This window comes from Candidatus Competibacteraceae bacterium (assembly GCA_016713505.1).
Taxonomy (GTDB): Bacteria; Pseudomonadota; Gammaproteobacteria; order Competibacterales; family Competibacteraceae; genus Competibacter_A.
Genome location: JADJPA010000001.1, coordinates 574821 through 1497566, shown reverse-complemented (window position 1 = coordinate 1497566; position 922746 = coordinate 574821). Strand labels below are relative to the sequence as shown.

805 protein-coding genes, 16 tRNA genes, 1 other RNA gene, 6 pseudogenes and 1 riboswitch are annotated in these 922746 nt (G+C 61.1%); of the genes and pseudogenes, 376 read left to right on the top strand and 452 right to left on the bottom strand.

From position 1 onward, the window contains the following. Positions 1–125 precede the first annotated feature (125 nt). The 13 genes from IPK09_06840 (at position 126) to IPK09_06780 (ending at position 19399) form a co-directional block, all read left to right on the top strand. A complete protein-coding gene (locus IPK09_06840; GenBank protein MBK7983328.1) occupies positions 126–2228 on the top strand; it encodes a catalase in 2103 nt (700 codons plus the stop codon). Positions 2229–2292: 64 nt separating this feature from the next. Then, positions 2293–2703 (top strand): hypothetical protein, encoded by a 411-nt coding sequence (locus IPK09_06835; protein ID MBK7983327.1) that lies wholly within the window; start codon positions 2293–2295, stop codon positions 2701–2703. 185 nt (positions 2704–2888) lie between these two features. Beyond that, the gene (locus tag IPK09_06830; protein MBK7983326.1) at positions 2889–5819 is read left to right on the top strand and encodes a virulence factor SrfB; all 2931 of its coding nucleotides are present in this window, start codon (positions 2889–2891) and stop codon (positions 5817–5819) included. A 14-nt stretch (positions 5820–5833) separates the two neighbouring features. Beyond that, positions 5834–6442: a hypothetical protein gene (locus IPK09_06825; GenBank protein ID MBK7983325.1), complete on the top strand. Its 609-nt coding sequence runs from the start codon at positions 5834–5836 to the stop codon at positions 6440–6442. Between the two features lie 111 nt (positions 6443–6553). Then, the gene (locus IPK09_06820) at positions 6554–10111 is read left to right on the top strand and encodes an EAL domain-containing protein (protein MBK7983324.1); all 3558 of its coding nucleotides are present in this window, start codon (positions 6554–6556) and stop codon (positions 10109–10111) included. 25 nt (positions 10112–10136) lie between these two features. Next, on the top strand, positions 10137–12746 hold the full coding sequence (locus tag IPK09_06815; GenBank protein MBK7983323.1) for a type III effector HopL1: 2610 nt from the start codon (positions 10137–10139) through the stop codon (positions 12744–12746). A 122-nt stretch (positions 12747–12868) separates the two neighbouring features. Beyond that, positions 12869–14290, top strand: coding sequence for a hypothetical protein (locus IPK09_06810; protein MBK7983322.1), 1422 nt, complete (start codon positions 12869–12871; stop codon positions 14288–14290). A gap of 69 nt (positions 14291–14359) precedes the next feature. Then, positions 14360–15451, top strand: a complete 1092-nt coding sequence (locus IPK09_06805; GenBank protein ID MBK7983321.1) for a TAXI family TRAP transporter solute-binding subunit — start codon at positions 14360–14362, stop codon at positions 15449–15451. Then, a complete protein-coding gene (locus tag IPK09_06800; protein ID MBK7983320.1) occupies positions 15433–15909 on the top strand; it encodes a hypothetical protein in 477 nt (158 codons plus the stop codon). Before IPK09_06805 ends, IPK09_06800 begins: the two co-directional genes overlap by 19 nt. 46 nt (positions 15910–15955) lie before the next feature. After that, positions 15956–17716: a hypothetical protein gene (locus IPK09_06795; protein ID MBK7983319.1), complete on the top strand. Its 1761-nt coding sequence runs from the start codon at positions 15956–15958 to the stop codon at positions 17714–17716. A gap of 73 nt (positions 17717–17789) precedes the next feature. Further along, positions 17790–18242, top strand: coding sequence for an OsmC family protein (locus IPK09_06790; GenBank protein ID MBK7983318.1), 453 nt, complete (start codon positions 17790–17792; stop codon positions 18240–18242). A 209-nt stretch (positions 18243–18451) separates the two neighbouring features. After that, positions 18452–19033 (top strand): L,D-transpeptidase, encoded by a 582-nt coding sequence (locus tag IPK09_06785; protein MBK7983317.1) that lies wholly within the window; start codon positions 18452–18454, stop codon positions 19031–19033. A 144-nt stretch (positions 19034–19177) separates the two neighbouring features. Further along, complete coding sequence (locus IPK09_06780) at positions 19178–19399, top strand: hypothetical protein (protein MBK7983316.1); 222 nt, start codon at positions 19178–19180, stop codon at positions 19397–19399. Between the two features lie 114 nt (positions 19400–19513). On the opposite strand, the gene IPK09_06775 is transcribed toward IPK09_06780, so the two are convergent. Together IPK09_06775 and IPK09_06770 are read right to left on the bottom strand one after the other, a co-directional pair. Then, on the bottom strand, positions 19514–21064 hold the full coding sequence (locus IPK09_06775) for a L,D-transpeptidase family protein (GenBank protein MBK7983315.1): 1551 nt from the start codon (positions 21062–21064) through the stop codon (positions 19514–19516). Positions 21065–21344: 280 nt separating this feature from the next. Beyond that, positions 21345–23519, bottom strand: a complete 2175-nt coding sequence (locus IPK09_06770) for a D-(-)-3-hydroxybutyrate oligomer hydrolase (GenBank protein MBK7983314.1) — start codon at positions 23517–23519, stop codon at positions 21345–21347. Positions 23520–23622: 103 nt separating this feature from the next. Between IPK09_06770 and IPK09_06765 the strand changes: the two genes are divergently transcribed. The 11 genes from IPK09_06765 to IPK09_06715 all read left to right on the top strand — a co-directional run bounded on the left by IPK09_06765 (position 23623) and on the right by IPK09_06715 (position 33003). Beyond that, positions 23623–24450: a hypothetical protein gene (locus IPK09_06765; protein ID MBK7983313.1), complete on the top strand. Its 828-nt coding sequence runs from the start codon at positions 23623–23625 to the stop codon at positions 24448–24450. Between the two features lie 171 nt (positions 24451–24621). Then, the gene (locus tag IPK09_06760) at positions 24622–25035 is read left to right on the top strand and encodes a PaaI family thioesterase (GenBank protein MBK7983312.1); all 414 of its coding nucleotides are present in this window, start codon (positions 24622–24624) and stop codon (positions 25033–25035) included. A 52-nt stretch (positions 25036–25087) separates the two neighbouring features. Then, positions 25088–25453 carry a hypothetical protein gene (locus IPK09_06755; protein MBK7983311.1) on the top strand — a complete coding sequence of 122 codons (366 nt, stop codon included), beginning with the start codon at positions 25088–25090 and terminating at the stop codon, positions 25451–25453. Positions 25454–25459: 6 nt separating this feature from the next. Beyond that, positions 25460–25903: a DUF4037 domain-containing protein gene (locus IPK09_06750; GenBank protein MBK7983310.1), complete on the top strand. Its 444-nt coding sequence runs from the start codon at positions 25460–25462 to the stop codon at positions 25901–25903. 394 nt (positions 25904–26297) lie between these two features. Next, positions 26298–27038 (top strand): class I SAM-dependent methyltransferase, encoded by a 741-nt coding sequence (locus IPK09_06745; GenBank protein ID MBK7983309.1) that lies wholly within the window; start codon positions 26298–26300, stop codon positions 27036–27038. 297 nt (positions 27039–27335) lie between these two features. Then, positions 27336–29147 (top strand): NAD(P)H-dependent oxidoreductase subunit E, encoded by a 1812-nt coding sequence (locus tag IPK09_06740; GenBank protein MBK7983308.1) that lies wholly within the window; start codon positions 27336–27338, stop codon positions 29145–29147. After that, positions 29144–29884 carry a (2Fe-2S)-binding protein gene (locus tag IPK09_06735; protein ID MBK7983307.1) on the top strand — a complete coding sequence of 247 codons (741 nt, stop codon included), beginning with the start codon at positions 29144–29146 and terminating at the stop codon, positions 29882–29884. The genes IPK09_06740 and IPK09_06735 overlap by 4 nt, the downstream gene beginning before the upstream one ends. After that, positions 29880–30419, top strand: a complete 540-nt coding sequence (locus IPK09_06730) for an NADP oxidoreductase (GenBank protein MBK7983306.1) — start codon at positions 29880–29882, stop codon at positions 30417–30419. Before IPK09_06735 ends, IPK09_06730 begins: the two co-directional genes overlap by 5 nt. A gap of 13 nt (positions 30420–30432) precedes the next feature. Next, complete coding sequence (locus tag IPK09_06725; protein ID MBK7983305.1) at positions 30433–31947, top strand: Ni/Fe hydrogenase subunit alpha; 1515 nt, start codon at positions 30433–30435, stop codon at positions 31945–31947. Further along, positions 31948–32457: a hydrogenase maturation protease gene (locus IPK09_06720; GenBank protein MBK7983304.1), complete on the top strand. Its 510-nt coding sequence runs from the start codon at positions 31948–31950 to the stop codon at positions 32455–32457. It abuts the gene before it with no gap. Positions 32458–32526: 69 nt separating this feature from the next. Beyond that, entirely contained in the window at positions 32527–33003 is a 477-nt protein-coding gene (locus IPK09_06715; protein MBK7983303.1) for a hypothetical protein, read from the top strand. Between the two features lie 195 nt (positions 33004–33198). On the opposite strand, the gene thiD is transcribed toward IPK09_06715, so the two are convergent. Then, on the bottom strand, positions 33199–33993 hold the full coding sequence (gene thiD, locus IPK09_06710; GenBank protein ID MBK7983302.1) for a bifunctional hydroxymethylpyrimidine kinase/phosphomethylpyrimidine kinase: 795 nt from the start codon (positions 33991–33993) through the stop codon (positions 33199–33201). A 253-nt stretch (positions 33994–34246) separates the two neighbouring features. Between thiD and IPK09_06705 the strand changes: the two genes are divergently transcribed. The 5 genes from IPK09_06705 (at position 34247) to gspF (ending at position 40879) form a co-directional block, all read left to right on the top strand. Next, positions 34247–34792: a thioesterase family protein gene (locus IPK09_06705; protein MBK7983301.1), complete on the top strand. Its 546-nt coding sequence runs from the start codon at positions 34247–34249 to the stop codon at positions 34790–34792. Between the two features lie 118 nt (positions 34793–34910). Continuing rightward, positions 34911–35906 carry a hypothetical protein gene (locus IPK09_06700; GenBank protein MBK7983300.1) on the top strand — a complete coding sequence of 332 codons (996 nt, stop codon included), beginning with the start codon at positions 34911–34913 and terminating at the stop codon, positions 35904–35906. Positions 35907–35955: 49 nt separating this feature from the next. Continuing rightward, positions 35956–38154 (top strand): type II secretion system secretin GspD, encoded by a 2199-nt coding sequence (gspD, locus tag IPK09_06695; GenBank protein MBK7983299.1) that lies wholly within the window; start codon positions 35956–35958, stop codon positions 38152–38154. Beyond that, positions 38151–39668: a type II secretion system ATPase GspE gene (gene gspE, locus IPK09_06690; GenBank protein MBK7983298.1), complete on the top strand. Its 1518-nt coding sequence runs from the start codon at positions 38151–38153 to the stop codon at positions 39666–39668. The genes gspD and gspE overlap by 4 nt, the downstream gene beginning before the upstream one ends. Then, positions 39668–40879, top strand: coding sequence for a type II secretion system inner membrane protein GspF (gene gspF, locus IPK09_06685; GenBank protein ID MBK7983297.1), 1212 nt, complete (start codon positions 39668–39670; stop codon positions 40877–40879). Before gspE ends, gspF begins: the two co-directional genes overlap by 1 nt. Here gspF and IPK09_06680 read toward each other — a convergent pair. The 7 genes from IPK09_06680 to IPK09_06650 form a co-directional block, all read right to left on the bottom strand. Beyond that, a complete protein-coding gene (locus IPK09_06680) occupies positions 40864–41343 on the bottom strand; it encodes a pyridoxamine 5'-phosphate oxidase family protein (protein ID MBK7983296.1) in 480 nt (159 codons plus the stop codon). The genes gspF and IPK09_06680 overlap by 16 nt on opposite strands. 59 nt (positions 41344–41402) lie before the next feature. Beyond that, the gene (locus IPK09_06675) at positions 41403–42620 is read right to left on the bottom strand and encodes an aminotransferase class V-fold PLP-dependent enzyme (protein ID MBK7983295.1); all 1218 of its coding nucleotides are present in this window, start codon (positions 42618–42620) and stop codon (positions 41403–41405) included. A 19-nt stretch (positions 42621–42639) separates the two neighbouring features. Beyond that, positions 42640–43131 (bottom strand): Rrf2 family transcriptional regulator, encoded by a 492-nt coding sequence (locus tag IPK09_06670; GenBank protein ID MBK7983294.1) that lies wholly within the window; start codon positions 43129–43131, stop codon positions 42640–42642. A gap of 113 nt (positions 43132–43244) precedes the next feature. After that, positions 43245–43757, bottom strand: a complete 513-nt coding sequence (locus IPK09_06665) for a DUF1249 domain-containing protein (GenBank protein ID MBK7983293.1) — start codon at positions 43755–43757, stop codon at positions 43245–43247. Beyond that, entirely contained in the window at positions 43754–44497 is a 744-nt protein-coding gene (gene lpxH, locus IPK09_06660) for a UDP-2,3-diacylglucosamine diphosphatase (protein ID MBK7983292.1), read from the bottom strand. Before lpxH ends, IPK09_06665 begins: the two co-directional genes overlap by 4 nt. A 6-nt stretch (positions 44498–44503) precedes the next feature. Further along, the gene (locus IPK09_06655; GenBank protein MBK7983291.1) at positions 44504–45001 is read right to left on the bottom strand and encodes a peptidyl-prolyl cis-trans isomerase; all 498 of its coding nucleotides are present in this window, start codon (positions 44999–45001) and stop codon (positions 44504–44506) included. Positions 45002–45031: 30 nt separating this feature from the next. Then, entirely contained in the window at positions 45032–45646 is a 615-nt protein-coding gene (locus IPK09_06650; GenBank protein MBK7983290.1) for a peptidyl-prolyl cis-trans isomerase, read from the bottom strand. 106 nt (positions 45647–45752) lie between these two features. Between IPK09_06650 and IPK09_06645 the strand changes: the two genes are divergently transcribed. From IPK09_06645 to IPK09_06570, 16 genes are all read left to right on the top strand, one after another. After that, on the top strand, positions 45753–47159 hold the full coding sequence (locus tag IPK09_06645) for a glutamate--tRNA ligase (protein ID MBK7983289.1): 1407 nt from the start codon (positions 45753–45755) through the stop codon (positions 47157–47159). A gap of 71 nt (positions 47160–47230) precedes the next feature. Then, positions 47231–48637, top strand: a complete 1407-nt coding sequence (locus IPK09_06640; protein ID MBK7983288.1) for a cysteine--tRNA ligase — start codon at positions 47231–47233, stop codon at positions 48635–48637. Positions 48638–48717: 80 nt separating this feature from the next. Continuing rightward, a tRNA-Pro gene (locus IPK09_06635) sits at positions 48718–48794 on the top strand. Positions 48795–48836: 42 nt separating this feature from the next. Then, positions 48837–48910: transfer RNA gene (locus IPK09_06630), tRNA-Arg, on the top strand. Positions 48911–48939: 29 nt separating this feature from the next. After that, positions 48940–49015, top strand: a tRNA-His gene (locus IPK09_06625). 47 nt (positions 49016–49062) lie between these two features. Beyond that, positions 49063–49138: transfer RNA gene (locus IPK09_06620), tRNA-Lys, on the top strand. A 175-nt stretch (positions 49139–49313) separates the two neighbouring features. After that, a tRNA-Leu gene (locus IPK09_06615) sits at positions 49314–49398 on the top strand. Between the two features lie 110 nt (positions 49399–49508). Continuing rightward, on the top strand, positions 49509–50846 hold the full coding sequence (locus IPK09_06610) for a trigger factor (protein ID MBK7983287.1): 1338 nt from the start codon (positions 49509–49511) through the stop codon (positions 50844–50846). Next, positions 50843–51472: an ATP-dependent Clp endopeptidase proteolytic subunit ClpP gene (clpP, locus tag IPK09_06605; GenBank protein MBK7983286.1), complete on the top strand. Its 630-nt coding sequence runs from the start codon at positions 50843–50845 to the stop codon at positions 51470–51472. Before IPK09_06610 ends, clpP begins: the two co-directional genes overlap by 4 nt. A 221-nt stretch (positions 51473–51693) precedes the next feature. Beyond that, positions 51694–52980, top strand: coding sequence for an ATP-dependent Clp protease ATP-binding subunit ClpX (clpX, locus tag IPK09_06600; GenBank protein ID MBK7983285.1), 1287 nt, complete (start codon positions 51694–51696; stop codon positions 52978–52980). A 147-nt stretch (positions 52981–53127) separates the two neighbouring features. Further along, positions 53128–55578, top strand: coding sequence for an endopeptidase La (gene lon, locus IPK09_06595; GenBank protein MBK7983284.1), 2451 nt, complete (start codon positions 53128–53130; stop codon positions 55576–55578). Positions 55579–55818: 240 nt separating this feature from the next. Further along, positions 55819–56121: an HU family DNA-binding protein gene (locus tag IPK09_06590; GenBank protein MBK7983283.1), complete on the top strand. Its 303-nt coding sequence runs from the start codon at positions 55819–55821 to the stop codon at positions 56119–56121. 13 nt (positions 56122–56134) lie between these two features. Then, a tRNA-Val gene (locus tag IPK09_06585) sits at positions 56135–56210 on the top strand. A 14-nt stretch (positions 56211–56224) separates the two neighbouring features. Beyond that, positions 56225–56301, top strand: a tRNA-Asp gene (locus tag IPK09_06580). Between the two features lie 55 nt (positions 56302–56356). Next, positions 56357–56433 (top strand) — tRNA-Asp (locus IPK09_06575). Between the two features lie 116 nt (positions 56434–56549). Continuing rightward, positions 56550–58472, top strand: a complete 1923-nt coding sequence (locus IPK09_06570) for a SurA N-terminal domain-containing protein (GenBank protein ID MBK7983282.1) — start codon at positions 56550–56552, stop codon at positions 58470–58472. A 45-nt stretch (positions 58473–58517) separates the two neighbouring features. On the opposite strand, the gene IPK09_06565 is transcribed toward IPK09_06570, so the two are convergent. After that, complete coding sequence (locus IPK09_06565; protein MBK7983281.1) at positions 58518–59303, bottom strand: enoyl-ACP reductase; 786 nt, start codon at positions 59301–59303, stop codon at positions 58518–58520. Between the two features lie 70 nt (positions 59304–59373). On the opposite strand from IPK09_06565, the gene IPK09_06560 reads away from it, so the two are divergent. Further along, positions 59374–61230, top strand: a complete 1857-nt coding sequence (locus IPK09_06560; protein MBK7983280.1) for an ABC transporter substrate-binding protein — start codon at positions 59374–59376, stop codon at positions 61228–61230. A gap of 38 nt (positions 61231–61268) precedes the next feature. Here the strand turns inward: IPK09_06560 and IPK09_06555 are convergent, their stop codons facing one another. The 4 genes from IPK09_06555 to IPK09_06540 form a co-directional block, all read right to left on the bottom strand. Further along, positions 61269–61502, bottom strand: coding sequence for a hypothetical protein (locus IPK09_06555; GenBank protein MBK7983279.1), 234 nt, complete (start codon positions 61500–61502; stop codon positions 61269–61271). 61 nt (positions 61503–61563) lie between these two features. After that, positions 61564–62328 (bottom strand): SIMPL domain-containing protein, encoded by a 765-nt coding sequence (locus IPK09_06550; GenBank protein ID MBK7983278.1) that lies wholly within the window; start codon positions 62326–62328, stop codon positions 61564–61566. 36 nt (positions 62329–62364) lie between these two features. Further along, positions 62365–62907, bottom strand: coding sequence for an NUDIX hydrolase (locus IPK09_06545; protein ID MBK7983277.1), 543 nt, complete (start codon positions 62905–62907; stop codon positions 62365–62367). Positions 62908–63103: 196 nt separating this feature from the next. After that, on the bottom strand, positions 63104–63496 hold the full coding sequence (locus IPK09_06540) for a CZB domain-containing protein (GenBank protein MBK7983276.1): 393 nt from the start codon (positions 63494–63496) through the stop codon (positions 63104–63106). A 425-nt stretch (positions 63497–63921) separates the two neighbouring features. Here IPK09_06540 and IPK09_06535 point away from each other — a divergent pair, with 425 nt between their 5' ends. The 6 genes from IPK09_06535 (at position 63922) to IPK09_06510 (ending at position 71903) form a co-directional block, all read left to right on the top strand. Beyond that, positions 63922–65028 (top strand): microcin C ABC transporter permease YejB, encoded by a 1107-nt coding sequence (locus tag IPK09_06535; GenBank protein ID MBK7983275.1) that lies wholly within the window; start codon positions 63922–63924, stop codon positions 65026–65028. A gap of 3 nt (positions 65029–65031) precedes the next feature. After that, the gene (locus tag IPK09_06530) at positions 65032–66075 is read left to right on the top strand and encodes an ABC transporter permease (GenBank protein MBK7983274.1); all 1044 of its coding nucleotides are present in this window, start codon (positions 65032–65034) and stop codon (positions 66073–66075) included. A gap of 159 nt (positions 66076–66234) precedes the next feature. After that, on the top strand, positions 66235–67269 hold the full coding sequence (locus IPK09_06525; GenBank protein ID MBK7983273.1) for a Fe(3+) ABC transporter substrate-binding protein: 1035 nt from the start codon (positions 66235–66237) through the stop codon (positions 67267–67269). Positions 67270–67338: 69 nt separating this feature from the next. Then, a complete protein-coding gene (locus IPK09_06520; GenBank protein ID MBK7983272.1) occupies positions 67339–69027 on the top strand; it encodes an iron ABC transporter permease in 1689 nt (562 codons plus the stop codon). Then, positions 69011–70057 (top strand): ABC transporter ATP-binding protein, encoded by a 1047-nt coding sequence (locus tag IPK09_06515; GenBank protein ID MBK7983271.1) that lies wholly within the window; start codon positions 69011–69013, stop codon positions 70055–70057. Before IPK09_06520 ends, IPK09_06515 begins: the two co-directional genes overlap by 17 nt. Positions 70058–70247: 190 nt before the next feature. Then, the gene (locus tag IPK09_06510) at positions 70248–71903 is read left to right on the top strand and encodes an AMP-binding protein (GenBank protein MBK7983270.1); all 1656 of its coding nucleotides are present in this window, start codon (positions 70248–70250) and stop codon (positions 71901–71903) included. A 181-nt stretch (positions 71904–72084) separates the two neighbouring features. Here IPK09_06510 and IPK09_06505 read toward each other — a convergent pair whose 3' ends face one another. Then, positions 72085–74121 carry a hypothetical protein gene (locus IPK09_06505; GenBank protein ID MBK7983269.1) on the bottom strand — a complete coding sequence of 679 codons (2037 nt, stop codon included), beginning with the start codon at positions 74119–74121 and terminating at the stop codon, positions 72085–72087. Positions 74122–74312: 191 nt separating this feature from the next. Continuing rightward, positions 74313–74606, bottom strand: a complete 294-nt coding sequence (locus IPK09_06500; GenBank protein MBK7983268.1) for a polyhydroxyalkanoic acid system family protein — start codon at positions 74604–74606, stop codon at positions 74313–74315. A gap of 326 nt (positions 74607–74932) precedes the next feature. On the opposite strand from IPK09_06500, the gene IPK09_06495 reads away from it, so the two are divergent. Both IPK09_06495 and IPK09_06490 read left to right on the top strand, forming a co-directional pair. Then, entirely contained in the window at positions 74933–77461 is a 2529-nt protein-coding gene (locus tag IPK09_06495) for a trypsin-like peptidase domain-containing protein (GenBank protein MBK7983267.1), read from the top strand. A 464-nt stretch (positions 77462–77925) separates the two neighbouring features. Beyond that, a complete protein-coding gene (locus IPK09_06490) occupies positions 77926–80733 on the top strand; it encodes an AAA family ATPase (GenBank protein ID MBK7983266.1) in 2808 nt (935 codons plus the stop codon). Between the two features lie 15 nt (positions 80734–80748). Here the strand turns inward: IPK09_06490 and hypE are convergent, their stop codons facing one another. From hypE to IPK09_06475, 3 genes are read right to left on the bottom strand one after another with little or no spacing between them, the layout of a single operon-like run. Next, positions 80749–81795 (bottom strand): hydrogenase expression/formation protein HypE, encoded by a 1047-nt coding sequence (gene hypE, locus IPK09_06485; protein ID MBK7983265.1) that lies wholly within the window; start codon positions 81793–81795, stop codon positions 80749–80751. Continuing rightward, positions 81792–82907, bottom strand: a complete 1116-nt coding sequence (gene hypD / locus IPK09_06480) for a hydrogenase formation protein HypD (GenBank protein MBK7983264.1) — start codon at positions 82905–82907, stop codon at positions 81792–81794. The genes hypE and hypD overlap by 4 nt, the downstream gene beginning before the upstream one ends. Continuing rightward, positions 82891–83130 carry a HypC/HybG/HupF family hydrogenase formation chaperone gene (locus tag IPK09_06475; GenBank protein ID MBK7983263.1) on the bottom strand — a complete coding sequence of 80 codons (240 nt, stop codon included), beginning with the start codon at positions 83128–83130 and terminating at the stop codon, positions 82891–82893. Before IPK09_06475 ends, hypD begins: the two co-directional genes overlap by 17 nt. A gap of 570 nt (positions 83131–83700) precedes the next feature. Here IPK09_06475 and IPK09_06470 point away from each other — a divergent pair. After that, complete coding sequence (locus IPK09_06470; GenBank protein MBK7983262.1) at positions 83701–84732, top strand: substrate-binding domain-containing protein; 1032 nt, start codon at positions 83701–83703, stop codon at positions 84730–84732. On the opposite strand, the gene hypF is transcribed toward IPK09_06470, so the two are convergent. The 5 genes from hypF to IPK09_06445 all read right to left on the bottom strand — a co-directional run bounded on the left by hypF (position 84725) and on the right by IPK09_06445 (position 89536). Then, the gene (hypF, locus tag IPK09_06465; protein MBK7983261.1) at positions 84725–87091 is read right to left on the bottom strand and encodes a carbamoyltransferase HypF; all 2367 of its coding nucleotides are present in this window, start codon (positions 87089–87091) and stop codon (positions 84725–84727) included. The genes IPK09_06470 and hypF overlap by 8 nt on opposite strands. A gap of 17 nt (positions 87092–87108) precedes the next feature. Continuing rightward, positions 87109–87972 carry a hydrogenase nickel incorporation protein HypB gene (gene hypB, locus IPK09_06460; protein MBK7983260.1) on the bottom strand — a complete coding sequence of 288 codons (864 nt, stop codon included), beginning with the start codon at positions 87970–87972 and terminating at the stop codon, positions 87109–87111. Continuing rightward, positions 87973–88314, bottom strand: a complete 342-nt coding sequence (gene hypA, locus IPK09_06455) for a hydrogenase maturation nickel metallochaperone HypA (protein ID MBK7983259.1) — start codon at positions 88312–88314, stop codon at positions 87973–87975. A 56-nt stretch (positions 88315–88370) separates the two neighbouring features. After that, positions 88371–88961, bottom strand: a complete 591-nt coding sequence (locus tag IPK09_06450; GenBank protein ID MBK7983258.1) for a HupE/UreJ family protein — start codon at positions 88959–88961, stop codon at positions 88371–88373. A 122-nt stretch (positions 88962–89083) separates the two neighbouring features. Continuing rightward, positions 89084–89536 (bottom strand): hypothetical protein, encoded by a 453-nt coding sequence (locus IPK09_06445; protein ID MBK7983257.1) that lies wholly within the window; start codon positions 89534–89536, stop codon positions 89084–89086. A gap of 155 nt (positions 89537–89691) precedes the next feature. Here IPK09_06445 and IPK09_06440 point away from each other — a divergent pair, with 155 nt between their 5' ends. Beyond that, the gene (locus IPK09_06440) at positions 89692–90420 is read left to right on the top strand and encodes a Crp/Fnr family transcriptional regulator (GenBank protein ID MBK7983256.1); all 729 of its coding nucleotides are present in this window, start codon (positions 89692–89694) and stop codon (positions 90418–90420) included. On the opposite strand, the gene IPK09_06435 is transcribed toward IPK09_06440, so the two are convergent. Continuing rightward, positions 90398–90667, bottom strand: a complete 270-nt coding sequence (locus tag IPK09_06435; protein ID MBK7983255.1) for a hypothetical protein — start codon at positions 90665–90667, stop codon at positions 90398–90400. The two genes, IPK09_06440 and IPK09_06435, sit on opposite strands and share 23 nt — an antisense overlap. A 66-nt stretch (positions 90668–90733) precedes the next feature. Between IPK09_06435 and IPK09_06430 the strand changes: the two genes are divergently transcribed. The 9 genes from IPK09_06430 (at position 90734) to IPK09_06390 (ending at position 99587) form a co-directional block, all read left to right on the top strand. Beyond that, on the top strand, positions 90734–91897 hold the full coding sequence (locus tag IPK09_06430) for a hydrogenase small subunit (protein MBK7983254.1): 1164 nt from the start codon (positions 90734–90736) through the stop codon (positions 91895–91897). Positions 91898–91907: 10 nt separating this feature from the next. Continuing rightward, complete coding sequence (gene hybA / locus IPK09_06425) at positions 91908–92996, top strand: hydrogenase 2 operon protein HybA (GenBank protein ID MBK7983253.1); 1089 nt, start codon at positions 91908–91910, stop codon at positions 92994–92996. Next, positions 92993–94174 (top strand): Ni/Fe-hydrogenase cytochrome b subunit, encoded by a 1182-nt coding sequence (hybB, locus tag IPK09_06420; GenBank protein ID MBK7983252.1) that lies wholly within the window; start codon positions 92993–92995, stop codon positions 94172–94174. The genes hybA and hybB overlap by 4 nt, the downstream gene beginning before the upstream one ends. After that, positions 94171–95877, top strand: coding sequence for a nickel-dependent hydrogenase large subunit (locus IPK09_06415; protein ID MBK7983251.1), 1707 nt, complete (start codon positions 94171–94173; stop codon positions 95875–95877). Before hybB ends, IPK09_06415 begins: the two co-directional genes overlap by 4 nt. Continuing rightward, positions 95878–96348: a HyaD/HybD family hydrogenase maturation endopeptidase gene (locus tag IPK09_06410; protein ID MBK7983250.1), complete on the top strand. Its 471-nt coding sequence runs from the start codon at positions 95878–95880 to the stop codon at positions 96346–96348. A gap of 389 nt (positions 96349–96737) precedes the next feature. Continuing rightward, the gene (locus IPK09_06405; protein MBK7983249.1) at positions 96738–98054 is read left to right on the top strand and encodes a hypothetical protein; all 1317 of its coding nucleotides are present in this window, start codon (positions 96738–96740) and stop codon (positions 98052–98054) included. 455 nt (positions 98055–98509) lie between these two features. Beyond that, positions 98510–98899 carry a hypothetical protein gene (locus tag IPK09_06400; protein ID MBK7983248.1) on the top strand — a complete coding sequence of 130 codons (390 nt, stop codon included), beginning with the start codon at positions 98510–98512 and terminating at the stop codon, positions 98897–98899. Between the two features lie 171 nt (positions 98900–99070). Further along, positions 99071–99343: a BrnT family toxin gene (locus IPK09_06395; GenBank protein ID MBK7983247.1), complete on the top strand. Its 273-nt coding sequence runs from the start codon at positions 99071–99073 to the stop codon at positions 99341–99343. A 7-nt stretch (positions 99344–99350) separates the two neighbouring features. Beyond that, positions 99351–99587 (top strand): hypothetical protein, encoded by a 237-nt coding sequence (locus IPK09_06390; protein ID MBK7983246.1) that lies wholly within the window; start codon positions 99351–99353, stop codon positions 99585–99587. Between the two features lie 9 nt (positions 99588–99596). On the opposite strand, the gene IPK09_06385 is transcribed toward IPK09_06390, so the two are convergent. Both IPK09_06385 and IPK09_06380 read right to left on the bottom strand, forming a co-directional pair. Further along, on the bottom strand, positions 99597–99986 hold the full coding sequence (locus IPK09_06385) for a type II toxin-antitoxin system VapC family toxin (protein ID MBK7983245.1): 390 nt from the start codon (positions 99984–99986) through the stop codon (positions 99597–99599). Next, a complete protein-coding gene (locus IPK09_06380) occupies positions 99983–100246 on the bottom strand; it encodes an AbrB/MazE/SpoVT family DNA-binding domain-containing protein (GenBank protein MBK7983244.1) in 264 nt (87 codons plus the stop codon). The genes IPK09_06385 and IPK09_06380 overlap by 4 nt, the downstream gene beginning before the upstream one ends. Positions 100247–100762: 516 nt before the next feature. On the opposite strand from IPK09_06380, the gene IPK09_06375 reads away from it, so the two are divergent. Continuing rightward, entirely contained in the window at positions 100763–100966 is a 204-nt protein-coding gene (locus IPK09_06375; protein ID MBK7983243.1) for a hypothetical protein, read from the top strand. A gap of 212 nt (positions 100967–101178) precedes the next feature. Here IPK09_06375 and IPK09_06370 read toward each other — a convergent pair whose 3' ends face one another. Then, positions 101179–101439, bottom strand: coding sequence for a hypothetical protein (locus tag IPK09_06370; protein ID MBK7983242.1), 261 nt, complete (start codon positions 101437–101439; stop codon positions 101179–101181). A 691-nt stretch (positions 101440–102130) separates the two neighbouring features. Here IPK09_06370 and IPK09_06365 point away from each other — a divergent pair. Beyond that, positions 102131–102577, top strand: coding sequence for a type II toxin-antitoxin system RatA family toxin (locus IPK09_06365; protein MBK7983241.1), 447 nt, complete (start codon positions 102131–102133; stop codon positions 102575–102577). Positions 102578–102622: 45 nt separating this feature from the next. Here the strand turns inward: IPK09_06365 and IPK09_06360 are convergent, their stop codons facing one another. From IPK09_06360 to frdA, 5 genes are all read right to left on the bottom strand, one after another. Beyond that, complete coding sequence (locus IPK09_06360) at positions 102623–103441, bottom strand: methyltransferase domain-containing protein (protein ID MBK7983240.1); 819 nt, start codon at positions 103439–103441, stop codon at positions 102623–102625. A gap of 247 nt (positions 103442–103688) precedes the next feature. Beyond that, a complete protein-coding gene (locus tag IPK09_06355) occupies positions 103689–104030 on the bottom strand; it encodes a fumarate reductase subunit D (protein ID MBK7983239.1) in 342 nt (113 codons plus the stop codon). Positions 104031–104032: 2 nt separating this feature from the next. Continuing rightward, the gene (locus IPK09_06350) at positions 104033–104419 is read right to left on the bottom strand and encodes a fumarate reductase subunit C (GenBank protein MBK7983238.1); all 387 of its coding nucleotides are present in this window, start codon (positions 104417–104419) and stop codon (positions 104033–104035) included. Beyond that, complete coding sequence (locus tag IPK09_06345) at positions 104416–105159, bottom strand: succinate dehydrogenase/fumarate reductase iron-sulfur subunit (protein MBK7983237.1); 744 nt, start codon at positions 105157–105159, stop codon at positions 104416–104418. Before IPK09_06345 ends, IPK09_06350 begins: the two co-directional genes overlap by 4 nt. Further along, complete coding sequence (frdA, locus tag IPK09_06340; GenBank protein ID MBK7983236.1) at positions 105156–106916, bottom strand: fumarate reductase (quinol) flavoprotein subunit; 1761 nt, start codon at positions 106914–106916, stop codon at positions 105156–105158. The genes IPK09_06345 and frdA overlap by 4 nt, the downstream gene beginning before the upstream one ends. Positions 106917–107230: 314 nt before the next feature. On the opposite strand from frdA, the gene IPK09_06335 reads away from it, so the two are divergent. Together IPK09_06335 and IPK09_06330 are read left to right on the top strand one after the other, a co-directional pair. Continuing rightward, positions 107231–107512 carry a hypothetical protein gene (locus tag IPK09_06335; protein ID MBK7983235.1) on the top strand — a complete coding sequence of 94 codons (282 nt, stop codon included), beginning with the start codon at positions 107231–107233 and terminating at the stop codon, positions 107510–107512. Positions 107513–107631: 119 nt separating this feature from the next. Continuing rightward, a complete protein-coding gene (locus tag IPK09_06330; GenBank protein MBK7983234.1) occupies positions 107632–107943 on the top strand; it encodes a hypothetical protein in 312 nt (103 codons plus the stop codon). Positions 107944–107957: 14 nt separating this feature from the next. Here IPK09_06330 and IPK09_06325 read toward each other — a convergent pair whose 3' ends face one another. The 4 genes from IPK09_06325 to dapD form a co-directional block, all read right to left on the bottom strand. Continuing rightward, the gene (locus tag IPK09_06325) at positions 107958–108734 is read right to left on the bottom strand and encodes a TSUP family transporter (GenBank protein ID MBK7983233.1); all 777 of its coding nucleotides are present in this window, start codon (positions 108732–108734) and stop codon (positions 107958–107960) included. 59 nt (positions 108735–108793) lie between these two features. Next, positions 108794–109660, bottom strand: a complete 867-nt coding sequence (locus IPK09_06320) for an aldo/keto reductase (GenBank protein MBK7983232.1) — start codon at positions 109658–109660, stop codon at positions 108794–108796. A 137-nt stretch (positions 109661–109797) separates the two neighbouring features. Next, positions 109798–110955, bottom strand: a complete 1158-nt coding sequence (gene dapE / locus IPK09_06315; protein ID MBK7983231.1) for a succinyl-diaminopimelate desuccinylase — start codon at positions 110953–110955, stop codon at positions 109798–109800. A gap of 206 nt (positions 110956–111161) precedes the next feature. Then, complete coding sequence (gene dapD, locus IPK09_06310) at positions 111162–111977, bottom strand: 2,3,4,5-tetrahydropyridine-2,6-dicarboxylate N-succinyltransferase (GenBank protein MBK7983230.1); 816 nt, start codon at positions 111975–111977, stop codon at positions 111162–111164. Positions 111978–112245: 268 nt separating this feature from the next. Here dapD and IPK09_06305 point away from each other — a divergent pair, with 268 nt between their 5' ends. The 3 genes from IPK09_06305 to glgX (IPK09_06295) all read left to right on the top strand — a co-directional run bounded on the left by IPK09_06305 (position 112246) and on the right by glgX (IPK09_06295) (position 118141). Beyond that, entirely contained in the window at positions 112246–114465 is a 2220-nt protein-coding gene (locus tag IPK09_06305) for a DUF3416 domain-containing protein (protein ID MBK7983229.1), read from the top strand. Between the two features lie 182 nt (positions 114466–114647). Continuing rightward, positions 114648–115880: a glucose-1-phosphate adenylyltransferase gene (locus tag IPK09_06300; GenBank protein MBK7983228.1), complete on the top strand. Its 1233-nt coding sequence runs from the start codon at positions 114648–114650 to the stop codon at positions 115878–115880. A 62-nt stretch (positions 115881–115942) separates the two neighbouring features. After that, the gene (gene glgX / locus IPK09_06295; GenBank protein ID MBK7983227.1) at positions 115943–118141 is read left to right on the top strand and encodes a glycogen debranching protein GlgX; all 2199 of its coding nucleotides are present in this window, start codon (positions 115943–115945) and stop codon (positions 118139–118141) included. A gap of 16 nt (positions 118142–118157) precedes the next feature. On the opposite strand, the gene IPK09_06290 is transcribed toward glgX (IPK09_06295), so the two are convergent. Continuing rightward, positions 118158–118958 carry a cobalamin biosynthesis protein gene (locus tag IPK09_06290; protein MBK7983226.1) on the bottom strand — a complete coding sequence of 267 codons (801 nt, stop codon included), beginning with the start codon at positions 118956–118958 and terminating at the stop codon, positions 118158–118160. Positions 118959–119216: 258 nt separating this feature from the next. Here IPK09_06290 and IPK09_06285 point away from each other — a divergent pair, with 258 nt between their 5' ends. Further along, positions 119217–119564 carry a DUF1820 family protein gene (locus IPK09_06285; protein ID MBK7983225.1) on the top strand — a complete coding sequence of 116 codons (348 nt, stop codon included), beginning with the start codon at positions 119217–119219 and terminating at the stop codon, positions 119562–119564. Positions 119565–119600: 36 nt separating this feature from the next. Beyond that, positions 119601–119795, top strand: a complete 195-nt coding sequence (locus IPK09_06280) for a hypothetical protein (GenBank protein ID MBK7983224.1) — start codon at positions 119601–119603, stop codon at positions 119793–119795. A gap of 42 nt (positions 119796–119837) precedes the next feature. Here the strand turns inward: IPK09_06280 and IPK09_06275 are convergent, their stop codons facing one another. Continuing rightward, a complete protein-coding gene (locus tag IPK09_06275; GenBank protein ID MBK7983223.1) occupies positions 119838–121160 on the bottom strand; it encodes a hypothetical protein in 1323 nt (440 codons plus the stop codon). 211 nt (positions 121161–121371) lie between these two features. Between IPK09_06275 and IPK09_06270 the strand changes: the two genes are divergently transcribed. The 3 genes from IPK09_06270 to IPK09_06260 all read left to right on the top strand — a co-directional run bounded on the left by IPK09_06270 (position 121372) and on the right by IPK09_06260 (position 125218). Further along, positions 121372–122715 (top strand): DUF1015 domain-containing protein, encoded by a 1344-nt coding sequence (locus tag IPK09_06270; GenBank protein ID MBK7983222.1) that lies wholly within the window; start codon positions 121372–121374, stop codon positions 122713–122715. 50 nt (positions 122716–122765) lie between these two features. Further along, positions 122766–124823 (top strand): GTP-binding protein, encoded by a 2058-nt coding sequence (locus IPK09_06265; GenBank protein MBK7983221.1) that lies wholly within the window; start codon positions 122766–122768, stop codon positions 124821–124823. A 191-nt stretch (positions 124824–125014) separates the two neighbouring features. Then, positions 125015–125218, top strand: a complete 204-nt coding sequence (locus IPK09_06260) for a hypothetical protein (GenBank protein MBK7983220.1) — start codon at positions 125015–125017, stop codon at positions 125216–125218. A gap of 112 nt (positions 125219–125330) precedes the next feature. Here the strand turns inward: IPK09_06260 and IPK09_06255 are convergent, their stop codons facing one another. Both IPK09_06255 and IPK09_06250 read right to left on the bottom strand, forming a co-directional pair. Further along, a complete protein-coding gene (locus tag IPK09_06255; GenBank protein MBK7983219.1) occupies positions 125331–126623 on the bottom strand; it encodes a cobyrinate a,c-diamide synthase in 1293 nt (430 codons plus the stop codon). Positions 126624–126659: 36 nt separating this feature from the next. After that, the gene (locus IPK09_06250) at positions 126660–127154 is read right to left on the bottom strand and encodes a hypothetical protein (GenBank protein ID MBK7983218.1); all 495 of its coding nucleotides are present in this window, start codon (positions 127152–127154) and stop codon (positions 126660–126662) included. 135 nt (positions 127155–127289) lie between these two features. Between IPK09_06250 and IPK09_06245 the strand changes: the two genes are divergently transcribed. Next, entirely contained in the window at positions 127290–127556 is a 267-nt protein-coding gene (locus tag IPK09_06245; protein MBK7983217.1) for a hypothetical protein, read from the top strand. 154 nt (positions 127557–127710) lie between these two features. Here IPK09_06245 and IPK09_06240 read toward each other — a convergent pair whose 3' ends face one another. Both IPK09_06240 and IPK09_06235 read right to left on the bottom strand, forming a co-directional pair. Then, positions 127711–129342: an alpha-D-glucose phosphate-specific phosphoglucomutase gene (locus IPK09_06240; protein MBK7983216.1), complete on the bottom strand. Its 1632-nt coding sequence runs from the start codon at positions 129340–129342 to the stop codon at positions 127711–127713. Positions 129343–129532: 190 nt separating this feature from the next. Next, entirely contained in the window at positions 129533–130288 is a 756-nt protein-coding gene (locus IPK09_06235) for a ComF family protein (GenBank protein MBK7983215.1), read from the bottom strand. Between the two features lie 74 nt (positions 130289–130362). Between IPK09_06235 and IPK09_06230 the strand changes: the two genes are divergently transcribed. The 12 genes from IPK09_06230 to IPK09_06175 all read left to right on the top strand — a co-directional run bounded on the left by IPK09_06230 (position 130363) and on the right by IPK09_06175 (position 142605). Continuing rightward, complete coding sequence (locus IPK09_06230) at positions 130363–130794, top strand: hypothetical protein (protein ID MBK7983214.1); 432 nt, start codon at positions 130363–130365, stop codon at positions 130792–130794. 39 nt (positions 130795–130833) lie between these two features. Next, positions 130834–131667 (top strand): pimeloyl-ACP methyl ester esterase BioH, encoded by an 834-nt coding sequence (gene bioH, locus IPK09_06225; GenBank protein MBK7983213.1) that lies wholly within the window; start codon positions 130834–130836, stop codon positions 131665–131667. Further along, complete coding sequence (bioC, locus tag IPK09_06220; protein ID MBK7983212.1) at positions 131654–132550, top strand: malonyl-ACP O-methyltransferase BioC; 897 nt, start codon at positions 131654–131656, stop codon at positions 132548–132550. The genes bioH and bioC overlap by 14 nt, the downstream gene beginning before the upstream one ends. A gap of 261 nt (positions 132551–132811) precedes the next feature. Beyond that, positions 132812–134827 carry a hydrogenase 4 subunit B gene (gene hyfB, locus IPK09_06215; protein MBK7983211.1) on the top strand — a complete coding sequence of 672 codons (2016 nt, stop codon included), beginning with the start codon at positions 132812–132814 and terminating at the stop codon, positions 134825–134827. After that, positions 134818–135771: an NADH-quinone oxidoreductase subunit H gene (locus IPK09_06210; GenBank protein ID MBK7983210.1), complete on the top strand. Its 954-nt coding sequence runs from the start codon at positions 134818–134820 to the stop codon at positions 135769–135771. Before hyfB ends, IPK09_06210 begins: the two co-directional genes overlap by 10 nt. After that, the gene (locus tag IPK09_06205; GenBank protein ID MBK7983209.1) at positions 135771–136436 is read left to right on the top strand and encodes a hydrogenase-4 component E; all 666 of its coding nucleotides are present in this window, start codon (positions 135771–135773) and stop codon (positions 136434–136436) included. The genes IPK09_06210 and IPK09_06205 overlap by 1 nt, the downstream gene beginning before the upstream one ends. Continuing rightward, entirely contained in the window at positions 136433–137884 is a 1452-nt protein-coding gene (locus IPK09_06200; protein MBK7983208.1) for a hydrogenase 4 subunit F, read from the top strand. Before IPK09_06205 ends, IPK09_06200 begins: the two co-directional genes overlap by 4 nt. A 158-nt stretch (positions 137885–138042) precedes the next feature. Next, positions 138043–139587: an NADH-quinone oxidoreductase subunit C gene (locus tag IPK09_06195; protein MBK7983207.1), complete on the top strand. Its 1545-nt coding sequence runs from the start codon at positions 138043–138045 to the stop codon at positions 139585–139587. Between the two features lie 11 nt (positions 139588–139598). After that, on the top strand, positions 139599–140111 hold the full coding sequence (nuoB, locus tag IPK09_06190) for an NADH-quinone oxidoreductase subunit NuoB (protein MBK7983206.1): 513 nt from the start codon (positions 139599–139601) through the stop codon (positions 140109–140111). A gap of 1 nt (position 140112) precedes the next feature. After that, a complete protein-coding gene (nudC, locus tag IPK09_06185; GenBank protein MBK7983205.1) occupies positions 140113–140946 on the top strand; it encodes an NAD(+) diphosphatase in 834 nt (277 codons plus the stop codon). Next, positions 140943–141626: a hypothetical protein gene (locus IPK09_06180; protein MBK7983204.1), complete on the top strand. Its 684-nt coding sequence runs from the start codon at positions 140943–140945 to the stop codon at positions 141624–141626. The genes nudC and IPK09_06180 overlap by 4 nt, the downstream gene beginning before the upstream one ends. 25 nt (positions 141627–141651) lie before the next feature. After that, a complete protein-coding gene (locus IPK09_06175; protein ID MBK7983203.1) occupies positions 141652–142605 on the top strand; it encodes an adenylate/guanylate cyclase domain-containing protein in 954 nt (317 codons plus the stop codon). A gap of 30 nt (positions 142606–142635) precedes the next feature. On the opposite strand, the gene IPK09_06170 is transcribed toward IPK09_06175, so the two are convergent. From IPK09_06170 to IPK09_06120, 11 genes are all read right to left on the bottom strand, one after another. Further along, a complete protein-coding gene (locus IPK09_06170; GenBank protein MBK7983202.1) occupies positions 142636–143370 on the bottom strand; it encodes an amino acid ABC transporter ATP-binding protein in 735 nt (244 codons plus the stop codon). Then, the gene (locus IPK09_06165; protein MBK7983201.1) at positions 143363–144331 is read right to left on the bottom strand and encodes an amino acid ABC transporter permease; all 969 of its coding nucleotides are present in this window, start codon (positions 144329–144331) and stop codon (positions 143363–143365) included. Before IPK09_06165 ends, IPK09_06170 begins: the two co-directional genes overlap by 8 nt. Positions 144332–144333: 2 nt before the next feature. Then, entirely contained in the window at positions 144334–145131 is a 798-nt protein-coding gene (locus IPK09_06160) for a transporter substrate-binding domain-containing protein (protein MBK7983200.1), read from the bottom strand. Between the two features lie 296 nt (positions 145132–145427). After that, positions 145428–146228 (bottom strand): transporter substrate-binding domain-containing protein, encoded by an 801-nt coding sequence (locus IPK09_06155; GenBank protein ID MBK7983199.1) that lies wholly within the window; start codon positions 146226–146228, stop codon positions 145428–145430. Positions 146229–146353: 125 nt separating this feature from the next. Further along, positions 146354–146506 carry a hypothetical protein gene (locus IPK09_06150; GenBank protein ID MBK7983198.1) on the bottom strand — a complete coding sequence of 51 codons (153 nt, stop codon included), beginning with the start codon at positions 146504–146506 and terminating at the stop codon, positions 146354–146356. Then, positions 146496–147746: an aspartate aminotransferase family protein gene (locus tag IPK09_06145; GenBank protein MBK7983197.1), complete on the bottom strand. Its 1251-nt coding sequence runs from the start codon at positions 147744–147746 to the stop codon at positions 146496–146498. The genes IPK09_06150 and IPK09_06145 overlap by 11 nt, the downstream gene beginning before the upstream one ends. Positions 147747–147887: 141 nt before the next feature. Further along, a complete protein-coding gene (locus IPK09_06140; GenBank protein MBK7983196.1) occupies positions 147888–148829 on the bottom strand; it encodes a sulfotransferase in 942 nt (313 codons plus the stop codon). A 39-nt stretch (positions 148830–148868) separates the two neighbouring features. Then, on the bottom strand, positions 148869–149573 hold the full coding sequence (cobI, locus tag IPK09_06135) for a precorrin-2 C(20)-methyltransferase (protein ID MBK7983195.1): 705 nt from the start codon (positions 149571–149573) through the stop codon (positions 148869–148871). Continuing rightward, a complete protein-coding gene (cbiE, locus tag IPK09_06130; GenBank protein ID MBK7983194.1) occupies positions 149570–150820 on the bottom strand; it encodes a precorrin-6y C5,15-methyltransferase (decarboxylating) subunit CbiE in 1251 nt (416 codons plus the stop codon). Before cbiE ends, cobI begins: the two co-directional genes overlap by 4 nt. Beyond that, on the bottom strand, positions 150820–151467 hold the full coding sequence (locus IPK09_06125; protein MBK7983193.1) for a precorrin-8X methylmutase: 648 nt from the start codon (positions 151465–151467) through the stop codon (positions 150820–150822). The genes cbiE and IPK09_06125 overlap by 1 nt, the downstream gene beginning before the upstream one ends. A gap of 21 nt (positions 151468–151488) precedes the next feature. After that, positions 151489–152445: a sirohydrochlorin chelatase gene (locus IPK09_06120; GenBank protein MBK7983192.1), complete on the bottom strand. Its 957-nt coding sequence runs from the start codon at positions 152443–152445 to the stop codon at positions 151489–151491. 152 nt (positions 152446–152597) lie between these two features. Here IPK09_06120 and IPK09_06115 point away from each other — a divergent pair, with 152 nt between their 5' ends. The 9 genes from IPK09_06115 to IPK09_06075 all read left to right on the top strand — a co-directional run bounded on the left by IPK09_06115 (position 152598) and on the right by IPK09_06075 (position 162806). Continuing rightward, a complete protein-coding gene (locus tag IPK09_06115; GenBank protein ID MBK7983191.1) occupies positions 152598–153356 on the top strand; it encodes a DeoR/GlpR family transcriptional regulator in 759 nt (252 codons plus the stop codon). Between the two features lie 136 nt (positions 153357–153492). Then, a complete protein-coding gene (glpK, locus tag IPK09_06110; GenBank protein MBK7983190.1) occupies positions 153493–155004 on the top strand; it encodes a glycerol kinase GlpK in 1512 nt (503 codons plus the stop codon). Between the two features lie 70 nt (positions 155005–155074). Beyond that, positions 155075–156730: an FAD-dependent oxidoreductase gene (locus tag IPK09_06105; protein ID MBK7983189.1), complete on the top strand. Its 1656-nt coding sequence runs from the start codon at positions 155075–155077 to the stop codon at positions 156728–156730. 30 nt (positions 156731–156760) lie between these two features. Beyond that, complete coding sequence (locus tag IPK09_06100; GenBank protein MBK7983188.1) at positions 156761–157858, top strand: ABC transporter ATP-binding protein; 1098 nt, start codon at positions 156761–156763, stop codon at positions 157856–157858. A 1-nt stretch (position 157859) separates the two neighbouring features. Further along, positions 157860–158987, top strand: a complete 1128-nt coding sequence (locus tag IPK09_06095; protein MBK7983187.1) for an ABC transporter ATP-binding protein — start codon at positions 157860–157862, stop codon at positions 158985–158987. Continuing rightward, positions 158984–159868, top strand: a complete 885-nt coding sequence (locus tag IPK09_06090) for a sugar ABC transporter permease (protein MBK7983186.1) — start codon at positions 158984–158986, stop codon at positions 159866–159868. Before IPK09_06095 ends, IPK09_06090 begins: the two co-directional genes overlap by 4 nt. Continuing rightward, positions 159861–160673 carry a carbohydrate ABC transporter permease gene (locus IPK09_06085; protein MBK7983185.1) on the top strand — a complete coding sequence of 271 codons (813 nt, stop codon included), beginning with the start codon at positions 159861–159863 and terminating at the stop codon, positions 160671–160673. The genes IPK09_06090 and IPK09_06085 overlap by 8 nt, the downstream gene beginning before the upstream one ends. Next, the gene (locus IPK09_06080; GenBank protein ID MBK7983184.1) at positions 160673–160981 is read left to right on the top strand and encodes a DUF2160 domain-containing protein; all 309 of its coding nucleotides are present in this window, start codon (positions 160673–160675) and stop codon (positions 160979–160981) included. Before IPK09_06085 ends, IPK09_06080 begins: the two co-directional genes overlap by 1 nt. 94 nt (positions 160982–161075) lie before the next feature. Next, the gene (locus tag IPK09_06075; protein ID MBK7983183.1) at positions 161076–162806 is read left to right on the top strand and encodes a carbohydrate ABC transporter substrate-binding protein; all 1731 of its coding nucleotides are present in this window, start codon (positions 161076–161078) and stop codon (positions 162804–162806) included. A 113-nt stretch (positions 162807–162919) separates the two neighbouring features. Here IPK09_06075 and aqpZ read toward each other — a convergent pair whose 3' ends face one another. Further along, positions 162920–163645: an aquaporin Z gene (aqpZ, locus tag IPK09_06070; GenBank protein ID MBK7983182.1), complete on the bottom strand. Its 726-nt coding sequence runs from the start codon at positions 163643–163645 to the stop codon at positions 162920–162922. A gap of 235 nt (positions 163646–163880) precedes the next feature. Between aqpZ and IPK09_06065 the strand changes: the two genes are divergently transcribed. After that, positions 163881–166292 (top strand): hypothetical protein, encoded by a 2412-nt coding sequence (locus IPK09_06065; GenBank protein ID MBK7983181.1) that lies wholly within the window; start codon positions 163881–163883, stop codon positions 166290–166292. 189 nt (positions 166293–166481) lie between these two features. Here IPK09_06065 and IPK09_06060 read toward each other — a convergent pair whose 3' ends face one another. Together IPK09_06060 and IPK09_06055 are read right to left on the bottom strand one after the other, a co-directional pair. Continuing rightward, on the bottom strand, positions 166482–168584 hold the full coding sequence (locus tag IPK09_06060) for a response regulator (protein ID MBK7983180.1): 2103 nt from the start codon (positions 168582–168584) through the stop codon (positions 166482–166484). A gap of 68 nt (positions 168585–168652) precedes the next feature. Then, positions 168653–169021: a response regulator gene (locus tag IPK09_06055; GenBank protein MBK7983179.1), complete on the bottom strand. Its 369-nt coding sequence runs from the start codon at positions 169019–169021 to the stop codon at positions 168653–168655. 253 nt (positions 169022–169274) lie between these two features. Next, positions 169275–169495, top strand: a riboswitch (cobalamin riboswitch). Between the two features lie 128 nt (positions 169496–169623). Here IPK09_06055 and IPK09_06050 point away from each other — a divergent pair. The 4 genes from IPK09_06050 to IPK09_06035 are packed head-to-tail and all read left to right on the top strand — an operon-like array spanning position 169624 to position 172229. Further along, complete coding sequence (locus IPK09_06050) at positions 169624–170310, top strand: energy-coupling factor ABC transporter permease (protein ID MBK7983178.1); 687 nt, start codon at positions 169624–169626, stop codon at positions 170308–170310. Beyond that, a complete protein-coding gene (locus IPK09_06045; protein MBK7983177.1) occupies positions 170307–170612 on the top strand; it encodes an energy-coupling factor ABC transporter substrate-binding protein in 306 nt (101 codons plus the stop codon). Before IPK09_06050 ends, IPK09_06045 begins: the two co-directional genes overlap by 4 nt. Continuing rightward, on the top strand, positions 170599–171351 hold the full coding sequence (gene cbiQ, locus IPK09_06040) for a cobalt ECF transporter T component CbiQ (GenBank protein ID MBK7983176.1): 753 nt from the start codon (positions 170599–170601) through the stop codon (positions 171349–171351). The genes IPK09_06045 and cbiQ overlap by 14 nt, the downstream gene beginning before the upstream one ends. Continuing rightward, complete coding sequence (locus IPK09_06035) at positions 171348–172229, top strand: ATP-binding cassette domain-containing protein (GenBank protein ID MBK7983175.1); 882 nt, start codon at positions 171348–171350, stop codon at positions 172227–172229. Before cbiQ ends, IPK09_06035 begins: the two co-directional genes overlap by 4 nt. A 23-nt stretch (positions 172230–172252) precedes the next feature. On the opposite strand, the gene IPK09_06030 is transcribed toward IPK09_06035, so the two are convergent. Continuing rightward, positions 172253–173314, bottom strand: coding sequence for an EamA family transporter (locus tag IPK09_06030; GenBank protein ID MBK7983174.1), 1062 nt, complete (start codon positions 173312–173314; stop codon positions 172253–172255). Between the two features lie 201 nt (positions 173315–173515). On the opposite strand from IPK09_06030, the gene pdxS reads away from it, so the two are divergent. From pdxS to cobO, 3 genes are read left to right on the top strand one after another with little or no spacing between them, the layout of a single operon-like run. Continuing rightward, a complete protein-coding gene (pdxS, locus tag IPK09_06025; protein ID MBK7983173.1) occupies positions 173516–174397 on the top strand; it encodes a pyridoxal 5'-phosphate synthase lyase subunit PdxS in 882 nt (293 codons plus the stop codon). Then, positions 174394–175056, top strand: coding sequence for a pyridoxal 5'-phosphate synthase glutaminase subunit PdxT (pdxT, locus tag IPK09_06020; protein ID MBK7983172.1), 663 nt, complete (start codon positions 174394–174396; stop codon positions 175054–175056). Before pdxS ends, pdxT begins: the two co-directional genes overlap by 4 nt. Before the next feature lie 54 nt (positions 175057–175110). Beyond that, positions 175111–175713, top strand: coding sequence for a cob(I)yrinic acid a,c-diamide adenosyltransferase (cobO, locus tag IPK09_06015; protein ID MBK7983171.1), 603 nt, complete (start codon positions 175111–175113; stop codon positions 175711–175713). A 30-nt stretch (positions 175714–175743) separates the two neighbouring features. Here cobO and IPK09_06010 read toward each other — a convergent pair whose 3' ends face one another. The 3 genes from IPK09_06010 to IPK09_06000 form a co-directional block, all read right to left on the bottom strand. Further along, entirely contained in the window at positions 175744–175905 is a 162-nt protein-coding gene (locus tag IPK09_06010; GenBank protein ID MBK7983170.1) for an LrgB family protein, read from the bottom strand. Continuing rightward, positions 175877–176299 carry a L,D-transpeptidase family protein gene (locus tag IPK09_06005; protein MBK7983169.1) on the bottom strand — a complete coding sequence of 141 codons (423 nt, stop codon included), beginning with the start codon at positions 176297–176299 and terminating at the stop codon, positions 175877–175879. The genes IPK09_06010 and IPK09_06005 overlap by 29 nt, the downstream gene beginning before the upstream one ends. 391 nt (positions 176300–176690) lie before the next feature. Next, complete coding sequence (locus IPK09_06000) at positions 176691–178133, bottom strand: cobyric acid synthase (GenBank protein ID MBK7983168.1); 1443 nt, start codon at positions 178131–178133, stop codon at positions 176691–176693. A 253-nt stretch (positions 178134–178386) separates the two neighbouring features. On the opposite strand from IPK09_06000, the gene IPK09_05995 reads away from it, so the two are divergent. The 4 genes from IPK09_05995 to cobA all read left to right on the top strand — a co-directional run bounded on the left by IPK09_05995 (position 178387) and on the right by cobA (position 182358). Beyond that, positions 178387–179376, top strand: coding sequence for a GGDEF domain-containing protein (locus IPK09_05995; GenBank protein ID MBK7983167.1), 990 nt, complete (start codon positions 178387–178389; stop codon positions 179374–179376). Between the two features lie 178 nt (positions 179377–179554). Continuing rightward, on the top strand, positions 179555–180478 hold the full coding sequence (locus IPK09_05990) for a cobalamin biosynthesis protein (GenBank protein MBK7983166.1): 924 nt from the start codon (positions 179555–179557) through the stop codon (positions 180476–180478). Next, positions 180471–181472, top strand: a complete 1002-nt coding sequence (locus tag IPK09_05985; protein MBK7983165.1) for a threonine-phosphate decarboxylase — start codon at positions 180471–180473, stop codon at positions 181470–181472. The genes IPK09_05990 and IPK09_05985 overlap by 8 nt, the downstream gene beginning before the upstream one ends. 97 nt (positions 181473–181569) lie before the next feature. Continuing rightward, positions 181570–182358 carry a uroporphyrinogen-III C-methyltransferase gene (cobA, locus tag IPK09_05980; GenBank protein MBK7983164.1) on the top strand — a complete coding sequence of 263 codons (789 nt, stop codon included), beginning with the start codon at positions 181570–181572 and terminating at the stop codon, positions 182356–182358. Between the two features lie 39 nt (positions 182359–182397). Here cobA and IPK09_05975 read toward each other — a convergent pair whose 3' ends face one another. Continuing rightward, positions 182398–183027, bottom strand: a complete 630-nt coding sequence (locus IPK09_05975; protein MBK7983163.1) for a DUF4124 domain-containing protein — start codon at positions 183025–183027, stop codon at positions 182398–182400. A 189-nt stretch (positions 183028–183216) separates the two neighbouring features. Here IPK09_05975 and IPK09_05970 point away from each other — a divergent pair, with 189 nt between their 5' ends. Then, positions 183217–184041, top strand: coding sequence for an undecaprenyl-diphosphate phosphatase (locus IPK09_05970; protein MBK7983162.1), 825 nt, complete (start codon positions 183217–183219; stop codon positions 184039–184041). Positions 184042–184210: 169 nt separating this feature from the next. On the opposite strand, the gene IPK09_05965 is transcribed toward IPK09_05970, so the two are convergent. Further along, entirely contained in the window at positions 184211–185506 is a 1296-nt protein-coding gene (locus IPK09_05965; GenBank protein ID MBK7983161.1) for an ABC transporter substrate-binding protein, read from the bottom strand. 347 nt (positions 185507–185853) lie between these two features. After that, positions 185854–188757 carry an AMP-binding protein gene (locus tag IPK09_05960; GenBank protein MBK7983160.1) on the bottom strand — a complete coding sequence of 968 codons (2904 nt, stop codon included), beginning with the start codon at positions 188755–188757 and terminating at the stop codon, positions 185854–185856. A 255-nt stretch (positions 188758–189012) separates the two neighbouring features. On the opposite strand from IPK09_05960, the gene IPK09_05955 reads away from it, so the two are divergent. Continuing rightward, positions 189013–191295, top strand: a complete 2283-nt coding sequence (locus IPK09_05955) for a hypothetical protein (protein MBK7983159.1) — start codon at positions 189013–189015, stop codon at positions 191293–191295. 133 nt (positions 191296–191428) lie between these two features. Here IPK09_05955 and IPK09_05950 read toward each other — a convergent pair whose 3' ends face one another. The 5 genes from IPK09_05950 to IPK09_05930 all read right to left on the bottom strand — a co-directional run bounded on the left by IPK09_05950 (position 191429) and on the right by IPK09_05930 (position 196241). Continuing rightward, positions 191429–192007 carry a carboxypeptidase regulatory-like domain-containing protein gene (locus IPK09_05950; GenBank protein ID MBK7983158.1) on the bottom strand — a complete coding sequence of 193 codons (579 nt, stop codon included), beginning with the start codon at positions 192005–192007 and terminating at the stop codon, positions 191429–191431. 72 nt (positions 192008–192079) lie between these two features. Continuing rightward, on the bottom strand, positions 192080–193777 hold the full coding sequence (locus IPK09_05945) for a fatty acid--CoA ligase (protein MBK7983157.1): 1698 nt from the start codon (positions 193775–193777) through the stop codon (positions 192080–192082). 78 nt (positions 193778–193855) lie between these two features. After that, positions 193856–195265, bottom strand: a complete 1410-nt coding sequence (locus tag IPK09_05940; GenBank protein ID MBK7983156.1) for a threonine synthase — start codon at positions 195263–195265, stop codon at positions 193856–193858. Between the two features lie 167 nt (positions 195266–195432). Then, positions 195433–196062, bottom strand: a complete 630-nt coding sequence (locus tag IPK09_05935) for a zeta toxin family protein (protein ID MBK7983155.1) — start codon at positions 196060–196062, stop codon at positions 195433–195435. Beyond that, positions 196059–196241: a hypothetical protein gene (locus IPK09_05930; protein MBK7983154.1), complete on the bottom strand. Its 183-nt coding sequence runs from the start codon at positions 196239–196241 to the stop codon at positions 196059–196061. Before IPK09_05930 ends, IPK09_05935 begins: the two co-directional genes overlap by 4 nt. A 1038-nt stretch (positions 196242–197279) precedes the next feature. On the opposite strand from IPK09_05930, the gene IPK09_05925 reads away from it, so the two are divergent. Continuing rightward, entirely contained in the window at positions 197280–198110 is an 831-nt protein-coding gene (locus tag IPK09_05925; protein MBK7983153.1) for a response regulator, read from the top strand. Between the two features lie 48 nt (positions 198111–198158). Here the strand turns inward: IPK09_05925 and IPK09_05920 are convergent, their stop codons facing one another. The 6 genes from IPK09_05920 to IPK09_05895 form a co-directional block, all read right to left on the bottom strand. Then, the gene (locus tag IPK09_05920) at positions 198159–198620 is read right to left on the bottom strand and encodes a hypothetical protein (GenBank protein MBK7983152.1); all 462 of its coding nucleotides are present in this window, start codon (positions 198618–198620) and stop codon (positions 198159–198161) included. Then, complete coding sequence (locus IPK09_05915; GenBank protein ID MBK7983151.1) at positions 198610–199092, bottom strand: chemotaxis protein CheW; 483 nt, start codon at positions 199090–199092, stop codon at positions 198610–198612. The genes IPK09_05920 and IPK09_05915 overlap by 11 nt, the downstream gene beginning before the upstream one ends. After that, entirely contained in the window at positions 199089–203339 is a 4251-nt protein-coding gene (locus IPK09_05910; protein MBK7983150.1) for a response regulator, read from the bottom strand. Before IPK09_05910 ends, IPK09_05915 begins: the two co-directional genes overlap by 4 nt. Before the next feature lie 63 nt (positions 203340–203402). Continuing rightward, the gene (locus IPK09_05905) at positions 203403–205169 is read right to left on the bottom strand and encodes a HAMP domain-containing protein (GenBank protein MBK7983149.1); all 1767 of its coding nucleotides are present in this window, start codon (positions 205167–205169) and stop codon (positions 203403–203405) included. Between the two features lie 385 nt (positions 205170–205554). Continuing rightward, the gene (locus IPK09_05900; GenBank protein ID MBK7983148.1) at positions 205555–206019 is read right to left on the bottom strand and encodes a chemotaxis protein CheW; all 465 of its coding nucleotides are present in this window, start codon (positions 206017–206019) and stop codon (positions 205555–205557) included. Between the two features lie 107 nt (positions 206020–206126). After that, positions 206127–206492, bottom strand: coding sequence for a response regulator (locus IPK09_05895; protein ID MBK7983147.1), 366 nt, complete (start codon positions 206490–206492; stop codon positions 206127–206129). A gap of 614 nt (positions 206493–207106) precedes the next feature. Between IPK09_05895 and IPK09_05890 the strand changes: the two genes are divergently transcribed. After that, complete coding sequence (locus tag IPK09_05890; protein MBK7983146.1) at positions 207107–207487, top strand: PilZ domain-containing protein; 381 nt, start codon at positions 207107–207109, stop codon at positions 207485–207487. Between the two features lie 108 nt (positions 207488–207595). On the opposite strand, the gene msrA is transcribed toward IPK09_05890, so the two are convergent. The 16 genes from msrA to IPK09_05810 form a co-directional block, all read right to left on the bottom strand. Further along, positions 207596–208243 (bottom strand): peptide-methionine (S)-S-oxide reductase MsrA, encoded by a 648-nt coding sequence (msrA, locus tag IPK09_05885; GenBank protein MBK7983145.1) that lies wholly within the window; start codon positions 208241–208243, stop codon positions 207596–207598. Positions 208244–208338: 95 nt separating this feature from the next. Next, positions 208339–209349 carry an ABC transporter permease gene (locus tag IPK09_05880; GenBank protein MBK7983144.1) on the bottom strand — a complete coding sequence of 337 codons (1011 nt, stop codon included), beginning with the start codon at positions 209347–209349 and terminating at the stop codon, positions 208339–208341. Then, positions 209346–210230 carry an ABC transporter ATP-binding protein gene (locus IPK09_05875; protein MBK7983143.1) on the bottom strand — a complete coding sequence of 295 codons (885 nt, stop codon included), beginning with the start codon at positions 210228–210230 and terminating at the stop codon, positions 209346–209348. The genes IPK09_05880 and IPK09_05875 overlap by 4 nt, the downstream gene beginning before the upstream one ends. Positions 210231–210337: 107 nt before the next feature. Next, entirely contained in the window at positions 210338–214576 is a 4239-nt protein-coding gene (gene rpoC / locus IPK09_05870) for a DNA-directed RNA polymerase subunit beta' (protein MBK7983142.1), read from the bottom strand. A 29-nt stretch (positions 214577–214605) separates the two neighbouring features. Continuing rightward, positions 214606–218769, bottom strand: a complete 4164-nt coding sequence (gene rpoB / locus IPK09_05865) for a DNA-directed RNA polymerase subunit beta (protein MBK7983141.1) — start codon at positions 218767–218769, stop codon at positions 214606–214608. Positions 218770–218990: 221 nt separating this feature from the next. Then, positions 218991–219365, bottom strand: coding sequence for a 50S ribosomal protein L7/L12 (rplL, locus tag IPK09_05860; GenBank protein ID MBK7983140.1), 375 nt, complete (start codon positions 219363–219365; stop codon positions 218991–218993). Positions 219366–219426: 61 nt separating this feature from the next. Continuing rightward, positions 219427–219960 carry a 50S ribosomal protein L10 gene (gene rplJ, locus IPK09_05855; protein MBK7983139.1) on the bottom strand — a complete coding sequence of 178 codons (534 nt, stop codon included), beginning with the start codon at positions 219958–219960 and terminating at the stop codon, positions 219427–219429. A gap of 221 nt (positions 219961–220181) precedes the next feature. After that, positions 220182–220877, bottom strand: a complete 696-nt coding sequence (gene rplA, locus IPK09_05850; GenBank protein MBK7983138.1) for a 50S ribosomal protein L1 — start codon at positions 220875–220877, stop codon at positions 220182–220184. A 1-nt stretch (position 220878) separates the two neighbouring features. Next, complete coding sequence (gene rplK / locus IPK09_05845) at positions 220879–221310, bottom strand: 50S ribosomal protein L11 (protein ID MBK7983137.1); 432 nt, start codon at positions 221308–221310, stop codon at positions 220879–220881. Between the two features lie 91 nt (positions 221311–221401). Then, entirely contained in the window at positions 221402–221941 is a 540-nt protein-coding gene (nusG, locus tag IPK09_05840; protein MBK7983136.1) for a transcription termination/antitermination protein NusG, read from the bottom strand. A 16-nt stretch (positions 221942–221957) separates the two neighbouring features. After that, positions 221958–222332: a preprotein translocase subunit SecE gene (gene secE, locus IPK09_05835; GenBank protein MBK7983135.1), complete on the bottom strand. Its 375-nt coding sequence runs from the start codon at positions 222330–222332 to the stop codon at positions 221958–221960. Positions 222333–222409: 77 nt separating this feature from the next. Beyond that, positions 222410–222485 (bottom strand) — tRNA-Trp (locus IPK09_05830). 58 nt (positions 222486–222543) lie between these two features. Beyond that, on the bottom strand, positions 222544–223734 hold the full coding sequence (tuf, locus tag IPK09_05825) for an elongation factor Tu (protein ID MBK7983134.1): 1191 nt from the start codon (positions 223732–223734) through the stop codon (positions 222544–222546). A gap of 65 nt (positions 223735–223799) precedes the next feature. Continuing rightward, positions 223800–223875: transfer RNA gene (locus IPK09_05820), tRNA-Thr, on the bottom strand. A gap of 28 nt (positions 223876–223903) precedes the next feature. Then, positions 223904–223977: transfer RNA gene (locus IPK09_05815), tRNA-Gly, on the bottom strand. 88 nt (positions 223978–224065) lie between these two features. Continuing rightward, positions 224066–224150: transfer RNA gene (locus IPK09_05810), tRNA-Tyr, on the bottom strand. A 328-nt stretch (positions 224151–224478) separates the two neighbouring features. Between IPK09_05810 and IPK09_05805 the strand changes: the two genes are divergently transcribed. The 5 genes from IPK09_05805 (at position 224479) to IPK09_05785 (ending at position 229517) form a co-directional block, all read left to right on the top strand. Continuing rightward, a tRNA-Thr gene (locus IPK09_05805) sits at positions 224479–224552 on the top strand. A 137-nt stretch (positions 224553–224689) separates the two neighbouring features. Beyond that, positions 224690–225913 carry a fibronectin type III domain-containing protein gene (locus IPK09_05800; GenBank protein ID MBK7983133.1) on the top strand — a complete coding sequence of 408 codons (1224 nt, stop codon included), beginning with the start codon at positions 224690–224692 and terminating at the stop codon, positions 225911–225913. A gap of 95 nt (positions 225914–226008) precedes the next feature. Further along, entirely contained in the window at positions 226009–226389 is a 381-nt protein-coding gene (locus tag IPK09_05795) for a DUF423 domain-containing protein (GenBank protein MBK7983132.1), read from the top strand. Between the two features lie 65 nt (positions 226390–226454). Then, complete coding sequence (locus tag IPK09_05790) at positions 226455–227171, top strand: haloacid dehalogenase type II (protein ID MBK7983131.1); 717 nt, start codon at positions 226455–226457, stop codon at positions 227169–227171. 411 nt (positions 227172–227582) lie between these two features. After that, a complete protein-coding gene (locus IPK09_05785; protein ID MBK7983130.1) occupies positions 227583–229517 on the top strand; it encodes a sigma-54-dependent Fis family transcriptional regulator in 1935 nt (644 codons plus the stop codon). 59 nt (positions 229518–229576) lie between these two features. Here IPK09_05785 and mftB read toward each other — a convergent pair whose 3' ends face one another. From mftB to IPK09_05645, 28 genes are all read right to left on the bottom strand, one after another. Then, positions 229577–229861: a mycofactocin biosynthesis chaperone MftB gene (mftB, locus tag IPK09_05780; protein MBK7983129.1), complete on the bottom strand. Its 285-nt coding sequence runs from the start codon at positions 229859–229861 to the stop codon at positions 229577–229579. Then, positions 229858–230667 (bottom strand): mycofactocin-coupled SDR family oxidoreductase, encoded by an 810-nt coding sequence (locus IPK09_05775; GenBank protein MBK7983128.1) that lies wholly within the window; start codon positions 230665–230667, stop codon positions 229858–229860. Before IPK09_05775 ends, mftB begins: the two co-directional genes overlap by 4 nt. A gap of 66 nt (positions 230668–230733) precedes the next feature. Further along, complete coding sequence (gene mftA / locus IPK09_05770; protein MBK7983127.1) at positions 230734–230922, bottom strand: mycofactocin precursor; 189 nt, start codon at positions 230920–230922, stop codon at positions 230734–230736. Positions 230923–230983: 61 nt separating this feature from the next. Further along, a complete protein-coding gene (gene mftF / locus IPK09_05765) occupies positions 230984–232531 on the bottom strand; it encodes a mycofactocin biosynthesis glycosyltransferase MftF (protein MBK7983126.1) in 1548 nt (515 codons plus the stop codon). Then, complete coding sequence (mftE, locus tag IPK09_05760) at positions 232528–233304, bottom strand: mycofactocin biosynthesis peptidyl-dipeptidase MftE (GenBank protein MBK7983125.1); 777 nt, start codon at positions 233302–233304, stop codon at positions 232528–232530. Before mftE ends, mftF begins: the two co-directional genes overlap by 4 nt. Beyond that, entirely contained in the window at positions 233301–234176 is an 876-nt protein-coding gene (locus IPK09_05755; GenBank protein MBK7983124.1) for an electron transfer flavoprotein subunit beta/FixA family protein, read from the bottom strand. Before IPK09_05755 ends, mftE begins: the two co-directional genes overlap by 4 nt. Before the next feature lie 23 nt (positions 234177–234199). Next, positions 234200–234490, bottom strand: a complete 291-nt coding sequence (locus IPK09_05750) for a 4Fe-4S dicluster domain-containing protein (protein ID MBK7983123.1) — start codon at positions 234488–234490, stop codon at positions 234200–234202. Then, entirely contained in the window at positions 234484–235815 is a 1332-nt protein-coding gene (locus IPK09_05745) for an FAD-dependent oxidoreductase (GenBank protein ID MBK7983122.1), read from the bottom strand. The genes IPK09_05750 and IPK09_05745 overlap by 7 nt, the downstream gene beginning before the upstream one ends. Then, a complete protein-coding gene (locus IPK09_05740) occupies positions 235812–236894 on the bottom strand; it encodes an electron transfer flavoprotein subunit alpha/FixB family protein (protein ID MBK7983121.1) in 1083 nt (360 codons plus the stop codon). Before IPK09_05740 ends, IPK09_05745 begins: the two co-directional genes overlap by 4 nt. Beyond that, complete coding sequence (locus tag IPK09_05735) at positions 236895–238928, bottom strand: mycofactocin system FadH/OYE family oxidoreductase 2 (protein ID MBK7983120.1); 2034 nt, start codon at positions 238926–238928, stop codon at positions 236895–236897. A gap of 1 nt (position 238929) precedes the next feature. Then, positions 238930–240906, bottom strand: coding sequence for an NAD(P)-binding protein (locus tag IPK09_05730; protein MBK7983119.1), 1977 nt, complete (start codon positions 240904–240906; stop codon positions 238930–238932). Between the two features lie 10 nt (positions 240907–240916). Beyond that, a complete protein-coding gene (mftC, locus tag IPK09_05725) occupies positions 240917–241945 on the bottom strand; it encodes a mycofactocin radical SAM maturase (protein ID MBK7983118.1) in 1029 nt (342 codons plus the stop codon). Between the two features lie 72 nt (positions 241946–242017). Beyond that, on the bottom strand, positions 242018–242293 hold the full coding sequence (locus IPK09_05720; GenBank protein ID MBK7983117.1) for a DUF4242 domain-containing protein: 276 nt from the start codon (positions 242291–242293) through the stop codon (positions 242018–242020). A gap of 39 nt (positions 242294–242332) precedes the next feature. Continuing rightward, positions 242333–242881: a cysteine hydrolase gene (locus tag IPK09_05715; protein ID MBK7983116.1), complete on the bottom strand. Its 549-nt coding sequence runs from the start codon at positions 242879–242881 to the stop codon at positions 242333–242335. Positions 242882–242923: 42 nt separating this feature from the next. Further along, a complete protein-coding gene (locus IPK09_05710) occupies positions 242924–243295 on the bottom strand; it encodes a DUF779 domain-containing protein (GenBank protein MBK7983115.1) in 372 nt (123 codons plus the stop codon). An 81-nt stretch (positions 243296–243376) separates the two neighbouring features. Continuing rightward, positions 243377–244897: an aldehyde dehydrogenase family protein gene (locus IPK09_05705; GenBank protein ID MBK7983114.1), complete on the bottom strand. Its 1521-nt coding sequence runs from the start codon at positions 244895–244897 to the stop codon at positions 243377–243379. Between the two features lie 59 nt (positions 244898–244956). Then, positions 244957–245955 carry a class I SAM-dependent methyltransferase gene (locus IPK09_05700; protein ID MBK7983113.1) on the bottom strand — a complete coding sequence of 333 codons (999 nt, stop codon included), beginning with the start codon at positions 245953–245955 and terminating at the stop codon, positions 244957–244959. A gap of 19 nt (positions 245956–245974) precedes the next feature. Beyond that, entirely contained in the window at positions 245975–247498 is a 1524-nt protein-coding gene (locus tag IPK09_05695; GenBank protein ID MBK7983112.1) for a VWA domain-containing protein, read from the bottom strand. Next, positions 247498–248586, bottom strand: a complete 1089-nt coding sequence (locus tag IPK09_05690) for a MoxR family ATPase (protein ID MBK7983111.1) — start codon at positions 248584–248586, stop codon at positions 247498–247500. Before IPK09_05690 ends, IPK09_05695 begins: the two co-directional genes overlap by 1 nt. Before the next feature lie 97 nt (positions 248587–248683). Beyond that, positions 248684–249946, bottom strand: a complete 1263-nt coding sequence (gene mdo / locus IPK09_05685; protein ID MBK7983110.1) for an NDMA-dependent methanol dehydrogenase — start codon at positions 249944–249946, stop codon at positions 248684–248686. 532 nt (positions 249947–250478) lie between these two features. Further along, entirely contained in the window at positions 250479–250787 is a 309-nt protein-coding gene (locus IPK09_05680; GenBank protein ID MBK7983109.1) for an MTH1187 family thiamine-binding protein, read from the bottom strand. Between the two features lie 84 nt (positions 250788–250871). Then, positions 250872–251987, bottom strand: a complete 1116-nt coding sequence (locus tag IPK09_05675) for an acetoin dehydrogenase dihydrolipoyllysine-residue acetyltransferase subunit (protein MBK7983108.1) — start codon at positions 251985–251987, stop codon at positions 250872–250874. Then, positions 251987–253003, bottom strand: a complete 1017-nt coding sequence (locus IPK09_05670) for an alpha-ketoacid dehydrogenase subunit beta (GenBank protein MBK7983107.1) — start codon at positions 253001–253003, stop codon at positions 251987–251989. Before IPK09_05670 ends, IPK09_05675 begins: the two co-directional genes overlap by 1 nt. 36 nt (positions 253004–253039) lie before the next feature. After that, on the bottom strand, positions 253040–254035 hold the full coding sequence (locus IPK09_05665; protein MBK7983106.1) for a thiamine pyrophosphate-dependent dehydrogenase E1 component subunit alpha: 996 nt from the start codon (positions 254033–254035) through the stop codon (positions 253040–253042). A 20-nt stretch (positions 254036–254055) separates the two neighbouring features. Further along, complete coding sequence (locus IPK09_05660; protein ID MBK7983105.1) at positions 254056–255153, bottom strand: NAD(+)/NADH kinase; 1098 nt, start codon at positions 255151–255153, stop codon at positions 254056–254058. A gap of 198 nt (positions 255154–255351) precedes the next feature. Then, positions 255352–255948, bottom strand: a complete 597-nt coding sequence (locus IPK09_05655) for a DUF938 domain-containing protein (GenBank protein ID MBK7983104.1) — start codon at positions 255946–255948, stop codon at positions 255352–255354. 107 nt (positions 255949–256055) lie between these two features. Then, positions 256056–256820, bottom strand: a complete 765-nt coding sequence (locus IPK09_05650) for a hypothetical protein (GenBank protein MBK7983103.1) — start codon at positions 256818–256820, stop codon at positions 256056–256058. A 118-nt stretch (positions 256821–256938) separates the two neighbouring features. Beyond that, entirely contained in the window at positions 256939–259443 is a 2505-nt protein-coding gene (locus IPK09_05645) for a sodium-translocating pyrophosphatase (GenBank protein ID MBK7983102.1), read from the bottom strand. 450 nt (positions 259444–259893) lie between these two features. Between IPK09_05645 and IPK09_05640 the strand changes: the two genes are divergently transcribed. Beyond that, a complete protein-coding gene (locus IPK09_05640) occupies positions 259894–260319 on the top strand; it encodes a F0F1 ATP synthase subunit epsilon (protein MBK7983101.1) in 426 nt (141 codons plus the stop codon). 16 nt (positions 260320–260335) lie between these two features. Further along, entirely contained in the window at positions 260336–263086 is a 2751-nt protein-coding gene (polA, locus tag IPK09_05635) for a DNA polymerase I (GenBank protein ID MBK7983100.1), read from the top strand. 45 nt (positions 263087–263131) lie between these two features. Here polA and IPK09_05630 read toward each other — a convergent pair whose 3' ends face one another. Beyond that, on the bottom strand, positions 263132–263821 hold the full coding sequence (locus IPK09_05630) for a hypothetical protein (protein ID MBK7983099.1): 690 nt from the start codon (positions 263819–263821) through the stop codon (positions 263132–263134). Positions 263822–264264: 443 nt separating this feature from the next. On the opposite strand from IPK09_05630, the gene IPK09_05625 reads away from it, so the two are divergent. Next, positions 264265–264606: a DUF2782 domain-containing protein gene (locus IPK09_05625; GenBank protein ID MBK7983098.1), complete on the top strand. Its 342-nt coding sequence runs from the start codon at positions 264265–264267 to the stop codon at positions 264604–264606. Between the two features lie 30 nt (positions 264607–264636). On the opposite strand, the gene IPK09_05620 is transcribed toward IPK09_05625, so the two are convergent. From IPK09_05620 to IPK09_05595, 6 genes are all read right to left on the bottom strand, one after another. Next, on the bottom strand, positions 264637–264777 hold the full coding sequence (locus IPK09_05620; protein MBK7983097.1) for a hypothetical protein: 141 nt from the start codon (positions 264775–264777) through the stop codon (positions 264637–264639). 74 nt (positions 264778–264851) lie between these two features. Further along, entirely contained in the window at positions 264852–266051 is a 1200-nt protein-coding gene (locus IPK09_05615; GenBank protein MBK7983096.1) for an RtcB family protein, read from the bottom strand. A gap of 250 nt (positions 266052–266301) precedes the next feature. Beyond that, positions 266302–267033, bottom strand: a complete 732-nt coding sequence (locus IPK09_05610) for an SDR family oxidoreductase (protein MBK7983095.1) — start codon at positions 267031–267033, stop codon at positions 266302–266304. A gap of 42 nt (positions 267034–267075) precedes the next feature. After that, a complete protein-coding gene (locus IPK09_05605) occupies positions 267076–267882 on the bottom strand; it encodes an SDR family oxidoreductase (protein MBK7983094.1) in 807 nt (268 codons plus the stop codon). A 37-nt stretch (positions 267883–267919) separates the two neighbouring features. Beyond that, entirely contained in the window at positions 267920–268801 is an 882-nt protein-coding gene (locus IPK09_05600) for a class I SAM-dependent methyltransferase (GenBank protein MBK7983093.1), read from the bottom strand. 54 nt (positions 268802–268855) lie between these two features. Then, complete coding sequence (locus IPK09_05595; GenBank protein ID MBK7983092.1) at positions 268856–269137, bottom strand: acyl carrier protein; 282 nt, start codon at positions 269135–269137, stop codon at positions 268856–268858. A 301-nt stretch (positions 269138–269438) separates the two neighbouring features. Here IPK09_05595 and IPK09_05590 point away from each other — a divergent pair, with 301 nt between their 5' ends. From IPK09_05590 to IPK09_05555, 8 genes are read left to right on the top strand one after another with little or no spacing between them, the layout of a single operon-like run. Continuing rightward, positions 269439–270569, top strand: coding sequence for a tetratricopeptide repeat protein (locus tag IPK09_05590; GenBank protein ID MBK7983091.1), 1131 nt, complete (start codon positions 269439–269441; stop codon positions 270567–270569). 47 nt (positions 270570–270616) lie between these two features. Then, positions 270617–271435 (top strand): sulfatase-like hydrolase/transferase, encoded by an 819-nt coding sequence (locus IPK09_05585; GenBank protein ID MBK7983090.1) that lies wholly within the window; start codon positions 270617–270619, stop codon positions 271433–271435. A 49-nt stretch (positions 271436–271484) separates the two neighbouring features. Further along, a complete protein-coding gene (locus IPK09_05580; protein MBK7983089.1) occupies positions 271485–272429 on the top strand; it encodes a sulfotransferase in 945 nt (314 codons plus the stop codon). 38 nt (positions 272430–272467) lie between these two features. Continuing rightward, on the top strand, positions 272468–273265 hold the full coding sequence (locus IPK09_05575; GenBank protein ID MBK7983088.1) for a hypothetical protein: 798 nt from the start codon (positions 272468–272470) through the stop codon (positions 273263–273265). A gap of 21 nt (positions 273266–273286) precedes the next feature. Continuing rightward, on the top strand, positions 273287–273748 hold the full coding sequence (locus tag IPK09_05570) for a hypothetical protein (protein MBK7983087.1): 462 nt from the start codon (positions 273287–273289) through the stop codon (positions 273746–273748). Positions 273749–273757: 9 nt separating this feature from the next. Continuing rightward, a complete protein-coding gene (locus tag IPK09_05565) occupies positions 273758–279040 on the top strand; it encodes an SDR family NAD(P)-dependent oxidoreductase (GenBank protein MBK7983086.1) in 5283 nt (1760 codons plus the stop codon). Further along, entirely contained in the window at positions 279037–282144 is a 3108-nt protein-coding gene (locus IPK09_05560) for a type I polyketide synthase (protein ID MBK7983085.1), read from the top strand. Before IPK09_05565 ends, IPK09_05560 begins: the two co-directional genes overlap by 4 nt. A gap of 7 nt (positions 282145–282151) precedes the next feature. Beyond that, the gene (locus IPK09_05555) at positions 282152–284587 is read left to right on the top strand and encodes an efflux RND transporter periplasmic adaptor subunit (GenBank protein ID MBK7983084.1); all 2436 of its coding nucleotides are present in this window, start codon (positions 282152–282154) and stop codon (positions 284585–284587) included. 32 nt (positions 284588–284619) lie between these two features. On the opposite strand, the gene IPK09_05550 is transcribed toward IPK09_05555, so the two are convergent. The 8 genes from IPK09_05550 to IPK09_05515 are packed head-to-tail and all read right to left on the bottom strand — an operon-like array spanning position 284620 to position 294467. Beyond that, positions 284620–285855, bottom strand: a complete 1236-nt coding sequence (locus IPK09_05550) for a hypothetical protein (protein MBK7983083.1) — start codon at positions 285853–285855, stop codon at positions 284620–284622. 39 nt (positions 285856–285894) lie between these two features. After that, a complete protein-coding gene (locus IPK09_05545; GenBank protein ID MBK7983082.1) occupies positions 285895–287124 on the bottom strand; it encodes a hypothetical protein in 1230 nt (409 codons plus the stop codon). A gap of 34 nt (positions 287125–287158) precedes the next feature. After that, a complete protein-coding gene (locus IPK09_05540; GenBank protein MBK7983081.1) occupies positions 287159–288055 on the bottom strand; it encodes a sulfotransferase in 897 nt (298 codons plus the stop codon). Next, complete coding sequence (locus tag IPK09_05535) at positions 288052–288936, bottom strand: sulfotransferase (protein MBK7983080.1); 885 nt, start codon at positions 288934–288936, stop codon at positions 288052–288054. The genes IPK09_05540 and IPK09_05535 overlap by 4 nt, the downstream gene beginning before the upstream one ends. A gap of 6 nt (positions 288937–288942) precedes the next feature. Further along, positions 288943–290454: a hypothetical protein gene (locus tag IPK09_05530; GenBank protein MBK7983079.1), complete on the bottom strand. Its 1512-nt coding sequence runs from the start codon at positions 290452–290454 to the stop codon at positions 288943–288945. Between the two features lie 8 nt (positions 290455–290462). Further along, the gene (locus IPK09_05525) at positions 290463–291941 is read right to left on the bottom strand and encodes a hypothetical protein (protein MBK7983078.1); all 1479 of its coding nucleotides are present in this window, start codon (positions 291939–291941) and stop codon (positions 290463–290465) included. Continuing rightward, entirely contained in the window at positions 291904–292866 is a 963-nt protein-coding gene (locus tag IPK09_05520) for an alpha/beta hydrolase (GenBank protein ID MBK7983077.1), read from the bottom strand. Before IPK09_05520 ends, IPK09_05525 begins: the two co-directional genes overlap by 38 nt. Further along, positions 292866–294467 carry an alkaline phosphatase family protein gene (locus IPK09_05515; GenBank protein ID MBK7983076.1) on the bottom strand — a complete coding sequence of 534 codons (1602 nt, stop codon included), beginning with the start codon at positions 294465–294467 and terminating at the stop codon, positions 292866–292868. The genes IPK09_05520 and IPK09_05515 overlap by 1 nt, the downstream gene beginning before the upstream one ends. Before the next feature lie 296 nt (positions 294468–294763). On the opposite strand from IPK09_05515, the gene IPK09_05510 reads away from it, so the two are divergent. The 3 genes from IPK09_05510 to IPK09_05500 all read left to right on the top strand — a co-directional run bounded on the left by IPK09_05510 (position 294764) and on the right by IPK09_05500 (position 296665). Beyond that, a complete protein-coding gene (locus tag IPK09_05510) occupies positions 294764–295915 on the top strand; it encodes a TRAP transporter substrate-binding protein (protein MBK7983075.1) in 1152 nt (383 codons plus the stop codon). A 299-nt stretch (positions 295916–296214) separates the two neighbouring features. Beyond that, entirely contained in the window at positions 296215–296430 is a 216-nt protein-coding gene (locus IPK09_05505) for a BrnT family toxin (GenBank protein MBK7983074.1), read from the top strand. 34 nt (positions 296431–296464) lie between these two features. Next, positions 296465–296665, top strand: coding sequence for a hypothetical protein (locus IPK09_05500; protein ID MBK7983073.1), 201 nt, complete (start codon positions 296465–296467; stop codon positions 296663–296665). 530 nt (positions 296666–297195) lie between these two features. Here IPK09_05500 and xerC read toward each other — a convergent pair. After that, positions 297196–298200 carry a site-specific tyrosine recombinase XerC gene (xerC, locus tag IPK09_05495; protein ID MBK7983072.1) on the bottom strand — a complete coding sequence of 335 codons (1005 nt, stop codon included), beginning with the start codon at positions 298198–298200 and terminating at the stop codon, positions 297196–297198. Beyond that, a complete protein-coding gene (locus tag IPK09_05490; protein ID MBK7983071.1) occupies positions 298200–299825 on the bottom strand; it encodes a hypothetical protein in 1626 nt (541 codons plus the stop codon). Before IPK09_05490 ends, xerC begins: the two co-directional genes overlap by 1 nt. Here IPK09_05490 and IPK09_05485 point away from each other — a divergent pair. Next, positions 299820–300997, top strand: a protein-coding gene (locus IPK09_05485) for an IS3 family transposase (protein ID MBK7983070.1) whose coding sequence is annotated in 2 segments (ribosomal slippage) — positions 299820–300090 and positions 300090–300997 — 1179 coding nt in all. Because the reading frame shifts where the segments join, the coding sequence is not laid out codon by codon here. The two genes, IPK09_05490 and IPK09_05485, sit on opposite strands and share 6 nt — an antisense overlap. A 30-nt stretch (positions 300998–301027) precedes the next feature. Here IPK09_05485 and IPK09_05480 read toward each other — a convergent pair. Beyond that, on the bottom strand, positions 301028–302740 hold the full coding sequence (locus IPK09_05480; GenBank protein ID MBK7983069.1) for a toprim domain-containing protein: 1713 nt from the start codon (positions 302738–302740) through the stop codon (positions 301028–301030). Between the two features lie 128 nt (positions 302741–302868). Here IPK09_05480 and IPK09_05475 point away from each other — a divergent pair, with 128 nt between their 5' ends. The 3 genes from IPK09_05475 to IPK09_05465 are packed head-to-tail and all read left to right on the top strand — an operon-like array spanning position 302869 to position 303712. Further along, positions 302869–303213, top strand: a complete 345-nt coding sequence (locus IPK09_05475; protein ID MBK7983068.1) for a helix-turn-helix transcriptional regulator — start codon at positions 302869–302871, stop codon at positions 303211–303213. 21 nt (positions 303214–303234) lie between these two features. After that, positions 303235–303414, top strand: a complete 180-nt coding sequence (locus IPK09_05470) for a hypothetical protein (GenBank protein ID MBK7983067.1) — start codon at positions 303235–303237, stop codon at positions 303412–303414. After that, complete coding sequence (locus tag IPK09_05465) at positions 303407–303712, top strand: type II toxin-antitoxin system RelE/ParE family toxin (GenBank protein MBK7983066.1); 306 nt, start codon at positions 303407–303409, stop codon at positions 303710–303712. The genes IPK09_05470 and IPK09_05465 overlap by 8 nt, the downstream gene beginning before the upstream one ends. Positions 303713–303936: 224 nt before the next feature. Here IPK09_05465 and IPK09_05460 read toward each other — a convergent pair whose 3' ends face one another. The 4 genes and pseudogenes from IPK09_05460 to IPK09_05445 form a co-directional block, all read right to left on the bottom strand. Further along, positions 303937–304347: a hypothetical protein gene (locus IPK09_05460; GenBank protein ID MBK7983065.1), complete on the bottom strand. Its 411-nt coding sequence runs from the start codon at positions 304345–304347 to the stop codon at positions 303937–303939. 15 nt (positions 304348–304362) lie between these two features. Beyond that, positions 304363–304533 (bottom strand): annotated as a pseudogene (locus IPK09_05455) (RHS repeat-associated core domain-containing protein). 30 nt (positions 304534–304563) lie between these two features. After that, a complete protein-coding gene (locus IPK09_05450; protein ID MBK7983064.1) occupies positions 304564–306024 on the bottom strand; it encodes a TRAP transporter large permease subunit in 1461 nt (486 codons plus the stop codon). A 1-nt stretch (position 306025) separates the two neighbouring features. Then, positions 306026–306559: a TRAP transporter small permease subunit gene (locus IPK09_05445; protein ID MBK7983063.1), complete on the bottom strand. Its 534-nt coding sequence runs from the start codon at positions 306557–306559 to the stop codon at positions 306026–306028. A 210-nt stretch (positions 306560–306769) separates the two neighbouring features. Here IPK09_05445 and ubiD point away from each other — a divergent pair, with 210 nt between their 5' ends. Continuing rightward, entirely contained in the window at positions 306770–308233 is a 1464-nt protein-coding gene (gene ubiD, locus IPK09_05440; GenBank protein MBK7983062.1) for a 4-hydroxy-3-polyprenylbenzoate decarboxylase, read from the top strand. A gap of 71 nt (positions 308234–308304) precedes the next feature. Next, complete coding sequence (locus tag IPK09_05435) at positions 308305–309321, top strand: CDP-6-deoxy-delta-3,4-glucoseen reductase (protein MBK7983061.1); 1017 nt, start codon at positions 308305–308307, stop codon at positions 309319–309321. Positions 309322–309397: 76 nt separating this feature from the next. Here IPK09_05435 and IPK09_05430 read toward each other — a convergent pair whose 3' ends face one another. The 4 genes from IPK09_05430 to hemC are packed head-to-tail and all read right to left on the bottom strand — an operon-like array spanning position 309398 to position 313799. Then, the gene (locus IPK09_05430; protein MBK7983060.1) at positions 309398–310678 is read right to left on the bottom strand and encodes a hypothetical protein; all 1281 of its coding nucleotides are present in this window, start codon (positions 310676–310678) and stop codon (positions 309398–309400) included. After that, complete coding sequence (locus tag IPK09_05425; protein MBK7983059.1) at positions 310678–312060, bottom strand: uroporphyrinogen-III C-methyltransferase; 1383 nt, start codon at positions 312058–312060, stop codon at positions 310678–310680. The genes IPK09_05430 and IPK09_05425 overlap by 1 nt, the downstream gene beginning before the upstream one ends. Beyond that, positions 312057–312854 (bottom strand): uroporphyrinogen-III synthase, encoded by a 798-nt coding sequence (locus IPK09_05420; GenBank protein MBK7983058.1) that lies wholly within the window; start codon positions 312852–312854, stop codon positions 312057–312059. Before IPK09_05420 ends, IPK09_05425 begins: the two co-directional genes overlap by 4 nt. 12 nt (positions 312855–312866) lie before the next feature. After that, entirely contained in the window at positions 312867–313799 is a 933-nt protein-coding gene (gene hemC, locus IPK09_05415; protein MBK7983057.1) for a hydroxymethylbilane synthase, read from the bottom strand. 49 nt (positions 313800–313848) lie between these two features. Between hemC and argH the strand changes: the two genes are divergently transcribed. Genes argH through IPK09_05400 form a run of 3 tightly spaced genes read left to right on the top strand, consistent with a single transcriptional unit; the run spans position 313849 to position 317015 of the window. Continuing rightward, a complete protein-coding gene (argH, locus tag IPK09_05410) occupies positions 313849–315246 on the top strand; it encodes an argininosuccinate lyase (GenBank protein ID MBK7983056.1) in 1398 nt (465 codons plus the stop codon). 3 nt (positions 315247–315249) lie between these two features. Further along, positions 315250–316512, top strand: coding sequence for a polysaccharide deacetylase family protein (locus IPK09_05405; GenBank protein ID MBK7983055.1), 1263 nt, complete (start codon positions 315250–315252; stop codon positions 316510–316512). Then, positions 316509–317015 carry a GNAT family N-acetyltransferase gene (locus IPK09_05400; GenBank protein ID MBK7983054.1) on the top strand — a complete coding sequence of 169 codons (507 nt, stop codon included), beginning with the start codon at positions 316509–316511 and terminating at the stop codon, positions 317013–317015. Before IPK09_05405 ends, IPK09_05400 begins: the two co-directional genes overlap by 4 nt. Positions 317016–317084: 69 nt before the next feature. Here IPK09_05400 and IPK09_05395 read toward each other — a convergent pair whose 3' ends face one another. From IPK09_05395 to IPK09_05385, 3 genes are all read right to left on the bottom strand, one after another. After that, positions 317085–317546, bottom strand: a complete 462-nt coding sequence (locus IPK09_05395; protein ID MBK7983053.1) for a DUF4019 domain-containing protein — start codon at positions 317544–317546, stop codon at positions 317085–317087. Positions 317547–317564: 18 nt separating this feature from the next. Then, complete coding sequence (locus IPK09_05390) at positions 317565–318248, bottom strand: SDR family oxidoreductase (protein ID MBK7983052.1); 684 nt, start codon at positions 318246–318248, stop codon at positions 317565–317567. Positions 318249–318311: 63 nt separating this feature from the next. Beyond that, a complete protein-coding gene (locus IPK09_05385) occupies positions 318312–318995 on the bottom strand; it encodes an alpha/beta hydrolase fold domain-containing protein (GenBank protein ID MBK7983051.1) in 684 nt (227 codons plus the stop codon). Between the two features lie 127 nt (positions 318996–319122). Between IPK09_05385 and IPK09_05380 the strand changes: the two genes are divergently transcribed. The 6 genes from IPK09_05380 (at position 319123) to IPK09_05355 (ending at position 324200) form a co-directional block, all read left to right on the top strand. After that, entirely contained in the window at positions 319123–319275 is a 153-nt protein-coding gene (locus IPK09_05380) for a lipoprotein (GenBank protein MBK7983050.1), read from the top strand. Between the two features lie 3 nt (positions 319276–319278). Beyond that, positions 319279–320526, top strand: coding sequence for a diaminopimelate decarboxylase (gene lysA, locus IPK09_05375; protein ID MBK7983049.1), 1248 nt, complete (start codon positions 319279–319281; stop codon positions 320524–320526). 25 nt (positions 320527–320551) lie between these two features. Further along, on the top strand, positions 320552–320971 hold the full coding sequence (locus IPK09_05370) for a CoA-binding protein (protein ID MBK7983048.1): 420 nt from the start codon (positions 320552–320554) through the stop codon (positions 320969–320971). A 67-nt stretch (positions 320972–321038) separates the two neighbouring features. After that, complete coding sequence (locus IPK09_05365; GenBank protein ID MBK7983047.1) at positions 321039–322586, top strand: carbon-nitrogen hydrolase family protein; 1548 nt, start codon at positions 321039–321041, stop codon at positions 322584–322586. A 55-nt stretch (positions 322587–322641) separates the two neighbouring features. Further along, complete coding sequence (dapF, locus tag IPK09_05360; GenBank protein ID MBK7983046.1) at positions 322642–323472, top strand: diaminopimelate epimerase; 831 nt, start codon at positions 322642–322644, stop codon at positions 323470–323472. A gap of 17 nt (positions 323473–323489) precedes the next feature. Beyond that, the gene (locus IPK09_05355) at positions 323490–324200 is read left to right on the top strand and encodes a DUF484 family protein (GenBank protein MBK7983045.1); all 711 of its coding nucleotides are present in this window, start codon (positions 323490–323492) and stop codon (positions 324198–324200) included. Positions 324201–324208: 8 nt separating this feature from the next. Here the strand turns inward: IPK09_05355 and IPK09_05350 are convergent, their stop codons facing one another. Then, the gene (locus IPK09_05350) at positions 324209–324850 is read right to left on the bottom strand and encodes a YihA family ribosome biogenesis GTP-binding protein (protein MBK7983044.1); all 642 of its coding nucleotides are present in this window, start codon (positions 324848–324850) and stop codon (positions 324209–324211) included. 177 nt (positions 324851–325027) lie between these two features. Here IPK09_05350 and IPK09_05345 point away from each other — a divergent pair, with 177 nt between their 5' ends. The 11 genes from IPK09_05345 (at position 325028) to IPK09_05295 (ending at position 338019) form a co-directional block, all read left to right on the top strand. After that, on the top strand, positions 325028–325636 hold the full coding sequence (locus IPK09_05345; GenBank protein ID MBK7983043.1) for a cytochrome c4: 609 nt from the start codon (positions 325028–325030) through the stop codon (positions 325634–325636). A 160-nt stretch (positions 325637–325796) separates the two neighbouring features. Beyond that, entirely contained in the window at positions 325797–327830 is a 2034-nt protein-coding gene (locus tag IPK09_05340; GenBank protein ID MBK7983042.1) for a cytochrome c biogenesis protein ResB, read from the top strand. A gap of 104 nt (positions 327831–327934) precedes the next feature. Beyond that, positions 327935–329113 carry a c-type cytochrome biogenesis protein CcsB gene (gene ccsB / locus IPK09_05335; GenBank protein ID MBK7983041.1) on the top strand — a complete coding sequence of 393 codons (1179 nt, stop codon included), beginning with the start codon at positions 327935–327937 and terminating at the stop codon, positions 329111–329113. A 46-nt stretch (positions 329114–329159) separates the two neighbouring features. After that, on the top strand, positions 329160–329789 hold the full coding sequence (locus tag IPK09_05330; protein ID MBK7983040.1) for a thiol:disulfide interchange protein DsbA/DsbL: 630 nt from the start codon (positions 329160–329162) through the stop codon (positions 329787–329789). Positions 329790–329818: 29 nt separating this feature from the next. Next, positions 329819–330613 (top strand): endonuclease/exonuclease/phosphatase family protein, encoded by a 795-nt coding sequence (locus IPK09_05325; GenBank protein ID MBK7983039.1) that lies wholly within the window; start codon positions 329819–329821, stop codon positions 330611–330613. Positions 330614–330615: 2 nt separating this feature from the next. Then, positions 330616–331521 (top strand): fructosamine kinase family protein, encoded by a 906-nt coding sequence (locus IPK09_05320; GenBank protein MBK7983038.1) that lies wholly within the window; start codon positions 330616–330618, stop codon positions 331519–331521. Positions 331522–331602: 81 nt separating this feature from the next. Beyond that, entirely contained in the window at positions 331603–332130 is a 528-nt protein-coding gene (locus IPK09_05315) for a transcription/translation regulatory transformer protein RfaH (protein ID MBK7983037.1), read from the top strand. A 98-nt stretch (positions 332131–332228) separates the two neighbouring features. Next, complete coding sequence (gene cysD, locus IPK09_05310; protein ID MBK7983036.1) at positions 332229–333137, top strand: sulfate adenylyltransferase subunit CysD; 909 nt, start codon at positions 332229–332231, stop codon at positions 333135–333137. Between the two features lie 108 nt (positions 333138–333245). Beyond that, positions 333246–335108, top strand: coding sequence for a hypothetical protein (locus IPK09_05305; protein MBK7983035.1), 1863 nt, complete (start codon positions 333246–333248; stop codon positions 335106–335108). A gap of 118 nt (positions 335109–335226) precedes the next feature. Next, positions 335227–337149, top strand: a complete 1923-nt coding sequence (gene cysN, locus IPK09_05300) for a sulfate adenylyltransferase subunit CysN (protein ID MBK7983034.1) — start codon at positions 335227–335229, stop codon at positions 337147–337149. A 111-nt stretch (positions 337150–337260) separates the two neighbouring features. After that, positions 337261–338019 carry an SDR family oxidoreductase gene (locus tag IPK09_05295; GenBank protein ID MBK7983033.1) on the top strand — a complete coding sequence of 253 codons (759 nt, stop codon included), beginning with the start codon at positions 337261–337263 and terminating at the stop codon, positions 338017–338019. Between the two features lie 30 nt (positions 338020–338049). On the opposite strand, the gene IPK09_05290 is transcribed toward IPK09_05295, so the two are convergent. From IPK09_05290 to IPK09_05265, 6 genes are all read right to left on the bottom strand, one after another. Next, the gene (locus IPK09_05290; protein MBK7983032.1) at positions 338050–338850 is read right to left on the bottom strand and encodes a YdcF family protein; all 801 of its coding nucleotides are present in this window, start codon (positions 338848–338850) and stop codon (positions 338050–338052) included. Between the two features lie 26 nt (positions 338851–338876). Next, positions 338877–339278, bottom strand: coding sequence for an NfeD family protein (locus tag IPK09_05285; protein ID MBK7983031.1), 402 nt, complete (start codon positions 339276–339278; stop codon positions 338877–338879). 56 nt (positions 339279–339334) lie between these two features. Continuing rightward, a complete protein-coding gene (locus IPK09_05280; GenBank protein MBK7983030.1) occupies positions 339335–340267 on the bottom strand; it encodes an SPFH/Band 7/PHB domain protein in 933 nt (310 codons plus the stop codon). A 21-nt stretch (positions 340268–340288) separates the two neighbouring features. Then, complete coding sequence (locus IPK09_05275) at positions 340289–341716, bottom strand: hypothetical protein (GenBank protein MBK7983029.1); 1428 nt, start codon at positions 341714–341716, stop codon at positions 340289–340291. A gap of 17 nt (positions 341717–341733) precedes the next feature. Continuing rightward, a complete protein-coding gene (locus IPK09_05270; protein MBK7983028.1) occupies positions 341734–342309 on the bottom strand; it encodes a DUF1285 domain-containing protein in 576 nt (191 codons plus the stop codon). Positions 342310–342523: 214 nt separating this feature from the next. Continuing rightward, entirely contained in the window at positions 342524–343204 is a 681-nt protein-coding gene (locus IPK09_05265; GenBank protein ID MBK7983027.1) for a lytic transglycosylase domain-containing protein, read from the bottom strand. An 806-nt stretch (positions 343205–344010) separates the two neighbouring features. Here IPK09_05265 and IPK09_05260 point away from each other — a divergent pair. Further along, positions 344011–344574, top strand: a complete 564-nt coding sequence (locus tag IPK09_05260; GenBank protein MBK7983026.1) for a cob(I)yrinic acid a,c-diamide adenosyltransferase — start codon at positions 344011–344013, stop codon at positions 344572–344574. 24 nt (positions 344575–344598) lie between these two features. Here IPK09_05260 and rlmKL read toward each other — a convergent pair whose 3' ends face one another. Continuing rightward, positions 344599–346806, bottom strand: a complete 2208-nt coding sequence (rlmKL, locus tag IPK09_05255; protein ID MBK7983025.1) for a bifunctional 23S rRNA (guanine(2069)-N(7))-methyltransferase RlmK/23S rRNA (guanine(2445)-N(2))-methyltransferase RlmL — start codon at positions 346804–346806, stop codon at positions 344599–344601. Positions 346807–346810: 4 nt separating this feature from the next. After that, positions 346811–347299, bottom strand: a complete 489-nt coding sequence (gene ybaK / locus IPK09_05250) for a Cys-tRNA(Pro) deacylase (protein ID MBK7983024.1) — start codon at positions 347297–347299, stop codon at positions 346811–346813. A gap of 348 nt (positions 347300–347647) precedes the next feature. Between ybaK and IPK09_05245 the strand changes: the two genes are divergently transcribed. Next, the gene (locus tag IPK09_05245; protein MBK7983023.1) at positions 347648–348241 is read left to right on the top strand and encodes a DUF882 domain-containing protein; all 594 of its coding nucleotides are present in this window, start codon (positions 347648–347650) and stop codon (positions 348239–348241) included. 73 nt (positions 348242–348314) lie between these two features. Here IPK09_05245 and IPK09_05240 read toward each other — a convergent pair whose 3' ends face one another. From IPK09_05240 to IPK09_05225, 4 genes are all read right to left on the bottom strand, one after another. Then, positions 348315–349592 (bottom strand): TRAP transporter large permease subunit, encoded by a 1278-nt coding sequence (locus tag IPK09_05240; protein MBK7983022.1) that lies wholly within the window; start codon positions 349590–349592, stop codon positions 348315–348317. Further along, entirely contained in the window at positions 349589–350161 is a 573-nt protein-coding gene (locus IPK09_05235) for a TRAP transporter small permease (protein MBK7983021.1), read from the bottom strand. Before IPK09_05235 ends, IPK09_05240 begins: the two co-directional genes overlap by 4 nt. 70 nt (positions 350162–350231) lie before the next feature. Further along, complete coding sequence (locus IPK09_05230; GenBank protein ID MBK7983020.1) at positions 350232–351224, bottom strand: TRAP transporter substrate-binding protein; 993 nt, start codon at positions 351222–351224, stop codon at positions 350232–350234. Between the two features lie 165 nt (positions 351225–351389). After that, positions 351390–352232 carry an ABC transporter permease gene (locus IPK09_05225; protein ID MBK7983019.1) on the bottom strand — a complete coding sequence of 281 codons (843 nt, stop codon included), beginning with the start codon at positions 352230–352232 and terminating at the stop codon, positions 351390–351392. Between the two features lie 93 nt (positions 352233–352325). Here IPK09_05225 and IPK09_05220 point away from each other — a divergent pair, with 93 nt between their 5' ends. The 4 genes from IPK09_05220 to IPK09_05205 all read left to right on the top strand — a co-directional run bounded on the left by IPK09_05220 (position 352326) and on the right by IPK09_05205 (position 357099). After that, positions 352326–353612: a CoA transferase gene (locus IPK09_05220; protein ID MBK7983018.1), complete on the top strand. Its 1287-nt coding sequence runs from the start codon at positions 352326–352328 to the stop codon at positions 353610–353612. 39 nt (positions 353613–353651) lie between these two features. Further along, on the top strand, positions 353652–354878 hold the full coding sequence (locus IPK09_05215; GenBank protein ID MBK7983017.1) for a CoA transferase: 1227 nt from the start codon (positions 353652–353654) through the stop codon (positions 354876–354878). Positions 354879–354948: 70 nt separating this feature from the next. Then, positions 354949–355869 (top strand): CoA ester lyase, encoded by a 921-nt coding sequence (locus IPK09_05210; GenBank protein MBK7983016.1) that lies wholly within the window; start codon positions 354949–354951, stop codon positions 355867–355869. 9 nt (positions 355870–355878) lie between these two features. Further along, positions 355879–357099, top strand: a complete 1221-nt coding sequence (locus tag IPK09_05205) for a CoA transferase (GenBank protein ID MBK7983015.1) — start codon at positions 355879–355881, stop codon at positions 357097–357099. Here IPK09_05205 and IPK09_05200 read toward each other — a convergent pair. The 5 genes from IPK09_05200 to IPK09_05180 form a co-directional block, all read right to left on the bottom strand. Further along, positions 357096–358046 carry an ABC transporter ATP-binding protein gene (locus IPK09_05200; protein ID MBK7983014.1) on the bottom strand — a complete coding sequence of 317 codons (951 nt, stop codon included), beginning with the start codon at positions 358044–358046 and terminating at the stop codon, positions 357096–357098. The genes IPK09_05205 and IPK09_05200 overlap by 4 nt on opposite strands. Positions 358047–358073: 27 nt before the next feature. Next, positions 358074–359111: an FAD:protein FMN transferase gene (locus IPK09_05195; GenBank protein MBK7983013.1), complete on the bottom strand. Its 1038-nt coding sequence runs from the start codon at positions 359109–359111 to the stop codon at positions 358074–358076. Between the two features lie 113 nt (positions 359112–359224). Beyond that, a complete protein-coding gene (locus IPK09_05190; GenBank protein MBK7983012.1) occupies positions 359225–360109 on the bottom strand; it encodes a CoA ester lyase in 885 nt (294 codons plus the stop codon). Positions 360110–360213: 104 nt separating this feature from the next. After that, positions 360214–361629, bottom strand: a complete 1416-nt coding sequence (locus IPK09_05185; protein MBK7983011.1) for a hypothetical protein — start codon at positions 361627–361629, stop codon at positions 360214–360216. Continuing rightward, positions 361626–362039: a hypothetical protein gene (locus tag IPK09_05180; GenBank protein MBK7983010.1), complete on the bottom strand. Its 414-nt coding sequence runs from the start codon at positions 362037–362039 to the stop codon at positions 361626–361628. The genes IPK09_05185 and IPK09_05180 overlap by 4 nt, the downstream gene beginning before the upstream one ends. A 492-nt stretch (positions 362040–362531) precedes the next feature. Here IPK09_05180 and ahpC point away from each other — a divergent pair, with 492 nt between their 5' ends. The 4 genes from ahpC (at position 362532) to IPK09_05160 (ending at position 365508) form a co-directional block, all read left to right on the top strand. Then, positions 362532–363095: a peroxiredoxin gene (gene ahpC / locus IPK09_05175; protein MBK7983009.1), complete on the top strand. Its 564-nt coding sequence runs from the start codon at positions 362532–362534 to the stop codon at positions 363093–363095. Between the two features lie 148 nt (positions 363096–363243). Then, complete coding sequence (gene ahpF, locus IPK09_05170; GenBank protein ID MBK7983008.1) at positions 363244–364836, top strand: alkyl hydroperoxide reductase subunit F; 1593 nt, start codon at positions 363244–363246, stop codon at positions 364834–364836. A gap of 119 nt (positions 364837–364955) precedes the next feature. After that, positions 364956–365231 carry a BrnT family toxin gene (locus IPK09_05165; protein MBK7983007.1) on the top strand — a complete coding sequence of 92 codons (276 nt, stop codon included), beginning with the start codon at positions 364956–364958 and terminating at the stop codon, positions 365229–365231. Further along, positions 365194–365508, top strand: a complete 315-nt coding sequence (locus tag IPK09_05160; protein MBK7983006.1) for a BrnA antitoxin family protein — start codon at positions 365194–365196, stop codon at positions 365506–365508. The genes IPK09_05165 and IPK09_05160 overlap by 38 nt, the downstream gene beginning before the upstream one ends. Before the next feature lie 58 nt (positions 365509–365566). Here the strand turns inward: IPK09_05160 and trxB are convergent, their stop codons facing one another. Next, positions 365567–366517, bottom strand: coding sequence for a thioredoxin-disulfide reductase (gene trxB / locus IPK09_05155; GenBank protein MBK7983005.1), 951 nt, complete (start codon positions 366515–366517; stop codon positions 365567–365569). Positions 366518–366706: 189 nt separating this feature from the next. Between trxB and phoB the strand changes: the two genes are divergently transcribed. From phoB to IPK09_05130, 5 genes are all read left to right on the top strand, one after another. Continuing rightward, a complete protein-coding gene (gene phoB, locus IPK09_05150) occupies positions 366707–367399 on the top strand; it encodes a phosphate regulon transcriptional regulator PhoB (GenBank protein ID MBK7983004.1) in 693 nt (230 codons plus the stop codon). A gap of 24 nt (positions 367400–367423) precedes the next feature. After that, entirely contained in the window at positions 367424–368734 is a 1311-nt protein-coding gene (gene phoR / locus IPK09_05145) for a phosphate regulon sensor histidine kinase PhoR (protein MBK7983003.1), read from the top strand. 157 nt (positions 368735–368891) lie between these two features. Beyond that, positions 368892–369299, top strand: a complete 408-nt coding sequence (locus IPK09_05140; GenBank protein ID MBK7983002.1) for a PilZ domain-containing protein — start codon at positions 368892–368894, stop codon at positions 369297–369299. 69 nt (positions 369300–369368) lie between these two features. Further along, a complete protein-coding gene (locus IPK09_05135) occupies positions 369369–369875 on the top strand; it encodes a histidine phosphatase family protein (GenBank protein ID MBK7983001.1) in 507 nt (168 codons plus the stop codon). A 14-nt stretch (positions 369876–369889) separates the two neighbouring features. Beyond that, positions 369890–371380 (top strand): Ppx/GppA family phosphatase, encoded by a 1491-nt coding sequence (locus tag IPK09_05130; GenBank protein ID MBK7983000.1) that lies wholly within the window; start codon positions 369890–369892, stop codon positions 371378–371380. A 19-nt stretch (positions 371381–371399) separates the two neighbouring features. Here IPK09_05130 and IPK09_05125 read toward each other — a convergent pair whose 3' ends face one another. Continuing rightward, positions 371400–372215 carry a sterol desaturase family protein gene (locus IPK09_05125; protein MBK7982999.1) on the bottom strand — a complete coding sequence of 272 codons (816 nt, stop codon included), beginning with the start codon at positions 372213–372215 and terminating at the stop codon, positions 371400–371402. 126 nt (positions 372216–372341) lie between these two features. Here IPK09_05125 and hemB point away from each other — a divergent pair, with 126 nt between their 5' ends. The 3 genes from hemB to aroE are packed head-to-tail and all read left to right on the top strand — an operon-like array spanning position 372342 to position 374887. Then, on the top strand, positions 372342–373379 hold the full coding sequence (gene hemB, locus IPK09_05120; GenBank protein ID MBK7982998.1) for a porphobilinogen synthase: 1038 nt from the start codon (positions 372342–372344) through the stop codon (positions 373377–373379). Continuing rightward, positions 373376–374047, top strand: coding sequence for a hypothetical protein (locus IPK09_05115; GenBank protein MBK7982997.1), 672 nt, complete (start codon positions 373376–373378; stop codon positions 374045–374047). The genes hemB and IPK09_05115 overlap by 4 nt, the downstream gene beginning before the upstream one ends. Positions 374048–374062: 15 nt before the next feature. After that, positions 374063–374887, top strand: a complete 825-nt coding sequence (gene aroE / locus IPK09_05110; GenBank protein ID MBK7982996.1) for a shikimate dehydrogenase — start codon at positions 374063–374065, stop codon at positions 374885–374887. 75 nt (positions 374888–374962) lie between these two features. On the opposite strand, the gene IPK09_05105 is transcribed toward aroE, so the two are convergent. From IPK09_05105 to IPK09_05085, 5 genes are all read right to left on the bottom strand, one after another. After that, positions 374963–376126: a hypothetical protein gene (locus tag IPK09_05105; protein ID MBK7982995.1), complete on the bottom strand. Its 1164-nt coding sequence runs from the start codon at positions 376124–376126 to the stop codon at positions 374963–374965. A 155-nt stretch (positions 376127–376281) separates the two neighbouring features. Continuing rightward, positions 376282–377061: an amino acid ABC transporter ATP-binding protein gene (locus tag IPK09_05100; protein ID MBK7982994.1), complete on the bottom strand. Its 780-nt coding sequence runs from the start codon at positions 377059–377061 to the stop codon at positions 376282–376284. 11 nt (positions 377062–377072) lie between these two features. After that, on the bottom strand, positions 377073–378182 hold the full coding sequence (locus tag IPK09_05095; GenBank protein MBK7982993.1) for an amino acid ABC transporter permease: 1110 nt from the start codon (positions 378180–378182) through the stop codon (positions 377073–377075). Between the two features lie 3 nt (positions 378183–378185). Further along, complete coding sequence (locus tag IPK09_05090; protein MBK7982992.1) at positions 378186–379367, bottom strand: amino acid ABC transporter permease; 1182 nt, start codon at positions 379365–379367, stop codon at positions 378186–378188. A 91-nt stretch (positions 379368–379458) separates the two neighbouring features. Then, the gene (locus IPK09_05085; GenBank protein MBK7982991.1) at positions 379459–380481 is read right to left on the bottom strand and encodes an amino acid ABC transporter substrate-binding protein; all 1023 of its coding nucleotides are present in this window, start codon (positions 380479–380481) and stop codon (positions 379459–379461) included. 114 nt (positions 380482–380595) lie between these two features. Here IPK09_05085 and IPK09_05080 point away from each other — a divergent pair, with 114 nt between their 5' ends. From IPK09_05080 to IPK09_05065, 4 genes are read left to right on the top strand one after another with little or no spacing between them, the layout of a single operon-like run. Next, positions 380596–381639 carry an ATP-grasp domain-containing protein gene (locus tag IPK09_05080; protein ID MBK7982990.1) on the top strand — a complete coding sequence of 348 codons (1044 nt, stop codon included), beginning with the start codon at positions 380596–380598 and terminating at the stop codon, positions 381637–381639. 20 nt (positions 381640–381659) lie between these two features. After that, on the top strand, positions 381660–382775 hold the full coding sequence (locus IPK09_05075; GenBank protein ID MBK7982989.1) for a phosphoribosyltransferase domain-containing protein: 1116 nt from the start codon (positions 381660–381662) through the stop codon (positions 382773–382775). After that, entirely contained in the window at positions 382760–383500 is a 741-nt protein-coding gene (locus IPK09_05070) for a hypothetical protein (protein ID MBK7982988.1), read from the top strand. Before IPK09_05075 ends, IPK09_05070 begins: the two co-directional genes overlap by 16 nt. Continuing rightward, positions 383497–384579, top strand: a complete 1083-nt coding sequence (locus IPK09_05065) for a cysteine protease StiP family protein (protein MBK7982987.1) — start codon at positions 383497–383499, stop codon at positions 384577–384579. Before IPK09_05070 ends, IPK09_05065 begins: the two co-directional genes overlap by 4 nt. 13 nt (positions 384580–384592) lie before the next feature. On the opposite strand, the gene IPK09_05060 is transcribed toward IPK09_05065, so the two are convergent. Continuing rightward, positions 384593–385294, bottom strand: coding sequence for a TIGR00266 family protein (locus IPK09_05060; GenBank protein MBK7982986.1), 702 nt, complete (start codon positions 385292–385294; stop codon positions 384593–384595). Positions 385295–385605: 311 nt separating this feature from the next. Here IPK09_05060 and IPK09_05055 point away from each other — a divergent pair, with 311 nt between their 5' ends. Together IPK09_05055 and IPK09_05050 are read left to right on the top strand one after the other, a co-directional pair. Further along, on the top strand, positions 385606–386490 hold the full coding sequence (locus IPK09_05055) for an HpcH/HpaI aldolase/citrate lyase family protein (GenBank protein MBK7982985.1): 885 nt from the start codon (positions 385606–385608) through the stop codon (positions 386488–386490). Positions 386491–386668: 178 nt separating this feature from the next. Then, entirely contained in the window at positions 386669–387934 is a 1266-nt protein-coding gene (locus tag IPK09_05050) for an OmpA family protein (GenBank protein ID MBK7982984.1), read from the top strand. Positions 387935–388097: 163 nt separating this feature from the next. Here the strand turns inward: IPK09_05050 and IPK09_05045 are convergent, their stop codons facing one another. Next, positions 388098–389507: an FAD-binding oxidoreductase gene (locus tag IPK09_05045; GenBank protein ID MBK7982983.1), complete on the bottom strand. Its 1410-nt coding sequence runs from the start codon at positions 389505–389507 to the stop codon at positions 388098–388100. A gap of 98 nt (positions 389508–389605) precedes the next feature. Between IPK09_05045 and serA the strand changes: the two genes are divergently transcribed. Together serA and IPK09_05035 are read left to right on the top strand one after the other, a co-directional pair. Then, a complete protein-coding gene (gene serA / locus IPK09_05040; protein MBK7982982.1) occupies positions 389606–390844 on the top strand; it encodes a phosphoglycerate dehydrogenase in 1239 nt (412 codons plus the stop codon). Positions 390845–390861: 17 nt separating this feature from the next. Further along, a complete protein-coding gene (locus IPK09_05035; GenBank protein MBK7982981.1) occupies positions 390862–391398 on the top strand; it encodes a DUF2058 family protein in 537 nt (178 codons plus the stop codon). 53 nt (positions 391399–391451) lie between these two features. On the opposite strand, the pseudogene IPK09_05030 reads toward IPK09_05035, so the two are convergent. After that, positions 391452–391823 (bottom strand): annotated as a pseudogene (locus IPK09_05030) (DUF1992 domain-containing protein). A gap of 183 nt (positions 391824–392006) precedes the next feature. On the opposite strand from IPK09_05030, the gene IPK09_05025 reads away from it, so the two are divergent. Beyond that, positions 392007–393290 carry an ABC transporter substrate-binding protein gene (locus IPK09_05025; GenBank protein ID MBK7982980.1) on the top strand — a complete coding sequence of 428 codons (1284 nt, stop codon included), beginning with the start codon at positions 392007–392009 and terminating at the stop codon, positions 393288–393290. A gap of 42 nt (positions 393291–393332) precedes the next feature. Here IPK09_05025 and IPK09_05020 read toward each other — a convergent pair whose 3' ends face one another. The 7 genes from IPK09_05020 to glgB form a co-directional block, all read right to left on the bottom strand. After that, entirely contained in the window at positions 393333–394448 is a 1116-nt protein-coding gene (locus IPK09_05020; protein ID MBK7982979.1) for a sulfate ABC transporter ATP-binding protein, read from the bottom strand. Beyond that, positions 394445–395317: a sulfate ABC transporter permease subunit CysW gene (cysW, locus tag IPK09_05015; protein ID MBK7982978.1), complete on the bottom strand. Its 873-nt coding sequence runs from the start codon at positions 395315–395317 to the stop codon at positions 394445–394447. The genes IPK09_05020 and cysW overlap by 4 nt, the downstream gene beginning before the upstream one ends. Beyond that, complete coding sequence (gene cysT, locus IPK09_05010; protein ID MBK7982977.1) at positions 395314–396153, bottom strand: sulfate ABC transporter permease subunit CysT; 840 nt, start codon at positions 396151–396153, stop codon at positions 395314–395316. Before cysT ends, cysW begins: the two co-directional genes overlap by 4 nt. 224 nt (positions 396154–396377) lie before the next feature. After that, complete coding sequence (gene glgX / locus IPK09_05005) at positions 396378–398519, bottom strand: glycogen debranching protein GlgX (GenBank protein MBK7982976.1); 2142 nt, start codon at positions 398517–398519, stop codon at positions 396378–396380. A 183-nt stretch (positions 398520–398702) separates the two neighbouring features. Next, positions 398703–399605 (bottom strand): hypothetical protein, encoded by a 903-nt coding sequence (locus IPK09_05000; protein MBK7982975.1) that lies wholly within the window; start codon positions 399603–399605, stop codon positions 398703–398705. Positions 399606–399676: 71 nt separating this feature from the next. Then, positions 399677–400651, bottom strand: a complete 975-nt coding sequence (cysB, locus tag IPK09_04995; protein ID MBK7982974.1) for an HTH-type transcriptional regulator CysB — start codon at positions 400649–400651, stop codon at positions 399677–399679. A 147-nt stretch (positions 400652–400798) separates the two neighbouring features. Next, positions 400799–403039 carry a 1,4-alpha-glucan branching protein GlgB gene (glgB, locus tag IPK09_04990; protein ID MBK7982973.1) on the bottom strand — a complete coding sequence of 747 codons (2241 nt, stop codon included), beginning with the start codon at positions 403037–403039 and terminating at the stop codon, positions 400799–400801. A gap of 207 nt (positions 403040–403246) precedes the next feature. On the opposite strand from glgB, the gene glgC reads away from it, so the two are divergent. From glgC to thiM, 4 genes are read left to right on the top strand one after another with little or no spacing between them, the layout of a single operon-like run. After that, a complete protein-coding gene (glgC, locus tag IPK09_04985) occupies positions 403247–404518 on the top strand; it encodes a glucose-1-phosphate adenylyltransferase (protein MBK7982972.1) in 1272 nt (423 codons plus the stop codon). Positions 404519–404569: 51 nt separating this feature from the next. Then, the gene (gene malQ, locus IPK09_04980) at positions 404570–406042 is read left to right on the top strand and encodes a 4-alpha-glucanotransferase (protein ID MBK7982971.1); all 1473 of its coding nucleotides are present in this window, start codon (positions 404570–404572) and stop codon (positions 406040–406042) included. Beyond that, positions 406043–407086, top strand: coding sequence for a GMP reductase (locus tag IPK09_04975; protein ID MBK7982970.1), 1044 nt, complete (start codon positions 406043–406045; stop codon positions 407084–407086). Between the two features lie 7 nt (positions 407087–407093). Next, entirely contained in the window at positions 407094–407906 is an 813-nt protein-coding gene (thiM, locus tag IPK09_04970) for a hydroxyethylthiazole kinase (GenBank protein MBK7982969.1), read from the top strand. A gap of 340 nt (positions 407907–408246) precedes the next feature. Here the strand turns inward: thiM and IPK09_04965 are convergent, their stop codons facing one another. The 5 genes from IPK09_04965 to IPK09_04945 form a co-directional block, all read right to left on the bottom strand. After that, positions 408247–409683 carry a glutamate synthase subunit beta gene (locus IPK09_04965; protein MBK7982968.1) on the bottom strand — a complete coding sequence of 479 codons (1437 nt, stop codon included), beginning with the start codon at positions 409681–409683 and terminating at the stop codon, positions 408247–408249. A 5-nt stretch (positions 409684–409688) separates the two neighbouring features. Then, complete coding sequence (gene gltB, locus IPK09_04960) at positions 409689–414341, bottom strand: glutamate synthase large subunit (GenBank protein ID MBK7982967.1); 4653 nt, start codon at positions 414339–414341, stop codon at positions 409689–409691. A 151-nt stretch (positions 414342–414492) separates the two neighbouring features. Then, on the bottom strand, positions 414493–414945 hold the full coding sequence (locus tag IPK09_04955; GenBank protein MBK7982966.1) for a hypothetical protein: 453 nt from the start codon (positions 414943–414945) through the stop codon (positions 414493–414495). A gap of 175 nt (positions 414946–415120) precedes the next feature. Next, on the bottom strand, positions 415121–416476 hold the full coding sequence (gene gdhA, locus IPK09_04950) for an NADP-specific glutamate dehydrogenase (protein MBK7982965.1): 1356 nt from the start codon (positions 416474–416476) through the stop codon (positions 415121–415123). Positions 416477–416570: 94 nt separating this feature from the next. Further along, entirely contained in the window at positions 416571–417731 is a 1161-nt protein-coding gene (locus tag IPK09_04945) for a tyrosine-type recombinase/integrase (protein MBK7982964.1), read from the bottom strand. 187 nt (positions 417732–417918) lie between these two features. On the opposite strand from IPK09_04945, the gene IPK09_04940 reads away from it, so the two are divergent. Beyond that, entirely contained in the window at positions 417919–420552 is a 2634-nt protein-coding gene (locus IPK09_04940) for a pyruvate, phosphate dikinase (protein ID MBK7982963.1), read from the top strand. A 186-nt stretch (positions 420553–420738) separates the two neighbouring features. Here IPK09_04940 and IPK09_04935 read toward each other — a convergent pair. Continuing rightward, positions 420739–420975: pseudogene (locus IPK09_04935) on the bottom strand (DUF4143 domain-containing protein). Positions 420976–421097: 122 nt separating this feature from the next. On the opposite strand from IPK09_04935, the gene IPK09_04930 reads away from it, so the two are divergent. From IPK09_04930 to IPK09_04875, 12 genes are all read left to right on the top strand, one after another. Further along, positions 421098–422153, top strand: coding sequence for a DNA-binding protein (locus IPK09_04930; protein ID MBK7982962.1), 1056 nt, complete (start codon positions 421098–421100; stop codon positions 422151–422153). 145 nt (positions 422154–422298) lie between these two features. Beyond that, positions 422299–424167, top strand: coding sequence for a 4Fe-4S dicluster domain-containing protein (locus IPK09_04925; protein MBK7982961.1), 1869 nt, complete (start codon positions 422299–422301; stop codon positions 424165–424167). Continuing rightward, complete coding sequence (locus IPK09_04920) at positions 424160–424783, top strand: indolepyruvate oxidoreductase subunit beta (protein ID MBK7982960.1); 624 nt, start codon at positions 424160–424162, stop codon at positions 424781–424783. The genes IPK09_04925 and IPK09_04920 overlap by 8 nt, the downstream gene beginning before the upstream one ends. Positions 424784–424861: 78 nt before the next feature. Then, the gene (locus IPK09_04915) at positions 424862–425998 is read left to right on the top strand and encodes an ABC transporter substrate-binding protein (GenBank protein ID MBK7982959.1); all 1137 of its coding nucleotides are present in this window, start codon (positions 424862–424864) and stop codon (positions 425996–425998) included. Between the two features lie 9 nt (positions 425999–426007). Further along, positions 426008–426883, top strand: a complete 876-nt coding sequence (locus IPK09_04910; GenBank protein ID MBK7982958.1) for a branched-chain amino acid ABC transporter permease — start codon at positions 426008–426010, stop codon at positions 426881–426883. A 3-nt stretch (positions 426884–426886) separates the two neighbouring features. Beyond that, positions 426887–427852 carry a branched-chain amino acid ABC transporter permease gene (locus tag IPK09_04905; GenBank protein ID MBK7982957.1) on the top strand — a complete coding sequence of 322 codons (966 nt, stop codon included), beginning with the start codon at positions 426887–426889 and terminating at the stop codon, positions 427850–427852. 11 nt (positions 427853–427863) lie between these two features. Beyond that, positions 427864–428667, top strand: coding sequence for an ABC transporter ATP-binding protein (locus tag IPK09_04900; protein MBK7982956.1), 804 nt, complete (start codon positions 427864–427866; stop codon positions 428665–428667). Further along, positions 428657–429403 carry an ABC transporter ATP-binding protein gene (locus IPK09_04895; protein MBK7982955.1) on the top strand — a complete coding sequence of 249 codons (747 nt, stop codon included), beginning with the start codon at positions 428657–428659 and terminating at the stop codon, positions 429401–429403. The genes IPK09_04900 and IPK09_04895 overlap by 11 nt, the downstream gene beginning before the upstream one ends. Positions 429404–429416: 13 nt before the next feature. Continuing rightward, complete coding sequence (locus IPK09_04890) at positions 429417–430085, top strand: CBS domain-containing protein (GenBank protein ID MBK7982954.1); 669 nt, start codon at positions 429417–429419, stop codon at positions 430083–430085. A gap of 30 nt (positions 430086–430115) precedes the next feature. Continuing rightward, positions 430116–431417: a phenylacetate--CoA ligase gene (locus IPK09_04885; protein ID MBK7982953.1), complete on the top strand. Its 1302-nt coding sequence runs from the start codon at positions 430116–430118 to the stop codon at positions 431415–431417. 77 nt (positions 431418–431494) lie between these two features. Further along, positions 431495–432187: a VWA domain-containing protein gene (locus IPK09_04880; protein ID MBK7982952.1), complete on the top strand. Its 693-nt coding sequence runs from the start codon at positions 431495–431497 to the stop codon at positions 432185–432187. Positions 432188–432202: 15 nt separating this feature from the next. Then, complete coding sequence (locus IPK09_04875; GenBank protein ID MBK7982951.1) at positions 432203–432925, top strand: DnaJ domain-containing protein; 723 nt, start codon at positions 432203–432205, stop codon at positions 432923–432925. 40 nt (positions 432926–432965) lie between these two features. Here IPK09_04875 and IPK09_04870 read toward each other — a convergent pair whose 3' ends face one another. The 3 genes from IPK09_04870 to IPK09_04860 all read right to left on the bottom strand — a co-directional run bounded on the left by IPK09_04870 (position 432966) and on the right by IPK09_04860 (position 436862). After that, positions 432966–434090, bottom strand: a complete 1125-nt coding sequence (locus tag IPK09_04870) for a 3-deoxy-7-phosphoheptulonate synthase (GenBank protein ID MBK7982950.1) — start codon at positions 434088–434090, stop codon at positions 432966–432968. A gap of 117 nt (positions 434091–434207) precedes the next feature. Continuing rightward, the gene (serS, locus tag IPK09_04865; GenBank protein ID MBK7982949.1) at positions 434208–435491 is read right to left on the bottom strand and encodes a serine--tRNA ligase; all 1284 of its coding nucleotides are present in this window, start codon (positions 435489–435491) and stop codon (positions 434208–434210) included. A 165-nt stretch (positions 435492–435656) separates the two neighbouring features. Continuing rightward, complete coding sequence (locus IPK09_04860; protein MBK7982948.1) at positions 435657–436862, bottom strand: thiolase family protein; 1206 nt, start codon at positions 436860–436862, stop codon at positions 435657–435659. Positions 436863–437351: 489 nt separating this feature from the next. Between IPK09_04860 and IPK09_04855 the strand changes: the two genes are divergently transcribed. Next, complete coding sequence (locus IPK09_04855) at positions 437352–438926, top strand: HPr family phosphocarrier protein (GenBank protein MBK7982947.1); 1575 nt, start codon at positions 437352–437354, stop codon at positions 438924–438926. Between the two features lie 18 nt (positions 438927–438944). Here the strand turns inward: IPK09_04855 and IPK09_04850 are convergent, their stop codons facing one another. Continuing rightward, positions 438945–440270 carry a replication-associated recombination protein A gene (locus IPK09_04850; protein ID MBK7982946.1) on the bottom strand — a complete coding sequence of 442 codons (1326 nt, stop codon included), beginning with the start codon at positions 440268–440270 and terminating at the stop codon, positions 438945–438947. A gap of 1 nt (position 440271) precedes the next feature. Continuing rightward, positions 440272–440886: an outer membrane lipoprotein chaperone LolA gene (gene lolA, locus IPK09_04845; GenBank protein MBK7982945.1), complete on the bottom strand. Its 615-nt coding sequence runs from the start codon at positions 440884–440886 to the stop codon at positions 440272–440274. A 303-nt stretch (positions 440887–441189) separates the two neighbouring features. Between lolA and IPK09_04840 the strand changes: the two genes are divergently transcribed. Continuing rightward, positions 441190–442419, top strand: a complete 1230-nt coding sequence (locus tag IPK09_04840) for a pyrophosphate--fructose-6-phosphate 1-phosphotransferase (protein ID MBK7982944.1) — start codon at positions 441190–441192, stop codon at positions 442417–442419. Between the two features lie 277 nt (positions 442420–442696). Continuing rightward, complete coding sequence (locus tag IPK09_04835; GenBank protein MBK7982943.1) at positions 442697–444091, top strand: sodium:alanine symporter family protein; 1395 nt, start codon at positions 442697–442699, stop codon at positions 444089–444091. A gap of 59 nt (positions 444092–444150) precedes the next feature. On the opposite strand, the gene IPK09_04830 is transcribed toward IPK09_04835, so the two are convergent. Continuing rightward, positions 444151–446796: a DNA translocase FtsK 4TM domain-containing protein gene (locus tag IPK09_04830; protein ID MBK7982942.1), complete on the bottom strand. Its 2646-nt coding sequence runs from the start codon at positions 446794–446796 to the stop codon at positions 444151–444153. Positions 446797–447176: 380 nt separating this feature from the next. Here IPK09_04830 and IPK09_04825 point away from each other — a divergent pair, with 380 nt between their 5' ends. From IPK09_04825 to IPK09_04810, 4 genes are read left to right on the top strand one after another with little or no spacing between them, the layout of a single operon-like run. Next, complete coding sequence (locus IPK09_04825) at positions 447177–448355, top strand: N-acetyltransferase (protein ID MBK7982941.1); 1179 nt, start codon at positions 447177–447179, stop codon at positions 448353–448355. Continuing rightward, entirely contained in the window at positions 448327–449061 is a 735-nt protein-coding gene (locus IPK09_04820) for a leucyl/phenylalanyl-tRNA--protein transferase (protein MBK7982940.1), read from the top strand. The genes IPK09_04825 and IPK09_04820 overlap by 29 nt, the downstream gene beginning before the upstream one ends. Further along, positions 449058–449783, top strand: coding sequence for an arginyltransferase (locus IPK09_04815; GenBank protein MBK7982939.1), 726 nt, complete (start codon positions 449058–449060; stop codon positions 449781–449783). Before IPK09_04820 ends, IPK09_04815 begins: the two co-directional genes overlap by 4 nt. After that, positions 449762–450784 (top strand): TAXI family TRAP transporter solute-binding subunit, encoded by a 1023-nt coding sequence (locus IPK09_04810; GenBank protein ID MBK7982938.1) that lies wholly within the window; start codon positions 449762–449764, stop codon positions 450782–450784. Before IPK09_04815 ends, IPK09_04810 begins: the two co-directional genes overlap by 22 nt. Positions 450785–450837: 53 nt before the next feature. Here the strand turns inward: IPK09_04810 and IPK09_04805 are convergent, their stop codons facing one another. The 7 genes from IPK09_04805 to cobU all read right to left on the bottom strand — a co-directional run bounded on the left by IPK09_04805 (position 450838) and on the right by cobU (position 460420). Further along, complete coding sequence (locus tag IPK09_04805; GenBank protein MBK7982937.1) at positions 450838–452748, bottom strand: AAA family ATPase; 1911 nt, start codon at positions 452746–452748, stop codon at positions 450838–450840. Between the two features lie 261 nt (positions 452749–453009). After that, on the bottom strand, positions 453010–456276 hold the full coding sequence (locus tag IPK09_04800; GenBank protein MBK7982936.1) for an efflux RND transporter permease subunit: 3267 nt from the start codon (positions 456274–456276) through the stop codon (positions 453010–453012). Between the two features lie 2 nt (positions 456277–456278). After that, on the bottom strand, positions 456279–457328 hold the full coding sequence (locus tag IPK09_04795) for an efflux RND transporter periplasmic adaptor subunit (GenBank protein ID MBK7982935.1): 1050 nt from the start codon (positions 457326–457328) through the stop codon (positions 456279–456281). A gap of 179 nt (positions 457329–457507) precedes the next feature. After that, on the bottom strand, positions 457508–458260 hold the full coding sequence (locus IPK09_04790) for an adenosylcobinamide-GDP ribazoletransferase (protein MBK7982934.1): 753 nt from the start codon (positions 458258–458260) through the stop codon (positions 457508–457510). Further along, positions 458260–458865: an alpha-ribazole phosphatase family protein gene (locus IPK09_04785; GenBank protein MBK7982933.1), complete on the bottom strand. Its 606-nt coding sequence runs from the start codon at positions 458863–458865 to the stop codon at positions 458260–458262. The genes IPK09_04790 and IPK09_04785 overlap by 1 nt, the downstream gene beginning before the upstream one ends. Beyond that, on the bottom strand, positions 458862–459905 hold the full coding sequence (cobT, locus tag IPK09_04780) for a nicotinate-nucleotide--dimethylbenzimidazole phosphoribosyltransferase (GenBank protein MBK7982932.1): 1044 nt from the start codon (positions 459903–459905) through the stop codon (positions 458862–458864). Before cobT ends, IPK09_04785 begins: the two co-directional genes overlap by 4 nt. Beyond that, on the bottom strand, positions 459902–460420 hold the full coding sequence (gene cobU / locus IPK09_04775; protein MBK7982931.1) for a bifunctional adenosylcobinamide kinase/adenosylcobinamide-phosphate guanylyltransferase: 519 nt from the start codon (positions 460418–460420) through the stop codon (positions 459902–459904). The genes cobT and cobU overlap by 4 nt, the downstream gene beginning before the upstream one ends. 228 nt (positions 460421–460648) lie before the next feature. Between cobU and rpsF the strand changes: the two genes are divergently transcribed. The 6 genes from rpsF to radA all read left to right on the top strand — a co-directional run bounded on the left by rpsF (position 460649) and on the right by radA (position 466209). Beyond that, entirely contained in the window at positions 460649–461077 is a 429-nt protein-coding gene (rpsF, locus tag IPK09_04770; protein ID MBK7982930.1) for a 30S ribosomal protein S6, read from the top strand. A 314-nt stretch (positions 461078–461391) separates the two neighbouring features. After that, positions 461392–461616, top strand: coding sequence for a 30S ribosomal protein S18 (gene rpsR / locus IPK09_04765; GenBank protein MBK7982929.1), 225 nt, complete (start codon positions 461392–461394; stop codon positions 461614–461616). 43 nt (positions 461617–461659) lie between these two features. After that, on the top strand, positions 461660–462577 hold the full coding sequence (locus tag IPK09_04760) for a DUF2232 domain-containing protein (protein ID MBK7982928.1): 918 nt from the start codon (positions 461660–461662) through the stop codon (positions 462575–462577). Positions 462578–462623: 46 nt separating this feature from the next. After that, positions 462624–463073, top strand: a complete 450-nt coding sequence (gene rplI / locus IPK09_04755; protein MBK7982927.1) for a 50S ribosomal protein L9 — start codon at positions 462624–462626, stop codon at positions 463071–463073. Positions 463074–463255: 182 nt separating this feature from the next. Continuing rightward, positions 463256–464752 (top strand): replicative DNA helicase, encoded by a 1497-nt coding sequence (gene dnaB / locus IPK09_04750; protein ID MBK7982926.1) that lies wholly within the window; start codon positions 463256–463258, stop codon positions 464750–464752. An 83-nt stretch (positions 464753–464835) separates the two neighbouring features. Further along, positions 464836–466209: a DNA repair protein RadA gene (radA, locus tag IPK09_04745; protein ID MBK7982925.1), complete on the top strand. Its 1374-nt coding sequence runs from the start codon at positions 464836–464838 to the stop codon at positions 466207–466209. Positions 466210–466298: 89 nt separating this feature from the next. Here radA and IPK09_04740 read toward each other — a convergent pair. Then, positions 466299–466391, bottom strand: a tRNA-Ser gene (locus IPK09_04740). A gap of 97 nt (positions 466392–466488) precedes the next feature. Here IPK09_04740 and IPK09_04735 point away from each other — a divergent pair. Beyond that, on the top strand, positions 466489–467811 hold the full coding sequence (locus tag IPK09_04735; GenBank protein MBK7982924.1) for a hypothetical protein: 1323 nt from the start codon (positions 466489–466491) through the stop codon (positions 467809–467811). Here the strand turns inward: IPK09_04735 and tadA (IPK09_04730) are convergent. The 5 genes from tadA (IPK09_04730) to guaB form a co-directional block, all read right to left on the bottom strand. Then, positions 467798–468310, bottom strand: coding sequence for a tRNA adenosine(34) deaminase TadA (gene tadA / locus IPK09_04730; protein MBK7982923.1), 513 nt, complete (start codon positions 468308–468310; stop codon positions 467798–467800). The two genes, IPK09_04735 and tadA (IPK09_04730), sit on opposite strands and share 14 nt — an antisense overlap. 5 nt (positions 468311–468315) lie before the next feature. Then, positions 468316–470427, bottom strand: coding sequence for a PAS-domain containing protein (locus tag IPK09_04725; GenBank protein ID MBK7982922.1), 2112 nt, complete (start codon positions 470425–470427; stop codon positions 468316–468318). Between the two features lie 72 nt (positions 470428–470499). Continuing rightward, positions 470500–472473, bottom strand: a complete 1974-nt coding sequence (locus tag IPK09_04720) for an acyltransferase (protein ID MBK7982921.1) — start codon at positions 472471–472473, stop codon at positions 470500–470502. A gap of 57 nt (positions 472474–472530) precedes the next feature. Then, positions 472531–474111 carry a glutamine-hydrolyzing GMP synthase gene (guaA, locus tag IPK09_04715; protein ID MBK7982920.1) on the bottom strand — a complete coding sequence of 527 codons (1581 nt, stop codon included), beginning with the start codon at positions 474109–474111 and terminating at the stop codon, positions 472531–472533. Between the two features lie 59 nt (positions 474112–474170). Further along, positions 474171–475634 carry an IMP dehydrogenase gene (guaB, locus tag IPK09_04710; protein ID MBK7982919.1) on the bottom strand — a complete coding sequence of 488 codons (1464 nt, stop codon included), beginning with the start codon at positions 475632–475634 and terminating at the stop codon, positions 474171–474173. 82 nt (positions 475635–475716) lie between these two features. On the opposite strand from guaB, the gene IPK09_04705 reads away from it, so the two are divergent. The 4 genes from IPK09_04705 to IPK09_04690 all read left to right on the top strand — a co-directional run bounded on the left by IPK09_04705 (position 475717) and on the right by IPK09_04690 (position 478705). Then, entirely contained in the window at positions 475717–477126 is a 1410-nt protein-coding gene (locus tag IPK09_04705) for an exodeoxyribonuclease VII large subunit (protein MBK7982918.1), read from the top strand. Then, positions 477123–477404, top strand: coding sequence for a hypothetical protein (locus IPK09_04700; protein MBK7982917.1), 282 nt, complete (start codon positions 477123–477125; stop codon positions 477402–477404). The genes IPK09_04705 and IPK09_04700 overlap by 4 nt, the downstream gene beginning before the upstream one ends. A 2-nt stretch (positions 477405–477406) precedes the next feature. Beyond that, complete coding sequence (locus IPK09_04695) at positions 477407–477748, top strand: PilZ domain-containing protein (GenBank protein MBK7982916.1); 342 nt, start codon at positions 477407–477409, stop codon at positions 477746–477748. A gap of 135 nt (positions 477749–477883) precedes the next feature. Further along, positions 477884–478705 carry an alpha/beta hydrolase gene (locus tag IPK09_04690; GenBank protein ID MBK7982915.1) on the top strand — a complete coding sequence of 274 codons (822 nt, stop codon included), beginning with the start codon at positions 477884–477886 and terminating at the stop codon, positions 478703–478705. Between the two features lie 21 nt (positions 478706–478726). Here IPK09_04690 and IPK09_04685 read toward each other — a convergent pair whose 3' ends face one another. Next, complete coding sequence (locus IPK09_04685; protein MBK7982914.1) at positions 478727–480418, bottom strand: long-chain-fatty-acid--CoA ligase; 1692 nt, start codon at positions 480416–480418, stop codon at positions 478727–478729. Positions 480419–480718: 300 nt separating this feature from the next. Between IPK09_04685 and IPK09_04680 the strand changes: the two genes are divergently transcribed. From IPK09_04680 to IPK09_04670, 3 genes are all read left to right on the top strand, one after another. Then, entirely contained in the window at positions 480719–481180 is a 462-nt protein-coding gene (locus IPK09_04680) for a peroxiredoxin (protein ID MBK7982913.1), read from the top strand. Positions 481181–481501: 321 nt separating this feature from the next. Next, complete coding sequence (locus IPK09_04675) at positions 481502–482329, top strand: serine/threonine-protein phosphatase (GenBank protein MBK7982912.1); 828 nt, start codon at positions 481502–481504, stop codon at positions 482327–482329. A gap of 63 nt (positions 482330–482392) precedes the next feature. Then, complete coding sequence (locus IPK09_04670) at positions 482393–485110, top strand: SUMF1/EgtB/PvdO family nonheme iron enzyme (GenBank protein MBK7982911.1); 2718 nt, start codon at positions 482393–482395, stop codon at positions 485108–485110. Positions 485111–485158: 48 nt separating this feature from the next. Here the strand turns inward: IPK09_04670 and IPK09_04665 are convergent, their stop codons facing one another. Both IPK09_04665 and IPK09_04660 read right to left on the bottom strand, forming a co-directional pair. Next, a complete protein-coding gene (locus IPK09_04665) occupies positions 485159–485614 on the bottom strand; it encodes a MaoC family dehydratase (GenBank protein MBK7982910.1) in 456 nt (151 codons plus the stop codon). Between the two features lie 98 nt (positions 485615–485712). Further along, positions 485713–486714 (bottom strand): oxidoreductase, encoded by a 1002-nt coding sequence (locus tag IPK09_04660; GenBank protein ID MBK7982909.1) that lies wholly within the window; start codon positions 486712–486714, stop codon positions 485713–485715. 315 nt (positions 486715–487029) lie between these two features. Between IPK09_04660 and IPK09_04655 the strand changes: the two genes are divergently transcribed. The 8 genes from IPK09_04655 to ettA all read left to right on the top strand — a co-directional run bounded on the left by IPK09_04655 (position 487030) and on the right by ettA (position 499456). Further along, complete coding sequence (locus tag IPK09_04655) at positions 487030–487779, top strand: electron transfer flavoprotein subunit beta/FixA family protein (GenBank protein MBK7982908.1); 750 nt, start codon at positions 487030–487032, stop codon at positions 487777–487779. Between the two features lie 18 nt (positions 487780–487797). Continuing rightward, the gene (locus IPK09_04650) at positions 487798–488748 is read left to right on the top strand and encodes an electron transfer flavoprotein subunit alpha/FixB family protein (GenBank protein ID MBK7982907.1); all 951 of its coding nucleotides are present in this window, start codon (positions 487798–487800) and stop codon (positions 488746–488748) included. Positions 488749–488860: 112 nt separating this feature from the next. Further along, positions 488861–490657, top strand: a complete 1797-nt coding sequence (locus IPK09_04645; GenBank protein MBK7982906.1) for an acyl-CoA dehydrogenase — start codon at positions 488861–488863, stop codon at positions 490655–490657. Positions 490658–490719: 62 nt separating this feature from the next. After that, entirely contained in the window at positions 490720–492792 is a 2073-nt protein-coding gene (tadA, locus tag IPK09_04640; protein MBK7982905.1) for a Flp pilus assembly complex ATPase component TadA, read from the top strand. Further along, positions 492789–493643 carry an HDOD domain-containing protein gene (locus IPK09_04635; GenBank protein MBK7982904.1) on the top strand — a complete coding sequence of 285 codons (855 nt, stop codon included), beginning with the start codon at positions 492789–492791 and terminating at the stop codon, positions 493641–493643. Before tadA (IPK09_04640) ends, IPK09_04635 begins: the two co-directional genes overlap by 4 nt. Before the next feature lie 151 nt (positions 493644–493794). Continuing rightward, positions 493795–495255 (top strand): malonyl-CoA decarboxylase, encoded by a 1461-nt coding sequence (locus tag IPK09_04630; GenBank protein MBK7982903.1) that lies wholly within the window; start codon positions 493795–493797, stop codon positions 495253–495255. Positions 495256–495603: 348 nt separating this feature from the next. After that, a complete protein-coding gene (locus IPK09_04625; protein MBK7982902.1) occupies positions 495604–497655 on the top strand; it encodes an Ig-like domain-containing protein in 2052 nt (683 codons plus the stop codon). A 136-nt stretch (positions 497656–497791) separates the two neighbouring features. Next, positions 497792–499456, top strand: a complete 1665-nt coding sequence (gene ettA / locus IPK09_04620; GenBank protein MBK7982901.1) for an energy-dependent translational throttle protein EttA — start codon at positions 497792–497794, stop codon at positions 499454–499456. Positions 499457–499507: 51 nt separating this feature from the next. On the opposite strand, the gene IPK09_04615 is transcribed toward ettA, so the two are convergent. From IPK09_04615 to IPK09_04555, 13 genes are all read right to left on the bottom strand, one after another. Continuing rightward, positions 499508–500038 (bottom strand): CoA pyrophosphatase, encoded by a 531-nt coding sequence (locus tag IPK09_04615; protein MBK7982900.1) that lies wholly within the window; start codon positions 500036–500038, stop codon positions 499508–499510. A gap of 89 nt (positions 500039–500127) precedes the next feature. Continuing rightward, positions 500128–500913 carry a TatD family hydrolase gene (locus tag IPK09_04610; GenBank protein MBK7982899.1) on the bottom strand — a complete coding sequence of 262 codons (786 nt, stop codon included), beginning with the start codon at positions 500911–500913 and terminating at the stop codon, positions 500128–500130. 17 nt (positions 500914–500930) lie between these two features. Beyond that, entirely contained in the window at positions 500931–501287 is a 357-nt protein-coding gene (locus IPK09_04605; GenBank protein ID MBK7982898.1) for a PilZ domain-containing protein, read from the bottom strand. Then, positions 501284–502300 carry a DNA polymerase III subunit delta' gene (locus tag IPK09_04600; protein ID MBK7982897.1) on the bottom strand — a complete coding sequence of 339 codons (1017 nt, stop codon included), beginning with the start codon at positions 502298–502300 and terminating at the stop codon, positions 501284–501286. Before IPK09_04600 ends, IPK09_04605 begins: the two co-directional genes overlap by 4 nt. Further along, complete coding sequence (locus IPK09_04595) at positions 502293–502925, bottom strand: dTMP kinase (GenBank protein MBK7982896.1); 633 nt, start codon at positions 502923–502925, stop codon at positions 502293–502295. Before IPK09_04595 ends, IPK09_04600 begins: the two co-directional genes overlap by 8 nt. A gap of 1 nt (position 502926) precedes the next feature. Then, positions 502927–503952, bottom strand: a complete 1026-nt coding sequence (mltG, locus tag IPK09_04590; GenBank protein MBK7982895.1) for an endolytic transglycosylase MltG — start codon at positions 503950–503952, stop codon at positions 502927–502929. A gap of 78 nt (positions 503953–504030) precedes the next feature. Then, positions 504031–505272: a beta-ketoacyl-ACP synthase II gene (fabF, locus tag IPK09_04585; GenBank protein ID MBK7982894.1), complete on the bottom strand. Its 1242-nt coding sequence runs from the start codon at positions 505270–505272 to the stop codon at positions 504031–504033. Positions 505273–505377: 105 nt separating this feature from the next. Next, positions 505378–505614 carry an acyl carrier protein gene (gene acpP / locus IPK09_04580; GenBank protein ID MBK7982893.1) on the bottom strand — a complete coding sequence of 79 codons (237 nt, stop codon included), beginning with the start codon at positions 505612–505614 and terminating at the stop codon, positions 505378–505380. Positions 505615–505731: 117 nt separating this feature from the next. Continuing rightward, positions 505732–506478, bottom strand: a complete 747-nt coding sequence (gene fabG / locus IPK09_04575) for a 3-oxoacyl-ACP reductase FabG (protein MBK7982892.1) — start codon at positions 506476–506478, stop codon at positions 505732–505734. Between the two features lie 19 nt (positions 506479–506497). After that, positions 506498–507466, bottom strand: a complete 969-nt coding sequence (locus IPK09_04570; protein ID MBK7982891.1) for a ketoacyl-ACP synthase III — start codon at positions 507464–507466, stop codon at positions 506498–506500. Beyond that, the gene (gene plsX, locus IPK09_04565) at positions 507463–508491 is read right to left on the bottom strand and encodes a phosphate acyltransferase PlsX (GenBank protein MBK7982890.1); all 1029 of its coding nucleotides are present in this window, start codon (positions 508489–508491) and stop codon (positions 507463–507465) included. Before plsX ends, IPK09_04570 begins: the two co-directional genes overlap by 4 nt. A 66-nt stretch (positions 508492–508557) precedes the next feature. Beyond that, complete coding sequence (rpmF, locus tag IPK09_04560; protein MBK7982889.1) at positions 508558–508752, bottom strand: 50S ribosomal protein L32; 195 nt, start codon at positions 508750–508752, stop codon at positions 508558–508560. A 2-nt stretch (positions 508753–508754) separates the two neighbouring features. Continuing rightward, positions 508755–509282, bottom strand: coding sequence for a DUF177 domain-containing protein (locus IPK09_04555; protein ID MBK7982888.1), 528 nt, complete (start codon positions 509280–509282; stop codon positions 508755–508757). 89 nt (positions 509283–509371) lie between these two features. On the opposite strand from IPK09_04555, the gene maf reads away from it, so the two are divergent. Beyond that, complete coding sequence (maf, locus tag IPK09_04550; GenBank protein ID MBK7982887.1) at positions 509372–509971, top strand: septum formation inhibitor Maf; 600 nt, start codon at positions 509372–509374, stop codon at positions 509969–509971. A gap of 16 nt (positions 509972–509987) precedes the next feature. On the opposite strand, the gene sppA is transcribed toward maf, so the two are convergent. Beyond that, entirely contained in the window at positions 509988–510965 is a 978-nt protein-coding gene (gene sppA, locus IPK09_04545) for a signal peptide peptidase SppA (protein ID MBK7982886.1), read from the bottom strand. Between the two features lie 7 nt (positions 510966–510972). Then, positions 510973–511947 (bottom strand): RluA family pseudouridine synthase, encoded by a 975-nt coding sequence (locus IPK09_04540; protein MBK7982885.1) that lies wholly within the window; start codon positions 511945–511947, stop codon positions 510973–510975. 328 nt (positions 511948–512275) lie between these two features. Between IPK09_04540 and rne the strand changes: the two genes are divergently transcribed. Continuing rightward, the gene (gene rne, locus IPK09_04535) at positions 512276–515140 is read left to right on the top strand and encodes a ribonuclease E (GenBank protein MBK7982884.1); all 2865 of its coding nucleotides are present in this window, start codon (positions 512276–512278) and stop codon (positions 515138–515140) included. Positions 515141–515215: 75 nt separating this feature from the next. On the opposite strand, the gene IPK09_04530 is transcribed toward rne, so the two are convergent. Then, entirely contained in the window at positions 515216–515695 is a 480-nt protein-coding gene (locus tag IPK09_04530) for a low molecular weight phosphotyrosine protein phosphatase (GenBank protein MBK7982883.1), read from the bottom strand. A 98-nt stretch (positions 515696–515793) separates the two neighbouring features. Between IPK09_04530 and IPK09_04525 the strand changes: the two genes are divergently transcribed. After that, complete coding sequence (locus IPK09_04525; GenBank protein MBK7982882.1) at positions 515794–516063, top strand: hypothetical protein; 270 nt, start codon at positions 515794–515796, stop codon at positions 516061–516063. Here the strand turns inward: IPK09_04525 and kdsB are convergent. The 26 genes and pseudogenes from kdsB to IPK09_04395 all read right to left on the bottom strand — a co-directional run bounded on the left by kdsB (position 516037) and on the right by IPK09_04395 (position 544225). Next, positions 516037–516843 carry a 3-deoxy-manno-octulosonate cytidylyltransferase gene (gene kdsB, locus IPK09_04520; GenBank protein ID MBK7982881.1) on the bottom strand — a complete coding sequence of 269 codons (807 nt, stop codon included), beginning with the start codon at positions 516841–516843 and terminating at the stop codon, positions 516037–516039. The genes IPK09_04525 and kdsB overlap by 27 nt on opposite strands. Next, positions 516844–517023, bottom strand: a complete 180-nt coding sequence (locus tag IPK09_04515) for a Trm112 family protein (protein MBK7982880.1) — start codon at positions 517021–517023, stop codon at positions 516844–516846. A gap of 115 nt (positions 517024–517138) precedes the next feature. Next, positions 517139–518092: pseudogene (locus IPK09_04510) on the bottom strand (tetraacyldisaccharide 4'-kinase). Between the two features lie 2 nt (positions 518093–518094). Beyond that, positions 518095–518556, bottom strand: coding sequence for a biopolymer transporter ExbD (locus tag IPK09_04505; GenBank protein ID MBK7982879.1), 462 nt, complete (start codon positions 518554–518556; stop codon positions 518095–518097). Beyond that, a complete protein-coding gene (locus tag IPK09_04500; protein ID MBK7982878.1) occupies positions 518553–519176 on the bottom strand; it encodes a MotA/TolQ/ExbB proton channel family protein in 624 nt (207 codons plus the stop codon). Before IPK09_04500 ends, IPK09_04505 begins: the two co-directional genes overlap by 4 nt. Before the next feature lie 77 nt (positions 519177–519253). After that, positions 519254–521569: a DNA internalization-related competence protein ComEC/Rec2 gene (locus IPK09_04495; protein MBK7982877.1), complete on the bottom strand. Its 2316-nt coding sequence runs from the start codon at positions 521567–521569 to the stop codon at positions 519254–519256. A gap of 17 nt (positions 521570–521586) precedes the next feature. Continuing rightward, on the bottom strand, positions 521587–522291 hold the full coding sequence (lolD, locus tag IPK09_04490) for a lipoprotein-releasing ABC transporter ATP-binding protein LolD (GenBank protein ID MBK7982876.1): 705 nt from the start codon (positions 522289–522291) through the stop codon (positions 521587–521589). After that, positions 522284–523534 carry a lipoprotein-releasing ABC transporter permease subunit gene (locus tag IPK09_04485; GenBank protein MBK7982875.1) on the bottom strand — a complete coding sequence of 417 codons (1251 nt, stop codon included), beginning with the start codon at positions 523532–523534 and terminating at the stop codon, positions 522284–522286. Before IPK09_04485 ends, lolD begins: the two co-directional genes overlap by 8 nt. A 107-nt stretch (positions 523535–523641) precedes the next feature. Next, the gene (locus IPK09_04480) at positions 523642–524094 is read right to left on the bottom strand and encodes a helix-hairpin-helix domain-containing protein (protein ID MBK7982874.1); all 453 of its coding nucleotides are present in this window, start codon (positions 524092–524094) and stop codon (positions 523642–523644) included. A 61-nt stretch (positions 524095–524155) separates the two neighbouring features. Next, complete coding sequence (gene lapB / locus IPK09_04475; protein MBK7982873.1) at positions 524156–525328, bottom strand: lipopolysaccharide assembly protein LapB; 1173 nt, start codon at positions 525326–525328, stop codon at positions 524156–524158. Between the two features lie 25 nt (positions 525329–525353). After that, a complete protein-coding gene (locus IPK09_04470) occupies positions 525354–525656 on the bottom strand; it encodes a LapA family protein (protein ID MBK7982872.1) in 303 nt (100 codons plus the stop codon). Positions 525657–525830: 174 nt separating this feature from the next. Next, a complete protein-coding gene (locus tag IPK09_04465; protein ID MBK7982871.1) occupies positions 525831–526130 on the bottom strand; it encodes an integration host factor subunit beta in 300 nt (99 codons plus the stop codon). A 142-nt stretch (positions 526131–526272) separates the two neighbouring features. Further along, on the bottom strand, positions 526273–527946 hold the full coding sequence (gene rpsA / locus IPK09_04460; protein ID MBK7982870.1) for a 30S ribosomal protein S1: 1674 nt from the start codon (positions 527944–527946) through the stop codon (positions 526273–526275). A 196-nt stretch (positions 527947–528142) separates the two neighbouring features. Next, positions 528143–528853 (bottom strand): (d)CMP kinase, encoded by a 711-nt coding sequence (cmk, locus tag IPK09_04455; GenBank protein MBK7982869.1) that lies wholly within the window; start codon positions 528851–528853, stop codon positions 528143–528145. Between the two features lies 1 nt (position 528854). Continuing rightward, positions 528855–530168: a 3-phosphoshikimate 1-carboxyvinyltransferase gene (gene aroA / locus IPK09_04450; GenBank protein MBK7982868.1), complete on the bottom strand. Its 1314-nt coding sequence runs from the start codon at positions 530166–530168 to the stop codon at positions 528855–528857. 6 nt (positions 530169–530174) lie between these two features. Further along, positions 530175–531035: a prephenate dehydrogenase/arogenate dehydrogenase family protein gene (locus IPK09_04445; protein MBK7982867.1), complete on the bottom strand. Its 861-nt coding sequence runs from the start codon at positions 531033–531035 to the stop codon at positions 530175–530177. Positions 531036–531051: 16 nt separating this feature from the next. Next, a complete protein-coding gene (locus tag IPK09_04440) occupies positions 531052–532179 on the bottom strand; it encodes a histidinol-phosphate transaminase (GenBank protein MBK7982866.1) in 1128 nt (375 codons plus the stop codon). A 40-nt stretch (positions 532180–532219) separates the two neighbouring features. Continuing rightward, on the bottom strand, positions 532220–533305 hold the full coding sequence (pheA, locus tag IPK09_04435) for a prephenate dehydratase (protein ID MBK7982865.1): 1086 nt from the start codon (positions 533303–533305) through the stop codon (positions 532220–532222). Next, positions 533302–535923: a DNA gyrase subunit A gene (gene gyrA / locus IPK09_04430; protein MBK7982864.1), complete on the bottom strand. Its 2622-nt coding sequence runs from the start codon at positions 535921–535923 to the stop codon at positions 533302–533304. Before gyrA ends, pheA begins: the two co-directional genes overlap by 4 nt. A gap of 168 nt (positions 535924–536091) precedes the next feature. Continuing rightward, on the bottom strand, positions 536092–537633 hold the full coding sequence (locus IPK09_04425; protein ID MBK7982863.1) for a 50S ribosome-binding GTPase: 1542 nt from the start codon (positions 537631–537633) through the stop codon (positions 536092–536094). Next, positions 537630–538844 carry a 50S ribosome-binding GTPase gene (locus tag IPK09_04420; protein ID MBK7982862.1) on the bottom strand — a complete coding sequence of 405 codons (1215 nt, stop codon included), beginning with the start codon at positions 538842–538844 and terminating at the stop codon, positions 537630–537632. Before IPK09_04420 ends, IPK09_04425 begins: the two co-directional genes overlap by 4 nt. A gap of 62 nt (positions 538845–538906) precedes the next feature. Further along, positions 538907–539524, bottom strand: coding sequence for a 1-acyl-sn-glycerol-3-phosphate acyltransferase (locus IPK09_04415; protein ID MBK7982861.1), 618 nt, complete (start codon positions 539522–539524; stop codon positions 538907–538909). Positions 539525–539537: 13 nt separating this feature from the next. Then, a complete protein-coding gene (locus tag IPK09_04410) occupies positions 539538–540464 on the bottom strand; it encodes a phosphatidate cytidylyltransferase (GenBank protein ID MBK7982860.1) in 927 nt (308 codons plus the stop codon). Continuing rightward, complete coding sequence (locus IPK09_04405; GenBank protein MBK7982859.1) at positions 540455–541066, bottom strand: CDP-alcohol phosphatidyltransferase family protein; 612 nt, start codon at positions 541064–541066, stop codon at positions 540455–540457. The genes IPK09_04410 and IPK09_04405 overlap by 10 nt, the downstream gene beginning before the upstream one ends. Then, on the bottom strand, positions 541063–542406 hold the full coding sequence (locus tag IPK09_04400) for a phosphatase PAP2/dual specificity phosphatase family protein (GenBank protein MBK7982858.1): 1344 nt from the start codon (positions 542404–542406) through the stop codon (positions 541063–541065). The genes IPK09_04405 and IPK09_04400 overlap by 4 nt, the downstream gene beginning before the upstream one ends. Then, positions 542399–544225, bottom strand: coding sequence for a bifunctional alpha/beta hydrolase/class I SAM-dependent methyltransferase (locus IPK09_04395; protein ID MBK7982857.1), 1827 nt, complete (start codon positions 544223–544225; stop codon positions 542399–542401). Before IPK09_04395 ends, IPK09_04400 begins: the two co-directional genes overlap by 8 nt. Before the next feature lie 254 nt (positions 544226–544479). On the opposite strand from IPK09_04395, the gene IPK09_04390 reads away from it, so the two are divergent. Next, on the top strand, positions 544480–545916 hold the full coding sequence (locus tag IPK09_04390; protein ID MBK7982856.1) for a sigma-54-dependent Fis family transcriptional regulator: 1437 nt from the start codon (positions 544480–544482) through the stop codon (positions 545914–545916). A gap of 131 nt (positions 545917–546047) precedes the next feature. Here IPK09_04390 and IPK09_04385 read toward each other — a convergent pair whose 3' ends face one another. The 5 genes from IPK09_04385 to IPK09_04365 form a co-directional block, all read right to left on the bottom strand. After that, on the bottom strand, positions 546048–546407 hold the full coding sequence (locus IPK09_04385; GenBank protein MBK7982855.1) for a hypothetical protein: 360 nt from the start codon (positions 546405–546407) through the stop codon (positions 546048–546050). Between the two features lie 251 nt (positions 546408–546658). Continuing rightward, entirely contained in the window at positions 546659–547414 is a 756-nt protein-coding gene (locus IPK09_04380; GenBank protein MBK7982854.1) for a hypothetical protein, read from the bottom strand. 99 nt (positions 547415–547513) lie between these two features. Further along, positions 547514–548041, bottom strand: a complete 528-nt coding sequence (locus IPK09_04375) for an ATP/GTP-binding protein (protein MBK7982853.1) — start codon at positions 548039–548041, stop codon at positions 547514–547516. Next, complete coding sequence (locus tag IPK09_04370) at positions 548041–548982, bottom strand: hypothetical protein (GenBank protein MBK7982852.1); 942 nt, start codon at positions 548980–548982, stop codon at positions 548041–548043. The genes IPK09_04375 and IPK09_04370 overlap by 1 nt, the downstream gene beginning before the upstream one ends. 314 nt (positions 548983–549296) lie before the next feature. After that, complete coding sequence (locus IPK09_04365) at positions 549297–549875, bottom strand: superoxide dismutase [Fe] (GenBank protein MBK7982851.1); 579 nt, start codon at positions 549873–549875, stop codon at positions 549297–549299. 262 nt (positions 549876–550137) lie between these two features. Here IPK09_04365 and IPK09_04360 point away from each other — a divergent pair, with 262 nt between their 5' ends. The 5 genes from IPK09_04360 to IPK09_04340 all read left to right on the top strand — a co-directional run bounded on the left by IPK09_04360 (position 550138) and on the right by IPK09_04340 (position 554435). Next, entirely contained in the window at positions 550138–550503 is a 366-nt protein-coding gene (locus tag IPK09_04360) for a BON domain-containing protein (protein ID MBK7982850.1), read from the top strand. Between the two features lie 33 nt (positions 550504–550536). Next, a complete protein-coding gene (locus tag IPK09_04355) occupies positions 550537–552333 on the top strand; it encodes an N-acetylglutaminylglutamine amidotransferase (protein ID MBK7982849.1) in 1797 nt (598 codons plus the stop codon). 124 nt (positions 552334–552457) lie between these two features. Further along, positions 552458–552796, top strand: coding sequence for a Grx4 family monothiol glutaredoxin (grxD, locus tag IPK09_04350; GenBank protein MBK7982848.1), 339 nt, complete (start codon positions 552458–552460; stop codon positions 552794–552796). Between the two features lie 239 nt (positions 552797–553035). After that, the gene (locus IPK09_04345; GenBank protein ID MBK7982847.1) at positions 553036–553464 is read left to right on the top strand and encodes a hypothetical protein; all 429 of its coding nucleotides are present in this window, start codon (positions 553036–553038) and stop codon (positions 553462–553464) included. 536 nt (positions 553465–554000) lie between these two features. Further along, positions 554001–554435 (top strand): hypothetical protein, encoded by a 435-nt coding sequence (locus IPK09_04340; protein ID MBK7982846.1) that lies wholly within the window; start codon positions 554001–554003, stop codon positions 554433–554435. Between the two features lie 63 nt (positions 554436–554498). Here the strand turns inward: IPK09_04340 and IPK09_04335 are convergent, their stop codons facing one another. Beyond that, entirely contained in the window at positions 554499–555704 is a 1206-nt protein-coding gene (locus IPK09_04335; protein ID MBK7982845.1) for an FAD-dependent oxidoreductase, read from the bottom strand. Positions 555705–555907: 203 nt separating this feature from the next. On the opposite strand from IPK09_04335, the gene IPK09_04330 reads away from it, so the two are divergent. Genes IPK09_04330 through IPK09_04315 form a run of 4 tightly spaced genes read left to right on the top strand, consistent with a single transcriptional unit; the run spans position 555908 to position 558773 of the window. Beyond that, positions 555908–556741, top strand: a complete 834-nt coding sequence (locus tag IPK09_04330; protein MBK7982844.1) for an SDR family oxidoreductase — start codon at positions 555908–555910, stop codon at positions 556739–556741. Between the two features lie 12 nt (positions 556742–556753). Beyond that, positions 556754–557056 (top strand): hypothetical protein, encoded by a 303-nt coding sequence (locus tag IPK09_04325; protein MBK7982843.1) that lies wholly within the window; start codon positions 556754–556756, stop codon positions 557054–557056. A 24-nt stretch (positions 557057–557080) separates the two neighbouring features. Next, on the top strand, positions 557081–557854 hold the full coding sequence (locus IPK09_04320) for a trypsin-like peptidase domain-containing protein (GenBank protein MBK7982842.1): 774 nt from the start codon (positions 557081–557083) through the stop codon (positions 557852–557854). After that, positions 557847–558773, top strand: a complete 927-nt coding sequence (locus IPK09_04315) for a hypothetical protein (protein MBK7982841.1) — start codon at positions 557847–557849, stop codon at positions 558771–558773. The genes IPK09_04320 and IPK09_04315 overlap by 8 nt, the downstream gene beginning before the upstream one ends. 30 nt (positions 558774–558803) lie before the next feature. Here the strand turns inward: IPK09_04315 and dnaE are convergent, their stop codons facing one another. From dnaE to IPK09_04290, 5 genes are all read right to left on the bottom strand, one after another. Then, positions 558804–562319 (bottom strand): DNA polymerase III subunit alpha, encoded by a 3516-nt coding sequence (dnaE, locus tag IPK09_04310; protein ID MBK7982840.1) that lies wholly within the window; start codon positions 562317–562319, stop codon positions 558804–558806. Beyond that, the gene (gene rnhB / locus IPK09_04305; GenBank protein MBK7982839.1) at positions 562316–562909 is read right to left on the bottom strand and encodes a ribonuclease HII; all 594 of its coding nucleotides are present in this window, start codon (positions 562907–562909) and stop codon (positions 562316–562318) included. Before rnhB ends, dnaE begins: the two co-directional genes overlap by 4 nt. Positions 562910–563038: 129 nt before the next feature. Continuing rightward, positions 563039–563881, bottom strand: a complete 843-nt coding sequence (locus IPK09_04300) for a DUF72 domain-containing protein (protein ID MBK7982838.1) — start codon at positions 563879–563881, stop codon at positions 563039–563041. A gap of 84 nt (positions 563882–563965) precedes the next feature. Next, complete coding sequence (locus IPK09_04295; GenBank protein ID MBK7982837.1) at positions 563966–564373, bottom strand: hypothetical protein; 408 nt, start codon at positions 564371–564373, stop codon at positions 563966–563968. Positions 564374–564469: 96 nt separating this feature from the next. Beyond that, entirely contained in the window at positions 564470–566272 is a 1803-nt protein-coding gene (locus IPK09_04290) for an acyl-CoA dehydrogenase C-terminal domain-containing protein (GenBank protein MBK7982836.1), read from the bottom strand. A gap of 697 nt (positions 566273–566969) precedes the next feature. Between IPK09_04290 and IPK09_04285 the strand changes: the two genes are divergently transcribed. Beyond that, positions 566970–567407 carry a CBS domain-containing protein gene (locus tag IPK09_04285; GenBank protein MBK7982835.1) on the top strand — a complete coding sequence of 146 codons (438 nt, stop codon included), beginning with the start codon at positions 566970–566972 and terminating at the stop codon, positions 567405–567407. 101 nt (positions 567408–567508) lie between these two features. Further along, positions 567509–567826, top strand: a complete 318-nt coding sequence (locus IPK09_04280) for a DUF615 domain-containing protein (protein MBK7982834.1) — start codon at positions 567509–567511, stop codon at positions 567824–567826. A 10-nt stretch (positions 567827–567836) separates the two neighbouring features. Here the strand turns inward: IPK09_04280 and IPK09_04275 are convergent, their stop codons facing one another. Further along, complete coding sequence (locus IPK09_04275; protein MBK7982833.1) at positions 567837–568499, bottom strand: response regulator transcription factor; 663 nt, start codon at positions 568497–568499, stop codon at positions 567837–567839. 84 nt (positions 568500–568583) lie between these two features. On the opposite strand from IPK09_04275, the gene IPK09_04270 reads away from it, so the two are divergent. From IPK09_04270 to cobM, 4 genes are read left to right on the top strand one after another with little or no spacing between them, the layout of a single operon-like run. Further along, positions 568584–569078: a TlpA family protein disulfide reductase gene (locus IPK09_04270; protein ID MBK7982832.1), complete on the top strand. Its 495-nt coding sequence runs from the start codon at positions 568584–568586 to the stop codon at positions 569076–569078. Between the two features lie 60 nt (positions 569079–569138). Continuing rightward, positions 569139–569768 (top strand): nitrous oxide reductase accessory protein NosL, encoded by a 630-nt coding sequence (locus IPK09_04265; GenBank protein MBK7982831.1) that lies wholly within the window; start codon positions 569139–569141, stop codon positions 569766–569768. Then, the gene (locus IPK09_04260; GenBank protein MBK7982830.1) at positions 569765–570274 is read left to right on the top strand and encodes a nitrous oxide reductase accessory protein NosL; all 510 of its coding nucleotides are present in this window, start codon (positions 569765–569767) and stop codon (positions 570272–570274) included. The genes IPK09_04265 and IPK09_04260 overlap by 4 nt, the downstream gene beginning before the upstream one ends. Continuing rightward, positions 570271–571068 carry a precorrin-4 C(11)-methyltransferase gene (gene cobM, locus IPK09_04255; GenBank protein ID MBK7982829.1) on the top strand — a complete coding sequence of 266 codons (798 nt, stop codon included), beginning with the start codon at positions 570271–570273 and terminating at the stop codon, positions 571066–571068. The genes IPK09_04260 and cobM overlap by 4 nt, the downstream gene beginning before the upstream one ends. Positions 571069–571078: 10 nt before the next feature. On the opposite strand, the gene IPK09_04250 is transcribed toward cobM, so the two are convergent. The 3 genes from IPK09_04250 to IPK09_04240 all read right to left on the bottom strand — a co-directional run bounded on the left by IPK09_04250 (position 571079) and on the right by IPK09_04240 (position 573795). After that, positions 571079–571768, bottom strand: coding sequence for a tellurite resistance TerB family protein (locus IPK09_04250; GenBank protein MBK7982828.1), 690 nt, complete (start codon positions 571766–571768; stop codon positions 571079–571081). 126 nt (positions 571769–571894) lie between these two features. Beyond that, entirely contained in the window at positions 571895–572671 is a 777-nt protein-coding gene (locus IPK09_04245; protein MBK7982827.1) for a cobalt-precorrin-6A reductase, read from the bottom strand. 29 nt (positions 572672–572700) lie between these two features. Beyond that, positions 572701–573795 carry a cobalt-precorrin-5B (C(1))-methyltransferase gene (locus tag IPK09_04240; GenBank protein ID MBK7982826.1) on the bottom strand — a complete coding sequence of 365 codons (1095 nt, stop codon included), beginning with the start codon at positions 573793–573795 and terminating at the stop codon, positions 572701–572703. A gap of 242 nt (positions 573796–574037) precedes the next feature. Between IPK09_04240 and IPK09_04235 the strand changes: the two genes are divergently transcribed. The 3 genes from IPK09_04235 to IPK09_04225 all read left to right on the top strand — a co-directional run bounded on the left by IPK09_04235 (position 574038) and on the right by IPK09_04225 (position 577998). Then, positions 574038–574400 carry a cyclic nucleotide-binding domain-containing protein gene (locus tag IPK09_04235; protein MBK7982825.1) on the top strand — a complete coding sequence of 121 codons (363 nt, stop codon included), beginning with the start codon at positions 574038–574040 and terminating at the stop codon, positions 574398–574400. A gap of 155 nt (positions 574401–574555) precedes the next feature. Further along, a complete protein-coding gene (locus IPK09_04230) occupies positions 574556–577105 on the top strand; it encodes a circularly permuted type 2 ATP-grasp protein (protein ID MBK7982824.1) in 2550 nt (849 codons plus the stop codon). Further along, positions 577102–577998, top strand: a complete 897-nt coding sequence (locus tag IPK09_04225) for a transglutaminase family protein (protein MBK7982823.1) — start codon at positions 577102–577104, stop codon at positions 577996–577998. The genes IPK09_04230 and IPK09_04225 overlap by 4 nt, the downstream gene beginning before the upstream one ends. A gap of 54 nt (positions 577999–578052) precedes the next feature. Here the strand turns inward: IPK09_04225 and IPK09_04220 are convergent, their stop codons facing one another. The 7 genes from IPK09_04220 to thrH form a co-directional block, all read right to left on the bottom strand. Beyond that, on the bottom strand, positions 578053–578490 hold the full coding sequence (locus tag IPK09_04220; protein ID MBK7982822.1) for a universal stress protein: 438 nt from the start codon (positions 578488–578490) through the stop codon (positions 578053–578055). Between the two features lie 35 nt (positions 578491–578525). After that, entirely contained in the window at positions 578526–579119 is a 594-nt protein-coding gene (locus tag IPK09_04215) for a tetratricopeptide repeat protein (protein MBK7982821.1), read from the bottom strand. A 37-nt stretch (positions 579120–579156) separates the two neighbouring features. Then, positions 579157–580608: a magnesium transporter gene (gene mgtE, locus IPK09_04210; protein ID MBK7982820.1), complete on the bottom strand. Its 1452-nt coding sequence runs from the start codon at positions 580606–580608 to the stop codon at positions 579157–579159. A gap of 1 nt (position 580609) precedes the next feature. Continuing rightward, positions 580610–581845, bottom strand: a complete 1236-nt coding sequence (gene ispG / locus IPK09_04205) for a flavodoxin-dependent (E)-4-hydroxy-3-methylbut-2-enyl-diphosphate synthase (protein MBK7982819.1) — start codon at positions 581843–581845, stop codon at positions 580610–580612. A gap of 142 nt (positions 581846–581987) precedes the next feature. After that, entirely contained in the window at positions 581988–582533 is a 546-nt protein-coding gene (locus IPK09_04200) for a hydrolase (protein ID MBK7982818.1), read from the bottom strand. Between the two features lie 45 nt (positions 582534–582578). Beyond that, positions 582579–584576 (bottom strand): VTT domain-containing protein, encoded by a 1998-nt coding sequence (locus IPK09_04195; protein ID MBK7982817.1) that lies wholly within the window; start codon positions 584574–584576, stop codon positions 582579–582581. A gap of 84 nt (positions 584577–584660) precedes the next feature. Further along, the gene (gene thrH, locus IPK09_04190; protein ID MBK7982816.1) at positions 584661–585269 is read right to left on the bottom strand and encodes a bifunctional phosphoserine phosphatase/homoserine phosphotransferase ThrH; all 609 of its coding nucleotides are present in this window, start codon (positions 585267–585269) and stop codon (positions 584661–584663) included. Between the two features lie 446 nt (positions 585270–585715). Here thrH and pilB point away from each other — a divergent pair, with 446 nt between their 5' ends. The 5 genes from pilB (at position 585716) to zapD (ending at position 591060) form a co-directional block, all read left to right on the top strand. After that, the gene (pilB, locus tag IPK09_04185; protein ID MBK7982815.1) at positions 585716–587443 is read left to right on the top strand and encodes a type IV-A pilus assembly ATPase PilB; all 1728 of its coding nucleotides are present in this window, start codon (positions 585716–585718) and stop codon (positions 587441–587443) included. 5 nt (positions 587444–587448) lie between these two features. Next, on the top strand, positions 587449–588690 hold the full coding sequence (locus tag IPK09_04180) for a type II secretion system F family protein (GenBank protein ID MBK7982814.1): 1242 nt from the start codon (positions 587449–587451) through the stop codon (positions 588688–588690). Positions 588691–588707: 17 nt separating this feature from the next. Then, complete coding sequence (locus tag IPK09_04175) at positions 588708–589586, top strand: prepilin peptidase (GenBank protein ID MBK7982813.1); 879 nt, start codon at positions 588708–588710, stop codon at positions 589584–589586. Between the two features lie 2 nt (positions 589587–589588). After that, positions 589589–590194: a dephospho-CoA kinase gene (locus IPK09_04170; protein MBK7982812.1), complete on the top strand. Its 606-nt coding sequence runs from the start codon at positions 589589–589591 to the stop codon at positions 590192–590194. A gap of 95 nt (positions 590195–590289) precedes the next feature. Then, positions 590290–591060, top strand: coding sequence for a cell division protein ZapD (gene zapD, locus IPK09_04165; GenBank protein ID MBK7982811.1), 771 nt, complete (start codon positions 590290–590292; stop codon positions 591058–591060). Here the strand turns inward: zapD and mutT are convergent. The 21 genes from mutT to rsmI form a co-directional block, all read right to left on the bottom strand. After that, positions 591012–591440: an 8-oxo-dGTP diphosphatase MutT gene (gene mutT / locus IPK09_04160; GenBank protein ID MBK7982810.1), complete on the bottom strand. Its 429-nt coding sequence runs from the start codon at positions 591438–591440 to the stop codon at positions 591012–591014. The two genes, zapD and mutT, sit on opposite strands and share 49 nt — an antisense overlap. A 20-nt stretch (positions 591441–591460) precedes the next feature. Further along, entirely contained in the window at positions 591461–592651 is a 1191-nt protein-coding gene (gene argJ / locus IPK09_04155) for a bifunctional glutamate N-acetyltransferase/amino-acid acetyltransferase ArgJ (protein MBK7982809.1), read from the bottom strand. Positions 592652–592662: 11 nt separating this feature from the next. Next, positions 592663–595386, bottom strand: a complete 2724-nt coding sequence (secA, locus tag IPK09_04150) for a preprotein translocase subunit SecA (protein ID MBK7982808.1) — start codon at positions 595384–595386, stop codon at positions 592663–592665. A gap of 189 nt (positions 595387–595575) precedes the next feature. Beyond that, the gene (locus IPK09_04145; GenBank protein ID MBK7982807.1) at positions 595576–596490 is read right to left on the bottom strand and encodes a UDP-3-O-acyl-N-acetylglucosamine deacetylase; all 915 of its coding nucleotides are present in this window, start codon (positions 596488–596490) and stop codon (positions 595576–595578) included. Positions 596491–596807: 317 nt separating this feature from the next. Beyond that, positions 596808–597980, bottom strand: coding sequence for a cell division protein FtsZ (gene ftsZ, locus IPK09_04140; GenBank protein MBK7982806.1), 1173 nt, complete (start codon positions 597978–597980; stop codon positions 596808–596810). A gap of 67 nt (positions 597981–598047) precedes the next feature. After that, positions 598048–599280, bottom strand: a complete 1233-nt coding sequence (ftsA, locus tag IPK09_04135) for a cell division protein FtsA (GenBank protein MBK7982805.1) — start codon at positions 599278–599280, stop codon at positions 598048–598050. A gap of 20 nt (positions 599281–599300) precedes the next feature. Beyond that, a complete protein-coding gene (locus tag IPK09_04130; protein MBK7982804.1) occupies positions 599301–600107 on the bottom strand; it encodes a cell division protein FtsQ/DivIB in 807 nt (268 codons plus the stop codon). 7 nt (positions 600108–600114) lie between these two features. Further along, complete coding sequence (locus tag IPK09_04125) at positions 600115–601065, bottom strand: D-alanine--D-alanine ligase (protein ID MBK7982803.1); 951 nt, start codon at positions 601063–601065, stop codon at positions 600115–600117. Positions 601066–601121: 56 nt separating this feature from the next. After that, complete coding sequence (murC, locus tag IPK09_04120) at positions 601122–602567, bottom strand: UDP-N-acetylmuramate--L-alanine ligase (protein ID MBK7982802.1); 1446 nt, start codon at positions 602565–602567, stop codon at positions 601122–601124. Positions 602568–602606: 39 nt separating this feature from the next. After that, the gene (gene murG, locus IPK09_04115) at positions 602607–603692 is read right to left on the bottom strand and encodes an undecaprenyldiphospho-muramoylpentapeptide beta-N-acetylglucosaminyltransferase (GenBank protein MBK7982801.1); all 1086 of its coding nucleotides are present in this window, start codon (positions 603690–603692) and stop codon (positions 602607–602609) included. After that, a complete protein-coding gene (ftsW, locus tag IPK09_04110; protein MBK7982800.1) occupies positions 603689–604897 on the bottom strand; it encodes a putative lipid II flippase FtsW in 1209 nt (402 codons plus the stop codon). Before ftsW ends, murG begins: the two co-directional genes overlap by 4 nt. After that, entirely contained in the window at positions 604891–606252 is a 1362-nt protein-coding gene (locus IPK09_04105) for a UDP-N-acetylmuramoyl-L-alanine--D-glutamate ligase (GenBank protein MBK7982799.1), read from the bottom strand. The genes ftsW and IPK09_04105 overlap by 7 nt, the downstream gene beginning before the upstream one ends. A 14-nt stretch (positions 606253–606266) precedes the next feature. After that, a complete protein-coding gene (locus tag IPK09_04100; GenBank protein MBK7982798.1) occupies positions 606267–607352 on the bottom strand; it encodes a phospho-N-acetylmuramoyl-pentapeptide-transferase in 1086 nt (361 codons plus the stop codon). After that, positions 607352–608743: a UDP-N-acetylmuramoyl-tripeptide--D-alanyl-D-alanine ligase gene (locus tag IPK09_04095; GenBank protein ID MBK7982797.1), complete on the bottom strand. Its 1392-nt coding sequence runs from the start codon at positions 608741–608743 to the stop codon at positions 607352–607354. The genes IPK09_04100 and IPK09_04095 overlap by 1 nt, the downstream gene beginning before the upstream one ends. Continuing rightward, the gene (locus tag IPK09_04090; protein MBK7982796.1) at positions 608744–610255 is read right to left on the bottom strand and encodes a UDP-N-acetylmuramoyl-L-alanyl-D-glutamate--2,6-diaminopimelate ligase; all 1512 of its coding nucleotides are present in this window, start codon (positions 610253–610255) and stop codon (positions 608744–608746) included. A gap of 8 nt (positions 610256–610263) precedes the next feature. Further along, on the bottom strand, positions 610264–611985 hold the full coding sequence (locus IPK09_04085) for a penicillin-binding protein 2 (protein ID MBK7982795.1): 1722 nt from the start codon (positions 611983–611985) through the stop codon (positions 610264–610266). 37 nt (positions 611986–612022) lie between these two features. Then, positions 612023–612298 (bottom strand): cell division protein FtsL, encoded by a 276-nt coding sequence (gene ftsL / locus IPK09_04080; GenBank protein ID MBK7982794.1) that lies wholly within the window; start codon positions 612296–612298, stop codon positions 612023–612025. Then, positions 612295–613233 carry a 16S rRNA (cytosine(1402)-N(4))-methyltransferase RsmH gene (rsmH, locus tag IPK09_04075; protein ID MBK7982793.1) on the bottom strand — a complete coding sequence of 313 codons (939 nt, stop codon included), beginning with the start codon at positions 613231–613233 and terminating at the stop codon, positions 612295–612297. Before rsmH ends, ftsL begins: the two co-directional genes overlap by 4 nt. A 2-nt stretch (positions 613234–613235) precedes the next feature. Continuing rightward, entirely contained in the window at positions 613236–613688 is a 453-nt protein-coding gene (gene mraZ / locus IPK09_04070) for a division/cell wall cluster transcriptional repressor MraZ (protein ID MBK7982792.1), read from the bottom strand. A gap of 305 nt (positions 613689–613993) precedes the next feature. Then, an RNA gene (gene rnpB, locus IPK09_04065) (RNase P RNA component class A) lies at positions 613994–614344 on the bottom strand. Positions 614345–614387: 43 nt separating this feature from the next. Further along, entirely contained in the window at positions 614388–615251 is an 864-nt protein-coding gene (gene rsmI, locus IPK09_04060) for a 16S rRNA (cytidine(1402)-2'-O)-methyltransferase (protein ID MBK7982791.1), read from the bottom strand. Between the two features lie 54 nt (positions 615252–615305). Here rsmI and IPK09_04055 point away from each other — a divergent pair, with 54 nt between their 5' ends. Both IPK09_04055 and metH read left to right on the top strand, forming a co-directional pair. Next, positions 615306–615665, top strand: coding sequence for a YraN family protein (locus tag IPK09_04055; protein MBK7982790.1), 360 nt, complete (start codon positions 615306–615308; stop codon positions 615663–615665). Positions 615666–615704: 39 nt separating this feature from the next. Continuing rightward, on the top strand, positions 615705–619403 hold the full coding sequence (metH, locus tag IPK09_04050; GenBank protein ID MBK7982789.1) for a methionine synthase: 3699 nt from the start codon (positions 615705–615707) through the stop codon (positions 619401–619403). 39 nt (positions 619404–619442) lie between these two features. Here the strand turns inward: metH and IPK09_04045 are convergent, their stop codons facing one another. Together IPK09_04045 and IPK09_04040 are read right to left on the bottom strand one after the other, a co-directional pair. Further along, positions 619443–620096 (bottom strand): polysaccharide deacetylase family protein, encoded by a 654-nt coding sequence (locus IPK09_04045; GenBank protein MBK7982788.1) that lies wholly within the window; start codon positions 620094–620096, stop codon positions 619443–619445. 82 nt (positions 620097–620178) lie between these two features. Beyond that, positions 620179–620529: a helix-turn-helix domain-containing protein gene (locus IPK09_04040; protein ID MBK7982787.1), complete on the bottom strand. Its 351-nt coding sequence runs from the start codon at positions 620527–620529 to the stop codon at positions 620179–620181. 954 nt (positions 620530–621483) lie between these two features. Here IPK09_04040 and IPK09_04035 point away from each other — a divergent pair. From IPK09_04035 to IPK09_04010, 6 genes are all read left to right on the top strand, one after another. Then, positions 621484–622938 (top strand): circularly permuted type 2 ATP-grasp protein, encoded by a 1455-nt coding sequence (locus IPK09_04035; GenBank protein MBK7982786.1) that lies wholly within the window; start codon positions 621484–621486, stop codon positions 622936–622938. 2 nt (positions 622939–622940) lie between these two features. Then, complete coding sequence (locus IPK09_04030; GenBank protein MBK7982785.1) at positions 622941–623978, top strand: alpha-E domain-containing protein; 1038 nt, start codon at positions 622941–622943, stop codon at positions 623976–623978. Between the two features lie 124 nt (positions 623979–624102). Beyond that, positions 624103–624762: a fumarylacetoacetate hydrolase family protein gene (locus IPK09_04025; GenBank protein MBK7982784.1), complete on the top strand. Its 660-nt coding sequence runs from the start codon at positions 624103–624105 to the stop codon at positions 624760–624762. A 91-nt stretch (positions 624763–624853) separates the two neighbouring features. After that, positions 624854–625432, top strand: a complete 579-nt coding sequence (locus IPK09_04020; GenBank protein ID MBK7982783.1) for an NAD(P)H-dependent oxidoreductase — start codon at positions 624854–624856, stop codon at positions 625430–625432. Positions 625433–625567: 135 nt separating this feature from the next. Beyond that, on the top strand, positions 625568–626797 hold the full coding sequence (gene glgA / locus IPK09_04015) for a glycogen synthase (GenBank protein MBK7982782.1): 1230 nt from the start codon (positions 625568–625570) through the stop codon (positions 626795–626797). Between the two features lie 119 nt (positions 626798–626916). Further along, positions 626917–627717: a DUF2189 domain-containing protein gene (locus IPK09_04010; GenBank protein ID MBK7982781.1), complete on the top strand. Its 801-nt coding sequence runs from the start codon at positions 626917–626919 to the stop codon at positions 627715–627717. 81 nt (positions 627718–627798) lie between these two features. Here the strand turns inward: IPK09_04010 and IPK09_04005 are convergent, their stop codons facing one another. Then, on the bottom strand, positions 627799–628227 hold the full coding sequence (locus IPK09_04005) for a DUF1841 family protein (protein MBK7982780.1): 429 nt from the start codon (positions 628225–628227) through the stop codon (positions 627799–627801). Continuing rightward, positions 628227–628865 carry an endonuclease III gene (gene nth, locus IPK09_04000; GenBank protein MBK7982779.1) on the bottom strand — a complete coding sequence of 213 codons (639 nt, stop codon included), beginning with the start codon at positions 628863–628865 and terminating at the stop codon, positions 628227–628229. The genes IPK09_04005 and nth overlap by 1 nt, the downstream gene beginning before the upstream one ends. A gap of 193 nt (positions 628866–629058) precedes the next feature. On the opposite strand from nth, the gene IPK09_03995 reads away from it, so the two are divergent. Further along, positions 629059–629661: a DUF2934 domain-containing protein gene (locus IPK09_03995; protein MBK7982778.1), complete on the top strand. Its 603-nt coding sequence runs from the start codon at positions 629059–629061 to the stop codon at positions 629659–629661. Between the two features lie 179 nt (positions 629662–629840). Here IPK09_03995 and IPK09_03990 read toward each other — a convergent pair whose 3' ends face one another. From IPK09_03990 to argF, 7 genes are all read right to left on the bottom strand, one after another. Beyond that, positions 629841–630536, bottom strand: a complete 696-nt coding sequence (locus tag IPK09_03990; protein MBK7982777.1) for an electron transport complex subunit E — start codon at positions 630534–630536, stop codon at positions 629841–629843. Next, complete coding sequence (rsxG, locus tag IPK09_03985) at positions 630533–631159, bottom strand: electron transport complex subunit RsxG (protein MBK7982776.1); 627 nt, start codon at positions 631157–631159, stop codon at positions 630533–630535. Before rsxG ends, IPK09_03990 begins: the two co-directional genes overlap by 4 nt. A 17-nt stretch (positions 631160–631176) precedes the next feature. Continuing rightward, the gene (gene rsxD / locus IPK09_03980; protein ID MBK7982775.1) at positions 631177–632214 is read right to left on the bottom strand and encodes an electron transport complex subunit RsxD; all 1038 of its coding nucleotides are present in this window, start codon (positions 632212–632214) and stop codon (positions 631177–631179) included. Between the two features lie 6 nt (positions 632215–632220). Continuing rightward, positions 632221–633759, bottom strand: a complete 1539-nt coding sequence (gene rsxC, locus IPK09_03975) for an electron transport complex subunit RsxC (protein MBK7982774.1) — start codon at positions 633757–633759, stop codon at positions 632221–632223. Then, positions 633756–634328, bottom strand: a complete 573-nt coding sequence (gene rsxB, locus IPK09_03970) for an electron transport complex subunit RsxB (GenBank protein ID MBK7982773.1) — start codon at positions 634326–634328, stop codon at positions 633756–633758. The genes rsxC and rsxB overlap by 4 nt, the downstream gene beginning before the upstream one ends. Positions 634329–634335: 7 nt before the next feature. Next, a complete protein-coding gene (gene rsxA / locus IPK09_03965; protein ID MBK7982772.1) occupies positions 634336–634917 on the bottom strand; it encodes an electron transport complex subunit RsxA in 582 nt (193 codons plus the stop codon). A gap of 288 nt (positions 634918–635205) precedes the next feature. After that, positions 635206–636126 carry an ornithine carbamoyltransferase gene (gene argF / locus IPK09_03960; GenBank protein ID MBK7982771.1) on the bottom strand — a complete coding sequence of 307 codons (921 nt, stop codon included), beginning with the start codon at positions 636124–636126 and terminating at the stop codon, positions 635206–635208. Between the two features lie 232 nt (positions 636127–636358). On the opposite strand from argF, the gene IPK09_03955 reads away from it, so the two are divergent. After that, a complete protein-coding gene (locus IPK09_03955; GenBank protein MBK7982770.1) occupies positions 636359–636847 on the top strand; it encodes an NUDIX domain-containing protein in 489 nt (162 codons plus the stop codon). A gap of 14 nt (positions 636848–636861) precedes the next feature. Next, a complete protein-coding gene (locus tag IPK09_03950; GenBank protein ID MBK7982769.1) occupies positions 636862–637776 on the top strand; it encodes an acyltransferase in 915 nt (304 codons plus the stop codon). A gap of 38 nt (positions 637777–637814) precedes the next feature. On the opposite strand, the gene ptsP is transcribed toward IPK09_03950, so the two are convergent. From ptsP to IPK09_03880, 14 genes are all read right to left on the bottom strand, one after another. Then, positions 637815–639569 carry a phosphoenolpyruvate--protein phosphotransferase gene (gene ptsP / locus IPK09_03945; GenBank protein MBK7982768.1) on the bottom strand — a complete coding sequence of 585 codons (1755 nt, stop codon included), beginning with the start codon at positions 639567–639569 and terminating at the stop codon, positions 637815–637817. 12 nt (positions 639570–639581) lie between these two features. Continuing rightward, positions 639582–639851, bottom strand: a complete 270-nt coding sequence (locus IPK09_03940; GenBank protein MBK7982767.1) for an HPr family phosphocarrier protein — start codon at positions 639849–639851, stop codon at positions 639582–639584. A gap of 49 nt (positions 639852–639900) precedes the next feature. Continuing rightward, on the bottom strand, positions 639901–640866 hold the full coding sequence (rapZ, locus tag IPK09_03935) for an RNase adapter RapZ (GenBank protein MBK7982766.1): 966 nt from the start codon (positions 640864–640866) through the stop codon (positions 639901–639903). Next, positions 640761–641702, bottom strand: coding sequence for an HPr(Ser) kinase/phosphatase (gene hprK, locus IPK09_03930; protein ID MBK7982765.1), 942 nt, complete (start codon positions 641700–641702; stop codon positions 640761–640763). Before hprK ends, rapZ begins: the two co-directional genes overlap by 106 nt. Next, positions 641699–642172 carry a PTS IIA-like nitrogen regulatory protein PtsN gene (gene ptsN, locus IPK09_03925; protein ID MBK7982764.1) on the bottom strand — a complete coding sequence of 158 codons (474 nt, stop codon included), beginning with the start codon at positions 642170–642172 and terminating at the stop codon, positions 641699–641701. Before ptsN ends, hprK begins: the two co-directional genes overlap by 4 nt. 16 nt (positions 642173–642188) lie before the next feature. Beyond that, positions 642189–642512, bottom strand: a complete 324-nt coding sequence (gene raiA / locus IPK09_03920; GenBank protein MBK7982763.1) for a ribosome-associated translation inhibitor RaiA — start codon at positions 642510–642512, stop codon at positions 642189–642191. Positions 642513–642651: 139 nt separating this feature from the next. Then, on the bottom strand, positions 642652–644118 hold the full coding sequence (locus IPK09_03915; protein ID MBK7982762.1) for an RNA polymerase factor sigma-54: 1467 nt from the start codon (positions 644116–644118) through the stop codon (positions 642652–642654). Positions 644119–644232: 114 nt separating this feature from the next. Continuing rightward, positions 644233–644958, bottom strand: a complete 726-nt coding sequence (gene lptB / locus IPK09_03910) for an LPS export ABC transporter ATP-binding protein (protein MBK7982761.1) — start codon at positions 644956–644958, stop codon at positions 644233–644235. A gap of 3 nt (positions 644959–644961) precedes the next feature. Beyond that, entirely contained in the window at positions 644962–645486 is a 525-nt protein-coding gene (lptA, locus tag IPK09_03905; protein ID MBK7982760.1) for a lipopolysaccharide transport periplasmic protein LptA, read from the bottom strand. After that, positions 645467–646057, bottom strand: coding sequence for an LPS export ABC transporter periplasmic protein LptC (gene lptC / locus IPK09_03900; protein MBK7982759.1), 591 nt, complete (start codon positions 646055–646057; stop codon positions 645467–645469). Before lptC ends, lptA begins: the two co-directional genes overlap by 20 nt. Further along, complete coding sequence (gene kdsC, locus IPK09_03895) at positions 646054–646605, bottom strand: 3-deoxy-manno-octulosonate-8-phosphatase KdsC (protein MBK7982758.1); 552 nt, start codon at positions 646603–646605, stop codon at positions 646054–646056. The genes lptC and kdsC overlap by 4 nt, the downstream gene beginning before the upstream one ends. After that, positions 646602–647579: a KpsF/GutQ family sugar-phosphate isomerase gene (locus tag IPK09_03890; protein ID MBK7982757.1), complete on the bottom strand. Its 978-nt coding sequence runs from the start codon at positions 647577–647579 to the stop codon at positions 646602–646604. The genes kdsC and IPK09_03890 overlap by 4 nt, the downstream gene beginning before the upstream one ends. Positions 647580–647730: 151 nt before the next feature. After that, positions 647731–648579 carry a neutral zinc metallopeptidase gene (locus IPK09_03885; protein MBK7982756.1) on the bottom strand — a complete coding sequence of 283 codons (849 nt, stop codon included), beginning with the start codon at positions 648577–648579 and terminating at the stop codon, positions 647731–647733. A gap of 281 nt (positions 648580–648860) precedes the next feature. Next, positions 648861–651614, bottom strand: a complete 2754-nt coding sequence (locus tag IPK09_03880) for a pyruvate, phosphate dikinase (GenBank protein ID MBK7982755.1) — start codon at positions 651612–651614, stop codon at positions 648861–648863. A gap of 355 nt (positions 651615–651969) precedes the next feature. On the opposite strand from IPK09_03880, the gene IPK09_03875 reads away from it, so the two are divergent. The 16 genes from IPK09_03875 to IPK09_03800 all read left to right on the top strand — a co-directional run bounded on the left by IPK09_03875 (position 651970) and on the right by IPK09_03800 (position 665405). Further along, positions 651970–652818, top strand: a complete 849-nt coding sequence (locus IPK09_03875) for an ATP-binding cassette domain-containing protein (GenBank protein ID MBK7982754.1) — start codon at positions 651970–651972, stop codon at positions 652816–652818. Then, complete coding sequence (gene mlaE / locus IPK09_03870) at positions 652815–653600, top strand: lipid asymmetry maintenance ABC transporter permease subunit MlaE (GenBank protein ID MBK7982753.1); 786 nt, start codon at positions 652815–652817, stop codon at positions 653598–653600. Before IPK09_03875 ends, mlaE begins: the two co-directional genes overlap by 4 nt. A 2-nt stretch (positions 653601–653602) precedes the next feature. Beyond that, the gene (mlaD, locus tag IPK09_03865; GenBank protein ID MBK7982752.1) at positions 653603–654082 is read left to right on the top strand and encodes an outer membrane lipid asymmetry maintenance protein MlaD; all 480 of its coding nucleotides are present in this window, start codon (positions 653603–653605) and stop codon (positions 654080–654082) included. A gap of 78 nt (positions 654083–654160) precedes the next feature. After that, a complete protein-coding gene (locus IPK09_03860; GenBank protein ID MBK7982751.1) occupies positions 654161–654766 on the top strand; it encodes an ABC transporter substrate-binding protein in 606 nt (201 codons plus the stop codon). Continuing rightward, positions 654763–655062 (top strand): STAS domain-containing protein, encoded by a 300-nt coding sequence (locus tag IPK09_03855; GenBank protein MBK7982750.1) that lies wholly within the window; start codon positions 654763–654765, stop codon positions 655060–655062. Before IPK09_03860 ends, IPK09_03855 begins: the two co-directional genes overlap by 4 nt. A gap of 82 nt (positions 655063–655144) precedes the next feature. Next, positions 655145–655390, top strand: a complete 246-nt coding sequence (locus IPK09_03850) for a BolA/IbaG family iron-sulfur metabolism protein (GenBank protein ID MBK7982749.1) — start codon at positions 655145–655147, stop codon at positions 655388–655390. A 16-nt stretch (positions 655391–655406) separates the two neighbouring features. Continuing rightward, on the top strand, positions 655407–656666 hold the full coding sequence (gene murA / locus IPK09_03845; GenBank protein ID MBK7982748.1) for a UDP-N-acetylglucosamine 1-carboxyvinyltransferase: 1260 nt from the start codon (positions 655407–655409) through the stop codon (positions 656664–656666). An 11-nt stretch (positions 656667–656677) separates the two neighbouring features. Next, complete coding sequence (locus IPK09_03840) at positions 656678–657310, top strand: ATP phosphoribosyltransferase (GenBank protein ID MBK7982747.1); 633 nt, start codon at positions 656678–656680, stop codon at positions 657308–657310. A 60-nt stretch (positions 657311–657370) separates the two neighbouring features. Continuing rightward, entirely contained in the window at positions 657371–658678 is a 1308-nt protein-coding gene (hisD, locus tag IPK09_03835) for a histidinol dehydrogenase (GenBank protein MBK7982746.1), read from the top strand. After that, positions 658675–659754 carry a histidinol-phosphate transaminase gene (locus IPK09_03830; GenBank protein ID MBK7982745.1) on the top strand — a complete coding sequence of 360 codons (1080 nt, stop codon included), beginning with the start codon at positions 658675–658677 and terminating at the stop codon, positions 659752–659754. The genes hisD and IPK09_03830 overlap by 4 nt, the downstream gene beginning before the upstream one ends. Beyond that, complete coding sequence (locus tag IPK09_03825; protein ID MBK7982744.1) at positions 659742–660503, top strand: Nif3-like dinuclear metal center hexameric protein; 762 nt, start codon at positions 659742–659744, stop codon at positions 660501–660503. Before IPK09_03830 ends, IPK09_03825 begins: the two co-directional genes overlap by 13 nt. 151 nt (positions 660504–660654) lie before the next feature. Continuing rightward, on the top strand, positions 660655–661935 hold the full coding sequence (locus IPK09_03820; protein ID MBK7982743.1) for an ABC transporter substrate-binding protein: 1281 nt from the start codon (positions 660655–660657) through the stop codon (positions 661933–661935). 372 nt (positions 661936–662307) lie between these two features. Further along, positions 662308–662907, top strand: a complete 600-nt coding sequence (gene petA / locus IPK09_03815) for a ubiquinol-cytochrome c reductase iron-sulfur subunit (protein ID MBK7982742.1) — start codon at positions 662308–662310, stop codon at positions 662905–662907. Then, positions 662907–664145 carry a cytochrome bc complex cytochrome b subunit gene (locus IPK09_03810; GenBank protein MBK7982741.1) on the top strand — a complete coding sequence of 413 codons (1239 nt, stop codon included), beginning with the start codon at positions 662907–662909 and terminating at the stop codon, positions 664143–664145. The genes petA and IPK09_03810 overlap by 1 nt, the downstream gene beginning before the upstream one ends. Before the next feature lie 2 nt (positions 664146–664147). Further along, the gene (locus IPK09_03805) at positions 664148–664894 is read left to right on the top strand and encodes a cytochrome c1 (protein ID MBK7982740.1); all 747 of its coding nucleotides are present in this window, start codon (positions 664148–664150) and stop codon (positions 664892–664894) included. Between the two features lie 109 nt (positions 664895–665003). Next, positions 665004–665405: a ClpXP protease specificity-enhancing factor gene (locus IPK09_03800; protein MBK7982739.1), complete on the top strand. Its 402-nt coding sequence runs from the start codon at positions 665004–665006 to the stop codon at positions 665403–665405. Here the strand turns inward: IPK09_03800 and IPK09_03795 are convergent, their stop codons facing one another. Continuing rightward, a complete protein-coding gene (locus tag IPK09_03795; GenBank protein MBK7982738.1) occupies positions 665406–665987 on the bottom strand; it encodes a BON domain-containing protein in 582 nt (193 codons plus the stop codon). It abuts the gene before it with no gap. Then, a complete protein-coding gene (locus tag IPK09_03790) occupies positions 665984–666583 on the bottom strand; it encodes a phosphoheptose isomerase (protein MBK7982737.1) in 600 nt (199 codons plus the stop codon). Before IPK09_03790 ends, IPK09_03795 begins: the two co-directional genes overlap by 4 nt. Positions 666584–666747: 164 nt before the next feature. On the opposite strand from IPK09_03790, the gene IPK09_03785 reads away from it, so the two are divergent. Next, positions 666748–667458: a 2-phosphosulfolactate phosphatase gene (locus IPK09_03785; GenBank protein ID MBK7982736.1), complete on the top strand. Its 711-nt coding sequence runs from the start codon at positions 666748–666750 to the stop codon at positions 667456–667458. A gap of 377 nt (positions 667459–667835) precedes the next feature. Further along, positions 667836–668285 carry a hypothetical protein gene (locus IPK09_03780; protein MBK7982735.1) on the top strand — a complete coding sequence of 150 codons (450 nt, stop codon included), beginning with the start codon at positions 667836–667838 and terminating at the stop codon, positions 668283–668285. Positions 668286–668307: 22 nt separating this feature from the next. Here the strand turns inward: IPK09_03780 and IPK09_03775 are convergent, their stop codons facing one another. Beyond that, complete coding sequence (locus IPK09_03775) at positions 668308–669045, bottom strand: type III pantothenate kinase (GenBank protein ID MBK7982734.1); 738 nt, start codon at positions 669043–669045, stop codon at positions 668308–668310. Beyond that, positions 669042–669854, bottom strand: coding sequence for a biotin--[acetyl-CoA-carboxylase] ligase (locus IPK09_03770; GenBank protein MBK7982733.1), 813 nt, complete (start codon positions 669852–669854; stop codon positions 669042–669044). Before IPK09_03770 ends, IPK09_03775 begins: the two co-directional genes overlap by 4 nt. Here IPK09_03770 and IPK09_03765 point away from each other — a divergent pair. Next, the gene (locus IPK09_03765) at positions 669853–670110 is read left to right on the top strand and encodes a hypothetical protein (protein ID MBK7982732.1); all 258 of its coding nucleotides are present in this window, start codon (positions 669853–669855) and stop codon (positions 670108–670110) included. The genes IPK09_03770 and IPK09_03765 overlap by 2 nt on opposite strands. Positions 670111–670131: 21 nt before the next feature. Here IPK09_03765 and ccoS read toward each other — a convergent pair whose 3' ends face one another. The 12 genes from ccoS to IPK09_03705 all read right to left on the bottom strand — a co-directional run bounded on the left by ccoS (position 670132) and on the right by IPK09_03705 (position 682230). Further along, positions 670132–670329 (bottom strand): cbb3-type cytochrome oxidase assembly protein CcoS, encoded by a 198-nt coding sequence (ccoS, locus tag IPK09_03760; GenBank protein ID MBK7982731.1) that lies wholly within the window; start codon positions 670327–670329, stop codon positions 670132–670134. Between the two features lie 14 nt (positions 670330–670343). Beyond that, on the bottom strand, positions 670344–672803 hold the full coding sequence (locus IPK09_03755; protein MBK7982730.1) for a heavy metal translocating P-type ATPase: 2460 nt from the start codon (positions 672801–672803) through the stop codon (positions 670344–670346). 47 nt (positions 672804–672850) lie between these two features. Continuing rightward, positions 672851–673645, bottom strand: coding sequence for a FixH family protein (locus IPK09_03750; protein MBK7982729.1), 795 nt, complete (start codon positions 673643–673645; stop codon positions 672851–672853). After that, on the bottom strand, positions 673642–675066 hold the full coding sequence (gene ccoG, locus IPK09_03745; protein ID MBK7982728.1) for a cytochrome c oxidase accessory protein CcoG: 1425 nt from the start codon (positions 675064–675066) through the stop codon (positions 673642–673644). The genes IPK09_03750 and ccoG overlap by 4 nt, the downstream gene beginning before the upstream one ends. Positions 675067–675294: 228 nt before the next feature. Beyond that, a complete protein-coding gene (gene ccoP / locus IPK09_03740; GenBank protein MBK7982727.1) occupies positions 675295–676251 on the bottom strand; it encodes a cytochrome-c oxidase, cbb3-type subunit III in 957 nt (318 codons plus the stop codon). After that, entirely contained in the window at positions 676244–676444 is a 201-nt protein-coding gene (locus tag IPK09_03735) for a cbb3-type cytochrome c oxidase subunit 3 (protein MBK7982726.1), read from the bottom strand. The genes ccoP and IPK09_03735 overlap by 8 nt, the downstream gene beginning before the upstream one ends. Before the next feature lie 74 nt (positions 676445–676518). Then, positions 676519–677253 carry a cytochrome-c oxidase, cbb3-type subunit II gene (gene ccoO, locus IPK09_03730; protein ID MBK7982725.1) on the bottom strand — a complete coding sequence of 245 codons (735 nt, stop codon included), beginning with the start codon at positions 677251–677253 and terminating at the stop codon, positions 676519–676521. Positions 677254–677277: 24 nt separating this feature from the next. Continuing rightward, positions 677278–678726 (bottom strand): cytochrome-c oxidase, cbb3-type subunit I, encoded by a 1449-nt coding sequence (ccoN, locus tag IPK09_03725; protein ID MBK7982724.1) that lies wholly within the window; start codon positions 678724–678726, stop codon positions 677278–677280. 208 nt (positions 678727–678934) lie between these two features. Next, on the bottom strand, positions 678935–679849 hold the full coding sequence (locus IPK09_03720; protein ID MBK7982723.1) for a protoheme IX farnesyltransferase: 915 nt from the start codon (positions 679847–679849) through the stop codon (positions 678935–678937). Then, on the bottom strand, positions 679849–680865 hold the full coding sequence (locus IPK09_03715; GenBank protein MBK7982722.1) for a COX15/CtaA family protein: 1017 nt from the start codon (positions 680863–680865) through the stop codon (positions 679849–679851). Before IPK09_03715 ends, IPK09_03720 begins: the two co-directional genes overlap by 1 nt. Next, positions 680862–681482 (bottom strand): hypothetical protein, encoded by a 621-nt coding sequence (locus tag IPK09_03710; protein MBK7982721.1) that lies wholly within the window; start codon positions 681480–681482, stop codon positions 680862–680864. Before IPK09_03710 ends, IPK09_03715 begins: the two co-directional genes overlap by 4 nt. A 7-nt stretch (positions 681483–681489) precedes the next feature. Continuing rightward, on the bottom strand, positions 681490–682230 hold the full coding sequence (locus IPK09_03705; protein MBK7982720.1) for an SURF1 family protein: 741 nt from the start codon (positions 682228–682230) through the stop codon (positions 681490–681492). Positions 682231–682319: 89 nt separating this feature from the next. Here IPK09_03705 and IPK09_03700 point away from each other — a divergent pair, with 89 nt between their 5' ends. Further along, complete coding sequence (locus tag IPK09_03700) at positions 682320–682523, top strand: twin transmembrane helix small protein (GenBank protein ID MBK7982719.1); 204 nt, start codon at positions 682320–682322, stop codon at positions 682521–682523. A 20-nt stretch (positions 682524–682543) separates the two neighbouring features. Here IPK09_03700 and IPK09_03695 read toward each other — a convergent pair whose 3' ends face one another. The 7 genes from IPK09_03695 to IPK09_03665 form a co-directional block, all read right to left on the bottom strand. Further along, on the bottom strand, positions 682544–683440 hold the full coding sequence (locus IPK09_03695; GenBank protein MBK7982718.1) for a cytochrome c oxidase subunit 3: 897 nt from the start codon (positions 683438–683440) through the stop codon (positions 682544–682546). A gap of 62 nt (positions 683441–683502) precedes the next feature. Beyond that, positions 683503–684054, bottom strand: a complete 552-nt coding sequence (locus tag IPK09_03690; GenBank protein ID MBK7982717.1) for a cytochrome c oxidase assembly protein — start codon at positions 684052–684054, stop codon at positions 683503–683505. Further along, positions 684054–684215, bottom strand: a complete 162-nt coding sequence (locus IPK09_03685; protein MBK7982716.1) for a hypothetical protein — start codon at positions 684213–684215, stop codon at positions 684054–684056. Before IPK09_03685 ends, IPK09_03690 begins: the two co-directional genes overlap by 1 nt. Next, positions 684212–685801, bottom strand: a complete 1590-nt coding sequence (gene ctaD / locus IPK09_03680) for a cytochrome c oxidase subunit I (GenBank protein ID MBK7982715.1) — start codon at positions 685799–685801, stop codon at positions 684212–684214. The genes IPK09_03685 and ctaD overlap by 4 nt, the downstream gene beginning before the upstream one ends. Beyond that, positions 685798–686559 carry a cytochrome c oxidase subunit II gene (gene coxB / locus IPK09_03675; protein MBK7982714.1) on the bottom strand — a complete coding sequence of 254 codons (762 nt, stop codon included), beginning with the start codon at positions 686557–686559 and terminating at the stop codon, positions 685798–685800. Before coxB ends, ctaD begins: the two co-directional genes overlap by 4 nt. Positions 686560–686782: 223 nt before the next feature. Then, positions 686783–687244: a DUF2244 domain-containing protein gene (locus tag IPK09_03670; GenBank protein MBK7982713.1), complete on the bottom strand. Its 462-nt coding sequence runs from the start codon at positions 687242–687244 to the stop codon at positions 686783–686785. Positions 687245–687603: 359 nt separating this feature from the next. Next, on the bottom strand, positions 687604–689112 hold the full coding sequence (locus IPK09_03665; protein ID MBK7982712.1) for an AMP-binding protein: 1509 nt from the start codon (positions 689110–689112) through the stop codon (positions 687604–687606). 475 nt (positions 689113–689587) lie between these two features. Here IPK09_03665 and IPK09_03660 point away from each other — a divergent pair, with 475 nt between their 5' ends. The 4 genes from IPK09_03660 to IPK09_03645 all read left to right on the top strand — a co-directional run bounded on the left by IPK09_03660 (position 689588) and on the right by IPK09_03645 (position 695474). Next, positions 689588–690217, top strand: a complete 630-nt coding sequence (locus IPK09_03660) for a YbhB/YbcL family Raf kinase inhibitor-like protein (GenBank protein MBK7982711.1) — start codon at positions 689588–689590, stop codon at positions 690215–690217. A 125-nt stretch (positions 690218–690342) separates the two neighbouring features. Then, on the top strand, positions 690343–690702 hold the full coding sequence (locus IPK09_03655) for a PilZ domain-containing protein (protein ID MBK7982710.1): 360 nt from the start codon (positions 690343–690345) through the stop codon (positions 690700–690702). Positions 690703–690997: 295 nt separating this feature from the next. Further along, a complete protein-coding gene (locus tag IPK09_03650) occupies positions 690998–692182 on the top strand; it encodes an ABC transporter substrate-binding protein (protein MBK7982709.1) in 1185 nt (394 codons plus the stop codon). A 4-nt stretch (positions 692183–692186) separates the two neighbouring features. Further along, positions 692187–695474 (top strand): EAL domain-containing protein, encoded by a 3288-nt coding sequence (locus IPK09_03645; GenBank protein MBK7982708.1) that lies wholly within the window; start codon positions 692187–692189, stop codon positions 695472–695474. Positions 695475–695978: 504 nt separating this feature from the next. On the opposite strand, the gene IPK09_03640 is transcribed toward IPK09_03645, so the two are convergent. From IPK09_03640 to IPK09_03620, 5 genes are all read right to left on the bottom strand, one after another. Then, positions 695979–696734: a hypothetical protein gene (locus IPK09_03640; GenBank protein MBK7982707.1), complete on the bottom strand. Its 756-nt coding sequence runs from the start codon at positions 696732–696734 to the stop codon at positions 695979–695981. Between the two features lie 31 nt (positions 696735–696765). Continuing rightward, positions 696766–697962, bottom strand: coding sequence for an acetyl-CoA C-acyltransferase (locus tag IPK09_03635; GenBank protein ID MBK7982706.1), 1197 nt, complete (start codon positions 697960–697962; stop codon positions 696766–696768). Positions 697963–697979: 17 nt separating this feature from the next. Further along, positions 697980–700340: a 3-hydroxyacyl-CoA dehydrogenase/enoyl-CoA hydratase family protein gene (locus tag IPK09_03630; protein MBK7982705.1), complete on the bottom strand. Its 2361-nt coding sequence runs from the start codon at positions 700338–700340 to the stop codon at positions 697980–697982. A gap of 133 nt (positions 700341–700473) precedes the next feature. Then, positions 700474–701817: an outer membrane protein transport protein gene (locus IPK09_03625; protein MBK7982704.1), complete on the bottom strand. Its 1344-nt coding sequence runs from the start codon at positions 701815–701817 to the stop codon at positions 700474–700476. A gap of 123 nt (positions 701818–701940) precedes the next feature. After that, positions 701941–702189, bottom strand: a complete 249-nt coding sequence (locus IPK09_03620) for a glutaredoxin family protein (protein ID MBK7982703.1) — start codon at positions 702187–702189, stop codon at positions 701941–701943. Positions 702190–702318: 129 nt separating this feature from the next. Here IPK09_03620 and IPK09_03615 point away from each other — a divergent pair, with 129 nt between their 5' ends. Further along, positions 702319–703908, top strand: coding sequence for an acyl-CoA ligase (AMP-forming), exosortase A system-associated (locus tag IPK09_03615; GenBank protein ID MBK7982702.1), 1590 nt, complete (start codon positions 702319–702321; stop codon positions 703906–703908). After that, positions 703905–705140: a pyridoxal-dependent decarboxylase, exosortase A system-associated gene (locus IPK09_03610; protein MBK7982701.1), complete on the top strand. Its 1236-nt coding sequence runs from the start codon at positions 703905–703907 to the stop codon at positions 705138–705140. Before IPK09_03615 ends, IPK09_03610 begins: the two co-directional genes overlap by 4 nt. Positions 705141–706036: 896 nt before the next feature. On the opposite strand, the gene IPK09_03605 is transcribed toward IPK09_03610, so the two are convergent. From IPK09_03605 to IPK09_03595, 3 genes are all read right to left on the bottom strand, one after another. Beyond that, positions 706037–706681 (bottom strand): hypothetical protein, encoded by a 645-nt coding sequence (locus IPK09_03605; GenBank protein MBK7982700.1) that lies wholly within the window; start codon positions 706679–706681, stop codon positions 706037–706039. A gap of 161 nt (positions 706682–706842) precedes the next feature. Then, a complete protein-coding gene (locus IPK09_03600; GenBank protein ID MBK7982699.1) occupies positions 706843–707376 on the bottom strand; it encodes a DUF4123 domain-containing protein in 534 nt (177 codons plus the stop codon). 3 nt (positions 707377–707379) lie between these two features. Beyond that, positions 707380–709581 (bottom strand): type VI secretion system tip protein VgrG, encoded by a 2202-nt coding sequence (locus tag IPK09_03595; GenBank protein MBK7982698.1) that lies wholly within the window; start codon positions 709579–709581, stop codon positions 707380–707382. A gap of 163 nt (positions 709582–709744) precedes the next feature. On the opposite strand from IPK09_03595, the gene IPK09_03590 reads away from it, so the two are divergent. Further along, on the top strand, positions 709745–711280 hold the full coding sequence (locus IPK09_03590) for a type VI secretion system contractile sheath large subunit (GenBank protein MBK7982697.1): 1536 nt from the start codon (positions 709745–709747) through the stop codon (positions 711278–711280). Positions 711281–711389: 109 nt separating this feature from the next. Here the strand turns inward: IPK09_03590 and IPK09_03585 are convergent, their stop codons facing one another. Then, complete coding sequence (locus IPK09_03585) at positions 711390–712202, bottom strand: hypothetical protein (protein MBK7982696.1); 813 nt, start codon at positions 712200–712202, stop codon at positions 711390–711392. Positions 712203–712459: 257 nt separating this feature from the next. Here IPK09_03585 and IPK09_03580 point away from each other — a divergent pair, with 257 nt between their 5' ends. From IPK09_03580 to IPK09_03565, 4 genes are all read left to right on the top strand, one after another. Beyond that, positions 712460–712795, top strand: coding sequence for a hypothetical protein (locus IPK09_03580; protein MBK7982695.1), 336 nt, complete (start codon positions 712460–712462; stop codon positions 712793–712795). A 29-nt stretch (positions 712796–712824) separates the two neighbouring features. Next, positions 712825–713508, top strand: a complete 684-nt coding sequence (locus IPK09_03575) for a response regulator transcription factor (protein ID MBK7982694.1) — start codon at positions 712825–712827, stop codon at positions 713506–713508. A gap of 6 nt (positions 713509–713514) precedes the next feature. Continuing rightward, on the top strand, positions 713515–714888 hold the full coding sequence (locus IPK09_03570) for a hypothetical protein (GenBank protein MBK7982693.1): 1374 nt from the start codon (positions 713515–713517) through the stop codon (positions 714886–714888). A gap of 71 nt (positions 714889–714959) precedes the next feature. Further along, the gene (locus IPK09_03565) at positions 714960–715931 is read left to right on the top strand and encodes an endonuclease/exonuclease/phosphatase family protein (protein MBK7982692.1); all 972 of its coding nucleotides are present in this window, start codon (positions 714960–714962) and stop codon (positions 715929–715931) included. Between the two features lie 8 nt (positions 715932–715939). Here IPK09_03565 and IPK09_03560 read toward each other — a convergent pair whose 3' ends face one another. Next, positions 715940–716704 (bottom strand): YkgJ family cysteine cluster protein, encoded by a 765-nt coding sequence (locus IPK09_03560; GenBank protein MBK7982691.1) that lies wholly within the window; start codon positions 716702–716704, stop codon positions 715940–715942. A gap of 241 nt (positions 716705–716945) precedes the next feature. Between IPK09_03560 and IPK09_03555 the strand changes: the two genes are divergently transcribed. Beyond that, the gene (locus IPK09_03555; GenBank protein ID MBK7982690.1) at positions 716946–717335 is read left to right on the top strand and encodes a hypothetical protein; all 390 of its coding nucleotides are present in this window, start codon (positions 716946–716948) and stop codon (positions 717333–717335) included. Between the two features lie 111 nt (positions 717336–717446). On the opposite strand, the gene IPK09_03550 is transcribed toward IPK09_03555, so the two are convergent. From IPK09_03550 to mutY, 3 genes are all read right to left on the bottom strand, one after another. Continuing rightward, positions 717447–717522: transfer RNA gene (locus IPK09_03550), tRNA-Phe, on the bottom strand. A 61-nt stretch (positions 717523–717583) separates the two neighbouring features. Then, positions 717584–717856: an oxidative damage protection protein gene (locus IPK09_03545; protein ID MBK7982689.1), complete on the bottom strand. Its 273-nt coding sequence runs from the start codon at positions 717854–717856 to the stop codon at positions 717584–717586. Positions 717857–717866: 10 nt separating this feature from the next. Beyond that, positions 717867–718931: an A/G-specific adenine glycosylase gene (gene mutY / locus IPK09_03540; protein ID MBK7982688.1), complete on the bottom strand. Its 1065-nt coding sequence runs from the start codon at positions 718929–718931 to the stop codon at positions 717867–717869. A 54-nt stretch (positions 718932–718985) separates the two neighbouring features. Between mutY and IPK09_03535 the strand changes: the two genes are divergently transcribed. Beyond that, positions 718986–719882, top strand: coding sequence for an NAD-dependent epimerase/dehydratase family protein (locus IPK09_03535; protein MBK7982687.1), 897 nt, complete (start codon positions 718986–718988; stop codon positions 719880–719882). Between the two features lie 3 nt (positions 719883–719885). On the opposite strand, the gene IPK09_03530 is transcribed toward IPK09_03535, so the two are convergent. Then, on the bottom strand, positions 719886–722297 hold the full coding sequence (locus IPK09_03530) for an EAL domain-containing protein (GenBank protein MBK7982686.1): 2412 nt from the start codon (positions 722295–722297) through the stop codon (positions 719886–719888). A 133-nt stretch (positions 722298–722430) separates the two neighbouring features. Continuing rightward, positions 722431–724266 carry a dihydroxy-acid dehydratase gene (gene ilvD, locus IPK09_03525; protein ID MBK7982685.1) on the bottom strand — a complete coding sequence of 612 codons (1836 nt, stop codon included), beginning with the start codon at positions 724264–724266 and terminating at the stop codon, positions 722431–722433. A gap of 212 nt (positions 724267–724478) precedes the next feature. Between ilvD and IPK09_03520 the strand changes: the two genes are divergently transcribed. Beyond that, positions 724479–725093 (top strand): cytochrome c, encoded by a 615-nt coding sequence (locus IPK09_03520; protein ID MBK7982684.1) that lies wholly within the window; start codon positions 724479–724481, stop codon positions 725091–725093. 102 nt (positions 725094–725195) lie between these two features. Here IPK09_03520 and IPK09_03515 read toward each other — a convergent pair whose 3' ends face one another. Both IPK09_03515 and IPK09_03510 read right to left on the bottom strand, forming a co-directional pair. After that, entirely contained in the window at positions 725196–727259 is a 2064-nt protein-coding gene (locus IPK09_03515) for a response regulator (protein MBK7982683.1), read from the bottom strand. 28 nt (positions 727260–727287) lie between these two features. Beyond that, a complete protein-coding gene (locus IPK09_03510) occupies positions 727288–728076 on the bottom strand; it encodes a substrate-binding domain-containing protein (protein MBK7982682.1) in 789 nt (262 codons plus the stop codon). A 465-nt stretch (positions 728077–728541) separates the two neighbouring features. On the opposite strand from IPK09_03510, the gene IPK09_03505 reads away from it, so the two are divergent. From IPK09_03505 to IPK09_03490, 4 genes are all read left to right on the top strand, one after another. After that, a complete protein-coding gene (locus IPK09_03505; GenBank protein MBK7982681.1) occupies positions 728542–729219 on the top strand; it encodes a glycine zipper 2TM domain-containing protein in 678 nt (225 codons plus the stop codon). 61 nt (positions 729220–729280) lie between these two features. Next, complete coding sequence (locus IPK09_03500) at positions 729281–729781, top strand: hypothetical protein (GenBank protein ID MBK7982680.1); 501 nt, start codon at positions 729281–729283, stop codon at positions 729779–729781. A gap of 41 nt (positions 729782–729822) precedes the next feature. Then, the gene (locus IPK09_03495) at positions 729823–730539 is read left to right on the top strand and encodes a tetratricopeptide repeat protein (protein ID MBK7982679.1); all 717 of its coding nucleotides are present in this window, start codon (positions 729823–729825) and stop codon (positions 730537–730539) included. Continuing rightward, positions 730536–731987 (top strand): trypsin-like peptidase domain-containing protein, encoded by a 1452-nt coding sequence (locus IPK09_03490; GenBank protein ID MBK7982678.1) that lies wholly within the window; start codon positions 730536–730538, stop codon positions 731985–731987. Before IPK09_03495 ends, IPK09_03490 begins: the two co-directional genes overlap by 4 nt. A gap of 2 nt (positions 731988–731989) precedes the next feature. Here IPK09_03490 and IPK09_03485 read toward each other — a convergent pair whose 3' ends face one another. Genes IPK09_03485 through IPK09_03475 form a run of 3 tightly spaced genes read right to left on the bottom strand, consistent with a single transcriptional unit; the run spans position 731990 to position 737173 of the window. Further along, complete coding sequence (locus IPK09_03485; protein MBK7982677.1) at positions 731990–733726, bottom strand: hypothetical protein; 1737 nt, start codon at positions 733724–733726, stop codon at positions 731990–731992. Continuing rightward, on the bottom strand, positions 733710–736094 hold the full coding sequence (locus IPK09_03480) for an FtsW/RodA/SpoVE family cell cycle protein (protein ID MBK7982676.1): 2385 nt from the start codon (positions 736092–736094) through the stop codon (positions 733710–733712). Before IPK09_03480 ends, IPK09_03485 begins: the two co-directional genes overlap by 17 nt. Next, positions 736091–737173 carry a hypothetical protein gene (locus IPK09_03475; protein ID MBK7982675.1) on the bottom strand — a complete coding sequence of 361 codons (1083 nt, stop codon included), beginning with the start codon at positions 737171–737173 and terminating at the stop codon, positions 736091–736093. Before IPK09_03475 ends, IPK09_03480 begins: the two co-directional genes overlap by 4 nt. Before the next feature lie 84 nt (positions 737174–737257). On the opposite strand from IPK09_03475, the gene IPK09_03470 reads away from it, so the two are divergent. Then, positions 737258–739810, top strand: coding sequence for a protein kinase (locus tag IPK09_03470; GenBank protein ID MBK7982674.1), 2553 nt, complete (start codon positions 737258–737260; stop codon positions 739808–739810). Between the two features lie 25 nt (positions 739811–739835). On the opposite strand, the gene lpxB is transcribed toward IPK09_03470, so the two are convergent. The 14 genes from lpxB to rpsB form a co-directional block, all read right to left on the bottom strand. Next, positions 739836–741002, bottom strand: coding sequence for a lipid-A-disaccharide synthase (lpxB, locus tag IPK09_03465; GenBank protein MBK7982673.1), 1167 nt, complete (start codon positions 741000–741002; stop codon positions 739836–739838). A gap of 10 nt (positions 741003–741012) precedes the next feature. Further along, on the bottom strand, positions 741013–741786 hold the full coding sequence (gene lpxA, locus IPK09_03460; GenBank protein ID MBK7982672.1) for an acyl-ACP--UDP-N-acetylglucosamine O-acyltransferase: 774 nt from the start codon (positions 741784–741786) through the stop codon (positions 741013–741015). Then, on the bottom strand, positions 741783–742223 hold the full coding sequence (gene fabZ / locus IPK09_03455) for a 3-hydroxyacyl-ACP dehydratase FabZ (GenBank protein ID MBK7982671.1): 441 nt from the start codon (positions 742221–742223) through the stop codon (positions 741783–741785). The genes lpxA and fabZ overlap by 4 nt, the downstream gene beginning before the upstream one ends. A gap of 21 nt (positions 742224–742244) precedes the next feature. Continuing rightward, the gene (gene lpxD / locus IPK09_03450; GenBank protein MBK7982670.1) at positions 742245–743276 is read right to left on the bottom strand and encodes a UDP-3-O-(3-hydroxymyristoyl)glucosamine N-acyltransferase; all 1032 of its coding nucleotides are present in this window, start codon (positions 743274–743276) and stop codon (positions 742245–742247) included. 5 nt (positions 743277–743281) lie between these two features. Further along, positions 743282–743767, bottom strand: coding sequence for an OmpH family outer membrane protein (locus IPK09_03445; GenBank protein ID MBK7982669.1), 486 nt, complete (start codon positions 743765–743767; stop codon positions 743282–743284). 85 nt (positions 743768–743852) lie between these two features. Next, positions 743853–746141, bottom strand: a complete 2289-nt coding sequence (bamA, locus tag IPK09_03440; GenBank protein MBK7982668.1) for an outer membrane protein assembly factor BamA — start codon at positions 746139–746141, stop codon at positions 743853–743855. Between the two features lie 37 nt (positions 746142–746178). Further along, entirely contained in the window at positions 746179–747579 is a 1401-nt protein-coding gene (rseP, locus tag IPK09_03435; protein ID MBK7982667.1) for an RIP metalloprotease RseP, read from the bottom strand. 4 nt (positions 747580–747583) lie between these two features. Continuing rightward, entirely contained in the window at positions 747584–748810 is a 1227-nt protein-coding gene (locus IPK09_03430; GenBank protein ID MBK7982666.1) for a 1-deoxy-D-xylulose-5-phosphate reductoisomerase, read from the bottom strand. Further along, a complete protein-coding gene (locus IPK09_03425; protein ID MBK7982665.1) occupies positions 748783–749589 on the bottom strand; it encodes a phosphatidate cytidylyltransferase in 807 nt (268 codons plus the stop codon). The genes IPK09_03430 and IPK09_03425 overlap by 28 nt, the downstream gene beginning before the upstream one ends. After that, positions 749582–750280 (bottom strand): di-trans,poly-cis-decaprenylcistransferase, encoded by a 699-nt coding sequence (uppS, locus tag IPK09_03420; protein MBK7982664.1) that lies wholly within the window; start codon positions 750278–750280, stop codon positions 749582–749584. The genes IPK09_03425 and uppS overlap by 8 nt, the downstream gene beginning before the upstream one ends. Positions 750281–750423: 143 nt before the next feature. Beyond that, positions 750424–750981: a ribosome recycling factor gene (frr, locus tag IPK09_03415; protein MBK7982663.1), complete on the bottom strand. Its 558-nt coding sequence runs from the start codon at positions 750979–750981 to the stop codon at positions 750424–750426. A 5-nt stretch (positions 750982–750986) separates the two neighbouring features. Next, on the bottom strand, positions 750987–751712 hold the full coding sequence (pyrH, locus tag IPK09_03410; protein ID MBK7982662.1) for a UMP kinase: 726 nt from the start codon (positions 751710–751712) through the stop codon (positions 750987–750989). 103 nt (positions 751713–751815) lie between these two features. Further along, entirely contained in the window at positions 751816–752694 is an 879-nt protein-coding gene (locus IPK09_03405; GenBank protein ID MBK7982661.1) for an elongation factor Ts, read from the bottom strand. 132 nt (positions 752695–752826) lie between these two features. After that, on the bottom strand, positions 752827–753585 hold the full coding sequence (gene rpsB, locus IPK09_03400; GenBank protein MBK7982660.1) for a 30S ribosomal protein S2: 759 nt from the start codon (positions 753583–753585) through the stop codon (positions 752827–752829). Positions 753586–753851: 266 nt separating this feature from the next. Between rpsB and map the strand changes: the two genes are divergently transcribed. Continuing rightward, positions 753852–754646, top strand: a complete 795-nt coding sequence (gene map / locus IPK09_03395) for a type I methionyl aminopeptidase (GenBank protein ID MBK7982659.1) — start codon at positions 753852–753854, stop codon at positions 754644–754646. Positions 754647–754802: 156 nt separating this feature from the next. Continuing rightward, positions 754803–757400, top strand: a complete 2598-nt coding sequence (gene glnD / locus IPK09_03390; GenBank protein MBK7982658.1) for a [protein-PII] uridylyltransferase — start codon at positions 754803–754805, stop codon at positions 757398–757400. A gap of 27 nt (positions 757401–757427) precedes the next feature. Here the strand turns inward: glnD and IPK09_03385 are convergent, their stop codons facing one another. Further along, positions 757428–758336 (bottom strand): LysR family transcriptional regulator, encoded by a 909-nt coding sequence (locus IPK09_03385; GenBank protein ID MBK7982657.1) that lies wholly within the window; start codon positions 758334–758336, stop codon positions 757428–757430. Positions 758337–758533: 197 nt separating this feature from the next. Between IPK09_03385 and IPK09_03380 the strand changes: the two genes are divergently transcribed. Both IPK09_03380 and IPK09_03375 read left to right on the top strand, forming a co-directional pair. Then, positions 758534–759922 carry a GntP family permease gene (locus IPK09_03380; protein ID MBK7982656.1) on the top strand — a complete coding sequence of 463 codons (1389 nt, stop codon included), beginning with the start codon at positions 758534–758536 and terminating at the stop codon, positions 759920–759922. Between the two features lie 64 nt (positions 759923–759986). Next, entirely contained in the window at positions 759987–761990 is a 2004-nt protein-coding gene (locus IPK09_03375; protein MBK7982655.1) for an acyl CoA:acetate/3-ketoacid CoA transferase, read from the top strand. Between the two features lie 99 nt (positions 761991–762089). Here IPK09_03375 and IPK09_03370 read toward each other — a convergent pair whose 3' ends face one another. From IPK09_03370 to IPK09_03350, 5 genes are read right to left on the bottom strand one after another with little or no spacing between them, the layout of a single operon-like run. Further along, positions 762090–763193 carry an AAA family ATPase gene (locus IPK09_03370; GenBank protein MBK7982654.1) on the bottom strand — a complete coding sequence of 368 codons (1104 nt, stop codon included), beginning with the start codon at positions 763191–763193 and terminating at the stop codon, positions 762090–762092. 7 nt (positions 763194–763200) lie between these two features. Continuing rightward, positions 763201–764943, bottom strand: a complete 1743-nt coding sequence (locus IPK09_03365; GenBank protein MBK7982653.1) for a TIGR03016 family PEP-CTERM system-associated outer membrane protein — start codon at positions 764941–764943, stop codon at positions 763201–763203. A 32-nt stretch (positions 764944–764975) separates the two neighbouring features. Then, entirely contained in the window at positions 764976–765905 is a 930-nt protein-coding gene (locus IPK09_03360; protein MBK7982652.1) for a tyrosine-protein kinase family protein, read from the bottom strand. A gap of 28 nt (positions 765906–765933) precedes the next feature. Then, the gene (locus IPK09_03355) at positions 765934–767487 is read right to left on the bottom strand and encodes a chain length-determining protein (GenBank protein MBK7982651.1); all 1554 of its coding nucleotides are present in this window, start codon (positions 767485–767487) and stop codon (positions 765934–765936) included. A gap of 30 nt (positions 767488–767517) precedes the next feature. Further along, positions 767518–768159: a polysaccharide biosynthesis/export family protein gene (locus IPK09_03350; GenBank protein ID MBK7982650.1), complete on the bottom strand. Its 642-nt coding sequence runs from the start codon at positions 768157–768159 to the stop codon at positions 767518–767520. Between the two features lie 268 nt (positions 768160–768427). Here IPK09_03350 and IPK09_03345 point away from each other — a divergent pair, with 268 nt between their 5' ends. The 3 genes from IPK09_03345 to IPK09_03335 are packed head-to-tail and all read left to right on the top strand — an operon-like array spanning position 768428 to position 772794. After that, positions 768428–769129, top strand: coding sequence for an ABC transporter ATP-binding protein (locus IPK09_03345; GenBank protein MBK7982649.1), 702 nt, complete (start codon positions 768428–768430; stop codon positions 769127–769129). Further along, entirely contained in the window at positions 769126–771630 is a 2505-nt protein-coding gene (locus IPK09_03340; protein ID MBK7982648.1) for an ABC transporter permease, read from the top strand. Before IPK09_03345 ends, IPK09_03340 begins: the two co-directional genes overlap by 4 nt. Beyond that, positions 771631–772794 carry a carotenoid 1,2-hydratase gene (locus IPK09_03335; GenBank protein ID MBK7982647.1) on the top strand — a complete coding sequence of 388 codons (1164 nt, stop codon included), beginning with the start codon at positions 771631–771633 and terminating at the stop codon, positions 772792–772794. Here the strand turns inward: IPK09_03335 and rlmB are convergent. Further along, positions 772784–773536: a 23S rRNA (guanosine(2251)-2'-O)-methyltransferase RlmB gene (gene rlmB / locus IPK09_03330; GenBank protein ID MBK7982646.1), complete on the bottom strand. Its 753-nt coding sequence runs from the start codon at positions 773534–773536 to the stop codon at positions 772784–772786. The genes IPK09_03335 and rlmB overlap by 11 nt on opposite strands. A 5-nt stretch (positions 773537–773541) precedes the next feature. Continuing rightward, positions 773542–775784, bottom strand: a pseudogene (gene rnr / locus IPK09_03325) (ribonuclease R). 106 nt (positions 775785–775890) lie between these two features. Here rnr and IPK09_03320 point away from each other — a divergent pair. After that, positions 775891–775977: transfer RNA gene (locus IPK09_03320), tRNA-Leu, on the top strand. A 45-nt stretch (positions 775978–776022) separates the two neighbouring features. On the opposite strand, the gene IPK09_03315 is transcribed toward IPK09_03320, so the two are convergent. The 11 genes and pseudogenes from IPK09_03315 to IPK09_03265 all read right to left on the bottom strand — a co-directional run bounded on the left by IPK09_03315 (position 776023) and on the right by IPK09_03265 (position 787874). Beyond that, positions 776023–777318 (bottom strand): adenylosuccinate synthase, encoded by a 1296-nt coding sequence (locus IPK09_03315; protein MBK7982645.1) that lies wholly within the window; start codon positions 777316–777318, stop codon positions 776023–776025. A 20-nt stretch (positions 777319–777338) separates the two neighbouring features. Beyond that, positions 777339–778552 (bottom strand): annotated as a pseudogene (locus IPK09_03310) (ATP phosphoribosyltransferase regulatory subunit). Positions 778553–778602: 50 nt separating this feature from the next. Further along, complete coding sequence (locus tag IPK09_03305) at positions 778603–778788, bottom strand: DUF2065 domain-containing protein (protein ID MBK7982644.1); 186 nt, start codon at positions 778786–778788, stop codon at positions 778603–778605. 54 nt (positions 778789–778842) lie between these two features. Then, positions 778843–779715 carry a protease modulator HflC gene (hflC, locus tag IPK09_03300; GenBank protein MBK7982643.1) on the bottom strand — a complete coding sequence of 291 codons (873 nt, stop codon included), beginning with the start codon at positions 779713–779715 and terminating at the stop codon, positions 778843–778845. Next, positions 779715–781079, bottom strand: a complete 1365-nt coding sequence (hflK, locus tag IPK09_03295) for an FtsH protease activity modulator HflK (protein ID MBK7982642.1) — start codon at positions 781077–781079, stop codon at positions 779715–779717. The genes hflC and hflK overlap by 1 nt, the downstream gene beginning before the upstream one ends. Before the next feature lie 40 nt (positions 781080–781119). After that, entirely contained in the window at positions 781120–782421 is a 1302-nt protein-coding gene (gene hflX / locus IPK09_03290; protein MBK7982641.1) for a GTPase HflX, read from the bottom strand. A gap of 29 nt (positions 782422–782450) precedes the next feature. Then, a complete protein-coding gene (hfq, locus tag IPK09_03285; GenBank protein ID MBK7982640.1) occupies positions 782451–782705 on the bottom strand; it encodes an RNA chaperone Hfq in 255 nt (84 codons plus the stop codon). 246 nt (positions 782706–782951) lie between these two features. Beyond that, positions 782952–783884 carry a tRNA (adenosine(37)-N6)-dimethylallyltransferase MiaA gene (gene miaA, locus IPK09_03280; protein MBK7982639.1) on the bottom strand — a complete coding sequence of 311 codons (933 nt, stop codon included), beginning with the start codon at positions 783882–783884 and terminating at the stop codon, positions 782952–782954. A gap of 52 nt (positions 783885–783936) precedes the next feature. Beyond that, positions 783937–785739 carry a DNA mismatch repair endonuclease MutL gene (gene mutL / locus IPK09_03275; protein ID MBK7982638.1) on the bottom strand — a complete coding sequence of 601 codons (1803 nt, stop codon included), beginning with the start codon at positions 785737–785739 and terminating at the stop codon, positions 783937–783939. 73 nt (positions 785740–785812) lie between these two features. Further along, complete coding sequence (bamC, locus tag IPK09_03270) at positions 785813–786994, bottom strand: outer membrane protein assembly factor BamC (GenBank protein ID MBK7982637.1); 1182 nt, start codon at positions 786992–786994, stop codon at positions 785813–785815. Between the two features lie 7 nt (positions 786995–787001). Continuing rightward, complete coding sequence (locus tag IPK09_03265) at positions 787002–787874, bottom strand: 4-hydroxy-tetrahydrodipicolinate synthase (GenBank protein ID MBK7982636.1); 873 nt, start codon at positions 787872–787874, stop codon at positions 787002–787004. Between the two features lie 168 nt (positions 787875–788042). On the opposite strand from IPK09_03265, the gene IPK09_03260 reads away from it, so the two are divergent. The 4 genes from IPK09_03260 to cls all read left to right on the top strand — a co-directional run bounded on the left by IPK09_03260 (position 788043) and on the right by cls (position 792070). Beyond that, a complete protein-coding gene (locus IPK09_03260) occupies positions 788043–788573 on the top strand; it encodes a glycine cleavage system protein R (protein MBK7982635.1) in 531 nt (176 codons plus the stop codon). A gap of 7 nt (positions 788574–788580) precedes the next feature. After that, entirely contained in the window at positions 788581–789057 is a 477-nt protein-coding gene (locus IPK09_03255; protein ID MBK7982634.1) for a peroxiredoxin, read from the top strand. A 132-nt stretch (positions 789058–789189) separates the two neighbouring features. Next, positions 789190–790620, top strand: a complete 1431-nt coding sequence (locus IPK09_03250; GenBank protein MBK7982633.1) for a PhoH family protein — start codon at positions 789190–789192, stop codon at positions 790618–790620. Position 790621: 1 nt separating this feature from the next. Further along, entirely contained in the window at positions 790622–792070 is a 1449-nt protein-coding gene (gene cls, locus IPK09_03245) for a cardiolipin synthase (GenBank protein MBK7982632.1), read from the top strand. A gap of 94 nt (positions 792071–792164) precedes the next feature. Here cls and IPK09_03240 read toward each other — a convergent pair whose 3' ends face one another. Continuing rightward, a complete protein-coding gene (locus IPK09_03240; GenBank protein MBK7982631.1) occupies positions 792165–793247 on the bottom strand; it encodes an AI-2E family transporter in 1083 nt (360 codons plus the stop codon). Positions 793248–793992: 745 nt separating this feature from the next. On the opposite strand from IPK09_03240, the gene IPK09_03235 reads away from it, so the two are divergent. From IPK09_03235 to IPK09_03155, 17 genes are all read left to right on the top strand, one after another. Beyond that, a complete protein-coding gene (locus IPK09_03235; protein MBK7982630.1) occupies positions 793993–795915 on the top strand; it encodes a PrkA family serine protein kinase in 1923 nt (640 codons plus the stop codon). A gap of 15 nt (positions 795916–795930) precedes the next feature. Further along, positions 795931–797199: a YeaH/YhbH family protein gene (locus IPK09_03230; protein MBK7982629.1), complete on the top strand. Its 1269-nt coding sequence runs from the start codon at positions 795931–795933 to the stop codon at positions 797197–797199. Next, positions 797196–798707: a SpoVR family protein gene (locus tag IPK09_03225; GenBank protein MBK7982628.1), complete on the top strand. Its 1512-nt coding sequence runs from the start codon at positions 797196–797198 to the stop codon at positions 798705–798707. The genes IPK09_03230 and IPK09_03225 overlap by 4 nt, the downstream gene beginning before the upstream one ends. A 369-nt stretch (positions 798708–799076) precedes the next feature. Then, positions 799077–799409 (top strand): hypothetical protein, encoded by a 333-nt coding sequence (locus IPK09_03220; protein ID MBK7982627.1) that lies wholly within the window; start codon positions 799077–799079, stop codon positions 799407–799409. An 86-nt stretch (positions 799410–799495) separates the two neighbouring features. Continuing rightward, positions 799496–800590, top strand: a complete 1095-nt coding sequence (locus tag IPK09_03215) for a hypothetical protein (GenBank protein MBK7982626.1) — start codon at positions 799496–799498, stop codon at positions 800588–800590. A gap of 436 nt (positions 800591–801026) precedes the next feature. Then, positions 801027–801515 (top strand): hypothetical protein, encoded by a 489-nt coding sequence (locus IPK09_03210; protein MBK7982625.1) that lies wholly within the window; start codon positions 801027–801029, stop codon positions 801513–801515. Between the two features lie 20 nt (positions 801516–801535). Further along, a complete protein-coding gene (locus tag IPK09_03205) occupies positions 801536–804088 on the top strand; it encodes a molybdopterin-dependent oxidoreductase (GenBank protein ID MBK7982624.1) in 2553 nt (850 codons plus the stop codon). A gap of 110 nt (positions 804089–804198) precedes the next feature. Continuing rightward, positions 804199–804780 carry a 4Fe-4S dicluster domain-containing protein gene (locus tag IPK09_03200; GenBank protein MBK7982623.1) on the top strand — a complete coding sequence of 194 codons (582 nt, stop codon included), beginning with the start codon at positions 804199–804201 and terminating at the stop codon, positions 804778–804780. Next, a complete protein-coding gene (locus IPK09_03195; protein ID MBK7982622.1) occupies positions 804777–805562 on the top strand; it encodes a molecular chaperone TorD family protein in 786 nt (261 codons plus the stop codon). The genes IPK09_03200 and IPK09_03195 overlap by 4 nt, the downstream gene beginning before the upstream one ends. Before the next feature lie 15 nt (positions 805563–805577). Then, on the top strand, positions 805578–806720 hold the full coding sequence (locus IPK09_03190) for a 4Fe-4S binding protein (GenBank protein MBK7982621.1): 1143 nt from the start codon (positions 805578–805580) through the stop codon (positions 806718–806720). Positions 806721–806807: 87 nt separating this feature from the next. Continuing rightward, positions 806808–808712, top strand: coding sequence for a HAMP domain-containing protein (locus IPK09_03185; GenBank protein MBK7982620.1), 1905 nt, complete (start codon positions 806808–806810; stop codon positions 808710–808712). Between the two features lie 23 nt (positions 808713–808735). Further along, positions 808736–810079 carry a sigma-54-dependent Fis family transcriptional regulator gene (locus IPK09_03180; protein MBK7982619.1) on the top strand — a complete coding sequence of 448 codons (1344 nt, stop codon included), beginning with the start codon at positions 808736–808738 and terminating at the stop codon, positions 810077–810079. Between the two features lie 632 nt (positions 810080–810711). After that, complete coding sequence (locus IPK09_03175) at positions 810712–810906, top strand: type II toxin-antitoxin system VapB family antitoxin (GenBank protein MBK7982618.1); 195 nt, start codon at positions 810712–810714, stop codon at positions 810904–810906. Then, positions 810903–811304 (top strand): PIN domain nuclease, encoded by a 402-nt coding sequence (locus IPK09_03170; GenBank protein MBK7982617.1) that lies wholly within the window; start codon positions 810903–810905, stop codon positions 811302–811304. Before IPK09_03175 ends, IPK09_03170 begins: the two co-directional genes overlap by 4 nt. A 300-nt stretch (positions 811305–811604) precedes the next feature. Then, positions 811605–811721 (top strand): hypothetical protein, encoded by a 117-nt coding sequence (locus IPK09_03165; GenBank protein MBK7982616.1) that lies wholly within the window; start codon positions 811605–811607, stop codon positions 811719–811721. Next, positions 811709–812167 (top strand): IS1 family transposase, encoded by a 459-nt coding sequence (locus IPK09_03160; protein ID MBK7982615.1) that lies wholly within the window; start codon positions 811709–811711, stop codon positions 812165–812167. Before IPK09_03165 ends, IPK09_03160 begins: the two co-directional genes overlap by 13 nt. A 61-nt stretch (positions 812168–812228) precedes the next feature. Beyond that, positions 812229–813473: a phospholipase D family protein gene (locus tag IPK09_03155; protein MBK7982614.1), complete on the top strand. Its 1245-nt coding sequence runs from the start codon at positions 812229–812231 to the stop codon at positions 813471–813473. A 6-nt stretch (positions 813474–813479) separates the two neighbouring features. Here the strand turns inward: IPK09_03155 and IPK09_03150 are convergent, their stop codons facing one another. The 5 genes from IPK09_03150 to IPK09_03130 form a co-directional block, all read right to left on the bottom strand. Further along, a complete protein-coding gene (locus tag IPK09_03150; GenBank protein ID MBK7982613.1) occupies positions 813480–816521 on the bottom strand; it encodes a restriction endonuclease in 3042 nt (1013 codons plus the stop codon). A gap of 94 nt (positions 816522–816615) precedes the next feature. Then, positions 816616–817188, bottom strand: a complete 573-nt coding sequence (locus tag IPK09_03145) for an isochorismatase family protein (GenBank protein MBK7982612.1) — start codon at positions 817186–817188, stop codon at positions 816616–816618. Between the two features lie 91 nt (positions 817189–817279). After that, positions 817280–818422 (bottom strand): acyltransferase, encoded by a 1143-nt coding sequence (locus IPK09_03140; protein MBK7982611.1) that lies wholly within the window; start codon positions 818420–818422, stop codon positions 817280–817282. A gap of 264 nt (positions 818423–818686) precedes the next feature. After that, on the bottom strand, positions 818687–819463 hold the full coding sequence (locus IPK09_03135; GenBank protein ID MBK7982610.1) for a toll/interleukin-1 receptor domain-containing protein: 777 nt from the start codon (positions 819461–819463) through the stop codon (positions 818687–818689). A gap of 19 nt (positions 819464–819482) precedes the next feature. Then, a complete protein-coding gene (locus IPK09_03130) occupies positions 819483–819752 on the bottom strand; it encodes a hypothetical protein (protein MBK7982609.1) in 270 nt (89 codons plus the stop codon). A gap of 857 nt (positions 819753–820609) precedes the next feature. On the opposite strand from IPK09_03130, the gene IPK09_03125 reads away from it, so the two are divergent. Both IPK09_03125 and mepA read left to right on the top strand, forming a co-directional pair. Next, entirely contained in the window at positions 820610–821926 is a 1317-nt protein-coding gene (locus IPK09_03125; protein ID MBK7982608.1) for an integron integrase, read from the top strand. A gap of 328 nt (positions 821927–822254) precedes the next feature. Further along, positions 822255–823172, top strand: a complete 918-nt coding sequence (gene mepA, locus IPK09_03120) for a penicillin-insensitive murein endopeptidase (GenBank protein MBK7982607.1) — start codon at positions 822255–822257, stop codon at positions 823170–823172. Here the strand turns inward: mepA and msrB are convergent. After that, positions 823120–823533, bottom strand: coding sequence for a peptide-methionine (R)-S-oxide reductase MsrB (msrB, locus tag IPK09_03115; protein MBK7982606.1), 414 nt, complete (start codon positions 823531–823533; stop codon positions 823120–823122). The two genes, mepA and msrB, sit on opposite strands and share 53 nt — an antisense overlap. A 265-nt stretch (positions 823534–823798) precedes the next feature. Here msrB and IPK09_03110 point away from each other — a divergent pair, with 265 nt between their 5' ends. Beyond that, a complete protein-coding gene (locus IPK09_03110) occupies positions 823799–824971 on the top strand; it encodes an acyl-CoA dehydrogenase (protein MBK7982605.1) in 1173 nt (390 codons plus the stop codon). 46 nt (positions 824972–825017) lie between these two features. On the opposite strand, the gene IPK09_03105 is transcribed toward IPK09_03110, so the two are convergent. From IPK09_03105 to IPK09_03085, 5 genes are all read right to left on the bottom strand, one after another. Then, positions 825018–826616 (bottom strand): cation:proton antiporter, encoded by a 1599-nt coding sequence (locus IPK09_03105; protein ID MBK7982604.1) that lies wholly within the window; start codon positions 826614–826616, stop codon positions 825018–825020. 27 nt (positions 826617–826643) lie between these two features. Next, a complete protein-coding gene (locus IPK09_03100) occupies positions 826644–826886 on the bottom strand; it encodes a GlsB/YeaQ/YmgE family stress response membrane protein (GenBank protein ID MBK7982603.1) in 243 nt (80 codons plus the stop codon). Positions 826887–826975: 89 nt separating this feature from the next. Continuing rightward, positions 826976–828121, bottom strand: coding sequence for a succinylglutamate desuccinylase/aspartoacylase family protein (locus tag IPK09_03095; protein MBK7982602.1), 1146 nt, complete (start codon positions 828119–828121; stop codon positions 826976–826978). 42 nt (positions 828122–828163) lie between these two features. Continuing rightward, positions 828164–831313 carry an efflux RND transporter permease subunit gene (locus IPK09_03090; protein ID MBK7982601.1) on the bottom strand — a complete coding sequence of 1050 codons (3150 nt, stop codon included), beginning with the start codon at positions 831311–831313 and terminating at the stop codon, positions 828164–828166. Beyond that, on the bottom strand, positions 831310–832404 hold the full coding sequence (locus tag IPK09_03085) for an efflux RND transporter periplasmic adaptor subunit (protein MBK7982600.1): 1095 nt from the start codon (positions 832402–832404) through the stop codon (positions 831310–831312). Before IPK09_03085 ends, IPK09_03090 begins: the two co-directional genes overlap by 4 nt. 169 nt (positions 832405–832573) lie before the next feature. Here IPK09_03085 and IPK09_03080 point away from each other — a divergent pair, with 169 nt between their 5' ends. Together IPK09_03080 and IPK09_03075 are read left to right on the top strand one after the other, a co-directional pair. Beyond that, positions 832574–833506, top strand: a complete 933-nt coding sequence (locus IPK09_03080) for an NADP-dependent oxidoreductase (protein ID MBK7982599.1) — start codon at positions 832574–832576, stop codon at positions 833504–833506. A gap of 22 nt (positions 833507–833528) precedes the next feature. After that, positions 833529–834689, top strand: a complete 1161-nt coding sequence (locus IPK09_03075) for an iron-containing alcohol dehydrogenase (GenBank protein MBK7982598.1) — start codon at positions 833529–833531, stop codon at positions 834687–834689. Positions 834690–834697: 8 nt separating this feature from the next. On the opposite strand, the gene IPK09_03070 is transcribed toward IPK09_03075, so the two are convergent. Beyond that, a complete protein-coding gene (locus IPK09_03070; protein MBK7982597.1) occupies positions 834698–834841 on the bottom strand; it encodes a hypothetical protein in 144 nt (47 codons plus the stop codon). On the opposite strand from IPK09_03070, the gene IPK09_03065 reads away from it, so the two are divergent. Both IPK09_03065 and IPK09_03060 read left to right on the top strand, forming a co-directional pair. After that, a complete protein-coding gene (locus IPK09_03065; GenBank protein ID MBK7982596.1) occupies positions 834776–835903 on the top strand; it encodes an efflux RND transporter periplasmic adaptor subunit in 1128 nt (375 codons plus the stop codon). The two genes, IPK09_03070 and IPK09_03065, sit on opposite strands and share 66 nt — an antisense overlap. An 11-nt stretch (positions 835904–835914) precedes the next feature. Next, positions 835915–839043: a multidrug efflux RND transporter permease subunit gene (locus IPK09_03060; GenBank protein ID MBK7982595.1), complete on the top strand. Its 3129-nt coding sequence runs from the start codon at positions 835915–835917 to the stop codon at positions 839041–839043. 5 nt (positions 839044–839048) lie between these two features. Here the strand turns inward: IPK09_03060 and IPK09_03055 are convergent, their stop codons facing one another. From IPK09_03055 to IPK09_03035, 5 genes are all read right to left on the bottom strand, one after another. Then, positions 839049–841796, bottom strand: coding sequence for a hsp70 family protein (locus IPK09_03055; protein ID MBK7982594.1), 2748 nt, complete (start codon positions 841794–841796; stop codon positions 839049–839051). 48 nt (positions 841797–841844) lie between these two features. Next, positions 841845–842315 carry an AAC(3)-I family aminoglycoside N-acetyltransferase gene (aac(3)-I, locus tag IPK09_03050; GenBank protein ID MBK7982593.1) on the bottom strand — a complete coding sequence of 157 codons (471 nt, stop codon included), beginning with the start codon at positions 842313–842315 and terminating at the stop codon, positions 841845–841847. An 11-nt stretch (positions 842316–842326) separates the two neighbouring features. Then, on the bottom strand, positions 842327–842713 hold the full coding sequence (locus tag IPK09_03045; GenBank protein MBK7982592.1) for a cupin domain-containing protein: 387 nt from the start codon (positions 842711–842713) through the stop codon (positions 842327–842329). A gap of 77 nt (positions 842714–842790) precedes the next feature. Then, the gene (locus IPK09_03040) at positions 842791–844632 is read right to left on the bottom strand and encodes an Hsp70 family protein (GenBank protein ID MBK7982591.1); all 1842 of its coding nucleotides are present in this window, start codon (positions 844630–844632) and stop codon (positions 842791–842793) included. After that, positions 844629–845180 carry a DUF2760 domain-containing protein gene (locus IPK09_03035; protein ID MBK7982590.1) on the bottom strand — a complete coding sequence of 184 codons (552 nt, stop codon included), beginning with the start codon at positions 845178–845180 and terminating at the stop codon, positions 844629–844631. The genes IPK09_03040 and IPK09_03035 overlap by 4 nt, the downstream gene beginning before the upstream one ends. Before the next feature lie 233 nt (positions 845181–845413). Here IPK09_03035 and IPK09_03030 point away from each other — a divergent pair, with 233 nt between their 5' ends. Beyond that, positions 845414–845782 (top strand): response regulator, encoded by a 369-nt coding sequence (locus tag IPK09_03030; protein MBK7982589.1) that lies wholly within the window; start codon positions 845414–845416, stop codon positions 845780–845782. Positions 845783–845909: 127 nt separating this feature from the next. Here the strand turns inward: IPK09_03030 and IPK09_03025 are convergent, their stop codons facing one another. The 3 genes from IPK09_03025 to IPK09_03015 all read right to left on the bottom strand — a co-directional run bounded on the left by IPK09_03025 (position 845910) and on the right by IPK09_03015 (position 849166). Then, positions 845910–846695, bottom strand: a complete 786-nt coding sequence (locus tag IPK09_03025; protein ID MBK7982588.1) for a hypothetical protein — start codon at positions 846693–846695, stop codon at positions 845910–845912. Beyond that, positions 846692–847258: an RNA polymerase sigma factor gene (locus tag IPK09_03020; protein MBK7982587.1), complete on the bottom strand. Its 567-nt coding sequence runs from the start codon at positions 847256–847258 to the stop codon at positions 846692–846694. Before IPK09_03020 ends, IPK09_03025 begins: the two co-directional genes overlap by 4 nt. Positions 847259–847369: 111 nt before the next feature. After that, positions 847370–849166 carry a VWA domain-containing protein gene (locus IPK09_03015; GenBank protein ID MBK7982586.1) on the bottom strand — a complete coding sequence of 599 codons (1797 nt, stop codon included), beginning with the start codon at positions 849164–849166 and terminating at the stop codon, positions 847370–847372. 163 nt (positions 849167–849329) lie between these two features. Between IPK09_03015 and IPK09_03010 the strand changes: the two genes are divergently transcribed. After that, positions 849330–850265, top strand: a complete 936-nt coding sequence (locus tag IPK09_03010; GenBank protein ID MBK7982585.1) for a serine/threonine protein kinase — start codon at positions 849330–849332, stop codon at positions 850263–850265. Positions 850266–850308: 43 nt separating this feature from the next. Here the strand turns inward: IPK09_03010 and IPK09_03005 are convergent, their stop codons facing one another. From IPK09_03005 to moaB, 7 genes are all read right to left on the bottom strand, one after another. Continuing rightward, the gene (locus tag IPK09_03005) at positions 850309–850713 is read right to left on the bottom strand and encodes a DUF350 domain-containing protein (protein MBK7982584.1); all 405 of its coding nucleotides are present in this window, start codon (positions 850711–850713) and stop codon (positions 850309–850311) included. A gap of 228 nt (positions 850714–850941) precedes the next feature. Continuing rightward, positions 850942–854733 (bottom strand): DNA topoisomerase 3, encoded by a 3792-nt coding sequence (locus IPK09_03000; protein MBK7982583.1) that lies wholly within the window; start codon positions 854731–854733, stop codon positions 850942–850944. Positions 854734–854757: 24 nt separating this feature from the next. Further along, a complete protein-coding gene (locus IPK09_02995; GenBank protein ID MBK7982582.1) occupies positions 854758–857274 on the bottom strand; it encodes an EAL domain-containing protein in 2517 nt (838 codons plus the stop codon). Between the two features lie 49 nt (positions 857275–857323). Beyond that, entirely contained in the window at positions 857324–858625 is a 1302-nt protein-coding gene (locus IPK09_02990) for an HD domain-containing protein (GenBank protein ID MBK7982581.1), read from the bottom strand. 295 nt (positions 858626–858920) lie between these two features. Beyond that, positions 858921–859607 carry a sulfite exporter TauE/SafE family protein gene (locus tag IPK09_02985; protein MBK7982580.1) on the bottom strand — a complete coding sequence of 229 codons (687 nt, stop codon included), beginning with the start codon at positions 859605–859607 and terminating at the stop codon, positions 858921–858923. A gap of 11 nt (positions 859608–859618) precedes the next feature. After that, on the bottom strand, positions 859619–860470 hold the full coding sequence (gene purU / locus IPK09_02980) for a formyltetrahydrofolate deformylase (protein ID MBK7982579.1): 852 nt from the start codon (positions 860468–860470) through the stop codon (positions 859619–859621). Positions 860471–860491: 21 nt separating this feature from the next. Beyond that, positions 860492–861010 carry a molybdenum cofactor biosynthesis protein B gene (gene moaB, locus IPK09_02975; GenBank protein MBK7982578.1) on the bottom strand — a complete coding sequence of 173 codons (519 nt, stop codon included), beginning with the start codon at positions 861008–861010 and terminating at the stop codon, positions 860492–860494. A 242-nt stretch (positions 861011–861252) separates the two neighbouring features. On the opposite strand from moaB, the gene IPK09_02970 reads away from it, so the two are divergent. The 4 genes from IPK09_02970 (at position 861253) to IPK09_02955 (ending at position 864916) form a co-directional block, all read left to right on the top strand. Next, positions 861253–862197: a DnaJ domain-containing protein gene (locus tag IPK09_02970; protein MBK7982577.1), complete on the top strand. Its 945-nt coding sequence runs from the start codon at positions 861253–861255 to the stop codon at positions 862195–862197. An 81-nt stretch (positions 862198–862278) separates the two neighbouring features. Next, entirely contained in the window at positions 862279–863649 is a 1371-nt protein-coding gene (locus tag IPK09_02965) for a DegQ family serine endoprotease (GenBank protein ID MBK7982576.1), read from the top strand. A 42-nt stretch (positions 863650–863691) separates the two neighbouring features. Beyond that, complete coding sequence (locus IPK09_02960; GenBank protein ID MBK7982575.1) at positions 863692–864324, top strand: 2-hydroxychromene-2-carboxylate isomerase; 633 nt, start codon at positions 863692–863694, stop codon at positions 864322–864324. Positions 864325–864616: 292 nt separating this feature from the next. Next, positions 864617–864916: a hypothetical protein gene (locus tag IPK09_02955; GenBank protein MBK7982574.1), complete on the top strand. Its 300-nt coding sequence runs from the start codon at positions 864617–864619 to the stop codon at positions 864914–864916. On the opposite strand, the gene IPK09_02950 is transcribed toward IPK09_02955, so the two are convergent. Further along, the gene (locus IPK09_02950; GenBank protein ID MBK7982573.1) at positions 864913–865056 is read right to left on the bottom strand and encodes a hypothetical protein; all 144 of its coding nucleotides are present in this window, start codon (positions 865054–865056) and stop codon (positions 864913–864915) included. The genes IPK09_02955 and IPK09_02950 overlap by 4 nt on opposite strands. Before the next feature lie 140 nt (positions 865057–865196). Between IPK09_02950 and IPK09_02945 the strand changes: the two genes are divergently transcribed. Continuing rightward, complete coding sequence (locus tag IPK09_02945) at positions 865197–867959, top strand: PAS domain S-box protein (protein MBK7982572.1); 2763 nt, start codon at positions 865197–865199, stop codon at positions 867957–867959. A 90-nt stretch (positions 867960–868049) separates the two neighbouring features. Here the strand turns inward: IPK09_02945 and IPK09_02940 are convergent, their stop codons facing one another. Both IPK09_02940 and aroC read right to left on the bottom strand, forming a co-directional pair. After that, positions 868050–869312, bottom strand: coding sequence for an MFS transporter (locus tag IPK09_02940; GenBank protein MBK7982571.1), 1263 nt, complete (start codon positions 869310–869312; stop codon positions 868050–868052). Then, positions 869251–870369 carry a chorismate synthase gene (gene aroC, locus IPK09_02935; protein ID MBK7982570.1) on the bottom strand — a complete coding sequence of 373 codons (1119 nt, stop codon included), beginning with the start codon at positions 870367–870369 and terminating at the stop codon, positions 869251–869253. Before aroC ends, IPK09_02940 begins: the two co-directional genes overlap by 62 nt. A 284-nt stretch (positions 870370–870653) precedes the next feature. Between aroC and IPK09_02930 the strand changes: the two genes are divergently transcribed. The 4 genes from IPK09_02930 to IPK09_02915 all read left to right on the top strand — a co-directional run bounded on the left by IPK09_02930 (position 870654) and on the right by IPK09_02915 (position 878222). Continuing rightward, positions 870654–874235, top strand: coding sequence for a protein kinase (locus tag IPK09_02930; GenBank protein ID MBK7982569.1), 3582 nt, complete (start codon positions 870654–870656; stop codon positions 874233–874235). 791 nt (positions 874236–875026) lie between these two features. Continuing rightward, positions 875027–875869: an endonuclease/exonuclease/phosphatase family protein gene (locus IPK09_02925; protein MBK7982568.1), complete on the top strand. Its 843-nt coding sequence runs from the start codon at positions 875027–875029 to the stop codon at positions 875867–875869. A gap of 136 nt (positions 875870–876005) precedes the next feature. After that, positions 876006–877046: a serine hydrolase gene (locus IPK09_02920; protein MBK7982567.1), complete on the top strand. Its 1041-nt coding sequence runs from the start codon at positions 876006–876008 to the stop codon at positions 877044–877046. Positions 877047–877058: 12 nt separating this feature from the next. Further along, complete coding sequence (locus tag IPK09_02915; GenBank protein MBK7982566.1) at positions 877059–878222, top strand: putative C-S lyase; 1164 nt, start codon at positions 877059–877061, stop codon at positions 878220–878222. A 12-nt stretch (positions 878223–878234) separates the two neighbouring features. Here IPK09_02915 and IPK09_02910 read toward each other — a convergent pair whose 3' ends face one another. Then, complete coding sequence (locus IPK09_02910) at positions 878235–879551, bottom strand: ammonium transporter (protein ID MBK7982565.1); 1317 nt, start codon at positions 879549–879551, stop codon at positions 878235–878237. A 426-nt stretch (positions 879552–879977) separates the two neighbouring features. Here IPK09_02910 and IPK09_02905 point away from each other — a divergent pair, with 426 nt between their 5' ends. From IPK09_02905 to IPK09_02860, 10 genes are all read left to right on the top strand, one after another. After that, complete coding sequence (locus tag IPK09_02905; protein MBK7982564.1) at positions 879978–881774, top strand: hypothetical protein; 1797 nt, start codon at positions 879978–879980, stop codon at positions 881772–881774. 217 nt (positions 881775–881991) lie between these two features. Then, entirely contained in the window at positions 881992–882474 is a 483-nt protein-coding gene (locus IPK09_02900; GenBank protein ID MBK7982563.1) for a chalcone isomerase family protein, read from the top strand. A gap of 439 nt (positions 882475–882913) precedes the next feature. Continuing rightward, positions 882914–884218: an RNA-directed DNA polymerase gene (locus IPK09_02895; GenBank protein MBK7982562.1), complete on the top strand. Its 1305-nt coding sequence runs from the start codon at positions 882914–882916 to the stop codon at positions 884216–884218. Next, positions 884211–884669, top strand: a complete 459-nt coding sequence (locus tag IPK09_02890) for a WGR domain-containing protein (protein MBK7982561.1) — start codon at positions 884211–884213, stop codon at positions 884667–884669. The genes IPK09_02895 and IPK09_02890 overlap by 8 nt, the downstream gene beginning before the upstream one ends. 9 nt (positions 884670–884678) lie before the next feature. Further along, on the top strand, positions 884679–887474 hold the full coding sequence (locus IPK09_02885) for a hypothetical protein (GenBank protein ID MBK7982560.1): 2796 nt from the start codon (positions 884679–884681) through the stop codon (positions 887472–887474). Positions 887475–887486: 12 nt separating this feature from the next. After that, positions 887487–887930 (top strand): PIN domain-containing protein, encoded by a 444-nt coding sequence (locus IPK09_02880; GenBank protein ID MBK7982559.1) that lies wholly within the window; start codon positions 887487–887489, stop codon positions 887928–887930. Continuing rightward, positions 887927–888145: a hypothetical protein gene (locus IPK09_02875; GenBank protein MBK7982558.1), complete on the top strand. Its 219-nt coding sequence runs from the start codon at positions 887927–887929 to the stop codon at positions 888143–888145. Before IPK09_02880 ends, IPK09_02875 begins: the two co-directional genes overlap by 4 nt. A gap of 539 nt (positions 888146–888684) precedes the next feature. Beyond that, positions 888685–888861, top strand: coding sequence for an excalibur calcium-binding domain-containing protein (locus IPK09_02870; GenBank protein ID MBK7982557.1), 177 nt, complete (start codon positions 888685–888687; stop codon positions 888859–888861). Between the two features lie 517 nt (positions 888862–889378). After that, complete coding sequence (locus tag IPK09_02865; GenBank protein ID MBK7982556.1) at positions 889379–889951, top strand: hypothetical protein; 573 nt, start codon at positions 889379–889381, stop codon at positions 889949–889951. Positions 889952–890012: 61 nt separating this feature from the next. Next, positions 890013–896537, top strand: a complete 6525-nt coding sequence (locus tag IPK09_02860) for a HEAT repeat domain-containing protein (protein MBK7982555.1) — start codon at positions 890013–890015, stop codon at positions 896535–896537. Positions 896538–896555: 18 nt separating this feature from the next. Here the strand turns inward: IPK09_02860 and IPK09_02855 are convergent, their stop codons facing one another. Beyond that, the gene (locus IPK09_02855; protein MBK7982554.1) at positions 896556–897572 is read right to left on the bottom strand and encodes a DUF3800 domain-containing protein; all 1017 of its coding nucleotides are present in this window, start codon (positions 897570–897572) and stop codon (positions 896556–896558) included. A 237-nt stretch (positions 897573–897809) separates the two neighbouring features. After that, positions 897810–898016 carry a hypothetical protein gene (locus IPK09_02850; protein ID MBK7982553.1) on the bottom strand — a complete coding sequence of 69 codons (207 nt, stop codon included), beginning with the start codon at positions 898014–898016 and terminating at the stop codon, positions 897810–897812. A gap of 157 nt (positions 898017–898173) precedes the next feature. Between IPK09_02850 and IPK09_02845 the strand changes: the two genes are divergently transcribed. The 3 genes from IPK09_02845 to IPK09_02835 all read left to right on the top strand — a co-directional run bounded on the left by IPK09_02845 (position 898174) and on the right by IPK09_02835 (position 899665). After that, entirely contained in the window at positions 898174–898422 is a 249-nt protein-coding gene (locus tag IPK09_02845; protein ID MBK7982552.1) for a type II toxin-antitoxin system Phd/YefM family antitoxin, read from the top strand. Beyond that, on the top strand, positions 898419–898805 hold the full coding sequence (locus IPK09_02840; protein ID MBK7982551.1) for a type II toxin-antitoxin system VapC family toxin: 387 nt from the start codon (positions 898419–898421) through the stop codon (positions 898803–898805). The genes IPK09_02845 and IPK09_02840 overlap by 4 nt, the downstream gene beginning before the upstream one ends. A gap of 98 nt (positions 898806–898903) precedes the next feature. Then, complete coding sequence (locus tag IPK09_02835; GenBank protein MBK7982550.1) at positions 898904–899665, top strand: hypothetical protein; 762 nt, start codon at positions 898904–898906, stop codon at positions 899663–899665. Here IPK09_02835 and IPK09_02830 read toward each other — a convergent pair. The 3 genes from IPK09_02830 to IPK09_02820 all read right to left on the bottom strand — a co-directional run bounded on the left by IPK09_02830 (position 899662) and on the right by IPK09_02820 (position 902927). Further along, on the bottom strand, positions 899662–900258 hold the full coding sequence (locus IPK09_02830; GenBank protein ID MBK7982549.1) for a hypothetical protein: 597 nt from the start codon (positions 900256–900258) through the stop codon (positions 899662–899664). The two genes, IPK09_02835 and IPK09_02830, sit on opposite strands and share 4 nt — an antisense overlap. 21 nt (positions 900259–900279) lie before the next feature. After that, positions 900280–902178, bottom strand: coding sequence for an ATP-binding cassette domain-containing protein (locus IPK09_02825; protein MBK7982548.1), 1899 nt, complete (start codon positions 902176–902178; stop codon positions 900280–900282). A gap of 266 nt (positions 902179–902444) precedes the next feature. Beyond that, positions 902445–902927, bottom strand: a complete 483-nt coding sequence (locus tag IPK09_02820; GenBank protein MBK7982547.1) for a GNAT family N-acetyltransferase — start codon at positions 902925–902927, stop codon at positions 902445–902447. A gap of 150 nt (positions 902928–903077) precedes the next feature. On the opposite strand from IPK09_02820, the gene IPK09_02815 reads away from it, so the two are divergent. Both IPK09_02815 and IPK09_02810 read left to right on the top strand, forming a co-directional pair. Continuing rightward, positions 903078–903572 carry a DNA lyase gene (locus IPK09_02815; protein MBK7982546.1) on the top strand — a complete coding sequence of 165 codons (495 nt, stop codon included), beginning with the start codon at positions 903078–903080 and terminating at the stop codon, positions 903570–903572. A 98-nt stretch (positions 903573–903670) separates the two neighbouring features. Continuing rightward, on the top strand, positions 903671–904201 hold the full coding sequence (locus IPK09_02810) for a hypothetical protein (GenBank protein MBK7982545.1): 531 nt from the start codon (positions 903671–903673) through the stop codon (positions 904199–904201). Between the two features lie 3 nt (positions 904202–904204). Here the strand turns inward: IPK09_02810 and IPK09_02805 are convergent, their stop codons facing one another. Further along, positions 904205–905452, bottom strand: a complete 1248-nt coding sequence (locus IPK09_02805) for a diguanylate cyclase (GenBank protein MBK7982544.1) — start codon at positions 905450–905452, stop codon at positions 904205–904207. A gap of 84 nt (positions 905453–905536) precedes the next feature. Continuing rightward, the gene (locus tag IPK09_02800) at positions 905537–906421 is read right to left on the bottom strand and encodes an alpha/beta hydrolase (protein MBK7982543.1); all 885 of its coding nucleotides are present in this window, start codon (positions 906419–906421) and stop codon (positions 905537–905539) included. A gap of 91 nt (positions 906422–906512) precedes the next feature. On the opposite strand from IPK09_02800, the gene cobJ reads away from it, so the two are divergent. After that, the gene (gene cobJ, locus IPK09_02795) at positions 906513–907280 is read left to right on the top strand and encodes a precorrin-3B C(17)-methyltransferase (protein ID MBK7982542.1); all 768 of its coding nucleotides are present in this window, start codon (positions 906513–906515) and stop codon (positions 907278–907280) included. Here the strand turns inward: cobJ and IPK09_02790 are convergent. Next, positions 907277–908455, bottom strand: a complete 1179-nt coding sequence (locus tag IPK09_02790) for a DUF1343 domain-containing protein (protein ID MBK7982541.1) — start codon at positions 908453–908455, stop codon at positions 907277–907279. The two genes, cobJ and IPK09_02790, sit on opposite strands and share 4 nt — an antisense overlap. A 332-nt stretch (positions 908456–908787) precedes the next feature. On the opposite strand from IPK09_02790, the gene IPK09_02785 reads away from it, so the two are divergent. Both IPK09_02785 and IPK09_02780 read left to right on the top strand, forming a co-directional pair. Further along, positions 908788–909366, top strand: a complete 579-nt coding sequence (locus tag IPK09_02785) for a hypothetical protein (GenBank protein ID MBK7982540.1) — start codon at positions 908788–908790, stop codon at positions 909364–909366. Between the two features lie 3 nt (positions 909367–909369). Further along, positions 909370–909768: a hypothetical protein gene (locus tag IPK09_02780; GenBank protein ID MBK7982539.1), complete on the top strand. Its 399-nt coding sequence runs from the start codon at positions 909370–909372 to the stop codon at positions 909766–909768. Positions 909769–909918: 150 nt separating this feature from the next. Here IPK09_02780 and IPK09_02775 read toward each other — a convergent pair whose 3' ends face one another. The 7 genes from IPK09_02775 to IPK09_02745 form a co-directional block, all read right to left on the bottom strand. Beyond that, a complete protein-coding gene (locus IPK09_02775) occupies positions 909919–910137 on the bottom strand; it encodes a 4-oxalocrotonate tautomerase family protein (GenBank protein MBK7982538.1) in 219 nt (72 codons plus the stop codon). A gap of 106 nt (positions 910138–910243) precedes the next feature. Beyond that, positions 910244–910984, bottom strand: a complete 741-nt coding sequence (locus tag IPK09_02770; protein MBK7982537.1) for an SDR family oxidoreductase — start codon at positions 910982–910984, stop codon at positions 910244–910246. An 86-nt stretch (positions 910985–911070) separates the two neighbouring features. Then, positions 911071–911661, bottom strand: coding sequence for a TetR family transcriptional regulator C-terminal domain-containing protein (locus tag IPK09_02765; GenBank protein MBK7982536.1), 591 nt, complete (start codon positions 911659–911661; stop codon positions 911071–911073). Between the two features lie 149 nt (positions 911662–911810). Next, positions 911811–912293, bottom strand: coding sequence for a DUF411 domain-containing protein (locus IPK09_02760; GenBank protein ID MBK7982535.1), 483 nt, complete (start codon positions 912291–912293; stop codon positions 911811–911813). A gap of 228 nt (positions 912294–912521) precedes the next feature. Continuing rightward, positions 912522–912869 carry an IS1 family transposase gene (locus tag IPK09_02755; GenBank protein ID MBK7982534.1) on the bottom strand — a complete coding sequence of 116 codons (348 nt, stop codon included), beginning with the start codon at positions 912867–912869 and terminating at the stop codon, positions 912522–912524. Continuing rightward, complete coding sequence (locus tag IPK09_02750) at positions 912770–913237, bottom strand: IS1 family transposase (protein MBK7982533.1); 468 nt, start codon at positions 913235–913237, stop codon at positions 912770–912772. The genes IPK09_02755 and IPK09_02750 overlap by 100 nt, the downstream gene beginning before the upstream one ends. 135 nt (positions 913238–913372) lie before the next feature. Beyond that, the gene (locus IPK09_02745; protein MBK7982532.1) at positions 913373–914077 is read right to left on the bottom strand and encodes a transposase; all 705 of its coding nucleotides are present in this window, start codon (positions 914075–914077) and stop codon (positions 913373–913375) included. A 95-nt stretch (positions 914078–914172) separates the two neighbouring features. On the opposite strand from IPK09_02745, the gene IPK09_02740 reads away from it, so the two are divergent. Next, positions 914173–914361, top strand: coding sequence for a Bpu10I family restriction endonuclease (locus IPK09_02740; protein MBK7982531.1), 189 nt, complete (start codon positions 914173–914175; stop codon positions 914359–914361). Between the two features lie 140 nt (positions 914362–914501). Here IPK09_02740 and IPK09_02735 read toward each other — a convergent pair whose 3' ends face one another. The 7 genes from IPK09_02735 to IPK09_02705 form a co-directional block, all read right to left on the bottom strand. Further along, positions 914502–915269, bottom strand: a complete 768-nt coding sequence (locus tag IPK09_02735; protein MBK7982530.1) for an anti-sigma factor — start codon at positions 915267–915269, stop codon at positions 914502–914504. Then, entirely contained in the window at positions 915270–915776 is a 507-nt protein-coding gene (locus tag IPK09_02730) for an RNA polymerase sigma factor (protein MBK7982529.1), read from the bottom strand. It lies immediately after the preceding gene. 7 nt (positions 915777–915783) lie between these two features. Continuing rightward, the gene (locus IPK09_02725) at positions 915784–916209 is read right to left on the bottom strand and encodes a nuclear transport factor 2 family protein (GenBank protein ID MBK7982528.1); all 426 of its coding nucleotides are present in this window, start codon (positions 916207–916209) and stop codon (positions 915784–915786) included. Positions 916210–916408: 199 nt separating this feature from the next. Further along, entirely contained in the window at positions 916409–916936 is a 528-nt protein-coding gene (locus IPK09_02720; GenBank protein MBK7982527.1) for a lipocalin family protein, read from the bottom strand. Between the two features lie 62 nt (positions 916937–916998). After that, positions 916999–919653, bottom strand: a complete 2655-nt coding sequence (locus IPK09_02715; protein MBK7982526.1) for a molybdopterin-dependent oxidoreductase — start codon at positions 919651–919653, stop codon at positions 916999–917001. A 14-nt stretch (positions 919654–919667) separates the two neighbouring features. Beyond that, positions 919668–920015 (bottom strand): nitrite reductase small subunit NirD, encoded by a 348-nt coding sequence (gene nirD / locus IPK09_02710; protein ID MBK7982525.1) that lies wholly within the window; start codon positions 920013–920015, stop codon positions 919668–919670. Between the two features lie 18 nt (positions 920016–920033). Next, a complete protein-coding gene (locus tag IPK09_02705; GenBank protein ID MBK7982524.1) occupies positions 920034–922469 on the bottom strand; it encodes an NAD(P)/FAD-dependent oxidoreductase in 2436 nt (811 codons plus the stop codon). Between the last annotated feature and the right edge of the window lie 277 nt (positions 922470–922746).

Here is a 922746-nt window from a genome sequence, read left to right as displayed (position 1 = left end):
TTTGCCGGTAGCGGTGCGTACCAAGCTAGAGCCGCGACCGTCCACGCCAGCTTTATGTCGGGACGGCACGCGCTGGGGTTAAACCGCTCTGATGCGATTTCACAAGGCTAATCACTGGAAAAACCATGAGCACCCACGACTCGAAACCCATGAATGCCTCGAACGCTGCCAAGGCTGGTAATCCTGCGGACCAAGCCGGTCGAGGCGGCGAGCTCCACCAACGGGCCGGCGGTTCACATCCTGCGCTGACCACCAATCAAGGCATCCCGATCTCCGACAATCAGAATTCGTTGCGCGCGACCCCACGCGGGCCGACGCTGTTGGAGGATTTCATCCTCCGCGAGAAGATCACCCATTTCGACCACGAGCGGATTCCCGAACGCATCGTCCACGCGCGCGGTTCGGCCGCGCACGGCTTTTTCGAACTGACTGAATCGCTCTCGCAATACACCACCGCCAAAGTGCTGACCGAGGTCGGCAAGAAAACGCCGGTGTTTTGCCGCTTCTCCACGGTCGCCGGCGGGGCCGGTTCGGTCGACACCCCGCGCGACGTGCGCGGCTTCGCGGTGAAGTTCTACACGGTGGAAGGCAATTGGGATATCGTCGGCAACAATATCCCGGTGTTTTTCATTCAAGACGCGCTCAAATTTCCGGATTTGATCCATTCGGTCAAGATGGAGCCGGATCGCGGCTTTCCGCAAGCAGCCAGCGCCCACGACACCTTCTGGGATTTCATCTCGCTGATGCCGGAGTCGATGCACACGGTGATGTGGGCGATGAGCGACCGCACCATCCCGCGCTCGCTGCGGATGATCGAAGGCTTCGGCGTCAACACCTTCCGTCTGCTCGACGCCCAAGGCAAATCCACCTTCGTCAAATTCCACTGGCGACCGAAGCTGGGCCTGCAATCCACCGTGTGGGATGAGGCGGTCAAGCTGGCCGGAGCCGATCCCGATTTTCACCGCCGCGATCTCCATGAGGCCATCGACGCCGGCGACTACCCGGAATGGGAATTCGCGGTGCAGTTGTTCGGCGAGGAAGACGCCGCCAAACTGCCGTTTGACCATCTCGATCCCACCAAGCTGATCCCAGAAGAACTGATTCCGCTGAAGGTGATCGGGCGCATGGTGCTGGATCGCAATCCCGACAACTTCTTCGCCGAGACCGAACAGGTGGCCTTTTGTCCGGCCAACATCGTGCCCGGCATCGACTTCTCCAACGACCCGCTGCTGCAAGGCCGGTTGTTCTCCTATTTGGACACCCAGCTCTCGCGCCTCGGCTCGCCCAATTTCCATCAGATTCCGGTCAACGCGCCCAAGTGTCCGTTCCACAACCTCCAGCGCGACGGCCACATGCAGATGGGCGCGCCCAAGGGCCGGGTCAATTACGAGCCGAGTTCCCTGCAAGCCGATTCGCCGCGCGAAACACCGAACGGATTCAAGAGCTTCGCCCAGGCCGACGACGGCCAGAAAGGCCGGATTCGCGCCGAAAGCTTCGCCGATCATTACAGTCAGGCCCGGCTGTTTTATCGCAGCCAAACCGACATCGAGCAGGCGCACATGGCGGCGGCCCTAGTGTTCGAATTGTCCAAGGTGCAAACCGAAGCCGTGCGCGAGCGCGTGGTCGGCCATTTGGTCAATATCGACCCATCACTGGCCCAGCGCGTGGCCGACGGTCTGGGCCTATCGCCGCTGCCGCCCGCGCCCGCGCCCGCCGCGCCGGTGACCGACATGAAACCCTCGCCCGCGCTGCAAATCGTCGGCAAGATGAAAGCCATCCTCAACGGTCGGGCAGTCGGTATTTTGGTGGACGACGGTTCGGACGGCGCGGCGGTGGACGGCTTGCGCAAAGCCGTCGAGCAGGCCGGGGCGAAGGTCAAGATCGTCGCGCCCAAGGTCGGTGGAGCCAAATTGGCCGACGGCAAGACCCTCAAGGCCGACGGCCAACTGGCCGGCACGCCGTCTGTCGTGTTCGACGCCGTGGCGCTGGTGCTCGCAAACGACGCCGGCCAGCGTCTGGCCAAGGAAGCGGCCGCCGTGGACTGGGTGCGTGACGCCTTCGGCCATCTCAAGGCCATCGCCGCCGACGCCGGCGCGCAAGCGGTGTTGCAAGCCGCCGGGATTCAGGCCGATGCGGGGGTGGTCAAAGCCAGCGACGCCAAGGCGTTCGTGGACGCCGCCAAGACCCGGCAGTGGGCGCGCGAGCCGAAGCTGCGCACGTTGCCTTGATATGGACAGCGCTTGCAGTCCTTGCGTCCGTTTGTTCCCGTAAGCCTCTCAGGAGAGATAAACCATGCCCAAGCGCCGCGCCAGCCAAAGCCGCGCCGTCGCCCGTAAAACGACTGAACTGGCGCTGGCCGCGCCTCAGGTCATCGCACATCGCCTTACCCGGATGGCGCGGGCTGGCGTGACGCCCTCCGCGCGCGATCGCAAGGAGTTTCAGGTGATGGGCGCGGAAAAGGTGGCGGCGTTCGCTGAATCCTGGGGCGCCATGGCCGCACAAGCGTTTCAGGCCAACCAGAAAATCGGCCTTGCGCTGCTGTCGTCGTTGTGGTCGCCGGGCGCCACTAGCCAGAAAGCCGCCAAGTCTGTCGTCCGTCAGGCCAACCAAGCGGTTTTGGGCATCATCGAAAAGGGGATGACGCCGGTTCACAAGCGCGCGGTGGCGAACGCGAAGCGCCTGGGTCGCGCCAAGCTCAAGTAAGGGCTTAGGGCTACGTTGCCATTGCCCTTGCAGGCGCGGGGCTGCTCCGGTCGCCGCCAGGAATGAGCGGGACTGGGGCCGGCCCTTTCGGCCCGTCTAAAATTCTGCCGGCGCTTTAGCGGGGACAAAGTTGCCGTAACCAAACCGCTGCGCCAGAATGATCCCCTATACAGGAGGCAAGGATCATGCTGGCGAAACTCAAGAAATTTGCTCCGGTCATCAACCTCATTCCGAACACCGCCGTCCAATTGCTGGATTTCGGGTTCAATATCAACGACGCGCGGGTGTCGCGGGCGTTTCTGACCCAGACCGGCGCGGACGGCCGCGCGATTCTGACCTGCCTGTATGCCGACGACGCCAGCGGTCAGTTCGTGGCCCAGGACGGTCGGCCGATCAAGCCGGAACAGGTCTACTCGCTCAACGCGACCAAGGCCGCCACCATTTTCAACGAGGCTTGGCTGCCGCTGCCGTTTCCGCGCGTGCGGGAGCCGCGCCCGGACGGTCAGCATACCTTCGACAAAGGGCCGACCAACTGGGCGCGGGCGCGGCTGGTGGAATTGCCAGCGCCCGATGCCGAAGGCAACACGCACCGCGTCACCCTGGCGTTCGACACCCAACTGCTACCGACTCGCGAAGGCCGGCCCTATCTCGCGCCCAGCCCGCTGGACATGCAATCCGGTGAGGAATTCGCCCTGAGCGACGCCGAAGCGGATACCGGCTGGTTTCTGGAACAGGAATGGGTGCGAGAATGGCTGCACCAGCGTTTCCACGCCTACGAACTGCGTCGCCGCGCGCCGCGCCGGGTGGACGAGGCCGAACTGCGCGCCAACCCCGACGCTCAGGCCGCGTGGCTGACCGTGCTAACCTTGCTGCGCCGGGCAGTGCGGCCGCCGCGCCTGCGCTTCACCTTCGTCGACAGCGGACCGACCGCCCGGCTCAACCAGCCGGTCAATGTCGATCTGGTGCTGGATGTCGGCAACTCCCGCACCTGCGGCATTCTGATGGAAACCAGCGGCGACGATCCGGTGGATATGAACGACAGCTACCGGCTGGAACTGCGCGACCTGTCGCGGCCGGAGCGAGTTTATGACGAACCGTTTCCCAGTCGGGTCGAATTCGTGCGCGGCGGCTTCGGCGATGAAAAGCTCTCGCGGCGCAGCGGCCGGACCAGCGCCTTCTTGTGGCCGACCGTGACCCGCATCGGCTACGAAGCCCAGGCCCTGTCCTATTTCAGCCACGGCACCGAGGGCAGCACCGGCTTGTCCGGTCCCAAGCGCTATTTATGGGACACCGATCCCCGCCATCATCCCTGGCGCTTCAATCCGGGGCCTGACGGGTTCGGCGGCGACAGCGGTCCGGTCACCACCGGGCCGTTTATCGGCCATCTGCGCGAGGACGGCGAGGAACTGGCGCCGGGCGAACCGCCGGCGGTGACCGCGTTGTTCTCGCGCAGCGCCCTGATGAGCTTCTTCGTCGCCGAGGTCTTGCTGCAAGCCTTCGTCCAGGCCAATTCGCCCTCGCGCCGTTACGAGCGAGTGTTGTCCGAAGCGCCGCGCCGGCTGCGGCGGGTGATCATGACGTTGCCGACCGCCATGCCGCTGGCCGAGCGCAAGCTGTTCGCCCGCCGGGTCGGCACCGCGATCCGGCTGACTTGGCGGGCGTTGGGCTTGGACGAGGGCCAGGCCCCGGAGCCGTTTCTACAGTGGGACGAGGCGACCGGCACCCAGATCGTGTTTCTGTACAACGAGATCAAACACAATTTTCAGGGCGACGCCGCGCTGTTGTTCCGGGTCTTCGGGCGGGTGCGCGAGAATTACGGTGACTTGCCCTGTCTGCGGTTGGCCAGCATCGACATCGGCGGCGGCACCAGCGACCTGATCATCACCACCTATCAGCTGGAAGGCGGCACGGCGGTCAAGCCGATTCAGGAATTCCGCGAAGGCTTCAACATCGCCGGCGACGACGTGTTGGGCGGAATCATCGAGCGCAACGTGTTGCCGGCGCTGTTGGAGGCTATCCGCCAGTGCGGCGCGGCCAATGCGGACGAATTGCTGGCGCGGCTGCTAGGGGCGAATCGGGGCGATCAGGCCGAACGCGATCGCACCTTGCGCCGCCAGTTCGCCAATCAGGTGGCCTTGCCGCTGGCCTTGGAATTGCTGCACCGGTATGAGAATACCGATCTCAGCGCCGGCAACGAGGCGGTGACGCTGCGGTTGGCCGATGTCTACCCGGCCGGCGGCGGGCCGCACCAGCAGGTCGTGGCCTTTCTGGAAGAGGCGGTGCGGGCCGCCGGCGGGCAGAATTTCAAGCTGGCGGAAGTGCCGTTTTCCACCACCATGCTGGCGCTGGACACCACGGTGCGCCGCATTCTCGGTCAGGTGCTGAGCGATCTGTGCGAAGTGGTACACCTTTACGATTGCGACTATCTGCTGATTTCGGGGCGGCCCTGTCGCTTGCCGGCGGTGCGGGCGGCGATTCTGGCGAAACTGCCGGCCCCGCCGGATCGCATCGTCAGCCTGCACACTTATCGAGTGGGTGACTGGTATCCGTTCCGCTCGGTCAGCGGCCGGCTGACCGATCCCAAGACCACGGCGGCGGTCGGCGCGATGGTCTGCGCGCTGTCGGAAGGCCAGTTGTACAAATTCAACCTGCGCAGCCGCGAATTGGGCATGAAATCCACCGCCCGATTCGTCGGCGTGCTGGAACAGACCGGACGGCTGAAACAGGAAAATGTGCTGTTCGCCAATCTGGAATTGGAAGATCGCAAAACCCGGCTGCCGGAAGCGACCTTCGACTTCTACGCGCCGGTGTTTCTCGGGTTTCGGCAGTTGGGCGTGGAGCGCTGGCCGGCCACGCCGTTATATCGGGTCACGTTCGCCCATCCGCAAGATGCGCGCACCAAGGCGCTGCCGCTCAAAGTCACGCTGGAGCGTGCCACCGACGAAAACGTCGATCTGGATTTCAAGGTCATCACGGTGACGGATGCTGGCGGCAACCAGCAGCCGGGCGGGGTGGTGTTGCTGAAATTGCAGACCCTAAAGGATGAATATGGTTACTGGCTGGACACCGGCATTTTCTCGATTTCGGCGCGCTCCGGCGACGCGCCACGCCGTTGAGCGCCTGCGCTGTCATGGCTGAAGGCTCCACGCCGTTTTTGCATCCGAGCCTGCAAAAACGGGCGGTGGTTTACCGACGGCGCTTGCGCCTGCTGAGTCTGTGGCTCTTTCTGGGTATGGGGGGGCTGCTGCTGGTTGCCATGGTCTCCGCCCTGACCGGCCAGACGCTTGGCGATCTATTAACGCTGGGATTGATAGGTCTGCTATTGATACCGGCGGTCACCCTGGCCGGTGGGCTGATGTGGTACGTGGACCGCCGGTCGTCACGCAAGCTCGGCGTGGCAAATCAATTACTGTTGAACGGCCTGCCGCGGACGGTTCGGTTGATGCCCATGAAACCGGCTTGCACCGGCCGTTTGGTGGCGTTGCAGTCGCCGGTCGAAGGACCGATTCATGCGGTCTTCGAGCGGTTTGCTCGGCCGTTGTCGCCCCAAGGCATGGAGGTCCAGCTTTATAGCCATCACTTGACGCGCGGCAACGAACTGGTTGTGCTCGCGGCTGACGGCACCGTGCTGCTGGGTACCAGGGTGGATCGCAAGGCCTATGAGCGTCGGATGAAGCTGCTGGCGATCGTGTTGGTGATCGTCGCGGCATTGATGGTAATCGGCGTCTTTACTAGGTGAGTAGAGTTTCCTTAGCTATACTTAACGAACAATGTTCATACGACTTTTTTGACTAACCCGATATCCGATGGATTCGACTGCCACTACGTTTGACAGAGGAGACTGCTCAACGTGCCTCGTCGGGTTTTGCGTCTGACCGTAAAGTTTCCGTTTTTCGTGCTCGCCATGCTGCTCGCCGTCATTTGGGGGCTAGTCGGGTATTTCAACCTGAAAGTGCGGCAGGATTTAGAGCATCTGGTGTTCGCGCAACAGCGTTCGGCCGTTTCGGTGATCGCCGCCAGCATCGATCGGGAAACGCAGCTGCGCCTGCGGGCGCTCGGCGAGTTGGCGAAAAGTCTCAGCCAGCAACGCCTGATGGGCGAGCCCGCGCGGATCAATACATTTTTGCAGGACAATCTTGCGGTCGGCACCCTGTTCAACGGGGGCTTTTTCGTGCTGGACCACCAAGGGGTGTGTCTGGCCGACTGGCCGCACTTGTCGGGACGCATCGGTTTGAACGTCGCGCAATACGAGGATTTCCAGACCGTGCTGGAGCACCGACAGCCGGCCGTCAACAGGGCGCGGTCAGGTAGTCTGTCCGAACGACCCCTGATTTCCATGAGCGCGCCCATCGTGGATGACGCCCAGCAAGTGGTCGGCGTGCTGATCGGCCTCACCTACCTAGATAGCGACAATTATCTCGGCCAGACTATCGCGACGTATAAGGTCGAGTCGGGCGGCGTGCTGGTCATCGATCCCCGCGCCGGCCGTTTCCTCGCAGCCACCGATACCGGCCGTATTTTCCAGCCGATCCCAGCGGCTGGTGTCAACAAGATGCACGATCGCTACATGGCGGGCTACGAAGGTTCCGGGATCGCGACGAATTCTCGCAATATCGAGGAGTTGTCGTCGGGCCAGCGCATTTCGGCGACCGGCTGGTTTGCGGTCATCACCCTGCCGGTGGCGATTGCCTTCGCGCCGACAGCGGCGCTACAGAACGCAATCCTGATTGCGGCGCTGGTTTTGTCGCTGATCGTTCCCTGGCTGGCGGCGGTGGTGGTCGGTCGCTGGCTCCGACCGCTGCGGGAAACCACGGCGGCGCTGCGCGAAATGACCGCCGGACAACGGCCGCTGACGGCTTTGCCGGCGACCGGCGCTGATGAGGTCGGTCAGCTCGTCGAGAGTTTTAACGAACTGGTTCGCGACATCGACGATGCCAAGCGCGCCACCGCGGCGCTAAAGCAGAGCGAAGAACGCTATCGGGTGTTGTTGGACTCGTCGCCCGACGCGATTTTCGTGCATCGCGACGAAAGAATGACGATGGCTAACCGTTCGGCGCTGCGGCTGTTCGGCGCCGAGCGTGAAGAGCAACTGCTGGAACGGCCTTGGAAGGCGTTGGTGCATCCAGATTTTCACTCGATCGCCGCGGAGCGGTTGAAAAAGCTGGGAAGCGCTGATGGCTCGTTCGCATTGCCCGCCGTGGAGCAACGCTATGTGCGACTGGACGGCTCCGCCGTCGAGGTCGAGGTCACCACCCGCAGCATCACGCTCGCTGAAGGCCAAGCCGTGCTCTCGGTCGCTCGCGACATCACCCAGCGCAAGGCCGATGAGGCCCGGCTCAAAGCCTTGCTGGCGCAACGGGAGGCGCTGCTGGATAACGTCTCGGTCGGCATCGTCTTGATCAAGCAGCGGATCATCACCCGCTGCAACCGTCGTTTCGAGGAATTGTTCGGTTACGACGCGGAGGAAATGCTGGGCCAATCGACGAAAATCATGTATCCGACGGAGGAGTTTTATCAGGAAATCGGCCAGCGGGCGTATACCGCGCTGGCCCGGGGCGAGTCGTACCTCGAAGAAGGCTGGTTCAAGCGCAAGGACGGCAGCCGGTTCCGGGGTTCTTTAAACGGCAAGGCCGTTGAAGCGGGTAACCCGCACGAAGGGAGCGTGTGGATCTGCACCGATCTGACCGAGCAGCGGCGCGACCAGGAACGCGCGCAACTGGCCGCGAGCGTCTTTGAGAGCACGGTCGAGGGCATCATGATCACCAGCGCCGACCAGGCGATCCTGGCGATCAATCGCGCGTTTACCGAGATCACCGGCTACACCGAGCAAGAAGTGCTCGGAAAAAATCCCCGCTTGCTCAATTCCGGCCGGCAGACGTCCGAGTTTTACGACCAGATGTGGAAAGCCATCCAACAGAACGGCAAGTGGCGCGGCGAAATCTGGAACCGCCGCAAGAGCGGCGATGAGTTTCCAGAGCTGCTGTCGATCAACATGGTTCGGGATGCCGAAGGCCGTTTGACGCATTACGTGGGCGTATTTTCGGATATCTCGGTGCAAAAGGACGCCGAGCGACAACTGTCGTTTCTCGCCCATCACGATCCGTTGACCGGCTTGCCCAACCGCGTTTTATTCAACGATCGGCTGACGCACGCCATCGACCGCGCGGCGCGCGACGGCGGCCAACTGGCGGTCATGTTCATCGATCTGGATCGCTTCAAGGATGTCAACGACACCTTGGGCCACCAGATAGGCGATCAGTTGCTGCGCGGCACGGCCCGGAAATTTCGGAAAGCGATCCGCGCCAGCGACACCCTGGCCCGGTTGGGCGGGGATGAGTTCGCCTTGTTGGTGGAGGATGTTCACGAGGTGACGGACGCCGTCATGGTCGCGCAAAAATTGCTGGCGGTGTTCGCGCGCCCCTTCTCATTGGCCGAGCACGAAATTCATATTTCCGCCAGCATCGGAATCAGCTTTTATCCGGCCGACGGCGCGGAAGTCCGTGAATTGGTCAAGAATGCGGATGCGGCGATGTATCGCACCAAGGCCAAGGGGCGGAACAATTATGCGTGCTACGCGCCCGAAATGACCAAGTCCGGGGCCGAGCGCTTGCGGCTTGAAGCCACGCTGCGCCGTTCGATTCAAAACCGCGAACTCTTGGTCTATTTCCAACCGCAGGTGGATTTGGCCAGCGGGGCGTTGGTCGGCATGGAGGCGCTGGTGCGCTGGCGCCATCCCGAGCTGGGCTTGATCCCCCCCGTGAAGTTCATCCCGCTGGCTGAGGAAACCGGCTTCATCACCGCCTTGGGAGAATGGGTGCTGCGAGAAGCGTGCGCCAAGGTGAGCGCTTGGCGCGCGTTGGGCCATGTCGTTCCCAGGCTTTCGGTCAACCTGTCCATCAAGCAGATCGAACGGGGCGACATGATCGGCTTGATCGCCAGCGTGTTGGCCGAAACCGGGCTGCCGGCCGATTGCCTGGAAATGGAACTCACCGAATCGTTCATCGCCAAGGGCGAGGAGGTGATCCGCTTCGTCGAGGAACTGCGCGCGCTCGGAGTGCCGCTGTCGGTGGACGATTTTGGGACCGGTTATTCGTCCCTGGCCTACCTGAAGCGGTTGCCGCTCCACACGCTCAAAATCGACCGCTCCTTTGTCATGGACATCGGCTGCGACGCCAACAACGAAGCCATCGTGCGCACCATCATCGCCTTGGCGGGCAGCCTGGGGTTAAACGTGGTCGCCGAGGGCGTGGAATCGATCGAGCAAGTCAACTTTTTACTGCGGGAAGGCTGCCGGGTGGGCCAGGGCTATAACTTCAGCCCGCCGCTGCCGGAAGACGAATTTGTCGCGCGCTGGCTGAATCTTCCATCCGGACAGCCCGCCGTCGGCTGCGCTACAATCGACGCATGAAGCAAGCCACTGATGCGAACCCGCCATGACCGCCACCGATGCCCTCAGCGCGACCTGCCGCAATCTGGAGCAGGTCGGCTCCGACTTTCTGACTTGGTTGGAGGAGAACTCCGAGCGGGTCGCTCAAGAAAAAGCCGGACTGGTCAAGGAATTTCGCCGCTTCGCCGCGCAGAGCCGCCGCCTGGAGCAAGCGGGGCGCCGGCCGATGTGCGCCGGGGTGTTCGGCCCCAGCCAGTCCGGCAAGTCGTATCTGATTTCGGCGCTGGCCCGTAAGGGAACCGCGCCGCTGCTGGCCGAATTCGCCGGTCAGAACATCGATTTCATCCGCGACATCAACCCGGAAGGTGGCCGCGAGTCCACCGGGCTGGTGACCCGCTTTACCTTGCAACCGGACTCTGGAGCGCCGCCCGCCGCGCCGGTGCAAATGCGGCTGCTGACTCAAACCGATCTGGTCAAAATCCTCGGTAACACCTATTACGCCGACTGCGACCACAGCGAGGACGAACTGCTCACGCAGCTTCAGTTGGACGAATTCCTGAACAAACTGGCTCCGGCGGCGCAAGCCCGGCCGGTCGATCCGCTCACCGCCGACGATGTTTACGATTTGCAGGCGTATTTCGAGCGGTATTTCAAAGGGCAGGAGCGGGTGCGCCTGCTGCGCCACGGCTATTGGGAGCGAGCGGCGCAGCTGGCGCCCCGGTTGGCGATTCAGGAGCGCGCCACGCTGTTCGGCGTGATCTGGGGCGGGGTGGACGCCTTCAGCCAGCTTTACGCGCGCCTGTACGCGGGATTGCAAGGCTTGAATTTCGCCGGCGACGCCTGCGCCGGCCTGGAAGCGCTGCTGCCGCGCGAGCAGAGCATCATCGACGTGCAGACGCTGAAGGGCCTGGGAACCGGCGGCGGTCAGACCCTGACGCTGATCGGCGCGGACGGCGCGCGGGTGACCCTGCCGCGCAATGAAGTGACGGCGCTGATCGCCGAGCTGCGCATCGTCATCAGCGAGCAGCCTTGGGATTTCTTCCAGCACACCGACTTGCTGGATTTCCCCGGCGCGCGTTCCCGCGAGCAGATCAAGGAGCTGCCGGAGTTCCTGCAAGGTCCGGACGCCTTGCAAAGCCTGTTTCTGCGCGGCAAGGTGGCGTATCTGTTCGAGCGCTACTGCGCCGAACAGGAATTGACCAGCATGTTGCTGTGCATCGGCCCCAGCAATCAGGAAGTCAAAACCCTGCCGGAAATGGTCTACGACTGGATCGCCAGCACCCACGGCACCACCCCGGAGCAACGCTCGCAACAACCGACCGCGTTGTTCTTGGTACTGACCAAATTCGATATGGAATTCGAGGAGAAGGCCGGCGAGCGCTCGCCGGAAAGCCGCTGGATCACCCGCTTGGAAAGCTCCTTGCTCAACTTCTTCGGCAAACAGCACGAATGGCCGCGCCAGTGGGACCAGCAGGGGGTGTTTCGCAATACTTTCTGGCTGCGCAACCCCAATTTCAAGGCCAAGAACATCTTCGACTACGACGAGGAAGGCCGCGAGCTCGGCGTGCGGCCCGGCGAGCGCAAGCGGATCGCCGCCTTCAAGGACGCATTCCTGAAAGACGCCGCCGCCAGCGCCCATTTTCAAGATCCCGAACGGGCGTGGGAAGCCGGGTTTGCCTTGAATGACGGCGGCATCAGCTATCTGGCCGAACATCTGCGCCCGCTGTGCAATCCCGAACTCAAGCGCAACCAACTGGCGGGACAAGTGACGCGACTGCGCGAGCAAATGCTCGAACGGATGGGGCATTATTACGTCAGCGACAACCCGGAACAGGAGCTGGAGAAGCGGCGGACGGCGGCGCAGCAGGTGGCCGGCAAGCTGATCGACTGCGCCGGCGAACAGCGCTTCGGTGAATTGCTGCGGGCGCTGCAAGCCGACGGCGACGAGCTGGAAGGGATTTATTACCGGATCGAAACCCGGCTACCGGATGAAAAGCAGGCTATCGGCGCGCCGACCATCGGTACGGCGGTGGACACCGGCAAGATGAAGGCCGTGCTCGGTCTGAGCGCGCCCGCCGGCGGGCCGGCCGAGACGACCCGCAAGGACGATGCCAGTTTGTTCGCCCGCGAGGCGGTGGCGGAGTGGATGCGCGACTTGCAGGACTTGAGCGGGAACAAACCGCTGTGCGAATACTACCGGGTGCCGGAACCCAGCATGGCCGAATTCGTCAAGGAGCTGATCGACGGCGCGCAGCGCTTGAAGCTGGAGGAGCGGATCGAGCAACTGGTGCGGCAAGTGACCGGGTTTCGCATGAAGTTCGAACAGATCGTGGCGCTGCCGGCCCGACTGACCGCCAATCTGTTGAACGGTTACGTGGATTATTTGGGCTATGATGCGCTGGCGCTGGAGCAGCGACCGCAACTGGCCCTGGAAAGCGGCCCCCGGCCGGTATTCCCGCCGCGGCCGGTGCCACGCGGCGGCCCGCGGCTGAGCGAGCAACAGTCCACTTACGATCAAGATTACTATACCGATTGGATCAGGGCTTTTCTCGATCTGGTGGAGCGCAACGCCCGCAACCGCGACGGCCGGGACGTGGATCTCGCCGCCAACCGCCGCTTGGGCGACTTGCTGGCGCGCCTGCGGACGGCGGCTTGAAACGGATTTCGGCGGTTGGCCTCGCGCCTTGCCGATCGTGCGACGCACCTGTTTCAAGTGAAGCAGCGGGTATGGATTGACATGGATAAGATAGCTCGACCACTGATTTCTGGAGGCTGTTGATGGCTGCGCTTTCGGTTCGCGTATCGGAAGACCCCACCCGCCCCTTGGGACATGCCATCGTTACGCTCAATGGCTTGCCGCGTGGCCTGGAAACGTTTGAATTCGCCCTGAGCCGTCACGGTTACGGGACCAATCATCTCGGGTCAGAGGGTTGGCAGGGTGCGGAGTGTTGGCTGCAACCCGAGGAAGCGTGGTACAGCGGCGAGGCCCTGAAATTCGCCATCTCTCCCGATCTCGTCTTTCAACTGGAAAACATGCCCTACCAGTTGGCGGTGCGCGGGCAGGGCTTGGCCGAAACCGCCGCCGTGACGTTCGTCTGGCCGCTGCAATTAGAGCTTGAGGAAGACAGCGCCAGCGCCGAACGCAAGGTGGTCGGCGGCACGCGCGTCAATCCCGCCCCCGCGCCGCGCCCAATCCCCCCAGCGCCCCAGCCGCCACCCCTGCCGATGCCGGAGATAAAAAGCGCGGATTTGGCTCTTCCAGAGATGCCGATTCCCGAGCTTGGCGCGGGCTTGGAACCAGTGGACGATGACAGGACGCGACTGGCGTCTTCGCCGGTGCGAAGACCGAAAGCACCGGATTCCGCCAGCGGATTGGAGCGTTCCCAAACGACGTCTCCAGCATTGGAGGCTATCGACGGCGATGCCGAGGAACCGACCCGTAAGTCGCCGGGACGCTTCGTGCCACCGGCAACGGGGAACGGGATGTCTCGTCCGGCCGGCGAGCGCTCGCGGGCGGAGCCGGTGTCGCCGCCGGGTGATCCTGGAGCTCAGATTCAGGCCGAACGTCCGCGACTGGAATCCGAACCAGCGGTTTCAGAATCCGGGCGGCTCGAACCGCGCCGCCCGACCGCCCCTCCTCAGCGCGGTAGGTCCGGGGTGTTGGGCGCGGTGTGGGGATTTTTGGTGCTGGCGGCGTTAGCGGCGGCGGGTTGGTGGTGGTTCAGCCAGCAGGGGAATGGAAAAGCGCCGGAGGCCGCCGGCGTTTCGGGCCCAGCGGCCGCGCCAGCCGCGCCGGTCAACCCTCAAGCAAACTCGCGGTTCAAACCGGCGCCGGAACCCAAACCGGCGCCGGAGCCGATTCCCGCCCCCGAGCCCAGACCCGCCCCCGAGCCCAGACCCGCCCCGGAACCGGTGCCGACCGTGCGTCCGCCGCCTAACACCTCCGCCCCCTCAATACCGCCCGTCGCGCCGGTGCCGCCGTCGCCCGTACCGGTACCGACCACGCCACCGCCGGCCGCGCCGGTGTCGCGTCCGGTGATCCCGGTCGCTCCGGTGGAACGTCAGCAACCGGCAAAACCCGCGCCGGACTCTGCTTCCCGCTCCGGTTCTAGCCGCAGCCTGGAAGACGAACTGAAATCGCAATTCGATCCGACCCAGCAGGAGCTGGAACGACGGTTGCGCCCGCCCAAGTCGCCCTAGACGTGACAAACGCGGAATTTCGGCTTAAAAAACCGTAACGACCCTGTTAATTTTGTTTGGGAGCCTTTTATGAAGCGATCGCTGATCGTCGGCCTGTTAGCGCTGGCTAGCGGGTTCAACTTTTCGCCGGCCTTTGCCGAAGAGAGCGATGCCAAGCAGCTCGGCATGGTGACCGGCTCCAAGACCGGAACCTACATCCAGTTCGGTAACGATATCGCCGGGGTCGCCAAGTCCGCCGGGCTGGATATTCTGGTCAAGGATTCCCAAGGCTCGATCGATAATATCAAGCGCATCAACAGCAAGGAAAACGCCACGTTCGGCATCGTGCAATCCGATGTGCTGGGGTTCCTCAGCCGGTCCGAAAACCCAGAGTTGCGCCGGGTCGCCAGCCGCTTGCGGCTGATCTTCCCGTTTTACAACGAGGAGGTGCATCTGTTCGCCAACAAGTCGATTCAGTCGATCAACGATTTACAAGGAAAACGAGTGGTGGTGGGCGAGCCGGGCAGCGGAACCTGGTTGACGGCCACCAATCTATTGCAACTGACCGGCGCGAAGCCGGCCGAGCTTTTGAACCTGCCACCGCTGCAAGGGGTGACCGCCGTGCTCAAGAACGAGGCCGACGCCATGTTCTACGTGGCCGGCAAGCCGGTCAGTCTGTTCACCAAAGTCGGCAATTTGATCACCAAACCCGAATTCGCCGCGATGTTGTCCAACGTGCATTTCGTGCCGTTGGACGACTCGCGCCTGCTCAAGGAGTACCAGCCCGCCAAGATCGGTCAAGCCGATTACGAATGGTTGACCGGCGAGGTCGCGACCATCGCGGTCAAGGCGGTACTGATGAGCTTCGATTTTTCCGGCAACCAGAATCCGTATTTCGTTCGCCGTTGCCAACAGTTGGCGACGTTGGGCCAGGCCATCCGATCCAATATCGGCCAACTTCGACAGACCGGCCACCCCAAATGGAAAGAGGTCAATCTGGATGATAAAGTCGGGGTTTGGCAGGTGGACGGCTGTTCGCGCAGCGCTAAAGCCGGTGGGAAGGAGGTTGATCTCACCCGCCAGTTAGAGAAGATGCTGTTGAACTTTCACCGCTGGCCCCGGCCTGAGACCCCGGCTTTTGAGCTTATGACTGGAGTGAGCCGATGCGATTGGCACGGGTGATTTTGCTGGTCTGGTGTGCCGTCGGGACGAGTGTGGCCCAGGCGCAGGACGGCCGGCCGGATGCCCGGCTGGAATTTTCCAGCACCTCTTACGGTTTGTTGGTCGGGTTCAATAAAGGTCAGGGCAAGCTGATCTTTGGGGAGCGCCAGTATCGGTTCTCGGTGTCGGGGGTCAAAGTGGGAACCTTGGGCGTCGCGCGGGTGGATGCGGTCGGTCAGGTTTATCGCTTGCGCGAGCTGGCCGATTTCCCCGGCCGTTATTATGCGCTGGAAGGCGCGATTACCGTGGGTCAGGGCGGCGGCGGCACCGTTTTGCGCAACCAGAAGGGTGTGATGCTTTATTTGCAGAACGTGCAAAAGGGCGTCGAACTGACGCTGGGTGGCGGTGGGCTCGATATCGGGTTTACCGAATCGGCCGCCTCAGGTCCCACAGGCTCAACGGAGGCCGGCGCTCGGTAACAGCCGAGCGCCTTTCGGGACCCCCGCGCTAGTTGGAAAAATCTTGATGAATAGAAACTTACGCCTGAGCAGTGGAACCTTTGCGGGCTTGCGGGAAATTGGAGGATTCGGCCAACCCTTGCATGCGCTGTATCCGCAAATTCAGGCGGTGCTCGCCGCTGAACTGGGGCCGGACGCCGCTTGGTTGTTGGCCGAACCGGTGGTGGATCGCGGCAAGAACCGCATCGATTGGTACGCGGATACCGACCCCGACCAAACAGCCATCGCGTTGGCCGATCTTTCCGACGAGCAGCGTCAGGCGGTGCTCGCTCGCGTCGACGAACTGCTGCGCCAGGGTCGCGAGCTGGCGGATCGTTACGAGGCGTCCGACGATGCGCGGCGGGTCCATCTGGGTACTATTCTGAACGCCGTGCTCGACGCGCCGCCCTCGGCCGAGATCTTTCTGGTCGAGGATAAACCGGTGCTGACAGGCTGGGGTTTCATGGCCGACGGGCCCTGGGCCGCTCCCGATCTCGCTGGTTCTGAAGGGCCTGTCGGGGTTGCGCCGCTTGCAGACGACGTTGGCTTGGCGGGCGGAGCGCGGCGCGAGAGCGCCACCGAGGCCGGGTGGGCGGCTGCGTCGCTCGCCTCGCCAGCGATCCAGCGCGAACCGCCCGCTATCGTGTCCGGAGCGTCTTCAGCCTCAGGCTCTTCGTGGTCCGCGCTGTTGAATGATCGTTTCATGAGCTCCCGCACGGTCTGGCTCGTTTTGTTGGCGCTCTTGCTGCTGCTGTTGCTGGCGGCTTATTGGCTATGGAATAGAGCCTCTCCTACCCGCGACGGCGAACAGGTCGGTTCGTCTTCCGTTGCCACGCCTGTCGAGGCGGGCAGGGCGAACGGCCGTGATGTTGCGGGTCGCGATTTGACTGCGGCGGGTGCGGTTGCGCAAAATCAGAAGGGTGTGGAGTCTGTCGTTCCAGCGCCCGGCGAACGCGGGGAATCAGCTGCGACGACCTCTCTACCGCCGGCTCCAGAGACGGGCGGCCCTTCATTCTCCACGCCGCCGGGTCCGCCAGCGGTCGGCTCCTCGCCTTCCCTGGTGCCGGGTCCGCCGGCGAGCGAACCTTCATCCGCACTACCGCCAGTTCCGCCGGTGGTCGAAGTCGAGCCTCGGGCGGAGGACAGCGCGAAAACGGCCGCTGTCGCTCAGCCGCCGGCACTGGAGAGCGGTCGGTCGCCGGGCGCCGCGCCGCCCGCCGCCGCGCCCGGCCTTGCCTCGCCGAACCGGACGCCGGCGTCCGAGAAAAGCTTGGAACAGGTGCTGACCGAGCAACGCAATCCGGCGGTGGTGGAAACCTTGCAAAGAGAACTGGCGGCGCATCCTCCCGTCAAAATCGAACCGACCGCCGAGGAGCGCCGGGAATTCGCCAGCCGCATGTCCGAATCAGGGGCGGCCAGCGGCGAGATCACGGTGACGTTGCTGTGGAACAGCCGTGGCGACCTCGATTTGGTGGTGCGTTGCCCCTCGGGCCAGCAACTGGATTTTCGCGCGCCGACCGAGTGCGACGGCAAGCTCGATGTCGACGCCAACACCGCGCGCGACAAGCTGAGCGACCGGCCGATGGAAAATGCCTTCTGGTCCGCGGGCAAGGCCGGAGCGGGAACTTACCAGATCTTGGTGCGCTATATGCCACGTAAGGATGAAGAACAACTCCTGGAAACGCCGTTTCAGGTGCGGTTGAGCCGGGGCCGGCAAGAAGCGGTCTTCAAGGGCACCGTGCGGCCTAATTCATTGGTGCCGGTTACGACCTTCAACGTGGGGCGCTGAGGCTGCGGTTATCGTCTCAAGCGATTCACGATCTCTAGTGAAGGTAAAAGTCGATTTTGCGGGAGATTGTCGGATGTCAAATTTTTCCATTGGCCTGGCTTGGCGGCGCGCGACGCCGGATTTCGACCTTAAGACCTTCGATCGCGGCCATGTTTGGTCCCTTGGCGGCGGTCAGACGGTGCAAGGTTCGTCAGCGCCGGACTATTCTGGCGATCCCAACAAGAGCAATCCCGAGGAGGCGTTGCTCGCCGCCCTGTCGAGCTGTCATATGTTGACCTTTCTCACGGTCGCCGCGCTCAAGAAACTGGTGGTGGAAAGCTACGAGGACAATCCGGTGGCTGAACTGGGCAAGAACGACAAGGGGAAATTGATGGTGGTGCGCTTGACGCTCCGCCCCAAGGTCGTGTTTGGCGGTGAAACGATCCCCGACGACGAGGCCGTGTGGGCGCTGCACCGCAAAGCCGAGGAGAACTGCTTCATCGGCAATTCCTTGTTGAGTCGAGTGGTGTTGGAACCTCGGTTCTGAGGGTCGGCGCCGGCGCAAGCGGGTGAGAGGAGCGCTGGAAGTTTTACCGGAAACTGGAGCAAACGGTGAGGCCAAACAGGTGGCTCGCGCGGCTCTCGCAGGGCGGACCGCCTGATTCTTGCGCTGTTTTGCGGGCTGTTTTATAACGTTGCCGCTAAATAATATGGGTAAAGAGGGCTCATGACGGTATGTGGTATTCGAGTGTGAGGATGGGTTTGGTCGGTGTTTTACTCGGGTTGCTCAGCGCCTGTGCTTCCAACGATGTAGGACCCCCTGCGTCGCTGGAGGGGTTTGGCCCTGGCGCGGCGGAGTCCTGGTTGCTGGTGGATACCAAACGAGATACGTTGGCCATCATGCAGGGCAACAAGTCGCTAAAGACCTTTTCGCGGCTTGCCTTTGGCAGCAGCGGGGTCGGCGTGAAAGCCGGCCGCGGCGACAACAAAACGCCGCTCGGCGTGTTTCGCGTGGGTTGGATCAACGACCATAGCCGCTTCAAACGATTTATCGGTCTCGACTATCCCAATATCGACTACGCCAATCGCGCCTTACGGGAGCGCCGGATCGACGCCCTTACCTACGAACGGATTCGCGCCGCCTGGGTAAAAGGCTACACGCCACCCCAGGATACGCCGCTAGGCGGTCAGATCGGGATTCACGGCGTGGGAAGCGGCAATCCGGGCGTCCATCAAGCCGGCATCAATTGGACCAGCGGTTGCGTGGCCTTGGATAATTCGCAGATCGATTCGCTCAGGCCGTGGGTCAAGATCGGGATGCGAGTGGAAATTCGCTGAGGCTAGAGATTTAAATTGTTTTTGGGTTGAGTTTCCGTTGTATAATTGTTTTTGTTGTGTTGGAACAATATGGGTTGTGCCGTGACAACAATGGGTGTGTGTGGCACTTTAGACTTTGCGTAAATGATACTTAGGAGCTGAAAAATGTCCTTGAAGACTTTGACCAAGGTTTCCGCGTTGGCCCTGATTGCTGGTTTGACTGTTGGCTGCGCCAGCACCAGCGATGTCCAAAAAGCTCAGAGCGATGCCAGCGAGGCTAAGGCCATGGCGCGCAACGCCCTGGATACCGCCAACGAAGCCAAGTCCATCAGCATGGCGACTGAGGAAAAGATCAATCGCATGTTCAAAAAGTCGATGTATAAATAAATCGAATTTTTGCTGTCTAAAAAACCCCCGCACTCACGCGGGGGTTTTTTGTTGCCCTGTTGCAACTGATCGATAATCAATACGTCGGGTCAAGCAGGCAGAGTCCTCATTGAATTAGGGCTGTGTCGTTGGTGTTACAGGTCTAGGATAAGGCACCGGACTCCCCGAGGGTACGGAACGATAAGCCGATGGCGCGGCCGCGGAAGGCGCGGGCGCTGCGGTAGGCGGATAAGACACATAAGGCGGTTCCTGCGGATAATTCGCCGCGCCGGGGTTGCGGGTATAGCCGTCGTCGGGTGCGGCCGTCATGGATTCAGGACGATAGGCAGGCGTATCGACCGGCGCCATGGGAGTCGTCGGGGCCGTGGTCGGATGGCGGTAGGGCGGCGCTTGGTAGACGGTTGTAGCGCTGCTGTAAGGCATGGTGCGCGCGGGCGTGGCGGGAGCCGGACGATCGGATGGCGACACCGATGGAGTGGCGTAGGGCGGCACGGCATAGGGGTGCGGCGGCCGGTTGGCTGGTGGGTAGCTGGTGAGACCCACCGGCGGTGCCGGCGGTGTGTATTGGTCGGGCGTCGGATAAGGTGTCGGGCGCTGGGGGGAGGCTAGCGCCGGCCGATCCATGGGGGTCATGGGCGTCGTTGGCGCTGTCGTGGCCGGCGCTAGACGGGTCGGTTCCGCGCGAGTCGGTTCGCGGGCGGGCGGCGCGCTGGCCACCGCACTGGCTGGGGTCGGGCCTGGTTCGCCAGAAATGGAGACCGGCATCCCGCTGGCTTGCTCCACTGCGGCTTGCAGCGCGGTCGGGTTGACGCCGGGCATATCCGGCCCGATCTTAGCGCTGACCGCTTGTTGGGCTTGCTCCAGCGTGACCTTGATCGGCAGGTTGTCTTCTTCCAAGGGTTCGTGCGCTTCGACCAGTAATTCGTCGTCGAACCGGCCGACCTTCACCGGTTGGTCGATCAGCCGCACGGGTGTTCCTATCGGCACGATTCCAAACAGTTGCTCGATATCTTCAGGATACATCCGCACGCAGCCGTGCGTCACCCGCATCCCGATTCCAAACGGCTTGTTGGTGCCGTGAATCAGGTAGCCGGGAACGCCCAGCCGCATCGCGAAACGGCCCAGCGGATTGTCGGGTCCGCCCGGCACTACGTCCGGCAGGATATCGCCCTCTTTAGCATGTTCGGCCTTGATCGAAGCCGGCGGCCGCCAGGGTGGATCGATATCCTTGGCGACGACCTTGGTCAAACCCATCGGCGTTTTCCAATCCATCCGCCCGATGCTGACGGGAAAAGTATGGACCACTCGCTCGCCGCCGGCGCTGGCCGCCGGATAGTAATACACCCGCAGTTCGGCGATGTTGAGCACGATGCCCTCGCGCGGTGTATCAGGAAGAATGAAGCGACTTGGCAGCACGATGGGGGTTTTCTCGCCCGGAGCCCAGCGGTCGACGCCTGGATTGGCATGCACGATTTCGTCATAACCCAGACTGTGGGCGCGGGCGATATCGAGCAGCGTTTCTTCTTTCTTGGGGTAAACGACTTTAATCTCGCCGATGACATCCGTGCCGGCAGGGGGCAAGGGATAAACCACGGCGTGCGCGGCGCTGGCGATAATCCCCCCCAGCAACAGCCAGTGGAGGTGTTTGAAGAGGTGGCTCGGCATGAGAGGATTCAGTCTCCAGTTGTGAATCATGAAAATCGAAATTTTGCCCGTAATTCACAGGCAACACCAGAACTGAACCGGATCGGATCAGGGCCATCCTTCCCTGTTCCCTTGATGGAGCTTGGCACTGGGCCAAGTTCGATCCGATTTTGGGTTTGTTGGGGATGAGCGATGCGACAGTTGGTTGGTCGGACGCTTAGAAAAATCTCCCAGCAGCGTCAAACCGGTGATGGCCGACCGGCGGGCGATCATCACCGGAGCACCATTCGTTACCCCGCATTCAATCAGGAATGAACAAGGTGCTGTCTCGAAAGGAAATGCTGTTAGGAACTGAGGCCAGCTGATCGATCGGCGGCACGTTCGCGGCGGTAAGCGCTGGCGCGCTGCCTGGCACACCGCCGCGCGGTAGGGTGCGCACCACCTGTGACTCCGGCAACGGTTTGCCGGTGGTGAGGTGATCGTAAAGGTGGTCGAGGGCCTGGATTAGGTAAACGTGCAGCGGGACATAGCGAGTGTCATAGCCGGGAAGCGCTAGAAAAGCGTCAAAGTGTTGAGCGTTAGTGACTTCGATGTAGCGGGTATTGGATTTGCCATGCGTGGCAAGTTGGTTCGCCCCATAGTAAGCGCGAGAAGCATGATTCACGGGAATCAGTGTATCGGAACGGCCATGGACGATGATTGCGGGCTTGTTCTGAAGCCGGGCGCTCAGTTGTACCTCCTGGATACCCTGCCGAACTTGCATTGAAGCCGTGCGCAGCGGCTCGCTCAGCGGTCGGCCCGTCAAGATATCGCGCCCTTCGATGAGGTTGCGATGACAGATCGCGCCGTCAAGCGCGAAATCGGCCATGCCGGTGGAAGGTGATCGCGCCAGAAGGTCTAGCGCCGGCGCTTCCAGCGCGTTGTCATAGACGATATTGACGCCTGAAGTCGGCGGGACGCCGTTACCGATTCCGAAAATATTGTCCTCTAGCGCAGCGGCTTGCGCGATGACCGCGCCAGTGGTGGGGTCGGTGTTGGCAAAACTGAACCCACAGATCCGGTCGGTAACGCGGAAGCGGCCGTAGGCGTTGGCATAGGTCACCGCGATGGCGTTGGTGGCGAGCCGGTAGTGCGAGGCGTGAAGCAGGTCGCTGTCCGCCAGCCAGCCGTAGGTTCGCAGTTTGTCGAGCGCTTCCTCAGCCTGTCCGGCCAGGGTGTTCGCTTCGAGCAAGCCCTTGGCGTACAAGCCAGCGCAGCGGTTGGCCGCGCCCGCCGCGTTCGGAGCGGCAAGCAGGCTGGCGAGCGGCGAGCCGGCCGCGCGCGCGGACAACGCCGCGCACGGCTGGTACAGGTTGGCATGGGTGAAGTAGTCGAATAGCGGCCTACCGACCACAGGAAAAGAAGTCGCGCCTTGCTGGATGAGCAATCGGTGCGCGCCGGTGGTTTGCACGTTGGGTTCGGTGACCGCCACGCCGTCGATGAGGCCGTTTCGGTCTTGTTTGGCGGCGGCCAGGGCAGCGCCAGCGCCGTTGGAGATGCCCGAGGCGATGACCAGGGTATTGGCGCGGTCAAGCACCGTGCGGTTGCCGCCGCGCGGGTTGGGCGTGCCGTAACGCTCGTTTAGGACGTAGAACGCAAAGACGATGGCTTGCAGAGTATTGCGACCCCAGTCCTGCTCTGGGTTTTGTTGGGAGTGCGCGTGCTTGTAGGCTACCCGATCTGGATAGCGCGCATTAAAAGCGGTCCGCTCGGCGTCGCTTAGGTCGGCCGTAAAATGCGAGGCACCTCCGGCCGCGGCGGCATCAACGCGGGCGCCGTTGATCAAACCGACGCGATTGGTCGTGAGATCGTGCAATCCATTACCGGTGCCTTTGTCGGTATAAGCGACAGCGCAGCCGTGTTTGAGCCCCCATTCGCCCGATGCGCCGATAGCCCCGTAGATGCCCCGCGAGCCGGACGATGGGGCCGTGATGATGCAGGCGCGAGTCAGATCGAAAGTGCTGGGTACTTGAACCATCAGGGTGACGTTTTTTCGCCCGCTGCCGTCATCGGCGTAGGCGAGGTATTCGCTGCCCGCGATCTTGCCGGCTCCCGGCGTCGGGTCCACCGTGCCGTCCGGGGCCACGTTCGGGCCGTACAGCCGGCCGTAGCCGCCGGTCGTGGTGATGTCGAGCACCGCGCGATAGTTGGTGTGAATCGCCCGCTGGCGCAGTTCGGCCGCGCTGGGGTTGGCGGCGGGCGGCGTCGGATACGCCGCTTGCAAGCCATCCCAGCCCAAGCCGCCGGTCAGTAAATCGTCGCTGATCCCGTCATAGTCGTGCTGGCTGATCGCCCCGAGAAAAGCCGGTCTCAGGTTCGGCGCATTCCGCGCGCCGAGATTGATTTCCGGGTCGGCGGCGAATCCGGGGATTGTCGTTAACGATCCAACCACGGCGAGCACCGACCCCAGCCGCCATCTTCGCTGAGCCTGATTCATGGGCGTCTCCTTAATAATTCCAATAATTGTGATAATTTTAGAAACAATTTGGTTTTTCCAAGCGCCGCTGGTGGGGGCGTTCTCACGGCGAGAGAGCAATAAGATGAGCTTAGATGACACTGACTTTGTGCACCCCAACCATTTAAGAATTTTTATCGCGGCGGCCCAGGCGTTCGATTGCCATATCTTGGTGCGTCAGACGGGAAAAGCCTCCCTCGCATGGGTGGGAAAACGCGGTTATACCGGCAAGCGCGCCGATCTCAAGGCAAAAACCGCCAATCGCAATGTCGGTCGCCATCAGCTTGCGGGATTGGTCTGCTCACCCTTTTTGCTGCCCCAGGTCTTCACTGAAAGCCGCTTGGCTGACGCGCGCAGCAAATGGCTCGAAAGCAGTCACTTGATAACGCTACCCCGCACCGCCGCCGGGTTTGACGACGACGAGCAGCCGCGCGGTTGCCAGACGCCGTACTTGGTTCAAACAAATCCGCGGCACAGGCACTATGGTTGTATCGCCTTGGTGGAAATAGGTTTGTTGCGACCACGTTACGTGCATGGTGATTATGACCTTTACGCCATCATTCCGGCGGGACAGCGGTTTGATCCAAATACACTCGTTGTCCGCCGCTCGACATTAGGTTCCAAGATGGCCCCCGATAGTCTGAGCCAACAGCAGCTTTTACGCTTGGAGACGGCCAATCTGGAAGGGCCGCTGTCGTTTCGGGTAGCGACTTATATCAATACCTGCATCAGCAAGACCAGCCCTGACCTACTCGGCGCTTTGATGGTGAATCATGGCGAGCAGCTCAATATCGGAAAGGCGGGGCATACTTTCGAAGCTGTATTGGCGGTCATGCCAAAGCCGATCAACGGCCAATGGACACGCATTCTAACAACACGGGAAGACCACCAACAGTTTTACTTGGGGGCTTAGCGCGCGTTTGGGCGCTCAACGCCGAGGTTCTAAAGACCGGCCCGCCGGACGGTCCGAGCTATTGGCTGGAGCAACCGGACTATGTTCGGACCGCCGCGCGGGCCGTTCACTACTAACTTTTAACATCGACGGAGAGCTTGGGTGGTAACGAAAGAGCAGGTTATCAAATTCATGGCGGCGGAGTTTCCTCAAAGCAAGTGCCTGGTCGAAGCGGTCAGCGAGGGCTCTTCCATCATCCGCCACCGGGTCGGCATCGACGAGTTGCGTCCTGGAGGCACCGTGTCCGGTCCGGTGATGATGACTGTGGCCGATGTGGCGCTGTATGTCGCTATGTTTCAGCAGATTGGCATAACCCCTTTGGCAGTAACGGCGAGCCTCACTGTGAATTTCCTCCGCAAACCATCTTCAGATAAGGATATCTTGGGTATATGTCGGCTTATAAAAGTCGGAAAGTCGCTGGTTTATGGCGAGGTGACCCTGTATTCCGAAGGAAGCGATGATCCGGTCGCTCATGCGGTTGGCACTTACGCGATTCCCGGCGCGCGCGAAAGTAAGTCAGGGGGATCATCGCGGAACCTGGAGTGACTGAGGCTTTACGCCTGGCGTCGCTTGACGCTTTGAATAAGGAGCCATGCCCATGGAAAAATTGGCAGAACTTCTTACCGCCCGCGTGGCAACGCGCTATAGCCTTTTACCGCAAGTCGAAGCGGTTGCGCTGGCGGACTCGCAGACGAATGCGGTCTCAGATGCAAGCTCTGACATCGATCTCTACGTCTACTTGTCAGGGGAATTACCAATAAGCGAACGCAAGGCCGTGGCCTTAACATTTGCGTGCCAAGCTGAAATCGGTAATTGTTTCTGGGAACTCGGTGACAAGTGGCTCGACTTGCAGACCGGCATTATGGTTGATGTCATGTTTCGCTCGACCCATTGGATCGAGGGGCAATTAATTCGAGTTATCGACGAGCATGAGGCTTCCGTCGGCTACTCAACCTGTTTTTAGCACAATCTGCTGGCTTCCAAAGCGCTCTTTGACCGACGGGGCTGGTTTGCGGCCCTACAAACGAAAGCACAAGAGCCTTATCCCGAAGGATTGCGAAGGGCGGTCGTGGCCAAGAATTTTCCCATTCTGCGCAATACCTTCTCAGCGTACGCACACCAAATACAACGCGCCGTGGCGCGAGGCGACCGAGTCAGCATAAACCATCGCATAGCGGCGCTGTTGGCCATTTACTTTGATGTGCTTTTCGCGATCGATCGAATGCCGCATCCTGGCGACAAGCGCTTGGCGCGGATCGCGGAAGCACGCTGTGATCGCTTGCCCGCTGGAATGAAATACCAGGTCGATGCGCTGCTCGACGCCGCATCGACCCCAAGCATCGAAATTCTCGAATGCGCCGACCTGCTCATTGACGGTTTAGAGGCGCTGCTGCGTACAGAAGCATTGCTCTAATATCATTAATATAAGCATGGAATTTAGGTAATTTCTTGACGATTTAAGGATTTGGACTCCCTGTTGCCGTGTTCTAAAAAATTGCGATGATCGTGAAAAAAGATAGGTAAAATATCTCATTTGGTAGAAAAAATTATTATTTAAATTCAAATAGTTAATAAATTTATCAGCCGCCGCGACGAAATTGCTGACCATTTTATGATCGCCGTCTATCTGACATCTGCCATAATCGGATGGATTTGACGATACGCTCAAGACAGAAAATTCTATGATAAAACCTATAGTAGTCATGGTCGCTCGCCTGGTGCTTTCAATCTTTGGCATTTCCGATTGATTATTGACGGTGTTTATGACCATCTTAATTTAAAACTGGCGTCAATACTTAGGCCTGTATATGAACAACTATCAATTCTGTGCGCAGTGGGTTCTGGATCAAAAATATGGAAAAGATATTCGCATACTCGATTATGGTTGTGGTGCGGGGAGAATTTTGCATGAATTAAGAAACCAGGGTATTAATGCATTTGGGTGCGATATCTTCTATGAGGGAGGAGATTATTCAAAGTTTGTTGACCCCGCTCTTTTTTTAGATGGTACGATTAGAAAAATAACTAATAACACTATTCCTTTTGAAAGTGAGTTCTTCGATATTGTTATCAATAATCAGGTGATGGAGCATGTCGAGAACCTGAATACCGTACTTGCTGAAATTGAGCGAGTATTAAAACCTGGCGGCATAGTCTTGAATTTGTTTCCTGATAAGGGGGTTTGGCGAGAAGGTCACTGCGGAATTCCCTTTCTACACTGGTTTCCAAAGAATAGTTACTCGCGAATTTACTATGCGGCCAGTTGCAGGGCTCTTGGCCTCGGATACCAAAAGAACGGTAAAAATATAATGCGATGGAGTCAGGATTTTTGCGAATGGCTTGATAAATGGACTCATTACAGAACAAGGCGAGAAATTGATGCGACTTATGAAAAGTACTTTTATGATATCCAGCATATTGAAGATTACTGGCTTCGGCTAAGGCTCGGCAAACAAAAAATTATTGCTGGATGGTTGTCGGTATCAGCGCAAAAGCTTGCTGTAAGAAAACTTTGTGGATTGGTTTTTGTTGCCCGTAAACCAGTCTAAGGTTCGCTTCAATTCCCTCGCCTAATCCTCCTCCGCTTGCAATCTACTTTTTGCCAGATAGCCCACCGCTGGTGGTGGGCCATGCATTGAGTTTTGCTGATCGCTACGTTGGTGATGAATTCCGAGCGGCCAGAGTCGGACTTGCTCAGCATCGAAAAGCACCTTATAGTCCAACACTAAACTAGCGCTTTTTGCGCAAAATTGGAGTATAATTGATACACTGATCCGGCGGCCTTCTTGAACGAAACCCGCGCTCCGCGTCCCGCGCGGATCGGTGGAAACTAGGAGGGGTCCTCGATGGAAGCCAGCGTGCTGGTCCAGACAATCCGCGACATCGTGCAACGCCACCAGAAGTCGCCGACCCGGCTGTTGCAAATCCTGCGCGAAGTGCAAGACAGCCTGACGTGGCTGTCGGCGGACGCCATCAGCGCCGTCGCCGAAGCACTCGGCATCTCGCCGGACAAGGTGCGCGGCGTCGCCGAGTTTTACTCCTTCCTCTACACCGAGCCGCGCGGCTCCTACGACATCCTGATCAGCGACAACATCACCGACCGGATGCTCGGAAACCGCGAGCTGCTGCATTACCTCAGCGACCGGTTGGGCGTGGCGATCAACGGTACCCGCGCCGATGGTCGGGTCAGCGTCGGCACGACTTCCTGCACCGGCATGTGCGATCAGGGACCGGCGGCGCTGGTCAACGGCTACGCGCTGACCCGCCTCGACAAAGCTCGCTTGGATCGCATCGTCGAACTCGTCAACGCCAAAACCCCGCTGGAACAATGGCCGCGCGAGTTCTTCGAAGTGGTGAGCAACATCCGTCGGGCCGACCTTCTGCTAGGAAGGCATTTCGCCGACGGCGCGGCGCTGCGGGCGGTATTGAAGCGCGGCCCGGAGGCGATTCTGGAGGAAATGGTCAAATCCGGCCTGCGCGGGCAGGGCGGCGCGGGCTTCAAGTCCGCTGCGAAATGGCAGTCCTGCCGTAGTGCGCCCGGCGAGGTCAAATACGTGGTCTGCAACGCCGACGAGGGCGAACCTGGCACTTTCAAGGATCGGGTGCTGATGCAGGATTACGCCGATTTGGTGTTCGAGGGCATGACCGCCTGCGGCCGGGTGATCGGCGCGCGGCAGGGCTTCGTCTACCTGCGCGGCGAATATCGCTACATGGTGGACACACTCAAGGCCACCTTGCAGCGTCGCCGCGAGGCGGGTTTGCTGGGCGAGGCGATTCTGGGTGACGCTAGCTTCAGTTTCGATATCGACATTCACATGGGCGCGGGCGCTTACGTCTGCGGCGAGGAATCGGCGCTGATCGAATCGCTGGAGGGCAAGCACGGCGTGCCGCGCATCCGCCCGCCGTTCCCGACCACCCACGGCTATCTCAATAAACCAACGGTGGTCAACAACGTCGAAACCTTCGCTTCCGCCGCCAAAATCGCGGTGGAAGGCGGCAACTGGTTCGCCAGTCGCGGCACCGCCGAATCGAAAGGCACCAAGCTGCTCAGCCTCAGCGGCGACTGCGAGCGGCCCGGTATTTACGAATACCCGTTCGGCGTCACCGTCCGGCAAGTGCTAGAAGACTGTGGGGCGCGCGACGCCCAAGGCATTCAGATGGCGGGGCCGGCCGGCCACATGATTTCCGCCAAACTGTTCGACCGGCGCATCTGCTTCGAGGATCTGGCCACCGGCGGCTCGTTCATGGTGTTCGACCACGGCCGCGACATTCTCGACGGCATCCGCAACTTCGCCCATTTCTTCGTCCACGAAAGCTGCGGCTTTTGTACCCCCTGCCGGGTCGGCACCTCCTTGCTGCGCGATCTGATCGATAAGGTGCACACCGGCCACGGCACCCGCGCCGATCTGGAAGAAATGCGCAAGCTCGGCCAGATCATGCGGGTCGGTTCCCATTGCGGCCTGGGCCAGACCGCGCCCAATCCGGTGTTGGACAGTCTCGACCAGTTTCCCGAAGCCTACGAGCGGCGCTTGCGCTCGACCGCTTACGAACCGGCGTTCGATATGAACGCGGCGCTGGAGCAGGCGCGCTGGCTGACCGGCCGCACCGACCCCGACGCCTATTTGGATGAAGACGCTTTACTGGGGGCCATGCCATGAGCGAGGAACAAAGCTTCACGCTGGACGGGCGCAAGGTGCTGTTTCAGGACGGCCAGACCATCATGGCGGCGGCGCTGGCGGCGGGCGTCTATATCCCGCATCTGTGCTTTAACCCGGAATTTCCGCCGCACGGCAGTTGCCGGGTCTGTCTGGTCAAGGTCAACGGCCGGATGCTGGCCTCTTGCACCACCCCGGCGGCGGCGGGACTGAACGTGCAGAGCGAAATCGAGGAGGTGCGCGAAATCCGCCGCGGCATCCTGCAAATGTTGTTCGTGGAAGGCAATCACGTCTGCCCGGCCTGCGAGAAAAGCGGCGCGTGCCAGTTGCAAGCGGTGGCCTATTACGTCGGGATGCTGGCCCCGCACTACACCCATTTTTACCCGCGTCGGCCGGTGGATGCCTCGCACCCCGACGCCTTAATCGACTTCAACCGCTGCATCTTGTGCGAGCTGTGCGTGCGCGCCAGCCGCGACGTGGACGGCAAGAACGTGTTCGCGGTGCAGGGCCGCGGCATCAAGGCCCATCTGGTGGTCAACACCCCGTCCGGCAAGCTGGGCGCGACCGATTTCAGCATCGATGATAAAGCCGCTCAGGTCTGTCCGACCGGCACGATTTTGCGCAAGCACAGCGGTTATGAAATCCCCATCGGCCAGCGCCTGTACGACCGCAAGCCGATCAACGTGGTCGGCGACGTGGCCGCGCTGGCGGTCAGCAAGGGAGGCCGCCGTCATGATTGAATCCAAGGTCAGGGTCGCCACCTGTTCGCTGTGCGGCTGCTTCGGCTGCCACATGTCGCTGCTCGATCTCGACGAGCGGCTGTTCGATCTGGCCGAGAAAGTCGAGTTCGACCGCAGCCCGCTGACCGACATCAAGGAACTGGGCGAGTGCGACATCGGCATCGTCGAGGGCGGCATCGCCAACGTCGAAAACGTCCACACCCTGTTGGAATTTCGGGCGCGCTGCAAAATCCTGATCGCGATGGGCGCGTGCGCGATCAGCGGTGGCATTCCGGCGATGCGCAATCAGTACGAACTGAAGGATTGTCTGGAAGAATCCTATACCCGTGGCGTCGGGCTGGTGGATGCCCAGATTCCAAATGACCCCGAAATCCCGCTGCTGCTGAACCAGGTGCACCCGATCCACGAAGTGGTGAAGATCGACTACTTCCTGCCCGGCTGCCCGCCGTCGGCGGATGCGATCTGGACGTTCGTCAGCCAGTTATTGGCCGGGCAGCCCATCGCGCTGCCCTACACCCAAATTCATTACGACTGAACAGGGGCGCGTCATGAGCGAATTGGAAACGGCTGCCCAATCCGATTATTTGTGTCGGGTCGCCATCGACCCGTTAAGCCGGGTCGAAGGCCACGGCAAAGTCACCTTATTGGTGGATCGGGATCACCGCATCCGTCAAGCCCGCCTGCACATCGTCGAATTTCGCGGCTTTGAAAAATTCATTCAAGGCCGACCCTATTGGGAACTGCCGGTGGTGGTGCAGCGCTTGTGCGGCATCTGCCCGGTCAGCCACCATCTGGCGGCGGCCAAGGCGGTCGATCAACTGCTGGGAATCGAAGAAATCCCGCCGACCGCCGAGAAAATCCGCCGCCTGATGCACTACGGTCAGACCCTGCAATCGCACGCGGTGCATTTTTTCCATCTAGCGTCGCCCGATTTTCTGTTTGATTTCGACGATAAGGTGGCTCACCGCAACGTGGTGGGCGTGATGGCCGACCATCCCGACATCGCCCGCCAGGGCGTGAAGCTGCGCAAGTACGGCCAGGAAGTCATTCGTCTCACGGCGGGCAAGCGGGTGCACGGCACCGGCGCGATTCCGGGCGGAGTTAACAAAGCGCTGACCTTGCAGGAACGCAACTTCCTGCTGGCCGATGTCGATCTGATGGCGCAGTGGGGACGCAGCATCCTCAAGCTGATGAAAACGGCCTACGCCGCCAACCCCGGTTATTTCACTCACTTCGCCACCATCCGCACCAATTACCTCAGTTTGATTCGGGCCGATGGGGCGTTGGATCTTTATCACGGCGGCTTGCGGGCGAAGAACGAGCAGGGCGGGTCGATCTTCGATCATCTCGACTATCGGCGCTACGCTCAAGTGTTGCGCGAGCAGGTCAAACCGTGGAGCTACATGAAATTTCCGTTCATCAATTCGCTGGGGCCGGACAAAGGCTGGTATCGGGTTGGGCCGCTGGCGCGCATCGACAATTGCGATTTCATCGCCACGCCCTGGGCTGAGGAGGAGCGCAAGGAATTCATGGCGCTGGGCGAGGGCGAGCCGATTCATGTGACCTTGGCCTACCACTGGGCGCGGATGATCGAACTGCTGCATTCCATCGAGGCGATCAAGGAATTGCTGCTCGATCCCGATATTTTCGGCGACGAACTGACGGCGAAGGGCGAGGTGACCCCACGGGAAGGGATCGGGGTGATCGAAGCCCCGCGCGGCACGCTGTTCCATCATTATCGGATGAACGAGGATGGGCTGATCGAAAAGGCCAATCTGATCGTGTCCACCACCAACAACAATCAGGCGATGAACGAATCGATCCGCCAAGTGGCGGAGCGCTACTTGGACGGTAAGGAATTGACCGAGCCGCTGCTGAACCAGATCGAAGTGGCGGTACGCGCTTACGATCCCTGCCTGTCCTGCGCCACCCACGCCCTGGGTCAGATGCCGCTGCACGTCGAGCTGGTCGAGGAGGAGTCGGGCGCGTTAGTGGATTGTTTGGTGCGGGATGCGGATGGAACCGTTCGCCGGGAGGAACCCGCGTTAGTCGCTGAAAGTTAGGTGAAAACGCCGGGGCTGCTGATTCTGGCCGTCGGCAACCCCAGCCGGGGCGATGACGCGCTGGGGCCGCTGCTGCTGGAACGGCTGGCGGGGTTGCGGGAGCAGGGCGGCGGTTGGGACGACATTGAACTGCTCACCGATTTTCAGTTGCAGATCGAACACGCGGTGGATTTGGAGGGCAGGAAATTAGTGCTGTTCGTGGACGCCAGCGTCTCCTGTCCGCCGCCCTGCCAGTTCACCCGGTTGCAACCAGCGCGGGATAGCAGCTATACCAGTCACGCCCTGACGCCCGCCGCCGTGCTTCATGTTTATGAACAGATCAATTCGTCTCCGCCGCCTCCGGCCTTTTTATTGGCGATCCGAGGTGAATCTTTCGAGTTGGGCGAATCGTTGAGTCCGGCGGCAAAGGCGAACCTTATGGCAGCGCTGGAATTCGTTGGTCGATTGCTGGCGCATCAAGAGGTTGGGGAATGGGACGAATCATGGGCTGATAAACCCGTCTGGCATTAAGTCGCTGTTCATCGAACGAAGTGCGATAATGCACCGACTTACAACGGAAGCAACAGGAGGTATGACAGCATGTTGATCGAGCATCTCAAATCATCACGCAACGGGTTGTTGGTAGCCGCTCTGGTTATGTCGCTTGGAGGAGTTGGCGCGGCGCAATCGGCCGAAACAGGGGTCAGCCCGCCGCCCTTGAAAGCTCCTCCGGTATTACCGGGCGCCAAGCCGGCAGTCCCCATGACCTCTCCTGCGCTACCGGGCGCCAAGCCGGCAGTCCCCATGACCTCTCCTGCGCTGCCGGGCACCAAACCGGCAATGCCCATGACGGCCCCCGCGACGTCAAGCGCCAAGCCGGCTCCCGTGACTGCGGGAGCGGCGGGTGTCTCTGGCAATCCAGATGGTTCTTGCCCGGAATCGGCGCCAATCAAAGGCTCCAGATCCAAGATCTACCATGCGCCCGAAGGCAGGAACTACGCGAAAACCAAGGCTAAATTGTGCTTTGCGAGCGCGGAAGCCGCCGAGCAAGCCGGTTACCGCGCGCCGAAGAAATAATTCTTAGGTTGCCCTGATCGAACTCGCGCCCCTCTCGATGGCGCTCCCGAAATATTTTTTCGGGAGCGCCATCGAGAGGGGCGCAGTTGTTTGGTTTTTATTATATCTTTTTGTATTATAAGGAAAAAGACAGTAAGGCAGCATCCTTTTAGGATCGGAAATGTTATCAAACGCGCTCGGTTTGGCCGTCCCACTTCAATAACGCACCGTATGGCCGTGGTTCAAGGGGCCGCAGCCCTTGCCAAGATCAGGCGCGGTGCGGATCGCCTCTCGGACGTAAGCCAGCGCCCGTTCGACCGAACTGCTGAGCGTTAAGCCCTGCGCCAATCCGGTCGCGATCGCTGAAGCCAGCGTGCATCCGGTGCCGTGGGTATTACGGCCGGTCATGCGTGCGGTGGTGAACGCTTTGGAGCTGTTAGGCCAGACCAGCCAATCGGTGACAGTCGCGCCGGCTAGATGGCCACCCTTGACCAAGACCGCCGCCGGGCCGAGTTTCAAAAGCTGCCGGGCCGCCCTCGCCAAATCGTCGGGCTGGCGGATGGCCAGACCGCTCAGCGCTTCAGCCTCGCGGACATTGGGTGTCATGAGGGCCGCTTTCGGCAACAAGCGTCGGACCAGCGTTTCGCGCGCCGCCGGATCGAGCAGGCTGTCTCCGCCCTTGGCGTACATTACCGGGTCCACGACCACCGGAATGCCGGCCGCCGCGCGCTCCAACACCTCGGCTACGGTTTCGATGACGGCGGCGTTGTGCAACATGCCGGTCTTGATGCAATCCGCGCCGATGTCCTCCAGCACCAATTGCATCTGCTGGGCGATGAAAGCCGGATCGATACCGACGATCCCAAATACCCCTTGCGTATTCTGCGCGGTCAGGGCCGTGATCGCGGTTGCTGCGTAACCGCCGAGCGCCGTCACCGTCTTGACATCCGCCTGAATCCCCGCCCCGCCGCCGGAATCCGATCCGGCCACAATTAATATGCGTCCGCTCATTGACATGTTCGTTCCTATAGGTAAGGTTAGGTTCGGCGGCCAACACGTTTTAAAGACGTTGAGTGCCATTATCGAGGAGAACGGCTCCATGAGTCCCCTCAGCCGGTTGAGGGATGTGTCCGCCTTCCAATTCGAGGGTTGCCAACAAGAAAAATTATTCCAAGGCGTCTCGTGTAGTCATCATTGCGCAACGCGCCAAAAGCAGGTAGCGTACCGCGCCTTTCCCTCGGACAGCGATGAGTCACTGACTATTATGCGGGTTGAATCTCCTCTGTGCCTGTATACCGATGTCGTACCTTCTCAGTGGATTGATTACAACGGCCATATGAATGTGGCTTATTACGTGCTGGCGTTCGATCGCGCCACCGATGCCTTCATGGACTTCTTAGGGATGGGGCGAGATTATCGGGACAATGAAAAGTGCTCGGCTTTCGTGGTGGAGACCCATGTCAACTACCAACGGGAGCTGATGGCTGAAGATCCGATGCGCATCACCACGCAACTGTTGGGTTTCGATAGCAAGCGCATCCATTATTTCCACCGGCTGTATCACGCGCGAAGAGGCTTTTTATCGGCGACCAGCGAATTGATGGTCATCCATGTGGATCTGGCCGAGCGACACAGCGCGGTGATGCCCGTGGGGGTTTTGGATCGATTGGGCGCAGTGATGGCCGAGCACCTGCAACTGCCGCGACCGCCGCAGTCCGGGCGGGTGATCGGGGTGCGCTCCAAGCCGGCGCTTCAGACTCCCGCCATGGCCGTGGTGAAACCGCGAGCGCGAGCGCGGGGACATGCCTAGCCCGCAACCGCCAGACGCGCGGGAACTCGCTCGCTGGGGCCGGCAAAAAATCAACGCGGGACGCCGTGGTTTTTTGTTATGCTCCTCCCTCATCGAGCGGCCACTTCGAGTGTGAAAGTTGGCGAATTTTTTACAAAATGTCTTGCTGGCAGCGGAAAAGCGCATCGGACCGGCGCTGGCTCGATCCGATGCTTGGTTGCGACCGACCGTCGTTGTTGTCAACGCCCTGTTAGTAGTGGCGCTGGCTTACGCGCTGGCGGAATTGGCGGCGGCGATGCTGTGGAACCGCTTGCCGCTGCCGGCCAGCGCCGCGCCAGCGCCGGGATCGCCTTCCAGTGAGATGGCGATCACCCAGCAGCCGGCCGATTATGCCGCGGTCGGCGCTTGGCATCTGTTCGGGCAGATGGAAGCGCCCCGACTCGTTGAAGCTCCCCCGCCCCCAGCGTCGGTCACTCCGCTCAATCTGCGCTTGGTCGGCGTGTTTTTCATCGAGCGGGGCGGCAAGGCCTTGGCGCTCATCGCGGAAGGGAGCGGCCTGGAACGGAGTTATCGGAGCGGCGAGGAACTGCCTGGCGGAGCCCGGCTGGATCGAATCCAGCGCGATAGCGTCATCATCTCTCACGGCGGCCAGCAAGACACTCTGAATCTTCCCCGGTTGGACAGCGCCGACCGGTCGCCCGCCTCAGGGGACATGCCGCCGGTGTTGCCCGGCGACGCTCCTGCGCCCGCCGAAGCACCGGGCCAACTCCCCGAACAATCGATGAATGCGAACCCACAACCGATCAACGCGGCCATGATCGCCTCCCGACTGCACGGCGCGGCCGATCAATCCCAGGTCTTGCAAGATCTGGCGCTCGCTAGCCCGTCCGGGCAAAACGGCCGGTTTCTCGGATTCCGACTGCGGCCGGGGCGGGTCCGGCAGTTGATGAAACAATTGGGCCTCGACAGCGGCGATGTCATAACGGAAGTCAATGGCACCCGCTTTGACAACCCCCTGCAAGGCCTTTCCGTCTTACAGGGATTGAAGGATGCCGGACGGATCGATGTGCGGGTCCTACGACACGGCACTGAGATTCCCTTGGCGGTTTCCTTGGGCAAGCCCACCGTTCAATGAGCGACTAGCGAACGCTGGCGTGAATCCGGCGCGACGATTGGCGATGACGATGAATAACTGGTTGAGCAGACAGCTCTCTTCTTGCAGGCCCTTCACATCCGGCCGGGTTTTGGGCGCGCTGGTGTTGGTTTGGCTGTTGGTCCTTACGGCCCATGCCGCTCCGGTGACGCTCAATCTCAAGGACGCCGATATCAATGCCCTGGTGGAGAGCATGTCGGTTCTCACCGGCAAGAATTTCATCGTCGACCCGCGCGTCAAGGGCCGGGTGACCATCGTGTCCTCCAAACCGATGGATGAAAAAGAACTCTATGAGGTTTTCCTAGCCGTGCTGGGCGTGCATGGCTTCGCCGCCGTTCCCAGCGGCAACACGGTCAAGATCGTTCCGGCGGCCGGGGCCAAGCAAGAAAGCATCCCCACCATCGATGGGCGCAAGGTCATCGAGCCCGACCAGATCGTGACCCGGATCATTCAGGTTCAGAACGTCTCGGTCGCCCAGATCGTGCCGATCCTGCGCCCGTTGATACCCCCCCAAGGCCATTTGGCCGCCTATACGCCCACCAATGTCTTGATCGTTTCCGATACCGCCGCCAACGTCGAGCGGGTCGCCAGCATCATCGGCCGGATCGATTTGGCCAGCAACGAAGAAATCGAAATCGTCCCGTTGCGCCATGCTTCGGCCAATGAAATCGTGCGCGTGCTCTCCACCTTGGAGCAGAACCGGGGCAAGGGCGATCCGGCCGCCGCCGTCGGCACCCCACCGCGGCTGGTGGCGGACGAGCGCACCAACAGCATTCTGCTCAGCGGAGACAAGGTGTCGCGCCTGCGATTGCGGACCTTGATTTCCCATTTGGATACGCCGGTGGACAGCGGCGGTAACACCCAAGTCGTCTATTTACGGTACGCCAAGGCCAAGGATTTGGTGAACGTATTGCAGGGGGTCAGCAAAAATCTGAGCAATGATATCGTCCGCAATGCGCCGATGCCCGGACAAGGTCAGGCGCCACCGCCGGGTGGAAGCAGTAGCGGCGCCGCCAGTTTGATCGACATTCAGGCCGATGAGGCGACCAACTCGCTGGTGATCACCGCGCCGCCCGAACTGATCCAATCCATGCGTACAGTCATCGCCCAACTGGACGTGCGCCGCGCGCAAGTGTTGGTTGAAGCGGTCATCGCTGAGATTTCCGCCGAGAAGACCGCCGAATTGGGCGTGCAATGGGGCGTGGGGGGCAACCATGCCATCGGCTTCACCAATTTCGACGCCGGCGCCAGCAGCCTGGCCAACGTGCTCGGCGTGGGAAGAACGGTGGATTCGGCTTTAAGAAATAATGTGTCCGTACCCTCGGCGACGCTTGATGCTATTCCCAAAGGAATGCAGCTGGGCGTTGGCGGCAGCGACTTCGGAATTTTGCTCGGCGCCTTGGCCAAGGACGCCGATACCAACGTGCTGTCCACGCCGACCGTGGTGACGCTGGACAATGAGGAGGCGGAAATCGTGGTCGGCCAAAACGTGCCGTTCGTGACCGGCACCTATACCACCTCGACGACCAGTTCGGCGACCAGTACGAGCAATAACAATACCCTGCAATCGGGCGGGCCGTTTCAAACCATCCAGCGGCAGGATGTCGGTATCACGTTAAAGGTCAAGCCGCAGATCAACGAGGGCAACGCCGTCAAACTGGAAATCGCCCAGGAAGTCTCCAACGTAGTGCCGTCCGCCAACGCCGCGACCCAAGGGCCCACCACCAACAAGCGCTCGATCAAAACCAAGGTGCTGGTGGAGAACGGGCAGATTTTGGTCTTGGGCGGACTGATCGACGAAAACCTCAGCGAAAGCGCGCAAAAAGTGCCGGTTTTGGGTGATGTTCCGATGGTCGGCAACCTGTTTCGCTACCGCAATACCAACCGACTCAAGCGCAACCTGATGGTGTTCCTGCATCCGGTGATCTTGCGCGATCCGGTGCAAAGCACCTTGTATTCCAGCGATAAATACAGCTATATCCGCGACCAGCAGCTCGCCGCCCGCGAGAAAGGCGTCGATTATCTCTTACCCGGCGAACAACCCCCGCTGCTCAAGCCGGAACATGACGTGAAGCGGCAAGGTACGGTGCTCGCGATTCCACCCCTGGATAAGCCGCCACCGCCACCGCCGGCGGCGCGCGAAGAGTCCGCTGCTCCCGTGCCAGCGCCGCCAGTCCCCAAGCGTCAGTCGGAGGCCGAGCCCGCGGATTTCGGTTTCGGCAACAAATGAGTGCTGAGCCCCCGCCTCCCGCTCTGAAGGAGAGCGAATCAAACGCGACCCGGCAATTGCCCTACGCTTTTGCCAAACGCCACGGCGTGCTGGTAGTGGACGAAGAAGACGGTAAGGTCACCGTCGCTTATCGACCCGGCATCAACCCGCACAGCCTGACTGAATTGCGGCGCTTTCTGAATATCCCGCTGCGGCCGGTGATGGTGGCGGCGGATCATTTCGAACGGATGTTGCAAGACAGCTACGAAGGCGACAGCGACGGTGCGGCCCGGATGATGGAGGACTTGGGCGAGGAAATCGATCTCGACCAAGTGTCGCTCAGCCTGCCCGAACCGGAAGATTTGCTAGAAAGCGCCGATGATGCCCCGATCATCCGCTTGATCAATGCGTTGCTGACCGGCGCGATCAAGGAGAACGCCTCCGATATTCACATCGAATCCTTTGAAAATCGCCTAATGATCCGGTTTCGGGTCGATGGCGTGCTGCGCGAAGCGCTCCAACCGCCGCGCGCGCTGGGACCGCTGTTGGTGTCTCGGGTGAAGGTCATGGCCCATCTCGACATCGCCGAAAAGCGGCTGCCGCAGGATGGCCGAATTTCGTTGCGGGTAGCCGGCCGGCCAGTGGATGTGCGGGTTTCGACCTTGCCGACCGGCCACGGCGAACGGGTGGTGATGCGTCTGTTGGACAAGCGCGAAGGCCGGCTTGATTTGCGCCATTTGGGTATGGAGCCGGGCAGCGAGTCACGCTTGATCCGCCTGATCCAGCGTCCGCACGGCATCCTCCTGGTGACCGGCCCCACCGGTTCCGGCAAGACCACCACCTTGTATGCGGGACTGACCCGGCTCAACGACCGCAAGCGCAACATCATGACCGTGGAAGATCCGATCGAGTATTACCTCGATGGGATCAGCCAGACTCAGGTCAACACCAAAGTCGAGATGACCTTCGCCCGCGGCCTGCGCGCCATTTTGCGCCAGGATCCCGACGTGGTGATGGTCGGTGAAGTCCGCGATCTGGAAACCGCCGAAATCGCCGTGCAAGCCTCGCTCACCGGCCATCTGGTGCTCTCGACCCTGCACACCAACAGCGCGGTCGGCGCCATCGCCCGCTTGCGCGACATGGGGGTGGAGCCGTTCCTGCTGTCGTCTTCGCTGGTCGGCGTGTTGGCGCAACGGCTGGTGCGCCGGCTTTGTCCCAGCTGCAAGCGCCCGCATCACGCCACTCCGAGCGACTGTGAGGTGCTGGGGGTCAATCCGACCGTCCCACCGACCATTTACACGCCCGCCGGTTGCGATCAATGCAACCAATCGGGCTATCGCGGGCGCTCCGGGATTTTTGAGTTGGTGGTGGTGGATGAGGCCATGCAAACCATGATTCACGAAGGCCGGGGCGAACTGGACCTCGAACGCTACGCCCGCCAGCTCAGTCCGAGCATCCGTGACGACGGCCGCCGCCGGGTGCTGGCCGGTGACACCTCGCTGGCGGAATTGGTGCGGGTGACGCAGGAGGATTAGTGCCCGCCTTTCAATATCTCGCACTCGATGCAAAGGGCCACCAAGCCAAAGGGTTGATCGAGGCTGACACGCCACGTTTGGCCCGTCAGGTGCTTCGGGAACGCGGCTTGAACCCGCTGGGGATCGAGGAAGTCGCCAGCCGGGAACGGCGGCGCAGCCGGCAGGTTTGGGGCCTGCGGATCAGCGCGACCGATCTGGCGCTGATCACCCGACAGATGGCCACGCTGGTGGGATCGGGTTTGCCGGTGGAAGAAGCGCTGGGCGCGGTGGCGCGCCAAGCCGACCGGGCGCGGTTAGGCGGTTTGATGCTGGCGGTGCGCACGCGCGTGTTGGAAGGGCATACGCTAGCGAACGCATTGGCCGATTTCCCGCAAGTCTTTCCGGAACTCTATCGGGCGACGGTGGCGGCCGGCGAGCAGTCGGGCCATCTGGAAGTGGTGTTCGAGCGACTGGCCGATTACACCGAAGCCCGCCAGCAGATGCGCCAGAAAGTCGGATTGGCGCTGTTTTATCCGCTGCTGTTGACCGGCGTTGCGGTCTTGGTGGTGGCTGGCCTGCTGACTTATGTGGTGCCGCAGGTGGTGCAGGTGTTCAGCAGCCTCAACCAGCAGTTGCCGGCGCTGACCCGTGGCTTGATCGCACTGAGCGAGTTTCTGCGGCAGAACGGCTGGCTGTTGTTGTTGGTCCTGGGTACGGGCGCGGGCGCGTGGGTATTGGCGCTGCGGCGGTCCGGCTTTCGGCGACGAGTCCATCGGGCGCTGTTGCGGCTGCCGTTGGTGGCGCGGCTGGTGCGCGGCACCAACACCGCGCGTTTCGCCCGGACTTTCAGCATTTTGATGGCGAGCGGCGTGCCGGTGCTGGAGGCGTTGCGGATCTCGACGCAGGTCGTCAGCAACCTGCCGATGCGGGAGGCGGTGGAGCAGGCTGCGGCGCGGGTCAAGGAAGGGGCCAGCCTGCACAAGGCCATCAGCGCCAGCGGCTACTTTCCGCCGATGACGGTGCAGTTGATCGCCAGCGGAGAAGCCAGCGGCCGGCTGGAAAACATGCTGGAGCGAGCGGCGATCCAACAGGAGCGCGAAACGGAGACCTTGATCGCCGCGCTGCTGGGGATTTTCGAGCCCGTGCTGATTCTGGTGATGGGCGGGGTGGTGCTGATCATCGTCCTGGCCATCCTGCTGCCGATCTTCGATCTCAATCAACTGGTGCGTTGAAGGGCCGCCTGCAAATCCGGCCCATCCAGCGTGTAAGCACGGGCGAAGCCGCCGACGAAACGAACCCGCAACGGACTCAAGCGCAACAATAAAAAATCGTCAAAATCAAAGCGCGGTAGCGATGCCGGCAGCCCCTCCTGGTAACGCGCCGCGGATTGTCGATAATCCTCACTGGTCCGGGGAATCGTGGCCAGGTCGCCCTGGATCATCACCCGCGCCAACGTCTGCGGGTCCTCCTCAGCTCCTTCCGGAGCGCTGATCGCCAGGCCGACGCGCGGGTGGGCCAGCAGGTTGCGGGTATGGGCCGCCAGCGTGCTGAGGTGCAGCAGGAAGCCGCTGAAGTCGGCTTCCGGGACATAAGCGACCCACGAGGCCTCGGGACCGTCCACACCCTGGGTTGCCAGCGCGGCCCAGCGTCGGGTGCGGATCAGTTCGACCATCAGGCGTTGCTCGTTAAGAGTCATTGGCGCTGACCTCAAAAGGGCGCGGTAACCGGCGCATCGAACAAGCCATGATACGGCCTTCAGGCCGGTGGCGCCCAAGCTATCGGGTCTACTGTCGTAGCCTTGCCCGCCATCCAGAAGGGTGACAAGGCTCGCAGTCGCTCGACCGCTGGGGTGATGGCTTGAAGGGTGTAATCGATCTCCGCAGCCGTCGTGAAACGGCCCAAACTGAAACGGATCGCCCCGCGCGCCCGAAGCGCGTCACAACCCATGGCTCGCAACACGTGCGACGGTTCGGTGTTGGCGGAGGTGCAGGCGGAACCGGTGGAAAGGGCGATGTCGGGAACGGCCGCCAGTAGCGCTTCGGCGGCGATGCCGGTAAAGCTGAGGTTGAGGATGCCGGGCCAATGACGTTCGGGATGCCCGTTCAGCGTGACGGCGCCCAAACCCGCCAGCGCCTGCCACAGCTGATCGCGCAGTTGCTGGAGGCGCGCGCGCTCTTCTCCCATTTCCATACCGGCAATCCGACAGGCTTCACCCATGGCGACGATTTGGTGGACCGGCAGGGTGCCAGCCCGCAAACCGCGTTCTTGACCGCCGCCGAACAACAGCGGCTCCAGCCGCACTCGATTCGGGCGCTGCCGCACGAACAAGGCGCCGATGCCCTTGGGGCCATACAGTTTATGAGCGCTGAGGCTGAGCAGGTCGATGTGTGAGCGACTGAGTTCGAGCGGGAGCTTGCCGGCGCTTTGCGCCGCATCGACATGTAGCAAAATCCCGCGCGCGCGCGTCAAGGCACCGATGGCGGCTAGGTCCTGGGCCGTTCCGGTTTCGTTGTTGACGTGCATCAGCGACACCAAAACGGTGTCAGGGCGAAAGGCGGCAGCGACCTGTTCGCAAGTGATCGAGCCGTTGGGGTCAGGGTCCAGGTAGGTGACGGAGCAACCGTCTGCTTCCAGGTGCCGGCACACATCGAGAACCGCTTTGTGTTCGGCTTTACTAGTGATGAGGTGGCGGCCGCGTCGCACGTATGCGCGCATGGCGCCGCGCAGAGCCAAATTGTTGGCTTCGGTCGCGCCCGAGGTCCAGATGATTTCGCGGGGCTCGACCTGAAGTAGCGCAGCGACATGTGCTCGCGCCGTCTCAACCGCTCGCGCGGCCGTTCGGCCGAAAGCGTGGGTGCTGGATGAAGGATTGCCGAAAACGCCGTCCTGAGTCAGATGCTGGCCCAGCAATGCCGCTACCCGTGGGTCGACCGGCGTGGTCGCGGCATAATCAAGGTAGATCGGCAACCGCATCATGCCATGGTGAGATCGCTCATACGACGGCGACAGCTATCGGTATCGGCTCGTGGGAATGGCGCTCGCGCCGCCGCGTGCTATTTTGCCGGCGCACCACTTCGCAGACGGCCGGCCGCTCCACGAACTGCGCCAACGTAATCCCTTCCAAGAAGGTGAAAATCTGCCGGCTCAGATCGGTCCACAGCTCATGCGTCAAGCACCGCCGGCCTTCCTGGCAATTCTCGTGGCCGAAACAACGGGTGGCGTCCAGCCGTTCGTCGACGGCGCTGATGATATCGGCAACCGTGATCTGATCGGGGAACCGCGCCAGCCGATAGCCGCCGCCCGGACCGCGCACGCCTTCAACCAGGCTACGCTTGCGCAGTTTGGCGAACAATTGCTCCAGATAGGAGAGGGAGATGCCCTGACATTGGGAAATTTCGGCAAGCGTGACAGGACCGTAGCGGTCATGAATCGCCAAATGCATCATTGCAGTAACAGCATACCGACCTTTCGTTGAAAGTCTCATAAGTATGACCCTGCTGGTGACCTGATGAAAATAACAAGCACTAATTCCTGACTATTGAGTATGGAAAATATAGTAGCCGACAATATTAGTCAACTATTCAAGAAAAAATAGCCTTAAATTTTAAGAGTGGATGGCGAACCGACAAGTGAGGGGGAGGGGATTTCGCTGAAGCGGTGGCCTTGGCGCAGGCAGTAATTCAGCCATTTGAACAGGAACCGGTTGATCTGCCAACGCCGATGGAGGAGCGTGCCATCAGCGTGCTGAAAACTGAATAGCTCCGAATCGAATGCGGGAAAGCGGCGGAGTTGGGCATTCAACACTTCGGCCAGCCGCGCATCGTGATAGATGCGAATGCGCAGATCGGGTTCTGGGAAAAGGCCATCACGCTCGCTAAAATAGTAGGTCAGGCTCAGCTCGCTGGTATAGCGAAAACGTTCGATCAGCCGCAGGTGCAGGTCCAAACCGTCCGGTATGTGGGACACCAAGGCGACAGGCTGTTTCGGAAGCGTCGGAATCAGCCGGCGCATGTTGATGTAATTGCACTCGTATAAATCCATCAATGCCGGGAAGGTGCCCGGCTCATTGCGCGCCAGCGAACGGACGTGAGGTGGAGAGAGCAAGATCATCGCTTTTGAGTATCGGCTTGAAGCAAGGTTTCCAAACGCCAGCCGTCCGCCTCGCAACGTAACACCAGGCTTTCGTGCCCGTGCCAATCACCCAGCACCACCCGTCGCGCCGGCAGACCGTCGAACGTCCAGTCGTGAACGGCGGGTCGGTGGGTGTGGCCGTGGATCATCCGCCGGACGGCGTGCTCGCGCAGCGCCTGCTCCACGGCGGCGGGGTTGACGTCGGTGATATCGGCGGCCTTCTGTTGGGTGGCCTGCCGACTGGTTTCTCGGAGCTGGCCGGCCAGCGCCCGCCGCTGCGTCAAGGGTAGCGCCAGCAGTTGCGCCTGCCAGGCCGGATCGCGCACCTTGGCGCGGAAGGCTTGGTAGTCCAGGTCGTCGGTGCAGAGGGTATCGCCGTGCAAGACCAGCACGGTTTCACCATATAAATCAATAACCTGATGTTCAGGGAGCAGCCGAACGCCGCTGGCGGCGGCAAAGCGCTCGCCGATCAGAAAATCGCGGTTGCCATGCAGAAAATACACCGGAACGCCGGAACCGGTCAGGCGGTACAGGGCCGCGGTGACATGGTTGGCCAGTTCGGCGTCGTCGTCATCCCCGATCCACGCCTCGAATAAATCGCCCAAGATATAACAAGCGTCGGCTTGGCTGGCCTGTTGTTCCAGAAAAGCCAACAAGAGCGCCGTCGTCGCCGGTCGGGTCGGATCGAGGTGCAGATCGGAGATGAACCACGTGGCCATGATCGTTTATTCGCCGCTGATTTCCACCTGGGTGATCGCCACGTCGTCGACGGGCACATCCTGGTGGCCGCGCCGGCTGGTGGTCGGTACCTTGGCGATGGCGTTGACCACCTCCATGCCTTCGACCACGCGTCCGAACACGCAATAACCCCAGCCTTGATTGGTCGGGCTGCGGTGGTCGAGGAAATCGTTGTTTTTGACGTTGATGAAAAATTGCGCGGTGGCGGAATGCGGGTCGGACGTGCGCGCCATGGCGATGGTGCCGGTCTGATTTTTCAGGCCGTTGTCCGCTTCGTTGCGGATGGGCGCGCGGGTCGATTTTTGAGTCATGCCCGGTTCGAGGCCGCCGCCTTGAATCATGAAGTTGGGGATCACCCGGTGAAAGAGGGTGCCTTCATAAAAACCGTCTCGCGCGTATTGTAAGAAGTTGGCGGAGGTGGCGGGCGCGTTGGCGGTGTCGAGTTCGAGGCCGATGACTCCAAGGGTCGTATGAAGCTTGATCATGCGTTTAACTCACTATTTTAACGGGTTATTTTAAGGTTTTTTGGCGGTGTCGGCCGCTGGCGTGGCCGGTCGGTCGATCAGTTCGACCGTGTTGATGAGGACCGGCGTGGCCGGTACATCGGAGAACCCGCCGCCGGGGCCGCCGGCGCCGGTGGCGACCTTGCGGATTTTATCCACCGTTTCCATACCGTCGACGACTTTGCCAAATACAGCATAACCCCAACCTTGCGGTGTCGCTGATCGGTAATCCAGAGCCGGATTATCTTTGACGTTGATGAAGAATTGGGCAGTGGCCGATTGGGGGTCGGACGTGCGGGCCATGGCGATGCTGCCCCGTACATTCGTGAGGCCGTTATCGGCTTCGTTGGCGACCGGCGCGCGGGTGGGTTTCTGTTTGAAGTCGGCGCTGAAACCGCCGCCCTGAATCATGAAGCCGTCGATGACGCGGTGAAAAATAGTGCCGTTGTAAAAGCCATCGCGCGCATAGGCGAGAAAGTTCTCGACCGTCTTGGGGGCCTTGTCGTCGGCCAGCTCCACGGTGATGGCGCCGAGGCTGGTATTCAGTCGGACCTGGGGGCCGGCCTGAGCGACCGCGCCGAGCAAACCGAGAACAGTCACAGCCAGTAACGGGGATCGAATTCGCATTGGTAGAAGGTCCTGGTTATAAAGATCAGAGCAGGATGATAGTCAGAGATGACGCCGACCGCCAGATTTGGTGACGGTGGGCGCTTTCCGTTACCATGATTTCACTATGACCATCACCCACGTCAAAACGCGGTTCGCGCCCAGCCCGACGGGTTTTCTACATCTTGGCAACGTGCGCACCGCCTTGTTCAATGCGTTGTTGGCCCGGCGCGATGGCGGGCAGTTTTTGCTGCGCATCGAAGACACCGACCGGGAGCGCAGCCGCGCGGAGTTTGTCGACGCCTTGCTGGAGGATTTGCGCTGGCTGGGACTGGACTGGCGGGAGGGACCGGAGGTCGGTGGCCCGCAAGCGCCCTACGCGCAGTCGGAGCGGACGGCGATCTATGCGCGGTATTACCGACGGCTGGAGGGTTCGGAGCAAAGCTATCCGTGTTTTTGCACGCCGGCCGAATTGGCCTTGAGCCGCAAAGCGCAGTTGGCGGCCGGCCGACCACCGCGCTATACCGGTACGTGCGCGCGCTTGGGCGCGGACGAACGCCAGGCGCGGCTCGAACGCGGCTTGCAGCCGACGCTGCGGTTTCGGGTGCCGGCGGGTCGGGCGGTCGAATTCACCGATCTGGTGCGCGGCCCGCAGCGTTTCGCCAGCGACGACATCGGCGATTTCGTGATTCGCCGGGCCGATGGCACGCCGCAGTTCTTTTTCGCTAACGCGGTGGACGATGCCCTGATGGGAATTACGCAGGTGCTGCGCGGCGAGGATCATCTGGCCAATACGCCCCGTCAGTTGCTGCTGTTGGAGGCGCTGGCATTGTCCGCGCCCCGCTACGGTCATCTGGCGCTGATCGTCGGGGCCGACGGCGGGCCTTTGTCCAAGCGCGCCGGCGATCTCAGCATTCGCGAATTGCGCGCCAGCGGTTATCTGCCGGAAGCCGTGTTGAACTATCTGGCGCGGCTCGGTCACGCCTACGCGCGGGATGTCTGGATGGCGCCGGAGGTCTTGGCGGCGGAGTTTTCGACCGCGCATCTAGGCCGCGCCCCGGCCCGTTACGATGAAGCACAATTGCTGCACTGGCAAAGCGAGGCGGTCCAGCACGCGGCGTCGGCGCGGCTGTGGGAGTGGGCGGGCGCGGCCGTGCGGGCGCGAGTGCCGGCCGCGCTGAGCGCGGAGTTCATCGAGACGGTCCGGCCCAACAGCCGCTTCCCAAACGATGCGCTGTTTTGGGCGGAGCGCTTGTTCGGTGCGGACTTGACGCCCGGCGCCGAAAGCGCGGCGGTCACCGGCGCCGCGGGCGCCGAGTTCTTCGCGCACGCGCTCGCCGCCTACGCCCAGCACGGCGCCGACTATCCGACGCTGGTTGCCGGTCTGCGCCAGCGAACCGGCCTCAAGGGCAAAGCGCTGTTCATGCCGTTGCGGGCGGCGCTGACCGGAGAAACCCACGGCCCCGAACTGGCCCGCATTCTGGCGTTGCTGCCCCCGGACACGGTCCGGCGTCGCCTGCGAGCGTGTTGCTGAGCTCGACCGGTTGCGGACGCCTGTTCATTCCATCATCCCGATCGCCCCAGCCTTTTTCGAGAGAGTCGTCCATGTTGCAGATTTTCAATAGCCTAAGCCGCCAAAAGGAGCTGTTTCAACCCATCGAGCCGGGCAAAGTGCGGATGTATGTGTGCGGCATGACGGTTTACGACTACTGCCATGTGGGGCACGCCCGCGCGATGGTGGTGTTCGACGTGGTGGTGCGCTGGCTGCGCGCCAGGGGTTTCGAGGTGACCTACGTTCGCAACATCACCGACATCGACGACAAGATCATCCAGCGCGCTCGCGAGAACGGTGAAGATTTCAAGGTGTTGACCGCGCGGTTCATTCAAGCCATGCACGAGGATCTGGCCGCGCTCGGCATTCTGCCGCCGAGCCACGAGCCCCGCGCCACCGAGGCGATGGCTGACATGATCGCCATGATTCAAACCTTGATCGCCAAGGGTTTTGCCTATGTCGGCGCACGCGGCGATGTCTATTACACGGTCGGCCGGTTCGAGCGTTACGGGCAACTGGCCAACAAGAAACTGGAGGATTTGCGGGCCGGCGCCAGAATCGAAATCGAGGAGGCCAAGCGCGATCCGCTCGATTTCGTGTTGTGGAAAGCCGCCAAGCCCGACGAGCCCGGCTGGGATTCACCGTGGGGAAATGGCCGGCCCGGCTGGCATATCGAGTGCTCGGCGATGTCCACGCATTGCCTGGGCCAGCATTTCGACATTCACGGCGGCGGCATGGATCTGAAATTTCCCCATCACGAAAACGAGATCGCCCAGTCGGAAGCGGCCAGCGGCCAGCGCTACGTGAACGTGTGGATGCATAACGGCTTCGTGCAGATCAACGAAGAAAAGATGTCCAAATCGCTGGGTAACTTCTTCACGGTGCGCGAGGTGTTGCAACGCTATCAGCCGGAGGTGGTGCGGCTGTTCATCCTGTCCAGCCACTATCGCGGGCCGCTGAATTACGCCGACGACAACCTGGAACAAGCCAAGGCTTCATTGGCTCGATTGTACACGGCGCTGCGCGGCTTGCCGGTGGTGGAGGCCCCCGCTGAGGCAGCGTGGCGCGCCCGCTTCGAACAGGCCATGGACGATGATTTCAATACCCCTGAAGCGCTGGCGGTGTTATTCGACTTGGCGCGCGAAACCAACCGGTTGCGGCCCGAAGATCCGACGGAGGCGGCGCGGTCAGGTGCCAGTTTGCGCTATCTGGGTGGGCTGCTTGGCTTATTGCAGTCGGATGCGGAACTTTACTTACAAGCCGGGAGTGGCGAAGTCATGACCGCCGAACTAACGACATCCCCATACGGCCCGGAGCGGATCGACGCCTTGATCGCCGAGCGTACCGCCGCCCGCCAGGCCAAGCGCTGGGCGGAGGCCGACCGAATTCGCGGCCTGTTGCAGGGGGCTGGGGTCGTGCTTGAAGACACCTCGAACGGCACGGTTTGGCGGCGGGAATAAAAACGATCTTGACGCTGGTGGAGATCAAAAATAAAATCCCCAATCCTGCATGGAATGCGGCTGCCGGTTTTGATTGATAACGGGGTATAGCGCAGCCTGGTAGCGCACCTGCTTTGGGAGCAGGGTGTCGGGGGTTCAAATCCCTCTACCCCGACCATCGCCGGAATCGGCGGCTTGGCAGGTGGCGATTCGCGACACCGCGCCCGTAGCTCATGCGGATAGAGCATCAGCCTTCTAAGCTGAGGGTAGCAGGTTCGAGTCCTGCCGGGCGCGCTAGACCCCGGCCGACCGTGGTTTCGATGGTGGACGTAGCTCAGTTGGTAGAGCCCCGGATTGTGGATCCGGTCGTCGTGGGTTCGAGTCCCATCGTCCACCCCAAATACGCTGGCTTTTCGAGCAGTCGTTTTAAGGTTTCAGACTTTTTTGGGCCGTTAGCTCAATTGGTAGAGCAGTTGACTCTTAATCAATTGGTTGTAGGTTCGAGTCCTACACGGCCCACCATCTCCAATATTCGAAGCTCTAGCCTCTTCCATTTCCTTTTGCTTCAGCCGTTAAGGGTCTTATTGTCGCCCGGTTTCTATTTCGAGGGGGAGGGTTGTCCTGTATACTCGTCACGAGTAGCGGTGCCGCCGCGTCGGGTTTTTTTAGGTTTTTTTCTGGTAAATCGCGTCTGATTGCGAGAGTGGCGGAACTGGTAGACGCGCTGGATTTAGGTTCCAGTGGGGTAACCCGTGAGAGTTCGAGTCTCTCCTTTCGCACCATCCACGCCGCGCATTCGGGGATGCTATCGCCCGATCCGCGCTCCCGGTGGGAGCGTACCGCCACGACTGGTTTGCCGATCAACAACGATCAACAGGTTTGAGGTGTATCGATGCAGGTTTCAGTTGAAACGCTGAGCGAGCTGGAGCGCCGGGTGACCGTGCAGGTTCCGGCGGAAAGGCTCGTCAAGGAAATTCAGGATCGGCTCCAGTCCCTGTCCCGGCGGGTCAAGGTGGACGGTTTTCGTCCGGGCAAGGCCCCGCTCAAGCTGGTCAACCGGCTCTACGGTGACCAAGTGCGCTACGAAGCGGTCGGCGAACTGATGGAAAATAGCTTGCGCGAAGCCTTGACCGCGAAAAAACTCAATCCGCTGGGCGGTCCGAAAATCGAGCCGAAGGCGTTGGAAGACGGGCAAGATCTGGAGTACTCCGCCACCTTTGAGGTGCTGCCCGAATTCGATCCAACCGGTTTTGAAAGCATCCGCGTCGAACGGCCGAGCGCGGAAGTCGCCGAGCAGGACGTGGACACCATGCTCGAAACCTTGCGCCAGCAGCGGGCGGTCTGGAATGCGGTGGAGCGCCCGGCCGCCGAAGGCGATCGGGTCCGCATCGACTTCGAAGGCACCATCGACGGCCAGAACTTCGCGGGTGGCAAGGGCGATAACGTCGACGTGGTATTGGGCAAGGGCGCGATGCTCAAGGAGTTCGAGGATCGGCTGGTCGGGTTGAGCGCAAACGCCCGGACCGAGTTCGATCTCACCTTTCCCGAAGCCTACCAAGCCAAGGAAATTGCGGGAAAAACCGCCCATTTCCAAATCGAGGTCCGGGCGGTCGAAGAAGCGTGCCTGCCCGAGGTGGACGAGGCTTTCGCGGAAAGCTTCGATGTCAAGGAAAACGGCCTGACCGGCCTGAGGCAGTCGCTGCGTGAAAACATGGAACGCGAATTGCGCGAAGGCATCAAAGCGGCGATCAAGCGTCAAGTCTTGCAAGGGTTGTTGGACGCCAACCCCATTCCGGTGCCTAAAGTGCTGCTCGAAAATGAAATCGAGCAGTTGGCCCGACAATTGTATTTCCCCGCTGACCGCAAGGACGAGAAAACCCAACAGCTCAAGGCGCAGTTGTTCGAGCCGGAAGCTCGCCGGCGGGTCGCGTTGGGCTTGTTGATCGCTCGCTTGGCGGAAACCCAGGAAATCAAGGTCGACAGCCAGCGCGTGCGGAATTATCTGGAGAATATGGCGTCCACTTATCAGGACCCGGCCGAGGTGCTGCGCTGGTACGAGCAAACGCCGCGCGCGCTCGACAACGTGCGGGCGTTGGTGCTGGAAGATCAGATCGTGGATTGGTTGTTGGAGCGGGCCCAGGTCGCCGAGAAGGCCAGCACCTTCGCCGAGATCATGAAGCCCGAACCAAAACCGTCGGTGGAATCTTTGCCCCAGGAGTTATCCGAATGAGCGAGCACGGCTCTTCCAGCACCATCCGCGCCCTCAATCTCGTGCCGATGGTGATCGAGCAAACCGCGCGGGGCGAGCGGGCCTACGATATTTATTCGCGCCTGCTCAAGGAACGGGTGGTATTTCTGGTGGGCCCGGTCGAGGATTACGTGGCGAATCTGGTGGTGGCGCAACTGTTGTTTTTGGAAGCGGAGAATCCGGATAAGGACATTCACTTTTACATCAATTCGCCCGGCGGCGCGGTCACCGCGGGCTTGGCCATCTACGACACCATGCAGTTCATCAAGCCCAACGTCAGCACCATGTGCGTGGGCCAGGCGGCCAGCATGGGCGCGCTGCTGTTGGCGGGCGGCGCCGCCGGCAAGCGCTTTTGTCTGCCGCATTCCCGCATCATGATCCACCAGCCCTTGGGCGGATTTCAGGGGCAAGCTAGCGATATCGATATCCACGCCCGCGAAATCTTGCTGGTGCGGGATCGCTTGAACCGTATTCTGGCCCGGCATACCGCTCAGCCAGTCGAAAAGATCGCGGTCGATACCGACCGTGACAATTTCATGGGCGGAGCCGAAGCGGTTGAGTACGGCCTGATCGACGCCGTGTTGAACCAGCGTATTCCGACGACTTGAGCGACGGGTCGAGAATCCCGTCGGTTTCGCGGTGTCGGAGCAGGGGTGCGAGGGCTCGGCTCAGGAGCGGCCGGGTCGGGTGAGATCGAGTCCATTGACCCCGTGCTTGCTGCGTATGGCGCTCCGGTCGTGCTGGCCGGACGCTGTCGGTAGGGTGGCCCGCGGGGAAACGCCGTCCCGGTTGTTTCGAATGTCCGCGCGATGATGAGGAAGAAAGGTATATGAGCAGAGATCGAGGTGACCGGAGCGACGACGACAAGCTGTTGTATTGCTCCTTTTGCGGTAAGAGCCAGCACGAGGTCCGCAAGCTGATCGCTGGCCCCAACGTGTTTATCTGCGATGAATGCGTCGAGTTGTGCAACGACATCATCCGCGAGGAGATGGAAGAGGCCGCGCCCGCCACCACCAATAAGTTGCCCAAGCCGCAAGACATCAACCGAACCCTCAACGAATACGTCATCGGCCAGGAGCGGGCTAAGAAAGTTCTGTCCGTGGCGGTCTACAATCATTTCAAACGCTTGGAATTGCAGCGCGGCAGCCGCGCCAAGAATCTCGAAGTCGAGGTTGCCAAGAGCAATATCCTGCTGATCGGTCCCACCGGTTCGGGCAAGACGCTGCTGGCGGAAACGCTGGCCCGCCTGCTGAACGTGCCGTTCACCATCGCCGACGCCACCACCTTGACCGAAGCGGGTTACGTCGGTGAGGATGTGGAAAACATCATTCAGAAATTGCTGCAAAAGTGCGATTACGATGTCGAAAAGGCGCAAACCGGCATCGTCTACATCGACGAGATCGACAAGATTTCGCGCAAGTCCGACAACCCCTCGATCACCCGCGACGTGTCGGGCGAGGGCGTGCAGCAGGCCTTGCTGAAGCTCATCGAAGGCACCGTCGCGTCGGTGCCGCCCCAAGGCGGGCGCAAGCATCCCCAGCAGGAATTCCTGCAGGTGGATACCACCAACATTTTGTTCATCTGCGGCGGCGCCTTCGCCGGCCTGGATAAAGTCATCCGCAGCCGTTCCGACAAGGGCGGCATCGGCTTTTCGGCGGATGTCAAAAGCAAGGACGGCGGCAAGTCGGTCGGTGAAGTGTTGATGGAAGTCGAGCCTGAAGACCTGATCAAGTACGGGCTGATTCCGGAGTTCGTCGGCCGCTTGCCGGTGGTCGCGACCCTGACCGAGCTCGATGAAAATGCGTTGGTCCGCATCCTGACCGAGCCCAAGAATGCCATTGCCAAACAATTCAACAAATTGTTTGAAATGGAAGGCAGCGAACTCGAACTGCGGGAAGATGCGCTGCGGGCGATCGCGCGGCGGGCCATGGATCGCAAGACCGGCGCGCGCGGCTTGCGGACCATCCTGGAGCACATCCTGCTCGATACGATGTACGACCTGCCGGGCATGCAGAATATCAGCAAGGTAGTGGTCGACGATTCAGTGGTCGAAGGTCGCGCCAAACCGTATTTCATCTACGAAAAGACCGAGCGGCGCGCCGCATCCCATGACTGACGCTGGCTCGGACCGGTTGAATGCCAGACCGGGTCCGACCAGCTACTACCCCCGAGCGTTATCTGGCCAGCTAGAGCGCCAGCACGCCGGCGCTCCACCGGGCCGGCGCCGAGCCGGCGCCCGGTTTAATGTGGAGGACCCACCCCCATGAAGCAGCACGAAGCCAAGCCCGACAGTTTGCCCGATCATGCGCGGATGCCAGTTTTACCGCTCCGCGACGTGGTGGTTTATCCACACATGGTGATTCCGCTGTTCGTCGGTCGAGAAAAATCCATCCACGCGCTCGATCTGGCGATGCAGAGCAACAAGCGCATCGTGCTGATCGCCCAGAGAAGCGCCGAAATGGACGAGCCCGGCAGCGGTGACCTGTACGCGGTCGGCACGCTGTCGAGCGTTTTGCAATTGCTCCGCTTGCCCGATGGCACGGTCAAGGTGCTGGTGGAGGGCAGCCAGCGGGTCAGCATTCACCATTTCACCGAAACGCAGTCCTGTTTCATCGCCGAAGTGTCGTTGCTGGAATCCCTGGTGGAGGACGATGCCTCGCAGGAAATCCAGGCGCTGATGCGCTCGCTGCTGACCACCTTCGATCAATTCGTCAAGCTCAACAAGAAAATTCCCGGTGAGGTGCTGTCCTCGGTTTCCAGCATCGAAGATCCTAGCCGGTTGGCCGACACCATTGCGGCTCACATGACCCTCAAGCTCGACGACAAGCAGAAAATACTGGAAATCCAGAGCTTGCGTTTGCGTCTTGAGCAATTGCTGGCCTTGGTGGAGGGCGAGATCGACATTCTCCAAGTTGAGAAGCGCATTCGCGGCCGGGTCAAGCAGCAGATGGAGAAGAGCCAACGGGAGTATTACCTGAACGAGCAGATGAAGGCGATCCAGAAGGAGCTGGGCGATCTGGAAGACGCTCCCAACGAAATCGAGGATTTGAGCCAGCGCATCGAAAAGGCCGGGATGCCGAAGGTGGCCAAGACCAAGGCTCAATCCGAATTGAACAAGCTGAAAATGATGTCGCCCATGTCGGCCGAGGCCACCGTGGTGCGCAATTACATCGATTGGTTGGTCAACGTGCCTTGGAAAAAACGCACCAAGATCCATCAAGACTTGGCGACGGCCGAGAAGGTGTTGGAAGCCGATCATTACGGTCTGGAAAAGGTCAAGGAACGCATTCTCGAATATCTGGCCGTCCAGCAGCGGGCGCGCAAGCTCAAGGGACCGATTTTGTGCCTGGTCGGGCCGCCGGGCGTGGGTAAAACCTCGCTGGGGCGGTCCATCGCTCGCGCCACCAACCGCAAATTCGTGCGGATGTCCTTGGGCGGGGTGCGCGACGAGGCGGAAATTCGCGGCCATCGTCGGACTTATATCGGCTCGCTGCCCGGCAAGGTCATTCAGAATCTGGCCAAGGCCGGGGTGCGCAACCCACTGTTTCTGTTCGACGAAATTGACAAGATGTCGATGGATTTTCGCGGCGATCCTTCCTCGGCGCTCTTGGAGGTGCTGGACCCCGAACAGAACAATACCTTCAACGATCACTACCTGGAGGTGGATTTCGACTTGTCGGATATCATGTTCGTGGCGACCGCCAACTCGCTCAACATTCCGCCGCCCTTGCTGGATCGGATGGAAGTGATTCGGATTCCAGGCTATACCGAGGATGAGAAACTCAATATCGCGCTCCGTTATCTAACCCCCAAGCAGATTGCCAACAACGGCTTGAAGAAGGGCGAATTGGAGATCGGTGAGGACGCTATCCGCGACATCATCCGCTTTTACACGCGCGAATCCGGAGTGCGCAACCTGGAACGGGAGATCGCCAAGATTTGCCGCAAGGTGGTCAAGGAAGTGACCTTACAGCCGGTCGAAGGAACCACAATCGTTGTGCCCGATATGTTGCACAAGTATCTGGGCGTGCGTCGCTTCCGCTACGGTTTGGCCGAGGAACAGGATCAAGTCGGTCAGGTCAACGGCCTGGCCTGGACCGAGATCGGGGGCGAGCTGCTGCGCATCGAGGCGGCGCTGGTGCCGGGTAAAGGGAAATTGATCCACACCGGTCATTTGGGCGAAGTCATGCGCGAATCCATTCAGGCGGCGCTGACCGTGGTGCGCAGCCGCGCCGAGCGGCTCGGCATCGATCCGGACTTTCATCAAAAAGCCGATATCCACATTCACGTTCCCGAGGGAGCCACTCCCAAGGACGGTCCCAGCGCCGGAGTTGGCATGTGCACCGCGCTGGTATCGACGTTGACGCGCATTCCGGTGCGAGCTGGGGTGGCGATGACCGGCGAAATCACCTTGCGCGGGGAAGTCTTGCCGATTGGCGGGCTCAAGGAAAAGCTGTTGGCGGCCCATCGAAGCAGCATTGCCACCGTGGTGATTCCCGAGGAAAACCGCAAGGATCTCATGGAGATCCCAGATAATATTCTGTCCAAGCTCGACGTGCGGCCCGTGCGTTGGATCGATCAGGTTTTGGAGGTGGCCTTGCAGGTGGTGCCCGCACCCAAATCGCCCGATCCCGCGCCAGCCGAGGCGGCGGTGGCCGTCGCCGAGACGACCGGCAAGGGCGGCGGCGGCCTGGAAGGGGTTCGCGCGCACTGACCGCGATGAGCGCGGCCGATTGACACTACTTTCAGGGCCCTGCTATAAGGACACGGCTTTTTGTTCCCTGATAGAGCAGTAGCAGTGCGGCTCGACCCGTCTCCGTCGGGTAGGCCGCGAGTAGGCCAGTGGTCTTTCGGCAGGTCTGTGGTATTTGAGCAGGAGTTATTTGGGAAAATTAACACCTAACTCCAGGGCGGGATCGGCGCGCGCCATGCTCGGCAGCGTCCAAGCCTAACAATGCACAACACTTTTTATAGGAAGGGGCTCATGAACAAGACTGAACTGATCGATGCTGTCGCTCAGGCGACCGATCTATCCAAAGTCTCGGCGGGCAAGGCCGTGGACGCCGTGCTCGCCGCTATTGGCAAGTCGCTCCAAGGTGGCGGCTCCGTGGTTCTGACCGGATTCGGCACTTTTTCAGTCAGGGAGCGGCCGGCTCGGACGGGACACAACCCCAAAACCGGCGAGCCGATGAACATTAAGGCCAGTAAGGCCCCCGTCTTCAAAGCTGGAAAAACGCTTCGTGATGGAATAAAATAATCAATTCTTTCGAGGGTGCTTAGCTCAGTTGGGAGAGCATCGCCCTTACAAGGCGAGGGTCGGGGGTTCAAGCCCCTCAGCACCCACCAGGACTGGTTCATCCGGAGCGGTAGTTCAGTTGGTTAGAATACCGGCCTGTCACGCCGGGGGTCGCGGGTTCGAGCCCCGTCCGCTCCGCCACGATTTTTCGTTCCTTCGTTTGTTCATCAATCGGTATCTTCCGGTTCGTTTACCCGGAGCGGTAGTTCAGTTGGTTAGAATACCGGCCTGTCACGCCGGGGGTCGCGGGTTCGAGCCCCGTCCGCTCCGCCAGCATTCAGGGGTGTCGTCCAGACACCCTTTTTTTGTCCGGGCGCCTTTGGGAAAGTTGGCGCCAAACTCAGTAGTTCAGCTGTTTTCGTGATCCGATCCAAAACCGGGTAATGGCCATGTTGTTACAAAAAATTCGTGATCGCGCCCAAGGCTGGTTCGCTTATACCATCATCGGGCTGTTGATCGTTCCCTTTGCGGTGTGGGGCATCAATTATTATTTTGAGGGTGGCGGTCCGACCGATGCCGCCATGGTCGGTGACAGCAAGATCACTTTGCAGGAGTTCCAACGCGCTTATCAGCAACAGCGCCAGCGGATGCAAGCGATGCTGGGCGGCAACCTAGACCCCGCTTTGTTGGAAGGACCGCGCTTGAAACAAGACGTGCTGCGGCAATTGGTCGATGAGCGCGTGTTGAATCAAGTCGTCCACGAGCAAGGTTTTCGCATCAGCGACCCGCAACTGCACGCCGCCGTGATGGCGCTGCCGGTTTTCCAGCAAGGCGGCGGATTCAATCAGGAATTGTACGAGCGCTTGTTACGCAACCAGGGGTTCACCGCCTTGGGGTTCGAGGAGGGGCTGCGGCAATCCTTGGCGACCCAACAACTGCGCGATGGCATCGTGGAATCGACGGCGGTGACGCCGGCGGAACTTGACCGATTGGTCGCGCTGCTCAAGCAACAACGGGACTTGCAGTACGTGGTGCTGCCGCTGGCAAAATATGTCGCTCGGGCCAGCGTGGATGAAGAGGCCATCAAGGCGTATTTCGCCAAGAACCAGGATCGGTTCGTCAATCCCGAGCAGGTGCAGGTGCAGTTTGTCGAGTTCAAGCTGGCGCAAGTCGCCGAAGGGATCGCGGTCAACGAAAACGACTTGAAAGCCAGTTATGAGGAGCAGCTTGCCAAATACGGGCGGCCAGAGGAGCGTCAGGCTTCGCATATCCTGGTTAAGGTAGCGCCCAACGCCAGCGACGCGGAGGTCGAGGCAGCGCGCCTCAAGGCGCAGCAGATCGCCGCTAGCATCCGCTCGGGCGCCAAGAGTTTCGAGCAGGCGTCGCAGGAGGCCAAGACGGATGCATCGGGTCAACTGGAAAGCGGTGACTTGGGTACGATCAGTAAAGGCCTGTTTGAAGATGCGGCGCTGGAGAATGCCTTATTCGCGCTCAAGCAGCCGGGTGAGGTCAGCGAGGTGGTGCGGATGCCGATGGGATTTCATCTGGTGCGGCTGGACGGCATTACCCCCGCTCAAGTGAAACCTTTTGAGGAGGTGCGTGAAACCGTGGCAATGGAGTTGCGCCAGCAGCAGGCGGAAAATCGGTTTTATGAGATCACCCAGAATCTCGCCAGCCTCGCTTACGAGCATCCCGACAGCCTGGACATGGTGGCTAAGAGTTTGGACAGGCCGATCCAGGAAGGCAGTTGGTTCAGTCAGAAAGGCGGGGAAGGGATCACCGCGAATCCCAAGGTCGTCGCGAGTGCGTTTGGCGAAGATGTGCTCAAGCGTGGCCTGAACAGCGAGCCCATCGAGTTGGAACACGGCCATGTGGTAGTGCTTCGGGTGAAGAACCACCAGAACGCCACGCCCCGCACCCTGGAGGAAGCACGCGAGGAAATCGTCAAACTTTTGCGCGAGACTCAGGGACGCGAAGCCTTGGCCAAGGACGTGGAAGCCGTTAAGGGGCGCGCCGCTCAAGGCGCTCATTTACAGGCGCTGGCTGACGAATACGGCGGAACTTTCAGCCATCCGGGGTTGGTGGATCGCGATGCACAAACGGTGGATCGGGCGATTTTGACGGTCGCTTTCCGGCTGCCACAACCGGAGTCCAGCAAGGTTGCTCTGGGTTCCACAGCGCTGGCGAACGGCGATCAGGCGGTGTTGGAAGTCGCGCGAGTCGTACCCGGCCAGAAGCAGGCTCTGGCCGAAGATGAGCGCAAAACCTTGTCCCAGCAGCTAGCGCGGCAGACGGGTAGCGGGCAGTTTGCCGGGCTGCTCGACAGCGCGCGGACCAAGACCAAGGTCGTAACCCATCTCGACCGACTCTAAGCGCTGGACTCCCTCTTTGCTTGGGAGAAGGCGAGGCTGGCTGGTTTATTCCATGGCGCCCAGCGCGACCGTGTTGAAACCGCCATCCACGTAGACGATTTCGCCGGTGATGCCGGAGGCGAGATCGGAGCAGAGAAACGCGGCGGTGTTGCCCACCTCCTCGATGGTCACGCACTTGCGCAGCGGGGCGGTGTGCTCGAAGGCGTCCAGCATCTTGCGGAAATTCTTGATGCCGGAGGCCGCCAAGGTGCGGATCGGGCCGGCGGAAATGGCGTTGACCCTGATGCCTTCTGGACCCAAGGTTTGGGCCAGATAGCGGACGTTGGCGTCCAGGCTGGCCTTGGCCAGCCCCATGACGTTGTAATTGGGCACCGCTCGCGTGCCGCCGAGATAGGTCATGGTGATCAAGGAGGCGTGCCGTCCTTGCAGCATGGGCCGCGCCGCCTTGGCCAGCGCCGCGAAGCTGTAGGAGCTGATGTCGTGGGCGATGCGGAAATTTTCGCGGCTGATGCCTTCCAGATAGTCACCTTCCAGGGCCTCGCGCGGCGCGTAGGCGATGGAGTGAACCAGGATGTCCAATCCGTCCCAATGCTGCTTCAGGGCCTCAAACAACGCCTCGATGTCGGCGTCGTTTTCCACCTCGCACGGTAACGCAATCGAGCTATCGAGTTCGGCGGCCATTTTTTCGACGCGAGGTTTCAGCTTGTCATTTTGATAGGTCAAAGCCAGGGCCGCGCCTTCCCGGCGCATGGCTTGGGCGATTCCCCAGGCGATGGAACGGTTGCTGGCGACTCCCAGGATCAGGGCGCGTTTGCCGGCGAGAAAGCCCATAATGAACTCCTTAGTGTTTTAGCTATCGTTTGAACGAGTCTCTGAATCTGCAAACTGTAAAGGAAAGTGCATGACGCGCGCAAAATACCGTTTCCGTCGCGGGCTGCTGCTGGCTTTGATCGGCTCGTTCTGCGCCTTGTTCGCAAGCCTCACCCTCGGCGCGCCCGCCCACGGCATCGCCTTGCACGGCCAACCGAAGTACGGGCCGGACTTCAAACAGTTCGACTATGTTAATCCCGATGCGCCCAAGGGCGGCGAGGCGCGGTTTGCCGCCCTCGGCAGCTTCGATACTTTCAATCCCTTCAATATCAAGGGCCAGGCCGCCGCCGGGATCGGCCAGTTGTTCGAGGCCTTGATGGTCGGCAGCGCCGATGAGCCCTTCAGCGAATACGGCCTGATCGCCGAGAGCGTGGAGGTGGCGGAAGATCGCGGTTCGGTCACCTTCAAGCTGCGACCCCAAGCTAAATTTCACGACGGCTCGGCAATCACCGCCGATGATGTGCTGTTTTCCTTTGAGACCCTCAAAGCCAAAGGGAGTCCGGCTTATCGGCTTTATTACGCCAGCGTCGCTAAAGTCGAGAAGCTGGATGAGCGGCGGGTGAAATTCAGCTTCGCTCCGGGCGAGAACCGAGAACTGCCGCTGATCGTCGGTCAAATGCCGGTTTTATCGAAAAAATATTGGCAAAATCGCGATTTTTCCGCCACCACATTGGAGGTGCCGGTCGGCAGTGGTCCGTATCGGGTCGAGCGTTTCGAATCAGGCCGCTTCATCGCGTTCAAACGGGATGAGAATTACTGGGGTAAGGATTTGCCGGTGCAGCGTGGTTTGAACAATATCGACCGGTTGCGTTATGACTATTATCGGGATGTCACGGTGGCTTTGGAAGCGTTCAAGGCCGGCTCCTATGATCTGCGGGTGGAAAACGTCGCCAAACAATGGGCGACCGGTTACGACTTTCCGGCCCTGACCAAGGGTTTGGTGAAGAAGGAAATTTTCAAGCACCAGCGACCGTCTGGGATGCAGGGCTTCGCATACAACCTGCGGCGGCCGTTGTTCCAAGACCCGAAAGTCCGCCAGGCGCTGGCCTACGCCTTCGATTTCGAGTGGAGCAACCGCAATCTATTCCACAGCCAATACACCCGCACCCGCAGTTTTTTCGACAATTCCGAACTGGCGGCGCGCGGGTTGCCATCACCGGAGGAATTGGCGGTGTTGGAACCGTTGCGCAAGGAATTGCCGCCTGAAGTTTTCACGACCGCTTATGAGCCGCCGACCGCTAACGATGACGGCCAACTGCGGACCAACTTTCAAAAAGCCTTGCAACTGCTTCAGGAGGCCGGCTGGGTGTTTCGGGACCGCAAGTTGGTCAACGCCAAGACCGGCGAACCGTTCCGCTTTGAGCTACTAATCAACGAACCCACTTGGGAGCGGATCGGCCTGACCTTCGCGCGCAATCTGGAACGTTTGGGCATTGAGATGGCGGTGCGGTCAGTCGATTCGGCGCAATACGAAAACCGGGAGCGCAGCTTCGATTTCGACATGATCGTGAATGTGTGGGGTCAGTCGCTGTCGCCCGGCAACGAGCAGCGCGAGTTTTGGAGCAGCGCTAGCACCGATCAGCCCGGCAGCCGCAACCTGGCGGGCTTGAAAAACCCGGCGGTGGATCGACTGGTGGATTCGCTGATCGCCGCACCGGATCGCGCGAGTCTAGTGACTCGGGTAAGAGCGCTGGATCGCGCGTTGCAGTGGACTTATCTGGTGATTCCACACTGGCATCTCCCTTATGACCGCATCGCGTTCTGGGACAAATTCGGCTATCCGGCGGTGACGCCGATGCAAGGGGTACAATTGGATGCGTGGTGGATCGATCCGGCCAAGGAGAAGGCACTGAGCCAGCGCGGCGCGGAGGCGAGCAAGACAAACTGAATAGGCTCTCGGTTCCATCTTCCAACGGCTGCCGATTCCTAATCCGCTCGAAGGTCTTTGGCGTAGGCCATGTGGGTATTTTGATTGATGTAGGTATTCAGCCCCTTACCGAGTTGAGCCAATCGGTGCATTTCGCTGATATGAGCCGCGCTGGCGCTTTCGTTAGTGTACAAATAAGATCCGCCAGTCTTAAAGGCCACGATGATCGAGCCTTGGTTGAATTCGTAAGCCTGGATGCCTGAATTGCCGTTGAGGTTTTTGTAAATTTGCATGTGATGGTTGCCGCGCTGATTGAAGAATGTGTAATTAGACAGCGTGAGAGGGTCTGAATACTCATCGGTGAAGTTCAAACACGACGTCCACATTGGCGCGGATGGCGATGGTGCCGGGAGCGATGGTTTCGCTCGCTTCCCCCGCGCCGCCCGGCGCGTTCTGAGCGACATTTTGACTCATGGCTTGACCTCGCCCGTATCCCCATCCGCCCCAACTCGATCCGTACCAGCCGTATGATCCGGCGTGATTTTCATTGATTCGAAGCGGCGGGCCGATGGACTGGCCGAGGGCCGCCGCCATTTTTTCCGCCTTTTCCGCCGCCGCCTTGAGGGCCAATTCTCGCGCTTGCTCGCGGTATTTCTTCAACTCGGTGGTTTCATAATCCACGCCGTGGATGTAATTGACGCCGGCTTGTAAAGCTTTGGTCACTAGGTCTTCGACTTTCGCGATGTCGCTCACCGTCACGACGATAGAGTTTCTGACAAAGAAACCGATGAATCCTTCGTTGGTATATTGATCTTTCCAACGCGGTTCGATGGATAGATGATCGGTTTGCACGTCTTTATCCAAGATGCCCAATTCCTTGGTCATTCCAATGGTCTTTTTCAATATTTCATTATTCTTTTCCTTGGCGTTGGTGATATTGGCATCCCAGGTTTCGATGCCGAGACGGATCACGATCTTGTCCGGTTTGACATTGACGACGGCTTCGCCGCTGACCGTGATGGTGGGTTGAAGGTCTTGAATGTTGAGTGGCTGACTTGAAGCGCTATGACACAGCAAGACCATCGCTCCAGCCATTGAGGTAGACCATCTTTTCATCATGTCGGATCTCGCGTTCGAATGGTTCGTTTCGTGCATTTATAGCAGTCCCTTCAGGCGGAGCAAACCAAAGCTGGCCGCCGTGACCGCATCCGTAATTCGTCCGTCGCAGAGCATAGTCGCCACTGTTTGAATCGGAAAAGGTCTCGTAATCAAACCTTGTTCCTCCGGTTCCAACCGCGCTTCGCCTTGTGTGAGTTGCGTCGCGAAGAACAGATCGAAGGCTTGCGTGGAGTAGCCATAGGCTTCATGTAGCTTGGCGACGTGCTCGATGCGGCCCGCCGTGAGGCCGGTTTCCTCGCGCAGTTCGGTTTTCGCCAGCTCGACTGGATCGCTGACCGCCTTGTCCCAAGTGCCTTGCGGGAGCTCCCAGCAGCGAGCGCCGACAGGGTAACGGTATTGTTCGACCAGATGGATCAAGCCGTCCTGAACGGCGGCGATCACGGCGAAGTCGGATTTTTCAACGACGCCGTAGATTCCCAGGCCGCCATCTTGGCGGCGAATTTGATCTTCGCGAACGGTCATCCAACGGTTTTGGTAGACCACTTTCGAGCAAATGGTTTCGATCTCAAGTTTGGACATGTTATGGATTTTGAATGGTTAGCTCTCGGTGTTGGTTGTTCAGAGGTTGAATTGGGCGATAGCAGGGAGGAAGAAACCTTTTTCATGGGGTTTGAGGCCGCCCCACTGGATCAGCAGCTTAAAGGCGGCGCCAGTGAAAGCGAGACCTCTGTCGAAAAATCGACCGCAAGTTTCCGATGGTCTAAAAAAGTATGGATTAGCTTTTTAGAGCTTTCTGATACATTTCGGTCAATTTTGCGATAACAACCCGCGAAGCGGCGCTAAATTCACCCTGAATACTTCGTTGCGCCTGATCTTTATCGCCAGTCTGGGCTAGGGCTAATACATGACCGGCGCACTGATGAAAGTGAGTATGGGTTTCACGCAACCCCTGAAACAATGTGTCGTCACCATAATGTTGATATCCAGAACCGTAAATCCATTTTCCTAAAATGCACTGGTTGTCTTTTGAGACGACTTCAACGGAAAGTATCTCGGAAGAACTGCCTTCGATGACGGCCTGAATCCGAGATTTCCAAGCAAAATGGGCCTCGATGACAGAGCCAATCTCGCGAGCGGATTGGATGTTAAGACCTGTGACGTGCTTCACAGTCTCTTCTATTATAGACGCAGGTGAATTTTGAGCCCTACCCAACAACCGTATAAGCCACTTCATCGTGTTACTCCCCCTCAAGAAGTCTGCACTATTAATTTTTATGGTTATTTTAGCTCACTGGCGCATAGGCCGATAAAGCTATAAACCATATTATAAATATTATTATCTCTCTGAAATTCACGTTGAGCCATACTTTTTAGCATCGATAAAAGCTCGGAAGCGTGTTGTCCGCGGACTGTAGGTCGGCTCCATAAGCTCCACGCATAGTCTTATCGTGCTTGTCTTATCAATTTGTTATGAGCATTGCTCGCAGCGTTGATAGCGTAAGGACTCAGATTTGCCATTCCTTCGGATGTGGCTCTTCGTGATAACCTTGCGCGTTCGTCGCAGCCCGAGTTCCTTAACGCCATGTTTTCGTTATGTACGCCTATATTCTCCGTCGTCTGGCGCTGATCCCGCTGACGTTGTTCGGCATTATCGCCATCAACTTTGCCATCGTGCAGGTCGCGCCCGGCGGACCGGTGGAGCAACTGCTGGCCCAACTCAAGGACACGGCTGTATCCGCTACATCGCGCGTCGGCGGTGGAGAGGGCGCGGAAGCCGGGCGAGGCAGCACTGGCCGGCAAGGCGCGGGTAGCAACGGGGCGTATCGCGGCGCGCAGGGTCTCGATCCCGCCTTCGTCGCCGAGCTCAACCGTCAGTTCGGTTTCGACCAACCCGCCTACGTGCGGTTCGGGCGGATGGTCCTAGATTATTTGAGCTTCGATCTCGGTCGCAGCTATTTTCGGGACCGCGAGGTAGCGGATCTGGTGCTGGATAAACTGCCGGTCTCAATCTCGCTCGGCGTTTGGAGCACTTTGCTGATTTATCTGATTTCCATTCCATTGGGGATCGTCAAGGCGGTGCGCGACGGCTCGCGCTTCGATGTGCTGAGCAGCGCGGCGGTCATCATCGGCTATGCGATCCCGGCCTTTCTGTTCGCCATCCTGCTGGTGATCGTGTTCGCCGGCGGACGCTATCTGGACTGGTTTCCGCTGCGCGGGCTCGTGTCGGACAACTGGGCGGATTTGAGCTGGCCGGCGCGGATCGTGGATTATTTCTGGCATCTGACCTTGCCGGTGACGGCGATGGTGATCGGCGGCTTCGCCTCGCTGACCATGCTCACCAAAAACTCCTTTTTGGATGAGATCAACAAGCAATACGTGATGACCGCCCGCGCCAAGGGCTTGAACGAGCGGCAGGTGCTGTACGGCCACGTGTTCCGCAACGCCATGTTGCTGGTGATCGCCGGCTTTCCGGCCACGCTGGTCGGGATGCTGTTCACCGGCTCGCTGCTGATCGAAGTCATTTTCTCGCTGGACGGCCTCGGCTTGTTGGGCTTCGAGGCGGTGATCAAGCGCGACTACCCGGTGATGTTCGGCACGCTGTACGTGTTCAGCCTGATCGGCTTGCTGCTCAATCTGATCAGCGATCTCACCTATCACTGGGTCGATCCGCGCATCGACTTCGCCACGCGGGAGGGTTGAGCGATGCTGGAACGCTTGGGCGTCCATATCACTCCGCTGACCCGCCGCCGCTTCGCCCAGTTTCGCGCCAACCGGCGCGGCTGGTGGTCGCTGTGGCTGTTTTTGCTGCTGTTCGGGCTGAGCTTGGGGGCGGAGTTGATCGCCAACGACCGCCCCTTGTTGGTGAAGTATCAAGGATCGCTTTATTTTCCGGTGTTGAAAGAGTACGCCGAAACCGATTTCGGCGGCATTTTCCCCAGCGCCGCCAATTATCGCGATCCGTTTCTGGCCGATTTGATCGAGAAAAACGGCTGGATGCTGTGGCCGCCGGCGCGCTTTAGCCATAACACGGTCAATTACAATCTGCCGGTTCCCGCGCCCGCGCCGCCGTCCGCCGAAAACTGGCTCGGCACCGACGACCAGGGCCGCGACGTGCTGGCGCGCTTGATCTACGGCCTGCGCATTTCGGTGTTGTTCGGGTTGCTGCTGACCCTGACCTCCTCGGTGATCGGGGTGGCGGCGGGCGCGGTGCAGGGCTATTTCGGCGGGCGGGTCGATCTGCTGTTTCAACGCTTTCTGGAAATTTGGGGTGGATTGCCGCAACTGTTCATTTTGATCATCGTCTCCAGCGTGGTCACGCCGGGCTTCTGGACCCTGCTGTTGGTGCTGATGCTGTTTAGTTGGACCTCGTTGGTGGGCGTGGTGCGGGCTGAATTCCTGCGCGCCCGCAATTTCGATTACGTCCGCGCCGCCCGCGCCTTGGGCATGACCGACGGCCGGATCATGTTCAAGCACGTATTGCCTAACGCGATGGTGGCGACCTTGACCTTCATGCCGTTCATCCTATCCGGCTCCATCGTCGCCTTGACCGCGCTCGACTTTCTGGGTTTGGGCCTGCCGCCGGGCTCGGCCTCATTGGGCGATCTGCTGCGCCAGGGCAAGGACAACCTGCAAGCGCCGTGGCTGGGGATCGCCGGTTTTGTGGTGGTGGCGCTGATGTTGAGCTTGCTGGTGTTCGTCGGCGAGGCGGTGCGAGACGCCTTTGATCCCCGCAAAAATTTGCTATGAATGACGCGTTCAGATCGTGACTCCCAACGCTGTCAGGCCGTTCGCTCAAGTTTATTAATCGCCGAATTTTATCAATTAATATTCAGTTAAAACGCCGCTTTACAATTTAAATGAGAATTAATATCATTTGAGTTAAACCCCAAGACCCTGGAGTATTCAATGCCTGTCGCATTCAAGCGTTTCGGTTTCTTAGCGCTGCTCGGCCTACTCTCTAGTTTGCTTGCGGTTCCCGCGCAGGCGGCCGAGGAAGTTAATATCTACTCAGCTCGCAAGGAAGACTTGATCAAGCCGTTGCTGGACGACTTCAGCAAGCAGGCCGGCATCGCCGTCAACCTGGTGACGGACAAGGAAGAAACCCTACTGCAACGGCTGCAAAGCGAAGGCGCCAACACGCCCGCCGACTTAATGCTGACCACCGACGCGGGCCGTCTGGCCGCCGCGAAGAAGGCCGGTGTGTTGCAAGCGGTCAAATCCGAAACGCTGGCCGCGCGCATCCCCGCCGCCTACCGCGATCCCGACGGGTACTGGTACGGGCTGTCGGTGCGCGCCCGGCCGATCATCTACGCCAAGGATCGCGTCAAGCCCGCCGATCTTTCCACCTACGAAGGCTTGGCCGATCCGAAGTGGAAAGGCAAGGTGTGCGTGCGCTCTTCCGACAGCATCTACAATCAATCGCTGGTCGCCGGGATGATCAGCCATCACGGCGAAGCCAAGACCGAGGCGTGGGCCAAGGGTTTGGTCGCCAACTTCGCCCGTCCGCCCAAGGGCGGCGACCGCGATCAAATCAAGGCGGTCGCGGCCGGCGAGTGCGACGTGACGTTGGCCAATACCTATTATCTGGGCGGCATGGTCAACTCCAGCGACGAGTCCGAAAAACAAGCCGCCGCCAAGGTTGCGGTGTTCTGGCCCGACGCCAAGACCACCGGCGTCCACGTCAACGTCAGCGGAGCGGGCGTCACCGCCCACGCCCGCAACCGCGCCAACGCCATCCAATTGCTGGAATTCATGGCCGCTGAGGCCGCGCAGCGTTGGTACGCCGAAACCAACAACGAATACCCCGTCAACCCGGCCATCGCGCCCAGCGCCACGCTCCAGTCGTGGGGCGAGTTCAAGGCCGACACCCTCAACGTCGCCAAGCTGGGCGAACTGAATCCCACCGCCGTGCGCTTGATGGATCGGGCAGGGTGGAAATGAGCCGACACCCCTGCCCACGTGACCGACTCCCTCGGCCGGGAGGTGCTTGTTTCTAATCTCTCGGTGACTATGCCTCCCGCCGCGCCGCGCCGGCTGCGGTGGTTGCGAGCGCAGTGGCTTGGCCTCGACCGCTGGTCTGTGTTGGTGGTCGGGGCCGCTTTTTGGTTGGCGTTGCCGGTGCTGACCGTATTGTTGACCGCGCTGCGGCCGGCCGGTCCGGTCTGGGAGCATTTGACCGAGACCGTGCTGGCGGATTACGTGCAAAATTCCGTGTTGCTGATGCTCGGGGTCGGCGTGGGAACCTTGTTGATCGGCGTGCCCACCGCGTGGTTGGCCAGCCTGCACGAATTTCCTGGCCGGCGCTGGTTCGAGTGGCTGCTGTTGCTGCCGATGGCGATTCCCGCCTACATCATCGCCTATTCCTACACCGATCTGTTGGATTACGCCGGTCCGCTGCAAACCGTCTTGCGCGACCGCTTCCACTGGAACCATCATGATTACTGGTTCCCCGAAATTCGTTCCTTGTCCGGCGCGGTCGTCATGCTGGCGTTGGTGCTGTACCCCTACGTTTATCTGCTGGCGCGGGCGGCTTTTCTCGATCAATCGGTTGCCGTTATGGAAGTCAGCCGCACGCTCGGCGCGGGACCGTGGCGGCGTTTTGTGGTCGTTTCGCTGCCGATGGCCCGGCCGGCGCTGATCGCCGGGGTGTCGCTGGTGCAGATGGAGGCTTTGGCCGATTACGGTACAGTGCAATATTTCGGGGTCAGCACCTTCACCACGGGTATTTTCCGGGTCTGGTACGGAATGAGCGATGCGGTGGCCGCCGCGCAACTGGCAGGTTTGTTGTTGCTGTTCGTGGTTGCCTTGCTGGCGTTCGAGCGGTTATCGCGGCGGCAAGCGCGTTTTCATCACGCGAGCAACCGACAGTCTCGACCGCGCCGCCAGGTGCTAGCGGGTCAGGCGCGTTGGCTGGCGACCGCAGCTTGCGGGCTTCCCTTGCTGTTCGGCTTCCTGATTCCGGCGGGACATTTGACGCTGTCGGCCCTGCGGACCGCGCCGCGCGTGATGGATGCCCGATTCATGCAATTGTTGGCGAACAGCTTGTTGCTGGCGTCGGGCGCGGCTGTGCTGATCTTGCTGCTGGCGCTGCTGCTGGCTTACGGCCAGCGGCTGCGGCCGCGTCCGCTGGTGCGCGCGGCGGTGCGCGGGGCCGGCTTGGGCTATGCGGTGCCGGGTACGGTGATCGCCATCGGGGTGCTGTTACCGCTGGCGGCGATTGATCGCGGCGTGGACGCCTGGGCGCGGCAATGGCTGGGGATTTCGACCGGCTTGCTGCTGAGCGGAACGCTGGCGGCGCTGCTGTTCGCCTACTGCAGCCGGTTCTTGCCGGTGGCGCTTCATAGCGTCGAGAGCGGTTTGAGCCGGATTCGGCCCAGCATGGACGCTGCCGCCCGCTCGCTGGGCACCTCACCGTTGGGCGTATTGGGCCAGATTCATTTGCCGATGTTGCGCGGCAGTCTGCTGGCCGCGCTGTTACTGGTGTTCGTGGACGTGCTCAAGGAGTTGCCGGCGACCTTGATCCTGCGACCTTTCAATTTCAACACATTGGCGGTGCGAACCTACGAGCTGGCCTCGGACGAACGGCTGGCGGATTCGGCCGGTTTCGCGCTGGCCATCGTGCTGGCCGGCATCGGACCGGTCATCCTGCTCAGCCGCGCCATCGGCCAGTCGAGACCCGGCTATGACGCCGTTCCTTGAATTGAACCAGATCGACATCGCTTATCCGCCCCTCCAGGTGATTCAAAAAGTGTCGCTGCGGATGGAGGAGACCGGCATCGGCTGTCTGCTCGGCCCGAGCGGCTGCGGCAAGACCACTCTGCTGCGCGCCATCGCCGGTTTCGAGCCGCTCCAGCGGGGTGCGATTCATTTGGAAGGGCGCGAATTGAGCCGGACCGGCTGGACCTTGCCGCCGGAACAGCGGCGGATCGGCATGATGTTTCAGGATTTGGCGCTGTTCCCGCATTTGACGCTCGCCGACAATATCGGCTTCGGCTTGCGCGATTGGCAAGCGCGAGAACGGCAGGGGCGAGTGCGTGATCTGTTGCGGCTGGTCGGTTTGGAAGACTGCGCCAAACGCTATCCGCATCAGATTTCGGGCGGCCAGCAGCAGCGGGTGGCGCTGGCCCGCGCGCTGGCTCCACGCCCGCGTTTGTTATTGTTGGACGAGCCGTTTTCCAGTCTGGATGTTGCGCTGCGCGAAGGCTTGGCCCGTGAGATTCGCGCCATTCTGTTGCGCGAGGGCATCGGTGGCCTGCTGGTCAGCCACGATCAGTTCGAAGCCTTCGCCTTCGCCGATGAGATCGGCGTGTTGCACCAAGGCCGGCTGTTACAGTGGGACAGCGCCTACAACCTGTACCATCGGCCCGCCGACCGCTTCGTCGCCGGCTTCATCGGCCAGGGCGTTTTGCTGGCCGGCCGGATGGGGGAGGGCAGCCGGGTCTGCACCGAACTGGGCGATATCGATGGCGTGCCGCTGATCGATTGCGCGCCGGGCGATCCGGTGGACGTGTTGGTGCGACCGGACGACGTGACCCACGATGACGCCAGCCCGCTGACAGCGGAGGTAGTGGATCGGGCGTTCCGGGGCGCGGATTTTCTGTACGGCCTCAAACTGGACAGCGGCGCTCGCTTGCTGTGTCTGGCGCCCAGCCATCACGATCATGCGCCGGGACAGCGGATCGGCATCCGCCTGGACATCGATCATCTGGTGATGTTTCGGAGCGGTTGACGCCCCACATTCACGCCGGGTTCGGCCGACACCTGACCGGCTTGTCGAAGTCGCCGCCTGGCGCAACAATTGCTATAAACCTTTCTCTCTGAAAAGGTCGATGAGCATGATTCAGGCAAGCGCCTGAACATCCGACAATCGGTTGAGCAAACCTAATAATATCGAACGTTCTCTCGATTGGAGCTTTCTCGTGGAAAAGGTGTGGCTGAACAGTTATCCGCCCAAGGTGCCGGCGGACATTAATCCCGATCAATATCGTTCGCTGGTCGAAGTGTTCGAGCGCAGTTGCTGTCAGTTCGGTCGCCGCCATGCCTTCGCCAGCATGGGCTACAGCATGAGCTACAACGAGCTGGAGCAAAAAAGCCGGGCGCTAGCGGTCTATCTGCAACAGGAGCTGGGCTTGGAGAAAGGCGAGCGCGTGGCGATCATGCTGCCGAACCTGCTGCAATACCCGGTGGCGCTGTTTGGCGTGCTGCGCGCCGGTTTGGTGGTGGTCAACATCGATCCGCTCAGCGCGCCGCGCGAATTGGAACATCAATTGAAAGATTCCGGCGCCAAGGCCATCGTGATTCTTGCCAATTTGGCGCAGAGCTTGGCCGACCTAATCGCCCACACTCAAATTGGGGCGACTCTTGTGACCGAAATTGGCGATCTTTTGCCGTATTGGAAAGCGAAGGTTGTCAATCTATTCATCGAGCGCATCAAGAATAGAGCGCCGGTGGCTGCGTTGTCGAACGCCATCGCGTTCAAAGAAGCGCTCGCTGTAGGCAACGGTCGCTCGCTGAACGCCGGCAAACCAAGCGGTGAGGATTTGGCCTTTCTGCAATATACCAGCGGTACCACCGGCCTGCCCAAGGGGGCGATGCTGACCCATCGCAACATGGTGGCCAACATGGAACAGTGCGTCGCCTTCGTCGGCCCGCTGCTGCGCGAGGGCGAAGAAATCATCATCACCGTCCACCCGCTGCACCGTATCTTTTACCTCACGTTAAATTGCCTGTGCTTCGTCCGCCACGGCGGCCTGAACGTGCTGCTGAGCAATCCGCGCGATGGGGCGCTGTGCGCGGCTGAAATGCGGCGCTGGAAGTTCACTGTCATCACCGGCGATGATGAATTATTCAAATCACTGATGCAAAATGAAAAATTCAGGAATTTGGATTTCAGGTCGCTCAAGCTGGCCATCGGTGGAGGTGCGGCGGTCCAGCAGGCGGTGGCGGAGCGCTGGCGGGCTTTGACTGGAATCCCGCTGCTGGAAAGCTATGAATTGACTGAAGCCTCGCCGCTGGTTTGTATCAACCCTGTCGATCTTGGCGAATTCAATGGCAGCGTCGGGTTGCCGCTACCCTCCACCGATATTCAACTGCGCGATCCCGGCAGCGGCGAAGTCGCCGCGGGCGAACGGGGCGAATTGTGCGTGCGCGGACCCCAAGTGATGCTCGGTTACTGGGAGCAGCCCGGCGCAACCGATCAAATCCTGCGCGATGGTTGGTTGTTGACCGGCGATATCGCCACGATGGACGAGCGAGGTTTCGTCCGCATCGTGGATCGCAAAAAAGATATGATTACGGTGTCCGGTTTCAACGTCTATCCCAACGAAATCGAGGACGTGGTGAGCGGTTGCGAGGGCGTTCTAGAGGTGGCTTGCGTCGGGATACCGGATGAAAAAACCGGTGAGGCAGTCAAAATCTGCGTGGTGCGCAAGCCGGATGGCGCGTTGTCGGCGGATACTATTCTGGCGCGTTGCCGCCAGCAACTGGCTCCCTACAAGATACCCCGGCATATCGAGTTTCGCGACGATCTGCCGAAATCGAGCACGGGAAAGGTACTACGCCACGAATTGCGTTAAGCCGACAGCGCGGTTGTCGGCGGTTTTGTGGGGTTCGTTCTGTCAGTTGCGGTTGATTCGAGCAGCGACTTCGGCTGGCATCGGCCATTGAAGCACTTCCACGAGGTTGGGATAATCGCCGGCGATTCTGGCTAGAATCGCCAGAAGCTCTGGAATGCTTTGGTAAAAAAACCCCGATCCCTTATAAGGGCGCTTTGACAGGGTTGGCGGAAATACCATATTTTTTCATAAGCTTAGTGACGATTTTATCGGCCGACTGCAAGTCGCCCATACGGGCTAGTGTTTGGGCCAGATATAACAGAATGTCATCCTGAGTATCAGACTGATTCAGCGTTTCGGCCGAGCCAAGCGTCGCTGTCAATTGGGTTCGAGCGGTTAGGGGATCGCCGGTGCGGGCGAAGTTGCGAGCGATCGCGCCTTGCGTTTGCAGCCGATGCTGGATGACAGCCAGCGGCGGTGCGGCAATCTTTGCGCTATCGATTTCTTGCAACAGGGTATTGGCGACAGCGGTGTCGCCGGCTTCGGCAAAGTGTTGGGCGACTACGCTGAGGGCGACCAGCCGGGTAGGGGTATTCGGTAAGCCGACGACGGTCGTTTTAGCCTGGGCAAAGAGTTCGCGGGACTGCTCCGAATGATCGGTGGCGGCCAGATCGCGCGCCAAGGCGCTCAAGGTGGTCGCGCGAAGGGTAGGGTCGTTGATAATGCGCGCGTTTTCCTCGGCGCGTTTGAAATAGCTGCCTGCGGCGATGGGGTTACTGTCATGCAGCGAGCGAGCTAAGCTGGCGAATGCTAGAGCGCGCTCGCTCGGAGCTTTGAGGGTATTGGTCAAGTTGATTGCTTGCAACCATAGTTCCTGAGCCGTGGCAAACAGCTGTTGTTTGTACTGCTGGCTGGCCAGCACGGCTATGGTTTCGACGCGGTTGCTGTTAAAGGTATCTAGTTGGGTAGCGGATAGGCTGCTGGCGTGGCTATTAGACCACTCGTCAATCTGTTTAAGAGTCTGCTGAGCGCTGGTGAGCTGACCCGCTTCAGCTTGGTAGCGAGCCAGGATGGTAAGCAGGTGGGGGTTGCTGGCGCCGGCCGGAATCGGGATGTCAGCGGGGGGTGTTGCCGTACTGGAGCTTTCAGGCGCCAGCGTGTTCATCTTTTCGAGCGGGTTCGGGTTGGCGGTAATGCTGCTGGGAGTAATGATATCGCGACCCTCCGTGGGAAGCTTGGGGCTAGTAGCGGCTGTTGTAGGCGTGGTCGTCGATTTGGAAGCAGCCGGCTGGCTGGCGGTGCTGTTGGGATATGGAGCCACTGGATCGTTGGTGGGAAGCCTGTCAGCACTTTCGGAATGGAAGGTGGATGGCCCAGTTGGGACGATGGGCTTTGAATTAGAGGCAACAACCGCTGGTGCGCTAGTAATAATATTGCTCGGTGTCGGTGTCGGTGTCGGTGTCGGTGTCGGTGTCGGTGTCGGTGTCGGTGTCGGTGTCGGTGTCGGTGTCGGTGTCGGTGTCGGTGTCGGTGTCGGTGTCGGTGTCGGTGTCGGTGTCGGTGTCGGTGTCGGTGTCGGTGCTAGTGTTGGATTTACAGGCACTTGAGCCATTTTTTGGGCGGCGCGTTCTACCTTGAGCGCGGCGTTAGTGGAAAGAGCGGTGTCGGGTTGATCGCTGGGCTGGGTATGTGTTTTAGAAGGTGTCTGTTCTGTTTCCAGACGCCAGAGTGCTAAACCGATGATGATGCCGATGCCGGTGGCAATGGCGATGTTTCTGAAGACCGATGGTAGATATCCCGGTTTCTTGCGATGAATCGGCCGCGATTGGAGATACTGGCGCTCCAGTTGGCTGGCTTCTTTAAGCTCGCGGTAACCCTTGTAATTACGGTTCGCCACCCCACAGCGTTCGCAGATGCCAAGGTCGTCGGCGGGTTGTTGGTAGCCACAGGCCGGGCATCGGTAAATTACAATTTCATCTTCGATAGGGGCCAAAGAAAGTTGCATCGGTTCCATGCGACACTTCAAACCCATATCGGTGAGTATCCGCAGAAGGTTTTCGGCGTTGTCCTGAGGCAGGTTTTTGGCGAGTTCCACCTGTTGTTGTAAGAAAATTCGATTGATGAGCGTGTCGATTCCCGTGGGATCACCTACGAAGAGTTTCGGGAGCTGATTTCGTAGGACTCGCGAATCGCGCTGAGGTTGAATCCCGAAAGCGATGACCCTGAATGTGAGTTTCATGCTGTTGCTGTCTGTTAAATCTCTGGATGAGCCAGGTCGGAACTTCCGCTTTGAAATTGGGTATGCGCTTCTGATTTCATTAGGGATCTGGCCACTCGGTCGGTTGCGCCACCAATAACTTCAGCGCAACGGAGCCATCCCTGCAGCTCGGTTATCTATTTTGCAAAGCAACACCAACCGGATGGGGCCTGTTAGCTCGATGCGGGCGGAGCGTAAAACGCGTGCTCCAATTGACGATGGATTTCCTGCTCCAGCAGGGATTTCATCGGCGCCAGTAGAAATCCCAGCCGGGCGTTGATCCGAATCGAACCTGGCTCCAAGTCGATTTGTCCGCTGATACCGGCCCGCTCGAAATGTAGCGAATCGCCCTGCCAGTGATAATCGATCTCGTAACGCTCGGACAGCTGTGCGATAAGTGTTTCCGCCGCTTCACGCGCTTGTTCGGGAGTAAGTTCATGAAGGCGATGAATGTCGATATGAGACATAGCTGTTGGGTGGGGTGAAGTTGGGTCGAGACAAAAATGACGCGCGGTTTTGGCTGATTGTGATTAAACATGAAGCCACTGTGTGAAGTCCAGAATCGGATGCGTGATGGATTGAGTGCTGGATGCGCCAGCGTTTCCTTACAAGGTTTGATGGATTTCGAGCCCCGCGCCTTGAGCCTGCAAGCCTGTTAAGTGGCGGGCGAGATACGGCAGGTCATGATAGCGTGGACCTACTGAAACAGCAGCCCGCTCCCGATGTGCCTACCTGTCTTTTTTTGAAAGTAGTAGTACGATGATCGCTTCATGTGACTGAAGGGAACCGAGAAATGCGCTTACTAATCGCCGCCGTGGTCGCCGGCTTGACACCTTTAGCCGGCTTGTTGGTCGCTGTCGTGATCGTTGGCTGGATGCTGCTTGAAAGTGTGGCTCTGGCAGGCGAATCGTCGTTCCCAGAGCAGCCGTCTCAGCCAAACTCAGCCGTTCTCCAGCGTCCGGTGGCACCCCAGCGCTATCAACCCCAGGTCGAGCCATCGCGGATCGTTGAAGAAATCCCCAATACCCTGTTTCAGACTCAAGCCGCTCGGGCGGGAGAAGCGACTCTTTCGATCCTCCGTCTCGATTTGCCACCGCCTGCATCGGTAACAGTCGAGCAGATGGCGTCGAAAAAATCAGACGGAGGTCCTTCCAAGATCGGCTTTAACCGCCGTATCGCGGATTTTCTGGAACGGTCGCTGGCGGTTTCCCAATCTTGGCGGTGGCAGGCTCAGGCGGGCGGCGAGCAGATCGCGCGCCTTCAAGTCACTTCGCCCGGCGCGGCGGCTCTGCGCGTGGGCCTGCGGGTGCGCGGATTGCCGGCAACTGGAGAATTGCGCTTCTATTCGGGTCGGGTCGGCCAAGGGCGTGCCTACCGAATAAGCGCCAAGCATATAGTACAACTCGTCAGCACCAATCAAAGCGCTGGAGTCAATGCGGGTGAAAACCCAGAGGTTTATTGGTCGCCGACGTTGGAGGGAGATCGGGCGGTCGTGGAGGTTCGCGTACGGTCGCGAGCTGATTTGAATGAGGTTGACTTGGAAATTGATGCCGTATCGCATTTAACCGTCGACCCCAGACAATCAAGCAGCTTTCTGCCTGCCGCCGCCGCGCGCTGCAATTTGGATGTCAATTGCTACAGCACCCTCAGCCAAAATGGCGACGACATTTCCAATGCGGTCGCCAAGATGGTTTTCACGTCAGGGACGTATACGGGGCTTTGCAGCGGGACTTTGTTGGCGGATCGAGCCAATTCCAAGATCCCTTTTTTTTTGACCGCCCGCCACTGTGTGTCAACCGCGGCCGAAGCATCGTCCCTGGAAACGGTTTGGTTTTATGAATCAGCTTCTTGCAACAGCTCTTCGCAGTCCGCCAACACACAGTTTCGTTCTGGCGGCGCGAGCGTGCTGGAAACCTATGCCAATAACGATATGACATTGCTACGCCTTAACGAACAACCGCCCGCCGGTGCTGTTTATGCGGGCTGGAATTGGGATGCGGAAGGGGACCGCTATACCGCCATCCATCATCCCGAAGGCGATTGGAAGAAAATCAGCTTCGGCGCCTCGCAAAGCCGTTATCAATGCCTTAAAACCACGGGCGATCAAGTCGTTTGCAATCCTAGCTCGGACGGAACCTATTTCAGGATGTTCATCGATAAAGGGTTTACCGAACAGGGCAGCAGCGGTTCGGGCGTCTTCAAGGACAACGCTTATTTAGTGGGTACGCTGACGGCCGGCAGCGGCACCTGCAATGATGCCTATGCGGTTTATGGCCGTTTGCAAACCGGTTATGATAACGGCCTTGGTAAATGGCTTGAAAATAAGAAAATAGGTTTTCTGGACAACCCCCAACCGGGTTCGTATCAAAGCGGCATTACCGTAGTCTCTGGGTGGGCCTGCGTTCCAGGCGCGGCCCAAGACGCGCCCGAAATCGGGCAGGTCACTATCGAGATCGATGGAAGCACCGTGCTGCGAGCCAGCTATGGCACTCCGCGCACGGATACGCAAAGCGTTTGTGGCGATACGAATAACGGTTTTGGCTTGTTGGTCAATACCAATCGTTTGGGTACTGGTAGCCATTCGCTGCGGGCGCTGGCCGACGGGTACGAGATCGGTCGCGCCAGCTTCACGGTCACCACGCTCGGGACCGAATTCCTGCGCGGCGCCAGCGCCACTTATCAGCTTCCCGATTTTCCCAAGAGCGGTCAAAACGTCGTGATCCGCTGGCAGGAGAGCTTACAGAATTTCGTCATCAGCGCTCGTAACGTGCCCGCCAGCGCCCGCCAGAATCAGCATGCGCCCGCGGCCGCCGAGCAAAGGGCCGTTCCAGAATTGCAACCGTTGCCGAGCGCCGTCGGTGCGGTTTCCGCGGCGCCGGCGGCGGTGGGCCGACTGGGCTATCTGGAAAATCCCCAACCGGATTCGTATCAAAGCGGTATTACTATTTTTTCGGGATGGACCTGTCAGCCCGGCGTGGCTATCAAGCGGGTGGATGTCGAAATCGATGGCTCGCCGTGGCAAGCCGGCTACGGGACGGAGCGCCTGGATACCAGCGGAACGTGCGGCGATGCCGATAACGGTTGGGGGTTGCTGTTCAACACCAACGTCTTGGGGGACGGTCAGCATACGGCGCGGGCGTTGGCCGATGGCCTCGAACTGGGTCGGGCTACTTTCACGGTCGTGACCCTGGGGGGGGATTTTATACGGGGGCTGAGCGGGAGCTATCAGCTAAAGGACTTTCCTAAAAATGGCGACAGCGTCGGCGTTATCTGGCAAGAAAGCTTGCAGAACTTCACAATCAAGAGCGCCAGCGTGCGCTGACCCGGCGGGAGCCGGCGCCGTTCGATAGCATCAAAAGCCGGCAAACCTCAGGCGCCGCCAGCGCGCGGGGAGTGGAGGGATTGACTGGCATTAAAGTTGCTAAATAAATTTAGGGCTGCTTTAGAGAGTGGTTCCTTGAGGCGCTGTGTCAGGGCGTGTAAAGCAACGGCAACCGGTCGGTTTTAGTGTTCTCAATTCCTGCGCCTGCGGTGACTTTGCGCGTCACCCCTGAAGCGTGGTCTGGCTCTGCTGGCTTTTGAGAGCTGGGGCGGATCTCGCTAGGGAGTTACGGGGCAACGGCGTCGGGCAGGCCGGATAAGGTATGGAAAACAAAGGGAGGCCGCTGGCTGTGGTGTTGGAGAAATCTGGATTCGAACTCGGCATGGCCAACCATGTCGGGGCATTACTGGAAGTTTCTCGGAGGTGTTTGATCGTGCGATGGCCTTCGGGACGAGGAGAGGGGCATGTATACCGCCTACTTCGGTTTTAATAGCAAACCCTTCAAGCCGAAGGATTCGAAAGACTATTACCGAAATGCTAATTTCGATGGGGCTTGCGCCGACATTCTAGATGGTATCCGAGAACGCCGCGGCTTTATCCTGTTGACCGGCGAGGCCGGGGTCGGTAAGACCCTGGTATTACGACGCTGCATGCAGGAAGCGGACGATGTCCGGTTCGTTCTGCTGGGCAACGCCAATCTCGATTTTCCCGACATTCTCAATTACTTATCCGCCAGCCTCGAACTGCCGACCGACGGTTTGGACCCCGATCAACGACCGCGGTTGCTGCTGGATGCGCTGGCTGCCCAGGCGCGCCGGAACCGCGCCATCGCCTTGTTGCTCGACGATGCCCAGCATTTGCCCGATGAAGTGTTGCTCCGCCTGCGGGACTTCGTGGAAACGCCAACCATCCCCAACCAGCGCCTTCAGGTCGTACTGGTGGGTTTGCCGGAAATGGACGGCCGCTTGGACCGGGTGGAATTGCGGCCGCTGCGCGATAGCATTCGGGTTCGGTGCCGGCTCGAACGGTTGAGCGATCTGGAGACGGAGCTGTTTATCGCCCATCAATTTGAGGTCGCCGGCCATGCGGGCAGCACCTTGCTATCTCCCGCCGCCGTCGAGCAGATCCGGTTTTATTGCAAAGGTATACCCCGCGCCATCGCGGTCTTGTGCGATACGGTCCTGCTGCTGGCCAGCTTGCAATCGGAGCGGGAAATCACGCCGGAATTGGTGGATGAAGCCGCTCAGAGTTGCTTTTTGGGAGAGCAGTCCAAGGTGACGGGTGCTGCTCCGGGCGGCCGAGATAGCGAGGCTATACTCGGACTGCCATCGGCCAGCTCGAACGCCGTCGATTTCGACCTGGATTTATCGGAATTCGATTTTTCGTTCGATTACGACGAAAAAGCGATGCAGGCTAAAACCCCGGCGGGCGTAGCGGAGCCCGTCGAAGCAACGGCGCTCGACTCGACCGTCCTTCGTCCGCTGGGGCCGTCGGCCGATCCGGTCACCTTCCTGGCAAGCAATGAGACTCGGGCGGCGACCCTCCTTGCCGAGGCGATCCGGGCGGCCGATATGGACGGTACAGTGGCCTTGCCTGGGCCAGAGCAGCCGACTGCATTGGCCGCTTCGCCCGCGCCGGCTCCGCTGGATGAATTCGTGCGCTTGTTGGACGAACTCTCTGGTAAGTTAGAGGGTAAAGATTTACGGGATCAAGAGGCGCTGCGTTATTTTCGAAACCGCTATCTTCGGCTGGCGCAGGGTGGAGAACCCGCTCGATTGCCCGAATTCGGACAACGGATCGCGCGGCTGGGGGAAACCCAGCAACCTATCTCCGTGGGGCTGGCGACCGCCGTCAATGCGTTGCCGGGACAAGACGGCGTGCTGTGCGTGCTGCTGCTCAATCCCACCTGGTGGTTGTATCGGGAGATTCGCTTGCGTTTGCGCAGTACCGATCTGGTGTTCGCCAACGACGGGAAGCTCCCGACGCTGCGGTTGCTGGACGGGCGAGATGCCCAGCTCGTTTATCTGAACTATCGTTATCCCCTCAGCGATTCGGCGCAAACCACGCTCTGGCTGGAACTTGATCTGTGCGACCATCGAGGTAAATGGACGGCTTACGACAGTCGGTCCCAGGTGCGGCTCGACTTTCCGGGCCGGACGCGCCCTGACAAGCGCGCGGACAGCCCTTCTGAAAAGAACGAGCGTTTTTGGCCGGAACCCCTGACGGCCGGGCCGTCATCCGGCGCTTGGTTGTGGGCCGACTCCCCGTCCAGCGAGGGCGCCGCCGGTCGCGCCAAGGACGATGGCGACAATCTGGTCTGTACCTACCCGCTCGAATTACGCGCCGACAAGGCGCGCACCGACAGCCTGCGTACCGCGACCGATCATGCGCTCAGTCGCGGTACGCCGCTGACGCGCGCGCTACTGTTGGCCGCCGATCCGTCGCAAGCGCCGGGGCGCATCGAATTGGTATCCCGGCCCTTCATGGTCTTCGGCCGCCACAGTTCGACCGCCGGTACCGGGTTTGGGGATTTCACCCTGGGGTTTGTTCCGAAATACACTCGGATTTCCCGGCTGCATTGCGTGATTTGCGCGCTCGGCGATCAGTTGGCGGTCATGCCGGCCAGCGATGTGGGACACACTTATACCGGCCGCAACGGCCAGCGCTTGCCGCGCGGGTGTTGGGAGTTCCTGGAATCGGACGATACCGTGGATATTTGCGATCTGTACCGGTTGAAACTGGTGTTGGCCTGGGACCGGAAATGGGAGCGCACCCCGACCCACTGGGACCCCCGGCAACCGCGCGAGAAGTTCGGTCGCTATTTGCTTGATCTAGTCGAGGTACTGCGTCAGCGAGACCGGCAAGCCGGCGCTGATGACTTGCGCAAATCCTTGCGCGAGCGCTATCTGAACTTGCTGCGCGTTCAGGATCGAGTGGCCCAGCTCAACGGAGTCGGCAATCCCGGCTCCTTGCTGTATGCCCGCTTCGAGCGCGAGGATGCCGCGCGCCGGCAGGTGGTGCATTTTTACCTGCCGAAATGGGTATCGTTGGGCAACTCCCCGCAAGCGGGCCTGCGCATTGAGGCCGGAGACGTGAAGCCCCATCATGCCGAACTGCTATTCCGGGAGGGCATGTACTGGATTCAGAATCTGGCCGAACCGGGCGCGGTGCGGGTTGGCCATCACGGGTTGGCGACCAACGAGGTGTTGGCGCTGGAAACCGGCGATGTCCTGATGATCGGATCGGCGCAATTCACTTTTGAAGCGTATTGAAGCTCAAGATTCTTTTTAACAAATTCTCGGCAACTGCTCGCCGCTCAACCAATCGACCAAACGCCGGCCGCCGAAGCTGGTTTCCAATTCCACGAAGGCGTGATCGTCGGCCACCACCTCGCCGATGATCGCGGCCTCCCGTCCCAGCGGGTGAGCGCGCATCGCCGCGAACAGCGTTTCCGCTGATTCCATCGGACAGATCGCCACCAGTTTGCCTTCGTTGGCGACGTAAAGCGGGTCCAATCCCAGCAGCTCGCACAAGGCGCGCACCGGCTCGCGCACGGGGATGGCCGCCTCGCGCAAGCGCATTCCGACTTCGGCCTGTTGGGCGATTTCGTTCAAGGCGCTGCCCAAACCGCCACGGGTGGGGTCACGCAAACAGTGCAGGTCGGGTACCGCCGCCACCATCGCCGCCACCAGTTCGTGCAAGGCCGCCGTGTCGGATTGAATCGGGGCGTCGAAACTTAAATTTTCCCGCTTCGCCAGGACCGCCATGCCGTGATCGCCCACCGAGCCGCTGAGCAGGATGGCATCGCCGGGCCGCGCCCGTTTTGCGGAAATCGTCACGCCGTCTGGGACCACGCCGACGCCGGTGGTGGTGATGAACACGCCGTCGCCCTTGCCGCGTTCGACCACCTTGGTATCACCGGTGACGACAGGCACGCCGGCCCGGCGGGTGGCTTCGGCCATCGATTCGACGATGCGCTTGAGGTCGGCCAGCGGCAAGCCTTCTTCCAGGATGAAGCTGGCGGCGAGATACAACGGCCGCGCCCCGGCCATCGCCACGTCGTTGATCGTGCCGTGAACCGACAGACAGCCGATGTCGCCGCCGGGAAAGAACAGCGGCGAAACGACGTGGCTGTCGGTGGCCATCACCACGCGGCCGGGAGGCACGGCGAATTGAGCGCAGTCGTCTTGGGCGCGCAGCCAGTCGTTGTCGAAGGCGGCGAGAAACAGTTCCTCGATCAATTGCGCCATCGCCCGCCCGCCGCCGCCGTGGCTGATCTCGACGCGGCCGTGCGTCAGATCGAGCCGGCGGGGGAAGCGCTCGCGGCGGTTCATGACGCCGCCTGTCGGAACCGGCCGTAGTGATAGTGGGCCGCGCACGCGCCTTCGGCGGAGACCATGCAGGAACCAAGCGGATGATCGGGCGTGCAAGCGGTGCCGAAGACGGTGCAGTCTTGCGGCTGCTTGACGCCGCGCAGCACCTCCCCGCAGGCGCAGGCTTTGTGATCGGTGGCTTGAATCGGGGGGATATCAAAACGCTGTTCGGCGTCCCAGGCGGCGAAGTCGGGTCGGATTTGCAGGGCGCTATCCGGCAGCCAGCCAAGCCCCCGCCATTCAAAGCTCGGCCGTAGCATGAACGCTTCATCCATCAAAAGCTGGGCTTTTTGATTGCCCCGCGCGCTGACGGCGCGGGTGTATTCGTTTTCCACGTCCGCCTTGCCCGCGTTGATCTGACGGATCAACATCGAAATCGCTTGCAGCACGTCCAGCGGTTCGAAGCCGGCGATCACCAGCGGCCGGCGGTGCTCGGTCGCGACGAAGTGATACGGCTGACTGCCGATGATGGTGCTGACGTGGGCGGGACCGATGCAGCCGTCCAGTTGGATCGGGTCCGGGGTCGTCAGGATCGCCCGCAGCGCGGGCGGGGTGAGGACGTGGTTGCAGTAGACGCTGAAGTTGACGAGTTGTTCTTGGCGGGCTTGACGGAGGGCGACGGCGGTCGGTGGGGTGGTGGTTTCGAAGCCGATGGCGAAGAATACAACGTGTCGCTCGGGTTGGGCGCGGGCGATGTCGAGCGCGTCGCTGACCGAATACACCATGCGGATGTCCGCGCCGCGCGCCTTGGCCTTGAGCAGCGTGTCGCCGCGCGCTCCCGGCACCCGCAGTAGATCGCCGTAGCTGCATAGGGTGACGTGTTCCCGTTCCACCAGTTCGATGGCGGCTTGCAAGCGACCGCTCGGCAGCACGCACACCGGACAGCCGGGGCCGTGGATCAAGCGGACGTTGGCCGGCAGCAGGTCTTCGATGCCGTAGCGGCAGATGGCGTGGGTATGGCCGCCGCAGAATTCCATCAGGGCGTAATGGCGCTCCGGCTCGACTTCCTGACGGATGCGGGCGGCGAGGCGGCGGGCGAGGTCGCCGTCGCGGAATTCATCCAGGTATTTCATCGCGGATGACCTCGGCGATCTCGGCGAACAGCCGCAGGGTTTCGGCCGCTTCGTCCGGGTCGAGCCGGTTGAGGGCGTAACCGACGTGCACGATCACGTAGTCGCCGACCGCTACCTCGTCCAATAAGGCCGTGGAAATGGATTTTCGAACGCCGCCCATATCGGCGATGGCTTGGTCGTGGTCGAGGATTTCGACGATCTGGACGGGAACGGCGAGGCACATGGGCAGAATCCTCTGAAAAGCGATCATGGCTGAAAAGGCTTCAAGAGTTGCGCTCCGTGCGTGCTCCATGCAGGGTGGCGCACAAGATAAAGACTAGACTGCTTGGAGTCCGTGTACCACGCCGGTATTTACGGAAGCTCATCTGATTTTGAGTTGTGAATGACTGCCAAGTTGGCTTGCGCTATCTGTCACAAGTGACCCTAAATGATCTTCAAACCAAAAATGATAGATTGATGGTGCAAGAATCCCGTTTACTTTTCTACATATTTTGATGATGAAGACTTACTTTGCTACTTATATTTTATAAAAAGTAATTTTTATGATACAAAAAAGCGTTATTTTCAATTTATTTTTTCTCCAATTTTTTGTATTTTTAGCAGTGCATTATAGGGAGATCACTCTGGTACACGCCAAGCTTTTATAGAGCTTATTAGGATTCGAAGGGTTCGCACTATTGTAATGTCAGAACGGGAATTGCATATCGTTACGCAGGTATCGTGGGTTTGCCCGAGCGATCATCCTTTAGAGGGATCGAAGGATTTCAAGAAGATCACATGATTGAGGCTGTTGATGAAAAAAATTAATCTTATAGTGGCTACGGCTCTGGCGGTGAACGTATTCGCCACGAGCATTATCTACGCTCAGAGCGTCAGGGATTACCCCACCATTGCGGCCGGCTATGCCCCTTACCCGATGGCGGTTGCCGTCAGCGAACAACTTACCCAAAGCGGCAAGCTTAAAAAAGCCCCCAATATTCAGTCGACCAGCCCAGAATTGGCTTACAAGCAATTTTGCGCTAGTGACGGTATCGAGTCGCTGGATGCTGCGGTCGTTTTGCGCCCCATGACGGCTGACGAGCAAGAACTGTGCGCAAATAATGATGTTAAAGACATCTTAAAGTTCAAAACAGGCGTTACTGCGGTCGTCATCGCTTTTACTGGAAATATCAAAGACTTTGAACTATTGTCCCGTAAGGATCTATTTTTGGCTATGGCTAAAGATATTCCTGATCCACAAGGCGGCGGTAAATTAATTCCCAATTCCTATAAAACCTGGAAAGAAATTAACCCCGCTTTTCCCGATATTAAAATTCAGATATGGAATTCTAGTCCGGTCTTTGCTTATTACCAAGTAGTTCTCAATCAAATCATGCTAGCGGGTTGCAAGCAGTTTGCTGCTTTAAAAAATCTGGAAGTCACTGATCCTAAAAATTTTGAGGCTATTTGTACTACCTTTCGTAAAGACGGCGCCTATTCTGAATACGATAATTTGGATACCGTGGTACAAAAACTCAATAATGGAATGGGCATTTTTACAGAGGCTTTTGCCAACAAGTTTAATTTAAATAAATTACCGATTGATGGGGTTGAGCCGTTGCAAGCGAGTATCGCCCGTAATTTATATCCCGTGGTAAGCCCTTTGATGCTTTATGTAAAGAGGAATCACCTTTCTCTAGTAGCTGGCTTGAAAGAATATCTAGTGGAAGCGACTTCTGAAAGCGCTATTGCAACCAGCGGTTATTTATTGCAGCAAGGGCTAATTCCGCTGCCCCTATTGGAGCGTAGGCAAATACAAACTGAGGTTCAAAGTGTGATCAAGTAAAGGCCTGCCTGTTGTGAGGCGCTTGCTGTCTGGAATGGGACGGCGTCAAGTCAGGCCTTTGTAAGGATGCTTCTGAAGAAACGAACTGCATCACCACCCAAGCCTGACCCAAGCTGATCCCTCCATCATTCGGTGGCGCTTGACGGGCGGTTAAGACCTGCCAGCCGGATTGTTCCAAACGCGCTCGAAGTTGAGTCGCCAGCAACCGGTTGAGAAAACAGCCGCCGCTTAACGCCACTTTCCGAATGCCTGATGTTCTGCCGGCCCCATTCAGCCATTCGCTTAAAGCCAAGGCGAGCGTGGCATGAAAGCAAGCCGCTCCTAATTCGGTTACAACGCCATTCGCCAGCCAAGCGAGCAGGGGAAAAAGGTCCAAGACGCCGGAGTCATGAACAACGAATCCTTCAGCCAGCGGATTCGCCGGACCGTGCCGGTGCGCCAGAGCTTCCAACTCCATCGCCGCCTGTCCCTCGTAATCGCTGACTTCTCGCACGCCTAGTAAAGCGGCGGCGGCGTCGAACAGACGACCGGCGCTACTGGTGAAAGGCGTGTTGATGCGCTGGTCCAACATTTGCCGGATGAGACCCGCCTTCGCGCCGAAACGACGGCTGATTTCGTCAGATCCGCCGAGTTCGTGCAGCGCCGCCGCCGCCGATCGCCACGGCTCGCGCGCGGCCCGGTCGCCGCCCGGCAACGGCAGCGGCCGCAAATGCCCGAGACGCTCGAAGCGCGCGCCATCGACTTCGAGCAGTTCGCCCCCCCAAATGCCGCCGTCCGCCCCTAACCCAACGCCGTCCAACGCCAAGCCCAAAATCGGCTCGCATAAACCGTGTTCGGCCGCGACCGCCGCGATGTGGGCGTGATGGTGCTGCACGGCGATGCAAGGCAAATCCCGCTCGGCGGCGTAACGCGCCGCCAGCCGGCTGCTGGGAAAATCGGGATGCAAGTCGCAAGCGATCCGTTCCGGCGCGATCCGCAAAATGTCTTGCAGGTGTTCGACCGCTTCTTCCAACGCGCGACAGGTTTCAGCGTTGTCGAGGCTGCCGATGTGCGGAGAAAGATAGGCGCGATCATCCCGCGTCAGGCAAACGGTATTTTTGAGGAAACCACCCAGCGCCAACACCGAAGGCCCCGCGTGTGGCAGGCGGATGGCTTGCGGGGTGTAACCACGAGCGCGCCGAACAAACGCGCCTTCCATCAGCACGCTATCGTCGCAACGCGCCAGAATCGCCCGGTCGTGGCTGACGAAACCATCCGCGATTCCGGCCAAGCGGCGCGCGGCTTCGCCATCGTCGATCACCAGCGGCTCACCGCCGGGGTTGGCGCTGGTCATCACTAGCAATAAAGGCTGGGGCTGGTCCAGCCATGCCACGCCCGCCGGTCGGCCCGCCGCTTCATGGAACAGTAGATAATGCAGCGGCGTGTACGGCAGCATCACGCCCAGATGCGCCAAGCCGGGCGCGATGCCGGGCAAGCGCCGCTCGGTTTCCGGATGTTGGCGCAGCAGGACGATGGGCCGCTGCGGCGATTCCAGCAAGCGCCGTTCGGCGTCGCTGATTTCAACCCAAACGCTCAGTGACGCCGCATTGGCGGCCATGACCGCGAACGGTTTGGCGTCGCGCTGCTTGCGCTGGCGCAAGCGGGCGACGGCGGCGGAATTTTGCGCGTCGCAGACCAAATGAAAGCCGCCTAAACCTTTGATCGCTAAAATCTCTCCAGCGAGCAGTCGCTTTAACGCGGTTTCGATCACATCGATAGTCGCCATCGGTTGATGCGAGGCGTCGCGCACGTTGAGATGAGGCCCGCAGACCGGACAGGCGTTCGGCTGGGCGTGAAAGCGGCGGTCGCCGGGATCACGGTATTCCCGCGCGCACGTTGGACAGAGCGTGAAGCCGGCCATGCTGGTGTTGGGCCGGTCGTAGGGCAGCGCGGCGGTAATCGTGTAGCGCGGGCCGCAGTCGGTGCAGTTGATGAAAGGGTAACGGTAGCGGCGGTCGCTTGGGTCGAACAGTTCGGCCAGACAAGCCGGGCAGATCGCCGAATCCGGCGCGATCTCCGCCGTCGTCGCGCCGCCGCCGCTGGCGACGATGGCGAACGGGGCGTCGAAATTTTGTTCGGGCGGCAGATCGCTGACGGCTAAGGCGTCGATGCGGGCCAGCGCCGGCGGTTGGCGCAAGGCGTCCAGAAAATCGTCCAAAACGGCCGGCAAGCCCTGCACCTCGATGGCCACGCCCGCGCCGTCGTTGCGGACAAAACCGCTCAGACCGCGTTGGGTGGCCAGCCGGTAAACGAACGGGCGAAAACCGACCCCTTGCACTTGGCCGCGAATCCGGATCGCCCGGCGTTGTAGCGCGGCCATGCCGTCAGGTGCGGTCGCTAAATAATGGTCCGGCGGATTTCGCCGCCGCCGTGAATCAAGCGCGCCCGCGCCGCCGCCAGATCGGATTCCAGACGGTTGATATGTTGCGTCAATTCGTTGCGTTGGCCGGCGCGCACCCAATCCAGCCACGCCGCCATGCCCTCGCCGGTGCGGGCGGACAAGCGCAGGATTTGCAAGTCGGGATTCACCCGCCGCGCGTAGTCCATGCAGCGCTCCACATCGAAATCCACATGCGGCAACAAGTCGATCTTATTGAGCAGCATCAGGCGCGAGGCGGCGAACATGTTGGGATATTTCAGCGGCTTGTCCTCGCCTTCGGTCACCGACAGGATGACCACCTTAGCCGCTTCGCCGAGGTCGAAATCGGCCGGACAAACCAAATTGCCGACGTTTTCGACGAACAAGACGCCGCCTTCCGCTAGAGGCAATTGGTCCAGCGCGTGGCCGACGCCGTGGGCGTCGAGATGGCAACCTTTGCCGGTGTTGATCTGCACCGCCGGCGCGCCGGCGGCGCGGATGCGCTCGGCGTCGCGGGCGGTTTGCTGGTCCCCGCCGATCACCGTGACGGGAAAGGCGTCGCCCAACGAGCGAACCGTTTGCGTCAACAGCGTGGTCTTGCCGGAGCCGGGGCTGGAGACCAGATTCAGCACGAACATGCCGCGATCCGCGAACAGTCGTCGGTTGCCGGCGGCGAATTCGGCGTTTTTCGCCAGAATGTCCTGTTCCAAACTGATCCGGCGCGGATGTTCGTGGGCGTGGTCGTGAACCAAGCCGCCCGCGTGCTCGTGGGTGGAATCGTGAGCCTGGGAATGGGAATGGGCGACCGGCTCGCTTTCGCCGCAACCGCAAGTAGCACACATTTATTCGACCTCCAACTCCTTGATTCGCATTTCGTTACCGCCGGTCAGCCGCCATTGATAACCGCCGCAGAGCGGGCATGGATCGTACAGTTCGTCGACCGCTATCGTTCGCATGCAATTCAGACACCACGCGCGGCCCGGCAGGGTGATGATGTCCAATTCCGCCGCCGCCGCGACCGTGTTAGCGCGCACGACTTCAAAGGCAAAGCGCAAGGCATCCAGTTCGACATTCGCCAGCGCGCCGATTTCCAGCCACACCCGCCGCACCCGGCTGAAGCCTTGTTGCCGGGTTTGGGTGGTGATGGCTTCGATGATGCCTTCGCACAGCGAAAATTCGTGCATGAAATCGGGACTTAATCCCTCTCCACGCCGGCGGGAGCCGATGAAATAAGTCGCAATCACCCGACCAGCAACAGTGCGCCGCCGGCCGCGATGGCCGCGCCGCTGAGGCGCAACCACCGCGCCGCCGCACCGCGCCAGGCCAGCAGGCCGAGGCCGACGCCCGCGCCGTGCAACAGCGCGGTCGCCAACAAGAAGCCCAGGCTGTACCACAGCGCGCTCGATTCAACCGCCATTTCCGCCCCGTGCGCGTAGCCGTGGAAAACGGCGAACACCCCGGCCAGCGTCATGCTGGCCATCAGCGGCAAGCGCGAAGCCAGCGCGACTAAAACGCCTAGCACCAGCACCGAACCGGCGATGCCGGTTTCCACCAACGGCAACCGAACGCCGAGAAAGCCGAATGCGCCGCCGATAGCCATCGTCAGCACGAAGGTCAGAGGCACCGACCAGAGCGCCCGCCCGCTCAGTTGCGTGGCCCACAAACCGACCGCAACCATCGCTAAAACGTGATCCAGGCCACCGATGGGATGGATGAATCCCGTCGCGAAATCCATGTGAGGCAGTCCGAAAGTGTGAGCCTGAGCGACGCCGCTGGCGACCAGCAGCGCTAGAGCGAACGAGCCGCGATAGCCGAAAGAAAGTGGCTGCATGAATGCATCTCCTAACGAAGGTGACGATGAGGCGAGTGTAGGGTTATGAGCGGACTCAAGATATTTTATATTTTGTATCGCGCGCCAGCGTTGAGGCGTTAAAAGCGACGCTCGAACCCGCGTCAATCCTTGAGGGTGGCGAGAAACGAAATCAGTTCGGCCCGTTCCTTCTCGTCCGGCAAACCCAACAGCGTTTTCTTGGTGCCGGGCAGGAATTTATCGGGCGCGGTCAAATACTCGTGCAATTCCCGTTCGGTCCAGACGCCGCCGGCTTCCAGCAAGGCGCGGGAATAGCCGTAACCCTTTACCCTGCCTTTCGGAGCGCCGACGATGCCCCAAAGATTAGGTGCGGAGCGCATCGGACCATTTTTTTCGATGCTGTGACAGACCACGCACTGGCCGGCGGGGGTATCCAAGCCAGCGGGCTTAGCCGCGTAGCGATAAGTTTGATCGGTGGAAGCGGGACCGACCAACGTGAAAAAGCCGCCGACGGGATCGATGACCCACAAAACGCCCACGAAAATCAAAAAGGAAACCGCGATCGCCAGAATCGGTCGCAACAGCGCCTGCGGCATGGGTCGTCCTCCTTCAGCAATTACTGAACTATAGTTGTCTCTATCACTATAACTATAGTCCTAAAATTCACAGCCATTTTGTAAGCCCAATCGGATGGAGCGACGAGCGAACACATCAATTCGATAACGTGAAAGCGAGCAGGAGGGCGTTGACGGTGGAGCGACGCAGATCGATACCCGGCGCCAGTTGTTTTGAATGCGAATGGCGCGAGCAGACTGAATGGCGCGTGCTGGCCGATGACGAGATCAGGTTGCTCACCCAGGCCAAGAAATGTCGGCTGTATCAGACCGGCGAACCAATTTTTTCAGCGGGCGAACCGAGTCACGGAATTTATTGCATCGTCTCGGGTACGGTCGCGATCCGCAAGGTCGATGACGGCGGCAACGCCGTGCTGGTCCAGCTCGGCTATCCGGGCGACACCTTGGGTTATCGGGGTTTGTTGCTGGGCGAGAATCGCCGGCATAACGCCGAAGCGCTGGGGCCTGGCAAGGTGTGTTTCATCGACAAGCACGTCGTGAGGACGCTGCTCGATAAAAATCCCGCCTTGGGTTTGGAGTTCGTGCGGCGGGTCGCCGCCGATCTCGACGACGCGCACGCCAAACTGGTCCAAAACGCCACGTTTTCCAACCGGACTAAGTTCGTGCATCTGCTGTCGGTGTTGATGGATCGCCACGGCCGCGCTGGAGCTGACGGCAGCCGGGTGATGCAGTTGCCGCTGTCGCGCCGCGATCTGGCCTCGATGATCGGCGCGCGTCACGAAACCCTGTCGCGGATCATCAGCCGGCTTGAGGAAGACGGCATCGCCCGGTTCTCCGGTCGGACCGTCCATGTCGCGCAGCCCGATTCCCTGCTCGACGAAATCAGGCCGTCGCTGTTGGGTTGAGTGCGTCGGTTGTCGCGTCCTGTTGGGCCGGCGGCGCGGCAAAGATCGTCAGCTTCAGTTCCATGTCGCTTAAGTTTTGGTAAACCGGACGTTTGCCGGAAAGCGCCTCGCTGCGCTTCAAGATCAGCCGGACGCCCGCGCCCCGCTTGTCCATCAGTTGGTTTTTGCCGAACAGCGGGTCTTCGACCGGATAGTACTGGGCGAAATTCGATTGTAAGAAAAATTCCAGAGGAAAATTGACGATCATCAAAGTGCCCCCGCAACGCCCGGCTAACTTTTGAATGTTAGCTTCGGTAGCGGGGGGCGCGCGTTCATGCATGATGTCAACGATCTCGATCTCGATGCTTACGAGATCACCAATCCCGATGGTTACGAGGGGGCGCTGGGCGGGCTGACCCGCCGCCAGTTCCTGAAATACTGCACCGGCGTCGCGGCGACCTTGGGCCTGTCGGCGCTGATGGGCATCCGCATCGCGGAGGCGGCCACCGCCAAGGCGAGGCCGCCGGTGATCTGGCTGTCGGCCCAGGAATGCACCGGCTGCACCGAATCGCTGCTGCGCGCGTATCACCCCAGCCTCGAAGCGCTGATCCTCGACATGATCTCCCTCGATTATCACGAGGCCCTGTGCGCGGGAGCCGGCCATCAGGCCGAGGCGTACAAAGCCAAGTCGATCAAGGAGAACTGGGGCAAGTTCGTGTTGGTGGTGGACGGTTCGATTCCTACCAGGGACGGTGGGATTTACTGCATGGTCGCCGGCAAGCCGATTTTGGAGGCGGTCAAGGAAGCGGCGGAAGGCGCGGCGGCGATCATCGGCATCGGCTCGTGCGCCTCGTGGGGTGGGATTCCGTCGAGCGATCCCAACCCCACCCACGCCAAGCCGGTGCATGAGGTCTTGCCGGGCAAGACCGTCATCAACATCCCCGGTTGTCCGCCCAACCCCTACAACTTCCTCTCGACCGTGCTTTATTTATTAACCTTCGGCAAGCCGCCGGCGCTGGACACCAAGAACCGGCCCAAATTCGCCTACGGTCGACTGATCCACGAAAACTGCGAACGGCGACCACACTTCGACGCCGGGCGCTTTGCCCTGGAGTTCGGCGACTACGGCCATCGCCAGGGTTTTTGTCTTTACAAGCTCGGCTGCAAAGGGCCGGAGACCTACGCCAATTGCCCGTCCATCGGCTTCGGCGATGTCGGCGAGGGCAACTGGCCGGTGGGTACGGGTCATCCCTGCTTCGGCTGCACCGAGCAAGGCATCGGTTTCACCAAGCCGATCCACGCGCTGGCCACCGTGCATACCTACGCGCCGCCGACCGCGTTCCCGGCGGTGGATTCGCTGAAAGGCGAGGGGATCAGCGCCGGGGCCGCCGCCGTGATCGGCGGGGTCGCCGGTTTGGCGGTCGGCGCGGGCGCGATGGCCTTGCGCGGCATGGACGGCAAGTCGAAAACCGACGCCGATTCGGGCGAGCAATCCTGAGAGGTGCGCCATGAGCCTGAGCCGCCGACAATTTTTGCAAGGCGCGGCCGGGGCGGTCGCCACCGCCGCCGCGTCGGTCGCGGACGCCGCCGCGCCGTTCGCGCCGCGCGAAAACAAACCGTTGCCGCCCAAAGCCATCGGAATGCTGTATGACTCGACCCAGTGCATCGGTTGTAAAGCCTGCGTCAGCGCCTGCAAGGACGCCAACGGGATGCCGGTCGAGCAGCCGCAAGCCCTGGCCGGTTGGAACGAAGGCACCTGGGATACCGCCGAGGATCTGTCCGGTAAGACCTTGAACGTGATCCGCGTCTATCAAAACGGCACGATGGCGCAAAAAGACCGCGAAGTGAACGGCTACGCCTTCGTCAAACGGCATTGCCTGCATTGTCTCGACCCGTCCTGCGTGTCGGTGTGTCCGGTCAGCGCGATGCAAAAAAATCCGATTACCGGCATCGTCACTCACGATCCCGACGCCTGTATCGGCTGTCGCTATTGCGTGCTGGGCTGTCCGTTTAACGTTCCGCACTACCAGTTCGACGATGCCTTGGGTCAAATTTCTAAATGCCAGTTTTGCCATCATCTGTTGAAGGATAACCCCCTGTTTTCCGAGGCGATGGCGGGAACGGCGCACGCCGGCAGCGCCTCAGCCACCGAACTGTGGAAAAACAGTCGAATTCCGGCCTGTTGCGATGTGTGTCCGACCGGCGCGTCGCTGTTCGGTTGGGTTGAGGATTTGCAAAAGGAAGCCGAACAGCGTCTGGCGCTCAAGCCGGGCGAGGTATACGACTTTCCGCGTGGCTTGTTGGGCGGCGACCGCGCCCCCAACGCCGCGCCGGTTGGTGCATACAAACCGCACATCTACGGCGAAAAGGAATCTGGCGGGACGCAAGTGCGCTATTTGACTGGCGTGCCGCACGAAAATCTGGGCTTGCCGATATTGCCCGATCATTCCTCGGCCGCCGTGACGGAAGGCGTCCAGCATACGATTTATAAAGGCATGATCGCACCGCTGGCTCTATTCGGCGGCTTGGTGATGCTGGCCCGCCGCAGCGTCAAGAAAGACGACGAAGGTAAAAACGAGGAGGATCGGCCGACATGAGCGCCGTCGTTCACCGGCCGCTCGGCGGCAAAGTGGTCACCAAGCCTTTTCTGATTCTCGGCCTGTTCGTGTTGATTTCGGCCTATTTCATCGCCCGGCGCTTTCTGTTCGGGATGGGCGACGTGTCTAACATGAACAACGGTTTTCCCATCGGCACCTGGGTGGTGTTGGATGTGGTGATCGGTACCGCCTTCGGCTGCGGCGGCTTCGCCATGGCCTTGCTGATCTACATTTTCAACCGCAACGCCTATCACCCGCTGATGCGTCCGGCCCTGCTCGGCGGAGTGTTCGGCTACACCCTGGGCGGTCTGGCGGTGATGATCGATTTAGGTCGCTACTGGCACGCCTTCCACCTGCTGATGCCTTGGTACGCCCAGCCCAACTCGGTGATTCTGGAGGTGGGCTTGTGCGTTATGGCCTACGTCACCGTGTTGTGGCTGGAATTTTGGCCCGCTTTTCTGGAGCGGATGCCGCTCGGTTTCAAACAGCGCTACGGCCTGGATAAATTGCAGGCGTTTTTGAAGCGCTACATGTACGTGCTGGTGGCGCTTGGCGTATTGCTGCCGACCATGCATCAATCCTCGCTCGGCACGGTGCTGCTGATTCTCGGCTACAAGCTGCCGCCGTTGTGGAACACGCCGTGGCTGCCCTTGCTGTTTTTGAGTTCGGCGCTGGCGATGGGCTACGGGGTGGTGATGCTGGAGGCGACGCTGGTCCATCGCGCTTTTAATACGCCGTCGGAAGTGAGGCTGTTCGCTCGGCTCTCGCGCGTCGCCGCCGGATTGTTAATCGGCTTTTCGGTGTTGCGCTGGACCGATCTGATGTATCGCGGCCAGCTCGGCGCGGCCGTCGCCGGCGATTTGAACGGCAATCTGTTTTTGATCGAGAGCGCGCTGTTCCTCGCGCCGGTGTTCGTGCTGCTGTCGGAGCGCCGTTGGAGCCAGCGCTGGCAGTTTATTGGGGCGGTGTGCATTTTGGCCGCCGGTTCGCTGTATCGTATTGATTCCTATTTGATTACTCTGCAACCCGGCAACGGTTGGACGTATTTCCCGTCCGCGCCGGAACTGCTGATCACCATCGGCATCGTCTGTCTGGAAATCATGCTCTATCTGCTGTTCATCAAGACCCTGCCGGTGCTGCATGGCGGTGCCGTTGAAGCTTATGGGAGGCCGTCATGACCCGAATCACCATCGATCCCATCACCCGCATCGAAGGCCACTTGCGCATCGACTGCGAGGTGGACAACGGCAAGGTTACCAATGCGTGGTCGTCGGGGCAGATGTGGCGCGGCATCGAGATCATCCTCAAGGACCGCGACCCGCGCGACGCCTGGATTTTCGCCCAGCGCATCTGCGGGGTATGCACCACCGTGCACGCCATTGTATCGGTGCGGGCGATTGAAAACGCCTTGGCTTTAGAGGTGCCGCTCAACGCCCAATACATCCGCAACATGATCGTCGCGGCGCACGGCATCCACGATCACATCGTCCATTTTTACCAACTGGCGGCGCTCGATTGGGTCGATATCGTATCCGCCTTGTCCGGCAGCCCCGAAGGCGCGGCCAAGCTCGGCGCGAGCTTGGCCGACTACCGGCGCAACGGCGTCCAGGAAATCCGCCAGATTCAAGAGAAGTTGAAAGCCTTCGTCGGCACCGGCCAGTTGGGGGTGTTCGCCAGCGGCTACTGGGGCCATCCGGCGATGAAATTGCCGCCCGATGTGAATCTGCTGGCCGCGACCCATTATTTGCAGGCGCTCGAATACCAGCGGATCGCCAATCGGATCGTCGCCATTCTCGGCTCGAAAACGCCGCACATTCAAAATCTTGCGGTCGGTGGAGTCGCCAATCCGATCAATCCCGACAGTCAATCCACGCTGACCTTGGAGCGGTTGTTCGCCATCAAGGCCGAGATCGACAAGCTGGGCGAGTTCATCAATCAAGCGATGATCCCCGATGTGGCCGCCGTCGGCGCGCTGTACGCCGATTGGACCCAGTACGGCGCGGGCGTCACCGATTATCTGTCGGTGCCCGATCTGCCGCTGGACACCAAGGGCACTCGCTTTGAACTGCCCGGCGGCTTCATCGCCAAGGGCGATCTGGCAAGCTTCAAGCCGATCACCAGCTATCAAGACGCTTTTTTCCGCGACGGGGTCAAGGAAAGCGTCAAACATGCCTGGTACCAATACAAGGGCGGCGATGGCGCGCGCCACCCCTACGACGGCCAGACCCATCCCCATCACACCGATTTTCAGGACAACGGCAAATATTCCTGGGTCAAGGCCCCGACCTTTTACGAAAAACGGGTGCAAGTTGGGCCGTTGGCCAACGTGCTGGGCATGGTCGCCGCCGGCCACGAACCGACCAAGCGCCACCTCAACCGGGTGCTCGACATCGCCAGCACGGTGGCCGGCAGCAAGATTCCGGTCGAGGCGCTGCATTCGACCATCGGCCGGATCGCCGCGCGGGCGGTGCGCTGCGCGGTGCTGCTCGAATCGCTGCAAAATCAATGGCAATTGTTGGTCGATAATATCGCCAAGGGCGATTTCGATACCTTTAACCGGCCGGTGTTTCCCAAGGGCGAGATTCGCGGTTTCGGCTATCACGAAGCGCCGCGCGGGGTGCTGTCGCATTGGGCGGTGATCGAAAACGGCAAGATCAAGAACTATCAAGCGGTGGTGCCGAGCACTTGGAACGCCGGCCCGCGCGACGACAACGACGCGCCGGGTCCGTATGAGGCGTCGTTGTTCGACAATCCGGTCGCCAACGCGGAATTGCCGTTGGAGGTGCTGCGCACGGTGCATTCCTTCGATCCGTGCTTGGCCTGCGCGATTCATTTGGCCGATTCCAAGCGACGGCCCATCGTGCAGGTCAAGGCGATCTGAATGCGGGTGGTGGTGCTGGGCCTCGGTAATATCCTGCTGCGCGATGAAGGGGTCGGGGTAAGGGTCATCGAGGCTTTGGCCGAGCGTTATGTCTTGCCGCCGGAGGTCGAGGTGGTCGATGGCGGCACCGCCGGCATGGAGTTGTTGAACGTCATCGCCGGTTGCGACCATTTGGTGATTTGCGATGCGGTGAAGGACGATGCGCCGCCAGGGACGGTGATCAAACTTACTAACGCCGAAGTTCCCGCCCTGTTTCAAACCCGCTTTTCTCCCCATCAACTCGGTTTGGCCGATGTGCTGGCGACGTTGACGCTGAGCGATGAAGCGCCGCGCGCCGTCACGCTAATCGGCGTCGTGCCATTGGATCTGGAGTTGGGGATTGAGTTGTCGCCCGAAGTCAGGGCAGCGGTCGGAAAGGCCGTTGAAAAAGTGGCAGGGGAGTTGCGGGGGCTGGGTTTTTGCTTGTGTTGAGAGACTTGGCGGGGATTGTTGCGCTGATTGAGGTGTGGAGTAGAATTTAGATGCTGCTTTTCGAAGTGGGGAGCGGTTTGCGATTGAGGATCTGCGGCCCATAAAATTTATTGGAATGAGCTGCTTATCCTTGGTGCGGCAAGAAATTTCGTGGATAGGCGGAAACTATATAATCACTTGTTGTCGCGGACGCTTCGCGCCCGCGACAACGGGGCGGCGGATAAGCATCCGCGGCTTGCGCGGCGCGAAGCGCCGCACAACCACGCGGATCAAGCCGACTTCAGGCGAAAAAGCCTGCAGCTTTCTCGCCCTCGCGGCTTATCCGCCGCCCCATTAGGCGTCTTAAAGCCGAAGCCAAAACTACGAGTTATATTTACGGAGAGAACCGCGTGAATCATCGGACTGAGGACGTCTTCGGCGTCAAGAGTACGTTAGTTAAGTCATACATTGAGCGCGACGTCGTGGATGCTAGATTTAAGGCAGCGCTAGACAGTAACAACGAAGTAGTAGTTTATGGATCATCTAAGCAAGGAAAGACTTCGCTGATTCTTAAGCACCTTTCAGAAGAAGATTATGTGAAGGTCGAATGCTCTCCACAAACACAGCCAGTCGATATATACAAATCAATCCTTCGCCAGTTAAACATCCGTTATATTGAGTCTGAAACCTTTGAAGAAGGTAGTGAGCACGGCGGAAAGATCAGTGCGGGATTTAAAGTAAAAATCCCCTTTCTGGGCGGGACCGACGTAAGCGCTGAATTGAACGATAAGGGCTCAAAATCGACCGAAAGAGTTGAACAATACGTCGAATATAATCTTTCCCTTGCCCAGGATCTTTCGGAACTACTCAAAACTAACAGTTGTGACAAATTCATTATTCTAGAGAACTTTCATTACCTTTCGATCGAGGTGCAAGAGTCCCTCGCTTACGATCTCAGAATATTCCAAGATCACCATATCGTTTTCATAGTTCTAGGCATCTGGCGTGAAGCTAATAGACTTGCACAATTTAACGGAGATCTCCTCGACAGAATTACCGAGGTGCCTGTCGAGCCATGGGAAGAGAACGACTTCCGACGACTAATAAATGTAGGCGAAAAATTGTTAAATGTTTCTTTTTCTGCCATTCGAGACAAACTTATCGAGGATTCATTCGACAGCGTCGGGGTAGTCCAAGAAATATGTAAACTATGCTGCCTAAATGCTGGTGTAGTGGAAACCGCTAATAGCTGCGTTGAAATCACAGAACAACATTTGAAGGATGCACTAGCGCAAAAGGCCAAGGAGTATGGCGCACGACATATCAGAAACTTTGAGTCATTTGTGGACATTCGAGTCCGGACGAGTACTCAAAGCGGGAAGCCTTCCCTCGCCTACCCTTATTATTTTATTAGACTGCTACTAACCCATGCGTTTGATGACATCCAAAAAGGACTATCACGAGCCGTGCTGCTAGAAGAAATTCGGAACATCCACCACCGACCGGACGACGTGAGATCAAGCGATCTAGGGGCATTCCTCCACAATATCACCCAGCACCAAATCAGCAAAAAGATACAACCGCCATTCGTGGACTACGATCGTGGAGGTAAGGTAATGAAGATTATCGATTCGTCCCTGTATTTCTTTCTTAAAAATTGCGACAGAGAAGAAATTCTGGAGGATATTCCAAACCCAGTTAATGATCTGGAAGACCCGCTTGAGTAATATGCCCAAATTCAACTTTGATGTGCTACAACCATGGTTACTTTCTGCTCCGTGATCCGCACAGGATGGCATTGCTCAGCACTCCGTAGTATGCTGGGATTAACGGGTTGTCGAAAGGTGGGCAAACATAGCATGTCTTATTTTTCCTTTCCCGTCAGCTTGTGTGGATTCAATCTACAAGTGCAACAAAATACAAAATTCCTATTCTAATTCCAGTCGCCTAACAGTTAGTTGCAGCGGACGCCCAAAAGCTTCGCTTTTGGGTTCCCTCGCTGCGCTCGGCGCCGCTGAACTAAGACGTTATGCCACAATCTGACGACCCTCACTCACTATACGTTCCGCTCTTTGAGTCGCTGGATGCCGTCGGCTTTGGCGAACACGAGAACCCTCATCACTTCAACACAGGAACACTGTTCTGGTCTCTTACACGGTTGTTTGGCTGCTACGAGCGAATCATGTCGGTCATCGACCTTAAACGAGAGGAACGTCCATTCTTGGATGCTGACGTTGAAAGCTTCATCATTCGGTTTCGTATCGTGCTGAATGATATTGCCTACGTCATTTGGCAGCTTCTGCCCAAAAACACGAGAGGGCTAAAAGGCCCACGTGGCGGCACGCATCCACGGAACCGCGAAATGTCAGTTTTCTTGCTGACTGAGTATTTGACGGCTAATGCATCAACCTATTCCGAATTGACGACTGCGTTCTCCGATGCCACGCCTTGGATCACTCGCCTAAGAAATGACCGAGACAACGTTATTCACTACAAATCAAAGGTAGTTATTTTCGAGGGTGAATATTCCAAATTTATTGAGAAAACACATATTATCTGCATTGCCTATTGATGCCAAGTCAGTAAAAAATTGATGGTTTTTGACAGGAAAAATAAGAGGAGCGAGCTTGTAATGGTTGGGTGAGTCAGGTTGCTATTTTTTTAGCCGCGTAGCGCATAGGTTGAATTGCCATCGTTTTGGCAACCCAACATTTAAAATCGGTTTAGCAGTCGTTGGGTAGTTATGAGCTTTCTGTGGGATACGAAAAAGGCTGCGGCAAACCACCGCAAGCACGGTGTCAGCTTTGAAGAAGCATCTAGCGCATTGCGCGATACTTTTTCTGCTACTGCGCACGATCCTGATCATTCGGAAGATGAAGACCGTTTTGTGACATTTGGCGTTTCCTCGCGGGGCCGTTTGCTTGCTGTATCTCATACGGAGCACGGAAATTCGATTCGAATCATATCCGCACGATTAGCAACAAATGCTGAGAGGCAAATTTATGAAGAAGGTTAAGTCAGAAATGGCGGACGAGCTTCGCCCTGAATATAAAAGGTCTGATTTTGGGGAAATTGTGCGTGGCAAATACGCGAATCGCATCAAAGAAGAAAGCAATGTTGTCCTCCTTGAACCAGATATTGCGCAAGCTTTCCCAAACGACGAAGCTGTCAACAAAGCACTTCGGTATCTACTAGAGATAGCCGAAGCTTCAAACCGCCTAACAAGGCACTCCAGCCGACCGGCTGACGCCGGCGGCTGAGCTTGGTCGTCAGGGTTTTTGAACAGCGCGTTTCGAAAGATCTTTTGATTTCTTAATGAACTCGCCGTCAAACGTTTTGAGTGTGGGGATACTTTGGCTTAGAGCCAGATGAAATGCATCTGTAAAATCTAATCCTTGTTCATGCCAGTTTATGGCTTGAGCGATGATGTAATTATTAGATAGTTTTACGTTGGGTAGGCCAAATAACTTTCGAAAAGCACTACCGACTTCAATAGGCTCAAACTCATATGCAAAACGCAGGACCCATTCTGTTTCCAGAATGACGGTATCGGATATATAAATTTCCTCGGCTTCAAACAGCTTGCGGCAGATGTGGTATTGCTTCGTATCGTCCTTGGTTAAAAGGCGGACGATGATGTTGGTGTCAATCGCTATCACGCCAAACTTTCCTTACCGCTTGCTTTATTGCGTCCTGAATGTTTTCGTCCATTTTTTAGGGCCGCTATAGAGTGCAGGCATCCAGCGACGTCATCAATGGTGGTTTGCTCGAAAGCGGCTTTAGGTTTCAGTAATATATCGCCATCAAATTCAATTACTTGCAGTTCGAGGCCAGTATCCCAGCGATGAGATTCTCTAATATGTTTCGGTATGATCACTTGGCCTTTACTGGACAGTTTAGTCGTTTCTACTGGTGCCACCTCCGCCGGTAAGATCAAAGTAAGATTATGGGGCTGCACTCGATCCGTCAATATCAGGCTGGCCTAATAAATGCATTTCCTCAAAGGCAAGAAAGCTGGTTGATAGGGGTAGCAGAGAAGAGGGGTCTACAGTCGAAATATCCGAGGAAAGACTCGTACTCGCTAATCGAACTCGATTTCAAGCTTGACATCTTCAAAGCTTGCTGATCCAGAATCGCAAAAAATATTGCAACGCAGCATCTTTTATGGTAAGCTATATCCCAATCCAGTGGCACTATTGGGGTTTGAGCGCAAGTTTTTGTTTTCGAGTTTGGCAATCAGCCCTCTAGTGCAAAGCTAAATTGCTCTATTCATGAGCATTCGGGCGTGGTCCTCACGCTGGGAGGCGGCGCTTGCAAGGCGACAGTCTCATGGGTGATCCCCGGAGCCGTCCAAAAAAGAGCTTTTAACACTTAAAGAAAAGAGGGCGTGCGTGGTCTGCGTTCCGAGCGACGGGGTTTCCACGACGTAGCGATCATGAAAGACCTAGTTAAACTCGTAGCATTCGCCGTTCTGGTTATCGCGCTGGCCCCGTTCGCGGGTTTTTGGATCGTCGCCCTGGTCGGCGCGGGGTTGTTGGCGCTGCCGCTCGCGGCGGTGATCTCCAAGTTCTGCCCGAATATATGGCGGCATCTGGAAGACGTGTTGGCTAGTAAAACGCATTTTGTGACCCTGCGCTGACGGCCAGCACAGCCTAAAAAAGCCCGGCCGGAAACGGTTCAAAAAGGGCTAAGGTCGAGCCTGCCGAACTTCAGGGACGCGAGAGCTTGTCAGGACGATGGTTCAAGGCGCTCGCGTGGAAGCGCGCCGCCCACGCTTGATCGAGGGCGGATTAAAAACGGGGGATGTCCTGACAACATTCCCCGTTTTTTGCTGTAACAACGATCACTTTTCTATTTTTGTTTCCAACCACCGCCATCCTGAACGAAGACAAGCCGATCAGGAACGGCGTTTATCGCGGCTTTGAAAACGTCTTTGCCGCTGATGGTGACCGTCACCTGAGATTCGTCGGTCAGGAAAAGCACGGTGCCCACGGGGCTGGAAACGAGTTCCATACAGCCGCTGGCTTTGACCGGTACGCCGCTCACACCCTTTCCGTCAGCGCCGAGCAATTCGACGACGAATTTTTTGTAGCCATAAAGTAAGCTCCTCAATTTTAAAGCGTTAGAAAAGTCGTTTCCTGTGGAAGCCTGCTAAAAACGCCGTGCGATTCTGGTTGATCCATCGGGTTGCCGGGCAGTCAGAAGATCCGATTCCGCGGTCCTTAACGCCCGTTCCTTCCAAAAGGTTTGATTCAAGCGTGGTTCTTGCACTGGCTCAAACCGATCACGCTGGATGTGCTGATTCGTTACCGTTCGCGCTCCCCGCATCCCACGCCAACCCCCTAACAATGAACAATCTCAAACCGAACAAACTGGTTTTTGCGATGCAATATTTATAATGCAGTGCTATAGCTCAGATCAGATGCACTATCAGGATCTGAGTATAAGTTAGCGGTTTCCACTAATAAATAGTTTAATCCTTTAAGGTAAGCGATATGCCCTAATTAATTGACGTTCAAGATTTGATGGAGCGTTGCAAAGGTGGCGGTATCGTGCGGAATGCAGCGGCCGATGATGCTGGGTTCCTGACCGGTTGCGATAGGGGATGGATCACAATTCCGGTTTGTTCGGATTTTTGCTTGAAGCGAGAAGGGTAAATTGCGGCGGCGATGCTGGCCGGCGCGGCTGCCGGTCGGCGGGCATCATGGACAAATAGCGTAATTTCCCTACTATTGACTGGTGTTAGCAGGAAAGAGCGGACTGGCTCCACCGGTCCATCTGATAATGAGGCGGCGCGCACGGCATGTCCCACGCATCCCATCACGAAAGCCGGGTAGTGGCGGTTTCCCCCGAACGCATGTTCGACCTCGTCACCGACGTCGAGCGCTATCCCGAATTCGTGCCGCTGATCCGCAGCGCCAAAATTATCAACTGTCAGGCCAGCTATTACGAAACCGAACAAGTGATGGCGTTGGGGCTGTTGCGGCACCGGTTTCGAACCCGCACCGAACTCGAACGGCCCAAGACGATCACGGTCACCTCGACGGACCCCAGCTTCCGCCGCTTCGAGATTCGCTGGTCGTTCGAGCCGACGCCGGAAGGGTTTTGCCACACCGAATTCAGCCTCAATTGCGAGGTGCGCTCGCTGCTGCTCAAACCGCTGGGAGAGGCGCTGATGACTCAAATGGCGGCGACGATGGTCAACGCCTTCGCCGCGCGGGCGCGCAAGCTGGATGCCGCCGGCCGCTGACCGTTCGCCTTCGGGCCGCTACGACCGGCGCCGCGGCCGGCGGACTCAGACCGTAATCACCACTTTCTGATAAAGCCCGCCGAAATAGGTTTGTTTGTCAATCTTCGCGCCGCGATGGCGTTCGGGCAGCCAGTGGCTGATTTCCCGCCGCCACAAATCCATGGCGAAAGGCTCCAGCGTGGTCAGGATGGCGGTCATCACGTAACGGAACGGGTTGAAGGCGCTCGGACGATGGTAATCGACAAAAACGACCTTACCGCCGGGTTTAACCACCCGCAGCGCTTGCGCGATGGTTTGAGCGCGCACCTCTTCCGGTTGTTCGTGCAACAGAAAAAACACCACCACGGAATCGTAGCTGGCGTCGGCGAAGCGCAGATGGGTCGAATCCTGATGGTGCAGCGTAACGCGCGAGGGATCGGGCAACTTGTTTTTCAAGTTCTCCAATTGCACCTGCGCCACGTCCACCACCGCCAAGCGGGCGGTCGGGTCGAGCCGCTTGATCAGATATTCGGTGAAATTGCCGTACACGCAGGCGACTTGCAGGATGTCGCCCCGAATGGAGTGACCCAATTCGTCCAAGGCGAGATCGCGCAGCCGCGTGAAATTGCCCCACAAAATCAGATTGACCAACCATTGCCGCTCGAAAAAACGCACCGCCGCCGGATGGATGTACGCCCACCAATAGGTTTCTTGCAGATAAGGTGGCACCTGCACCGGAGGATGGTCAAACTCCCGGCCGGGATCGTCGAGCGCGACTTCATGATCCGCGTTCGCGTTCGCGTTCTCGATTTCGGAATCCGCGGCGTTTTTCAACGAAAGCGACTGGTCCAGGGTGGCCGCGCCTTGAACAGGTTGGGAACTCATTCTGATTTACCTAATCACCGTGTATGCGAAGCTTTTCGCCAGCTTCCAACCGCCGGCGCGAATAAAGGCGCTTGAGGCCTCGAAACGGCGTGTCGGGCCTCCATTGAGAACGGCTGGGTGATGCAGTGATCGTCCTTAATAAGATCGGCGGCGGATGAGGCGACCGCGCGCCCCGCGACAGCGCGCGGGACGCGGTGATCGCAACGGCGCGAGAGGATAACGCGAAAGCGCGATCCCGTCGCCCGCTTTAGATGGACAACAACGAAAAAATTGTCGAAACCGTGCCGATGGCCGCGATCATGTACAGGATCGTGGCCACCACCAGATCGGCGCGGACGCCGAAATCGAATGCCGTAATGCGGAAGCGGTGCGCGGCATGCCACAACGATAGCGTGATGACGCCGAAAATGATCAGCTTGCCCAACCAGTGAGCGGCAAAAGCGTGGATGTGCTCGTAGGTGAACAGGCTCGGAGAGAAGCGCATCGCCGCGAACAAGGCCAGCAGCGCCAGGATCGGGGTAATGAACGCCGTGACCGTTCCTCCGGCGGCGAACAATCCCCACACGATCGGTTTGTTGGATTTGGCCATGTTCAGATCCCCATAAACAGTACGATCAGCGAAACCACCGCCCAGACTGCGTAATGCGCGCCGACGATCATCTTGCCCGGCACGAATTCCTCACCCCGTTGGATCGGCATGGCTTGCGGCGTCACGTTGAACCACGAGGTGCTGTGGTACACCGCCGCCACCAGCGTCGCCAGACAAAACAGGACGCCCCACGGGCTGTGCAGCGCGTCCAAAAATCCCTGAAACGCTTCCGGCCCCTGTGACAGCCGTTTGAGCGCCACCACCAGCAAGATGCTGAACGCGCCGATGAAGAACGAGGTCACTTCCCGCGCCATGTAGCGCATGTAGCGCGGTTGGCGGAAAAACCAGCTCGTCTTGGGAATTTCGCGAATATAGGGTTTGCGGCTCATTTTTTCCCCCACGGCATCAAGTGTTCTTTGTACCAGTCGATGGTGCTCGCCACTTTGACTTGCTGGAGCGCACCGGCGGGATCGACGTGTTTGGGGCACACTTCCGAACAGGCGCCGACGAAGGAGCATTCCCAAACGCCTTCATGGGAGGCGATGACTTCCTGACGCTGGTCCCGGCCGCCGTCGCGGGAGTCCTGGTTGTAGCGGTGCGCCATCGAGATGGCCGCCGGGCCGAGGAATTCCGGGACCAGACCGTACTGCGGGCAGGCCGCATAACACAACATGCAATTGATGCACAGAGTGTATTGCTTGAACTTCATCAGTTCGGCCGGCGATTGCTTGAATTCCCCGGCGCTGACCGGTTTGTCTTCCTTGGGGATCAGGTACGGCTTGACGCTGGCGAACTTGGTGATGAAATCCTCGGCCACCGTGACTAGATCGCGCTCGATGGGAAAATGCATCAGCGGCTCGACCCGAATCTTGTCGGGGTATTCGTGGATGAACGCCTTGCAAGCCAGCTTGGGCTCGCCGTTGATCATCATGCCGCAACTGCCGCAGACCGCCATGTGGCATGACCACCGGTAGCTTACCGTGGTATCGAGGTTGTCCTTGACGTAGTTCAAGGCGTCGAGCACCACCCACTCGTTCAGACAGGGTACGCTGTAGGTCTGAAACCGGGGCTCGCTATCGGTCTCCGGGTTGTAGCGGAGCACTTCCAGTTGAATCTGGCGTTCGCTCATTTGTGGGCTCCTGAGTAATCGCGCACACCGGGCTTGGACTTGGTGATCACCACGTCGAGGTATTCAAGGCGCGGTGGCTCTTTGGGGTGATAGTAAGTCAAGCTGTGTTTGAGGAAATTGGCATCGTCCCGCGCGGTGAAGTCGAGGCGCTGGTGCGCGCCGCGCGATTCCTTACGGTCGCGCCCGCCCACGGCGACCGCTTCGGCGCAGTCGAGCATCGAGCCCAACTCCAGCGCTTGCAGCAGGTCGGTGTTGTAGACGTTGCTCTTGTCGTGCAATTCGATGTTGGCGTAGCGCTGGCGCAGTTCGGAGAGTTTGTCGCAGGTCGCGGCCAGGCGCTCCCCGGTGCGGTAGATTCCCGCGCCTTCCTCAAGAGTGTGCATCATTTCCTTGCGCAGGCCCGAGATGGATTCCTTGCCGCCGCTCTTGTCGAACAGCGCCCGGATCCGCGCTTCCGACTCTTGGGCCTTGGCGTTCAGCGCGCCGGCGCTGTTAGTGCCCGGCGCGGACTGGAGATGGGCGATGGCGCTCATCGCCGCCTTGCGGCCGAACACCAGCAGTTCGGTCAGCGAGTTGGAGCCGAGCCGGTTGGCGCCGTTGATGCTGACGCAGGCGCATTCGCCCGCCGCGAACAGGCCGGCCAACGGGGTGGCGGCGTTGATGTCAGTGTGGATGCCGCCCATGCAGTAATGGACCACCGGGCGAATCGGGATCGGTTCCTTGACCGGGTCCATGCCGAGGTAGCTGATCGAGAGATCGCGCACGAACGGCAGCCGCTCGTTGATCTTCTTCTCGCCCAGGTGGCGCATGTCCAGCAGCACGCAGTCGCCCCACTTGGTGGAAACGGTATTGCCTTTCTGCTGTTCGTGCCAGAAGGCTTGACTCAAGCGGTCGCGCGGGCCGAGTTCCATGGTTTTCAGCACCGGCTGACCGACCGGGGTTTCCGGTCCCATGCCGTAGTCTTGCAGGTAGCGGCGGCCGTCCTTGTTGACCAGAATGCCGCCTTCGCCGCGACAGCCCTCGGTCAGCAGAATGCCGGTGTTCGGCAAGCCGGTGGGATGGTATTGCACGAATTCCATGTCCTTGAGCGGCGCGCCGGCGCGATAGGCCAGGGCCATGCCGTCGCCGGTCTTGATCGCGCCGTTGGTGGTGAACGGGAACATCCGGCCCGCGCCGCCGGCGGCGATGATCACCGCGCCCGCTTCGAAGTGCCGGATCTGGCCGCTGCGCATTTCCAGGGCGGTCAGCCCGTAACAGCGGCCGTCGTCGGCCATCAGGTCGAGCGCGTAGTATTCGTCGAACCGCTGGATCGACGGAAACCGGAGCGAGGTCTGGAACAAGGTGTGCAGGATGTGAAAGCCAGATTTGTCGGCGGCGAACCAAGTGCGCTTGATCTTCATGCCGCCGAACGGCCGCACCGCCACCGAGCCGTCCGGCTCGCGGCTCCACGGACAGCCCCAGTGTTCGAGCTGGATCAGTTCCTTGGGGGCTTCGTTGATGAAGTATTCGACCGCGTCCTGATCGCACAACCAGTCGCCGCCGCCCACGGTGTCGTTGAAATGCAGATCGAGGCTGTCATCGGATTTGATGACGCCGGCCGCGCCCCCTTCCGCCGCGCAAGTGTGACTGCGCATCGGGTAGACTTTTGAAATCAGGGCGATCCGCAGCTTGGGATCAGCCTCCGCGAGCGCGATGGCGGCGCGTAGCCCCGCTCCTCCCGCGCCGACGATTGCAACATCTGTTTGGATGATCTCCATTAACTCTGCTCCTCGGCGTTACGTTTGTTAAAGTTTTCCGGATTTTTTGGATGAGGTTTCAGACGCCAGCGTACCATTCCGTGGAACGCTTGGCAGCCTCGAACGAGCGTGTCACCAGCGCTTGATCGTTCCCAGACCAAGCGAGTTTAGGGAGAAAGTATAGCCTTGGATTCAACGGAAGGCTTTTTAAAAGGTGTTTCTGCTGGATTCTGGCAGTTTGATGCCGTCATCTGTCGCAGGGCGAGAAAATAGTCCGCGTTTCCCGTGCAATGGGGCCGCCTTGCAGCAACGGGTCGGCGGTCGCGCATTGTACGATGAAGTCCAGCACCGCGCGAACGCGCGATCTGCCGCAAATTCGGAGGGCGGAGCAGCCAACTGTCGGTATCGAACAGCGGCTCCGGCTCGGTCAGGCGGACGAGTCCGGGTTCGCGCTCGGCCAGGAAACAGAACAAGTGCGCGAGGCCGTAACCGGCTTTGACCGCTTCGATCTTGTGTGGCAAGCTGTTGATTCACAAGGCGATTCGTTCGGTGGGAAGCTTTCGTCCAGCCAGCCCATGCTCGCGCGACAAGAGCGACCCAACGTGGGTTCGGCTTGACTCAAGGTGTTACCATAAACGCTTCACGCCCGCGCTAACGGGACGGCGGATGGCGTGGGCTATGGTTTGGCGTTTCGCGGCTAAGGTTTGGATGTCAGCGTAGGCGATTGAAAAATGATATGAATGATGGCGGCTCGTTTCTGCTGATCAATGTCGGCGCTCCATTTCTGATGGGAATGGCGGTCGGTTATTTCACGAAAAAAACACTAAAAATCGGCTTATTTCTGTTGGGGCTGTCCATCGTTGCCCTATTCGTTGCCGGATATTATGGTTTGATAACGATCAGCGGTTCGGACTTGACTCACGCGGTCGAGAAAGGCAGCAGCGCCGCCAATCGATTTGGCGCGTTTCTATTGGCAAACTTGTCAGGGCTTGGCGGGGCGGGGCTGGGGGGTTGCGCCGGGTTTTTTATCGGCTTGAAAATGGGCTGATAGCGGGGGCGAGCTTAGCTTATTAACAGCAATCGCCCCGCCGTCAGCACCACCACGATGAGAAATACCGGCCGGATGAACGGCGCGCCGTAGCGGATGGCGCTGTGAGCGCCGATGAACGAACCGACCATCAGCGTCAAACCCATGGTCAGGCCGATGCGGTAATCGATGTTGCCGAAAATCATGAAGGTCAGCAGCGCGGTGAGGTTGCTGATGAAGTTCATGAAGCGCGCCACGCCCGCCGCCGCCACCAGATCCAGCCGAAACAGCTTCACGGCCGCCGCCATCCAAAACGCGCCGGTGCCGGGGCCGATGAAGCCATCGTAAAAACCGATCAAGCTTCCGGTCAGCAGTTTGATCCCACGCTGGCCGGCTGGCGCGTGCTCGGCCGGTTCCGCGCCAGCGTGCGCTGATGAAGTCCGATGCGGCCAAATCAAATAAGCCGCCGCCAGTAAGATCGCCAGCGGCAGCAGCTTTTTCAACACGCCGGCGCTCAGCAAATAGATCAGCACCGCGCCGAGCAGCGCGCCGACAAAGGTGCCAAAGCTCATCGCCCACCATAGCGCCGGTTGGAACAGGCCCTTGCGGATGAAAGTCAAAGAGGCGCTGAAGGTGCCGAAAGTACCAATGAGCTTGTTAGTGCCGATTGCTAGATGTGGCAACATCCCGGTGCTGAGCAAAGCCGGCATGACCAGCATTCCGCCGCCCCCAGCCACGGCATCCACGAAACCCGCCAGTAGAGCCACGCCGCCCAGCACCAGAATGACGGCGGGTTCCAGGGCGGCTTCCATGAAGGTACGTCGAGCTAAGGGTTAGGAGAGTCCGATCGGCCCCGGCTCGGCGCGGAACCCTAGCGGTCGGGCAACTGATCGAGCGCGGCGATATCTTCAGCGCTCAACGCCAAATTTGCCGCTTGCAAGCTGTCGCGGATGCTGGCGGGTTTGCTCGCGCCGGGTATCGGTAAGATATGTTGGCCCTTGTGCAACAGCCAGGCTAAAGCGATGCGGTGTGGGGTGGCTTCATATTTGGCGGCCAGTTGCAGCAACAACGGTTCCCGCAGCAGTCGGGTATGGCCGTTATGGCCGCCGACCGGACTGTAAGGAATATAGGTGATTTGCCGGGCTTGGCAAAAATCGATCAGACCGTTGTGAAAATCGCGCTTGTCAAACAAGTTGCAACGGTTTTGCACCGAGGCGATCAAGGTCAGACTCAAGGTGCTTTCCAATTGCTCCGCGCTGACGTTGGAAAGCCCGATGTGGCGGATTTTGCCGTCCTCCTGCAATTTGATCAGCGCTTCCAGCGAGCGGCGGAAATCGACCTTGGGATCGACGGCGTGCAGTTGGTAGAGGCCGATGCAGTCGGTTCGCAGCGCGTGCAGGCTGCGCTCGCAAGACCGCCGCAGCCAGTCGGGATCGCCGTCGGTGACCCACGCTCCGCCAGGCCGGCGCAAGCCGCCCTTGGTGGCGACCATGACCTGATGGCCGACGCCGATCTGGCCGAGCGCCTGATGGATTAGCCGCTCGTTGTGGCCGATGTCGCTATCATCCAGGCAATAGACGTTGGCGGTATCGATGAAATCACCGCCGCCGTCGATGAAGGCTTGGATGACTTCGAACGCCTGTTTTTCATCCGGCCGACCGCTGATGGACAGCGGCATGGCGCCGAGGCCGATCGCCTTGAAATGCAATCCCGTGCTGTCGAGTTCGCGTTGTTGCATCGCTTCATCCTCCCGTGGCTGCGGTATGCTGAGGCCGGATGATGGATCGCGCCTGTTTGAGCCGTGACTCGCGATGCAAGCATCCGTTTGTGGATAAGAACCCAGTTTGCTATCAGGCCGCCGCTCCAGCAAGGAGTTCAACCCAGCAAGCGGCTCAAGATGCCCTCATAAATCCGGCTGAGCCGGTCGAGATCGCTGACCAGAACGCACTCGTCGATTTTGTGAATGGTGGCGTTGAGCGGGCCGAACTCGATCACTTGCGCGCCGGTCGGGGCGATGAAGCGACCGTCGGAAGTGCCGCCGCTGGTGGATAGTTCCGACTCCAGGCCGGTTTCGGCGCGGATGGCGGCGCGGGCGGCGGCCACCAAATCACCCGGTGGAGTAAAGAACGGGGGGCCGGATAGGGTCCAATCCAAATCGTACTGAAACACCTGGCCGGTCTTGATTTCCTCGTTCAGCAAGCGGGTTTCGACGATCAGTCGGATGCGTTCTTGCAGTTGTTCGACCGTCACCGTCGGCGAAAAGCGAAAGTTGAACAGCAGCTCCAGCTCGCCGGGGATGACGTTGACCGCACCGGTGCCGGCACGGAGGTTGGAGATCTGAAACGAGGTCGGCGGGAAAAAGGCATGGCCTTCATCCCATACCTCGTCAACGAACGCGGCCAGCAGCGGCCCAACCCCGTGAATGGGGTTTTGAGCCAGATGCGGGTAGGCGACATGGCCCTGCACGCCGCGCAAGAGCAGCCGGCCGTTCAGCGAGCCGCGCCGGCCGTTCTTGATGGTATCGCCCAATTGTTTGGCGCAGGACGGTTCGCCCACCAGACACCAGCGCATCTTCTCGCCGCGCGCTTCCAGGCGTTCCACCACCTTAACGGTGCCCTCGACCGCCGCGCCTTCCTCGTCGCTGGTGATGAGAAAGGCGATGGAGCCGCGCGGTTGCGGACACGCCGCAAGGAAGCGTTCGCAGGCGGTGACCATCGCCGCCAGACTGCCTTTCATATCGGCCGCGCCGCGTCCGTACAAAACGCCATCGCGCACGGTCGGTGCAAAGGGTGGTGATCGCCAGCGCTCCAGCGGGCCGGGCGGCACCACATCGCTATGACCGGCAAACGCGAACAGCGGGTCGGAATCGCCAAAGCGCGCCCAAAAATTCTCCACATCGCCGAACCGCAGCCGTTCCACCCGGAAGCCCAGCGCTTCCAGACGAGCGATCAGCACCGTCTGACAACCGGCATCTTCGGGGGTGACCGAAGGTCGGCCGATCAGATCAAGGGCGAGCTCCAAAGTTGCCAGCATGAGTAAAGCGCTCGTATCGCCTCAGCAGGATGTTCGGCGTTCGGTGTGATGGGTAGCCGCGAAAACCCCGCCAGCGAGGCGGCGGACAACACCCGTTCTTCCCGCGGCAGGCGCGTTTCGGGCGTTGCCGCTGACGATGCTGGAGCCGTTGACAGGGCTCGCCGTTGCACCGGCTTTAAGTCCGTCGTCTGAAACGGCTTCCGTCATCAATCGCGCAACAATTCGTTGAGGCTGACCCGGCCGCGAGTTTTTTCGTCCACTTGCTTGATGATGATGGCGCAGTACAAGCTGTGGCTGCCGTCGGCGGCGGGCAGAGCGCCCGGCACCACCACCGAGCCGGCCGGCACCCGACCGTAGCTCACCTCGCCGGTCATCCGGTTGTAAAGCTTGGTGCTTTGGCCGATGTAAACCCCCATCGACACCACCGAACCGCGCTCGACGATCACGCCTTCCACCACTTCGGAGCGGGCGCCGATGAAACAGTCGTCTTCGATGATGGTGGGGCTGGCCTGCAACGGTTCCAGCACGCCGCCGATCCCGACCCCACCCGACAAATGGACGTTCTTGCCGATCTGAGCGCACGAGCCAACAGTGGCCCAGGTGTCGACCATGGTCCCGGAATCGACGTAGGCGCCGATATTGACGAAGGAAGGCATCAGCACCACCCCGGAAGCGATGTGGGAACCGCGCCGGGCAGCGGCGGGCGGCACGATGCGAACTCCGGCGGCCAGGAAATCGTTCTCGCCGTAGGCGGCGTACTTGGGCGGCACCTTATCGAAATAATTGGTGTAGCCATCGCGGATGATCGCGCTTTCGTTCAGCCGAAAGCTCAAGAGGACGGCCTTCTTCAACCAAGTATTGACCGTCCAGGTCTCGCCGCGCTTCTCGGCGACTCGCACCTTGCCCAGTTCCAGCAGGCCCAGCGTTTCCTCGACCGCCTCGCGCAGCTCGGCCGGGGCGTTGGTGGGGCTGATCTCACCACGACGCTCGAAGGCGTTTTCAATGACATCTTGCAGGCTCATTTTGGATATTCACTCCGTGACAGCAATGGACGTTCTGATCTGACGGGTTTTTCGGCGAGGGGATTCCATCTCGGATTTAAGGTTTAGGCACCGCCCTAAAAAACCGTCATAATAAGCAGGATAAATAGAAGCTGATCGCCGTTTACCAGCGCATGGAACGCTAACTTTAGCACCTCAGACCGCGAACCACAGCCGGCTGCTTGTCCGGATCGCGGCGGCGAGCGGCGTCATAACGAGAACCAAGCCAGCAAGAACGAGGATAACCGGTATGATCAAAAAGCCTGTGACGGACGAAAAAGCCCTAACTCCCACCGAACCCGCGCCGGTCTCCGCGATCTCTCCAACGGGGGCCGCCGCGCCAACAGAGACCGTCGCTCCGGTAAAGACCGTTATTCCGGCGCAGAGCGCCGCTCCGGCAGGGACCGTGACGGAGGCGCCGGTCGAACCCGTCTCGGCTGCTGGAGCGGACACCGCTGCAACCCTGGAGCCGATCTCGGACGCGGCGGACGGCCGGAAACGCATCGTCATCGAAGGCGTCAGCCCGGAAATCGATGGCGGGCGTTTCCCGATCAAGCGGACGGTGGGTGATGTGGTGATGGTGGAAGCGGATATCTTCACCGACGGCCACGATGCCTTATCGTGCGTCCTGCAATACCGCCGGACGGGCGATGCCCCCTGGCGCGAAAGCGCGATGCGCGCCTTGGTCAACGACCGCTGGCAGGGTGAATTCCAAGTCCTGGAGCTCGGTTCTTACGAGTATTGCGTTACGGCCTGGGTCGATCCCTTCAAATCCTGGCGGCATGATTTAAGCCGCTGGATTCTACCCGAGGATATCGCGCTGGCCTTGCGCATCGGCGAGCAGTTGGTCAAAAGAGCCAGCCAGCGCGCCGCCGGGGAAGACGCCAAATGGTTGGCCCGGCGCGCCGAGGCGTTGGTCAGCGAGCAAGCCCTCGATTATCGCCGCCAGTTGGGTCTGGACGATGAGCTGGCCCGGCTGATGGACCGTTACGCCGACCGCCGGCTGGCGCTGAATTACAGCAAGCTGTTGCAAGTGAGCGTCGACGACGAGCGCGCCCGTTTCAGCACTTGGTACGAAATGTTTCCCCGTTCGTGCAGCGCCGCTCCGGGCAAGCACGGGACCTTCAAGGATTGCGAGGCGTGGTTGCCGCGCCTGGCCGCGCTGGGCTTCGACGTACTGTATTTTCCACCCATTCACCCCATCGGCCGCGTCAACCGCAAGGGCAAGAACAACACCCTCACGCCTGGTCCCGACGATGTCGGCAGCCCCTGGGCCATCGGCGCCTCGGAAGGCGGCCACAAGGACATTCTGCCCGCCTTGGGCACCCTGCGGGATTTCCGCCAATTGGTGCAAAAGGCCAAGGAACACGGCATCGAAATCGCTTTGGACATCGCCTTGCAGTGCGCGCCCGATCATCCCTACGTCAAGCAGCATCCCGACTGGTTCCGCTGGCGGCCGGACGGCACGGTGCAATACGCCGAGAACCCGCCCAAGAAATACCAAGACATCTATCCCTTCAATTTCGAAACCGGCGACTGGCAAGCGCTGTGGGACGAGATCAAGAGCATTTTCGAGTTTTGGATCGAGCAGGGGGTGCGGATCTTTCGGGTCGACAACCCGCACACCAAGCCGTTCGCGATGTGGGAGTGGCTGATCGCCGACATCAAGAAAACCACCCCGAACGCGATCTTTCTGGCGGAGGCGTTCACCCGACCCAAGGTCATGCACCGGCTGGCCAAGCTGGGCTACACCCAGTCTTATACCTATTACGCTTGGCGCAATACCAAATGGGAGCTTACCGAGTATCTAAACGAACTGACGCAAGGGCCGGGCCGTGAGTACTTCCGGCCCAATTTTTGGCCGAACACCCCAGACATTCTGACCGACTATCTCCAATTCGGCGGCCGGCCGGCTTTCATGTCCCGGCTGGTGCTGGCGGCGACCATGACCGCCAACTACGGCATCTACGGGCCCGCTTACGAAATGATGGAGCACATCGCGATCAAGCACGGCAGCGAAGAGTATCTCGATTCCGAGAAGTATCAGTTGCGCTATCGGGCGTTCAAGGAGCTGGACGGTCCCAACAGCTTGCGTGATTTCATCGCGCTGCTCAATCGCATCCGCAAGCGCAATCCGGCGCTACAGGCGGACCGCGGCTTGCGGTTCCATGAAATCGGCAACGACCAACTGATTTGTTATAGCAAAGCGACCGACAATCTCACCAACGTTATCCTGGTGGTGGTGAATCTGGACCCCAACTATACCCAGTCGGGTTGGACCAACCTGAATCTGGACGCTCTGGGCATCGACCCGCAACAGCCCTACCAGGTAAGCGATCTGTTGACGGGCGCGAATTACGTCTGGAACGGCGCGCACAATTATGTGGAGCTCAACCCGCATCGAATGCCGGCTCATGTGTTGCGTCTCCAGCGCCACCCGCACACCGAGCGCGATTTCGATACTTTTTGAAAAGCCATCAGAGCGTCATTAAGCCGCGCGACGCGCTCCGGCAGGCTGCCGGCGGCGGTCTTGGCCGCTGAAGGCCGCAGCCGCTGGCGCCGCGCGAGTTGGATAACCGCCCCGATCGGGTTATCGCAGCCCGCTCGGGGGTTTGTGTGAAGTCCTATCACTAAAAAGAAGGATGTGCCGCAATGAAAAGTCCGAAGATCCTTGCATTCGTAATGGCCGGCGGAGAGGGGTCGCGCCTGAGTCCTCTGACATCCCAAAATTCCAAACCCTCCTTACCCTTCGGCAGTCGCTACCGCATCGTGGACTTTGTCCTGAGCAATTTGCTCAACTCCGGGATTCAGTCGATTTATCTGTTGGTGCAATACAAGTCCCAGTCGCTGATCGAACACGTCCGCAAAGCCTGGGTGGTGTCGCCGATGCGCAGCGAGGAATTCGTGACCGTGGTGCCGCCGCAGATGATGCGCGGCGGCGATTGGTTCATGGGCACTTCCGACGCCGTTTATCAAAACCTCAACCTGATTCAGCTGCACAACCCCGATCTGGTGCTGGTGTTCGGCGCCGATCACGTTTATCGGATGGATCTGCAACAGATGGTGGACTTCCACCACGAGCGGGAAGCTGATGTGACGGTGGCGGCTCTGCCGGTACCCTTGGCCGATGCCCGCGGTTTCGGGGTCATCGTCGCCGATCATGCCGGCCGGGTCAGCGAATTTCAGGAAAAGCCCGCCAATCCGACCTCGATGCCCTCCGACCCCACGCGCGCCTATGCGTCGATGGGCAATTATCTGTTCAACGCCAAAGTGTTGGTGGAAGCGCTCAAGGCGGCGAACGATCGCGACGAGCACGATTTCGGCCAGCATGTGTTGCCGAATTTGATGGAAACCCACCGGCTGTTCGCCTACGATTTCGCCACCAACAAGGTCCCCGGCGTCAAGCCCACCGAGGAGCAGGCCTACTGGCGCGATGTCGGCACCTTGGACGCCTATTTCAGCGCCCATCAGGACATGTTGGCTTGGCCGCCGCTTTTCAATGTGTTCAACCCGCAGTGGCGGATCTTTTCCAGTAACTATCAGGGTCCGGTCGCGCGCATTTTGGAGGCGAACGTCAAAAACAGCGTCATCGCCGCCGGCTCGCTGGTCCAACAAGCCTCGATTACCAACAGCATCGTCCGCCGCGAAGTCTTCATCGAGGATGATGTGGTGATCGAGGATTGCGTCATTCAAGACTACGTTCGCATCAAGCGCGGCGCCCGGCTGCGGCGGGCCATCATCGGCGGCTATAACACCATCGAGGCGGGGGCGCGCATCGGCCACGATCCCGAACTCGACCGCCAGCGTTATACCGTAACCGAAGGCGGCATCACCGTCGTCGGGCCGGGTGAGGTCACCACGGCCCTGCGAGCCTTCAGCGAATAAAGACCGAGGGTTGCCTCCCTGTGGAACGCGGGGAGGCCGGAGGATACCGTGACTAGTTACCGATGAATAAACCAACAACCTCGGTCCTGATGGGTTGGCCGTATCCGTTGGGAGCGACTTGGGATGGCGAAGGCGTCAACTTCGCGCTGTTTTCCGAAAACGCCGAGCAAGTGGTGCTGTGTCTGTTCGACGCCAAGGGCAAGCATGAGATCGAACAGATTCCGCTGCGCGAGCAGACCTGCGGGGTCTGGCACGGCTATTTGCCCGAAGTTCGTCCCGGCTTGTTGTACGGCTATCGGGTGCACGGTCCCTACAAGCCCGAACAGGGCCATCGTTTCAACCCCCACAAGTTATTGCTCGATCCTTGCGCCAAGCGAATCGTCGGCCAGCTGCACTGGAGCGAAACCCAGTTCGGCTACCGAGTCGGCAACCGACACGAGGACTTGAGTTTCAGCAATCGCAACAGCGCGCCGGGAATGCCTAAATGTCAGGTGGTGGACACGGCTTTTTTGTGGGGCGACGATCGGTCCCCGCATATCCCCTGGCACGATACCGTGATCTATGAATTGCACGTGCGCGGGTTCACCATGCGCCATCCCGAAATCCCGCCGCATTTGCGGGGGACGTACGCCGGCTTGGCCTGCGAGCCGGTGATCCATTACTTGAAATCCTTGGGCGTCACGGCGGTGGAACTGTTGCCGGTCCACTATTTCGTGGACGAGCGCCATCTGCTCGACAAGGGGTTACGCAATTACTGGGGCTACAGTCCCATCGGCTATTTCGCGCCCGACTCGCGCTACGCCGCCACCCCCAATCCGGTGAGCGAATTCAAGAGCATGGTCAAGAGCCTGCATTCGGCCGGCATCGAAGTGCTGCTCGATGTGGTTTACAACCACACCGCCGAAGGCAACCATCTCGGGCCGACGCTGTGTTTTCGCGGCATCGACAACGCGGTCTATTACCGGCTGTCGCCCGAACACCCCCGTTACACCATGGATTACACCGGCTGCGGCAACACCCTGAACACGGCCCATCCTCGGGTGTTGCAGATGGTCATGGACAGCCTGCGCTATTGGGTGCAGGAGATGCACGTCGATGGGTTCCGCTTCGATCTGGCCGCTTCGCTGGCGCGAGGTATCCACGGCGATATCGGCCAGATGAGTTCGTTCATGGATGTGATGCAACAAGACCCGGTGCTGGCGCGGGTCAAATTGATCGCCGAGCCTTGGGATACCGGCCACGGCGGCTATCAGGTCGGCCAGTTTCCGATAACCGTGAACGAGTGGAACGGTAAATACCGTGACGTGGTGCGCGACTACTGGCGCGGGGAGGGGGGTCTGATCGGCGAGCTGGCGTCCCGGCTGACCGGTTCCGCCGATCTGTACCAGCACAATGGCCGTCGCCCGCAGGCCAGCATCAACTTCGTCACCGCCCATGACGGCTTCACGTTGTGCGATCTGGTGAGCTACAACGAGCGGCACAACCACGCCAATCGGGAAGACAATCAGGATGGCGACCCGCATAACCGCAGTTGGAACTGCGGGGTCGAAGGCCCGACTCAAGACTCGGAAATCCTGGCGCTGCGGCTGCGCCAGCGCCGTAATTTTCTGGCGACGCTGCTGCTGTCGCAAGGCGTGCCGATGCTGTTGGCCGGTGACGAAGCCGGCCGCAGCCAGCGCGGCAACAACAACGCCTACTGCCAGGACAATGAATTAAGCTGGTTTGATTGGGAGCTCATCTGGCGCGACGACAACCGCGAGTTGTTCGCGTTCGTGCAGCGCTTGGTTCGAATGCGCCAACAGCATCCGGCCTTCCGCCGCCGCCATTTTTTTCGCGGCATCCACCCCAGTGGTTTGCGGGATATTCTCTGGTTCAATCCTGATGGACGAGAAATCGACTACGACGAATGGACGCACGAACACGCCCGCTGCCTGGGAATGTATCTTCCAGGCGATGGCCTGGATGACTGGGACAAACGGGGCCATGCCCTGGAAGACGATGATTTCCTGTTATTGTTCAACGCTTATCACGAGGAGATTTCGTTCGTGTTGCCCATCGTGCGCGGCAAGGACTTTTTTGAGGTGATGGTGGATACCGCGCTGCCGCACGGCCAGCCGACCGAGGGCAACCGTCATCCCGCCGAAAAGTCGTACCCGGTCCAGGGCCGTTCGCTGGTGTTGCTAAGGCATCAACGTCCGCTCGATCCGTTCGTGGAAAACGCCCCCGATGGCGACAGCAGTGTGTTGGAAACTTTTTCTTGAGAGTCGTGCCGGGGCTTCAGGCGCGGTTGCCATAAACGCGCGCCACCGCTAGCGTGGCGTCGCTATTTTTCTGTTTGGTAATGATGAGTTCCGCCGGAAAGCGCCGCTCGATCAGCCGTTCGGCATGGGCGAGCGCGGCGGCTTCGGCCACGCCGTGACAGCCGGTCTCCCGGAAGACGATCGCGGATTTCTGGCTGAGCCGATCCCCGTATGCGCTCAGCGCGCTGGCCGGGTAGAAATGAATCGGCAGCGCCAGCGTTGCGGCCAGTTGGTGCAGGCCGGGTTCGTCTTGTTTGAGTTCGATGCTGGCCAGGGCGCTCAAGTCTTCTCGCCGCAAGCCGTGCCCGCGCAACGTCTGGTCCAGTAAAGCCAGCAACCGGTCCACCGGGCAGCCGCGATTGCAGCCCAGGCCGGCGACCAGCAGCGGTTGAGTATAGCGTTGCGCGCCGGTAATGACGCACCGCGCGCCGAGATAGTGGCCGATTTGCCGGGCCCATTCGTTGGCCCCGCCTTCGTGGCCGGACAGGATCGGCACCACGAAGCGGCCGTGTTCGTCCAGGACCACGACTGCGGGATCGTGATACTTGTCTCGCAATGCCGGCGCCAGGGTTCGCACGGCGATGCCGATCGCGCACAGCAGGATCAGCCGATGCCCGTTGGCAAACCGCGCTCGAACCACCTCTTGAAACGGTTGTGGCCGGTATAAGTGTTCGGCGTCCGGCGAAAATCCCAACAAGCGTTCGGCCAGGACCCGACCGGGCTCGGTCAGGCTGACGATGGTAACGGCGTGAGGCGTTGGAACGGAGACGGGAGGCATGACTGAAGAAAGGACTCTAAGGTAAGCTCGAAGCGTGCCTGAACGATGGCTTAGTGTAGGCGAGCTGTTACGACCGACGCCAGAACCGCTTCGAACGGTGCTGGCTGGGCGGGAGATCGGCTGAAGCTAAGAGCGGATTTTTCAATCGTTTTTTCAGGTCGGATCGCCTGCCCCGCCCGATAGGCCCGGACGGTCGAATTTGCCCGGCGTTGCAAACGAAGTTAGATTGAGGGATCGTTGATCGGAACCGGCTAGGAAATGTCCAAAATTACCAAGAGCATTTACCGCATTCTATTTGTCAATCAAGGCAAGCTGTACGAGCTGTATGCGCGCAGTATTTATCAGGGTGAGTTGTATGGTTTTATCGAGGTTGAAGAACTCCTGTTCGGCGAGCGTTCGAGCGTGCTGGTCAATCCGGCCGAGGAGCGGCTGCAAAGCGAATTCGCCGGCGTGCGACGGACTTTCATCCCCCTGCATTACATCCTGCGGATCGATGAAGTGGAGCGGGAGGGCATCAGCAAGATCCGGCCGGTGGAGGGCGGCGACAACGTGATGCCGTTCCCGCAGCCGCTGGTGCCGCCCGGCGGCGGGCGCGACAAGGATTGACCGCGCTGCTTCAGTCTATCGCTAACGGAGGTCATCATGGAGCCTGCAACGTGGTGGGAAATTCTGTTGGGCGGATTGGCGGCCCTGCTGGTGGTGTTGTGGTTCCGGCCGGGGATTAAGGCGGCGCTGGAACGCAGTCGCACCGCGAAAAAAGATTGGCCAGCGGCCCTGATTCCGCTGGCGCTGGTGGTAGTGTTCGTGCTGTTGTTGATCCAACTGGTTCGAAATTGACGATCCGGTTTGAGGGGCGCGTCCCGTCGCGCCTTATTGCAATCAATACAGAATCTGGGCCTCGATGATGTCTTTATTACGCAAGGACAGCGTGGCGCTGCCGGTCGGCTTGAAAATGGTGATGGTCACGTTGTCTTCGGAGATCGTGTTCAGTTTTCCCGTGTAGCGTGCGTTATTGGCGGTGGTGAGTTTGGCCATCTTGCCGACATGCTGGTTCAGTTCGGCGGTCGCCACCGAGCGAAAGGTTCTTTTCTGTATCGCCACGGGCGCCGCCGCGGTTGGGGGTGCCGGCCTGATCTCGGCTCGGTCGGGTTCCGGGACGATTTCAGGTTTCGCCTTCAGCGCCCGCGCGATCTTGGTGCTGTCCCAATTCACGGAAAGATCGGAAACCGGCTGGTCGTTCACGGCGAGGGTCAGGCCCGCGAGCTTGATGGCGTCGCCGGGTTTGTAAAACTGAAGTTCCGTCGGCTCGATGGGCGCGGCGGGCGATGCGGTGAGCGTCAGGCGTCCGCCATCGGCCAAATAGAGCCGATAGGCTTCGAGTAGCCCTTGACCTGGATACACATCGTTGGCGCGCAGGCGATCTTCCAGCAGTCGGATATGCTCGGTGATATAGGCGTCGACGGTTTTACCCGCCTTGGCGGCGCAATAATTGTTGCGGCGCTGGTTGAAACCTTGATCCCGAATCACGACACTCAGTTTGCTCAGCTTGGGAGCGGGCGAGGCGGCTAGGGCCATCAGCGACGAAACCGGTCCGGAGGTGGCCAAACCGACATCCACGTTCACCATCGCCCAAGTTGGGTTCTGACTGTCAAACTGAAGCTCCAGCAGCTTGCGCGCGCTGTCCAGCCGGTAACCGACCGTCAGATCGCCGCTTAATTTGCCATACCCCAGCTCCTGCCATTCCGCGGCGCCAAACGAGAGCACCGGCCCGCAGCCCAGCGCCTCCAGATCGTCGAAAGGCGAGCGCTGCGCGAGCGTTTCCTGGTTGGCCCCCAGCAAGCTACCGTCGAGCGGAATTTCAAACTGTTGCAAGGACAGCGCCAGCGCTTGGGGCAACTCGCCCTTGCTCAGCTGCCATTGGGTTTTGAGCAGTTCCAAAAGATTGGGTGTGCTGAGCCGAAGGGAACCGATGGTGAGGTAGTCATCCAGAGCGGGGAGGATGATCCGGAGTCGGTTTACGGCGATCGACCCGGTTGGCGATATGGTGATACCGCCGTAGCTGATGTCGGCGAAAGGCTTCGCCAGGGCGGCGATTTGCTCGATCTGTTGCTTGGTGCTGTACCATAAATATCCCCAGATGCCACCGGCGATCAGCACCAGGGCGACGAGGAGGACAATGCCGAGGGTCTTGAGCTTGTGCATCAACGGATTCCTTGAAGGTTGGGAAACGGTGTCGTAAGCATCGTTCGTTCCTGGGTCAAATTTTTTACTCGTAATAATATATATGGGGATATCGGCTGCTGGGAACGTTGCTAGAGCGCGTGTCGCTCATTTGTTAAGCTGGGGCGATTTCCGCAACCCCGCCGCCCGCTGACGAGCGCGGGCCGTGTCGCCAACCCAAGAGTGACCGTCGATGAATTTTGCACAGATCGGCTTGCAAATCCCCACGATCCTGCTGCCTCGAACCGGCACGGATTTGACCCAGTGGGCGGTGGTCGCCTGCGATCAGTACACCTCGCAGCCGGATTACTGGCGACAAGTGGAAAATCTGGTGGGCGAAGCGCCGTCCACGCTGCGGTTGATGTTGCCGGAAGTGTATTTGGATGCGAGCGACGAGGCGCAACGGATCGCCGCCATTCAAGAGGCCATGCGTAGCTATTTGGCCCGCGACATCCTGGCGCCGCAGCCGCTGGGGTTCATTTTGGTCGAACGGGAAACGAGGCGGGGCCGTTCGCGCAAGGGCTTGGTCGCGGCCCTGGACCTTGAGCACTACGATTATCATGCGGGCGCCAAGACCTTGATCCGGCCGACTGAGGGCACCATTTTGGAGCGGTTGCCGCCCCGGATGCGGGTGCGCGAGAACGCGCTTTTGGAATTGCCACACGTGATGGTGCTGATCGATGATCCCGACCGCACGGTCATCGAGCCGCTGTTTGCCGAACCGCAAGAGCGTCTGTATGACTTTCCGCTGATGCTGGACAGCGGTCGGGTGCGCGGCTGGCGAGTGTCTCATCCGCTGTTGATTCAATGGGCGGTGGAGCATTTGACGCGCTTGGCCGATCCGGCGGTTTTCGCCGCCCGTTACGGTGTGACGGATGAGCCGGTATTGCTTTACGCCATGGGGGATGGCAACCATTCCTTCGCGACCGCCAAGACTATTTGGGAGAATCTCAAGCGCACCGCGCCCGATCCGGTTGCGATCATGAACCACCCAGCCCGCCACGCACTGGTCGAATTAGTCAACCTGCACGATCCGGGGCTGGAATTTGAAGCGATCCACCGGGTCGCGTTCGAGGTGCGGGCCGAGCACTTGCTGGCGGCGTTCGGCGCTTTTCTTACGGCCCGAGGCTCCGCGCTGACCGTGCTGGACGCAGCCTCGTGGGACGCGGCGCGGCGGACTCGGTTGGAAATACAGCGCCCCGACCGTCACGCGATTTGCTTTCTGAGCCAAGACCGTTGCGGGGTGCTGGTTATCGAGCGACCGCGCCTGACGCTGCCGGTTGCCACGCTACAGGCTTTTCTGGATCAGTATCTGAAGGACCGGCCCGGCACGCGGCTCGATTATATCCACGGTGAGGATGTGCTGGAACAGCTCGGCCGGCAACCGGCTAATGTCGGATTCTCTCTGCCGGCCCTGGCCAAGGGCGATTTTTTCCGCACCGTTATCCGCGACGGCGCCTTGCCGCGCAAGACCTTCTCGATGGGCGAGGCCGACGAGAAGCGGTTTTATCTGGAATGCCGGCGGATCGTGTCCTGAACCCGCTCGCCTCCTCCAGGCCGATCGATTGAATCAAGTGAGAATTTTGCATGACCAAGGCCCCGGACCTCGCGCGGGTGCGCAACATCGGCGTCGCCGCTCATGTGGACGCCGGCAAGACCACGCTGACCGAGCGGATGCTGTACTACGCCGGCGCTTCCCACAAGATCGGCGAAGTCCACGAGGGCGCGGCCCACATGGATTACATGGTCGAGGAACAGGAGCACGGAATCACCATCACCGCCGCCGTCACCCAGTTGCCGTGGCGCGAGCATCTCGTTCAATTGATCGATACCCCCGGCCACGTCGATTTCACCATCGAAGTCGAACGGTCGATGCGGGTGCTGGACGGTTGTGTGATCGTGTTGGACGGGGTGCGGGGCGTGGAGCCGCAGACGGAAACCGTGTGGCGTCAGCGCACCCGATTCCGCTTGCCGACGCTGTTTTTCGTCAACAAGTTGGATCGGCCCGGCGCCGATTTCGCGCGGGCGCTGGCGACGGTGCGCGAGCGGCTTGCCGTCGAACCGGTGGCGGTGACGGTGCCGCTCGCGGATTATGACGGCACCGTCGTTCAGTTGATCGATAAAACCCGCTTGCGCTTCGGCGGTGAGCGGGGCGAACAGCTCGAAATCACGCCTTGCGATGAGGCGACCTGGGAACAATTGCGACCCTGGCGGGAAAGTCTGTTGCTGGCGGCGGCCGAAATGGACGACGCGCTGGCCGAGCAGGTATTGACCGATGCGGAACCTGAACCGGCGGCGGTGTGGGCGGCGCTGCGTCAGGCCGCGCTGGCGGGTAAGTCCTGTCCTTGTTTCGCCGGCAGCGCGCTGCGCAACCAGGGTGTACAGCCGTTATTGGATGGCATCGTCCGGCTGTTGCCGGCTCCGACCGAGCGTCCGCCCAGCTTGGCGCACCGGCCCGACGGCGCTGAGGAGCGGGTGGTGCTGGCGGCGAGCGGTCCGCTGGCGGCGCTGGCGTTCAAGGTGCAGATGTGGGAGGGCCGCCGCCATGTGTTCGCCCGGTTGTATCGGGGTACGCTGAAACCCGGTGATGAGGTGGTGATCCCCGGTCCCAACGGTAGCCTGCGCCAAGAGCGGGTGGCGCGCTTGTTCGACGTGGACGCCAACCACAAGATGCGGCTGGATCAAGCGACCGCCGGTCAGATCGTGTTGCTGGCGGGTCTGCGCTGGGCGACTACCGGCGATACGCTGTGCGCGCCGTCGCATCCGCTGTGGCTGGAGCGGATCGAGACGCGCGAGCCCGTGCTGGGGCTGGCGATCGAACCGCAATCTGGCGCCGACGAGGAAAAACTGTTGGAGGCGCTCGACAAATTGCAGCAGGAAGACCCGACACTGCGGGTCGAGGAGGATGTGGAAACCGGCCAACGGATCCTGCGCGGGATGGGGGAATTGCACTTGCAAATCGCCGAGGAGCGATTGCGGCGGGAGTTCAACGTCAACATTCGAGTCGGTGCTCCCGCTGTGGTGTGGCGTGAAACTATCGCCCAGCCCACCGAGGCCGAAAGTTTGTTCCACCGCCAGATCGAACAGCCGGACGGCAAGAAGCTGGAGATGAAAGCCTGGGCGCGGGTGGCGGTGCAACCCCTGGCCCGAGGGGGCGGTAAGTTGGTAACTTCGGAACCGTTGCTCAGGCCCGAAGGCGCCGGGTTGAATCCGGCGCAACGGGATGCGGTGGCGGGTGGCGCTGACGATGCGCTGGCCAGCGGCCCGGCGACCGGCGCGCCGTTGCAGGATTTGGCGGTTCGGGTGCTGGAGGTGGAATTATTTGGGGCGTTATCCAGCCCGCAGGCGCTGCGGGTGGCGGTGGCGGAGGCGGCGCGCAAGGCGATCTCGCAAGCCGGCGGGCTGGCGCTGCGGCCGATCATGACGACCGAAGTGGTGGTGCCGGAAAGCGAGGTCGGCGCGGTCATGGGCGATTTGCAGGCGCGGCGGGCCGTGATTCGGGATACCACCACCTTGGGGGAGATGACCATCATCCACTGCGACTGCGCGCTGGATCGCTTGCTGGGCTACATCACCGACCTGCGCGGCATGACGCGCGGGCGCGGCCAGTTCACCATGCATTTCGATCGGTTTGATGTGGGATAAAATTTAGCTGCACTGCACAAAAACCTTACAGCGAAGGCTGTATTTGCGAGGCTTTTAATTTAGAATGAAGCGGCGATTTTCCTGACGCGGAGTCGCCGCCAGCGTTTTAGATCCAGGATGATGTGGGCTGATGGCGTGTGGGGCGATCTGACGGGTTGCCATAAAAATCATAAATTTTGGAGCGTGTTCTCATGAATCGAAACAGGTCGGAATTCTTCGATCCCACTCAGCTGTTCGGGGATTTTATCAACGTGACCAGTCAAGTCCATTCGGCTGGTGTTGATGCACTGATGAACAATTGGGAGGGCGGGCTGGATTTTTTCGCCAATCTGCTCAAGCAGGCCGAAGAGGTCACCGCTCGCGGTAATGCCCTATTTGCCAATAGGAGCCAATAAAATCGTTGTGCCTAGAAGCCGGATGGCGGCAGCATTTTTGGAAATAAAATATTCAAGCCGCCGGCTGCTAGGCAGCCCTGCCTCCATGCTCTGGAGCGGTGAGGAGCATCCTCTAGCTTGGCTTGAACAGCCGTGCCGTTGCCGCCGGATTGCTAGCAAAGTACAGATGCAAATAAGAGGCGGTCAACCGGTCCAGCCGATAGACGGCTTCACCGGGTTTGCCATCGCGCTGGCGGCGGCCGTGCGCCAGCGGTTGCAACGGCGTTTCCAGCTTGGAGTGGTGAAAAGTATGCCCGCGCAATTCGCCTTCCGGCAGTTCCACCGCCTGCATTCCGAGACTGACCAGTTTCGACTGTAACACCGCATGACCTGGCAGCAGGCCCAGCATCGGCGCGCGGTGGCCCGCGTTGTCCGCCAGAGACTCCAAGGTATATAGCAGGCCGCCGCATTCGGCATAAAGCGGTTTGCCGGCTTGATGGTGCCCCCGCAAGGCTTGGCGCAGCGAGCCGTTGGCCGCCAGGGTGTCAAGATGCAATTCCGGATAGCCGCCGGGAAGGTACACGGCGTCTATCGCTGGTAGTTCGGTATCGACCAGCGGCGAGAAGAACACCAGTTCCGCGCCCAATGCCCGCAGCGTATCCAGATTGGCCGGATACAGAAAGGCAAAGGCGGTATCACGGGCGACGCCGATCCGTACCCCTTCAAGCAGGGGCGGCGGCGGTTCGAGGGCCGCGGCTGGAAAAGTCACTGGTGGCGGCAATTTCGCCAGCGCGGTCTGGGCGATCCGCGCGGCGGCGTTTTCCAACCGGTTTTCCAAATCGGCGATTTCAGCCGCCTGCACCAAGCCGAGATGGCGGTCGGGCAGGGCGATTTCGCCATCGCGTGGCAGCCAGCCGTAATCATGCAAATGGGGTGGCAGACTCTCGGCCAGCAACTCGGCATGACCCGGCCCCGCGACCCGGTTGGCCAGCACGCCGGCGAACGGTAGGCAGGGCCGATAATGCGCCAAGCCGTGCGCCACCGCGCCGAAGGTTTGCGCCATGGCATTGGCGTTGATCAAGGCCAGTACCGGAACGCCGAACAAGCCGGCGAGATCGGCGCTGGACGGTGTGCCATCGAACAACCCCATCACGCCTTCGATCAAGATTAAATCGGCGTGCTGGGCGGCTTGATAGAGCAGGGCCTTGCAGTGGCTTTCACCGGCCATCCATAAATCGAGTTGATAGACCGGCTGGCCGGAGGCCCGCTCCAGGATCATGGGATCGAGAAAATCGGGCCCGGTCTTGAAGGCCCGCACCGTGCGGCCCTGATTGCGATGATGGCGGGCGAGGCCGGCGGTGACGGTGGTTTTACCCTGGCCGGAGGCCGGGGCGCTGATCAGCAGAGCAGGACAGGTGGCGGACATCAGGTTTTGAAGAATCAACAGGTAGGACGGCGAGAATCAAACGTTTTCCTCGGCGGTCTTCCACGCTCGCATCAAGACCCAGACCATGAGGGATATAGCGCCGGTCCGCACCAGAAACGCCAACGCGGTGTCCTGGTTCAACATGCCCCAGCGGCTTAGAATTTCAGTCCAATCGTGGAAGTCGGCCGGGTCCAGCCCACCGACCAGCGGCAGTTCATGGGCGCGGGCATCGGCCATGTAGCGAGCGATGTTCAACAGATTTTCCCCGACCCACACCAAGCAGGTATAAAAGCCGTAACGCTGTTCGCGGCGATAGCATTCCCAGGCGCAGGCGGCCGGCATCAGCAGTTGCATGAGCGTGCCGCCATACACGGCCAAACGGCTGGAAAGCAAGCCAAAAACGGGATGGCCCGCCTCATGGAATGCCAGATTGGCGCTATCGAGAACCGGCACCCATCCCCACAAGACGTGACAGACAACAAGGAGCGCGGCAGCGACGGTGAGCAGGATTGCTGGAAGTTTGTCGGACATGGTCAAGTGAATGGGGGACGATGAAAGTCGCGCTGTGCGGTCACCGCACCTTCAGCCGGCAGTTCAGCATTGAATCACTGGTAGGGTTGATGGCTAGCCGTGATGCTATCAGAAAACAGAGGGGACTCAAGCGGGTTGGTTCACGTCACCAACGCACGTTCGGGCGCGCTCCAAAAGCAGCTTTCGCTGGCGTTCGTTGCGCGCGAGCGCTGCGGCGCGTTCGAATTCCGCGCGGGCTTCGGCGGCGCGACCGAGTTTGGCGAGCAGGTCGCCACGCACGCTCGGCAGGAGCTGATAGTTTTTGAGAGTGGGTCCCGCAATCAGCCTATCGACAATTTCCAGGCCCGCTGCCGGGCCGGAACGGGCAGCACGTTTTCTGGTATCGAAGTTGCGTCTGCGTAAGATTCGCGGAGACGCTGTGCCGGCGGGTCGGAGGAACTCGCGGCTAAACAGAAGGAACGCCCATCCGCTGGGTCGCGGAGCGTCGAAGCAGGACTTTGAAGCCTGACTGCCCTTCTCAAATCAGCGTTCGAGAGAGGGCGGTCAGAACGAAAGATCAGGTAATGACGGTCGGGGCTTCGCGGCCGGTGCGTTCGCGGATGCCGGCCAGTTTGTTGGCGATGCCGATCAGCTCGGCCAGCGCTTTTTGGGTGTCGAGATCGTGCTTGGCGGGATCGGGTTCGTAGGCTTCGATATAAACCCGCAGCGTCGCGCCTTCGGTGCCGGTGCCGGACAGCCGGTAGACGATGCGCGAGCCGTCCTTGAAGCCGATACGGATTCCCTGCTTGTCACTCACGCTGTCGTCGATGGGATCGACATAGCGGAAGTCGTCGGCGTAGTCGACCGTATACGATCCCAATTTTTGTCCCGGCAGGGAGGCGGATTGAGCGCGCAGCGCGTTGACCAGACCATCGGCGGCCTTGCTGTCGACCGCTTCGTAGTCGTGGCGGGTGTAGTAGTTGCGCCCGTAGCCGCGCCAGTGCTCGCGCACGATGTCCGCCACCGATTGCTGGCGCGCGGCCAGAATGTTCAGCCAGAACAATACCGCCCACAATCCGTCCTTCTCGCGCACGTGATCCGAACCGGTGCCGAAGCTTTCCTCGCCGCACAGGGTGATCCGACCGACATCCAGCAGATTGCCGAAGAATTTCCAGCCGGTCGGCGTTTCGTAGCAGTTCAGCCCCAGCTTGGCGGCGACTCGATCCGCCGCTTGGCTGGTCGGCATCGAGCGGGCGACGCCGGTCACCCGACTGCGATAGCCCGGCACCAGTTTGGCGTTGGCCAAAATCACTGCCAGGCTGTCGCTGGGGGTCACGAAGAAATGCCGGCCCAGCACCATGTTGCGGTCGCCGTCGCCGTCCGAGGCCGCGCCGAAATCCGGGGCGTCGGGACCGAACAGATGGTCGGCCAATTCCTTGGCGTAAACCAAGTTAGGGTCGGGATGGCCATGGCCGAAATCTTCCAGCGGCACGCCGTTGATGACCGTTCCCGCCGCCGCGCCTAACCGGTTTTCCAGGATTTCGCGCGCGTAGGGACCGGTCACCGCGTGCATGGCGTCGAAGCGCATCCGAAAGCCCGATTTGAACAGGGCGCGAATCTTGTCGAAATCGAACAAATGCTCCATCAGGTCGGCGTAATCGCTGACGGAATCGACGATATCCACCCGCATGTCGCCGATCACGGTGGACCCTATTTTGTCCAGGTCGATATCGGGGGTGTTCAGCCGGTGATAGCGGGTGATGTGCTGGGTGGCGGAGAAGATGGTCTCGGTGACTTTTTCCGGGGCCGGTCCGCCGTTGGGAGTGTTGAATTTGATGCCGAAATCCTCGTCGGGACCGCCGGGATTGTGGCTGGCCGACAGGATGATGCCGCCTCGGGCGTTGTGTTTGCGGATCATGTGGGAGACGGCGGGCGTCGAGAAGATGCCGCCCTGACCCAGCAGGACCTGGGTGCAACCGTTGGCGGCGGCGATGCGCAGAATGATCTGAATCGCTTGCCGGTTGTAATAGCGGCCGTCGCCGCCGACCACCAGCGGAGAATCTTCACCTTCGCGCTGGGTATCGAAGATGGCTTGCACGAAATTTTCCAGATAATTCGGCCGTTGGAATACCTTGACCTTTTTACGAAGCCCCGATGTGCCGGGCTTCTGATCCTGAAATGGCTGGGTGGAGATGGTTTCGACAGTCATCGTGGGGTACTCCTTTCGGCATTTTATTTGGTGTTTCATTGAAGATTATGCGCTTGTTGGCGGCGGGATAGAACAGCTTGGCCGCGTCGGAAGGGAGATCGCTATTCCCAAATCAGGTAATGAAAGGCGGCGGAGATCAAGGCCATTGCGAGCCAGAACGCCAGCCAGCGGAGCGCCGGGCCGCTGAAGTTCAGGCGGCGGCGCGGGCGACGGCCCAGATTTCGAGGTCCGTCACGCCCCCGGCGCGCAACGTCCTGGCGCATTCCGCCACGGTGCTGGCGGTCGTGATCACGTCATCCACTAGAACGACTCGTTTTCCTTGCAACGGGCGCGACAGCATAAAAGCCCCCAGCAGATTGGTCTGGCGCTGGCGGGCATCCAAACCGGTCTGCGGCGTGGTATGCCGGATGCGCCGCAAACCGTCCGGCACTAAGGGAACCTGAAAGCGTCGGGCGGCGGCGCGGGCCAGTTCGAGCGCCTGATTGAAGCCGCGTTCCCGCAGCCGCAGCGGATGCAGAGGCACGGGCACGATGCAATCCGGCAAGCCCGCGGCGCGGGCGGCCAGCGCGTCGGCCAGCAGCTCGCCCAACAGTCGCGCGTGACTCAGCCGGTTGTTGAATTTCAAGCCCAGAATCAAATAATCGACCGGCGGTCTATATCTATACAGGAAGGGTGCGAAAACCCGGTCAAAATCCGGCGGGTGCCGCAGACAAAGCCCGCAAGGCCCTTTCGATTCCGCCGCCAGCGGCAGGGCGCAGCACGGACAGGCCGGCGCATTGAGGGGCAGCTCGCCGGCGCAACCGGCGCACAGGTCGCGCCCGCTTGCGCCGGCCGCCCCGCACAGCAGGCAAAGCGGCGGCAACAGCGCGTCTTGAAGCCGGTTCAACCAGCCGGTAAGCCACGGCAACCGCGCCCGGTTGACAAGGTGTTGGGCGTTAGAGAACATGCCATTACAATCACATCTTTTTCATAATGCTTTTTGATAACGAGAATAAAGTCATGTCAAGTACAGGTTTCGTCATGCATCTCATAGAGTCGAGCGAAGACACCGTCATCGGGAAGATCGCGCGCGGCTCCTCCGCCAAACGCGCCGCCACCCTGATGAATTATGGCAATATCATCGCGATCCTGCTGCCGTTTCCCCTGCTGATTTTCTGGTTCGGCGCGTCGATGTTGGTCTACGCCATGAACCGCCATCACCCCAATCCCAAGGTCGGTCACTACACGCAGCAGGCCGCCACCCGATTTTATGCCGTCACCGGCTTTTTCATCGTGATCGGCACCTTCTTTCCGGGCAACAACTGGACGTGGCATCTGATCTTCTGGATCGTGGCGATGTTGATTCTGATCCCTTGGTCGATCATGGACTTGCGGCGCATCCAACGGGATCGATGGATCGATATTCCACTGGATGAAGAAGGCCATCCCTCGCCCGGCGCGGCGCTGGCGTAAACGGTCGCTGGCCGTCAGCCAGACCCGCCGCGCGCCGCCATGTCGCCAGTTCCCAAAAGCGCCAAACCCGGCTGGCCTGACGCGCGTCCGGGCGCTGGGCCAGCCCTCTACACCCACACGCTGGGAACCGGCTCGGACGTGGTGCTGGTGCACGGCTGGGGGATGCACTCCGGGGTGTGGGAGGATGTCGCCGAGGCGCTGTTCGACCACCATCGGGTGACCGTGGTCGATTTGCCGGGCTACGGGTTCAGCCGGACGCTGGACATCCCCTACGATCTCGACACGCTATGCCAGACGGTCGCGGCGGCGGTGCCGGCGCCAGCGGCCTGGGTCGGGTGGTCGCTGGGCGGGCTGGTCGCGCAGCGACTGGCGATCGCCGCGCCGGAGCGGGTCAGCCGGCTGATTCTGACCAACAGCTCGCCCTGTTTCGTGCGCCGGCCCGATTGGCCGCACGGCATCGCTCTGTCGGTCTTGCACCAGTTCGCCCAGCAACTGCGCCAGGACCATCGCGCCGTGCTCAAGCGGTTTATCGCCCTGGAAGTTTACGGCAGCGAACAGGCCGCCGAGCAATTGCGCCGGCTCAAGGCCATGCTGTTCCAGCACGGCGAACCGGCCCTGTCCGCGCTGGAAGGCGGCTTGGCGCTCTTGGAAAACACCGATTTGCGCGCCGGATGGCCTCGCATGGCCTGTCCGATTTTGATGATGCTGAGCCAGCGCGATCAGTTGGTGCCCGCCAGCGCCGGTGCGGCGCTGGTGGAGCGGTTGCCGAAGATCCGGCTCAAGCTATTCGACCGCGCCGGCCATGCGCCGTTTTTCTCTCATTTGGATGAATTTGTCGCCGAACTGCGAGCCTTTCTCGATGCGGGACCGTGAAAGCTCGCCGTTCGAACTGGATCGCCGGGCGCTGCGCCGGGCGTTCGCGCGAGCCGCCGCCGGTTATGAGCGAGCGGCGGTGGTGCAGCGCGAGATCGGCGGTCGCTTGCTGGAACGGTTGGATCTGATCAAGCTCGACCCGGCGGTGATTTTGGATGTCGGCTGCGCCACCGGTGAAATAACGGCGCTGCTGTTCAAGAAATATCGCCGGGCGCGGATTATCGGTCTGGAGCGGGCGCCGGCGATGGTGAAAGCGGCTTGCAAGCGGGCGCCCTGGCTGCGGACCCTGTACGGCGCGGTCGGCGAGCCGGAAGCATTGCCGTTGGCCGGCGCCAGTTGCGACCTGATTTTTTCCAATCTGGCCCTGCAATGGTGCGGCCAGTTGGATCGCGCCTTCGCGGAATTCCGGCGCGTGCTCAAGCCGGGCGGGGCGCTGCTGTTCAGCACCCTCGGCCCCGATACCCTGATCGAATTGCGGCGCGCGTGGCGGGCCGCCGACCCTCATCCCCACGTTCACGCTTTTCTGGATCTGCACGACATCGGCGATGCCTTGCTGCGGGCGCGCTTGGCCGAACCGGTCATGGATGCCGAACGACTGACCCTGACTTACCCGGACCTGACCGGGTTGATGGCGGATTTAAAATCCCTGGGGGCTAGCAACGTGACGTCTGGCCGCGCCCGTGGCCTGACCGGCAAGGACCGACTGCGAGCGATGCGGGAGGCTTACGAGCAAGTCCGCGGCGCCGATGGGTTGTTGCCTGCGACGTGCGAGGTGGTGTACGGTCATGCTTGGGGGCCGGTTGCGGATCGCTCCCGGCACCGCGAGGATGGGACGGCGGTGTTCCCCTTGGCGGGCTTGCAGCGGCGGCGCGACGGCGGCTGAAGCGCCGGTCCGGGCAAAACTCTCTATTTCCCAATCGCCTTTTGCCGGTTTGAGCGGTTGTTTCAGACCAAGGCTGCGATGTGGTCGCCAGGAAGCGGCGCGGGAGCTTTGCTATTATGATCGTGGCCACACCATTGAAAATTACCCAGGGCCTTGGCGGGAAGCCGGCTCGGTCGAACGATCGAGTCCTGATTCACCCTCATGCGCCTCGATCCACCATCACGCGGGTTACCGCGTGCCAGCGGGATACGTTTCGCACGCATGTTGCTGCCATTGCTGTTAGGGCTGCCGCTAGTGCTGCTCGCTTGCGGCGTTTATGCGGTTGTCGCGGCGCACCGCTCGGAGAGCAGCCGCCGGATATATGGGGCCGCGCTGGCGGTTTGCCTGTTGTTGCTGGCGCTGGCGCTAGGCTATTTGCTGGCCAGAGACCCGCCGCTTGAACTCGCGTTGCCGCTGGGCCTGCCGTGGCTGGGGATGCATTTCCGGCTGGACGCCCTGTCGGCTTTCTTCTTGATCGTGGTCGATCTGGGCGGCGCGATCACCAGCCTGTTCGCCTTGGGCTACGGCCAGCACGAACGTGCGCCGGAACGGGTGTTGCCCTTCTTTCCGACCTTTTTGGCGGGCATGAATTGGGTGGTGCTGGCCGATGACGCCTTCTCCTTCCTGTTCGCCTGGGAGTTCATGTCGCTCGGTTCGTGGGCGCTGGTCATGGCCCACCATCAGGAATCCGCCAACGCCCGCGCCGGCTATCTTTATCTGGTCATGGCCTTTTTCGGTACCTTGGCGTTGCTGCTGGCGTTCGGTCTGCTGGCGGGCCCGGACGGTGGCTATGATTTCGCGGCGATGCGGGCCGGTCAGACCACGCCGGGGCAGTCGGCCTTGGTGTTGGTGCTGGCGTTGCTGGGCGCGGGCTCCAAGGCCGGACTGGTTCCATTGCATGTCTGGTTGCCGCTGGCTCATCCCGCCGCGCCCAGCCACGTATCGGCGCTGATGAGCGGGGTGATGACCAAGGTGGCGGTCTACGGCTTCATCCGCATCGTGTTCGATCTGCTGGGCGAGCCGGTGTTGTGGTGGTGGGGCGGAGTGGTGCTGGCCGTGGGCGGCATCACCGCCGTGCTGGGCGTGCTGTACGCACTGATGCAACACGATCTGAAACGGCTGCTGGCCTATCACACCGTGGAGAACATCGGCATCATCTTCATCGGCTTGGGGCTGGCCCTGGCGTTTCAAGCCAATTTGTTGTACTTCAACGCCGCGCTGGCGCTGAGCGCCGCGCTGTTTCACGTCCTCAATCATTCGCTGTTCAAGAGTCTGTTGTTCCTGGGTTCGGGCGCGGTGCTGACCGCCACCGGCGAGCGCGACATGGAGCGGCTGGGCGGTTTGATCCACCGGATGCCGCAGACCGCGCTGGCGTTTCTGGTCGGCTCGGCGGCGATTTCGGCGTTGCCGCCCCTGAACGGCTTCGTGTCGGAATGGATGACCTTTCAAGCGATTCTGAACAGCCCCGAACTGCCGCAGTGGCTGCTCAAATTCCTAGTGCCGGCGGTCGGTGCGCTGTTGGCCCTGTCCGCCGCGCTAGCCGCGACCTGCTTCGTCAAGGCGTTCGGCATCACTTTTCTGGGACGGCCGCGCTCGCCCGCCGCCGCGCAGGCGCGGGAAACCGACCGTTATTCGCTGGTCGCGATGTTCGTGCTGGCGGGGTTGTGCCTTCTGGCGGGGATTTTGCCGGGCTTGGTGGTGGACGGGTTGGCGCCGGTGGTGGCATTGCTCAACGGCGGCGCTCGTCTGGGGGATCAATACCATCAGCCCTGGTTGACCTTGGTGCCGGTGGGCGCGTTGAAGAGTTCTTATAACGGCCTGCTGGTGATGTTTTTCATGATGCTGGCGGCGTTCGCCGCCGCTTTGCTGATCCACCGCTTCGCGTCCGCCGTCGTCCGGCGCGGTCCCGCTTGGGATTGCGGCTTTCCCGACGCCAGTCCCGCGACGCAGTACACCGCCGGCAGCTTCGCCCAGCCGATCCGCCGGGTGTTCGGCACCCTGGTCTTTCAGGCCCGCGAGCGGGTGACGATGCCGCCGCCCGGCGACCAGCGAGCGGCGCGGCTGGATGTCGAGTTGCATGATCCGGTGTGGGAACGCGCTTACGCTCCCATCGCCGCTGCGGTGATCGCGCTCTCGACCCGCTTCAATTACCTGCAATATCTCACCATCCGCCATTATCTGAGTCTGGTGTTCGGCGCGCTGGTCGTGTTGCTGCTAGGGATGGTGCTATGGCGCTGATCGATTATTTCGTCCAGGGCTGCCACATGGTGCTGGTGCTGGCGCTGGCGCCGCTGTTGACCGGTTGGGTGCGCTGGATCAAGGCGCGGTTGCTGCGCCGGCGCGGGCCAGCGCCGCTGCAACCTTACCGCGATCTGATCAAGCTGTTGCGCAAGGACGTGGTGTTGGCTGACTCCGCATCCTGGCTGTTTCGGGTCGCGCCTTATCTGATCTTCGCCGCGCTGTGGGTGGCGGCGGCGCTGGTACCGAGCTTCGCCGGCGGCTTGCCCTTCATGTGGGCGGCGGACTTGATCGCCATCGTCGCCTTGCTGGGAACGGCTCGCTTTTTTCTGGCGCTGGCGGGACTGGATATCGGCACCAGCTTCGGGGGCATCGGCTCCAGCCGCGAGATGATGATTGCCTCCTTGGCCGAACCGGCCATGCTGATGATGGTGTTTACGCTGTCCCTGCTGGCGGGCACCACCGAACTGTCGTCGGTCGCGCGCTTCATGCTGACCGCCGATGTAGGGTTGCGGGTATCCCTGGCGCTGGCGCTGCTGGCCTTGACCATCGTGGCCATCGCCGAAAACGCCAGGATTCCGGTCGACAATCCAGCCACCCATCTCGAATTGACCATGGTCCATGAGGCGATGGTGTTGGAGTATTCCGGCCGCCATCTGGCGCTGATCGAATTGGGTTCCTCGCTCAAGCTGCTGCTGTATCTGTCGCTGATCGCCTGCATCTTCGCGCCGTGGGGCATGGCGAGCGCCGGCGCGGGTTTGAATGCCTATCTGTTCGGGGTGGTGGTTTATGCGGCCAAGCTGGCGTTCGGTGGGCTGTTGCTGGCGTTGTTCGAGACCAGCATCGCCAAGATGCGGGTGTTCCGGGTCGATCAGTTCTTGGGCGCGGCGCTGATGTTGGGTTTGCTGGGCGCGCTGTTGCTGTTCGTGTCGCGGAGCCTGTGATGCACGGTCTGGAATTCGATATCGCGCATTTTCTGGCCGGCGGCATGGTGGTGGTGAGCTTCCTGCTGTTGTATCAGGATCGGGTCTATGCGCTGCTCAACACCTTCGCCCTGCATTCCCTGGTGCTGGCGCTGGCGGTCGGCTGGCAAGCCTACATCCAGGAAGCCCATCACCTGTACGTGACCGCCGGCATCGCCCTGCTGTTCAAGGCCATCGTGATTCCGATGGCGCTGCGCCGCATCGTCCGGCAACTGGGCATCCACCGCACCCTGGAGGTGGTGGGAGGCGTGGGTCGCGACATGCTGGCCGGCACGGCCTTGGTGGCGCTGGCGATCATGGTCATGCTGCCGGTGACGGCGGGCGCGGACGCGCTGGCGCGCGAAGATCTGGCGTTCGCGTTGGCGGTCGTGCTGTTGGGTTTGTTGCTGATGGTGAACCGCCACAACGCCATCAGCCTGGTGATCGGGTTCATGTCCTTGGAAAACGGCCTGGTGCTGGCCGCCGCCGGGGCGCGCGGGATGCCGCTGGCGGTGGAGATCAGCGTGGCCTTCTCGGTGCTGATCGCGCTCATCGTGATCGGCGTCTTTCTGTTCCGCATCCGGGAGCGTTTCGATAGCGTGGACATGCAGGCCATGGACACCTTCCGGGAGGGCCGGCGGAAATGAACGGCTTGGGCGTTTTGGCGATGGCCGTGCTGCTGGTCGTTCCGGCCGGCGCCGGGCTGGCGCTGGTGTTGTTGTCCGGCTACCGACGCGGCGCGCGGCTCAACGTCGGCGCGGCGCTGGCGAGCCTGGTGGCCAGCCTCACGCTGATTTGGGCGCGGCCGGACGCCAACCTCTATTTGCGGGTCGATGATTTCAACATCTACCTGATCGTGTTGAACAATCTGGTCAGCTTCAGCACCAGCCTGTTCAGCGCCAGCTACATCGCGCACGAACTGGAAACCGGCAAGCTGACGCCGGCCTATCTGCGGTTTTATCACGCTACCTACCAAGCCCTGATCTTCGCCATGAATCTGGCGCTGCTCGCCAACAACATCGGCCTGCTGTGGGTGGCGATCGAACTGGCGACGCTGATTACCGTGCTGATGGTCGGCCTCTACCGGACGCCGGCGGCGCTGGAAGCGGCCTGGAAGTATTTCATTCTCGGCAGCCTCGGCATCGCCCTGGCCCTGTTCGGCACCATCCTGATCTACTTGGCGGCGCAGCCGGTGATGGGGCAGGGCTTGCCGGCCATGGCTTGGGACCGGCTGCTGGCGCACGCCGGCCAGTTCGATCCGGCGCTGCTCAATCTGGCGTTCGTGTTCCTGCTGCTGGGCTACGGCACCAAGGCTGGACTGGTGCCGCTGCACGCGTGGTTGCCCGATGCCCACGCCGAAGGCCCGACCCCGATTTCGGCGGTGCTGTCCGGCTTGCTGCTGAACGTGGCGCTGTATGCGGTGCTGCGCTTCAAGATGCTGATGAGCGCCAATCCGGCGGCGCTGGCGCCGGGACCGCTGATGGTGATTCTGGGGTTGCTATCGTTGCTGTTCTCCGGCCTGATGTTTTATCGGCGGGGCGATGTCAAGCGCCTGTTCGCTTATTCCTCCATCGAGCACATGGGCGTGATCACTTTCGCCTTCGGCATGGGGGGGCCGCTGGCTAATTTTGCGGGCCTTTTGCACATGACCATGCACAGCCTGACTAAATCGGCGATTTTCTTCGCGGTCGGCCATATTTCCCAGGTCAAGGGCACCCAGCGGATTTCCACCATTCGCGGCTTGACCGTCACCCATCCGCTGCTGGGCTGGGGCTTGGTGGCGGGGGTGATCGCCATTGCCGGGATGCCGCCGTTTGGAGTGTTCATGAGCGAGTTTTTGGTGGTCAGTTCCACCTTCGCCCGTCAACCGCTGCTGGCTTTGGTAGTGGTGGTCGGCTTGTTGCTGGCGTTCGGCACGTTATTGTGGCGGCTGCACGGACTGGCCTTCGGCGTGCCGGACAATGCGCCGGTCGTTTCGATCAAAGCCAGCACCTTCCCGATGTTGTTGCATTTGACGTTGGTGTTTCTGGCCGGAATTTGGCTGCCGGGGCCGCTGGTCGCTTGGTTCAATCACGTCGCGGTTTTGCTGGGCTGAGGAGCTGGAGTGGGATTTTTAAAGGCGCCCGCTTTGCGACGATCCTCCTTGGCTTATTGTCTATTGGCGCTCATCCCAATTCTAAGTTATGTCGCCTTGGTTTTTCATTTTAGGGTCAATATACCGCTATTGGTGGTGATGAGAGCGAATGGAAGATGATGACTGCTAAAATCGAACCTGCCGGCAAAACTTCCGCATTGTGGGATGTTTTGAAGACTGGGCGGACCATCGTCCAGCATCATCCCTGGCCGCGCGCGGTCGTGAACCCGGAAGCTTGGTATGACCTGATTCAAGCCCTGGCGGGTGGATCGTTGACCCTGCTGGGTTTGTGGGGCGAAGCGGATACGGTGCATCTGGCGCTGTACGAGGAAGCGAGCAGCGCGCTGGGAGTGGCGAGCTTATCGTGTTTGGACGGTCGGTTTCCGTCGGTGGCCCGCCGCCATGCGCCCGCGCAGCGTTTGGAGCGAACCCTTGTCGATCTGGTCGGCCTGCAAGCGACGGACCCGCCCGATCTGCGGCCGTGGCTGGATCACGGCCGGTGGCCGGTGGCTCATCCGCTCGGTTCGACTCGCCAGCCGCCCCGCACCCTGCCGCCCTATGCGTTTCTGCCGGCGGAAGGCGAAAGCCTGCATCAGATTCCAGTGGGGCCGGTTCACGCCGGCATCATCGAGCCCGGCCATTTCCGCTTTACCGCCAACGGTGAGGCGGTGGTGCGGTTGGAAGAACGGTTGGGCTATGTCCACAAAGGCGTCGAAGCGCTGCTGGCGGGCGCGCCACTGGAGCGGGCGGCGCGGTTGGTGGGGCGGGTGTCGGGTGACAGCACCGTGGCTTATGGGCTGGCCTTCGCCCGCGCCGTCGAAGCGGCGACCGCAACGGCCATCCCCGAACGCGCGCAGTGGTTGCGGGCGCTGATGGCCGAGTTGGAGCGGCTGGCCAACCATTGCGGCGACATCGGCGCGATCTGCAACGACGCGGCTTTTGCGCTGATGTTGGCGCATTGCGGCGTGTTGCGTGAACAGGTATTGCGAGCCAGCGCGGCCTGTTTCGGCCATCGGTTGATGATGGATGGCATCGTGCCCGGCGGAGTGGCCGCCGATCTGGCGGCGGAGGGCGAGAAGCCGTTGCGCGAGCTGGTCGCCGAGTTTCGCCGCCAGTTTCCGCCGCTGGTCGAATTGTACGACAACACCGCCTCACTCCAAGATCGGACCGTCAAAACCGGTTTTGTCCGACCGGCTTTGATCAAGCAATTCGGCTGCGGCGGCGTGATCGGTCGCGCCGGGGGCCGTCCCTTCGACGCCCGCCGCCAGCCCGGTTATCCACCCTACGATCAGTTGGAGTTTGAGGTGCCGGTATTGACCGACAGCGATGTCAACGCCCGCGTGTGGTTGCGCGTTCGCGAGGTGGAGCAGAGCTTGGCGCTGATCGAGCAAATCTTGAATCGCTTGCCGGCGGGTCCGGTGCGGGCCAAACTCAATCGCCCCGAACCAGCCGGTGAAGGCATGGCGTTGGTCGAAGGATTTCGCGGCGACGTGCTGGTGTGGCTGCGGTTGAACGCCGACGGCACGATCGCCCGCTGCCATCCGCGCGATCCGTCGTGGTTTCAGTGGCCGCTCTTGGAAGCGGCCATCGAAAACAACATCGTGGCGGATTTTCCGCTTTGTAACAAATCTTTTAACTGCTCGTATTCGGGCCACGATCTTTAGAGGCGGTCGCCATGCGCAAGCTTTTGTTGCAAAGCCTGGTGCGATTGCCGCTGACGGTACCCGCCCCGCCACCGTCCGAGCAGGCGCTAGCCGAGCTGGCGGCCCAGGTCGATCGGGCCGCCCGGCGGCGCCTCGGTCGCAGTCTCTCGATCCGCCAAGTAGACGCCGGTTCTTGCAACGGTTGCGAGTTGGAAATTCATGCGCTCAACAATGCCTTCTACGATCTGGAGCGCTTTGGGTTCCATTTCGTCGCCTCGCCGCGTCATGCCGATGTGCTGCTGGTGACCGGACCGGTCACCGTCAATATGAAAGAAGGCTTGGAGCGAACTTATCACGCCACACCCGATCCCAAATGGGTAGTGGCGGTCGGCGATTGCGGGCGCGACGGCGGAGTGTTCGCCGGCGGCTATGCGTGCGTCGGCGGCGTTTCCGCCGTGATTCCAGTGGATCTTCATATCGCCGGCTGCCCGCCGGACCCCCTGCAACTCCTGGCGGGATTGTTGGCGTTGTTACAGGTCGCTTGATATTGTGTTGACCTTACCGGATGATTTTCAGCCGGGCTTGTTGCCGGCGGACGCCAGTGATACTCCGATCCAGTGGTTCGTGTTCGCCGGTGGCAACCTGTTGGTGCGTCCCGTGGCCGATCGGTTTGAATTACCCGCCGCCTCGGTCTGGCCTTTTGCCAAGCTCGCGACGACGCGCCGGCTGTATTTGGGGTCGCTGCGCGGCCAGCCTTGCCATGCCGCCGAGGTGGAAACCCACATCGCCCCGCCGGGCATGGCATTCGAAAGCTTGCGCGCCTTGTGGACGCGGCTCGACGAAGGCGTGCTCGGCGTGGCCAGCCACGCGGCGCAACTGATCGAATGGGATCGCAGCCATCAGTTTTGCGGCGGCTGCGGCGCGCCGACCCAGCGGCGGGCCGATGAGCGTGCCCGCCATTGCGCGGCCTGTGGCTCGATAGCCTATCCGCGCTTGTCGCCGGTGGTCATGGTGCGGGTGGTGCGGGACGGCCAAATTCTGTTGGCCCGCGCGCCCCGGTTCGCGCCGGGCGTCTATAGCGTGCTGGCCGGTTTTGTGGAAGCGGGCGAAACGCTGGAACAAGCCATCCATCGGGAAGTCGCCGAGGAAGTCAACATCCGGGTGGGCAACCTGCGCTATTTTGCCAGCCAGTCCTGGCCGTTTCCCCATTCGCTGATGATCGCGTTCACCGCCGAGTATGCGGAGGGGGAGTTGCGGGCGGACGGCCGGGAAATCGTCGATGCCGGTTGGTTCGCGCCCGATGCGTTGCCGGGCTTGCCCAGCCCGATGAGCATGGCGTGGCGGCTGATTCAAGATTTCGCGGCGCGAGCGACCCGGTGAGCGTTCTGCCGCAAGCCCCGGTCGCCGCCAGCGATCCGCTGTGGCGGGAAGCGCGCTTCGTGGCGTTGTGGAACCGCGCCGCCGGCGGCGCTGCAACGGCGGCGAGCGCGATTTACCAGCGGTTGGCGCGGCTTTATGGCGAATCCCATCGCCACTATCATACTTTCGAGCATATCCGCCGCTGCCTGGAGGAGTTCGATGCAGTCGTGGCGTTGACGGATGATCCCGACCACATCGAAATGGCCTTGTGGTTCCACGATGCGATTTATGCGCCGGGAGCGCCGGATAATGAGCAGCGCAGCGCTGACCTGTTCCAACGCTGTGCGGAGGGCGGTATGGATGAACGCTTTCGGCAGTCGGTGCGGGAGCTGATCATGGCGACCGCTCACCGCCGGGCGCCGGTCCGGCGGAATGACTGTTTTGTCGTGGATATCGACCTTTGCAGCTTCGGATCGCCTTGGGAAACGTTCGAACGGGACGGCCGGCGGATTCGTGCTGAGTTTGCCGGAGTGCCCGATGACCGGTACTATCCCAATCTCCTGCGGTTTTTACGCGCCTTACAGAGTCGGCCGACGTTTTTCTTCACCGATTACTTTCAACGATGCTACGAAGCCATCGCTCATGCGAACACGCAACGGCTAGTCGAGGAGTTGCGCGCTCGCGGTTATAGTCTCGTCTGACGATCCGATCTTGGGGGCTCAGAACATGATTCAAAAACTGAGCGGCCTGACCACGCCGGGAGACCGGCCGACATCGGGCGAACAGGTATCGGCCACTGTGCTGTTCGCCGATATTTGCGGGAGTACCCGGTTGTTCGAGCAGTACGGCGATCGGCAGGCGCGGCAAATCGAAAGCCGGGTCTTGGAATTGCTTTCGGCCAGAACGGCCGAGTTCGATGGGAAGGTCGTCAAAACCATCGGCGATGAAATCATGAGCCGGTTTCCGAACCCGGAAGGGGGCGTGAGCGCCGCCTGCGACATGCACGCCACGCTAAAGGCTGATCCCGTGTTGCGGGACTTGAATATCGCGGTCAAGATCGGTTTGCATGACGGACCCGTCTTGATCGAACAGGGGGATTTGTTCGGTGACGCGGTGAATATCGCCGCCCGGATGGTGTCGCAGGCCAAGGCCGATCAGATCATCACCACGCGCAAGACGGCGGGGCTGTTGTCGGACGACTGGACGCAAATGATCCGCAGCCTCGGTTGCGTAAGGGTTCGGGGCAAACAGGATGAAATGGAAATCTGCGAGATTCTCTGGCAAGAGGAAAGCGCCAGCCTGACTCAGCTTTTCAACGTCGACCGCCAGGAAGAACTACGTAACTTGCTGTTGCGGCGTTTGATCCTGGACTATCGGGGTCGCAGGATCGAAGTGGTGCCGAGTTCCCAGCTTTTCCGCATGGGGCGCGGCGGCATGAACGAATTGGTGGTGGATCGAGAGCTGGTTTCGCGCAGTCATGCCGATATCGAGTTCCGGCAAGGCAAGTTTATCCTGATCGATCACAGCACCAACGGCACGTATCTAACGCTGGAAAACGGCGGCCGTTTCTTCGTGCGCCGCGAAGAATTCACGCTTCAGGATCGCGGTATCATTTGCCTGGGGCAGGCGATTTCCGAGCAGAATCCAGACATCATCCACTATTCCTACAGCTATAGCTGAAGCTCCGGCGCCGCGGAAACCCGCGCAAAATCACAAAACCTGTTTCAAAAAGACTCGTGCTCGGGCTTCCTTGGGGGCGGTAAAAAACTCGGCCGGCGGCGCATCTTCCAAAATTTTGCCGGCATCCATGAACATGACCCGGTGCGCCACTTCGCGGGCGAAGCCCATCTCGTGAGTCACCACCGCCATGGTCATGCCTTCGCGAGCGAGTTGTTGCATGACATCCAGCACCTCGCCGACCATTTCCGGGTCGAGCGCGCTGGTCGGTTCGTCGAACAGCATCACCTTGGGGTCCATCGCCAGGGCGCGAGCGATGGCGACCCGCTGTTGTTGGCCGCCCGACAAGCGGGAGGGGTACTCATGCGCCTTCTCGGCGATACCGACCTTGGTCAACAGCGCCATCGCTTTATCCTCGGCTTCGGCGGTTTTTCGTTTGCGGACCACGCGCTGGGCCAAGGTCACATTGTCCAGCACGGTCTTGTGTGGGAACAGGTTGAAATGCTGGAACACCATCCCGACTTCGCGGCGAACCGTATTGATGTTGGTTTTGCTGTCGCCCAAATCCACCCCGTCGATGATCACTTGACCGTCGTCAAAGGCTTCCAGGCCGTTGAGGCAACGCAGAAAGGTGGATTTGCCGGAGCCGGAGGGACCGATGACGACCACCACTTCGCCCTTGCTGATCCGGGTAGAAACATGATCCACCGCGCGCACTGGTGTGCCGCGACCCTCGAACACCTTGACTAGATTGTGGACTTCAATCACTGCGGGCGAACCTCCGTTCCAACCAGAACAGCAACTGCGACAGCAGCGAGGTGACCACCAGATATAGCAGAGCGACCGTAAACCAGATTTCGAAGGTGGCGAAACTGGAAGTGATGATCTCGCGGCCGCTCTTGGTCAGATCGGTGATGGCGATGACCGAGACCAGGGATGAGTCCTTGATCAGGCTGATGAATTGTCCGGCCAGCGGCGGCAGCACCCGCTTGAGGGCTTGCGGTAGCACGATGTGGGTCATGGTTTGCGTGGCGGTCATGCCCAGCGACCGGGCCGCCTCGGTTTGGCCCCTGGCGATGGATTGAATGCCGGCACGGATGATCTCGGCGGTATACGCGCCGACGAACAGCGCCAAGGCGCCCACGCCGGCGACGATCCGATCCAGATTCAACACCGTGCCGATGAAGAAATAGAAGATGAAAATCTGCACCAAGAGCGGAGTGCCACGGATCAGCTCGATGTAAAACACCGCCAGACCGCGCAAGGTCGGGTTCGGCGACAGCCGGCACAAGCCGGTGATCAAGCCGACGATCAGGCCGATGAAGCCGGAGATGAAGGAAATCCAGATCGTGACCCATAAGCCTTGGGTCAGCGGGCCGATTTTCCAATGTCGCTGCGCGCCGACATCATCACCCTCGGCGAGGGAATCGCCGGTTTTAACCTTTAAGGTAGCGGTTTCGACCAACAGCGAGACGGGTTGACCGCCATCGGCCGGTGCGATTTCCACTCGGCTGTCGGTGCCAGCGGGGCTGATTTTGCGGACTTGACCGGCGACCGGCGCGGATTGCGCGTCCTCGCCCTGATAGAAAAAATACTGCGGCACCCGCTCCCAGCGCCATTCGTAATTGACTCGTTTGGTCGCCACCCACAGCCCGGCGGCCAAGACCAGCAGGATCAGCGCCAGCAGCCCGTGCCAAGGCCACTGGACGGAAGGTCGTTTCAGGGGCACGGCTACTGCACGTCTTTCAGCCAGTCGGTATTTTTAAACCACTTCTGATGCAGTTTTTCGTGGGCGCCTTCTTTTTTGATCTTGGCGAGGAAACCGTTGATCGCTTCCAGGAATTCTGGATCGCCTTTGGCGATGGCCCAACCGATCGGCTCGTCCGTGAAGGGTTTATCGAGAAAGACCAATTTCCCTTCGCCGCGCTGGGCGTTGGCGACCAGATTGTAGGGAGCATCGTAAATGAAGGCGTCAACCTTGCCGTTGACCGTTTCCATCACCGCTTCCGCTTCGGTTTCGTAGGAGAAATATTTGGCCTTGGGGATATATTTCTTGGCGGCGATCTCCCCGGTGGTGCCGAGTTTGGAGGCGATCTTATAGTCCGGCTTGTTGAGATCCCGATAGGACTTGACCTTTTCAGCCAGGTCCTTGCGCACTAAAACGGTCTGGCCGATCAGCATGTAGGGATCGGCGAAGCTGATCTTTTCCTTGCGTTCGTCGGTGATGGTCATGCCGCTCATGATGATGTCGCACTTGTTGGTGATCAGCGCCGGGATGATGCCGTCCCAGGCGGTGCTGATCAAATCCAGCTTCGCCGCGCCCAGTTCCTTGGCCATCAGGGCGGCTAAATCGGGGTCGAAGCCAATGATTTGGCCGCGCTTGTCGGTCATTTCGAACGGCATGTACGCTGGTTCCGTGCAGACCCGCAGACCATCTTTCTTGATTTGTTCCAGTTTGCCAGCCCAGGCAGGTGACCCAGATAGATTGAACAGGGCGAGCGCGGCGAGCGCGACCAGGCGCTTTTTCATGCGGGAGTGCTCCTTTACGGTGAGTGAAATCCAAAGGCCGTGAGGCGAAGCTCCGGTGAGGTCAATCGGTGCCGTCTAAATAATAGTATTACAAATTATTTTTTTGCATGAATTCAGTCGTGACTTGTTGTTTGAACGACGGATATCAAGACGGTTGTCGCTCGCCCAACATCCTTGCCAGTCGCCTACCAGCGCCCGAAATGACGGGCCGCTGGCAGTCAGCTTCTTAGCCCCGTCTTTCCGCACTCGGCCGATCATCTCGGAGCACCGGCCGAAATACTATTCTGATGATCCGGTTACGGCAGGTCTTTCAGCCAGCTCGTGGATTTGAACCACTTTCGGTAGATGGCATGTTTAGTCCCGTCTTTATCAATTTTTTTGATGAAGGCATTAAGCCAGCTCAGAAATTCCGGGTCGCCCTTGCGTATCGCCCAGCCGATAGGCTCGAAAGTGAACGGCGAATCCAAGAGGACCAGTTTCCCTTCCCCGCGTTGCCCGACGGCCACCGCGTTGGAGGGCGAATCGTAGATAAAAGCATCGACTTTGCTATCGAGGACTTGTGTTACACCCTCCTGTTCGGTTTTGACCGGGAGGTATTGGGCTTTTGGTATATGGGTCTTGACTGCGGTTTCGCCGGTGGTGCCTTGTTTCGAAGCGACTTTAAATTTTGGATCATTCAAATCACTGTAAGATTTTATTCGGTCTTCTAGGTCCTTACGAAGCAGCACCGTCTGACCGATCACGATATAAGCGTTACTGAAGTCGATTTTTTGGCGGCGCTCCTCGGTGATGCTCATGCCGCTCATGATGATGTCGCACTTGTCAGCGATCAGCGTCGGGATAATGTCATTCCAAGGCGTATTGATCATTTCTAATTTGGGGGCGCCCAGCTCCTTGGCGGTGAGTTCGGCCAAGTCGGGATCAAAGCCGATGATTTTTCCTTGCTTGTCGAGCATGATGAACGGCATATAACCGGGTTCCAGGCAGACGCGCAGGCCGTCCTTCTTGATTTGTTCCAGTTTGCCGGCCCAGGAGGAGGACGACCAGGGCAAGCTGAGCAAGGCCAGCGCGGCAAGCGCCATCAGTCGATTTTTCATGCGGTTAATTCCCTATGCTATAAAGTTTGGAATAATTTATTAAGTGACGTTCCGGCGGATCAGCCAACCGAAACGTCTTTGTGACATGCAAATGTAGGTCCAGCACGTAAAGCGTGGGTCGCGACTCAAGTCGATTTGCCTTCGTCCAGCAACTCGCGAATGACCATGCGAGCGCCGCACTTGGGGCAATTCGGCATCTCTTCAATAGGGATGTAGATGATCGAGGTGTAGCGGCACCTCGGACATTGGATTTGTACCGGTTCCGCTTTATCGCGCATGGGCTAGCTCCTCTCCCGCCTGGGCGGTTTCAGTCAAAAGCCCGTCGATGGCTCGCTCGAAGCGGCGCAAGCCTTCCTCGATCAGCTCGTCAGGGATGATCAGGGACGGGGCCAACCGGATCACATCCGGTCCCGCCACCAAGACCAGCAAGCCTTGCTCCAGCGCGGCTTTGATGAAATCGCGGCTGCGGCCATGCCAGGGTTCAGTCAGCTCGCAGCCGAGCAACAAGCCTTTGCCGCGCAATTCCCGAAACACGCCACAACGTTGGTTGATGCGCTGCAATCCGGCCATGAGCAGTTCGTGCTTGCGACGCACGCCGGCCAACAATTCGGGATCGCTGAGCAGTTCCAGGGCCGCTCCCGCGACCGCGCAGGCCAGCGGGTTGCCGCCGTAAGTGGTGCCGTGACTACCGGCGGTCAGGCTGGCGGCGATGGTCGATGTGGTCAGCATGGCGCTGATCGGGAAACCGCCGCCCAGCCCTTTGGCCGTGGTCAAGATATCGGGCGTGACGCTGTAGCCCATATAGGCGTAGAGATGGCCGGTACGGCCGTTGCCGGTTTGTACTTCGTCGAAAATCAGCAAGGCTCGGTGCCGATCGCACAGTTCGCGGATTCCTTCCAAGAATTCCAGAGTGGCGCTGATGACGCCGCTTTCACCCAGTACCGGCTCCACGATCACCGCGCAGGTGCGGTCGGAGATGGCGGCGGCGAAAGCGGGCAGATCGTTGAAGGGAACGTGAGTGATGCCCGGCGGCAAGGGTTCAAAGCCTTCGGTGTATTTGGCTTGCCCGCCGACCGTCACGGTAAACAGCGTGCGACCGTGAAACGAGGGGGTGAAGGCGATGATCTCGCGCTTGTCCGGCCCGCCGTGGTCGGCGGCGTATTTCCGGGCCAGTTTGAGTGCGGCCTCGTTAGCCTCGGCCCCGGAATTGGCAAAAAATACCCGTTCGGCGAAGGTCAACTCGCACAGCCGACGAGCCAGCTTGAGTGCGGGTTCGTTAGCCAGCACGTTGCTGACGTGCCAGAGCTTTTGCGCCTGTTCGGCCAGCGCCGCGACCAACTTGGGATGGGCGTGGCCCAGCACGGTGACGGCGATGCCGCCGGCAAAGTCGATGTAATCACGGCCTTCCTGGTCCCACAGGCGCGAACCTTCGCCACGCACCGGGATGATCGCCGCTGGGGCGTAGTTGGGTACCATGACTTCATCGAATAATGCGCGGGTAACGGAAGGACGACTCATTGAAGGTGATCCTGAGCGATGTCTGAAGCTAGAAATCATAGCATTACTGCCCATGAGGGCAATTGAAATCTGTAGCGGGTGCGGCCGAATTTCGAAAGAGTCAACTTCTGCTGGATCAGCGAGAGTTAGCCGTGGGCTTTGCTAACGGTAGGAGAACTCGTTCAAGCCATTTTTTTGTAATTTTTTGCACAACGCAATCTCGCTGCTGGTCAATTCTTGTTGCCAGGCAACATTGCTATTTTTTTTAAAGGACCAATCAAAGCCCAAGCGCATCTTATTACCTAAGATATGATGATCGTACTGTTGTCTTTTGAACATATTTTCATCAAATTCGACCGCTAGAAAATCACAAATTCTGTTTAGTTCCAACACCGGATTTTCGCATAAATCTTCATAACGAACAGTTAAGAGCAGAATGCCGGGATTGGCTGATTGAAGGCGTGCGATTTCATTGAGATACTTTTGCCATTTACGCGCAATAAATTCGCGGCTTTCCGGCGTGGTGGGGTTGGCTTTTCGATACGAGTGAAAATAGGCCCTGCCATCGCGAATTAAGTGAATGATCTTGATCTTAGGATCGATGATACTCAGAAACAATTCGCAACGCTGAATCGATTTTGTGTTATCGATATAGGTACTTACATCATAGTATTGGCAAGCTTTTTCGATAAATTCCACATGTAGCTTTAGAAATAAATCTCGTTGTGCTTTTAAGGAAGGAATTGTCTCCACAAGGGCTTTTCGTAAGGAGTAAGGCACAGTTAAGGTCGATACAAGTTTATTGAGAAATTTATTGGTGGAGTAAGTTGGAAAAATCGAAAAATTTTTGTATTCGTTGCTCAAGTTATCATCTAAGAAAAACTGCTCCGCGCAGTGTCTGTAAAAGTTGCATTTCTTGATGTTTTGGCCACACGAACAAGTATAGGAATCGCTTTCGCTGTATATGAAAGGAAAAGTCTCGCCATTACAGACTAAACTCTTATGATTATTAAGAAAAAATGCTAGTAGAGTTGCGCCAGAATAATAGTTTGCCAGAAAAAACACGATTTCGTTTTTTTGAAGATCGGGTGTTTTTTGCATCATGGACGCCTTGCTTGAGGGTTCCAAGAAAAACCGGTTTTTTTAGCTTAGAGCGCTGTTTCGAATGACCAAAAATAGCGCAAAGTATGGCCCCGGTGTGGCGGGAATATCCTCGAAGCGGTCGATGACGCGCTCCGCCGGTCGGCTGGCCTGTTCGATATAAAACGTATCCCCGGCTCGGCCGGTTTCCCGCAACAGTTCCAGCAAGCGCGGCCGATGTCGCCCTGGCTTGAGAATGGCCACGCTGTCGCTGTTGAGCAAAGTCTGCCTTAACACCTCGTCGCCGGCGGTGGCGGGAACCACGGTCAGCCGCCGTTCGCCGGTGATCAGCGGCGTCGCGGTGGCGGCGCCGGCGGCGCTGACCGAGTTGATGCCGGGAATCACCACGCAGGGAAAACGCTCGCCCAAGCGTTGCAATAAATAACTGAAACTGCCGTAAAACAGCGGATCGCCTTCGCACAAGATCGCCACGTCCTGGCCCGCGGTCAGTTCTTCCGCGATGACTGCGGCGGCTTCGTCGTAACCTTCGTTCACGGGGCCGCGATCCAGCATACAGGGCATGGTAATCGGGATTTCCCGCTTGCCGGCCAACCATTGAGCCGCGATGTCGCGGGCCTGGGCGCTACCTTGCGGGGTGGCGGGATAGGCGACCACCGGGACATTTTGCAAAATCCGCACGGCTTTGAGCGTCAGCAATTCCGGGTCGCCGGGGCCGACGCCGACGCCGTAGAGCGTGCCTGTCGTCATCGTGGCTTCTCCAACTTCAGTAGTAGCACCGGCAAATAGGGGCGCATGATCCGTTGTCCGGCCAATTTTTCCGCGCGAGCGACGCTCAATTCTGTCCACTCGGCCGCGCGGTCGCCGACAAAGGCGTGCAAATCGACCCGGCTATCCTCAGTGACGGCGCTGGCCACCAAGCGGCCGCCCGGCCGCAACCGCGCCCAGACCGCTTCCAGCATTTCGCCCAGGCCGCCGCTGCTGCCGCCGATAAATACGGCGTGTGGGTCGGGCAAGTCGGTAAATGCGTCCGGCGCGCGACCGGCGATGACGTGCAAGTTGCTGATGACGCCAAAACGCTCGCGGTTGATTCCCAAATGTTCCAGCCGTTCGGCGTGAACCTCAATGGCGTACACCTCGCCTTGGGAGTTCCAGCGCGCCCATTCCACCGAGACGCCGCCGCAGCCCGCGCCGATATCCCAGCCGATTTCCCCGGCGCGCGGAGCCAACAGCGAGAGGATGGTCAACCGCACCTCGCGCTTGCTCAACAAACCCTTGCCGGGTTCCGCGCCGGTGCTGAACCGCTCGTCGGGGATGCCGGGAAATTCCGGCAACAGCCCGCCCGGCCCGCGCGTTTCCAGCAAAACGACATTCAGCGGCGAGAACGCCAAGGTCGCATCAGCCAGTTCGGTGACTTGAAAGGCGCGAAATTGCTCTTGATCACTGCCTAAATCCTCCGCCACCCAAACGCTGGATTCACCAAAGCCGGTTTCGACCAGAATCCGGGCGATGGCGGCAGGCGCGCTGTCGCGGTCGGTGAGCAGGGCATACAACCGATGGCCTTGCAAGGCGGCGCGCAAGCTGGCGAGCGGCCGGCCGTGCAGGCTGACCCACTGCGCCTGTTGCCACGGTCGTCCCAGCCGGGCGAAGGCGGCTTGAATGCTGGAGACGTTCGGATGAAACACCAACTGTTCGGCTGAAAATTGGCGGAGCAGGGTGCTGCCGATGCCGAAAAACAGCGGATCACCGGAAGCGAGCATCGCGATCCGTCGCCCGGCGTTGGCGCGCAGCAGGTCTGGCAAGCCACTCATCGGGCTGGGATAGGGGCGTTTTTCGGCGCTCAAATTTTCTGGCGTTGCGGCCAGATGGGCGGTCGAGCCGATAATCAGTTCCGCCTGTTCCAACGCCGTCCGCGCGGCTTGGCCCAGCGCGCCAGCCTCCATGCCCATGCCGATAACCTGAATCGGCGGGCCACGCCAGTCAAATTCGGCCGCCATCAAAACCGGATTCCGTGGGTTATCCGCGCCAAGGCATTGACGGTGGCGGCGGCCAAGGCGCTGCCGCCGCGCCGGCCCAACAAGACGATGCACGGAATTTGAAATTCGCTCGGCCCGGTCTCCCACAACGCCTGTTTCGACTCGGCGGCGTTGATGAAGCCGACCGGCATCCCGACGATCAACGCCGGACGAGGCGCGCCGGCATCCAGCAAATCCAGCAGCCGAAACAGGGCGGTCGGGGCGTTGCCGATAGCGACGATGGAACCGGCCAACCGCGTCGGCCATTCCGCCATCGCCGCCATCGAGCGCGTTTCGCCGGTTTGGCGGGCGCGTTCGGCGACTTCCGGCGCGTTCAGAAAGCAATGCACCTGACCGGTTAAGTAACGCTTGCTGATGCCGCGACCGACCATTTCAATGTCGCACAGCACATCCGCGCCTTGGGTCAACGCGGTGAGGCCGGCGGACACCGCGTCGGGGCTGAACTGCAAATCTTGCAAGATATCGGGATCACCGGAGGTATGCACCAAGCGCATCGCCACCTGCTGTTGGTCGGGATCAAAGCGCGACAGATCCGTCAACTGACGGATTTGGACAAACGACTGGCGTTCGATTTCATCGGGGTCGCTCAAGTAATCGAATCGGGGCATGACGGCTCCGGCGCGCGGCGGTCAGCCGTGCGGGGTGGAATGATGGGGATGATGGTGCGGATGGGGGCAGTGATGGGCGCAGTCGGGATCGCGATCGTGACCGACTTCGTGAAGGTGGCCCGTTTGCGGCGCGCCTTGCCAGCTTTCCCGCCCGACGATGGGGGTGCGATACGGGCAAAACTGACAATTCATGCGCGCCTCGCCCGCCTCAGCCTCGGTCAACCGCTCCAAGAAGGTTTTGACCAGCAACGGATGGGTGTTCAGATATGGCGCGACCGCCGCTTCAACATCGGGATGCGCGGCTTGATGGGCGGCCACGGCCGCGCGCACCTGATCCACCAACCGGCCGGTGAACAGCAGATAGGGAAACACCACCACGCGCTGGAAGCCGAGGCGATGGGTCCGCTCCAGCGCGTCCGCCATCAGCGGCGCGGCCACGGCGGTATAGGCGGTTTCCGCCCAGCCAAAGCCCATGCCCTCCCACAGCATCCGGGTGATCTTGCTGATGTTGGAATTGGCGTCGGGGTCGGAACTGCCGCGTCCGATCACCACCAGCAAGGTATCCCGCCGTTGGTAATCCGGGCCAAACCCGGCCTCGGCGCTTTCGATGCGTTCGCGCGCGATTTGTAACAGGTTGGGATGAATCCCCAAATCCGCGCCGAAGGTGATGGCGATTTCCGAATGCTCGCTCTGAAAGTCGTTGAGCAAGGCGGGAATGTCGTTCTTGACGTGGCCGGCGGCCATCAGCAACGCCGGCAAGGCGATGATTCGCCGATGACCTTGCCGGCGCAAGCTTTCCAGCGCTTCGGTTAAGTCCGGCGCGACCAGTTCCAGAAAACCGGCCAGACAAACGCGGTCGGGCAACGCCTGTTGCAATTGATCAGCCAGCGTCCGGAATTCGGCGACGCCGGCGGCGATGCGGGTGCCGTGGCCGATCAACAGCACGGCGGGAGGCGGAGAAAGCGGCTGAGAAATCATGTGAATCAGTGAAAGCGCGGGCGGTGGGTTAAGATGATTGTACAGAGCGCGGTGGCGGTTGTTGAGTCTTTCTCACGGTACAGGTTGGGTTGCAAGATCCGTCGCGATGCGCGTTGCTTGTGGTTTGGCTTGATTAGAAGAATTTTTAAATCATGAATTTAAATCAAAGACAACAGGAAATCTTGCAGCGGGCGCGACAAGCCGGTTCGGTGGCCATCGAACCGCTGGCGGCTCATTTCAGCGTCACGCCGCAAACCATCCGCCGCGATATCAACCTTCTGTGCGAATCCGGTTTGTTGCGCCGCTTCCACGGTGGGGCCGGTCTGCCCTCCAGCGTGGAGAATATCGCGTATCCGACCCGGCAGGTATTACATCACGACGAAAAGCGCCGGATCGGTCGGTTGGTGGCCCAGCATATTCCCGATCAATCCTCCTTGCTCATCAACATCGGCACCACCACCGAGGAAGTCGCCAAGGCGTTGGTGGATCATGCCGACATGAGGGTGATCACCAATAACCTCAATGTGGCGATGCTGCTGTCAGACAACCCCAGCTTCGAGGTGATCGTCGCGGGCGGGGTGGTGCGCCGCCGGGATCGAGGAGTGATCGGCGAAGCGACCATCGACTTCATCAAGCAGTTCAAGGTCGATTTCGGGATCATCGGCATTTCCGGGATCGACCTGGACGGCACGCTGCTGGATTTCGACTACCGCGAGGTGCGGGTGTCCCAGGCGATCATCGCCAATTCTCGCCAGGTGTTGCTGGTCACCGATCACAGCAAATTCGGCCGCAACGCCATGGTCCGGCTCGGCTCCATCGCCGAGATGGATATGCTGTTCACCGATCAGCCACCGCCGGAGGCCATGATGGAGCTGCTGGCGCAGGCCGAGGTGCAGGTGTTCGTCGCCTGAAGCTCCAATTTTCGTTTTTGTTCGAATCTAAAAAATTTTTTCATTATTTTCGTTTTTAATAGGTTTTTTGTCATTATAATCCATAATGGGTTTCTTTTGAAAATCATCCTCAACAGATCGCGGTAGAGGCGAACTCATGAGCGCGGGATACGTGCTGGCTATCGACCAGGGCACCACCGGTTCCACCGTGCTAATTTTCGATCATGACGGCCAGATCAAGGGCCGGGCTTACTCCGAATTCACCCAGCACTATCCCAAGCCCGGCTGGGTGGAACACGACGCCGAGGAAATCTGGCGGGTGACGGTTAACGTGATTGCTGAGGCGTTGCGATCCGCTGAGATTCAGGCCAGCGAATTACGCGCTATTGGCATCACCAACCAGCGGGAAACGGTGGTGCTGTGGGATCGCCACACCAGTAAGCCGGTCGCTAACGCCATCGTTTGGCAAGACCGGCGCACCGCGCGGTTTTGCGACGAACTCAAGGCGGAAGGGCTGGAAGAAACCGTGCGCCGCAAGACCGGCTTGGTGATCGACCCGTACTTTTCCGGCACCAAGGTCAAGTGGCTGCTGGACAACGTGGCCGGTTTGCGCGCCCGCGCCGGGCGCGGCGAAATCGCCTTCGGCACCATCGATTCTTGGTTAGTGTGGCGGTTGACCGGCGGCAAGGCGCACGTCACCGATTATTCCAACGCCTCCCGCACCTTGCTCTACAACATTCAAGACTTACGGTGGGATGAGGAGATGCTAGAGCGGCTCGACATCCCCAAATCCATCTTGCCGGAGGTCCGGCCATCGGCGCAGGTGTACGGTGAAACCGACCCGGAGATGTTCTTCGGCGCGCGGCCGATTCCGGTGGCGGGCATCGCCGGCGACCAGCAAGCCGCCTTGTTCGGCCAAGCCTGCCACAGTCCAGGTCTGGCCAAGAACACCTACGGCACCGGTTCCTTCGTGCTGATGAACACCGGTCAAAAAATGGTGCTGAGTGAGGAAAAGTTGCTGACCACCATCGCCTGGGGCATCGGCGACGAGCCGGTCGAATACGCGCTGGAAGGGGCGATCTTCATCACCGGCGCGGCGGTGCAGTGGCTGCGCGACGGCCTGAAGATGATCCAATCGGCGGCGGGCATCGAGGCATTGGCCCGTTCCGTCCCCCACAACGAAGGCGTCTATTTCGTGCCCGCGCTAGTGGGGTTGGGCGCGCCGCACTGGGATCCCTACGCGCGCGGCCTGCTGATCGGCCTCACCCGTGGTAGCACTCAGGGCCATATCGCCCGCGCGGTGCTGGAGAGCATCGCCTATCAAACCCGCGATGTGATCGAGGCGATGCAGCGGGATTCCGGCATCACCTTGAAGGAGTTGCGCTGCGACGGCGGCGCGGCGGTCAACAGCCTGTTGATGCAGTTTCAGGCCGACATCCTCGGCGTGCCGGTGGACGTGCCCCGCATCGTTGAAACCACGGCGCTGGGCGCGGCGTATTTGGCGGGTTTAGCGACCGGCTTTTGGGAAAGTCGAGCGGAATTGGCGAAGAAATGGCAACTCGATCACCGTTATACGCCGCACATTATGGAGGCCGAGCGCGAAAAATTATTCCGGCGCTGGCGCAAGGCGGTCGAGCGCGCCAAGGGTTGGGCGCTGGACGACGACTGATGCGCGCTCGGTTAAATCGCAGTACGAGGCTCGCCCCAGTCGTCTATGCCGTTGCCGGACGGCGACCCGCATGAAGCTGCGCGACAACAATCTCCGCAAGCTGGAGCAAGGCGTTTACGACGCGCTGATCGTCGGCGGCGGCATCAACGGCGCGGTGTCGGCCGCCGCGCTGGCCGGCAAGGGCGCGCGGGTGGCGTTGATCGACCAGCGCGATTTCGCCGGCTTCACCAGCCAGCAGTCGTCGAATCTGGCTTGGGGCGGGATCAAATATTTGGAGAGCGGCGACTACGGCTTGGTCAGGAAGCTGTGTCTGAGCCGCAACCATTTGATCGACAGTTATCCCTCTCGGGTCAAGGAAATCCGCTTTCTCGCCACCATCGATCAAGGGTTTCGCTGGTCGCCGTTGTTCCTCTGGGCGGGGACTTGGGTCTATTGGCTGTTCGGCAACGGCTTCACCCGCGTTCCGCGCCTGCTGTCCAAACGGGCGATCCAGCGCGAGGAAACGGTCGTTGAAACTCGTGACACCGCCGGCGGGTTCGAGTATTCCGACGCCTATCTGTGCGATAACGACTCGCGCTTCGTGTTTCAGTTCGTCCGTTCGGCGATGGATCGGGGCTGCATCGCCGCCAACTACGTCGATTCGCTCGGCGCGCGGCGCGCGGGCGAACTTTGGCTCACGCGGGCGCGGGATGTCAGCGATGGCCGCGTCTTCGAAATTCGCTCCAAGGTGCTCATCAACGCCGCCGGGCCATTTGTGGACGAACTCAATCACCTGAGCGGCGAGCGCACCGAACACCGTCATCTGTTTTCCAAGGGCATCCATTTGATCGTGCCCCGAATCACCCCCAACACGCGGATTCTGACTTTCTTCGCCGACGATGGCCGGCTGTTTTTCGCCATTCCGATGGGGCCGCGCACTTGTATCGGCACCACCGACACCCGCGTCGACAGCCCCTTTACCGAGGTGACCGAGGACGACCGCCAGTTCGTGCTGGACAACATCAACAAGCGGCTGCGCCTGCCGCAACCCTTGACCCGCGCCGACATCATCGCCGAACGCTGCGGGGTGCGGCCGCTGGTGGTGAAAACCCAAGGTGAAAATCAGAGCCGCGACTGGTTGCAGTTGTCCCGCAAGCACGAAATCGATGTCGACCGCGCGCGCGCGCGCCTCAGCATCTTCGGCGGCAAGCTGACCGATTGCGTCAACGTCGGCAACGAAGTCGCCGACATCGTGGCGAGTTTGGGCGTCGCGCTGCCGCACCGCCGCTATCGATGGTACGGCGAGCCGCATCCGTCGGTGCGCGAGGAATATTGGCATCAGGCGCAATTGATGAATTTGGACAGCTACACTTTCCCCGGCGCGATGGAAAGCCTCACCAGTCGTTTGTGGCGGCGCTACGGCGATAAGGCGCTGCGGCTGTTGGAGGACATCCGCGAAGACCCCCGCCAGGCCGAGGTGTTGATTCAAGGCACCGAATACCGCCGCTGCGAAATCGGCTTGGCCGAACGCCAGGAAATGATCGTCAAGCTGGAAGATTTTTTGCGCCGCCGCTCCAAGATCGCCTTGGTGGTGCGGCGCGAGGATATCCGGCGAGCGCCCGGTTTGATGGAAGCCTGCCAAATGCTGTTCGGCGATCAAGCTCAAACAAAATTCGATGAATATTTTCAAGAACCGTCGTTGATGGATCGGCGGCATCTGGCTCAACAGGCCCTCAACCATGCATGAATCGAATCACCCAGCCAAAAAAGGTCCGCCATGCAGTTGACGCTTGAAGGCGTCGCCAAGCGCGTCGGCGCGGCCACGCATCTCTATCCGCTGGATATGGCGTTGCAACCGCGCGCGGTCACCGTGCTGCTGGGTGCGACCCAGGCCGGTAAGACCACCTTGATGCGCTTGATGGCGGGGTTAGACGCCCCCAGCCAGGGCCGGGTGCGGGTGGATGATCGCGACGTGACCGGCTTGCCGGTGCGCGAGCGCAACGTGGCGATGGTTTACCAGCAGTTCATCAATTATCCATCGCTGCGGGTGTCCGACAACATCGCCTCGCCGCTCAAGCTGCGCGGCGATCTCGACCGCGCCGCCATCGACCGGCGAGTGCGGGAACTGGCCGCCAAACTGCACATTGAGCCGTTTCTCGACCGCCTGCCCGCCGAACTGTCCGGCGGCCAGCAACAGCGGGTGGCCTTGGCCCGCGCCCTGGCCAAGCAAGCGCCGCTGATGCTGCTGGACGAGCCACTGGTCAACCTCGATTACAAGTTGCGCGAGGAATTGCGCGAGGAGTTGTCGGCGCTGTTCGCCGGCGGCGATTCGACCGTGGTCTACGCCACCACCGAACCGACCGAGGCGCTGCTGCTGGGCGGTCATACGGCGGTGCTGGACGCCGGCGAGCTGTTGCAATACGGCCCGACCGCCGAGGTGTTCCGCCGGCCGCAATCGATCCGGGTGGCGCGGGCCTTCAGCGATCCGCCGGTCAATCTACTGGCCGGCCAACTCGCGCCGTCCGGCATCCAGTTGTCCGATAAGACGGTGTTACCGCTGCCGCCCGCTGTCGCGCCGACGCTGGCCGAGGACGCCGCGAGCGTGACGGTCGGAATCCGCGCCAGCGCGCTGCGGGTGCGCGCCCGCCCCGGCGATGTGGCGCTGGCCGGCCGGGTGGAACTGGCCGAGATTTCCGGTTCCGACACCTTCGTCCACGTCGCCGCGCCGGTCGGGCCGCTGGTCGCCCAACTGACCGGCGTGCACAGCTTCGAACTCGGCGCGGCCATCGATTTGTATATCGATCCCGCTCAGGTGTACGTGTTCGATGCGGGCGGCGCGCTGCGGGTCGCGCCGGCAGGGTTGGAAAGGCGCTGACATGGCTCGCATCGATCTCGATTTGGCCCATTCCTATCTGCCCGATCCCAGGCAAGACAGCGACTACGCGCTGCTGCCGCTACAGATGAGCTTCGCCGACGGCGGGGCCTACGCGCTGCTGGGGCCGTCAGGCTGCGGCAAGACCACGCTGCTCAACATCATTTCCGGGTTGGTGCGGCCCTCGCGCGGCGCGGTGCGCTTCGACGGCGCGGACGTGACCGAGCACAGCCCCCAGCAGCGCAACATCGCCCAGGTGTTCCAGTTCCCGGTGGTCTACGACACCATGACGGTGGCCGACAATCTGGCCTTTCCGCTGCGCAATCGCGGCGTGCCCGCCGACCGGATCAAGGCTCGGGTCGGCCGGATCGCCGAGATGCTGGAATTGAGCGGCCAACTCAACCAGCGCGCCGCCAACCTCGCCGCCGACGCCAAGCAGAAGATTTCGCTGGGGCGCGGCTTGGTGCGCGAGGATGTCAGCGCGGTCTTGTTCGACGAGCCGCTGACGGTGATCGACCCGCATCTGAAATGGCAACTGCGCCGCAAGCTCAAGCAAATCCATCACGAGTTGAAACTGACCCTGATCTACGTCACCCACGATCAGGTCGAGGCGCTGACCTTCGCCGATCAGGTGGTGGTGATGACGCGCGGGCGGGCGGTGCAGATCGGCACGGCCGCCGAATTGTTCGAGCGACCGCGCCACAGGTTCGTCGGCCATTTCATCGGCTCGCCGGGGATGAACTTTCTGCCGGCGCGCTGGTGGGATGGGGTGATCGAAGTGGCGGGTCACACCCTACAGGTCGCACCGCCGCTCGCCGAACCGTTGAGCGCGGCCGGCGAATTCACGCTCGGCGTGCGGCCGGAATACGTGAGTTTGGCGGACGCCAGCGTGATGGGCGCGCTGGCGGCCGAGGTCGTTCAAGTGCAAGACATCGGCACCTATCAATTGCTGACCGCCCGCGTCGATGGATCGCTGTTGCGGGCGCGGTTGAGCGCGGAACGCGGCGCGATTCCACAATCCGGCGAGATCGTCTGGCTGGCCGTGCTGGGGCCGCACACCTGCTTCTACGGCCGCGACCACCAATTGATCGCCGCCGGGTCGGAGCCGGTGGCGACGGGAGCGAGCGGATGAAACCGATCAATCAAAAAGCGTGGTGGTTGGTGCTGCCGGTGGTGATCTGCGTCGCCTTTTCGGCGGTGCTGCCGCTGATGACCGTGGTCAACTACTCGGTGCAGGACATCATCTCGCCCGACCGGCGGGTGTTCGTCGGCACCGAATGGTTCGCGGCGGTGATGCGCGACGAGGAGTTGCACGCCGCGCTGTGGCGGCAGTTGACCTTTTCGCTGGCGGTGCTGGCGGTGGAAATCCCGCTCGGCATCGCGCTGGCGCTGTCGATGCCGGCGCGCGGCTGGCAAGCGTCGCTGGTGTTGGTGCTGGTGGCGCTGTCGCTGCTGATTCCGTGGAACGTGGTCGGCACCATCTGGCAGATTTACGGCCGCGCTGACATCGGTCTGCTGGGGGCGGCGCTGGCCTGGCTCGGCGTCGATTACAGCTACACCGGCGACGCCACCCACGCCTGGATCACAGTGCTGGCGATGGATGTCTGGCACTGGACGCCGCTGGTGGCGCTGCTGTGCTACGCCGGGCTGCGCAGCATTCCCGACGCTTACTATCAGGCCGCCCGCATCGACGGGGCCAGCCGCCTGGCGGTGTTTCGCTACATCCAATTGCCCAAGCTGCGCGGGGTGCTGATGATCGCGGTGCTGCTGCGGTTCATGGACAGCTTCATGATTTACACCGAACCGTTCGTGCTGACCGGCGGTGGGCCGGGCAACGCCACCACCTTCCTGTCGCAATACCTGACCCAGAAAGCGGTCGGCCAGTTCGACTTGGGGCCGGCTGCGGCGTTTTCGCTGATTTATTTTCTGATCATCTTGCTGCTGTGTTTCATCCTCTACAACTGGATGCAGCGGGTCGGCACGGCAGAGCGGGAGGGCGCGGGCCATGAATGAGCGGCGGTTTCAATGGCGGACGCTGTTTCTGATCGTTTATCTGATCTTCGCGCTGCTGCCGATCTACTGGATGGTCAACATGAGCTTCAAGACCAACCAAGAGATTCTGGCCAGCTTCACCCTGCTGCCGCAACAGTTCACCCTGGCCAATTACGCCACCATCTTCACCGACGCCTCTTGGTATTCGGGCTACATCAACAGCTTGATCTATGTCGCCATCAATATGGCGATTGCGATCGCGGTGGCGCTGCCGGCCGCCTACGCCTTCTCGCGCTATTCCTTCATCGGCGACAAGCATGTGTTTTTCTGGCTGTTGACCAACCGGATGACGCCGCCCGCGGTGTTCCTGCTGCCGTTTTTCCAGCTTTACACCACGCTGGGATTGATGGATACCCACATCGCGGTGGCGCTGGCGCATCTGGTGTTCAACGTGCCGCTGGCGGTGTGGATTCTGGAAGGCTTTATGAGCGGGGTGCCGCGTGAGATCGACGAAACTGCCTACATCGACGGTTATTCCTTCCCGCGCTTTTTTCTGACGATTTTTCTGCCGCTGATTAAATCCGGGGTCGGGGTCGCCGCTTTTTTCTGCTTTATGTTCAGTTGGGTGGAGCTATTGCTGGCGCGAACCCTGACCAGCGTGGACGCCAAGCCCATCGTTTCGGTGATGACCCGCACCGTGTCCGCGTCTGGGATGGATTGGGCGGTGTTGGCGGCGGCGGGTACGCTCACCATTTTGCCGGGTGCGGTGGTGATTTGGTTCGTGCGCCACTACATTGCCAAGGGCTTTGCGATGGGGAGGGTGTGATGTTCGCCTGGATGGTGTGGACCACGCCGGTTGCGGTATTTTTCTGCTGCATCGCCTTGATGCTGGTTGGGATGACAGTGTGGGAAATCAAAGCGCCGACCGTCGCGCGCAAGGGGTTTCTACCGATTGCGACCACTCGCGGCGACCGCTTGTTCATCGGCCTGTTGACGGCGGCTTACATCAACCTCGGTTTTATCGGACTGGCGGGCAAATTGGCCGAATGGCTGTCGTTGGAGCAGGAGCCGAGCATTTGGATCAGCTTTGTGATTTCGATGGCCGTGCTGGCGTTGATCTTGCGGCGCGGTTAGAGCATTGGGAATCCGGCCTGGCGCTTCCCCGAGGCCGTGGCGACCCGCGTGACCCGTGGGGAAGCGGATAACAGCAACGATGAGGAGAAGCACGATGAAGATGCGTTATACCGTATTGGCCTTGGCCGTCGCTGGCGCGTTGGCCGGGCCAGCTCAGGCCGGCGAAGCCGAAGCCAAAAAGTGGATCGACAGCGAATTTCAGCCGTCCACCTTGAGCAAGGACCAGCAACTGGCCGAGATGCAGTGGTTCATCGACGCGGCTAAGAAGCTACAAGCCAAGGGCGTGAAGGAAATCGCGGTGGTGTCCGAAACCATCACCACCCATGAATATGAAAGCAAAACCCTCGCTAAAGCCTTCAGCGAAATTACCGGCATCACGGTCAAGCACGATCTGATCCAAGAAGGCGATGTGGTCGAGAAGCTGCAAACCTCGATGCAGTCGGGTAAGTCGATCTATGACGGCTGGATTTCGGATTCCGATCTGATCGGCACCCATTACCGCTACGGCAAAATCATGAATCTGAGCGATTACATGGCGGGCGAGGGCAAGGACTACACCAATCCCGGTCTGGATCTGAAGGATTTCATCGGCACCAGCTTCACCACCGCGCCGGACGGCAAACTTTATCAGTTGCCCGACCAACAGTTCGCCAATCTGTACTGGTTCCGCGCCGACTGGTTCGCCCGCAAGGACTTGCAGGACAAATTCAAGGCCAAATACGGCTACGATCTCGGCGTGCCGCTCAACTGGTCGGCCTATGAGGACATCGCCCAATTCTTCAGCGAGGACGTGAAGGAGATCGACGGCAAGAAAGTCTACGGCCACATGGATTACGGCAAGAAAGACCCGTCGCTGGGCTGGCGCTTCACCGACGCCTGGCTGTCGATGGCCGGTACCGCCGACAAGGGCATCCCCAACGGCTTCCCGGTCGATGAATGGGGCATCCGGGTGGCGGACGACCGCTGCGCGCCGGTCGGCGCGTCGGTCGCGCGCGGCGGCGCGGCCAACTCGCCGGCGGCGGTGTACGCCCTGACCAAATACGTCGATTGGATGAAGAAATACGCGCCGAAGGAAGCCACCGGCATGACCTTCGGCGAAGCAGGACCCGTACCGGCGCAAGGCCAGATCGCCCAGCAGATTTTCTGGTACACCGCTTTCACCGCCGACATGACCAAGGCGGGACTTTCGGTGGTCAACGCCGACGGCACCCCGAAATGGCGGATGGCCCCTGGCCCGAACGGCCCGTACTGGAAGGACGGGATGCAAAACGGCTATCAGGACGTCGGCTCGTGGACCTTCTTCAGCGGCCAGGACCCCAACCGCACCGCCGCCGCTTGGCTCTACGCCCAATTCGTGACCTCCAAGACCGCCTCGCTGAAAAAGACCTTGGTCGGCCTGACGCCGATTCGCGAATCGGACATTCAGTCGCAAGCCATGACCGATCTCGCGCCCAAGCTCGGCGGTCTGGTGGAGTTCTACCGCAGCCCGGCCCGCGTCGCTTGGACGCCGACCGGCACCAACGTCCCCGACTATCCGAAGCTGGCGCAGCTCTGGTGGAAGAACGTGGCGCAGGCGGTGACCGGCGAGAAAACCCCGCAAGCCGCGATGGACAATCTGGCGGATGAGATGGATCAGGTGATGGCGCGGCTGGAGCGCGCCGGCATGGCCCGCTGCGCGCCCAAGCTCAATCCCAAGGGCGATCCGGCCAAATGGCTGAGCGATACCGGCGCGCCGTGGAAGAAATTGGCCAACGAAAAACCGCAAGGCCAAACCATCGCCTATGAAACCCTGCTGGCGGCTTGGAAGGCGGGCAAAGCGCGTTGACGGAATGGAAGACGGACGGTTCTAGGCAGAACCGTCCGCTTGGCGGGGTTTTGGCCGAATCGAAAACAAAAAGGCCCGCCGGGGCGAGCCTTTCGGTTGCGCGGGATTGACGCTCAATCGTCGTTGGGCGCCATCCAGCGATAGACGAAGCCGGCCAGCGCCGCGCCGACGATCGGCGCGACCCAGAACAGCCAAAGCTGCTGCAAGGCCCAGCCGCCGACGAAAATCGCTTGACTGGTGCTGCGGGCCGGATTGACCGAAGTGTTGGTCACCGGAATGCTGATCAAGTGGATCAGGGTCAAGCCCAGACCGATGGCGATGGGGGCAAATCCGCCGGGCGCGTTCTTATGGGTGGAACCGAGAATGATGATCAGGAACATGAAGGTCATCACGATTTCGCAGATCAGCGCGGCGTTCATGCCGTATTTGCCCGGCGAATGATCGTCGAAGCCGTTGGCCGCGAAGCCGCTGGCGACGAGATCGAAACCCGGCTTGCCGGTGGCGATCATGTAAAGGATGGCCGCGCCGGCGATGCCGCCCAACACTTGCGCGATGATGTAAGGCACCAGGTCGGCGGTCGAGAACCGGCCGCCCGCCCACAGACCCACGGAGACGGCCGGATTCAGATGACAACCGGAAATGTGGCCGATGGCGTAAGCCATGGTCAGCACGGTCAAACCAAAGGCCAGCGATACGCCGACCAAGGCGATGCCGATATTGAAAGTGCTAGGGCCTACGTTGGCGACAAACACGGCGGCGAGCACGGCGCTGCCGCACCCTCCTAGCACCAGCCAAAGCGTGCCGATAAATTCGGCGGCAAGACGGTTTGTAAGCGGCATTGTTAAGCATCTCCCAAAGTTAAGCGGATGTTATTAAAGTCTACTTAGCCCGTACTACAGCAAGAAGACAGTTGAAGACTCTTTTGGCGAGTACTGTTAAAACGCTGAAGGACAGCCTACAGTTGCTGTCGGACGGAGCCACTAAAGCGCGGCCCGGCCGGGACGGAGGATAGCAGGCCAGGAGGCATAAACCCAATATGAGAGTGACAACAATACAAGTTAAAAGGTGTTTTTTATGGCGAATAATGTTGATGATGTATCAATTAGTAAGCATAAATGGCGATTTTTTCGCTCGGGCGGGTTCGATCAGGTTCGTTTGGAAAGCACGGCTGATTTAAAAGCATTGGAACAACTCGACCCCAAATTGTGGGCGAGCCTCAGCTGTCCGACCAGCGGTCTAGAATTTGACGACAGAACGCTCGCATTGATCGATAACGACGGGGATGGCCGCGTCCGCGTGCCGGAAGTCATCAAGGCGGTTAATTGGGCCACGTCGGTTCTCAAAAACCCGGATACGATGACCAAGAGCACTGCGGTTCTACCGCTGGATGCCATCGACGACAGTACCCCCGAAGGTTTGGAAGTGCTGACCTCGGCCAAACAGATCTTGGCCCATCTCGGCAAAGCGGAAGAGACGGCCATCACCGTCGAAGATACGGCGGACACGGCCAACATTTTTGCCAATATTCAATTCAACGCCGATGGTACCCTGACTCCCGATCTCGTCGAGGATGAAGCGCTCAGAGCGGTGATCGAAGACATTACCGCCAGCGTCAAGGCCAAGGAACAAGACGGCGAAACACTGGGTTTGTCCGAAGAGCATATCGATCAATTTTTCAAAGAGGCGCAGTCTTATTCCGACTGGTGGCAGGAAGCGGAACGGGATGCGTCCAACCTGCTGCCGTTCGCGGAGAAGACCGAGGCGGCAATGACCGCGTTTAACGCCGTCAAGGATAAGATCGACGATTATTTCACGCGCTGTCGGTTGGCGGCGTTCGATCCTCGGGCGGCCGAGCCGTTGAACCCCGCGCTGACCGAATATGAGTCTTTTGCGGGCAAGAACCTGTCGACCACCACCGAAGAAGTTGCCGCACTGCCTCTGGCAAAGATCGAAGCCGGTAAGCCGCTGTCGCTAGAGTCGGGCATCAACCCGGCCTGGACCGCCGCGATGGCGGATTTTCGAGCGAAGATCATACCTGCCGGCTATCAGGAAAAGACCAGCCTGAGCGCTCAGGAGTGGGAAGCCTTATGCGCCAAGTTCGCCGCCCATAAAACGTGGCTGAGCAACAAAAAAGGCGTGCCGGTCGAAGCGCTGGGGCTGACGCGAGTTCGCGCGCTGCTGGGCGGCGGTTACCAAGCAAAGCTAAAAGCACTGATCGAAAAATATAAAGGGCTGGCGGCCGAGATGGAGGCCGTGACCTCCGTGGACCGGCTGGTTCGCTACCATCAACACCTGTTCAGATTGCTGAATAATTTCGTTTCCTTCCGCGACTTCTATACGCCGGGCTACACCGCCATTTTCCAAGCCGGCACCCTGTATATCGACGGCCGCAGTTGCGAGTTGTGCTTGCGGATCGACGACATGGCCAAGCACGCCGAGATGGCCAATCTGAGCGGCATTTACCTCGCTTATTGCGAATGCCGGCGGCGGGGCGGCACCGAAACCATGACCATCGCCGCCGCCTTCACCAACGGCGACTCGGACAATTTGATGGTCGGCCGCAACGGCGTGTTCTTCGACCGGCGCGGTCGGGACTGGGACGCCACCATCATCAAGATCATCGAGCACCCGATCAGCGTCCGCCAAGCGTTCTGGTATCCCTACAAGCGCATCGGCAAGATGATCGGGGAGCAGATCGAGAAGATGGCGGCCGCGCGCGATAAGGCAGCGGCTGACAAGGCGGCGGCGGGCGTCACGGCGGCGGCGGAAAAAGCCGAAGCGGGCAAAGCGCCGGCCGCACCGTTCGACGTGGGCAAATTCGCTGGTATTTTCGCCGCCATCGGTCTGGCCGTCGGCGCGATCGGCACCGCGATCGCCTCGGTATTGACCGGATTCATGGGGTTGAAACTTTGGCAGATGCCGCTCGCAATTGTCGGCGTGATGCTGGCGATCTCCGGTCCGTCGATGATTATCGCTTACCTCAAGCTGCGCAAGCGCAATCTGGCCCCTCTACTCGATGGTAACGGCTGGGCGATCAATACCCGCGCCACGATCAACATTCCTTTTGGAACGTCGCTGACGCGCGTCGCCACCTTACCGCCTGGCGCTCAACGCTCGTTCGTGGACCCCTTCGCGGAAAAGAAGCAGCCTTGGAAGACTTATATCTTCCTGTTGCTGCTGCTCACTGGCGCCGCCTATCTTTGGCAAAAGGGCTATCTGAATGAATGGTGGAGCCAACTAGCCGCCAAGAGTAGTACCGTGTCAGCTCCGGCTCCCGCGGCCCCGGCAGCTCCTGCCCCGGCGGCGGCCCCAGCTCCGGCTCCCGCAGCTCCGGCGGCGGCTCCGGCGGCGGTTCCGGCGGCGGCTCCGGCTCCGGCTCCGGCGGCGGCTCCGGCGGCGGCTCCGGCGGCGGCTCCGGCGGCGGCTCCGGCGGCGGCTCCGGCGGCGGCGGCGGCTCCGGCTCCGGCTACCGCGCCGAAGAAGTAAATGATTGGATTGATGTAATCTGTTGCAAGGTTACGGTGGGCTGGTCCCGCCGTAACCCTCAGCGGACCGGCTGAAGGCGCTTGCTCTCAGACCAGAAATTTCAAGGAAAGCCATCGACCAGCCCGGCAGCGCCGCAGGCGCCTTCGCCAGCTTGGGATTCTGACCAAAGGGTTGACAATCAGCCTATCGTCAGCTCAGCAGCAGCCGAATTTTTTTCCCCAAATCAGCTTTACGGTAAGGCTTGAGCAATACATCCACGCCTTCAACCTGATGACCGTCACCAATCAGCGCGTGTTCGGTATAGCCGGAGGTATAAAGCACGCGTAACTTGGGGTAGCGGCGTTGCGCTTCGCTGGCCAGTTTGACGCCATCCATTTGACCCGGCATGATGATATCGGTGAACAACAAAACGATTTCGGAAGTCGTTGCCAGGACCTGCAATGCCGTTTCCGCATCGGCCGCCTGTAAGGGATCGTAGCCCAGTCCGCGCAAGGCGTTCACCGCGAACAACCGCACTTCGGCATCGTCTTCAACGACAAGAATGCTTTCACCTTGGCCGCGAAGGGATACATCGACCGTATGAGGTTCATGGAGGGCCTGCACTGAGCTTTCAATGGTGGGCAGATAAAGCCGAACTCGGGTGCCCTGATTGGGTTGGCTGTCGATGGTGATGTGCCCGCCGGATTGTTTGACGAGGCCATAAACCATGCTGAGGCCGAGGCCGCTGCCTTTGCCGGTTTCCTTGGTGGTGAAAAACGGCTCGAAGGCGCGTTCCAGAACCTGGGGCGTCATTCCCACGCCGGTGTCGCTGACCACTAACACGACATAAAGCCCAGCCTGCATGTCGGCTTGCTGCATCGCGTAGTCTTCCTCGATCAGGATGTTAGCGGTTTCCAGGGTGAGTTCGCCGCCGCTGGGCATGGCGTCGCGGGCATTGATGACCAAGTTGAGTAAAGCGTTCTCCAGTTGGTCGGGATCGACTAGTGTATTTAATAAATCTTTGGCTAATAAGGTATTAATTTGGATGTTGGCCCCGAGCGTGCGCCGCATCAGATCCAGCATTCCAAGCACCAGCTTGTTTAGGTCGGTCGGTTGCGCCAGCAACGGTTGATGGCGCGAAAAGGCCAGCAGCCGGCGAGTCAGATTGGTGCCTCGATCCACGGCCTTCAAGGCTTGTTGAGCGAATTCGTGCAGCCGGGGTTGCGCGGTTAGTTGCTCGTGCAACAACTCTAAATTGCCCATGATCACGGCGAGCAAATTATTGAAATCGTGAGCGATACCGCCGGTGAGTTGACCGATGGCCTGCATTTTCTGGGCTTGCCGCAGTTGGGCCTCGCCGGATTTGCGCTTGGTGATGTCGTGCGCCACCACGATCGCCGCCGCCTTGTTGTCGAACTTCACATCCAGCGGCGCGGTTCTGGACTCGAACCAGCGCAAGCCTGAAGCGGTTTGTAATTCGTATTCGGCGATTTGAATTTGCTGGGTTTCCAGGGCGCGCCGGATGATGTCGTAAAAAAAATCCGCCATTTCGGTCGAATAGACTTCATGCAGGAGTCGGTCACGGATGGGCGTGATGCCGATGGTGGCTTGCTTGGGTTCGGCGTCTGGTGTTTCGCGCCGGCGGCGTGAATCTGGCGCGGGCGGCGGGTTGACGGGTAAGTCGTGACTCGGGGCAATGGCGGTGGCGGCGCGATTCTGGCCCGCCGCCAGAATTTCGCGGTAGCGGCCGTCCTCATCGACCACGAAAACCAGATCGGGAATGGCCCGGGTCATGGCGCGCAGCCGTGCTTCGCTTTCCCGCAGCGCGACTTCGGTTTGATTGCGGACGCCAATTTGGTAAGTCAGGACCTGATTGAGCGTGGCCAAATCGGTCGTGCGTTCGGTCACTCGTTGTTCCAATAACGCATTGGCCTCACGCAATTTTTCCTGGGTGTGCTGCATGGAGGTCCGCAGCAGGTTGAACGAGCCAATGAGCTCGCCGAGTTCGTCGCCGCTGGCGATGGGGATATCCTCGTGCAAGCGTCCCGCCGCCAGCTGTTGGATCGCTTCGACCAGCGAGCCAACCGGTCGGGCCAGCGCGTCGACGCGCCGTTTGGAAATGAGATAAGTCGCTGACAGCAATGAGATAATTAAGACCGCCAGGCTCCAAACAACGAAGACTTTAGCGAGCAGATCATGCGTGGCGAGCACGGCGATGAGCAGCACGCCCAAACCGATCAAAACGAGGGACAGGGGCGAAACGAGGCGTTGACGGATCGGCGGCGGGTTTGGTCGAGCGGAATTTGCGGTCACAACACGTAGCGTTCCATTCCAGGGGTTCGGCTGAGGAATGCGGAGGCTGTGTGGTTGCAAGAGGCCCGTCAATTTCCGAGCGCGGCGCGCAGGTGGGTCAGCGTGACGGGTTTGACCATGATATTGACCCGACGCAATCCTTTGAATTCCGCCAGGGTTTTTGCATCCCGCGCGTAATCTGGATTGAAGCCGGTGGTGATGATCAAATCGGAGGTATAACCCTGTTGCAATAACCAGAGCAACAGCTCGTTGCCATCCAGGTCCGGAATAACCATGTCGAGAATGATCAGGGTCGGTTGGAAATCGGCATAGTTTTTTTGAAAATCCAGACCGTTGGTGGTCACCCGGACCTCGTAACCGAGATCTGAAGCCACCCGGCGAATGAACTCACCGAAATCTGGCTCATCATCGACTATCAGCAGGCGTTTATCACTCATCGAAGCAGGTCCGGTCGTTGGGTTATTGAATGGCCTTGAGAATAGCATTTTATGATGCAACGCATCACCAGCAAGATTAAGGAACTGATTTTATGGATGCTTTATTTTTTCGGTTGGGACGGTGGCGCGGAAACGATCTTCAGGGGCAAACCTTTCCAGTCAGTGTAGCATCGCGGGCCGGGGATGGGGCTGGCTTCAGAACGGGCGACGGCCCGCGCCCCAGTTGACGCTGTTGCCGGCCCGGCGTTAGCATCATGGTAAATCCGATATGGGTTCTCAAGGGCTTTCTTTCGCCCAAGGGGATCAAAAGGGAATCTGGTGCGACGGCCCCCGGCCGCCAATTCCAGAGCTGCCCCCGCAACTGTAAACAGCGAGTCGCGCCCCCCGCGCGCCACTGGCCGAAAAGGCTGGGAAGGCTGGGCGAGCGACGAGAACCTGTGAGCCAGGAGACCTGCCGATGTCGGAGACCAGCTTGATTCCGGGCGGGGTGCTCCGGGGTTGCAAACCGTTTCCAGCCAGCGCGTTTTCGTCGAGCCGTTGCTGGCGACCGCCTTCCCAGAACGACCTCCCCGATGTTGCGCCCGTTACCGGAGAGGTTTGCCATGCATATCGCCGAAGGGTTCCTGCCGCCGCTGCACGCCGCCGCCTGGACCGCGATCGCGCTGCCGTTCGTCGCTCTCAGCACCCACCGAGTCAACCGCCTGATGCGGGACCAGCCGCAAATCAAGTTGTTGCTGGCGGCGTCGGGTGCCTTTGCTTTCGTGCTGTCGGCGCTCAAGTTGCCCTCGGTGACCGGCAGTTGTTCGCACGCCACCGGCACTGGCTTGGGGGCGATTCTGTTCGGGCCGGCGGTCGTGGCGTTGCTGGGAACCATCGTGTTGGCGTTTCAGGCGTTGTTGCTGGCGCACGGTGGTTTGACCACGCTGGGAGCGAACGTGTTTTCGATGGCGGTGGCGGGTCCTTGGGTTGCTTACGGGGTGTTTCGCGTCGCGCGGTGGCTGAGTGTGCCGCTTGCCGCCAGCGTGTTTCTGGCCGCGCTGTCGGGTGATCTGACGACTTATCTGACCAGCGCCGGCCAACTGGCGCTGGCTTTTCCCGATCCGGCGAGCGGGTTGGCGGGATCGTTTCTCAAATTCGCCAGCGTGTTCGCGCCGACGCAATTGCCGCTGGCCGTGGTGGAAGGTGTGCTGACCGTGGCGGTGGTCAAGTTTCTGCGGGAATACAGCGGCGATGAATTGCAAAGCCTCAATTTTCCATCCGACGCCCTCGGCGCGGAGGCTCGCTCGTGAAAGCCCACGGCGCTTGGTGGCTGCTGTTGTTGGTGGTGATTTTGGCGGGTTCGGTTTGGATCGGCGGCCGTCGCCAAGGGGCTGAGTTTGCCGGCTCCGACAGTCAGGCGGTGGCTGTCGTCGCCGCGCTCCAGCCCGCTTATCGGCCCTGGTTCGATTCCGTTTGGAAGCCGCCGCCGGAGCTTGCCAGCGGCTTGTTCGCTTTGCAGGCGGCGCTGGGCGCGGGGGTGCTGGGTTATTACCTGGGCTTCAAACGCGGACAAGCGCGCGCTCGACGGGAGCGCGCCGATGCGGGCGATTGACCATCACGCCTGGACCAATCGCTGGCGCGACCGGCATCCGGCCGAAAAGCTGATTCCAGCCTTGGGGTTATTGGGGGTCGTGCTGGTTCTGCCTCCGTTGGCGGCAGCGCCGTTAGCGTTGGCGGTCGCGGTTGTTGCGACAGTGTTTGGAGCGGGTGTGCCGCTGCGGGCGCTTTTGGGAATAATGGCCGCGCCGGCGCTGTTTTTGCTGGCGGGCGCGCCGTTTCTGGCCGTGTCGCTGGAGTTCGCCGAAGGTATCGCGTTGCGCTGCTCCCCGGAAGGGGCGCGCCTCGCGCTCGCCGCGACGCTGCGGGCGCTGGCGGCGGTGAGTTGCCTGGCTTTTTTGACCTTGACCACGCCGGTGGTGGATTGGACGCCGCTGCTGCGGCGGATCAAGGTTCCGGCCGGTGTGATCGAGTTGATTCTGTTGGTGTATCGACTGATTTTTGTCTTCGCCGAACGGGCGTCGACCGGCCAGCGGGCGCAGGCGGCGCGGCTGGGTTATGCGCGCTTCGATCGCAGCTTGCGTTCCCTGGGGTTGCTGGCTGGCAATTTGTTCCAGCGCGGGTTGGAGCAGGCCCGGCGCATGGAAATCGGGTTGACCGCCAGGGGTTATACCGGCGAATTGCGGGTGCTGCGAGCCGCACAGCCGCTATCATGGGCGCGCTTGGCGCTCGGCCTGCTGGGCGTCGGTCTGGTTGGGATGGCAAGCGGGTTGCTGGCGCGCGCGCTGCCATGAGCGCTCTGCTGGCGGCGCGCGGGTTGGAGTACCGGTATCCGGGTGGAATCGCCGCCCTGCGAGCGCTCGACCTGACTGTCGAGCGGGGACGGAAATTGGTTATTTTGGGCGCCAACGGCTCCGGTAAGACCACCTTGCTGCTGCATCTCAATGGGACGTTTCGGCCCGCTCGGGGCGCCATCTGGCTGGACGGCCAGCCGGTTGCTTACGACCGCCGTTCGCTCGCGCGCTGGCGCTGCCGGGTCGGTTTGGTGTTGCAGGAGCCGGACGATCAGTTGTTCGCCGCGACCGTCGAGCAGGATATCTCCTTTGGACCGTTGAATCTGGGCCTGTCCGAGGCGGTGGTTCGCGAACGGGTGATCGAGGTGCTGGAGGCGTTGCGGATCGCTCCGCTGGCCCGCCGCGCCACGCATACCCTCAGTTTCGGTCAGAAGAAACGGGTTGCCATCGCCGGGGTGTTGGCCATGCGGCCGGAAATTCTGGTGCTGGACGAGCCGACCGCCGGGCTTGACGCGCAGGGTGTGACGCAGTTGTTGGGTGCTTTGCAAAAGCTACACGAGGCCGGTACGACTCTGGTGTTTTCGACGCACGATGTGGAACTGGCGTATGCCTGGGCGGACGATATCGCGTTGTTCCATGAAGGTGCGGTCAAAGTCCAGGGCGAGGCGACGGCGGTGCTGCGAGATCGCGAGGCGATGCGGCAATCCCGACTGCGGCCGCCCTTGCTGCTGGAAGTGGCGGAGCTGCTGGGCGCGGGCCAGCATGGGATGCCGGCGCCGCGCTCTCGTGAATCCGTATTGGCGCTGCTGCGGCGGCGGTTGGACGGGTCCGCTGCTCCCATTCCGGCGGCAACGTTCGAGCGTTCGCCTAACCCATGAGCAAAGCGACCGCGCGGCGCCCTTTAGCCGTCGGAATGCCGGTGCCGGTGATGGATGTCCGGGTAGTGCGGGTGAGTGTGTTCGAGCGGGGCGTGGACGTGTTCGTGGACATGCGGTTCGCCGGGAGGATCGTTCGGTTCGTGAGGATGCTGGTGATGTTCGTCGTGGCTGTGGCGGTGTTGGTGGATCAAGGCGTCATGCAGGTGAAAATGGTCGTGCCGCTCGGTCAGATGCAACCAGACCCCGACCAGCATCAGCGCGCCGGCCACGCTCAGTTGCCAGGTTAAAGGTTCAGCCAACCAGAGTACGGCCAGCACCGCCCCCACAAACGGCGCTGTGGCGAAATACGCGCCGGTGCGGGCGGCCCCGAGCTGGCGCAACGCCAGCACGAAGGCGATCAGGCTGCCGCCATAACCGATGGCGCCGATCGCGCCCGCCGCGGCGGCAAGACCCGGCGCGGGGAAGGATTCGCCCAAAGCGGCGGCTATGGCGAGCGTGACCGGACCGGCGACCAAGCCTTTCACCGTCACGAGCAGCAAGGGGTCGGCCACTGCCAGCTTGCGGGTCAAATTGTTATCGATGGCCCACGCCAGACAGGCGCCTGCTATCGCCAGCGCGCCCGCTTGCGGGGTGCTGAAATCGCCCTGCCAGGCTAAAAACACCGCTCCGATCAGGATGGCCAGCGCACCCAAGCCGACCCGGCGATCCACATTCTCATGGAACACCAGCCAGGCGATCAGCAGCGTGAACAGGTTTTCGAGGTTGAGCAACAGCGCCGCGCTGGTGGCGGGGGTCACCCGCAAGCCCGCCATGAGCAAGATCGGCCCCATCAAGCCGCCCGCGATGACGATAGCCGCCAGCCAGGGCCAGTCGGTCCTGGGTAAAGGGGCTTGCGCGCGACGGGTTGTGAGGCGGGCGCGAACCGTCAGGATCGCGCCGACCCCGACCCCGGCTCCCAGATACAGCAACCCCGCCAGCGCTGTCGGCTCGATGGCGCCGAGCAGCCGTTTGGCGGAGGGGATGCTGGCGCCAAAGAGAGCGGCCGCCAGCAAAGCCAGGACGGCGCCGCGCCAACGGTCAGGTATGACTGGTTTTGGGTGAGCGAAGCTGAATTTTATCCGCGATCCCCTGCTAAAGATGATGAGGCGTTCGGGTTGGGAATGCGCCGTGTGAGAAGGTGCGGTCCCGCTCGTTGATGGTGGTATAATTCACCTTCTCTACGGACCGCAGGTCCGGGCGGCGCGGCTCTCGTGACCGCTTTCCCGTTATTAGGCAGCGAGTGCAGTATGGCAGAGAATCGATATCTCCTGAACGCTCAATTGGCGCAGATGCTCAAGGGCGGAGTCATCATGGATGTGATCAACGTGGAACAGGCCCAAATCGCCCAGGAAGCGGGCGCGGTGGCGGTCATGGCCCTGGAGCGCGTGCCGGCCGATATCCGCAAGCAGGGCGGTGTCGCCCGCATGTCCGATCCCGGTCTGATCAGGGCGATCAAGGAAGCGGTGACCATCCCGGTGATGGCCAAGGCGCGGATCGGCCACTTCGTCGAAGCCCAGATTTTGCAGGCGCTCAAGATCGACTACATCGACGAAAGCGAGGTGCTGACGCCGGCCGATGAAGAGTGCCACATCGACAAGCGTCAATTCGCCATTCCCTTCGTCTGCGGCGCGCGCAACCTGGGCGAGGCGGTGCGCCGGATCGCCGAGGGCGCGGCGATGATCCGCACCAAGGGCGAAGCCGGCACCGGCGACGTGGTCGAAGCCGTGCGCCACATGCGGACCATGAACCGTGAGATCCGCCAGTTGGCGACCATGCCGGCCGAGGAGATCATGAGCTTCGCCAAGGTCAACGGCATTCCCTACGAACTGGCGTTGGAGGTCAAGAAGCTGGGCCGGTTGCCGGTGGTCAACTTCGCCGCCGGCGGTATCGCCACGCCGGCCGACGCCGCGCTGATGATGCAGTTGGGTTGCGACGGCGTGTTCGTCGGTTCGGGCATTTTCAAATCCTCCGACCCGGTGACGCGAGCCAGCGCCATCGTCAAGGCGACGGCCTTTTACAACGATCCCGACAAACTGCTCGAAGTGTCGATGGATCTGGGCGATCCGATGCCGGGGCTGAGCGTGGCGAGCATGGCCGGTGAGGATCGGTTGGCGGGACGGGGTTGGTGACGGCCGCCGCCGCCGGCGCGCTCGGCGTGCTGGACTTGCAAGGCGGGGTACAGGAACATCTCGATCACCTGCGACGGATCGGCGTGGAAGCGCGCACCGTCAAGCGCGCCGCCGAGCTCGAAGGGTTGGCCGGGCTGATTATCCCCGGTGGTGAAAGCACCTGCCTGTCGCGCCTGCTGCGGATCTTCGGCCTAGACAGCGCGATCAAACAGGCTTATGACGCTGGTCTGCGGTTGTGGGGCACGTGCGCCGGGGCCATTCTGCTGGCCAGGGACACTGTGAGCGAGCCGCCGTTTCTGGGCCTGATCGACATTACGGTCAGCCGCAACGCCTTCGGCAGCCAGTTGGACAGCTTCAACCGCGAGGTGCGAGTGCCGACCGTGGCGCCGGAGCCGATTCCGGTAACCTTCATCCGCGCCCCCAAGATCGTCCGGGTCGGCGACCGTGTTCGCGTGTTGTTGCGGCTGGACGATTATGTTGCCGCCGCCGAGGACGACCGGATTTTGGTCACCGTTTTCCACCCGGAACTGACGCCCAATCTAGCGTTTCATCGCTATTTCGCCCGCAAGTGCGGCCTGCATCCTGACGATGCGCCCCAAACCAGTCTCGACCCCGACTGGACCCCACAAAGCTGGATGCGCTTTTCCCATCACGTTTGACTGTCCTCTCACCCGGTCCTCGCTCGCTCGCGGGTGAGGGGAGAACCCTCGGCCATGACCGCCGCCAATCCCGATCACGCCCGCCTCACCGCCCGCCGCAAGGCCGGTTACGAACGCAAGCAAGCCCGCGCCATCCATGAAAAAGGCTTGCTGATCGTCTATACCGGCTCCGGTAAGGGCAAGAGTACCGCCGCCTTCGGCATGGCTTTGCGCGCGATCGGCCACGGAATGCGGGTCGGCGTGGTGCAATTCATCAAAGGGGGGCGGGACAGCGCGGAGCGAGCGGTGTTAAGCCGCTTCGAAAACGTCGATTTTCAGACGGTCGGGGACGGATTCACCTGGCTGACCCAAAACCGGGACCAGGACATCGCCACCGCCGAACGCGCTTGGAGCGAGGCGGAACGGATGATCGGCGATCCCGGCTACGAGCTGGTGATCCTGGACGAACTCAATGCGGTGTTGAAATACGACTATCTCGATCTGGGCCGGGTGCTGGACACTTTTGGCAAGCGCCGTTTTGGCTTGCACGTGGTGGTGACCGGCCGTCATGCCCCGCAGCCGCTGGTGGAGTTGGCCGATCTGGTCAGCGAGATTCGCAGCGTCAAGCACCCCTATCGCGAGCAAGGCGTCAAGGCGCAACGGGGGATCGAATTCTGAGCTTCGTCGGCTTCAAGGCCTCAAGTGAAGCTAGCGGACAATCAGCGGCGCCAGCAGAGCGGCCAACAGCGCGTTCAAGCCGATGGCCAAGCCGGCAAAAGCGCCGGCCAGCGTGCTGATTTGAAACGCCCGCGCCGTGCCGATGCCGTGCGCCGCCATCGCGCTAGGGCCGAATTTCAATGGGTGTGCCATCGGGGACAGTCCGCCAGATTTCTTCGATTTCGGTGTTGGTCACCGCGATGCAACCCGCCGTCCAGTCGCGCAATCGGTGACCGGCTTCCAGCCAGCCCATGCCGTTCGGCAAGCCATGAATCATGATATCGCCGCCCGGTGAACGTTTTTGTTTGGCGGCGAAGGCGGAATCCTGGGGGCTGGGGTAAGAAATGCGCAAGGCCCGGTGGAATTCACTGTTTTTATTGCGAAAATTGATCTGATACACCCCTTCTGGGGTCTTGTTGTCGCCTTGAAAACGCTTGGGTCCTTCGGGCTCGCGGCCCAAGGCGATCTCGTAGGATTTAAGTGGCTTGCCGTTGCGCAACAGCGTCAGTCGCCGCGCTTTTTTCTCCACCAGAATCCAATCCGCCATACCTTTGGGGGGCAGTGATGAACCCGGCAGCGGCGGGAGATAGCGCGGTTTCTTTTCTAAAATGGCAACCCGCTCCGACGGGGGTTTGGTGGGAGCCGTTTGGTCCGGTGGACGGGTGACCGCTGGCGAGGAGGCCGCCGTCTCCGGCGCGGGAACAATCGGGCTTGCGGAAGGCGCTGGCGCGGTGGAAGGCGTTGGAGCTTCTTTTGAAGGGGTAGCGATGGTGGCGGGCGGCAGCGGCGGTTGCCGTAAATGGCGGTAGACCACGATGCCGCCGTTGACGGCAATTAAGACGAGAAGAATGAAAAGTGGAGTCCGAATTTTCATGGCCGATCCGGCTGATCGATCGAGGAAGGTATATCACCGAGCAAAGCGAAAAACCGCTAAAAGATTAGCCGCTCAACAGCCGTTCGAGCAACCGCAAATCCAAGTGTTCGGCGATGGCGTCCGCCAGCCGATTTATACCATCTTCTCGCAGTTGTCGGTAATCCGGGGTTGCCCGCACCGCCAGTCCGGCCCAGCGCAACAGCGCATCGCGGGCGGAGGCCGTATCGAACAGCCCATGCAGGTAAGTACCAAGCAATTGACCGTCATCCGACACCGCGCCATCGAGTCGGCCATCGGTCAGCCGAACGGCGGGCCGGGAAAGCGCGGCGCCGCTACTGACGCCCGCATGGATTTCATAGCCGGTTACGGCGGCCTCTTCCCACAGCAAGCAGCCTTCGACTCGATGTAGTTGCTTTTCCGGCTCTAGCGTCGTTGCAAAATCTAGCAAGCCAAGACCGGGGCTACTGCCGGGTTCGCCTTCCAGGCCAGCGGGATCGTGAACGCGGCGGCCCAACATCTGAAAGCCGCCGCAGATGCCGATGACTTTACCGCCGTAGCGCAGATGGCGCTGGATATCGACATCCCAGTTTTGCTCGCGCAGCCGGCGCAAGTCACCGCGCGTGCTCTTGCTGCCGGGCAAAATGATCAGATCGCTCGGTGGAATGGCTTCGCCGGGTCGCACCCAGCGCAGCTCGACTTGCGGGTGAAGACGCAACGGATCGAAGTCGGTGTGGTTGCTGATCCGCGCCAGCACCGGCACCGCCACCCGTAGTCGCTGCGCCTCCTTGATAGCGCTCGTTTCGCGCGGCAAGGCGTCTTCGGCTTCCAGATGCAAGCCTTGCAGGTAGGGCAGCACGCCCAGCACCGGCTTGCCGGTTTCCTGGGTCAACCACTCCAAGCCTGACGCGAGCAGGCTGACATCGCCCCGAAAGCGGTTGATGATGAGTCCGGTGATTCGCGCCCGCTCGCTGGGAGCCAGCAGCGCGAGGGTGCCGTACAGGTGGGCGAACACGCCGCCCCGGTCGATGTCGCCGACCAGCCAGACCGGGCAATCCACCGCCTCGGCAAACCCCATGTTGGCGATATCCTTATCGCGTAAGTTGATCTCCGCCGGGCTGCCCGCGCCTTCCACGAGAATCAGATCATACGCCGCGCGCAAGCGCTGGTAGGATTCCAGCACCGCCCGCATCGCCACCGGCTTGTAGTCGTGATAGCGGCGGGCATCCATGTTGCTCAGCGCCCGGCCGTGAATGATGACTTGCGCGCCGATATCGGTGTTGGGTTTCAGCAGCACCGGGTTCATGTCGGTGTGCGGCTCCAGGAAGGCGGCTTGCGCCTGCACCGCCTGAGCGCGACCGATTTCGCCGCCGTCCACGGTGACGGCGCTGTTGAGGGCCATGTTTTGGGGTTTGAAGGGAGCGACTGGTATGCCGCGCCGCGCCAGCAATCGGCACAAGCCAGCGACCATGACACTTTTTCCGGCATCGGAAGTGGTGCCTTGAATCATGAGAGTTTTGGACGTTATATTTTTTCCGGTCGCGCGCACGGGTTGTCCTTGTTGGCTGAATCCGATCTATTGTTAGTGAGGTGAAACACGTTGCCTTATAACAGTTAGTGGCTATCGCGGGGTAGCGTGCTGCTCGCTGGGCCGCGTCAGCTGATCCAGCGCCGCTTCATGCCGCTTAAAATCGATAATTCCCTAAAATCTTTCCTTACTTGGCTAGCGCCGAAGAGAACTGAACTCATGCAATACCAACATCATGCGGCCGAGTGAAATTCGCTATCGGTTACGCCAGGATTTTCAGTTGGCGGTGCTGTCTTGGATGGGATCGGTGGCGCTGCTGGTTATAACCCCCTTCTTCGTTTATCGCTTGGCTCGAGCCGACTGGGTGATCGCCGCCATGGAAGGCGCCTTGATGGCGGCTATTCTGGTGACCGTGCTTTACGCTTGGCTGACTGGAGATACTCGCCGCTCTTGCCTGTTTGTTATGTACTTCGATTTTCTCCTGGGCATCATGGCCGTGCATTTGGCGGGACATCTTGCCCTGCCCTGGATGTATCCGATGTTTGTCGCCAATTTTTTTCTGGTGCATCGCCATCATGTCATCATCGTCTCGGTCATTTATCTGGCGGTGCTGCTGGTTGAAGGGAGCGCCTTCCTCAGTTGGTTGATGGGGGCCAGCTTTGCCGCGACCGCCTTGCTGGTCTGTTGTTATACCTATATTTTCGCCTATCGATCCGAACTACAGCGCCGGCAACTGGAAAATCTGGCGTCGCGAGATACTCTGACCGGTGCTTTCAACCGGCGCACCTTTCAACAAGAATTGCTGCGCGCCCACCAGGCCTTTACGCGGGAACAGACGATTTATGGATTGCTGGTCATTGATATCGACTACTTCAAGCAGGTCAACGATACCTGGGGGCATGATGTCGGCGATGAAATGTTGGTCCGTTTGGCGCACTTGGTCGAGCGTTCGGTGCGCAAAACCGACCGATTTTTTCGTTTCGGCGGCGAAGAGTTTGTCCTGTTGGTTTATTCAACCCATCCCGATGCTTTGAACGCGATGGCTAACAATATTTGCTGCCAGGTGGAAAAAGAGTTGTCCTATAAGAGCAAAACGCTAACCGTGTCGATAGGCGGCGCGTTGTTGCGGCCGACAGAAGGGCCGGACGCTTGGTTTGCCAGGGCCGACGCGGCGCTTTATCGCGCCAAGCACCAGGGACGTAACCAAGCGGTGATCGATGCGTGAGGCGTGAGTGATCGGCCGCCTTTCGCCGAGCCGCCTGGATTTTGGCTACACTACGCCGCCGTCGAAGACCTATCCTTTTTCCCTCGCCAACGGATGAGGGGGCCGTCTTGAATGGCCTGACAGAATCGAAGGATAGTCCCCGTTCCCAAGTTGTTCTCCAACAAGCAGAAGGGTTTTTATGTCGGTCGCGTTGCTCTGTATCGGCGCGGTATGGCTGGATTATTGGCAGGGCGAGCCGCGTCGCTGGCATCCGCTGGTGGGATTCGGCTGGCTGGCGCGGCGGGTGGAGGCGCTCTGTTACGGGCCGCCTGCCCTAAACGGCGGTTTCCGGCGCGGTCGCGGCATCGGCGCGGTGGTTGTCTTGCTGGTTCCGTTCGCGCTGGCGGCGTGCCTGTTGACAGCCGTGCCAGCGTTGGGTTCGGTGGTGGCGCTGGGTCTGCTGTATTTGGCCCTCGGCGCGCGTAGTCTGGCCGAACACGCCGAGGCGGTGGCGGCGGCCCTGCAAGCGGGTGATTTGCCGCTGGCGCGCGAGCGGGTCGGCAAGATCGTCAGTCGCGATGTCGACGGTCTCGATGAGGAGCAAATCAGCCGTGCCACGGTGGAGTCGGTGTTGGAAAACGGGTGTGACGCAGTGTTCGGCGCGCTGTTCTGGTTCGTGCTGGCGTGGGGGTCGGGCGTGGTTTTATACCGCTTGGCCAATACCCTTGATGCGATGTGGGGTTATAAGACGCCGCGCTATCGGGATTTCGGCTGGGCGGCGGCCCGGTTGGACGATCTGCTGAACTGGGTGCCGGCGCGGTTGACCGCCTTGAGTTACGTGGCGGTCGGAGCGAAGCCGGCGCTGGCGTGGCGGTGCTGGCGCGAGCAGGCGCCGCGCTGGAAAAGCCCTAACGCCGGTCCAGTGATGGCGGCGGGCGCGGGCGCGCTGGGTTTGGCGTTGGGCGGCCAAGCGCGCTACTGCGGCGAATGGTCCGCGCGTCCGGCGTTGGGTGAGGGGCTCGCGCCGCGCGCTGGCGATATCGGGCGAGCGGTGGCGCTGATGCGGCGGGCGCTGCTATTGTGGCTGGCGGCTATTCTGGCTGGAGGGCTGCTGGTTGCTTGAGCACGGTGGCGGGGTGCGCGCGGCGGCCTCGCGTTACGGTATTGCGTTGCCCGACTGGCTGGATGTGTCCACCGGGATCAATCCGCGCGGTTGGCCGGTCCCGACGATCCCGGCGACGGTATGGCAGCGACTCCCGGAAGCGGAAGACGGCTTGGAAAATATGGCGGCGGCCTATTACCAAACCGCAAATGTGTTAGCGGTGGCCGGTTCGCAAGCGGCGATCCAGCGCTTGCCGCTGTTGCGCGCCCTCAGCTCGGTTGGCGTGGCGAGTCCGACTTATGCGGAACATGTCCATGCCTGGCGACGGGCCGGCCATCGGGTGGAGCCGGTGGCGGCGGATGAGCTGGATCGAGCCCTGGATCGCTTGAACGTGGTGGTGGTGGTCAATCCGAATAATCCAACCGGTGTGCGCTATTCGTCCGAGGTGTTGCTCGGATGGCGAAAACGGCTGGCGGCGCGCGGCGGCTGGCTGGTGGTGGATGAGGCGTTCATGGATGCTACTCCCGCGGAAAGTTTGGCGAATCAGGCCGGTTTGCCGGGTTTGATCGTGCTGCGGTCGCTGGGCAAGTTCTTCGGGCTCGCTGGGGCGCGGGTCGGTTTCGTACTGGCGGAGCCGGCTTTATTGGCGCGACTGGCGGATCAATTAGGCCCTTGGCCGCTGGCGAATGCCAGCCGCTGGCTGGCGAGTCGCGCCTTGGGTGACCGGTGCTGGCAAGGGGAGGCTAGAATCCAGCTCGCGAAAGCCAGCCAGCGGCTGGCGCATCTGCTTGAAGAGCACGGTTTGGCGGTGGCCGGTGGGACGGCTTTATTTCAATGGGCGCCGGTGGCGCAGGCCGATTTCTGGCAAGATGCCTTGGCGCGGCAGGGTATTTTGGTCCGGTGCTTCGCCGATCCGCCGAGCTTGCGCTTCGGGTTGCCGGGACCTGAATCGGCTTGGCAGCGGCTGGAGCGGGCGCTGGTGGGGATTCAAGCCGGCCGGCTGCGACAGCTCTGATCGACTGGCTGATTCAGGCGTCAGTCCTTGACGGCTCGGCAGAGATTGCGGGCGGGCTTCAAGACCCCATCATTGAAAACCAACAATAAGCACTACCATGAGCCAACAAATACGTTTCTCCCAAATCCAGCCTTCCCGTGGCGAAGTGTTCCTGGTGGGGGCGGGGCCCGGCGATCCAGAATTGCTGACCGTGAAGGCCGTGCGGCTGATGCAGCACGCCGATGTCGCGGTTTATGATCGACTGATCAGCGCCGCGATCCTGGAACTGCTGGGATCGCATGTCGAACGGATTTTCGTCGGCAAGGAGCCGGAGCATCACACGCTGCCGCAGAACGAAATCAATCGATTGCTGGTAGAGTTAGCCCTGCGGGGCAAACGAGTTTTGCGGCTCAAGGGGGGCGATCCGTTCATTTTCGGACGTGGCGGCGAGGAGATCGAAACCCTGATGGCGGCGGGCATCCCCTTTCAGGTGGTGCCAGGCGTGACCGCCGCCGCCGGTTGCGCGGCTTACGCGGGGATTCCGCTGACCCATCGCGATTACGCCCAGTCCTGCGTGTTCGTCACCGGCCATCTCAAGGACGGGACGCTGGATCTAAACTGGCCGGCGCTGGCGCAACCCCGACAGACGGTGGTGTTTTACATGGGCCTCAAGAGCGTCCATCACATCTGCATGAAATTACGGGAGTATGGAGTGGCCGACGCCATGCCGGTCGCTTTGGTGGAACAGGGGACCACGCCGCGGCAGCGGGTTTATTGCGCGACGCTCGCCACCTTGTCGGCCGCGCTGCAAGGCGCCAAGGTCCGCTCGCCGGCCTTGCTGATCGTCGGGGAGGTGGTGAACTTGCGGTCGCGACTGGCATGGTTCGAGCCGGAACTGACTCGCTAAAGCGCCCTTCACGCGCTGGCCGCTCGCTGAGCCCAAGTTTCATCGCCCCGGAAATGCGCCCCGCGACTCTGCGTCGATACCGATTGATTTCGGATGGAAAGGCGGGTTGGGCTTGGCCAAGGGGCTGGGTGGTTGCGTGGGTCGTGGCGGCGGCAGCGGTTTATGACAATCCGGCCAAGGCGTACAGGGTGGTGGGTACGGACTGGGCGGATACCGCGGATACGGCGGATACGGCGGATGAGAGGGCGGGTAGGAATAGGGGGGTGGGTACCCCACGATCAGGTTGTCGCTGCCGTCCTTCCGCTGTTGTTCCTGTTGTAGTTGTAGTTGCAGAAGATCCTTTTGTAGCTGTTGCTTTTCCTGCTCCAAGTTACGGATGGCTTGTGCTTGGCGCGCCTGTTCGGCCGCTTGCCGCTCGCTGGCCATTTGTTCCGACAACGCTTTGATCCGAGCAACCTCGGCTGCGGGATCGGTCGGCGTGGCCGAGATTGGGGTGGCGGAGGTAGGGGCAATGTCGAGGGTCAGCGCTTCAGTTGCTTCATCCGGTTTTTTTGCACCGTAATGGACCCGGCCGCTGGCATCGGTCCATTTGTAAACCTGCTGGGCTTGCGCGCTCACGGATGCGAGCGCGAGCAGCACGGCAACGGCATACAGTAAGGCCAGCCGCATAAGATGCAATGCCTCCATCGTGGTGGGACGATCAAGTAGTTTGATCGCTGAAAATTTGTAAAAGTTCAAGGCGTTCAATAAGAAAGAGCCGGTTTGCGGCTGCGGCGGCATGGTGAGGCTAGCCGGGCCTTGCTAAAATCGCCGGCTGTTGTTCGCACCCCCGATCGCAGGAATGACTAAGGAGTGATCTTGGATATCTTATTGCTGATGAAGGCGCTGATTTTGGGGCTGGTCGAGGCAGCCTCGGAATTTCTGCCGATTTCCAGTACCGGCCACTTGATTATCGTTGGAGATTTTCTGAATTTCACCGGACCGCGCGCCGAGACCTTTGAAATTTTCATCCAACTCGGCGCTATCTTGGCCGTGGTCTGGATTTACCGGCAGCGAGTGCGGGATACGCTGCTGAATTTTGGTACCGATCCCCAAGCGCGACGGCTGGTCTGGAATTTGCTGATCGCCTTCGTGCCAGCGGCGATCCTGGGGTTCCTGTTGCACAAGCACATCACCCATTATCTATTCAATCCGGTGACCGTGGCGGGGGCGCTGGTAGTGGGGGGCATCGCGATTTTGTTGATCGAGCGATACGCGCGCATGGGGCGCATTCAGAGCGTTACGGAAATGACGTGGCGGGATGCGCTGGGGGTCGGCATCGCGCAAAGCGTGGCGCTGTTTCCGGGCGTATCGCGCTCGGGAGCGACCATCATGGGCGGGATGTTGGGCGGCATGTCGCGGTTCGCCGCCACCGAATTTTCATTTTTTCTGGCGATTCCGACCATGTTCGCCGCGACGGGTTATAGTCTGCTCAAGGAGTGGAGTAGCCTGACCGTTTCCGATGTGCCGATCTTCGCAATCGGTTTCGTGGCGGCTTTTTTAGGCGGGCTGGCGGTGGTGCGTTTCCTGATCGCGTATGTCGGCCAACACAGTTTCGCACCGTTTGCTTGGTATCGGATCGTGTTCGGAGGTTTGCTGTTAGTTTATTTTCACTACCATCCCTGGGTGGGGAAGGTCGGATAATCAAATCCTCCAGCGAGCGGGCGTGGAGCGTTCCGATCCTTCGACCGCCTAAGGACAAGGCGGCGGACGGCCTGTTCAAGTCACTGGCGGCGCCACGCGCTTTGTGGCGCAAACGCTCGAACCGGCGCTTTACAAGAGCGCCGGTTTGCTCGACCGATAACCTGCTTGATCAACGAGCCGTGAGGTTCTTGCCAGTCAGCAACTTTTGAGGTTGCTTGGTGGCCTTGGGCTTGAAGGCGCCGCTTTCCAGGGCAAAAAGCTGCACGAAATCGGAGCCTTGATTGTCGTTGCTGAAGTCCAGCGGCAAGCCGCCGAGATCGAACGTCTGGCCGCGAGCGGCGCTGAGGAAGTTGGCGCGGGTGATTTCGCCTTTGATGTTGCCCAGGATCGTCAGAAACATCTTACCGGCCATGTAGCCTTCCAGCGACGAACTGTCGAACCGTTCTCCCAAAGCCTTACGCGCGTCCTCGACGATGGGCAAGGGCGAATCCAAAGTCGGAACGACTTGAGTCAGGATGACATTATCAATGACTTGATTCTTTCTTAAATCCTCCTTGAACGCATTAACCTCGATTTGTGAGGTGACGCTGATCTGCCAATTTTCACCCTTGTAGCGCGAGTAACCGATGAAGCTGCTCAAGGGAGAATTGGTGCCTCCGACGGTCATGACCAGCCGGCATTTAGTGTTCGCGGTTTTTTCCCATTGCTTTAAAGACTCATAACCTGGGCGCGCTTGCATTTGGGTATGTCGGGTAAAGAAGCCGACCGGACCGATCCCGTTGCGATTGTTTTCCTCGCCAGGCATGGCGATGATTTGTTCCAGTTTCGCGACCGTGCTCTCCATGTTGGGCTGTTTCGCGAGCGCGTTTTTCAGAATGGCAAGATTGGTGGTTCCGCCGGCGTCGTTGGGTAAGTAGGCGCAAATTTCTTGCGGCTTTATCCCAGTCGCCAGCGCGTTTTCGAGTACGAGCAGGGCTTCTTGGGCAAAGCTGGCCCGAAAATTGATGATATCGCCAGTGCCGGGACGCAAGTAATCAACGCCGATGGGAAAGCCGACGGCGGGAATTTTATTTTCCACCAAGATCGGCAATTCGGCTTTGATCGAGGGTCCGCCCGTGTTGCCCAGCATGGCGAAGATTCCCTGACCCAGCAACTGTTTGGTCGCTTCAACGGCGGCTTTGGGGTTGAAAGCGTCATCCAGTACGACCAGTTCGATCGCGCGTCCCTGAATTTTCTCGTTTTTGAGGGCGGCCTCGATGCCGGCTTTTACGGTTTGACCGCGCATTTTGGACTCGCCGCTCAAGTCCATGACCGCACCCACCCGAATCGCGGTCGCAGTCACTCCGGCCTCTTGCGCGTGAGCGCCACCCGCAACGGCCAGCAACAACCCACACAGCCCGCTGCGCAGCGCAAGACCCATGTCGAATGGCGTTTTCTTATCTTTCGGTAAATTAAACAGTTTCATATTTTTCCCCATTCTCAACGTGTTCTATTGAAAGTTTAGACGATCCGCAAAAACTATCCGTCAGTTAAATAATTTAAAAAATAAAGTACAATATAGCGGATTTAAAGTCAATAGAGTGTATTTTATACATTCTATAATAATAGAAAAGATAATCGGATAAATGATAATAATAAATTACATAATTAAAATTATGGCTTAGGTCGACCGGGCACGCCGGGGGCGAGGTAGGGGTGCTAGAGAGGGAAAGAGGGATAAACGCGAACTTTGCGCTCGCTTTACCGAAGACGTGAGCCGCCGCCGTTGTTGCTTGCCTGGGGCGCAGCTTATGAGCGGCCCCGGATTTATCGTCAGAGGCTCGACGGGTGCTCGTAGGGTTCGTTTAAGTCGGGTTCCTCGCAACGGCGCAAAATGACGGCTCGCGCCGCATCCTTGAGCCGTACCGCCGCTGACCAATCGTCACCATCTGGCTGAATCGGGGCTTCGAGAATCACTTCCAAGCGTCCCCAGCGCGGAAACCAGGAGCCGGCGCGCAGCATCGAGCGGGTTCCGCGGATGATAGTGGGCACCACCGGCGTGCCGGCTTGCGCGGCTGCTACGAACGCCCCCATGCGGAAAGCGAGCAGGCCCGGCATTCGAGTGAAGGTCCCTTCCGGGAAGAAACCCAGGGACTTGCCGGACCGGGCCGCTTCGATGATTTGGCCCGCCTCGGTCGCGCTGCGTTGCGGGTCGAAACGCTCGACAAACAGCGTGCCGATCCGTTGCAGCGGTTTGCCGATCCAAGCGTTGTCCAGCAATTCGCGCTTGGCGACGTAATGAAAATGGCGTGGAATCGCCACCATCAGCACGTAAGCATCCAGATAGCTGGAATGGTTGGCCACCAGCACGCAGGGGCCCGCCGGCAGGTGTTCCAAGCCGCGTACCGCCAGCGCGGTTCCAGTTAGTTTCCCCAGGAGCCAAACCGCTAAACGTCCCAGCCTCCAACGCCATTGCGGTTTTGGCAGCGCCATGATTCCCAGCCAGGTGCCCGGCGCCAGGAGCCCGAACAGCAGCCAAACATAAGCGGCGTAAGAACGCTCCAGCATACCGCGCCACAGCCGGCCCGCTTGCGCGTGGCCGCTGGCAAGAGCGATCCTGGTCAGTTGCCACCACAAAGCCCGAGCGCCGCGCCCCAGCGCTTGGCGCTCGTATAAATCCCGCACCGCGCTCCGGCGGATTTTGCCGCTGGAGGTTTTCAATACCGAATGGGGATTTACTAGCCTGACATCGTCGGGAGGCACTCCCAGCAGATCCATGCTGGTGCTTTGAATATGCTGGCGCAGATCGGCCAAGACTTCGGGTTGATCGGCGCGGGTCTCGGCCACCACCACCAGCCGTTCGCTGCCGGTCGTCGGGTCGCCGCTGGCAAAAACAGCCACGCAGCCCTTGCGGATTCCAGGAATTTCTCCGATGGCCTGCTCCAGCTCGTAGGGATACAGATTTCGGCCGCCGCGAATGATCAAATCCTTGACCCGGCCGGTCAGGTAGACATCGCCCCCGGCAAGATACGCCCGATCCCCGGAATCCAACCAGCCGTCGTCGTGCGGGAAAAGTTTGCGAGTCGCTTCGGGGTTACGGTAATAACCGGTGGTCGCCGACGGTCCCTGGAATTGCAAGCGACCCTCGCGTCGCTCCGGTAATTCACGACCGCGCTCGTCGACGATGCGAATTTGATGGTTTGGTAGCGGCTGGCCGCAAGCGGGAAAGCGGAGAGCGGTCGGATCGTCGGCACGGGCCGGTCGCGCCGAACCGTTGGCGACGAAAACATCGCGCTGCACGGCATCGAAGACCGGCGCCCGTCTCGGTGGTTGCAAGGCCAGCCCGACCGAGCACTCCGCCAAGCCGTAGACTGGCGCCATCGCGTCCGGCCGCAAGCCGTAGGGACCAAACCGGGCGATGAACCGCTCCACCGTCGCCGGAATGACCGGCTCGGCGCCGTTGCAGAGCATCCGCAGCGAACTGAGGTCCAGGCCTTTGATTTCGTCGGTTTGAATCGCCCGCGCGCAAAGTTCGTAAGCGAAATTGGGCGCGGCTGAAAGAGTGCCGCGATAGCGGTGAATCGCCCGCAGCCAGGCCGCCGGTCGAGCCAGAAAGCTAAGCGGTGACATCACCACCAAGGGGAAAGCGTGATACAGCCCGCCCAAACAGGCGCCGATCAATCCCATGTCGTGATAAAGTGGCAACCAACTGACAAAGACATCGCTGGAATTGACTGCTATTCGCTGGCCCATGGCGCGCAAGTTGGCCAGCAGGTTAGCATGAGTGAGCATGACGCCTTTGGGGTTGCCGGTGCTGCCGGAGGTGTACTGCAGAAAGGCGAGATCGCGGTCGCGGATGTGGCCGGGCGTCCAGGTAAAGGCGGACTGCTGGAGTTCCGCCGTCATGACGACATGGCGCAGCGATTCAACCTGGGTTTGCAGGAGCCGCGCCACCAGTTTGGCTTCGGGTACGGTGATCAGCGCTACGGTCTGGGCGTTATCCAACAGTCGGGCATGGCGGCGCAAGTGTTCTTCGATCTGCGAGGGCCGCACCGGTGGGTAGATCGGGACCGGTACGCCGCCGGCCAGCAGGATGCCGAAAAAGCTCAGAAAGTAGTCGCCGCTGGTGGGCAGCATGATGGCGACGGTCTGAAGCGGTTGCAACCCGCGCTCGCGCAGCCCGGCCGCCACCGCGCTTGCCCCCTGATGCAGGCTGGCATACGTGAAGGTGGTGTCGATCCGTTCTTCGTTGCCGATGATGTGAATGGCTATTCGCTCGGGATGGCGCTGAACGTGCCATTCCAGCATCTCGACCAGCGTCGTCGCGCGGTCTGGCGTCCCGAGTCTGGCGGGGTCCTCGCCGGCGGTGATCGAGCCAGCGGCCGGCAGTCTGAGTTCGGCTTCCTGATCGGCCGGCGGAACAGGTTGCCCTTTGGCTTGCCGGATCAGATTCAGCAGCGCGCGCGGTGTGTCGGCCAACAGCATCGGCTCGCTTGCGGTCACTTTAAACGCGCCTTCGATCCGACGCAGCAGTTCGGTGCGCGACAGACTGTCCAAACTCAAATCGCGATCAAAATGGCTGTCTAAATCGAGCGTTAGCGCGGTCCGCTCCGATGATTGACGAATTTCAAACAGCAATTCCCGCAGCAGGCCCAACAGCTGGAGCGCGGCATCCGCGCCGGAATCGGGAGCTGGCGAGGTTATTACAGGTGGTGGCAATCCCGCATTTTCGGACATGATGGTCGTCTGGTGGTGTCGCAAATTACAGCCGCGGCCAGCAATAGACTGTCGGCGGCTTGACCTGTCATTCTAGAATATGGCTGCTGAAGCGCGCTGATATCGACGGAAACTGTCGCACTTTTCAAGCCGCTACGCGATCAGGAGAACCCGTTCATGTCTTACAAATCGTTTCGCTGCTGGTTGGTTTTATGGGTCTTGGGGCCTTCATGCGCTCTGGCGCTGGAAATCGGCGAAATTCAGGTCAATTCCGCCTTGAATCAGTTGTTCGACGCCAGAATACCGCTGCCGAAACTTGTACCCGAGGATTTGAGCAAGATCTCGGTGAAACTGGCTCCATTGCCGCTGTTCAAGGAATTCGGCCTCGAACGGACCGCTGTGCTGGCCAAGCTGGTCTTTTCAATTGAATACAATCCGGAAGGACAAGTTTACGTCAAGGTGGTTTCGACCCAGCCGGTTCGGGAGCCTTCGCTGGGATTGTTGCTGGAATTCGGCTGGCCGCGTGGCAAGACGTATCGGGAATTTACGGTATTTCTTGACCCGGTACAGCGTTTGGCCAAGCGGGCCGATGACCGGACGAAAACGGTTTTGGATGCAGCGCCGGCCGCTGCCGCATCCACCGAGCCGGCCCCGGCCCCGGTCCCAGCGGTTCCACCGTCTGCTCCAGCGTCTGCTCCAGCGTCTGCTCCAGCGGCTTTGGCAGCGGTTCCAGCGTCCGTTCCAGCGCAAGACCCGGTGGTTGTTGCGGATGCGACCGTCGGGCCGGTGCCCGTTCCAACTCCAGAAACTTCAACGCCAGCGCCGGCGTCCGTTCCGCCGCAAGTCCCGACGGCAATCACCGGTACTGCTGCATCCGAGCCATCGACTGTCGTGGAGCCAGCGCCCATGCCGACGCCGGTCAATCCAGTTCCAACTCCGCCGACCGTGGCGACGGTGACCGTTCCCAAACTCGTTCAGCCCTCTGTATCGCCGCCAGCGGTGGTTGGGGCTTCGCCGGCACCGATCCCCGTCAAAGCGTATAAACCAGGAGATTCTTACGGGCCTGTCGCAGCGGGCGAGGGTTTATCGAAAATTGCGCTTAAGGTCCGCCCCGATCCCGAAATTACTCCTTATCAGATGATGCAAGCGTTGTATAAAGCCAACCCGAACGCTTTTTCCAAGGCGGGCATCAGCAGCTTGAAAGTGGGTTCCGTTCTGCGCCTTCCAACGTTGCGTGAGATTGCCAATTTTACCGGGTCCGCTGCCGCAAAGCGGCTGGCCGAGGCGGAAAAAACGGCGACGGCGACGGCGACGGCGGCGGATCCCGTCAAAGCAGCGGCTGAATCGTTGGGGAGCGGCTTAAATAGAGCCGAGCCCGCTCCAGTCGGCGGTAGCCCGCAAGCATTTCCGCTGGCGCTTCCAACACCACTGGAGCCGATGCCGGTTGAAACAGCGCCGCTCGCTAGCTTGTCTGAGTTCCTCCAGCCCGCTCCTGACTTTGCGACCGTAGCTTCGCAAGCCATCGAGCTTGAGTTAAAAGCGGCGGTAGCCGAGCCAAAAACCGATGAGAAGCCGGTTCGGTCGTCGGTTGGTTCGAGTGTTGAATCCTTCAAGGTTGCCGCCCCGGTCACAATGGCCATGCCAGCGAAGCACCCCGTGGCAAGCGCTACCGTCAATCCGATTGGCGTGATGCCAGCAGTTGCCCAGCCGCTATTGCAGCCAGTGCCAGCAACACCGCTTCTATTTCTGGCGACTTCAGACGTGATGGCGTCGGTCTTAAGGGTTCCAGCGTTTACGATTCCAGCTCAAATCGCCCCTGAAGCGATTATCGCCCAGGCTCCAGTGCTTGCCGAAATCAACGAGACGGGTAGCGGAATGTACTCCGGCGTGGGGGCCAAGCCGCAGCCGGTTCCGACTGAGAAAGCGCCCGAGCCCGATGCCAAGACCGTTTCGGTCGCCACGAGCGAGCAAGCGGCAACGCTCTCGGCGGCAACCCACCCACCTGTCGGCGGAACACCCACTACGGAACGGTTCCTACTTCCCGCGTCGGATCGCGCCGAGAATTTGCTGTCGGTGTTCGAAGAGCGCGTGCGGTCGAACGCATTCCGTCCACCCGTTTATTTATCGGGAGCACAGGGCATCATTAAAATGCCACTAGTGGCCGAATCAATCGGCACGATCATTTTGAAAGAGTCTTCTTCCGATGCCGCACCCGCCGCGGAGACCGCCAGGTCTGTCGCTGGCGGAGCATCGGATAAAGGTGAAGGGCATTACGGACCCGTTTCCGCCAACGAACGGCTTTGGAGTATCGCGACCAAGGTTCGGCCCGATCCGAGTATCGGTAAAGATGTCATGATGAAAGCATTGCTGCTGGCCAATCCGCAGGCATTTTACAAATCCAGGATGGATCAAATGAAAGAGGGCGCTATCCTGCGAATTCCTTCTTTATCGGAAATCGTAAAACACACCGGTTCCAAGGAGGCGAAGCAGTTATTGGAACAGCATTCCAGCCGTGAAACTACATCCTCCAAACTGGCCACGCCGATATCTGACCATTGAAGGGCTGGCTCTGACTGGCGCCAAGGTTTTATGTCCGGCGTAAAATCAACGATCGACGGGTGATAAAAACCCCTTCAAACCCCCCTCCTGTCGCCAGCAAGAGGGGGTCATGAAAAGGCGAAAAACCCTGAACTCAGCGCCAGTAGAAGTTCACCTGGGCTTGGCCTTTGCCAACTTGCGCTGATTTTTTCTGGCTTTGATCCTGTGCCGTGGCTTCCACCGTATAGCTGCCGGCCGGCAGTTGAGCCAGGAAGTAGGGGCCTTTAGAGATAGCGCTCAAAACCGTCGCGCCGTGCGAATTCAAAATCTTGACTTGTACGTCCGCCAAGTATTCGCCCCCGCTCTGCATGGCGGACATCACGCGCACGTTGAATTGATCGGACATGGCGCGCAGTTCCTCGCGCTCGCTCTCGCCGACGCCGCCCGATGCATAGCGAATTCCCTGATCGGAGGTTTTGACCTGCACCGAACCGCCGGGTGGCAACCAGCCCTTGCCCTCGGGTTCAGCAGCGGCTGGAGCTGCCCGATCCGAAGACAACGCATTCTCTGGCTGGTCCTGCGCTTGAGCGGGGGCGCGAGGCGCTGTGGCTGGCTCCACCGCACGCTGAACCGGGGGAGGACTCGCGGTTTGTTGGGCGTTGACCAAAGCCGGTAAACCGACGGTTGCCGCCAGCGCCAAAACCAACAGGCTCGGATTGGGTCGTTTTGTCATTACTACATTCTCCTGCTCTGTTCGTGCCATCTAAAGGAGGCTTCAATCGCTCCGGTAGGTTGAATCTTAGGCTTAGTCCTCTTGAGCTGAATTTGATTCCCCGACAGCTCGGTCGAGTTGGGCCGTTTGCTGGTACTGCCCTCGCAGGGCTTTCTTGTCCAGCTTGCCCACGCTGGTTTTCGGGAGGGCTTCCACGAATAGCACGCGGTCGGGAACAGCCCACTTGGGAATGACGCCCTTGTCGGCGAACCCCTTGAGCCAGTCGCGAAAAGCCGTTTCATCGCATGCTTCGGCCCCGGCGCGTTTGAGCACCACCAAGGCTAGCGGTCGCTCCCCCCATGTCGCATCGGGAATGCCGATCACCGCCGTTTCGGCCGCTGCTGGATGTTTGAGGATTAAATCTTCCAACTCCAATGAGGAGAGCCATTCTCCACCGGTCTTGATGACATCTTTCAGGCGGTCGGTGATCTTGAGATAGCCTTCTTGGTCGATGACGCCGATGTCGCCGGTATGCAGGTAACCGCCGCGCCAGAGCTGTTCGGAATTCTGAGGGTCCTTGAGGTAGCCTTGGGTCAGCCAGGGCGAGCGCACCACCACCTCGCCCGGTGTCTTGCCATCGTGCGGTAGATCGTTCATTTGTTCGTCCACGATCCGCAGCTCGACCAGGGGAATGGGCAAGCCGGTCTTGCAGCGAATGTCCAGTTGCCGCTCCTCGTCCCAATCCGCCATGTGCGGTTTTAATTGCGCCAAAGTCAGGATCGGACAGGTCTCCGACATGCCGTAAGCGGTAAACACGTCCACGCCCCGCGCTCGCGCCTGTCGGGCCAGGGCCTGCGGCAGCGCCGCGCCACCGATAATGACCTTCCAGCGCGACAAATCCACGTCATCCACGACCGGGCTGGCCAGTAGCAGTTGCAGGATAGTCGGCACGCAGTGGGAAAAGGTCGCTTTTTCTCGCTCGATCAGCCGCAGCAGGTGCTCCGGCACATAGCGGCCTGGATACACCTGCTTGACGCCGAGAGTGGTCGCGACGTAGGGAACGCCCCAAGCGTGAACGTGAAACATCGGGGTGAGCGGCAAGTACACGTCGTCGCGGTTGAAGCGACCCTGCCCGTTACCCATCAGCGCCGCGAGTATGCCGAAAGTATGCAGCACCAACTGGCGGTGGCTGAAGTACACCCCCTTGGGCAAGCCGGTGGTGCCCGTCGTGTAAAAGGTGGTGGCGCGGGTATCTTCGGAGAAATCCGGGAAGGGATAAGCGGGGTCGCCGCTCGCCAGCAGGGTTTCATAGTCGGTGCTGAGATCGAGAGCGGTCGCCGGTATTTGCTCGGTGTCGTTGAGCAAGACTAGCTTCTTGACCGGTTCGATCCGGTCGCGGATGGCTTCCAGGATCGGCAAGAATTCAGTGTTGACCAAAATCACGTCGTCTTCGGCGTGATTGATGGTGTAGAGAATCTGTTCGGGTGATAGCCTGATGTTCACGGTGTGCAGCACCGCGCCCATCATCGGCACCGCGAAGAAACATTCCAGGTAGCGATGGCTGTCCCAGTCCATCACCGCTACGGTGGCGCCGGGCTTGACGCCCAATCGCGCCAGGCCGCTGGCCAGCCGTCCGACCCGCTCGCCGAGATCGCGGTAACGTTGGCGCTGGAAATTGCTGTAGACGATTTCTTGGTCGGGGAATTGGCGGACTGGGTTCCGTAGCAGGTTTTTGATCAGCAGAGGATAGGAGTAGGCGAAAGGCGTGGGGTCGATGACGTTTGCGGACATGGCGGTGCTCCTCGTGAGGTCGCAAAACGAAATAGGACTATGGCAAGCCTTGCTCCATCAACTATAGCGCCCCGCCGTTTAACGGAGTTGCCGGATGAGGTACTCCTTGATCAGTCGAGCGTCCGCATCCATGACTTCGAACCGCTGCGGCAGCGTTTCCAGGTTTTCATAACCGGTGGGCCGCTGCGGCGAACGTCCCAGCGCTTCCACGATGGAATCCTCGAATTTGGCCGGCAGGGCGGTTTCCAAGCAGATGAGCGGTATGCCTTGCTCGCGGTAGTCCCAGCCGACCTTGACGCCATCGGCGGTATGGGTGTCGATGATCAGGCCGGATTCCCGATAAACCCGGCGGATGGTATCCAACCGGTCTTGATGGGTGCTGCAACCGGAGACGAAGCCGGATTCCTGGACTCTCCGGTAATGGTCGGTGCCGGACAGATCGAAATAGCCTTGATTGTCGATCTGGCGCCATAGGTCGCGAATTCGTTCAGGATCGCGTTCGACCGCGTCGTAAACGAAGCGCTCGAAGTTGGACGCTTTGGAAATATCCATCGACGGGCTGCTGGTCTGCGCCACCTGATGGGTTTTGCGCACCCGATAGACGCCGGTGCGGAAAAATTCGTCGAGCACGTTGTTTTCATTGGTCGCCAGAATCAAGCGACGGATGGGTAGGCCCATACACTTGGCGATGTAACCCGCGCAGATGTTGCCGAAATTGCCCGAGGGCACCGCGAAGGAAACCTCCTGATCGTCTCGGTTGGTGACGGCCAGCCAGCCTTTAAAGTAATAAACGATTTGCGCCGCGACCCGCGCCCAGTTGATCGAGTTGACCGTGCCGATGTCGTAGTCGGCCTTGAAAGCGGCATCGTTGCTGACCGCTTTGACGATGTCCTGACAATCGTCGAACACACCGCGCACGGCGAGGTTGAAAATGTTGGGATCTTGCAGGGAAAACATCTGAGCGGTCTGAAACCGGCTCATCTTCTGGTAAGGAGACAGCATGAACACCCGAATGCCCTGCTTGCCGCGCATGGCGTATTCGGCGCTGGAGCCGGTATCACCCGAGGTCGCGCCCAGAATATTGAGCGCGCCTCCAGACTTTAGCAGCGCGTGCTCGAATAAATGACCGAGCAACTGCATGGCGATGTCTTTAAACGCCAGCGTCGGGCCGTTGGACAAGCCGAGCAGCCATACACCGTCGGTCAATGGCGTCACGGGTGTAATGTCAACGCTGCGAAAAACGGTGCTCGTATAGGTTTTGTCGATCAGCTCGCGCAACGTTACCGAGGGCATATCGTCGATGAATTTACTCAGGATGGCAAAGGCCAGCTCGGAGTAGGAAAGACCGCGCCAGCCGGCTAGCTCTCCCGCCTTCAGAACGGGATAGGCAGCCGGAACGGCCAAGCCGCCATCAGGCGCCAACCCTCCTAGCAAAATATCCGAAAAGGTCGTGGGGGCCATGCCGCCTCGGGTGCTGACATAACGCATCGAGGAATCCTCTGAAGTCGCGATCATCGGCGAGAGTGTCAAAACAGGCATTGTTGCAGTCGACCGGCTACCCGAAGTCCGGGGCGGTCAAAAAGGCATGTGACGGGGGGGAATGAGGCTCTTTATGGCTGATAAGGCCGCGAGCACCCGTCGTGCCGGGGAACCCATCAGGACGCTATCTCGTCGGTCTGGACCGGAAGCAGCCTGCGGGTGATTTCCCGAGCCCACGGATTGATCTCGCCGTAAACCTTGACCAGCCGGCCTTTCGAGGCACGAAATAATAACGCGGCCCGGGCATTGTCGATGGAATTGTCGTACACATAAGTCCGGTCAGCCAACCAAGCCGCCACCGAACAATAGGCCAGAGATTTGGTATAGCGGCCGATGATCTTGGGAATCGGGACATCGTGTCCGCCTTCCATCACGCGCATGGCAACCCGTTTGGCGTTGATCGAGGGGTCGTCGGTGCCGACGAAGAACACCCGGATGAAAAAACCGGCATCCCGCGCCCGCCGGATGAAGTCCATTTTATCCGGGGCGGACAGGACGGTCTCAAAAGCCAGGCTACGGTTCTCGGTCAGGCAGCCTTCGCGAATGACGGCGGCTCGTTGCGCCGCCTGAATGACAGCGTCGGGAGCGTTCCAGTCACCGAACTCGTCACGGGCGATAAAGTCAGGGTTGACGTAGGTACAGCCATCCATCCATTCATGCATCAACAGTTGCTGGGTGATCGAGGTTTTGCCAGAGCCGTTGGGCCCAGCCACCACGATCAGCCGGGGCTTTCCCCCGTCGGTCATATCTGAGGCCGTGGGGGGTTGACCGCCATGATCTCGGCTCTCAGCCGAATCATCAGTTGTTCGCGTATCGTTTGGGCGTGCCGGCGCGCTTCGCTGGCGACGGCTTCCATCAGGGCGTCAAGTTGTTCGTCGGAGGGTTCGTGGGTGATGTCATTTAAGTCAAACGGTTGTTGTTTCATCGCCTTCTCCAAAATCGATCAACGTTGCTTGGTGGCTGATACGCTCTAATTGATAGCTGAAGACTATTTTAACTCAAGCTGTTGCAAGAAGGTGGAAAGTTCGAACGAATTTCTTGCCGGCGACTTTTGAATGACCGTTCATTTCGAGATCGGTTGGGGTGGGCGTTAACTCATGTGGAAATACTGATCCTACCGCGAGCGCGCGGCCCGTGGCTATGGCTACAGTGAAACTCCCAAGCACCGCGCGACAGGGCTGCGGTAAGCGATATAATGTATCATTATAATGCATTATTTAGTATTTTTTTTATTTATAGTGTACTTATTATTATCATATTGCTGTATTTGCTGTATTTGCCAAAATAAATGGCTTTTAATTGAGGGGGGTTGAGTAAATTTCCCAAGGTAGTCGTCTTGGGACGATGCGCGGCTCGGTTGGCGGCGGCTTTTGCGGAAGTGAATGTTTTTGTCGATTATCTTAAATTATATTTATAATTCAATATATTAGATATATCAGTATATTAGATATATCGATGCTGTTTCCATGGCGTGATGATAGGCGGGGTGGGGTGGCATTGGTGGTATCGGCTTGGTGGCGGCCGGAGCGCTGCTCGGATAGGCCAAAATGGGTGGGTACGGCTACACAAGCGCTTTCGAAAGGCTTTACCAGACGTTTCAAGGCCATGGATCGCGGCTGGTTTTCGAGCCTTTGGAAATCCGGGTCTTATTAACCATTTTTCGTTAGAATAAAATGATTTGAACGACAATCAAACTTGCGGCTTCTCTCGCCCCAAGTCATGCTATATAAATAAAGGCGCCACGGCTTTTGGATCGCTTGTTGCTGATGCTGGCGCATTGGATAAAACTGAAGTAATACGTTTCAAACAGTTGGTAATCATTGATTTTACGTGTTCCGTTATGTCAACGATTTGTAACAAAAATTTAACGTTTGTCGTGTGCCTTAGCTAAAGCCGCGTCGGTCATTAGGTCTTAAGTGGGTGAGGGGCTAAATTCGGTCGCCTTTTGCCAAGGGGAGAATAAATGGAGAAAAAAACCTATGTAGTTTCCATGATCGGCATCGCGAGTGCCGAGCGGAATGTGCTGCGGAATATTTTTAAGCTCTCCCAATATCGTAATTATTCTTATTCTGTCGCTATCCCTGGTGAAGCTTGGGATGTGTTATTGATCGACGCCGATGATCCGAAGGCGATGGCGGAGTGGCGTCAGCGCAAAATGGATGAAACTTCGGCCGAATCACCGAGCAAAAGCTATCGACCCCTGATACCTACTATTTTGGTGACAAAGGAATCACCGCCCGACTCCAGGCTTTATTACATACGGCGCCCTTTTGTCGCAACACGGGTCATCAATATTCTGGACCAAGTCGTTCAGAAGGATTTACAGCATCCTCGAAAGCGGATCATCGGAGAGGACGCCAGCCCGAAGATCGTCCCTGAAACAGCCAAGCCCGCACCAAAAGACGACAGCGCAAAAGAAAGCGCCGAGGATGAGATACTCGCCTTGGTGGTCGATGACAGCAGCCCGGTGCGCAAACAAATCGAGCTGGAGTTGAACTATTTTGGCATTAAGGTGGATACGGCCGCCACAGGAGAGCAAGCGATTGATTTTATTAATAACAAAAGCTACAATTTAATTTTTCTGGATGTCGTGTTACCAGGGATTGACGGTTATCAGCTCTGCAAATCCCTTAAAAGAGGCAAAACGAAGAAAAAAACCCCAGTCATTATGTTGACCAGTAAATCTTCTCCATTCGATCGGGTAAAAGGCGCCTTGGCCGGTTGCGATTCCTATTTGACCAAGCCGGTAAAACAAGAAACCTTTCAAAAGGTCGTCAAAAAGTATTTGCGATAGAGGCTGACAGGGCGGTGCGCCACCAGAAGGCACCAGCGCCCGCGCGGCTTACAGTAGTCCACCGCTGAAAATATGCCGCAAGTCTAAAATAGGTATCGCTTTCTTATCCTGTTTGAAACAAGAAATAGCCACGCTGCGCCAAGTCGGTGGGTTTTTCGGCAAGCCACACGCCAAGTCATCCGTTACCCGGATGCGGGTCGGGATATCCGACAGCAGCAGAACACCGTAATCAGGGTCTGCGCCCCGCCGCGCTTGGTAGGCGAACACGCCGGCCAGCAGCCGGGAATTTTGCGGAGAACGCCCCAGCAACCACGCGGATAAATCCATCGCCGGCAGCAGCAGATGGTTCCAGGCCACAACATGCCGGCAATAGGGAGGGCTCCGCGGCACTTCCAGCAGAATCGGCGCTTCGATCAGGTGCACTAATTCGCGCTCGCTCACCGCCGCCCGCAAGGAATCACCCAACGCCAGCACCCAGCTCACGCTTTCGGGCAAATTGTCAGGTGGCATTGTCGTGCTCCTCTTCCAGAGCGGCGATGAAAGCGGCCAGATGTTCGGTGGTGGTCACACACGCTATTTTGCCTTCAAGGAGAGTGATAGCCTGAATGGGAGAGTCCGGTGGCATCATGCAAGCCGGTAGCGGGGCAAAGCGCACGATTGCTCGCAACGGTTCGACTTGATCGCAGACGAGGCCGAAATTGTCAGAGCCGTTGCTCAACAGCAGGCAGATTCGGCGGTTGGCGGTTAATTGTGCTAAGGGCCGCAATTCGCCAGACAGACAATAGACGGGCCACCATTCCCCCTCGAAACCGACCGCCCCTATGCTGCAAGGCGTGGTTAGCTCCTGATCGATATCTAAAAGCGGTCCCAGCAGCCGGATTTCCGCTTGCGGTAACAGCCAGTGGTGACCGTCCACGGTCACCAGGCTCAGCAACTGGATTTCTTGAAGCTCGGCGAGCGTCGTCGGTAGTGGCCGGTTCATGTCCGAGAGAGCAATTGATGCATGTGGTCGAGTAGATCGTCTTCCACGAAGGGTTTGGTCAAGTAAGCGTTGACGCCCATCGCTTCAGCCTCGCGCCGATGTTTGTCGGTCGAGCGTGAGGTGATCATGATAATGGGAAGATGGTGAGTGGCCGAATTGGCGCGCAGGTGCGCGGTCAGCTCCAGACCGTTCATGCGCGGCATTTCCAGATCCGCCAGGATCAGGTCCGGTTTTCTTCGGTTGATCGCTTCGATCGCTTCCAAGCCGTCGCGCGCCGTGCGTACTTCAAAACCAGCATCCTGAATGAACTGCGCCAACGAACGGCGGGCGCTGAGCGAGTCGTCGACCGCCAGCACTACCTGTCGCTGGACGCCGCCGGATTCGGGAGCGGCGGTTCGAGAAAGCGTGGGCAGCCGGTAGTCCGCGTTTTGGGTGCGCAAAAGTTCCGGTAGATCCAACACCGGCGCGACGCTGCCGTCGCCCAGGATGGTCGCGCCCACGATGCCTTCGAGTCTGGGAATATAGGCGCCCAGATTTTTGACCACCAAATCGCGGCTGGCCACAATTTCTTCCACCAATACCGCGCGGATGGTGCCTTTGTCTTCCCGGACCAGGATCACGGGCGGCATGACCCGCGTTCGCTCCCGGCGGTCTGGCGGGAGTTTGAGCAGCGATCCAAGCGACGTGAGTTCGTAGATATCGTTACCCAAACGGTAAGTGGTGGTGTTGCCGACGGTCTGGATCGTGCCGACGCCGTAGTAGAGAATCTGTTCGATGCCGCGATCGGAGAGCGCATACACTTGGTTGCGGACCTGAATCAGCAGAGCGTGGGTGGAAATCAAGGTGACCGGCAAGCGCAATTCCATCAAACAACCCTGTCCTTCCTTGGTTTGAATGCGCAGCGCGCCTTTCATTTCCAGCAGCCGGCTGTAAACGACATCCATGCCGATGCCGCGCCCGGAGGTTTGCGTGGTTTGGCTTTGGGTGGAAAACCCCGGCAACAAAATCAAACGGACCAATTCGTCTTCCGCGAGCGGTTTGTCGGAAGCAAGCAAGCCACGCTCCTTAGCGGTGCGCTGGATGGCCGGCAAGTTCAAGCCGGCACCGTCATCCTGACAGCGAATGACGATGTGATTGCCTTCGCGGAGGAAGCTGAGTTCTATGCGTCCCGCCGCGGGCTTGCCCAGCCGTTTTCGTTGGTCTGACAGCTCGATGCCGTGGTCCACGGCGTTGCGCAAAATGTGCATCAAAGGGTCGATCATGCCGTTTAGCACGTTGCTGTCGACCAGTGTGTCGGTGCCGCGCATCACCAAATCCGCTTCCTTGTTGACCAGCCGGCAGGTCTGACGCACGCTGCGCTGAAAGCGCGGCGCCACCGTCTGGATGGGGACCATGCGGGTGCGCAGAACCGCTTGCTGGCTGTCTCGGTGCAGGCGGCTTTGATCGACCAGCAAAGAATCCAAGGTGGCGAGATTGTCTTCGATGATCCGGTTGAGTTCGCGGCTGTCGGTCGCCGTTTCCAGCAAGCGATGGGTGACCGTGTTCAGCTCGTTGTATTGCTCCAGTTCCAGCGGGTCGAAATCGCCGCGCTGCATCGATTTGGACAGCGGCGAGGACACGTTGCGAACGTCGATCAGTTGTTCCAGCTCGGTGGTGAGCTGCTGCAACGAGCGGTTTTGCGCCAACATCGCCTTGGTTTGGGCGAGCGTCTTGCGAACCCGCTCTTGAACCTGACCGGTGAGAATGAAGCTCTCGCCCATCAGCCGAAGCAGTTCGTCGACCATGTGGGCGGGGATTCGCAACGTGGCCTCGGGCGTCGCCGGGGCGGCCGGTTGCGCCTCCTCGGTTTGCGATGCTTCGGGTTGGGTGGACGGCGCCAGCCGTTCGGCCGCGGGCGGCAAGATTTCGTCGCCGGTGGGGATACCGAGCCGGTCGATGCGGTTCGCCCAATCCAGCACTTCTTGCAGCACGTCGAGGGCTTGCGCGGGCGGAGCGCTGACGCCCAGCAAGGATTCGGTCATGATTTCCAGACAGTCGGCGGCGTTCAGCAGAGTGCTGGCCAAGGTCCGATTGGGGAGCGCGCCATGTTTGGAGAACGCTTGCAGAATGTCTTCGATGTGATGGGTGAGGGTGGCGATGCCGCGCACGCCGACGGTGTTGCCAGCGCCTTTCAAGGTGTGGGCGATGCGCTGGGCGACCTCCACGTCCTTGAGGTTGCCATCGCCAGCCGCCAAGCGTTGGATGGCGGTGGAGAACTCGGCGGCTTGGTGCGGGAGCTCCTGTAGCAGGCTGTCCAATAGTTGCTGGTTGCCATCGGCCGGCAGTTCCAGGGAGACATCCTCCGGTTGGGCCTGCTGCGGGCGAACTTCCACCTCCATTTCCTCGGCGATCAGCTTCGGTGCGACCAACTGATCGACGAGAGATGCGGTTTCCTCCGGTTGCAAAGGCTGCGGCCAGTGGCTGTCGGCGAGATGCCGCACCAGTTTTTCGCACGCCGCGCGGTCGTTCAACGCGCGCAGGTAATCGAGCGCCAGGTTGGGCCAGGTTTCGATCAACTGCCTTTGCCGGAGGCTGATGGGATTGCCCTGAGCGGACAACGCGCTGAGATTGGCCTGCAAGTGGCTGCAAACACGTTGTAAGGCGGCCAATCCGATGGATTCCGAAGCGTTTGCGAGCAGTTCGAATCGTTCGGCATACTCCGACAGGGCCTCACCCCGGCTTTCGGGTGTGCCAGCGGCGTCCGCCGCGACAGTTAGGCTATCCTCCGCGAGTTCAGGAATCTGAGCGATTTCCGCACAGATAATTTCCAACATTTCCTGTTGGGCGGCATTGGGGGCCTCTCTCGACGCAGCCAGCGCAAATGCCGCTTCATCGTCTTCGTCTGCTTCCGCTACCGTGTCTTCTTCGAGGGTTTCCTCAAGGTCTTCTTCGAGGGTTTCCTCGGAGGCTACCGCAATGTCCTGTTCGGAGGTTGCTTCGAAGGTTTCTTCGAGGGCCTCTTCGGGTTCCTCTTCAGGCGTATCCGCAAATTCCTGTTCGAGCGTTTCTTCGAGGGCCTCTTCAGGTACCTCTGCAAAAGTCGCCTCGGATTGCTCTGCAAAAGCCTCTGCCAGAGCTGCGTCAGTTTCCGCGACTAAAGCTTTCTCAGGTTGCGGTTCGAGAGCGTCCGCGACTTGCTCTTGAGATTCAGCTTCGGCTGAAGTCTCACGAGTCGCTTCGGCTCCGAGAGCAGTCTCTTCGGCGCGCTCCGCTGCGATTTCGTGGTCCGACTTTGCCAGTAACTCATCGGGCATCGCTTGCCCGACCAATTCGGTTGTTTGAGCCGATGTCAGGAGAGCGTTGCTGGCTGGCTCCCGAGGCGAAACCAGTTCTTCTTGCGCGTCAAGGGCCGTTTCAACAAGGGCCGCCGACCCAATGTCGGATGATGCCGTCGGCGTGTCCGTTGTCGAGTACTCGGCTTCGCTGGCGCCAGCATCGAGCGCGTCCGTCTTTATAGGGCTTGAGGATTCCGTGGTTGTTTGCGATAGCGCCCCAATAGAGGCGTCATCTTCCACCGAGGTGAGCGCGTCCGGCAACGCCACCCGATCTGGAAGCTGTGCAATGGCCGGACGCTCGGTTTCGTGAACGGAGACGGCTTCCGCTGTGAGCGGCGCCATCGGTTCGAGGGCGGGCGTGGCTTGACTCGGTGCGTGAGCGATGGCGGTTGAAGATGTCGCCAGCGCCTCAGGCGACTCATCCGTAATGATGGCGAGTCGATCAGCGGTCCGCGCCGTATCCGGGATTTCGATGGCGGGCGGCTCGGTCGGTTCGATGGCCAGCGGCTCAGCCTCGATGACCGGCACGTCTCGCATCAGCAAACCATGTAGCACTTTGGCTTCATTGGCGGGCAGGTAGATTTTCCAGAGCGGGCTTTGCAAGTGATCGAGCAATGCTTCACCGGCTTGCGGGTCGCTGGGAGACATCAAATAACCCATGACCAGCGTCGGCCACTCTTCCAACCGCTCGCGTTCGGCGTCGTTCAAGCCGCGATCTGAAAGGGTTGAATTTTTTAGACCGTCCTGGAATAGCAGGCAAATGTCCTTTAAGCCTCGAAATCCGAGAGCGCCGGCGGTGGAGCTGATGCGCCCGACTTGATCGGCGTAACGGCGGATGCCTTGGCCACCAGCAATTTCCAACTCCTCAAGAACGCCGAGCAATCCGGCGACTTCCGCCTCCAATCCGGCGAGTTGATCTTCCGATATGGACATGATTGCCTAAAACCTCCCTCGCAAGTAGCGATAATCCCTGCTCCACGGTCAAGGTGCTGTCGCTTACGCCGGCAATCGAAACACGCGCACGGAGTTCAGCAAGTTTTTGGCATATTCCACCAGATTAGTGGTCTGGATGGTCTGCTCTTGCAATTGTTGGCTGGTTTTGCGGGTCCCTTCCTGAATCTGATGCGCGCGGTCCACCAACTGGGTACTGATGCGGGCTTGTTCTTGCGAGCGGGCCGCAATTTCCTGCACGGCATCCACCAGCTCGGAGGTGGTTTCCTGGGTGCGTTTCATCTGATCGCCTGCTTGTTCGGCCAACCGGCTACCGTCCACGACCTGGCTGATGGCGGTGTTCATGGCAGTCACCGTGTCCGCCGTTTCGGTTTGAATGTTGCTGACCAAGGTGGCGATTTGGGAGGTGGCCTCGCGCGCGTTTTCAGCCAGGCGTTGTACCTCGTCGGCCACCACCGCGAAACCGCGACCGGCCTCGCCGGCCGAGGCCGCGTGCATGCTGGCGTTCAAGGCGAGGATGTGGGTGCGCTCGGCGATGGTATTGATCAGGTTCACCACGCCGCTGATTTCCTGGGAACGTTCGCCCAGCCGCTTGATGCGCTTTTCCGTCTCGCGGATGGTGTCGCGGGTGCTGTTGATGCCGTTGACCGTTCCGGTCACCGTTTGCAGCGCCGCTTGGGTGGTCTTAATGGCGGTTTCGGCGGCGGCGTTACAGGTTTGCGCCAGCTGGGCGATCTGCTGCATCGCTTCGGCTGCGGAAGACAGTTCGAAGGTGGCTAATTCCACCGTTTTGCGCTCGTCTTCAGCCACGGCGATTACCGTGTCGGACTGTAATTTCACTTTGTCGGAGGCGGTTGCCACCTCTTCCGAAATTCGATTCACGCCCTGTAATACCTTGGCGGTTTCGTCGGTCAGCAAGTTGAGCGCGTCGGCGACCGGACCGGTCATGTCTTCGGTGACCGGAACCCTGACCGTCAAGTCTCTCTGGCTTAATTGCGAAACCGCTTGCAACAGGTTGATGATCGAGTCGTTCAGTTGTTCGTTCTCTTGCTCGACCGAGACCAACGCGTTGACGCGCTCGTCCAGCATTTGATCGAAGGTTTGACCCAAGTCCGCCAGCTCGTTATCGCCCGCCAATCCGGTGCGCGCCGAGTAGTTGCCTTCGCCGACCTCGCGCATCGTCGCCGTCAGTTGATTGATGGGATTCATGATGGCGTGATACGTCGCGGTGCTCAGGAAGAAAGCGATGATCATGCCGATCACCGTGATCAAGCCGATCAAGATGAGGAAATTTCGGGTGGAACTCTGGGCGTTCGCCAAGCTCTTATTGGCTTCCGCCGCCAGTGCGTTAGTATGTTCGGTCCGACTTTTCAGAAAAGGATTCAGAACGGCGTCGAGGTCGTTCGCAACGAACAGGCTCAAGCGGCCGTGATCGCGAGCGGTGAATAATTTTTCTAATTCACTAAAGATTTCATTGACGCTATTCGCACCGCCTAAGTCAGCGGTTTCCATATGCGCTCTTTCGGCGGTTTCCACCACGGACGCTAATTTTTGCCACTGATCCTGGAAAGCGGCCTTGACGCGGGGGAGGTTGGCCGCTGCTTCTTCCCAGGTAATGGTGCCGCGATTGGCGCCGTTGACCAATCCCAGCAAATCTTCGTTGAGGATTTTGTTCAGGCGGAATTCTTCGTTCTGGGCAATGACGGTTTGATTGATTTGGTCGACCGCGTTACTGGCGCGATTCATACCAAAGCCGGCAATAAGGCCGGTCACCACCAGAATCACTAGCTGCAGGATAATAGTAAACGTCAAACGCGAATTGATCTTCTGACCGCCCATGGCTGTTGTTACCTCATTGCTGTTGTTGAGTCACGCCACTTCCACAAGGTCGGTTCTCGTGCTTTCGACCGAGGGCCGGTGGCCATAATGTTGGTATCGATTCTCGTGTCTTGTTACCGCGCCCGACTTTCTACTCGATAAGTCGCGCCATAATGCCCGGTATTTCGCGCGCTGCGCGGCAAGCTGACGGGTAGCGCCGCCGGCTGTACGGGCAGCGCCAACCGAGCCAGGGCATAAAACCCTCTCGAACGGCCGATCATTCGGCGCCTTGATTGGGAACGATCTGTCGCTTGTCAGCGCCTTTTTTCAGGTTGGTGCTCATAAACTTGTAATGGCGGCCAGCGGCTGCGCCGGGTCGTCAGGCGGTTGTTAATAAACCACCCAACGTTTGGAAAAAACCTTGATGGTCGAATTCTAACCAGATCATGGCGTCCTGGGCGTACGCTTTGGCAACGTAAGGTTCCAATACCGCAGGCAGTGGCGGCAGGCGAGTCAGGACGTGTTGGGTCATTGCAGTGTGGGGTAATCCGTCAATGAGGATGCCTACGGCTTTTTCCGCTTGATCCAGGATCAACAAACGACGCTTTTCCGAAGTATCTTGATTTTCCAACTGGAGAAAGTCCTTTATGTCGAAAATCGGGGTCAAATTGCCGCGCAGGTTGATCAAGCCCAAAAGCCACACCGGCGTATTGGGCAAGGGATAGACTTGCGTATGCTCAAGGACCTGGCTGGTTGTATCCTGACCGATCAGCAATCCAAGCCCGCCGATCCGAAAGCCATATCGCGCTCGCCGGCGTTCGATCGGTGCGACGTTGGAGATCACACCGCGCGGCGGCGGTTTGAAGCGATTTAGAGCGGCGCTAGGTTTCAGCCAGCGCCGGGGGGGTGCTACAGCCTTGTCGCTCATAATGTTCCAGGTTTAACAAAATGTTAAATGAAAGCCTTTAGTTGGTCGACGATGGCGTCGGCGTTATAGGGCTTGGTGACGAAGGCTTTCGCTCCTTGCATTTGGGCCCAAAGCCGATCTGCCTTTTGGTTCTTGCTGGTCACGAAGACGACTGGGATGCCCTTGGTGGTGGCCTCGGTATGCAGGGACCGGCAGGCGGCGTAGCCGTCCATGCCCGGCATCACGATATCCATGAAGATCAGATCCGGCTTGTCCGCTTTGGCTTTCGCGATGGCTTCCGCACCGCTGGTCGCCGTGACCACCACGCAGCCAGCATCAGTTACAATGTCCTTTATATTTGCCAGGTCAGTCGGAGAATCATCGACTACTAGTACCTTACGAATAGGCATGAATGTCTCCTTTTTAAAAGGTTACCCTTCGATTTTCTTAAATTTTAGCCAATAATCGCCATTTCCCCAAGAATTAATGTTCTAACACGCTCAAAAACCCTATAGTATAAAGAGATACGTTCTTGCCGGGGTTACCGGCCCCGTCAGATCTCTTCAACCGAAGTGTTTTAGCATCGAAATTTTGAAAAGGCGTGCGGTTTGAAGCGTGTGCCATAAAAGGGATGATGGCCGGCGGCTTTTTGCAACTTGCTTAGTAATAAAGAAAAACGACTACCCGACCTCCCGGCAAGACGGCTGGCGCGGGCCTGGCCGAGCGATATATCCAAAATCGACTCGCTCGCGGCTAAAACACGATTTTTTGCTCTCCGCCAGGAAGTATGCGCCTCGACAGGGAAGGATGCACGCTCGGTGCATCAAGAATTTGGAGCGCGACGGCGCGGGACTGGAGGAGGCGCGAACTCGTCTGCGGCTGTGGCGACACCACCGGCGCGCCGTTAACGTTTGATGAAGTTTCAGTCGAGGGCGAAGTACCCACGCATTCGGCTGATGGGGTGGATGTTAGTTGGCGCTATAGAAGACTGGCGGATAATTTGGGATAGGAGAGCCGTGAACTCATGTCGACGAACGAACTGATAGAAAATGATTGGGATGTGGAGGAAAGGCGTGCGTACGAGCGCTACAGCGTGGAATTTTATCTCTGCGTTTACAATCGGGACACCGATGCCTTGATGGGCCATATCGTGGATATCAGTTTGGGCGGCATTCAGCTATTGAGCGAAACGCCTATTGCCAATGGGGAGCAGTTTCGTTTTCGGATGGATGTTTCCTTGGAAAGCGGTCGCAAGGAAACTATCGAAGTCGAGGCCCAAAGCGTGTGGCACGATGAAGACGTGAATCCTGGATTTTTCAATACCGGGTTTGAGTTTTTAAATCTGTCTCCGGGCGCCCTGAAAACGATAAAAGCGACGATCAAGGATATCGTAGGGAGTTTGTAAGCGCCGCTCGGCTTTTGAACGGCCAAAATCCTACGCTCGCTTCAAGCAGGGCACTCCGACGGCGGTCTTAAAATATAGCAATTTGATATATTTAAAAGCGTACGCCAATCACGCCAGCGATTCCCGCGAGTATCTTACTCCGGTGCCGCCCAAACCGCAGTAGCCGCCGGGATTTTTCGCCAAATACTGCTGGTGGTAGTCCTCGGCATAATAAAACGTCGGCACATCAATGATTTCCGTGGTAATCGGCCCATAGCCGGCGGTGCTCAGCGCCTGCTGGTAAGCGTCGCGACTGGCCATTGCGACGACCTGTTGGGCGACGCCGCACGTATAGATGACCGAACGGTACTGAGTGCCGACATCATTGCCTTGCCGCATCGCTTGCGTGGGGTCGTGTGATTCCCAAAAGATTGCAAGCAATTGCCCGTAAGCGATGATGGCGGGGTCGAACACCGCCAGCACCACCTCGGCGTGGCCGGTCAGCCCGCTGCACACCTGTTCATAGGTCGGATTGGGCGTGCATCCTCCCGCATAGCCGACGGCGGTGGTATAGACTCCCGGCTGAGTCCAGAACTTTCGTTCCGCGCCCCAGAAACAGCCCAAACCGAAGATGGCTTGCTCCATTCCGGCGGGAAAGGGCGGTTGCAAGGGCTGGCCGTTGACGTAATGGCGCTCTGGCGCGCGCAGCGGGGCCACTCTGCCCGGTAACGCCTGTTCTGGCTGCGGTTGCGGGTGTTTGAAGTTCGACCACGGCATGGTTGCGTGCTCCGGGTTGGGGCGGGACGATAGCTATGACCACCGGCCGACAGGCGGGTTCGTTTGCGGCTTTGGCCGGCTTCGGTCGGAGGTGCTCAGTCCCAGCGAAACAGCCAGACGCCGAGCCCCATGGCGATGGCGCTCATCGCCCCCAAGGCCAGCAGATGACCGGAAATTTCCGCAAAGCCCGCGCCATCGAGCATCACCGCCCGCGCGGCGTCGATGATATGGGTCAGCGGCGCCAGTTGCGCGGCTTTTTGCAAAAAAGGGTGTACTCCCTCCAGGGAAAACCAGACGCCCGACAAAAACGTCATCGGCCAGCTCATCACGTTCAACAAACCGGCGGCAAATTCTTCGCTGGTGGTTCTGGCGGCCACCAGCAAGCCGAGGCTCATCAGGCTGATAGCGCCGAGCGCGAACACGATGAATAGATTGAGATAAGAGCCGTGCATCGGAAAGCGAATCACCCAATGGGTGCCGATGAAGACCAGGACCGTCGAACCGAGGATCAACCACAGGCGCGAGGCGAGCTGAGCCGATAAAAACTCCAAGGGCGTCAACGGAGTGGCTCGCAGCCGCTTGAGCGTGCCATTCTTCCGATAGCGAACGATGACGTAGCCGACGCCGAACAGGCAACTGAACATCATATTCATGGCCAACACGCCCGGCAGCACCCAATCGACATAACGGATCAGACGCCCGTTCACGGTTTGTTTGCTGAAAGCGGTTGGGTCGGTACTCGTCGAATGCAGCATTCGGTCCAGCACATAGCCTTGCGGGGATTCTTCGTTGATCCAATAGCGCCCTCCGGCGGTATCGATCACCATATCGAGTTGGTGCCGTTCGACTTTGGTCAAGGCCGAGGGGAGATCGACCACCGGCAGGAAGCGGATATAACGGGTCTGAAAAAATTCGCGGATGTTCGAGGCCTCGGTCGCTCCCAGCACGCCGACTTTGTACAGCGTCAACCCCGGCCCGGAAAAGGCGAAGGCGAAACCGGCGATCAGCGAGAGCGGAAACAGCAGGTTCCAGCTCAGTGAAGAGCGGTCTCGCGTAAATTCGAGGTTGCGGCAGGCAAACAACGCCCAAAAGCGTTTGAAACTCATGTCCGTAACTCCCGACCGGTCAATTCCAGGAACAGGTCTTCCAGGGTGCGCGGGCGGATTTGCAGCCGCCTCAGGGAAATGTGATGGGCGAGCAACTCCTCAATGGCGGCGTTGACATCGCGAGTCAGGATTTCCACGCTGTCTTGGGTTTGAATCACGGTCAAGGCGGGAGAAAGCGGAGGATTGGAGAAATCGGCTTGGGGCAGTTGCAGCACCACATCGTCGAAGTGAGCGGCCAACAATTCCCTGGGCGTACCCTGAGCGATAATGCGGCCGTGGTCCATGATGGCGACCTCATCGCACAGATGATAAGCCTCTTCCATGTAATGCGTGGTCAGCAGCAGGGTCTTGCCGCGCGCCTTGATCCGCTGGACCAGCTCCCAAAAATTGCGGCGCGCCTGTGGGTCGAGTCCGGTGGTCGGCTCGTCCAGGAAGATCAACTCCGGGTCGTTGACCAGGGCGATGGCCAATAGCAAACGCTGGCGTTGGCCGCCGGACAGTTTACGGCTGTCGCGATCGATGAAGCCGCCCAGCGCGCAATCCTCGATCAGTTGCGCCACTGGCAAGGTGCGCCGGTAAAGGCTGCCGAACATCCGCAAGTTCTCGCGGCCGGTGATGAAATCTTGCAGCGCCGTGGATTGAAACATGATGCCGATATCCTGGCGGAAGCGCGCGCCGAGCCGTTCCCCTCGATAGCGGATAACGCCGCGCGTGGGTTCCTGGATACCTTCCAGCAGTTCGACCGTGGTGGTTTTGCCGGCGCCGTTCGGCCCGAGCAAGCCGAAGCAGCGGCCGGTCGAAATGGCTAAATCGAGGCCATCCACGGCTTTTACACCGCGAAAATGCTTGACCAGTTGGCAGGCTTCCAATAGGGCGGTCATAAAGGGCGGGCAGCGGCTAAGAGCGGACGGAAGTGGGGAAGTGGGCGTTCAAAAAGAAAGGCGGGAGACGCCGCGCGCTTCCCGCCTTTCCCGGTGGCGATGTGGGTTTAGGCGGTCATATCCTTGGAGTCGACCTCACTGTCGTCGCTTTTGTCTTCGGATACCGGCTTCAGCTCCGCTTCGCTGCTCTCGAACACATGGCCGTCACTGGTGGCGGGTCGGCTGGGAACCCAGTTATGCCGCCGCTGTAGGTGATAGGCCAGTCCGGTGCCGGCCGGAATCAGCCGGCCGACGATGACGTTTTCCTTCAAACCGCGCAGGTCGTCGCGCAAGCCGCGCACCGCCGCTTCGGTCAGCACCCGCGTGGTTTCCTGGAACGACGCCGCCGAAATGAACGACTCGGTCGCCAGCGAGGCCTTGGTGATGCCGAGCAGCATCGGTTGCCAGCGAGCGGGGATGCGATCCTCGCTCTGAGCCCGGTCGTTTTCTTCCATCACTCGGGTCCGTTCGACTTGCTCGCCCTTGATGAAGTTGGTTTCGCCCGGATCGAGGATTTCGACCTTGCGCAGCATCTGGCGGATGATCACCTCGATGTGTTTGTCGTTGATCTTAACGCCCTGGACCCGATACACGTCCTGAATTTCCTTGACCAGATAGGCCGCCAGTTCCTGCACGCCGAGCAGCCGCAGGATGTCGTGCGGGTTGAGTTCGCCGTCGGCGATGATTTCACCTTGTTCGACGTATTCGCCATCGAACACGCCGACATGCCGCCATTTCGGAATCAGCTCTTCGTAAAGGATTTCACCGTTCTTGTCGCGGATGACCAGCCGCTGCTTGCCCTTGGTTTCCTTGCCGAATTCGATGATGCCGGATTTCTCGGCCAGAATCGCGGGTTCCTTGGGCTTGCGGGCTTCGAACAAGTCCGCCACTCGTGGCAGACCGCCGGTGATATCGCGAGTCTTGGAGGATTCCTGTGGGATGCGGGCGATCACGTCGCCCACCGCCACTTCGGCGTGGTCGGCCAGATTGACGATGGCGCCGGCCGGCAACGGGTATTGCGCCAGCGTGCTGGTGCCGGGAATGAACAAATCGTTGCTGTATTCGTCCACCAACCGCACCATCGGGCGTTTGTCCTTACCCAAGGCGCCGCGCTGCTTGGGGTCCATCACCACCAGGCTGGAAAGACCGGTCATTTCGTCGGTGTGGCGCTGGACGGTGATGCCTTCCTCGAACTCGGCGAACCGCACGAAGCCGGCCACCTCGGTGACGATCGGATGGGTGTAGGGGTCCCAGCGGGCGATGACTTGACCGGCTTCGACCGGGCTGCCGTCGTCGGCTGACAACTCGGCCCCGTACGGCACCTTGTAGCGTTCCCGCTCGCGGCCTTGCTCGTCGACCAGGGTGATTTCACCCGAGCGCGAGACCGCCACCAGATGGCCGTCGCGCCGTTGCACGACTTTCATTTTATGCAGGCGCAGTAAGCCCTTGGATTTAGTTTGGACGTTGTTGACCACCGTGGTCCGGGAGGCCGCGCCGCCAATGTGGAAGGTGCGCATGGTCAGCTGGGTGCCGGGTTCGCCGATGGATTGGGCGGCGATCACGCCGACCGATTCGCCGCTGTTGACCCGATGGCCGCGCGCCAGATCGCGCCCGTAACAGGCCGAGCAGACGCCGTAGCGGGTCCGGCAGGTGATCGCCGAACGCACCATGAGGTTGTCGATGCCCATTTCATCCAGTTGCGCCACCCATTTTTCGTCAAGCAGGGTGCCGGCGGGAATCGCTACATCGTCGCCGCCCGGTTGGAAGACGTCGCGGGCCACGGTCCGGCCCAGCACGCGGTCGCGCAGCGGGTCCTTGACATCGCCTTCCTCGACCACCGGCGTCATCCACACGCCTTCGTGGGTGCCGCAATCGGGTTCGGTCACCACCAGATCCTGGGCCACGTCCACCAAGCGCCGGGTCAGATAGCCGGAGTTGGCGGTCTTGAGGGCAGTGTCGGCCAAGCCTTTACGGGCGCCGTGGGTGGAGATGAAGTACTCCAGCACGCTCAGCCCTTCGCGGAAATTGGCCTTGATCGGGGTTTCGATGATCGAGCCATCCGGTTTGGCCATCAGCCCGCGCATACCCGCCAGCTGGCGGATCTGAGCCGCCGAGCCGCGCGCGCCGGAGTCGGCCATCATGAACACCGAATTAAAAGAGTTCTGCTCGGCCATTTCGCCGGCGCGGTTGCGGATTTTTTCCTTGCCCAGGTTGCGCATCATGGCGCTGGCGACCTGATCGTTGGTGCGCGACCAGATATCCACCACCTTGTTGTAGCGCTCGCCCTTGGTCACCAGACCCGAGGTGTACTGCGAGTCGATTTCCTTGACTTCCTGTTCGGCTTTCTCCAGCAGGGCGGTCTTCTCGGTCGGAATCTTGAAATCCTCGAAACCGATGGACGAGCCGGAGCGGGTGGCGTAATAAAAACCGGTGTACATCAGTTGGTCGGCGAAGATCACGGTCTGCTTCAAGCCCAACCAGCGATAGCATTCGTTGATCAAGCGCGAGACGGTTTTCTTGGTCAACACTTGATTGACCAGCGAAAACGGCAACCCTTCGGGCAGGATTTCAGCCAGCAGCACCCGCCCGACCGTGGTCTTGACCCGCGTGGGGCCATCGCCGGCGTCGGCCGCGCCGATTTTCTCCGGCGGCAAGCGCACTTCGATCCGGGCGTGCAATTCGACCTGGCGGCTTTCGTAGGCGCGATGCACCTCGCGCACGTCGGCGAAGGCCATGCCCTCGCCGCGCGCGTTGATCCGGTCACGGGTCAGATAGTACAAGCCGAGCACCACATCCTGCGACGGCACGATGATCGGTTCGCCGTTGGCCGGGCTCAGGATGTTGTTGGTGGACATCATCAAGGCGCGGGCTTCAAGTTGCGCCTCGATCGACAGCGGGACGTGCACCGCCATCTGATCGCCGTCGAAGTCGGCGTTGAAGGCGGTGCAAACCAGCGGGTGCAGCTGAATGGCCTTGCCTTCGATCAACACCGGCTCGAACGCCTGGATGCCCAAGCGGTGCAGGGTGGGGGCGCGGTTGAGCATCACCGGATGCTCGCGGATCACTTCCTCCAGGATGTCCCAAACCGCCGGCTCCTCGCGCTCGACCATCTTCTTGGCGGCCTTGATGGTGGTCGACATGTTACGGTACTGCAACTTGCTGAAGATGAACGGCTTGAACAGCTCCAAGGCCATCTTCTTGGGCAGGCCGCACTGGTGCAGGCGCAGGGTGGGGCCGACCACGATCACCGAGCGGCCGGAATAATCCACGCGCTTGCCGAGCAGGTTTTGGCGGAACCGGCCCTGCTTGCCCTTGATCATGTCGGCCAGCGATTTTAGCGGCCGCTTGTTGGTGCCGGTGATGGCCCGACCGCGCCGGCCGTTGTCCAGCAAGGAATCCACCGCCTCTTGCAGCATCCGCTTTTCGTTGCGGACGATGATGTCCGGGGCGTTCAGCTCCAGCAGGCGCTTGAGCCGGTTGTTGCGATTGATGACCCGGCGGTAAAGATCGTTCAGGTCGGAGGTGGCGAAGCGCCCGCCGTCTAGCGGCACCAGCGGCCGTAGGTCGGGCGGCAGCACCGGCAGCACGGTCAGCACCATCCATTCCGGCTTGTTACCAGAATTCAGGAAGGACTCCATCAACTTCAGGCGCTTCGACAGCCGTTTGAGCTTGGTTTCCGAGCTGCATTCCAGGATTTCCTGGCGCAATTGGCCGACCAGTTGTTTCAGATCCAAGCCTTTCAGCAACTCGCGCACCGCCTCGGCGCCCATGCGAGCGTCGAAGTCGTCGCCGTATTGCTCGACGGCTTCCAGATAGGCTTCATCGGTCAGCAGTTGGCCTTTCTCCAACGGGGTCATGCCGGAGTCGATCACCACGAAAGACTCGAAATACAGCACCCGTTCGATATCGCGTAGGGTCATATCCAACAGCAGACCGATCCGCGAGGGCAGCGATTTCAAGAACCAGATGTGAGCGACCGGCGAGGCCAGTTCGATGTGGCCCATCCGTTCGCGCCGCACCTTGGCCAAGGTGACTTCCACGCCGCACTTTTCGCAGACCACGCCGCGATGCTTGAGCCGCTTGTACTTGCCGCACAAGCACTCGTAGTCCTTGGTCGGGCCGAAAATCTTGGCGCAGAACAGGCCGTCGCGCTCCGGCTTGAAGGTCCGATAGTTGATGGTTTCGGGTTTCTTAACCTCGCCTCGGCTCCAGGCGCGGATCATCTCCGGCGAGGCCAGCCCGATGCGGATGGCGTCGAAATCCTCGATCTCGTCGAACGTCTTGAAAGGATTCAGCAGGTCTTTCATCGTCTCTCACTCACGGGATTGCATGGGCCTCAGTCGGCGCGCGGCACTAGCAGCGCGTCGTTTTCCAGATCGATGTTGATACCCAGCGACCGGATTTCCTTGACCAGCACGTTGAACGATTCGGGCATGCCGGCTTCCATGCGGTGGTTGCCGTCCACGATGTTTTTGTAGACCTTGGTGCGGCCGTTCACATCGTCGGACTTGACCGTCAGCATTTCCTGCAAGGTGTAGGAGGCCCCATAGGCTTCCAGCGCCCAGACTTCCATCTCGCCGAAACGCTGGCCGCCGAACTGCGCCTTGCCGCCCAGCGGCTGCTGGGTCACCAGACTGTACGGGCCGGTGGAGCGGGCGTGCATCTTGTCGTCGACCAGATGGTTGAGCTTGAGCATGTACATGTAACCGACCGTCACCGGCCGGTCGAAGGATTCGCCGGTGCGGCCGTCGAACAGGGTGGTCTGGCCGCTGGCCGGCAGTTCCGCCAGCCGCAGCAGCTCCTGCAATTCCTGCTCGGTGGCGCCGTCGAACACCGGGGTGGCGATCGGCACGCCATCCCGGAGATTGCCGCATAAGGTGATCAGTTCCTCATCGCTGAATTGGCTGAGATCCGCGTTTTGTTCGCCGACGCCGTTGTAGATATGATTCACGAAGGTGCGCAGCTCTTCGATGCGGGTCTGAGCATCCAGCAGGCGGCCCAGTTTGAGTCCGAGCCCCTTGGCGGCCCAGCCCAGATGGGTTTCCAACACCTGCCCGACATTCATCCGCGAGGGCACGCCTAGGGGGTTCAGCACGATATCCACCGGCGTGCCGTCTTCGAGATAGGGCATGTCTTCCTGCGGGACGATCATCGACACCACGCCCTTGTTGCCGTGGCGGCCGGCCATCTTGTCGCCGGGCTGGATGCGGCGCTTGACCGCTAGGTAGACCTTGACCATCTTGAGCACGCCGGGGGCCAGATCGTCGCCCTGGATCAGCTTGCGGCGCTTCTCGTCGAATTTCTTGTCGAAGGCTTTGCGCTGCTGGTCGAGCTGGCGGGCGATCTTTTCGAGCTGGTCGTTGGTTTCCTCGGCTTGCATCCGGATTTCGAACCAACGCTCGCGCGGCAGCCGGTTGAGATACTCGATGGCGACGTTCTCGCCGCCCCGCAAGCCGTTGGGGCCGCCTTCGGCCGGATTGCCGACCAGCATCCGCTCCATCCGCTGGTACAGATCGTCTTCGAGGATGCGCAGCTGGTCGTTCAGATCCTTGCGGATGCGCTTGAGTTCCGCGTCCTCGATCTGGCGGGCGCGCGAATCCTTTTCGACGCCATCGCGGGTGAACACCCGCACGTCGATGACGGTGCCGTCCATGCCGGAAGGCACCCGCAGCGAAGTGTCCTTCACGTCCGAGGCTTTCTCGCCGAAGATCGCCCGCAGCAGTTTTTCTTCCGGGGTCAGTTGGGTTTCGCCCTTGGGGGTGACCTTGCCGACCAGGATGTCGCCGGCTTTGACCTCGGCGCCGATGTAGACGATGCCGGCCTCATCCAACCGCGCCAGCGCGCTTTCGCCGACGTTGGGGATATCGGCGGTGATTTCTTCGGGTCCCAGCTTGGTGTCGCGGGCGACGCAGGACAGTTCCTCGATGTGAATGGTGGTGAAGCGGTCCGCCTGCACCACGCGCTCGGAAATCAGGATCGAGTCCTCGAAGTTGTAGCCGTTCCAGGGCATGAAGGCGACCAACAGGTTCTGGCCCAAGGCCAGCTCGCCCATGTCGGTGGAAGGCCCGTCGGCCAGCACGTCGCCGCGCGCCACCCGGTCGCCGACCTGGACCAGCGGGCGCTGGTTGATGCAGGTATTCTGGTTGGAACGGGTGTATTTGGTGAGATTGTAGATGTCCACGCCCGGCTCGCCGGCTTCGGTCTCGGCGTCGTTGACGCGGACCACGATGCGCCCGGCATCGACCGAATCCACCAGACCGCCGCGCTTGGCGATCACGCACACCCCCGAATCACGCGCCACGATCCGCTCCATGCCGGTGCCGACCAGCGGCTTCTCGGAGCGCAAGGTGGGTACCGCCTGACGCTGCATGTTCGAGCCCATCAGAGCGCGGTTGGCGTCGTCGTGTTCCAGAAACGGAATCAAGGCCGCCGCCACCGACACGATCTGTTTGGGCGAAACATCCATGTACTGCACCCGATCTGGCGTGGCGAGCATGAATTCATTCTGGTAGCGGCAAGAAACCATCTCGTCGGTCAGCCGGCCCTCGCCATCCAGCGCGGCGTTGGCCTGGGCGATCATGTACTGGCCTTCCTCAATGGCCGATAGATAATCGATCTGATCGCTGACCCGACCGTCGTTGACTCGGCGGTAGGGGGTTTCCAGGAAGCCGTACTGATTGGTGCGGGCGTAGACCGCCAGCGAGTTGATCAGGCCGATGTTGGGTCCTTCCGGGGTTTCGATCGGACAGACCCGGCCGTAATGGGTGGCGTGCACGTCGCGCACTTCGAAGCCGGCCCGCTCGCGGGTCAGGCCGCCCGGTCCCAGGGCCGAGACGCGCCGCTTGTGAGTGACTTCCGATAGCGGATTGTTCTGATCCATGAACTGTGAGAGCTGCGAGGAGCCAAAGAATTCCTTGGTGGCGGCGGCGACCGGCTTGGCGTTGATCAGATCCTGCGGGGTGAGCCCCTCGGATTCGGCCAGGCTCAAGCGCTCCTTGACCGCGCGCTCGACCCGCACCAGACCGATGCGGAACACGTTTTCGGTCATTTCGCCGACGCAGCGGATGCGGCGGTTGCCGAGGTGGTCGATGTCGTCCACCACGCCGTTGCCGTTGCGGATGTCGATCAGCACCTTGAGCACCGCCAAAATGTCCTCCATCGACAGCACGCCAGGTGCGTGCTCCTTGGTCGGCACGCCGGGGATCGGCGTGCGGCGATGGCTGACCCGGCTGTCGAATTTCATGCGGCCGACATCCGACAGATCGTAGCGCTCGGCTGAGAAAAACAAGTCGTGCAGCAGGCGCTGCGCCGCGTCTTTGGTCGGTGGCTCGCCGGGACGCATCATCCGATAGATTTCGACCTGCGCCTCCCACTGGCTGCGGGTGGGGTCCGCGCGTAAGGTGTTGGCGATGTAGGGTCCGCGATTGACGTCGTTGACATAAAGAGTCTGGAATTCGGTAATGCCGGCCGCCTGGATTTTCTCCAGTTTTTCCAAGGTCAGCTCATCGTTGGCTTGAGCCAACAGCTCGCCGGTCCGCGGATCGGGCAGATCGCGCGCCAGGATTTTGCCGACCAGATATTCATTGGGGATCTGAAGGCTTTGCACGCCGGCCTTGGCCAGGTCGCGGACATGTTTGGCCTTGACCCGCTGGCCCGCTTTCAAAATCTCACGATCGCCGATGACGATATCGAAACTGGTGGTTTCGCCTTGCAGGCGCTCCGGCACCAGATCGAGCGCGAAACGCTCGCCGTCGCAGCGAATGGTATTGGTCTCGAAAAAAATAGCCAGGATGCGCTCGTTGACCGAACGGGCGTCCGGGTCGTTGGGATTGGGCTCGTCGAACAAGGCCCGCAGCAAAATGGTGACCGGCAGCTTGCGGCGGCGGTCGATGCGCGCGTACACGATATCCTTGGCGTCGAATTCGAAATCCAGCCAGGAACCGCGATAGGGGATGATGCGGGCCGAAAACAGCAACTTGCCGGAGGAGTGGGTCTTGCCTTTGTCGTGATCGAAGAACACGCCGGGCGAGCGGTGCAACTGAGAAACGATGACTCGTTCGGTGCCGTTGATGACGAAGGTGCCGTTGTCGGTCATCAGCGGCAGTTCGCCCATGTAGACTTCGTTTTCCTTGATGTCCTTGATCTTGTGGGTGCCGGCCTCGGCGTCCTTGTCCATCAGCACCAACCGCAGGCGCACCCGAAGCGGCGCGGCGTAAGTCAGACCGCGTAGCTGGCACTCGCGCACGTCGAACACCGGCTCGCCCAACCGATAACTGACATACTCCAACCGGGCGTTGCCCGAATAACTGACGATGGGAAACACCGAGCGAAAGGCCGCATGTAAGCCGATCTCCCGACGATCTCCCGGAGGCGTTTCGGTTTGGAGGAACTCACGATAGGAATCCAACTGAATCGCCAGCAGGTAAGGCACCTCCAGGATGCTGGGACGCCTGCCGAAGTCTTTACGAATGCGTCTTTTTTCAGTAAACGTGTAGGCCATCGGGATTCCTCTCATGAGAGTGCCAGCCAAGGGCGAAAGTCGCCTGATTCCATAACCGGTCCCAGCGCGCCGCATGGCGCGCTGGAGGGTCGGTTTTCCCTGCCGGATTCAAACGGAAACAGGCCGGCGGCCTGAGGCCGCCAGCCGTTTCCGGGTTCTGCGTGTCCAAGCCGGAACGATGTTGCGTGATAAGGCTCCACGGACAGGTGAGTACCGGGTGCTTACTTGATATCGACCTTGGCGCCGGCTTCTTCCAGCTTTTTCTTGATGTCGTCGGCCTCGGCCTTGGGGATGCCTTCCTTGATGGTGGAGGGGACGCCTTCGACCGCATCCTTGGCTTCCTTCAAACCCAAGCCGGTGATGGCGCGCACCACCTTGATCACTTCGACCTTCTTCTCGCCGAAGCTGGTCATCACCACATCGAATTCGGTCTTCTCCTCGACCGGCGCGGCGGTGGCCACGGCGGCGGGCGCGGCGGCCACGGCGGCGGCGGCGCTGACGCCGAACTTTGCTTCCATCGCGGAAATCAGCTCGACGATCTCCATCACCGTCATGCTGGCGATGGTGTCTAAAAGGTCTTCTTTCGAAACGGCCATTACGGATGTGCTCCTGGATAACGCTGAATAATTACGGATTGGGACTGATTGGGGTCAAAGTTCAGGCAGCTTCTTTTTGCTGCCGGACGGCTTCGACCGTGCGCACCAACTTGCCGGGAATTTCATTGAGCGTGCGCGCGAACTTGTCGAGCGGCGCTTTCATGCAGGCCATGAGCAAACTGATCGCCTGATCGCGGGTCGGCAGGCTGGCCAAGCGATCCAGCTCGCGGGCTGGAAAGGCTTGTCCGCCGACCGCCAATACCTTGACGACCAGTTTCTCATTGGCCTTTTCTTTGAGAAATTCCTTGAACAGTCGCGCCGCCGCGCCGGGATCCTCCTGGGAGAACGCCAAAATCAGCGGTCCCACCAGGCTGGATTGCAAGCATTCGAACCCGGTTCCCTGGACGGCGCGCCGCGCCAGGGTGTTCTTGACGACGCGCAGGTAGACGCCGGTTTCCCGCGCTTTGACGCGCAGGCTGGTGATCTGAGCCACGCTCAGACCCCGATATTCGGCGGCGACCGCGGAGTGCGCACTGGCAGCCACTTCGGCGACTTCGGCCACCACAGCCTGTTTTTCTGCCAGATTGAGACTCATTGCTTACCTCACAGGTTATCTCCATTGCGGGAGATCGGAAAAACGGTGGCCTTGCCAGGAATCATCCGGTAAGGGCCTTCCCGTCTGCGCGGGCTGGTTCGGCGCGCGGCCGAACGTGATTAAGCCTGACGGCGCCCGCGGTCTTTGACGCTGGTCGGAACGTCCGGCCGGCCCAAAGTTCTTCAATGCCCCGGCCAAGGCGCCGGGGATCCGTGGATCGTCTATAGCGCCAAGCTCGCCTGATCCACCGCCAAGCCCGGACCCATGGTGGTGGAAACGGTGACTCGGCGAATATAAATGCCCTTGGAGGTGGCGGGCTTGATCTTCTGAAGGTCGTGCAGCAGGGCTTGCAGATTTTCCTGTAACTGGACCGGGGTGAAATCTACCTTGCCGATAGTGCAGTGGATAATGCCGGCCTTGTCGGTCCGATAGCGAACCTGTCCGGCCTTGGCGTTGCGGATCGCACCGACCACATCGGGGGTCACGGTGCCGACCTTGGGATTGGGCATCAGGCCGCGCGGGCCGAGGATCTTGCCGAGCTGACCGACCACCCGCATGGCATCGGGCGCGGCGATCACCACATCGAAATCCATGTTGCCCGCCTTGACGGACTCCGCCAAATCCTCAAAGCCGACGACATCGGCGCCCGCCTCGCGGGCGGCGTCGGCGTTGGCGCCTTGAGCGAATACCGCCACCCGCACCGTCTTGCCGGTCCCGTGGGGGAGCACGGTGGCGCTGCGCACGACCTGATCGGATTTGCGCGGATCGACTCCCAGGTTGACCGCTACATCCACCGACTCCTTGAATTTGACGGCGGATACATCCCTAAGCAGGCTCAGGGCTTCACCGATCGGGTAGAACTTGCCGGGGGTCAGTTTGGCGCTGATGGCTTGCAGGCGCTTGGAGAGTTTGGCCATGTCACACCCCCTGCACATCGAGGCCCATGGAACGGGCGCTGCCGGCGATGGTCCGAACGGCCGCCTCAAGATCGGCGGCGGTCAGGTCGGGTTGCTTGGCCTTGGCCACTTCTTCCAACTGGGCTCGGGTCACCGTGCCGACCTTCTTGGTGTTGGGCGTCGGGCTGCCTTTGTCGATGCCCAGGGCCTTGCGCAGCAGCACGGAAGCCGGCGGAGTCTTCATGATAAAGGTGAAGCTGCGGTCGCTATAGACCGTGATCACCACCGGGATCGGCAAGCCGGGTTCGAGATTTTGGGTCTGCGCGTTGAAGGCTTTGCAGAACTCCATGATGTTGACCCCGTGCTGGCCCAGGGCGGGTCCGACCGGAGGGCTGGGGTTGGCCTTAGCGGCTGCAACCTGCAATTTGACGTATGCCGTGACTTTCTTTGCCATTGTGACTCCTAGGTGGGTTCAAACGCCTTGCGGCTCCCCAAATAAGCTGCCCGACCGGCGGGTAGCAGACTGCTGAAGGATTGCTGGACCGTCAGCGTGAAACCTTTTCGACCTGGCTGAATTCCAGCTCTACCGGCGTGGTGCGCCCGAAGATCATGACGCCCACGCGCAGCCGGCTTTTTTCGTAATTGACTTCCTCGACCACGCCCTCGAAGTCGTTGAACGGACCATCGGTCACCCGCACCATCTCGCCGGGCTCGTACAGAACCTTGGGTTTTGGCCGGTCGACGCCTTCCTGAACGCGTTGCAGGATGGTCTGGGCTTCCTTTTCGGAGATCGGCGCGGGTTTGTCGCTGGTGCCGCCGATGAAGCCCAACACTTTCGGGACGTTGCGCACCAAATGCCAGGTGTCGTTGTCCATTTCCATCTGGACGAGCACATAACCGGGAAAGAATTTCCGGTCGCTTTTACGCTTCTGCCCGTCGCGCATCTCCACCACTTCCTCGGTGGGAACCAGCACTTGACCGAAGCGATCTTTGAGTCCTTCGCGGGTGATTCGTTCCAACAGCGAGCGTTTGACGTGCTGTTCGAAACCGGAATAGGCTTGTACCACATACCATCGCATGGTCATTCGCGCCGTTGCTCCACTAACCCGTAACGAGCCGGACCAGCCAGAAAAGCACTACATCCAACAGCCACAGCAGCAGGCCCATCACCACGACCATGGCGATGACGATCAGCGTGGTTTGGGTCGTTTCGGCGCGGGTAGGCCAGACCACCTTGCGCAATTCAGAGCGCGAACCCTGAAGGAATTCCAGGGTTTCCGCACCCGGAGCGGTTTGTAAGGCAACGGCGACGGCCGCCCCGGCGGCCGCCAGCAACCCAATAACGCGCGCCAGCACCGAGTGATTCGCAAAAACATAAAACGCGATCAACGCGATCAGAACGATGGCACCGGCGCCTAGCAGCTTGAAGGTATCGGTGCGGCTGATGGTTTGGGTTTCGGACTTGGTTAAGTTCATGCGGACTCGGGTTCGGCTATCCTTAAAAATTTCCGCTGTTTGGAACGAGCGGAAATCGGGGCGCGCCATGCAAAAGATGGCAGGCCAGGAGGGAATCGAACCCCCAACCTGCGGTTTTGGAGACCGCTGCTCTGCCAATTGAGCTACTGGCCTGTAATTAATAATTCCAAGGTGGAAGCCACAACCAGCCTTCCACCTGGATTTCTAGAACTCACTCGATGATTTTAGCGACGACGCCGGCGCCGACGGTGCGGCCGCCCTCGCGGATGGCGAAGCGCAAGCCCTCGTCCATGGCGATCGGCGCGATCAGGTTGATGGTCATGCGCACGTTGTCGCCGGGCATCACCATCTCGACCCCTTCGGGCAGGTCGACCGAGCCGGTCACGTCGGTGGTGCGGAAGTAAAACTGCGGCCGGTAGCCCTTGAAAAACGGGGTGTGCCGCCCGCCTTCTTCCTTGGACAGCACGTAGACCTCGGCTTCGAAGTGGGTGTGCGGGGTGATGGTGTTGGGCTTGGCCAGCACCTGGCCCCGCTCCACCTCGTCCCGCTTGGTGCCGCGCAGCAGCACCCCAACGTTGTCCCCGGCCTCGCCCTGGTCGAGCAGCTTGCGGAACATCTCCACCCCGGTGCAGACGGTCTTGACCGTGGGCCGGATGCCGACGATGGCCACCTCTTCGCCCACCTTGACCTTGCCCCGCTCGATCCGCCCGGTCACCACCGTGCCCCGCCCGGAGATCGAAAACACGTCTTCGATCGGCATCAGAAAGGGCTTGTCGATCTCGCGCTGCGGCTGCGGGATGTAGGCGTCCATGGCGTCGACCAGCTTGAAAATCGAGGGCTCCCCCAGCTCGCCGCCGTCCCCTTCCAGCGCTTTCAGCGCCGAGCCGGTGACGATCGGCAGGTCGTCGCCGGGGAAGTCGTAGCTGGACAAGAGCTCCCGCACTTCCATCTCGACCAGCTCCAACAGCTCGGCGTCGTCCACCATGTCGGCTTTGTTTAAATACACCACGATGTAGGGCACGCCCACCTGCCGCGCCAGCAAAATGTGCTCCCGCGTCTGCGGCATCGGCCCGTCCGCCGCCGACACCACCAGCACCGCTCCGTCCATCTGCGCCGCCCCGGTGATCATGTTCTTGATGTAGTCGGCGTGCCCCGGACAGTCGACGTGCGCGTAGTGCCGCTTGGGCGATTCGTATTCGACGTGCGCCGTGGCGATCGTGATCCCCCGCGCCTTCTCTTCCGGCGCCGAGTCAATCTGGTCGTAGGCCTTGAACTCGCCCCCGAACTTCGAGGCCATCACCCGCGTGATCGCCGCCGTCAGCGTCGTCTTCCCGTGGTCCACATGGCCAATCGTCCCCACGTTCACGTGCGGCTTGCTCCGCTCAAACTTTTCTTTGGACATCCAGGCACTCCCCTAAAAACCTTCAGGGCCCGTTTCGGAAAAATTTAATGAATACCAGCTACTTATGGAGCCCATAACCAGATTTGAACTGGTGACCTCATCCTTACCAAGGATGCGCTCTACCAACTGAGCTATATGGGCTCAAAACTTTGCTTTGAGTTTCAAATTTTGGAGCGGGTGATGGGAATCGAACCCACACCATCAGCTTGGAAGGCTGAGGTTCTACCATTGAACTACACCCGCCTGACCGTCAACCAAGCCAAAAGACACCCTGCTTGTCCAGCGCACCACCATCATTGCCTGTTAAAATGGGCTAAATTTGCGTTGAGGGTGGTGGAGGGGGAAGGATTCGAACCTTCGAAGGCTGTGCCAACAGATTTACAGTCTGCCCCCTTTGACCGCTCGGGAACCCCTCCAAAATGAGTCGCGTATTTTGATAAGAAAAAAAATGCTTGTCAATCTTCAAAAGATTCCCCTTGTTAAATTTCATTGAAAACCGAGCTTTGGAGTAGCAAGATACCCTTTACCGTTTTTTGGAGCGAGTTTCTCAGGGCGCTGGTTAATTGCCAAAAATCGCTATTTTGTCCTAAAAAAAGACAGTTTTAAGCCTGCGCTGTAATAGCGAAGCTACAAGATTGCGACAAACTTGCCATGAGGGGTATGCACTGAAGTTGAGGGGATAGGGAACTGCGCGATATACTGAGAATCCAAGGTTAAATTCTTGAAGTGCTCTTGGTGGTCGTTGCTGGCGTAGCTCAGTTCGGTAGAGCAGCTGATTTGTAATCAGCGGGTCGGGGGTTCGATTCCCTTCGCCAGCTTCATTTAAAATCGGCAATTCTCAATGCCGGTTTCTTGATACAAATAATTTGGAGTCTTCCAGATTGATCAGACCCTGGAACTGTATTTTCCAGCGCGTGATGACCGAATTTGAATTTTTTGTGAGGAATTGGGGTGTATGAGCCTTTGGGTGGATAGTATTAAACTTTCTAATATTCAATGGGTGGTTTTGTTGGTGGTTTTTTTGTGGCCGGTTTCCGGGTTTGCCAAGCAAGTGACGCTTGCTTGGGATGCCAATACCGAACGTAATGTTGGCGGCTATCGGATTTATTACGGTCCCGCCAGTAGAGCTTATACTTCCACTGTTGATGTAGGTAACCAAACGACTTATACGGTTCCCAATCTTGAGGAAGGCAAGCCTTATTATTTCGCGGTTACCGCCTATAATACTAGACAGACCTTTGAAAGCGGGTTTTCAAATGAAGTCAATATTGGGGGTAACACCGTTCTTTTGGCTTTCCAGGAAAGCCCTAGCCAAGGGTCTTATGAAAGTGGCGTAGGGTTGATCCGTGGTTGGGTTTGCAATGCCTCGACGGTCGAAGTGGAGATCGATGGCGGCGCGCCGCTCAAGACCGCTTATGGCGCGCCGCGCTCGGATACGGCGGCGACCTGTGGGACTGTTAATACCGGCTATGGGCTGACTTATAACTGGGGCGCTTTGGGGGATGGGGTTCACAGCCTGAGGGTTTTAGCGGACGGCGTGGAATTCAGTCGCGTGAGCTTTTATGTGACGACCTTAGGGCAGCCTTTCATTGCGGGGATCAGCGGTGAGGGTCTTCTGACCGATTTCCCTCAAGTGACCAAACCAGTGGCCGTACGCTGGTCGGAACCGCATCAAAATTTTATGATCGTCGATGCGAATAGCTTAAATAGCGGTAGGGCTTCTCTCAATAGTTTTGCTGGCGAATTGGCGGCCGCCGCGGCGCGGGCCATTCAAGAAAGCCCCAGCCAAGGCTCCTATGAAAGCGGCGTCAGTTTGATTCGAGGTTGGGTCTGTAATGCTTCGACAGTCGAAGTGGAGATCGATGGTGGCGAGCGGCTGAAGGCAGGTTATGGGACCGCGCGCCCGGATACGGCGGCCAACTGCGGTAACGCTAATACGGGATATGCGCTGGCTTTCAATTGGAATAGTCTTGGCGACGGCATCCACACCTTGAGAGCTTTAGCGGATGGGGTCGAATTCGCTAATATCTCCTTTAGCGTCGCTACTCTCGGGAGCGAGTTTTTGACGGGTTTGCCGCCGTATCAACATACGGTCGCCGATTTTCCCAGCACGGGTCGGAATACCGTTTTACGTTGGTCGGAACCCCATCAAAACTTTGTGATCGTAGGCGTCCAGTGAGGTCCGGTGCAGCCGTCATGGCCGAGCGTTCAACCCGATCATCGAGCCGTTGGTCGGGGCTGAACGAGCGGATGTGAAAGATCTTGAAGCGCGTTATGCCCACTCCGGCGAAATTATGGTTGCTGCTGGGTAGCTTGGGGATGCTATCGGCTGTGGCCATGGGTGCTTTTGGCGCGCACGGCCTTAGAAAAACCTTGGCTCCAGAACTCATGGCGACTTATGAAACCGCGGTCAGCTACCATATCTATCATGCGCTTGGACTCTTGGTGGTCGGCTTGCTCGCTGTACACCTGCCGACGGCGTTGCTGCGCTGGGCGGGTATTTTGATGGCGGCCGGTTTGCTGTTGTTTTCGGGTAGCTTGTACGCGCTCAGCTTGAGTGGAACGCGCTGGCTGGGCGCTGTTACTCCCATTGGCGGAGTGGCTTTGCTAGGCGCTTGGTCATTGGTTGCGCTGGCGGTCTTCAAAGAAACCTAGCGAGCGCGGTTGCCGTGGATAGCGTGAAGTCGGTCAATAAGCGTGCGGGGCAAGGGTAAAACATGATGGCTGATCCAGCTAAGCCCTATGCTTTGGGGTTCGATGTCTACGGTACGTTGGTCGATCCGCTGGCGCTGGCCGAGCCGCTGCGGGCGCTGGTTGGCGAGCAAGCCACCCCGTTCGCCGGCTTGTGGCGCGCTAAGCAATTGGAATATTCGTTTCGGCGCGGCCTGATGCGCCGCTATGTGGATTTTGATGTCTGCACCCGGCAGGCGTTGCGTTATACCCAGCAGGCCCTGAAGTGTGAGCTGCCGGAATCCGATCAAGCGCGATTGCTCGACGCTTATCTGCGCTTGCCGGTTTTTTCGGAAGTCGCCGCCGCGCTGGAAGGGCTCAAAAACCAAGGCCATCGGTTGGTGGCCTTCTCCAATGGCGTGGAAGCCAGCATTCGCGCGCTGTTGGGCAATGTCGGGGTATTGCCGCATTTGGAAGATGTGGTCAGCGTGGATGATTTGCGCACCTTCAAGCCCGACCCCGAGGTTTATCGCTATCTGGCCCAGCGCACCGGCTGTGCGCCTGCCGAAACTTGGCTGGTTTCCAGTAATGCTTGGGATGTGATCGGCGCTAAGGCCGCCGGTCTGCGCGGCGCTTGGGTCAAGCGTCAGCCCGATCTGGTGTTCGATCCCTGGGATGTCGAACCCGATGTGGTAGTGAGTCGGTTGGATGAATTGCCGGTTTGGTTTGCCAGCGATTCAAACGCTTCTTCAGCCGTGAAAGCCTGAAGGGCGACTCGCGCTCTTCCCGCAGACTTGCCGTAAGCCGCCGCTCTCCAGCGCGGCGCAAGGTCTGTCAGATCGTTCGCCGCCTTCGCCTGTGAAAAGCGACCCAGCGATTCTTATCACGGGCGGATTACAGCGTCTTCTGTGACTTGCCTTCGAGAAATCGGCCGTCGCACCGTGCAAATCCTTTTAAAAAGCCTATAGTCAATAAAGGTATCCGGTAAGACGGCGGCTATGAACCGACTAAAAGTCGAACCGTGCTGTGATAGGACCTCCCTTGCCGTTGTAATGGTCTCAATTTCCCCTGTTTATCCGGTAAATACTCACCGAGAACCTGCTCGATAATCTTGTTCGCCGCTGAGCGACGCTCAACCTCTCGATCTGACAGGTTGAGGTCGTGCGGGAGGAGGAACTATGGTGGAGAAGGCAACCGCACACGCGGAGCAAGTGCTGTCCGTGGTGCAGGGTGACAAGGCTGTCCCTTCGCTGGAAACCAGCATCACGCGCTCCTGGCTTCGTTGCGTCGAGCGCTACGGTCTCGATCCCGTTCGCTCGCATCAGACGCAAGTACTGGAATCGCCCTGCGTGCGAGAGCATCAGGAACGCTTGGACAATCTGCTGGATATTGCCCGCATTGAGACCAGTAACCTCTACCAACGCATCGCCGGTTCGGGTTTTGCGGTGATCTTGACTGACAGCGACGGGGTGATTGTCAACTGGACCGCCGATGCGGGATTGAGCAAGCCCTTCGAGCGCGCCGGGCTGTGGTTGGGCGCGGTCTGGGACGAGCAAAACGAAGGGACCAACGGGATCGGCACCGTTCTGATCGAACGCAAGGCGCTGACCGTGCATTGCAACGAACATTTTCTCAGCCAGCATGGCTTGTTGACCTGTTCGGCCGCGCCGATCTTCGACCCGCAGGGCCAGTTATTGGCGGTCCTGGATATTTCATCGGTCAGTTCCCAGGATTCCAAGCAAAGCCAACTTCACACGCTGGCGCTGGCCGCCTTAAGCGCGCGGCTGATCGAGCACGGCTGCTTCTTACGGGCATTTCGCGAGCGGCAAGTGCTTCGCTTTCACCAGCGGACCGAGTCGGTCGGTCAGGGTGGCGAAGGGCTGCTGGCTTTCGATGAGGCGGGCCGCATTCTGGCGGTCAATCAGAGCGCGGTGGACCAGCTCCAGCAGTCCCGCGCCCAGCTGGTCGGCCGGCCGATTCAGACGCTGTTCGCCAGCGGGTTAGAGGCGCTGTTAGGTCAGTCAGGCGGCCGGGCGGGAACACCGTTGCTGGTGCGCGATGGGGCCGGCAAGCCGTTTTTTTCCTTGTTGCGGCCCGCCGAACGACGCCAAACCAGTTCCGCTACTTCGGCCACCATCGAAATCAAAGCCCTGCCGCTGCCTTCCTGGAACTTGGAGGTGCTGTCCGACGCGGACCCGCTGATGGCTTATAACGCCCACTGTGCCCGGCGGGTGATGAACAAGGGCGTCAATATCTTACTCACGGGGGAAACGGGTACCGGCAAGGATATCTTCACCAAGGCCATTCACGATGCCAGCGCCCGATCTAACAAACCCTTCGTCGCGGTGAATTGCGCCGCCATTCCTGAAAATCTGATCGAGAGCGAGCTGTTTGGTTACAAATACGGTGCATTTACCGGGGCGCGTCAGGAAGGCCGGCGCGGCAAGATTTTACAAGCCAACGGCGGCACGCTGTTTTTAGACGAGATTGGCGACATGCCGCTGTCCTCGCAAACCCGGTTGCTGCGGGTGCTGGAAGATAAGGAAGTGCTGCCCTTGGGCAGCGACACGCCAATGCCGGTGGACTTGTACTTGATCAGCGCCACCCATCACCACTTACGGGAGCGCGTCGCCAGCGGCGAGTTTCGGGAAGATTTGTATTATCGGTTGAACGGCTTGGAATTGCGGCTGCCGGCCTTGCGCGAGCGCGGCGATCGGGCGTTGTTGATCCGCAAGCTGCTGGCGGCGGAGAGCGATGGGGCGAGCGTGCGCATCACCGAGGATGCTTTCGCAGCGTTGGACGCCTATGCCTGGCCCGGCAATATCCGCCAACTGCGCAACGTTCTGCGCGCGGCCGTGGCATTGTGCGAAGATCAGATCGTGCGGATCGAGGATTTGCCGCTGGAAATCACCGGTCTTATCCCGCGCGGCCCGCTGAAGGACGCTGCCAACAGCGGGCTCGCGCAAGCCGAACGCGATGCGTTGTTGCGCGAGCTGGATCGCCACGGTTGGCACATCACTAATACCGCCTCGCAGTTGGGGGTCAGCCGTAACACCTTGTACCGCAAGTTGCGCAAACATGGCATCCAGCCGCGCGAGTATCCGGTGCCCTAAGCGTCCCTTCATCCTGCTGGTGGCCGGCGTAAGGCGCGGATGAAGTTTTGGGTGACCGCTCAGTTCGAGCGGGTCAGAATCCCCAGTTTTTCCAATTGCGCCACCGCCGCCATCAAGGGTTCGCGGGCGGTGTCCGGCAAGTCCCGCGCTGTCGCGAGCGCATCGAGAGTTTCTTGCAGCGAGCGGCGCCCGTCCAGGCTATTGACCAACTCGACCGCCTGATGGGAGCGCAGAAAATACAGGCGGCGATTGTCGTAACGATAAACCAGGCCGCCGAAACGCTCTGAACGGATCGCGACTCCCGGAGCCAAACGGTAGCAGGCGGTCGGTTCGACGGCCTTCATTTCAGCATCCTCCCCGCGTCGATGGTGAGTTTCTGCCCGGTCACGTAGCGTGCTTCCTCCGAAACCAGCCAGAGCCCGGCATTGGCGACGTCCTCGGCCTCGATCAGTTTTACGGGTAACGCATTGCCGTGACGGATGAACTCGACCAAATCCTCGGTGGCCATTTCGGCGGCTTGGGCCATGCCGGGGATGATGTCGGTATTCACGGCGGTTGGGTGGAGCGTGTTAACGGTGATGTGATGCGGGGCCAGTTCCTGGGCCAGCGAATGCGCCAGTCCGACGACGCCCCACTTCGAGGCGCAATAATGAGCCATGCCCGGCTCGCCGCGCAATCCGGCGACTGAGGAAGTCATGAGGATGCTGCCGCCGGTTCCTTGGGCCAGCATGTGTGGAACGACGTATTTCACCGCCAGCCAATAACCCTTGAGGTTGACATCGAGCATGATGTCCCACCATTCCTCGGTGATATCCCAGGTCAAGGCCATGTCGGCGATGCCGGCGTTGCAGATCAGAATATCGATGTGACCGAAGGCCGCGATGGTTTTTGCCACGGCATCGGCCATCGCGGCGCTGTCGCGCACATCGGCGACCAATTCCAAGGCCCGACGGCCATGCGCCCGTACTTGGCTGGCGGTCTCCTCCAGATCGCCGCGGATTGCCAACGGATAGCGTGGGTAAGGGAGATCGTGACAGATGTCCAGCGCCGCAATGTCAGCCCCTTCCCGCGCCATCAGCACAGCGTGCGCGCGACCTTGACCGCGCGCCGCCCCGGTGATGAACGCAACCTTGCCGTCCAGTTTGCCCATGGGTGCCGTCCTCGGAATGAGGTGGAGACCGCCGTCCGGCCCGGCGAGCACCGAACGGCGTCGGTTTCAATAAACGCCGCACATGCCGTCGATGCTGACCTCCTCGATCAGCAATTCTTCGGTGATTTGTGGCGGTTCGGCTGGGGTTTCAAGGCGTTCGGCCCCGACGGTCGCGGCGGGTTGCGAGCCTGCGGCGGGTTCCGGTTGTGGTTGCAGCGCCGGCGTGACGGGGCGTTGGTCGATGGGTAGGTACATCAGGATCATCTCCTCGGTTGATGAAACATCGCTTGAAAGGATCGCGCGCGGCCTGATGGGGTCAGCGCCGCGCGCTAAGCTGCGGCAACAAGGGCCGCGGCGTCCGCCGCCGCCAACAGCCGCGCCAAACGCCAAGCTGATAGGCGGCCAGTTCTAGCCCGTAGAGCGCGACGAACGCCGCGCGCGACAGCCGGGGCCGCAAGCGCCGATAGTCGGTCAGCGGCGCGACCGAAAGCAGTAAGACCGTCATCGGCAGCAGTCTAGGCCAGATCACGCTGACCGCCAGCAGCGGCAGGCTGTCGTAGCGCGCCATATTGGCGCTGAAGTGATAGAACGCCGCCGCGTGTTCCCGGCCCAGCGCGGCCAGGATCGAGCGGAAAGGCAACGACACCGCCAAGCGCCGCAGCTTGCGCCGTTTTTCGACCGATTCCGCGCCGAATAAGAGAGCGGCCAACGCGACCGGGCCTAAGCCCCACCTGCCGAAAGAGGGGGCTAGGGCGACGGCTGACAGCAGCAACAGGCCGACGGCGGGCAGCGGCATCCAGCGCCGACCTTCGGGGTGACGCTGTTGCAAAACCGCTTCCGACGCTCCGTAATCGGCGCGACGGCGCAGCCAGTCCAGACATCGCACCCGATGGTCGTGGGCGACGCGGCCCGCGGGCGCGTACCACGCGCGCGACCCGCCGCGCAACACCCGCCAAATGAAATCCACGTCCTCGCCGATCCGCAGGCCGGCGTCGAAACCGGCCTGGGCGAGCCATGCGTCGCGCTTGACCAGCAAATTGCAGGTGGGGAGATACGCCACGGCCGCCGCCGGCGCGACCTCCGTGGCGACCGCGCCCATATCCAGAGGGGAGCGCACCGCCTCAAACGCCGCGATCGCCCCTTGGGCCGGCGTCGCCACCACTCGCCCGCCGACGATGGCGATCTGAGGGTCGTTCAGATAAGGGACGAGCGCGCGCAGCCAGTCCGGCTCCACCGTGCAATCGTTATCGGTGAACGCCAGCACCGTTCCGCTCGCCGCCGCCGCCGCCAAATTGCGAGCGGCGGACTGGCCGATGTTGCGATCTTGGCGCAGCACGGTGACCGGCAAATCCTGAAGCGTCGGGGCCAGCGGCGGAGTGGAGGCGTCGTCCACCACCAGGATTTCGCGGCGGTCGGTCGGATAATCCAGCGCCAGCAGGGATTGCACGCAACGGCGGGTCGCCTCGGCCCGCCCGCGCGCCGGAACGATGATCGATACGGTGGGCCAGACCGTGGGAACGGGCGGTTGCCAGAGCACTAGCCGGCGGCGTAGGAGATCGTTCAAAAAAGCCGCGATGGCGCTCGAAGACAGCTCGATGCCGGGCTGATTCGCCAGTTCGGCGATCCCGCGCGGCTGGCGCAGGGCGATCAGCAGCGCCGTCGCTTGGCGGTTCAGGCGCAAGGCTAACAGCGGTTTCCAGCACAACAGCACGCCGCCTCGATCATCGCCGCGCACCTCCAAACCCGGCTGCAACACGTAGCGCGCCGCTTGATCCGGGGGGGCGTCGGTCGCGGCGGCGGCGTCGCCGTCGGCGTCGTAACGCCGTTGCGCGATTCGGGCCTGAGCAAACATCGAAAGCGTCATGCGCCGTCGCTCCCGACCGCGCTCGCCTCAGCCGTCAACAGTGCGGCTAGCGCGGCCTCATAACAGGCGGTTTGCGCCGCCAGATAGCGGCCGCCGCGCCCGGCGTCCGCCGCGCGCGGATCGCCGACCACCCCGTCGGCGTTCAGCATCCGCGTTCCCGCCGCCACCAAGCGCGTCAAACCTTCGTCCATATCGCCGGTATAACCGGGAATCGCCCGATCCATGCGCACCAGGGACGGAGCCAAATGCAACAGCTCCGAAGTCTCGCCTTCGCCCGCGTGCAGGCCGACGGCCTCAATCGCAATGCCGTCCGCCGCCGCGACCTCGCGCACGGCGAGGCCGCACAGCGTTCCAGCGTCGGGAATCCACACCGCCAACGCCGGCAACTCCCGCCGCAGTCGGGACTCGGCCAGCGCCAGCGCCCGGCCGTTGCCGCCGTGGGCCGACAGCACCACCAAGCGTTGCGCGCCCCAACCCACCATGCGCCGGGCGCAATCCACGATCACCGCCGCCAGGGTTTCCGCCTCCAAGCTCAGCAAACCGGCGAACCCGCCGTGCTCGTCGGAACAGCCGACCGGCAACACGGGGGCGACCAGCGCCGGCAAGCGTTCGGCCAAGCGCGCGGCCAAGGCTTCGGCGCGCAGCGTGTCCGTGCCGAGCGGCAGGTGCGGGCCGTGCTGCTCGGTGGCCCCCAGCGGCAAAATCACCGTGGTCGCGCCTTCGGCCACCGCGCGAGCGACCTGCGGCCAAGTCAGTTCGGCCAGCGGCTTCATGAGGCCAAGCGTTCCAAAAATCCGCGCTGGCGTAGGAAATCGATGATGGCGTCGGCCTGCTCCTCCGGTGTGCCGCCTTCCACCAGCTTTCCCGCCTTACCGGCCACGCCGGCCGAGAGAATTTGCTCGACCCGTTCGTGAGGCGGCGCGGTCGAATCGGGGGTGAACAGCACCCGCGCGCGCGGGCGCGGCGGCATGACCTCATGCAAGGTCATCGCCGGGAAATGCAAGTCCTGCGGGGCTAAATCCAGCGCGTCCAAATCATATTGCGGGATCGAGGCGTGCTTGGCCTGCATCAGCTTGGGCAAGCTGGCCTGACGCAAGCGCAGCCGGTCCAAATCCAAACCCAACACCGCCGGCAAGCGCAGTTCGCTTTCGGCCCGCGCCCCGCGCGCCAGCCGCCGCTGGATGCGCGCCCGGTCGCCGTCGAGTTCGAACTGCGTCACGTCGGTCAGCGCCGGCCAGTCCAATTGCTCGGCCAGCAGGGCGGGCACGGTGCCGGAGCCGCGATCCGCGCTGTGTCCGCCGCACAGCACCAGATCCGGCAAACCGCCCGCCCGCAGCGCCGCCGCCAGCAGGATGCTGGTCAGCGCCGGCTTGAGCGGGCCGAGGGCGTCGTCCCAGATGCGCGCGGCGCGGTCCACGCCCGCCGCCAGCGCCTCCCGCAACAGCGCGTCAGCGTCTTGCGGGCCGACGCTGAGCGCGCTCACCTGGCCGCCCGCCGGCCGCAGTTGCAACGCTAGTTCCAGCGCGCTTTCGTCGGCGGGATTGAGCATGTATAGCACGCGATCCTCGGCGATCAGGCCGGTCAGCGGGTCCACCTCGACCGTGCTGGGGTCGGGAACGTATTTGAGGCAAACGGCGATGTGCATGGCGGCGGCTCTCGCGCGGGCGTTCAGGATTCGCGGAAGGTGACGCCGTAGCCGCCGTCCGGGTAGGACCAGCGGATCGCGCCCTCTTGGTTGCAGGCGATATAGCAGGTGCCACACTCGAAGCATTGTTCGTAATTGAACAAAATGCCGCCGTCGTCCAACGGCACGAACAGATTGGCGGGACAGACGTAAACGCAGGCGCGCAGCGAGCAGCCGCTGTCGCGGCAGACCTCGGAATCGACCACGATGTGCGGGGTCGCCGCCACCCGGAAGCGCACCGTGCGCATCTTCTCCTCATGGGTGGTCATCACCATAGGTAGGCCCTCATCATCTGGTAGCCATCGCGCAGCATGTCGCTCGGTTTGATCTGGTACTGCCGGATCATCTGGCGCGCGAGCGGCAGGATTTTGCGCTTGGGATTGCCGTCCACCCGGAACAGTTGCTCCATGCCGCTGGCGACGACTTCCGGATAGAGGTTTTGCAGGCGGGCGCTGTTGACGAAGGCCGGCGCGTGGCGGTAGGCCCGGAAATCGGTGGAGACGTTGCGCCGCTTGAGATTTTTCCGATACGCGCCCAATGCGCGGGCGGAAAAGCGGTTCTGGCGGCAGGCGTCAATCGCGGTCTCGGCCGCCGCCAAGCCCGATTGCATGGCGTAGTTCATCCCCTCCAGATACAGCCCGGCGGCCAGACAGAATCCGGCGGCGTCGCCGGCCACCAACATGCCGTCGGTGTAGAGCGTCGGTTTCATGGTCCAACCGCTTTCCGGGATCAAATGGGCCGAATACTCCCGCAGCTTGGCCCCGCGCACCAGCGGCGCGACCGCCGGATGGGCCTTGAACCGCTCCAGCAGTTCGTAGGGCCGCTTGCGCCGCTCCACCAGCGACGAGACCTGGCCGATCACGCCCAGCGATAGCGAATCCCGGTTGGTGTACAGAAACGCGCCGCCGTGCACGTCCTCGGTGATCGCGCCCAGGTATTCGTAGGCGATGCCCTCGTCGCCGGACAGGCGGAAACGATCCTCGATGATTGCGGCGTCCAAGCCCAACACCTCCTTGACGCCCAGGGACAATTCGTGGGCGTGAAACTCGCGTTGCAAGCCGACTTTCTTGGCCAGGAAGGAATTAACGCCGTCGCAGGCGATCACCACCTTGCCGTGGATCTCGCCCTGCTCGCGGCGCACCCGCACCCCGACTACCCGGCCCCGGTCGTCGCGCAGCACGTCATCCACCACGGTCGAGGTCAGCACAAACGCGCCGGCCGCTTCGGCTTGAGCGGCCAGCCAGCGGTCGAAGCGCGGCCGCAGCACGATGAAGCCGTTGTAGGGCGGGGTGGTGTAGCCTTCGCCGGCGCAGTGAAAGTCGAGGGCGACGCTGGTGGTCGGCGACATGAAGGCGATGTCGCGCCGGCAAATGTAGCGCTCGACTGGGGCTTGCTCCCACCAGTTGGGAATCAGTTCGTTGAGGATGGCGCTGCCGTAAAACGCCGCGCCCGACACGTTTTTCGCGCCGGGGTATTCGCCGCGCTCCAGCAACAGCACCTGCAATCCGGCGCGGGCGCAGAGCAGGGCGGCGGTGCTGCCGGCCGGCCCCGCGCCGACCACGATGACATCGAAGGATTCGCGGACGGCGGGCGCGTTCATCGTGACGCCTCCTGGTAGCGTGGAATCGGATCGGCGGCGTCCGCCCGGACGGCCGAGGCGGCCGAGACCGGCGCGGCGCTCGTGCCGCCGGCGGCCGCCAGCGCCTCCAGCTTGTCGAGCAGGATCGGCAGAATCTGATGCAGGTCGCCGACCACGGCCAGATCGGCGCGCTTCAAAATCGGCGCGGTGCGGTCGTTGTTGACGGCGACGATGCAATCGCTGTCGGTGATGCCGGCCAGATGCTGGCCCGCGCCCGACACCCCGAAGGCCATGTACAGCTTGGGGGCGACGATCTTGCCGGTGGAGCCGATGAAGCGGTCGTTGGCGAGCCAACCGCGATCCGCCGCCACGCGGGTGCCGCCCAGCGCCGCGCCCACCACGTCGGCCAAGCGCTTGAGCAGCGTCATGCCTTCCGGCCCGCCCGCGCCGAAGCCGCCGGAGACGATCCGCTCGGCCTCGCTCAGATCCACCGTGCGCGGATCGGCCGGCAACACCCGCGCGGTGCGGTCGCGGAAGGCGTCGGGGTCGAGCGTCGGGCGCAAGACGGTCACCTCGGCCGAACGGCCGCGCCGGGGCGGGTTGACGCCGCGCGCGCCGGGGGTGAGCAGGGCGCAAACCAAGGTGGCGTAAGGCCAGACCAAGCGTTCCTGACACGCGCCGCCGTGGGTGGCGCGCACGATCTCTGGATAGCCGTCGCCGACGATGCCGAGCCGCAGGCAACAGCCGACCAGCGGCAAGCGCCAGCGCGCCGCCAGCCGCGGCAGCCAAGCCCGCGCCTGGCCGCTGTCCGGAGCCAGCAGCAGCGCCGGATGCAGGGCGCGCAACACCGGCGCGAGCGCCTGCAACCAACCGTCGGCGCTGAATTGCGCCAGCGCCGGATGGTCGACCAGGGTCACCGCATCGGCGCCGTGGGCGGCCAAGACGTCCGCCAGCGGGCTGGATTCGCGGTCGCAGAGGATCGCCCGCACCCGAACGCCCAAGCGGTCGGCGACCTCGCGGCCTTCCTCCACGCATTCCAGGCTGGCGGGCGTCAGCGCGCCGTCGAGGGTTTCGACGATCACCGCCAAGAACTTATCCATTTAAACGGCCCTCCCGATGCGTTCGCCCTCGATGATCGCGGCGTGCGCCCGGCGCGGGGCCACGCAATCGCCGATGCGGTAGAGGGCGGGAACTCGGCTCTTGAGCGTTTGATACATCTCCTCATCCACCTCACGCACTTGCAGCAGCAAGCTTTCGGCGCGGGCGCGCTCGGCCTTCAACTGGTGGTAGAGGCTGTCGTCGGCTTGACGGTGGATGGCCAGCACCACCGTATCCACCGGGGGAAAGGTCACCATTTGACCGCTGTAGTTGTGAAGAGCGGTGACCGCGCCGTTGTCGATGCTCAACACCGAGTGGTTCGGGGTGCAGCGGATGCCCAAGCGCCGGGCTTGGCGGTACCAGTTTTCGAGATCGAGGGTGACGCCCAAATCCTGACCGACGTACAAGGTCGGGGTCACTACCTCCACCTCGCAACCCTGTTCCGCCAAAACTTCGGCGACACTGGTGGCTTCGTGAAAGCCCAGCCGGTCCACGATCAGCACCCGGCGGCCGGGTTTGATCCGGCCGGAGAGAATATCGACCACATCGGCGACGCCGGGGCCGTCGCCGCCGGGGATCGCGGCGCGGTGGGCGATCGAGCCGGTGGCCACGATCACCGCTTCCGGCTTGTCGGCTAGCACCGACTCCGCCGTGGCGACGACGCCGGTCTTGACCTCGACGCCCAGTTGCTCGACTTCGCGCAGCAGGTTGCGCACGATGTCGCCGAACTCGGCCCGGTTGGCGACCCGCACCGCCCACACCACCTGGCCGCCCAACCGGGATTCCTTTTCTAGCAGGGTGACGCGATGGCCGCGCCGGGCGGCCACGGCGGCGGCCTTGAGTCCGGCCGGCCCACCGCCGACCACCGTCACCCGCTTCGGGGTTTCGACCCGCTGCAAGGTGCCGGCTCCGTACTTCTTCTCCTGACCGGTGGCCGGGGTTTCGATGCAGCCCATCCAGCGGTTGAGGCCCATCCGGCCGACGCATTCCTGATTGCAGGACAAGCAAAGACGAATATCGTCGACCCGATTTTCGCGCGCCTTGCGGGCGAATTCGGGATCGGCGATCTGACCGCGCACGATGCCGACCAGATCGGCGTGGCCTTCGTTCAAGATTCGCTCGGCCTGAATCGGGTCCTTGATCCGGCCGACCCCGATCACCGGCAGGCGCACCGCCTTGCGCAGGGCCGAGGGAATGAACAGGGCGTAATCGGGGCGAACCCGCATCGACGCCTCGATCATGTACAGGGTTTGGGTGGCGGTGCCGATGCTGGTGTTGATCAGATCGATCTGGCCGTCGTGTTCCAGCAGCCGCGCCACGGCCACCGCTTCATCCAGGGTGATGCCGTCGCGGATTAATTCGTCGCCGCACAGCCGCACGCTGATGACGTAATCGCGGCCGACCTCGTTGCGGATGGCGGCGATGATTTCGCGCAGCAGCCGGGCGCGGTTCTCCAGGCTGCCGCCGTACTGGTCGGCGCGGTGGTTGGTGTTGCGCGACAAAAACTGGCGGACGATGGAGGAGTGGGAGCATTGCAGTTCCACCCCGTCGAAACCGCCCTCGCGGGTGTAGGCGGCGACCCGCGCGTAACCTTGGATTATTTCGAGCAGGTCTTCGGGTTCGACCGCCTTGGCTACCTCCCGAAACAGCGGATCGGCCAGCGCCGAGGGCGCCCAGGCCGGCAGTCGGGTGAACATGCCGCTGCCCTGGCCGCCGTTGTGGTTGATCTGGGCCAGGATCGGCGTGCCCTCGGCGTGCACCGCCGCCGTGATCTTGCGGTAGTGGGGGATCACCCGGCGGTGGAAGGCGTGAATCAATTTTTCGTAAGGGTGATCGGTCGGATGGGTGGATTGTTCCTCGGTGATGATCAGCCCGGTGCCGCCGCGCGCCCGTTCCCGGTAATAGAACAGGTGCCGCTCGCTCGGCATGAAATCCTCGGCGTAATTGGTCAGATGGGCCGAAAACACGATCCGGTTCTTGACCGTGATGCTCCCGATCTTCATCGGGGTAAACAGCAGGCGGGGTCGTTGGCTCATGTCAAATCTCCCGACCGGCGCGGTAGCCTTCCAAGAGCGCTTGGGCGAGATAGCGCGGGGCCACGCAGTCGCCGGCCCGGATCACCCGCGCGCCGCTGGCCTTGAGGGCGAAATACAAGGCTTCATCCGGGACCTCCGGCGCGACATCCACCACCAGATCGATATCGTCGAGGCGGATTTCCTGGCGGTCGAAACGGTCGACGCCGATCACGCTCCGGGCGGTGACTTCCAGGACTTCAAACTGCGGGCGCAACGCGACGCCGCGAGCGGCGGCGCGCTGGTTCCAGGCGGTTAGCTCCAAGGAGGCGGTCAGCCGCTGGCCGACGAACATATCGCCGGTGACCACCTCCACTTGCCAGCCGCGTTGGTTCAGCCATTCGGCCGCGGCCATGCCGACCGGATCGCCCAAGGTGTCGAGCACCACCGCCCGGCCGGAGGCGGCCGGCACGTCGCCGCTCAATACTTGGCGCGGCGTCGCCACCGGCGCGTCCTCGGCGAAGGAGACCCCGGCTTGCCGGCCGGGTCGGCTGCCGACCGCCACGATCACCACCTCCGGCTGCTCTTGCCGCGCCAGCGCTTCGGTGACCTCGACGCCGAAGCGCACCGACACGTCCAGCTTGCGAATTTGGGTTTCCAGCCAATCGACCGCCAGCCCCAAGCGCTCGCGACCGGGAGCCATCGCCGCTAACCGGAGCGCGCCGCCGAGGCGTTGGCCGCGCTCGTAGAGGGTGACGCGATGGCCGCGCAGGGCGGCGACCCGCGCCGCTTCCAGCCCGGCCGGCCCGCCGCCCGCGACCAGCACCCGATGCGGGTTGCGGGCGGGGGTTAGCGGCGCGAATTCGGCGTCGTTCTCATAGCCGGCGGCGGGATTGTTGGCGCAACTGAGGCGCGGGTTCTGCACCAGTCCGATGATGTTGTCCTGATTGGCGAGCAGGCAGGGTCGGATGTCGTCGAGATTGCCCCGGCGCAGTTTGGCCGGCAGTTCGGGTTCGGCGATCAGGGCGCGGGTCATCTCCACCGCGTCGGCTTTGTTTTCGGTCACGATCTCCAAGGCCATCGCCGGATCGACGATGCTGCCTTGCGCGAACACCGGCAGCGCGACCGCCGCCTTGATGCCGGCCGCCAGGGGGACGGCGAAGCCGGGCGGCTGATACAGGCCGGGGCGGGTGAGGTGGCCGGTGTAAATGCCGCCGCTGGTGACGCTGATGAAATCCAGCAGACCGTCGGCCGCCAGCGAGCCAGCGATCTCGACCGCATCCTCCGGTTTGATCCCGGCCCAAGGCGCGTGCTCGTCGCCGGCCAAGCGCAAGCCGACGACGGCCTCTCGACCCGCTTCCTCGCGCACCGCTTGAATGACTTGGCGGGCGAAGCGCAAGCGGTTGTCCGGCGTGCCGCCGTACTCGTCGCCGCGCTGGTTGGTCAGCCCGGAGAGAAATTGGCGGATCAGGCTGTCTTGGCCGGCGTTGAGTTCGACCCCGTCGAGTCCACCGTCGAGGGCGTAACGGGCCGCTTGGCGGAAGCCTTCGACCACGGCGGCGATGTCCTCCAGCTCCATCGCTTGCGGCAGTTCGCGGCTGTTGACTTCCGGCACCGGCGACGGCCCCCACAGCGGCCGTTGCGAGTAGTGGCTGGTGCCCTGCATTCCGCTGTGGGTCAACTGGGCCAGCGCCAGCGCGCCGTGGCGGTGGATGGCCTCCGCCGCGAGTCGATAGCCGTCCACCACGGCGGGTTCGTAACCGAACACGGCGTATTCGTAGGGCCAATCCGAGGGATGGACGATGCTGCCTTCCAGCACGATCAAGCCCGCGCCGCCCGCCGCCCGCGCCGCGTAGTAGGCGGCGTGACGCTCGGTCAGCCGGTTGTGCGTGGCGAAATTGGTTTGATGGGCCGCGAACACGAAGCGGTTGGGCGCGGTTTTGCGCCCCAGCGCCAGCGGCGCGAACAACGCATCGAAACGGGTCTCGGACGGCGGTTTCATGGCGGCCCTCTCAAGCCGTCGCCGGTTGATCGGCGGGTTGATAGATGCAATCGGGATCGGGCGCGTCTGGCGATTGACCGGTGAAATGCTTGGCCGCGATGCAGCCGCCGTGACAGAGGCTGTAGGCGTTGCAGTGCTGGCAGCCGCCGCCGACTTGCCAGCCGCGCAGGTGGGCGAACAGCTTGGAACCGCGCCAGATGTCGGTGAAGCCGCCCGGTTGGCGCACGTTGCCGGCGGAAAATTCCGGGGCCAGCAGGAACGGACAGGCGTAAACCTCGCCGACGGGATCGACGCAGCAGACGATGCGTCCGGCCCCGCACAGATTCAGTCCTTCCAGCGGCTGGCCGTAGGCCGAAAGGTGAAAGAACGAATCGCCGGTCAGCACGTCCCGATGGTTCAAAAGCCACTGGTACAGTCCGCGATTCTGCTCGTGGGTCGGGCGCAAGTCGCGCCAAACATCCGCGCCGCGACCGGTGGGCCGCAGCCGGGTCAGCCGCAACTCGGCCCTGTGCTGTTGGGCCAGGGCGTACAAATCGTCGAGTTGCGGATAGTTGTGGCGGGTGACGGTGGCGTTGATCTTGAAAGGGAACTGCTGCCGCGCCAGCAGCGTCATGGCGTTCGAGGCGCGCAGGAACGAGCCATCGCCGCGCACCGGGTCGTTGGTCTCGGCGGTCGCGCCATCGATGCTGATCTGCACGTCCAGATAATCCCGCTCGGCGATCCAGGCCGCCGCTTTCTCGTCGATCAGGGAGCCGTTGGTGCTGAATTTGACGCCGATGCCGCGCGCTAGGGCGTAATCCATCAGCTCGAAGAAATCCTTGCGACTCATCGGCTCGCCGCCGCCGACGTTGATGTAGAACACCTTCATTTCGGCCCATTCGTCGATCAGCCGCTTGGCTTCAACGGTGCTCAACTCGTCGGGACGGCGATGCCCCGATGAGGACAGGCAATGGACGCAGCGCAGGTTGCAGGCGTAGGTGATCTCCCAGGTCAGGCAGATCGGGGCGTTCAATCCTTGGCGAAACAGGTCGTAGCTCATGGCTGATCGTTTCCGCTGCGTCGGTGAAAACAGTCCGCGCGCCGGACGGAGGCCGGCGGTTGGAACGGTGCGTCAGACTTCGGCCGTGGTCGGATCGATGCCGGCCTTGATCTCGGAAATCTTGTTGGCCGGAAAGCCGCCCTGTTCGGCGTGCTGTTTCACCATGTCGGCGTTCGGGGCGATGTAGACACAATAAATTTTGTCGTCGGTGACGTAGCTCTGCACCCACTGGATTTGCGGCCCCAGGTTGCGGAGCACGCTGCACGATTTCTGCGAGACGGCTTTCAAATCGGCGGGCGACAGCTTGCCCGCGCCGGGCAGTTCGCGTTCGATCAGATACTTGGGCATGACATCCTCCTTCAGTGAGCTTGTTCGGTTGTTAGTGAGTTATAAAGCGGCACATAAATCGCGGGCCGGCATGACCTTGGCGAACCAGCCGTCGAGCGAGGCGAGAAAGGCCGCTTGCACGCTTTCGGCGGGAACCGTCACGCCGTTGAACGATTGCGTCCGGGTCGCGCAGGCATCGCCGGCCAACTGACAGGTGAAACCGAGGTCGGCGGCGGCGCGCGTCGTGGTGTCGATGCAGACGTGGGTCATCATGCCGACGATGGCCAGACGGTCGATGCCGTTCCGGCGCAAATGATCGAGTAGGGGCGTTTCCCGGAAGCTGTTCGGATAGTGCTTTTGAAAAACCGGCTCCGCGCCGTGGGGCCGCGCGGAGTTGTGGATGTCCGCGCCGGGGCTGCCGGGCAAGAAGAACGTCGCCCCCGGATGGATGGCGAGGTGCTGGACGTGGAAGATCGGCAACGCCTTCTTCCTGAAAGCGTCGAGCACGTCATTCGCGCGCGCGCCGGCCTGATCCGCGCCCGCCAGTTCCATGGCGCCGCCCGGAAAATAATCGTTCTGAATGTCCACCACTAAAAGCGCTGTAGTCATGGGAAACCCTTGAGATGTCGTTGCAAACGCCGGCGGGTCCGGCTAGACCGGCTCCGCTTCCAACGTTTTCCATTCATCGTCGGTGAACAACCGGGAACGGGTCAGAAAGCGCAGCCCTTCCGGGCCTTCCAGGGAAAACATGCCGCCCCGGCCGGGAACGACATCGATGGTCAGTTGCGTGTGTTTCCAATACTCGAACTGCGGCGCGCTCATGTAGAACGGGCAGCCACCGATTTCGCCCAGGCGCACGTCGCCGTCGCCGACCAGCAGATCGCCTTCGGGGTAGCACATCGGTGAGCTGCCGTCGCAGCAGCCGCCCGACTGGTGGAACATCAGCGGGCCGTGCTTGGCCTTGAGCCGGGCGATCAGTTCCAGGGCCGCGTCTGATGCCAACACGCGAGCAACGGTGGTCATGGCAAAGCCTCCACGCCGTCGGAGTGAAACGCGCTCTCGCGCCCTCTCCCGGTTACGGGAGAGGGCGGGGCGCGCGACCGGTTAGAAGAAGCCCATGGCCTTGGGGTTATAGCTCACCAGCAGGTTCTTGGTTTGCTGGTAGTGATCGAGCATCATCTTGTGGTTTTCCCGGCCGATGCCGGATTGCTTGTAACCGCCGAACGCGGCGTGCGCCGGATACAGGTGATAGCAGTTGGTCCAGACCCGGCCGGCCTTGATCCCGCGTCCCATCCGGTAGGCGGTGTTCATGTCGCGGCTCCACACCCCCGCGCCCAGGCCGTAGAGGGTGTCGTTGGCGATGGCCAGCGCCTCGTTGGCGTCCTTGAAGGTGGAAACCGCCAGCACCGGCCCGAAGATTTCTTCCTGGAACAGCCGCATCTTGTTGTTGCCCAGGAATACGGTCGGCTGGATGTAGTAGCCGCTCTTCAGTTCCCCACCCAGTTCGGTCCGCTGGCCGCCGGTCAGGCATTCCGCGCCTTCCTGCCGGCCGATGTCGAGATAGCTCAGGATCTTTTCCATCTGCTCGGAGGAGGCTTGCGCGCCGATCATGGTATCGGTGTCGAGCGGATGGCCCTGCTTGACGGCTTTTACTCGTTTGATCGCGCGCTCGATAAATTTGTCGTAGGCCGATTCCTGAATCAGCGCCCGCGACGGGCAAGTGCAGACCTCGCCTTGATTGAGGGCGAACATGGCGAAACCTTCCATGGCTTTGTCGAAAAAGTCGTCGTCCTGGGCGCACACGTCGGCGAAGAACACGTTGGGCGACTTGCCGCCCAGTTCCAGCGTGACCGGGATCAGGTTTTGTGAGGCGTATTGCATGATCAGCCGGCCGGTGGTGGTTTCGCCGGTGAAGGCGATCTTGGCGATGCGCCGGTTGGAGGCCAGCGGCTTGCCGGCTTCGACGCCGAAGCCGTTGACCACGTTGACCACGCCGGGCGGCAGCACGTCCTGGATCAGTTCTAGCAACACGAGAATCGAGGCCGGCGTCTGTTCGGCCGGTTTCAGCACCACGCAGTTGCCGGCGGCCAAGGCTGGAGCCAGCTTCCAGACCGCCATCAGGATCGGGAAATTCCACGGGATGATCTGGCCGACCACGCCCAGCGGTTCGTGGAAATGGTAGGCGACGGTGTTGTCGTCGATCTCCGACAGCGAGCCTTCCTGGGCGCGGATGCAGCCGGCGAAGTAGCGGAAATGGTCGATCGCCAGCGGCATGTCCGCCGCCATCGTCTCGCGCACCGGTTTGCCGTTGTCCCAGGTTTCGGCCACCGCCAGCATTTCTAGATTTTCCTCCATCCGGTCGGCGATGCGGTTGAGCCGGTTGGCCCGTTCCGCCGCCGAGGTGCGGCCCCAGGCGTCGGCGGCGGCGTGCGCGGCGTCCAGCGCCTGCTCGATGTCCTCGGCGCTGGAGCGCGGGATCTCGCAAAACGCTTGGCCGGTCACCGGGCTGATATTTTCGAAATACTCGCCTTTCGCGGGCGCGACCCACTGCCCGCCGATGAAGTTGTGATAGCGCTTCTTGAAGCTGACCTTGGAACCGGACTGACCGGGCGATGCATATAACATGTCGTTTCTCCTACGGTTTTGGTAGTTAAATTCGGCGAGTTCAGGTCTCGTCTTCTTGGTTAGATAGGGCGCTGGAGCCTCGTCGGTCCGGCTGTGGCGCGGGATCGGTCGACGACCAGCCAACCGCCGTGATACTCGAAATAGTGTTGGCGGCCGCCGAGCGTTCGACCCAGCGCCAGCAGCCGCTCGCGCTCGAAAACCTGCCGATGGCCGTAACGCGGGTCGGGTACGGCCTCCAACGGCACGGCGACGATCAAGCGCTTGGCGGTCAGCCGCCACAAGTTGGCGAGCGCCGCCTCGGTTTGTTCGGATTCGAGATGCTCCAGCAGGTGCAGGGCGGTCACCACATCGAAGCGGGCCGGCAGCGGAGCTAGCTCTCGTTCGATGTCTCCGGCCAGAATGTCGGCCACGCCGAAACGCACCGCAAGCGAGGGATTGTGGGCGACAAAATCGTTGGCGAAGGCCATCAGGGCCGGGTTGAGATCGCAGCCGGTGATCTCGCCCAGCGCGCCGGCGCGAGCTTGCGCCAACAGCAAGGGAAAGAAGCCGAAGCAGGTCGCCACATCGAGCACGGTCGGCGGCGCGGTCAAGGCCGGCGTCGCGCCGATCAGCTCCAGGGCATGACGGTAGATCGCGCCGAACAAGCCGATGAAGTCGTCAGCCCGGCCGTCGGGAACGCCGGGCGCCGCTCCCAAACCGGCGCTGGCTTGGGTGGCGTTCAGGGTGTTGGCGTAAAACAGCCGCCACGCCGAACCCTCATTGCCGGTCATCGAGCGCACGATGTCGCCGACCGAACGTTCGAACAGATCCTGCTCGCTATAACCGCTGTCGATGCGATGGCGGTGGGCGGTCAGCAGCGGCAGCAATTCGGTGACGACATGATGGCCGAGGTTGTTGTCGATCTGATCCGGTTGGAAGTCGTGCACGATGACGAACTCGTCGGCGGGCGGCATCGAATTCAGGGTGTATAGCTGAAAGCGCGCGCTGACGCCGAGCGGCGTGGCGCGTTGCTCCAAGCCTTCCACCAACAGAGCGTGACGGTGGCGCGATAGCATCATGAGATCGCGTGCTCCCCGGTCAAGGCCGAACGACCGACTGTCGCAGCAGGTTCTCGGTCACCTGACCGAGCTGCTGCAAGTTGCGGACGACCTCGGTCTGATGGCAGACCGATTCATACAAGGGCATGTCGCAACTGCCCAGCCGCCAACTGCCGCGCGACTCCGGCGACAGCCACAGCAATTGCTTGGCCCGGCGGCGGATCGCCTCCAGCGCCCACACCTGGGGCGGGTTGCGGTTGCCGCGGCCGTCGCCGAGGATGATGACGGTGGTCTGCGCGGTGACCGCCGATAGATAGCGGTTGTGAAACCGTTCCAAGGCCCGGCCGTAATTGCTGTCCACTTCGGTGTCGAGCAAGCCGCCGTCGAACACGGCGGCGATGGCCTCGTCGATGCCGAGCTGGTCGAAGTAGGGGCTGATTTCCACCAGATCGCTGACGAAGGCGAAACTGCGCACCCGCTCGAACAGCATTTGTAAGTTATAGACCAAATGCAGCATGAAGCGTGCGGTGTTGCGAACCGAAAGGCTCACATCGCAGATCACCGCCAGCCGGGGTTTTTCGTCACGGTAGCGGGTTAGCACCGGCTGAAACGGAATGCCTTCATATTTCATGTTACGACGCAGGGTGAGCGGTACGCTGATGCGGCCTTGGTGGCTGATGCGTCGCCGGTAGGAGCGCGCCCCGCGCATCCGCCGGCACAGCCGCTGCACGATCTCGCTCATGTCCCGCCGCTCCTGTTCGGTGAAGCGGTAGTCGGGCCGGGGCCGGTTCGGACGGTCGGCCACCGTCAACGATTCCTGACGCAAGGCCAGCTCGCGTTCCAGATGGCGTTTCAGCAGTTCCGGCAGGTGGGCGATGCCGCCGGTCACGCGGGCGGATAATTGTTGCAGCAAACCCTCGTCGAGGTCGGCGTCGCTCAATTCGTCCAGGAGATCGGTCACGGCGTCGGCGATCAGATCCGCGTCGAGCGCGGCGATGGCCTCGTCGAGATTCAGTTCGCCGGCGCGACGGGCGTGCTTGACCCGCCGCGCCTTGAGCAGTTGCACGGCGTTGCGCAACGCCTGATCCAGCAGTTCGCGGCGGCGGCTCAGCACCAGATTTTGCCCGAATTCGCTCAAGCTGAAATCGTCGGGGTCTTGATGGGTGTTGAAGTGGGTCGCCATTTGCGACGGGTCGAAATAATCCCGGATGTCGAGCGCGTCCTCGTGCGCGTTGTCGCCGTCCGGGCGGCCGCTCGCGCCGTCTTGCGCCTCGGTGGCCTGCGGCGGTTGCACCGCGGCTTCGGGTTGCGGCGGCGGCTCGCTCGCCGGCGCGGCGTCCGGGTCGCGCTTGGGCAGGTTGAAAAACTGATCGAACAGTTCCTCGAACATGGATCCATCGCGCAGGTCTTTGATCAAGGTGCAGCGCAAGACGGCGCGCACCGTGTCGCGGTCGTCCAGCGCCACCCGCGTCAGCGCCTGCATGGCATCCAGCGATTCGGCGGGCGAAATCCGCGCGCCGCGCCGTTTCAGCAGGAAGATGAAGCGGTTGATGGCGGCGTCCATCACGCCCCGCCGGTGCGGCCGTCGGTGCGGCCGCGATAGCTGGTGAAGTAGCGGGCGGCGTGTTCTTGTCGGCGCTGTTCCAAAAAGTTCGCATCCGGCTCGGCCGGCTGTTGCGGCGGCTGGAGCGGGGGCGGCGCGCTGAAGGATGAGGTTGGGTCTTGCGGCGGCGCGGACGCCTGAATCGGTTCGGCGATCCAGTTCAATTGCTCGTTGACCCGCTGGGTGTCGCGCTCGTACTTGACCAGCAAGTGCAGCGTTTCCTCCAGCAAGGCCGGCGTCAGGGCGTCGGCGTCCAGCAGCACCAGCGCCCGCGCCCAATCCAGAGTTTCGCTGATGCTGGGAGCCTTGCGCAGGTCCAAGGCGCGCAAGCGGCGGATCACCGCGACCACTTGCGCCGCCAGCGCCTCTCGCAGCGACGGAACCTTGAGGCGGACGATTTCCAACTCGCGCGGCTCGTCGGGATAGTCGATGAACAGATGCAGGCAGCGGCGCTTGAGGGCGTCGCTCAGATCGCGGGTGTTGTTGCTGGTGATGATGACGTAGGGGATGGTCTTGGCCTTGACCGTGCCGATCTCCGGCACGGTGACCTGAAAATCGCTCAGCACTTCCAGCAGGAAGGCTTCGAACTGCTCCTCGGCGCGGTCGAGTTCGTCGATTAACAGCACCACCGGATCGGGCGAGTCGATGGCTTGCAAGATGGGGCGACGCACTAGAAAACGTTCGGAAAAAAACACGTCCTCGTGCAGGTCCAAGCGCGCGACCGCTTCGCGCAGGCCGTCGGCCCCCTCGAACAAGCCGCCGATCTTATCGCGCAGGATTTGGGTGTAGAGCAGTTGCTTGCCGTACTCCCACTCATACAAAGCGTGCGCCTCGTCCAGCCCGCCGTAGCATTGCAGCCGGATCAGGGAGCGCCCCAGCGCGGCGGACACCACCTTGGCCAGTTCGGTCTTGCCCACGCCGGCCGGCCCTTCGATCAGGATCGGCTTTTGCATTTGCAAGGCGAGAAAAGCGACCGTCGCCAGCTTGCGGTCGCAGATGTACTGCTGTTCGCGCAGCCGCGCGATGGTCTGCTCGATGGATTCGAACATGCGCCGACTCCGGGTCCGACCCGCCGGTCATCCACTGGCGGGTCGGACCTTTAGGGAAATGCTCTGTAAAAGAGCTTAGTCCAAGCGGCAACCCGTTTTAGTAGGTGCCGGTCAAGGAGTGGCGAACGACCGGCGCTACCGACTCGTAGCTGCAATCGCGGGCGTTGCCCGGCGTCGAGCCGTCTCCCAGCACATGTTTGGTGATGCGATCCACGTCCCGGTCATCGCCGACGATCTTAGGCCCGCCCAATTCGGCGTAGCGGCCCTTGCCCACCTGCGATTTGGTGTACGCGCCGACGCTGGTGAAATTGGCGGGGATTTGCAAGTCCTTGCTCAAGCGGATCGCCGCTTCGACCGCCCGTTCGGCGGCGGAGACATCCGACAGGCCGTCCACGTTTTCGCCCATCGCTTTGGCGATGTCGCGGAAGCGTTTGTAGTTGGTCGGCATGTTGTATTCCCAGACTCGCGGCAGGGCGACCGCGTTGTTCAGGCCGTGATGCGAGTCGTAGAAGGCGCTGACCGCGTGGGAAATCGAATGGATGATGCCGAGGCCACCGCTGTTGAACGCCTGCGCCGAGATGTAAGAGGCATACATCATGTTGAGGCGGGCTTCGTAATTGAGCGGCTCGTACACCGCGCGGCGCAGGTTTTGCGCCACCATTTCGATGCCGAGCAGCGCGCTGCCCAAGCTCGGAATGAAGTCGATCCGCGAGACGTAGGGTTCGGAGGCGTGCGCCAGCACGTCGAAGCCGCAAAACGCGGTCAGATCGGGCGGCATCGAGAAATGCAGCACCGGATCGTTGATGCTCAGCGTCACCGGGACGTTTTCATCCATGCCGAGCCATTTATACGGGGCTTTTTCCGAGGTGGTGTCGGTGATGACGTAGGCCCAACTGGTTTCGGAGCCGGTGCCGGCGGTGGTGTTGACCGCGATGTGGGGCGGGTTGTTGGGGTTGTCGGATTTGTTGAAGCCGTCGAATTCGTTGACGTTGCGGCCGTCGTGGGACACCACGATCCGCGCGCCCTTGGTGGCGTCGGTCACGCTGCCGCCGCCGATGGAGATGAAACTGTCGCACTTTTCCCGCGTGTAAAGGTCGGCCATGTCCATGACGTTGTAATCCTTGGGATTGGATTCCACCTTGTCATAGAGCACGACATCGATATCGCGGTATTTGATCTTGCCGACGACATCTTCCACGATGCCGGTGCCGCGCAGGCCGGATGTCGAGACCAAGCAGCGCTTGAAGCCGAGTTTTTTAGCTTCGACGCCGATCATTTCGTAAGCGCCGGGACCGAGCAACCCGCGCGGGATGCGGTGAAATTCTTTAATCGGGAACTGCCAAAGTTTGTGAGCTTCCACGGTTGACCTCCTCGTAGGGTTACGGACACGGCTCAATATCCGTGTCGTTTTTCCCGCCGGTGGCGGGACGTTGCCTTTGGTGCGGGTTCGGTCGGTAATGCCCGAAGCGCCCGGCAATCGTTTTATAAACGCCGGTCGAGCAACGGATACGCGCACGCCGGCTTGAGGAAGGCCATATCAACAAGCGCGCCAACCTGAGCGCTCGATCCTAAATTTTTTAAGCTTTTGTTAGATCACGATTAAAAATGGAAAAAATTCGTTTGTAGGAAGCGGGGGCCGTCCCGCGCGCGAAGATCGCGAAATAATCGTGACAGGGACTGTCACGGGTACTGTGCCAAGGCGTTACAGTGCATGAAGCGTGTTGCGATTTTCGCCGCGGGCGGCTGAAGGCGTCGGGGCTGAAAGGCGGGGTGCAAAGCCGTTAAAATGAGCTGAACAAGCGGAGATCCGGCGATTTCGACGCTCGCGCGGTCTCCGGCAGACTAATTGAACGAGGATCGGAGGATTGAAAGCGTCGCTCGGCGACGCGGGCTCAAGTCGAGAGCTTGCGTCCAAGCTTGTTTTCTACCGACGCTATTTTGCTGGTTAGGCGGCCGGCCGGGCCGGCGCGATAGTCGATCTTGATGTGGGTGCCGACGCGGTTGTGGTGTTCCGCCAAATACTTGAAACAGCGGGTTACCACCGCCATCACCTCGTCCCATTCACCCTCAAGGATCGTACCCATCGGCGTGAGTTGGTAAGCCACGCCGCTTTGATCCACGATGTCGAGAATCTGCGCCACGTACTGGCTGACGCTTTCCGAGGCGACATGTGGAGCCATTTGAAATTCGAGCAAAACCATATCGGCCTCCGAGTGAAAGCGCATGGCGACCGAAAGAAACCGCCATGCGGGTTAATGAGTGACAGATGGAACGGGCTTGGTTCCTCAACCGCCGACGTGCGCCTTAATGGCGGCATTGACCTCGTGCGCCTTCTCCAGCATGGCCATGTGGCCGGCCCCATCGAGGATTTTAACGGTTGCCCCCTCGGGCGCGTTGGCCGCGTGCGCCGATGGGATCACTCGGTCGTCACGCCCCCAAAGCACCAGCACCGGCTTGCCGCTCCTAGCCAGCGGGGCGGCGATTTGCGCCGTCTGCCGGCCGTCCTTGAACAATGCCGCGCCGAGTTCCGCCAGCAGCGGCTCCACGCCGTCCATACGCTTGTACTTCAGCATATCGTCGATCATCTGCCGGCTCACCAGCGACGGATCGAAGAACAGGAGCTCCAACACCGGTTTTAGCTCGCGGCGCGACTGCGCTTCAACGTACCCGTCGATGTAATCAGCATTGATCTCCGCTCCAAAGCCGGCCGGACTGATCAGCGCGACGCTGGCAACGCGGTCGGGGGCGTCACTCGCCAGTTGCGCGGCGATGGCCCCGCCCAGCGAATGCCCGACCACATGCACCTGTTTGACGGCAATGGCATCCAGAAAGCGCGCGACGAAAGCCGCGAGCGCGGCCAGCGTCGTCCCCGGCAGCTTGACGTCGCTCTGACCGTGGCCGGGCAAGTCGAGCACGATGGCCGGCGAATGCTCGGCGGCCGCATCGATATTGAACAGCCAGTTATCCAGATCGCCGCCGAAGCCGTGGATGAACAACACCGGCGTGCCTGATTCGAGACCGCGCCGGGCGTAACGCACGCCGATGCCATCGACCGTGACGGTCTGAAAAACCGCGCCTTCCTCTGCTTCGCCCTCGCCGGCGGCCGGCACGACGTAGGCCGCCACGTAAGCGTCGATTTCCTCCTCGCTGACCTCGGTCGGGGCCATCACCCCCAGCAGCGCTTTCACCGGCAGCACATCGCCTTCCTGGGCGATGCGCCGCCGCAGCAGCCCAGCGTCGGCGGCTTCCACATTGCTCGCCAGCTTGTCGGTTTCGACGTCAAGGATCGGCATTCCGACCTCAATCGTCGCGCCTTCTTCGACCAGCCAGCCGTTGACGGTGCCTTCTTTCATCGACAGGCCCCATTTCGGCATGACGATGGGCGTGATCGGACCAGCCATCAGGTTTTCCCCTTCTTGAGGGTGCGGCGCGCGGCATCGGCGATCTGTGGGCCGCTGGGGATATAGAGGTCTTCCAGCGCCGGCGAAAACGGCACCGGGACATGCGGCGGCGTCACCAGTTCGATCTGGGCCTTCAGCGCGCCGAAGGCTTGCATCGCCACCTGCGCCGAGATGTCGGTGGCGATGTTGCAACGCGGGCTGGCTTCGTCCACGCAGACTAGGCGACCGGTTTTTTCGACGCTTTCCAGCACCGTGTCCAGGTCCAGCGGCGACAGGGTGCGCAAGTCGATCACTTCGGCCTCAATGCCGTCCTTCGCCAGCAGCGCCGCCGCTTCCAGCGCGCGATGCACCATCAACCCGTAGGCGACGATGCTGACATCCTTGCCGTCGCGCGCCACATTGGCTTCTCCGAACGGCACCGTATAACTCTTTTCCGGCACGTCGCCTTCGAAGCCGTACAGGTTTTTGTGTTCGCAAAAGATCACCGGATCGTTGTCGCGGATGCTTTGGATCAACAGGCCCTTGGTATCGTAGGGGGTGCTGGGGCAGACCACTTTCAAGCCGGGGATGTGGGTGAACAGCGGCGTCAGCATCTGCGAGTGCTGGGCGGCGGCGCGAAAACCCGCGCCGACCATCGCCCGGATCACCACCGGGGTTTCGGCCTTGCCGCCGAACATGTAGCGGAATTTGGCCGCCTGATTGAAAATCTGGTCGAAACAGACCCCCATGAAGTCGATGAACATCAGTTCGGCAATCGGGCGCATCCCGCAGGCCGCCGCGCCGATGGCCGCGCCGACGTAGGCGCTCTCGGACAGAGGCGTATCCAGCAAGCGGTCGCCGTGCTTGGCGTACAAGCCCTTGGTCACCCCGAGCACGCCGCCCCAGGCGTCTTTTTCGCCCTCGCCACCGGCCCCACCTACGATGTCCTCACCCATCATGATCACGGTCGGGTCGCGGCTCATTTCTTGATCGATCGCTTCGTTGATCGCCATTTTCATACTGATTTTTCGTGCCATTTCGGTCTCCTTCCGCGCGAATGCGCGCCGTGCGGCTCAGTAACGAACGTAAACGTCGGTCGTGAGATCGGCGGCGGTCGGTAGCGGGGCGGCTTTCGCCGCGGTGACCGCGTGTTCGATCAGGCCCAGCACCTCGTGGTCGATGGCTTGCAATTCGGCTTCGGTGACGACCTTCGCCCCGACCACCGCCGCTGCGAAGGCGCGCAGGCAATCGCGGTTGGCGCGAATGTCTTCGAGTTCGCCCTTGGCGCGGTAGGTTTGCGCGTCGCCCTCGAAATGGCCGTGGAAGCGCACCATCTTGCATTCGAGCAGGGAAGGGCCGCCGCCTTCGCGCGCCCGGCGGATGACTTCGCCGGCGGCTTCGTAAACGGCGAAGAAATCGGTGCCGTCCACCGTGATACCGGGCAGGCCGAAGCCGGCGGCGCGATCCACGTAGCTATCGACGGCGGTGCCGTAGTCGCGCGAGGTCGATTCGGCGTAACCGTTGTTCTCGACCACGAAGATCGCCGGCAGATTCCACACCGCCGCCAGATTCAGGCTTTCCAGGAAGGTGCCCTGATTGCTCGCGCCATCGCCGACGAAACTGATCGCCACATCGCTCGGCTGACCTTTTTTAGCCCGATATTTGGCGGCGAGCGCGGCGCCGCACACCAGTGGCGCGCCGGCCCCGAGGATGCCGTTCGCGCCCATCATGCCCTTGGACAGATCGGCGATGTGCATGGAACCGCCCTTGCCTTCGCAGGAACCGCCCTTCTTGCCGTAAATTTCTTTCATCATCGCCGTCACGTCCACGCCCTTGGCGATGCAGTGGCCGTGGCCGCGATGGGTCGAGGCGATGCGGTCGCCGTCGCCCAGATGGATCATGATGCCGACGGCGGCCGCCTCCTCGCCGGCGTACAGGTGGACGAAGCCGGGGATATCGCCGCGCCCGAAATCGATGTGCAAGCGTTCCTCGAACTCGCGGATGGTGCGCATCCGCCGGTATGCGGCCAGTAATTCGTCCTTGGCTAACGGAAAGGGATGGTCTGCCATAAGGATCTCCTCGACTGGGGTCAGGAAGGAAGGTGGAACAGGCCCGCCGCCGCCGCGATGCTCATGCAGCGGGCCACGTCCACCGTGGAAAAAGCGCTCTCGCGCAAAGTCACCGTCACGCGCTCGCCGGAATCAAACGCCAGCTCGCGCTCGCCATCGAGCGCGACCACCCCGGCGTCCAAACCGACGGCGAACGGCTGGCCGGCGGGCATCGGCTGGAAGTGTTCGACGCCGATCTCGCGCACCGTGCCCGGTGCGATGGGGGCCAACAGGCCGATGCGCCGCCGGGCCGGATCTTGGGCGAGTTGCACCGATAGACCGCCCGGCGCGGTGCGCGCGACCGGATGCAGTAACCCGCCGATGGACGACAAGCCGATGGCTTGTGGCTCGGCGAAGGTCAGAAAGACGCTGTGTAACCCTTCCGGCTTCCACAGGGCGCGCGCGCCGATGTAGCGGTCGGTCGAAATCACCGCATCGACCAGCGCGATATCGCGTCTCACCGCGCCATCGGAGCCGCTGATTGACACTTCGAGCAGTTTGTTCGGCGCTAGCGCCTGCGCGGCGTCGAGTCGGCCGGTGGCGTACAGACCCACCGCCAAGCCGGTGATGCTGGATTCGCGCAGTTCGGGGAAGGCGTTGTTGGTACCGGTGGACAGTCCGGCGATGGGGATCGTCGTCGGGCTAGCACCGCCATCGATCAATTCGCGCACCACCGCGCGGTGGGTACCGTCGCCGCCGAGTACGATGATCGCCACCGCCCCAGCCTGACGCAGCAGGCGGGCGGCCAGAAAGGTGTCTTCCACGGTCGAGGTCGGCTCCATGTCCAGGAAATCGACCCGTGGAAATACATGATGGAGGTTGTGCTCGCGCTGCAAGTGCCGCGAGAGCATGGCGCGGATGCCGGCCCGATCCGGCATCATCAGCACCCGCGAGACGCCGACAGCCGCCAGAGTGCTGAGCGCCCGCAGTACGATGTTGACCCGATCCGCCAGTTGCAGGTTGCTGGCGTTGGCGACGATGCGCCGGATGTCGCGCGCCGAAACCGGATTCGCGATGATGCCCACCAGCGGCGGCGAAGCCGATGCTGGAACGGCGGGAGTCAGAGGTAAGCCTGGCATGTCGTGGGTCGCCTCCAGATCGACAACGATGTGCTGGAAAACCCAAACTGAGCAGGATTTTAAAAACCGCTCAAAGCCCCTAAACCGAAAGTGTAGGACGCTTTTCGCGATCTGCTACCGGAGGTTGCGCCGTCGCCGGTTTTGGTGGGGGTGTCGCGACACGCGACGAGGCGGCTTTCGCGTCAAACCGTTACAGTCTCACTCTCGAACCCATACCAAGGTTCGATTGTTGACCGGCATCGGACAGTCGGCCAGCAGCCGCAATCCCTCTGCGTCCGCCAACCGGTTGAGGTCGTCGAAATCGCGCACGCCGCTTTCCGGATCGCGCGCCCGCAACCACTGGTCAAATTGGGCGTTGCTGACGCTGGTGTACTGACCGCCGTAGTTGAAAGGCCCGTACAGGCAGAAGGGGCAGCCAGGTTTCAACAGTCGGCCGACGCCGCGAAACAGGCACTCCACCATGCTCCAGGCCATGATGTGAGCGGTGTTGGCCGAAAACACGCCATCGGCGCGCGCCACCGGCCAAGGCTCGCGGCAGACATCGAGTTCCAGCGGCGGGCGCAGATTGGGCAAGCCGGCTTCGTCGAACCAAAACTGTATGCCGGGTAGAGCGCCGGCTAGATCGGTGGTTTGCCAGTCGAGATCGGGCAGCGCGCGGGCGAAATGAACCGCGTGCTGGCCGGTGCCGCCGCCGATTTCCAAAATAAAGCCCGGCTCGATGAAAAACCGCCGTAGCACGGCCAAAATAGGTTCCTTGTTCTGCTCGCAGGCTTCGGAATAGGGTTTGGCGTTCATGATGCTCGCGGGCGGTTTGGAAATGCCAACGGCCGGGCTTCGCCGGCCGTTTCAGGGCAACTGCCGTTCGGGTAGTCCGACAGCCGGAGAGGACAGCTGAGTCCTTGCTAGAGATTGGCCGAGCGCCACCAATTGCTGTGATCCTTTCTGAGGGTGGCGGGCGAGAGCATGGGGTAGTAGACAAGTTCCTCCCCGATGCCGGCGAAAAAGCCGTTCTTGACCATTCGGAACGGGAATTCGAGTGAGTGGACGCGATGGACCAGTTTGTTCCACTTCGACTTTGGTTCCAGTTCCATCAGCGCCTCGCGCAGATGTTGCAGGAAGGAATACGGCAGATCGCCCTCCTTGCCGTTCTCAGGATCGCGGGCCAGCGGTCCCAATTCCAGTTCGACGAAGCACATGCCGGGAAACCGGAACGACTTGGAAGGCTTGGTGACCACATCGGCATAGTAGGCGGCCGGATCGAACACGCTGACCACCAGGCTGTTAATGGGCGCGAGATCCTGATACATGTGCAATTCCGGCTCGACTTTCGGTAGCGTGTCGCCGCGGCTCAAGCCCAGCGTCTCACCCATCGCCGTAGTCAGATACATCTTGCCCAAGACGCTCACTGTCAGATGCTCCGTCACCCGGTACATCGAGACGTAGATGGAGTTCTTGGGCGAGCCGTCGGCCTTGCTCACGCAGCGCTTGTAGCAGCCGTCGATGTCGAAGTACGGATGCCGGTAGTTCGGATCGATTTCGAAGAAAACAGCCTGTCCCTTCGATTTGAACTTGTGTCCGGTCGCGTAATACTGCCCGAACTTTTCGGGGGGCAACATGGAGGCGATCAGCGCCTCTGGAATCAACGAGTAGTAGAGATGGATGGACATGTGATCGGTCCTTTATAAAGAAGCAACTGAGTTCTGGATTCGTCTGCACCGCCGTGGCGCGAAGGGGAACGCGCCTCCCATTCCGTTCCATCATAGTCACGACGCAGCGCAATAACCACTAATGTTCAGCGGTCTTGGTGATGATGCGCATCCCGTAGAAGCTGCGGAACACGAAGAGCAAATTGATGGCCAGGGACACGGCGGCCAGCAGCCAAACCAGCCCTTGATAGCCCTGCGCGTGCAAGCCCACCGCCATCTCCACCGCCAGCAGGCCGAACAGGGTGGTGAACTTGATGATCGGGTTCATCGCCACCGAGGCGGTGTCCTTGAACGGATCGCCCACGGTATCGCCGACCACCGAGGCGTTGTGCAGGTCGGTGCCCTTGGCGTGCAGTTCGGTTTCGACGATCTTCTTGGCGTTATCCCACGCGCCGCCGGCGTTGGCCATGAACACCGCCTGATACAGCCCGATGATCGCCAGCGCGATCAGGTAGCCGATGAAGAAGAACGGTTCGATGAAGGCGCAAGCCAGAGTGCCGAAGAACACCGCCAGAAAAATGTTAAACATGCCTTTCTGGGCGTAGATCGTGCAGATCTCGACGACTTTCTTGCTGTCTTTCTGCGACGCCTTCACCACCTCATCCAGCCGGATGTGGGTGCTGATGAACTCCACGGCGCGGTAAGCGCCGGTCGATACCGCCTGGGTGCTGGCCCCGGAGAACCAGAAGATCGTTGCGCCGCCGGAAATCAGGCCCAGCAGGAACGGCGGATGCAGCAATGACAGCTTGTCCAAATTCTCGGTCAGGCCCGCCGTCAGCAGCATAACGATGGAAAACACCATCGTCGCCGCGCCGACCACGGCGGTGCCGATCAGCACCGGTTTGGCGGTGGCCTTGAAGGTATTGCCGGCGCCGTCGTTCTCTTCCAGCAGAAATTTCGCGGCCCGGAAGTTGAGATCGAAGCCAAAATCCCGCTTGATCTCCGCTTCGATGTCGGGAATCTGTTCGATGGTCGACAGCTCATACACCGATTGGGCGTTGTCGGTGACCGGGCCGTAGCTGTCCACCGCAATCGTCACTGGCCCCATGCCCAAAAAGCCGAAAGCGACCAGCCCGAACGAGAAGACCGTCGCCATCATGGTGGCCTTGGCGGCATCGGGATTGATCACGGCGGTCAGTTCGAACTGCGACATCAGATAGGCGCCCGCCATCAGCGCGACGATGATCACCCCGATCCAGAAGGCCGAGAAGTAACCGGCGACGATCCCGGACAGGATGTTGAGGCTGGCGCCGCCGGCCTTGGACGAGGTGACCACTTCGCGGACGTGTTTGGAGTTGGTCGAGGTGAAGACCTTCACCACTTCGGGAATGATGGCCCCCGCTAGCGTCCCGAGGGTGATGATCAGCGACAGTTGCCACCACAGGTGCGCGTAGACCTTGCCGGCGACCACGAAGTGGCCGATCAGCAGATACGACACCAGGAAGGTCAGCACCAGGGAAACACCCGAGGTGATCCAGACCAGCGAGGTCAGCGGCGCTTCGAAGTCGAAACGCGCCTTGTCCGCGTAGCGCCGCTCGGCCAGCCGGCCATTGGCGAAGTAGGAGACGCCCGAGGCGACGATCATCATCACGCGCATGACGAACAGCCAGACCAGCAACTGCACCTGCACGGCGGGTTCCGGCACCGCCAGCATGATGAAGCTGATCAGCGCCACGCCGGTGACGCCGTAGGTTTCGAAGCCGTCGGCGGTCGGGCCGACCGAATCGCCGGCGTTGTCGCCGGCGCAGTCGGCGATCACGCCGGGGTTGCGCGCGTCGTCTTCCTGGATGCCGAATTCGATCTTCATCAAGTCCGAGCCGATGTCGGCGATCTTGGTGAAGATGCCACCGGCGATGCGCAGCGCCGCCGCGCCCAGCGACTCGCCGATGGCGAAACCGATGAAGCATTTGCCCGCCAGCGCCGGCGACACGAACAGCATGATGCCGAGCATGATCAACAGTTCGGTCGAGATCAGCAACATCCCGATGGCGATGCCCGACTTGATCGGAATGGCGTAAACCGGAAAGGGTTTGGCGGCCAGCGAGGCGAACGCGGTGCGGCTGTTGGCCAGGGTGTTGATGCGGATGCCGAACCACGCCACCAGAAACGAACCCGCGATGCCGACCAGGGAAAACGCCAGAATCAACCCCACTTCGGGCACGGAAAGCCGTTGGACGAAGTAGAAGTAACCGATCATGATCACCGCCGTGAAGGCTTCCAAAATCAGCAAGAATTTGCCTTGGGTGATCATGTAGGTCTTGCAGGTTTCATAGATCAGCTCGCTGACCTCCGCCATCGAGCGGTGGACCGGCAGGCCCAGAATCTGGCGGTAGATGACACCGCCGAAAATCAGTCCGCCCAAGCAGATCCAGAGCCCGTAAAACAGCAGCGTCCAGCCCGACGTGCCCCCAAAGAACGCCGCCAGCGCCGCATCGTCCAGGTCCGGTAAAACCAGATTCGCTTCACTGACGTGGCCGCTCGCCGCCAGCGCCGGCAACGCTCCCAATCCGGCGGCGATCAGCAAAAGCAGCAGCAGGCAACGCGCCAGCCGCCCCAAAACAAACCTAAAATTAATAAATGTCATCGGGGTTCCTCAAAACTAGGTCTCCTGTAAAGAGTTCCATGATCCTAACTACGGGGCGGGTGAACGCATGGTGGATCGCTCGGCGCGATCGAAGGGGTCGATAACGTTGCCGGCTCGGTTCGCGTCGTGAACTTGTTCCATCACGGAAAAATTCAAAGGATCATTGAGTTCGAATTTTTTCCGAGCAATAGATTAGCGCAACTTCAACTACTTTAGGAGTTACTCGGTTTCGGGTAAGGTGTCAATTGAGCTAGTCAAAAAGCCCTGCGCGGCGGGTCGGTCAAGCACGATTCGGCCGCGAACCCAGGATTCCAGGGATTTGGCGATGCCGCGTCAAAGGCAAGTAGGCGACGGTCGATAGCGGCGACGGTTTCGGAACGGTTTTCCGACGAGCATGAGCAACCCCCATAAACTGAGAACGACCAACCGATTCGCACGGAATTAAGAGAAATGGCACTCAAGGTACACGTCGATGTGGTCAGCGCGGAGAAGGAGCTGTTTTCCGGGCTGGCCGAGATGGTGGTGGCAACGGCGGAATTAGGCGAAGTCGGCATCTTGCCGGGACACAGCCCGTTGTTGGCCCGGTTGAAACCCGGCCAGATCCGCATCCAACTCTCGGAACAGGAAACCCACATCATCTACGTCTCCAGCGGTCTGCTGGAAGTGCAGCCGCGGATAGTCACGATTTTGGCTGATTATGCCGAAGACGCCGCCAATCTGGATGAGTCGGGCGTTATCAAAGCGCAAGAGGCCGCCCGGCGCGCCTGTCAGGATTCCTGGTTCAACGTGGAATGCGCCAGGACTCTGGCCGAAGCCACCGCTCAGTTGCAGGCTATCGACCGGCTGCGCCGGCAAACTTACCGGCGGGGCAAATGAGTCGGACGCCGAGCGTATGAATGCCCCCAAACCTTGCCTGTTGGTCGATGGCTCGTCCTGGCTGCACCGCGCGTTCAACGCCTTGCCGGCGTTGAGCACCAAGGCCGGCGCGCCGACCGGCGCGCTGTACGGCGTGCTGAACATGTTGCGCCGGCTGTTGGCCGACTACCGGCCCGACTATCTGGCGGTGGTGTTCGATGCCCCCGGCAAGACCTTCCGTCACGAACAATTCGCCGCTTACAAGGCGCATCGTCCACCGCTGGCCCCGGAACTGAGCCAGCAGATCGAGCCGCTGCACGCCTGCGTGCGCGCCTTGGGGTTGCCGCTGTTGCAGGTGGCGGGCGTCGAAGCCGACGACGTGATCGGCACGCTGACCCGTCAGGCGACCGCTAAGGGACTGCCGGTACTGATCGTCAGCGGCGACAAGGACTTGGCGCAGTTGGTGGGCGAACAGGTGCGGATGTTGGACACCATGAAAAACGTGGTGACCGATGTCGCTGGCGTGGAAAAGAAATTTGGCGTGCCGCCCGCGCTGATCGTGGATTGGCTGGCGCTGGTCGGCGATTCCTCCGACAACATACCCGGCGTGGCGGGCGTGGGTCCAGTCACCGCCGCCAAGTGGTTGCAAAAATACGGTTCCTTGGATCACTTGGTCGCGAATGTCGCTGCTATCTCCGGCAAGATCGGCGACAAGCTGCGGGAAGGATTGCCCCAACTCGCATTATCCCGACAGCTGGCGACCTTGGATTGCGCGGTGCCCTTGCCTGTTACTGTCGAGGAGTTGCGGCCCGCGCCGCCCGATATCGCCGCGCTGCGCGCCTTGTACGAACGCTATGAGTTTCGTTCCTGGCTGCGGGAGTTGCCGGCGAGCGGAACGGACGGTTCCTCGGTCGCGCCAGCACCGCTCAGCGAGTCGCCCTCGCCCGTCAGCGCGCCGGAAACCCTGGTGGATGAGGTGGGTACGCCCGTTTATCAACTGGTGCTCGATCAACCCGCGCTCGATAGCTGGCTAGAACGACTGAGCGCGGCCGAGCTGTTCGCTTTCGACACCGAAACCACCAGCTTGAATTATCTGGATGCTCGCATCGTCGGGGTGTCCTTCGCGGTAAAAGCGGGCGAAGCGGCCTATGTGCCGCTGGCCCACGACTATCCCGGCGCGCCGGATCAGTTGAATCGGGAGGCCGTGTTGGAGCGGTTGCGCCCGCTGCTGGAAGACCCGGCGCGGCCCAAGCTCGGCCAGCATCTCAAGTACGACGGGCACGTGTTGGCCAATCACGGCATCACGCTGCGCGGCATCCGTCACGATACCTTGCTGGAATCCTACGTGCTGGATTCCACCGCCCGGCACGACATGGATTCGCTGGCGGAGCAGCATTTGCACCTTCACACCATCCGCTTCGAGGACGTGGCGGGGAAGGGCGCGAAGCAGTTGACCTTCAATCAGGTGGCGCTGGAGCAAGCCGGCCCCTACGCCGCCGAGGACGCCGATGTGACCCTGCGACTGCATCGTCGGTTGTGGCCGCGACTGGAACGGGAACCGGCGCTGCGGCGTTTGTATGAGGAGATGGAGCTTCCGCTGATCGAGGTGCTGCTGCGCATGGAGCGGACCGGCGTTCGGGTGGATGCGACGGCCTTGCGCCAGCAAAGCGGCGAGTTGGCGAAACGGCTGTGGGAACTGGAGCAACAGGCTTACGAACTGGCCGGCGACCGCTTCAATCTGGGTTCGCCCAAGCAGTTGCAAGCCGTTTTATTCGAGCGTCTGAAGTTGCCGGCGGGCCGCAAAACCGCCACTGGCCAATCGTCCACCGCCGAGGCGGTGTTGCAGGAGCTGGCCTTGGATTATTCCCTGCCCAGGGTGATCTTGGAGCATCGCGGTCTCAGCAAGCTGAAGTCAACCTATACCGACCGGTTGCCCGAGCAGATTCAAGCGCGCACCGGCCGGGTTCACACTTCCTACCATCAGGCCGTGACCAGCACTGGCCGCCTTTCTTCGTCCGATCCCAATTTGCAGAATATCCCGATCCGCACCCCGGAGGGGCGGCGCATCCGACAAGCCTTCGTGCCGGCGCCGGGCTGGGTGATGCTGGCGGCGGATTATTCGCAAATCGAGTTGCGGATCATGGCGCATCTATCCGGCGATGCGGGGTTGTTGCGCGCGTTCGCCAGCGGGGCCGACATCCATCGCGCCACCGCCGCCGAAGTGTTTGGGGTGGCGCTGGAGCAGGTCAGCGCCGAACAGCGCCGCAGCGCCAAGGCCATCAATTTCGGCCTGATTTACGGCATGTCGGCGTTCGGGCTGGCCCGGCAGTTGGGCATCGAACGCGGCGCCGCTCAGGATTACGTGAACCGTTACTTCGCCCGCTATCCGGGCGTCAAAGCCTACATGGAAAACACCCGCCGCCAGGCCCTCGACCGGGGTTATGTGGAAACCGTGTTCGGCCGTCGGCTGTATTCGCCAGAGCTTCGCGCTCGCAACGCCCAATTGCGCCAGGCGGCGGAACGGGCCGCCATCAACGCCCCGATGCAAGGCACCGCCGCCGACATCATCAAGCGGGCGATGCTGGCGGTGGATCGCTGGTTGCAAGAATCGAATTTTCCGGCGCGGATGCTGATGCAAGTCCACGACGAGTTGGTGTTCGAAGTGCGGGACAGCGCCGCGACCGAGGCCGCCGAGCGGATTCGGGCGGCGATGGTCGCGGCGGCGGAACTACGCGTTCCGCTGGACGTGGAAATCGGGACCGGCGCCAATTGGGATGAGGCGCATTGAGGTGGACCGACCAAGCAGTGCGACCACGATTCGATAGCGCTGCGGTTAAGCTGCATAATCCCTGGAAGCCAGCACCTCTTCAATTTCGCGGGCGCATCGGTCGAACAGCATGATCGTTTCGACCACCATCGTTTCGATGCGCGTCTTGGCCGTGCCGTCATCCGCTGAATAAGCCCGCGCCAAATCCAGATCGATTTCCAGATGAGAGGGGCCGTCATCATGCGGGATGAGGTGCACCTCCCCCCAGATCCAACGCTTGCGGGAAAAGCGCTCCAAAAAAGCAGGCTGGCTGGTTAAAAAGGCCGACAGCTCCTCCGCCACGAATTCGGTGCCCGCAAGCACCGAGAAAAAACGCGGCAGATCCTTGGAATAGGACGATTCGATCAGGGTTTGAACGCTGGGAAGCAGGGGACCGTCAAGGTCCGACAGGCCCAGGCATTGGGCGTCTTTCTTCCAATGGCTGGCATGTGAGCCCTCTTCTTGTTTCATGATCGCCACCGCCCTAGCCAATTCGGTGAAGGTTTGATTGACCCGCTCCCGACCGGCGCCACAAAACCGCTGCTTCAGCGGATCTCGCGGTAACCGTTGCTTGTCGATGGCGATTTCAAACTCGCGTACGAACGGCCAGAACCCAATGTGCAGCGCCTCGCTAGCGCTCATTTCACCGCGCCCCGCGCGGCGGATCAACGAAGAGGATCGCATCCCATCGCGCGCGATCGCGCGCAGGTCCGCCATTGCAAAAAAGCATGGGTCATCGTTGAAAAACAGACTCGCGTGCATTGTTACCCCGCTTCAAGCATGAAAAGCAAACCGATGCTTCGTCTGAACTCTCGGCTTTTCCAAGTATAACATTTATAATACATTAAAGCGAATTAATCGGTTAATATATAATAAATGTATATTATTGAGAATATAAAAATAATGCTATATAGGTTAATTAATTTCAAAAATATTACACCTTTTTTCCGAAATAGGCTACCTTTGGTTTGAAATTTTATCCCTGACCGAGCAAACGGTTTGGAGAGAGCGGATGAGAGGGTTTTTAAAAATGCAAATTCGAAAAGACGGGTTACTCCGGCGGCTGGACAAACATCCGGCGCTGAGAAATGATGGGTCCGCGCGATTCCACTCGACCGGAGCGACCGGATTGCCCGGTCAGCCACTATGAGGGATTGACCATGCGTTCGCGGTTGTCGTTGTTTCTACTGCTGCTGGCGAGTCTGAGTTGGGCTCAAGACCGGCCCGATCCAGCCAGACTGGAACCTATCCCCGACGGGCCTCCCGAGACTGGCCGGGAATCGAACGGACCCACACCCGAAGTCACCATTCGCCAGCGCGGTGACCGAGGGAGCATTGAGGAATATCGGGCCGGAGGCATTCTCTATATGGTCAAGATCGTGCCGGCCAGGGGAGTGCCTTATTATCTGGTGGATACCGACGGGGACGGCAATTATGAAACCCGCTACAGCGAGCTTGAGGACGGGATGTTGATTCCGGCGTGGGTGTTGTTGCGCTGGTGAGCGCCGCGGCCGAAGGTCAACGGTCCCCGTTTACGGCGATGGGCGCCATTCCGAGGCCTCCCGTTTGAGTTGGACGCGGAGCTTGGTGCGATCCGCCGAACGAGCTTGTTGATGCGCGCCGCCTTTGCGCAGGATCGGCGCGGTGGCGACGGGGTTGCGGCGTTTGCGCATGGCGAGAGTCTCCAAGTAAGCCCTCCGGCCGCCAGCCGGCGGGGAGGGGTGTCATGAGTGGTGGATCGAGCGGGCTAGCCCTTCACGCAGACCACTTGTTTGAGGGTGTGAACCACCTCGACCAAATCCGCCTGATGGGCCATCACTTGGTCGATGTCCTTGTAAGCGGCCGGAATTTCATCGAGCACGCCCGCGTCCTTGCGGCATTCCACCCCGGCGGTTTGCGCGATCAAGTCCTGCGGATCGAAAGCCTTCTTGGCCTTACCCCGGCTCAAGCGCCGGCCCGCGCCGTGCGAGCAGGAGCAGAACGATTGCGGTTCGCCCTTGCCGCGCACGATGTAGGATTTCGCGCCCATGCTGCCGGGGATGATGCCCAGATCGCCTTCGCCGGCGCGGATGGCTCCCTTGCGGGTGACAAACACGTTCTCCCCGAAGTGCCGCTCCACCGCCACGTAGTTGTGGTGGCAGTTGATCGCTTCCTTGGTCGGGGTGAACGGCGTCAGCTGTCGGCTCAGAACGTCCAGGATCAACCGCATCATCTCGCGGCGGTTGGTCATGGCGTAGTCCTGCGCCCACTGCACCGCTGTCACGTAATCATCGAAATGCGCCGCGCCTTCTTGCAAATAAGCCAGATCGCGGTCGGGCAGGCTAGCGATATGCTGGCCCATGTCCTTGCGCGCCAGATCGATGAAATAGCGTCCGATGATGTTGCCGATGCCGCGGCTGCCGGAGTGCAGCATCACCCACACGTCCTGATTTTCGTCCAAGCACAGCTCGATGAAATGGTTGCCGCCGCCCAGCGTTCCCAACTGTTGCGCCCAAATCCGTTCGACGTTTTTCTGCATCTTGAGAATGGCGGGGTGCTTGCCGACGATGCGGTCCAAACCGCCGTCCAGGGCGCGCACCGCCGAGGCCGGCACGCCGGGCTTGTCGGCGTGCATGGCGAAGCCGACCGGCACCGCCGCTTCGATGGCCGCGCGCACCGGCTTCAAGTTATCCGGCAACTGACTGGCCTTGAGGCTGAGCCGGACCGCGTTCATCCCGCAGCCGATATCGACTCCGACCGCCGCCGGGATGATGGCGCCCTTGGTGGGGATGACGGCGCCCACGGTCGCGCCGATGCCGACATGAACGTCCGGCATCGCCGCCACATGGCTGTGGATGAACGGCAGTTGCGCGATGTTGGTCAACTGCGTCAAGGCTTGCGGGTCCACGTCGTCGGTGTAGATTTTGACTGGTGCCTTGGCCTTGGTGATGATCCGTTGGATAGGCATGATGGCTACTCGCTGCAATGAAGGTGCTCAATCGAGCGTCCCAACAAAAAACCCTGGATGACGGGTTGTCATCCAGGGTTTTTCTGATGCGGGAAACCGGCTCGGAAGACAACGGGTGCCTGCCGAGGACCGCTCGGAAGGCGTTATGGGGTGGCGGCTTGAGGTTCGAGCATGGGGTCACCTTCCAAAGACGGGTGGGTTTGAAGCCGGTAGGGGCCGCGATTATTCAAGGTTGCCGGGGCGATGTCAATCAGAGTTTGGAAGCTGGAAACGGGACGATCAGGGGGGCGAGCAGTTGGCTATCGGGCGGCAGGGCCAGCATGAAGAGGATCAAGTCCGCCACCCGTTCCGGCGGCAGGGCGTTGGCCGGCGCCGGGATGGGATGGTTTTGCCGCCAGATCGGCGTGGCCACCGCGCCCGGCAAGACGGTTTGGACGCGGACGCCGAACTGTTGGACCTCGGCGGCGAGGGATTCGGAGAGGCCGATGACGCCGAACTTGGAGGCGCAATAGGGGGCGTCGTGGGCGCGGCCCTGACGGCCGGAGACCGAGGAGAGGTTGATGATGTCGCCGCGCCGCTGGCGGATCATGGCGGGCAGGACGGCGCGGTTGCACAGAAACAGGCCGCGCAGGTTGGTGTCGATGACCTGATCCCATTCCGGGGTGGCGAGTTGGGCCAGCGGTTTGAGGGTGCCGCCGTCGCCGCGCAGGATGCCGGCGCAAGCGACCAGGATGTCGATGCGCCCGAAGCGGTCCAGGGTTTGCTCGACCAGCCGCTGGATGTCGGCTTCGGAGCGGACATCCACCGCCAGTCCCAGATGATCGCCCCGCGGCGCGCGCGCCAGTTCCCGCGCCACGGCCTCGGTCCGGCTCTGGTTCTTGCCCGTTACCACGACGCGGGCTCCGGCGTCAGCCAGGGCGTGAGCGACCGCCAAACCGATGCCGCTGACGCCGCCGGTGACGATGGCCACCCGGTCGCGCAGCGCTTCTCGTAAAGCGAAATTCGGCACGGCGGATCGACCGCTTCAACCGGCGGGATCGTTTTTCGCCGCCTTGCCCACGCCGCGCCGGCGCACCTGCAACGGAGCGATGACGGGAGCGAGAATCTGGGTGTCGGGCGGTAAGGCCAGCATGAAGAGGATCAAGTCCGCCACCCGTTCCGGCGGCAAGGAATGCGGCGGCATCGGCACCGGGCCGTTCTGTTGCCAGAAGGCGGTATTAACGGCGTCGGGCAAGACGGTTTGGACGCGGACGCCGAACTGTTGGACCTCGGCGGCGAGGGATTCGGAGAGGCCGATGACGCCGAACTTGGAGGCGCAATAGGGGGCGTCGTGGGCGCGGCCCTGACGGCCGGAGACCGAGGAGAGGTTGATGATGTCGCCGCGCCGCTGGCGGATCATGGCGGGCAGGACGGCGCGGTTGCAAAGAAACAGGCCGCGCAGGTTGGTGTCGATGACCTGATCCCATTCCGGGGTGGCGAGTTGGGCCAGCGGTTTGAGGGTGCCGCCGTCGCCGCGCAGGATGCCGGCGCAAGCGACCAGGATGTCGATGCGCCCGAAGCGGTCCAGGGTTTGCTCGACCAGCCGCTGGATGTCGGCTTCGGAGCGGACATCCACCGCCAGTCCCAGATGATCGCCCCGCGGTTCCGCTTTCAAGTCAGCCAGCACGACATCGATTTGAGTTTGAGCGAGGTCGGCCACGACCACGCGCGCCCCGACGCGGGCGAGCGCCTGACAGGTGGCGCGACCGATGCCGCTGGCGCCGCCGGTGACGATGGCGACGGCAGCCCGCAATGGCTGGTTGGCGGATTCGGCGGGCGATGAAATCGGCATGAGCTTGTCCTGAAGAATTTAAACTATTATTTAATAGTTATTTTTTGATCGCCCACAGCTCCAGCCAGTTACGTGGCACGGCGGAGGCGCCGGTGGCGGCGAGCGTCGGATGGGCCGTTTTTTGCAAGGCGGTAGCGGCCATTTCGACGGGATAACCGTTCAGCAGTACTTCAGCGAATCCAGCGTAGGCTCCGATGGCCGCAAAGCAATGGCCGTCCAGCATGACGACCCGTTCATTTAAATCGTTGACTTGAAAACCTTGCCGCTCCAGCAGCGCGACCCATTCCGCCGTGCTGTACCAACGGTTGCGGAACGCCTTGCGGTTTTTGTCGCGAACTCGCCGGATCGGCGGCTGTCCTTCGGCTTGCAGTCGGTCGCTGACGGTTTGGATATGGCGGACGGCCTCGTTGAGCCAGTCGACATAAAATTGATGGGTGCCTTCTGGAAAGGTTCCTGCATAGAATGCTGAATTGAAGCCGAACAAGCCGCCGGGTTTGAGAACGCGCCAGGCGGCGGCAACCAGTTTTTCCTTGTCGGGCAGCATGTGAATGGCGTTGGCGATCACCACGCAGTCGAACGCTGCTTCTGGAAAAGGCGGCTCGTCGGCGGGCGACACGGCGAAGGCCACGACAGGCTTGCCAGCGGCGGAGCGGGCGCCGGTTGGCGCGGAGCGGCCGACCCGATAACCGAGTTGCTCGAACCGGCGGGTCGCCAGCTCGATTTGCACCGGGTCCTGATCCAGGCCGTTCAAATCCGCCTGGGGTGCCGCCTTGATTAGCAACTCGCTGACCGCGCCGTTGCCGCAAGCCAGCTCCAGAATGCGGGTCAGGTGACCGAGAGATTGTCGTTCGAGGAATTTTTCATTCGCTTCGACATACTGTGGAAGCGTGCTGAATGCTTCATAAGTGGTGCTGTTCATGGGAGTCGATGAAAGCTCGATGCGGCTGAAACAACGCGGAAATCACCCGTCAAACTACAGGTTCTCTTTGAGAAATTGAACGACTTCATGAACGTACAATTCGTCCACGTAGCGACCCTCTTTGAGCAGGAGTTTTTCAAACGGTAAATTTCGTCTTTGAAAGGCTTCTTCGACCGCGACGACAAACTGAACGATATCGATGGAGGCAAAGCACAAATCTTCTATGAGCCGGACGTTTTCGTCGATTTCACCGTCATAATCTATTTCCCAGTCATTCGTCATTTCATTGAGAATGTGGATCACTTTTGCAAGAATTGCTTGTTGGTCGTTGCTCATTTAAGATGGCTCTCTAACAATTATACCATGATGCCGGAATTGTAACTGAACGATGGATTATCGCGCAAGTTGGCTTTTTAGCGATTGACTCGAAACAACAGAGTCCTGTTTATTGAATTTCCACAGTTGTTTGAACCTGTTTTTGAGAACGCCGGATGCGTCTGAGTTTTAGTGGGTGCACCAGTGGATGGCGCGAACTCCAACCACACATTTTAGCTGAAAATTTGAGTGCTGAGTTTATGGTTTTAAGAAAAGCAACCGCCTGGTATTTTAATTCGGCAACCGTAGGGTAATGATTGAAATGAAACAACGCGATGAGTGGAAACCAGTGGTCAAGCGATTGGCTGTCGACGGGCGGGAACATCTCAAGAAAGCCAAGGCGTTGCTTCGAAAAAAGCACTATGAAGAAGCTTTGCTTGAGTTTCAACTTATTTTGGAAAACGATCCAAAATCCGTCAGTGCCTTGCTGGGAATGGGCTTGGTGTTTTTCAGGCAGGAGCGTTTTGAGGAAGCGTTAATTCAATTTAGACAAGCCAAGGCGCTCGATCCATTGCAACCCAAGCCTTATATGCTTGAAGGGCTGGTTCTTCTGCGCCAAGAAAATTTCGAGGACGCCGAGAGCATGTTTAAGGCGGTCTTGGATTTGGATGCGAGATCCCATCGGGCTTTATTGGGTCTGGCGGAGATAGCGCTTTCCAGAAAGCAGTACGATGAAGCGCTCGCCAAACTTCGAGAAGCGCTGCGCTATAATCCCCAGTTGCTGACACCTCGAATCTTAAGCGCCAAGGTTTACACCGAACAAGGAAACCTTGAAAAAGCCATCGGGGAAATCCAAACGGTTTTGGAAATCGACCCGAGTCAAGCCAAGGCTTATTTTCATTTGGCTCGGCTGTACGCCCGCCGCGATGAGAAAGACAAAGCGGCTGATGCATTGAATGTAGCCATGGAAAAATTGCCGGAAAAGAATGCTTCGGTTTATTTGAAACTCGGCTTGCTGGCGGTTGAGCTGAAACTGTATGAGGTTGCTGAAAAGGTATTTGGTGTTTTGCTCCAGCTGCAACCCAGCCGTTCGATGGTGCAAATTTATTTGGTCGAAGCCTTGATTGGCGCCGGCAAATTCGATAAGGCGGAATCTGCTCTCAAACAGTTGCCGCTCAACAAGCAAAACGCGGGATTGATTCATAAATTACTCGGAGATATTTATTACCAGCGCGGGCAGTTTCGGATTGCGGTCGAGGAGTATCGGGCGACCGTGCTGGGAATCCCCGAACTGGCCCAGCAATTTTCCGAGCTGGTCGATGAGGCGGACGATTCCCAGGACGATGATTGGGAGAGTTTGGCCGGTACCTACCAACCGTCGCTGGGCAATGTCCTGTCCGATCAAACCGAGCGTTTGCGCGAAGCGCGCGCGCGTCGCCGCAACCGCCGCTAGCTTTTTCGCCGCGAGATAAGTTGATGAATCATCTAATTTATCTGATTATGGACAGCTGTCGTTACGACAGTTATTCCATGGCGGAAACCCCCAATATCGACCGGCTTGGCGCGGTCGAGCGCCGTTTCAGTTATGCGTCGTGGACTTCGCCGTCCCATTACGCCATGCTGATGGGTTTATTGCCCCATACCAGCCCGCGCGGGGTTTTTGCGTCCGAAGTGTATAAAGGCGAGTTCAAAAAGTGGGTGGAACGGTTGGATGTCGCCGGGCTCTCCTTCAAAACCTTCATTCCGGAATTGTCGCTGCCGAAAATTCTCAAGGATCACGGCTATCGGACCATCGGACGGGTATCCTTGCCGGTGCTCAACCCCCATTCTGGAATGAGTCGCTTTTTCGACGATTATCGCTTGATGGACCATCACAATGATTTTGCCGGCATGGTGCGCGACATAGCGTTTCCGGATTCGCAGCCGCGATTTTATTTTTTGAACCTCGGGGAAACTCATTACCCCTATATGCTGGTCGGTGACGATTTGCCGCATATCTCCGGGGTTCATGGCGTGCTGAAAAATATGCCGGACTCCGGCCAAGAACCCGCTTCGATTCGCGACCAGTTTTTCCCGGCTGAGGAAATGCAGCGGCTGCACCAACAACAGATGCGCTGCGTGGAGTATGTGGATGGCCTGCTCGGCGAGCTTTATCGCAAATGTCCCGCCAATACCTATTTTATCGTGACCGCCGATCACGGCGAACTGTTCGGCGAAGACGGCTATTTTGGCCACGGTCCGATCATGCACCCGAAATGTTTTGAGGTGCCTTTCGTCGAGGGATTGCGGCCGGCCTTGCCGGAGGAGGGCGCGGCGTGAGCGCCGGCCTTTGCGGAGTTCCGATAGCCTTAGGGCAGGGTCGAGACCAATGAATGTCGCCCGCCATAACGCGGCGGCTCCCGTATTCTTGCTGGCGCCGTCTCGATCTTTTACTTCGCTGATCTGCGCGATTTTAGGCCAGCACCCGCAATTGTATGGCCTGCCGGAATTGAATTTGTTCATGGCGGGAACCATGAAGGATTTTTGGCGGGGCGGCGATAGCGACGGCAGCCGAAAATCGATTTATTGGCCGATGATGCGGCATGGCCTGCTGCGCGCGGTCGCGCAACTGTACGCCGGCGAACAAAGCATCGACAGCATCGCCATGGCTTATCGCTGGATCAGGACACGGGCGGATAAAACCACCGGCGAGGTTTATCAGGAATTGGCCGCCCGGCTGCATCCCTTGCGGCCGGTGGAAAAGAGTCCAGGCTACACGCGCAAGCCGCTTTATTTGAAACGGTTGCTCGATACTTTTCCCGATGCTCGCTTCATTCACCTGTTGCGGCATCCGCGCGGTCAGGCCGAATCGCTGTTCAAGCTGCATACGGGCAAGATGATGTTATTGCTGTTGAATTCGATCGATTATTCCGGTCGGATTCCCGAATTGGACCCGCAAGTTTTTTGGTACGAATCCAATAGGTCGATCATGACGTTTCTGGAAGGGGTATCGCCCGAAAACTGGATGCGGGTTCGGGGGGAGGATTTCATTACCGACCTCGATGGTTCGTTGGGCCACTTGTGCGGTTGGCTGGGTCTTTCCTGCACGCCGGCGGATTTGGCGGCGATGAAGCAACCAGAACTTTCCCCGTTCGCCTGCGTGGGGCCGGCGACGGCGCGCCTGGGCAACGACATCAATTTTCTGTTGGACGCGCGCATCCGGCCCACGCGCGTGAGCCGCTACAGCCTGGATGGCCCCTTACCGTGGCGTACCGACGGTCGGGGCTTTCATCCGCGGGTGATTGAACTGGCTTTGGAAGTGGGTTACGAGTGACGGATTGGCTGCACAGACCTTGCAAGGTGATCGATGAGATGAATGATGGAAACGATGTGGACATCCGGCGCGCCCGGCTGCGCGCGCTGCGGGAACGCTACCAACAAACCGCCGTGACGGCGGTGGAGGATTCCCGCGCGGAAAGCGAATGGGAACGCGCTACCAGCAGCTCGGAGCGTCTGCCGGTTCCCATCCACCGACGGGCGGCGAGCGCGGGCGGTAAGGCGGTGGGAAACGAAGGCCAAGCAGCGAGCGGTGGATTGCTGTCGCGGGTTGCGGCCTTTTTAACCCAGGAAGGCTCGGATGCCCGGTTCGTTGCCGGAACCCCTATTCGGGAAGACCGTCTGGGTAAATTGCTGCAATTTCTCAAGCGGCGCGGCGCGGCGGCCAACGGCCAGCAGGCCCAGCGCGCCCGCGCCATCCTGGCGTACTTGACCGAGAGCGAACCGGGCGGGCGGATGATCGCCGGGGTCAATATCACGCGGGCCGTGGCGCTTTTGGAGCGCGCCAGGGAACAACAGCCGCTCGCTGGCAAGGGAGCGGTGCTGGATTTTCCCGCGGAGCGCGGGATTATCGAGGGTAACCTGTTGGCGGTCGAAGCCGATGCCGCACCCGAGCGAATGGAAGACCTAGGGCTGCCGGAGTTGGCGCGGCGCGCCCAGCGCCTGAGTGAGGAGCTGCTGGCGGTGCAGCAGCAGATTTTAAAGCAGGTGTCTGGCCACGCTGAAACGGCCAAACCGGGCGCGACAAGCCGGCCTGATTTGACGGCCCGGTCGGTCGATTCGAAACCGTCACCGCCGGCGAGCGGTGAATGGTACATGGATTTTTTGGATTGAACCTTGTCGGGCTAACGACGCATGGCGGAACGTGAGGAAGACTCGTTGGAACAAGCACACCACTTCAAGCCCAAGAAATCCGTGGCACACGACCGCGAGGCCGGTGGCGCGGCGAATTCGAAGCCAGATCCGTTCGGCAAAATTCCACTTTTGAAGCGCTTGCTGGAGAATCCAGAGCTTCGAGAGGTCTTGCTGGATTGGTTGCAGCAGAACCGGCGCGGTCAGGCTGGCGGCGGCGGACCCAGCCTCGCGCCCGAACCGACCGGCGGCGTCGAATACGGTTTCGGCCAGTTGCAGCGGCGCGAGGAATGGGCGACCTCCAGCACGCTGGAAGAAGTCACCCGCTACTGCCAGCAGCTCCGCCACCGCGCCGACTGGATGGAAGCCACTCTGACCGAAACGCTCAAGGAATTGGAGCGGATCGACCAAATTCGCCAAGCCATGCTGGCTGATGGCGCCAACGGTTCGGTTCCCAAGGCTTGAAGATTTCTGATGACCGACCCGAGTAGCCCGCGACCCGCGCCGGGTCCCGCCGATGTCGCCATTATTGGAATGGGCGTATTGCTGCCCGGCGCGCGGGATGTGCGCGCCTACTGGAGCAATATCCTCAACGGGACCAACAGCATCCGCGAGATTCCGCCGGAGCGCTGGGATTGGCGGCTTTATTACGATCCCGATCCGAAAGCGCCGGATAAAATTTATTCGCGCTGGGGCGGGTTCATCGGCGAAATCCCTTTTGATCCCGGCCGCTACGGGCTGCCGCCGGTAGCCCTCAAATCCGTCGATCCCTTGCAGTTGCTGACCCTGGAATTGATCCGCCAAACGCTCGACGATGCCGGGATCGAGCTGAGCCGCTTGGATCGGGAGCGAGTGGCGGTGCTGCTGGGCGCGACTGGTGGATTGGGTGATTTTTCATTGGGTTACGGCGTGCGCTCGGAACTGCCGCGCCTCGCCGGCGACGCGAGGCAGGCGGCGGCAGGCCGGGCGGACTTGCCGGGATGGACCGAGGATTCTTTCCCCGGCCTGCTGCTCAACGTGGCGGCCGGACGGGTCGCCAACCGCTTCGATTTCGGCGGGATCAACGGCACGGTGGATGCCGCGTGCGCGTCGTCGCTGGCGGCGATCTATCAGGCCGTGAACGAACTGCGCTTGGGCAAGTGCGACCTGGCGCTGGCCGGCGGCATCGATGTCATGCAGTCGCCGTTCATGTATCTGTGTTTCGCCAAGACCCAAGCTTTATCCCCGCGCGGTTGTTGCCAGACCTTCGACGAGCAATCGGACGGCATCGCCATTTCCGAAGGGCTGGCGGCGGTGGCGCTCAAGCGGCTGGCCGACGCCGAGCGGGACGGCGACCGGATTTACGCGGTCATCAAGGGCATGGGCGGTTCCAGCGACGGTCGCGCCAAGGGTTTGACCGCGCCACGCCCGGAAGGGCAATTGCGCGCCTTGCGGCGGGCTTACCAAGAAGCGGGTTATTCGCCCGCGACGGTAGGTTGTTGGGAGGCGCATGGTACCGGCACGGTAGCCGGCGACCGCGCCGAACTGGAAACCCTGTCGACGCTGTTGAGTGAGGCGGCAGCGGCGCCGGCCAGTTGCGCGGTGGGATCGGTCAAAACGTTGATCGGTCACACCAAGGGCGCGGCGGGTGCCGCCGGTTTGGTCAAGGCCGCGCTGGCCTTGCATCAGCGGGTTTTGCCGCCGCATGTCGGGGTCAAGCAGCCTTTGCCGCTGTTGCGCGACCCGACCAGCCCTTTGATGCTTTGTCCGCAGCCGCGGCCTTGGGTTCGCCCGTTCGAACATCCCCGCCGCGCTGCGGTCAGTTCCTTCGGGTTCGGCGGCATCAATTTTCATGCGGCGCTGGAAGCGTATGAGTCCGTTCGAGCGGTCGCAACCTCCGCTGAATGGCCCGTGGAATTACTGGTCTGGCGGGCAGCGGATCGCGCCGGTTTGCGCGAGCAATTGCAGCGGTTGCGAGAGGCGCTGGCGGCGGGCGCGCAACCGTCACTGGCGGATTTGGCTTATACGCTGGCGTGCGATCTGAAACCTGAAGGCGAGGCCCTGGCTATCATCGCTGAGTCTCTCCCGCAGTTGGCGGAACGGCTGGACGCGGCGCTGGCGGCATTGCCTGACGGCCAGATTGCGGTCAAAGGTGTTTATTACACCGAAACCCCCCTGTTGTGCGAGCCGGGCGCGAAACTGGCGCTGTTGTTTCCCGGACAGGGCAGCCAATATCCGGGGATGCTGCGAGAGTTGGGCGTTTTTCTGCCTGAATTCCAAACGGGTTTGGAGCGAGCCGACGCCGTGTTCGCCAAGACTCCGACCGGCCGTCGAACGCTGCCGACACCACTCAGCGGCTTGATCGATCCGCCCCGACGTTTTATTGAGGATGAGGCCAATACGCACCGGGCTAATCTGACCCGGACCGAAGTGGCCCAGCCCAGTTTGGGCGCGGTCGCGGCCGGCTTGTGGGCGTGGCTCAAGCGGTTGGAGCTGCGGCCGGAACTGGCGGCGGGGCATAGTTACGGTGAATATGTCGCGCTTCACGCCGCCGGCGTGTGGCCCCTGGAAACCTTGCTGGAACTGTCGGAAGCGCGCGGTCGTTTCATCGTCGAAGCGGCCGCCGGCGGTGAGTTGGGAACCATGCTGGCGGTGGCGGCGGATCGCAACAGTGTCGAAGCCGTGCTGGACGGTCTAGCCGGCATTACTTGCGCCAACCATAACGGCCCCAAACAGTTGGTGCTGTCCGGTTGTCCGGCGGATTTGGAAAATGCCCGGCAACGCCTGGAGTCGCAAAGGATCAGCACCGCGCCGTTGTCGGTTGCGGCGGCTTTTCACTCGCCGCTGGTGGCTCCGGCGCGAGAACGGCTGGCGGAGTTCATGGCGGCGGTGGAATTTTACCCGCCCGAATTGACCGTCTACGGCAATGCCGACGCCGCGCCGTATCCGACTGAGCCCGACCGTATCCGCCACCGTTTGAGCGAGCACTTGACCGCGCCGGTGCGCTTCATGGACGAGATTGAAGGAATGTATCAAGCCGGCGCGCGGGTGTTTCTGGAGGTTGGCCCCAAGGAAGTGCTGGCCCGGCTGACCCGCCAGATTCTCGGCGCGCGACCCCATCTGGCGGTAGCGACCGATGGGGCGGGCGGTGGGATCAACGGCTTGTTGCACGCTTTGGCGGCGCTGTGGTCACAAGGGGCGGGCTTCAATGCCGAACGGTTGTTCGACGGACGCACGGTCGCCAAACTGGATTGGGCGCACCTGGCGGAGACGACCCGGCCAACGCCGCTTTCGTCGCGAATTTGGTGGGTGAGCGGCGGCTTCGCGCGCCGCTCCGACGAACCGGCCAGGACGGGCCGCGCGCCGGCGCCGGCGGCCGAACCGCAAGACGAGAACCGATCTGAGCCAGGTTCGACTGACCCGGCGCCAGCGGCATTTATTTCTTCCTCAAACCTCGTGGGAGCGGCCATGTCACCCCCGAATCAAACACTTATCAATCCTTTACCCGTGCCATCGTCGGGTTCCGGCGCGTGGGCGATGGATCAGGCGATGGCGGCGTATCAGGACACCATGCGCCAGTTTCTCCAAGTTCAGGAGCGGGTGATGCTGGCCTATTTCACGGCCAGCAACGGCGAGGGCGAAATCCCGCAGTTTGTACTGAGCGCGCCAGTTTCGCCACAAACGCTGTCAAGCCCCCAACCCGTTTTGGCGTCCGCGCCGCCGCCCGCGCCGGTGGCCGCACCTCCGGTTTCGCCACCGGTCGCCGCCGCGCCCGCCAGCGCGAAGCCGGCCGTGCCGAGCGCGCCGCCGCCCGCGCCCGTGGCAAGTTCGGCAGCGATTCCCGATCTCAAACCGCTGTTGCTGAAAATCGTCAGCGAGCGCACCGGCTATCCTGAAGACATGGTGGCGCTCGATCAGGACATCGAAGCGGATTTGGGCATCGACTCCATCAAGCGCGTCGAAATCCTCGGCTTGTTCCGACGCTCGCTGCCGGAGCCGTTCGCGCAGGATTTGCGCGGTGAGATGGAGCAGGTGGCCCGGTTGCCGACCTTCCAGCAGATTCTCGATTTCGTGCGAGCGTGGCTCGACCGTCAGCCCAAACCGTCGGGCCAAGCGCCGGTGCGGGAGAACGCGCGCCCTTTTGAACGAGCCGGGACAGATGCCACCGCCAGCGCCGCTCTGTCCCGGCATGTCCTTCAGGCGCAAACCGAGCCGTTACCCGCTATCGCGACGCCCACGTTGCCGCCGGGGTTGTATCTGCTGACCTCCGATGAGTTAGGCGTCGCCGATCTGGTGAGCCAGCGCTTGCGCCAAGCCGGCGCGCAACCGTTGTTTCTGCCGGATGAGGTGTTGCAAGACCAGGCGCATTTGCAGTCTTGGTTGGGCCGGCGCGACAGCAGCCTCAGCGTGCGCGCCATCCTCCATTTATCGCCCCTGAGCCAGCCGCCGCTGACGGCTAATACCGCCTTTGCCGAGTGGCGGGAACGGCTCGATCGGGATGTGATCGCGCTGTTTCCCTTGCTGCGGTTGCTGTGCGCGGAATTGAGCGCGCAAGGTCGCCTGTTGACCGCGAGCGGCATGGGCGGCCGCTTCGGTCGCGATTGCGCCGCCGGTCAGCCGAACAGATTCCCGGCGGCGGCGGGCTTGGTCGGACTGACCAAAACCTTGAATATCGAATGGAATCCGACGGGAGATTCGGCGGGTTTTTGCGGCAAGGCGATCGATCTGGACGTGAGCCAGCAACCCGAAGCGCTGGCGGGTGCCTTGTTTCAGGAGTTGCTCTGGCCGGGCGGGCGACGCGAAATCGGCTATCCCGGCGGGGTGCGAACCGCGTTCGATACCGTGGCCGCGCCGCTCCCTGCGACCGCGCCGATCCGGCTGCAACCCACCGCCGATTGGGTGATTCTGGCGACCGGCGGCGCGCGGGGCATCACCGCCGAAGTGTTGTACGAACTGGCCCCGTATCGTCCCACCATGGTTTTGGTCGGCCGCAGCCCCTTGCCGGAGGCCGAATCGGATGCCTTGCGCGGGCTGGATACCGCCGCGCTGCGCCAGCATTTCATCCGCTCGGCGCAAGGTCAAACACGTCCCGCCGCCATCGAACGACAAATTCAGGCCGTGTTGCACGCCCGCGAAATACGCGCCACGCTGGCTGAGCTGACTCAGGCCGGCGCGCGGGTTGAATATCGGACGGCGGACATGAGCGACGAGGCGGAGGTCACCGCTTTGTTGGATGGCCTCTATCGACGATTCGGCCGGATCGACGCGGTGGTGCACGGCGCGGGCGTGCTGGAAGATCGGTTGGTGCGAGACAAAACCACCGACAGCGTGGCGCGGGTGTTGGCCGCCAAGGCCGACAGCGCCTTTCTGCTCGCCCGCCATCTGCGCCCCGACACCTTGCGCTTCCTCGGCTTGTTCACTTCGGTGGCCGGCCGCTGGGGCAATCGCGGGCAAGCGGATTACGCGGTCGCCAATGAAACCGTCAACCGGCTGGCGTGGCTGCTGCGTGCTCGCTGGGGCGAGCGGATCAAGATCGCGGCCTTCAACTGGGGGCCTTGGGAGGCGACCCGGCACAGCACCGGCATGGTGACGCCCGAAATCCGCCGCCAGTTCGCGGCGCGCGGCGTCGCCCTGACCCCAGCGGCGGCCGGTCGCCAGTTTTTCCTCAACGAATTGTTGCGCGGCTCGCCGGATGAGGTGGAGTTGATCGCCGGCGATTATCCCGAGGGTTCGCTGGTCGGTCAGCCGGCGGCGGAATCACAGACCGAGACGACATGATGAGCGGGCAGGATCGGACGGATATCGCCATCGTCGGCATGGCGGGCTTGTTTCCCAAAGCGCCGGACGTGGCGAGCTATTGGGCCAATATCCTCAACAAGGTGGACGCCATCGACGAGCCGCTGCCGGAGTGGGGTGGCGAGGTTTATTTCGACCCCGCCAGCAGCGAGGCGACCCGGCTCTACACCCAGCGCGGCGGGTTTCTCAACGAGCTGTCGCGCTTCAACCCCCAGCGCTTCGGCATCATTCCAGTTTCCACCGGCGGCGGCGAACCGGATCAGTTTCACGCGCTGGAGCTGGCGCGCTCGGCCTTGCTCGACGCCGGCCTGCGGGAAAACGATTACGATCCCGAAAGCATCGGCATCATTCTGGGCCACGGCACCCACCCCAACCGCGCCAATCTGACCGGCGCGCAGCACGCGGTTTTCCTCGACCAGCACCTGCATTTGCTGCGAACCCTGTTGCCTGATTTAGATCCGGAGCAAGCCAGCCGTTTGAAGGAAACGCTCAAGCGACAGTTGCCGCCCTTTGACGTGGACAACATCCCCGGTTTGGTTCCCAATATGATGACCGGCCGCATCGCCAACCGGCTGAATTTCATGGGGCCGAATTACGTGGTGGACGCCGCCTGCGCATCCTCGCTGATCGCGGTGGAAGCGGCCATGCTGGAATTGCGACGGGGGCGGGTGGACGTGATGCTGACCGGCGGCATCAATACCTCGACCTCACCGCTGGTGTTCATGATTTTCTGCATGTTGGGCGCGCTGTCGCCGACCGCTTGCATCCGGCCTTTTTCGGCGGGGGCCAACGGCACCATGCTCGGTGAGGGCGGCGGGGTGCTGGTGTTGAAGCGGCTGGCGGACGCCCGTCGCGCCGGCCACCGGATTTACGCCGTTTTGAAGGAAGTCGGCCAATCCTCCGATGGCAAGGCCAAGGGTTTAACCGCCCCCCGGCTGGAGGGGGAGCTGCTGGCGATGCGTCGCGCCTACCGGCAAGCGGGGCTGGAGCCGCACGATTTCGGCCTGATCGAGGCGCACGGCACTGGCATCCCCCTGGGCGATCAGACTGAAATTCAAGCCCTGTCGCAACTGCTGGGCGAGCGGCGGCGGGTGCTGCCCCATATCGCCCTGGGGTCGGTCAAATCGATGATCGGCCACTGCATTCCGGCGGCGGGCATCGCCGGCCTGATCAAAGCGTCGCTGGCGCTGTATCACAAAATTCTGCCGCCGACCCTGTGCGATGAGGTCAGTTCGGAATTGGGGTTGGAGCGGACGCCGCTGTACCTCAACACCGAGACGCGACCGTGGATTCACGGCCGCGCCATCCCCCGGCGGGCGGCGGTCAACGCCTTCGGTTTCGGCGGGGTCAACAGTCATGCCCTGCTCGAAGAAAGTCCGGACGGCGAGGGCGAGCCGCTCTCGGCTTTCCTACCGCCCCAGCTGCGGCGCGGTGGCGATCTGTTGGTGTTCGCCGCAGCGGATCGCGAAGGCTTGCAAGGACAGGTGCGGCGCGCGACCCAGCAGCTGCGCGAGCAACCGCAACAACCGCTGGCCGCGCTTGCGGAAGCACTATGGCGGGAGCGCGGCGCGGGCGCAGTCCGGTTGGCGGTGGTGGCCGAACAGCGCGAGGATGCCTTGCACAAGCTGGAGCAGGCTGAAACGAAACTCGACGGACCCGCACGGAAACGCAGCCAAGCGCGCGGCGGCGTTTATGTCAGTACCGAGCCGTTAGGTGGCAAGCTGGCGTTTCTGTTTCCCGGCGAAAATTCCCAATATCAAAACATGTTGGCGGCGCTGGCCGTGCGGTTCCCCGTGGTGCGGCGCTGGTTCGATTTTCTCAACGGGTTGTTTTATGACGCCCGCGATATCGCGCCGGGCGAGGCGATCTTCCCGCCGCCGAGCAGTTTGAGCGCCGAACAACACGCGCGAGCGGAACAACGGCTGGCCGGGATGGAGCTGGGGTCGGAATCGGTGTTCGTGGCCGGCCGGGCACTGGATGCCCTGCTGCGCGAGTTCGGCGTGCGGCCGGATCTGTGGCTGGGCCACAGCACCGGCGAAAACGACGCGCTGATGGCGTCTGGCCTGTTTCAGTTGGACGATGCTGGATTGGCCGATCTGGTCCGGCGCATGAACCAGAATTATCGTCAGTTGGAAGCGGCGGGCAAGCTTCCGCCCGGCGTGCTGTTGTCGGTGGGCGGTATTGCGCTGGAACGCGTTCGGGTGCTGCTGGAGGCCGATCCAGCGCTGCATCTGACCATGGATAATTGTGACAATCAATTCATCTTGTTTGGTCCCGCACCGTCGATTGACGCGGTTCATGCCGCGCTGCGCGCGGAAGGCGCACTGTGCGTCCGGCTGCCGATGGGCCACGGCTATCACACGTCGCTGATGGAGCCGCTGGCGCAAGCGTTTCACGCGCTGTTTGAGAATGTAGCGGTCGGCACGCCGGAGGGAACGCCCTATTCCTGCGTCACCGCCGCGCCGTTTCCGCCGGAGCCGATTGAGGCCCGCGCCGCCGCCGCCGCCCAGTACCGGTTGTCGGTCCGTTTCCGAGAAAGCATTCGACGCCTGTATGCCGACGGCGCGCGGCTGTTCGTGGAGGTGGGGCCAAGTCCTTATCTGACCGGCTTTGTCCGCGATATCTTGAAACAACAGCCGCATGTAGCGGTCGCCAGCGACGACCGCCGCCGCAACGACCTGACGCCGCTGCGCCATTTGTTGGCGACCTTGTTCGTCCACGGCGTGCCGGTGGATTTAAGCGTGCTGTACGGACCGCCGCCGGCCGCGCCCGGCAAACCGTCGCCGTATCTGTCGAGCGCCATCCCCATCATCCGGCTTGATGAAGCGGAGTTGCAACCGCTGCGGGAGAGCGTCATTGCCGTGGCAAGACGCTCCGCTGTACCGTCGGCCGCCGTGCCTTCGTCTGCCGCCATGTCGCCCGCCGCGCCAGCGGTGGAGCCGATTTCGCTTGCCCGGCAACCGGCGACCGCCGGTCCTGACAATCGGCGGCAAGTCGCACTGCAACAGCATCACGACCTCATGCGGGAATTTCTCGGACAACAGGAACGGCTGATGACCGCGTGGCTGTCCGGCCGGCGGCGTTAAGCGGCCGATGGATGAGGACCGTTCGCCCGACCCGCGCTCGCGCTTGCGGCCGGATTTGATCGTCCGGGACGTTGCGGACGCGCAAGGCAACCACCGCTATCAGGTCCGCAATCCCGCGACCGGCGAGCAGTTCGAACTGGGCGAGGAGGAGTGGTTTCTGTGCCGCCAGCTCGATGAAACCGCCGATCCCACCACGATTCAAGGCCTCTTCGCCAGCCGTTTTGGATTTAATATCAGCACCGAACAACTCAGCGGCTTCTATCGGGAGATGGCGTCGTTAGGGCTGCTGAGCGCGCCCGTGTCCCAAGCCGGTCCCGATTTATCCAGCGTGGCCGAAGCCGATCGAGAGATCGCGGAGCCAGAATCTCCGACATCTTCCGACGGGCGGCCAGCACCGTCCAAAGAACGGCTGGGCCAACGTTATCGCTGGGAATTTTTTAAAGCCGGCGCATTTCTAGCGGGCGCGGCCCGGCGGCTGCGCTGGTTGCATCGCATCGTCTGGTTGTTGGTGCCAGGCGTGCCGTTGGCCTTGCTGGTCATCCTACACCATCAGCCGCGCTACCTTCAGGAATTGCGAAGCATCGATCAAGTGGGTTTTCATCTGATTGTGAAGCTGACGGTGGGCCTGTTCCTGGTCAATCTGACCAGCAAGCTGTTGCAAGGTACGGTCAGCGCCTATTACGGGGGTCAGGTCAGCGGATTTGGCGTCCGGTTGGCCTTCGGAATCATCCCGCGTTTTTTTGTGGGTCGGGGCGTTCGCAGGCTGGCGCGGCGCGAGCGTCTGTGGGTGTATGCGGTGCCGCTGTTGGTCAAGCTGGGCTTCTTCGTGCTCGGCATTCTGGTCTGGCAGTTCAACCTGCATTCGTCCAGTCGCCTCGGTTCCTACGGGTTCGTACTCGGTCATCTGGCGCTGGGCGAGGCGCTATTCATCATCAATCCGCTGTGGCGAGCCGAAGGCTATGCGTGGCTGACCACTTATCTGGATTTTCCGCACCTTCGCGAACGGGCCTTTGTGGTTTTACGACTCGCCCTGCGCAACGCGCACCCGCTCAAGCTCTTAGCGCCGCGCGAAAAATATGCCTTGTTAGCGTATGGCTTTGCCGCGGTCGCCTATTTTCTGTTGATTGTCGGGACGGTATTGTTGGGCGCCGCCGTGCATTTGGAAAGTCAAATGCACGGTGTGGGCGTGTTGTTGTTCCTGGCGCTGGTGGCGGGATTTCTGGCTTGGGCGCTGCCCTATCTGAGGTCGCCACCGACGGTAAGGGATGGTGGCGGGATAGCGTTTTTTCAGCCGTCATCAGGCTGGGGTGTTGGGAATGCTACCGTCCCACCGTCGCCACCCGCGGCCGGGAATGTGATCGCTCCGCCGAAATTGCCGTCTTCTTCGCCGGTAAAACAGCCGCCCAAGAGCCGTTTCAAGCGCTGGCTGACGCGGTTGGCGCTGCTGGCTCTGATCGGCGCGCTGTTTTTGTTGCCTTATCCGTATGAAGTGACGGGTGGAGCGACTTTGCTGCCGAACCGGCGAGCGGAAGTCCATGCGACCGTACCGGGTGTGGTGACCGAGGTGGGAGTCCGCGAGAATCAAACGCTGCAACAAAGCGCGGTGCTGGCTCGGCTGAGCGACTGGAGACCGCGTTACGACGTGGCGAGCACTCGGGCCGAACTTGAAAGGAAACGCAACGAGTTGGAGTTGTTGCTGCATGGCCCCAAACCGGAAGCGATTGCCTATGCCCAGCACCAGGTGGATTTAGCGCGAATCAAAGCCGCCAGCAGCAAGAAGCTGCAAGATGTGCTGGCCGTGGCGGCCAAGCAAGGCGTGGCGCCGGAACTGCGTTATACCGAAGCGATCGGTAACGCCGAAGCGGACAAGGCGGCGCTGGCGGTGGCGGAAGCCAATCTGCAACTGGTGAAAAGTCCGCCTCAGCCCCTGGAAGTCGCTATCAAACGAGCCGAATTGCAACAATTGAACGAGCAGCTGAGCTATTTTCAACAGCAGCTCGAAGCCACTCAGCTGCGTGCGCCCATCGCCGGGCGAGTGGTCACGCCGCGTCTGGAATTCAAGCAGGGTAGTTTTCTTAAGGAAGGCGATTTATTCGCGACCCTGGAGGAAACGCAAAAAATTCAGGTCGAAGTGCTGGTGCCGGAAACCGATATCGGCGCGGTTCAGTTGGAAGCTCCGGTCACCTTGCGCGTCTGGGCGCATCCCTTGCGCGACTTTAAGGGCAAAGTGAGCCTGATCGCCGATACCGCCGAATCACTGGTGGACAATCCGAGCGTGCGCGCGGTGCGGGTGGTCACGCTGATCGATAATCCCGATGGCCTGTTGAAAGCGGAAATGACCGGTTATGCCAAGATCGCCGCCGGACGAGAGCCGATCATCGTCGCTTTCACCCGTGCCCTGGTGCGGTTCGTGATGCTGGAAATGTGGTCTTGGTTGCCGTGATGACGGCCCAATCAGACGAGAGCGCGGCTGGCTTATGGGTTTGATAACGAGAGGCCGCTATCCGCTCTGTGGATCAGACGCCGCTGGTCCGGCAGTATTTCCGCATAGTACACATAAACGGTGTGATCGACCGCGAGGTTTTCGACATCCTTGATCCGGGTTATGGTTGAATGATTCACTTGGCGATGTAAAAACTGGCAGTGGCTCTCACTCATGCAGCTCACCCAGACTTCGCCTTTCCCTTGGTGATTTTGTGTTTGGCCAGATTTTTCCGTATGCATCAGGTAAGCAAGATAAGAAGCGCCATGCCAAACAAACCAGTCGGGCTTGAAGATATAGGGGAGTTCGGTGGGGGGGTTTAAATGGCTTGTCAAGACCCAATCATCCTGGCTTTTTTGCCGCCAAATTCCTATGGTGGTGTCATCCATTACGGCGGATAAGACATAGCTCTGCGTTGCGGGGTCTTGCCATATGAGTGGAAATCGTTTTTGAGCTAGATCGGAGGTTATGATCGTTGTCTTGCCGGTATCTATATCATAGTAGACAACTTGTCTCACGCCATCGATCCGAGCTGTGGCGACGATTGCTCGTCGGCCTGAAACCCATTGCGGAAATTGGAAATTGAGGGGAAGCAAGGCATCTGTGGTGGGTTCATCAATCTCGCGCCAACCATAAGCCATCGTAGTGCGGTTCGCATCAGCCTTTCGGTAACTGTAAATAATGCGGGGCGTTGGATCTCCCAGGTCGTGACTGGTTTCATATAAGGCTTTGTTATCCCCGGCGACGAGTGGAGTTTTCACGAGTTGTTGGGTTGTCGGGTTCCGCCATGCTTGGTAGAGCCGAGGTTGGCCGGACTCCATCTTTTTTGTATAAATCAAACGATTGCCGCGGTTATCGTAAGCCCATTCCGGGCCTTGGCGAGTCTTGCCTACCACCGTCAAATCGGTATCGACCAATGATTGGCGTCCGTTCGATGGCGTCCAGGCTCCAGTAACGCCGTCGACGTCTGTTTGCCACAACTGGCCTGATCGTTCCTGCCAGGCCATTCTTAAACTCGGAAGATTTTTATCAAATTCTGGATCGATCAAACTATCGCTTAAATCGGAAATTACCCTATCGTCGGGGGTGAAATCCTGATCGATAGCCGCAATCTCTTGGTGTTCGCTAGCATCGAAGGGTGGCGTTTTCAGGGCAATTGCTTTTCCAGAAAAGCAGGTTATGAATAAATACGCGCTCAATGAAATCGTTATGCTATGGCGAGGAAACATCCAAAGGCCTCGAAACATGGAAAAGTGATCCAGTCGACTTCAGAATTGGCCGAACCACAGGCAAGGTTCGAGGGTGGCGTCCGGAGATCCTCGCCAGGTGCCCGCAGCCAGCAGAAACTTTGGCAGGGCGATCAGCGCGCGCGGCAGGTAACTAACAGCGGAATCGGTTGAGAGCGTGAGCGGCTGCCAGCTTTCACCGTCGGCGGTTTGCCAGAGCTGAAATCCCGAAACCGTCTCCGCGTCCCGGTGCAGGGTGGCCGCGTAAAGGGCGCTGCCGGAACTGGCCAAGGCCGCCAGCACGGTATGGCGTGCGTCATCGAAGCCGGGGCCACGGGTCGAAACCGGCACTTGCAGGCCGATGGGCGAGAAGCGGGGTTGGCCTACGACCAACTCCCAACGACCGGTGGGGAGAATACGAATGATTTCACAGCCGGCCGCTGCTTTTGGCGAGCGTTCTGTTGGCGGCACGCCGGTTCCGAGATACAGCGCATCCCGCAAGACAGCCATCGCCGCCACCGCTGAATTGAGCGTATGACGATGCGCGCCCTGTTGGAGCACTGGTTCCCAGTGAAACGGCGGATCGCCCTGCGCTTGGGTGCGCCAGAGCTGAAAGCCGGCGAACGGATTGCCGGCCGCCGCATACAGCCTATCGTGGCAAACCTGCAAGCCGTGGATCACTTGGTTGTGGGGATCGCCGAAACCGGGAGCGTTGGCCGGGGCCCACGTTCCGGTGCGAGGGTCGCGGCTGACATACAGCAAGCCGCCACCCTCGCTCTTTTCGGTGGTGCCATCGCTCATGGCTCCAGCCAGCGCGCCGAACGTCCAACCTTGAAAGCAGTGCAGCCCACCGAACGGCCGCTGCTGGTTTCCAGCCGGCAGCATCTCGAAGCGGTCGCCGTCTTGCGAATAGAACAAGCGCGGGTTGCGCGGGCAGAGCAGGCTCAGGCATAAGGCGGTTTGGCCATTAGCGGTGGGGATCACCGTCATGGCGCGCCAACCCAACTCCAGCGGAAATTTTTTCCGCTGGCGCTCGCCCGGCCAGTGAGGTGTCGCCACCGGCGTCTCGCAGACGGTTTCCCAGCGTTTCGCACCCGGATAATAGCGCAGGATTCGAGCGATACCGGGCGTATCCGAGCCTTCCGTTAAGCTGACGACGCCGACGTACAGTCGTTTGCGAAAGAAAGCAGCGACTTGTAGGCGCTGGCCGCCAGCGGCGTCAGGGGTCGAAACAGGAATCGCGTTGAACGCGACGGGGTTGGCGGTGGTCATGACTCATGCAATCCGGGGCGGAAAAATTCGAGCATCATTGATAGCCGAGCCGGCGGGCCAGCCGCAGCATGTCCGGCCCGAAGCCGCGCGATTCCGGCAGCCATTCCAGCGGTCCCACCAGGCTGGCGGGCGAAGGGCGGCCCGCTTTCAACACCGGTTCTTCCAGAAAGCCCCGGTTGTTGCCGTGGGCCGCGCCGGGCGGTCCGATATGGGCGTAAGGCGAGTTTTCGGGATGTTTCATCGCTTCGATGGCGGCGTCATCGGTCCGAATTTGCAGCCATTCCGCGATTTGGCGCAAGTAACTATCCGGTTCCGCTAAGAAATCCTCGCCGAGTAATCTCATGGCTTGGCCAGGCGGCAGGCTGGCGGTAAAGTCCAGAATGCTGGAGTGAATCTTGATCCAGTGCCCTTCGATCATGGCGGCCAGCCGGTTGAGGTCGGGCTGGCCTTGCAGCAGCGCCTTGGCTGATTTGATCCGATAGAAGGAATTGCCGGTCGAGCGCGGGTGGCGGGTCAGGTGCAGAAACCATGCGTGTGGGAACATCCGGCGCAGTCTCGCCAGATTTTCCGGCTTGCCCTGGGTCGGGCTTTTATCGACCAGTTGCCGGGGCGCAATCCGTTCGGCCAGGTAGTGAAACATCCGCGCGGTGGTCCAGTGCCGGTGTTGGCGCAGCCACGCGCGGGCTTCGCGCACCGTTGCTTGGGTTTGTTCGCCGTGATGCAGTTCGGCGACCACCCGCAGCAGCCCTTGGTTCATGTGTTTGCGGCCGGGCCGGTCGGGGAGTTGCAACCATTCGTCCAGCGTGTCGACGATACCTAAGTAAATTTCCGGCAAGCCGTACAAGTCGGGATGCTGGCCGATGGCCATGCACACCACCGACGAGAACGAGCGGCCGGGACATAGAATAAACAGGGGTTGCGGGTCGGTCATTGATAACCCAGCAGTCGGGCGGTTTGCAGCGTGGCGCGAGAAAAGCAACCGGCCGGCGAGGGCCAATCGAACGGTCCTTCCAGCCGGGCCGGCCGGAGGGGCCTTTTTTCAAAGCGCGGGCTGTGCAAAAAGTTCGGATCGTGGCCGAACGGGGCGTTGGGTGGGCCGATGCAGGCGTAGGGCGACCGTTCGGGATGCAGCATCGCCGCGATGGCGTCGGCATCGGTACGGAGTTCCAGCCATTCGGCGATTTGCGGTAAATACACCTCCGGTTGCGACAGCAGCAGTTCCCCCTGGATGCTCAAGGTCTGACCGGGCCGCAGGCGGCGGGTAAAGGCCAGGATATTGCGGTTGGCGCGCAGCCACAGATTTTCGGGGTTGGGAGGCGTGCCGGTCCGACGTTTGGCCAGGATGGCGGTTTTTTGCTGGATTTCATGGATGGATTGGCAGGTCGTCCGGGGATGGCGGGTGAGATGCAGGAAGTACGCGTCGGGAAAATGTCGGTGCAAGCGGGCGAGGCGGGTTTCATCGAGCACGGTGCTCGGGCTTTTCTCGACCAACATGCGGGCGCCGCCACGTTGGGCTATGAACTCGAAAACCTGCTGGATGGGCCAGTGTCGGTGTTGCGCCAACCACGCGCGAGCGCGTTGTACAGTGTCTTGCGTCTGCGCCTGATACTCCAGTTCGGCGATGGTTCTTAGCAAGCCGTTCAGACCTTGCGGGCGATGGGCGGTCAGTCGCTCGATCACCTCGCCCAGCGTATCGGCCAGAAACAGATTCAGTTCCGGCAGCCCATACGCTTGCGGGTGTTGGCCCAGCATGTTGCTGACCACGGACGAGAACGACCGCATACAGGTCAGAATGAACAGCGGAGGAGCCATCGCTCGTCAAGGTTTGGGGTGCGCGGCGAAGAATTTCCAGATTTCTTCGCTGGCGCTCAATTGATGGCTGAGATAAATGCCGCGCCCCTGTTGTTTGGCGTTGGGCGTGGAGCCGGGCCAGCCATGACCGCCGCCGCGTACGACATAATAAGTGACATCCGCGCCGTTTTTGCACCCTTGGTAGGAGAAGCGATGGGTGTCGGCGGTAACAGAGCTTTGTAGGGGCGTGGCGGCGCAATTGTTGCGCTGCCGCCATTGGTCGAGCCCTCGCAGGGCGGATGGATAGCTGGCCATTTGTGCGGAATAAGCGCCGCGCCCGCCTTCGAGCGGCACGTTTTGATCGTTGCCGCCGTGGATGTGAAGGATGGCGACCGTTTGGCTTGGCCGGCATTGAGCGTAGGTTAGAGAGCCGGCGACCGGCGCGATAGCCGCGAGCTGATCGGATAGGTCGCACCCGAGTCGGTAGGCGAACATGCCGCCTTTGGAAAGCCCGGTGGCATAGATGCGTCTGGGATCGATGTTGTACGACCGTTTTAGCTGTTGCAGAATGGCGCTGACGAAACCGACATCATCGACATTCTGGTTTTCGGCGTAACCGCGCGGTGGTGAAGATCCGGCATTCCAACTCAGGCGCCGTCCTTGCTGGGCGCCGGTACCGTTCGGATACACCACGATGAAACCGTGGCGCTCGGCAATCTGGTGTAGGTTGGTGGTTCTGACGATGCCCGCCGCATGGCCGCCACCACCGTGAAAGACCATCACCAACGGCGTGGGCCGACTTGTTTTCAGGCTGGCGGGGACGTAGAGCAGATAGCTGCGTTCGCGTCCGCCGTGGCTCAAGTTCACGGTTTTGAAGCCGGGGGGCAGGTCGGCGTTACCCCCGAACGAACGGCCGAAACCTCGACTTTGTTGGCCGAACGCCCAATCCTCCTCGTCGGCGCGGGCGAAGGCGCGCCGCCCGCCGCCGGGTAACTCATCCATCGAGTTATCTCCGGGCAGACCAGCCGCTGGGCCGCGTTGGCCGAAGGCGCGCCGCCCGCCGCCGGGTAACTCATCCATCGAGTCATCTCCGGACGGATCGGTTACGAAGTGATCGGGCGTTTGGCCGCGTTGGGGAAAAGCGCGAACATCGTCGGCGCGAGCGAAGGCGCGCCGGTCGGCGCGACGGGGCAAGTCAGTGGGTGGGACGTCCTCAAAAGCATCGGGCAGGGCCGGCGGCGGAGAATTCCATACGGCGCTGGGGCCGGCCATGCTCTTCGGATAAAGTGTGGCGGAGGTTGAAGTCTTATCGTTCCAAGCCTGGACGGGATTCGGCTCGCGCGCGGCCCTATTCTCTTGGGCGCGCAGGGCGCGGCGCTCCAAGCGGCGCTCGTAGGCGAATGGCGCACTGTCGTAAGATCCCAGGCGTTCGACGCGCCGCTGATGATCGGCTAGCGAGGGATAGTTCCGCGAATGGCGCGGCGCGTCCTGACAGCCGACCAGCAGAGCGAGCGATAGCGCTACGAGGGTTTTTTGCATGAGATATCCTAGCGGTGGTGTTTTCGTCCCAACCAGATTTCCAAGCCTCCCTGCGGATTGTCCTGGTAACTCCAAGCGCTGCCGTCCCGAACGGCCACCCGCGGGCCGAAGGGATTGGCGGCGCCGACGAACAGTCCGTGCTCGGTCGAGACCAAAACTCGAAACCCATAATTATAACGGTTGCCGAAGCCGTCGGTGGTGACCGGCAACCAATTGTCGCCGTCGAAGCTACGATAGAGGTCGCCGCCGGCCTGGCGCTCCATGATGTCGTCCAAGCCGACGCGGTTGACGATGTGCCGAAAGCGTTCCGCCCAATTTTGCTGGTTGGCGAAATACAGCATCAAGCTCCAATCGAAGGTGCCCAGATAAAGCCAGCCCTCGTGGGCCATCATCCGCCAGAAATAGCCGTTGAAGGCGTTGCCGTAGCCGGGCAGATAACCGGAAGTCGCCGCTTTACCGTCGCGGGGCGCGCCGACCACCACTTCCCATTCGCCATCAGGATAAAAACGGATCAATTCGGGCGCGGCGGGACCGATTTTGTTGACCAGATCGATCCCGCCGTTTTGAATGCCGCTGCCGATATAGAGCGCGCCCTTGAACTCCTGAAAGCTCATCACCATCTGGTTGAACACGCCCCGGTGGGCGCCTTTTTCAAGCACCAGTTCCCAGCGATAAGGCGGGTTGCCCTCGGCCCTCGTGCGCCAGACCTGATACCCTTGCCGGATGTTGCCGGTGCCGGCGTATAGGTATTCGCCAAACGCCGTCATCTCGAAGACGACCACATTGTCGGGATCGCCGAAGCCCGGTGTGTTGACGGGGCGCCAATCACCCTTGAGCGGATCGCGGCTTTCGTAAATAACGGCGATGCCGGAGGTGTTGGGTTGGCCGCCAGCCTGTCCGGTCGGCGCGGTGAATAGCCGGCCCTTAAACGGGGTCAAGGTACGGATCGAATTGGTCGGCAAGTTCACCAATCCTGGCTTGGAGACAGGCGTAAATTCCTCACCGTCCACGCTGCGCAAGATCATCGCGCCGGGCCCGCGCGCCGAGGCGTAGGTGGCGACATACAAGGCCGGTTCCGGGTCGGAGTCGCCCTGAAAGACCGCCATGCCGCGATAGCCCATGTCGCGCGGTATTTGCGAGCCATGCAGGCCGGCGATCATGGGGGAACGAAAGGCTTCCCGCCAGTGTTCGGAAACCGGCTCGTATTGATAAATCCGGGCGCGCATGTCGAGTTCGTAAAGATCGTCGGGGCATTCCACCGGCCAGAACGGAAAGCGTTTGGGAATTTTGGACGCTTTCAACATGCACATGTTGGCGCGGGTCACGCCGACGTAGAGATGGCCTTGATGCCAGGCCATCGAGTGGGGATAAGAATTGTGACCGTCGCCGAAGCCGTTCGGGGCAATCTTGCGAAAGTCGGTGCGGCATAGCCCGGCGGGCGGGCTAGGTTCAGAAGCTCGCCAGCAGGGAGTCGGATTCGGCGTCATCGTGTTGGAGTTCGGGGAGGTCGGTGGCGGCGGGCGCAAGATTGGCTTGCGCGGCGAGAAAGCGCAATGTCGGACGCACCAGTCGGCGCGGTTTGGACAGCGGGAAAAAATGGCCGGCGTTCGGCACCAGCCGCAGCCGGTAATTCGGGCAAAGGCGGCGCAGCGCAGAACCGCTGCGCACGGTGGTCGATTGTTCGCCGTACACGCCGAGGATGGGTTGCCGTAATGTGGCCAGGCGGGCGGGCGTCAGATCGTCGTGCGACAGGTATTCCTGCCGGATCGAGGTGGATTCCTGTAAGTGCAGCCAGCGATGCGCGGTGCCGCCGCGTCGGGACGGGTTGCCGGTCAGGCCGAACACGCGGGGCAGATGCTCGCCCGCCGCCGGGTTGTGCAGGTGCGAACGGGCCATTTCCACTAGCAATTGATAGCCGCTCTCGGGGGCGTCGTCGTCGAGCACGATGCCGGCTTGTTCGAAACGCGGTCGCCAGTGCGGCCAATGCGGCCAGTCGCGCAGGCGCAGGTGCGGCTGCACGGTCCGCAACCGGACATCAGCCAAAATCAGGCTGATGACCCGCTCGGGAAACAGCACGGCGAACAGTAGCGCCACCGCGCCGCCGTAGCTATGGGCCAGCAGGTGGACGCGCTCCAGCTTGAGATAATCCAGCAACCGCGCCAAATCGTGGACCAGCACTTGCGGCGAGTAGCCTTGCGCGGGGATGTCGCTGCGGCCGTGGCCGCGCAGGTCGTAAGCGGTGAGGCTACAGAGTTGGCTGAGCGGTCGGACGATGCCCAGATGCCAGAAGCCCAGATTGGCGGCCAAGCCGTGAACCAGCACCAGATCGCCGCACGGCGGTGGGACATTTTCCAGGCGACAGGGAAATTGCAGGTAATGCAGGCCGACGCCGGCCAAGCGGGCGACGGGCATTACTCCTCCAGATAACCGAGCATGGCCAGTTGCGCCAGAATTTTTTCCTTTTCGCTATCGGGCATGGCCTCGGACGGCAGTTCACCGCGATTGACGGGAAGGGTGGGCGAGCCTTGGCGGACCGGATGTTGCTGTAGCCAACCTTCGTTAAAGCTCGCGGTCGCCACCCGGCCGTCAAAATCTTCCGGGATCGGTAGGTTCAGGCTGTGCAACAGCGTGGCGGCCACGTCGGCGATGGGAAACAGCTCGCCGGTCGCGCCGGCGCGGATGCCGGGTCCCGCCGCCAGAAACACGCCATCGGGATGGTGGGTGCCGACCGGGCGCGGGCGTTGGCCCACCGGCGGCGAAACGTTGCGGATCGAAACGAAGCCGTAATCGGCCAGCACTAGGGTCAAATCCGGTGCATTGGCGGTGGCCTGGCCGGGAAAGGCGTCTTCGCGGACCAGAATATCGCGGATCGCCGGCCGGCCGGTGGCGGGATCGATCAGTTCATAAAGTTGTCCCATCAGCCGCTCGCGGAACGCGAAATAGTCGCCCGGCGCGATGCCCGGCTGACCGGAGTCCCGCGCGACCCGGATGATGATGCCGTTGCTGGAAGGCGTGGGGCAGTAAGCGACGGTTTTTTGCCAGTTCAGATAAGCAAAGGGGCTGGCCTCCCGGCGCTGCGCCGCCGCCGTGCCGTCCAGGGTTTGGTAGACCAGATGGCCCAGATCGGCCAGATAGCGGTTGATGCGCACGATGGTGGCCGAGTCGCGAAAACCGTGATCCGAGGCCATGAACACCCGCGCCTCCGGTCCGGCCAGGGCGACCAGTTGTTCCAAGTAGCTGTCCAAGTTACGGAAATAGCTCAAACACAGCTCGCGAAGCTGCTGGTGAAAAGGGCTGGGATGGTCCGGTTGCAAGTCAGGATCGAGGTAATACCACGCCTGATGCTGGATCTTATCCACGCCGTCGAACAGCACCGCCAGCAACTCGGGACGGTCTTCAGCCAGCAGCTTGCGGGCGACTTCGAACCAGAGTTTTTCGCGCGGCAAGTGATAGCGCACCCAGTCGGCCAAGTAAGCCTCATCCATGTCGTTGCCGACTTCGTTTTCCCGCTCGAAATCCCAGGCCAGTTCCTTGGGATGAAAACCGGGGATGGTTTGCAAGCGCTCGTACAGGGCGTTCGGCGTCATGTTGCGGCGCAGATGCCGCCAGGGTGTGAAGCCGGGAATCAGGCTGCCGTTGATTTTCGGCGGCGGCGCCATGATCGGAAAGTTGAGCGAAACCACCTTCCGGTTTTGTCGGCCGGCGATGCTCCAGAGCGTCTCGCAGCGGATGTCGCGAAAATCATAGAGGGTGAAAAACACCTCGGTTTGCCGGTCGTCTACCCGCATGAAATCGTAGATGCCGTGTTCGCCGGGATTGCGTCCGGTCACCAGCGTGGTCCAGGCCGGCGGCGTGAGCGGGTGCGGCGTGGAACGCAGCGGCGCGCAAAAACCCCGTTCTATGAACGATTTGAGAAACGGCATGACGATGCCCTGACCGGGTCGGTCCTGGATCAAGTCGTCGAGCAGGTGAAAAGTAGCGCCATCCAGGCCAAGGAACAGAGTTTGGCTCACGATGGACTCCAGAAAAATCGAGGGCTGGCGGTGAACGGACGAAGGTGGGTCGGAGCGATCATGGACGGTGTTAGGGTATGAGTAGGCTTAGGACACTTTGGCAGAGCATTTTTGAACATGGCCTGAACGATAGCGGCAACGGTAGCGTATGGAAAACCTCCTTGCAATCATCAAGCCATTAACCAGAAAAGTCGAATGGAGAATTCGGCTGAAGCTCTGTTAAAGTTATACGGACAACCAGTATTAATCTGAGTTGCCAAAATAAAATCGCCAAGTTACCGACAAAGGAGAAGAACATGCAGCGTCGTGAGTTTATGAAAAAAGCCGGTCTGGGTATGGCCGCCGTCGCCGCCAGCGCGGCCGTGCCCGCCAGCGCTCAGTCGCAAGCCCCGGCGCCTGCCCCAGCGCCCGAACCCGCGGCCCAGCAAGGACAAGGTTCGCCCGCCATCAAGTGGCGGATTGCCTCCAGCTTCCCCAAGAGCCTGGATACGATTTATGGGGGCGCCGAAGTGCTGGCCAAGCGGGTCGCCGAACTGACCGATGGTAAGTTCGAAATTCGCGTGTTCGCCGGCGGCGAGCTCGTGCCGCCGTTTGGGGTGTTGGACGCCGTACAACAGAACACGGTGGAATGTTGCCATACCTGCGGCTACTACTTCCACGGCAAGAACAAGACCTTTTCCATCGATACCGCCATTCCGTTTGGCCTGAACGCCCGACAGATGAACGGATGGTATTATTTCGGCGAAGGTCTCACGCTGACGCGCGAGTTTTTCGCCAAATACAACGTCGTCAATTTTCCCGGCGGCAACACCGGCACCCAGATGGGCGGTTGGTTCCGTAAGGAAGTCAAATCGCTGGAAGATCTCAAGGGTTTGAAAATGCGCATTCCGGGTTTTGGCGCCGAGGTGTTTTCGGCCTTGGGCGCGGTGCCGCAAGCGATCCCCGGCGGGGAAATTTATCCGGCGCTGGAGCGTGGGGCGATCGACGCCGCCGAGTGGGTTGGCCCTTACGACGACGAGAAGCTCGGTTTTTATAAGGTCGCCAAGTTTTATTACTACCCCGGTTGGTGGGAAACCGGACCGCAGATCAGCTTCTATGTCAACAAGGAACAATGGGAGAAGCTGCCTAAGATGTATCAAGCCGCATTTGAAGTGGCCGCCAGCGAAGCCAATCTCAAGATGATGGCGGCCTACGACGCCAAAAACCCGCAAGCGATCCAGCGGCTGGTGCAGAACGGTTCGCAGTTGCGGCGTTATCCGGACGATGTCTTGAAGGCGGCCTATGACGCGGCCCAGAAACTCTATGCCGAGGAATCCGCCAAGAACGCGGATTTCAAGAAGCTTTACGATTCGCTGCGCGCCTTCCAGCAGATTTCGGATATCTGGATGGGATTGCCAGAGGGGGCGCTGTCGAACTTCATGCAGGCGCAGTTGCGGGCGAAGAAGTAGTGATTGAACCGGCCTGGAGAGCGCTAAACCGCTTTCCAGGTCGCAAGCGAGTTGGTTTGCGATTGGTTGTGAAGTAGTGGTGGATAGCGTGTCCAACTATATAGAAAGTTTAGAGCGCCTTGGAGTTGCCGGAGATTTTCGAAAATGTCAACCGCGAAAGAAACCGCTAAGGAAGCGTTAACCCTGGATGATCGGGAAACGGTCATCAAGGTGATCGGCGCCTTGATCGCCGAGGAGCGGATGACTGTGGCGCTGACGTCGGTGGATGCCCCGGCGTGACCTTCGCCCAGGCGGCGACCATGTTGCTTGATCCCCTGGCGCTGACCGTTTTCGATGCGGCGCATAGCGACGGGGAAGATCGCTGGTTCACGTTGGGCATGAGCGAGGGCGGACGGCTGTTGGCGGTGTCCCACACCTATGAGCCGCTGGAACCGACCCGCTCTCAGGTGCGCCTGATTTCGGCGCGGGAAGCCACCCGCCGCGAGCGGATGCAGTATGAGAACGAACCGAGGTGATGCGATGAGCCAGCTTTCAGACCCCGATGACGATATGCCCGCCGAGATCAACTTCTCGCAGGGTCAACGCGGCCAGTTCTTCAAGCCCGGCACGAAGTTGAATCTGCCGGTCTATCTGGATGCGCCGGTGCAAGCCCGCCTCGCCGCGCTGGCCGAGGCCAGGGGCGTGGAGTTCTCCATCTTCATCAACGAACTCCTGAAAAAAGACCTCGAACTTATCGATACAACACGCTAAAGCACAATCCCATAATGCCGCCATTTTACTTAGGGCGTGCAAACTATTTTTATAGTAAGACCATCTTTATAGGCGTAATACTCAGCGCACCATTTTCCTTTTTTAATTAAACTTCGCTTTTCAATATCACTGGCCTCAAAAAATCCTTGATGGATGTATAGCCTTTTTGAGACCAATCCATTTCTTGCCAAGAATAGCCCTGTTGCCAGCTTGCCCAAGCACGGTAATACAGTCCGGATTCCTGATCGTAATACTGGCCGGGGAATCAGTCACCCACCGGGCGTTGGTCGTGCTTTTCTCGATTTTCCCAGTTCCTTCAGTTCACTAGGCGCGTTTTGTCCGAATGGGAACGGCTGAAACCAAGACAACGGGCCAACGGCGGTTTGGAGAACCGTTCAGGCGGGCGAGCGAGGCTGTCAAAGAGCGAACGATTTTTGAAGTGTCGGCATCGGCGAACGATCCGTCAAGACCGGATCAATCGACCTTCTTTAGCCGCTAAGAAAGGCTTTTGGAAGGAGCAGACGCGGGGTTCAGGAGCCGGCGGACGGTTCAGGCGGCTCTGCCTGGAGGGTGGCGGATTCCACGGTCACCAGCGGATGGGTGGCGGCGTGGATTTTGGCCAGATGGTCCAGCGCGACGTGGGTATAGATCTGGGTGGTTTCGAGGCTCTGATGGCCGAGGAGGGCCTGGATGACGCGGATGTCGGCCCCGCCCTTTAGCATGTGGGTCGCGCAGGCGTGGCGGAACAGGTGGCAGGAGCCGGGTCTTTCGATGCCCGCTTTCTCCAGCAGGCGCTTGACGCGGGCCGAGAGCGCGCTCCTTCGGAAGCGATGGCCCTGATCCGTGAGGAACAGCGCGGGTTCGTGGGGATCGTGTTGCAGGTAAGGACGGCTCTCCTGGCGATAACGCGCGATCCAGGCCAAGGCGCGTGGTCCGAGCGGCACGAAGCGATCCTGTTGGCCCTTGCCCGCGCGGATCAGCAGAGTGACGTGGCGGGCATCCACGTCGGATAAGTCCAGGTTCGCCAGTTCCAGACGGCGGATACCGGTGGCGTAGAAGACTTCGAGCATCGCCCGATCCCGCAACCCTTCGGCCGTGCTCAAGTCAGGCTGAGCGAAGACCGCTTCGATGTCCTCGACGGATAAGAGGGTATGCGGCAACTGCTTGGGCTTTTTGGGCAGGATCAGCTCGGCGGCGGGGTTATAGAGAATCCGCCGCTCGCGCACCAGCCATTTGAAGAAGCCCTGGAGCGGGGTGAGCAGGACGTGTTGAGAGCCGAGGGTCAGCGGTTGACCATCGGGTTTGCGGGCGTCTCGGAGCTGGCGTTGATAGCGCTCCAGGATCGGGCGGGTGATCTCGGCGGGCCGGTGCAGGTCGCGCTCGGCACACCAGGCGCTAAAGCGACGTAGGGCCGATTCCCGGCGGCGGTGGGTATCTTTGGCGCTGCCGGTCATCCGCGTCCAGTCCAGATACGCCTGCATCAGCGGCCACAGCGCAGCGTGAGTCGGCGCCCGATGCTGGCGGGGACGGCCCATCAGGACGCGCTCGCGGCGGTGGGCATCTCGGTTTGGCTCCCCGCCACGGACTCGAACCGGTCTAGGATGAGCGCTGAGCGATCACTCACGGGGTGAGATACGACCGGTGAGTACGTTACGACCGGCCTAAAGTCTGGATTTTCCCCACCTTTTGCGTTTTCGGCGATGTCAGCGGGCGTCGGCTCAAAAGCCGCTTCCACAGGGCCTAAACGGGTGTTTTCAAGCGGCCGACCACCCCCCGACCGGGGGCCGACCTCAGTCCGACCAGGCACCGACCGATCCCCTTCCAACCCCGACGGGTTGGCGTCGTAGGCGTATTCTGGACCGTTGGAATCGCGGTTGAGCGCGTGTTTCGGGGTTTTAGCCCTTGCCGGCGTGACGGATTCCCCGGCTTGACGGCGCAGTTCAGCGACATCGATCAACCCGCTCAAGTGTGGCCGGTCGTCGGGATGTTCGTCGGGGCCGTCGTAGAGCAGTTCATAGGCGAAGGATTGCCCCGGCGCGCGATGGGCGAGGACGTATTCCAGATCCACCAGCCGGGCGAGGTGGATTTTGAGCTGGGTGTCGCCCCAGTCCAGGGCCTCGCGCAGTTCCCGGCGGCGGAAGCGGAAGGCGCGGCGGGGGATACTTTGGATTTGGGTCTGTTCACGCACCCACTGCTGGGTCAGACGCAGCAGGCGGCGGGTTTGCGGCGGCAGCTCGTCCAGGGTGCGGCCCAGCACCTCGTGGGCCAGCCGGTTGGCCACCTCGATGTCGTCCAGGGTGGCTTCCAGGTAGCGCAGCGGCGGTCCGTCCCCCGATCCCGACCGCCGGGCGGTCTGCTGCGGGCGTTGGTGCTGGTGGAGCAAGGCTAAGGCGTCGATCAGGGTCAGATACTTCTCGTGATCGCGCCGCGTGCGGGTGGAGCCATCGACGAAGGTCAAGCGCTCGGCGTAGGGATTGACGACGGGGATCGGCTCCAGCAGCCGTTGGGCGTGGCGGTGTAATTGGAAGATCGCCGCACGTTCCTGTCCGGCCAGCAGTCCCTCCAGCGTGCGGCGTTGGCGTTGTTGGGCGTGGATGGCCTGGGTCTGAGGACGAGACTCGTTGACGGCCAACACCAGACAGCGGTTCAACAGTTCTTCATCCGGTTCGGCGGCGGTGGTGGTGAGCAACAGCATCACCGGGCCTTTCACCCGATAGGTCCGCGTGGCGAGTTGACCGGTCTGCGGGTCTTTGGCGGTGCTGGCGATGGTCAGTTCCCCTTCGGATTGCAGGAGCTTCAAGGCGTATGCGGCTTGCAGAGCACCTTCGCTCTCGGCAATCGCCAGCACCTTGTGTTGGAGATCGGTCTCGCCGACGTAAAACAGGCTTTGGCCGGTGACGGCGGAGTACTTGACCCGCTCGTGTTCCGGCACGAAGGCCAAACAGGCGTCCTGAAGGGCGGATTTGCCCGCAGCGGAGGCCGATTGCACCAAGACGGCCAGGGGCGCGGGCAGCTTGCGCGAGAGGCAGGCCAGATAGCCCACCAGGCCGTTGACCGGCTCGCCGACCAGCCCGCAGCGGGCCAGGTCCTCGGTGAGGTAGGCTGAAAAAAGTGGACGCCAAGACTCTCTAGACTTAGGAGAAGGAGGTGGACCATGCAACGACTCCCCCGAGGGGTGTACACGAAAGAATTTCGCGAGCAAGCGGTGCGACTGGTGCTGGAGGAAAGGCTGTCGATCCCGCAAGCAGGTCAGCGCTTATCGATGTCGCCCAAGACGCTCGCCAACTGGGTGGGGGCGGCACGACGTGGGGAATTAGCGGTGCTCGGCGGCCGGCAGAAACCGTTGACCGAGGGCGAAAAGGAACTGAGACGGTTACGCCGGGCGTTGGCGGAGGTGACGATGGAGCGCGATATTTTAAAAAAAGCCGCCGCGTACTTTGCCAAGGCGTCACTGCCCGGTACGCGCTAATGGAGCCCCTCAAACGCCGGTTTCCCCTGACGGTCTTATGCCGGATGTTTCGGGTGTCACGCAGCGGGTTTTACGCCTGGCGACGGCGTCCACCCTCAAGCCGAAGCGGCCAGGAAGGGCGATTACAAGCGGAGATTCGCGCCGCGCATGAGCGCACCCGTCAGACCTATGGCCCCGAGCGCCTGCAACGCGATCTGGCGGCGCGGGGTGTGCGCGTCGGCGTGCATCGGATCAAGCGCATCCGTCGCCAGTTGGGTTTGCGCTGTCGGCAAAAACGGCGGTTTCGCGTGACGACGGATTCACGCCATGCCTTACCCATCGCGGCCAACGTGCTGGGCCAATGCTTTCGCGTCCAACGTCCCAATCAGGCTTGGGTCAGCGACATCACCTACGTGGCCACGGACGAAGGCTGGCTGTATGTGGCGGGGATCAAAGACCTCCACAGCGGCCGGATCATAGGCTATGCGATGGCCGATCACCTGCGCCAAAGCCTGGTGACCCAAGCGCTGGAACAGGCGCTGCAAACCCGCCGCCCCCGGCCAGGATTGATTTGTCACTCCGATCGCGGCAGCCAGTATTGTGCTTGGGACTACCAACAGCGCCTGCGCCAGCACGGCCTCCAATCTTCCATGTCCCGGCGCGGCAACTGTTACGACAACGCCCCCATCGAGAGCTTCTGGGGCACCTTGAAAACCGAACTCGTCCATCAAAACCGCTTCGAGACACGTCAACAAGCGATCGGCCAGATCACCGAATACATTGAACTGTTTTACAACCGTCAGCGCCTCCAAGCCCGGTTGGGCTATTTATCGCCCGCCGCGTTTGAACAGCGCTTCTATCACCATCAACTTAAAAAAACCTGATTCCTTGGCGTCCACTCTTGCCGACCGACCTCACTCGGTGATCCGGTCGAGGAGATCGGGCGCTTGCAGGAAGGCCAGCGCGGCCGCGCGCTCCGTCTCGGTCAGCGGCGGGGGCAGGTGACGGCCGTCGCCGTTGGCCTCCGCCGGAGACGCGGCAGCCTTCAAGGTCGCTCGCCGTTCGTCCTGCACGGCTTCCAGGGCCAGCAGCAGCCGGCCCAGGTCGCGGCGCAGCACCTCGGCCGAGACGTTCAGCTCCACCGAGGCGGCCTCGGCGAAGCTGCCCCGCTGCCGGGCGCTGTAGAGGTCCAGGCTATCGGCGTGAAAGCCGTCCCCCCGCCGGGCCAGCAGGTTGAGCTTGATGACGCCGACTGGTGCATCCGCTGCCAGGCCCCGCACTCGGTAATGCCGGTCACCCAGGGTCAGGTGCAGATCCTCGCCGTCCGCCGTGACCGTCGGTGTGGGGATCGGTGCGGGGGGTAGGACTGAGGCGGCTAAGGGGAGGGTCTCGGTCGGACTTTCGGTAACGGTCCCGGCGCTGATCCCGGACACTGGGCCAGGGTCGCCTTCGTTCACTCGGAGCGACACCGGCCGTTGCCCCTTGCCTAACCACTCGGCCGAGCGGATCAGCGCGCCTAAGCTCTCTGGAGGCGACGCAGACTGGCGGGCATAGGCGTTGGCGTCCAGCCCGTGCGGGAAGCGGAGGCGGTAGCAGTCCATCCCCAGCCCCATCAGCCGCTCCGCCAGCGCCAGAGCGGCGCGATCCCCGGCGGTATCCCGATCGTAGGCGATCGAGACCCGCTTGATTCCATGCTGCTGGAACGCCGTCAGATGATCCTCGGTAAAGCCCTGCACCCCGTAGCTCGCGGTGACGTTGCGAAAGCCCGCCACCCAAAAGGTCAGGGCGTCGATCAGGGCTTCGCACAGGATGATCTCGGAACTCGCCTGAAGCGCGGCTTCATTCCACACCCCCCGATGCGGGCCGGGTAGGTACAAGTGCTTGGGCGTTCCGGGTCGCAGATCATCCCGACGCTTGCGGCCGTAGACTTCGACCACATGGCTTCTCTCGTCGAACACCGGCATGATCAGGGAGCCGTTGAAGTGTTCGTGGCCGCTCTCGCGGTAAATCCCGACTTTCACCAGCCGACTTCGCAGCTCGGCCCCGGCCTTGCGGTTCTTCTCCGGCAGTCGCAAGCCCAGGGTCCGATCCGCGTAGCCGAGCTTGAAGGCCTCAATCGCCTCCGGCGAATCGATCCCCCGTTCGGCCAGATACGACAGCGCGTCGGGACTCTGCTGCAAGGTGGCGTGGTAGTAGTCGATCACCTGATCGAGCAGGGCTTGGTCGTCGGCGTCTGGGCGCACCGGGGAATCCAGCGTGCGGACTGTGGCCCGCTTGACCGGCGCGGAGGGCGTTGAGGGCGCGGAAGGCGCAGGGAGAGCCGCCGATTCGGCAGCGACGAAGCCAGGCCGCCCTTCCTTGAGCAGCGCGACCGCGTGACGGAACGACACGCCCTCGCTCTTCATCACCCAATCGATCACCCCGCCGCCCAACCCACAGCCGAAGCAGTGCCAGAGGTTTTTGGCGGGCGTGATCACCAACGACGGTTCCCGATCTTCGTGAAAGGGGCACAGGCCCACGAGATCCGCTCCCCGCTGCTTCAACGCGATCCCCCGACCTTCGATCAGCCGCTCCAGCGACACCTCGGACTTGAGACGGTCGAGTTCGGTGTCGGGAATGCGGGGCATGGGATCTCCAAAAAGGTGTCAATACGTAATAACGCTGTTTTTATAGCAGCGTATTTGGTATATTGCAACTAGTCTCACTCAACGGGGGTTGTATAGTGGTCACCTCTCAATCTGCCCGGTGGCTGACAATGCAGTTCTCAAAACGGCTGGCTTCGCTGCGCAAGGAACGCACGCTGACGCAAAAAGCACTCGCCGAACAAGTGGGCGTGCATGTGACCCAGATTCAACGCTACGAAAGCGGGGCCATCGAGCCGACCCTGGATGTCCTGCGGCGGTTGGCGGTGGCGTTGTCGGTGAGCGCGGATGTGCTGGTTTTCGATCAGGCCGAACGCGGCCCGGATGAGGATTTTCGCTTGCAGTTCGAGGCCCTTTCGCGGTTGCCACCGGAAGACAAGCAAGCGGTCAGACGGGTGCTCGAAGGCATGATCGTTAAGAATCGGGCGCGTTCCATGCTCCAAGATATTGCGTCTTGATGTTACGAAAGGAGTTCACTCATGCAGACTGCAAAAGAAGTCGCTAAGCAGGTGATCGACCGCTTGCCCGATCAGGCAAGCTGGGCAGACATCCTTTATGAGCTGTACGTCAAGCAGAAGATCGAGGCGGGTATAACCGCGATGACCGAAGGGAAGACTGTCGCTCACGAGGACGCGAAACGGCGTTTGCTGGATGGCTGAGCTGCGCTGGGCGGAAACCGCCCTGGCCGATTTGGCCGCGATTCGGGATTATCTGAGCCAGCATTCGCCCGCTGCCGGAAGGCGCTTTGTCCAAGAATGCTTCAACAGCGCCGAAACCTTGGGCCTTTTTCCCCGTCGGGGTCGGCGGGTGAGGGAGGCCCAACGCGAGGAGATCCGTGAATTGATCGTCCAGGGCCATCGTCTTATCTATTGGACCGACAGTGAGCGGGTCACCCTGTTGGCTGTCGTTCACGGAAAACGGGATTTCGAGAGGATTACTCCAAAACCGTGGGAGTAGATAACCACTTTGCATTGATCAATCCCGTTCCAACAGGTTGAGTTACAAAAATATTGCTACCATAAGACAGCCCCAGCCGAGTAAAACCATCATTGCTTCATACCATTTCAACTTAGGCATGAGTTTGCTGGGATAATAAAAGAATGTTTTTGTTCTGACCGCGTAGGTCATTATCCCAGTTACAGTAAGTAAAAATCCAAGCTGCGCAAATAAAAGTGATCCGTTCAATTTAAGTCACACTCGCAGGACAAAATATCCTTTTGTACAACCCAAGCGCGGCCTGCTGAACCAACAATGCTTAAATCAATACCTCCTATCAGCGCAGGTATAAGTCCACTTAATGATGAGGTGGCTCCGCCCAATTCGACAATCCCACCTCCAAATCCACCCCCCCATGCTATTCCATAAGCTACTTTTTTATAGGTACCATTGAAAACATCAGGATCGACGTAAGACAAGCTATCTTCAAATGTTATCGATCCACCACCCCCAGTAATTTCAAGACCGAAGCCAACAGCTGGCCCAGAAGCATGAACACGCGCATAGCCCCTCTTGCCTTTCACACATTCCGAGAAAAGCGTGTAAATATCGTAGACGGCACCGCCACCGGCCACTGCACCCATCGAAAAAACCATCCCGTTCCATTCAATAAGACCTGTAGGGTAAATTATTGAGATTGGATTCCCCCCTACATACCCATACGTATTAATCCCCCCTCTCAGCCCAATCGGATCGGACTGCACATACCGTCCCGTCTGCGGATCATAATCCCTCATGTAGTTGTAATGTAAGCCGGACTCTTCGTCGTAATACTGGCCGGGAAGTATTACGGTTTCCGATCCTAGCTCAACCTATTGACTCGGTTTCTGCAATTTTTGGAATAAGTCGGCTGTGTCATCCGGTTGAGACTGACCCGCGCCATCTCGATCATTCTGCGGAGCCAAAATCTGCACCGGCGTGGCCTCACCTGAATGAACGGAACGATCCAGGCCCACGGTGACCAGTGCGGGAAACGCGATGATCAGGGCCACCATGATGACTTGAATCACCACAAACGGGACCGCGCCCCAATAGATATCGCCGGTGCGGACCGCGGGCGGCGCGACGCTGCGCAAATAGAACAGTGCGAAGCCGAACGGCGGGTGCATGAACGAGGTCTGCATGTTGACGCCAAGCAGCACCCCAAACCAAATGAGATCGATCCCCAGCTTATCCGCCACCGGCGCCAGCAGCGGCAGGATGATGAAACTGATCTCGAAAAAATCCAGGAAAAACGCCAGCAGGAACACCATCAGATTGACCACGATCAGGAAGCCCAACTGACCCCCCGGCAAATCCAGCAGCAAATGCTCCACCCACAGATCGCCGTTAACGCCTCGAAACACCAAGCTGAACACACTGGCGCCGATCAGAATAAAAATCACGAAACTAGTGATTTTGGCGGTGCTGTGCATGGCCTCGACCACCATGATCCGATTCAGTTTGCCCTTGATCAAAGCGAGCCCCAGCGCGCCGACCGCGCCCAACGCGCCGCCCTCGGTCGGGGTGGCCCAGCCGATGAAAATGCTGCCAAGCACCAGGAAAATCAGCAGCAGCGGCGGGATCATCGCCACCGCCGCCCGCTGGACCAGCGCCCAACCGCGCAACGTTCGGGCCTCGGGCGGCAAAGCCGGGGCCACGTGCGGTCGGAATACGGTGTTCAAAAACACCCAGACGATATACAGCGTCGTCAGAATAAAGCCGGGGATGAACGCACCCTTGTACATATCGCCTACCGAGCGGCCTAACACATCGGCCATGATGATTAACACCAGCGAGGGCGGAATAATCTGGGCCAGTGTGCCAGAGGCGGCGATCACTCCAGAGGCTAGCGCTTTATCGTAACCGTAGCGCAGCATGATCGGCAGCGAGATCAAACCCATGGCGATCACCGACGCGGCAACCACGCCGGTGGTCGCCGCCAGCAGCGCGCCGACCAGGATGACCGCGTAGGCTAACCCGCCGCGAATGCTGCCGAACAACTGACCGATGGTGTCCAGTAAATCCTCGGCCATGCCGCTGCGCTCCAACACCAAACCCATGAACGTGAAGAACGGAATCGCCAGCAGGATTTCGTTTTTCATGATCCCGAACACCCGATCGGGAAACGCCTGCAACAAGTTCGGCGTGAGCAGGCCGAGTTCGATGCCGAGCAAGCCGAAAACCATGCCCACCGCCGCCAGCGAAAACGCCACCGGATAGCCGAGCAGCAGAAACACCACCAGCGCCGAAAACATGATCGGGGCCATGTAGGCGATGAGGAACTCAGCCATGTCAGTGGCCTCCCCGGAACTCGGGCATCTCCCGATGACCGGTCAGCACGGCGGCGCTCTTGATGATCTCGGATACGCCTTGCAAGCTGATCAGGATAAAAGCCACCGGAATCGCCAGCTTCATCGGCCACCAGGCCAGCCCGCCGGGATTCGGCGAAGCTTCACGGGTTTGGTAAGCGATCAAGAAGAAATTCCAGGAATCGTAAGCGATCAACAGGCAGACCGGTAACAGGAACAGCAGCCCGCCCAGAATGTCGATCCAGAGCTGTGTCGTCGGCCGCAACCGGGCATACAGGATATCGATACGGACATGACCGCCGATTTGCAACGTCCAGGACGCGCAAAACAGGAACACCAGCCCGAACATGAACCATTGGACTTCCAGCAGGGCGTTGGAACCCCAGTCGAAGCCGTAGCGCAACGTCGCCGCCAGCGCGCTGGTCAGCGTGCAGAACAAAATCAGCCAGGTCATCCACCGGCCGATGGCCCTATTGAGCGCATCGATGGCCGCCGACAGGCGGAGCAGGAACCTCATGTCGCCTCCTGAGATGGAGCAGGGTGTCAAGGAAACGCCAGCTTTAGCGGGTTGCTGAAACTGGAATTTTCAACGATCGAAAAAAAGTTTTGTAGGGTTGCCGGCACCTTACAAGTCTAGCTGCTGAAAGGCGATCCACAACCGCGCGCCGCTGCTAGAATTCGGCTTCGCCCTTGGTTCGGGCCATTCCGACTACACGAGAGCTGATTCATGCAATACAAGGATTTGCGCGACTTTATCGTTCAACTGGAACGGCTTGGCGAACTCAAGCGCATCTCGGTCGCCGTGGACCCGAAGCTGGAGATGACCGAAATTTGCGACCGGGTGCTGCGCGCCGGCGGTCCGGCGCTCCTGTTCGAACACCCCAGGGGTCATGCCATCCCGGTGTTGGGCAATCTGTTTGGCACGCCGCGCCGGGTGGCCTTGGGGATGGGCGCTGAGGAGGTTGAGGCGCTGCGCGAGGTCGGCAAGCTCCTGGCTTTTCTGAAAGAACCCGAACCGCCCAAGGGACTGCGCGATGCCTGGGAGAAGCTGCCGGTTTTTAAGAAGGTGCTGGACATGGCCCCCAAAAAGATCGGCCGGCCGCCGTGTCAGGATCAGGTCATCGAGGGGGAGGCCATCGATCTGGCGCGCTTGCCGGTTCAGACCTGCTGGCCGGAGGATGCCGGACCGCTGATCACTTGGGGGCTGGTGACGACGCGCGGCCCGCACAAGCCGCGTCAGAATCTTGGCATCTACCGGCAGCAGGTGATCGGCCGCAACAAGGTGATCATGCGCTGGCTGTCGCATCGCGGTGGAGCCTTGGATTATCGCGACTGGCAACTGGCGTGGCCCGGCAAGCCGTTTCCGGTCGCGGTGGCGCTGGGCGCCGATCCGGCCACCATCCTGGCGGCGGTGACGCCGGTGCCGGACACGCTGTCCGAATATGCGTTCGCTGGCCTGTTGCGCGGCTCCCGCACCGAGCTGGCGCAATGCTTGGGCAATGATTTGCAGGTGCCGGCCTCAGCCGAATTCGTGTTGGAAGGTCACATCGCGCCCGGCGAAACCGCGCTGGAAGGGCCGTTTGGCGATCATACCGGCTACTACAACGAAGCCGACCAGTTCCCGGTATTCACCATCGACCGAATCACCCAGCGCGAGCGACCGATCTATCACAGCACTTACACCGGCCGGCCGCCGGATGAACCGGCCATTCTCGGCGTGGCGCTGAACGAGGTATTCGTGCCGATCCTGCAAAAGCAGTTTCCCGAAATCGCCGATTTTTATCTGCCGCCGGAAGGCTGTTCCTACCGGCTGGCGGTGGTGGCGATGCGCAAGCAGTATCCCGGCCACGCCAAGCGAGTCATGCTCGGCATCTGGTCGTTCCTGCGCCAGTTCATGTACACCAAGTTCGTGATCGTGGTCGATGAAGATGTCAACGCGCGCGACTGGAAGGACGTCATTTGGGCCATGACCACCCGCATGGACCCGGCGCGGGATACGGTCACCATCGAAAACACCCCGATCGACTATCTGGATTTCGCCTCGCCCGTGTCCGGTCTCGGCTCGAAGATCGGTTTCGACGCCACCAACAAATGGCCGGGCGAGACTACCCGTCAGTGGGGCCGGCCCTTGACGATGAGCGACGCGGTGAAACGGCGGGTGGATACGCTGTGGGCCGAGTTGGGTTTATGATGCCGGCCAATCAGCCGACCGCTTTCCTTACTCAGTGCCGGCAATCAATCCAGGCGAGGAATACATCGATTATGACTTATCGCGTCGTGCTTCAACCGAGCGGTCACGAGTTTCAGGTCGGCGAAACCGAATCGGTCCTGGATGCCGCCTTGCGCGAGAAGGGTAGCGTGTTGCCCTACGGCTGCCGCAACGGCACCTGCGGCTCCTGCATGGGGACGATCCAATCCGGTGAGATCGAGTATCCCGACGGCAGGCCGCCGGCGCTCAGCGAGCGCGAGCACGCCGGAGGTAAAGTGTTGTTGTGTCAAGCGCGGCCGCGCGGCGATCTGGTGATCGAAGCCCGCGAGATCAAGACCAGCGGCGACATCACCATCAAGATTCTGCCCTGTCGGGTGGAGCGGCGGGAGCTGCTGGCGCCGGATGTGATGCGCCTGTACCTGCGCTTGCCGAGCGCCGAACGGCTGCAATTCATGGCGGGTCAGTATGTGGATATCCTGCTGGCCGACGGCCGCCGCCGTGGGTTTTCGCTGGCCAATCCGCCGCACGCCGACGATCTGCTAGAGTTGCATGTCCGCCGCGTGCCGGACGGTTTTTTTTCGGCTTTCGTGTTCGACAAAATGAAGGATAAAGCGCTGCTGCGCTTCCAGGGGCCGTTGGGAAGCTTTTTTCTGCGCGAGGATTCGCTGCGTCCGATCATCCTGATCGGGGGCGGCACCGGCTTCGCGCCGCTGAAAGGGATGTTGGAACACGCCTTCCATGTCGGCTTGAAACGGTCTTTGCATCTGTACTGGGGGGCGCGCGCCAAGCTTGACCTGTACCTGGATGAGCTGCCGCGCCGGTGGGTGCAAGAACAGCCCAATTTCCGTTATACGCCGGTCTTGTCGGAACCGCGCCCGGACGATGGCTGGCTGGGTCGCACCGGTTGGGTGCACGCGGCGGCGGCGGCGGATTATCCTGATTTACACGAGTACGAAGTCTATATGAGCGGCCCGCCGCCGATGATCGAAGCCGCCAAACCGGTATTTGCCGCGCAAGGCTTGACGGAAGATCGGCTGTTTTACGATTCCTTCGACTTCGCGCCGCATTGAGCGGACGCCGACTACGAAGCGGGGGGATAAAAGGGCGGTGCGCCGCTGGTACCGCCCGAGAGTTGAAAGCCCTGAATTAGGTGGTCGAGGCCGAGGCGGCCGGTTGCTCGGATTTCTGCAGTTGCGGCGCCGGCGCGGCGGCGGGCAACATCGCGCCCTGTTTCTCCTGCGGTTTCCCAACCAGCAGCCGCAGCCCGGCGTGAAAACATTGCAGGGCATTATTGGGTTCTTGCAGCACTTGCAGCAGTTCGCCAAGTTCCTCATAGGCATCCGGCGTGGGCATCAATTGAATGCTCCGCTCCAGATAATGGCGGGCCTTGTCGGGCTGCTGGCAGCGCTTTGCCAGCCGGCCCAGCGTCAGCAGCAGATGCGGGTTATCGCTGTGGCGGGTGAGCCAGCTTTCAGCAGTCGCTAGCTGCGCGACGGCGTTGCCGCGTTCCAGCCTTCCGTAACCGACCGTCAGCCTTTCGCTCCAGCGGCGGGTGATGGCCTCACGCAGCAGCCTTTCGGCGTCGTCGATAGCCCCGTAGTCGCACAATGCGTTGGCGTAGCCGATCAAAAATTCTTCATCGTCTTCGCGCAGCGCCGCCGGCGCTTGCCGCCACAGCGCCTTGAGTTTATCCAGCGATCCCGAGGCGGCGCTCTCCAATAGGGCTTGATAGGTTTGTTTCTGCAACGCCGCGAAAGGCTCGGAGCCGAGCGCTTTCTGCTTCTGAAGTTCCGTCAGCAATGCTTGCAAGGGTTCCCAGGCCTTGAGCTGTTGGTAGGTTTTGGCCAGTCCTTGCAGCACGCCGGGATGGTGGGGGTGGTGGGCGCGTAACGACTCCAACAGCGGGCGCGCCTGATCGGCGTGTCCATCGTCCAGCAGAAACCCCGCTCGCGTCAATTGCACCGTCAATTTGTCGGCGTCGGGGGCATCTTCGGCTTTACGCAAATGCAGATCGCGCCGCCATTTCAGATCGTCGAGTTGATGGGCGGCTTGGGCGGCGTTCAAGTAGTGGAGGGCGGGGGAGTCACTGTGCGGCGCGCTCTTGACCAAGGCTTTCTCGGCCGCCGCCCAGTGGCCCGCCGCCATCTTCTGGACACCGGTGTTGAAGGAATGGCGCGCTTTTTTGTTCAGCCGCCGCCGGTTGAAGGTCAGCGTCCAACCCGGCGCCTGCCACAATCCGACCATCAGCCGGACCAGCCCGTAGAAGGCGATGAAAAGGACGATCAAAAACAGCGCCAGAAAGGCGAAGCTGGTTTCGACCGTCCAGTTGCCCATGCTGAACATGGCGTAGCCGGGGTCCTGCTTGAGCACCAGCGCCAACCAGGCCGACACTAGCAACGTGACGATAATACCGATCAATAACTTCATTACCGTGACTCCTGTCCGGTTCTTGGCGGTTCGGCGGGCGGCGGCGCTGTCTTTTGGACCGCGCGAACCGGTTGCCGCTTGGCCAGAGCGTCTTGAAAGGCTTTGTTGAGACCGGCCAGATCCGGGATGTAGGTATTGAACTGCACGCTTTCCAGCGCTTTCACCTCGCTTTGAAAAGCGCTCACCTGCGAATCATGCGCATCGAAGTAAGTGGCCAGCCAAGATCCGACCAGCTTGTGAGCGTCCTGATAGGCCTGAGCGTCACCGCGCAGCAAGGCCAGGCGCATGCTTTCCAGTTCCAGTTGCAGGTTCTGACGCAGGAAAAACTCTTCTTCCATGGCGATCAGGGGCGGTGCGTCGCTGCGCACGCGCCGGATCACGACAATGCCCTTGAACTGGTTCCAGACGGCTTCAGTAGCGCGGTCCCACCAGGGCCGTTCGCCGCCGCTGACGGTCGCGTTGTCGGACGGCTTGAGCCGGCTTTTGATGTTCGGTACGCCCGAATCGATTTTTACCGGCAGCGTGGCGGCTTGTTGCTGCATTTCCACCAGTTTGTGAGCCAGCCCGGAGAAATCGGTGAGCCGCACCCCGCGCAAGCTGCCGATCGCCTCGCCCAGCATGGTTTGTACGGAGGCCAGCGAGCTTTCGCCGACGGCCTTCAAGCGCTCTTGGGCGGTGTCCAGCGCCAGCAGGGCGGCGGGGACGTTGCGTTCGATCTTCAGTTTGGTATCGGCCAGCCGCAGCAGATAGTCCGCTTCCGCCAGCGGGAAGGCGTTCACGTCGCCGCCCTTGGCCACGACGACCTTGAGGGCGTCCAGGTTCTCAGCCAGTCCGGTGTCCGTCAAACGGACGTTTTTCAATTGCTCGTCCAGCTTGGCGAGATGGTTTTGCTGGTCGCGCAGTTGCGCGTCAACCGCTTGTTGTTGCTTCTGGAAGTCGGTTTTTTGGGTGTCGTGGCTTTCTCGCAGCAGCTTCATTTCGCCCTTGAGGATGTCGTTCTCACCCTTTTGCAGCTCCATGGCGTTTTTCAGCGGTTGCACGTCGCCGGACAAGCCGATGATCTGGCCTTTAAGCTGCTGATTTTCGTCCGAGGCGAGCAATTTTTGAACCTGGGTTTTCACGGCCTGGAGTTCGGGAGCCGTTTGAGCCACCGCCTGTTTGACCGTCGCCTCGATCCGGGTGGTCTGGGCGGCGTGCTCTTGTTGCCACAGATACCAGAGATAGCCGCTGCCGCCCGCGGCGGCGAGGGCGATGAGGAGCGCGAAACTCGCCAGTCCGCGCCCGCTTTTGGCGGGTGGCGCGGCTACATAGCTTCTGGAAGGCGCGGCGGTAAAAGCCGAGGTAGGTTTGATGATTCCGTTGTCTGATTTTTTGTCTGTCATATTGCGTCACCGAACTGAACTGAAGATAGATTTGCCGCCAAGTCCAGCAATGTGGAGACGATGGCGTCGTCGCTGGCGTTTTCGCTCAGCAGAAGGCGGCGGCAACCGTATTCCGCGGCAGTCTGTCGGGTACGGGGACTGATCGCGACCAGAGGTGTGTCACGCAGATAGCCTTGTCCCGGTTCGCTTAGCATATCAAACAAATTCAACAGGATTTCGGTACTGGTCACCACAACCGCGCCAATTTCGCCGCGCGCCCAACATTCCAGCAGCCTTTCGCTATCGGCGCTCGGGCGTTCGCGCCGGTAGACTTCGGCGCGGTCCACGCGGGCGCCGCGCGCGGTCAGCGCGTCAGCCAGCAGGGCGCGTCCGTTTTCGCCCCCGACGATGGCGATGCGTTGGCCGGCCACATTCCGAAAACGCATAAGCGCCAGCAACCCTTCGCTGCTGAAGGATTCCGGTTGCAAGCAACGGTCGATGCCGAACTGCGCCAGCTTTCGAGCGGTCGCTTTGCCGACGGCGGCGATTTCCAGCGCGGGCGGGAGGCCGCCGCGTTGCTGGATGAGGGGCAAGGCCCGTTCCACGGCGTTGGCGCTGGTAAAAATAGCCAGGTCGTAATCCGCCAAGCCGTCGAACACGGCTAGCGCCGACGCCCAGTCGCGCGGTTCGCGGATCAGTAGGGCGGGGTACCGGATGGGAGTGCCGCCGCGGCTTTCGATCAACTGACAAAGCGAGCCGGCCTGATGGTCCGGCCGGGTGACCAGTACGCCCAATCCGCTCAGCGGGCCGGCCATCGGGTCGCTCGCCTAGGACGACGCGCGGACGCGCCGCAAAATCGCATCCGCGCCGCGCCCGAGCAGGTCCTCGGCTAAAGCCTCACCCAATGAGGGCGCCGCATCGGCCGGACCGCGAATCTCGCCGGTGACGAGCCGGCTGCCGTCGGGTGCGCCGACCAGACCGCGCAACCACAGGCGATCCTCCTCCAATACCGCATAACCGGCGATGGGGACTTGGCAGCCGCCCTGCAAGCGGGCATTGAACGCCCGTTCCGCCGAGAGCCGGAGCTGGGTTGACGGATCGTCGAGCGCCGCGCTCAATTCACGGGTGCGGGGGTCGTCCAGACGGCATTCCACGCCGATGGCGCCCTGACCGATGGCCGGCAGGCTGAATTCCGGTTCCAGCACCCGCGCGATGCGCTCGGCCAATCCCAAGCGCTTCAGGCCGGCGGCGGCCAGAATGATGGCGTCGAACGCACCGGCATCCAGCTTTGCCAGCCGGCTGTTGACGTTGCCGCGCAGACTGGAAATTTGCCAGGCGGGATAGCGGGCCGCGAGTTGGCATTGCCGGCGTAGGCTGGAGGTGCCGATTCGAGCGTTGGCCGGTAAGGCATCGGGTTGGGGATAACGGTTGGAGACGAAGGCGTCGCGGGGGTCCTCGCGCGCCAGGATGGCGGTTAAACCCAATCCGGCCGGAAAATCCACTGGCACGTCCTTCATGGAATGAACGGCCAGATCGGCGTGATTTTCCAATAGCCCCTGCTCCAATTCCTTGACGAACAGACCTTTACCGCCGATCTTGGCCAGCGGGCTATCCAGTATTTTATCGCCGCGCGTGACCATGCCGATCAGTTCGACGTGGAGACCGGGATGCGCGTGCCGCAGGCGTTCGGCGACGTGCTCGGCCTGCCACAGGGCGAGGGCGCTTTTTCGGGTGGCGATGCGCAGAGTATCGGAGGGCATGGTTTTGCTAAGCTATGCTGTCCTTTTCCTTTAGTCTACAGAATATCTTATGAGCGATACACAAACCAACAAGACTTGGGGCGGGCGTTTCACCGAAAGCACCGACGCTTTCGTGGCGGCGTTTACGGCCTCGGTGCGCTTCGACCGACGCATGTACCGGCAGGATATCGACGGCTCCATCGCCCACGCTCGGATGCTGGCGCGGACAGGCGTGCTGGCGCCGGCCGATTGCGAGGCTATCGTGGGTGGTTTGGAGGCGATTCGCGGCGAGATCGAGCGCGGCGAGTTCGAGTGGTCGGTGGGACTCGAAGATGTCCACATGAACATCGAAGCGCGGCTGACCGAACGCATCGGCGACGCCGGCAAGCGGCTGCACACCGGCCGCTCCCGCAACGACCAAGTGGCGACCGATATCCGCCTTTACCTGCGCGATGCCATCGACGCCATTTTGCCCGAACTCAAACGCTTGCAAGCCGGGCTGGCGGAACTGGCGGCGCGCGAGGCCGATACCATCATGCCCGGCTTCACGCACTTGCAGGTCGCCCAGCCGGTCACGTTCGGCCATCACCTGCTGGCGTGGTTTGAGATGCTCAAGCGCGACTACGAGCGGTTGGTCGATTGCCGCAAGCGAGTCAACATCATGCCGTTGGGCGCGGCGGCGCTGGCGGGGACCAGCTATCCGCTGGACCGGCATTACACCGCACAACTGCTGGCTTTCGACGCGCCGGCGGCCAACTCGCTGGATGCGGTCAGCGACCGCGACTTCGCCATCGAATTCACCGCCGCCGCCGCGCTTTTGCTGACGCATTTGTCGCGGATGTCCGAGGAATTGGTGTTGTGGTCCTCGGCCCAGTTCGATTTTATCGATTTGCCGGATCGATTTTGTACCGGTTCCTCGATCATGCCCCAGAAGAAGAATCCCGACGTGCCGGAGCTGGTGCGCGGCAAGGTCGGTCGGGTCAACGGCCATTTGATCGCCTTGCTGACGTTGATGAAAAGCCAGCCGCTGGCCTACAACAAGGACAATCAGGAAGACAAGGAACCCTTGTTCGACACGGTGGATACCGTGATGGGTTGCTTGCGCGCTTTCGCCGACATGGCCCCGGCCTTGCGCCCGAAGCGCGCCAACCTGCTGCAAGCCGCCCGGCGCGGCTTCGCGACAGCCACCGATCTGGCCGATTATCTGGTCCGCAAAGGCGTGCCGTTTCGCGACGCGCACGAAGTGGTCGGCAAGGCGGTTCGGTTGGGCGTGGAGACCGGTCGGGATCTGGCGGAGATGACGCTGGCGGAATTGCAGGGATTTTCGCCGTTGATCGAGAACGATGTGTTCGAGGTGCTATCGCTGGAAGGTTCGGTGGCGGCCCGCGACGTATGGGGCGGCACCGCCCCGAACCGGGTGCGCGAGGCCGCGGCGACGGCGCAGGCCTGGTTGGCGGAATTGCGTTGAAAAATGCGCCGCTTTGATGGCGGGTTCGGTTGGATCGGCGTTCTGCTGGCTGCGGTACTGGGCGGCGGCTACTGGTGGCTGCGGCAAACGGCGCTTGAGCCGTGGAACTGGCCGAGCGAAGTGCCGCCGATGGCCGCGCCCGCACCCGCAGTCGTCAAACCGCCTGCCTCCCCAAGTTTGTCGAGCGCTGTTTCAGCTTTGCGGGAGACCCCTGATCCGGCGGTGACCAGACCCTCCGTCGCTCCGCCGAGCACGGCATCACCGATGACGACACCGCCCGCGCCGGCCGCGCCCCCTTCCGTTTCCAGCGCTGGCGCTACCCGTCCGCTGCCTCCAGTCAAGCAGGCCAGCGATGCCCCGAACTTACTGCAAGCCTGTTGGAATCAGGAGCAGTTGCGCGCTACGGCAAATGACCAAAGAATTAAAAATCCAGCGGCCGATCCTTCGCCGTTGGTGGGAGGGCAACCACCGACAATTCCGCTAGCGGCGGCGTTAAGTCGGTCGATCCGTTATGTCAAACCTCGTAACGGCGAGAAGCTGCTGGCGCTGACTTTCGATCTGTGCGAACAAGCTAATGAGGTCAGCGGTTATGACGCGGCTCTGGTCAATTATTTGCGAGACCATCAAGTGCGGGCCACTTTTTTTGCCGGCGGCAAATGGATGCGCTCTCATCCCGAGCGAACCATGCAACTGATGGCCGATCCTCTATTTGAACTCGGCAATCACACTTGGACCCATGCCAATCTGCGGCGGGTCAATGGCCCTAGGATGTTCGAGCAAATCAGCAGGACTCAGACGGAATATGGCATCTTGCGCGAGCGCTTGTTGGCTTCCAAATGCGCGAGCGCGCTCGGCAATAAAGCGGCGATCAGCGTGCCGGCCAAATTGAGCTTATTTCGTTTTCCTTATGGCGCGTGCAATGCGGAATCGCTGGTCGCGGTAAATCAAGGTGGGTTAGCGGCCATCCAGTGGAACATCGTCACCGGCGATCCCAGCAAGGGGCAAACGGCGGCCGGAATTGCCCGCGCCGTGCTGAATCAAGTCAAGCCAGGCTCCATCGTGATCGCTCATGCCAACGGGCGCGGCTGGCATACCGCCGAAGCGTTGCCGCTGATCGTCCCTGAATTGCGCGCTCGCGGGTATCGCTTTGTCACGGTCAGCGAGCTGCTGGCGGATGGCGAGGTGGTTGCGGCCGATTCCTGCTACGAGAACAAACCGGGCGATAATCTCAAATACGACCGGTGGTCTGGAGCGAGCGGAAAGTGATAAAGCCGAAACCCTTTCTTGATCGCTATATGCTGTCCGGCTTTTCACTGGCGCCAATCGAGGCAGCAGAGGCTAAGATTATTGCGGGCGAGATGATCGAGATGGACCCTTGGCGTACCTTGAATTATGCGGCGGCTCCTTTGGAAAACTATCTATCAACACCTAGCCCGGCGTTGCATCGTTACGCAATTAAAGTGGCTAAGGATGACATCGCTGGTGTGGTGACAGTCCGTTATCCTTGGTTGAAAGGCGCTTATCTTGAATTGTTCGGCTTTTTCCCAAACCAGCAGAACAAAGGGTTGGGCACGGCGGTTCTAAATTGGCTGGAGCGGGAAACCGAGTCTCAAGCAGCTAATTTATGGGTTTTAGTGTCTTCTTTTAATGATTCCGCCAAGCGGTTTTATCTGCGGCAGGGCTTTCGGGAAATCGGTGCTATTGAAGCGTTGGTCAGTTCAAAAAGCACCGAGCTTTTGTTGCGTAAGGTATTACGGCAAGTCGCATAGGCCCCTTTGAGGAAACGAACAGCATGAGTGCCGACGGGCGTCAGCCGCTTTCTAAACCGGGTTAGAATTTCAGTTGATGTAGTAGCCCGCCACTCGCCAGCTTCCATCCTTATCGCGCATGGGTGTCACTGTTTCGAGCGCCGCTGCCTTCTTCTCGAAGCGCGTGTTAAATTGGATGACAACATACTCGCCGTCGGGCGCGCCCGGAAGGCTGCGAGTCAAATTGGCGGATTTGAGGGCGCGAGATTTCAGAGCACCAAGCTGGGAACGAATGGGTTTGACGGCTTTTTCCCAATCGGTTTTTGAGACGCCGCCGCGGAACAATGCCGCTGCCTGATCCCAGCTCTCACCGTATTGCTCCGCATCCACGAGCGCCAACCAAGCTTTAGCCGCCTCTTGAGCCTTGACAGTGGTTTCGCTATCGGCCGCTCGAGCGACAACCCCTAGGATAAACAGAAAAATAACACCGATTCGTAAAGTGTTTTTCATGAGAGTTTCCTCGAAAAAAGCGATAGTTAGTAACCCGAACATAGTCGCTCATGGCGGTTCCTACCGCGCCACCCATCCGCCACACACCGGAAAAATCTGACCGACGAAACAATTGGCGGCCTCGCTGCACAGATAGGCGGCAAACACCGCATCCTCCGAGGCCGACACCAGCCTGGCCAGCGGCACTTCCCGTTTCAGCCGCTCCTGAAACGCCGGGTTGGCCTGAACCTCGGGCGGAAAATAGGTCGGATTATCGACGAAGTTTTGGGCGATGGCGTTGACCTGGATATTATGGGCTGCGACTTCCACACCCACGGCTTGAATGTACGCCAACTGCGCGCCGCGAGCCGCGCTGTAAGACGAGGTGCGTTTCATGCCGCGCAAGGCGGCGGCGCTGCCCATCAACAGAATTTTCCCCGACCGGCGTTGGATCATGTGCGGCAGCACGGCGCGGACCAGCCGAGGCAGCGGATCGACCAGATGGGCGAACACCGTCCGCCATTCATCATCGGTGACGGCGACCGCTGGCGTCGCCGGCGCGGGTAGGGCCAGATTGGCGACCAGCCCATCTATAGGGCCTGCGCCCTGGATCATTTGCGCGGGCAAGTCTGGATCGAGCAACGGCCGGTCGTCGGCGATGACCGTCGCGCCCAGTTCGGCGAAGGTCTGGCACAGCGCCGGACCCATGAAGCTGCTCGCCTGAGTGATCAAGATTCGCTGGCCCGTGAGATCGCAGATTTTCATAATGTCTTCACCCGTTGGATGTTGAACCTCTGCCGAGCGTCGGTTCGGCGTGCGCCGCTACCCTCAGGCTGGCGCGACCGCCAACACCCGGCCCAACCAATGGGCGATGTCGCGGATTTCCTCCCAGCACACCTCATGGCCCATGCCGTAATCCTGCCATTCCACCCGATAGCCCAAGGTTTCCAGGGCTTCGGCGCTTTGCTTGCCATAGCGCATGGGAATCACCGCATCGTAATCGCCGTGGGTCATGAAGATCGGCGTCTGCTGGTTGGCCGGCCGGCGTTCGCCGCTGAGCTTGCTGGCCAGGGGGAGGTAGCAAGATAGCGCCAGAATGCCGGCCAAGCGCTCGGGGTAGCGCAAGCCCGTATGCAGAGCCATCGCGCCGCCCTGGGAAAAACCGGCCAGCACGATGCGTTCGGCGAGGATGCCGCGCTTCTTCTCGCGCTCGATCAGCTCGAAAATGGCACGCTCGGATGCGTAAACGCCCTCCGGGTCTTCCTGGCGGGGCAAATCCATGCTCAGCACGTCGTACCAGGCTCGCATCCGCATCCCGCCGTTGACGGTGACCGGCCGGATCGGCGCGTTGGGAAATACGAAGCGGATGGCCGATGGCTCCGGCAGCTTCAATTCCGGCACGATGGACTCGAAGTCGCGGGCGTCAGCGCCCAAGCCGTGCATCCAGATCACGCTGGAGCGCGCGGTGAGCTTGGGTTCGATCTCGACGGTGGTCAGCGCGGTTTCGTTCATCAGCAAATCCCGTGGAAGCAGTCTGGCGGCATTAGCCGTGAAGTCGGTCGGCTTGTCAAGCCGCACCCGCCGGTCCAAGGCAGGTTATACTGATAATCGTTTTCGTTTCTCGCAAGGATTTTCCGCAATGCACGAGTTTCGCCCTGGAGCACCGCTGGTAGGGTTGCTGTTGGCCGCGCTGTTGGCCGGTTGCGGTCAGAAAGGCCCGCTCTATCTGCCCCAGCCGCAAGCCAAATCGCCGCCCTCCGAACAGGCTCCAGCGCCGCCGTCGAGGCCCTGAACCATGGATCATTTCGAGTATCGCGGCGGCCGCTTGTACGCCGAGGAGGTGCCGGTCGCCGACATCGCGGCGGCGGTCGGCACGCCCTGTTACATTTACTCCCGCGCCACCATCGAGCGCCACTGGCGCGCCTTCGACCGCGCCTTCGCCGACCAGCCGCATCTGGTGTGTTACGCGGTCAAGGCCAACAGCAATTTGGCGGTGTTGAACGTGCTGGCGCGGTTGGGGTCGGGTTTCGACATCGTGTCGGTCGGCGAGCTGGAGCGGGTGCTGGCGGCGGGGGGTGACCCCGGCAAAGTGGTGTTTTCAGGCGTGGGCAAGCGCCGCGATGAGCTGGAGCGCGGTTTGGAAGTCGGCATTCATTGCTTCAACGTCGAATCCGAAGCGGAACTGCTGCTGTTGGAGCGCGTGGCGGCGGCGCGCGGCCAACGGGCGCCGGTGTCGCTGCGGATCAACCCGGATGTGGACGCCAACACCCATCCCTACATTTCCACCGGTCTGAAGCAGAACAAATTCGGCATCGAGGTCGAACGGGCGCTGGCGGTTTACCCGCGCGCCGCCGCTTCACCTCACCTGAACGTCATCGGAGTCGATTGCCATATCGGCTCGCAACTGACCCAGGTCGCGCCGTTCGTGGACGCGCTGGAGCGGCTGCTGGCGTTGGTGGCGCGGTTGGAAGCCCAGGGGATCGCGATTCGCCATCTCGATCTCGGCGGCGGCTTGGGCATCCGCTACCGTGATGAAGAGCCGCCGTTACCGGCCGATCAGGCCGGCGCGTTGCTGGAGCGCCTGCGCGGCCGGCCCTACCGAATCCTGATCGAGCCCGGTCGGGCCATCGTCGGCAACGCCGGCCTGTTGGTGACGCGGGTCGAATTATTGAAACAAAGTGAGGATAAAAGCTTTGCGGTGGTGGACGCGGCGATGAACGATCTGTTGCGGCCGGCGCTGTATTCGGCGTGGCAGGCGATCATTCCGGTCGCAGCGCGCAACGCCGGCGAGCCGCGCCGTTACGACGTAGTGGGTCCGATCTGCGAAACCGGCGATTTCCTCGGCAAGGATCGAGAATTGACCGTCGAAGCGGGTGACCTGCTGGCGGTGCGTTCCGCGGGCGCTTACGGTTTTTCGATGAGCTCCAATTACAATTCCCGGCCTCGTGTCGCCGAAGTGATGGTGGACGGCGAGCGCTTTCAAGTAGTGCGGCGCCGGGAGACGCTGGCGGACCTGTACGCTGGCGAGACTGTCTGGCCGTAATAAAGCGTTTTTAAGAGGTCCTACGATGCACGCTGCTTTTGCCAATCCTTCCCAGGATGAAATCCGCGCCTTGTTAAAGCGGATCAAAACCATCGCCGTGGTCGGTTTGTCCGGCTCGCCGGGCCGAGCCAGTCACGGGGTCGCCAGAGCACTCCAAGGTTTTGGCTATCGCATCATCCCGGTCAATCCCACGTTGGCCGAGGTGCTGGGCGAGAAGGCCTATCCCAACCTGCGCGAGTTGCCAGAGCCGGTCGATCTGGTGGATGTGTTCCGTGAATCAAGCCATGTCGCCGGCATCGTCGAGGAATGTATCGCCCTCAAACTACCCGCGTTGTGGCTCCAAGACGGCGTGGTGGACGAAGCGGCGGCGCGGCGGGCGCGAGACGCCGGCTTGACCGTGATCATGGATCGCTGCATTTATCGAGATTACGCTCGACTGATGTGATGGCCGGGAGCGTGGTCTGTGAGCGGACGGTTCTGATTGTACTGCTGCTTAAATTTCAAGAAAGCTTATGAACGACAAAATAGCGGAGCATCCCGTTCAGCATCGCCTCAAATTGAGAAACCTCCGTTTGTCAGATTATGATGACATTCATGAGATTATGGAGGTCGTTTATCACAACATGGACGGCGCCTGGAGCCGGGAACAGTTCGCTTCGCAAATCGCCCGATTCCCCGAAGGACAAATCTGTATCGAGGATAACGGCAAGGTGGTGGCGGCCGCGCTGAGCCTGCTCGTCGATTACGGCCGTTACGGCGACCGCCACACCTACTGGCAGATCACCGGCGATGGCTATCTGACCACCCACGACCCCAACGGCGACACCCTGTACGGGGTCGATGTGTTCGTCCATGTCAAATACCGCGACATGCGGCTGGGCCGACGGCTGTACGACGCCCGCAAGGAGTTGTGCGAAAAGCTGAACCTGCGCGCCATCGTGGTCGGCGGCCGGATTCCCGGCTACGGCAAATACGCCCAGGAGATGACGCCGCAGCAGTACGTGGAACAGGTCAAGGCCAAGGAGCTGATCGATTCCATCCTAACTTTCCAGTTGGCCAACGACTTCCACGTCCGCCGCATCATCACCGGCTATCTGCCCGATGATACAGACTCCAAAGCCTATGCGGTGTTGTTGGAGTGGTTGAACATCTACTATGAAGAAAAAGAAGTCCTGATCGGCGGCGGCAAGTCGGTGGTGCGTATCGGCGCGGTCCAGTGGCAGATGCGCCAGACCGCATCGCTGGAGGAAATCCTCCAGCAAGTCGAATATTTCGTGGATGCGGTGGCCGGTTACAAGACCGATATCGTGCTGTTTCCAGAATTTTTCAACGGCCCCTTGATGGCGCATTTCAACCAGCGTAACACCGCCGAGGCGGTGCGCCAGTTGGCCGAGTATACCGATCCCTTACGCGATGCAATCTTGGATTTAGCTATCGCCTATAATGTCAACATTATCGCCGGCAGTATGCCGGAATATCGAGGCGGAGCATTATATAATGCCGCTTTCCTGTGCCGGCGCGATGGCACCTGGGACAAGCAGTCCAAACTGCACATCACCCCAGACGAACAGGCATATTGGGGCCTTCAGGGTGGCGACGCGCTCCAGGTGTTCGAACTGGATGTCGGCAAGATCGGTATTCTGATCTGCTATGACGTGGAGTTTCCGGAACTGCCGCGCCTGCTGGCCGATCAGGGGATGCAGATTTTGTTCGTGCCGTTCTGGACCGACACCAAGAACGCTTATTTGCGGGTCCGGCGCTGCGCTCAAGCGCGAGCCATCGAAAACGAATGTTATGTAGTGATTTCCGGCAGTGTCGGCAACTTGCCCAAAGTGGAAAACATGGACATGCAGTACTCTCAGGCCGCGGTGTTCACGCCCTCGGACTTCGCCTTTCCGCACGATGCCATCGCCGCGGAAGCCACGCCGAATACCGAAATGACCCTGATCGTCGATCTGGATCTGGACAATCTGAAGGAACTGCGCACCCACGGCAGCGTGCGCAACTTTCGCGACCGGCGGCTGGATTTGTACAAGGTCGCTTGGACCGGACGGAGTTGAAATCGACTGAAAACCGCTGATTCGCCCTGCGGCTCGGCTTTGTGAAGATCTCATCATGACCTTGCGCTTCACCAAAATGCACGGACTCGGCAACGATTTCGTGGTGATCGACGGCATCAATCAGACCGTGGTGCTGGACCCGGCCAAAATTCGCCAGCTGGCCGACCGCCATTTCGGTATCGGTTGCGATCAAGTGTTGCTGGTGGAGGCGTCCGACCGGCCGGAGGCCGATTTTCGGTACCGCATCTTCAACGCCGATGGCGGCGAAGTGGAGCAGTGCGGCAACGGCGCGCGCTGCTTCGCCCGGTTCGTGCGCGATCATGGCCTGAGCGACCGTGACCAATTGCGGGTAATGACCGCCAGCGGGTTGCTTCATCTAAACATCCAGGCGGATGGCCGGGTGGCGGTGGATATGGGGCGGCCGAGATTAGAACCGGTTGAAATTCCTTTTTTTGCCACCGAAAGGGCTAAACATTATCCGATCGCCGCCGATGGGATAGACATGGCGATCGGGGTGGTGTCGATGGGCAACCCCCACGCCGTCTTGAAAGTGGACGATGTGCGGCACGCGCCGGTCGCCCATTTGGGACCGCTGTTGGAGCGGCATGGCCGCTTTCCCAAGCGGACCAACGTCGGTTTCATGCAGGTGGTGGCGCCGGATCGGATCCGCTTGCGGGTGTTCGAACGCGGCGTCGGTGAAACCCTGGCCTGCGGCAGCGGCGCGTGCGCGGCGGTGGTGGTCGGTCGGCTGTGGGGGTTGTTGGAGCCGGAGGTGCGCGTGGAATTGAAAGGCGGTGAGTTGAATATCCATTGGTCTGGCGAGGGGGAACCGGTCACCATGAGTGGGCCGGCGGCGACCGTATTCGAAGGGTGGATCAAGTCGTGAACGAGGATTTATCTTCCGTGGACTTTGAGCTGGCGGTGCTCGCCTACTTGCGCGATCACCCGCAATTTTTCCTCGATCATCCCGATCTGGTGGAGAACTTGCGAGTTCCCCATCCCTGCAAACCGGCGGTGTCGTTGCTGGAATATCAAAACCGCTTGCTGCGGGAGCGCGGCCAGCGCTTGCACAACAAATTGTTGGAGCTGGTCGCCATCGCTCGCGACAATGACCGGCTGGCGGAACGGGTGCAGCGCCTGGCGTTGACCTTGCTCGATGCGCGCGGCGGCCTGGATGAGCTGTTGCACGGCATCAAGGCGATCCTGCGTGATGAGTTCAAGGCCGATTGCATCGTGCTGTGTCTGGCGGAACCGCCGACCACCGGTTTGAGCGCCGTGGAGGAATTCCTGCGGCCGGACGTGGTGGGGTTGTTCGATGAGGTATTCCGAGCCGGCCAGCCTCAATGCGGTCGGTTGAGCCCCGAACAGGCGGCGGTGTTGGGCGGTCAGGGCGATGCCAACGCCGCCTCGGCCGCATTGATACCGCTGATCGGCGGCAACTGGCGCGGCTTGCTGGTGGTGGGCAGTTCGGATGCCCGGCGCTTTCATTCGGGCGTCGGGACTTTCTTTCTGGAACGGATCGGAGAATTAGTGAGCCAGGCCTTGCAGGCGCGCTTGCTGGCCAGCGGCTGGCAGACGGAGGCCGAGACGCCTTCCGCGCACGGGAGCGGCTGAGCCCAGGTTCAAAAATCCAGCCATTGATCCAGGCGGGCACAGGCTTCCGCAACGCCCGCGCCGCTCAGTGCTGAAAACAGCTGCGCGGTGACCCCCGGGAAATCAGCCCCCAACATTCCTCGCACTTGTCGCAGCGCGAGCGCCGCTCGACCGCGGCTTAGCTTGTCGGCTTTGGTGAGTAGTACATGGGCCGACAAATGGCGTGCCGCGCAGCAGTCCAACAGTTGCCGGTCCAGTTCGGTCAGCGGGTGGCGGACGTCCATCAAGAGCAGCAGGCCCTGCAAGGACGCGCGTTCGCGTAAATACCGCTCCACCAGGACGCGCCAGTGTTGGCGGATCGGCTCGGGTACGCGGGCGTAGCCGTAACCGGGCAGATCCACGAGAAAACGCTGCGGTTCCACCAGAAAAAAGTTCAGCAGCTGGGTGCGGCCGGGAGTTTTGCTGGTCCGCGCCAGCGCGCGTTGCCCGGTCAGCAGGTTGAGCGCGCTGGATTTACCGGCATTGGAGCGGCCGGCGAAAGCGACTTCTCGGCCGGTATCGGGGGGTAACTGGGAAAAGGCGTTGACACTGTTCGAGAAACGCGCGGCGCGGTAGCGATGGGCGGCGGCGGAACTGGATGAAATAGAGCTAGGATCGCTGGGGTTTCTCATTGAACTTGGAAGCCGAAACTGATATATAAATCACTGCTTTTGGCGAGTGGAACTCATTAAGATAGTCACTCTAGCGCCGCGACCGCGCGAGACGCGCCCGCTGGACCACGCATGGTTTTTCCGCGCGCGACCGGTCGCACGAACCGAATACCGTCATCGTACAGGAGCCCTCTAAAAATGAAAAAATATGTTGTGATCGCCGCGACGTGCGCCCTGCTCGGTTCCGCGACCGCCGCGCTGGCCGCCGGCGATGCCGCCGCGGGCAAGGCTAAGTCCGCAACCTGCGCGGCGTGTCATAATGCGGACGGCAACAGTACCATCGCCCAATATCCCAAGCTGGCCGGACAGAGCGCCGATTATCTGCTCAAGCAGTTGCAGGATTATAAGAGCGGCACGCGCGCCAATCCGATCATGCTCGGCATGGTCGCGCCGCTGAGCCCGCAAGACATGGAAGATCTGGCCGCCTATTTCGCTTCACAGCAGATCGTCCGCGCCGCGGCCGATCCGAAGCTGGCCCCTCAAGGCGAGGCCCTGTTCCGGGGCGGCAATCTGAACAGCGGCGTTTCGGCCTGCGCGGCTTGCCACGGCACCGTCGGCGCCGGCAACCCCGCCGCCAAATTCCCCGCGATCGCCGGCCAACATGCCGAGTACCTCGAACTTCAGCTCAAGGCGTTCCGCGCCGTGGAGCGGTCTAACGATGCTGGCCAGATGATGCGCGCCATCGCCGCCAAGATGACCGATCCAGAAATCAAGGCGGTTGCGTCTTACGTACAAGGTTTGCAATGAGAGGCTGGCGAGTTGGGCTGAGTTAGCTCCGCAGTGTGTGAGGGTGGCCAAAGCGGTCACCCTTTTTTGTGGAAGCCCCTTCTTGCGGTCCACGGCTGAGGAACGCTTTCCCGCAGGTCGGGTCATAGAAAACGTCCGGCCCACGCTCTCCAACCCCACTGTGAACGCAATCACTTCCGACGGTGTCCCTTCGCGGCGTACCCTGAAATGGGTGTTGCTGGAATTCTTAGGTTCGATGAATCTGGCCATCACCTTGCTGGTGGTGATCGCCGTAGCGTCAGCCATTGGTACGGTCCTCCAGCAAAATCAGCCCTACTCGAACTACGTGCTCAAGTTCGGACCCTTCTGGTTTGAGGTGTTTCGTGGGTTGGGGCTTTACGACGTGTACGGGACGAACTGGTTTCTGGGCATTCTCGCCTTCCTGATTTTGTCTACGGCCGTTTGTCTGTACCGGCAGGTCCCCGGCATGTTGCGGGAAATGCTGCGGTTTCGCACCCAGGTTCAGCTCCATTCCCTGCGGGGGTTTCACCAGCAAGCTGAATGGACGCTGCCCGGTCGGGACTCAGAAAAAGCGTTGGCGGCGGTCACCGCCGTTTTTCGGACCTTCGGCTATCGTTGGCGCGTGCAGTCCTATGCCGACCATCAGGTCGTGGCGGCCATGAAGGGTCGCTACAACCGCTTGGGCTACCTGTTCACCCACGCCGCGGTGGTGGTGATCGGCATCGGGGGCTTGCTGGATGGCAACCTGTGGCTGAAGCTCAAGGAATGGAACGGCCAGCTCGCGATCGAACGCCGCGATCTGGCGGCGCGCGATATCCCGCCGGCCAGCCGGCTCCAACCGGGAGCGGTGCCCGCGTTTCGGGGTAATGTGATGCTGCCGGAAGGCTCGGCCGCCAATTTCGTGTTTCTACGCCTGCGCGATGGCTATCTGTTGCAAGAGCTGCCGTTCGCCATCGAGCTGAAGGATTTTCAGATCGCCTACTACGATACCGGCCAACCCAAATCCTTCGTCAGCCGGGTGAGCATCCACGATGAGGAGCATTTGGGCAGCCAGCCTTTGGAGGCGACCATTCAGGTCAACCATCCGCTGACCTATCGTGGTTATGCCATCTATCAATCGGATTTCGGCGATGGCGGCTCCAAGCTGGCGTTGCGCGCTTGGCCGCTGGCCGCCGCCCGATCGCAGCCGGTCGAGCTGAAAGGCGAGGTCGGGGGTACGCTCAAGCTGGACGGACCCGACGGACCCCTCACGCTGGAATTCGACGACTTTCGACTGTTCAACCTGCTGCCGGAGCCCGACGCCAAGCCCGGCGACCGCAAGTTCCGCAACTTTGGTCCCAGCGTGGGATTCAAGGTCCGCAACGCCGCCGGCGAAGCGTGGGAGTATTTCAATTATATGGTGCCCGCTCAGCTGGAGGGTCGCTGGTTCTACATCAGCGGGATGCGCGCCCGGCCGGGCGACCCCTTCACCTATCTGCACATCCCGATGGACGCCAACAATAGCCCCGAGCGCTTCTTGAAATTCAACGCCCGCTTGCGCGATGCGGGCGGGTTGCGCGCGTTGCTGGAACGCTCGGCCGGCGCCCCCGCCGGGAATGCCGACTTCCAGCGCGATCTCAACTTGGTGCGAGCGAATCTGGTCGGTTTGTTCGCCGAGGGCGGATTCAGCGCCGTGACGGAACGGGCTAAGGTCGTGGTGCCGGCCGAGCGGTTGCGGGAGGCTACAACGCTCTATCTCAACCTCCTGCGCGATACGCTGGCGGAGGTTTACCTGGACGTTTTGCGCGAGGCGGGCGTGGCGGTAGAGTCGGGCATCGACGGACGGGAAGAGGCGTTTTTCAACGACGCCATCTCCGCGTTAGCGGCGCTACCGAGTTACAGAGCGCCGCTTTATCTGCAACTCGCCAGCTTTCAGCAAGTGGAGGCATCGGGGTTACAAATAAGTCATAGCGCGGGCGCTCCGGTGGTCTATGGGGGGTTTGCCTTGCTGATCGCTGGTATCTTTATCATGTTTTATACTTCTCACCGACGGCTGTGGGCGTGGCTGGCCGTGGAGGATGGCGCGACCCGCTTGTTGCTGGCGGGTACCGGCAACCGCCGTCAAGCCGATTTCGCGCGCGATTTTGCTGAGTTGAGAAGGCGAGTAGCCGCTCGACTCGATCAACTTGCGCAGCCGGCGCCGGCTGCGAGTTAAAGTTTGCATTGACAGTCAACAATATCATTTCGGTAGTTTCGTAGCGTTTGCTATTCTTATGTCAATCGCTATGGCTTATAAGACTCCACGAGAGGAGGTTGGTGATGGCCGTAACGCGTGAGCTGATGCTGGAGCAATTGGAGCGGGCAACCTCATGGAAAAATCCGACCGCTTGGGATGTTCTCTGGGGGTTGTTGGTGGTGGCGGGCTCGGGTTACGCCTACACGCTGTACCAACCCTTTATGGATGGTTACGAGGTGGCGATCCAACTCATCGCCACGCTGGGCCTGGTCGCTTGGGGGCTATACTGGAAACCAGCCCGGTGGTTCGTTCTGGTCGCGACCGTGCTGACCGTGACGGGATTCTGGCGCTACGGGACCGATTTTGGCGTGCGCAAGAGCGATTTCCTGCTCAAATATTTCCTGGAAAGCCAAGCCGCGTTCATGTGGATGAGCAGCTTGTTCGTGCTGGCGACGCTGGCTTATTTCGTGGCGCTGTTCGGGCGTTCCGAGTTCGTCGGCCGGACCGCGACCGCCTTGACGTGGAGCGCGGCGGTCATGGGCTTGACCGGATTGCTGGTGCGCTGGCGCGAGTCGTACCTGTTGGGCGCCGATATCGGCCACATTCCGGTCAGCAATTTGTATGAAGTCTTCATCCTGTTCGCGCTGGTTACCGCGTTGTTGTATCTGTTTTATGAAGACCGTTACCGCACCCGCAGCATGGGCGGCTTCGCGCTCTTGGTCATCAGCGCCGCGGTGGCCTTCTTGTTGTGGTACACCTTCGACCGCCAAGCCCATCATATCCAGCCGCTGATTCCGGCCTTGCAGAGTTACTGGATGAAAATTCATGTGCCGGCCAACTTCATCGGTTATGGAGCTTTTGCCTTGGCGGCGATGTTGGGAACGGCTTATTTGGTGCGATCCGGCGCGGAAGCGCGGAGTCCCGATGGATTGTTGGCGCGTGTTTTGCCTCCGTCAGCGCTTCTTGATGAGGTGATGTACAAGGCGATCGCCTTGGGCTTCGCCGCCTTTACCATCGCCACCGTTCTAGGGGCGCTGTGGGCGGCCGAGGCGTGGGGCGGCTATTGGTCCTGGGACCCCAAGGAAACCTGGGCGCTGATCGTCTGGTTGAATTACGCGGCTTGGCTGCATTTGCGCCTGACCAAAGGCTGGCGTGGCGCACCGATGGCGTGGTGGGCGGTCATCGGCTTGTTCGTCACCCTGTTCGCCTTCTTGGGCGTCAACATGTTCTTGTCGGGCCTGCATTCGTACGGGTCGCTATGACCGAACCCCGACCTTTGGTTTCGCTGTGAATGAAAGAGAGCTATTCATGACCCTGTTTCTTCGCCTGGTGCTGGTTCTGCTGGCGTGCGTGTTACCGTTGTCTGGCTTGCGCGCGGCCGATCCCGCCGCTGCGCCGCCGTCATTTCAGGAGGGCAAGGACTATGTGCGGCTTTCGACGCCGGTGCCGAGTTCGGTCCCCGACAAGATCGAAGTCGTCGAGCTGTTCTCGTACCGCTGCCCGCATTGTTATCAACTGGAAACGGTCATTCAGGAATGGCTCAAACGCAAGCCGGAGAATGTGGTGTTGGTCCGAATCCCGGTATCGGGCGGTTTCGATCCGAGTTACGAGTCCGCCGCTCGCGCTTACTACGCCGCCGAAGCGCTGGGCGTGCTGGACAAGATTCATCAGCCGCTGTTCGACGCTATCCACAAGGAACGGCGTAAGCTCGGCACGGAAGACGAGCTGGCGGGGTTTTTCGCCGAACAGGGCGTGAATCAGGACGCCTTTCGCAAGGCTTACCAGTCATTTCAGACCGAAACGCGTTTGTTGCGGGGCGATCAGTTGGTGGCGCAGCGCTATCGGGTACGAGGCGTGCCGGCGGTGTTCGTCAACGGTCGGTACGAAGTGCTCGCGCAGCGCATGTTTGAAGTCGTGGATTTTTTACTGGCCCGATAAGCGGTTCTCAGGCAGGGAGGTCGCAGGTAATGAAGGCCGCGCCAAACGGAACGCGCCGGTTGCGGCTGCTCAGCTACAACATCCAAAGCGGGCTGTCGACCAGTAAATATTCCGAGTACGTCACGCGCAGTTGGAAGCATATCGTGCCGGTACCGTCGCGGATGCTCAACCTCGACCGCATCGCCCGGCTGCTGTCCGATTACGATATCGTCGGCTTGCAGGAAGTGGACGCCGGCAGCCTGCGCAGCGGTTTCGTCAATCAAGTCAAATATCTGGCGGATAACGCCGGTTTCAGCTACGTGTTCGATCAGTCCAATCGCAAGATCGGCATGATCTCCCAACATGGCAACGCGCTGTTAAGCCGGCTACGGCCAGCCGCCATCACGGAATATAAACTACCGGGTTTGATTCCCGGTCGGGGGGTGTTGGAGGTGCGGTTCGGGGCCGGCGCGAACGCCTTGCACGTCTTGATCCTGCACATGGCGTTGGGACGGCGCGGCCGGTTGCGCCAGTTCGAGTTCGTGGCGGAGCTGGTGCGCGAATACGGGCACTTGATCCTGATGGGGGATTTGAACTGCGGCTCGGACAGTCCGGAAATGAAAGCCCTGCTGGAAGCGGGCCGCCTGCACGATCCGAGTCCGGGGCTTTATACCTTTCCCAGCTGGCAACCGGACCGACAGCTCGATCACATTCTGGTCTCGTCCTCGATCACGGTCGAGCGGGTCAAAGTGCTGGAAGCGCACACCTATTCCGATCATTTACCGATCGCCATGGACGTTCGCTTGCCCAAGACGCTGAAATTATCAGCCAAGGGTAACGGCTGAGGATGCACTCCGAAGAGCGCATTCCGGATTTATGGGCCGCCTTGGGGCAACAGATCAGCATAGCGACCGCCGCGCCATTTAGCGTTCGCAGCCGACAGGCGATCGGCGGCGGTTGTATCAATCAGGCTTGGCGGGTGGGTGACGGCGAACGCCACTATTTCGTCAAGCTCAATACCGGCGCCGGTAAAGCGATGTTCGAAGCCGAAGCGGCGGGTTTGGCGGAACTGGCCGCGACCGCGACCGTGCGAGTACCGAAACCGATCGGTCATGGCGCTATCGGGCAGCAGGCTTATCTGGCGTTGGAGTATCTACCGCTGGACGGGGGTGGCGCGACAGCGATGGAACTGCTGGGACGCCAGCTGGCGCTACTGCACGCCCGAGCGCAACCTTATTTCGGCTGGCATCGGGATAATACGATTGGCTCCACGCCACAGCGCAACGGCCGCTTCGAAAGTTGGCCGGAATTCTGGCGCGAGCGCCGTCTGGGCTATCAGCTCGATCTGGCCGCCAGCCACGGGCATGGCGGTAACTTGCAACGCCAGGGCGAGCGCCTGCGGGAGCGACTGGATGGGTTGTTCGCCGGCTACCACCCGGTTCCCGCGCTATTGCACGGTGACCTTTGGCGCGGTAATGTCGGGTGCGCGCGCACCGGAGAGCCAGTGATCTTTGATCCGGCCGTCTATTACGGTGACCGCGAAGCCGATCTGGCCATGACCGAGCTGTTCGGCGGTTTTCCCGCAGGCTTTTATGACGCTTATCGCGAGGCGCTACCCTTGCAAGCCGGTTATCCGCTGCGGCGCACGCTGTACAATCTGTACCACGTTCTCAACCATCTCAATTTATTCGGCGGCGGTTATCGCACGCAAGCTGAAGACATGATCGCTCGCTTGTTGGCGGAGCTTGGCTGAACGATGGTGGGGATCGCCGGCTTTCTTTGTGCGGGCGGTCTCGCTAAAATGCGCCTTTTGTCGTATTCCTGCGGAGTGTCCATGCCTCAAGCCTTCAGCCACCAGCCGGCGACGTTCTGGTTTGCGGTGTTCAGCAAGCCCCGTCGCGAAGCGGAAGCGGCCGAGCAGCTTGAACGGCAAAGCTATCGCGCCTTCCTGCCCCGCGTGCGCTCGCGGCGCCGGTTGCGGGGCCAATGGCAAGAGGTGATAGAACCCATGTTCCCGCGTTACCTGTTCCTGCAAGCCGTGCCGGGCCAGGATGATCTGCGGCCGATCCGCTCGACCCGAGGCGTGATCGGTTTGGTGCGCTTCGGCGGCGAGCCGCAGCCGGTGCCGGAGGCGGTGATGGCCGAACTGCGCCGGCTTTGCCCTGGCGGTGACGGTGTGCTGGAATTGCCAGCCCCGCTGGTGCCAGGCGCCCGCGTGTGCGTTTTGGAAGGGCCGTTCGCCGGCTGCGAGGCGGAACTGCTAAGCCTGGACGGCGAACGCCGGGCGCTGGTGTTGCTGGAATTGCTCGGACGCTCGAACGCGGTCGCGTTGCCGCTGGATATGTTGGCGCCTTTAAGTTGACTCTTTGAAACCTTTGCTGTTGCCTGCCGCAAAGCCACTCTCTTTTGAACTGTGAAACTGACCGGGCAACGCTCTTGCCCGAAGAAGCACTCGCGCTCATGAATCCTTACCAACTGACCCACCTCAAACAGCTCGAAGCCGAGAGCATTCATATCATCCGCGAAGTGGCCGCCGAGTTTGAAAAACCGGTCATGCTGTATTCGATCGGCAAAGACTCCTCGGTGATGCTACATCTGGCGCTCAAGGCTTTTTATCCTGGCAAGCCGCCTTTCCCGCTCCTTCACATCGACACGACCTGGAAATTCCGGGACATGATCCGTTTTCGCGACGAGCAAGCGAAACGGTTGGGGCTGGAATTGCTCGTCTACACCAATGAAGAAGGCGTCCGTCAGGGGATCAACCCGTTCACGCATGGCTCGCGGGTCTATACCGACGTCATGAAAACCCAGGCGTTGAAGCAGGCGTTGGCATTGCACGATTTCGATGCAGCCTTTGGTGGGGCCCGCCGCGATGAGGAGCGTTCCCGAGCCAAGGAACGGGTGTATTCATTTCGCGACCGCAACCATCGCTGGGACCCCAAGAACCAGCGGCCCGAGCTGTGGAATCTGTATAACGGGCGGGTTCACAAAGGGGAAAGCATCCGGGTTTTTCCGCTGTCCAATTGGACCGAACTGGATATTTGGCAATATATCCACCTGGAAAGCATTCCGATCGTGCCTTTATATTTGTCGGCCCAGCGCCCGGTTGTGGAGCGTGAAGGAACCCTGCTGATGGTCGACGACGAGCGAATGCCGCTGGCGCCAAGTGAAGTCCCGCAACAGGAATGGGTCCGGTTCCGCACCCTGGGTTGCTATCCGCTGACCGGCGCGGTTCGTTCTCGGGCCGCGACCTTGCCGGAAATCATTCAGGAAATGCTGCTGACCCGTCATTCAGAGCGCCAGGGCCGCTTGATCGATCATGATGCGGTCGGTTCGATGGAGGAGAAAAAGCGGCAAGGGTATTTCTAGAATCGAGAAGATAGTACTGACTTTCGAACTCAGCCTCATGCATTCTTTGAACCTTGTAAAGCGCTGTTAAATTTGAGTCGAGCTTGATAATACGGATACCCTTTCAGCATGAAGCAAGCTATTTGCAATAAACTTATCTTTTCTCTGCTATTGCTATTTATGATAGTCGAGTTAAGGGTGGGTCTATTGGCTGATACGCCCGATTGGAACGCAATCCTTATTCCAGCTTCCTTAAACAGCGATACGACGGTCAAGCTGGTGGGCGATCAAACACAGATGTTGACGCTCGCTTTGCAGGCTGCGGAATCTGTTCGAAAGCAAAGCGCCGATCACGATATCAGCCTGGAATGGGATTTTCCTCAAGGGATGCAACTGATCAGTAACGCTGGCGTTTTCAAGCAGACTGCCTTTGAATCTCGCCAGGAACGCGGTAGGAATTATTTTTCATTGGCCTTTCAGGTCAGTAACGCTAATTTACTGGGTAAACCCGGAGAAAGAATCAATTCAGACTGGCAATATCAGTCTTTTTTTGTGAGTGTGCCTCTTGCAATCTCTAATGAAAATGCCTATGTGCATTTAACGTTACGAGATAAAAGCCGATCTTATAACTGGCGATGGCCTTTGCGTATTTCGCACTTCAACCCGACCCAGGTTCACCCCAGAACCACCACCATTGGCTTGTGGGATTACAGCTTCTATCGCGCTGGAGCAGCCAGCGACGGCATTGCTGATTTTTTCCAGGCGGCTGGCATCAATTTTACTCAGAAAGCCACCGATAAGATTTTTTTTGCTGCCCTGAAGAAAAGAAACATCGCGGTGGGAGGTTACACCGATCATACCGCTTTTGCATCGCCGCAGGTCATGGATAGCCAGGTGAGCGGCGAAGCGTTACCCGGCCGGTTTGCTTGCCCGCAAGCCAGCCTGGAGCTGTCTCCAAAAGCTCCTGTGGCGGGCGTTGAGGAACTCGCCAACAATGCCTTACAGGGTGACGGCATGGCGGTGATCGATTACGAGCCGACAGGCGTTGACGGGTTTTGTGACAAGGCGGTCAAAAGATTCCAAGAAGAATATCAGATCAGCGCTGATAAATTCGCCGCTTTTCGGCGGTATTTTTCCGCGCAAAAACTGCAAACCCATAACTCCAAAGATCCAGCGATCAGCGCCATCTACGAGCGGTGGAAACAATTCAACAGCCAGCAAACCAGTGCGTATATCAAGCAGATCAGAGAGGGATTGAGGAAAAGAGCTCCAGGGGTTCGTTTTGGAGTGACCACGGGTCGAAGTTATGGCGCCAACCCGAAATCCGCTGCGGCCCTGGGCAACGATAATTCCTTGCTGGCGGATGATGTGGACCTCATCATGCCGCAGCTGTACTTTGGTTATGATGGCGCTAATGTCAAGCTGTTAATGCAATATACCCGAGGCTGGCGGGAGACCCTGGAAGCGCGAAAGACGAAAGCGCAGTTATGGCCGCTGTTATTAATCCGTTATCCCGGCCTCAATCAAGATCAACCGCCCTTGCGGGTCCGGCAGCAGATTCTAGGGGCATTGGCTTCCGGGGCGGAGGGCATCGTGCTCTATGCTCCTCACAATCTGGAGGCGGATCATTGGATTACGCTTGCGGATACCATGAAAGAGGTGTTCGCCTACGAAAACTTTTATCAACGAGGCCGGCGGGTTGATGATCTTTTTAAATTGCACGACATGCCGACCGATCAAGCCGTCCAGCATGTGTGGCCCGATTATAAAGAGCTCGTTGAGGGGCCTGATTGGGCGTTCACAGCACACGAATGGCAGGGAAAGTATTTGCTGACTTTATTCAATTTGGGCGAGCAAGGTGATTTGGATTTTACAGTCGTTCCTTCACCAAAAGCCAAGTTGCTTAAGCTGGACGATGCCACTGCCAAAGGCGACTTCAAATGGACGGTCAAAGCCGGTCATATTGGATTTATCCTGTTGTCAAAACAATAATTTATTGGAACTCATGAAGCAGATGGCACTCGCGAATAGTCATTCCGCTTGAAATTGCAGCGCTCTCTTGCCTGGATCTTCCTTTTCACCCATTTCGGCCACGGGCTAATCTATTATCATGTCGCACGCTTCTCCCTTAATCGAGCAAGATATTACCGCTTATCTTGAGGCTCACGAGCGGAAGGACCTGCTGCGCTTTATTACCTGCGGTAGTGTCGATGACGGCAAAAGTACGCTGATCGGGCGATTGCTGTACGACACCCAGTTGATTTATGAAGACCAGTTGGCCGCCGTGCGCCGCGATACCGTCAAATACGGCACCACCGGCGAGGAATTGGATTTGGCGCTGCTGGTGGACGGCTTGCAGGCCGAGCGCGAGCAGGGCATCACCATCGATGTCGCCTACCGCTATTTTTCCACTGAAAAGCGCAAGTTCATCATCGCCGACACGCCCGGCCACGAGCAGTACACCCGCAACATGGCGACCGGCGCCTCAACCGCGCAACTGGCCATCTTGCTGGTGGACGCGCGCAAGGGCGTGCAAGTGCAAACCCGTCGCCACAGTTTTATCGTGTCGCTGCTGGGTATCCGCCATCTGGTGCTGGCGATCAACAAAATGGATTTGATCGGATTTGATCGGGCGGTATTCGAACGAATTCGCGAGGATTACTGCAATTTCGTGGATAAGCTGGGGGTGCGGGACGTGCGTTGCGTGCCCGTCTCCGCCCTGCGCGGCGATAACGTGGCGCAGCGCTCGAAGGCCATGCCTTGGTATGACGGACCGTGTTTGTTGCAACTGCTGGAAGAAGTGGAAGTCGCCGCCGACCGCAATCTGCGCGACTTCCGGTTTCCGGTGCAGTTCGTCAACCGGCCCAACCTGGATTTTCGCGGTTTCTGCGGCACCATCGCCGCCGGCAAGGTGCGACCCGGCGATCCGGTGGTGGCGTTTCCCTCGGGGCGGCGCAGCCAGGTGACCGCTATCGTCACCGACCGGGGCGAACTGCCCGAAGCTTTCGCCGGTCAGGCGGTGACCTTGACCTTGCGCGATGAGATCGATGTCAGTCGCGGCGATTTATTGGTCGATCCGAACCGGCTGCCGGCGGTGGCCGATACCTTCGATGCGCGGGTAGTCTGGATGGCGGATGCGCCCCTGTTGCCGGGCCGGCAGTACGATCTGAAAATCGGAACCCGGCTGATCCCCGCCGTTCCCAGCCTGCTGCACCATCGGATCGATGTCAACACGCTGGAACACCAGCGGGTCGACGAGTTGGGCCTGAACGAGATCGGTTATTGCCGTTTTGCCCTGAACCAGCCGATTCCCTTCGATGCTTACGAGGAAATTCCGGGCACCGGTGGCTTCGTCATCATCGACCGGGTTAGCAACGCCACGGTCGGCGCGGGGATGATCGTGCGGCCAGTCGCCCAGCCCCTGGTGGACAAATCGCGCAACGTGGTCTGGCACGATCACAAGGTGACCAAGTTGCAACGGGCCAATCAGAAGGCGCAGCAACCGTGCGTGATCTGGTTGACCGGCCTGTCGGGCTCGGGAAAATCGACGCTGGCCAACGGTTTGGAACAACGGCTGCTGCAACGGGGCTATCACAGCTATTTGCTGGACGGCGATAACGTGCGCCACGGACTCAATCAGGATTTAGGCTTTTCCAGAGAGGACCGCATCGAAAACATCCGACGCATCGGAGAAGTGGCGGCGTTGTTCGTCGATTCCGGCTTGATCGTGATTACCGCCTTCATCTCGCCGTTTCGAGCCGACCGGGCATTGGTGCGGGAGCTGGTGCAGGAAGGCGAGTTTGTCGAGGTCTATGTACGGGCCTCGCTGGAAGCCTGCGAGCGCCGCGATCCAAAGGGTTTGTACGCCAAGGCGCGCGCCGGCGTAATTCGGGATTTCACGGGGATCGATTCGCCCTACGAAGCGCCCGAACGGCCGGAGCTGGCGCTCGATACCGAAAGTGAAGCGGTCGAAATGTGCCTGGAACGCCTGTTAGGCTATCTCAGCGAACGGCGGATCTTGCGGGGAAATTAGCAACGTTTGCGGGGAGGCCGTGGCAACAAACTCCGCGTCGACGGTCGTCGCGCTCGCTCGGAGATTCGAGCCCAGCTCGCGCTGGGCTGTGACAGCAAGAGGAGACTTCTGATGTCCCAGGTTGCCTTGATCACTGGCGCTACCTCCGGCTTCGGCGCGGCCTGCGCCCGGTTGTTCGCCGCCAACGGCTGGCGGCTGGTCCTTTGCGGGCGGCGCCTGGAGCGCCTTGAAGCCTTGCGGGTCGAGCTGGCCGGGACGGTTTCCGTGCACGCCTTCGCGCTCGATGTTCGCGACGAATCGGCCGTTAACGCAGCCCTGGCCGCGCTGCCGTCCGCTTTCGCCGACATCGATGTGCTGGTCAACAATGCGGGACTGGCGCTCGGCTTGGAACCGGCATACCAGTGCGACATGGAGGATTGGCAGCGGATGATCGACACCAATATCAAGGGTTTGCTGTATTGCACGCGGGCGATCTTGCCGGGAATGGTCGCCCGCAATCGTGGCCACATCGTCAATATCGGCTCGGTGGCGGGCAGCTATCCGTATCCCGGCGGCAATGTCTACGGCGCCACCAAGGCGTTTGTCAGGCAATTTTCGCTCAATTTGCGCGCCGATTTGGTGGGGAGCCGGGTGCGGGTGACCAACATCGAACCCGGTCTGGCGGAAAGCGAGTTTTCGCTGGTGCGTTATAAAGGTGAGGGCGATAAGGCGGCCCAGACCTATCAAGGCACCGAACCGCTGCGGCCGGAAGATATCGCTGACATCGTCTATTGGACGGTGACCCAACCCGCTCACGTCAATCTGAATTGCATTGAGGTGATGCCGGTCTGCCAGGCCTTCGCGCCGTTTGCAGTCCATCGCGAGCGCTGAAGAAGCTGACGAAAAGGATGTGCGAGCCGGTCAGCCACCGGCGGCGGGCGGTTCCCGCAAGTCGGACTGAAGCAGGTGATTGGCAAATCCGCCCAAGTGTTCCTTGAACGCCCGGCTGCTGTCGGCGAGTGCTTGGGCGTCGGGCAACCAACGCAAAAGGTTCCAGGCGCGTTGCCGCACTTCAAAATCAGTGGGCGCCGGAACCACCGCGAGATCGGTGGCCGCAAACAGCGCCAGCGCGCGAGGCATGTGCAGAGCCGAGGTCACCAGCAGGATGCGGTGCGCGCCTAGCTGGTGCAGGACCGGCAGCGAATTATCGCGGTTTTCCTGGGTGGTGCGGCTGCGCGCTTCCAGTACGATGGCCGCCTTGGGAACGCCCAACTCCTGAAGCAGTTCCGCCATGACCTCGGCTTCGGCGCGCTCGGCGCCGCTCCAGGGTAGGTTGCCGCCGCTGGCGAGAATCAGCGGCGCTTTGCCAGCCCGGAACAAACGGGCGGCGTGCCAGACCCGATCGGCGGCGGCGTTAAGATCGGGGTACAGTCGTTCGGGTGGCCTGGCGGCCTCCATGCCGCCGCCGAGCACGACGATGGCGTCAGCGCCGGGTAACGCCTCCACCGGAAGCGGCGGGTGGCGCTGTTCCAGCGTGGCCCGAACCCAATCGCTGAAGGCGGGGGTGGACCAAAGCCACAGCCAGCTCAAGGCGATGGCCAGCAGGACGCCTGCCGTCCGCCGACGCTTGCACCAGAACAGGAGTCCCGCCACCACCGCTAACAGCCAGGATGCCGATAACGGATACGCCAGCTGGCTGAGGATTTTGGTGAAAAGCAACATGAACCGTTGAGCGACGGGGAGGGTTATCAGCCCGGCTCTTCCACGACAATGCCTTTTAAGAGCACCCCTTCGGCTCCGATGATGCGCAGCCGGGTGCCGGCGGGACAATCGCGTTCCACCGCGACTTTCCAGGTGCTGTCATCCACCCGGATTTTGCCGTGACCGTTGATGATCGGAGCATCCAAAGTGAACACCCGTCCGACGTATTGGTGGCCGCGCCGGTTGAGCAGAGGGTCTTCAGTAGGGGTCGGGTGTCGCCGCAGTCGAAGTTGCCACGCCACGATGGAGCCGACCGACAGCACCGCAAACAGTAACACTTGATAGGTCCAGGCCATCTCCGGCGAAACGGTGAGCGCTAGGCCCACCAGCAGCGCCGCTACCCCCATCCACAGAAAAAAGAACCCCGGCGCGATGGATTCGACCGCCATCAGCACCACGCCGAGCAACCACCAATTCCAATAGGACGGTTCCAACAGCCAAGCGCTCACGAGCGTGCCCCCGGTTTGCCGAGCGCTTCCTGGGCCAGTTCGGCGACCCCGGCCAAAGTTCCGACCAACCCCGAAGTATCCAACGGCAACAGCAATACCTTCTGGTTGGGGGCCGCCGCCAATTTGGCGACCGCCTCCACGTATTTTTGCGCGACGAAATAATTGATCGCCTGCACGTTGCCCTTACCGATGGCTTCCGACAGCATCAGGGTGGCGCGCGCTTCGGCCTGCGCCAAGCGTTCGCGGGCTTCGGCATCCCGAAACGCCGATTCCTTGCGGCCTTCCGCTTCCAGGATCGCTGCCTGTTTCTGGCCTTCGGCCGCCAGGATCGCCGCCTGCCGCTCGCCTTCGGCCACCAGGATCGCCGCGCGTTTGTCGCGTTCCGCTTTCATCTGGCGCGCCATCGAATCGACCAAGTCCTTGGGCGGCGCGATGTCCTTGATTTCGATACGGATGACTTTGACGCCCCACGGAGTGGTCGCCTCGTCCACCACCACCAGCAGACGGGCGTTGATTTCGTCGCGCTTCGACAGCAGCTCGTCGAGGTCCATGGAGCCCATGACCGTGCGGAGGTTGGTCATGGTCAGATTGAGGATGGCGAATTCCAGATTGTTCACCTCATAGGCCGCTTTTGCGGCATCGAGAACCTGGTAGAACACCACGCCATCCACGCGGACGATGGCATTGTCCTTGGTGATGATCTCCTGTGAGGGGACATCGAGCACCGTTTCCATCATGTTCATTTTTTGGCCGATGCGATCCATGACCGGAACGATGAAATTCAGCCCCGGCTTGAGCGTTTCGATGTAACGGCCAAAACGCTCCACCGTATATTCCATGCCTTGCGGCACCGATTTGACGCCCAGAAAAATCAAAATGGCGGCTAAAATCGCCAATCCGACCACAAATGCGGGAAAGCCTTGCAACATACTCGACTCCTTGCGGGGTTATCAGCGCTTTACAATGATGCCTGAACGAGCATCCAGGATCACGAACAGTGGCGTATCGTCGTCCGCCCACGCCACGATTTGCCAGAATGGCCGCCCGCCTTCGAGATACAGCGAAGCCGAGTCCGGCGCGAGTTTTTTGCCGTTAGCGCCGCGTGCGAGGGCAGTTTGAGCGGTGGGCAGCACGCTGTCCAGATCGCGCAGCCAAGGATCGAAGCGCAGCGGCGCGAGCGGCGCGGTTGCGGTCAGTTCTTGCCATTCACTGTCATCGGCCGCCTGCTCGAACTCCCGTTCCGTGGCGGTCGCCGCCAACGTGCCGGCCATCGGATCGAGCAGGATATCGAAACTGCAATACCGACGGATCCGGCGTTGGGCGTGATCGGCGTGGCTTTTGAAAGAGTAACGGAACTCTCTAGGAAAGGGGCTTATGGCAGAGACATCGAATTCCACCACGACGCTTTCCAGTACCGCGCGCCCATCGGTTTGTTGGGCTAACGGCCAGACGTATTCGTATCCGGCGCGAGCGCCGTCGATGGTAGTGACCGCCGTCAACGGTTGGCGGAAGACCTCGATCGACGGTGCGCCGCCAGCGAACTTTGCCACGTCCAAGCCATTTTTGGCCAGTAGCTGACGCGAGCGCCGGTCGGCGGCCCACAAATATAAACTTTGCAAAGGCCACGCTTGCCGCCAGGCGCTGGTCAGTGCGGCCCACGGCCGCAAACGGGCGCTATCACCCCGCGGATCCAAGCGCAGCCAGCCTTGCTTGATGAGTGCCTGAATCTCCCGGTTACAGCGCTCGGTCAGCAGGTTGGCGGGGTCGCGGCTGGCGCCTTCGGTTTTTGGCGCGGCGGCCTGGGGCAAGCGCTCCACGAGATCGCGGTGCAAGGCGTACAAGGCTCGCGGCTCCCAAATGTCCTTCAACTGGATCCGAGCCAGATAGGCCGGCGCGGGCAAACTGTAGGGTAGGTTCAGATTGGTGGTGACCAGCAGCCGTCCGTCGTGGAAGTCAGTCGAGAATTCGACGAATTGCCTGCCCGGACGCACGGGGATGTCGATGGCGGCATACGCGGCCAGAGCGCCGGTTTCCAAATCAGGATGTTTCAGAAACCGCAGCCAAAGCACCCCGTTGCAGATGAGTTCGTCACAGCGAAAATCGCTTTGGGTGACGAAGCCCGCGGCGGCCAGGGCGTCGGCGACATCAGTGAACGCGATCCAGGCCGCATCTGGTAAATCCGGTTCCCGAACGGACGTGAAGCGGGGGCGCAACGGCAGTTTGATTCGCAGCAAGCCCGCCGGAACCCCGATCAACAGTTGCGGCAGCAGAGCGAGCGGTGCGACGAGCCATTTCAACAGGCGGATGAACAAAACCAGGGTATAGGAGAGCAGCAGGACGAGCCAGCGCAGCACGGGATTGAAAAAGGAATAGCGCACGCAGCGTCCCTCGCGGCTCAGGACTCCTCGTCCAAGCGGCCCAGGGCAAAAAACTCTCCCCGACTCCACACCCCGTAACAGCGACCTTCCGACGTGTTTCGTTCCTCACCCAGCTCGGTCAATTCCACGAAGACCGCGCGGCTCAACAACGCTCGCAATCGGCCGCGAACGTGCAGGTAGGGCGAAGGCTCTCCGCCGGGTTTGCGGTACTCGACGACCAACGGATGATCGGGTCCGGCGGTGAGGGTGTTGCCGACATTGGTGGTGAAGGTCAACACTTGGCTGGAACCGACGCCGGTGGCGTCGACGCGAATGGCCACGAAGGGGGCGTCTTCCACCTGGATGCGCCATTTTTCCACCGGTGTGACCAGATAGTGGTAACCGTCCTCATCGCGGCGCAAAATCGAGGCGAACAGCCGGACCAACGCTTCGCGCTGGAAGGCGGTTCCTTCATGATACCAAGTACCATTCCGGGCGATACGTAGGTCCATATCGCCGCTGAGTGGAGGGTTCCAGCGATCTACGGGCGGCGGCGGCCGTTCGGCTGCAAGTTGCTCGGCCAGGACCGCGGGATCGGGTTTGGATGACGGCATGGCAATGACACTGGTGGTGCGGCTTCATTCTATAGTAGATGAAGCTAAGCCTACCCGCGATGCCTAGCCTGTGCTAGCCCAGATGAAGGGCCAAGGCGATCTTTTTGGAGTGGGGAAAGGTGGCTGGATTAAAGACCCCTTCTCTCGGCATGAGAGAAGGGGAGAGCGGCGGTAAGCCGTGGTTCTGCGTTAGGCTTTCAGGCGGGCGTGCTGTTTAACCGGTGGTCGTTGCCCGCTGCAAGTCGCGATAGATGCGCATGACCCGATCCGCATAAGAGGAGCGGGTTCCCAGGCTGCCGTTGTAGTTGAGCAAGGCGCGCCGCAAGTTGCCGGAATGGTTGTTGAGATAGATCGTCAGAATCTTCGAGCCGGTATGAATGTTCTTGGCGGGATCGAACAGCGCGCGGGAACCCCCGATTTCCTTGACCTTCTCCCGATGTGGTCCCGGCATCACTTGCATCAGGCCCCGAGCACCAACCCGGCTCACGGCGCGTTCCTGAAACGTGGACTCTACCGCGATGATGGCCAGGATCAACTCTGGTTCCAGTTGATGGCGGCTGCCGTTATCGATGGCTTGCCGGACGATATTGGTCGCCTTTTGTTCGGAAATACCATACTTGCTTTGAATATGTCGGGATAGATTGGCGAGTTTGCTTTGTTGGGCGGGTTCGACTCCGGTGGGATCGGGCTTGGAATCAATGGCGGGCGCCGTAGCTACCGGAGCCGTGCTGGCTGGAGCCGTGCTGGCTGGAGCCGTAGCTGCTGGAGCCGTGCTGGCTGGAGCTGTTGCCGGCGCTTCGAACGTTGATGGCGTTACCATGGCGACCTGGGCAGGTTGCTTGTTTTCGTTTTGCCCGGTGGCCTGATCCGCCCAAACCACTGCGGGCGCTAGCATGACTGCACACAATAAGCCCGATTTCAGGGCTTTGCTAAATCGCTCTTCGGCGATTTCCGCGACTACCATATAACCTCCGTCATATCAGTACGAACTGATAGTGCTTGATGGGTCGGTATTCCCACGAGCGATGGCTTGATCGCTTGAGTCCGACCGAATCGCTCCGGTCGCTACAGACCCGACCTAAGCAACTCCGGTTACTGGCCTGCCTGCCGGTTTCCGGTGTCGCCTGACGTTCCTAAGCCAATCATCAGTAGTCCGGATTGGCCTGTGGCAGGAACATATTGCAATACAGCATTACCTCATTATGAAAGCACAATAAAAAAATGTTTTGCAAGTATCTAATTAACAAAAAAATATTTTCATCGAGAGCAGGGCATTATTTTTGATCACTGCTTATTAGTAAAAAATTATTTAAAAAACAGATTGTTATTTTTATTTTTGTTTAGAATGATAAAAAGAGATAAATTATATATTTAACAACGAGATAGAATTTTTATATTCTTTTACAAATAAGATTTGTTGTCGGCTAGCAATAAATTTTGACCGCGATTGATTGCCGGTCGAGGTGTGTAACAATTTATTTTAATATTAATTAATATAAATCAATAGCTTATAGAAATGGCTACAATTTATTTAACATATTGATTTTAAAATTTAAACCTTTAATAAATATACAAATTGAATATTGATCAAATAAGCGATGCAAGATCCTTTGGGCGAGGAAGCCAGCGCGGCGGCATCCGACCCGAAGGTCTGTAGTAGTACAATGCGAAGTCTGACAACTACGGTAAGGTATAGCGGCAATGGGTAACCGACTTTCCAAGATCTACACCCGTACCGGTGATGACGGCACCACCGGTTTGGGGAACGGCGAACGGGTGGCTAAGGACAGTCTGCGCATCGAAACCATCGGGGCGGTGGACGAATTGAATTGCGCCATCGGCCGGGTGTTGGTGCACGATCTGCGCGACGCCATGCGGGAGTGCCTGCAAGCGGTGCAGCACAAGCTGTTCGATCTGGGCGGGGAATTGAGCATTCCGGGCTATCAGGCGATCAAGGGCGAGGATGTGGAGCGCCTGGAATCGGCCTTGAACGATTTTAACGCCCAACTGCCGCCGCTGAAGGAATTCATTCTGCCAGGCGGCGGCCGGGCGGCGGCGGACTGTCACATGGCTCGTGCGATTTGTCGCCGGGCCGAACGGCGGCTGGTGTCGCTAGCCAGCGAAGAGGACGTCGGCGAGCACGCCCGCAGGTATCTGAACCGGCTGTCCGACTTATTGTTCGTGCTGTGTCGCATCCTCGCCCGCGACGAGGGCGGTGTCGAAGTGCTGTGGCGCAACCCCGCCCGCAGCTCGAACGCGACTTAAGTCGAGGCTACTTGCCGCAGTGGTTCAGAGCCGGCTGATCCGCCAGCATTGGTGAATTTTAGGGTCGCGCGCGAAATCGAGCGGCAGGGTACGCCGGCTCCACTCCTCGAACGCCAATTCCGGCAATCCGGCGCGATCCAGCCGAAAGTTGCGCTGGTTGGTCGAAAATAGCAAAACGCCGTCGGGCGTTAATAGACGAGCGGTTTGGCGCAGCAACGCGACATGATCGCGCTGGATGTCCAGAGTGCCGTCCATCCGCTTGGAATTGGAGAAGGTCGGCGGATCGAGAAAGATGAATTCATACCTGTCCCGCGACTGGGCCAGCCATTGCCGGCAATCCGCCTGAATCAAGGCATGTTGCGGGTGATTAAGGCCGTTCAATTCCAGATTGCGCCGCGCCCACTCCAGGTAAGTGGATGACAGATCGACCGTGGTCGTACTGAGGGCGCCGCCCAGCGCGGCCTGAACCGTGGCCGTGCCGGTATAGCCGAACAAATTCAAGAAGCGCTTGCCGGCCGCCAGTTCGCCGATCAACTGTCGGGTAAGACGGTGATCGAGAAACAGGCCAGCGTCCAGATAATCGGTGAAATTGACCCAAAACCGCGCCGGTCCTTCCCAGACCTCATGAAAGCGCCCCTGCGCGGCGAATTTTTGATATTGGCTGGCGCCTTTCTGGCGTTGCCGGGTTTTCAGGAAGACGTTTTCCGGCGGTAACTCCAACACCGCCGGCAGCGCCGCCAGCACCTGTTCCAGCCGCTCGCGCGCCCGGCGGGGATCGACGGTGGCGGGTGGCGCGTATTCCTGTACGTGCAGCCATTGTTGGTAGCGATCCACCGCCACCGCGTACTCCGGCAAGTCCGCGTCGTACAGGCGGTAGCAGCTGATGCCTTCCCGCCGCGCCCACCGTCCCAGATGGCGCAGGTTTTTGCGCAGGCGGTTGATGAAGCCTTCGGCCCCGAGGGATGAGGCCCGTTCCAGCGCGCGGGCGCGTTGGTCCGCCACATGTTCGGCCATTCCAGCCAGCGCGTGGTGCACGCGGGCGCGTTGGTCCGCCGCGTCCCGATCCACGAAAAAGGCCGGTTCAACCCGAAAGCGCAACAGGCGGCATTCCAGTGGGCCGTTGTAAAAAACATGGGTTTTTTCGGCGCGCAGACCCATTCGTTTGGCGAGTTCGGGATGACCGGTGAACACCGCCGCCCGCCAGCCGACGAAGCGCGCTTTCAGATGATCGCCGAGCTGGTGGTAAAGCGGTCCCCAGTCCTCCTGCTCGCCCAGCCGTTCGCCGTAAGGTGGATTGGCGATCAGCAAGCCAGGGGAGCCGCTCGGAGGAACGAGGTCGGTCAATTCGCGGCGTTCGATGCGGATGCGGTCGGTGATTCCGGCGTGTCCGGCGTTGCTGGCGGTCGCTCGCACCGCCTTGGGATCGCAGTCGCTAGCGACAATTGACGGAATCCGGGCCTGGCCGACCGCGCGCCGCTCGCTGGCCTCCGCCAGCAGCCGATTCCAAAGCGCCGGGATATGACCCAGCCAGCCGCTGAAACCCCAATGGCTCCGCAACAACCCCGGCGCGTGATCGCCGGCGATCCAGGCCGCTTCGATGGCCAGGGTGCCGGAGCCGCACATCGGGTCAAGCAGAGGGCCGGCGGCGGCGGCAATGGCGGGCCAGCCGGCCTTAAGCAACAAAGCGGCGGCCAACGTTTCCTTCAAGGGCGCCGCCACCGTGGCTTGACGGTAACCGCGCCGGTGCAGGCTGTCGCCGGACAGGTCGAGGCTGAGCGCGGCATGGCCGTCACGCAATACGGCATGAAGCCGTAGATTCGGCCGGTGGCGGTCCACGCTCGGCCGCTGGCCGCACCGGTCTCGAAAACGGTCGACGATGGCGTCCTTGATCCGCAGCGCGCCGTAATGGCCGTGGTCGATGCCGGAACCGGTTCCAGTGAAATCGATGCAGAGGCTACCGTCCGGACTTAAATGATCTTCCCAAGGAAAGCTGCGTGCGCCTTCATACAGCGCATCCGCCGAAGGAGCCGGAAATTCGGTCAGCGGCAACAGGATACGGCTGGCGGTACGCGACCACAGACAAGCGCGATAGGCGAGTTCCAACGATCCCTGAAAGCGGATGCCGCCGCGCATCGGCTTGGGATCGCCGGCCTCCAGCGCGGTCAGCTCGGCCGCCAGCAGCGTTTCGACGCCGGCCGGGGCGGTCGCAAAAAAGCTCAGTCGCTCGCTCATGACTTCAATCCGCGATCGCGATGTCGACGAGTGTCGGCGCCAGCAGGCGCTGAAGTTCGCCAGGACTCAAACTGACCAGAAAACCCCGCTTGCCGCCGTTTAGGTAAATCAGAGGTAATTCGAGAATGCTGGCCTCCAGATAGACGGGCATGGCTTTGCGGGTGCCGAAGGGCGAGGTGCCGCCGACGAAGTAACCGCTGTGCTTGTTGGCCACCGCCGGATCGCAAGGGGTGATGCTTTTCGCGCCGAGCGCTCGCGCCAGTTCCTTGGTGGATACTTGGCGATCGCCGTGCATCAGCACGATCAAGGGTTGGCGGCGGTCGTTTTCCATGATCAGGGTCTTGATGATGGCATGTTCGTGCACGCCGAGACAGCGGGCGCTGTGCGCGGTGCCGCCGCGCTCTTGGTAACTGTAGAGATGGCCGCTGAAGGCGACATCGTGCGCGTGCAAAACGCGGGTGGCGGGAGTGACCGGAAATTTTTCTTTGCTCATAAACAGCGCTCGATTTTATTTTGTTGTTAATTTGGATTATTAATACAAGTTGTTTTTTTAAAACATTCAATTATCTATTATGATAATAACGAGCGTATCGCGCGGGTGACCACGAGTGAACAGCATATTGTTTGAATAGGTTTTTTATGGCTTATTCCATCGCTCTTCCAGATTTCCATAATGATAATTTCCTGGGAGTTAAGGGATTCTTTAAAAACAGCACAAAGGATTAGCGGGTCGGATTTGTTGCTTGAAGACAAAAATCTTTTTATGCCACAACCGCTTGCTTTGTGAAAGCCAATTTGTTTAGAGTTAAAAAAACCCAAATTGCTGAGAGGGCGGTAGGAAATGCGAGCCGATGTTGCGCTTCAACCGAGCAGCAAACAAGACCAAGAACAGCCGGATCTGAACCGGCGCAGCTTTCTGAAATGGGCGGCCGGTGGCATCGGCGCCTTGGCCATCGCGCCGGATTTACTGCAAGCGGCTATCCTGAGCGAGCGCTATCTAATTTTTTATAATCCCAATACCGGCGAAAACATTCGCCAAGTGTATTGGACGCCGCGCGACGGCTATATTCGGGACTCCATCGGTCAAATCAGTTGGGCCTTGCGCGACCATCATAACGATCAGGTCCGGCAATTCGACGCGGGGGTCTTGGATCAATTATACGCGTTGCAATTGCAAATCGGTTCGGGCAGTCCGATTCATGTCATCAGCGGCTATCGCTCCCCGTCCACCAATCGGATGTTGGCTGAAGGCAGCAGCCGGGTGGCGCGCAACAGCTACCACATTCAGGCCATGGCGCTCGACGTGCGCACGCCGGGCGGACGGATCTCCGATCTCTACCGCGCGGCTCGCTCGCTGGGTGCGGGCGGGGTCGGCTACTATCCGCGCTCCAACTTCATCCACATCGACAGCGGGCCGGTGCGGTATTGGAGCTGATTCGATACGGTCAGGTATCAAAACAACAGGGGCGGCTTTTAGCCGCCCCTGTTGTTTTAGCGCAACTCAACGATTAGAACAGCAGTTGCGGCAAGAACAGACTGACTTGCGGGATGTAGGTGATGATGATCAAGAAGCTCAGCATGATCATCAGCCAGGGAGTCGCGGCTTTCACCACATCCCACAACGGCATTCCGGTGACGCCGGAGGTTACAAACAGGTTCAAGCCGACCGGCGGCGTGATCATGCCGATTTCCATGTTTACCGTCATGATGATGCCCAAGTGAATCGGGTCGATGCCGAGTTGGGTGGCGATCGGGAAAAAGATCGGCGCCAGAATCAGCAGGATCGACGACGGCTCCATGAAATTGCCGGCGATCAGCAGGATGATGTTGACCACGATCAAGAACTGCCAGGGCGCCAGACCCCAGCCGACGATGGTTTCGGCCATGGTCTGCGGGATGCGCTCGGTGGTCAGGACGTGGGCGAACAGCATGGCGTTGGAGATGATGAACAGCAGCATCACCGTCACCTTGCCGGCTTCGCCGAAGACGTGCGGCACGTCTTTCCAGGTCATGTCCTTGTGGATGACCATGGCGACGAAAAAGGCGTAAACCGCCGCCACCGCCGCCGCTTCCGTCGCGGTGAAAATGCCGCCGTAAATGCCGCCCATCACCACGATGATGAGACCCAGGCCCCAAATCGCATCCTTGGCCGCCACCATCAATTCGCCGAAGGTGGCGCGCGGCTGGGTCGGAATCTTGAATTTGCGGGCGGTAATGTAGATCGCGGTCATCAGCATCAGACCGAGCAGGATACCGGGGATCACGCCGGCCATGAACAACTGGCCGACCGAGGTTTCGGTGGCCGCGCCGTACACCACCATCACGATGGAGGGCGGGATCAAAATGCCCAAGGTGCCGGCGTTACAGATGATGCCGGCGGCGTATTTTTGCGGGTAGCCCGATTTGACCATCGCGCCGATCACGATCGAGCCGATGGCCGCCACCGTGGCCGGCGAGGAGCCGGACACCGCCGCGAACAACATGCAAGCCAAGACCGAGGCGATCGCCAGCCCGCCGTGCAGGTGGCCGACGGCGGCGATGGCAAAGCGGATCAGCCGCCGGGCCACGCCGCCGGTGGTCAGAAAGGCCGAGGCCAGAATGAAGAACGGAATCGCCAGCAGCGTGTAATGCTCCATGGTGTCGAACAGCTTGAGCGACATGGACGCCAGCGAGTCGTTGGTGAAAAACAGGATGGTCAAAATGCTGGCCAGACCCAGGGAAAAGGCGATCGGCACCCCGATGATCAACAGCGCGAACAGGACGATGAACAAAAAGGCGGTGGTCATGGGGCTTTCTCCTGGCGGGGATGGGCGGCGTCAGGATGCAGGATTTCGGAGGTTTCCACCGCCTCGATGGCCTCGCGCGCTTCATCGGCCAACTGCAAGCCCGCCTGTTTGCCGAGCAAGGTGTTCCAAGCCACTTGCAGCAGGCGAATCAGCGCCAGCAACAAGCCGACCGGCAACATGACGAACGGAATCCAGCGCGGGATCGGCAAATCCTGGGCTTCGATGCCGATGGAATACAGTTTGTAGACGTATTGCGTCGCGCCCACCAGCAGAATGATGCAGTAGGCGCAGCAGCACAGCACGCCGATCAAGCCGACGATGCGGCGCAAATGCAGCGGGAACTGGCGCACCACCACGTCGATGCCGATGTGCGCGCCCACCTTGATGCCGTAGGAAATACCGAACAAAACCAGCCAAGCGAATAAATAGGTGGTCAGCTCCAGCGCCCAGCCGAAGCCGGTGCTGAAAAAGTAGCGGGCGACCACCTGACTGAAGGTGATGACGGTCATCAGCGCCAAGAGCAGCGCGATGAAGCCTTCCTCCAGATGATGAACGGCGCGTGTCAACATGAGGCGTTCTCCAGCGCAAGCACGAACGAACCTCCCCGCCCGTCAGGGCGGAGAGGGCTAGAGCGTGGGGTCAGGGCTTGTTGGCCGCGCGGGCGGCATCGACGACATCCTTGCCGATCTTGTCGGTGAACTTCGCGTAAACCGGCTCCATGGCTTTTTGCCAGGCCGCGCGCTGCTCGGCGCTGAAGGGCAGGATTTGGGTCTTGCCGGAATCCTTGATCTTCTGGCGGTCGCCGTCGTTCAAGGCGCTGGAGGATTTATTCACCTCGACGGTCACCTCGGCCAGGATTTTTTCCAAAGTCCCGCGCACGTCCGCCGGCAGATCGTTCCAGAATTTGGCGTTGGCGACCACCATGTAGCCGAGGTAGCCGTGGTTGGATTCGGTGAAGAACGGTTGGACTTCAAAGAATTTCTGGGAATAAGCGTTGGACCACGGATTTTCCGCGCCGTCGACCACGCCGGTTTCCAGGGCTTGATAGACCTCGGCGAAGGCCAGCTTCTGCGGCACGCCGCCGACGGCCTTGAATTGCGCTTCCAGAATGTCGGAGGCTTGAATGCGGAATTTTAGACCCTTGGCGTCTTCCGGTGCTTTCAAGGCTTTCTTGGCCGAAAGCTGCTTCATGCCGTTGTCCCAATAGGCCAAGCCGACCATGCCTTTCTTGGCGAGCGAATTGAGGATGCCCTTGCCGGTGGTGCTGGTGTGGAAGCGGTGGACCGCCGCGATGTCGTCGAACAAAAACGGCAGATCGAACACCTGAATCTGATCGGTGTAGCGGTCGAACTTCGACAGCGACGGGGCGATCAACTGCACGTCGTTGAGCAGCAGCGCCTCCATTTCCTTGCCGTCGCCGAACAGTTGCGAGTTGGGAAACACCTCGACCTTCACCTTGCCGGCCAGCCGTTCCTCGGCCAATTTCTTGAACATCAGCGCGCCCTGGCCCTTGGGGGTGCTATCGGCCACCACGTGCGAAAACTTGATCACGGTTTGGGCGTTGGCGATGCCGGTCAACAGGGCTAATGCGGCACCGCCGAGCAAGGCGCGGACGATTGAATGACGGTACATACGGGGTTCTCTCCTTTGCGGTTTATCTATTGCGCGTTTAACAACGATCATTTAAAAGGGCCGGCCGCGTGGCGGACCGAGCCTGAAATAAGAATAGAAGAAATAATGAGAAAGGCGCGAAAAATGGAGGACGGGCGGCGGCTTTTAACCAGGAGCGAGCGGATTTCAACTGCGGATGCCGGTGCCGCGTTTGAGCAACCACAGGCTGTAGCCGAATAAAACAGCGACGAATAATAAAATAATGGCGAAGGCGACGGCCATGTCGATGTCCGAAACGCCCAAAAGCCCGTAGCGGAAGGCGTTGATCATGTACAAGATGGGGTTGAGCAGCGACACGTCTTGCCAAAACGGCGGCAGCATTTTGATGGAATAGAAAATCCCGCCCAGATAGGTCAGCGGCGTCAGCACGAAAGTCGGAATCAGGGAAATATCGTCGAAGCTCTTGGCGAAAATGCCGTTGATCAAGCCGCCCAACGCGAACAGCGTCGCGGTCAGCAGCATCACGGCGAAGGTCAGCCACAAATGATTCCAATGCAGGCTGGTGAAGAAGGCCGAAACCGCCGTGACCACCGCGCCGACGGCCAGCCCGCGCAGCACGCCGCCGCCGACGAAGCCGAGAACGATGATGGCGTTCGGCAACGGAGACACCAGCAATTCCTCGATGTGGCGCTGGAACTTGGCGCTAAAAAACGACGACACCACATTGGAATAAGCGTTGGTGATCACCGCCATCATAATCAGGCCCGGCGCGATGTATTGGGTGTAGGAAAAGCCGTCCACCGGACCGAGCTGGCCGCCGATCAGCTTGCCGAAGATGATGAAATACAAGGCGGTGGTGATCGCCGGGGGCAGCAGGGTCTGAATCCAAATCCGCAGAAAGCGCAGCGTCTCCTTGATCAGGATGGTTTGCAGCGCGATGAAGTGCGCGCGCCAACTCCCGCGCGAAGGCCGTTCGAGGATCACGGTGCATTCTCTCGTTGAAAATATGGATGACCTACTATACTGCATGGAGAACTCCTCGACATGGCCCAACCCGCGCGGTCATGACGCAAAGAGGAGCGCCCGCGACAGAGTCCGCAACACAACATTTTGGAAATCACCATGTCAGACGAAACGATCGAAACGGCCGCCGCGCCTGATGCCTCGGACCCGCCGCAACCCTCGCCGCACCCCGCGTCCGACGCCGAACCGAAACTGCCGATGAGCGGAATTCGGGTGTTGGACCTCGGCACCTTTTTGGCCGGCCCGCACGCCGCGTCGGTGTTGGGTGAATTCGGCGCGGAAGTTTTGAAAATCGAACATCCCATCGCCGGCGATCCGATGCGCCGCTTCGGCACGCCGACCAAGCGCCACGACGCCACCCTGGCGTGGCTGAGCGAGGCGCGTAATCGAAAATCCGTCACCATCGACCTGCGCCAGCAGGAAGGCGTCCAACTGTTCTTGCGCCTCATCGAAAAATCCGACGTGCTGATCGAGAATTTCCGACCCGGCACGATGGAGGAATGGGGGCTCGGCTGGCCGCGCCTGCAAGAAGCCAACCCGCGCCTGGTGTACTTGCAGGTGTCCGGCTACGGCCAGACCGGACCGTACCGCCGCCGCTCGGGTTTCGCCCACATCGCCCACGCCTACGGCGGCCTGTCGTACTTGGCCGGCTTTCCCGGCGAGACGCCGGTGGTGCCCGGCACCGTGCCGCTCGGCGACTATTTTTCCAGCCTCTATGGGGCCATCGGCATCATGATGGCCTTGCGCCACCGCGAAAAGACCGGGCGCGGTCAGGTGATCGACATCGCGATTTACGAATCGGTGTTCCGGCAACTGGACGAGATCGCCGCCTCCTACGGCCTGTTCGGCAAAGTCCGCGAGCGGGAAGGCTCCGGCAGCTTCGTCGCGGTGCCGCACGGGCATTTCCGCACTCAGGACGATAAATGGGTCGCCATCGCCTGCACCACCGACAAGATGTTCGAGCGGCTGGCCGAGGCGATGGAGCGGCCGGAACTGGCGTCCTCGGCGCTCTACGGCCAACAGCGCAAGCGGCTGGCGGCGCGCGGCGAGGTCAATCAGATCGTGACCGAATGGGTGGGCTCGCTGCCGCGCTCCGAGGTGTTGGAACGCTGCCTCAACTGCGAGGTGCCGGTCGGCAAGCTCAACAGCATCGCCGACATCTTCGAGGACGAACACTTTCAGGCGCGCGGCAATCTGGTCAAGCTCGAAGAGCCGGGGCTGGGCGAGGTGGTGATTCCCGGCGTGGTGCCTCGGATGTCGGCCACGCCCGGCCGCATCACCAATCTGGGACCGTCCTTGGGCGATGGCACTTATGAGATCATGCGGGAACTGCTCGGTCTGTCGCCCGATGAAATCAAACATTTGCGCCAGCGCAAGATCATTTGAGCCGCCGGTTCGAGCCCACGAGTTCCAGGAGCGTCATCCATGACAACGCCTACCAACGACGAAAATTTGCCGCTGTCCGGCATCCGGGTCATCGACGTGGCCACGGTGATCGCCGGGCCGTATTGCGCCGGCATCCTCGGCGAATTCGGAGCCGATGTCCTCAAGGTCGAACACCCGATCGGCGGCGACATCTGCCGCAAATACGGAACCCCCACCCAGCGCGGCGACACCTTGGCGTGGCTCAGCGAAGCGCGCAACAAAAAATCGGTCACCATCGACCTGCACCGCCGCGAGGGGGTGGAGGTGTTTAAAAAGCTGATCGAAAAAGCCGACGTGCTGTGCGAAAACTTCCGGCCGGGCACCCTGGAGAAGTGGGGTCTGCCGTGGGAGACACTGCGCGAAATCAATCCGGGCCTGATCATGTTGCGGGTCACCGGCTACGGGCAAACCGGCCCTTACAAGGACCGGCCCGGCTTCGCCCGCATCGCCCACGCGGTCGGCGGCATCGCCTATCTGTCGGGGATGCCGAAAGGCACGCCGGTCACGCCGGGCTCGACCACCCTGGGCGATTATCTGACCGGCATCTACGGCTGTCTCGGCGTGCTGATGGCCTTGCGCTATCGGGAGCAGACCGGCATCGGTCAATACATCGACGCGGCGCTGTACGAATCGGTGTTCCGCTGCACCGACGAACTGGCCCCGGCCTACGCCATGTTCGGCCAAGTGCGCGAGCGCCACGGGCCGACCCACAACGATTTCGCCTGCCCCTACGGCCATTTCCCGACCAAGGAAGACGGCAAGTGGGTCGCCATCGCCTGCGCCACCGACAAGCTGTTCGCGCGCTTGGCCGAGGCGATGGGCCGGCCGGAACTGGCCTCGTCCAGCCTCTACGGCGATCAGAAAACCCGCTTGGAAAACCGCCACGACGTGAACGAAATCGTGCGCGACTGGTGCGGGTCGCTGACCCGCGATGAGGTTTTGAAGCGCTGTAACGCCACCGGCGCGCCGGCGGGGCCGTTGAACAACATCGCCGACATCTTCGGCGACCGCCAGTTTCACGCCCGGCGCAATCTGGTGTCGGTCGATGTCGAGGATTTGGGCGAGACCGTGATCGTGCCGAACGTGATCCCCCGCTTGTCGGAAACGCCGGGACGAATCCGCCACCTCGGCCCCAAGCTCGGCGAACACACCGATTTAGTTCTGACCGATTTGTTGGGGATGAGCGCGGACGAAATCGGCGAGCTGCGCAAGAAGCGGGTCATTTAATTCTCAACCGCGCGCCCGTCGCCGCCGGTTCGAACGGCGACGGGCGACCGTTTTTTTGGAGAGCCATCCGATGAGCGAAAGACTGGAACGCTCGGTGCTGCTCGCGCCGGGCTCCAATTGGGGCATGATTCAAAAAACCGCCGCCGCAAAGGCCGATGCGGTCTGTATCGATCTGGAGGATGCGGTCGCGCCGGAAGAAAAGGAGACGAGCCGGGGCAACGTGATCCGGGCTTACCGCGAATTGGATTTCGGCGGCAAACTGCGCATGTTCCGCATGAACGGACTGGACACGCACTTCGCCTACCGCGATCTGGTCGAGATCGTCGAGGCCGCCGGCGACCGGATCGATTTGATCGTGGTGCCGAAGGTGAGCCGGCCCGAGGACGTGCATTTCGTCGATACCTTGCTCGGTCAAATCGAAAGCTACAAAGGCTTTTCGAATCGGATCGGCGTCGAGGCATTGATCGAAACCGCGCAGGGCTGCGTCAACATCCGCGAGATCGCGGCCAGTTCCGAGCGGCTGCAAGGTTTCGTCTACGGTCCCGGCGACTACGCCGCCTCGGTGCGGATGCCGCTGGAATCCATCGGCGAGTTGGACGAAAACGACAAGCTCTATCCGGGGCACCGCTGGCACCACGTCATGCACTCCATCGTCAGCGCCGCCCGCGCCTACGACAAGCGCGCGGTCGATGGGCCGTTCGCCGGCATCAAGAACCCCGAAGGCTTGCAGCAAGCGTGCAGGATCGCCCGCGCGATGGGTTTCGACGGCAAATGGTGCATCCATCCCAGCCAGATCGAAACGGTCAATCAGATTTTCGTGCCGTCCGAAAAGGAAATCGCCTGGGCGAAGTTGGTGCTGGACGAATATGAAGCCGCGCTGCGCGAGGGCCGGGGCGCGATCAGCGTCAAGGGCAAGATGATCGACGTGGCCTCCTTAAGGATATGCCGCACCATCGTCGAGCGCGCCCGGCTGGCTGGATTAATCAACTGAGAGTTTTTTATGGCGAAGATTTTGGAAGGATTGCGAATCGTCGAAGGCACCGCGTTCGTGGCGGCCCCGCTGGCGGGAATGACCCTGGCGCAGATGGGCGCGGAAGTCATCCGCTTCGACCGCATTCGCGGCGGCCTCGACTATCACCGCTGGCCGGTCACCCACGACAACAAAAGCTTGTTCTGGGCCGGCTTGAACAAGGGCAAGCGCTCCTTGGCGGTCGATGTCAGCACGCCGCGCGGCCAGGAAATCGTGACGCGCCTGATCTGCGCGCCCGGTCCCAACAACGGCATTTTCCTGACCAACCTCCGGGTGCGGGGCTGGATGGATTACGAACATCTCAAGCAGCACCGCGAGGATTTAATCATGCTGACCGTGCTGGGCACCCGCGACGGCGGCCCGGCGGTCGATTACACGGTGAACCCCAGCGTCGGTTTTCCCTACGCCACCGGACCGGAAGGCTCCAGCGATCCGACTTGCCACATCTTGCCGGCTTGGGATTGCATCACCGGCCAGATGGCGGCCTTGGGCTTGCTGGCCGCCGAACGCCACCGCCGCTTGACCGGCGAGGGCCAGTCGGTGGAAATCGCCCTTAAGGATGTGGCGCTGGCGATGCTCGGCAATCTGGGCATCATCGGCGAGGTGATGGTCAATCACGTCGACCGGCCCAAGTACGGTAATTATCTGTACGGCGCTTACGGCAACGAGTTCGACACCGCCGACGGACGGCGCGTCATGGTGGTCGGCCTGACCCGACGGCAGTGGGACGGCTTGTGCGCGGTGACCGGCCTCAAGGCGGAATTCGACGCGCTGGGCCAGCGCTTGGGGCTCGATTTGAACCGCGAGGGGGACCGTTTCAAGGCGCGCGAGGAGATTACCGCGCTGCTCAAACCGTGGTTCCTGGCGCGCACCCCGGACGATTTCGCCGGTCCGTTCGATGAGAGCGGGGTCACATGGTCAGTGTTTCGCAGCTTCAAACAGGCGGTGACCGAAGATCCGGATTGCTCGACCTGGCATCCGATGTTCGATCTGGTCGAACAGCCGGGCATCGGCGAATATCTGGTGCCGGGTTCGCCGTATGCCTTCGGCAAGAGCGAGCGCCAGCCGCCCCAACCGGCTCCCGCTCTCGGCCAGCACACCGACGAGATTTTGTCGGACCTGCTCGGCATGAGCGACGTGGAAATTTCCAAGCTCCACGACGATAAAATCGTGGCCGGGCCGCGCCGCTAACCCGCTTCCGCCGCCGTTCGGGCGGCGGAGTCGCTTTTATCCACCAAGCGCACGAACAGCTCCTCCAAGCGGTTGACCTTGTTGCGCAGGCTGAGCACGGCGACGCCGCGCGCCGACAGTTGCTCGAACAGCGCGTTCAGACCGCGATCCTTGGACACGTCCGCCTCCAGGGTGAAGGCGTCCAGCCGCCGCAGCGGATAGCCGGCCACCTCCGGCAGTTCGGCCAGCGGTCGGGCCAGATTCAACACGAAGGTTTCCAGGTGCAGTTGGCCGAGCAAGGCGCTCATCGGACCGTTTTGCACGATCAAGCCCCGGTCGATGATCGCCACTTGCCGGCACAGGCTTTCGGCTTCCTCCAGATAGTGGGTGGTCAGGATGATGGTGGTGCCGCGCGCGTTGATCCCGCGCAAAAATTCCCACATCGAACGGCGGATTTCGATGTCCACGCCGGCGGTCGGTTCGTCCAGAATCAACAACTTCGGTTCGTGGACCAGCGCGCGGGCGATCATCAGCCGCCGCTTCATCCCGCCGGACAGTTGCCGGGCCATTTCCCGGCGCTTTTCCCACAAGCCCAACTGGCGCAGATACGTTTCGGCGCGCTGGAAAGCCAGCGGCCGGGGGATGCCGTAATAACCAGCTTGATTGACCACGATTTCGAGCGCCGGCTCGAACTGATTGAAGTTGAACTCCTGCGGCACCAAGCCGATGCAGCGCTTGGCGGCGGTCAGCTCCGCGTCGATGTCGTGGCCGAAGACCTGTACGGTTCCGCCGGTTTTGCGCACCAGCGAACAGATGATGCCGATGGTGGTGGATTTGCCCGCGCCGTTGGGGCCGAGCAGGGCGAAGAATTCGCCTTCCGTGATGTCGAGATCGATCCCGCGCACGGCCTCCAGGCCGGTGGCGTACACTTTTCGCAAATTGCGCAGAGTCAGGGCGGAGGGGTTCATGCGGGGTCGGGCGATCCGGGGTTGACGCTACTGGGGTAGCAGGAAAGGCGCGAATTCGAGTGTGTGTCGCTCTTCAAGGCGTCGGCCGTCAGGACTGACCAGGATGAAAAAAGCGGCGATCCCCCGCTCGGCGGCCAGTCGGAAACCGGCTTCCGCACCGGCCGCCATCAAGGCGGTGTCGGCGGCGTCGGCATTCAAATCCAGCCGGTCGATCACCGTCACCGACGCCACGGTTTGCGGCACGGGCCAGCCGCTGCGCGGGTCGATGATGTGCGAGTAGCGCCGGCCGTCTTGTTCGAAAAAATTGCGGTAGTCGCCGGCGGTGGAAACGGCGCGATCGCCGATTCTAATCAGGCGCTCGACCGCGCGCTGGCCGGGAGTCGGTCGCTCGATGGCGGCCGTCCAGGGTTGCCCCTGGCCATTATGCCCCTTGGCGCGTAAGTCGCCGCCGATGGACACCAAATAATTGCCGACGCCCGCGCCGTCCGCCAGTTCGGCCAGCCGGTCCACGCCGTAGCCCTTGGCCAGGGCTGAAAGATCGACGTAGAGATCGGCGCGCTCTTTCCTCAACGCCGGCGGTTCGGCGCGGGCGTGCAGCCGTTTGAAACCGACCCGCTCGCGCGCTCGGCGAATTTCGTCCTCGGGCGGTATTCGATCCTGACGCGGTTCCGGTCCGAACCCCCACAGATTGACCAGCGGCCCGACGGTGATGTCGAACGCACCCTCGGTCAAAGCGCTCATCCGCAGGCCTTCGGCGACCACTTGATACAGTTCGGGTGAGACCGCGACCCACTCGGTGCTGGGGCTGCGGTTAAAACGCGACAGTTCCGAATCCGGATCATAGGTGGACATTTGCCGGTTAATCCGCGCCAGCAACGTTTCCGCCTGTTGCTGGAAGTCGGCGGGAATGGTTTGTCCCGGCGCGGGAACCAGTTTGAGTTCGTAGCGGGTGCCCATGGTGGAGCCCGTAATCCGTACCGTCGGATCGGGCGGCTCGGCTCCGCACGCGACCAGCAGAACGCAGAGCGGCAACAGAACCAGTAGCCGAAAGCAGGCATGACGCATCGGAGGCTAGCGAACCGAGGTTGAAAATCGGCCAACAAAGTTTCGCCCGCCGGTGCGGGATAAGCTGTCACGCGGCGGGCGGAGTGAAGTGCGGTATTCGCGCGACGTTACGCTCAGTTGCTCGAAGCCTCCATCGCGGTGATGGCGTCGGCCATGCTGACCACGCGGCGGGCGCTTTCGACGTGCAAATTTTCGATCAGCTTGCCGTCGACCACCACCACGCCCTCGCCGCGCGCCGCCGCTTGCGCGTGCGCGTCGATGATCTTGCGCGACCACGCCACATCTTCCGGCCGGGGCGTGAACACCTTGTTGCAAGGGCCGACCTGCTTGGGATGGATCAGCGTCTTGCCGTCGAAGCCGAGTTCGCTGCCTTGCTTGCAGGCGAATTCGAAGCCGCTTTCGTCGTTCAAGTCGAGATAAACCCCATCGAGAATGGCGAGCCCGGCGGCGCGAGCGGCCAGCAAGCACAACCCCAGCGAGGTCATGAATGGCAACCGCTCGTGAGTGTGGGTGCAGTCCAACTCCTTGGCCAAATCGGAGGTACCCATCACCAGACACTCCATGCGCGGGGTCGATTCGGCGATGCGCTGCGATTCCAGCACGCTGCGCGGGGTTTCCATCATCGCCCAGATCGTCATCGACTCGGGCGCGCCGTTGGCGCGCATGATCGCTTCCATGTGGCGGATGGCGTCGGCGCTTTCCACCTTGGGCAACAGCAAGGCGTCCGCGCCCGATTTTGAAGCGGCGGCGATGTCCTCATAGCCCCATTTGGTGGACAAGGCGTTGACGCGAATGATGAGTTCTCGCATCCCAAAACCACCGGCGGCCACGGCCTCGCACACCTGCTTGCGGGCGATTTCCTTGGCGTCGGGAGCGACGGCGTCTTCCAAATCCAGAATCAGGCCATCGGCGGGCAAAGACCTGGCTTTTTCCAGAGCGCGGGCGTTGGAGCCGGGCATGTACAGCACACTGCGGCGCGGGCGAGCGGATTTAGGCATCATCTTTCTCCTTGGAGTGGTTTTTAAGTTATGGAATTTACCGCTTGGAATAGCGGGAATTTTACACTCCTCGCCACCATAAGGAGAGAGGTCGAGCGTACAAGTTAGCGCGGCGTCGCTACGGCGCGAAAGCGGTGGCCGCCGAGCCGCAATAGCAGGAGCAACAGCAACGTGTTGCCGAGCAGCAGATAGAGGTTGTAGTTAGGCAAGGCCAGCGGCACGAACTTTAGCTCCACCAGCAGCACGCCCAGCGAAGCGATCAGCAGATAGACCGCCACCAGTCGGTTGGTGGGGCCAGCTACAGCGGTGGCGAGACCTTGGCGAATGCTGAGCAGCGACAGGAACAGCAGCGGCACGATGCCGATGGAAAAAACTTTATAAGCGATCAGCAGCGATGGGATGATGGCTTGCAAGCGCAGCGCGAAGCCGGTAGCCAGCACCGCCGCCAGCACCATGCAACCGCGAATGATCCAGACCTGGGCGGCCTCGTCCGGCGCGCGGCCGACCGCGCGCAAGCCGTGGACGATCACATCCCGTCCGAGCAAAGTGCCGGTGGTAATCAGAATGATATCGGCACCTGACAGCGGGATGGACAGCAGCGCCACCAGTACGAAGTCGGCCAGCGCGCCACTGAAGAACTGATTGACCAAGGTTTGAATGGTGAGATCCGGTTTGGCGACGGTAATAATGCTCTTGGCCAAGATTCCGATGGCGACGATGATCAGCGAAATCGCCACGATTAAAGCGCTGGCGAGCAGCAGGCCACGTCGGGCGCTGGCGATGTCACGAGCCAGGAAAATCCGCGAGTACATATCCGGTCCGAACCAATAAGACAAGCCGACCGGCACGAACACGCCCAAAAACAGGCTAAAGGTGAAGGCATCGTCGAAGCCGAAATGCAAGCTGAGCGGCGGGTGCGCCCCGGCAGCCGCGGGCGCGGCGGTCAGACACAATCCCAGCAGCAGGGCCAAACCGGCCACCATGACCAGCACTTGCAAGAAGCCGGTCTTGACCGTGCCGGCTTGACCGACTAGCAGGCTATAGGTTGTGAAGATCAGGGTAAACAGCGCATATCCCCAGGTTTGACCGCCTAAAAATTGGGTCAGGATGTTGCCGCCGGCGATGATCTGTCCCGCCAGCACCATCAACCAAGCCAGAAACAGCACGGTGCTGACCAACAAACGGATATTTTCGCCGAACACGCGGGCGATGATATCGCCGATGGTGTAGCCCTTGACCCGCCAAACGGTATCGAGAAAGGTGTAGGCGAGCACCACCAGGAAAATCGCCCCGGAGAGCGTCCACCAAATCGCGTTCAGGTTGTATTGATAGGCGTAGCCGGCCAGGCCAAACACCGAGGACGCCCCGAAAGCCAGCGCCACCAGCGACATGCCGACGCTGAAACCACTGGCTTGCCGGTCGTAGACCACGAAGCCGTCCAGACTGGCGCCGCGATGTTTGAGCCAGTGCTGAAAGCCGATGCCAAACAAAAGCAGGATATAAAGAATCAGCCAGATCATGGGGGCGGTTCGTCGGGTGGTTTTGGGTTTGGAGGAAGGTGCCCGCAGGCTTTTGCCACCCAGTAAGTAGCCGCTCGGGTTGCGAAAAAACCGATCAGCAGGGGAATGGCCAGTTGGTTGACGATGAAGAAATCCGCGATGGACTGCAAGCCTGTGAAGCCGGGAAGGTGCGAGCGTAAAAACAGTAGATAAGCGAGCGCCAGCCAGAAACCCACCGCGTCCAACAGCACGGCGATGATAATGCTCCACAGCGAAAAGCCCGCCGCCAGAACGAACGCGGTCCACATCGCCAGGGTACTGACGATCAGGCTCGCTATCGCCACTCGCTTGCGCCCGGTGTGCCAATAAAACCAGGGGCTTTTGAAGCGATCTAGCTTATCGAGCGCGAACGCTCGCCACATCGATTTCATGGGCTTAGCGCGGGTCCGGCGCGTTAGGCCGCCCGCCGTGAAGCGCCGGCTCGCACCAGGAGCGCGTCATCCGACTCGGCACCCATCATCTCCGTGCGCTCGGTTCAGGCAAAACCGATCTCGACGCGCTTGTTGCGCTTGCCCTCGCTGCGGACGCGCGGCACCTTGACGACGCATTGGGGGTATGGCCTGGGCGTTGGGGATCGGGTGTCGAAAAAAGGGTTTATGGCGCTCATCGCGGGGGCGGCGGATTATCGTGGATCGAGGCGTTACGGCGGAAAGCCCGGTGCTTGCCGGTCGCCATCGCCCTATGCTTCAATCGATGCAGTGTAATCTTTACCGCGCGGGTTGGTCGATGCGTTGCGCCCTCTTGCAACCATGAACCCGATATAAATTAGCTAACGATAGCTTAGGCAAAATAAATTGGTCTAATCTGATAGTCGGCATCTATGATTGCTCCATCGCTTTCATCCATCCACTAGGAGAACACGCATGTCTCTGATCAATACCGAAATCAAACCTTTCAAGGCTCAAGCTTATCAGAACGGCAAATTTTTCGAGGTGACCGATAAGAACCTCAAGGGCAAATGGTCGGTGGTGGTGTTCTACCCGGCCGATTTTACCTTCGTCTGCCCGACCGAACTGGAAGATTTAGCCGATCTGTACCCTGACTTCCAGAAGCTTGGCGTGGAAATTTACGGCGTGTCCACCGACACCCACTTCGCGCACAAAGCTTGGTCCGACACCTCCGAGGCGATCAAGAAGGTCAAGTATCCGCTGGTCGGCGATCCCACCGGCACCATGAGCCGCAACTTCGGCGTGATGATCGAGGAAGAAGGGCTGGCGTTGCGCGGCACTTTCGTCATCAACCCCGAAGGCCAGATCAAGGTTTGCGAAATCCACGATCTGGGCATCGGCCGCAACGCCGCCGAACTGCTGCGCAAGGTGAAAGCCGCCCAATACGTCGCCAGCCATCCGGGCGAGGTGTGCCCCGCCAAGTGGAAGGAAGGCGAGAAGACCCTCAAGCCCTCGCTGGATCTGGTGGGCAAGATCTAAACCGACTCCCGGCAGCAGGGCGCGCGCGGCGCGCCTCCCAGCCGGACGGCGAAGGGCGTCGACGCGCCCTCCCGTTCGGTTTTTTTTCGGATTTTTTTCAAGGGGTACGCTCTCTAGCGAGAGGTTCGCCCCGATCAGGAGAACGACGATGCTGGATGAAGACCTCAAGACGCAATTGGCCGCTTATTTAGAGCGCGTCACGCAACCCTTTGAGATCGTGGCGACCTTGGGCGACGACGAGAGTTCGCGCGAGCTGCACGATTTGCTGGAAGAAATCGCCGGTATGAGCGGGAAGATCACGCTCAAGACCGACGGCGCGGACCCGCGCCAGCCCTCGTTTTCGCTCAACCGGGTCGGAAGCGACATGAAATTGCGCTTCGCCGCGATTCCGCTGGGCCATGAATTCACCTCCTTGGTGCTGGCCCTGCTGTGGACCGGCGGCCATCCGCCCAAGGTCGAACCGGAGGTGATCGAGCAGATCGACCGATTGGACGCCGACCTGGATTTCGAAGTTTATATTTCCCTGTCCTGCCATAACTGCCCGGACGTGGCGCAGGCGCTGACGCTGATGGCGGTGCGCAACCCGCGCGTGAAGGCCACCATCATCGACGGTGGTCTCTATCAAGACGAAATTGAAGCTCGCCAGATCATGGGCGTGCCCACCGTGTTCCTCAACGGCGAATACTTCGGCTCCGGCCGGATGAACGTCGAGGAAATCATCGCCAAGGTCGATACCGGCGCGGCCAAGCGCGAAGCCGCCAAGCTCAACGCCAAGGCGCCTTACGATGTGTTGATCGTCGGCGGCGGTCCGGCCGGCGCGGCGGCGGCGGTCTATGCGGCGCGCAAGGGCATCCGCACCGGCGTGGTGGCGGAGCGTTTCGGCGGTCAGGTGCTGGATACCCTGGCGATTGAGAATTATCCCGGCATCCCGGAAACCGATGGCCCCAAGTACGCCGCCGGCTTGGAGCAGCACGTTCGCGCCTACGATGTGGATATCATGAATTTGCAGCGGGTCGAGCAACTCGTTCCCGCCGCGCAACCCGGCGGCTTGATCGAGGTGCGACTGGCCAACGGCGCATCGCTCAAGAGCCGCGCGGTGATCCTGACCACCGGCGCGCGCTGGCGCAACGTGAATGTCCCTGGCGAACAGGAATACCGGACCAAGGGCGTGGCCTATTGCCCGCACTGCGACGGGCCGCTGTTTAAGGGCAAGGACGTGGCGGTGATCGGTGGCGGCAACTCCGGCATTGAGGCGGCCATCGATCTAGCCGGGGTGGTGAAGCACGTCACCGTGCTGGAATTTATGCCGGAATTGAAGGCCGATGCAGTGCTGGTGAAGAAGCTGTATAGCATGGCCAACGTGACGGTGCACACCAACGCCCAGACCACCGAGATCACCGGCGCGGCGGGCAAGGTGAACGGCATCGTGTTCAAGCATCGGGAAAGCGGCGATAGGATCGATATCCCGCTGGAAGGCGTGTTCGTGCAGATCGGCTTGGTGCCCAACACCGAATGGCTGCGCGGCGCGGTGGAGCTGAGCAAGTTCGGCGAGATCGTGGTCGACGCGCGCGGGGCGACCAACCTTCCCGGCGTGTTCGCGGCGGGCGATTGCACCACGGTGCCGTACAAGCAGATCGTGATCGCCGCTGGCGAGGGGTCGAAGGCGGCTTTGAGCGCGTTTGATTATTTGATCCGCACCCCGGCGGTAAGCGATCAATCAGCGCAGGCTGAGGCGGCGTGAGGAACCGATTGTCGCCGGCATCTGCGGCGGCAGGTTGGTTAAAAGCCGAATTGAACAACCAGAGAGCCGTGATCGTGCACATGGTTTTAATATAGATAATTATCTATATTATTAGCGTCATGGACTTCATCTGGGACACCGCCAAGCGCCAAATCAATCTGAAAAAACACAGATTGGACTTCGCCGATGCCGAACGGGTTTGCTCTGGTGAAACCTTCACCTTCGAAGATGACCGTTTCGCCTACGGACAACAACGATTTATTTCCATGGGCCTACTTCGCGGCGATGTCATCATCATTGTCCACGCGGAGACAGAAGAAACTATTCGCATCATCTCCATGCGCCGAGCTGAAAAACATGAGCAAAGACTCTACTTTTCCAACCTCTCCTCTTGACGATCTGGATGAAGCTCCCCCGATCACCCAAGAACATGTTAATCGCGCCATTCATCGGGTCAACCTCGCGCCCGTGCCCGCCAGGAAACAAAAAATCAGCATCACTCTCGATCCTGATGTGATTGCCTGGTTCAAGGAAAGAGCGGGTGAACGTGGCTACCAAACCTTAATAAACGCCACTTTGCGCGACGCCATGCAACAACGCCGCCTGGAAGACTGCCTGCGACAGGTCATTCGCGAGGAAATCGGCGTATGGCCACCTGTCGACGCGAAGTGACCAAGGGTCAGCGCATAGAAAAAAGCAATGAGGGCTTTTTTGGATTCTCACGCCTACCCTAACCGATCTGCTCCAGATACTTATCCGCATCCAGCGCCGCCATGCAGCCGGTGCCGGCGGAGGTGACCGCCTGCCGGTAGACGTGATCCGCCACATCGCCGGCGGCAAACACGCCGGGGATGCTGGTCGCCGTCGCGCCGCCCTCGCTGCCGCCCTTGACCTGAATATAGCCGCCTTTCATTTCCACCTGGCCGGCAAAAAGATCGGTGTTGGGTTTGTGGCCGATGGCGATGAACACGCCTTGCAGCGCGAGGTCCTTGCGTTCCTCGGTGTGAACGTTGCGCACGCGAATGCCGGTCACGCCGCTGCCGTCGCCCAGCACCTCATCCAGCACGCTGTCCAGTTCCAGCCGGATCTTGCCGCTTTTCACCTTCTCCATCAGCTTGTCGACCATGATCTTTTCGGCGCGGAACTGCTGGCGGCGATGCACCAGGGTCACTTCGCTGGCGATGTTGGCCAGATACAGCGCTTCCTCGACCGCCGTGTTGCCGCCGCCGACGACCGCGACTTTCTGGTTGCGGTAGAAGAAACCGTCGCAGGTGGCGCAACCGGACACCCCCTTGCCCATGAACGCCTGCTCCGAAGGCAGGCCGAGATACTGCGCGCTCGCGCCGGTGGCGATGATCAGCGCATCGCAGGTGTATTCTCCGGAATCACCGACGAGCTTGAAGGGCCGCTGTTGCAGCTTGGCGGTGTAAATCTGGTCGAACACGATTTCCGTATGAAAGCGCTCGGCGTGCTTGCGCATCCGTTCCATCAAGTCCGGTCCCATCAGACCTTCCACATCGCCCGGCCAATTGTCGACCTCGGTGGTGGTGGTCAATTGACCGCCCATCTGCAAACCGGTGATCAACACCGGCGCCAAGTTGGCGCGGGCGGCGTAGACGGCGGCGGTGTAACCGGCCGGGCCGGAGCCGAGAATCAACAGGCGGGTGTGTTTGGCGCTCATGGGTGAGTCTCCTGATGGGCGTTGATCGAGCGATCGGGGCGAGCGAATCGGTCAGATGGAAAAGGAAACGGGCGGATGGGAACTTTAAAGCGTGCTTGTAACGCCACTGTCATCGAAACGCCTTAAATAGGACGCTGGTTTAAGAGTTTTCAAGATATTAGGCTGGGTCGATTAAATTCAAGAGGTTTCATGAACGCGAAGTGTATTTTAATCGTGGAGGACGAGCAGCCGATTCGGGAGATGGTGGTGTTCGCCTTGAGCGACGCTGGCTTCGAGGTGCGGGAAGCGGCCGACGCCCGGCAGGCGCAAGCCAGCATCGCCGGACGGTTGCCCGATCTCATCTTGTTGGACTGGATGCTGCCGGGCCTTAGCGGCATCGACTTCGCCCGCCGTCTGAAGCGTGAGGAACTGACCCGCGAAGTACCGATCATCATGCTGACGGCGCGGGCCGAGGAGGAGGACAAGGTGCAGGGCTTGGAAAGCGGCTCGGACGATTACATGACCAAGCCTTTTTCGCCGCGCGAGCTGGTGGCGCGCATTCGGGCGGTGTTGCGCCGGGGCGGGCCGGCGGCCGAAAACGAGCTGCTGCGCGCCAACGGCTTGTCGCTGGATTTGGCCAGCCACCGAGTCAACGCCGGAGCGGCGCTGCTGGAAATGGGTCCGACCGAATATCGCTTGCTGGAATTTTTCATGTCCCACCCGGAACGGGTTTACAGCCGCAGCCAGTTGCTGGATCGGGTCTGGGGCAGCAACGTCTACGTCGAGGAACGCACGGTGGATGTCCACATCCGCCGTTTGCGGAAAGTGCTGGAGCCGCACGGTCACGATGCCTTGATCCAAACGGTGCGCGGCGCCGGTTACCGGTTTTCGACGAGGGTTTAGAAGGTGTCTCACGCTTGGTGGTCGCTGGCTTGGCGGTTGGGAGCGCTTTTTCTGGGAGCGGCGTGGTTGGGCTGGCTGGCCGGGCAGGTGTTGGCCGGGCTGCTGCTCGCCGCGGTCGGAGCGCTGGCCTGGCAGTTGTGGCGGCTGTATCAGTTGGAGCGCTGGTTGCGGCAAGACGATAAGGACGCCGAACCATGGCCGGCCGGCCGGGTTTGGGAGGGCATCGCCTCGCGCATCGACCGCTTGCGCCGCCAAAACCGCAAGCGCAAGCGCAAGTTCGGCCGCTTGCTGGGTCAGTTTCAACAGGCGACCGCCGCGCTGCCGGATGCCGCCGTCATCCTGGACGAAGAGGGCAAGGTGGTGTGGTGTAACGGCGCTTCGCAACCGCTGTTGGGGTTGACGCCGGGGCGGGATGTCGGGTTGCCGGTCGCCCACTTGCTGCGCTATCCCGGCTTCGTGGCTTTTCTGAACCAGCGCCGTCCGGGCGACAGCGTGGAGTTTCCCTCACCGGTGGACGATGAGGTGACGCTCAGCGCCCGGCTCGTCCCTTACGGTAAGAAACAGCGGTTGCTGCTGGCGAGCGATATCAGCCGGGTGCGGCGGCTGGAGCAGATGCGGCGCGATTTCATCGCCAATGTCTCCCACGAATTGCGCACGCCCCTGACGGTCGTGATCGGTTATCTGGAGACGTTTCTCGACAGCGATAGCCCAGCCTTGGCGGCGTGGCGGCAACCGTTGCGCGGAATGCGGCAACAGGCCAATCGGATGCTGCACATCATCGAGGATTTGCTGATGCTGGCGCGCCTGGAGTCGCAAAAGGACCGGATGCCGGGCAAACCGGTCGCGGTGCCGGCCTTGCTCGCCGATATCGCCGATGACGCCGGCGCGCTCAGCGGCGAGCAGGGTCACGAGATCGTAGTACAGGCCGATTCCGGATTGTGGCTGATCGGCTGCGAGAAAGAGTTGCGCAGCGCTTTTTCCAATCTGGTGTTCAACGCCGTGCGTTACACTCCGGCCGGCGGGCGGATCGAGATTCGCTGGTCCGCCGACGAACGGGGTATCTATCTGGCGGTGGAAGACGACGGCGAAGGCATCGCTCCGCATCACCTTCCCCGGCTGAGCGAGCGCTTCTATCGGGTCAACCGCGACCGCTCGCGCGGCAGCGGCGGCACCGGGCTTGGCCTGTCCATCGTCAAGCACGTCTTGAACAATCACGGCGGTCAGCTGCGCATCAGCAGCGAGTTAGGCAAGGGCAGCGTGTTCGTTTGCGAGTTCCCCCTGACGCTGCGCGCGCTACCGTCGGGCACCGTGGCCCCTCATCCGCTCTCGGCCTGAGCGCGCCAGGGTCACGCTGCAACGCCAAGGCGCGCGGGAGCTGTGATCCGGCGGCAACCGTCACGGTTTGGTTTTGGGTGGTGCGGAAACCGGCGCTGGATTGTATCCATGGTGTTAAAATAATCCCGTGCCGCTCCCGAGTTTGGAGGATCGCCCCATGCGAGAATTCATCCGCCATCCCACGGATATCCCCATCGAATACCAGATTGCCAGCGTCAAGGCGGGCCATCACGAACGCCTGAACAATATCAGTCAAGGGGGGTTGTGCTTCCAAACCGAAAAAGCCCTGCGGCGGGGTAGCCTGGTTCGAATCACCATTCCGGTCCGGGAGCCGGCCTTCGAGACCACCGGCACCATCGTCTGGTGCCGGCGCGCCGACGACCATTACGATGTCGGGGTCCAATTCGCCGATGCGAACACCGAGTTTTCGGTGCGGATGGTCGAGCAGATTTGCCAAATCCATCTTTATCAGAAACAGATCTTGGAACAGGAAGGACGGCAGCTTTCGACCGCGGAGGCGGCGGCGGAGTGGGTCGGAAAATACGCCAAGGATTTTCCGACCTAGCCGGCCTCCTCTCGAAGCCCGCCACGCCGGTGCTAAACTGGCGGCAACCTTTTCCGTGAGGGTGCTTTGATGAAATTGTTACTGGTTCGCCACGCCATCGCCGAGGACGCCGAAAGCGACGGTTTCGCTGGCGGCGCCGACGCCCGACGGCCGCTGACCGAGGCCGGGCGCAAGAAGATGCGCAAGGGCGCCAACCGTCTGCGCTCGCAACTGGAGCGAATCGATGTTCTGGCGTGCAGCCCGTTGGTGCGCGCCCGCGAAACCGCCGAAATCATCGCGCGGGCGTATGGTGACATCCCCATCGTGGAGCGTCCCGAGCTGGACTACAGCTATCCGCCGGAGGCGGTGCTGGAATGGTTGGCGCATTGTCCGGCCGAGACGGTGGTGGCCGTGGGCCACGAGCCGCAATTGAGCCGGCTGGCGGGTTTGCTGCTGGCTGGCGAATCCCGTTCCACGATCGTGTTTCGCAAGGGCGGCGTGGCTTTTTTTGAGTTTTCCAAGCGCGCCGCCGCCGGTAAAGGGGTGCTGCACTGGGTGCTGACCGCCGGCCAACTGCGCAACCTGAAGCAGGATTGAAGGAGAGTTTTATCATGAGCTCCGATGTCGTCGCGGCGATCGATCTAGGCTCCAACAGCTTTCACATGATCGTCGCCCGGATCGCCAACGACCATATCCAGGTGCTGGATCGGCTGCGGGAAATGGTGCAACTGGCGGCGGGCCTGGATGACAAGAACCAGCTGTCAGAGGACTCGCAACGGCGGGCGCTAGAGTGTCTGGCGCGCTTCGGCCAGCGGCTGCGCCATATCCCGCCCCAGCAACTGCGGATCGTCGGCACCAACACCTTGCGCCAGGCGCGCAACAGCGCGGAGTTTCTGACGCGGGCCGAGGACGTGCTAGGCCACGATGTCGAGATCATCAGCGGTCAGGAAGAAGCGCGGCTGATCTATCTCGGAGTCGCGCACAACGTCGCCGACGTGTCGGGTCGGCGGCTGGTGGTGGACATCGGCGGGGGCAGCACGGAGCTGATCATCGGCGAGAAGTTCGAACCGCTGCATCTGACCAGTCTCAAGATGGGCTGCGTCAGCTTGAGCCTGGCCTGTTTCGAGGATGGCAAGATCAGCGAAGCCCGGATGCGCGAGGCCGAACTGCGGGTGCAACTGCGGCTGGAGCCGGTGCGGGAGGATTATCTGGAGCGCGGCTGGCAAGCCGTCACCGGCGCTTCGGGTTCGATCAAGGCGATTCAGGAGGTGGTGACGCGCGAAGGCTGGAGCCGGGAAGGCATCACCCTGGAAGGGTTGCGGCGCTTGCGGGCCGCGCTGGTCGCTACCGGGCAGGTGGCGGGGCTGGCGACGCGCTGGCAGCTGGAACCGGCGCGGGCCAAGGTGTTCGCGGGGGGCTTCGTGGTGTTGCACGGGTTGTGCGAGGCGCTGAACGTCGAAAAGATGGAAGTTTCGGAAGGCGCGTTGCGGGAAGGCGTGATTTACGATCTGTTGGGCCGCATCCGCCACGAGGACGTGCGCGACCGCAGCATCGCCGCCGTGGTCAGTCGTTACGGCCTGGATCAGGCGCAATCCGAACGGGTGAACGCGACGGCCCACGCGCTGTTGCGTCAGGTGCGCGAAAGCTGGCATCTGGAAACCGAGGAGTGCGCTCACGTCCTGGAGTGGGCGGCCCGCCTGCATGAAGTCGGCATGTTGTTGACCTACAACCAGTATCACAAGCACGGCGCGTACATCCTGCAACACGCCGATTTGCCTGGATTCTCGCAAGACGATCAGACCTGGTTGGCGGCTTTGGTCCGCTACCATCGCCGGTCGTTTCCAGAAAATGCCTTCGCGCATCTGCCGCGCGATGTCGCCCCGCTGGCGCGGCGGTTGTGCGTCCTGCTTCGTTTGGCGGTGGTGCTGAATCGGGCGCGTACCCGTCAACCGCTGCCGGTCGCCGCTCTGCGCGGCCAGCAACAGCGCATGGAATTGCATTTTCCCGCAGGCTGGCTGGACGAGCATCCGCTGACGCAAGCCGATTTGGAGAAAGAAGCACGCTTCTTGCGCAAGGCCGGTCTTCGCTTGGAGTTCAAATAACGTCCGTTCGGAATTCCCGTTAAGCTGAAGGGCGTTCCGGGTCTAGCAACGGCTGGAGCAACAGACCGTACCAGCGAGTGGCCCGCCAGTCGCGGAAATACGCCAGACCGATGCTCATGCCGGTATGCCCGTCGCGCGGCTGATCGCGATAGGTGCCGAACAGCCGGTCCCAGCACGCCAGGCTGAAACCGAAATTGCTGTCGGTTTCCTGGCGGTGGACGGAGTGGTGGACCCGATGCATGTCGGGCGTGACCAGCACGTAGCGCAGCGCCCGATCCAGCTTCAAAGGCAGCCGGACATTGCCGTGATTGAACATCGCGGCGGCGTTCAGAATCACCTCGAACAGCAGCACCGCGACCGGCGGTGCGCCCAGCAGCACGACCATCGCCAGCTTGACCAGCATCGACAGCACGATCTCCAGCGGGTGGAAGCGCAGGGCGGTGGTGACATCGAAGTCCAGGTCGCTATGGTGCGTTCGGTGCAGCCGCCACAGCAGCGGCACTTTGTGAAACACGACGTGCTGGGCGTAAATCACCGCATCCAGCAGCGGCAGGGATACGGCAACGGCCAACCAGCGCGGCGCGGCGAGCCAGTGCAGCAAGCCCCAACCTTTAGCTTCGGCCAGTTGCGCCGCTCCGACCGCCAGCACCGGAAACACCAGCCGTAGCACCAAACTGTCCGCGGCGACGATGCCGAGATTGGCCGGCCAGCGTCGGCCGCGCGCCAAGCTCAGCGTCCGGCGCGGACGGCGCCATTCCCACAGCATCATCGCCAGCAACACCGCAAAAAAGCAGCTCAGCCGGATGGCGGGTTCGTAACGCAACCAATCGATCATGGCGATCTTCCAAAAAACGGGTCCGGTCCGGCGGGCCGCTCGAACAATGGCCGGCGGAGGCTTGGGTTATAATGCCGCACCGTCGGGCGGAACGGTCGTGCGAGTTCCGCCTTTGGACTGTTTTCTATGGAGGAAATTCGCGTGTCCAGAGTGCCCCAGACCGTCACCGGTCAATTCCCCGGCAGCCGCCCGCGCCGGATGCGCCGCGATGAGTTTTCCCGCCGGCTGGTGCGGGAAACGGTATTGACCGCCGCCGATCTGATCCAGCCGCTGTTCGTAATCGAGGGTTGGAAACAGCGCGAGCCGGTGGCGTCCATGCCGGGCGTGGAACGGATGACCATCGACGAGTTGCTGCGCGAGGGGGAAACGCTGGTGCAAGCCGGCGTGCCGGCGGTGGCGCTGTTTCCGGTGATCGCGTCGGAGGCCAAATCCTCGGACGCCGCCGAAGCCTACAACCCCGAAGGTCTGACCCAGCGCGCGGTTCACGCCCTCAAGACCCATCTGCCCGAATTGGGCGTCATCACCGATGTGGCGCTCGATCCCTTCACCAGCCACGGTCAGGACGGCTTGGTGAATGAGGCCGGCTATGTACTGAACGATGAGACCGTGAGCGTGCTGGTGCGGCAGGCGCTGTCGCACGCGGCGGCCGGCGCGGATATCGTCGCGCCCTCGGACATGATGGACGGTCGGATCGGAGCCATCCGCGAAGCCTTGGAATCCAACGATTTCATCCATACCCGCATTCTGGCCTATTCCGCCAAGTACGCCTCCAGTTTTTACGGGCCGTTCCGCGATGCGGTCGGCTCGGCCGGCGCGCTCGGCAAGGGGAGCAAATCCAGCTATCAGATGGACCCCGCCAACGGCGACGAAGCCCTGCGCGAGGTGGCGCTGGATTTGGAGGAGGGGGCTGACATCATCATGATCAAGCCCGGTCTGCCGTATCTGGACATCGTGCGGCGGGTCAAGGATCAGTTTGCCGCGCCCACCTTCGTCTATCAGGTCAGCGGCGAATACGCCATGCTGATGGCCGCCGCCCGCAACGGTTGGTTGGACGAACGGGCGGTGGTGTTGGAATCCCTGCTGGGGATCAAGCGCGCCGGCGCGGATGCGATTCTGACTTATTTTGCGAGCCGGGTGGCCGGGTGGCTGCGAGAAGGAGCATGAAGGCATGGAAAATCGGGCTTGTGGCGGGAGCGGGCGTGGTGGTGATGAGCGTGTTTTTTCTCGCCATCATGCGCCCGCCCGGCGCGCGCTCCGGCGCGCCCGCTGAGGATTTGCCTTGGCGGATCACGCGCGGCCAGAACGGCGCCACCATCACGGTGTTCGGCCTGACGCTGGGCGAGAGCACGGTGCGAGATGCGGTCGCTAAATGGGGCCGGCGCTACGAGTTGGGTCTGTTTCAGAATCCGGCGGGTCGGTTGAGCCTGGAGGCGTATTTTCGCGACGCGGTGGTCGGCGGTCTGAACGCCCGGCTGGTGGCGTCGGCGCGCTTGCCGGAGGAGACCTTGCAGGCGATCCGCGCCCGCGCTGGCACCGGCGCACCCACCGTCGAAGGCGGTCGCCGCTATGCGGTTTCGGAGGCCGATCAGGCTTTGGGTTTGGGCGCGACCATCACGGCCATCACCTACATGCCGGTCGTCAAGTTCGACGCCGAACTGGTGCGCGAGCGCTTCGGCGAGCCGGCCGAGCAGCTGAAGGCCAAGGACGGCGCGCATTGGCTGTATCCCGAGCGTGGGCTCGATCTGTTGCTGGGCGATGATGGCGAGGCCCTGTTGCAGTACGTTCCGCCGCCAGAGTTCGAGCGCCGGTTGCGAGCGCCGTTGCGCAACTGAAAACGGAGGCTACCGATGACGACGAAACCGGATCAATACGCCGTGATGGGCCATCCCATCGCACACAGCAAGTCGCCGCGCATTCATGCCTTGTTCGCCGCGCAAACCGGCCAGCCGCTCGAATACCGCGCCATTCTGGTCGAACCGGGTGGTTTCGCCGCCGCCGCGCGGGCGTTCCGGGACGCCGGCGGCAAGGGTTTGAACGTGACCCTGCCGTTCAAACAGAACGCCTGGGTCTTTGCCGATCTGTCGAGCGTTCGCGCCGAACGGGCGGGCGCGGTCAATACCTTGATTTTCGAGCCGGGCGGCACGCGCGGGGAGAACACCGACGGCACGGGGTTGGTGCGGGACCTGACGGTCAATCACGGTTATTCGCTGGCGGGGCGGCGGGTGCTGCTGCTGGGCGCGGGCGGCGCGGCGCGAGGCGTTTTGCAGCCGCTGTTGCTGGAAGGACCGGCGCAACTGGTCATCGCCAATCGCACCGCCGGCAAGGCGCTGGAGCTGGCTTTGCGCTTCGGGGATTTGGGCAAGGTGTCCGCTTCCGGCTTCGCCGAGCTGGCCGGGCGCCAGTTCGACCTCATCATCAATGCCACGGCGGCGGGGTTGAGCGCTGAGGTGCCGCCGCTGCCGGATGGCGTGCTGGCGCCGGAGGGCTGGTGCTACGATTTCCTGTACGGCAACGAACCGACCGCGTTCGTGCGCTGGGGCTTGGAGCAGGGCGCCGCCCGCGCCCTGGATGGTTTGGGGATGCTGGTGGAACAGGCGGCGGAAGCCTTCCGGCTGTGGCGCGGGGTTCTGCCCGAGACCCAACCGGTCATCGCGGCGTTGCGTGCTGGATAGCCTTGTCCGAGCCTCGCAACGCCGCGATGACCGGTTCAAAAGCGGCTGCCCGCCTGATCGCTGTTTTACGAGCGCTTAATCGAGATCGTAAACTTCGACCAAACTGTTGCCGACCGTGCTGTTGGCTCCCCGCACGATGGCCGTGTAGGCGCCGGGGTTGAGGGTCTTGAGAATGGCCGATTCTTGAAGGTTCAACGGTGCCTTGCGAGTGGCCTCAATGGCGGTTTTCTGGCTGTCTTGCCAGTTGTCATTGCTGGTCACGACCGTTTGTCCTTGGTAAAGCGTCAAGGTGGGGTCGGCCAGCGTTGCGGGAACGCCGGCGGCGTTCAGCGCCGGTCCGAGAGCCCGAACCAAAATCTGTTTGGGGCTGCTTCCGCCGATGACGAACCCGGCGATCATCACGCTATCCCCAGTTTCCGTTCGGCCGCGGGTGGAGACGTTGATCAGTCGGATCGCCGACCGCTCGATGTCATAAACTTCGACCAGCGCGTTGCCGGTGGTATCGTTGGCGCCGCGAATAATGGCCGTGTAGGGACCGGGGTTGAGAGTGGTGAGAATAGCCGATTCCTGAGGGTCGGGAGGGGCCTTGCCGGTGGCCTCGATAGCGGTTTTTTGACTGTCTTGCCAGTCGTTGTTACTGGCGAGCACCGTCTGGCCGTTATAGAGGGTCAAGGTCGGATCGTAAAGCAGGTTCGGTACGCCCGCCTTGGCCATGGAAGGCCCGATCGCCCGGATCAACACCTTTTTGGGGCTGCTTCCACGGATCACAAAACCAGCGATCAGGACGCTGTCGCCGGTACCGACCCAGGCGCGGGTGGAAAGGTTGATCAGCTGAGCGGACTGCGTTGATGATCCCGGATTGGGCGAGCCGCCGTCCGTGGGTTTGGGTGCCGCGGCCGCTACCGTGGTGCTGACTTCGTTGGAATAGCTGCTCTCATCGCCGGTGCTATCGAAGGCGGTAACCGCGAAATAATAAATTCCCGCCGCGAGATCGGGCGTCGTATAGCTCGTCGCGTTCGCTGCGACCGTGCCTGTCGAGGTATAGCGGTTGCTGAGCTGTCCGTAATAAATGTGGTAGCCGGCCACCGAGCCGGAACTGGCGTCCCAGCCCACAGTGACTGGCGCGGGTGTCGCGGGGGCGGTAGAGAGCAGCCAGAGCGCGGCGAGCGCAAAAAAAGGTTTGATAGGTTTTAAGGTGGGGAAGTCGGTTAAAAGGCACTTGCTAAATAGCGTGGGCATCGGGGCGGTCTTTTAATCATTTTGTAATAAAAAAGAAACAAGCACTGCGGCCGTCAAGCCGCTCGCATTGAGTTGTTATCTGGATTGGCTAAGCGAGATTGGATAATACAATAATCTTGCCAGAATTTGCCAGTAAGCTAGGATTTATTAACAAATTAATGATGCAAAATCTGACTGAGAAACAGCTTGGTCCGTTCCGAGCGGGGATTGCTGAAAAACTGCTCCGGCGGGTTTTGCTCGATGATTTCGCCGCCGTCCATAAAAATGACCCGATGGGCCACGGTTTTAGCGAAACCCATCTCATGGGTAACACAAATCATGGTCATGCCGTCCTCGGCTAGTGCCACCATGGTATCCAGTACCTCCTTGATCATTTCCGGGTCCAGCGCCGAGGTCGGCTCGTCGAACAGCATGATCTTGGGGTTCATGCACAGGCTGCGGGCGATGGCGACCCGCTGTTGCTGGCCGCCTGACAGTTGCCCCGGATACTTGCCGGCCTGCTCGGGGATCTTGACCCGCTGTAGGTAGCGCATCGCGACTTCTTCCGCCTGCTGGCGCGGCAGCTTGCGCACCCAGATCGGCGCCAGCGTGCAGTTCTCCAGCACCGTCAAATGGGGGAACAGATTGAAATGCTGGAACACCATGCCGACCTCGCGGCGGATGCGTTCGATCTGTTTCACATCGTTGCTCAGTTCCTGGCCGTCCACCACGATCCGACCGCGCTGGTATTCCTCCAGCCGGTTGATGCAGCGGATGGTGGTGGATTTACCGGAGCCGGACGGGCCGCAGATCACGATTCGCTCGCCCTTGCGCACGGTCAGATTGATGTCCTTCAACACGTGGAAAGCGCCATACCACTTATGGACGCCTTGCATGTCGATCATGATTTGCTCGGACAGCGCCGCGCCGGCGGAGGAGGGAGAAGGGTCGGACATAAGAGGATTTCCTAACGCTTGTGGCCGGTGTGCAGGCGTTTTTCCAATCGTTGGCTGTAGCGGGACATGCCGAAACAGAACAGCCAATAGACGGCGGCGGCGAACACGTAACCCTCGGTGGAAAAACCCAGCCACTCCGGATTGGTGGTGGCGTTGTGGACGATGTTCATCAGGTCGAACAGGCCGATGATGAGCACCAGGGACGTATCCTTGAACAGGGCGATGAAGGTGTTGACGATGCCGGGGATGACCAGTTTCAGGGCTTGGGGCAGCACGATCAGCAACATCGACTTCCAATAGCCCAGGCCCAGCGCGGCGGCGGCTTCAAGCTGGCCCTTGGGGACGGCTTGCAGGCCGCCGCGCACCACCTCGGCCATGTAAGCGGCCTGGAACAGGCTGACGCCGATCAGCGCCCGCAGCAGCTTGTCAAAATTCATCCCAGCCGGCAGGAACAGCGGCAGCATGACCGAGGACATAAACAGCACGGTGATCAGCGGCACGCCGCGCCAGAATTCGATGAAGGTCACGCATAAGGTCTCGATGGCCGGCAGCCCGGAGCGCCGGCCCAGCGCCAGCAGCACGCCCAACGGCAAGGCGGCGGTCATCCCCACTCCGGCGATGATCAAGGTCAACAGCAGCCCGCCCCAGCTGCTGGTGTCCACGACCGGCAGACCCAGCACGCCTCCTTTCAACAAGATCAGCGCGACGATGGGGAAGGCGACCAACAGCGCTAATCCCAGTCGCATTTTGACTTTTTGCGGCACGGAACGGACCAATAACGGCGCCGCGCCGAGCAGCGAGAGCAGCACGACCGTTTTGACCCGCCAGCGCTGGGCGTCCGGGTAGAAACCGTACAAAAACTGGTCGAAGTGGACTCGGATGAAGGTCCAGCACGCGCCTTTATTCGCCGCGCAAGCAGCGCGGTTGTCGCCGCTCCAGGTAGCGTCCAGAAACACCCAGCGCAGCAGCGGAGGGATCAGGGTAAAGAGCAGGTACAGCGCCAGCACGGTCAGCGCGGCGCTGAACGGGGATGAAAACAGATTGCGGCGCAGCCAGCCGAGCGCGCCGGCGGTGCTGGCCGGCGGCGGTAAGTCGGGGTGGGGGACGCGAGACTCGGCCACAGCTCAGCGCTCCACCAGCGCCACGCGCCGGTTGTACGCATTCATCGCCAGCGAGATAAGCAAGCTGAGGGTCAGGTAGACCGTCATGGTGATGGCGATGCATTCGATGGCCTGCCCGGTCTGGTTCAGCACGGTGCCGGCGAAGGAGGACACCAAATCGGGATAGCCGATGGCGGCGGCCAAGGACGAATTCTTGGTCAGATTCAAATATTGGTTGGTCAGCGGCGGGATGATCACCCGCAGCGCTTGGGGCAGGATGATCAGCCGCAAGGTCTGACCGGCATTGAGCCCCAGCGACAACGACGCTTCGGTTTGGCCGTGACTGACCGCCTGAATGCCGGCGCGGACGATTTCGGCGATGAAGGCGGCGGTGTAGATCGACAGCGCCAGCAACAGCGAGGCCATTTCCGGGATCACCACCCAGCCGCCCCGAAAGTTGAAGCCTTGCAGTTCGGGGTACTGCCAAACCAGCGGCGAACCCATCAGCCAATAGGTCAATAGCGGTAGACCGGCCCACAGCGCCAGCGACGCCGATAGCGTGGGAAAGGGTTGACCGGTCGCCATCTGCCGGCGGCGCGCCCAGCGGAACAGCCACCACGTCAGCCCGACCGCGACACCTAACGCCGCCAGCACCCAACCGAAACCCGGTTGGAACTGCGGAGCGGGAAGGTACAGCCCGCGAATGTTCAGAAATACCGCATCGCCCAGATGCAAGCTCTGGCGCGGGGGCGGCACCGCCCGCAACACCGCGAAATACCAAAAGAAGATTTGCAGCAGCAGCGGAATGTTGCGAAAAGTCTCGATATAAACCAAGGCCAGCCGGGAAATCAGCCAGTTCTTGGACAAGCGGGCGATGCCGATGATGAAGCCCAGCGAGGTCGCCAGCACGATCCCCAACGCCGACACCACCAAGGTGTTGAGCAACGCCACCCAAAACACCCGGCCGTAGCTGGAGGTCGGTGAATAGGGAACCAGCGTCTGAATGATGTCGAAGCCCGACGGCGAGGACAGAAAACCGAAGCCGGAGGCGATGCCCAACCGGCGCAGGTTGTCCTGGGTGTTATGGAAGACGTACAGGCCGAAGGCGACCGTGGCGATCAGGGCGATCGCCTGAAAGGCGATGGCCCTGGTGTGCGGGTCGTTCCAAAACGGCGGTTTGACCGGAGTGAGGGCCGGCTCGGTCATGAAGTTTCCGAAAATCGAGTGAGGGGCCGCATCAGAAAACCCCCATCTTGCGACCGCGGGGCAGGGGTTGGGGCGAAGCTGCGCGCGACGCTCAGCGCACGGGCGGCGCGTATTGCAGGCCGCCTTGATTCCATAGCGCGTTCAGGCCGCGTTCGATCTTGAGCGGGCTGCCCTTGCCGACGTTGCGCTCGAAGATTTCACCGTAGTTGCCGACTTGTTTGATGACGTTAGCCATCCAATCGTTGGCCAAGCCGAAGTCCTTGCCTTTATCGCCTTCGACGCCGAGCAAGCGTTTCACATCGGGGTTGGTGGATTTTTTCATTTCCTCGACGTTCTTGGAGTTGACGCCCAGTTCCTCGGCGTTGACCATGACGTAAAGGGTCCACTTGACGATATCGAACCAGTCGTCGTCGCCGTGGCGGACCACCGGCCCCAGCGGTTCCTTGGAAATCACCTCGGGTAACACCACATAATCATCCGGTTTGGCCAGCTTGATGCGCTGGGCGTAGAGCTGCGACTGATCCGAGGTCAGCACGTCGCAGCGTCCGGCCTCTAGGGATTTGGCGCTTTCGTCGGATTTATCGTAGGTGATCGGCGTAAATTTCATCTTGTTGGCGCGAAAATAATCGCTCAGATTGAGTTCGGTGGTGGTGCCGGCCTGCACGCAGACGGTCGCGCCGTCCAGGTTCTTGGCGCTGTTGACGCCCAGTTTCTTGTTGACCAGAAAGCCTTGTCCGTCGTAATACGTCACCCCGGCGAAATTCATGCCCTGCGCCGAATCGCGGCTGGAGGTCCAGGTGGTGTTGCGCGACAGCACGTCGATTTCGCCCGATTGCAGCGCGGTGAGACGCTCCTTGGCGGTCAGCGGGGTGAACTTGAGCTTGGTGGGATCGCCGAACACGGCGGCGGAAATGGCGCGGCACACGTCCACGTCGATGCCGTTATAGTTGCCCTTCTCATCGGCGAAGGAGAAGCCGGGCAGGCCGTCGCTGACGCCGCATTTGATGGAGCCGTTTTTCTTGATGGCCTCCAGGGTCGCGCCGGCGTAAGCAGTGCTGGCGCCGGTTAGCGACGCAACGGTTGCGAGGAGGGCGAAGGTTCTAAACCTTTTCATGGGGGATCTCCGAAAGCGGCGGGGTGAGACAGGACGGTCTGGAACATTGATGAGAGTAGTATTAGTCGGACTGTAAGGAAAATATAGAGTGGCTTACGACAAACTGGTAATTGTATGACTGTCCGTGCGTTGGTGACCCGCGGCCTTGCCACCGTGCGCGCCGCCATCGACTTGGTTCATGAAGCGATGGAGCCCGATGAGTTTCATTTGGGGGCAAGCTATTCCACCGAACAGACCCCGTTGCGCCTGTCGGCCGATTCCTTTTACCTGGAGCCGGCGGCCGCGACGCCGGACGCCTATGTGGAATGGCTGCTGGCGCTGTGCCGGGAACGAGAATTTACCCTCGTCTGGCCCCAAAACCGTTGGTCGTTGCTGCTCGACGAACAGACGCGGTTCGCGGCCGCCGGAGTGCGGCTGATCCTGTCCTGCCCGGATGTAGCAACGCTGGAGGCGATCCAGGATAAGTCTCAGGCCAACGCCCGGCTTGCCGCCGCTGGCGTGGCGCTGCCGCGAACCCTGCCGGTGGCGACCGGCGCGGAATTCACCGACGCGCTGGCCACGTTCGCCGCCGGCGGCTGGCGCACCTGCGTCAAACCGGTGCGGTCGATCTACGGGCTCGGCTTTCGGTTGATCGACGATAGCAAACGGCCGCTGGAGCGCTTTTTGGCCAATGATGTTTTCACCATCGACAGCGCCGGCTTCGCGCGCCTGCTGGATGCGGCGGAGGGCGAACGCGCTTTTCTGGCGATGGAATATCTGGCCGGCGACGAGCGTTCGATCGATTGTCTGGCCGACCGGGGACGATTGGTGCGCGCCATCGTGCGCCGCAAGCCCGCCGATTCGCACTGGCGCTGGCAGATCATTGAGGATGATCCCGCGGCTTGGGAAATCGCGGAGCAGGCCGTCGCCGCGTTCCGGCTCAACGGCCTGATCAACGTGCAAACCCGCGAGCGGATTCATGAAGACGGCCGCCGCGAGCAATGTTTTCTGGAAGTGAATCCGAGGATGTCGGGTGGCATCTACCTGTCCTGCCTGGCGGGGTTGAACCTGCCTTATTGGCTGTTGCGGCTGCTGTGCGGCACGGTGGCTGAAGCGGCCATCCCCCGGCCCGCCAACGGCGTCCGGGTGGCCAAGATCGAACAGGCCGTGATTTTGTGATGGAGCCTCTAGGGCGCTGCGTGGAAATACCGATCCGGGCCGGCCGGCTGTCGCTCGACCTCCGACGCGAGGAATGGCCGCTGGAGGCGTGCGTGGCCTGCGCCACCCGGCAAAATCCCCGCCGGCTTTACCTGTTTGTCAGCAAGGTGTTGGGCAAGCATTGGCCGGTCAAACCCAGCGTGATGCGCGCCGTCCAGCGTCGGCTGGCCGGAAAAATAGCCGCTTTGCCGGGACCGCTGCTGGTGATCGGGATGGCCGAAACCGCCACCGCTCTCGGTCGTGGCGTGGCGGAGGAAGCAGCGCTGCAAACCGGGCGCGCCGATATTTTATACTGGCAAACCACTCGTTATCTTTTATCGCATCATCTTGCTTTTAGCTTCGATGAATGCCACAGCCACGCCCCGGATCACGCCGTATACTTGCCTGGACCCGCTTTATTGCCTCTTTTACAAACGGCGCGGACGCTGGTGTTGGTGGATGATGAAATTTCCACCGGCCGGACCTTGGTCGAGCTGGCGCGGGCGTATTTCCAGCTCAATCCCCGGATCGAGCGGGTGGCCTTGGTTTGTATCACCAACTGGTTGCCCGAGGAGCGGCAACGACAAATCGAGGCGCTGTTGGAGCGACCGGTACTGTTCCCGGCTTTGATCGAGGGGGATTTCCGCTTTACGTCGGACCCGAATTTTCCGCCGCCCGAACTGCCGGTGGCCAGCGCGGGTGTCGATCGTCAGCACGATAACATCACGGCCGACCCCGCGCGCACCGGGCTCATCGCCGGCCGCTGGGAACCGCCGCCGCTGCCCGAACTCCCGCTGGATCGACCGCTCGCCGTGATCGGCACCGGCGAATATACCTATACCCCGTTTCGCCTTGCCTTGGCGTGGGAAGAGCGGGGGTATGACGTGCGGTTTCAGTCCACCACTCGCTCGCCGATTCTGGTCGGCGACGCCATCGCTAGCCGGCGTGAGTTTTTGGACAACTACGGCGACGGCATTCCCAATTATTTGTACAACCTCGATCCGAACCGGTTACCCATCATCTGTTACGAACATCCAGCCATGCTGGCTACAAATCCGCTGGCCGCCGAAATCGGCGGTTTGAGTTTGGTGACGGAGCTTTCATGCCGCGCCTCGTGATCTTTCTCGACCTCGACGACACCATTTTACAAACCGCCCCAAAATGTCCGCCGGGCGAGCCGGCGCTGGCGGCGGCGGTGGATCGTGCCGGACAGGCGCTGTCGTTCATGACCCGCTCCCAACAGTATTTGCTCGCGGGTTGGTTGGAGCAGGGTACGGTGATTCCGGTCACGGGCCGCACCGATGACGCGCTGGCGCGGGTGCTGATCGCCTTCGACTCCTGGCGCATCACCCATCACGGCGCGGTGATCCGCCAACCCGACGGCCGGTTGCCGCCGTGGTGGCGTGCTGAGGTGGAACCCCGGCTGATCGCGGCGCAACCGCTGCTCCAAGAACTCGCCGAGCGCTTGAAGGCGGGCGCGGCGGCGGGGAGTTATCGGGTCAGCAGCCATGCCATCGAGCGGCGGCTCACCTACATTTCGGTCAAGACCGAGGGTGATGGCGCGGTGTTGGCCGGTTTGCGAGCGCGGCTGGAAACGGACGGCTGGCCGCCGGAGCTGGTGTTGCACCACAACGGCAACAATCTGGCGTTGACCGTGGTCGGCGCGCAAAAGCAGGACGCCGTGCGGCGGGTGATCGCGGAGCTGGAACAGGAAGGACCGACCGTCACCATCGGCGCTGGCGACAGTCTGACCGACATTCCGTTTCTGCGCGTCTGCGATTTCGCTCTGGTGCCGAAGAACAGCCAAATCCAGCGCGAAACCTGGGCCGGGCGCTCGGCATGAGCGCTTTCGCCGGCAGCTATCGAGCCGAGGATACGGTATTTTTGCTCAAACCGATGGCGCTGGCCATGGTGGATGTGGCCACCAAGGAGCGGTTGATTCAGTCGGGCCGGCGCCATTACAGCGAGCTGCTGACGCCCGAGAATGCGCCGGACCCGAAGTATCTGGAATTGTTCGAGGCGCTGACTTCGCGCTACGCCCGGCGGTTGGCGGGGGAAGTGTTAGGGTTGGCGCGCTATCTCATCGATGCCCGACCCCAGCCGCTCACCGTGGTATCCCTGGCGCGAGCCGGCACGCCCATCGGCGCGTTGCTGGTTCGCGCGCTGCGCTACTTGGGACGGAGCGACGCGCGCCATTACTCCATTTCGATCATCCGCGACCGGGGCATCGACGAAAACGCATTGAAGTTCGTACTGCGGGAGGAAAAACGCCCGGCGGCGGGTTTGGCGTTCGTGGATGGCTGGACCGCCAAGGGCGTGATTGCCGGGGAGCTGCGTCGGGCGCTGGCCCATTGGAATGCCCGGCAGCCCGAACGCTTGGATGCGGAGCTGCATGTGGTGTCGGACATCGGCGGCGTGGCCGAGGTGGCGGCGACCCATGATGATTACGCCATCCCCAGCGGCATCTTGAACGCCACCGTGTCGGGGTTGACCAGCCGTTCGATTCTGAATGCCGCCATCGGCCCGCGGGATTTTCACGGTTGCGTTTTTTACGCCGATTTCGCCTCGCACGACCGCTCGGCTTGGTTTCTCGATCAGATAAGCCAACATTTCGCCGGCGTCACCGCCGCGCCCGTCTGGCGCGATTCTGGGGAGCGTCAGGAACGGCGGCGGGCGATGCGCGTCTTTTTGAAGCGGCTTCATGCCCGGTACCGCATCGCCGATCGCAATTTCATCAAACCGGGAGTGGCCGAAGCCACGCGCGTCTTGCTGCGCCGGCTGCCCGATGTGCTGCTGCTGCGCGATCCCACGCAGCCGGATGTCGAACATTTACGGTTGCTGGCGGAGCAGAAGCGAGTCTCCGTCGTCATCGACCCCGACATGCCCCTGCAAGCCACCGCGCTGATCAAGGACTTGTCCTGACCGTCAAACTCGGCTAGCCGGCGGCGGCCCCGCGCGCCCAGGCGCTGAACGCATCGCGGTTGCGAGAGCAGATCAGCACCTTGCCCGCGCCGGCAAAGCGCAACACGACACCCTCGCCGCTGGTCACGCTGTTCAATAGATTGCCGAGCAAGCCGGAGCCGGTTTTGGCGGTGGTCACGGAGATTTCATAATGCAGGCTGCTGTCCCAGGCGACGACATGGGCGTTGTCAATGATCACATCCTTGCCCGGTTCCACGTCCATCATGAACATCGAGCCGAAACCAGAGACCGCCAGTTGACCCTTGCCACCGGCTTCCAAGACGAAGAAGCCGCCGCTTTGCGCGAACAAGGCGTTGCCGAGATTTTGGGCGCGCGTGGTCAGTTCGACGCCGGCGGTGGCGGCGACGAACGCGCCGTCGTTGAGGGTGTAGCGCTGCGGGCCGACATCGAGCATCTGGATCGCGCCGGGCAGCATCGGCGACAGCAAGCAATCGCCGTCGCCGCGGGTCGCTTCGATGTGCTGCTGAAAAAAGGATTCGCCGCTGGTCAGACGCCGCATGAGGGCGCGGCCGAGGCCGCCGCTCATCTTGCCTTGCAAGTCGAGCGTGGCCTCCATCATCACCATGGCGCCGGATTCGCAAATAATTTTTTCGCCCTTGCGTAACGAGGCGTGCAGGAAAGGATCGATGTCACCCGTGATAGTGAACGTTGGCATGAAGTACCTCGTCCGATCATGTGCCGTTGCGTGGATGGAAAAGCGTGCTTTCAGGTTCCGAGCGTAACAAGTTCGGCATAACTTTATTGGATAATCGATAATTGACCGGCAAGCAACGGTAAAATGAGCTGAAACATGAGAGTTTTCAAGCGTAAAAGGGGAGACGCGCGGCGGTGCCAGCGGCATTCGATGCCGTGGCGTCTTAAAAGCGGATGAGCGCCGTCTCCGTTGATTTTTGCATTACGCCACGCGGGGAGCCAGCGCGCGAGGGCGACACCGGACCGCGCCAAGCCTCGCCGGCCCTTTCGGCGATGCAATTGGGCGCGTCGTTGTATATCCCAGCGACCCGGCCGGATCTGGCGGCCATCGCCAACGGGCTGAAGTTGCCCGGCTTGCGTTCGGTGATTTTTTGCACCGAGGATTCCGTGCATGGGCGGGATCTGGAACGGGCGCTCGACAACGTGGCGGCCTTGTTGCCGGCGTTGGAAACCTCCTCGCTGTTGCGCTTCATCCGCCCGCGCAATCCGACGGTGTTATGGCGGTTGTTGCAATTGGACGGGATCGAACGGATTCAGGGCTTCGCGCTGCCCAAATTCGGGCCGCATAATTTGGACGAGTGGTTGCGGGTGTGGGACGCGCGCAACGGCCATTATTTGCTGCCGATTCTGGAAACCGTCGAAACCTTCGAGCACCGCAAGATGGAGCGGGTGCGGGATCGGCTGGAAAATTGCGGGTTGAAGGAGCGGATATTGTGCCTGCGGATCGGAGGGAATGACTTGTTGAACCTGCTCGGCATCCGGCGCGGGCGGGGCGCGACGGTGTATGACACTCCCTTGCGCGACACCATCGCCGATCTGGTGCGGATCTTTCATCCGGCGGGCTATCCGTTGAGCGCGCCGGTATTCGATTATCTCGACACGCCGCAGGTGCTGGCGCGAGAGGTCGCGGCCGACTTGCAGCATGGCTTGATCGGCAAGACCGCCATTCATCCCGCGCAAATCCCGGTGATCGAGGCGCTCTATCGGGTGGCGCTCGACGATTACGAAACGGCCGGGGCCGTGCTGGCGCCCGACGCGGCGGCGGTGTTCCGGCGCAACGATTCCTTCTGCGAGCCGGCCACCCACTGGCGCTGGGCTACGGCGGTGTTGGAGCGGGCGCGAGTGTTCGGAGTGGAAGAGCGATCCTCCCCGCAGTGATGGGTGCGACCGCGGCGGTCCGTGCTCGCCGCTGCCGTGCCCTAGCCCGCCCGTTATGAACTAGGAACTTTCAGCTTGCGATGGCGGACAAAGCAACGACCTTGACTGTTTAACCAAAATAACTAACGCTCATGGGCACTTATTTTGCCCGGCTCACCGTATCAACAGGAGAATCTTCATGGTGACCAATTTGCTGGACCTGTTCAAAGCGGAATTCGGTGATGAGTTAATTGAATCGCTCAGTACGTTGCTGGGCGAACAACCCGCCGCAACTCGGACCGCGACCCAGCGTGTCGGGGAGGCGACCCTGGCGGGACTGATTCAGCGTAGCGCCGCGCCAGACGGCACAACCGCGCTCGCCAACGTTCTCAACGAGGCCAGGTTCAATGACGATGGCTTGGCCCATCTTACGGCTTCTATGCGACAGGCCGGTGCTTCCACAGGGCTCATCGATCAAGGCAAAGCGCTGTTGAGTTCGCTGTTTGGAGAGCGAACCGACGGCTTGGCCCGCTGGGTCTCCAGTTCGAGCGGAATCGGCCAAAGTTCGGCTTTGTCCTTGCTGAGCCTGATCGCGCCCACGGTGCTCAGTTTCATCAAACGCCAATTCGGCGGCAACGTGGATGCTTCGAGCCTGCGTGGTTATCTCGACAGCCAACGGAGTTTTCTCGAAAAGAGCGCGCCCGACGGTCTGCTCTCCCTACTGGGCTGGCAGGGCGGGCCGGCTGCCGGTGCCGCAAAAGTAGCGCCTCATGAGGCCCGGCCGGCCGGTCCGGCGATCATTGCGGATGCGCCACAATCCGAGCGTTCTGGTTTTCCTTGGTATTGGTTGCTGTTGCTGCTGGGCTTGCTGGTCCTGGGTTTCTTGCTCATGCGGGGCTGCGATAGAGTTGATACTACGGCGACCCGGACGCCCGCCGTTAGTGGAACGGCGCCAGCCGCGCCAGCCGCGCCAGCCGCGCCCAGACAGGAAGTCGTGGCTTCCGCCGCGCAACCGGTGGAGTTGGTCTTACGCGACAATGTAAAGCTTAGGGTGCTTCCGGGCAGTGTCGAGCAAAGGCTGGTCGCCTTTATCGAAGATCCCACGAAAGCGGTTGACGACAAGACCTGGTTTACCTTTGATGGCCTTGAATTCGAAACCGGCAGCGCCAAGCTCAAGGCGTCATCCCAGGAGCGGTTGAAGCAGATCGCCGCCGTGCTTAAAGCCTATCCAGCGGTCACGATCAAGGTCGGCGGCTACACCGACAACGTGGGCGACCCCCAGACCAATCTCAGGATTTCCGGGGAACGGGCCAAAGCGACCCTGCAAGAGTTGGTCAATATGGGCATCAGCGCCAACCGCATGGACGCTGAAGGCTATGGCGAACAGCATCCGGTGGCGGATAACGCGACCGATCAGGGCCGGCAAAAGAACCGCCGGGTCGATATTCGGGTGACGGCTAAATAGCGATCCTGTAATCCGTGACGCCAGAGGTCCCCGGCTGTGTCGGGGGCCTCTGTATCAGCCATTCCTACGGTGGTGGTGCAAGATTCCGAGGCTGCGGAGCAAAACCGACCTGAATGTAAGGTGACGCAGCGTTTTTACCTGAGTTCGGCGGTGCCAGCAGCGCTCAGACAGGATCAAAAATCTTGCCCGGATTCATGATGCCATTCGGGTCGAACACCTGCTTGAGCGCCCGCAGATAGCTGAGTTCGGTGGCGTCGCGGGTGTAATGCAAATAGGGTTTCTTGGTCAGGCCGACCCCGTGTTCGGCGGAAATGCTGCCGCCGTGACGTTGCAGCGCCGCGAAAAGATGCTCGCTCACCGCTCCGCATTTTTTGGCGAACAGCGCGGTTTCCATAGCCGTCGGCTTCAGGATGTTGATGTGCAAATTGCCATCGCCGATATGGCCGTACCACAGCACTTCGAAATCGGGGTATTGCCGCGCCAGTAAAGCGTCGATTTCTTCCAGCAATGCCGGCACCCGCGAGATGCGTACCGCAATGTCGTTCTTGTAGGGCTGATGCTCGGAGATCGCTTCGCTGATGTCCTCGCGCAATCGCCACAGCTCCTTGGCTTGCTGTTCGCTCTGACTGATGGCGCCATCGACCAACCAGCCTTGTCCGGCGCACTGTTCGAACAACGCCAGCGCGGTATCGGTGTGGCGTCCGTTCGGGTTTTCGAATTCAGTCAATACATAATAGGGCGTGGCGGTGTCGAACGGCCGCTGGAGGCCTTTTTTCAGGACATGGCGCAACGCCAGTTCCGAGAAAAATTCGAAGGCGCTCAAGTCCAGCGTGGCGCGCAAGGCGGCGTAAATGGCCATGATGCCGTTCAAATCCGGCACGCCCAGCACCATTACGCTGGGTTCCCGCAAGGGTCGGGTCAGTTTGAGCGTCGCCTCGACGATGATGCCCAGGGTGCCTTCACTGCCGACGAACAGATGCCGCAGATCGTAGCCGCTGGCGTTCTTGATCAAACCCCGGTTGAGATCGAGCAGGTCGCCGCGCCCGGTGACCACTTTCAAACCCGTCACCCAATCGCGGGTCAGACCGTAGCGCACTACCTTGATCCCGCCGGCGTTGGTGGCGATGTTGCCGCCGATCTGGCTGGAGCCGCGCGAGGCGAAATCCACCGGGTAATACAACCCCTGTTCGCGAGCGAAATTCTGCACGGCTTCGGTGATCGCGCCCGCTTGACAAGTGACGCTGCGATCCACCGGATCGAATTCCAGAATCCGGTTCATCCGCTCCAGCGACACCACGAGTTCGCCGCGACCGGCGACCGCCGCGCCGCTGAGTCCGGTGCGCCCGCCGGAAGGCACCAGCGCCAGCCGGCGCTCGTTGGCATAGCGGACCAACTGCCGCACCTGTTCGACGCTGCCGGGCAGCACCACCGCCAGCGGATTCGGCGCATACAGGCGGGTCCAGTCGCGGCCGTAGCTCAGGCAAGTATCAGCGTCAGCGCGCACGTAAGCAGCTTCGATAAAGCCGCGGATGCCCTCAAGCAGGGCGGCGGTTGCGTTTGTGGTGGGCGTCATGGTCGGCGGCGATGGTGGCGGCGGGAGAAAGAGATGGTTGCCAGTCTTGGCCGGAGGGATAATAACCGCATTCTATCACCGGCGAATCGGACGCACCCATGAGCAAGACCTCTCTCGACAAGAGCAAGATCAAAATTCTCCTGCTGGAAGGCATTCACCCCAGTGCCGTGGAGGCGTTTCGAGCAGATGGTTATAGCACCATCGAGTCGCATCCGAAGGCTTTGCCCGAAGCGAAGCTATTGGATGCAATCGGCGATACCTATGTCGTCGGGATCCGTTCCGCGACCCAACTGACCGCCCAGGTGTTCGAGCGCGCCCCCCGGTTGATGGGGGTCGGTTGTTTTTGCATCGGCACCAATCAAGTCGATCTCGACGCCGCGCAGGGGCGAGGGATACCGGTGTTCAACGCGCCGTTTTCCAACACCCGCAGCGTGGCGGAGTTGGTACTGGCGGAGATCATCCTACTGTTGCGGGGCATTCCCCAGCGCAGCGCGGCGGTCCATCGCGGCGGCTGGATCAAGACCGCCACCGGTTCCCACGAGGTCCGGGGCAAATGCCTGGGGATCGTCGGCTACGGCCACATCGGCACGCAGGTCGGGTTGTTGGCTGAAGGGTTGGGGATGCGGGTCGTGTACTACGATATCGAAACCAAGCTGACGCTAGGCAACGCCAAAGCGTTGCCGTCGCTCGATCGGCTGCTGGAAACCGCCGATGTGGTGACTTTGCACGTCCCGGAAACGCCGCAAACCTACCGGATGATCGGGACCGAACAACTGGCGCGGATGAAAGCCGGCGGCCATCTCATCAACGCCGCGCGCGGCACGGTGGTGGATGTCGATGCGCTGGTCGAGGCGCTGGAATCCAAACATTTGGCGGGTTCGGCGCTCGATGTGTTTCCGACGGAGCCGAAAGGTAACGACGAGGAATTCATTTCCCCGCTGCGGCGTTTCGACAACGTGCTCCTGACCCCACACGTCGGTGGCAGCACCGAGGAAGCGCAGCAGAACATCGGCCTGGAAGTGGCGGGCAAGCTGCTGAAATACAGCAACAACGGTTCGACGCTCAGCTCGGTCAATTTCCCGGAAGTGGCGCTGCCCGAACACCCCGGCAAGCACCGCTTGCTGCACATCCACCGCAATCAACCGGGTGTGTTATCGGAACTCAATGCCATCTTTTCGGAATTGGCCATCAACGTCGCCGGCCAATACTTGCAGACCAATCCCCGGATCGGCTACGTCGTGATGGACGTGGACACCGATGGACGCGCCGAAACGCGGCAACTCAAAAAGCGGCTGGGCGAGGTGGCCGGCACGATTCGGACCCGAATTCTGTACTGAAGCGGGAGGGGGTGAGCATGTCGTTGCGGGATGAATTACTGAAAGCCGGACTGGTGCCGTCGGACAAAGCCAAAAAGCTGGAAGCCGAAACGCGCAAGCAGGGGCACCAACTGAAAAAGAGCAAGACGCTGGCGGCTGAAGATGGGGCGCGGCAGGCGGACGCACAGCGGCGAACCGAAGCCGAGATCGCCCGCAAGCGCGAGCAGGACCGGCAATTGAATCGGCAGCGAGAGGCGGAAAGGCAACGCCGGGAACAAACCGCCCGCGCCCGACAATTGATCGACAGTCACCGGTTGAACGATCGCGAAGCCGAACTGCTCTACAACTTTCAGGAGGGCCGGCTCATCCGCTCGATCCGGGTCACGTCCGCCCAGCGCAAGGCGCTGGCGCTGGGTCGCATGGCGATTTTGCGCGGAGATCGCAGCGAGTTCGATTTTCCGCTGGTTCCACGCGAAACGGCATTGAAGGTCGCTGAGTTCGCGCCGGAACGGGTCGTGCTGCTGTATCCCGAAAGCAGCGGCGAAGAGAGCGAAGACGACTGGGGCGATTGGTGAGCCAATAAAGCCATTTTATACCATCATCTCATTAACTAAATCAAAAGGAAGACTCAAGCGCTGGAATCCAACCGTTCCAGCAGGCGCTGGCGGTAGCGATCTTCCAGCAGCAGATTGAGCGGCTGGCGGCGGCTGGCCAAAAGCCGCAACTGCAACAATTCGAGCCGGGCGCGCGCCCGGCTGCGCTCGCTTTCCGGCAGCTGCCGCAAAAGCTGTTCGGCCTCCCGCGCGTCTTTGCGCAATTGCAATTCCGACGGCAGAAAGCCAGCGTTCTTGAGGATGCGGTAAGCGGCGCGCAATGCTTCAGGAACGGCTGAGTCATCGTCCAATTACAGGGGTTTAGCTTCGCCGGGCAGGCCGCGCAATTCACCCCCTTCGATGGCTTTCTGAATCCGGGCTTCAGCGATCTGGTCGAGCAGGTCCATGGAACAGTGCCTCGAACGTGGGGCCAAACGCAATCGATCTCAATGCTGTAAACCGGATGTTAAAATCAACTATTCTTATTGAGGCATGGGGTAACAACAGTCCCTCATGGCGCGGGCTTAAAATCTCATGATGCTAGACATTGAGTGAGTTTAAAGGTCTAAAAATCAGGGGGGTATCAAGTTATGATAGCAAGCGCTCAACCAGCCTGGAAGAATCAACTCGACCGGCGGCATCGGCTCGGCACGGGCTTATTACTCGCCTTAACTCTGCTAGCGAGTGCGTCGAGCCAACTCCATGCCCAAGAACCCGGTATTACGCCTACCGCTTTGCGGGTCGGCGGTATCATGGATTTACAGGGTGCGTCCAGCGCGCGCGGCCAAGCGATGAAAGCCGGCGTTGAAGCCGCCCTTAAAAATGAGAAGATTCAGGGGCGAAGCATAGAATTTATCGTGCTCAACGACTCCTTTCAGCCGCCCTTCGCCCTGGAGGCGGCCAAGAAATTGATCGATCAAGGCGTGTTCGTCATGCTGGGCAATACCGGAACGCCGACCACCAAGGCGGTCATGCCGCTGCTTGCGCAACACCAGATTCCGGCGGTCGGTTTTCCGCTTGGAGCGGCTCACTTGCGGCCCGGTGTCGGCGATGTCATCAATTTCCGGGCCAGCTTCGCCCAGGAAACTAGCCGGGTCATAGAGACGGCCTTGGCCGCTGGGGTCAAACCCGAGCAAATCTGCGCTTATCTCCCCAGCGATGCGGGCGGCATGGAAAACCTCGCGACGGTCAAGGCGGCGCTGGAGAAGCAACCCAATATCGAAGGGATCATCAAAAAATTCGATCAGATCATCGCGTTGCCGGAAAACCAGTCCGACCCGAACGGTATCGGCCCGGTCGGGTTTTACAAACGCAGCGAGTTGACTCAAGCCAGAGCGGGCTATCAATCGTTGAAGGAGTGGGAAAAAACCGCCGGCACCCAATGCCGGCTGGTGCTGACCGTGGGCGGCATCAACGCTTCAACCGCCAACTTTGTGCAATATTCGAGGTATAGGGGAGAAAAATGGCTGGTCAGCATCACTTCCCAGATAGAAATTCCCAGCTTTATCAAAGAAATGGCGGTTCACAATATCAAGGATGGGGTGATCATGACCCAGGTCGTGCCGCCCCTGGACTCCTCGTTGCCGATCGTCGAGGAGGCCCGTAAAGCCTTGGGTGGCGATATCGGCAATATCTCCCTGGAAGGGTATATCGCCGGCAAGCTGTTTCTGGCGATCCTGCGCAATGTAAAAGGGGAGCTGACCCGCGAAAATTTTCTCAAAGCGGTGCGCGGCCGCGCCTTTGATCTGGGCGGCTTGCCGCTCGATTTTAGCAACGACAATCAAGGTTCCGATTTGGTCCAGCTGCAAGCGCTGGAAGACGGTGCTTTCAAGACCAAGACAGCGGAGCAGATTCATAAACTGTTGCAGAAGTGACGGTCCCCGGCCGCCAGCGCGTTAAAGCAGCGTCCGGCGCCGTCAAATCCCATCGCCGTGACCGTTCCAGTGCATCGGCGGCGCGGGGTTCGCCTCATCTTGCAGGAACACCCGCAGCTGGCGGGGTTTGACGAAAACCAGATCGCCGGCTTTCAGCGGATCGGCGGCATAACGCTCGCGGGTCATTTCCACTTCGGCGGTCTCATCGCCCGGCGTCTGCCGCAGCTCCAGCCGGACCAGCGAACCGAGGATGGAAACCCGGCTGATCTTGGCGGACAAGGTGGTGTCGCCGTCTTCTGGTTCCCGCAGCAGATCGATATCGTGCGGCCTGACGTAGGCCAGGGCGGGAACCTGCTTGGCGTCTTGATACTCAGGCGCCCGCAGGCGCAATCCGCCCAGCCGCACCCAGCCGGCATGGGCCCGACCGTGGAACAGATTGATGTGGCCGAGAAATTGGTAGACGAACGGCGTGGCCGGCGCGTCGTACACTTCTTCCGGCGTGCCGATTTGCTCGATATGGCCGTGATCCATGACCACGATCTGGTCGGCGACCTCCAACGCTTCTTCCTGATCGTGGGTGACGAACACGCTGGTGACGTGCAGCTCGTCATGCAACCGGCGCAACCAGCGCCGCAATTCCTTGCGCACCTTGGTGTCGAGCGCGCCGAAGGGTTCGTCGAGCAACAGCACCTGCGGTTCGACCGCCAACGCGCGGGCCAGCGCGATCCGCTGGCGCTGGCCGCCGGAGAGTTGCGAGGGATAGCGGCCCGCCAGCCATTCCAGTTGGATCAAACCGAGCAATTCATTCACCTTGGCGCGGATTTGCGCCTCGCTGGGCCGGCGCGCGCGCGGCCGCACCCGCAGGCCGAAGGCGATATTTTCAAAGACCGTCATGTGCTGGAACAGAGCGTAATGCTGGAACACGAAGCCGACTTGCCGGTCGCGGACATGCCGGTCGCTGGTCTCCTCGCCGTTGAAGAAGATATGGCCCCGATCGGCGGTTTCCAGGCCGGCGATGATCCGCAGCAGGGTGGTTTTGCCGCAGCCGGACGGGCCGAGCAGGGCGACCAGTTGGCCGGCTGGAATGTTCAGGTTGATGTTGTCGAGCGCCACGAAGTTGCCGAAGCGCTTGTGGAGTCCTTGGATGTCGATGCTCATGCAGTCTCTCCGGGCGCGGAGGGGCGCCGCTTTTGCAAGGTATGGTGCTCGATCAAGGTCTTGATCGCCAGAATCACGAGAGCAAAAAGCGTCAACAGTGAAGCGCAGGCGAAAGCGGCGGCGAATTGGTATTCGTTGTAGAGAATTTCGACATGCAGCGGCAAGGTATTGGTCAAGCCGCGGATGTGACCGGACACGACCGACACCGCGCCGAACTCACCCAAAGCCCGCGCCGTGCACAGCACCACGCCGTACAGCAACCCCCATTTGATGTTGGGAAGCGTGATGCGCCAGAACGTCACCCAGCCGCTGGCGCCGAGCACCAGCGCCGCTTCTTCTTCTTCGCTGCCTTGCGCCTGCATCAAGGGGATCAGTTCGCGGGCGATAAAAGGGACGGTGACGAAGATCGTGGCGAGCACGATGCCGGGCACGGCAAAGATGATCTTGATATCGCGCTCGACCAACCAAGGGCCGAGCCAGCCTTGACCGCCGAACAACAGCACATAGATGAGGCCGGCGATGATCGGCGATACCGCGAAGGGCAGATCGATCAAGGTCACCAACACGCTCTTGCCGCGAAACTCAAATCGGGCGATGGCCCACGCCGCCGCGACGCCGAACAGCATGTTCAGCGGCACGGCGAAGGCGGCGCTCAACAGTGTCAAGCGAATGGCGTCGAGCGCGTAGGGGTCGGTGATGGCGGCCCAGTAGACACCGATGCCCTTGCGCAAGGCTTCGTAAAATACCGCCGCCAGAGGCACGACCAAAAACAGCGACAGAAAGGCGAGCGCCACACCCAGCAACAGGATACGGACCAACGGCGGTTCGATAACGGTAACGGCGGTGGGTTGCCGGGAAAAATCGTTCATGGCGCTTCAGACTGCCGCAAGTGGCTCCAGCGCTGGAACAGGTTGATCAGCAACAGCAGCACGAAGGAAATGACCAACATGACCACGGAAACCGCCGCCGCTCCTCGATAGTCGTACTGCTCCAACTTACCCACGATCAGCAGCGGCGTGATTTCCGACACCATCGGCAAGTTGCCGGCGATGAAGATGACGGAGCCGTATTCGCCGATGGCCCGAGCGAAGGCCAGGGTAAACCCGGTCAGCAGCGCCGGGCGGATCGCCGGAAAAATGACCCGCTGAAAAATCTGCCAGCGGTCGGCGCCGAGGCTGGCCGCCGCTTCCTCGACCTCGGCTTCTAGATCCTCCAGCACCGGCTGTACGGTGCGAACCACGAACGGCAGGCTGATGAAGACGAGGGCGACGACGATGCCGAGCGGCGTAAAGGCGACCTTGAGGCCGAGCGGTTTGAGAAACTGGCCGAGCCAGCCGTTACCGGAATATAAAGTGGTCAGGGTAATACCCGCCACGGCGGTCGGCAGGGCGAACGGCAGATCGACCAGGGCGTCCACCAGCCGTTTGCCCGGAAAGCGGTAGCGGACCAGCACCCAGGCGACGATCAAGCCGAAAACGGTGTTGATGGCGGCAGCGAGAAAGGCGGCGCCGAAGGTCAGTTGATAGGACGCGATCACCCGGGGCGCGAGCACGATTTTCCAAAACTCCTCCCAGCTGAGCTGGAAGGCTTTCAGAAACGCCATCGCCAAGGGAATGAGGACGATCAAGCTCAAGTAGCCGACCGCGAAGCCGAACGTCAGCCCGAAACCCGGCAGGACGCTGGGTTGGCGAAACCACGACCTCATGCGCAACGAATCCAGCGGCGACGCGCAACGGGCGGTGCCGCCGGTGGCGGGAGGGTGGAATGAGGCGGAAATACGCGCAAGGTTCAAGCTCCGCAAAAAGTAGGGGCAAAACAAGACCGCCGCGACCGGTCTATGGGGAAGGTCGCGACTATAGGCGCAAGACTAAAGAAGAAAAAAGAATATTTAATGATATTTATATAATTTATCGAGCGAGAGCGATCCGTTCACCGATTCTCGTCGGTGGCCAGAGCAAACACGGTCACGGCCCACGCGTCCATCTGAAAGTTTTCGCCGGCGGGGACTAGCAACTCACCGGCGGCCAACCGCGGGTGCGCGGTATCCAGCAAACACCGCCATTGATTGGCGTTGGCCGCCGCCGGCATTCGGAAGGGCAGAGGGTTGGGGCCGGCGTTGAAGAGGATCAGCAGTGTATCGTCGGTCTCTGGATAGCCGTCCGGGGTAAAGTGGTCGCCGGCATCTCCGGCCAGCAACATGCCGAAGCAGCGCGCCTTGGGCTCTTGCCAGTAGGCATCGCTCAAGGCGCCACCGCCGGAGCCGATCCAATCGATATCGCGCAATCGAGTGCTTTGCGAGCTTTTGTTGCCATGTAGGAACAGCGGACGGCGCACTACCGGGTGGTCGCGGCGCAGGCTGATCAGACGGCGGACGAATTCTTGGAATTCCTGTTCTTCCGCTGGAATCTTGTCCCAGTTCAACCAATTGATCTCGTTATCCTGACAGTAGGCATTGTTGTTGCCGCGCTGGCTGCGGCCGAATTCATCGCCGGCCAGCAGCATGGGAGTGCCTTGCGACAGCAGCAAGGTCGCCAGCAGGTTGCGGCGCTGGCGCAGGCGGATTTTCTGGATGGCCGGATCGTCGCTCGGTCCCTCGGCGCCGTGATTCTTGCTGAAATTGTAGGGATGGCCGTCCCGATTTTGTTCGCCGTTGGCTTCGTTGTGACGGTCGTTATAACTGACCAGATCGGCCAGGGTGAAGCCATCGTGGCTGGCGACATAGTTGATCGAAGCCCACGGGCGGCGGCGGTCGTGCTCGAACAGGTCACTGGACGCCAGCAGGTTGGGCGCCAGCTTCGCCAGCATACCGTCGTCACCGCGCCAGAACCGGCGGGTGGTGTCGCGAAAGCGATCGTTCCATTCGGCGGTGCCGGCCGGAAAGCCGCCGAGTTGATAGCCGCCCGGACCGATATCCCAGGGTTCGGCGATCACCTTGACCGCCGCGAAGGCGGGTTCTTGTCGGATCGCGTCAAAAAATCCTCCCTGACGGTCGTAACCATGTTCTTCGCGGCCCAAGGTCACCGCTAGATCGAAGCGGAAGCCATCGACATGCATCTCATCGACCCAGTAGCGCAAGCTGTCCATCACCATCTGCAACACCCGCGGATGCGTGATGTTGAGCGTGTTACCGCAGCCGGTGTCGTTGATGTAAAAGCGGCGGTTGTCGGGATGGAGACGGTAGTAGGAGGCATTGTCGATACCCCGGAAGCTAAGGGTCGGACCCAGCTCGTTACCTTCGGCGGTGTGGTTGTAAACCACGTCCAGCAGCACTTCGATGCCGGCGTCGTGCAGGTGTTTGACCATGGTCTTGAATTCGGCCAGCTCGCCACTGCTCAAGTAACGAGGTTCGGGCGCAAAAAAGCACAGCGTGTTGTAGCCCCAGTAATTGCGCAAGCCGCGATCGGCCAAAAAGCGGTCGTCCACGAAGGCGTGTACCGGCATCAACTCGACGGCGGTAATGCCGAGCGCTTTAAGGTACTTGATGATTTCAGGATGCGATAGGCCGGCAAAGGTGCCGCGCAAATGATGGGGAATGCCTTCATGGCGGATGGTGAAGCCGCGTACGTGCGTTTCATAAACCAGCGTTTTCGACCAGGGGGTTTCAGGGGGCCGATCTCCCTCCCAATTGAAGCTGGTGTCCACGACCACGCATTTCAACATTTCGCGGCTGTTGTCGCGGTTGTCGAACGACAGATCGGCTTTCGGATCTCCGACGCGATAGCCGCAGTGTTCGTCGTGCAGATGCAGCACGCCGTAGAACTGGCGGGCGTAGGGGTCGAGCAGCAACTTGTGATGGTTGAAGCGGTGGCCGAGCTGGGGTTGGTAAGGCCCGGAAACCCGATAGCCGTAAAGGGTACCCGGCCATAAGCCGGGGATATAGCCATGCCAGATTTGGTCGGTGTTTTCAGGAAGCGCCAAGCGTTCGATCTCGCGTTGGCCCGAAGAATCGAACAAACACAATTCGACTTTTTCAGCGTGGGCGGAAAAGAGCGCGAAGTTGACGCCCTTACCGTCCCAAGTCGCACCGAGCGGATACGCTTTGCCAGGCCATACACGAGCGCGTGATAACATTTTCTGGGTTCCTGATGAACGGTTTTTTTGGAATAGAGCGACTTCAAACTATAGCGCGCGCCAATCGAGAAAACCGCGCCTGAAAAGTGATTTAGATTTTTATGATTAAATTCAATCTAATAAAAATACCTTGGCGAGCTTTCCGAGTATTATATCATCATCTTCAGCTCGCTACCGACCCGCTCAGCGATAAGGGGCGCGATAGCGATGGACACGCACCGACGGAAGCAAGGGTTCATCCTCGATGCGCACATCGGCCCGTCGGAGTCGAGGGGTGAGCGGCGGTTCGGGGGCCACCGGTACGAACTCAGGCAGCGTTTGGCCGGGTTGCAACGGTATCAAGATCGGCAGTGGCGCTTGCATGAGGCGGCGGCGCACGCCTGACCCGCTCTCGGCCGCAAAGACGAGATTGGCGCGCAGGTGAGGGCAAACGCTGCGAACCCGCGCCAGTATCTCATCGCCGCCAAGTTGGGCAAGCCGTTGTAATTCCAAGATGATTTGCGGCGTCTCGACCCGTTGTTCCAGCAATCGGCGAGCCGTGGCCTGGCTGGTGCGCTGGATCACCCGCCCTTGCTTGGACCAGGTAAAGCCAATCTTTAGGGGACGCTGATCGAGCAGCGGAATATGCCGGTAGGCTTGTTTGAGGTTCAAGCGGGCGGTTCCCATGCGGCGCATGGCGTCCGCCAGTGCTTCCTGACGGCGGTGCAGATCGGTCATGGCCGCCTGGATTTCAGGTCGCGCCAGGGACTTGAGGGCCAATACCGCCGCCTTGAAGCGATCCTTGGCGGCATTACAAGCAGAGGCGGACAGGAGCGTTTCCTGGCCGGCGCCGACGATGCCGGGGCAGGTGAGGGTTTCCCGGCCATCTCGCGCCTCTTCGTACCAAAGCGCGCGATAGAGCTGGATCGCCTTGAAGCGCATGTCAGCGGCTTCTTGCATCTCGGCTTCGGTGCGCGACACCCAGGCGGCCAGCGTCGCGTCGCGACGGATGCGAGCGCAACATTCGTCCAGATGTCCGAGCAAGCTATCGTAAGCGGCCAGTAATTCGGTCCTCAGTAGGACCATCGATGGAGCGGGTGCGGGCATGCTGGTTTCCTCCACTGCGTCACCTCTTATTATATCATCACCTTTTATATAACCAAAAAACCATCCAAACCTCACCTAACCGGCAGCTCCAAACCCTCAAAAACCTCAGCGATCTCCTCGACCGTCTGCAACCGCTCGACGGCGCGCACCCGCTCGCGTTGTAAATGCGCCGAGAACAGTTCCATAAAATCATACATATAACGGCGCAGAAACATACCGCGCCTGAAACCAATTTTGGTGATGTTGGACGGGAACAGATGACTGGCGTCCAAGCGCACCAAATCCTGATCCTGCTTGGGATCATAAGCCATTCTAGCCACGATCCCGACGCCCATCCCCAAGCGGACATAGGTTTTGATCACGTCCGCATCGGTCGCGGTAAAAACCACGCTCGGTTTCAAATGCGCGCTGCGGAACGCCCCATCCAGTTGCGAGCGCCCGGTGAAACCAAAGACATAAGTCACCAGCGGATATTGCGCCACATCATACAACGTCAAACGCTCCACCCGACTCAAAGGGTGGCCGACTGGAACCAGCACGCAACGGTGCCACACATAACAAGGCATCATAACCAAATTTCCAAACAATTCCGGGGACTCGGTGGCGATCGCGAAATCAACCTCGCCCGATTGCACCAACTCGGCGATCTGCATCGGCGAGCCCTGATGCACCTGTAAGTTGACCGCCGGATAGCGCTCTCGAAACACCTTGATGACGGGCGGCAGCGCGTAGCGTGCTTGAGTGTGGGTGGTGGCCAGCGACAAGCTGCCGCGGCGATCATCGCGGTACTCCTCGGCCAAAATCTGGATATTGTTGACTTCACGCAAAATAGTTTCGACCTTCAGAATAATCTGCTGCCCGATAGGGGTAATTTCGGTCAAGTGCTTGCCGTTACGGTTGAACAGCTCGACACCCAGTTCTTCTTCCAGCAGGCGCAACTGTTTGCTGATACCCGGCTGAGAGGTATACAAACTCTCCGCCGCGGCGGAAATGTTCAGGTTATTACGAACGATCGCCGTCAGATAACGCAGTTGCTGCAATTTCACGGATAACCCCTCCAAGCGGAAACATCGCGGTCGCCTACCCAGTGACCGCCACTCAAGGCGTCAAAACCGGCCGTTTGACCACCGCATAACGCACGCCCGAGAGCCTCCCGCAAAGACATGCCGCGCTCCAAGATCCGCTCGGCTCGTTCAACCATCATTACCCCCCTCGAAAATCTCGAACTGAACAGGGGTCAACACCAGCCCGGTCAGGGGAGGCAAGTTCACCAGTAAGGAGCAAGGTTGCCCCATATGAAAAACCGGGAGGGCGCAGATTTCGCCATTGATTCCGCCGCCACCTCCGTATTGGGCCGCATCGGAATTCAACACTTCCTTGTAGAGTCCGGGCAGCGGCACACCCACGCGATAGCCGAGGCGGGCGGTGGCGGCGAAATTGAAAATGATCACGGCCTGGTGCTCGCCACTCCGGCGCAGGTAGACGATCACCGACTGAGCGGGATCGTGGCAATCCAGCCATTCGAAGCCTTCCTGGAAAAATTCGCAGGCGTGCAAGCTAGCCAGAGACCGGTACAGGCCATTAAGATCGCAGATCAGCGTCTGAACGCCGCGACATTCCCTTTGTTCCAGCAAAGGCCAATCCAGCACTCCGGCAAAATCCCATTCCTGTTCTTGAGCAAATTCGTTACCCATGAACAGAAATTTCTTTCCAGGGTAGGTCCACAGATACAAATAAAGCAGCCGCAGGTTCGCAAAGCGCTGGCGCCGGTCTCCCGGCATCCGCGCCAGCAGCGATCCTTTGCCATGGACCACCTCATCGTGAGACAGCGGCAGCATGAAATTCTCGGTAAACGCGTAAAGAAGCCCAAAAGTCAGCAATTCCTGATGATGGCGGCGCAAGGCGGGATCGAGGGTCAGATATTCCAGAGTGTCATGCATCCAGCCCATGTTCCATTTCATCCCAAAGCCGAGTCCCCCCATCCAGGAAGGCCGGGTCACCAACGGCCAAGCGGTGGATTCTTCGGCGATCATCAGCACGCCTTGAAAGCGGCGATGAATGAACTCATTCAGCTCGCGCAAGAAGACGGCCGCTTCCAGATTCTCATTGCCACCGAAGGGATTGGGCCGCCACTCGCCGGAATCGCGGGCGTAATCCAAATACAGCATGGAGGCGACGGCATCCACCCGCAGGCCGTCCAGGTGGTATTCCTCCAGCCAAAAACAAGCGCTTGCCAGCAAGAAATTCTTCACCTGAGTGCGGTTGTAATTGAAGACCAGCGTGCCCCAACCGCGATGCTCGCGCCGGGTCGGGTCTTCATATTCGTAGAGGCAGGTGCCATCGAAGCAGGCCAGACCGTGGACATCCTTGGGGAAATGGCCGGGCACCCAATCCAGAATGACACCGATACCCGCCTGGTGGCAGTAATCCACAAACCAGCGAAAATCGTTCGCCGCGCCGTGGCGGCTGGTCGGCGCGAAGTAGCCGGTGGTCTGATAGCCCCAAGAGGCGTCCAACGGATGCTCGGTGACCGGCATCAGCTCGATGTGGGTGAAGCCCAGCGAACTGACGTAAGCGACCAGCCGTCGGGCCAACTCCTGATAGGAGAGATAATCGCCGGTGCCATCCCGCTGCCATGAGGCCAAGTGAACCTCGTAGACGGAAAGCGGCGTCTGCGACCATTTTTGATGGCGCCGGCGCAGCATCCAACTTTCATCCCGCCACGAATAGGCGGTATTGTCGGCGACGATCGAGCAAACCTCCGGCCGCCGTTCGAACAGGCGGCCGTAAGGATCGCTTTTGCGCAACAAAGCACCGGTTTCCCGGACGCGGATTTCGAACTGGTAGCGCAGCCCCGCCGTCAAACCGGGAACGAACAACTCCCAAACATGGCCGCGCCGGCGCAGGGGATGGCAAAGACCCTGCCAAGCGTTGAAATCGCCCACCACGCTGACCCGTTCGGCGTTGGGAGCCCAGACCGAGAACAGAACGCCGGCGATGCCATCCACCCAGCGCGGATGGGCCCCCATCATCCGGTAGGCGTGGAGGTGGCGACCCTCGTTGAACAAATGCAGATCATACAGGGTCAACTGGGGTGCGAAGGAGTAAGGATCGTGCATCGCGAACTGACGGCCATCGGCGGTGGTCCAGGCCAGTTGGTAATGCGGGGCCAAGGCACTCACCTTGCCTTGCCATTCAAACAGATCGGTTTCCGCCACGCGTTGCAGGGGTTGGCCGATATCGACCAGATAAACCTGCCGGGCACCCGGCCAAAACGCACGAATGGCGATCCGCTCCGCGCGGCCGTGGCGACCGAGCACTCTAAAGGGATCGGGGTGGCGTCCCTCCCCCAACAAAACGGCGTCAGCGATGATCTGTTCGCTGGCTGTTCGCGCTGGCGTCGGGCTAGCGCCGCCGAGTTCGGAGTCCGTCATCAGAAAAACCGATCCTCCCGGATGCCGGGGCACTCCGGGCCGGTGCGGGCGCTATGAGTGACAATAGGTTGCATCCGGGACCTACTACTATATTAGTTATGACATCGGGTCTGGCTATCCGGCTGACACCGGGTACCCGGCGGGTCGCCGATCCAATCGTCCGAACCCGAGATTTGGAAAATCATAGCAAAGAGGGATATCAAACGCATGAGCGCCGCCACCACCTCACGTTTCGTCAGCCGACTGACTCGGAAAACTCTCGTACTCATCTTGGCGGGAGGCCGCGGCAGCCGGCTCAAACATCTCACGCAGTGGCGCGCCAAACCGGCGACGCCGTTCGGCGGGAAATATCGAATCATCGATTTTCCGTTATCCAACTGCATCAATTCGGGAATCCGGCGGGTTTGCGTGCTGACCCAGTATAAAGCGCATTCCCTGATCCAGCACATCCAGCGTGGTTGGGGGTTCCTGCGGGGTGAATTCGGCGAATTCGTGGAACTGCTGCCCGCCCAGCAGCGCACCGATGACGCGTCATGGTATCGAGGCACCGCCGATGCCGTTTATCAAAACATGGATATCATCCGCCTGCACGAGCCGGAGTTCGTGTTGATCCTATCCGGCGATCAAATTTACCGGATGGATTATGGTCCCCTGCTGGCGCGCCACGTCGAAAGCAAGGCGGATGTCACGGTGGGGGCAGTCGAGGTTCCGCGCGAGCGAGCGCGGGAATTTGGGGTGCTGACGGTCAACGAAGCCAACGAAGTCATTCGGTTTACGGAAAAACCCAAGGAACCGGAAACGCTGCCCGGTCAGGATGATGTGGCGCTGGCGTCGATGGGGATTTACGTCTTCAACACCGACTTCCTCTTCGAACGCTTGAGCGAGGACGCCGACTCGGCGCAGTCCAGCCACGATTTCGCCAAGGATATCCTGCCGCCGCTGATCGGCAACCGCCGCATCGTGAGCTATCCTTTTCGCGACGTGCAAACCAAGGCGCAGAGCTACTGGCGAGACGTGGGAACCGTCGACGCCTTCTGGGAAGCGAACATGGAATTGGTCGAGGTCGACCCGCATTTGAATCTGTACGACGAACACTGGCCGATCTGGACCTATCTGGATCTGGCGCCTCCGGCCAAGTTCGTGTTCGACGATGAAGGGCGTCGGGGCATGGCGGTGGATTCCATGGTGGCGGAGGGTTGCATTATTTCCGGCGGTTACGTCAATCATTCGCTACTCTTCCTAGGGGTTCGAGTCCATTCCTACGTGCAACTACGGGACTCGGTAGTGCTGCCGGGCGTCGACATCGGCCGCTACTCCCAGCTCAGCAAGGTCATCATCGACCGAGGGTGCGTGATTCCGCCCGGCACGGTGGTCGGCGAGCATCCCGAAGAAGACGCGCGCCGCTTTCACCGCACCGAAAAGGGCGTGGTTCTCATCACGCGCGAAATGCTGGGACAGGAATTGCCGCGCCGACGCTAGCGTCGGCTTCAGACATCTAAAATAACAGCCACTTTTGAGGAGTTATCACGCATGAGCCAAGGCTCGCCAGCAGAAAGGCGGCGCGCGGGTTTGCTGCTGCACCCGACCTCGCTTCCCGGCGGTTACGACAACGGCGATTTGGGACCGGAAGCTTACCGCTTCGTGGAATTCATGGCCGCCTGCGGTTTTACGGTCTGGCAGACGTTGCCTCTCGCGCCGCCGCACGCTGATCTATCGCCCTATTCGGCGCAATCGGTCCATGCCGGCAACCCGCGGCTGATCGCTCTGGAGCCGTTGGTCGAGGCGGGCTGGCTTCAGCCGGACGGCGGTCCTAGCGAGGGCGAGGACGGCTGGACCTACCGGCAACGACGCTTGAGCGAGGCCCGTCAAGGCTTCCAACAAGCGGATCGGGCGCGAGGCGAGTATGAAGCATTCGTGCGGGAGCGGCGGGATTGGCTGGAGGATTACGCGCTGTATCAGGCGATCCGCGCGGCCCACGGTCAGGCCGCTTGGTTCGACTGGCCGCGCGAACTGCGCGACCGACACCAGGATGCGCTGGCGGCGATGCGGCGGCAGTTTGCCGAGACCGTGGCGCAATGCCAGTTCGAGCAATTTCTGTTTTACCGGCAGTGGGCGGCGCTCAAGCAGTACGCCAACGAGCGCGGTATTCTGATTTTCGGCGATATTCCTTTGTTCGTCGGCTACGACAGCGCCGACGTTTGGGCGCGGCGCGATTGCTTTTTACTGGATGCGGAGGGACGGCCGGAGGTGGTGGCCGGCGTGCCACCGGATTATTTTTCGGCCACCGGCCAATTGTGGGGCAACCCGCATTATGCGTGGGCGGCGATGCGCGCCGACGGCTTTCAGTGGTGGAAGGAACGCATTCGCACGCAATTGACGCAGTTCGATCTATTGAGGATCGATCATTTCCGGGGTTTGGAGTCGTACTGGGAAATCCCGGCCGACGCCGAAACCGCCGTGGCGGGACAGTGGCGGGAAGCACCAGGCGATGAGTTGTTCCAAGCGCTGCGCGCGGAGTTCGGCCGCTTGCCGCTGGTGGCGGAAGACCTTGGCATCATCACGCCGGCGGTCGAGGCGCTGCGCGACAAACACGGCCTGCCGGGCATGAAAGTACTGCATTTCGCCTTCGGGGGCGACGCGGAAAATCCGTACCTGCCGCACCATCACGTCAGTAATTCGGTGGTCTATACCGGCACCCACGACAACAACACCACGCTGGGTTGGCTGGAGGAGTTAGACGAGCCGACCCGCAATCATATGTTCGATTATCTGGGCGGCGGTCCGGCACAAATGCCTGAACGGCTGGTCCGAACGGCATTGGCTTCAGTGGCGCGGCTGGCGGTGGTGCCGATGCAGGACGTGCTGGCGCTCGGCGGCGCGGACCGCATGAACCAGCCGGGCGTGGCCGAGGGGAACTGGCGCTGGCGGTTCCGCTGGGATCAGGTCGAACCGCGGCTGGCGGGTCATTACCGGCATCTACTGACGCTGTACGGTCGGATTTGAATGCGCATTGAAGCCGATCTGAAACTGGGCTTCAGGGATGTATTGATCCGGCCCAAGCGCTCGACGCTCGGCAGCCGCTCGCAAGTGAGCCTGGAGCGGACCTTCAAGTTCCGCCACAGCGGCCGGACCTGGACCGGTATCCCGATCATGGCGGCCAACATGGACAGCGTCGGCACCTTCGCCATGGCCATGGCGCTGGCCCGACAAGGATTGTTCACGGCGGTGCGCAAGCATTATTCACCAGAGGAATGGGAAGCCTTCAGCGCCGCGCTGCCGGAGCAGGGTCAGCTGATGCATGTGGCGGTCAGCACCGGCATCCTCGACAGCGATCTGGCCAAGCTGGAGCGGATCCTGGCGCGTCGGCCGGAGCTGTCGTTCATTTGCATGGACGTGGCGAACGGTTATTCCGAATATTTCGTCGAACAGATCACCAAGGTGCGGCAACGCCATCCCGATAAGATCATCATGGCCGGCAACGTGGTCACCGGCGAGATGGTCGAGCAGTTGCTGCTGTCGGGCGCCGATGTCGTCAAGGTCGGGATCGGGCCGGGTTCGGTGTGTACGACCCGCGTGAAAACCGGGGTCGGTTACCCGCAGCTGTCGGCGATCATCGAATGCGCCGACGCGGCTCACGGTTTGTCCGGGCAGATCATTTCAGACGGCGGTTGCACCTGTGCCGGCGATGTAGCCAAGGCGTTTGGGGCCGGGGCGGATTTCGTGATGTTGGGCGGGATGCTGGCGGGCCACGACGAGGGCGGCGGCGAACTGCTGGAGCGCGATGGTCAGCGGTTCGTGGAATTTTACGGCATGAGCTCCCGCACGGCGATGGAAAAGTACAGCGGCGGCGTGGCGGAATACCGCGCCTCGGAAGGGAAAACCGTGACCGTTCCCTATCGTGGGCCGGTCGCGGAAACGATCAAGGACATCCTGGGCGGACTGCGCTCGGCCTGCACGTATGTGGGAGCGGGCCAGCTGAAGGAACTGACCAAGCGCACCACCTTCGTGCGGGTGGCCGAACAACACAATCCGATCTTCGACGCCTGAGCCGGCCATGAGCCTGACCGCCGAGACCATTTGGAAGCTGCTGACCGCCGTACGAGAACGACGGCCGCTGGTGCACAACATCACCAATTTCGTGGTGATGAACAATACCGCGAACGCTTTACTGGCGCTGGGCGCGTCGCCGGCGATGGTGCATTCCAGCGACGAGGTAGAGGATTTCGTCGCCATCAGTCAAGCGCTGGTCGTCAATATCGGCACGCTGTATTCGGAGCAGATCGCGGCGGCTAAACTGGCGGCCATCACGGCTCGGGCCCAGGGCATCCCCTGGATTCTCGATCCGGTCGGCGCGGGCGCGACGCCGTACCGGCGAGCGGCGGCCGAGGCTTTGGCGCGATTGGGGCCGACCGTGATCCGGGGCAACGGTTCGGAAATCCTGGCCCTGGCGGCGGGACAGGCCGGACGCGGCAAAGGTGTGGACAGCCTAGATAGCGCGGCGGCGGCGCTGGACGGGGCGCGGCAAGTGGCCGCTGGCGCTGGAGCGGCGGTCGCGATCACGGGCGCGGTGGACTATGTGACCGACGGCCAACGCGTCACGACCATCGAGAACGGCCATCCCCTGATGGCGCGGGTGACCGGTTTGGGGTGCTCGGCGACGGCGGTCATCGGGGCGTTTCTGGCTGTGGAACGGGACGCTTTCACAGCGGCGGCGGCGGGTCTGGCGGTCTTTGGCGTCGCCGGAGAAGTCGCGGCGGAACGATCGCCGGGACCGGGAAGCTTACAAGTCGCGCTGCTGGATGCGCTGTATGGATTGGATGAGACTCGCTTCATCAGACAATGCCGCTGTCGGGAAATCACCCCCTGAATTTCCCCCCGATCCCGTAAGCCCAACCCTCCAGCCAACCGTCAACCCGGTTTCAGCAATGACCGCCGGCCAGCGCGTCGCGCCGGCGGGGGGTAGACGGGGTGGAGCAGCTTGAACCGGCTATTTCATTGGTCGACGATCACCAGGAACACGCCATTGAGGTCGAGGTTCCCGACGGACGCGGCTGACGCCGACCCGTTCTGGGATTTCAATGAGCGAGTGGGGGCCTGAGAATCGAAGCGCGCCCAGTACCGCACCGGATGCGGCCCTGGGCGTCGACACTCTCACCGTCACCGCTTCAGGACGGCGCTCGGGCGATGAACCCTTGCGCTGCGCGCGCTCAAAGCGGCAGCTCGGAACTTCCCATCAGGTATTCATCCACGGCGCGGGCGCATTGCCGGCCCTCGCGAATGGCCCAGACCACCAGCGATTGGCCTCGGCGCATGTCGCCGGCGGCAAAGATTTTGTTGACCGAGGTCTGATATTCGTCGGTGCCGGCGGCGACGTTGCCTCGGTCGTCCAGAGCTACGCCCAGCTCCTTCAGCATCCCTTCCTGGATCGGATGGATGAAGCCCATCGCCAGCAACACCAGATCGGCCTTGAGCTCAAATGCGCTGTCTGGCACCTCGACCATGACCTGCCGGCCATTTTGCTCCTTCCATTCCAGCCGCACGATTTGGATCGCTGTCACTTGGCCGTCCTGGCCGAGAAACTGTTTGGTGGCAACTGCCCAGTCGCGCTCGCAGCCTTCCTCGTGGGATGAGGAGGTCCGCAGTTTCAACGGCCAATCCGGCCAGGTCAGCAGCTTGTTTTCGTGCAGCGGCGGCTTGGGCATGATCTCTAACTGGGTCACCGAACCCGCGCCCTGACGGATCGAGGTGCCGACGCAGTCGGAGCCGGTGTCGCCGCCACCGATGACCACCACCGCCTTGTCGGTCGCCAAAATATCCTCGCCGGCTATTTTTGCGCCCGCCACCCGGCGGTTCTGCTGGCTCAGAAAATCCATGGCGAAATGGATGCCGCGCAGTTCGCGCCCCGGCCCGCTCAGATCGCGCGGGTGCTCCGCGCCGCCGGAAAGCACCAGGGCGTCAAATTCAGCCAGCAGGGCGCGGGCTGGAATCTCAGCGCCGACGTGACTGTTGGGACGAAATTCCACGCCTTCGGCCCGCAGTTGCGCCAGCCGGCGGTCGATCAACCACGTTTCCAGCTTGAAGTCGGGAATGCCGTAACGGAGCAGGCCGCCGATGCGGTCGTTCTTTTCGAAGACCACCACGGCGTGTCCGGCTCGCGCCAGTTGCTGGGCGCAGGCCAAGCCGGCGGGACCGGAGCCGATCACCGCGACCCGCTTGCCGCTCCTGTGCGAGGCGATCTGGGGCTGGACCCAGCCTTCCGCCCAGCCCTTGTCGATGATGGCGCATTCGATGTCCTTGATGGTCACCGGATGATCGTTGAAGTTGAGGGTGCAGGAGGCTTCGCACGGCGCCGGACAAATCCGGCCGGTAAATTCGGGGAAATTGTTGGTGGAGTGCAAAACGTCCAACGCCTGCCGCCAGTTGCCGCGATACACCAGATCGTTCCAGTCGGGGATGATGTTGTGGACCGGACAGCCGCGATGGCAGTAGGGGATGCCACAATCCATGCAGCGCGCGGCCTGTTCGCTAACACCCGATTCCGGCAAGGGCGCGATGAAGTCGCGAAAGTGGGTGACCCGCTCGGCGACCGGCGCATAACCGTGCTCGCGGCGGACGATTTCCAGAAAACCCGTCGGTTTGCCCATAACGTTTATGCTCCCACGGCCACGTTGGCCTTGTCATCTGCATGGGCAGCGCGAGCCTTGGCCTGCTGCGCGTCGTGCAAGGCGCGCCGGTAATCCAGCGGCATGATTTTGACAAACTTCGGCAACCACTCGTTCCACTGCTCCAAAACGCGATGGGCGGGCTCGCTGCCGGTATGGAGGTAATGCCGGGCGATCAGGATTTGCAGGCGACGGGCGTCGTGCCGGAGTAAATCGTCCGGCAGTTCGGCGTTGGCCAAGCCGCTCCAGTCATCGCGCAAGACTCGGACGTTGAGGGTTTCCTCGGCGTCGTTCAAGGGTTCCAGCACCACCATGGCTTTGTTGGCGCGGCGGGCAAAATCGCCTGCTTGATCCAACACGTAAGCGACGCCGCCACTCATGCCGGCGGCGAAATTGCGGCCGGTTCGGCCCAGCACGATCACCACGCCGCCGGTCATGTACTCGCAACCGTGATCGCCGGTGCCTTCCACCACGGCGACGGCGCCGGAGTTGCGCACGGCGAAGCGCTCGCCAGCGACCCCCCGGAAGTAACATTCACCGGCGATGGCGCCGTACAACACGGTGTTGCCGACGATGATGTTGTCCTCGGCGCGCAGGCGGCTTTCCGCCGCCGGATAGACGATGAGCCGCCCACCGGACAGTCCCTTGGCGGCGTAGTCGTTGGCTTGGCCGCGCAACTCCAGGGTGACGCCGCGCGCCAGAAACGCGCCGAAACTCTGGCCGGCGGTACCGCGCAGATCGATGTGGATGGTGTCATCCGGCAAGCCGGCGTGACCGTAACGGCGGGCGATCTGGCCGGAAAGCATGGCGCCGGCGGTGCGGTCGCTGTTGCGGATCGAGGCGGCGAAGCGCACCGGCTGGCGGGCCTCCAACGCGGGTTGGGCCCAGGCGATCAGCTGGTGATCCAGCACGTTGCTCAAGCCGTGATCTTGTTCCTCGCAGTGATAGATGGCGACGCCGGGCGGGGCCGGCGGCATGGCCAACAGGCGGGTGAAATCCAGGCCCCGCGCTTTCCAGTGGTGGATGGCGCGGCGCATGTCGAGCCGGTCGGCGCGGCCGATCATTTCGTCGAAGGTGCGGAAACCCAGCCGCGCCATCAATTCGCGGACCTCCTCAATCAGGAAGGTGAACAGATTGATGACGTGGGCCGGTTGGCCGGGGAAGCGCTTGCGCAATTCCGGGTCTTGGGTGGCGACCCCGACCGGGCAGGTGTTGAGGTGGCACTTGCGCATCATCACGCAGCCGGCGGCGATCAGGGCGGCGGTGCCGAAGCCGAATTCGTCGGCGCCGAGCAGCGCGCCGATCACCACGTCGCGGCCGGTGCGCAGCCCGCCGTCCACCTGCACCGCGATCCGGCCGCGCAAGTGGTTGCGCACCAGGGTCTGATGGGTTTCGGCCAAGCCGATTTCCCAGGGCGAGCCGGCGTTCTGGATCGAGGTGATCGGACTGGCCCCGGTACCGCCGTCCTCGCCGGAGATGGTGACGTGATCGGCGTGGGCCTTGGCCACGCCCGCCGCCACCGTGCCGACGCCGATTTCAGACACCAGCTTGACGCTGATGGTCGCCTTCGGGTTGGCGTTCTTCAAATCGAAGATCAGCTGCGCCAAGTCTTCGATGGAGTAGATGTCGTGATGCGGCGGCGGGGAGATCAGGCCGACGCCGGGGGTGGAGTGGCGCACTCGGGCGATCCAGTCGTTGACCTTGTGGCCGGGCAACTGGCCGCCTTCGCCGGGCTTGGCGCCCTGGGCCATCTTGATTTGCAGGGCGTCGGCGTTGACTAGATATTCGGTGGTGACGCCGAAGCGGCCGGAGGCGACCTGCTTGATGGCGGAGCGGGCGGAATCGCCGTTGTCGAGCGGGGTGTAACGGGCCGGGTCTTCGCCGCCCTCGCCGGTATTGGATTTGGCGCCCAGCCGGTTCATGGCGATGGCGAGCGTGGTGTGCGCCTCCCAGGAGATCGAGCCGAACGACATGGCGCCGGTCGCCAACCGCTTGACGATTTCGCTGGCGGATTCCACTTCTTCCAGGGGTAGGGGCGTATTGGCGAAACGGAATTCGAACAGGCCGCGCAAGTTGCGCAGGTGGTGATGCTGGTCGTTCATGGCCCGGCTGTAGCGCTTGAACTGCCGGTAGTCGCCGGAACGAACCGCATGTTGCAGCAGCGACACCGTTTCCGGGGTCCAGGCGTGCCGTTCCCCGCGAATGCGAAACGCCAGCTCGCCGCCCACGTCCAGCGCCTCCCGGTACAGCGGCGCGTCGCCGAAGGCTTGCCGGTGGCGGGCGGCGGCTTCGCGGGCGATTTCCTGCAAGCCGACCCCTTCGATCACGCCTTGGGTGCCGGTGAAATAACGGTTGATGAATTCCTCGGCCAAGCCGACCGCTTCGAAAATCTGAGCGCCGCAGTAGGATTGATACGTGGAAATGCCCATCTTGGACATCACCTTGAGAATGCCCTTGGACACCGCCTTGGTATAGTGTTCGTGGGCCTCGGTTTCGCTCAACGGCGGCGTGAAATGGCCGAGCGAGGCGGAGAGGGTGTCAAACGCCAGCCAGGGGTTGACCGCTTCGGCGCCGTAGCCCGCCAGCAGGCAAAAATCGTGCACCCGCTTGGCTTCGCCGGTTTCGACCACCAAGCCGACTTCGGTGCGCAGGCCGGTGCGGATCAGATGATGGTGGACGGCGGCGGTGGCGAGCAGGGCGGGGATGGCGATGCGATCGGCGTCCATGTCCCGATCCGACAGAACCAGGATGTTGTCGCCGTGGCGCACCACGTCGGCGGCTTCGCGGCAGAGGTCTTCCAAGGCGCGGGCCATGCCGTCGGCGCCGCGTTCGACCGGGTAGCAGATGCTGAGAGTGCGGGTGCGGAAGGCGCGATCCACGTGATATTCGATGCGGCGGATCCGCTCCAGATCGACGTTGGCCAACACCGGCCGCTTGACCTCCAAACGCTTCTGGGTGCCCGCGCTGAAAGGCTCCAGCAAATTGGGGCGCGGGCCGATGAAGGAGACCAGCGACATCACCAGTTCCTCGCGGATCGGGTCGATGGGCGGGTTGGTGACCTGCGCGAACTTCTGTTTGAAGTAATCGTAGAGCAGCTTGGGCCGGTCGGACAGCACCGCCGGCGGAATGTCGCGGCCCATGGAGCTGATCGGGTCTTCACCGCTGACCGCCATGGGGTTGAGGAAGGCGCGGGTGTCTTCCTGGGTGTAACCGAACGCTTGCTGGCGGCGCAGCAAGGTGTCCGGATCGGGCGCCATCGGGCCGATTTCGGCCGGCAGATCCTGCAAGCGAATCTGAGTGGCGTCCAACCACTCCTGATAGGGCTGGGCGGCGGCCAGTTGGGCCTTGATTTCGTCGTCGTCGATGATGCGGCCCTGCTCCAGATCGATCAGCAGCATCTTGCCGGGTTGCAGGCGCCATTTCTTGACGATTTTTTCCTCGGGGATCGGCAGCACGCCCATCTCGGAGGCCATGATCACCTGATCGTCGTCGGTGACGAGGTAACGGGCCGGCCGCAGGCCGTTACGGTCCAGCGTCGCGCCGATCTGACGGCCGTCGGTGAAGGCGATGGCGGCGGGGCCATCCCACGGCTCCATCAAGGCGGCGTGGTATTCGTAAAAGGCGCGGCGGCGCGGGTCCATGAGCGGGTTGTCGGCCCAGGCTTCCGGCACCATCAGCATCATGGCGTGCGGCAGCGAGTAGCCGGCCGCCAGCAGCAGTTCCAGCGCGTTGTCGAAGGTGGCGGAGTCGGATGCGCCGTCGCCGATCAGCGGCCACAGCTTTTCCAGATCGGCGCCGAGTTGCTCGGAGCGCATGTTATGGCGGCGGGCCAACATCCAGTTGATGTTGCCGCGCAAGGTGTTGATCTCGCCGTTGTGGCAGAGATAGCGGAACGGGTGCGCCAGCGCCCAGGTCGGGAAGGTGTTGGTGGAAAAGCGCTGGTGGACCAAGGCCAGGGCCGATTCCAGCCGTTCGTCGCGCAAGTCCGGGTAATACACCCCGAGGTTGCGGGCCAGGATCATGCCTTTGTAAACCAGGGTGCGCGAGGAGAACGAGGCGATGTAGAACGGCTGGCGGCTGAGCAGCTCGCGGTCCCAAATGGCGTGATGGGTTTGCTTGCGGATCACGAACAACTTGCGTTCGAACGCGGCGGTGTCGGGGCAGTCGGGGCCGCGCCGGACGAAGGCTTGGCGGATCATGGGTTCCGAGGGCCGAACGCTGCGGCCCAGGCAGGAGTTATCGGTGGGCACGTCGCGCCAACCGAGGAAAATCTGCCCTTCGGCGGCGACCGTTTGCTCCAGGGCCGCTTCGCAGCGAGCGCGGACCAGCCCATCGCGCGGGAGGAAAATCATGCCGACGGCGTAGTCGCCCGAGGCGGGCAATTCGATGCCCAGCCCGGCGCATTCAGCGCGCAAGAAGCCATCGGGAAGTTGCAGCAAGATACCCGCGCCATCGCCGGCCAGCGGATCGGCGCCCACCGCGCCGCGATGGCTGAGATTGGCCAGAATTTCCAGACCCTGGCGAATGGGCTGATGGCTTTTGCGATTCTTGATATCGACGACAAAACCGATACCACAGGAATCGTGTTCGTTGCGCGGGTCGTAGAGTCCTTGGGAGGCAGGCAGGCGGGTCAAACTCATGGCAATTCCTCGATAACAGCGGCTGACGCGGCATCCTTTCCCGGACGGAACCTGATGAAAAGGTCCGTATTAAATTTTACGAAACTGCAACTTGACATAGTACTGATCCCATGACAGTTCGCGCAACCGTTGGGCCGTATTTCCGTACGGCTCAAGCGTTAGGATTCGAGCGCCCGCGTGGCGGCGAGTTCGGCCGCCAAGGCCGATCCCGAATCTGTTCCTTGGCCAAATCGATAAACGCGCGCGTCTTGGCGGGCGGAGCCAAATTGCCGGCATAGACCGCATGGAAATGCAGCAGGGGCAGCCGGTAGGCGGGCAGCAGCCGGATGAGCCGGCCCAGGTCCAATTCGGCCCGCGCCAGCGGTTCGGGCAGCGCCGCGATTCCAGCATCGGCCAGCGCGAGTTCCTTGAGCGCGACGGTGGCGGAAACGCTGATCGCGCCTTGCATCCGGATATTCAGCGTTTTGCCGTTTCGCAGTAGCGGCAAGGTCCACGGCCTCGGCAGGACGCTGAGGGCCAGCCATTCGCGCGACCGTCGGACGCCGCCGTGAACGAAGCGGCTTCCGCCACCGCCGCGAAGGCCGCCATGCGAGCCAGATACCATCGCGCCGGACGCGCCGATACCGTTCGCTGGAGCAGTTCGGGCCGGTTTTCAAAGCCGTTTACGAAGCCGCCGCCACGGGACAATGAGCCAAGCTGGAGGTGTGACGAGGCGACAGCGCGAGGCCATCGCCGGCCCGAACGAGTGGAGAACCGGCGACGGCAGGGTTGTTAAAGGGTCAAACGACGCCCTGGTCGATCATGGCGTCGGCGACCTTGCGGAAACCGGCGATATTGGCGCCGAGCACCAGGTTGCCCGGCGCGCCGTATTCCTTGGCGGTTTCGCTGGCGGTGCGGTAGATGTTTTCCATGATCCGCTTGAGCTTGGCGTCCACTTCCTCGAAGGCCCACTGAATCATGCTGGCGTTTTGACTCATCTCCAACTGGCTGGTGGCGACGCCGCCGGCGTTGGCGGCCTTGGCCGGCCCGTAGGCGATGCCAGAGGCCAGGAAGGCATCGATAGCAGCTTGGGTGGAGGGCATGTTGGCGCCCTCGGAAACGCAGGCGCAACCGTTCTTCAACAGGTCCTTGGCATCTTCTTCGCTGACTTCATTTTGAGTGGCGCTGGGGAAAGCGGCGTCGCAGCGCACGGTCCAGACGCCGTTGCGGCCGGCGGGGTAATTCTCGACCGGGGTGTAGGTGGCGCTCGGACGTTCTTCGGCGTAGCGGGTCAAACGGGCGCGTTCGACCTCCTTGATGCGCTTGAGCAGCTTGAGATCAATGCCGCGCTCGTCGTAGATCATGCCGTTGGAGTCGCTGACGGTGACCGGCTTGGCACCGATTTGATAAAGCTTTTCAACAGTGTAGATGGACACATTGCCGGAGCCGGACACCGCGCAAATTTTTCCTTCCAGGGAATCGCCGCGTTCGGCCAGCATATTTTGAGCGAAGTAGACCGCGCCGTAGCCGGTGGCTTCGGTGCGCGCCAGCGAGCCGCCCCAGTTCAAGCCTTTGCCGGTCAATACGCCTTCGTAGCTGGCGGTCAGGCGCTTGTACTGGCCATAGAGATAACCGATTTCACGGCCGCCGACGCCGATGTCGCCGGCCGGCACGTCGATGGTGTCGCCGATGTGACGGAACAGTTCGGTCATGAACGACTGGCAAAACCGCATGATTTCGGCGTCGGACTTGCCCTTGGGGTCAAAGTTGGAACCGCCCTTGGCGCCGCCGATGGCCAGGCCGGTCAGCGAGTTTTTGAAAATCTGTTCGAAACCCAGAAATTTGATGGTGCCGGCAGTGACGTTGGGGTGGAAGCGCAAACCGCCCTTGTAGGGTCCGAGCGCGGAGTTGAATTGAATGCGATAGCCCTTGTTGACCCGAACGTTGCCCCGGTCGTCGAGCCAAGCCACCCGAAATAGAATCTGCCGTTCCGGTTCGATGACGCGCTGGATGATATTGTGCTTCTGATATTTGGGATTGCGGTCTAGCAGGGGTTTGAGCGAGGAGAGCACTTCTTCGGTGGCCTGATAGAACTCCGCTTGGGCGGGGCTGCTTTGCTTGAGGTAGTTGATAGTCTCGGTAATGTAGGACGACATACGGGAAAGTTTCCTTGAGTAAATTTACTTAAATTTTTCGCGCTGCGAATCATGGCTCGGCCGAGCGGCATTTCCAGCCTAAAGCTGTGGAAGTTTATTCCTTGAGGCGATGGCGTTCCATGGTTTCGTGCCATTCCTTTTCTTCGGCGTGCAGGTACAGGCCGGTGGTATCGATGCGGGCGTGGCGGGCGTTGCGCTGCAAAAATTGAATGTCGATGCCGGCGTCGGCCTGATGGGTGATGCTGGTGTGGCGGAACCAGTGGGTGGAAGCGCGGCGCAGTTTTTCAGCCTGATAAGGGTCTTCCGCTTCCAGTCGCGCCGCCGCCTTGGCCACTAATTCCTTGACGATCCGATAAATCATGTTGTCGCCGATACCGCCGGTGCCCTTGAGGTTCAACACCAGCGGGGTGGCATCGTCCGGGGCGGGCAAGGGGGAGAGACCGTAAAAGCGACGGTAGTCGCGCAGCGCTTGCAGCATGTCCTGATTGACCGGCACCTGGGCTTCCTTGCGGCCTTTGCCGATCACGCGCCACCACCAGCGCCCGCGAATCTGCATGAAGCTGCTCATGGCATGATTGGCGACTTCGCTGACCCGGGGACCGAGCAGGTAGAGCAAGGCGAGCAGATATTTGGCGCGGGCGTGGTGCTGGCGGTCGCGTTCCTCATCGCGAGGCAGTTCGTCCACCGTGGCCAGCAAGACTTGCCATTGATCGTGTTCGAGAAAGCGCTCCACCTGTCGCGCGGACTGTTGGCCGCGCGCGCGGCGGCGCGCGAGCGCCAACGGATTGCCCGCCAGATAACCGGCCTTGACCAGATAGCTGAACAACGAGTTGATGATCAGCATGGCGACCTTGCGGCTGGCGGGATTGAGCGCGCCGAGAAACGGTCGCCAGCGCGGGCTGAAGCGGGGTGCTTTTTGCCCGCACCAGCGTTCGCGAGGTTGTGGGTCGGCAAGAAAAGCTTCGTAGAGCAGGCAATCCTCGCGGGTGAGGCTGGAGAGGGCTTTGTCGCGCTCCAGTAACGCCCAGAGCAGCAGGCGCTCGGCTTCCTTGCGGTAGTTGCGCAGGGTTTGCGGTGAGTCGTGGAATTCGGCGAGCCAGGCGCGCACGGCTTCCAGATCGTTACTGGCGGCTAGCTGACAGATCACATCGGGTCCGGCCCGGTTGGCGCCGGCGCGGCCGTCCAGCGTTTCCGGCACCCGCAGCCGCTCCAGCGGCAAGGGTGAAGCCAGGGTTGCGGGGGGAATGGGGATCATCGTCATAAGCGGGTTTTGTCGAATGGGTTCGCGGGTACGGCAGCAGTTTAGCGTATTAGGTTATTATGGCGCCCACGCAAACGCGGGCCAGCCGCGCCGCGGCGGTTGAAATATTACAAGACGCACCGCCACGGTGGCCGATACGCAAGTCCGGCGCGTGGTTTCAGGTCGTAAAGGGGAGAGGGTGATGGCGGCAATTGACGCACAAGTCAGCACCGGGCTGGCCGGTCTGGACCGGGTTTTCCGGGGTATCATGGCGGGCGACAATATCGTCTGGCAGGCAGACAGCATCGACGATTACCGGCCACTGGTGGAACCTTTTTGCCAGTACGCCCGCGACAGAGGCCGCAAGCTGGTCTATTTCCACTTCGCCCGCCATCCAGCGTTGGTGGCGGAAGGTCCGGGCGTGGACATTCAAGTGCTGGACCCCGGCGAGGGCTTCGAGCCGTTCCTGAGCGCGATCCACACCACCATCGAACAGTCCGGGCGCGGCGCGTATTACGTATTCGATTGTTTGTCCGATCTGGTGGCCGACTGGTACAGCGATCAGATGCTGGGCAATTTTTTCATGCTGACCTGCCCTTATCTGTACGACCTAGAAACGATCGCCTATTTCGCGCTGATGCGCGGCCATCATTCCTTTCACGCCACCGCGCCGATTCTCGATACCACCCAGTTGTTCAGCGATATTTACCGGCATCAGGGCGAATTGTACGTCCGTCCGCTCAAGGTCCAGCAACGCTATTCGCCGACCATGCACCTGTTACACGTGTGGCGCGGCGAGGAGTTCGCGCCGGTTACGGACAGCGTGACCATTTCTCAAATTTTGACGCTGTTTCCCTGGTCGGGCTTGAAGGCGAACGATCCTCGACTCGACATCTGGAATCGCACGTTTTCAGAAGTCGAGGAGGTGGTGGCCGCCGGACACGCGAATGTGCCGGTGAAGGATTTGGATCGCGACCTGTTGCAGCGGACGTTGCGGATGACGGTGTCGCGCGACGAGCGGGTGATGCAACTGGCGGAGCGCTATCTGACTCTGGGCGATATTTTGGCGATCAGGGAACGGATGATCGGCACGGGCCTGATCGGCGGTAAAGCGGTCGGGGTGATGCTGGCGCGGGCCATTCTGCAACGGACCGAGCCGCGCTGGCGCGAGCTGCTGGAAATCCACGATTCTTTTTTTGTCGGCTCGGATGTGTTTTACAGCTATCTCGTGCGCAACGGCTGCTGGTGGGTGCGAGACAAGCAGAAAAATCCGGCCACGTTTCTCGATGGGGCGGAAACGGCGCGGCGGCGCATCTTGCGCGGCGATTTCCCAGATTACGTGATGCAGCAGTTTTCCGATATGCTGGATTACTTCGGTCAATCGCCGATCATCGTCCGCTCCAGCAGCTTGCTGGAGGACAATTTCGGCAACGCCTTCGCCGGCAAGTACGACAGTGTGTTTTGCGTCAATCAGGGGCCGCGCGAGAAGCGGCTGGACGACTTGCTGACGGCGGTGCGCACCATCTACGCCAGCACCATGAGCGAGCGAGCGCTGATGTACCGGGTGCGGCGGGGGATTTTAGACCGCGACGAACAAATGGGTTTGCTGGTGCAGCGGGTGTCCGGCGCGCAGCACGGCAATTTGTTTTATCCGCACATGGCCGGAGTCGGACTGTCGTTCAATCCTTATGTATGGAGCGAGCATATCGACCCGGCGGCGGGGATGGTGCGACTCGTCATGGGTTTGGGGACGCGGGCGGTGGATCGGTCGGACGATGACTATACGCGGGTGGTGTCGCTGAGCGATCCCGAACGCCGGCCGGAAAGCCATTTCGACAGCGTGCGCCAGTACGCCCAGAAGCGGATCGACGTGCTGGATCTGGAAGCGAACCAACTTTCCACCCGCCAGTTCGCCGACGTGGCGCAACAGAGCCCGGATTTGCCGTTGCAAATGGTGGCGACGGTGGACGACGAGTTGGAACAGCGGGCGCGCGAGCGAGGGATGCAGGAGGTGTTTCCGTGGGTGTTGACCTTCGAGCACTTGCTGCGAAACACGCCGTTCGTGAATGACATGCGCGAGATGTTGCGCATCTTGCAGCAGGCGTACGATTATCCGGTGGATGTCGAGTTCACGGCCAATTTCATCGACGGCGGGCGTTACAAGATCGATTTGGTGCAATGTCGGCCGTTTCAGGTGAAGGAGGCGGGCACCATTGCGAACCCGCCGGAGCGCATCGCGCCGGAGCGGCTGGTGCTGGAGGCGCACGGTGCGGTGATCGGTCACAGCCGGATCGGCACCATCGACCGTTTGGTTTATGTGGTCCCGGCGGTTTACAGCCAATTGCCGTTGAACGAACGTCACCAGATCGCCCGCGTAATCGGCCAGATCACCCGCTTGCGCGGGCCAGATGCGGCTAAGTCGCTGCTGTTGATCGGTCCGGGCCGCTGGGGTACGGCCTCGCCCGAGCTGGGCGTGCCGGTGCGCTTCGCGGAAATCAACAACGCGGCGGTGCTGTGCGAGCTGGTGGCGATGCACGAGGGCTTGGTGCCGGATGTGTCGCTAGGCACCCATTTCTTCAGCGATCTGGTCGAAACCGACATCCTGTATCTGGCGGTGTTCCCGCAGCGGCAGGATAACCGAATCAACAGGGCGTTTTTCGACCAGCAAGCCAACCGGCTGGCGGAGTTGTTGCCGAACGCCGCGCCATGGGCCGAGTGCGTGCGGGTGATCGACCTGCCGAGCGATCAGTATCGGGCGATGTTGCGCTTCAATGCCAATACAATGAAACAGAACGTATTTTTTTATCTGGATACGCCGGGCGCGGCGGCGGAATAGGATTGCGGAAAACCGCCTTGAAGGCGTTATGGGCAGCATCCAGCCCCAAGGTAAGGCATGGATGTTTTCAGCGATCAGACGCACCGCGCCGCTGTTGAGGATCGCGCCGCGCCGAAACGATGAACCCGTTCTCAAAGCGTCTTGAAACGCTCGGATGCCGGAGGCGTCCGCCGGCGTGACCTGAGAAGACGCCTTGATTTCCAAGCCGACCAGCACGCCGTTTTTCTCCAGCACAAAATCGATTTCCCGCCTGGAACGGTCCCGCCAGAAATAGAGGCAGCGATTGAGCGAGTCGAGCGCGCGCCACGCTTGCAGCGTTTGAAAAATCGCTTGTTCCAGCCAAAATCCGCGATCTGGCGGACGGGCAACGCTTTTGGCCAGCCAACCAGCGAGTTCAAAGCGCTTTTGAGGCGAAAGTATAATTCATGATTATAAGAATAATCTTGAATTTCATAAGTGAAAGATCAGCATAAATACGTATTATGTAATCATTTATTATTATAGAATCGACTCAACTCTCAATAATCAGGGATACCCTCAAAATCATGGCCCGCACTGGAATTACGTTTGAAAATGTTCGCGACGCCGCCGAATCCTTACTCGGACGCGGCCTTAATCCCACCATCCAGCGCGTTCGCGAAGCGCTCGGCACCGGCAGCAACACCACCATCAGCGAGCATCTGAAAATCTGGCAACAGCAGCTTGCGGAAACGCCCAAAATCGTTTTGCCGCCGAGCGTTCCCGAAGCCGTCGCGCTCGCCTTGGATGCGTTCTGGAAAATCGCCGTGCAACACGCCGAATCGGCGTTCGAGGACCAACGCGCAATCGCGGCCCAAACCGCCGCCGCCGCCGAGCAAGCCCGCGAGGCCACCCTCAACCAATGCCGCGAAATCCAAAGCGAGATCGACCAACTGCGCCGCCAGCTTGAAACGACCCAAACGGCCGCCCGCGATCTCGCCGACCGCCTGTTAGTGGAACAAGAGCGCCGCGCCAACGCCGAAACCGCGATTCAAGCCGCCGAGGCGCGCGCCCGATCCGCCGCGCAAACCGCCGATCAACTCCGCGCCGAAACCGCCGCTCGCGTCGCCCAGCTTGAAACCGCGCTCCAACAAACCCGAACTGATTTGGAACACCAACGGCATCAAGCCCAACAAGATTTGGAAACGGAACAACGGCGTAACGAAGCCAGCGAATCCCGTTGGCTCGGTCTGATCGACCAACTGCGCGCCGAACAAAATACCGAACGAGAACGCTTCGCCAGCGAGCGCCAAGAGTGGACTCGCCTCGAATCCGCATGGCGTGCCCAACAAGAAAACCAACGCGCCGAAACCGCCGAACTCAAGGCTGATCTAGCGACCGCTCAGGAGCGCCAAACCCATCTAGCGGCGGAGCTGCAAAAACTGCAAACCCTCCGTGAAAGCTCGGAAATCCAACATCTCGAAACGGTGCGCGAGCTTGAAGCGCTGCGTGGTGAACTCAAGGCGATGCGCGCCGACCGAGATCGGTGGCAACCGCAATCGCCGTCTGCCGCAGCCTCTCCCGCTTTAACAAAACCCCCTAAATCCCGATCCGCGAAATCGACTCGCAAATCCCAACCCTAACCGCAAAACCTGTCAGGTGGTGTGGATAGCTGCTACCATTAATTTCATTAAATTGCCTTGGGAAAACCGCTTTGGTGCGGGGTCCGGCGTCGGACCCGCCCTGGCCCCAAGGTGTCGATTGGAACCAGCGAGGTCAACACCCACCATGAACGCCGTGGTTCACGCCAAGGCTGAAAGCCGCCACCTTTTATCCGGCAACGAAGCGGTCGCCCGCGCCGCCTGGGAAGCCGGCGTCCGCGTCGCCGCCGCCTACCCCGGCACCCCCGCCACCGAAATTCTGGAAAACATCGCCTTGTATCCCGATGTATATTCCGAATGGTCGGTCAATGAAAAAGTGGCGGTGGAAGTCGCCATCGGCGCGTCGCTGGCCGGATCGCGCGCCTTGGCGGCGATGAAGCACGTCGGCATGAACGTCGCCTCCGACGCCTTCATGACCCAATCGCTGGCCGGCGTGGTCGGCGGTCTGGTGATCGTGGTCGCCGACGATGTCGGCCTCTCCTCCTCGCAAAACGAACAAGATTCCCGCTACTGGGGCCGCTTCGGCCACATGCCGATTCTGGAGCCGGCCGACTCCCAGGAAGCCTACGAGATGGTCAAGCGCGCCTTCGATCTCTCCGAGGCGCACGAAACCCCGGTCATCGTCCGCATGACCACCCGCGTCTGCCACGTCAAGGCCATGGTCGTGGTCGAGGGCGAGCGCATCGCGCGTCAAGTCCCCGGCTTTCAAAAAAATCCCCAACGCTGGGTGATGACCCCAGCTAACGCCAAGCCGCGCCTGCCGCTGATGCACCAGCGCGACCGCTCGCTGCGCGCAGCGAGCGAGCACAGCGATTTGAACATCGCCTCAACCGGCGGCGACCGGCGGATCGGATTCATCACCTCCGGCCCCGCCTTCATGCACGTCCGCGAGACCTTCCCGAACGCCCCAGTGCTCAAGCTAGGCTTCAGCCACCCCGCCCCCCTCGACAAGATCCGCGCCTTCGCGTCCCAAGTCGATACGTTGGTCGTGGTCGAGGAAACCGAACCGCTGCTGGAAACCGAAATCCGCGCCGCCGGCCTGGAGGTTCACGGCAAAAATATCTTGCCGCGCTTCGGCGAACTCGCGCCGGGCGTGTTGCGCCCCGCCATCAAGGCCTTTCTCGGCGAACCGCATGAGGTGGCCGCCCGCTCCGGGACCGATCTGTTCCCGCGCCCCCCGACCATGTGCGCCTCGTGCCCTCACCTCGGCCCCTACTTCGCCCTCTCCCACATCCGCAACCTCAACATCATCGGCGACATCGGCTGTTACACCCTCGGCGCGGGTCATCCCTGGAACGCGCTGGACACCTGCATCAGCATGGGCGCGTCGCTCAGCATGGCCCACGGCATGGATAAGGGGCGCGGCGAATCCGACGACAAGAAAAGCATCGTCGCGGTCATCGGCGATTCCACCTTCTTGCACATGGGGATGCAGGGCCTCCTCAACATGATCTACAACCGGGGCAACGTCACCGTGTTGCTGCTGGACAACCGTTCGGTCGGCATGACCGGCGGTCAGGAAAACCCTGGCACCGGCCAGGACTTGCACGGCCTGCCCGCCCCGCGGGTCGATTTCGCCAAACTGGCCGAGGCGCTGGGCGTCCGCCCCGAACGCATCCGCCTGGTCGATCCTTACGAACTGCCGACCATGGTCAAGCTGGTGCGGGAAGAAACCAAGATGGCGGAACCCTCGGTCATCATCACCAACCGCCCTTGTTCGCTCACCGACCGCTTCGAGCGCTTGCGGGCCTACACGGTGCTGGACGACCAATGCACCGGCTGCGGCAACTGCATCGACCTAGGCTGTCCGGCCATTTCGGTCGCCCGCCGCGAAACCGTGACCGCCAAGAGCGGCAAGACCAAGGAGCTGGTGTTCGCCCGCATCGACCCCAACACCTGCACCGGCTGTCACATGTGCGTCGAAACCTGCGCGCCGGACGCCATCGTCCAACCGGAACCGCAAAACCGCGTCATTCGGATTCACGCTCATGCCTGACGGCATCACCAACATCCTCGTGGTGGGCATCGGCGGCCAGGGCGTCATGACCGCCGCCGAAATGCTGGCCCGCACCGCCTTGAACCAAGGTTACGACGTAAAAAAGACCGAAGTGGCCGGCATGGCCCAGCGCGGCGGCGTGGTCTCCTCGCACGTCCGCTTCGGTTCCAAGGTCTATTCGCCGCAAATCAACGCCGGCGAGGCGGATCTGCTGATCGGCTTTGAAGCCGCCGAAGCCTTGCGCTGGCTGCCGCATTTGCGCGCCACCGGCGTGGCCATGGTCAACACCTTGCGGATCGCGCCGCCGGTCGTATCGGCTGGCCTCTACGAGTACCCCGCCGATCCCATCGGCGATCTGACCGCGACCGGCATCGAGGTCCACGCCTTCGACGCCGGGGCCATCGCCGAGGAATTGGGCAACGCCAAGTTGGTGAACACCATCATGCTCGGCGCGATCAGCGACCATCTGCCCTTCCCAGCCGAAGTGCTTAAAACCAACATCGTCGAAGGTTTTCGAGCTTATAAACCCAAACTGGCGGACATCAACGCCCGCGCCTTCGACGCCGGCCGGGAAGCGGGCCATATCAAGTCTCTTTCCGAGCATCCGACGGCTTGAAGTCTCAAATCAAAAAAAATCGATGTGGCCAGCCTCGGTAAAAACCGCGCGCGCCGCACCATTGAGGGGAGATCAAAGATGATTCATTGGAAAACGATTCTAGGAACAATTCTATTTTTGACCGTTTTCAACCCCGCGCGCGCCGCCGATCCCATCAAGATCGGCTCTTTCTTGACCGTGACCGGACCGGCTTCATTCCTCGGCGATCCCGAACTGAAGACCTTGCAGATGTATGTCGAGCACATCAACGCCAAGGGCGGCGTCAAGGGTCGCCCGATCGAACTAATCCATTACGATACCAGCGGCAACGCCAAGGACGCGGTCAACTTCGTCAAGCGGCTGATTAAAAGCGACAACGTGGATTTGCTTATCGGCGGCACCACCACCGGCGACACCATGGCCGTCATCCCCGATGTGGAAAAAGAAGGCATTCCCTTCATTTCGCTGGCCGGCGCGGTGGAAATCGTCGAACCGGTCAAGAAATGGGTCTTCAAAATGCCCCACTCCGACCGCATGGCGGCCGCCAAAATCTTTGAGGACTTGCGCAAGCGCGGTCTCACCAAAATCGCGCTGATCACCGGCGACGGCGGTTTTGACAAATCCGGCCGCGCGCAAATTCTCAAGCTGGCGCCCGATTACGGCATGACCTTGGTCGCCGACGAATCCTACGGCAACAAAGACACCGACATGACCGCCCAATTAACCAAGATTCGGGCGTCGGGTGCCGAGGCGATCATCAACTTCGGCCTGGGCCAAGCCCCGGCCATCGTCACCAAGAACATCAAGCAACTGGGGATCAATCTCCCGCTCTATCAATCGCATGGCGTCGCGTCCAAGACCTTCATCGATCTGGCCGGCGATGCGGCCGAAGGCGCGCGCCTGCCGGCGGCGGCGCTGGTCGCCGCCGAGCAATTGCCGGACGCCGACCCTCAAAAACCGGTGTTGCTGGCGTATAAAAACCAATACGAAGCCAAACACGGCCCGGTGTCCACCTTCGGCGGCCACGCCTACGACGGTCTGATGATCGCCGTGTCAGCCATCGAGCGGGCGGGTGGAACCGACAAGGCCAAGGTCCGCGATGAGATCGAGAAAACCAAGGGTTTCATCGGTACGGCCGGCGTGTTTAACATGAGTCCGCAAGATCACATGGGCCTGAATCTGGACGCCTTCAAATTGGTGGAAGTCCGCAACGGCGCTTGGAAAATGATCGAATAAGCGCCGCTCATGCCCGAACAGGTCTTCCAATTCCTGGTCGCCGGAATCACGGTCGGCTCGTTGTACGCCTTGGTGGGGTTAGGCTTTGCCCTGATCTATAACGCCTCCGATGTCGTCAACTTCGCCCAGGGCGAGTTTGTGATGCTGGGGGCGATGATCGCCATCGCCTTGTTGAGCGCCGGACTTCCGCTGCTGTTGGCCGCTTTCGTCGCCACCGCGCTCACCGTCGGCGTCGGCGTGCTGTTGGAGCGCTTCGCCGTCGAGCCGGCGGCGGGCGCGTCGGTCGTCACCACCATCATCATCACCATCGGCGCGGCGATTTTCCTGCGCGGCGTCGCCCTGCTGCTCTGGGGCAAGGATTTTCATTCCCTGCCGCCGTTCAGCGGCGACGATCCGATCCGGTTGGGCGGGGCCACCCTGCTGCCGCAAAGCGTGTGGGTGCTCGGCGTCACGATCGTGCTGGTGGCGTTGGTGCGGGCTTTTTTCAACCGCACGCTGCTGGGCAAGGCGCTGCTCGCCTGCGCCTTCAACCGCTCTGCCGCGCAGGCGGTCGGCATCAACGTCAAGGTGATGCTGCGCTTGGCCTACGGCCTCTCCGCCGGCTTGGGCGCGCTGGCTGGCATCCTGATCGCGCCCATCACCTTCAGCTCTTACGAAGCCGGTGTCATGCTCGGCCTTAAAGGCTTCTCCGCCGCCATCGTCGGCGGCATCGGTAACCCGATGGGCGCGGTCGCCGGCGGGTTGCTGTTGGGGGTGCTGGAATCCCTCGGAGCCGGTTTGGTGTCATCCGGCTACAAGGACGCCATCGCCTTTCTGTTCGTCCTGATGGTGCTGTTTTTCGAGCCGACCGGGCTGTTCGGCCACAAAGTCTCGGAACGGGTGTGAGCGATGCGGCTGGCCGGTTTCTATGCGTTCGCGGCGGCCGTGGCGGCGCTTCCCGTCCTTTTCCCCGATAACTATTTCGTCGTCGTGGTCGGCGCGTCCGCCGGATTGCATGTGATTTTGGCGGTCGGCCTCAATCTGTTGATGGGTTACGCCGGCCAGATTTCCCTCGGCCACGCCGCGTTTTTCGGCGTGGGCGCGTATGCGTCCGCCGTGCTCACCACCCGTTTCGGCTGGCCCTCGCTGCTGGCGCTCACCGCCGGTTTGGTGGCGGCCGGCCTGCTCGCTTGGGCGTTCGCCCGCCCGATTTTAAGGTTGCGCGGCCATTATTTGGCGATGGCGACCCTCGGTTTCGGCGTCATCGTGCACGTCGTTATGGTGCAAGCCACGCACTGGACCGGCGGCCCCGACGGTCTGTCCGGGATTCCGCCCTTGAACCTGCTCGGTTGGAAAGTCGAAGGTGATCGGCAGTGGTATGGCGTGATCGCGGCCGCCATGCTGCTGGCGGTTTGGCTGTCGCTCAATCTGGTCGATTCCCAAGTCGGCCGCGCCTTGCGGGCGGTGCACGGTTCGGAATTCGCCGCCCAGATGATGGGCGTCGATACCGCCCGCGCCAAAACCCAGGCATTCGTGATTTCCGCCCTGTTCGCCGCTTTTGCCGGGAGTCTGTTCGCCCACCAACAAGCGTTTGTCAGCCCCGATTCGTTCGACCTCACCGTCTCGGTCGAACTGGTCACCATGGTGGTGTTGGGCGGTCTGGCCTCCACCTTCGGCGCGGTCTGCGGCGCGATCGCCTTGACCTTGCTCCAGCAAGGCTTGGTCGTGTTCGAGGATTACGAGATGCTGGTCCACGGCGCGCTGTTGATGGCGGTGATGATCTTCATGCCGCAGGGCCTGTTCGTGGGTTTGAGCCAAGCGGCGCGTCGGGTCGGCGCCGTCTTGATTCGTTCCCAGCCCTCGCCGGTCGCCTGATCGTATCGTTCATGACCGCGCTGCCGCCGCCCGCTCCCGCCTTACCGTTGCTCGCGGTCGCGGGTTTGGAGCAAAGTTTCGGCGGCGTCATGGCGCTGGCGGGCGTCAGTTTTCAGGTGCTGGAAGGGTTGATCTATGCGGTGATCGGTCCCAACGGCGCGGGTAAAACCACCTTGTTCAACGCGCTGTGCGGCTTTTATCAACCTTCCGCCGGCTCGATCCGCTTCGCTGGCCGCGAGTTGTTGGGGTTGTCGCCGCACCGCATCGCCGCCTGCGGCGTCGCCCGGACTTTTCAAAATTTACAGTTGTTTTTCAACATGACCGTGGTGGAAAACGTCATGGTCGGCTGTCATTTGCGCGCCCGCGCCAGCCTGTTCGCCGCCGCCCTGCGCTTGCCGGGAATGCGGCGTCAGGAGCGACGCTTGCGGGAGTGGGCCATCGAAGCCCTGGAACTGTGCGAGCTGGCCGACCGCGCCGGTCAAGCCGCCAGCGCCTTGCCCTACGGCCTCATGAAGCGGGTTGAAATCGCTCGCGCCCTCGCCGCCAAACCGCGTCTGCTGTTGCTCGACGAGCCCGCCGCCGGACTCAACGACACGGAATCCTGGGCGCTGCGCGATTTGATCGCCCGCATCCGCGCCAGCGGCGTCACCGTGCTGTTGGTCGAACACCACATGCCGTTGGTGATGGGCGTCTCCGACCGGCTGCTGGTGCTCGATTACGGCAGCGTGCTGGCCGAAGGGACGCCGCCGGAAATCCAAGCCGATCCGCGCGTGGTCGCTGCTTATCTGGGCGGAGCGGTCAGCTATGCCGTCTGAAGTGGCCGCCGCGCCCGCCGCCGGCTCTTTGCTGGAGGTCATCGGACTGAGCAGCCATTACGGCCCGGTGCGCGCCGTCCACCAGATAGATTTATGCGTCGGCGCGGGCGAGTTGGTCGCTCTCGTCGGCGGCAACGGCGCGGGCAAGACCACTCTGCTGCACGCCTTGTCCGGCTTGCAACCCGCCAGCGCCGGACGGATACGGTTTGACGGCCGAGATATCACCCGCTGGCCGCCGCATCGGATCGTCACCGCCGGCGTGTGTCAGGTGCTGGAAGGACGCCAAGTGTTCGCCCCGCTCACCGTCGAGGACAACCTTCGTCTCGGCGGCTACCGCCAGCGCCGCGATCCGGCTTGGCTGCGCGAGGAACAAGAGCGCGTCTACGCCTTGTTTCCGATTCTCGCCGAACGCCGCCGGCAACCGGCGGGTACCTTGTCCGGCGGCCAGCAGCAAATGCTCGCCATCGGTCGCGCCCTGCTGGGTCGGCCGCGCCTGCTGCTCTTGGACGAACCATCGATGGGCTTGGCCCCCTTGTTGGTCGAGGAAATCTTTCGCGTGATCGTCGAACTGAACCAACGCGGCGTCACCATTTTGCTGGTCGAACAAAACGCCCGCGCCGCCCTGGCCATCGCCGGGCGCGGCTACATCCTCGAAACCGGCCGCATCGCCAAGACCGCCCCGGCGGTGGACCTGTTGGCCGATGACGACGTGCGCCGGGCTTATCTGGGCTATTGACACGGAGACCCCCATGTACGTGGATCGGATCATGAGCCGTGACGTGCTGCAAGTCGCCGAGGACGCGCGCGTCACCCAACTGGCGGCGCTGATGCGCGACCGTCACATCCGCCATCTGCCGGTGGCGCGCGATGGCCGCTTGGTCGGCTTGGTCACCTCCCACGACCTCGAACGGGTCGCGCCGTCTCCGGTGACCACCCTCTCGGTCGGCGAAGCCAATTATCTGCTCGGCAAGCTGACCGCCGCCAAGGTCATGCGCGCCCAAGTCGTCACCTGCGCGCCCGACACCTTGGTCGAGGAAGCCGCGCGCGTGCTGCGCGAGAAAAAAATCGGCTGCCTGCCGGTGGTCGAGCCGAGCGGTCGGTTGGTCGGCATCCTCACGCACGAGGATGTGCTGGATTTTTTCCTCGACATCACCGGTTGCCTCGCCGAAGGCACCACCCGCATCGCCGCGCACTTGCCCGACGCCATCGGCCAACTGGGGCGGTTTTTAACCGCGATCAACGATGCGGGCGGCTACATCGCCACCGTGGTTTCGCCGGTGCATCCCGATCAAACCGGCCTGCGGATCGTGGTGGTGCGCTACCGCGCCGCCGACCCACGCCTTTTGAACCAGCGCTTGCGCGACCTGGGCTACGACCTGCTGACCGAAACCTGGCCGTCCCCGTCCGCCGGAGCCTAACAGTTTTTCCTATCACCCCGAGACCGCGCCATGATTCTCGACACCGAACAAGAAACCCTGCCCCGCGAGGAGTTGCGGGAATTACAAGTCCGCCGGCTGCGCGCCACCGTCGAGCGCTGCTACCAGACCGTCAAATACTACCGGGACGCCATGGACGAACTCGGCGTCCGGCCGAGCCACATTCAATCCGTCGCCGACGTGCGCCTGCTGCCCTTCACCAAAAAGGAAAACCTGCGCGAAAACTATCCGTTCGGCATGTTCGCCGTGCCGACCGATCAAGTGGTGCGCATCCACGCCTCTAGCGGCACCACCGGCAAGCCCACCGTGGTCGGCTACACCCGCCGCGACGTGCGCACTTGGGCGCGGGTGATGGCGCGCAGTCTGGCCGCCGCCGGCCTGCATCCCGGCGAGCGCCTGCACAACGCCTACGGCTATGGCTTGTTCACCGGCGGTTTGGGCTTTCATTACGGCGCGGAGGAATTGGGCGTCATGGTGACCCCGATTTCCGGAGGGCAAACCCAGCGCCAGATCATGCTGATTCAGGATTTCGAGCCGACCGGATTATCCTGCACGCCGTCCTACGCGCTCAACCTGGCCGAGGCGGCGGCCGACATGAACGTCGATCTGCGCAAGCTGCCGCTCAAGGTCGGGATCTTCGGCGCGGAACCCTGGACCGAGGAAATGCGCTACGAATTGGAATCGCGCCTCGGCATCGACGCGGTGGACATTTACGGTTTGTCCGAAATCATCGGACCCGGCGTCGCCACCGAATGCATTGAGGCCAAGAACGGCCTGCATGTCTTTGAGGATCACTTCTTGATTGAGGCGGTGGATGTCGACACCGGCGAACCGATCCCCTACGGCGAGGCCGGCGAGATCGTCATCACCTCGCTCACCAAGGAAGCGTTTCCGGTGCTGCGCTATCGCACGCGCGACGTGTCGGTGCTCGATCCCGCGCCCTGTCGCTGCGGGCGCACTCACGTTCGCATGAAGCGCGTCACTGGCCGCACCGACGATATGTTGATCATTCGCGGCGTCAACGTTTTTCCCTCTCAAGTCGAGGCTATCCTCATGCAAACCGAGACGCTGGCTCCCTTCTATCAATTGGAAGTCAGCCGCGAAGGCAATCTCGATTTGCTGACCGTGAACGTCGAGGGTAGCCCTCCGCTGGTCGCGCAAGGTGACGCCGCCATGGCGCGGGTCGCGCAAAAGGCGCAGAAGGACATCAAGGATTTCATCGGTGTGACCGCCAAGGTGGCCGTCAAGCGCACCGGCGAACTGCCGCGTTCGGAAGGGAAAGCCGTGCGGGTGATCGACCGCCGCAAAAAATAACAGCCGGTGATGACTGGCGGCGCGCGTTGTCAAAACGGGGCAAGCAGTCTCAAAGCGCAGCGCCAGGATCTAAACCCATGAAGATATCGCAGCCGCCCGTCAGATCGAATGCCACCGAGGTTGCCGAGTTCCTGCGCCAGGCTGCCTCTCTCCCGGCGAATGCCGCCCCGCGCGGCCGGCTGATCTTTGCCCTGGATGCCACCGCCAGTCGCCAGCCGACTTGGGATCGGGCGTGCCAGTTGCAGGGAGAAATGTTCGAAGTGGCGGGCGAATTGGGAGGATTGGCCTTACAGTTGGTCTGGTATCGAGGATACGGCGAATTTCAGGCCGAACCTTGGCTGACTGACTCGGCACGGCTGCGCCAACGCATGACCGCCGTGCAATGCCGGGGTGGCCTGACCCAGGTTGGCCGGGTGCTGGAACATGCCGTTCGCGAATCCCGCCACAATCGGTTGAATGCCTTGGTGCTGGTCGGCGACTGCCTGGAAGAAGCCATTGATGGGGTCTGCCATCAGGCCGGCCCGTTAGGTTTGTTAGGCGTGCCGGCTTTCGTATTTCAGGAAGGCAACGACTCCACCGCCGCGCGGGGTTTTCGAGAAATCGCCCGGCTGACCCGCGGCGCTTACTGCGCTTTCGACACCGGCAGCGCCGAGCAGTTGCGGAGCTTGCTTCGAGCCGTGGCGATCTATGCAACGGGCGGCCGCCGGGCGCTGGAGGATTTCGGCAAACGACAGGGTGGCTTGGCCCGCCACTTGATCCGGCAACTTTAAGGTCTGAAAGAACCGATGCTGGTGCGCGCGCTGCTGGTCATCGTCCTGCTGGTGGGCGGCTATTTTTTGCTCCGTCGGCTTCGTGGTTCGCCGTGGCGCGCGCGGGCGCCGCAACTGCTGGCGGCGGTTGGCGCGATCGGTTTTCTGCTGCTGCTGGTGGCGCGAGGGGGAGGAGAAATTGCCCTGCCTCTGTTGGCCGCGCTCGCGCCGCTCTTGTTGCGCTGGCTCAAGGCCCATCCTTTGCCCCCCGCCGCGTCTCCTACCGCCGGTCAGGGTCGATCCGCGATCGATACTCGCTTTTTATCCATGACGCTCGATCATGCGACCGGGGTCATGTCCGGCACGGTGCGGGAAGGCCGTTTTGCGGGCCGCAACTTGCGGGATTTAGCGATGCCCGCGCTTCTGGAGCTCTGGCGAGACTGCCGGATCGATCCTCAATCGCTGGCGGTTTTAGAGGCGTATTTGGACCGGCACGCTGACCCCGCCTGGCGCGATCGGTTGGAGCAAGACCAAGGCGAACCTCATCAGACCGCCGATGCAAAATGGTCCGGCCCGATGGGACGGGCCGAAGCCTATCAAATTCTCGGCCTGCACGCTGGCGCCGGTCACGATGAAATCCAAAGCGCCTACCGCCGGCTCATCCAGCGCGTGCATCCCGATCAAGGCGGCAGCGCCTATTTGTCGGCGTGTTTGAACCGGGCGCGGGACTTGTTGGTGGCGGATCTGGAAAAAAGCTGACATGAGATGATGGTATAAGAAGCCGAAGCACCAAGCAGCGTCAAGTCGCGCCGGCGTTGTACTGTTCCGCTAGTCGTTGGCGTTTTTCGTAGCAGGCGCGCGCCGCCGCAACGTCATCCAGAAACCAACCCAGCTCGCTCAACAGCATCGCTTGCGGACCGTCCACCAGCGCCTTGGCCGGTGCTGGATGAAAGTCCACCAATACCATATTGGCGCCGGCCACCACCCCTTGAGCGGTGGCGTGCATCAGGTCATATAGGCCGTCCGGCGCCCGTTCCCGCGAGCCGACCGAATGCGACGGATCGACGCACACCGGCATCCGGGTCAAGCGCTTCAGCACTGGCACGTGGCTAAAATCCACCAGGTTGCGGTGCGGATCGCCCATGTTGGTCTTCACCCCGCGCAAGCAGAACACCACGCGGGAATTGCCTTCGCTGGCCAGATACTCGGCGGCGTTGAGCGACTCGTTCAGGGTGATGCCAAAACCGCGCTTGAGCAGCACCGGAAATTCCTGCTGGCGGCCGACCGCTTTCAACAACTCGAAATTTTGGGTGTTTCGAGTTCCGATTTGCAGCATCACGCCGGTCGGTTGGCCGGTTTTTTCCAGACAGTCGTGGATTTCCTCGACATGGCTTTCGTGCGTTATCTCCATGGCGACGACCTTGATGCCGTACTGGCCGGCCAGCTCGAAAACATAAGGCAAACAGGCTTTGCCGTGGCCTTGGAACGAATAGGGATTGGTGCGGGGCTTGTAGGCGCCCATCCGGGTGCAGACCTGACCGTGCTCGCGCAAGGCTTTCAGCATCAATTCCACATGCTCGGGGGTATCCACCGCGCACAGTCCGGCGAACACGTTGAGATGGTCCTGGCTGAACGGTACGCCGTTGTAATCGAAACCGCTGGCGCGCCGCTCGTCCCGATGCCGGCCCAGGATGCGGTACTCCTCCGAAATGCGCACCACTCGCTCCACCCCCGGCAGGGCGCTGATGTCCTCGGCGGACAGCGTTTTGGTATCGCCGATCAGATAGATTTCCGTCAGTCCTTGTTGGGTGCCTTGCACCTTGTGGACGCGCGCGGAAATCCCCGGCAACCGCTCTAAATAGTCGAGCGTCAGCCGGTATTCCTCGGAGTGATCCTCGACGTTGGGATTCAGAATGACAATCATGATTTTTTTCGTTCTCGGACTTGACAGTGGAAGGCATCGTTTGCGCTGCGCGCCATCCTAGCATTCTTGGTTGGAGAAGCCAGTTTTTCGCCGGTCGGATTTCCTTTCCAGAACGGTTCAACGCCCGTCGGGGACGATATGATCCAAACCGCCCAGATAAGGCTTGAGGGCTTCAGGAACCCGGATGCGGCCGCGCTCGTCCTGATAGTTTTCCATCACCGCCACCAAAGTCCGCCCGACCGCCAGTCCGGACCCGTTCAGGGTGTGGGCCAGCTCCGGCTTGCCGGTCGCTGGATTGCGCCAGCGGGCTTGCAGCCGTCGCGCCTGGAAATCCTCGAAATTGCTGCACGAGGAAATTTCCCGGTACTTTTGTTGGCCGGGTAGCCAGACCTCCAGATCGTAAGTCTTGGCCGACGAAAAACCGATGTCACCGGCACACAGCGCCACCACCCGATAAGGTAAGTCCAGCCGCTGCAAGACGTGCTCCGCATGACCGGTCAATTCCTCCAGCGCCGCATAAGACTCCGCCGGGCGGACGATTTGCACCAGCTCGACTTTTTCGAACTGATGCTGGCGGATCATGCCGCGCACGTCCTTGCCGTAAGAACCCGCTTCGCTGCGAAAACAAGGCGTGTGTGCCACAAAGCGCAACGGTAACCGGTCGGAACCCACGATCTCATCGCGCACCAGGTTGGTGACCGGCACTTCGGCGGTCGGAATCAGGTAATACTCCATCTCGCCGCTCAGCTTGAACAGGTCGGCCTCGAATTTCGGCAGTTGCCCCGTACCGCGCAGGCTGTTGGCGTTGACCATATAGGGAACGTAAACTTCCCGATAGCCGTGCTCCTGGGTATGCAAGTCCAGCATGAACTGGATCAGTGCGCGATGCAGCCGCGCCAGTTGGCCGTGGATCACCGTAAAACGGGAGCCGGTCAGTTTGGTGGCCGCTTCGAAATCCAGCCCTCCTTCCGATCCGAGATCGACATGATCGCGCGCCGCAAACGGATACGCGCGCGGCTCGCCCCAGCGGCGGATTTCGGCGTTGTCAGCCTCACCGGCTCCGTCCGGGACGCTATCGTGAGGCAAATTGGGAATGCCCAATTGCAGGGCGCCAAGTTGTGCTTGCAGGTTCTCCAAGGCGCTCTCGGCTTGCTTGAGCTCGCCGCCCAGAGCAGCGACCTCCTCCAGCAACGGCTGAACGTCTTGGCCGCTGGCCTTGGCCCGGCCGATGGCTTTAGAACGGGTATTGCGCTCGTTTTGCAGTTCCTGCGTGCGAACCTGCAAGCTTTTGCGCTGGGTTTCCAGGGCATTGATCGCTCCGACATCCAGCTTGAAGCCGCGTCGGGCCAGTTTGACAGCGGTTTGCTCCAGCTCGCTTCTTAGTAATTTCGGGTCCAGCATGATTCTCGGCGCTCCGTGATCCAGCTCGTCTAGTGGGATTCTTGCGGCAGGAGCGGATTATAGCGGAATCTTACTGTGGGAGCTGTGCTGGAAGATGATGATATAAAAATGGCGCATCGGTAAGGCGGCCCGCAGGCCGCCTTGGGAAGGATCAAAGGTGATCGCTTAGATATTGCGGGTCCACAGCGAGGCCATGGCCGGGCCGGTGCCGACGCACAGCGAAGCGCCGCCGGTGGTCTTGCCTTGACGCTCTAGTTCGTAGTACAGGCTGACTATGATCCGCAGCCCGGTCGAACCGACCGGATGGCCCAGCGCGATGCCGGAACCGTTGAAGTTGCAGTTGTCCGTGGTGAGGTTCATGCCGTGATCTTGCTTGAGCATCCGACCGACGCCGAGCCATTGGGCGGCAAACGCTTCGTTGACTTCCCAATAGTCGATGTCTTCGAACTTCATGCCCGCCTGCTTGAGCGCCTTGGGAATCGCCACCGCCGGACCCAGGCCCATCACCACCGGATCGATGCCAGCGTTGCAGATGCTGACCAGCTTCAGCAGCGGCTTGAGGCCCAGGGCCTTGGCCTTGTCCGAAGACATGATGACCACCGCGCTGGCGCCGTCGTTGATGCTGGAAGCGTTGGCCGCCGTCACCACGCCGTCCTTCTTAAAGGCGGTCGGCAGCTTGGAGATCTTTTCCATGCTGGCATCGGGGATGAAGTTCTCGTCGGCCTCAAAAAAGGTCGAGCCTTTTTTGGATTTCATCTCGACCGGCACGATTTCGCGCTTGAAGACGCCTTCCTTGGTCGACTTGGTGCAGCGGCTATGGCTGATCAGCGCCAGCTCGTCGCATTCCTGCCGGGTGATGCCGTACTTGACCGCGACGTTCTCCGCCGTCATCGCCATGTGGCCCGGCACCAGCTCATCGAACAAACCGTCGTGAATCATGCTGTCTTCGATGTTGCCCTGCCCCATCCGATACCCCATGCGGGCCTTGGGCAGCAGATAGGGGGCGTTGGTCATGCTCTCCACGCCCACCACCAGCCCGATTTCGGTCTGGCCGAGCATGATGTTGTGGCACGCGATTTCCAGCGCGCGCATGCCGGAGGTACAGTTTTGATTGACGCAGACAGCGCTGCTGCGATGGGGCAGCCCGACCCGCATGCTCACCTGCCGCGCCGGCAAAGAACCTTGCATACCGCCGTAGAGCTGGCCCATGCAAATTTCGTCGATCTGGTCGGCTGGAACGCCGGACCGCTCGATCGCGGCCTTGGCGGCGGTGATCGCCAGTTCGCGCGCCGGAACGTCTTTCAGGGTGCCCATGAATTTGCCGATGGCCGTCCGGGCGGCGCCAACAATCACGACTTCTTTGTTTGCCATCTAGTGACTCCTCATTATGATGATGTGGTTATGCGGTTCGTGGTGGGTTCAGATCGGTCGCTCCCGGACCGCAGTGCTGAATGGCCTATCGATGCTCCGCGCCGAGCCATCCGAGGTTGCCGGAGCAGACATCAGAAAGTAAAGCCTATCTTGAGCGTATGTCAATCGTTCCCTTGTTTAGCACTCCGTTATCGATATGGAAATGATAGGCTTATGCTGCGCTTCATCGGCCCATCCGCCGGATGCGCCAGCAGTCGGTTCTTTTTCAAGGATAAAACGCTAATTTCATCGATAAAAAGATGATATAATAAAGCCAGAGATCGCGATCGACCGAGATTTACTCGGATATTCCACCGGGCGGTCTGGATGCCCCGCACTAACTGCGCTATCGTTGCGTTTCGCCAAACTCATTCGGAGTAAGTTCGATTTGCGTGGTGCGCTCTGGCTGTATCGACAAAACCGGATCGAAAGATTAGGGGTGCTGCCGCCATGACATCAACGGCGGATACAGATTCCACCCACCCCAAAAAATCGGTCATCCTCAAAGATGGCGAGTTCATCGATCTACTCGAACAGCGGGCTGGCAACTTACTGTCGATCGCTCGATTTTTGTCAGCCCGGCAGCCGCGCGCCAGCGCTTTCACCCGACCGCTGGTCGCCGATCTGCTGGCGCAATCCCTGCTGGTCGAAGAACTGCTGGATATCTATGGCGCGCGCAACAACCGCCAGTGGTGTCGGTTTCGCTCCTTGGTCGCCACCATCAAGCTGTTTGCGGAAGTCAGTTACGAGCTGTTGCACATCCACCACTGTCTGCCTTCCTACCGGCTGTTACCGGTCGATCGGGACTTTGCCGCCGCCACCCTCCAATCCTTGGAACTGACCTACGATGTGCTGGTGCGGGCGGCGACTTGGCTGCTGGTGCAAGCCGACCGGCTGGGGATCGACGTCCCCGCCACCGAACTTCCAGCGGAACGCTATCGCGAACAGCTCCCGCAAGGGCGTTTATTGCATAACCGCGCCATGCGTAAAATAAAAAGCGCCTCTGAAACAGTTACTTATCTTGCAACTGCCTATTTGAACCTGGCTGCGGACAGCGAGCTTTTGAATACCGCCGAAAAAGTGGAGCCCAAAGATTACGCGACCTGTTTCCCGGACCCGATCAGCGAAGACAACCTGCGGTATTTGAAAGTCCGGTTTCACTGCCTCCAATCGCTTTATGACACCTACGTCTCGGAAACCGAAATCGAATCCCTGGATCAGAACCTGCCCACCCTGCGGGGGCACATCAGCATCGTGTTCCACTTATTGGAAATAGCCACTTATCTGGTCCATTACTACGAACGCCACCTCAACGAGCAAACCGGCGATTCCGCCTTCCGGCGCCGGCCGGTCATCGCGCCCGGCACGCTGCTGGCCATGCTGATGAATTACTCCATCGCGTTCTCCGGGCTTTATCTGACCTACGGCCGGTGTTTTTGCCACACCATGCTCAGGCGCTACGCCGAAATCGGCCGGATCGAAGCGCCGGTCCCCTCTTATCGCGGCTTTCACGTGCGCCCCTCGACCTTGATCGCGCGCATCGTGCAACACTATGGCAGCTTGATTATCATGGAGTTGGATGGCCAGTCTTACGACGCGGGTTCGCCGATGGACATCTTCCGAGCCAACGAAAAAATCAACGCGCAGAAACGGCGCTGGCTGGTCGCGGAAATCGGCCGCCAGTCCCTGCCCCCGGGCGAGCTGAGCGACGCCCAAATCAGAGCCGCCATCCTCGATATCATCATCAAACTGGCGGAACAGAGCAAGATTGTCATTTACCAACAACCGCTCCAGTTGTCGGATGAATTCAGCAAGGACGGAATACTGCTCGAAACGGTGACCAAGGAAATCGCCAAGCTGCAAGCGACCGGCCAGCTCGATATCAAAACCGAGTTGAGCATCGCCTTCGTCGGTGACAAGCGAGTGCTGAGCGATCTGGCGTTGCTGGCTGAATCGGGGTACGGCGAAGATCATTTCGGCAACAATATCGCCTTGCCCAAAGAACTCGGGTACTTGCGCCGCTAGCGGCGCGATCTTCTCCGGCTAGCGATAGCGCCGTCGGCCGCTGCACCGGTCCAGCTCCCGCAGCCGCTCTAGTTTTTCACCGATGCGCCCTTCCAAACCATTGGCGGTCGGCTGGTAATAGCGCGCTTCTTTTAGAGCCTCCGGGAAATAGCATTCGCCCGCCGCATAGGCGTTCGGTTCGTCGTGCGCGTAGCGATACCCGTCGCCGTGTCCCAGCTCTCGCGCCAGCGCGGTCGGCGCGTTGCGCAGGTGCGACGGCACATCCAGCGTGCCGCCGCGCCCGACATCGCGCCGGGCGGCTGCGAAAGCCGTGTAGATCGCGTTGCTCTTGGCCGCGACCGCCAGGTAGACGACGGCTTGGGCGATGGCCAGCTCGCCTTCGGGGCTGCCCATCCGTTCTTGGGCCTCCCAGGCGTTCAAGGCCAGCCGCAGGGCGCGCGGGTCGGCGTTGCCGATGTCCTCGCTGGCCATCCGCGCCACCCGACGGGCGATGTAGAGCGGATCGCAGCCGCCGTCCAGCAGTCGGGCCAGCCAGTACAGCGCCGCATCCGGACTACTGCCGCGCACCGCCTTGTGCAGGGCGGAAATCTGGTCGTAGAACAGATCGCCGCCCCGGTCGAAGCGCCGCCCCACCCCATCGCTCATGACTTCCGTCAAGGCGGCGTCCAGCGCGATGTCGTGCGCTTCGGCCAGCTCCGCCGCCAGTTCCAGCCAGATCAAGGCGCGGCGGGCATCGCCATCGGCGGCCTGCGCCAACCGCTCCCGCGCGGCATCCGGCAGCGGCCACCGCCCGCCCAACCCGCGGTCGCGATCTGTTAGCGCGCGGTCCAACAACTGATGGATAGCGCTACTGTCCAGGCTGTTCAGTACGTAGACCCGCACTCTGGACAGCAGCGCGTTGTTGAGGGCGAAGCCGGGATTTTCGGTGGTGGCCCCGATGAAGGTCAGGGTGCCGTCTTCCACGTAGGGTAGAAAGGCATCCTGTTGGGCCTTGTTGAAACGATGCACTTCGTCCACGAACAACACGGTGCGGCGCTGCCGGTCGCGCCAGAATAGTTGGGCCTGCTCGACCGCCGCCCGCACCTCGCGCACCCCGGCCATGACCGCCGACAGCCGGATAAATTCGGCCTGACAGGCGCCGGCCAGCAGTTCCGCCAGCGTGGTCTTGCCGGTGCCGGGCGGCCCCCACAACACCATGGAATGCGGCTGGCCGCGCTCGATGGCGACCCGCAACGGCTTGCCCGCCGCCAGCAGATGCGCTTGACCGACGAACTCCTCCAACCGGCGCGGTCGCAACCGGTCGGCCAAGGGCCGGCGCGCATCGGCGGCGGAGGGCTCGGCCATCTCAGCTCGCGTCGCCGACCACATCCACGCCGGAGGGCGGGGCAAATTTCAGCAGCGCCGGATCGAGCGCCGGATTGCGCTCCAACTTTTGAAAATCCAGTCGGGTGCGCTGGCCGAAACCGTCCTCAAGTTCCAGGCTGACCAGCAGTTCGCCCTTGAAGGCGACCCGCAACAAGCGGAATTCGGGCTGTGGCTGTTTCGGCGTCAGGTCATACCACGTCAACCCGTCCTGGGCGCGCGCCGCGCCGACGGTGAAGGCGTCCTCGATGGGCGCCGCGCCGCTCAGCAGCGCCAGCGGGGTCGAGCTTAACGCCTTGTCCAATTTGCGGACCGTCACTTGCGCCAGATCGATGTCGTAAGACCACAACCGCTCCCCGTCGGCGACGATGATCTGTTCGGCGGGAGTGCGATAGTTCCAGCGGAACTTGCCGGGCTTTTGCATCCACATTTCACCGCTGGAGTTCTGCACGACTTGCCCGCGTTCGTCGTACACCCGCTGGACAAAATCAGCTCGCAGCGACTGTAGCGCTTGAAAATAATGCTGCACTTGCGAGGGCGATGCCCAAACCGGCGCCAGCGCCAGCAGGCTCACCATCAGTACCAACCATTGACGCATCACGATCCACTCCCACGATTGACAGTTTTCAGCATACAACCTTAGCAAGGAGATTTTCCGCTCTCCTTGGTTTATGCCAAGCGGTCCAAACCATCCGAGCCGACCGATGACCATTTCAAAGCCAGGATGATGAATCCGCCATGAACGGCGCATGGCGGACGCGAAAGGCCACCGTTCGAAGGTTCTCAAGACGCCCCTACAATCTCCACGCCCCCGCGCGTTGCTCCTTCGTAAAATCCCTCCTACGCTTTTAGCTGGTTTCGAGCTACTTTTTATTTTCACTCCAGCAAGGCGATGACAACCATGAGCAAGCCCAAAAAAGTCGCAATTCTTACCGCGGGCGGTTTGGCCCCCTGCCTCAGTTCGGCCATCGGCGGCCTGATCGAGCGCTACACCGAGATCGACCCCAGCATTGAAATCATCTGTTACCGCAGCGGCTACAAGGGGCTACTGCTCGGCGACTCTTACAAAGTCACCCCGGAAATCCGCGAAAAAGCCGGCCTGCTGCACTCCTTCGGCGGTTCGCCGATCGGCAACAGCCGGGTCAAGCTCACCAACGTCAAGGATTGCATCAAGCGCGGTTTGGTCAAGGAAGGTCAAGACCCCCAGAAAATCGCCGCCGACCAGCTCGTCAAGGACGGCGTGGACGTGCTCCACACCATCGGCGGCGACGACACCAACACCGCCGCCGCCGACCTCGCCGCCTTCCTGGCCAAGAACAACTACGGCCTCACGGTCATCGGCCTGCCCAAGACCGTCGACAACGATGTGTACCCGATCAAGCAGTCGCTGGGCGCCTGGACCGCCGCCGAGCAAGGCGCTCGTTACTTTAAAAACATCGTCGCCGAAAACAACGCCAACCCGCGCATGTTGATCATCCACGAGGTCATGGGCCGCAACTGCGGTTGGCTCACCGCCGCCACCGCGCTGGAATATCGCAAGCTGCTCGACCGCAGCGAATGGCTGCCCGCCCTCGGACTCGACCGCGCCGCCTTTGACATCCACGCCGTGTTCGTCCCCGAAATGGAAATCGACATCGCCGCCGAGACCAAGCGCCTGCGCGCCGCGATGGACAAGGACGATTGCCTCAACATCTTCGTCTCCGAAGGCGCGGGCGTGGAAGCGATCGTGGCCGAATTGCAGGCCAAGGGTCAGGAAGTCCCGCGCGACGCCTTCGGCCATATCAAGCTCGACGCCGTAAACCCCGGCAAATGGTTCGGCGAACAGTTCGCGCAGATGATCGGCTCTGAAAAAACCCTGATCCAAAAATCCGGCTATTTTTCGCGGGCCTCGGCCGCCAACACCGACGACCTGCGCCTCATCAAATCCTGCGCCGATCTGGCCGTCGAGTGCGCCTTGCGGGGCGAGGCCGGCGTCATCGGTCACGACGAGGACCGCAACGGGGTACTGCGCGCCATCGAATTTCCGCGGATCAAGGGCGGCAAGCCCTTCGATATCGACATCCCGTGGTTTACCGAGCTGTTAAAAGCCATCGGCCAACCGAAGGGGAAGAAAGTCACGGTCAGCCATTAGCCGCAACCCGCCACCGCACCGAGGGCGTCCGAACGCTCCGCGCGCCCTCGGTGCCGCTTTCTCCGTTCTCCGTCAATTCTCCAGTTCTTCTTGAAAAAATCGCGGCCAAGTTCGCGCTGGCGGTTGTAATGCGCCATAGCCTGAACTATGGATATAGGTGGAAGCATCCGGCACACGCTGAGCTTCCTCGCCTGTCACACAAATAATCCAATAACCCGGACAGGCGGATTGGCGATTGGGCGACAAAACCCCTTGGCAATCGGAGGAGAAGAACCTTATGCAAGCGCTTCATGATTTTGTCACTTGGCTAAACGGCTACCTCTGGGGGCCGCCGATGCTGATTTTATTGTTCGGAACGCATTTGTTCCTGACGGTTCGGCTGCGGTTCATCCAACGCCACATCGGCACGGCCATCAAGCTCTCGGTCAGCAAGGAGCCGGGAAGCGCCGGCGACGTCAGCCAGTTCGGCGCGCTGACCACGGCGCTGGCGGCCACCATCGGCACCGGCAACATCGTCGGCGTCGCCACGGCGGTGGCGCTCGGCGGCCCTGGGGCGGTGCTGTGGGTGTGGCTGACCGGCGTGTTCGGCATCGCCACCAAGTACTCGGAAGCGCTGCTGGCGGTCAAATACCGGGTCCGAACCTCCGACGGCACCATGCTGGGCGGTCCCATGTACGCGCTTGAAAGAGGTTTGAAGCAGAAGTGGCTGGCCGTGCTGTTCGCCATCTTCACCGCCTTGGCGGCCTTCGGCATCGGCAGCATGGTCCAGGCCAACTCGATTTCCTCCCTGGTCGCGGAAACCTTTAGCATCCCCACCTATGTCACCGGCCTCGTCATCGCGGCCTTGACGGCGGTGGTCATCCTCGGCGGCGTGCAATCCATCTCGCGGGTGTGCGAAAAGCTGGTGCCGTTCATGGCGCTGTTCTATGTGGTCGGCTGCGCCATCATTCTGGTCATCAACGCTCAATATGTCGGCGCGGCCATCAACCTGATCGTGACCCACGCCTTCACCCCGCTCGCGGCGGGCGGCGGTTTCGCCGGCGCGACCGTGATGATGGCGATGCGCTACGGCGTCGCGCGCGGCCTGTTCTCCAACGAGTCCGGCCTGGGTTCCGCCCCCATCGTCGCGGCGGCGGCCCAGACCCGGAATCCGGTGCGTCAGGCGCTGGTATCCGCGACCGGCACGTTCTGGGATACGGTGGTGGTCTGCGCGATGACCGGCATCGTCCTGGTCACCGTGATCGTCAGCGATCCCGTCGGCATGAACGGCCTGAAAGGGGCGGCGCTGACCAAGGCGGCCTTCGCTCATATTCCGGTGATCGGCCCCCTCGTGCTCACGGTCGGCCTGTTGACCTTCGTGTTCTCGACCATTTTGGGGTGGTCTTATTACGGCGAGCGCGGGGCGGAATATCTGCTCGGCAAGCGCGTGATCTTACCCTATAGAATTTTGTGGGTGATCAGCACCTTCGTGGGTTCGGTGGCCTCGCTGGGTCTGGTGTGGGACATCGCGGACGCCTTAAACGCCATGATGGCCATCCCCAACCTGATCGCTCTGATCGGGCTGAGCGGCGTCATCGTCGCCGAAACCAACAAATACCTCTGGGAAGACCAGCTCGACGAGCACTCCACCGAGGAGATCCCGACGCTCGCGGACAATCCGGCCACCCCGTAAGCGGCGCTTTTCCGAGGGTCCTGCCGCAAGGCCGGCGGGACCCTCGCGCCACAGCGCGCTCACGGCGGCGCGGGTGCCAGGACCTCGCGGCTACCGTTGGATTGCAAGGGGCCGACCACGCCGGCCGCCTCCATTTCCTCGACCAGACGCGCCGCCCGGTTGTAGCCGATCCGCAACCGGCGCTGCACCCCGGATACGGAAGCCCGCCGCGACTCGGTGACGATCTTGACCGCTTCATCGTACAAGGGGTCGCTTTCCCCGCCGCGCCCGCCGTTTTCGCTTTCCTCTCCGAACTCGTTTTCCTCGCGCGACTCGACCAGCACCTCATCGATATAATCCGGCGCGCCGGTTTGCCGGAGAAAATCGACCACCCGATTGACTTCCTGATCGTCCACGAAAGCGCCGTGCACCCGCTGCGGCAGTCCAGTTCCAGGCGGCAGATACAGCATGTCGCCGTGGCCCAACAGTTGCTCCGCGCCCATCTGATCGAGGATGGTGCGGGAATCGACCTTCGAAGACACCTGAAAGGCGATCCGCGTCGGAATATTGGCCTTGATCAGGCCGGTGATCACGTCCACCGAGGGCCGTTGGGTCGCCAGAATCAGATGGATGCCGGACGCGCGGGCCTTCTGCGCCAAGCGGGCGATCAACTCCTCCACCTTCTTGCCGACGATCATCATCATGTCGGCCAGTTCGTCGATGACCACCACGATGAACGGCAGCGGCTGCAACAGCGGGCTTTCAGGCGGCGCCAGAGGGCCATCCGGCTTCCAGAGCGGGTCGGTCAGACCCTCGCCCTCCTCCAGCGCATCCAGCACCTTGCGGTTGAAGCCGGCGATGTTGCGCACCTTCAGCGCCGCCATCAGCCGGTAGCGGCGCTCCATTTCGGCCACGCACCAGCGCAGCGCATTAGCCGCTTCCTTCATGTCGGTCACCACTGGCGTCAGCAGGTGCGGGATGTCTTCATACATCGACAGTTCCAGCATCTTCGGGTCGACCAGGATCAGCCGGACCTCGGCGGGTGGCGCCTTGTACAGCAGGCTGAGCAACATGGCGTTGATCGCCACCGATTTGCCGGAACCGGTGGTGCCGGCCACCAGCAGGTGCGGCATTTTCCCCAGGTTCGCCACCACTGGATTGCCGCCGATATCCATGCCCAAGGCCAGCGTCAGCGGCGTGCCGGACTGCGTGTAGACCGGTGCTTCCAGCACTTCGCGCAGATAAACGATTTCGCGGTGCTGGTTGGGGATTTCCAAGCCGATCACCGACTTGCCGGGAATCACTTCCACCACCCGCACGCCGATCACCGACAGGCCGCGCGCCAGATCCTTGGCCAGATTGCTGATTTGGCTGACCTTGACGCCCGGCGCGGGATCGACCTCGAAGCGGGTGATCACCGGCCCCGGCTCCACCGCCACCACGCGGGCCTCCACCCCAAAGCTTTTAAGCAGCAGCTCCACCTGACGGGACATCTCGTCCAGCGTTTCCATGGAATAGCCGGCGGTGTGCGGCGAGGGCTGGTCGAGCAACGCCAGCGAAGGCAGGCCAGCGGACTCCAGCGGTTGCGGCTGCTCCGCGCGCCGCGCCGCGCCGGCGGCGACCGGCGTCGCGGCCGGTCGCTCTTTGGCGCGCGGAACCGGACTTAGCACATCGTTGGACGCTTTGGTCTCAAAATCCGTAGCGGTCGCCCAGGGCACCTGGATCGCAGCAGCTTCCGCCACGGCAGCTTTGCCTTTGAGGCGAGCTACCGCGGCGGATGAGGACACCGCCGTCGGAATCAAGGTCAAATCCTGCTGTTGGAGCGTCGCTTTGGGCGCTTCGGACGCATTCGCCGGCGCGTCTGGCCGCTGGCTCGCCCCCCCTTGCCGGCGCGCGTTCAACACCGGTTCGATGCGAGCGGCACGCCCGCTTTTACCCGGCGCACCCGCATCCGAACCAGCAGCCGGAGGTTCTTTAGCCGATTTAACCGACTGGACATCCGCCGCCGGCTTGACTTTCGCGGACTCCGCGAACTCATCGTCTTCAGGCGGTGGCGCCGACGCGGCTTTGCGGCGCCGTGGTGGCTTGGCCGGGCCGCTGACCGTATCCACCGATTTGAGCACGGTCCCGCCGATCCAATCCACCAGCTTGAGCCAGGAAAAGCCGGTGCTCAAAGTCACCCCGGCCAGCAACAGCGCGATTATCAGTACATTGCCCCAGGCGAAGCCGAACGCCTGGACCAAAAATCGACTGACGTGCACGCCGACCAAGCCGCCCGCGGAGCCCGCGCCCGGCACGGTCCCTAAAACGGGTTTCAGGTGCAAGGCCGCCAAACCGCAAGCGGTCACCAGGGCCACCGCGAATCCCATGACCCGAAACAAGACGATCTCGGCATCCAGTTCGAGCAGCGCGCCGCGCTTGAGCAAGCGCCAGCCGGCAAACAGCAGGCCCAGCGGCAGCCAATACGCGGGATAGCCGAAAAAATACAGGCTGACATCGGCGAACCAAGCGCCCACCGTTCCAACCACATTATGAATCTTGCTGACATTCGCGGTATGGGTCCAGGCCGGATCCGCCACATGGAAGGTGGCGAGCGCCGCGATCATGCCCAGCGCGATGACGGCCACCAGCCAGAAACTGCTCTCCTGGAGAACGCCTTTGACGAAACGGAAGATGCTCGCCCGCAGCACGGGCGGTTCGGTCCTGATGCGATGTGCCTGCGCCAAAATTCAGTCCTATTCGATCATTGTTCGTGGGAGGAGCGACCCGCCGGCGAGCCGACTGCCGGCAGACCAAGATCAACCGAAATCAACCAAGATGGGTTATTGTCCCATTCCGGGGCGTTCGGGTGAAGGGCGTACCCGGCAAGGGCTGAACCGTCGCGCCGATTCAGGTTCCAATCACAACCAAGCCTGCCACGCCGGACCGGTTTCGATGGGCCGGAAGGCCGGCGCCCGGCGGGAAGCGCCCGTTTTTGCGAGCTATCCTCGGGATACACTACTCGGACTCCAAGAGGCGACCAAAAGCTTGCGTCAATGATTCTAGGTGCTTTTCAAACGCGTTTGGCGATTTCTCATCCCGGCTCTCAGCAATCCATTCGACCATCATGCGTATCCAGCGACTCGATGCTCTCGACGACATTTCCGCAGCCGAGTGGAACGCGCTCGTCCCCGCTCGCAATCCGTTTCTCAGCCACGAATTTCTGAGCGCTCTGGAGCGACATCACTGCGTCGGCGGGAACACGGGCTGGCTGCCTCGGCACGTCGTCTGCCGGGACGGACGCGGCCGGCTGCTCGGCGGCGCGCCGCTCTATCTTAAATTCAATTCCTACGGCGAGTTCGTATTCGACTGGAACTGGGCGGAAGCCTACCGGCAGCGTGGGCTGGCCTATTACCCCAAGCTGGTGGGCGCCATTCCGTATACCCCGGTCACCAGCCAGAAATTGCTGCTGGCCCCGGACCAACCCCAACCCGACGAAACGCGCCGGGCGATGATCGATTTCGTGCGTGAAGAAGGGCAACGCTCTCCCCCGCTATCCTCGATCCATTGGCTGTTTCCGACACCCGCCGAGTTGGAGCCGCTGCTGGAGCGCGGCTTTCTGCATCGGCTGGGCTGTCAGTTCCACTGGCAAAATCCAGGCTACCGCGATTTTCAGGATTTTTTGGACACCCTGACCGCCAAGCGGCGCAAGAATATCAAGCGAGAACGTCGGCTGGTGTACGAAGCCGGGCTGGAACTCCGACTGCTGCACGGTGGAGAAGTCAGCGAGGGGCAATGGCAGACCGTTTATGGCTTTTATCGCGCGACCTTCCAGCGGCTAGGCGGGATTCCCACGCTCACGTTGCCGTTTTTTTTAGAGATCGCCGCGACTCTGGGAGGGCGCTTGGTCCTGGTGTTGGCTTACCACCGGGACCGGGAAGTCGCCGGGGCCATCAGCTTTCGCGACGACACCACGCTGTATGGCCGCCATTGGGGGTGTCGGGCCGATTTCGATAGCCTGCATTTCGAAGCCTGCTACTATCAAGGTCTTGAATATTGCATCCGACAGGGCTTGCAGCGTTTCGAGCCGGGCGCTCAGGGCGAACACAAAATCCATCGCGGCTTTTTACCGACGCTGACGCACTCGGCGCACTGGATCGCCCAGCCGGATTTTCGCCGCGCCATCGCTGACTTTCTGCAGCGGGAGACTCCCGCCGTGCGCGATTATGCCCGAGGATTATGGGAACATTCGCCTTATCGAAACGAGGTGACGCCCGATGCGCCTGCCATGGTTGGACCCGCGTGACGACAGCCAACCTTTTCCGCATCCCGATCGGGCGCTGGACGAACCCCAAGGCTTGCTGGCGGCCGGCGGCAGCTTGAGCCCGCGCCGGCTGCTGCGCGCCTACCGGCACGGCATCTTCCCGTGGTACTCGCCCGGCCAGCCCATCCTGTGGTGGTCGCCCGACCCGCGGCTGGTGCTGTTTCCCGAGCGGATCAACGTCTCGCGCAGCTTGCGCAAGACCTTGCGTAAAGGTACGTTTTCCAGCACCGCCGACACCGGTTTCGCGGCTATAATGTCCGCTTGCGCGGCGCCCCGCGGTCCCCGCTCCGGCACCTGGATCACGCCGGAAATGCATCGAGCCTACTGCCGGCTGCATGACCTGGGCCACGCGCACTCCATTGAAATCTGGCATCAGGGCGAATTGGTGGGCGGACTGTACGGGGTAGCGGTGGGTCGGGTGTTCTATGGTGAATCGATGTTCAGCCTGATGAGCGACGCCTCCAAAGTCGCCTTGGCGCTGCTGGCCGTTCAGTTGCGACGCTGGAATTTCGCCCTGATCGATTGCCAGGTGCGCACCGAACATCTGGCGCGGATGGGGGCTGTCGAAATCCCCCGCGCCGACTTTCTGGCCCTGCTGCAACGTTATTGCCCGCTCCCGAGCCCAACCGGTCCCTGGCGGCTCGATACCGACCTCCGCACCGCGCTGTTGCCCGCCCCGCCGTCATGAGCGACTTTCGGGATTCGCTATATGACCTGCGGATGTTTCTGACGACCGACTATCCCTGTAGCTATCTGCCAGGACGCCAAGCCCGCAACCTGGTCGCCGATCCGGCCGAGACTGACCGGCGCCTGTACACGCGATTGGCGGAGTTGGGATTCCGGCGCAGCGGCGATCACGTCTACCGGCCGCACTGTCGCGGCTGCATGGCCTGCCGGTCGCTGCGCATTCCGGTGGAACGCTTTCAGCCGAATCGCTCGCAGCGCCGCATCTTGAGGCGAAATCAGGATTTGCAAGCTCAAGTGCTCAATGCGGAATTCAAGCAAGAGCATTTTGAGCTATTCAGCCGCTACCTGCGGGTCCGGCATACCGGTGGCGGCATGGATCCCACCAATCCGGAAAACTATTGGTCCTTCATCACCTCGCGCTGGAGCCCGACCGGTCTGGCCGAATTCCGCCGCGAGCGGGAACTGCTGGCGGTCGCGGTCCTGGACCGCTTGGAGAACGGCCTATCGGCGGTTTATACGTTTTTCGACCCCGAGGAAAAAGCGCGCGGATTGGGCACTTTCGCGATCCTATGGCAAATCGCCGAGTCGCGGCGGCTTGGCTTACAGTGGTTGTATCTCGGCTACTGGATCGAACAATGCGATAAAATGGCTTACAAAACCCATTTCAAACCCCACGAACTTTTTGCCGCCGAGCGGTGGGGATGGATAGAATCAGAACCCTAAACACGGCAGGATTGCAAGGTATGAATAAAGTTCTTCGTTATGGCGTTTGGCTATGGCTGGCGAGCCTGTTGTCCATCGCCCTGGCCGCCTCCCCGGCGGATCGAGACGCCAGCCCGCCAGACCGCGCGGGCCGTCTTTCGAATAAAGGCGTGGTCGGCATCATCACGGGCGGCGTCAGCGGAACCTATATCCGCATTGCCGCCGATATGGCCGCAGTTCTGGACAATCCCACCCTACGCGTTCTGACCATTGTAGGTCAGGGATCGATCCAAAATATCGACGATCTTTTATATTTGAAAGGCATCGATATGGCCATCGTCCAATCCGATGTGCTGGAATATTTAAAGCGCCAAAACACGTATTCAAACATCGATAAGAAAATAAGCTACATCACCAAATTGTACAATGAAGAATTTCATCTGATCGCTAAGGGCGACATCAATAATCTCGAAGATTTAACAGGTAAAAAAGTCAATTTTGACGTTAAAGGCAGCGGTACGGCCATCACCGCCAGCATCCTGTTCGATACCTTGAAAATGCGTGTGGAGCCCACCCATTACGACCAAGCGACCGCCTTGGAAAAACTGAAAAATGGCGAGATCAGCGCGCTGGCTTATGTCGCGGGCAAGCCGGTGACTTTGTTCGAGAAAATAACAGCTGCTGAAAACTTACACTTGCTGGCGATCGATTACAGTGCTGGGTTGTTGGATACCTACCCTCCCGCCGCCATTAGCCATCAGGATTATCCGAATCTGATTCCTGGCGGTGAAGAGATCAGAACAATTGCGGTCAGCGCCGTGCTGGCGGTCTACCAATGGCATCCACGAAAGGTCAAGCGCCATAAAAAAGTCGCCGACTTCGCGACTTATTTTTTAGAGCATCTCAATGACTTCCAAAAGCCGCCACGCCACCCCAAATGGCGCGAAGTCAGCTTATCGGCGACCCTCCCTGGCTGGACCCGCTTTCCGGCCGTGGAGCAATGGCTGCAAACTCACCGGTGAGCCTTTATTGGGCAACTCCTTTACATCCGTGGTTTCCAGCGCCGAGGAACCGGCTATCGACTGCCTTTTAAGGCTTGAAGGTATCCTGTACTTTCAGGGTTTCCCGCTTGTTGTGCCTTCAAATACCACTCCACGGCTTTTTGAGGATCGGCGAAGAACCCCTTGATCTGCAAACTGCCCAACACGATGGGGTCGTAGGTTTTGCCGACGGCGGTCATGGCGGGGGCAAAGCCCGCGCCGGCCGCCTCCAGATAGAACAACCGCGCGGAGGCCACATCACCCTGCGCCAGCAACGCATCGCCTTTGCTCACATACGACCAGAGCTGCGGGGTTTCAGGACTAGCTTTCACTCTGGCGGGCAACCGCGCGGGGACGGCGGGCGGCGGCTCCACGGCGGGCGTGGGAGGGGTAAGAGCCACACTCGCTAAGGATTCGGGTTTTTGCGACTCGGCGCTGGCCGGCGCGGCGGATGCCGCGGGATCGGGCGCGGCGACCGGCTTTAACACCGGAGCGGTTTGAGCCGAGGTCTTCGACTCGACGGCGAGCGCCACGGCGCCAGGCGTGACGACCGATATCTGGACTGGCTTGCTATCAAATAAATAATAGCTGCCGACTCCACCGACGATCCCGGCCAAGATCGAAATGAAAATCAAAGTAATAAATTGCAAAGTCGGCGATGAAAAGGACGGAGGCTGGTTTTTCTTGAGATAGGGTTCCTCCCATTGCATGGTCATCGTCGCATTGGCCAACAATTTATCTTCCAACAGCTGATCGACAAATTGATGCTTCGCCACGTCAGTGTTTCGGGACACGCTCAAAGCGGTAGGCGTTACCGAATGAGTGACCTCAGGGAGATCTTCTGAGTCCGCCTTTTCAAAATACACGGCGGTAACCGGATATTCCGCGGTATTTTGCAAAACCGCCTCATTGACGGTCTCGTCAAGCTCCGCTCCGGGCTTATTATGGCTCGCCAGCGAAGCGCTCATGATGATCGCATCGGCCTCATCGCCAATGACATGGCTAGCAATTTTGGTGAGTCGCGAGCCTTCGAGATGCCTGAAGGAGTCGTGTAACGAATTGGTATTTCCAGGGACGAGCGTGAGGCCGCTGGCGCTACTCTCCTCAGCCTCCAACAGTAACTCTTTAGCGGCTTGATCGATCGCAAGCATTGAAACCGTATGTTTGCCCTTCAACTGTGCTAAAGAAAAGGCGCGATCGCAAAGTGTATTGATCAGCCGGGGAACACCACCGGTCAAACGGGTAATCTTTTGAATGGCCCATCGGGAAAACAGGGGGTTCATTTCTGGCGTGGCGACCGTATTCAATTGATGCGAAATATAAGTGGCCACATCATTTTCAGCCAGCGGCTCCAAACGGACATTCAACCGACGGGCGGCGATGCTCTGCCCGATCTCAATGCGAGCCACCATTTCTTGTAACTCGGGCGATCCACTGAGGACGATGCGTGGGGCGCGACGCTCTGGCAGCGTCCAATCGAATAAAGCGATCAAATGCGCCAGCCCTGCCTCACCCAGCGTTTGGGCGTCATCGATCAATAAAGCCACGCTCGCCCGCTGGGAGGAACCCTCGTTTAAATAATCTTTTAATACCGAACTTTGGTTTTGGCTAGGTAGATGGCGCTCGGTCTGACCCAGACCAAGTTGATCGTACAGTCTGGCAATCAAACTTTCGTAATTTAAATTGACCGTATCGATGAAAATAAATTTAATATTTTCAGGCGCCGCGCTTTCCAATTTGCGCAGCAAGAAAGTTTTACCGAGACCGTGGGTACCTGTTAATAAAAAAAGACCGCCATGGTGGCGGATATTTTTCAGCAATTGGATATAGGTATTTAAATACGCGTTGTTTAGAAAAAAGAATTCTGGCGCGGCGTTCTGCAAAATTTCATTTCGTTCCTCAAGGCCTTGTTGACCGCTGCTTTGGCCATCCACCCGTTCGCTCATACTTAACTCTCTCACGCTCGATCTTCTATAAAATTGCTATGGTAAAAACAGAACCTACAAAAATCCAATTTATGATGGTGAGGTAACCGTCGCAGCGATCTCGCTCCTTCCTGAAAGGCTAGCTGAAAGTCCGGGGCCAGGTGGCTCCGCTCGGAGCGCTCGAACGTCAGTCTGAAGCGAACGGCGCGGCGTCACGGGCGGCGTCACCACCCGATCTGCTCTTGAGTATAGCCGCAGTTCGTCGAGCGAGCGGTTCGAAAATCAGGATGCCGCGGGCTCCAGCCGCCGCCGGAACGCCGCGTAATACAGCACCGGAATAAACACCAGCGTCAGCAGGGTGGAGACCATGATTCCAAAGATCAGCGAGATCGCCAACCCCCGGAAAATCGGGTCATCGAGGATAAACAACGCCCCCAGCATAGCCGCTAGCGCGGTCAGCAGAATCGGCTTGGCGCGCACCGCGCTGGAACGGATCACCGCCTCCTGAAACGGCACGCCGCCGGCGACTTCCAGATGGATGAAATCCACCAGCAGGATCGAGTTGCGCACGATGATCCCCGCCAGCGCGATCATCCCGATCATTGAGGTGGCGGTGAATTGCGCGTGCAGCAAGGCGTGACCCGGCATCACTCCGATGATGGTCAACGGGATCGGCGCCATGATGATGAGCGGCACGAGATACGAGCGAAACTGCGCCACCACCAGCAAATAAATCAGGATCATCCCCACCCCATAGGCGATGCCCATGTCGCGGAAGGTTTCATAGGTAATCTGCCACTCGCCGTCCCATTTCAGGCTATAGCCGTAGGGGTTGTCCGGCTGGCGGATGAAGAATTGTTCCAGCGCTCCGCCGCCGATGCTCCGATTCTTTAAGGCGCCGAAGATTTCGAACATCCCGTAAAGCGGGCTGTCCAGTTTGCCGGCCATATCGCCGAATACGAACACCACCGGCAGCAAGTCCTTGTGGTAGATCGTATTTTCACGCTGGGTTTTCTCGGTTTCGACGATTTCCGATAACGGCACCAAGTCTCCCGCCTGGCCGCGAGTCTTCAAGGCCAACACTGAAGCCACGGCGGCTTGGTCGGCGACCGGCAAGCGCAGCCGCAATGGAATCGGGTATTTGGTGTTTTCGGAATGCAGGTAGCTGACATCCTCGCCACGCAAAGCGGTGTTGATGTCGGCGGCGACGGCTTGCTGCGAGACGCCCAGCAAGGCGGCCTTGGCGCGATCCACATGAACGATCAGCCGTTCGGACGGCGCTTCGACCGTATCGTCCACGTCCACGATGTCCGGCGTGGCGCCAAACAGCGCACCCACTTGCCGGGCGACGGCGATTTGACCCGGATAGTCCAAACCGTAGATTTCGGCCACCAGCGGGGCCATCACCGGTGGGCCGGGCGGGACTTCGACCACCTTGACGTTGGCGTTATATCTTTTGCCGATCTCCTGAAGCGGGCCGCGCACCGCCAGAGCGATGTCGTGGCTCTGGCGGCGGCGGTGTTTCTTGTCCGCCAGATTGACCTGAATGTCGCCGACGTTGGCCCCGGCTCGCAAATAATATTGCCGGACCAGGCCGTTGAAATTGATCGGCGCGGCCGTTCCCGCGTAGACCTGATAGTCGGTGACCTCCTCGACCGCGGTCAAAGCGCGGCCCAGCTCGCCCAGCACTCGCGCGGTCTGCTCCAATGTCGTGCCTTCCGGCAGATCGACGATGACTTGAAATTCCGACTTGTTGTCGAACGGCAGCATTTTCAGCACGACCCACTGGAAATACGCCAAGCTGATCGAAACGGCGATCAGCAACAGCACGCCAAGACCCAGCAGCCAACGCGACGGCCGGCCTTGGCGACCGCGCAGAAACGGCCCGATCACGCGCCGGAACAGCCGGTGGGCGAAGTCTTCGCGCTGCTCGCCCGCCGCCGTTTCTCCGAGGTCGGCAGGCGGCGGCAGGACCGGTTTCTCCACCACCCGCCGCAGCACCTTGTAGGTCAGCCACGGCGTGAACACGAAGGCCACCGCCAGCGAAATCAACATGCCCATGCTGGAGTTGATCGGGATCGGGCTCATGTACGGACCCATCAAGCCGGAGACGAAAGCCATCGGTAGCAGGGCGGCGATGACGGTAAAGGTCGCCAGAATGGTCGGCCCGCCGACTTCATCCACCGCCAGCGGTATCGCCTCGACCAACGTATGACCGCCCAGGTGGAGGTGGCGGTGGATGTTCTCCACCACCACGATCGCATCATCCACCAGGATGCCGATGGAGAAGATCAACGCGAACAGCGAAACCCGGTTGAGGGTGAAACCCCAGGCCCACGAGGCGAACAAGGTGATGGTCAGCGTCAAAATCACCGCCGCGCCGACGATGGCCGCCTCGCGCCAGCCCAGCGCCAGCCACACCAGCACGATCACCAGCGCGGTGGCGAAAACCAGCTTGGCGATCAGCGTCATCGCCTTATCGTTGGCGGTCACGCCGTAGTTACGGGTGACGGTGATATTGACGCCTTCCGGAATGACAGTGCCTTTCAGTTGTTCGACCCGTTCCAGAATTTGCTCGGCGATCACCACCGCGTTTTCACCGGGCTTCTTGGCGATGGCCAGCGTTACGGCGGGAAATTCGCCCTCGACCCCGATGCCGTTGGCCCGCGCCGCCGGCCCCGTCCCCAGCCAGACGTAACGCACCGGCTGATCCGGACCCGCTGTCACCTCGGCGACATCAGCCAAATACACCGGCGCGCCCTGGTGCAAGCCGACCACCAAGCTGCCGAGTTCTGCCGGGCCCACCAGGAAACTGCCGGCCTGCACCGGGATTTCGTGGTTGTCGCCGACCAGAGCGCCTGCATCGCTTGAGGCATTGGCCGCTTGTAGCGAACGCCGCAGATCGGCCAAGGCCAGGCCGTGACCGGCCAGTTGGGCCGGATCGAACCGCACCAGCACCACCCGGTCGGGCGCGCCGATGGTGTACAGATCGCGCGTGCCGGCCACCCGCTTCAACTCGGTTTCCAGGCTGTGAGCGACCCGCGCCAGGCCGTCGGCGTCCTGTTGGGGATTTTCGGCCCACAGGGTCAGGCTGAGGATCGGCACATCGTCGATGCCCTTGGGCTTGACCATGGGCGGGCTGACGCCGAGATGGGCCGGTAGCCAGTCGGCGTTGGAGTAGAGTTTGTTGTACAGGCGGACGATGGCGCCGGTATACGGTTCGCCGACCTTGAATTGCACGGTCAGCACCGCCATGCCGGGACGCGATACCGAATAGACGTGTTCCACACCCTCGATTTCCGCCAGCATCTGTTCGGCGGGACTGCTGACCAGCCGTTCCACTTCCTGGGCGGTCGCGCCGGGAAACGCGATGAAGACGTTGGCGAAGGTGACGTCGATCTGCGGTTCTTCTTCGCGGGGCGTCACCAGCACCGCAAATACTCCCATCAGCAAACCCACTAGCGCCAATAATGGCGTGATTTCACCGAGCAGGAATTTTTTGGCGACCGCTCCAGATAGCCCGAGACGCGATTCGGCGGTGGCGCTCATCATTATGGCCCCTTCCGCTGCTGGTCCTTGAGATAGATCCCCGCCTTGATCGGCTCCAGGGCCACCGGCTCGCCCGGCTCCAGCCCGGCGAGAATTTCGACCGTTTCGGCCTCGACCCGACCGGGACGCACCTGCCGCAAGCTGACCTTGCCATCCCGCAGCACATAGACACCACTCACTTCACCCCGCTGGACCAGAGCCTGACGCGGCACGGTCAAACCGCTGGTATCGCCCACCTGAAAGGCCGTTTTGACGAACATGCCCGGATAAAATCCTTCGGTCTTTCTGGGGAGATAGACCCGCACCTTGAAGACGTTGCTCCGCGGGTCGGCATACGGGAAAAAGACCAACTTTTCGGCGGCGATCCCTTTGCCGCCAGCCGGCGGCAACACGCGGGCTTGCTTGTATTTTCGCACGGGAACGATCAAGCGTTGCGGCACGTTCGCCACCACCCGCAATTCGTCGAGCGAGAATCCCGTCATCAGCGGCTTGCCGGGCTGGACCGTTTCACCGAGCTGGACATGGCGCTGTAGCACGATGCCGCTGTAGGGGGCGTTGATCGTGGTATAGCCCAGCGATTCCCTGGCTTGAGAAACCCCCGCTTGCGCGGCTTCCAGCCGCGCCTTGGCCGCGTCGAAAGCAGCGGTGGCGGCGTCCATCGTCGCCTTGGCGACGACTTTCTTTTCGTAGACGCCGCGAATGCGCTGGTATTCGGCTTCCGCTTCCAGAAAACGGGCTTGCGCCTCGCGCAGGTTGGCTTGCGCTTGGTCGAGGCCGGCGCGCTGCTCGATGTTGCGGATACGGATGATGGGGGCGCCTTGCGGCACGAAGTCGTTGACATCGACCATGATGGTCTCGACCCGACCGGCGGTCTGAGCGGAGACCGTGCTCTGGTTCACCGCCTCGACCACACCGTCGAGAATTTGCTCGTCCGGCAGCGTTTGCAGCTTCGCCTCGGCGACCGGAAAGGGCAGTTCGGCGGCGCTGCTCCAGTTCGGCGCCACGCCGAGTAAGAGCCACCACAACAGTAAGAGACGATTCGGCGAGCCCATGACCCCATCCTTCCAAGCCGGCAATATATTAATATATTAGATTAGTCTAATATTTATAGTAGCCGGGGGCAAGGGAGGACAGGCGCGCCGGCTGCGCGCCGGCTATTTGCTGGAGCGATGTGGAAGCCGGGGTCGGTTCGCGGCGAAGCAAACCGCGCGATATCCACCCGGACCCAGGCTCACGGCATTTCCAAATCCGTCACCAACACCGATACCAGCAACACGCCGGTCTCGGTCAGTTCACAGGCGGCGCCTAAAGTATCGCCGGTCACCCCGCCCAAGCGCGCCAACACGCCATGACGGAGGCCGAAAAATCCGACCCCCAGAAGAACAAGCAGCGCTGCTCCTGGCCAGCCGAGCGCCATCACCGCGGTCACGGCACTGGCCAACACCATCAACCCGCAGCTGGTGCGCGGCAAATGCAAGGCATAAGGTTCACCCAAGCCTTTAGACCGGACGTAGGGCGTCGTCACCAGCAGCAACACCATCACCGCCCGGCCCAGCAGCGGAGCCAATAACAGGACGGTGCGACCATCGCCGGCCAGCAGCACTTGCAAGGCGGCAAACTTGTTCAGCAGGACCAAGCCGATCGCCACTACCGCGATGGGGCCGCTGCGCGGGTCTTTCATGATCGCCAAAGTCCGGTCGCGGTCGCCTTGGCCGCCGATCCAGGCATCGGCGCTATCGGCCAAACCATCCAGATGCAGGCCGCCGGTCAAGATCACCCAAACGGTGAGGGTCAACCCCGCCAGCACGCCGGGGTCGGCCAACCACAGCGCGGTGTGCAACCCCGCCAGCAACGCGCCAATCACCGCGCCGACCACCGGAAAAAACAGCACCGAAAGCCCCAATTCCTGAGGTTGCGGCGGCGGGCCAAGCAAGGGGACCGGCAACCGGGTCAGCAATTGCAGCGCCAGCACAAAGGCGCGCATCAGGCCAAGCGACCGTTGTGGAACACCAAATGCGGCTCGGCCTGCGGATCGCAATGCTGGCGGATTCGGCTGAGCGCCGCGTAGGGCACCTCGATTCGCCAGATGCGGTGCAACGGCATCTCCAGCAGTCGGCGCAGGATCATGCGAATGACCCCGCCGTGCGCGACCAGCAACACATGCCGGCCCTGATAGCCGCGCAGCAGCTCCTCCCACGCCCGGCCGACCCGCCGGTCGAAATCGGCGACCGGCTCGCCTTGCGGGATCGGATGGGCGACCGGATCGCGCCAGAAACACGCCAGCGTGGCCGGTTCGGCGGCGCTGACCTCGGCGACGGCGCGGCCCTCCCAGATACCGAAGCTCAACTCGCTAAAGCCGCTGTCGATGGCCAGGGGCCGGTTCAGTTGCTCGCTCAATTCACGGGCGAAAGCGGCGCAGCGGCACAGCGGCGAGCTGATCACGGCCTCCCAGTCGCGGCAGGCGCCCACCGTCGCCCGCATCTGCCGCCAGCCGAGCGCGCTCAAGGGATCGTCGATCGCGCCCCGGAATTTCTGCCCCCCTTCAGGCTCGCCGTGCCGCAATAAATCCACGACGGTAAACTCGCTCATGCCCGCGAGACTCCCGCTTCGGCGAAGGTCGCCATCCCCGCGTGCAAGGCGGCGGCGGCGCGCAAGACCGGCATCGCCACCGCCGCCCCGCTCGCCTCGCCCAGCCGCATGTCCAACGCGAGCAGCGGACTGGCCTGCAAGGCGTCCAACAGACAGCGATGGCCCGGTTCGGCGGAACAGTGCGCGTAAAACAACCAAACCGCCAACTCCGGCCGCAACCGCACCGCCACCAGCGCGGCGGCGGTGGTGATGAACCCATCCACCAGCACCGGCACGCCAAGTTGGCCGCAGCGCAGATAAGCGCCGGCCAGCGCGGCGATCTCGAAGCCGCCCAGCCGTTGCAGCGCCTCAAGCGGCCGGTCGCTGCGATGGCGGACCAGCGCCCGTTCGATCACGCGCGCCTTGCGGGCGACGCCGGCGCTGTCCAATCCGGTGCCGGGGCCCGCCAGTCTTTCGGCGGGCAACTCCAACAGGGAGCAGGCGACGGCGGCCGCGCTGGTGGTGTTGCCAATGCCCATCTCCCCGCCGATGAACAACTGCGCGCCGCCGATAGCGGCCCGTTCGGCGGCATCGTGGCCCGCCGCCAAAGCAGCGCCCAGCTGCTCGGAGGTCATGGCGGGGCCTTCGACAAAATTGGCGGTGCCGGGCCCGACCCGCGCATCCAATACGCCCGACAGCTCCGGCAAAGCCCGCGCCGTGCCGACGTTCACCACCTCAAGCCGCGCGTTCCATTCTCGGGCCAGCACGCTGATCGCCGCGCCGCCGCGCGCGAAGTTGCGCACCATCTCGGCGGTCACCGCCTGCGGGAAAGCCGAAACACCCTCGGCGACCACGCCGTGATCGCCGGCGAACACGGTGATCCAGATCTGGTCCAAACGCGGCCGCTGCGTGCCCTGCATGGCCGCCAGCAGGACCCCAAGCTCTTCCAATCGGCCCAGCGAACCGGGCGGCTTGGTCAGTTGCGCCTGCCGCTCGCGGGCGGCGGCCCGCACGGCGTTATCGGAAGCAGCAATCGGGTCGTCATACCAATGAGAGCTCATGCAAGACAGTCCTTGAGGGTAAGAGGAAGTCCGGCAACCACCAAGATCACGCGGTCGCAGCGGCTGGCGACCGCCTGATGCAAGCGGCCGGCCTCGTCGCGAAAACGGCGGGCCAAGGGGTTGGCGGGGACGATGCCCTGCCCCACTTCGTTGCTGACCAGCACGATGTGACCGGGCAAGGCCGGGAGAACGGCGAGCAGCTGATGCATTTCCGCCGCCAAGCATTCAGCGCCGGCGGCCAGTAGATTGCTCGACCACAACGTCAGACAATCGACCAAAAGGCAGCAATCTGGCGCGGCGTGGGCGGTCAACGCCTCGGCCAAGGCCAAGGGTTCTTCCACCAAGCCCCAGGCGGTGGGACGTTCGGCGCGATGGCGGACGATGCGCTCGGCCATTTCCCGGTCGCCGGCTTGCGCGGTGGCGATATAGATGACGTTCAACCCGCTTTCAAGCGCTCGCCGCTGGGCGAAAGCACTCTTTCCAGAGCGGGCGCCACCGATAATAAATTCTTTCATAGCATGATCTTATAAGCATTATCCCGTGCGCCGAACCGGCGGAGCCTCGCTCAATTGTAGGCGGTATCGCGCCACTTGGAACCTTTTGGCGAATTCGCCCATCGCGCGGCGCGGCGTTGCGCGGCCCGACCTTTCCCCATAGAATGCTCGTTTTTAGCGGCCCACTCGGGCCGTCACTCCTTGCCTCACCGCGCCGCGGGAGGCCGTTGTTATCCGTAAGGAGCCTTGATGCGACATTATGAAATCGTCTTTCTGGTCCATCCCGACCAGAGCGAACAAGTCCCGGCCATGATCGAGCGCTATCGCGCCATGATCCAGGAAGACGGCGGGCAAATCCACCGTCTGGAAGACTGGGGCCGCCGCCAGTTGGCTTACCCCATCAACAAGATTCACAAAGCCCACTACGTATTGATGAATGTCGAATGCAGCCTGGCGGTGCTTCAGGAAATGCAGAGCGCGTTTCGTTTCAACGATGCCGTCATCCGCAATCTCGTCATCCAGCGCGACGCTCCCGAAACCGAGCCTTCACCGCTGATCAAATCGCGCGACGAGCGCGAAGGTCACGTGGATCGCGATGGCCAAGGAGAGCGTGAGGAGCGCCTGAGCCGCGAAGACGTTGACGATGAAGAAATCGACATCGACGACGAGGCGGCTTGAGTTCCCGAGTGGCGTTCTCATGCCCGCCGCGGTCTCGTTAAGGGCGAACCCCGCGGGCTTCGTGACGGAATCTCCGGCGGCGCCGGCGGCCTGAATCCGCGGGCGGCCGCCGCAAAATCGGCGGCCGCGCGAGACTGACCGCTGCGGGATGCGCCACTGGGTAGCGGCGTGATTCCAGCCGTACCGGGACACACTGCGGGTTCCCCGAACGGCCATGACCGTACACGGATTTTTTGATCGGCACCGCACCGCCCGCCTGTTTTTTTCGTCAGCGCAACGCTTTACTACTGATAGCTTTTGAGGGTCAATGCATCATGTCGCGTTTTTTTCGTCGTAAAAAGTTTTGCCGGTTCACCGCCGAAGGCGTTAAGGAAATCGATTACAAGGACATCGCCACTCTGAAAAACTACATCACGGAAACCGGTAAAATCGTACCGAGCCGCATTACCGGCACCAAAACCCGCTACCAGCGCCAGCTGTCGGTCGCGATCAAGCGGGCCCGGTTCCTGGCTTTGCTCCCGTACTGCGACCGGCATTAGCCGCACGCACCGCCGCCGTCAGCCGGTTGCGGAACCGCCCGCCATGCGATGGCTCGCCGCTTTTGTCATGCGCAACCGCCCGGCGGCCGTACTGACCGCCGCCGCTTCGGCTGTGTTGTTTTGGCTACTCCCGCCCTTTCTGGTCGTGGCGACAGCGGTCATCGCCTTGATCGCGCTGCGCCAAGGCGCGCTCGAAGGCGCGCTGATCGCCGCCTCGGCCGGACTGGGAGCCGCCGGACTGACGTGGCTGGTCCTCGGCGAACCTTGGCCGATGTTGCAAGTGCTGTTGTCCTGCTGGTTGCCGCTGGGGTTGTTGGCGACCACCCTGCGCGCGACCGTCTCACTGTCGCGAACCTTTCAGGTGGCGGCCCTGCTGGGGCTGTTGGGGGTGGCGGGTTTCTATCTGGTCATGGACGATCCGACCGCCTGGTGGGGCGCCATGCTGTCGGGCATCCGTCAGGAGCTGGCGAACACCGGCTCGCTCGGACCGGCCGCGGACCGCGCATTCCTGGATCAACTGCTGCAACTGATCGAAGGCTGGGCGCCTTACCTGCCGGGCCATATCGTCAGCGCGGTTCTGCTGGTGGCGCTGTCGGGCTTGCTTCTGGGCCGCTGGTGGCAGGCGCTGTTATTCAATCCCGGCGGTTTTGGCCCCGAATTTCAGGGCTTGCGGCTGGGCCGGCCGCTCGCCGCCCTGACCTTGGCGCTGTTTGCGGCGGCGCTGTGGTCCGGCTGGCCGCCCTTGAGCAACTTGGCGTTGGTTCTGGGAACGCTATACACTCTACAGGGTATCGCGCTCGTGCACGCGCTGGCGTTCAAACTACAGCTCTCCCCCGCTTGGCTACTGGTGTTTTACTTGCTGCTGGTTCCGCTGCTGTCGCAGGCGGTCATCGCGTTGGGCGTCGCCGACGCCTGGGCGGATTTTCGCAACCGGATCGGAGCGCGTCCGGGCGCGCGCTGAACGACCGTCGGTTTAACTTACGTCTTGCTGTCTTTGGAGTTTAGTCATGGAAATCATCCTACTGGAAAAAGTAGCTAATCTGGGCGCGTTGGGCGACCGGATCAAGGTCAAGCCGGGTTACGCCCGGAACTTTCTCATCCCCAAGGGTAAGGCCACCACCGCCACCGCCGCCAACGTGGCGCGTTTCGAGGCGCGCCGCGCCGAACTGGAGCGCATCGCCGGTGACACGCTCTCCAAGGCGCAAACGAGGGCCGCGCAGTTGGCCGAGCTGATCGTGACGCTGTCGGTCAAAACCGGCAGCGAAGGTCGGCTGTTCGGCTCGGTGGGCGCCGCCGATATCGCCAACGCCGTGTCGGCGGCCGGCATCGAACTGCAAAAACAGGAAGTCCGGCTGCCCGTGGGTCCGATCCGCCAGACCGGCGAGTATGATGTAGACGTGCATCTGCCCAGCGAGGTCAAGACTCAAATTCGGGTCAACATCATCGCCGAAGCCTGAAATTTGGCAGAACCCGCGCCGGGGTTTGCACTACACTTAAGCCACATTTCCCGCGCGGGTATCAGCCGGCGACGGACGGTCGTTGGCTCATGCACCCTCACCCCGCCGGGGAGCTTCGAGGCCGTACCGCCAGGCAGTCGCGGCGGACGGCGGATCGCCGGTTTCATTCCGAGAGTTCCGTCATGCAGCCCGTCACCCCGTTTCCAAGCCGGAAGGATGCCGCCGAAGCGCTGCGGGTTCCACCGCATTCGCTCGAAGCCGAACAAGCGGTGCTGGGCGGTTTGATGCTGGATAATTCGACGTGGGATCAGATCGCCGACCGCCTGGATGAAAGCGATTTTTACCGCGGCGATCACCGCCTGATTTTCCGCGCCATCCGCCGGCTGTCGGAAAACGGCAAGCCCTTCGATCTGCTGACCCTGGCCGAATGGCTGGAAGACAACAATCAATTACAGGACGCGGGCGGCTTCGCCTATCTGGGCGTTTTGGTCCGGGACACGCCCAGCGCCGCCAACGTGCGGGCCTACGGCGACATCATCCGCGAGCGCGCGATCCGCCGCGATCTGATTCGCATCGCCACCGAAGTGGCCGACAGCGCCTACGATCCCAAGGGGCGCGACTGCAAACAATTGCTGGACGACGCCGAGAAAAGCGTGTTCGCCATCGCCGAGCAGGGGATGCGCGCCCAACAAGGCTTTTCCAACATGAAGGAGCTGTTGGCGCGCACGGTGGAGCGCATCGACATCCTGTTCCACCACGACAACCCCATCACCGGCATCCCCACCGGCTGGCCGGATTTCGACGACCGCACCGCCGGCTTGCAACGCGGCGATTTGATCGTGATCGCCGGCCGGCCCTCGATGGGAAAAACCGCTTTCGCCATGAACATCGCCGAATACGCCGCCATTCAAGGGCGGGTTCCGGTGGCGGTGTTCAGCATGGAAATGCCGGGCGAGAGCCTGATCATGCGCCTGATCTCCTCGCTGGGGCGGATCGACCAACACAAGGTGCGAACCGGCCGTTTGGAAGACGAAGACTGGCCCCGGATTACCTCGGCGGTCACCATGCTCTCCAATTCCCGCCTGTTCATCGACGACAGCTCCAACCTGAGCCCCAACGAACTGCGGGCGCGGGCGCGTCGCCTGCACCGGCAGGAAGGGCAATTGGGCTTGATCGTGGTGGATTACTTGCAATTGATGCAGGTGCCGGGCACCAACGAGAACCGGGCGACCGAAGTGTCCGAAATTTCCCGCGCCCTGAAATCACTGGCCAAGGAGCTGTCGGTGCCGGTGCTGGCGCTGTCCCAGCTCAATCGCACCCTGGAACAGCGCGGCGACAAACGGCCGATCATGTCGGACTTGCGGGAATCGGGCGCGATCGAGCAGGACGCCGACCTGATTTGCTTTATCTATCGCGATGAGGTCTACAATCAAGACAGCCCTGATAAGGGCATCGCTGAAATCATTATCGGCAAACAGCGCAACGGCCCCATCGGGACCACCCGCCTCACCTTTCTGGGTCAATACACCCGCTTCGAAAGCTACGCCTCAGACGGCTATCGCTCAGGTTCCAAAAATGAATCGAGGAGCGCCGCCGGCTCTCGCTCGAAGAGCGCGTCCGCCCCGGCTCCAACCGGACAGAACCACCGGCCGGCGCCTACGGACGGCGGCCCCCATTAAACCCGAACGCGACGGCTTCAATCCGCTACCGATCGCCGCCGCTCCGCGGCCCCTCCCAACCAAACCCGCACTGATCGCCCGAGATGGTTAACAAAGGCCGCACGCTTTACCTCTGCACCGATTGCGGCGCGCAAGCCAGCAAATGGTCGGGGCAATGTGGCGACTGCGGGGCCTGGAATACCCTTCAGGAAACCACCGCCGCGCCAACCGCCGCGAAAAGTGGGATAAAACCCGCCGGCTATACCGGGTCGACCGGCGCGGAGGTGCGCGTTCTGGCCGACGTGGACGCGGCGGCGGAACTCCGTCAATCCTGTGGCAACCTTGAATTGGACCGAGTGTTGGGCGGCGGCCTGGTCAATGGCTCGGTCACCCTGATCGGCGGCGATCCCGGCATCGGCAAATCCACCTTGCTGTTACAGGTGTTGGCGGAGCTGGCCGGGCGCAACCGGGCGCTGTACGTCAGCGGCGAGGAATCGCCGCAACAGATCGGCTTGCGCGCCCAGCGCCTGCAAGTGCCCCGCGACCGCTTGCGGCTGTTGCCGGAGATTTGCGTGGAGCGGATTCTCGGCATCGCCGAGAGCGAGCGACCCCAGATCATGGTGATCGATTCGATTCAAACGGTGTTCACCGAACGCCTGCAATCGGCTCCCGGTTCGGTGGCGCAAGTGCGCGAGAGCGCGGCGCAACTGGTGCGTTTCGCCAAAGCCAGTGGAACGGCCCTGTTTCTGGTCGGTCACGTCACCAAGGAAGGCGCGATCGCCGGACCGCGCGTGCTGGAGCACATGGTCGATACCGTGCTGTACTTCGAAGGCGATCCCAGCGGGCGGTTGCGGGTGCTGCGGGCGGTGAAAAACCGCTACGGGCCGGTCAATGAATTGGGCGTGTTCGCGATGACCGAGCGCGGGCTCAAGGAAGTCAACAACCCCTCGGCGATTTTTCTGTCGCGCCACGAACTGCCGGTCGCCGGCAGCGTGATCATGGTGACGCGCGAAGGCACCCGGCCGCTGTTGGTGGAGATTCAGGCGCTGGTGGACGAATGCCACGGCGGCAACCCCCGGCGGGTGACGCTAGGGTTGGAGCAGAACCGGCTGGCCATGCTGCTGGCGGTCCTGCACCAGCACGGCGGGGTGGCCATGTACGATCAGGACGTCTATGTCAACGCGGTCGGCGGGGTCCGCATCAACGAAACGGCGGCGGATTTGGCGGTGTTGCTGGCGGCGCTGTCGAGCTTCCGCGACCGGCCGCTGCCGACCGATTTGGTGGTGTTCGGTGAAGTCGGGCTGGCGGGAGAAATCCGGCCGGTCCCCAACGGGGAAGAACGGCTGCGCGAAGCCGCCAAGCATGGTTTCAAGCAAGCCGTCGTCCCCCGGGCGAACTTGCCCCGGCGCGGCAACCGAGCGGAAGGCATGGAGATCCGGGGCGTGACCCGGTTGAGCGAGGTGCTGGGAACCCTCTAGGGACCGGCGCGGCGGAGCGCGTGAAAGCTCATTTTCAGCACGATCCGTTGGGCTGGCCAGGAGGTGAAGCTGGCGGGTGACGCATGGATTGGCGGAGAGGGTGGGATTCGAACCCACGTGGGGCGGTTAGACCCCCATCCGATTTCGAGTCGGCGCCGTTGTGACCGCTTCGGTACCTCTCCGGAAGGAATTTAGTTGGAGCAAAAGCGAAATAGCTTTATATTTTATCCTATACCACCGTTTTGCCAATCCCCTTGAGCGATTTCGGGGCTGATATTCATGCTCAAAATTTACCCTTCTTCAGAAGTGCCTTACACCCCTGGCATGGCCCAAGCCGCGGCCGATACGCCCTCAGCCGCCGATCCCGCCATCGTGGCGACCGCTCCTGATCCGAGTTCGGCTGAAACCAGGCCCGGCCCGACTCCCCGACCCTCACAAAGCGCGCTGCTAACGTGGCTGAAACGCTTGGCGCTTTATTTCGGCGCTGTGTTCGTTGCGACCGCAGCCGGTATTTTCTTTTTCTGGCAAATTCCCTTGCTCCAGGATTTGCCGCAATTACTGAAAAATATTGCCATCAACGAGCCAGTCGTTGCCAAAGCACCCGCGCCCGCCAATCCCGCAGCGCCCGCGCTGGCGGGCGGCGGTCAACCCGATGCCGATCCGGCGCGGCCCGCGCAAGCCGAGACGCCAGCCACTGAGGCGCTTCCTCCGCAACCCCAGGCGCCAAAGGCCGAGGCTGTCGCTGCCGCCCAACAGCCCCCCGCGCCTCCGGCCCCGGCTTCCGAGCCGCTTCCCGCTCCGACCGGCGCCATCACCGTACACAAGGCCATCCCTCCGACCGAGCCGGAAACCGCGGCGCCACCGCCTCCAGATCCGGCCGCCCCGCAACCGACAACCGCCGCGACCGGGCAACCCGCTGCCGCCGGTCCCGCGCAAGCCGGCCCCGCGCCCGGATCGGAGACTGCCGCGCCGGGGACTCCGGCCGCTGGCGCCGTGCAACAACCAGCGACCGCGGCGACCGGGCAACCGGGTGCCACCGTCCCACCGCCGACCATCTCAGCCACTGGCGAACCCGTTCCCGTTCCACCGCCGGCGTCGCCCCAGGAAATCGAGCAGTTGTTGGCCGACGCCCGACAGCAAATGGAGAACCGGCGGCTGACCTCTCCGGCCAGCGGCAATGCCCTACGCACCTACCAACGCGTGCTCGAATTGGAACCCACCAACCCTACCGCCCTGGAAGGCGTCCAGCGCATCACCACCTATTATCAGGAAATCGCCCGCCAGAGCTTGCAGCAAGGCCGGACGGATGAAGGGCTGGCTTATATCAACCGAGGCTTGCGCGCGGCTCCCAAAAGCGAAGTTCTTTTGAGCTTGCGTCGGGAAGCTCGGCTGGCAAAGCAGCGCGAGGACGAACGGCGACAAGCCCTGCTGGCGGAAAGGCAACGCCAGGAAGCGGAACAGCAGCTCATCCAGCAGCAGAGCCGGCAACGCTTTCAGGAACCACCGCGCTTCCAGGAACCACCGCCCCAGCAGCCTTGGCGGCCCCGGTTCTCACAACCGCAACCGCCTCAATACAACGACAGCGGGTTCAACCAGCGCTGACCGTGGTCCCATCAGCGGCGGGCTTGCCACGGCGGGCGCGGAAGAAGTCCCGCAGTAAAACCGCGCACTCGTCAGCCAGTACGTTGGCCAGGATTTCGGCTCGATGGTTTAACGCTTGGGCTTGCAGCAGATTGAACACCGAGCCGGCCGAACCGGCGCGCGGGTCGGCGGCGCCGAACACCACGCGCGCCACTCGGGCCTGGACCATGGCGCCGGCGCACATCGGACACGGTTCCAGCGTGACATACAGCGTGCTGTCGACCAAGCGATAATTACCGGCCCGCAGCGCCGCCGCCCGCAGCGCCACCACTTCGGCATGAGCGGTGGGATCGCAGGCTCCAATCGGCTGATTCCAACCCTCGCCGATGGCCTCATCGCCGCGCACCAGCACCGCTCCGACCGGCACTTCGCCGGCGCTCGCCGCCAACCGGGCCAGTTCCAGTGCTTTTCGCATCCAATAATGATCCCGCTCGCCGTGCGGCGTCGGCCGCTCATCCATGGCGGCTACGCGGGGTGAATAGGGCGGGTCGGCTCGCCGGGTCGATCCAAGGTCGAGCGGATCGCCCGCGCCAAATCCTGCTTCAGAAACGGTTTTTCCAGCAACGAGCACTCCAACGATTTCAACCCCGCGACCATCTGATCGGAATAGCCCGACATACAGAGGATCTTGAGGGTCGGACGCCGCTGGCGCGCCGCGGCCACCAACTCCAGGCCGCTGATACCCCCCGGCATCGTCATGTCGCTCAACAGCAAATCCAGCGACGCATCGGTATCCACGATTTCCAAAGCGATCTTGCCGTTTGCGGCCTCGCGGACGGTATAGCCCAGCCCGAGCAGCGCGCGCGCCACGAAATCCCGCACATCGGGGTCGTCCTCCACCAGCAAAATCGATTCCCTGCCGCGCAACGGGCTTTCATCGACCGACGCACCCACCGGCGCACCGGGCATCCGCCTTTTACCTTTGGATACATACCTTGGCAGGTACAATTCCACGGTGGTTCCGCCGCCCAACTGGCTGCGGATTCGGACCTGACCGCCGGATTGCTGGACGAAACCGTACACCATGCTCAGACCCAAACCGGTGCCCGCTCCGACCCCTTTCGTGGTGAAAAAAGGCTCGAAGGCTTGTTCGAGCACCTCCGGGGCCATGCCGGCTCCGGTATCCGCGATGGTGAAGCGTACGTAATCACCGGGCACCACATCGGGATAGCGGCTGGCGTAGGCGGTATCCAGCGTCACGTTTTCGGCCTCGATCCGCAACAGACCCCCGTCGGGCATGGCATCGCGGGCGTTGATCGCCAGATTGAGCACGGCGTTGGTCAGTTGGCCCGGATCGACCCAAATGCTCCAAGCCGCGGCGTCGGCCACCGTTTCTAGTTCGATGCTGGCATCCAAGGTTCGCTTCAGCAGTTCGGCGATCTCCTGTAACTGCTGGCGCGGCGATAGCAGGCACGGTTGCAAGGTCTGACGGCGGGAAAACGCCAGCAGCCGACGGGTCAGATCCGCGCCGCGCCGGGCGGCGTTCATCGCGGTGCTGACCGCCTTATACTGCTCGGGTCGCTCGCGCAAACTTTCCTCGACCGCCGCCAGATTGCCTAAGATGATGGTCAGCAGGTTATTGAAATCGTGCGCGATGCCGCCGGTCAGCTGGCCGACCGCCTTGAGCTTTTGGGCTTGGCTGAGCGCCATTTGCGCTTGTCGGTACTCGGTCAGGTCTTCACCGAGCACGAAGCAGCCGACCACGCGGTTCTCGCCGTATTCCTCGCGGTAGGAAACGTGGGGAATAAAATAGGATCGTACGTACATCCGGCCCGTGGCCGTGGCCAGCTCGTATTCGACATGCGCGCCGCGCCCGTCGAGCGCCGTCGTCACATGATGCCGCAGCCGTCGCGCCAGCGCCGGCTCCAACAGTTCACCGAAGGTCTGACCCAGGAAGGCGTCCGCCGGCATACCGAACCATTCGGCATGTTTCTGGTTGACGAAGGTATAGCGTTGCTGGTCGTCGAGGTAAGCGATCAACACCGGCACGGTGTCGGTGATCAAGCGGACCCGGTTTTCGCTCTCGCGCAAGGCTGTGTCGACACGTTTGCGTTCCTCGATTTCCTGAGCGAGTTGTTGGTTCAGCGCCAGCAATTCGGCGGTGCGCTCGTCGACCCGCGCCTCCAAGCGCTCGTAGCTGTCCCGCAGTTTGGCCTCGGCCTGTTTGCGAGCGGTGATGTCTTCGTAAACCGTGATAAAACCACCGTCGGCAATCGGTTCGCCGCGGATGCCCAACACCGTGCCGTTCGGGCGGGTTCGTTCGAAATCGTGGCTTTCAAAGTGCGAGGCCAGCTCGATCCGTTCCGCGACCTGTACTTCGGGCGCTCCAGGGCCGTATTCCCCGCGCCGGGCGTTATAGCCGAACAGCACGGCGAAGGGCAGGCCGACCCGCAACAGTTCCGGGGGAAAATCCAGCAGCTCGGCAAAGCGCCGGTTCCAGACCTGCAACCGCAGGTCCTTGTCGACGATGCTGATCGCTTCGTGCAAATGGTCCAAGCTGGACAGCGTCAGCGCTCCCCGCTCGCTATCCGACAGTCCGAGCAACTCCAACGACGGATGTTCCGATGACTCAGACATAACCTCTATTTCTTCCTGTCGGAGTGGGTACAAACAGTTATTTTTAGCTCACATCCAGCCTATGAACATCGGCTACTTTCCAGCGACGGGTTTCAGCTGGGATATCTTTTCAACATACTCGCTATAACGACCAGTTTTAAGGAATGAATAAGCAGCCTGTTTTGACCCATAAATACTGATATGTTTACCGTCAAAACTATAGGGGATATTGGCTCTTGATAAATCGGATGGCAGACCATCCACATGGAAAAGTGAATTTTGGTCAATATAAAGAATATTGGGATTTTTTTTAGATAATTCTTCAAGCTGCTTATTCATCTCAATAGCACCAATATTACGGTGCTGCGCTATTTTCTTTATATCAAATTTTTCTTTATAAAAAACTGATTTTTTATAAAGTAAACCGACATCAGAATCAAATTGTGATGGCGATGCCATTATGATGACCAATTGAGTCTTATTGACAGCATGAGCAATCATATCATAGACATCAGATATTTTATTCTGCTCGTTTACTTCTGCCCAATTTCCACCAAATATAACAAAATCATAGTTAGAAAGATACTCAGCCAAATAACGCCTATCCCAAAGACACTGGGCATATGCTCTGGATGAAGTTAAACCAATAAATTGATCCGTCAGTGCTGGATAGCACCAATTAGTGGTAATTGACTTTATACTAACAGCGCTTTTTTCGCCAATAATGTTCCAAAAAGGTTCGTACTGTGCGGCATATGAATCTCCGAATAAAAGTCCTTTGACAGGAGAATTTTTATCACCTAACACACATTTCAAGCCTTGGTCGCCCACAGGAAGACTATTGATGGAATCGACACTATAAAAACACCAACCGTTGTCAATTCGAGGCATATCAATATCCGAGAACGTCAATACCTCATTTGAAACCCTATTAAAACTATTAGGGTAGCCTTTATTAAGACTTCCCAGCAAACCGAACGATATAAAAAAAATACTGCACAAGGCAGCAGACCAAAACACTTGATTGCGTTTAATCCGCTGCCTGCCTCTAAACGGCATCTCAATATACTTCCAGCTCAAATACGCAAACAATATCGAAGCAACCAATAAATTAATGAGTAAAGACTTGCTGGGTTCATAAATATTTCTGTGTCGCGCGAACGCAAACAGCGGCTGATGCCACAAATATGCACTATAACTGATCAGGCCAACACCCACCAACAGTTTGCTGCCGAGGAATTTGCCAATCAGTGTTTGCGAGGTAGCAAACAAAATGATAAGCACCACTCCAACAGTCGGCACTAATATATACAAACTTGGCGAGGGCGTCTTTTTGTCAAACATACATACCGCATAAACGATCAACAAAAAACCAACAACACTCGCTAACTCGCCGATTGGTATCCCCAATACAGTTTTATCATTTTTATTATTTGCAAACAGATAAAATGCGGCCAATGCTCCAATTAGAATTTCCCAAGCACGTGTCGGCAATAAAAAAAATGCAAACACTGGATATTTAAATGAACCCCACTGCGCGGCCACCAAGCTAAAAACGGCGATAACGGCTAGCGCCGTAATAAGCCAGCGTTTTCCCCATCTCCAGCCTAATATCAAAAAGAGTGGAAACAATAAATAATACTGTTCCTCTACAGCCAAACTCCAGGTATGTAACAGCGGCTTAAACTCAGCGGCGGTTGAAAAATAATTGGTTGTCCAAAAAAACAATATATTTGACGCAAAACCGGAAACAGCGACCAAGCTCTGTGAAAAGCTTTTCATATCTTCCGGCAATAGCCACAACCAAGCAAATGGCAAGCACACCAACATCATAAAAAACAATGCTGGAAGTATACGCCGTGCCCTACGCTCGTAAAAGTTTACAATCGAGAAGGTTCCAGCGTGTTTTTCAGCCAGTATAATTGAAGTAATCAGGTAGCCACTGATGACGAAAAAAACATCCACACCCACGAATCCGCCACTAAAAGCTTGAAATCCAGCGTGGAAAAACATAACTGGAATGACCGCTAAAGCTCTCAGTCCATCTATTTCCCGCCTATACTCCATGTTTAATAACCTATATAAAATTTAAAATTGCAAAAGATTTGAGATGAGAAGCGACGATCATTCCCATTCGATGGTCGCCGGCGGCTTGCCGGAGATGTCGTAGACCACCCGAGAAATACCGGCCACCTCGTTGATGATCCGCCGCGACACCAGGTCGAGAAACTCATAAGGCAACTGCGCCCAACGGGCGGTCATGAAATCCACCGTCTCGACCGCGCGCAAGGCGATGACAAAGTCGTAGCGGCGGCCGTCGCCCATCACCCCGACCGATTTGACCGGCAGAAACACCGCGAAAGCCTGACTGGTTTTATCATAGAGATCGTGCCGGCGCAGTTCCTCGATAAAGAGGTGATCGGCCCGCCGGAGCAAATCCGCGTAGTCCTTGCGCACTTCACCCAAAATACGCACGCCCAGACCGGGGCCGGGAAACGGATGGCGGTGGACCATTTCGGAAGGCAACCCCAACTCCAAACCCAAGCGCCGCACCTCATCCTTGAACAGTTCCCGCAGCGGCTCGACCAGCTTCATCCGCATGTCCGCCGGCAAGCCGCCGACGTTGTGATGGGATTTGATGACGTGGGCCTTGCCGGTTTTCGCCCCCGCCGATTCGATCACATCGGGGTAGATGGTGCCTTGCGCCAGCCACTTGCTGTCGCGCAACCGCCGCGCTTCTTCCTCGAAAATCGTGACGAACAGCCCGCCGATGATTTTGCGCTTTTGTTCGGGGTCGGTGACGCCGGCCAGCGCGGCCAAGAACCGGCGCTCGGCATCCACCCGGACGACCCGCACCCCGAGATGCTGGCTGAAGGTGCGCATCACCTGATCGCCCTCATGCAAGCGCAGCAGGCCGGTGTCCACGAACACGCAGGTCAATTGCTCGCCGATGGCCCGGTGCAGCAAGGCCGCCACCACCGAGGAATCCACCCCGCCGGACAGACCCAACAACACCTCATCATCGCCCACCTGCGAGCGGATGCTGGCGATGCTGTCTTCGATGATGTTGCCGGTGGTCCACAGCGGCACACAAGCGCAGATCTCCAGCACGAAGCGCCGCAGGATGCGCTCGCCCTGCCGGGTATGGGTCACCTCGGGATGAAACTGCACCCCGTACCAGCGTCGTTCCTCATCGGCCATGCCGGCGATGGGGCAGGTCGGCGTGCTGGCGATGCGCGTGAAGCCGGGCGGCAGCACGGTCACCCGGTCGCCGTGGCTCATCCATACATCCAGCAAACCGTAGCCTTCCGGGCTGGCATGATCTTCGATGTCGCGCAGCAGCGCGGAATGCGCATGGGCGCGGACCTGGGCGTATCCGAATTCGCGGTGGTCCGCCGATTCCACCAGACCGCCCAACTGCATCGTCATGGTCTGCATACCGTAGCAGATCCCAAGCAGTGGCACGTTCAGGTCGAACACGATCTGATGGGCGCGAGGGCCAGCCGCCACGGTGGTCGATTCCGGACCGCCCGATAAAATAATGCCGCGCGGCTGAAACGCGCGCAGCGCGGCCGGATCGGCGTCGTAGGGATAAATCTCGCAATAGACCCCGATTTCCCGCACCCGACGGGCGATCAGCTGGGTATATTGAGCGCCGAAATCGATAATGAGAATACGGTCGAGATGGATGTCGCGTGCGGTCATGGTGTCGTCCCCTTCCCCGGTGGCGGGGAAGGCTGGAATGGGGGGGGGGTGAGCGGCCTTCAATCCACCCGATAATTCGGCGCTTCCTTGGTGATGGTCACGTCGTGGACATGACTCTCGCGCATTCCGGCCGAGGTGACTCGGGTAAAGGCCGGCTTGGTTCGCATCTCGGCGATGTCCTGGCAGCCGACATAACCCATGCTGGAGCGCAGGCCGCCCGTCAGCTGATTGATGATCGCCAGCATACTGCCCTTATAAGGCACCCGGCCCTCGATACCTTCCGGAACCAGCTTCTCCACCGCGCTGCCTTCCTGGAAATAGCGATCGCTGGACCCGTGCTGCTGGGTCATCGCTCCGATGGAGCCCATGCCCCGATAAGATTTATAGGAACGGCCCTGAAACAATTCGACTTCGCCCGGCGCTTCCTCGGTGCCGGCGAACAAACTGCCGATCATCACCGCGTGCGCGCCGGCGGCGATCGCCTTGGCAAAGTCACCGGAATAACGCACCCCGCCGTCGGCGATCACCGGCACGTCGCAATCGCGCAGCGCTTCGGCGACGTTGGCCACGGCGCTGATTTGCGGGACGCCGACCCCGGCGATGATGCGGGTGGTGCAGATCGAGCCGGGGCCGATGCCGACCTTGACCGCATCCGCGCCCGCTTCCACCAGATCGCGGGCGGCGGCGGCGGTGGCGATGTTGCCGCCGATGACCTGCACCTTCGGATAGTTCGCTTTGATCCAGCGCACTCGGTCGAGCACGTTGCGGGAATGACCGTGGGCGGTGTCCACTACGATCACGTCCACATCGGCCGCCACCAGCGCCGTCACCCGTTCTTCGGTATCGCCGCCGGTGCCGACCGCCGCGCCGGCCCGCAACCGGCCCCATTCGTCCTTGCAGGCGCTGGGAAAATCGCTGGATTTCTGGATATCCTTAACCGTGATCATGCCCCGCAGCTCAAAGCGGTCGTTGACCACCAGCACTTTCTCGATGCGATGCTTGTGCAGCAGTTCGATGATTTCCTGGCGGCTGGCACCTTCCCGCACCGTCACCAAGCGTTCCTTGGGCGTCATGATGGTGCGCACCGGCGCGGCCATGTTGTCCTCGAAGCGCAAGTCGCGGCTGGTGACGATGCCGACCAGATCTTCCCCGTCCACCACCGGCACGCCGGAAATGTGGTGGGCGCGGGTCAGCGCCAACACCTCGCGAATCGTGGTGTTCGGCGCGGTGACGATCGGATCGTTGATGACGCCGCTTTCGTACTTCTTGACCCGCCGCACCTCGTGCGCCTGTTTTTCAATCGGCATATTCTTATGGATAATGCCGATACCGCCTTCTTGCGCCAAAGCGATGGCCAGCCGCGATTCGGTGACCGTGTCCATCGCCGCCGCCAACAGCGGAATATTCAAGGTGATGGCTCGGGTCAGTTGGGTCTTGAGGTTTACGTCCTTGGGCAGCACCGCGGAATAAGCCGGGAGAAGCAGGACATCATCGAAGGTAAGGGCTTCTTGAACAATGCGCATGGGCGTCTCGGAACAACTTGGGAAACAAGCGGGAAATTATAAGCTTTGCCACCCCTTTGATAAACGAATCGCCAAAAATTCCATGACCGCGACCATCGCCCCACGCCGCGAGCCGTATACCGTCTCCCGTTTGAACCAGGAAGCGCGGGCGTTGCTGGAAGGCCAATTTCCGACGCTTTGGGTGGAAGGCGAGGTCTCGAATCTGACCCGACCCTCCTCGGGACACCTGTATTTTTCGCTCAAGGACGCCCGCGCGCAAATTCGCTGCGCGCTGTTTCAAAATCGCGCTTTTCTGTTCCGGGATTGCCCGCGCAACGGCCAGCAGGTGCTGGCGCGGGGGCGGGTCAGCGTTTACGAGCCGCGCGGCGACTACCAAATCATCGTCGACTATGTGGAGGAAGCCGGCGCCGGCGCGCTGCGGCGGGCTTATGACGAACTGCGGCTCCGCCTGGAGCGGGAAGGCTGCTTCGCGCCGGAGCGCAAGCAACCCCTGCCCCGCTTTCCGCGGCGGATCGGCGTGATCACTTCAGCCACCGGCGCGGCCATCCGCGACGTGCTCGCCACCCTGGGCCGGCGTTGCCCCAGCCTGCCGGTCCTGCTTTATCCGGTTCCGGTGCAGGGCGAAGGCGCGACGGAACGTATCGCCCGAACCCTGCGCCTGGCTTCCCAGCGCCGGGATTGCGATGTGGTGCTGTTGGTGCGCGGCGGCGGCTCGCTGGAAGACTTGCAAGCCTTCAACGAGGAAATCGTCGCCCGCGCCATTTGCGAGTGCGCCGTGCCGCTGGTCACCGGGATCGGCCATGAGACCGATAGCACCATCGCCGACTTCGCCGCCGATTTGCGCGCGGCCACGCCCACGGCGGCGGCGGAACTGGCCAGCCCCGATTTCGCGGAGTGGCTCGATAAAGTCCGACGGCTGGCCGAGCTCCTGCAACAGCGGACCCAGCGCCAGGTCAGCGACCGATTCCAGCAGTTGGAGGTGCTGGAAAAGCGGCTCCTGCGCCTGCATCCGCGCGGTCGCCTGCACGGTCACGCCCAGCGACTCGACGAACTGGAGCAGCGCTTGCAGCGGGCGTGGCGCGCTCACCTGCATCGCGGTCGGTCTCGCTTGACCGGCCTGACGCAACGCTTGCAGGCTCAGACCCCCCTGCTTCGAGCGCGCCACGAAGAGCGGCGCCTGAACGCGCTTTCGGCGCGCTTGCACCTTGCCCTGCGCCAGAACACCCGACTCGCTTCCCGACGGCTGAACCAGCTGAGCGACCAGTTGCACGCCTTGAGCCCGCTCGCCACCTTGCATCGAGGCTATGCGATCCTGCGCCGGCCCGACGGCGGCGTCATTTTACGCCGGGCGGGAGAGGCGATGGCCGGCGAAATCGTCGAAGCGCTGCTGGGTGAAGGGCGCCTGCGCTGTGAAGTCAAAGCCGTTTGCCCGTCGGACCCCGCCGTGGCTGCGTTGCCCCGGCCCTCTCGGCCAGGACCGCGTCCTCCATGAGCGCGCCACCGGCGGAACCGGAAAAACGCGAGTTCCACCGACGTGGGTTTTCGCCACCGGCCGGAACCCTCGTGGAAGGCCCGCTGCTGTTCCCAGGCAATGCCCGAACGGTCGTTCGCGGTTCGGTCATCCGCCTCCAAAACTGTGCGATCGCGCTCCACATGCCCGATAGCGAAATTCCGTTCGCGATCCTGCGCGGCGAGGAACGCCACTTGCTCAGCCACTACCGAACCTGGGCAAAATTACGTCTTTGGCCACCCCTGGAACCCGGTTTGTAGCCATGCCTTCCCCATTGCCTCCTCAAGAATTGCGCGAGTTTCACCGCATCCGTTTTCCGCTCTCGGAACGGCCGACCTTGACCGTCGAAAATCAAGCGCTGGCCGTCATCGACGTCTCGGTGCGGGGCTTGCGCTATATCACCTCCGGCCGGCCGTCCCCCAAGCCGGGCGATAAGGTCGGGGGCGTGCTCCGCTTCCGGCGCGGCGCGCAGGCGAAAATCGAGGGAACCGTGGTCCGCGTCCAAAACGATCATGTCGCGCTGCATCTTGGCAAGGAGATCCCGTTTTCCATTCTGATCGCCGAACAGCGGTATCTTCACTTGCGTTATCCGACGTGGTCGTGAGGCCGCTGCCAGTCGGCTCGCTCCAGAACGCCAGCGGGATCGTTGCACGGTCGTAGCCGTTTGCATCAAGCCGCCGCACCCGAAATCTGCTAGGGTGTTGCTGTCTTAGTTCTCGTTCACCGTCAGGAAGCTACGATGTATCTTGACAGAGTCAGCCGCTCCCCAAAAACGGCTCCCAAAGGGCCGCCGCTGCTATTCGTCCACGGCTCCTTCAGCGACGCTCGCCTATGGGATGAGTATTTTTTACCTTACTTCGCTGAAAACGGTTACGAAACCCACGCGTTCAGCCTGCGCGGTCACGGGCGCAGCGAGGGCCGGGATCGCTTGCATATCTGGCGGCTGGCCGATTACGTCGCCGATCTGGCGCAAGCGGTCGCTGATCTATCGCACCCGCCCTTGGTGATCGGGCATTCGATGGGCGGCATGGTGGTCCAAAAATATTTGGAAAGCTCGCCCTCGGTCGCGGGCATGGTATTGATGGGTTCCGTACCGCCGCAGGGGCTGCTGCCATCCAACCTGCACATGGCGATGAGCCACCCGTTCCTGTTCCAGCAGATGGCGCTGTTTTCGCTCTTCGGTCCCAGTTACGGCTCGCTCGATATGATGCGCCGGCTGCTGTTTTCGCCGGACCTGCCCGCCGAAAAACTCCGCAAGTTTTTCAATTACGTGCAAGCCGAATCGCAGGTGGTGTCGCTGGATATGATGGGGTTGAATCCGCTGCGACTGAGACCGGGTTCGCTGTCAATACCCGTTCTGGTCCTAGGCGCCCAGCACGATATCTTCGTCTCGCCGGCATTGGTCAGGGAAACCGCTCGCTTCTACCGCGCCGAATGCCATATTTGCCCCAACATGGCGCACGCCATGATGTTGGAAGCAAACTGGCGGGAGATGGCGGATTACCTGCTCGATTGGATCGCGCGCGCCTTCGAGGCCCGGCCGGCGACCGCGACCGCGTGAGCGCCGCAGTGAGATGACGGTTCAGCCGCCCGCGCCGGTCCCGCCCGCTTCGGTATCGCGCAGCATCCGACGCAGGATCTTGCCGACATTGGTCTTCGGCAACTCTTTGCGGAATTCGACCCGGCGCGGTACCTTGTAACCGGTCAGGTACTGGCGGCAATGCGCGATCAGCGCCTCGGCCGTCAGCGCCGGGTCTTTCTTGACCACCACGATCTTGACCGCCTCGCCCGATTTCTCGTCCGGCACCCCCACGGCGGCCACTTCCAGCACGCCCGGATGCAAGGCTACTACGTCCTCGATCTCGTTGGGATAGACGTTGAAGCCCGACACCAGAATTAGGTCTTTCTTGCGGTCCACGATCCGGGTGTAGCCGCGCTCGTCCATGTAACCGATGTCGCCGGTTCGCAGAAACCCGTCCTCGGTCATCACCTTGGCGGTCTCGTCGGGACGGTTCCAATAGCCGCGCATCACTTGGGGGCCGCGCACGCAAATTTCACCGACCCGATCCTGGCCGATGCCCGCTTCACGGTTCTCGTCATCGCGGATCGACAATTCGGTGGAGGGAATCGGCAAACCGATGCTGCCGTTGTAGTCCGCTAGATTCAGGGGATTGATGCAGACCGCCGGTGAGGTTTCGGTCAAGCCGTAGGCCTCGATCAACGGAGCGCCGGTCAACTGCTTCCAATGGTCCGCCACCGCGCGCTGTACCGCCATGCCTCCTCCCAGACTGAATTTAAGGGCGCTGAAATCCAACCGGTCGAAACCCGGCGCGTGCAACAAGGCGTTGAACAAGGTGTTCACGCCGGTGATGACCGTGAAGCGCAGTTTGCTGAGTTCCTTGATGAGGCCCGGCAGATCGCGGGGGTCGGTGATGAGGATGTTGTGGCCGCCGACTTTCATGAAGGTCAGGCAATTGGCGGTCAGCGAGAAAATATGATAAAGCGGCAATGCGGTGATGATGGTTTCTTCGGCGGGTCTGGAAAACGGGCTCAGCCAAGCGGAGGTCTGCTGTAAGTTTCCCACCAGGTTACCGTGGCTCAGCATCGCACCCTTGGCCACCCCGGTGGTGCCACCGGTGTATTGCAAAAACGCTAGATCGTCGTGCGTCAGCGACACTGCCGGCAGCGCCTGACCGGCGCCGGCTTTCAGGGCGCCGCCGAAGGAGACGGTACCGGGGATAGTCCAAGCCGGCACCCGCTTCTTGATATGCTTTACCACGAAATTGACCAAAAGGCGCTTGGGCCAGGGAAACAAATCGCCCAATTGGGTCATGACCACCGTCTTGAGCGGGGTCTTGCTCAGCACGTCTTGCAAGGTATGCGCGAAATTTTCGACGATGACGATGGCGGCCGCGCCGGAATCGTTCAATTGGTGTTCCAGCTCGCGGGGCGTATAGAGGGGATTGACGTTCACCACCACCATCCCGGCGCGCAGCACGCCAAACAGCGCCACCGGATATTGCAGGATGTTGGGCATCATGAGCGCGACCCGAGCGCCCTTGCTCAAACCCAGACCGTACAGAAACGCCGCAAAATCGCGGCTGAGCCGGTCGATGTCGCGATAGTGCAGGGTGACACCCCAGTTGGAATAGGCCGGCAGCTCTGCAAAACGCTGGCAGCTCTTTTCTAAAATATCTTTTAAGGAGGAAAATTCATCCACATCGATTTCGGCCGGAACACCCGAGGGATATTCTTTTAACCAAATTTTTTCCATTCTCCCCTCCCGCGGTTTGCTGGAATAAATCGCCTCGATCACGATCACTGACCGTACCCAACAAGCACAATCCAACTCTAGCGCCGTCAACCCCAGGCCAGCGGCGGTCTGTAGCGGCGCGCCGGCCTGGAAGTTTTTTCTAAACACTCTATCAAATACCGAGACAGACGCTCCAAGGCATCACCTCAAAGCGCCCGCCCGCTCCGGCCGATTCACGCGCTGACCCCAACGGTCAATTTGTCCTAAACTTTTCAAAACCACCCGAAATCCATCCTATACCTTACCCGCGAGCGCAAAATAATGAAATTGAAAATTGGTGACCCCGCCCCGCTGTTCAGCGCTACCACGACCGATGGCAGCTCCGTCAAACTGTCCGATTATTTCGGCACAAAATTGGTGCTTTACTTTTATCCGATGGATGATACGCCAGGCTGCACCCAGCAAGCCTGTTCCCTGCGCGACCACCATCAGGCCATCCGCGACAAGGGTGCGGACATTCTCGGCGTGTCCACCCAGGATGTCGCCTCACACCAACGCTTCACGAAAAAATACCACCTAAGCTTCCCCCTGATCGCCGATACCGATTCCACCGTCACCCAAGCCTATGGTGCCGCGGGTGACGGCTTGATGGGAGCGGCAAGAAACTTGCTAGGTATTGCCAACCGGATGACCTACATCATCGATGAAAGCGGCCATATCGCCCATATCATCGACAAACCCGATTGCGCCAACCACGCCGGAGAAGTGCTTAAACTGTTGTAGGCGAGCCCCAAACCCTGTCGCGCCGACTTGCCCGCGGCAACGATGGTTCGTATGCTAGATGGAATGCGCCGTGACCCGACCGGCGGCAAGACGCCGCGAGCCACGCCCCTGCCGGCCGATGGACTGGGTTGGTCATGGCGCCTGACCGGTGGATCAGCCATGACGGTTGGGTCGTTTTGTCGCTCCCCGCGAACGTGCTATTAAGGAGACTTTCATGTCCGGGCGATTTTCTCGCGCCACCTGCCCTACCACCGCTCGGATTGCCCCCCGAACGCATCGGTTGCGCGCTCCCGTCGCCGCCGAGCAGCGGGGAGGGGCGACATGAGCGCTCGCGAACCGCATCTTGCCCCCGGCTGGGATCAAGGGGCCGCCAGCCAGCAAGGCGGGCGTCAAGAACAACAGGATCGCTGGGGTATTTTTCAGAGCCCCGACCAGACAGGGTTGCTGGCTCTCGTCGCGGACGGCATGGGCGGTCATCTCGATGGCGCCCTGGGGGCGCAGATCGTGGTCGATGTCGCCCGCGACTTCGCCCAGAACTCGTCGGAGTCGCTACGCGCCGAGCCGGCGGACGCGCTCGAACGATTGTGCCAGCGGATGCACGAGGCCATCAACGCCCGCTCGGAAACCGCGCGCAGCACCGTGGTGACGGTCTGGCTCGACCGGTCTCAGGCGCACTGGTTGAATATCGGCGACAGCCGGCTGTACCATTTCCGGCACGGCCAGCGCCTGATGCGAACCCGCGACCATTCGGCCGTACAATTGTTGATGGATCTGGGAGAAATCGACGAATCCGACATGGCGAGCCATCCGGCGCAGAACCGGCTTTACCGGTGTCTGGGCGGCGCGGAAACGCCCAAGCCGGACAGCGGCCAGCTTGCCGTCCAAGACGGTGATTTGCTGGCGCTGTGTTCGGATGGGGTCTGGGAATATGTGACCGAACCCGAGCTGTGGGAAACCACCCAAGTTCACGGTCCCGCCGCCGCCGCCCGCGCCCTGGCCGACCAAGCAGCCCGCCGCGGGGGGAAAATCGCCGACAACGCGACCTTGATCCTGCTGCGCGCCGGTGCTGGCACGACGGTTGCCTCCGAGCATTGGCTGCGCCGGGTTTCCGCCAGTTTCGCCTCGCTGTTTCACGGCGACCGCCGCTAACCTTCGACCTTCACCGCCGCGCTCAAGCCCGAACTCGCGCCCAACGACTGAAAGGGAAGCCAGATGACCGACGAAACCAACGCGCTGCCGAAGGGCTTCAACCTCCATCGCTATCAGATTGAAAAAGTCCTCGGCGCCGGCGGGTTTGGCATCACCTACCGAGCCATTCACGAGGCGCTCGAAAATCAGGTCGCCATCAAGGAATATTTCCCGGCCGAATGGGCCTATCGCGATCACAACGGCACCACGGTGCGCGCCAACGCGCAAGGTCAGATTCCCGCCCGCAGCGGCGAGCCGGCCTGTTACGACTGGGGCCTGCAACGGTTTCTGGACGAAGCCAAGATTCTGGTGCAGATCAACCACCCGTGCGTGGTGCGGGTGCGGGATTATTTCACCGCCAACGGCTCCGCCTACATCGTCATGGAATACGAAGACGGCGAATCCTTAAGCGCCCTGTTGCAGCGGGGTGGCATCCTGCCCGAATCTGAATTGCGCCACCTGCTCGATGACGTGATGCCAGCCTTGGAAGCGGTCCACGGCCAGGGCTACCTGCATCGCGACCTCAAGCCCAGCAATCTCTATATCCGCAGTTCCGACACCCGGGTCATGCTGATCGATTTCGGCGCCGCCCGCCAAGCCCTGGGCCGGCGCACCCGCAGTGTCACCAGCGTGGTGACGCCCGGCTATTCACCCATCGAACAATACGTCACGGTCGGTGAGGATTACGGACCCTGGACCGATATTTACGCGCTCGGCGCCGTCTTGTATCGCTGCATCACCGGCGCGCCGCCCATCGAAGCGCCGGGGCGGGTCCTCAAGGATCCGGTGCAGCCCGCCGTGGAATGCGGGGCCGGATTGTATTCGCGCGCGCTGCTGCGAGTGGCCGACCGCGCCTTGGCCGTCCGCCCCGAAGAACGCTTTCAGACCGTCGCCGACATGCGCGATGCCCTGCGGGTCGCCGATCGATCCAACGACCGCCCCGATTTTTCCCAGGTGCCGCAGCTGCAACCCGAGTTGCTGGAACTATCGCCGCTCAACGGCGGATCGCCCCTCGGCCGCCCGCCCGTCCTTTCGAAACCGTTGACGCTGCCCGACGACGATCCCTGGAGCGACACCAGCCGACTGGAGCGCCGCTCCAAACCCACTAATAAAGCAGTTGGAACGCCCACGCCACCCTCGATTCCCTACCAGCGTCCGAACGACGGCCCGCCGGTGTCCGGCGATAAAATCTCCAGCTGGACGCTGACCGATTTTGACAGCCACAACCCTCCACCTTTCGGCGCGGAAGGCTTGCAAGGCGCGAAGCCCAGGGAATCCATCCCTTTGTTGGACGACAAGGTCTGGGAAAAACCGGGCGGCTCCGACCCGCGAGCCGCCAGCCCTTCCCCCGAGGGCGGCCGCACGGCGCGACCGCTCGCTCCGTCCCAATCCGGGCCTATGCCGACCTTGCTCAACCGCCCGCCCCAATCGGCGGTGGAGCATTTAAGGAAAGCCTCATCGAATCGGGCCGCCAAAAGCTCGCCCTCCGAATTTGCGCCAACGGCCGCGCCCGGCGCCACACCCCCATCGCTCACCCGCCGCGAGGACGAGCGCTACAGACCCGGTGCGGCGGACGATGGGCTATCCGCCGAACCGGGTCTGGACGCCATCAGCTACAGCTCCCGCACCCAGATCAACTGGCGCTGGATTCTGATGATGGTATTCGCCATCTCCGGCCTGTCGGGCATCGGGCTGCTCGGCTATGAGTATTACCACGCCCTCCAGGAACAGCAGCGACAGGCGGCGGCGGCGGCCCAGCAGACTCAACAGCAGCGCCAGGAAGAAGACAACGCCCGCATCGCCCAGGAAGAAGCCCGGCAACGCGATCAGGAGTTCGCGCGCTATCTGGGGCAATCGCGCAGCGCCATCGCCACCAAGGATTGGGCGGCGGCCCAAAGCAATCTGGAGCGCGCGGCCGCGCTGAATCCCAACCACGCGGATGTGGCGACGGTGCGGACCGAACTGCTCGCCGCCCAACAGCCGGGCGTCCGCTCCAAAGTCCAGACCGAGCCCAAGACCGGCGTGCAACTGACCTGGGTCGAAGCAGGCTGCTTCAACATGGGCAGTCCGAGCAGCGAGCGGGATCGCGGGGGCGATGAAAACTCCCATCAAGTCTGCGTCAAGGGCTTCTGGATCGGCGCCACGGAGATCAGCAACGCCCAATTCCGTCGCTTCAAACCCGACCACGACAGCGGGGCCTATCAAGGACGCCCCCTGAATCGCGACGCGCAGCCCGCCGTCAATCTGAATTGGGCCAGTGCGAAAGCGTTTGTCGAATGGCTGTCCTGGGAAGTCGGTAACGGCAAACGCTTCCGCTTGCCCACCGAGGCGGAATGGGAATACGCCGCCCGCGCCGGCACCACCACCCGTTATTATTGGGGCAACGACATCGATCCCCGTTACGCCAACTTCTCCGACCGCAACGACCCGTCCGGGGCGTCGGTCGGCAGTCTGGACGACCGCCAGGCGGTGACGGCGCCGGTCGGCAGCTACCAGCCCAACAACCTGGGCCTGTTTGATGTCGCCGGCAATGCCTGGGAATGGACCTGTTCGGAATACGATCCCAGTTACGGCGGTCAAGAGCAGGGTTGTTCGGACAAACGCGCCAACGAGGGCCTGCGCGTGCTCCGCGGTGGTTCTTGGAACAACGGACCCGGCGATTTGCGCTCGGCCAAGCGCCAATCTCGCAAGCCCGACTATCGCGACGCGATGACCGGCTTTCGGGTCATGATGGAAGAGTGAGCGTCGGCGACGCTCGGGCCGACGGATCGAGCCGCTCGCCGAGCTGGCTCAAGAAGCGCGGCGGCTCACCAAAAAGGTCGCGCTGCCCTCGACCACGACGTGGTCCTGGACGGTGCAGACCGTCTTCATCACCACCCGCCGCCGCTCCGAATTGATGTCCTGGATCGTACAAACGGCGGTGACGGTATCGCCGATCCGCACCGGGGCCGTGAAACGCAACTGTTGGTCCACGTACACCGCGCCCGGTCCGGGCAAGCGAGTGCCCGCCACGCAGGAAATCAGGCCGGCGCAGAACATGCCGTGCGCGATGCGGCCCTTGAAGCGCGTCTGCGCGGCGAATTCCTCATTGCAATGGACGGGATTGTTGTCGCCGGTCAGGCCGGCGAACATCACCACGTCGGTTTCGGTGACGGTCTTGGCGTGAGACGCGCTCATACCGACCTTCAAATCTTCCAGATAATACCCATGAATGCTGTCGTTGTGGCCTTCGTGCGTCGAGTACATGCCTTTCTCCGGTTGAGGTGGTCTAAAGCCGCTGCTGAACGCGAGTGCCAGATAGCCTACACGACCGAGCGCTGTAGTGGGAAATACCGCCGCAAGCTTCAGGCGTTCGGATCGACCACCACCCGTCCCCGTACTTGGCCGGCCATGATCGCTTCCGCCAAGCGGGGCACTTCCGCCAGCGCCACCACTTGGGTCGCACGATCCAGCGTCGCCCCAGGCAGATCGCGCGCCAGCCGTTTCCAGGCCTTGCGGCGCGGTTCGGGCGGACACAACACCGAATCGACCCCGAGCAATTTCACCCCGCGCAGGATGAACGGCATGACGGTGGTGGACAGCTCGACGCCGCCCGCCAAGCCGCAGGCGGCCACCGCGCCGCCGCAATCGGTTTCCGCCAGCGCGCGCGCCAAGATCCGACCACCCACTGTATCGATGACCCCGGACCAGCGCTGGGTTTCCAGCGGCCGGCACGATTGATCCATTTGCTGGCGGCCGATCACCTCATCCGCGCCCATTTCGTGCAAGAAGGCTTCATTTTCTGGACGGCCCGTCAGCGCGGCGACCCGATAGCCCAAGTGCGACAAGAGCGCCACCGCCACGCTGCCGACGCCGCCGCTGGCGCCAGTCACCAGCACGGGTTTATTCTTATCAGGATTGATGCCGGCCTGCTCCAAAGCCAGCACCGACAACATGGCGGTAAAACCCGCCGTGCCGATGGCCATGGCCCGGCGGCTGTCCAGCCGCTCGGGCAGCGGCACCAGCCACTCCGGTCTGACCCGCGCCCGCTGCGCATAACCGCCCCAGTAGCTTTCGCCCACTCCCCAGCCGGTCAGCACCACCCGATCGCCCGGCCGATAAGCCGGCGCCGCCGACTCCAGCACCGTCCCGGCCAGATCGATGCCGGGCACCAGCGGAAACCGGCGCACGATCTTGCCCTTGCCGGTCACCGCAAGACCGTCCTTATAATTGAGCGAGGAGTAATCCACGGCGACCAATACTTCTTCGGGCGGGAGGTCGGCATCGCGCAACGTGGTCAGCTCGGCCACGGTCCGACCCCCTTGCTGGTTCAGCACCAGCGCCTTGAAAGTCGCTGCACCAATCATCACGTTCCCTCCTCAAACCATTATGAAGCGTGTCGGACGCCTGAAATCCCCCCTCCGAGCAAACGGCGCGGGTTCGCCAGCGGCATCGATAAATGAATTGCATCACCGATAGGGACTAAATACCATAACTTGACCAAGTATAATCGAGCGGATCGGGAGCCGGTCTCGTCCAGAAGCCACCGTCCCGTTCCCTCGCCGCAGGCTGAATCGCCCAGCCTGTAATATACTGAGGGCGCAAGACCGGGCAATCGTTGCCTCCCGGCGCACGCTGACAATGCATTTCAATACGCGACCACTCCCATGCAAAGGTGAACAATGAAAATACTAGTCGCCGTAAAACGGGTCGTTGACTACAACGTCAAGGTTCGAGCAAAAGCCGATGGTTCCGGCGTGGAAACCGCCAACGTCAAAATGGCCATGAACCCGTTCGACGAGATCGCCGTGGAAGAAGCCGTACGCTTGCAGGAAGCGGGCAAAGCCCAGGAAATCGTGGCGGTTTCTTTAGGCGTAGCCGCTTGTCAGGATACCCTCAGAACCGCATTGGCCATGGGCGCCGACCGGGGTATTCTGGTGGAAACCGACGCCGAACTGCAACCGCTGGCGGTCGCCAAGCTGCTCAAGGCCGTGGTCGATAAAGAACAACCCGATCTGGTGATCCTGGGCAAGCAAGCCATCGACGACGACGCCAATCAGACCGGTCAGATGTTGGCGGCCTTGTTGGGTTGGGCGCAAGGCACCTTCGCCTCCAAGGTCGAGGTCGACGCCGGCACAACCAACGTCACCCGCGAGGTCGACGGCGGCCTGGAAACCGTGGCGCTGAAACTGCCAGCGGTGGTCACCACCGACCTGCGCTTGAACGAGCCGCGTTTCGTCAAGTTGCCCAACATCATGAAAGCGAAGAAAAAACCGCTGGATACGCTCAAGCCCGCCGATCTGGGTGTGGATGTCGCCCCGCGTCTGACCACGTTGAAAGTGCAAGAACCCCCCAAGCGCCAAGCCGGCATCAAGGTCGACACCGTCGCCGCCTTGGTCGACAAACTGCACAAAGAAGCCCACGTCATCTAACGTCACGGATACCGCACCATGAGCATCCTGGTCATCGCCGAACACGATAACGCCGCGCTCAAGGCGGCAACCCTGAACACCGTCACCGCCGCTTCGCAACTCGGCGGCGATATCGCTGTCCTGGTGGCCGGCCACAACTGCGGCGCGGTCGCCCAGGCCGCCGCCAAGGTCGCCGGCGTCAAGAAAGTGCTGCACGCCGACGCGCCCCATTACGCCAACCAGTTGGCCGAAAACGTGGCCGCGCTGGTGGTCGGCCTCGCCGGCGGTCACAGCCACATCCTCGCCCCCGCCACCGCCGCCGGCAAGAACGTCATGCCGCGGGTGGCCGCCTTATTGGACGTGGCGCAAATCTCCGACATCATCAAGGTGGAAAGCGCCGATACCTTCGTGCGGCCGATCTATGCCGGCAACGTGCTGGCCACGGTGCAATCCAGGGACGCGGTCAAGGCCATCACCGTACGCGGCACCGCCTTTCCGGCCGCCGCCGCCGCGGGCGGTTCGGCCGCCGTCGAAACCGTCACCGCCGCCGCCGATGCCGGGCTATCGAGTTTCGTCGGCCAGCAGCTGACCAAATCCGATCGGCCGGAATTGACCGCCGCCAAGATCATCGTTTCCGGCGGGCGCGGCATGGGCAACGGCGAGAACTTCAAGCTGCTGGAAGCGGTCGCCGACAAGCTCGGCGCGGCGGTGGGCGCCTCCCGCGCGGCCGTGGACGCCGGCTTCGTCCCCAACGACTATCAGGTCGGCCAGACCGGCAAAGTGGTCGCGCCCGAGCTGTACATCGCCGTCGGCATTTCCGGCGCGATCCAGCATTTGGCCGGCATGAAAGACAGCAAGGTGATCGCCGCGATCAACAAGGACGAGGAAGCGCCGATCTTTCAGGTGGCCGATTACGGCCTGGTCGCCGATTTGTTCGTCGCCATGCCCGAAATGGCCCAGGAGCTGGACAAATTAAAAGCCGCCGGCTGACCGTTTCGCTGTTGACTCCGCGCCGCCCGCCGCGCCACGACTCGCGCCTTGAGGGTCGGACGCGCGCGAGGCGCCGCGCGCCTTGACCTCGTAGTGCGCGCCTTTCCAGGAGATGTCCGTGACCGCCTATTCCGCTCCGACCCGCGACATGCAGTTCGTCATCAACGAAGTGGCCGGCTTGGCCGAAGTCGCCGCCTTGCCGGTTTACGCCGACCAGGACGTCGGCCCGGAACTGACCGAAGCCGTTTTGGAAGAAGCGGCCAAGCTGGCCTCCGGGGTGCTGGCCCCGCTCAACCATTCCGGCGACGTGCAAGGCGTCAAGATCGGCCCGGAGGGCGTCGTGCCGGCCGACGGCTTCGCCGGAGCCTATCAAAAATTCATCGAGGGCGGCTGGAACGGCATCGGCTGCCCGGTCGAATACGGCGGCCAGGGTTTGCCGGAGCTTTTGAACACCGCCACCGAGGAAATGTGGAATTCCGCCAACATGTCCTTCGCGCTGTGTCCGCTGCTGACCTCCGGCGCGATCGAGGCGATCAGCCACGTCGGCTCGGACCAACAAAAAGCCACTTTTCTGCCGAAGATGACCAGCGGCGAGTGGACCGGCACCATGAACCTGACCGAATCGCAAGCCGGTTCCGATCTGTCAGCGGTGCGCGCCCGCGCGGTGCCCGAAGGCGATCATTACCGGATTTTCGGCCAGAAAATCTTCATCACCTGGGGCGAGCACAACATGACGGCCAACACCATCCATCTGGTGCTGGCCCGTACCCCCGACGCTCCAGAAGGGGTCAAGGGCATTTCGCTGTTCATCGTGCCCAAATTCCTGGTCAACCCCGACGGCTCGCTCGGCGCGCGCAACGATGTGCACGCCGTTTCGCTCGAACACAAAATGGGCATTCACGCCAGCCCGACCTGCGTGATGGCTTTCGGCGATAAAGACGGCGCGATCGGCTATCTGATCGGCGAGGAAAACAAGGGCTTGGCCTACATGTTCATCATGATGAACGAGGCGCGCTTCAAGGTCGGCCTGCAAGGACTGGCCATCGGCGAGCGCGCCTATCAGGCCGCCCGCGAATACGCCAAGGACCGGGTGCAGGGCCGGCCGGTCGGCGTCAAGAGCGGCGGCCGGGTCACCATCATCCACCATCCCGACGTGCGGCGGATGCTGATGGCCATGAAAGCCTCGAACGAGGCGATGCGAGCCCTAGCCTACGCGGTCGCCCAGTATCTGGATCTGGCGCGCCACCACCCCGACCCGGACATCCGCCGCCACCAGCAGGCGCGGGTGGATTTGTTGATTCCCGTGGTCAAGGGTTGGTTGAGCGAGACTGGAATCGAAGTCGCTTCGCTGGGCGTACAAATTCACGGTGGCATGGGTTTCATCGAGGAAACCGGCACCTGCCAGCACTTGCGCGATTCCCGCATCACCACCATCTATGAAGGCACCACCGGCATCCAGGCCGCCGATCTGGCGGGGCGCAAATTGAACATGGACCGAGGCGCGACGATGCGAGCGCTGATCGCCGAGATCGAGACCACCGTCGACGAACTCAGCCAACAACCGGGCGACGATCTGGCCGCGATCCGCGCCGGGCTGCGCGCCGGCGTGACCGCGCTGGCTGACGCCACCGACTGGATGCTGGAAACCCACGCCGCCGAAGAGGTGATGGCGGTTTCGGTCGATTATCTGATGTTGGCCGGTTTTGTTTGCGGCGGCTGGCAGTTGGCTCGCTCCGCAAACATCGCCCAACAGAAGCTCAAACACGGCCAAGATGCCTCCTTTTACGAAGCCAAGCTGGTCACCGCCCGGTTTTATGCCGAACATCTGCTGCCCAAGGTCGACGCCTTGCGCACTTCGATCAAGAACGGAGGTGTTTCGATGCTTGCGCTGACCGAAGATCAGTTCTAAAGCGTGAACCGGCGGCCGGCAACACGAGCGTCTTAAAGCCTTGCTAAGGGACTAGAGACCCCATGTCCGCACCAGCACAGCCCACCTCTTCGGACGGGGCACCACCCCAGGCCGAACGCCCCGACCGACATCAAGCAACCGGCAGCGACGCCGACCCCGCTCGCGCTGCCGGCGCGAGCCATACCGCGCCATCAACCCCTTCCGCGCAACAGGCGTCCGACCGGCCCGCTGCCACGGTTTCCACGGCAACGTCCGCTCGCCCGTCGGACAGCGGCCTGGAAATCGCCAAATTTCTGGTCGAGGACGGGGTACTCACCCAGCAGCAGCTCGCCTACGCCATCCGGGTTCGGGCCAAGCTGATCACCGAAAAACCGCTGCTGAGCATTCTCAACGAAATCGGTTACGTCAGCCCGGAGCAGCAGCGCAACACCCTGCGCAAGCATCGGATTTCAGTGCGGATCGGCGCGTTGCTGGTGGAGCTGGGTTATCTGCGGGAACAGGATTTGCGCGCCGCCCTGGCGTTGCAGCGGGAATCCGGCAGCGGTAAAAAACTGGGCGACATCCTGCTGGAAAATCATTTCATTGAGGAAAACAAGCTGATCGACGTGCTCGCCGATCAATTGGGCTTTCCGCAAATCGCCCTCGAACTGGGCGACGTGGATCGCAAGTTGCTGGAAAAAGGCAATCCCAACTGGTTCCTGCAACGCCACTTCATTCCGGTCCGCACCGAGAAAAACCGGGTGCTGATCGCCTTCGCCGACCCCCTCGACCCGCGCGCTCGCGATGACGCCGCGCGCTTGTTCGGCCAGGAGCTGGTGCCGTTGATCACCAGCAAGCGCACCATCCGCGAAGTGCTGGAAAGCTACAAGCGCCACAGTCAGACGGTGCTGGCGCCCGCGGTCCAAACCGACGAAGCCGTCCGGGTCGTCGAATTGGTCAACACCATGCTGCTCGATGCCATGCAGGCCCAAGCCAGCGATATCCACATCGAACCGATGAAGGATCAGATCCGGGTTCGCTTTCGCTGCGACGGCGTGCTGGGAGTCTATCAAACCCTCGACAAAAAAATCGCGCCGACCTTGATCAACCGCATCAAGATCATGGCCAAAGCCGATATCGCCGAGCGGCGTCACCATCAGGACGGCCACATCGATTTCGAAGACCCGAAAACGGGCCGCCAGATCGATATTCGGGTGTCCGTTTATGTCACCATCTACGGTGAAAAGATCGTCTTGCGCCTGCTGCGCCGGGCTCAACTGGTGCCGCTCGATGAAATCGGGATGTTCTCCCGGACCTTGAGCCGGTTCCACGACGATGTGCTCGATTTGCCCAGCGGCATCGTCATGATCACCGGCCCGACCGGCACCGGAAAAACCACGACCCTCTATAGCTGCGTCAACTATCTCAACAGCATCGACCGCTGTATCACCACGGTCGAAGATCCGGTGGAATACGTGATCGAGGGCATCGCGCAATGCTCGCTCAACCCCAAGATCGACGTCACCTTCGAGACCACGCTGCCCTATGTCATGCGCCAGGACCCGGACGTGATCGTGCTCGGCGAAATCCGCGACCGCTATTCGGCGGAAGCGGCCATTCAAGCGGCGCTCACCGGCCATAAGGTGCTCACCACCTTTCATACCGAAGACACCATCGGCGGCCTGTTGCGGTTGATGAACATGGACATCGAAACCTTCTTGATTTCCTCGACGGTGGTGTCGGTGCTGGCCCAGCGGCTGTTGCGGCGGGTTTGTTCGCATTGCGCGGAACCCTACCAACCCAATTCGACGGAGTTGCAGCGTCTGGGCTACAAACGCCAGGACATGGAAGGCATCGCTTTCAAACAGGGGCGCGGTTGCGCGGAGTGCCGCCATAGCGGCTATCGCGGCCGCGTCGGTATTTTTGAATTGCTCGTGCTCAACACTCAGGTCAAGGACGCCATCCTGCAAAAATGCACCTCGCATGAAATCCGCCGCATCAGCCTGGAAAGCTCGGGCATGGTCACGTTATTGGAGGACGGGCTGGCCAGGGCCGCGCGGGGCGAGACCACCCTGGCCGAGGTGTTTCGCTTCCTACCCCGTCTCGACAAGCCCCGCCCTCTGGCCGAAATCAAACGCCTGATAGGTATTCCATGACCGCCGGCAACCCGTGTCTGCACGACTTGATCGTAAACTTTATCGCGTCTAAAGAGGTCAAGCTGCCAGTGTTCAATCCGGTCGCGCTGCGCCTCCAGCAGGCCCTGCACGACGAGACCGCGAAAATCGCCGACCTCGAGCGGATGATCGTCGAAGATCAGGTGTTGGCCAGCCAGATCCTGCGAGTCGCCAATGCGGCGTTTTACAAGGGCTTGCAGGAAATCACCACCATCCGTAAGGCGATCATCCGGCTTGGAATCCAGCAGGTCGCGCATCTGGCCCTGACCGTCGCCCTGCACCAAAGCTACCAGAAAGCCAGCAGCGAATTCCTGGGCTATCAGGACAAGTTGTGGCGGCACGCCTTCGCCTCGGCGATGGGTTGTAAATGGATCGCCGAGCGTTGCGGGTATCGCAGTGAGGCGGAAAACGCCTTCATGGCCGGACTTTTGCATAACATCGGCCAGTTGGCGCTTTTGAAAATCATTGAGGAATTGCGTGCTTCCGGCGCGATCGGCTTCGAGTTACTGGAAAGTCTGATCTTGGAGATTCTGGACAGCGACATGCACACCGGTCAGGGCTACTTGCTGACCAGAAAATGGAATCTACCGGACGAGTACTGCGTGGTGGTGCGCGACCATCATCAGGATAGCTATGATGCCAGCAATAGCTTGTTGGCCTTCGTGCGGCTGAACGATCAAGCGTGCGATAAGATCGGCATCGGCTTGCACCGCGACCCGCAGATCGCCCTGGCCGCCACCCTTGAAGCACAAATGCTGGGATTGGGGGAGGTTCCGCTGGCCGAACTGGAAATCATGCTGGAAGACAGCGACCAGATGGTCGGGCAAAGCTGACGGCCCCCCGCGCGCCGCGTCTTGAGGCCCGGCGGGCGAAGCCAACAAAGCCCTACCGCGCACGAGGCAACTTTCTATAATTCCAGGATCGACAACACCGACGCTTTAGTGGCCTATCGCTGGCGCCGCCCTCCAACTCAGGTGCTTTTGTATGACCGAACTCACGACCCGCGAGCCTGAAATCACCCGTGACAGTCTGTTGAACCGCACCATGCAAAATCTTCGTGAGGCTTGGCGCGACATGGCCGATTGGGGAGGGGGCCTGCTCTCCAACGCCCCAAGCCCCAACCTGCCTGAAAAAGAGGTCGAGACGCTCAAGGCTCAGATGCGCGACTGTTTGGAAGCGCGCGGCGGTGAGGTATCGGCCCGCTCGCGCGCCGCCAATCTGGGGCGGGTTTATCTGTCGTTGAACCCCAAGGGCCGCAAGCGCTTCCTGCAAATCCTCGCCACCGAGTTCGATATCAACCGCAAGGCCGTGGACAAAGCGGTGGCGAAACTCCAGCAGGCCGGCGATAGCGCGGAGGAGCGCGCCAAGGTCGAACGCACGCTGCGCCAAGCCTTGCAGCCGCCGCGGCTGCGCCTGCTGGCCCAACTCAACGCCCTGCCCGAGGGCTTTCACTTCCTGGTGGATTTACGGGCGGAATTGCTGGAATGGCGCCAGGCCGATCCCGCGCTGGCGGCGCTGGAGCGGGATTTGTTGTCGCTGCTGGTGTCTTGGTTCGATGTCGGCTTCCTGGAGCTGCGGCGCATCACGTGGGATTCGCCGGCGTCGCTGCTCGAAAAACTGTTCGTCTACGAAGCCGTCCATCCGATCAGGGATTGGAACGACCTGAAAAACCGACTCGGTTCCGACCGGCGTTGCTTTGCTTTCTTCCACCCCCGGATGCCCGATGAACCGTTGATCATCGTCCAGGTCGCCCTGGTCAACGGGATCGCCGACAACGTTCACACCTTGCTCGATGAAGCCGCGCCAGTGGTCGATCCCCAGCAAGCCGACACGGCTATCTTTTATTCCATTTCCAACGCCCATGAGGGCCTATCCGGCATCAGCTTCGGCAACTTCCTGATCAAGCGGGTGGTGGATGAACTGACCGCCGAATTCAAAAACCTCAAGGCGTTCGCGACCCTGTCGCCGATTCCCGGTTTTCGCGCCTGGTTGGACAGCACGCTCGACGCGGCCGGTAAGGATATCGAGGCGGAATGGCTGTCTTCGGCGGAGCGCAAGGCGCTGGCGGCGGCGGCCGGCACCGGCTCCGAGCCGGCTTCCCTGAAGACCGCGCTCCACCTCCCCGCCTGGAACCAAAAACCGGAGATGGCCAAAGCCTTGAAACAGCCCTTACAGCGATTGTGCGCCCGTTATCTGGCCAAGGAAAAACGGGACGGCGATATCACGGCTCGCGACCGGGTGGCTCATTTTCACCTCTCGAACGGCGCCCGCATCGAGCGGCTGAATTGGCTGGCCGATATCTCCGCCAAGGGCATGGAGCAGTCGGCGGGGATGATGGTCAACTATCTCTACAAGCTCGACGACATCGAAGCCAATCACGAGGCTTATCGCGGCGAGGGCAAGGTCACGACCTCCTCGACCATCCGCTCGCTGCTGAAAGGTTGAATCACGCCGGTTTTTCAGACGCCCGAACAATCCTCACCGCGCCACGGAACACGCCGCCAGCGGAAACCAGCGGCCCTCATCCCAACAACCCTCCTGGCGATCAAGGTAGCGTCCGACGCGCGGGCTATTCTCCGTTCAGAAACCCCGCTACCGATCCGAAACCGCCGGCTCGAAAAACGGCGGTTTGATCCATCGCCCACCATTCCAAGCGCAGCAAAAAGATGCTGGCTATACTCCATGATGGGCGGTTGCCGATAATCCGGAAACCGCCGGTGCGTTCGGGGCTGAATCCTTCAGGTTTCCGAACGGGTTTTCGCCCTATTCGAGTGCCGTTTTGGGGTTACTGTCATGCGCGTTCCAAGAAACCCTTTCCAGCTCGCCACCTTCTATCTGCTGCTCGGTCTGATCGGCCTTAACGCCGCCAGCGCCGCGATCCTCCCGGAATTTTATCCCGAATTCGACCTTTTCGCCGGCAGGCTACCGTTTCCCAACGATCTGCTCTTCACCGGCTCGACCGACGGCACCTTAAACATTCCGGTCGCCGATCCCAACAATCCGGCCGACCCGCGCGTCGCCCTGAACGAATTGGACGGATTTTCCACCGTCGCGCCGGTCACCGCGCGGTTTTCCGGCGCTGTGGACGCCGACACCCTCAAGGCGGGTCGCACGGTGCGGGTGTTCGAAGTGACCTTGATCAACCCGTTCCTCGATCCGACTCATCCCGCGCCCTTTTTCATCAGCACGGTCAAACGCGAGTTGACCGCCGGCGGCGATTATGCGGTCGGGCTGTCGCCGGCCGATTCCACCAACGCCACGCTGACCATCGCGCCGCTGCGCCCGCTCGCCCCCAAAACCGGCTATTTGGTGGTGCTAACCGACGGCATTTATAACAACGGCCGTTTTAACGCTGCCCCTTCGCCGCTCTATCGATTGGCCAAGAAGGAAACGCCGCTGGTGAACGCCGGCGGCGACAGCGCGGTTCCCGGCGTGAGCGACTCCCAGGCGCGGACCTTGGAAGCGCTGCGGCAACTGATCAACAACCAGGAAAACGCTGCCGCCAGCCAAGGGATCAATAAAGGCGACATCGTGTTAAGTTGGACCTTCATGACCCAATCCATCGACGATGCGTTCGCGGCCATCGACGCAGCGCCCAAACCGCAGGTCATACCGAACCTCACTCTCAAGCCGACCGGCTCGACCACGGCCACCGTCGGCTTGGGCCTGCCCGGTTATTCCGACATCCACGCGGGCGTTTTGGCCGTCCCGTTCTATCTCGATAAAGACAAGCCCTTAAGCGGCCGCTGGCGCACCGCCGCCGGCGGGCCCGTCACCCGCTACAACCCGCTGCCCGCCGCCACCGCCACCGCCCAACTGCCGGCGCTGCTGACCGTCCCCAACGCCGCGAGCGGCCAGCGCAAGCCGGCGAGCGGTTGGCCGGTGGTGATCTTCCAGCACGGCATCACCCAAAATCGAACCAATCTGTTCTTGATCGCCGACGCCTTGGCCTTCGCCGGGTTCGCCGCCGTCGCCATCGATCTGCCGTTGCACGGGATCACCGATAAGGCGAACCCCTTTTACCTCGCGGGTTTGGAGCGGACCTTCGATCTCGATCTCACGAACAACGCCACCGGCGCTGAAGGTCCCGACGGCGTGATCGATGCCTCCGGCAGCTATTTCATCAACCTGCGAAGCTTGCTGACCAGCCGCGACAACCTGCGGCAAGCCGTCGAGGACTTGCGGCAACTCGCGGCCGCCTTGCCGGTCGTGGATCTGGACGGCGACCGCCAACCCGATCTCGATCCCCGACGCATTCATTTTGTCGGCCATTCGTTGGGCGGCATCGCCGGCACCACCTTTCTAGGCGTTGACGCTACCGTCACGAGCGCGACGCTGGCCATGCCGGGCGGCGGCATCGCCAAACTGCTGGACGCTTCGCCCACCTTCGGACCGCGCATCGCCGCCGGCCTCGCCGCCGCCGGCCTCGCCAAGGGCACGCCCGACTACGAATCCTATTTGGTCGCCGCCCAAACCACCGTCGATTCCGGCGATCCCATCAATTACGGCGCTACCGCCGCCGCCCGCCATCCGATTCACCTGATCGAAGTCGCCGGCGGCGAGGGCGTACCTTCCGACCGCGTGATCCCGAATACCGTGGCCCACGCACCGCTGTCCGGCACCGAACCGCTGGCCAGCATCATGGCTTTACAAGCGCTCAGCCGGTCGGCGTGGGATGAAAATGGCCTACGGGCCATCGTCCGCTTCACCCGAGGCGATCATGGCTCGATCATCAACCCCACCGCCGATGTCGGGACCACCGCCGAAATGCAGGGCCAACTCATCAGTTTCCTAAAAAGCGCCGGAACCGAACTAGAAATCACCTACCATCCGGTTGTGAAATAAGCCCATTTCCCAACAGGAGCCTCACCCCGCTCGCCGCCGGGCGGGGGTTTTTCCGGTTTCCGCGCGGTTTTCCTTTACGGCGTGGCGCGCAATCGTTAGATTGCCGGCTTTCGCTAACGGCGTGATCGAAAATCGCATGGCTCAATACATCTACACCATGAACCGCGTGGGCAAGGTCGTACCGCCCAAGCGGGAAATCCTCAAAGACATCTCCCTGTCGTTTTTTCCGGGCGCCAAGATCGGCGTATTGGGCTTGAACGGTTCCGGCAAATCCACCCTGCTGCGGATCATGGGCGGGGTTGACACCGACATTCTCGGCGAGGCCCGCCCGCAACCTGGCATCAAGATCGGTTTGTTATCCCAGGAACCGCAGCTCGATCCCGCCAAGGACGTGCGCGGCAACGTCGAGGAGGCGGTGCGGCCGATCAAGGCCGCGCTGGCCCGCTTGGATGAGGTCTACGCCGCCTACGCCGATGCGGAAGCCGATTTCGAGAAGCTGGCCGCCGAACAGGCCGAATTGGAGGGTTACCTTCAAACCAGCGATGGCCACAATCTGGATCGCACGCTGGATGTCGCCGCCGATGCGCTGCGGCTGCCGGCTTGGGAGGCGGATGTCAGCAAACTGTCGGGCGGCGAGCGCCGCCGGGTCGCGCTGTGCCGGCTGCTGCTGTCCAAACCCGACATGCTGTTGCTGGATGAACCGACCAACCACCTCGACGCCGAATCGGTCGCCTGGTTGGAGCGCTTCCTTCAGGATTATCCCGGCACGGTAGTCGCGGTCACCCACGACCGCTATTTCCTCGATAACGTGGCCGGCTGGATTCTGGAACTGGACCGGGGCCGGGGCATCCCCTGGGAAGGCAACTATTCCTCTTGGCTGGACCAGAAGGAAAAGCGCCTAAAAATCGAGGAGAAACAGGAAACCGCCCACACCAAAGCCATGAAGGCGGAACTGGAATGGGTGCGCGCCAACCCCAAGGGCCGCCACGCCAAGAGTAAAGCCCGCATCGCCCGCTTCGAGGAACTGGAATCGCAGGAATTTCAGAAGCGCAACGAAACCCAGGAACTCTATATCCCGCCGGGACCGCGCTTGGGCGATCTGGTGGTGGAAGCGACCCAACTGCGCAAGGGTTTCGGCGACCGCCTGCTGATCGACGGTTTGGATTTCAAACTGCCCAAGGGCGGCATCGTCGGCGTGATCGGCCCCAACGGCGCGGGCAAAACCACCTTGTTTCGGATGCTGGTCGGCCAGGAACAGCCGGATGGCGGGATATTGCGGGTCGGCGACACCGTGCAACTGGCCTATGTCGATCAATCGCGCGACACGCTGGTCCCGGACAAGACGGTCTGGCAGGAAATCTCCGACGAGTTGGATGTCATCGCCATCGGCAGCTATCAGATCAACTCAAGGGCTTATGTCGGTCGTTTCAACTTCAAGGGTCCGGACCAGCAAAAATTCGTCAAGGATTTATCCGGCGGCGAGCGCAACCGGGTGCATTTGGCCAAACTGTTGAAAAGCGGCGGCAACGTGCTGCTGTTGGACGAGCCGACTAACGATCTGGATGTGGAGACCCTGCGAGCGCTGGAGGAAGCGCTGCTGGCCTTCGCCGGCTGTGCGGTCATCATCTCGCACGACCGCTGGTTTCTGGACCGTATCGCCACCCACATCCTGGCCTTCGAGGGCGATTCGCAAGTGGTGTGGTTCGAGGGCAATTACGCCGACTACGAAGCCGATCGCAAGCGCCGGCTGGGGGTGGAGGCCGATCAGCCACACCGGATCAAGTACCGCAAGCTGGCCTAACGGCGTGCCGCGTTCAGGCTCGATCAGCAGGAGGCGACAGGGCCTGAAGCATCAGGGCAGCAACGGATTGCCGTTCAGCCGCCGCGCCAACCCGACCAACATGGCGGCGGTCGCCCCCCAGATATAGCGATCTTCAAAAGGGATCACATAGAAGCTGCGCTGCTGGCCTTTGTAGACCAAGCTGCGACGCTCGTGATTTTGCGGGTCGAGAATGAAGTCCAGCGGCACTTCGAACGCCTCGGCGACTTCGAAATCATCGAGCGCCAGCTCGAACGGTGGGGTCACGAAACCCACTACCGGCGTGACCAGAAAGCCGGTCACGGTTTCGTACAAATCCAGGAAGCCGGCGATTTCCACCACGTGCCGGCGGTGCAGGCCGATTTCCTCCTCGGCCTCGCGCAGCGCGGTGGCGACCGGGCCGTCATCGTCCGCCTCGGCCCGACCGCCCGGAAAGCTGATCTGTCCGGCATGATGTTCCAGATGCGCGGTGCGCTGGGTCAGCAACACCGTATAGCCCTCGACCCGTTCCACCAGCGGCACCAGCACCGCCGCCGGGGTCAGAGGGCGTTCTTCACGCGCCATCCCGGCTACCGCGTGATCGCCGGTGATGGCTTCCACCTGATGGGTGGAATGCAAGCAACGGCGAATCCGGTCACGCAGCAGGGCGTGATTCACGCCGGCTCCAAGGCCACGCCGAACAAGCGGCTGTAATTGGCGCTGGTCGCGGCGGCGACCTGCTCTAGCGACTCGCCCCGCAACCGGGCGACAAACTCCGCCACATGCCGCACCCAGGCCGGCTGGTTGGGCTTGCCCCGGTGCGGTACCGGGGCCAGATAGGGCGAATCGGTTTCCACCAGCAGCCGCTCAGCAGGCATCCTCCGGGCAACATCTTGAATCTGCTTGGCGTTCTTGAAGGTCACGATACCGGAAAACGAAATGTGAAAGCCCAGCTCCAGCGCCTGTTCCGCCATCTCCCAATCTTCGGTGAAACAATGCAGCACCCCGCCGGTCTCCCGCGCGCCCTCCTCCCGCAAGATTCGCAAGGTATCGATACGGGCATCGCGGGTATGGACGATCAAAGGCTTGCCGACCTCGCGCGCGGCGGCGACATGCGCGCGAAACCAAGCTTGCTGGCGTTCCGCGCTGTCCCGACCGTAGTAATAATCCAGGCCGGTTTCTCCGATGGCGACCACGCGTGGCTCGCGGCCCAACGCGACCAGTTCGGTCGCGGTCGGCGCCCGCCCGCCCTCTTCGCTGGGATGCACGCCGACCGACAAGGCGACTTGAGGATAAGGCTCGGTCATTTGCGCCAACGCCGGCCAGCTTTCCAAATCGGTCGCCACGCTCAGCAGGCGCGCGATGCCATTGACTCGAGCGGCGTCCAGCACGCCGGCGAGCCCGTTGGAAAACCGAGTAAAATCGAGCCGATCCAGATGGCAATGGGAATCGACCAACATGTGGGCTCAACCAGCAGTCACATGGTGTTGGTCGCTTGCTCGGCGCGGGTATAACCGGCCAGCAGGGCATCGATTTTTTTTTGAAGATTGGAGCCTTCCGCGCCCGCGAACTGAATCCCGACCCCCATCTGCCGCCCGCCGGGCGTGGTTCGGTAATTGATCCAGATCACCTTGCCGGTGATGGCGAAGCGCTCCGGATCTTCCAGCAGCGTCAGCAACAAAAAAACCTCATCGCCCAGTTCGAAGGATTTTTCGGTCGAGATAAAAATACCCCCGCCTTTGATAAACGGCATATAGCTGGAATGCAGCATCGCCTTGTCCTTGATGGCCAGGGAAATAACACCTTGACGTGGGGCACCAGACATAACGTTCAACCTTCCGTAACAGACGGCAACGACCGGTCGGAACCAATACCCTCCGCGCCGTCACCGAAGAACACTTCCAGGGACAGTTGCGCGTTGACCTGGGCCGTCGCGCATAAAACGGACAACCGCACGGCCGAATCCAGCCGTTCGAACAGCTCGCGCGCCGACCACCGGTCAGCCCAGCGCCGCAACAGTGCGCGCAGGTCCGGATTTCCCAAGCGAGGAGGCTCGGAACTCATCTTAAGCCGAATCAGATCGCTATGCCAACCGACCAGCCAGCGTAGATTCTCGGCCAGGTCGCCCTGCCCCCACGTTTCCGCCGCCCGCACTGGGTCGGTCGTGCCGTTTAGAACGCGGTCATAGCTGTCGATCAATTGTCGGCGCCGGTTCCAGCGCCGCGGATCGGCCAGCGCCAGCGCCGCCAGCGGAGCGCCGCCAGCAACATCCAGCAAAATTTGTGCCTCCAATCCAGCCGCCATCCGGGATTTCAGCCAAGGCAGGGCCTCCCCGACCGGCGGCGGCTCGAAACGCACCTTCTGACAGCGGCTGCGCACGGTGGCGGGCAAGCGAGCCGGCTGGGAAGTGGCCAGCACTAACAGGCTGTTACCGGGCGGTTCTTCCAAGGTTTTCAACAGGCTGTTGGCAGCGTTCACATTGAGGCGATCAGCCGGCTCCAACAATGCGACCTTGCAACGGCCATATTGCGCGGTGAACCCCAGAAATTCGCTTAGCTCGCGGATTTGATCCACCTTGATGGCCTTGCCGTCCTCCGCGGGCTGCACGGCCCGGTAGTCGGGGTGACTGCCGGCCTGAAACAGGCGGCAGGACCGACAGCGCATGCAAGCATCGCCCGCGGCTTCCGGCGCTTCACACAACAAGGCGGCGGCCAGGCGGCGGGCGAAAACCCGTTTACCCAAGCCATCCGGGCCCGCCAGCAACCAGGCATGGGGCAGCCGGCCCGCGGCGCGGCGCGCCTGAAGCTGCCCCCACAGCGGTTCGTGCCAGGGCAACCGCTCAACCATCGCCCTGCTCCAGCCAGTCGGCCAGCACGGCTTCCGCTTCAGCCCGAACCGCGTCCGGCGGCCGGTCGGCATTCACGATCCGGTAACGCTCCGGTTGCTGGCGGGCGCGTTCCAAATAAACCGCCCGCACCCGCTCGAAAAAGGCCGCTTGCTCCCGTTCGAAGCGATCCGGCGCGCCGCGCCGTCCCGCGCGTTTCAAACCGACCGCAACCGGCAGGTCGAACAGCAAGGTCAAATCAGGTTTTAAATCGCCTTGGACCCACGCTTCCAAAACCGCGATGTCGGCCAGCGGCAGGCCGCGTCCGCCGCCCTGATACGCGTAAGTGGCGTCCGTGAAGCGGTCGCACAACACCCAATGACCCGCGGCCAGCGCCGGGCGGATCACCCTTTCAAGATGTTGGGCGCGAGCGGCGAACACCAACAGCGTTTCAGCGGTCAGCGCCATGCCGTCGTGACGGTGATCCAACAGTAAAGCGCGGATGGCCTCACCCAGGGCCGTACCACCCGGTTCGCGAGTCGAGATGACCCGCCGGCCCGCGCGCTCCAGATAAGCGTGCATGAAGGCCAGCTGGGTCGTCTTACCGGCTCCCTCGCCGCCGTCGATGACGATGAATCGACCCGGCACCTTACTGCCCTCTCACCTTCAATTGATACTGCCGGACCGCCCGCCCATGCTCGGTCAGCGTCGCTGAAAAGATATGGCCGCCGTTGCCGGTCGCCACGAAATACAAGGCGTCGCCGGGTGCCGGATTCACGGCCGCCGCCAGCGCGCTCGCTCCAGGTAGGGCGATGGGGGTCGGCGGTAAGCCCTTGCGGGTATAAGTGTTGTAGGGCGTATCGGTGCTGAGATCCCGCCGGCGCAGGTTGCCGTCGAAGCCTGGACCGAGCCCGTAAATCACGGTCGGGTCGGTTTGCAGCAGCATCCCTTTTTGCAAGCGCCGCACGAACACGCCCGCCACCGCCGGCCGCTCCGCCGCCAGCCCGGTTTCCTTCTCGACGATCGAGGCCAGAATCAACGCTTGATAGGGCTCTTTCAGCGGTAAAACCGGCGCGCGGTGGCTCCAAGCCTGCTCCAGTTGCCGGTCCATCGCCAGCAACGCCCGACGCAGAAATACTTCGTCCGTGGTTCCAGAGGGAAAGTGATAGGTATCTGGAAAAAACCGGCCCTCGGGATGCTCGCCAGTTCGCCCCAGCCGCGCCATGATCTCGGCGTCGCTCGCCTCCCGCAGGGTTTGGACGATTTTGGGGTGCGCGACCAGCGCCTGTCGCAACTGCTGGAAGGTCCAACCCTCCGGCACGACCAGGGCATGTTGGATGACCCGCCCGGCCACGATCTGATCGATCAGAGCGCGCGGAGTCGTGTCGGACGTGATGGCGTACTCGCCCGCCTTGAGCCGCGCCGCCAAGCCGTTCAGCCGGACATAGACTTCCAGATAGGGCGCCGACCGCAGCAAAACGGGCTGCTCCGGTAACTCGCGCGCGATATCGCCGATGCCCATGCCCGGTTTCACCGCCAACACCGGGCCGTCCGCTGGAACCCGGAAGGGCGTATCGAGAAATTGCCGGTAATCGGCATAGAGGGTGTAAAGCGCCGATCCCGCGATCAGCGCCACAACGCTCACGCTCAACAGCAGGCGGTTTCGGAACGACATGGAGGAAAGAGAGGTTTCATGGATCACCGACGCCCAGCGTTGGTCCGGTCCGCCACACTGGAGGCGGGAACGGCCGCCTCATTCCACGGCGCGGAAGATGACGGTGCCGTTGGTGCCACCGAATCCGAAAGAATTGGACAATACGACCTTGAGGCGTCGTTCTTGGGCGACATGAGCCACATAGTTCAGATCGCACCCCGGTTCGGGATCATCCAGATTGATGGTCGGCGGCGCCACCTGATCGCGCAGCGCCAGCATTGCAAAAATCGCTTCGACGCCGCCGGCGGCCCCCAGCAGGTGGCCGGTCATCGACTTGGTCGAACTCATCGCCAACCGGTACGCGTGCTCGCCGAATACGGCCTTGGCCGCGTCGCTCTCGATCTTGTCGCCGGCCGGCGTCGAGGTGCCGTGGGCGTTGATGTAATCGACGGTATCCGGGTTGATTGCCGCGTCGCGCAAGGCACCGAGCATGGCCCGGCGAGCGCCGTCGCCGTCCGGCGGCGGCAGGGTCATGTGGTAGGCGTCTCCGCTCATGCCGAAACCGATCAGTTCGGCGTAGATGCGAGCGCCGCGTTGCTTGGCGTGTTGGTAGTCTTCCAATACCACCACCCCAGCGCCGTCGCTCAGCACGAAGCCGTCGCGCTCCCGATCCCAGGGCCGGCTGGCTTTCTCCGGTTGGTCGTTGCGCAGCGACAAGGCCCGCGCCGCCGCGAAACCACACAAACCGGTCGGCGTGGTGGCCATCTCCGCGCCGCCGGCGATCATCACGTCGACATCGCCCCAGGCGATCAACCGACCGGCTAGGCCGATGCTGTGCGTGCCCGTGGTGCAGGCCGTGACCACCGCCAGGTTCGGACCCTTGATGCCATACAGCACCGACAGGTTGCCCGACACCATGTTGATGATGCTGCGCGGCACATAAAACGGCGTCAACCGCCGCGGCCCGCCTTTCAAAAAAGCGGAATGGCCTTCCTCGATGCCGGGCAGACCCCCGATGCCGGAACCGATAAACGTCCCGACCCGCTCGGCGTTGGCCTCGGTAATTTCCAATCCCGAATCCTGGATCGCCTGGACCGCCGCGCCGATGCCGTAATGAATGAAGGCGTCCATCTTCTTGGCTTCCTTGGGATTCAGGTACTGCTCGACCTGAAAATCCTTCACCGCCCCGCCGATGCGCACCGGATAGTCGCTGACGTCGAAGGCGGTGACCGGGCCGATTCCGCTGCGGCCAGCCAGAATGTTGGTCCAGGCTGTCTCCACGGTGCTGCCGACCGGAGAGACGATGCCCATACCCGTAACTACCACGCGCCGCTTGGCCACGGAACACCCCTCTTCCTCATGACGCCGCCAACCAGACGCCGCGATCCTCCATGGCCTCGACCGTGACCGCGGCGACTGCAACCAATCCGCTGAGGGCGGACACGATCACCCGAGATGCGTTGCGATATAATCGATCGCCTGCTGCACTGTCGTGATCTTCTCGGCATCCTCGTCGGGGATTTCCAACTCAAATTCTTCCTCCAAGGCCATCACCAGCTCCACGGTATCCAGGGAGTCGGCGCCGAGATCCTCGACGAACGACGCTTCGTTGGTCACTTGCTCTTCCTTGACCCCCAATTGCTCGATGATGATTTTCTTCACGCGAGCTTCGATGTTGCTGATATCAGTCATGATGGTTTGATTCCTCAGTTGTGAGCCGCAGACAACCGCGGTGCTACCGCGGGGTATTGTATGGAAAACAGCGTCGGGGATGCCATAGCTCCCATGCACTCCGTCGCTTCAGGCCATGTACATCCCGCCGTTGACATGCAACGTTTCGCCCGTGATGTAAGCCGCCGCCGGCGACGCCAGAAACGCTACCGCCTCGGCAACCTCCTGCGCTGTCCCCAGGCGTTGCAGCGGAATGGTCCCGATCACGGCGTCGCGTTGCGCTTGCGGTAACGCTCGGGTCATATCGGTGTCGATGGCGCCCGGCGCCACGGCGTTGACAGTGATGTTGCGCGAACCCACTTCGCGCGCCAGCGATTTGGTGAAGCCGATGATGCCGGCTTTAGCCGCCGCGTAGTTGGTCTGACCGGGATTGCCGGTGACGCCCACCACGGAGGTGATGTTGATGATCCGCCCGCGCTGGGCCTTCATCATGCTCCGCAACACCGCCTTGCTCAGCCGGTAGACCGAAGTCAGGTCGGTGTCCAGGATGGTGGTCCATTCCTCTTCCTTCATGCGCATCAATAAGTTATCTCGGGTGATAGCGGCGTTGTTGACCAGGATGCCCGGCGCGCCGAACGCCTGAGCCACGGCCTTGACCACCGCGTCCACCGAGGCCGGATCGGTGGCATCCAACCTCATGCCGCACCCCTTGAGGCCGCATTCGCGCAGATCGCGGCCGATCGCTTCCGCGCCGGAGTCCGTGGTTGCGGTGCCGGTGACAACCGCTCCCCGCCGTCCCAGTTCGCGGGCGATGGCTTGGCCGATCCCCCGGCTGGCGCCCGTCACCAAGGCGATTTCGCCTTCCAGCTCTGCCATGATCTGATCTCCGTCGCGCTCAGTACTTCACCAGCGTCGCACCCCAAGTGAACCCGCCGCCGAACCCTTCCAGCACCAGCAGGTCGCCGCGCTGGATGCGGCCGTCACGCACTGCCACATCCAAGGCCAGCGGCACCGAAGCCGCCGAGGTATTGCCGTGGGTCCGCACGCAATCCACTACCCGCTCTTCGGGCAATCCCAGTCGTTTGGCGGTGGCGGCGAGAATCCGGCGGTTGGCCTGATGCGGGATCAACCAATCCACATCGGCCACCGCCTTGTTGTTGGCCAGCAGAATCTGTTCGGCGATATCTTTCAAGGTGGTCACCGCCACCTTGAACACCTCGCTGCCGCGCATCTCCACGAAGGCGGCGTTCTCGCGGGTCTGCTCGTAACCGCTGGACACGCCGGCTGGCACCCACAACAATTCCTTGTAGCGGCCGTCGGCGCCCAACCGGCTGTCGATGATGCCAGGCTCGTCCGCCGCTTCCAGCACCACCGCACCGGCGCCGTCGCCGAACAGAATACACGTTCCGCGATCCTGCCAGTTGATGATGCGGGTGAAGGTGTCCGCGCCGACCACCAACGCCCGCCGGGACGCGCCGGTGCGAATGAAGCGGTTGGCGATGTCCAGCGCATAGACGAAACCGGTGCATACCGCCTGCACGTCGAACGCGGGGCCGCCGTAGCAGCCCAGCCGATGCTGCAATTGGGTGGCGACGCTGGGAAAGACATGATCGGGCGTGGTCGTGCCCAAAACGATCAGATCGATCTGGCCCGGCGCGATGCCGGCGGCGTCCAACGCCCGCCGGGCGGCCTGTTCGGCCAGATCGCAGGTGGTCTCTCCGGGGACGGCGACATGCCGTTCCTCGACGCCGGTACGCTCGACGATCCATTCCGCCGTGGTGTCGATCAGCTGTTCGAGATCGGCGTTAGTCACTACTTTTTCGGGCAAATAGCCGCCGGTTCCGGCGATTCGAGCGTGATTCAAAGGGCTTTTCTCTCGACGTGGAGGGCTGCCAGATGGGCGTCGATGCGCCGGGGTAGGTCTTGCTTTGCTTCCAGCACCGCCACCTGAATGGCGTTGGCGAAGGCCAGGGCGTCGGCGCCGCCGTGGCTCTTGACGACGATCCCCTGCAAGCCGAGCAGGCTGGCGCCGTTGTAGCGGCGGGGATCGATCTTGCGGCCAAAGGCGCGCAACACCGGCAATGTGACCAAACCGGCCAGCCGGGTCAACAGGTTGCGCTTGAATTCTTGCGTCAGGTAATGGCGGATCAGCTTGGCGACGCCTTCGCTGCTTTTGAGCGCGACGTTGCCGACGAAACCGTCGCACACCACCACGTCCACATCGTCCAGAAACACGCCGTCGCCTTCCACGAAGCCGATGTAGTTGAGATCGCTGGCGGCCAGCAGGCGCGCGGCCTCCTTGACCTGCTCGTTACCTTTGATTTCTTCTTCACCGATATTGAGCAGACCGACGCGCGGTCGGGCAATCCCGTTGACGGCGGCCAGCACCGAGCCCATGACCGCGAACTGCAAAAGATGCTCGGCCTTGCTGTCGACGTTCGCCCCCAAGTCCAGCACGCGGGCGTGACCGTGCACGGTCGGCATCGTGGTGCAAATGGCCGGACGGTCGATGCCGGGCAGGGTTTTGAGCACGAAGCGGGCGGTGGCCATCAGCGCGCCGGTGTTGCCGGCGCTGACGCACGCGTCGGCCTCGCCCTGCTTGACTAGGTTGATCGCCACCCGCATCGAGGAATCTTTCTTGGCCCGCAGGGCCTGGGCGGGTGATTCGTCCATGCTCACCAGTTGTGAGGCGTGGCGGACGAGCAGCCGCGGATGGCCTTTGGCCTTCAGTTTGCCAAGCCGGTCCGACAACACGTTCTCCTGACCGACCAAGATCAGCCGCAACGTGTCTCCCGCGTCTCGCAGCACGCGCAAGGCGGCGGGTACGATCACCTCGGCGCCCATATCGCCACCCATGCCATCCAAGGCGATGGTGAGGGGTTTGGTCATGAACGCGGGCGCCTTAGAGGTCGAACGGCAGGGTGAGCCCGGTCTCGGTGGAACGTCCCATGAGGATCAGTCTTCGCTTTCGCTGGCCACCGGCCGATCGATGACCTTCCGGCCGCGATAATAGCCGGTCGGCGTGACATGGTGGCGACGGTGCAGCTCGCCCGAGGTAGGGTCCACCGATAAGGTCGGGCCGACCAGGGCGTCGTGGGCGCGGCGCATACCGCGCTTGGATGGGCTCTTACGGCTTTTTTGGACAGCCATGCTCAAGTGCTCCTTTTCGAATCAGCTAACAAGGACGCCAATGCCGCGAAAGGCCGGCGCCGTTCCGCCTGCGAGGATGCTTCGCCAGGCGCTGCATAACCGTTGGCTTCGCACTCCCGCAGGTCCTGGTGGCGCGGAATTTGCGGCAAGGCCAACAACAATTCGTCTTCCACCAGCTCGGCCACGCTGATGCCGTCATCGGCCGCCAGCAACGGCTCGTAGCCCGCGGGCAGCCGCGCGGCCTCCGCCTCCGAGCGGACCAGACCCAAAGCGACCCCCAGCTCCAAAGGAAGGCGCAACGGCCCCAGACAGCGCTGGCAAACCAATCCGACCTCGGCCCGCAACTGGCCCTTGAGGAAGCGCGCATGGCCATCGATTCCCCCTTCCAGCGAGACGCTGACGTAGCCGTCAGCCTGGTTGGACTCGCTCAGTCGCGGCAACGCGGCCAACGCCAGCTCGCCCTCCAGCCGCCCGTTGCTGGCGGTCAGTTGCCATGGGTTGATTTTCTTGGGAAACGGCGGGGACTGCATAAGACGCGGGATAATATAAGCCCGCCGGTTTTATGTCAAAATATAGACTGATTCACAGCGTGCGCGGTTTCAACCACCGAACGAGCCTCATGCCGACACCTCCTTCCAAGCACCGCCGCTTGATTCTGGCTTCCACCTCGCCGTTTCGCCGCGATTTGCTACAGCGCTTGGGGCTGCCGTTTACCACGCGCTCCCCCGAGGCCGATGAAAGCCGCCTGGCAGGAGAGGAGGCTCCCGCCTTGGTGGCGCGGCTGGCGGAACTGAAAGCCCGCTCCGTCGCCCGCCACGAACCAGGGGCGCTGGTCATCGGCTCCGATCAAGTCGCGCTGTTGGCGGGCGAGATCATCGGCAAACCCGGAAATCACGAGCAAGCCACGGCCCAACTGCGGCGCGCCTCGGCGCGCAGCGTCACCTTTTATACCGGATTGTGTCTGTTCGACGCCGCGACCGACCAGCGCCAACTGGCCGTCGAAGCTTTCAAGGTCGTGTTCCGATCGTTGACGCCTGCAATGATCGAACGCTACCTGCGCCGGGAACAGCCCTACCAGTGCGCGGGCAGCTTCAAATCCGAAGGCTTGGGAATCGCGCTATTCGAGCGGCTGGAAGGCGACGATCCCACCAGCCTGATCGGCCTGCCCTTGATCCGGCTCATCCGCATGTTGGAAGCGGCGGGACTAGCCGTGCTGTGAGCGTCGCACCCGCAGCCTAACGCCAGCGGACGTTCTGATCCAATCCCAGCGCCCTCCCCAAAACCGCGCTCAGGCTGGCTTCGGTCTCATTCAGCAAGCGGTCCACCCAGCGGGTGCGCTGGGTGTAATCGACGACGTTCTTTTGGCCGATGACCTCTTCGGCGACGTAACGGCTGCTGCCCAAGGCATCCACCAGACCCAAGCTCACGCTCTGCTCGCCGGTCCACATCAGGCCGCTGAACACTTCGGGATCGTCTTTCAGCCGCTCGCCGCGCCCCTGTTTGACCGCCGCGATGAACTGCTGGTGAATCGCGTCCAGCATCCCCTGCAAATGCCGCACTTCCGCCGGATTGACCGGTTTGAACGGATCGAGGAAATCCTTGTTGCTGCCCGCGGTATACGCCCGCCGCTCGATGCCGAGCTTGGAAATGGCGTCAGTGAACCCAAAGCTGTCCATCCGCACCCCGATGGAGCCGACGATGCTGGCCTTGTTGGCGTAGATTTTCTGCGCCGCCGCCGCGATGTAGTAGCCCCCCGAAGCGCAGACATCGCTGGCGACCGCGTGCACCGGAATCTTCGGGTATTGCTGGCGCAGCTTCTGAATTTCGTCGTAAATCTCGCCGGCCTGCACCGGGCTGCCGCCGGGACTGTTGATCTCCAGCACCACCCCGACCGTATTCTGGTCCTTGAACGCCTTGCGCAAGGCTTCGATGACATTCTTGGCGCTGGCTTCGGTGCTGCTGGCGATCAAGCCCTCCACCCGCACCAGCGCCGTGTGAGCCTTGATGCTGGTGGCGGCGACCGTCCCCAATTTTTCCGGCCACGCCAGCAGCAATAAGCCCACCAAATAGGCGAAAAACAGCAGTTTGAAAAAAATTCCCCAGCGGCGCGCCCGCCGTTGTTCGGCCACCGCGGCGTGCGCCAGCTTGGTCAAGGCATCCCGCGCCCAGCGGTCGTCGCCAGGCAAATTCGCATTCGGACTCGGATCGCTCATGCTTACCTCAGGCGCTTTCGCGCGCATCTCCTTCACCAAGGCGGTCGAGGACGGCTTTCAACTCGAAACCCAGCGGGGCGCTGACCGCGACTTCCCGACCGCCGAGCGGTAATACCACACTGTGGGCGTGCAGAAACACGCGGCGCAACCCATAGCGCTCGACCATCAACCGGTCGAAGGCGGGATCGCCGTATTTCCCATCGCCAGCGAGCGGATGGCCGATGCGAGCGGCATGGACGCGAATCTGGTGGGTGCGGCCGGTCGCGATGCGGGCTTCCAGCAGCGAAGCGGGTTGGAACAGGCTGACCGGCCGGAAGCAGGTCAGGGCCGGCTTGCCGTCATCGGCGACCTCCACCATCCGCTCGCCGCCGCGCAAGACGTTGCGCCGCAACGGCAAGTTCACCTCACGCGGACCGTGGTTCCAGCGACCGCGCACCAAAGCCAGATAGCGTTTTTCAACGCGCCCGGCCCGCAGCGCGTCCTGAATCGCCCGCAGCGCTTGCGGCGTGCGCGCCAGCGCCAGACAACCGCTGGTTTCGCGATCCAGCCGGTGCGCCAGCTCCAGAAACGGCTCTTTCGGCCGCAGCGCCCGCAGCGCTTCGATCACTCCAAAATCGACGCCGCTGCCCTTGTGCACCGCCAGCCCGGCCGGCTTGTCGAGCACCAGCAGGTCTCGGTCTTCATACAACACCGCCTGGCGCAGGGCGTCCGCCAACCCCGCGGGTAGATGCAAAGGTTGCGCCACACTTTGAGCGAGCCGCACCGGCGGGACGCGCAACACATCACCGGCTTGCAGCCGCCGGTCTGGTTGGACCCGCCCGCCGTTCAAGCGCACTTCGCCTTTGCGCAGAATACGATAGATCAGGCTCTTGGGCGCGCCCTTCAACTCACGGAGCAGAAAATTATCGAGGCGCTGGCCGGCGTGTTCCGCAGGAATTTCCAGATGGCGCACTCCGCCGGGACGCGCTGGATCAAGCGACATTTGAAGCATGTCCTCAGGACTGTTATATTGGGTTGTTGTCGCCGATTGGCCTGAGAGAGGCCGGCGAAACTGGATGAATACACTATCGGTTTTCGCACCCGCGCGCCAGCCATCCGGCGAGAGGGTCGGTTTGATGGGTTTATTCGCCGCTCAACCCATAATCTTAGAGCGGCTCTTGACCGCGCTCCCAGCCGACTGGTCACGACTCCGCGGCGACTCGGGCCAGCCCCCACCAGGATCTTATCCATCCCCGGGCCATCCCCGCTCCAGCGACGCCCCGGCGACAACCGTGCCCCCTCGGTGATGGTCGAGCGCAAGGAATGGCTTCATGAAACGTATGCTGATCAATGCAACTCAGCAGGAAGAGTTGCGCGTGGCCCTAGTAGACGGCCAGAAACTCTACGACCTCGACATCGAAACGCCCTCGCGCGAACAGAAAAAATCCAACATCTACAAGGGCCGCGTCACCCGGATCGAACCGGGCCTGGAAGCGGCCTTCGTCGACTACGGCGCCGAACGGCACGGCTTTCTGCCGTTCAAGGAAATCACCCGCAGTTATTTCGACCCTCAAGCCAGCGAGAGCGGCCGCCCGAATATTCGGGAGGCCATCAAGGAAGGCCAGGAGATCATGATTCAGGTGGAAAAGGAGGAGCGCGGCAACAAGGGCGCCGCCCTGACCACCTTCATCAGCTTGGCTGGCCGCTATTTGGTGCTGATGCCCAACAACCCGCGCGCCGGCGGCGTGTCGCGGCGGATCGAGGGCGAAGACCGGCAAGAACTGCGCGAGGTGATGGGCAGCCTCAACATCCCCGACGGCATGGGCCTGATCGTGCGCACCGCCGGAGTGGGCCGCTCGCAAGAGGAATTGCAGTGGGATTTGGATTACCTATTGCACCTGTGGAAGGCCATCGAATTCGCCTCCTCCCAGAAGAAAGCGCCGTTTCTGATTTATCAGGAAAGCAACATCATCGTGCGCGCCCTGCGCGATTACCTGCGCGCCGACATCGGTGAAATCCTGGTCGACAACCCCGCCGTCCACCGCCAGGCTCAGGATTTCATGCAGCAGGTGATGCCGCACAACCTGAACAAACTCAAACCCTATCAGGACAGCGTCCCGCTCTTTACCCGCTTCCAGATCGAATCCCAAATCGAAACCGCCTATCTGCGCGAGGTCAGCCTGCCCTCCGGCGGCGGCATCGTGATCGACTACACCGAAGCGCTGGTGTCCATCGACATCAACTCCGCCCGCGCCACCAAGGGCAGCGACATCGAGGAAACGGCGCTCACCACCAATCTGGAAGCCGCCGACGAAATCGCCCGGCAATTGCGACTGCGCGATCTGGGCGGACTGATCGTCATCGATTTCATCGACATGAACGTCGCCCGCAACCAGCGCGAAGTCGAAAGCCGGCTGCGCGAAGCGTTGAAGATGGACCGCGCCCGCGTGCAGGTCGGCCGCATTTCTCGGTTCGGCCTGCTGGAGATGTCGCGCCAGCGCCTGAGTCCTTCGCTCGATGAAGCCAGCCACGTGATCTGCCCGCGCTGCAACGGCCAAGGCACCATCCGCAATATCGAGTCGCTGGCCTTGAGCGTGCTGCGGCTGATTCAGGAAGAGGTGATGAAGGACAAGACCGGCCGGGTCGTGGTGCAATTGCCGGTCAAGGTCGCCACCTTCCTGCTCAATGAAAAGCGCGAGGCGATCCGCGCCATCGAACAGCGCCATCGGGCCGGCGTCATGCTGGTTCCCAACGAAACCCTGGAAACTCCCCACTTCAAACTGAGCCGGCTGCGGGCGGACGAGCTGTCGGAGTCGGCGCAACGCCTGTCGTATTCCCTGGCGGAAGACTTTGAAGAGCAGTTCGAAGCCAAGCCCGGCGTCACCGCCCGAGGTACTGGCGAGGAAGCGGTGGTCAAGGGCGTCGCGCCGGCCACTCCGGCCCCGACACCGCCGTCGCCCGCGCCGAAGCCCGAAGCGAATTCCAGCTTTTTCCGCTGGTTGTGGGGCAATCTGTTCGGTCAGCTGCATTCAGGCAACGAACCGCTGGAAAAGCCCGCCAAAGCCGCCAGTCGCCCGCCAAAGCCAGAACGGCCGCGCCGGGATCGGCCCGGCAAACGGTCAGACGTGGAAGCCCCCGGAGAGCCGACCACCTCCAAGGCCCCCAGCACCGTGACTCCCGAGCCGGCCCCGACCGCGCCGGTCTCCGCCTTCCCAGAGGTGGCGCCAGCACTCGATCCGGTCGACCCTCCGCCAACACCCGCCAGAGAAATGGCTCAAGAGCCTGCTGTCGGGTCCGAAACCGAGGAAGAAACCGCCAATACCCGCAACCGGCGCAGCCGGCGCGGCGGCCGCAGACGGCGGCGCGGCGACGCCTCCGCCGCAACCGACGCTGCCGCGGAGAGCGCCGAGGCGTCAGCCGGCGAGAGCGACGCTGCCGAAAGACCGGACCGACCGCCGCTGGAGGCCGAAGAAAAAGCCGTGGCGGACCCGGATCTCGCTGAAACAGCGGCCGCGCCCTCGTTCTCCCCGCCTTCGCACCGGCGAATTCGCAGCGGTCGCCCGCGCTTGCCCAGAGAGATGTTGGCCGCCGCCAAGGCGTCCAACATCGCACCGGAGGCCGCGTTTTTGCCGGACCAGCCGCCGCTCGCGCCACCGCCGTCCCTGTTGGAATATCCTGGCGACGAGCTCGCTACGGCTGCGCTGGATGACTCGATTCCGAACCACGCCATAGCACCGCACGCGCAAACCGCCGGCGACACACCCCCTGTTCGACCGGAGGAGCCGGCTGCGGAGGCCTTGGTCACTGCCTCAGACGCCCAGCCGACCCCGTGGGTCGAGATCATGCAACCGGTCGAGACCGACGCGGCAACTCCGGGAGTCGGTGCTATCTCGGCGGAACCGTCTGAAGCAACGATTGAGTCGACAGTTTCAAAAACATCCGAAAACCTTAGCGTGGAACTGGAGAAACCCACCACCGAAGCCGATCACGTCGCCGCGGACCCCGCTGTGTTAGCCGATAGCGCCGGCGCCGCTGGAGCATCCATCACGGACGAAGCGGCAACGGAAACGACCGCGCGCGAACAACCGGCGGTTTCCGAAGCGGCGGCCGCCGAGCCCGCGCCCGACTCGGCGCAAGCGGGCCGCGACGAGAAGCACGCACCGGAGTCCGAACCCGCCATCAAACCGGCGAGCTGACCGATCACTCTCCATGCAGCGGGGCTGCGATCGAGCCCCGCTGGCTTTCCGCCCACCCGGCGCGGGATGCGGCATTCAAATCCGGTAGCGCCGGCGGATATCGACCAATAACCCTTCCGCCGCTTCCTCGATCAGATCCATCACCCGTTCGAAACCGTTTGGGCCACCGTAATACGGGTCCGGCACCTCGCGTTCGGGCAGGTGCGGGGCATAATCCAGAAACAACTGGATGCGCCGCCGCGGTCCTGGCTCCCCGCATAAGGCCAGCAGATGTTCGAGATTCTCGCGATCCATCGCCAGCACATAGTCGAACTCGGCAAAATCCGCTACCGTGACCCGGCGGGCGCGCAGATCCCGCAGGTCGATATCCCGTCGCAAGGCCGTCATCTGGCTGCGCGGATCGGGCGGCGCGCCGGTGTGGTAGGAGTGAGTGCCGGCCGAATCGACATAGATTTTTTCGTTCAAACCCGCTCCTTCCAGCATCCGCCGAAACACCCCTTCCGCCACCGGGGAGCGACAGATGTTGCCCATGCAAACAAACAGAACTCTGACCATCGCTTTCGCTTTCGCCTCATTCAGCCGGCGCTGCCGTCTGAAATCGAACAGCGCGCGGAACATCCTGACAATTGACCCGATCAACTTGGCCGCCACTCATGTTGCGCATTGACGCTCGAAAACTGCAAACGCTGCTGGATCAGACCTTGAGTTACCGAGGACTATCCTGTCGGGTCATCGAAATTCTCACCGATGAACCCGCGCTGGTCCTGCGCGACCGCCAGGACCATAAGGTCATTCAAGCCAATCAATACGGTGAGGCCGGGCCTCGCGTACCACGAACCTTCACGGTGACCCTGCTCGACAGTCAAGGTGACGGTTTCAATCCCGATCTACCCGAATTAGCCACGTTCGACCTGCTGCTTTGAGGCCGCCAATTCCGCCGCCACCCGCGCCAGGTCGGCTTCGGTGTCGACGCCCGGCGCAGGCGCCTCGGTCGCTTCGGCGACATAGATGCGGATACCGTGCCACAGAGCGCGCAACTGCTCCAGCGATTCGGCTCGTTCCAGCGGCGCCGGCTCCAGTTGCGGGAAACGCCGCAAAACCGCCACCCGGTAAGCATAAAGCCCGACATGCCGGAACCATGCGGTAGCCGCCGGCAGTTCGCTCGGGCGTCCGCCATCCGCGCGGAATACCTCGCGATGCCAGGGCAGCGGGGCGCGGCTGAAATACAGCGCGAACCCTTCGCGGTCCCGCGTCACTTTGACCGCATTCGGATCGAAAACTTCCGCCGCTTGCTGAATGCGGGCGCAGGCCGTGGCGATGCCGGCGAGCGGATGCTCCTCCAACTCCGCCGCGACTTGCCGGATCAAGGCCGGCGGCATTTGCGGTTCGTCGCCTTGCAGGTTGACCACGATGGCATCCTCCGGCCAAGCGTAGCGCTGCGCCACTTCGGCCAGACGGTCGGTGCCGGACAGATGCGCCGGGGAAGTCATGCACACCAGCGCGCCAAACTGTTCGGCCGCCGCCTGAATGCGCGGGTCATCGGTGGCGATCACCACCTCCAGAGCGCCGCTGGCCAAGGCGCGTCGGTAAACGTGCTCCAGCAGCGTTCGGCCGGCCAGCAGCCGCAACGGTTTGCCCGGCAGCCGGGTCGAGGCGTAACGGGCGGGAATCGCCACCCGAAACCGGAGCTCTTTTCCACTCACTCAAGCGGCCTCTTCATCCGTCAGCCGTCGGGCCTCGGCTTCCAACATCACCGGAATGCCGTCGCGAATCGGATAGGCCAGCCGGCTTTCCTTGCAAATCAACTCCTGCCGCGCCTTGTCGTAGCTCAGCGGGGCCTTGCTGACCGGACACACCAGGATGTCCAGCAATTTCTTGTCCATCGGGTTCACCTCGTGACGGGGCTGTATCGGGTAAGGGGTTCGGGTTGGAGCGGCGGGCCGGCGCCTCCACCTGACGGCGCACGCCCTTGGCCATGGCGATCATGCCCAGTTGCTTGAGCAACCGCTCCTCGAATTCGGGGTCGAGCCGCGCGCTGACCGGTACGTACCAGCCGTTATCCGGTGCGATGTCGCGACACTTGACCGCATCTTTTTCGGTCATCAGCACCGGCAAATCCTCGCGAAACTGCAAATCTCCCGCCTGGAACTGATGGTGGTCGGGAAACGGATGTTCGACCAGGCGCAGGCCGGCGTTCCGCAAATGCGTGAAAAAGCGCCACGGATCGCCGATGCCGGCCACCGCGTGCACCGAGCATTGCCGGAAATTGGTCAGCACGGCGCTGACCAGGGGATCGCGCAGGTTCACCGCCGTCTCGCCGTGCAGCGTCATCAGGTATTCACCGTTGCGCGCCGCGCCGTTGCCGACCACGAAATCGACTTCGCGCAGTCGGGAAGGCGGTTCCCGCAACGGACCGGCGGGCAGGCACGCGGCATTGCCCAGCCGGCGAAAACCGTCCACCACGGCGATTTCGAGATCGCGCCGCAAGGGGTAATGTTGCAAGCCGTCATCGCTGATGATGACGTTGCAATCACAGGTTTCAAACAGCTTGCGCGCCGCCGCCACCCGATCCGGGCCGACCACCACCGGACACCAGCACCGCCGCGCCAGCAGCACCGGTTCGTCACCGACCTCTAGAGGCTCGGCGTCAGTCGCGACGTAACGCGGCCATTTCGGCGACTGGCCGCCGTAGCCTCGCCCGATGATGCCGGGCTTGTAGCCGGCCTCCCGCAGCAGTTCCACCAAGCGCGCCACCAGCGGCGTCTTGCCGGCACCGCCGACCGTGATATTGCCGATTACGAGGATCGGCACGCTGGGTCCTTCGCTTTTCAACACACCCTGTCGGTACAGAAAGCGCCGCGCGCGCGCCGCCAGCCCAAACAACAGGCTAACCGGCCACAGCACTACCGACACCAGATTCAACGAATAGCCATAACGATCCAGCCAGTGCATGGTCAATCCCTTCCAGATGGGGTGGGGTCAGCCTTGGCGGGAGGATTCCGAGCGTCCGGTTCGTTCACGGTGGCGATGGCCAGTTGGTGGATACCCAACTGACCGGCGACATCCAGCACCGCCACCACGGCTTGATGGGGTGTCCGGCCATCCGCGCTGACGGTCAACGGCAAAGCCCGGCCGTTCGCCTCGGCTGATAGTTTTTCCTTCAACGTCGCCGCATCGGTGGTTTCCAGCAAGCGCCCGTTGATGGCATAGCGGCCGGCGGCGTCGACCGCTACCTCCAGTTGCGCCACGGCGCCCGGCATCGGCTTGCCCGACGCATCGGGCAGGCGGATTTCCAGTTCCGATTGATGGCGCAGGCTGGTGGCGATCATGAAAAAGATCAGTAGCACCAGCACCACATCGATCATCGGCACCAGATTGAGTTCTGGCTCCTCGCGGCGGTGGGGACGTAGCTTCATGGCTGCTGTCCGTGCTGGCTTTCGCCGTCCAACACCTCGATCAATTGCAGCGTTTCCTGCTCCATATCCACCACCAGCTCGTCCACGCGGGCATGGAAATAACGGTAGAACAGCACGCTGGGAATGGCCACGGTCAGACCGGCGGCGGTGGTCACCAGCGCCTCGGCGATGCCGACCGACAGCAGGCTGAAATTGCTGTTGCCCTGCACCGAGACGATCTGAAAAATCTTGATCATGCCGGCCACGGTGCCGAGCAACCCCAACAAGGGGCTGATCGAGGCAATGGTGCCCAAGGCATTGAGAAACCGTTCCAATTCATGCACCACATGGCGGCCGGTATCCTCGACCCGCTCCCGGAGAATTTCGCGACCGTGGCCGCGATAGTCCAAGCCCGCCGCTACGATTCGACCCAGCGGCGAATCCAAGGCCAGCGCATCAAGATCCTCCCGATCGACCGCGCGCCGTTCCGACCAGCGGCGCAAGATCGCCACCAGTTGCTCCGGCAAAACCCGCGCCCGCCGCAACGCCAGCAAGCGCTCGAAAATGATGATGGTCGCCGCCAGCGAGCAAGCCAAAAGTGGCGCCATTAGCCAGCCACCGGCTTTGATCAAATCGAGCACGTCAAAAACTCCGGCATGCCTGTCCACCCCTCTACATTAATAGCGAACCATGATACTGGATTTTAAGTTGCAACCGCTCAAGGCGCTGTCCAGTAATGGCGGTTATCGCGGCGGTAGCGCTCCGGCTCCAGACTTCTGCCCGCCTCCAACCGAAAGGTGAGCGCCCCTTCATTGGCGGGATCGAGCACCGTAGCGCCGGTGGCCTGATAGCGCGCTACCGTTTCAGGACGCGGATAGCCAAACCGATTTCCATGGCCGGTTGCGAACAGAATGTAGCGCGGTCGCACGGCGTCCAAAAAAGTCGGACTCGACAGGTTGCGATGGCCGTGATGCGGCGCGACCAACACATCGGCGGCCAATTCCACCCCATACGCCGCGACCAAGGCGGTTTCCACGCGGGTCTCGATATCGCCCGGCAGCAACACCCGACCCGACCTTCCCGCCACCTGGAGCACGCAAGACGCATTGTCGCCGCTAAATCCAGCTTCTGGCGGATGCAGGATTTGGAATCGCACTCCATCCCATTCCCACGTTCGACCGGCCCGACATAGTTCGGCCCCCGCGATGGGAGTCTGTTCCAGCGAGGCGGTAAAAATCCGCTCGACCGGCATCAATTCCCGCAACGACCGCACCCCGCCGGTATGTTGGCTGTCGGCGTGACTGACCAGCAGCGTATCTACCCGCATGATCCCCTGCTGGCGCAGAAACGGAACGAGCACCGCCCGGCCGGCATCGAGATTCGTTCCCAGACGTGGCCCAGTATCGTAAACCAACACATGATGTTGGGTTCTGACCACCGCCGCCAGTCCCTGACCGACATCTAGCAAGGTGAACCAGAACCCACCCAACCCTGGTGCGGCGACGGGTGGCCACAGCAACGGCAAACACAGCGGCAAGCCCAACCAGCGACCCGGCAAGCCGCGCGGCGCGAGCAGCAAAGCGATACCCGGCAGCGCGAACCCCAGCGTCCACAACGGCGGTGCCGGCCGATACCAGATCAGGCCGGGCAGTCGATCCAGCCAGGCCAGAATCTGCCACAATCCTTCCATGGTCAGCGCGGCCAGTTGCAACACCACCGCTGGCAGCGCCGTGCCGAACCACCCTACCAGCGCGGCCAGCAAACTCAACGGCAATACCGTGCAACCGACCCAGGGTATCGCGATCAGATTGGCCAGTGGCGACAGCAACGGAAATTGCTGAAAGAACACCAGCGTCGGCGCCAGCAACCCCAGGGCAATCTTGAGCTGCAAGCCGACGGTCCGGCCGAACCAGCGCTGCTCGCGCCAACGGCCGCTGACCGAGTAGAGAATGACGGCCACCGCGCCGAAGGACAGCCAGAATCCGGCCAATAGCGGCGCGGTTGGATCGACTACCAGCACCACCAGCAACGCCAGCGCCAAAACCCGGCCAGGCGCGGCGGGCCGTTGCCCGAGCAGCGCCAGCATCGCCACCGCCACCATCAGGAACGAGCGCTGCGCCGGCACCGACAAGCCGGACAGCAACGTGTAAGCGCCCGCCGCCGCCAGCGCCGCCAGCGCCGCCGCGCGCGAGGCCGGCCAGCGCAGCGCCAGCGCCGGCCACCGGCTCCAAAGCCCCCAAACCAGCGCGAACACCATCCCGGCGATCAGGCCGATGTGCGAGCCAGATACCGACATCAAATGACCGGTGCCGGTACGGTTGAACACCTCCCATTGCCACGGAGCAATTCCGCCTTCTTCCCCAACCGACAAGGCGGTCAAGATGCCGGTAAAAGGATTTCCAGGCAGCAACCGCGCGAAACGGGCCGCGACCTGTTGCCGGTAACGGTCCAGCGGATAGCGTTCGGCCGGCGCCAGCCAGCGCGGCGACGGCTCTGCCCGAACGCTGCCGGTCGCCGCGATCCCTTTGGCATGGAGCCAGCGCTCGTAGTCGAAGCCGCCCGGATTCGCCAGACCCCGCGGCTGTTTTAGCCGCACCGTAAAACCCCAACGGTCGCCGACCTGCCACGATCGGCTCACGTCAGCCGGCGCATCAGCCTCACGCTCGGCCTCGTCCCACCACGACAGGCGCAACCGTTGGCCGACGAGCGTGAGAATCGGCCGCCCGTTACGTCGGGCCTGATCCACCACAAACTCGAAACGAACGCTGCGCCCTTCGCGATCGGGAAGGGACGCGATCCAGCCCTCAAGCCAAAGGTCTGCCCCTTCCAGCTCCGCCGGCAAGCTCGCAATCGGTGAAGCCAGCAGCAGCGCCCAGAGAAATCCAGCCAGGCCCCACGCCGGCAGCCGCAACCCCGGAACCACAACCGACAGCGCCAGCACCGGCAGCGCCAGCGCCCAACCCCGCGCCGGTAACTCTGGCAAAGAATGCAGGATCAGCACACCCACCAGAAAGGCGACAGATCCAAGACGCATCGGCGGTCGCCAAGGACTCAGCGTTCCCGAACCAGCAACCCGTCCGTCAAGCGCCAGACCGCGTCCATGCGGGAGGCCAATTCCAGATCGTGCGTGACGATCACGAAGCTGGTTTCCAAATCGCGGTTGAGTTCCAGCATCAGGTCAAAAACCTGTTCGGCGCTATGCCGGTCTAGATTGCCGGTCGGCTCGTCGGCCAACACGCCAGCCGGCTCTGTAATCAACGCTCGCGCCACCGCCGCCCGCTGCCGTTCGCCGCCCGATAATTCGCCCGGTCGATGGGTCAAGCGCCGGCCCAATCCGACCCGTTCCAGCAGGGCGCTCGCGCGTTCCTTGGCCCGCTGCGGTGAATCGCCCCGAATCAACAAGGGCATCGCCACATTTTCCAGCGCCGTGAACTCGGGCAGCAAATGGTGGAACTGATAGATGAAACCCAGCCAGCGGTTGCGCAACCGGCCCCGCTCCGCGTCGCTCGTCCGGCTCAATTCCTGGCCGGCCACCCAGACCGAACCGGCGGTCGGCGTATCCAAGCCGCCCAGCAAATGCAGTAGCGTACTTTTACCGGAGCCGGAACTGCCCACCACCGCCACGCGCTCGCCGCGCCGGATCGCGAAGTTGATCTCCCGCAGCACCTCCAACCGCTCCTCACCCTGTCGAAACGCTTTGGCCAGTTGCCGGCACTCCAATACCATCCCTTCCGACCGTTGTCCTACTTCATTCATAGCGCAGCGCCTCGGCGGGTTGGGTCCGCGCGGCCCGCCACGCCGGATAGAGCGTCGCCAGCATCGCCAGTCCGAACGCCACCAACCCGATGGTCGCCACATCGCCCCACTGTACTTTCGAGGGAATATCGCTGATCAAATAAATATCCGGGGCCAGGATCTTGATGCTGAACACCCGCTCGATGAACGGCACCACCACATCCACGTTCTTCGCCAACGCCACGCCGCCGATCAATCCCAACAGGGTGCCGATCAGCCCGATGGCGATCCCCTGCACGATAAAAATCCCCATCACCCCCAGCGGCGTCAGACCCAGGGTGCGCAAGATCGCGATATCGGCCTGTTTGTCGGTCACCACCATCACCAGCATCGAGACAATGTTGAAAGCCGCCACCGCCACGATCAGGGTCAGAATCACGAACATCGCCGTTTTCTCGATCTGGACCGCGCGAAAATAGGTGGCATGATCTTGGGTCCAGTCGCGCGCCGTGAAGGTTTCGGGCAGCTTGCCGGCCAAATCGCGCGCCAGGCGCGGGGCCATGAACAAATCGCGCAGCTTCAAGCGCACGCCGTTGACCGCGCCATCGGGATATTGAAATAACCTGGCCGCATCATCGACATGCATCAACGCCAAGCCCCGGTCGTATTCATACATGCCGGCCTTGAACAGACCGACCACATCGAAACGCTTCAAGCGCGGCAGGATACCCGCCGGCGTCACGCTGGCCTGCGGCGTGATGACCGTTACCTTGTCCCCCACCATGACCCCCAAGCTATTGGCCAATTCCTTACCGAGAATGAGGCCGAATTCGCCGGGTCGGAGATCGTCCAGCGTTCCCTGGATCATCTTGCCGTCGATATCGGACACCTGTTTCTCCTCGGACGGCAGAATGCCCTGCACCAGCGCGCCACTGACCAGCGAACCACGATTCAGCATCGCCTCGCCGCGAATGTACGGCGCCCCACCCAGCACCCGCGCATCTTCCAGCGCCCAATCCCGCACCGCGCGCCAGTCCTCCACCACGCCGTTCCAACGGTTGATGGTGGCGTGTGGGGTCATGGCTAGAATCCGGCCGCGCACCTCTTCCTGAAAACCGTTCATGACCGAGATCACGGTAATCAACGCGGTAATGCCCAGCGCGATGCCCACCATCGAACTTAAGGAAATGAACGAAATGAAGTGATTGCGACGCTTGGCGCGGGTATAGCGCAAGCCGATGAACAATTCCAAGGGACGAAACATGCAGACGATCTCAGGCGGCGGATGCCGTCAGCGGAAACTGTATGATTATAAATGTCTTGGCCGCCCATCAGGCGGCCAAGACGCTACCCACCGCAACCGAAGAACGGTTATTGAACGGACGGCGTGACCGGCGCGGCCGGCGCCTTTAGCTTTGGCGCGACCACCGGAGCCGTTGGGCTGGCCGACGGCGCTCCCAGCTTGGCCGGCGCGGCCGTCGGAGCCGCCGGACTGGTTGGGCTTTTGAGCTGAGGCGCAGCGGCCGGAACGGAGGGCTTTTTCAAGGCGGGCGCGGTCGTGCCTGCTCCCACGCTCACCATGGGCCGGATCTTGTCCAGCGTCCCGCCCTTGATTCCCGGCACGTTGGCCAGATCGTCCACCGACCGGAACGGGCCGTTGGTTTCTCGGTATTTGACGATCGCGGCCGCCTTGGCCGGGCCGATTCCCGCCAACCCCTTATCCAATTCTTCGGCGGTCGCCGTATTGACGTTAACCGCCTGCGCGAAAGCGACGGCGGAAAACAACGCCAGCATCAATCCAAGCACCACCTTCAAACATTTCATACCAGCCTCCTTATTCTTAAAAACCAACATCTTGAAACACAGCGGGATGCGGTGGTCTCGTTCAACCGTCGGTTTTCATCACCAAGTCGGATATCGGCTTGATCGTGCTCCATTTTTGGCAGCTCGGGCAACACCAATGCAAGGATTTTACGACGAACCCGCAATTGGCGCAGCGGTAACGCGCCGCGCCGTTGAGCATTTGCGTGCTGATGCAGTGCAACGCGCGCAAGTCGGCATAATTCGCGCCCTCACAGCGCCCCAGCTTGATTTCAACCAGCCGGCGCAATCCCAACAGCGTCGGATACTCCCGCAGTTCCCGGTCGAGAAACTGGAGCGCGGCCTCCTCACCTTCCTGCTTGAGCAGCCCTTCCGCCAAGGCATCGGTGATTCTGCCGCTGTGATCCCGTCCCTGGACATCCCACAAATAACGCACCCACTCATCAAGACGGCCCAGCGCGCCAAAGCATTGCGTCAATGCGGCGATCACTTCCGGGAAATAGCCGCGATCCTGCTGTTCGACGGCTTGAAACGCCTCGATAGCCGAGCGATGGTTTCCCGCCCGCACCGCCAGCCGCCCGAGCAGCAAGCTCGCGCGCGTACAACTGGGATCGCGCGCCAGCGCATCGAGCAACCACGTGGTGGCTTCTTCAGGTTCGTTTTTTCGAAAAGCCGCTTCTTCGGCCAGCTCGCAGCAAAAATGGGCGGTTTCCTTGCGTTTCGATTCCCCGCCGATCTGCTCCAGGCGGTCGCAGAACGCGATGGCCTGACGCCAGTCCTTTTCCTGCTGAAAAATGTAAATCAGCCGGGAGACCGCGACTTCCATGTAATCGGGCTGGTCCACCAAGTCCTGAAACAAGGATTCCGCCCGGTCGAACAGGCCCGCTCGCAAATAGTCCTCGCCCAGTTCCAGCGCGGCGCGCTGGCGCTGGTCGACGGTCAGGTTGGTTCTGGCGATGAGGCTCCCGTGAATGTGAATCGCGCGGTCGACTTCGCCGCGCCGGCGAAATAAATTCCCCAACGCCAAGTGAATTTCGGCGGTGTCCCGATCCACATCGGCCATGCGGGTAAACACCTCGATGGCTTGATCGGGTTTGTCGTCGATCAGGTAGTTCAGCCCCTTGAAATAGTCGGCATCGCGGGCCGCCGCACCCTCTCGGCTAAGGTAAGCCCGCCTCGCCACCCACCAACCCGACGCTGCGGCAACCGGGAGCAGCAGCCACACGAGTTCGATCATGGCCTGACGGCAGCGCGCGATCGGTTCAACGAGCCTCCCGCCCCACCTTCTTGGCCAACACGTTGAACTCCTGTTCCTTGCTGAACAGGCTCTGTCGCAGCCGGGCCACTTGCCAGCGCAGCGGTAATACCATGAACGCTCCGATCAACACCGTCAGCAACACGCCGACCGCAAAGGCGCCAATCGCCACCAGCGACAGCGGTCCGCGCGCTTCTCCAAACAAATATTTGACGGTGACGGGTTCGGCGTTGAGCGTGGAAAATTCGACGCCCAGCAACAGCACCACGAACAGAATCGCAACGATCAGGATGAGTTTGATCCAATACATCGGTTTCCCCTGCCTCAACATGCTGAAATCAGTGAGCCCGGCCGACGTCATTCTCACGATTGGCGACTTGTGACACCCATGCGGCGCGGGTTAATAAAAAACCCACTTCAGACCGTGGGTTCTCAAACGGCGCCGGACAGCCGATAGCCTGCCGGAAAACTTCGGATCTCACAACTAATCGCCGGCGCCGCTGTAGCGGTCGTTCACTCGCTCGCGAAGTTCCTTGCCGGGCTTGAAATGAGGGACGTATTTGCCAGTCAGGGAGACCGCATCCCCCGTCTTGGGATTTCGTCCGACCCGCGGCGGCCGAAAATGCAATGAAAAGCTGCCAAACCCTCGGATTTCGATCCGCTCGCCGCCCGACAGCGATTCGCTCATCTGTTCCAGCAGGGTCTTGACCGCTTGTTCGACATCCCGATAAGGAATATCGCTGCGTTTGCGCGCGAGAATTTCAATCAATTCTGATTTGGTCATGGCACCTCCCTCGATCCTTGGCGACGGCCGGAACCGGCGCGCCGCTCATGCTTGAAATTCGAGTAAAGTCCTACCGCAAGCCACGGCGGATCGCGGCGGATGGGGAACGGCGGCCGGCATCCTTGCGCCGGCCGCCTGTCATTCACTCTTCCTGCGCGCCCATCTGCTCCTTGAAGATGTCGCCCAAGGTTGCGCCGGTGCTCGATTTACGGCTGTAGTCTTGCAACACTTCGGCTTCTTCCGCCATATCCTTGGCCTTGACGGACAGGGTGATGGTGCGGTTCTTGCGATCGACGCCGATGAATTTGGCTTCGATCTCTTCGCCTTCCTTCAATACCGAACGGGCGTCCTCGATCCGCTCCCGCGTCAATTCGGAGGCGCGCAGCGTTCCCTCGATGCCGTGGCCCAGATCCACCATGGCGCCCTTGCTGTCCACCGACGCGATCCGGCCCCTGACCACGCTACCCTTGGGATGATCGGCGACGAAATTGGAGAAGGGGTCCTTGTCCAACTGTTTGATGCCGAGCGAAATGCGTTCGCGCTCCGGGTCCACCGCCAGCACCACCGCCTCGACTTCCTGGCCTTTCTTGTAGTGGCGCACGGCTTCCTCGCCAGGCATGTTCCAGGAGATGTCCGACAGATGCACCAAACCGTCGATGCCGCCATCCAGGCCGATGAAGATGCCGAAATCGGTGATCGACTTGATCTTGCCGGAGACGCGATCGCCCTTGGCGTGACCTTGATCGAACTCTTCCCAAGGATTCTGCTGGCATTGCTTCATTCCCAGGGAAATCCGACGGCGGTCCTCGTCGATGTCGAGCACCATGACTTCGACTTCATCCCCCAAGGCCACCACCTTGTTGGGGTTGACGTTTTTGTTGGTCCAATCCATTTCGGAGACGTGGACCAAGCCTTCGACCCCTTCTTCGATTTCCACGAAGCAACCGTAATCGGCGATGTTGGTGACCTTGCCGAACACGCGGGTGCCGACCGGATAGCGCCGGGCCAGCGCGATCCAGGGATCGTCGCCCAGTTGCTTGAGGCCCAGCGACACCCGGTTGCGGTCGCGGTCGAATTTGAGCACCTTAACCTGGATGGCATCGCCGACGGCCACCACTTCGGAGGGATGCTTGACCCGCCGCCAGGCCATGTCGGTGATGTGCAGCAGCCCGTCGATGCCGCCCAAATCCAGGAACGCGCCGTAGTCGGTGAGATTTTTGACCATACCCTCGACGATCTGGCCTTCCTGAAGGTTCTGCAACAAGGCTTCGCGTTCGGCGCTGTATTCCTGCTCGACCACGGCCCGGCGGGACACCACCACGTTGTTGCGGCGGCGGTCGAGCTTGATGACCTTGAATTCCTGCTCCTTGCCTTCCAGATAACCGGCGTCGCGCACCGGCCGCACGTCCACCAGCGAGCCGGGCAGAAAGGCGCGGATCTCGCCGATATCGACCGTAAAGCCACCCTTCACCTTGCCGCTGATCAACCCCTTGACGATTTCTTCCTTTTCAAACGCCTGCTCCAGCGCGCTCCAGATCCGGGCACGCTTGGCTTTTTCGCGAGATAGCCGGGTTTCTCCGGACCCATCCTCCAGCGCGTCCAGGGCGACTTCCACTTCATCGCCCACCTTCACTTCGAGCACGCCTTCCTCGTTGTAAAACTGTTCGAGCGGAATCAACCCTTCCGACTTCAGCCCGGCATTGACCACCACGCCGTCCGGTCGGATGGCCACCACGAGTCCCTGGATGATGGAACCCGGTTGCATTTGCTTGTCGGCCAGGCTTTGTTCAAACAGTTCGGCAAAACTTTCAATCATGGGTTATAACTCAAGAAACGGCGGCGATGGACCGCCACGGGTTGGTTGGGACAAATGGTTCGTTAATGCGAACCCGAACCAGCGATGTTCTCCCGTTGCACGGGAATTTTGAAGGCTTTCGCCTGAAGCGTCCGGTCGAGCGCTCGAATCGCCCCACTAAGCGTAGCCACCGAGTTACCCTCCGTAAAGTACGGACTTAGCAGATCTTGGGTAAGGCCAAACGCGTAAAGGCACATTTCAACGCCCACTCACAAACTTCAGCCACGCTCAACGAGGTGGTATCCAGCATTTCAGCATCGACCGCGGGCTTGAGCGGGGCCACCGTTCGTTGCGTATCCCGCCGGTCGCGCGCCTCGATTTCTTCGACTAGACTTTTAAGGTTAGCATCCAAACCTTTTTCTCTCAACTGCTTATAGCGGCGCTTGGCGCGTTCTTCGCCGCTGGCGGTCAAAAATAGCTTTAATCCGGCCTCCGGGAATACGACCGTACCCATATCCCGTCCGTCGGCGATCAACCCCGGAAACCGGCGAAAATTGCGCTGCCGGCGGAGCAGCGCCGCCCGTACCGACGGCAAAGCCGCCACCCGCGACGCGGCATTCCCGCACCGCTCGCTTCGCAATTCCGCGCCAACTTGCGCGCCTTCCAGCACGATACGCGGAGCACCGTCGAGGTCGGGTACAAATTCGACGGCCAATCCGGCGGCCACCGCCGCCAGTTGAGTTTCGTCCTCCAACGACACCTGGCGGCGTTGGGCCGCCAACGCCGTCAACCGGTACAGCGCGCCGCTGTCGAGTAAATGCCAACCCAAGCGGGCGGCAAGCCACTGACAAACCGTTCCCTTACCGACACCGCTCGGACCGTCCACGGTGATTACCGGCGCCAGCGTTTGATCCGTTGCGTCAGTCATGTCAGCGCGACTCCTGAACCGCCAACCCCACCTTTCGCGCCAGCATCACAAACCCCGGAAAGGAGGTGTCGACGTTGGCGCAATCCTGAATCCGCAGCGCGCTGTCCGCTCGTAAAGCAGCCACCGCGAAGCTCATGGCGACGCGATGATCGCCGTGGCTGTCGATGGTTCCGCCGGCCAGCGCGCCGCCGTGGATGGTGATGCCATCCGACGCCGGTTCGGCCACGATCCCCAATGCGCTCAGGCCATCGGCCATCACCTGAATCCGATCACTTTCCTTGACCCGCAATTCCTCCGCACCGGTCAGGATCGTTTCTCCTGTAGCGCAGGCGGCGGCGACGAACAGCGCGGGAAATTCATCAATGGCTAACGGCACCAGGGTTTCGGGAATACGGATGCCGTGCAACGGCGCATGACGCACCCGCAAATCGGCCACCGGCTCGCCGCCGGCGAGTCGTGAATTCAGGATTTCGATGTCCGCACCCATCAAGCGCAAAATATCGATCACGCCGCTGCGGGTCGGATTGACGCCGACATGCTCCAGCACCAAATCCGAACCCGGCGCGATGCTGGCCCCGACCAAAAAAAATGCAGATGATGATATATCAGCCGGTATATCGAGTTCGGTTCCGGTCAGCCGACCGCCGCGGGCGACCGCGATGGTCCGTTCGTTCTCGCGCCGCAATGGATAGCCAAAACCTTCTAGCATCCGTTCGGTGTGATCGCGGGTCGGCGCCGGTTCGGTAATGCGTGTCTCGCCTCCGGCATAAAGCCCGGCCAACAGCAGACAAGATTTGACCTGGGCGCTGGCGACCGGCAGCGGATAGTCGATTCCAGTCAGCCGCCGGCCACCGTGAATCCTGAGCGGAGCCGTCCCCTGCTCGCTGCTTTCGATCCACGCGCCCATGCGCGCCAGCGGGTCCGTCACCCGCCGCATCGGTCGGCGAGTCAGCGAGGCGTCGCCGGTCAGTACGGTGTCGAACGCCTGTCCGGCCAAGAGGCCGCTCATCAAGCGCATCGACGTGCCGGAATTGCCCATATCCAGCGGCTCGGCCGGCGCGCGCAAGCCGTGCAGGCCGACACCGCGAACGACGACTTGCCCCTGATCCGGACCCTCGATCCGCACGCCCATGGCGCGGAATGCCCGCAACGTCGCCAAGCAATCCTCGCCTTCCAGAAAGCCGTTGATCGCGGTTTTACCTTCGGCCAACGCACCGAACATAATGGCGCGATGGGAAATCGACTTGTCGCCGGGAACGCGCAGGCGACCGCGCAAGGCGCCGCCCGGCTCGACGGTAAAATTCAAATGCGGCATAAGGAATCAGTCGAGATAGAGATTGTCGCGGGCACGCTTGGCCCGCTGGAAGGTGTTAAGGATCGCAGCGCGGTCATCGTTGCGGATCGCGGTCGCCAATCGCTCCAGATCGGCGCCGAACAAGGCGATCATCTCCAACACCTGCTCGCGGTTGGCGACACAGATATCGTGCCACATGCAGGGATCGCTGGAGGCGATACGGCTGAAATCGCGGAAACCGCCCGCCGCGTAGCGAAAAATCTCCGCCCGGTCGTCCAACCGCGCCAACGTATCCACCAAGGTATAGGCCAGCATGTGCGGCAGATGACTGGTCGCGGCCAACACAGCGTCGTGATGGCGCACGCCCATGTCGATCACCTCGGCTCCGCTCAGCTCCCACATCCGTTGAATCAAATGGTGGGCGCTGGCGGCGGTTTCCGCCAACGGCGTGAGAATCACCCGGCGCTTTTGGAACAAGGTCGAAAATGAAGCGTCCACCCCGCTTTTTTCGGTACCGGCAATGGGATGGCCCGGTACGAAATTGGGCGGAATGTGGCCATAAATTCGCTCGACATCGGCCACCACGCTGCCCTTGGCGCTGCCGACATCGGTCACCACGGCACTCGACGCCAGCTGCGGGACGATGGCGCGCAACACCGGCTCGATGGCCCCCAACGGCACGGCGACCACCACCACATCCGCGCCGACCACCGCGCGGGCGGGGTCGGTATCGTAGCGATCGATCACTCCCAAGCGGACGGCAGCCTGCAAATTCTCCTCGTTGCGGCCGGAACCAATCACCTCGCCGACTTCCCCCCGCTCGCGCAAGGCGCGGGCCAGCGAACCGCCGATCAAGCCGACGCCGATGACGCAAAGCCGTTGGATCAAGGGTTGTGCGGCCATATCAGCTTTTCAGCACGTCGGCCAAGGCCTCGATCAGCCGGGCATTTTCGGCCTCGGTGCCGATGCTGATCCGCAAATGGTGGGGTAACCCGTAATTATCCACCGGCCGAGCGATGACGCCCCGCTTCAGCAGCCCGAGGAAAACCTCGCGTCCGGATCGCTGGCCGAGAGCGACACACAGGAAATTGCCGGCCGAGGGCAACCACGTTAAACCGAAGTTCCGGCACGCCTCCTGCATCTGCCTCATGCCAGCACGGTTGGCAGCCTTGCCGCGCTCCAGATGCTCGGCATCATCCAGCGCCGCCGTCGCCGCCGCCAACGCCAAGCTGTTGACGTTGAACGGCTCGCGCGCCCGGTTCAACAAATCGGCCACCTGAGGATCGGAGACGCCGTAACCGACCCGCAAGCCGGCCAAGCCGTAGGCTTTGGAAAAGGTCCGGGTTACGACCACATTGGGAAAGCGGTCGAGCCAATGCAAGGCATTGGGGCAATCCAATTCCGGTTCGACGTATTCAAGATACGCCTCATCCACCACTACGATGACCCGCTCGGAAACGGATTTCAGAAACCCTTCCAGCTCCGCCGTTTTCAGCCACGTGCCGGTGGGATTGTTGGGATTGGCGACGAAAATGACGCGGGTTCGATCATTGACCAGCGCCCGCATCGCGGCGAGATCATGACCGTAAGGCATGGCATGATCGGGTGCATTCGCCGTGGCGACGCGCGCCGTGGCGCCGATCGCTTGGGTGACGATGGGATAGACCGCGAACGCATGTTCGGAAAAAATCGCTTCGTGTTCCGGGGTCAGAAAAGCCCGCGCCACCAGTTCCAGCACATCGTTGGAGCCATTGCCCAAGGTCAGCGCTTCCATCGGCACCTTGAGTCGATTTGACAGCGCCGTTTTCAGTTCGAAGCCGTTGCCGTCGGGATAACGGGCGAGATGGACTAAGGCTTCCCGCGCGGCGGCGAGTCCTTTGGGGCTGGGACCGAGCGGATTCTCGTTGGAGGCCAGCTTCACGATGTCGCTCAACCCGTATTCCCGGCGCAGTTCGCTTTCCGGCTTGCCGGGCTGATAAGGTTGCAAGGTGCGCACGCCGGGCGCGGCCAACGCAAAATAATCACAGCTCATACGCGGAATCTCAAAATTTGATGGAGGATCAGATGGACCGTTACAACACGCCCTTCGGATACGAACCCAACACCCGGAACAAGCTGGCCTGTTCTTTCAATTCGGCCAAGGCGCCGGCCACCGGTTCGTCTTGCGCGTGACCGTCGAGGTCGATGAAAAACACGTAATCCCACATGCCGCGCCGCGAGGGCCGGGATTCGATCCGGTTCATGCTGACGTTGTGGCGGGCCAGCGGCTCCAGCAGCTTGAACAGCGCGCCGGGCCGGTTCAGCGAGGCCACCAGCAACGCGGTCTTGTCATCGCCAGAGGGCTGGATCGGCTGGGTGCCGACGATCAGGAAACGAGTGGTATTGTTCGGCTCGTCCTCAATGTTGCGCACCAGCGTCGGCATGTCGTAAATGTCCGCCGCGCACTGGCCGGCGATGGCCGCCGCGTCGATTTCCTCCCCCACCCGCCGCGCGGCTTCGCCGTTGCTGCTGACCTCGATCTGCTCGACGCGCGGCAGGTTGATGTCGAGCCATTCCCGACACTGCGCCAGCGACTGGCGGTGCGAATAGATCCGGCGCACCGCGCGCAATTCCGTGGCGCGGGTGATGAGGTGATGGTTGATGCGCATTTGCACCTCGCCGCAAATCCGCAGCGGCGATTGCAGGAACATATCCAGGGTGTGGTTGACCACGCCTTCGGTGGAGTTTTCCACCGGCACCACCCCATAGTCGGCGGAACCGGCCTCGACCTCGCGGAACACTTCGTCGATGGCGCGCAGCGGGATGCTGTGAATGGATTTGCCGAAATGCTTGAGCGCGGCCGCTTGGGTAAAGGTGCCTTCCGGCCCTAAAAAGGCGATGCGCAACGGCTCCTCCAGGGCCAGACAAGCCGACATGATCTCGCGGAACAAACGAGCCATTTCCTCGTTGCTGAGCGGCCCTCGGTTGGTTTCGATCACCCGCCGCAGCACCTGCGCCTCCCGCTCCGGGCGGTAGAAATTACCGGTGGCCCCAGCGGCCTGCTTGAGCGCGCCCACCTGTTGCGCGCAGCGCGCCCGCTCGGCGATCAAGGTCTGAATCTGACCGTCCAGCGCGTCGATCTGTTCGCGCAGCGCCGACAGGCGATCCGCTTCGCTCATTCCGCACCCTCGCCGTCATCGCTCCCGTCAGCCTCACCCGACGCCAAGCTATGATCTTCTTCGCCGTTCGCATCGCCGTTGCCTTCCAGATCGGCGATGCCTTCGATCTTCTCGACCCCGGCCAGCTTCTCATCGCCTTGCAGGCTGATCAGTTTGACGCCCTGCGCATTGCGTCCCACGATGGAAATTTCCCCGACGCGGGTCCGCACCAGCGTGCCACCGTCGGAAATCAGCATCAGTTCGTGGTCGTTTTCCACTTGCACCGCGCCGATCACCCGGCCGTTGCGCTCGGAGGTCTGAATGGTGATGACGCCCTGACCGCCGCGGCCGTGGCGGGCGTATTCGGCGACCGGAGTCCGCTTGCCGAAACCGTTTTCGGTGACGGAAAGCACCGTGCCTTCGCCCACCACGATCAGCGCGATGACTTTCTGGCCTTCGCCCAGCCGGATGCCGCGCACGCCGCAGGCCGAACGACCGGTGTCGCGCACGTCGGTTTCGGCGAACCGCACCGCCTTGCCCGCATCGGTGAACAACATGATATCGCGCTCGCCGTCGGTCAGTTCGACATTGACCAAATAATCCCCTTCGCGCAAGTCGATGGCGATGATGCCGCCGGGGCGCGGTCGGGAATAGGCGGACAGGGGAGTTTTCTTGACCGTCCCGTTGGTGGTGGCGAAAAACACGTACTGGTCGTCGCTGAACTCGCGCACCGCCAGCACCGCATTGATGCGCTCGCCTTCTTCCAGCGGCAACAGGTTGACGATGGGTCGGCCTCGGGCAGCGCGTCCGGCTTGGGGCAGTTCGTAAACCTTCTTCCAGTACACCCGGCCGCGATTGGAGAAACACAGCACGGTGTCGTGGGTGCTGGCGATGAACAGCTTGTCGACGAAATCTTCTTCCTTGACCGTGGTCGCCGCCCGGCCGCGCCCGCCGCGCCGCTGCGCCCGGTACAACGACAGCGGTTGCGACTTCACATAACCGGCGTGCGACAGCGTGACCACCACGGTTTCCTCGGTGATCAAATCTTCCAGATTGAGATTGCTTTCGTCCGGCTGGATCACGGTGCGGCGGGCGTCGGCGTACTGAGCGCGCAATTCCTGCAACTCGGCCCGAATCACCGCCGTCAGCCGCTCCGGCTGGGTGAGGATCGCCAATAATTCCTGAATCCGATTCAACAGCTCATAATATTCGTCGAGCAGCTTGCGTTGTTCCAGCCCGGTCAGCCGGTGCAAACGCAGATCGAGAATGGCCTGAGCTTGCACCGGGGACAACCGGTAGCCGGCGTCAGACAAGCCGAATTCCGCCGGCAGATCGTCCGGTCTTGAGGCCGTCGCGCCAGACTGTCCCAGCAGTTCGGTCACCAAGCCCGGCAGCCAAACCCGTTTCAACATCTCGGCCTTGGCGGCGGCGGGATCGGCGGCCGCGCGGATCAGCGCGATCAGCGGGTCGAGATTGGCCAGCGCCACCGCCAGCCCTTCGACGACGTGGGCGCGCTCGCGGGCCTTGCGCAGATCGAACACGGTGCGCCGCACCACCACTTCGCGCCGGTGCGACAGAAACGCCTCCAGCACCTGCTTGAGGTTGAGCAGGCGCGGCTGGCCGTCCACCAGCGCCACCATGTTGACGCCGAACACGCATTGCAGCGGCGTGTGCAGATAGAGGTTGTTCAACACCACTTCGGCGTTTTCGTTGCGGCGCAGCTCGATGTAGATGCGCATGCCGTCCTTGTCGGACTCGTCGCGCAGCTCGGTGATGCCCTCGATCTTCTTGTCCTTGACCAGTTCGGCGATTTTTTCGATCAGCCGGGCTTTGTTCACCTGATAGGGCAATTCGGTGACGATGATGGCCTGCCGGCCGCGCACCTCATCGGGTTCGATCTCGGTGCGAGCGCGCATCTGCACCCGGCCCCGGCCGGTTTCGTAAGCGTCGCGAATGCCGCGCGCGCCGTTGATCAGGCCGGCGGTCGGAAAATCCGGCCCCGGAACGTGGCGCATGAGTTGCGCGACGGTTAAGGTGGGATCGTCGATCAGCGCGGTGCAAGCGTCCACCACCTCGCCCAGATTGTGCGGCGGGATATTGGTGGCCATGCCCACAGCGATGCCGGACGCACCGTTGACCAGCAAATTGGGCAGCCGGGTGGGGAAAACGGTGGGCTCGCGTTCCGACTCGTCATAATTCGGCACGAAATCGACCGTTTCCTTGTCGAGATCGGCCAGCAGTTCGTGGGCGATACGGGCCATGCGGACTTCGGTGTAGCGCATCGCCGCCGGCGCGTCGCCGTCGATGCTGCCGAAATTGCCCTGCCCGTCCACCAGCATGTAGCGCAACGAAAACGGCTGGGCCATGCGGACGATGGTGTCGTAGACGGCGGTGTCGCCGTGCGGGTGATATTTACCGATCACATCGCCGACCACGCGGGCGGACTTCTTATAGGGTTTGTTCCAGTCGTTGCCCAGTTCGCTCATCGCGAACAACACCCGCCGGTGCACCGGCTTGAGACCGTCGCGCACGTCCGGCAAGGCCCGGCCCACGATCACGCTCATGGCGTAATCGAGGTAGGATTGCCGCATCTCGTCTTCCAGATTGACCGGAAGAATTTCTTTAGCGATTTCAGTCATTCGCGAACCTTGTTGTCTGCATCGGACCAAGCATTGGCGGGGTTTTCAAGCGAGGAATTATAACACAGATGGATTACTGGACCGGGGCCGGTCAAGGGCGATTGCGGGCGGGAACGTACCAAACTAGCCGGGGTTGCGCGGTCGGTCAGATCCGGCCAGAAGCCGCGCCTAGCCCGAAAGTCGCTGCGGCAATTCCGCCAGCCAACGGCCGGCGTTGGACAGTTGCTGGCGGAGCAACGCCCAGTTTTCCTGACGCTTGCGATCCGCCAAACAGCGCAGAAACCGGACCCGGTTCGCCGGATCGTAGCGTTCGAGAATGGCGCTCCATAAGGCGTCATCCACGTTGTAGACACGCCCTTCGGCCAGACAAACCGGAACCACCGCCTCCACCGGCACCGCCAGATCCGCCGCCACCGCTTCCACCGCCGCGCGGATGTTGCTGGCCTTGGGACCGGATGGCTCCAGCAGGTCGTAGGGGGGTTGCCACTCGCGGGAGGGTCGCAGTTGGTCGATATGGCTCACCGCCACCAACAGCGGCGGCATCCGTCGGTCGGGACGGTGGGCGTACCAGCCGCGCAAGGTGTCCAGCAAGGCGCGATCCATCTGTCGGTCGGGACGATGGGCGGGACACACCCACAGCAGTAAGTCGGCCGCCAGCGCGGCCCGCTTCAGCGCCTTCTCGTCGAACAGGTCGGTATCGAAGCCGGGCGTGTCGAAAACCAGCGCCGCATCCAGCCCGTCGCGGGTCAACCGGTACGGGGTTAAGGCGGCCGTGGTGTCCGGCAAGACATCCGTCGCGGCGATCAAGCGCCCGAACAGGGCATTGATCAGGCTCGACTTGCCGGCGCTGGCTCGACCCACCACCAGGATTCGCAACGGCTCCTCGGGCGGCGCGGTCGCCTGTTCGGCCTTTTGCAGATCTTCGCGCGACGCCTCGGTCGGCAGACGGCTCGCGCCGGCCTCGCTCAAAACCAAGCGTCCGCTGTAGAGTTCGATGGCGTAGTAACCGACCTTGCGCACGTATTCGCGCAGCAGCCAGCGATGCAGTTCGGCCCAGGCGACGTTGTAGCCACGGTCGCGCACCTGTCCCCACAGCTCGCTCAGCAGCGCATTGGCGGGGCTGATCACCAGCCGCCCGGCGCGATAAACAGCCATCCAGCGTTCGGCTGATTCCTTCCAGCGTTGCACCTTGAGCAAGTCGCCGACCGTCAAGCGGTGGCTGAACGGAATGCCGTGAACCACCGACCGACCCAAATCGCGGCTGGCGCGCTCGATGATCAACAGCATGTGCGGCACGGTCAGTTCCAGCAGCGGCCGTTCCGCTTCGGGGTGATAACACCGCGCGACGGTATCCAGCACCTTCTGGCCGAGCAGCCAGAGCCGGCCGCCGTCATCCAGCGGATGATCTTGCGGGTCCACCGTCTCCGCGACTCGCTCCACCGCCGCCCAGGCGTCCTCGGCCCTCGGCGACCAGTGCGGGTCGGGGGCGGTTGAGGCATCGGCCAACAACCGGCGATCCCGGCGGCGCATGGCGTATTGCAGGCCATAACCGGCGGCGCTGCACGCCACCATCGCCAGCAACCACCACGGCGTGGCCTCGGCTTGCCACAGCCACAACCCGCCAAGCGGCACTAAAGCGATGATCGGCAACGTCCAAAACAGCAAGGCGAACAGCCGCAGCCGGTCGAACCGCTTGAACAATCTTTTCACGACGGACGGTCTTTAACGTTCGATTTCAGCAGATTCAATCCGCTCGCCAACCCGTCCATGTAAATGCGCCGCAACCGCTTCGGATCCACAGAACCACCCTCTTTACGCATGCTGAAATAATAGGTGGCGGCTTTGCCGAGCGCGTAGGTGGTTGCGCTATTCGCCGTGGCTCCCCACATCGCGCCCGCCGTCTGGCCTAAAACTGGGATCAGTTTGGTCACCTGCCGGCCCAGCATCCGCGCCACATAACCCAAGCCGACGCCCACGCCCAGCAAGCCGAGAAATTCGGTGACCGAGCGCTTGTCCCAGCGTTGTCCGTACAACTTGGCAAGAACGTGCAGCAGCTTGGCCTGCACCGCCGGCACTCCGATCATTTCGACCAGCGGCAGCGCTCCAAGGCCGCCGGCGGTCACGGCATGGCCGACGATGTGCGGGTGCGCGACGCGGGCGTAAGCGTCCTGTACTTCGGCATCGCCCCGCAGCAGGGACTGCAAGTGCAACGAGGAAATCGCCTCGATCGCCGCCCACAGCGCATCCAGCCCGTAACTGGCCGGCTCCCAGCCGTCTTCCGGCAAAGTCAGATCGACCGGAACCCAGCGCACCGGCCCCGAACCCGGCAAGCGACCCAAGCGCTGGCGTTGTTCGGACAAGGCGCGGGCAAGATCGTTGGGGACTTGCGGCGGCAACGGTTTCTGGTCGTAGGGATACGGCAAGCGATGTTCGCCGCCGCGCGGATACAGTTCGTGCAAGCCGGTTTGAGCGATCAGCACCGGCCATTCGGGATGGCGTTGGCGCACCGCCCGCAGCACCTCAAAAATCTGGTCCTGCCGGATGTCGGCCGCCTTGATCACTCCCAACACCAGATGCGCTTGCGACTCGCAATAACGCATGTCCTCGGCGGGATCGTAGGCTACCTCGCCCAGACCGCGGGTGTCGAGAAAACGCACCACCGGCGCTTCGGCCGGAAAATCGTAAAACCGGGAAGTTCGGGTACAAGGCTGGAAGCCGTTACCGATTTCGGCGGCCTCACTGCCGGTCAGCGCCCGGATAATCGAGGTTTTACCGGCTTGAGTTTTGCCGATCAGCCAAATCACTGGCAACGGTTGGCGCTCGCGCGCTTGGCGCAATGCGGTGCTCAGCGCCTCGGAATCGGTTCGCGGATCGAGCAGCGCTTCGCGCAGCTTTCGCCATAAATCAGTCATGTCGGCCATAAATCATCGCAGCGGTGGTTTCAGGATAGAAGTTCGCTAAAGCCCTTGAAAGCCCCTCCATTTTATAACGTTCCCCCAAGATTTGCGGCCAGCGAGGTCATGAACCGTTGCCGGTCGCCCTCCCAGCGCAGCGGCTCGCCGACCCAGGCCTCGCAGAAAAACGGCACCGGCAGCCAGTCGCCCTTGGGTAGCACCTTCCCCAAACCGCGCAGCCGCACCGGACAAACCGGCACGTTCGGCAGTTGTTGGGCCAACCACACGATACCGGATTTGAGTTTGCCGGGCGCTTCCGGTTCGCCGCGCGTGCCTTCCGGGAAGAAAATCACGATATCGCCCGCCGCCAGCGCGTCCCTGACCTCGCTCAACACCTCGGCGCGCGAACAGCCCCCCTGAGTCGCCACCGGAATGATGCCGATGACCTGTCGGGCAAACCAGGACCGCCAGCGGCCGCGCAGAAAATACTCCGCCGACGCCGCTGGCCTGACCTGCGGCAACAGCCGCAGCGGCAGGATCGCCGCCAACACCAGCGCGTCGAGATGGCTGTTGTGATTGGCGACGATCAGCGCGGGGCCCCGCCGGGGCAAGCGCTCGCGACCGCGCACGCTGACGCCCACCGCCAGCAGCAAAAACGGCTTGACGAGCAGCATAAAGAACAGCAGCCGCAACACGATGGGCCACATGGCGATAAATTGCTCAGAAATACAGGTAACGGGTGAAGTGGAAAAACAGCGGCGCGGTATAGGTCAGGCTGTCCACCCGGTCGAGAATTCCACCGTGACCCGGCAACAGGTGACCGCTGTCCTTGATCCCCAAATCGCGTTTCAAGGCCGACAGGCTCAAATCCCCGAAAAAGCCGGCCACCGCGATCAAGGCCCCCGCCAGCAGTGAATCTCGAAGGCCGAACGGCGTCAGCCACGGCGCGAGCAATATCGACAGCAACAAGGTGGTCACCACCCCGCCGACGAAGCCTTCCACCGTTTTATTGGGGCTGACCGCGGGCGAGATTTTATGCCGGCCCAACAATTTGCCCCAGCAAAATTGCGCCACGTCGTTCAGTTCGGTCAACAGCAGCAGAAACAGCACCAGACCCGGCCCGCTGACAGCCGGATACTGGGCTTGCGGCAACACCAGCAGGAAGGCCAGATGGCTGAGGCTGAACACCATGCTCATCAGCCCCCAGTGCAGGGTGCCGGCGGCGCGTAGATACCCCTGAGTCTCTCCAGCCAGCACCATCGCCACCGGCAGCAATAGGAACAGGTAAACCGGGATGAAGATGATGAACATACCGTACCATTCGATGCCGATCCAGTAATACTGGATCGGAATGCTCAGGTAGGCCCAGAACAACACCCGGCGGTCGGCGTTGCGGGTCGGCACCAGGGTCAGATATTCCTTGAAGGCGAGGAAGCTGACGAAGCCGAAAAATACCAAGGCGGCGCTACGGCTGAACGTCAGCGCCAGCGAGCATAGCGCCACGATGATCCACCAACTGCGCACCCGCTGGCGCAACTCGCTATCGGGCGCGGGCGCGATCCACCACACCACGACAGTCGCCAGCAGCAGCGAGCCCCACACGCCACCCAGCACCACCAGCACCGGCGATGACAGCATCACGGACATAGTTTCAGCTCCCGCAGCGCGCCGCCCAGCCGGTTGAAACAAGTCAGCGCCAGCAGCCCGTTGGCGACCCATAATAGGGCGGTCAACCCGCCACCGCCCGGCGCGCCGAGACCGAGCACCAGCGCAATCCCACCGAGCAATAAGGCGCGGTCGCTCTTGCCCAGCGGGCCGTCATAGCGGCGACTGGCTCCGACCTGCACGCCCAGCACCCCGCAAAATTCACTCAGCAGCGCCAACAACACCAGCGCCACGACCGCCGCCGCCGATACGCCGGGAATCAGGATTAACGGCAGATACAAACCAGCGTCGGCCAACACATCGCCGGTTTCGTTCAAGATCGCCCCCAACGGAGTCGGTCCCTGAAATTCGCGAGCCAACATGCCGTCCAGGGCATTCAAGGCCATTCTGAGCAGCAGCACTGGCGGCAACAGCAACAAGGCCGCCGGCGGCGGCGCCCAGCACAACGCCCCGCCCGCCGCTAGCGACAACAGCAGCGCGGCGAGCGTGACCTGATTGGCGCTGACGCCTCGACCGTGCAGACAACGAGCGATCGGCCGCAACAGCCTCTGAAAGCCGGGTTTGATGGCGTACAAACTGATCATGCGAATCCCTGCGCTGGCGTGGCAACCAGCCGGTTGGGGGTGACGACGATGCCGGGACGAACCGCGCGGACTTGTTCGATCGCTTCTTCAAGCGAGCACGCGCGACCGGTGACCGTCAGCCAATGCGCGACGGCTCGGGCGCTGCGCGCGTAACCCAGCGCACAGTGGACAAACACTGTTTTTTCTTGTTGCAGCGCCATTTCGATATAAGCGGCGGCATCACGCAGGATCGCGGGCGACGGCTCGGTCCCATCCAGCCATTGCAGATTGACATAATCGCCCTCGCGCAAGCTAGCGGCCTCGTCAAAATCACCGGTCAAATCGAGCACCAGACGGCGCGGATGCGCGGCGGCGAACACCCGCGCCTCGCGTCGGTCAAGTCGAGCGCCGACGAATACCCCAGGCGACACCTCGCCAAACGGCAGCGTCATCCGTTGCCGGTACCAGCGCCAAGCGAGTGATTGGCCGATCAGATACGGGGCTAAAACCAGTTTCGCCGCCAGCGAAATCCGACCGCCCTCCTTGCGAAAGACCTTCGGTCCGATGCCGGCGTAAGCGGCGGCGACCGCCCCCAAAGCCAAGCAGGGCCAGACCAAGAGCACCCAATAGCCGCCTTGCACGGCGAGTGCGAGGCAGAGCAAAGCCCCCGCCAGATAACACCCCGCCCAGCGATCGCCACCCAGCGGTCGGTAGGCGACCGTCTTGCCAACCGTCTCGGTGGGTGGATCGAGAAACAGCCAGAACGCGATGGCTCCGACCAGCGCGCCAGCCGGCAAGTCGATGACGTGATGCTGCCATGTGGTCAGCGTGGAAACGCCGATCAGAACAAACCAACCGTGCAGCAGCCAGCGCAACGGCCCGCTCATCGACTTGGCATACCGATACCACAGGATCATGCCCAAACTGACATGCAGCGAAGGGGCTTGATTGAAAGGCTGGTCGAAGCCGTAGAGCGCCTCAAATAAGGGACCGAACAATCCGTCGACTTGCGGTCGGGGAAACCCAAAGCGCAGCGGAAACAGCAGAAAGCCAACGGCGGACAACAGCACCGCGACGACCATCCGTAAGGCGTGCCGATCCAACTCTCGGCGATTTCGGCACAGCAGCACCGAAAAGGCGTAGAACACATCCAGCGACCAGTAGGGAACAATCGTCCACGGCAGCACCGGAATCCGGCGCTCCCAATCGAAGAAAAAGCTGCCGACCTCGCCCCGCAGGGCGGTCAGTTCGTTGCAAAGGCCGTAGACCAGAAAGAAACCAGGGCCGAGCACCAGCACCATCCAGGCGACGGCCGCGCGCCAGGGGCGCGACGTTGCAACCGCAGCGGATGTGCTAGCCATGAGCGGCCTCCATGCGGCGGGCTTGCGACACCGGAGCGAGTTTAGCCAGGGTCACCTTTTCCTGGGGGCGACGACGCGCCAGCGACACGGTGAAAATGCCCCACGGATCGGTTTCTTGCGCCACCTTTTCAAATCCGGCGGCGGCGACCAGTTGATCCATTTCCTGCTGGGTGCGCCGCCGCATCACCCACGGTTTGCCATCTCGATGGCTGGTCAACACCCGCGCGATAAAATCGATCTGCGGATGCCAGGGTTGGCCGGTGTAGATCAGATATCCGCCAGGCGTCACCGCCTCGGCCAAACCGGCCAACGACGCCCGCACCGGCTCATTGTCGGGGAACAGCTCGTATAACCCGGAAACGATGCCGACCGTGGCGTCGCGCGGTAAGGCGGCGAGGCTGGCCGGATCGAAAGCATCGCCGCGCTCGAACTCAAAGCGTCGCTCCAGACCGTAATCCGCGATGAGCCGCCGCCCCGCTTCGACATTGGCGGGAGTGAAATCCCGCAGCACCCCGGTCGCGGGAATTTCGGCTTGCGCGCGCGCGGCGTCGAGCACGTAGCGACCGTGACCGGCGGCGATATCGATGACCCGCACGGATTCGCCCGCCGCGTGGAGCTCGCCCATCGCCCGCCGCAACAGCTTTTCCAGATGAATCTTGCGCGAGCGAATCCCTCGCCAGCCGATAGCGTTCAGATAGTTACGGTCGATCAGCCGGCCCAGCCAGGTAAAGCCCTCGGCTTGATTGCGATAAACGTAATCCAACGTCGCACCGGAATCGAAACCGGTGACGACGCCGAGTTTGATTCCCCGACTCAAGCGCGACCCGATGGCGCTAAGGACAAACCGGGCCAATCCATAACCGAGCCGCTGGCGCGACAGCGCGGGCAAGGGGTTCGCCAGCCGTTCGTACTCGCGCTGCGTCGCGCTGCTGCGGTCGGCGTCGAGCAAACACGGCTCACCGTGAGGACGAGCGAAAGCCTCCCGAATGAAGCGGCGGGCATCCGCCAGCGGCAGATGGTTGTCTCGCTCGTTGAACGTATCGTGGAAGAAGCCCGGATAAACGTGCATTTCCTTGACCGCCGAACCCAGCCGCTCGAAAAACCGCTGCTGGATTTTCTGATCGACCACCCAATCCGCCCCTGAAGTCAGCACCAGGGTCGGTACGGTGATCGCCGCCGCGTCGCTCGCCAATTTTCGACCGGCATCAAACAGATCGATCAGCAAGTTGACCGCAATGCGCCGGGTAATCAGCGGATCGTTGTTATAGCTGGCGATCTTGGCCGGGTCGCGGCTGAGCAAACCGCCTTTCACGTAGCTTTGGACGTAGGCTTTCGGTTTGATCTTCAGCAACATACGCAACGCGGGGATGGCGAAAGGAACGTACAGTCGCACCCGCAATGCCGGACTGCCAAGCACCAGAGCGCGGATTTTCGGGGCGTAATCGTGAACCCAACTTGCCGCCAACACGCTGCCGACGCTGTGGGCGAACACCACGATGTTTTCGATGGGAATACCGTACTGACGGGAAACGTGGCCGACGAAGGCATCCACATCGCGCACCAGCACGCCGAGATTTTCCGCATGACCGCGCTCGCCGGGGCTGCGGCCGTGACCGCGCGCGTCCCAGGCGAACACGGCGAAATCGGGTAAATCCAGCTTGTCCACCGCATCTTGCCAGCGCCCGGAATGCTCGTGGCCGCGATGGAACAGGATTACCGCCCTTTCGGTATTGTGTTGGGGCAGCCATGCCCGGTAGAACAATTCGGCGCCATCCCAGCTCCGAAAACTCCGCTCACTCGCTTCACGACTCGAATTCATCTCAGCTCTCCATAAAAGATTACAGGCTCTCCTTATCAAGCCGCGTGCCAGTCGCGGATTATCACTAACTAACTGTTGCAAAACACTTATATTTCGGACTATAAATCAGTCTCACCGAGACAGTACATTTTATGCAGACCGGCTAGGCATTTTATGCCGGTCTCGGCGCAACAGGAGAACCTTGCATGGCAGGTACCCGACTGCATTTGAATCCTGATGATCGGCAATTTTTGGCGGCTGCTTCCGCCTTGATCATGGCGAATCCGTTCGAGGTGAACCGGCGGCAGGTCGCGGCGCTGGTTCCAGCGTCGGCTTTGGCAATCCCCGACGGCCATCATGCGCTGACCGCGCTATTTCCAGTACTGTCGGCGCGGCTCGACCGCTTGAGCCAGCGCAACGCCGGCAGTCTGACCCAGTACGCCGGCGAGGAACGGCAATGGCTGGCCGACGCCCGGCTGTTCTGCGGCTACCATCGCTTCTTGCCGGAGCTGGATCGCTCGATCGAACGGGAACTGGCCCAACCGCGCCAGTCCGTTCCCATTCCCTGCGCTGACAAAGCGCTGGCGTTGCTGCGGGAACAGGGTTTCGGCCAAACGGAGGCGGTGCGCTATTTCGGGCTGTTTTACCAACTCCGGCGGGCTTACACCTTCATCGACAGCGCCCTGATCGGTTCCAGCCCCTGTATGCACCAATTGCGACGGGCGCTGTGGAACAACGTATTCGGCCGCGACATGCGGGTGTACGAGCGTTTTTTGTGGAATCGGATGGAGGATTTTTCGACCCTGCTATTAGGCGAAACCGGCAGCGGCAAAGGTTCGGCGGCGGCGGCCATCGGCCGGTCGGTGTTCATCCCGTTCGACCCTATCAGCAACCGCTTCCAGCACGGCGTCACCGACACGTTTATCGCGGTCAATCTGGCGGAATTTCCCGAAAGCCTGATCGAATCGGAATTGTTCGGCCATCGCAAGGGCGCGTTTACCGGCGCGGTGGACGACCATCAAGGCGTATTCGCCCGTTGCAGTCTTTACGGCTCGCTGTTGCTGGACGAAATCGGCGACGCCAGCCTCAGCGTCCAAATCAAATTGCTGCGGGTGTTGCAGGAGCGTTCGTTCACGCCGGTCGGCAGCCACAAGCCACAACGCTTCTCCGGCCGGGTGATCGCCGCCACCCATCAATCGCTGGCCGAATTGCGCCAACAGGGTAAATTCCGGCAGGATTTTTTTTATCGGCTGTGCTCCGACGCGATCACCGTGCCACCGCTCCGCCAACGATTGGCCGAAATGCCCGCCGAACTGGATTTGCTGGCGCAAGCCTTGGTGACGCGCTTGTTGGGGTCAAGCAGCTCAGAAGCGGTCGATCTGGTGTTGACCGCGCTGCGGCGCGATCTTCCAGCGGAGTATGCTTGGCCGGGCAACGTGCGGGAGTTGGAGCAGGCGATACGCCGCATCCTGCTGACGGGACGTTATAGCGAAGAGCGCGCGACCGCGCCGTCGGGCCACGATCTTTGGCGACAATTGCAAGCCGGAGCCTTGGATGCGCGCGGCCTGCTGGCAAGTTACTGCGCCCTGCTCTACCAGCGCTGCGGCAATTACGAGGAGGTCGCCCGACGCACCGGACTGGATCGACGAACGGTGCGCAAGCATCTATACGGCAGCAAAAAACTTTCAAACGAAATGACTTTTACCACTTGATGAGCGCAGCGAGCACACGGCGTGCACCATACCCACAAAGGAGAAACCCCGCCTTCCGCGGAAGGCGGGGCTCCTTAGAAAAACTTGGCAACGCGCCCAAGAGCAGGCGCGAAAACCGAAATCACCCGCGGTTAGACCTTCAGTTCCTTTTCCACATCCTGCACCTTGCGGCGGGCCAAGGCCAAGTTGCCGCGCTGCTTGTCCAGCACGAAATAAACGAACAAACCTTCGTGCCGCGCGGATGGGCGAATGATGTGATACTGAGTGCCCAAGGTAATCAGGATATCCTCAATGACGTCCTTGAGGCCCAAGGCGCGCATCGTCTTCTGCTTGGAACGCACCACCTCGGTATTGCCGGCGGCGGCCACTTCCAAATCCAGACCCGATCCGCCGGTCCCCAACACCATGCCGCTGTTGGCATCGACGACAGCGACGCACATGGCGCCGTCCATAGCCAGCAGTTGATCGATAGATTCTTTGATTGAAGCCATAACAGTTTTCCTTCCTAACGATTAAAAAAAGATTAAATTTTTGCGTATAAAACGCTCAGAGTGCCACGCAAATACACTCTGACCTTAATACCAAACTCTAGTGATCTCTATTCCAAAGCGCTTGAACTGTATCTTACCATACGCCCGTTCAAGCCATGTTGTGGCTAGCGACTGTAAAATGATTCAGCCTAATAACCAACATCATAATTATAATAACTGCTCAACATTATTAAGCGCGTTAAAAACTCTCTCTATTCAGAAAGAATTTGCTGCAATGTGCTTGCTGTATTCCGCCCCACACTCAATAACATGCCAAGGTTGATTTCCTTTGAAGAAATGCAGGTCAACATCAGCAAGTCATTAATTCTCAAAGAAACCACTCGACCATTACTATTTTCCACGATGACAAACTGACAAAGCTGCTGCTGCGATTCCCGCGCGATGCTTTCGCCGAGCGCCAGCAAAGAGCTGTTCATGGTCGATATTTTGTGAGGAGGCAAATCACGCTTGAGCGTGTAGGCCACCTCATGACCGTCGACGGTGGAAATCAAAGCGCCATAAGCTCCAGGGCAGAGCTGCATAAATTCTTTCAGCTGCCTTTCACATTGCGTCAGTTGTAATCGGGTGTAGTTGATAATGAGGCGATCATGTTCTTCGTAGTCGGCGTTCTCCATAATCGATTCCTGAATTTTCAATTCGGTTGCATGATTGATGGATTCATTCGAAGTAGTCAGTGATGAACCTTCAAATGCATCAATGCCCGCTAGCGCTTCAAAGCCCGCATAGTCGGCTATATCTACTTGTTCTGGATCGGGTCGAGCGCCAACCGGTTCGTCACTAGGCGCTTTATCGATAGCCGGTTCGTTGGCGAGCTCCGACCCTTCCAACCGCTGCAAGCCAGCGCCGCTTTCGCTGATGATTTCTGGAGCAACAGCACTTTGTTCCTTATTTCGGTTCCTAAAACCAAACAAAAGCGAAGCTAATCTACCACCTTTTTTTAGCTTCATGATAAATCGCTTAATGTACGCTCGCATCAAGCAGATACTGAATACCCATTGCCACTCCAAGCCCCAGCAAAGCTGGCAAAAATTCCGCTGGCTTACCTATTAGGTCGTTTCTAAGCAGGTCAACAGCGCATTCAACAAAAAAATCACATCGTCCTTGTTACGTGCATCAACGGCAAAAATTGGATAAATCTGACCGCGTTCTTGCAAAAAATTCTGATAGTCATCAAGGCTGGGGGTATCCTTGATATCCGAACAAGTCACACCGATCACCGCATCAGTTTTTTTAATAAAATCGGCAAAATTATCCAGGTAAATTCCCAAATCCTTAAGCGGGTTTGGACGCCGATTATCAACCAACACGATGAGACCCAATCCGCCCTGAACCAAAATATCCCACATGAATTTAAAACGCTGCTGGCCCGGAGTCCCGTACAAGCCAATCTTTTGGCCGTTATCCAAGGTAATTTGTCCGAAATCCATGGCGACTGTGGTTTTTTCCTTAACCGCTGATAAGCCATCGGTAGAAAACACATCCGTGGAAACCGGCGGAAATTCACTAATCGAAGCAATCGCCGTGGTTTTTCCAGCGCCAGGCGGACCGGTAAAAATAAATTTGATCTGTTTCATTAGATTCCTAGCCGACTGCGAATTCTACTCAACAAACTGCGCTTGGCGGTAGTTTGTTGCTGAGGTTGTTCGGGGACTTTTATCGGTTCGATCGACTTTACCTGGATTTCCAAATAATTCAAAGCGCGACAGGCATTGATAAAGTCCACAACGTCTTCTCTCGGCTCTTTAGTGAATTCGGTAAAATACTCAATGGTCCCGCCGCGCCTCAACAATGCCGTGAGCTTCAAGTGCAGCGGATCGTGGCCTAATTTTTTTAGGTCAGGCCATCGATTTAATCGGTAGAAATCAGCCAACGACAAGCCTTCAAATAATTGACCGTTCGAAACCGCCAAGGCCGCCGTCCAAAGCGGAGGCTCAAGGTCTTGCGGTTTAAGGCTTGGCGCTTCCCTCGCGAACTCATCGCTGTCGAACTCTTGTATCCGCACATTATTAGCCGGCGATGCAATCAAATCCTCAACTTCCATTTGAATGAGGTTGCCTGTGTAATACCGCCGGCGCTCCATCTCGAAAATCACCGAACGCCCCGCTTTATCGCTAACCTTCAATACCTTATTTTGATGGGTATACAGAATATCTAAAACCCGTTGAGTTTTAACGGGCAAGCTTACCGCCGCAGCCCCTTTTTCATCCGCTAACCCAGGTGAAGACTGGGAAACGCCATACTGATTTTGCTGGAAAAAATTGAGAAACTGCTTGCCCGCCCGCTGTAAAACGGGAATCAATTCAGCGGAACGCAACGGTCGCGGCACGACCAGCACATTCGCTGGAAACCCCCCGCTCCTGCTGCTAAAAGCGAGCAATACCTGACGCTTGCCCTTGGAAGCCCATTCGTTTAATTGACGGTTCCCTAGCTCGCTATCCGCATCGATCAACAAGGCTGACGCCGCTTCCAAATCGTCGGTATGCTCCCAACTCACCGCCTCATCAGCCTTGGTCATCTCTAAAAAAACTTTTAGAGTTAGCAAGTTGCTTCGAGATAGCTGGCTGGAGAAAAGCTGGAGTCTCTGTGGCATCGACAATATTTTACGGTTGCAATAGCTTTGATTTCGCTAAAAAATTGGGTTCGAGTATTCAGCCACCTGTGGCAAATAGGTGCTGCTCTAATTCCGTAGTACCTAATTCTAGATATAAAATTTAAGAAAATCTAGCTTTTTCGTAAAAAATTTGCGACTTTGTTCGCAAATTTGCGGCAACTTAACGAAGCCGAGCGATTAGGGCAAACCAATCAACAGCTTACCCTAATCATTCCGGTTCAGGCGTATTGCTTGGCCGCAAAATCCCAATTGACTAGATTCCAGAAGGCGTCCAGATACTTAGGACGTAGATTGCGGTAATCGATGTAGTAGGCATGTTCCCATACATCGCAGGTCAACAGCGCCTTCTTACCGGAAGTCGCGGGGGTTCCGGCGTTGGAGGTGCTCAGCAAATCCAGGGAGCCGTCACTGTTTTTAACCAGCCAACCCCAGCCCGAGCCGAAGGTTCCCACCGACAGCTTGGTGAATTCCTCCTTGAAGGCCGCAAACGCGCCAAATTTCTTGTTGATCGCTTCAGCCAACGCGCCGGTCGGTTCGCCACCGCCGTTGGGTTTGAGGCAATTCCAGTAAAAGGTATGGTTCCACACCTGCGCGGCGTTATTAAAAATACCGCCGGACGACTTCAGCACGATCTCTTCGAGGGATAAATTTTCGAATTCCGTACCCTTGATCAGGTTGTTGAGATTGGTGACATAGGTTTGATGGTGTTTGCCATAGTGATACTCCAAGGTCTCAGCCGAGATATGCGGCTCCAAGGCGTTCTTGGCATAGGGAAGCTCGGGCAGTTGGTGAATCATGGATTGCCTCTCCATTTACCGGTTGGGTGATGTAAGAGTTTGCGGATTAATCGTCTCGAACTGAGTCGGCGACGATTACTGGATAGTGCGCCGCTGATGATGGCGCTTGCGAGCGAACGTCAGCCTAGTCTAGACCCCGGCTCCAAGCGAAGCAATGCGGGTTACAAGGGGTATGGGTATGTTATTCTTGCCGCCGCTGCGTTCGGACCGATTGGCCAGCATTTCCGCGCACCCCGTGTTCCACGCTCAAGGAGCTTGATTGATGACCAAAATCTATCTCTTGTTGGCTTTTCTAGCCGCCCTGATCGTCGCGGGCTGCTCCAGCCTGGGCCTGGGAGGCGGCGGCTCCAGTGACAACGGCAGTAGCTCCAGCACGGCGAGCCTCAGCGGCAACCGAGGCGGGCCTAAGGTAGGCGATTCTGAAATTACCTCTTCCATTAAAGACGCCTTCAAACAGGATCCCGAACTGGCCGCCGCCAATATCAGTGTCAGCTCGGAAAACGGCGTGGTGACCTTGAGCGGCAACGTCCCCAACGCCCAAAGTTACAATCGGGCAACGTCGCTGGCGCGGGGCGTGCCGGGCGTGCGCCCCCCTGTCAGAGCCGCCAATCTCAATTTTCCGCAATAATCGCTCTTACCTATATTTCCGCGAGAAACCCGTATGTGCGGTATCGGCGGCGAGCTGCGTTTCGACGGCGGCCAACCTGATTTGGGATTGATGGGGCGAATGTTGGACCGTCTCGCCCGGCGCGGCCCCGATCATCAAGGGTTATGGTCCGATGGCTCATTATTGTTAGGACATCGGCGCCTGTCGGTGATCGACCTCAGCGAGCGTTCCAATCAGCCGATGATTGACCCGGAACTCGGGCTGGCGCTGGTGTTCAACGGCGCCATCTACAACTACCGGGAATTACGGCGCGACTTGCTGGCCCAGGGGTATCGTTTTTTTTCCGACGGGGACACCGAGGTCATCCTCAAAGCCTATGCCGAATGGGGCGAGCGCTGCGTCGAACGCCTGATCGGCATGTTTGCCTTCGCCCTTTGGAACAGCCGGGAGCGCCGCTTGTTCCTGGCTCGCGACCGGCTGGGCATCAAGCCGTTGTATTACAGTCGCGGCCCCAACGTCTTTCGCTTTGCCTCCAACAGTCAGGCGCTGCTGGAAGCGGACGATGTGGATACCGCCATCGATCCGGTGGCGCTACACCACCAGTTGACCCTTCATGCCGTCATTCCGGCCCCGCGCACGATCCTGCAAGGCATCCGCAAGCTGGCGCCCGCAACCACCCTGACCATCGACGCCGACGGTCGCGAACACCATCAAGCCTACTGGCGGCTGCGCGCCGTCCGTCCGATTGAAACACGCAGTGAAGCCGAGTGGACTGAGGCCGTTCATACAGCGCTGCGCCTGGCGGTGCGGCGACGGCTCGACATCGCCGACGTGCCGGTCGGCGTGCTGCTGTCCGGTGGCCTGGACTCCAGCGTGTTGGTGGCCTTGCTGGCCGAAACCGGCGTGCGGGATCTGCTGACCTTCTCGGTCGGTTTCGAAGATCAGCCGGAGGAGAAAGGCAGCGAGTTCGAATATTCCGACCAAGTGGTGGCTCGCTATCAGACCCGCCATCACAAGTACCTGATCCCCAATTCCCAAGTGCTGGAGCGGCTGCCGGAAGCGGTCTCCTGCATGGCCGAACCGATGGTCGGGCAGGACGCCGTGGCGTTTTTCCTGCTGTCCGAGCGCGTCTCCCAAGCGGTCAAGGTGGTGCAGAGCGGCCAAGGCGCGGATGAGGTGTTCGGCGGCTATTTCTGGTACCCGCGCATGGTCGCTGAGACCGGCACCGACCTGGAGCGGTTTCGCCGGCATTATTTCGACCGCGAGCACGGCGAATGGCTGGAGACGGTCGCCCCGGCGTATCACGGTCCCGACCATACCGCCGACTTGATCACCGGACGCTTGGCCGAACCGGATGCTGAGGATTATCTCGATAAAGTGCTGCGCCTGGATGTCACCACCCTGATCGTGGACGATCCCGTCAAGCGGGTGGATAACATGACCATGGCTTGGGGCCTGGAAGCGCGCGTGCCCTTTCTCGATCACGAACTGGTGGAACTGGCGATGCAGTTACCGCCGGCGTTGAAAATCGGCGGCGGCGGTAAATACGTGCTGAAGCAAATCGCCCGTGGGTTGCTTCCTGACGCGGTGATCGACCGACCCAAGGGTTATTTCCCGGTGCCGGCTCTCAAGTTCGTGCGCGGACCCTTTCTGGACTTCATGCGCGACATCATCGCCTCGCGCGCCTGCCGGGAACGCGGGCTGTTCCAACGGCCTTATCTGGACACGCTGCTGGCCGAACCCGAAGCGCATTTGACCCGGTTGCTAGGCAGCAAGTTGTGGCATTCCGCCCTGCTGGAATTGTGGCTGCAAACCAACGTGGACCGCGCGACCCGAAACACGCCCGCTTAAAACAGCTCCGGCGAGCGGCCAGCGAGCAACATCTTGCCGGTCTTCTCGGTCTAAGCAAAGCGTGCTCATCCTGTCTATCGCATCCTTTCTCTATCCCAACCGCTCCCAAGTCGAGGTATTCCCAATGGACGAGGTTTTGGAAGTCATCAGGCAGCAGGTCGAATCCAACCCGGTGGTGATCTACATGAAAGGCACCCCCGACATGCCGCGCTGCGGCTTTTCCCAGCGCGCCTCTCAGGCGCTGGCGGCGACCGGCTTTCCGTTCGCTTATGTCAATGTGTTGGAAGATCCAGCCATTTTCGACAATCTGCCGCGCTATGCCGACTGGCCCACTTTTCCGCAGATCTACATCAACGGCGAGTTGATCGGCGGCTGTGATATCACCTTGGAACTCTATCAAAACGGTGAGTTAAAACAGTTGATGGAGGCTGCCATTTCCAAAGCCGGCGCTTCACCCACCTAAGACACGAAGTGATCGGCCGTTTCCAAGCCCGGTTCGCCGGGCTTTTTGCTTGTGAACGCTCAGAAATTTTTCAGCCTCCACTAGCCAACAGCTCCTTTTATGCTACAATTTATCTATTAATGCAATATTTAACGTGTTCTTGTTTCATAGCAGTCACCTGTTTGAATTGACCCGGCGGCCTGGAATTTTTTCCGTAAAAAAACATCGGCTTACTACTCAGTCGAGCGAGGTACGGCGCCATGTCCAGCATTTTGCAAGAAATCGCCCAGCAGTTCGATGCGGTCGATCCAGCCAGAGCCAAGGAATTGCGCCGGATCGAACAGGTTTATAGCCGTTTTTTCCTGAACGACGATCCGACCGACCCACTCGACGATGACGAAGGTATGGCGCGTCGTCTCCTGCATTTTTTGTCCCGAAAGGCCCGCCTCAAGGAATTTCGCTTATACCCCATCGGGGTCGGCGAGCAAGCTCATGGTCGCTATGCCCATCAGGCGATCGCTCTGCTGGATGCCCGCCATTTACCGACGCCGGGCAACACCTTGGCGGTGCTCGATCCCGCCGGCGCGACTACCTCACTGACCCGCAACGACGAACTCCGGCAGTATTCGTTCGAGTCCTGGCAGGATTTGCAAGGCCACTACGGTCGCGGCTGCGCCCTGCTTCCATAAACCTTTCCACTTGAGCGGTTCGGCCGGCCTTTGCGCTTATCGCCCCTGCCCTTTTGCCGCGCGATGGGTTCCCTCATTCAAGCGTCCGCCTGGATCGGTTTTACTGGCGGCTCGATGCGTCGTGCGAAAAGTGGCGCTTTACATTTAGCACCGCCGGTCCATCGCAAGGCTGGTTATCCCTGCTTCCCGACCCGGCCACCTTGCGGACAGCACTCAAAATGAGGGCCTTGCAAAGGATCGAACGAACGCGGATATCAGGACATCGCGGGAAAAAGGTCTACATTTATCTGTGTCATGTGAAATCGTATGGTCTCTGGCTTGGAGACTGCTTCAAGCTTGAGTTAGACTCAGACCAGTAGCGATAAGGGAAGGCGTAAGGCCGTATTTCGAACTTCATCAAGCGACTTCGAGGATTGATCATGCCAAAAAAGAAAGAGTCGACTGCAACTCCGCCGGTCACCAAGGACCCGAAAAAAACCGTCAAAGTTGAAAAACCCGCCGCCGCTGCACCGGCGCTAAAACCCGCCGCCAAGCCGGTGGAAACCGCCGCCAAGCCGGTGGAAACCGCCGCCAAGCCACCCGAGAAACCGGCGACGGATGCAGGGGTAAAGACCGTTAAATCCACCGTTAAGTCTTCCGACAAACCGGCGGCCGCCACCGCCAAAGCCGACAAAAAACCAGCTGCGGCTAAAACCGCCAAGGCCGCTGGACCCTCCGTCACCGTGGTCGTCGCCAAATACGATGTTGGGCACGGTAACAGCTTGTTTATTCGGGGTGAAGGCGGCGGCCTCCGCTGGGAAAAAGGCACTCAAATGGAAAACGCCGGCAACGACGTTTGGGTTTGGACCACCAACGCAGTACCTGAAAAAAAGGTCTCCTTCAAATTCTTAATCAACGACGAGAGTTGGTGCGCCGGCGAAAACATGACCGCCGCCGCCGGTGAAACCACGACGCTTTATCCTGCCTTTTGAACCACCGTCGCTCGGATGGCGCCGACCTTCACAAGCCGAACGGTCGGCCGTCATCCGCGCCATTCACACTCCCTCGCGCCTCAGTCGCTCGAACTCGGCGCGCGAGCGCGTCACGCAATCCTCGATGGCGACGCCGCTAAAATAGTTGCCGACCAGCGCCAGACGGGTTCCGGCCAGCGCTGCGTCCACAGGCCCGATCCGTGCGCCGTGATCGGTCCGCAATGCGGGCAACTGATTGATCTTGAAGGCCAAATTTTCCGTATGCAACTCGTTTTTTGATACGCTCAACACGCGAGCGATACACTCTAGTTTGCCCTGCTCATCCAGCGCGCCGGGGCGGAAATGGAAGGCCAATCCTCGAAAACGCACATCCGGCACGGTATCTCGCGACACCGCCGAATAAAATGGCTCGTTCCGTCCGATCAAACCCGCCACCGGTGGCAAGCGCACCCGGTCGGCGGGTAATGCCACCCCGACCGTCTCCACGGTAGCGGTCTCGATCGCTTGCAAGCGTTCCGCAACCGTCGGAAACAGCGAGCGCAGTAGTCCGGCGGCGACCGCCACCGGAGTTGCCAAGCAGAGCGCGCGAGCCTGATAGTCAGCCCGATCGGTGCGAACGCTGAACCCCTCTGGCACGCGCTGTAACTCACGCACCCTTTGACCGAATTCGATTCGGATTTCCGGCTGTGCGCTCAAGATATCGGCCACGGTTTGAAGCCCGCCGGGCAGCGTGAAGCTGCGCGGTAGGTCCTTGCGGCGCTGGCGTGACCGAAACAAACACTCGGCGGGAAAATCGTCCGCCGGCTGGCAGATCACCGCATTGAAGGCTGGCCCGAAAACGGCCGCATAATTACGCCCTCCGACGATCCGGCCGAAATAGCCAGCTACGCTGCGACCGGATTTTTTTAATCCAATCAACCGAAACGGCGCCAGCAACAATTCCGAAAAATACAATTGCGAGGGGATGGTGCGAACCGCGCCGTCCGCGAACAGCCGAAACCCGACCTTGGCGCGCTTTTGCAAATGATCGAGCGCCTGGATAGACTCCAAAATAGCCAGTAGATTACCGTAGGAATTGAAACAACTGTGCGCGCCCAGCTCGATCCAAAAGCCCTTGTATTCGCCGCTGAAGCGATGCGAGTGCAGGCAGCCACCCGGTCGTTCCTCCCCCTCCAACACCAGCGCCTTCAACCCTGCTTCGGCGGCGTAGTGGGCCATGCTGAGGCCGCTGACGCCGGCGCCAACAACCAGCAGGTCATAGTCGGCCATGATCGACTCCGTAACAAAAGTTGAGGTCTTCGATTCTCGGTACGCGCGCCGGAACGGTCAAGCGAGCACATTGTGGCAACGACTCGGCACCGCCGCACCCCAATTCGTCAAACCGCCGTCTCCTCACACCTCTCGCCTCTGAGGGTAGCATGGCGCAAACTGTGGTGAATCGCTGAATCTATCCAACCTTGGTAGGTCACATCATGACGACGCTCACCCGTTATTTCGCTAAAGACCTGTTTGAAAACCAGACCGTTTTCATCACCGGCGGCAGCAGCGGCATCAACCTCGGCATCGCCCGCAATTTCGCGGCGGTCGGGGCGAAGCTCGCCATCGTTGGCCGCTCGCAAGAAAAGCTGGACGCCGCCACGGCGGAACTGCGAGCGCTCGGTGCGCGGGTGTCGGCGCATTCCGCCGACGTGCGCGATTATGCCGCGCTGGAAACCGCCATGCGGAACGCGCGCGAGGCTTTGGGTCCGATCCAGACCCTGATCTGCGGCGCGGCCGGCAACTTTCCCGCCCCCGCCGAACAGATCAGCCCCAACGGCTTCAAGGCGGTGGTGGACATCGACCTGCTCGGTTCGTTCAATAGCTGTCGGGCCGCCTTCGAACAGCTCAAGGAAACCCAGGGCAACATCATTTTCATCTCGGCGGGCATGGCGTTTTTGCCCTACGCTTTTCAAGCGCACGTCGGCGCGGCCAAGGCCGGCATCGACAATTTGATGCGCAATCTGGCGTTGGAATGGGGCCGCTTCGGCATCCGCAGCAACAGCATTGCGCCTGGCCCGATTGAAGGAACTGAGGGCGTGCGGCGGCTGGTGCCGGAAGGCAGCGCCGATGCTTTGAAACGGATGATTCCGCTGGGCCGCTTCGGCACGCCGGACGACATCGGGCAGTTGAGCGTGTTTCTGGCCTCGCCCTTAGCGTCGTACATCACCGGCGCGCTGATCGTGGCCGACGGCGGGCAAAATCTGCCCGGCTCTGGCGCGTGGACCCAACTGATGGCGGCGGGGATGACCGCATCCCGGACTACGTAGGAGATCTCACCGATGCTAACCAGGCAAGAATTGATTCCCGTAAGATTAGCTAACGGCACCCAAATTCGGGTAGCCGCCACGATACTGGGCGGCCATAAAGACGTAGCGATCAAGCCGCTATCGTTCGACGAGATTGCAGACACCATCGAAGGTATCGCCGGTTCCTTGAACGCGGCCTTGCAAAAGGTCAAGCCGAAAAAGGCCAGCGTCGAGTTTGGTCTTGAAGTGGCCGTGGAGTCCGGTGCGTTAACCGCGCTGCTGGTGAAAGGCACCGGCACGGCGACGTTGAAGATCACCCTGGAATGGGGCGCTTGACGGTGAACCGAAGGGAATTGAAGCATGGGACCATCGCAGGACCTCGATGACCTTTTACGCCGCTGCACGGTGCGGTTGCGCGTCCCACAGGATGAGAGTCAAGGCACGGGTTTTTGGATCGCTCCCGGCTTGCTGCTGACTTGCGCGCATGTGGTCGAAACGGCTCACGCTCGGTCTGTCACGGTTGAAATCGCTCGCGATCGGGAGATTTATCCGGGACGGATCGTCGAATTTTTGCCCAAGCCCTTTCCCGATTTGGCGCTGCTGTGCTGTGATGGTTTGCGGGATCATCCCTGTGTTTATCTGAATTCCGACATCGCGTTAGGGGACAGTCTGTACAGCTACGGCTATACCGATCAGTATCCGCGCGGCGATTCGGCGACTTTCGCATACGAGGGGCCAACCGATGTAGGGCCGGGGTCGCTGTTGAAACTCAAACAGGGTCAGTCTCGCCCCGGTTTGAGCGGCGCTCCGCTGCTCAATCTGCGCACCGGCGGCGTCTGCGGAATCGTGAAAAGCTCGCGGGATCTCGACAGCGATTTGGGCGGCCGAGCGGTTCCGCTTGCTTGCATTCCGTCCGGTTACGATCTGCGAAACTTGCAGCAGTCTTTCCATCAACGGCACGGCGATTGGCTCGATTGTCTCAACGCCGAGCAGCGGCGGTGGATTCCCTGGCAGGCCGCATCATTGTCAGACCTTGGAACAAATTGCTATCTGGCAACCGCCTCTTTCTGTGAAAGAAGAGCATTTACGCCCGCAAGTACGTGTTGCTTTCGACAGACTAACGGAGGTGGCTAAGGACATCAATTTAGTGCTCAATACCCGCTCCACCCGACAACGCAACAGTGCGCTCAATCGGGCCAGCGGTAAATTGCACTTTTTCTCGGTGGAATCCGTCGATTGCCCCACACCGGAACGCCCCCAACTGGAGAAAATCGCCAGCCAATGGCTCGAAATCATCCTGGCGAGCGCTAGCACTGTCGGTTCTCTGAATGTTTGCGAAACCGTCGCCAGCCCCTACATCGTCGGCGCTCCAGTGCCCGCCGCCAGATTGATCGGCCGCTATAACATTCTCGCCCAGATCGAAGCCGCCTGGACCAAACCGGGGCAGCGGGATTCGCTGGTCATTTTCGGCCACCGGCGCATGGGAAAAACCAGCATCGCCCGCAACGTGGCGCACCTGTGCCAACTTGGCGACGATACCCGGCTGGCCTTCTTGAACCTGCAAATCGTCGATTGGTCGGAAGGCTTGCGCGACCTCTGCCATGCCATCGCCTTCGCCCTTTGGCAAGCTGATCCGAACGGATTGGCCGAGCCCGCGCCGCAGGATTACGAACAGCATCCGCTGGCGGCGTTGCGCCGTCTGCTAGCCCGTCTGAAACAGGCCGCGCCGCCGCGCCGCTACATTTTGATGGTGGAAGAGTCCCGGTTCTACCTCAACGGCCACGTCTATTTCAACGGCATCTGGGCGCAGGCCGGCGAAGCGCCGCCAGGACAACAAGCCTTATTGAAACTGCTGGCCCCGCATGGCGACGGCCTGGACCCAGCGATTTTGCGCGAGCAAAGCGGCCTCGATCCCGCATCCTTTACGGATACTTTAGACGCGCTGGAACGCCACGATGTGGTGAATTGCCGCAACGGCCGATGCCGCTACAGCGTGGAACTGATGCGCCGCTGGGTTGCCGATTATTCGACGCTCTCGCATTCAATGATTTGAGGGGGAACACCATGCGCATTGAAGCTGAATTCAAGCCAAACTATTGCGCTCCATGCTGGGCTGGGCTTCATACCCCAGCCGCACCGCTTCCACTCCGGGCAACTCGCGCAACCGATCGAGCAAGCCGGCGTCGGGTCTGACCCGCCAAGTCGATCCGAACGCCAGTTCCGCCCGCGCGCCGGAGCCGAGATAATCCACCCACACCGCGCACCGCCCTTCCGACCGATACTCGGTTAAAAGCTGCGCGAGTTGCCGCAACGTTTCCGATTCGAGCCGTTCGCCATCGATCTTTAGCACCAACCGCCGGGCGTATTCGGCCCGCGCGCTTTCCAAGCTCAACACCCCTTCAACGTTCAAGCGGGTGGTTTGATTAAACTCGTCCCAACCCAGCGCGCCTTGCACCACCAAAATGGCATCCTCCACAATCAAGGCGCGGTAACGTTCGTAGGTTTCGGGAAAGACGCGGATTTCCAGGCGACCGCTGGCGTCGTCCAACACCACGAACGCTATCCGACCGCCCCGATTGGCGTTGCGGGTGCGCACGCTGACCACCAAGCCGGCGATCAGCACCTGACGATTGCCGTTCCGGCGCGAGCCGCCATTTTCCATCACGGTCCGCAACGGCGTGGTGTTGAGCGCCGCCAATTCCTCCGCAACCCGGTGAATCGGATGGCCGGTCAGATAAACGCCCAGCGTTTCCTTTTCGCCGCGCAAGCGCTGCTCTTCATCCCATTCCGCCACATCGGCGACCGCCGAGGGTTGCGCCGGCGTTTTCTCGGCGGCGGCCAAGCCGAACAGGTCATTCTGACCGGCCGAATCATTGCGGGAATGTTGCTCGGCGAGTTGCAAGGCCGCCGGTAGGTGCTTGTCCAGTGTCGCGCGGTTGGGGCCGAGCGCATCGAACGCACCGGAGCGGATCAGCGCATCCAACACCCGGCGGTTGAGTTTGTGCAGATCAGCGCGCTGGCACAGATCGAACAAGTCTCGATACGGACCCGCCCGCCGCCGTTCCGCCACAAGATGTTCGATAACCGCCTCGCCCGCCCCCTTGATCGCGCCCAAACCGTAGCGGATTTCGCCTCTCTCGCCGACCGTAAACCGGTATTCGGATTGGTTGATGTCCGGCGGCGCAAGCTTGAGACCCATGCGCCGGCATTCCTCGATGAACACCACCACCTTGTCGGTCTTGTCCATGTCCGACGACAGCACCGCCGCCATGAAGGCCGCCGGATGGTGCGCTTTTAACCAAGCGGTTTGATACGAAACGAGTGCGTAGGCGGCGCTATGGCTTTTATTAAACCCGTAGCCCGCAAATTTCTCCATCAAATCAAAAATATAAGAGGCCGTTTCCGGCTCGACCGCCCGCTCGACCGAGCCCTTGACGAAAATTTCGCGCTGCTTGGCCATCTCCTCGGGCTTTTTCTTACCCATCGCCCGGCGCAACAAATCCGCGCCGCCCAGCGTGTAACCCGCCAGCACTTGGGCGATCTGCATCACTTGTTCTTGATAAAGAATCACCCCGTAGGTCGGCTTGAGAATGGTCGCCAGCGCGGAGTGCGGATATTCGATGCGGGCGCGGCCGTGCTTGCGGTCGATGAAGTCGTCCACCATGCCCGATTGCAGCGGACCCGGCCGAAACAGCGCCACCAACGCCACGATGTCCTCGAAACAATCCGGTTGCAGCCGGCGGATCAAATCCTTCATGCCGCTGGATTCCAACTGAAATACCGCCGTGGTTTGATGGCGTTTCAGCAGATCGAACGCCTCCCGATCCACCAGCGGAATCCCGGTGATATCCAACGGCGGCTCGCTCGCAGCTCGGCGCTGCTCGTTCAAAGTCTGCACCGCCCAATCGATGATCGTCAGCGTCCGCAGACCCAAGAAGTCGAATTTCACCAGCCCGGCCGCTTCCACATCGTCCTTGTCGAACTGGGTGATGAGGCTGGAATCATCACCTTGTTCCCGGTAGAGCGGCGAGAAATCGGTCAGTTCGGACGGCGCGATCACCACCCCGCCGGCGTGCTTGCCGACGTTGCGCGCCAACCCTTCCAGCTTGCGCGCCAGTTCGAGCAGGGCTCGCACCTCCTGATCGGTCTCGTACAACCGGCGCAGCTCCGCTTCCCGCTCGATGGCCTTGTCGAGCGTCATGCCGATCTCGAACGGAATCAGCTTGGCGATGCGATCCACGAAGCCGTAGGGATGGCCCAACACCCGGCCCACGTCGCGCACCACCGCCTTGGCCGCCATGGTGCCGTGGGTGGCGATCTGAGACACTCGGTCGCGACCGTAGCGCTGGGCCACGTAGTCGATCACCCGGTCGCGGCCTTCCATGCAAAAGTCGATGTCGAAATCCGGCATCGACACCCGTTCGGGATTCAGGAAGCGCTCGAACAAAAGATCGTAAGCCAGCGGGTCCAGATCGGTGATACCGAGCGCGTAAGCGACTAGCGAACCCGCGCCGGAACCGCGCCCCGGCCCGACCGGCACCCCGTTTTCGCGCGCCCAGCGGATGAAGTCGGCGACGATCAGAAAATAGCCGGGAAACCCCATCTGGATGATGACGCCGAGTTCTTCCGCCAGCCGTTCGTCGTAGGGCTGGCGGCGTTCGGCGAAATCGGGCGCGGCGGGATCGAGCAACCGCCGCAAGCGTTGCTCCAGACCCGCGCGGGCCTGGGTGGAGAAATACGCCTCGGCGGTCAGGCCGGCCGGCACCGGAAAATCCGGCAGCACGTTTTTGCCCAATTCCAGGCGCAGGTTGCAGCGGCGGGCGATTTCGACGCTGTTTTCCAGCGCTTCCGGCAGATCGGCGAACAGTTCCGCCATCTCCGCCGGAGTGCGCAAATACTGCTGTTCGCTGTAACGGCGCGGCCGGCGCGGATCGTCCACCGTCGCGCCCTCATAGACGCACACCCGCGCCTCGTGCGCTTCGAAATCGTCGCGCTGGAGGAAACACACGTCGTTGGTCGCCACCAGCGGAGTGCCGGTCGCCGCCGCCAAATCCAGCGCCGCTTCCAGATATTCGGCTTCTTGCGGACGGCCGGTGCGCTGCACTTCCAGATAAAAGCGGTCGGGGAATAGCCGCCGCCAACCGGCCAGATCGCGCTTCGCCTGTTCGCCTCGGTCGTTGAGCAACGCCTGCCCCAGCTCGCCGTCACGACCGCCGGACAGCGCAATCAAGCCCTCGGTATTGCCATCCAGCCAGGCGTAGTCGATCACCGGTACGCCGCGCTGCTGGCCTTCGAGAAAGCTGCGGCTCACCAGTCGAGTCAGATTGCGATAGCCGCTCAAATTTTGACAGAGCAGCACCAGGCGAAAGGACTCGTTATTCCGCCCTACCCACGCCTCCACCCCAACGATGGGCTTGACGCCCGCGCCGAGCGCCGCCTTGTAGAATTTAATCAGCGCGAACAGATTGCTCATATCGGTCACCGCGACGGCCGGCATATCGGCGAGGGCCACCTCTTTGACCAACTTTTTGATGCGGATCAACCCATCGACCAGCGAATATTCGGTGTGCAAGCGCAGGTGGACGAAGGGCGCGGTCATGACGAAACCTCTAAAACCGTTTGCCACCAGGCCGCGACGGGCGCGAAAAAACGGCGATGTTCGGGACAAGGCCCATGACGGCGCAACGCCTCCAAATGAGCGGCGGTCGGGTAACCTTTGTGGCGGGCAAAATCGTATTGGGGATAACAATCATGCAATTGGCACATCTTTGCATCCCGCGCGACCTTGGCCAGAATCGAGGCCGCGCTGATGGCCGGCACGCTGCTATCGCCTCGGATGATCGCTTGACTGGGACAGGTCAGAACAGGACAGCGATTGCCGTCGATCAACGCTCGTTCCGGCATCACGCTCAACGCCATCACCGCACGCCGCATCGCCAGCAGCGAAGCGTGCAGGATATTTATCCGATCGATCTCTGCCACGTCGGCCCAGCCCAACGCCCACGCCAACGCTTTGATGCGAATTTCATCGGCCAAGCGCTCGCGTCGAGCCGCGCTGAGTTTTTTGGAATCGGCCAAGCCCACGATCGGCCGAGCGGGATCGAGGATAACGGCGGCGGCGAAAACGGGTCCGGCCAAAGGACCGCGTCCGGCTTCGTCCACGCCGGCGATCAACAGGAAATCAGTCATGGCGGCTATCCATTCAACCGAAGCGACGCAAGAGCGCTAAGTTTAATCCAATCGATCCTTTCGAAGCGTCGCGATCCGCTCGCAACCGAGCGCCGCGCTCGCGTTGGCCGCCCTCTCAAGCGATTCCGATTAGGCTGTCGGCTGGACTTCCCCAAGCCAAGCCGGCAACTCGCCGACATCCGAACAGCGCGCCCGCAGCAGCTCGTGGAACAACCGCGCTAACTCTGGAGCCCGACGACTGTTGGGGGTGTGCATGAACACATAAGGTTCTCGGCCTTCACCGAGCCACAAGGCCAGCTTATCCAGCCAAGGCTCCAGAAAAAGCCGGTTCAATTCCGGCTCGTCTTGGCCGATGAAGCGGATAAACGGGCGCGGTCCCAAGCTGATGGCATGGACCGGCAAGCGGGGTTTCTTGCTTTGCGCGCCGCGCGTGTCGGCATCGACCGGATCGGCGGCGAACAAGGAGCGGCTATCCAGCATCACCCGATCCACGCCACGTTCCAGCAACAGCCGGTTCAGTTGGCGTTCCTCCTCGCCCTTGGCGAAGAAGGCCGGATGCCGCACTTCGACGGCGCATTGAAAATCCTGGGGGAGCGCGCTCAGATAGTCGCCCAATGCCGCTAGATCCTTCGGACCAAAACCGGGCGGCAATTGCAGGAAACTCGGTCCCAACCGGCCCGCCTCGGCCAGCGGGGTCAGGCGCTCGACAAATTCAGTCGTTGCCGCCGCCGTTTCGCGCAAGCGCCTATCGTGACTGATCGCGCGCGGGAATTTGAAGCAGAACCGAAAGCCCGGTGCGGCTTCATCCCGCCAGCGCAGCACGGTTTCCGGTTTCGGCAACCCGTAAAAACAGTTGTTGCCTTCCACGGTGTCGAACACCGCGGAATACTGCCGCAGAAAATCGCGGGGCTTGGCATCGGCGGTAAATAGTTTACCGGCCCAATCGCGATTGCTCCAAACCGGACAACCCAGGTGATAGCGAGCCAGCGCCACGAGTTAGGCCGCAACCCGCCAATCGATCCGCCGGAGTTGCCCGGTGTTAGCTATCAAATCAACTTACCAATCCGATCCCCAGGCATCCCAATCCGCGCCGGGCTCGTCGTACCGTCCCGCCGTATATTGATCGCCAACCAAATTTTGTTCGCTGGCCAAGCGGCGATAGTTCTGATAAGCCCTCTCGTTGCCGACATACAAACAGCGGCAGGATTGCGGGTCGGAATAGACGTAGACAGGTCTTTCGTTGCGATAACGCACCAGCATTCGGTTCGGCGGCAACCGGTTCAGGAGCGCCTCCCGGCGCGGGCTGTCGGCCTGCCGGACGTTGAACCCAGCATCCATCAATAGCCTTTCATGCCGGGTCGACTGATGCATCGGCTGCGTCGTGTAATAGGAAGGCGGGGGAGCGCAGCCGGCCAACGTTGCGCCGAGCGTTACCGCCATCAGGGTCGAAGTTATTTTAGACATGGTTTGGGCTTCCCTAAAAGTAATACCGTTATCGATGGCCAAACGAGCAAGACAGAGATCTTGCTCGACTTAGAGTGTAGCCGCTTCCATAAAATCCTAAAACGCATCGGCCGGCAGCGTCATCAAGGAATCGGCACCGGCTTTGATCTTGGCTAGATGCGCTGTCGTTTCCGGCAATACCTTTTCCATGAAGAAGGTCGCGCAGACCAGTTTGTTCTGATAAAACCGCCGGTCGAAGCTGTCGTCATCGGGATTGGAAAGCTGGTTCTGACAGATGCGGGCCACCTGCGCCCACTGATAACCCAGCGCCACCAGCGCCATTATGTACAGATAATCCATCGACGCCGCGCCGCCGTTATCCGGATCGGAAATCGCATGTCGCATCAGCCAGCGGGTGGCCTCGACCAGCTGTTCCAGCGCGCCGGCCAGCGGCTTGACGAACGGCGACAGCGAGGCGTTGTCCCGGTACTTCTCGCAAAATTCGCCCGCGACCGCAAAGAAAAACTGGATCGCCCGCCCCTTGTTGGCCGGCAGTTTACGGCCGATCAAGTCCAACGCCTGAATGCCGTTGGCGCCTTCGTAAATCTGGGTGATGCGGGCGTCGCGCACGAACTGCTCCATGCCCCATTCGGCGATGTAACCGTGCCCGCCGAAGCATTGCAGGCACAGATTCGCGGCGTTGAACCCCATGTCGGTGAAATAGGCTTTCATGACCGGCGTCAGCAAGCCCAACAAATCCTCCGCCTTGCGGCGGGTCTCGGATTCGGGATGCTTGCGGATGATGTCCACCGTCAATCCGGCCCAGTACGCCAAGGCGCGGGCACCCTCCTTGAACACCTTGACCGTCATCAGCATCCGGCGGATGTCGGGATGCACGATGATGGGATCGGCCGGCCGGTCGGGAAATTTCGGCCCGCGCAGCGAGCGTCCCTGCAAGCGCTCCCGACAGTAGGCCAGCGCGTTCTGATAAGCGGCCTCAGCCTGGCTCAAGCCTTGCACCGCCACGCCCAACCGCGCCGCATTCATCATGATGAACATGGTCTTGAGACCTTGGTGCGCCTCACCGATCAAGTAGCCGGTCGCGCCATCGTAATTCATCACGCAGGTCGAATTGCCGTGGATACCCATTTTTTCCTCGATGGAACCACAGCTCACCGCATTACGCTCGCCCAGACCGCCGTCGGGCTTAACCAGGATTTTAGGCACGATGAACAAACTGATGCCCTTGACCCCGTCCGGCCCACCGAGGATTCTGGCCAGCACCAGATGGATGATGTTTTCGGCCAGATCGTGTTCGCCGGCCGAAATAAAAATCTTGGAGCCGGTCAGCCGATAGCTGCCGTCCGCCCGCGGTTCGGCCTTGGTGCGCAGCAGCCCCAAATCGGTGCCGCAATGCGCTTCGGTCAGGTTCATGGTGCCGGTCCACTGACCGGAAACCATCTTCGGTAAATAGAGCGCTTTTTGCGCTGCGGTGCCGCCGATCTCAATCGCTTCCATGGCGCCGCCGGTCAAGCCGGGGTACATGGTAAACGCCATGTTGGCGGAAGCCATCATTTCGTTGACCGCCAGCCCCAGCACGTAGGGCAGACCCTGGCCGCCGTGATCTGGATGGCCGGTCAAGCCGGTCCAACCGCCCTCCGCAACGGCTTGGTAAGCAGCTTTGAACCCCGCTGGCGTGATGACCTGACCGTTTTCCAACCGGCAGCCTTCGCGGTCGCCGACTTGATTGAGCGGTTGCAGGATTTCCTGACTGACCTGAGCCGCGCCTTCCAGAATGGCGGTTACGGTGTCCGGGGTCGCTTCCGAAAAACCGGCGAGAACCTCGTGATAGCGTTCGATCTTGAGCAGCTCGTGCAAAATGAACTGCATGTCGCGCACGGGAGCGGTATAGCTGGGCATGAGCGTGATCCTGGGTTGCGGTCGAGCGTTCGAAAAGCCACGGTCCAACCAACGGCCACCGACGCTTGGCCGCGATGGCCGATCAATTCTAGGTTAGCGCGTCCGACCGACTATTAACAGCCGGCGGTCTGAAGCGCCCAAACCGGCGCGATCGCGGCGATGAGCCGGTCTTTCACCGCGTCCGCGGGCGGCGGCGCAGGCCCCATCCAGCCCTAATTAAACACTCCCAATACCTCGATCAAACTCTTGCGAGATAGGTTTGTTCATCTCCCATTCAGCCTCTTTTAGTTTTATAAGATGCTCTCGATGCATTAGACTCAATCCCTGAATGCACCATTTTAATGCATCAAAAGCCGCTGAATCAGAAATAACCACAGGATTTACACGCTTGTTTTATTCTAAAATTATTGATTATAAATCAATCATATAAATATAAATTAAGGCTCTTTTTAATCAATCCATAATTTGAAAACACGCGATAACAATGAATAAGCCCATCATAAAACCGCAAGAAAAAAGTCGTGCAACCGTCAAAAATTTTGTATAAGATGGGAAATAGAACTAACGGATTCCCGTAAAAAAACCCGATCACCGAGAGAGATAAGCCAAGGCTCTCAACGCCTTGAGAGACTTTGGCAAATTTGAGGAGAATCACCTTTTTTACCTCTACTTTCCCTCAAGATCAGGAGATATTACGATGCCTCAACGCACTCTCCGCAGCATTGTCGCTCACCAAAAAGTCTTGGCCACCGCGCAAGCGAAAACCACCGTGGGCGAAGCCGCACGCTTGATGCGGCAAACTCGCGTCGGCGCTTTGCTCGTCGTGGAACACGGCCACCTGGTGGGCATCTTCACCGAGCGGGACGCGCTGTTTCGGGTGATCGCCGAAGGGCTCGACCCGGACAACACCCCGCTGTCCACGGTCATGACGCTCGATCCGGTCACCGTGCATCCGGACAAGCCGTTTTTGTACGCCTTGCACCTGATGTACGAACACGGGTTCCGCCACGTTCCAGTGGCCGAAAACGGCAAGCCGCTGGGCATGGTTTCCGCGCGCGATGCCCTGGCGCTGGAGGAGCAGGAATTCGAAGCGACCTTAAAGCAGCGGGAGCACCTGCGCGCGATCATGGCGTGACGGTCGCCTTCGCTTGATCACGCGATGCAACCTCGGCCCTGTCCGGCGCTTTTTCGGGCGGGGCCGTTGCGTTATGGTTCAAAATAATCCGTAGGAACACCATGGCCGATCCTGGGTTCGATGACGGCCCTCAAGACGGGGATTTCATCCGCCCGCCGAGTAAAAGCCAGCGCAAGCGCGAGGCGACCGCCCTGCAAGACTTGGGCGAAGAGTTGGTCAAACTCACTTCGACCCAGTTGAAGCACGCGCCGCTATCGGACGAACTGCTGGCGGCGATAAAGGCAGCCCAAGCCACGCCGCAACGCGGGGCGCACAAGCGACAACTGCAACTGATCGGCAAGCTGATGCGACAGCTCGATGAGTCGGAAACGGCGGCGATCCGCGCGGTGCTGCTCACGATGACGACAGCCCGCCGCTAGCGCCGAAGGTTCAGGCGCCATCATCCAACCGATAACCGACTCCGCGCACGGTGCGGATCAGCTGCGGGTTCAGCTTGCGGCGCAGGTTGTGGATATGCACCTCGACAGCGTTGCTTTCCACTTCTTCTCCCCAACCGTAGAGCCGATCCTCCAACTGCTCGCGAGACAACACCGCGTCTGGTGTTTCCATCAGCGCGTGCAGCAGGGTAAACTCTCGCGACGACAAGGCAACCGCTTGACCGCAATGCTCTACGCTGCGGGCGACCGGGTCGAGCCGCAACACCCCCGTTTCAAGCAAAGCGCGCGCCCGCCCCGCCCGCCGTCGCAGCAGCGCGCGCATTCGCGCCAGCAACTCGCTCAAATCGAACGGCTTGACCAGATAATCATCCGCCCCACTGTCCAAGCCCACGACCCGATCCGCCACCGCATCACGCGCGGTCAGCACCAGCACCGGCACCGTCGAGCCGCGCTGGCGCCAGCCGCGCAGCACGCTCAAGCCGTCCTTTTTCGGCAACCCCAAATCCAGCAGCACCAGCGCATAATCGGTCGTTTCCGAGGCCAGTTCCGCGCCGCGCCCGTCTCGAACCCAATCCACGGTGAAGCCTTCCAGCCGCAAGCCCTTGCGCAAGCTCTCCCCGATCATGGCATCGTCTTCCACCAACAACACACGCATGTTCGCCACCCGGCCAAGTCGTTTATGCTTCGCTATTCGCAAACCTGAACCTTTAGACCGTGTTGGACGAGGCGCGATTCCACCATGAGACCGTTTTTAGCCCTGACGGCTATTCTGCTGCTCGCTCTGCTGGCCGCTTGCGAACAAGCGCTGCCGGCGTTGCGCATCGGCTCCACCGCTCCCGCTTTCGCGTTGGACCGACTGGATGGCGCGGCAGTCCGTTATCCCGACCAATACGCCAACCGAGTCGTCGCCATCCGGTTCTGGGCCGACTGGTGTCCCTCCTGCCGCAGCGAAATGACCGCGCTGGAGCCGGTGTATCGTCAGTATCGCGACCGAGGCTTAACGGTCCTGGCCGTCAACGTGCTGCAACCGCCGGATACGGTCCGACCGTTCGTCAACCAACTGGGTATTTCCTACCCGGTACTGCTCGACCGGCAGGGCGAGGTGACGCGCCAGTATCAGGTCATGGCCTTGCCGGTCACCTATATCGTCGACCGAAAAGGCGTCATTCGCGGCCGGATCATCGGCGAATCCACACCCGAGGCTTTCGCCGAGGAAATAGCGGGCTTACTGTAAGGTTTTTCCGGGGTCACGGTATACTAGCGACGCTTTTTAAGAGTTGGGAGATCACCTTAAATGAATAATAACCCTAATCCCGAACGCCGCCAGCTGCTCCGTCTGCTCGCCGCAGCGGGCGCTGCCACGGGCATCGCCACCCTAAGCCCACCGGCTCTCGCCACGAAATGTGAAAACGAGGGTACGCCGCTGCAATTCGTCCCCAAAACCGCGCCGGACGCCAACCCGCAAAACGACGATATCGCCAAATTTCCGAAATGTCCGTATTGCGGCATGGACCGCCAGCAATACCACCACAGCCGCCACTTGGTGCATTACCAGGACGACTTGACAGACGCGACCTGCTCTTTGCACTGCGCCGCAGTCAGCTTGGCACTGAATCTAGACCGTGGCCCGAAAGCCATCTACGCCGCTGATTTCGGTGCGAAAACCGACCCCAAACCCCTGTTCGACGCGGACGGCGCAAGCTACCTCATCGGCTCCAAGCTGCCGGGCGTGATGACGGCTCAAAGCAAGGTCGCCTTTGCTTCCCAAGCCGCCGCCAAAGCCGCCAAAGCCGAACAAGGCGGCGAGCTGGGCGATTTCGATGCCGCGCTTAAAGCGGCTTATCAAAGCATGGCCGGCGATACGCTGATGATCCGCAAGAAGCGGGCCGAGCAACGACAGCACGGGATCGGACACGGTCGATGAAACCGAGCGCCTCGCTACTGGGTGCTGGCTGGCTGGCGGCGGCGCTATGGCTGCTCAGCCGGTCGCCAGCCTGGAGTCAAGAGCTACAACTGCCCGCCCCTGGGTCCAAGGACACCTGCCCGGTCTGTGGAATGTTCGTCAGCCGCTATCCTGACTGGGTGGCGACGGTGCTGTACAAAGACGGCCACGTCCATCATTTCGACGGCGCCAAGGATTTGTTCAAATACCTGCTGAATTTGCCAAAATACGCACCCGACCACACCCAGGCCGACATCGCGGTCACCGGCGTCACCGACTATTACGGCGTGAAGCGGCTCGATGCCCGCGCCGCGTGGTATGTGATCGGCTCCGACGTGCTGGGGCCGATGGGCCACGAACCGGTGCCGCTGGCGACCCAGGCGGAGGCGGAAGAATTTCAGCGGGACCATAAAGGCAAGCGCATTCTCCGCTTCGATGAGCTCACCCCGCCAGCGCTGGACAACCTCGACCACGGGAAATTTGAATGACCGTCTATTTCATCGGCGCCGGTCCTGGCGACCCCGAACTGATCACCGTCAAGGGCCAGCGCTTGATCCGCGAATGCCCGCTGGTGTTATACGCCGGCTCGCTGGTGCCGAAAGAAGTTGTCCTGACGGCCAATCCCGCTGCCGAAACCGTCAATACCGCCGATCTGGATTTGACGGAGATCATCGCCCGCATCCGCGCCGCGCACGAACGAGGCTGGAACGTGGCGCGGGTGCATACCGGCGACCCTTCGCTGTATGGCGCCATCGGCGAACAGATGCGCGAATTGGAAAAGTACCGAATTCCCTACCAAGTGGTGCCAGGCGTGACCGCCGCCTTCGCCGGGGCCGCGCTGCTGGGGCGCGAACTGACCCTGCCCGGTATCAGCCAGACCATCATCCTGACCCGCCACGCCGGCAAAACCCCGATGCCGGAGGGCGAAAGCCTACCCGAACTGGCCCGCCATCGAGCCACGCTGGCGATTTATCTCAGCGTGGACAAATTGCAAGAGATCGTCGCCGAACTGATCCCGCACTACGGCGCGGACTGCCCGACGGCGGTATTGCACCGCGTGTCCTGGCCGGATCAGGATGGCGTGATCGGCACGCTGGCCGATATCGCCCAAAAGGTGGCCTTGCAAGGCTTCACCCGCACCGCGCTGATTCTGGTCGGGCGGGTGCTTCAGCCGGCAGGGTTTCCGCCGTCTTACCTCTACAGCGCCGAACACGCCGAGTGGTATCGAGCGAACGCAAAGGCGGATGAGCAAGGCGGTAAACCGTCAAACGGCCGGGCTTAGCGCTGATCGCTTACGCCTTGGCGCTATTTTGCAGCTCCGCAATCAGCCCTGGCGGCAGCTTCAACGCTCTGGCCAGTTCGTCCATATAGGCGCGCTCCTGGTCGTTATCGAGATTGATCGCCAGCAGCGAGGTCACATAGATTTCCGCCGCCGCCGCCGGCGAATCCGCACCCGCGGCCACATCCTGGGCATTCAGCGGCTTGGCGATTTCCGTCTTGAGCAAATGCAGGGCTTCCGGGTTGAGATCGAGCTTATGCAGGTAGCTGTCGATGGCGCTCTGTTCCTTTTCATCGATATGCCCGTCAGCCTTGGCGGCGGCGATCATGGCTTTCAACAACGCCAGGCTACGCTTTTCAAGCTGGGGACCGCTGAGCGCATTGACGCCCGCACCCAGATCGGCGGCCTGATTGCCGGCGTTCTTAGCTTGCCAGTCTTGATAGGTTTTGTAGGCGAGCCCGCCGATCGCGCCGAGGCTGCCGAGCTTGAGCGCCAGCCCGGACAAACTCCGCCCGACTCCGGTGCCGAGCAGCAGCGCCGCCACGCCCGCCATCGCCGCGCCCTTGCCCATGCTCGCCAAGGTCGCCTCCCGCTGCGAGCGGTCGCTGGGAATATCCAGTTTCTGCTCCGCCAGATTTTGACCCTTGGCCACCAAGTCGCGCCCCGACTGCAAAAGCTGATCGAACAATGAGCCGACATCCATCGAGATTCTCCTCGCTGTAATTTATTGAAGCAACCGCACCTTATCACACGAAAATGGTTGTTTACCGCTCTCGTCCCGCCAGCGAACCACCGCCAAGGCAGAATGCCCGTCAGGCGAAAATCAGTTTCATTCTTCTCGCCAACCCTTCCGTCGCATCATCAGTTTAGGGGTCGGAGTGCGATTCGCCGCTAAAAGTTCGCTGGCCAACTTTTCCACGTCGTCAAACACCGGCTCCACCGGCGGCAACCTCGGTCGTTCCAACATGACCACGGGCAAGCCCAGCCGCCGCGCCGCCAGCAATTTCGCCTCGACCGCGTTACCGCCGCTGTTTTTCACCACTAAGGCATCGATCCGACCATCGCGCAGCAACGTCAACTCCTGTTCCAAGGGGAAGGGACCGGTGGCGCACAACACCGTCAAGCGCGGTAAAACCGGCGGGGTTGCCGCCAAACAGCGCACCCGCCAATGTTGCCAGGGCGGAATTTCGGCGACATGGCTCAAGGGTTCCAAACCGATGGTGAAAAACGGCCGCCTGCTGGGGCTGAGCGCTGCCATCACTCCCGCCCAATCGGGGACAACTCGCCAGTCATCGCCGGCTTGCGGTTGCCACGGCGGACGCCGGTAAGCCCAGAGTGGGATCCCGGTCATGCTCGCCGCCAGCGCGGCATGACGGCTGATTTGCGCCGCATAGGGATGAGTGATATCTAACACCAGCTCGATACCGTTCTCGCGCAGGAACGCCGCCAAGCCCTCGACACCCCCGAAACCGCCGACTCGCACCGCGCAAGGCAACTCCGGCACACGTCCCTTGCCAGCGATGCTGTAAGTGACGGCGTGGACCGACGCCACGCCACGCGCCAGCTTCACCGCTTCGCCGGTACCGCCGAGAATCAAAATACGCATGGGAGCGGCGGGCCGCTTTCAAGGCGCATTCACGCAAACCCGGCATGGCCGACGGGCTGCCCTTCGCGGTCGGTCGCCCAGATTTCCACCGCAACTTCAGACGGTAACACGGCGCGGGCGCGGGCGCGGGCTTGCGCGCACACCCGCTCGCCCAACGGCAACCCCGCCGCCAGCGCCAGCGCCAGCGCCCGCTGGCTGGTGTTGGCGGCCCGCATGGCCGCTTGCAGCGCCTCACTCGCGCCGAGCGCCGCTGCTTCCAGCGCCAGCAGGGGCAAATCCACGCTGGAGCTGCGGCTGTGCAAGTCAAGATGGCCCGCCGCCAGCTTGCTGATCTTGCCGAATCCCCCGGCCAGACTGAGTTGAGGGACCGGCGCGCGCCGCAGGTGCTTCAATACCGCTCCGGCAAAATCACCCATCTCAATCAATGCGAGATCCGACAGTCCATACCGCGCTCGCAGGGTTTGCTCGCTGGTGGCGCCCGTACAAGCGGCGATGTGGATGATTCCGTTGGCGCGGGCCACGTCGATGGCTTGCTGGATGGAGGCAATATAGGCGGAGCAGGAAAACGGCCGGACGATACCGGTGGTGCCGAGCACCGACAACCCGCCGACGATGCCTAACCGGGGATTGAGGGTTTTGCTCGCCAGTTCGGCGCCGTTCTCGATGCCGAGGGTGATCTCGAAGCCGCCCGTATAACCCTGTTGGTCGCTCAAGCGCGCCAAATGCTCGACGATCATCCGGCGCGGGGTCGGATTGATAGCCGGCTCGCCGACCGGAACGGGCAAGCCGGGCCGAGTCACGATACCGACTCCCGGTCCGGCGTGAAAGCGCGCCCCTGGAAGCGAACTCAATGCGACCCGAGCGAAAACCAAGGCGCCGTGCGTCACATCGGGATCGTCGCCGGCATCCTTGATCGTGGCCGCCTCAGCGCCCGTTTCCGTCAGCCGGCAGTATTCCAGCCGAAACAGGGGACGCTGGCCGCGCGGCAACAGAATTTCAATCTGATCCCGCGCGATCCCGGTCAACAACCGGCTGGCGGCCGCCGTGCTGGCCGCGGTGGCGCACGCGCCGGTGGTGAAACCATAACGCAAGGGTTTAGCGGTCTCGGCAGTTTCAGGACGCATGGAAGGAAGCGCTATCGGAAGTGGAGCGACGGGCCGGACTCGCCTCAAAGGCAGCGGAATTTCGGCTCGGCAGCAAGATTTACCAGCCGCCAACACCTGACCGGGCCACTGGCTGGCGCGCTATCAAGACCCCGGAAAGTCGGCTAAACTGCCTGAATTATCGTACCAGCAAACCGACCTGCCAAGCGATAAGGGTTTCGTTCCCGCGCTCGCGGCAGCGCGCATCACGGGCAGCCTACCTTATGAAAAACCAGGACTTTTTTAGTCAGATCGAACAATATCAGTCCTTTGCGGCGGGCCAGGCCATTTTTCGCGAGGGCGAGCCTGGGATCAGCCTCTACATCGTCGCCGAAGGTGAAGTCGACATCACCCAAGGCGGCCGAATTCTGGAAACAGTCGGTCCGGGTGGCGTGCTGGGTGAACTCGCCTTGATCGACGACAAGCCGCGCAGCGCCTCGGCCGTCGCCCGCACCGATTGCCTGCTGGCGCCCATCAACCGAGAGCATTTTCTGGCGCTCGTTCAGCGCACCCCGCTCTTCGCCCTTCAGGTCATGCGGTCGATGGCCCACCGGTTGCGCCATACCACCCGCTTGCTCCACAGCTGAGGCCGTTTCCAGGCGGCATCCAACCCCGAATCCGAGCCAGGTTGCGCCATGAAAAAGCATGTTCATTGCTTTTGATATCCCGCCGAGCTTTCGCGACACGCCACACACCAGTTCGTGGCGCGCCACCCCGCCCTATGATGCCCCTGGAGTGTTTCATGACCGATGCGTCTTTTGCCTGCCAAGCTGAACCGAGCTTGCCGGAAGAGCACCTGCTCGCTGGTTACGCGGTTCCCGCGTCGGGTTACGACGAGATGTGTTCGGCGCCTGGGGTGCTGCGGACTCACTGGCGGGCACTGGCAAAAGCGCTGGAAGACATCGGCGGTGTGGAGTTGGAACGCCGCCACAACGAAGTACAACGCCTTTTACAGGCCGACGGGGTCACTTACAACACCTACGACGATCCCCAAGGTTCGCAGCGGCTGTGGTTGGTGGACACGATTCCGCTGCTGATGACCGGCGAGGAATGGAGCGAGCTGGCAGCGGGCCTGGAGCAACGCTCGCGGCTGCTGAACGCGCTGCTGGCCGATCTTTACGGCCCGCGAACCGCCATCCGGGAAGGCTGGCTGCCCCCGGAACTCATTTTCTCTCACCCCGGCTTTCTTCCGGCCTGTCATAAGTCTTTGCCCGCAGCCCGGCGCTGGCTGATTTTTCACGGCGTCGATCTCGCTCGCGGGCCGGACGGCGTCATCCGGGCTTACAGCGACCGCGCTCAGTCGCCCTCCGGGGCCGGTTACACTCTGGAAAATCGCATCATCTTGGCGCGGGCCCTGCCGATGATTTACCGCGACGCCCCCCTGCTCCGGCTGGCCAGCTTCCTGGAAACCGAGCGCGCCACCCTCACCCGCCTGGCCCCTCACAATCCCGAAAACCCGCACGTCGTCTTGCTGACGCCCGGCCCCAGCAGTCCGGTGTACTTCGAACATGCCTATCTGGCTAATTATCTGTCCCTGAGCTTGGTCGAGGGGGAAGATTTAGTGGTGCGCGACGGCCGGGTCTGGCTGAAAACGCTCGGTGGGCTGCGGCCCGTGGATGTCATTCTGCGTCGGGTCGCCGATGCGCTTTGCGACCCCTTGGAATTGCGCGGCGATTCCCTGTCAGGCGTACCCGGCTTGTTGCAAGCCGTGCGCGGCGGCCGTGTGGCGCTCGCCAACGCCTTGGGCAGCGCCATCGTCGAAAATCCGGGGTTGGGCGCTTTTCTGCCGCAACTGAGCCGTCACTTGCTGGGCGAAGAGCTCAAGCTACCCTCGCTAGCCACCTGGTGGTGTGGCAATCCGGTCGATCGCAGCTACGTCTTGGCCAACTTGGATCGGTTGGTGGTGCGGTCGATTCTGCCGAACGAGCCGCACTGGGAAGGGGTTCGGCTAGATGAGCGAACCCGCCGGGAGCTGATCGAACGGATTCAAGCCGCTCCGCATTTGTTCGTCGGCCAGGAATCGCCGCCCCTGTCGACCGCGCCGGTGCTGGAGGACAACCGGCTGGTGCCCCGCCCGGTCTTGCTGCGCGGCTTCGTGGTCGCCGAGGACGACGGCTATCGGGTCATGCCGGGCGGTTTGGCGCGGGTGTCTTCGGGGCTGGACACGCTGCAAGCCGCCTTGCAAAAGGGCGGGATCAGCAAGGACTGGTGGGTGTTGGCGCCCACGCCACAACGTCACGTCAGCCTGCTGCGCCAAGCGTATGGACCCATCATGGTCACCCGCGACGGCAGCGATCTACCGAGCCGGGTGGCCGACCATCTGTTCTGGCTCGGCCGCTACAGCGAACGCTTCGACGGCACCGCCAGACTGCTGCGCGAAGCGTTCGGCCGGCTGCTGGAGTGGGAGCAAGACAACACCGACGAGCGCTGCCTGGATGACTTGCTGGACGCCTTGAAAATCCCGGTGCCGCCGGTGGCGGAATCGCCGCGCGCGCGCTTCTTCGCCTTGCGGCACGCCTTGTTGAACCTGCTGGCGGAATCCGAGCATCCCAGTAACATCCAGGCGTTGTTCGGCGGGATGCTGCGGACCGGGCGCGCGGTGCGCAACCATTTGGGCGATGACAGTTGGCGGATTCTCAATCGCTTGCAGCAGATTATTCAGGATACCCCGGCCGGTTTGGGGGTCCGACAGGCTCGGGAGTTGCTGGAAGAAGAACTGACGCTGGCGGCGGCGTTCTGCGGCCTCAATTACGAAACCATGCCCCACCATCAGGGCTGGTTGTTTTTCGATGTCGGTCGCTACCTCGAACGGGTGCTGCGCACGCTGGCCTTGTTCGATCTGGCCTTCATCACGGCTCGCAATCCCGGCTTGCCGCTGTGGGAGGTGGTGCTGGCCATCACCGACAACCTGACCGCCTACCGGCGCCGCTACCGCTCGGCCCTGCACCCGACCGCGATCATCGACCTGTTGTTGTTCGACACCGACAACCCGCGCTCCGTCGGCTATCAGTTGCGGCGGCTCCAACGCAACATCGCCCGCTTGTATCGGCCCGACCAATCCCATTACCGCAGCGCCGAGGAACGCCTGATCCTGGAGGCTTTTACCGCCCTGCAACTGGCCGATATCGAAGCGTTGGCCACCTTGACCCACGACAGCACCCGTTCGAGCATCGAACTGACCCGCCTTTTAGAAGCGATTCGCCGGCCGCTGAGCGGCCTGTCGGACGCCTTGACCCACAGCCATTTCAGTCACGCCGAAATCCCCCGCCAACTCATCACCATGCAGCCGTGAAGTACACCATCACCCACCGCACCCTGTATCGCTACAGCAGCGGGGTCGCCTTGTGTCACAACGAAGCCCGGCTGCTGCCCCGGCCAACTCCCTGGCAACTGTGCCAGCCGAGCCAAATCACCATCAAGCCGCGCCCGGCGCTCTCCGCCGAACGGGAGGATTTTTTCGGGAACCGAGTGCTGTACTTCGCCATCCAGGACATTCATCAGCGTTTGGAAGTGAACGTCGCGACCGAGGTGCAAATCCTCGCCAACCGGCCATTCGACCCATCGAGTCCTTCGCTGCCCTGGGAGCGCGCCCGCGATAGGTTGCGGGAAAGTGCCGACCCGGAAACCATCGAGGCGCGTCTGTTCGAACTGGACTCGCCGTTCGTGAGCCTTCACCCTACTTTTGGTGAGTACGCCCAATCCAGTTTTCCGCCTGACCGCCCTCTGCTGGAGGCGGTGGCGGACTTGAACCGGCGAATTTATCGTGAGTTCAGCTACGACCCGCATTTCACCACGATCACCACGCCCCTCAAGGATGTCCTAAGCCAGCGGCGCGGCGTCTGTCAGGATTTCGCCCACCTGGGCATCGCCTGCCTGCGCGGCATGGGGCTGGCGGCGCGTTATGTCAGCGGCTATCTGGAAACCCTTCCGCCGCCCGGCCAGCCCAAGCTGATCGGCGCCGACGCCTCGCACGCCTGGCTGGCGGTCTACGTGCCGGGCGCGGGGTGGGCGGAGTTCGACCCGACCAACGATTGTATGCCCCAGCACCAACACATCACGCTGGCGTGGGGGCGGGATTACGGCGATGTCGCGCCGCTGATCGGCGTCATGACCGGCGGCGGCTCGCACCAGATCGACGTTTCGGTGGATGTGGCGCCCCAGCACCCCCCGGATGCTGAGGCGTGAACGGTCGCGGCTTTTACGTTTGAGAGTCCACCGCCCGACCTTTCGAGCGGGCGCTCAAATCCGCACCGCCAACACGTCGCAGGACGCGCCGTGCAATACGGCGTTGGCGGTCGAGCCCAACAGCAGCGCCAAACCATGGCGACCGTGGCTGCCGACCACGATCAAATCCACTTGATGATTCTCGACCGCCCCAAAAATCCCTTCTTTGGTCGAAGGGGCGTTGACGACCCACAAGTCAGCATTTTCCAGCTTCAGTTTTTGCGCCAGCTGCCCCAGCGCCACGCGCGATTCTCGCAACAGCATCTTATCGGGCAGTTCCGGCAAGACCGGCAACAATTCATAACCACCGCCCAAACTGATATTGACATCCTCGACCACATGAATCGCGCTCAAGCGCGCCCCGTACTGTCGGGCGATTTCCTTGGCCCGTTCGCCGACCTTGAGCGCCTCGTCGGAAAAATCGGCCGCAAAGAGAACATGTCGATAGCCCATGGCATTTCTCCAAAAAACCTGAAGCAAACCCCCTCTTATTTCCCTATCGATTCTAACAGAATCCGCAAAAACTCCTGAGTCTCGCGCCGTGCCGGATCGTCGGGCGGCATGCGCTTTTGCGCCTCGCGCAAAGCCCCAACGCCTAATTTGACCTGCGATAAGCCGAGATTGTGCAGGGTTCGAGCATCATCGCGACGGCGCAACGATTCCCGGTAGGCGCGTTCGGCCGAATCCAACCGTCCCTGTTCCGAATAGAGGTTTCCCAAATGGAACCACGGAGCGGCATCCTTGGGTCTCAGGCGGATCAATTGCAAATAATAGCCTTCCGCCACATCCAAACGGCCCGTTTCATAGGCTTGGCGGGCACGATCTTCAAGGAAGCCGGGATGGGCCGCATCGGCGTTGGGCGGTTTCCGGTTCGAAGCCTCGGGCATCGGGGCCGCGCGCTCCACGGGAGATTGGCGAGGCGTCGGATAGTCTGGCGCCGCCGCCGGAGTCGCGGGCAGCGCGGCCATCTCCCCGGCGCGGGCCGCCGACGGCGCTGGAGCGGCCGGAACCGACAACCGCTCCAAAGCGACGCAACCTCCTAAAATGGCGCAACAGCAAACCGCTAACAAACTTCGGCTCATACGGTATCCGCCTCCACAGTCCGCTCAGACTCATCCACTACACTAAAAATAGCGTCGCCAATCCTAAAAAAATAAAAAAGCCCATCCCGTCGGTGATAAAGGTCAACAATACGCTCGACCCCAGCGCGGGGTCGCGACCGATCCGATGCAAGATCAGGGGAATAGCCACGCCCACCAGCGCCGCCAGCAGCAAATTCAACAGCATGGCCGCCGCCATCACCAAGCCCAACGGCAAATTCCAATATAACAAGTAAGCGAACAAGCCGACGCACGCTCCCCAGACCAATCCGTTCATCAGGCCGACGCCTAACTCCTTGAGCACCAGATACCTTTTATTATCAGGGGTGATCTCGCCCAACGCCAAGCCCCGCACCACCAGAGCGGTGGTCTGATTGCCGGAATTGCCGCCGATCCCCGCCACGATCGGCATTAGCGTCGCCAGAGCGACGATCTGGGAAATGGTGCCTTCAAACAGGCCGATGGCCCGCGAAGCGACGAACGCCGTACAGAGGTTGACCGACAGCCACAACCAGCGATTGCGAGCACTGTCCCAGATCGGCGCGAACAAATCTTCATCGCCGCGCAGGCCGGCCCGGTTCAGCGCGTCTTCCTCCGACTCCTCGCGGATGAAGTCGACCACCGCATCCACGGTCAAGCGCCCGAGCAACTTGCCCCGTTCGTTCACCACCGGCGCCGATATCAGGTCGTAACGCTCGAAGGCTCGCGCCGCGTCATCGGCGGCCTCGTCGGCGTCGAACACCACCGGGTCGGTCAGTTTGAGCTCGCCGACCGGCCGTTCAGGATCGTTGAGCAACAGCGCCCGCAATGGCAACACCCCCTTGAGTTGATGGCGGGCATCCACCACGAACAGGCTGTCGGTGTTGGGCGGCAAATCCTCCCGACCGCGTAACAGCCGCAACACCTGTTCGACCCGCTGGCTCTCACGCACCGTCAGCACATCCTGGCTCATCAAACGGCCGACCCGATCCTCGGGATAGGCCATGGTGGTTTGCAGCCAGTCACGATCCCGCGCCGGCAGATTCCGCGATACGTCAGCCAACACATCCTCGGTGATGGTGTCGGCCAATTCCGCCAGATCGTCGGCGTCGAGCGAGCCCAATACCCGCAACAGCTCGGACCGCTCCAGGATTTCGACCAGCGAACCCCGCACCGCGTCCGAAACCTCCAGCAGCACGTCGCCGCTGCGCTCGTCGTCGATTTGTCGCCAGATCAGCAGCCGATCCTCTTGCGGCAAGGCTTCCAGAAGATAGGCGACATCAGCCGGATGCAGGCTACTTAACTTGCGCTGTAGCTCGACTAGATGCTGGCGGTGCACCAGCGATTCGATCAGCTCGTGGCGAGGGCTGGTCTGGTCGCGCTCCACCAGCGTCTCGACCAGACGGTGTTTTTCCAACAGCGCGACGATATGCCGCAGCAACTCCTCCAGTTTGGGATGGGACGCCTGCGGGACTACCGCCGGATCGGCCACGCTAGCCGCCGGTTCCGTAGCGGCGCGCGACGTAATCAGCCACCAGTTGCTGGAACTCGGCGGCGATGCGCTCACCTTTCAGGGTGACCGTCTTTTCGCCGTCCACGTAGACCGGCGCCACCGGCACTTCGCCGGTTCCGGGCAGGCTGATGCCGATGTTGGCTTGTTTGCTCTCGCCGGGGCCGTTGACCACGCAGCCCATCACCGCCACGGTCAATTCCTCGACGCCGGGATAACGGCCGCGCCAAACCGGCATTTGCTCGCGCAAGTAGCTCTGAATTTGCTGGGCCAAGTGTTGGAAATAATCGCTGCTGGTGCGACCGCAGCCGGGACAGGCCACCACCGCCGGCGTGAAGGCGCGCAAGCCCATCGCTTGCAAAATCTCCTGGGCGACCAGCACTTCCTGGGTGCGGCTACCGCCCGGCTCCGGCGTCAGCGAAATGCGGAGGGTGTCGCCGATGCCCTCTTGCAGCAGCACCGCCAACGCGGCGGTGGAGGCGACGATGCCCTTGCTGCCCATGCCCGCTTCGGTCAGCCCCAGATGGAGCGGATAGTCGCAGCGCGCCGCCAGTTTGCGATAGACGCCGATCAAATCCTGCACGCCGCTCATCTTCACCGACAGAATGATGCGGTCGTGGCCGAGTCCGATCTGCTCGGCCCGCCGCGCGCTGTCCAAGGCCGACAGAATCATGGCTTCATGCATCACCTCGGCGGCGGGTCTTGGCGCCGGCCGCCGGGCGTTGTCATCCATCAGGCGCGCCGCCAGCTCCTGATCGAGGCTGCCCCAGTTGACGCCGATCCGCACCGGCTTGTCGTAGCGGCAAGCGAGCTCGACGATGGTGGCGAACTGTTCGTCCTTCTTCTTACCGCGCCCGACATTGCCGGGATTGATGCGGTATTTGTCGAGCAGTTCGGCGCAAGCGGGATGGTGCGCCAACAACCGATGGCCGTTGAAATGAAAATCGCCGATCAGCGGCACGCTGACCCCTTGCGCCGCCAATCGCTCGCGAATCCGCGGCACGGCGGCGGCGGCCTCTTCAGTGTTGACGGTCACGCGCACCAGCTCCGAACCGGCGCGGGCCAGTTCCGCGACCTGGGCCGCGGTCGCCGCCGCATCGGCGGTGTCGGTGTTGGTCATCGACTGCACCACCACCGGTGCATCACCGCCTACCGCGATGGCGCCGATGTGGACCGCAACGCAGGCGCGGCGCGGGAGGAAAGTAGACGCACGGGCCATAAATCCACCTACACGAGCTGCTGTGGAAAATCGTTGGTCGAGACGGTCAAGAGAGATAAAAAGACCATCAGGGGTAAGCGGGCCTCCGGCCTCTTTGAGCATGCCGAGCGCCAGCCGCCAGCAGGCCGCGCCCGTTTCGCAATCAGCGCAAAAAATCCCGGCTGATTTCCCGGAATTGCTCGGTGCCGGCTTGATGCAACCATTCGAACGCCACCATCTCGCGGCTGACGATGCGCACGCCCTCGGCCTTCATGCGGTCCAACGCCAGCGCCACATCGCGCGGCGAGCGCGAGGACACCCCGTCGGCGACGAGATAGACGGTCTTGCCGGCCAGCTGCAAATCCAGCGCGGTCTGGAGCACGCAGACGTGCGCCTCGGCGCCCAGCAAAATCACTTGATCGCGGCCCAGCAGGTCGATCCGCCGCATACACTCCAATTCGGCGGCGCAGGAAAAATGGATTTTCTCCACGAACGCCTCCGCCGGCAATAACTCGCGAATCGCGGCGACCGCCCGGCCCAACCCCCGCGGGTATTGCTCCGAAGCCAGAACCGGCACGTTCAGGCGCTGGGCGATGCGAATCAACCAGACGCCGGTTGCGACCACATCGTCGGCTTGAAAGATCGCTGGCATCAATCGCTCCTGAAAATCCACCACCAGCAGACAGGATGTCTCGGCTCTCATCAGCATCGCTTTTCTCCGGTACGGTCAAACGCGCCCCAAGCGGCGGTTGGATCAATCAGCAATCAAGGTGATGCGTTCGTCAGGGTGGCTACCCTTGACGATCCGGGTTCGCAAGCCCTGCCAAGCCGGAGCCAGTAAATCGGCCGGCGCTCGCGTTTGCGGGTCATCCACCGCAAAGGTGAACAACCCCATTTTCGGCTCCAGCTTCTGCAAACTGAGGCTGCCGACCCAAATGGGTACCTTCTCCTCTTGCAGCCGGGCATTGACATCCCAGAAACGCAACAGCCAACGGGTATTCGAGTCGTTGGAGTAATACACCATCCGCAAATCGTCTTCGCTGCCGTCGTGAATTTGCGGTAACACCGGCAATTCCCGCAGTTTTACCTGCGGGCTCAAGCACAGCAAAATACTCCGCACATCGGGCGCGGGCGCGGGCTCCCAGCCGGCTTCCCGCAAGCGCTTTGCGATATCAGCCGCGCTTCCCGACCACTGCAAGACAAAATCCTGCCGGCGATTGCCGCGAAAATCCAAGCGCTGCTGGGGCAGTCGCCGCCAACCTCCTTCTTTGAGCCAATAGTCTAAGGCTTGCGCTTTCATCATCGGTTGCGCTTCGTAGCGCTGCAAATCCGTGCGAAAGTTGAAGCTGACGTGCAGCAAATGGGTCGCCAGCAGCGCGCTCGCGCTGTAAGCCAGCAAGCCGCGCCAGCGCACCGCCACCGCCATTGCGTGGTGATTGTAAGCCAGCCCCAACACCGCGACCCAAATCAAGCCCAGGCACAAACCCGCCAGCGTGTCGGTCAGCCAATGCACGCCCAGATAAAGGCGGGCGAACGCGATGGGCACGATGATGAAGGCCGCTCCCAAATAAACGATCCAGCGGCGGGTCGGAGCGATTTCGCGGGCGATCAGTACCGCTAGAAACCCAAAGACCAGCACACTGAAAGTCGCATGACTGGATGGAAAAGAATAACCTAAGATGCCTTGCGACACTTCGGCGGGACTGGAGACCGGCAGCAGGCCCTTGAACAACAAGGTGCTGGCCATGCCGAACCCCAACGCGGCCAGCCAATGCCAAGCCGCGACCGCCCTGCGCTGCCAGATCAACCAGCCGAATATGGCCAAACTCACCGGCAAGGTGACCTGATAGCCTCCCAACCCGGCGGTGAACACCATCAAGGCATCGGCCCACGGCGTGCGCAACCGCTGAAAAAAGTGATAGAGGCTTTGATCGAGGCCGCTCGGTAATTTTTGGCCGGCCGCGCTCAGGCTCAAGCTGGCCAGCACGATAGCGCCGAGCAGCAACACCGCCATGATCGCCAGACCTCGCAGTTCCCCTTGGGACGGATCCAGCAACGAAGCGCTGATCGGGCCGATAAAACGGCGGCCCCGGCTCCAGCCGTAAAAACGCTGCACCCAACCGGGGACATGGGCCTGAAACAGCCGCGTCAGATGCTTTACCAGCCAAATCGTGACCCACAGCACGACGGCCACAATCAGAATCAGCACCACCAACCGCCCCGCCACCCGAGAGGCGATGTCCAGCGACGCGCCAAACGCCATGCCGGGGAGCAAATAGGCCGGCGACCAGAGCACGGCCGACACGACGTTGGCGATCATGAAGTCGCGCCATTTCATATCCATCATGCCGGCCACGGTCGGGATGGTGCCGCGCACCGGCCCGAAAAAACGCCCGAACAGCACGCCCTTGCCGCCGTGCTTGCGGAAGAACTCCTCGCTGCGGACGATCATTTCAGGGTGCTTGTTGAACGGCCAGACCCGGCGGATCCCTTGATGAAACACCCGTCCGATCCAGAAACTGACCGCGTCGCCGAACACCGCGCCCGCCGCGGACCACCAATAGGCCGACCAAAAATCCAGGTGGCCGAGGCCGATCAACGCGCCAAAACTGAACATGACCAACGCGCCGGGGATGATGACGCCGATGATGGTCAGCGATTCCGCTGCCGAAGACAGGAAAATTACCGCGCTCACCCAGCCTGGATGAGCGGCGATCCAGGCAAAGAGCGCGGTAACGAATTCGGATTGCATACAGGTGTTTTGCGCTGGTGCGGAGGAGCTGAGGGAATTGGACCGGCGAGATCGGAAGATGGTTTCGAAAGAGACCTTGACGCGCTAGAGCGAACGGAGGCTGGCCTTGCGAAATTCTTCGCGCAGCGCCTCGAAAGTCCGCGCCACCGGAAACTGTGGAAATTCGTCGATGACGTTTTGGGGGGGTCGAAACAGAATGCCGGCTTCGGCCTCGGCCAGCATGGCGGTATCGTTGTAGGAATCGCCGGCGGCGATCACCCGAAAATTGAGTCCGTGAAACGCTCGCACGGCCTGACGTTTGGAATCGGCCTGGCGCAAAATATAGTTCGCCACCCGGTCGTCCGTCACCTCCAAGCGGTGACAAAACAGGGTCGGCCACCCGAGCTGGCGCATCAGCGGCAAGGCGAATTCGTAAAACGTGTCCGAGAGAATCACCAGTTGGAACCGCTCGCGCAACCAATCCAGGAACTCGCCAGCCCCCTCCAGCGGTCCCATGGCGGCGATCACCCGCTGGATGTCCGAAAGCTTCAACCCGTGTTGATCGAGCAGCGTCAATCGCTGCCGCATCAATTGATCGTAATCGGGAATGTCACGCGTGGTCAGCCGCAGCGCTTCAATTCCGGTGCGTTGCGCGACGTTGATCCAGATTTCCGGAACCAGGACTCCTTCCAAGTCCAGGCAAGCGAGTTCCATGAAAGCCTCCTTTAGCGTTCCTGCCGCGCGGGCGCGGCGGAGGATGTGAGTGTGATCACTGCCGGTCAAGGTGGTAACGCTACCCTTTTTTCCATGGCTCTCGCAATAGCCGGCCGGTCGCCCTGCTGGTGCTGGCAACGAGCGGCAGAAAACGCGACGATCCCCCCGGCGCGGCGCGGCGTTGGCCAAACCGCGCGGCCAGGATAGCTGGCCAGCTTCGCACCTTCCGACGAAAATCAGGCATTTTTTCAAAAACCCTCTTAAAAGAGAGGCAAAAATCATATTATTTGTATCAATAGCTAGACTTTCGTATAATCTAAATCTCATCGGGTGCGTGCTCCCGCACCCCTTTCCAAGGCCTGTCGCATGGTCTAAAGTTTTACCTCAGATACATGTTTCTGAAAGACCATCAATCCGTTTTCTGGGTATCGCCGTTCAAATAGCTTATGGCCACCAACCCAAGCAATGCTGTCTCGCAACCCAACGTTCAGTTGATCGGGTTAGCGCGGCAGCTCGTCCAAAATCACCTGCTGGATGAAGCCACCGCCCTCAAGGCGTTCGAACAGTCGCGCAAGGAAAACATCCCCTTCGTGGCGTACTTGGTGGAAAACAAGCTGGCCCGCGATAAGGACATTGCCCGCACCGCCGCCCGCAGCTTCAACCTTCCGCTGTTCGACATCGACGCCCTGGATATCGACTCGGCCGTCATCCGGCTGGTCGATGAAAAATTGCTCCGCCGCCATCACGCCCTACCGTTGCACAAACGGGGCCGACGCTTGTTCGTGGGGTTGAGCGACCCCACCAACCAACGGGTCTTGGAAGACATCAAGTTTCAGACGCGCCTCGACATCGAACCGATCATCGTCAGCCAGCTCCAGTTGGCCAAGGCGCTGGATACGGTGATCGATTCGCGGTCAGCGACTTTAACCGACGGCGAGATCGGCGATCTGAATTTCGGCGGCGAGGCCGACATTGAGGCGAAAGTCGAAACGCTCTCTCAATCGGACACCGACGATGCCCCGGTCGTGCGGTTCATCAATCAAGTCATCCTGCAAGCCATCAACCGCGGCGCGTCCGACATCCACTTCGAACCGTACGAAAAAATCTATCGGGTCCGGTTACGCCAAGACGGCATTCTGGACGAAATCTACAAACCCCCGGTCGCCATGGCGCCGCGCATGGCCGCCCGTCTCAAGATCATGGCTCAGCTCGATATCGCGGAGCGGCGGGTGCCGCAGGACGGGCGCATCAAGCTCTATCTGACCAAGCAGCGCGCCATCGACTTTCGCGTCAACACCTTGCCGACCTTGTGGGGTGAAAAGGTCGTCATGCGCCTGCTCGACCCTTCCAGCGCGCAAATGGGCATCGAAGCGCTCGGCTACGAAGACCATCAGAAGGAGCTGTTCCTGCACGCCATCCACAAGCCTCAAGGCATGGTCCTGGTCACCGGCCCCACCGGCAGCGGTAAAACGGTGTCGCTTTATACCGCGCTCAATATCCTCAATACCGCCGCCGTCAACATCTCCACCGCCGAAGACCCGGTGGAAATCAATCTGGCCGGCATCAATCAGGTCAACGTCAACCCCAAGGTCGGGATGACCTTCGCCAATGCCCTGCGCTCCTTTCTGCGCCAAGACCCCGACATCATCATGGTCGGTGAGATCCGCGATCTGGAAACTGCGGAAATCGCCATCAAGGCCGCCCAAACTGGCCACATGGTGCTTTCCACCCTGCACACCAACAGCGCGCCACAAACCCTCAGCCGGTTGATGAACATGGGCGTCGCGCCTTACAACATCGCCTCCAGCGTGACGCTGATCATCGCCCAGCGGTTGGCGCGCCGGCTGTGCCAGCACTGCAAGGAAGAAACCAAGATTCCAGCGGAGGAACTGATCAATCAGGGCTTCCGCGAGGCTGAATTGAACGAACTGGAGATCTTCAAGGCCGCCGGGTGCGACCAGTGCAACCACGGCTACAAGGGACGGGTCGGCGTTTACGAGGTGCTGCCGATTTCCGAGGAGACCGGCCGCATCATCATGGAAAGCGGCAACGCCCTACAGATTGCCGTACAGGCGCGTAAAGAAGGCATTAACGACTTGCGCCAGTCGGGCCTCAACAAAGTGCGCATGGGACTTACCAGTCTAGAAGAAATCAATCGGGTAACAACGGATTAGCGGTCGTGGCCAAACAACCTAATTTAGCGAAAGTCAAGGCGAAGCCTGAAGAACCCACGTTCAAGTGGGAAGGAACCGACAAACGAGGCGCCCGCGTCAAGGGCGAGCTGCGGGCAGCTAACCAAAGCTTGATCAAGGCCGAGCTGCGCCGGCAAGGCATCCTCCCGTTGCGGGTGCGCAAGAAATCCAAGCCGCTGTTCACCGCCGGCAACAATATCAACTCAAAAGACATCATGATGTTTACCCGCCAGCTTTGCACCATGCTGGGTTCCGGTATCGCCGTGGTGCAAGCCTTGGACATGGTCGGCAACAGCAACAAAAAAACCAAGGTCAAGGAGTTGATCTTGCACATCAAAACGGATGTGGAAAGCGGAACCTCACTCTCCAAGGCGCTGAGCAAGCACCATTTGTATTTCAACGATCTGTATTGCAGCCTGGTGCACGCCGGCGAAGAAGCGGGCGTGCTCGAAGTCTTGCTGGACAAGATCGCGACTTATCTCGAAAAATCCGAGGCCCTCAAAGCCAAGGTCAAGAAAGCGCTCACTTACCCGGCCATCGTCTTGGTGTTCGCTTTCGTGGTGACCGCGATCCTACTGATTTTCGTCATTCCAACTTTCGAGGACTTGTTCAAGGGTTTCGGCGCCGAACTGCCGGCGCTGACGCGGTTCGTCATCCAGCTCTCCCAAGCCTTTCAAGCGTATTGGTATTTAATATTGGGCGCACCGGTCCTCGCCATCGTGGCCTTCATTCAAGCCCACAAGCGTTCGGAGGCTTTCAGAAAATGGCTGGACCGCATGGTCCTGCAACTGCCGCTGATCGGCGATCTGATCGCCACCTCAGCCAACGCTCGCTTCGCCCGCACCTTATCCACGCTGTTCAGCGGCGGCGTGCCGCTGGTGGACGCCATGGTGAGCGTGGCCGGCGCCACCGGCAACTACGTCTATGAAAAAGCCGTTCTGGAAATGCGCGAGGCGGTTTCCATCGGCCAGCAATTGAATTTTGCGATGCGCCAAAGCAGCCTGTTCCCCGACATGGTGATTCAAATGGTGGCGATCGGCGAGGAAGCCGGTTCGCTCGGTGACATGCTGGCCAAGGTGGCGGATTGGTACGAAGCGGAGGTCGACCAAAAAGTGGACACGTTGACCACCCTGATCGAGCCGATGCTGATGGCTTTCCTGGCCGGCGTGGTCGGCACGCTGATCATCGCCATGTATCTGCCGATCTTCAAGCTGGCTTCGGCGGTCTGACGGCAGCCACCCACACGATGGCCCTTTTAGAGTTTCTGGCCGCCTCTCAGGTTTTATGGATCATTCTGGCTGTCCTGCTGGGGTTGATGGTCGGCAGCTTTCTCAACGTCGTGATCCACCGCTTGCCGTTGATGATGGAGCGGCAATGGCGAGCACAATGCGCGGAGCTGTTCGGGCAGTCGGAACCGGAGCCGGCTTCCGGAAAACCGGCCTTGAGTTTGTGGGGACCACGTTCGCAATGCCCGCAATGCGGCCATTTGATCACGGCCGTGGAAAACATTCCGCTGTTCAGCTATCTCCGGCAAGGTGGCCGTTGCGCGCATTGTCGGGCCGCGATCAGCCTGCAATATCCGTTGGTGGAAGCCCTGAGCGGCTTTTTGGCCGGCATCGTCGCCTGGAAGTTCGGCTTCGGTTGGCCGGCGGCGGCGGCGCTGGCCTTCACCTGGATTCTGCTGGCGGCCAGCGCTATCGATTTCCGGCACCAGCTCTTGCCGGACGATCTGGTTTTACCCCTGCTGTGGCTTGGTTTGCTTGCGGCGTTGTTCGGGTTGTTCGCGCCCTTGCCCAGTGCGGTGGTGGGTGCTATGGCCGGTTACTTGTCGCTCTGGTCCGTCTATCAGGTTTTTCGCCTGTTGACCGGCAAGGAAGGCATGGGGCATGGCGATTTCAAGTTGCTCGCGGCGCTCGGGGCCTGGACGGGTTGGGAATATCTCGTCACCACCATCATTCTATCCTCGCTGGTGGGCGCGGTTTTCGGCTTGGCGTTGATCCTGTTCCGAGGTCGGGACCGACAGGTTCCCATGCCGTTTGGGCCATTTTTGGCGGCCGCCGGGTGGATCGCCTTGCTCTGGGGTGAAACGATCAATCGGGCTTACCTGCACTGGCTGGGAGTTTGAGCGTGTTGGTGGTCGGCTTGACGGGTGGTATCGGCAGCGGCAAGACGGCCGTCAGCGACCGGTTCGGGCATTATGGCGTCCCCGTTATCGATACCGACCAACTGGCTCGCGAACTGGTCGAACCCGGTCAGCCGGCGCTGGCGGAAATCGCGAAGGCTTTCGGACCGGCCTGTCTGGACGAACAGGGCCAGCTGCGCCGCGATCACCTGCGCGAGCGGGTTTTTGCCGATCCCGCAAGCCGCCGCCAACTGGAAGCGATCCTGCATCCCCGCATCCGGGCGGCCATGCAAGCGCGGGTCGCCGCTCTGGCCACGCCCTACTGTCTGGTGGTGATTCCCTTGCTGGTGGAAACCGGAATGAGGGAATTGGTGGATCGCGTTCTGGTGGTGGATGTATCTGAAATCGAGCAAATTCGCCGGGTCATGCGGCGTGACGAGATTTCCGAGGAACAGGCCCGCCGCATCCTAGCCGCGCAAGTCCGTCGCGACCGGCGGCTGGCTCTAGCGGATGACGTTTTGGAGAACACGGGCGATTTCGACGCGTTAAACCATCAAATCGCCGCCTTACACGAACGTTATCTGGCGCTGGCTTCGACCCGAGCCGCGTGAAGCAGTCATGACAGGCCCACGTCGGCAGCGGTGACCGATCCATCACACGCTTTCCAGTGGGTTGCCTAAAGACCGTCGTGCTTGCGAGTTATGCCGTGTCCCAAACCGTATGCTACGAACAACCGCTTAACGAGCGCGTTCGCGCGCTGCTGCGATTGGAATATCTGTTTCAGCAAGTGGACCATGCCATCGGCAGCCCTTCGGCCTGGGATACGCGCGTGGCGCTACAAGGTTTGTTCGACATTCTCGCTCTGAGCGGCCGCAACGAATTCAAGCGGGAGTTGCTCAAGGAACTGGACAGGCATGTCATGACCTTGGGTCGCTTGCGGCAAATGTCCGAGGTCGACACCGCCACGCTCGACCGCGTGCTGGTGGAAATCGGCGGGGCCATCAAGCAGATTCACTGTCAAGACCATCAAATGCAGGAAGCGATCCGCCAAACTGACTTTCTCAGCGTCGCGCGCGCCCGCAGCCACGTACCGGGCGGCTCTTGCCAATTTGACGTACCCGCTCTCCATCATTGGTTGGCATCAGACCATTCGGCGCGAGTGCGCCACTTGCGCGGATGGTTGACTCCCTTCGATCCCATGCGGGCGGCCATCACCCTGACCCTTCGCCTCATCCGCGACAGCGCCACGCCGAAACCGGAAATCGCCGTACAAGGCTTTTTCCAACGCACCCTCGACAGCGGGGCTCCGCACCAACTGATTCGGGTCTTCATACCGGCTGGCAGGCCGTGCTTTCCCGAAATCAGCGGCGGCAAACACCGCTTCACGATCCGCTTCTTGGATCAGCCCGATCCTAACGTGCGGGCGGTTCAGAACACGGCCGACGTCGCCTTCGAGCTCGCTTGCTGCGCGATTTGATCGCGTTCGACCAAGCGCGCGACGATCGGCGCATCGGCGGCGGGAAAGGCCAAGGTCTCCATATCCGTCGGACGGACCCAAAGTAGCGGCTGCCCTTCCCGGCCGTGCGGCTCACCTCGATAAGCCGTCACCCGCCAGACATCGAGCAGGACGGTTTTGTCGGTATAGGCATGGCGGACTTGCAACCAAGGCTCGGCGCTTTGTACGTCGATGCCGAGTTCTTCACGCAGCTCGCGCCGGAGCGCGGCCTCCGCCGTTTCAGAGCCTTCCATCTTACCGCCGGGAAATTCCCATAATCCGCCTTGATGGGCTCGATCGGGACGCCGGGCGATCAGCACCGCCCCAGCGGAATCGCGGATGATGCCCACCGCCACCCGCACGACCGGCGCGGCGGATTCGTTCACGTCCGATACTCCGCATTGATGCGAACGTAATCGAACGACAGATCGGTGGTCCAAATTCGCGCGGCGGCCCTACCGCGCCCGAGTTCGACCCGAATCGTGATCTCGGATCGCTGCATGACCTGCTGGCCCTGCTGCTCGGTATAGGCCGGAGCGCGGCCGCCGTCGCGGACGATGCACGCTTCGTCAAGATGAATGGCGACCTGCTCCAACCGCAAATCCGCCAAACCCGCTCTACCCACCGCCGCCAAAATTCGGCCCCAATTGGGATCGGAAGCGAAAAACGCCGTTTTGATCAGCGGCGAATGGGCGATGGTATAGGCGACCTGCCGGCACTCGGCCGTATCACGGCCCCCCTCGACCGCCACGGTGATGAATTTGGTGGCGCCCTCGCCGTCGCGGATGATCGCTTGCGCCAGTTCGATGCAGACCTCGCGGATCATGGCGGCGAATTGATCGCGCTCGGCCCCTGCGCCGGGTACGGTCACCCCCGCTTGCCCGGTCGCCAGCAGCACGCACGCATCGTTGGTGGAGGTATCGCCATCCACCGTGATCGCGTTGAACGAATCGGCGACCGCGGCAATCAAGACTTGCTGCAACAGCGCCCTGTCCGCGGCGGCATCGGTGGCGATGAAGGCCAACAGGGTCGCCATATCCGGTCGGATCATCCCCGCCCCCTTGGCGATTCCGGTCACGGTGACCTCGTGTCCGCCCAGCACCGCGCGTCGCGTTGCCCATTTAGGCCGGGTGTCGGTGGTCATGATGCCCTGCGCGGCATCGCGCCAACCCTCCGGCCGCAAGGTCGCTAGCGCCGCCGGCAAGCCCGCGAGCAGACGAGCCAGCGGCAAGGGTTCGCCGATGACACCGGTCGAAAAAGGCAGCACCTCCATCGGACGACAACCGGTTTGTTCGGCCAAGGCCCGACAGCTCGCCTCGGCATCCGCCAAACCCTGCTGGCCGGTGCCGGCGTTGGCGTTGCCGGTGTTGACCAGCAAATAACGGGGAGAAGCGGCGGCCAGATGCGCCCGCGCGACCGTGACCGGCGCGGCGCAAAACGCATTTTGAGTGAACGCGGCGGCCGCCTGCGTGCCGGCGGCGGCTTCGATCACCACCAGATCGCGGCGGTCAGGGTACTTGATGCCCGCGCAAGTGCTGCCCAGCCGGATACCGGCGACGGCAAGGGGTTCCATGGAGCCTCCCCCTAGTCCAATTGGCCGTGACAATGCTTGTATTTCTTGCCCGATCCGCACGGACACGGTTCGTTGCGGCCGACCTTGCGGCCTTCGCGCACGAACGGGATATGCGGTTCCGCCGAGCGGGTCTCGTCACCCGCGCCGCCTTCCGGCTCCGGCTCGCCCTCGGCCAATGCCGAGACTTCGGCATGTTCGAAGTGCAAGCTTGAAGGCGCGGGCTGGCGCGGCGCGGGAATCGGTTCCGGCTCGGTCTGAAACTCGGCGCGCACCATGAACCCGACCGCTTCTTGATGGATGCGTTGGACCAGCGCCTGAAACATCTCGAACGCTTCGCGCTTGTATTCCTGCTTGGGATTCTTCTGGGCGTAACCGCGCAGGTGAATGCCTTGGCGCAAATAGTCCATGGCGGCCAGATGCTCGCGCCAATGGGCGTCGAGCACTTGCAGCAGAACCGCCTTCTCGAACTGGCGCATCCACGGCGCGCCGACCAGGCTTTCCTTGCCGGCATAACTCTTTTCCAGCTCGGCATGGATGCGCTCGCGCAGCGGTTCTTCATGCAAATTGCTATCGGCTTCCAACCAGCTTTTAACCGGCAACGTCAAGCCAAATTCCTTAGCCAGGGCTTCCTCCAGACCTTCAACGTTCCATTGCTCTTCCAGGCTCTGCGGCGGGATGTAGGTGTCGATCGCTTGTTTGAGCACGTCGGCGCGCATGTTGGCGAGCGTCTCCGACACGTCCTGGGCTTCCATCAGCTCGTTGCGCCAAGCGTACATCACCTTGCGCTGGTCGTTGGCGACATCGTCGAATTCGAGCAAATTCTTGCGGATATCGAAGTTGTGGGCCTCGACCTTGCGCTGGGCGTTTTCGATGGCCTTGGTCACCCAGGGATGCTCGATGGCCTCGCCTTTCTCCATCCCTAATTTTTGCATCAACCCCGCCACCCGGTCGGAGGCGAAGATGCGTAATAAGTTATCCTCCAGCGCCAGATAGAAGCGGCTGGAACCCGGATCGCCCTGCCGGCCAGAACGGCCGCGCAGCTGGTTGTCGATGCGGCGCGACTCGTGGCGTTCGGTGCCGATCACGTGCAAGCCGCCGGCGGCCACCACCCGCTCGTGGCGCGTCTGCCAGTTCCGCTTCGCCTCTTCCAAGGCGGTTTCGGCGACCTCGGTTCCCATGGCCTTCAACTCGGCTTGCAGGTTGCCGCCGAGCACGATGTCGGTGCCGCGACCGGCCATGTTGGTGGCGATGGTGACGGTGCCGGGTTGGCCGGCTTGGGCGATGATTTCGGCCTCGCGCTCGTGCTGTTTGGCGTTCAGCACTTGATGGGCAATCTTCTCTTTATCCAGCAGCTCGGCGAGCAATTCCGACACTTCGATCGAAGTGGTGCCAACCAAGGTCGGCTGGCCGCGCTGGCGGCAGTCGCGAATGTCCGCCAGCACCGCCTCGTATTTCTCCTGCTGGGTCAGAAACACCAGATCGCCCATGTCCTTGCGGATCATCGGCAGATGGGTGGGCACCACCACCACTTCCAGCCCGTAAATTTGCTGGAATTCGAACGCTTCGGTATCGGCGGTGCCGGTCATGCCCGCCAGCTTTTGGTACAGGCGGAAGTAATTTTGGAAGGTAATCGAGGCCAACGTCTGATTCTCGGCCTGAATCGGCACCCGCTCCTTGGCTTCGATGGCCTGATGCAGGCCGTCCGACCAGCGCCGGCCGGGCATGGTGCGCCCGGTGAATTCATCGACGATGATGACCTCGCCACCGCGCACGATGTATTCCACGTCCTTGTGAAACAGGGAGTGCGCTCGCAAACAGGCGTTGAGATGGTGAAACACACCGAGGTTGGCGGCGTCGTACAAGCTTTCGTTGCCGTGCAACAGCCCGTTTTCCACCAGCAGATCCTCGACTTTCTGGTGGCCGTCCTCAGTCAGATAGACTTGTTTGGCCTTTTCGTCGACCCAGTAATCACCCGGTCCCTCCTGCTCTTGCTGGCGCGTCAATTTCGGGATGATCTCATCGACCCGGCGGTACAAGTCGGAACTTTCCTCGGCCGGCCCGGAAATGATCAAGGGCGTGCGCGCCTCGTCGATCAGGATCGAATCTACCTCATCGACCAGGGCATAATGCAGTGGCCGCTGCACCTTTTGCTCCAGCCCGAACGCCATGTTGTCGCGCAGGTAGTCGAAGCCGTATTCGTTGTTGGTGCCGTAGGTGATATCGGCTCCGTAAGCGGCCCGCTTTTCCTCGGGGTCCATCCCGGCCACCACCACCCCGACGCTCATGCCCAGGAAGGTGTAGATTTGCCCCATCCACTCGGAGTCGCGCCGGGCCAGATAATCGTTGACCGTGACCACGTGCACGCCCTTGCCGGTCAGGGCGTTGAGATAGACCGGCAGCGTCGCCACCAGCGTCTTGCCCTCGCCGGTGCGCATTTCGGAAATCTTGCCTTCGTGCAACACCATGCCGCCGATCAACTGCACGTCGAAATGCCGCATTTCCAGGGTGCGCTTGCTCGCTTCCCGCACCACGGCGAAGGCCTCGGGCAACAAGGCATCGAGTTTTTCACCCTGGGCCAACCGGCCCTTGAATTCGTCGGTCTTGGCGCGCAACTGCGCGTCGCTCAACGCCGCGATGGCGGGTTCCAGCGCGTTGATCCGATCCGCCACCTTGCGCATGGGGCGCAGCACACGGTCGTTACGGCTACCAAACAAGGTTTTCAGAATGTTCATCAATCGGGAGCCTTTCCTTCGTCGCTCGAATAAACTCGAATAAACGGGCGAAATCATACCTCAGCAGCGGGATTTTTGCCCGAGGCGCGGCCTTGAAAGCCGGCCCTAAAAATAAAAACGGCTTTCCGGTTGAGGGCCGGAAAGCCGCTCTGACAGTCCAGACGAATGGATGAATTTTAACTCAAAACGTTCTCAGCGGGTCGCCTGAGCCGGTTGCAGGTAGGAAATCGGCACTTGTCGCTCGTCGCTGAAGGTCACTTCCTCCCAAGCGCTCCGGTCGGCCAGCAGGGTGCTCAGCAGCCGGTTGTTGAGGGCGTGACCGGATTTATAACCGTTAAAGGCGCCGATCAGACTGCGGCCCAGTAAGTAGAGATCGCCGATGGCGTCCAGAATCTTGTGCTTGACGAATTCGTCATCGTAACGCAGCCCGTCTTCGTTGAGGATTCGATAATCGTCCACCACGATGGCGTTGTCGAGGGTGCCGCCCAAGGCTAGCCGACGCTCCCGCAGGTATTCGAGATCGCGCATGAAACCGAAGGTGCGCGCCCGGCTGACTTCCTTGACGAAAGAGGTGGTCGAAAAATCCACCGCCGCATGTTGGTTGCGCCCCTTGAACAGCGGATGGTCGAAGGCGATGGTGAATTCCACTTTGAAACCGTCGAACGGATCGAAACGCGCCCACTTGTCGCCCTCTTCGGCCATGACTGGGCGCTTGATGCGAATGAAGCGCTTGGGCGCGTGCTGCTCCTCGATACCCGCCGACTGAATCAAAAAGACGAACGGCCCGGCGCTGCCGTCCATGATTGGCACCTCGGCGGCGCTCACGTCCACATAAGCGTTATCGATGCCCAGCCCCGCGAAGGCCGACAGCAAGTGCTCGACCGTGGAGATGCGCGTTTTGCCCTTGACCAGCGACGTGGACAGTTGGGTGTCCCCGACGTTCTGCGGGCACGCCTTGATTTCGACCGGCTCCGGCAAGTCAACCCGCCGGAACACGATGCCAGCGTCAGGCGCCGCCGGCCGCAACGTCAAATAGACCTTATCGCCAGTATGCAGGCCGACGCCGGTCGCCCGAATGGCATTTTTCAAGGTTCGTTGCCTAATCATGTCAGGTCTCCCAACACGTCGATTGAACTGGAGCATGGTGCCTTGGAGCGCCGCGTCAATGCGCTACCACATTTCCCCGGACCGGCCAGCCCTTCGACCGGGCGGTAGCCATTTCTCAGCTTCAGGCGTCGCGATCAAGATACCACAGTCCGTCGTTAATCCGCAACTTTTGTTTCCCAATTGCAACTAACGGTGTTGTTAAGTTGAGAAACCTTTAGCGCCAGCGCTCAACGCGACCGGAGTTCGGAACGAGCGGCAACAGCCCTTTCAAAACTCCGGTCGTCCGACCGACATATTTCACACAACCGGCGGGCTTCTCAGTCCGCTTGACGGCGCAAAAAGGCCGGGATATCCAAATACTCCAGTTCGTCGGCTCGCTCCCGCTCGCTCAAGCCGTCGCCGACCGCTTTCTGTCGGACGCTGGACCGATCGCCGCGAAAGTGCGGCTCGCTGACATCGCCTTGCTGGCGCAGCAGCTTGAAGGGCGGCGTCGCGGCCTCCTTTTCCTTGACTCCGGCCTGCTTGGCCGGAACGCCCTGCCCGATCCCGGTCGCCACGATGGTGACGCGCAGTTCATTGTGCATTTCGGGATCGATCGCCGTACCCACCACCACGGTGGCGTCGTCGGAGGCCAGCTCCTTGATGGTGTTGCCGACTTCCTCGAACTCGCCGATAGTCAGATCCATGCCCGAGGTGATGTTGACCAGCAAACCCTTGGCACCGGACAAATTGACGTTTTCCAACAGCGGGCTGGCGATGGCCGCTTCGGCGGCTTCGCGAGCCCGCCCGTCGCCGACCGCCCGACCGGTCCCCATCATCGCCATGCCCATTTCCGCCATCACGGTGCGTACATCGGCAAAATCGACATTGATCAAGCCCGGCCGGGTGATCAGTTCGGCGATGCCTTGCACGGCTCCCAGCAACACATCGTTGGCGGCCTTGAAGGCATCCAGCAAGCTGGCGCCCTTGCCCAACACGGTCAGTAGCTTCTCGTTGGGAATGGTGATCAGCGAATCCACGGTTTCGCCGAGTTCCCGGATGCCGCGCATCGCCACTTCCATCCGCTTCTTGCCCTCGAACGGAAACGGCCGGGTGACCACCGCCACGGTCAGAATGCCCATTTCCTTGGCGAGCTGCGCCACCACCGGCGTGGCCCCGGTCCCGGTGCCGCCGCCCATGCCGGCGGTGATGAACACCATGTCGGCGCCCTGCAACACCTCCCGGATGCGCTCGCAATCCTCCTGGGCGGCTTGCCGGCCGACATCGGGGTTGGCCCCCGCCCCCAAGCCCTTGGTGATGTTGGCCCCCATCTGCAAGGTGATGGGCACCGTACAGGTCTTGAGCGCTTGGGCGTCGGTGTTGGCGCAAATGAAATCGACCCCCTCGACGCTGGCGCTCAGCATGTGCTGAACGGCGTTGCTGCCGCCGCCACCCACACCGATGACCTTGATCACTGCGTTTTCCGTCTTTGCATCCATCAGCTCAAACATAATGGCTTCTCCTCCAATTGATGATTGGCAAACCTGATTGATCCCCGATCCAAAACACCCGCAAACCCTAAAAATTCCCCTGAAACCAACTCTTCATCCGCGCCCACAACCCCTTGCGGCCCGCGCGCGATATCGGACTCGGCCTGATCGGCCGGTTTTCGTTACCAAACAACAACAAGCCCACCGCGGTGGCGTAGACCGGATTGCGCACCACGTCCGGCAAGCCCACCACGTCCTGGGGAAACCCCAGCCGCACCGGCAGGTGTAAGATGTCTTCGGCCAGTTCCACCACGCCGTCCATCTTGGAGCTGCCGCCGGTCAGCACCACGCCGGCCGCGATCAAATTCTCAAAACCGCTGCGCTGGAGCTCCGCTTGCACCAGTTCGAAAAATTCCTCGTAGCGCGGCTCCACCACCTCGGCCAGCGCATGGCGCGAGAGCGAGCGCGGCGCGCGGTCGCCGACGCTGGTCACGTCGATCCGTTCGTCTTGGCGCGCCAGTTGCCGCAGGCAGCAGGCGTGTTTGAGCTTGATCTCCTCGGCCGCCTGCGCCGGCGTGCGAAAGGCCACGGCGATGTCGTTGGTCACCTGATCGCCGGCGATGGGGATGACGGTGGTATGGCTGATCGCGCCGTGGGTGAACACTGCCAGATCGGTGGTGCCGCCGCCGATATCCACCAAGCAAACGCCCAGCTCTTTTTCATCCTGGGCCAGCACCGCCCGGCTGGACGCGAGTTGCTGCAAGATGATGTCGTCGACTTCCAAGCCGCAGCGCTGCACGCATTTGACGATGTTTTGCGCGGCGCTGACCGCGCCGGTGACGATGTGGACCCGTGCTTCCAGCCGCACGCCGGACATGCCGACCGGATCTTGAATCCCTTCCTGGTTGTCGATGATGAATTCCTGGGGCAAGATGTGGAGGATTTTCTGATCCGCCGGAATCGCCACCACCCGCGCGGCTTCCATCACCCGCTCCACATCCTCGGCGGTCACCTCCTGATTCTTGATCGCGGTAACCCCGTTGGAATTGAAGCCCCGAATGTGGCTGCCGGAAATGCCGGTATATACCGAATCGATCCGGCAGTCGGCCATTTGCTCGGCCGCCTCAACCGCGCGCTGGATCGACTGCACGGTGGATTCGATGTTGACCACCACGCCCTTCTTCAGCCCTCGCGACGGATAAGAACCGATGCCGACCACCTCGATGGTGTTGTCGGGGCTCACCTCACCGACGATAGCCACCACTTTCGAGGTGCCGATATCGAGTCCGACGATCAAATTTTTCTCTTCTTTTTTGGACATCACCGCTCCGTTGCCGCCGCTTAACCCGCCGTCGGGACCGCACGATCCGCTTTCCAGCGCACGGCGAACCCGTTGACATAGCGCAAATCCACTATCGCAATCCGGTCGATCTGGGCAGCCAACAAGCGCGGGTAAACGCGCGCCAAGCGTTGGAGCCGCTGCTCGAATTGCTCGCGTCCCACATACACCTCAAGGCCGTTTTCGAAGGTCAGCCACCACGCCCGCCGCTCGTCCTGCACCAGCCGCACCAACTTCAGCCCCAGCGGATCGAGCAAGGCGCGCGCGGCCCGATACGTCTCGATCAACATTTTTTCATGGCCGTCCGGGCCGGAAAGCTTCGGCCAAGGGCCTGGTTGGCGCACCACGGTCGGTCGGAACCGAACGCCGTTGACATCCACCATCTCGCGCTGCCCCCAATAGCCGAAGGCAATTCGCTCGCGCAGCTTGATTTCCACCGTGTCCGGCCACCCGCGCCGCACCGAAACGTCTTCGATCCACGGGTTGACCACCAGCGCCGCATTCAAATCATCCAGGTTGGCCACAAAAAAATTCTGGCCCACATACGTGCTGGCAACGGCGTTGAAATCCGCCTCGACCAAGTTGCGCAACTCACCGTCGACGCGCACCTGCCGCAATGGAAAAGCGCCCGGTTCGCGCAGTTTCTGGCTGCCGGTTTGCAAGCCGTAGCCGACCGCCGCGAACACCAGCGCCACCCCCAGCCAGCGCAGCGGCGGTCCCCACACCGCTTTCCACTGGCCGCGAGTGTCCGCAGGCTCGCGTTTCAGCGAGGTCGCGCCCCGGCGGCGGCGTTTTTGTCCGAACCGCACGGCGCGCTCACTCCGCCCGCGACAGGCTGGTTTCCAGAATGCGCCAGACCAGCGCTTCGAAATTCACGCCGGTCGCCCGCGCCGCCATCGGCACCAGACTGTGATCGGTCATACCGGGTACGGTATTGACCTCCAACAACCAAGGCTGGCCCTGTCCGTCCACCAGCAAATCCACTCGCCCCCAGCCGTAACCCCCCACCGCCGCATAAGCCCGGCGCACCAGCTCCCGCAACTCCGCCTCTCGGGCTGCGGGCAGACCGCAGGGGCACAGGTAACGAGTATCGTCAGCGTGGTATTTGGCTTCGTAGTCGTAAAACGCCCGCGGCGTCTCCAGGCGGATCAGCGGCAGGGCTTCACCCTGCAACACCGCGCCGGTGTATTCCTGGCCCACAATCCACGGCTCGACCAGCACCGGCGAATCGCAGGCGGCGGCGCGTTCCCACGCCCCCGACGCCTGGCTGGCTTCGTCGACCCGGCTGATGCCGATGCTGGAACCCTCGCGCGACGGCTTCACCGCCAGCGGCAAGCCCAGCTCGCCGGCGGCGGCGGCCAGTTCGCCCGCGCTGTCAACCCTGCGATAAGGCGGCGTCGGCAGGCCCATGCCCAGCCAAAGCTGCTTGGTGCGCAACTTATCCATGCCCAGCGCCGAGGCCAGCACGCCGCTGCCGGTGTAAGGGATGCCCAGCATTTCCAAGGCGCCCTGAACGACGCCATCCTCCCCGCCGCGGCCGTGCAGGATGATGAAGGCCCGATCGAATTTTCCGGCGGCCAACGCGTTCAAAACCGCGCGGTCGGCGTCGATACCGTGGGCGTTCACCTCGCGCGCCCGCAGCGCCGCCAGCACCGCCGCGCCGCTTTTGAGCGAAACCTCCCGTTCCGCCGACCAGCCGCCCATCAACACCGCCACCTTGCCGAAAGCCGCCGGATCGGTCACTGTCGTCTGCTGTATCTGTTGCATCCGCTCCTCCCACGCTCGCCCGCCCGAAGATATACGCTCGCCGCGCCGCTTTCAGCTCAGCGCCCGCCCGCCAGTCCGTCGCGGCCCAGCTGCACCGCCATTGCTCCGATGTCGCCCGCGCCCATCATCAGGAGCAAGTCGCCATCGCGCAGCAGTCCGGGTAACACCGCCGGCACTTCGCCAGTCTGTCCGACGAACACCGGATCGACCTTGCCCCGAGTTCGGATCGCCCGGCTCAGGCTGCGGCCGTCCGCGCCCGGAATCGGCTTCTCACCGGCGGGGTACACGTCCAACAGGATCAAGGTATCGACCTCGGACAGCACCAGGGCGAAGTCATCGAACAGATCGCGGGTCCGACTGTAGCGATGCGGCTGAAACGCCAGCACCAGCCGCCGTTGCGGCCACGCGCCGCGCAAGGCCGCCAGCACCGCCTGAATTTCCCGCGGATGATGGCCGTAATCGTCCATCACGGTGACGCGGCCGCCGTCGGGCAACAGCAGTTCGCCGTGCTGCTGGAAGCGCCGGCCGATGCCCTGGAAATTCTGTAGGGCGCGACGGATGGCGGTTTCCGAAACGCCCAGCTCGTGCGCGACCGCCAGCGCGGCCAAGGCGTTCAACACGCTGTGCCGGCCCGGCAGGTTCAAGGTGATCGGCAAGGGCGACTTCAGATTGGGCAAATGGGCCAGGAACCGAGTCCGCAAGCCTTCTTGAACGATATCGGTCGCGCGGGCGTCACAATCGTCGCCGGTGCCGTAGGTCAGCACCGGCCGGCTCAGGCGCGGCAAGATCGAGCGCACCTGCGGATCGTCGGCGCACAGCACCGCCAAGCCGTAAAACGGCAGATGGTGGAGGAACTCGATGAAAGTCTCGCGCAGCCGCTCGAAATCGCCGCCATAGGTCGGCAAATGGTCGGCGTCGATGTTGGTCACCACCGCCACCATCGGCTGCAAGAACAGGAACGAGGCATCGCTCTCGTCGGCTTCCGCCACCAGATAGCGGCCGCCGCCGAGCCGGGCATTGGCGCCGGCGCTGTTCAGGCGACCGCCGATGACGAAAGTCGGGTCCAAGCCACCTTCGGCCAGCAGGCTGGTGATCAGGCTGGTGGTCGTGGTCTTGCCGTGGGTGCCGGCGACCGCGATGCCGTAGCGAAACCGCATCAGTTCGGCCAGCATCTCGGCGCGCGGCACGACGGGCACCCGCGCCGCCCGCGCCGCCACCACCTCGGGATTGTCCTCGGCGACCGCGCTGGAAATCACCACGACATCACAACCGGCCACATGCTCGGTTCGGTGCCCCTGGCGGATCGTCGCGCCCAATTGGGCCAAACGGGCGGTGACCGGGCTGGTTTTAAGATCGGAGCCGGAGACGCTATAGCCCAAATTCAGCAGCACCTCGGCGATGCCGCTCATGCCGGCGCCGCCGATGCCGACAAAGTGAATGTGCCGGATCCGGCGCATGTCGCGCCAAGCTTCGGGAATCGCCGCCAGACTGGGTTTGCCCATTTCGTCGTCTCTCATCTCATCCATCGGGGTATCCATCGCTCAAGTGCGCGCCTGTTCCAGACACGCGGTCGCCACCCGTTCGGCGGCTTCGATCCTTGCCAATCCTCTGGCCGCTTCGGCCATGCCCAGCAGGCGGGGGCGATCACCCAACAGCGCGCCCAGCAACTCGGCCAAGTTTTGCGCGGTCAGCTCCGCCTGCTGGCGGATCAGCGCCGCCCCACCCTGCTCCAAATAACGCGCGTTGGCGGTTTGATGGTCGTCCACCGCGAACGGAAACGGCACCAGCACCGACCCGACTCCCGCCGCCGCCAGTTCGGCGACGGTCAGCGCGCCGGCCCGGCATAACACCAGGTCAGCCCAGCTGTAAGCCTCCGCCATCTCCTCGATAAACGGCGTCAACCGCGCGGTCACGCCCGCCTCCCGGTAAGCGGTTTCCGCGGTTTCGTGCAAGCGGCCCCCCGCCTGATGCCAGACCTCCGGGCGGTGTGCTTCCGCGAGCGACGCCAAGGCTTGCGGCACCAGCTGGTTCAACGCCAGAGCGCCCTGGCTGCCGCCGACCACCAACAGGCGGGGGCGGCCGGCGCGACCGGCCAAGCGCGCGGCGGGCGGCGGCAACGCCGCGATGCGCTGCCGGACCGGATTGCCGACTGTCAGCGCGCGCCGCGCGCTCGGAAAGGTCGCCGGAAACGCCTCCAACACGCGATCGGCGACCCGCGCCAGCCAGCGGTTGGTCAGTCCCGCGATGGCGTTTTGCTCGTGCACCACCAACGGAATGCCCAGCGAGCGGGCCACCATGCCGCCGGGCCCGCTGGCGAACCCCCCCATGCCGAGCACCACGCGCGGGCGCAGGCGGCGCAAGATCGCTCCGGCCTGCCACACCGCGCGTCCCAGCATCAACGGCATTCCCAACAACCGGCCCATGCCCTTGCCGCGCAACCCAGCGACACCGATCCATTCGATGGGGATGCCCGCTTTCGGAACCAGCGTCGCTTCCAGACCGCGCCGGGTTCCCAGCCACACCACCGGCAAGCCGCGCTCGCGCAACCGCTCGGCCACCGCCAGCGCCGGAAATACGTGGCCGCCCGTGCCGCCGGCCATGATCAATACCGGTCGGGCTGCGTTCATTCGCCGCGCACTCCCCCGGCGCGGGTTTCCACATCGATGCGCAGCAGCACCGCCAGGGTCACGCACATCACCACCACGCTGCTGCCGCCGTAGCTCATCAACGGCAAGGTCAAGCCCTTGGTCGGCAGCACGCCCATGTTGACGCCCATGTTGAACAGCGCCTGTAGGCCGAGCCAGAGTCCGATGCCGTAAGCCAGATACGCCGAGAACAGCAGGTCCAGGCGTTCGGCCCGCCACGCGATCTCAAACGCCCGCCAGACCAGGATCATGAACAAGGCGATGACCGCCATGATCCCGGTCAGACCCAATTCCTCGGCCAGCACGGCGAACAGAAAATCGGTATGGGCTTCCGGCAGATAAAACAGTTTTTGCACGCTCTGCCCCAAACCGACCCCGAACAACTCGCCGCGACCGATGGCGATCAGCGACTGCGCCAGCTGATAGCCCTTGCCGAACGGATCGTCCCAAGGTCTTAGGAAGCTCAGCACCCGATCCTGGCGGTAGGGTGAAGACAGGATCAGCACCGCCATGACCGCCGCCGTTCCCGCCTGCAAGGCTCCGAACTGCCAGAGGTTGACCCCGGCCAGAAACACCATGCCCAGCGCGGTCGCCATCAGCACCACCACGCTGCCAAAATCCGGCTCCAGCAGCAGCAGCACCGCGAAGACCGCCAGCACCCCCATCGGTCGGGCCAGCGCCAGCGCCGAGGTTTTAAAATCCGCCGTCTGCAATTGCGCGCCGTGGCGTTTGAGATAGCCCGCCACGTAGATCAGGGCGAACAGCTTGGCGATTTCCGAAACCTGGACATTGATGGGGCCCACGCCAATCCAGCGGATACTGCCGTTGACTTCCTTACCGACGCCGGGGATCAGCACCAAGACCAAGAGCCCCAGCGCCGCCACCAATAACACCGGTCCGAACCGCCGCCAGCGCGCCATCGGCACCTGAAACACGATGCCGGCCGCCAGCAAGCCGGCCAGCGCGAACGACGCTTGGCGGATCAGAAAATGAAACGGTTGCCCCTGACCGGTTTTCGGATTGACGCCGATCGGGATCGAGGCCGAAGCCACCATCAGCAAACCCAGCACCAGCAACAACAACGCCGGAATCAGAATCCACAGATCGGGAAACGGCAACGCGCCGCGCCGCTCGCCAGCGCTCGGCAAACGGCCGCGGTCGCCCTGAACGGCGGTAGCGCTCAGCATCCGGCCAACTTCCGCACGGCGGCGGCAAACACCGCGCCGCGTTCCTCGTAACCGCTGAACATGTCGAAGCTGGCGCAGGCCGGCGACAACAGCACGCTGTCCCCGGCCTGCGCGCATTGTGCCGCCTGACGCACGGCCTGCTCCATGTCGGCCGCCCGTTGCAGCGGCACGCTGTCGCCCAACGCGGCGGCGATCAAGGGGGCATCGCGGCCGATCAACACCACCGACCGGGCCTTGTCGGCCAACGCTGCCCGCAGCGGCGAAAAATCCTGGCCCTTGCCGTCGCCACCGGCGATCAGCACCACCCGACCCGACAGACCGCGCACCGCCGCCACCGTCGCGCCGACGTTGGTACCCTTGGAATCGTCGAACCAACGCACGCCGGCCCGCTCCAGCACCAAGGTGGTGCGATGCGCCAGTCCGGCGAATTCCCGCAGCGCCGCCAGCAGCGCCGCGCGCGGCCACCCCAGCGCGTGACCCATGGCCAGCGCCGCCAGCGCGTTGGCCAGATTGTGCTCGCCGCTGATCTTCAGTTCCGAGGCCGCGATCCAAGGCTCGGCGCCGCGCGCCAGCCAGCTCTCCCCGGCGCGCTGACGCAGGCCGAAATCACCTTCATTCGGCTCGGCCAAGGTGAAACGCACGACCTGCCGGCCCGGTTCGGCCATCGCCGCGACCGTCGGGTCGTCGGCGTTGAGCACCATTACCCCGTCGCCCCGAAAAATCCGGCGCTTGGCGGCGATGTAATCGTCCAGCGTAGCGTAGCGATCCATGTGGTCGGGGCTGATGTTCAACACCGCCGCCACCCGCGCGTTCAGGCTGAACGTGGTTTCCAGCTGGAAGCTCGACAGCTCCAATACGTAGGCATCGAGCGGCTTGGCGGCGTTCGCGCCTTTTTCTTGCGCCAGCCACAACTCCAGCGCCGGAGTGCCCAGATTGCCGCCGACCGCCGCTGCTATCCCGGCGCGTTGCGCCATCTCGCCCAGTAAGGTCGTGACCGTGCTCTTGCCGTTGGAACCGGTGATGGCCGCCACCGGGACGTGGGTCAGGCGGGCCAGCAATTCGATGTCGCCCCAGACCGGCACGCCCTGTTGCGCCGCCGCGGCGATGGCCGGGGTGGCGACGGCCACGCCGGGACTGACCAGCAAGCGCGCCGCTTTCGCCAACAACGCGGGATCGAACTCACCCAGCTGGAGCGGCACGGTTGGAAATTCCGCGCGCAAGTCCGCCAGTCCCGGCGGATCAAACCGGCTATCGGCCACCGTGACGGCGGCATCCAGCGCCATCAACGCTCGCGCCGCGGACAAGCCGCTTTTGCCGAGTCCGACCACCAGCGTGGTTCCGCGCAATGACAACATCCGCGCGTCTCCTCCTAGCGAATTTTCAGCGTTGACAAGCCGACCAGCACCAGAATGATGGTGATGATCCAAAACCGGACGATCACCCGGGGCTCCGGCCAACCCTTGAGTTCGAAATGGTGGTGCAACGGGGCCATCCGAAAAATCCGCCGGCCGGTCAATTTAAAGGAGCCGACTTGCAGGATGACCGATACGGTCTCCATGACAAACACGCCGCCCATCACAAACAGCACCAGCTCCTGCCGGACCACCACTGCAATGACGCCTAGCGCCGCGCCCAGCGCCAGCGCGCCGACATCGCCCATGAACACCTGCGCCGGATAGGCGTTGAACCAGAGGAAGCCCAAGCCGGCGCCGACCATCGCGCCGCAGAACACCATGACCTCCCCGGCGCCCACCACGTAAGGAATATCGAGATAGCCGGCGAAGATGCGGTTGCCGGAGGCATAGCAAAATACGGCCAGCGCGCCGGCCACCATGACGGTCGGCACGATGGCCAAACCGTCCAAGCCATCGGTGAGATTGACGGCGTTGCTGGAACCGACGATGACAAAGTAGGTGAGCGGGACGAACAGCCATCCGAGATTCAAGGCGACATTCTTGAAAAACGGCACGATCAATTGGGTCTCGATGGGAGCCTGAGCGGTAAAAAACAGCAGCAGCGCCGCCGCCAAACCGACGCCGGATTGCAAGGAATATTTGGCCCGCGCCGACAATCCTTTCGAATTGCGCAGGATCAATTTCTTGTAGTCGTCCGCCCAACCGATGGCGCCGAAAGCCAGCGTCGTCAGCAACACGATCCAGACATAATGATTGCGCGGGTCAGCCCACAGCACCGTGGCGATGGCGATGGCGACCAAAATGAGCGCGCCGCCCATGGTCGGAGTGCCGGCTTTCGACAGATGGCTTTTCGGCCCATCCTGGCGAACCTGCTGGCCGATCTGATAGTGGCTCAAGCGCTCGATCATGACCGGTCCGACGATGAGCGAGATCAGCAGCGCCGTCAGGGTTCCCAAGATCCCCCGCAGCGTCAAATACTGGAAGACATTGAATCCCGTATAGAAATTATTGGCCAACCATTCAGCCAGCAACACCAGCATCAGCCGTGTCCCTCCGGGTTGATCGTCCCACCACCGGCCTCCACCAACGCCGTCACCACGCGCTCCATCTTCATGCCGCGCGAGCCCTTGACCAGGATCACCGCCGCTTCACCGCCGCTTTTAAGGTCAGCCGCCAAGGTCGCGATCAAGGCCTCCATCTCCATGAAATGCCGGCCGCCGCCAAAGGCGGCCACCGCCGCCCGGCTGTGCTCGCCGAGTCCATAAAGACGCTCGAAGCCGGCGGCGCGGGTGTCCTTGCCGGATTGCGCGTGCAAATCGTCCGCCGCTGGTCCCAGTTCCCACATATCGCCCAGCACCAACCATTTGCGGCCGGGCTCGCCGCCTATCGCGCTCAACGCGGCGGCGAGCGAGGCCGGGTTGGCGTTGTAGGCGTCGTGGATGACCGCGCCGCCGTGCCGGCCGCGCAAGCGTTGCAGCCGACCGCCGACACCTTGGAGATTTTCCAGACCCCGGCGCACCTCTTCCAGGTTGGTGCCGACCGCCGTGGTCGCCGCCGCCGCCGCCAGGGCGTTCATCACGTTATGGCGACCCGGCAACGGCAACCGAATCTCGATATCCTCGGCGCCGACCCGCAGCCGGAAACGGTTGGTGGTCGCATCGAGCACCCGACCCCCCACCATGGCATGCTGGTTCAAACCGAACTCGACGATCCGCCGCCCTTTATTCAGGCCCACCCAGTAATCGGCGTAAGGATCGTCACGATTGATGACCGCCACGCCATCCGCATCGAGCCCCTGAAAAATCTCACCCTTGCCGCGGGCCACGCCGGCCACGTCGCCGAAGCCCTCCAAATGGCAGGGACCGGCATTGTTGACGAGCGCCGCATCGGGTTGGACCAAGCCGGTCAGATAGGCGATCTCGCAAGGGTGGTTGGCGCCCAGCTCGACCACCGCGTAGGCGTGCTCTCGACCCAAACGCAACAGCGTCAGCGGTACCCCGATGTCGTTGTTGAGATTGCCTTCGGTCGCCAGGGTCGGCCCCCGCGTCCGCAGGATCGAGGCGACCATCTCCTTGACCGTGGTCTTGCCGTTGCTGCCGGTCAGCGCGATCACGGGCCCGGCGAACCGCTCGCGCCAGGCCGCTCCCAATTGACCCAGCGCCAACAAGGTATCGGTCACCCGCAATTGCGGCAGCGGATCGCCCATCACCCGCCGGCTGACCAGCGCGGCACAAGCGCCTTGCTCCCGCGCGGCGGCGATAAAGTCGTGGCCGTCAAAATGAGGGCCGACCAAGGCGACGAACAAGGCCCCCACCGGCAGGCGTCGGCTGTCGGTGCTCACTTCGCTGAAGGGGGCATCCGCGCCGGACAGCTCGCCCTTCAGCAACCGGGCAGCGTCCTGCAAGCGCATGGACGAGAACGTATCAATCATTCAGGCGGCCTCATCCTGAGAGTTGGAAAACAAACACTGGCGCACGACCGCACGGTCGCTGAACGGCAATCGTTCCGTACCCACGATTTGGTAATCCTCGTGCCCTTTACCGGCGATCAGCACGATATCACCCGCCCCGGCGTCGGCGAGCGCCCGCTCGATGGCGGCCCGCCGGTCGCGGATTACCGTCACCGCGTCCGGCTGGCGCAACCCAGCCAGAATATCCCGGACGATTCGGCCCGGCTCTTCGGTCCGGGGATTGTCGTCGGTCACGATCACCCGATCGGCCAGGCGTTCGGCCACCGCGCCCATCAGCGGCCTCTTGCCGGGATCGCGGTCGCCGCCGCAGCCAAACACGCACCACAAGCGCACGCCGCCATGCTCCCGCAAGGTGTGTAGCACCTGTTCGAGCGCGTGCGGCGTGTGGGCGTAGTCCACCACCGCCGACGGCTGCCCGTTCGCGCCGCCCAGCCGCTCCATCCGACCCGGTACCGTCGCCGTCAGCGCCACCCGCGCCAGCGCTTGCGAAAACGGTATGTCCAGCACCAACAGCGCCGCCAGCGTCGCCAGCACATTGCTGGCGTTGAACCGACCCAGCAAGCCGACCTGCAATTCGCCATCGCCCCAGGACGAACGAACCCGCATTCGCAAACCGGCCGGCGTCAGCTCCAAGGCCTCACCCCAGACGAAGTGCGCCGCTCGTCCCAGCCGCTCGCCGAGACCATAACCGACCACGGTTTGCGAATCTGGCAACTCGGCGGCGAGGTCGCGACCGAAGCTATCGTCCAGATTCAGCACGCTCCAGCGCGGTCGATGCTGCAAAAACAGCTGGCGCTTGGCTGCCGCGTAGGCCGCCAGGCTTCCGTGATAATCCAGGTGATCTCGCGTGAGATTGGTCAATACCGCCGCCGCGAACTCCACTCCGTTGACCCGGCCCTGCTCCAAAGCGTGCGAGGAGACCTCCATCACCGCGCAACGCCGGCCGTCGGCGACCAGCCCCGCCAGCCAGCGCTGCACCGCCAGCGGCTCCGGCGTGGTGTGCGGGGATGGCTCCGTTTGACCGTAGACGCCGGCGCCCAGCGTGCCGAGAATGCCGCAGGGTCCCGAATCGCCCGCGCCGAGCGCCTGGGCGATGAAATGGGCGCAAGAAGTCTTGCCGTCGGTGCCGGTGAGACCGACCACCCGCAGGCGCCGCGCAGGCTCGCCGTAATAGCGGGCGATGATCGGCCCCAGCTTCTGGCGTAACTCCGGAACCGCCACTAGCGGCATCCCTCGTTCGGTCGCCAGCAACGGCCCCTGGTAAGGTGGCTCCCAGACAATCGCGGACGCTCCGGCTGCTTCGACCGCCCGAAGGAACTCCAAGCCGTGCCGGTTCCCGCCGCGCAAGGCGAAAAACACCTCGCCCGCTCGCAGCACGCGGCTGTCGGTGGCCAAGCCGGCCAGCGGCCGCCCGGCCAACTCCGCCGGCACGGCAGCATAGCCCGCCAACAGTTCGCCCAGCGTCAGCGCCATGATGGGCCTCACGGCACCACGCTAACCGTCGGAACCGTTCCGGCGATCTTCATGGACGGCATGTCGTCTGGGGTGATGTTCATGATCCGCAACACCCCGCCCATGGTCTTGCCAAACACCGGCGCCGCCACCGTGCCGCCGTAATAAGCTCCGCTTTTGGGTTCGTCGATGATGATGGCCATCACCAGCCGGGGGGCGCTGGCCGGCACCATACCAGCGAACAGCGAGAAATAGCGGTCGCTGGCGTAACGACCGTTGACGATCTTATGGACGGTGCCGGTCTTGCCGGCCACTTGATAACCAGGGACCGAGGCCTTGAGACCGGTTCCTTCCTTGCTCACCGCCTCCTCCAGCATCGCCCGCACCTGCCGCACCGCGCGGGCCGACAACAGCCGCCGCTCCTCGGACGGATCGGGCGGTCGCTCGCGCTTCAAGATGGTCAGCGGCCGCCGGACGCCGTCCGCCGCCAAGACGATATAGGCTTGAGCCAGTTGCACCATGTTAACGGAAAGCCCGTACCCGAACGAATGATTGGCAAGACCGATATCGCTCCATTGATTGAAGTGATGCAGCACGCCCGCCTGCTCGCCGATCAGCCCGATGCCGCTTTGAGCGCCAAAACCGATGTTCTTGTACAGCTGCCACAAGCGTTCCGCCGGCATCGACAACGCGATGATGCTGGTGCCGACGTTACTGGATTTGCTGATGACGCGCGTGACGTCGATAGTCTTGTAGTTGTGCGTGTCGCGCACCAGATAACGGCCTACCTTGAGAGTCCCCGGCGCGGTGTTGATCAAGCTGTGGGGGCTCCATTTGCCGCTCTCCAGCCCCAAGGCGACCGTGAAAGGCTTCAACGTCGAACCCGGTTCGTAGACGTCGGTGATCGCCCGGTTGCGGAGCAATTCCCCGCGCAGCGAGCGACGGTTGTTGGGATTGGTCGCCGGTTGATCGACCATCGCCAGGATCTCGCCGGTTTGCACGTCCGCGATCACCGCCGAACCGGCGCTGGCCCGGTTTTCCATGACCGCGGTCTTGAGCGCGCGATACGCCAGATATTGCAACCGTCGGTCGATACTGAGCACCACCGGCTTGCCGGGTTGCGGGGCGCGGATATTTTCCACATCCTCCACCACCTGACCCATCCGATCCTGGATCACTCGCTTGTTGCCAGGGATGCCGCGCAGTTGAGCATCGAAGGTTTTTTCCAATCCTTCCTGGCCGGCGTCGTCGATATCGGTGAAGCCCAGCAAATGAGAAGTGACCTCGGCGTCGGGGTAGTAGCGCCGATATTCGCGCTTTGAGTACACGCCAGGAATCTTGAGCGCCAGAATCTGCTGGGCCAGACCCGGCGCTAGATGCCGGCGTAAATACAGGAACTGACGGTCGTCGTTTTCCGCCAGCTTCTGCTCCAATTCCCCGGCTTGCAATCCGAGCAAACGGGCCAGCACCGGCCAGCGTTCGCGCTGTTGCAACAATTGTTGCGGCTGCGCCCAAATCGAATCGACCGGCGAGCTGACCGCCAGCGGTTCGCCGCTGCGATCCAGGATCATGCCGCGGTGGGCCGGCACCTCGACCACGCGCAAAAAGCGCTCCTTGCCCTGCTCTTGCAAAAAGTCGTTATGCACCAGTTGCAGGTAGGCAGCGCGCGCGATCATGGCGCCGGCCCCCGCCAGTAACAGCCCCACCACCAAGCGATGACGCGCCGCCAGCGGCAGGTGCGCACGCGTCATCCGTGGCGGCCTTTTCAACAATGCCGTAAGCGGAAATTTAGTCATGGGGCTTGATGTAGAGAACGTCGGCGGGGTCAGGGATCAGCATATTCAGGCGGCGGCGCGCCTTGTCCTCAATGGCGGCGTCCATGAGCAGGGTGCTCTGTTCCAGTTGTAACGCTTCCCATTCCACATCGAGGCTGTCCCGTTCCGCTTGCAATTTCTGCAACTGTATAAAAAATTGCCGGTTGAGATGGCGCGTGTACACCACCCCGACCCCCGACCCCAAAACGGCGCCGGCCAATAGGAGGATCACTAATAACGGACCCTTCACCCGAGCCGTTCCGCCACGCGCAATATCGCGCTGCGGGCGCGCGGGTTGCGCGCGACTTCTTGCGCCGTGGGTCGGATGGTCCGACCCACCCGACGCAGGGTCGCCCCTTCCGGCAGTCCCGCCACCGGCAAATCCAGCGGCAGCTCCCGACCTCGCGCCTGCTCTCGCAGGAAGCGCTTGGCTATCCGATCTTCCAATGAATGAAAGCTGATCACCGCCAATCGTCCTCCGGGCGCCAACGCCTGAACCGCTTGCGGCAACACCGCCCGCAACTCACTCAATTCTTCGTTGACCGCAATCCGCACCGCCTGAAAAGTCCGAGTCGCCGGATGTTTTCCCGGCTCGCGGGTCGGAACGGCGGCGGACACGATCTTCGCCAAGCGCCCGGTCGTGGTGATGGCGGTGTGCTGGCGAGCCGCCACGATGGCGCGGGCGATCCGCCGGTGAAACCGTTCCTCACCAAATTCCACGAGCACTCGTTCCAAGTCCTGCTCAGTCGCTTTATTAATCCACGCAACCGCACTGTCGCCGCAGCTCGGGTCCATCCGCATATCCAACGCACTATCCTGCATGAAGCTAAAACCGCGCTCTGGGTCGTCCACCTGTGGGGAAGACACGCCCAAATCGAGCAAGACGCCGTGTATCCGGCCCAACAGGCCGCGCTCGGCGATAATAGGAGCCAATCGGCCGAAGCGGGTTCGAACGAACTGAAACCGCGCATCGGTCCCAAATTCGGCGCTCGCCCAGCGCTCGGCCGCCGGGTCCCGATCCAGCGCCAGCACTGACCCGGCCGGCCCCAACCGCGCCAAAATGGCCGCCGTATGTCCTCCCCGGCCGAAGGTGGCATCCACATAACGCCCGTCCGCCTGAATCGCCAGCGCATCCAGCGTCTCGTCCACCAGAACCGGGCGATGAGGCGACAATGCTCGCGCCATGCTCAGAAGGCCAGCGCATCCAAATCCGGCATGGCGTCGCCATCATCATCGTCGCTGTCCAGCGCTGAATCGCGCCACGCGCACCAAGTCGCCTCGTTCCAAATTTCAAATTTATTGCCCTGCCCCACCAGCACGACCCGCTTTTCAAGCCCCGCGAACTCCCGCAACGGAGCCGGCAGCAAAATGCGTCCGCCCGCATCTAGCCCGCATTCTTCGGCATGTCCCAACAGCAAGCGCTTCAAAGCTCGGGCGCGTTTGTTGGTGCTGGAAAGTTGGATCAGCTTGCGTTCGATGTCTTCCCAGACGTTCAGGGGATATAGCAGGAGGCAGCGGTCACGGTCGATCGTCAGCACCATTTGGCCATCACCGGTTTCCAACAATCGCTGGCGATAAGCAGTCGGCACTGACAGACGGCCCTTGTTATCGAGCGATAATTGATGGATTCCTCGGAACAACGATGGCTCCTTTCAGCGCGCCGAATTCTTCTCGGCCCCCCACTTTCTCCCACTTTTCGCCACTAACTATAGGTAGGTCCACGGGCTGCTGTCAAGGAAGATCGTTTAAATAAGATTTGGAAAATTTTTTTATATAACATAGTTTTAAAAAAATTAACAAAATTAGGGACCGCGTTTTATCCGCTAAATCAGGCCCCTTTGGGCAAGGCTGACACGGCGAAAAAAAGGAGGGAAAATAATAGGGATACCTTGGGCGCGTCAACCCGCGCGGAGCCGACGAACTTGATGAAAGGAAACAAGGAGGGAAAGGAAACCGGCCTGTAAGCCGGGTTCTGTCGAGGACGGTCATTCCTCTGCGACGCCTGTCGCCAGACGCCTGTAGCGACCTACCCGGAAGCCGCGCGGACCACGCGATAATGCTCCCCTATTTGGTCTTGCTCCGAGCGGGGTTTACCGTGCCGCGCCTGTTACCAGCCGCGCGGTGCGCTCTTACCGCACCTTTTCACCCTTACCGGTTCTTGCGAACGTGGGCGGTGTGTTTTCTGTGGCACTTTCCGTCGGCTCGCGCCGCCCAGGTGTTACCTGGCGCCCTGTCCTATGGAGCCCGGACTTTCCTCCATACCGCAACGCGATACGGCGACCGCCCGGCCGGTTTCCGCGCATAGTGTCCACGGCGCTGCCCGATTTGGCAAGCCGCAATCAAGATTTTTCAGGGGTTTGTTCATGACCTAGCGCCAGCGCGAGATCGTACAGCGATTGCTTGCGCAAGCCGGTCAGCCGCGCCGCCACCACTACGGCGCGGCTTGCCGGAAGCTCTGAGAGCAAGGCCGCCAACAACCGGCGATTATCCGGGGTATCCGCTTCAATGGGGGTTGGCGCGCCCCGCACCAATATCACAAATTCGCCTTTGCTCCGGTTAGGATCGAGCCGGAGCCACGGCAGCAATTCGGCTAATGGCGCGCCTTGGATTTCCTCGAACCGTTTGGTCAGTTCACGCGCGATCACGGCCGGACGATCTCCACCCATTTCCGTCGCCAGATCGAGCAGCGCTTCGGCAAGCCGATGGCTGGACTCGAAAAAGATCAGAGTACGCTCCTCTCTCGCCAGCGCCCGCAACCGCTCGCGCCGGGCAGCGCTTTTGGCCGGGAGAAAGCCCTCGAAGACGAAGCGGTCGGTCGGCAATCCGGCCGCCGACAAGGCCGCCAGCAGACTGCTCGGCCCCGGCACGGGAATGACACGCAATGCGCGGCGGCGTAGTTCGCGCACCAGCGGAAACCCCGGATCGCTGAGCAACGGCGTACCGGCATCGGACACCAGCGCGACGTATTTACCCTGCTCCAAGAGCGCCGCCACCTGCTCCAGCCGGTTGCGTTCGTTATGTTCGTGTAGCGACAACAACGGCTTATCGATCTCAAAATGCCGTAACAAGCGGCCGGTATGGCGGGTATCCTCGGCGGCGATGTAATCCACCTCGCGCAAGACGCGCAGCGCTCGAAGGGTGATATCTTCCAGATTACCGATGGGAGTCGCCACCACGTAAAGCGCGCCGGATTCGACGGTCATGATTCAAGCCTTTACAATGCGTCAGTTTTTAGGAATTCCGCAGAGAGACCATCCGTGATCAGTCGCATCGCGCAAGGAGCCGCCGCCGAGGATTTTGCGCTGCGCTATCTGGAAGCGCGCGGCCTGACCTTGGTGACGCGCAATTTCCGCTGCCGCGTCGGCGAACTGGACTTGATCCTGCGCGATGGCGGCCAATTGGTGTTCGTCGAAGTGCGCAGCCGCCGTTCCAGCCAGTTCGGTACGCCCGCCGAATCGGTGACCCGCATCAAGCAGCAGCGGCTGTTGCGCGCGGCGGCTTTTTACCTGCAACGCCAGCGTCTCGACCTGCCGTGCCGCTTCGATGTGGTGGCGATTCTCCAGACCGGCGTTGAACCACGCGTCGAATGGATTCGGGATGCGTTTCAGCTTACGTGAATTTTTGTCGTTCAGCCGAAGTAACCGAGTATTTCACCGATGACCGTCGATAAAACCGCCCTATTGCAAGACCTGTTGGCCCGCCGCATTCTGATTCTGGATGGCGCGATGGGCACCATGATTCAAAGTTATCGCTTGCAGGAGGCCGATTATCGCGGCGCGCGGTTCCGCGACTGGCCGAGCGACCTTAAGGGCAACAACGATCTGCTGGTGCTGACCCAACCGGCGATCATCCGCGAGATTCACGCCGCCTATCTGGAAGCAGGCGCGGACATCATCGAAACCAACACCTTCAATTCCACCTCGGTGTCGATGCACGACTACCGCATGGAAAGCCTGGTGCCGGAACTGAATCGGGAAGCGGCGAAACTGGCGCGCGAAGTCGCCGACCGCTACAGCGCGCCGGAACGGCCGCGCTTCGTCGCCGGCATTCTCGGCCCGACCGGGCGCACCGCCAGCCTGTCGCCGGATGTGAACAATCCCGGCTTCCGCAATATCCGCTTTGATCATCTGGTCGCCGCTTACACTGAAGCGGCCCAAGGCTTGATCGAAGGTGGCGCGGATATCCTGCTGGTGGAAACCATCTTCGATACCTTGAACGCTAAGGCAGCGCTGTTTGCTATCGAGCAGGTTTTCGAGACGGCGGGCATTCGTTTGCCGGTGATGATCTCCGGCACCATCACCGACAAGTCGGGACGCACCCTGTCCGGCCAGACCACCGAGGCGTTCTGGAACTCGCTCTCGCATATCCGCCCGCTGTCCTTCGGCCTGAATTGCGCGCTGGGCGCGGACCAACTCCGGCCTTACATCGCCGAATTAGCGGGCATTGCGGATACTTACGTTTCCGCTCATCCCAACGCGGGCCTGCCGAACGCCTTTGGCGAATACGACGAGACCCCGGAAAAAATGGCGGCCACGATTCGGGAATTCGCCGAAAGCGGTTTTCTCAATATCGTCGGCGGCTGTTGCGGCACCACACCCGCCCACATTCGCGCCATCGTGGAAGCCGTCAAAGACTTCCCACCCCGCGCGATTCCAAGCATCGAACCGTATTGCCGGCTGTCTGGATTGGAGCCGCTGAACATCGGCCCGGAGTCGCTGTTCGTTAATGTCGGCGAGCGCACCAACGTCACCGGCTCGGCGGTCTTCAAACGGTTGATCAAAGCTGGTGATTATACCGCCGCGCTCAAAGTCGCGCGGCAACAGGTCGAAAACGGCGCACAAGTCATTGATATCAATATGGATGAAGGGATGCTCGATTCCAAGGAAGCGATGACCATCTTTCTAAATCTGATCGGCTCGGAGCCAGATATCCAGCGAGTCCCGGTCATGATTGATTCTTCCAAGTGGGAGATTCTCGAAGCCGCTTTGAAATGCATCCAAGGCAAGCCGGTGGTGAACTCAATCAGCATGAAGGAAGGCGAAGCGGAATTTATCCGTCAAGCCCAACTGATTCGTCGTTACGGCGCGGCGGCCATCGTCATGGCTTTCGACGAACAGGGTCAGGCCGACACCGAGGAACGCAAATTCGCCATCTGCCAACGGGCGTATCGGATTCTGACCGAACAGGTCGGTTTCCCGCCGCAGGATATCATTTTCGATCCCAATATCTTCGCAGTCGCCACCGGCATCGCCGAACACAACAACTACGCGGTGGATTTCATTGAGGCCACCCGGCGGATTAAGGCGGAACTGCCGCACGCCCTGATCTCCGGCGGCGTGTCCAATGTCTCGTTCTCGTTCCGGGGCAACAATCCGGTGCGCGAGGCGATTCATTCAGTGTTTCTCTACCACGCCATCCAGGCGGGCATGAGCATGGGCATCGTCAACGCCGGGCAACTGGCGATTTACGAGGACATTCCGGCGGAACTCCGCGAGCGGGTCGAGGACGTGATTCTAAACCGTCGCCCGGACGCCACCGAGCGTTTGTTGGAGATCGCCGACCAGTACAAGGACGAAAGCGGTGCGGCCGGCCCCAAGCGCGAGGAGCAGGATTGGCGTTCCTGGCCGGTGACCAAGCGGCTGGAACACGCGCTGGTCAAGGGTATCGACGAGTTTGTCGAAACCGACACCGAGGAAGCCCGCCAGCAGGCCGAGCGGCCGCTGCACGTCATTGAAGGCCCGTTGATGGACGGTATGAACGTGGTCGGCGATCTGTTCGGCGCGGGCAAGATGTTCCTGCCGCAAGTAGTGAAATCCGCGCGGGTGATGAAGAAAGCGGTGGCCTATCTGATCCCGTTCATCGAAGCCGAACAGGGCGAAGGCGAACGCCGTTCCAACGGCCGGATCGTGATGGCGACGGTCAAGGGCGATGTCCACGACATCGGCAAGAACATCGTCGGCGTGGTGCTCCAGTGCAATAACTTCGAGGTTTTCGACCTTGGGGTGATGGTGCCGGCGCAAAAAATCCTCGATGCCGCCCGCGAGCACAACGCCGACATGATCGGCTTGTCCGGGCTGATTACCCCATCGCTAGATGAGATGGTCAACGTCGCCAAGGAAATGAAACGGCAGGATTTTTCCATTCCGCTACTGATCGGCGGCGCGACCACCTCCGGGGTGCATACGGCCGTCAAAATCGACCCGCAGTATCCCGGCCCGGTGATCTATGTTAAGGATGCTTCGCGGGCGGTCGGTGTGGCGCAGAATCTGGTTAGCACCGACGCCAAGGCCGACTACGTGGCCCGCACCAAGGCCGATTGCGCGCAAAAGCGCGAACAACACGCCAAACGGCGCAGTCGGGAACCGCTGTTGCCGCTCGCCCAAGTGTCCGCCAACCGGCCAAACCTGGAGTGGACAAACCACCTCCCGCCACGCCCGACCTTCCTGGGGGTGCGCGCGTTCGACGATTATCCTTTGTCAGATGTGGTCGAGCGAATCGATTGGACACCGTTCTTTCAGGCATGGGAACTGCGGGGGCGCTATCCGGCGATTCTCGACGATCCCGACCAAGGCGCGGAAGCCCGTCAATTATTCCAGCAGGCGCGGGCGATGCTGGACAAAATCATCACCGAACGCTGGTTGACGGCGCGGGCGGTGATCGGCTTTTTCCCCGCCAATCGGACCGGCGACGGCGACATCGCCCTGTATGCGGACGACAGCCGCCAGCAGGTCATTCTGACGCTGCATCACCTGCGCCAGCAAACGCCGAAACCGGACAGCAAACCGCATTATTGCCTGGCCGATTGGATCGCCCCGCAAGAATCCCACGTCGCCGATTATCTCGGCGCCTTCGCGGTCACGGCTGGAATCGGCGTCGACGAGCGTGTCGCCGCTTTCCAAAAGGCCCATGATGACTACAGCGCCATCCTCTTGAAAGTATTAGCCGACCGGTTGGCCGAAGCATTTGCCGAGCGCCTGCACGAACGGGTACGCAAGGAATTCTGGGGTTACGCGGCCAACGAGGCGTTGGACAACGAGGCCATGATCGACGAGCGCTATCGCGGTATCCGCCCCGCGCCCGGCTATCCCGCTTGCCCCGATCACACCGAGAAGGGCTTGCTCTGGCAACTGCTGGACGCGGAAACCAAGGCCGGGATTCATTTGACCGAGCATTTCGCCATGACCCCGACCGCAGCGGTCAGCGGCTGGTATTTCAGCCATCCCGAAGCGCGCTATTTCGGGGTGGGCCGGATCGACCGCGACCAAGTGGCCGATTACGCCCGCCGCAAGGGCTGGACAGTGGCGGAGGCGGAAAAGTGGCTCGCGCCGAACTTGGGTTACGAGCCGGAGGAATAAGCGAAAATCAGGCCATGGAAGGCCGAATAACGCGAAAGATCAGGCAGCAAACAAACTTTCGAGATTGACCCATTCCGCCGCCGGATCGGCGCTGATGCCGGCGATTTTGTTTTCCAAATCCGCCCACATTCCATCGTCGGTCAATTCGTAGCTGTGGCCCCAAAAAAAGAACACGCCATCGTTCGCTTTGGCTTGTTCGTAGCGGCTCCAAAACGCGGGGTCGGCGAACCGGCAACTAACCCCAAATTCCAAGGGATCGCTGGGCGGAAACACCGAAGCGCCCTCCGCAACAGTACGAGCGCAGACATGACCAGCGGCGCGCACCGCCTCCTTGACGGCGTGATTCCACGTTCCGAAGGGATAACAAAAACCGCGAACCGGCTGCTGAAACCAATCTTGCAGGATGCGGCGGCTTTCGCCCACTTCACGCGCCAAATCCGCCGACGCTAAATCCGGTAGATTCGGATGGGTCATCGAATGATTGGCGATTTCAAACCCGGCGTAAACGGCCGCGAGTTCTTCTTGGCCGAGCCGCCAGACTTCCTTGTCACCGTACCGCCAACTGAAGGCACGCCGCGACTGGTGGAGACCGGGGTTCAGGTTGAAAGTGGCTGTAGCACCATAGCGACGTAACAATTCCGTCAAGTGAAGGTCATCAACTACACCATCATCCCAACTTTGAACGACTTTCATCCTCGACACCGAGCGTTAACTCGTCCTCGCCAACCAATCCGATGCCGCCCTGCTTTCCAAGGCAAGACCGCCCGCGACATTCTCACCACTCGCCGTTGCGAACCCGGCGAACCAACACCGTCAACTCATCATCCGGGACATCGCTCAAACCACGGATCATTTCAGCGAACAAGATGGGGCGTTTCATGACGATTTCGCGGATGTCGCTGGACACCTTACCGGCTAAAGCCAGCAGCAAATCAGCATCTTCACCCAAATCGGCAGCCAGCTTTCTGATGGTATCCTCAGAGGGGGGAGAAACATCACCCCGTTCGATTTTGCTGAGATAGGCGGGTTCCACCCCGATCCGTTGAGCAGTCTGACGCACTGAATAACGACGGTTTACTTCACGACGCTGCTCCCGGAGCTGCCGCACATAGCTACCAAAATCCATCTTTCTTGCCCCTTATGGTATTTTATCGACCAGTATGATGAAAATTAATATGTCAAACTAAGGAAACAAAATAAAAAATTTATTTGGTTAGTTTGCATCGACTCAAGTTAAATTTCTTATCAAGATTAAGAATATTTGAGGCGCATGGTGTAATTATTACACTTGAATAAAGAAATTGTAACTCGATAAGAGCAGTCATATCAACTGCCTCCTACACATTACCGCAAAAATGCGCCGCGCGGTTTAAAAACGATGCGCATTCCGCATCGACAACATCTTGATCGTGAAAGCTAAAATCACCTCGACCGTCATGGATTGCGTTCGGAGTAAGTTTTGTGCGCCGCAAGGAGCAAAGGGCTAGCGCCGAGCCGCCTGCGTAGGAGCGCGCACAATCCAAAACTTGCCGGCCAATCCGCGCGCCCGCGCCGGTCCACGCTTCCCGCGATTTGTGCCGTACTGCTGAGGCGGCTTAGCCGCACCCAGGCAAATCTAACGTTGCGGAACATTCGGGGTCGCCGTCTTCAACGAGCGAGGTCATCGACTTGCGACTAGACCGATGGGCAGACCTTATCGACCCTGAAACGAGTGTGGCGAAAGCTCACTGGTTGCCTCCGCCAGTCTTGGTTTTTCCCCGATAAGCTCGTTGTTGCCCGCACTTTCACCGTGCAAGCCTTAAGGCTCCGCACCCTTTGAGTGCGAGGAACGGGCATGAATAGTCTTTATTTCCCGCATCCAGCGGATTTGGCAGGCGCTTGCACGCTCTCGCCAGCCGCTTGCCGATGCGGGCGAACCGACTGTTCAAAACGGCAACAATTCAAAATAAATCTAATATGATTCAGATAGTTAATTTTTTGCTATCGGTAGGGGAAAAGGCTTGATTAAAGTGGCTTGGCTTGGATTTTGCTGAAGCTTTACCGCTCCTCCATCAAAACACGCCGATCCTAAGGAACGACAATGACCATCGAGTGGCAACGTTACGCCGCATCGGGCGTCCATTACGATGAACTCATCGACAGCGCAACGGGGCCTCGTCCGGCGGCTCAGGCGCTGTGCGACTATCTCGCTTCCCTGAGCGATACGGAATTACGCGAGCGCAAAACCGCCGCCGAACTCGCGATCCTGGTCATGGGCATCACCTTTACCGTCTACACCGAAGGCGCCAGCATCGACCGCGCTTGGCCGTTCGATATCGTGCCGCGCATTATCCCCAAAACCGAATGGGGTCGCACGGAAGCTGGCCTCAAGCAACGGGTGCAGGCGCTGAACCTGTTCATCGACGATCTATATCATGACCAACAAATTATCAAGGACGGTATTTTCCCGGCCGAGGTGCTGGCGCAATCGGTTAACTTCCGGCCGCAATGCGTCGGAGTCAACCCCCGCCACGGCGTGTGGGCGCACATCTGCGGTTCGGATTTGGTGCGCGAGCGCGATGGCACGATTTACGTGCTGGAAGACAACCTGCGCGTGCCTTCCGGGGTGTCTTACATGCTGGAGAACCGGGTGGTCACCAAGCGGGTGTTCCCGGAGCTGTTCGAACACCAGCGCATCCAGCCGGTCGATGATTACCCCTTGCGGCTGTATGACATGCTGGCTTCACTGTCACCGCGGCCCGGCGATCAGCCGACCGTCGTGGTGCTCACGCCCGGCATCTACAACTCGGCCTATTTCGAACATTCCTACCTCGCTCAACAGATGGGCGTCGAATTGGTCGAAGGCGGCGATCTGGAAATCGGCGTCGACGATTGCGTTTACATGCGCACCATCGAAGGACTGGCGCGAGTGGACGTCATCTACCGGCGCATCGACGATCTGTTTCTGGACCCGGAGGTCTTCCGACCCGATTCCGCGCTGGGCGTGCCGGGTCTGATGCGGGCCTGGCGCAAGGGCAAGGTGGCGCTGGCCAACGCGCCGGGCGCGGGGGTGGCCGACGACAAGGTGGTGTATGCCTTCGTGCCCGAGATCATCAAGTACTATCTCGATCAGGATCCGCTCATCCCCAACGTGCCGTCCTACTTGTGCATGCGGGAATTGGATCGCCAACACACGCTGGCCAATCTCGATAAGTTGGTGGTGAAACCGGCCAACGAATCCGGCGGTTACGGAATGCTGATCGGGCCGCACGCCAAACCCGCCGAACGCAAGCGCTTCGCCGAACTGATCCAAAAGGACCCCCGCAACTACATCGCTCAGCCGACTCTGGCGCTATCCACCTCGCCGACCCTGTGCGACGAACACATGGAACCCCGCCATGTCGATTTACGACCGTTTATGCTGTCCGGTCCCACGACTTACGTCACCACCGGCGGACTGACCCGGGTGGCGCTGCGCCGAGGTTCCCTGGTGGTGAATTCCTCGCAAGGGGGCGGCAGCAAGGATACCTGGATCGTCGACACTGAGGGCCTCTGATCATGCTATCTCGCGTCGCCCATAATATTTACTGGATAGCGCGCTACATCGAGCGCGCCGAAGACACGGCCCGCCTCATCAACGTCAACACCAACCTGTTGTTGGACCTGCCGCGCAGCATGACCTTTGGCTGGTTGCCGTTGATTTTCATCGTCGGCGCCGAAGAACAGTTTTACGAAAAAGACCCCGAACGGCTTGCCGATGAGAGCACCGTCGTCAAATTTCTGATCGGCGATAGCGACAATCCCGGTTCGATCCTGTGCAGTCTGGCCGCCGCCCGCGAGAATTTGCGCACCACGCGCGACACCGTGCCGCAAGAAGCCTGGGAGCAGATCAACAGCTTATACATCTTCGCGCGCGACCACCTGCCGACCCGACGCGGCCGGTTTGAATTTTTGCGCCGGGTCATTCACGGCGCGCAGCAGATCAACGGCCTGCTGGCCGGGTCCATGAGCCGCAGCGCCGCCTACGATTTCGTCCGGCTGGGCCGCTTTCTGGAGCGCGCCGATATGACGACCCGAATTCTGGACGTGCGCTCGGCCGATCTGCTGCCGCGCATCCCTCTTCCGGCAGTGTCCGAACAAGCCCGAACACCTCGCAAGGCCGAAAGCCGTCAAACCCAAAGCCAGGTTCAAACCCTGACTCAAAGCCAGCTTCAAAGCATGCCATCCAAACCGGTAGAGCAAAACCCGTTCGATAGCATTCAATGGATGAGCGTGCTGAAATCGTTGAGCGCCTATCAGATGTATCGCCAGCAAGTGCGCCTGCGGGTCGGCGGTTCCGACGTGGTGAAATTCTTGCTCCAAGACCCTTCCTTTCCGCGCGCCGTGTCGTTTTGCTTGCAAGAATTGGAGTTCTGCCTGCGCAAGCTACCCAAAAACGCCGCCTCGCTGGCCGCTGTCGATGCTCTCAAACAGCGGTTGAACTCGGCCGAAATACCTGAGCTGGCGCACCAAGGCTTACACGAATTCATCGACGAATTTCAGATCGATTTGGGCGCTCTGCACAATCTGATCGCAGTGACCTATTTCATGGCGTGAGCTCTCGCCATCAACGGCTGGGTACTGACCGCGCCGGCGTTTTTTAGCGGCGTGCGTTGCGGCCTTCAACCTCCTTACCGGACAATAGACGCCGGAATTCGTCAAAGCGGGTAAGGAGAGTTTTGTGACATACCAGCATCGCTATCTAGATGGCAGCCCACTACATCTGCCCCCCGGCAAGGTCGTTTGCATCGGTCGAAATTACCTGGACCACATCCGCGAACTGAACAACGCGGTGCCGGAAACACCCATCCTGTTCATCAAACCCTCCACGGCGCTTACGGCACTGGACGAGCCGATTCGACTGCCCAAGAACCGGGGTAGTTGCCATCATGAGGTGGAACTGGCTGTGTTGGTAGGCCGGCAACTGCGCAACGCCGGCCCCGACACCACCCGCCAAGCCGTCGCCGGCTACGGCATCGCCCTGGATTTGACCTTGCGGGATTTGCAAAACCAATCCAAGCAGAAAGGCCAGCCCTGGGAAACCGCCAAGGCCTTCGACGGCGCTTGCCCGCTATCGCCTTTTCTAGCGCCAGACGCCCTACCCGACCCGCAAGCCACCGATTTAACGTTGCACGTCAACGGCGAACTCCGCCAGCAAGGCAACACCCGATCCATGATGCTCGGCATTTTTGAACTGATCGCCCATATCTCCACTCACTTTACCTTACTACCGGGCGATGTGGTGCTGACCGGTACGCCGGCTGGCGTCGGGCCGTTGCAAGCCGGCGACCAACTGCTTCTGGGTTTAGCCGGTCACCGTTTTGCCGCGCGGGTCGCATGAGCGACCTGCAACACCGCCTCTCCGAGGCTCGAACCGTCGCCCCGGCGTCCTGGAACTGGCTTCCCGCGACAGGCAACGCGATTGCAGCCTCATGAATGTGCTCATCATTTACGCTCATCCTAACCCGCGCAGCTTCAATCGGGCCATTCTTGAGGTAGTGGAAACCGCCTTGCGCGATCGCGGCCATGCCGCGCGCCTCCACGACCTCTATGAGATGCACTGCCGGGCGGTATTGGACGGTGAAGACCTCATGCGCAACTGGCGCGGCGACCTGCCGGCCGACACCCGCCGCGAACAGGATGCCGTCCGTTGGGCGCACAAACTGGTGTTCATCTACCCGATCTGGTGGTTTGGGCCACCGGCCATTTTAAAAGGTTGGATCGACCGGGTTTTCACCCACAAGTTTGCTTTCGAGGTCGGCGCCGGCGGCATGAAAGGGTTGTTGACTCACGAAAAAGCGCTGATCATCAATACGCTGGGTGGCGATGAGGTCACTTACCAACGCGAGCGCTGGCACGAATTGCTGGTTCGCCCCATGGTCGAGGGCGTGCTGGGCGCTTGCGGAATCCACGACGTCACGCACCGAGCTTTCTATGAGGTGACGACCGTTTCTCACGCCGAACGACAGGCGATGCTCGATGAAGTTCGCGCTGTAATGGCAGGGTTTTGAATGGCTTTGCTTCACTCTTCCATTAGGCGTACTCCGCTTGGCATAATGCTGCAATAATCAGTCTTTCCGACTGGACGCTCCATCGGAACCCGTTCCACCTCACGGCCGTTAGCCCGGCAAGGGAGTACAACAACAATGCGCGTCCTGCTGACCACCAACGAATATCCCCCTTACGTTTACGGCGGTGCCGGCGTCCATGTCGAGTATCTATCTCGCGAGCTGGCCAAGCTCACTCCAGTGGAAGTCCGCAGCTTCCACGATCAAACGCTCGATGAAGGTCAACTGCACGTGCGCGGCATCAAGATGGACGCCACCCATTTCGCCGGCTGCCCGCAACCCTTCGTGTCACCGCTCAAGGCGTTGAGCACCTGTCTGGCGTTTGTCGGTCAGGGGATCGTCGATTTGGAAGGCAGCGCCGAGGTCATTCACTGCCATACCTGGTACGCCCACTTCAGCGGTATTCTGGCCAAGATTCTTTACAATATCCCCCTGGTGATCACCGTTCACTCGCTGGAGCCGCTGCGGCCCTGGAAACGCGAGCAACTCGGTCACGGTTACGATCTGTCCTGCTGGATCGAGAAATCCGCGCTCGAAATGGCCGACGCCATTATTGCCGTCTCGCGCAGCACCCGCGACGACGTGCTGCGGCTGTTCGATGTCGATCCCACCCGAGTCGTGGTCATTCCCAACGGCATCGATATCGATGAATACAAACCGACCCACGATCCCAAAACGCTCGTCGAACTGGGCATCGACCCCGATCGCCCCTACGTGCTGTTCGTCGGCCGGATGACCCGACAGAAAGGTCTTTATTATTTGTTGCAGGCGGTCCCGCACTTCGACCGCAAATTACAGGTGGTGTTTTGCGCGGGCGACGCCGACACCCTAGCCATGCAGCGCGAGCTGGAAGAGATGGTGCAGGAACTGCAAAGACAGCGGGACGGCATCGTTTGGATTCCGAAAATGGTATCGCGGCAAACCACCATCACTCTGTATTCGCACGCGACCATCTTTTGCTGCCCTTCGATTTACGAGCCGTTCGGCATCATCAACCTGGAGGCCATGGCGTGCGGAACGCCCGTGGTCGGCAGCGCGGTCGGCGGCATTACCGAAGTCGTGGTGGATGGCGATACCGGATTCCTGGTCGACCCGCACCTGTCAGCGGAACCGCCGCACGATCCGATCGCCCCGGCAAAATTCGAACGCGGCTTGGCCGATGCCATCAACCGGCTAGCTAACGACAGCGAACTGTGTCAGCGCATGGCTCAAGCAGGTCGCGAACGGGTCGAGCGCTATTACAGCTGGCGCAGCATCGCCCAGCAAACCTTCGATCTTTACAAACGGTTGCGGCCGCAGCGGAATTGATGGCCCCAAACCTCAAGCGATCCCGCACCATGATGCCAGGGCTTCGAGAGCCCTTGCCGGCTTTTGATATGGAAATGCCGCCATCGGCGGTTTCGCGTCGCACCTAACGAGGAGACCTTATGGCCACCTTCACCCCCGTTATCGAAAGCTCTCTCACCACCCCCAAAGTACGCAGCATCCCCGTGGAGCAGCCCTGGCAATGGCTCGCCGCCGGTTGGAAGGATTTGTGGCGCGCTCCGACCGTCAGCATTCCTTACGGATTGATTTTCGTGATCATGGGTTACGCGCTGGTTTACACCATCGAAACCCGCTTTCAATACGCCTTGGCGCTGACGACCGGATTCCTGCTGGCGGGCCCGTTTCTATCGATGGGTTTGTACGACGTCAGCCGGCGCTTGGAGGCCGGTCAAATTCCTACCTTACCGCTGGCGTTGACCGCTTGGCGGAACAATCTGCTCCCGATTACGCTGTTCGGCCTGCTGATCGGCTTGTTGATGATCGTTTGGGTTCGCTTGGCGGCGCTGACGTTCGCGGTTTCCATGGGAGGCGCCCATTTTTCCCTGGACAGCTCGCTCACCCTGTTGTTCTTCACGGGCAGCGGACTGAAGTTCCTCATCGTTTTTGCCCTGATAGGCGGACTCGTCGCCGCGGTCGTCTTCGCGGTCAGCGTGGTGTCTATTCCGATGATGCTGGATCGCAAAATCGACTTCATCACCGCCGTGTTGACCAGCCTCACCGCGGTCCGCGTCAATCCGGCTCCGATGGCGCTGTGGGCCGTTCTGATCGCCGTCTTTACCGGGATCGGCCTGATCACCTTTTATCTCGGCCTCGCCGTGGTATTGCCGTTGATCGGTCACGCCTCCTGGCACGCTTACCGGGATTTGGTCGATGACAGCACCATCGAACAGCAACCGTTCTGATCGCACGGCAACGGCCACTTACCGAACAACGCCGGGAACCCGCCCGGCATTTTGCCCTCTTGCCCGGTCGAAAGCAGCGGCTTAACGGATCAGCCGCCGCAAGCGTTTCAGATAGGCGTGTTGGTCCGGTTCCCGCCCGGCGCGCTGCGCCTCCCACAACGTTTCACCCAAGCATTCCATCATTTGATGTTCGACGGCGTGGCTGTCTCCGAGCCGCTGGCTCAGCTGTTGATACACTTCCCGAATACCGTCCGGGCGATTGCCGGCCAATTGCTCCTGCACCGCGATGTGCATTCCCATGTGCAGGAACGGGTTGGTCTGGCCGGTTTCAGGCGTGTAGTCGCGCCCCAGATTGGCTTCGGCATCCCGCAGCATGGCTTGGTACTCGGGGTGCGCTCGAATGACGCTGGCAATCAAGTGATCGAGGGGCTCCAGCGGTTGGCCGGCGCTCGCCTTGCTCCAAACCGTACTGTAATAGCGGCGCAAACTGTCGCGGTCGCCACCAAACATCAGATCACCCCCGTCTTGGCGGAATGGGCGCAAAGCTCGCGGATCGGGCAATCCGGACAATGCGGCTTGCGGGCGGTACACACGTAGCGCCCGTGTAGGATCAGCCAGTGATGGGCGTCCGGTTTGAACGCCGGCGGCGTCACGCGCAACAGCCCCTCTTCCACCTCGCGCACGGTCTTGCCCGGCGCCAGTCCGGTACGATTGGCGACGCGAAAAATATGCGTGTCAACGGCGATGGTGGGCTGGCCGAACGCGGTATTGAGAATCACGTTGGCCGTCTTGCGGCCGACCCCCGGCAAGGCTTCCAGGGCCGCCCGGTCGTTGGGCACCTCCCCGCCGTGCCGCTGCAACAACAAGGTACAGGTCTTGCGAATGTTCGCGGCTTTCATATTGTACAAGCCGATGGTCTTGATGGAATCCTTCAACTTGGCCTCGCCCAACGCCAGCAGGGCTTGCGGGGTATTGGCGAGCCGAAACAGCGGTTCGGTCGCCTCGTTGACTTTTTTATCGGTGGCTTGAGCCGACAGGATGACCGCCACCAGCAGCTCGAACGGGCTGCGGTAGCGCAGTTCGGTGGTCGGCTTCGGGCGGGCGGCCCGCAAGCGCTCGAACAATTGCTGGGCTTTTGTGGAATCCATGAGTATCGGGACGTCGTGGGGAACCCTGTAGATTTGGCGCGAATCGTCTTAAATATTTTCTCAACTAATTTTAATGGGGCTATAAACTAAATTAATCGATGTCAATAATCCTCAGATCAAGCGCCTCCGCCCTAGCGGCGAGTGGTGCTGATCGAAAAAACGACCGGCCCTAGAGACGAGAGAACCCACGACCATGGAAAACGATTTGGAGCACGATATTCGCAACCTTGCCTATCACATTTGGCTGACGGCCGGTAGCGATTTCAGCCGGACGGCCCTGGATTTTTGGGTCATGGCGGAACAGATGATTATTGAACTGACCGCCGATTCGGCGCGCCGAGCGAACACCGCCGCCGCTTCGGTCGCGGAAACCGCGACCGCTTGGCCCTCGGCCCTACGCGCCCTTTATCTTTACCGCGTTCGCGAACTCGCCCACAACATGTGGCAAGCCAGCGCCGAGCAGCGCGAGCGCTCCATGGAATATTGGCTGGCCGCGGAAAAACACGTGCGTCTGCTGACCGAATCGGCGGCCCGCAGCGCTGGCGCCAGCTTCGGTACCGAAGAAGTGCTGGCTAGAACGTTCGAAACCTTTTCACCGGCGAGCTATCTGGAACAAATCCGCAAATCCGCTTACCAGCTTTGGGAGGCGGCAGGACGCCAGTACGGCTCCTCGCTCGATTTCTGGCTGGCGGCGGAGCAATTGTTCTTGAAGTCGCTGACCGAGAACGGGCCACGAGCAGTCCCTGCAAACGCCCATCAGCCAGAGACGCCCAAACACAAATCGAAACAACGCTAGCGTCAGCCGCTGGAAAGTCCGGCCATCCAGTTGTTCAGCCGATCATCGCGTCAAACCGCCCTAGCTCCTGTCGCCGACGGGGAAATGCCTCTCGTCGGTCGGGATGAATTTTCGTACCTCGCAGCGGGCGCCAGACCCGTTCGACGGCGCCACCAGACCGGCGAGCATTCGGGGCGCGCTCAGCCTGGAACCTCCTCCGGTCGCGCGATCAGGGCCGGTTTAGCCTCACGCCGGCGCTTGGCGCGAGCATCGAGCACGTTTTTAATGGCGATCAAACACCCTAGTCCGATAAACGCGCCGGGTGGCAGAATCGCCAGCAGAAAACCGCGATAGCCATCGATCAAGTGTAGAGTCAGTCCCTTGCCCGACTCACCGAACAGCAATTCCGCCTGACCGAACAAGGTGCCCTGGCCCAAGACTTCCCGCAGCGCGCCCAGCAGCACCAGCGCCAGCGTGAAGCCCAGTCCGGTGGCGATGCCGTCCACCGCCGATTTGGCCACACCGTGCTTGAACGCGAACGCCTCAGCCCGCCCGATCACGCAGCAGTTGGTGACGATCAAGGGAATGAAAATGCCGAGCACGGTGTAAAGCCCCGGCAGGAACGCGTGCATCGCCAGTTCCACGGCGGTCACCACGCAGGCGATCACCATGACAAACACCGGAATTCGCACCTCCGGCCGCACCAGATTGCGGATCAGCGAAATGGCGACATTCGACATCAGCAGCACCAACGTGGTCGCCAAGCCCAAACCCAATGCGTTGACCACCGAATTGGAGGTCGCCAGCAGCGGACAGAGCCCCAACAGCGCCACAAAACCGGTGTTTTGCGTCCAGATCCCATTTTTCAGGATTTGCTGGTAGCGGGTTTCGCTCATGACGGTGGCCCCTTGACGGTGATCGGCGGCGCGAACAGCCGTTCGCGCTGCGTCTTTACATACTCCAGAAACGTGCGGGTGGCCTTGACCACGGCGCGCGGCGTGATGGTCGCTCCGGTAAACTGGTCGAACGCGCCGCCGTCCTTCTTGACTTTCCAGGCGTCCGGCCGGGGATTGTCCAGCGACTTGCCGGCAAACGCCAGAATCCAGGGCGAGCGCTTCTCGTCGATGCCATCGCCCAAGCCCGGCGTTTCCTTGTGCGCCAGCACCCGCACGCCGGCCAAGCTCCCATCGGCATAGACGCCGATCAGCAATTGGATCGGCCCGCTGTAGCCGTCCGGCGCGGTCGGCGTGGCGAACAGCGCCACCGGCTGGCCGTTCTTGCGAGCGCGATACACCGTCACCGGCTCGTCGGTTCCCAGCCACTCCGGCGCGGTTATCTCGATGCGATCCTCGACCACGCGATTGTCGTAACGATCCGCCGGCACCAGTTGATTCAGGCTGGACTCCAACGCCGCCCGTTGCGCCTCGGCGATGATGTCCTTGGTGCTGGAATAGGTCAGCGCCACCAAGCCGGTCCCGACGATGGCGAAGCCAAACAGGATCAGGGCGGCGATGCCCATGTTGCGCGCCAGCGTCTTCATCCCCGCCGCGCTCCGAACACGCGCGGCTGCGTATACAAATCGATGGCCGGCGCGGCGATGTTCATCAGCAGCACCGCGAAAGCCACTCCGTCGGGATAGCCGCCGAAGCCGCGGATGAGGTAAACCAGAATGCCGATGCCAGCGCCGTAGATCAGCCGGCCGCGCGGCGTGGTGCTGGCAGTGACCGGGTCGGTGGCGATGAAGAACGCGCCAAAAATCGCCGCCCCGCTCCACAAATGAAACCACGGCGGCGCATAGCGTTGCGAGTCGATCCCATAAAAAATCGTCGAGATGACCGTCAAACTTCCCAACATCCCAACCGGAATCTGCCACGCCGCCGTGCGCGTGTAAACCAGCCACAAACCGCCGGCCAAAAAGCCTAAGGCCGCCCATTCCCAGCCGCTGCCGGCAACGATGCCGAACACCGGACTGTTGCGAATCTCGGTGACGCTCAAGCCCAAACCGAGCTTGGTGCGGAGCACATCCAGCGGGGTCGCGCCGGTCAGCGCGTCCGGCGCGAACCGAACCGGCAACACTCCGTTGAAAACCGCTTGCACCGTCTCGGCCAAGCTCATGGCGTGCGCTTGGCCCAAGCCGTGCGGGATCGGCCAAGCGCTCATCTCACGCGGAAAGGAAACCAGCAATACCACATAACCGATCATGGCCGGATTGAACGGGTTATAGCCCAAACCACCGTACAGATGCTTGGCCACGACGATCGCGGCCAATACGCCGATCGTGGTCATCCACCACGGAGCCAGCGGCGGCAAGGCCACGGCCAGCAACCAAGCGGTGACCACGGCGCTGCAATCGTTCAGATGCAGCGCCAACGGCTTGCCGCGCGCCGCCAGCAGCGCCGCTTCCGCGCACAGGGCGACAGCGGTGGCGAGCGCCAGATTGACCAGCACGCCCCAGCCGAAAAACCAGACCAGGGCCGCGATGCCGGGCAACATCGCATACAGCACTCGGCGCATGACCTGGCCGACGCTGGTTTCACCCAGGACGTGCGGCGAGGTGATCGTTCTAAAGCGCATGGCCGCTCAACCGTTCTGTCGTCCGGCTTCTACAGCGGGTTCCGATTCAGGCGCCGGCGCCGCCTTGGCGCGGGCCACGGCCGCTTCGATCGAGGGCTTTTCAGCGGTCGTCTCAGGACGGGGCGGCGCCTTTTGCCGCAGCTTGGCGTCCCGCTCCTGTTTTTCGCGCTCCAGCCGCTCCAGTCTGGCTTGATGGCGCTGCCGGGCCAGTTCGGCTTTTTGCTTCTCTTTCTCTTGCGCCCAAATTTCATTCTTGGCGTAGCGGTAGTATTGCACCAGCGGGATGCGACTCGGACACACGTAGCTGCAACAGCCGCACTCGATGCAACTGAACAAGTGGTAATCCTGGGCCTTGTCGAACTCCTTGGCGCGGGCGTGCCAGTACAACTGTTGCGGCAACAGATCCGCCGGACAGGCGTCCGCGCAGGCCCCGCAGCGGATGCAGGGCATGACCGGCTGCTCCGGGGCCAACTCCGCCGCGCTGGCGGCGAGAATGCAATTGGTGGCTTTGGTCACCGGCACCCGGTCATCGTGCAGGGCGAAACCCATCAGCGGTCCCCCCATGATCAGCCGCCGCACTCCGTCCCGATAACCGCCGCCCTGGGCGATCAGCTCCGCCACCGAGGTTCCGAGCAACACGTCCAGATTTTGTGGTTGATGGATGTGGCCGGTCACGGTAACGATGCGGGACAGCACCGGCTCGCCGCAGTCGATGGCGCGATGGATGGTATAAGCGGTGGCGACGTTGAAACACTGCACGCCGACATCGACCGGCAAGCCATCGACCGGCGTTTCCTTGCCGGTCAGCAACTTGACCAGTTGCTTGACGCTGCCGCTGGGATAGCGGGTCGGTACCGACCGCACGGCGTACCCGGTGCCGGCGCAGGCCGCCGCCATTGCCGCGATGGCTTCCGGTTTGTCATCCTCGATCCCGATCAACACCTCGCGCGGTTCCAGCAAATGCACCATGACGTGCAGGCCGGCCATGATTTCGGCCGCCCGCTCCCGCATGAGCCGGTCGTCGCAGCTGATCCACGGCTCGCATTCGGCGCCGTTCAGGATCAAGCAGTCCAACCGCTCGCAATGCCCGCTCAAATTCAGCTTGACCGCGCTGGGAAACGCCGCCCCGCCCAAACCGACAATGCCGGCGGCGCGCAGGATATTACGCAACTCGCTGGGATGCAGCCGCCGGAAATCCACCGGCTCCCGCTCGATCCAGCGTTCCGCGCCGTCGCTCTCGATGGTCACGCACCAATCCGGCAACCCGGAGGGATGCGGCACCGGCTGTTGGTCCACCGCTGTCACCACGCCGGAAGTCGGCGCGTGCACGGCGGCGCTGATATAACCGTCAGGCTGACCGATCAGCTGCCCTTTCAGCACCCGCTCGCCGGCTTGGACCACCGGCTTGGCGATGGCTCCAATGTGCTGGCGCAACGGTACCGTCAACTGTTTCGGCAGCGCGGCGGAGCGGATCGGTTGCTGGTTGGATTCGGTTTTGTGGCGAACCGTTTTCAAACCGCCGTGGAACGGAAACAATCCGCTCATGCGATGGCTTCTTCCGGCTTCGGCTCGGCTGGCGCGCCAGCAACCGGATAGGTCCACTTCCAAGTGCTGATGGTCTGGGCGAGCGGGATCATCTGAATGCAATCCACCGGACACGGCGCCAGACACAGCTCGCAACCGGTGCATTCCCTGGCGATCACCGTATGCATGTGTTTGGCGGCGCCCAAAATGGCGTCCACCGGGCAGGCTTGAATGCACAGCGTGCAACCGATGCAATTTTGTTCGTCGATCACCGCCACCCTCTTGGGCTTTTCGGCCCCATTTTCCGGGTTGAGCGGCTTCGGATCGCGGCCCAGCAGTTCGGCCAACGCGACGATACCGCTTTCACCGCCCGGCGGACATTGGTTGATATCGGCCGCGCCGGCGGCGATGGCCTCGGCATAGGGCCGGCAACCGGCAAACCCGCACTGGCCGCATTGGGTCTGGGGCAAGATATCGTCAATCTTCTCGACGATGGGGTCGCCCTCCACCTTGAAGCGCGCGGCGGCGAAACCCAGCAGCAACCCGGAAGCGCCCGCCAGCAGGCCCAAGGCGATCATCGCAACGAACATGGTCTTACTATCCCCGCACCAGCCCTGCAAAGCCCATAAAAGCCAGCGACATCAGCCCGGCGGTGATCAAGGTGATGGCGGGACCGCGAAAATGGACCGGCACATCGGCGACCGCGATCCGCTCGCGCATGGCGGCGAACAACACCATCACCAGCGAAAAGCCGACCGCCGCGCCGAAACCGTACAGCGCCGAGGCGATGAAGTCGTGCCGCGCCTGCACGTTCAGCAACGCCGCCGCCAGCACCGCGCAATTGGTGGTGATCAGCGGCAGGTAAATGCCCAGCGCCTGATAGAGCACCGGGCTGGTCTTGTGGACCACCATCTCGGTGAACTGCACCACCACGGCGATGACCAGGATGAAGCCGATGGTGCGCAAGTATTCAAGCCCCAAGGGAATCAGTAGGTAATGGTCGGTCAAATAAGAACAGATCGACGAGAGCGTCAATACGAAGGTGGTGGCCAGCCCCATTCCCAAGGCGGTTTCCAGCTTGCGGGAAACCCCCATGAACGGGCACAACCCCAGGAATTTCACCAGAACGTAATTGTTGACCAGAATCGTGCTCAGCAGGATCAGGGCATAGTCTTTCATGGCTCGCAACGCTCTCGAACGGCGGGCAGGGCTCAGGCGTGAGGACCGACCGCAGCCGCTAGTTGCGGTGTCGAACGCCGTCGCGAAGGCCGTCATGGGCGGCAACGGCGCGGGCTGCGCCACCGTGAGAAAAAGGTTAATTAGCGGGCGCTAATGTAGCAGATTCAACCGCATCCCCGCCATACAGCTTTGACGCAAGCATATAACTGTGCAGCATATCGGGCGCCGTTCGATCGCTGTCTTCGAACCGTTGTGCCCGAATCGCCCAAACGGCATCCACGACCGCGCTCAGGCGCTGGCCTTGCCTTCCAGCAACAGAAACTCGATCAATGCCTTCTGGGCGTGCAAGCGGTTTTCGGCCTCGTCCCAAACCCAGCTTTGCGGGCCGTCGATGATCTCGGCGCTGACCTCCTCGCCCCGATGCGCCGGCAGGCAATGCAAGAAAATGGCGTCCGGCCGGGCCTGGGCCATGATCTCGGTTGTGACTTTATAAGGCGCAAAATCCCGCAGCCGCCGCTGGTTCTCCGCTTCCCAGCCCATGCTGGTCCACACGTCGGTGGCGACCCAATCCGCGCCTCTGGCGGCCGCCAGTGGATCGCGCAGCAAGACCGCCCGACTGGCGGCCCGCTTTAACAACTCGCCATCCGGCTCGTAACCGGGCGGCACGGCGATGCGCAACTGAAAGCCGAACTGGCAGGCGGCTTCGAGATAGCTGTTGCACATATTATTGCCGTCGCCGATCCAGGCGGCGGTTTGCCCGCGTAGATCGCCGCGCTGTTCGATCACGGTTTGCAAGTCGGCCAGCAGCTGACAGGGATGGTTGTAATCGGTCAGACCATTGATGACCGGCACGGTGGCGCAAGCCGCAAAGCGTTCGATCAGGCTATGCCCGAAGGTGCGGATCATGACGATATCCACCATGCCGGACAGCACCCGAGCGGTATCCTCGATCGGCTCGCCCCGACCGAGTTGGGTATCGTGCGGCGCCAGAAAAATAGAGCTGCCGCCCAATTGCGCCATGCCGGCCTCGAAAGAAATCCGGGTTCGGGTCGAGGCTTTTTCAAAGATCATCCCCAACACCTTTTGCGACAGCGGCGCGTAACGCTCGCCGCGCCGGTGCAGGGCCTTCAATTCGATGGCTCGCCGCACGACCTGCCCCAATTCGGCGGGACTCAGATCGAACAGGCTGAGAAAATGCCGTGTTTTCATGTTATCGGTTCACCGCAAAGCCCGGATTCATGGATAATCCGCTGGCAATCGCTTTATTGATTCGGGCGCTGACGTCAGTCGTCCGACCGGATCTTGTTCGCGAAAACAAAACGGCAGCGATGAGTGGCTGCCGTGATCGAGGCTATTATAGCGAGCTTTCCTTGCTGGAATGCTAGTTATAGAGCATTTTCCCTACAGAATCGTCCTTATTCGATGTGGCGGCCTTAAGCTCATGCAGGCAAATTACTGTCCACAATGCGGCAATCCCCTTCGGGATGCCGAAATCGAGGGCCGGCTCCGACGCTGCTGCACCGCCGCCGGCTGTCGTTACATCCACTGGAACAATCCGATACCGGTCGTCGCCGCCATCGTCGAGATGAATGGCGCGGTGATCCTGGCGCGTAACAAGACGTGGCCGGAGAAGCTGTTTGGCTTGATCACCGGCTTTCTGGAACAGGACGAAACCCCCGATCAAGCCGTGCTGCGCGAGGTGCGAGAAGAATTGGGCCTCGTGCCCGAACAAGCGCATTTCGTCGGTTACTACCCGTTCTTCGAGATGAATCAGCTGCTGCTGGCCTTTCACGTGCCGGCCGAGGGAGAAATTCAGCTCGGCGAGGAACTGGCCGCCATCAAGCAGGTTCCCATCGAGCGGTTGAAACCCTGGTCCATCGGCACCGGTCCCGCCGTCCGCGACTGGTTGGCCGGCCGTTCTCGCGCCTGAGCGGAGCGCTAGCGATGCTCGCCTTCCTGCCGGGACCACTGCGGGCCGTGCTGGCTGTGCTGCTGTTCGTGTCGAACACCATCTTCTGGTGTCTGCCTTTCTACTGCGTGGCGCCGCTCAAACTGTTAAGTCCCCAGCCGGCCTGGAGGGCGGGCCTGCACCGTTTCCTGATCCGTCTGGCCGAGGCGTGGGCCGATGGCAACAACGCGGTCTTGCGCCTGACCCAGCGCATCGAATGGGATATTCAGGGTCTGGAAGGCTTGCGGCGCGACGGCTGGTATCTGCTCGGCGCCAACCACCAATCCTGGGTGGATATCGCGGTCGTGTTGCGGGTCTTCAACCGCCGCATCCCCTTCCCGAAATTCTTCATCAAGCGAGAACTGATCTGGGTGCCGCTGCTGGGGGGCGTGTGGTGGGCCTTGGACTATCCCTTCATGAAACGCCATTCAGCGGACTATTTGGCCCGCCATCCTGAAGCGCGCGGGCGGGATTGGGAAACGGCGCGGCGAACCGGCGAACGCTTGCGCGCCGCGCCGTCGACATTGCTGATTTTTCTGGAAGGCACTCGCTTTCGCCCAGAAAAGCACGCTCGCCAGCAGCCGCCTTATCGCCATTTGCTCCGTCCCAAGTCCGGCGGTCTCGCCGCCGTGCTGGACAGCCTGGGCGGACGCGCGCATGTCCTGCTGGATGTGACCATCGTGTATCCCGACGGTCATTCGAGCTTTCTGGATCTGGCGTTGGGCCGCATCCGTCGGATCGTGGTCCGCATTCGCTCGTTGCCGATCCCCGACGAACTGCTGGGCGGCGATTACCGTCACGACCCCGCCTTTCGCGCCACCCTTCAGGATTGGATCGGCGCATTATGGGCTGAAAAGGACGCGCTGATCGACCGACTGCACAGCGCCGCCGCCACACCACCGCCGACCTGAAGGAAGGACGGACGGACCGGCGTCGATCTCAAGCTCGCTCAATTCTGGGCAATGCTTTTCAACAATTCGGCGTATTTTTCCGCATCGGCGGTGTGTAGCAAGCGCCGCGCGATTTTCGTCAGTTCGCCGACGTGGCTGTCCTGGACGACCCGTTTGATTTCCAGCAAACCGGCGGGATGCATGCTGAATTGGGTCAGGCCCAGCCCCAACAGCAAGCGGGTGTAGCGCGAATCGCCCGCCATCTCCCCGCACAGGCTGACCGAAATTCCGGCTTTCTGGCCGGCGCGGATGGTGTTGCGAATCAGCATCAACACCGCCGGATGCAGCGGATCGTAGAGGTAGTTGATCTCATCGTCCACCCGGTCGATGGCCAGCGTGTACTGGATCAGATCGTTGGTGCCGATGGAGAGGAAATCCAGATAGCGCGCGAACTGCGCCGCGCACACCGCCGCCGCCGGTACTTCGATCATCCCGCCCACCGGCATCCGCTCATCGAAGGCCAGACCCCGCTCCCGCAATTCCCGTTTGGTCTCCGCCACCAGCCGCAACACCTGGAAGACTTCCTGAATGGTGGACAGCATCGGAATCATCATCCGCACCGGACCGTAGGCCGAAGCCCGCAGGATGGCGCGCAACTGCGGGCGGAACATCGACAGATCCTTCAAGCACATCCGAATCGCCCGCAAGCCCAGCGCCGGATTGGTGCAGACCGGCCCGCCCCGGCCGCCGTCCACCTGTTTGTCGGCCCCGAGATCGGCGGTGCGAATGGTGATGGGGCTGCCTTCCAAGACCTTGATCACATGGAGATAAGACGCCAGATGCTCCTCTTCGTCGGGACTGTCGCCCCGGTTCATGAACAGGAACTCGGTTCGGTACAGACCGATACCGTCAGCCGCGACCTCGCGGACCGCCACGGCGTCCTCGGGCAACTCGATATTGGCTTGAAGCTGGATGGTCACGCCGTCGCGGGTGATCGCCGGCTTGCCCTTGAGCTTGTTCAGCTCGCGCTGTTGCCGGCGCTCTTCCTGCTGCTTGTGGCGGTAGTAGCGCAGGATGCGTTCGTCTAGCCCGACCAGAATCACCCCTTGCCGTCCGTCCACGATCACCGGTTCGTTGTTGCCCAGATAGCTGCGCGCGTTGCGAGCGCCCACTACCGCCGGAATGCCCAAACTGCGCGCCAGAATCGCGGTATGCGACAGCGGGCCGCCATATTCGGTGACGAAAGCCAGCACGCCCTGATGCTGCATCAAAATGGTGTCGGCCGGGGTCAGGTCGTCGGCGACGACGATCCGCCCTTCCAAGCGACTGTTGGCCAGTTCGGAATAGTCAGCCTCGGTCAGATAGGCGGGATCGTCGGTCACCAAGATCCGTTGCACCCGCCGCACCACATGTTCCACATCGTCCTTGCGGGTGCGCAGGTAGGGATCGTCCATCTCTTCAAAAACCTGGACCAACAAATCCCGCTGCACTTTCAAGGCCCATTCGGCGTTGCACTTCAGGGAGCGAATCAAGTTGATCGGCGCTTCGGTCAGCGAAACATCACCCAGCATCAGCAGGTGCGTGTCGATAAAAGCGCTGATGTCGTTGGCCGCGCTGGGCGGCACGCGCGTGCGGATTTCCCGCAGCTGTTGCCGGGCCAAGTCCAAGCCGTTCAGAAAACGCTGGACCTCATCCTCGATAATGGCATCGGGGATCGTATATTCGGTGATTTCCGGTTGGTTGCGTTGCAGTAGGTAAGTCCTACCGATCGCATAGCCCCGTGAAACCCCGATGCCATGTAACGAAAACGGCATGGAGGAACCCTCTCATTCGGCCTCGTCGAAACGGCGGAGTATCAAATTTTCCAATTGTTCGAGCGCGAGTTCGGCTTCGGGGCCGCTGGCTTGCAAGACCACCTGCGCCCCACAGCCGGCGGCCAGCATCATCACTCCCATGATGCTCTTGCCATTGACCTCGCGACTGCCGCGCGCCAGCCGAATTTCGGCGTCGAAGCCGGCCGCCAGGGTCACGAACTTGGCGGCGGCGCGCGCGTGCAAGCCTAACTTGTTGATGATGACAATTTCCCGCTTTAACACTCCACTCAACTCCATGCTTTCCGGCCGACGTGACCACGGCCGCTCGGGGTTACTTGGTTAAGTTTAGCTCTCGATGGCGGACCATGACATAATCGCGAACCGCGCCGAAATGGCGGCTCAGCGCTTCGGTGATGAACACCGAGCGGTGTTGCCCGCCGGTACAACCGACGCACACCGTCAGATAGCTGCGCTCGCTCGCTTCGAACCGCGGCAGCCACGGTTCCAAGAACCGACGCAGATCGGCGATCATTTCCACCACCTGCGGCTGGGCTTCGAGAAAGTCGATCACGGGCCGGTCGAGGCCGGTCAACGGGCGCAACTGCGGCTCCCAGTGCGGGTTGGGCAGGGAGCGCACGTCGAAGACGAAATCGGCGTCGGCCGGCACGCCGTTCTTGAACCCGAAGGATTCGAACAGCAGCGACATGGCCTCACGCGGCGTTTCGTGCAGGCGGACCCGGATCAGCTCCCGCAACTGATAGACGTTGGTTTCGCTGGTGTCCACGATCAGGTCAGCGCAGGTGACGATCGGTTCCAACAAGCGACGTTCCTCGCGAATCGCCTCCTCCAGCGATACGCTGCCCAAATCCAGCGGATGGCGGCGGCGGCTTTCGCTGTAGCGCTTGAGCAGAATGTCGTCGGCGGCCTGCAAGAACAACACTTCCACGTCCAAATCGCCGCAGGCGCGCAATTCGGCCAGCGTGGCGGGAAAGCGGTGCAGCTCGTCGATGAAATTGCGGGCGTCCACCCCCACCGCCACCGCCGGCGTCGAGATGTCGCTGGAGGCCAGGATCTCTCGCGTCAGCGGCAAGATCAGCTTGAACGGCAGGTTATCGACGCAGTAATAATCCAAGTCTTCGAGCGTTTGCAGGGCGATGGTCTTGCCGGACCCAGACAGGCCGCTGACGATGATTATTCGCACGGCACGGCCTCCGCCATGGCTTTCTGCATGCGCGTCATTAGATCCTCCTCCGCTCGATAACCGCTCAACCGCAAGATGTGATCGCGCACCGCGCATTCGACCAGCACCGCCAGATTGCGGCCGGGCGCGATCGGCAGGGTGATGGTCGGCACGCCGATTCCCAGGATGACGCGGTTGGCCCGCAACCCTTGCAAGCGGGACTCGGGTATCGCGCGAATTTCCTCCAGCTTGACCAGCTCGATGATCAGGCGCACCCGCTTGTTGCGTTTGATCGCGCTGTCCCCAAACATCCGCCGGATGTTGAGGATGCCAAGGCCGCGCACTTCGAGCAAATCGCGCAACGTGGGCGAGCACGTTCCTTCCAGCACGTTGGGCGCCACCCGCGTCAGGGTCGGGGTGTCATCGGCGATCAGCCGGTGACCCCGGCTGATCAGCTCCAACGCCAGTTCGCTCTTACCGACCCCGCTGGCCCCGGTGATCAGGACGCCCATCCCGAACACTTCCAGCAATTCACCGTGGAGCACGGTGGATGCGTCGAGCTCGTGCTGGTAATGGCTGAGTTGCTCCACCACGACCGCCGGCGCGACGCTGGTGTGCCAAAGCGGCGTGCCGAAGGCATCGGCCAGGCCGCGCAAGGCCTCGGCCTGCTCGGGATCGCCGCAAATCAGGACCGCCCCGGCCGGCGGCTCCAGCAGGCGGCGGAGCAAGCTCTCCCGCACCGCCGGCTCCAGCCGGTCCAGAAAGCAACAGTCTTCCGAACCGATTATTTGCAAGCGCGGCGCCTGCACCCAATTCAAACGGCCAAAAAGGGGGAGATCCCCGGCCGCCGGCCACAAGGTGCGTACCGCGCCGGCCGCGCCTCCGACCCAACTCACGTCGATCAGGACTTCCAGTCGCTGAAAGACGGTTTGGGCTTGGACGGGTTGGTTCATGGCAGATCGATCGCCGAGGGTTTCCAGTCCCCGAGCAGTTGGAACAACGCCCGATCAGACCCAGCCTCCCGCAATTGCTGGCAAAAGCTTCGATCACTGAACATTTCGGCCAGATAGGCGAGAATCTTGAGATGCTCGTCCGTATAGTGATCCGGCACCAGCAACCCGAAAATCAGATCCACCGGCTGCCGGTCGATGGCATCGAAATCCACCCCCTTTTTGAGTTTGACAAACGCGCCGATCGCTTGCTGGCTTTGATTGAACCGGCCGTGCGGCAAGGCCACCCCGTGCCCCAGACCCGTACTGCCCAGACGCTCTCGGCCGATCAAGCTGTCGAAGATCGGCCGGGCTGTCAGATCGGCCTGTCCCTTGGCCAGCAGTTCGCTGATGACTTCGATGGCCCGCTTCTTGCTGGCGACCTCGCAATCGTAAACGATCCGTTCGCTATCAATCAGGTCTGTAATATCCATCGCCGCCCCCGCAGGCTCAAGGCTCGGGATAACTGCGCGCCTTTTCACCGCGATGCTTGTCCGTCAGCTTTTCCTTGTGCTTCTTGATCTGACGGTCGATCTTGTCGATCAGGGCATCGAGCGCGGCGTACATGTCTTCGTCCACCGCATCGGCAAACAGCTCGTTACCGGCCACGTGAATGGTCGCTTCAGCCTTTTGATTCAATTTCTCGACACTGAGAATGATCTGAGCGCTGGTGACGTTGTCGAAATGCCGCTCGATGCGCTCCAGCTTGTCGTGTACGTAATCGTGGAGCGCTGGCGTGATTTCCACATGGTGTCCGCTCAATTTGATTTGCATGGCATGGGCTCCTGACTGGCCAGTGTTCTCTGAGGGAATCGCGAGTCATGAAACTTCCCGGCGTGAATCCATGGTATGACTCAAAGGGCGTATCCCGACTCTGTTGGTAAGCCCCCGACGGGGCGGTTTCCTCGTCCGCTCAGACGAGGCGCTTGCGATCCGAAGAAGAGGGAATGGACATCGCTTCCCGGTATTTTGCCACCGTCCTCCTCGCCACTTGAATCCCCTCCGCTTCGAGCTGCTTGGCAATTTTGTCGTCGCTGAGGGGCTTGCCGGGCTCCTCGCTTTGAATCAGCTTGCGAATCATGGCGCGGATGGCGGTCGAGGAGCATTCGCCGCCATCGCTGGTGCCGACATGGCTGGAAAAGAAAAATTTCAGCTCGTAGATGCCGCGCGGCGTATGCATGTACTTTTGCGTGGTCACCCGCGAGATGGTGGATTCATGCATGCTGAGCTCCTCGGCGATATCGCGCAGGATCAGCGGTTTCATGAACTCATCGCCCCGCTCCAGAAACTCCCGCTGCCGCTCGACGATGCTGGAAGCGACCTTGAGCAGCGTTTCGTTGCGATTTTGCAGGCTTTTGAGAAACCAGCGCGCCTCTTGCAAATGATTCTTGAGATAAGCCGCATCACCGTTGTGCCGCGCTTGCCGCGTCAGGGCCGCATAACGGGCATTGATGCGCAGCTTGGGCGTGCTTTCCGGGTTCAGCTCGACGCGCCAGACGCTGCGGTTCCGATACACCAAAACATCCGGCACGACGTACTGGGGCGCATTGTTCGACAGACGCTCGCCCGGATGGGGGTCCAGCGATTGAATCAGGCTTATGATGCCTTGTAAGTCCTCGCGCGAGACCTTGAGCCGACGCATCAAACCATTGAAATCGCGATCGGCCAGCAATTCCAAATGCCATTCGACCAACCGACGGGCTTGGTCCAACCACGGGGTGTCCGGAGGCATGACCTCCAGCTGCAACAGCAGGCATTCCGCCGGAGTGCGGGCGCCCACGCCTTGAGGATCGAAATGCTGGACCACCCTCAAAACGGCCTCGGCCTCGGCTGGCGTCAGCGGGGCCTCATCCCGCACGCCCTGGCAAATTTCCTCCAGCGACAGCGTCAGATAGCCCGCCTCGTTGATGGCGTCGATGATGGTCGTGGCGAGCGCCAGTTCCCGCGCGCCGAACGGCGTCAGCCGCATCTGCCAGTACAGATAATCCCGCAGGGATTCGCCGGCTCCGGCGTAGCGCTCGTAAAGATCCCATTCCTCTTCTTCGCCCCGCGAATAGCTGGTCGCGCCGTCGAAAGGCTCGTAGACATCCTCCCAGGCGCTATCCACCGGCAATTCGTCCGGCAGCGTGCCGGTGCTGATATCGAGCTCGGTCTCGGGGCCGGAGTCGGCCGCCGCCTGCGCCACCAGGGTTTCCGGCTGCACCGGCAGCTCTTGCGGTTCGTCGATCCGCTCCAGCATCAAATTGGAATCCAGAATCGCCTGGACCTCGGTTTCCAGATCCAGGCTGGACAGTTGCAACAGGCGAATGGCCTGTTGCAACTGCGGAGTCATGGTCAGTTGCTGGGTCTGGCGTAGCGTCTGCTGAAATGACGGTCTCATAATCCTTCAATCTAAGAACACTCTGAGCAACCCATCCTCTTCTTAGTTAATCCTAGCCGGTTTTGGATAGGCATGGGAAAAATGAACAAGGATCACACCGATATTCTACCTGCATCAAAGTTGAAAAGATTCGCCCAGATAGACTTGCCGAACGTGTTGATTGTCGAGAATGAGCGCCGGCTCACCTTCGGCGATCACCCGCCCCTCATTGAGAATATAGGCGCGATCGCAGATCCCTAGGGTTTCACGAACATTGTGGTCGGTGATCAGAACACCAATGTTACGTTCACACAGGTGTTTGATGATACGCTGGATATCAAGAACTGACAAAGGGTCTACGCCGGCAAAAGGCTCGTCCAGCAAAATAAAGGCGGGCTGAGCCGCCAGGGCGCGCGCGATTTCCACGCGGCGGCGCTCGCCGCCCGACAGGCTGATGCCGATGTTGTCGCGCAAATGGCCGACGTGCAGCTCGTGCAGGAGGTCTTCGGCGACCGGCCGCCGCGCCGGCCGAGCGAGGTCCCGGCGCATTTCCAGGATCGCCAGCACGTTCTCAAGGACCGTCAGCCGGCGGAAGATCGAAGGCTCCTGCGGCAGATAACCGACTCCCAACCGCGCCCGCGCGTGCATCGGCAAGTGAGTGAGATCGCGCTCGTCCAACAGCACTCGGCCTTCGTCGCATTGAATCAGTCCGACCATCATATAAAAGCTGGTGGTCTTGCCGGCGCCGTTCGGGCCGAGCAACCCGACGACTTCACCGCTGGCGACTACCAGCGAAGCCGCATCCACCACGACTCGCTTGCGGTAGCGCTTGACGATTTCCTTGGCGATGAGCCGGGCCATGGTTTAGGGTTTCTTCGGAGCCGGCGTCGGATTCTGCGCTTTCGGCTGGATCGTGAACTGGATGCGGCCGTTCTGTCCGGCGCCCTTGGCCCGGATCACGTCATCCTTGAGATCGTATTCCAAGCGCTCCCCGTTGAAGGCGTCTTGGCCCTGCACGACCCGCACGCCGCCGGTCAGGACCACCTTACCGCTGCCGACATCGTATTCGACCCGCTTGCTGGCGCCTTGGATTTCTGGCTTGTCGGCGGCCGGCTGGTAGCGCAAGGTGGCCGGATTGCCGGTCGCGTCCATCTTTTGGAAGCTGTTGTCCTTGACGTAGATGGTGGCGGTGTCGGCGGTCAGCCGCATCGAACCCTGGCTGATGACCACGTTGCCCTCATAGACGCTGACCCCGCTTTTCTGATCCAGTTGACCGCGCCCGGCTTCCAGTTTGATCGGCTGGTTGCGGTCCTCGGGCAGGGCGGCGGCCAGCGGCGCCAGCAATACAGCCGCCGCCGCGAACGCGGCCCTAGCGATTCGATGGTGCATAAGAACCTCGTACTTCGGAAAGCAGTTCCAATTGTTCCCGATCCAGATAGGCGCGCACGCCTACGGCCCGGAGTTCGCCGCCGGGCGTGACCGCCCGCGCGGGCGCGACGGTTTCCGCGTAGCGGTCGGCGGGGCGGATCAGCACGTCGCGAGTGGTCACCTCGACGGGCGCCTTGCCGCTGTCGGCGGCGCGCGTCATCACCACCGCCCCTTCCAAGCGCATCGTCTTCTGATCGGCCGCGATCCAGCCCTGCTCGGCCCGCAAGCGCCATTCGCGCGTCTCGCCGTCCGGCTGATACCAGTCCAGCACCGGTCGCTCGATTTGCGTGCCGCGCTGGCCCGGCCATTGATTCAGCCGAGGCGCCTCCAGCACGTACTCTCGCAAGCCCGCCAAACTCATCCGCACCGCGCGAAATCGCTCGATGGTCAAGACCGGCGCCTGACTTTCGACCGGCGCCGCGGCTCGCATGGCGTTTTCCACCCACCGCAGCGCGCCGTAGCTCAAGCCCGCCAGCAGGAGCAACCCCGCCAGATAGAACCAACTCCGAATCGGGAAGGGTTCCCGCCTCATTCGAGATAGCGACCGCGCAGGGTGGCGAGTTGGCCGTGCGCCTCCAGCAGCAGTTCGCAAACTTCTCGCACCGCGCCGCGGCCGCCGCGGCTCGGAGTCCGCCAGTGCGCGTGTTGCTTGACAAAAGGATCGGCGTCTTGCACGGCGATGGCCAACCCCACCCGCGCCATGACCGGCAGGTCGATCAGGTCGTCGCCGGTATAGGCCATTTGCTCGGCGCTCAGGCCCAGCCGCGCTTGCAAATCGCGCAACGCCACCCGCTTGTCCTGAACGCCCAGATAGGCGAGTCGGATACCGAGATCGTCGAGGCGTCGCTCCACCGATGCGGCGTGTCGACCCGAAATCACGGCCACTTCGATGCCAGCCGCCATCAACATCTTGAGACCGTGACCATCGCGGATGTGGAAAGCCTTGAACTCATTACCATCATGGCCCAGATAGAGGCGTCCGTCGGTCAGCACGCCATCCACGTCGAAAATCGCCAACCGGATCAGCGCCGCCTTGCGTAACACGTCCTCTCCCGAAAGAGTGGCGGCCGCGGCGCTCAAAGTACGCCGGCCCGCAACAGATCGTGCATGTTGAGCACACCGACCAGCCGACCCAACCCATTGACCACCGGCAAGGCATTGATCTTATATTGCTGCATCATCCGCAGTGCTTCGGCGGCGAGCGTACCCGGAGCGATCGTCTTGCAACTCTGGGTCATGACTTCGGCGACGCGGGCGGAATGCACGTCCACCTGACGATCCAACGCCCGGCGCAAGTCGCCATCGGTAAAAACCCCCAGTACCCGGTCGTGCGCGTCCACCACCACGGTCGTTCCCAAGCCTTTGCGGCTCATTTCCAGCAACGCATCGCGCAAATAATCATCGGGCGCGCTGCGCGGCATCTGCTCGCCGGTGTGCATGACATCATCAAGCAGCAACAGCAGCCGCCGGCCCAGCCGCCCGCCCGGATGAGAGCGAGCGAAGTCCTCGGCGGTGAAGCCGCGCGCTTCCAGCAAGGCGACCGCCAAAGCGTCGCCCATCGCCAGCGTCGCGGTGGTGCTGGAGGTCGGCGCCAATCCCAACGGACAGGCTTCCTCCGAAACGCTGACATCGATGCAGACATCGGCGGCTTGCGCCAAGCTGGAAGCGAGATTGCCGGTCAGAGCGACCAAAGGGACACCGAGCCGTTTGATCAACGGCAGCAAGGTGAGGATTTCGTCGGTTTCACCGGAGTTGGACAGAGCCAATACCACGTCCCGCGCGGTGATCATGCCCATGTCGCCGTGGCTGGCTTCGGCGGGATGGACAAAGAAGGCGGGCGTCCCGGTGCTGGCGAGGGTGGCGGCGATCTTGCCGCCGATGTGGCCGGGCTTGCCGATGCCGAGCACCACGATCCGGCCTTGGCAGGCCAACAGCAAGCGGCAAGCGTGAGCGAAGCGGTCATCGATCCGCGCGGCAAGCTGGGCGACCGCTTCCGCTTCAATGGTTAATACTCGGCTGGCGAGCGCCTTGAATTTGTCGTCGTGGATGGGCATGGCGGTTGCGATTGTACCAGCTATGCCTGCCCACCGTTAAAGCCGGCGGCATTTCCGCACGGTTTTTCAGGCGGCTCCATCATGTAAAGGTCCACTGACCCGTTCACGGGCAGAACGGCCGCCAGCACTTTTGGGCGCCGCAACGGGCCAGCTACAACTGTGCGGCATTGAAGGTGTCGCACTGGCGCGGATCGCCGCTGGTGATACCCTGCTTGAACCAGCGCACCCGTTGCGCCGAACTGCCGTGGGTGAAGGAGTCCGGCGTTATATAGCCCCTGGCCTGCTTCTGCAAACGGTCGTCGCCGATGGCGGTGGCGGCGTTCAGCGCTTCCTCGATGTCGCCCGCTTCCAGAATTTGCCGGGCTTTCTGAGCGAGGTGCGCCCAAACTCCGGCAAAACAATCCGCCTGCAATTCCACCCGCACCGATAGCGCGTTGCCTTCAGCGCCCCCCAGGCGGGCGCGCAAGGATTCGACCTTATCGGAAATTCCCAGCAAATTTTGCACGTGATGGCCAACTTCATGGGCGATGACATAAGCCTGGGCAAAATCACCCGGCGCCCGGAAGCGGTTCTTGAGATCCTCAAAGAAACTCAGATCGACATACACCTTTTGATCGGCTGGGCAGTAAAACGGGCCGACAGCGGCCTGGGCATAGCCGCAAGCCGATTGCGCCATGCCTGAAAACAGCACGAGTTTCGGTTCCTGATAAGTCCCGCCCATCTGACGGAACAGGCCGCGCCAAGTATCTTCGGTATCGGCCAGGACCACCGAGACGAACTTGCTCGCTTCATCCTGACCGGCCGGCGCGGGCGCCGGTTGCTGGACCGAAACGGCGCTGGGTCCCATGCTCTCCAGCAGCACGGTAGGGTCCACCCCAAAGAACATCGCGATCAATACGATAGCCACCGTACCGATCCCGCCGCCCGCGATGGCGGGAGCCGCCCGGAAGCCGCGGCGGTCTTCGACATTATCGCTTTCTCTGCCATCTCTCCAGCGCATGGGAACCTCTCTTTAGCCCGCAATAATATAGATTTCGAAAGCACCAAACCCTATTGCATCACGCTCGCTTAGGCCCGATCCAGCGGCTATCGTTCGGGCGCCATTTCATTTTCCTGAAAATGCCGGCGGACTGGCGAACCGGCAAGACCGCCCAAGTCGATCCAGCAAGCCACGAAACGACGGAAAATTGCAAAAGGGCAGCCGAAGCTGCCCTCCTTAGTACCAAAACACCTCATGCAAGCGGCGCGACACGCCCGCCGCTTGCCGGTTAAGACGCCTTCTTAAGGTTGGTAGTCCCCTTCCAGCAGCTTGGCGTGCGCCGCCGCCAGCCGGGCGATCGGCACGCGCGGCGAGGAGCAGGACACGTAGGTCAGATTGGCGTAGTGGCAGAACCGCATCGAGCGCGGGTGGCCGCCTTGCTCGCCGCAGATGCCGACCTTGAGGCCGTTGCGGGTCTTGCGGCCGTTGGTGACCGCGAAGGACATCAACTGCCCGACGCCGGTGGTGTCTAGCGCCTCGAACGGATTGTCCTTGAGGATGCCGGCCGAATTGTAGAACGGCAGGAACTTGTTCTCGGCGTCCTCGCGCGAGAACGAGAAGGTCGCCTGGGTCAAGTCGTTGGTGCCGAACGAGAAGAATTCGGCGACGCCGGCGATTTCCTCGGCGCGCAAGCAGGCCCGCACCACTTCCATCATGGTGCCGAACTCGAAGTGCACCTTGACCGCGTACTTGGCCTCGACCTGCGGCAGCACTTCATCCACCAGCGCCTTGACGCGCTTGAGCTCCTCCACGGTGCAGACCTGCGGCACCATGATTTCGGGGTGAACGTTGATCTTCTCCTGAATGCACTCGGCCGCCGCTTCCAAAATGGCGCGGATCTGCATCTTGTAAATTTCAGGATAGGTCAAGCCGAGACGGACGCCGCGATGGCCCAGCATCGGGTTGATTTCGTGCAGGGCGCGGGCCTTCTGCAAGATTTCTTCCTTCTTGGCCAGCACGTCGGAGACCAGATGGCTGTCGTTGAGGATGCCGAGTTGCTCGACCGCCTTGGGGTTGGCTTGCGCCAGAATCTGGCTGATCGCCTCCAGGCCCTGCGCGGTGTGGCGCAGGTGGCGCAGATGCTCGATGTCGTCGACCAAGGTCTGCTCGGAGGGCAGGAACTCGTGGATCGGCGGGTCGAGCAGGCGGATGGTGACCGGACGCGGGGCCATAACCCGGAGGATTTCCTTGAAATCGCTCCGTTGCATCGGCAGCAGTTTGGCCAGCGCCGCCTCGCGGTCCTCGGTGGTCTCGGCCAGAATCATCTCCAAGACGATGGGGAGGCGCTCCTTGGCGTTGAACATGCGCTCGGTGCGGCACAGGCCGATGCCCATCGCACCGTAGTTGGACGCGCGCTGGGCGGCGTCCGGGGTGTCGGCGTTGGCCATGACCTTAAGGGTGGCGATTTCGTCGGCCCAGCCCAGCAAGGTGCGCAGTTCGGGCGTGAATTCCGGCTCGACGGTGGGGATTTCGCCCAGGAACACTTGGCCGGAACCGCCGTCGATGGTCACCACGTCGCCTTCGTGCAGCACGGTGTCGCCGATGATCGCCTGGCGCTGGTGGACGTTGACGTTGATGTCTTCCGCGCCGACCACGCAGGGCTTGCCCATGCCGCGCGCCACCACCGCCGCGTGCGAGGTCTTGCCGCCGCGGCTGGTGAGGATGCCGACCGCCGCGAAGAAGCCGTGGATGTCTTCCGGCTTGGTCTCCTCGCGCACCAGAATGATCTTTTCGTTGTTGCCGCGCCCGCGCTTGACCGCCGTATCGGCGTCGAACACGATCTTGCCGGACGACGCGCCGGGCGACGCGCCCATGCCTTGCGAAGCCGGAGCGGCCTTATGTTTCGGGTCGAGCTGCGGGAACATCATTTGTTCCAGCGATTCGGGGTCGATGCGCAGCAGCGCCTTTTCGCGGCTGATCAAGCCTTCCTTCGCCATTTCGACCGAGCTGCGGACCATGGCGGCGGCGTTCATCTTGCCGTTGCGGGTTTGCAGGCAGTAGAGCACGCCCTTTTCGATGGTGTACTCGTAATCCTGCACTTCGTGGTAGTGGCCTTCTAGCTTGTTGCGCAGTTCGACCAACTGCCGGAACAAATCCGGCATCTCGTTTTTCATCTCCAAAACCGGCTTGGGGGTGCGGATGCCGGCCACCACGTCCTCGCCTTGGGCGTTGACCAGGTATTCGCCGTACATCACGTTCTCGCCGGTGCCGGGGTCGCGGGTGAAGCCGACGCCGGTGGAGCAGTCGTTGCCCATGTTGCCGAACACCATGGTCACGACGTTGACCGCCGTGCCGTTGGCCATTTCCGGGGTGATCTTGAACTCGCGGCGGTAATCGACCGCGCGCTGGCCCATCCAGGAGTTGAACACCGCCTTGACCGCCAGCTCCAACTGCTCGTAGGGGTCTTGCGGGAACGCCCGGCCGGTTTCCTTCTGGACCACTTGCAGGAACAGTTGGCCGATCTCCTTCAGATCGTTGGCGCTCAGGCCCAGATCGACCTTGACGCCGGCCCGGCGCTTGATCGCCTCGAAATGCTCGTCAAATTTCGCATCGTCCACGCCCAGCGCGATTTTGCCGAACAGTTGGATGAAGCGGCGATAAGCGTCGTAGCCGAAGCGCTCGTTGCCGGTCAATTTAATCAAGCCGGCCAGGGTGGTTTCGTTCAGACCGAGGTTGAGGATGGTGTCCATCATGCCCGGCATGGACATGGCGGAGCCGGAACGCACCGACACCAACAAGGGATTGCTCGCGCCGCCGAACTGCTTGCCGGTTTCCTGCTCCAGCCAGGTCATGTTCTGGCGGACGCTCTCCATCAGGCCTTCGGGCAGGCGGTTGTTGGCGATATAGTCCAGACACGCTTCCGTGGTGATGACGAAGCCCGGCGGCACCCGCAAGCCGATCTGAGTCATCTCGCAGAGGTTGGCGCCCTTACCGCCCAGCAGCATTTTGTTCTTGCCGTCCCCTTCGGTGTACTTATAAATATACTTTTTCGCCATGATCCTACCTTCGTTGTAGCAGTGGTTGGGTGAACATCGAACCGATCCGAGTCCGGCGCGGCATCAATCGTCCCAAGCCGCCGAGCCAGCCCTTGAAACCGGGAAAGCACTTGAGGAACGCTGTCGCCAGAGAGACTCCTACGCTTGTGGGTCGCAAGCGGGTCCGCATGACTTTTAAAGATAGTCACATCCGTCGGAAATTGCCAAGCCCGTTCGTTCGAGCGCCGCTAAATTTAAACGACGGCGAATTGACTTGCGGTTGGCTTGGCCGGAAACTACCGCCTTCCCGCCCTGCCAACAACCCGTGCCGTCGCCAACTTCATTCACGTCATCGACCCGTTAATTCTCTTTCGGAATGCCTTCCAGCGCTTCAGACTCCGCTGCCGTGCCACCGCCTTGTAACGGCCAACTCGTGACCGTGCGCGGCTTGTCCTTCCGCCGCGGCGAGCGCGTCATTTTTCAGGATGTGAACCTCGACATCCCGCGCGGCAAGGTGACCGCCATCATGGGGCCGAGCGGCACCGGCAAGACCACGCTGTTGCGGCTGATCGGCGGTCAGATCCGCCCCGATGCCGGCCTGATCGAAGTGGATGGCTTGCGCGTTCCCGAACTCGGACGCCGGGAGCTTTATCAATTGCGAAAGCGCATGGGGATGCTCTTTCAAAGCGGCGCGCTGTTCACCGACTTGAGCGTGTTTGACAACGTTGCTTTTCCCTTGCGGGAACATACCCGGCTCTCCGAAGCGCTGATTTATACCTTGGTGTTGATGAAGCTGGAAGCGGTCGGCTTGCGCGGCGCTCGCGCTCTGATGCCGGCGGAGCTCTCCGGCGGCATGGCGCGCCGGGTGGCGCTGGCGCGGGCCATCGCGCTCGATCCGATGATCGTCCTCTACGACGAACCTTTCGCCGGTCAGGATCCGATTTCCATGGGCGTCTTGACCAAGCTGATCCGCACCCTGAACGACGCCCTTTGTCTTACCAGCATCATCGTCTCGCACGATGTCAAGGAAACCGCCGCCATCGCCGATTACCTGTATCTGATCTCCGATGGCCACGTCGTGGAACACGGCACCCCCGAGGCACTGAGCCGCTCGACCTCGCCCTGGGTCGATCAGTTCATGCACGCCTTGCCCGATGGGCCGATGTCGTTTCATTATCCGGCGCCGCCTTACGAAACCGATTTGCTGTTGCGGGCCTCGGCATGACGGCCGCCCCGGAAAAGCTAGGTCGGTTCGTCCTGGATAGACTGACCGCGCTGGGACGGGCCAATCTGTTCTTTCTGCGCCTGTTGGGAGCGCTGGTCTTCCTGTTCCAACGCCCCGGCCTGCTGGTCAGACAACTGCACGCGGTCGGCGTGCTGTCCCTGCCGATCGTCCTGGTGTCGGGCTTGTTCGTGGGCATGGTGCTGGGCTTGCAGGGCTATGCCAATCTGGTGGATTTCGGCGCCACCTCGTCGCTCGGCACGGTGGTGGCGCTGTCGTTGATCCGAGAGCTGGGACCGGTGCTGACCGCGTTGCTCTACGCCGGCCGGGCCGGCTCGGCGCTGACCGCCGAAATCGGCCTGATGAAAGCCACCGAGCAACTGGCCAGCATGCAAATGATGGCGGTCGATCCTTTCGTGCGGGTGCTGGCGCCGCGCTTTTTGGCCGGATTCATCGCGGTGCCCTTGCTGACGGCCATTTTCACGGCGGTCGGCATTCTGGGCGGCTACTTGGTGTCCGTCGTGCAATTGGGCGTGGACGGCGGCGCGTTCTGGGCGCAAATGCAAGCGAGGGTCTTGTTGTGGGAAGATATCGGTAACGGGGTCGTCATCAAAAGCCTAGTCTTCGCGGTTTTGGCCAATTGGATCGCTCTGTTCGAGGGTTACGAGGCACAACCGACCTCGGGAGGGGTCAGTCTCGCCACCACCCAAACCGTGGTGGTCACTTCACTATCGGTGCTGGGCTGGGATTTTCTGCTGACCGCCCTGATGTTTGGAGCTTGGTGATCATGCGTCAAAAGCATTTGGAGCTTATGGTGGGCATTTTCGTTGTCCTGGGGTTGGCGGCCTTTCTGCTGCTGGCGCTCAAGGTCAGCGATATCGCCCGCATCGGTGAAGACAAGGGCTATCGCGTGACGGCCCGTTTCGAGAACATCGGCGGTCTCAAAATCCGTGCGCCGGTCACCCTGGCCGGCGTGCGGATCGGCCGCGTGACCGGCATCGACCTGGACCCCCAAAGCTTTGAAGCGCTGGTCACGCTGTCCATCGAACCCCAATACGACCGGCTACCGACGGATTCGAGCGCCAGCATCCTCACCTCCGGTTTGCTGGGGGAACAATATGTCGGCTTGGAACCGGGCGGCATGGACGATCATCTTAAGAACGGCAGCACCTTGAAGCTGACGCAATCGGCGCTGGTGCTGGAAAAACTGATCGGCCGGATGTTCACCAACGCCGCCTCGGGCGAGCCGCCGGCCAAAACGCCTTGAGCTCCCGCGCGCCAAGTCGTTTGTTCATCGGCCGAAACCGCCCGGTTGCGTCATTGACCCGTTAGGAGTCGTTGTACCATGAGACGTAGTATTGCCCTCTGTCTGCTGTTACTGACACTAGGCTGCGGCGCGGTTCATGCCGCCGCGCCGCCCGAGGCGGTCGTTCAGGACACCTCAACGCGGATGCTGGAGGCCCTGCGCGCCAATCGGGCCACCATCGAGCGCGAGCCGGGCCGGATTTACGAGCTGGTCAACCAGATCGTGTTGCCGAATTTTGATTTTGAACTGATGTCGCGCTGGGTGTTGGGCCGGGCCTGGCAACAAGCCACCCCCGAACAGCGCGGCCAGTTCACTGAAGAATTTCGCACGCTGCTGGTGCGGACCTATGCCAAGGCGCTGCTGGAATACTCCGACGAAACCATCCATCCGCTGCCGCAAGCCGGCGCGCCGGCCGGCGATGAGGCGACGGTCAAAACCGAGGTCCGGCCCAAAACCGGCCAACCGATTCAGATCAGCTACAACATGCATCGCGGTGACGACGCCTGGAAAGTTTACGATGTGACCGTCGACGGCATCAGCTTGGTCACCAACTACCGCGGCACGTTCGCCGACCGGATTCGCGCCAGCGGCATGGACGCGGTGATCGCCGACCTGCGCCAGCGCAACGCGCAGCCCGCCCGATGATGGCTACCGCAACGGCGGAATGCGTCGGCGACACGCTGCGGGTTCGCGGCGAGCTGGATTTCGATTCGGTCGCGGAGCTGTGGGAGCGCGCTGAAACGCCGCTGTTGGATGAGTCGATCTCGCGCGTCGATCTGGGCGGCGTGCGGCGCTCCAACAGCGCGGGCGTGGCGCTGTTGGTGGAATGGTTGCGCGAGGCCCAGCAGCGCCAGCAGGTGCTACTTTTCACCAACGTTCCGGCGCAAATGCGGGCGATCATCGAGGTTGTCGACCTGGAAACGCTGCTGCCCGGCGCGTGAAGAAGCCGACCTGGCGAGCGCGCGTTTTTTCAGTCACCGCCCCGCCGCTTTCATTCTTAGAACCCTTACCTTTGGTTGTGCCATGCAAGCCCAAGACATCGAGAAATTGATCGAACAGCATCTGCCCGGCGCCCGAGCCCTGGTGAGTGGCGCTGACGGGGTGCATTTCGAAGCCGTGGTCATCAGCCAGGACTTCGCTGGCAAATCGCTGCTGCAACAACACCGGCTGGTATACGCCGCCTTGGGCGGGCGAATGGAACGCGAAGAAATTCACGCCTTGTCCCTCAAAACCTACACGCCGGATGTCTGGCGCCAGCAATTAACCTGACCGGCAAACCATTTCCATGAGCAAATTGATTATCAACGGCGGCGTTCCGCTGCACGGCGAACTGCGCGCTTCCGGCGCCAAGAATGCGGTGTTGCCCATCCTGGCCGCCACCCTGCTGGCCGACGGCCCGGTGATCATCAGCAATGTTCCGCATTTACAGGATGTGACCACCACCATGGAACTGCTGGGTCGCATGGGCGTGGATCTGGTGGTGGACGAGCGGATGAACATCCAGGTCGACCCGCGCTCCATTCAAACCTTTCAAGCCCCCTACGAACTGGTGCGGACCATGCGCGCCTCGATTTTGGTGTTGGGTCCGCTGGTGGCGCGCTTCGGTCAAGCCGAAGTCTCCCTGCCGGGCGGCTGCGCCATCGGGTCGCGGCCGGTGAATTTGCACATCAAGGGCCTGGAGGCGATGGGCGCCGAGATCAAGGTCGAGAACGGCTACATCCGCGCCCGCGCCGACCGCCTGAAAGGGGCGCACATCGTGCTGGACCTGGTCACGGTGACCGGCACCGAAAACCTGCTGATGGCCGCCGTGCTGGCGCGGGGCACCACCATCATCGAGAACGCCGCCCGCGAACCCGAAGTGGTCGATCTGGCCGACTGCCTCACCGCCATGGGCGCCAAAATCGACGGCGCCGGCACCGATACCCTGGTGGTCGAAGGCGTCGAACAGCTCCACGGCACCCACTATCAGGTGCTGCCGGACCGCATCGAAACCGGCACCTACCTGCTGGCGGGCGCGATCACCGGCGGCCGGGTCCGGGTCAAGGATACCCGCCCGGACATTCTGGAAGCGGTGCTGCTGAAACTGGAGGAAGCCGGCGCTCAGGTCAACACCGGCCCCGACTGGATCGAAGCCGACATGACGGACCGTCGCCTCAAAGCGGTCCGCATCCGCACCGCGCCCTATCCGGCCTTCCCCACCGACATGCAGGCTCAGTTCGTGGCCCTCAACGCCGTCGCCGACGGTGTTGGCATGATCACCGAAACGGTTTTTGAGAACCGCTTCATGCACGTCAACGAACTGCAACGCATGGGCGCGCAAATCGAACTGGAAGGCAACACCGCCGTCAGTATCGGCGTGCCCAAACTGACCGGCGCGCCGGTGATGGCCACCGACCTGCGCGCCTCGGCCAGCTTGATTCTGGCGGCGTTGGTCGCGGACGGCGATACCGTGCTGGACCGCATCTATCACATCGATCGCGGCTACGATTGCATCGAGGAGAAACTGTCGCACCTGGGGGCGCGCATCCGCCGCACGCCCGGTTGACTGACGCCGCCATGACCGCACCGCTGACCATCGCCCTGTCCAAGGGCCGTATTTTCAAGGAGACCCTGCCGCTGCTGGCGGCGGCGGGCATCGTGCCGACCGACGATCCCGAAACCAGCCGCAAGCTGATCCTCGACACCGACCAGCCGGACGTGAAGTTGGTCATCATCCGCGCCACCGACGTGCCGACCTACGTCCAATACGGCGCCGCCGATCTCGGCGTGGCCGGCAAGGATGTGTTGCTGGAGCACGGCGGTGAGGGGCTGTACGAACCGCTCGACTTGAAGATCGCCCGCTGCCGGCTGATGGTCGCCGGTCATCCCGAGCGCCCTTCCCGCTGGAGCCGCCCGCGCATCGCCACCAAGTTCGTCAACACCACCCGGCGTTATTTCGCCGATCGGGGCCGGCAGGTGGAAGTGATTAAATTGTACGGCTCGATGGAGCTGGCGCCGCTGGTGGGGTTGGCGGATTACATCGTCGATGTGGTGGATACTGGCAACACCTTGAAAGCCAATGGTTTGCTGCCACTGGAACACATCGCGGACATCAGCTCGCGGTTGATCGTCAACAAGGCGGCCATGAAAATGAAGCACGCCCGGATCAAGGCGATCATGGCGCGCATGGCCGCCGCGGTAACCGCTTGATTGAGCCTTCCCCACTCCGCTCCCAGTCCGACCGGGAACACACCGCCTGAAGCTTCGATCATGCCCGCCATCCAACGCTTGAATACCGCTCAGCCCGATTTCTGGTCGCGCCTGCAAACCCTGACCGCTTGGGAAGGCGTCGCGGATGAAGCCGTGACCGCCACGGTGCGCGAAATTCTCGCGCAAGTCCGAGCGCGAGGCGATGAGGCCCTGCTGGAATTCACGCAGCGCTTCGACCGAACAGCCGCCGTCCGGGCCGCCGATCTGGAAATCTCCGCCGCCCGGTTGCAACGGGCGCTGGCCGATATTCCCGCCACCCAGCGCGCGGCGCTGGAAATCGCCGCCGCCCGGATTCGCGCTTATGCGGAACGACAGAAACAGGACTCCTGGAGCTTCACCGAACCCGACGGCACCACGCTCGGCCAACAGGTCACAGCGCTGGATCGGGTCGGCCTGTACGTCCCAGGCGGCAAGGCGGCCTATCCGTCCTCGGTGCTGATGAACGCCCTTCCGGCCAAGGTGGCCGGCGTCCCGGAAATCGTGATGGTGGCGCCGGCTCCCAACGGCGATCTCAACGACCTGGTGCTGGCCGCCGCCGCCGTGGCCGGGGTGGATCGGGTGTTCGCCATCGGCGGGGCGCAAGCGGTGGCGGCGCTGGCCTACGGCACCGCCACCATACCGCGCGTGGATAAAATCGTCGGACCGGGCAACATTTACGTCGCTGCCGCCAAGCGTCAGGTTTTCGGTACGGTCGGCATCGACATGATCGCCGGTCCGTCGGAAATTCTGATCGTCTGCGATGGCCAGACCGATCCCGATTGGGTCGCGATGGATTTGTTCTCGCAGGCCGAACACGATGAGGATGCCCAACCCATCCTGATCAGCCCGGACGCCGCGTTTCTGGATCGCGTCGCGGTCAGTGCCGAACGGTTGCTGCCGGCGATGGAACGGCGGGACATCATCGCCGCCTCCCTAAACCGGCGAGCCGCGCTAATTCAAGCGCTCAATCTGGAAGAAGCCGCGCAAATCGTCAATTTCATCGCCCCCGAACATTTGGAATTATCGGTGGAAAAACCCCAGGAACTGCTGCCGCTGATCCGTCATGCCGGAGCGATTTTCTTGGGTCGTTACACCGCTGAGGCTTTGGGCGATTACTGCGCCGGCCCCAATCATGTGCTGCCGACCTCGCGCACCGCCCGCTTTTCCTCGCCGCTGGGCGTGTACGATTTTCAGAAGCGCACCAGCCTGATTCACTGTTCGCCGGCGGGCGCCGCCGCGCTGGGCCGCACCGCGTCGATCCTGGCGCGCGGCGAGGGCCTGACCGCTCATGCCCGGTCGGCCGAGTACCGCATCCCGGCGCGGCCATGACCAATCCCTATTGGAGTCCGGTCGTTGATCGGCTTACCCCCTACGTGCCGGGCGAGCAACCCAAGCTCATCAATCTGGTCAAGCTCAATACCAACGAAAATCCCTACGGACCGTCGCCCAAGGTGTTGGAGGCGATCCAGAGCGAATTGTCCGACGCGCTGCGGCTTTATCCCGACCCTAACGCCGAGCGCTTGAAACAGGCCATCGCCGATTATTACGGCGTCAGCCCGGCTCAAGTGTTCGCCGGCAACGGTTCGGATGAGGTGTTGGCGTTCGTTTTTCAGGCCCTGTTCCAGCACCCCGCGCCGCTGCTGTTCCCGGATATTACTTACAGCTTCTATCCGGTCTATTGCGGCCTGTATGGTATCGACTATGAAACCGTGCCGCTGGCTGAGGATTTCACGCTGCGGGTCGCCGATTATCAGCGTCCCAACGGCGGCATCATCTTCGCCAATCCCAACGCACCGACCGGTTGTTTGCTATCGCTAGCCGATCTCGACCGGCTGCTGGCGCACAATCCTGATTCGGCGGTGGTGGTGGATGAAGCCTATATCGACTTCGGCGGCGACACCGCCATCGCGCTGGTCGACCGCCACCCTAACCTGCTGGTCGCCCAGACGCTTTCCAAATCGCGCTCGCTGGCGGGGTTGCGGGTCGGCTTCGCGGTCGGTCACGCCGGCTTGATCGACGCGCTGGAACGGGTCAAGAACAGCTTCAATTCCTACCCGCTGGACCGCTTGGCCATCGCCGGCGCGGTGGCCGCCTTCGCCGACCGCGACCACTTCGAACGCACCCGGCACACGGTGATCGCCAGCCGGGAAGCCGTCAGAACGGCCTTGCAAGCACTCGGCTTCGAGGTGTTGCCCTCGGCCGCCAATTTCCTGTTTGCCCGCCATCCTCGACGCGATGCCGCCGAACTGGCCGCCGCCTTGCGTCAGAAAAGCGTTATCGTCCGTCATTTCCGCCAATCGCGCATCGAGCAATTTCTGCGGATCACCGTCGGCAATCCGGCACAAAACGCCGCTCTGCTCGCTGCCCTCGGCGAAATTCTAGAGCCCCGTCAATGGCCCGGTTAAACGAGGTGGTCGCTTACGCCGATCGCTTGCTGGCGGTTGAAAACTTCACCGATTATTGCCCGAACGGCTTGCAGGTGCAGGGTCGGTCAGAGGTGAAAACGCTGGTCGGCGGCGTCACCGCCTGTCAGGCGCTGCTGGCTGCGGCGGTCGAACGTCGGGCGGACGCCGTGCTGGTCCATCACGGCTACTTCTGGAAGGGCGAAGACCCGCGTATCACCGGTATGAAGCAGCGTCGGCTCGCCACCCTGCTCCGGCACGATATTAGCTTGATCGCCTATCACCTACCGCTGGACGCTCACCCGGAACTTGGCAACAACGCTCAGCTTGGCCGCGTGCTCGACCTGACCGTCACCGGCGCCGCCGACGGCCCCGGCCGCGCGCCGGGGCTGATCATGCTGGGCGAACCGGCCAGCCCGCTGCCGGCAGAGACTTTCGCCGCACGCATCGCCGCCCGGCTCGGCCGAAAACCGCTGCATGTGGCCGGTAACGATAGACCCATCCGCCGGCTGGCTTGGTGTACCGGCGGCGCGCAATCCTATATCGAACTCGCGCTGAACGCGGGCGTCGATGCCTTTCTGACCGGCGAAGCCTCCGAGCAAACGGTGCACTTCGCCCGCGAGAACGGCCTGCATTTCTTTGCCGCCGGTCACCACGCCACCGAACGCTACGGCGTGCAAGCCTTGGGCGAACGGCTGGCTCAAAAATTGCTTTTAAACTTCGTTTTTGTCGAAATCGACAATCCGGCTTGACGTTCGGCTGCTTGCCGAAAAGCCTATGAATACCATTGAATAAATATAGTCTTCAGACTAAATTCACATTATCAGTTTATTGATTCACCACATCGACATTGTTTTGAAATAGTTTCATTTCCTAGCCATTATCCCGAATAGGCCAATTATTATGTATTTACAAAAATTTCACGCTTGCCGCGCGCGCGAAAGGAATTGTGGATGGATCGGTTCGAAGCTTGGCAAAGCTTCACTGGCCCTACTAGTGGGTCTGTGCTTGGCACCCGCCTGGAGCGGCGCCAAGGAAACCGGCGTTACTGACAAAACGATCCGAATCGGAGCGACCACTCAATTGGAAGGGGATTATAAGTTTTTTGGCCAATCCCAAAAGCAGGGCATGGAAGCGGCGCTGGCCGGTCAATGGGTGCAGAAGCGCGCCATTGAGTTCGAACAACACAATGACTTTTACGATCCTGCCAAAGCGGTAGAAGGCGCCAAGGAGCTCATCAATAAAGGTATCTTCGCAATGGTGCACAGCGGGGGCACCGCCACCACCAAAGCGGTGCTGCCGGTGTTGGCCGAAAATAAAATACCGGCCTTCGGCTTCTATACGGGCGCGGGCTTTACCGGGCCAGGGGACGTGCTCAACTTCCGGGCCAGCTACGCCCAGGAGATGGAAACCGTAGTTGAGATTAGCTTGGCAACGGGCCTCAAGCCGTCTGAAGTATGCGCCTACGTCCAGAACGACGCCTACGGAATGAGCGGCCTGCAAGGATTTCGGGCAGCTTTGGCCAAACAGCCCGGCACCGAAGCCGCCGTCGCCAAACTCGATCAGATCCTGGCTTTGTCGGGGGACAATCCAGAGCGTAACAATATAGGTCCGGTCGGCGTTTATCAGCGCGACACCACGAATGCAAGGCCAGGCTACCTGTCGCTCAAAAAATGGGAAGCGGACAGCGGCAGCCGGTGTCGTTTGGTCGCGACCACGGCACTTTTCGACCAAGCCGCCGAGTTCATGGGTTATGCTCGCTATAAAAACGAACCCTGGATCTTCAGTTCGGTCTCGGCGGCAGCCGGCGATCGCTTGGCCGTGTTACTGAAGGGGAAAAATGTAGCGGATCGAGTGATCGCCACCCAATCCGTCCCACCGCTCGATTCGCCGCTGCCGATAGTGATGGAGGCGCGCAAGGCCTTAGCCAATAATCTCAATACCATATCACTGGAAAGCTTCATCGTGGGCCGACTGTTCGTCGCCATCATGCAAGCTATCGACGGGCCGCTGACCCGAGAAAATTTCTTGAAAGCCGCCCGCGCCCAACCCTACGACATCGGCGGTGTCAAGGTCGACTTCACCACCGACAATCAAGGTTCGGATTACGTGGGGCTGACCTTCCTGCGTGACGGCCGGTTCGTGCCGGCCACTTTACAAGAAGTGGCGGCGCTGTTTAAGTAGCCAGCATACTTCGAACCACCCCATCTCCGGGGTGCGCCCGACCGCACCTTTCAGTTCGCCCGCCTCCGCCGGCGGCGGTCCATCCGGTCCGAACCCCGCATGGACCGCGGCCGGACGCTGCGTCCGCCGGCTTCGAGCGACAAGCGCGTAGACCCTAATACCTTCCTTGGGTTATAGTTTTGCCATACCGCAAAAACGGCGGGAGTACCTACTGAAAGGAGTTTGCGCACCGTGTGGCGCGCCCTAGAAACCGATTGGTTTCGACATAATAACAACTCCCAGTCCGGCTCCGGCAAACACGAAATCCGTGCCTACCGTTTGCGTGGTCAACCCATTCATAATCTAACGATAAATTACAACAGGAGACTGCGTATGAGTACGGTAGATGACGTCGATCTCGGCAGACGTCGCTTTCTGACCGCTACGGCTACTGTGGTCGGCGGCGTAGGCGTCGCGTTCGTCGCCGTTCCATTTTTAAAATCCTGGTCGCCCAGCGAGCGGGCCCAGGCTGCCGGCGCCCCGGTGGAAACCGATATCAGCAAATTGGAAGACGGCGCCTTGATGACGGTGGAATGGCGCGGCAAACCGGTTTGGTTGTTGAAACGCAGCAAAAAAATGTTGGATGACTTGCCGGCCCTCAAAGGAGAATTGCTCGACCCCAATTCCGAAGTGGCCAGCCAGCAACCCAAGTACGCGCAAAACACCACACGCTCCATCAAACCCGAAGTGTTGGTGCTGGTCGGCATCTGCACCCATCTCGGTTGTTCGCCCACTTTCCGGCCCGACGTAGCGCCAGCCGATCTGGGCCCTGCCTGGAAAGGTGGCTTTTTCTGCCCCTGTCACGGCTCCCGCTTCGACTTGGCCGGCCGGGTTTACAAGAGCGTTCCCGCTCCGTCGAATCTGGAGGTGCCTCCCTACCGATACCTGAGCGACTCCCGCGTGTTGATCGGCGTTAACCCGGAGGCTGCATAATGGCAAACACACAAGGCACCACCGGCTTCCTGGGTTGGATCGACGAGCGCTTCCCGCTGACCAAGATGATGCGGGAGCATCTGACCGAGTATTACGCGCCGAAGAATTTCAACGTCTGGTATTACTTCGGTTCGCTGGCGCTGCTGGTCCTGGTCAACCAAATTCTGACCGGCATCTGGCTGACCATGAGCTACAAGCCATCCGCCGCCGACGCCTTCGCGTCGGTCGAATACATCATGCGCGACGTGGACTGGGGCTGGCTGATTCGCTACATGCACTCCACCGGCGCCTCGGCCTTTTTCATCATGGTTTACCTGCACATGTACCGCGCCCTGATCTACGGTTCTTATAAAAAGCCGCGCGAACTGATCTGGATTTTCGGCGTATTGATCTTTCTCGCCCTGATGGCCGAGGCGTTCATGGGTTACCTGCTGCCTTGGGGCCAGATGTCGTTTTGGGGCGCGCAGGTGATCATCAACCTGTTCAGCGCGCTGCCGGTGATCGGACCGGATCTGTCGGTTTGGATTCGCGGCGATTACGTGGTGTCGGACGCCACCCTGAACCGCTTTTTTTCGCTGCATGTGATCGCCGTGCCGCTGGTTCTGCTCGGGCTGGTGGTCGCTCACATCTTGGCCTTGCACGAAGTCGGCTCCAACAACCCCGATGGCGTGGAAATCAAGAAGCTGAAAGACGAGAAAGGCATACCGCTGGATGGCATTCCCTTCCACCCCTACTACACCGTCAAGGATCTGGTCGGCGTGATGGTCTTTCTGCTGTTCTTCTCGGTGGTGATCTTCTTCATGCCCGAGATGGGTGGTTATTTCCTCGAACACCCGAACTTCGATCCGGCCGACCCGCTGAAGACGCCGCCGCATATCGCGCCGGTCTGGTACTTCACGCCGTTCTACGCCATCCTGCGGGCGGTGCCGTCTTTTGCCGGCACGCAAGTCTGGGGCGTATTAGCCATGGGCGCATCCATCGTTTTGTTGTTCTTCCTGCCTTGGCTGGACCGCAGTCCGGTGAAATCCATCCGCTATCGTGGCCTCTCATTCAAGCTGGCTCTGGCGGCCTTCGTGATCTCGTTTCTGATTCTGGGTTATCTGGGCTCATTGCCGACCACGCCGGCTCGTACCACCTTGGCGCAAATCTGTTCCGCGATCTACTTCGCTTTCTTCTTCGTGCTGCCGGTCTTGCCGGCCATCGAGAAGACCAAGCCAGTTCCGGAAAGGGTGACCTGAAAATGAAAAAAACAATCGTTGCATTCGTCTTGCTGGTTTTGCCGGCACTGAGCCTCGCGTCCGAAGCGGGCTATCCGTTACAGCGGGCTCCGCTCGACCTGCACAATAAGGCCTCCCTGCAAAAGGGCGCCAAATTGTTCGTCAATTACTGCATGGGCTGCCATTCGCTGGAGCACCAGCGCTACAACCGGTTGGCCCGCGACATCGGGCTGACCGACGACCAGGTCAAGCAAAACCTGATCTTCACCGGAGCCAAGGTCGGCGAATTGATGAAAAACGCCATGCCCAAGGCCGACGCCAAGCAGTGGTTCGGCGTCCCTCCCCCCGATCTGACCCTGATCGCCCGCTCGCGCGGCGTGGACTATCTTTTCACCTACCTGCAAACCTTCTATTTGGACCCGACCCGGCCGTTTGGCGTGAACAATGCGGTGTTTCCCAACGCCGGTATGCCGAATGTCTTGTGGGAACTTCAGGGCTGGCAAAAGCCGGTCTACGAAGTTCACAAAGCCAAAGGCAAAGACAGCCCCGAAATCAAGGTCCTCCAAGGCTTCGAGCTGGTGCAACCCGGCAGCATGAGCCCTCCTGAATTCCGGGAAGCGATGGTGGATCTGGTGAACTTCCTGTCGTATGCCGGGGAACCCGGTCAGTTGGATCGCCAGCGCATCGGGATTTGGGTCGTCTTATTCCTGGTGTTGGCTTCGGTGATTTTCTACCTTCTGAAAAAGGAATACTGGAAGGACGTGCATTAACGTCACCGCTTCGCCGGAGGGACGCTACCGTGCGCGCTCTCCGGCGAAACTGGCGGCGGCTCACTCCCCCGTTGGGGAGTTTATTTTTCCCAGTCTTGGTCCATTTCTCATGACTTCGACTCGCCCCTATCTGATCCGTGCCCTGTTTGAATGGATTGAAGATAATGGTCTGACCCCTCATCTCCTGGTCAACGCGGAATTTCCGGGCGTGGAAGTGCCCAAACAGCACATCAAGGAAGGGCGAATCGTACTAAACATCAACGGCGCCGCCGTGCGCGACCTGCGCCTGGGCAACGAATGGATCGAATTCAACGCCCGCTTCGGCGGCGTCGCCCGCAACGTGCATATCCCCGTCAGTGCTGTCCTGGCCATTTACGCCCGCGAAAACGGGCAAGGCATGGCGTTTGGAGAGGAGCACGGCAGCGATGAACCCTCACCGCCGCCCAACGCGCCACCGAGCAAGCCAGCGGGTGGTTCCCAACGCAAGCCGACCCTGAAAATCGTCAAATAGTCAGTTGATGAACTCGAACAGCGTGACGACCTGCCGGACCCCGCTCACCTGACTGGCGACGTTGGCGGCGGCATCCCCCTCGTTCGGCCGCACCAAGCCCATCAGATAAACCACGCCTCGATCCGTCACCACCTTCACGCGGCTGGGATCGAAGTCGTCAATCTTGATCTTGAACAGGGCGGTCTTGACCTTGCTGGTCAAAAAGCTGTCGTTGCTTCGCGCGGACAACGGAATAGGCCGGGCAATCACCAATTCGTTATAGACCTCCCTGACCGGTGGGGTGATGCTCCGAACCACCGCATCCGCCTGCTGTTTTACTCCTTCCGACACTGCCTCGCCGGTCAGCAATACCACGCCGTTATAACTGGTGGCGCTGATTCGGTTGCCCGGCGGCAATTTCTTGTTCAGGGCGTCGTAGATCTTCAGTTCGACCGTTTGGTCATCCATGACCGTGCCGGTGGTCCGTCGGTCGTGCGCCACGCCGACGCCGACCGCGGTACCTCCCAGCAGGAGGCCCACGCAACCGCTCAGCAACACCGTCGCCAGCCCGGCGACGATCAATCGCAATGGCCATGCTTTCATGCTTGCTCCTTTCCGAACAATAGCCAATCCACGCCGTCACAAAGGCAGTGGATGATCAAGATATGAGTTTCCTGAATCCGCGCGGTCACCGTCGCTTCCACCCGGATTTCGATATCTTCCCCAGCAATTTGCCGAGCCATCGGTCCGCCGTCGCGCCCCGTCAGCGCCACGGTGGACATGCCCGCTTGTCGGGCGGCTTCCATGGCCGCCAGGACATTGGGCGAATTGCCGCTGGTCGAAAGCGCCAGCAGCACGTCGCCGGGACGCCCCAAGGCGCGCACCTGCCGGGCGAACACCTGCTCGAAAGCAGCGTCGTTGGCGATGGCGGTCAGCGCGGAGCTATCGGTGGTCAGCGCGATGGCGGCCAACCCCGGACGTTCGATCTCAAAGCGGTTGACGAGTTCGGCGGCGAAATGCTGGGCGTCCGCCGCCGAGCCGCCGTTACCGCAAACCAGGATCTTATGGCCTTGCCGCAATCGAGCCGCCAAGTGTTCGGCCGCTCGGGCGATACGTGGCCCCATCGCTTCCAGGGTGCGACGCTTGGCCTTGACGCTGGCGCTAAAATGCCTATCGATTCTCGCGAGCAATTCTTCCATATCTTGTCCAGTGCATCCGCTGGTGGGAAGCGTTTATTTTATTCGCAAAACGGGAGATAGCCATGCGGGTTCCCGCCGTTGCGCGGAAAAACCGAAACCAGAGTTGCAGGCCCACAAGCATCCCCGATAATGGCGTTCAACCTCATTTTATGGAGCCATGACTCATGGAAATTCGCAGGCTTGCTCTGGCGGCAGGCGCTGGAGCCGCAACCGGTCTGGCCGTCGTCATCGATGTCTTTCGCTCCTTTTCGAGCGAACCGTTATTGATTCACCTGGGAACCGAGCGCTTGCTGCTCGAAAACGCTGTGGAGCGCTGTTTCGCACTCCGGGGCGATGCCTTGCTGGTGGGCTCCCGCAACGAGGAACCCATTCCCGGTTTCGATCTCACCAATTCGCCCTCGCAAATCCTTCAAGCCGGCGCGGAGCGCTTTCGCGGTCGGACCGTCATCCACCGCTCCACCTCCGGCGTCGGCGGTGTCCCAGCGGCGCTGGCGAAAGCGGACGAAGTTCTGCTGGCCTCGTTTCTCAACGCGCGGGCGACCGCCGCCTACATCCGCCAGCGCGATCCGGCGATCGTGAGTTTGGTGGCGATGGGCAGCCGGGCCACCCTCCCGGCGCCCGAGGACGAGCGTTGCGCGGATTATCTGGAAAGCCTGCTCGCGGGTAAAGCTTACGATCACATCGCCGCGCTCGCTGAAATCCTAGCGCATCACAACGCCCGCAAATACTTAGATGCCGATAACCCCAACTTGCCCAAAGACGACATTATTCTATGCCTGCAACGGGATCTGGTCGATTTTGCCCTGCGCGCCGAACGACGCGGCGAATTGATCGAAGCCGTGCCGGTTCACATGGGAAATCTTATCTGGCACTGACCGGCAAGGACGCATCTTCAGATAATTTTCAGCTTGCAAGAAGTCTAATGGTTCTTGGTTGAGGTTAAGGGTTGAATAAACTGTGGGCGACTTCGTGGCGGTCGCTGGCACCGCTCCCATCGCCGAGGATGGCGCACTCTGCCGCGCTCGGCGATGTCTATGGCCAGACTGACATCAGGCCAACATGTACTTTCGTTGAGGTCAAGGGTTTCATCAAGCAGGAATGGCTCGTCGAGCGGGAGGTTGATGGTGTCGCACAGTCCGCCGCCGAATAATCCTTCGCTTCATCCGCCGCGCTCCGGCTTGCGAGATACGCGCGCAGGGGAGTTCAAACGTTGAAAAGCCAGTCTTGGCGAGGTTACTTGAGAGGCCGACCTATGAACCTGACAAAGCGGTTGCTCCTTGCAGCGGCGCTAGCCGCGACCACGCTGGCTCCGTTGTCCGCCGCGAACGCCTGGGACCGCGGCGATCATGGCGGATACTGGGGCGGCAACGGTTATCACGGCGGTTGGAATGGCCACCGCGCTTATCGGCACGACCATCATGACAGAGCGGCCGGCGCCGCCATCGTCGGGTTGGCCCTCGGGACGCTGTTCGGGGCCGCCATTGCCCAATCAGCGCCACCTCCTCCCCCCGCCGAACGTTGCCGCTCCATCGTCGTACGAGGCATCAGATACTATAACTGCGACGGTTATCAGGATTACTACGATGATGGTGGCTACGGCGACAATGACGATGGTGGCTACCACAGCAATGACGCGGATCGTTACGGCAGCAGTGCTTACTACGACCCGCCTGACAGTCCGGTCGGCTGGGGGACAAAATGAACCGTCGTCGGGCCGAACCGCTTCAGCCCCGCTCGGCGATCACCCGCAGCCCTTGGAAAATCAGCTCCGCTTCCAACTGAAAGGACTCTACCAGATAAGGTAAAACCGTCTCGGCATCGCCACCGGTCAACAGCCGCAATCCCGCGCCACCCGCCGCCATCATGCGCGTGCTGATGCCATCGATGGCGGCAGCCACCGCATGTACCGAACCCCCCCAAACACAATCGCGGGTATTGCGGCCGAACAACTGCGGAGTGCCTCCTTCTGGTGGAATCTGGCGGGTATCCCGATATAGCGCCTCTCGCATCAAACGCAGACCGGGCACGATCACCCCGCCCAAATGCTGGCCGTCCGCCGCCAAGGCATCAAGGGTGACCGCCGTGCCACAATCCACGACGTAGCAAGGCTGACGGGTCAAGGCGCGCGCCGCGATCATCGCCACCCAGCGATCCGCCCCCAGCCGCTCCGGCTTGTCGAGATACGCATTGCGGATGCCACACGCCGCCGCCGTTGCCAGCACGAACTCCGGTTGGATTCCCCAGCGCCGTTCGATCCAGGCCGTCAGCGCGGCACGCGCCTCGGAACCGGCCACGCTGACGAGCAGCACCCGCGTCGGCGCTGGCAGGTTACCCCACTGCCGGGCGGCGACCTCTGCCCAGTCCGTCTTGCCGTGGCTGGCCTGACCGCGCCGCTGGAAGGCGCCGCCCTCAAGCGTCACCCACTTCAACCGACTGTTGCCGATATCCGCCAGCAGGATCACGAAGCCAGTCTCAAGCTGATTTCCCCGCCCAGATAGGGAGTCGTTCGGCCATCTGGCGTTTCCAGCAACAAAGCACCGGTCACATCGACCCCTCGGGCGATGCCCGCCACCACACCATTGGGCAAATGCAAGCGTACTCCTTGCCCCCGCACTTGATCGAAACGCACCCATTCCTCGGCAAAACCAGCGAATCCTTCGTCTTGGAAGCGGCTGAACGCCTCGATCAACGAACCGATCACCGAGGCCGCCAAGGCGTTCCGATCCACCGGAGCGCCGGGCCAAATTTCCTGCAAATCCACCCATGGCTGGTCGATCAGCGCGGACGCTTCACGCGCTAGCGCCACGTTCAAGCCGATGCCCGCGACGATGTAAAAGCGTTCGACGGTCCCGCCGGATTCCAACAATACCCCGCCCAGTTTACGTTCGCGCCACCAAACATCGTTCGGCCATTTCAAGCCGACATCCGGCACTCCTTCATCGCGCAACGCCCGCGCCACGGCGAGCCCGGTCACCAAGCTCAAACCGCCGAGCGCCGAAGGCGGCCGGTCAAACCGCCACAGCAGCGACAGGGCCAGACTGGCGCCAAAAGGGGTCAGCCAGCTGCGCCCTTGCCGGCCTCGGCCAGCCGTTTGCTGTTCGGCCAGGCAAACCACTCCGCTGGGCCAACCCGCCCCCGCGCCCGCCAGTAAATAGCTGTTGGTCGAGTCCAGTACTGGAAACACTTCCAGCCGGCTCACGCTGGCGCGCGCCGTCCCCGCCAGGCCGGCCATGATTCGAATCCGATCCAACTGGCCCAAGCTATCGCTCATGCGCTCGATCTCTCGTTGCGAAAACAACAAAACCGCCTCTTTCTTAGAAGGAGGCGGCTATCGAAAGGACCAGATTTTCCGAATGGCCGGCGAAATGACAGATCGCCCGACAGAAAAAGCCCGCGGGATTTTAAAACAGCGTATCCCAGGGAACCGCCGAGAAAAAGCTCAGATAGGATATAACAACCAGCGCGATGATGATGGCCAACGGAAAATTTTGAAAGGTAAACATCGTTTTTCTCCTTTTGATTTATAAGGCGATAATAAATCTTTTGTCTCATTCATTCAAGGATTTATGCTCGTCCGTAGCCCCGCGCGGCCGAGGGAGGCGCGGGTCGTCGTCGTCCATTAGAATGCGGTGGGCCGGTCCTTCCAAATCATCGAACTGACCGGTTCGCACCGCCCAAAGAAAGGCCCACAACGCCACGCCGGCCACGCCCAAGGCCATCGGAATCAACAGGAACAAAATCCGCACGGAATCACCCCCTCTCAGACTTGCCTGAGCCGCAGCGCGTTGACCACCACCAACAACGAACTGAACGACATCCCGAGCGCCGACATCCAAGGCGTCAACCAACCTCCGGCGGCCAGCGGCAGCGCGATGAGATTGTAGCCGATCGCCCAAGCGAAATTCTCGCGCATGACCGTCAGGGTTTTGCGGGCTGTATCGACCCCGCTGACCAGATGCTCCAACCGTTCCGACAGCAGAATCATGTCGGCCGTGGCATGGGCCAATTGCGTGCCGCCGCCCATCGCCAGCGATACCTGCGCCGCCGCCAGCACCGGCGCGTCGTTGACCCCGTCCCCGATCATCGCCACGATCCGACCCTGCTTCTGCAAGTGCCGCAGCCGCTCCAGTTTATCCTGCGGCGACATCCGGCCCTTGGCTGCCGTGATGCCCACGGCGCGGGCGATGTGGGCGACCGCTTCAGGACGATCACCGCTTAATAATTCCACCGCCAGACCCCGGCGTTGCAAGGCGGCCACCGCGTCCGCCGCGCCGGGCCGTAACCGGTCGGCCAAGTGCAGCCAGGCCAGCAACCCACTCTCATCGCCCAACGCCACCCAGGTTCCCGAAGCATCGAAATCGCGCCGTTCGAGCGATGGTTCCGTTTTCGAACCAGTCACGAAGTCAGACCGGCCCACTCGATAGCGTCGACCTTCGATCCACCCCGCGACGCCGCTGCCCGGCGTATTTTTCAATTCGGTCGCGTTCGGAACGGCGCTGCCGGCCGCTTCCACCAGCGCGCGGCCCACCGGATGCTCGGAGCCGCGCTCCAGCGCCGCCGCCAGCGCCAGACAGCGCTCAGCGGCCAATCCGCCGACTGGCTCCACCGCCACCAACCGTGGCCGACCGTAGGTTAATGTCCCTGTTTTGTCGAAAATGATCTGATCGGCTCGCGCCAGACTCTCCAAGGCATGACCGCGCGTGGTCAACAGCCCGAGCCGGGTCAACGCACCGGTCGCCGCCACGATGGCGGTCGGCGTGGCCAACGATAGCGCGCAAGGGCAAGTGACCACCAATACCGCCAAGGTAATCCGAAAAGCGGTATCGAAGTCGCTCGACGCCCACCAAGCCAGCAGCACCGCGCCCGCCACCACCAGCAGCACAGCGACGAACCAGCCGGCGATACGGTCAGCCAGCATGGCCAGGCGCGGTTTTTCAGCCTGAGCCCGATCCAGCAGGCGCACGATGGCCGATAGCACGGTGTCGGAACCGATCTTTTCGACCTGCATGACCAGCGGGCTTTCCACGTTGACCGCGCCGCCGATCAACGTTTCGCCCACCCCGCGCGGCAAGGGCAGGCTTTCGCCGGTCAACAGCGATTCATCGACCTTGCTCGCTCCTTCCACCACCCGCCCATCCGCCGGGATGGTCTCGCCCGGCCGCACCAGCACCCGATCGCCGGGCGTCAATTCCGCAATCGGAACGACCTGTTCGCCGCCCGCGGCATCGAGCCGGGTCGCGGAGGCCGGCAACATCCGCACCAAGGCTTCGGAAATCTGCCCCGCCTTGTGGCGCGCGCTCATTTCCAGAAACCGACCCGCCAGCAGAAAAAAGACGAACATGGTGACCGAATCGTAATAGACCTCGCCGCCCCCCCGCCAGGTGTACCAGACGCTGGCGGCAAAGGCCGTCACGATCGCTAGGGAGACCGGCACATCCATCCCCAACTGCCAGCGACGCAGGTCGCGCCATGCGCTTTGGTAGAAGGGTTGCGCGGAATAAGCCACCACCGGCACGGCCAGTATCAGACAGACCCAGCGCAAGAACGCCCGAATCCAATCCTCCATGCCCTGATAGTCGCCGGCATACAACCCAACCGCCAGCATCATCACCTGCATCGAGCCGAGACCGGCCACCGCCAACCGGCGCAAGGCCGCGGTGCGTTCGCGTTTCAGCAGCGCTTCCTGGCGGCGCGGATCGAAGGGATGGGCGAGGTAACCGATGGCGGAAATGGCGGCCAGAATCTCGCTGAGCCGAATCTGGCGCTCGTCCCAGCGCACGCTGGCGCGATGGGTAGAATAATTGACCCGAAATTCCAACACGCCCGGCAAGCGGCTGACATGGCGCTCGTTCAACCAGACGCAGGCGGCGCAAACGATCCCTTCCATCATCAGCGCGGCGTCTCGAACATGCTCGCTCTCGACATGCACGAAGCTTTTTTGCAACTCCGGCCGGTCGTACAGCTCCAACCCGCGCAACGGCTCGGGGATCAAATCCTCGGCGCGGCGGGAAGGCGCGGTGCGATGATGATAAAAATTGCTCAGCCCGGCCGCTACGATAGCCTCCGCCACCGCCGCACAGCCGTGACAGCACATCGGCTGGCTTCGATTCTCGATCACCACCGCATAGCGTGCGCCCGGTGGGACCGGCAAGCCGCAGTGGAAACAGGCACTTTCCGTCGCTGAGCCAGCTCCGGCGAGCGCTTCGGTGGAAACGGGCATGAAATTTGACGTAGCGCCCTCGCGAAATAAGATCAACCGACTGCGATCTAACGGGATGATACTTGTGTGACCGCGCGGATTTCGTGCAAATCCTCGCCCTTGCGAATATGGAGCACCAAATTCCAGCTTCCCGCCAACGCTAAGACCACCGCCTGTTCATAGACGCCGGGAGCGGTTTCTTTCAGAGCGAAGACGACATCCTGTCGGGTGTCCGACGGCCGTAGAAATTGCCCGGCCACCTCAGCTCCGGTCACGGGTTCGCCTTCGCGGGTGCGCACGGCCACTCGAAACACCGACGATTCATTGACTGAGACCTCCCCCAACCAGCCTTTCTGGACTTGCCAGCCCCGTTGCCGCTGCCGCTCGACTTGCTGGAGATACTGGTTATAGAGCGCTTCTTTCTGATGGAAATCATGCGAAATCACGCCTGGAAAAACCGAGGTGACCTTTCGGCCGTTATCGGCGGTGGGCATTAACCAACTCCACAGGGATGGCGTCAGACCGCGTTCGGCGACAGAGACAAACAGCGCGCCCAATATCGCTACCACGATGAAAAAGCCGGTAATCGCGGCCGGCCCCCAGTGTAATCCCTGGCCGCTGGCCCGGAGGTTCAACAACATCCCGCAAGCCAGCGAAACCAGTAGGTAAATTCCCAAATGAATCGCAAAGACGTCACCGCCGGGCCAACGGATAATACTGTAAGGAACATAAAGGCCCACCGTCGCCAAGGCCACCACGGCGGCGGCCTGCTTGGCGCTGGTCCGACCGAACCGGACCAGCGCCACATTGGCCAGCAGGACCAGTCCCGCGCCGCCGGCGAGGCTGAGCAACAGGTCGGTCATTGCCCGTCATCCGGCGTGGAGAACGGCACCTGCCGGCGGATCGATTCGCCCGTCATCCCCTCCAAAGTTTTGATGACGAACGTAATTTTATCGACGTGTTCGCCCTTTCCGGTCGGATCGGGCGCAATGTGCACGCGCGCTAGCAACTTGATGCGCTCCTGAGGTTCCAACGCGATTCGCTCCATGCCATCCATGTCCAGAATCGCGCCGGTCGCGCCTTCGAGGCCGATGCCTACCGTCATCGGCGCCGTCAACTTGTTGTTCAGCTTGATTTCGTAGGTATTGCGGATGCTGCCGTCGGTCAGTTGCGAGTACAACGGCTGACGGACTTGTTCGACGGTCGCCGTGTAAGACGAGCGGGTCAGAATGCTCCAGGTCAACATCGTGATGGCCGCCACCAGAATCACGCCGTAACCTATCGTTTTTGCCTTGATCAGATTGGTTTTCTTGCCGTTGAGGGCATTTTCCGAGGTATAGCGGATCAAGCCGCGCGGCCATTGTAAATTGTCCATGATGGTGTCGCAGGCGTCGATGCACAGCGCGCAGGAGATACACTGATACTGAAGGCCCTTGCGAATGTCGATGCCGACCGGACACACCTGCACGCAATAACCGCATTCGATGCAATCCCCGACCCCCTGCGCTTGGCGCTCTTCGCGGGTTTTCAAGCCTTTACCGAGTTTGGCGCGCCTTTTTTCACCGTCGCCGCGCCGCTGGTCGTAGGATACGATCAGCGTGTCATGGTCGAACATGGCGCTTTGAAAGCGCGCGTAGGGGCACATGTAGGTGCAGACCTGCTCGCGGGCTAGACCCGCCATGACGAAGGTCGTCGCGGTCAGCAAGAAGGTGGTGAAGTACGCCGGATACGGCGCTCGCCCCAGCAGCGTATCCACCACCAGCGTCGGCGCATCGGTCCAATACATGGTAAAGGTCAGACCCGTCCAGAACGCGATCAACAGCCACAAGGCGTAGGTGCCGCCTTTCTTGACGAACTTCTCGCGGTTCCACGGTCCCTTGTCGAGCCGCATCCGCGCCGGCCGTTCGCCCTGCACCCAATGCTCCACCATCATGAACAGATCGGTCCACAGGGTCTGAAAGCAGAAATAGCCGCACCAGACCCGCCCGGCCAAGCCGGTGACGAAAAACAGTAAGATCGCGAAAATGATCAGCGCGCCGGCCAGCCAGAAGATGTCTTGCACTTGAATGGTCAAGCCAAAGATGTAGAAATGCCGGCCCGGCAAATCATAAAGCACGGCCTGATCGGGCGCGTTGGGCCGATCCCAGCGCAGCCAGGGCAGCAGGTAATAAATCACATACGCCAATACCAGCGCGGCGGTTTTGAGATTGCGAAATCGCCCCTTGACGGAACGCGGATAGATTTGAATGCGCTTCTGATAAAGCTGGGCTGTTTCTTCAGACATGATCCACTCGATTTACCATTGAACGGCGTGGACGGTTACAGGGTGCGCTAAGGAGGCCGCTGCTGAATGTCGGCCGGCGGCACCCTAGCGACGGCAAACCAGCTCGGACGCCCCATGCAGCAGAGAATATTAGCAAATATTAATATTATTGGGGATAAACGCCTCACCCCCCGAGCGGGGGGTGAGTGGATTGGCGAGCCAACCAGCCTTTTAGTGGACTGCGGTAAGTTACTGCTTGCCGCCGCCCAACTGACGGACGTAAACCGCCAAGAGCTTGATATCGGTCGGCGACAAACGATCTTTCCAAGACGGCATGATCCGAGTGTTGTTCACGCCAGACGAAATGAAGTTCTTGAGGGCCGTTTTTTTGTCTTGCAAGTTCTTTTGCGCGGGCACATCGGCGACCGCCCAAATCTTGTCGGTCAGATTGGCCGCGCCCTGCGAGGGCAGGCCTTTGGCGTCGGCACCGTGGCAGTAGTAGCAACCGCCGGTCTGGCCGTGAAAAATGTCCTTGCCGCGCTCGGACGCATCGCTCGGCCGGGTTTCACTCGCCAAAGTCAGGACGTACTCGGCCACATCGTCCAGTTGTTCCGGCTTCAGTACCTGCCCGAAGGCCGGCATGAAGCCTTTGCGGCCTTGCACCAGCGTTTGATGGATCTGCGCCATGTCGCTGCCCCACAGCCAATCATCGTCGGTCAAGTTCGGATACAAACCAGCGACGCCCTGCCCGCCCCGACCGTGACAGGCCGCGCAATTGTCGCCGAACAGCCCCTTGCCGACCGAACGCGCGAACTCCATCATCTTAGGGTCCTTGAGGATCTGCTCGTAATCGGCTGCCTGGACCTTGGCCATCATGTCCTTGCGCTGCTTGTTGTTGGCGGCGTCGCTGAGGTCTTCCAGCAGCAGCGAGCGGGTGTTCCAGCGATAGTCCTGCTCTTTCTGCTGGCCGGTCGCTTTGTCGGTCACGGTGTAGCTGACGCTGCCAAAGCCCTTGAGCCACGTTTGCCCGACCGGCCAGGAGGGGTAGATGAACCAATACAGCACCGAAAAAACCACGGTGCCATAAAAACACCACAGCCACCAACGTGGCAGCGGGTTGTTGTATTCCTGTAAATCGCCGTCCCAGGCGTGTCCGGTGGTCTGCACGGCACCGGTCGATTGTTGTTCGGTTGTTTTTTCACTCATTGTCCATCACCTTGCGGGATTGGGATTTTTGCTCGGATCGCAGGTCGGACAGCGATGGCTCATCATCAGCGAAGGGAAGGTATTTATATGATTCCAAGCGCTTGGCGCGCTGCTTGCCGGTAAACACGTAAATCAGAATGCCGCAAAAGGCGCCGAAAAACAGCACCAGCGCCAAAGGCTTGGAATTTTCCATCCGGGTGAACCACAGCAGCCAATCAAACATCGGCGCGAACTCCAGCGCCCCACATCAGGGGGCGCGATTCGGAATTAACGGAACTGGGCGAAATACCCCTCGTCGTACTTGGTGAAATCCACCATGGTGCCCAACACCTGCAAGTACGCGACCAGCGCCTCCATTTCCGAGACCCGGTTGGGAAAACCGTCAAAATCCTTCTCGCGCGCCTGTTTCAGCAAGCTGTCCTGCGCCTGATTGATATCCAGTTGATCGGCGATGTCTTTACCGAAGCGCTTGACGTTGGCGTCGTACTCCTGTTGCGTCAGGGAATAAGGAACGCCGGCCGCTCGTTGCGCGCGCATCCGGGCGCCCACATCGGAGTAATCCAGATCGTGTTCCAGTAACCACGGATACCGCGGCATGATGGATTGCGGGACGACCGACTGGGGGTTTTTCAGATGTTGCACCTGCCACTGGTTGGAGTATTTACTCCCTACCCGCGCCAGATCGGGCCCCGTGCGCCGGGAGCCCCACTGGAACGGATGGTCGTATTGCGACTCCGCCGCCAGCGAATAATGACCGTAGCGCAGCCACTCATCGCGAAACGGCCGAATCTGCTGGGAATGGCACAGATAGCAGCCCTCCCGCACGTAAATATCGCGGCCTCGGGTTTCCAACGGCGTGTAGGGACGCACGCCGTCCACCTTTTCGATGGTCTCATTGATGTAAAACAACGGGACGATTTCCACCAGGCCACCGATGCTGATGACCACCAGGATCAACAGCAGCATTAGGGCGGAATTGGTTTCGATTTGTTCGTGTCGCATGGTCGTTCTCCGCTAAGCCGCGCGTCAAGCCTTGGCCAGTTTGGCCGCCAGTTTGGCTTCCAAGGCATCCTGCTCGCGGCGGGACGCCTGAATGGTCATCACCAGGTTGTAGGCCATCACCAACGCGCCCGCCACGAAGAAGGCGCCGCCCAAGGCGCGCCACACATACGGCGTGTGCATGAACTCGACGGTTTCGATGAAGGTGTAAGCCAGATTGCCGTAATCGTCGAAGCTGCGCAGCATCAAACCCTGGCCGATGCCGGCGACCCACATCGAGGTGATATAGAGCACGATGCCGATGGTGGCGAGCCAGAAGTGCACGTAAATCAGCGCCTGACTGTACAGTTTGGTTTGATACAAACGCGGGATCAGATGATAGAAGGAGCCGAAGCTCACCAGCGCCACCCAACCCAGCGCGCCCGAATGAACGTGGCCGATGGTCCAGTCGGTGTAGTGCGACAGCGCGTTGACGCTCTTGAGCGACATCAGCGGACCTTCGAAGGTGGACATACCGTAGAACGACAGCGAGGTGATCAGAAACAGCATGATCGGGTCGGAGCGCAGCTTGTCCCAAGCGCCGGACAGGGTCATGATGCCGTTGATCATGCCGCCCCAGGACGGCATCAGCAGCAGGATGGAAAAGGTCGCCGACAGGCTCGACACCCAATCAGGCAAGGAGGTCCAGTGCAGGTGATGGCCGCCGGCCCACATATACAGAAAGATCAACGCCCAGAAATGGATGATCGACAACCGGTAAGAGTAGACTGGGCGTCCCGCCTGCTTGGGGACGAAATAATACATCATGCCCAGGAAAGCGGCGGTCAGGAAGAAGCCCACCGCGTTATGGCCATACCACCACTGGGTCATGGCGTCCTGCACGCCGGAAAATAGGCTGTAGGATTTGAGCAAGCCCGATGGTACCGCCAGATTGTTGAAGATGTGCAGCAGCGCCACGGCGAGCAGGAAGGCCAGGAAAAACCAGTTGGCGACGTAAATGTGGGGCTGGCTGCGCCGGCGCAGAGTTTCGACGTAGACCACGATGTAGCACACCCACACCAGGGTGATGGCGATGTCCAGCGGCCATTCGAATTCCGCGTATTCCCGGCCTTGGGAAAAACCGGCCATATAGGTGATCACGCCCAGCGCGACGCCCGCCGTCCAGCCCCAGAACGTGAATTCGGCCAGCCAGGGAAACGCCAGCCGCGCCTGACAGGTGCGTTGCACGATGTAGTAAGCGGTCGCAAACAGCGCGCTGCCGCCGAATCCGAAAATGACCAAGCTGGTGTGCACCGGCCGCAGTCGGCCGAAGGTCAGGGCGGGAATGTCGAAATTGAGAAAGGGCCACGCCAGTTCACAGGCGATGTAGACGCCGACGGTCATGCCGATGACGCCATAGACCATGGCCACGATCATGAACCTTCGGACGATATCGAAATTATATTGTTCGACCGGCAATGCTGAGCTTTGGGCCATCTTTAAGCCTCCTTAGCAAGCCACGAGGTTGGAAGCGTATAGTTATTTTCCGCCGGTTGAAAGCCGGGCTGGAGCAGGCGTCCGCTGGGACCAGACGATGGCTTATTCTACTAATATTGCCTGGGTTTTCTCAATCAGCATTAGCTAATATTATAAAAAACGGCAATGCCTTAGCCGCGCTCGGCCCGCCTTCCCAAAAAGCTGGAATTTAGACTTTAGCCAACAGGCGCGCCGCGTAATGATCGAGCATCAAGGCGGCGAACAGGCCAAATAGATAAACGATCGAGAACCCGAAGGTCGGCATCGCCAAACGGTCGTTACCCGTTGCGTACAAACGGGTAGCGTAGCTGAGAAACCGCAGACCCAAAACCACGGCGCCGGCCAGATAAATCCAGCCGCTCATGCCGGTCAGGAACGGCAGCAGCGTGACCAGAAACAATAAGATGGTATAAAGCAGGATATGCAGCCGGGTGAAGGCCACGCCATGAGTCACCGGCAGCATGGGGATATCGGCGTTGGCGTAATCGTGGCGGCGATGGATGGCGAGCGCCCAAAAATGTGGCGGCGTCCAAATGTAAATGATCAAAAACAGCAGCAGCGCGCCGGAATCCACTTGCCCGGTGACCGCCGTCCAACCCAGCAGCGGGGGCGCTGCTCCGGCCGCCCCGCCGATGACGATATTCTGCGGCGTGGCCCGCTTGAGAAACAGGGTGTAGATGACCGCATAGCCGATCAGCGAAGCGAAGGTCAAAACGGCGGTCAACGGATTGGTGAAAGCCAATAACAAGGCAAAACCGCCCACGCCGATGAGCGAGGCGAACCCCAAGACCTGCCACGACTCCAAATGCCCGCTGGGCAACGGCCGGTGCCGGGTCCGGGCCATGATGGCATCCGCCTTCCGATCGACCAGATGGTTGACGGCGGCGGCGGAACCCGCCATCAGCGCGATCCCCAGCGACCCGAACAGCAAAATGTCCCACGGCACCATATCCGGCGTGGCCAGCAACATGCCGACGATGGCGGTAAAGGTGATCAAAGCGACCACCCTGGGCTTAGTCAATTCCAGATAATCCCGACCGTGGCGGCGCAAACTGGCGCGCAGCGTTTGGAAAGTAGCGGCCATCATGCGGTGGTTTCCGGTCGGACCAAATGATTGAGCGCCACCAAGGCGAGCAACAGCAGTGCGGCGCCGCCGTTGTGCGCGGCCGCGACCGGCAAGGGCAACCGCAGGAGAACGTTGGCGATGCCCAAAGCCAGTTGGCCGGCCAACAAGGCGGCGACCACCAGCCCGATGGATCGGAGCGCGCGGCTGTGGTCGGCCCTCAGCAACCGCCAGCTCAGCCAGCCCAGATAGAGCAAGACCACCAAAGCGCCCAACCGGTGCATCAAATGGATGGTGACGCGGGCGTCGTTGGCCAATACGCCGCCTTCGTAGGAAACGCCGAGACCCCGCCACAGGGTAAACGCCTCCTTAAAATCGGTCGGCGGCCACCAATGGCTCTGGCAGGTCGGGAAGTCGGGACAGGCCAAGGCCGCATAATTGGCGCTGGTCCAGCCCCCCAAGGCGATCTGCGCCACCAACAGCGCCAATCCCAGCAGCGCGTAATTGCGTAAGGGCCGATGGTCGACCGCCACGGCTTCCAGGCCGTAGCCGCCTTGGCGCAGCACCAGCCAAGCCAGCAGGCTCAAGGTCGCCAACCCTCCCAACAGATGCGCCATGACCACCACCGGTTTCAACTGCCAAGTCACGGTCCACATCCCCAGCAGTGCCTGAAACACGATCAGCCCCAGCAAGAATAACGGTAACGCGACAGGTTGGTGGCCAGATGATCGGTTTCGCCAAGCCAACACGGCCAGCGTCAGAACCAGCACGCCCAGGGTTCCGGCGAAATAGCGGTGAACCATCTCTTTCCAGGCCTTGGCGGGCTCCACCGGACGGTGCGGATAAGCGTCATTAGCCCGTGCGATTTGCTGGGCTTCATCGGGCACATCCAACTGACCATAGCAGCCCGGCCAGTCGGGACAACCTAAACCGGCGTCCGACAAACGGACGTAAGCGCCCAAAACCACCACGACGAACGTCAAGGCCAGCGCCGCCCAAGCCAAGCGGTGAAACAGCGTCTTGCGGATTCCGGTCATCCGATTTTCGACCATTTCAGCAGCCGCTGGAGATCCTTGAGCAAACCGCGCGGTTCGGTATCGACCGGATAGCGCATCAACAGATTGCCGAGTGGGTCCAACAGATACAGCCAATCGCCCAGTTGCCCTGGCTGGACGAACGCCGCCAACAGGGCATTGCGCTGGGCGGCGGCGGCCACCCCGACCGTCGTGGCCGGATGCTCGGCGGCCAACCACTGCCGCAAGGCAGTCTGCGGCCGGCCATCCAGCAGCACCAGAGTTCGAACCCGGTCCATATCCTTGCCCAAAGCCAACCGCACTTGCCGCATATCGTACAACGCCGTGCGGCACCGCGCCTCGCACGCTGCCGCCGAACCGACATAAGCCAGCACCCATTGGCCTTTGAGCATGGCACGGGGACGATCGTCGTCCACCGCGGCAAACCACAAATCCAGCGGCCGGGCCGGGTCCAACAATTCGCCGTGCTGGACCGACCCCTCGGGCCGCCAATGGCCGACCAGCAACCCAGCCACTCCCAGCGGGACGGCGAAGCAGGCGATAATGAACAGCAGTAACACCCGTTGCCGCCAGATCGGCGGCAACGCGAGAGGAATCGATGAAATCGAACGGACGTTCATGGGTCAATCAATCGACGCGAGATGATCGGGAGATATTGATCGCAAGATACAGGATCAGCAGAGAGGCCGCCAAGCCGAACCACTGCGCGGCGTAACCGCGATGGCGCTCCGGTCCGATTCCGCCAAAGCGGGGTTGCCAGTCGCGCCAGTAACCGGCGGGGGCGTCCGGCTCCAGCAGGATCACCGCCGCTTGCAGCGGATAATTCAGCAGGACACCCAGCCGCTGATAATCCACATAAGGCACGACGCGCGGCCAGGTTGAAGCCGCTCCAGTCGCCTCCCCCCACCACAAACCTGGATTGGCGGGTTGGGCCAGCCAGCCGGTGACGGTAACGGACTCTTCAGGCACGGCCACGTCCGGCAAGGTTTGCCGCGAAGCGCCGAGCGGCAACCACCCCCGATTGACCAGAACCGCCGTATGGTCGTTCAATCGCAACGGGGTGAGCACATGATACCCCGCTTGACCGTCGCGCACCTGGTTGTCCAGCAAGAGCTGATGCGCGTCGTCATAACGACCGGAGGCGCTCACTCGCACATAACGCTGGGCGGGATCGGCGGGATCGACATCGGCCAGCGGCACCGACGGCCGCTGAAACCGCTCGGCAAAGGCGGTTTGCAGCTCCGCTTTCTGCCGCGCCCGATCCGACTGCCAGAAACCCAGCCCGAGCAGCAACGGCAACAGCAGCAGGGTGGCGAGAGTGGACGGCCAGCCGGGTTGAAAAAGCCAGTCACCCAGTTGCAAGCGCATCGTCGCTCCCGCCCAAAACCCAAGCCATTACCCCAATCCGAATTGGTTTATACTCGCAGCGACCTTCAATCATTCACCGGAACTTATTGATGATCATCAAGCTCGTCGTTTTCATCCTGCTGCTGATGATTCTCGGAAGCCTGGGTTCGGGGCTGTTTTTTCTGATCAACGACCACGGCCAAAATCACCGCATGGTCAAAGCCTTGACACTGAGAATCGGCCTGTCGGTCGCTCTGTTTGTACTGCTCATGCTGGCTTACGCCGTCGGCCTGATCACCCCGCACGGCTTATGATGACAGGCCGCTCGGCCGCCTTACATCCAATAGACGAAAATAAACAAACCCAGCCACACTACGTCCACGAAATGCCAATACCACGCCGCCGCTTCAAAGGCGAAGTGGTGATGCGGTGTGAAATGGCCGGCCATACTGCGCAGTAAAATCACGGTCAGGATGATCGCGCCGATGGTGACGTGCAGGCCGTGAAAGCCGGTCAGCATGAAGAAGGTGGAGCCGTAAATCCCGCTGCCCAGCGTCAGATTCAACTCTTTATAGGCTTCGTGGTATTCGGTGGCTTGCAAGAATAGGAACAACACGCCCAAGGCCACCGTCGCCGCCAGCCACTTGATCAACTGCGACCGCTTTCCTTCCACCAACCCCCAATGCGCCAAGGTGATGGTCACACCGCTGCTGAGCAGGATCAGCGTGTTGAGGGCCGGCAGACCCCAGGCGTGCATCGGCGCGAAGAACCCGCCGATGTCGGCGGGACCGTTGGTCGGCCAATCGGCCTCGTACTTGGGCCAGAGCACCCCGTGCGTCAAAACCCCGTGATCGGTTTCTCCGCCCAACCAGGGAACCGACAAACCGCGCGCGTAGAACAGCGCCCCAAAAAACGCCGCGAAGAACATCACTTCCGAGAAGATAAACCACGCCATTCCCCAGCGAAACGAGCGATCCATCTGCGCGCTGTAAAGGCCTTTCTGGCTTTCGCGGATCACCGTGCCGAACCAGCCGAACATGGTGATCAAAATCAAGGTGACTCCGACCAGCAAAATGGTTTTGCCGCCCCCATTCAACAGCGTGGCGCCGCCGTACATCATGGTAAACAGACTGATGGAAGCCACGATCGGCCAGTGGCTGTGATGCGGTACGTAATAATGGTCGGTCACCGGTTCCGCATAATGGCCTGGCGCATGTTCCGCGTGCGTCATGAATATCCCCTCGCTGGATTGGTCTGAAAGGTGGCGGGTGCAGGCTTTTTTAATAAAACCCGCTAGCTTCCCGCGTTATCGATTCTGAAGAAAGTATAGGACAGCGTGACGGTGCGCACGTCCGCCGGCAAATCTGGGTCGATGCGAAAAGTCACCGGCATATCCCTGCCCTCGCCCGCCTTGAACAGTTGGCGGTTGAAACAGAAGCATTCGATCTTTTGGAAATGCGAGGCCGCCAGCCCCGGCGAAACGCTGGGGATGGCCTGGCCGGTCATGGGCTGATCGGCCAAGTTCTTGGCCCAAAATTGCGTCTGGTAGAACTGGCCGGGATGCACCTGCATCCGAGCGACCTTGGGCGCGAACTCCCACGGCGCGCCCAAGTTCAAACTGGCAACGAATTCCACGGTCACCGTGCGCGCTTCGTCCACTTTCACCGGTTCCACCACCGCCACGCGCCCGCCGGTCTTACCGTTGAGGCCGGTGACCTTGCACAGCACGTCATAGAACGGAATCATCAAAAACCCAAAGGCAAACATGCCCGCGGTCAGCAACAACAGACGCCGCACCAACCGACGGTTGGCGACGGCTTTCGTTTCATCATGCGTTTCGATCATCAGCGCCACGCCATCATCAGAATGAAACCGAAATAAATTGCGACAGCCACCACCACCAAGACAACCACCAAGCGCCGGGCCCGGACGGCGCGCTGTTCCGTCGCCGTCCGGGCCGAGGTCTTGGTGGCGTCGGCCATCACCACCGACTCACTGTTACTCATTTGACCTCGGGAGCAGTGGTGAAGGTATGGTAGGGGGGTGGCGATGGCAGGGTCCATTCCAGACCGTGCGCGCCTTCCCAGACCTGATCGGTCGCTTTCACGCCGCTGCGAATGGTTTTGATGACGTTGTAGGCGAACAGCAGTTGCGAGAAACCGAACACGAACGCGCCGACGGTCGAGACCATGTTGAACTCGGTGAATTGCAGGGCATAGTCGGGAATGCGGCGCGGCATCCCGGCCAACCCCAAGAAATGCTGCGGGAAAAACAACACGTTGACGCCGATGGTCGACAACCAGAAATGCCATTGACCCAATTTTTCATCGTACATGTGGCCGGTCCATTTCGGCAGCCAGTAATAAGCGGCCGCCATGATCGAGAACACCGCGCCCGGCACCAGCACGTAGTGGAAATGCGCCACCACGAAATAGGTGTCCTGATACTGGAAATCGGCCGGCGCCATGGCCAGCATCAGACCGGAAAAGCCGCCGATGGTAAACAGCACCACGAAGGCGATGGCGAACAGCATGGGCGTTTCGAAGGTCATCGCGCCGCGCCACATGGTCGAAATCCAATTGAACACCTTCACGCCAGTCGGCACCGCGATCAGCATGGTCGCGTACATGAAAAACAGCTCGCCCGCCAGCGGCATTCCCACCGTGAACATGTGGTGCGCCCAGACGATGAAGGACAAAAACGCGATGGAGGCGGTGGCGTACACCATCGATGCATAACCGAACAGCGGTTTGCGGGCGAAGGTGGGGATGATCATGGAAATCACCCCAAACGCCGGCAGGATCATGATGTAGACCTCGGGATGGCCGAAGAACCAGAAGATATGCTGGAACATCACCGGATCGCCGCCGCCGCCGGCATTGAAAAAGGACGTGCCAAAGAACTTGTCGGTCAGCAGCATGGTCACCGAGCCGGCCAACACCGGCATCACCGCGATCAACAGATAAGCGGTGATCAACCACGTCCACACAAACAGCGGCATTTTCATCAGGGTCATGCCAGGGGCGCGCAGGTTCAAAATCGTCGCGATGATGTTGATCGCTCCCATGATCGAGGAGGCACCCATCATGTGAACGGCCAGGATCACGAACGGAAAGGCGTCACCGGTTTGCAACACCAACGGCGGATACAGCGTCCAGCCGCCGGCCGGTCCGCCGCCCGGCAGAAACAACGTCGACAGCAGCAGGGTAAAGGCGAACGGCATGATCCAGAACGACCAGTTGTTCATGCGCGGCAGGGCCATGTCCGGCGCGCCGATCATCATCGGCACCAACCAGTTGGCCAAGCCGACGAACGCCGGCATCACCGCGCCGAAAATCATCACCAGCGCGTGCATGGTGGTCATTTGATTGAAGAAGTCGGGATTGACGATCTGCAAGCCCGGCTGGAACAGCTCGGCGCGAATCACCAGCGCCATGGAACCGCCGACAAAGAACATCAGCAACGAAAACAGCAGGTACAAGGTGCCGATATCTTTATGGTTGGTGGTGAAGATCCAACGGGTCAAGCCGCGCGGTGGCCCGTGATCATGATCGTCATGCCCGTGATCGTGAGCGTGCGATGCGGTGCTCATAGCGTTTGACCTCCAGAGGCGGTTTGAGCGGTTGAGTCGTTACTTGCGGTTTGCGGGTTGGGTTTGCTCTTGGCCTTCATCTGCGCGAGCCACTCCTTGAATTCAGCCTCGGGCACGGCCTTGACCACGATCGGCATGTAGCCGTGATCCTTGCCGCACAGTTCGGCGCATTGACCCCGATAAATACCGGGCTTCTCGATCAAGGTCCAGCTTTCGTTGATGAAACCGGGAATGGCGTCTTTCTTCCAGCCCAAGTCCGGCACCCACCAGGAATGAATCACATCGGCGGCGGTGGTCAGCAAGCGAACTTTTTTACCGACCGGCACCACCAACGGGTTGTCGACTTCCAGCAGATAATGCTCGCCCTTGGCGGCGACGTTGCGGATTTGCGCCGAAGGCGTGGAAAGCACGCTGAAGAACCCGACGTTCTGATCGAGATAATCATATTGCCAGCGCCACTGATAGCCGGTGACCTTGACGGTCAATTCGGCATCGCGGGAATCGTACATCTTGACCAGCGTCTTGGTGGCGGGAATCGCCATGGCGATCAAGATCAGCATCGGAATCACCGTCCACACGATCTCGACCAGAGTGCTTTCGTGAAATTGAGCGGGCACCGCCCCACGGGATTTACGATGATGGAAAATCGACCAGAACATGACGCCGAACACCACCGCGCCGATCGCCACGCAAATCCAAAAAATCAGCATGTGCAAATCGTAGACTTCCCGGCTGACGGCGGTGACGCCGCGGGGCATGTTCAACGCCAGTTCGGCCCGCGCCCCCAGGCTCCACGCCAGGAGCGACGCACCGGCCAAACCGGCGGCGCCCTGCTTTGCAAGTTGACTGATGGTCATACTCCTCCTCTCCCGATAGTTGAACGCGCCTTAAGTGGCCAAGACGCAAAGAATTAAAAACACCACATTCATTTTGGCCCTTTCGGACTTTTGGCCCTTTCGGGCTGGAAATCAGGCCGTCGCTTCAGAGCTCTCCGCGAAGGCAGCGCGTCAAATCCCGCGCGAGTTTTTTTCGTTCTTCCTCGACTAAAAAGCGGCCGATTTCCACGCTGCGGCCGTGAGCGCGAATCAGCAATTGGCTCGGGTACCAGTGGCGGGGGCAGGCCCTCAGCACCACCTGCGCCCAAGCTCGCGTCAGCACCCAGGATTGCCGGGGACCGCGCCGGCCCCGCTCGATGCGGATGCTGTCCGCCGCGACGTAAATGACTTCGCACTCATGGCAGCGACACATCACGCGGTACAAACCGATGCCTACCACTAACAGTTCCAGCCCCGCGAATGGTAACACCGGCCAAAACCCCATGGCGACCAAGGGTGCTATGCCGATCAGCGTCATTCCGCTTAGCCCGCCGAGAAACAGCAGATTTTGCCGCCATGTTAGCGAACGATTGGGACGCAGTACATAACAGTACTGACACTCATTCAAGCCACATTCCACTGCGACCATGACCTGAAAGCCCCCATCTTTTGACTAGCTTATTTAACAAGTAGCGGGAGACGGGAAGCTTGTCAATACCCTTTCTTATAACTAAGGATTTATTTGGCCGTCCCCGCCCCGGCGCGCACGATCCTCCACACCACCGACGCGATCGAGAGCTTCCACGGCGGCGTGCGCAAGGCCCTCCGCAACAAAGGGTAGTTGTTTCAAGCGCTGCCGCCTTGACTCCGGCCGCTTTTGACGGCTCGCTCCGCAACGAATACAGCCGCTGATTTAGGAATCAACCCCCACCCCTGCTCTTGTCCCAAGGGAAAGCAGGAGTTTCCGCACTGTCTATCGAAACCGGCTCACCGCCGCCCTTGCGCCAGATCCCGGCGGCGGACCTTGCCGTTGGGGGTGCGCGGCAGACCGTCGGTGAAAATGATCTCGCGGGGACATTTATAGGCAGCCAGATGCTCGTGCGCGTAAGCCAGCAGCGGCGCGGCATCCACTCCGTTCGGCTCGTCGGGATCGCGCGGCACTACGAACGCCGCGATGACCGATACTCCGTCGCGCACCGCCAGCTCGGCCACCGCCACCTCGGCCACCGCCGGATGCTGGCTCAGGCAATGCTCGACCTCCAGCGGTGAGACGCGATAACCCATCGCGTTCATCACGTCATCGTTGCGGCCGTGATGGACCATGTAGCCATCGGCATCGCAATGGACCAGATCGCCGCCCAGGAACCACTCACCCCGATAGACCCATTCCTCCTCGTCCGGCCGGTTCCAATAACCCAGCATCAACCCCGGATCGCTGCGATGCACCGCCAGCAGGCCGGTCTCGCCCGGCGGGAGCGGTTCCTCGCCCCCCTCGACCGGCAGCACCACCACGCAGCGGCCTTGTTGCGGCTTGCCGGGACTGCCGGGCTTGACCGGCACGCTCGGCGAGGAGGAAATATAGGTCGAGCATTCGGTCATCCCCAGCGCCTCGTACAGTTCCCTGCCGGTGATCTCACGCCATTGCTTCAGCAAGGCCACGCTCAGCGCTTCGCCGGCGGTCAGGCCATGACGCAAGTTGGACAAATCAAAATCGCGCAAGTCCGTGTATTTTAAAATCTGTCGGTAGACACCCGGCACGGCGGCAAACAAGGTGGCCCGAAAGTTCGCTAGCAGCAGTGGCCAGACCGCGATATCGCGCGGACCGTTGTACAGTACCGCGGTCGCACCGTTGGCCCAGGGATCGGTCAAACCGACGCCCAAGGTATAGGTCCAATTGAAAGCCCCGGCGTGCAGGATCACATCGTCCGGGCGGACGCCATACCACCCCTGGTACATCGGTCGCCGCCCCCACGCCGACCGCTGGGCGTGCAGCACGCCCTTGGGCTGGCCGGTGGTGCCGGAGGTATAGACCAGGAAGGCCGGATCGGCGGCGGCGGTGTCGGCGTAATCCAGCAGCTCGCGGTTGGCGCGCAGCGCCGCCATCTCGGCGGGGCCGAACACCCGCACGCCCGCCGGCGGCGCGATCGCCAGTTCATCGGACAGCGCGATCATCCGCGCGCCGGAATCCATCAACAGGAAGTCCGCTTCTTTTTCAGTGAGCTGTGCTGAGGACGGCAGCGGCACGCAACCGGCGGCGATGGCCCCGAAAAACAGCAGGGCGTAATCGCTGGTGTTGCCCATGCGGATCATCAACCGCGCGCCCGGCTCTAAGCCCAAACCGCGCAGACCCGCCGCGACCCGGCGCACTGCTTCGTCTAGCTGCCGATATGTCCAGCGCTCCGCCTGCTCGACGGGCGCGCGAGCATCGGATACGACGATCAACGCCACCTTATCCGGTGTAAGCCGCGCGGCCTCTCGCAAACAATAACGCGCCATGTTGAACCGCGCCGGCGGTCGTTCGCCGGTATAGCGCCGCGGCTGCGCGGTCACAGCAGCACCGCGCCAGCGATTTCATGAGGTGTGTAGGGATTGCTCATAACCTAAACATTCTTAATACTTATCATTAGCTTGATCGACAAACGCTCAAGTTCGAAGCAAGAAAAAGCGAGTTATTGCACTCAAAACCGGCTACACTATCGCTTTCGCGCCACATGTAACGATGGCTTATGAAATCAGTGAGCTGACCAGACGACGCGGTAGGGTCTAGTGGTTTATCATAGCCGCTGAAGCTCGCGGTCAGCGGTCTGGCCATTGTACAGGCAGCAACGACTTTTTGAGAAACGCCGTCAAACTTTGCGCTCCACCATTCGCCATTCATGGTCTATGCTGCCGTGACAATTTATCGGCCGCCAGTTTTGGCCCCAGTTCCTACACACGCTTATTCTTAGAATGCTTTACTTGGAGGAAGGTCATGCAGTTCACTAGCTCCGCTCTGCGCGCGCAACGCCCGGTCCCCGCCGACCACGCCTTCGGCGTTCCCGATCCCGAGCAGCACGTCACCTTAGGCGACAATATCAATCCGCCCTTCGAATGGAGTGGCCTACCCGCTGGCACCCGCTCGCTGGTGTTGATCTGCCATGACCCGGACGTGCCGACCCGCGCTGATGACGTCAACCAGGAAGGACGGCAGGTTCCGGCGGACTTACCCCGCACCGATTTTTATCATTGGATTCTGGTGGATCTGCCACCGACACCGGCGCAAATCCAGGCCGGCGAATTTTCCAAAGGCGTCACCCCCGGCGGCAAACCGGGGCCAGGGGGTCCGCGCGGCACCCGGCAGGGCATCAATAATTATCGTGAGTGGTTCGCGGGCGATTCCGCCATGGCGGGCGACTATTTTGGCTATGATGGCCCCTGTCCGCCGTGGAATGACAGCATCGTCCATCATTATGTTTTTACCCTCTACGCGCTCGACGTGCCGCGCTGTCCCGTGGAGGGTAACTTTACCGGCCCGCAAGTGCTAAGGGCCATTGAAGGACACGTTCTGGATCGGGCCAGTATCACCGGGACTTACAGCCTGAACCCAACCCTGACGCCCTGACACCGTTCGCTCATGCCTGTTAACTCCGACCTTGCTTGGCCGGCATGGATTGTAACCGCCAAGCAAACATTCCCGCGGGCTGGTAGGCCGGCGGCTCACCTCACCTTACTCGCCAAGAGGCCTCCATGAGTCTTCCCGAACCTTCCGGAATCGAAAAGCGCCGGCTCAAGCGCTGGTATCTTGTGATGTACCTGCGGGTTTACGACCGAGACACCAACGAATTGCTGGGCCATATCGTGGATATCAACAAGGAAGGAATGCGTTTGGTCAACGATAAACCCCTGCCGGTCAATCAAATTTACCGGCTGCGGGTGGATGTTCCCAAGGAAGGCGCCCCGCGTCAGCGCATTCATCTGGAAGGAGAAACCGTTTGGACCGGTCGGGACGTCAATCCGGATTTTTACGATACCGGTTTTCGAATGCTGAACATCAGCACTCAAGCGTTACTACAACTCCAGCTTCTGATCGAGGAATTCAAGTTCTGACACGCCAGCGGCCAGGATGACTAAACTCCAATACCGCGGGGCGAGTCTGGTATGTCCAGATCGTCGTCGAGCTGGGGCACCGCCGCGCCGACGGATCGTACTGGCGCGCCCAGCAGATCGCTTGCCACCGCCGCCAGCGCCGGCCTCGGCCCCCATGTACGTCGTTTACTTGGCGCCCCACGCTTAGCGCGCCAGCGCCGGCCCGCATCAAACGATCGATCGCCGGGTCCCGGCGCAAGACGCGCGATCATGATTCATGGATTTAGCACGAAGACAATAAGGAAGGAGGTAAATCATGCTCCGGTTTCAGGTCTTTCTCCTTGGTGTGGTTCTCTTTTTGCCCGCACGCCCGCACGCCGAAGAAAGCCGGCCGGTTTATCTGGGGCTCGATGGTGAGTTCGGCGTCGAACAAAGCACGTCCGCGCAAGCCATCGAGCGCGGCATTCTGACCGCTATCGACGAAATCAACCGCGCCGGCGGCGTGCTGAAAGGCCGCCCCTTGCAACTCGTTTCCAAGGACAACCGCTCGGTGACGGCCCGCGGCGTGAAAAATTTGCAAGAATTTGCCCGGATGCCCGATATGGTGGCGATGTTCACCGGCCGCTTCAGTCCGGTCGTCCTCGAATATGTGGAACTCGCGCACGAGTTGAAAATGATCGTGCTCGACCCTTGGGCGGCGGCGGACGCCATCATTCAAAACGGCAAAAATCCTAATTATATGTTTCGCCTGTCGCTGCGAGACGGCCTGGCAATGCCCGTCATGCTGCAACGCGCGCTCGGCAAGGGGGCGGAACGAGTCGGTTTGCTGCTTCCCAACACCACCTGGGGCAAAAGCAATCTGGCCGTCGCCGAGAACTATTTTCGAGAAGCCCCCCTGCCACGCTCGGTCGGTCTCGAATGGTATCAATGGGGCGAGAAAAGCATGGTCGAAAAATACCAAGCGTTACGCGCCGCTGGCGCGCAAGCCATCGTTTTCGTCGCCAACGACAGCGAGGCCGTCATCCTCTGTCGCGAACTGGCGGCTTTGCCGCCCGAGCAGCGCTTGCCGGTCATCAGTCACTGGGGCGTGACAGGCGGAAATTTCGTCAAGTTGGTCGGGCAGGATTTGGCTAAATTGGATTTTTCGGTGGTGCAGACGTTCAGCTTCTATAAGGCCGACCCGGAACTCGTGCAACGGGTGCTGGGGGTCAGCGCACGGTTATTCGGCTTGTCACGGATCGAGGACATCGAATCGCCCGTCGGCTTCGGCCAAGCCTACGACCTCACCCATTTGGTGGCGCGCGCCATCGATCTGGCGGACACCACGGATCGCGGCGCGGTGCGCGACGCGCTGGAACGGGTCACTCACTACCGGGGCTTGGTTAAATTTTTCGAACGGCCGTTCACCGCGGATAATCACGAAGCGCTCGGCGCGGAGGATGTGTTCATGGCGACCTACCGCCCGGACGGCGCCATCATACCGCTGGCGCCGGGAGACTGAACGGATGGCACGCCGTCAAGGGAGCGCGACCGACGCATCGTCGAGTACAGAACCACAAACCGCGGCGAAACTGCCCAGGACGCGCTTGGCGACTCGGATCGCGCTCGCGGCAACGGGTTTGACCTTCGGCTTCGTGCTGCTGATCGGCGGTTTGTCCTATACCTTCACCCGCAGGCAACTGATCGATAATGAAGTTGGCGCCCTGAGAACCCAAGCTTCCCTGTATGCCCAACAACTGGGCAATACCTTGCGCGCCGTCACGACGACCTTGAGCAAACTGGCGGAAAACACGCTGATCCTGAACGCGCTGATGGACAGTCTGACCCGTCAAACCGCCCTGATGCCTTTCCTCAAGGATTTTTCCAGCATCAACGATGTGCCCGTGGTGCTGGCGCTGGCGGATTTCGAAGGCCACTCCATCGCCGGAAACGGTGAGTTGCCCCTTGAAGCGCACGATTGGCGGCGCCAAGTCCTGGAGGACGGCAAATCCTATGCGGTGCTGGGGACGGACGCCGGCGGGGATTATTTACTGGTAGCCGAACCGATCTTCTATTCCCGCACGCTCTCACCGGAAGGCGCTCTGCTCTACAAAGTCGCGCTCGCCCGCCTGCAATTCGCGCCTTCGCATTCCAACAGCCCGCGCATCGCGCTGCGGCTCATTCATTCCAGACACGCCACGGCCACGCCGCCGCCCGACTCTTCAGGCGATCCAGAGCGTTTGGTGCATACGGAGAGGTTACTCGTACCGGCTGTCTTGCAACCGCTGGAACTCGCCGTCGAAGCGTCGGTGGATCGGGACATTTTGACGGCATCCTTGAACCGCTTGTTCTTCATCTACGCCGCGCTGGGAGCCAGCGTGATGCTGGCGGTCTTCGGCCTTGCCAAGGCGGGCGCGCATTATCTGACCCATCCGCTGCGCGAGCTGGAATCCGTCGCTCGGCGGGTTATCAAAAGCGGCTCGTTGGACCACCGCTTCGACTCTCACGGTGTTTTCGAAGTCGAGCAACTCGGGCGAATCTTCAATGAAATGTTGGAACAGCTCAGTCATGCCTACCGGCAATTGTATGATCGGGCCGGCACCGTAGCCGCTCGCAACCGGGCGCTGGCCGCCGCCAACAGCGCGCTCGAACAAGAAATCGGCGAGCGCCAGCGGGCCGAGATCGCTTTACGGGAAAGCGAGGAGCGGCTGCGCTTGGCGCTGGCGGCCACCAATCAGGGCCTTTACGATCTGAACGTTCAAACCGACGATGTCATTGTCAGTCCCGAGTACGCGCGAATGCTCGGTTACGATCCCGCCGAGTTCCATGAGACGAGCGCGACCTGGATCGCCAGGCTGCATCCAGACGACCACGAGCGAGTCGCTCGCACCTACCGAGCTTACTTGGCCGGAGAGCTTGCCGATTACCGGATGGAATTCCGCCAGCGCACCAAAGCCGGCGATTGGATCTGGATTCTTTCGCTCGGCAGCATCGTCCGACGGGACGAGCAAGGTCAGCCGCTGCGCCTGTTGGGAACCCATGCCGACATCACCCAACACAAGCAAGCCGAAGCGGAACTGGCGAGAACCGTCGAGGAACTACGGGTCGCCGAATTGCGGCAACGGGAACTGCTGGCGGTGACCCGACGCGAACAGGGCCGGCTGCGCGCGTTATTGGCGGCCATGAGCGTCGGCATCCTGTTCGAGGACAACCAACAATGCGTGGAATACCTCAATCCGGCTTTCCTGCGGATGTGGGCCATCGACGATGAAACGCCGAACCTGATCGGCCGTCCGACCCGCGACATCCTGGAACATTCCACCCATCGCTTCGCCCGACCGGACCACGCCTCGCGCTTCGTCTTGCAAGTGCAAGACACTCACGAAATCAGCGAGCGCTGCGAAATCGATCTATACGACGGCCGCATCCTGACGCAAATGTCCTATCCGGTCATGGACAACGAAGAACACATGCTGGGCCGTTTGTGGCTGTACGAGGATATCACTCACGAACGCCAGACCGCCCAGCAACTCCTGTATCTGGCCGAGCGCGACCCGCTGACCGGCCTGGCGAACCGGCACAGTTTTCAAAAGCAGCTGGAACAGAAAATCGCCGGCGCGTTGCGCGAAGGCGGTAAGTTCGCGGTGATCTATTTCGATCTGGACGAATTCAAAGCGATCAACGATACCTTCGGCCATCGGGCCGGCGACACGGTTCTGGTGCGAACGGCCGGAGAAATTGCCGCCCACGTCCGGGCGACAGAAATGTTCGCTCGGCTCGGCGGGGACGAATTCGCCATTCTCAGCACGCTCGGAACCGGCTATGAACCCGGCGCGCTCCCCGCTCGGATCGTGGATACGGTCTCGGCGATACCCTTTCGCTTTCAGGGGACAAATCTGCGTCTGACGGCCAGCGTGGGAGTCGCCGTTTTTCCCGAGCACGGCAACAGCGTGGAAGAGTTGGTGGCCCATGCCGATACCGCGATGTATCAAGCGAAAAATCAGGGCAAGAACACCTGGACCCTGTATGATCCCGACCGCGATTCGACCGAAGCGATGGTGCGGCGGCTGAACTGGAACAGCCGGATCGCACAAGCGCTGGACGACGATTTGTTCGACCTACATTTTCAGGGGGTCTATCACACTCAAGACCGAACCCTCAGCCATCTTGAAGTATTACTGCGGATGCGCAATCCGGATCAACCCGATTATCCGATTTTGCCGGGTCAATTCATCCATCTGGCCGAAAAGAGCGGCCAAGTGCTCGATATCGACCGCTGGGTATTGAGACAGAGCATCAACTTGCTGGGCCAACACCCCGATTTGCCGCCGTTGGCGGTCAACCTCTCGGGCCGCACCTTCGACGATCCGACGCTACCCCAGTTCATCCGGCGGCTGCTGGCGGACTGTGAAGTCGCCCCGCAACGGCTGTTGGTCGAGCTGACCGAGACCGCCGCCGTCTCTGACGTGCAGGACGCGCAGCGTTTTATCGAAGCCATCCAGCAGGTCGGCTGCGGCGTGTGTCTGGATGATTTCGGCAGCGGTTTCTCCACCTTCGCTTACTTGAAATACCTGAACGTCAAAGTGCTCAAGATCGACGGTTTGTTCATCCGCGATCTACCCAACAACTACGACAATCAAGTGTTCATCCGGGCCATGGTGGAAGTGGCGCGCGGCCTGCACAAAACCACGGTCGCCGAGTTCGTCGAGGATGCGGCCACGCTCGATATGATCCGCGACCTGGGAATCGATCTGGCCCAAGGCTACCACTTCGACCGGCCCAGCGCCGAACACCCCGCTCTGACTGTCTGCTGACCTCCTCGGAGGAAGCAGGCACCCTCGAATCACTGGCATTCAATATGCATCCCTCGAACTGACGCCAACGCGTGGATTGGCCCGAACACGCCGTCCGGGCTGAAATGGGGATCGAACAGTGGGGATGCCATCATGCCATTAGCGATTACCGCCGACAAAGCGCTGATATGGGACAGGCAGCGGTCCAAAATGGTGACGAAAATCCGAGTTACAGTGAGCCTTGTGGGCAATCAGGGCAGCATCTATCGCGAGACGGGACCGCTATACGCGGAAACCGCGGCGGAGGTTTTCGAAGCGGTGGAGCTACTGCGGACACGATTGATCAAATCGCTGTTTTCCGGGGTCGATTAGCCAGGATGCACGACGCTCTAGAAGCGGGATTGACGCCTGTTCCTAGTGCAATCCCCCCTATTCCTGGCGTTACCGCGCCTCGAAACCCGCCGTCAACCCCCACGAGCGGCGCGCTTCCGGCTTAGGGTTATCGAGCCTGCTATCCCTGGCGTTTTATTTTGCCAAACTGATCGACGGCCGCGCTGGTCCTTGGAAAACCTCACGGTAACTGGCGTAGATCGCGCCGACCGTCACCGGCCCCAGCACCAGAAAACCCAGCCCTAACGGAATGATCGCCACAATCCCCAACACGAAATAGATCAGCCCAAACACCAGCAGCGGCAGAAAATTGATCCAGCAAGCGGCAATACTGTCTTGAATGGCCGGCCAAGCGTGCTGCCCGGCCAACATCACCAGCGGCACGCCGTAGAACAGCGCCATGGCGACCAGAAAACTGATGGCGAGGATGATTAAGAAGGCAATCAACCCGAAGCCGACGAAAATGCCGCCCATGGATTCGGGGGGCACGACCGCGCCGGTATGATCCAAAGCGCCTCCCAGCAACAGCCCCCCGCCCATGAACACGAACATGACCAGCGCCATCAGCACGCCGGCGGCCAAACTGATCAGGCCGAGCACGACCAAAGGCCCCATCCGGTCCTGATCCTTGAAGCCCTGGAACAAGTGGCCGATCTCCAAGGATTCGCCTCGATCCAGCGCCGCCGCGCCGTAGAGCATTCCTCCGGCCAGCACAGGCGACAAGAGCGCGTAAGCCAGCGTGCCAACGAAGGGAATAAACGACAGCACTACGCTGATTCCCAGGTAGATCAGCATGATGACCAACCAGATTCCGGGCGCTCTGGCAAACAATCGCCAACCCTCGACGATCCAGCCCCAACCGCCCCCTGCCGTCACGCGCATTGCATTCATGGAGGTATCCCTTTTTTCAAAGCAAGTTCAGTTACAGCGCCTCAAATATCCCGGCCGCGCCCATGCCGGTGCCGATGCACATGGTGACCATGCCGTATTTTCCGCCGCGCCGGCGCAGGCCGTGCACCAACGTGGCGGTGCGGATCGCGCCGGTCGCGCCCAACGGATGGCCGAGCGCGATCGCCCCGCCGAGCGGGTTGATCTTAGCCGAATCGAGTTTGAGATCGCGAATCACCGCCAGACTTTGGGCGGCGAACGCCTCGTTCAGCTCGACCCAATCGAGTTGGTCTTGCGTTAATCCAGCCAGTTCCAAGGCTTTGGGAATCGCCGCGAGCGGGCCGATGCCCATGATGCGCGGCGGCACCCCAGCCACCGCGTAGCTGACGAAGCGGGTCAAGGGCTTCAGATTCAATTGCGAGACCAACCGCTCGCTCATCAGCAACACCGCCCCCGCGCCATCGCTCATCTGCGAGCTGTTGCCGGCGGTGACGCTGCCGCGCGCGGCGAACACCGGCTTGAGCTTGGCCAGACCCTCCAGACTGGAATCTGGGCGCGGGCCTTCGTCGTGCTCCACCACCCGCTCGCGAACGCGCACCTGCATGGTTTGACTGTCCGGCGAGCGGTCGAGCACGGTGTAGGGCAGGATTTCCTGCTTGAATTCGCCGCCGGCGATGGCGGCGACGGCGCGCCGGTGGCTTTCCACCGCGAAAGCGTCTTGCTCCTCGCGCGAGATTTTCCACTGCTCCGCCACCTTCTCCGCCGTCAGCCCCATGCCGTAGGCGATGCCGATGTTCTCCTCCCTGGCGAACACCTCCGAGTTGAGCGCGATCTTGTTGCCGCCCATCGGGATCATGGTCATGGTTTCGGTGCCGGCGGCCAGCATCGCGTCGGCCTCGCCCAAGCGGATGCGGTCGGCGGCTTGCGCCACCGCCTGCAAGCCGGACGCGCAGAAGCGGTTGATGGTCATGCCCGGCACGCTATCCGGCAGACCGGCCAGCAACAGCCCGATCCGCGCCACGTTCATGCCCTGCTCGGCTTCCGGCATGGCGCAACCGACGATCACATCGCCGATTTGCTGGGGGTCCAGACCCGGACATTGCGCCATCACGCCGCGCAATACATGGGCGAGCAGGTCGTCCGGGCGGGTGTTGCGAAACGCGCCGCGCACCTTGCCGACCGGGGTGCGGGCGGCGGCCACGATGTAAGCATCCTGAATTTGTTTGCCCATCAGCAGTCTCCCAGCCATCAGTTACGCAGCGGCTTGCCGGTCTTGAGCATGGACTCGATCCGGGCCTGAGTGAGCGGCGTTTTCGCCAGTTCGACGAAGGCCTTACGCTCCAAACCGAGCAGCCACGCTTCATCGACCCGCGCGTCGGGATCGACCTCGCCGCCGCACAGGGCCGTCGCGATCTTGACGCCCAAGGTGTAATCGTGCGGCGAAATAAATCCGCCGTCGCGCAGGTTGACCAGCGCCATCTGGCAGGCGGCGATGCCGGTGCGCCCCGCCACGCGGATCGAGCGCGGTTGCGGCGGCCGGTAGCCGGCCTCGGCCAGCGCCCGCGCTTGCGCCTTGGCGACGTACAGCAGTTCGTGCGGGTTAAAGATGATGATATCAGTCGGTTTCAGATAGCCCAGTTGCTTGGCCTCCTCGGCGCTGCGCGACACCTTGGCCATCGCCATCGCCTCAAAGTACGAGCGTAGAAACGGTAGCAAATCGCCGCCCTTGGCTTCGTGCATGGCCCGAAGAGCGAACTCCTTGCAACCGCCACCGGCCGGAATCAGGCCGACCCCGACCTCGACCAAACCGATGTAGCTTTCCAGCGCCGCCACCACCCGGTCGCAATGCATCAAAAACTCGCAGCCGCCGCCGAGCGCCAGCCCCTGCGCCGCGCCCACCACCGGGATCGCCGAAGTGCGCAGCGCGCTGGTGGCGCGTTGGAATTTAGCGACCGTGTTCTCGAAGGTCGCGAAATCGCCGGCCAGCACTACCGGCACCGCTTGGGCCAGATTGGCTCCGGCGCTGAACGGCGCTTCGGTTTGCCAGATGACGAGGCCGTCGAAGCGCTGTTCGGCGATTTTCAAACTCTCCAGCACGCCGTCCAGCACATCGTCGCCGATGACGTGCAGCTTGCTTTTGAAGCTCAGCACGCCGATGCCGTCGCCGGTGGTCCACAGCCGCGCGCCGCTGTTTTCGAACACCGTTTCACCGTAACGGTGCGGCGCTTCGCCCAACACCTGTTCGGGGTAAAGCTGGCGCTGGTACACCGGCAACTTGGAGCGCGGCTGATAGGCGTTTTCCGCCGCCGAATAAGAGCCTTGCGGCTGGTGCGGGCCGTCGATTTGATCGACCCAGGCCGGCAGTGGCGCGTCGGTCATCGCCTTGCCGGCGGCGATGTCTTCCTTGATCCACGCGGCCACCTGTTTCCAACCGGCCGCCTGCCAGATCTCAAACGGTCCCAGACTCCAGCCGAAACCCCAGCGGATGGCGAAATCGACATCGCGGGCGTTATCGGCGATTTCCGCCAGCAGCACCGCCGCGTAATGGAACACATCGCGGTGGATCGCCCACAAAAATTGCGCTTGCGGGTGGTCGCTGGCGCGCAGGGCGGTGAATTTCTCGGACGGATGCTTGATCTTTAAAATCGCCCGCACCGCCTCATCGGGCTTGGCGCCGGCGTTTTGATAAGCGCCGGTGGCCGGATCGAGCACCTGCTTGCCCTTGCCGGCGTAGAAGCCAGCCCCGGTCTTCTGGCCGAGCGCGCCTTTCTCGATCAAGCCGCCGAGCCATGCCGGCACGGTGTAATACTTGCGCCAGGGATCGTGTTCCAGCGCCAGCGCCGAGCCCTTGAGCACATGGCCCATGGTGTCCAGACCGACGATGTCGGCGGTGCGATAGGTCGCGCTCTTGGCCCGGCCGATGGCGGGACCGGTCAGCGCATCCACCAAATCCAGGCCGAGTCCGAACGCCTGGGTGTGGTGCATGATGGCGGCCATCGAAAACACGCCGATGCGGTTGGCGATGAAGTTGGGGGTGTCCTTGGCCCGCACCACGCCCTTGCCCAAGGTGCTGACCAGGAAGGTTTCCAACAAATCGAGGATGGCCGGATCGGTGGCCGCGCAGGGAATCAGTTCGACCAGCGCCATGTAGCGCGGCGGATTGAAGAAGTGAATGCCGCAAAAACGCGCCCGCGCCTGTTCCGGCACCGAATCGGCCAACAAATTCAGCCGCAAGCCGGAGGTGTTGGTCGCCAAAATCGCCCGATCGTTGAGATGGGGCGCGATGCGGCGGTAGAGATCGGCCTTCCAGTCCGGGCGCTCGGCGATGGCCTCGATCACCAGATCGCAGCTTCGCAACAGCTCCAGATGCTGGTCGTAATTGGCGGGTTGGATCAGCTCGACCCGCTCCTTGACCGCCAGCGGCGCGGGATTCAACTTGGCCAGATTGGCGATGGCCTTGGTCGCGATCCCGTTGGGATCGCCGTCCTTGGCCGGTAGGTCGAACAACACCACCGGCACATCGGCGTTGGCCAGATGGGCGGCGATCTGCGCGCCCATCACCCCCGCGCCCAGAACCGCCACCCGGCGGATGGCTGCTGCGTTATTCATGCGTCAAACTCCTCGCTTCAGGCTGTCGAGACACGCGGTCACACGCTCAGTATCCTCCGCCGCACCCTCAAACATAAAGCCGGGTCAGTATCCCCGGCTTTGCCGATTTGGCTGATCTACGGCTACGGACGACTCAAAATCGGTAGCTGGCCTGCAAGCCGATCAAATTGCCCGTACCGCTGTAGTCGATCCGCAGCGTATCGGTAATCAGTCCGGCGGGCGCGGGAATCAGATTGATGGTGTTTTCGGTGCCGCCGTCGGCGAACTTGATGTACATATAGCCAAAGTCGACGGCGAGCTGCGGGTTGGGATGATAGGTGAAGCCGAGCGCAAAAGCGTTGCGGTCGTTGTCGGGAATGCGCGGGGTGCGAAATTCCGTGGAGGGAACCGGGGTTTGATCGTGGACGTAACCCGTCCGGAAAGTCCAATCTGGATTGTAGTCGTAACTGACGGCGATCCCGAACGACCAGCTATCCTTCCAATGCTCCGGCGTGACACTTTTCGAGCCGTCGCCAAAATCGATTTCCAGCTTGTCGAACACGCTCCAGTTGGTCCAGCGCACCCCACCCATCACCGCCCAGCGGTCGTCGAGCCGCCGGTAAGCCGCCAGCCCCACCCAGTCTGGCAAGGTTACATCCGCCTTGGCGGACACCGTGCCGTTGCGGCTCGGAATGTAGTCGGAAATGGTTCGATCGCCGTCGACCGAATGCTTGATGCGCGACCGATAGCTGAGGCTGAACCGGGTGTTGGCATCGTATTCATACAGGGCGCCTAAATTGTAACCAAACGCCCAGCCGTCGGCCTTGACAGCCGCATAGCCATCCTTGGTGAAAGCGCTCAGCGGATTGAACAGCGCTTGGCTGAGCTTCGCTTCGGCATACTGGGCGCTGACCCCCGCCCCGATGGAGAAGCTCTCGTTGATGCGATAGGCGATGGAGGGATTGACGTCGACCGTCAGCAGATCTGAATTGACCGCGTGGTAGCGTCCGATCCAGTTTCTGCCGTAGCTGGTGCTGACCGCAAAGGGCGCGGTGATGCCGAGGCCAAACCGCATCCGGTCATTGATATCCATGGCGTAATAACCGTTGGGCACCAGTTTATCGGTGCCGCCGTCGTCGTTGCGTCCCGCGGACGGCACAGTCACAAACACCGGCACGGTGCCCGGCTGGGTGAGGACCGCGCCCAAGTTGCCCGGCAGCCGGACGCTCGAACCGGAATTTTCCGTTTCCATGCTGATGCCGATAAAGGTTATGCCAGCCTGCGCCTGAGTGCCTTTGCCGAGCATCATATCGGCAGGATTGTAGTAAGCACCGGAAACGTCATCGTTCGGCAGGCTGCCGCCCGCGAAAGCGCGGCCCAGCCCAGTCACGCTCTGCTCGGTGATTTGCAAGCCCGAAGCGTGAGCCGGCCCGGTCAAGGCCAATAACCCGGCAAAGCCGAGAATCGGAAGATAACCGCGCGGTAGCTGCTCTGGCATGGGTCGGTCCTCGCTGTGTCGTGGGATTCAGGATTTGGCGGTAAGATGTTCATTCGAGTGCTGATTTGATTATGGTATCGGATCGGCGTTCATGCAATGCAAGACCCCATGACCCCAACACGTTTAACCGTCCAACCAGCGCTGCAATGCGGTGGCGTCAAACGGCCAGTCCAATTCCCGGCCGGTTCCCGCGTGCAGCGCCACGGGAATGCGAACGCCATAACGTTCCAGCAATACCGGATCGTCGACAATTTCCACGAGTTTGAGCGCGATATCGGCGTGCCGGCGAAGCAACGCTTCCGCCCGCTCGCACAGATGACAGCCGACCGTCGAAAAAAGCACGATTTTAATTTTGCAAGCCCCTAAGTTCATGCGTGTGCTGGCTCGTCGATCAATTTCCTGATACGGACTGAAATCGGAAGCTACGCCCTACTCCAAGCCTTTGGAAGGACCTATGATTGATAGGGTCGATAAAAATAGAAAACGCGCTGGAACTCCACCATGGCCACGCTGCTGCACGAACTGATTTTCGAACGGGCAAGCCGCCGCCCCGAAGCCGTCGCCATCGCCCACCGTCAAGCCGTTCTCGACTATGCCGGCCTGGCGCAACAGGTGCAAGCAGCGGCTTGCGGGTTGCTCGATCTGGGCCTGAAACGGTCGGAACGGGTCGCCGTTTATTTGCCCAAACAGTTCGAGACCGTCGTGGCGCTGTTTGCCGCCGCTGCGGCGGGCGCGGTGTTCGTGCCGGTCAACCCGCTGCTGAAACCCGAACAAGTCATGCATATCCTGCGGGATTGCAACGTCAGAATTCTGATCACGGCGCGCGGTCGGGCGGATCGCTTGAACCTCGATCCCGCCGCTTGCCCCGACCTGCGGGCGCTGGTGTTGGTGGATGAACCGATCGATCCCCCGGCACGGCAAGCGCTGCAACGCCTACGCTGGCAAACGCTGCTGGCCGCCGGCTCCGACCTAAAGCCCGCGCGGGTCATCGACCTCGATATGGCGGCCATTCTTTATACCTCCGGCAGCACCGGCAAGCCCAAGGGCGTGGTGCTGTCGCACCGGAACATGCTGAGCGGGGCTTACAGCGTCACCCGCTATCTCGACAACCGGGCTGACGACCGACTGTTAGCCATTCTACCGTTCAGCTTCGATTACGGCTTGAGCCAACTGACCACGGCTTTCGTGGTCGGCGCGCGCGCGGTGCTGATGGATTATCTGTTGCCGCGCGATGTCATCACCGCCGTCGCGCGCGACGGGATCACCGGTCTGGCGGCGGTGCCGCCGATGTGGGTGCAACTGGCGCGGCTGGATTGGCCGGCGGCGGCGGTCGAGAGCCTGCGCTACTTCACCAATTCGGGCGGCGCGATGCCACGCGCCACCCTGAATGCGTTGCGCCGGCGCTTGCCCGAGACCACGCCCTATTTGATGTACGGTCTGACCGAGGCGTTTCGCTCCACTTATCTGCCGCCTGAGGAAATCGATCACCGGCCGGATTCCATCGGCAAGGCGATTCCCAACGCCGAAATCCTGGTGGTGCGCGCAGATGGCTCGCCGTGCGCGCCGGGCGAACCCGGCGAGTTGGTCCATCGCGGCTCGCTGGTCGCGCAAGGCTACTGGAACGATCCCGATAAGACCGCCGAACGCTTTCGTCCGTTGCCCGGCCAAAATCCGGCGCTACCTTTGGTGGAGATGGCGGTATGGTCGGGCGACACCGTTCGAATCGATCAAGAAGGCTTTTTGTACTTCATCGGCCGCAAGGATGACATGATCAAAACCTCCGGTTATCGAGTCAGTCCGACCGAAATCGAAGAAGTTCTGTACGACAGTGGCCTCGTCGCCGAAGCAGCCGCGTTAGGCGTCACTCATCCCGCATTGGGACAAGCGGTGGTCGCCGCGGTCAAGCCGTTGCGGGCAACGTGCACTGAACATGAATTGATCAATCACTGCAAAGATCGCCTACCCAACTTCATGGTCCCGCTGCAAGTCGTAATCCGCCAGACCGACCTGCCGCGTAACGCCAACGGCAAGATCGACCGCAAAATGCTGGCCGGCGAATTGCGCGATCTGTTCTCGGAAACGACCTCATGAACAACGAGCGCCCGGTTCATCCGCCGATGGCGCAATTTCCGGTGATCGACGGCTGCCTGAGCGTGGGAGGCATTCCGCTGACGCAACTGGCGGCGCGGGTCGGCCAGACCCCGTTTTACGCCTACGACCGGCGGCTGTTAAACGAGCGAGTGGCGCTGTTGCGCCGTACGCTGCCGCCCGCCGTCGAGCTGCATTATGCGATCAAGGCCAATCCGATGCCGGCGGTGGTCCAGCACATGGCCGGGCTAGTCGATGGTTTGGACGTGGCCTCGCTCGGCGAGTTGAAGGTGGCGCTGGATACCGGCATGGATCCCGGCCGGATCAGTTTCGCCGGACCCGGCAAGCGACCGGTCGAGCTGGCCGCCGCCATCGCCGCCGGCATCACCCTCAATCTGGAATCCTGCAACGAGACCGAAAGGGTCGCTCGGTTGAGTCAGGAACAGCGCCGGCCGGCGCGGGTGGCGGTACGGGTCAATCCGGATTTCGAGTTGAAAACCGCCGGGATGAAAATGGGCGGCGGGCCGAAACCTTTTGGGGTGGACGCCGAACAGGTTCCCGCATTGCTGGGCCGGATCGGCGAATTGGGTTTAGCGTTTCAGGGTTTTCACATCTTCAGCGGTTCGCAAAATCTGCGCGCCACCGCCATCGTCGAGGCGCAGAATCGCACCTTTGAATTGGCGCTGCGGTTGGCGACCGACGCACCGGGGCCGATTCGCCTGCTCAACATCGGCGGCGGCTTTGGCATTCCCTATTTTCCCGGCGATACGCCGTTGGATTTAGAACCCATCGCCGCCAATCTGGAACGCTGGCTGCCGATTGTAAGGAAGCAGCTACCGGAGGCGCGGGTGATATTGGAATTGGGCCGCTATTTGGTGGGCGAAGCAGGCGTTTACGTCGCCGAGGTCGTAGATCGCAAAATCTCGCGCGGCCAGGTTTTTTTGATCACCAACGGCGGCCTGCACCACCATTTAGCGGCGTCCGGTAATTTCGGGCAAGTGGTGCGCAAGAACTATCCGGTGACGGTGGGTAATCGGATGATCGAGAGCGAAAAGGAAATCGTGAATGTCGTGGGTCCGCTGTGCACGCCGTTGGATATTCTCGCCGACCGGATGGAATTACCGAAAGCCGAGGTCGGCGATTTCATCGTGGTTTTTCAGTCGGGGGCTTATGGGCTGAGTGCGAGCCCAATAGCGTTTCTCAGTCATCCGGGTTGTGGAGAGGTAATTGTTTGAGGTGATCGGGTGCTTTCCGCATAAAACAACATTCAAAATGCTCGCTAATTACCGATCGGCTTTCCATGCGCTACTGCTCGTATCTCTTCGATACAATCCGACCGTTTAGCGGATCGATCAAGTAATGTGGACCCCCTCCGTCGAGGTCGGGATCTTTAAGTTCGAAATCGATGTGCCAGCCATCCTGTTCAAGTTTGCTATCTATCCGATACTCGGAGAGATCTCGGTAAACTTTCTCCGCGTCCCCACGAGCGATTTGTAAAGCCTTTTCACGAGAGATATTGGGCTGACCGAGATTCGTTATGTCGAGTGTTGTTGCCATTGCTTGATACTCTTGGGCGCAATTTCAAAGATGACACGCTGACAAACATAGCACCATCGTCGTTATTTTTAAAAGTTTCATGGCGGGAAGCCCGAACCACCACCCAACCCACCGCGCCGACTATCGGGACCTGTCGTATGAACGCCATCGTCCGATCGAATCAACGTCGGTACGCCTCTGCGGTTTGCATTTCGAGTATCGGCCCCGCTGGGACCTGGATCCCATCCTTCTGAGCTGGGATTGGGATGTGTATGAAATGTTCCTACTGGTACCGATCCGGGAACTTGAGGAGGACTGTTAACATTTATGCTTGCTTGCTGGCCTCGTGGCGCGCGCCGCGTCGTAATTTCTCCTGTCGTCGTATTTTGATAGATCCAACCGCCCTCCTCATGTCTCTGGGTGGGATCATTCGGCTGCGAGTCGTTCCATGCCTGTTCGAGCGCTTGTCTGACGGTTGGGTTGTTTTGCAATTCAGCGGTTGTCGGAGGGCGGCTCGGGGAACATGGAACTGTCGTAGAGGCTGTGGGAGCAGAACCGTTTCCCGCGTTTGGATTGGTGGGATTTTTCCGTCCACTCACTTCGGCGTCTCCTTTTCAAAGTAAGTCAACACATGCTCAAGCCAAGTTAGCGCCTTTTTTTCCAGCCGTTTGGCCCGCACTTCTGGATTATCGATCAATTCATCCTTAAGCGTTCTATTGATCCAAGGATAAAGCGGATCGGCCCCGCAGCCATGACCGAATGCCAGCATCAGTACGACAATTAAAGTGGCTGCGCGAGTAGTCGAAAAACGCTGCCGCCGCGCGCCGTCCATGCCTTTACGAATCAAGGCGTCAATTCCTTCTTGCCCCACATAAGCCGCTTTTTGCGGGTAGACGCGGGCGATTTCCTGGCGCATGTAAGCCACAAATTCCTCGGAAGGAATTAACAACGGCTGTTGGGCCAACATCGAGACATTCCGGAGAGCCTTAAGCGCATAAATATCGTCAGGACCAATCACTTTTTCCCGATAATCCATGATCTTTTCGTAGAGCGACTCCGCGCGCTCCATCTGCTCCACATCTCGATTCTTCAACATCTCCGCCGCCCACGGATACTGCGGATCGGTTTCAAAGTGGCTGCCAAACAACAACATCATCTCAAGATAAAGTCGAACCGGCCCTCGAAAACTAAAGTCGTGCGCGGCCGCTCGATCCACGCCGAACCGAACCGCGACCCGCATTTGCGCCTCGCCGAGCGTCTTGAACAGCGGCGGCGAGAATTCCGCAAGATGCGCGACCATTTCATCTTCAAATGCTTGTTGCGCCCGCTCCTCGAAGGTTTTTCTCTGGGATTCTCGAATCGTTAGCATGGTTTATATCCCTAAAACAGCCAAGCCGCACGTCATGCGCCCAACAGCGTCCGCTCGCTGCGAATTTGTTCGCCTTCGGGCCAGAATGTCCACAACCCCGTCGGCTTTTCGTCCTCGACCAGATAGCGCAGCACCGGGCCGAACACCGTTTGCAGCTCCCGCGCGTTGCAAGTCGGCAGATAAACCCGCAACACGCGGGGGTCGTAATAGCGAAAATACAGCGGCTTCAAATCCGGCCCGTAGACCTTGAGAAAGGTGCGCAAGTGCATTCGCAATTCCCGTAAATCGGCTTTACTGAGGATAAAAATACCCCAATGCTTGCCCCAACCCTCGCGCAACAACCATTCGGTAAACGCCGCATCCGGGGGCAACCGCACCAAATACGGCGCGACTTGCGCCATTTCGAGGTTCTGTTCACCCCGGAACAAGCATTCCGCTTCGACCTCGAAGCGTTCCAGGGTTTGCGGCAACTCGGGAACCGAAGCACCGTCGAGAACAGCGTAGACCGTGGTGTCGGGAATTGCGAAAAGCTGCTGTCTGAGAATCTGCGGCGCGGTCACAGCCATGGCTCAAGCCCCACCCCGCTTCGCCGCCTCGCAAATCTCACAAAACGGCGTGCCGTTTTTGGCGGCGGCGGCCAGCGCTTTCGCCTGCGGCGTTTGTAAATCGCTGACGCTGACAGAGTCCAAGGACTGACTTTTCTTTTGCAAGGGCGCGGCCTGCGTGTCGGTGATCTGACCGGGCTGGTCGTTTGCCGCTTCCTTGGGCGCGGTCGGCGCGGTCGGCGCGGTCGGCGAACTTCCCGAACCGGACCCCGCCGCGCCGCCGCTGTTGATCAGCACCAACGGCGCGCCGCTGATGACCACGCCGGCCGGACTGATATCGACGAAACTGGCCCCGGCCTTGAGCGTCAATTGCACCCCCGCCTCGATCACCACTTTCATGCCCGCCTTGAGGTGGATTTCCATGCCCGCATCCAAGGCGTGCCTCAGGCCGACCTTTTCCTGCCTGTCCATGCCCACCTTGAGCGACAAACTACCTCCGACCTTCTGGTTCCAATCTTGTTTGACCTCCTGGTGCTTCTCGCCCGCCACTTGCTCGAACTGGTCGCCCTTGCCACCCGCGCCCGACTTCACGATCAGATGCTTCTCGCCCTCGACCTGCTCGAACTGTTTCTTCTTGACGATCAGATGCCGTTCTTCGCCGATCCACTCCAAGGCGTCCTTTTTGACCCGAATGTCTTCATTGCGCTCGGCATGGAGAAAAATCTGCTCCTCGCCCTTCTTGTCCTCGAACCGAAATTCATTGAAGCCGCCGCCGCCCTTGCTGGATAGGCTTTTGAGGGTGGACAGCGTTTTGTTATCGGGCAGCGCGTAGGGTGGCATGTTGATGCCGTTGTAAACCCGGCCGGTGATGATCGGTTGATCGGGGTCGCCTTCCAAAAACTCCACGATGACCTCATGGCCGATGCGCGGCAGATACACCGTGCCCCATTTCTTGCCGGCCCAGCCTTGGGCGACCCGAATCCAGCAGGAACTGTTCTCGTCGGCCTTGCCGTAGCGGTCCCAATGAAACTGACATTTGACCCGGCCATATTGGTCCGTATAAATCTCCTCGCCCGCCGGGCCGACCACCACCGCGGTTTGTGGTCCCTGCACCACCGGCTTGGGCGTGATCCTCGGCGCCCGATACTGCTGCTGGGCGTCGATAGCGGTAATTTCGCCCTGGTACGGCTTGCCGGAAATGCCGTAGCCAGAAAAGGATTCGTATTCATCCGACTCCAAGTGATGGGTGGCCGAAACGATCAAATACTTACGGTTTTGGTCGTCGCGCGGGCAATTGCTGAGGCTGAACAGATAACCCGCCGCCAAACCGGCGGCATTGCCGCGCCCCCGCGCGACTTCCTGCTGGGCCAACAGCTCTTCCAGGCGAATCTTGGAATAGCTGTTGCCGTCTCCCAACTCCGTGTACTCACCCGGATAGTCATACATTTCAAAACCGGATTGCGCGTGAGCCTTGGGCTGGTTCAACACCGCGCGCAGCGATTTGCGTGGTGCGGTAAAGTCGTAGTCGTTTAAAAAATAAGCGCCGGGCTGGACGCTTTGGTCGATCAACCATTCCGACAGCGCGTCCCGCTCGCGGCGATCGTGAGCATCGGGCGGGAAAAACGGCACTGATTCATATTTGGGAAAGCCGCCGTGGGAGCCGACGCCGTCGGCTAACACCAAAGAATTCTTGCCGTTTTCATGCTCGAAATAATAGTAGATACCTTCCTGCTGCATCAGGCGGCTGACGAAATTGAAATCCGTTTCGCGGTATTGGACGCAGTATTCCCATTGTCGGTAGCTGCCGCTCAGCTTGTCCTTGAAATCCGTGAACCCATGCCCCCGGAAGACCTCCTTGATGATATCGGGCACCGTTTTATTCTGAAAAATCCGACAATCCGAGGTGCGGGTCAGAAACCACAACCAGGAGTTCAATTCGGCCCGATAGACGCCGTAGCGCAGGCCGCGCGTGCCTTCATAACTGAAGCGGGTCACAAAGCCGTTGAAATACCGGGTTCCCTGCTGGTAGGGCAGCGCGAGCCGAACCGTCATGTTGGTGCCGAGCACGTCCGCCAGCTTGATATCGGTTTTTTCGCTGAACAGCTCCAGATGTCCTGCAAACAACTGCCCGAGCTGCTCCGTAAAAGTCATGCGCCCGAACAACAGTACGTCCTCGCCGAGAACGCTGTTGACCGCGATCATTCGATATTTTTGAGTGGTGGCCATGATTCCGAACTCCGTATCCCGTTGTCGCCCGCAACTGACGTTGAGTCTAGCAGTACGCTTTGCAAAAAAAGAGCCAGCCCGCCCGTCGACCGGAGTCTTCGCGCGGCGAGTCTTTGATGCGCTAGACTTTTAGGATCCCCATCACGCCCGGAGGTCCAGCCTCATGCCAGGTCGCATGGAATTCCAGTTCGCCCTCCCGAAATCGGTTTCGGCTCCGCGTCGCCAGAACCCGGACGCACCCGCGCGCATCCTGATCATGGCGGATTTCAGCGGGCGCGCTCACCGAGACCCATCGCCCTCGGCGCCCAGCGAACGCGCCAGCCGATCGCTGGTGCGGGTAGACGCCGATACGCTCGATGCCGTCATGGCGCGGCTGGCGCCCGCATTGCGTCTGCCGCTCGCTGGCGAAACCAGCGGCGCCACCGTCGCGATCAGTTTTGCAAGTATCGACGATTTTCACCCTGACGCGCTCTATCAGCGCCTGGAACTTTTCCAAGTCTTACGGCGCACCCGCGCACGCCTGCTCGATCCGGCCAGCTTCGCGCGGGCCGCGGCCGAGCTGAATTTGGGTTCCGCCCCAGCATCCGCCCGATCCGAAGCCAGCCCTGCTGCTGAAGAGCACGACCCCGCTCTGCTCGAACGTTTGTTGGGCCGGCCGGCCAGCCCTGCGCCGGCACGGTTTACCGCTCCGAGCAGCGACGCGCTCGCCGGCTTGCTGCAAGCCGTCGTCCGACCGCACATCGTGAACATCAATCCCCAGCAAAAGAGCTGGGTGGCCGCGGTGGATACCGCAACCGGCGAACAACTTCGCGCGATCCTGCATCATCCCGCGTTTCAAGCCCTAGAGGCGGCGTGGCGGAGCGTACACGACTTCGTCATGGCTGTGGACAGCACGGAAATTTGCATCGAGCTGTTAGATGTCACCCGCCAGGAGTTGTTGGATGACTCGGGCGCGGCGGCTGGAGAGCCACCAGCGACTCAGCTACGCGCCTTGCTGGAGGAGCGTGGCGCCGGCATGGACGACGGACCGCTCTGGTCGTTATTGATCGGCGATTACCAGTTCGGCGCCACGGCCGAGGACGTGGCTTTGCTGGGCGCTTTGGGAACTTTGGCCGCCCGTGCCGGCGGTCCCTTTCTGGCGGCTGCTTTGCCGGAAACGCTGGGCGCTTCATCGCCGGCGGCGTTGGCCGATCCCACCTCGTGGCCAGCACTGCCAGAAGACCATCAGCGGCATTGGAACCGGCTGAGGACGAGCGCGGTGGCGCCCTGGCTGGGTCTGGTGTTGCCGCGCGTCCTCCTGCGGCTGCCTTACGGCTCAAAAACCGATCCCATCGAATCATTTCCTTTCGAAGAAATGCCGGCGGGGCACGATCCCGCCGCTTATCTTTGGGGCAACCCAGCCTTTATCTGCGCGCGATTGATCGCGGCGGAATTCGGCGAAAGCGGCTGGCAGGAAGGGCTCGGTGCCATGACTGAACTCGATGACCTGCCCGGCCACGCTTATGAGGATTCGGGGGAGCGGGTGCTGCAACCCGCCACCGAAATCTTGTTGGGCGAGCGGGCGCTGCACGCCCTACTGGCGCGCGGCCTCATGCCGCTGGCGGGCCACCGCCAGCGCAGCGTGGTACGGTTGCTTAGATTTCAGTCGCTGGCCGATCCGCCGGCGTCTCTGGCGGGACCTTGGCAGGTTGTTTCATGAGCGGGAATTTGCCGGGAAGACCGGAAGCGGGCGCTAATTCCAGTGAATCGCCCTCCCGACGCTTGGGAGGGCGATTTTCAGCGCGAACCCTATCGCTCTTTACGGCGCGCTACCGCCACTGCTCTCGGTCGTCGTAACGCTCGCGGCGAGGGGGCGGCGGGGCGAAGCGATCATCCCGCTCGTCCCAGAAGCGGTTGCGGGGCGGCCGGCGATCGGTCTGGGCGCAGTCGATCACCCCCTGACGGCACAGGGTGTCACGCCACGCATACTTGATGAAAAACTGGGAAAACGGCCGCCGCTCGGGGGTGAATTCCACCTGCCTGGACGGAGACCATTCGGTTTCGCCGTAGCCGGTACCCGGTTCCGGGCTCTTGCGGGCGGCGCCGGCGGAAGGGGCTGATTCGGCCGTTGGCGGCGCGGAGCCGCGTTGGGTGCCGTAGCGGTCGCCTTCGCGCTCCCAGCGCGGCGCGACCTCCCGAAACGCCGCCACCGCGATCACTCCCATGGCGGAATAGTCGCCCCACGAACCCGCATAGGAATCGCCGGCGTCGGTGAAATAGAAGCGGTTGATCCGGTTCTTGCCGGTCCGCCAGCCCTCGTAGGTTTCCTGCTGATAAGGCCCGAGCACGTACATCCGCTCGTCCGGCTGGAGTTCGGAACGCGCGCCGGACACGATGTTGCGGCCGTCCACCGCGACCACCACGCCGATGCGCCGGTCCGTGCGATTGCGCAGCCGGATCGAATACTTCTGGCCGCGTTTGGCCTCCAGGTACGCCTTATAAACACCCGGCCGCTCATCGCGCCGCAGCGGATATTCCGCAAGGGCACCGCCATGATCACCGATCACTTCGACCTCCACACCATCGACCGCCGAGCGCTGCGCCGAAACCGTGATCGGGGCCAGCGCGACCAGCAGCGCCATCCATCCTGCTTGCCATCTTTTCATGGAATTCACTCTCATGTGCTCGATCAATTCTTTTCTTGGGGCGTTACTTTCTATATCGTTGGTCAGTGTGACTCAGCCTAGAAGCGGCCGGCTGAATCCATACTGAATAGAGTTCGGTTTACACCTTATCGAGCCACCGAAGCAACCGGTTGATGGTTCAGTGCTGATTCATCCTTAACTCGCTACGCTATAAGCTCATTCCATCCATCGCTTTTACCTGGAAGCCTTCCACCATGTCCGACAAGGTTCAGCGATCACGAGGTCTGGCGTTGCTGGCGCTGGCCGGCTTGCTGGTCGCCAGCGGCGTGCAGGCGCAAGGGTTTTGGCGCAATCGGGGTGGTGATTACGGCGAACCGCCGCGCGGTCGGGAATTTCGCCCGCCTCCTCGCCAGTTCGCCGATCCAGACCGCGCCGCCAACGCCGCGCGCGAGGCCACCGGCGGTCGGGTGCTGGGCGTGCAAGGCTTGGATCGCGACGGCCGGCCGGGTTACCGGGTCCGCATCCTGCAACCCGACGGACGGGTCCGCAATTTTCACTACGATTCCGACAGCGGCCGAATGCGGGATTGAGCGATCCAACGCCGGCGCGGACAACCCTTATGCGCATCCTGATCATCGAAGACGAAGCACCTTTGCTGGAGCGGGTGACCGCCCAACTGCGCGAGCAGGGCTATGCGGTCGATACGGCCTCGGACGGCCGCGGCGGCCTGTATCTGGGTCAGGAATATCCGTTGGACGCCGCCGTGGTGGACTTGGGACTACCGGATGTGTCGGGCATCGACGTCATCCGGCAATGGCGGGCGGCGGGGCGGCGCTTTCCGATCCTGATCCTGACCGCGCGCGGGCGCTGGCAAGATAAGGTCGAAGGGCTGGAAGCGGGCGCTGACGATTATCTGGTCAAGCCCTTCTACATGGAAGAATTGCTGGCGCGGCTGCGCGCCTTGATCCGGCGCACCGGCGGCTGGACTCAGGCGGTGCTGTCCTGCGGGCCGATCGCCCTGGACACCGGCGCCCAGCAGGTCACTTTGGTCGGCCAACCGGTCGAATTGACCGCTTACGAGTACAAGTTGCTGGAGTATCTGATGCTGCACGCCGGCACGGTCATTTCCAAGACCGAGCTGACTGAACACCTGTATCAGGAAGACGAAGACCGCGACAGCAACGTGCTGGAGGTGCTGGTCGGTCGGCTGCGCCGCAAACTGGACCCCGAGCGCACGCTCAACCCCATCGAAACCTTGCGGGGTCGCGGTTATCGCTTCCGGTTGGAACGTTCCGCTGGCTGAGCGTCGATGCATTCTCTCCGGGGCCGGCTGCTCGTCGCCGCCAGCGTGGTGCTGGCCGCCTTCCTCGGTCTGACCGGACTGACCCTGGATGGCGCGTTCCGCGACACCGCGCTGACCTCCGTTCAGAACCGCCTGCAAGCGCAAGTCCACATGTTGCTGGGCGCGGCCGAGCTGGACGCCTTCAAGCGCCTCACGTTGCCCCAAACCTTGACCGAAGCCCGCTTTTCCACCCCGGATTCCGGTCTGTACGCGGATGTGATGGACAGCCAGGGCAATTTGATCTGGCGTTCGCCCTCGCTGCTCGGACAGGCGCTGCCGTTCTTCCCGGCGGTGCGCAACGCCGGCGAAACGCAATTCGCGCTGCTGGAAGCAACCGACGGTTCACCCTTGTTCATCTTGGCCTTTACGGTCAACTGGGAAATTAACCCCAACCAATACCAGACTTACACCTTTCGAGTGGCTGAAACCCAGGGTGAATATCTCGACCAGCTTTGGAGCTTCCGCCAAGGCTTGTGGGGTTGGCTGCTGGCCGCCACCGGCGTGCTGTTGGCGGTGCAAGGCTTGATCTTGCGCTGGAGCTTGAAGCCGCTGCGGCGGGTGGCCACCGAAGTCAAGGATATCGAGACCGGCCAGCGGGCCGAATTGAGCGGTGGCTATCCTGACGAGCTGCTGCCGCTCACCGCCAATCTGAACGCGCTGCTCCGGCAGAGTCACGCTCGGCTGGAGCGCTACCGCAACGCCTTGGCCGATTTGGCCCACAGCTTGAAAACGCCGTTGGCCGTCCTGCGCGGCACCCTGGAAAACCGGGTTGCTCTCGATGAGCTGCAACAGACCTTGGGCGAACAGGTGGAGCGGATGAATCGCACGGTGGATTATCAATTGCAGCGCGCCGCCGCTTCGGGTCGGATCGCGCTCAGCGCCCCGCTGCCAGTCGCGCCCATCGCCCGTAAGATTCAGGATTCGCTGGCCAAAGTTTATGCCAGCCGTTCGCTGCGCTTGAGCAGCGAGGTGGCGGCGTCGACCATGTTTTACGGCGACGAAGGCGATTTGCTGGAGATTATCGGCAATCTGGCGGACAACGCCTGCAAGTGGTGCCGGCGACAGGTGATGTTGCGCGCTTATCCCGTCGATCGCGACGGTCGAACGGAACTGGTGGTGGAGGTCGAAGACGACGGACCCGGCATCGCCGCCGACCAAGCGCCGCTGCTGCTCGGCCGCGGCCAGCGCGCCGATCCCACGGTCGCCGGTCAAGGCATCGGCTTGGCCGTGGTGCGGGATTTGGTGGAAGAGGTCTACTACGGCCGGCTGGACATCAGTCGTGGCGCGCTCGGGGGCGCATTGGTGCAAGCGCGCCTGCGCTTCCAGGCCAACGGCGGCTGAGCCGGGGCGGATTCAGCCGCGCCGCGCACGGCGCGGCAGCGAAGCGCGCGGTTTCGCGATACTCTTGATGGATGCCGTCACGAGAAACCACCATGCTGTCCATCGCTACTTTCAACCTCTGCAATCTGAGTGCGACCGCCCCGCCAACCCGCCGCCAACGCCTGGGTGCTCTGATCGCCCACGAATTGGCCGGACCGGCCATTTTGGCCCTTCAGGAAATCATGCAAGAAAGCGCCGGCCCAGCAGGAGCGCCGGTTCCAGCCGATGCCACCTATCAGGCGCTGATTGAGGCGGTGACCGACGCCGGTGGACCGGGCTATGCGTACCGGGAAATTCCCCCGTTGGCCGACCGCGACGGCGGCATGGCCGGCGCCAACATCCGCGTCGGGCTGCTGTTCGATCCGGCGCGAGTACGTTTCTCCGACCGGGGCAACGCTGGTCCGGAGGCTAGCAACGGCATTCGTTTCAGCAGCGACGGCCCCAGTCTGACGCTCAATCCTGGCCGCATCGCACCCGCCCACCCCGCCTTTGCGGGCGACAGCCGCTGCCATTGGGCACCCAGCCGCAAGGCGTTGGCGGCGGAGTTCGAGATCGCCGGGCGACGTTTGTTCGTGATCGCTTGCCATTTCAAGTCCATGCGCGCGCTCAACCGCCGCGAAGAGGACTATGCCAAAAAGCAGCGTCACGTCCAAGCCGAGATCGTCCAGCAGTTCGCCGCCGATCTACTGGCTTGCGACCCTCAAGCCGCTATCGTCATCCTGGGCGATCTCAACGACGTACCGGGCTCCAAGACGCTCAAGTTGCTCAAGGGCGAACGGTTTCACAATCTGCTGGACGACCGGCCGCGCGGGCAGTGTTACACCCGCCGTCACGGCGGCCAACCGCAGGCGCTGGACCATATTCTAGTCAGTCCGGCCCTGCGCGGCGGCGCGGTAGCGCGCATCCCTCACCCCAACAGCGATAGCGCGCCCCACGGACCGGAACCGGCCAGCGATCATGATCCGGTCTTGGCGCTGCTCCCCGCCTTTGCCGACCCAACATAAGCGCCCGGTCATACCGGCCGGCCTGTCACGCGGGCGAACGCCTCTCGCACCCACTCGACTCCCGGACGCAACGGCGTTGTATCGGCGTGGGCCTCCGCCCGCTTCACGCTCAGAATCAACGGCAACCAACGGACGCCGTGGCTGCTCCAGGCCGCATTCATCGCTCTGAGCGCCTTGGCGGTATGCACCACCAACTTCACGGGTTTGATCGATTCGGCGCTAGGACTGGCGCAATGTTCGGCGGGCGAAACAACCAGGTACTCACGACAAGCCAGGGGTCGCTCGGCATGAATCGAGCAGGATTCATCCTCCAGAAAGGGGCAGGCGATTCCCAAACCGAAATAAGCCAAGCCGAGCGGTACGATGGCTTCTTCACCGATCTGGCCCGGTTCGAGCAAGACATCCAACAGGCCCGCCGCTTGCAAACGCTCGCGGGCGCGCTCGAACCGATTCCGTATTTCCGACCTTCGAGCTTCGGGCAGTCGCTCGATCAGTTCCTCAAGATGGCGGGCTTCGACTTCGGCGACCGGCACCAGTTGCCGACAACACGCGCCACAGCCTTTCTTGCAAGAGACAACGGTTCCATCCGCCCGCGCGTTGTCCTCGGCCAAGGCGACGAACGAGTCGGTCAGATAGCGGAAAAAAGACAGCATGTCGCCCAGCCGAACCGGCCCGGCCGGCACGGGCATTTCCACCTTCAGCTTTTTTCCGGCAATCACCAATTCAGCGGCTGCATTGACCCACTGGCTGGAATTTTCGATTTCGGAAGGCATCGCGGTTTCTCCTGGTGGCAATAGCGCATTATCGTGCACGGCTCGCGCCAACTTATCCCGGAGTGCTTGCAGAATTGCTCTGGTCTTTAACCGAGTTTCCCAGGGAGCAACCTGTTCGCTCAAGAAGCTCGTTAAGCCTTTTTTCAGCCGCGTTACCGTAAAAATGGCCTCACGACGGGGATCGATCATCATTCGACATCACCCGCCTGTTTGACTTTCCAACGCCTGGAGGATAGACGTGATGAAAAAGACCTTTCTTTTGAGCGCGGCCGCTCTACTGAGCACCTTATTGGCGGCACCCGCCTTTGCCTATGGCAGCGCTGACGATGATTGGGGAACCCCCGCCGATCGGCGGTGGTCAAGAAGCCACGACCGCTTTGAGAGCATCCAGTACCTACGGGAGAAACTGCATCAAGAGATGGCGGAGCGGCGCCACGTGGAATGGACTTACAACCAAGCGCGCCTCAGGAGAGACTGGCCCACGGTACGGTTCGAACGAGGCCGTTTGGATCGTTTGGATGACCAGATCGAGCAGCACCGCCACGAGCTTCACCGCGCCTACGAATACGCCCGACGCAATCGCCACGACCATGATGCTTGGCGGGGCGACTACGGCTATCGCTACAACTGAAGTCGGCGGTCAACTTTCCACGCGCTCGACGATTTCCAGCACTCGCCGATCACCGTCCGCACAACCGACAAAAAAAGGGCTTGGAGCAATCCAAGCCCTTGCTTGATGAAGTGGTGGCCAGGGACGGAATCGAACCATCGACACGCGGATTTTCAGTCCGCTGCTCTACCAACTGAGCTACCTGGCCGGAATCGCGTGGCGCGAAAGACGCGCATTTAAACAACTCGCGCGGGTTCCGTCAAGCGCGCTCAGCCCTTGGGCGGAACATAACCCTCCGGCGGCGCGACCCCCGTTCCGAAAAAGAACTGCGTCATCTGATCTTCCAGAAACTGACGGGATTTGGGTTCGAACGGCGTCAACCGATATTCGTTGATCAGCATGGTCTGTTGCCGCAACCACTGTTGCCACGCTTGCTTCGACACGTTCTCGAAAATGCGTTTGCCCAGTTCGCCGGGGTAAGGCGGCCGGTCCAAGCCCTCGGCCTCGACGCCGAGCTTGATACAGTTCACCAATCGAGCCATCAGTAGAGTCCTAATCGTTCAATAAGTCACCGGTCAGCGCCGCCAGCAAGGTTTTCACCGGGGCCGCCATGCCAAGCCGTTCGCAATCCTGACTGTTATACCAGACAAAGCGATCCCCCGCCATGACGGCCCCGGCGGCGTCGGTCACCAGCGCCGGCACCGGGGTGATGTCGAGATGAAAATGGCTGAAGGTATGCCGCAACACCGTCCACGACCGCCCGATTGCCACCTGCAAACCCAGCCGCCGCCGGCACCAGTCCGCGATCTCGACCTCGGGCGGACACTCGGGAAAACTCCACAGCCCACCCCAGATGCCCGCCGGCGGCCGGCGTTCCAGCAGCACGTCCCGGTCGGCCGAGCGCAACAACAGCATCCGGGTCGCGCGAACCGGCAACTCCCGACGCGGTTTCGGATTCGGAAAAGCAGTTTCCCGCTCCTGGCTGTGCGCCAGGCAGCCCTCCGCGAGCGGGCAGGCGCCGCACAGCGGCCGGCGCGCCGTACAGATCAAAGCGCCGAGGTCCATCATCGCCTGCGTGTAATCCGCCACCCGCTCGATGGGTGTGTAGCGCTCCGCCAATTCCCACAACCGCGCCGCAACCCGCGTTTGGCCCGTCCAGCCGTCCACCGCCGCGAACCGAGCCAGCACGCGCTTGACGTTGCCATCCAGAACCGGCTGGCGCTGGCCGCCGGCAAGGGCCAGAATCGCGCCCGCCGTCGAACGGCCGATGCCCGGTAGCGCTTGCACTTGGGCGATATCCGAGGGCATCTCGCCCCCGTATTGATCCCGCATAATTCGCGCGGCTTGATGCAGGTGACGGCCGCGCGCGTAGTAACCCAACCCCGACCACAGGCCTAGCACTTCATCCAAGGACGCGTCGGCCAGCGTGCGAATATCGGGAAATCGCGCCATAAAGCGCCGATAATAGGGCATCACCGTGGCGACCTGAGTCTGCTGGAGCATGATTTCCGACACCCAGACCCGGTAGGGCGTGGGATTCTCTTTCCAGGGAAGCGCCTTGCGACCGTGCGCGTCGAACCAGGCTAGCACGCGCCGGGCGAACTCCAGCGGAGTCATCGGTCACCTTCCGCCGCTCTAGCGCACCGATCCAGTTTGATGAGGGTTTCGAGCATGGCACGTACTCTGATCGCCGGCTGCGGCGATGTCGGGACCGTTTTGGGAAAGAACCTGCACGCGGCCGGACATCAGGTTTGGGGCTTGAAGCGCCAACCCGCCGATCTGCCGCCCGGCATCCAACCGCTGGCGGCCGATCTCGGCGATCCTGCCACCCTGAGCCGATTGCCGTCAAACCTGGATTACATCGTTTACAGCGCCGCCGCCGCTGGCTTCAGCGAAGCTCAGTACCAAGCGGCTTACGTCGCTGGAGTTCGCAATTTGCTGCACGCTCTACAGAAAGGCAACCAGCAACCGCGACGGCTGTTGTTTTGCTCCAGCACGTCGGTCTACGCGCAACACCGAGGCGAATCGGTGGACGAAGGCTCACCGGCCGAGGCTGACGGCTTTAGCGGGCGGTGCATCCGCGCCGGCGAAGAACTGCTGTGGAGCAGCCCCTGGCCGGCGGTCGCCGTGCGCTTCGGGGGCATCTACGGTCCCGGCCGCACCCGGCTGATCGACAGCGTGCGCGAGGGCACCGCCATTCGACCGGCCGGCCCTCCGCTCTACACCAACCGCATTCACCGCGACGACTGCGCCCGAGTGCTGGAGCACCTTCTCAGTTTGACGGACGCGGACCCGTTATACGTCGCCGTGGATGACGAACCGGCGCCGTTGGATGAGGTGTTGGGTTGGTTGGCGCACCAGCTCGGTGTAGCGGAACCACCGCCGGCTCCCGAGTCTCCCTTGAAACCCGGTGCCGGGGGTCGCGATGCCGCCGCGCGCCTGCGCGCCAGCAAACGCTGCCGCAACACGCGCTTGCGAGCCAGCGGCTTCCGCTTCCGCTATCCGAGCTATCGTGAGGGTTACGGAACTCTGCTGCGCGCCGACTCGGACAATAACCAGAGGGTATGAAGCCTAAAACGCCGCGCTGGAGAAATCGTAGCTCATCTCGCGATACGGATGCTGCAAGAAAAAGCCCTGTATCAGATCGACGCCCAACGACCAAAGAATCGGCAAGGTCTTCACATCCTCCACGCCGCCGAGGATGGTCGCCGCGCCCAACGCTTCAAGATTCTCCACGAGCTCCTTCAGCACTTCCTGTTTGCCGGGATCCTTGGTCAACCCGTTGACGAAGTACATGTCCAACTTGACATAATCGGCGCCCAGATTCTTCAACAGCCCCACGGAATCGGAACCGCGACCGAAGCGATCCAGACAAAATCCGCAACCCAACAACTTGATGCCGCCGAGAAATCCGAACATGTCGCGCAAGCTGCGTTCGGCGGTGGCCTCGGCCACCTCAAACACGATGCGCTCGGCCTCCACATCGGCCTGTTCCAGCCGCTCGCGCAGCCAGCCGCTCAGCGTCCGGTCTTGCAAAGTCACCGGCAACACCTTGATGAACAGCGTGATCGGCGCTTTGCGCTGCCGCAGCATCGCGATGGCGTGTTCGATGACCCAGCGATCCAGTTTCAAGCCGAGCTGATGGTTGTGGACCACCCCGAACACGCTGCCCGGCACGATTTCCTGACCCTGGTTGTCGCGCAGCCGCAGCAGTACCTCGTAGCGCTCCACGGCGTCGCCGCGCATGCTGGCGATGGGTTGAAACACCAGCCAAAGGCGTTCGTGATCGTAGATATCCTGGACCTGCTCCAACATCCGCGTTCGCAACGATGCTTCCTGATCGCGCTTCACGGCCAACATGTTTTCGTGGACGAAAATGCGGTCGCTCTTGCCCTCGCGCGCCATGCCGCACGCCGAGTCGGCCCGCTGGATCAGCATGAGATGATCCTGGCTGCGGTCGATCGCCACCGCGATGCCGACGTTGACCCGCAACAGTAACGCCTGTTCGCCGACCTTGTAAAAACCGGTTTCCAACACATCGCGGATGCGCCGAGTCAGCTTGATCAACGACTCGCCGGCCACATCTGGAATCATGATGGTAAAAATGGCGTCGCTGAACCGGGACGCCTGCTGGTCGGGCGCCAACACCTGTCGCAGCCGGCTTGCGGCCTGGCCGATCACTTCGTCGGCCGTCGCCACGCCGGCGGTATCGCGGATGGAACGCAGATTGTCCAGCATGATAAACAGCACCGCCAGGGATTGGATGCGCAAACCCATGGTTTCCAGCGATTGTTCCAACAGCATCAAAAACCGCCGGCGATTGAAAAATCCGCTGACCACATCGTTATCGGTCAGCATGTTGAGCTTGACCCGCATCGAACGCGACCGGCGCAGCCGCTGCTTGACCTCCCAGGACAGATAACTGGTCGGCACCGGCTTGATCATCAAGGTGGCGCCAGCCACGTTCAAATTCGTCAGGTAATGCGCCATATCGGCCTGAAAACACAGCAAAACCATCGGCAAGATGTCGCATTCCCGATGCTGGGCAATCATATGGGTCAGCTCCGCGCCGTTGATTTCCTTGATGTCCAGGTCGATCAACAACAAATCCGGCCGAAAGCGGTGAATGTCCTGAAGCACCTGCAACGGCTGGATCACCACCAGGGGCGTGATGCCTTGCTCCTCGAACGCGCCCGCCATTTCCCAGGCTTCGGTCGGCCGGTCGTTGACGATCAAGACCCGGTAATAATCCTGCGCGGTTTGGGGCAGCAAAAGTTCGCCCAGCACGCCCAGCAAATCATCCGCATCGACCGGCTTGGTGAAATAGGCGGCGCTGCCGATCCGCACCGCATCCAGGCGCGCGGTCATGTCGTTGCGCTCGGTGAGGATCAAGACCGGCGCCCGCAAGTTGATCTGAGCGCGCAAGCCGGCGATCAGCCACAGCGCCTTTTCCGGACCTTCCGGGAAATCCATATCGAGCAGAATGGCTCCGGGCATCCGTTCGTGCAGCCGTTCTTCGGCCTGATTCAGATCGGCGATGAGCCGCACCCGATAGCCGACATCCTCCAGCTTGGCCAGCAACGGCGTTCGTTCATCGGGCGTGATCAAAAATATTTCCGGCAACGGCGCTAGCCGGGGGCGAGTTCGCGGCTCCTCGCTCAAGGCCATGCTCTTTTCGGTGACCAAGCCGTGGTGCAAGGCATCGATGAGCGCCGTCAGCCGTTGTCGGTCTGTTTCCTGCGGCACGCCGCCAGCCGCCAGACAACTTCGGACGTGATGCTCCAACTGCGTGACGAGTTTGAGAAGCTGACCGTTATTTTGGTTTTGCGCGAACTGCACCATGTCTTGCGACAGACGCCCCATCATCGCGAAGGATTTCGCATTCCACTTGACGTAGAACAGCTTCTGCCATAGATCATCGATCAGTTTGAGGTGATTGACCAACATGGCGTGTTGGCCATTCTGGCTGTCAGCCTGATTCACGATTTATCTCCTAAATTTGTCAGCCAGCACGTCCAGAATCTCGCGTTCAGCAGCCTTGGCCACGCCCAGACGACTTAAACCTCTCAACCCCGCAAGACGGTTTTACTCACTTATTTTATATAACAGATCAACATCATAGCTGATTCACATCGCGGACCGCACCCCGCGCGGCGCTGGTGGTCATGGCCGCATAGGCGCGCAGCGCCGCCGAGACCGTCCGTTGCCGGTTGACCGGTTGCCACGCGCCATCTCGCGCCGCGCGCCGCCGCTGTAACTCGGCGTCATCTACCAGCAACTGAAGCCGGCGATTGGGAATGTCGATTTCGATGGGATCGCCTTCCCGCACCAGCGCGATGGTCCCACCTTCCGCCGCTTCCGGCGACACATGACCGATGGACAAGCCGGAGGTACCGCCGGAAAACCGGCCATCGGTCACCAGCGCGCACGCCTTGCCGAGCCCCTTGGATTTGAGATAGCTGGTCGGGTACAGCATCTCCTGCATCCCCGGCCCGCCCCGCGGTCCCTCGTAGCGAATCAATACCACATCGCCCGCCTGAATGCGCCCGCTCAGGATCGCCTCGACCGCCTCTTCCTGACTTTCCATGATCCGCGCCGGCCCGCGAAACACCAGGATGCTCTCAGCGACGCCGGCGGTTTTGACGATACAGCCCTCCTCGGCCAAATTACCGTACAGCACCGCCAGACCGCCATCCTGGGAATAGGCGTGCGCCCGGTCGCGGATGCAGCCGCTCTCTCGATCCAGGTCCAGGCTGGGCCAGCGGGTCGCCTGGCTGAACGCTTCCTGGGTCGGAATGCCGGCTGGCCCGGCCGAATAACGCAGGCGCGCTTCATCCCACGAACTCGGACGGGCGATATCCCAGCGCTCCAGCGCCTCCGCCAGGGTTTCGCCGTGGACGGTGCGCACCTCGCGATGCAACAGACCGGCCTTATCCAGTTCACCGAGAATGGCGATGACGCCACCCGCTCGATGCACGTCCTCCATGTGGTATTTTTGGGTGGCGGGCGCCACCTTGCACAGATTGGGCACCCGGCGCGACAGGCGGTCGATGTCGCTCATGGTGAAGTCCACCCCGCCTTCTTGCGCCGCCGCCAGCAGATGCAGCACGGTATTGGTGGAACCGCCCATGGCGATGTCGAGACTCATGGCGTTTTCGAACGCCTCAAAGGTCGCGATGCCGCGCGGCAACACCGCCGCATCGCCTCGCTGGTAATAGCGCTGGGTGAGTTCGACGATGCGCCGGCCGGCCTCCAAGAACAGCTCGCGGCGGTCGGCGTGGGTGGCCAACAGCGAGCCGTTGCCCGGCAAGCTCAAGCCCAGGGCTTCGGTGAGACAGTTCATGGAATTGGCGGTGAACATGCCCGAGCAGGAGCCGCAGGTCGGGCAGGCCGCGCGCTCGATTTGGGCGACCTCTTCATCGCTGGCCTTATCGTCCGCGGCCGTCACCATGGCGTCCACCAAATCCAGCTTCACGTCACGGTCGGCCAGCCGGGTCTTGCCGGCCTCCATCGGCCCGCCGGAGACGAAGATGGCCGGAATGTTCAGGCGCATGGCCGCCATCAACATGCCAGGCGTGATCTTGTCGCAATTGGATATGCAGACCAGCGCGTCGGCGCAATGGGCGTTCACCATGTATTCGACCGAATCGGCGATCAGCTCGCGCGAGGGCAGCGAGTACAGCATCCCGCCGTGGCCCATGGCGATCCCGTCATCCACGGCGATGGTGTTGAACTCCTTGGCGATGCCGCCGGCCTGCTCGATCTCCCGCGCCACCAGCTGCCCCAGATCCTTAAGATGGACGTGGCCGGGCACGAACTGGGTGAAGGAGTTGGCCACGGCGATGATCGGTTTGCCGAAGTCGCCGTCCTGGACGCCGGTGGCCCGCCACAGCGCGCGGGCACCCGCCATGTTGCGGCCATGAGTGGTGGTACGGGAGCGATAATCGGGCATGTAAGCACTCCAAAAATCAGAAAAAACCGAAACGGCGGACAAGATGTCCGCGCTCGGACAAGATTCTAAGATAATTTCGGTCGTTCGGGTCCTCTTATGCAAGCGGCTTGTAAAAATGCCGCAATGCCTTAGTCTTTATGAACAGAATTTCATGCGTCCGGCCAAACCGCGTTCGGCGCCATCTCATTTCTTATACTAACAAAGAGGTTGTCATGACTCGATTTGCCTTACCTTCGTTCGTGGCTTTGGTCGTTTGCGGGGCCTTGGCCGGCACCGCGCAGGCGGCCGGCGATCCGGCGGCCGGGAAAGCCAAATTCGAAACCTGCACCGGCTGTCATGCCATTCCCGGCTACACCAACGCCTATCCGACCTATCACGTACCCCGACTGGGCGGCCAACATCTCGACTATGTCGTCGCCGCGCTCAAAGGCTACCAAGCCGGCGAGCGCCAGCATCCGACCATGCACGCCAACTCGTCATCGTTGAGCGAGCAGGACATGCAGGATATCGCAGCCTACCTGTCAAGCTACCCACTGGCCAAGGAGGCCAATCCGATCAGCGGCAACGTCGCCGCCGGCAAAGTGAAAAGCGTGACCTGCGTGGCCTGCCACGGCCCGGACGGCAACGGGACCATCCCCCTCTATCCCCGGTTGGCCGGGCAATACGAGGATTACCTGACCAAAGTCTTGCACGATTACAAGACCGGAAAACGGACTAACTCCGTGATGAAGGGTATGGTTTTGCCGCTGACGGAGCAGGATATCGCCGATCTGGCCGCTTATTTTGCCAGCCAACCGAAAGGGTTGGTGGTGGTCGGGCATAACTGAGCGCGCCGGCCACGGCCCGCAATCGCTCGCTTGGGACCCCGGCAACCACGGGCTCCCGCCCGGACTCACCGGGTATCGCGACCGCCTTGTTGCTTGCCTCGACTACCGAGCGGGAGAATAAGGCAACCACCGTTGGAGGGCGGCGGCGAGCGCGTCCATTTCATAGGGCTTGGTCAGGTAATCGTCCATTCCGCTGGCGACGCAGCGCGCGCGATCTTCGGCCATCGCATTGGCGGTCATGGCGATCACCGGAGTGGGCGGACTGCCTCGCCGCTGTTCCCAAAGCCGGATTTCTTGGGTCGCGGCATGGCCGTCCATCAGCGGCATTTCCACGTCCATCAACACCAAATCATAGTTTCCCTGGCGGAATTTCTCCAAGGCTTCCAAACCGTTGCTGGCGATCTCGTAGGTCGTGCCAAAGACGGCCAACATGCTGGAAGCCACCAATTGGTTGACTTGATTGTCTTCCACCAGCAACACGTGGCCGGGCCAATTGGCGCTCGGCTCGATCCGATCATCGGTCACGCGGCGGCTTGCGGCTTCAGCGCCGGCCGCCGGACTGGCCGCGACCGCCGCCGTTGGCTCTGGCGCGAGGTCGATGTGCTTCAGTGGCAAGGAAAACCAAAACTGCGTTCCATGGCCGGGGCGGCTTACCACGCGCAAGACCCCGCCCATGGCGCCGACCAAATCCTTGCAAATCGCCAACCCCAAACCGGTGCCACCGTACTTGCGGGTCGTGGATTGGTCGGCCTGCGTGAAGGGCTTGAACAGCTTTTGAACCGCGCTTTCCGCCATGCCGATCCCGGTGTCCCAAACCCCAAACCGCAGCGCGCCGTCCGCCGGCTCCAGTTCGACGCGCAAGCCCACTTCGCCCCGTTCGGTGAATTTCACCGCGTTATCCAGCAAGTTGATGAGCACCTGTCGCAAGCGGGTCGGGTCGCCCTCGACCTGGCTTGGCAGCTCCGGCGCAATCTCAAGCTTGAGCTCTAGGCCCTTGATTTGAGCGCGTTTCACCGCCACGGATACCACTTCATCAATGGTCTGTCTGAGTTCGAAGGCGATGCACTCCAGCACCAGCCGACCCGCTTCGATCTTCGCCAGATCCAACACCTCACCGATCAAATCCAGCAGGTGCTCGCCGGCGGTATGAATCCGTTGCGAATAATCGCGTTGGACCGGCGTCAGCGCTTCCCGATCCAGCAATTGCGCGAAGCCGAGAATCGCGTTCATCGGCGTTCGCAGCTCGTGGCTCATGCGTGAAACGAAATCGGATTTGGCGCGGCTCGCCCGCTCCGCTTCATCGCGGGCCAGGCGCATCTCGCCCCAGGCGCGCACCAGTTTGTCGTTCGACTGTTTGAGCTGATGGGCGAACAAGAGGCCGATCAGCGTCACGGCGCCGATCACCAGCACCACCAAAACGGTCTCGGTGATTTTGTAGCGGTCGCGCTGGGCGGCCAGCTGCCCTTCCAAGCCTTCCAGTCGATGCTGGCTTTCGAAAAACAGCCGGTTAGCGTTTTCGTTGAGCCGGAAGAAGAACGAGGGCAGCAATTTAAAATAAATGAGGATATCCCGAGTCACCGCTTGCAAGCTCTCGCCGTTACGCTGCGCCCGGCACTCCTCACGCAGTACGAGCAAGGCCCTCAATTCCTTCACCTTGGCCTTGATTTGATCGAGATGCGGACCCAGCTCGATAATTTCCATGACATATCCCTTGTCCTGTTCGTCAGGCTTGAAATGAGCCTCGCGGACCATTTGCTCCATCTCTTCCACATTCAGGTGGATCTGCTGTTGGACCGTTCCCCCGTCCTTCAACACCGCAAGATCATGCTCCAGCTTGCTCACCTTTTTCAGGAATTCTCCCTCGATTCTTTCCTGAGCCTGGATGACTCCCGCCATCGCCATTCGATAGACATCCATTTCAATGCCTTGAATGTTGCGAACGATTTCCTCACCGATGAACAGCCGCGCCCGTTCGTTGGCGCTGCGCGCCCCCAGTTCGTCGATCAAGTTGGAAAACAACTTATTCAGCATCACAATCAGCAGAAAGCCGACGAAAAACAAACCGATCAGCCACAGGAAACGCAGCGGAGACGCTACCTTGGACTCACTGATCGGCGGCGGCTCCGATTTCGTCGGATCAACGCTCTGCTTGACTGCGGTCACCATGCGCCGCGTTCGCCGGAAAATCGATCGTTCACTGGACTACGGTCTTGTTATCGAGAAAACCGTGCTTGCGGAAAATCGCCTGGCCTTGTTCGGAAGCCGCATACGCCATGAAACGTTGAGTCAGCTCCTTGCTTTTTGAGAAAGTCAATAAATTGAGCAACAACGCTTGCGGTTTTGCCATTGCCGGGTCCATATCGATCACATCGACCACTTCGGCGTTATCCGGAAAAAACCCGGTCGCGCGCCAGTTCATCACGAGGTCAGCCTCTCCTTTTTTCATGGCATTGTTGAGGCTGCGAGAATCGGAAGCAACCAAAACGGCCTTATCGATCACTTGTTGGTAAATACCGATCGAATCCAGGATTCGCTTGGTTTCCTGACCCACGCTGCCGCTTTCCGCATTGCCGATCATCATCGTGACATCCTCGCGCAACAGCTCCTTGGGATCTCCCTTCACTTTTTTTGGATTACCCTTCCGCACCATGATGGCCATTTGATTGTATCCCACGGTCACCACCTCGCCGAGCAAGCCTTCGGACAGGTGTTTGGCGCGGTAAGTGGGCTCTCCCGCCAAGTACAAATCTCCCAGCCCACTCTTTTTGGCGCTCTGGTAGAGATCTTCCGATCCGCCCTGCGCGATGGTGATTTTGATATTTTCCTTCTGCTCGAAGCTGTGCGCGATCTCTGTCATCGGACGCACCAGGGTGATGCCGCAATACACCAATAACTCCGGTTGCGTTTGCGCCTGTGCGACCGCGCTGCCGGAACAGGCAAGCATCCCCCCTAACAACAGCCAAGCCCCGGTTATTCCACCCATCAGTTTATTTAACATCACATCGATATCCTTTATAGTTTGGCCTTGCTCGTTGATCCGTGCGGCGAGTTCGCCTTCGCCTCACGACCGACCAGTCAAGCAATCCTTGAGCCAGCCGCCCGTGGAGGCAGCGGCCGAGAAAGCCACCGAACTTTCCCACCGTCCGCCCAAGTCGCCAGCCAGCCCGTGTATCGCTGTTTTTCCCAGCGCTTCGCTCGAAATGACCGTACCTCGGCCACGCCCCGCCCGGCGGCTCGCCCGACCGCCGAGGTCTGCCGCACTCCGACAGCTTCTGCTTCTTGCAGCGCGTGAGCCGCGCCGAAGGAGCGTCACCACCTGTCGGAAATCTGTCACGCTACCCCTCGTGAACCCGTTGCTTTCCACGCCCGCACCCTCCAGAATTTTATGGCTGGGCCACTGTCAAATTTCCACCCTTCCCGTCCGCCGCCACCGAGTTTGGAGACATCCATGTCCTTTCACCGAATAGGAAAATACCTTATCGCCACCGGGGTGAGCTGCGCCATGCTGGTAGGCTGCGCCACCCAGCCCGGCGGCACCATGGACGACCGCCAGCAAACCGTCGCCGAAGGCGCGGTCATCGGCGCGGTATTGGGCGGCTTGCTCGGCAGCGCCGTCAGCGACCGCCACAAAGGCAGGGGCGCGCTGGTCGGCGCGGCCGCTGGCGGCTTGCTGGGCGCCGGCATCGGCAGTTCGATCGCCGACCGCAAAGCGCACTATTCGCGAGAGGAGGATTTTCTGGTCGCGGAAATCCAGCGCAATCAGGACTTCATCGCGGAAGCCGACGATCAGAACCGCCAGCTCTACCAGGACATCGCCCGGCTGGATCGCGAATCGCAGCGGCTGGCGCGCGATTACCGCGCCGGCAAGGCGACGCGGGACGCCTTGGCCAGCCAGCGAGCCAACCTGGAACAACAACTGGCCAAAGCCAAGCAGATCAACTCGCTGGCCGAGAAACAATTAGCGGACGCCAGCGAGGTCCACCAAGAATCCCGTCAGAAGCGGGGAGCGCGGGACAGCTATACTCGGCAGCTCGAATCCAACGTGGTGCAATTGAAGGAAATCCGCCAGCAATCCGCGCAAAACGTCAGCAGCTTGCAGCGGGTTTATGACAGCATGGCGATCTAAGGGCGATGGCCGAACCTCGGTGTCTCCACCTCAAAGCCTTCGAGAAGCGGGAGCGGATTTCATGAAATTAACCAATTTTTCCAGTATCTTACTCGGCGTGCTCGCCCTCGCTGGTTGCGCGGCCGACCCCGGCAACGACCCGCGTTCGGGCGGTTTTTTGGGTGGCGTGCGCGGTTTGGCATCCGGCGACTACGAGCTGCGCCAACAACAGTTGCGCGGCGAACGGGACGAATCCCTCAATGAGTTACGGGCTCTGCGCCGAGAAGGCGAGGCGCTGGAGACCACCCGCGCGATGAAAGCCGACGAAGTCGCCGCGCAACGGCGGCAGTTGGCTTCGCTCAAGGCCCGCAACCAGGAAACGGCCCGACGGATCGACCAGTTGCGGCGTTCCAAATCCGCCACCGAACAACGGACCGCCGAGCTGCGCCGCAAGCAACAACAACTGACGCGCGATATCGGGCAGTTCGAGACCGAACTCGAACGGGGCCAGCTTACCGCCCCGCAAGCCGACGCCAAGCGGCTCGGCCTGGAGCGGCAGTACGACGCCATCAAGGACCTGTAGTTTTCCCGACCCCGCGCGGACCCACCGGCCACCAGCGCCTCATGCCACCTCGCCGTCTCCCGCTGGCGCTGCTGCTGGCGTCTTGCCTGCTGACGCCGCCGGCCAGCGCGCAAAACAGCGAGCAAAATCGCTATTATGTCCAGCAAATGATCGAATTGGCCGCCACCAACGACGACAACGGCGTGACGGCCATGCAGCGGGTGCTGGAACAAAGCCTCAAACCGACAGCGACCGATCCGGCCGGCGCGCGGGCTGCCCTTCAGCGCGGTTTGGCGGCTTTGGAACAGAACGAACTCACCACGGCCTTGAGCGCGTTCCAGCAGGCCAGCCGCGCCGACGCCAGCAACATCGAGGCCAGCAACTATCTGGGATTGGTCTATCGCAAGCTCGACCGGCTGACGGAAGCGGAAAGCACTTTGCAGCTAACGCTGGTGCTGGAGCCGGCTCGCGCGGTCGCCTGGTTCCAACTCGCCCAGGTCTACGGACTGCAAAAAGACCCGCATCGGGCCTTGGGCGCACTTGCCAATACCTACCGGTTCGCTCAGAACCCCATGCGCGCCGAGGAAATTTTGCGCAACATCGCCGAAAATGAAACCGTCGATACGTTGCGTGATGCCGCCTTGGCCGCCTTGCGGCTTTACCATCTGCCCGCCGAGGCAGCGATCGTGCCGCCGCTTCCCGCCAATCCAGATATCAAACCCTTGAACGCTCGGCCCGGTTCCAGGTCTGGCGTGCTCTCCAAACGGCTGGCGCCATGAAGGCCATTCTCGCTTTGCTGGCGTCGGGCATCATCCTGGCTTGTAGCAAGCCGGCCAGCGCCGCGAGCCAATACGAAACTTTCGATTATTACGTCCAGCAGATGATCGCTCACGCGACCGCCAACGATGTGACCGGAGTACGAACCTTTCAAGAGCAGTTGGAGCAGCTGCGGCGGCCGGACGCTGGCGATTCCGTCAAAGCCCGGCCTTACCAGCAGCAGGGTTTGGAGCACTTGGGCCGCACTAATCTCAAGGCGGCGCTGGCGGCGTTCCGCCAAGCGTTCATCGCCGATCCGGTCGATCCGGAGATCGCCGGCCAACTCGCTCAGACTTATCTGCGCCTGCGCCGCTTTAAGGAAGCGGAGCGGCTGGCTGTTTACACGCTGTCGCTGGCGCCGACGCAATCGGCAACCTGGAGCGTGCTGGGCGAAACCTACGGCCAAACCGGCGACGCGCCACGGGCCGCCGGCGCCTTCGTCAATGCTTACCGTTTCGCCAAGAATCCACCCCAGACCGTCGAGCGCTTGCAGCAGCTGGCGACGGCGGACTCCGAGCCGCTAAGAGCCGGCGCCCTACAGGCGCTGGACGCGATCCGCCCCCCCGCCAATAGCCCGGCGACCACCTCCAGCGCTCTGCCAGCTCCCGCAGCGAAACCGACCGCTCCGCCGGGATCAATGCCACCGACCGACGCCGCCGCGCCCGCGCGCGCATCTTCCGCAGTCCCGGCAGCGACTGCCGGGCCCGCGGCGCTCAGCACGGTCCTCGGTTCGCTCGGACGCGGCGTGGAAAACGCGAGCCATCCCCCCGACCCAGCCACATCGGAGACCGGAGCGCCGCGGGCGGCGGTCGCCGTCAGTCCCGGACAGCGGATTTACCGGCGCGCCAGCCCCCTCACTTGTCTGATCGTCACCTTCCGCAACGGCAAGAAGGACAGTTTGGGCAGCGGCTTGTTGGTCTCGTCCGACGGGCTGGTCATCACCAACCACCACGTCATCGACAAGGCCGACAATTTGGCGGTTCGCTGCGGCGAACAAGAATCAACCGCCAGCGTGCGCGAACGCAGCAGAAAACCGGATTTGGCGCTGCTGGCGACCGCGCTCAAAAGCGCGGAGAGTTTCGCGCTCAACGAAAGCTACGATTCGAATTTGATCGGGCGGGATATCTTCGTGATCGGCAATCCCTATGGCCTGGAAGGCACCTTTTCGACCGGCGTCATCAGCGGCTTGCGCGAAATCGACGGGGTGCGCTACATCCAGATTTCCGCGCCGGTCAGTCCGGGCAACAGCGGCGGCCCGGTCATCCTGCGAGATGGCAGCGTCATCGGCATCGCCGCCATGGGCCTCAAGGCGGGACAAAATCTCAACTTCGCCATTGCCTCCACCGAAGTCATCGCCTCCAGACTATTCGATCCCAAGCGGATGAAAAGCCAGCCGCTCGCCGACCCGTAATCTCAGCCCACCGGTCCCAACTCCAGCACGTAGCCCCCCACCACCAGCAGATCCTCCGGCTTGGCGGTGGTGGCGGTATCCGCGCCCGGACTCAATACATCCAGCAGATCGCCGGAAGGCGCCAACCGGTAAGCCGGCATATTCTGGCTTTCCAGATGCACCCACCAGTCGTTGCGGCGCGCCTGCAACAGCAGATGGCGCCGCGACAGCCCCAGATATTCGGCATTGATGCCGGAGGCGCGAACCGAAGCCGCGCCCTCCCACCGCAAGGAGTGCGGATCCGCCAGCAGGTGCGGCGCCAGGTCCGCCTCCGAACCGCGCCCGAAGCTCACCGCCTTGTCGCAGGGCACCGGCAACGCCAGCGGCGCGGGCAACCGCACCCAGCCCAGGTAGTGCAGGTTCATCGGCGGCGGCGCGATATACAGCGCCAGTTCCAGCTCCGCAAAGGGGCCCCAAACCCCCGGCAAGGCCAGCGGCACCGACGAACCCTCCAGTTCGCCAAACACCCGATCCGTCTTGTCGACGCGCAGCCAGGCCACGGCTTTGGCGGAGCCGCCTGAGGCCAAGCCGCCCGCCTGATTGAAACCGACCCGCCAATCGCTGATCCCGGAGGCCGCGTAAGTCGACAGTCGTTGCAAGGCCACGCCGGCCACCTGTACGGTGGTCGTCCGCTGCGGCACCCAAGTCAGTTGATCGAGTTCTTCCGGCTCCGAATCCAATGCCGCGGCGTAAGCCGGCGCTGCCGGCGGCCCGACCGGGGTCGGACCCGGCGGTTCCAGCCAGGCTTTGGGATTCAGGATTTCGTCGAAATCCACCGATAAACCCATCATCGGCTCGCGCCGACCCCAGACATCGGTGACCGGATAAGCGACATCCAGTTCGGTCTCCTCTAGCGCCGCCAGCGGATCGGCCGCCACCAAGCTTTCAAGCTGTTCGGGGCGGGCGGGCGCGGCAACGACCCGCCGCTCCGAAGCCCGCAAGGCTTCCGCCATACCCGCCGTCCCCGGCGCTACCCGCAACCGCAAAGCCCGGCCTCGGCGGTCGCGTACCACGAACCCACCTTCACCATCGTCGGCCAGATTCAAACCGCTCGGCGGTTCCGAAAGCGCATCCACCTGCGTCGACGCGCCGGAGCGCAACACCAGCAACACCGACTCGCCGTTCAAAAACGGCCAGCCCTCGACCGCGAAGCTGCTGGCGCGCCGGTCGGCGTTCAACAGCGTCAGCCGCTGGCCCGCATAGATCGGGCCCAGCTCCCGCCAATCGGTCTGACCCTCGCCAGTCGCCTGAATGCGAAATAATGGAGAATCCGCGTCGGACGGCACATAAATTGCGCGCCCGAACAGAAATTGCACTTCGCCCGGCCGCAGGATCGGGTCCGCTTCCACCCGATAGCGAACCGTGGCGTTCTCGGCCAGCGCGTGACCCAACTGCCGCTCGTGCAAGCGCCGGAACTCTTGTAAGAGCGCTTGGCGGCCGCTGCCGTCATCCAGCCGGTCGTCCCGCAGATATTCCTTCTCGGGCAGGCGCACCACGATGTGGCTATAGCAGCTTTCCTTGCGCTGGCGGCCAAACGGCAGGCGCGGATAGCGCTTGAGCGCCTCCAGCAGAAAAACCCCTTCCTGCCCGCTCCGCATCCGCTCCCACAGCAGTGCGACGTCGAAGACGTCCGACACCTTGCGCAAGGTCGCGCAAATCACATAATCGGATACGATCAACGTATCAGAGTGGGTCGTCATGGCTTCTTTCCTCGATCGCGACGGCCAAGGCCACAATCGGCAACACGAACAATACGAGATGGCTGCCGGCGGCGGACAGCAGCGGCATCGGTTGCCCCATCACCGGTAAAAAGCCCAAATTGGTCCCCCAGGACATCAGAAAATGGGCGGCGAGCAAGGCCGCGCTCCCGGACAAGGTAAAATAGAAAAACCCACCCAAGGCCGCAGGCCACGAACGGCCGGTACCGAGACGCCGCAAGGCGCGGTTGGCGATCATTAGCAACAGCCCGATGAACACGGCCTGAATTCCCACCAGCATTAAACCTGCCAACCCGCCGTAACGATTCAAAAAAAACGTCGGCGCGAAATCGCTTTCCACCACGGGGACGGTCATGACCCGCCCGTTGACGGCCTCGCGCCAGACTGTTCCTTGCCAGCCGCCCGCTCGAATCGCTTCCAGCGCCCGCCGTAGCTGATAGCCGGCATGAGGGTAGAATTCCGGCGCGGCCCACGCCCGAATCCGCTCCGCCTGAAAATCCAGCGGCAATGCGTCCGGCCGATCGTGCAGCCCTCGCAGGCCCGCCGCCAACAGCAAGACCAAAGCACCGAGCAGCAGTAAGCCAGACCACCGCCACCACGGCAAGGGATGCGTGCGCAGATAAGCCCAGGCCAGCACCACACCCCAACACAGCAACAGCAGCAGCGGCGAGAAATCGTGCAGATACAGCAGGGCGAAACCACTGGCCACCGCCAATAAGAGCAACGGCCCGAGATAGCGCAACCAAGGGGCTGCCTTATCATAGCTCCAACCGTGCAGCGGCGACTGACCGCGCAAGGCGAGCGCGTGAGCCGCCGCCGCCGCCAGCACCAGCTTGGTCAATTCAAAAGGCTGAAAACCCGCCCAGCCGCCTTCGTCACCCGCAATGACTTGGGCGGCCAGCAACGCCAGCGACACCGCGCCCAGCAGGCGCAATCCCCACCAGAGCCGGCGCTCGCCCGGCCAACCCGCCGGCCTGATCAGCTGCCAGCCGCTCTGCCCGACCCAGGCCAGTCCGCCGAACGCACCGGCCAGCGCCGCCCCGCTGCCGCCGTAACGCAACCAGCCGGCTTCGCCGGAGCCGATGCCCAGCTGCAGCAGCGCCAGCAACCCACTACCCAGCAACAGAGTCACAACGGCCAGCAGGCCGACACTCCACGGCGAACGCACGGTTCCCAGCCAAACCAACAACACCGGCCAAGCGAGCAGATAAGGCCATAGTAAAGGGAGCGTTGCGACGTTCCAATGCATCTCAAGGCACGTCCCCGCCAGCGCCAGACCCAACGCGATCCGCAACCAGCGGTTACCGGCTTGGGAACGCCAGCGCCATTCCCGCGCCGCCCACCATAATGAGCCGGGCACCAGCGCCGACAGCAGCAATCCCAGCCACCCGGCGGGCGCCGGCGAACCGGAAGGCCACAACCACGCCAAACGGCCCCATTCCACCCTCACACCCGACGCTGCCGGCGGCGGCGAATCGGCCAGCCAGCGCCGCGCGCCCGCCACCACCGCCAATTCCAGCACCGGCGCGGCTTGCATCACCTCATACCGGGTGCGACCGACGGTCAACCGATCCCCGACGCCCAGGGGAATCGAACGCTCCCATAACGACTCGGCCTCCGGGGTTCCCACCGCCACGGTCACCAGCGTGCCGTCCCGCCGCCCCGCCGCGCCCGGATCGAGCGCGAAGCCTGTCGGCGTCGGTTCGATGACCACTGTATCCAGCGGCACTCCCGCCAATCCCAGCCGATCCGCGCAATACACGCCGCCGCCCAACCGCAACGGCCGCCGCGTCAAAACCAGCGACCAGCCCAACTTTTCGAGACGGGCGCGCCAGCGAGCCCGCCAATCGGCGTGGCAGGGCGGCAGCAGCCGACCGTCCCGGCGCAGGTTCAGGCCATCGTAATCCCAGCGCAGTCCGCCACCCTGCAAGATCAGCCGTTCGGGTTCCGCGTTCAGCACCGCGAAGGTTTCGGTCCCCACCGCAAACGAAGCGCCCGCCGCCAGCGGCCACGACCGAACCGACCGCGCGTCGTAATGCCCGAAATTCGACCGCCACCTTACTTGCTTGGCGGCTGAGAGATTCGTCAACCGCCATCCGGCCCCCCCATCGCGCCGTAACTCGATATGTTCGCGGTCGGCCTGAGACGCCCACAGGGCATCGCGGCCCAACACCAACGATTGACCGGGCGCTAACTCCACACTCAGCAAGCGCGGCTCCAACCAGGCCGGCGCCTGATAAGCGGTCCAAATGACCCCCAGCACCGGTAACGACCAGAGCGCCAGCAACCACCACCGACCGGCCAGGCCCGAGCTCCAGAAGCCAGCTCCAACACCCGACCGGTCGCTCACGCTCGCTCTCCCGCCACACCGGATCGGCCGGCCGACGGTACCGCCTGCAAAGCGCGGTCGGCCGACCGAGCGGATAGCGACCCCACCGGCCGCGGACGCCACAGGACACCCGTTTCTCCCGGTCCTCCTCGCCACAGCAAGCGCCCGCCCTCCCGCCGGATCGGGCTAAGCTCCTGACTGCTGAACTCCGGCAACGCCATGGCCGGCAGCGGTAAGCCACTGACCGTTAGCTCGCTGGCGCCGGCTCGCCATTCCAACGTCAGCCGATGCGCCACCGCTTCGGATTCCGCACACGGCGAACCGCCCGCGCACAGCGGCTCGCTGGTCACGACCGTCGCTCCTTCAACCGCCGGGGCCGCGCCGACCCACAGCAATTCCAACGGCTCTCCAGCTCGCACCGGACGGGCCGGCGTCAGCCGAAACCGCACCGGCGGGCGTCCTTCGACCGCCGGCCAGCGCGTCACCCACTGCCAGGATTGCCAATTTCCAGGCGTCTCAGCCAAGAACCGGGCGACCGACGGGGGCAGGGTCACCGCCAGCGCCAGCGCCGCTCCACCCCAATGTGCTTGCCAATGGCCCGTCAGACCGGAATCGGATCGCCAGCGGATCGCCGCTAGCAATTGGCGGGCGTTGAAGTCCTCGACCTGCTGGCGCACGTAACGGCCGGTCGCGCTGAAATGCAACATCCGATGCAGCCGCTGGCTGTCTTCATTCCAGGCTCCGGCCAACCAATCCACGGCTCCCGAACGCGGCGCCAGCAACTCCGGATGCGCCCGCGCATACGTTTGGCGCAGCGGCAAATCGGCCGGGGCCACCATGATCCGCCCGTCTGTTTCCGACCGCAGCAAGCCAGCCGCCAACGCTTGAGCGAACAGCTTGGCGTCCTCCTGACGAGACGGTGGGCTTGCCGGCGCGGCGGGCGCGACGGTGGTCGGCCTTGCGTAGATGGCGGCTAACTGGCGCTGTAACAACCCGACACTCGCCGCGGCGCACACCACCATCATTAACAATCCGCTCCACTGTCGCCGGCCCGAACGATTCAGCTTGGGTATGGCTTTCATGGTGGAAAATAATGACACAATAGCGAAATCGCTTGACCCCGCCAGCGGGGATTAGTTTACTGAGTCACCGCCCTCTAAGGACGGCAGCCCGGAGAACCCATCATGCAAAACGGCGAACGGATCGTGATTGCGGGCCGTGAATACCGGCTCGGCTCCGTGCTGTCCAGCGGCGCCGGCAGCTACGGCCAGGTGTGGGCCGCCGTCGATCCCTCCGGCCGCGCCGTCGCCCTGAAAATCATCAACACCGAGGCCATGTCGCAGGCCGACCCCAGCCTCCACGGCCACTGGCGCGCCCATCTGGAGCGCGAGATCAGCTTTCTGGATGGCTTGGACCCCGAACAAGCTCGGCACATTGTCACTTTATTTGCTCACGATCAAGTGAACGGCCAACCTGTTTTGGTCCTGGAGCGGATGCAGGCCAACCTCGGGCAATGGCTGGCGCAAGCGCGCTGGGAGGGAGAGCCGCCCGAGCTATCCCGCATTCTCGATTGGGCCGAACAAATTCTGGCCGGTCTGGAGGTGATTCACCGCGCCGGGTTCGTTTATCGCGATCTTAAATTTAGCAACATTTTGGTTGGCGACCAGGGCGCTGTTCTCAAGCTGGCCGATTTCGGTTCGCTGAAGCGGGAAGATGGCGATAGCACCCGCTCTTTTATCGGCACCCCCGCCACCATGGCGCCGGAACAATTGCTCCCGGTCCGCCGCGGCGCCAAGGGCTGTGAATACGCCGTCGATTTTCGCGCCGACTATTATGCCTTGGGGCTGTTGCTGTTCACGTTGATCACCGCACAGCCGACCACCGCCGCCCAGCGCCGGCTCGGCCAACTGCTGGCCCTGCACGGCCAGGAAGGAGCCGGCCAGCATCGTGAGCGTCTGGGTGGTTTGAGCGATAGCGAACGAGAGCAGGTGCGGCGCTCCATCGAATTCTGGACCGTACCGGCGCGCGCCGCGCGAGCCCGAAACGAAGCGCCTCTGCTGTTGATCGACCTGCTCGACCGGCTACTGGCGCGCGATCCCGCCGATCGTCCCGCCTCCAGCGCGGCCATCCGGGCGATCTTGGACACGGTGCGCTCCAAGCAACCCGCCGCGCTGAGCGTGCCGGACGACCTGACCTCGCCGCCTGACAGGCCACCGAACCGGCATCCCCGCCGCGCCGGTTCTTCGGGTCGATCTCGGTCACGTCGAGCCATCGGTTTGATCGCTCTGTCCGGGCTGGCGGCCGCCTTGGCCCTGGCCGTCGTCATCCGGCCCGGTCAACTCGCGCAACCCGAACCACCCCATGTGGCCCTTACCACGCCAGAGCTTCCCACCGCGCCTGACCGGTCGAACACGGTAGCGAACTCGACCGCCCCAGAGGCCGCGGCTCCCCCAGCCGCCGCTCCGGCAGCGCCGCCCGCGCCGCCGTCCGCGCCCGCCCCATCCGCAGCCGAGTTGGCCGCCTCTCAATCCGCTCCAACGCCTCCGGCGCAACCGCCGCTGGCCGAGGAGCCAGGGACGGACCGGGCAACCGACGAAACGCGGCAGGATCGATCCACATCGATCGCGAGCCCATCTTCTGAAGCCTCTCAAAACACCGCCACTGAAACCGCGCCCACGTTTGCGGTTCCGGCGGAACCTGCCCCACCGACGGCCGATGAGTCCATCGTCGAAGCCACGCCGCAAGCCGAACCCGCTTTACTCTCGCCGAAAGCCAGGCCGGAGGCAATCGTGCATGGCGCAGCCAGCCTCAAACCCTCCCTACGAGCGAGGCGCGCTGCTCCACCAAAAACCAACCTCGCTCCCCTCGTAGCGGAAAAGCCCATACCGGCTAATCCGGCGACCACGCCTAAGAAAGCAACGAGCTGGAACCGTGCAGCAGCGGCCCCCGCCAAGAGCGAGCCGACCGAACCGGCTGAAAAGAGCGTCAGAGCATCGCCTCCCGCCACCGCCCCCGCTGGCGTTTCACCGCTCGCTCCAGCCCCGGTGAAAATCATTTCCGTCGTGAAATCGACCCCAAAATCGGCGGATAGGCCGCTGGCGATCACCCGGCCGTCGCTTTCTCCCGAAAAAGTCACGGTCGGGCAGCGCTCTCGCCAGATCACCTCTCCAGTCGCGCGCGAACGCGCCACGCCAAAAACGCTTGCAGCGCGTCCGCCAGCCGCCCGCGCCACTCACCCGAGCCGGCGTTCTGCGGCCTTGCCGCCCATCGAGTTGGTCAGCCACGCCGATAGCGCCAGGCTCCCGGCAGCCTCCGAGCAACCGCCGCTGGAGTTAGTCAGCCGCGCCACCGCAACCTTTGCTGAGCCCGCAGCGCGCGTCAAGCCGGCTATCGAGTTGGTCAGCCGACCCACGTCTCCACCGGCAACGACGGTGGCCCGACCGGTTCCAGCGCTTTCATCGGCCGCTGCCGTTCGCTCTCAGAATGCAGTATCCGCTGGTCGGAAGGAGTACGGGCGCCCGGTAACCGGCATCCGTCGCGACGCTGAAAATTTCGGGAACTGGGTGGGCCGTACCAGCGCCTCGGTGGGGACCGAAATCCAGCGCGGTCTCGACAGCGTCAATCAGGCGCTCGGCGGCTTGGCCGGCCCTTGCATCAAGGCCAACGGCTGCGGTGCCCAACAGGTGCAGCGCCGCGACCGTTGGTCGCGCTCCGGTCAAGACGCTGCTTCTCGCTAGGGCTCCTTTTAACGGACGAGTTCGCTCAACACTCCTCGACGGCGCCAGCGCCCTTCCGCTGCAATAACTCCACAATGGCCTCGGCAGCCCTGTGGCTGGCGTCGCGGCGCAACCGATTGTGAAGCCCATCGAACGTCGCCTCCAGCTCCGCCCGAGCCGGTGCATCATCCAACCAGCGCAGCACCGCTGGCCCGAGGTTCGCCACCGTGGCGGCGTCCTGAAAAAACTCAGGAACCGCGCTCCGGCCGGCCAGCAAATTGGGTAAAGCGAAATGGGCAACCGTCACCAAGCGCCGGGCGATCCAGGCCGTGATCGGCGCCACGCGATAAGCCACCACCATCGGCCGCTTGAGCAACATGGCTTCCAGTGCGGCGGTTCCGGAGGCCAGCAAGACGACATCGGCGGCGGCCATGACCTCGCGAGACTGCCCCCGCACCAACGTCAGCGGTAAGTCTGGCGCGCGTTCGGCTCGCAATCGCGCCAGTTCGTCGTAGAGCCGCGCCGTCGCCGCCGGAATCAGAAAATGCAGCGCGGGACGTCGGGCTTGCAACCAGTTGGCGGTTTCCAGGAACAGCGCACCCATCCGCGCGATTTCGCCCATCCGGCTGCCGGGCAGCAGCGCCACGACGCGAGTTTCAGCCGGAAAAGCGAGCTCCAGCCTCTGTCTTGCCGTTCCACTAGCGCTGCGCTGGGGAATCAGATCCGCCAGCGGATGGCCCACGTGGCAGACCGTCACGCCATGCCGGTGATAAAACGCCGCTTCAAAGGGCAGCAGGGTCAACATCAAATCGACGGCTCGGGCGATTTTGCGCACTCGCCACGGCCGCCAAGCCCAAACCGAAGGGCTGACATAATGGACGGTAGGAATGCCGCGAACGCGGAGCCGGCGCTCCAGTCCCAGATTGAAATCCGGCGCGTCGATGCCGATGAAAACTTGGGGGGGATCGGCGATGAGCTGTCGGTACAGCCGGCGGCGGATACCAATTAATTCGGGCAAATGACGCAACACTTCCACCAAACCCATCACCGCCAATCGCTCCAGCGGCACCAACGACTGGAAGCCTTGCCCGATCATGGCGGGACCGCCGACACCGCTGAACCGGGCCTGGGGATAGCGCGCCTTCAAGGCCGCGATCAGGTCGCCCCCCAGCAGATCGCCCGACAGTTCGCCGGCGACGAGCGCGATGTGCATGAAGGCGTCGCTAGCGCACGATACCGTTGCGGGACGGGGCCGCCAGGAAGTCGGCCAGAATGTGCAAGCGCGGCCATTCCGCCGTCATGTCCCGCACCTTTTCCACGGCTTCCTCCAAGCGCAGATTGGCCCGATAAATCACTTTATAGGCCCGGCGGATCGCCTGAATTTCCTCATCGGAAAAATCGCGGCGGCGTAGGCCTTCGGCGTTGATCCCGTAAGGCTCGGCGCGATAGCCGGCTACGGTGACATAAGGCGGCACGTCGCGATGCACGCCGCAGGCGAAGCCGCAAAAGCTGTGCATTCCCAGCCGGGTGAATTGATACACCAGGGCAAACCCCCCCAAGACCACATCGTCCTCGATGTGGACGTGGCCCGCCAGCGAAGCTCCATTGGCGAAAATCGTGCGGTCGCCCACCATGCAATCATGGGCGATATGAACGTAAGCCATGATCCAGTTGTCATCACCCAGCCGGGTCAGGCCGGCGTCCTGCGCGGTACCGCGATTGATGGTCACGAACTCGCGGATGGTGTTGCGATCCCCGATGTCCAACCGGGTCGGCTCGCCGCCATACTTCTTGTCTTGCGGCATTTCGCCCAGCGAAGCGAACTGAAAAATCCGGTTGTCGCAACCGATATGGGTTGGGCCCTGAATCACCACATGCGGACCGATCCAGGTTCCGGCGTCGATTTCCACTTCCGCGCCGATCACCGAAAATGGCCCCACCGTCACATCCGGCGCCAGACGAGCCGACGGGTCCACCACGGCGCGCGGGTCGATCACGGTTCGATATCCCGCTTGGCGCACATCACATCGGCGGACGCCACCAACTGGCCATCCACCTTGGCTTCACAGACGAACTTGCCCACCCCGCGTTTGATGCGATCCACCCGAACGCCCAGGATCAACTGATCGCCCGGTTCGACCGGCCGTTTGAAGCGAGCGTTATCGACGCCCACTAGATAATACATGGAGCGATGGTCGGGCCGCTCGCTCTCGCTCTTGAACGCCAGCACGCCGGTCGCTTGAGCCAGCGCCTCCAGGATTAACACACCGGGCATGATCGGCCGCTGCGGGAAGTGCCCCAAAAAATAAGGTTCGTTGAAGCTGACGTTCTTGAGGCCGATCAGCGACTGACCCGGTTCCAGCGCCAGCACCCGGTCGATCAGCAAAAAGGGATAACGATGGGGCAAATATTCCAGAATTTCCTTGATTTCCATGATTTCCAAGGCTTAACCCTCTCAAGTGGAGCCGTCTTGGTCGATTGTTTTTTCCAAGGCCGTCACGCGTCGGAACAGGCCATCCAACTGACGCAGGCGCGCGCTGATCTTGTTCCAGGTCCGGTTCGACTCCACCGCCAACCCCGAGGAATAGATACCGGACTCGACAATGGATTTCGTCACCAGCGACATACCAGTCACCTGAACCCGATCCGCGATTTCCAGATGGCCGGCGATTCCAACCCCGCCGCCCACCATGCAGTGGCGTCCGACGCGGACGCTGCCGGCGATGCCGACGCAACCCGCCAATGCGCTGTGAGCGCCGATCCGCACGTTGTGAGCGACTTGGATTTGATTGTCCAACTTCACACCCTCTTCGATCACGGTATCTTCCAAAGCGCCGCGGTCGATGGTGGTGTTGGCGCCGATTTCCACATCATCGCCAACCAGCACGCTGCCGAGCTGGGGAATCTTGAGCCAACGCCCCCCTCGATCGAGCGCCAACCCAAAACCGTCGCTGCCGATCACCGCTCCCGGATGCACCAAAACCCGGCGGCCGAGCCGAACCCGATGGCAAACCGTCACCTGAGCCACCAAACGGGTGTTTTCCCCCAGCGTGGCCCCCGCGCCGATGACGCAATTGGGTCCCACGAAAACGCCGGCCTCGATCACCGCACCCGCTTCGACCGTGCACTGCGGTCCGATCCAGGCATCGGCCGCGATGCGAGCGCTGGGATTCACCCAGGCAGTGGGATGAACGCCGGTTTCGGCCGGCGGCGCCGGTTCGAACAGGGTGGCCGCCCGCGCGTAGGCGACTTGAGGATTATCGGCCACCAGCGCGGGCGCGGGACAACCGGCGGCGTCTTCGGCCGACAGGATAACCGCGGCGGCGCGGGTGGCCGCCAAATACTGGCGGTAGCGCGGATGGGTCAAAAAGCTGATGTAGCCGGGTCCGGCCTGATGCAAGGGAGCCACTCCGGTGACGACCGTCGCGGCCTCGCAGCCTTGCAAGCGTAGGTTGGCGACCGCGGCGACCTCCCCCAGCGTGGGCATCGTGGTTACTTGGAGGTCAGGCGGCTGAGAACTTTTTTGGTCACGTCCACCTGCGAACTGACATACAGCGTCGCGCCGTCATTGACGATCAGATCGAAGCCTTCTTCCTTGGCAACCCCGTTGATCACCTCCAGCACCTCCTTTTGAAACTTGCCCAATTCCTCGTTGCGGCGCAGGTTGAAATCTTCGCGGAATTCATCGCTGGTCCGCTTCAGCTCGCGCGCCTGATTGCGGATATCGCCCTCCAGGCTCCGGCGCTGGCTGTCGCCCATTACCGCGCCGTCCTTGGACAAGCGTTCTTCCTGTTTGCGCAGCGCTTTCTGCGCTTCGACCAAGCCCTTCTGCCGGGGGGCGAATTCCTTTTCCAGCCGCTTGCTGGCGGCTTCCGCCTGCGGGGCGCTTTTCAGAATCTCAGCGATGCTGACGAAACCAATCTTCAATTCGGCCGCCTGCACCGGCAAAAACGGCAGCGACAGCGCCGTTGCAACCATCAGAGTTTTCAAGAGCTTCAAAATCGATACCTCCATCAGCGAACTATTGCAAACAAACCACCAAAAACCCATTCCCCGACCGGCTTCAATTAATCGGAATGCCGAACGAGAATTGGAAGGCTTCCGTTTCATCACCGTCTTTTTCATTGAGCGGCGCGGCAACGCTTAATACCAAAGGGCCAAACGGAGAGATCCATGTCCCTGAAAGGCCGACGGAATAGCGCAATTCGCCGGCATCGAAGCCATCCACGGTCGAAAAAACGTTACCGGCGTCCAGGAACGCCGCCACCCGCACATTTTCGGATTTTTCAACGAAAGGCACCGGGAAAATCAATTGGGTGCTGGCAATCGTCTTGAACGCGCCCCCGCTGGGATCGTTATTACTATAGCGAGGCCCCAGCGTATTGGCTTTATAACCTCGCACCGACCGCAAGCCGCCCGCATAAAAGTTTTCGAAAAAGGGCAGGCCGTCGGTACCGCCGTAGCCGTTGCCATAGCCGACCTCACCGCCAAGCGACCACGTCAGCCAGGGCGCGAACGGGAAATAAGCGACGCCTCGGTAATTCAATTTATAAAATTCCGCCGTGCTACCGGGTAGGGCGACTTGCGCCGAGAGCTGGTTCAGGCTGCCGCTGGTCGGAAAAATAGCCCGGTCGCGGGTATCGTGCGCCCAACCGCCATCCAGCTTGAATTGATCGTAGGAATCACCGTGCTTGCGCAGATAATCCACCACTTCGGGCGCGGTGTCCGTTTGGGTGTCGAACCAGATGTGTTCGTAGCCGGGGCTGAGGCGCAACGTATCGAATTCGTTCAACGGAAAGCCGAAATTGATCTGGCCGCCGTAAATGTTCTGCGTGTAGTTGGAGGTGTTGAGCTGGGAGCTGTCGATGGCCCGGTAGAACAGCCGGAAACCGAGGCTGACGCCGTCTAGCGTATAATAAGGATTGTTAAAGGAAATGTTGTAGTTTTGGCCGATGTCGCTGTTGTTGAAGACGATACCCAACTGATTGCCGGTCCCCAAAAAGTTGTTCTGGGTCAGACTGGCGTTGAGCAACAAACCCGATTCTTGGCCGTAACCGATGCCGAACATCACGCTGTTGGAGGAGCGTTCGACGATCGTGTAGTTCACGTCCACCTGATCGTTGGTGCCGGGTACGGCGGGCGTTTCGACATTGACGCTTTCTAGGTAATCCAGACGTTGCAAGCGGGTCTTGGAACGTTCGAGATCCTTGCCCGAAATCCATCCGCCCTCGGTTTGCCGCAACTCCCGGCGCAGCACTTCATCTTGGGTTTTGCTGTTACCCTGAAAGTTGATGCGGCGCACGTAAACCCGCCGGCCTGGATCGATTGCGAAATTGATCGCGACTTTCTTGTTTTCGTCGTCCAGGCGCGGCACGGTATTGACATTGGCGAAGGCATAGCCTTCCTCGCCCAGGCGCTCGCTCATTTTCTTGGCGACCTCGGCCATCTTGGCGCGGGAAAAGGTGTCCCCCTGCTTGATGGTGATCAGCTTGCGCAAGTCCTGCTCCGGGACGACGCCGAAGTTGCCTGACAAGGCCACATCTTCCAGGGTGTAACGCTCGCCTTCATTGATGTTGACGGTGATGTACACATCCTGCTTGTCCGGGGTGATCGAGACCTGGGTCGATTCGACGTTGAACTTGAGATAGCCCCGATCCAGATAGAAAGAGCGCAGACTTTCGATGTCGGCCGCCAGCTTCTGCTTGGAATATTGATCGTCCTTGGTGAAAAACGAGAACCAGCCGCTCGTGGACGACTGCAATTGTTTCAAAAGCTCCTTCTCGCTGAACGCCTTGTTACCGATGATGTTGATTCGGTTGATGCTGGCCACCGCGCCTTCCGCGATGTCGATGGCGATCGCCACCCGGTTGCGCTCCAGCGCTTGCACCTGACTCTTGACCCGAACTCCGTAGCGCCCCCGGCTGTAATACTGTTGCAGTAATTCCTGTTCGACTTTATCCAGCAACGATCGGTCGAACACTCGGCCTTCCGCCAATCCGACGCCGGTCAGCGCCTTTTTCAGATCCTCGGTGCTGATGTCCCGGTTGCCGGACAGGCGAACCTCGGCGATGGCCGGCCGTTCGGTCACGGTCACCACCAACACGTTGCCCTTGCGCTCCAAATTGACGTCCGCGAAGAAACCGGTGCGAAACAGCGCCCGGATGATCTCGGGATAATCCTTCTCCGCAACGGTCGAACCGACCTGAACGGGCAAGTAGTTGAACACCGTGCCGGCGGAAACCCGTTGCAGGCCCTCGACCTGGATGTCTTGCACGACAAATTGCGCGGCGCGCGCGCCGGAGGCCGCGGCCCACAGACCAGCAGCGAACAGCAAACAGCGATACGGTTTCATGAGCGAGTGGTTTCCCCTCGGACCAGAACGGCCGGCCCTAACCTAACAGACGGCTGAAATCATTGAACAGGGCCAACCCCATCAGCAGCAGCAAGACAGCGATACCCACCTGCTGTCCCAGATTTTGCACCGCCTCCGATAAGGGACTGCCCTTGATCCATTCGATCAGGTAATACAGGACATGACCGCCGTCCAATACCGGAACAGGCAGCAAATTCAAAACCCCCAGACTGAGGCTGACCAGAGCCAGCATCGACAGGAAAGCCAAAACGCCCGCGTTGGCGGCCTGCCCCGCGAATTGGGCGATGGTCAGCGGCCCGCTGATATTGTCCAGGGACGCCTTGCCGACCAGCATACGGCCCAACATGCGCAAGGTCAGCCAGGACATCTCCCAGGTTTTCTCGATCGCCGCGCCGACCGCCTCCAGCAGGCCATAACGTACCACGACACGCAAGTTCTGGGCGAGGTCTTCCGGTATATCGGCCATGGCGCCGACAAAACCGACCTGCTTGCCCTGGTCGTTCTCTCTCCTATCCGGCGTGAGCGCCAAGATCTGCCGGACGCCGTGGCGCTCGATTTGGACCTTAAAAGGCTGCTCGGGATGGCGCTCGATCATCTCGCGCCAATGCTGCCAATCCAGGACCGGAACGCCATCCGCCGCGATGATGCGATCGCCCGGCTGAAATCCGGCGCGCTCCGCCGCGCCGCCGGCGGATAGCTGGCCGATCACCGCCGGCACCACCAAACGCCACGGAACCAAGCCCACGCCGTCAAAGACCAACGCCGCGCCGGACAATTGCCGGGCGCCGCGAACATCCAGCGTGCGGGTCTTGGTGGAGCCGCGGTCGCCGTCGGCCCCCTCGCTGGAGCAATCGACATCGCATTCCGGCATGACTACCACCCGAATGACCTCCTCATCCATGGCGCGCTCCACCAGAGCCAGCATCACCGCGCTCAGCGAGGGAGTGGGCTCACCGTCGACGGCCACCACCAAGTCGCCTTTCTGAAAGCCGCCCGCCGCCGCCAGCGAACCCGGTTTCGGGGCGTCCAGCAATGGCTTGGCGCCAGGAACGCCAACGGCGAACATCAGGCTGTAAGCCAGAATGGCGAACAAGAAATTGCCCAGCGGACCGGCCAGCACGATGGCGATGCGCGAACCGAGCGGCTTGCGGTTGAAAGCCCGCTCCAAGTCGGCGGGCGGCACCTCACCTTCGCGCTCGTCCAGCATCTTGACGTAACCGCCCAACGGCAGCACGGCGATGACGTACTCCACGCCATCCCGGCCCCGCCATTGCCACAGCGGCCGGCCGAACCCGATGGAAAAACGCAGCACCTTGACGCCCAGCCGACGCGCCACCCAGAAATGTCCGAACTCATGCACCGTGATCAGCAGGCCCAAGGTCACCACAAACGCCAACAGCGAAACCAGCGAGTTCAGCATCTCACGCCTCCAACGGTCGCGCCGCGATCCACTCACCGGCCACGTTGCGGGCCAGGGCATCGTCTTCGAGAATTCGGGCCAGCGTCTCGGTCGGGTGGTGGCAGACCCGCTCCAAGACGTGCTCCACCACGGCCGCGATGGCGGTGAACCGGATGCGCCGCTCCAAAAAAGCGCGCACGGCCACCTCGTTGGCCGCATTCAAGATCGCCGGCGCGGTACCGCCCGCCTTCAGGGCGGCGAACGCCAGCCGCAAACAGGGAAACCGACCGAAATCAGGCGCTTGAAACTCCAGTGCGGCCAGCCGGGCAAAATCGACAAACCCGGCGCCCGAGTCCAAGCGCCGCGGCCACGCCAGGGCGTGCGCGATGGGCACACGCATGTCAGGATTGCCCAATTGCGCCAGCACCGAACCGTCCCGGTACTCCACCATCGAGTGAATCACGCTCTGCGGATGCACGACCACCTCGATCTGTGCGGGCGCCGCGCCGAACAACCAACAGGCTTCGATCACCTCCAGACCCTTGTTCATCATCGTGGCCGAGTCCACCGAAATCTTGCGGCCCATGCGCCAGTTCGGATGCGCGCACGCTTGATCCGGCGTTGCTTCCGGCAACCGCTCCAACGGCGTGAGCCGGAACGGACCTCCCGAGCCGGTCAACAAAATCCGCCGTACGTCGGAGCGGGCGATGCCATCGCCGGCGGACAATCCCGCCGGCAAGCATTGAAAAATCGCGTTGTGCTCGCTGTCGATCGGCAACAGCTCCGCGCCACCCTCCCGCACCGCCGCCACGAACAGCGGGCCGGCCATGACCAGTGCTTCCTTGTTGGCCAACAGCACCCGCTTGCCGGCCCGCGCCGCCGCCAGCGTCGGTAGCAATCCGGCGGCGCCAACGATGGCGGCCATGACATAAGCGGCCTCGTCCGCGGCCGCCACCTGCTCCAAACCCGCCACGCCCGCCAAAACCTCGATCGGTCTGCCGAGCGCCAGCAAGCGGTCTTGCAACCGCTGGGCAGCCTGGAAGTCGGCCATCACCGCGACTGAAGGTTCGTGGGTCAGGCACTGTTGGAGCAGGCCCTCGACATCCCGATCGGCGGTCAGGGCCACCACCCGAAACCGGTCGGCGTGGCGTTGCAACACGTCGAGCGTGCTGACTCCGATCGAGCCGGTCGAACCGAGAATGGTGACGCCGATGCGCGCGCTCACGGCCCGATCCCGTAAAGGCCCAATAGAAAGACCGGCGCGGCGGCGCTCAGGCTATCGACCCGGTCGAGCACCCCGCCGTGACCGGGCAGCAGCGAACCACTGTCTTTCAGGCCGGACTGGCGCTTCATCATGCTCTCGAACAAATCGCCCGCAATGGAAAATCCCATCGTGATGAGGCAAACGGCGACAAATCCGAACCCGCTGGCGCCGACCTTCAGAAAGGCCGCGCCGACCAGGGCGAGAACCAGAGTCGCCAGACCGCCGCCCAGCGCGCCTTCCCAGGTCTTACCGGGGCTGATGGCCGGGGCCAGCTTGCGCCGCCCCCAACGCCGCCCGGCGAAGTAGGCGCCGATATCGGCCGCCCAAACCAGCAGCAGCAGGAACACTACGGAACGCGGGCCATAGTCGGCGCGCAACGCCATCAGCGCCGCCCAGGGCGCGGCCAGCACCACCAACCCGGCCACCGCCACCGTCATGGGGCGCGACCGTTCCGGGCGGCCGGCGTAACGCCGCAACCAAACCAACGCCCCGCACCAAGCCCCGACCACGGCAACCAGCAGAGCGCCGATAAAGCCGCTTTTCCCGAGCAGCGGCCAGCTCAGTAAAATCAAGGCCAGCACCGCCGCCACATACCACAGCCGTTCGCGGGCGCCGTTCCAGCCCGCCAGCCTCGCCCATTCCCAGGCGCCGGGCAGAATCACCACCAACAGGGCCACGCCGAAACCAACGGCGGGCAATTCCAGCACCGCCCACACCACGATGACAGCCAGCACCAAGGCGGTCAAGATGCGCTGCTTAAGCACGCCGCCCCCGCGCGATTTGCTCGCCGGTCAACCCGAAGCGGCGCTCCCGGCCCGCGAAGGCCGCGCACGCCGCCTCCAGATCGGCGGGTCCGAAATCCGGCCACAGCCGGTCGGTGAAATATAATTCCGTATAGGCCATTTGCCACAGCAGAAAATTGCTGATGCGTTGCTCGCCGGCGGTGCGGATGAACAAATCCGGCTCGGGCAAATCGGCCAAACAGGTATGGTGGTGCAAGGCGCTGGGGGTAATGTCCCCGCACCGTAGCCGCCCCGCCACTACCTCCTCGGACAGCCGGCGCGCCGCTTGGGCGATGTCCCAACGCCCGCCGTAATTGGCGGCGATCACCAGCGTCAGGCCCGTGTTCTTGGACGTGCGCCGCTCGGCTTTACTGATGTAATCCTGCAAGGTCGGGGAGAACGCCGTCGGTTCGCCGATAAAGCGCAACTGGATGTTGGCGTTGTCCATCCGGCGAATCTCGCCGCGCAAGGTGGTCAGAAACAAATTCATCAAGACTTCGATTTCCGGCCGGGGCCGGCGCCAGTTCTCGCTGCTGAACGCAAACAAGGTCAGCACCTCGATACCGCGTTCGCTGCACGCCTGCACGATCCGGCGCACCGTCCTGGCGCCCTCTCGATGGCCGGCCGCGCGCGGCAGGGACCGCTGCTGCGCCCAACGCCCGTTGCCGTCCATGACGATGGCGACATGGCGGGGCAACCGGTCGCTCGGCGTCGCGGCATCCGAAACTGGCGGCGCGTCCAAAGTATCAGCTGACCTTCGGGAAAGTCCCGATCCCAATGTTCATCGGACTCGCCGGTCCCCGCCCCATGGCTCGGTCAGATTTCCATCAATTCGGCCTCTTTGGCCGCCAGCGCCTTATCCACCGCTTGAATGTGTCGGTCGGTGAGTTTCTGGATCTCATCCTGCGCCTGACGTTCGGCATCTTCGGTAATTTTCTTGTCCTTGAGCAGGGTTTTGAGCTGGTTGTTGGCGTCGCGGCGAATGTTGCGGATCGCCACCTTGGCGCCTTCGCCTTCGTGGCGGACGACCTTGACCAGATCGCGGCGGCGCTCCTCGGTCAGCGCCGGCAACGGCACCCGGATCGTGGTGCCGGCGGAGGCCGGATTCAACCCCAGATCGGATTTCAGAATGGCTTTTTCGATCGGTCCGATCAGGTTCTTTTCCCAAGGCGTCACCAGCAAGGTCCGGGCATCGGCGATCCCGACCGAGGCGACCTGATTGAGCGGCACGTCGGAACCGTAATAACCGACCATAAGGTGATCCAGCAGGCTGGCATGGGCCCGGCCCGTGCGCAACTTGGTCAATTCCTGCTTGAGGCTGTCGACGCTTTTGACCATCCGGTCGGCGGATTCTTTTTTAAGATCATCGATCATGGTCGTCATTCCCGCACCACGGAAGTGCCCAGATTGTCCCCGCACACGATCCGCACCAGATCACCGTGGCGATTGATGTTGAATACTTTCAGCGGCAGGTCGTGCTCGCGACACATCACGATGGCCGTGGCGTCCATCACCTGAAGCTTGCGGGCCAGGGCTTCGTCGTAGGTGAGCCGGTCGTAGCGCACCGCCGTTGGATCCTTGAAAGGATCGGCGGAATAAATGCCGTCCACCTTCGTAGCCTTGATCATCACCTCGGCGTTGATCTCAATGGCGCGCAGGCTGGCGGCGGAGTCGGTGGTGAAAAACGGGTTGCCGGTGCCGGCGGCGAAAATCACCACCCGGCCTTTTTCCAGATGACGGATGGCACGACGGCGGATGTAATCCTCGCAGACCTGATTGACGCGCACCGCCGACATCACCCGCGTGAACACGCCGAGCCGTTCCAGGGTGTCCTGCATGGCCAGCGAGTTCATCACGGTCGCCAGCATCCCCATGTGATCGGCGGTCACCCGGTCCATGCCGGCCTTGGCCAAGCCGGCCCCACGAAACAGATTCCCACCGCCGATCACCATGCCCACCCCCACGCCGAGCCGGCTCAACTGACCCACCTCGCCGGCGATGCGGGCGAGCACTTCGGTATCGATTCCAAAATCCCCCTCGCCCATCAGGGCCTCACCGCTGAGCTTGAGGAGAATCCGCTTGTAGATCGGTCTGGAATCCTGCATGGGCATCGGCGCGATCCGTAGGATGACAACGGGCGGATTGTACTGTATTAACGGTAAGGACGGCAGGGGCGGGCGCCGGACAGGTCGCGGTCCGGCGGTTCGTTCAATCGCCGCGAACTTGGGCCATCACCTCGGCGGCAAAATTATCGGCCTTTTTTTCGATGCCCTCTCCCAGTTCGAAGCGCTCGAACCGGACCACCTTGGCGTTGCGGGCCGCGAGCAATTTTTCCACGGTTTGGTCGGGGTCCTTGACGAAGGCTTGACCCAGCAAGGTGATTTCGTCGAAATACTTGCGCAAGCGGCCCTCGACCATCTTTTCGATGATGTTGGCCGGTTTGCCGCTGGTCGCGGCCTGGGCGGCGTAGATTTCCTTCTCCTTGGCCACCACCTCGGCCGGAACCTGAGCGGCGCTGACGCACAGCGGCCGGCTGGCGGCCACGTGCATGGCGATGTCCTTGGCCAGCTCGGCGTCGCCGCCCGCCAACTCCACCAGCACTCCGATGCGGGTGCCGTGCAGGTAACTGCCCAGCACGCCCTTGGGGTTGCTGAACCGGACGCAGCGCCGGACGTTGATGTTCTCACCGATCTTGGCGATGCAGTCGCGCCGGTTCTGCTCGACGCTCTGGCCGTTGGCCATGTTGGCCGCCAGCAGCGCGTCCAGATCGACCGGCCCCACGGCGAGCGCGGTTTCGGCCACCGCGGCGACGAACGCCCGGAAATCATCGTTTTTGGTGACGAAATCGGTTTCGCAATTGATCTCGACCATGGCGGCCGCGCCGGTGGTGTGCTTGATCGCGATCAGGCCTTCGGCGGCGACGCGGCTGGCCTTCTTGTCGGCCTTGGCCTGACCGGCCTTGCGCATCAACTCGACCGCCGCCTCGATATCACCACCGGTTTCTTGCAGGGCCTTTTTGCATTCCATCATCCCCGAACCTGTGCGCTCCCGCAGCTCCTTGACCAGCGCCGCCGTAATGTCCGCCATGCTTGCCTACCTCTGACAAAATCGAGCTAAAGTAAAACCTGCTTCATGAAATCAGCCTGAACGGCCGCAATCCCGCAAAAAAAGCCCGCGCGCCGAGCGCGCGAGCCCTCTTGCAACAGCGCCGCCAGGGGTTCAAACGCCGCCTTCAGCCGGGAGCGGTTCCTCGGGAATTTCAACGAATTCTTCCTCGGCGCTGCGACCGGACGCCAGCAGCGCCCGGCCCTCCAGCGCCGCCTCAGCCACGCCGCCGACGTACAGCTGGATGGCGCGGATGGCGTCGTCGTTACCGGGGATGACGTAGTTCACGCCGTCGGGGGAGTGGTTGGTATCCACCACGCCGAGCACGGGAATCCCCAGCTTATTGGCTTCCTGAACGGCGATTCGCTCGTGGCCGACATCGATCACGAACAAGGCATCCGGCAGACTGGCCATGTCCTTGATGCCGCCCAGGCTGCGCTCCAGCTTGTCCATCTCCCGGCGCAAGCCGATCACTTCCTTCTTGGCCAAGCGGTCGAAGGTGCCGTCCTGCGCCATCAATTCCAGCTCCTTAAGCCGCTTGATCGACTGGCGGACCGTTTTGAAATTGGTCAACATACCGCCCAGCCAGCGATGGTTGACATAGGGCATACCGCCCCGGATCGCCGCCTCGGCGGTCGCCTCGCGCGCGGAGCGCTTGGTGCCGACCAGCAGGATCTTTCCGCCCTTGGACGCCATTTTCCCCACGTAATTCAGCGCGTCCAGGTACAGCGGTAGGGTCTTTTCCAAATTGATGATGTGAATTTTGCTGCGCGCTCCGAAAATATACGGAGCCATTTTGGGGTTCCAGTAACGCGTCTGGTGGCCGAAATGCACGCCGGCCTCCAGCATCTGGCGCATTGAAATAGTCGCCATCGCCGAACAGTCTCCTCATCAGAATCAGGGTTGAGCCTCCATCCGCCCCGGCCAGCGACCCACAGGGGGCACCCGGCCAGCCGTGTCGGCGGATGTGCGGATTAAAAAATCTCAGTAAGGTTTGCCATTAAGGCGCGCGCTTTATAACATGGTTCGTTCGGGAAAACCAATTGCGCCGCCGGTCGGCGCGCGCCGCTCCAACCGGCGGCGCGCGCGCCAGCCAGCGCTCCACCCTCGATTTCGCACCTTCCCGCAGACCGAAGCCCATGTTCCAAAGAGCCCCTAAAAAACCGACCAGCATCACCTTCAAGAGCGCCGAAGAGATCGAAAAAATGCGCGTGGCCGGCCGGCTGGCCGCCGAAGTGCTGGACATGATCGGCCCGCATGTCTGCGAGGGCGTCACCACCGAAGCGCTGGATCGGCTTTGCCACGACCATATCGTCGCTGTCCAGCAGGCGATTCCGGCCCCGCTCAACTACCGGGGCTTTCCCAAATCGATTTGCACCTCGGTCAATCACGTGGTCTGTCACGGCATTCCGGGGCCGAAAAAGCTCAAAAAGGGCGATGTGGTCAACCTCGATATCACGGTCATCAAGGATGGCTTTCACGGCGACACTAGCCGGATGTTTCAGATCGGCACGCCGCCGGTCGCCGCGCAGCGGGTGACCAAGATCGCGTTCGAGTGTTTGTGGGTCGGCATCCGGCTGGTGCGGCCCGGCATCCGGCTCGGCGATATCGGCCACGCCATTCAGAAACATGCCGAAGCACAGCATTGTTCGGTGGTGCGCGAATACTGCGGTCACGGCATCGGCCGGGAATTTCACGAGGAGCCGCAAGTCTTGCATTACGGCGACCCCGGCACCGGCGTCGAGCTGGTTCCAGGCATGACCTTCACCATCGAGCCGATGATCAATGCCGGCAAACGACACGTCAAACTGTTGCCCGACGGCTGGACCGTGGTCACCAAGGATCATTCCATTTCCGCGCAGTGGGAGCATACCGTGTTGGTCACCGACAGCGGTCACGAGGTTCTCACGCTCGGCTCCGGCAGTCCGCTTTAGCGCTTTAGTCTCGATCCTTTCGGAATAGGTATGGATTTCAATAGTTCGCCCGCCTCCACTCGCCCGCCGGCCTTCCAACCCGCCGCCCCGCAACCGGTTCCGCCGGGGGACGGCATCGCCTCGGAGGCGAGCGCGTTCGAGCGCGAACTGGCGGAGATGGACTCGCTCGCCTCGTTTCGCGGTCTGCTCAAGGCGAGCGCCGTCCGCTTCAAAACCTGGTTTGAGGCCGGTAGCCCCGCGCATGAACTGGTGCCCGCCCGCGCCCGCTTGATGGATGAAGTGCTGCAACGCGCTTGGCGGCAGTACTTTGAAGCGGATACCACCGATCTCGCCCTGGTGGCGGTGGGCGGTTACGGCCGCGGCGAACTGCATCCCGGCTCGGATGTGGACATCATGATCCTGCTGGACGATACGGCGCTCGATGCCCGCCGCTCCGGCCTGGAACGTTTTTTGACCTTTTTGTGGGACATCGGTCTGGAGGTCGGCCACAGCGTGCGCACGGTCGAGGATTGCGCGCACGAGGGCGCGGCTGACATCACGGTCGCCACCAGCCTGATGGAAGCTCGTTTGCTGACCGGTTCGACGGAGCTGTTCGAGCGGATGCGCGCCATGACGGGGCCCGACCGCATCTGGCCGGATGGCGCGTTCTTCGAAACCAAGCGGGAAGAACGCTGCCAGCGCTGCCACAAATACAACGAAACCGCTTTCAATCTGGAGCCGAACATCAAGGACGGACCCGGTGGTCTGCGCGATCTTCAGATGATCGGCTGGGTCGCCAAGCGCCACTTCGGGGCCAGCACCTTACAGGAGCTAGTCGGTCACGGCTTCCTGAGCCCGAGCGAATACGCCGAACTGATCGAATGCCGCGATTTTCTCTGGCAGGTGCGCTTCGCCCTGCACGTCCTCACCGGCCGCCGCGAGGATACCCTGCTGTTCGATCACCAGCGCCGCATCGCCCAACGGTTCGGCTATCAGGACCAAGATCACACGCTGGGCGTCGAACAGTTCATGCAACGTTATTACCGAACGGTCACCGCCCTGTGCCAGTTGAACGAGATGTTGCTGCAACTGTTCGAGGAAGCGATCCTGCCGGCCGACGACTCCGACGAACCGCAGCCGGTCAACCGCCGTTTTCAAGTGAGGCGTGGTTATCTGGAAGCCGTGCGGCCGAACGTTTTTCTGCGCTACCCCTTTGCCTTGCTGGAGATTTTTCTGCTCTTGCAACAGCATCCGGAAATCAAGGGCATTCGCGCCAGCACCATTCGGCTGATTCGCGACCACCGGCTGCTGATCGACGAAAAATTCCGCAACGACGTGCGCACGCGCAGCCTGTTCATGGAGATCCTGCGCCAGCCGCACGGCGTCACCCAGCAACTGCGGCTGATGGGCGCTTACGGCGTGCTGCCCGCTTATCTGCCGGAATTCGGCCACATCGTCGGGCGGATGCAGTACGACCTGTTTCACGCTTATACGGTGGACCAGCATATCCTGTTCGTGGTGCGCAACCTGCGGCGCTTCTTCCTGCCGCAATTCGCCGGGGAACTGCCGCGCTGTAACGCCATCATGGAGAGTTTGCCCAAGCCGGAGTTGCTCTATATCGCCGGGCTGTACCACGACATCGGCAAGGGGCGCGGCGGCGATCATTCGGAGTTGGGCGCCCAAGACGCGGAACGCTTTTGCCGCCAGCACGGTTTGAGCTCCTTCGACGGCCGGTTGGTCGCCTGGCTGGTGCGCCAGCACTTGACCCTATCGCTGACCGCTCAAAAAAAAGACATTCACGATCCGGACGTTATCAATGCCTTCGCGCGACTGATGGGCGATCAGCTGCACCTGGACTATCTGTATCTGCTCACGGTCGCCGATATTCGCGCCACCAATCCCAAGTTGTGGAATACCTGGCGAAACTCGCTGTTATGGCAGTTGTACGAGGCCACGCGCCGGGCGTTGCGGCGCGGGCTGGACAACCCGATCGACAAGGAGGAGCGCATTAGCGAGGTACAGGCACAAGCCCGCCAACAACTGAGCCTTACCAAAATCGACCGCGAGCGGATCGATCAAGTCTGGGAGGGTTTCGGCGACGATTACTTCCTGCGCCATTCCGCCGACGAAATCACCTGGCACACGCGGGCAATCCTCAAGAAACGCCACGACCCGCGACCGCTGGTCATGGCCCGCGACGATCCGAGCCGGGGCGGCACCGAAGTGTTCATTTACACCCGCGACCAGGACAACCTGTTCGCCCTGATCACCTCCATTCTCGACCAGTTGGGCTTGACCATTCTGGACGCCCGCATCATCACCGGCCACAGCGGTTATACGCTGGACAGCTTCACGGTGTTGGAAGCTTCCGGCGCGCTCATCCAGGACCGAGCGCGGATCAAGGATATCGTGACGGGGCTTCTGCATCATCTCAGTCGCCCGGATGCCGTTCCGCTGTTGCCCAGCCGGCATATCTCACGGATTCAAAAAGCTTTTCACATGCCGACTTCAGTCTCCTTCCGCGAAGACGCCACCAATGGCCGGACCATGGTGGAACTGGTGTCTTGGGACCGTCCGGGTCTGTTGTGCCGGGTCGGGCAAGCGTTCATTCAATGCGGGGTCCAATTGCACAACGCCAAGATCGCCACCATCGGCGCTCGCGCGGAAGATGTGTTCTTCGTCACCGACCGCGATAACCGTATCTTGAACGATCTCGACCAATACACCGCGCTGCGCGAGGCGTTGGTCAAGCAATTGGACTCGGAGAATCAATAACCCCCGAAATTCCCTCTCCATTCGGGCTCAACTCTCGCTACCGAGGAATAGCCGGCGATGGGTTTCGATTAAGCCCATCAGATAATCCCACACCATTCGCACCCGCTTGAGCCGGAGGCGGTCCGCGTGCGCCGCCAGCCAAAACGTATGCTGAAAGTGAGCTTCATCCGGCAACACTTTGATCAATCGTGGATCATCGGCGCTGATATAGGGCGTGAGCACCGCCAGCCCGACCCCCGCCAGCACGGCTTCTTTGTGGGCTAACATGCTGGTGCTGCAAAAACGCAGTTTTGGAGCTTCGCATAATTTTTCCAGAAAGCGCAATTCCTGGCTCAGCAAGAAATCGTCGATATAAGCGATGAAGGGGTGCCGCGCCAGCTCGGCCCGGGTTGTAATCGGGCCACAGGCCTCCAGGTAGCCCCGCGACCCATAGAGAAAATAACTGTAATCCGTCCACCGGGCGACCACGTAAGGGCCGCGGCGCGGCGGTTCCAGCGTGATGGCCAAATCCGCCTCGCGGCTGGCTAGATTCGCCAGCCTCGGCAGCGCCAGTAACTCGACGGTCAGATTCGGATAATCGTCGAGCAGCGGCTTGAGGTGTGGGGTCAGGAAGCACACCGCCAGCCCTTCGGGGGTGCCGAGCCGTACTTCGCCGCGCACGGAGAGGTCCTGACCTGACAACGCCTCCGACAGCACCGCGACGGTGGCTTCCACCTGCTCCGCCATCGGCAACAAGGCATGGCCGGCTTCCGTGAGCACCAATCCATCGCGGTGGCGATTGAATAGCCGGGTCCCCATCGCCCGCTCCAGCCCTTCGATCCGGCGCGACACGGTGCTGTGCTCGACTTGCAGGCGGCGGGCGGCGGGACTGAGCCGACCCAAACGTGCCGCCGCCAGAAAATAGCGCAAGTCGTTCCAATCCAGCTCGCGTTTCATCGCCTACCTCTCAAGCGCTCATGACCCTGAAATTGAGTGTGGTCGAGTCCGTGCATTTCCGCACAGAATTTTTAATCTTTTTGCAAATTTTCACCTTGACAGCTGGCTGCTATGCTTGAATCAGCCGGCCCACATCGGCCGTCCAATCGGCGCCAGCGCCAAACGCCAACGAACCGCTTGAAGGAAACCTTCTAATGTTGGGAGTTATCGGCATAATCCTGTCATTGGGCCTGTTGATGTATCTCGCCTATCGAGGCATCAACGTGCTCGTTTTGGCCCCAATCATGGCCTTGTTGGCCGTGTTGATCGGCGGTAGCGCGCATTTGCTGCTGCCCACTTACACCCAAGTGTTCATGAAGGAACTGGGCGGCTATTTGCTCAAGTTTTTTCCGCTGTTCATGCTGGGGGCGATCTTCGGCAAGCTGATGGACGACTCCGGCTCGGCCAAGAGCATCGCCCACTGGATCGTCGATAAGGTCGGCCGAGACCGGGCCATCCTCGCCATCGTGCTGTCGTGCGGCATCCTGACTTACGGCGGTGTGTCGCTGTTCGTGGTGGCTTTTGCCGTTTATCCGATCGGTGCGGCGCTGTTTCGCGAAATCGGGATGCCCAAGCGCTTCATCCCCGGCGCCATCGCCTTGGGCTCCTTCACCTTCACCATGACCGCATTCCCCGGCACCCCGGCGATTCAGAACGCTATCCCCTCGCCGTTTTTCGGCACCAACACCTTCGCCGCACCCGGTCTTGGCACCATCGGCGGCTTGATCATGATGATCCTCGGCACTCTCTGGTTGCATACTCGCGCCAAGCGGGCCATGGCCGCCGGCGAAGGTTACGGTGAACACACCAACGAAAACCTGAATCCCGACCAAGGCAGCGACCAGCTTCCCTCCTTTTTCATGGCGCTGCTGCCGATTCTGTTGGTGATCGGCCTGAACGCCCTGTTCACCTATGTGGTATTTCCCAGCATCGACGCCAGTTATCTGGCGGAGCCGAAATACGGCGCCACCAAGCTGTCGGCGGTGGCGGGCTTGTGGTCGATCATCGTCGCGCTGATCATCGCCATCTTGTTCATCGTGATCGTGCACTGGCAACGCTGGAAGAACGTCGTCGAATCGCTCAATGCGGGCACCATGGGATCGCTGCTGCCGATCTTCAACACCGCGTCCGAAGTCGGCTACGGCAACGTCATCGCCTCCCTGCCCGCCTTCGTGGTGGTGAAGGACGCCGTGCTGGGCGTTTCGCAAAATCCGCTGGTTTCGGAAGCGGTCGCGGTCAACGTGCTGGCGGGCATCACCGGCTCGGCTTCCGGCGGCATGAGCATCGCCCTGAGCACGCTGGGAGCGAAGTACCTGGAGCTGGCCAACGCCATCGGCCTCAGCCCGGAACTGCTGCACCGGGTCGCGGTGATGTCCTCAGGCTGCTTCGACTCCCTGCCTCATAACGGTGCGGTCATCACCTTGCTCGGCATCTGCAGGCTGACCCACAAGCAATCCTATTTCGACATCTTTATGGTGTCGGTGATCATTCCCTTGATCGCTCTGGTGACAGTCATCACGCTGGGATCGCTGTTCGGAAGCTTCTAAACCGCTAAGCCCGCCCCCTCCGTGGGGCGGCGTTCCCCGCAAGCGCCATCGAGAGGAAATTTCCATGCAGCATCCCTTGCTTGCTTTGCTCAACATCCCCGAACGCGGCAAAGTGGTCAGCGCCCGCGAAGCGGTGAGCTTGATCCGCCCCGGCGATACCCTAGCCACCAGCGGTTTCGTTGGCACCGGCTTTGCCGAGGACATCGCCTGCGCCCTAGAGGAGCTTTATTTGACCCCGGACGATGACCCGGCAACGCCGGGGCTGTCCAAACCGCGCGACCTGACCCTGGTGTACGCCGCCGGCCAAGGCGACGGTAAAACCAGAGGGCTGAACCACCTGGGGCACGAAGGGCTGGTCAAGCGGGTGGTCGGCGGCCATTGGGGTCTGGTGCCGAAACTGCAAGCGTTGGCGGTGGCTGAAAAGATCGAAGCCTACAATCTGCCCCAGGGCGTCATCACTCATTTATACCGTGATATCGCCGCCGGCAAGCCGGGCACGCTGACCCACGTCGGGCTCGGTACGTTCGTCGATCCGCGCCACGGCGGCGGCAAGCTCAACGCCGTCACTCACGAGGATTTGGTCGAGGTCATGACCGTCGGCCAGCGGGAATATCTATTTTATAGGGCGTTTCCGATCAACGTCGGCATCATCCGCGCCACCACCGCCGATATCGACGGCAACCTGACCATGGAGAAAGAGGCGCTGACGTTGGAGTCGCTGGCGATCGCCACCGCCGTGCGCAACTCCGGCGGCATCGTCATTGCGCAGGTGGAGCGGGTGGCCGAACGCGGCATCCTGAAACCCAAGGATGTGCGCGTCCCTGGCATTCTGGTCGACTGCATCGTGATCGCGCCGCCCGAACATCACTGGCAAACCTTCGCCACACTCTATAACCCGGCCTTTTCCGGTGAAATCAAGGTGCCGCTGGCCTCGATTCCGTCGATCCCGATGAGCGAACGCAAGATCATCGCCCGGCGTTCGGCTTTTGAGTTGCCCTTGAACGCCATCGTGAATCTGGGGATCGGAATGCCGGAGAGCGTCGCCAACGTCGCCGCTGAGGAAAAGATCATCGATCTGCTCACCATGACCGCCGAGCCGGGCGTGGTCGGCGGCATTCCGGCCGGTGGTTTGGACTTTGGCGCCTCGACCAACGTGCAAGCCATCATCGATCAGCCCAATCAATTTGATTTCTACGATGGCGGCGGCTTGGACCTGACGGTGCTGGGGCTGGCGCAAGTAGACGCTCAGGGCAACTTGAATGTTTCGAAGTTCGGGACCAAGATCGCCGGCGCGGGCGGATTCATCAACATCAGCCAAAATTCGCGGAAAGTGGTGTTCGCCGGCACCTTCACCGCCGGCAAACTAAAAATCGCGGTGGAACAGGGCCAGTTGCGCATCCTGCAAGAAGGTGAGACCCCCAAGTTCATCGAACAGGTCGAACACCGCACCTTCAGCGGCGTGGTGGCCAGCCAGCGCAACCAGCCGGTGCTGTACGTCACCGAACGGGCGGTGTTCCGCCTGACCGCCGACGGGCCGGAACTGATCGAAATCGCTCCCGGCATCGACCTGGAGCGGGAGGTGCTGGCGCGGATGACCTTCCAACCGCGCGTCAGCCCGCAGCTTCGGCTCATGGACGCGCGGATTTTCGGTGAGGGGCCAATGGGGCTACGCGACATCCTGTTGGTGCAACCGCTCGACCAGCGCCTGTCCTACGATCCGGCCAAGAATTTGTTCTTCATCAATTTCGAGGGATTGGCGATCCGCCGGCGGGAGGATATCGAGCGCATCCAGACGGCGGTGACCGACAAGCTCGAACCGCTCGGCAAAAAAGTATTTGCCATCGTCAATTACGACAATTTTTCGATCGTGCCGGAGTTGGTGCGGGAGTACATGGAACTGGTCGGCTATCTGGTGGAACACCACTACGTCGGCGTGACCCGCTACACCACCAGCGCTTTTCTGCGCGCCCGCTTGGGAGATGCGCTGCGCGAGCATGATCTCACGCCGCATATCTACGAAACCGCCGCCGAAGCCGCCGCGCGGCTCAATCCAGCACAGGGAATTTGAGGGTTACTAAAATCGCGGATTCATGCTGAGGCGGCTGATGGGTCGCTTCAGCTAAGGATCGGTGTTTGAAGGGGTTCCAGGGAAAAATCCGGCAACGGTTCAATCTTCGCTATTTTCGGCGCTGACGATGCTCGTGTCATCATCCCCCAACCGATCATCCATCCGCCGCATCACCTCGGCAAGCTGTCGCCTGATGACTCGCACCGCCGGCTCCAGTTGCACGATACGGCGCTCCATCCGTTCCAACTGGGCATCCTGCCATTCAGGATGTTTTATGAGCGACTCCATGGCGTTTTCCAATTCACCCAAACGCTGCTCCATGGCATGGCTCACCCGCATTAGCGAACGGCTGCCACCGCCTGATCTTTGGATGCCACTTTCGCCGCCGCTCTGGTTCTGGTTCAATTCCTGGCCGACCGATTCGACGGCGGCCACCGAAAACTCATTCAATTCTTCCAAAAAACCATACAACAACAGTCGATCACAAAAAACGTTGATCAAACGCGGCACACCCTGAGTAAATCGGTAGATGGCGGCGTAAGCGTCTTCGACAAACGTCGGCTTCCACCCTTCCCAACCGACCACGCGCAACCGGTGCTCGATATAGTCCCGCGTCTCCTCCCGGCTGAGCGGCGTGAGATGGCTGGACGCGATCACCCGCTGCCGGAGTTGCTCCATGCCCGGCTCTTGCAAGGTAAAGCGAAATTCCTCCTGGCCTAGCAGAAAGCTCTGCAACAAAGGCGTTTCACCCACCTGGAAATTCGACAGCATCCGCAGTTCTTCCAGCGATCTGGCCGGTAGATTCTGCGCCTCATCCACGACCAGCAGCACCCGTCGTCCCTGCCGGGCATGACCGCGCAGAAAATCCTCGAAATGCTTGAGTAAGGCCGCCTTGCCCATTTCCTCGTAGGGCAACCCGAAAGAAGCCACCACGCTGCGCAGCAGCTCGTCGGCCTCCAACTGGGTGGTGACCAGTTGCGCGGCGACGACTTGGTTGGAATCGAGCTCTTGAAAAAGATTCTTCACCAAGGTGGTTTTGCCCGTCCCGATGCCACCGGTGATGACGATGAAGCCCTCGCCCTGACTCAATCCGTAGCGCAAGTAGGCCAACGCCCGCGTGTGAACGCGACTGCCGAAGAAAAATCGCGGATCGGGACTCAGCTGGAAAGGCTTGGTGCTGAAACCGTAATAATCAATATACATTTAGGATTTAAAATTTCATATTAAAACGAATATTAAGCCGGTTCTCACGAAAACCTCGCTCGGCGGGGTCGGCGTCGTTCTCGTAATAGCGATAGCTGATCAAACCGCCCGCATCGGGCGTGAACGCCCGCGCCAAGCCAATCACCGATACCCAATACTCGTTATTCTGAACCTGGCCTTGTTGATTTTCACCCAACTCATCGCGCTCCCAGCCCGTTCCGATAAACGAGGCGGTCCGGGGCGCGAATCGCCACGTCCAAAGCGCGCCGGCCCCGTAAATCTTTTCGTCATCCGTGGTGTTTTGACCGGTCCGATCCTCGTTAAACGCATTGATCGACCAGTCGGTCGAGCCGCGTCGATAGGTCATGCCCGCATCGAACCGCTTGCGCCGAAAATTGCGGTTGCTCAGGCCGAATGGTCCTTCGGTAGCCACGGCCTGACCCTGATCGCTGAGAGGCAGGGGTTGGCCGTCCGGACCCACGCCGAGCAACCCGTTACCAAACAATTGCCGCTCGTTGGTCACTTCATCGGTATAGGCCAGCGACCACACGCTGGCCCGAGTCCGGTGATTGAACAAACCCTGCCAGCGCACGCCCGGATCGACCCCAAAATCCTGCTTGCGCCGGCTGATCCGCAAGTTGGTGCGGGTCGATGGATTCCAGCGCCCGGATAGCTCGTTGACATCCGGCCCATACAACCCTTTGACTTCCAAGAAACGGCTGGGCGTCCAGACCGCCCCCAGGCCCCAATAGGTGCCATCGGGGCTATTTGCGAAACCCGTGACCTGATTGTTTTCGTAGCCCGCTTCACCCAGCAAAGCCCACTCTTTGTCGAGTTGATAGTTCAACTGAGCGGTGGCGTGTTCTTGCTTGTCGTCACCATTGGCGAGGGCGTTGACGGTTTGTTGATTATCCTGCTGTTCTTGCTGATAAAAATAAGCGACATTCCAACGTACCTTGCTGGATTGACGGCCGCTGGTCAGATTCAATTCGACCGTATTGATCTGGCTGTCACCGGTCGTGGTCCTGACATCCGGCTGTTGTGGGTCGACGTTGCTTTCTTCGTCATAAAACACCGTATCGTAGCGGTAGCGCAACAAGACATCGGCCCAACCCCCTAGATTCTGGCGCCAGTAGGGGCTGATCCCAAAACGATAACCGGTCGCTTGATTGTCGGTCAGCGCAATATCGTTGAAAATGGTCAGCGGGTTGAACAAATCTCTCCCGCCCGGCAGCCCCAAATCGAAATTGCTGAAGACGGACAAACCGGAAGGAACCCCACCGGCCGACCCCAAGTTGCCGGCATCGGTCCGCCCGTTCGAGCTGACGGCTACTTGCGAGATCAAGCCATAAGCGTCCAAAAACAGGTTTTTCTGCAAAAGCTCGGCGGTTCCAAACGCCTGTAGTTCATTATTGATCGTGCTGGCGTCACCGTTGTTGGTGTACAGCAGCCCTTGGGCCGTGTAATCGAGCCGCAGATCGAGCCGTCCTCCCCGCTTGCGTACGCTCAGGCCCGGATCCACATGGAAGAGGAGATCGTGCTCGGCGTTAGCAGGCGCCAGCCTAATATTATCCGAATAGGTGGAACCGAGACTGATGCGCGGGGTGATGCGCCACTCTCCCGCTCTATTATCGACTTCTTGGGCCTGCGCCCGAGCGCAGCCCACCGCCAGCGCCGCCGCCAATAAGGCTTTGCTCAGCTTGAGGCTCCGGCGTCCTTCGGTCGTTTGCACGCGGCTTGCGAATTTCATGTTTCCCCTCCAAGACCGGACAACCCCATCGGTTATCCGACTTCCTCTCCGCTACCGCGACTGTACTGGTAACCATAATCGTAAGTACGATACTTCGAACCGAAAACCTCGCGGGTTTTGTTCAGTAGGAATCCGACGATCTGATCGGGATTTAGCATGGACAAGGCGTCTTTCACCTGGGATTGCAGGGTTTTCTCCGCCTCGACCACCATGATGACTTGCCCCATCAGGCTGGCCAAAATGCTGGCCTCGGTCGTCGCCAGCAAGGGAGGCGCATCGAAAATAATGATCCGGTCGGGATAGCGCTGGCTCATCTCCGAGGTCAAGCGCCGCATGTTTTCGCTCGCCAGCAATTCCGCCGACAAATGGTGGGTGCCCCCCGCCGGCAAAACGGTCAACGCGGGAATGTTGGTATTGACCAGCACATCCGCCAAATCCAGCCGGTCATCGATTAAAAAATCCACCAGCCCTTGTTCGGCCTCGAACCCCAGGGTTTTGGTGACCGAGGGTCTGAGGATATCAGCATCCACCAGCAAAACCGTGCGGTTGCGCTCGGTCGCGATGCTCAAGGCCAGATTGCACGCGGTAAACGTTTTGCCCTCGCCGGGGCGGGCGCTGGTTATCCCCACCAGATTCGGATGTTTGGCGATGGTCGCGCCTTTACCGTCCATGTTCATGAGCAACGTCCGTTTGATGTGGCGATACTCTTCCTTGGTCCGACTGCGTTGGGCGTCCACAACCAACAAACCCGCGGCGCGCATCCGTTCCATATCCAGCGTCACCGAGCGCTGGGTTCGCTTGTTAACCGCCTCGGGAACGCGAACGACGGTCTGCTCCTTGGTCAACCCAGCGGTTCTTTCGATGCTGTCTCCCGGACCGGCAACCGGCGGGCGCACGACGGGCGGCGCGCTCGCGCCTGGAGCCGGCGACCGACCGAACATGGCTTTTTCAATACTATCCATCGTCCTTCTCCCTACCACCCGCTCGCGGTCATTGAAACCCCACTTGGTCGACAATGATCAAGCCGGCGTAGACCAACATCAGTATCCCGACCAATCCGACATACACGATCGCCATTCTGCGCTCTCGGCTGACGACGGCCGGCGGCAGGACCGCGCTGACGCTGCCAAACACCGGAATGTCGGCGATCTGCTTCAGGCTGAAACGGCTGTCGAAGGTAGGCCAGAGTTGCGCGATCAGGAAAGCCAGCCCCATACCGGCCGCCAAACCGGCGCCCAGCACCGCGGACATCAACAACAGCCGGTTGGGGCCGGTCGGTTTCAACGGCACGCGAGGCGGATCGAGAATCTTGAAACGGATCTCTTGTTTGGAGCGTTCGGCTTCTTGAGACAATTTCACCGATTCGCGCCGCGACACCAGTTCATCGTATTTCTTGCGGGTGACTTCGTAGTCGCGGTTCAGCGCCGCCAATTCGGCTTCAATCTGCGGCAAGACGCTGACTTGTGACTGTAGCTCTCGATAACGCCTTTGGTACTCGTCGACCCTGACCCGCAGCGAAGCGACATTAGCCTCTTCCTCAGCCAGCCTGACCTTGAGCTGCTGATAGACGGTATTGACGTTTTGCGCCCTGGAACCGCCGTTGCCGCTCTCGGCCAAACTGGCTGCATAGCGCATGCGCTCCTGCTCGCGCTGTTTTTTCAGATCGGCGATAGTCTGTTTCAATATATTGACATCTGGATGCTTGGCAGTGAATTTGATCAACAGCTCATCCAGGTTCTGCTCCAAGCTCTGAATGCGCTGGTCGATGGGCAAGGCGACCACCTCGCCGTCGCCGCGCAGCTGCTGCTGGAGGGCTTGACCGAGCTGCTGTTGCAAGGAATTACGGCGGTTTTCCGCTTGGGAAAGCTCCAGCCGCCCCGCGGAAAGATCCGAGGCGTATTGCTGCAAGCGGCCGTTGTAGTTCTGGCCTTCCGAAGGCATCAACCCCGCATTTTTGAGCTTGAACGCCTTGAGCCGGTCTTCGGCTTCCAGCAGCCGAACCTCGTAATCGGCGATTTGTTCATCGAGAAACCGCTGGGCGGCCGCGGAATCCTGTTGGTTGCCACCGACCAAATTGCTCTCGAAAACCGCCAGCGCCGACTCCACCACCCGCTTCGCAAACTGCGGATCGCGATCCTCGTAGGTAATCGTGTAAAGATTTTCCTTCTCCCGACCCGTACCCACCAAGTTAATCTTGTTCTGGAGCTTGGTGAGCCACCGCTCCCTAGCCTCCAAGTCCTGAATCTGGTTGTCCAAACCGGCTTTGTGGGCGATCTGTTCCAGATTCGGGCGAGTCAACAAGGTTTTCATGATCAACCCGACCTGAGTGTCGGGATTGACTTCCACCGTCAACCCTTGCAGCAGGGGCCGCAAGATGGTTTGCGTGTCCACGAAAGCCTTGGCCGAGACTTCATACTGATCGGGCAGTCTGAGCACCACGATCCAGCCGATCACACAAATCAGCCACGCCAAGGCCATGGCATACCAGCGCTTACGCCATATCCCGCGCATATAGCTCAGGATTTGCTCGACAAGATCGTTCATGTCCGACTCTCTTGGCCCGCCACCATCAGCTCAAAACCACGATTCAGGAACGATCAGGATATCTCCAGGCAACATGTCGACATTCGCGGTGATATCGCCGTTGAGGAGATCGTTCAAGCGCACTTGATACTCCTGCTGCTTGCCCTCGACGATGCGCACCACCTTGGTCCGGTTGCCATCGGCGAACTCGCTCAAGCCGCCCACGGCCACCATCACGTCCAACAAAGTCATTTTCTGCCGGTAGGCGATCGCTTGCGCCCGCGGTCCGGCCGACCGACTGGTGTCAGTGGAGGTGCTCTGCTGGCTGTTGACTTGGCCGATGACCCGGATCTGCTCGCTGTAGGGACCGATACCCCCCGCGACGATCACGGTGACAATAGGCTGGCGGATATAGGTTTCCAGCGCCTTTTCCAGATCGCGAGCCAGTTGGTTGGGCGTCTTGCCGCTGGCCTGCAAATCCTCCACCAACGGCGTCGTGATTTTGCCGTCCGGTCGGACGGTGACGGTCTGCGAAACTTCGGGGTTACGCCAGACGAAAATCTGGAGCTGGTCACCCGGACCTATCTGATAGTTATAGGTTTCCGGTGTAGAAGTCTGGGAGCTATAAGCCGTCGATGGCGGCAGACCACTCTCTGGCTTGGCACAGGCGGCCAATAAAACAACGGCTGCCATCACTCCCCCGATATTGGCCCATCTACCCAACACCTCACGCTTTTGCATCCGCTACAACCCCCAATACCATTGAAATATCCAAATCACTCGCTCGATTCGACAGTCCGGCCCGACCGAATCGCCATTCCGCCTCGCCAAACCGCTGGCGGCTGGAGCAGTAAACGCCAACCGATCTATTAGAAACTAATTATCCGCGTATTTTCCACATATTATCCACATAAAATATCGCCATCGTAACGACCGAGCGGTTCAGCAGTCTATAGCCATCATGCGATCAGAACACTCATCAGCGGTCTTTATAACCCTTCACAACCTAAACAAACACTATGCCGAAGGCGATCAAAAACGGGTCATCTTCGCCGACTTGAGCCTGGAGATCAATCGAGGCGAATTCGTGGCGTTGCTCGGACAGTCGGGTTCCGGCAAATCTACCTTGTTGAATCTGCTCGGCGGAATCGACCTGCCGGATGCCGGAACCCTCTGTATCGACGGCCGGGTGCTCACGGATCTGAACGAGATCGAGCGCACCCGGTTCCGCCGCCGCCATATCGGCTTCGTCTTTCAATTCTTCAATCTCATTCCGACCTTGACCGTCGAGGAAAATCTGCTGCTACCGTTGGAATTGAACGGTTTTACCACCACCGAACAGCGCGCTCGGGCCCTGGAGTTACTGGAAACTATCGGCTTGGACAACCGCCGGCGCAGCTTTCCCGAACGCCTGTCCGGCGGCGAACAACAACGGCTGGCGCTGGCTCGGGCCGTGGTTCACCAGCCTGCGCTGCTGTTAGCCGACGAGCCGACCGGCAATCTAGATACCGTCACCGGCGAACGCATCCTGGAGCTACTGCTGAAGCTGCATCGCCAATCGGGAACCACCATCATTATGGTGACTCACAGCCGGAAGGTCGCCGTTCGCGCCGACCGGATACTCCACCTGGAAGCCGGGCATATCCGGGAAATCACCCTGTGACTCCGCTGCTCTGGCGCGCCTTGTTCCGTCATCCCTTGCGGCATCCCTGGCAATTGGGGTTAGCCGTGCTCGGCATCGCGCTGGGCGTGGCGGTGGTGCTGGCCGTGGATCTCGCTAACGCCAGCGCCCGCCGGGGTTTCGAGCTCGCCATGAACCGCATCACCGGGCGCGCCACCCACCAAATCAGCGGCGACCCACGCGGCGTACCCGAAGCGCTCTACCGCGAATTACGGGTCGAGCGCGGTTTCCGATTCGCCGCGCCAGTGGTAACAGGTTATCTACCGCGCGCCGATCGCCCCGGCCAGTTGCTGCAAATTTTCGGTATCGATCCTTTCGCGGAAGCGCCGTTCCGCTCCGTTGCCGCCGACGTCACGGGCCGTGATTTCAACCTGCGGGCATTGCTGTCAGATCCAGACGCCGCGCTGCTGCCACGCGCCTCGGGCGAACAGGTGACCCTGCAACGCGGCGAAAAGCGGTTCATTTTAAAACGTGCTGGCACCTTGGAAGGCGCGGAACTGGACGGCTTGATCGTTACCGACATCAGTACCGCGCAGGGAGTGTTGGGCTTATCAGGCCGGCTTAGCCACATCGATCTGATCCTACCGAGCGGTGCCGCCGGCGAACGCGCCGCCGCCGAACTGCGAGCTTGGCTGCCCGCGAATTTACGACTGGAGCGGGCGGAAGGACGCAATCAGGCCACAGCCGACCTCAGTGCCGCTTTTTCGCTCAATCTGACCGCGATGAGCCTGCTGGCGTTGGTGGTGGGCACGTTTCTGATTTACAACGCCATGTCGTTTTCGGTGGTGCAGCGCCGTAGCCTTCTGGGGATGCTGCGCGCGCTGGGCGTCAGCCGCCGGGAGCTCTTCGTCGGGGTGCTGGGTGAGGCGCTATTGCTCGGGGTGGCGGGCGTCCTGCTGGGTGGCTTGTTGGGGTTATGGATCGGTTCGGGACTGGTGCATCTGGTCACTCGCACCATCAACGATCTGTATTACGTGTTGAGCGTTCGGGAGTTTTCGATCGATCCTGGGTCGCTCGCCAAAGGCGCGGCGCTGGGGCTGCTGGCGACGCTGGCGGCGGCCTGGTTGCCGGCGCGAGAAGCGGCGGATGCGCCACCCGGCGCGGCGCTGAGCCGCGCCAATCTGGAAAACCGCTGGCAAACCGCGCTCCCTCGGCTGGCCATGACCGGATTGTTGTTGCTGGCCAGCGGCGGCGCGGTCGTGAGCGTGTCGCATTCGCTGGTGGCTGGTTTCGTCGGCTTGTTCCTGATAATTTTCGGCGGCGCGCTGCTGACCCCGCCGGCCGTGGTCGGCCTGGTGCGACTGAATCAGCCGCTGGTAGCCCGCCTGGGCTTGGTGGCCCGCATGGCGAACCGCGACGTCACCCGCCACCTCAGCCGGACCGGTATTGCGGTTGCGGCTTTGATGGTGGCCTTCGCCACCACGGTCGGCGTGGGCGTGATGGTGGACAGCTTTCGGGGCGGCGTGGCGATCTGGATCAAGGATTTATTGAACGCGGACTTGTACGTCGCCCCGCCCGTTACGGAGGGCGGCAACAGCGCCGAGGTCTTGCAAGCGGCGACGCTGGCCGCCTTGCGCGTCACGCCCGGCGTGGCGGCGGTCTCCACCTATCGCCGGGTCACCATCGACCTCAGCGGGCGTCCCATCCAGTTGGTCGCCGTCGAACTCGCGCCCGCCGCGCAAGCCGGTTATCACCTGATCGATGGCAATCCGGCTGAAGCATGGCGTGCGTTTCAGACCGGCGAGTCGGTGCTGATCAGCGAGCCGCTCGCGTATCGCCAGCGGCTTGGCGTGGGCGATTCACTGACCTTGGCTACGGCCGAGGGTCAGCGGAAGTTCGCCGTCGCCGGAGTGTACTTGGATTATGGCTCCGAGCACGGCCGAATCCTGCTGCATCGCCCCAGCTACCAGCGCTACTGGCACGATGCCGAGATAGCCTCGGCGGCGGTGTTCGCGGTTGAAGGTGAAAATCTGGCGACGCTGCGCGAACGCTTGCAGGAGCGGCTGGGCCGCCTGCAACCGCTGATGATCCGCCCCAATCGCGACATCCAAAACCGGACGTTGGAAATCTTCGACCGCACCTTCACCATCACCAACGTGCTGCGCCTGCTGGCGATTCTGGTCGCGGTGGTCGGGGTATTGAGCGCGCTGTCAGCCCTGCAACTGGAGCGGGCGCGGGAATTCGCGGTACTGCGCGCCACCGGGATGACCGCGCGCGAGATCGGCGGCTTGGTGTCTTTGCAGACCGGTTTCATGGGCATGATCGCTGGCCTGTTGGCGGTGCCCGTCGGGCTGCTGTTGGCGGCCGTGCTGATTTTCGTCATCAACCGCCGGGCCTTCGGCTGGAGTCTGCCCTTTCAGGTTGACTCGTGGCTGTTGCTGGAAACGGTGGGATTGGCGATAGGCGCCGCGTTACTGGCCGGGCTTTATCCGATCTGGCGCATGGCTCGCGCTCGGCCCGCCGATGCGCTGCGGACCGAATAAATGCTCAATTATTATTATCGGTGGTTAGCGGGTTTGCTGGTGGCGGTGGCGCTCGTCGGCCTGACCGGCTACTGGTTCTGGCCTCGTTCGCCCGCAATCGCAAGCATTGCGGTGAGCTCCGCTTTGAGCGGAACCGATGACACCGGCTACCAGCGCGCTTATGAACCTCGCCGGTTCGACTTTCCCGACGATCACGGACCACATCCTGAATTTCGGACCGAGTGGTGGTACGCGACCGGGAATCTGGCTGACGCCAGCGGGCGGCCGTTCGGCTATCAACTCACGCTGTTTCGCATCGCGCTTGCGCCGACTCCGCCAATCCCTGATTCCAGCTGGCGCGGCAATCAAGTCTACATGGGCCATTTTGCGGTGACCGATGTAGCGCAACAGCAGCACCATCATTTTGAACGCTTCAGCCGGGGGGCGATGGGGCTGGCCGGAGCGCAAGCCATTCCGTTTCGGGTCTGGTTGGAGGATTGGGCCTTAACCGGCATTGAATCCGAGGTTTTCCCGATGCGGGTTCACGCTCGCCAGGATAACGTTGCTCTCGATCTGACGCTGCGCGCCGCCAAATCGGTCGTGCTGCAAGGCGACCGGGGTTTGAGCCAGAAAAGCGCTGAACCGGGTAATGCGTCGTACTACTACTCTTATACCCGTTTGCCGACCCAGGGAACGATCCAATTGGGAGACCGCGTTTTCACGGTAACCGGCGCAAGCTGGTTGGATCGGGAATGGAGCACTAGCGCGCTGGGGCCGGATCAGAGCGGTTGGGACTGGTTCGCGCTGCAATTGGACGACGGGCGGGACTTGATGTTTTATCGGATGCGTCGCAAGGATGGCAGCGCGGACCCGTCAAGCAATGGCACCCTGATTGCCGCCGATGGCCAATTTCGCTCGCTGGGCGGGAACGATGTGGAAGTGCAGCCGCTCGGCGAGTGGGTCAGCCCGGTGACCGGCGATCGCTACCCCGCCGGCTGGCGGTTGCGTTTGCCCGCCGAACATCTGAATTTAACCGTCACGCCGAAAGTGACCGAGCAAGAGATGCGATTGACGGTAAAGTACTGGGAAGGGGCTGTCACCGTGAGCGGCCATTCTGGGGTTAACAAAATCGGCGGGCAAGGATATCTAGAGATGACGCGATACGAAAAACCGGTCAGCCGTTAGTGCCACGCTGCCGCCGCGCTTCGAACAGAAAAATTCCGGTCGCCACCGACACATTCAAACTTTCGACGCCGCCTTCGGCCATTGGAATCCGGGCCAGATGGTCGCAGACCTCACGGGTCAACCGCCGCAGTCCTTTTTCTTCCGCGCCCAACACGATGGCGGTCGGCACGGTAAAATCGACCTGATAAAGGCTCGTTTCCGCCTCCCCCGCCGCACCGACCACCCACACACCCTGTTCCCGCAACACTCGCAACGTCCGCGCCAGATTGGTCACTGGCACCAACGGCACGATGTCCGCCGCGCCACACGCCACCTTGCGCACCGTCGCATTCAAGCCGACCGCCCGGTCATTCGGAACGATCACGGCATGAACGCCCGCCGCCGCCGCGCCGCGCAAACAGGCGCCTAGATTATGCGGGTCTTGCACGCCGTCCAGCACCAGCAGCAACGCCGGGCCGCGCGCCGCCGCCAGCAAATCCGGTAAATCGTCCTCGCCACGCGCCGTCTGACGCACCGACAACCGCGCCACGATGCCCTGATGCCGGGCATTGCCGCTCAGCCGATCCAGTTCGGCGCGGTCAGCGTAATGAACGGTCACGCCCCGAATCGTGGCCTCGTCCAGCACCGCTTGCATCCGCCCATCCCGGCGCTGGCGCTCCACCCACAACCCGCCGATTTGCTCCGGTTGGTACTTCAACGCCGCCGCCACCGCATGAATGCCGTGGATCAACTCGCCGGTCACCGCATTCAACCTTTCTTGCGCGGGCCGCGATTTCGGGGCGGGCGGCGTTTTTCTTCGCGACCCTCGGTCTCGACCAACTCAAAGTCAATTTTGCGCTCGTCCAAATCCACGCGAACCACCCGCACCCGCAAGCTGTCGCCCAGACGGTAGACCTGCCCGGAACGCTCGCCGCGCAACCGATGGCCGACCGGATCGAACTGGTAGTAATCGTTGCGTAAAGCGGTGACGTGAATCAATCCCTCCACATAAACCCCGCGCAGCTCGACGAACAAGCCAAAGCCGGTGACGCCGGTAATCACGCCATCGTAGACCTGACCGATCTTGTCGAGCATGAATTCACATTTCAACCATTCCACCGCATCGCGAGTCGCTTCATCGGCCCGGCGCTCGGTCATCGAGCAGTGCTCGCCCAAACCGATCAGATCGGCTTGGCTGTATGGGAAATCGGTGGGCTTACCACCGCTCAGGATGTGGCGGATGGCACGATGCACTTGCAGGTCGGGGTAACGGCGGATCGGCGAGGTGAAATGGGCGTAAGCGTCCAGCGCCAAGCCGAAATGCCCGGCGTTGCCGGGGCTGTAGGTCGCCTGGGCCAGCGAGCGCAGCATCACCGTCTGAATCAGATGCGCGTCAGGCCGGTCCTTCACCCGCTCCAAGACGCGGGTGTAGTCGCGCGGTGTCGGCTTCTCACCTCCGCTCAAGCCCAAACCCAACTCGCCGAGAAACGCGCGCAGCTTGTTCAGCCGATCCTCGGTCGGCCCTTCATGAATCCGATAGAGGCCGGGAACCTTGTTGCGCTGTAAAAACCGCGCGGCCGCCACGTTGGCGGCGATCATGCACTCTTCGATCAGGCGATGGGCGTCATTGCGCTCGGTCGGTAAAATCCGCTCGATCTTGCGATCCGACCCGTATTCGATCACCGTTTCCTGAGTGTCGAAATCCATCGCGCCGCGCTGCTCGCGCGCGGTCCGCAACACCTGATACAGTTCGTGCAAGCGGTCCAAATGCGGCACCAGCGCGGCGTATTCCTGGCGGAGGTGCGGGTCGCGATCGGCGACGAGGGCCGCCGCCGTGTCGTAGGTCAGTCGGGCCTGCGAGCGCATCACCGCCTCGGCGAAGCGCGAGCGGATCATCCGGCCCTCGGCGTTGAAGCTCATCTCGCAGACCATGCACAAGCGATCCACGGCGGGATTCAACGAGCACAGACCGTTGGACAGCGCTTCGGGCAGCATCGGAATGGCGCGATCCGGGAAATAGACCGAATTGCCGCGCTTGCGCGCCTCCTGATCCAGCGCCGTACCCGGCCGCACGTACCACGACACGTCGGCGATAGCCACCAACAGCCGCCAATTGGCACCGCGCCGCTCGCAATACACCGCATCGTCGAAATCGCGAGCGGTGACGCCGTCGATGGTCACCAATGGCGTGTCGCGCAAATCCCAGCGCCCTTGCGTGGCCGACGCCGGCACCGTTTCGCCGTAGTGGCCGACTTCCTTCGACACCGCCTCCGGCCAGTCCACCGGAATGCCGTGGCTGGCGATGGCGATGCGCACCTCCATGCCGGGAGCCATGTGCTCGCCCAGCACTTCCTGATCCGGCCCAGCGGTCGGCTATGCGAGCTGGGCTGTTCGATCAGTTCGGCGATGACGATTTGGCCGGCGCGGGCCTCGCCGCGCCCGTCCGCCGGCACCATGATGTCCTGATTGATTCGCTTGTTGTCGGGCACGATGAAGAAAGCGCCGCGCTCCTCACAAAAGCGCCCGACCACGGTTTCGGTGTTGCGCTCCAGCACCTCCACCACCGCGCCCTCGCGACGGCCCCGGTAATCGACGCCGATGACCCGCGCCACCGCCCGGTCGCCGTGCAACAGTTTGCGCATCTGGCGGGGCGAGAGAAACAGATTGTCCCCGCCCGCATCGGGGATCAAAAAGCCGTGACCTTCGGGATGGCCGATGACCCGACCGGGAATCAGGTTCATCTTGGCGACTGGCCCATAGCCTTCGCGGCGGTTGCGGATCAGTTGCCCGTCGCGTTCCATCGCCCGCAACCGGCGGGACAGCGCTTCGACCTCCCAACTGTCGGCGATGCTCCACTCGACACATAATTCGCCCAGGGTCAGTGGCATTCCGCGCTCTTCGAGATAATGCAAGATAAATTCGCGGCTGGGCGAAGCACGGCCATATTTTTCTTGTTCCCGGTTCAGATGAGGATCTATCTGCCGCCAGGAGTCAGGTTTTTTTCGAGTCATGAAATGTTTCGGTCAGGTTGAAAACCATGAAGGGGAAAAATTGACAGGGTTCAGGGCAAAACGTATAGTGCGCTCCCGTCGTCGTCGCAAGTGGCGCGGCGTTTATGCCGAAGTGGCGGAATTGGTAGACGCGCTAGGTTCAGGTCTTAGTTGGGGTAACCCAGTGGAGGTTCAAGTCCTCTCTTCGGCACCAGCTTCGCAAAGGCCCGGTCACACCGGGCCTTTCGCATTTTTACCCTCACCCGGCGAACGGGTCTCGCAAGACGATGGTATCAGCGCGATCCGGTCCGGTGGAGATGATGGCGATGGGCTTTTCGGTCAGCTCTTCGAGCCGCCGCAGATAGGCCTGGGTATTGGCGGGTAAATCCTGGTAGCGCCGCACGCCCGCCGTCGGTTGCCGCCAGCCGGGCAGCTCTTCGTAGATCGGTTGGCAGGCCGCCAGCGCCTCAGCGCCCAACGGCGCGCGATCGAGCCGCTCGGAGCCACGGCGATAACCGATGCATACCTGAATGCGCTCCAGCCCGTCCAATACATCCAGCTTGGTCACGCACAAGCCCGATACGCTGTTGTTCAGCAACGAGCGCCGCAGCGCTGCGGCGTCGAACCAGCCGCAGCGCCGGCGTCGGCCGGTGGTCGAGCCGAACTCATGGCCGCGTTCCGCCAGATAATCCCCGGTTTCATCGAATAATTCGGTCGGAAACGGCCCGCCGCCGACCCGCGTGGTATACGCCTTGGTGATGCCCAGCACGTAATCCAGATGGCGCGGTCCCAGCCCGGTGCCGGTCGCCGCGCCGCCCGCCGTGGTGTTGGAGGAGGTCACGTAGGGATAGGTGCCGTGATCGATGTCCAGCATCGCCCCCTGCGCGCCTTCAAACAGCACGTTGTCGCCCCGCCGGCGATAGCTGTCCAGCAAGAAAGTTACATCCGCGACCAGCGGGCGCAAGCGTTCGGCCTGCGCCAGCGTCTCATCCAAGGTCCGGCGATAATCGATCGTTTCGGCCTGAAAATAGTGCCGCAACACGAAATTATGGTAATCCATCACCTCCTCCAACCCGGCGGCAAACCGCCCCCGATCCAAGAGATCGCCCAGCCGCATCGCCCGCCGCGCGGCTTTGTCCTCATACGCCGGCCCGATGCCGCGGCCGGTGGTGCCGATGGCGCGATCGCCGCGCTTGGTCTCACGCGCCCGATCCAGCGCGATGTGATAGGGCAGAATCAACGGGCAGGCCGCGCTGAGCCGCAACCGTTCCATGACCGCGATGCCGCGCTGTTCGAGCCCGTCGATCTCGGCCAACAGCGCCGCCGGCGACAGCACCACCCCGTTGCCGATCAGGCAGTCCACCCCCTCGCGCAGGATGCCGGATGGAATCAGATGCAACACGGTTTTTTGCCCGCCGATGACCAGCGTGTGGCCGGCGTTGTGCCCACCCTGAAACCGCACCACCGCCGCCGCGTTGTCGGTGAGCAGATCCACCACCTTGCCCTTGCCTTCGTCGCCCCATTGCGCGCCGATGACGACCACATTCTTGCCCATGTCCGCTTCCTGAGAGTGGCTTAACGAGTCCGACCGCGCTCGACGGGCGGTTCCACCGCCGGGACGACGAGCCAATCGTTATCCCGGTACATTAAGATCCGGTCGCATCCCAACAGAGCGGGGGTCTCCGCCGCGCCGGGCAAGGCGCGCACCACGCGCTCCCCCTGACCGCGCAAGCTCGCCACCCGCCGCTCCAGCGCCGGATCCCCAGCGCCGGCGCGTAGATGCCGGTACTTGCGCTTTCCGCCACCGAGCCCAACGCCAGCAGGATCGCCAAATCGGTACTGAAGCCGGTCGCCGGTCGCGCCCGACCGAACACCTGGCCGATCTCGTCGTAGCGACCGCCCTGCGCCACCGCCTGACCTTGCCCCGGCACATAGGCCGAAAACAGGACGCCGGTATGGTAGTGATAGCCTCGCAATTCGGCCAAGTCGATATGGATCGGTAGTTCCGGCCGGTAACGCCGCAGCGCGGCGACCAGCCGCCGCAGCGTCTCCAGCGCCGCGCCGACCTGCGCGCCCGCGCCGGCCAACAGCGCCTCAGCTTCAGCCAACACCTCCAGCCCGCCGTTCAGTTCGGCCAAGCGCGCCAGCAGGTCAGCGTAACAGGCCGGGAGCCGCCAAGCGGCCAACAGTTCGCGAATTTCGGGTAACGCTTTGCGTTGCAGCGCTTCAAACAACCGTTTTTCCTGGTCCTGACTCAAACCGGCTTGCCGCATCAGCTCACGGAAAATCGCCACGTGTCCCAAATCCAGATGCACGTTGTCGATGTTTGCCACCGCCAGGGTTTCCAGCAGCAGGGTCAGGACTTCCAGATCGCTTTCGTGACCGCGATGGCCGTACAGCTCCACGCCCGCCTGATAGGGGCTGCGGGAGCCGCCGAAACCGTCGCCGCGCGTGCGCAGCACGGTCCCCATGTAGCACAGCCGGACCGGCCCCTCCCGCTTGAGCAAATGCGCGTCGATCCGCGCCACTTGCGGGGTCATGTCGGCGCGCACCCCCATCATGCGACCGCTTGCTTGATCGGTCAGCTTGAAGGTTTGGAGTTCGAGGTCGTTGCCGGTGCCGGTCAACAACGATTCCAAAAATTCGATCAACGGCGGAACGACCAGATCGTAACCCCAGTTTGCGTACAGATCGACCAAACTGCGGCGCAGCCGCTCCAGACGGCTGGCCGCCGGCGGCAGAATCTCCTCGATACCTTCCGGCAACAGCCAGCGATCTTCAAGCGTCATGAGGGATCGACGGGGAATCAGCGTTCATGGCTCCGTCCGGCACGGCCGCATCAGCGGAAGAAGTACAACACCAGCAAGCCCAGCAGCATACTGCTCAATCCGATCAAGCGCAGCAGCCGGTCTTCCAGTTGCGCGATTCGCAGCAGCGTCAGCCGCGAGGCCCGCGGATTGAGAAACGGCAAAATTCCTTCAAACACCAGCATCAACCCGAACGCCGCCAGCAACTCATCCCACATGTCAGCATCCGACGCCAGCGGCGCCAAGGCGGCCCAGCCCGCAGCTTGGGCGCGTCATTTCGATTGATTGAAGTAACGAAAGAGCTGAGAGTCTGGCTTTAGCACCAACACGTCGTCCCGGCTGGAAAATCCCTGCCGATACACCGCCAGACTGCGATGGAACGTATAGAAATCCTGATCCTTGCCATAAGCCTGGGCATAAATGTCGGCCGCCTGAGCATCACCCTCGCCCCGCTGCCGTTCGGCGTCGCGATAGGCTTCGGCCAGCAACACGGTGCTCTGACGATCAGCGTCGGCGCGGATGCGTTCGGCGGCCTCGCCGCCGCGAGAGCGGAACTCCTTGGCCACCCGCAAGCGTTCGGCCTTCATCCGACTGAACACCGAATTGCTGACGTCGGCGGGCAGGTCGATCCGCTTGATCCGTACGTCCACCGAGGCGATACCAAGATGGGTCGCCTGTTCCTTGAGCAGCCGGCCGAGCGTTTCCATGATCTGATCGCGGTCGCCCGACACCACGTCCTGAATGGTGCGTTTGCTGAATTCACTGCGCAGGCTGTCTTTGACGATCTGATCGAGCCGGACGTTGGCCTGGGTCGGATCGCCGCCCACCGTGGTATAGAACAGCCGGACGTCTTCGACCCGCCACATCGCGAACGAGTCGACGATGACGTTTTTCTTCTCGGCGGTCAAAAATCGTTCCGGTTCGGTGTCCAGGGTTTGCAAGCGGCGGTCGAACTTGCGGACGTTGTTGATCAGCGGCCACTTCCAATGCAAGCCCGGTTTGTAATTGTCCTGGACGATCTCGCCCAATTGGAAGCGGATGGCGGTCTGGGTTTCATCCACCGTGAACAGCGACAGCGACAGCAGCAGCACCACAGCGCCGATGACGCCGAACAACACGTTGCGAGACAGCGACAGGAACGACATCAGCGCACCTCTCGGCCGCGGTTGAGATCGCGCAAGCGGGTGGCCGCCGCCCCGCCCTCGACCGAGGGAACCGACCCAGGCGTTTCGGCCGAGGCGCCTCCTGGCGCCGCCACACCGCCGGCATTCACGCCCGCCTCGCTTGGCTTGAGCAAGCGATCCAGCGGCAAATACAGCAAATTGTTGGTCCCCTGCGCGTCCAGCAGCACCTTGCTGGTCCGGGACAGCACCGTTTCCAAGGTTTCCAGATACAACCGATCACGGGTCACGTCGGGCGCTTTTCGATAAGCCGTCAGCAGTTGGTCGAAGCGGTTGGCTTCGCCCTGAGCCTGAGCGATGGTCTGATCCTTGTAAGCGGACGCTTCCTGCAACCGCCGCGCCGCTTGGCCGCGCGCTCTGGGAATGACTTCGTTGGCGTAGGCTTCAGCTTCATTTTTCAGCCGTTGCTCGTCCTCGCGCGCCTTGATGGCGTCGGCGAAAGCATCCTGGACTTCTTCCGGGGGCTGGGCGTCCTGAAGGACCACGGTGATGATCTGCAAGCCGATGCCCCTGCTGCTGTCGCTGGAAACTTGGAGGTCGGGTTTTTCGTCTTGCGGCGCGCTCTTGATCAAGGGCGGCTCGGCCGCCTTCTGAACCGCGCCGCGTTCGCCGGCGAGTTGGAGAGCGCCGGGCGGATAATTGTCCAGCACCCGCTGGCTCAAGGATTTGATGCTCGCCACGATGTCGCTGCGGCCTTCGGTCAGCACAAAATCCATGGTGCTCTTGCCGATGGTTTCGCGCGTGGCGCTTTCCACGACGTGAACCAGCACGCTTTCCGGGTCCAGCACGTTGAACAAATAAGCCCGCGGGTCCTTGACCTGATACTGCACCGCCAGCCGCACGTCGACGATGTTTTCATCTTGGGTCAGCATCAGGGCTTCCTTGGGCATCGACCGCACTCCTTGCTGGCGGTTGTTAGCGCCCGTGGATCGATAGCCGATTTCCCGAAAACGCCGCTGCTCGATGTTGACGATTTCGACCCGATCGATAGGGAAAATACGCACATGCGGGCCCGGTAGCGTGGTTTTCAAATACTTGCCAAAGCGCAACACCACACCGCGGGTGCCTTCATCGACGATGTAGATGCTGGCGATCAACCACCCGACCAGCGCAATCAAACCGATCACCAGGCCCATGCCGGCCAGCCCGGACCCCGAAGGACCCGCGCCGCCACCGCCGCCCGCGCCACCGCCGCGTCGGCCGCCCAGCAACGCGCCGAACTTGTCCGACAGCTTGCGGATGACTTCATCGAGATCGGGCGGTCCTTGATCGCGGCCACCGCCACTCCAGGGATCACGGTTGCCGCCTCCTGGTTCATTCCACGCCATCTCGTACCCCAAAACTAGTTTTTTGGATTGCAAATCCTGTTCACACCCTCGGAATTTCAAACCCCGAACGCACCCATTCCGCCCGCAAACCGTAACGGCGGTACAGCAGATCCATATTACCCCGCGAGGTGCGGGCTTCGATCAGCCATTCGCCGGTCGGTCCGTTTTGTTCGGCGAGCACCGCGCCCAAACTGAACAGCCGCGCCCGCAGCCGGGACGCCGAAGGCGGCAAGCATAACCACCCGTGCAGGGCTTCGCCCCGCAGTCGTTCCGCCAGCGCCGCCTTCAACAGCTCGGCGCCCGCGCCGGTCGCGGCCGACAGCCACACCGCTTCCGCCTGACCGCCGCTATTCCGTTCCAAGCGCGGAGGCTCGCCGCTCAGGTCGATCTTGTTGAACACTTTCAAACACGGCACCGCCCGCGCGCCGATTTCGTCCAGCACCGTTTCGACTTGCGCGATGACCGCGCTCCGATCGGGATGGCTGGCGTCGATCACGTGCAGCAGCAGGCTGGCTTCGCAGGTTTCGCGCAAGGTCGAACGGAACGCCGCCACCAAATCGTGCGGCAGGTGACTGATGAATCCGACCGTATCGGCCAGCACGACCGGCTCCGCGCCCGGCAAATCCAGCCGCCGCAACGTGGGGTCCAAGGTCGCGAACAGCTGATCGGCGGCGTAAACCTCCGCCTGGGTCAGCGCATTGAACAAGGTGGACTTGCCGGCGTTGGTATAGCCGACCACCGAAACCGTGGGAAGATCGGCCTTGCGGCGGGCGCGTCGCCCTTGTTCGCGCTGGCGTTCGACCCGCTCCAGCCGCAGGCGAATCTGCCGGATGCGGTCGGCCAGCAACCGCCGGTCCGTTTCCAACTGGGTTTCACCGGGACCGCGCAACCCGATGCCGCCGCGCTGGCGCTCCAAATGGGTCCAGCCGCGCACCAACCGGGTGGACAGATGGCGCAGTTGCGCCAGTTCCACCTGCAGTTTGCCCTCGAAGCTGCGGGCGCGCTGGGCGAAGATATCCAGGATCAGCCCGGTGCGATCCAACACCCGGCATTGCAGGAAAGCCTCCAGATTGCGCTCCTGGCCCGGCGTCAGCGAATGATTGAATAGCACCAGTTCCGCCTCGTGCTGGCGGACCGCTTCGCGAATCTCATCGGCCTTACCGCTGCCGACGAACCAACGCGCGTCCGGGGATTGCCGCCGCCCCGAAATCAGAGCCACGCACTCCGCGCCCGCCGATAGCGCCAGCGCCCGAAATTCGCCCGACTCCTGTTCGTCTTCCAAGCCATTAAGCAGCAAATGCACCAAAACGGCGCGTTCACCGCCGCGCGGACGCTCGAACAAACCGCCTCCCGTGACCGTCGCCGAAGCAATCAGGCTGGATCGTTGCCAACGCCATTTTCATCCGTCGCCAAATTCAGCCGCACGTTGCGCGCCGGCACGACTGTGGAAATGGCGTGCTTGTAAATCATCTGGCTGACGCTGTTTTTAAGCAGCACCACGAACTGATCGAAAGATTCAATCTGCCCTTGTAGCTTGATGCCGTTCACCAGATAAACCGAAACTGGAATCCGTTCTTTCCGCAATGCGTTCAAGAAGGGCTCTTGAAGAGAATGACCTTTTGCCATCACGACTCTCCCTTGTTGTTATGGGCCTGCACAAGGCACACCAAAATACAAGCACAAGATATTTCTTGTAAAAAGTTAAAAAACAGCATGACGCCCCCGCTTGATGCGCCTGCCTTTCCAGAGCCGTCCCGCCCGTTGGCCGGACCATCACCTTCCCATGATGTATGACTCCTGAAATCAATCGAAAGGGCGCGCCAAGCGCTCCAGTCAGTACTGACTCGAACCGCCGCGCACCAAGAGGGTATTTTAACACAAGCGCTCGGGCACATTAGCGAAAAAGCCGTTTTCCCGCAGCCGGGCGATGGTTCGATCCAACAGGCGGGCATCGGCGCCATCCAGCCAGAGGGCGTCCGCTTCGGCGCGCAGCCACGTCAATTGGCGCTTGGCCAACTGCCGGGTCGCCACGATTCCCCGTTCCACCATTGCCGCATAATCCAAACCGCCCTCCAGATAGGTCCAGACCTGCCGATAACCCACCGCGCGCATCGAGGATTTATTCAAATCCAGATCGCCACGCGCTCTCAATCGCTCCACTTCAGCGACGAAACCCTGTTCCAGCATGGCGTAAAACCGTTGCGCGATCCGTTCGTGCAACCGGCGGCGATCCGCCAGCCCCACGATCAGCTTAATCGTGGCAAACGGCAATGATTCGGTACGCGCGGCGGCACAAAGTTCCGTCAACGACCGTCCTGAAAGCTCGCAAACTTCCAGCGCCCGCTGGATTCGTTGCGGGTCGCGCGGGTGAATCCGCCCCGCCGCCACCGGATCGAGCCGCGCCAGCCGGGCGTGCAGGCTCGGGCTGCCGCACGCCGCCAGCTCCGCCGCCAAGCGGGCGCGCACCGTCGGATCGGCGGGCGGCAGTTCGGCGAGCCCCCGTTCCAGCGCCCGAAAGTAGAGCAGGGTTCCACCCACCAGCAAGGGGATCCGTCCCGCTGCCTGCACGGCGGCGATTTCCCGCAAGGCATCGCCACGAAAGCGCCCGGCCGAGTACGCTTCGACGGGATCGAGAATGTCGATCAAGCGATGCGGGATGAGGCGGCGGGTCGCCAAATCCGGCTTGGCGGTACCAAGATCCATCTCCCGGTAAACCAACGCTGAATCGACGCTGATGATTTCGAAGGGCAAGCGCCGCGCCAATTCCACGGCCAGCCCGGTTTTTCCGGCGGCGGTCGGCCCCATCAGACAGACGACGGCGGGTTTCGAGCGCGCGCTGGTCACCAGGGACACGCCGTCACCGCCCCCGATGAAACAGCCGGTCCAAGTCGTCGAGCTTCAACCGCACCCAGGTCGGTCGGCCGTGATTGCACTGCCCGCCGTGGTCCGTGCGTTCCATATCGCGCAACAGCGCGTTCATCTCCAGCAGATTGAGCGGCCGGTTGGCGCGCAGCGCACCGTGACAGGCCAAACTGGCCAGCACCGCCAAAACCGCCGTTTCGGAACGGCCGGTGCTCTGGTGTTCGGCCAGATCGGCGAGCATGTCCCGCACCAGGCCGGCGATGTCCGAGCCGGCCAGCAACGCCGGGATTTGCCGGACCACCAGAGTTTCCGGCCCCAGCGCTTCGACCGTCAAACCCGCCTGTAAGAACCGCTCGCCGTGCTGCTCGATCAATTGCCGTTCGCGCGGCCCGACCGCCAGCGTGACCGGCACCAGCAGGGCTTGGGTTTTGACCGCGCCTTCGGCGAGCGCGGCTTTCAAGCGTTCGTACAAAATGCGTTCGTGCGCGGCGTGCATGTCGACCACCACCAACCCTTCCGCGTTTTCCGCCAGAATATAACAGCCGTGCAACTGGCCTAGGGCATGGCCCAGGGGCGGAGCGGCGGGCGCGGCAGACCGCTCGACGTTTGCGTCCGCCGGTTCCAACGGCAAGGAGGGATGCAGGCGACCATAGCTTTCCAAGCGCTCGCGCACGCCCAGCGGCAGCTGCGCTTGGTCGGCGCCATAATAACCGGCCGGACCGCCAGCGCGGCCGAAGCCGCCCGACCATAACCGTTCGCCAGCATGGACGAGCGGCGGTGGCGCTTCGCCGGGTCGAATCTCGGCCAAGGCGGTTTGCACCCAGCGACGGACGGCCTCATGGATCAACGAGGATTCGCGAAACCGGATCTCGTGTTTGGCGGGATGGGCGTTGACATCCACCAGCGCCGGGTCGAGTTCCAGATAGAGGACAACGGCCGGATGACGCTCCTGATAGAGCACGTCCTGGTACGCTTGCCGCACGGCGTGCGCGAGGGTGCGGTCGCGCACCGGCCGGCCGTTGACGAAGAAATATTGCAAATCCGGTTGGGCGCGGGCTACCGACGGCAACCCGAGCCAGCCTTGCAAGCGCAGGCCGGCCGCCGCTTTGTCGACCGGCAAGCTGGCGGCCGCAAAGTCCGCGCCGCACAGCTCCGCCAGCCGGCGGGTCCGGGCCAGCGGCTCGCTGGCGGGCTCCAGCGCCAGTACGGCCCGCTGGTTGTGCCACAAGCCAAACCCGACCGCGAACCGGCTCAAGGCCAAGCGGCGGACGATTTCCTCGATGTGGCCGAACTCGGTCCGCTCCCCTCGCAGGAACTTGCGGCGCGCCGGCACGTTGAAAAACAGATCGCGCACTTCGACGGTCGTTCCCAGCGGATGCGCCACCGGAACGGGTTGCGCGACCGCATCGCCGCCATCGCCGCTCACCCGCCAACCATCGGCCGCGCCGGCGGTGCGAGAGGCCAGGGCCAGGCGCGCCACCGCGGCGATGCTGGGCAGGGCTTCCCCGCGAAATCCCAGACTGGCGACTTGCCGGAGATCGTCGAAGCTTGCGATCTTGCTGGTGGCATGCCGCAGGAGCGCCAGCGGCAGATCGTCAGGATGGATGCCAGCGCCGTCATCGCGGACCCGAATCAGCCGGACACCGCCCTGCTCCACCTCGATGCGAACGCGCATCGCGCCGGCGTCCAGGCTGTTCTCCAACAATTCCTTGACGATGGAAGCCGGCCGTTCGACCACCTCGCCCGCCGCGATCTGGCTGATCAGTTGCGGCGGCAACTGCTGGATTCGCGCGTTCATTGGAGAGATTCAGCCAAAAACGGACAGCGCCGCGACGTGGCGAGTCCCTCAGCCGCGCCGCTGTCCAACGAGCTTATTTGATGGTGCGCTGCAAAGCGTCTAAAACCTGCCGCGCGCCCGCCGAACTGTCGGGTCGATCACCGCTGTCGCGCACCACCACCACGGTTTGACCGCTCTGACCGGCCAGCCGCACCCGATAGCGGGTGCCAGCCGGGGGCGTATTGGCTTTGCTCCGCCAAAACGCCAGCTTGGACAGCCAACCCTCATCGCCTGGCTTGCGGTTTTCCAGTTCGGGATCGCGATACTCGACCACGTACAGGCCCTGACCGCGGTTTTGCTCCTCCACGGCGTAATTGCTGCTGTCCAGCGCCAGCCCGACCAGCCGCCAGGCGCGCGAGTAGTCCTCGCCGACGACCAATTGAGTCTCGCCGCCCTGTTCGCTCAGCCGGACGCGCGGGCCGGACGCCGCACCAGTTCGGGCCTGCTGGGTCTCGGCGCGCTTCTCCGACGCCCCCAAGTAAGCCGACAGCCGCTTGAGCATTTCAGCCTCCAGTTCCGGGTCGGAGGGCCGCCGCTGCCAGGCATAAGTATTGGTCGCGCTGGCGCTGGCGCCGCCGACCGCCACTTCCTCGACGCCCGAATGGCTCAAATACACTTCGGTCGCGCCGCCGTCGGCGGCCCGCTCCAGCCGGGTCCGAAACCGATCGCGAGTGGGCGCTGAATAAAGAATGTCCAGATACTTTTTCAACACGGCGCGGATGCCGTCCTGCGGGATGTCGGCGCGGTTTTCCACCCAGTCGGTTTCCATGATGCCGATGGTGGGGTCGTCGCGCTTCAACGCGAAGCCGTTGCTGGTCCAGAACTCGCGCACCTTGGGCCACACCTGATCGGCCGGGGCCACCACGACCAGCCAGCGCTGGTTGCCCGCCTGTTCCAGCGTGATACCCGGCTGCGCGGGCAAGACCGCCTCGGACTTTTGGGCTTGTTGCGGTCGCGCGCTCCCGCGTTCGTTGGCATAGGCGGACAGCGAGGCCGAACCGGCCGGATTGAGCTCCGGGATCACCAGCGTATCGTCGATGGTGGATGCGGTCAGATCCGGCGGGACTTCCAGCGGTTGCGACAGCGTGCTGCGACGATAATCGGGCCGCCGGTCCGGCACCAGCGTATCGAGATTGGTGGAACAGGCGCCGAGCGCCGTCACGGCGGCAACCAACAACGTGGCATACCGCAAGAACTGAGAAAACCGCTTAGTCATAATGTTGTCAAAGTACTCCAGCCTGTTGCATCGCCGCCCGCACCGCCGGCTGGAACGACTCCGCCAGCGGCGTCAGCGGCAGACGGATACCTGAAGGGATCAGCCCCAATTGATTGACCGCCCATTTCACCGGGATCGGATTGGATTCGACAAACAGCGCCTTGTGCAGTTCGCTCAGGCGGCTGTCGATGGCTTCGACTCGGGCGCGATCGCCGGCCAAAGCGGCGATGCTCAACTCGTGCATGGCGCGCGGCGCGACGTTGGCCGTGACCGATATCACGCCCTTGGCCCCGGCCAGCATCGCCTCGGCGGCGATGCCGTCATCGCCGCTGAACACGTCCAACCGATCCCCGCAACGTCGCACCAAGTCGCGGATGCGTTCGAGGGTGCTGGCTTCCTTGATCCCGACGATGTTGGGGATATCGGCCAAGCGCTCGACCGTCTCCGGCTTCATGTCGCAGGCGGTGCGGCCGGGAACGTTGTACAGAATCTGCGGGATCGCCACGCTGTCCGCGATCAGCTTGTAATGGCGGTACAAGCCTTCTTGCGTGGGCTTGTTGTAATAAGGCGTGACCAGCAAACAGGCATCGGCGCCGGCCTCCATCGCCCGTCGGGTCAGGTGCAGCGCCTCGCTGGTCGAGTTGGCGCCGGTGCCGGCGATGACCGGAACGCGCCGCCTGACCAATTCCACGGTCCGGCGCACGAAATAGGCGTGCTCCTCGAAATCCAGCGTCGCCGATTCACCGGTGGTGCCGACGGCGACGATGGCGTCGGCACCGTTTTCAAGGTGGAACTCCACCAACTGCGCCAGCGCCTGATAATCCACCGCGCCATCCGGCTGCATCGGCGTGACGATCGCTACCATACTGCCCCGAAACATAAACGTTACCTTCTCCAGTCTAGCGGGTCATCGCGGCATGGTACGGATACTGGAGGGGCTTGACAAGCGTCCGCCGCCGGCCCGGCCGGCGGCGGTTTCCACTCCGACGCGTTGCCTGTACACTGAAACGAATAAAATTTATTTATTTGCCTGTAGGAAGCTTCATCCGTGAAAAACAATCTCGTCGTTTCCGCCTTGGGTGAAGATCGTCCTGGCCTGGTCAACGAGCTGTCCCGCGCGATTTTGGAGTGCGATTGCAACATCATGGATAGCCGCATGACGGTGCTGGGCCGCGAGTTCGGCATCCTGCTGCTGGTGCAAGGCAACTGGAACACCCTGACCAAACTGGAAATGCAGTTCAAACGGCTGGAACAGGCGTTGAACATGACCATCCTGACCAAACGCACCGAAAGCCGCACGCCGGCGGGCGACGTGCTGCCCTATGCGGTGGAGGTCGTGGCGGTCAACCAACCGGGAATCGTGCATCATTTGGCCAACTTCTTCGCCAGCCGTTCGATCAACATCGAGGACATGGTTACCCGCAGCTACAGTGCGCCGCATACCGGAACGCCGATGTTTTCAGTCAACTTGGCCATCGGCATTCCCGCCAGCATGCATATCGCCATGCTGCGCGAGGAGTTTCTGGATTTTTGCGACGATTTGAATCTGGATGCGGTGCTGGAACCGATCAAGGGCTGAAACGAGCATGAGCGTCACCCTGGACCAACCGGTACCCGATTTCAGCGCCGCCGCCACCGGCGGCCTGACCGTGAAGCTGTCCGAATGGCGCGGCCGGCCGGTGGTGCTGTATTACTATCCCAAGGACAATACCCCCGGCTGCACGCTCGAAGGTCAGCAATTTCGAGATTTATATGATCGCTTTGCCGCGCTGGACGCCGTCGTAGCCGGCGTCTCGCGCGATAGCGTGCGCAGCCATGACAATTTTCGCGCCAAATACGGTTTTCCCTTTCACTTGATCGCCGACCCCGATGGAGCGCTGTGCGCGCTGTTCGACGTCATCAAGCTAAAAAAGCATTACGGCAAGGAAGCATTGGGCGTGGAGCGCAGCACCTTTTTGATCGACCGCGCGGGCGTGCTGCGCCGCGAATGGCGCAAGGTGAAAGCCGACGGCCACGCCCGAGCCGTGCTGGCCGCGCTTGAGAGCCTGCCTCCGGTCCCTTGAAGCCGCGCTGTCGCCACCAAACCCAACGGCACACACCAATGCTGGCAGCGCCGCCCGGACACTCGCAGCTTGCTTTCGATCCTCTTTTCAACATTGCTCAACTTTCGCGCCGCACCGGCCCCATTCCCAGCCATGTCCGAACTTGCCTCTGAGTCTTTTCAACTGAACCCGGCCGCCGACCGCCGGCTGTTCGTGCTCGATACCAACGTTCTCATGCACGACCCCACCGCTCTGTTTCGCTTCCAGGAACACGACATCCATTTACCGATGATGGTTTTGGAGGAATTGGATCACGCCAAGAAGGGCGTCTCGGAAGTTGCCCGCAACGTCCGCCAGGTCAGTCGGTTTCTGGACGATCTGATCGCCGGGGCCAGCAAGGAACAAATCGACCTGGGTTTGCCGCTGCCGGCTCCGGCCGGCCCGCGGGAAGCCCCGACCAGCGGACGGCTGTTTTTTCAAACGCGCCCGATCCGGCTGAGCGTCCCGGCCAACCTGCTGCCGGGCAACACCCCCGATCACGACATTCTCGGAATGGCGCTGAGCTTGCGCCAAGAGAATCCCGGCAGCCGCGTCACCCTGGTGTCCAAGGACATCAACCTGCGGATCAAAGCCGCCATCCTGGGCTTGCACGCCGAAGACTACTACAACGATCAAACGCTGGATGACGTCAACCTGCTTTACAGCGGCGCGCGGGACTTACCGGCCGACTTTTGGGAAACCCACGGCAAGGAGCTGGATTCCTGGAAAGATAGCGGTCGCACCTACTATCGGGTCAGCGGCCCGGAAGTCGCGAGCTGGCATCCCAATCAGGGTTTGTTTCAGACCGACGCGCCGCCCGCGTTCGTCGTGCGCCAATTGCACGGCGCGGAAGCGATCATCGAAATCCTCAAGGATTACACCACGCCCAACCATGCGGTTTGGGGCATCATCGCCCGCAACCGCGAACAAAATTTCGCGCTCAACCTGCTGCTGGACCCCGAAATCGATTTCGTGTCCCTGCTCGGCGCCGCCGGCACCGGCAAGACCCTGCTGGCGCTGGCGGCCGGGCTGGCGCAAACCTTGGACAGCAAGCATTACCGGGAAATCATTATGACCCGCGTCACGGTCCCCGTCGGCGAGGATATCGGTTTTCTGCCCGGCACCGAAGAGGAAAAGATGACGCCCTGGATGGGGGCGCTGATGGATAATCTGGAAGTCCTCGCCCCTCAGGACGGCAGCGAATGGGGCCGCGCCGCCACCGCCGACTTGTTGAGCAACAAGATCAAGATTCGCTCCTTGAACTTCATGCGCGGTCGGACCTTTCAAAACAAGTATCTGATTATCGACGAAGCGCAGAATTTGACGGCCAAACAGATGAAGACCCTGATCACCCGCGCCGGCCCCGGCACCAAGGTCATCTGCCTGGGCAACATCGCTCAGATCGACACGCCTTATTTGTCCGAAACCACCTCCGGCCTGACCTACGTCGTGGACCGTTTCAAAAACTGGCCGCACGGCGGGCATGTCACGCTGCGGCGCGGCGAACGGTCGCGGTTGGCGGAATTTGCTTCGGAGCAACTTTGAAATGGCGCCGGACTCCCTGACCCTGACCACCGTTTTATCGCTGGCCTGGCTGTTATGGCTGGTCATGGTCGGCGTGGGGTTGGTCCTGGAGCGCCGCCCGCCCGCGGCGACGCTGGCTTGGCTGTTGGCTCTGCTGTTTCTACCCTACATCGGCGCCGTTATTTACTTTCTGTTTGGGCCACGGCGGCTGCGACGGCGACGGCTACGCTACAGTCGCGCCCGCACCCGTCTGGTCCAATCCGCTCACGATCGCCTGCGTCAAGACCGTGCGCTGCCGCTCGGCTTCCCCGCCGCGACCTTCGAGCAGCAGCTCGCCACCTTGATGGAACATTCCGGACAGGGCATACCCGTCGCGGCCCGCGATATCCGCTTGTTGGAGACCGGCGATGGCTGTTTTGAAGCCATCGAGGCCGACATCAAGGCCGCCGCTCACCACGTTCACCTGGAGTACTACATCTGGCAGCCGGATGGGATCGGAACCCGATTGCGCGATTTGCTGATCGAGAAAGCGCGCGCCGGGGTGCAGGTGCGCCTGCTGCTGGACGCCATTGGATCGAACAGCGTCAAGCGCGGTTTCCTGAAGCCCTTGGAAGATGCTGGCGGTTCGACGGCCTGGTTCAATCCGATCCGCTTGCCCCGGTTCGGACCCAACCACATCAATTTCCGCACCCATCGCAAGATTGTCGTGATCGACGGTCGGATCGGCTTTATCGGCGGCATCAACATCAGCGACAGCCACAGCAGTTTCAGCGCCAGCAAAGACGCCTGGCGCGACACCCACTTGCGCATCGACGGCGAGCCGGTGCACCGCTTGCAGTTCATCTTCCTGGAAGACTGGTATTTCGCCACCGAAAAAACGCCGCTCGAACCGGAATTCTTCCCGGAATTTCCCGAGCCGCCGACCAGTCACTGGCTGCAAGCTGTCGAATCCGGCCCCGACACCAACCGTCACGCCATCGCCAAGTTTTTCTTTGCCGCCATCGCCGGCGCACAGCGGCAACTCTTGCTGACGACGCCGTATTTCGTCCCGAACGAAGCCTTGATGATGGCCTTGGTCACGGCCGCCTTACGCGGCGTGGAGGTCCGGATTCTAGTCCCCAAGCAAAGTGATTCGCGGTTGGTGACGGCCGCCGCGCGCAGCTATTACGATGAGTTGGTCGATGCCGGCATCCGCATCGACGAGTACGGCCCGCCGATGCTGCACGCCAAGGTGCTGGTGGCCGACGGCCGCATCGCGGCGGTCGGCAGCGCCAATTTCGACAATCGCAGCCTGATGCTGAATTTTGAGATCATGGCGGCGATTTATGATGAGGGGATCGCGCGGGCTTTGATGCGAACCTTCGAAGCCGACCTGAAACTGGCCACCCGCTACATCAAGCCGGGCCGGCGCGCGACCCTCGGTCAACGTCTGTTCGAATCCACGGCGCGGCTGCTGTCGCCGCTGCTGTAACGGGGTTTATCCAGCCGGTTTCGCGGCGGGCGAGCCGTGGCCCGCCCGCCTTGCAGCAAAACTTTTACTGACCGTAAAAAGCGCTTAAACCCTTTTACAGATCTCCGGGTATCCAATCCCCATCCCAACGGTGGTGGCGCGGCCAAGCCTTGAGAATGGCCTGCACCACGGTCGCCAGGGGAATGGCAAAGAATATGCCCCAAAATCCCCATAACCCCCCGAACACCAGCACCGCCGCGATAATGGCGATCGGATGCAGGTCCACCACCTCGGAAAAAAGCAGCGGCACCAGCACGTTGCCGTCCAAACCCTGAACGATCAGATAAATGCCGAGCAACCAGAAGAATTCCGAACCCCAACCCCATTGAAAGAAAGCCACCAGCGCCACCGGCACCGTCACCACCACGGCGCCGATGTAGGGTACGATAACCGATAAACCCACCATCAAAGCCAATAACATCGCAAACTGGAGATCCATGTAAAAAAAAGCAGCATAGGTAGCGATCCACACCGCCAGGATTTCCAGAAACTTTCCCCGCACGTAATTTCCCAATTGCAGGTTCACCTCGCGCCAGACCTGTTGTGCGAGGTTGTGATCGCTGGGCAGGAATTCGTAAAGCCACCTTAAAATCAAATCCTTATCCTTCAGAAAAAAGAACACCAACAACGGCACGAGCACGAGATAGATGACGATGGTGATAACGCCCATGCCCGCCGCCAGCGACCAAGACAACACGTTCTGGCCCCAGGTCAGAATTTCGGCTCTCACGGCGCTGATGACTTCCAATACTTGATTTTCAGAGATGAATTCGGGGTACAAAGCAGGCAGGCTCAGCAGCAAATTTTGCCCCTTGACGATCATGCTGGGAAACTGCTGGATCAGTTGGGTCAACTGCCGGGAAACCAGCGGTAACAAGCCAAACAGCAAAAACAGCACGAAGGCTAGAAACAGCACGAAAACCAGGATGACCCCCAACAAGCGGGGAGTTCGCAACCGAACCTGAAGGGCCTGCACGACACCCTCCAGCAGGTAAGCGATGACGATGCTCGCCAAGAGCGGCGCCAGATCGCGGCCCATGACCACGATCACACTGGTGCCGACCACCAGCATCACGGTCAGAATCACAACTTGGGGGTCGTTAAAAAATCGTTGAAACCAATCGCTGATGATCTTCATGCAGGTTGTTATGGCCTTCTCCATCGCGTTCCAGACGATGTTAGCAATAAAAGTTCGGGCAGTCCCGACCAGCCGCCGGTCAATCTCCGAACCACCGCTCGCTGGTGCGGTCTATGAGAAACGGGGGAAAGCAGCAAATCCTGCGTCAAGGTTGTTTCGACTTGGCGCCAACCCAGCCAAGCCCGGCATTTTTCCACGATCCAGCTTGTGGGGTCTCGGCTGTGCGCTGGACCCGCACCCGCTGCCAAGTCATCCGCCAAGATGCCGCAATGGCTTGCCGAAACACCCTGACGAGTTGATTTCCGGTATCGTACCTTGGTGGTGCAACCACCTTGAAGAGAGTAGATTTCGCTGGGCAAAGCTCGCGTGAATCCGCGATCTCAACGCCGGTTCATAGACTGTTCAGGAACTTGAAAATATAAATAAACTATTGATTGAATAGTTTTTTGAAAAGACTTCAAAGGTCATGGACCCATTCTCGCCGCAGCGAAGCCGGCCGGCGCGCCAGCCCAGATCCAGAGTTGGTCCATAACTTGCTTACTCACTGTCTTAGCAACGTTCGCGGGACGCCATCCGCAGCTGCCTTCACCCAGGATATTTGCGGCTCCAGCGAGTATCGGACCAAAGAAGACGTCAGCACGGCTCGAACCTAGTCCACGGAATGATGGAAATGCGCCATCTGATGGTTTATGACAGATCCGAATCGGCCGCCACCGCCCTTCCGCGCCTATAGAGAGGTATGACAATGACACTTTTCAACCGCTATCTGTCGCGCTACGAAGAGAGCCGCGAAGAAACCTTATCGCTTCAGGCTTACCTGGATCTTTGCAAGCGGGACGCCAGCGCCTACGCCAGCGCCGCCGAGCGCCTGCTGCTGGCCATCGGCGAGCCGGAATTGGTCGACACCCGCAACGATTCCCGGCTGTCGCGCATCTTTCAGAACAAAGTCCTCAAGATCTATCCCGCGTTCGAGGAATTCTACGGGATGGAGGACGCCATCGAGCAAATCGTCTCCTACCTCAAACACGCCGCTCAGGGGCTGGAAGAAAAGAAACAGATCCTCTATCTGCTCGGTCCGGTGGGCGGCGGCAAGTCATCGCTGGCCGAGCGCCTCAAGCAGTTGATGGAAAAAGTGTCGTTCTACGCCATCGAAGGTTCGCCGGTGTTCGAGTCGCCGCTGGGGCTGTTCAACCCGGAAGAAGACGGCCCGATTTTGGAGGATGACTACGGCATTCCGACCCGCTACCTGCGGCACATCATGTCGCCGTGGGCGGCCAAACGTCTGCGCGAATACAACGGCGACATCACCAAATTCCGGGTGGTCAAGCTGCGCCCGTCGGTGCTGCACCAAATCGCCGTCGCCAAAACCGAACCGGGCGACGAGAACAATCAGGATATTTCCTCGCTGGTCGGCAAGGTGGATATCCGCAAGCTGGAACACTTCGCTCAGAACGACCCGGACGCCTACAGCTTCTCCGGCGCGCTGTGCCGCGCCAACCGCGGCCTGATGGAATTCGTCGAAATGTTCAAGGCGCCGATCAAGGTGCTGCATCCGCTGCTGACCGCCACTCAAGAGGGTAATTACAACAGCACCGAAGGGCTGTCGGCCATCCCGTTCGAGGGGATCATTCTGGCCCACTCCAACGAATCTGAATGGCAATCGTTCAAGAACAACAAGAACAACGAAGCCTTTCTGGATCGGGTTTACATCGTCAAGGTGCCTTATTGCCTGCGGGTGTCGGACGAGGTGAAGATCTATCGAAAACTGCTTACCCACAGTTCGCTGTCCGCCTCGCCCTGCGCGCCCGGCACTTTGGAGATGCTGGCACAGTTCTCAGTGTTGACTCGGATCAAGGAGCCGGAAAACTCCAGCATCTTTTCCAAGATGCGGGTTTACGACGGCGAAAACCTCAAGGACACCGACCCCAAGGCGAAGTCGATGCAGGAGTATCGCGACTACGCTGGAGTGGACGAAGGCATGACCGGCATCTCGACCCGCTTCGCCTTCAAGATTTTGTCGCAGGTTTTCAACTTCGACCACGCTGAAGTGGCCGCCAATCCCGTACACTTGCTTTACGTGCTGGAACGGCAGATCGAACGCGAGCAGTTCCAGGCCGACGTGGAAGAAAAGTATCTGTCGTATTTGAAGGGCTTTCTCGCGCCGCGCTACGGCGAATTTATCGGCAAGGAATTGCAGCAGGCTTATCTGGAATCCTATTCGGAATACGGTCAGAATATTTTCGACCGCTACGTGACCTACGCCGATTTCTGGATTCAGGATCAGGAATACCGCGATCCCGACACCGGCGAGTCGTTCGATCGGGCGGCGCTGAACAGCGAGTTGGAAAAGATCGAGAAACCGGCCGGCATCAGCAACCCCAAGGATTTCCGCAACGAGATCGTCAATTTCGTACTGCGGGCGCGGGCCAACAACGCCGGCAAGAACCCCGCCTGGACCAGCTACGAAAAGTTGCGCGCGGTCATCGAAAAGAAAATGTTCTCCAGCACCGAAGACCTGCTTCCGGTGATCAGCTTCAACGCCAAGGCCAGCGTCGAGGAGCAGAAAAAGCACGGGCAGTTCGTGGACCGGATGGTCGCCAAGGGCTACACGGCCAAGCAGGTGCGGCTGCTATCCGACTGGTACCTGCGGGTCCGCAAGGCCTCCTGACCGAGGAAACCGTTCATGGCCACGCTTATCGACCGACGGTTGGACGGCAAAAACAAAAGCGCCGTCAACCGCCAGCGCTTTATCCGGCGCTTTAAAAATCAGATCAAGAAAGCCGTGACCGAGGCCATGAACGGCCGCAGCATCACCGACATCGACAATGGCGAGAAAGTCAACATCCCGGCCCGCGATCTGTCCGAGCCGGTGTTCGGCCACGGTCCGGGCGGCCGGCGCGAAGCCATCCACCCCGGCAACCGGGAATTCACCAAGGGCGACCGGATCGCGCGGCCTCAGGGCGGCGCCGGCGGCGGCGCCGGCGGCGGCCAGGCCAGCAACAGCGGCGAGGGCGAAGACGATTTCGTCTTCGAGTTGTCCCGCGAGGAATTTTTAGAGCTGTTCTTTGAAGATCTGGAGCTGCCTAACCTGGTCCGCACCCAACTGGCCAAGGTGAGCGAATTCAAGTCGGTGCGAGCCGGTTTCACCAGCGCCGGCGCGCCGGCTAACCTCGATGTGGTACGGTCGCTGAAGGGCGCGCTGGCGCGGCGGATGGTGCTGGCCGCGCCTTATCTGCGGCGCTTGCACGAAGCCGAGGAAGAATTGCAGCGACTGTTGTCTAGCCCGCCGGTGGACGAAGCTCGCGCGCAGGCCTTGATCGAAGAAATCGATCACTTGCGGGCGCGGGCGCGGGCGGTGCCGTTCATCGACACCTTCGACCTGCGCTTCGTCAATCGCGTCCTGCAACCGCAGCCGACCACCCAGGCGGTGATGTTCTGCCTCATGGATGTTTCCGGGTCGATGGATCGGGCGCGCAAGGACTTGGCCAAACGCTTCTTTACGCTCCTCTATCTGTTCCTGAAGCGCAATTACGAAAAAATCGAGGTGGTGTTCATCCGCCATCATACGATCGCCAAGGAAGTGGACGAGCAGGAATTTTTCTATTCGCGGGAAACCGGCGGCACCGTGGTTTCCAGCGCCCTGACCCTGATGAACGATATCGTCACCACCCGCTATCCGCTATCCAGTTGGAATATCTATGCCGCACAGGCTTCGGACGGCGACAACTGGCATCACGACTCGCCGGCGTGCAAGGAAATCCTGCTCAAGCAGATCATGCCGTGCGTGCGCTATTTCGCCTATATCGAAATCACCCCGGACCGTCACCAAAGCCTGTGGGAAGCTTATGAGGACGTGAAGGTGCAACATCCCAACTTCGCCATGCGGCAAATCGACGGTCCCGCCGACATTTATCCGGTCTTTCGGGATTTGTTCAAGAGGCGTGTGTCATGAACTCGACGCAACTCATCGCCGAATCCTCCGAATGGACGTTCCCGATGCTGGAACGCTACAACGAGGTGATCGGCCGCATCGCCGCTGATGAGTTTCGCTTGGACACCTATCCGGTGCAAATCGAAATCATCACCGCCGAACAGATGATGGACGCTTATTCTTCGGTGGGAATGCCGCTCGGTTACAAGCATTGGTCCTACGGCAAACAGTTCGTGCTGACCGAGAAGAACTACCGGCGCGGCCAAATGGGGCTGGCTTACGAAATCGTCATCAATTCCGATCCCTGCATCGCCTATCTCATGGAAGAGAACACCGCCATGATGCAGGCGTTGGTCATCGCCCACGCCGCCTACGGTCACAACTCGTTCTTCAAGGGTAACTATCTGTTTCGCACCTGGACCAGCGCCGATGCGATCATCGACTATCTGCTGTTCGCGCGCAATTACGTGACCGAGTGCGAGGAGCAGCACGGTGAAGAAACCGTGGAGTTGTTTCTCGATTCCTGTCATGCGCTGATGAATTACGGCGTGGATCGCTACAAGCATCCCGCCCCCCTGTCGCTGCGCGAAGAAAAACAGCGCCAGCAGGAACGGGAGGCGTATTTACAGTTACAGATCAACGATCTGTGGCGCACGATTCCGACCCGATCGCTGGCGACATCGGCGTCGGCCGAGAAACGCTTTCCGGCTGAACCGCAGGAGAATTTGCTCTATTTCATCGAGAAGAACGCGCCGTTTTTGGAACCGTGGCAGCGCGAAATCGTGCGGATCGTTCGCAAGCTCGGCCAGTATTTCTACCCGCAACGCCAGACCCAGGTGATGAACGAAGGCTGGGCGACCTTTTGGCATTACACCTTGATGAACCGGCTTTATGACGAAGGCTATGCCAATGACGGCTTCATGATCGAGTTCCTGCAATCCCACACCAGCGTCGTCCAACAATTGCCTTTCGATCATCCTTACTATCACGGCATCAATCCCTACGCCTTGGGATTCGCCATGATGAGCGATATCAAACGCATCTGTCAGGAGCCGACCGACGAGGATCGTCATTGGTTCCCCGACATGGCTGGTCAGGACTGGATCAAAACCTTGGATTTTGCGATGCGCAATTTCAAGGATGAGAGCTTCATCGCTCAGTATCTTTCACCGAAGGTCATGCGGGATTTCAAACTGTTCGCGGTATTGGACGACGAGACTCAAGATCAGTTGGAAATCACCGCCATCCACGACGACGATGGCTACCGACGCTTGCGGCTGGCGCTGTCCGATCAGTACAACCTAGGTAGCCGCGAGCCCAACATCCAAGTTTGGAACGTGGCCCATCGCAAAGATCGCTCTCTGACTCTGCGCCACACCCGCTACAGCCAACGGCCGTTGCACGACAGCTATCAAGAAGTCCTTAAACACCTACACCGCTTATGGGGCTTTACGGTGCGTCTGGAGACGGTCGACGAAGACGGCAAGGTGGAATTGGTCGGGGAATGCCCGCAAACATCCGCACGCTAAACACCTGCTTTTTTCTTTCAGCCAGGCGATCCCTGACGCGACCAGCCAAAATGGGGCTTTTGGCGTTTGGCGGCGAGTCTCAACCGTTCCTCGAAAATCACCCCTTCATCGTTCAGGCCAACTCAGCTTGATGCGCCCGAGACTTCTGCCAAATTGGCAGTAATAAAAAGTTTATATTTTCAATTTTCTAGCATTTTCTGCTTTAGTTAGCTGCCATTTTGGCAGCTTTATCCCGCTTTTGCTGCTTTTAAGGCGGTCGATACAGACGCTATTTATCCCTATATTCAATAGATTAACTCAGATGGTCCGCTCATTGCTATCAATTCTAGTATTCATAAGGTCCTGGTTCTCAGACTAAGAACCTCAAAAATGATACAAAAAACGCCGATAACAACCCGAATCACCCTTATTTTGGTTCTGATACTCACCGGTCAATGGCATATTGAAGCGGCTGTTGGCATGGAAGCTCAAGAGGGAGGATACATTGCCGGTTTGACGCCGAACCAACGCCCCGCAAATGCTCCCCGGATAAAAACGGTTCAAAAAGACGATTATTGGTATAACAAAGCGTTGGCGGGTATTGAGCCGCCTTACCCGTGGAGTCTTCGTTTCTTAGAAGACCAGGGGAATTGGTATACCCCTTTTAACCACCCCGGAATGACCGGTCACTACGATATTCGTAATTGGCATCACCATCAATGAGAGAGCATCGATTCCACTATTGGTGGCTTGCAATGAGTTACTGCACATAGCTTCTGCTTCATACCCACAACAAGTTGGAGGATTGCATGAAAAACAACGCTACCCGAATGTCGAAAATGCGCATGATGGCTATTTCTAGCACCTTATTAGGCGTATTGGGAATGAGTGCGGGCTTTGCAGAAGGAATGTCCGGCATGGGTGGCATGGGCGGCATGTCCGGCATGGGTGGCATGTCCGGCATGGGCGGCATGTCCGGCATGTCTGGAATGTCCGGCATGGGCGGCATGGGCGGCATGGGCGGCATGGGCGGCATGTCTGGAATGTCCGGCATGGGCGGCATGTCCGGCATGGGTGGCATGGGCGGCATGTCTGGAATGTCCGGCATGGGTGGCATGGGCGGCATGTCTGGAATGTCCGGCATGGGTGGCATGTCCGGCATGGGTGGCATGTCTGGAATGTCCGGCATGGGCGGCATGTCCGGCATGGGCGGCATGTCTGGAATGTCCGGCATGGGCGGTATGGCAGGTAATTCGGGTAGTTTGGGCTGGGTATGCACACAATGGGCTTACGTGCCAGCCATGAGTGGCATGTCCGGCATGGGCGGTATGTCTGGAATGTCCGGCATGGGTGGTATGGGTGGTATGGGTGGAATGTCCGGCATGTCCGGCATGGGTGGTATGGGTGGAATGTCCGGCATGGGTGGTATGGGTGGAATGTCCGGCATGGGTGGTATGGGTGGTATGGGTGGAATGTCCGGCATGTCCGGCATGGGTGGTATGGGTGGAATGTCCGGCATGGGCGGCATGGGCGGCATGTCCGGCATGAGTGGTATGGCAGGTGGCGGCTCCGCATGGGCGTGTACCCAATGGACTTATGCGCCAGCGAATATGAGCGGCATGTCCGGCATGGGTGGCATGTCCGGTATGTCCGGCATGGGCGGCATGTCCGGCATGGGCGGCATGTCCGGCATGGGCGGCATGGGCGGCATGTCCGGCATGGGCGGCATGTCCGGTATGTCCGGCATGGGCGGCATGGGCGGCATGTCCGGCATGGGCGGCATGTCCGGTATGTCCGACATGGGCGGCATGTCCGGCATGGGCGGCATGTCCGGTATGCAAGGCAAATCTTGGGAACCTCCCAAGGAAGAAAGTGCAAAGAAAGAGGAATCCACTAAGAAGTAATTGCTGCCTAGCTATCAGTGGAGGTGTTAATAAAAGACGCCTCCACTTTTGACGAACACGCTGGCTTTTCGTAGTAATTGCGGGGATGAGGAGAAAGGTTATGTCAAAGTTGTGGTTTAAGACTCCACAATGGGCAAGCCTTCTGGTTATATGGGTCATACTTCCAATTGCGGGTTCGCACGCCGAGGAATTCGACTACGATAAAACCCGGTGGAACCCCATTCACTTCAAACCACAAATAAACAGTGCGACCAATGAGCAATGCCTGAGCTGTCATAAGGAAGTGCTGGAGGATAAGCCTCTCGCTCAATCGCTCGCTGGCGTTAAAGCCGCCGATTCATTAGCGTGGTATCAAACGCTCGATACTTACCAAGGCCCGCAAGATACTTTGCATAGAAGGCACCTAGTAGGACCCCTCGCCACGCGCTTGATGGATATGAAATGCAACACCTGCCATCAAGGCAGCGACCCGCGCGAGCAAGCGCCCATCCCCCCGACCACCACCGATGCGGGTTTCACGCTGCGCAAGCGAGTCGATCCCAACGTTTGCCTGATGTGTCACGGCCGCTTCAACCACGAAGTCATGACCGGCCTGACCGACACCTGGCCTAACGTCAGGGATATGTTCAGCAACAATTGCTTGTCGTGCCACGTCGCCTTCCGCACCAACCGCCATAAGGTAAACTTCCTAAAGCCCGAGGCGATTGAGGAAGCCGGCAAGGAAAGCGGCGATAGCTGTTACGGCTGTCACGGCGGACGGCAATGGTATCGCATCAACTTTCCCTATCCACGCCATGCGTGGCCGGGAATGTCCCCGGACCAACCGGACTGGGCCAAAAATCGCATGACCGAATCCGAAGTGCGGTTTTTGCAATACATGAAAACGCCGCCGCAGCCCTCGGCTGATGCCGCCGCGCCAAAATAAACCGCCGGAACCACGGAAAGATGAACTCAAACGCACCTTTCGACTTTCTCCGCGACCGGTTGAATCTGTCGCGCCGCACCTTCATCAAAGCCAGCGCCAGCGCGGTGGCGCTCGGCGCGAGCGGGCTGCTCGAACTCAAAACCGCCCAGGACGCCAAGGCGTTCGCTTACGAACCTTATCCGCGCGACGACGACCTCACCACCGTGGTCACCAGTTGCGCCCATAACTGCGGCTCGCGCCACGCGCTGGTGGCGCACAAGAAAGGCGATGTAATCGTCCGGCTATCGACCGACGACGGCCGCTATCAAAAAGGCGGCGTTTTCGGCAAGGACACCTTCGAGGAACCCCAAATGCGCGCCTGCCTGCGGGGGCGTTCCTACCGGCAACGGCTTTATTCCGCCGAACGGCTGCTGTATCCGATGATGCGGGTCGGCGAGCGCGGTCAAGGGCGGTTCAAGCGGGTGTCTTGGGATACGGCGCTCGGTTTCGTCGCCGAAAAAATGGTCGAACTCAAGGAGAAATACGGCCCGACCGCCCTGCTCGATCAAAGTTACGCCGGCGCGTCCTACGGAGTTCTCCACAAATCCGATCAAATCGAGGGCTTGCTGGCCCGCTTCCTCGGCATGTTCGGCTGCCGGACCAGCTCCTGGTCGGTGCCGTCCTACCAAGGCACCACCTTCAGCTCGCGCATGACCTTCGGCACCATCGAGGACGGCAACGAAGACGATACCTTCGCCCATTCCAAACTGATCATCATGTGGGGTTGGAATCCGGCCTACACCTTCCACGGCGGCAACACCTTTTATTATATGCGGCTCGCCAAGCAGCGCGGCTGCAAGTTCGTGCTGGTCGATCCGCAATACACCGATTCAGCGGCGGCTTACGACGCCTGGTGGATTCCGATCAAGCCGAACACCGACGCCGCCATGATGGCCGGAATGGCCCATTACATTTTCACTAATAATCTCCACGATCAATCCTTCATCGACCGTTTCTGCTTGGGGATGGACGCGGGTACGATGCCCGACTGGGCCAAGGAGCAGGAAAACTTCAAGGATTACATCCTGGGCAAATACGACAACCAGCCCAAGACCCCGCAGTGGGCGGCCCAGATCTGCGATGTCAAGGCCGAGGATATCGAAAAGCTGGCGAAGCTGTACGCCGCCACCCAACCGGCGGCGCTCAAGGCATCTTGGGCGCCGGGCCGCAACGCCTACGGCGAGCAGTACAACCGCATGGCGGCGGCGCTGCAAGCGATGACCGGCAACATCGGCGTGTTGGGCGGCTGCGCCGAGGGCGTGGGTAAAGCTTGGCACAGCGAGGCGGTGGCCTACCCCTACGATCAGAACGCCAACATCTGGTACGCCGCCATCAAGTCCGACCGCTGGGCGCACTGCGTGTTGAACTATCCCAACGTCAAGCGCGAGGATGTCGGCCTGTGGCCGCGCAACGATCAGCTCGATGGGGTGATTCCCAACATTCGCGGGATTTTCTGGCAGGGGTCGGATTGGTTCAACCAACTGACCAACATCAACAAAGAAATCCAAGCCGTCAAAAAGCTCGATCTGGTGGTCTGCATGGACAGCACCATCACGCCGTCCGGACTCTGGGCCGACGTGCTGTTTCCGATCGCCACCCACTTCGAGCGGCACGACGTGGCGCTGCCCTGGTACAAGGGCCACTATTATATCCACCGCCCGAAAGTCATCGAACCGATGGGCGAAAGCAAAACCGACTTCCAAATCTTCACGGAACTGGCCTACCGGCTCGGTTACGGGCCGGCCTTTAACCCGCGCGCGACCCGCGATTACTTCAACCGTAACGACGAAGTCGACGAAGCCTATTTGATCGACTGGTGGCAACACAAAGTCATGGCCCACCAAGGCGTGACCATGAGCTGGGATGAATTCAAATCGCACGGCATTTATAAATTCATCCTGCCCCGACCGCATGTCGCCTTTCAGGACCAGATCGAGCAGGGCCTGCCCTTTCAAACGCCGTCCGGCAAGATCGAAATTTTCTCGACCCAACTCGCGCAAATCACCGACTGGACCAAAACCCAATACGGCTATCCGATCCCGGCGATTCCGAAGTGGGTGGAGCCGTGGGAGTACGCCCACAGCGCCAAGATCAAGGATTTTCCCTACCATTTGGTCTCGCCGCACCCCCGCTGGCGCACCCATTCGATCTTCAACAACTGCACCTGGCTGCGGGAAACCTACGAACAGGAACTTACCGTCAACGCCGACGACGCCAAGCGGCTCGGCATCCGAACCGGCGACACCGTCGAGGTCTGGAACGAGCGCGGCCGGGTGGTGGTTCCGGTTTACATCACCGAGCGCTGTATGCCGGGCGTGATGGCCTTGTATGAGGGCGCTTGGATGGATTTGGACGACAAGGGTGTCGACCGATCCGGCAATCCGGATTTTCTGACCCTCGACGAACCGAGTCCGGCGGGCGCGTTCGCGTATAACACCGTGCTGGTGAACGTCAAGAAGACCGACCTTTCACACCGTCCAGGGTGGGACCAATTGGCCACGGCGCGCTCGCATGTGTTCAGACGCGACCAATGACCAGCCTGAGGAGATGACCCTTGGCCGAGCTTCCGGAATCCGATAAAAAAGCCGCCATCAAGGCGGCGGTCAAACGGCGCAAGGAAGTCTATACGCCGGTGAAACCCGACATGCAGTTGGGGTTCATCCATCACAACGTCGACTGCATCGGCTGTCGGGCCTGCGAGATCGCCTGCAAGGACAAAAACGGCTTGCCGCCCGGACCGCGCTTCCGCCGGGTGCTGTACGTCGAAGGCGGCAAATATCCCGATGTTTACGCCTACAAGATCAATATTTCCTGCAACCACTGCGCGGAGCCGGCCTGTTTGCCGACCTGCCCAACCGGGGCCATTTTCAAGCGCCAGAAAGACGGTATCGTCGATATCGACTCCACCCTGTGCATCGGTTGCCGGCGCTGCGAAGGCGCGTGCCCCTACGGCGCGCCGCAATACGATCCAGAAGATCACCTGGTCAAGAAATGCAATCTTTGCGTGGACGAAATCGACGCCGGCCGCAAGCCCTACTGCGTCATGGCCTGCATGATGCGGGTGCTCGACATCGGGCCGATCGATAAACTGATGAGCGGCGAATGGGCCACGAAAGCGCTCGGCCCTAACGAAAAACCGGTGCGGGCCGTCAAGAACTTCGCCGATCCCGAGCTGACCCATCCCTCCATGGCCTTCGTCCCACACAGCAAAGGCAAGGTGGAATGACGGCGGCGGATCGTCCCCTGACCGCTCCGAACATCGCGGAGCCTGACTCGGCGCTCCTCGATTTCCGCCGGGCGACCGCCGACGATCTGCGCGGCCTGGCTTCGTTCCATGACGCCGAACCCACCTGGGAGTGGTTGGACGCTTTAAGGCCATCGGGTGAGGAAGGTTTTGCGCTGGGTGTAAGGCTCCAGTCTTCGCCCGGTCGGGATGCGCTCGCTCTGATGGAAGCCGCTCTTGCCGCCCTTCCCATCACCTTGGAAGCGGATGTCATCGACGAACTGGCGACCGATTTCGCCGACATTTATCTCACCCATGCGTTCCGGGCGTCGCCCTACGAATCGGTGTGGCTCGACGACGACCATCTGCTGGGCCAGGAACCGATGTTTCAGGTGCGCGCCTACTACCTCAGACACGGTTTGACCGCCGCCAACTGGCGGGTCCGCCCCGACGACCACCTGAGCCTGCAACTGCAATTTCTAGCCCGGTTATTTTCCCCGGACTCAGGCGACGGATTGCCGGAAGCGGCCCGATTCATGGACGAGCACTTGCTGCGCTGGCTCCCGCAATTCGGCCGGCGGGTCGCCGAGCGTTGCCGGACTCCCTACTTCGCCGCCGCAGCTTTGTTGACCGCCGCCTATTGCGAGGAAATCCGCGAGGTGTTGGCTTCGATTCTCGGACAGCCGCGACCGAGCGCCGAGGAAATCGCGTCGCGGATGAAGAAACGGCGACAACCGCCGCCCGCGCCGGTGGCGTTCGTGCCGGGAACCGGCCCCTCCTGGTAAGCGGCTGACCCTCGCATGAATCCCGATACCGTCTCCACCCGCGTTCGGGATGGCGCAGCCGACCCTCAGACGCCCGCCAGCGTCACCCCCCTCCGACGTTTGACCGACGCCCTCGCCGCCGTGATGATCGTTCCCGAAATCGCGGGCGAGCGCTGCGTCCACGCCCGCATCGAAACCGCGCGCTGCCGGGCTTGCGCGGACGCTTGCCCCCGAGGCGCTTGGATCGTCGACGCGGAGCAAGTGGGCCTCGACACTGAAGCGTGCGACGGCTGCGAGTTGTGCGTGCCGGCGTGCTCGGAAGGCGCGATCGTCAGCCGGCGGTTGCGCGATCCTGAAATTCGGAGCTGGAACGATCGGCCCGCCGCCTTTCGCGCTTGCGAGCGCGCCGGGGTAGCGGCCGCGACGGGCGTCGTTCCCTGCTTGCACGCCACCGGCGTCGTCAAGCTGTTGCGGCTTTACCGGCGGGGCGTCCGGGATTGGATCGTCAGCGCCGCGCCGTGCGAAAGCTGCTCGCGCGGAAATAATCCGCGCTTTCAAGCGGCGATCGATCAAACGCAACGCTTGTTGTCGAGCCGGGCGTTGCCGCCCCTGACGGTCACCGTATTGGAGCCGCAACACTGGGCGGCCCGCGCGGCGAGCGCCGCCGTCGCCACGGATTCCGCCGTCCTAAGCCGGCGCGGCTTCTTTCGCAAGGCGCTGGGCGTTGCGGCGGACGCCGTGGCGGACAGCGCCGCCGATGCGGACGCGCGCGCGTCGTTCGCGCCGGCGACGGCGTGGCTGCCCGACGCCGGCTCAAACTCCGTTCAGCTTTATCAACCGGTTATCGACCCGCACCGCTGCAACGGTTGCGACGCCTGCGCGCGCCTTTGCCCGCATCGCGCCATCGCGCTGGAACGCTCGCCGGACGGCCCGCGCTACCGTCTCGACGGCCGCCTTTGCACCGGTTGCGGCATCTGCCGGGACGTTTGCGATCAAAACGCCGCCTCGGTGCTTGCGCTACAACCCCAAGCGACCGCCGCCGTGACGCTCGTCGAACGGCGGTGTCCCGCTTGCGGGACGACCCATCACCGACCCGCCGCGACGGTTTCTGACGATGCCCTCTGCCGCATTTGCGCCCGCACCCGGCGCACCCGGCTGCTGTATCAAACCCTGGACTGACGCGGCGCGACCGCCGGACAGAACGGCTTGCAAACCGACGCCCCTCGGCTCATCGTAAGCCCAACCGGATTCCCGACGCTTCAGGTCATGCGCCCCACCGACTGGATCGCCAGCAGCCTCCATCGAAAATTCACCGCGGCGGCCGTTGCCGGCCTGCTGGCCGTTTCGCTGTTGTTTTTAGTGGTGTTCGTCAGCCTTTATCGGTCGCAAATCAACGACGAACGGGCGCGGCTGGCCGGCGAGGTCAACCAATTGCTCCAAGCCGCGCTTGAAAACGCCATGCTGAAGCGCGATCTGGACGGACTGCGCCAAATCGTCGACCGCCTGGGCCAACAAGAGGCGATCCGCTTGGTGATGATCCTCAACCCCGAAGGCGTGGTGCGCTTTTCATCAGACCCCCAGCGCATCGGCGAGCCGCTCGCCAACCGCGACGATCCGACTTGCCCCACCTGCCTGCAACCGGCCGATCTAACTCGCGAATCCGTGTTGCGCCTCGTCGACGAGCGCCAGCGCGACATCCTGCGCAGCGTGCATCCGGTCCGCAACCAACCGGCGTGCGTGCAGTGTCACGGACCGGTCGACGCCAAACCCATCAACGGCATTTTGGTGGTCGATCACGAAACCGAAACGATTCAAGCGCGGGTGCTTCACAGCACCCAACTGCTCATGGGATCGGGCGCGCTGGTGGTGCTGCTCGCGGTCCTCGGCGGTTGGTGGTTCATCCGCCGCTGGGTGCTGGCTCCGGTTTCGGATTTGGCCGGCGGCGCGGCGGCGCTGGCGAGCGGCCGACTGGATGCCCGCGTCGCCGTGACCGCTCGTGATGAAGTCGGCCGGCTGGCGGAAACCTTCAACCGCATGGCCGACCATCTGGCGCGTGGCCTGACGACCGTCAAGGAACAAGAAACGCTGTTGCAAAACGTCCTCGACGCCATCCCCGACGGCATCCGCCTGATCGACCGCGACTATCGCATCCTGCAAGCCAATCAAACCTACTGCCAGCAGTTGGGCTACACCGCCGCCGAGGTCAGCGGCGTCGCCTGCCACCGCTCAAGCCACCAGCGCGAGACACCCTGTCCGATCACCCTCATCACCTGTCCGCTGGTCGAGATCGAAAAAACCGGCCAGCCGGTCAAGGTGATCCAACAATTCATACGCCGCGACGGCGGCAGCTATCACGTCGAGATTTACGGCGCGCCGTTGCGCGTCACCATCGACGGCCGGGAACGCGCGCTGATCGTGGAATCGATCCGCGATCTCGCCAAACAGGTCGAGTATTCCCACGAGCAAAAACTCGCTACCCTGGCCCAACTCGCCGCCGGTGTCGCCCACGAAATCCGCAACCCGCTCGCCTCGATCCGCATCGCCTTGGACGCCTTGTTCGGAGTCCGCAACAATGCCGGACAGGACGAGGAGACGCTGTACGAGTACCTGCATCTGGTCAACCGGCAAATGGACAAATGCATCGACATCACCGAGCGGCTGTTGCGCTTGAGCGCCCTGCCCGGCCAATCGCCCGAACTGGTCTCGATCAATCGCGCCATCGAGGAAACCACTTCGCTGATGCGACTGGAAGCCTCCCAGCGCCACATCCAAATCGAATTGAACCTGGAGCCGGCCGAGGTCCGGGTGATGGCCTCGGAAAGCGAAATTCGCATCGTGATCATCAACATGGTGCAAAACGCCTTCCACGCCATCGCCGGGGGCGGCTCGATCGCCGTCAGCAGCCGGACCGACGGCGAGCGGGTGGAAATGCGCTTCGAGGATACCGGCACCGGCATCCGCCCCGATTATTTGCCGTATATCTTCGATCCGTTCTTCAGCCGGCGCGCGGATGGGGCGCGCGGCACCGGACTGGGCTTGTCGATCTGTCGCGCCATCGTCGAGCATTGGGGCGGCGATATTCAGGTTTTCAGTCGCCTGAGCGAAGGTGCCCGGTTCGTGGTCACCTTTCCCAACGCTGACACCAGCATTTTCGAAAGCGCCTTTGAATGAACGCGGACTTGGAGTGTTGCGGCATGAAGGACATCTTGATCGTCGAAGACGACAAAACGCTGAATACCTTGATGGCCCGCCTGTTAAAAGGCATGGGCTATCCGGTCCGCTCGGCTCTGAATTGGGAAACCGCCAAGGAGTACCTCGCCGCCCACGAGCCGGCGCTGATCCTGCTCGACTGCCGGCTGCCGGACGTCGACGGCCACCACGTCCTGCCCGAAGTCGCCAACCAATATCCGGTCATCGTGCTCACCGCCTACGGCTCGGTGCAAAACGCGGTTCAAGCCATGAAGGCGGGAGCCGCCGAATATTTAACCAAGCCGGTTAATCTGGACGAGCTGGAATTGATCGTCAAACGCACCCTCGAAACCGAAGCGCTGCGCAAGGAGCACCAATTCTACCAGCGGCAAATTCGGGCGCTCGGCCTGACCCGGATGGTCGGGCGCAGCAAAGCCTTGGCTCAGGTCAACGGCTTGATCGACGCGGTCGCTCCGTCCGATGTGACGGTGTTGATCGAGGGCGAAAGCGGGGTCGGCAAGGAATTGGTCGCCAACGAAATCCACCAGCGCAGCGCGCGGGCGCAACGCAATTTCATCGAGATCGACTGCTGCACCCTGCATCACTCGCTGTTCGAATCCGAATTGTTCGGCCACGAACGCGGCGCGTTCACCGGCGCGGATCGCAGAAAACCGGGTTTGATCGAAGGGGCGGAAGGCGGCACCTTGTTTCTCGATGAAATCGGCGAACTCGATATTTCGCTGCAAGCCAAGCTGTTGCGAGTTCTGGAATCCGGCTTCTTCCGGCGGCTGGGCGGCACCAAGGATCTGAAGGCCAACGTGCGGGTCGTCGCCGCGACCAACCGCAATCTGGAGCAGATGAGCCGCGAAGGTAAATTCCGCCGGGATCTGTATTATCGGCTGTCGAGTTTTCTCGTTCAGGTTCCGCCCCTGAGAGAGCGGCGCGAGGATGTGGCCGAGCTGGTCGAACACTTCACCGCCCATCTCGACATTCCGCTGCGGGTCAAAAAAACCGTCTCCAATCCGGCGATGAAACAACTGATCGCCTACGACTGGCCCGGCAACGTCCGGGAACTGCGCAACATCATCGAACGCGCCATCATCCTATCCGGCAACAGCCACGAAATCCGCCCGGAGCACCTCGCTTTTGGCGGGTCGGGCAACGGAGCTTCGAGCGGAACCGCCTTGACCTTCGACCACGATCCCAGTCTGGAGGAGATCGAGCGGCTGTATCTGGAAAAAATGCTGGAGAAGCATTCGGGACACCGCGCGTTCGTGGCCAAAATCCTCGGAATCAGCGAGCGAAACCTCTATCGGTTGATCCACAAACACGGCTTGGTCAGGGCTTGAAGGACCGGCGCGAGCGGCGGGCGATTAATAGCCCAACCGGGTTTGGATACGCTGGCGGATGTAAAACAGTTCGATGTAGTGGGTGATCTGCCCGATAGGCTGTTGACGGGTTTCGAACCGGCGCTGGTGGACGAGTTCGATTTTCAAGGCTCCCTAGAAGGTCTCGATGGGGGCGTTGTCGTAACAGTTGCCGCCCCGGACATGGAAGATTGGAGGCCGCGTTGACGCAGGCGTTGCCGACGCCAATTTTCCCCCACGCTCCAATTCCGGTGTTGCTTGCCCATCACGAGCTCCACTCAAAAGTCTTTATCCACGATTCCAGGAATGTTCAGACGAAATGGGATCATGCGGACGATAATCACCTAACGCCGCCATAACTGGCTATCGCTTTTCTGCGAATCGTAACGAGTTCATATTCCACGGCGCATGATCCTTATGCGCATAACGTTCGAGCTAAGCCACGCGCGCAGGAAGCCGGGCTTGGCCGTGCGGCGCAGGATAGACCACCGGCGCCGCGCGGCCAAGCCCGACTGCCGTAGCGCGTCGGCTTGAGCGAGGGGTTAGGCCTCGCTGCTGTTGCCGCCATGAGTTGATGCGAATATGATGTGTATGTTCTGATGGAGTATACATACATGCGCACGAACATCGTCATCGACGACAAGCTCATGGAGGCCACGTTGAAGGCCACCGGGATAAAGACCAAACGGGAAGCGGTCGAGCAAGGGTTGCGGACACTTCTTCGCTTGAAGCAGCAGACCGAGCTGCGCAAGCTACGCGGCAAGTACGAATGGGTTGGTGACCTGGACGCGATGAGGCGTGACAAGTGATCCTTGTTGACTCCAGCGTTTGGATCGACTTCTTCCGAAACAAGCCGACGCTACAGGCTGAGTGGCTGGACCGGAATCTTGGCGTTGAAGGGCTGGTGGTTGGCGACCTAGTGCTTGCCGAGGTTCTCCAAGGCTTCAAGGACGACAAAGGGTTCAACGAGGCCAAGCGACTGCTCGGTCAACTCGAGCAAGTAATTGTTGGCGGTACTCAACTAGCCATTCAGGCTGCGCGCAACTACCGCACGCTTAGGTCTGTAGGCGTTACGGTTCGCGGAACTGTCGATGTGCTGATTGCGACCCGCTGCCTGACAGATGGATTTCTGCTGCTGCATAGCGATCGCGACTTTGACGCTTTCGAGCAGCACCTTAGCCTACGAGTGGTGAACTGCGAGGCCTAACGACCAAGCTCACCCGCCGCCGAAAGCCCGAAGTGAAGCGAGGAACGAGCGAAACGCAGGGCTTTCGGCGGTCGGGTGCAGCGCCTTGTTGTGGCACTGTTAACGCATTTCGCGGTAGTGGCTCACTGAGGTGAGCGAGGTTATGCTAGCGCGATGAACTGTTATCATTGTGGTAGTGAGCACACGCGCAAGCATGGGAAAACAGGGAATGGCAAGCAACGTTATCAGTGTGGCGAGTGCGGGCGGAGTTTCCGGGAGGGCCCTTGCACGCTGGGGTAGCCGGAGGCGGCTAAAGAGCGGATTTTAAGGGCTTATCAAGAGCGTACCTCGTTACGGGGGTTGACCCGGATGTTCGGGGTGTCGCGTAACACGGTGGCAAAGTGGCTTAAAAAAAAGCCGAAAGCGTGCCGCCCCTAGAGGCGACCTTGGCTCCCGCCCAGCCCCAAGAGACCCTAGAATTGGACGAGTTGTGGAGCTTCGTGGGCCATCGCCGCCGGGGGGTGGTCTGGCTGTGGCTGGCGCTGTGTCGGCGTACCCGCCAGATCGTGGCTTATGCGCTCGGCCCGCGTGATGATGCCACCGCCCGGCTCCTTTGGGAGCGCATCCCGCTCGCCTATCAACGCGGCCCGCTTTGTACCGACCACTTGGAGAGCTATCACAATGTCTTGCCCGCCCCACAACATCGCGCGTGTTACCCCAAGCGGGGGCTCACCAATCACGTCGAGCGTTTCAACAACACCCTGCGCCAGCGCCTGAGTCGCTTTGTTCGCAAAACCTTGTCCTTTTCCAAATCCCTCCTCATGCACGAAATCGTTATCCGTCTCTTCCTGCATCAGTACAATTTAGACTGCTCCCATCAGTGAGCCACTACCCATTTCGCACAGATGCGTGCAATGGGTAATCTTAGGGATTAGAATTGAGAGTATGCGAATATCTTTCCTCCAACCCACTCAATCGTTCGATGGGACACTGCGTTTACTGATCGAACTGCAATCTACGCTCGGTTCATCGGAATTCGACGATTTTCGGTTTGCTGTGGCATTCGCTAAAAGCGGCCCTTTGGCAAAGTTGCGTGCGGGGTTGGAAGAGTGGAAACAAAACGGCAAAACCAGTCAAGCCATTTTCGGCATTGACCACTTTGGAACAACTCTACAAGCGCTACAATTGGCGCTGGAATTGTTTGATGACGTTTACATTACGCACACAGGCGGTTCCTGCACCTTTCATCCCAAGTTTTATCTTTTTCGAGGTTCTGATGCGGCTCGTTTATATTACGGTTCACATAACCTAACAACTGGAGGAACTGAGACCAACCTTGAAGCAGGTTTGTGCCTCAATTTAGATCTACCAGAAGATGTATTGATTTGTGATGAAGCCTATGCTGGATGGGAGGCTCTTTTACCCGGTCAGTTTGCTGGCACACAAAAATTGACGGCTGCTTTGTTGGGGCAACTGGTTTCTGCTGGGTTTGTATTGGATGAAACACAAGCGCGAACTGTCACTTTACTCAAACCGTCTCGCCCGGAAAATGATGAAAAACGGATAGTTTTGCCTACGCGTGGACACAACCCATTTGCCCGGTTGCAACCCAAACCTGCATCGCCTCGGCCAGTTGCAAACAGAAAACCAAGAGCGCGGCGGGGCACGTCTAGTCCAACAGTAAATCAACCAGTGCCCCAAGCCGCTACTAATACTACTACAAGCGAGACGTTGGTGATGCAAATCAACCCGCATCATAATGGAGAAGTGTTTCTCTCGAAGAAGGCCGTGGAGCAAAACCAACCTTTTTTCGGATTTCCCTTTACGGGATCGACAACGCCAAAGAAAGGATCGTCTAATAAACCTTATCCGCAGCGTGACCCCGATCCAGTTATCAACGTAGTCATTTATGACACTGCGGGGAACCAGTCTTTCACTAAGTCGAACTTTGCCTTGAACACAGTTTTCTATGAGGAGAAATCTGAGATTCGTGTCACGATTTCACCTGATATACGTGAAAAAATTGACCCGTTTTCGATTATGGTTATGCGCCAATCTGACACACCGGGAATTGATTATGACATTGAGATTTACAATCCCAACAGCTCAAAATACCAAGATTTCTTGGCTGTGTGTGACCAGACCATGCCTTCGGGTGGCGGACAAGCTCGCAAGTTTGGGTGGCTATAAGATGGTTCAATCAGGTTTTACGAACCACAATACATCGTTTGCCGTGATACTATTTTTGACGTGGGGGCGATTTTCGGTTGTCACCGAAATGGAAATTACTTCGCGCAGTGTCCAGCCATTCATTTTCCCGGTTTCTTGCAATGCCTGACTGCTCTGAATGCGGACTTCCTCGCCACCCGCCAATGTCTTGCTATCCCCAATGACAAAAAATGCATGGCCTCCGGGTTTTAGAACATGGTCGAGATTAGACATCACCCGCGCCATATCGCGGAAATATAAGTAAAGAAGGGCTGCCGTATTTTGACGGCGAAACCCTACCGGTTCCCCGTCGCGCGCCGCGCCGTCGTTGTTTCTACGAATATTTGACACAACGGAGCGTGCGGTTGCCGAAGGCAATCCTTCCCAATCCTCTGCATCAATCAAAGAATCTATAGTGGCGCGTCTCTTGGGGGTTATTTCTCGTGAGCCGATAAGTGCCTCCTCTACACTTGCTCGCTCTTTCGAGCGCAACGCGAAGAGCAGCAGCAGACTAAGCCGGTCGGTATCAATGTATGGTAGAGCCGTCGCGTAAGGTGGACTCGTTACAACGGCGTCCACGCTATGCTTACCCAGCCCTAGCGCCTCGAATGATGATAGGGCGCGTCCATCGCCGCGCTTAACTGTTGTAGGTTGAAATTGCGCGGGAGCGTGCGGTGAGGCTGAAGCAAAAGCCCGCAAACGGCCTCTCACTTCGCGCAGACGCGCCGAAAACAGAGCATAAACCGGCGCATCATCCAGTGGTTCAGCGCGGCGTCGAATACGCAAATCGCGTGGGTCTTGGTGTGAGACCTCGCGCACCAGAGATGAGAGCAACACTTCTAATAAGGAGCGCACACGCGGTTCAGCTACGCTTTCAATGTGTCGCCATATCCGCGCGAGTTTGTCCAATACCGGAAGCGGAAACCATGATACTAATTCGTCATGTGCAGCAGATGCGAAAGTCGAGCGCCAAAGTACTTCTTGTGTGTGATTGCTTAGCTCAGCTTCTTCCGAAATCAAGCGTTCCAAAACGCGCTCAGAATCGCTCAATATCCGGTCGCACCAGTAGGGGTCAGCTTCCAAAACACCACTTTTCGCGCCCGCAATGTGAACTGCGAGCGGATGAATGTCCAGTCCGTAGCCATGCAATCCATTGAGATACGCTTCCAGCACCACCGTGCCGCTTCCGCAAAATGGGTCAAGGACGCGTTGGCCCGGCGCTAACTGCGCCAGATTGAAGAGGCTTTTTGCTAATTGTGGATAAAACTTGCCTTTATAGGCGTGAATACCGTGTGTGACGTACTTAGGGTCTTTGCGCGCTGAGGGTGTTTTGGCATCTCCATTTTCCAGAGTCGCCTGCCATGTTGGTTCGACATGAGTCGAAGCCGGATGCCGCACACCATGTGTAAAGGTCAGTCGTGATAAGGGTCGTAGATCATAACCGTCACGGGAAATGAGTAATGTTTGGCCGCTGCGAGCATCCTCAACCTTATCCTCATATTGGGGTTGATGGCCGGTGAGAGCCGCAATTTCGCGCTCTCGTAAAATCGTTTCGTAGGGCCAGAGACGGTAAGGCGGCGGAAGCAAAAACAATCTTTGTGCAGCAGGGGGACGGCGTAGAACTAAGATTTGCTCTTGCTTCAAACGCCGTGCCGGAGCAACGAAAGAGCGTTTGTTTTCAGGAAGAGCGCGGTCAATTTCGCCCACGACATCAAAGCCAACTGTATGGGCAGCATTGGCTAATGCTTGCGAAGTGCGAACAGTCTCCCCAGCGAAAATGCCATCGCCCAATACCAGTACAGCATAACGACCTGGCCGCAATGCGCGGTACATTGCTCGTAAGGATAGTGTCATCTCCTCGCAGTAGGTGTCAAAGCCACTTTTTTGACGCTGATGGCGCAAATGTGAACCGATTTCCTGTCGACCCAGTGCTCGCGGATCAAAACCGAGCCAGAGCAGCCGGAAACGGTGATAAAGGTGGTAATCGGTCGCATTTGGATAAGGCGGTGAAGTGATGATAAGGTCGGCGCAATCAGCATCCCATGAATGCGGCCCATCCTCACCGGAGGCCCCTTCGTCACGCAGATCAATTGTTTTGAATACTGGCTGACGAAAACGTAAAAGCGGCCCCAGTTGCCGAACCTTTTTTTGATTCAGAGCGATATTAGCGGCTAATAATTTTAGTGTTTCGCCTCGTGCCACGTCACGAGGCTTCCGCGCATATCGTGTTTCACCGTCCTGAAACGACGCTTTGAGTACAGATTTGGAAAAACTCGCTAAAGCCACAGTGCGAGCCGCTTTACTACCCAACTTGGCAATGCACCAAACACCATATGCCATTTCTTCAATAGCATATGGTGCAAACCATTGGGCGAGAGTTGATTCGCGTGGAATGCAGGTTGTGTAGGATTCACGATGGCGCACTAATTCTTCTTCTAAACTTTTACCGTGTCGCGCTAAAAGTGAAAAGCGTTCAATGATTTGGCTTAGCACTTCATCATCTTCACGCCTCATGGTGGTGGTCTTGGCTTCACCAATCACTTTCGCCAGAGGGTTAGCATCCGAACTTAGTCCGCAACGGTCAAGAAGCGTAGCTTCCAAAGCTGTTGTGCCCGAACCACCAAAAGGGTCAAGGACAGTTTCTCCGCGACTTGATAAATGTTGTATTAGGTAGTGTGGAATTTGGGGAATAAATTTCGCCGGATAAGGATGGATGTCATGAGAAAGGTAGCGCGTGTCTTCTCGCGCAAACTCCCAGTCAATGCTCCGAAGTCCTTTCAAAATGGCTTCGGGTAAATGTAGACACGGCGATAGTTCCTCATCTCGCGTTGCCTCATTCATCCACTGCCCAAACAAGTTGCCAGTCGCTTCAGCGACAGTCCCTTCAAACCACTCCGGTAGTGACACTCCAGCTTCTCCAAGAGAATTTTCCAGAGCTACCTTGCGAGCAGGTGTCGTTTCAAATGTGAGTCGAGCTTTTGCCATGTTCTGAGGATTACCCAATTTTCCCAGACTTGCAAGGGAGCGCATTTTATTTTTCGCCCCGGCTATTCATGGAGTTTCGCGCAGCGCCACAACGTTTGAATTCAGCGGCGCGCTTTAGCGCGTCCGCTGGAATGAATAGTTAGGTGGTCAGCAACGGGAAGGCCACTGCTCCAGCTGGTGACGCCCAGTTCTTGACGAGTTCAGCAACCATAGCGTTGGTGCTGGTTAGCGAGACACCGGCCCGTTCCATTCTGCGCCAAGACATTTCTTCTGCGATTTGATTTGATGAGCCACACGCATCGCAAACGACCTTCACGTTAAAGCCCTCGCGAAGAGCGCTAATGGCAGGCGCGACCATACAGACATCAGTGGTTACACCAGCCATGACGAAGTTGCGTCTTCCAGTGTTGCGGCAAGCGCCGGCGAAGTGCTCATCATCCCAAGCGTTGACCACACCTTGGCGCTTGATACGTGCGACATACGCTTCTGGCAGTGCTTCCTGTAGCTCCGGCATCAATGGGCCTTGAACATGGATGTTGGTTTCTTGGCTCGAAGTAAGGACGACGGGTATCCCTGTGCCCCTCGCAAACTTGGCAAGAATGATCACGTTCCGTTGCAACAAAGCCAATGGCGTCGTGCTCGCCCATGTATTCGTTCCGACTTGGTGATCTATGAGAATGATTGCCGTGTCTTCGATGTTGAAGGTGTTCATAAGAGTTCTCCAGTGGTTTCTGAGGGCTTTCGGAAATTGTAGGCGCACCCTCATGGACACCTAACGTAGAGTTAACCGGCGCTGCGCGGCATTATCGCGCAGCGTCCGTGTTGAGCGCTAGGTTAGGCTGTAGTCTTAGGTAGCATTGCATCGGAACCTCAAAATAACGGTGACTAGCTAAAGATACCAATATGAGCACAAAGAAAAATAAAGCCATGAACAAAGGCGAATAGAAAATGCCCTGGTTAATCCCCAGTTTCGTCGTAACCAGAGCTGCCGCCAACTGCAAAGGAAAATGAAGAAGGTACGAAGAATAAGAAATGTCACCAACAAACGAAAATCTTTTGCCCAATGTTCCTCTTTTTGTTTCAACCAAAGCCAAGGACATGATGGTTAATGGAAAGAGTGCTAATGAAAAATTAGAAACAATTTGTCTAATAATCGAATAGTTTTCGTAAAATGCAAGGCCATGATTAGGATTCGTTGCCACTATTGGCGCCAGCCATGCAACAAAAGCAATAAAAGGCAGCCAAATAGAAACCTTCCAGGAATCACCAGATTTAATAATCTTCCTGTAAGCGATAAAGACAAGCCCGCCAAGAAAAAAATAGATTATTCCGCTTCCAACGAAGCTATTAAATCTGTACGCGAAATACCCAAGAACAATTGCAGAAATCAATACAATTATATTTCTATAAAATATCCGGCAGAATACGAAGAATATTGAATACAGCAATATCTCAACGGATACCGACCATATGGGGGCATTAAATGAATGCCCTTTTTCAAGACCCCATGAGGACGCAAAAATTAAATTGAGCAACAGATGATAGGCGTCATTGAATGGATAGACAAACGACGAATTCGTGATGCCTGCATAGGCAAACTGTCCAATTGCAACAAATATTAGGGTTGCGAAGTGAAGAGGGTATAGTCGTGACAACCTGAGAACTGAGAATGATTTCAGTGAAATGGCTTTATCAGCAATGCGTTGTGAATACAACCAGAAGAAGATAAACCCAGAAAGGCAGAAAAACAGTTGAACAGCCGCGTGGCCATTTTTATAAAAAATATAAAGTACTTCAAACAAGGGTTGCTTATCAACGAAGAACATTGCCCCCTGCTTGTTGAGGGGGAAGAAAAAGTGTTGCCAGTGCCATAGCACTACGCAGAGTGCTGCCACTCCACGCAGTACGTCGAGAGAATAAAATCGTTTGGGGATATTTGGTGTCATGTAGGGTCTAACGGGGCGGCGGATAAGCCGCGAGGGCGAGAAAGCCGCAGGCTTTTTCGCCTGAAGTCGGCTTGATCCGCGTGGTTGTGCGGCGCTTCGCGCCGCGCAAGCCGCGGATGCTTATCCGCCGCCCCGTTGTCGCGGGCGCGAAGCGTCCGCGACAACGCTTGAGTTAAGCCGCCCCGCAGCGGGGCGGCGGACACGTGCTAGCGTAGCGCAGGCACGTGGCCGATGCCACGATGCGGGGTCGGCTTGAACGAATTGTTAGCCGCCTGCTGCAGAAAGCAACTCATCATAGGCGGAGAGCATCGCAGCTACTGCACCCCATTTATTGTCTAGGGACAATAGTATCTCTAGTGGATGAGAGCCACGCCGCACGGACTTCGCTATTGCCCAAAGAAGATAGTCCAGCGTGACCGGGGAGTCGGCCACCTCAAATGCATGCGTCGTGTTAATTGCTGCGTGCGCAGGAAACTTTGCATTAGCGTCTGCAATTGCCTGCTTCAATTTCTCGCTCTTTCCATGGAGAGCAACCATTTTATGTGCTTCCAGTGCTGCCTGATGTTGAACTGCGACAGCTTGAGCAGCCTCCAGCTGCGCCCGCAGTTGCACCAGCTCCTCCGCAGTAGGCTGAGGAACTTTGGTATCCGAGCCTAGCGTGCGTAGAAGTAACTCGAACCTCTCTTGGTATAAATCCTGATCTGTAAAATCACCGTAGAACTTGCCCTTGAGGAACCCGGGAAGATCGACTTTCTCTAGCAGTAGGGGCAGCACGACAGTGCGCCCCTCATCAATCTCACGGTTTGATGCGATGTCGAGCTCACGTGTGACCCAAGGACTATCGATCGAAGCTCTGGACAAGATAGCAGCGACATAGTCCACCTGATCAAGTCCGTTTCTAATTTTTTCTATCAGTGAGTCACCGATATTGATCTCCGCTTCGTCTATCCAGACAGCATGGCCAGCCAAGCGAAGATCGCCTGCTAACTTGCGAGCAAAGGCTTTATCGGCATGAGAATGGCTAAGAAAAATGCTGCTCACTGAAACTCCCCTGTAGCGGCTAACGGGGCGGCGGATAAGCCGCGAGGGCGAGAAAGCCGCAGGCTTTTTCGCCTGAAGTCGGCTTGATCCGCGTGGTTGTGCGGCGCTTCGCGCCGCGCAAGCCGCGGATGCTTATCCGCCGCCCCGTTGTCGCGGGCGCGAAGCGTCCGCGACAACGAGCAAGCTCAGGCGCGCCGCGAAGCGGCGTCGCCTGCAGCGGTTTGTTAGCCGTCATTGGCCTGCTCCCACTGATCTTCATCTTCAACTGGTTGAGGAAGCCGACCTTCAAGCCAATCTCTTGCCTGCTCCGGGGTGAACTCATTGCTGTGGCATTCTATAACCCACGACAGGAATTCCGATGGCCCACCGTTCATATACGGCGGAGGCGACACCGGCATAAACACAGTAGGAAGTCGCTCGTTTAGTGAGAGGTAGTTGAGCACGTACCCGAACTCTTGCACGGTATGCCAGGCGAGTTGATGTGAGATGTCGATGGAGAATTTTACCCACCAGCCAGCACTTTCAGAATTGCCTGTACCGATAGAGCCAAAGATAGCTGGGACTCTCTGGAGATACTCCAGAAGAGGTTCAAAAGTACCTCGCTTCGTCATGACGGCTAACGGGGCGGCGGATAAGCCGCGAGGGCGAGAAAGCCGCAGGCTTTTTCGCCTGAAGTCGGCTTGATCCGCGTGGTTGTGCGGCGCTTCGCGCCGCGCAAGCCGCGGATGCTTATCCGCCGCCCCGTTGTCGCGGGCGCGAAGCGTCCGCGACAACTAATGATTATGTAGTTTCCGTCTATCTACCATAATCGACTCTCTTTGACAAGAAGCAATTGATCTTGCTAATCTTTATCAGCAGTCTATCTTTCAACACCAGCGCCATTGCCCCGGAAATATCCCCATGCTCGCCGTCCCTTCGGAACTCGTCCATCGCTACGAGGCGTGGTTGGCACACCGGAACGTCATGACCGGACAAAGGCCGCACTATCACAAGTGGCTGCGTTATTACTTGGACTTTTGTCATAAATATGGCTTCGCACCAACAGCTCGCCCGAGCTTGCCCGCTTTTCAGGAAAAATTGCGCGCCAAGCTCCAGCCGGAACCCCTGCGCCAACAAGCCGAGCACGCGGTATCGCTATATTGGCAAATGGTTGCTCCGTCCGCCGTCAAACCGCGTTCGCCACAGGCTATCGGGACCCCGCAAAAGAGCGAGGTCGGCCGCACCGCACCCGGCGCAGCGGAGGGCGAACCCAACCGCCGGCCAGCGGAAAAACCTCGGATTGGGATAGATCCCACCCCAGCAGCTTCGTCAGCCGACCCCGCCCGGCAACCCGAAGGAGCAACGGTGCCGTTTTCTCGCCCGTCACCACCGGCACCCGTTCACCGCTTTACCCGGCAAGAAACGGATACGGCGGACGGCGCGCCGAGCCTTCCCGCAAAATTCATCCCGGCGCGCTCGCGAAGGGAATCAGCGCATCCCGTTGGATCTGACTCGACCGGAGCCTGCTGGATGTGGGTTTACGATGGGCTGTCTTCAGCGATCAAGGTCCGGCATTACTCCTCCAAGACTTTGGAAGCCTATCAAATCTGGACCCGAAAATTTCAGACCTTCACCCGCAGCAAAAACCCACGATCACTTTCGATGGAGGACGTCAAGGGTTTCTTGAGCTTTTTGGCGACCCACAGAAAGATCGCGGCCTCCAGCCAAAACCAGGCGTTCAATGCGCTGCTGTTTCTCTTCAAACACGTGCTTGAAAAGGAATTCGGAAAGGTCGAAGGCGTAGTCAGAGCCAAACGCAAGCCTTATATCCCCACCGTGCTGTCGCGAGAGGAAGTGGATCGCATCGTCGCTCGGCTCGATATGCCGTATGCGCTGGTGGCGAAATTGCTGTACGGGTGCGGCCTGCGCCTGTTCGAGTGCTTGAAGCTGCGCGTGCAGGACTTGAATTTTGCCATGCGGGTGCTGACCGTGCACGACGGCAAAGGTCAAAAAGACCGTACGGTGCCACTGCCAGAGGCGCTGGTGGTCGAGCTAAGAACACAACTGGACGAAGCGGTGCGAGTGCATGAAGCGGATTTGGCCGCCGGCTACGCGGGGACGTTCTTGCCGGCCGCGCTAGGGGAGAAGTACCCGCGCGCCGCCAAGGAACTTGGATGGCAGTGGCTGTTTCCGGCCACGACGTTGACTCGCGCGCCCGACAGCGGCGATCTTCGGCGCGCTCATTTGCACGAAACGCGGGTGCAAAAAGCCATCAAAGACGCGGTGCGCCGCTCCAGGATTCTCAAACGCGCCTCCGCGCACACCTTTCGTCATAGCTTCGCCAGCCATTTGTTACAAGCCAACTACGACATTCGCACGATCCAGGAGTTGCTGGGGCACAGCGACGTCCGCACCACGATGATTTATACCCATACCGTCAGAAGCGTCACGCTGAAGGAAGCCAAAAGCCCGCTCGATTTCTAGGCGCGACCGATGGCGACTCCCAGTATTGTCCAAGATTATTTTCCCCTTCTCGATCTAAAGGTTAAACGACCCTCGTTTGAGAGCGCCAGATCCCCCACAAATTAGCCTGAAGGGCTGAAGGTCTGTTTGGCGGCGGCGATGCCGAGGGCGAAGGCATGGATTTTTTGAATGCCTTCCCAGATCGCATCGGGGGTAAGCGACCGATCTGACCATCCTGCCCTTCCGATCCGATCAAAATGGGTTAAACCGGGCACTTACGGTCGCCCTGCCAAAACCGCCGTTCTTTCGCTAAGCTTGTCATAGTCGATTTTGCGCGGGAGAGTGTTTGATGAAAGTTCGGTTCAGTCTGGCGGTGTCACTACTATTGCTGGCCTCGATGCCAGCCCGTGCCGGCAACGGCTGGAGTAATGTCGCTTATCCCTTGACGGGACGGCCGGAAAGCATCGGTTCCACCAGCAGCGGCTGCATCGTCGGCGCGGCGACGCTGCCGCTGGTGGGCGACGGCTATCAAGCCATGCGCGTCAGCCGCAACCGCTACTACGGCCATCCGCTGCTGATCCGGTTTGTGGAGCGGCTGGGCCGTTACGCCGGGGCGCAAGGCGGCCGCTTGCTGGTGGGCGACTTGGCGCAACCTCGCGGCGGCCCGATGCCCGGCGGTCATGTCAGCCATCAAGTCGGACTGGACGCCGACATTTGGTTCATGCAACCGCCGCGCGACCGCGTGCTCAACCGCCAGGACATCGAAGCCTTCGGGGCTCCGTCGATGATCGTCGCCACTGAAGGCACCCTTAATTATGCCAACTGGTCGCCGCGCTATCGGGACACCTTGAAACAGGCGGCGCTAGCGCCCGAAGTCGACCGCATTTTCGTCAACGCCATCATCAAAAAGGCCTTGTGCGACAGCGAAACCGACCGACGCTGGCTGAGCAAAGTACGGCCCTGGTGGGGGCACGACGCGCATTTTCACGTCCGGCTGGCCTGTCCCCCCGATTCTGGCCAATGCCAGTCGCAGAAACCGTTCCCGCCCGGCGACGGCTGCGATCCCGACCTGAACAATTGGGTCCGGGATATCGTACAGGCGACCCTTCATCCCAAGCCGCGCAAGAAACCCAGGCCGCCATCCACGGAAAATTTACCCGTCGCTTGCTATTCGGTGCTGAACAGTCAAACGGCGTGGCGACAGCAAGATTCGGTCAAGCTGAATCAGGCTTACGCGCCTTATCCAGCTTCAGAGCCGCCGAATTGATGCAATAGCGCAGGCCGGTCGGTCGCGGACCGTCGTCGAAAACGTGGCCTAAATGCGCGCCGCAATCCGCGCACAACACCTCGGTGCGGCGCATGAACAGGCTGCGATCCTCGGCGGTGGCCACGCTGGCCGGCTGGACCGGCTCCCAGAAGCTGGGCCAGCCGCTGCCGGAATCGAACTTGGTCTCGGAATCGAACAGGGCTTTGCCGCAACAGGCGCAGCGGTAAACGCCCGGTTCGTGACAGTCGTGATATTCGCCGGTAAACGCGCGTTCCGTGCCTTTTTGGCGGCAAATGGCAAACTGCTCGGCGCTCAGTTGGGCGCGCCATTCGGCCTCGGTCTTGCTGATTTTTTCGCTCATAAACCTTCCTAACACCGTTTCAAGAGGCAGCTTCTGCACCGGCCTGCGTTTAAGAGGCATCGCCAAACGCTTTAGCCATTTCTCTCAGCGTGAATTTCTGGAGTTCGCAACCGCGCGTTTGCGGCCTGTGTCCGACGATTTCCAGCCGTTTAGGGAAGTACTGCCGGGTTAATTGTAGCTCGATTGGCTAGACCATCATCTTCTTAAACCGGAATTTTACCAACCCTAAGACCGAAGCACGGCCACTTGAGAAAGGGGAACGATCATGAATTTTCAATGGGACGATCCGCTGTTGCTGGATCAGCAACTCACCGCAGGGGAACGGATGGTGCGCGACGCCGCGCACGCTTACTGCCAGGAAAGGCTGGCTCCGCGCGTCCAGCAAGCTTTTCGCCACGAAAGCACCGACCCAAACATCTTCCGCGAGATGGGCGAGCTGGGCCTGCTCGGCCCGACCATCCCCGGCGAGTACGGCGGCGCCGGTCTGAACCATGTCAGCTACGGCCTGATCGCCCGCGAAGTGGAGCGGGTCGATTCCGGCTACCGCTCGATGATGAGCGTGCAATCCTCGCTGGTCATGATGCCCATCTACACCTTCGGCACTGAACCCCAAAAGCAGAAGTACCTGCCCAAGCTGGCCACCGGCGAACGGATCGGCTGCTTCGGCCTGACCGAACCCAACCACGGCTCCGATCCCGGTTCGATGATCACCCGCGCCAAAGCCGCCCCCGGCGGCTACCAGTTATCCGGCGCCAAGACCTGGATTTCCAACAGTCCCATCGCCGATACGTTCGTGGTCTGGGCCAAGAACGACGCCGGCCAGATTCGCGGCTTCATCCTCGACAAGGGCATGAAGGGCCTCAGCACGCCGGTCATCTACGGCAAGGTCGGCCTGCGCGCCTCCGTCACCGGCGAAATCGTCATGGATGAGGTATTCGTCCCCGCCGAGAACGAATTCCCGGATGTCAGCGGCCTGAAAGGTCCCTTCACCTGCCTCGACTCCGCCCGCTACGGCATCGCCTGGGGCGCGCTGGGGGCGGCCGAGGACTGCTGGCACCGCGCCCGGCAATACGTGCTGGATCGCCGGCAGTTCGGCCGGCCGCTCGCCGCCAACCAGTTGATCCAGAAAAAACTGGCCGACATGCAAACCGAAATCACTCTGGGCCTGCAAGGCTGTCTGCGGCTGGGCCGGATGAAGGACGAAGGCACGGCGGCGGTCGAGATCACCTCGCTCCTGAAACGCAACAGTTGCGGCAAGGCGCTGGAGATCGCCCGCCTGGCCCGCGACATGCTGGGCGGCAACGGCATCTCCGACGAATACGGCGTCATCCGCCATCTGGTCAATCTGGAAGTGGTGAACACCTATGAGGGCACTCACGACATCCACGCCCTCATTCTCGGGCGGGCGCAAACGGGCATCGCCGCTTTTAGCCACTAAGCTTTCCACGACAAATGCCCTGACCGTACCGCGGGGCGGTTCGGTATCAAACCGAAGGATTTTCAGTCCGCGGGCGAGCGCGTTTTTCCAGCGCCTCCCAGACGTGTTCGGCCAAGCCGACGCCGACCTCGTTGAAGGCCAGGAACGTCATATCCGCGCCCGCCGCTTTCAGAGCCTTTTCCTCTTCGGGGTAACTGCTGATCGCCCCGATCAAGCCCTTGAAGCCGTGCCGTCGCAGTTGCTCGGTGGCGATGCGCTTCGCTTCCCGGTCCGGCATGGCCAGAATCACCGCCTTGAGTCCATCCAGATGCAAGCGATGCCAGAAGCCGGGATCTTCGGCATCGGCATACACCACCCGCCGACCGTCATGAATGTGCCGCTCGACCTTGACCAAATCCGAATCGATGCCCGACACCAGCCGCACCTTATGGCTTCCGGAAACGTTTTGGCGCTTTTTGAGGAAATCGTAAGCCGCGGTACCCGCATGGCCCATTCCCAGGATCAGGATTTGCGTCTTACCCAAGGAGACCGGCTGTTCGTCGGGATGCCGTTCCGACCGCTCGAAGCGGGCCAGCCACGTTTCCAAGCGCTCGTACAGATCGTGGGCAAAGCGATTCAGCGGCGCGCCCACCACAAAGGACAGCGCCACGGTCAACGCCAGCAACACTAACCAATCCGCGCCCAACTGGCCGTTGCCGACCATGAACTTGACCACGATCAGGGCAAACTCGCTGTAGCTGGCCAGCGCCAGCGCGGTCAGAAACGCGGTGCGGGCGCGCAGCCGAAAGCCGATCAAAATGAAAAACAACAGCATCACCTTGAGCGGCAAAAGCAGGGTCAACAGTACCGCACCGCCCACGATAGCCGGGCTCGGCCAACCGAGCAGGCCAATTTGCAGGAAAAACCCGACCAGCAACACCTCCTTGAGCGACCATAGCGACCGGGATAATTCCATGGCGCGGGGGTGGCCGGCCAGCATCACGCCCAGCAGTAGCGCCCCCAGCTCCGAACTCAGCCCGAGCCACTCGAAACCCAGCCCGCCGATCACCAGCGCCAACGCTAAGCCGTATAGGACCTGCAATTCATCGTGGCCGCTCCAGTCCAGCACCTTTTTGATGGCGGGCTGCAACAAGGGCAACCCCAACGCCAGCAAAGCCCGCGGCGTCGGCGTCGCCGCGCCCGCCAGCGCCATCAACGCCAAGGCCACCAAATCCTGAATGATCAAGATGCCGATGGCCAGCCGGCCGTGAAAGGCCCGTAGCTCGGCCTTTTCCTCCAATGCCTTGGCGGCCAGCACCGTGCTGGAAAAACCCAACGTGGCCCCCAGCAACAGCGCCAGCCCCAACGGCAAAGCGGTCCCCACCCACAGCCCCGCGCCCAGCAATAGGGTGATAACGAGCAGGTGCAACCCGCCACCGCCCCAAACATCCGGGCGGATCAGGCTTTTCAAGCGCAGCTTGAGCCCGACGCCAAACAGCAGCAACAACACGCCGGCATGGGCGATGCGATCGAGTAATTCACTGCTCTGCTGGCCCGAGGCGTTCAGTACAAACCCGGCCGCCAGATAGCCGACCAGCGCCGGCAACCCCAAATGCCGGACCAGCAGGCCCAACAGAAAAGCAAGCGCCAGCCAAAGCGCATCCATTGCCGGTAAAACTTCGAGTTGGAGTTCTTAGGCTTGCTTGAATAACCGTACTAAATACAACAGCACCACGGCGCCGACCGTGGCGGTAATGAGTTGGCCGATCGTGCCTACGGCGGCGAGACCTAGCAGCCGAAATAGAAACCCACCGATAAAGGCACCCACCACGCCGATCGCCAGATTGCCGACCAAACCCAGGCTGCCGCCGCGCATGAAGGTCGACGCCAGCCAGCCCGCCACCAGACCGATCAACAAAAACCCGATCAAACTCATCGTCATTTACCTATAGTTGTTTTAGAGACAGGACCGATGATAATAAATTTCAATGACAAACAGCAGCGACGACTTCGTTCGCTCCGCGTTCAATCCTCCAGCAGCTTACCAGCCTGTCGGTAGTCCAGCGGCTCCCGGCCGGCCAGCTTGCAAAACTTCTGCCCCGGTCGCACCAAACGCTCGCTCATGCGGGCAAATAGAAGGCCGTCAGTCCCGGCGCGGACCTCCGAGCGGGCCGCATCCAACGGCCCCCCCAACGGATCGACCACCTCCGCCACCACAGCGCCCGTCTTGACGGATTCTCCCAACGACTTTCGATAAACCAATACCCCGGCCGCCGGCGCAATCAACACATCGACCCCTTCCAACGGCGTCGGCTCGCAGCGCGGTTCCGGCAACGGCCCTGGCTCGCCGGCGATGGCGCCGCGCCGTTGCAGGAACCGCAGCAACGCCGCCGCGTCGGCGGCGGCACAGTCGTCCCGCACGTCCGCCTGACCGCGCAATTCGACCGTGGTCGCGAAGCAAGCCAGCGGAATCGGCCCCTGCTCCGCCAGCGCCGCCCGCAGCTTCCACCACGGTCCGGCGCACGCTTCATCGAAGGGACTGCCGCCCGGTTCGTCTTCCAGCAGAATCGCCGCCGCGCCCAGTTCCGCGCCCAGGATTCGCGCCACATCCGAATGCCAGCGGGAGGTGTACAAATGCAACAGAGATTCGCTGTCACAGTGCAAATCGAACACATAATCGGCATCGACAGCCAACTTAAGCAGCGCCAGTTTGAGCGCGGCCGTCTCTCGCGTCGGCTGTTGCTCCGCCAGCACGGCCCGCAAGGTCTCTCGAATGCGGTTTACATTCACCGCCGGATCGGCGCTCAGACAGCCGCGCAACCGCTCGACCGCAACCGCCGCCAAATCAGGAAAGCCGCGGTTGAAGTTGCCGGTACTCTCGAAATCGAACCGCCCCAACAGCCGGCCGTTCAGATGCTGTCCCAGTCCGATGGGATTGGCGACCGGCACCACCACAATCTCACCGATCAGCCGGCCTTCCGCCTGGGCCTGTTCCAATCCTTGCAACAGATGGTGCGCCACTAGCAACCCCGGAATCTCGTCGGCGTGGAGGGCGGCCTGAAAATACGCCTTGGGTCGCGCGCCGGATGCACCGTAACGATGGACCAGCAGCGTCCTTTGGGTGCCGGGAGCGGGTGATGGCAATTCAATTCGAGCAGTCAGCGCCGGCATGAGTGAAATCGCCTGTTGGGAAGAGCGGACTTGGCAAACGCCTCAGGCGGGTACCGGAGCGGTCGAAACGGTCTCTACCGGCCGCACCCGGTACCACGCCGCATACAGGGCGGGCAAGAACAGCAGCGTCAGCAACGTCGCCACGATCAGCCCGCCCATGATCGCCACCGCCATCGGCCCGAAGAAGACATTGCGCGACAGCGGCACCATCGCCAGCACCGCCGCCGCCGCCGTCAAAATGATCGGTCGGAAGCGGCGCACGGTGGATTCGATGATCGCCTCCCACTCGCTGCGGCCGGCGGCGATATCCTGACGGATTTGATCGACCAGGATGACCGAGTTGCGCATGATCATGCCGAACAAAGCGATAGTGCCGAGCATCGCCACGAAACCGAAGGGCTGATCGAACAGCAGTAAGAACAAGGTTACGCCGATCAAACCCAGCGGCGCGGTCAGCAGCACCATGACCACCCGCGAAAGATTCTGCAACTGGATCATCAAGATCGTCAAAACCACCAGCACGAACAACGGCATACCGGCCATCACCGGCCCTTGTCCCTTGGCGGATTCCTCCACCGTGCCGCCGGTTTCCAAGCGAAATCCCTCCGGCAGCTTGGCGCGAACCGGCGCCAGCAGCGGTTCAATTTGGGCGGTGACCGTGGCCGGTTGAATTTCCTCGTAGACATTGGCCCGCACCGTGATGGTCGGCAAGCGGTTGCGCCGCCAGATCACCCCAGGCTCGAAGTCGTACCGCAGCCGTGCGATTTGCGCCAACGGCACACTCTTGCCGCTCGCCGCCGGGACCGTCAGCTCGCCAAGCAGCGCCAGCTGCGTTCGTGACGGCGAATCCGCGCGTAAGATCACTTCAATCGTTTTGTCCCGCTCGCGGTAGGCGGTGACCGCCAGGCCGTTCAACGCCGTATTGAGAACCTGGGCCACATCCTGACTGTTCAAACCCAGCAAGCGGGTTTTGTGCTGATCGATCTCGATCCCGACGCTCTTGGACTGCTCGTCCCAGTCGAACTGCACGTTAGTCAGATGCGGATTGCCGCGCATGACCTCCGCCACCTCATTAGCCAGCGCTCGCAGCGCCGGCAAATCCTGGCCGGATATCCGAAACTGCACCGGAAAACCGACCGGCGGGCCGCTCTCGACGCGGGTGATGTTGGCGCGCAAGCCGGGAAAATCCGCCTCGAATAGCTGGATGAGCCGGGTTCGCAGGGCCTCGCGCGCCTCGGCGCTGTCGGTCAGGATCACGAACTGGGCCTGGTTGGCGGCCGGCAGTTGCTGGTCCAAGCCCAGATAATAACGCGGCGCACCCCAGCCGACATAGGCCACGAAATTGGCGATGCCCGATTCTTTTTGCAGGATTCCTTCCAGCCTCCGGACTTCGGCCTCCACCGCCCTGAGTGAGGAGCCTTCCGGCAAGCGCAAATCCACCATCAATTCCAGCCGGGTCGACGTCGGAAAAAACTGTTGCTGGACCTTGCCGAAACCGACGATAGCCGCCGCGAACAAGGCCAGGGTGATGGCGATAACCAACCAGCGTCGGCGCACGCAGCGTTCCACGACGCGGCGAAAGCGACGATAGAACGGCGTGTGATAGACCTCGTACTCGCTGTGAACGCCCGCCACCACGGCTTCCACCGGCTGGTGGCGCGCGCGGCGCACCCACCGGGTGACCCATCGCAGCTTGTGCGGCGCGCGGGGATCGGGCAATACCTGATAGCCCAGCCAGGGAATCACCACCACCGCCGCCAGCCAGGACAGCAGCAGCGCAATAGCGTTGACCTGAAAAATTGACATCGTATATTCGCCGGTCGCGGAGCGCGCGGTGGCGATGGGCAGGAAGCCAGCCACCGTGACCAGCGTCCCCGACAGCATCGGTCCGGCGGTGCTGGTGTAGGCGAAGGCGGCGGCTCTGGCGCGTTCCCAACCTTCTTCCATCTTCACCCACATCATTTCCACGGCGATGATGGCATCGTCCACCAACAGGCCCAGTGCCAGGATCAGCGAGCCGAGCGAAATCTTGTGCAAGCCGATGTTGAACCACCACATCAGCAGAAACGTCGCCGCCAGCACCAACGGGATCGACAGCGCCACCACCATGCCGGTGCGCAGTCCCAGGCTGAAAAAGGTCACGGCGAGCACGATCAGCACCGCCTCGGCCAACGCCTTGACGAAGTTGCCGATGGAGCGTCGCACCACCTCCGGTTGGCTGGACACCTCGCGGAGCTCCACCCCCAGCGGCAGTTGTCCTTGCAGCCGTTCGATCTCGGCTTGCAGGTTCTGGCCGAGCTGGATGATATCCCCGCCCAAGGTCATCACCACCCCGATGGCGATGGCGCGCTGGCCGCCGTAGCGCACCTGCGGCGCGGGCGGCTCGACATAGCCGCGACGGACCTCCGCGATGTCGCCGATCCGAAACTCCCGCCCGCCGGCGCGGATCACGGTTTCGCGCACGTCCTCCACGGTGCCGAACGCCCCGCTGGGCCGCAGATAAATCCGGTCGCTGGCCGTCTCGAAAAAGCCCGCGCCGGCCACTGTGTTCTGCCGCGCCAACGCTTGCAGCACGCCGTTAAAATCCAGACCCAGCGTGGCGAGCTTGGCGTTGGCGATTTCAATATAAATTTTCTCGTCCTGCTCGCCGAACAGATCGACCTTGGCGACCTGCTTGACCCGTAACAACTGGTCCCTGATCCGGTCGGCGTAGTCTTTTAATTCAGCGTAGCTCAGTTCGTCCGATACCAGCGCGTAAATATCGCCGTATACGTCGCCGAATTCATCATTGAAGAAAGGACCCAACATAGTCGCCGGAAAAGTGTGACGAATGTCGCCGATTTTCTTGCGGACCTGATAGAACACGTTGGGGATCGCCGAGGCCGGGGCGGAGTCCTTGGCGACGAACAGCACCACCGATTCACCGGGCCGGGAATAGCTGACCAGCCGATCGACTTCGGGCGCTTCCTGCAATTTCTTTTCGATTCGGTCGGTGATTTGTTGCTCCACTTCCAGCGCCGTCGCGCCCGGCCACAGCGCGCGCACGACCATTATCTTGAAGGTAAACGGTGGATCGTCGGCCTGACCGAGGCGCTGGTAGCCGTACACGCCCATCAGCGCGACCGCGGCGATGAAAAATCCGACCAACACGCGGTGCCGGATCGCCCAGGCGGACAGGTTAAGTCCGGTCACAGTGGTTTTCCCGCCGCTGGCGTTTCCTGCACGATAGGCCGCACCGACTGTCCGGCGACCAGTTTGTGCGCGCCGACCGTCACCACCAGTTCGCCGGCCCGCACCCCCTTAGCCAGCACCGCGCCGTCCTCGCGATACTGGCGGATTTCGACCGGACGGCGCTGGGCCTTGTCGTCGCTCACCACCCAGACCGCCGGGCCGGCGCCCTGATCCACCACCGCCGTCAGCGGCACCACCAGCGTTTCATCGGCCGCCGCCGGTTGCACGCTCACCCGCGCGGTCATCCCCAAGCCCACCGCCGGATCGTTGTCCCGCAAGCGGATGCGGGCGGTGTAGGTCCGGGTCGCGGCGTCGGCGGCGGGCGCGAGCTCTCGCAATTCGGCGGGCCAGCGCAACTCTGGTCGCGCCCACAGCGTGACCCACATCGTCTTGGCCGAGCGTAGCTCGCCGACCTGCCCCTCGGGAACGTTGATGGCGATTTCTTTTTCTTCGGGCCGCGCCACCCGCAACACCGGCTGACCGGCGCTGACTACTTGTCCGACTTCGGCCAGCACCACCGTCACCACGCCGGCATGATCGGCGCTTAGGGTGCTGTAGTTTTCCTGACGGTCAACGACCGCCAGTTGCGCTTGGGCCTGATCCCGCTTGGCTTTGGCGGCCTTGTAGGCGGTGACCTTGGCATCGTAGAGCGATTGGGCGATCAGTTTTTTCGCCAGCAGCGCGGCGTAACGTTCCTGTTCCGAGGCGGCCAACGCATAATCGCTCTCGGCGGCGGCCAGCTGCGCCCGCGCCGCGTCGGCGTTGAGCCGCAGATCGGCGGGATCCAGCCGGGCGAGCGCTTTGCCGGGCTCCACCCGCGCGCCGACATCGACCAGACGGGCCACGATCTTGCCGGGCACCCGAAACGCCAGATCCGATTCGCGGCGGGCGCGCACTTCCCCGGAATACACCACCGGAGCCGCGCTCCCGGCCACCACCGGCCGCACCAGCACCGGGCGCACGGCCGCAACGAGCGACGCGCGCGGAGGTTTATCGCAGCCGCTCAGCGCCAACGCGGCACTCAACAGAGCGGAAACGACCTTGAGCTGCATGATGCGACTCCTTTCGGCAAAACGCGGCGGGGTGGAAAACATCGCAAGACCCTAGCAGAATGACAGGGGCTAATGGTTGCCGAATGTTTTCAGTCAGGCAATTGTTTAATCGGTCATGGTAGAAGCTGCCTCTGATGATCGCTTCTGGAGAATTTGCATGACGTTGACCATGAAAGCTGTGCGCATTCACGCTTATGGCGGCCTTGAGGTGTTGCATTACGAAGACGTCGCGATGCCGAAGCTCAACCCCGACGACATTCTGATTCGGGTACGGGCGGCGGCGATCAACCCGGTGGATTGGAAAATCCGCGAAGGCTATTTACAGAGCGCGTTGCAACACAAGCTGCCGCTGGTGCTCGGTTGGGACGTTTCCGGCGAGGTGGTCGAGGTCGGCCCCGAAGCCGCCGGTTTTCGAGTGGGCGACGAGATTTATGTCAGGCCCAATATCGAGCGCGACGGCGGTTATGCCGAATATATCGCGGTCAAGGCCAGCGAAGCCACCCGCAAACCCTCCTCGCTCGATCACCTCCACGCCGCCGCCGTGCCGCTCGCCGCGCTGACCGCCTGGCAAGCGCTGGTGGACGCCGCCGATCTGCAAACCGGCCAAACCGTGTTGATTCACGCCGCCGCCGGTGGGGTCGGCAGTCTGGCGGTGCAACTGGCCAAGGCGCGCGGCGCGCGGGTGATCGCCACCGCCTCGGCGGTCAACCGCGGGTTGGTGACCGAACTCGGCGCTGATGAATTCATCGACTATACCAAAACCCGCTTCGAGGATGCGGTCAAGGCAGTGGATGTGGTGTTCGACACCATCGGCGGTGACACTCAGGAGCGGTCTTGGCAAGTGTTGAAACCCGGTGGAATCTTGGTGTCGGTGGTCAGCCCGCCGTCGAAGGAAACCGCCGCCGAACGTGGCGTGCGTCGGGCCTTCGTGTTCATCCACGCCGATGGCGAGCAGTTGAGCGCCATCGCCCAATTGATCGACGAAGGTAAAATGAAACCGATCATCCATACCGTCTTGCCGCTGGCCGAGGCCCGCCAGGGGCACGCCATCAGCCAGGGCGGCCACGCGCGCGGCAAGATCGTCCTTCACGTCGCCGATTGATCCCCCTTCAAGGAGATGCGCCATGCTCAACTTCAGCTTTTACAATCCGACCAAAATCCTGTTCGGCAAGGGCCAGATCGCCACCATAGCCAAGGAGATTCCCAAGGACCAGCACATCCTGCTGACCTACGGTGGGGGCAGCATCAAGCAAAATGGCGTTTACGAACAGGTCATGCAGGCGCTGGCGGGCCGGACCATCCACGAGTTCGCCGGCATCGAACCCAATCCGACCTATGAAACACTGATGCAGGCGGTCGAGCTGGCCCGGAGGGAGAAGGTCGATTTCCTGCTGGCGGTCGGCGGCGGCTCGGTGGTGGACGGCACCAAATTCATCGCCGCCGCCATCCCCTTCGCCGGCGAGCCGTGGGACATTCTGGCCAAGCGCGGCCGCATCGAACGCGCCTTGCCACTGGGTTCGGTGCTGACCCTGCCCGCGACCGGTTCGGAGATGAACAGCGGCGCGGTGGTCACCCGCCGCGCGACCGACGACAAGCTGGCGTTCATGCACCCGCTGGTCTATCCGCGCTTTTCGGTGCTCGATCCCACCACCACCTTCACCCTGCCGCCCCGCCAGATCGGCAACGGCGTGGTGGACGCCTACACGCACATCATGGAGCAGTACCTGACCTATCCGGTCAACGCGCCGATCCAGGACCGTTTCGCCGAGGGTTTGCTGCTGACCTTGATCGAGGAAGGCCCCAAGGCGCTGGCGACGCCGCAGGATTACGACGTGCGCGCCAACATCATGTGGTGCACCACCCTGGCTTTGAACGGGCTGATCGGCGCGGGCGTGCCGGGCGATTGGGCGACCCACATGATCGGCCACGAAATCACCGCCCTGCACGGTCTTGACCACGCCCAAACCCTGGCGATCGTGCTGCCCAGCATGATGGCGGTGAAGCGAGAGACGAAGCGGGCGAAGCTGTTGCAGTACGCCGCTCGCGTCTGGAATCTCACCGACGGCGACGAGGACGCGCGGATCGACGCGGCCATCGCCAAGACCCGCGCGTTTTTCGAGCGGGTGGGCGTGCATACCTATCTGGGCGACTATGGCATCAAGGCCGACGCGGTGCCGGCGCTGGTGGGCCAACTGGAGCGGCACCAACTGACCCAGCTCGGCGAACACGGGGATGTCGATTTGGCCGCTAGCCGCAAGGTGCTGGAATTGAGCGTGGCGGCCTGAGCCGCTCTTCAGGACCATAAACCGGACGGGAAGGTTGCGGCGCCAATCCACCTGTCCGACCACCGCCAACCGATGCAGGCCAGCCCCTGAAAAAATCCAGCGCGCTCGTTCTCCTCGCGGTTCTGGCCGCCGTCGGCGGCGGGGCGTTTCATTACGTTTATCCTGGAACGGCCACCGAAGCAAAAAAACCGGCGCGCGGCGCCGTCCCCGCGCCGGTCACGGTCGCGCCGACGACGATCCGGGATGTGCCGTTGGTGCTGGAGTTGGTCGGGCGGGCGGAAGCTTACGAGAGCGTCACGCTCAAGGCGCGGGTGGACGGTCAGATCGCGGCGCTGCCCTTCACCGAAGGACAGACCGTGGCGGCGGGCGAGGTGCTGGCGCGGCTCGACCCCGCCGATTTCGACGCCCGCCTGCAACAGGCCGAGGCGAATCTGGCGCGTGACCGGGCGCAACTGACCAAGGCGCAACACGATGTGGATCGCCTGCAATCCCTCAAGGGGCGCGGCTTCGTCTCCGACCAGCAACTGGCGGACGCCCGCATCACCGCCGATGCCTTGGCGGCCACGGTGCGGGCCGAGCAGGCGGCGGTCGAATCGGTGCGCCTGCAACGCGGCTATGCCACGATCAAGGCCCCGTTCGCCGGCGTGATCGGCGCCAAGCTGGTTTCGCCTGGGGCGACCGTCAAAGCCAACGATACCGCGCTGGCGATCTTGAATCAGATCCGACCGATTTATGTCAGCTTCAACGTGCCCGAACGCCATCTACCCCGGCTGCGCGCGGCGCTGCGGGCGGGCGCGATGCCGGTGACCGTCGCGATTCCCGGCCACGGCGAACGGCGTTTCGCGGGCGAAGCGCGCTTTCTCGACAATGCGGTCGACCCGACCACCGGAGCGATTCAGATGAAAGCCACGGTGACGAACGACGCCCACGCGTTGACGCCCGGCCAATTTCTGAACGTCAGCTTGACCCTTGAGACTTTCGCCGCCGCCGTGACCGTACCGGCCATCGCCATCCAACAAGGACCGCAAGGCGCTTTCGTGTTCGTGGTCAAAGCGGATGAGACGGTCGAAACCCGCCCCGTCGCCGTCACCCTGCGCCAAGCCGAAACGGCGGTGATCGGGCAAGGTCTGCAAGCCGGTGAAACCGTGGTCACCGACGGTCAATTGCGGCTGTCGCCGGGCGCGAAAGTGCAAATCAAACCCGGCGGTGGTTGAGGGAAGGCGCGATGCAACTGCCTGAGTTGTGCATCCATCGCCCGGTGATGACCACCCTGCTGATGGCGGCGTTTTTGATCTTCGGGGTGATCGCCTACCGCGCCTTGCCGGTCAGCGAATTGCCGAGCGTCGATTTTCCCACCATCTCGGTCTCCGCTTCCTTGCCCGGCGCGTCGCCCGAAACCATGGCGGCGGCGGTGGCGACCCCGCTGGAAGGCCAGTTTTCGACTATCGCCGGGCTGGATTCGATGAGTTCGACCAGCGCTCAGGGCTCCACCTCGATCACCCTGCAATTCACGCTCGACCGCGACATCGACGCCGCCGCGCAGGACGTGCAGACCGCCATCGCCACCGCGCTGCGCCAGTTGCCGGCCGACATGCCGTCTCCGCCTTCGTTCCGCAAGTCCAACCCGGCGGACTCGCCGATTTTTTTTATTGCGATGTCCTCGCCGACCCTGCCGTTGTCGGTGGTCAACGAATATGCCGAAACCATGCTGGCCCAGCGGCTGTCCACCATCACTGGGGTGGCGCAGGTGCGGATTTTCGGCTCCCAGAAATTCGCGGTGCGGGTGCAGGCGGACCCGGATCGGCTGGCGGCGCGCGGCATCGGTCTGGACGAACTGCGCCAAGCCATTCGGGAAAGCAACGTCAACCAGCCGGTCGGAACCTTCGACGGCCCCCGCCAGAGCCTCGCCATCCAGACCAACGGCCAATTGGAAACCGCCGCCGTCTATGGCCCGCTGATCGTCGCCTATCGCAACGGCGCGCCGGTGCGGCTGAACGAGGTCGCCACCGTGCTGGACGGGGTGGAAAACGACAAGGTGGCCAGTTGGTACGTGGACCGGCGGGCCATCGTGCTGGCGATCCAGCGCCAGCCGGGAGCCAACACCGTCGCCACCGTGGACGCCATCAAGGCGGTGCTGCCGGCTTTTCAGGCGACGCTGCCGGCCTCTATCGAACTCAAGGTGCTCTACGACCGCAGCGAATCGATCCGCGAGTCGATTCACGACGTGCAGTTCACCTTGGTCTTGGCGGGCGTGCTGGTGATTCTGGTGATCCTGCTGTTCCTGCGCAATCTGTCGGCGACGCTGATTCCCAGTCTGGCCCTGCCGATCTCGGTGATCGGCACCTTCGCCGCCATGCACGTCCTCGGTTACAGCCTCGACAATCTGTCGCTGCTGGCGCTGACCCTGGCGGTGGGCTTCGTGGTGGACGACGCCATCGTGATGCTGGAAAACATCGTCCGCCATATCGAGCGCGGCGAACCGCCGTTCCAGGCGGCGATCATCGGGGCGAAGGAGATCGGCTTCACCATCATTTCCATGACCTTATCGCTGATTGCCGTCTTTATCCCGGTGATGTTCATGGGCGGGATCGTGGGGCGGCTGCTGCACGAATTCGCGGTCACCATTTGCGCCGCGATTCTGGTGTCCGGCTTCGTCTCGCTGACCCTGACGCCGATGCTGTGCAGCCGCTATCTCAAACGCGGCGACCCGCGCCAACATAACGCCATCTATCAAGCCTTCGAGCGTTTTTTCGCCGGCCTGCTGGCGAGTTACGAACGCACGCTGCGCGGCGCGCTGGCCTGGCCGCGCGCGGTGCTGATGGTTTTCGTGCTGACCATCGCGGCGACGGTGTGGTTGTATGGCCTGGTGCCCAAGGATTTTCTGCCCAGCGGCGACACCGGCCAGCTCAGCGCCTCCACCGAAGGCGCGCAGGATGCCTCCTTCGCAGCCATGGTGGAGCGCCAGCGGGCTGTCGCGGCGATTCTGGCCCAAGACCCGAACGTCGAGGCGTTCATGTCCTCGGTCGGCGCGGGCGGCCCTCGTCCCACCGCCAACACCGGCAGCATGTTCATCCGCCTGAAACCCCGCCAGGAACGCACGCGATCCGCCGAACAGGTCATTCAGTCGTTGCGGCCGAAATTGGCGGTCATCCCAGGGATCAACGTCTATCTGCGCAATCCGCCGCCGATCCGCATCGGCGGTCAAAGCACCGCCTCCCAATATCAATACACCCTGCAAGACACCGACCTGGAACAGCTTTATGCGTGGACGGCAACGCTGGTCGCCCGCTTTCGGCAATTGCCGGGCTTCGTGGACGTGACCAGCAACCTCAACAACCAGAGTCCGGCGGTGGCGGTGGAAGTGGATCGGGACAAACTGGCCGCGCTCGGTTTGAATTTCGGCCAAGTGGAGGATGCTTTGCAAAATGCCTTCAGCGCCCGTCAGGTGTCCACCATTTACGGCGCGACCAACCAGTACAAGGTGATTTTGGAACTGGCTCCCGAATTTCAGGCCGATCCGGCGGCGCTGGCGCGGATTTACGTGCGTTCCGCCGCTGGCGCGCTGGTGGCGCTGGATACCGTGGTCTCGGTGGCGCGCAAGACCCAGGCGCTGACCGTGAACCATCAAGGCCAACTGCCGTCGGTGACGATTTCCTTCAACCTGCTGCCCGGCGTTTCGCTCGGCGCGGCGGTGGATCGGATCAAGGCGCTCGAAGCCGAGCTGAACCTGCCGGTGTCGCTGAACACCAGCTTGCAAGGCACCGCCCAGGCGTTTCAGGATTCCTTGCAGGGCCTGGGCGTTCTGCTGTTGGTCGCGGTGCTGGTGGTGTACATCGTGCTGGGGATTCTGTACGAGAGCTTCATCCATCCGCTCACCATCCTGTCGGGCCTGCCCTCGGCGGGGTTGGGCGCATTGCTGACCTTGTTGCTGTTCAAGGTCGATCTCAGCTTGTATGCCTTCGTCGGCGTCATCATGCTGGTGGGCATCGTCAAGAAAAACGCCATCATGATGATCGACTTCGCGCTCGACCGACAACGCAACGAAGCCATGGCCCCCGAGCAGGCCATTTTTCAAGCGTGTCTGATCCGTTTCCGTCCGATCATGATGACGACGATGGCGGCGCTGGTCGGCACTCTGCCCATCGCCCTGGGCTGGGGCGCGGGCGCGGAAGTGCGGCAGCCGCTGGGGCTGGCGGTGGTCGGCGGCCTGGTGGTGTCGCAGTTGCTGACGCTGTATCTGACGCCGGTGATTTATCTGTATATGGATCGGTTGGCGGGCCGCCCAATGACAGCCGATGAACAATCCCGACGGGAAATTGCAACGCCGCCGCTGAAATACAGTGCGGGGAAATAGGCCGTTTAACCCACCAGCCGCAAGCCCGGCGGCAGGGTTTCACCAAACACCCGACCCGCGTCGGCCTCATTCAGTTCCACCACTTCCTCAACCATGCGCAACCAGGAAGCTGGCGACTTGGCCGCGCGCAGCCGTTGGCTGACCTGCGCCCGCAATGCGTCATCCAAATCGCGTTCGCGGTCGCCGCTGAGCCGCGCCAGCAAGGCGGCCGCGAACGGAGCGGGCGTTACCGCGCGCCAGTCCAGCGCCAGCACCTGTTCCACCCAAACCGCCGCCGTCGCCGCCGGCACCACATCGTGCGCGCTGCCGTAGGCGGGAACCCGCGTCCCTAGCCGACCGACCGCCCACCAAAGCTGCGGCGATTCGCCTTTGCGCGCCAGCCGCGCCAACAATAACTGACCGAGTTCGACCTTGCGCCCTGCCGGCAACCGCTCCAACACGCCGGCCAGCCGCGCCATATCCTCGACGCCCGGCGTCTTGTCCTTCGCCGCCTTGCCGGTTAAAGGCCGCAAATCCGCCAGCAGCCCATCGCTCAACCGCCACTGGGCCGCCGCATCCAAACCGCCCGCCACCCGCCGCCACAGCGTCCACCATTCCGAGCGGGTCTGGGCGTCTTGGCCGTATTGCACTCCCTGTTCGTAGAGCGCCCACAATTGCCGCACCCGCCAGTCGTCCAGCGGATAGCCGAACCCCGGCCGCAGGCAATAACCGGCCAGACTGAACCACAGCCGCTCGTGTTCCGCCGAGCGCCGCCGCCGCCGCGCGCCCGCCCACAGCACGCCGAACAGCTCGCGCAACAGCGGCGTATCCCAGCTCTCGCGCTTGCCGAGCAGACGCTCCAGATCGGTGCGCAAACCCTTGATTTCCTTCTGTTCGACACCGGCCGCGCGGGAGCCGTAGAAGCGTTCCAACCGCGCCGCCGCCTCCGAGAAACGCGGATGCAGGCGGGCCAAGGCGGCCGCATCGCCGCCGCGCAACTGGAACGCGAGTTGCCAGCGCCGCGCGGCGTCGTCCACCGCCACGCATTCCACGTCCAGGGTGCCGACTTCGGTCAGTTGCGCGAGCAGTTGCACTGGGACTTCGCCGGTCGCTTCGCTGTCGATGACCGTGGCGATGGGCGGCAATGGCGTAAAGTCCGCCGTCTCCAGCGCCACCACTTCGCCCGGCCGATAGACCGTATCGCCGGTCGAGGACAGCAGATGAAATTGCACCGGGGCGCCGAGCCGCAGCGAAAAAGTGCGTTCCAACCGGAGCGGCCGGCCCTCCTCCGCGCCGCGCGGCAGCAGACAGACGCCTTGCTTGCGGTCGCGCCCGCCATCGACCAACAAAAAATAACCGCGCGCCGATCCGCCGCCGATCCGCACCCCCTGACCCCGCCGCGCCAGCCCGTAGGCGACCGCGCCGCGCGCCACCGCCAGATCGGGTTCGGGATTATCCAAACGCCGCAAGGGCGCGCCGCGCCAATCCGCCAGCCACTCCAGCAGCCGGTCGACCAGCGCCGCGCCGTGAAAGACGCCGCCGTTGAGCAACACCGCATCCGGGATCGCCGGGCGGTCGGATCCCTTGTCGCCCAACGCGCATCGGGCGACTTCGGCGTGCTGGCTGAGAAACGCCGCCAGATGGCGGGTGATGGCTGGATCGGCCGCATAGGGCAACCCGAATTCGACCACCGCCGCGCGCCGTCCCCGCGGCCGATCCGCCGGATCGACCACCGGCAAAAACCCATCCACCAGCAAGCCGCGCACTTCATCGCGGCTCAACTCCGCCGACCGCGCGCCGCCGATCAACTTCGTCCCGCCGCCCAGCACCGTCACCGTCACTCGTTCCGGCGCGTCCGTCGCCAGCAGTCGCTCCTTGGCGTTCCGGCATTGCTGCAACAGTTGCGACAGTTCCCCAGCGTTCAACCGCGCGCCGCCCAGCCGTGCCTCGACCGTCCGCGCCAGCGTCAAATCCATGTTGTCGCCGCCCAGCATCAAATGCTCGCCCACGCCGATCCGGGTCAGGCGCGGCTCGATCTCGCCTGGCTCGATTTGGATCAGCGTCAGGTCGGTGGTGCCGCCGCCCACGTCGCAGACCAGCAAGAGCCGCGCGTCGCCCAGGCCGGTCGCCACGTCGGCGCGATGCCGGTGCAGCCAGTCGTAGCACGCCGCCTGCGGCTCCTCCAACAAGCGCATTTCGGACAACCCGGCCAGCCGCGCCGCGCCTACCGTCAGCACCCGCGCGCCCTCATCGAAGGAAGCCGGCACGGTCAACACCACGTCCTGCCGTTCCAGCGGGTAGTGGGGAAAGCGGTGATTCCAGGCGGCGACGAGGTGGGCCAGATAACTGGCGGTCGCCATCACCGGCGACACTCTCGCCACGCCCTCCGCCGCGCCCCAAGGCAAGATCGGCGCCATGCGGTCCACGCCGGCATGGGACATCCAGCTCTTGGCGCTGGCCACCAGCCGTCCCGGCGCGCGCGAACCGCGCTCTCTGGCCAGCTCCCCCAACACCGAGTCCGAGACCGCGCCAGGGTCGATGAAATCCCACGGCAGCCGCACATCCGCCGCCGCCAGTTCGCCGGCCGTCGGGTGATAGCGCACCGACGGCAACAACGGCCGGGCCGCCACCGCGCCGGGAGCGATCAGTTGCTCGACAGAGAACAGTTGGATAGTCGCTGCGCCGACGGCTTTCAGATCGGCGTAAGCCACCACCGTGTGGGTGGTGCCGAGATCGATGCCGACCAGATAACGAGAGGTACTTTGGCGGGCGATGGGCTAATCCTCAATGCGTCTTGTGACGAGCATCACGTCGCTTGCTTGTCACGCAGCACCATCGTCTCCTGCAACGGCTATGTCAAAGTGCAACACGTCTTCGCGGACTCCCAGCTTGGTGTACAACGCGATGGCCGGATCATCGTCGATATCCGCCTGGACATAAATGACATAGGCGCCTCGGGCCGTGGCGATCTTCCTCAGTTCCGCGATCAAGGCGGTTGCGATACCTTGTCGTCTATGCGCTGCGGCGACCGCCAAATCGTAAATATAAATCTCGCTGCGCTGTTGCTCGAACTTCATCAGTTCATAGGCGGCGATACCCCCGACAACCGCTTCGCTTTCAAGCGCCACGATGGCAATGAAGGCGTCACCGCCGAGCAAGCGCTGGAGATAGGGCGCATCAGGCGGGTTGCCGCCATAGGTCTCTATCGCATCGAAGGCTTCACCGAAAGTCTGTAGCAAAGCTCGCATCAAATCGACATCGCTAGCGGTAAGTTGGCGAATATTCAAAGACATGGCGTCAGCCTTCAAATCCAAACGTCATTGCGCGCCGTTCTCTCCCCGCCTTGAGCCCCTGTATTGAGGACACCACGCGGCTCGATCAGCATGAGCTTCACCTCTCGTTCCGCGTAGGGTTTGTGCTCGACACCCCTGGGTACCACGTAAAGTTCGCCCGCACCGACGTTGACGGCCGCGTCACGAAAATCGATGCGGAGGGCGCCCTCAATCACGAGGAAGGTCTCGTCGGTATCTTCGTGGCTATGCCACACAAAATCGCCTTCCAGACGGACGATCTTGAACTGGTAGTCATTCATTTCGGCAATGACCTTCGGTTGCCACTGCTCGCTGAACAGACCAAATTTTTCCTGAAGGCTGATGGCTTGATACTGCATTTGCGCGCTCCAAAGTGCCATCGAACGGCGGCGAAAAACAGTTTATCGACGCCCGATGAAAAGGTTCGCAGGATAGCTAACAAGTGATTGGGCCGACTTCAACTCTCCCCCCGCACATCGAACTCGACCTTCCAGCCTTCCTCCCCCGTGCGCGGCACCGCTTCCAGCCGCAGCGTGCCGACCTCGGTGACCGCCGCCCGCAGCCGCACCGGCACGACCTCACCCGGCTGCCGGCCTTCGGTGGGCAGGGTCACCTCGATTTCCTCCAATTCCTCGATTTCCTCCGGCGCCCACTGTTCCAACACCGCGCCGACTTGATCGGTCCGCCGCACCGACGAACCGAAAAAGCGAAACCGCACCGGCTCGCCGATCACCAGCCCGACTTCCTGCGGCGGCAATTCGGCGTGAGTGCCTTCCTCCATCCCGAACGGCGCGATGCACAGCGCTTCGATGGGCGGCTCCATCCCCGGCACCGCCGGCATGGCGCTCTCGACGCCGACGTAATAGGATTTGGCGGTACCGCCGCGAATCCGCACCCCGCGCCCGCGCCGCACGAAACCGTAGTAGGCCGCGCCGCGCGCCACCGCTAGATCGAGATCGGCCCCTTCCAGCAGGCGCACCGGCGGTGCATCCTCGGCGGCCAGCCAATCGTTCAACACCTTCAAGGTCCGCTCCAGCAGCGGTTGGGCCTTGAACACGCCGCCGTTGAACAGCACGGCGGTCGGATGCAGGAAGCTGGCGTCGGCCGGCAGCCGAGCCTCGAAACCGGCCAGATCGCGGGTCGCGCCGACTTGACGGGCGAGGAACGCGGCCAGATGGCGGGTCATCGCCGGGTCTTGCGCGTAGGGCAACCCCAATTTGGTCAAGGCCGCCCGCGCCCGGACGGCCGGTCGGGCCGCCGCCTCCACCGCCGGGAAAAAGCCATCCACCAGATTTTGGGTCACTTCCGCGCGGGTCAGCTCGGTGCGCAGCGTGCCGCCGATCAGCTTGGAACCCCGGCTCGGCACCACCACCGGCACGGCCTCGACCGCCGCGTCGTTGAGCAAGGTCTCCTTGGCGCTCCGACAACCGTGGGTGATGCCCTGCAACTGCCAGGGATCGAGCTGGGTGCCTTGAGCGGCCAGTTTGGCGCGCACCGCGTGGGCCAGCGCCAGATCCATGTTGTCGCCGCCCAATAAAATGTGATCGCCGACCGCCACCCGTTCCAGCTCCAGCGAGCCATCGCGCTCGGTCACGGCGATCAGCGAAAAGTCGGCGGTGCCGCCGCCCAGGTCGATCACCAGAATGATGTCACCCACTTGCACCTGTTTGCGCCACTCGCCTTGGGCCGCCAGAATCCAGTGATACAGCGCCGCCTGCGGCTCCTCCAGCAACACCAGATGCGACAGCCCGACCGCCGCCGCCGCTTCGGCGGTCAGTTCGCGCGCCGCCGGATCGAAGGAGGCCGGCACCGTCAAAATCACCTCTTGGCCGGCCAGTGGGGTATCGGGGTACTGCTGATCCCAGGCCGCCCGCAGGTGCTCCAGATAGCGGATCGAGGCTTGCAGCGGCGAGACCCGCCGCACTTCCTCCGGCGCTTCCACCGGCAGAATCGCCGCGCGCCGGTCCACGCCGGGGTGGCACAGCCAGCTCTTGGCGCTCGCCACCAAGCGGATCGGGGTACGGCTGCCCATGGTACGGGCCAGTTCGCCGACCACGAACGGCTGCGGTTCGCCCCACGGCAAGATGCGGTCGTCCGGTTTCAATTCATCGGGATGCGGCAAGTAGAGAAAGGAGGGCAGCATCGGTCGCTCCTCCACCGCGCCGGGCGCGGTGAGCTGCGGCACCGGCACGGTCCACTGTACCGCTCCATCCTGTTCCTCGGCGGTCAGATCCACCGCCGCCATCACGCAATGGGTCGTCCCCAGATCGATGCCGACCGCGTAGCGGACCTCGCTCATAGCTCCACCTCCGCCGGGGCCAGCACCCGCACATCGTGGCCCTCGGCCAGCTTCGGCAGCGTGATCTGACTCACGCGCCAGCCCCGGTGCATCAGCGTGCCGGTAAATGGCGGCTGGCCGACCACGTTGCCGGTCAAGCGCACCGTCGAAGGATCGAAACCGACGGCCAGCGTCAGCCGCGCGCCTTCGTTCTCGGTCCGCACCGGCTCGATCTGAAGGTAATCGCGCACCACCTTGCGGCAGCCTTCATGCACCACGCGGGCCGCTCCGCCGATTTCGGCGTCGGAATAGGCGGTCACATTTTCCTCCAGAAAGTCCACGAAACGGCCTTCCTGTTGTAACAAGGCCAACAGCTGCAAGGCGGAATCCGGTAAAGTTTCCCGCAGCGGGGCCGATTTGGGCGGTTCGCTGGCCGGAACGGGCGGCGTTAGCACGCCTTGTTCTAAACCCAGCACGCCCCCGGCGAAGCCTCCGTCGGTCAAAATCCGCAAAAATGCGCGCAGCGCCAAGCTCAGCCGCGCTGCAAAACCTGGTTGTGAAACACTCATAACAGCAAACTCCTGCAAAACATGCTGACTGATCCTGTATCCTATCATGCGTCGCTAACCGACCAACCACTACAAAACCATCCCCGAAATGGACGAAATTGGCTTATGATTGTATGGGTGGTTCCAAACAGGTTGGCTACAGTTTCTGATGGCGGCGCGAAACGTCCCAAGATTTTTCACCGAGAACACGGAAGCACGAATGAGATACGCAAGATTCCTCCAGGAGTGGCAGCATGGCCCGCATACTGATTGTCGATGACTCGCCCACGCAGACGCTGAGTCTCGCCAAGATCCTCAAAAAGAATGGCCACGAGGTGATAACGGCCAAAGATGGCGCCGAGGGCGTTCAAGTCGCCAAAACGGAACTGCCGGACCTCGTGCTGATGGATGTCGTCATGCCCAGAGTCAACGGGTTTCAAGCCACCCGCCAAATCACCAAACACGGTTCCACCAGCCATATTCCGGTCATCATCGTCACGACCAAAGATCAGGAAACCGACAAAATCTGGGGCGAACGCCAGGGTGCGAAAGGTTACGTGATCAAACCGGTGGAGGAAGCCACCCTGATGGATACCATCAATCCGTTTCTTCCCAAGAAATGATCCCACGGCGGCGATGCCCATTCGCCGCCGCGCTTGCATCAAGCAGTCGTGCTGCTATCGCCTTGTCATCAGTTTCCGGTTTCATCCTCCGCTATTTCTTTTAGGTCGGGAACGATTTAATTTTTGCTCAGCGCGGTGCGCTCTCGGCATCCGGCGGGTAATCGGGATAGCGCCGCCGAAATTCGGCCAACTTCGCCTCGGCTTCCACCGTCCGACCCTGGCGGCGTAGCTCGGCGATCTCCTTCAGCCATTCCTCCGGCGGACGATGGGATAACTGATCCCGACTGTTCGTCCGTTCCACCGCTGGGGCTGGCTTCCGTGCGCGCGATTCCTCGTCTTTTTTCAATTCCTCGACCGCCGGCGCACGCTCTTCCCTCTCGGCCGGCTTCGCGGGAACCGCCTGCAAGCTCGGATAAGCCGTGGCGGCGGGCGGTGAAGAGAGTTTAGCGCGGCCCCCGATCACCTCTGGTAAGGTGGCGGCCGGCGGAGCCGGCGGAGCCTCGGCCGACACAACGGGCCGCGCGGGCGTTGCAGGTACAGCCAAACCGTCTGGGCGCGCGAATTTTGCCGCCGGCGACGCGACATTTCCGACTGCGGTGCTATTCTCTTCCGCCGCTGCGGGGGGCTTGTCGGCCAGCTCCGCGTGCTCCAACCGCACCGACATCGCAAACTCGCCGGATTCGCGGACCATCCGCACCACGCCCGTGGTCAAAACCACGGTCGCCGCCAGCGCCAGCGGCACGACCCAATGGTTTCTTCGCAACTTGGAGGGTCTGGCAGGGCGCGATCCGACCGCCGATTCGGCGGCCATCAGCACGCGTCGGTCCAGCCACTCCGGCGGTTCGGCCTGGCGTGTTTGCCGGTACAGAGCAGCGATCGTCCCATCGTGGAGTTCGTCGTCGCGGTCGGTCATGACGGGCCTCCCAGACTGTGTCGTAGGCGGGCCAGCGCGTAGCGCAGGCGGCTCTTGACGGTTTCCCGGCCGGTTCCGGTCGCTTGGGCGATTTCGTCCAGCGACAGCCCGGCTTCCTCCTTCAACAACAGCGCTTCACGCTGGGCTTCCGGTAATTCCGACAATAAGGCCAACAAGCGTTCCGACTGACGGCGGCGGTCGTCCCACACCTCGGGTTGGACTCCTTCCGGGGCCGGGATGTTCTCCCATTCCGGGCAGTCATCGGCGTAGGACAGCGGCAGACCTCGCGCGCTGGCGCGGTAGTGATCGACCAAGCGGTTATGGGCGATCCGGTAAAGCCAGGTGCTGAATTTGGCTTGCACCGTATAGCCTTCACGGGCGGCGATCAGCTTGAGCCAGATGTCTTGAAATAATTCTTCCGCCACCGCTGGCTGGCCGCACTGGCGCAGCAGGTAGCGATACAGCGGCCCCTTGTGGCGGGCGTACAGCCGCGTGAAGGCCCCGGCATCGCCATCCCGGTATCCTAGCATCAGGGTTTCATCGGCATCGTCGTCGGTCCGCATGGGGCCGGCACTTTACCCGGTGTGAAGCCGGTAGGGAAGGTTTTGCAGCCTTCCCACACCGACCACTTTAACCCGCCGACTTCCTTCGGTTCACACGATGGAAATCGCGGTTCAGCGGACCGCCTGCGCCGTTTCGGCGGCTTTGCTGGGATCGAGCGACCGCGCCAGACCGATCAAGGTCAGGAACTCACCTCGATAGCCGAAAGGATCAGCACCGCGCGCGTCTTTGGCCAGCGCCAACACCTCATCGTAGCCGAACGAGGAGGTATGCCGGCCGCCGCGCAAGAGTTGCCCGAACCCCGCCACCGCCGCCGCGAAGCGAAACCGGTCGCTGGTCCGCGCTCCGTCCTGGATCGCCTGATCGCGGCGGATCGGCCATTCCTGCAACTGGCTGGCGTCACTGTCGGGCTGCTTGTAGCGCAGCCGCAGGAAGGCGATTTCCTCGCCGCGCGCCGCGCTGTCCGGCTTGGCGGATTCCGCGTACCGCAGCGGCTCGGTCAAACCGCCGCCGCTGCCTTTCAGGGCGATCTCGTACAGGGCCGTCACGGTATGGCCGGCGCCGATATCGCCCGCATCCACCGCATCGTTGTTGAAATCCTCACGCCGCAAGACCCGGTTTTCGTAACCGATCAGCCGGTATTCCTCGACCAGCCCCGGATTGAACTCGATTTGGATTTTCACGTCCTTGGCGATGGTCAACAGCGTGGCGCTCATCTGCTCCACCAGCACTTTGTTGGCCTCTTGCAAGGTATCGATGTAAGCGTAATTGCCGTTGCCGGCGTCGGCCAATCGCTCCATCAGGCGGTCGTTGTAATTACCGGTGCCGAAACCGAGCGTGGTCAGGGCGATGCCGCTCTTGCGTTGGGTTTCCACCAGGTTTTTCAACGCCTCGAAGTTGACGGTGCCGACGTTGAAATCGCCGTCGGTGGCCAGAATCACCCGGTTGACACCGCCTTGCACGAAACCGTCGCGGGCCAGATTGTAGGCCAGTTGAATCCCGGCCCCGCCGTTGGTGGAACCGCCGGCGCTCAACCGATCCAGCGCCGCCTCAATTTTAGCTTTCTGGCCGCCGGAGGTCGGCTCCAACACCAGCCCGGCCGCGCCGGCGTAAACCGCGATGGCGACTTTATCCTCCGGCCGCAACTGCCGGATCAGCAACTTTAGCGCTGGCTTGAGCAGCTCCAGCTTGTCGGGTGCATTCATCGAACCGGATACATCGATCAGAAACACCAAATTGGCCGGCGGTAGCTTGGTTTTCGGCAGATCGTAACCTTTGATGCCGACCGCCAGCAGCAGGGTTTTCGGATTCCACGGAGTCGCCGCCAGCTCGGTGTTGACGCGAAATGGCGGCTGGCGGCCGTCGGGCAGCGGATAGTCGTAATCGAAATAATTGATCAATTCCTCGACCCGCACCGCATCGCGCGGCGGCAACCGGCCGCTGTTGAGGAAACGCCGGACGTTGGCGTAGGAACCGGTATCCACATCGATGCTGAAGGTCGAAACCGGCTGCTCGGCGGCCCGTTTGACCGGATTTTCCTCAATGGCCGCATAGTTCTCTCGGTCGGTCGGCTGGCTGGGCGCGCGCAGCGCATCCAATTCCGGAGCGGCAATGGCCGCTCCGGCCAGCGCGCTGACCACGGCAGCCCTCTTGGCCTCTACATCTGGGCGCTCTTTCAATCTGGCGGCGGGCAGGCCGGCCGTCGAGGGCGAGACCGTGGCTGACGGGGCTGCCGGCGACTGGAGTTTCAGCGGGGAGTCCCGTGCATCCTCACGCGGTCGGACAGCGCCGCTGGCCGGCTGCGCCGGACGCTGGGCCGAACCGACTTCCCCAAACTGCGTCTTCTCGCTGGGCGAACATCCCACCAACAGGCCGGCGATAAGGAGCGCATACCACAATGACTTCGACATAAGCTGGACCCCGCAACGATTTTGGAATTCATCGCTACAAACGTCACGGTCGGTAAAATGGGGTTAACCGCCCGCTCGGAAACCGGCTTGCTGTTTGCGCGGGCCTAGCCCATTATTTAATGAAATTGCACGACGCAAATCTCCGTACAAGATACTCAATTTTATGGAAATCCAGATTCCCGGCTACCGGATCGAAAAAATTGTCGGCAAAGGCGCCATGTCCACCGTCTACCTGGGCGTTCAGGAATCGCTCGAACGGCCCGTGGCGCTGAAGATTCTCAGTCCCAGGCTGTCCGACGATGCCACCTTCACCCAGCGCTTCATCAAGGAAGCCCGGATCATCGGCAAGCTCGGCCATCCCAATGTCGTCACCATCTTCGATGCGGGCAACCACGAAGAATTGTTCTACATCGCGATGGAATACCTGGAAGGCGCTACTTTAAAGGAGCGCATCAAGACGGGCCTGAGCCCCGAGCAAGCTGTGAATATCCTGCGGCAGATCGCGCAAGCGCTGGGCTGCGCGCACCAGCAAAACTGCATCCATCGCGATATCAAACCCGCCAACATCATGTTCCGCAACTCCGCAACGGCGGTGCTGTCCGATTTCGGCATCGCCAAGAATCTGGAAGATAAAACCCAGTTGACCGCCGTCGGCTGGCGGATCGGAACGCCTAATTACATGAGCCCCGAACAAGCGCTCGCCAAGCCGGTGGACGCGCGCAGCGACTTGTATAGCCTGGGGGTAGTGTTCTACGAAATGCTGACCGGAACCCGGCCCTATCAGGGCGCGGACGCCTTCGAAACCGCCATGCTGCACATCAAGGGTCCGACGCCGATCCTGGAAGCGCCGTTCAGCCGTTTTCAGCCGATCATCAATCAGTTACTGGCCAAAGATCCCGCCAACCGCTTTGCCAGCAGCGAGGAACTGATACGGGCCTTGGAGCAGTTGGATCGTCAGCCGGAGGCCGGCAAGCCGGAACCTTCGCCAACGCAACCGTTCCTTGCGCAGCTTGCCAGTCTGGCATCCTCCCGCTTGAAAGCCGCCTACTTCCGCTTGAAAACGGTGTACTCAAGCCTGAAAAAACGGATGTCGAACTAACAACAGGGCGCGCTTTAGCCTTCGCCTTCAATGCCGCGATCGCTCAGTAAGTCATGCAAGCGGCGTTGATGATGCCGGCCGCCAGCGACAGCCCGCCGAGAAACACCCCCGCCGCAACCTTGCCGGCGGGAATATCGCGCGCCAGTTCGGGAACCAGCAGCCGCGACGCCAGAAAAACCAGCAGTTGCACCACCAGGGCGATCACGCCCCAGACCACCATATCCAACAGGCCGACGCTATGGGCGATGGCGCTGGCCAGCGGCAATACGAAACCCAACATCGCACCGCTCAGGCTGGCCGCCGCCGCCGAATTGCCCTGGCGGATCAAGGCGATCTCTCGATAGGGCGTGATGATGATATAGGACAGTAAAAATAACGCGAACAGCACGCTGGCCGTTGCAAAATAGGACAGAAACGCCGGTAAACCAGCCAAGGATTGGGTCAGCATGAATCTCTTTCCTTCAGATTGAGCGGGCGTTCAGGAAGCATAGCCCAAAGCGCTTTCTCGCCGGCCACAAATCCATCCGAGCGCACAGGAGCCGTCGTAACGCAAGAATTTCAGGCGAATGATCCGACGGAACGCCAACCGGCGGTAACGGCCGTTTTTCAAAAATGCGGAGCTTTGGTCTCAAATCGACCCATCGAGCCAGAATCGCCGAGAGCGAATGGAAGTCTCTCAACAGGCTTTTCGCACTGTCCGTCGTTTCCGGGGCGTTGTTGCCGCCGTCGCTTCGCGCAGCCGCGCCGCGCTCACTTCGCCGATCCCCGCATTCCGCCCGGCGTCGGTCAAATCGAGCCGACGAAAGGCGATCAGCTTCCCGTCCTTGCTGAACGAATCATCTCGGATATCGACCAGACCGATACCGGCCAGGGCTTCTAGCAGTTCCTCGAAAACGCGGCGATCGCTCGCCCCAGCCGTCAGCTTCTCGTGCAACTGCCGCACGGTTTGGCCCTCGCGCCCGCGCAAGGCTTCGAGCACTTGCAACACCAGTTGCGTTTCAGAAGCTTTGAGCGGACGGGTGCGTCGCGCCACCGTCGTCCGCGGCGCGCAGACCTCGCAAATCCCACACGGTTGATCGTCGTCGCGATCGCCGAAATGCCGCACCAGCCGCACCATGCGACAGCCGCTCGCCCGGTCGGCGAAATCCAACATCTGCCGCAACTCCGCCAGCTTGTGCGCGCGCTGCCGTTGGTAGGGCTGCAACCAATTCGGGTCACCCCGGCTGACGTTGCCCTCCGCATCCCGGCGAACGCCACCGTGTACCCACAGTTTTTCCAGCGCCACCTCGAATTCGTCTGGATCGCACTCCAAACCATCGCGCAAGCGTATTTTCGGCAGCGGATCGGCGGCGAGCGCCTCGAAGATGGACGCCAGCCGCAGCGGATCGGGATAATCGCGCCGGTGAAACCATTCGTGGGTGCGCAGATCGGCGTAAGAGTAGAACAGCACGGCCCGAGCGGGTTGGCCGTCCCGCCCGGCCCGGCCGATTTCCTGATAATAGCCCTCGACGCTGCCCGGCAGCGCGGTATGAATGACGGTGCGGATGTCGGGCTTGTCGATGCCCATGCCGAAGGCGATGGTGGCGACGATCACCGGCAACTGGCCCGCGCCGAACAAGGCTTGCACCCGGTCGCGCTCCTGCGCGCCCATGCCGGCGTGATAGGCGGCGGTCGGGAACTCCTCTGCCAATTCCAGCGCCAGCGATTCGGTTGCCTTGCGGGTCGGCGCGTAGACGATGGCCGGTCGCCGACCGGGGTCAGCCAGCAGCCGCCGGACGGCGGCGTGTCGCTCCGTGACTTTCAATTCCACCGTTTCGACCGCCAGATTGGACCGGCGAAAACCGTGGATATAGCGGATTGCATCACTCATCCCGAGCTGGCGCACGATGTCATCCTGCACCAGCACGGTGGCGGTGGCGGTCAACGCGATCACCGGCGCGGGCCGCAGCAGCGGCAGATGCCGGCCCAGCATCCGATAGTCCGGTCGGAAATCGTGACCCCATTGGGAAATGCAGTGCGCCTCGTCCACCGCGATCAACACCGGCTTGCGCTTGGCCAACATCTCGGGAAAACCCAAAACGCTCAGCCGCTCCGGTGCGATGAACAGATAATCCAACCGGCCGCGCAGATACTCAATGCAGACTTGGCGCGAAACCGCCCGGTCGCGGCCAGAATGGATGCGCTCGGCGCGCAACCCCAGCTCGCACAGCTTGGCGACTTGATCTTCCATCAAGGCGATCAGCGGTGACACCACCAGAGTCGTACCGCCCCGCGCGAGGCCCGGCAACTGAAAACACAGCGACTTGCCAGCCCCGGTCGGCATCACCAGCAATACATCACGACCTTCGATGACCGTCTGACACACCTGTTCCTGATAAGGCCGAAAAGACGACAAGCGAAATGCCGTTCGCAGCCAGTCCTCCAGGCTGTTTCCCAACACCGGGACGCGGGCTGGAGCGACGCTCGCCGGCGGTGCGACCGGCGCCACCGGCGCCGCCGGATGGGCCGCCGCAAAGGCTTGAGTCACGGCTTCGCGCACGTATTCGCCAATAGCGGCCATAAACCCACTCAGCTCCGCCTCACCGCGCTGGATGCGCTTCAAGCGCGTTTCCCAGTCGCCGGTCATGAGCGGGCTTTTGATCGGCGGCTGGACCGTTTGAATCAAGCGGATGCCGCGTTCGGTCGGATGCAGCGCCTTGCCAGCGCGGCTCAAATACCGGCGCTTGAGCAGGGTTTCGATGATATCGGCGCGAGTGGCCGGCGTGCCGAGGCCGCTGGCCTTCATCGCCGCCGACAGCTCTTTATCTTCCAGCTGCCGGCCGGCGGTTTCCATCGCGGTCAGCAGCGCCGCTTCGGTCAGGCGCGGCGGCGGTCGGGTTTGTTTGGCGATAGCGCGCACGTCCCACACCCGTTGGCGTTGGCCTGCCGTCAACCCCGGCGGCAAGCTCTGGCTAGCCTCTTCTTCGGCTGGCGAGTCGCCGTCCGCTTCGGTCTTTCGCTTTACCCCAGCTTTTTTGCGGGCGGGATCGGCGCTTGGCTCCAGAATTTTCCAGCCGAGCTGCTCCACCGCTGTACCGCTGCTGTGATAGCGGTCGATGAAAGTTTCATCTGCTTGCAGCGTGGTGATGGCGGTGATTAAGGTGGTGACCGCCCAGACGTGTTCGTCGTGCCAGGCCATCAACAGGCGGCGACAAATCAGCTCGTAAACCTTTCGCTCGTCGGCGCTCAAAGCGGTCCGCGTCTGGAGCGGCGTGGGAATGATGGCGTGATGGTCCGTCACCTTGGTATCGTCCACGAACCGTAACCCCAACGTTCGCTGCCCGCTGCCCGGCGCCAGACGATCCCGATACGGCTCCCCGATTGCCGCCACCACCGCCCCCAGCGTCGCCGCCACCGAGGCGGACAAGTGGCGGCTGTCGGTGCGGGGGTAACTGATCAGTTTGTGTTGTTCGTACAGTTTCTGGGCGATATCGAGCGTGGTTTGGGCGCTGAACCCGTACAACCGGTTGGCGTGGCGCTGCAATTCGGTCAAGTCGTACAACAGCGGCGGCGGCGCGCGACGGGTTTCAGCCGTGCGGGATTCGAGGTTCGCCTGGCCCCGCCGGGCGCGGTCGACGATGCGCTCGGCCTCTGCACCGGCGGCGGGCAAGCGTTTGGCTTTGGCATCGGGCCGTTCGCCGCGAAACCAGACCCCCTGATAGCGCGCGCCGGCGCTGACTTCTTCCGGCGGCGCTGTCAGCTCGCTTTTCAACCCGGTTTCTTCTCCCACCGCGGCAAGAGGCGCGGCAAAAGCGCCAAAGATCGCCACCACTTCCCGGTAATCCTCCGGCACGAAGGCGCGGATGGCCAGTTCCCGTTCCACCACCATCGCCAGCGTCGGGGTCTGCACTCGACCCACTGACCAGGCATCGTCGTCAAAGGCGTTGCAGGCCAAGGTATAGGCGCGCGACAGATTCATCCCGACCAACCAATCAGCTTGGCTGCGCCCTCGGGCGGCGGCAGCCAACGGATCAAATTCCCGCCCGTCCCGCAAGCTCTGGAAACCCTGCCGGATGGCGTCCGGCGTCAGCGAGGAAATCCATAACCGGCTGAACGGCTTGCGGCAACCGGCCGCCTCATACAGATACCGGAAGATCAGTTCGCCCTCGCGGCCGGCATCGGTCGCGCAGACCACCCGCTCGATGGCGGCATCGTTGAGAATACGGCGAACCGCGTCAAACTGGTCGCGGGTGCTGTCGCTGACCACCAGCGGCCAGCGTTCGGGCAGCATCGGCAACAGCTCGCGCCGCCAGCGTTTCCAGTCGGGATTGATTTCATGGGGTTCGGCCAGCCGCACCAGATGGCCGACCGCCCAAGTCACGACATAGCCGTTACCATGAAGATAGCCTTTACCGCCCTGACCCGCGCCCAGCACCTTGGCGATATCGCGGGCGACAGCGGGCTTTTCGGCGACGACGGCGACGCTCATGAGGGAGAAAAAAAGGATTGTCGGCTAGGCTGGCAGGGCGCCCAGCCGCCGGGCGACGGCGATGAAGCCTTCATCATCCATCGGTGGGGAGAAATAATAGCCTTGGGCGTAACCGCACCCCAAAGTTTGCAATAACTCCAACTGCTGCTGGGTTTCGACGCCTTCCGCCACCACCTCGATCCCTAAAATGGCGCTCAACGCCAAAATCGCTTGCACCCAGCTTCGATCCTCGGCATCCACCACCATGTCGCGCACGAAGGAAAGATCGATCTTGACCCGATCGATCGAGAACCGTTTCAGACAGGAGAGCGAGGAATAGCCCGTCCCGAAATCATCGAAGTGCAATTGGATGCCCAGCGCTCGAATCTCATCGAGCCACTGGCGGGTTTGTGCGCCATCGGTCAGCAAAAGCCCTTCCGCCACCTCGAAGACCAGATTGCGCGGCGTCAAATGATAGCGCTCGAACAAGTCCCTCAGGACATCCACCGACAAACCGCGCAGAACTTGAGCGCTCGACAGGTTGACCGCGAGCGGTATATTCAAACCGAGCTGGTGCCAGCGTTCGAGAGTTTGACAAGCGCGATCCAGCACCCAAGCGCCGATTTCCCGCATCAGACCCTTTTCCTCAGCCAACGGGACAAACTCGTTCGGCGGCACCGGGCCGCGCTGGGGGTGATGCCAGCGCAACAGCGCCTCGGCGCCCGCCAATTGTCCGTTGGTCACTTGCACGATCGGTTGGAAATGCACCGCCAGCTCGCCCCGCTCCAAGGCGAAGCGCAAGTCGCTCTCCAGCCGCAGTTGCCGGGTGAGTTCGTCGCTCATGGCCGGCTCGTAGACCCGATAGGTATTGCGTCCGGCGAGCTTGGCCTGGTACATCGCCAAATCGGCATGGCGCACCAAATCCTCGGAATCTTCTCCGTGGGTCGGGCACAAGGCGATGCCGATACTGGCGCCGATCCGCACGCTGTCCCCGCCCAAGTCGAACGGTTCCGCCAAACGGGCGATAATTTTCTCCGCCACGACCCAGGCATCGTGCTCCTCGGCGATGTTGGGCAGCACCACCACGAACTCATCGCCGCCCTGGCGGGCCACGGTGTCGGTGTCCCGCACGCAAGCCTCCAGGCGCAGCGCGGCCTGGCAGAGCAAGCGGTCGCCCCAACTGTGGCCCATACTATCGTTGACCTGCTTGAAGCGGTCGAGATCGGCAAACATCAGCGCCACTTGACGGTTGTAGCGGCGCGCTTGCTTGAGGGCCTGTTCCAGTCGCTCGCGCAACAGGCTGCGGTTCGGCAACCCGGTCAGCGGATCGTAGTTGGCGCGGTAAAAAATCTCCTGCTCGGCCCGCTTGCGCGCGGTGATATCGTTGAAAAACGCCACGAATTCCATGATGCGTCCTTCCGGGGAACGGACCGCCGCGATGTTCTCCCAGACCGGATAGATTTCACCGTTCTTGCGTCGCTGCCACAGCTCGCCCGACCATCTTCCGGCCTCGCGCAGGCTCTGCCACAACGTCGCATAGAATCGATCGTCATGCTGGCCGGACTTTAAAATTTTCGGCGTCGAACCGATCACTTCTTGTGGGGCGTACCCCGTGATCGCGGTAAACGCTGGATTGACCGATTTGATCACGCCGTCGGCGCCGGTCACCATGATGGCGTCCGCCGCGGTCTGGAAGACGGTTTCGGACAAGCGCAGGTTTTCCTCGTATTTCTTACGCTCGGTGATGTCCAAAACGACGCTGATGACGCCCGATTTGCTGGTCGCCGGTAGGGTGAAAATCGCCTGATGGACCAAGACAGACCTCGGCGTGCTGTCCGCGCCCAGCATCTCCGTCTCGTAAACCCGTTGCTGCCAGGGCCGGAAACTGCGCTCGCCGTCGAGCGAATACGCCGGTTTGGGTATCCAGTAGCCGGGTTCGGGCGCGGCGGAGTCCGTCGCTCCGACCCCGCTCCGACCCGTCAGCGCATCGAAAGCGGGATTGCAGACCAAGCAATGCTCCCTGGCGTCCTCCACCAGGATCGGCACCGGAATCGTGTCGATCAGCACGCGCTGGAAATCGAGCCGCCACGTGAGTTCCCGCATGGCTGCGCTGGCGCGCAGGATATAACGAATGCGGTGAACCAACATGAAGGCATTGAGCGGCTTGGTGATGAAATCAGTGGCGCCAGCCCCGTAGGCGTGCCTGATGGACGCTTCATCGTCCAGGGCGGTAATCATCATGATCGGCACATGGGTCCCGGCCGGTAGCTGACGCAACCGGGCACAGGTGGCGAAACCGTCCAACCCCGGCATGAGCACATCGAGCAAGATCAGGTCGAACGGACTCCCGGCAAAGGTAAAAAGCGCGACTTCACCGCTGCTCGCCTGCTCGACGCTAAACCCTTCCTCGCTCAGTGTGTCATCGATGAGCGTGCGCATGAGCGGATCATCGTCAACGACCAGAATTCTGATCTGATTGTCCGGCAGGATATCCACTGAGTTCGCTCCGAACGCCGCCACTCGCGCCTGACCCCCGTCAATCGAACGCTCGGCCGCGATCATGCGAGCACTGACGCCGATACGCTATCGACCGAGGAAGCAGAGATTGGCATTAACGGTCCACCGGTAGCGCCGGGCCATCGGGAGTCTCGACCGGGTTTGAGCCATCACCGCCGGCGAATTCCGCCTTGAGGTTTGAACCGGTCGCCAGCGCCCATGTCTGCTCCAGATCGTGTCCGATCATTTCCACCACCGCACCGTCCAGCCGGCGCTGGCCAACGAAGCCACGCAACATTTCCAGCACTTCGGCCGCCGATAATGACGGTCGGTAGGGCCGGCGTTGGGCAAGCGCCTGAAATACGTCAGACACCGCGATGATGCGCATTTCCAGCGTCAAATCTTCGCCGGCGAGACGAAAAGGATACCCTTGACCATCCGGGGTTTCATGATGGCAGGCCGCCCACAGCGTGATGTCCTCCAAACCCTTGATACCGCTTAAAATTTTATAGGTTTCAAAACTGTGCCGCTCAATGAGCGACCGTTCTTCGCGGTTCAATTTGCCTGGTTTTTCGAGAATTTCGTTCGGCACGCGCAATTTTCCCAAATCATGCAATAAGCCAGCCACCTCCATTTTGTCCTGAACCTCCTTCGACAGCCCCGCTTTGTACGCCAGAAACCGCGCCAGTCGCGCCGTACCCAGCGAGTGCTGCATGGTCAGCGGACTTTTGGCATCCACGATCCGCACGAAAATCAGCGCCAATTGCCGCAGCTCCGCAAAGCGGATGGGTTTCACCCACGGTTTTTGATTCCGCTCGAACAGAAAGCGGTTTAAATGGCGCTCTTCCAAGCTGAGCCAGAACGCTTCGTTATCCGAGATATCCAAAAATGGCGTCACCAGCTCCTGAGAAAAAAACGAGCGGCTGAGCTGCCATATCGCGTCGCGCACCGCATGGCGCGCCAGCAATGGATCGCGCTCCTGATGGGCGGATGTGAGCACGTCCACGCGATCCACCAGATAAATCAGATTGGCGGAACGGCCGATCGGCTCGGGAATATCCATGGTCCGCAGCGCGTCCCAACGACCGTGGTGGTGGCGGACGATGGGAGCCAAATGCGCCAGCGGAGCAAACTGTCCCAACAGCGCCTCGCCTTTGAGGCAATGGCCTTCGTCGTGTTCCCAACCCAGCGGATGGCGCAAACGACCGTCGATGTCCGAAGAGGACATCCCGCAATCATGCAGCAGAGCGGCGTAATACAAATCCTCCGTTTCCGCTTCGTTCAGCCCCAGCACCCGGCCGCAGTGCCACGCCATGATCGCGACCCGCTTGCCGTGAAATCCCCGATCGACGCCGGCGAAATCCAGCACATCCGACAGTGCATGAATGGTCTGCCCAAGATCGATCGTAACGTCCACTCAACGCTCTCCAGCGCGCCCGCACGCCGTCTGCTGAATCGAGCAATCGCTATCACATTCTTGCTTCACGAACACTGCCTCAACCTCTTTTGTAGAATCATATCCTTATAAGGCGACCAATAAAATACATAATTCATGCTTATGTCATTATTTCGATCCATTCAAGGATGATTTGAAGCGAAAATGGTCGCCAACCCAATTCAAAAATAGCCGATTGACGGTCGATCTTATCGACTGTGGCCGTTCGGGCCTTCAGGCGCGTTCGATCAGCGCCGAAACGCTGTACCACCCGCACTTAATGCATCAGCAGTGCCATGCCGATTTCATAGAGGCCAAACAGCACGACCAGGATTCCAGCCGCTTGGCGAACCCACGGCCGACGCACGAAAGCAGCCAGCCCCGCGGCGGCGGCTCCCATTGCCAGCAACGCCGGCAGCGTGCCCAGTCCGAAGCAGAGCATCAGCAGAGCGCCCTTGCCGGCACCGCCCGCGCCAAGCGCCCAGACCAGCGCGCTGTACACCAGCCCGCACGGCAGCCAACCCCAGACCAGCCCGATTCCCAGCGCCTGGATCGGCGTACGCACCGGCAGCAACCGTCGGCCCAGCGGCTCGATCCGCCGCCATAACACACCGCCCGCCCGCTCCAGTCGGCCGAGCGCCGTCCACCAGCCCGCCAGATAAAGCCCCAACAGGATCATGAACAGGCCAGCGACGGCTTGCAGCGCCAGTTGCGCATGATGCACCACCACCAAATTCGCCACCCACGCCCCCGCGCCGCCCGCCAACGCCCCGGCGGTGACGTAGCTCGCGATACGGCCGCCGTTATAGGCCAACAGACACGGCAACCGCGCCAGCAGCGGATGCTCGCGCGCCGGCGGCAACCCCAGCGTCAGCGCGCCGACGATGCCGCCACACATCCCGAAGCAGTGGACCCCGCCGGTCAGACCGACCAGAAAGGCGGCGGGATAAAACGGCTCGATCATCGCCGCTCCCTCTAACGCAACACCACGGTTTTACTGCCGTTCAGAAACACCCGCCGCTCCAGATGATAGTGGATGGCCCGCGCCAGCACGATGTTCTCGATATCGCGCCCGACCGCCGCCAGTTGCGCCGGCGTCTGGGCGTGATCGACCCGCTCCACCTCCTGCTCGATGATCGGTCCTTCGTCCAGATTCGCCGTCACGAAATGGGCGGTGGCGCCGATCAGCTTCACCCCGCGCCGGTAAGCCTGATGGTAGGGTTTAGCGCCCTTGAACCCCGGCAGGAAAGAATGGTGGATATTGATGGCCCGACCCGCCAGCGCCTGACAGAGTTCCGGTGAGAGAATCTGCATGTAGCGGGCGAGCACCACCAGTTCCGTGCCGGTGTCCTCGATCAGCTCCAGAATCCGCCGTTCTTGCTGGCGCTTGGTCTCCGCTGTCAGCGGCAGATAATGGAACGGAATCGCGTGCCATTCCGCCAGATGGGCCAGCTCGCGGTGGTTGGAAACGATGGCGGTAAGCTCCATCGACAGCGCGCCGGTTCGATGCCGATAGAGCAGATCGTTCAAACAATGCTCTGCCTTGGACACCAGAACCAGCACCCGCGGCAGCAAGCGCGGATCATACAGACGCCACACCATTTCAAATTGGCGGGCCAACGGTTCGAGATGCCCCAGCAAAACGGGTTCGGTGTCCGGGTTTAACTCAAACACCAACCGCATGAAAAAGCGGCCCGATTCGGTATCGCTGAATTGGTCGGATTCGACGATATTGCCGTGATGGGCCGCCAGCAGATTGGAGACGGCGGCCACGATGCCGACCCGATCCGGGCAGTCGATGGTCAGAATATAGCGAAGGGTCTGCATGTTGCGCTTCCAGCGACCGCCTCAACGTTCCCGCAAGCGCGGCAGCAGTTCGACGAAATTGCACGGCCGGGTCCGCGCGTCCAGCTGCGGTTGCAGGATGCGGTCCCAACCGGTGCGACAAGCGCCGGTGGAGCCGGGCAGACAAAAAATGAAGGTCGTGTTCGCCAAGCCGGCCAAGGTCCGCGATTGCAGGGTCGAAGGGCCGATCTCCTCCCAGGACAGCATTCGGAACAGCTCGCCGAAGCCGGTGATTTCCTTGTCCAGCAACGGCCGGACGGCTTCCGGCGTGCTGTCGCGGCCGGTCATGCCGGTTCCGCCGGTCACCAGCACCACCGCCACTTCGGGATCGGCGATCCAGCCCGACAGCACCGCCCGGATGCGGTAAATATCGTCGGGAACGAGGGCCCGATCCGCCAGCCGGTGACCGGCCGCCGTCAGCCGTTCCACCAGGGTGCGCCCGGAAGCGTCATCCGCCTCGGTCCGGGTATCGGAAACCGTCAGCACCGCGATGGCCAGCGGTAAAAACGCAGTTTCGTTCATCAGCGTATCCGCCAAAAATCTTGCACTCAACCGAAAGAAAATGAGGCGGATCAACTTGAAATCCACCGCCTCGCCCCTATTACGACACCATCGATCCGATCCGACGGATCACCCCCGATCAAGCGAGGTTTTTACCATGAACCCAACCCGTTACGAGCCCTGGAACCACATTCATTGAGGTCGAAGGCTAGCTCCTTCCATTACCAACCCCTCTCCGGCTGGGAGAGGGGGGATTTTTTTCGATGAAATATCGCGACTACTATCAAATTCTAGGTGTCGACCGTACAGCGTCTTCGGAAGATATCAAAAAAGCCTACCGCCGGCTGGCCCGCAAATACCATCCGGATGTCAGCAAGGAGGCCGCCGCCGAAGAACGGTTCAAGGAACTTTCCGAAGCCTACGAGGTGCTGCGCGATGCCGACAAGCGCGCCACTTACGACCGGCTGGGCAGCAACTGGCAAGCCGGGCAGGATTTTCGGCCGCCGCCCGGCTGGAAAGGCGGCCAAGGCCCTCATGCCGGCGGGTTCGGCGGGCGCGAATTCAGCGATTTCTTTGAATCCCTGTTCGGTAATCTGGGCGGCATGGGCGGTGGTTTCGCCGCCGGCGGTCGGGGCTTTCAAGCACCCGGCCGGGATCAGACCCTGGCGCTGGAAATCAGCCTCGAAGAAGCTTATCACGGCGGCAACCGCTCCCTTCAGGTGCAAGCGCCGGAGCGGAACGCCGGCGGCCCAAGCGCGCCGCGCACCCGCACCTTGAACGTGAAGATTCCAGCCGGCGTGAGCAACGGCCAAAAGATCCGGCTGGCCGGCCAGGGCGGCGCGGGCAGCGGCGGCGCCGGAAACGGCGATCTGTATTTGCAGCTGAGCATCGGAGCGCATCCGCTTTATAAGGTTCAGGGGCGCGACATCACCCTGGAACTGCCGCTGACGCCGTGGGAAGCCGCGCTGGGCGGCAAGGTCGAAGTGCCGACGCTGGGCGGATCGGTCACGCTCAACATTCCGGCCAATGCCCGTAACGGCCAGACCTTGCGGCTGCGCGGGCGCGGCCTGCCCGGTCAGCCGCCCGGCGACCAACTGGCCGTGCTGCGGATCGTCAATCCGCCGGCCGACAGCGCCAGCGCGCGCGAACTGTTTCAGCGCATGGCGCGGGAATTGCCGTTCGACCCCCGCGCGCATTGGCGTCAATGATGGTGCGCGGCGGTCCTCGCTCCAAGCCGCCAGCGCGGCTAAACTTAAGGTAACTTTTTAAAAGTTGAGGGTTTTACACTGATGAACGTCCATCGACCCATCGCGGCAACCGCCCTGTTGGCGCTGAGCCTGGCCATCGTCGCGCCGACGCCCGCTCAGCCCGCTCTACCGGCCGTCGTGGACGGTCAGGCACTGCCGACCCTGGCGCCGATGCTGGAACGAGCCACGCCGGCGGTGGTCAACATCGCGACCGAAAGCCGGGTCACTCGCAATCCGCTGTTGGATGATCCTTTCTTTCGCCGCTTCTTCGATTTTCCCGCGCAACCGCGCGAACGCAGGGCGCAAAGCGTCGGTTCCGGGGTGGTGGTGGACGCGCGCCAAGGTTACATCATCACCAACCATCACGTCGTCAGTGGCGCTGAAACGATTACTGTGACCTTGCGCGACGGCCGCAAGCTCAAAGCCAAGGTCATCGGCTCCGATTCGGAAAGCGATGTGGCGGTGATTCAGATTCCCACCGACAACCTGACCGCGTTGAAACTGGCCGATTCCGATGCCCTGCGCGTCGGTGATTTCGTGGTTGCCATCGGTAACCCGTTCGGGCTCGGGCAAACCGTCACCTCCGGCATCGTCAGCGCCTTGGGGCGCACCGGGCTGGGGATTCAGGGGTACGAGGATTTCATCCAGACCGACGCCTCCATCAACCCCGGCAATTCCGGCGGCGCGCTGGTCAATCTGCGCGGTGAGTTGGTCGGCATCAACACCGCCATTCTCGCGCCCGGCGGCGGCAATGTCGGCATCGGTTTCGCCATTCCGTCCAACATGGTTTCGCGGCTGATGAACCAGATTATCGCCCACGGCTCGGTGCGGCGCGGCCAGTTGGGCGTGGCGGTGCAAGACCTGACCCCCGATCTGGCTCGGGCGTTCAACATTCCTTCCAATCAGGGTGCCGTCATCGCCCAGGTCAACCCTCGTTCCGCCGCTGCCCACGCCGGCTTGAAGGAAGGCGACGTGGTGTTGAACATCAACGGCCGCCCGATCCGCGACGGCGGCGCGTTGCGCAATTCCATCGGTCTGTTGGAAGTCGGCGAACCGGTGCGGCTGGACATTCTCCGCGATGGCAAACCGCAGACCATCGACGCCAAATTAGGGGAATATGTCACCCTTAAAATCAGCGGTGAGGCCATCAATTCGCGGCTGTCGGGCGCGACCTTCGAAGATATCGGGCCGAACTCGCCGCTGGCCGCGCGGGTGCGGGGCGTGCTGGTCGCGAGCGTTGAATCAGGCAGTCCGGCCGCGCGGACGGGTTTGCGCAAAAACGATGTCATCCTGGCCGTCAACCGCCAAGCCATCACCAACACCGCCGAACTCAAGCAACAGGCGGCCGATGGCGGCGAAGTGCTGCTCAACCTATTGCGCGGCCGGGAGGAATTGCTGCTGGTGTTGCGCTAACCTTCAAGGATGGGTTGTTGACTCGTCCGATGGGGGACGCCGATGAGCGAAGCACTTGAGCCTGTCAGGGCGGCCGCCCCGATCGACATCTGGTTCGATTTCGGTAGCAATTATAGCCACATCAGCGTCATGCGCATCGAGCGGGACGCCGCCGGGCGCGGCGTCCCGGTCGTCTGGAAACCGTTTTTGCTCGGTCCCATCTTCAAGGCGCTCGGCTGGGAAACCTCGCCGTTCATCCTGTACAAACCGCTGGGCGACTACATGTGGCAGGACATGGGCCGTCAGTGCGCGAAGTACGGCGTGCCGTGGCGACAGCCGACCGTCTTTCCCCGGCTATCGGTACTGCCACTGCGGATGGCCTTGATCGGGGCCGATCAGCCCTGGATCGGCGAATACTGTCGGCGGATCATGCACCGGAATTTCGTCGAGGATCGGGACATCCACACGCCCGAAGCGGTCGGCGATGTCCTGGCCGGTCTCGGCCTTCCAGCGAGCGAGCTTATCGCTCAAGCGCAATCCGAACCCAACAAGCTCAAACTGCGGGAAGCCACCGCGACCGCGCAAGCCCTCGGCATCTTTGGCGCGCCGACCTTTCTCGTGCGCGGTGAGCTGTTCTGGGGCAACGACCGCTTGGACGATGCCTTGAATTTCGCCGCTCAAAGATCTGCCCCGTGAAATCCTGAGCGGCGGCTTCTCGGATGCGGCGTTTGCCGTTCTCCGCTTGCGGTTGCGCTGGCCTCTGTTTCTGGCCGGATTCGGCTCCCCTCACGCTATGCGTTTGCAAGCCCCGAGCGAATCGCTACAATATTTTTTAGGAACGTTGAGGCGATTTTAAGGGATAATGAAACCTTTATTAGACATATACCGCCTTTCAGAGAACAATCGTTCTTTGAATTGTTAACGGTTCATCGCTATCTCGGCTCTTTAATTTAATAGGATGCGCCGAATGCATAGAGAGGAATTTTGAATGCTCGAACGCGATCGAAACAACCGTGATTCTCTCAAGCAGTGGATGAACAAGCTATTACCGATCGGAACTCAAGTCATCGATCAGATCGGAATGGATTATTTTGTCACCGGCTGGTACGCCGCCAACAATCAAGTCCATGTCAAACTGACTCATGCCGCGGGAATGGACGAAGTGGCGCGCGATGTCCCGTTCGACGAGGTGATTTGCTGGGCAAGATTTCTGCCCGAGCGGCAGGGTGAGCCCCACTTCATGCCGAGCAGCCTCAATGATTCGTCACAATCGGAGCTTGCGGCTTAATCGAAACCCTTCTGGCCCTTGAAAACGTGCGGTTGCGCCGCCAAGACCCGAAACCGCACGCTGAAACCCTTGCGGCCCAACAGCCATCGGGCCGGTTCGACGCCCGATGGTGAAAGTTTCGCCCCGTCCGGACGATCCATCGCAACTTCAGGATAATCCCCAACACAGACTTTTCACCCCCGCCAGCACTCGCCAGCCTCTCGTCAACAAGCGCCAAGACTGTCCGGTTTCAATGCTTGGGAGCGAGCTTCACCAGCTTATGTAAGGTAGGAACAGTCTCATGGCAAAGCGGAAACCAAGCGTGGATGGCGATGCAGCTCAGCGGACTTTCGAACCGCCGACCACCGCTGAGCTGGCCGAAATCGTCCAGCTTTCCGACGATGCCATCATCGTCACCGATGAAGCGCTGCGTATTGTCTTTTTCAATGACGGCGCCCAGGAAACGTTCGGCTACGACCGAGCTGAAATGCTCGGCCAACCGTTGCCCGCCTTGTTACCCGACCGCTACCACGACCGGTTTCACCAGCTGGCCGCAACGGCGCTGCGCGTTCCGAAAAGCGTTCAGCGGGCCCGTGGGCTCATGGGTGGCGTGCGTCGCGACGGGCGTGAATTTCCGGCCGAGATTTCAATTTTTAAGCCGATGCGCGCACAAGCGCGGCGCTTGACCGTCATCCTGCGGGATTTCAGCGAGCACAAGCAGGCGGAAACCGAACTCATCGCACAACGAGATTTGCTCGAAATCATCCTGCAACAAGCGGCCGATGCGATCGTGGTCTGCGACGCCCAGGACAACCCGATCCTGATCAACGCCGCCGCTCGCCGGCTGGCGCTGGGCGACGGTCGGGACACTGGTGAATCCAGCCCAAAGTATCTGTGGGGAAAAGCGTATTATCCGGATGGCCACCCCATACCCCTTCAGGCGTGGCCCTTGCAGCAAGCCTTGCGCGGCAATACCACCGCGGGCGCGGAAGCGCGCGTGGTGCGACCTGACGGCATCTATCACGATGTATTGATCAGCGCGGCGCCGATCCGCAACGCTCTCCAAAAGACCATGGGCGCCGTCGCCATTTTCTCGGACATCACCGAACGCAAGCGGGTGGAGGAAAAGCTGCTTTACCAGCTCCAGCTGACGCAAGGGATTACCGACAGCGCCACCGAATCGATTTTTGTCACGAACGCCAAGGGTGAAGTGACGTTCCTCAATCCCGAAGCCCGCAAAGTATTCGATTTTACGCCCGAGGAGATCATCGGCACCTCGCTGCACGACGCCATCCACCACCATTACCCGGACGGCCGGCCGATACCTCTCGAAGAATGTCGCTTGGGGCGCACTTACATCACTGGCGAACGCATCCGCGATCATGAGGATACCTTCCAGCGCAAGGACGGCGCGATCCTGACCATGTCCTGCTCCAGCGCTCTGCTGGAAAACAAGGGCAAACGCCTGGGCGCGGTGTTTTTCATGCGCGACGTCACGGCGCGCCGACGCAACGAAAAAGCGCTTCGAGAAAGCGCGGCGCGGCTGCGCGCCATCATCAACGCCGTGCCCGACTTGTTGCTGGTGCTGGACCAGGACGGCCGCTACTTGGAAATTCTTTCCCAGCCCCAGTTGCTCTACACCGATCCCACCACGCTCAAAGGCCGGCTGATCAGTGAAATATTGCCGCGGGAAGACGCTGGCCGGGCTTTGGAAGTGATCCAACAAACCCTGGCGACCCGCCAAGCGCAAAGTTTCGAGTACGAGTTAGAGACTCGCAAGCTGGGCAAACGCAACTTCGAAGTACGGACCGCTCCTCTGGACGGCCTGCTGCTCGGCAGGCCGGCGGTGGTGCTGCTGGCGCGCGACATCACCCAGCATCGGCTGACCGAATCGAGCCTGCGCCACGCTCAGAAGATGGAGGCCGTGGGTCAGCTCACCGGCGGCGTCGCTCACGATTTCAACAATCTGCTGGCGGTGATCCTCGGCAACCTCGAACTGTTGGCGGAAGCGCTCGCCGATCCAGCATTACTGGACTTAGTGCGGCGAGCGCTGGGCGCGGTGGAACGCGGCACCACGCTCATTCAGCGGCTGTTGACTTTCTCGCGCCAGCAACCGCTGCGGCCGATACCCATCAACTTGAATACCCTGGTGACGGGAATCAGCGAGCTGGTGCGCCGCAGCTTGGGCGAGATGATCGAAGTAAAGACGCAGTTAGCCCCCAAGCTGTTTTCGACGCTCATCGATCCCAGCGAGTTCGAATCCGCTTTACTGAATCTGGTGGTCAACGCGCGAGACGCCATGCCCGGCGGCGGGCAGTTGATCCTGGAAACCGCCAACCGCTGGGTGAGCGAAGAAGCGGCGCGCCAGTACCTTTTTCATGTGGAGTCCGGTCAATATGTCATGCTGGCGGTGAGCGACACCGGCACCGGCATGTCGCCGGAGGTGCTGGAACACGTCTTCGAACCGTTCTTCACCACCAAGGAAGTCGGCCAAGGCAGCGGTTTGGGGTTGAGCATGGTTTACGGTTTGGTGAAGCAATCAGGCGGTCATATCCATATTTACAGCGAGAGAGATCAAGGGACCTCGATCCGAATCTTTCTGCCGGCGGCGCTGGCGCAAAGCGGCACCACGCCTGAAGAACGCCTCGGTGACACACCGCTGTATGCCGGTCAAGGCCAAACGATTCTGGTGGTGGAAGACGAAGCTCAGGTGCGGCGTCTGGCGGTCCACATGCTCCAGAATCTGGGTTATGAAACCTTCGAAGCGGATACCGCGGCCGCCGCGCTGGCGATTTTGAAAGTCATCCCGAGAATTGCGGTACTGTTCACCGATGTGGTGCTGCCCGGTGGTCAAAGCGGGGTCGATCTGGCGTGGAAGGCGCTCCAGCAGCGTCCCGATCTCATCATCCTATTTACTTCCGGCTATACCGAAACGCACCTGGCCTATTTCAGCAGCCGTCCCGAGGGCAGCGAGTTCCTGAGCAAACCTTACCGAAAAGCTGAACTGGCCGACAAACTACACACCTTGTTAGCCAAACCGCCAGCGCGCCCGGCAACGGAATGACCGAACCTAGCGACGCATCGCTGCTACAAAAATATCCCGCGCCTGCTTTCTTTGCGATAAGCCATCGACGCTACTTTCTAGAAAACCCGCTCATACCCGCAGCCCCCGCCAAGCCACCAGCCAGCCTAAAACGCCCAGGAGCGCCGCGAGATCGAACATCGCCGCCGGTCCCAGCCCCACCCATAGATAACCGGCGGCAAGGCTGCCCGCCGCGTTGCCGACCCCAAAGCCCAAACTGCTGTACAAGGCTTGACCACGTCCCTGCAACGACCCCGGAAAAAATTGATGGATCAAATGGATGGACACGGCGTGAAACACTCCGAAACTGAAGGCGTGCAAGCTCTGGGCGAACAGCAAAACCGGCAGGTCGCGGGCGAAATGGCCGATCAACAGCCAGCGCAACGCCGCCAGCGCCAACGCCGCCAGCATCAGCCGGCGCGGTCCGAAACGGGACAGCAGGCGGGGCAGGATCACGAACATGCCGACTTCCACCGTTACGCCCAAACCCCACATCAGACCGATGAACTCCCGCGAGTACCCCAGCGTTTCCAGATAAAGGGAATAGAAACCGTAATATGCCCCATGAGCGGCCTGGTTGAGAAAACAGACGGCGAAAAACGCAATCACCACCGGCCGCCGTAACACCCGGCCAAGCGGCGGTGCTTGCCGCGCACCTGGCGGCGTCGGTCGCTCCGGCACCAGCAGGCTGCTCAGCCACAGGAGCGCGAACAAGCCTAACAGCATTGCCGGAACCAGGCCGACGCTCCAAGCCTGCGTCGCGAAGCCCAAACCGACCGCCGCGCCGACGAAGCCCACCGAGCCCCACAAGCGGACCCGGCTATACCGGTGTGCGTGCTCCCCCAGATGATCGAGCGTCACCGCCTCAAACTGAGGAAGCGCCGCGTTCCAGAAAAAACTGAACAGCACGGTCACCAACGCCAGCCCGAGATAAGAATCGTTCGCCGGGTAAACGCCGGCAAACGCCAGCGCCGCCGCCAGACAGGCCCAGCGAATCACCCTCATCCGCCGGCCGGTGCGGTCGGCCAGCCAGCCCCACAGCGCTGGCGCCACCAGCTTGGTCGCCTGCGGTATCGCCATCAATTCGCCGATCCGCGCCGGGCCGAAGCCTAACCACGCCAGATACGGGCCCCAATACGGCAGCAACACGCCTAAACTGGCGAAATAGACCAGATAAAAACCGGACAGGCGCAGATACAGATGAACGGGCAACACGATGGGCGCGCGTGAAAATGTCCCTCTGGCGGAGCAAGAGGGTCGAGTGAGAGATGCGTTAGCCGGTCGGTTCGTCTTTGGCGATAGCGCCCGGAATGACCGGCATTTCCGGGCGCACATCGAAATTCTGGGCGCGATGGCGCAAGGCATGATCCATCAACACCAAGGCCAGCATGGCCTCGGCGATGGGCGTGGCGCGGATGCCGACACAGGGATCGTGCCGGCCCTCGGTCACCACCGTCACCGGTTCGCCTTGCAGGTTGACGGTCCGTCCCGGCAGCCGGAGGCTGGAGGTCGGTTTCAGAGCGATGCTGGCCACGATGTCCTGTCCGCTGGAAATACCGCCCAGCACCCCGCCGGCGTGGTTGCTCAAAAATCCCGCCGGGGCCATTTCGTCGCGGTGTTCGGTGCCGCGTTGTTCCACGCTGGCGAAACCGGCTCCGATCTCCACGCCCTTGACCGCGTTGATGCCCATCAGGGCATGGGCGATGTCCGCGTCCAGTCGGTCGAACACCGGCTCGCCCCAGCCGACCGGCACCCCAGTAGCCACCACCGTCACCCGCGCGCCGATGGAATCCCCGGACTTGCGCAGTGCGTCCATGAATTGCTCCAATTCCGCCACTTTATCCGGGTCCGGACAAAAGAACGGATTGTTGCCCACGACTTCCCAGATCACTTTGGCGGGTCGGATCGGGCCAAGTTGGGCCAAGTAGCCGCGGACCAGCACCCCGTAACGCTCGCGCAGGTACTTTTTGGCGATGGCCCCCGCCGCCACCCGCAGCGCGGTTTCCCGCGCCGAGGACCGGCCCCCGCCGCGATAATCCCGCAACCCGTACTTCTGATGATAGGTGTAATCGGCATGGCCGGGCCGGAACCGATCCATGATCTCGCGATAATCTTTCGAACGCTGGTCCACGTTCTCGATCAGTAACCCGATCGGCGTGCCGGTGGTCCTACCCTCGAACACCCCCGACAGGATGCGCACCTGATCCGGCTCGCGCCGCTGGGTGGTATGGCGGCTCTTTCCGGGTCGACGGCGGTCTAAATCGATTTGCAGGTCCGTTTCGGCCAAGGCCAAACCGGGCGGACAGCCATCCACGACCGCGCCGAGCGCCGGGCCGTGGCTCTCTCCAAAAGTAGTGACGGTGAACAACTTGCCAAACGTGTTGCCAGACATCAGGAAACGATCCTTAACCCGCTTGATGGCCACCCTCCAGCGGAGCGGCGGCACGAGATTTGCTAACTTCCAGCTTGAAGATTATTTCACCAAATGGCATTTTTTACCGAAAATTGGGCAATTTCTTCCCGTTCAGCCCTATCATACCGCGTCAACCCAACGCTACGGACACTCGCTCGCACGTTCATTAAAGAACGGGTGAAAAACGGCTTGTTGCAACGGCGAAACCCTATGGCTGCATATCGACCGCTGGAACGCGGCACCGGCCAGGAAAGGATTTGAACATGCGCATTCCAGGCTATCAAATCGAGCGCGAATTGGGCCAGGGCGGCATGGCGATCGTTTACCTCGCCATTCAGGAATCCCTGAACCGCCATGTCGCGCTGAAAATCATCAAGCCCATCCTGACCACCGATGAAGAATTCGCTCACCGGTTCCTGCGGGAGGGGCGCATCATCGCGCAACTGAACGACGCCCACATCATCACCGTTTACGACATCGGCTCGCACGACAACATTTATTATCTGTCGATGGAGTATCTGCCGGGCGGCACGCTGCAACAGCGCATCCGCGACGGCTTGGCGTTGAAAGACGCCCTGTCGATCACCCGCGCCATCGCCAGCGCCCTCCAGTACGCGCACGGCCGCAACATCATCCACCGCGACATCAAGCCTCAAAACATCCTGTTTCGCGAAAACGGCAGCCCGGTGCTGACCGACTTCGGCATCGCCAAGACGCTCGGCGGCAGCACCGTCATGACCCGCACCGGACTGTCCATCGGCACGCCCCGTTATATGAGCCCGGAGCAGATTCGCGGTCAGACCGTGGACGCCCGCGCCGATCTCTACAGCCTGGGCGTGCTGTTCCATGAAATGCTCACCGGCAACGTGCCTTACACGGCCGAGGACAGCTTCGCGCTGGCGATGATGCACGTCACCGCGCCCGTCCCGGAACTGCTGGCCGACCTGGCGCGCTTTCAACCCTTATTGAACAAGCTCCTGGAAAAAGAGCCCGCCCAACGCTTGCAAAACGGCAACGACATCATCGCCGCGCTGGATGCCATCGAATCCCCCGCCAACAGTTGGACGGGATCTCAAGAAACGCTGGTGCCGTTGATAAAACCGGATACCGCCTCAAGACACGGCCCCGGCTGGAAAATCGGCCTGCCCTTGGCGGCCATAGCCTTGGCCGGCGCGGTGCTCGCGGGCGGTTACCTGATTCTGAACCAGCCGACCGAGCCCTCGGTGACCCTTGCGCCGCCTGTCGCTGAAAAGACGCCGGCCGGCGATCCCGCCACGCAACGGCGGACCGAAGCCGATCAGCTACTCGCGCAAGCCAGCGAGCAACAGCGGGCCGGCGCGCTGGGCGATAGCCTGGCCCGAATCGAGCAAGGCTTGCGGCTCGCGCCCGATCATGCCGGCCTGTTGGCGCTACGCGAGCGGGTCAACGGCCAAATCGGCGAGGAAGAACGGAACCGGCAGGCCAGGGACCAACAGCGGCAAGCCGTGTTACAAGCCGAGCAATTCCTGGAACGGGCCCAACAGGCTCGCCAGGAAGGCGCGCTGGACGTGAGTTTGGTGCACATCGAGCAGGGGCTGCAAGCCATGCCCGACCACGCGGCGCTGCTGACCCTGAAAAAAGCCATTCTGGTCCAACAGGCCGAACGCCAGCGCCAGGAGAAAACCGCGCGCTTGCAAATGGAAGCCGCCGAGCAACGGCAAAAAGCCGAGGCCGAACGGTTGAAAGTCGAAGCCGAACGGCAGAGAACGGAAATCGAGCGGCAGAGAGCGGAAGTCGAGCGCCAAAGAGCCGAGGCCGAACGCTTGCGCGCCGAAAACGAACAACGCCGGCGCAAAGCCGATGAGTTCCTCAGGCGGGCGCTCGGCCAACAGCGCGATCACGCCTACGAAGCCAGCCTGGCGCAAATCGAGCAAGGCTTACAACAAGCTCCCGATCATTCTCGGCTGCTGGCATTGCGCGACGAGGTTCGCCGCCAATTACGCGAAGCCAAGGAGGCCCCGCCGCCCGCGCCGGTCGTCACCCCTCCCCCGAATGACGCCACCCGACTGGCGACGCTGCTCAAAAAGTGCGCCGCTCACCTCAAGGCCAACCGGCTGACTTCAGGTCGGGGTGGCAACGCCGCCGACTGCTACCACGAAGCGCTCAGGCTCGATGAGGGCAACGGCGAGGCATCGGCCGGTCTCACCCGCGTCGCCGACCGCTACGCCGACGAAGCGGACGCCGCGTTGCGGCGGAAAAATAATAAGGCCACGCGGGCGGCGCTCGACAAGCTGGCGGAATTGAACCCGGCTGATGCTCGCTTGCCCGACTTGCGCGAACGGCTGGATCAAGCCAACATCACCGCCAAACCGGCAGCGCCGCCGCTTCTGGAACAATCCCTTAACCCCACCCCAAGCGTGGCCTCGGAACCGCCCCCGGCAGCGGAAAAACCCGTTTCTCCCGCCCCGGTCGCCTCTCCCGAACCGCCGCCTGGACCCTCGAACCGAGCGCGCGACCCGGCGACGTCACCGATCGAACTGGTCTCGCTGACACCCACCCTAACGTCTCCGGCCAAGCCCGTCGATCAACCTGCCTTGCCTCAGCCTCCCTCAACGCGTCGTCCGAACGCACCGTCCGAACGCGCGCCGAAACCGGAAATGCCGCCGATCGAGCTGGTCTCGCCCGCGTCACCGGCGACGCAACCACCGACCAAAGCCCCCGACACGCAAATCATCGCGCAAGACCGCCACACTCGAATCTCCAGAACGGAAACGGACCAAGAAGTCAGTATGCTGGTGACCGTCTCTCCGCAAGGCACCCTGAGCGACCAGCCGTCCGCGACCCCGGATTCTGCCCAGAAACCGACCACCGCCGCTCAAGCCTGGGCCGCCGTCAAGGATAGCAGCGACCCCGCCGAACTCGAACGGTTTCTGACGGCTTATCCTAAAACCCGTCAAGCGTCGGCCGCTCGCGCCAAACTCAATCAGCTCAAAAAGCAGCCGGCGCCACCCGCTCGATTGGCGGTTCGGGCCGATGTCGAAGACGCGCAAGTCACGGTCAACGGCCGCAACATCGGCACGACTCCCGTGGAAGTGGAAGTCAAACCCGGCTCCTACAAGGTGCGAGTCAGCCTGGAAGGCTACCAGGACTGGAACGGCAAGGTCGACTTGGCGGCGGGCGATGACAGCACCTTATCCGCCGCTTTACCCAAAAAGTTGGCGGCGGTTACCGCGCCGGCCACCGCACGACAGCGGACGGCGGAACCGAAACCACAACCGGAACCGGAATCCGAGCCGGAAACCGATGACCTCGAAAAACCGGCCGTCACTCGAAACCCGGCTCCGGCTCCGACTCCGGCTCCTACCTCTGCCCGAGAACCAGCCACCAAAGCCGCTCAAGGTTCAAGCTGCCTGCGCGGCAACTGCCAGAACGGCCAGGGCACCTACCACCATCCGGACGGCAGCGAGTATTCAGGAGAATTTCGCAACGCCAAGATGCACGGTCAAGGGACTTATACCTATGCCGGCCGGGGCGAAAAATATGTGGGCGAGTGGCGTAACGGCGTCATCAACGGCCAAGGCACCTACTATTACCGCACCGGCAACCGCTATCAAGGCGACTGGCGCAACGGCCGCAAGAATGGCCAAGGGACGTATTTCTATGCGGGAGGGGAAAAATACGTCGGTGAGTTCGAAAACGATCAACCCAACGGTCAAGGCGTCTATTATTACCGAAATGGCGACCGCTACGAAGGAGAATGGCAAAACGGCCGCAAGGACGGTCAGGGTGTACTTTACGAAGATGGCAAGCGGCTTGTTGGGGAGTGGCGCAACGATCAGAAAGTGCGGATCGTGGTGGAACGGTAATTGACCGAGCGGGTGCGCCGAAACGCCTACCTCACATCGACTTCGTGTTTGTTGAGTCCGAGACCCGTTGAACGGCGGGTCTAGCCCACCGCCGTTCAACGTTTGGTCGCTCGCTCCAGAGGAGCCCAATCACGTTAACAAGAGGGATGGAGCGCGACATGCGCTGGGGTTTTCAACCAATGACCGGGTACGAAATCAGCGTTGTGTTCTTCCAAACACCGCACCGAGTAAAGCTGAGTACCCTTGATGGGCGTATCGCCACCGTAGCCACTACAGTACTTACCTCCACTCGAATTTACACACTGAATTGAACCTCGATAAGGGCATGTGTATTTATCAACCGGCACCAATCCTTCGCTACCCACACGCCTGGCCTTTACTGGCCGGGTGATTTCGCCTTTCATTATCGTTTTCCTCGCTTGGTGGTCAGCGCCCGCGCCGTTCTGCCTCCCTAAATGTCGAACGGTAAATTTGTTAATTTTTTCCATATTATTACAGCTTGTTAAACCGATCCTAGAAGGTTCATATTAAAGTTTGGAGCCTTAGAGTAAATAAGGAGATTTGTGAGTGCTATAAAGGTTTTCCCCTAGATGGCTTCACTGCGGTCCTTGCAAGATTTCTAGCCGTACGAACGAGCAGCGCTACTCCAGCGGAAGCCAACTTAAAATAATTTGAAAATGATGTCAATAAAAAGTATCAATTTTAGGGTTTTTACCATTTCGATTGGTGTACTGACTTGCCTAGTCACCCTGATTGGTTTGCTGGGTCGATTCTGGTGGGGTTTCGAGCTGGTGACCCATTTTCGAGTCCAGTATGTCGTCGTGCTCGTCTGCTGTGCTTTGCTGTTGTTGGCCGGACGCCGCAGGGGCTGGGCGGCGGGCTTCGCGGTGATCGCGCTGCTTAACGCAACGCTGGGCGCGCCGAGCTTTACCAAACCAGCCGAAACACCGGCCATCCATGACAAGACCCTGTTACGGGCATTGCTGGCCAACGTCAATTCGGCCAACCGCGATTATCAACGCATTCACGACACCCTCATCGACTGGAACCCCGATTTCGTGGTGCTGTTGGAAGTTACCCCTTGGCTGATGAGCCGTTTGACCGATCTGGCCGACCGTTACCCTTATCACACCGCCGCACCGCGCGAGGACAATTTCGGGATCGCGCTGCTGAGCCGACGTCCGTTCCTGCAAGCCAACGTCGTTGGCTTCGGCCCGGCGGGGCTGCCTTCGATTGCCGCCGAGTTCGAAATCGACCGGCATCGCTTGGTGATCGTGGGCACTCATCCGCTGCCCCCCATCGGTGCTATTCGAGCGTGGAGCCGCAACGAACAATTGCTGAAACTGGCCGAATTTGCTCGACAAACACCACACCCCTTGTTGCTGCTGGGCGATTTGAACCTCACCCCCTGGTCACCTTATTTCGAGCGCTTGCTCGCGGGTTCAGGATTGCGCGACAGCAGGGATGGGCGCGGCCTTTTTCCAACCTGGCCGGTCGGCTGGCCACCGCTGTGGATTCCCATCGATCACGCTTTGTTCTCGACCGGAATCAGCATCCGGCAACGCCAAACCGGACCCGCTCTCGGCTCCGACCACTATCCGGTCATTGTCGATTTCCAGGTCGTCGGGTCATAATTTCCACTGACCGCCACTCCTTACCCCTTATCCTCCGTCGATCCGAGGTTACGCCATGCCGTTGACGCCAATCCCTCAGTCCGCTGCTGAACCTGTTGCGGTCGAGTCACCACCCGATCCATCCAGGCGAACCTTTTTGGCGGGGCTGGGCGCCCTGTCCGCAACGGCCGTTTTTGGCAGCCTGCCACGGGACGCGGCGGCCCAATGGAACAGTGGAGCGCCGCCCGATGATCCGAACCGGTATAACCGCCCGCCGGAATATGATTATTCGAGAGGATACAACCGTCCGCCGGGCTATAACACCTACCCCGGCTGGCAGAATCGCAAGAGCGAGCCCGCGCGCCCGCTTGATGACCCATACCCCACAACCCCGATCCCCAGCGGCCTCAACCCGACCATCCAACGCTATATCACCCTGCAACGTCAGGCCGGACGGTTGGCGGCCAACGAGAGCAGCGCCTGGCTGGTGCAAGACTTCACGACCAACCGCTATCTAGCCACGCTCAACGCCGACATGGCCTATCAGAGCGCCAGCATGATCAAGCCCTTCGTCGCACTGGCCTTTTTTTACAAGGTGCAAGATGGCGAGCTTGAATACAGCCCCTTCCAGCGCCACCGGATGGAAGCGATGATTCAATACAGCAACAATCACGCGACCAACTATTTTATCGAGTTGCTCAATCGTACCAGCGGCCGTTCTGGACCGGCCGAAGTGGAGCACACGCTCAAACTGCGCCATCCCGGACTTTTCCGCCACACCCAAGTTCTCGAAAATATCCCCAGAGGAGGACGCTCTTATCGAAACAGAGCGTCAGCCTTGGACTACAGCCGGTTTCTCCAAGCGCTCTGGTACAACCAGCTCCCCTATTCGGCGGAACTCAAACGGTTGATGAGCTTGCCCAATCGCGACCGTATCTACACCGGCGCGACCGCGGTCTCGCGGGGAACGTGGGTGTTCGACAAGACCGGCACCACCGCTCGGTTGTGCGGCGACATGGGGATCTTGGTCGCGCAAGGTCGCGATGGCCGCCGCTATCCCTATACCTTTATCGGCATCATCGAAAAAGCCCGACCGGCCAGCAACTACACGAGTTGGAAAAATGCGCGCGGCAACATCATTCGAGAGGTATCCAGTCTTGTCTACACCCACATGCAGCAGATGCACGACCTGGTTTGACGAAGCAACGGCATGAGCTACGACTTCGATCGATTACCTAGCCGCCGCAACACCGACAGCCTTAAATGGCAGCGTTACGGCGAGGCGTTGCCACTGTGGGTGGCGGACATGGATTTCGTTTCGCCGGAGCCGGTGCTGGCGGCCTTGCGCGAGCGGGTGGCGCACGGCGTGCTCGGCTACGGCGCGCCGCCGGAGGAGCTGACGGAGGCCATCCAGGCGCGGCTGGCCGATCTTTACCATTGGACGGTGACCCCGGAGCAGATCGTTTATCTACCGGGATTGGTCTGCGGGTTGAATGTGGTCTGCCGGGCAATCGGCGCGCCGGGCGACGCCGTGTTGGTACAGACGCCAGTCTATCCACCGTTTTTGAGCGCGCCGGAACATCAAGGCCGGCACCTGCTCACCGCCCCACTGAACGCCGAAACCCGCGCCGGACGACTTTATTACACCTCCAAGGATGTCACTTTCCCCGCGGCCCTCACGCCCCGCACTCGGTTGTTCATGCTCTGTCACCCCCACAATCCGGTCGGGCGGGCGTTCGGTGTAGCGGAGCTAACACGCTTGGCGGATCTCTGCAATCGGCACGATCTGACTGTGTGTTCGGACGAGATTCATTGCGATTTGCTGCTGGACGGTCGAAAACACGTTCCCTTTGCAACCCTGTCGCCGGAGATTGCCCAGCGCTGCATCACTCTGATGGCCCCCAGCAAGACCTTCAACATCGCCGGCCTCGGGGCTAGTTTCGCGATCATTCAAAACCCCGAATTGCGACAGCAGTTCAAACGGGCGATGCGCGGCATCGTGCCGGACGCGAATATTCTGTCCTTGAGCGCCGCGCTGGCCGCTTACCGGCATGGCGGCGACTGGCTGCGGGAGCTGCTGGTTTACCTGACCGCCAACCGGGATTACGTGGTGGATTATGTGGCCCGACATCTACCCGGCGTCCGCGCCACCGTCCCGGAAGCGACTTATTTGATCTGGCTGGATTGTCGGGAAGCGAGGCTTTCCGGCAATCCGCAGCAGTTTTTCCTCAAGCACGCGGGCGTAGCGTTGAACGACGGGGCCACCTTCGGGCCGGACGGCAAAGGCTTCGTGCGGCTGAACTTCGGCTGTCCGCGCGCCACGCTCGCCGAAGGGCTGGAGCGAATGCGGGCGGCGCTCGCCAAAAATTCCTAAATTGCCAATTCCTTATAGATCGTAGCCGCGCTCCTCGTGCAGCGCGATATCCAGTCCGCCGATTTCCTCTTCCCGCCCTACCCGCAGCCCGACCAGACGCTGCACCAGCTTGAGCACGCCGTAGGTTATAGCCGCCGTATAGACGACGGCCACAATGACGGCAATGAGCTGGACGCCAAGCTGCTGCCCCATGCTGGTAATGCCCGCGCCAAAGCCCTGGCCTTTGAACAAACCGAGATCGGTGGATGCGAACACGCCGGCGGCCAGCGTCCCCAGCATCCCACCCACGCCATGCACCGGAAACACGTCCAGGGAATCGTCGATCTTGAGGATGCGCTTGACGTATTGGGTGGCGTGGAAACAGACGATACCGGCCACCGTACCGATGATCACGCCACCCGCCGGTCCGACATAGCCCGAGGCCGGGGTGATGGTGCCAAGGCCGGCCACCATGCCGGTCACGATACCGAGCGCGCTGGGTTTGCCGAACTTCAGCCATTCCATCGTCATCCAGGCGAAAGCCCCGGCGGCGGCGGAAAGGTGCGTCGCCAGCAGCGCCATGCCGGCGTTGCCGTTGGCCGCCAGCGCGCTGCCGGCATTGAAACCGAACCAACCCACCCACAACATCCCCGCGCCGGTCACCGCCATCGTCATATTGTGAGGCAGCATGGCCGTGGTCGGAAAACCGTGACGTCCGCCCAGCACCAAAGCCGCAACGAGCGCGGCCACGCCGGCGGTGATGTGGACTACGATGCCGCCGGCGAAATCCAGTACCCCCAGCTTGCTCAACCAGCCTCCGCCCCATACCCAATGCGCCACCGGCGCATACACCAGCGTCAGCCACAAGCCGCTGAACAGCAACATGGCGGAGAACTTCATCCGCTCCGCGAACGCGCCGACCACCAACGCCGGGGTGATGATGGCGAAAGTCAGTTGGAACATGGCAAACACCGTTTCCGGGATATCGCCGGTCAAGGAGTTTTCCTCGACACCCATCATGAACAGCTTGCCGAAATCACCGATCAAGTCGTTGCCGGTTCCAAACGCCAAGCTGTAGGCGTAGCTAAACCACAGCAGCGAAACCAGACAGGTGATGGCGAAACATTGCATGAGCACGGACAACACGTTCTTGGTGCGCACCAGCCCGCCGTAGAATAAGGACAAGCCCGGCAAAGTCATGAACAGCACCAAGGCCGTGGAAGTGAGAATCCAGGCCGTGTTACCCGGATTGGGTGCGGTGGCGGCTTGCGCCCAGGACGCCGCGGGGACCAAAACGGCCGATAACATCAATACAAGCTGGAGCGGCAGCCGGAGATTGATCTGACTCATGATTCAATAGCTCTTTTCGTTTGGCGCGGTCTGAGAGGAGTTGCCCCAATCGGGGTCGAAATCGGGCTGATCCCGGATTAAGTCGGGGCGAAAGAGCAATTTTCGCGCCGACCAAAAAAGAATTTATGAATCAGTATTATAAATTATAATAAATCTCACAGACTCGAAGTTTTTGCACCAATCAAGTGCATCAAGAAATCGCAAGCACCATCATCGTGCAATGCGGTCATTTCCAAAGATAAAGGGACGAGCCGCATGGCCGAGCGCGCAACGCGTTTTGCGGGCTATCACTCACGCAGCAATTCAGCACTGCTGCGATAGCCTTTTGTGATCGTTGTACTATAATTTTTCACAGGATACCGCTGCTGCCCTAGCACGGTGAAACTTCAATTCAAACAAACCCCTTGCGATAAGCTCCGCCGAACCATGGCTAACGCCGAAGTTACTTACCTCTACCGCGAATTCATCGCCCCCGCCAACGACAGCGAAACGTGTCTGCTGGATTTACCGCTGGACGGCGCGCGGCCCGACGCCGAAATCAAGGCGACGATCCAACGGCCGGATTTAGTCCGCGACGGCCTGCTGGTCTTGGGCGAGGTATTGCGCAGCGACCTACGCCATCAAGCGCAAGATCGGGCGGATTATCTGGCCTATCTGCTCAAGCAGGGCAAACGGGCGAATCAGGCGGTGTGGGACGCGCAAAAAGCCTTTCTCGCCGCCAAGCACGGCGAGGCCACCCAGCAGGAAGCGCCGCTCGATCCGCTGTTTAACGTCAGCACCGACGGAATCAGCGTCGAAGTTTTTTCCCGCGATGAATCCACTTACGCCACCCTCCACCTCAAAGCCGGACGCGCCTATCAGGCGGAATCGTTCGCGGCGGGGACTTCGCATCTGCGCTTTACGCCGCCGTTGCTCGAAACGCTGGCGCGCGTGCGCTCCTATCGACCGCTGACCTTGCACGGTCGGCCTTCAGCCAGCGGTGAGGCCAAAGCCGTGCGAGTACCGTATCGTTGGCTGAGGGCGTTCGGACAGGTGCAGGCGGCCTCGACTCTGCCCGCCGAGCGGGTGCGGCTCACGCCAGTCGATCTCTATAACGTGTTGCTCAGCTTGCGGCTGCGCAAGGCCAAGACCGCGCCGCGCGCCTTGCGTTACGAACTGGCGCCCGGCCAAGCGCCCCGCTTGGTGTTGGAACCCTGGGAACACGTCTTGCCGGCCCGCGGCCAACCGTATCAGGGCAGCGTTCCGCAGGTGGTGCGCACCTGGGGCCGGCAACGGTTGAGCCTGCTCGGTCGCCTGCTGCCGCATACCCAGGGGATAACCGTCCATTTGCTGGGCGCGGGCTTGCCTGCGTTCTACGTGCTGGATTTGGGAGCCGCCACCTTGACGCTGGCCTTGAGCGGCTGGACCGACAGCGGCTGGGCGGGCATCGCCACCTTCGATTTGTTCGCGCCCGGCGGCACCGACGAGGTGCTGGGCAAGCGTTTGGTCAAACAATTGGCGGAACAGCCGCAAACGCTGGATGCCTTGAGCGAGACCTTGCGCCAACCGCGCCAGACCGTCCGCCAAGCACTCTTGGGCGAATTGCTGAAAGGTGCGGTCGTTCACGACATCGGCACGGGAGTGTTCCAGCATCGGCCGCTGACCGCGCAGCCGTTGGATGTGGAGCGGTTGCGCTACCGCGACGCCCGCGAGGAACAGGCGCATCGGCTGTTGGCGGTCGCCGAACAAGTGCAACTGACCCGCATCCACGATCTCGGTCTGGACGGCACCGCGATTGACGGCGAGGTGCAAGACCGGCAGGCGCACCGTCAGTACCAAACCTCGTTCACCTTGGATCGGGAAGGCCGCACGGTCAAGGCCAGTTGCACCTGCCACGACTTCCGCCGCGCCGGTTTGAAGCAAGGCCCCTGCCCGCACATGATCGCGCTACGCCTGCGCTACGCCCGCGAGCAGGCGGCGCTGGAACAGGCGCGGGAAACGCCGGAAGGCCGCAAGTTGATTCGGGCCGAGACGCGGACCCTGACCCGCCGCCAGGGCGAGCACGTGCTGAGCTATCGGATTTCGCTGGACGAGCGGCAAATCGTGCTGCGCTGGGGCAACGACCCTCAAGCCTTGCGCCAGCAGCGATTGTTGTTCAATCGCGCCGAGGAAGCCCGCGATGCCTATTTCGCTCGACTCGACGGTCTGGCGAAACAGGGGTTTATTGATGCCAGTCTGGCCTGATGAGTTGAGGAGTTCGTTATTTTTAGGAGTTCAATACATTTTCAAGACCTTATTTTTCCCAAAATCAACGTGTGCCGCGCATATCAAGGTTTCCTTTGGATGAGGGAGTTGTGATTTCAATAAAGCGAGGAATGACTCAGTGTTCGAGTTCTTATTTGGCAAGCGCAAGGTTGCGGAATCTCAAGCAAAGAAAAATTTCTCTTTTCCCGATAGCGTCATGCTGGACAACGTTCAACTAGCCCGCAACGGCGAGGGCGTTCGCAAACGCTTCGGCATGGAAATTTATGAAATGGCGCTCTATCTCAGTAGTGCGACCACCGATGCCAGGCAAGCCATCGCCCTACCCGGCCCGAAGCAACTGCGCTTCGTGGCGAAGCGTCGGTTAGTCGGAGGTATGCTCGGAACCGCGTTATTGAATGGTATGCGTAAAAATCTTCCGGTCGGTCAGGAAGCCTTTTATCTGCCTTACATCGGAGAAATCGTTAAGATTTTCAAAACCGAACCGGACATTAGAGAGGGTCAGACCTTCCGCATCGATTTGTTGCCAGATCGCGGAACCCATTTCTATATCGCCGACCAACTCAAGGGCAAGCCGATCCAAGCCTCGGGCTTTAATGAGGCCGTGCTCGCAATCTGGCTCGGCCGGCGTCCGGTCGACGCCGATCTAAAGCGAAATCTGCTGGCCGGCGTGGCAAAATAGCGTAACTTAATTACAATTAATTGATTATTAAAAATAAATCATATAAAGCAGGCTAATATAGACCAACTGCCATTGGAATCATTTTTTAAATTCAAATATCACGCCTTCCATTCACAACCACTTTGACAAGGGAGCGAAAAGTCCGTAGCGTAATGAAGACTGGAGCGTGAGGCGTTCCACCTTTAGCCTTATGGGCGGCGTTGCGCCGCCTTGGAATTCCAACGCCACACACGCCACAAGGTAGGCTGTTCTTGGCCCGCTTCGACCGTAGACGTGCCGGTAGCACGGCGGAGCTGGGCCAACCACGCCACCGCGGTTTCCGCCATGCTACCGGCACGTCTACGGTCGGCGGGCCGGTGAGCCTACCGTGTCCCTTGTGAGAAGTAGCGGTTTTACGTCCTCACGCTCCAGTCCTCATTACGCTCGGTCTGCATACGGCATGAGCGAAACACCCCCCACCTGGGACAACATCGCCCAAGTCGGCGATATCGAACGCTGGGTCGTCGCCCAGTTGCGGCAGCGCGGTTTGCTGGACGAAGCCGCCGATCCCGCCAAACTGTCCGGCGCGGCCCTGCATCAGTTCAAAGCCCGCCGCGAGGAAGAACGCCGCGTCCGCAAGCGGTTGCGCCAGCAGGCATGGGCGGCGTATCGCCAGGCGCATCTGGTGCATCTCGGCGCGGACGTATTCCACCACGACACGCCCGACCAAGACCGCTACGACCTGCCTGATCCCGAAACCCGCCGCGAAACCAACGGCCTGCCGGAAATTAAGGACGCCAAAGCCTTGGCCAAGGCGCTGGAACTCACCATGCCGCAACTGCGCTGGCTGGCGTTTCAGCGTGAAGTCGATACCGGCAGCCATTACCAGTATTGGACGATCCCCAAGCGCGACGGCGGCCAGCGGCTGATCAGTTCGCCCAAGCCGACCCTGAAGAAAACCCAGCGTTGGATTCTGCGCCAGATCGCCGAGCGGCTGCCGGTGCACGGCGCGGCCCACGGCTTTTTGCCGGGACGCAGCGTCTACAGCAACGCCGCCGTTCACGCCGGGGCGCGGCAGATCATCAAATTCGACATCCGCCATTTCTACCCGACCGTCACTTGGCGGCGGGTCAAGGGGCTGTTTCGCAAAGGCGGTTACGGCGAGCAGGTCGCCACCGTGCTGGCGTTGCTCTGTACCGAAGCGCCGCGCGAACTGCTGGAACTGGAGGGGAAACCGTATCACGTCGCCAGCGGTCCGCGCGCCCTGCCGCAAGGCGCGCCGACCAGCCCGGCGCTCAGCAACACCGTCTGCCTGCGCCTTGATTGCCGTCTGTCCGGCCTCACCCAAAAACTGGGCTTTCGCTACACCCGCTACGCCGACGATCTGACCTTTTCCTGGCACGCGCTCGAACCACCGCCGCTGGGCCGTCTGCTGCGCGGCGTTCATTTGATTTTGAAGGCGGAGGGCTTCATTCCCCACCCGGATAAAACCCGCGTGCTGCGGCACGGTCGCCGTCAGACCGTGACCGGTCTGGTGGTCAACGCCGCGCCGCCGGATTGCAGCCCGGCCCGCATCCCGCGTAACAAAATCCGGGAACTGCGCGCCGCCCTGCACAACCGCTTAAACGGCAAGCCCGGCAAGGAAGGCGAAAGTCTGGCGCAACTGCGCGGCTGGGTGGCCTATCTGCACATGACCGACCCGGAAAAGGCCAAGCCCTTTCTGGCGCAACTCAAACAACTGGAGGCGCGAGGCGCGGATGAGTGAGTGGACTGTTTCCCTGATCTTTCAGGATGATAAATCCAATAAATTCTGGCGCGCGCGCTGCATCGGCAACAATCTGGAAGTCAACTTCGGCCGGGTCGGCACGCAGGGCCAAAGTCAGAGCAAGCGTTACGAATCGCCGGAAGACGCCGCCGGCGAACTGCAAAAGCAGGCGCGGGAAAAATATAAAAAAGGCTACGTGGACGGCGATGGCGGGCCAAACGCATCCGCCGCTACCCCCGTTGCCACTGAGTCCGCTGCCGCCGCACCCGCCGCCTCGCAATGCGCCCTGACGCTGACCATCGGCGAACGGCGACTGGAACTGCGCCTGAGCGTGGACGGCAACGCCGTGCATACCCACAGCGTCGAACACTACCCCAATTCCGAAGCCGCCGAAGCCGCGTTCGCCCAGATTCGGGCGGCGCTGGAAGCCGACGGCTACCGGCCGCAATAGGCGATCCGCATGGCTGACGACCGCTCGATTTTGTTCGCCGATCTGGAACACGCCGCCGCCCGGCGCGATCCGCAATTCGTGGCGTGGACGCTGGAGTTTCTCGCCCAGCCCGACCCGCCCGCCGGTCAGCCGGAAGACCCGCCGGACGATTATCAACCGCAACCGTTGTCGCCGGATGCGTGGTCGCTGGAGCGCCTGCGCAACACCCTGAACCCGCAAAACCAACCCGGCAAAACCGCCGAGGAGCGGCAGGCGCAACGGGCCGGAGCCTGGGCCGCTTTGCTGGCCGCGCCCAATCCACCGCCGCGTCTGAAACTCGGCCAACTGCTGCTGAATTTGTACACGGCGGATGACGAACCCGCCCGCGCCCTGCTACTCAAACTGATCCCGCAACTTCCGGCCCAAGCCCTCGGCTGGGGCATCTGGCAGGGTTTTAAGAGCATCTACAAACAGGCCGAACAGCGGCACGATCTCGCCATGCTCGGCGTGCTGTGCTTTCGGTTGGACGTGCAACCGGTCACCGGCAGCCGCGAGATTTCGCGCGGCACCTGGCTGTATATGCGCCGCCGCGCTTGGCGTTATCTGCGGCAACTCGGTCAAGCGCTGCCGGAACTGTATCCGGTATTCGCCGGGCAGGTGCTGCGGCACTATCCCGATTCGCAACCGCTGCATCCATGCTGGATTCTCAATCAAATCTGGCGACATAAAGACTTGATCGGCCAGACCGATCAGGGCATCGTCGGCCGTTACGGCTTGCCGGACAAGCTGGAACAACGCGCCTTCGACGACGCCTGGAAAATCAGCCCCGCGCCGCTGCTGCGCCTGTTGGAAGACGCCCGCAACGCGCAGGTCTGCACCTTCGCCATCCGCAGTCTGGAGCAGGATTTCGGCGACGCCCTGCGCCACGTCGAACCGGCTTGGCTATCCCGAATCGGCGCGAAACAACTCGCCATCGTCGATGAATTTGTCCTCAAACTGCTGCGCGACAATCCCGAATTCCATCAATCCAAATTGAAAGCGCTCGGTCTGCACGAGATGGTGCTGGGACTGCTTTACAGCAACAACAGTCCGGCCCGCCGTTACGCTATCGACTACGCCCGCGCCTATGCCGCCGATTTACCGGTGGCCGAACTGGTCAAGCTGGCGCGGAAGGGCGCGCAGGACGTGCAAACTTTCGCTATCAACCTGCTGGAACAGCGCGCGCCCGCCGATCTGGGGTTGCCGAGCCTGCTGAAGCTGCTGACGCTGCCGGTCAGCGCCACGCTGGCGAAAACCAAACTGCGTCAGGGTTTTAAGCCGTCCGATATCAGCGCCGAGCAGTTCGTCGAGGTCGCGCTCACCGTCAGCGGCGCGCGGTCGGGAACGGCGCTGGATGCGCTGCTCGAATTCTACAAGGATGCCAAGGTTAAAGTGCCCGCCGCCTATTACCGGCAACTGCTGGATGATCCGCGCTGCATCTCTAACGCCCGGCAACGCGCCTTGCGGGCGCTGGCCGATTATCCGGGCCGCGAGATCGGCACCGACTGGGTGCAAAAGGCGCTGCTCGACCCGCAGTTGAACAGCACGGTTTCCAACTGGCTGCGGCAGGGCAAATGGCAGGGCGAGGATTTGGATGTCGAATGGCTGAAAGGGCTGGTCATGCGCCCGGCGCTGCGCCCGCTGGCCTTGCAACTGTTGGGCGATACCCAACGGGTCGCGCCCGGTCGGGTCGGCTTGCCGTGGCTGCTGGCGATGGCCCGTCAGGCCGACCCGACCCTGCATGAATTCGCCCACCGCTATCTGCTGCAAGCGCTTAAACCGCAGAATTTCGCCAGCGGCGAGCGTAGCGGCGTCGAGCATCTGTGGGAACTAGCCACCGGGGCGATCCAGTCGGAGCCGGTACGCCATTTCGCCGCCGCGTATCTGCGAGCGCACCATCCGCAACTGGGACCGAACGATGCCGAAACCCGCGTTTTCCACATCCAGCCCGGCCTGACCGCCGCCGATTATCCGTTGAGCCAGATAAGACCCCTGTTCGACGACCAGCGGCCCGACGTGCGCCGACTGGCGGTCGCCATCGCCCGCGAGGAAGTGCGCCACTGGAACGATCTGGCCTTACTCTATCGACTGGCTGACAGCCCGCACCGCGAACCGCGCGGCTTCGCTATCGAGTGTCTGTTGCGATTAGGCGATACGGCGGTCGAACCCGTTCTGCCGCTGGAATGGCTGCTGCCGGAGCGGGTGTTTCAACTGGCGGAGAGCCGGCATAAGGTGGTGCGCGAAACCGCATTGACCTTGATCCGGCGGCATTACGAGCGACTGGGCGGCGCGACGCGGCTGGCGTGGCTGATGGAAAGCCCTCACCGTGAGGTTGGGCTGTTCACCGTGCGCTTGTTGTGGGAGCAACGACGGCCCCAGCCTCCGTCGGCGGCGGTTCCGCAAACGGTCAGCACGGTAGCGCAACCGGCAGCGGAGTCTTTAGCGGCGCTGGACGAATTGCGGCAATTCCTGCGTAAGACATTGTTCGGCCTGCCGCCCGGTCGGCTGGAACGGCGTGAACTCGACAACAATCAGGCCGCGCCGGATCGACCCTGGCCCGCCAGCGTCGGCAAGCGGCGCTTGATCGAGGCGATCAAGACGCTGGCCTTGAGCGATGCGGCGTTTGCCGAACTGGCGACGCCGGTGTTGGAAGAATTCCGCCATTCCCGTGCCAAAAATGAATGGCAGCATTGCGTCGCCGCGCTGGTGCAGATTCGCAAGACGCATCCGGCGATTCGGGTGGATTTGCCAGTGGGACAGGTGAATGTGAGGGCGAAGGTGGGATGAGGAAATCATGAAGTGATACGAGTTTATCTCGATAATTGTTGTCTACAACGTCATCTCGACAACCAGACGCACCCTCGGATTAGGGTTGAGACAGAGGCATTATTCGCGCTATTAGCAGCGGTCAGCGCAAAGGAAATAGTTCTATTCAGTTCTGAAGCATTGACCTATGAGATTTCGAGTATTCCAGACGAAACGCGAAGAATGGAAACATTTGCTGTTTTATCGCTTGCATCCGAATATTTGCAAGTTACAGATGAGGTTGAGACGCTAGCATTAGCTTTAGAAGATCAAGGTTTGCAAACAATGGATGCTCTCCACTTGGCTTTGGCTTCAACCGCAAAAGCAGATTATTTCTGTACCTGCGATGACAGACTATTACGCAAGGTTCAATCTATCTCTATTTTGGATTGTAAAGTTATAACCCTGCTTAACTCAATTCCAGAGATTGTAAAATGAATATTAATTTTCAACCGCTTTCTGAGATTTCTCATCGAGCAAAAAACGCTTTGATTCAAGAACTAGGCGTTGTTGATACTTTGCGCTTCTTGAATCAATTTCGGGCAGGTAGCGGTGACTATACGGCTGAACGGGAACAGTTATTTAAAGGAAAGTCGGTCAAAAGTGTTATTGCCGAGATCAAGGCCCGAAGAGTCGAAAATGAAGCCAAATAATCAATATCACAAATGGATTGAATGGAGCGAAGAGGACCAAACCTACATTGGCAAGTGTCCAGATTTGATTTCGGGTATTCATGGCGACAATCTAACACAGCTTTATAGTGAGCTATGTGATGTTATCGAGGATGTGATCCAATATTTTATTAAGGAAAATCGAGAACTACCATCACCCAAAATGCGCCCCATGTGGGAAGTATCATAATCTCATTTTAAGTACCTAACCAGAAGTTCTACCAGCTTCTAAGCTGGTAACTCATTGAAAATGTTCAACACAAATACTGGATAATTTAGGGATACTTACTTATATCATGAAAAAGCTCATATTAATTGCAATTATCTTAGGCGTTGGCTGGTATGGGAATTATTGGTACAAGCAACGAAATGAAGAAGTTTTGATACAGCAGACCTCCGAAAATTCAGCCTACAGAAAAACCATAAAATGTATTACCAAGGATGGCAGAATTTTTTATGGAAATGTTCCTGAAGGGACAGTTTGCGTACAGGAAAAACCCATAGAAGGAGCCTTGACAGTCATGCCTTCGCAGGGTTCTGGCAAGGTAGCAACCACAAACTTCAAATGTGATGGTCGAACCCATTGTTCGCAGATGACTTCTTGTGAAGAAGCGACTTTCTTTTTAAGAAACTGCCCTAATGTAAAAATGGATGGAAATAACGATGGAATTCCCTGTGAAAAGCAATGGTGCAGGTGAAAATAAGGTATACGAGAAGATAGGTTGCTGATACCAGAGGCTTCTAGTTGAGCCGAATATATTCAATCAATTACTTTAAACCATTGAGATATATCTTATGATCTCTATAACAGCGCCACAAACAAAAGCAGATTATTTTGCTATCTCGAACACACTATCACTACCTGCAAGATGCCCGTTATTAGATCGATGTGAGCGACGCGCGCATACTATTGCGAGCGCGAATAATTGGCCTTTGGAAAAAGCGGCTGATTTGGTTGGCCTCAAAGAACCGATTATAGAAACGATTGGTGAAGGAGCTGGGCACGTTGGCGGAGATAGCAGCTTTTGTGCCAATGGCCTATGCCCTGAAGTCAATCTATTTGAGACCGGATATGCAATAGGCGCTTTCGCTGGTAGACCCACTACAAAGGGTGAATATGATAAATATCTTGATCCACAATTCAAGATATTGGAAACCGGCCACTATTCACAATGCGCAGAGTATTCAGCTTTTTCTTTTTTATCAAAAAATCAGATTTCCACAGGATATTGCAAATACTATCATCTTGAGAATTACTTATTTGATGAAGTCTCTCCAAATTTTCAGCGCACTAATCAATTAAGTGCATTCGATTTTTTCTGCATCGTTATCTGGAAAGCAAATAGAGCGAAATCAAAAATTGCCAAGAGATTTTTAGATCGAGGTTACTCCAGCCTTGATGATGCAGTCACCACATTAACGCAACAAATCATTAAAGCAGAGTCATCTAAAGAAAAAATGCGGGTATTTTTAGAAGTTTGGAAATTCTATCTGCCTATGGCGTCGGCAATTTTGACTGTACTTTATCCAGAAAAATTCACTGTTTATGATATTCGGGCATGTGATGTTTTGAAAAATTTCCACGGCCTCGATAACAAAACAAAGTTTGAGGAACGATGGAATGGCTATATTGCCTATCGAGCCGCTGTCATAGAAAGCACTCCTAAAAACTTATCCCTGCGCGATAAAGATCGCTGGCTTTGGGGCCAATCATTTGCCAAGCAATTAGAAGAAAATATCCATGATGGTTTCAAAAAACCCAGTCCAGAAAATGATGAACCTGCTTAGCTGATTTAGGTTGTTTAACATTATCCAATTCAATTGAAAGCTATCCAGCAAGGAGCCGCCCGTGGCCAAACAATACGCGCCCTACATTGAACGCCTGTTGGCCGTCGCCGCCAGCGGCAAACTGCTGGCTGTGGGCGGTCGCCGCGACGCCGCAGGCGTCACCCAATCCAGCGTTCATCTGCTGCAACTGCCCAAGCTCAACGCTCGCTTCAGCGCCCCGCTAGAATCCGCCGCCACCGCGCTGGCCTTCAGCGAGGACGGCTTGTTACTGGCGGGTACGGCGGACGGTGCGCTGGCGCTATGGCGCACCGACGGCAACGGCGAAGCACCGAACACCCGGCAAGCCGCCCACACCGGGGCGATTCACGGATTAGCGACGTTCGGCAAGCAGGCCGTCAGCGTCGGTGAAGACGGCATACTGAAGCTGCACGAAATCGTTGCCGAAGGTGAAAAAATCCAGTTGCGCGAAACCGCTCAGAGCCGCTTGAGCGAGCAGCCTTTGCGCGCCGTGGCGGTCGATGCCGCCAGCGCCAGCGTGGCCGCCGCCGGGGCCGATAACACCATTTACGTGCTGCCGCTGGCGAATCTCGCCCAGGCCGAACTCCGCGTCATGCCCTGCGGCGAACGCGGCATCGAAGCCCTCGCCTTCACCGGCGATGGCCGCATCGTGGCCGGGTGCGGCGACGGCTCCATCCGCGTCTGCTTCCTGGAAGGCGCGATTGACGAGGAAGACCGCAGCGGTGACGCCGCCCATCAGGGGCCGGTGCGCGCCCTGCTGTTCAGTGCGGCGCTGACCGACGAGCAGAACCGACCACTGCCGCGCCGCCTGTTCTCACTGGGCGCGGACGGCGAACTGAAAATCTGGATGCTGGATCAACGGCGCAAGCCGCGCACCGTGCCGATTGGCCGCGATCCCCGCGCGCTGGCGCTGGTCGAGGCCCAACCGCAAGCCAAGCCGGAACAGCGCGGCGGAACGCTGGTCGCCGTCACCGAACAGCGGCAACTCTGGCTGAGCACGATCAATCAGGACGGCAATCCATCCGGCAATCCCGAAGTCTGGGATTCGCGCCTGCAACGGCTGCTGGATGAGGTGAAAGCCACCCGTTCCTCATCCGCCACGCTGGACGCGCTGGCGCAACTGGCCGAGGACGAAGCACGGGAAGGCTTGGAATGGGTGCTGGCGCAGGATTCGCGTCCGCCGCAGCGGATCGAGGCCGCGCAATGGCTGGGCAAGACCCAACGCCGCCGCAGCCGTCCGGCGCTGGCGCAGGCGCTCAACGACGACAATCCCGGCGCGCGCAAGGCCGCTTTGACCGCGCTGGAGCAGATCGAGACCGACAACCCGCTGGCTGCCCTGCACGCGGCGCTCGGCAGTCGCCACGCCGATTTACGGCTATACGCAGTCAAGCAATTGGCCGAACGGCGGCAGGCGTCGCCGCTGATTCCGCGCTGGCTCAACGAGCGGCTGAACGATGGCGAGGAAAAAGTCCGGGAAGCGGCGCTCGACGCCCTGCTGGCGCTGGAACCCGCCGCCAGCGTTGCGCCGCTGCGAAACGCTTTCGAGCGCGGCTCGCCCGACATCCGCCGCGCGGTGTTGATCCGGCTCGGTCGGCGCCAGCTCGGTGCGACCCCGGACGGTCGTCGCCTGCTCGATCAGGCGCTCAACGACGATCAATTCGAAGTGCGCCGCGCCGCGTTTTGGATCGGAGTAATGGCCTATCCGGTGCTGGCTGCGCGATTGCGCGGCGAGGGCAGCGACATCAGTAAAATTTTGGATGACTTCAAGGCGCAAGGCGTCGCTGAGGACGCCAGCGCCGCCACCGCGAGCGAACAGCCTCTGGAACCGCTGTTCACCGCATTGGCTTGCCGCCAGCCGGACATGGCCTTGCAAGCCGCCTTGTGTTTGAGCTGGCTGGGCGACGAGCGGGCCAGCGGCGCGCTGTTGCAGTTGAGCCGCGAGCCGAACCCCGCCATGCGTCGGCAAATCACGCGCTTTATTGCTCCCGCGATCAGCAATCTAGCGGGCGATCCGCGCTTGCGCGCGCGCCTGCAATGGCTGTTGAACGACGAAGACGCCCAAGTCCGCGCCGAAGCCTTCGACGGCCTGCTGAAACTCGCTGAACCGGAAGGCCCGGCGGGCGACATCGATCTCGCTGAATTAGCCCTGCGCACCCCATCAGGCGACATCCGCGCCCGCGCCCTGCAATTGCTGGTCAAGCACGGTACGACCGCCCCCGCCGAATTGGCGAATCGGATCGACGCCCTGCTCGGTCAGGCACTCGACGACGAAGCCGAGGACGCCCGGCGCGAGGCGATGCGCACCTTGTGGGCCTGGCACAGCAAGCGCCCGGAAACCACGCTGCGGCGGGCGGTGGCGTCCGTCCACGCCGACGTGCGCCGCTGGGCGGTCGAGGAACTGGCCCGGCAACTGCGCCAGTCCCGCGCTTGGGCCAAGGAATTGCTGATCGCCCGCGTCGCCGACAGCGCCGCCCAGGTGGGTCTAGCCGCTTACGAGGCGCTGACCAAGGAGGACGCCGACAAGAAGCGCCCCGGATACCACCTCGCCGCTCTCAACTCGCCCGCCGCCGACGTGCGGCTGGCCGGTCTCAAGGGTGCGCTGGAAGCGTCATCCGCCGACACCTTGCGCAGTCGGCTGATCGAATTGCTGCAAGTCGAGCACGTTGCCCAGTTTATCGCCGCCATCGAAGCGATGGATAAATTATTGCCGACCGACGCCCACGCTTTCGCGCTGGCTTTCGACAGTCCGTTTTACCTGCTGCGGGTGCGGGCGGGCGAGTTGTGCGGCAAGCGCCGCGACGCCCGCGCGGTCGGGCCGATGCAAGCGCTGCTCAGCATCACCCCCGCTTCGCGCGACCGGCCCAGCGATGGGTTACGCCAGCGCGCCGCCGCCGCGTTGGCCGATGTCGGCGACCCAAGCAGCATTCCGTTTTTAACCATGCTGCTCAACGATGACGACCCGCTGGTGCGCGAACACGGCGCGCGCGGGCTGGCCGCCGCCTGCCAGAGCGCCAACCCGCAACCGCTACTGGACGCGCTGGCCCATGCCGATCTGGCGGTGCGCAGTTGGGCCGCCGACGGTCTATCGAAACTGGGCGATACCCGCGCCTTGCCGGTGCTGGCCGGAACCCAACGCCACGAGCATCTGCCGATTCGGCGCGGTGCGTTGTACAGCTTCGTCGCCCTCGGTGGCGATGGCGTACAAGGGTTGTTGCAGGGTTTGGAAGACAGCGAGCGCGAGTTGCAGGAACTGACCTTCGCCGTGATCGTCGCCCGCGATATCGCTCTGGCCCGCGCCCGCCTGGAGCCAGATTTGCTGGTCAGCGCTTTAAGCGCCAGTTCGCCGGAAATCCGCTACGCCGCCGCCCGCGTGCTGGAAGCGCGGTTGCGCGATGAGGATTTGGGGCAATGGGGCTTGGATTTGATCGGCCCGCGCCAGCCGGAAAAAGCCAGCGACATGCGCAACTGGCCGGACGCCGGCCAGCGCCCGCGACTGTTGAACGCCGTGGTCAACGCCCTGTCCAGTGATTCCCCAGCCCGCCGTTACGCCGCCGCCCAGATTCTCGGCTTGCGCCCGCAGCCGGAAAGTTTCTGGCGCGAGGCCAAACGGTTGGCCGACATCGCTACTGACGCCGCCCCGCCGCCGACCGCGCCGGAAACTGAAACCCGACTGGAACGCAAGACCGGCTGGATTCGCGGCCTGTTCGGTCGTCCGCAAAAGTCGGAGGCGGGTTCGGCGACCCAGCGGTTATTGACCGTGTTGCGTTTCGCGGGTGGCGGTCGTCGCCCACCCAAGGACGGCCAGGCCAGCGCCGCCGAACTATGGCGGCTGGCGTTTGGCACCTATGCCGGGTTGATCCGGCAAGCGCCGGTCGCCAAGGGGCCGGACGACTATCAGCGGGTGCGGCGCGACTGCATCGCCCGCCTCGCCGCGTTGGCCCAGCAACCCGACATCGGCCGCGACGCGGTGTTGCCGGTGCTGCGGCAAGCCTTGAGCGACCCGCATCATCTGGTGCGCCAGGCGGCGTTGAATGCGCTGCTGGAACTGCATCCCACCCAGCCGCTGGAACCGCTAGCGCTGGCTTTAAATCTCGACGCCGCCGACATCGGCCGCGCCGCTTTCGACAAGCTGCTGGCCGCGGCCAGTAACGGCGACAGCCGCGCGCGGGAACTGGCGCAAGGCGCGGTCAACGCCGCCAGCGCCGAAGTGCGCCGCCATGCGCTGGAGCAACTGCCCCGGCTGTATCCGGCGGGCAGTCTGGAACCGTGGCTGCTGGCGCTCAACAGCCGCTTCGACGACTTGCGCCTGACGGTGGTGGATCGGCTGTTGGATGAGCGCGATCCACGGGTGGCGGCGGCGCTGACCCGCGCTCTGGAAAGCGAGCACGAGGAATTGCGGCTGCGCGCCGCCGTCGGTTTGGCCCAGCGTGGCGAAGCGTTGGCGCTGGAGGTGCTGGCGAGCGCCTTACGCGCCGAACCCCGCATCGCCAATCGCGCCCTGGAAGCGTTGGTGACGCTAACCCACGCCCGGCCCAACCCGCAAACGGCGGAGCAAGCCGCGAATGCGATCATTGCCCGGCTGGATGATGATCCCGATAAAACCGCCGACCGTTCGGCGCTGCTGCGTGCGCTGGGCCGCATCGGCCATCTCGCCGCCCTGCCCTTGCTGGGTCGCGGCCTGCTCGACAAGGAACACGCCGCCCAGCATGGGCTGATGCTGGACATCCTGCTGCAACTGCTGCGCGATCCGGCGCAACCGGAGCAAAAGCGCGCCGATGGCAAACGCTATCCGAATTATCAGGAAGCCCCGGCGCTGCAAGCCCTGCCGCCGCTGCTCGATCACGACAACCCGGCGATTCGCGCCCGCGTCATCGACGTGCTGGCGCTGCTGGACGCCAAGCCCGCCGAAACCCTGCTGGTGCGCTTGCTGGACGACCGCAACGAAGCGATTCGCGCCCAGGCGTGTGCGCAACTGGCGCAACGCATCGTCATCGGCGTGCCCGGCGCAAGTCTGGAGCCGCTGACGCGGGCGCTGGCCGGAGGTCGGCGCGAACTGTTGCTGGCTGCTGCTGAAGGGCTGGCCCGCCAGCAACGGCCGGAAGCCTTCCAACCTTTGTTGCTGGCCTTCACAGCCGGATTGGAACCGGAGCGGAAACGGGCCATCGCCGCGCTGGGCGAATTGGGCGACCGGCGCGCGCTGGAGTATCTGGAACCATTGCTTGACCCGCGTGCCGATATTCCCGCCGATGATCGTGCCTTGGCCCCGGACGCCGCTGAAGCCTTGGGCGCGCTGCTGCCACGTCTGGCTGATGCCGACGAACAAAAGCGCCTCCGCGACAGTCTGGAACGGCTGGCGCGCGAAGGTTCTGGCGACTTGCGCTGGCGCACGCTGCGCGGTTTGCGGCGGATTGGCGATGAGCGCAGCCGCGCCCTGTTGGAGCGCCTGACCAGCGATCCGTATGAGGATAACAACGCCCGGCAGCGGGCCGCCGCCGAACTGGGCGAACTGGGTGCGACCGCCTCGGAACCGGTGCTGGAAACCCTGCTGCATCAACGCGATGCCGGATTGCGCAAGGCCGGGCTGGATTCCTTGCAAAAGCTGTATCCGCACGATGCCACCCAGGTCAATCTGCTGGCGTTGAACAGCGAACATGCCGAAATCAGCCGCCCCGCCGCCCGCTTCCTGGCGCGGCAGGGCGATCCCGACACCCTGACCCAGCGGCTGGGGGTAGTGAAGGATCAGCAGGTGCGGCAACGGCTGCGGCGCGGTTTGATCCGTCGGCAGCATTTCTCGACCGATGCGCTGCGGACGCTGCTAGGCAGCGATTCGGCGGCGACGCGGGCGGAAGCGGCTTGGTTGGCGGGCAACAGCGGCGCAGCGGAATTAGCCGATGCGGTGCAGACCGCTTTGCAACGCACCGCCGACGGCTGGCGGCAGGCGGAGCAAAATCACTGGCGCGAACAGGCCGCAAGCGAGGCACAAGCGTGGCAGGCCGGTTTGTGGGCGGCGCGGCAGTTGCAGTTGAAAGCGGCTCCCGCGCTGCGCGCGGCGCTGGCTGATGGGCAGATTCCCAACGCGGTGTGCTGTGAAGCCTTGCGCGGTTTGGCCGACTGCGGCGACGCCAGCGATCAGGCGTTGTTGCTGCCGTTGTTGGCCGATGTCGATCCCGACGTGCGGGCGGCGGCCAGCGCGGCATTGGCGCGGCTTAACAGTCAGGCGGCATTGCCGGTGCTGGAAAAATCGGCCAGCGTGGACGGCGCGGCGTTGCGGCCGGTGTTGCGGGCGGCGTTGCCGAATACGGATAGTCGTTGGCTAACGACCGCTGAACAGCGGCAAACCGTGCTGCCGATTGTCCTGGAACAGCAGGACGCCGCCGCCTTGATCCATCGCGCTACCACGGTGGGCAACGCGGCCCGCTCCAGCGCGATTGCGGCATTAGGTCGCCTGGGCGGCGATGCCGCTAAAAGTGCGTTGGAAGGGATTTTGACGAATAAGAGTGAAGATGGCGCGATTCGGGCGTTGGCGTTTAAGAGTTTGCGGAGGGTGGAGAGGAGACTGAGAAGTTAGATTTTTTGGTTCCGATAACTAACTTATAAGCATGGGACGACTATTGTTTTCCATAATTCTGGACAGTCGTGCTGTCCCAGTATCTACCTTATGCTCTAATTTAGAGAATCCTAAAAATTGTATAGGTGGGTGATCTCGATAGTTTTGAACCATAAGCTTACCTAACAACTCAGCCGCACCTTCATTATCGCCAAACTCTTGTCGTAGGCATCGACGTATACCTGATGCCAAAAGGTCTGCGATCTGTACCCCATGGCTATTCAAGGAATCAACGAACTTGAGATTTTCTCGAATTAACATACCTATGTTTGTTGCCGCATCATCATTAATTTCGACACCATAGGTATCACGCAGATATGTGGGCTTTTCCTCTGCACTGTAATCGAACCGACTAAATGCAGAGTAATCACACCCTTCTAACATTAACATTGGTTTTCTAAGAGAAATTGATTGCAACAAAGCTGGAGTAAGCGACACAAAGGCTTTCTCATACTCTGTTCGAGTTGAATTTTTTTGGTCAATTTTCCAACGAAAATAACCAAGACTTCGAGGATGTCTTTGAACAAAATAAAGTACACCATTATTAATGATAGTCGCCATCAAGTTAATCTGACAATGAAGCTGAACGTATAGTTGAGGCGCAAGAGTATTCAACTGATCAGAAAGAGCCTGAAGTCCTTCACGAGCTGTTTGATGCAACATCTTTTCTTTATGTTTTATTATTTTTTCAGCCTGAATTTTCTGATGCTCTAAAATGTCATTAGGTAGATTCATCCCTGCATCAGTAGCAACCGCGAAAACAACCCCATTTAAACTAGCAAGCTGCTTAAGAAATTTAAAATACTGTAATTCATTTAGGTGCTTGAGCTTTATCTCGGCAGTCATGATGTTGCCAACTGATCTCCTTATGCCTGCCAAAATTTTCTCTATGTATCGTCTATCACATTCTGGACTCATATAAGCGGCAATTGAATTCCAAGAGTCAGGTTTGGATGCACTGACAAATGATCCTGACTCATCCAAAAAGATATTCAAACACCTACTCCCTAGATTAATATAACCATTAAATATAATTACAGTCTTAAAAAATATCCTCAATGCGTTTTAGTAGCATACTTCCGTTTGGCTCACGCAGTAGGTAGGCGGTTTTGTTTCCAGAAGATTGGCTTAGTAAAGTCTAATATTCAGCAATAGGCAAAATCACTGAAACTCGCTCGCCCGATGAATTGATGACGCATTGCATGGTTACACCTCAAAGAAACCCATCACACACTAAACGATTGATGCGCTTTGTGGCTCAATTTTCTCTGCATGGCTGTTTGGCGGCAATCGGCGCGGCTCACGATTGACAACCCTGCGTTCTGATATTCTCTCCCTCGCCTTGAGAGCTTTGAAAATAGCTTCAATATCATTATTACATTGTGCAATGAGCGCCAAACCATTATTCCGAACTTCATCAACGATAGAATCATTCTTCACAATCATTTACTCCGAGTTCTTCAGGTGAACAAGAGGCGGGGCGGATGAATCATCACCCATATCACTGAGGTTCTAAAAACTGATCCTCAAAACTTGCAAATTACATAAAAACAATATCATACTACACTAAACTAAGTTATGGACCATATATCAGCCCATGATCAAGCTCAACATCCACGAAGCCAAAACCCACTTGTCTCGTTATCTGCCTGCCCTGGAGCAAGGCGAAACCATCCTGTTATGTAAACGCAACATTCCCATCGCTGAAATTCGCCCGCTACCTAAGCCGCGTACCCGACCACGCCCTCTAGGTCTGGCGGCGGATTGCGGTACCGAACTACCGCCTGAGTTCTTCGATCCCTTGCCCGCAGAATTCCTGGCCGCCTTCACTGGCGAAACTGAATGAACATCCTGCTCGATACCTGCGTCTTTCTCTGGATCGTACGCGATCCCAAGCAATTGTCAGCTAACGCCCAAGCCTTCATCACTGATTCATCGCATACGCTTTATCTCAGTGTGATCTCTGTCTGGGAAATCGCAATCAAACATGGTTTGGGACGGCTACCCCTAGCAGAACCACCCCATATTTATGTTCCGACCGAGCGCGACAAGCATGACATCCTCTCGCTGGAACTCCATGAAGCCGCCGTCCTCGAATTACGGCGGTTACCCAAGCATCATCAAGACCCCTTTGATCGGATGTTGATTTGTCAAGCCATTGCCGACAGTTTGACTCTGCTGACCCCGGATAGCCACATTCAAGCCTACCCCGTGCGAACTCTGTGGTAATCGTGGCCTCGAACAAACCACGTTCAGCTACCGTCCGGACCGCAATGATCCCAGCCCATAGGATTTTCCATAATAACAATAGGATATAACGCCTTCCCATGCGCGGCGCTCTCGACTTCAGTTCCTGGAACACCCTAGCGTCTACCCTGTTTGGGCTGATCGTGGTGACGCTGATTGCGGTCGGTATTCGTTTGATTTTCATGCAAACCATCCAGCGGCGGCGCGAGCGCGAAAACCGCCAGATCAACGAACGCCTGCGCACCCTCATCGCTGCTTACAAGACGTTGGGCGGGTCATTCACCGGCGAACTGTCGGTCGATCCCAGCCACTTGCGGCAACTGCGTCAGATGGAAATGGCGGCTGATGTGGCTGAAGACGGCAGCGAATCAACGCGCGCGAGCGGTGACGGCCAGCCTTACGTGGGTTCCGAACGTCGCCGCCGCATCCGCGATGCGGTCGAAGCAGCCTTATCGGATGTCATCCTGCTGGGCACGGACGAACAAGTTCGGCTGGCCGCGCACGCCGCGACCGAAATGGTGGCTGGTCGTAAAGTCGAGCTAGCTGAGTTAGTGGTGTCGTTGCGCAATTTCACCCGCCAGGCGCTCGATCTAGCGCCGATTCCTCCCAGCCTGATTATCCCCAGCCAGGGGCCATTGCGGCCGAGCGCCAGCGGCGGCCGAGGCGGTGACAGCGGTGCAGGCGGCGCGAATCGAGCGGGGGGTGGCGGTGGCAAAGGGGGTGGTATGGAGGGTGGAATGGGCACTGGGATGGGGGTTGGGATGGGGGCAAGCGTTGGCGTCAATCTAGGTCATGAACCCGCTGAACCAGCAGAAACACCACCTGATGAAATACACCGCTAGTCCACACCAAATTTTAACTTTGAATCAACCCACACAGCATAAGGCTTCACCAATCGCGCTATAGCAATTAATTTACGATGAGGTGATTTCATCCGATCAGGATGATTTTTGGGATCTTTCTGTATAGCATGAGTCGTGGAGCGACCAAGACTTAATTTCAGTGGTTGATCGTCTTGCTCACTGTAATCCCATAAATTAATCATTTCATCAAAACCGGTTTCAATTCTGTCAAAAACAAGAGCAGTTGTTTGTGAATCCAATTTGCCGGTAACCGGTGTTAGATGTTCTGGAAGTGGATGCCATATCCTATAATCTTCTGAATAGGATTTAGCTACCGTTTCATTCTTGGTATCTTTAGCGCCTCCTTTGCTCGCTGGTCCGATAAATAGTGTATATATCGGGGTTGCATTACAAATACCTTGAACTTCTGAAGGCGATATTGTGCTTGATTTAACAATCCAAAATGTTTTACCTATTTTTTGAATATCAGCTTTCTTTCTATCCAGAATATTGTTTATGCCTTCTCCAGCATGACTCCCGATAACGCTAATGATGCATTTAGAATTTTGCATCGCTTCATCAATCAATCCCATTACCATTTCTCCTATTTGATCTCAAACCCCACCCCGCCCTTCCAATACTTCCCACCGCGCATAACTCGTTTCTAATTCCGCTTCCAGTTTTTTTAATGCTTCCAACTGCTGCGCCACCACAGCCGCATCCTGTCTATAAAAAGCGGGATCGGCGGTCAGGGCGTGCAATTCCTGCTGGCGCTGTTCCAGTTCCTCAATGCGAGCGGGCAATTGCTCCAATTCACGCCGCTCGTTGTAGCTCAATTTGCCCGCCGCCGTCGGTTTCGAGGGTTTGGACGATGGTGCAGGAACAGGTTTTGGTTTCACAACGGGCGGGGGTTCCGGTGAGGCGCGCTGGCGCAGCCAGTCGCTGTAACCGCCGACGTATTCCTGAATCCGGCCGTTGGCTTCAAACACCAGACAACTGGTCACCACGTTATCCAGAAATGCCCGGTCGTGGCTGACCAACAGCAGCGTACCGGTGTACTCCAGCAGCAGTTCTTCCAGCAATTCCAGCGTTTCCAGATCAAGATCGTTAGTCGGCTCGTCCATCACCAGCAAGTTGGCCGGTTGGGTGAACAAGCGCGCCAGCAACAGCCGGTTACGCTCGCCGCCGGACAGTGATTTGACCGGCGAGCGCACCCGTTGCGCAGTGAACAGAAAATCACCGAGATAGCCGATGATATGCCGCCGCTGGCCGTTAACCTCAATCGTCTCCCGTCCGCCCGCAACGCTATCCAGCACGGTCTGCTCCGGGTCGAGATGTTCGCGTAGTTGATCGAAATAGGCGATTTCCAGTTTGGTGCCGTGCCGTACCTGGCCGCGATCTGGCGACAGGCGACCGAGCAGCAGATTCAACAGCGTGGTCTTACCGGAGCCGTTGGGGCCGATCAGGCCGATGCGCTCGCCGCGCAGGATGCGAGTCGAGAAGTCGCGGAGCAGCGGTTCGTCCCGCCAGGCGTACTGGAGATGTTGCGCCTCGATCACCAACTTGCCGGACAGCTCCGCCTGCTCTAGCGCAAAGCTGGCCTTGCCCTGTTGCTCGCGGCGCTGGCGGCGTTCTTCGCGCAGGGCGTACAGCGCCCGCACCCGACCTTCGTTGCGGGTGCGTCGCGCCTTGATGCCCTGCCGAATCCAGACTTCTTCCTGCGCCAAGTTCTTGTCAAATTTAGCCTGGTGGCGGGCTTCCACTTCCAGAAGCGCGGCTTTTTTCTCGACAAAGGCGGCATAATCGCCCGGCCAGGAAGTCAGCGCGCCGCGATCCAACTCCAGCAAGCGGGTCGCCAGCCGTTGCAGTAAGGCGCGGTCGTGGGTGACGAACAGCAGCCCGCCGCGAAATTCCAGCAATTCGGTTTCCAGCCACTGGATAGTTTCCAAGTCGAGATGATTGGTCGGCTCGTCCAGCAACAGGATATCGGGTTCGCGCACCAGCGCCCGCCCTAATAGCACCCGCCGCCGCCACCCGCCCGACAGTTCCGCCAGCGGCGTATCCGCCGGCAGTTGCAGGCGGCTGATGACGGTTTCGACCCGCTGCTGCCAGCGCCAGCCGTCACGCGCTTCCAGTTCGTGCTGCAAGCGTTCCATCCGGCGCATCTGCTCCGGTGCGTGGTCGTGGGTCAGGCGCAGCGCCGCGTCGTGGTAATCGGCCAGTAAATCGCCCAGCCCTTCCAAGCCACCGGCGACCATATCAAACACCGTGGCGGTGGTATCGGCGGGCAACTCCTGCGCCAACGTGGCGATGCGCAAACCCGGCTGCCGCCAGATCTCACCGCCATCCGCGTGGATTTCGCCCGCCAGCAGCCGCAACAAGGTGGTCTTGCCCGCGCCGTTGCGCCCGATCAGGCAGACCCGCTCGCCCGCATCCAACTGAAAGCTGGCGCAATCCAGCAGTTTTTCCGCGCCGAAGGCGATGGAGAGATTATCGAAGCTGATTAAGGGCATGAGTGGAATCTGTTATCAACGAGATCGGTAGGCGACTGGCGCGTTAGTGTAGCCTAGAGCGGAAACTTGCCGGATTGCTAACAATTCGGACAAACTCGGATGGCTTTTTTGGATAGTGAGTTGAAATGAAGGGGTACGAGTGGAAAGGGTCTTACCACAGGCTTGGCATGGATACACTACATCCGGCCTGACTGTTTGCTCCATCGGGGGCCGATGTCTCGGCTCAGCAGACTTACCTCAGCAGATTTGGTAGCAATCTGACCGCCTTACAGACTCCGACGATAGAATCGGCTATCGACCGCCATCACCGGAAAGTTCGTCGGTAGCGCATCGCGCATGATCTCGCCAAAGCCATTCTTCTCATAAAATCGATGGGCGGCTAGAAACTTCGCCGTCGTACCGAGGTAGACTTCCAGAACTCCCTGCGTGTGACACCATGTCAAGAGCGTATCGAGCAACTGTTTGGCAACAGCCTGCTGCCGACCGCGATGCGTAGCCTTGACGAACATCTTGCGCAAGGCGGCCTGATTGTTGCCGATATCGAGCAAGGCGACCGTGCCCACCACGTCCTGACCATCCAAGGCGATCCAGAAATTGCCCTTACCCTGCTGGTAGAAACCGGGAATGTCTTGCAAATCGGGTTGCGCCGCAAGCGTGATGGGGATATCGAACTCAGATTGCTGAATCGGAAGAATGACCTCGACAACACCGTTAGCGTATTGGCTAGAAAATGGAATAATGCCGAGCATGGTTTCCCTCCTGACATCCAACCTTCAACTGCGGCCTCGGTCGCCACAACCGAGCAAACGGCAATGCCCTTATCCTAAACCAACGGCGGCAGGTTATGAATCGCTTGAATCCCGAACATCCTACCCTGTCGGGTCGTCGGTCTAAAAGTCATGCGTTTGTGGACGCTGCATCCAAAATACCTCGACACAAAAGGCCTGCTAGCCCTCTGGCGCGAAGCTCTGCTCGCGCAAGCCGTGTTACGCCAGCAAACCAAAGGCTATCAACGTCATCCGCAACTGGCGCGCTTTCGCGAATGCGCGGCGCCGACTCGGCAAATCGCTCAGTACCTGACAGTCATTTGCGATGAAGCCAGTCGCCGTGGCTATCATTTCAACCGTCACAAGATCGGCCCACCGGGTGAATGGGAGTCGATTCCAGCCAGCCTTGGACAAATCGAGCACGAATGGAATCACTTGCGAGCCAAGCTGACATTGAGAGCTCCCGATTGGCTGGCCAGCCTGTGGTCCGTCGAGCTGCCAGAAACCCATCCATTGTTTCATCGGATACCGGGTGGGATCGCGGCCTGGGAAATTGGCGCCGCGATTGCGAACAATCCCACGCGCGATCGCTCCTGTGCGGAACCCGTGCGTAAAAAGCTGCCCTAAAGTGATTCGAGCACGCTCATTCGGACCGGCGCAAAAGTACCAGGATCGAAGCTACTTGCCGAGCGTCGTTGCTGGTTTCATGCTCTCAAGAGGCGGTCATGAAACAGTTCAAATACTGGCTTACTTCAGCCGCCCTGCTGGCTTCATGCGCGCCTTCGGCAAGGCCTTATATGTTTCATCCCACGAATTTTGAAGATCACGGCGTCTGCCCTTTCGAATGCTGTCGCTATCGGGAATGGACTGTTAAGAAAGATACACCGATCAGAACCGCGCGGACGGAAAACGCGCCCGTTGTGTTTACAGCTAAAAAGTATGACACAGTCAACGGCTTGACAGGCGTGGTTATTACTGATGAAGCGGGCGAAGCAAAATTGCTGAAAGCCATGACTCTGAACGACGAGCCGGCAAAAAAAGATGAAACTGTTTATTTGTTGACGCCGCTGGGAAAAGATATTTATAAGATTTGGTATAGAGGAAAAAGAGTGAGAAATTTTGAGGGCATGAGCAACCTGAAAATTATTCGTAGGCCAACGTCGATTTGGTGGGTAAAGATCGGCAATAAAAAAGGCCAAATCGGTTGGAGCAATCAACCCGATCATTTTGATAACAAGGGGACGTGTGATGAGTGATTATTAAAGCCCACAAACGCAATTTTTACCATTTTCTTTTGCACTATAAAGGGCCTTATCGACTTTTTGCATCAGACTTTCCAGCGTTGGCTCTTCCCCGTTAGTGGCGGCTACTCCGAAGCTGGCAGTAACGTGGATGGCCTGCTCGTCGTGGCTTTTAACATGGGTGGAGGCGATGATTTTACGGACGCGCTCTGCCCATGCGGCGGCCATTTCAAAATTGGCTTCTGGCAGAAGCACGATGAATTCCTCGCCTCCCCAGCGACAGGATGTATCAATTTCTCGAACATTTTTTGACAGTATTTCCGCTATCATTTTAAGAACGGCATCCCCATAGACATGGCCATACGTGTCATTGATCTTTTTGAAGTCATCCAAATCGATCATCGCAATTCCCAAGTTGCGCTTGAACCGTCTGCACCGCTCCAATTCCTTGTTTAAAATTCCGGTGGTGAACCGTCTGTTATAAAGCCCGGTTAGGGCATCCTGAGTGGCCGCTCTGGACAGTTCGTCGATCAATCTGGCTCGTTCCGAAATATCCCGCAGCACCGCAGTCATTTCGATGTCAGCGCCGACCCTGATCTTGGAAATCGCCACTTCCAACGGGACTTCACTGCCGTCAGCCCGCAGCCCGGTCACCGCGACTCTCGAATGCATCGGCCGGGCGTCCACTGCGGAACCGCGAAACGAGGCGACATATTCAGAGTGCTTGGTCCGATATCGCAAAGGGATGAAACGACTGAGATTGCTGCCGAGCACGTCCGTTTCGCTCACCCCGAAAATATCTCGCGCGGCTTCGTTCATCAATTTGATGGTGTGTTTTTCATCGATGGTGATGATGCCATCATACGCATTTTCGATGACGGCCTGAAAACGCTGTCTGGTAATATTGAGCTGTCGTTCCAACAGTTTTTTGTCGGTGATTTCAATGCACGTATTGATCACCCGCTTGTGCTCATCACCCATTGAAAAAACCGGCGAAGCGATTATGCGCCACCAGCGGGTAACGCCATCTCTTTCGATGACCATTTCACTTTCTTGGGAAATCTGTTCGTTCAGGCAATTCCGAAAAAAAGCTTTGAGCTGTTTTTCCACATAGCGCGGTAAAATTTCAATCAGGGTCTTGCCAATACATTCAGAAACCGGCCTTTCAATGATTTCTTCATAGAGGGCGTTGGCGCTGACAAATCTGAAATGACTTGTTCCGCCTTGGAGTTCAAAAATAGCCAAGCTCGACCCAATGGCGTCCAAGGCGCTGGATAGTTCCGCATGATTACCTTGCCTAAACATCGCTCATACCTTTAAGAGTAACGAGGACTTTTCCCAAGCAGCCTCTCAGCAGTGACGCTCCCGCGCTTCATCGAGCCACACGCTCTCGATACCCAGGAGGAACGCCAACGGAATCTGTAGGCGCGCACGCCAAGCCCGCTCGGAATGCTCGGCGCCCCGAAATTTCAATGTGAGCCAGTCCCGCCCCCTCTGATAGCCCATTTTTTGTAAAAATCGATCCATCTGTATCTGAAAATCCTCATAATTTCTATCTAAATCTTCTGTTCCGTAGTCAAAATATAACTTATAAATACTCGGTTTTGGTAAGGATATGGCGAAATATTCTGGCAATACTTGCTCGCCAATCGGCCAGTGAGTCGACAGGCAGCCCGCTCCGCCGAACAGATCGGGCCATTCAGCGAGCGCGTACAGCGAAATCAGGGCTCCCATGCTGGACCCCATCAGGAAGGTGCTGGAGCGGTCCGCCAGGGTCGGATAGGTTGCATCGATAAACGGTTTGAGCTCCGCGACGATGAAGCGGAGGTAGCCGTCCGACAGCGGTTCCCCGCCGGCTTGCTCGCTGAAAGCCGCCAATAGTTCTCGGCCTTCAGGCAAGTACAAGGGCTTGGCCGGCATATAATCCCGCCAGCGCTGGGGGCTGTTCCAGATGCCCACAACGATAGCGCCCGGATGTCCGCTGGTTTGCATCAGGCCGGTCATGGCTTCGATCACGCCCCAATCCACGCCGATGAACGACCAGGCCGGATCGAATAGATTTTGCCCGTCGTGCATGTAAATGACGGGATAACGCAGCGCCGAGTCCGCGGCGGCGGCCGGCGGACACCACACATCCACATGGCGGGGCGCGATGTGGCGCGACGGGAAATCCGGATGGTGGATGAGGCGGCCGCTGTTGCAATCCTTCACGATACGCTCCGGCGCTCTATTCATGATCGGTCCCGTTCGGTTACCCTTAAGCTGCCCCCTTCCGCTGGAGGGAAAGTCAATCCGTTTTTACCAAGCCTTAATAAATCAACCCTTAATGAATCAACTTTACATCATCGGCGCCGGTCCCGGCGGATTGGAACACTTGAGCCCCGCCGCCCATGCGGCGCTGGAATCCTGCACCGAGCTGGCCGGCCACGGCCTGTATCTGAACCTGCTCGGTCCCCTGACTGAAGGCAAGACCCGCCACAAGACACCGATGGGCGAGGAATTGGCCCGTGCGGCGCTGGCGCTCGATCTGGCCGCCAGCGGTAAGACCACCGCGTTGATTTCCAGCGGCGATGCCGGCATCTACGGCATGGCGACGGTGGTTTTCGAGCTGCTGGCGCGCAAGCCCAAACCGGAATGGGCGACGGTTGACATCGAGGTGATTCCGGGTATTTCGGCGATGCAGGCGGTCGCCGCGCGAGCCGGCGCGCCGCTGGCCCACGACTTTTGCGTGATTTCGCTATCCGACTTGCTGACGCCGTGGGAGTTGATCGCCAAGCGGATCGACTTGGCCGGTCAAGGCGACTTCGCGGTGGCGTTTTACAATGCGGTTTCCAACAAACGCTCGTGGCAACTGTCGGAGGCTCGGAAAATCCTGCTGCGCTACCGCCAGCCGGAAACACCGGTCATCATCGCCTTCAACATCACCCGCAAAGGCGAGCAACTGACCGTTACCACGCTCGGCGAGTTGGATCCGGAGCCTTTGAACATGCTGTCGCTGGTCATGGTCGGCAACAGCGAAACCCGGCGGGTGGGGAAATGGGTTTATACGCCGCGCGGCTATCACACCAAGCCGGAATTGGCGGCCGAAAGCTAGTAGAGCGATACAGTCTGGCGCACGTCCTCAAACGCCGCCCGCTCCCGCGCCCATTCAGCCGCAAGATCGTTAAGATCAGCACCGGCTTTCAAAGCCAGCCTCAGCTTGTCATCTCCCGCCAACAGGTCGATGGCCGGGATGTCCGTGACGAATTCATAAGGCTTTTCGCGCCACGCGAAGACCTCCGGCGCGACGCGCTTGACGCTTTGCAGAAACGCCGCGCCGACCGCGCATGAATCGAAGCGCCGGCGGTCGGTGATGTGAATTTGCACCCCGCCGCAGGTGCCGCCGGCGTGTTTTTGAAACTTGGGCCGGAAATACAGTGGGCGGAAGCGACAGCCGGGAAAATCGCGCCGCGCCAGTTCGACCGCCAGACGTTCGGGATCGACGCCCGGCGCGCCGGCGACCTCGAAAGGCCGGCACGTTCCACGCCCTTCCGACAGTTCGGTCGCCTCCACCCAACACATGCCGGGATACACCAGCGCGGTATCGACGGTCGGCATGTTGGGTGAGGGATAGACCCACGGCAAACCGGTCTCCTCAAAGAACATGTCGCGCCGCCAGCCTCGCAGCGGCATGATCGTCAGATCGCATTCGATGCCGCGATAACGCTGGACGTAGCGGGCGATTTCGCCGGGCGTCAAGCCGTGGCGGTTCGGCGCCGGGTGCAAGCCGACAAACGATTCAAAACCCGGTTTGATCAAATTCCCTTCGACGGTCAAGCCGTCGATGGGGTTGGGACGGTCGCAGACCACCACCCGCACGCCCGCCTTGCCGGCCGCGTCCATGCACAGCGCCATGGTCCAGACAAAAGTGTAATAACGCGCGCCGACATCCTGTAAATCGATCACCAGCGCATCCAGCCCGGCCAGTTGCTCCCGGCGCGGGGTGAGACTGTCGAAAGTCGCCCCGTAAAGGCTGTGAACGGGAACCCGCAAGCGAGGATCAAGCGCCATATCCTCGACGCCTTCCATGTCTTGCGCCTCGCCGCGCGCGCCGTGTTCGGGACCGAAAATGGCTTCGATGCGCGCGCCCGCCGCTTGCAACAAATCGAGCGCGTGGCGCAATTCGGCGTCGACGCTGGCGGGATGGCAGACCACCCCGATGCGAGCGCCGCGAACCGTCTCGGGACGGTCGTGGATCAGAGTTTCAAGGCCGGTTTGAACGCGGGACATGGCGGGGCACGATCCTTTTCAAAGTTGTTGGTAAGCATTAATTCTAACCTTTGGCCGGCGGCCGCGGCTTGCCGGATCAACGCCACGAGCTCGGCCATCAAGCTTGTCGATCCGCTTTGCAAATCCAGCAGGCCAATTCGGCTACCTTGATCCGGCTCAAAGTGGTCGGTCCATCAGCCGATCTGGATAAAACCCAAACCAAGACCCTCAAAAATACCGAATATTGAGCACAAAATTTTTAATAATCAGATCACTAACCTCATCTGGCACCAGATGTGCTTTTATATTGGAAACGCTGGCTAGTTCAACCGGATCCTTCAGGCGCGAAACTCATGAAAAAAGATAAACACGGCAATGCTTGCAATAAGTTACTACCGGTGAATATCTTCACCTTAGCCTCTCCTCAATTTGACTACGCCAAGGCGATTACCTACGCGGAAAAGCTATATGGCTCAAACGGTATCTATTTCGATATTCGCCAGCAGATGTGTCTGGCGCTCACCGAGGAACAGGCCATCAAACTGGCGGTGATCGACGGTCAGTGCAAATGGGATCAAAATAACACCGAACAGGACAATCTGTTCGATCTGGTAAAAGGACGGGTCGGCTCCGGCATTTCGATTTTCATCGTCGGCGGAATTAACACCGATGGCACCAACACGCTGGCCGGCTGCGCCGGGCACGATCCCTCGAAACCGGCGGTTGTCGTTTCAGCCACCGGCACCATGTATACGTTGGCCCACGAATTGGGGCATGTGCTGCTGAGCTCCACCTTCTCGCCGGTCCACGAAACCGTCACCAGCAACATCATGATCAACGGCACGCACAAAATTCCCGCCAACAGTTTTCCCACTTTTAACAATAAACAAATCACCCAAATCCTGAAAAGCACGCATCTTAAGGACTGTTAAACCATGATCCGAAGACTGCGAGGCGGCTCTCAAAACCGACAGCCTTTTTTCGCCGAGGCGATCCTCCCGATACTCCTGGGCACGGCGCTCGTTTTTCTTGCCACCTTACCGACCCAATCTCACGCGGAGACCAAAATGGCCGAGATGACCGCAGCACAGCTTAAAGCGCGCGTCGCGGATCGTTATAAAGCCCTGTTCGCAGCCCTGTACTTTCAAAATCCGGTCGATCATGCCTACGCGCCCATGCCGGCGGTTTCCGCCGAGGATTTCAAGGTGACCGGCGAGACCGACGCGGTTTGGACCGTGGCGCACGATCCGCTGGTCGGCGTCATCGTGCGCGCGTCCGTCTCCAAGGCGACGGGGTTAGTGCAATTCGACACCGTTGACATCGCCGTCGAATAAGCGCCGCCTGAGTTCCTATCTCCGCCGGACGGGTTTTAACCGGATCAGTGGAGCAGGCGGCTCAATCCGTTGCTCCGCTTGCTCGACCGACGTTTCAAGCAACGGCCAAGGCATCGGCGCCCGAATCTCGAACGCTTCGACGCCTGAGCCTCACTTTGCTTGAGCGGCGAGGCGCTTGCGGTATTCCTCGACCGGCAACCCGCCGATCCCCCAGTTTTCCATGTCGACCTCATCGATCACCACGACCGTGGTCGCCGGCGATTTACCCAGCACCCGCGCCAGCAGTTCGGTCGTCCCTTCGATCAGCGCCGCTTTTTGCGCCGCCGTGGTCCCGCCTTCGCGGGTGATTTTGATATTGACATACGGCATGGAGGTCTCCTTGGATTGACGCTATACGATTCGATGGAGGTCGCGGCTCGCGGACGGCGAGAGAGAGCTTGATGGAACGAGCATTCACGATCTCGCCTCCCGCCTTTCAAGCGCGGCCGGTGATAAAGCCGCCATCGACCGGCAGGATATGCCCGGTCACGAAAGTCGCGCCCGCCAGATAGCGCACCGCGTCGGCGATCTCGCCGACTTCGCCGACACGGTCGAGCAACGCGATGCCGCCGAACGCATCGACGTTCGCGCCGGCGTGCAGCGGCGTGCGCACCACGCCGGGCGCGACCATGTTGACCCGGATGCCGTCGGGCGCGAGTTCGGCCGCCAAGCTGTGGGTGAGCGCGTGGACGCCGCCTTTGCTGGCCAGCGCCGCGGAAGCCGGAAAACCGCCGATCGCGTGATCGATCAACACCGTGCCGATATTGACGATCGCCCCGCCGGTTCCTTGCTGCTTCATCCGCCGAACCGCCGCTTGCGTGGTGAGATACGTACCGCGCAAATTGCCGGTGAGAAAGCCGTCCAACTCCGGCTCGGTCACCTCTAAAAACGGCTTGGAGGCGAAGGTGCCGGCGTTGTTGACCAGCACGTCGATCCGGCCGAACCGCTCGACCGCCGCGCGCGCCAACGCCTCCCCGGTTTCGCGTTCGCCGATGTCGCCGGCCACGGCGGCGACGCGATCCGGCGCTCCGAGTTCGGACGCCACCGCGTCAAGCTTCCCAGGATCGCGGCCGTTGAGGACCACATTCGCGCCTTCTTGCAGAAAGTCCCGCGCGATGGCCAGTCCGATGCCGCTGGAGGAACCAGTGATGATGACGGTACGAGTTTTAGCTGACATGTGTTGCTCTCCTTCAATAACCGTTAGGGTGGGTGGAGTTTTAAAACGACCGGTCGTCTTAAAATTTGGTTAAAAAAATACGCGCTTTAAGGTTGAAAATAGTCGTCCAACAGCCGGGCGATCACCCGGCGCAGCGGGTCCAACGAACGTTCGAGCTTCATCCGAATCACCGCGCCTTCCCAGGATTCGGTCAACAAATCGGCCAGATCGGTCGCGTCCAGATCGGCGCGCACTTGGCCGAGTTGTTGGCCCTGGCGCAAAATCTCGGCCACGCCGTCGCGCCAGTCGCGGAACGCCTCGGCCAAGGTCTCGCGGCAGGTCTCGTTTCCTTCCAGCTCGCCGCCCAGGTTGGCGATCAAACAGCCGCCGACGTAGCCCGCCGCCTCAAAATCCGCCATCAATCCTTCGAAAAAGCGGCGCAATCCTGTGTACGGGTCCGGCGCGGCATCGACCGCCCGGCGCATCTTGTCCGCGAAGCAATCCGCGTAATGGCGGATGGCGGCGGCGGCGAAGGCTTCCTTGCTTTCGAAATAGTTATAGAAAGACCCTTTCGGCACCTTGACGCTGTCCAGCACGTCCTTGAGGCCGGTGCCGTGAAAGCCGTTGTTCAGAAACGAGGCGACGCCTTGTTCCAACAACTGTTCGCGAGTTTTAGCACTGAGTCGAGGTCTAGCCATGGAATTAATATACGACCGGTCATATTTTATTGTCAAGCGGCTCACGCCGCAAAATTAGGTCTATCGGTTATTCACCGCCAACCGTTGAAATCGACTCCAGCAGGGTCAGCCAGTCGGGACCTTGCCCTTTCGTGACCTACTGTCTTCGATCAACGATAATACTGAAACACGCGAGAACCGCCCTCTTTAGTCAAGAGCAGCACATCGTAAGGTTCATGGTCACCGCCATATTCAGGGCCATCCATACCAGGCGAACCAATCGGCATTTTCGGCACCGCCAAGCCAATGGCGTTTGGGCGCTCGGCCAACAAGCGCCGGATTTCCCGCGCGGGCACATGGCCTTCAATGGCATAACCTTCGACAGCAGCGGTATGACAGGAACCATACTGATCCGCGATGCCAAAGCGGCGCCGGGCAGCGGCGCTAGTGCCTTCGCCGACGCGCACTGTAAACCCGTTCTGCTCCAGGTGCGTCACCCAGTCCTTACAGCAACCACAGGCCGGGCTTTTCCAGACTTCCACCACCGGACCAGCAGGGGTAGCTGGCGGATCGGACGCCGCCCACGCACCGGGTAACAGCCCTAGTAGCGAGCTAGCCAGTAACTGGCGGCGTTTCAGGTTGATTGACGTCATCTGCCGCAGATCTCCCAGAGTGATGTTCGATGCTGGTTCGAGGGCATCTTACGTCGGAAAGTTTCGATGGCGACCGACTTAAAAACGAGGCAAGATCAGTTAGCGTCAGATTAATCGCCATGAGGCGATTGAATGGGTGCAGCCGCTGGCGAACATGGCTTGCGATAATTGGCGAGGTAATCCATCACGCTATCCGCCGTTAGTTTGAACATTGGTGATAGGAGAGTCCTAACTTAAGATAGATAAGAAGACGGCGGCGAGGGCGGCGTAGTTTTTGGAGTCGCGCACATGATGGTGAAGGCGCAGGGACAGATCGACCATCTTCTTCGATTTTGAAACGACCTTGGTGCGGCGTCGGAACCGCGCCAGATAATGCCGGAGGTTGCTGTTGTCTTGCTCGATGGGAAAGGTCAAATCCTTGCCAGTGAAGAGTTGGCCTTCGGGAATGTTGCGGTGGAACCCCTCCCAGTCGTCGGTCACGAACGTATGGCCTTCGATTCCGATTTTTCCGAGGTGCTCTCGGCAGGTTGCATCATCACGCCGACCCAAAACCCAGGGAAGAGCTCGCCGCTCGATAGGGTCATACGCTCGCCAAAGCCATAGTTTTTCTGTCTTTTTTTAAGAAAGTGATGCATCTCGTCGAGCATCACAACCTCAACGTTGGCGGGCATTTCCGGTGCTGGCAAAGCTTCTGCCTCTTTCCTTATCCACTTCAAAACGGCAACGTCGCTGACGCCCAAAAGACGGGCGATGCCGCAGAAACTCATGTTGCCCATCGCATAAAGAAGGGTCGCCAGCGCCTTCGCTGCCGCAGGCATCCCCCGCGCTTTCGTTGCCGTGAAATTGCATCCGCACGCCTTGCAGCGATAGCGCTGCAACCCGCGAACAACACCGTTTTTTACGTGATCCGTTCCCTGGCAACGTTTGCAGACAACCTCGGTCATGGCATTCTCCCTTCTGGTGGTCATGCCCTTTTCGCATTCATAATCATGATATCTATCTTAAGTTAGGACTCTCGGTGATAGATCATGCCCTGCGCTGCTTAAGCCCTTTGCCGTCCATGTGTTGCAAGTAAGTACCTATCCAAAAGTTATCTTGTATTTTGATCCGACCTGATCGAGGATGTTTTGGAGTTCGGATTGCAGGTGATCGAAGCTGAGATAGGCCCTGAGCGGGAACCATTCATATTTGATTTTGTGCCAGCGGATTTCGATAAGGTTGAGTTCGGGACTGTAAGGTGGCAGCCAATGCAAAGCGACGCCCTGTCGGAACCAGTCCATAACACGCGCCTGAACGGCGCGGCTGGTGTGGAGGGGGGCGTTGTCGAGGACGACGAGGCGCAGCTTGCCGGCTTGGGCGGTTTGGGCGGTTTGGGCGGTTTGGGCGGCGAAGGCGTCCAAGGCGGAGGTGGCGCGGCCGGTGAGGGTGTGAAACTGGCTCTGGTTCGTGGGACTGAGGAATCCCAGGACATTCACGCGGGGGCTGGGTTCTTCATCCACCCATCCGCCGAGGCGGGCGGCTTCATCCGGCGTGTAGATCGGCGGCCGTCCCGCACAGGATTCATCATACAACCCCCGCAAACCCGCCCGCTCCCACCCGTCCAGCCACGCGCTGATCGTGTCCACGCCCACCTCAAACAGCGCCGACAGCGCGATGCGCCCATACCCCCGATGCGCCAAATACACCGCCTGTGCCCGTTGCCGAACCCGGCCGTTCGGCCTGTCCTTCCACGCCGCCCGCAGCGTCTCGCACTCCGCTTCGCTCAACGGCCGAATTCGCTTCATCCCCGCCGCTCCTCGCCTGCATTGCCCTCAATATTACCCGTTTTCTTTTGATAAACTACTTAGATGATGTGCTGATAGTGAGAAAATGTAAACGTATGTCTTCAAATGTAAGACAGGAATATCGCGACTCCGATTCAAGAAGAGTCGGGCAAGAATATGCTGATTTTATAGACAAATCACAATACAGCGCCGATGTATTTCAAAGAATGATAGATAAAATACAAATTGTAATTGATAACACATCCCCAGATATTGACAAGGTAATCGAGCGAGGTTATTTTTGAAGGAAACTCAGCAATTTATCTAGAATACGATGGTTATATTATTTCCGTTTGACCTAAAAATCCCTCCAGAGGAATCTGCTTTAATCTGCCTATGGATTTAGTCTTATGTACACGTACCTTCTAAGTTGAATGGGATTGATTCAAGGATTCAACTGCTGATAAACCACATGCGCGGCCCGATCCAAGACCGGCCGCTCCAAATCGCCGATCAAGGCGTAAGCCAGATCGCGGTCGATCCAATAAAACGCGCTTTTGCCATCCTGTTCAGCGAATTGGAATGCGGTATCGCGCGGGTTCTCCAAGCCCCGCCGCACATAGAGCGTCAACCGCCGACCGCTGCCGTCTTGATACATAAACTGCGCGGCGGGCTTGCCGTCATCCGGCAACAACCGACCGCCGAGCAATTGAAACCCCAGTTCATCCAACGCGGGCGCTTGAATCGTCGCACCCAGCCGTTTAGAGAGCCACGCCACCAAATGCTGGGCCTGGCTTGCCTCGACTTCGACCGGATGGCGGACTTCAGCGACATAGACGGCATGTGCGCCCAACGCCTGCTGGACGAAGGATTCCTGAGCCAGTACCGGCTGATTGATACGGTCGTGGGCGAACCAGCCCAAAGCCCCGCCAACCAGCATGAATCCCGCCGCCGCCGCCGCTTGCAACAGCCCAACGCGCGGCACGCGGCTTTTAGGCTGCGCGGACAGCCGCAACTGGGCCGGGATCGGTTCATCCAGCATCGGATCGAACACGCGCCGCAGTTCGGCATCAATCCGTTGATAATCTAGCAAGCGTTGCCGTTCGGTTGGGTTCTCGGCCAAATACGCTTCCACCCTCGCCTGCCGCGCGGGGTCTAGGCGGCCATCGACGTAGGACTGTAAATCGGCTTCCTGGATCGGATCAGGATTCATCTACTTGACTCTCCGCAACCGAGCGCGGGGTGGTTCTTGCAACGCCCGGCGCAACGCTTCCCGCGCACGGGCCAGCCGTGACATCACTGTACCCAGCGGCACGTTCATGATGGTCGCCACCTCCGCATAATCCAGTTGCTCCAGCCCCACTAACAATAAAACTTCCCGATGCTCGGCGCTTAGCTCCGCTAAGGCACGCTCCAAATCCCGCAATTCCAGCGCCGCTTCATGCCGGGACGGCGCGAGCGCTGGCAATTCTTCTTCCGGCAACGGATCAAGCGGCGGTATATGAACCCGATAACGCACCTGGTTCACATAGAGATGATGCAGAATGGTGAATAACCAAGGGCGTAATTCGCCCTGTCCTGTCCATAATTGTCGCCGACTCCAGGCCCGCTCCAGACTGTCCTGCACCAGATCATCAGCCCCTTGCGTTCCTACCAATGCTCTGGCATAGCGGCGCAAGCGGGGAATCTGCTCAGTCAATAGCGCGGCGAAGTCGGCCATGATCCTATCAGCCCGCCAAATTTGGATCGATCTGCCAAACTTCGCTGACAATCTTGCCGTCGCGATACGTCAGCACATGACGTACCTTGATGTCGTTCTTGCCGCTGAAGATCACATTAGCCGTGACTGTACCACCCTTGGGATTGGCGCTTTCCCGCAAATCCGATATCTTGAACTGTAATTCACCTTGCGCCTTGGCGAACTTACCCCACACCTCGCTTAGCGCCATCTTCCCGGCATAGCGGCCATCCAGCGGCCCCCCAACCCATTCCAAGGTGGCGCTATCGGCATACTGCCCGACCAAATTTTCGATCTGTCCGCCCGCAATCGCCCGAAAATGGCTGTGCGCGTGGTCAGCAGCAGGGCCAGCCACGGCCGCGCCTGTCACCATGAATAGGAAGGGAACCAGCGAGCGATAAAAAATAGGAGCCATGATTTTTCTCCAGTTGCTATTGATAGACGATCAAGCCGCGAGTGGGCCTGTACTGGAGTACACACGCTCTGGATTAAATTATTCCCAGGATCAGCAAAATTAAATTAAGCCGACGCCCATCATACCCCCGCGCCTTGCTCGTCCATCTCGGTCAGTTTTCCAGTCAGGGGGCGCTAACGATTAGTCCGTTTCTCTGAATTCAGGCGTCGTCACGATCTTGGCGAACCCAAATCAACTGCTCAGTCGCAAAGCCTAACGCCTTGGCTTGGTTCAATAAATCGTCTAGCACGGCGCGGGGCAACGTGCGGGTTCGCGCTAGAATCCACAGATAATCTCGATTAGGGCCGCTAATCATGACGTGGGAATAATCCGTCTTATCGAGCGCGATGATGTGATAGCCGCCATAGAAGGGGCCAAAGAAGGACACTTTCAGCGAGCCGACCGTCGGTTCGCCGGTGAAATAAGCCCGTCCCTCCGCCTCTTTCCATGCACCCACTGGGTCGTTATAGCCCCGATTCAACACCCGAACCCCGCCGTCATCGCGCACGCTATAAGTTGCACTGATATTGCTTAAACCGCGCTCGAAAGGATGGTCCAAGCGCGCAATTTCGTACCACTTGCCGAGATAGCGGTTCAGATCAAAGCCGGAAACGGGCGTTACGCCGCCGGGCGGGGCAACCGCACAGCCAGCGAGGGACACTAAGAACAACCCTAATAACCCAAACATCATTTTTATCACTATGACACACCCTATAAAGTAGCTCGGTAGGTATCAGCCTAATGATGGCTTCAGGAAAGCAATTGCCGCAACTCCGGCAAGCAAGACCCGCAGTTGGTGCCAGCCTTGAGCGCCGCGCCGATGGCTTCCGGCGTCGTCAAACTCTGTTCGCGTATGGCGGTAGTCAGCGTGTTCAAGCCCACCCCAAAGCAAGCGCAAACGATGCGGCCCTGATCGCGCTGGCCCTGTCCCGGCCGTCCGGCCAGCAGGCTGGCGCGTTCGGCGGCGTCCAGTTCAGATTTAGCGAACAGTCCCGCCAGCCACCCGCGCGGCGGCAGTTCGTGACCGGGCGCGACGAACAAACACGCCCGCAATCGCCCCTCGACCAATACCGCGCCCCGATAGCGACTCGCGCCGGGATCGGCAAATTCCAGCCATTCCCAAGCGGGATCATTGCCCAAAAGCTCGCGCGCCCAATCCGACCATTTCTCTATCGCATTCTCGCCCGCCAGTTCGTAGCGCCAGCAAGTCGATTCGCGCACCGTGACTCGATAATCGACTTCAGGCGGGATGATGGCTTCCCGCGTCAACAAAAATCCATGCCAGCGCGGGCGATAGGCTTGCACCCGTACCGGCGTATGTTTCAATTCCGGCTGGCCGGAGATCGGATCGACCGCCGGATTGATCGCCGCGTTGACCCGACCACGCGGGGCCAGCGGCGACCCCCAGTGCATGGGCGCGAACACGTTGCCGCGCTGTTGTTCCGGGTTGGTGCGCACCCGCACGATCAATTCACCCCAGCGGCTGTACACCCGCGCCAGGGCGTTCTCGCTCGCCCCGCACGCCAGCGCGTCTTGTGGATGAATCTCGACATAGGGTTCCGGGATATGGCCGGTCAGACGGGCGGTTTTGCCGGTGCGGGTCATGGTATGCCACTGATCCCGAATCCGGCCGCTGTTCAACACCAGCGGAAAATCCGCGTCCACCGCATGAACCGGCGCGCGTTCGCCGACCGCAACGCAGCGCGCCTTGCCGTCGGCGGTGAAAAAACCGCCCGCGCCGAACAGCCGCGCCGCATCCACTGACCTACCGCGCGGCAGCGGCCATTGTTGGGGTTGCAAGGCATCGTAATCGGCATCATGCAATTCCGCCAGGGCGGAAATATTGAAGTCGCGGCGGCTGTCGCCCGCGTTCTCGAAACCGGATAGCGCGGCGTGTTCGCGGAAGATGGCGGCGGGTGATTCGTAGGGAAACCCATCGCTAAAGCCCAAGCGACAGGCGACTTGGGTGATGATCCACCAATCCGCTTTCGCCTCGCCCGGCGGCGGTAAAAATGCCCGCTGGCGGGAAATCCGCCGCTCGGAATTGGTCACCGTGCCGTCTTTTTCGCCCCAGGTCAGCGCCGGCAGTTTGATATGGGCCAAGCGAACGGTATCGGTGTTGGCCACGGCGTCGGAGACGATCACCAACGGACAGCGTTGCAACGCCGCGCGGGCGGCGTCGGCGTCCGGCAGGCTGACCACCGGATTGGTGCCCATGATCCAGATGGCTCTAATCTTGCCATCGGCGACCGCGTGAAACAGCTCGACCGCTTTCAAACCAGGCCGTTGGGCGATGGCGGGCGTTTGCCAGAATCGCCGCAGCCGCTCGATGCTCTCTGGTGTGAAATCCAAATGCGCCGCCAGTTGATTGGCCAAGCCGCCGACCTCGCGCCCGCCCATGGCGTTGGGCTGGCCGGTGACCGAAAACGGCCCCATGCCCGGCTGACCGATGCGGCCGGTCGCCAGATGGCAGTTGATGATGGCGTTGACTTTATCCGTGCCGTAAGAGGACTGATTGACGCCCTGGGAATAGACCGTCACCACCTTGCGGGTGCGGCCCCACAAGCCGTAAAACTCGGCGATGGCGCTTTCTGATAGCCCAGTGCGCGCGGCCACGGCGGGTACGTTGGGCGCGACCTCCCTAGCGGCGCGATAGGCGGGCCAGAAACCGGCGACATGCTGTTCCAAAAACTCCGCGTCCAGCCGATCCTGCTGGTAAAGATGCACCAACAAGCCGTTGAACAGCGCGGTATCGGAACCCGGTTGGAGCGGCAAATGGCTTTCGGCGGCGTCGCAGGTGGCGGTGCGGCGCGGGTCGATCACCACCAGCTTGGGCTTGCCCGCCCGCCGCGCGCGCGCCGCCAAAATCCGTTGGTACAGCACCGGATGGCACCATGCCAGATTGGAGCCGACCAGCACCACCAGATCGGCCTCTTCCAAATCCTCGTAACAGCCAGGCACGGTGTCCGAGCCGAACGCCCGCTTGTGACCGGCCACCGACGAGGCCATGCACAGCCGCGAGTTGGTGTCGATGTTCGCGCCGCCGAGGCAACCCTTCATCAGCTTGTTAGCGACGTAATAATCCTCGGTCAGCAATTGGCCGGAAACGTAAAACGCCACCGCATCAGGGCCGTGTTCCGCCAGCGTGCGGCGGAACACGGCAGCCACCGCGTCCAACGCCTCATCCCAACCGACCCGCCGCCCACCGATTTCGGGATGGAGCAAGCGGTCGTCCAGGCTCAAGGTTTCGCCCAGCGCCGCGCCTTTCGAACACAGCCGCCCGTAATTGGCGGGATGCTGTGGATCGCCCGCCACCCGCGCGCCGCCGGCTTCAATAGCGACCTTAACGCCGCAGCCGACGCCGCAGTACGGGCAGGTGGTGCGGATCGCATCAATGTCGCCCATCGCGCTGACCCCGCCTAAGCCGCTTCCCGCCCGGTGGACGGGTTGACCTCGTTGTGGAGTCCCAGCCAAATCCGACCGTTTTCCAGCCGCAGCGGATAAGCCCTCGCGCAGCCGACATCCGGCGCGACCGCCTCGCCGCTATCCAACTCCAGCACCCAATTGTGCAGCGGACAGGTGATGCGGTGGCCGTGAACGATGCCTTGCGACAGCGGCCCGCCTTTGTGCGGGCAGCGGTCGCGCACGGCGAAGATTTGATCGTCGGCGGCGCGGAAGATCGCGACATCGCCCTGCGGGGTTTTCACCACCCGCGCGCCGAGCCGGGGAATGTCCGCAAGCGCGCCGATTTCGTGCCAGTCAACCATGCTCGTGTTCTCCAAGGATCAGCCGACCTGCTGCAAAGGTTCAAACTCGTGGGCGTCCACCCGACCGCTGGCCCGCTCCGCCCACGGGTCGATTTGGGCGAATTGCTGCGAATCGAGAAAGCGCGCGTACAGCGCCTGGCGACCTTCCTCGTCCTCGACGATCCGCGCTTTCACGTAACCCAAGCCCACCCGTTCGATCCACGGCGCGGTGCGCTCCAAATAGCGGCCCTCCTCGCGATACAACTGCATGAACGCGCCGCAATATTCCTTCACCTCGGCCTCAGTGGCGACCTTGCACAATAGATCGGTGGCGCGAATCTTGATGCCGCCGTTGCCGCCGACGTGGAGTTCGTAACCGGAATCGACGCACACCACCCCGAAATCCTTGATGGTGGCCTCGGCGCAATTGCGCGGGCAGCCGGAGACGGCCATCTTGAATTTGTGCGGCGTCCACGACCCCCAGCTCATCTGTTCCAGCTTGACGCCGAGGCCGGTCGAATCCTGGGTGCCGAAGCGGCACCAGTCGGAACCGACGCAGGTTTTCACCGTGCGCAGCGACTTGCCGTAGGCGTGGCCCGACACCATGCCGGCGGCGTTGAGATCGGCCCAGACCTTGGGTAAATCGTCTTTCTTGACGCCGAGCAGATCGATGCGCTGGCCGCCGGTCACCTTCACGGTCGGAATCGCAAACTTGTCGGCCACATCGGCGATGGCGCGCAATTCCTTGGGGTTGGTCAAGCCGCCCCACATGCGCGGCACCACCGAATACGTGCCGTCCTTCTGGATGTTGGCGTGCACCCGCTCGTTGACGAAGCGCGATTGTTGATCGTCCGCCGCCTCGCCCGGCCAAGTCGAAATCAGGTAATAATTGATCGCGGGCCGACAGGAATGACAGCCGTCCGGGGTTTTCCATTCCATAAAGTCGAACACCGCCCGCAAGCAGGTCAAACGGTGCTCGCGGATGGTTTTCCGCACTTGGTCGTGGCTGTGCTCGGTGCATTTACACAGCGCCTTTTCCTTCGAGGTCTGCTCGAAATTGCCGACGGTGGCGGCCAGAATCTGCTCCACCAAGCCGGTGCAAGACCCGCACGACGCCGACGCCTTGGTATGGGCGCGCACTTCCTCCAGGGTAAACAGCTTTTGGGCGGTGATCGCCTTGACGATAGCGCCTTTACACACGCCGTTGCAGCCGCAGATTTCGGCCTCGTCGGGCATGGTCATCACGTTGTTGCCGCCGTGGCCAGCATCGCCCAAATGCGCCTGGCCGAACAGGATCGACTCGCGAAACGCGCTGATGTCGGTGTTTTCGCGCAGCAGTTGAAAATACCAACTGCCGTCGATGGTGTCGCCGTACAGCACCGCGCCCTTGACCCGGTTGTCCTTGACCACCAGTTTCTTGTAAACGCCACGCGCCCGGTCGCGCAGCACGATTTCGTCGCAGCCGGGGCCGCCGCCGAACTCGCCGGCGGAAAACACGTCGATGCCGGTCACTTTCAGTTTGGTGGAGGTGACCGAACCCTGATAGCGGCCGATGCCGTAATGGGCTAGATGGTTGGCGCAGACCTTGGCCTGTTCCCACAGCGGCGCGACCAAACCGTAGCACTGGCCGCGATGCTGGACGCATTCGCCGACCGCGTACACGCGCGGGTCATAGGTTTGCAAAGTGTCGTTGACCACGATGCCGCGCTCGCAATAAATCCCGGCGCTCTGAGCCAGTTCGATATTCGGGCGGATGCCGACCGCCATCACCACCAGATCGGCGGAAATTTCCAAGCCGTCCTTGAACCGCACCGCCCGCACCTGGTCGTCGCCGAGCAACGCGGCGGTGTTCGCGCCCATCAGAAACCGCAGCCCGCGTTCTTCCAGACTGACGCGCAGCAATTCCGCCGCCGCCGGATCGAGCTGGCGTTCCATCAAGGTGTCGAGGACATGCACCACCGTGACGTGCATTCCCTGTTTCATCAAGCCGTTGGCGGCTTCCAAACCGAGCAGACCGCCGCCGATGACCACGGCGTGCTGGCCGGTTTTGGCCGCCGTCAGCATGGTGTCCACATCCTTAATGTCGCGGAAGCCAATCACGCCCGGCAAATCGTTACCAGGAATCGGCAGCATGAACGGATTGGAGCCGGTCGCCAGCAGCAGTCGGTCGTAGCTTGCGACCGTGCCATCGACCGCGATCACCTGCCGCCGCGCCCGGTCGATGCGCGTCACCGCTCGCCCGGCGTGCAAGCGGATGTCGCGCTCGGCGTACCAATTCAGATCGTTGATCATGATCTGATCGACGGTTTTTTCACCCGCCAGCACCGGCGATAGCAAAATCCGGTTGTAATTGCCGTGCGGTTCCGCGCCGAAAACGGTGATCTGGTAACGCTCCGGAGCGATAGCCAGCAATTCCTCCAGGGTGCGCATCCCGGCCATGCCGTTGCCGACCAGCACCAGTTGTTCTTTCTGCATCGGATATGACCTCTGAATAATGCGGCGACGGCGCAAGCGCCGCCGGCCGCCAATAGACTTGATAGGGCCTTGGCACATTCCATGCCACTCCAATGATTAAGATTAAATAATTAATATTTATATAATTTATTCTGACTGAAACGCCGATTTCAGCCAGTGCGCTCCAGCGCCTTCGCACCAGGATTGAACGTTGCTTAAGAAATTGCTCCGCTTTGATGCAGCGCATCACCGGCCGCTGGCGTCGCCAACCGTCCGGATTGCGCTAACTCGCTGACCA

Excerpts from the sequence above, each read along its gene's own strand:
- IPK09_05570 (MBK7983087.1), top strand. The coding sequence starts at position 273,287 with ATGGCGGAACGTGAGGAAGACTCGTTGGAACAAGCACACCACTTCAAG.
- IPK09_05505 (MBK7983074.1), top strand. The coding sequence starts at position 296,215 with ATGTTGCTTGATCCCCTGGCGCTGACCGTTTTCGATGCGGCGCATAGC.
- ftsW (MBK7982800.1), bottom strand. The coding sequence starts at position 604,897 with ATGCTGAGCGCTACCGCCGTTCAGGGCGACCGCGGCCGTTTGCCGAGC.
- IPK09_02945 (MBK7982572.1), top strand. The coding sequence starts at position 865,197 with ATGGCAAAGCGGAAACCAAGCGTGGATGGCGATGCAGCTCAGCGGACT.
- IPK09_06000 (MBK7983168.1), bottom strand. The coding sequence starts at position 178,133 with ATGATTCAAGGCACCACTTCCGATGCCGGAAAAAGTGTCATGGTCGCT.
- hypA (MBK7983259.1), bottom strand. The coding sequence starts at position 88,314 with ATGCACGAATTTTCGCTGTGCGAAGGCATCATCGAAGCCATCACCACC.
- rsxC (MBK7982774.1), bottom strand. The coding sequence starts at position 633,759 with ATGAGCGGATTGTTTCCGTTCCACGGCGGTTTGAAAACGGTTCGCCAC.
- IPK09_06290 (MBK7983226.1), bottom strand. The coding sequence starts at position 118,958 with ATGCCTCCCGTCTCCGTTCCAACGCCTCACGCCGTTACCATCGTCAGC.
- IPK09_05385 (MBK7983051.1), bottom strand. The coding sequence starts at position 318,995 with ATGAACGAAACCGCGCTGACCACCGTCGAGATCGAACCCAAGCTCACC.
- IPK09_05775 (MBK7983128.1), bottom strand. The coding sequence starts at position 230,667 with ATGGGCAAACTGGACGGCAAGGTTGCGTTCATCACCGGGGCGGCGCGC.
- IPK09_04045 (MBK7982788.1), bottom strand. The coding sequence starts at position 620,096 with ATGAAAGTCGTTCAAAGTTGGGATGATGGTGTAGTTGATGACCTTCAC.
- rsxD (MBK7982775.1), bottom strand. The coding sequence starts at position 632,214 with ATGCGCTTTAGAACGATCACCTCGCCGCACGTCCTGGGTGAAACCAGC.
- IPK09_05510 (MBK7983075.1), top strand. The coding sequence starts at position 294,764 with ATGCAGCGTCGTGAGTTTATGAAAAAAGCCGGTCTGGGTATGGCCGCC.
- IPK09_02770 (MBK7982537.1), bottom strand. The coding sequence starts at position 910,984 with ATGTCAGCTAAAACTCGTACCGTCATCATCACTGGTTCCTCCAGCGGC.
- IPK09_04280 (MBK7982834.1), top strand. The coding sequence starts at position 567,509 with ATGGCCGATCCTGGGTTCGATGACGGCCCTCAAGACGGGGATTTCATC.
- IPK09_02765 (MBK7982536.1), bottom strand. The coding sequence starts at position 911,661 with ATGGCTAGACCTCGACTCAGTGCTAAAACTCGCGAACAGTTGTTGGAA.
- IPK09_04410 (MBK7982860.1), bottom strand. The coding sequence starts at position 540,464 with ATGTCCGTGATGCTGTCATCGCCGGTGCTGGTGGTGCTGGGTGGCGTG.
- IPK09_04635 (MBK7982904.1), top strand. The coding sequence starts at position 492,789 with ATGACCGCCGGCAACCCGTGTCTGCACGACTTGATCGTAAACTTTATC.
- IPK09_04665 (MBK7982910.1), bottom strand. The coding sequence starts at position 485,614 with ATGTACTCGACGCACGAAGGCCACAACGACAGCATTCATGGGTATTAT.
- IPK09_04810 (MBK7982938.1), top strand. The coding sequence starts at position 449,762 with ATGGATAGAATCAGAACCCTAAACACGGCAGGATTGCAAGGTATGAAT.
- IPK09_04515 (MBK7982880.1), bottom strand. The coding sequence starts at position 517,023 with ATGGACAAGAAATTGCTGGACATCCTGGTGTGTCCGGTCAGCAAGGCC.
- glpK (MBK7983190.1), top strand. The coding sequence starts at position 153,493 with ATGAGCGCGGGATACGTGCTGGCTATCGACCAGGGCACCACCGGTTCC.
- cmk (MBK7982869.1), bottom strand. The coding sequence starts at position 528,853 with ATGACTGACGCAACGGATCAAACGCTGGCGCCGGTAATCACCGTGGAC.
- IPK09_03560 (MBK7982691.1), bottom strand. The coding sequence starts at position 716,704 with ATGCCTTCCGAAATCGAAAATTCCAGCCAGTGGGTCAATGCAGCCGCT.
- IPK09_06705 (MBK7983301.1), top strand. The coding sequence starts at position 34,247 with ATGCGGGTTGAATCTCCTCTGTGCCTGTATACCGATGTCGTACCTTCT.
- IPK09_04480 (MBK7982874.1), bottom strand. The coding sequence starts at position 524,094 with ATGAAATGTTTGAAGGTGGTGCTTGGATTGATGCTGGCGTTGTTTTCC.
- IPK09_02745 (MBK7982532.1), bottom strand. The coding sequence starts at position 914,077 with ATGAAGCGAATTCGGCCGTTGAGCGAAGCGGAGTGCGAGACGCTGCGG.
- IPK09_06650 (MBK7983290.1), bottom strand. The coding sequence starts at position 45,646 with ATGCGAATTCGATCCCCGTTACTGGCTGTGACTGTTCTCGGTTTGCTC.
- IPK09_04465 (MBK7982871.1), bottom strand. The coding sequence starts at position 526,130 with ATGACCAAATCAGAATTGATTGAAATTCTCGCGCGCAAACGCAGCGAT.
- lolD (MBK7982876.1), bottom strand. The coding sequence starts at position 522,291 with ATGAATGAAGTAGGACAACGGTCGGAAGGGATGGTATTGGAGTGCCGG.
- hypD (MBK7983264.1), bottom strand. The coding sequence starts at position 82,907 with ATGAAATACCTGGATGAATTCCGCGACGGCGACCTCGCCCGCCGCCTC.
- aroA (MBK7982868.1), bottom strand. The coding sequence starts at position 530,168 with ATGCCGCATTTGAATTTTACCGTCGAGCCGGGCGGCGCCTTGCGCGGT.
- mepA (MBK7982607.1), top strand. The coding sequence starts at position 822,255 with ATGAAAGTTCGGTTCAGTCTGGCGGTGTCACTACTATTGCTGGCCTCG.
- mlaD (MBK7982752.1), top strand. The coding sequence starts at position 653,603 with ATGCGTCAAAAGCATTTGGAGCTTATGGTGGGCATTTTCGTTGTCCTG.
- IPK09_05580 (MBK7983089.1), top strand. The coding sequence starts at position 271,485 with ATGAATGTCGCCCGCCATAACGCGGCGGCTCCCGTATTCTTGCTGGCG.
- IPK09_05995 (MBK7983167.1), top strand. The coding sequence starts at position 178,387 with ATGCGGCCGAGTGAAATTCGCTATCGGTTACGCCAGGATTTTCAGTTG.
- mftE (MBK7983125.1), bottom strand. The coding sequence starts at position 233,304 with ATGAAGCCGCTGGCCGAACTGACTTGGCCGCAGGTCGCTCGCGCGGTG.
- IPK09_05540 (MBK7983081.1), bottom strand. The coding sequence starts at position 288,055 with ATGACCGACCCGCAACCCCTGTTTATTCTATGTCCCGGCCGCTCGTTC.
- frr (MBK7982663.1), bottom strand. The coding sequence starts at position 750,981 with ATGATCGATGATCTTAAAAAAGAATCCGCCGACCGGATGGTCAAAAGC.
- IPK09_04795 (MBK7982935.1), bottom strand. The coding sequence starts at position 457,328 with ATGGGCTCGCCGAATCGTCTCTTACTGTTGTGGTGGCTCTTACTCGGC.
- IPK09_03040 (MBK7982591.1), bottom strand. The coding sequence starts at position 844,632 with ATGAGCGAGGTCCGCTACGCGGTCGGCATCGATCTGGGGACGACCCAT.
- IPK09_04840 (MBK7982944.1), top strand. The coding sequence starts at position 441,190 with ATGAGCAAGCCCAAAAAAGTCGCAATTCTTACCGCGGGCGGTTTGGCC.
- IPK09_04875 (MBK7982951.1), top strand. The coding sequence starts at position 432,203 with ATGCTGGTGCGCGCGCTGCTGGTCATCGTCCTGCTGGTGGGCGGCTAT.
- hfq (MBK7982640.1), bottom strand. The coding sequence starts at position 782,705 with ATGGCAAAAGGTCATTCTCTTCAAGAGCCCTTCTTGAACGCATTGCGG.
- nirD (MBK7982525.1), bottom strand. The coding sequence starts at position 920,015 with ATGGTTGACTGGCACGAAATCGGCGCGCTTGCGGACATTCCCCGGCTC.
- pheA (MBK7982865.1), bottom strand. The coding sequence starts at position 533,305 with ATGAGCGAAGCGGATCGCCTGTCGGCGCTGCGCGAACAGATCGACGCG.
- IPK09_04220 (MBK7982822.1), bottom strand. The coding sequence starts at position 578,490 with ATGGGCTATCGACATGTTCTCTTTGCGGCCGATTTTTCCGACGAGGCG.
- IPK09_06810 (MBK7983322.1), top strand. The coding sequence starts at position 12,869 with ATGGCTGCGCTTTCGGTTCGCGTATCGGAAGACCCCACCCGCCCCTTG.
- IPK09_05600 (MBK7983093.1), bottom strand. The coding sequence starts at position 268,801 with ATGAACAGCACCACTTATGAAGCATTCAGCACGCTTCCACAGTATGTC.
- IPK09_03830 (MBK7982745.1), top strand. The coding sequence starts at position 658,675 with ATGACCAATCCCTATTGGAGTCCGGTCGTTGATCGGCTTACCCCCTAC.
- IPK09_03190 (MBK7982621.1), top strand. The coding sequence starts at position 805,578 with ATGAATCCCGATACCGTCTCCACCCGCGTTCGGGATGGCGCAGCCGAC.
- IPK09_05085 (MBK7982991.1), bottom strand. The coding sequence starts at position 380,481 with ATGAAAAGGTTTAGAACCTTCGCCCTCCTCGCAACCGTTGCGTCGCTA.
- IPK09_03580 (MBK7982695.1), top strand. The coding sequence starts at position 712,460 with ATGTCCGACAAGGTTCAGCGATCACGAGGTCTGGCGTTGCTGGCGCTG.
- hypE (MBK7983265.1), bottom strand. The coding sequence starts at position 81,795 with ATGAACCGCCGCGAGCGCTTCCCCCGCCGGCTCGATCTGACGCACGGC.
- rpsR (MBK7982929.1), top strand. The coding sequence starts at position 461,392 with ATGTCGCGTTTTTTTCGTCGTAAAAAGTTTTGCCGGTTCACCGCCGAA.
- IPK09_05910 (MBK7983150.1), bottom strand. The coding sequence starts at position 203,339 with ATGTCCATATCGGAAGATCAACTCGCCGGATTGGAGGCGGAAGTCGCC.
- IPK09_05710 (MBK7983115.1), bottom strand. The coding sequence starts at position 243,295 with ATGACCACCGTTGCTCGCGTGTTGGCATCAGACGCGGCCCTGGAACTG.
- mltG (MBK7982895.1), bottom strand. The coding sequence starts at position 503,952 with ATGTCGTTCCGAAACCGCCTGCTGTTGAGCGTGAGCGTTGTGGCGCTG.
- IPK09_03825 (MBK7982744.1), top strand. The coding sequence starts at position 659,742 with ATGGCCCGGTTAAACGAGGTGGTCGCTTACGCCGATCGCTTGCTGGCG.
- IPK09_05200 (MBK7983014.1), bottom strand. The coding sequence starts at position 358,046 with ATGAACCCCTCCGCCCTGACTCTGCGCAATTTGCGAAAAGTGTACGCC.
- murC (MBK7982802.1), bottom strand. The coding sequence starts at position 602,567 with ATGGGCAAACCCAGTCTGGCGGCGATTCCCGAAGCTTGGCGCGACATG.
- IPK09_06235 (MBK7983215.1), bottom strand. The coding sequence starts at position 130,288 with ATGTTCTCTAACGCCCAACACCTTGTCAACCGGGCGCGGTTGCCGTGG.
- IPK09_03555 (MBK7982690.1), top strand. The coding sequence starts at position 716,946 with ATGAAAAAGACCTTTCTTTTGAGCGCGGCCGCTCTACTGAGCACCTTA.
- IPK09_03225 (MBK7982628.1), top strand. The coding sequence starts at position 797,196 with ATGAACTCGACGCAACTCATCGCCGAATCCTCCGAATGGACGTTCCCG.
- IPK09_05875 (MBK7983143.1), bottom strand. The coding sequence starts at position 210,230 with ATGACCGCCCTATTGGAAGCCTGCCAACTGGTCAAGCATTTTCGCGGT.
- IPK09_06360 (MBK7983240.1), bottom strand. The coding sequence starts at position 103,441 with ATGAGTTCCCAACCTGTTCAAGGCGCGGCCACCCTGGACCAGTCGCTT.
- IPK09_06105 (MBK7983189.1), top strand. The coding sequence starts at position 155,075 with ATGAAGCTGCGCGACAACAATCTCCGCAAGCTGGAGCAAGGCGTTTAC.
- IPK09_06125 (MBK7983193.1), bottom strand. The coding sequence starts at position 151,467 with ATGCCCCGATTCGATTACTTGAGCGACCCCGATGAAATCGAACGCCAG.
- IPK09_03070 (MBK7982597.1), bottom strand. The coding sequence starts at position 834,841 with ATGAAACGCCCCGCCGCCGACGGCGGCCAGAACCGCGAGGAGAACGAG.
- IPK09_04825 (MBK7982941.1), top strand. The coding sequence starts at position 447,177 with ATGCGTATCCAGCGACTCGATGCTCTCGACGACATTTCCGCAGCCGAG.
- ybaK (MBK7983024.1), bottom strand. The coding sequence starts at position 347,299 with ATGAGCAAAGAAAAATTTCCGGTCACTCCCGCCACCCGCGTTTTGCAC.
- IPK09_03765 (MBK7982732.1), top strand. The coding sequence starts at position 669,853 with ATGCGCTCGATCTCTCGTTGCGAAAACAACAAAACCGCCTCTTTCTTA.
- rplJ (MBK7983139.1), bottom strand. The coding sequence starts at position 219,960 with ATGAGTCTCAATCTGGCAGAAAAACAGGCTGTGGTGGCCGAAGTCGCC.
- coxB (MBK7982714.1), bottom strand. The coding sequence starts at position 686,559 with ATGCCCCGCGGCGTCACCGCCGTCAGCCGGGAAGTCTACGATTTGCAC.
- IPK09_05280 (MBK7983030.1), bottom strand. The coding sequence starts at position 340,267 with ATGTTGCAAGGCTTTCCCGCATTTGTGGTCGGATTGGCGATTTTAGCC.
- cobT (MBK7982932.1), bottom strand. The coding sequence starts at position 459,905 with ATGAGCTCTCATTGGTATGACGACCCGATTGCTGCTTCCGATAACGCC.
- IPK09_03720 (MBK7982723.1), bottom strand. The coding sequence starts at position 679,849 with ATGGCCGCTACTTTCCAAACGCTGCGCGCCAGTTTGCGCCGCCACGGT.
- IPK09_04005 (MBK7982780.1), bottom strand. The coding sequence starts at position 628,227 with ATGTTTGGTGGCGACCGCGACAGTTTGCGCCGCTATTACAGTACGGTT.
- rplA (MBK7983138.1), bottom strand. The coding sequence starts at position 220,877 with ATGGCCAAACTCTCCAAGCGCCTGCAAGCCATCAGCGCCAAACTGACC.
- IPK09_04555 (MBK7982888.1), bottom strand. The coding sequence starts at position 509,282 with ATGCAGTCCCCGCCGTTTCCCAAGAAAATCAACCCATGGCAACTGACC.
- IPK09_03360 (MBK7982652.1), bottom strand. The coding sequence starts at position 765,905 with ATGGATAGTATTGAAAAAGCCATGTTCGGTCGGTCGCCGGCTCCAGGC.
- IPK09_05390 (MBK7983052.1), bottom strand. The coding sequence starts at position 318,248 with ATGAAAATCTGCGATCTCACGGGCCAGCGAATCTTGATCACTCAGGCG.
- IPK09_04975 (MBK7982970.1), top strand. The coding sequence starts at position 406,043 with ATGCGCATTGAAGCCGATCTGAAACTGGGCTTCAGGGATGTATTGATC.
- IPK09_03010 (MBK7982585.1), top strand. The coding sequence starts at position 849,330 with ATGGAAATCCAGATTCCCGGCTACCGGATCGAAAAAATTGTCGGCAAA.
- dapD (MBK7983230.1), bottom strand. The coding sequence starts at position 111,977 with ATGAGCCTGCAAGATGTCATTGAAAACGCCTTCGAGCGTCGTGGTGAG.
- IPK09_03510 (MBK7982682.1), bottom strand. The coding sequence starts at position 728,076 with ATGGGTGGAATAACCGGGGCTTGGCTGTTGTTAGGGGGGATGCTTGCC.
- IPK09_02725 (MBK7982528.1), bottom strand. The coding sequence starts at position 916,209 with ATGGCTCCTATTTTTTATCGCTCGCTGGTTCCCTTCCTATTCATGGTG.
- mlaE (MBK7982753.1), top strand. The coding sequence starts at position 652,815 with ATGACGGCCGCCCCGGAAAAGCTAGGTCGGTTCGTCCTGGATAGACTG.
- IPK09_04250 (MBK7982828.1), bottom strand. The coding sequence starts at position 571,768 with ATGGATGTCGGCTCATTGTTCGATCAGCTTTTGCAGTCGGGGCGCGAC.
- IPK09_02780 (MBK7982539.1), top strand. The coding sequence starts at position 909,370 with ATGATCCGAAGACTGCGAGGCGGCTCTCAAAACCGACAGCCTTTTTTC.
- IPK09_06765 (MBK7983313.1), top strand. The coding sequence starts at position 23,623 with ATGAGCTTAGATGACACTGACTTTGTGCACCCCAACCATTTAAGAATT.
- IPK09_06035 (MBK7983175.1), top strand. The coding sequence starts at position 171,348 with ATGAGCGCTCTGCTGGCGGCGCGCGGGTTGGAGTACCGGTATCCGGGT.
- lysA (MBK7983049.1), top strand. The coding sequence starts at position 319,279 with ATGGATCATTTCGAGTATCGCGGCGGCCGCTTGTACGCCGAGGAGGTG.
- xerC (MBK7983072.1), bottom strand. The coding sequence starts at position 298,200 with ATGGGCCGTCCCCGCCAGCATCGGGCGCCGACTCACGCTGCGCTGTGG.
- IPK09_04230 (MBK7982824.1), top strand. The coding sequence starts at position 574,556 with ATGACCGATGCGTCTTTTGCCTGCCAAGCTGAACCGAGCTTGCCGGAA.
- IPK09_04285 (MBK7982835.1), top strand. The coding sequence starts at position 566,970 with ATGCCTCAACGCACTCTCCGCAGCATTGTCGCTCACCAAAAAGTCTTG.
- IPK09_05575 (MBK7983088.1), top strand. The coding sequence starts at position 272,468 with ATGAATGATGGAAACGATGTGGACATCCGGCGCGCCCGGCTGCGCGCG.
- IPK09_03875 (MBK7982754.1), top strand. The coding sequence starts at position 651,970 with ATGCCTTCCAGCGCTTCAGACTCCGCTGCCGTGCCACCGCCTTGTAAC.
- IPK09_05950 (MBK7983158.1), bottom strand. The coding sequence starts at position 192,007 with ATGACAAAACGACCCAATCCGAGCCTGTTGGTTTTGGCGCTGGCGGCA.
- IPK09_03570 (MBK7982693.1), top strand. The coding sequence starts at position 713,515 with ATGCATTCTCTCCGGGGCCGGCTGCTCGTCGCCGCCAGCGTGGTGCTG.
- frdA (MBK7983236.1), bottom strand. The coding sequence starts at position 106,916 with ATGGAGATCATCCAAACAGATGTTGCAATCGTCGGCGCGGGAGGAGCG.
- IPK09_04335 (MBK7982845.1), bottom strand. The coding sequence starts at position 555,704 with ATGGCCGACTATGACCTGCTGGTTGTTGGCGCCGGCGTCAGCGGCCTC.
- IPK09_03140 (MBK7982611.1), bottom strand. The coding sequence starts at position 818,422 with ATGACACCAAATATCCCCAAACGATTTTATTCTCTCGACGTACTGCGT.
- IPK09_06195 (MBK7983207.1), top strand. The coding sequence starts at position 138,043 with ATGACTGCTAAAATCGAACCTGCCGGCAAAACTTCCGCATTGTGGGAT.
- IPK09_04415 (MBK7982861.1), bottom strand. The coding sequence starts at position 539,524 with ATGTGGCCCATCGTGTTGCGGCTGCTGTTCTTTATGCTGCTCGTCAAG.
- hemC (MBK7983057.1), bottom strand. The coding sequence starts at position 313,799 with ATGCCCTCCGATACTCTGCGCATCGCCACCCGAAAAAGCGCCCTCGCC.
- IPK09_02720 (MBK7982527.1), bottom strand. The coding sequence starts at position 916,936 with ATGTTTGGGTTATTAGGGTTGTTCTTAGTGTCCCTCGCTGGCTGTGCG.
- IPK09_03800 (MBK7982739.1), top strand. The coding sequence starts at position 665,004 with ATGACTTCGACTCGCCCCTATCTGATCCGTGCCCTGTTTGAATGGATT.
- IPK09_03075 (MBK7982598.1), top strand. The coding sequence starts at position 833,529 with ATGCTCAACTTCAGCTTTTACAATCCGACCAAAATCCTGTTCGGCAAG.
- IPK09_05100 (MBK7982994.1), bottom strand. The coding sequence starts at position 377,061 with ATGTCCGACCCTTCTCCCTCCTCCGCCGGCGCGGCGCTGTCCGAGCAA.
- IPK09_04785 (MBK7982933.1), bottom strand. The coding sequence starts at position 458,865 with ATGAGCGAGTTTACCGTCGTGGATTTATTGCGGCACGGCGAGCCTGAA.
- IPK09_04855 (MBK7982947.1), top strand. The coding sequence starts at position 437,352 with ATGACATCAACGGCGGATACAGATTCCACCCACCCCAAAAAATCGGTC.
- IPK09_06305 (MBK7983229.1), top strand. The coding sequence starts at position 112,246 with ATGATCAAAAAGCCTGTGACGGACGAAAAAGCCCTAACTCCCACCGAA.
- IPK09_05350 (MBK7983044.1), bottom strand. The coding sequence starts at position 324,850 with ATGAGAAACCCCAGCGATCCTAGCTCTATTTCATCCAGTTCCGCCGCC.
- dnaB (MBK7982926.1), top strand. The coding sequence starts at position 463,256 with ATGCAGCCCGTCACCCCGTTTCCAAGCCGGAAGGATGCCGCCGAAGCG.
- IPK09_03350 (MBK7982650.1), bottom strand. The coding sequence starts at position 768,159 with ATGGCAGCCGTTGTTTTATTGGCCGCCTGTGCCAAGCCAGAGAGTGGT.
- lolA (MBK7982945.1), bottom strand. The coding sequence starts at position 440,886 with ATGCGTCAATGGTTGGTACTGATGGTGAGCCTGCTGGCGCTGGCGCCG.
- IPK09_06445 (MBK7983257.1), bottom strand. The coding sequence starts at position 89,536 with ATGCCGCAGGCGCTGTTGCGACCGATTCTGGCGATCGCGGTTTCCTTT.
- IPK09_06115 (MBK7983191.1), top strand. The coding sequence starts at position 152,598 with ATGAATTTAAATCAAAGACAACAGGAAATCTTGCAGCGGGCGCGACAA.
- IPK09_05345 (MBK7983043.1), top strand. The coding sequence starts at position 325,028 with ATGAAAAAATATGTTGTGATCGCCGCGACGTGCGCCCTGCTCGGTTCC.
- secE (MBK7983135.1), bottom strand. The coding sequence starts at position 222,332 with ATGAACTTAACCAAGTCCGAAACCCAAACCATCAGCCGCACCGATACC.
- miaA (MBK7982639.1), bottom strand. The coding sequence starts at position 783,884 with ATGGGGCCGACCGCCGCCGGAAAAACCGGGCTGGCCGTGGAATTGGCG.
- IPK09_05890 (MBK7983146.1), top strand. The coding sequence starts at position 207,107 with ATGTCGACGAACGAACTGATAGAAAATGATTGGGATGTGGAGGAAAGG.
- IPK09_03335 (MBK7982647.1), top strand. The coding sequence starts at position 771,631 with ATGCTCAATTATTATTATCGGTGGTTAGCGGGTTTGCTGGTGGCGGTG.
- IPK09_03105 (MBK7982604.1), bottom strand. The coding sequence starts at position 826,616 with ATGGATGCGCTTTGGCTGGCGCTTGCTTTTCTGTTGGGCCTGCTGGTC.
- radA (MBK7982925.1), top strand. The coding sequence starts at position 464,836 with ATGGTTAACAAAGGCCGCACGCTTTACCTCTGCACCGATTGCGGCGCG.
- IPK09_03000 (MBK7982583.1), bottom strand. The coding sequence starts at position 854,733 with ATGAGCGTCGCCGTCGTCGCCGAAAAGCCCGCTGTCGCCCGCGATATC.
- IPK09_04330 (MBK7982844.1), top strand. The coding sequence starts at position 555,908 with ATGACGACGCTCACCCGTTATTTCGCTAAAGACCTGTTTGAAAACCAG.
- IPK09_04690 (MBK7982915.1), top strand. The coding sequence starts at position 477,884 with ATGTATCTTGACAGAGTCAGCCGCTCCCCAAAAACGGCTCCCAAAGGG.
- maf (MBK7982887.1), top strand. The coding sequence starts at position 509,372 with ATGCCGACACCTCCTTCCAAGCACCGCCGCTTGATTCTGGCTTCCACC.
- cysN (MBK7983034.1), top strand. The coding sequence starts at position 335,227 with ATGTCGCACGCTTCTCCCTTAATCGAGCAAGATATTACCGCTTATCTT.
- metH (MBK7982789.1), top strand. The coding sequence starts at position 615,705 with ATGACCGTCGATAAAACCGCCCTATTGCAAGACCTGTTGGCCCGCCGC.
- aroC (MBK7982570.1), bottom strand. The coding sequence starts at position 870,369 with ATGTCTGGCAACACGTTTGGCAAGTTGTTCACCGTCACTACTTTTGGA.
- IPK09_04175 (MBK7982813.1), top strand. The coding sequence starts at position 588,708 with ATGGCCCTTTTAGAGTTTCTGGCCGCCTCTCAGGTTTTATGGATCATT.
- IPK09_02845 (MBK7982552.1), top strand. The coding sequence starts at position 898,174 with ATGATCAAGCTCAACATCCACGAAGCCAAAACCCACTTGTCTCGTTAT.
- mftA (MBK7983127.1), bottom strand. The coding sequence starts at position 230,922 with ATGTACCTACCCATCGACCAACGCCCCGTCACGCCGGCGCTGCAACCA.
- IPK09_03445 (MBK7982669.1), bottom strand. The coding sequence starts at position 743,767 with ATGGTTGCAACGGCGCTGTCGCTGCCGTTTTTGCCGGTGCAGGCGGCC.
- IPK09_04905 (MBK7982957.1), top strand. The coding sequence starts at position 426,887 with ATGCGGCTGGCCGGTTTCTATGCGTTCGCGGCGGCCGTGGCGGCGCTT.
- clpP (MBK7983286.1), top strand. The coding sequence starts at position 50,843 with ATGAGCGAGCACGGCTCTTCCAGCACCATCCGCGCCCTCAATCTCGTG.
- IPK09_06065 (MBK7983181.1), top strand. The coding sequence starts at position 163,881 with ATGGCGAATAATGTTGATGATGTATCAATTAGTAAGCATAAATGGCGA.
- IPK09_03520 (MBK7982684.1), top strand. The coding sequence starts at position 724,479 with ATGACTCGATTTGCCTTACCTTCGTTCGTGGCTTTGGTCGTTTGCGGG.
- IPK09_02840 (MBK7982551.1), top strand. The coding sequence starts at position 898,419 with ATGAACATCCTGCTCGATACCTGCGTCTTTCTCTGGATCGTACGCGAT.
- IPK09_05135 (MBK7983001.1), top strand. The coding sequence starts at position 369,369 with ATGAAATTGTTACTGGTTCGCCACGCCATCGCCGAGGACGCCGAAAGC.
- IPK09_03255 (MBK7982634.1), top strand. The coding sequence starts at position 788,581 with ATGAGCGTCACCCTGGACCAACCGGTACCCGATTTCAGCGCCGCCGCC.
- IPK09_03640 (MBK7982707.1), bottom strand. The coding sequence starts at position 696,734 with ATGAATGCAATGCGCGTGACGGCAGGGGGCGGTTGGGGCTGGATCGTC.
- IPK09_02825 (MBK7982548.1), bottom strand. The coding sequence starts at position 902,178 with ATGCCCTTAATCAGCTTCGATAATCTCTCCATCGCCTTCGGCGCGGAA.
- IPK09_03805 (MBK7982740.1), top strand. The coding sequence starts at position 664,148 with ATGAAAAAAACAATCGTTGCATTCGTCTTGCTGGTTTTGCCGGCACTG.
- serS (MBK7982949.1), bottom strand. The coding sequence starts at position 435,491 with ATGCTGGACCCGAAATTACTAAGAAGCGAGCTGGAGCAAACCGCTGTC.
- IPK09_06745 (MBK7983309.1), top strand. The coding sequence starts at position 26,298 with ATGAACAACTATCAATTCTGTGCGCAGTGGGTTCTGGATCAAAAATAT.
- IPK09_05880 (MBK7983144.1), bottom strand. The coding sequence starts at position 209,349 with ATGAGTTTCAAACGCTTTTGGGCGTTGTTTGCCTGCCGCAACCTCGAA.
- IPK09_05465 (MBK7983066.1), top strand. The coding sequence starts at position 303,407 with ATGGCTGAGCTGCGCTGGGCGGAAACCGCCCTGGCCGATTTGGCCGCG.
- IPK09_05365 (MBK7983047.1), top strand. The coding sequence starts at position 321,039 with ATGAACGACAAAATAGCGGAGCATCCCGTTCAGCATCGCCTCAAATTG.
- IPK09_05230 (MBK7983020.1), bottom strand. The coding sequence starts at position 351,224 with ATGTACCGTCATTCAATCGTCCGCGCCTTGCTCGGCGGTGCCGCATTA.
- IPK09_05070 (MBK7982988.1), top strand. The coding sequence starts at position 382,760 with ATGCCGCGCCTCGTGATCTTTCTCGACCTCGACGACACCATTTTACAA.
- argJ (MBK7982809.1), bottom strand. The coding sequence starts at position 592,651 with ATGGAACCCCTTGCCGTCGCCGGTATCCGGCTGGGCAGCACTTGCGCG.
- IPK09_03715 (MBK7982722.1), bottom strand. The coding sequence starts at position 680,865 with ATGACCGGAATCCGCAAGACGCTGTTTCACCGCTTGGCTTGGGCGGCG.
- IPK09_05080 (MBK7982990.1), top strand. The coding sequence starts at position 380,596 with ATGACTGTCCGTGCGTTGGTGACCCGCGGCCTTGCCACCGTGCGCGCC.
- IPK09_04530 (MBK7982883.1), bottom strand. The coding sequence starts at position 515,695 with ATGGTCAGAGTTCTGTTTGTTTGCATGGGCAACATCTGTCGCTCCCCG.
- IPK09_06090 (MBK7983186.1), top strand. The coding sequence starts at position 158,984 with ATGAAACCGATCAATCAAAAAGCGTGGTGGTTGGTGCTGCCGGTGGTG.
- IPK09_06780 (MBK7983316.1), top strand. The coding sequence starts at position 19,178 with ATGTCCTTGAAGACTTTGACCAAGGTTTCCGCGTTGGCCCTGATTGCT.
- IPK09_03755 (MBK7982730.1), bottom strand. The coding sequence starts at position 672,803 with ATGCCCGTTTCCACCGAAGCGCTCGCCGGAGCTGGCTCAGCGACGGAA.
- IPK09_06555 (MBK7983279.1), bottom strand. The coding sequence starts at position 61,502 with ATGCAAATTTACAAAAACCTCAACGGCAATTCAGGCATCCAGGCTTAC.
- IPK09_04955 (MBK7982966.1), bottom strand. The coding sequence starts at position 414,945 with ATGGTATCTGGCTCGCATGGCGGCCTTCGCGGCGGTGGCGGAAGCCGC.
- IPK09_04660 (MBK7982909.1), bottom strand. The coding sequence starts at position 486,714 with ATGATTGGTGCAGCGACTTTCAAGGCGCTGGTGCTGAACCAGCAAGGG.
- IPK09_03515 (MBK7982683.1), bottom strand. The coding sequence starts at position 727,259 with ATGGTGACCGCAGTCAAGCAGAGCGTTGATCCGACGAAATCGGAGCCG.
- IPK09_02775 (MBK7982538.1), bottom strand. The coding sequence starts at position 910,137 with ATGCCGTATGTCAATATCAAAATCACCCGCGAAGGCGGGACCACGGCG.
- IPK09_06140 (MBK7983196.1), bottom strand. The coding sequence starts at position 148,829 with ATGATGCAAAAAACACCCGATCTTCAAAAAAACGAAATCGTGTTTTTT.
- IPK09_03210 (MBK7982625.1), top strand. The coding sequence starts at position 801,027 with ATGAAATGCAACACCTGCCATCAAGGCAGCGACCCGCGCGAGCAAGCG.
- IPK09_06250 (MBK7983218.1), bottom strand. The coding sequence starts at position 127,154 with ATGTCCGACAAACTTCCAGCAATCCTGCTCACCGTCGCTGCCGCGCTC.
- IPK09_04385 (MBK7982855.1), bottom strand. The coding sequence starts at position 546,407 with ATGGCTTCAATCAAAGAATCTATCGATCAACTGCTGGCTATGGACGGC.
- IPK09_04240 (MBK7982826.1), bottom strand. The coding sequence starts at position 573,795 with ATGCGTCCTGAAACTGCCGAGACCGCTAAACCCTTGCGTTATGGTTTC.
- IPK09_03605 (MBK7982700.1), bottom strand. The coding sequence starts at position 706,681 with ATGCGGGTCGCGGTTCGGTTCGGCGTGGATCGAGCGGCCGCGCACGAC.
- IPK09_05590 (MBK7983091.1), top strand. The coding sequence starts at position 269,439 with ATGAAACAACGCGATGAGTGGAAACCAGTGGTCAAGCGATTGGCTGTC.
- IPK09_06835 (MBK7983327.1), top strand. The coding sequence starts at position 2,293 with ATGCCCAAGCGCCGCGCCAGCCAAAGCCGCGCCGTCGCCCGTAAAACG.
- argH (MBK7983056.1), top strand. The coding sequence starts at position 313,849 with ATGAGCGATACACAAACCAACAAGACTTGGGGCGGGCGTTTCACCGAA.
- IPK09_05790 (MBK7983131.1), top strand. The coding sequence starts at position 226,455 with ATGGCTGATCCAGCTAAGCCCTATGCTTTGGGGTTCGATGTCTACGGT.
- IPK09_03880 (MBK7982755.1), bottom strand. The coding sequence starts at position 651,614 with ATGGCGAAAAAGTATATTTATAAGTACACCGAAGGGGACGGCAAGAAC.
- IPK09_05975 (MBK7983163.1), bottom strand. The coding sequence starts at position 183,027 with ATGCGGCTGGCCTTACTGTATGCCGTTGCCGTGCTGCTCGCGCTCGCA.
- IPK09_03030 (MBK7982589.1), top strand. The coding sequence starts at position 845,414 with ATGGCCCGCATACTGATTGTCGATGACTCGCCCACGCAGACGCTGAGT.
- IPK09_06715 (MBK7983303.1), top strand. The coding sequence starts at position 32,527 with ATGTTGATCGAGCATCTCAAATCATCACGCAACGGGTTGTTGGTAGCC.
- IPK09_05565 (MBK7983086.1), top strand. The coding sequence starts at position 273,758 with ATGACCGACCCGAGTAGCCCGCGACCCGCGCCGGGTCCCGCCGATGTC.
- bamC (MBK7982637.1), bottom strand. The coding sequence starts at position 786,994 with ATGACTAAGCGGTTTTCTCAGTTCTTGCGGTATGCCACGTTGTTGGTT.
- IPK09_03085 (MBK7982600.1), bottom strand. The coding sequence starts at position 832,404 with ATGCAGCTCAAGGTCGTTTCCGCTCTGTTGAGTGCCGCGTTGGCGCTG.
- IPK09_04390 (MBK7982856.1), top strand. The coding sequence starts at position 544,480 with ATGGCGAATCCGTTCGAGGTGAACCGGCGGCAGGTCGCGGCGCTGGTT.
- IPK09_03365 (MBK7982653.1), bottom strand. The coding sequence starts at position 764,943 with ATGAAATTCGCAAGCCGCGTGCAAACGACCGAAGGACGCCGGAGCCTC.
- IPK09_04800 (MBK7982936.1), bottom strand. The coding sequence starts at position 456,276 with ATGAGCGCCACCGCCGAATCGCGTCTCGGGCTATCTGGAGCGGTCGCC.
- IPK09_02970 (MBK7982577.1), top strand. The coding sequence starts at position 861,253 with ATGAAATATCGCGACTACTATCAAATTCTAGGTGTCGACCGTACAGCG.
- IPK09_04680 (MBK7982913.1), top strand. The coding sequence starts at position 480,719 with ATGAAATTGAAAATTGGTGACCCCGCCCCGCTGTTCAGCGCTACCACG.
- hflC (MBK7982643.1), bottom strand. The coding sequence starts at position 779,715 with ATGTCGTTCCTGTCGCTGTCTCGCAACGTGTTGTTCGGCGTCATCGGC.
- IPK09_04400 (MBK7982858.1), bottom strand. The coding sequence starts at position 542,406 with ATGGCTAGCACATCCGCTGCGGTTGCAACGTCGCGCCCCTGGCGCGCG.
- IPK09_03860 (MBK7982751.1), top strand. The coding sequence starts at position 654,161 with ATGAGACGTAGTATTGCCCTCTGTCTGCTGTTACTGACACTAGGCTGC.
- IPK09_03215 (MBK7982626.1), top strand. The coding sequence starts at position 799,496 with ATGAAAAACAACGCTACCCGAATGTCGAAAATGCGCATGATGGCTATT.
- IPK09_03145 (MBK7982612.1), bottom strand. The coding sequence starts at position 817,188 with ATGAACACCTTCAACATCGAAGACACGGCAATCATTCTCATAGATCAC.
- IPK09_06075 (MBK7983183.1), top strand. The coding sequence starts at position 161,076 with ATGAAGATGCGTTATACCGTATTGGCCTTGGCCGTCGCTGGCGCGTTG.
- IPK09_06355 (MBK7983239.1), bottom strand. The coding sequence starts at position 104,030 with ATGGCCAAATCCAACAAACCGATCGTGTGGGGATTGTTCGCCGCCGGA.
- IPK09_04020 (MBK7982783.1), top strand. The coding sequence starts at position 624,854 with ATGAATGTGCTCATCATTTACGCTCATCCTAACCCGCGCAGCTTCAAT.
- IPK09_05915 (MBK7983151.1), bottom strand. The coding sequence starts at position 199,092 with ATGAACCGGCCACTACCGACGACGCTCGCCGAGCTTCAAGAAATCCAG.
- IPK09_05895 (MBK7983147.1), bottom strand. The coding sequence starts at position 206,492 with ATGCCTATTCGTAAGGTACTAGTAGTCGATGATTCTCCGACTGACCTG.
- nusG (MBK7983136.1), bottom strand. The coding sequence starts at position 221,941 with ATGACCATGCGATGGTATGTGGTACAAGCCTATTCCGGTTTCGAACAG.
- rpoB (MBK7983141.1), bottom strand. The coding sequence starts at position 218,769 with ATGGCCTACACGTTTACTGAAAAAAGACGCATTCGTAAAGACTTCGGC.
- IPK09_06830 (MBK7983326.1), top strand. The coding sequence starts at position 2,889 with ATGCTGGCGAAACTCAAGAAATTTGCTCCGGTCATCAACCTCATTCCG.
- IPK09_05115 (MBK7982997.1), top strand. The coding sequence starts at position 373,376 with ATGAAGGCATGGAAAATCGGGCTTGTGGCGGGAGCGGGCGTGGTGGTG.
- IPK09_05680 (MBK7983109.1), bottom strand. The coding sequence starts at position 250,787 with ATGGTTTTGCTCGAATTTCAAATGGCTCCACATGTCGCCTCGGAAAGC.
- IPK09_06665 (MBK7983293.1), bottom strand. The coding sequence starts at position 43,757 with ATGATCTTGCTCTCTCCACCTCACGTCCGTTCGCTGGCGCGCAATGAG.
- tadA (MBK7982905.1), top strand. The coding sequence starts at position 490,720 with ATGTCCGCACCAGCACAGCCCACCTCTTCGGACGGGGCACCACCCCAG.
- IPK09_05185 (MBK7983011.1), bottom strand. The coding sequence starts at position 361,629 with ATGATCTGGCTGATTCTTTATATCCTGCTTTTGTTTGGCATCGGCTTT.
- IPK09_05640 (MBK7983101.1), top strand. The coding sequence starts at position 259,894 with ATGGCACTCAAGGTACACGTCGATGTGGTCAGCGCGGAGAAGGAGCTG.
- IPK09_03885 (MBK7982756.1), bottom strand. The coding sequence starts at position 648,579 with ATGCGCTGGAGAGATGGCAGAGAAAGCGATAATGTCGAAGACCGCCGC.
- IPK09_05700 (MBK7983113.1), bottom strand. The coding sequence starts at position 245,955 with ATGATGCTATCGCGCCACCGTCACGCTCTGTTGGTGGAAGGCTTGGAG.
- IPK09_05670 (MBK7983107.1), bottom strand. The coding sequence starts at position 253,003 with ATGGCACGAAAAATCAGTATGAAAATGGCGATCAACGAAGCGATCGAT.
- IPK09_04040 (MBK7982787.1), bottom strand. The coding sequence starts at position 620,529 with ATGGATTTTGGTAGCTATGTGCGGCAGCTCCGGGAGCAGCGTCGTGAA.
- IPK09_04910 (MBK7982958.1), top strand. The coding sequence starts at position 426,008 with ATGCCCGAACAGGTCTTCCAATTCCTGGTCGCCGGAATCACGGTCGGC.
- IPK09_04290 (MBK7982836.1), bottom strand. The coding sequence starts at position 566,272 with ATGCCCAGCTATACCGCTCCCGTGCGCGACATGCAGTTCATTTTGCAC.
- IPK09_03810 (MBK7982741.1), top strand. The coding sequence starts at position 662,907 with ATGGCAAACACACAAGGCACCACCGGCTTCCTGGGTTGGATCGACGAG.
- IPK09_05750 (MBK7983123.1), bottom strand. The coding sequence starts at position 234,490 with ATGGTGATGACCACCCATGAGGAGAAGATGCGCACGGTGCGCTTCCGG.
- IPK09_06565 (MBK7983281.1), bottom strand. The coding sequence starts at position 59,303 with ATGGGCTTTCTCGCCGGCAAACGCGCCCTGATCCTGGGAGTCGCCAGC.
- mutL (MBK7982638.1), bottom strand. The coding sequence starts at position 785,739 with ATGAACGCGCGAATCCAGCAGTTGCCGCCGCAACTGATCAGCCAGATC.
- uppS (MBK7982664.1), bottom strand. The coding sequence starts at position 750,280 with ATGGACGGCAACGGGCGTTGGGCGCAGCAGCGGTCCCTGCCGCGCGCG.
- IPK09_03385 (MBK7982657.1), bottom strand. The coding sequence starts at position 758,336 with ATGAAACGCGAGCTGGATTGGAACGACTTGCGCTATTTTCTGGCGGCG.
- IPK09_03025 (MBK7982588.1), bottom strand. The coding sequence starts at position 846,695 with ATGACCGACCGCGACGACGAACTCCACGATGGGACGATCGCTGCTCTG.
- IPK09_05930 (MBK7983154.1), bottom strand. The coding sequence starts at position 196,241 with ATGAAACAACAACCGTTTGACTTAAATGACATCACCCACGAACCCTCC.
- IPK09_04760 (MBK7982928.1), top strand. The coding sequence starts at position 461,660 with ATGCGATGGCTCGCCGCTTTTGTCATGCGCAACCGCCCGGCGGCCGTA.
- IPK09_02965 (MBK7982576.1), top strand. The coding sequence starts at position 862,279 with ATGAACGTCCATCGACCCATCGCGGCAACCGCCCTGTTGGCGCTGAGC.
- IPK09_03855 (MBK7982750.1), top strand. The coding sequence starts at position 654,763 with ATGATGGCTACCGCAACGGCGGAATGCGTCGGCGACACGCTGCGGGTT.
- IPK09_04915 (MBK7982959.1), top strand. The coding sequence starts at position 424,862 with ATGATTCATTGGAAAACGATTCTAGGAACAATTCTATTTTTGACCGTT.
- rsxA (MBK7982772.1), bottom strand. The coding sequence starts at position 634,917 with ATGAAAGACTATGCCCTGATCCTGCTGAGCACGATTCTGGTCAACAAT.
- IPK09_03790 (MBK7982737.1), bottom strand. The coding sequence starts at position 666,583 with ATGGAAGAATTGCTCGCGAGAATCGATAGGCATTTTAGCGCCAGCGTC.
- IPK09_05655 (MBK7983104.1), bottom strand. The coding sequence starts at position 255,948 with ATGAACGCCAAACCCTATTCCGAAGCCTGCGAGCAGAACAAGGAACCT.
- IPK09_06050 (MBK7983178.1), top strand. The coding sequence starts at position 169,624 with ATGCATATCGCCGAAGGGTTCCTGCCGCCGCTGCACGCCGCCGCCTGG.
- IPK09_03095 (MBK7982602.1), bottom strand. The coding sequence starts at position 828,121 with ATGCCGGCGCTGACTGCTCGAATTGAATTGCCATCACCCGCTCCCGGC.
- hypF (MBK7983261.1), bottom strand. The coding sequence starts at position 87,091 with ATGGCCGCGCTACAACGCCGGGCGATCCGGATTCGCGGCCAAGTGCAA.
- lpxB (MBK7982673.1), bottom strand. The coding sequence starts at position 741,002 with ATGCACATCGCGCTCGTCGCCGGCGAACTGTCGGGCGATCTGCTGGGG.
- IPK09_05160 (MBK7983006.1), top strand. The coding sequence starts at position 365,194 with ATGAGCAAAGACTCTACTTTTCCAACCTCTCCTCTTGACGATCTGGAT.
- IPK09_02730 (MBK7982529.1), bottom strand. The coding sequence starts at position 915,776 with ATGGCCGACTTCGCCGCGCTATTGACTGAGCAGATTCCCCGCTTGCGC.
- IPK09_03690 (MBK7982717.1), bottom strand. The coding sequence starts at position 684,054 with ATGATCGAAACGCATGATGAAACGAAAGCCGTCGCCAACCGTCGGTTG.
- IPK09_05045 (MBK7982983.1), bottom strand. The coding sequence starts at position 389,507 with ATGACGCCCACCACAAACGCAACCGCCGCCCTGCTTGAGGGCATCCGC.
- IPK09_03100 (MBK7982603.1), bottom strand. The coding sequence starts at position 826,886 with ATGAGTTTGATCGGGTTTTTGTTGATCGGTCTGGTGGCGGGCTGGCTG.
- IPK09_05645 (MBK7983102.1), bottom strand. The coding sequence starts at position 259,443 with ATGACATTTATTAATTTTAGGTTTGTTTTGGGGCGGCTGGCGCGTTGC.
- raiA (MBK7982763.1), bottom strand. The coding sequence starts at position 642,512 with ATGCAAATCAAATTGAGCGGACACCATGTGGAAATCACGCCAGCGCTC.
- cls (MBK7982632.1), top strand. The coding sequence starts at position 790,622 with ATGGCGCCGGACTCCCTGACCCTGACCACCGTTTTATCGCTGGCCTGG.
- IPK09_05605 (MBK7983094.1), bottom strand. The coding sequence starts at position 267,882 with ATGCCGATTTCATCGCCCGCCGAATCCGCCAACCAGCCATTGCGGGCT.
- IPK09_05615 (MBK7983096.1), bottom strand. The coding sequence starts at position 266,051 with ATGCCTATCCAACGGATCATCACCAAGGCCAAGGCACCAGTCAAAATC.
- ctaD (MBK7982715.1), bottom strand. The coding sequence starts at position 685,801 with ATGAGCACCGCATCGCACGCTCACGATCACGGGCATGACGATCATGAT.
- IPK09_04355 (MBK7982849.1), top strand. The coding sequence starts at position 550,537 with ATGTGCGGTATCGGCGGCGAGCTGCGTTTCGACGGCGGCCAACCTGAT.
- IPK09_02890 (MBK7982561.1), top strand. The coding sequence starts at position 884,211 with ATGAGTGAGTGGACTGTTTCCCTGATCTTTCAGGATGATAAATCCAAT.
- IPK09_03195 (MBK7982622.1), top strand. The coding sequence starts at position 804,777 with ATGACGGCGGCGGATCGTCCCCTGACCGCTCCGAACATCGCGGAGCCT.
- IPK09_05500 (MBK7983073.1), top strand. The coding sequence starts at position 296,465 with ATGCCCGCCGAGATCAACTTCTCGCAGGGTCAACGCGGCCAGTTCTTC.
- IPK09_04010 (MBK7982781.1), top strand. The coding sequence starts at position 626,917 with ATGGCCACCTTCACCCCCGTTATCGAAAGCTCTCTCACCACCCCCAAA.
- IPK09_06120 (MBK7983192.1), bottom strand. The coding sequence starts at position 152,445 with ATGATTTCTCAGCCGCTTTCTCCGCCTCCCGCCGTGCTGTTGATCGGC.
- IPK09_05130 (MBK7983000.1), top strand. The coding sequence starts at position 369,890 with ATGAGCTCCGATGTCGTCGCGGCGATCGATCTAGGCTCCAACAGCTTT.
- IPK09_04860 (MBK7982948.1), bottom strand. The coding sequence starts at position 436,862 with ATGGCAAACAAAGAAGTCGTGATTGTTGGCGCCGCCCGGACGGCCATC.
- IPK09_03655 (MBK7982710.1), top strand. The coding sequence starts at position 690,343 with ATGAGTCTTCCCGAACCTTCCGGAATCGAAAAGCGCCGGCTCAAGCGC.
- IPK09_05545 (MBK7983082.1), bottom strand. The coding sequence starts at position 287,124 with ATGACCACCGCCAACCCCGTCGCGTTCAACGCGATTCCTGTTTCGACC.
- IPK09_05470 (MBK7983067.1), top strand. The coding sequence starts at position 303,235 with ATGCAGACTGCAAAAGAAGTCGCTAAGCAGGTGATCGACCGCTTGCCC.
- IPK09_04820 (MBK7982940.1), top strand. The coding sequence starts at position 448,327 with ATGCGCCTGCCATGGTTGGACCCGCGTGACGACAGCCAACCTTTTCCG.
- IPK09_05595 (MBK7983092.1), bottom strand. The coding sequence starts at position 269,137 with ATGAGCAACGACCAACAAGCAATTCTTGCAAAAGTGATCCACATTCTC.
- IPK09_04295 (MBK7982837.1), bottom strand. The coding sequence starts at position 564,373 with ATGTCTAAAATAACTTCGACCCTGATGGCGGTAACGCTCGGCGCAACG.
- hprK (MBK7982765.1), bottom strand. The coding sequence starts at position 641,702 with ATGAACCAACCCGTCCAAGCCCAAACCGTCTTTCAGCGACTGGAAGTC.
- hypB (MBK7983260.1), bottom strand. The coding sequence starts at position 87,972 with ATGTGTGCTACTTGCGGTTGCGGCGAAAGCGAGCCGGTCGCCCATTCC.
- IPK09_05315 (MBK7983037.1), top strand. The coding sequence starts at position 331,603 with ATGCCTCAAGCCTTCAGCCACCAGCCGGCGACGTTCTGGTTTGCGGTG.
- IPK09_05025 (MBK7982980.1), top strand. The coding sequence starts at position 392,007 with ATGATAGCAAGCGCTCAACCAGCCTGGAAGAATCAACTCGACCGGCGG.
- IPK09_05990 (MBK7983166.1), top strand. The coding sequence starts at position 179,555 with ATGTCGGTCGCGTTGCTCTGTATCGGCGCGGTATGGCTGGATTATTGG.
- IPK09_02875 (MBK7982558.1), top strand. The coding sequence starts at position 887,927 with ATGAATATTAATTTTCAACCGCTTTCTGAGATTTCTCATCGAGCAAAA.
- map (MBK7982659.1), top strand. The coding sequence starts at position 753,852 with ATGTTCCAAAGAGCCCCTAAAAAACCGACCAGCATCACCTTCAAGAGC.
- IPK09_03590 (MBK7982697.1), top strand. The coding sequence starts at position 709,745 with ATGCCAGGTCGCATGGAATTCCAGTTCGCCCTCCCGAAATCGGTTTCG.
- bioH (MBK7983213.1), top strand. The coding sequence starts at position 130,834 with ATGTCGCCAGTTCCCAAAAGCGCCAAACCCGGCTGGCCTGACGCGCGT.
- IPK09_05665 (MBK7983106.1), bottom strand. The coding sequence starts at position 254,035 with ATGGCAGACCATCCCTTTCCGTTAGCCAAGGACGAATTACTGGCCGCA.
- IPK09_04235 (MBK7982825.1), top strand. The coding sequence starts at position 574,038 with ATGAAAAACCAGGACTTTTTTAGTCAGATCGAACAATATCAGTCCTTT.
- IPK09_03950 (MBK7982769.1), top strand. The coding sequence starts at position 636,862 with ATGCTCGCCTTCCTGCCGGGACCACTGCGGGCCGTGCTGGCTGTGCTG.
- dapF (MBK7983046.1), top strand. The coding sequence starts at position 322,642 with ATGACCTTGCGCTTCACCAAAATGCACGGACTCGGCAACGATTTCGTG.
- IPK09_06320 (MBK7983232.1), bottom strand. The coding sequence starts at position 109,660 with ATGCAACAACGCGAACTCGACAGCACGGGATTGCATTTCAAGGCGATC.
- IPK09_05165 (MBK7983007.1), top strand. The coding sequence starts at position 364,956 with ATGGACTTCATCTGGGACACCGCCAAGCGCCAAATCAATCTGAAAAAA.
- IPK09_04835 (MBK7982943.1), top strand. The coding sequence starts at position 442,697 with ATGCAAGCGCTTCATGATTTTGTCACTTGGCTAAACGGCTACCTCTGG.
- gyrA (MBK7982864.1), bottom strand. The coding sequence starts at position 535,923 with ATGACTGAAATCGCTAAAGAAATTCTTCCGGTCAATCTGGAAGACGAG.
- IPK09_05965 (MBK7983161.1), bottom strand. The coding sequence starts at position 185,506 with ATGAAACTGTTTAATTTACCGAAAGATAAGAAAACGCCATTCGACATG.
- rpoC (MBK7983142.1), bottom strand. The coding sequence starts at position 214,576 with ATGAAAGACCTGCTGAATCCTTTCAAGACGTTCGACGAGATCGAGGAT.
- IPK09_05430 (MBK7983060.1), bottom strand. The coding sequence starts at position 310,678 with ATGAAGTTATTGATCGGTATTATCGTCACGTTGCTAGTGTCGGCCTGG.
- IPK09_04395 (MBK7982857.1), bottom strand. The coding sequence starts at position 544,225 with ATGAATTCGAGTCGTGAAGCGAGTGAGCGGAGTTTTCGGAGCTGGGAT.
- IPK09_05195 (MBK7983013.1), bottom strand. The coding sequence starts at position 359,111 with ATGCGTCATGCCTGCTTTCGGCTACTGGTTCTGTTGCCGCTCTGCGTT.
- IPK09_04505 (MBK7982879.1), bottom strand. The coding sequence starts at position 518,556 with ATGAAGCTACGTCCCCACCGCCGCGAGGAGCCAGAACTCAATCTGGTG.
- ahpF (MBK7983008.1), top strand. The coding sequence starts at position 363,244 with ATGCTGGATGAAGACCTCAAGACGCAATTGGCCGCTTATTTAGAGCGC.
- murA (MBK7982748.1), top strand. The coding sequence starts at position 655,407 with ATGAGCAAATTGATTATCAACGGCGGCGTTCCGCTGCACGGCGAACTG.
- IPK09_06240 (MBK7983216.1), bottom strand. The coding sequence starts at position 129,342 with ATGACTGTCGAAACCATCTCCACCCAGCCATTTCAGGATCAGAAGCCC.
- IPK09_06735 (MBK7983307.1), top strand. The coding sequence starts at position 29,144 with ATGAGCGAGGAACAAAGCTTCACGCTGGACGGGCGCAAGGTGCTGTTT.
- IPK09_03625 (MBK7982704.1), bottom strand. The coding sequence starts at position 701,817 with ATGCCAGAGCAGCTACCGCGCGGTTATCTTCCGATTCTCGGCTTTGCC.
- phoB (MBK7983004.1), top strand. The coding sequence starts at position 366,707 with ATGAACGCGAAGTGTATTTTAATCGTGGAGGACGAGCAGCCGATTCGG.
- IPK09_04090 (MBK7982796.1), bottom strand. The coding sequence starts at position 610,255 with ATGGCGCTGACGCTGGGCGAACTGTTGGCGGGCTATGCTGCCGTGCCG.
- IPK09_02950 (MBK7982573.1), bottom strand. The coding sequence starts at position 865,056 with ATGGATCGTCCGGACGGGGCGAAACTTTCACCATCGGGCGTCGAACCG.
- IPK09_04485 (MBK7982875.1), bottom strand. The coding sequence starts at position 523,534 with ATGTTTCGTCCCTTGGAATTGTTCATCGGCTTGCGCTATACCCGCGCC.
- IPK09_05220 (MBK7983018.1), top strand. The coding sequence starts at position 352,326 with ATGTCAGACGAAACGATCGAAACGGCCGCCGCGCCTGATGCCTCGGAC.
- lptC (MBK7982759.1), bottom strand. The coding sequence starts at position 646,057 with ATGAGGCGGGAACCCTTCCCGATTCGGAGTTGGTTCTATCTGGCGGGG.
- cysW (MBK7982978.1), bottom strand. The coding sequence starts at position 395,317 with ATGAACGATTTTTCCCGGCAACCCACCGCCGTTACCGTTATCGAACCG.
- IPK09_05060 (MBK7982986.1), bottom strand. The coding sequence starts at position 385,294 with ATGCCAACGTTCACTATCACGGGTGACATCGATCCTTTCCTGCACGCC.
- IPK09_06325 (MBK7983233.1), bottom strand. The coding sequence starts at position 108,734 with ATGGAAGCCGCCCTGGAACCCGCCGTCATTCTGGTGCTGGGCGGCGTG.
- IPK09_04900 (MBK7982956.1), top strand. The coding sequence starts at position 427,864 with ATGACCGCGCTGCCGCCGCCCGCTCCCGCCTTACCGTTGCTCGCGGTC.
- IPK09_04675 (MBK7982912.1), top strand. The coding sequence starts at position 481,502 with ATGAGCGCTCGCGAACCGCATCTTGCCCCCGGCTGGGATCAAGGGGCC.
- IPK09_05210 (MBK7983016.1), top strand. The coding sequence starts at position 354,949 with ATGAGCGAAAGACTGGAACGCTCGGTGCTGCTCGCGCCGGGCTCCAAT.
- IPK09_06570 (MBK7983282.1), top strand. The coding sequence starts at position 56,550 with ATGTTGTTACAAAAAATTCGTGATCGCGCCCAAGGCTGGTTCGCTTAT.
- tuf (MBK7983134.1), bottom strand. The coding sequence starts at position 223,734 with ATGTCCAAAGAAAAGTTTGAGCGGAGCAAGCCGCACGTGAACGTGGGG.
- IPK09_06410 (MBK7983250.1), top strand. The coding sequence starts at position 95,878 with ATGCGGGTGGTGGTGCTGGGCCTCGGTAATATCCTGCTGCGCGATGAA.
- IPK09_05555 (MBK7983084.1), top strand. The coding sequence starts at position 282,152 with ATGGATGAGGACCGTTCGCCCGACCCGCGCTCGCGCTTGCGGCCGGAT.
- gspD (MBK7983299.1), top strand. The coding sequence starts at position 35,956 with ATGAATAACTGGTTGAGCAGACAGCTCTCTTCTTGCAGGCCCTTCACA.
- cobI (MBK7983195.1), bottom strand. The coding sequence starts at position 149,573 with ATGACGACAGGCACGCTCTACGGCGTCGGCGTCGGCCCCGGCGACCCG.
- lptA (MBK7982760.1), bottom strand. The coding sequence starts at position 645,486 with ATGCACCATCGAATCGCTAGGGCCGCGTTCGCGGCGGCGGCTGTATTG.
- IPK09_03305 (MBK7982644.1), bottom strand. The coding sequence starts at position 778,788 with ATGTGGGATGAGTTGCTGGCGGCGTTCGGGTTGATGCTGGTGTTTGAA.
- rpsA (MBK7982870.1), bottom strand. The coding sequence starts at position 527,946 with ATGATTGAAAGTTTTGCCGAACTGTTTGAACAAAGCCTGGCCGACAAG.
- IPK09_03650 (MBK7982709.1), top strand. The coding sequence starts at position 690,998 with ATGCTCCGGTTTCAGGTCTTTCTCCTTGGTGTGGTTCTCTTTTTGCCC.
- IPK09_04880 (MBK7982952.1), top strand. The coding sequence starts at position 431,495 with ATGAAGATATCGCAGCCGCCCGTCAGATCGAATGCCACCGAGGTTGCC.
- IPK09_03220 (MBK7982627.1), top strand. The coding sequence starts at position 799,077 with ATGATACAAAAAACGCCGATAACAACCCGAATCACCCTTATTTTGGTT.
- glgB (MBK7982973.1), bottom strand. The coding sequence starts at position 403,039 with ATGACGGACTCCGAACTCGGCGGCGCTAGCCCGACGCCAGCGCGAACA.
- IPK09_02740 (MBK7982531.1), top strand. The coding sequence starts at position 914,173 with ATGTCTTCAAATGTAAGACAGGAATATCGCGACTCCGATTCAAGAAGA.
- IPK09_03685 (MBK7982716.1), bottom strand. The coding sequence starts at position 684,215 with ATGAGTAACAGTGAGTCGGTGGTGATGGCCGACGCCACCAAGACCTCG.
- rpsB (MBK7982660.1), bottom strand. The coding sequence starts at position 753,585 with ATGGCGACTATTTCAATGCGCCAGATGCTGGAGGCCGGCGTGCATTTC.
- IPK09_05715 (MBK7983116.1), bottom strand. The coding sequence starts at position 242,881 with ATGACTACAGCGCTTTTAGTGGTGGACATTCAGAACGATTATTTTCCG.
- IPK09_03405 (MBK7982661.1), bottom strand. The coding sequence starts at position 752,694 with ATGGCGGACATTACGGCGGCGCTGGTCAAGGAGCTGCGGGAGCGCACA.
- IPK09_06530 (MBK7983274.1), top strand. The coding sequence starts at position 65,032 with ATGCTGGAACGCTTGGGCGTCCATATCACTCCGCTGACCCGCCGCCGC.
- IPK09_03175 (MBK7982618.1), top strand. The coding sequence starts at position 810,712 with ATGCGCACGAACATCGTCATCGACGACAAGCTCATGGAGGCCACGTTG.
- IPK09_02785 (MBK7982540.1), top strand. The coding sequence starts at position 908,788 with ATGAAAAAAGATAAACACGGCAATGCTTGCAATAAGTTACTACCGGTG.
- IPK09_04870 (MBK7982950.1), bottom strand. The coding sequence starts at position 434,090 with ATGATTGTCATTCTGAATCCCAACGTCGAGGATCACTCCGAGGAATAC.
- IPK09_05745 (MBK7983122.1), bottom strand. The coding sequence starts at position 235,815 with ATGAACGCGCCCGCCGTCCGCGAATCCTTCGATGTCATCGTGGTCGGC.
- IPK09_06740 (MBK7983308.1), top strand. The coding sequence starts at position 27,336 with ATGGAAGCCAGCGTGCTGGTCCAGACAATCCGCGACATCGTGCAACGC.
- IPK09_02960 (MBK7982575.1), top strand. The coding sequence starts at position 863,692 with ATGAGCGAAGCACTTGAGCCTGTCAGGGCGGCCGCCCCGATCGACATC.
- cobM (MBK7982829.1), top strand. The coding sequence starts at position 570,271 with ATGACCGTCTATTTCATCGGCGCCGGTCCTGGCGACCCCGAACTGATC.
- IPK09_03485 (MBK7982677.1), bottom strand. The coding sequence starts at position 733,726 with ATGACGACCCACTCTGATACGTTGATCGTATCCGATTATGTGATTTGC.
- IPK09_03020 (MBK7982587.1), bottom strand. The coding sequence starts at position 847,258 with ATGCGGACCGACGACGATGCCGATGAAACCCTGATGCTAGGATACCGG.
- IPK09_05125 (MBK7982999.1), bottom strand. The coding sequence starts at position 372,215 with ATGATCGATTGGTTGCGTTACGAACCCGCCATCCGGCTGAGCTGCTTT.
- gltB (MBK7982967.1), bottom strand. The coding sequence starts at position 414,341 with ATGAGTTTGACCCGCCTGCCTGCCTCCCAAGGACTCTACGACCCGCGC.
- IPK09_06055 (MBK7983179.1), bottom strand. The coding sequence starts at position 169,021 with ATGAGTGATAAACGCCTGCTGATAGTCGATGATGAGCCAGATTTCGGT.
- IPK09_06265 (MBK7983221.1), top strand. The coding sequence starts at position 122,766 with ATGACCAAGGCCCCGGACCTCGCGCGGGTGCGCAACATCGGCGTCGCC.
- IPK09_04495 (MBK7982877.1), bottom strand. The coding sequence starts at position 521,569 with ATGCGTCTTGGATCTGTCGCCTTTCTGGTGGGTGTGCTGATCCTGCAT.
- IPK09_05675 (MBK7983108.1), bottom strand. The coding sequence starts at position 251,987 with ATGGCTGGTCCGATCACGCCCATCGTCATGCCGAAATGGGGCCTGTCG.
- IPK09_06520 (MBK7983272.1), top strand. The coding sequence starts at position 67,339 with ATGCCTCCCGCCGCGCCGCGCCGGCTGCGGTGGTTGCGAGCGCAGTGG.
- IPK09_05730 (MBK7983119.1), bottom strand. The coding sequence starts at position 240,906 with ATGAAACCGCCGTCCGAGACCCGTTTCGATGCGTTGTTCGCGCCGCTG.
- IPK09_05380 (MBK7983050.1), top strand. The coding sequence starts at position 319,123 with ATGCACGAGTTTCGCCCTGGAGCACCGCTGGTAGGGTTGCTGTTGGCC.
- IPK09_06435 (MBK7983255.1), bottom strand. The coding sequence starts at position 90,667 with ATGATCGTCAATTTTCCTCTGGAATTTTTCTTACAATCGAATTTCGCC.
- IPK09_06280 (MBK7983224.1), top strand. The coding sequence starts at position 119,601 with ATGGAGCCTGCAACGTGGTGGGAAATTCTGTTGGGCGGATTGGCGGCC.
- IPK09_06145 (MBK7983197.1), bottom strand. The coding sequence starts at position 147,746 with ATGAGTCGTCCTTCCGTTACCCGCGCATTATTCGATGAAGTCATGGTA.
- IPK09_06205 (MBK7983209.1), top strand. The coding sequence starts at position 135,771 with ATGCACGGTCTGGAATTCGATATCGCGCATTTTCTGGCCGGCGGCATG.
- IPK09_06200 (MBK7983208.1), top strand. The coding sequence starts at position 136,433 with ATGAACGGCTTGGGCGTTTTGGCGATGGCCGTGCTGCTGGTCGTTCCG.
- IPK09_03200 (MBK7982623.1), top strand. The coding sequence starts at position 804,199 with ATGCAGTTGGGGTTCATCCATCACAACGTCGACTGCATCGGCTGTCGG.
- IPK09_06760 (MBK7983312.1), top strand. The coding sequence starts at position 24,622 with ATGGCGGCGGAGTTTCCTCAAAGCAAGTGCCTGGTCGAAGCGGTCAGC.
- aqpZ (MBK7983182.1), bottom strand. The coding sequence starts at position 163,645 with ATGCCGCTTACAAACCGTCTTGCCGCCGAATTTATCGGCACGCTTTGG.
- IPK09_05065 (MBK7982987.1), top strand. The coding sequence starts at position 383,497 with ATGAGCGCTTTCGCCGGCAGCTATCGAGCCGAGGATACGGTATTTTTG.
- dnaE (MBK7982840.1), bottom strand. The coding sequence starts at position 562,319 with ATGACCGCGCCCTTCGTCCACCTGCGCTTGCACACCGAATATTCGCTG.
- nth (MBK7982779.1), bottom strand. The coding sequence starts at position 628,865 with ATGGATTCCACAAAAGCCCAGCAATTGTTCGAGCGCTTGCGGGCCGCC.
- IPK09_02735 (MBK7982530.1), bottom strand. The coding sequence starts at position 915,269 with ATGAATCCTGATCCGATCCAGGAAGCCGATTTACAGTCCTACGTCGAT.
- murG (MBK7982801.1), bottom strand. The coding sequence starts at position 603,692 with ATGAACGCAGCCCGACCGGTATTGATCATGGCCGGCGGCACGGGCGGC.
- IPK09_06350 (MBK7983238.1), bottom strand. The coding sequence starts at position 104,419 with ATGAGCCGCAAACCCTATATTCGCGAAATTCCCAAGACGAGCTGGTTT.
- sppA (MBK7982886.1), bottom strand. The coding sequence starts at position 510,965 with ATGAGCGATCCGAGTCCGAATGCGAATTTGCCTGGCGACGACCGCTGG.
- IPK09_05215 (MBK7983017.1), top strand. The coding sequence starts at position 353,652 with ATGACAACGCCTACCAACGACGAAAATTTGCCGCTGTCCGGCATCCGG.
- IPK09_04695 (MBK7982916.1), top strand. The coding sequence starts at position 477,407 with ATGCCTTCCCCATTGCCTCCTCAAGAATTGCGCGAGTTTCACCGCATC.
- IPK09_03780 (MBK7982735.1), top strand. The coding sequence starts at position 667,836 with ATGAACCTGACAAAGCGGTTGCTCCTTGCAGCGGCGCTAGCCGCGACC.
- petA (MBK7982742.1), top strand. The coding sequence starts at position 662,308 with ATGAGTACGGTAGATGACGTCGATCTCGGCAGACGTCGCTTTCTGACC.
- cysT (MBK7982977.1), bottom strand. The coding sequence starts at position 396,153 with ATGAGGTCGTGGTTTCGCCAACCCAGCGTCCTGCCGGGTTTCGGGCTG.
- IPK09_06010 (MBK7983170.1), bottom strand. The coding sequence starts at position 175,905 with ATGGCACACCCATTGAAATTCGGCCCTAGCGCGATGGCGGCGCACGGC.
- IPK09_04920 (MBK7982960.1), top strand. The coding sequence starts at position 424,160 with ATGCCTGACGGCATCACCAACATCCTCGTGGTGGGCATCGGCGGCCAG.
- pyrH (MBK7982662.1), bottom strand. The coding sequence starts at position 751,712 with ATGCAGGATTCCAGACCGATCTACAAGCGGATTCTCCTCAAGCTCAGC.
- IPK09_06230 (MBK7983214.1), top strand. The coding sequence starts at position 130,363 with ATGCATCTCATAGAGTCGAGCGAAGACACCGTCATCGGGAAGATCGCG.
- IPK09_05265 (MBK7983027.1), bottom strand. The coding sequence starts at position 343,204 with ATGCTAGCGCCCGCAGTGGTTTGGGCGGATCAGGCCACCGGGCAAAAC.
- IPK09_04035 (MBK7982786.1), top strand. The coding sequence starts at position 621,484 with ATGACCATCGAGTGGCAACGTTACGCCGCATCGGGCGTCCATTACGAT.
- IPK09_06775 (MBK7983315.1), bottom strand. The coding sequence starts at position 21,064 with ATGCCGAGCCACCTCTTCAAACACCTCCACTGGCTGTTGCTGGGGGGG.
- hybB (MBK7983252.1), top strand. The coding sequence starts at position 92,993 with ATGAGCGCCGTCGTTCACCGGCCGCTCGGCGGCAAAGTGGTCACCAAG.
- cobJ (MBK7982542.1), top strand. The coding sequence starts at position 906,513 with ATGAATCAACTTTACATCATCGGCGCCGGTCCCGGCGGATTGGAACAC.
- IPK09_05460 (MBK7983065.1), bottom strand. The coding sequence starts at position 304,347 with ATGGTTTTTTCGATGGGTGCAGTGGCCGGTGGCGGTGCCGTCTACGAT.
- grxD (MBK7982848.1), top strand. The coding sequence starts at position 552,458 with ATGGACGAGGTTTTGGAAGTCATCAGGCAGCAGGTCGAATCCAACCCG.
- IPK09_03015 (MBK7982586.1), bottom strand. The coding sequence starts at position 849,166 with ATGTCGAAGTCATTGTGGTATGCGCTCCTTATCGCCGGCCTGTTGGTG.
- IPK09_04965 (MBK7982968.1), bottom strand. The coding sequence starts at position 409,683 with ATGGGCAAACCGACGGGTTTTCTGGAAATCGTCCGCCGCGAGCACGGT.
- IPK09_05140 (MBK7983002.1), top strand. The coding sequence starts at position 368,892 with ATGCGAGAATTCATCCGCCATCCCACGGATATCCCCATCGAATACCAG.
- IPK09_04655 (MBK7982908.1), top strand. The coding sequence starts at position 487,030 with ATGAAAATACTAGTCGCCGTAAAACGGGTCGTTGACTACAACGTCAAG.
- cysD (MBK7983036.1), top strand. The coding sequence starts at position 332,229 with ATGAATCCTTACCAACTGACCCACCTCAAACAGCTCGAAGCCGAGAGC.
- IPK09_04360 (MBK7982850.1), top strand. The coding sequence starts at position 550,138 with ATGACCAAAATCTATCTCTTGTTGGCTTTTCTAGCCGCCCTGATCGTC.
- IPK09_04615 (MBK7982900.1), bottom strand. The coding sequence starts at position 500,038 with ATGGCGCGTGAAGAACGCCCTCTGACCCCGGCGGCGGTGCTGGTGCCG.
- rpsF (MBK7982930.1), top strand. The coding sequence starts at position 460,649 with ATGCGACATTATGAAATCGTCTTTCTGGTCCATCCCGACCAGAGCGAA.
- IPK09_03375 (MBK7982655.1), top strand. The coding sequence starts at position 759,987 with ATGCAGCATCCCTTGCTTGCTTTGCTCAACATCCCCGAACGCGGCAAA.
- IPK09_03585 (MBK7982696.1), bottom strand. The coding sequence starts at position 712,202 with ATGGCGCTGCTGGTCGCGCTGGCCCCGATCACGGTTTCGGCGCAGCGC.
- IPK09_06675 (MBK7983295.1), bottom strand. The coding sequence starts at position 42,620 with ATGCGGTTGCCGATCTACCTTGATTATGCCGCGACCACGCCGGTCGAC.
- IPK09_06450 (MBK7983258.1), bottom strand. The coding sequence starts at position 88,961 with ATGCAGCCACTTTCTTTCGGCTATCGCGGCTCGTTCGCTCTAGCGCTG.
- IPK09_04265 (MBK7982831.1), top strand. The coding sequence starts at position 569,139 with ATGAATAATAACCCTAATCCCGAACGCCGCCAGCTGCTCCGTCTGCTC.
- IPK09_03470 (MBK7982674.1), top strand. The coding sequence starts at position 737,258 with ATGCAAAACGGCGAACGGATCGTGATTGCGGGCCGTGAATACCGGCTC.
- ptsP (MBK7982768.1), bottom strand. The coding sequence starts at position 639,569 with ATGCCGTTTTCGTTACATGGCATCGGGGTTTCACGGGGCTATGCGATC.
- cobA (MBK7983164.1), top strand. The coding sequence starts at position 181,570 with ATGAGCCAACAAATACGTTTCTCCCAAATCCAGCCTTCCCGTGGCGAA.
- rpmF (MBK7982889.1), bottom strand. The coding sequence starts at position 508,752 with ATGGCTGTCCAAAAAAGCCGTAAGAGCCCATCCAAGCGCGGTATGCGC.
- bioC (MBK7983212.1), top strand. The coding sequence starts at position 131,654 with ATGCGGGACCGTGAAAGCTCGCCGTTCGAACTGGATCGCCGGGCGCTG.
- IPK09_05535 (MBK7983080.1), bottom strand. The coding sequence starts at position 288,936 with ATGGCTCCTCCGCTGTTCATTCTGACCTGTATGCGGTCGTTCTCGTCC.
- ubiD (MBK7983062.1), top strand. The coding sequence starts at position 306,770 with ATGCAATACAAGGATTTGCGCGACTTTATCGTTCAACTGGAACGGCTT.
- IPK09_03235 (MBK7982630.1), top strand. The coding sequence starts at position 793,993 with ATGACACTTTTCAACCGCTATCTGTCGCGCTACGAAGAGAGCCGCGAA.
- guaA (MBK7982920.1), bottom strand. The coding sequence starts at position 474,111 with ATGACCGCACGCGACATCCATCTCGACCGTATTCTCATTATCGATTTC.
- IPK09_05480 (MBK7983069.1), bottom strand. The coding sequence starts at position 302,740 with ATGCCCCGCATTCCCGACACCGAACTCGACCGTCTCAAGTCCGAGGTG.
- IPK09_04670 (MBK7982911.1), top strand. The coding sequence starts at position 482,393 with ATGACCGACGAAACCAACGCGCTGCCGAAGGGCTTCAACCTCCATCGC.
- IPK09_05650 (MBK7983103.1), bottom strand. The coding sequence starts at position 256,820 with ATGTCCATCCATCTCTACTACTCGTTGATTCCAGAGGCGCTGATCGCC.
- lptB (MBK7982761.1), bottom strand. The coding sequence starts at position 644,958 with ATGGCCCGGCTCATCGCCAAGGAAATCGTCAAGCGCTACCGCAAGCGA.
- IPK09_05225 (MBK7983019.1), bottom strand. The coding sequence starts at position 352,232 with ATGCAGTATAGTAGGTCATCCATATTTTCAACGAGAGAATGCACCGTG.
- IPK09_05920 (MBK7983152.1), bottom strand. The coding sequence starts at position 198,620 with ATGCCACCTGACAATTTGCCCGAAAGCGTGAGCTGGGTGCTGGCGTTG.
- IPK09_04420 (MBK7982862.1), bottom strand. The coding sequence starts at position 538,844 with ATGGCCGACATGACTGATTTATGGCGAAAGCTGCGCGAAGCGCTGCTC.
- IPK09_04105 (MBK7982799.1), bottom strand. The coding sequence starts at position 606,252 with ATGTTGTCATTGCGCGGAACCACGCTGGTGGTCGGACTCGGCAAAAGC.
- ftsZ (MBK7982806.1), bottom strand. The coding sequence starts at position 597,980 with ATGTTTGAGCTGATGGATGCAAAGACGGAAAACGCAGTGATCAAGGTC.
- IPK09_06475 (MBK7983263.1), bottom strand. The coding sequence starts at position 83,130 with ATGTGCCTCGCCGTTCCCGTCCAGATCGTCGAAATCCTCGACCACGAC.
- IPK09_03180 (MBK7982619.1), top strand. The coding sequence starts at position 808,736 with ATGAAGGACATCTTGATCGTCGAAGACGACAAAACGCTGAATACCTTG.
- IPK09_02835 (MBK7982550.1), top strand. The coding sequence starts at position 898,904 with ATGCGCGGCGCTCTCGACTTCAGTTCCTGGAACACCCTAGCGTCTACC.
- IPK09_05105 (MBK7982995.1), bottom strand. The coding sequence starts at position 376,126 with ATGCCCACGCTATTTAGCAAGTGCCTTTTAACCGACTTCCCCACCTTA.
- IPK09_04685 (MBK7982914.1), bottom strand. The coding sequence starts at position 480,418 with ATGGAAAAAATTTGGTTAAAAGAATATCCCTCGGGTGTTCCGGCCGAA.
- IPK09_05735 (MBK7983120.1), bottom strand. The coding sequence starts at position 238,928 with ATGAGCCAACGACCCCGCCTGCTGTTTACCCCGATGAAGATCGGGAGC.
- ilvD (MBK7982685.1), bottom strand. The coding sequence starts at position 724,266 with ATGCCCGATTATCGCTCCCGTACCACCACTCATGGCCGCAACATGGCG.
- IPK09_02715 (MBK7982526.1), bottom strand. The coding sequence starts at position 919,653 with ATGGGCGACATTGATGCGATCCGCACCACCTGCCCGTACTGCGGCGTC.
- IPK09_03850 (MBK7982749.1), top strand. The coding sequence starts at position 655,145 with ATGCAAGCCCAAGACATCGAGAAATTGATCGAACAGCATCTGCCCGGC.
- IPK09_02915 (MBK7982566.1), top strand. The coding sequence starts at position 877,059 with ATGAGCTACGACTTCGATCGATTACCTAGCCGCCGCAACACCGACAGC.
- IPK09_06255 (MBK7983219.1), bottom strand. The coding sequence starts at position 126,623 with ATGTCCGCCACCTGTCCTGCTCTGCTGATCAGCGCCCCGGCCTCCGGC.
- glgX (MBK7982976.1), bottom strand. The coding sequence starts at position 398,519 with ATGTTATCACGCGCTCGTGTATGGCCTGGCAAAGCGTATCCGCTCGGT.
- IPK09_03700 (MBK7982719.1), top strand. The coding sequence starts at position 682,320 with ATGATCATCAAGCTCGTCGTTTTCATCCTGCTGCTGATGATTCTCGGA.
- cobU (MBK7982931.1), bottom strand. The coding sequence starts at position 460,420 with ATGAAAGAATTTATTATCGGTGGCGCCCGCTCTGGAAAGAGTGCTTTC.
- IPK09_03785 (MBK7982736.1), top strand. The coding sequence starts at position 666,748 with ATGGAAATTCGCAGGCTTGCTCTGGCGGCAGGCGCTGGAGCCGCAACC.
- IPK09_05055 (MBK7982985.1), top strand. The coding sequence starts at position 385,606 with ATGCAATTGGGCGCGTCGTTGTATATCCCAGCGACCCGGCCGGATCTG.
- rne (MBK7982884.1), top strand. The coding sequence starts at position 512,276 with ATGAAACGTATGCTGATCAATGCAACTCAGCAGGAAGAGTTGCGCGTG.
- lpxH (MBK7983292.1), bottom strand. The coding sequence starts at position 44,497 with ATGGCCACGTGGTTCATCTCCGATCTGCACCTCGATCCGACCCGACCG.
- IPK09_03705 (MBK7982720.1), bottom strand. The coding sequence starts at position 682,230 with ATGCGCTTGCAACTGGGTGACTGGCTTTTTCAACCCGGCTGGCCGTCC.
- IPK09_05560 (MBK7983085.1), top strand. The coding sequence starts at position 279,037 with ATGATGAGCGGGCAGGATCGGACGGATATCGCCATCGTCGGCATGGCG.
- IPK09_02900 (MBK7982563.1), top strand. The coding sequence starts at position 881,992 with ATGCTGGACAACGTTCAACTAGCCCGCAACGGCGAGGGCGTTCGCAAA.
- hyfB (MBK7983211.1), top strand. The coding sequence starts at position 132,812 with ATGTTGCTGCCATTGCTGTTAGGGCTGCCGCTAGTGCTGCTCGCTTGC.
- rplK (MBK7983137.1), bottom strand. The coding sequence starts at position 221,310 with ATGGCAAAGAAAGTCACGGCATACGTCAAATTGCAGGTTGCAGCCGCT.
- thiD (MBK7983302.1), bottom strand. The coding sequence starts at position 33,993 with ATGAGCGGACGCATATTAATTGTGGCCGGATCGGATTCCGGCGGCGGG.
- IPK09_03155 (MBK7982614.1), top strand. The coding sequence starts at position 812,229 with ATGCGAATATCTTTCCTCCAACCCACTCAATCGTTCGATGGGACACTG.
- IPK09_04600 (MBK7982897.1), bottom strand. The coding sequence starts at position 502,300 with ATGGTTGAGCGGTTGCCCTGGCACGAACCGCTGTGGGGGCAGCTTCAG.
- IPK09_04945 (MBK7982964.1), bottom strand. The coding sequence starts at position 417,731 with ATGATCCCCATTCCCCCCGCAACCCTGGCTTCACCCTTGCCGCTGGAG.
- plsX (MBK7982890.1), bottom strand. The coding sequence starts at position 508,491 with ATGACCAAACCCCTCACCATCGCCTTGGATGGCATGGGTGGCGATATG.
- IPK09_05285 (MBK7983031.1), bottom strand. The coding sequence starts at position 339,278 with ATGGCGGTCGAATCCATCGCGCCGGGGTTCTTTTTTCTGTGGATGGGG.
- IPK09_05585 (MBK7983090.1), top strand. The coding sequence starts at position 270,617 with ATGGACAGCTGTCGTTACGACAGTTATTCCATGGCGGAAACCCCCAAT.
- IPK09_05405 (MBK7983055.1), top strand. The coding sequence starts at position 315,250 with ATGCGCCGCTTTGATGGCGGGTTCGGTTGGATCGGCGTTCTGCTGGCT.
- IPK09_06285 (MBK7983225.1), top strand. The coding sequence starts at position 119,217 with ATGTCCAAAATTACCAAGAGCATTTACCGCATTCTATTTGTCAATCAA.
- msrB (MBK7982606.1), bottom strand. The coding sequence starts at position 823,533 with ATGAGCGAAAAAATCAGCAAGACCGAGGCCGAATGGCGCGCCCAACTG.
- IPK09_05530 (MBK7983079.1), bottom strand. The coding sequence starts at position 290,454 with ATGCAAAAAACCCTCGTAGCGCTATCGCTCGCTCTGCTGGTCGGCTGT.
- IPK09_03230 (MBK7982629.1), top strand. The coding sequence starts at position 795,931 with ATGGCCACGCTTATCGACCGACGGTTGGACGGCAAAAACAAAAGCGCC.
- malQ (MBK7982971.1), top strand. The coding sequence starts at position 404,570 with ATGAGCCAAGGCTCGCCAGCAGAAAGGCGGCGCGCGGGTTTGCTGCTG.
- IPK09_06560 (MBK7983280.1), top strand. The coding sequence starts at position 59,374 with ATGACGCGCGCAAAATACCGTTTCCGTCGCGGGCTGCTGCTGGCTTTG.
- IPK09_06160 (MBK7983200.1), bottom strand. The coding sequence starts at position 145,131 with ATGAAAAAGCGCCTGGTCGCGCTCGCCGCGCTCGCCCTGTTCAATCTA.
- IPK09_04275 (MBK7982833.1), bottom strand. The coding sequence starts at position 568,499 with ATGCGTGTGTTGTTGGTGGAAGACGATGCCATGATCGGGGAGAGCTTG.
- IPK09_06590 (MBK7983283.1), top strand. The coding sequence starts at position 55,819 with ATGCACAACACTTTTTATAGGAAGGGGCTCATGAACAAGACTGAACTG.
- IPK09_05740 (MBK7983121.1), bottom strand. The coding sequence starts at position 236,894 with ATGGATAAGTTCTTGGCGGTGATCGTCGAAACCCTCGACGGCGCGCTG.
- rsmH (MBK7982793.1), bottom strand. The coding sequence starts at position 613,233 with ATGGCGCGAGCATTGTCGCCTCATCGCCCGGTTCTGGTGGACGAGACG.
- IPK09_03630 (MBK7982705.1), bottom strand. The coding sequence starts at position 700,340 with ATGAATAACGCAGCAGCCATCCGCCGGGTGGCGGTTCTGGGCGCGGGG.
- IPK09_05620 (MBK7983097.1), bottom strand. The coding sequence starts at position 264,777 with ATGCGCAAACGCCGCAACCCCGTCGCCACCGCGCCGATCCTGCGCAAA.
- IPK09_05330 (MBK7983040.1), top strand. The coding sequence starts at position 329,160 with ATGACCCTGTTTCTTCGCCTGGTGCTGGTTCTGCTGGCGTGCGTGTTA.
- nuoB (MBK7983206.1), top strand. The coding sequence starts at position 139,599 with ATGCGCAAGCTTTTGTTGCAAAGCCTGGTGCGATTGCCGCTGACGGTA.
- IPK09_04260 (MBK7982830.1), top strand. The coding sequence starts at position 569,765 with ATGAAACCGAGCGCCTCGCTACTGGGTGCTGGCTGGCTGGCGGCGGCG.
- IPK09_03345 (MBK7982649.1), top strand. The coding sequence starts at position 768,428 with ATGCGATCAGAACACTCATCAGCGGTCTTTATAACCCTTCACAACCTA.
- IPK09_03735 (MBK7982726.1), bottom strand. The coding sequence starts at position 676,444 with ATGGAAAATTCCAAGCCTTTGGCGCTGGTGCTGTTTTTCGGCGCCTTT.
- IPK09_03750 (MBK7982729.1), bottom strand. The coding sequence starts at position 673,645 with ATGACCGACCTGTTGCTCAGCCTCGCCGGCGGCGCGGGACTGGTCCTG.
- IPK09_06840 (MBK7983328.1), top strand. The coding sequence starts at position 126 with ATGAGCACCCACGACTCGAAACCCATGAATGCCTCGAACGCTGCCAAG.
- IPK09_05240 (MBK7983022.1), bottom strand. The coding sequence starts at position 349,592 with ATGACCACCGCCTTTTTGTTCATCGTCCTGTTCGCGCTGTTGATCATC.
- thiM (MBK7982969.1), top strand. The coding sequence starts at position 407,094 with ATGAGCCTGACCGCCGAGACCATTTGGAAGCTGCTGACCGCCGTACGA.
- IPK09_03240 (MBK7982631.1), bottom strand. The coding sequence starts at position 793,247 with ATGAAGATCATCAGCGATTGGTTTCAACGATTTTTTAACGACCCCCAA.
- IPK09_06330 (MBK7983234.1), top strand. The coding sequence starts at position 107,632 with ATGAATGATGGCGGCTCGTTTCTGCTGATCAATGTCGGCGCTCCATTT.
- rplI (MBK7982927.1), top strand. The coding sequence starts at position 462,624 with ATGGAAATCATCCTACTGGAAAAAGTAGCTAATCTGGGCGCGTTGGGC.
- rlmKL (MBK7983025.1), bottom strand. The coding sequence starts at position 346,806 with ATGAGCGAGCGACTGAGCTTTTTTGCGACCGCCCCGGCCGGCGTCGAA.
- IPK09_05325 (MBK7983039.1), top strand. The coding sequence starts at position 329,819 with ATGAAGGCCGCGCCAAACGGAACGCGCCGGTTGCGGCTGCTCAGCTAC.
- IPK09_06795 (MBK7983319.1), top strand. The coding sequence starts at position 15,956 with ATGAATAGAAACTTACGCCTGAGCAGTGGAACCTTTGCGGGCTTGCGG.
- IPK09_04375 (MBK7982853.1), bottom strand. The coding sequence starts at position 548,041 with ATGAAACAGATCAAATTTATTTTTACCGGTCCGCCTGGCGCTGGAAAA.
- IPK09_06395 (MBK7983247.1), top strand. The coding sequence starts at position 99,071 with ATGAGCTTTCTGTGGGATACGAAAAAGGCTGCGGCAAACCACCGCAAG.
- IPK09_03495 (MBK7982679.1), top strand. The coding sequence starts at position 729,823 with ATGCCACCTCGCCGTCTCCCGCTGGCGCTGCTGCTGGCGTCTTGCCTG.
- mftB (MBK7983129.1), bottom strand. The coding sequence starts at position 229,861 with ATGAAGGCCGTCGAACCGACCGCCTGCTACCGTTTGGCTCCGGGAGTC.
- moaB (MBK7982578.1), bottom strand. The coding sequence starts at position 861,010 with ATGAACGAAACTGCGTTTTTACCGCTGGCCATCGCGGTGCTGACGGTT.
- IPK09_06800 (MBK7983320.1), top strand. The coding sequence starts at position 15,433 with ATGCGATTGGCACGGGTGATTTTGCTGGTCTGGTGTGCCGTCGGGACG.
- IPK09_05305 (MBK7983035.1), top strand. The coding sequence starts at position 333,246 with ATGAAGCAAGCTATTTGCAATAAACTTATCTTTTCTCTGCTATTGCTA.
- IPK09_05205 (MBK7983015.1), top strand. The coding sequence starts at position 355,879 with ATGGCGAAGATTTTGGAAGGATTGCGAATCGTCGAAGGCACCGCGTTC.
- IPK09_06505 (MBK7983269.1), bottom strand. The coding sequence starts at position 74,121 with ATGAAACTCACATTCAGGGTCATCGCTTTCGGGATTCAACCTCAGCGC.
- IPK09_04270 (MBK7982832.1), top strand. The coding sequence starts at position 568,584 with ATGAGACCGTTTTTAGCCCTGACGGCTATTCTGCTGCTCGCTCTGCTG.
- IPK09_04930 (MBK7982962.1), top strand. The coding sequence starts at position 421,098 with ATGGCCCGCACTGGAATTACGTTTGAAAATGTTCGCGACGCCGCCGAA.
- IPK09_04735 (MBK7982924.1), top strand. The coding sequence starts at position 466,489 with ATGCTCAAAATTTACCCTTCTTCAGAAGTGCCTTACACCCCTGGCATG.
- IPK09_03005 (MBK7982584.1), bottom strand. The coding sequence starts at position 850,713 with ATGCTGACCCAATCCTTGGCTGGTTTACCGGCGTTTCTGTCCTATTTT.
- IPK09_06805 (MBK7983321.1), top strand. The coding sequence starts at position 14,360 with ATGAAGCGATCGCTGATCGTCGGCCTGTTAGCGCTGGCTAGCGGGTTC.
- IPK09_03915 (MBK7982762.1), bottom strand. The coding sequence starts at position 644,118 with ATGAGACCGTCATTTCAGCAGACGCTACGCCAGACCCAGCAACTGACC.
- IPK09_05720 (MBK7983117.1), bottom strand. The coding sequence starts at position 242,293 with ATGCCCAAGTATCTGATCGAACGCGAACTGCCCGGCGCGGGCAAGCTG.
- IPK09_03150 (MBK7982613.1), bottom strand. The coding sequence starts at position 816,521 with ATGCGCTCCCTTGCAAGTCTGGGAAAATTGGGTAATCCTCAGAACATG.
- IPK09_05435 (MBK7983061.1), top strand. The coding sequence starts at position 308,305 with ATGACTTATCGCGTCGTGCTTCAACCGAGCGGTCACGAGTTTCAGGTC.
- IPK09_04145 (MBK7982807.1), bottom strand. The coding sequence starts at position 596,490 with ATGATTAGGCAACGAACCTTGAAAAATGCCATTCGGGCGACCGGCGTC.
- IPK09_05525 (MBK7983078.1), bottom strand. The coding sequence starts at position 291,941 with ATGACGCCGAATCCGACTCCCTGCTGGCGAGCTTCTGAACCTAGCCCG.
- IPK09_03205 (MBK7982624.1), top strand. The coding sequence starts at position 801,536 with ATGAACTCAAACGCACCTTTCGACTTTCTCCGCGACCGGTTGAATCTG.
- IPK09_06610 (MBK7983287.1), top strand. The coding sequence starts at position 49,509 with ATGCAGGTTTCAGTTGAAACGCTGAGCGAGCTGGAGCGCCGGGTGACC.
- IPK09_02905 (MBK7982564.1), top strand. The coding sequence starts at position 879,978 with ATGGCTAACGCCGAAGTTACTTACCTCTACCGCGAATTCATCGCCCCC.
- trxB (MBK7983005.1), bottom strand. The coding sequence starts at position 366,517 with ATGAGCGCCAAACACACCCGCCTGTTGATTCTCGGCTCCGGCCCGGCC.
- IPK09_06175 (MBK7983203.1), top strand. The coding sequence starts at position 141,652 with ATGATTCAAAAACTGAGCGGCCTGACCACGCCGGGAGACCGGCCGACA.
- IPK09_03890 (MBK7982757.1), bottom strand. The coding sequence starts at position 647,579 with ATGCCCATCCACGACGACAAATTCAAGGCGCTCGCCAGCCGAGTATTA.
- IPK09_03695 (MBK7982718.1), bottom strand. The coding sequence starts at position 683,440 with ATGACGCACGCGGAACATGCGCCAGGCCATTATGCGGAACCGGTGACC.
- hisD (MBK7982746.1), top strand. The coding sequence starts at position 657,371 with ATGCCCGCCATCCAACGCTTGAATACCGCTCAGCCCGATTTCTGGTCG.
- IPK09_04700 (MBK7982917.1), top strand. The coding sequence starts at position 477,123 with ATGAGCGCGCCACCGGCGGAACCGGAAAAACGCGAGTTCCACCGACGT.
- IPK09_05940 (MBK7983156.1), bottom strand. The coding sequence starts at position 195,265 with ATGCGTTATGTCAGCACCCGAGGCGGCATGGCCCCCACGACCTTTTCG.
- IPK09_05090 (MBK7982992.1), bottom strand. The coding sequence starts at position 379,367 with ATGACCGAGCCGGCCCTCACTCCGGTCAAACCGCCGTTTTGGAACGAC.
- IPK09_06270 (MBK7983222.1), top strand. The coding sequence starts at position 121,372 with ATGAATTTTGCACAGATCGGCTTGCAAATCCCCACGATCCTGCTGCCT.
- IPK09_06260 (MBK7983220.1), top strand. The coding sequence starts at position 125,015 with ATGAATCGAAACAGGTCGGAATTCTTCGATCCCACTCAGCTGTTCGGG.
- hemB (MBK7982998.1), top strand. The coding sequence starts at position 372,342 with ATGGAGGAAATTCGCGTGTCCAGAGTGCCCCAGACCGTCACCGGTCAA.
- IPK09_04725 (MBK7982922.1), bottom strand. The coding sequence starts at position 470,427 with ATGTCTGAGTCATCGGAACATCCGTCGTTGGAGTTGCTCGGACTGTCG.
- IPK09_03665 (MBK7982712.1), bottom strand. The coding sequence starts at position 689,112 with ATGGCGCGTTATTGTTTGCGAGAGGCCGCGCGGCTTACACCGGATAAG.
- IPK09_02955 (MBK7982574.1), top strand. The coding sequence starts at position 864,617 with ATGCTCGAACGCGATCGAAACAACCGTGATTCTCTCAAGCAGTGGATG.
- IPK09_04195 (MBK7982817.1), bottom strand. The coding sequence starts at position 584,576 with ATGCAATCCGAATTCGTTACCGCGCTCTTTGCCTGGATCGCCGCTCAT.
- IPK09_04885 (MBK7982953.1), top strand. The coding sequence starts at position 430,116 with ATGATTCTCGACACCGAACAAGAAACCCTGCCCCGCGAGGAGTTGCGG.
- IPK09_05395 (MBK7983053.1), bottom strand. The coding sequence starts at position 317,546 with ATGTTCGGGTTACTAACTATCGCTTTTTTCGAGGAAACTCTCATGAAA.
- IPK09_05420 (MBK7983058.1), bottom strand. The coding sequence starts at position 312,854 with ATGGCCGGCCCGCTGAGCGGATTGGGCGTACTGGTCACCCGGCCGGAC.
- IPK09_05290 (MBK7983032.1), bottom strand. The coding sequence starts at position 338,850 with ATGTTGCTTTTCACCAAAATCCTCAGCCAGCTGGCGTATCCGTTATCG.
- IPK09_05000 (MBK7982975.1), bottom strand. The coding sequence starts at position 399,605 with ATGCCCGCACCCGCTCCATCGATGGTCCTACTGAGGACCGAATTACTG.
- IPK09_03840 (MBK7982747.1), top strand. The coding sequence starts at position 656,678 with ATGACCGCACCGCTGACCATCGCCCTGTCCAAGGGCCGTATTTTCAAG.
- IPK09_04320 (MBK7982842.1), top strand. The coding sequence starts at position 557,081 with ATGGGACCATCGCAGGACCTCGATGACCTTTTACGCCGCTGCACGGTG.
- lon (MBK7983284.1), top strand. The coding sequence starts at position 53,128 with ATGAAGCAGCACGAAGCCAAGCCCGACAGTTTGCCCGATCATGCGCGG.
- IPK09_04540 (MBK7982885.1), bottom strand. The coding sequence starts at position 511,947 with ATGTCGCTTGATCCAGCGCGTCCCGGCGGAGTGCGCCATCTGGAAATT.
- IPK09_03080 (MBK7982599.1), top strand. The coding sequence starts at position 832,574 with ATGAAAGCTGTGCGCATTCACGCTTATGGCGGCCTTGAGGTGTTGCAT.
- IPK09_04650 (MBK7982907.1), top strand. The coding sequence starts at position 487,798 with ATGAGCATCCTGGTCATCGCCGAACACGATAACGCCGCGCTCAAGGCG.
- mutY (MBK7982688.1), bottom strand. The coding sequence starts at position 718,931 with ATGACTCCGCTGGAGTTCGCCCGGCGCGTGCTAGCCTGGTTCGACGCG.
- IPK09_06335 (MBK7983235.1), top strand. The coding sequence starts at position 107,231 with ATGAAGTCCAGCACCGCGCGAACGCGCGATCTGCCGCAAATTCGGAGG.
- ccsB (MBK7983041.1), top strand. The coding sequence starts at position 327,935 with ATGGCCGTAACGCGTGAGCTGATGCTGGAGCAATTGGAGCGGGCAACC.
- IPK09_04345 (MBK7982847.1), top strand. The coding sequence starts at position 553,036 with ATGTCCAGCATTTTGCAAGAAATCGCCCAGCAGTTCGATGCGGTCGAT.
- IPK09_02790 (MBK7982541.1), bottom strand. The coding sequence starts at position 908,455 with ATGTCCCGCGTTCAAACCGGCCTTGAAACTCTGATCCACGACCGTCCC.
- IPK09_04380 (MBK7982854.1), bottom strand. The coding sequence starts at position 547,414 with ATGAAGCTAAAAAAAGGTGGTAGATTAGCTTCGCTTTTGTTTGGTTTT.
- IPK09_04470 (MBK7982872.1), bottom strand. The coding sequence starts at position 525,656 with ATGTATTGGATCAAACTCATCCTGATCGTTGCGATTCTGTTCGTGGTG.
- aroE (MBK7982996.1), top strand. The coding sequence starts at position 374,063 with ATGACGACGAAACCGGATCAATACGCCGTGATGGGCCATCCCATCGCA.
- IPK09_05320 (MBK7983038.1), top strand. The coding sequence starts at position 330,616 with ATGCACTCCGAAGAGCGCATTCCGGATTTATGGGCCGCCTTGGGGCAA.
- IPK09_02750 (MBK7982533.1), bottom strand. The coding sequence starts at position 913,237 with ATGACCGAGGTTGTCTGCAAACGTTGCCAGGGAACGGATCACGTAAAA.
- IPK09_04095 (MBK7982797.1), bottom strand. The coding sequence starts at position 608,743 with ATGATTGATACGTTCTCGTCCATGCGCTTGCAGGACGCTGCCCGGTTG.
- IPK09_03600 (MBK7982699.1), bottom strand. The coding sequence starts at position 707,376 with ATGGCTGTGACCGCGCCGCAGATTCTCAGACAGCAGCTTTTCGCAATT.
- IPK09_06655 (MBK7983291.1), bottom strand. The coding sequence starts at position 45,001 with ATGATCAAGCTTCATACGACCCTTGGAGTCATCGGCCTCGAACTCGAC.
- IPK09_05190 (MBK7983012.1), bottom strand. The coding sequence starts at position 360,109 with ATGCCTAAATCCGCTCGCCCGCGCCGCAGTGTGCTGTACATGCCCGGC.
- IPK09_04630 (MBK7982903.1), top strand. The coding sequence starts at position 493,795 with ATGACCGAACTCACGACCCGCGAGCCTGAAATCACCCGTGACAGTCTG.
- ptsN (MBK7982764.1), bottom strand. The coding sequence starts at position 642,172 with ATGGATATTACAGACCTGATTGATAGCGAACGGATCGTTTACGATTGC.
- IPK09_05755 (MBK7983124.1), bottom strand. The coding sequence starts at position 234,176 with ATGCACATCGCCGTTTGCCTCAAATACGTTCCCGACCCCAGCACGGTC.
- IPK09_02870 (MBK7982557.1), top strand. The coding sequence starts at position 888,685 with ATGCCTTCGCAGGGTTCTGGCAAGGTAGCAACCACAAACTTCAAATGT.
- IPK09_05660 (MBK7983105.1), bottom strand. The coding sequence starts at position 255,153 with ATGCCAGGCTTACCTCTGACTCCCGCCGTTCCAGCATCGGCTTCGCCG.
- IPK09_04790 (MBK7982934.1), bottom strand. The coding sequence starts at position 458,260 with ATGCGCGCCTTTGTGCTGGCGCTGCAATTGCTGACCCGGTTGCCGGTC.
- IPK09_03250 (MBK7982633.1), top strand. The coding sequence starts at position 789,190 with ATGTCCGAACTTGCCTCTGAGTCTTTTCAACTGAACCCGGCCGCCGAC.
- IPK09_05270 (MBK7983028.1), bottom strand. The coding sequence starts at position 342,309 with ATGCCGTCATCCAAACCCGATCCCGCGGTCCTGGCCGAGCAACTTGCA.
- IPK09_03645 (MBK7982708.1), top strand. The coding sequence starts at position 692,187 with ATGGCACGCCGTCAAGGGAGCGCGACCGACGCATCGTCGAGTACAGAA.
- IPK09_06210 (MBK7983210.1), top strand. The coding sequence starts at position 134,818 with ATGGCGCTGATCGATTATTTCGTCCAGGGCTGCCACATGGTGCTGGTG.
- IPK09_02760 (MBK7982535.1), bottom strand. The coding sequence starts at position 912,293 with ATGACGTCAATCAACCTGAAACGCCGCCAGTTACTGGCTAGCTCGCTA.
- gdhA (MBK7982965.1), bottom strand. The coding sequence starts at position 416,476 with ATGTCGTCCTACATTACCGAGACTATCAACTACCTCAAGCAAAGCAGC.
- IPK09_03035 (MBK7982590.1), bottom strand. The coding sequence starts at position 845,180 with ATGAGTGTTTCACAACCAGGTTTTGCAGCGCGGCTGAGCTTGGCGCTG.
- IPK09_03185 (MBK7982620.1), top strand. The coding sequence starts at position 806,808 with ATGCGCCCCACCGACTGGATCGCCAGCAGCCTCCATCGAAAATTCACC.
- IPK09_05295 (MBK7983033.1), top strand. The coding sequence starts at position 337,261 with ATGTCCCAGGTTGCCTTGATCACTGGCGCTACCTCCGGCTTCGGCGCG.
- IPK09_06365 (MBK7983241.1), top strand. The coding sequence starts at position 102,131 with ATGTCCCACGCATCCCATCACGAAAGCCGGGTAGTGGCGGTTTCCCCC.
- ftsA (MBK7982805.1), bottom strand. The coding sequence starts at position 599,280 with ATGTCCAAAAAAGAAGAGAAAAATTTGATCGTCGGACTCGATATCGGC.
- IPK09_04365 (MBK7982851.1), bottom strand. The coding sequence starts at position 549,875 with ATGATTCACCAACTGCCCGAGCTTCCCTATGCCAAGAACGCCTTGGAG.
- IPK09_03505 (MBK7982681.1), top strand. The coding sequence starts at position 728,542 with ATGTCCTTTCACCGAATAGGAAAATACCTTATCGCCACCGGGGTGAGC.
- IPK09_02705 (MBK7982524.1), bottom strand. The coding sequence starts at position 922,469 with ATGCAGAAAGAACAACTGGTGCTGGTCGGCAACGGCATGGCCGGGATG.
- IPK09_04215 (MBK7982821.1), bottom strand. The coding sequence starts at position 579,119 with ATGAGCCGAAGTTTGTTAGCGGTTTGCTGTTGCGCCATTTTAGGAGGT.
- argF (MBK7982771.1), bottom strand. The coding sequence starts at position 636,126 with ATGAAAACACGGCATTTTCTCAGCCTGTTCGATCTGAGTCCCGCCGAA.
- IPK09_04720 (MBK7982921.1), bottom strand. The coding sequence starts at position 472,473 with ATGGAGTATAGGCGGGAAATAGATGGACTGAGAGCTTTAGCGGTCATT.
- purU (MBK7982579.1), bottom strand. The coding sequence starts at position 860,470 with ATGCAGACCCTTCGCTATATTCTGACCATCGACTGCCCGGATCGGGTC.
- IPK09_04850 (MBK7982946.1), bottom strand. The coding sequence starts at position 440,270 with ATGGCCGAGCCCTCCGCCGCCGATGCGCGCCGGCCCTTGGCCGACCGG.
- serA (MBK7982982.1), top strand. The coding sequence starts at position 389,606 with ATGAGCAAGACCTCTCTCGACAAGAGCAAGATCAAAATTCTCCTGCTG.
- IPK09_05425 (MBK7983059.1), bottom strand. The coding sequence starts at position 312,060 with ATGACAGACAAAAAATCAGACAACGGAATCATCAAACCTACCTCGGCT.
- IPK09_03110 (MBK7982605.1), top strand. The coding sequence starts at position 823,799 with ATGAATTTTCAATGGGACGATCCGCTGTTGCTGGATCAGCAACTCACC.
- IPK09_03575 (MBK7982694.1), top strand. The coding sequence starts at position 712,825 with ATGCGCATCCTGATCATCGAAGACGAAGCACCTTTGCTGGAGCGGGTG.
- IPK09_06680 (MBK7983296.1), bottom strand. The coding sequence starts at position 41,343 with ATGACTCTTAACGAGCAACGCCTGATGGTCGAACTGATCCGCACCCGA.
- IPK09_05630 (MBK7983099.1), bottom strand. The coding sequence starts at position 263,821 with ATGGCGGACCTGCGCGCGATCGCGCGCGATGGGATGCGATCCTCTTCG.
- ettA (MBK7982901.1), top strand. The coding sequence starts at position 497,792 with ATGGCTCAATACATCTACACCATGAACCGCGTGGGCAAGGTCGTACCG.
- IPK09_03635 (MBK7982706.1), bottom strand. The coding sequence starts at position 697,962 with ATGGGCAAACAAATTCAGGATGCTTACATCGTGGCCGCCGCCCGCACC.
- IPK09_05180 (MBK7983010.1), bottom strand. The coding sequence starts at position 362,039 with ATGAAATCGATGTGGCGAGCGTTCGCGCTCGATAAGCTAGATCGCTTC.
- IPK09_04085 (MBK7982795.1), bottom strand. The coding sequence starts at position 611,985 with ATGACGCGTGCGCACCTGCCGCTGGCGGCGCGTCATCGCTTGGTGGTG.
- tadA (MBK7982923.1), bottom strand. The coding sequence starts at position 468,310 with ATGGATGAGCGGCCGACGCCGCACGGCGAGCGGGATCATTATTGGATG.
- IPK09_04610 (MBK7982899.1), bottom strand. The coding sequence starts at position 500,913 with ATGTTGGTCGATTCCCATTGCCATCTGGATCGGCTCGATTTTACTCGG.
- dapE (MBK7983231.1), bottom strand. The coding sequence starts at position 110,955 with ATGCTGGCAACTTTGGAGCTCGCCCTTGATCTGATCGGCCGACCTTCG.
- rsmI (MBK7982791.1), bottom strand. The coding sequence starts at position 615,251 with ATGACCGTCGAATCCGGCGCGCTTTACGTGGTGGCGACTCCCATCGGT.
- IPK09_02800 (MBK7982543.1), bottom strand. The coding sequence starts at position 906,421 with ATGAATAGAGCGCCGGAGCGTATCGTGAAGGATTGCAACAGCGGCCGC.
- IPK09_06495 (MBK7983267.1), top strand. The coding sequence starts at position 74,933 with ATGCGCTTACTAATCGCCGCCGTGGTCGCCGGCTTGACACCTTTAGCC.
- IPK09_04200 (MBK7982818.1), bottom strand. The coding sequence starts at position 582,533 with ATGCTGATGAGAGCCGAGACATCCTGTCTGCTGGTGGTGGATTTTCAG.
- IPK09_03660 (MBK7982711.1), top strand. The coding sequence starts at position 689,588 with ATGCAGTTCACTAGCTCCGCTCTGCGCGCGCAACGCCCGGTCCCCGCC.
- IPK09_06150 (MBK7983198.1), bottom strand. The coding sequence starts at position 146,506 with ATGCGCGATAAAGCGGAACCGGTACAAATCCAATGTCCGAGGTGCCGC.
- IPK09_03595 (MBK7982698.1), bottom strand. The coding sequence starts at position 709,581 with ATGGCCACCACTCAAAAATATCGAATGATCGCGGTCAACAGCGTTCTC.
- ispG (MBK7982819.1), bottom strand. The coding sequence starts at position 581,845 with ATGGCCCGTGCGTCTACTTTCCTCCCGCGCCGCGCCTGCGTTGCGGTC.
- pilB (MBK7982815.1), top strand. The coding sequence starts at position 585,716 with ATGGCCACCAACCCAAGCAATGCTGTCTCGCAACCCAACGTTCAGTTG.
- IPK09_04890 (MBK7982954.1), top strand. The coding sequence starts at position 429,417 with ATGTACGTGGATCGGATCATGAGCCGTGACGTGCTGCAAGTCGCCGAG.
- IPK09_02810 (MBK7982545.1), top strand. The coding sequence starts at position 903,671 with ATGAAACAGTTCAAATACTGGCTTACTTCAGCCGCCCTGCTGGCTTCA.
- IPK09_06770 (MBK7983314.1), bottom strand. The coding sequence starts at position 23,519 with ATGAATCAGGCTCAGCGAAGATGGCGGCTGGGGTCGGTGCTCGCCGTG.
- IPK09_04925 (MBK7982961.1), top strand. The coding sequence starts at position 422,299 with ATGAACGCCGTGGTTCACGCCAAGGCTGAAAGCCGCCACCTTTTATCC.
- ccoG (MBK7982728.1), bottom strand. The coding sequence starts at position 675,066 with ATGTCTGAAGAAACAGCCCAGCTTTATCAGAAGCGCATTCAAATCTAT.
- IPK09_05020 (MBK7982979.1), bottom strand. The coding sequence starts at position 394,448 with ATGAGCATCGACATCCAAGGACTCCACAAGCGCTTCGGCAACTTCGTG.
- IPK09_06515 (MBK7983271.1), top strand. The coding sequence starts at position 69,011 with ATGACGCCGTTCCTTGAATTGAACCAGATCGACATCGCTTATCCGCCC.
- IPK09_04645 (MBK7982906.1), top strand. The coding sequence starts at position 488,861 with ATGTCCGTGACCGCCTATTCCGCTCCGACCCGCGACATGCAGTTCGTC.
- IPK09_06825 (MBK7983325.1), top strand. The coding sequence starts at position 5,834 with ATGGCTGAAGGCTCCACGCCGTTTTTGCATCCGAGCCTGCAAAAACGG.
- IPK09_05925 (MBK7983153.1), top strand. The coding sequence starts at position 197,280 with ATGGAGAAAAAAACCTATGTAGTTTCCATGATCGGCATCGCGAGTGCC.
- IPK09_05795 (MBK7983132.1), top strand. The coding sequence starts at position 226,009 with ATGCCCACTCCGGCGAAATTATGGTTGCTGCTGGGTAGCTTGGGGATG.
- IPK09_03620 (MBK7982703.1), bottom strand. The coding sequence starts at position 702,189 with ATGAACTTAGGGGCTTGCAAAATTAAAATCGTGCTTTTTTCGACGGTC.
- IPK09_06415 (MBK7983251.1), top strand. The coding sequence starts at position 94,171 with ATGACCCGAATCACCATCGATCCCATCACCCGCATCGAAGGCCACTTG.
- IPK09_04805 (MBK7982937.1), bottom strand. The coding sequence starts at position 452,748 with ATGAGCGAACGGGTGGATGGCCAAAGCAGCGGTCAACAAGGCCTTGAG.
- IPK09_03710 (MBK7982721.1), bottom strand. The coding sequence starts at position 681,482 with ATGAACGTCCGTTCGATTTCATCGATTCCTCTCGCGTTGCCGCCGATC.
- IPK09_03770 (MBK7982733.1), bottom strand. The coding sequence starts at position 669,854 with ATGAGCGATAGCTTGGGCCAGTTGGATCGGATTCGAATCATGGCCGGC.
- clpX (MBK7983285.1), top strand. The coding sequence starts at position 51,694 with ATGAGCAGAGATCGAGGTGACCGGAGCGACGACGACAAGCTGTTGTAT.
- IPK09_06755 (MBK7983311.1), top strand. The coding sequence starts at position 25,088 with ATGGAAAAATTGGCAGAACTTCTTACCGCCCGCGTGGCAACGCGCTAT.
- IPK09_02910 (MBK7982565.1), bottom strand. The coding sequence starts at position 879,551 with ATGAGTCAGATCAATCTCCGGCTGCCGCTCCAGCTTGTATTGATGTTA.
- IPK09_06100 (MBK7983188.1), top strand. The coding sequence starts at position 156,761 with ATGCAGTTGACGCTTGAAGGCGTCGCCAAGCGCGTCGGCGCGGCCACG.
- IPK09_05520 (MBK7983077.1), bottom strand. The coding sequence starts at position 292,866 with ATGCCCGTCGCCCGCTTGGCCGGCGTCGGCCTGCATTACCTGCAATTT.
- IPK09_04325 (MBK7982843.1), top strand. The coding sequence starts at position 556,754 with ATGCTAACCAGGCAAGAATTGATTCCCGTAAGATTAGCTAACGGCACC.
- IPK09_03045 (MBK7982592.1), bottom strand. The coding sequence starts at position 842,713 with ATGGCACTTTGGAGCGCGCAAATGCAGTATCAAGCCATCAGCCTTCAG.
- ccoP (MBK7982727.1), bottom strand. The coding sequence starts at position 676,251 with ATGAGTGAAAAAACAACCGAACAACAATCGACCGGTGCCGTGCAGACC.
- IPK09_02895 (MBK7982562.1), top strand. The coding sequence starts at position 882,914 with ATGAGCGAAACACCCCCCACCTGGGACAACATCGCCCAAGTCGGCGAT.
- rnhB (MBK7982839.1), bottom strand. The coding sequence starts at position 562,909 with ATGACTGATTTCCTGTTGATCGCCGGCGTGGACGAAGCCGGACGCGGT.
- IPK09_06640 (MBK7983288.1), top strand. The coding sequence starts at position 47,231 with ATGTTGCAGATTTTCAATAGCCTAAGCCGCCAAAAGGAGCTGTTTCAA.
- IPK09_05945 (MBK7983157.1), bottom strand. The coding sequence starts at position 193,777 with ATGTCCGCAAACGTCATCGACCCCACGCCTTTCGCCTACTCCTATCCT.
- fabZ (MBK7982671.1), bottom strand. The coding sequence starts at position 742,223 with ATGGAAATCAAGGAAATTCTGGAATATTTGCCCCATCGTTATCCCTTT.
- IPK09_03490 (MBK7982678.1), top strand. The coding sequence starts at position 730,536 with ATGAAGGCCATTCTCGCTTTGCTGGCGTCGGGCATCATCCTGGCTTGT.
- IPK09_04895 (MBK7982955.1), top strand. The coding sequence starts at position 428,657 with ATGCCGTCTGAAGTGGCCGCCGCGCCCGCCGCCGGCTCTTTGCTGGAG.
- IPK09_02930 (MBK7982569.1), top strand. The coding sequence starts at position 870,654 with ATGCGCATTCCAGGCTATCAAATCGAGCGCGAATTGGGCCAGGGCGGC.
- IPK09_03125 (MBK7982608.1), top strand. The coding sequence starts at position 820,610 with ATGGTTGCTCCGTCCGCCGTCAAACCGCGTTCGCCACAGGCTATCGGG.
- IPK09_06470 (MBK7983262.1), top strand. The coding sequence starts at position 83,701 with ATGAAAAAAATTAATCTTATAGTGGCTACGGCTCTGGCGGTGAACGTA.
- IPK09_06375 (MBK7983243.1), top strand. The coding sequence starts at position 100,763 with ATGAAAGACCTAGTTAAACTCGTAGCATTCGCCGTTCTGGTTATCGCG.
- IPK09_02885 (MBK7982560.1), top strand. The coding sequence starts at position 884,679 with ATGGCTGACGACCGCTCGATTTTGTTCGCCGATCTGGAACACGCCGCC.
- mftC (MBK7983118.1), bottom strand. The coding sequence starts at position 241,945 with ATGAGCTACGACCTGTTTCGCCAAGGATTGAACGCCCCGATCTGCCTG.
- IPK09_03820 (MBK7982743.1), top strand. The coding sequence starts at position 660,655 with ATGTATTTACAAAAATTTCACGCTTGCCGCGCGCGCGAAAGGAATTGT.
- thrH (MBK7982816.1), bottom strand. The coding sequence starts at position 585,269 with ATGGAACTCGCTTGCCTGGACTTGGAAGGAGTCCTGGTTCCGGAAATC.
- IPK09_04405 (MBK7982859.1), bottom strand. The coding sequence starts at position 541,066 with ATGATCAGTTTGTACGCCATCAAACCCGGCTTTCAGAGGCTGTTGCGG.
- rsxB (MBK7982773.1), bottom strand. The coding sequence starts at position 634,328 with ATGTTCGTTGCGATGATCGCCTTGGGCCTGCTGGCGGGCGCTTCCGGG.
- IPK09_02940 (MBK7982571.1), bottom strand. The coding sequence starts at position 869,312 with ATGTGCGCCCGGAAATGCCGGTCATTCCGGGCGCTATCGCCAAAGACG.
- IPK09_03060 (MBK7982595.1), top strand. The coding sequence starts at position 835,915 with ATGCAACTGCCTGAGTTGTGCATCCATCGCCCGGTGATGACCACCCTG.
- IPK09_04440 (MBK7982866.1), bottom strand. The coding sequence starts at position 532,179 with ATGAGCTGTGATTATTTTGCGTTGGCCGCGCCCGGCGTGCGCACCTTG.
- IPK09_06550 (MBK7983278.1), bottom strand. The coding sequence starts at position 62,328 with ATGATGAAAAGATGGTCTACCTCAATGGCTGGAGCGATGGTCTTGCTG.
- IPK09_04245 (MBK7982827.1), bottom strand. The coding sequence starts at position 572,671 with ATGCGTATTTTGATTCTCGGCGGTACCGGCGAAGCGGTGAAGCTGGCG.
- IPK09_06500 (MBK7983268.1), bottom strand. The coding sequence starts at position 74,606 with ATGTCTCATATCGACATTCATCGCCTTCATGAACTTACTCCCGAACAA.
- IPK09_02820 (MBK7982547.1), bottom strand. The coding sequence starts at position 902,927 with ATGCTCGGCATTATTCCATTTTCTAGCCAATACGCTAACGGTGTTGTC.
- rapZ (MBK7982766.1), bottom strand. The coding sequence starts at position 640,866 with ATGCGCGGTGCGCGATCACATCTTGCGGTTGAGCGGTTATCGAGCGGA.
- IPK09_05625 (MBK7983098.1), top strand. The coding sequence starts at position 264,265 with ATGCGTTCGCGGTTGTCGTTGTTTCTACTGCTGCTGGCGAGTCTGAGT.
- IPK09_03990 (MBK7982777.1), bottom strand. The coding sequence starts at position 630,536 with ATGAGCGAAACCCGCTACCAGCAAATCCTGAAAAATGGGATCTGGACG.
- IPK09_04125 (MBK7982803.1), bottom strand. The coding sequence starts at position 601,065 with ATGCAACAGATACAGCAGACGACAGTGACCGATCCGGCGGCTTTCGGC.
- IPK09_03795 (MBK7982738.1), bottom strand. The coding sequence starts at position 665,987 with ATGAAAGCATGGCCATTGCGATTGATCGTCGCCGGGCTGGCGACGGTG.
- IPK09_05445 (MBK7983063.1), bottom strand. The coding sequence starts at position 306,559 with ATGAGGTTCCTGCTCCGCCTGTCGGCGGCCATCGATGCGCTCAATAGG.
- polA (MBK7983100.1), top strand. The coding sequence starts at position 260,336 with ATGAATGCCCCCAAACCTTGCCTGTTGGTCGATGGCTCGTCCTGGCTG.
- IPK09_05550 (MBK7983083.1), bottom strand. The coding sequence starts at position 285,855 with ATGTTTCCTCGCCATAGCATAACGATTTCATTGAGCGCGTATTTATTC.
- IPK09_06085 (MBK7983185.1), top strand. The coding sequence starts at position 159,861 with ATGAATGAGCGGCGGTTTCAATGGCGGACGCTGTTTCTGATCGTTTAT.
- IPK09_04940 (MBK7982963.1), top strand. The coding sequence starts at position 417,919 with ATGGCGGCAATTGACGCACAAGTCAGCACCGGGCTGGCCGGTCTGGAC.
- guaB (MBK7982919.1), bottom strand. The coding sequence starts at position 475,634 with ATGCGCATTGTTCAAGAAGCCCTTACCTTCGATGATGTCCTGCTTCTC.
- IPK09_06345 (MBK7983237.1), bottom strand. The coding sequence starts at position 105,159 with ATGAGCGAACGCCAGATTCAACTGGAAGTGCTCCGCTACAACCCGGAG.
- IPK09_05705 (MBK7983114.1), bottom strand. The coding sequence starts at position 244,897 with ATGTTATATGCATCGCCCGGTCAGTCCGGTTCCAAGGTCAGCTTCAAG.
- IPK09_06155 (MBK7983199.1), bottom strand. The coding sequence starts at position 146,228 with ATGAAAAATCGACTGATGGCGCTTGCCGCGCTGGCCTTGCTCAGCTTG.
- IPK09_06725 (MBK7983305.1), top strand. The coding sequence starts at position 30,433 with ATGAGCGAATTGGAAACGGCTGCCCAATCCGATTATTTGTGTCGGGTC.
- IPK09_02815 (MBK7982546.1), top strand. The coding sequence starts at position 903,078 with ATGCGTTTGTGGACGCTGCATCCAAAATACCTCGACACAAAAGGCCTG.
- IPK09_06490 (MBK7983266.1), top strand. The coding sequence starts at position 77,926 with ATGTATACCGCCTACTTCGGTTTTAATAGCAAACCCTTCAAGCCGAAG.
- IPK09_05035 (MBK7982981.1), top strand. The coding sequence starts at position 390,862 with ATGTCGTTGCGGGATGAATTACTGAAAGCCGGACTGGTGCCGTCGGAC.
- IPK09_06275 (MBK7983223.1), bottom strand. The coding sequence starts at position 121,160 with ATGCACAAGCTCAAGACCCTCGGCATTGTCCTCCTCGTCGCCCTGGTG.
- IPK09_04625 (MBK7982902.1), top strand. The coding sequence starts at position 495,604 with ATGCGCGTTCCAAGAAACCCTTTCCAGCTCGCCACCTTCTATCTGCTG.
- rplL (MBK7983140.1), bottom strand. The coding sequence starts at position 219,365 with ATGGCCGTTTCGAAAGAAGACCTTTTAGACACCATCGCCAGCATGACG.
- IPK09_06785 (MBK7983317.1), top strand. The coding sequence starts at position 18,452 with ATGGGTTTGGTCGGTGTTTTACTCGGGTTGCTCAGCGCCTGTGCTTCC.
- IPK09_05800 (MBK7983133.1), top strand. The coding sequence starts at position 224,690 with ATGAGCCTTTGGGTGGATAGTATTAAACTTTCTAATATTCAATGGGTG.
- IPK09_03500 (MBK7982680.1), top strand. The coding sequence starts at position 729,281 with ATGAAATTAACCAATTTTTCCAGTATCTTACTCGGCGTGCTCGCCCTC.
- fabG (MBK7982892.1), bottom strand. The coding sequence starts at position 506,478 with ATGGCAGAGCTGGAAGGCGAAATCGCCTTGGTGACGGGCGCCAGCCGG.
- IPK09_05935 (MBK7983155.1), bottom strand. The coding sequence starts at position 196,062 with ATGACCGACGGGGGAAAGCCCCGGCTGATCGTGGTGGCTGGGCCCAAC.
- IPK09_04525 (MBK7982882.1), top strand. The coding sequence starts at position 515,794 with ATGTTGCGCATTGACGCTCGAAAACTGCAAACGCTGCTGGATCAGACC.
- IPK09_03315 (MBK7982645.1), bottom strand. The coding sequence starts at position 777,318 with ATGGGCAAGAATGTGGTCGTCATCGGCGCGCAATGGGGCGACGAAGGC.
- gspE (MBK7983298.1), top strand. The coding sequence starts at position 38,151 with ATGAGTGCTGAGCCCCCGCCTCCCGCTCTGAAGGAGAGCGAATCAAAC.
- IPK09_03565 (MBK7982692.1), top strand. The coding sequence starts at position 714,960 with ATGCCGTCACGAGAAACCACCATGCTGTCCATCGCTACTTTCAACCTC.
- IPK09_04705 (MBK7982918.1), top strand. The coding sequence starts at position 475,717 with ATGACCGCGACCATCGCCCCACGCCGCGAGCCGTATACCGTCTCCCGT.
- IPK09_02830 (MBK7982549.1), bottom strand. The coding sequence starts at position 900,258 with ATGGGATTGATTGATGAAGCGATGCAAAATTCTAAATGCATCATTAGC.
- IPK09_03615 (MBK7982702.1), top strand. The coding sequence starts at position 702,319 with ATGGCCACGCTGCTGCACGAACTGATTTTCGAACGGGCAAGCCGCCGC.
- msrA (MBK7983145.1), bottom strand. The coding sequence starts at position 208,243 with ATGCCGTGGTCGAACTTCAAACACCCGCAACCGCAGCCAGAACAGGCG.
- cbiE (MBK7983194.1), bottom strand. The coding sequence starts at position 150,820 with ATGGCGGCCGAATTTGACTGGCGTGGCCCGCCGATTCAGGTTATCGGC.
- IPK09_03610 (MBK7982701.1), top strand. The coding sequence starts at position 703,905 with ATGAACAACGAGCGCCCGGTTCATCCGCCGATGGCGCAATTTCCGGTG.
- glnD (MBK7982658.1), top strand. The coding sequence starts at position 754,803 with ATGGACTCGCTCGCCTCGTTTCGCGGTCTGCTCAAGGCGAGCGCCGTC.
- IPK09_02995 (MBK7982582.1), bottom strand. The coding sequence starts at position 857,274 with ATGATCGCGGCCGAGCGTTCGATTGACGGGGGTCAGGCGCGAGTGGCG.
- IPK09_04030 (MBK7982785.1), top strand. The coding sequence starts at position 622,941 with ATGCTATCTCGCGTCGCCCATAATATTTACTGGATAGCGCGCTACATC.
- IPK09_05245 (MBK7983023.1), top strand. The coding sequence starts at position 347,648 with ATGCGAGCCGATGTTGCGCTTCAACCGAGCAGCAAACAAGACCAAGAA.
- IPK09_03265 (MBK7982636.1), bottom strand. The coding sequence starts at position 787,874 with ATGTTTCGGGGCAGTATGGTAGCGATCGTCACGCCGATGCAGCCGGAT.
- IPK09_06430 (MBK7983254.1), top strand. The coding sequence starts at position 90,734 with ATGCATGATGTCAACGATCTCGATCTCGATGCTTACGAGATCACCAAT.
- lapB (MBK7982873.1), bottom strand. The coding sequence starts at position 525,328 with ATGATCGAACTCGTGTGGCTGCTGCTCCCGGTTGCCGCAGCGTCGGGT.
- IPK09_05450 (MBK7983064.1), bottom strand. The coding sequence starts at position 306,024 with ATGGCTGAGTTCCTCATCGCCTACATGGCCCCGATCATGTTTTCGGCG.
- lpxD (MBK7982670.1), bottom strand. The coding sequence starts at position 743,276 with ATGCCCACGCTGGGGGAGGTCGCCGCGGTCGCCAACCTACGCTTGCAA.
- IPK09_03535 (MBK7982687.1), top strand. The coding sequence starts at position 718,986 with ATGGCACGTACTCTGATCGCCGGCTGCGGCGATGTCGGGACCGTTTTG.
- rsxG (MBK7982776.1), bottom strand. The coding sequence starts at position 631,159 with ATGGGCATCGCCGCCCTGATCCTGTTTGGCTTCGCCATCGTCGGGACC.
- ahpC (MBK7983009.1), top strand. The coding sequence starts at position 362,532 with ATGTCTCTGATCAATACCGAAATCAAACCTTTCAAGGCTCAAGCTTAT.
- cbiQ (MBK7983176.1), top strand. The coding sequence starts at position 170,599 with ATGCGGGCGATTGACCATCACGCCTGGACCAATCGCTGGCGCGACCGG.
- IPK09_03355 (MBK7982651.1), bottom strand. The coding sequence starts at position 767,487 with ATGAACGATCTTGTCGAGCAAATCCTGAGCTATATGCGCGGGATATGG.
- IPK09_06815 (MBK7983323.1), top strand. The coding sequence starts at position 10,137 with ATGACCGCCACCGATGCCCTCAGCGCGACCTGCCGCAATCTGGAGCAG.
- IPK09_06300 (MBK7983228.1), top strand. The coding sequence starts at position 114,648 with ATGAAAAGTCCGAAGATCCTTGCATTCGTAATGGCCGGCGGAGAGGGG.
- ccoO (MBK7982725.1), bottom strand. The coding sequence starts at position 677,253 with ATGCGACACGAACAAATCGAAACCAATTCCGCCCTAATGCTGCTGTTG.
- IPK09_06790 (MBK7983318.1), top strand. The coding sequence starts at position 17,790 with ATGTCAAATTTTTCCATTGGCCTGGCTTGGCGGCGCGCGACGCCGGAT.
- IPK09_06080 (MBK7983184.1), top strand. The coding sequence starts at position 160,673 with ATGTTCGCCTGGATGGTGTGGACCACGCCGGTTGCGGTATTTTTCTGC.
- ccoN (MBK7982724.1), bottom strand. The coding sequence starts at position 678,726 with ATGGCCCAAAGCTCAGCATTGCCGGTCGAACAATATAATTTCGATATC.
- IPK09_06645 (MBK7983289.1), top strand. The coding sequence starts at position 45,753 with ATGACCATCACCCACGTCAAAACGCGGTTCGCGCCCAGCCCGACGGGT.
- IPK09_05475 (MBK7983068.1), top strand. The coding sequence starts at position 302,869 with ATGCAGTTCTCAAAACGGCTGGCTTCGCTGCGCAAGGAACGCACGCTG.
- IPK09_02985 (MBK7982580.1), bottom strand. The coding sequence starts at position 859,607 with ATGATCGAGCCGTTTTATCCCGCCGCCTTTCTGGTCGGTCTGACCGGC.
- IPK09_03955 (MBK7982770.1), top strand. The coding sequence starts at position 636,359 with ATGCAGGCAAATTACTGTCCACAATGCGGCAATCCCCTTCGGGATGCC.
- IPK09_06095 (MBK7983187.1), top strand. The coding sequence starts at position 157,860 with ATGGCTCGCATCGATCTCGATTTGGCCCATTCCTATCTGCCCGATCCC.
- IPK09_04100 (MBK7982798.1), bottom strand. The coding sequence starts at position 607,352 with ATGCTGGTGTTGCTGGCTGAATGGTTGGCCAATAATTTCTATACGGGA.
- IPK09_06390 (MBK7983246.1), top strand. The coding sequence starts at position 99,351 with ATGGCGGACGAGCTTCGCCCTGAATATAAAAGGTCTGATTTTGGGGAA.
- IPK09_05960 (MBK7983160.1), bottom strand. The coding sequence starts at position 188,757 with ATGTCCGAAAATGCGGGATTGCCACCACCTGTAATAACCTCGCCAGCT.
- IPK09_04370 (MBK7982852.1), bottom strand. The coding sequence starts at position 548,982 with ATGACCAAGGCTGATGAGGCGGTGAGTTGGGAGCATACCGACGATTTG.
- hybA (MBK7983253.1), top strand. The coding sequence starts at position 91,908 with ATGAGCCTGAGCCGCCGACAATTTTTGCAAGGCGCGGCCGGGGCGGTC.
- IPK09_05785 (MBK7983130.1), top strand. The coding sequence starts at position 227,583 with ATGGTGGAGAAGGCAACCGCACACGCGGAGCAAGTGCTGTCCGTGGTG.
- IPK09_03370 (MBK7982654.1), bottom strand. The coding sequence starts at position 763,193 with ATGTATATTGATTATTACGGTTTCAGCACCAAGCCTTTCCAGCTGAGT.
- bamA (MBK7982668.1), bottom strand. The coding sequence starts at position 746,141 with ATGAAACCGTATCGCTGTTTGCTGTTCGCTGCTGGTCTGTGGGCCGCG.
- IPK09_03545 (MBK7982689.1), bottom strand. The coding sequence starts at position 717,856 with ATGGCTCGATTGGTGAACTGTATCAAGCTCGGCGTCGAGGCCGAGGGC.
- IPK09_05050 (MBK7982984.1), top strand. The coding sequence starts at position 386,669 with ATGGTGACCAATTTGCTGGACCTGTTCAAAGCGGAATTCGGTGATGAG.
- IPK09_06400 (MBK7983248.1), top strand. The coding sequence starts at position 98,510 with ATGTCGGTCATCGACCTTAAACGAGAGGAACGTCCATTCTTGGATGCT.
- IPK09_05235 (MBK7983021.1), bottom strand. The coding sequence starts at position 350,161 with ATGTTGACACGCGCCGTTCATCATCTGGAGGAAGGCTTCATCGCGCTG.
- IPK09_06005 (MBK7983169.1), bottom strand. The coding sequence starts at position 176,299 with ATGGCGGATTGGATTCTGGTGGAGAAAAAAGCGCGGCGACTGACGCTG.
- IPK09_06670 (MBK7983294.1), bottom strand. The coding sequence starts at position 43,131 with ATGAGACTTTCAACGAAAGGTCGGTATGCTGTTACTGCAATGATGCAT.
- glgX (MBK7983227.1), top strand. The coding sequence starts at position 115,943 with ATGAATAAACCAACAACCTCGGTCCTGATGGGTTGGCCGTATCCGTTG.
- IPK09_06525 (MBK7983273.1), top strand. The coding sequence starts at position 66,235 with ATGCCTGTCGCATTCAAGCGTTTCGGTTTCTTAGCGCTGCTCGGCCTA.
- IPK09_05690 (MBK7983111.1), bottom strand. The coding sequence starts at position 248,586 with ATGTTCGAATCCATCGAGCAGACCATCGCGCGGCTGCGCGAACAGCAG.
- IPK09_05370 (MBK7983048.1), top strand. The coding sequence starts at position 320,552 with ATGCACGCTGCTTTTGCCAATCCTTCCCAGGATGAAATCCGCGCCTTG.
- glgA (MBK7982782.1), top strand. The coding sequence starts at position 625,568 with ATGCGCGTCCTGCTGACCACCAACGAATATCCCCCTTACGTTTACGGC.
- IPK09_03995 (MBK7982778.1), top strand. The coding sequence starts at position 629,059 with ATGGAAAACGATTTGGAGCACGATATTCGCAACCTTGCCTATCACATT.
- IPK09_05260 (MBK7983026.1), top strand. The coding sequence starts at position 344,011 with ATGGGTAACCGACTTTCCAAGATCTACACCCGTACCGGTGATGACGGC.
- cobO (MBK7983171.1), top strand. The coding sequence starts at position 175,111 with ATGACCGCCGCCAATCCCGATCACGCCCGCCTCACCGCCCGCCGCAAG.
- mftF (MBK7983126.1), bottom strand. The coding sequence starts at position 232,531 with ATGACGCTTTCGATGTTTGCTCAGGCCCGAATCGCGCAACGGCGTTAC.
- glgC (MBK7982972.1), top strand. The coding sequence starts at position 403,247 with ATGAGCGCCGCCACCACCTCACGTTTCGTCAGCCGACTGACTCGGAAA.
- pdxS (MBK7983173.1), top strand. The coding sequence starts at position 173,516 with ATGGCAGAGAATCGATATCTCCTGAACGCTCAATTGGCGCAGATGCTC.
- IPK09_06535 (MBK7983275.1), top strand. The coding sequence starts at position 63,922 with ATGTACGCCTATATTCTCCGTCGTCTGGCGCTGATCCCGCTGACGTTG.
- IPK09_04815 (MBK7982939.1), top strand. The coding sequence starts at position 449,058 with ATGAGCGACTTTCGGGATTCGCTATATGACCTGCGGATGTTTCTGACG.
- IPK09_06545 (MBK7983277.1), bottom strand. The coding sequence starts at position 62,907 with ATGTCCAAACTTGAGATCGAAACCATTTGCTCGAAAGTGGTCTACCAA.
- hflK (MBK7982642.1), bottom strand. The coding sequence starts at position 781,079 with ATGGCGTGGAATGAACCAGGAGGCGGCAACCGTGATCCCTGGAGTGGC.
- IPK09_05695 (MBK7983112.1), bottom strand. The coding sequence starts at position 247,498 with ATGGACGCCGCCATCAACCGCTTCATCTTCCTGCTGAAACGGCGCGGC.